The organism is Pseudomonas sp. 9.1(2019) (genome assembly GCF_009910445.1).
Taxonomy (GTDB): Bacteria; Pseudomonadota; Gammaproteobacteria; order Pseudomonadales; family Pseudomonadaceae; genus Aquipseudomonas; species Aquipseudomonas paraversuta.
This window is the reverse complement of the sequence record NZ_VBWF01000010.1, coordinates 230,686-1,153,431: the sequence shown is the minus strand read 5'-3', so window position 1 is coordinate 1,153,431 and position 922,746 is coordinate 230,686. Positions and strand designations below refer to the sequence as shown.

800 protein-coding genes, 8 tRNA genes and 8 pseudogenes (2 of these 816 cut by a window edge) are annotated in these 922,746 nt (G+C 58.9%); 443 read left to right on the top strand and 373 right to left on the bottom strand.

From position 1 onward, the window contains the following. A protein-coding gene (locus tag FEZ21_RS18570) for a YecA family protein (protein WP_003441718.1) crosses the window boundary here: on the bottom strand, positions 1-581 show its 5' portion. The gene continues 10 nt to the left of window position 1, outside the view; 581 of the gene's 591 nt are visible here — the first part of the coding sequence; it begins with the start codon at positions 579-581; the stop codon falls past the left edge of the window. A gap of 272 nt (positions 582-853) precedes the next feature. Between FEZ21_RS18570 and recQ the strand changes: the two genes are divergently transcribed. After that, complete coding sequence (gene recQ / locus FEZ21_RS18565) at positions 854-2,983, top strand: DNA helicase RecQ (protein WP_003441720.1); 2,130 nt, start codon at positions 854-856, stop codon at positions 2,981-2,983. Between the two features lie 119 nt (positions 2,984-3,102). After that, positions 3,103-3,537: a MarR family transcriptional regulator gene (locus FEZ21_RS18560; protein ID WP_003441722.1), complete on the top strand. Its 435-nt coding sequence runs from the start codon at positions 3,103-3,105 to the stop codon at positions 3,535-3,537. A 79-nt stretch (positions 3,538-3,616) separates the two neighbouring features. On the opposite strand, the gene FEZ21_RS18555 is transcribed toward FEZ21_RS18560, so the two are convergent. Further along, positions 3,617-5,800, bottom strand: a complete 2,184-nt coding sequence (locus FEZ21_RS18555) for a patatin-like phospholipase family protein (protein WP_010656455.1) — start codon at positions 5,798-5,800, stop codon at positions 3,617-3,619. Positions 5,801-5,870: 70 nt separating this feature from the next. Here FEZ21_RS18555 and FEZ21_RS18550 point away from each other — a divergent pair, with 70 nt between their 5' ends. Further along, entirely contained in the window at positions 5,871-6,158 is a 288-nt protein-coding gene (locus FEZ21_RS18550) for a SelT/SelW/SelH family protein (protein ID WP_010656454.1), read from the top strand. On the opposite strand, the gene FEZ21_RS18545 is transcribed toward FEZ21_RS18550, so the two are convergent. The 3 genes from FEZ21_RS18545 to FEZ21_RS18535 all read right to left on the bottom strand — a co-directional run bounded on the left by FEZ21_RS18545 (position 6,152) and on the right by FEZ21_RS18535 (position 9,422). Beyond that, positions 6,152-7,045 (bottom strand): DMT family transporter, encoded by an 894-nt coding sequence (locus FEZ21_RS18545; RefSeq protein ID WP_003441727.1) that lies wholly within the window; start codon positions 7,043-7,045, stop codon positions 6,152-6,154. The genes FEZ21_RS18550 and FEZ21_RS18545 overlap by 7 nt on opposite strands. Positions 7,046-7,122: 77 nt before the next feature. Then, a complete protein-coding gene (locus FEZ21_RS18540; RefSeq protein WP_160628107.1) occupies positions 7,123-7,884 on the bottom strand; it encodes an AraC family transcriptional regulator in 762 nt (253 codons plus the stop codon). 83 nt (positions 7,885-7,967) lie between these two features. Then, positions 7,968-9,422 (bottom strand): TrkH family potassium uptake protein, encoded by a 1,455-nt coding sequence (locus tag FEZ21_RS18535; protein WP_003441731.1) that lies wholly within the window; start codon positions 9,420-9,422, stop codon positions 7,968-7,970. A 118-nt stretch (positions 9,423-9,540) separates the two neighbouring features. On the opposite strand from FEZ21_RS18535, the gene FEZ21_RS18530 reads away from it, so the two are divergent. Continuing rightward, on the top strand, positions 9,541-10,101 hold the full coding sequence (locus FEZ21_RS18530; RefSeq protein ID WP_010656453.1) for a nitroreductase family protein: 561 nt from the start codon (positions 9,541-9,543) through the stop codon (positions 10,099-10,101). Positions 10,102-10,213: 112 nt separating this feature from the next. Here FEZ21_RS18530 and FEZ21_RS18525 read toward each other — a convergent pair whose 3' ends face one another. The 5 genes from FEZ21_RS18525 to FEZ21_RS18505 all read right to left on the bottom strand — a co-directional run bounded on the left by FEZ21_RS18525 (position 10,214) and on the right by FEZ21_RS18505 (position 13,885). After that, positions 10,214-11,548 carry a HAMP domain-containing sensor histidine kinase gene (locus tag FEZ21_RS18525; RefSeq protein ID WP_160628106.1) on the bottom strand — a complete coding sequence of 445 codons (1,335 nt, stop codon included), beginning with the start codon at positions 11,546-11,548 and terminating at the stop codon, positions 10,214-10,216. A 78-nt stretch (positions 11,549-11,626) separates the two neighbouring features. Further along, entirely contained in the window at positions 11,627-12,055 is a 429-nt protein-coding gene (locus FEZ21_RS18520; RefSeq protein WP_003441736.1) for a Spy/CpxP family protein refolding chaperone, read from the bottom strand. A gap of 167 nt (positions 12,056-12,222) precedes the next feature. Beyond that, positions 12,223-12,900, bottom strand: coding sequence for a response regulator transcription factor (locus FEZ21_RS18515; protein ID WP_003441747.1), 678 nt, complete (start codon positions 12,898-12,900; stop codon positions 12,223-12,225). An 81-nt stretch (positions 12,901-12,981) separates the two neighbouring features. Next, the gene (locus tag FEZ21_RS18510) at positions 12,982-13,281 is read right to left on the bottom strand and encodes a YciI family protein (protein WP_003441750.1); all 300 of its coding nucleotides are present in this window, start codon (positions 13,279-13,281) and stop codon (positions 12,982-12,984) included. Between the two features lies 1 nt (position 13,282). Further along, complete coding sequence (locus FEZ21_RS18505) at positions 13,283-13,885, bottom strand: septation protein A (RefSeq protein WP_003441752.1); 603 nt, start codon at positions 13,883-13,885, stop codon at positions 13,283-13,285. A gap of 84 nt (positions 13,886-13,969) precedes the next feature. On the opposite strand from FEZ21_RS18505, the gene FEZ21_RS18500 reads away from it, so the two are divergent. The 8 genes from FEZ21_RS18500 (at position 13,970) to arfB (ending at position 21,481) form a co-directional block, all read left to right on the top strand. Then, positions 13,970-14,833 carry a PHP domain-containing protein gene (locus FEZ21_RS18500; RefSeq protein ID WP_003441754.1) on the top strand — a complete coding sequence of 288 codons (864 nt, stop codon included), beginning with the start codon at positions 13,970-13,972 and terminating at the stop codon, positions 14,831-14,833. A 13-nt stretch (positions 14,834-14,846) separates the two neighbouring features. Then, positions 14,847-15,476, top strand: coding sequence for an L-threonylcarbamoyladenylate synthase (locus FEZ21_RS18495; RefSeq protein ID WP_003441755.1), 630 nt, complete (start codon positions 14,847-14,849; stop codon positions 15,474-15,476). Positions 15,477-15,604: 128 nt separating this feature from the next. Beyond that, complete coding sequence (locus FEZ21_RS18490; RefSeq protein WP_165439780.1) at positions 15,605-16,303, top strand: ScpA family protein; 699 nt, start codon at positions 15,605-15,607, stop codon at positions 16,301-16,303. A 12-nt stretch (positions 16,304-16,315) separates the two neighbouring features. Continuing rightward, a complete protein-coding gene (gene scpB / locus FEZ21_RS18485; RefSeq protein ID WP_160628105.1) occupies positions 16,316-17,266 on the top strand; it encodes an SMC-Scp complex subunit ScpB in 951 nt (316 codons plus the stop codon). Between the two features lie 99 nt (positions 17,267-17,365). Next, entirely contained in the window at positions 17,366-17,557 is a 192-nt protein-coding gene (locus FEZ21_RS18480; protein ID WP_003441761.1) for a DUF1289 domain-containing protein, read from the top strand. Positions 17,558-17,701: 144 nt separating this feature from the next. Next, positions 17,702-18,898 (top strand): 23S rRNA pseudouridine(2605) synthase RluB, encoded by a 1,197-nt coding sequence (gene rluB, locus FEZ21_RS18475; protein ID WP_003441763.1) that lies wholly within the window; start codon positions 17,702-17,704, stop codon positions 18,896-18,898. A gap of 660 nt (positions 18,899-19,558) precedes the next feature. Further along, the gene (locus FEZ21_RS18470) at positions 19,559-20,980 is read left to right on the top strand and encodes an amino acid permease (RefSeq protein WP_003441764.1); all 1,422 of its coding nucleotides are present in this window, start codon (positions 19,559-19,561) and stop codon (positions 20,978-20,980) included. Between the two features lie 87 nt (positions 20,981-21,067). After that, on the top strand, positions 21,068-21,481 hold the full coding sequence (gene arfB, locus FEZ21_RS18465; protein ID WP_003441766.1) for an alternative ribosome rescue aminoacyl-tRNA hydrolase ArfB: 414 nt from the start codon (positions 21,068-21,070) through the stop codon (positions 21,479-21,481). Positions 21,482-21,516: 35 nt separating this feature from the next. Here arfB and FEZ21_RS18460 read toward each other — a convergent pair whose 3' ends face one another. The 6 genes from FEZ21_RS18460 to phhA all read right to left on the bottom strand — a co-directional run bounded on the left by FEZ21_RS18460 (position 21,517) and on the right by phhA (position 25,710). Beyond that, complete coding sequence (locus FEZ21_RS18460; RefSeq protein WP_003441767.1) at positions 21,517-22,704, bottom strand: MFS transporter; 1,188 nt, start codon at positions 22,702-22,704, stop codon at positions 21,517-21,519. Between the two features lie 40 nt (positions 22,705-22,744). Further along, on the bottom strand, positions 22,745-22,921 hold the full coding sequence (locus FEZ21_RS22510) for a hypothetical protein (protein ID WP_003441776.1): 177 nt from the start codon (positions 22,919-22,921) through the stop codon (positions 22,745-22,747). Positions 22,922-23,005: 84 nt separating this feature from the next. Next, the gene (locus tag FEZ21_RS22765) at positions 23,006-23,137 is read right to left on the bottom strand and encodes a hypothetical protein (protein WP_255401987.1); all 132 of its coding nucleotides are present in this window, start codon (positions 23,135-23,137) and stop codon (positions 23,006-23,008) included. A gap of 171 nt (positions 23,138-23,308) precedes the next feature. Further along, positions 23,309-24,505 (bottom strand): amino acid aminotransferase, encoded by a 1,197-nt coding sequence (locus FEZ21_RS18455; protein ID WP_003441778.1) that lies wholly within the window; start codon positions 24,503-24,505, stop codon positions 23,309-23,311. Beyond that, entirely contained in the window at positions 24,505-24,861 is a 357-nt protein-coding gene (locus FEZ21_RS18450) for a 4a-hydroxytetrahydrobiopterin dehydratase (RefSeq protein WP_010656447.1), read from the bottom strand. Before FEZ21_RS18450 ends, FEZ21_RS18455 begins: the two co-directional genes overlap by 1 nt. Before the next feature lie 57 nt (positions 24,862-24,918). Next, positions 24,919-25,710: a phenylalanine 4-monooxygenase gene (gene phhA, locus FEZ21_RS18445; protein WP_127196229.1), complete on the bottom strand. Its 792-nt coding sequence runs from the start codon at positions 25,708-25,710 to the stop codon at positions 24,919-24,921. A 305-nt stretch (positions 25,711-26,015) separates the two neighbouring features. On the opposite strand from phhA, the gene FEZ21_RS18440 reads away from it, so the two are divergent. From FEZ21_RS18440 to FEZ21_RS18195, 50 genes are all read left to right on the top strand, one after another. Next, positions 26,016-27,572 (top strand): sigma-54-dependent phenylalanine hydroxylase transcriptional regulator PhhR, encoded by a 1,557-nt coding sequence (locus FEZ21_RS18440; protein WP_003441784.1) that lies wholly within the window; start codon positions 26,016-26,018, stop codon positions 27,570-27,572. A gap of 287 nt (positions 27,573-27,859) precedes the next feature. Beyond that, entirely contained in the window at positions 27,860-28,600 is a 741-nt protein-coding gene (locus FEZ21_RS18435; RefSeq protein ID WP_003441790.1) for a flagellar basal body rod protein FlgF, read from the top strand. Between the two features lie 52 nt (positions 28,601-28,652). Beyond that, the gene (gene flgG / locus FEZ21_RS18430; protein WP_003441792.1) at positions 28,653-29,438 is read left to right on the top strand and encodes a flagellar basal-body rod protein FlgG; all 786 of its coding nucleotides are present in this window, start codon (positions 28,653-28,655) and stop codon (positions 29,436-29,438) included. A gap of 16 nt (positions 29,439-29,454) precedes the next feature. Continuing rightward, positions 29,455-30,150, top strand: coding sequence for a flagellar basal body L-ring protein FlgH (flgH, locus tag FEZ21_RS18425; RefSeq protein WP_160628103.1), 696 nt, complete (start codon positions 29,455-29,457; stop codon positions 30,148-30,150). A gap of 18 nt (positions 30,151-30,168) precedes the next feature. Further along, the gene (locus tag FEZ21_RS18420; protein WP_010656445.1) at positions 30,169-31,281 is read left to right on the top strand and encodes a flagellar basal body P-ring protein FlgI; all 1,113 of its coding nucleotides are present in this window, start codon (positions 30,169-30,171) and stop codon (positions 31,279-31,281) included. A gap of 10 nt (positions 31,282-31,291) precedes the next feature. Then, entirely contained in the window at positions 31,292-32,545 is a 1,254-nt protein-coding gene (gene flgJ / locus FEZ21_RS18415) for a flagellar assembly peptidoglycan hydrolase FlgJ (protein ID WP_160628101.1), read from the top strand. A gap of 10 nt (positions 32,546-32,555) precedes the next feature. After that, complete coding sequence (gene flgK, locus FEZ21_RS18410; RefSeq protein WP_010656444.1) at positions 32,556-34,604, top strand: flagellar hook-associated protein FlgK; 2,049 nt, start codon at positions 32,556-32,558, stop codon at positions 34,602-34,604. A gap of 14 nt (positions 34,605-34,618) precedes the next feature. Beyond that, positions 34,619-36,208: a flagellar hook-associated protein 3 gene (locus FEZ21_RS18405; protein ID WP_160628099.1), complete on the top strand. Its 1,590-nt coding sequence runs from the start codon at positions 34,619-34,621 to the stop codon at positions 36,206-36,208. A gap of 355 nt (positions 36,209-36,563) precedes the next feature. Further along, positions 36,564-37,493: a ketoacyl-ACP synthase III gene (locus FEZ21_RS18400; protein ID WP_003441810.1), complete on the top strand. Its 930-nt coding sequence runs from the start codon at positions 36,564-36,566 to the stop codon at positions 37,491-37,493. Positions 37,494-37,780: 287 nt separating this feature from the next. Further along, on the top strand, positions 37,781-39,511 hold the full coding sequence (locus FEZ21_RS18395) for a flagellin (protein ID WP_003441813.1): 1,731 nt from the start codon (positions 37,781-37,783) through the stop codon (positions 39,509-39,511). A 73-nt stretch (positions 39,512-39,584) separates the two neighbouring features. Then, positions 39,585-39,935 (top strand): flagellar protein FlaG, encoded by a 351-nt coding sequence (locus FEZ21_RS18390; RefSeq protein WP_160628098.1) that lies wholly within the window; start codon positions 39,585-39,587, stop codon positions 39,933-39,935. Positions 39,936-40,030: 95 nt separating this feature from the next. Beyond that, on the top strand, positions 40,031-41,392 hold the full coding sequence (fliD, locus tag FEZ21_RS18385) for a flagellar filament capping protein FliD (protein WP_003441819.1): 1,362 nt from the start codon (positions 40,031-40,033) through the stop codon (positions 41,390-41,392). 96 nt (positions 41,393-41,488) lie between these two features. After that, positions 41,489-41,878 carry a flagellar export chaperone FliS gene (gene fliS / locus FEZ21_RS18380; RefSeq protein WP_010656441.1) on the top strand — a complete coding sequence of 130 codons (390 nt, stop codon included), beginning with the start codon at positions 41,489-41,491 and terminating at the stop codon, positions 41,876-41,878. Positions 41,879-41,902: 24 nt separating this feature from the next. Beyond that, entirely contained in the window at positions 41,903-42,196 is a 294-nt protein-coding gene (locus FEZ21_RS18375; protein WP_003441825.1) for a hypothetical protein, read from the top strand. A gap of 176 nt (positions 42,197-42,372) precedes the next feature. After that, a complete protein-coding gene (locus tag FEZ21_RS18370; RefSeq protein ID WP_003441828.1) occupies positions 42,373-43,848 on the top strand; it encodes a sigma-54 dependent transcriptional regulator in 1,476 nt (491 codons plus the stop codon). A gap of 239 nt (positions 43,849-44,087) precedes the next feature. Continuing rightward, a complete protein-coding gene (locus FEZ21_RS18365) occupies positions 44,088-45,254 on the top strand; it encodes a PAS domain-containing sensor histidine kinase (protein WP_003441830.1) in 1,167 nt (388 codons plus the stop codon). A gap of 5 nt (positions 45,255-45,259) precedes the next feature. Continuing rightward, on the top strand, positions 45,260-46,639 hold the full coding sequence (locus FEZ21_RS18360; RefSeq protein ID WP_003441834.1) for a sigma-54 dependent transcriptional regulator: 1,380 nt from the start codon (positions 45,260-45,262) through the stop codon (positions 46,637-46,639). Positions 46,640-46,873: 234 nt separating this feature from the next. Next, complete coding sequence (gene fliE, locus FEZ21_RS18355) at positions 46,874-47,206, top strand: flagellar hook-basal body complex protein FliE (protein ID WP_003441837.1); 333 nt, start codon at positions 46,874-46,876, stop codon at positions 47,204-47,206. Positions 47,207-47,221: 15 nt separating this feature from the next. Next, positions 47,222-49,003, top strand: coding sequence for a flagellar basal-body MS-ring/collar protein FliF (gene fliF / locus FEZ21_RS18350; RefSeq protein WP_003441841.1), 1,782 nt, complete (start codon positions 47,222-47,224; stop codon positions 49,001-49,003). After that, entirely contained in the window at positions 48,996-50,018 is a 1,023-nt protein-coding gene (gene fliG, locus FEZ21_RS18345; protein WP_003441844.1) for a flagellar motor switch protein FliG, read from the top strand. The genes fliF and fliG overlap by 8 nt, the downstream gene beginning before the upstream one ends. After that, positions 50,019-50,786, top strand: coding sequence for a flagellar assembly protein FliH (fliH, locus tag FEZ21_RS18340; RefSeq protein ID WP_003441846.1), 768 nt, complete (start codon positions 50,019-50,021; stop codon positions 50,784-50,786). It begins immediately after the preceding gene. Further along, positions 50,776-52,134 (top strand): flagellar protein export ATPase FliI, encoded by a 1,359-nt coding sequence (gene fliI / locus FEZ21_RS18335; RefSeq protein ID WP_003441848.1) that lies wholly within the window; start codon positions 50,776-50,778, stop codon positions 52,132-52,134. The genes fliH and fliI overlap by 11 nt, the downstream gene beginning before the upstream one ends. 6 nt (positions 52,135-52,140) lie before the next feature. Then, positions 52,141-52,593, top strand: coding sequence for a flagellar export protein FliJ (gene fliJ, locus FEZ21_RS18330; RefSeq protein WP_003441852.1), 453 nt, complete (start codon positions 52,141-52,143; stop codon positions 52,591-52,593). A gap of 136 nt (positions 52,594-52,729) precedes the next feature. Beyond that, the gene (locus FEZ21_RS18325) at positions 52,730-53,032 is read left to right on the top strand and encodes an STAS domain-containing protein (RefSeq protein WP_003441855.1); all 303 of its coding nucleotides are present in this window, start codon (positions 52,730-52,732) and stop codon (positions 53,030-53,032) included. Then, on the top strand, positions 53,029-54,726 hold the full coding sequence (locus FEZ21_RS18320) for a fused response regulator/phosphatase (RefSeq protein ID WP_160628095.1): 1,698 nt from the start codon (positions 53,029-53,031) through the stop codon (positions 54,724-54,726). Before FEZ21_RS18325 ends, FEZ21_RS18320 begins: the two co-directional genes overlap by 4 nt. A gap of 30 nt (positions 54,727-54,756) precedes the next feature. After that, positions 54,757-55,119 (top strand): Hpt domain-containing protein, encoded by a 363-nt coding sequence (locus FEZ21_RS18315; RefSeq protein WP_160628093.1) that lies wholly within the window; start codon positions 54,757-54,759, stop codon positions 55,117-55,119. Between the two features lie 77 nt (positions 55,120-55,196). After that, complete coding sequence (locus tag FEZ21_RS18310; protein ID WP_160628091.1) at positions 55,197-56,474, top strand: flagellar hook-length control protein FliK; 1,278 nt, start codon at positions 55,197-55,199, stop codon at positions 56,472-56,474. A 185-nt stretch (positions 56,475-56,659) separates the two neighbouring features. After that, positions 56,660-57,151: a flagellar basal body-associated protein FliL gene (gene fliL / locus FEZ21_RS18305; protein WP_003441871.1), complete on the top strand. Its 492-nt coding sequence runs from the start codon at positions 56,660-56,662 to the stop codon at positions 57,149-57,151. A 9-nt stretch (positions 57,152-57,160) separates the two neighbouring features. Beyond that, complete coding sequence (gene fliM / locus FEZ21_RS18300; protein ID WP_003441872.1) at positions 57,161-58,129, top strand: flagellar motor switch protein FliM; 969 nt, start codon at positions 57,161-57,163, stop codon at positions 58,127-58,129. A gap of 58 nt (positions 58,130-58,187) precedes the next feature. Then, on the top strand, positions 58,188-58,652 hold the full coding sequence (gene fliN / locus FEZ21_RS18295; RefSeq protein WP_003441873.1) for a flagellar motor switch protein FliN: 465 nt from the start codon (positions 58,188-58,190) through the stop codon (positions 58,650-58,652). Further along, on the top strand, positions 58,653-59,093 hold the full coding sequence (gene fliO / locus FEZ21_RS18290) for a flagellar biosynthetic protein FliO (RefSeq protein ID WP_003441874.1): 441 nt from the start codon (positions 58,653-58,655) through the stop codon (positions 59,091-59,093). Beyond that, a complete protein-coding gene (gene fliP, locus FEZ21_RS18285; protein WP_003441875.1) occupies positions 59,093-59,836 on the top strand; it encodes a flagellar type III secretion system pore protein FliP in 744 nt (247 codons plus the stop codon). Before fliO ends, fliP begins: the two co-directional genes overlap by 1 nt. 24 nt (positions 59,837-59,860) lie before the next feature. After that, positions 59,861-60,130, top strand: coding sequence for a flagellar biosynthesis protein FliQ (fliQ, locus tag FEZ21_RS18280; protein ID WP_003441876.1), 270 nt, complete (start codon positions 59,861-59,863; stop codon positions 60,128-60,130). Beyond that, positions 60,131-60,913 (top strand): flagellar biosynthetic protein FliR, encoded by a 783-nt coding sequence (gene fliR / locus FEZ21_RS18275; RefSeq protein ID WP_003441877.1) that lies wholly within the window; start codon positions 60,131-60,133, stop codon positions 60,911-60,913. It abuts the gene before it with no gap. Positions 60,914-60,915: 2 nt separating this feature from the next. Further along, positions 60,916-62,052 carry a flagellar biosynthesis protein FlhB gene (gene flhB / locus FEZ21_RS18270; protein WP_003441878.1) on the top strand — a complete coding sequence of 379 codons (1,137 nt, stop codon included), beginning with the start codon at positions 60,916-60,918 and terminating at the stop codon, positions 62,050-62,052. 72 nt (positions 62,053-62,124) lie between these two features. Beyond that, a complete protein-coding gene (locus FEZ21_RS18265; RefSeq protein ID WP_010656434.1) occupies positions 62,125-62,694 on the top strand; it encodes a hypothetical protein in 570 nt (189 codons plus the stop codon). 219 nt (positions 62,695-62,913) lie between these two features. After that, a complete protein-coding gene (flhA, locus tag FEZ21_RS18260; protein ID WP_003441880.1) occupies positions 62,914-65,043 on the top strand; it encodes a flagellar biosynthesis protein FlhA in 2,130 nt (709 codons plus the stop codon). A gap of 11 nt (positions 65,044-65,054) precedes the next feature. Next, the gene (flhF, locus tag FEZ21_RS18255) at positions 65,055-66,368 is read left to right on the top strand and encodes a flagellar biosynthesis protein FlhF (RefSeq protein ID WP_003441881.1); all 1,314 of its coding nucleotides are present in this window, start codon (positions 65,055-65,057) and stop codon (positions 66,366-66,368) included. A gap of 119 nt (positions 66,369-66,487) precedes the next feature. Continuing rightward, complete coding sequence (gene fleN / locus FEZ21_RS18250) at positions 66,488-67,318, top strand: flagellar synthesis regulator FleN (RefSeq protein WP_003441882.1); 831 nt, start codon at positions 66,488-66,490, stop codon at positions 67,316-67,318. Then, positions 67,315-68,058 carry an RNA polymerase sigma factor FliA gene (gene fliA, locus FEZ21_RS18245; RefSeq protein WP_232286857.1) on the top strand — a complete coding sequence of 248 codons (744 nt, stop codon included), beginning with the start codon at positions 67,315-67,317 and terminating at the stop codon, positions 68,056-68,058. Before fleN ends, fliA begins: the two co-directional genes overlap by 4 nt. Before the next feature lie 207 nt (positions 68,059-68,265). After that, complete coding sequence (locus FEZ21_RS18240; protein ID WP_165439717.1) at positions 68,266-68,637, top strand: chemotaxis response regulator CheY; 372 nt, start codon at positions 68,266-68,268, stop codon at positions 68,635-68,637. Positions 68,638-68,657: 20 nt separating this feature from the next. Continuing rightward, complete coding sequence (locus FEZ21_RS18235) at positions 68,658-69,446, top strand: protein phosphatase CheZ (protein ID WP_003441885.1); 789 nt, start codon at positions 68,658-68,660, stop codon at positions 69,444-69,446. Between the two features lie 70 nt (positions 69,447-69,516). Next, positions 69,517-71,691, top strand: a complete 2,175-nt coding sequence (locus FEZ21_RS18230; protein WP_127196237.1) for a chemotaxis protein CheA — start codon at positions 69,517-69,519, stop codon at positions 71,689-71,691. Positions 71,692-71,739: 48 nt separating this feature from the next. Further along, positions 71,740-72,870, top strand: coding sequence for a chemotaxis response regulator protein-glutamate methylesterase (locus tag FEZ21_RS18225; protein WP_010656432.1), 1,131 nt, complete (start codon positions 71,740-71,742; stop codon positions 72,868-72,870). Further along, positions 72,870-73,610: a flagellar motor protein gene (locus FEZ21_RS18220; RefSeq protein ID WP_010656431.1), complete on the top strand. Its 741-nt coding sequence runs from the start codon at positions 72,870-72,872 to the stop codon at positions 73,608-73,610. Before FEZ21_RS18225 ends, FEZ21_RS18220 begins: the two co-directional genes overlap by 1 nt. Positions 73,611-73,612: 2 nt before the next feature. Continuing rightward, on the top strand, positions 73,613-74,503 hold the full coding sequence (gene motD, locus FEZ21_RS18215) for a flagellar motor protein MotD (protein ID WP_003441890.1): 891 nt from the start codon (positions 73,613-73,615) through the stop codon (positions 74,501-74,503). Between the two features lie 50 nt (positions 74,504-74,553). Beyond that, positions 74,554-75,342 carry a ParA family protein gene (locus FEZ21_RS18210; RefSeq protein ID WP_003441891.1) on the top strand — a complete coding sequence of 263 codons (789 nt, stop codon included), beginning with the start codon at positions 74,554-74,556 and terminating at the stop codon, positions 75,340-75,342. An 84-nt stretch (positions 75,343-75,426) separates the two neighbouring features. Beyond that, positions 75,427-76,200: a CheW domain-containing protein gene (locus FEZ21_RS18205; protein WP_010656430.1), complete on the top strand. Its 774-nt coding sequence runs from the start codon at positions 75,427-75,429 to the stop codon at positions 76,198-76,200. Positions 76,201-76,269: 69 nt separating this feature from the next. Then, positions 76,270-76,752, top strand: coding sequence for a chemotaxis protein CheW (locus FEZ21_RS18200; protein WP_010656429.1), 483 nt, complete (start codon positions 76,270-76,272; stop codon positions 76,750-76,752). After that, positions 76,753-77,145, top strand: coding sequence for a DUF2802 domain-containing protein (locus FEZ21_RS18195; RefSeq protein ID WP_003441894.1), 393 nt, complete (start codon positions 76,753-76,755; stop codon positions 77,143-77,145). A 579-nt stretch (positions 77,146-77,724) separates the two neighbouring features. On the opposite strand, the gene FEZ21_RS18190 is transcribed toward FEZ21_RS18195, so the two are convergent. Both FEZ21_RS18190 and FEZ21_RS18185 read right to left on the bottom strand, forming a co-directional pair. Then, positions 77,725-78,045: an EscU/YscU/HrcU family type III secretion system export apparatus switch protein gene (locus FEZ21_RS18190; protein ID WP_003441895.1), complete on the bottom strand. Its 321-nt coding sequence runs from the start codon at positions 78,043-78,045 to the stop codon at positions 77,725-77,727. Further along, positions 78,042-79,613 (bottom strand): flagellar hook-length control protein FliK, encoded by a 1,572-nt coding sequence (locus FEZ21_RS18185; protein ID WP_160628089.1) that lies wholly within the window; start codon positions 79,611-79,613, stop codon positions 78,042-78,044. Before FEZ21_RS18185 ends, FEZ21_RS18190 begins: the two co-directional genes overlap by 4 nt. 245 nt (positions 79,614-79,858) lie before the next feature. Here FEZ21_RS18185 and ccmA point away from each other — a divergent pair, with 245 nt between their 5' ends. The 12 genes from ccmA to FEZ21_RS22700 all read left to right on the top strand — a co-directional run bounded on the left by ccmA (position 79,859) and on the right by FEZ21_RS22700 (position 89,409). Continuing rightward, positions 79,859-80,440 (top strand): cytochrome c biogenesis heme-transporting ATPase CcmA, encoded by a 582-nt coding sequence (gene ccmA, locus FEZ21_RS18180; RefSeq protein ID WP_238840021.1) that lies wholly within the window; start codon positions 79,859-79,861, stop codon positions 80,438-80,440. Further along, on the top strand, positions 80,437-81,105 hold the full coding sequence (ccmB, locus tag FEZ21_RS18175) for a heme exporter protein CcmB (protein ID WP_003441898.1): 669 nt from the start codon (positions 80,437-80,439) through the stop codon (positions 81,103-81,105). Before ccmA ends, ccmB begins: the two co-directional genes overlap by 4 nt. Before the next feature lie 84 nt (positions 81,106-81,189). Beyond that, positions 81,190-81,948 carry a heme ABC transporter permease gene (locus tag FEZ21_RS18170; protein ID WP_177412974.1) on the top strand — a complete coding sequence of 253 codons (759 nt, stop codon included), beginning with the start codon at positions 81,190-81,192 and terminating at the stop codon, positions 81,946-81,948. Continuing rightward, complete coding sequence (gene ccmD, locus FEZ21_RS18165) at positions 81,945-82,121, top strand: heme exporter protein CcmD (RefSeq protein ID WP_003441903.1); 177 nt, start codon at positions 81,945-81,947, stop codon at positions 82,119-82,121. The genes FEZ21_RS18170 and ccmD overlap by 4 nt, the downstream gene beginning before the upstream one ends. Next, positions 82,118-82,573 carry a cytochrome c maturation protein CcmE gene (gene ccmE / locus FEZ21_RS18160; RefSeq protein ID WP_003441905.1) on the top strand — a complete coding sequence of 152 codons (456 nt, stop codon included), beginning with the start codon at positions 82,118-82,120 and terminating at the stop codon, positions 82,571-82,573. The genes ccmD and ccmE overlap by 4 nt, the downstream gene beginning before the upstream one ends. Positions 82,574-82,576: 3 nt before the next feature. Continuing rightward, positions 82,577-84,565 carry a heme lyase CcmF/NrfE family subunit gene (locus FEZ21_RS18155; protein ID WP_003441907.1) on the top strand — a complete coding sequence of 663 codons (1,989 nt, stop codon included), beginning with the start codon at positions 82,577-82,579 and terminating at the stop codon, positions 84,563-84,565. After that, positions 84,562-85,098: a DsbE family thiol:disulfide interchange protein gene (locus FEZ21_RS18150; RefSeq protein ID WP_003441908.1), complete on the top strand. Its 537-nt coding sequence runs from the start codon at positions 84,562-84,564 to the stop codon at positions 85,096-85,098. The genes FEZ21_RS18155 and FEZ21_RS18150 overlap by 4 nt, the downstream gene beginning before the upstream one ends. Continuing rightward, positions 85,095-85,571, top strand: coding sequence for a cytochrome c-type biogenesis protein (locus FEZ21_RS18145; protein ID WP_003441910.1), 477 nt, complete (start codon positions 85,095-85,097; stop codon positions 85,569-85,571). Before FEZ21_RS18150 ends, FEZ21_RS18145 begins: the two co-directional genes overlap by 4 nt. Then, entirely contained in the window at positions 85,564-86,766 is a 1,203-nt protein-coding gene (gene ccmI, locus FEZ21_RS18140) for a c-type cytochrome biogenesis protein CcmI (RefSeq protein ID WP_160628085.1), read from the top strand. Before FEZ21_RS18145 ends, ccmI begins: the two co-directional genes overlap by 8 nt. An 84-nt stretch (positions 86,767-86,850) precedes the next feature. After that, the gene (locus FEZ21_RS18135; protein WP_003441914.1) at positions 86,851-87,246 is read left to right on the top strand and encodes a hypothetical protein; all 396 of its coding nucleotides are present in this window, start codon (positions 86,851-86,853) and stop codon (positions 87,244-87,246) included. A 364-nt stretch (positions 87,247-87,610) separates the two neighbouring features. After that, a complete protein-coding gene (locus FEZ21_RS18130) occupies positions 87,611-89,296 on the top strand; it encodes a sodium:solute symporter family protein (RefSeq protein ID WP_003441915.1) in 1,686 nt (561 codons plus the stop codon). Next, positions 89,278-89,409: a putative transporter small subunit gene (locus FEZ21_RS22700; protein WP_003441916.1), complete on the top strand. Its 132-nt coding sequence runs from the start codon at positions 89,278-89,280 to the stop codon at positions 89,407-89,409. Before FEZ21_RS18130 ends, FEZ21_RS22700 begins: the two co-directional genes overlap by 19 nt. A gap of 47 nt (positions 89,410-89,456) precedes the next feature. Here the strand turns inward: FEZ21_RS22700 and FEZ21_RS18125 are convergent, their stop codons facing one another. Then, on the bottom strand, positions 89,457-90,179 hold the full coding sequence (locus FEZ21_RS18125) for an SDR family oxidoreductase (RefSeq protein ID WP_160628083.1): 723 nt from the start codon (positions 90,177-90,179) through the stop codon (positions 89,457-89,459). A 173-nt stretch (positions 90,180-90,352) separates the two neighbouring features. Between FEZ21_RS18125 and FEZ21_RS18120 the strand changes: the two genes are divergently transcribed. Continuing rightward, the gene (locus tag FEZ21_RS18120; RefSeq protein WP_160628082.1) at positions 90,353-91,195 is read left to right on the top strand and encodes a PhzF family phenazine biosynthesis protein; all 843 of its coding nucleotides are present in this window, start codon (positions 90,353-90,355) and stop codon (positions 91,193-91,195) included. Positions 91,196-91,210: 15 nt separating this feature from the next. Here the strand turns inward: FEZ21_RS18120 and FEZ21_RS18115 are convergent, their stop codons facing one another. From FEZ21_RS18115 to gcl, 7 genes are all read right to left on the bottom strand, one after another. Then, complete coding sequence (locus tag FEZ21_RS18115) at positions 91,211-93,148, bottom strand: DNA topoisomerase III (protein ID WP_127196242.1); 1,938 nt, start codon at positions 93,146-93,148, stop codon at positions 91,211-91,213. Between the two features lie 212 nt (positions 93,149-93,360). Further along, entirely contained in the window at positions 93,361-94,365 is a 1,005-nt protein-coding gene (locus FEZ21_RS18110) for a sulfate ABC transporter substrate-binding protein (RefSeq protein WP_003441920.1), read from the bottom strand. 93 nt (positions 94,366-94,458) lie between these two features. After that, entirely contained in the window at positions 94,459-95,280 is an 822-nt protein-coding gene (locus tag FEZ21_RS18105; protein WP_003441923.1) for an ion transporter, read from the bottom strand. 39 nt (positions 95,281-95,319) lie between these two features. Continuing rightward, positions 95,320-96,231, bottom strand: coding sequence for an urea transporter (locus FEZ21_RS18100; RefSeq protein WP_010656421.1), 912 nt, complete (start codon positions 96,229-96,231; stop codon positions 95,320-95,322). 157 nt (positions 96,232-96,388) lie between these two features. Further along, positions 96,389-97,279: a 2-hydroxy-3-oxopropionate reductase gene (locus FEZ21_RS18095; protein WP_003441938.1), complete on the bottom strand. Its 891-nt coding sequence runs from the start codon at positions 97,277-97,279 to the stop codon at positions 96,389-96,391. Between the two features lie 135 nt (positions 97,280-97,414). Continuing rightward, on the bottom strand, positions 97,415-98,197 hold the full coding sequence (gene hyi, locus FEZ21_RS18090) for a hydroxypyruvate isomerase (RefSeq protein WP_003441941.1): 783 nt from the start codon (positions 98,195-98,197) through the stop codon (positions 97,415-97,417). A 56-nt stretch (positions 98,198-98,253) separates the two neighbouring features. Beyond that, complete coding sequence (gcl, locus tag FEZ21_RS18085) at positions 98,254-100,029, bottom strand: glyoxylate carboligase (protein WP_010656420.1); 1,776 nt, start codon at positions 100,027-100,029, stop codon at positions 98,254-98,256. 267 nt (positions 100,030-100,296) lie between these two features. Between gcl and FEZ21_RS18080 the strand changes: the two genes are divergently transcribed. Next, the gene (locus tag FEZ21_RS18080) at positions 100,297-100,737 is read left to right on the top strand and encodes a heme-binding protein (RefSeq protein WP_010656419.1); all 441 of its coding nucleotides are present in this window, start codon (positions 100,297-100,299) and stop codon (positions 100,735-100,737) included. Positions 100,738-100,988: 251 nt separating this feature from the next. Here FEZ21_RS18080 and FEZ21_RS18075 read toward each other — a convergent pair whose 3' ends face one another. Then, positions 100,989-101,594, bottom strand: coding sequence for a TetR/AcrR family transcriptional regulator (locus FEZ21_RS18075; protein ID WP_003441950.1), 606 nt, complete (start codon positions 101,592-101,594; stop codon positions 100,989-100,991). Positions 101,595-101,727: 133 nt separating this feature from the next. Here FEZ21_RS18075 and FEZ21_RS18070 point away from each other — a divergent pair, with 133 nt between their 5' ends. Continuing rightward, positions 101,728-102,669, top strand: a complete 942-nt coding sequence (locus FEZ21_RS18070; RefSeq protein ID WP_003441952.1) for a DUF808 domain-containing protein — start codon at positions 101,728-101,730, stop codon at positions 102,667-102,669. On the opposite strand, the gene FEZ21_RS18065 is transcribed toward FEZ21_RS18070, so the two are convergent. Next, on the bottom strand, positions 102,659-103,858 hold the full coding sequence (locus FEZ21_RS18065) for an MFS transporter (protein WP_003441954.1): 1,200 nt from the start codon (positions 103,856-103,858) through the stop codon (positions 102,659-102,661). The genes FEZ21_RS18070 and FEZ21_RS18065 overlap by 11 nt on opposite strands. A 116-nt stretch (positions 103,859-103,974) precedes the next feature. Here FEZ21_RS18065 and FEZ21_RS18060 point away from each other — a divergent pair, with 116 nt between their 5' ends. Beyond that, positions 103,975-104,577: a TetR/AcrR family transcriptional regulator gene (locus FEZ21_RS18060; protein WP_003441956.1), complete on the top strand. Its 603-nt coding sequence runs from the start codon at positions 103,975-103,977 to the stop codon at positions 104,575-104,577. Positions 104,578-104,596: 19 nt separating this feature from the next. On the opposite strand, the gene FEZ21_RS18055 is transcribed toward FEZ21_RS18060, so the two are convergent. The 8 genes from FEZ21_RS18055 to puuE all read right to left on the bottom strand — a co-directional run bounded on the left by FEZ21_RS18055 (position 104,597) and on the right by puuE (position 112,542). After that, complete coding sequence (locus FEZ21_RS18055) at positions 104,597-105,382, bottom strand: outer membrane protein OmpK (RefSeq protein WP_003441958.1); 786 nt, start codon at positions 105,380-105,382, stop codon at positions 104,597-104,599. A gap of 358 nt (positions 105,383-105,740) precedes the next feature. Further along, positions 105,741-106,526, bottom strand: coding sequence for an outer membrane protein OmpK (locus tag FEZ21_RS18050; RefSeq protein WP_003441959.1), 786 nt, complete (start codon positions 106,524-106,526; stop codon positions 105,741-105,743). Between the two features lie 110 nt (positions 106,527-106,636). Continuing rightward, complete coding sequence (locus FEZ21_RS18045) at positions 106,637-108,001, bottom strand: nucleobase:cation symporter-2 family protein (RefSeq protein ID WP_003441961.1); 1,365 nt, start codon at positions 107,999-108,001, stop codon at positions 106,637-106,639. Positions 108,002-108,085: 84 nt separating this feature from the next. Then, on the bottom strand, positions 108,086-109,375 hold the full coding sequence (locus FEZ21_RS18040; protein WP_003441964.1) for a urate hydroxylase PuuD: 1,290 nt from the start codon (positions 109,373-109,375) through the stop codon (positions 108,086-108,088). A gap of 49 nt (positions 109,376-109,424) precedes the next feature. Then, positions 109,425-109,928: an ureidoglycolate lyase gene (locus FEZ21_RS18035; protein ID WP_003441966.1), complete on the bottom strand. Its 504-nt coding sequence runs from the start codon at positions 109,926-109,928 to the stop codon at positions 109,425-109,427. Between the two features lie 115 nt (positions 109,929-110,043). Further along, positions 110,044-111,039, bottom strand: coding sequence for an allantoicase (alc, locus tag FEZ21_RS18030; protein WP_003441968.1), 996 nt, complete (start codon positions 111,037-111,039; stop codon positions 110,044-110,046). Between the two features lie 61 nt (positions 111,040-111,100). After that, entirely contained in the window at positions 111,101-111,616 is a 516-nt protein-coding gene (gene uraD / locus FEZ21_RS18025) for a 2-oxo-4-hydroxy-4-carboxy-5-ureidoimidazoline decarboxylase (protein ID WP_003441971.1), read from the bottom strand. Continuing rightward, positions 111,613-112,542 carry an allantoinase PuuE gene (gene puuE / locus FEZ21_RS18020; RefSeq protein WP_003441974.1) on the bottom strand — a complete coding sequence of 310 codons (930 nt, stop codon included), beginning with the start codon at positions 112,540-112,542 and terminating at the stop codon, positions 111,613-111,615. The genes uraD and puuE overlap by 4 nt, the downstream gene beginning before the upstream one ends. A gap of 372 nt (positions 112,543-112,914) precedes the next feature. Between puuE and uraH the strand changes: the two genes are divergently transcribed. Beyond that, positions 112,915-113,268: a hydroxyisourate hydrolase gene (uraH, locus tag FEZ21_RS18015; RefSeq protein ID WP_003441977.1), complete on the top strand. Its 354-nt coding sequence runs from the start codon at positions 112,915-112,917 to the stop codon at positions 113,266-113,268. Between the two features lie 127 nt (positions 113,269-113,395). Here uraH and FEZ21_RS18010 read toward each other — a convergent pair whose 3' ends face one another. The 3 genes from FEZ21_RS18010 to FEZ21_RS18000 all read right to left on the bottom strand — a co-directional run bounded on the left by FEZ21_RS18010 (position 113,396) and on the right by FEZ21_RS18000 (position 116,131). Further along, positions 113,396-114,022 carry a LysE family translocator gene (locus FEZ21_RS18010; protein ID WP_003441992.1) on the bottom strand — a complete coding sequence of 209 codons (627 nt, stop codon included), beginning with the start codon at positions 114,020-114,022 and terminating at the stop codon, positions 113,396-113,398. Positions 114,023-114,090: 68 nt separating this feature from the next. Further along, on the bottom strand, positions 114,091-115,440 hold the full coding sequence (locus FEZ21_RS18005; RefSeq protein ID WP_003441995.1) for an NCS2 family permease: 1,350 nt from the start codon (positions 115,438-115,440) through the stop codon (positions 114,091-114,093). A 250-nt stretch (positions 115,441-115,690) separates the two neighbouring features. Further along, entirely contained in the window at positions 115,691-116,131 is a 441-nt protein-coding gene (locus tag FEZ21_RS18000) for a MarR family winged helix-turn-helix transcriptional regulator (RefSeq protein ID WP_003441996.1), read from the bottom strand. An 82-nt stretch (positions 116,132-116,213) separates the two neighbouring features. On the opposite strand from FEZ21_RS18000, the gene FEZ21_RS17995 reads away from it, so the two are divergent. Next, positions 116,214-117,380: a PLP-dependent aminotransferase family protein gene (locus FEZ21_RS17995; protein ID WP_003441999.1), complete on the top strand. Its 1,167-nt coding sequence runs from the start codon at positions 116,214-116,216 to the stop codon at positions 117,378-117,380. Between the two features lie 11 nt (positions 117,381-117,391). Next, a complete protein-coding gene (locus tag FEZ21_RS17990; RefSeq protein ID WP_160628080.1) occupies positions 117,392-117,994 on the top strand; it encodes a glutathione S-transferase family protein in 603 nt (200 codons plus the stop codon). 108 nt (positions 117,995-118,102) lie between these two features. Here the strand turns inward: FEZ21_RS17990 and FEZ21_RS17985 are convergent, their stop codons facing one another. The 6 genes from FEZ21_RS17985 to FEZ21_RS17960 all read right to left on the bottom strand — a co-directional run bounded on the left by FEZ21_RS17985 (position 118,103) and on the right by FEZ21_RS17960 (position 121,760). Further along, positions 118,103-118,834: a hypothetical protein gene (locus tag FEZ21_RS17985; protein ID WP_160628078.1), complete on the bottom strand. Its 732-nt coding sequence runs from the start codon at positions 118,832-118,834 to the stop codon at positions 118,103-118,105. 155 nt (positions 118,835-118,989) lie between these two features. Next, positions 118,990-119,361: a glutathione S-transferase N-terminal domain-containing protein gene (locus FEZ21_RS17980; RefSeq protein WP_160628076.1), complete on the bottom strand. Its 372-nt coding sequence runs from the start codon at positions 119,359-119,361 to the stop codon at positions 118,990-118,992. 100 nt (positions 119,362-119,461) lie between these two features. Beyond that, entirely contained in the window at positions 119,462-120,007 is a 546-nt protein-coding gene (gene folE / locus FEZ21_RS17975) for a GTP cyclohydrolase I FolE (protein ID WP_003442011.1), read from the bottom strand. 77 nt (positions 120,008-120,084) lie between these two features. Continuing rightward, positions 120,085-120,642, bottom strand: a complete 558-nt coding sequence (locus tag FEZ21_RS17970; RefSeq protein ID WP_003442014.1) for a Smr/MutS family protein — start codon at positions 120,640-120,642, stop codon at positions 120,085-120,087. Positions 120,643-120,705: 63 nt separating this feature from the next. Next, on the bottom strand, positions 120,706-121,026 hold the full coding sequence (locus tag FEZ21_RS17965) for a hypothetical protein (RefSeq protein ID WP_003442017.1): 321 nt from the start codon (positions 121,024-121,026) through the stop codon (positions 120,706-120,708). A 143-nt stretch (positions 121,027-121,169) separates the two neighbouring features. Next, a complete protein-coding gene (locus tag FEZ21_RS17960; protein WP_003442020.1) occupies positions 121,170-121,760 on the bottom strand; it encodes a cysteine hydrolase family protein in 591 nt (196 codons plus the stop codon). A gap of 273 nt (positions 121,761-122,033) precedes the next feature. Here FEZ21_RS17960 and prmB point away from each other — a divergent pair, with 273 nt between their 5' ends. Further along, complete coding sequence (prmB, locus tag FEZ21_RS17955; protein WP_003442023.1) at positions 122,034-122,942, top strand: 50S ribosomal protein L3 N(5)-glutamine methyltransferase; 909 nt, start codon at positions 122,034-122,036, stop codon at positions 122,940-122,942. A gap of 45 nt (positions 122,943-122,987) precedes the next feature. Here prmB and FEZ21_RS17950 read toward each other — a convergent pair whose 3' ends face one another. Continuing rightward, a complete protein-coding gene (locus FEZ21_RS17950) occupies positions 122,988-123,779 on the bottom strand; it encodes a hypothetical protein (RefSeq protein WP_003442026.1) in 792 nt (263 codons plus the stop codon). A gap of 59 nt (positions 123,780-123,838) precedes the next feature. Beyond that, the gene (locus FEZ21_RS17945) at positions 123,839-124,837 is read right to left on the bottom strand and encodes an alpha/beta hydrolase (RefSeq protein ID WP_003442029.1); all 999 of its coding nucleotides are present in this window, start codon (positions 124,835-124,837) and stop codon (positions 123,839-123,841) included. Between the two features lie 143 nt (positions 124,838-124,980). Between FEZ21_RS17945 and aroC the strand changes: the two genes are divergently transcribed. The 3 genes from aroC (at position 124,981) to FEZ21_RS17930 (ending at position 127,898) form a co-directional block, all read left to right on the top strand. Continuing rightward, the gene (aroC, locus tag FEZ21_RS17940) at positions 124,981-126,072 is read left to right on the top strand and encodes a chorismate synthase (protein ID WP_003442032.1); all 1,092 of its coding nucleotides are present in this window, start codon (positions 124,981-124,983) and stop codon (positions 126,070-126,072) included. Between the two features lie 34 nt (positions 126,073-126,106). Continuing rightward, the gene (locus FEZ21_RS17935) at positions 126,107-127,261 is read left to right on the top strand and encodes an MFS transporter (protein WP_010656409.1); all 1,155 of its coding nucleotides are present in this window, start codon (positions 126,107-126,109) and stop codon (positions 127,259-127,261) included. 91 nt (positions 127,262-127,352) lie between these two features. Further along, positions 127,353-127,898, top strand: coding sequence for an acireductone dioxygenase (locus tag FEZ21_RS17930; protein ID WP_003442034.1), 546 nt, complete (start codon positions 127,353-127,355; stop codon positions 127,896-127,898). A gap of 111 nt (positions 127,899-128,009) precedes the next feature. On the opposite strand, the gene FEZ21_RS17925 is transcribed toward FEZ21_RS17930, so the two are convergent. Beyond that, positions 128,010-128,288: a DUF3509 domain-containing protein gene (locus tag FEZ21_RS17925; protein ID WP_003442035.1), complete on the bottom strand. Its 279-nt coding sequence runs from the start codon at positions 128,286-128,288 to the stop codon at positions 128,010-128,012. Between the two features lie 313 nt (positions 128,289-128,601). On the opposite strand from FEZ21_RS17925, the gene FEZ21_RS17920 reads away from it, so the two are divergent. The 4 genes from FEZ21_RS17920 to FEZ21_RS17905 all read left to right on the top strand — a co-directional run bounded on the left by FEZ21_RS17920 (position 128,602) and on the right by FEZ21_RS17905 (position 132,657). Further along, positions 128,602-129,135 (top strand): ankyrin repeat domain-containing protein, encoded by a 534-nt coding sequence (locus FEZ21_RS17920; RefSeq protein WP_003442036.1) that lies wholly within the window; start codon positions 128,602-128,604, stop codon positions 129,133-129,135. 70 nt (positions 129,136-129,205) lie between these two features. After that, a complete protein-coding gene (locus FEZ21_RS17915; RefSeq protein WP_010656408.1) occupies positions 129,206-129,736 on the top strand; it encodes a hypothetical protein in 531 nt (176 codons plus the stop codon). 85 nt (positions 129,737-129,821) lie between these two features. Next, positions 129,822-130,013, top strand: a complete 192-nt coding sequence (locus FEZ21_RS17910; protein WP_003442042.1) for a PLDc N-terminal domain-containing protein — start codon at positions 129,822-129,824, stop codon at positions 130,011-130,013. A gap of 565 nt (positions 130,014-130,578) precedes the next feature. After that, positions 130,579-132,657 carry an LTA synthase family protein gene (locus tag FEZ21_RS17905; RefSeq protein ID WP_003442044.1) on the top strand — a complete coding sequence of 693 codons (2,079 nt, stop codon included), beginning with the start codon at positions 130,579-130,581 and terminating at the stop codon, positions 132,655-132,657. A 71-nt stretch (positions 132,658-132,728) separates the two neighbouring features. On the opposite strand, the gene FEZ21_RS17900 is transcribed toward FEZ21_RS17905, so the two are convergent. Beyond that, the gene (locus tag FEZ21_RS17900) at positions 132,729-132,887 is read right to left on the bottom strand and encodes a DUF3309 family protein (RefSeq protein ID WP_177412975.1); all 159 of its coding nucleotides are present in this window, start codon (positions 132,885-132,887) and stop codon (positions 132,729-132,731) included. A 201-nt stretch (positions 132,888-133,088) separates the two neighbouring features. Between FEZ21_RS17900 and FEZ21_RS17895 the strand changes: the two genes are divergently transcribed. Beyond that, complete coding sequence (locus FEZ21_RS17895; RefSeq protein WP_003442048.1) at positions 133,089-133,421, top strand: YnfA family protein; 333 nt, start codon at positions 133,089-133,091, stop codon at positions 133,419-133,421. 18 nt (positions 133,422-133,439) lie between these two features. Here FEZ21_RS17895 and FEZ21_RS17890 read toward each other — a convergent pair whose 3' ends face one another. The 8 genes from FEZ21_RS17890 to FEZ21_RS17855 all read right to left on the bottom strand — a co-directional run bounded on the left by FEZ21_RS17890 (position 133,440) and on the right by FEZ21_RS17855 (position 137,972). After that, the gene (locus tag FEZ21_RS17890; RefSeq protein WP_003442050.1) at positions 133,440-133,667 is read right to left on the bottom strand and encodes a YheU family protein; all 228 of its coding nucleotides are present in this window, start codon (positions 133,665-133,667) and stop codon (positions 133,440-133,442) included. Between the two features lie 71 nt (positions 133,668-133,738). Continuing rightward, positions 133,739-134,737, bottom strand: coding sequence for a glutathione S-transferase family protein (locus tag FEZ21_RS17885; RefSeq protein ID WP_160628074.1), 999 nt, complete (start codon positions 134,735-134,737; stop codon positions 133,739-133,741). Positions 134,738-134,825: 88 nt separating this feature from the next. Continuing rightward, positions 134,826-135,827, bottom strand: a complete 1,002-nt coding sequence (locus tag FEZ21_RS17880) for a glycosyl transferase family protein (RefSeq protein WP_003442054.1) — start codon at positions 135,825-135,827, stop codon at positions 134,826-134,828. Then, entirely contained in the window at positions 135,824-136,159 is a 336-nt protein-coding gene (locus tag FEZ21_RS17875; protein WP_160628072.1) for a TusE/DsrC/DsvC family sulfur relay protein, read from the bottom strand. Before FEZ21_RS17875 ends, FEZ21_RS17880 begins: the two co-directional genes overlap by 4 nt. Beyond that, positions 136,156-136,434: a sulfurtransferase complex subunit TusB gene (tusB, locus tag FEZ21_RS17870; protein WP_003442058.1), complete on the bottom strand. Its 279-nt coding sequence runs from the start codon at positions 136,432-136,434 to the stop codon at positions 136,156-136,158. Before tusB ends, FEZ21_RS17875 begins: the two co-directional genes overlap by 4 nt. After that, positions 136,434-136,796, bottom strand: coding sequence for a sulfurtransferase complex subunit TusC (gene tusC, locus FEZ21_RS17865; protein WP_160628070.1), 363 nt, complete (start codon positions 136,794-136,796; stop codon positions 136,434-136,436). The genes tusB and tusC overlap by 1 nt, the downstream gene beginning before the upstream one ends. Position 136,797: 1 nt before the next feature. Then, positions 136,798-137,190, bottom strand: coding sequence for a sulfurtransferase complex subunit TusD (tusD, locus tag FEZ21_RS17860; protein WP_003442060.1), 393 nt, complete (start codon positions 137,188-137,190; stop codon positions 136,798-136,800). Positions 137,191-137,300: 110 nt separating this feature from the next. Then, the gene (locus FEZ21_RS17855; protein WP_003442061.1) at positions 137,301-137,972 is read right to left on the bottom strand and encodes a Bax inhibitor-1/YccA family protein; all 672 of its coding nucleotides are present in this window, start codon (positions 137,970-137,972) and stop codon (positions 137,301-137,303) included. Between the two features lie 123 nt (positions 137,973-138,095). On the opposite strand from FEZ21_RS17855, the gene FEZ21_RS17850 reads away from it, so the two are divergent. Further along, positions 138,096-138,183, top strand: a tRNA-Ser gene (locus FEZ21_RS17850). A gap of 392 nt (positions 138,184-138,575) precedes the next feature. On the opposite strand, the gene FEZ21_RS17845 is transcribed toward FEZ21_RS17850, so the two are convergent. Both FEZ21_RS17845 and FEZ21_RS17840 read right to left on the bottom strand, forming a co-directional pair. Next, a complete protein-coding gene (locus FEZ21_RS17845) occupies positions 138,576-139,721 on the bottom strand; it encodes an EstA family serine hydrolase (RefSeq protein WP_003442062.1) in 1,146 nt (381 codons plus the stop codon). A 79-nt stretch (positions 139,722-139,800) separates the two neighbouring features. Next, the gene (locus tag FEZ21_RS17840) at positions 139,801-140,856 is read right to left on the bottom strand and encodes a fatty acid desaturase (protein WP_160628068.1); all 1,056 of its coding nucleotides are present in this window, start codon (positions 140,854-140,856) and stop codon (positions 139,801-139,803) included. A 482-nt stretch (positions 140,857-141,338) separates the two neighbouring features. On the opposite strand from FEZ21_RS17840, the gene FEZ21_RS17835 reads away from it, so the two are divergent. The 6 genes from FEZ21_RS17835 to FEZ21_RS17810 all read left to right on the top strand — a co-directional run bounded on the left by FEZ21_RS17835 (position 141,339) and on the right by FEZ21_RS17810 (position 147,286). Further along, positions 141,339-142,250, top strand: a complete 912-nt coding sequence (locus FEZ21_RS17835; RefSeq protein WP_003442065.1) for a TauD/TfdA family dioxygenase — start codon at positions 141,339-141,341, stop codon at positions 142,248-142,250. 36 nt (positions 142,251-142,286) lie between these two features. Continuing rightward, complete coding sequence (locus tag FEZ21_RS17830) at positions 142,287-143,390, top strand: ABC transporter substrate-binding protein (protein ID WP_003442067.1); 1,104 nt, start codon at positions 142,287-142,289, stop codon at positions 143,388-143,390. A 3-nt stretch (positions 143,391-143,393) separates the two neighbouring features. Further along, positions 143,394-144,299 carry an ABC transporter permease gene (locus FEZ21_RS17825; RefSeq protein WP_003442069.1) on the top strand — a complete coding sequence of 302 codons (906 nt, stop codon included), beginning with the start codon at positions 143,394-143,396 and terminating at the stop codon, positions 144,297-144,299. Beyond that, on the top strand, positions 144,296-145,081 hold the full coding sequence (locus FEZ21_RS17820; RefSeq protein ID WP_003442072.1) for an ABC transporter permease: 786 nt from the start codon (positions 144,296-144,298) through the stop codon (positions 145,079-145,081). Before FEZ21_RS17825 ends, FEZ21_RS17820 begins: the two co-directional genes overlap by 4 nt. Positions 145,082-145,106: 25 nt before the next feature. Then, positions 145,107-145,871: an ABC transporter ATP-binding protein gene (locus tag FEZ21_RS17815; protein WP_003442075.1), complete on the top strand. Its 765-nt coding sequence runs from the start codon at positions 145,107-145,109 to the stop codon at positions 145,869-145,871. 83 nt (positions 145,872-145,954) lie between these two features. After that, on the top strand, positions 145,955-147,286 hold the full coding sequence (locus tag FEZ21_RS17810; RefSeq protein ID WP_160628066.1) for an LLM class flavin-dependent oxidoreductase: 1,332 nt from the start codon (positions 145,955-145,957) through the stop codon (positions 147,284-147,286). An 11-nt stretch (positions 147,287-147,297) separates the two neighbouring features. Here FEZ21_RS17810 and FEZ21_RS17805 read toward each other — a convergent pair whose 3' ends face one another. Continuing rightward, positions 147,298-148,194, bottom strand: a complete 897-nt coding sequence (locus tag FEZ21_RS17805) for a DMT family transporter (RefSeq protein WP_160628064.1) — start codon at positions 148,192-148,194, stop codon at positions 147,298-147,300. Positions 148,195-148,292: 98 nt separating this feature from the next. On the opposite strand from FEZ21_RS17805, the gene FEZ21_RS17800 reads away from it, so the two are divergent. Then, the gene (locus tag FEZ21_RS17800) at positions 148,293-149,624 is read left to right on the top strand and encodes a PLP-dependent aminotransferase family protein (RefSeq protein WP_160628062.1); all 1,332 of its coding nucleotides are present in this window, start codon (positions 148,293-148,295) and stop codon (positions 149,622-149,624) included. Between the two features lie 173 nt (positions 149,625-149,797). Beyond that, positions 149,798-150,583, top strand: a complete 786-nt coding sequence (locus tag FEZ21_RS17795) for an HNH endonuclease (RefSeq protein WP_003442081.1) — start codon at positions 149,798-149,800, stop codon at positions 150,581-150,583. Here FEZ21_RS17795 and FEZ21_RS17790 read toward each other — a convergent pair. Beyond that, on the bottom strand, positions 150,555-151,046 hold the full coding sequence (locus FEZ21_RS17790) for a hypothetical protein (RefSeq protein ID WP_003442082.1): 492 nt from the start codon (positions 151,044-151,046) through the stop codon (positions 150,555-150,557). The genes FEZ21_RS17795 and FEZ21_RS17790 overlap by 29 nt on opposite strands. A 285-nt stretch (positions 151,047-151,331) precedes the next feature. On the opposite strand from FEZ21_RS17790, the gene FEZ21_RS17785 reads away from it, so the two are divergent. From FEZ21_RS17785 to FEZ21_RS17765, 5 genes are read left to right on the top strand one after another with little or no spacing between them, the layout of a single operon-like run. Then, positions 151,332-152,912, top strand: coding sequence for an ABC transporter substrate-binding protein (locus FEZ21_RS17785; protein WP_160628060.1), 1,581 nt, complete (start codon positions 151,332-151,334; stop codon positions 152,910-152,912). Then, complete coding sequence (locus FEZ21_RS17780) at positions 152,897-153,880, top strand: ABC transporter permease (protein ID WP_003442086.1); 984 nt, start codon at positions 152,897-152,899, stop codon at positions 153,878-153,880. Before FEZ21_RS17785 ends, FEZ21_RS17780 begins: the two co-directional genes overlap by 16 nt. Then, positions 153,877-154,683 carry an ABC transporter permease gene (locus FEZ21_RS17775; protein WP_003442088.1) on the top strand — a complete coding sequence of 269 codons (807 nt, stop codon included), beginning with the start codon at positions 153,877-153,879 and terminating at the stop codon, positions 154,681-154,683. Before FEZ21_RS17780 ends, FEZ21_RS17775 begins: the two co-directional genes overlap by 4 nt. After that, the gene (locus tag FEZ21_RS17770) at positions 154,683-155,489 is read left to right on the top strand and encodes an ATP-binding cassette domain-containing protein (RefSeq protein ID WP_160628058.1); all 807 of its coding nucleotides are present in this window, start codon (positions 154,683-154,685) and stop codon (positions 155,487-155,489) included. The genes FEZ21_RS17775 and FEZ21_RS17770 overlap by 1 nt, the downstream gene beginning before the upstream one ends. Continuing rightward, a complete protein-coding gene (locus FEZ21_RS17765; RefSeq protein WP_003442093.1) occupies positions 155,482-156,081 on the top strand; it encodes an ATP-binding cassette domain-containing protein in 600 nt (199 codons plus the stop codon). Before FEZ21_RS17770 ends, FEZ21_RS17765 begins: the two co-directional genes overlap by 8 nt. A 42-nt stretch (positions 156,082-156,123) precedes the next feature. Here the strand turns inward: FEZ21_RS17765 and FEZ21_RS17760 are convergent, their stop codons facing one another. Next, positions 156,124-156,447: a DUF6388 family protein gene (locus FEZ21_RS17760; protein WP_160628056.1), complete on the bottom strand. Its 324-nt coding sequence runs from the start codon at positions 156,445-156,447 to the stop codon at positions 156,124-156,126. Between the two features lie 106 nt (positions 156,448-156,553). Beyond that, positions 156,554-157,930: a nucleobase:cation symporter-2 family protein gene (locus FEZ21_RS17755; RefSeq protein WP_160628054.1), complete on the bottom strand. Its 1,377-nt coding sequence runs from the start codon at positions 157,928-157,930 to the stop codon at positions 156,554-156,556. A 173-nt stretch (positions 157,931-158,103) separates the two neighbouring features. On the opposite strand from FEZ21_RS17755, the gene FEZ21_RS17750 reads away from it, so the two are divergent. Next, entirely contained in the window at positions 158,104-159,744 is a 1,641-nt protein-coding gene (locus FEZ21_RS17750; protein WP_160628053.1) for an AarF/ABC1/UbiB kinase family protein, read from the top strand. A 250-nt stretch (positions 159,745-159,994) separates the two neighbouring features. Here the strand turns inward: FEZ21_RS17750 and lpdA are convergent, their stop codons facing one another. From lpdA to FEZ21_RS17730, 4 genes are read right to left on the bottom strand one after another with little or no spacing between them, the layout of a single operon-like run. After that, entirely contained in the window at positions 159,995-161,383 is a 1,389-nt protein-coding gene (gene lpdA / locus FEZ21_RS17745) for a dihydrolipoyl dehydrogenase (RefSeq protein ID WP_010656392.1), read from the bottom strand. A gap of 2 nt (positions 161,384-161,385) precedes the next feature. Continuing rightward, on the bottom strand, positions 161,386-162,666 hold the full coding sequence (locus FEZ21_RS17740) for a dihydrolipoamide acetyltransferase family protein (protein WP_003442102.1): 1,281 nt from the start codon (positions 162,664-162,666) through the stop codon (positions 161,386-161,388). Beyond that, positions 162,667-163,722, bottom strand: a complete 1,056-nt coding sequence (locus tag FEZ21_RS17735; RefSeq protein WP_003442104.1) for an alpha-ketoacid dehydrogenase subunit beta — start codon at positions 163,720-163,722, stop codon at positions 162,667-162,669. It lies immediately after the preceding gene. A 4-nt stretch (positions 163,723-163,726) separates the two neighbouring features. Beyond that, positions 163,727-164,959, bottom strand: coding sequence for a 3-methyl-2-oxobutanoate dehydrogenase (2-methylpropanoyl-transferring) subunit alpha (locus FEZ21_RS17730; RefSeq protein ID WP_003442106.1), 1,233 nt, complete (start codon positions 164,957-164,959; stop codon positions 163,727-163,729). Positions 164,960-165,165: 206 nt separating this feature from the next. On the opposite strand from FEZ21_RS17730, the gene bkdR reads away from it, so the two are divergent. Beyond that, a complete protein-coding gene (bkdR, locus tag FEZ21_RS17725) occupies positions 165,166-165,654 on the top strand; it encodes a Bkd operon transcriptional regulator BkdR (RefSeq protein WP_003442107.1) in 489 nt (162 codons plus the stop codon). Position 165,655: 1 nt separating this feature from the next. On the opposite strand, the gene FEZ21_RS17720 is transcribed toward bkdR, so the two are convergent. Next, positions 165,656-166,201 (bottom strand): histidine phosphatase family protein, encoded by a 546-nt coding sequence (locus FEZ21_RS17720; RefSeq protein WP_003442110.1) that lies wholly within the window; start codon positions 166,199-166,201, stop codon positions 165,656-165,658. A 135-nt stretch (positions 166,202-166,336) separates the two neighbouring features. Between FEZ21_RS17720 and copC the strand changes: the two genes are divergently transcribed. Together copC and copD are read left to right on the top strand one after the other, a co-directional pair. Further along, the gene (gene copC / locus FEZ21_RS17715; protein WP_003442112.1) at positions 166,337-166,711 is read left to right on the top strand and encodes a copper homeostasis periplasmic binding protein CopC; all 375 of its coding nucleotides are present in this window, start codon (positions 166,337-166,339) and stop codon (positions 166,709-166,711) included. Positions 166,712-166,715: 4 nt separating this feature from the next. Continuing rightward, a complete protein-coding gene (copD, locus tag FEZ21_RS17710; RefSeq protein WP_160628189.1) occupies positions 166,716-167,567 on the top strand; it encodes a copper homeostasis membrane protein CopD in 852 nt (283 codons plus the stop codon). 115 nt (positions 167,568-167,682) lie between these two features. Here copD and lpxO read toward each other — a convergent pair whose 3' ends face one another. The 5 genes from lpxO to FEZ21_RS17685 all read right to left on the bottom strand — a co-directional run bounded on the left by lpxO (position 167,683) and on the right by FEZ21_RS17685 (position 171,893). Then, the gene (gene lpxO, locus FEZ21_RS17705) at positions 167,683-168,582 is read right to left on the bottom strand and encodes a lipid A hydroxylase LpxO (protein ID WP_003442116.1); all 900 of its coding nucleotides are present in this window, start codon (positions 168,580-168,582) and stop codon (positions 167,683-167,685) included. Between the two features lie 231 nt (positions 168,583-168,813). Continuing rightward, the gene (locus tag FEZ21_RS17700) at positions 168,814-169,536 is read right to left on the bottom strand and encodes a GntR family transcriptional regulator (protein WP_160628051.1); all 723 of its coding nucleotides are present in this window, start codon (positions 169,534-169,536) and stop codon (positions 168,814-168,816) included. A gap of 130 nt (positions 169,537-169,666) precedes the next feature. Continuing rightward, the gene (locus tag FEZ21_RS17695; RefSeq protein WP_003442120.1) at positions 169,667-170,356 is read right to left on the bottom strand and encodes an endonuclease; all 690 of its coding nucleotides are present in this window, start codon (positions 170,354-170,356) and stop codon (positions 169,667-169,669) included. A 4-nt stretch (positions 170,357-170,360) separates the two neighbouring features. Further along, positions 170,361-170,612: a DUF1654 domain-containing protein gene (locus FEZ21_RS17690; RefSeq protein WP_003442121.1), complete on the bottom strand. Its 252-nt coding sequence runs from the start codon at positions 170,610-170,612 to the stop codon at positions 170,361-170,363. A 204-nt stretch (positions 170,613-170,816) separates the two neighbouring features. Continuing rightward, entirely contained in the window at positions 170,817-171,893 is a 1,077-nt protein-coding gene (locus tag FEZ21_RS17685) for an asparaginase (RefSeq protein ID WP_003442123.1), read from the bottom strand. Positions 171,894-172,309: 416 nt separating this feature from the next. On the opposite strand from FEZ21_RS17685, the gene FEZ21_RS17680 reads away from it, so the two are divergent. From FEZ21_RS17680 to FEZ21_RS17650, 7 genes are read left to right on the top strand one after another with little or no spacing between them, the layout of a single operon-like run. Further along, on the top strand, positions 172,310-173,263 hold the full coding sequence (locus tag FEZ21_RS17680) for a sugar ABC transporter substrate-binding protein (protein WP_003442126.1): 954 nt from the start codon (positions 172,310-172,312) through the stop codon (positions 173,261-173,263). Between the two features lie 55 nt (positions 173,264-173,318). Continuing rightward, positions 173,319-174,872: a sugar ABC transporter ATP-binding protein gene (locus FEZ21_RS17675; RefSeq protein WP_003442127.1), complete on the top strand. Its 1,554-nt coding sequence runs from the start codon at positions 173,319-173,321 to the stop codon at positions 174,870-174,872. Beyond that, complete coding sequence (locus tag FEZ21_RS17670) at positions 174,869-175,846, top strand: ABC transporter permease (RefSeq protein ID WP_003442129.1); 978 nt, start codon at positions 174,869-174,871, stop codon at positions 175,844-175,846. The genes FEZ21_RS17675 and FEZ21_RS17670 overlap by 4 nt, the downstream gene beginning before the upstream one ends. Positions 175,847-175,849: 3 nt before the next feature. After that, positions 175,850-176,884 carry a LacI family DNA-binding transcriptional regulator gene (locus FEZ21_RS17665; RefSeq protein WP_003442131.1) on the top strand — a complete coding sequence of 345 codons (1,035 nt, stop codon included), beginning with the start codon at positions 175,850-175,852 and terminating at the stop codon, positions 176,882-176,884. A 10-nt stretch (positions 176,885-176,894) separates the two neighbouring features. Further along, positions 176,895-177,815 (top strand): ribokinase, encoded by a 921-nt coding sequence (rbsK, locus tag FEZ21_RS17660; RefSeq protein WP_160628048.1) that lies wholly within the window; start codon positions 176,895-176,897, stop codon positions 177,813-177,815. Further along, on the top strand, positions 177,812-178,216 hold the full coding sequence (gene rbsD / locus FEZ21_RS17655) for a D-ribose pyranase (RefSeq protein WP_003442157.1): 405 nt from the start codon (positions 177,812-177,814) through the stop codon (positions 178,214-178,216). Before rbsK ends, rbsD begins: the two co-directional genes overlap by 4 nt. A gap of 22 nt (positions 178,217-178,238) precedes the next feature. Further along, complete coding sequence (locus tag FEZ21_RS17650) at positions 178,239-179,267, top strand: nucleoside hydrolase (protein WP_010656383.1); 1,029 nt, start codon at positions 178,239-178,241, stop codon at positions 179,265-179,267. Positions 179,268-179,284: 17 nt separating this feature from the next. Here FEZ21_RS17650 and FEZ21_RS17645 read toward each other — a convergent pair whose 3' ends face one another. Beyond that, positions 179,285-179,485, bottom strand: a complete 201-nt coding sequence (locus FEZ21_RS17645; RefSeq protein WP_003442163.1) for a hypothetical protein — start codon at positions 179,483-179,485, stop codon at positions 179,285-179,287. A 162-nt stretch (positions 179,486-179,647) separates the two neighbouring features. Between FEZ21_RS17645 and FEZ21_RS17640 the strand changes: the two genes are divergently transcribed. Together FEZ21_RS17640 and FEZ21_RS17635 are read left to right on the top strand one after the other, a co-directional pair. Next, entirely contained in the window at positions 179,648-179,953 is a 306-nt protein-coding gene (locus FEZ21_RS17640) for a hypothetical protein (RefSeq protein WP_003442167.1), read from the top strand. A 160-nt stretch (positions 179,954-180,113) separates the two neighbouring features. Beyond that, on the top strand, positions 180,114-180,422 hold the full coding sequence (locus tag FEZ21_RS17635) for an I78 family peptidase inhibitor (protein ID WP_003442169.1): 309 nt from the start codon (positions 180,114-180,116) through the stop codon (positions 180,420-180,422). A 70-nt stretch (positions 180,423-180,492) separates the two neighbouring features. Here FEZ21_RS17635 and FEZ21_RS17630 read toward each other — a convergent pair whose 3' ends face one another. Further along, positions 180,493-180,705 carry a cold-shock protein gene (locus FEZ21_RS17630; RefSeq protein ID WP_003179963.1) on the bottom strand — a complete coding sequence of 71 codons (213 nt, stop codon included), beginning with the start codon at positions 180,703-180,705 and terminating at the stop codon, positions 180,493-180,495. Between the two features lie 292 nt (positions 180,706-180,997). Beyond that, positions 180,998-181,300 carry a hypothetical protein gene (locus FEZ21_RS17625; RefSeq protein WP_003442172.1) on the bottom strand — a complete coding sequence of 101 codons (303 nt, stop codon included), beginning with the start codon at positions 181,298-181,300 and terminating at the stop codon, positions 180,998-181,000. A 363-nt stretch (positions 181,301-181,663) separates the two neighbouring features. Between FEZ21_RS17625 and thrS the strand changes: the two genes are divergently transcribed. The 9 genes from thrS to FEZ21_RS17580 all read left to right on the top strand — a co-directional run bounded on the left by thrS (position 181,664) and on the right by FEZ21_RS17580 (position 189,105). After that, on the top strand, positions 181,664-183,586 hold the full coding sequence (gene thrS / locus FEZ21_RS17620; RefSeq protein ID WP_010656382.1) for a threonine--tRNA ligase: 1,923 nt from the start codon (positions 181,664-181,666) through the stop codon (positions 183,584-183,586). After that, on the top strand, positions 183,586-184,137 hold the full coding sequence (infC, locus tag FEZ21_RS17615; RefSeq protein ID WP_171970586.1) for a translation initiation factor IF-3: 552 nt from the start codon (positions 183,586-183,588) through the stop codon (positions 184,135-184,137). Before thrS ends, infC begins: the two co-directional genes overlap by 1 nt. A gap of 59 nt (positions 184,138-184,196) precedes the next feature. Beyond that, a complete protein-coding gene (gene rpmI, locus FEZ21_RS17610; protein WP_003442181.1) occupies positions 184,197-184,391 on the top strand; it encodes a 50S ribosomal protein L35 in 195 nt (64 codons plus the stop codon). Positions 184,392-184,419: 28 nt separating this feature from the next. Then, complete coding sequence (gene rplT / locus FEZ21_RS17605) at positions 184,420-184,776, top strand: 50S ribosomal protein L20 (protein ID WP_003442184.1); 357 nt, start codon at positions 184,420-184,422, stop codon at positions 184,774-184,776. Between the two features lie 109 nt (positions 184,777-184,885). Further along, positions 184,886-185,902: a phenylalanine--tRNA ligase subunit alpha gene (pheS, locus tag FEZ21_RS17600; RefSeq protein ID WP_003442187.1), complete on the top strand. Its 1,017-nt coding sequence runs from the start codon at positions 184,886-184,888 to the stop codon at positions 185,900-185,902. A gap of 26 nt (positions 185,903-185,928) precedes the next feature. Further along, positions 185,929-188,307, top strand: a complete 2,379-nt coding sequence (gene pheT, locus FEZ21_RS17595) for a phenylalanine--tRNA ligase subunit beta (protein ID WP_003442190.1) — start codon at positions 185,929-185,931, stop codon at positions 188,305-188,307. Positions 188,308-188,310: 3 nt separating this feature from the next. Then, positions 188,311-188,613, top strand: a complete 303-nt coding sequence (ihfA, locus tag FEZ21_RS17590) for an integration host factor subunit alpha (protein WP_002553164.1) — start codon at positions 188,311-188,313, stop codon at positions 188,611-188,613. Next, entirely contained in the window at positions 188,594-188,950 is a 357-nt protein-coding gene (locus FEZ21_RS17585; RefSeq protein WP_003442193.1) for a MerR family transcriptional regulator, read from the top strand. The genes ihfA and FEZ21_RS17585 overlap by 20 nt, the downstream gene beginning before the upstream one ends. Before the next feature lie 78 nt (positions 188,951-189,028). Continuing rightward, positions 189,029-189,105 (top strand) — tRNA-Pro (locus FEZ21_RS17580). 87 nt (positions 189,106-189,192) lie between these two features. Here the strand turns inward: FEZ21_RS17580 and FEZ21_RS17575 are convergent. From FEZ21_RS17575 to FEZ21_RS17550, 7 genes are all read right to left on the bottom strand, one after another. Beyond that, positions 189,193-190,305, bottom strand: coding sequence for a phage integrase Arm DNA-binding domain-containing protein (locus FEZ21_RS17575; protein WP_160628046.1), 1,113 nt, complete (start codon positions 190,303-190,305; stop codon positions 189,193-189,195). Beyond that, positions 190,305-190,517, bottom strand: a complete 213-nt coding sequence (locus FEZ21_RS17570; protein ID WP_060693524.1) for a hypothetical protein — start codon at positions 190,515-190,517, stop codon at positions 190,305-190,307. Before FEZ21_RS17570 ends, FEZ21_RS17575 begins: the two co-directional genes overlap by 1 nt. Positions 190,518-190,778: 261 nt before the next feature. Beyond that, positions 190,779-190,916, bottom strand: a complete 138-nt coding sequence (locus FEZ21_RS17565; RefSeq protein ID WP_160628044.1) for a hypothetical protein — start codon at positions 190,914-190,916, stop codon at positions 190,779-190,781. 42 nt (positions 190,917-190,958) lie between these two features. Continuing rightward, the gene (locus FEZ21_RS17560; RefSeq protein ID WP_160628042.1) at positions 190,959-191,285 is read right to left on the bottom strand and encodes a pyocin activator PrtN family protein; all 327 of its coding nucleotides are present in this window, start codon (positions 191,283-191,285) and stop codon (positions 190,959-190,961) included. Beyond that, positions 191,278-191,418 (bottom strand): hypothetical protein, encoded by a 141-nt coding sequence (locus FEZ21_RS22505; protein WP_165439713.1) that lies wholly within the window; start codon positions 191,416-191,418, stop codon positions 191,278-191,280. The genes FEZ21_RS17560 and FEZ21_RS22505 overlap by 8 nt, the downstream gene beginning before the upstream one ends. Positions 191,419-191,443: 25 nt before the next feature. Further along, the gene (locus tag FEZ21_RS17555) at positions 191,444-191,728 is read right to left on the bottom strand and encodes a phage antirepressor KilAC domain-containing protein (protein ID WP_160628040.1); all 285 of its coding nucleotides are present in this window, start codon (positions 191,726-191,728) and stop codon (positions 191,444-191,446) included. Between the two features lie 8 nt (positions 191,729-191,736). Beyond that, positions 191,737-192,330 carry a hypothetical protein gene (locus FEZ21_RS17550; RefSeq protein WP_160628038.1) on the bottom strand — a complete coding sequence of 198 codons (594 nt, stop codon included), beginning with the start codon at positions 192,328-192,330 and terminating at the stop codon, positions 191,737-191,739. Positions 192,331-193,188: 858 nt separating this feature from the next. On the opposite strand from FEZ21_RS17550, the gene FEZ21_RS17545 reads away from it, so the two are divergent. Beyond that, entirely contained in the window at positions 193,189-194,133 is a 945-nt protein-coding gene (locus FEZ21_RS17545) for a hypothetical protein (RefSeq protein ID WP_160628036.1), read from the top strand. Beyond that, on the top strand, positions 194,133-194,585 hold the full coding sequence (locus FEZ21_RS22885; RefSeq protein ID WP_160628034.1) for an adenylyltransferase/cytidyltransferase family protein: 453 nt from the start codon (positions 194,133-194,135) through the stop codon (positions 194,583-194,585). The genes FEZ21_RS17545 and FEZ21_RS22885 overlap by 1 nt, the downstream gene beginning before the upstream one ends. Before the next feature lie 6 nt (positions 194,586-194,591). Here the strand turns inward: FEZ21_RS22885 and FEZ21_RS17535 are convergent, their stop codons facing one another. After that, positions 194,592-195,176 carry a LexA family transcriptional regulator gene (locus FEZ21_RS17535; RefSeq protein ID WP_238839969.1) on the bottom strand — a complete coding sequence of 195 codons (585 nt, stop codon included), beginning with the start codon at positions 195,174-195,176 and terminating at the stop codon, positions 194,592-194,594. A gap of 163 nt (positions 195,177-195,339) precedes the next feature. Between FEZ21_RS17535 and FEZ21_RS17530 the strand changes: the two genes are divergently transcribed. The 32 genes from FEZ21_RS17530 to FEZ21_RS17375 all read left to right on the top strand — a co-directional run bounded on the left by FEZ21_RS17530 (position 195,340) and on the right by FEZ21_RS17375 (position 221,726). Next, positions 195,340-195,561, top strand: a complete 222-nt coding sequence (locus tag FEZ21_RS17530; RefSeq protein ID WP_048383173.1) for a hypothetical protein — start codon at positions 195,340-195,342, stop codon at positions 195,559-195,561. A 333-nt stretch (positions 195,562-195,894) separates the two neighbouring features. Further along, positions 195,895-196,413, top strand: a complete 519-nt coding sequence (locus FEZ21_RS22695; RefSeq protein WP_160628030.1) for a phage regulatory CII family protein — start codon at positions 195,895-195,897, stop codon at positions 196,411-196,413. Then, positions 196,406-196,624 (top strand): TraR/DksA C4-type zinc finger protein, encoded by a 219-nt coding sequence (locus FEZ21_RS22690; protein WP_160628028.1) that lies wholly within the window; start codon positions 196,406-196,408, stop codon positions 196,622-196,624. The genes FEZ21_RS22695 and FEZ21_RS22690 overlap by 8 nt, the downstream gene beginning before the upstream one ends. Then, positions 196,614-198,830, top strand: a complete 2,217-nt coding sequence (locus tag FEZ21_RS17515) for a VapE domain-containing protein (RefSeq protein ID WP_160628026.1) — start codon at positions 196,614-196,616, stop codon at positions 198,828-198,830. Before FEZ21_RS22690 ends, FEZ21_RS17515 begins: the two co-directional genes overlap by 11 nt. Beyond that, positions 198,823-199,182, top strand: coding sequence for a hypothetical protein (locus tag FEZ21_RS17510; RefSeq protein ID WP_095025791.1), 360 nt, complete (start codon positions 198,823-198,825; stop codon positions 199,180-199,182). Before FEZ21_RS17515 ends, FEZ21_RS17510 begins: the two co-directional genes overlap by 8 nt. A 522-nt stretch (positions 199,183-199,704) precedes the next feature. After that, positions 199,705-200,049 carry a phage holin family protein gene (locus FEZ21_RS17505; RefSeq protein WP_029611475.1) on the top strand — a complete coding sequence of 115 codons (345 nt, stop codon included), beginning with the start codon at positions 199,705-199,707 and terminating at the stop codon, positions 200,047-200,049. Between the two features lie 160 nt (positions 200,050-200,209). Beyond that, on the top strand, positions 200,210-200,818 hold the full coding sequence (locus FEZ21_RS17500; protein ID WP_160628024.1) for a terminase small subunit: 609 nt from the start codon (positions 200,210-200,212) through the stop codon (positions 200,816-200,818). A gap of 3 nt (positions 200,819-200,821) precedes the next feature. Further along, the gene (locus FEZ21_RS17495; protein ID WP_160628022.1) at positions 200,822-202,831 is read left to right on the top strand and encodes a phage terminase large subunit family protein; all 2,010 of its coding nucleotides are present in this window, start codon (positions 200,822-200,824) and stop codon (positions 202,829-202,831) included. 2 nt (positions 202,832-202,833) lie between these two features. Next, positions 202,834-203,040: a phage head-tail joining protein gene (locus FEZ21_RS17490; protein ID WP_094992971.1), complete on the top strand. Its 207-nt coding sequence runs from the start codon at positions 202,834-202,836 to the stop codon at positions 203,038-203,040. Next, the gene (locus FEZ21_RS17485; protein WP_160628020.1) at positions 203,040-204,524 is read left to right on the top strand and encodes a phage portal protein; all 1,485 of its coding nucleotides are present in this window, start codon (positions 203,040-203,042) and stop codon (positions 204,522-204,524) included. Before FEZ21_RS17490 ends, FEZ21_RS17485 begins: the two co-directional genes overlap by 1 nt. Beyond that, positions 204,521-205,639, top strand: coding sequence for a head maturation protease, ClpP-related (locus tag FEZ21_RS17480; RefSeq protein ID WP_160628018.1), 1,119 nt, complete (start codon positions 204,521-204,523; stop codon positions 205,637-205,639). The genes FEZ21_RS17485 and FEZ21_RS17480 overlap by 4 nt, the downstream gene beginning before the upstream one ends. Then, positions 205,636-205,980 carry a head decoration protein gene (locus FEZ21_RS17475; RefSeq protein WP_160628016.1) on the top strand — a complete coding sequence of 115 codons (345 nt, stop codon included), beginning with the start codon at positions 205,636-205,638 and terminating at the stop codon, positions 205,978-205,980. Before FEZ21_RS17480 ends, FEZ21_RS17475 begins: the two co-directional genes overlap by 4 nt. A gap of 63 nt (positions 205,981-206,043) precedes the next feature. Continuing rightward, the gene (locus FEZ21_RS17470) at positions 206,044-207,039 is read left to right on the top strand and encodes a major capsid protein (protein ID WP_060693483.1); all 996 of its coding nucleotides are present in this window, start codon (positions 206,044-206,046) and stop codon (positions 207,037-207,039) included. A gap of 2 nt (positions 207,040-207,041) precedes the next feature. Then, on the top strand, positions 207,042-207,362 hold the full coding sequence (locus FEZ21_RS17465) for a hypothetical protein (RefSeq protein WP_160628014.1): 321 nt from the start codon (positions 207,042-207,044) through the stop codon (positions 207,360-207,362). Continuing rightward, positions 207,359-208,024: a hypothetical protein gene (locus FEZ21_RS17460; RefSeq protein ID WP_160628012.1), complete on the top strand. Its 666-nt coding sequence runs from the start codon at positions 207,359-207,361 to the stop codon at positions 208,022-208,024. Before FEZ21_RS17465 ends, FEZ21_RS17460 begins: the two co-directional genes overlap by 4 nt. Further along, on the top strand, positions 208,017-208,547 hold the full coding sequence (locus tag FEZ21_RS17455; RefSeq protein WP_160628010.1) for a hypothetical protein: 531 nt from the start codon (positions 208,017-208,019) through the stop codon (positions 208,545-208,547). Before FEZ21_RS17460 ends, FEZ21_RS17455 begins: the two co-directional genes overlap by 8 nt. Beyond that, a complete protein-coding gene (locus FEZ21_RS17450; RefSeq protein WP_160628008.1) occupies positions 208,544-209,107 on the top strand; it encodes a phage baseplate assembly protein V in 564 nt (187 codons plus the stop codon). The genes FEZ21_RS17455 and FEZ21_RS17450 overlap by 4 nt, the downstream gene beginning before the upstream one ends. 56 nt (positions 209,108-209,163) lie before the next feature. Then, positions 209,164-209,379, top strand: coding sequence for a hypothetical protein (locus FEZ21_RS17445; protein WP_160628006.1), 216 nt, complete (start codon positions 209,164-209,166; stop codon positions 209,377-209,379). A gap of 6 nt (positions 209,380-209,385) precedes the next feature. Next, positions 209,386-209,712, top strand: coding sequence for a GPW/gp25 family protein (locus FEZ21_RS17440; protein WP_160628004.1), 327 nt, complete (start codon positions 209,386-209,388; stop codon positions 209,710-209,712). After that, positions 209,709-210,596: a baseplate J/gp47 family protein gene (locus tag FEZ21_RS17435; protein WP_160628003.1), complete on the top strand. Its 888-nt coding sequence runs from the start codon at positions 209,709-209,711 to the stop codon at positions 210,594-210,596. Before FEZ21_RS17440 ends, FEZ21_RS17435 begins: the two co-directional genes overlap by 4 nt. Continuing rightward, entirely contained in the window at positions 210,593-211,195 is a 603-nt protein-coding gene (locus FEZ21_RS17430) for a phage tail protein I (RefSeq protein ID WP_160628001.1), read from the top strand. Before FEZ21_RS17435 ends, FEZ21_RS17430 begins: the two co-directional genes overlap by 4 nt. Beyond that, positions 211,192-213,060, top strand: coding sequence for a phage tail protein (locus tag FEZ21_RS17425; protein ID WP_160627999.1), 1,869 nt, complete (start codon positions 211,192-211,194; stop codon positions 213,058-213,060). Before FEZ21_RS17430 ends, FEZ21_RS17425 begins: the two co-directional genes overlap by 4 nt. A gap of 8 nt (positions 213,061-213,068) precedes the next feature. After that, positions 213,069-213,443, top strand: coding sequence for a phage tail assembly chaperone (locus tag FEZ21_RS17420; RefSeq protein WP_160627997.1), 375 nt, complete (start codon positions 213,069-213,071; stop codon positions 213,441-213,443). Between the two features lie 162 nt (positions 213,444-213,605). Further along, the gene (locus tag FEZ21_RS17415; RefSeq protein ID WP_160627996.1) at positions 213,606-214,778 is read left to right on the top strand and encodes a phage tail sheath family protein; all 1,173 of its coding nucleotides are present in this window, start codon (positions 213,606-213,608) and stop codon (positions 214,776-214,778) included. A gap of 12 nt (positions 214,779-214,790) precedes the next feature. Then, complete coding sequence (locus FEZ21_RS17410; protein WP_160627994.1) at positions 214,791-215,294, top strand: phage major tail tube protein; 504 nt, start codon at positions 214,791-214,793, stop codon at positions 215,292-215,294. A gap of 11 nt (positions 215,295-215,305) precedes the next feature. Further along, complete coding sequence (locus FEZ21_RS17405) at positions 215,306-215,614, top strand: phage tail assembly protein (RefSeq protein WP_160627992.1); 309 nt, start codon at positions 215,306-215,308, stop codon at positions 215,612-215,614. A 148-nt stretch (positions 215,615-215,762) separates the two neighbouring features. Further along, entirely contained in the window at positions 215,763-218,456 is a 2,694-nt protein-coding gene (locus FEZ21_RS17400; protein ID WP_160627990.1) for a phage tail tape measure protein, read from the top strand. A gap of 9 nt (positions 218,457-218,465) precedes the next feature. Next, positions 218,466-219,311 carry a phage tail protein gene (locus FEZ21_RS17395; RefSeq protein WP_160627989.1) on the top strand — a complete coding sequence of 282 codons (846 nt, stop codon included), beginning with the start codon at positions 218,466-218,468 and terminating at the stop codon, positions 219,309-219,311. Then, entirely contained in the window at positions 219,286-219,492 is a 207-nt protein-coding gene (locus tag FEZ21_RS17390) for a tail protein X (RefSeq protein ID WP_160627988.1), read from the top strand. The genes FEZ21_RS17395 and FEZ21_RS17390 overlap by 26 nt, the downstream gene beginning before the upstream one ends. A gap of 75 nt (positions 219,493-219,567) precedes the next feature. Continuing rightward, on the top strand, positions 219,568-220,611 hold the full coding sequence (locus FEZ21_RS17385) for a phage late control D family protein (protein ID WP_160627987.1): 1,044 nt from the start codon (positions 219,568-219,570) through the stop codon (positions 220,609-220,611). A gap of 57 nt (positions 220,612-220,668) precedes the next feature. Then, positions 220,669-221,202, top strand: coding sequence for a glycoside hydrolase family 19 protein (locus FEZ21_RS17380; RefSeq protein ID WP_160627986.1), 534 nt, complete (start codon positions 220,669-220,671; stop codon positions 221,200-221,202). After that, a complete protein-coding gene (locus FEZ21_RS17375; protein ID WP_373683738.1) occupies positions 221,199-221,726 on the top strand; it encodes a lysis protein in 528 nt (175 codons plus the stop codon). Before FEZ21_RS17380 ends, FEZ21_RS17375 begins: the two co-directional genes overlap by 4 nt. Here the strand turns inward: FEZ21_RS17375 and FEZ21_RS17370 are convergent. Beyond that, positions 221,696-222,331, bottom strand: a complete 636-nt coding sequence (locus tag FEZ21_RS17370; protein ID WP_160627985.1) for a hypothetical protein — start codon at positions 222,329-222,331, stop codon at positions 221,696-221,698. The genes FEZ21_RS17375 and FEZ21_RS17370 overlap by 31 nt on opposite strands. A 380-nt stretch (positions 222,332-222,711) precedes the next feature. Between FEZ21_RS17370 and FEZ21_RS22685 the strand changes: the two genes are divergently transcribed. Then, the gene (locus tag FEZ21_RS22685; protein ID WP_238839967.1) at positions 222,712-222,921 is read left to right on the top strand and encodes a hypothetical protein; all 210 of its coding nucleotides are present in this window, start codon (positions 222,712-222,714) and stop codon (positions 222,919-222,921) included. Between the two features lie 37 nt (positions 222,922-222,958). On the opposite strand, the gene FEZ21_RS17365 is transcribed toward FEZ21_RS22685, so the two are convergent. Next, positions 222,959-223,651, bottom strand: coding sequence for an SOS response-associated peptidase family protein (locus FEZ21_RS17365; RefSeq protein ID WP_160628184.1), 693 nt, complete (start codon positions 223,649-223,651; stop codon positions 222,959-222,961). 150 nt (positions 223,652-223,801) lie between these two features. Here FEZ21_RS17365 and FEZ21_RS17360 point away from each other — a divergent pair, with 150 nt between their 5' ends. Together FEZ21_RS17360 and umuC (FEZ21_RS17355) are read left to right on the top strand one after the other, a co-directional pair. Further along, entirely contained in the window at positions 223,802-224,230 is a 429-nt protein-coding gene (locus FEZ21_RS17360; protein ID WP_010657081.1) for a LexA family transcriptional regulator, read from the top strand. Then, positions 224,220-225,500: a translesion error-prone DNA polymerase V subunit UmuC gene (umuC, locus tag FEZ21_RS17355; protein WP_160627984.1), complete on the top strand. Its 1,281-nt coding sequence runs from the start codon at positions 224,220-224,222 to the stop codon at positions 225,498-225,500. The genes FEZ21_RS17360 and umuC (FEZ21_RS17355) overlap by 11 nt, the downstream gene beginning before the upstream one ends. A gap of 530 nt (positions 225,501-226,030) precedes the next feature. Here umuC (FEZ21_RS17355) and FEZ21_RS22880 read toward each other — a convergent pair. Together FEZ21_RS22880 and FEZ21_RS17350 are read right to left on the bottom strand one after the other, a co-directional pair. Further along, positions 226,031-226,297 carry a hypothetical protein gene (locus tag FEZ21_RS22880; RefSeq protein ID WP_373683737.1) on the bottom strand — a complete coding sequence of 89 codons (267 nt, stop codon included), beginning with the start codon at positions 226,295-226,297 and terminating at the stop codon, positions 226,031-226,033. A gap of 5 nt (positions 226,298-226,302) precedes the next feature. Then, positions 226,303-226,482, bottom strand: a complete 180-nt coding sequence (locus FEZ21_RS17350; RefSeq protein WP_160627983.1) for a DUF2158 domain-containing protein — start codon at positions 226,480-226,482, stop codon at positions 226,303-226,305. A 562-nt stretch (positions 226,483-227,044) separates the two neighbouring features. Here FEZ21_RS17350 and FEZ21_RS17345 point away from each other — a divergent pair. From FEZ21_RS17345 to FEZ21_RS17335, 3 genes are all read left to right on the top strand, one after another. Further along, a complete protein-coding gene (locus FEZ21_RS17345; protein ID WP_160627982.1) occupies positions 227,045-228,217 on the top strand; it encodes a hypothetical protein in 1,173 nt (390 codons plus the stop codon). Between the two features lie 3 nt (positions 228,218-228,220). Beyond that, positions 228,221-229,345 (top strand): hypothetical protein, encoded by a 1,125-nt coding sequence (locus FEZ21_RS17340; protein ID WP_160627981.1) that lies wholly within the window; start codon positions 228,221-228,223, stop codon positions 229,343-229,345. A gap of 1,444 nt (positions 229,346-230,789) precedes the next feature. Then, positions 230,790-231,857: a hypothetical protein gene (locus FEZ21_RS17335; RefSeq protein WP_160627980.1), complete on the top strand. Its 1,068-nt coding sequence runs from the start codon at positions 230,790-230,792 to the stop codon at positions 231,855-231,857. Positions 231,858-232,372: 515 nt separating this feature from the next. On the opposite strand, the pseudogene FEZ21_RS22680 reads toward FEZ21_RS17335, so the two are convergent. Continuing rightward, positions 232,373-232,860: pseudogene (locus FEZ21_RS22680) on the bottom strand (site-specific integrase); the annotation flags it as partial. A 109-nt stretch (positions 232,861-232,969) separates the two neighbouring features. Between FEZ21_RS22680 and FEZ21_RS17325 the strand changes: the two are divergent. Further along, on the top strand, positions 232,970-233,431 hold the full coding sequence (locus tag FEZ21_RS17325; RefSeq protein ID WP_160627978.1) for an anti-virulence regulator CigR family protein: 462 nt from the start codon (positions 232,970-232,972) through the stop codon (positions 233,429-233,431). A 114-nt stretch (positions 233,432-233,545) separates the two neighbouring features. Here the strand turns inward: FEZ21_RS17325 and FEZ21_RS17320 are convergent, their stop codons facing one another. Both FEZ21_RS17320 and FEZ21_RS17315 read right to left on the bottom strand, forming a co-directional pair. Next, positions 233,546-233,710, bottom strand: a complete 165-nt coding sequence (locus FEZ21_RS17320) for a hypothetical protein (protein WP_160627976.1) — start codon at positions 233,708-233,710, stop codon at positions 233,546-233,548. 344 nt (positions 233,711-234,054) lie between these two features. Further along, positions 234,055-234,249 (bottom strand): hypothetical protein, encoded by a 195-nt coding sequence (locus FEZ21_RS17315; RefSeq protein WP_160627974.1) that lies wholly within the window; start codon positions 234,247-234,249, stop codon positions 234,055-234,057. 332 nt (positions 234,250-234,581) lie between these two features. Here FEZ21_RS17315 and FEZ21_RS17310 point away from each other — a divergent pair, with 332 nt between their 5' ends. Continuing rightward, a complete protein-coding gene (locus FEZ21_RS17310) occupies positions 234,582-235,484 on the top strand; it encodes a phytanoyl-CoA dioxygenase family protein (RefSeq protein WP_160627972.1) in 903 nt (300 codons plus the stop codon). Positions 235,485-235,555: 71 nt separating this feature from the next. Here the strand turns inward: FEZ21_RS17310 and FEZ21_RS17305 are convergent, their stop codons facing one another. Continuing rightward, on the bottom strand, positions 235,556-237,004 hold the full coding sequence (locus FEZ21_RS17305; protein ID WP_160627970.1) for an efflux transporter outer membrane subunit: 1,449 nt from the start codon (positions 237,002-237,004) through the stop codon (positions 235,556-235,558). A 90-nt stretch (positions 237,005-237,094) separates the two neighbouring features. Here FEZ21_RS17305 and FEZ21_RS17300 point away from each other — a divergent pair, with 90 nt between their 5' ends. The 5 genes from FEZ21_RS17300 (at position 237,095) to FEZ21_RS17280 (ending at position 244,577) form a co-directional block, all read left to right on the top strand. Then, entirely contained in the window at positions 237,095-237,709 is a 615-nt protein-coding gene (locus FEZ21_RS17300) for a TetR/AcrR family transcriptional regulator (RefSeq protein ID WP_003442276.1), read from the top strand. A gap of 80 nt (positions 237,710-237,789) precedes the next feature. After that, positions 237,790-238,896, top strand: a complete 1,107-nt coding sequence (locus FEZ21_RS17295) for an efflux RND transporter periplasmic adaptor subunit (RefSeq protein WP_160627968.1) — start codon at positions 237,790-237,792, stop codon at positions 238,894-238,896. Continuing rightward, positions 238,893-241,985 (top strand): efflux RND transporter permease subunit, encoded by a 3,093-nt coding sequence (locus FEZ21_RS17290; protein ID WP_160627966.1) that lies wholly within the window; start codon positions 238,893-238,895, stop codon positions 241,983-241,985. The genes FEZ21_RS17295 and FEZ21_RS17290 overlap by 4 nt, the downstream gene beginning before the upstream one ends. Positions 241,986-242,043: 58 nt before the next feature. Then, a complete protein-coding gene (fabF, locus tag FEZ21_RS17285; protein WP_160627964.1) occupies positions 242,044-243,336 on the top strand; it encodes a beta-ketoacyl-ACP synthase II in 1,293 nt (430 codons plus the stop codon). A gap of 17 nt (positions 243,337-243,353) precedes the next feature. Next, a complete protein-coding gene (locus tag FEZ21_RS17280; RefSeq protein WP_373683736.1) occupies positions 243,354-244,577 on the top strand; it encodes a multidrug effflux MFS transporter in 1,224 nt (407 codons plus the stop codon). A 149-nt stretch (positions 244,578-244,726) separates the two neighbouring features. Here FEZ21_RS17280 and FEZ21_RS17275 read toward each other — a convergent pair whose 3' ends face one another. From FEZ21_RS17275 to glsA, 3 genes are all read right to left on the bottom strand, one after another. Continuing rightward, positions 244,727-245,350 carry a flagellar biosynthesis protein gene (locus FEZ21_RS17275; RefSeq protein ID WP_160628182.1) on the bottom strand — a complete coding sequence of 208 codons (624 nt, stop codon included), beginning with the start codon at positions 245,348-245,350 and terminating at the stop codon, positions 244,727-244,729. A gap of 471 nt (positions 245,351-245,821) precedes the next feature. Next, positions 245,822-247,399, bottom strand: a complete 1,578-nt coding sequence (locus FEZ21_RS17270) for an amino acid permease (protein WP_160627960.1) — start codon at positions 247,397-247,399, stop codon at positions 245,822-245,824. Between the two features lie 14 nt (positions 247,400-247,413). Continuing rightward, positions 247,414-248,367 carry a glutaminase A gene (glsA, locus tag FEZ21_RS17265; protein WP_003442294.1) on the bottom strand — a complete coding sequence of 318 codons (954 nt, stop codon included), beginning with the start codon at positions 248,365-248,367 and terminating at the stop codon, positions 247,414-247,416. A 163-nt stretch (positions 248,368-248,530) separates the two neighbouring features. Here glsA and FEZ21_RS17260 point away from each other — a divergent pair, with 163 nt between their 5' ends. Beyond that, a complete protein-coding gene (locus FEZ21_RS17260; protein ID WP_003442295.1) occupies positions 248,531-249,928 on the top strand; it encodes a glutamate decarboxylase in 1,398 nt (465 codons plus the stop codon). Positions 249,929-250,148: 220 nt separating this feature from the next. Here FEZ21_RS17260 and FEZ21_RS17255 read toward each other — a convergent pair whose 3' ends face one another. The 4 genes from FEZ21_RS17255 to FEZ21_RS17240 are packed head-to-tail and all read right to left on the bottom strand — an operon-like array spanning position 250,149 to position 256,161. Then, a complete protein-coding gene (locus FEZ21_RS17255) occupies positions 250,149-251,786 on the bottom strand; it encodes a CapA family protein (protein WP_238839965.1) in 1,638 nt (545 codons plus the stop codon). A 59-nt stretch (positions 251,787-251,845) separates the two neighbouring features. After that, the gene (locus tag FEZ21_RS17250) at positions 251,846-252,943 is read right to left on the bottom strand and encodes a M14 family metallopeptidase (protein ID WP_160628180.1); all 1,098 of its coding nucleotides are present in this window, start codon (positions 252,941-252,943) and stop codon (positions 251,846-251,848) included. Positions 252,944-252,998: 55 nt separating this feature from the next. Next, entirely contained in the window at positions 252,999-254,303 is a 1,305-nt protein-coding gene (locus FEZ21_RS17245; RefSeq protein WP_160627956.1) for an MFS transporter, read from the bottom strand. Between the two features lie 28 nt (positions 254,304-254,331). Further along, positions 254,332-256,161 carry a DUF1302 domain-containing protein gene (locus FEZ21_RS17240; protein WP_232286853.1) on the bottom strand — a complete coding sequence of 610 codons (1,830 nt, stop codon included), beginning with the start codon at positions 256,159-256,161 and terminating at the stop codon, positions 254,332-254,334. 372 nt (positions 256,162-256,533) lie between these two features. On the opposite strand from FEZ21_RS17240, the gene FEZ21_RS17235 reads away from it, so the two are divergent. After that, complete coding sequence (locus tag FEZ21_RS17235; protein ID WP_029612571.1) at positions 256,534-257,637, top strand: GlxA family transcriptional regulator; 1,104 nt, start codon at positions 256,534-256,536, stop codon at positions 257,635-257,637. Positions 257,638-257,967: 330 nt separating this feature from the next. Here FEZ21_RS17235 and FEZ21_RS17230 read toward each other — a convergent pair whose 3' ends face one another. Further along, on the bottom strand, positions 257,968-259,260 hold the full coding sequence (locus tag FEZ21_RS17230; RefSeq protein ID WP_003442307.1) for a carbohydrate porin: 1,293 nt from the start codon (positions 259,258-259,260) through the stop codon (positions 257,968-257,970). A gap of 770 nt (positions 259,261-260,030) precedes the next feature. On the opposite strand from FEZ21_RS17230, the gene FEZ21_RS17225 reads away from it, so the two are divergent. After that, positions 260,031-262,430 (top strand): membrane-bound PQQ-dependent dehydrogenase, glucose/quinate/shikimate family, encoded by a 2,400-nt coding sequence (locus FEZ21_RS17225; RefSeq protein WP_156428479.1) that lies wholly within the window; start codon positions 260,031-260,033, stop codon positions 262,428-262,430. A 358-nt stretch (positions 262,431-262,788) separates the two neighbouring features. Next, positions 262,789-264,420: a sensor domain-containing diguanylate cyclase gene (locus FEZ21_RS17220; RefSeq protein WP_010656345.1), complete on the top strand. Its 1,632-nt coding sequence runs from the start codon at positions 262,789-262,791 to the stop codon at positions 264,418-264,420. Between the two features lie 105 nt (positions 264,421-264,525). On the opposite strand, the gene FEZ21_RS17215 is transcribed toward FEZ21_RS17220, so the two are convergent. Continuing rightward, on the bottom strand, positions 264,526-265,410 hold the full coding sequence (locus FEZ21_RS17215) for a LysR substrate-binding domain-containing protein (RefSeq protein ID WP_160627955.1): 885 nt from the start codon (positions 265,408-265,410) through the stop codon (positions 264,526-264,528). Positions 265,411-265,518: 108 nt separating this feature from the next. On the opposite strand from FEZ21_RS17215, the gene FEZ21_RS17210 reads away from it, so the two are divergent. After that, a complete protein-coding gene (locus tag FEZ21_RS17210) occupies positions 265,519-265,854 on the top strand; it encodes a carboxymuconolactone decarboxylase family protein (protein ID WP_003442314.1) in 336 nt (111 codons plus the stop codon). A 6-nt stretch (positions 265,855-265,860) separates the two neighbouring features. Further along, positions 265,861-266,235, top strand: a complete 375-nt coding sequence (locus FEZ21_RS17205) for a tautomerase family protein (RefSeq protein ID WP_003442316.1) — start codon at positions 265,861-265,863, stop codon at positions 266,233-266,235. Positions 266,236-266,459: 224 nt separating this feature from the next. Here the strand turns inward: FEZ21_RS17205 and FEZ21_RS17200 are convergent, their stop codons facing one another. The 5 genes from FEZ21_RS17200 to FEZ21_RS17180 all read right to left on the bottom strand — a co-directional run bounded on the left by FEZ21_RS17200 (position 266,460) and on the right by FEZ21_RS17180 (position 271,559). Continuing rightward, positions 266,460-267,359: an alpha/beta fold hydrolase gene (locus tag FEZ21_RS17200; RefSeq protein WP_160627953.1), complete on the bottom strand. Its 900-nt coding sequence runs from the start codon at positions 267,357-267,359 to the stop codon at positions 266,460-266,462. 274 nt (positions 267,360-267,633) lie between these two features. After that, the gene (locus tag FEZ21_RS17195; RefSeq protein ID WP_160627951.1) at positions 267,634-268,632 is read right to left on the bottom strand and encodes an NADP-dependent oxidoreductase; all 999 of its coding nucleotides are present in this window, start codon (positions 268,630-268,632) and stop codon (positions 267,634-267,636) included. 46 nt (positions 268,633-268,678) lie between these two features. Beyond that, positions 268,679-269,548 carry an alpha/beta fold hydrolase gene (locus FEZ21_RS17190; protein WP_010656340.1) on the bottom strand — a complete coding sequence of 290 codons (870 nt, stop codon included), beginning with the start codon at positions 269,546-269,548 and terminating at the stop codon, positions 268,679-268,681. Positions 269,549-269,630: 82 nt separating this feature from the next. Further along, positions 269,631-270,419 carry an SDR family oxidoreductase gene (locus FEZ21_RS17185; RefSeq protein ID WP_010656339.1) on the bottom strand — a complete coding sequence of 263 codons (789 nt, stop codon included), beginning with the start codon at positions 270,417-270,419 and terminating at the stop codon, positions 269,631-269,633. Between the two features lie 39 nt (positions 270,420-270,458). Beyond that, a complete protein-coding gene (locus tag FEZ21_RS17180) occupies positions 270,459-271,559 on the bottom strand; it encodes an alkene reductase (protein ID WP_160627949.1) in 1,101 nt (366 codons plus the stop codon). Positions 271,560-271,708: 149 nt separating this feature from the next. Between FEZ21_RS17180 and FEZ21_RS17175 the strand changes: the two genes are divergently transcribed. Together FEZ21_RS17175 and FEZ21_RS17170 are read left to right on the top strand one after the other, a co-directional pair. Then, a complete protein-coding gene (locus FEZ21_RS17175; protein ID WP_029612568.1) occupies positions 271,709-272,296 on the top strand; it encodes a TetR family transcriptional regulator in 588 nt (195 codons plus the stop codon). 197 nt (positions 272,297-272,493) lie between these two features. Further along, positions 272,494-273,543 (top strand): hypothetical protein, encoded by a 1,050-nt coding sequence (locus FEZ21_RS17170; RefSeq protein WP_160627947.1) that lies wholly within the window; start codon positions 272,494-272,496, stop codon positions 273,541-273,543. 889 nt (positions 273,544-274,432) lie between these two features. Here FEZ21_RS17170 and FEZ21_RS17165 read toward each other — a convergent pair. After that, positions 274,433-275,113, bottom strand: a complete 681-nt coding sequence (locus tag FEZ21_RS17165) for a hypothetical protein (RefSeq protein WP_160627945.1) — start codon at positions 275,111-275,113, stop codon at positions 274,433-274,435. A gap of 309 nt (positions 275,114-275,422) precedes the next feature. On the opposite strand from FEZ21_RS17165, the gene FEZ21_RS17160 reads away from it, so the two are divergent. After that, positions 275,423-275,830: a hypothetical protein gene (locus FEZ21_RS17160; protein WP_095022933.1), complete on the top strand. Its 408-nt coding sequence runs from the start codon at positions 275,423-275,425 to the stop codon at positions 275,828-275,830. A gap of 300 nt (positions 275,831-276,130) precedes the next feature. Here the strand turns inward: FEZ21_RS17160 and FEZ21_RS17155 are convergent, their stop codons facing one another. Next, positions 276,131-277,057 carry an alpha/beta hydrolase gene (locus FEZ21_RS17155; protein WP_165439711.1) on the bottom strand — a complete coding sequence of 309 codons (927 nt, stop codon included), beginning with the start codon at positions 277,055-277,057 and terminating at the stop codon, positions 276,131-276,133. Positions 277,058-277,178: 121 nt separating this feature from the next. Here FEZ21_RS17155 and FEZ21_RS17150 point away from each other — a divergent pair, with 121 nt between their 5' ends. Continuing rightward, positions 277,179-278,117: a LysR family transcriptional regulator gene (locus FEZ21_RS17150; RefSeq protein WP_160627943.1), complete on the top strand. Its 939-nt coding sequence runs from the start codon at positions 277,179-277,181 to the stop codon at positions 278,115-278,117. A 312-nt stretch (positions 278,118-278,429) separates the two neighbouring features. Here the strand turns inward: FEZ21_RS17150 and FEZ21_RS17145 are convergent, their stop codons facing one another. Both FEZ21_RS17145 and FEZ21_RS17140 read right to left on the bottom strand, forming a co-directional pair. Next, positions 278,430-279,062, bottom strand: coding sequence for a hypothetical protein (locus tag FEZ21_RS17145; RefSeq protein WP_160627941.1), 633 nt, complete (start codon positions 279,060-279,062; stop codon positions 278,430-278,432). A 292-nt stretch (positions 279,063-279,354) separates the two neighbouring features. Further along, positions 279,355-279,900: a DUF4410 domain-containing protein gene (locus FEZ21_RS17140; RefSeq protein ID WP_160627940.1), complete on the bottom strand. Its 546-nt coding sequence runs from the start codon at positions 279,898-279,900 to the stop codon at positions 279,355-279,357. 259 nt (positions 279,901-280,159) lie between these two features. Between FEZ21_RS17140 and FEZ21_RS17135 the strand changes: the two genes are divergently transcribed. Further along, on the top strand, positions 280,160-280,732 hold the full coding sequence (locus tag FEZ21_RS17135) for a chorismate mutase (RefSeq protein ID WP_160627938.1): 573 nt from the start codon (positions 280,160-280,162) through the stop codon (positions 280,730-280,732). A gap of 86 nt (positions 280,733-280,818) precedes the next feature. On the opposite strand, the gene FEZ21_RS17130 is transcribed toward FEZ21_RS17135, so the two are convergent. Together FEZ21_RS17130 and FEZ21_RS17125 are read right to left on the bottom strand one after the other, a co-directional pair. Next, on the bottom strand, positions 280,819-281,055 hold the full coding sequence (locus FEZ21_RS17130; RefSeq protein WP_003442339.1) for a hypothetical protein: 237 nt from the start codon (positions 281,053-281,055) through the stop codon (positions 280,819-280,821). A gap of 189 nt (positions 281,056-281,244) precedes the next feature. Further along, complete coding sequence (locus FEZ21_RS17125; protein ID WP_003442340.1) at positions 281,245-282,129, bottom strand: LysR family transcriptional regulator; 885 nt, start codon at positions 282,127-282,129, stop codon at positions 281,245-281,247. A 122-nt stretch (positions 282,130-282,251) separates the two neighbouring features. On the opposite strand from FEZ21_RS17125, the gene FEZ21_RS17120 reads away from it, so the two are divergent. The 4 genes from FEZ21_RS17120 (at position 282,252) to FEZ21_RS17105 (ending at position 285,863) form a co-directional block, all read left to right on the top strand. Then, the gene (locus FEZ21_RS17120; protein WP_003442342.1) at positions 282,252-283,400 is read left to right on the top strand and encodes a muconate cycloisomerase family protein; all 1,149 of its coding nucleotides are present in this window, start codon (positions 282,252-282,254) and stop codon (positions 283,398-283,400) included. Positions 283,401-283,410: 10 nt separating this feature from the next. Continuing rightward, complete coding sequence (gene catC, locus FEZ21_RS17115; RefSeq protein ID WP_003442344.1) at positions 283,411-283,701, top strand: muconolactone Delta-isomerase; 291 nt, start codon at positions 283,411-283,413, stop codon at positions 283,699-283,701. Between the two features lie 51 nt (positions 283,702-283,752). Beyond that, the gene (gene catA / locus FEZ21_RS17110) at positions 283,753-284,682 is read left to right on the top strand and encodes a catechol 1,2-dioxygenase (protein ID WP_003442346.1); all 930 of its coding nucleotides are present in this window, start codon (positions 283,753-283,755) and stop codon (positions 284,680-284,682) included. Between the two features lie 395 nt (positions 284,683-285,077). After that, the gene (locus FEZ21_RS17105) at positions 285,078-285,863 is read left to right on the top strand and encodes an enoyl-CoA hydratase (RefSeq protein ID WP_010656331.1); all 786 of its coding nucleotides are present in this window, start codon (positions 285,078-285,080) and stop codon (positions 285,861-285,863) included. 153 nt (positions 285,864-286,016) lie between these two features. On the opposite strand, the gene FEZ21_RS17100 is transcribed toward FEZ21_RS17105, so the two are convergent. Beyond that, entirely contained in the window at positions 286,017-286,370 is a 354-nt protein-coding gene (locus FEZ21_RS17100; protein ID WP_238839964.1) for a hypothetical protein, read from the bottom strand. Positions 286,371-286,540: 170 nt separating this feature from the next. Between FEZ21_RS17100 and FEZ21_RS17095 the strand changes: the two genes are divergently transcribed. Together FEZ21_RS17095 and FEZ21_RS17090 are read left to right on the top strand one after the other, a co-directional pair. Beyond that, positions 286,541-287,230 carry an HAD-IA family hydrolase gene (locus tag FEZ21_RS17095; RefSeq protein WP_003442351.1) on the top strand — a complete coding sequence of 230 codons (690 nt, stop codon included), beginning with the start codon at positions 286,541-286,543 and terminating at the stop codon, positions 287,228-287,230. A 15-nt stretch (positions 287,231-287,245) separates the two neighbouring features. Next, positions 287,246-288,073 carry an aminoglycoside phosphotransferase family protein gene (locus FEZ21_RS17090; protein WP_160627935.1) on the top strand — a complete coding sequence of 276 codons (828 nt, stop codon included), beginning with the start codon at positions 287,246-287,248 and terminating at the stop codon, positions 288,071-288,073. A 43-nt stretch (positions 288,074-288,116) separates the two neighbouring features. On the opposite strand, the gene FEZ21_RS17085 is transcribed toward FEZ21_RS17090, so the two are convergent. The 7 genes from FEZ21_RS17085 to FEZ21_RS17055 all read right to left on the bottom strand — a co-directional run bounded on the left by FEZ21_RS17085 (position 288,117) and on the right by FEZ21_RS17055 (position 300,032). After that, the gene (locus tag FEZ21_RS17085; protein WP_160627933.1) at positions 288,117-289,589 is read right to left on the bottom strand and encodes an aldehyde dehydrogenase family protein; all 1,473 of its coding nucleotides are present in this window, start codon (positions 289,587-289,589) and stop codon (positions 288,117-288,119) included. Further along, positions 289,582-290,409 (bottom strand): ABC transporter permease, encoded by an 828-nt coding sequence (locus FEZ21_RS17080; RefSeq protein WP_003442357.1) that lies wholly within the window; start codon positions 290,407-290,409, stop codon positions 289,582-289,584. The genes FEZ21_RS17085 and FEZ21_RS17080 overlap by 8 nt, the downstream gene beginning before the upstream one ends. 1 nt (position 290,410) lies before the next feature. Beyond that, complete coding sequence (locus tag FEZ21_RS17075) at positions 290,411-291,328, bottom strand: ABC transporter permease (protein WP_160627931.1); 918 nt, start codon at positions 291,326-291,328, stop codon at positions 290,411-290,413. 30 nt (positions 291,329-291,358) lie between these two features. After that, positions 291,359-292,501, bottom strand: a complete 1,143-nt coding sequence (locus tag FEZ21_RS17070) for a PotD/PotF family extracellular solute-binding protein (protein ID WP_003442367.1) — start codon at positions 292,499-292,501, stop codon at positions 291,359-291,361. Between the two features lie 39 nt (positions 292,502-292,540). Further along, complete coding sequence (locus FEZ21_RS17065; protein WP_003442368.1) at positions 292,541-293,656, bottom strand: ABC transporter ATP-binding protein; 1,116 nt, start codon at positions 293,654-293,656, stop codon at positions 292,541-292,543. Between the two features lie 104 nt (positions 293,657-293,760). Next, entirely contained in the window at positions 293,761-294,570 is an 810-nt protein-coding gene (locus tag FEZ21_RS17060; RefSeq protein ID WP_160627929.1) for a LuxR family transcriptional regulator, read from the bottom strand. A gap of 389 nt (positions 294,571-294,959) precedes the next feature. Then, positions 294,960-300,032 carry an RHS repeat-associated core domain-containing protein gene (locus FEZ21_RS17055; RefSeq protein WP_160627928.1) on the bottom strand — a complete coding sequence of 1,691 codons (5,073 nt, stop codon included), beginning with the start codon at positions 300,030-300,032 and terminating at the stop codon, positions 294,960-294,962. A gap of 269 nt (positions 300,033-300,301) precedes the next feature. On the opposite strand from FEZ21_RS17055, the gene FEZ21_RS17050 reads away from it, so the two are divergent. After that, positions 300,302-300,682 carry a RidA family protein gene (locus FEZ21_RS17050; protein WP_160627927.1) on the top strand — a complete coding sequence of 127 codons (381 nt, stop codon included), beginning with the start codon at positions 300,302-300,304 and terminating at the stop codon, positions 300,680-300,682. A gap of 34 nt (positions 300,683-300,716) precedes the next feature. Then, positions 300,717-301,178, top strand: coding sequence for an Lrp/AsnC family transcriptional regulator (locus FEZ21_RS17045; RefSeq protein ID WP_003442375.1), 462 nt, complete (start codon positions 300,717-300,719; stop codon positions 301,176-301,178). 54 nt (positions 301,179-301,232) lie between these two features. On the opposite strand, the gene metC is transcribed toward FEZ21_RS17045, so the two are convergent. The 4 genes from metC to FEZ21_RS17025 form a co-directional block, all read right to left on the bottom strand. Beyond that, positions 301,233-302,402 (bottom strand): cystathionine beta-lyase, encoded by a 1,170-nt coding sequence (metC, locus tag FEZ21_RS17040; protein ID WP_238839962.1) that lies wholly within the window; start codon positions 302,400-302,402, stop codon positions 301,233-301,235. A gap of 323 nt (positions 302,403-302,725) precedes the next feature. Then, positions 302,726-303,367: a pyroglutamyl-peptidase I gene (pcp, locus tag FEZ21_RS17035; RefSeq protein ID WP_160627924.1), complete on the bottom strand. Its 642-nt coding sequence runs from the start codon at positions 303,365-303,367 to the stop codon at positions 302,726-302,728. Between the two features lie 8 nt (positions 303,368-303,375). Beyond that, positions 303,376-304,326 carry a DUF979 domain-containing protein gene (locus FEZ21_RS17030; protein ID WP_003442378.1) on the bottom strand — a complete coding sequence of 317 codons (951 nt, stop codon included), beginning with the start codon at positions 304,324-304,326 and terminating at the stop codon, positions 303,376-303,378. Continuing rightward, a complete protein-coding gene (locus tag FEZ21_RS17025) occupies positions 304,323-305,054 on the bottom strand; it encodes a DUF969 domain-containing protein (RefSeq protein WP_003442379.1) in 732 nt (243 codons plus the stop codon). The genes FEZ21_RS17030 and FEZ21_RS17025 overlap by 4 nt, the downstream gene beginning before the upstream one ends. Before the next feature lie 310 nt (positions 305,055-305,364). On the opposite strand from FEZ21_RS17025, the gene FEZ21_RS17020 reads away from it, so the two are divergent. Further along, positions 305,365-306,285, top strand: coding sequence for a LysR family transcriptional regulator (locus FEZ21_RS17020; RefSeq protein ID WP_003442380.1), 921 nt, complete (start codon positions 305,365-305,367; stop codon positions 306,283-306,285). Between the two features lie 108 nt (positions 306,286-306,393). Beyond that, a complete protein-coding gene (locus tag FEZ21_RS17015; RefSeq protein WP_156428478.1) occupies positions 306,394-306,534 on the top strand; it encodes a hypothetical protein in 141 nt (46 codons plus the stop codon). 74 nt (positions 306,535-306,608) lie between these two features. Here the strand turns inward: FEZ21_RS17015 and FEZ21_RS17010 are convergent, their stop codons facing one another. Beyond that, positions 306,609-307,802: a methionine gamma-lyase gene (locus FEZ21_RS17010; RefSeq protein ID WP_003442381.1), complete on the bottom strand. Its 1,194-nt coding sequence runs from the start codon at positions 307,800-307,802 to the stop codon at positions 306,609-306,611. 124 nt (positions 307,803-307,926) lie between these two features. Here FEZ21_RS17010 and FEZ21_RS17005 point away from each other — a divergent pair, with 124 nt between their 5' ends. Both FEZ21_RS17005 and FEZ21_RS17000 read left to right on the top strand, forming a co-directional pair. Beyond that, positions 307,927-308,397, top strand: a complete 471-nt coding sequence (locus tag FEZ21_RS17005) for an Lrp/AsnC family transcriptional regulator (RefSeq protein ID WP_003442382.1) — start codon at positions 307,927-307,929, stop codon at positions 308,395-308,397. A gap of 112 nt (positions 308,398-308,509) precedes the next feature. Further along, the gene (locus FEZ21_RS17000; protein ID WP_003442383.1) at positions 308,510-309,043 is read left to right on the top strand and encodes a DUF3087 family protein; all 534 of its coding nucleotides are present in this window, start codon (positions 308,510-308,512) and stop codon (positions 309,041-309,043) included. Between the two features lie 64 nt (positions 309,044-309,107). Here the strand turns inward: FEZ21_RS17000 and ppnN are convergent, their stop codons facing one another. Then, the gene (gene ppnN / locus FEZ21_RS16995) at positions 309,108-310,481 is read right to left on the bottom strand and encodes a nucleotide 5'-monophosphate nucleosidase PpnN (protein WP_003442384.1); all 1,374 of its coding nucleotides are present in this window, start codon (positions 310,479-310,481) and stop codon (positions 309,108-309,110) included. A gap of 297 nt (positions 310,482-310,778) precedes the next feature. On the opposite strand from ppnN, the gene FEZ21_RS16990 reads away from it, so the two are divergent. Next, on the top strand, positions 310,779-311,099 hold the full coding sequence (locus FEZ21_RS16990) for a YbjQ family protein (protein ID WP_003442385.1): 321 nt from the start codon (positions 310,779-310,781) through the stop codon (positions 311,097-311,099). Between the two features lie 52 nt (positions 311,100-311,151). On the opposite strand, the gene FEZ21_RS16985 is transcribed toward FEZ21_RS16990, so the two are convergent. Beyond that, positions 311,152-311,691: a DUF1269 domain-containing protein gene (locus FEZ21_RS16985; RefSeq protein WP_003442386.1), complete on the bottom strand. Its 540-nt coding sequence runs from the start codon at positions 311,689-311,691 to the stop codon at positions 311,152-311,154. 284 nt (positions 311,692-311,975) lie between these two features. Then, entirely contained in the window at positions 311,976-312,170 is a 195-nt protein-coding gene (gene csrA / locus FEZ21_RS16980) for a carbon storage regulator CsrA (protein ID WP_003442387.1), read from the bottom strand. A gap of 252 nt (positions 312,171-312,422) precedes the next feature. On the opposite strand from csrA, the gene FEZ21_RS16975 reads away from it, so the two are divergent. Continuing rightward, positions 312,423-312,779 (top strand): hypothetical protein, encoded by a 357-nt coding sequence (locus FEZ21_RS16975; RefSeq protein WP_003442389.1) that lies wholly within the window; start codon positions 312,423-312,425, stop codon positions 312,777-312,779. A gap of 143 nt (positions 312,780-312,922) precedes the next feature. Continuing rightward, complete coding sequence (locus FEZ21_RS16970; RefSeq protein ID WP_003442391.1) at positions 312,923-313,543, top strand: TetR family transcriptional regulator C-terminal domain-containing protein; 621 nt, start codon at positions 312,923-312,925, stop codon at positions 313,541-313,543. A 77-nt stretch (positions 313,544-313,620) separates the two neighbouring features. Here the strand turns inward: FEZ21_RS16970 and preA are convergent, their stop codons facing one another. From preA to hydA, 3 genes are read right to left on the bottom strand one after another with little or no spacing between them, the layout of a single operon-like run. After that, entirely contained in the window at positions 313,621-314,895 is a 1,275-nt protein-coding gene (gene preA / locus FEZ21_RS16965) for an NAD-dependent dihydropyrimidine dehydrogenase subunit PreA (protein ID WP_003442393.1), read from the bottom strand. Next, positions 314,896-316,263: an NAD(P)-dependent oxidoreductase gene (locus tag FEZ21_RS16960; protein WP_003442396.1), complete on the bottom strand. Its 1,368-nt coding sequence runs from the start codon at positions 316,261-316,263 to the stop codon at positions 314,896-314,898. Positions 316,264-316,321: 58 nt separating this feature from the next. After that, positions 316,322-317,761 (bottom strand): dihydropyrimidinase, encoded by a 1,440-nt coding sequence (gene hydA, locus FEZ21_RS16955; protein ID WP_003442398.1) that lies wholly within the window; start codon positions 317,759-317,761, stop codon positions 316,322-316,324. A 599-nt stretch (positions 317,762-318,360) separates the two neighbouring features. On the opposite strand from hydA, the gene FEZ21_RS16950 reads away from it, so the two are divergent. Both FEZ21_RS16950 and FEZ21_RS16945 read left to right on the top strand, forming a co-directional pair. Then, positions 318,361-319,848: an NCS1 family nucleobase:cation symporter-1 gene (locus tag FEZ21_RS16950; RefSeq protein WP_160627922.1), complete on the top strand. Its 1,488-nt coding sequence runs from the start codon at positions 318,361-318,363 to the stop codon at positions 319,846-319,848. Between the two features lie 46 nt (positions 319,849-319,894). Further along, positions 319,895-321,169: a Zn-dependent hydrolase gene (locus FEZ21_RS16945; RefSeq protein WP_003442402.1), complete on the top strand. Its 1,275-nt coding sequence runs from the start codon at positions 319,895-319,897 to the stop codon at positions 321,167-321,169. A gap of 1,136 nt (positions 321,170-322,305) precedes the next feature. Here FEZ21_RS16945 and FEZ21_RS16940 read toward each other — a convergent pair. Together FEZ21_RS16940 and FEZ21_RS16935 are read right to left on the bottom strand one after the other, a co-directional pair. Then, positions 322,306-324,009, bottom strand: coding sequence for an amidase (locus FEZ21_RS16940; protein WP_160627920.1), 1,704 nt, complete (start codon positions 324,007-324,009; stop codon positions 322,306-322,308). Positions 324,010-324,179: 170 nt separating this feature from the next. Continuing rightward, entirely contained in the window at positions 324,180-325,049 is an 870-nt protein-coding gene (locus tag FEZ21_RS16935; protein WP_127196386.1) for a LysR family transcriptional regulator, read from the bottom strand. A gap of 155 nt (positions 325,050-325,204) precedes the next feature. Between FEZ21_RS16935 and FEZ21_RS16930 the strand changes: the two genes are divergently transcribed. The 10 genes from FEZ21_RS16930 to FEZ21_RS16885 all read left to right on the top strand — a co-directional run bounded on the left by FEZ21_RS16930 (position 325,205) and on the right by FEZ21_RS16885 (position 334,370). Further along, positions 325,205-326,242, top strand: coding sequence for an amino acid ABC transporter substrate-binding protein (locus FEZ21_RS16930; protein ID WP_160627918.1), 1,038 nt, complete (start codon positions 325,205-325,207; stop codon positions 326,240-326,242). A gap of 13 nt (positions 326,243-326,255) precedes the next feature. Next, on the top strand, positions 326,256-327,410 hold the full coding sequence (locus FEZ21_RS16925; RefSeq protein WP_003445004.1) for an amino acid ABC transporter permease: 1,155 nt from the start codon (positions 326,256-326,258) through the stop codon (positions 327,408-327,410). 2 nt (positions 327,411-327,412) lie between these two features. Further along, entirely contained in the window at positions 327,413-328,510 is a 1,098-nt protein-coding gene (locus tag FEZ21_RS16920; protein WP_003445003.1) for an amino acid ABC transporter permease, read from the top strand. Next, on the top strand, positions 328,507-329,283 hold the full coding sequence (locus FEZ21_RS16915; RefSeq protein WP_160627916.1) for an amino acid ABC transporter ATP-binding protein: 777 nt from the start codon (positions 328,507-328,509) through the stop codon (positions 329,281-329,283). The genes FEZ21_RS16920 and FEZ21_RS16915 overlap by 4 nt, the downstream gene beginning before the upstream one ends. Further along, on the top strand, positions 329,280-330,239 hold the full coding sequence (locus tag FEZ21_RS16910) for an isoaspartyl peptidase/L-asparaginase family protein (RefSeq protein WP_160627914.1): 960 nt from the start codon (positions 329,280-329,282) through the stop codon (positions 330,237-330,239). The genes FEZ21_RS16915 and FEZ21_RS16910 overlap by 4 nt, the downstream gene beginning before the upstream one ends. Positions 330,240-330,405: 166 nt before the next feature. After that, on the top strand, positions 330,406-330,711 hold the full coding sequence (locus FEZ21_RS16905; RefSeq protein ID WP_010657209.1) for an NIPSNAP family protein: 306 nt from the start codon (positions 330,406-330,408) through the stop codon (positions 330,709-330,711). Between the two features lie 123 nt (positions 330,712-330,834). Next, on the top strand, positions 330,835-331,566 hold the full coding sequence (locus tag FEZ21_RS16900; RefSeq protein WP_003444995.1) for a GntR family transcriptional regulator: 732 nt from the start codon (positions 330,835-330,837) through the stop codon (positions 331,564-331,566). Positions 331,567-331,688: 122 nt separating this feature from the next. Beyond that, positions 331,689-332,978, top strand: a complete 1,290-nt coding sequence (locus tag FEZ21_RS16895) for an MFS transporter (RefSeq protein ID WP_003444993.1) — start codon at positions 331,689-331,691, stop codon at positions 332,976-332,978. Between the two features lie 27 nt (positions 332,979-333,005). Then, positions 333,006-333,836: an amidohydrolase gene (locus tag FEZ21_RS16890; RefSeq protein ID WP_160627912.1), complete on the top strand. Its 831-nt coding sequence runs from the start codon at positions 333,006-333,008 to the stop codon at positions 333,834-333,836. A gap of 123 nt (positions 333,837-333,959) precedes the next feature. After that, entirely contained in the window at positions 333,960-334,370 is a 411-nt protein-coding gene (locus FEZ21_RS16885) for an SRPBCC family protein (protein ID WP_003444990.1), read from the top strand. A 499-nt stretch (positions 334,371-334,869) separates the two neighbouring features. On the opposite strand, the gene FEZ21_RS16880 is transcribed toward FEZ21_RS16885, so the two are convergent. Genes FEZ21_RS16880 through FEZ21_RS16870 form a run of 3 tightly spaced genes read right to left on the bottom strand, consistent with a single transcriptional unit; the run spans position 334,870 to position 339,215 of the window. Further along, positions 334,870-336,453: an aldehyde dehydrogenase (NADP(+)) gene (locus tag FEZ21_RS16880; RefSeq protein ID WP_160627910.1), complete on the bottom strand. Its 1,584-nt coding sequence runs from the start codon at positions 336,451-336,453 to the stop codon at positions 334,870-334,872. 43 nt (positions 336,454-336,496) lie between these two features. Next, on the bottom strand, positions 336,497-337,846 hold the full coding sequence (gene gudD / locus FEZ21_RS16875) for a glucarate dehydratase (RefSeq protein ID WP_003444981.1): 1,350 nt from the start codon (positions 337,844-337,846) through the stop codon (positions 336,497-336,499). Positions 337,847-337,874: 28 nt separating this feature from the next. After that, entirely contained in the window at positions 337,875-339,215 is a 1,341-nt protein-coding gene (locus FEZ21_RS16870) for an MFS transporter (protein ID WP_029612923.1), read from the bottom strand. A gap of 327 nt (positions 339,216-339,542) precedes the next feature. Between FEZ21_RS16870 and FEZ21_RS16865 the strand changes: the two genes are divergently transcribed. From FEZ21_RS16865 to FEZ21_RS16855, 3 genes are all read left to right on the top strand, one after another. Next, a complete protein-coding gene (locus FEZ21_RS16865) occupies positions 339,543-340,241 on the top strand; it encodes a FadR/GntR family transcriptional regulator (RefSeq protein ID WP_003444979.1) in 699 nt (232 codons plus the stop codon). Between the two features lie 86 nt (positions 340,242-340,327). Next, positions 340,328-340,681 carry a hypothetical protein gene (locus FEZ21_RS16860; protein ID WP_003444978.1) on the top strand — a complete coding sequence of 118 codons (354 nt, stop codon included), beginning with the start codon at positions 340,328-340,330 and terminating at the stop codon, positions 340,679-340,681. Positions 340,682-340,695: 14 nt separating this feature from the next. Beyond that, positions 340,696-343,059 carry a DNA polymerase II gene (locus tag FEZ21_RS16855; RefSeq protein ID WP_160627908.1) on the top strand — a complete coding sequence of 788 codons (2,364 nt, stop codon included), beginning with the start codon at positions 340,696-340,698 and terminating at the stop codon, positions 343,057-343,059. Here FEZ21_RS16855 and FEZ21_RS16850 read toward each other — a convergent pair. Continuing rightward, on the bottom strand, positions 343,056-343,331 hold the full coding sequence (locus tag FEZ21_RS16850; RefSeq protein WP_003444976.1) for a hypothetical protein: 276 nt from the start codon (positions 343,329-343,331) through the stop codon (positions 343,056-343,058). The two genes, FEZ21_RS16855 and FEZ21_RS16850, sit on opposite strands and share 4 nt — an antisense overlap. A gap of 182 nt (positions 343,332-343,513) precedes the next feature. On the opposite strand from FEZ21_RS16850, the gene FEZ21_RS16845 reads away from it, so the two are divergent. Both FEZ21_RS16845 and crcB read left to right on the top strand, forming a co-directional pair. After that, entirely contained in the window at positions 343,514-343,894 is a 381-nt protein-coding gene (locus FEZ21_RS16845) for a CrcB family protein (RefSeq protein ID WP_003444975.1), read from the top strand. 15 nt (positions 343,895-343,909) lie between these two features. After that, the gene (crcB, locus tag FEZ21_RS16840) at positions 343,910-344,305 is read left to right on the top strand and encodes a fluoride efflux transporter CrcB (RefSeq protein ID WP_003444974.1); all 396 of its coding nucleotides are present in this window, start codon (positions 343,910-343,912) and stop codon (positions 344,303-344,305) included. A 77-nt stretch (positions 344,306-344,382) separates the two neighbouring features. Here crcB and kch read toward each other — a convergent pair whose 3' ends face one another. From kch to FEZ21_RS16785, 11 genes are all read right to left on the bottom strand, one after another. Further along, a complete protein-coding gene (gene kch / locus FEZ21_RS16835) occupies positions 344,383-345,558 on the bottom strand; it encodes a voltage-gated potassium channel protein (RefSeq protein ID WP_003444973.1) in 1,176 nt (391 codons plus the stop codon). 91 nt (positions 345,559-345,649) lie between these two features. Continuing rightward, positions 345,650-346,708 carry a HoxN/HupN/NixA family nickel/cobalt transporter gene (locus tag FEZ21_RS16830; RefSeq protein ID WP_160627906.1) on the bottom strand — a complete coding sequence of 353 codons (1,059 nt, stop codon included), beginning with the start codon at positions 346,706-346,708 and terminating at the stop codon, positions 345,650-345,652. A 27-nt stretch (positions 346,709-346,735) separates the two neighbouring features. Further along, positions 346,736-347,728 (bottom strand): urea transporter, encoded by a 993-nt coding sequence (gene yut, locus FEZ21_RS16825; RefSeq protein WP_160627904.1) that lies wholly within the window; start codon positions 347,726-347,728, stop codon positions 346,736-346,738. Positions 347,729-347,872: 144 nt separating this feature from the next. Then, complete coding sequence (locus FEZ21_RS16820) at positions 347,873-348,835, bottom strand: urease accessory protein UreD (RefSeq protein ID WP_029612920.1); 963 nt, start codon at positions 348,833-348,835, stop codon at positions 347,873-347,875. Then, positions 348,832-349,479 (bottom strand): urease accessory protein UreG, encoded by a 648-nt coding sequence (gene ureG / locus FEZ21_RS16815; RefSeq protein ID WP_003444969.1) that lies wholly within the window; start codon positions 349,477-349,479, stop codon positions 348,832-348,834. The genes FEZ21_RS16820 and ureG overlap by 4 nt, the downstream gene beginning before the upstream one ends. A 79-nt stretch (positions 349,480-349,558) precedes the next feature. Next, entirely contained in the window at positions 349,559-350,245 is a 687-nt protein-coding gene (locus FEZ21_RS16810; RefSeq protein ID WP_003444968.1) for an urease accessory protein UreF, read from the bottom strand. Positions 350,246-350,266: 21 nt separating this feature from the next. Continuing rightward, positions 350,267-350,953, bottom strand: a complete 687-nt coding sequence (ureE, locus tag FEZ21_RS16805; RefSeq protein ID WP_160627902.1) for an urease accessory protein UreE — start codon at positions 350,951-350,953, stop codon at positions 350,267-350,269. Between the two features lie 107 nt (positions 350,954-351,060). Further along, a complete protein-coding gene (locus tag FEZ21_RS16800) occupies positions 351,061-352,779 on the bottom strand; it encodes an urease subunit alpha (RefSeq protein WP_003444965.1) in 1,719 nt (572 codons plus the stop codon). Positions 352,780-352,853: 74 nt separating this feature from the next. Next, positions 352,854-353,378: an urease subunit beta gene (ureB, locus tag FEZ21_RS16795; RefSeq protein ID WP_010657202.1), complete on the bottom strand. Its 525-nt coding sequence runs from the start codon at positions 353,376-353,378 to the stop codon at positions 352,854-352,856. A 54-nt stretch (positions 353,379-353,432) separates the two neighbouring features. Beyond that, positions 353,433-353,735 (bottom strand): urease subunit gamma, encoded by a 303-nt coding sequence (locus FEZ21_RS16790; RefSeq protein WP_003444963.1) that lies wholly within the window; start codon positions 353,733-353,735, stop codon positions 353,433-353,435. Between the two features lie 471 nt (positions 353,736-354,206). After that, on the bottom strand, positions 354,207-355,307 hold the full coding sequence (locus tag FEZ21_RS16785; protein ID WP_003444962.1) for an FUSC family protein: 1,101 nt from the start codon (positions 355,305-355,307) through the stop codon (positions 354,207-354,209). Positions 355,308-355,652: 345 nt separating this feature from the next. On the opposite strand from FEZ21_RS16785, the gene FEZ21_RS16780 reads away from it, so the two are divergent. The 6 genes from FEZ21_RS16780 (at position 355,653) to FEZ21_RS16755 (ending at position 362,980) form a co-directional block, all read left to right on the top strand. Then, entirely contained in the window at positions 355,653-356,561 is a 909-nt protein-coding gene (locus FEZ21_RS16780) for a LysR family transcriptional regulator (RefSeq protein WP_037001729.1), read from the top strand. Positions 356,562-356,751: 190 nt separating this feature from the next. Further along, positions 356,752-358,299 carry an MFS transporter gene (locus FEZ21_RS16775; protein WP_003444960.1) on the top strand — a complete coding sequence of 516 codons (1,548 nt, stop codon included), beginning with the start codon at positions 356,752-356,754 and terminating at the stop codon, positions 358,297-358,299. Further along, a complete protein-coding gene (locus FEZ21_RS16770) occupies positions 358,296-359,360 on the top strand; it encodes an HlyD family secretion protein (protein WP_003444959.1) in 1,065 nt (354 codons plus the stop codon). Before FEZ21_RS16775 ends, FEZ21_RS16770 begins: the two co-directional genes overlap by 4 nt. After that, the gene (locus FEZ21_RS16765) at positions 359,357-360,787 is read left to right on the top strand and encodes an efflux transporter outer membrane subunit (RefSeq protein ID WP_160627899.1); all 1,431 of its coding nucleotides are present in this window, start codon (positions 359,357-359,359) and stop codon (positions 360,785-360,787) included. The genes FEZ21_RS16770 and FEZ21_RS16765 overlap by 4 nt, the downstream gene beginning before the upstream one ends. Positions 360,788-361,349: 562 nt before the next feature. Next, on the top strand, positions 361,350-362,669 hold the full coding sequence (locus FEZ21_RS16760; protein WP_160627897.1) for an MFS transporter: 1,320 nt from the start codon (positions 361,350-361,352) through the stop codon (positions 362,667-362,669). Positions 362,670-362,776: 107 nt separating this feature from the next. Continuing rightward, positions 362,777-362,980 (top strand): MbtH family NRPS accessory protein, encoded by a 204-nt coding sequence (locus FEZ21_RS16755; protein ID WP_003444954.1) that lies wholly within the window; start codon positions 362,777-362,779, stop codon positions 362,978-362,980. Between the two features lie 276 nt (positions 362,981-363,256). On the opposite strand, the gene FEZ21_RS16750 is transcribed toward FEZ21_RS16755, so the two are convergent. The 4 genes from FEZ21_RS16750 to FEZ21_RS16735 form a co-directional block, all read right to left on the bottom strand. Continuing rightward, positions 363,257-365,428: a TonB-dependent siderophore receptor gene (locus tag FEZ21_RS16750; RefSeq protein WP_160627894.1), complete on the bottom strand. Its 2,172-nt coding sequence runs from the start codon at positions 365,426-365,428 to the stop codon at positions 363,257-363,259. 100 nt (positions 365,429-365,528) lie between these two features. Beyond that, positions 365,529-366,548 carry a GNAT family N-acetyltransferase gene (locus FEZ21_RS16745; RefSeq protein WP_160627892.1) on the bottom strand — a complete coding sequence of 340 codons (1,020 nt, stop codon included), beginning with the start codon at positions 366,546-366,548 and terminating at the stop codon, positions 365,529-365,531. 161 nt (positions 366,549-366,709) lie between these two features. Continuing rightward, the gene (gene fhuB / locus FEZ21_RS16740) at positions 366,710-368,698 is read right to left on the bottom strand and encodes a Fe(3+)-hydroxamate ABC transporter permease FhuB (RefSeq protein WP_010657198.1); all 1,989 of its coding nucleotides are present in this window, start codon (positions 368,696-368,698) and stop codon (positions 366,710-366,712) included. Continuing rightward, positions 368,691-369,602 (bottom strand): ABC transporter substrate-binding protein, encoded by a 912-nt coding sequence (locus FEZ21_RS16735; protein WP_160627890.1) that lies wholly within the window; start codon positions 369,600-369,602, stop codon positions 368,691-368,693. The genes fhuB and FEZ21_RS16735 overlap by 8 nt, the downstream gene beginning before the upstream one ends. Before the next feature lie 193 nt (positions 369,603-369,795). Between FEZ21_RS16735 and FEZ21_RS16730 the strand changes: the two genes are divergently transcribed. The 10 genes from FEZ21_RS16730 (at position 369,796) to fhuF (ending at position 408,284) form a co-directional block, all read left to right on the top strand. After that, on the top strand, positions 369,796-371,403 hold the full coding sequence (locus FEZ21_RS16730) for a cyclic peptide export ABC transporter (RefSeq protein WP_160627888.1): 1,608 nt from the start codon (positions 369,796-369,798) through the stop codon (positions 371,401-371,403). 991 nt (positions 371,404-372,394) lie between these two features. Continuing rightward, on the top strand, positions 372,395-373,153 hold the full coding sequence (locus tag FEZ21_RS16725) for a thioesterase II family protein (protein ID WP_127196411.1): 759 nt from the start codon (positions 372,395-372,397) through the stop codon (positions 373,151-373,153). A 39-nt stretch (positions 373,154-373,192) separates the two neighbouring features. Then, positions 373,193-374,173: a TauD/TfdA family dioxygenase gene (locus tag FEZ21_RS16720; protein WP_003444936.1), complete on the top strand. Its 981-nt coding sequence runs from the start codon at positions 373,193-373,195 to the stop codon at positions 374,171-374,173. A gap of 49 nt (positions 374,174-374,222) precedes the next feature. After that, positions 374,223-378,695: a condensation domain-containing protein gene (locus FEZ21_RS16715; RefSeq protein WP_160627886.1), complete on the top strand. Its 4,473-nt coding sequence runs from the start codon at positions 374,223-374,225 to the stop codon at positions 378,693-378,695. Between the two features lie 10 nt (positions 378,696-378,705). After that, positions 378,706-381,852, top strand: coding sequence for an amino acid adenylation domain-containing protein (locus FEZ21_RS16710; RefSeq protein ID WP_160627884.1), 3,147 nt, complete (start codon positions 378,706-378,708; stop codon positions 381,850-381,852). A 48-nt stretch (positions 381,853-381,900) separates the two neighbouring features. After that, entirely contained in the window at positions 381,901-389,625 is a 7,725-nt protein-coding gene (locus FEZ21_RS16705) for a non-ribosomal peptide synthetase (protein WP_160627882.1), read from the top strand. Next, positions 389,622-401,951, top strand: a complete 12,330-nt coding sequence (locus FEZ21_RS16700; RefSeq protein ID WP_160627880.1) for a non-ribosomal peptide synthetase — start codon at positions 389,622-389,624, stop codon at positions 401,949-401,951. Before FEZ21_RS16705 ends, FEZ21_RS16700 begins: the two co-directional genes overlap by 4 nt. A 1-nt stretch (position 401,952) precedes the next feature. Beyond that, entirely contained in the window at positions 401,953-406,011 is a 4,059-nt protein-coding gene (locus tag FEZ21_RS16695; protein ID WP_160627878.1) for a non-ribosomal peptide synthetase, read from the top strand. 73 nt (positions 406,012-406,084) lie between these two features. After that, positions 406,085-407,434 (top strand): lysine N(6)-hydroxylase/L-ornithine N(5)-oxygenase family protein, encoded by a 1,350-nt coding sequence (locus tag FEZ21_RS16690; protein WP_160627876.1) that lies wholly within the window; start codon positions 406,085-406,087, stop codon positions 407,432-407,434. Positions 407,435-407,519: 85 nt separating this feature from the next. Then, positions 407,520-408,284 carry a siderophore-iron reductase FhuF gene (gene fhuF / locus FEZ21_RS16685; RefSeq protein WP_160627874.1) on the top strand — a complete coding sequence of 255 codons (765 nt, stop codon included), beginning with the start codon at positions 407,520-407,522 and terminating at the stop codon, positions 408,282-408,284. Between the two features lie 15 nt (positions 408,285-408,299). On the opposite strand, the gene FEZ21_RS16680 is transcribed toward fhuF, so the two are convergent. Further along, positions 408,300-409,067 carry an ATP-binding cassette domain-containing protein gene (locus tag FEZ21_RS16680; protein ID WP_003444899.1) on the bottom strand — a complete coding sequence of 256 codons (768 nt, stop codon included), beginning with the start codon at positions 409,065-409,067 and terminating at the stop codon, positions 408,300-408,302. 187 nt (positions 409,068-409,254) lie between these two features. On the opposite strand from FEZ21_RS16680, the gene FEZ21_RS16675 reads away from it, so the two are divergent. From FEZ21_RS16675 to FEZ21_RS16665, 3 genes are all read left to right on the top strand, one after another. Then, the gene (locus FEZ21_RS16675) at positions 409,255-409,749 is read left to right on the top strand and encodes a sigma-70 family RNA polymerase sigma factor (RefSeq protein ID WP_010657397.1); all 495 of its coding nucleotides are present in this window, start codon (positions 409,255-409,257) and stop codon (positions 409,747-409,749) included. 23 nt (positions 409,750-409,772) lie between these two features. Continuing rightward, the gene (locus FEZ21_RS16670; RefSeq protein ID WP_003444895.1) at positions 409,773-410,744 is read left to right on the top strand and encodes a FecR family protein; all 972 of its coding nucleotides are present in this window, start codon (positions 409,773-409,775) and stop codon (positions 410,742-410,744) included. Positions 410,745-410,903: 159 nt separating this feature from the next. Then, positions 410,904-413,321: a TonB-dependent receptor gene (locus FEZ21_RS16665; protein ID WP_003444894.1), complete on the top strand. Its 2,418-nt coding sequence runs from the start codon at positions 410,904-410,906 to the stop codon at positions 413,319-413,321. 456 nt (positions 413,322-413,777) lie between these two features. Here FEZ21_RS16665 and FEZ21_RS16660 read toward each other — a convergent pair whose 3' ends face one another. After that, positions 413,778-414,659: a LysR family transcriptional regulator gene (locus FEZ21_RS16660; RefSeq protein WP_160627872.1), complete on the bottom strand. Its 882-nt coding sequence runs from the start codon at positions 414,657-414,659 to the stop codon at positions 413,778-413,780. 105 nt (positions 414,660-414,764) lie between these two features. Here FEZ21_RS16660 and FEZ21_RS16655 point away from each other — a divergent pair, with 105 nt between their 5' ends. Then, positions 414,765-415,787 (top strand): NAD(P)-dependent alcohol dehydrogenase, encoded by a 1,023-nt coding sequence (locus FEZ21_RS16655; protein WP_127196420.1) that lies wholly within the window; start codon positions 414,765-414,767, stop codon positions 415,785-415,787. A 178-nt stretch (positions 415,788-415,965) separates the two neighbouring features. Here FEZ21_RS16655 and FEZ21_RS16650 read toward each other — a convergent pair whose 3' ends face one another. Continuing rightward, the gene (locus tag FEZ21_RS16650) at positions 415,966-417,117 is read right to left on the bottom strand and encodes an MFS transporter (protein WP_010657443.1); all 1,152 of its coding nucleotides are present in this window, start codon (positions 417,115-417,117) and stop codon (positions 415,966-415,968) included. 148 nt (positions 417,118-417,265) lie between these two features. Between FEZ21_RS16650 and FEZ21_RS16645 the strand changes: the two genes are divergently transcribed. Beyond that, positions 417,266-417,688, top strand: a complete 423-nt coding sequence (locus FEZ21_RS16645) for a RidA family protein (RefSeq protein ID WP_003446282.1) — start codon at positions 417,266-417,268, stop codon at positions 417,686-417,688. A 132-nt stretch (positions 417,689-417,820) separates the two neighbouring features. On the opposite strand, the gene uvrB is transcribed toward FEZ21_RS16645, so the two are convergent. Beyond that, on the bottom strand, positions 417,821-419,836 hold the full coding sequence (uvrB, locus tag FEZ21_RS16640; RefSeq protein WP_003446281.1) for an excinuclease ABC subunit UvrB: 2,016 nt from the start codon (positions 419,834-419,836) through the stop codon (positions 417,821-417,823). A gap of 334 nt (positions 419,837-420,170) precedes the next feature. Here uvrB and FEZ21_RS16635 point away from each other — a divergent pair, with 334 nt between their 5' ends. After that, positions 420,171-421,367: an amino acid aminotransferase gene (locus tag FEZ21_RS16635; protein ID WP_003446280.1), complete on the top strand. Its 1,197-nt coding sequence runs from the start codon at positions 420,171-420,173 to the stop codon at positions 421,365-421,367. A 64-nt stretch (positions 421,368-421,431) separates the two neighbouring features. Then, positions 421,432-421,507: transfer RNA gene (locus FEZ21_RS16630), tRNA-Asn, on the top strand. Between the two features lie 153 nt (positions 421,508-421,660). Here FEZ21_RS16630 and FEZ21_RS16625 read toward each other — a convergent pair. Further along, positions 421,661-424,714 (bottom strand): FAD-binding and (Fe-S)-binding domain-containing protein, encoded by a 3,054-nt coding sequence (locus FEZ21_RS16625; protein WP_160627870.1) that lies wholly within the window; start codon positions 424,712-424,714, stop codon positions 421,661-421,663. 157 nt (positions 424,715-424,871) lie between these two features. Here FEZ21_RS16625 and FEZ21_RS16620 point away from each other — a divergent pair, with 157 nt between their 5' ends. Next, entirely contained in the window at positions 424,872-425,777 is a 906-nt protein-coding gene (locus tag FEZ21_RS16620; protein WP_029613017.1) for a LysR substrate-binding domain-containing protein, read from the top strand. Positions 425,778-425,786: 9 nt separating this feature from the next. On the opposite strand, the gene FEZ21_RS16615 is transcribed toward FEZ21_RS16620, so the two are convergent. The 3 genes from FEZ21_RS16615 to FEZ21_RS16605 form a co-directional block, all read right to left on the bottom strand. Beyond that, entirely contained in the window at positions 425,787-426,713 is a 927-nt protein-coding gene (locus FEZ21_RS16615; protein ID WP_010657438.1) for a sugar ABC transporter substrate-binding protein, read from the bottom strand. A gap of 145 nt (positions 426,714-426,858) precedes the next feature. Beyond that, positions 426,859-427,653: a TIM barrel protein gene (locus FEZ21_RS16610; RefSeq protein WP_160627868.1), complete on the bottom strand. Its 795-nt coding sequence runs from the start codon at positions 427,651-427,653 to the stop codon at positions 426,859-426,861. 11 nt (positions 427,654-427,664) lie between these two features. Next, the gene (locus FEZ21_RS16605; RefSeq protein ID WP_160627866.1) at positions 427,665-428,672 is read right to left on the bottom strand and encodes a Gfo/Idh/MocA family oxidoreductase; all 1,008 of its coding nucleotides are present in this window, start codon (positions 428,670-428,672) and stop codon (positions 427,665-427,667) included. 202 nt (positions 428,673-428,874) lie between these two features. Here FEZ21_RS16605 and FEZ21_RS16600 point away from each other — a divergent pair, with 202 nt between their 5' ends. Then, a complete protein-coding gene (locus tag FEZ21_RS16600) occupies positions 428,875-430,878 on the top strand; it encodes a sigma-54-dependent Fis family transcriptional regulator (RefSeq protein ID WP_160627864.1) in 2,004 nt (667 codons plus the stop codon). Positions 430,879-430,883: 5 nt separating this feature from the next. On the opposite strand, the gene FEZ21_RS16595 is transcribed toward FEZ21_RS16600, so the two are convergent. Beyond that, positions 430,884-431,354 carry a hypothetical protein gene (locus FEZ21_RS16595; RefSeq protein WP_010657436.1) on the bottom strand — a complete coding sequence of 157 codons (471 nt, stop codon included), beginning with the start codon at positions 431,352-431,354 and terminating at the stop codon, positions 430,884-430,886. Between the two features lie 263 nt (positions 431,355-431,617). On the opposite strand from FEZ21_RS16595, the gene FEZ21_RS16590 reads away from it, so the two are divergent. Then, the gene (locus FEZ21_RS16590; protein ID WP_160627862.1) at positions 431,618-433,810 is read left to right on the top strand and encodes a GAF domain-containing protein; all 2,193 of its coding nucleotides are present in this window, start codon (positions 431,618-431,620) and stop codon (positions 433,808-433,810) included. 65 nt (positions 433,811-433,875) lie between these two features. Further along, the gene (gene yghX, locus FEZ21_RS16585; protein WP_160627860.1) at positions 433,876-434,760 is read left to right on the top strand and encodes a YghX family hydrolase; all 885 of its coding nucleotides are present in this window, start codon (positions 433,876-433,878) and stop codon (positions 434,758-434,760) included. A 6-nt stretch (positions 434,761-434,766) separates the two neighbouring features. Here yghX and FEZ21_RS16580 read toward each other — a convergent pair whose 3' ends face one another. Then, positions 434,767-435,126: a hypothetical protein gene (locus FEZ21_RS16580; protein ID WP_003446259.1), complete on the bottom strand. Its 360-nt coding sequence runs from the start codon at positions 435,124-435,126 to the stop codon at positions 434,767-434,769. Positions 435,127-436,144: 1,018 nt separating this feature from the next. Here FEZ21_RS16580 and mqo point away from each other — a divergent pair. Then, entirely contained in the window at positions 436,145-437,791 is a 1,647-nt protein-coding gene (gene mqo, locus FEZ21_RS16575) for a malate dehydrogenase (quinone) (protein WP_003446255.1), read from the top strand. 78 nt (positions 437,792-437,869) lie between these two features. Here the strand turns inward: mqo and FEZ21_RS16570 are convergent, their stop codons facing one another. From FEZ21_RS16570 to FEZ21_RS16545, 6 genes are all read right to left on the bottom strand, one after another. Continuing rightward, positions 437,870-438,721, bottom strand: coding sequence for a CAP domain-containing protein (locus tag FEZ21_RS16570; protein ID WP_003446254.1), 852 nt, complete (start codon positions 438,719-438,721; stop codon positions 437,870-437,872). 67 nt (positions 438,722-438,788) lie between these two features. Next, positions 438,789-439,469, bottom strand: coding sequence for a hypothetical protein (locus FEZ21_RS16565; RefSeq protein ID WP_003446253.1), 681 nt, complete (start codon positions 439,467-439,469; stop codon positions 438,789-438,791). Positions 439,470-439,559: 90 nt separating this feature from the next. Further along, entirely contained in the window at positions 439,560-440,114 is a 555-nt protein-coding gene (locus tag FEZ21_RS16560) for a UPF0149 family protein (protein WP_127196429.1), read from the bottom strand. A gap of 119 nt (positions 440,115-440,233) precedes the next feature. After that, the gene (locus FEZ21_RS16555; RefSeq protein WP_010656936.1) at positions 440,234-440,572 is read right to left on the bottom strand and encodes a hypothetical protein; all 339 of its coding nucleotides are present in this window, start codon (positions 440,570-440,572) and stop codon (positions 440,234-440,236) included. 125 nt (positions 440,573-440,697) lie between these two features. Further along, on the bottom strand, positions 440,698-441,099 hold the full coding sequence (locus FEZ21_RS16550; RefSeq protein ID WP_003446250.1) for a hypothetical protein: 402 nt from the start codon (positions 441,097-441,099) through the stop codon (positions 440,698-440,700). 56 nt (positions 441,100-441,155) lie between these two features. Continuing rightward, on the bottom strand, positions 441,156-442,121 hold the full coding sequence (locus tag FEZ21_RS16545; protein ID WP_003446249.1) for a threonine dehydratase: 966 nt from the start codon (positions 442,119-442,121) through the stop codon (positions 441,156-441,158). Between the two features lie 85 nt (positions 442,122-442,206). Between FEZ21_RS16545 and FEZ21_RS16540 the strand changes: the two genes are divergently transcribed. From FEZ21_RS16540 to FEZ21_RS16525, 4 genes are all read left to right on the top strand, one after another. Then, positions 442,207-443,583, top strand: a complete 1,377-nt coding sequence (locus FEZ21_RS16540; protein ID WP_160627858.1) for a PLP-dependent aminotransferase family protein — start codon at positions 442,207-442,209, stop codon at positions 443,581-443,583. A 40-nt stretch (positions 443,584-443,623) separates the two neighbouring features. Further along, entirely contained in the window at positions 443,624-443,848 is a 225-nt protein-coding gene (locus FEZ21_RS16535; protein ID WP_003446247.1) for a hypothetical protein, read from the top strand. Beyond that, positions 443,845-444,006: a hypothetical protein gene (locus FEZ21_RS16530; protein WP_156428477.1), complete on the top strand. Its 162-nt coding sequence runs from the start codon at positions 443,845-443,847 to the stop codon at positions 444,004-444,006. Before FEZ21_RS16535 ends, FEZ21_RS16530 begins: the two co-directional genes overlap by 4 nt. 1,306 nt (positions 444,007-445,312) lie before the next feature. Beyond that, positions 445,313-445,915, top strand: a complete 603-nt coding sequence (locus FEZ21_RS16525; RefSeq protein ID WP_003446245.1) for a hypothetical protein — start codon at positions 445,313-445,315, stop codon at positions 445,913-445,915. A gap of 35 nt (positions 445,916-445,950) precedes the next feature. Here the strand turns inward: FEZ21_RS16525 and FEZ21_RS16520 are convergent, their stop codons facing one another. From FEZ21_RS16520 to FEZ21_RS16505, 4 genes are all read right to left on the bottom strand, one after another. Next, complete coding sequence (locus FEZ21_RS16520) at positions 445,951-446,625, bottom strand: RES family NAD+ phosphorylase (RefSeq protein ID WP_010656933.1); 675 nt, start codon at positions 446,623-446,625, stop codon at positions 445,951-445,953. After that, positions 446,625-447,026, bottom strand: coding sequence for an MbcA/ParS/Xre antitoxin family protein (locus tag FEZ21_RS16515; protein ID WP_003446239.1), 402 nt, complete (start codon positions 447,024-447,026; stop codon positions 446,625-446,627). The genes FEZ21_RS16520 and FEZ21_RS16515 overlap by 1 nt, the downstream gene beginning before the upstream one ends. Positions 447,027-447,152: 126 nt before the next feature. After that, positions 447,153-448,259 carry a DUF1615 domain-containing protein gene (locus tag FEZ21_RS16510; RefSeq protein ID WP_160627856.1) on the bottom strand — a complete coding sequence of 369 codons (1,107 nt, stop codon included), beginning with the start codon at positions 448,257-448,259 and terminating at the stop codon, positions 447,153-447,155. A 40-nt stretch (positions 448,260-448,299) separates the two neighbouring features. Then, positions 448,300-448,641 carry an FKBP-type peptidyl-prolyl cis-trans isomerase gene (locus tag FEZ21_RS16505; RefSeq protein ID WP_003446235.1) on the bottom strand — a complete coding sequence of 114 codons (342 nt, stop codon included), beginning with the start codon at positions 448,639-448,641 and terminating at the stop codon, positions 448,300-448,302. A 348-nt stretch (positions 448,642-448,989) separates the two neighbouring features. Between FEZ21_RS16505 and FEZ21_RS16500 the strand changes: the two genes are divergently transcribed. The 4 genes from FEZ21_RS16500 (at position 448,990) to FEZ21_RS16485 (ending at position 453,530) form a co-directional block, all read left to right on the top strand. After that, entirely contained in the window at positions 448,990-451,248 is a 2,259-nt protein-coding gene (locus FEZ21_RS16500; protein WP_003446233.1) for a FepA family TonB-dependent siderophore receptor, read from the top strand. A gap of 119 nt (positions 451,249-451,367) precedes the next feature. Further along, positions 451,368-451,658 carry a hypothetical protein gene (locus FEZ21_RS16495; protein WP_003446231.1) on the top strand — a complete coding sequence of 97 codons (291 nt, stop codon included), beginning with the start codon at positions 451,368-451,370 and terminating at the stop codon, positions 451,656-451,658. Then, positions 451,655-453,193 carry a PepSY domain-containing protein gene (locus FEZ21_RS16490; protein WP_003446224.1) on the top strand — a complete coding sequence of 513 codons (1,539 nt, stop codon included), beginning with the start codon at positions 451,655-451,657 and terminating at the stop codon, positions 453,191-453,193. Before FEZ21_RS16495 ends, FEZ21_RS16490 begins: the two co-directional genes overlap by 4 nt. A gap of 1 nt (position 453,194) precedes the next feature. Continuing rightward, positions 453,195-453,530 carry a DUF3325 domain-containing protein gene (locus FEZ21_RS16485; protein WP_003446223.1) on the top strand — a complete coding sequence of 112 codons (336 nt, stop codon included), beginning with the start codon at positions 453,195-453,197 and terminating at the stop codon, positions 453,528-453,530. 95 nt (positions 453,531-453,625) lie between these two features. On the opposite strand, the gene FEZ21_RS16480 is transcribed toward FEZ21_RS16485, so the two are convergent. From FEZ21_RS16480 to FEZ21_RS16455, 6 genes are all read right to left on the bottom strand, one after another. Further along, positions 453,626-454,309, bottom strand: coding sequence for an amino acid ABC transporter permease (locus FEZ21_RS16480; protein ID WP_003446221.1), 684 nt, complete (start codon positions 454,307-454,309; stop codon positions 453,626-453,628). Positions 454,310-454,312: 3 nt separating this feature from the next. After that, positions 454,313-455,041, bottom strand: coding sequence for an amino acid ABC transporter permease (locus tag FEZ21_RS16475; RefSeq protein WP_127196433.1), 729 nt, complete (start codon positions 455,039-455,041; stop codon positions 454,313-454,315). 75 nt (positions 455,042-455,116) lie between these two features. Further along, a complete protein-coding gene (locus FEZ21_RS16470) occupies positions 455,117-455,923 on the bottom strand; it encodes an ABC transporter substrate-binding protein (RefSeq protein WP_160627854.1) in 807 nt (268 codons plus the stop codon). Positions 455,924-456,144: 221 nt separating this feature from the next. After that, positions 456,145-457,533, bottom strand: a complete 1,389-nt coding sequence (locus FEZ21_RS16465; protein WP_010656928.1) for a HAMP domain-containing sensor histidine kinase — start codon at positions 457,531-457,533, stop codon at positions 456,145-456,147. Beyond that, a complete protein-coding gene (locus FEZ21_RS16460; RefSeq protein ID WP_003446214.1) occupies positions 457,511-458,194 on the bottom strand; it encodes a response regulator transcription factor in 684 nt (227 codons plus the stop codon). The genes FEZ21_RS16465 and FEZ21_RS16460 overlap by 23 nt, the downstream gene beginning before the upstream one ends. A gap of 157 nt (positions 458,195-458,351) precedes the next feature. Then, positions 458,352-459,893 carry an MFS transporter gene (locus FEZ21_RS16455; protein WP_160627853.1) on the bottom strand — a complete coding sequence of 514 codons (1,542 nt, stop codon included), beginning with the start codon at positions 459,891-459,893 and terminating at the stop codon, positions 458,352-458,354. 163 nt (positions 459,894-460,056) lie between these two features. On the opposite strand from FEZ21_RS16455, the gene FEZ21_RS16450 reads away from it, so the two are divergent. The 6 genes from FEZ21_RS16450 to FEZ21_RS16425 all read left to right on the top strand — a co-directional run bounded on the left by FEZ21_RS16450 (position 460,057) and on the right by FEZ21_RS16425 (position 468,165). Then, the gene (locus tag FEZ21_RS16450; protein ID WP_003446211.1) at positions 460,057-460,950 is read left to right on the top strand and encodes a LysR family transcriptional regulator; all 894 of its coding nucleotides are present in this window, start codon (positions 460,057-460,059) and stop codon (positions 460,948-460,950) included. A 117-nt stretch (positions 460,951-461,067) separates the two neighbouring features. Further along, positions 461,068-463,143, top strand: coding sequence for a bifunctional diguanylate cyclase/phosphodiesterase (locus FEZ21_RS16445; RefSeq protein WP_160627851.1), 2,076 nt, complete (start codon positions 461,068-461,070; stop codon positions 463,141-463,143). Between the two features lie 86 nt (positions 463,144-463,229). Continuing rightward, entirely contained in the window at positions 463,230-463,976 is a 747-nt protein-coding gene (locus FEZ21_RS16440; RefSeq protein ID WP_003446200.1) for an SDR family oxidoreductase, read from the top strand. Between the two features lie 167 nt (positions 463,977-464,143). Next, positions 464,144-464,656: a sigma-70 family RNA polymerase sigma factor gene (locus FEZ21_RS16435; RefSeq protein WP_373683735.1), complete on the top strand. Its 513-nt coding sequence runs from the start codon at positions 464,144-464,146 to the stop codon at positions 464,654-464,656. Next, the gene (locus tag FEZ21_RS16430) at positions 464,653-465,630 is read left to right on the top strand and encodes a FecR family protein (protein ID WP_003446197.1); all 978 of its coding nucleotides are present in this window, start codon (positions 464,653-464,655) and stop codon (positions 465,628-465,630) included. The genes FEZ21_RS16435 and FEZ21_RS16430 overlap by 4 nt, the downstream gene beginning before the upstream one ends. 102 nt (positions 465,631-465,732) lie before the next feature. After that, the gene (locus tag FEZ21_RS16425; protein WP_160627849.1) at positions 465,733-468,165 is read left to right on the top strand and encodes a TonB-dependent siderophore receptor; all 2,433 of its coding nucleotides are present in this window, start codon (positions 465,733-465,735) and stop codon (positions 468,163-468,165) included. An 86-nt stretch (positions 468,166-468,251) separates the two neighbouring features. On the opposite strand, the gene FEZ21_RS16420 is transcribed toward FEZ21_RS16425, so the two are convergent. Both FEZ21_RS16420 and FEZ21_RS16415 read right to left on the bottom strand, forming a co-directional pair. Next, positions 468,252-469,496: an AGE family epimerase/isomerase gene (locus FEZ21_RS16420; protein ID WP_003446193.1), complete on the bottom strand. Its 1,245-nt coding sequence runs from the start codon at positions 469,494-469,496 to the stop codon at positions 468,252-468,254. Positions 469,497-469,624: 128 nt separating this feature from the next. Next, a complete protein-coding gene (locus FEZ21_RS16415) occupies positions 469,625-470,488 on the bottom strand; it encodes a LysR family transcriptional regulator (RefSeq protein ID WP_003446192.1) in 864 nt (287 codons plus the stop codon). A gap of 180 nt (positions 470,489-470,668) precedes the next feature. On the opposite strand from FEZ21_RS16415, the gene FEZ21_RS16410 reads away from it, so the two are divergent. The 5 genes from FEZ21_RS16410 (at position 470,669) to FEZ21_RS16390 (ending at position 476,458) form a co-directional block, all read left to right on the top strand. After that, a complete protein-coding gene (locus FEZ21_RS16410) occupies positions 470,669-470,986 on the top strand; it encodes a (2Fe-2S)-binding protein (protein WP_003446191.1) in 318 nt (105 codons plus the stop codon). Continuing rightward, the gene (gene hcnB, locus FEZ21_RS16405) at positions 470,983-472,380 is read left to right on the top strand and encodes a cyanide-forming glycine dehydrogenase subunit HcnB (protein ID WP_010656925.1); all 1,398 of its coding nucleotides are present in this window, start codon (positions 470,983-470,985) and stop codon (positions 472,378-472,380) included. The genes FEZ21_RS16410 and hcnB overlap by 4 nt, the downstream gene beginning before the upstream one ends. 1 nt (position 472,381) lies before the next feature. Then, a complete protein-coding gene (hcnC, locus tag FEZ21_RS16400) occupies positions 472,382-473,638 on the top strand; it encodes a cyanide-forming glycine dehydrogenase subunit HcnC (RefSeq protein ID WP_160627847.1) in 1,257 nt (418 codons plus the stop codon). Positions 473,639-473,838: 200 nt separating this feature from the next. Continuing rightward, positions 473,839-474,639, top strand: a complete 801-nt coding sequence (locus FEZ21_RS16395; protein WP_003446188.1) for a glucose 1-dehydrogenase — start codon at positions 473,839-473,841, stop codon at positions 474,637-474,639. Further along, complete coding sequence (locus FEZ21_RS16390; protein ID WP_160628152.1) at positions 474,632-476,458, top strand: glycoside hydrolase family 15 protein; 1,827 nt, start codon at positions 474,632-474,634, stop codon at positions 476,456-476,458. The genes FEZ21_RS16395 and FEZ21_RS16390 overlap by 8 nt, the downstream gene beginning before the upstream one ends. A 77-nt stretch (positions 476,459-476,535) precedes the next feature. Here the strand turns inward: FEZ21_RS16390 and FEZ21_RS16385 are convergent, their stop codons facing one another. Continuing rightward, entirely contained in the window at positions 476,536-478,965 is a 2,430-nt protein-coding gene (locus FEZ21_RS16385) for a TonB-dependent siderophore receptor (protein ID WP_160627845.1), read from the bottom strand. Positions 478,966-479,956: 991 nt separating this feature from the next. On the opposite strand from FEZ21_RS16385, the gene FEZ21_RS16380 reads away from it, so the two are divergent. After that, positions 479,957-480,823 (top strand): pirin family protein, encoded by an 867-nt coding sequence (locus tag FEZ21_RS16380; protein ID WP_003446176.1) that lies wholly within the window; start codon positions 479,957-479,959, stop codon positions 480,821-480,823. Between the two features lie 118 nt (positions 480,824-480,941). Here the strand turns inward: FEZ21_RS16380 and FEZ21_RS16375 are convergent, their stop codons facing one another. The 3 genes from FEZ21_RS16375 to FEZ21_RS16365 form a co-directional block, all read right to left on the bottom strand. Continuing rightward, the gene (locus tag FEZ21_RS16375) at positions 480,942-482,123 is read right to left on the bottom strand and encodes an acetyl-CoA C-acyltransferase family protein (RefSeq protein ID WP_010656920.1); all 1,182 of its coding nucleotides are present in this window, start codon (positions 482,121-482,123) and stop codon (positions 480,942-480,944) included. A 206-nt stretch (positions 482,124-482,329) separates the two neighbouring features. Then, positions 482,330-484,948 (bottom strand): bifunctional diguanylate cyclase/phosphodiesterase, encoded by a 2,619-nt coding sequence (locus FEZ21_RS16370; protein ID WP_003446173.1) that lies wholly within the window; start codon positions 484,946-484,948, stop codon positions 482,330-482,332. Between the two features lie 63 nt (positions 484,949-485,011). Beyond that, positions 485,012-485,905: a LysR family transcriptional regulator gene (locus FEZ21_RS16365; RefSeq protein ID WP_003446171.1), complete on the bottom strand. Its 894-nt coding sequence runs from the start codon at positions 485,903-485,905 to the stop codon at positions 485,012-485,014. A gap of 133 nt (positions 485,906-486,038) precedes the next feature. On the opposite strand from FEZ21_RS16365, the gene leuC reads away from it, so the two are divergent. From leuC to FEZ21_RS16265, 20 genes are all read left to right on the top strand, one after another. Next, a complete protein-coding gene (leuC, locus tag FEZ21_RS16360; RefSeq protein WP_003446169.1) occupies positions 486,039-487,457 on the top strand; it encodes a 3-isopropylmalate dehydratase large subunit in 1,419 nt (472 codons plus the stop codon). A 10-nt stretch (positions 487,458-487,467) separates the two neighbouring features. Next, positions 487,468-488,112, top strand: a complete 645-nt coding sequence (leuD, locus tag FEZ21_RS16355) for a 3-isopropylmalate dehydratase small subunit (RefSeq protein WP_003446167.1) — start codon at positions 487,468-487,470, stop codon at positions 488,110-488,112. Between the two features lie 88 nt (positions 488,113-488,200). Next, positions 488,201-488,968 carry a class I SAM-dependent methyltransferase gene (locus FEZ21_RS16350; protein WP_160627843.1) on the top strand — a complete coding sequence of 256 codons (768 nt, stop codon included), beginning with the start codon at positions 488,201-488,203 and terminating at the stop codon, positions 488,966-488,968. Between the two features lie 67 nt (positions 488,969-489,035). Next, on the top strand, positions 489,036-490,118 hold the full coding sequence (gene leuB, locus FEZ21_RS16345; protein ID WP_003446163.1) for a 3-isopropylmalate dehydrogenase: 1,083 nt from the start codon (positions 489,036-489,038) through the stop codon (positions 490,116-490,118). A gap of 68 nt (positions 490,119-490,186) precedes the next feature. Further along, positions 490,187-491,299 (top strand): aspartate-semialdehyde dehydrogenase, encoded by a 1,113-nt coding sequence (gene asd, locus FEZ21_RS16340; RefSeq protein ID WP_003446161.1) that lies wholly within the window; start codon positions 490,187-490,189, stop codon positions 491,297-491,299. A gap of 155 nt (positions 491,300-491,454) precedes the next feature. Next, on the top strand, positions 491,455-492,465 hold the full coding sequence (locus tag FEZ21_RS16335; RefSeq protein WP_127196445.1) for an aspartate-semialdehyde dehydrogenase: 1,011 nt from the start codon (positions 491,455-491,457) through the stop codon (positions 492,463-492,465). A gap of 85 nt (positions 492,466-492,550) precedes the next feature. Beyond that, a complete protein-coding gene (locus tag FEZ21_RS16330; RefSeq protein ID WP_160627841.1) occupies positions 492,551-494,899 on the top strand; it encodes a FimV family protein in 2,349 nt (782 codons plus the stop codon). 176 nt (positions 494,900-495,075) lie between these two features. Then, a complete protein-coding gene (truA, locus tag FEZ21_RS16325) occupies positions 495,076-495,900 on the top strand; it encodes a tRNA pseudouridine(38-40) synthase TruA (protein WP_003446150.1) in 825 nt (274 codons plus the stop codon). A 59-nt stretch (positions 495,901-495,959) separates the two neighbouring features. Next, the gene (locus FEZ21_RS16320) at positions 495,960-496,583 is read left to right on the top strand and encodes a phosphoribosylanthranilate isomerase (protein WP_003446148.1); all 624 of its coding nucleotides are present in this window, start codon (positions 495,960-495,962) and stop codon (positions 496,581-496,583) included. 271 nt (positions 496,584-496,854) lie between these two features. Next, complete coding sequence (gene accD / locus FEZ21_RS16315; protein WP_003446146.1) at positions 496,855-497,775, top strand: acetyl-CoA carboxylase, carboxyltransferase subunit beta; 921 nt, start codon at positions 496,855-496,857, stop codon at positions 497,773-497,775. After that, entirely contained in the window at positions 497,772-499,079 is a 1,308-nt protein-coding gene (gene folC, locus FEZ21_RS16310) for a bifunctional tetrahydrofolate synthase/dihydrofolate synthase (protein ID WP_003446144.1), read from the top strand. The genes accD and folC overlap by 4 nt, the downstream gene beginning before the upstream one ends. After that, positions 499,063-499,680 carry an SPOR domain-containing protein gene (locus tag FEZ21_RS16305; RefSeq protein WP_160627840.1) on the top strand — a complete coding sequence of 206 codons (618 nt, stop codon included), beginning with the start codon at positions 499,063-499,065 and terminating at the stop codon, positions 499,678-499,680. The genes folC and FEZ21_RS16305 overlap by 17 nt, the downstream gene beginning before the upstream one ends. Positions 499,681-499,786: 106 nt before the next feature. Next, positions 499,787-500,344 carry a CvpA family protein gene (locus FEZ21_RS16300; RefSeq protein WP_003446140.1) on the top strand — a complete coding sequence of 186 codons (558 nt, stop codon included), beginning with the start codon at positions 499,787-499,789 and terminating at the stop codon, positions 500,342-500,344. Between the two features lie 41 nt (positions 500,345-500,385). Next, positions 500,386-501,891, top strand: coding sequence for an amidophosphoribosyltransferase (purF, locus tag FEZ21_RS16295; protein ID WP_003446138.1), 1,506 nt, complete (start codon positions 500,386-500,388; stop codon positions 501,889-501,891). 78 nt (positions 501,892-501,969) lie between these two features. After that, positions 501,970-503,181: an O-succinylhomoserine sulfhydrylase gene (locus FEZ21_RS16290; protein WP_003446136.1), complete on the top strand. Its 1,212-nt coding sequence runs from the start codon at positions 501,970-501,972 to the stop codon at positions 503,179-503,181. Between the two features lie 5 nt (positions 503,182-503,186). Continuing rightward, a complete protein-coding gene (locus tag FEZ21_RS16285; protein ID WP_165439751.1) occupies positions 503,187-503,957 on the top strand; it encodes an SDR family oxidoreductase in 771 nt (256 codons plus the stop codon). Positions 503,958-504,069: 112 nt separating this feature from the next. Continuing rightward, a tRNA-Val gene (locus FEZ21_RS16280) sits at positions 504,070-504,145 on the top strand. Between the two features lie 56 nt (positions 504,146-504,201). Further along, positions 504,202-504,278: transfer RNA gene (locus FEZ21_RS16275), tRNA-Asp, on the top strand. Positions 504,279-504,380: 102 nt separating this feature from the next. Beyond that, a tRNA-Asp gene (locus FEZ21_RS16270) sits at positions 504,381-504,457 on the top strand. Between the two features lie 315 nt (positions 504,458-504,772). After that, a complete protein-coding gene (locus tag FEZ21_RS16265) occupies positions 504,773-505,627 on the top strand; it encodes a DUF2242 domain-containing protein (protein WP_003446132.1) in 855 nt (284 codons plus the stop codon). 255 nt (positions 505,628-505,882) lie between these two features. On the opposite strand, the gene FEZ21_RS16260 is transcribed toward FEZ21_RS16265, so the two are convergent. Together FEZ21_RS16260 and FEZ21_RS16255 are read right to left on the bottom strand one after the other, a co-directional pair. Then, positions 505,883-506,923: an AraC family transcriptional regulator gene (locus FEZ21_RS16260; protein WP_003446128.1), complete on the bottom strand. Its 1,041-nt coding sequence runs from the start codon at positions 506,921-506,923 to the stop codon at positions 505,883-505,885. 4 nt (positions 506,924-506,927) lie between these two features. Next, positions 506,928-508,058 (bottom strand): carbon-nitrogen hydrolase family protein, encoded by a 1,131-nt coding sequence (locus tag FEZ21_RS16255; RefSeq protein ID WP_003446126.1) that lies wholly within the window; start codon positions 508,056-508,058, stop codon positions 506,928-506,930. 210 nt (positions 508,059-508,268) lie between these two features. Between FEZ21_RS16255 and FEZ21_RS16250 the strand changes: the two genes are divergently transcribed. Then, entirely contained in the window at positions 508,269-510,305 is a 2,037-nt protein-coding gene (locus tag FEZ21_RS16250) for an NADPH-dependent 2,4-dienoyl-CoA reductase (RefSeq protein ID WP_010656912.1), read from the top strand. A gap of 185 nt (positions 510,306-510,490) precedes the next feature. Here FEZ21_RS16250 and FEZ21_RS16245 read toward each other — a convergent pair whose 3' ends face one another. From FEZ21_RS16245 to FEZ21_RS16220, 6 genes are all read right to left on the bottom strand, one after another. Continuing rightward, the gene (locus FEZ21_RS16245; protein WP_127196492.1) at positions 510,491-511,216 is read right to left on the bottom strand and encodes an amino acid ABC transporter ATP-binding protein; all 726 of its coding nucleotides are present in this window, start codon (positions 511,214-511,216) and stop codon (positions 510,491-510,493) included. A 79-nt stretch (positions 511,217-511,295) separates the two neighbouring features. Further along, positions 511,296-512,537, bottom strand: a complete 1,242-nt coding sequence (locus FEZ21_RS16240) for an FAD-binding oxidoreductase (protein ID WP_160627839.1) — start codon at positions 512,535-512,537, stop codon at positions 511,296-511,298. 48 nt (positions 512,538-512,585) lie between these two features. Beyond that, positions 512,586-513,296, bottom strand: a complete 711-nt coding sequence (locus FEZ21_RS16235; RefSeq protein WP_003446120.1) for an ABC transporter permease — start codon at positions 513,294-513,296, stop codon at positions 512,586-512,588. Beyond that, entirely contained in the window at positions 513,293-514,012 is a 720-nt protein-coding gene (locus FEZ21_RS16230; protein WP_010656910.1) for an ABC transporter permease, read from the bottom strand. Before FEZ21_RS16230 ends, FEZ21_RS16235 begins: the two co-directional genes overlap by 4 nt. A gap of 105 nt (positions 514,013-514,117) precedes the next feature. After that, complete coding sequence (locus FEZ21_RS16225; protein WP_003446117.1) at positions 514,118-514,867, bottom strand: transporter substrate-binding domain-containing protein; 750 nt, start codon at positions 514,865-514,867, stop codon at positions 514,118-514,120. Positions 514,868-514,880: 13 nt separating this feature from the next. Continuing rightward, a complete protein-coding gene (locus FEZ21_RS16220; RefSeq protein ID WP_010656909.1) occupies positions 514,881-515,756 on the bottom strand; it encodes a MurR/RpiR family transcriptional regulator in 876 nt (291 codons plus the stop codon). Between the two features lie 133 nt (positions 515,757-515,889). Between FEZ21_RS16220 and FEZ21_RS16215 the strand changes: the two genes are divergently transcribed. Both FEZ21_RS16215 and FEZ21_RS16210 read left to right on the top strand, forming a co-directional pair. Then, a complete protein-coding gene (locus FEZ21_RS16215) occupies positions 515,890-516,921 on the top strand; it encodes an Ldh family oxidoreductase (protein WP_003446114.1) in 1,032 nt (343 codons plus the stop codon). 175 nt (positions 516,922-517,096) lie between these two features. Continuing rightward, positions 517,097-518,587, top strand: coding sequence for a DASS family sodium-coupled anion symporter (locus tag FEZ21_RS16210; protein ID WP_127196449.1), 1,491 nt, complete (start codon positions 517,097-517,099; stop codon positions 518,585-518,587). Positions 518,588-518,702: 115 nt separating this feature from the next. Here FEZ21_RS16210 and FEZ21_RS16205 read toward each other — a convergent pair whose 3' ends face one another. From FEZ21_RS16205 to FEZ21_RS16175, 7 genes are all read right to left on the bottom strand, one after another. Beyond that, the gene (locus tag FEZ21_RS16205; RefSeq protein WP_003446109.1) at positions 518,703-519,074 is read right to left on the bottom strand and encodes a Na+/H+ antiporter subunit G; all 372 of its coding nucleotides are present in this window, start codon (positions 519,072-519,074) and stop codon (positions 518,703-518,705) included. After that, positions 519,071-519,349: a K+/H+ antiporter subunit F gene (locus FEZ21_RS16200; RefSeq protein WP_003446108.1), complete on the bottom strand. Its 279-nt coding sequence runs from the start codon at positions 519,347-519,349 to the stop codon at positions 519,071-519,073. The genes FEZ21_RS16205 and FEZ21_RS16200 overlap by 4 nt, the downstream gene beginning before the upstream one ends. After that, positions 519,346-519,834 (bottom strand): Na+/H+ antiporter subunit E, encoded by a 489-nt coding sequence (locus FEZ21_RS16195; protein ID WP_003446107.1) that lies wholly within the window; start codon positions 519,832-519,834, stop codon positions 519,346-519,348. The genes FEZ21_RS16200 and FEZ21_RS16195 overlap by 4 nt, the downstream gene beginning before the upstream one ends. Next, positions 519,831-521,516: a monovalent cation/H+ antiporter subunit D gene (locus tag FEZ21_RS16190; RefSeq protein WP_003446105.1), complete on the bottom strand. Its 1,686-nt coding sequence runs from the start codon at positions 521,514-521,516 to the stop codon at positions 519,831-519,833. The genes FEZ21_RS16195 and FEZ21_RS16190 overlap by 4 nt, the downstream gene beginning before the upstream one ends. After that, positions 521,513-521,857, bottom strand: coding sequence for a Na+/H+ antiporter subunit C (locus tag FEZ21_RS16185; protein WP_003446102.1), 345 nt, complete (start codon positions 521,855-521,857; stop codon positions 521,513-521,515). Before FEZ21_RS16185 ends, FEZ21_RS16190 begins: the two co-directional genes overlap by 4 nt. Beyond that, entirely contained in the window at positions 521,857-524,787 is a 2,931-nt protein-coding gene (locus FEZ21_RS16180; RefSeq protein ID WP_160627838.1) for a monovalent cation/H+ antiporter subunit A, read from the bottom strand. Before FEZ21_RS16180 ends, FEZ21_RS16185 begins: the two co-directional genes overlap by 1 nt. A gap of 179 nt (positions 524,788-524,966) precedes the next feature. After that, positions 524,967-525,878: a DMT family transporter gene (locus FEZ21_RS16175; protein ID WP_178092383.1), complete on the bottom strand. Its 912-nt coding sequence runs from the start codon at positions 525,876-525,878 to the stop codon at positions 524,967-524,969. A gap of 111 nt (positions 525,879-525,989) precedes the next feature. On the opposite strand from FEZ21_RS16175, the gene FEZ21_RS16170 reads away from it, so the two are divergent. Continuing rightward, on the top strand, positions 525,990-526,553 hold the full coding sequence (locus tag FEZ21_RS16170; protein ID WP_003446096.1) for a helix-turn-helix domain-containing protein: 564 nt from the start codon (positions 525,990-525,992) through the stop codon (positions 526,551-526,553). Positions 526,554-526,766: 213 nt separating this feature from the next. Further along, positions 526,767-526,840, top strand: a tRNA-Cys gene (locus tag FEZ21_RS16165). Between the two features lie 76 nt (positions 526,841-526,916). On the opposite strand, the pseudogene FEZ21_RS22675 reads toward FEZ21_RS16165, so the two are convergent. Next, positions 526,917-527,057: pseudogene (locus FEZ21_RS22675) on the bottom strand (integrase); the annotation flags it as partial. A gap of 31 nt (positions 527,058-527,088) precedes the next feature. Between FEZ21_RS22675 and FEZ21_RS16160 the strand changes: the two are divergent. From FEZ21_RS16160 to FEZ21_RS16150, 3 genes and pseudogenes are all read left to right on the top strand, one after another. Next, positions 527,089-527,370: pseudogene (locus tag FEZ21_RS16160) on the top strand (hypothetical protein); the annotation flags it as partial. 240 nt (positions 527,371-527,610) lie between these two features. Next, positions 527,611-528,162 carry a hypothetical protein gene (locus FEZ21_RS16155; RefSeq protein WP_160627835.1) on the top strand — a complete coding sequence of 184 codons (552 nt, stop codon included), beginning with the start codon at positions 527,611-527,613 and terminating at the stop codon, positions 528,160-528,162. 203 nt (positions 528,163-528,365) lie between these two features. Further along, positions 528,366-528,746: a hypothetical protein gene (locus FEZ21_RS16150; protein WP_373683734.1), complete on the top strand. Its 381-nt coding sequence runs from the start codon at positions 528,366-528,368 to the stop codon at positions 528,744-528,746. Positions 528,747-528,930: 184 nt separating this feature from the next. Here the strand turns inward: FEZ21_RS16150 and FEZ21_RS16145 are convergent, their stop codons facing one another. Together FEZ21_RS16145 and FEZ21_RS16140 are read right to left on the bottom strand one after the other, a co-directional pair. Continuing rightward, positions 528,931-530,247 carry an MFS transporter gene (locus FEZ21_RS16145; protein WP_127196453.1) on the bottom strand — a complete coding sequence of 439 codons (1,317 nt, stop codon included), beginning with the start codon at positions 530,245-530,247 and terminating at the stop codon, positions 528,931-528,933. A gap of 683 nt (positions 530,248-530,930) precedes the next feature. Beyond that, positions 530,931-531,698 carry an NAD(P)-binding domain-containing protein gene (locus tag FEZ21_RS16140; protein WP_160627834.1) on the bottom strand — a complete coding sequence of 256 codons (768 nt, stop codon included), beginning with the start codon at positions 531,696-531,698 and terminating at the stop codon, positions 530,931-530,933. Positions 531,699-532,423: 725 nt separating this feature from the next. On the opposite strand from FEZ21_RS16140, the gene FEZ21_RS16135 reads away from it, so the two are divergent. Next, positions 532,424-533,512: a hypothetical protein gene (locus FEZ21_RS16135; protein WP_003446085.1), complete on the top strand. Its 1,089-nt coding sequence runs from the start codon at positions 532,424-532,426 to the stop codon at positions 533,510-533,512. A 286-nt stretch (positions 533,513-533,798) separates the two neighbouring features. Here FEZ21_RS16135 and FEZ21_RS16130 read toward each other — a convergent pair whose 3' ends face one another. From FEZ21_RS16130 to FEZ21_RS16115, 4 genes are all read right to left on the bottom strand, one after another. Next, entirely contained in the window at positions 533,799-534,575 is a 777-nt protein-coding gene (locus FEZ21_RS16130; protein ID WP_156428476.1) for a hypothetical protein, read from the bottom strand. 487 nt (positions 534,576-535,062) lie between these two features. Continuing rightward, on the bottom strand, positions 535,063-535,959 hold the full coding sequence (locus FEZ21_RS16125; RefSeq protein ID WP_010656899.1) for an EAL domain-containing protein: 897 nt from the start codon (positions 535,957-535,959) through the stop codon (positions 535,063-535,065). A gap of 133 nt (positions 535,960-536,092) precedes the next feature. Further along, positions 536,093-539,242 carry an ATP-binding protein gene (locus FEZ21_RS16120; protein WP_160627833.1) on the bottom strand — a complete coding sequence of 1,050 codons (3,150 nt, stop codon included), beginning with the start codon at positions 539,240-539,242 and terminating at the stop codon, positions 536,093-536,095. A 64-nt stretch (positions 539,243-539,306) separates the two neighbouring features. Beyond that, the gene (locus FEZ21_RS16115; protein ID WP_238839960.1) at positions 539,307-539,918 is read right to left on the bottom strand and encodes a response regulator transcription factor; all 612 of its coding nucleotides are present in this window, start codon (positions 539,916-539,918) and stop codon (positions 539,307-539,309) included. Between the two features lie 13 nt (positions 539,919-539,931). Here FEZ21_RS16115 and FEZ21_RS16110 point away from each other — a divergent pair, with 13 nt between their 5' ends. The 8 genes from FEZ21_RS16110 to FEZ21_RS16075 all read left to right on the top strand — a co-directional run bounded on the left by FEZ21_RS16110 (position 539,932) and on the right by FEZ21_RS16075 (position 546,718). Beyond that, positions 539,932-540,231, top strand: coding sequence for a hypothetical protein (locus FEZ21_RS16110; RefSeq protein WP_160627832.1), 300 nt, complete (start codon positions 539,932-539,934; stop codon positions 540,229-540,231). Positions 540,232-540,733: 502 nt separating this feature from the next. Continuing rightward, on the top strand, positions 540,734-541,261 hold the full coding sequence (locus tag FEZ21_RS16105) for a fimbrial protein (RefSeq protein WP_003446072.1): 528 nt from the start codon (positions 540,734-540,736) through the stop codon (positions 541,259-541,261). Between the two features lie 256 nt (positions 541,262-541,517). Further along, positions 541,518-544,079: an outer membrane usher protein gene (locus FEZ21_RS16100; protein WP_160628150.1), complete on the top strand. Its 2,562-nt coding sequence runs from the start codon at positions 541,518-541,520 to the stop codon at positions 544,077-544,079. A gap of 114 nt (positions 544,080-544,193) precedes the next feature. Then, positions 544,194-544,943: a fimbria/pilus periplasmic chaperone gene (locus FEZ21_RS16095; protein ID WP_029612786.1), complete on the top strand. Its 750-nt coding sequence runs from the start codon at positions 544,194-544,196 to the stop codon at positions 544,941-544,943. A gap of 39 nt (positions 544,944-544,982) precedes the next feature. Next, positions 544,983-545,162, top strand: a complete 180-nt coding sequence (locus FEZ21_RS16090; protein WP_029612784.1) for a hypothetical protein — start codon at positions 544,983-544,985, stop codon at positions 545,160-545,162. Positions 545,163-545,172: 10 nt separating this feature from the next. Continuing rightward, the gene (locus FEZ21_RS16085) at positions 545,173-545,694 is read left to right on the top strand and encodes a fimbrial protein (RefSeq protein ID WP_003446066.1); all 522 of its coding nucleotides are present in this window, start codon (positions 545,173-545,175) and stop codon (positions 545,692-545,694) included. A gap of 14 nt (positions 545,695-545,708) precedes the next feature. Next, positions 545,709-546,194, top strand: coding sequence for a fimbrial protein (locus FEZ21_RS16080; RefSeq protein WP_003446065.1), 486 nt, complete (start codon positions 545,709-545,711; stop codon positions 546,192-546,194). Further along, entirely contained in the window at positions 546,191-546,718 is a 528-nt protein-coding gene (locus tag FEZ21_RS16075; RefSeq protein WP_003446063.1) for a fimbrial protein, read from the top strand. The genes FEZ21_RS16080 and FEZ21_RS16075 overlap by 4 nt, the downstream gene beginning before the upstream one ends. A 203-nt stretch (positions 546,719-546,921) precedes the next feature. Here the strand turns inward: FEZ21_RS16075 and FEZ21_RS16070 are convergent, their stop codons facing one another. Beyond that, positions 546,922-547,734, bottom strand: a complete 813-nt coding sequence (locus FEZ21_RS16070) for a hypothetical protein (RefSeq protein ID WP_160627831.1) — start codon at positions 547,732-547,734, stop codon at positions 546,922-546,924. A 1,192-nt stretch (positions 547,735-548,926) separates the two neighbouring features. On the opposite strand from FEZ21_RS16070, the gene FEZ21_RS16065 reads away from it, so the two are divergent. The 5 genes from FEZ21_RS16065 to FEZ21_RS16045 all read left to right on the top strand — a co-directional run bounded on the left by FEZ21_RS16065 (position 548,927) and on the right by FEZ21_RS16045 (position 556,042). Next, positions 548,927-550,600 (top strand): glycosyltransferase, encoded by a 1,674-nt coding sequence (locus FEZ21_RS16065; RefSeq protein ID WP_373683733.1) that lies wholly within the window; start codon positions 548,927-548,929, stop codon positions 550,598-550,600. A 484-nt stretch (positions 550,601-551,084) separates the two neighbouring features. Then, a complete protein-coding gene (locus tag FEZ21_RS16060; protein ID WP_160627830.1) occupies positions 551,085-552,791 on the top strand; it encodes a glycosyltransferase in 1,707 nt (568 codons plus the stop codon). Positions 552,792-552,900: 109 nt separating this feature from the next. Then, a complete protein-coding gene (locus FEZ21_RS22875; protein WP_160627828.1) occupies positions 552,901-553,086 on the top strand; it encodes a hypothetical protein in 186 nt (61 codons plus the stop codon). Positions 553,087-553,307: 221 nt separating this feature from the next. After that, positions 553,308-554,951, top strand: a complete 1,644-nt coding sequence (locus FEZ21_RS16050) for a GMC family oxidoreductase (RefSeq protein WP_160627826.1) — start codon at positions 553,308-553,310, stop codon at positions 554,949-554,951. Between the two features lie 212 nt (positions 554,952-555,163). Continuing rightward, positions 555,164-556,042 carry a serine hydrolase gene (locus tag FEZ21_RS16045; RefSeq protein ID WP_160627824.1) on the top strand — a complete coding sequence of 293 codons (879 nt, stop codon included), beginning with the start codon at positions 555,164-555,166 and terminating at the stop codon, positions 556,040-556,042. Between the two features lie 192 nt (positions 556,043-556,234). Here FEZ21_RS16045 and FEZ21_RS16040 read toward each other — a convergent pair whose 3' ends face one another. After that, positions 556,235-556,753, bottom strand: a complete 519-nt coding sequence (locus tag FEZ21_RS16040) for a GNAT family N-acetyltransferase (protein ID WP_160627822.1) — start codon at positions 556,751-556,753, stop codon at positions 556,235-556,237. Between the two features lie 943 nt (positions 556,754-557,696). Here FEZ21_RS16040 and FEZ21_RS16035 point away from each other — a divergent pair. Both FEZ21_RS16035 and FEZ21_RS16030 read left to right on the top strand, forming a co-directional pair. Further along, complete coding sequence (locus tag FEZ21_RS16035) at positions 557,697-565,208, top strand: type I polyketide synthase (RefSeq protein WP_160627820.1); 7,512 nt, start codon at positions 557,697-557,699, stop codon at positions 565,206-565,208. A 20-nt stretch (positions 565,209-565,228) separates the two neighbouring features. Then, positions 565,229-566,578, top strand: a complete 1,350-nt coding sequence (locus FEZ21_RS16030; protein WP_029612964.1) for an aminotransferase class I/II-fold pyridoxal phosphate-dependent enzyme — start codon at positions 565,229-565,231, stop codon at positions 566,576-566,578. A gap of 74 nt (positions 566,579-566,652) precedes the next feature. On the opposite strand, the gene FEZ21_RS16025 is transcribed toward FEZ21_RS16030, so the two are convergent. The 8 genes from FEZ21_RS16025 to FEZ21_RS15990 form a co-directional block, all read right to left on the bottom strand. Then, complete coding sequence (locus tag FEZ21_RS16025; RefSeq protein ID WP_003446039.1) at positions 566,653-567,696, bottom strand: phytanoyl-CoA dioxygenase family protein; 1,044 nt, start codon at positions 567,694-567,696, stop codon at positions 566,653-566,655. Between the two features lie 3 nt (positions 567,697-567,699). Further along, positions 567,700-569,826, bottom strand: a complete 2,127-nt coding sequence (locus FEZ21_RS16020; RefSeq protein WP_160627818.1) for a capsular polysaccharide biosynthesis protein — start codon at positions 569,824-569,826, stop codon at positions 567,700-567,702. Further along, positions 569,823-570,401 (bottom strand): GNAT family N-acetyltransferase, encoded by a 579-nt coding sequence (locus tag FEZ21_RS16015; RefSeq protein ID WP_160627816.1) that lies wholly within the window; start codon positions 570,399-570,401, stop codon positions 569,823-569,825. Before FEZ21_RS16015 ends, FEZ21_RS16020 begins: the two co-directional genes overlap by 4 nt. 3 nt (positions 570,402-570,404) lie before the next feature. After that, positions 570,405-571,919 carry an LTA synthase family protein gene (locus FEZ21_RS16010; protein WP_160627814.1) on the bottom strand — a complete coding sequence of 505 codons (1,515 nt, stop codon included), beginning with the start codon at positions 571,917-571,919 and terminating at the stop codon, positions 570,405-570,407. Beyond that, a complete protein-coding gene (locus tag FEZ21_RS16005; RefSeq protein WP_160627812.1) occupies positions 571,912-572,688 on the bottom strand; it encodes an SDR family NAD(P)-dependent oxidoreductase in 777 nt (258 codons plus the stop codon). The genes FEZ21_RS16010 and FEZ21_RS16005 overlap by 8 nt, the downstream gene beginning before the upstream one ends. Next, positions 572,685-573,998, bottom strand: a complete 1,314-nt coding sequence (locus tag FEZ21_RS16000; RefSeq protein WP_003446031.1) for a capsule biosynthesis protein — start codon at positions 573,996-573,998, stop codon at positions 572,685-572,687. The genes FEZ21_RS16005 and FEZ21_RS16000 overlap by 4 nt, the downstream gene beginning before the upstream one ends. Beyond that, on the bottom strand, positions 573,938-575,959 hold the full coding sequence (locus FEZ21_RS15995; RefSeq protein WP_037001845.1) for a capsular polysaccharide biosynthesis protein: 2,022 nt from the start codon (positions 575,957-575,959) through the stop codon (positions 573,938-573,940). The genes FEZ21_RS16000 and FEZ21_RS15995 overlap by 61 nt, the downstream gene beginning before the upstream one ends. A 147-nt stretch (positions 575,960-576,106) precedes the next feature. Then, positions 576,107-577,183 carry a phosphotransferase gene (locus FEZ21_RS15990; RefSeq protein WP_238839958.1) on the bottom strand — a complete coding sequence of 359 codons (1,077 nt, stop codon included), beginning with the start codon at positions 577,181-577,183 and terminating at the stop codon, positions 576,107-576,109. A 242-nt stretch (positions 577,184-577,425) separates the two neighbouring features. On the opposite strand from FEZ21_RS15990, the gene FEZ21_RS15985 reads away from it, so the two are divergent. Continuing rightward, the gene (locus FEZ21_RS15985; RefSeq protein WP_003446027.1) at positions 577,426-578,358 is read left to right on the top strand and encodes an SIS domain-containing protein; all 933 of its coding nucleotides are present in this window, start codon (positions 577,426-577,428) and stop codon (positions 578,356-578,358) included. 103 nt (positions 578,359-578,461) lie between these two features. Here FEZ21_RS15985 and kdsB read toward each other — a convergent pair whose 3' ends face one another. From kdsB to FEZ21_RS22760, 6 genes are all read right to left on the bottom strand, one after another. Continuing rightward, positions 578,462-579,748, bottom strand: a complete 1,287-nt coding sequence (gene kdsB / locus FEZ21_RS22870; protein ID WP_003446024.1) for a 3-deoxy-manno-octulosonate cytidylyltransferase — start codon at positions 579,746-579,748, stop codon at positions 578,462-578,464. Positions 579,749-579,777: 29 nt separating this feature from the next. Next, entirely contained in the window at positions 579,778-580,620 is an 843-nt protein-coding gene (kdsA, locus tag FEZ21_RS15975) for a 3-deoxy-8-phosphooctulonate synthase (protein WP_003446021.1), read from the bottom strand. Between the two features lie 126 nt (positions 580,621-580,746). After that, positions 580,747-582,996, bottom strand: a complete 2,250-nt coding sequence (locus FEZ21_RS15970; RefSeq protein WP_160627810.1) for a capsule biosynthesis protein — start codon at positions 582,994-582,996, stop codon at positions 580,747-580,749. Then, on the bottom strand, positions 582,996-584,018 hold the full coding sequence (locus FEZ21_RS15965; protein ID WP_238143931.1) for a CDP-glycerol glycerophosphotransferase family protein: 1,023 nt from the start codon (positions 584,016-584,018) through the stop codon (positions 582,996-582,998). Before FEZ21_RS15965 ends, FEZ21_RS15970 begins: the two co-directional genes overlap by 1 nt. A 103-nt stretch (positions 584,019-584,121) precedes the next feature. Beyond that, entirely contained in the window at positions 584,122-584,517 is a 396-nt protein-coding gene (locus FEZ21_RS15960) for a pantoate--beta-alanine ligase (protein WP_003446016.1), read from the bottom strand. Between the two features lie 240 nt (positions 584,518-584,757). Beyond that, complete coding sequence (locus FEZ21_RS22760) at positions 584,758-585,783, bottom strand: CatB-related O-acetyltransferase (protein WP_178092382.1); 1,026 nt, start codon at positions 585,781-585,783, stop codon at positions 584,758-584,760. 428 nt (positions 585,784-586,211) lie between these two features. Here FEZ21_RS22760 and FEZ21_RS22655 point away from each other — a divergent pair, with 428 nt between their 5' ends. Next, the gene (locus FEZ21_RS22655; RefSeq protein WP_148666178.1) at positions 586,212-587,828 is read left to right on the top strand and encodes a glycosyltransferase; all 1,617 of its coding nucleotides are present in this window, start codon (positions 586,212-586,214) and stop codon (positions 587,826-587,828) included. A 246-nt stretch (positions 587,829-588,074) separates the two neighbouring features. On the opposite strand, the gene FEZ21_RS15945 is transcribed toward FEZ21_RS22655, so the two are convergent. After that, the gene (locus tag FEZ21_RS15945) at positions 588,075-589,007 is read right to left on the bottom strand and encodes a CatB-related O-acetyltransferase (RefSeq protein WP_158525125.1); all 933 of its coding nucleotides are present in this window, start codon (positions 589,005-589,007) and stop codon (positions 588,075-588,077) included. A gap of 613 nt (positions 589,008-589,620) precedes the next feature. Between FEZ21_RS15945 and FEZ21_RS15940 the strand changes: the two genes are divergently transcribed. Then, positions 589,621-590,733 (top strand): right-handed parallel beta-helix repeat-containing protein, encoded by a 1,113-nt coding sequence (locus FEZ21_RS15940; protein ID WP_160627808.1) that lies wholly within the window; start codon positions 589,621-589,623, stop codon positions 590,731-590,733. Positions 590,734-590,896: 163 nt separating this feature from the next. After that, positions 590,897-592,030 (top strand): alpha/beta fold hydrolase, encoded by a 1,134-nt coding sequence (locus tag FEZ21_RS15935; protein ID WP_003446011.1) that lies wholly within the window; start codon positions 590,897-590,899, stop codon positions 592,028-592,030. 107 nt (positions 592,031-592,137) lie between these two features. Here the strand turns inward: FEZ21_RS15935 and FEZ21_RS15930 are convergent, their stop codons facing one another. The 4 genes from FEZ21_RS15930 to FEZ21_RS15915 all read right to left on the bottom strand — a co-directional run bounded on the left by FEZ21_RS15930 (position 592,138) and on the right by FEZ21_RS15915 (position 595,837). After that, a complete protein-coding gene (locus FEZ21_RS15930; RefSeq protein ID WP_037001841.1) occupies positions 592,138-593,226 on the bottom strand; it encodes a polysaccharide biosynthesis/export family protein in 1,089 nt (362 codons plus the stop codon). Further along, a complete protein-coding gene (locus tag FEZ21_RS15925) occupies positions 593,219-594,325 on the bottom strand; it encodes an LPS biosynthesis protein (RefSeq protein ID WP_003446009.1) in 1,107 nt (368 codons plus the stop codon). Before FEZ21_RS15925 ends, FEZ21_RS15930 begins: the two co-directional genes overlap by 8 nt. Before the next feature lie 54 nt (positions 594,326-594,379). Continuing rightward, positions 594,380-594,976, bottom strand: a complete 597-nt coding sequence (locus tag FEZ21_RS15920; RefSeq protein WP_235972469.1) for an ABC transporter ATP-binding protein — start codon at positions 594,974-594,976, stop codon at positions 594,380-594,382. Positions 594,977-595,045: 69 nt separating this feature from the next. Then, on the bottom strand, positions 595,046-595,837 hold the full coding sequence (locus tag FEZ21_RS15915; RefSeq protein WP_100917183.1) for an ABC transporter permease: 792 nt from the start codon (positions 595,835-595,837) through the stop codon (positions 595,046-595,048). 302 nt (positions 595,838-596,139) lie between these two features. On the opposite strand from FEZ21_RS15915, the gene FEZ21_RS15910 reads away from it, so the two are divergent. The 3 genes from FEZ21_RS15910 (at position 596,140) to umuC (FEZ21_RS15900) (ending at position 598,397) form a co-directional block, all read left to right on the top strand. After that, positions 596,140-596,403: a hypothetical protein gene (locus tag FEZ21_RS15910; RefSeq protein ID WP_160627804.1), complete on the top strand. Its 264-nt coding sequence runs from the start codon at positions 596,140-596,142 to the stop codon at positions 596,401-596,403. A 301-nt stretch (positions 596,404-596,704) separates the two neighbouring features. Continuing rightward, positions 596,705-597,133, top strand: coding sequence for a LexA family transcriptional regulator (locus FEZ21_RS15905; protein ID WP_003446004.1), 429 nt, complete (start codon positions 596,705-596,707; stop codon positions 597,131-597,133). Beyond that, complete coding sequence (gene umuC, locus FEZ21_RS15900; protein ID WP_160627802.1) at positions 597,123-598,397, top strand: translesion error-prone DNA polymerase V subunit UmuC; 1,275 nt, start codon at positions 597,123-597,125, stop codon at positions 598,395-598,397. Before FEZ21_RS15905 ends, umuC (FEZ21_RS15900) begins: the two co-directional genes overlap by 11 nt. Before the next feature lie 937 nt (positions 598,398-599,334). On the opposite strand, the gene FEZ21_RS15895 is transcribed toward umuC (FEZ21_RS15900), so the two are convergent. Then, a complete protein-coding gene (locus tag FEZ21_RS15895; protein ID WP_160627800.1) occupies positions 599,335-599,829 on the bottom strand; it encodes a DUF2938 domain-containing protein in 495 nt (164 codons plus the stop codon). Between the two features lie 80 nt (positions 599,830-599,909). Between FEZ21_RS15895 and FEZ21_RS15890 the strand changes: the two genes are divergently transcribed. Next, positions 599,910-600,314, top strand: a complete 405-nt coding sequence (locus FEZ21_RS15890) for a helix-turn-helix domain-containing protein (protein WP_160627798.1) — start codon at positions 599,910-599,912, stop codon at positions 600,312-600,314. A 118-nt stretch (positions 600,315-600,432) separates the two neighbouring features. Beyond that, the gene (locus FEZ21_RS15885; RefSeq protein WP_003445987.1) at positions 600,433-601,728 is read left to right on the top strand and encodes an EAL domain-containing protein; all 1,296 of its coding nucleotides are present in this window, start codon (positions 600,433-600,435) and stop codon (positions 601,726-601,728) included. A gap of 21 nt (positions 601,729-601,749) precedes the next feature. On the opposite strand, the gene FEZ21_RS15880 is transcribed toward FEZ21_RS15885, so the two are convergent. Both FEZ21_RS15880 and FEZ21_RS15875 read right to left on the bottom strand, forming a co-directional pair. Further along, the gene (locus tag FEZ21_RS15880) at positions 601,750-602,844 is read right to left on the bottom strand and encodes a lactonase family protein (RefSeq protein ID WP_238839956.1); all 1,095 of its coding nucleotides are present in this window, start codon (positions 602,842-602,844) and stop codon (positions 601,750-601,752) included. Positions 602,845-603,029: 185 nt separating this feature from the next. Next, the gene (locus FEZ21_RS15875; protein WP_003445985.1) at positions 603,030-603,932 is read right to left on the bottom strand and encodes a LysR family transcriptional regulator; all 903 of its coding nucleotides are present in this window, start codon (positions 603,930-603,932) and stop codon (positions 603,030-603,032) included. A gap of 106 nt (positions 603,933-604,038) precedes the next feature. Between FEZ21_RS15875 and FEZ21_RS15870 the strand changes: the two genes are divergently transcribed. The 3 genes and pseudogenes from FEZ21_RS15870 to FEZ21_RS15860 form a co-directional block, all read left to right on the top strand. Continuing rightward, positions 604,039-605,424, top strand: coding sequence for an MFS transporter (locus tag FEZ21_RS15870; protein WP_160627794.1), 1,386 nt, complete (start codon positions 604,039-604,041; stop codon positions 605,422-605,424). After that, a complete protein-coding gene (locus tag FEZ21_RS15865) occupies positions 605,421-606,695 on the top strand; it encodes a glucarate dehydratase family protein (protein WP_160627792.1) in 1,275 nt (424 codons plus the stop codon). Before FEZ21_RS15870 ends, FEZ21_RS15865 begins: the two co-directional genes overlap by 4 nt. 405 nt (positions 606,696-607,100) lie before the next feature. Further along, positions 607,101-607,232 (top strand): annotated as a pseudogene (locus tag FEZ21_RS15860) (glucarate dehydratase); the annotation flags it as partial. Between the two features lie 439 nt (positions 607,233-607,671). On the opposite strand, the gene FEZ21_RS15855 reads toward FEZ21_RS15860, so the two are convergent. The 3 genes from FEZ21_RS15855 to FEZ21_RS15845 all read right to left on the bottom strand — a co-directional run bounded on the left by FEZ21_RS15855 (position 607,672) and on the right by FEZ21_RS15845 (position 611,862). Then, complete coding sequence (locus FEZ21_RS15855) at positions 607,672-609,354, bottom strand: amidohydrolase (RefSeq protein WP_003445976.1); 1,683 nt, start codon at positions 609,352-609,354, stop codon at positions 607,672-607,674. Then, entirely contained in the window at positions 609,355-610,788 is a 1,434-nt protein-coding gene (locus tag FEZ21_RS15850) for an MFS transporter (protein WP_003445975.1), read from the bottom strand. Positions 610,789-610,971: 183 nt separating this feature from the next. Then, positions 610,972-611,862 (bottom strand): LysR family transcriptional regulator, encoded by an 891-nt coding sequence (locus tag FEZ21_RS15845; RefSeq protein ID WP_003445970.1) that lies wholly within the window; start codon positions 611,860-611,862, stop codon positions 610,972-610,974. 113 nt (positions 611,863-611,975) lie between these two features. Between FEZ21_RS15845 and FEZ21_RS15840 the strand changes: the two genes are divergently transcribed. The 5 genes from FEZ21_RS15840 to FEZ21_RS15820 all read left to right on the top strand — a co-directional run bounded on the left by FEZ21_RS15840 (position 611,976) and on the right by FEZ21_RS15820 (position 619,160). Next, the gene (locus FEZ21_RS15840) at positions 611,976-613,703 is read left to right on the top strand and encodes an acyl-CoA dehydrogenase family protein (RefSeq protein ID WP_010657190.1); all 1,728 of its coding nucleotides are present in this window, start codon (positions 611,976-611,978) and stop codon (positions 613,701-613,703) included. A 93-nt stretch (positions 613,704-613,796) separates the two neighbouring features. Next, entirely contained in the window at positions 613,797-614,984 is a 1,188-nt protein-coding gene (locus tag FEZ21_RS15835; protein WP_160627790.1) for a CaiB/BaiF CoA-transferase family protein, read from the top strand. A 27-nt stretch (positions 614,985-615,011) separates the two neighbouring features. After that, positions 615,012-616,571: a 3-hydroxyacyl-CoA dehydrogenase gene (locus FEZ21_RS15830; RefSeq protein ID WP_003445956.1), complete on the top strand. Its 1,560-nt coding sequence runs from the start codon at positions 615,012-615,014 to the stop codon at positions 616,569-616,571. Continuing rightward, positions 616,564-617,766, top strand: coding sequence for a 3-oxoadipyl-CoA thiolase (locus FEZ21_RS15825; protein WP_003445947.1), 1,203 nt, complete (start codon positions 616,564-616,566; stop codon positions 617,764-617,766). Before FEZ21_RS15830 ends, FEZ21_RS15825 begins: the two co-directional genes overlap by 8 nt. Positions 617,767-617,834: 68 nt before the next feature. Next, positions 617,835-619,160 carry an OprD family porin gene (locus FEZ21_RS15820; protein ID WP_003445946.1) on the top strand — a complete coding sequence of 442 codons (1,326 nt, stop codon included), beginning with the start codon at positions 617,835-617,837 and terminating at the stop codon, positions 619,158-619,160. 401 nt (positions 619,161-619,561) lie between these two features. On the opposite strand, the gene FEZ21_RS15815 is transcribed toward FEZ21_RS15820, so the two are convergent. The 4 genes from FEZ21_RS15815 to FEZ21_RS15800 form a co-directional block, all read right to left on the bottom strand. Continuing rightward, the gene (locus FEZ21_RS15815) at positions 619,562-620,923 is read right to left on the bottom strand and encodes a cytochrome c (RefSeq protein WP_160627788.1); all 1,362 of its coding nucleotides are present in this window, start codon (positions 620,921-620,923) and stop codon (positions 619,562-619,564) included. Positions 620,924-620,926: 3 nt separating this feature from the next. After that, complete coding sequence (locus tag FEZ21_RS15810) at positions 620,927-622,549, bottom strand: GMC family oxidoreductase (RefSeq protein WP_003445936.1); 1,623 nt, start codon at positions 622,547-622,549, stop codon at positions 620,927-620,929. Next, positions 622,542-623,072: a sugar dehydrogenase complex small subunit gene (locus FEZ21_RS15805; protein ID WP_010657187.1), complete on the bottom strand. Its 531-nt coding sequence runs from the start codon at positions 623,070-623,072 to the stop codon at positions 622,542-622,544. Before FEZ21_RS15805 ends, FEZ21_RS15810 begins: the two co-directional genes overlap by 8 nt. Positions 623,073-623,242: 170 nt before the next feature. Next, positions 623,243-624,643 carry a PLP-dependent aminotransferase family protein gene (locus tag FEZ21_RS15800; protein WP_010657186.1) on the bottom strand — a complete coding sequence of 467 codons (1,401 nt, stop codon included), beginning with the start codon at positions 624,641-624,643 and terminating at the stop codon, positions 623,243-623,245. Positions 624,644-624,755: 112 nt separating this feature from the next. On the opposite strand from FEZ21_RS15800, the gene FEZ21_RS15795 reads away from it, so the two are divergent. After that, on the top strand, positions 624,756-625,208 hold the full coding sequence (locus tag FEZ21_RS15795) for a carboxymuconolactone decarboxylase family protein (protein ID WP_010657185.1): 453 nt from the start codon (positions 624,756-624,758) through the stop codon (positions 625,206-625,208). Positions 625,209-625,539: 331 nt separating this feature from the next. Next, complete coding sequence (locus FEZ21_RS15790; RefSeq protein ID WP_160627786.1) at positions 625,540-626,178, top strand: hypothetical protein; 639 nt, start codon at positions 625,540-625,542, stop codon at positions 626,176-626,178. Positions 626,179-626,232: 54 nt separating this feature from the next. On the opposite strand, the gene FEZ21_RS15785 is transcribed toward FEZ21_RS15790, so the two are convergent. After that, entirely contained in the window at positions 626,233-628,335 is a 2,103-nt protein-coding gene (locus FEZ21_RS15785; RefSeq protein WP_160627784.1) for a TonB-dependent siderophore receptor, read from the bottom strand. A 245-nt stretch (positions 628,336-628,580) separates the two neighbouring features. Continuing rightward, positions 628,581-629,810: an alanine racemase gene (gene alr, locus FEZ21_RS15780; RefSeq protein ID WP_029612909.1), complete on the bottom strand. Its 1,230-nt coding sequence runs from the start codon at positions 629,808-629,810 to the stop codon at positions 628,581-628,583. A gap of 179 nt (positions 629,811-629,989) precedes the next feature. Here alr and FEZ21_RS15775 point away from each other — a divergent pair, with 179 nt between their 5' ends. After that, positions 629,990-630,664 carry an MgtC/SapB family protein gene (locus FEZ21_RS15775; protein WP_003445922.1) on the top strand — a complete coding sequence of 225 codons (675 nt, stop codon included), beginning with the start codon at positions 629,990-629,992 and terminating at the stop codon, positions 630,662-630,664. A gap of 18 nt (positions 630,665-630,682) precedes the next feature. On the opposite strand, the gene FEZ21_RS15770 is transcribed toward FEZ21_RS15775, so the two are convergent. Both FEZ21_RS15770 and FEZ21_RS15765 read right to left on the bottom strand, forming a co-directional pair. Next, positions 630,683-631,969, bottom strand: coding sequence for an amidohydrolase (locus tag FEZ21_RS15770; protein ID WP_127195328.1), 1,287 nt, complete (start codon positions 631,967-631,969; stop codon positions 630,683-630,685). A 211-nt stretch (positions 631,970-632,180) separates the two neighbouring features. After that, a complete protein-coding gene (locus FEZ21_RS15765; protein WP_003445906.1) occupies positions 632,181-633,554 on the bottom strand; it encodes a PLP-dependent aminotransferase family protein in 1,374 nt (457 codons plus the stop codon). 125 nt (positions 633,555-633,679) lie between these two features. On the opposite strand from FEZ21_RS15765, the gene FEZ21_RS15760 reads away from it, so the two are divergent. The 10 genes from FEZ21_RS15760 (at position 633,680) to ycaC (ending at position 645,016) form a co-directional block, all read left to right on the top strand. After that, positions 633,680-634,966, top strand: coding sequence for a hydroxymethylglutaryl-CoA reductase, degradative (locus FEZ21_RS15760; protein WP_160627782.1), 1,287 nt, complete (start codon positions 633,680-633,682; stop codon positions 634,964-634,966). A 146-nt stretch (positions 634,967-635,112) separates the two neighbouring features. Continuing rightward, positions 635,113-635,571, top strand: coding sequence for a hypothetical protein (locus FEZ21_RS15755; protein ID WP_160627780.1), 459 nt, complete (start codon positions 635,113-635,115; stop codon positions 635,569-635,571). After that, positions 635,568-636,941, top strand: a complete 1,374-nt coding sequence (locus FEZ21_RS15750; RefSeq protein ID WP_003445898.1) for a tripartite tricarboxylate transporter permease — start codon at positions 635,568-635,570, stop codon at positions 636,939-636,941. Before FEZ21_RS15755 ends, FEZ21_RS15750 begins: the two co-directional genes overlap by 4 nt. Positions 636,942-637,170: 229 nt before the next feature. Beyond that, complete coding sequence (locus FEZ21_RS15745; protein ID WP_160627778.1) at positions 637,171-638,208, top strand: isopenicillin N synthase family oxygenase; 1,038 nt, start codon at positions 637,171-637,173, stop codon at positions 638,206-638,208. Between the two features lie 14 nt (positions 638,209-638,222). Then, complete coding sequence (locus tag FEZ21_RS15740) at positions 638,223-639,038, top strand: MetQ/NlpA family ABC transporter substrate-binding protein (RefSeq protein ID WP_160627776.1); 816 nt, start codon at positions 638,223-638,225, stop codon at positions 639,036-639,038. After that, positions 639,035-639,781, top strand: coding sequence for a methionine ABC transporter ATP-binding protein (locus FEZ21_RS15735; RefSeq protein WP_003445891.1), 747 nt, complete (start codon positions 639,035-639,037; stop codon positions 639,779-639,781). The genes FEZ21_RS15740 and FEZ21_RS15735 overlap by 4 nt, the downstream gene beginning before the upstream one ends. Continuing rightward, on the top strand, positions 639,778-640,443 hold the full coding sequence (locus FEZ21_RS15730) for a methionine ABC transporter permease (RefSeq protein WP_003445889.1): 666 nt from the start codon (positions 639,778-639,780) through the stop codon (positions 640,441-640,443). The genes FEZ21_RS15735 and FEZ21_RS15730 overlap by 4 nt, the downstream gene beginning before the upstream one ends. 161 nt (positions 640,444-640,604) lie before the next feature. After that, positions 640,605-642,419, top strand: a complete 1,815-nt coding sequence (ggt, locus tag FEZ21_RS15725) for a gamma-glutamyltransferase (RefSeq protein ID WP_010657179.1) — start codon at positions 640,605-640,607, stop codon at positions 642,417-642,419. Positions 642,420-643,329: 910 nt separating this feature from the next. Next, a complete protein-coding gene (locus FEZ21_RS15720) occupies positions 643,330-643,983 on the top strand; it encodes a hypothetical protein (protein WP_160627774.1) in 654 nt (217 codons plus the stop codon). Positions 643,984-644,389: 406 nt separating this feature from the next. Further along, positions 644,390-645,016, top strand: a complete 627-nt coding sequence (gene ycaC, locus FEZ21_RS15715; RefSeq protein ID WP_003445884.1) for an isochorismate family cysteine hydrolase YcaC — start codon at positions 644,390-644,392, stop codon at positions 645,014-645,016. 93 nt (positions 645,017-645,109) lie between these two features. Here the strand turns inward: ycaC and FEZ21_RS15710 are convergent, their stop codons facing one another. The 3 genes from FEZ21_RS15710 to FEZ21_RS15700 form a co-directional block, all read right to left on the bottom strand. Then, a complete protein-coding gene (locus FEZ21_RS15710) occupies positions 645,110-645,904 on the bottom strand; it encodes a transporter (protein ID WP_274597071.1) in 795 nt (264 codons plus the stop codon). A 280-nt stretch (positions 645,905-646,184) separates the two neighbouring features. Next, positions 646,185-646,883, bottom strand: coding sequence for an arsenical resistance protein ArsH (gene arsH / locus FEZ21_RS15705; protein WP_003445879.1), 699 nt, complete (start codon positions 646,881-646,883; stop codon positions 646,185-646,187). A gap of 9 nt (positions 646,884-646,892) precedes the next feature. After that, the gene (locus tag FEZ21_RS15700) at positions 646,893-647,363 is read right to left on the bottom strand and encodes an arsenate reductase ArsC (RefSeq protein ID WP_003445877.1); all 471 of its coding nucleotides are present in this window, start codon (positions 647,361-647,363) and stop codon (positions 646,893-646,895) included. Between the two features lie 338 nt (positions 647,364-647,701). On the opposite strand from FEZ21_RS15700, the gene FEZ21_RS15695 reads away from it, so the two are divergent. Beyond that, on the top strand, positions 647,702-647,965 hold the full coding sequence (locus FEZ21_RS15695; protein ID WP_010657174.1) for a hypothetical protein: 264 nt from the start codon (positions 647,702-647,704) through the stop codon (positions 647,963-647,965). Between the two features lie 76 nt (positions 647,966-648,041). Here the strand turns inward: FEZ21_RS15695 and FEZ21_RS15690 are convergent, their stop codons facing one another. The 4 genes from FEZ21_RS15690 to FEZ21_RS15675 all read right to left on the bottom strand — a co-directional run bounded on the left by FEZ21_RS15690 (position 648,042) and on the right by FEZ21_RS15675 (position 652,379). Continuing rightward, positions 648,042-650,444: a TonB-dependent receptor gene (locus FEZ21_RS15690; protein ID WP_003445872.1), complete on the bottom strand. Its 2,403-nt coding sequence runs from the start codon at positions 650,442-650,444 to the stop codon at positions 648,042-648,044. 114 nt (positions 650,445-650,558) lie between these two features. After that, a complete protein-coding gene (locus tag FEZ21_RS15685; protein ID WP_160627772.1) occupies positions 650,559-651,500 on the bottom strand; it encodes a FecR domain-containing protein in 942 nt (313 codons plus the stop codon). After that, on the bottom strand, positions 651,500-652,000 hold the full coding sequence (locus tag FEZ21_RS15680) for a sigma-70 family RNA polymerase sigma factor (RefSeq protein ID WP_003445866.1): 501 nt from the start codon (positions 651,998-652,000) through the stop codon (positions 651,500-651,502). Before FEZ21_RS15680 ends, FEZ21_RS15685 begins: the two co-directional genes overlap by 1 nt. A 292-nt stretch (positions 652,001-652,292) precedes the next feature. Then, positions 652,293-652,379 (bottom strand) — tRNA-Leu (locus tag FEZ21_RS15675). 343 nt (positions 652,380-652,722) lie between these two features. On the opposite strand from FEZ21_RS15675, the gene FEZ21_RS15670 reads away from it, so the two are divergent. The 3 genes from FEZ21_RS15670 to FEZ21_RS15660 all read left to right on the top strand — a co-directional run bounded on the left by FEZ21_RS15670 (position 652,723) and on the right by FEZ21_RS15660 (position 655,194). Next, complete coding sequence (locus FEZ21_RS15670; protein WP_003445865.1) at positions 652,723-653,769, top strand: DMT family transporter; 1,047 nt, start codon at positions 652,723-652,725, stop codon at positions 653,767-653,769. A gap of 69 nt (positions 653,770-653,838) precedes the next feature. Continuing rightward, a complete protein-coding gene (locus FEZ21_RS15665; RefSeq protein ID WP_003445864.1) occupies positions 653,839-654,426 on the top strand; it encodes a DedA family protein in 588 nt (195 codons plus the stop codon). A 231-nt stretch (positions 654,427-654,657) separates the two neighbouring features. Next, complete coding sequence (locus FEZ21_RS15660; RefSeq protein ID WP_003445863.1) at positions 654,658-655,194, top strand: DUF4174 domain-containing protein; 537 nt, start codon at positions 654,658-654,660, stop codon at positions 655,192-655,194. Between the two features lie 211 nt (positions 655,195-655,405). Here the strand turns inward: FEZ21_RS15660 and punR are convergent, their stop codons facing one another. Next, positions 655,406-656,329 carry a DNA-binding transcriptional activator PunR gene (gene punR, locus FEZ21_RS15655; protein ID WP_003445862.1) on the bottom strand — a complete coding sequence of 308 codons (924 nt, stop codon included), beginning with the start codon at positions 656,327-656,329 and terminating at the stop codon, positions 655,406-655,408. A 117-nt stretch (positions 656,330-656,446) separates the two neighbouring features. On the opposite strand from punR, the gene punC reads away from it, so the two are divergent. Next, the gene (gene punC / locus FEZ21_RS15650; protein WP_010657170.1) at positions 656,447-657,628 is read left to right on the top strand and encodes a purine nucleoside transporter PunC; all 1,182 of its coding nucleotides are present in this window, start codon (positions 656,447-656,449) and stop codon (positions 657,626-657,628) included. A 57-nt stretch (positions 657,629-657,685) separates the two neighbouring features. Next, the gene (locus FEZ21_RS15645) at positions 657,686-658,222 is read left to right on the top strand and encodes a hypothetical protein (RefSeq protein WP_003445860.1); all 537 of its coding nucleotides are present in this window, start codon (positions 657,686-657,688) and stop codon (positions 658,220-658,222) included. A gap of 90 nt (positions 658,223-658,312) precedes the next feature. Here the strand turns inward: FEZ21_RS15645 and FEZ21_RS15640 are convergent, their stop codons facing one another. Beyond that, positions 658,313-659,008, bottom strand: a complete 696-nt coding sequence (locus FEZ21_RS15640) for a pirin family protein (protein WP_003445858.1) — start codon at positions 659,006-659,008, stop codon at positions 658,313-658,315. A gap of 258 nt (positions 659,009-659,266) precedes the next feature. Between FEZ21_RS15640 and FEZ21_RS15635 the strand changes: the two genes are divergently transcribed. Further along, positions 659,267-661,744 carry a UvrD-helicase domain-containing protein gene (locus FEZ21_RS15635; RefSeq protein WP_160627769.1) on the top strand — a complete coding sequence of 826 codons (2,478 nt, stop codon included), beginning with the start codon at positions 659,267-659,269 and terminating at the stop codon, positions 661,742-661,744. Positions 661,745-662,332: 588 nt separating this feature from the next. Here FEZ21_RS15635 and FEZ21_RS15630 read toward each other — a convergent pair. Then, on the bottom strand, positions 662,333-662,611 hold the full coding sequence (locus FEZ21_RS15630) for a DUF1652 domain-containing protein (RefSeq protein ID WP_003445856.1): 279 nt from the start codon (positions 662,609-662,611) through the stop codon (positions 662,333-662,335). Positions 662,612-662,869: 258 nt separating this feature from the next. Here FEZ21_RS15630 and FEZ21_RS15625 point away from each other — a divergent pair, with 258 nt between their 5' ends. The 4 genes from FEZ21_RS15625 (at position 662,870) to FEZ21_RS15610 (ending at position 666,666) form a co-directional block, all read left to right on the top strand. Beyond that, positions 662,870-663,688: an AraC family transcriptional regulator gene (locus FEZ21_RS15625; RefSeq protein ID WP_003445855.1), complete on the top strand. Its 819-nt coding sequence runs from the start codon at positions 662,870-662,872 to the stop codon at positions 663,686-663,688. Between the two features lie 49 nt (positions 663,689-663,737). Then, positions 663,738-665,144 carry an FAD-binding oxidoreductase gene (locus tag FEZ21_RS15620; RefSeq protein WP_003445854.1) on the top strand — a complete coding sequence of 469 codons (1,407 nt, stop codon included), beginning with the start codon at positions 663,738-663,740 and terminating at the stop codon, positions 665,142-665,144. Between the two features lie 30 nt (positions 665,145-665,174). Continuing rightward, positions 665,175-665,516: a cupin domain-containing protein gene (locus FEZ21_RS15615; RefSeq protein ID WP_010657167.1), complete on the top strand. Its 342-nt coding sequence runs from the start codon at positions 665,175-665,177 to the stop codon at positions 665,514-665,516. Positions 665,517-665,586: 70 nt separating this feature from the next. Continuing rightward, complete coding sequence (locus FEZ21_RS15610) at positions 665,587-666,666, top strand: polyamine ABC transporter substrate-binding protein (protein WP_003445852.1); 1,080 nt, start codon at positions 665,587-665,589, stop codon at positions 666,664-666,666. On the opposite strand, the gene FEZ21_RS15605 is transcribed toward FEZ21_RS15610, so the two are convergent. The 5 genes from FEZ21_RS15605 to FEZ21_RS15585 form a co-directional block, all read right to left on the bottom strand. Then, positions 666,667-667,641: an NAD(P)-dependent oxidoreductase gene (locus FEZ21_RS15605; protein WP_037001812.1), complete on the bottom strand. Its 975-nt coding sequence runs from the start codon at positions 667,639-667,641 to the stop codon at positions 666,667-666,669. 20 nt (positions 667,642-667,661) lie between these two features. After that, positions 667,662-668,957, bottom strand: a complete 1,296-nt coding sequence (locus FEZ21_RS15600; RefSeq protein WP_003445850.1) for an MFS transporter — start codon at positions 668,955-668,957, stop codon at positions 667,662-667,664. 64 nt (positions 668,958-669,021) lie between these two features. Next, positions 669,022-669,975, bottom strand: coding sequence for a sugar kinase (locus FEZ21_RS15595; RefSeq protein WP_003445848.1), 954 nt, complete (start codon positions 669,973-669,975; stop codon positions 669,022-669,024). Then, on the bottom strand, positions 669,968-670,750 hold the full coding sequence (locus FEZ21_RS15590; RefSeq protein WP_160627767.1) for a sugar phosphate isomerase/epimerase: 783 nt from the start codon (positions 670,748-670,750) through the stop codon (positions 669,968-669,970). Before FEZ21_RS15590 ends, FEZ21_RS15595 begins: the two co-directional genes overlap by 8 nt. Positions 670,751-670,832: 82 nt before the next feature. Continuing rightward, a complete protein-coding gene (locus FEZ21_RS15585) occupies positions 670,833-671,858 on the bottom strand; it encodes a LacI family DNA-binding transcriptional regulator (RefSeq protein WP_160627765.1) in 1,026 nt (341 codons plus the stop codon). A gap of 1,182 nt (positions 671,859-673,040) precedes the next feature. On the opposite strand from FEZ21_RS15585, the gene FEZ21_RS15580 reads away from it, so the two are divergent. The 8 genes from FEZ21_RS15580 (at position 673,041) to FEZ21_RS15545 (ending at position 683,873) form a co-directional block, all read left to right on the top strand. Then, positions 673,041-674,483: a serralysin family metalloprotease gene (locus FEZ21_RS15580; RefSeq protein ID WP_010657163.1), complete on the top strand. Its 1,443-nt coding sequence runs from the start codon at positions 673,041-673,043 to the stop codon at positions 674,481-674,483. Positions 674,484-674,539: 56 nt separating this feature from the next. Then, complete coding sequence (locus tag FEZ21_RS15575; protein ID WP_003445843.1) at positions 674,540-674,932, top strand: AprI/Inh family metalloprotease inhibitor; 393 nt, start codon at positions 674,540-674,542, stop codon at positions 674,930-674,932. 122 nt (positions 674,933-675,054) lie between these two features. Next, positions 675,055-676,779, top strand: coding sequence for a type I secretion system permease/ATPase (locus FEZ21_RS15570; RefSeq protein ID WP_003445841.1), 1,725 nt, complete (start codon positions 675,055-675,057; stop codon positions 676,777-676,779). After that, entirely contained in the window at positions 676,776-678,098 is a 1,323-nt protein-coding gene (locus FEZ21_RS15565; RefSeq protein WP_003445839.1) for an HlyD family type I secretion periplasmic adaptor subunit, read from the top strand. The genes FEZ21_RS15570 and FEZ21_RS15565 overlap by 4 nt, the downstream gene beginning before the upstream one ends. Positions 678,099-678,111: 13 nt before the next feature. Beyond that, a complete protein-coding gene (locus FEZ21_RS15560; protein ID WP_236010182.1) occupies positions 678,112-679,461 on the top strand; it encodes a TolC family outer membrane protein in 1,350 nt (449 codons plus the stop codon). 16 nt (positions 679,462-679,477) lie between these two features. Continuing rightward, entirely contained in the window at positions 679,478-681,325 is a 1,848-nt protein-coding gene (locus FEZ21_RS15555) for a polyurethanase (RefSeq protein ID WP_160627761.1), read from the top strand. Positions 681,326-682,608: 1,283 nt separating this feature from the next. Next, positions 682,609-683,439 (top strand): undecaprenyl-diphosphate phosphatase, encoded by an 831-nt coding sequence (locus tag FEZ21_RS15550; RefSeq protein ID WP_003445828.1) that lies wholly within the window; start codon positions 682,609-682,611, stop codon positions 683,437-683,439. A 35-nt stretch (positions 683,440-683,474) separates the two neighbouring features. After that, entirely contained in the window at positions 683,475-683,873 is a 399-nt protein-coding gene (locus tag FEZ21_RS15545) for a DUF1294 domain-containing protein (protein WP_003445827.1), read from the top strand. Positions 683,874-683,877: 4 nt separating this feature from the next. Here the strand turns inward: FEZ21_RS15545 and FEZ21_RS15540 are convergent, their stop codons facing one another. Together FEZ21_RS15540 and FEZ21_RS15535 are read right to left on the bottom strand one after the other, a co-directional pair. After that, a complete protein-coding gene (locus FEZ21_RS15540) occupies positions 683,878-684,222 on the bottom strand; it encodes an MmcQ/YjbR family DNA-binding protein (RefSeq protein ID WP_160627759.1) in 345 nt (114 codons plus the stop codon). An 8-nt stretch (positions 684,223-684,230) separates the two neighbouring features. After that, positions 684,231-685,139 carry a LysR substrate-binding domain-containing protein gene (locus FEZ21_RS15535; protein ID WP_003445825.1) on the bottom strand — a complete coding sequence of 303 codons (909 nt, stop codon included), beginning with the start codon at positions 685,137-685,139 and terminating at the stop codon, positions 684,231-684,233. 126 nt (positions 685,140-685,265) lie between these two features. Between FEZ21_RS15535 and FEZ21_RS15530 the strand changes: the two genes are divergently transcribed. Both FEZ21_RS15530 and FEZ21_RS15525 read left to right on the top strand, forming a co-directional pair. After that, positions 685,266-685,877, top strand: coding sequence for an FMN-dependent NADH-azoreductase (locus tag FEZ21_RS15530; RefSeq protein ID WP_003445824.1), 612 nt, complete (start codon positions 685,266-685,268; stop codon positions 685,875-685,877). A 171-nt stretch (positions 685,878-686,048) separates the two neighbouring features. Beyond that, a complete protein-coding gene (locus FEZ21_RS15525) occupies positions 686,049-687,080 on the top strand; it encodes a dienelactone hydrolase (protein ID WP_160627757.1) in 1,032 nt (343 codons plus the stop codon). A gap of 18 nt (positions 687,081-687,098) precedes the next feature. Here the strand turns inward: FEZ21_RS15525 and FEZ21_RS15520 are convergent, their stop codons facing one another. From FEZ21_RS15520 to FEZ21_RS15510, 3 genes are all read right to left on the bottom strand, one after another. Continuing rightward, on the bottom strand, positions 687,099-688,286 hold the full coding sequence (locus tag FEZ21_RS15520; RefSeq protein ID WP_003445815.1) for an MFS transporter: 1,188 nt from the start codon (positions 688,284-688,286) through the stop codon (positions 687,099-687,101). A gap of 341 nt (positions 688,287-688,627) precedes the next feature. Continuing rightward, positions 688,628-690,214, bottom strand: coding sequence for an ABC-F family ATPase (locus FEZ21_RS15515; RefSeq protein WP_003445814.1), 1,587 nt, complete (start codon positions 690,212-690,214; stop codon positions 688,628-688,630). A 242-nt stretch (positions 690,215-690,456) separates the two neighbouring features. Next, a complete protein-coding gene (locus tag FEZ21_RS15510; protein ID WP_156428464.1) occupies positions 690,457-690,792 on the bottom strand; it encodes a hypothetical protein in 336 nt (111 codons plus the stop codon). Positions 690,793-690,823: 31 nt separating this feature from the next. Between FEZ21_RS15510 and aroE the strand changes: the two genes are divergently transcribed. The 4 genes from aroE (at position 690,824) to FEZ21_RS15490 (ending at position 695,554) form a co-directional block, all read left to right on the top strand. Continuing rightward, the gene (gene aroE, locus FEZ21_RS15505; RefSeq protein ID WP_127195348.1) at positions 690,824-691,639 is read left to right on the top strand and encodes a shikimate dehydrogenase; all 816 of its coding nucleotides are present in this window, start codon (positions 690,824-690,826) and stop codon (positions 691,637-691,639) included. Positions 691,640-691,695: 56 nt separating this feature from the next. Then, entirely contained in the window at positions 691,696-693,132 is a 1,437-nt protein-coding gene (locus tag FEZ21_RS15500) for an MFS transporter (protein WP_127195349.1), read from the top strand. 136 nt (positions 693,133-693,268) lie between these two features. Then, positions 693,269-693,964 (top strand): hypothetical protein, encoded by a 696-nt coding sequence (locus FEZ21_RS15495; RefSeq protein WP_127195350.1) that lies wholly within the window; start codon positions 693,269-693,271, stop codon positions 693,962-693,964. A gap of 333 nt (positions 693,965-694,297) precedes the next feature. Beyond that, a complete protein-coding gene (locus FEZ21_RS15490; RefSeq protein ID WP_160627755.1) occupies positions 694,298-695,554 on the top strand; it encodes a hypothetical protein in 1,257 nt (418 codons plus the stop codon). Between the two features lie 202 nt (positions 695,555-695,756). On the opposite strand, the gene FEZ21_RS15485 is transcribed toward FEZ21_RS15490, so the two are convergent. Then, entirely contained in the window at positions 695,757-696,293 is a 537-nt protein-coding gene (locus FEZ21_RS15485) for a GNAT family N-acetyltransferase (RefSeq protein ID WP_160627753.1), read from the bottom strand. Between the two features lie 156 nt (positions 696,294-696,449). On the opposite strand from FEZ21_RS15485, the gene FEZ21_RS15480 reads away from it, so the two are divergent. Beyond that, on the top strand, positions 696,450-697,217 hold the full coding sequence (locus FEZ21_RS15480) for a transporter substrate-binding domain-containing protein (protein ID WP_029612844.1): 768 nt from the start codon (positions 696,450-696,452) through the stop codon (positions 697,215-697,217). A 97-nt stretch (positions 697,218-697,314) separates the two neighbouring features. Then, positions 697,315-697,668 (top strand): hypothetical protein, encoded by a 354-nt coding sequence (locus FEZ21_RS15475; RefSeq protein ID WP_003445800.1) that lies wholly within the window; start codon positions 697,315-697,317, stop codon positions 697,666-697,668. 66 nt (positions 697,669-697,734) lie between these two features. On the opposite strand, the gene FEZ21_RS15470 is transcribed toward FEZ21_RS15475, so the two are convergent. Together FEZ21_RS15470 and FEZ21_RS15465 are read right to left on the bottom strand one after the other, a co-directional pair. Then, a complete protein-coding gene (locus FEZ21_RS15470) occupies positions 697,735-698,181 on the bottom strand; it encodes an SRPBCC family protein (RefSeq protein ID WP_160627751.1) in 447 nt (148 codons plus the stop codon). 207 nt (positions 698,182-698,388) lie between these two features. Beyond that, a complete protein-coding gene (locus tag FEZ21_RS15465) occupies positions 698,389-699,318 on the bottom strand; it encodes a LysR family transcriptional regulator (RefSeq protein ID WP_160627750.1) in 930 nt (309 codons plus the stop codon). Positions 699,319-699,449: 131 nt separating this feature from the next. On the opposite strand from FEZ21_RS15465, the gene FEZ21_RS15460 reads away from it, so the two are divergent. The 10 genes from FEZ21_RS15460 to FEZ21_RS15415 all read left to right on the top strand — a co-directional run bounded on the left by FEZ21_RS15460 (position 699,450) and on the right by FEZ21_RS15415 (position 708,819). Continuing rightward, entirely contained in the window at positions 699,450-699,725 is a 276-nt protein-coding gene (locus FEZ21_RS15460) for a DUF2798 domain-containing protein (RefSeq protein WP_010657040.1), read from the top strand. 215 nt (positions 699,726-699,940) lie between these two features. Continuing rightward, positions 699,941-700,630 carry a GntR family transcriptional regulator gene (locus FEZ21_RS15455; RefSeq protein WP_003445792.1) on the top strand — a complete coding sequence of 230 codons (690 nt, stop codon included), beginning with the start codon at positions 699,941-699,943 and terminating at the stop codon, positions 700,628-700,630. Positions 700,631-700,653: 23 nt separating this feature from the next. After that, complete coding sequence (locus FEZ21_RS15450) at positions 700,654-701,331, top strand: DUF2848 domain-containing protein (RefSeq protein ID WP_003445790.1); 678 nt, start codon at positions 700,654-700,656, stop codon at positions 701,329-701,331. A gap of 7 nt (positions 701,332-701,338) precedes the next feature. After that, positions 701,339-702,679 carry an amidase gene (locus tag FEZ21_RS15445; protein WP_160627748.1) on the top strand — a complete coding sequence of 447 codons (1,341 nt, stop codon included), beginning with the start codon at positions 701,339-701,341 and terminating at the stop codon, positions 702,677-702,679. A gap of 150 nt (positions 702,680-702,829) precedes the next feature. Beyond that, complete coding sequence (locus FEZ21_RS15440; RefSeq protein ID WP_232286871.1) at positions 702,830-704,164, top strand: MFS transporter; 1,335 nt, start codon at positions 702,830-702,832, stop codon at positions 704,162-704,164. A 245-nt stretch (positions 704,165-704,409) separates the two neighbouring features. Further along, positions 704,410-704,763, top strand: coding sequence for a hypothetical protein (locus FEZ21_RS15435; RefSeq protein WP_010657037.1), 354 nt, complete (start codon positions 704,410-704,412; stop codon positions 704,761-704,763). 159 nt (positions 704,764-704,922) lie between these two features. After that, positions 704,923-705,960, top strand: coding sequence for a zinc-dependent alcohol dehydrogenase family protein (locus tag FEZ21_RS15430; protein WP_003445776.1), 1,038 nt, complete (start codon positions 704,923-704,925; stop codon positions 705,958-705,960). 266 nt (positions 705,961-706,226) lie between these two features. After that, the gene (hdeA, locus tag FEZ21_RS15425) at positions 706,227-706,541 is read left to right on the top strand and encodes an acid-activated periplasmic chaperone HdeA (protein WP_003445774.1); all 315 of its coding nucleotides are present in this window, start codon (positions 706,227-706,229) and stop codon (positions 706,539-706,541) included. Positions 706,542-706,741: 200 nt separating this feature from the next. Next, on the top strand, positions 706,742-707,248 hold the full coding sequence (locus tag FEZ21_RS15420) for a hypothetical protein (protein ID WP_003445772.1): 507 nt from the start codon (positions 706,742-706,744) through the stop codon (positions 707,246-707,248). A 422-nt stretch (positions 707,249-707,670) separates the two neighbouring features. Next, complete coding sequence (locus tag FEZ21_RS15415) at positions 707,671-708,819, top strand: PQQ-dependent sugar dehydrogenase (RefSeq protein ID WP_003445769.1); 1,149 nt, start codon at positions 707,671-707,673, stop codon at positions 708,817-708,819. Between the two features lie 113 nt (positions 708,820-708,932). Here FEZ21_RS15415 and eco read toward each other — a convergent pair whose 3' ends face one another. Next, the gene (gene eco, locus FEZ21_RS15410; RefSeq protein WP_003445767.1) at positions 708,933-709,415 is read right to left on the bottom strand and encodes a serine protease inhibitor ecotin; all 483 of its coding nucleotides are present in this window, start codon (positions 709,413-709,415) and stop codon (positions 708,933-708,935) included. A gap of 184 nt (positions 709,416-709,599) precedes the next feature. On the opposite strand from eco, the gene pgm reads away from it, so the two are divergent. Next, positions 709,600-711,240, top strand: a complete 1,641-nt coding sequence (gene pgm / locus FEZ21_RS15405; protein ID WP_160627746.1) for a phosphoglucomutase (alpha-D-glucose-1,6-bisphosphate-dependent) — start codon at positions 709,600-709,602, stop codon at positions 711,238-711,240. 66 nt (positions 711,241-711,306) lie between these two features. Here the strand turns inward: pgm and FEZ21_RS15400 are convergent, their stop codons facing one another. The 4 genes from FEZ21_RS15400 to FEZ21_RS15385 all read right to left on the bottom strand — a co-directional run bounded on the left by FEZ21_RS15400 (position 711,307) and on the right by FEZ21_RS15385 (position 715,263). Beyond that, a complete protein-coding gene (locus FEZ21_RS15400; protein ID WP_160627744.1) occupies positions 711,307-713,178 on the bottom strand; it encodes a DUF3857 domain-containing transglutaminase family protein in 1,872 nt (623 codons plus the stop codon). A 163-nt stretch (positions 713,179-713,341) separates the two neighbouring features. Then, positions 713,342-713,824, bottom strand: a complete 483-nt coding sequence (locus FEZ21_RS15395) for a YbaK/EbsC family protein (RefSeq protein WP_003445761.1) — start codon at positions 713,822-713,824, stop codon at positions 713,342-713,344. A 77-nt stretch (positions 713,825-713,901) separates the two neighbouring features. Further along, positions 713,902-714,912, bottom strand: a complete 1,011-nt coding sequence (locus FEZ21_RS15390; RefSeq protein WP_003445759.1) for an NAD(P)-dependent alcohol dehydrogenase — start codon at positions 714,910-714,912, stop codon at positions 713,902-713,904. 54 nt (positions 714,913-714,966) lie between these two features. Further along, positions 714,967-715,263, bottom strand: coding sequence for a helix-turn-helix transcriptional regulator (locus tag FEZ21_RS15385; protein ID WP_010657033.1), 297 nt, complete (start codon positions 715,261-715,263; stop codon positions 714,967-714,969). Between the two features lie 192 nt (positions 715,264-715,455). Between FEZ21_RS15385 and hemB the strand changes: the two genes are divergently transcribed. Further along, entirely contained in the window at positions 715,456-716,430 is a 975-nt protein-coding gene (hemB, locus tag FEZ21_RS15380; protein ID WP_003445756.1) for a porphobilinogen synthase, read from the top strand. 90 nt (positions 716,431-716,520) lie between these two features. After that, a complete protein-coding gene (surE, locus tag FEZ21_RS15375; protein ID WP_127195359.1) occupies positions 716,521-717,285 on the top strand; it encodes a 5'/3'-nucleotidase SurE in 765 nt (254 codons plus the stop codon). Positions 717,286-717,293: 8 nt separating this feature from the next. Here the strand turns inward: surE and FEZ21_RS15370 are convergent, their stop codons facing one another. Next, a complete protein-coding gene (locus tag FEZ21_RS15370; protein ID WP_003445752.1) occupies positions 717,294-718,229 on the bottom strand; it encodes a LysR family transcriptional regulator in 936 nt (311 codons plus the stop codon). Positions 718,230-718,703: 474 nt separating this feature from the next. On the opposite strand from FEZ21_RS15370, the gene FEZ21_RS15365 reads away from it, so the two are divergent. Then, positions 718,704-719,999, top strand: a complete 1,296-nt coding sequence (locus tag FEZ21_RS15365) for a Wzz/FepE/Etk N-terminal domain-containing protein (RefSeq protein ID WP_003445751.1) — start codon at positions 718,704-718,706, stop codon at positions 719,997-719,999. Here the strand turns inward: FEZ21_RS15365 and modC are convergent. From modC to FEZ21_RS15335, 6 genes are all read right to left on the bottom strand, one after another. Next, complete coding sequence (gene modC, locus FEZ21_RS15360; RefSeq protein ID WP_160627742.1) at positions 719,991-721,079, bottom strand: molybdenum ABC transporter ATP-binding protein; 1,089 nt, start codon at positions 721,077-721,079, stop codon at positions 719,991-719,993. The two genes, FEZ21_RS15365 and modC, sit on opposite strands and share 9 nt — an antisense overlap. Positions 721,080-721,081: 2 nt before the next feature. Then, positions 721,082-721,762: a molybdate ABC transporter permease subunit gene (modB, locus tag FEZ21_RS15355; RefSeq protein ID WP_003445736.1), complete on the bottom strand. Its 681-nt coding sequence runs from the start codon at positions 721,760-721,762 to the stop codon at positions 721,082-721,084. Further along, positions 721,763-722,530, bottom strand: a complete 768-nt coding sequence (gene modA, locus FEZ21_RS15350) for a molybdate ABC transporter substrate-binding protein (RefSeq protein WP_160627740.1) — start codon at positions 722,528-722,530, stop codon at positions 721,763-721,765. Positions 722,531-722,651: 121 nt separating this feature from the next. Further along, positions 722,652-723,308, bottom strand: a complete 657-nt coding sequence (gene alkB, locus FEZ21_RS15345; RefSeq protein ID WP_003445732.1) for a DNA oxidative demethylase AlkB — start codon at positions 723,306-723,308, stop codon at positions 722,652-722,654. 3 nt (positions 723,309-723,311) lie between these two features. Continuing rightward, positions 723,312-723,491, bottom strand: a complete 180-nt coding sequence (locus FEZ21_RS15340) for a hypothetical protein (RefSeq protein ID WP_003445731.1) — start codon at positions 723,489-723,491, stop codon at positions 723,312-723,314. Between the two features lie 36 nt (positions 723,492-723,527). Beyond that, positions 723,528-723,830, bottom strand: coding sequence for a DUF1883 domain-containing protein (locus FEZ21_RS15335; protein ID WP_003445729.1), 303 nt, complete (start codon positions 723,828-723,830; stop codon positions 723,528-723,530). Positions 723,831-724,040: 210 nt separating this feature from the next. Between FEZ21_RS15335 and FEZ21_RS15330 the strand changes: the two genes are divergently transcribed. Next, on the top strand, positions 724,041-724,391 hold the full coding sequence (locus FEZ21_RS15330; RefSeq protein ID WP_003445727.1) for a hypothetical protein: 351 nt from the start codon (positions 724,041-724,043) through the stop codon (positions 724,389-724,391). 191 nt (positions 724,392-724,582) lie between these two features. On the opposite strand, the gene FEZ21_RS15325 is transcribed toward FEZ21_RS15330, so the two are convergent. Further along, a complete protein-coding gene (locus FEZ21_RS15325) occupies positions 724,583-724,864 on the bottom strand; it encodes a hypothetical protein (protein WP_003445711.1) in 282 nt (93 codons plus the stop codon). 26 nt (positions 724,865-724,890) lie between these two features. Next, a complete protein-coding gene (locus FEZ21_RS15320) occupies positions 724,891-725,082 on the bottom strand; it encodes a hypothetical protein (protein ID WP_081481317.1) in 192 nt (63 codons plus the stop codon). A gap of 283 nt (positions 725,083-725,365) precedes the next feature. Here FEZ21_RS15320 and galU point away from each other — a divergent pair, with 283 nt between their 5' ends. The 4 genes from galU (at position 725,366) to FEZ21_RS22495 (ending at position 728,559) form a co-directional block, all read left to right on the top strand. Next, complete coding sequence (gene galU, locus FEZ21_RS15315) at positions 725,366-726,205, top strand: UTP--glucose-1-phosphate uridylyltransferase GalU (protein ID WP_003445709.1); 840 nt, start codon at positions 725,366-725,368, stop codon at positions 726,203-726,205. Positions 726,206-726,336: 131 nt separating this feature from the next. Then, positions 726,337-727,695, top strand: coding sequence for a glutathione-disulfide reductase (gene gorA, locus FEZ21_RS15310; protein WP_003445707.1), 1,359 nt, complete (start codon positions 726,337-726,339; stop codon positions 727,693-727,695). 183 nt (positions 727,696-727,878) lie between these two features. Further along, positions 727,879-728,082 (top strand): hypothetical protein, encoded by a 204-nt coding sequence (locus FEZ21_RS15305; protein WP_160627738.1) that lies wholly within the window; start codon positions 727,879-727,881, stop codon positions 728,080-728,082. 282 nt (positions 728,083-728,364) lie between these two features. Then, positions 728,365-728,559 (top strand): hypothetical protein, encoded by a 195-nt coding sequence (locus FEZ21_RS22495; RefSeq protein WP_165439701.1) that lies wholly within the window; start codon positions 728,365-728,367, stop codon positions 728,557-728,559. Positions 728,560-728,778: 219 nt separating this feature from the next. Here the strand turns inward: FEZ21_RS22495 and bcsC are convergent, their stop codons facing one another. Genes bcsC through bcsE form a run of 9 tightly spaced genes read right to left on the bottom strand, consistent with a single transcriptional unit; the run spans position 728,779 to position 742,625 of the window. Then, positions 728,779-732,309, bottom strand: coding sequence for a cellulose synthase complex outer membrane protein BcsC (bcsC, locus tag FEZ21_RS15300; protein WP_160627736.1), 3,531 nt, complete (start codon positions 732,307-732,309; stop codon positions 728,779-728,781). Beyond that, the gene (gene bcsZ, locus FEZ21_RS15295; RefSeq protein ID WP_160627734.1) at positions 732,297-733,409 is read right to left on the bottom strand and encodes a cellulose synthase complex periplasmic endoglucanase BcsZ; all 1,113 of its coding nucleotides are present in this window, start codon (positions 733,407-733,409) and stop codon (positions 732,297-732,299) included. Before bcsZ ends, bcsC begins: the two co-directional genes overlap by 13 nt. Positions 733,410-733,413: 4 nt before the next feature. Next, positions 733,414-735,735 carry a cellulose biosynthesis cyclic di-GMP-binding regulatory protein BcsB gene (bcsB, locus tag FEZ21_RS15290; protein WP_160627732.1) on the bottom strand — a complete coding sequence of 774 codons (2,322 nt, stop codon included), beginning with the start codon at positions 735,733-735,735 and terminating at the stop codon, positions 733,414-733,416. Further along, the gene (gene bcsA, locus FEZ21_RS15285) at positions 735,732-738,332 is read right to left on the bottom strand and encodes a UDP-forming cellulose synthase catalytic subunit (RefSeq protein ID WP_160627730.1); all 2,601 of its coding nucleotides are present in this window, start codon (positions 738,330-738,332) and stop codon (positions 735,732-735,734) included. Before bcsA ends, bcsB begins: the two co-directional genes overlap by 4 nt. Continuing rightward, positions 738,329-739,051, bottom strand: coding sequence for a cellulose biosynthesis protein BcsQ (gene bcsQ / locus FEZ21_RS15280; protein ID WP_003445686.1), 723 nt, complete (start codon positions 739,049-739,051; stop codon positions 738,329-738,331). The genes bcsA and bcsQ overlap by 4 nt, the downstream gene beginning before the upstream one ends. Continuing rightward, entirely contained in the window at positions 739,048-739,281 is a 234-nt protein-coding gene (gene bcsR, locus FEZ21_RS15275; RefSeq protein ID WP_003445683.1) for a cellulose biosynthesis protein BcsR, read from the bottom strand. Before bcsR ends, bcsQ begins: the two co-directional genes overlap by 4 nt. Beyond that, on the bottom strand, positions 739,251-740,897 hold the full coding sequence (bcsG, locus tag FEZ21_RS15270) for a cellulose biosynthesis protein BcsG (protein ID WP_003445680.1): 1,647 nt from the start codon (positions 740,895-740,897) through the stop codon (positions 739,251-739,253). Before bcsG ends, bcsR begins: the two co-directional genes overlap by 31 nt. Further along, the gene (gene bcsF / locus FEZ21_RS15265) at positions 740,884-741,084 is read right to left on the bottom strand and encodes a cellulose biosynthesis protein BcsF (protein ID WP_003445678.1); all 201 of its coding nucleotides are present in this window, start codon (positions 741,082-741,084) and stop codon (positions 740,884-740,886) included. Before bcsF ends, bcsG begins: the two co-directional genes overlap by 14 nt. After that, positions 741,081-742,625, bottom strand: coding sequence for a cellulose biosynthesis protein BcsE (bcsE, locus tag FEZ21_RS15260; RefSeq protein WP_003445676.1), 1,545 nt, complete (start codon positions 742,623-742,625; stop codon positions 741,081-741,083). Before bcsE ends, bcsF begins: the two co-directional genes overlap by 4 nt. A 534-nt stretch (positions 742,626-743,159) precedes the next feature. Here bcsE and FEZ21_RS15255 point away from each other — a divergent pair. Together FEZ21_RS15255 and FEZ21_RS15250 are read left to right on the top strand one after the other, a co-directional pair. Then, on the top strand, positions 743,160-743,396 hold the full coding sequence (locus tag FEZ21_RS15255; protein WP_010657027.1) for a YdcH family protein: 237 nt from the start codon (positions 743,160-743,162) through the stop codon (positions 743,394-743,396). A 26-nt stretch (positions 743,397-743,422) separates the two neighbouring features. Then, complete coding sequence (locus FEZ21_RS15250) at positions 743,423-743,719, top strand: putative quinol monooxygenase (RefSeq protein ID WP_003445673.1); 297 nt, start codon at positions 743,423-743,425, stop codon at positions 743,717-743,719. Positions 743,720-743,815: 96 nt separating this feature from the next. Here the strand turns inward: FEZ21_RS15250 and FEZ21_RS15245 are convergent, their stop codons facing one another. After that, positions 743,816-745,438 (bottom strand): acyl-CoA synthetase, encoded by a 1,623-nt coding sequence (locus tag FEZ21_RS15245; protein WP_160627728.1) that lies wholly within the window; start codon positions 745,436-745,438, stop codon positions 743,816-743,818. Positions 745,439-745,563: 125 nt separating this feature from the next. Continuing rightward, positions 745,564-746,958, bottom strand: a complete 1,395-nt coding sequence (locus tag FEZ21_RS15240) for a PLP-dependent aminotransferase family protein (protein WP_160627726.1) — start codon at positions 746,956-746,958, stop codon at positions 745,564-745,566. A 147-nt stretch (positions 746,959-747,105) separates the two neighbouring features. Here FEZ21_RS15240 and FEZ21_RS15235 point away from each other — a divergent pair, with 147 nt between their 5' ends. Further along, the gene (locus tag FEZ21_RS15235; protein WP_127195368.1) at positions 747,106-747,738 is read left to right on the top strand and encodes a LysE family translocator; all 633 of its coding nucleotides are present in this window, start codon (positions 747,106-747,108) and stop codon (positions 747,736-747,738) included. 10 nt (positions 747,739-747,748) lie between these two features. Here FEZ21_RS15235 and FEZ21_RS15230 read toward each other — a convergent pair whose 3' ends face one another. The 4 genes from FEZ21_RS15230 to mgtA all read right to left on the bottom strand — a co-directional run bounded on the left by FEZ21_RS15230 (position 747,749) and on the right by mgtA (position 753,286). Next, positions 747,749-748,474, bottom strand: a complete 726-nt coding sequence (locus FEZ21_RS15230; RefSeq protein WP_127195369.1) for a hypothetical protein — start codon at positions 748,472-748,474, stop codon at positions 747,749-747,751. Positions 748,475-748,505: 31 nt separating this feature from the next. After that, a complete protein-coding gene (locus FEZ21_RS15225) occupies positions 748,506-748,853 on the bottom strand; it encodes an SLOG family protein (RefSeq protein ID WP_160627724.1) in 348 nt (115 codons plus the stop codon). Beyond that, positions 748,841-750,505 (bottom strand): Na/Pi cotransporter family protein, encoded by a 1,665-nt coding sequence (locus FEZ21_RS15220; RefSeq protein WP_160627723.1) that lies wholly within the window; start codon positions 750,503-750,505, stop codon positions 748,841-748,843. Before FEZ21_RS15220 ends, FEZ21_RS15225 begins: the two co-directional genes overlap by 13 nt. A 66-nt stretch (positions 750,506-750,571) precedes the next feature. Then, positions 750,572-753,286 carry a magnesium-translocating P-type ATPase gene (mgtA, locus tag FEZ21_RS15215; RefSeq protein WP_160627721.1) on the bottom strand — a complete coding sequence of 905 codons (2,715 nt, stop codon included), beginning with the start codon at positions 753,284-753,286 and terminating at the stop codon, positions 750,572-750,574. A 1,216-nt stretch (positions 753,287-754,502) separates the two neighbouring features. Between mgtA and xerC the strand changes: the two genes are divergently transcribed. Then, entirely contained in the window at positions 754,503-755,348 is an 846-nt protein-coding gene (gene xerC, locus FEZ21_RS15205) for a tyrosine recombinase XerC (RefSeq protein ID WP_003445663.1), read from the top strand. An 89-nt stretch (positions 755,349-755,437) separates the two neighbouring features. Further along, positions 755,438-755,650, top strand: a complete 213-nt coding sequence (locus FEZ21_RS15200) for a PLD nuclease N-terminal domain-containing protein (RefSeq protein ID WP_003445661.1) — start codon at positions 755,438-755,440, stop codon at positions 755,648-755,650. 68 nt (positions 755,651-755,718) lie between these two features. Here FEZ21_RS15200 and FEZ21_RS15195 read toward each other — a convergent pair whose 3' ends face one another. Next, on the bottom strand, positions 755,719-756,807 hold the full coding sequence (locus tag FEZ21_RS15195; RefSeq protein WP_010657020.1) for a polyamine ABC transporter substrate-binding protein: 1,089 nt from the start codon (positions 756,805-756,807) through the stop codon (positions 755,719-755,721). A 47-nt stretch (positions 756,808-756,854) separates the two neighbouring features. Continuing rightward, positions 756,855-758,153: an FAD-binding oxidoreductase gene (locus FEZ21_RS15190; RefSeq protein WP_160627718.1), complete on the bottom strand. Its 1,299-nt coding sequence runs from the start codon at positions 758,151-758,153 to the stop codon at positions 756,855-756,857. Between the two features lie 157 nt (positions 758,154-758,310). Between FEZ21_RS15190 and FEZ21_RS15185 the strand changes: the two genes are divergently transcribed. Continuing rightward, complete coding sequence (locus FEZ21_RS15185; RefSeq protein ID WP_003445654.1) at positions 758,311-759,204, top strand: LysR substrate-binding domain-containing protein; 894 nt, start codon at positions 758,311-758,313, stop codon at positions 759,202-759,204. Here FEZ21_RS15185 and FEZ21_RS15180 read toward each other — a convergent pair. Continuing rightward, positions 759,185-759,640, bottom strand: coding sequence for a GNAT family N-acetyltransferase (locus FEZ21_RS15180; RefSeq protein ID WP_003445651.1), 456 nt, complete (start codon positions 759,638-759,640; stop codon positions 759,185-759,187). The two genes, FEZ21_RS15185 and FEZ21_RS15180, sit on opposite strands and share 20 nt — an antisense overlap. Positions 759,641-760,035: 395 nt before the next feature. Here FEZ21_RS15180 and FEZ21_RS15175 point away from each other — a divergent pair, with 395 nt between their 5' ends. Further along, positions 760,036-761,583 (top strand): TerC family protein, encoded by a 1,548-nt coding sequence (locus tag FEZ21_RS15175; RefSeq protein WP_003445648.1) that lies wholly within the window; start codon positions 760,036-760,038, stop codon positions 761,581-761,583. Between the two features lie 78 nt (positions 761,584-761,661). Here FEZ21_RS15175 and FEZ21_RS15170 read toward each other — a convergent pair whose 3' ends face one another. The 3 genes from FEZ21_RS15170 to FEZ21_RS15160 form a co-directional block, all read right to left on the bottom strand. After that, the gene (locus FEZ21_RS15170) at positions 761,662-764,082 is read right to left on the bottom strand and encodes a glucose/quinate/shikimate family membrane-bound PQQ-dependent dehydrogenase (RefSeq protein WP_160627716.1); all 2,421 of its coding nucleotides are present in this window, start codon (positions 764,080-764,082) and stop codon (positions 761,662-761,664) included. A 665-nt stretch (positions 764,083-764,747) separates the two neighbouring features. Further along, positions 764,748-765,260, bottom strand: coding sequence for a MepB family protein (locus FEZ21_RS15165; RefSeq protein WP_127195376.1), 513 nt, complete (start codon positions 765,258-765,260; stop codon positions 764,748-764,750). Then, positions 765,257-765,682, bottom strand: coding sequence for an N-acetyltransferase (locus FEZ21_RS15160; RefSeq protein WP_160627714.1), 426 nt, complete (start codon positions 765,680-765,682; stop codon positions 765,257-765,259). Before FEZ21_RS15160 ends, FEZ21_RS15165 begins: the two co-directional genes overlap by 4 nt. A 468-nt stretch (positions 765,683-766,150) precedes the next feature. Between FEZ21_RS15160 and FEZ21_RS15155 the strand changes: the two are divergent. After that, positions 766,151-766,608 (top strand): annotated as a pseudogene (locus tag FEZ21_RS15155) (arabinose ABC transporter permease); the annotation flags it as partial. A 50-nt stretch (positions 766,609-766,658) separates the two neighbouring features. Here the strand turns inward: FEZ21_RS15155 and FEZ21_RS15150 are convergent. From FEZ21_RS15150 to salA, 5 genes are all read right to left on the bottom strand, one after another. After that, positions 766,659-767,582: a transporter gene (locus FEZ21_RS15150; protein ID WP_160627712.1), complete on the bottom strand. Its 924-nt coding sequence runs from the start codon at positions 767,580-767,582 to the stop codon at positions 766,659-766,661. Between the two features lie 121 nt (positions 767,583-767,703). Then, positions 767,704-769,155, bottom strand: a complete 1,452-nt coding sequence (locus tag FEZ21_RS15145; RefSeq protein WP_160627711.1) for an aldehyde dehydrogenase — start codon at positions 769,153-769,155, stop codon at positions 767,704-767,706. A gap of 28 nt (positions 769,156-769,183) precedes the next feature. After that, positions 769,184-770,332, bottom strand: a complete 1,149-nt coding sequence (locus FEZ21_RS15140) for an NAD(P)-dependent alcohol dehydrogenase (RefSeq protein WP_160627710.1) — start codon at positions 770,330-770,332, stop codon at positions 769,184-769,186. A 40-nt stretch (positions 770,333-770,372) separates the two neighbouring features. Then, positions 770,373-771,311: a catechol 1,2-dioxygenase gene (gene catA, locus FEZ21_RS15135; RefSeq protein WP_160627708.1), complete on the bottom strand. Its 939-nt coding sequence runs from the start codon at positions 771,309-771,311 to the stop codon at positions 770,373-770,375. 69 nt (positions 771,312-771,380) lie between these two features. Next, positions 771,381-772,664, bottom strand: a complete 1,284-nt coding sequence (salA, locus tag FEZ21_RS15130) for a salicylate 1-monooxygenase (protein WP_160627706.1) — start codon at positions 772,662-772,664, stop codon at positions 771,381-771,383. 142 nt (positions 772,665-772,806) lie between these two features. On the opposite strand from salA, the gene FEZ21_RS15125 reads away from it, so the two are divergent. Continuing rightward, a complete protein-coding gene (locus FEZ21_RS15125) occupies positions 772,807-773,706 on the top strand; it encodes a LysR family transcriptional regulator (RefSeq protein ID WP_160627705.1) in 900 nt (299 codons plus the stop codon). A 15-nt stretch (positions 773,707-773,721) separates the two neighbouring features. Here the strand turns inward: FEZ21_RS15125 and FEZ21_RS15120 are convergent, their stop codons facing one another. Continuing rightward, on the bottom strand, positions 773,722-774,624 hold the full coding sequence (locus tag FEZ21_RS15120; protein WP_003445640.1) for a LysR substrate-binding domain-containing protein: 903 nt from the start codon (positions 774,622-774,624) through the stop codon (positions 773,722-773,724). A 150-nt stretch (positions 774,625-774,774) separates the two neighbouring features. On the opposite strand from FEZ21_RS15120, the gene FEZ21_RS15115 reads away from it, so the two are divergent. From FEZ21_RS15115 to FEZ21_RS15075, 9 genes and pseudogenes are all read left to right on the top strand, one after another. Continuing rightward, positions 774,775-774,972: a 4-oxalocrotonate tautomerase family protein gene (locus FEZ21_RS15115; RefSeq protein ID WP_003445639.1), complete on the top strand. Its 198-nt coding sequence runs from the start codon at positions 774,775-774,777 to the stop codon at positions 774,970-774,972. 86 nt (positions 774,973-775,058) lie between these two features. Further along, the gene (locus tag FEZ21_RS15110; protein ID WP_160627703.1) at positions 775,059-775,412 is read left to right on the top strand and encodes a putative quinol monooxygenase; all 354 of its coding nucleotides are present in this window, start codon (positions 775,059-775,061) and stop codon (positions 775,410-775,412) included. A 70-nt stretch (positions 775,413-775,482) separates the two neighbouring features. After that, complete coding sequence (locus FEZ21_RS15105) at positions 775,483-776,097, top strand: nitroreductase family protein (RefSeq protein ID WP_003445635.1); 615 nt, start codon at positions 775,483-775,485, stop codon at positions 776,095-776,097. 100 nt (positions 776,098-776,197) lie between these two features. After that, positions 776,198-776,665 (top strand): annotated as a pseudogene (locus FEZ21_RS15100) (MFS transporter); the annotation flags it as partial. A gap of 584 nt (positions 776,666-777,249) precedes the next feature. After that, a complete protein-coding gene (locus tag FEZ21_RS15095; RefSeq protein WP_160627701.1) occupies positions 777,250-778,923 on the top strand; it encodes a Hint domain-containing protein in 1,674 nt (557 codons plus the stop codon). A gap of 73 nt (positions 778,924-778,996) precedes the next feature. Beyond that, positions 778,997-782,533 (top strand): hypothetical protein, encoded by a 3,537-nt coding sequence (locus FEZ21_RS15090; RefSeq protein ID WP_160627699.1) that lies wholly within the window; start codon positions 778,997-778,999, stop codon positions 782,531-782,533. Positions 782,534-782,537: 4 nt separating this feature from the next. Then, complete coding sequence (locus FEZ21_RS15085; RefSeq protein ID WP_160627697.1) at positions 782,538-786,374, top strand: hypothetical protein; 3,837 nt, start codon at positions 782,538-782,540, stop codon at positions 786,372-786,374. Beyond that, positions 786,371-787,918 (top strand): hypothetical protein, encoded by a 1,548-nt coding sequence (locus tag FEZ21_RS15080; protein ID WP_160627695.1) that lies wholly within the window; start codon positions 786,371-786,373, stop codon positions 787,916-787,918. The genes FEZ21_RS15085 and FEZ21_RS15080 overlap by 4 nt, the downstream gene beginning before the upstream one ends. Before the next feature lie 22 nt (positions 787,919-787,940). Next, on the top strand, positions 787,941-799,937 hold the full coding sequence (locus tag FEZ21_RS15075) for a LysM peptidoglycan-binding domain-containing protein (protein WP_160627693.1): 11,997 nt from the start codon (positions 787,941-787,943) through the stop codon (positions 799,935-799,937). 247 nt (positions 799,938-800,184) lie between these two features. Here FEZ21_RS15075 and FEZ21_RS15070 read toward each other — a convergent pair whose 3' ends face one another. The 7 genes from FEZ21_RS15070 to FEZ21_RS15040 form a co-directional block, all read right to left on the bottom strand. After that, on the bottom strand, positions 800,185-800,571 hold the full coding sequence (locus FEZ21_RS15070; protein WP_003445627.1) for a nuclear transport factor 2 family protein: 387 nt from the start codon (positions 800,569-800,571) through the stop codon (positions 800,185-800,187). Between the two features lie 58 nt (positions 800,572-800,629). Next, positions 800,630-801,010, bottom strand: a complete 381-nt coding sequence (locus FEZ21_RS15065) for a nuclear transport factor 2 family protein (RefSeq protein WP_003445626.1) — start codon at positions 801,008-801,010, stop codon at positions 800,630-800,632. Between the two features lie 68 nt (positions 801,011-801,078). Next, positions 801,079-801,822 carry an SDR family oxidoreductase gene (locus FEZ21_RS15060; protein WP_003445625.1) on the bottom strand — a complete coding sequence of 248 codons (744 nt, stop codon included), beginning with the start codon at positions 801,820-801,822 and terminating at the stop codon, positions 801,079-801,081. Between the two features lie 78 nt (positions 801,823-801,900). After that, a complete protein-coding gene (locus FEZ21_RS15055) occupies positions 801,901-803,007 on the bottom strand; it encodes an alkene reductase (RefSeq protein ID WP_003445624.1) in 1,107 nt (368 codons plus the stop codon). Between the two features lie 55 nt (positions 803,008-803,062). Next, positions 803,063-803,644 (bottom strand): TetR/AcrR family transcriptional regulator, encoded by a 582-nt coding sequence (locus tag FEZ21_RS15050; RefSeq protein WP_003445622.1) that lies wholly within the window; start codon positions 803,642-803,644, stop codon positions 803,063-803,065. A gap of 65 nt (positions 803,645-803,709) precedes the next feature. Next, positions 803,710-804,966: a cation:dicarboxylate symporter family transporter gene (locus FEZ21_RS15045; protein ID WP_003445620.1), complete on the bottom strand. Its 1,257-nt coding sequence runs from the start codon at positions 804,964-804,966 to the stop codon at positions 803,710-803,712. Positions 804,967-805,079: 113 nt separating this feature from the next. Beyond that, a complete protein-coding gene (locus FEZ21_RS15040; RefSeq protein ID WP_003445618.1) occupies positions 805,080-805,505 on the bottom strand; it encodes a VOC family protein in 426 nt (141 codons plus the stop codon). A gap of 154 nt (positions 805,506-805,659) precedes the next feature. Between FEZ21_RS15040 and FEZ21_RS15035 the strand changes: the two genes are divergently transcribed. Next, positions 805,660-806,538: a LysR substrate-binding domain-containing protein gene (locus FEZ21_RS15035; protein ID WP_003445616.1), complete on the top strand. Its 879-nt coding sequence runs from the start codon at positions 805,660-805,662 to the stop codon at positions 806,536-806,538. Positions 806,539-806,603: 65 nt separating this feature from the next. On the opposite strand, the gene FEZ21_RS15030 is transcribed toward FEZ21_RS15035, so the two are convergent. Continuing rightward, positions 806,604-807,521 carry a LysR substrate-binding domain-containing protein gene (locus FEZ21_RS15030; protein ID WP_160627691.1) on the bottom strand — a complete coding sequence of 306 codons (918 nt, stop codon included), beginning with the start codon at positions 807,519-807,521 and terminating at the stop codon, positions 806,604-806,606. A gap of 190 nt (positions 807,522-807,711) precedes the next feature. On the opposite strand from FEZ21_RS15030, the gene FEZ21_RS15025 reads away from it, so the two are divergent. The 4 genes from FEZ21_RS15025 to FEZ21_RS15010 all read left to right on the top strand — a co-directional run bounded on the left by FEZ21_RS15025 (position 807,712) and on the right by FEZ21_RS15010 (position 811,747). Continuing rightward, on the top strand, positions 807,712-808,461 hold the full coding sequence (locus FEZ21_RS15025) for an SDR family NAD(P)-dependent oxidoreductase (protein WP_160627689.1): 750 nt from the start codon (positions 807,712-807,714) through the stop codon (positions 808,459-808,461). Between the two features lie 98 nt (positions 808,462-808,559). Then, positions 808,560-809,861, top strand: coding sequence for an MFS transporter (locus FEZ21_RS15020; protein ID WP_160627687.1), 1,302 nt, complete (start codon positions 808,560-808,562; stop codon positions 809,859-809,861). 18 nt (positions 809,862-809,879) lie between these two features. Then, positions 809,880-810,728, top strand: coding sequence for a transketolase (locus FEZ21_RS15015; RefSeq protein WP_160627685.1), 849 nt, complete (start codon positions 809,880-809,882; stop codon positions 810,726-810,728). Next, positions 810,725-811,747 (top strand): transketolase family protein, encoded by a 1,023-nt coding sequence (locus FEZ21_RS15010; protein WP_160627683.1) that lies wholly within the window; start codon positions 810,725-810,727, stop codon positions 811,745-811,747. Before FEZ21_RS15015 ends, FEZ21_RS15010 begins: the two co-directional genes overlap by 4 nt. Positions 811,748-811,982: 235 nt before the next feature. On the opposite strand, the gene zorD is transcribed toward FEZ21_RS15010, so the two are convergent. The 4 genes from zorD to zorA1 are packed head-to-tail and all read right to left on the bottom strand — an operon-like array spanning position 811,983 to position 819,825. Continuing rightward, the gene (gene zorD, locus FEZ21_RS15005; RefSeq protein WP_160627681.1) at positions 811,983-815,231 is read right to left on the bottom strand and encodes a type I Zorya anti-phage system protein ZorD; all 3,249 of its coding nucleotides are present in this window, start codon (positions 815,229-815,231) and stop codon (positions 811,983-811,985) included. Then, positions 815,231-816,880, bottom strand: a complete 1,650-nt coding sequence (zorC, locus tag FEZ21_RS15000; RefSeq protein WP_160627678.1) for a type I Zorya anti-phage system protein ZorC — start codon at positions 816,878-816,880, stop codon at positions 815,231-815,233. Before zorC ends, zorD begins: the two co-directional genes overlap by 1 nt. Continuing rightward, positions 816,877-817,620: a type I Zorya anti-phage system protein ZorB1 gene (gene zorB1, locus FEZ21_RS14995; protein WP_160627676.1), complete on the bottom strand. Its 744-nt coding sequence runs from the start codon at positions 817,618-817,620 to the stop codon at positions 816,877-816,879. Before zorB1 ends, zorC begins: the two co-directional genes overlap by 4 nt. Positions 817,621-817,632: 12 nt before the next feature. Continuing rightward, a complete protein-coding gene (zorA1, locus tag FEZ21_RS14990) occupies positions 817,633-819,825 on the bottom strand; it encodes a type I Zorya anti-phage system protein ZorA1 (RefSeq protein WP_160627674.1) in 2,193 nt (730 codons plus the stop codon). 735 nt (positions 819,826-820,560) lie between these two features. On the opposite strand from zorA1, the gene FEZ21_RS14985 reads away from it, so the two are divergent. From FEZ21_RS14985 to FEZ21_RS14970, 4 genes and pseudogenes are all read left to right on the top strand, one after another. Beyond that, positions 820,561-821,160, top strand: a complete 600-nt coding sequence (locus FEZ21_RS14985; protein ID WP_160627672.1) for a hypothetical protein — start codon at positions 820,561-820,563, stop codon at positions 821,158-821,160. Positions 821,161-821,258: 98 nt separating this feature from the next. Continuing rightward, complete coding sequence (locus tag FEZ21_RS14980) at positions 821,259-822,374, top strand: endonuclease NucS domain-containing protein (protein WP_160627670.1); 1,116 nt, start codon at positions 821,259-821,261, stop codon at positions 822,372-822,374. A 32-nt stretch (positions 822,375-822,406) separates the two neighbouring features. Then, on the top strand, positions 822,407-822,706 hold the full coding sequence (locus FEZ21_RS14975) for a hypothetical protein (RefSeq protein ID WP_160627668.1): 300 nt from the start codon (positions 822,407-822,409) through the stop codon (positions 822,704-822,706). Between the two features lie 127 nt (positions 822,707-822,833). Further along, positions 822,834-823,190: pseudogene (locus tag FEZ21_RS14970) on the top strand (transposase); the annotation flags it as partial. 133 nt (positions 823,191-823,323) lie between these two features. Here FEZ21_RS14970 and FEZ21_RS14965 read toward each other — a convergent pair. From FEZ21_RS14965 to FEZ21_RS14945, 5 genes are all read right to left on the bottom strand, one after another. After that, the gene (locus FEZ21_RS14965; protein WP_160627666.1) at positions 823,324-824,109 is read right to left on the bottom strand and encodes a PhzF family phenazine biosynthesis protein; all 786 of its coding nucleotides are present in this window, start codon (positions 824,107-824,109) and stop codon (positions 823,324-823,326) included. Positions 824,110-824,114: 5 nt separating this feature from the next. Further along, positions 824,115-824,816: a transcriptional regulator gene (locus FEZ21_RS14960; protein ID WP_160627664.1), complete on the bottom strand. Its 702-nt coding sequence runs from the start codon at positions 824,814-824,816 to the stop codon at positions 824,115-824,117. Positions 824,817-824,873: 57 nt separating this feature from the next. Further along, complete coding sequence (locus tag FEZ21_RS14955; protein ID WP_160627662.1) at positions 824,874-825,290, bottom strand: NUDIX domain-containing protein; 417 nt, start codon at positions 825,288-825,290, stop codon at positions 824,874-824,876. A 39-nt stretch (positions 825,291-825,329) separates the two neighbouring features. Then, entirely contained in the window at positions 825,330-825,929 is a 600-nt protein-coding gene (locus FEZ21_RS14950; RefSeq protein ID WP_010656483.1) for an MliC family protein, read from the bottom strand. Between the two features lie 115 nt (positions 825,930-826,044). Next, entirely contained in the window at positions 826,045-826,965 is a 921-nt protein-coding gene (locus FEZ21_RS14945) for a LysR substrate-binding domain-containing protein (RefSeq protein ID WP_160627660.1), read from the bottom strand. 229 nt (positions 826,966-827,194) lie between these two features. Here FEZ21_RS14945 and FEZ21_RS14940 point away from each other — a divergent pair, with 229 nt between their 5' ends. Beyond that, positions 827,195-828,514: a dicarboxylate/amino acid:cation symporter gene (locus tag FEZ21_RS14940; protein WP_160627658.1), complete on the top strand. Its 1,320-nt coding sequence runs from the start codon at positions 827,195-827,197 to the stop codon at positions 828,512-828,514. Continuing rightward, entirely contained in the window at positions 828,511-830,010 is a 1,500-nt protein-coding gene (locus tag FEZ21_RS14935; protein WP_160627656.1) for an amino acid racemase, read from the top strand. The genes FEZ21_RS14940 and FEZ21_RS14935 overlap by 4 nt, the downstream gene beginning before the upstream one ends. Before the next feature lie 27 nt (positions 830,011-830,037). Here the strand turns inward: FEZ21_RS14935 and FEZ21_RS14930 are convergent, their stop codons facing one another. The 5 genes from FEZ21_RS14930 to FEZ21_RS14910 all read right to left on the bottom strand — a co-directional run bounded on the left by FEZ21_RS14930 (position 830,038) and on the right by FEZ21_RS14910 (position 834,336). Beyond that, positions 830,038-830,661, bottom strand: a complete 624-nt coding sequence (locus FEZ21_RS14930) for a dTMP kinase (RefSeq protein WP_003445590.1) — start codon at positions 830,659-830,661, stop codon at positions 830,038-830,040. Positions 830,662-830,827: 166 nt separating this feature from the next. Continuing rightward, positions 830,828-831,838 (bottom strand): aldo/keto reductase, encoded by a 1,011-nt coding sequence (locus FEZ21_RS14925; protein ID WP_160627654.1) that lies wholly within the window; start codon positions 831,836-831,838, stop codon positions 830,828-830,830. Positions 831,839-832,004: 166 nt separating this feature from the next. Continuing rightward, entirely contained in the window at positions 832,005-832,673 is a 669-nt protein-coding gene (locus tag FEZ21_RS14920; RefSeq protein WP_003445586.1) for a TetR/AcrR family transcriptional regulator, read from the bottom strand. A 77-nt stretch (positions 832,674-832,750) separates the two neighbouring features. Then, positions 832,751-833,188, bottom strand: a complete 438-nt coding sequence (locus tag FEZ21_RS14915) for a thioesterase family protein (RefSeq protein WP_160627652.1) — start codon at positions 833,186-833,188, stop codon at positions 832,751-832,753. Further along, positions 833,185-834,336, bottom strand: a complete 1,152-nt coding sequence (locus FEZ21_RS14910) for an iron-containing alcohol dehydrogenase (protein WP_160627650.1) — start codon at positions 834,334-834,336, stop codon at positions 833,185-833,187. The genes FEZ21_RS14915 and FEZ21_RS14910 overlap by 4 nt, the downstream gene beginning before the upstream one ends. Positions 834,337-834,667: 331 nt before the next feature. Between FEZ21_RS14910 and FEZ21_RS14905 the strand changes: the two genes are divergently transcribed. The 4 genes from FEZ21_RS14905 to FEZ21_RS14890 are packed head-to-tail and all read left to right on the top strand — an operon-like array spanning position 834,668 to position 840,816. Continuing rightward, positions 834,668-836,107: a hypothetical protein gene (locus FEZ21_RS14905; protein ID WP_003445575.1), complete on the top strand. Its 1,440-nt coding sequence runs from the start codon at positions 834,668-834,670 to the stop codon at positions 836,105-836,107. A gap of 4 nt (positions 836,108-836,111) precedes the next feature. Continuing rightward, complete coding sequence (locus tag FEZ21_RS14900; protein ID WP_003445573.1) at positions 836,112-837,569, top strand: acyl-CoA reductase; 1,458 nt, start codon at positions 836,112-836,114, stop codon at positions 837,567-837,569. 59 nt (positions 837,570-837,628) lie between these two features. After that, positions 837,629-838,708, top strand: a complete 1,080-nt coding sequence (locus FEZ21_RS14895) for an NAD(P)-dependent alcohol dehydrogenase (RefSeq protein ID WP_003445571.1) — start codon at positions 837,629-837,631, stop codon at positions 838,706-838,708. Then, positions 838,705-840,816, top strand: a complete 2,112-nt coding sequence (locus tag FEZ21_RS14890) for a 3-hydroxyacyl-CoA dehydrogenase NAD-binding domain-containing protein (RefSeq protein ID WP_160627648.1) — start codon at positions 838,705-838,707, stop codon at positions 840,814-840,816. Before FEZ21_RS14895 ends, FEZ21_RS14890 begins: the two co-directional genes overlap by 4 nt. Positions 840,817-840,920: 104 nt before the next feature. On the opposite strand, the gene FEZ21_RS14885 is transcribed toward FEZ21_RS14890, so the two are convergent. The 7 genes from FEZ21_RS14885 to FEZ21_RS14855 all read right to left on the bottom strand — a co-directional run bounded on the left by FEZ21_RS14885 (position 840,921) and on the right by FEZ21_RS14855 (position 852,104). Beyond that, on the bottom strand, positions 840,921-842,564 hold the full coding sequence (locus FEZ21_RS14885) for a fatty acid--CoA ligase (protein WP_010656494.1): 1,644 nt from the start codon (positions 842,562-842,564) through the stop codon (positions 840,921-840,923). Positions 842,565-842,598: 34 nt separating this feature from the next. Next, complete coding sequence (locus FEZ21_RS14880) at positions 842,599-844,377, bottom strand: acyl-CoA dehydrogenase C-terminal domain-containing protein (RefSeq protein ID WP_160627646.1); 1,779 nt, start codon at positions 844,375-844,377, stop codon at positions 842,599-842,601. Positions 844,378-844,384: 7 nt separating this feature from the next. Further along, positions 844,385-846,919 (bottom strand): RND family transporter, encoded by a 2,535-nt coding sequence (locus FEZ21_RS14875; RefSeq protein ID WP_160627644.1) that lies wholly within the window; start codon positions 846,917-846,919, stop codon positions 844,385-844,387. Between the two features lie 31 nt (positions 846,920-846,950). Then, positions 846,951-848,024: a YCF48-related protein gene (locus FEZ21_RS14870; protein ID WP_160627642.1), complete on the bottom strand. Its 1,074-nt coding sequence runs from the start codon at positions 848,022-848,024 to the stop codon at positions 846,951-846,953. 141 nt (positions 848,025-848,165) lie between these two features. Next, entirely contained in the window at positions 848,166-849,524 is a 1,359-nt protein-coding gene (locus tag FEZ21_RS14865) for a DUF1329 domain-containing protein (protein WP_003445560.1), read from the bottom strand. 39 nt (positions 849,525-849,563) lie between these two features. Continuing rightward, the gene (locus tag FEZ21_RS14860) at positions 849,564-851,441 is read right to left on the bottom strand and encodes a DUF1302 domain-containing protein (RefSeq protein ID WP_003445558.1); all 1,878 of its coding nucleotides are present in this window, start codon (positions 851,439-851,441) and stop codon (positions 849,564-849,566) included. A gap of 108 nt (positions 851,442-851,549) precedes the next feature. Beyond that, complete coding sequence (locus tag FEZ21_RS14855) at positions 851,550-852,104, bottom strand: alpha/beta hydrolase (RefSeq protein ID WP_010656499.1); 555 nt, start codon at positions 852,102-852,104, stop codon at positions 851,550-851,552. A gap of 254 nt (positions 852,105-852,358) precedes the next feature. Between FEZ21_RS14855 and FEZ21_RS14850 the strand changes: the two genes are divergently transcribed. After that, positions 852,359-853,378 carry an AraC family transcriptional regulator gene (locus FEZ21_RS14850; protein ID WP_160627640.1) on the top strand — a complete coding sequence of 340 codons (1,020 nt, stop codon included), beginning with the start codon at positions 852,359-852,361 and terminating at the stop codon, positions 853,376-853,378. A 100-nt stretch (positions 853,379-853,478) separates the two neighbouring features. Here FEZ21_RS14850 and FEZ21_RS14845 read toward each other — a convergent pair whose 3' ends face one another. The 9 genes from FEZ21_RS14845 to FEZ21_RS14805 all read right to left on the bottom strand — a co-directional run bounded on the left by FEZ21_RS14845 (position 853,479) and on the right by FEZ21_RS14805 (position 862,140). Beyond that, entirely contained in the window at positions 853,479-854,489 is a 1,011-nt protein-coding gene (locus FEZ21_RS14845; protein ID WP_003445553.1) for a YeiH family protein, read from the bottom strand. Further along, entirely contained in the window at positions 854,486-854,809 is a 324-nt protein-coding gene (locus tag FEZ21_RS14840) for a Rieske 2Fe-2S domain-containing protein (protein WP_010656500.1), read from the bottom strand. The genes FEZ21_RS14845 and FEZ21_RS14840 overlap by 4 nt, the downstream gene beginning before the upstream one ends. Beyond that, on the bottom strand, positions 854,806-855,468 hold the full coding sequence (locus FEZ21_RS14835; RefSeq protein WP_003445550.1) for a DsbA family protein: 663 nt from the start codon (positions 855,466-855,468) through the stop codon (positions 854,806-854,808). Before FEZ21_RS14835 ends, FEZ21_RS14840 begins: the two co-directional genes overlap by 4 nt. Next, positions 855,465-856,796 carry an MFS transporter gene (locus FEZ21_RS14830; protein WP_160627638.1) on the bottom strand — a complete coding sequence of 444 codons (1,332 nt, stop codon included), beginning with the start codon at positions 856,794-856,796 and terminating at the stop codon, positions 855,465-855,467. Before FEZ21_RS14830 ends, FEZ21_RS14835 begins: the two co-directional genes overlap by 4 nt. A gap of 114 nt (positions 856,797-856,910) precedes the next feature. After that, positions 856,911-857,963, bottom strand: a complete 1,053-nt coding sequence (locus tag FEZ21_RS14825; RefSeq protein ID WP_003445546.1) for a 3-keto-5-aminohexanoate cleavage protein — start codon at positions 857,961-857,963, stop codon at positions 856,911-856,913. A 77-nt stretch (positions 857,964-858,040) separates the two neighbouring features. Next, entirely contained in the window at positions 858,041-858,889 is an 849-nt protein-coding gene (locus tag FEZ21_RS14820) for a TauD/TfdA family dioxygenase (RefSeq protein ID WP_160627636.1), read from the bottom strand. A 14-nt stretch (positions 858,890-858,903) separates the two neighbouring features. Continuing rightward, positions 858,904-859,884, bottom strand: coding sequence for a quinone oxidoreductase (locus FEZ21_RS14815; protein WP_160627634.1), 981 nt, complete (start codon positions 859,882-859,884; stop codon positions 858,904-858,906). Positions 859,885-860,065: 181 nt separating this feature from the next. After that, positions 860,066-861,430 carry an ATP-binding protein gene (locus tag FEZ21_RS14810; RefSeq protein ID WP_160628143.1) on the bottom strand — a complete coding sequence of 455 codons (1,365 nt, stop codon included), beginning with the start codon at positions 861,428-861,430 and terminating at the stop codon, positions 860,066-860,068. Then, the gene (locus FEZ21_RS14805) at positions 861,430-862,140 is read right to left on the bottom strand and encodes a response regulator (protein WP_003445542.1); all 711 of its coding nucleotides are present in this window, start codon (positions 862,138-862,140) and stop codon (positions 861,430-861,432) included. The genes FEZ21_RS14810 and FEZ21_RS14805 overlap by 1 nt, the downstream gene beginning before the upstream one ends. A gap of 164 nt (positions 862,141-862,304) precedes the next feature. Here FEZ21_RS14805 and FEZ21_RS14800 point away from each other — a divergent pair, with 164 nt between their 5' ends. After that, the gene (locus FEZ21_RS14800) at positions 862,305-862,589 is read left to right on the top strand and encodes a hypothetical protein (RefSeq protein ID WP_010656504.1); all 285 of its coding nucleotides are present in this window, start codon (positions 862,305-862,307) and stop codon (positions 862,587-862,589) included. Positions 862,590-862,639: 50 nt separating this feature from the next. Continuing rightward, positions 862,640-863,335 (top strand): DUF3313 domain-containing protein, encoded by a 696-nt coding sequence (locus FEZ21_RS14795; RefSeq protein WP_160627632.1) that lies wholly within the window; start codon positions 862,640-862,642, stop codon positions 863,333-863,335. Positions 863,336-863,511: 176 nt separating this feature from the next. On the opposite strand, the gene FEZ21_RS14790 is transcribed toward FEZ21_RS14795, so the two are convergent. From FEZ21_RS14790 to FEZ21_RS14770, 5 genes are all read right to left on the bottom strand, one after another. Continuing rightward, entirely contained in the window at positions 863,512-864,891 is a 1,380-nt protein-coding gene (locus FEZ21_RS14790; protein ID WP_003445535.1) for an LLM class flavin-dependent oxidoreductase, read from the bottom strand. Between the two features lie 38 nt (positions 864,892-864,929). Beyond that, positions 864,930-865,775 (bottom strand): amino acid ABC transporter permease, encoded by an 846-nt coding sequence (locus tag FEZ21_RS14785; protein WP_010656507.1) that lies wholly within the window; start codon positions 865,773-865,775, stop codon positions 864,930-864,932. Beyond that, positions 865,772-866,593, bottom strand: coding sequence for an ABC transporter substrate-binding protein (locus FEZ21_RS14780; RefSeq protein ID WP_010656508.1), 822 nt, complete (start codon positions 866,591-866,593; stop codon positions 865,772-865,774). Before FEZ21_RS14780 ends, FEZ21_RS14785 begins: the two co-directional genes overlap by 4 nt. Before the next feature lie 365 nt (positions 866,594-866,958). Then, entirely contained in the window at positions 866,959-867,942 is a 984-nt protein-coding gene (locus FEZ21_RS14775; RefSeq protein WP_003445529.1) for a c-type cytochrome, read from the bottom strand. Next, positions 867,939-868,604 carry a c-type cytochrome gene (locus tag FEZ21_RS14770; protein ID WP_003445527.1) on the bottom strand — a complete coding sequence of 222 codons (666 nt, stop codon included), beginning with the start codon at positions 868,602-868,604 and terminating at the stop codon, positions 867,939-867,941. The genes FEZ21_RS14775 and FEZ21_RS14770 overlap by 4 nt, the downstream gene beginning before the upstream one ends. 384 nt (positions 868,605-868,988) lie before the next feature. On the opposite strand from FEZ21_RS14770, the gene FEZ21_RS14765 reads away from it, so the two are divergent. From FEZ21_RS14765 to FEZ21_RS14750, 4 genes are all read left to right on the top strand, one after another. Further along, entirely contained in the window at positions 868,989-870,374 is a 1,386-nt protein-coding gene (locus FEZ21_RS14765; protein ID WP_003445524.1) for a GntP family permease, read from the top strand. A gap of 29 nt (positions 870,375-870,403) precedes the next feature. Next, positions 870,404-872,041: an AMP-binding protein gene (locus FEZ21_RS14760; RefSeq protein WP_160627630.1), complete on the top strand. Its 1,638-nt coding sequence runs from the start codon at positions 870,404-870,406 to the stop codon at positions 872,039-872,041. Further along, complete coding sequence (locus FEZ21_RS14755; RefSeq protein WP_003445520.1) at positions 872,038-872,493, top strand: MaoC/PaaZ C-terminal domain-containing protein; 456 nt, start codon at positions 872,038-872,040, stop codon at positions 872,491-872,493. The genes FEZ21_RS14760 and FEZ21_RS14755 overlap by 4 nt, the downstream gene beginning before the upstream one ends. A gap of 1,113 nt (positions 872,494-873,606) precedes the next feature. Further along, entirely contained in the window at positions 873,607-874,476 is an 870-nt protein-coding gene (locus tag FEZ21_RS14750; protein WP_003445517.1) for an oxaloacetate decarboxylase, read from the top strand. Between the two features lie 80 nt (positions 874,477-874,556). Here the strand turns inward: FEZ21_RS14750 and FEZ21_RS14745 are convergent, their stop codons facing one another. The 9 genes from FEZ21_RS14745 to FEZ21_RS14705 form a co-directional block, all read right to left on the bottom strand. Continuing rightward, complete coding sequence (locus FEZ21_RS14745; RefSeq protein WP_003445515.1) at positions 874,557-875,192, bottom strand: DUF1120 domain-containing protein; 636 nt, start codon at positions 875,190-875,192, stop codon at positions 874,557-874,559. A gap of 52 nt (positions 875,193-875,244) precedes the next feature. Continuing rightward, complete coding sequence (locus FEZ21_RS14740; RefSeq protein WP_160627627.1) at positions 875,245-875,805, bottom strand: hypothetical protein; 561 nt, start codon at positions 875,803-875,805, stop codon at positions 875,245-875,247. Continuing rightward, a complete protein-coding gene (locus tag FEZ21_RS14735; RefSeq protein ID WP_160627625.1) occupies positions 875,806-878,376 on the bottom strand; it encodes a fimbria/pilus outer membrane usher protein in 2,571 nt (856 codons plus the stop codon). 33 nt (positions 878,377-878,409) lie between these two features. Then, a complete protein-coding gene (locus tag FEZ21_RS14730; RefSeq protein ID WP_160627623.1) occupies positions 878,410-879,090 on the bottom strand; it encodes a fimbria/pilus chaperone family protein in 681 nt (226 codons plus the stop codon). 301 nt (positions 879,091-879,391) lie between these two features. Beyond that, positions 879,392-880,048, bottom strand: coding sequence for a DUF1120 domain-containing protein (locus tag FEZ21_RS14725; protein ID WP_160627621.1), 657 nt, complete (start codon positions 880,046-880,048; stop codon positions 879,392-879,394). Positions 880,049-880,211: 163 nt separating this feature from the next. Beyond that, on the bottom strand, positions 880,212-880,865 hold the full coding sequence (locus FEZ21_RS14720; RefSeq protein ID WP_160627619.1) for a DUF1120 domain-containing protein: 654 nt from the start codon (positions 880,863-880,865) through the stop codon (positions 880,212-880,214). A 163-nt stretch (positions 880,866-881,028) separates the two neighbouring features. Next, entirely contained in the window at positions 881,029-881,682 is a 654-nt protein-coding gene (locus tag FEZ21_RS14715) for a DUF1120 domain-containing protein (protein WP_160627617.1), read from the bottom strand. Between the two features lie 466 nt (positions 881,683-882,148). Then, positions 882,149-882,808: a DUF1120 domain-containing protein gene (locus tag FEZ21_RS14710; protein ID WP_160627615.1), complete on the bottom strand. Its 660-nt coding sequence runs from the start codon at positions 882,806-882,808 to the stop codon at positions 882,149-882,151. A gap of 383 nt (positions 882,809-883,191) precedes the next feature. After that, positions 883,192-884,091 (bottom strand): LysR family transcriptional regulator, encoded by a 900-nt coding sequence (locus FEZ21_RS14705; RefSeq protein ID WP_003445503.1) that lies wholly within the window; start codon positions 884,089-884,091, stop codon positions 883,192-883,194. A gap of 134 nt (positions 884,092-884,225) precedes the next feature. Here FEZ21_RS14705 and FEZ21_RS14700 point away from each other — a divergent pair, with 134 nt between their 5' ends. The 4 genes from FEZ21_RS14700 to FEZ21_RS14685 all read left to right on the top strand — a co-directional run bounded on the left by FEZ21_RS14700 (position 884,226) and on the right by FEZ21_RS14685 (position 887,533). Beyond that, positions 884,226-884,924, top strand: coding sequence for a CoA transferase subunit A (locus FEZ21_RS14700; protein ID WP_003445501.1), 699 nt, complete (start codon positions 884,226-884,228; stop codon positions 884,922-884,924). Between the two features lie 37 nt (positions 884,925-884,961). Beyond that, entirely contained in the window at positions 884,962-885,621 is a 660-nt protein-coding gene (locus FEZ21_RS14695) for a CoA transferase subunit B (protein WP_003445499.1), read from the top strand. A 25-nt stretch (positions 885,622-885,646) separates the two neighbouring features. Then, complete coding sequence (locus tag FEZ21_RS14690; RefSeq protein WP_127195408.1) at positions 885,647-886,828, top strand: acetyl-CoA C-acetyltransferase; 1,182 nt, start codon at positions 885,647-885,649, stop codon at positions 886,826-886,828. A 204-nt stretch (positions 886,829-887,032) separates the two neighbouring features. Further along, complete coding sequence (locus FEZ21_RS14685) at positions 887,033-887,533, top strand: PaaI family thioesterase (protein ID WP_160627613.1); 501 nt, start codon at positions 887,033-887,035, stop codon at positions 887,531-887,533. A 77-nt stretch (positions 887,534-887,610) separates the two neighbouring features. Here the strand turns inward: FEZ21_RS14685 and FEZ21_RS14680 are convergent, their stop codons facing one another. From FEZ21_RS14680 to FEZ21_RS14660, 5 genes and pseudogenes are all read right to left on the bottom strand, one after another. Then, entirely contained in the window at positions 887,611-888,846 is a 1,236-nt protein-coding gene (locus FEZ21_RS14680; protein WP_160627611.1) for a M20/M25/M40 family metallo-hydrolase, read from the bottom strand. 141 nt (positions 888,847-888,987) lie between these two features. Continuing rightward, positions 888,988-889,323 carry an RcnB family protein gene (locus FEZ21_RS14675; RefSeq protein WP_003445489.1) on the bottom strand — a complete coding sequence of 112 codons (336 nt, stop codon included), beginning with the start codon at positions 889,321-889,323 and terminating at the stop codon, positions 888,988-888,990. A 107-nt stretch (positions 889,324-889,430) separates the two neighbouring features. Next, positions 889,431-889,997: pseudogene (locus FEZ21_RS14670) on the bottom strand (DNA polymerase ligase N-terminal domain-containing protein); the annotation flags it as partial. A gap of 76 nt (positions 889,998-890,073) precedes the next feature. After that, the gene (locus tag FEZ21_RS14665; protein ID WP_178092380.1) at positions 890,074-891,099 is read right to left on the bottom strand and encodes a DNA topoisomerase IB; all 1,026 of its coding nucleotides are present in this window, start codon (positions 891,097-891,099) and stop codon (positions 890,074-890,076) included. Between the two features lie 115 nt (positions 891,100-891,214). Further along, the gene (locus tag FEZ21_RS14660) at positions 891,215-892,090 is read right to left on the bottom strand and encodes a LysR family transcriptional regulator (RefSeq protein ID WP_160627605.1); all 876 of its coding nucleotides are present in this window, start codon (positions 892,088-892,090) and stop codon (positions 891,215-891,217) included. A 146-nt stretch (positions 892,091-892,236) separates the two neighbouring features. Here FEZ21_RS14660 and FEZ21_RS14655 point away from each other — a divergent pair, with 146 nt between their 5' ends. The 4 genes from FEZ21_RS14655 to FEZ21_RS14640 all read left to right on the top strand — a co-directional run bounded on the left by FEZ21_RS14655 (position 892,237) and on the right by FEZ21_RS14640 (position 896,172). Beyond that, positions 892,237-893,010: a glucose 1-dehydrogenase gene (locus FEZ21_RS14655; RefSeq protein ID WP_003445481.1), complete on the top strand. Its 774-nt coding sequence runs from the start codon at positions 892,237-892,239 to the stop codon at positions 893,008-893,010. 115 nt (positions 893,011-893,125) lie between these two features. After that, positions 893,126-894,289 carry a DUF1624 domain-containing protein gene (locus FEZ21_RS14650; protein ID WP_029612626.1) on the top strand — a complete coding sequence of 388 codons (1,164 nt, stop codon included), beginning with the start codon at positions 893,126-893,128 and terminating at the stop codon, positions 894,287-894,289. A gap of 99 nt (positions 894,290-894,388) precedes the next feature. Next, a complete protein-coding gene (locus tag FEZ21_RS14645; protein WP_003445478.1) occupies positions 894,389-894,829 on the top strand; it encodes a pseudoazurin in 441 nt (146 codons plus the stop codon). A gap of 23 nt (positions 894,830-894,852) precedes the next feature. After that, positions 894,853-896,172: an OprD family porin gene (locus tag FEZ21_RS14640; protein ID WP_160627603.1), complete on the top strand. Its 1,320-nt coding sequence runs from the start codon at positions 894,853-894,855 to the stop codon at positions 896,170-896,172. A gap of 188 nt (positions 896,173-896,360) precedes the next feature. On the opposite strand, the gene FEZ21_RS14635 is transcribed toward FEZ21_RS14640, so the two are convergent. The 5 genes from FEZ21_RS14635 to FEZ21_RS14615 form a co-directional block, all read right to left on the bottom strand. After that, positions 896,361-896,831 (bottom strand): copper chaperone PCu(A)C, encoded by a 471-nt coding sequence (locus FEZ21_RS14635; RefSeq protein ID WP_003445475.1) that lies wholly within the window; start codon positions 896,829-896,831, stop codon positions 896,361-896,363. Between the two features lie 29 nt (positions 896,832-896,860). Then, positions 896,861-897,466, bottom strand: coding sequence for an SCO family protein (locus FEZ21_RS14630; protein ID WP_003445473.1), 606 nt, complete (start codon positions 897,464-897,466; stop codon positions 896,861-896,863). 625 nt (positions 897,467-898,091) lie between these two features. After that, positions 898,092-899,435 carry a CDP-diacylglycerol--serine O-phosphatidyltransferase gene (gene pssA, locus FEZ21_RS14625; protein ID WP_160627601.1) on the bottom strand — a complete coding sequence of 448 codons (1,344 nt, stop codon included), beginning with the start codon at positions 899,433-899,435 and terminating at the stop codon, positions 898,092-898,094. 266 nt (positions 899,436-899,701) lie between these two features. Continuing rightward, a complete protein-coding gene (locus FEZ21_RS14620; protein ID WP_003445465.1) occupies positions 899,702-900,844 on the bottom strand; it encodes a glycerate kinase in 1,143 nt (380 codons plus the stop codon). Positions 900,845-900,962: 118 nt separating this feature from the next. Further along, positions 900,963-902,063: a sugar diacid recognition domain-containing protein gene (locus tag FEZ21_RS14615; RefSeq protein WP_003445464.1), complete on the bottom strand. Its 1,101-nt coding sequence runs from the start codon at positions 902,061-902,063 to the stop codon at positions 900,963-900,965. Between the two features lie 158 nt (positions 902,064-902,221). Between FEZ21_RS14615 and FEZ21_RS14610 the strand changes: the two genes are divergently transcribed. The 3 genes from FEZ21_RS14610 (at position 902,222) to rarD (FEZ21_RS14600) (ending at position 905,715) form a co-directional block, all read left to right on the top strand. Continuing rightward, positions 902,222-903,535 carry an MFS transporter gene (locus FEZ21_RS14610; RefSeq protein WP_003445458.1) on the top strand — a complete coding sequence of 438 codons (1,314 nt, stop codon included), beginning with the start codon at positions 902,222-902,224 and terminating at the stop codon, positions 903,533-903,535. Between the two features lie 132 nt (positions 903,536-903,667). After that, positions 903,668-904,552 (top strand): EamA family transporter RarD, encoded by an 885-nt coding sequence (gene rarD, locus FEZ21_RS14605; RefSeq protein WP_127195417.1) that lies wholly within the window; start codon positions 903,668-903,670, stop codon positions 904,550-904,552. Between the two features lie 281 nt (positions 904,553-904,833). Continuing rightward, positions 904,834-905,715, top strand: a complete 882-nt coding sequence (rarD, locus tag FEZ21_RS14600; RefSeq protein ID WP_003445453.1) for an EamA family transporter RarD — start codon at positions 904,834-904,836, stop codon at positions 905,713-905,715. A gap of 6 nt (positions 905,716-905,721) precedes the next feature. Here the strand turns inward: rarD (FEZ21_RS14600) and FEZ21_RS14595 are convergent, their stop codons facing one another. Beyond that, on the bottom strand, positions 905,722-907,017 hold the full coding sequence (locus tag FEZ21_RS14595) for an ATP-binding protein (protein WP_160627599.1): 1,296 nt from the start codon (positions 907,015-907,017) through the stop codon (positions 905,722-905,724). Between the two features lie 4 nt (positions 907,018-907,021). Continuing rightward, positions 907,022-907,723, bottom strand: coding sequence for a response regulator transcription factor (locus FEZ21_RS14590; RefSeq protein ID WP_003445448.1), 702 nt, complete (start codon positions 907,721-907,723; stop codon positions 907,022-907,024). Between the two features lie 178 nt (positions 907,724-907,901). On the opposite strand from FEZ21_RS14590, the gene FEZ21_RS14585 reads away from it, so the two are divergent. The 3 genes from FEZ21_RS14585 to FEZ21_RS14575 are packed head-to-tail and all read left to right on the top strand — an operon-like array spanning position 907,902 to position 912,855. Continuing rightward, the gene (locus FEZ21_RS14585) at positions 907,902-909,056 is read left to right on the top strand and encodes an efflux RND transporter periplasmic adaptor subunit (RefSeq protein WP_003445446.1); all 1,155 of its coding nucleotides are present in this window, start codon (positions 907,902-907,904) and stop codon (positions 909,054-909,056) included. 2 nt (positions 909,057-909,058) lie between these two features. Then, entirely contained in the window at positions 909,059-912,160 is a 3,102-nt protein-coding gene (locus FEZ21_RS14580) for an efflux RND transporter permease subunit (protein ID WP_003445445.1), read from the top strand. 56 nt (positions 912,161-912,216) lie between these two features. Then, complete coding sequence (locus FEZ21_RS14575; RefSeq protein ID WP_003445443.1) at positions 912,217-912,855, top strand: DUF1345 domain-containing protein; 639 nt, start codon at positions 912,217-912,219, stop codon at positions 912,853-912,855. Positions 912,856-912,957: 102 nt separating this feature from the next. On the opposite strand, the gene hppD is transcribed toward FEZ21_RS14575, so the two are convergent. Then, positions 912,958-914,034, bottom strand: a complete 1,077-nt coding sequence (gene hppD / locus FEZ21_RS14570; RefSeq protein ID WP_003445442.1) for a 4-hydroxyphenylpyruvate dioxygenase — start codon at positions 914,032-914,034, stop codon at positions 912,958-912,960. A 298-nt stretch (positions 914,035-914,332) separates the two neighbouring features. On the opposite strand from hppD, the gene FEZ21_RS14565 reads away from it, so the two are divergent. The 3 genes from FEZ21_RS14565 (at position 914,333) to gloA (ending at position 917,441) form a co-directional block, all read left to right on the top strand. Then, positions 914,333-915,883, top strand: coding sequence for an EAL domain-containing protein (locus FEZ21_RS14565; protein WP_003445441.1), 1,551 nt, complete (start codon positions 914,333-914,335; stop codon positions 915,881-915,883). 251 nt (positions 915,884-916,134) lie between these two features. Continuing rightward, entirely contained in the window at positions 916,135-916,494 is a 360-nt protein-coding gene (locus FEZ21_RS14560) for a histone-like nucleoid-structuring protein, MvaT/MvaU family (RefSeq protein ID WP_003445439.1), read from the top strand. A 425-nt stretch (positions 916,495-916,919) separates the two neighbouring features. Next, positions 916,920-917,441, top strand: a complete 522-nt coding sequence (gene gloA, locus FEZ21_RS14555; protein ID WP_003445437.1) for a lactoylglutathione lyase — start codon at positions 916,920-916,922, stop codon at positions 917,439-917,441. Positions 917,442-917,494: 53 nt separating this feature from the next. Here gloA and ahpF read toward each other — a convergent pair whose 3' ends face one another. The 3 genes from ahpF to FEZ21_RS14540 form a co-directional block, all read right to left on the bottom strand. After that, positions 917,495-919,048: an alkyl hydroperoxide reductase subunit F gene (gene ahpF / locus FEZ21_RS14550; RefSeq protein WP_003445435.1), complete on the bottom strand. Its 1,554-nt coding sequence runs from the start codon at positions 919,046-919,048 to the stop codon at positions 917,495-917,497. A 128-nt stretch (positions 919,049-919,176) separates the two neighbouring features. Continuing rightward, on the bottom strand, positions 919,177-919,740 hold the full coding sequence (gene ahpC, locus FEZ21_RS14545) for an alkyl hydroperoxide reductase subunit C (protein ID WP_003445433.1): 564 nt from the start codon (positions 919,738-919,740) through the stop codon (positions 919,177-919,179). A 167-nt stretch (positions 919,741-919,907) separates the two neighbouring features. After that, positions 919,908-920,846 carry a site-specific integrase gene (locus FEZ21_RS14540; RefSeq protein ID WP_003445420.1) on the bottom strand — a complete coding sequence of 313 codons (939 nt, stop codon included), beginning with the start codon at positions 920,844-920,846 and terminating at the stop codon, positions 919,908-919,910. A gap of 178 nt (positions 920,847-921,024) precedes the next feature. Between FEZ21_RS14540 and FEZ21_RS14535 the strand changes: the two genes are divergently transcribed. Together FEZ21_RS14535 and efeU are read left to right on the top strand one after the other, a co-directional pair. Further along, complete coding sequence (locus FEZ21_RS14535; RefSeq protein WP_160627597.1) at positions 921,025-922,023, top strand: DNA-binding protein; 999 nt, start codon at positions 921,025-921,027, stop codon at positions 922,021-922,023. Between the two features lie 231 nt (positions 922,024-922,254). Continuing rightward, on the top strand, positions 922,255-922,746 hold the 5' portion of the coding sequence (efeU, locus tag FEZ21_RS14530; RefSeq protein ID WP_160627595.1) for an iron uptake transporter permease EfeU. The gene runs 351 nt beyond the window's last position; 492 of the gene's 843 nt are visible here — the first part of the coding sequence; it begins with the start codon at positions 922,255-922,257; its stop codon lies off the right edge, out of view.

Here is a 922,746-nt window from a genome sequence, read left to right as displayed (position 1 = left end):
CGAGGCTTGAGGATCGCCGGTTTTTCGTCTGGTGCATTGCACAGCAGGTACAAAGCAGTCAGCGCTTCGGGAATCTGCACGATCATGTCGTCCATCAGGTTGGCATCCTGGGCGATGTCTGCAAACTCCGGCTGATCATCGAACAGGCCGGAACCCACCATGATTGGCAGCAGCATTTCGCTGACTTCTTCTTCGGCGGTTTCGAACCAGGCCGCTTCACGGGTAAACACGCCTTCCATAAAACCGATGCACCAGCCGCGCAGGTCGGAATCATCAGGCTCGTCGCCCAGATCCAGATCGCAAGGCAGTTCGAATTCTTCGTCGGAAGCCAGCTGGCGCGCGATGTGGGCCTTGAGTTGAATCAGGGTGGCTTCGATCTCGGCACGCTGGGCGTCGTCTTTGTAGTGCGGCGCTTCTTCAGAGAAGATGGCGTCAATCCATTCGCGCTCAGGTACTGCTTCGGAGCAGATGGAAAGGGCTGTCAGAAAACCGTGGGTGGCCACGTAGTCCAGCGCCTCGTCATGCAGCTCGTCGGCGTCGAGGAAGACTTGCAGGCGGGTTAGTTGCTCAGCGAAGGACATTGAAGGACTACCTAGAAAATAAACAATAACGAATTCTAGGCTTTCTTGAGCGTACAGGCCAGTCGCAGGGCACATTTGGCCTCACTTCCCGGTGATCGGTAGTGCAATCACAGCGCCCTGCGGGGGGGAGTGCTCGGGTATACTGCCGCGTTTTGTGATGCCCTGCAGTGAATGCAGCGGATCCCGCGCCCTGCGCCCGAGCTGTCGAATCAGCTTGAGGCCGCGCCGGATGCCGCTTGTGCAGGGGTGTTTCGGCGATTTCTGGAGTTTTTATGCTCGAACAGGCTCAACGCGTACTCAAGGACATCTTCGGCTACGACAGTTTCCGTGGCCGTCAGGGTGACATTATTGAGCGCGTGGCCAGTGGTGGCGACGCTTTGGTGCTGATGCCTACCGGCGGTGGCAAATCCTTGTGTTTCCAGGTTCCGGCGCTCCTGCGCGATGGCCTGGCGGTGGTGGTGTCGCCATTGATCGCATTGATGGACGATCAGGTGGCAACCCTTGAAGAGCTCGGGGTGGCGGCAGCGGCCTTGAACTCGACGCTGAATGCCGAGCAACAGCGTGACCTGGCGAACCGGATCAAGCGCGGTGAAATAAAAATGCTCTACCTGGCACCTGAACGCCTGGTACAGCCGCGCATGATGGCGTTTTTGCAGAGCCTGGACATCGCCCTGTTTGCCATCGACGAAGCGCATTGCGTGTCCCAGTGGGGCCACGACTTCCGTCCCGAATACCTGCAGCTGGGCCAGCTGGCCGAAGTGTTTCCCAATGTGCCGCGGATTGCCCTGACTGCCACGGCGGACAAGCGCACCCGCGAAGAAATCGTTACCCGTCTGCACTTGCAGAACGCCGAGCGGTTTTTGTCGAGTTTCGACCGCCCCAACATTTTTTACCGCATCGTGCCTAAAGAGCAGCCGCGCAAGCAGTTGCTGGCCTTCCTTTCCGAACGCCGCAGCGATGCGGGCATCGTCTATTGCCTGTCGCGCAAAAAAGTCGATGAAGTGGCGCAGTTCCTGTGTGATCAGGGTTTCCCGGCACTGCCGTATCACGCCGGCCTGCCCAGCGAGACGCGTGCAGCCAACCAGAAGCGCTTTCTCAATGAGGAGGGGCTGATCATGGTGGCGACCATTGCGTTCGGTATGGGGATCGACAAATCCAACGTGCGCTTTGTCGCGCATCTGGATTTGCCCAAGTCCCTTGAGGCGTATTACCAGGAAACCGGCCGGGCCGGGCGCGATGGCTTGCCCGCCGACGCCTGGATGGCCTACGGCCTGCAAGACGTGGTGATGCTCAAGCAAATGCTGCAAAACTCCGAGGGAGATGAGCGGCACAAGCGTCTGGAGCATCACAAGCTCGATGCCATGTTGTCTTTGTGTGAAGAAACCCGCTGCCGCCGGCAGACCTTGCTCGCCTATTTCGACGAAGACATGCCGCAACCCTGCGGGCACTGCGACAACTGTGTGGATGGCGTGCAAACCTGGGATGCCACCGAGCCTGCGCGCCAGGCGCTGTCGGCGATTTATCGCACGGGTCAGCGCTATGGCACAGGTCATTTGATCGATGTGTTGCTGGGCCGCGAAAACGAAAAAATCCGCAGCATGGGTCATCAGCATTTGTCGGTATTCGGTGTGGGCAAAGCCCGTGCTGAAGGCGAGTGGCGCACACTGTTCCGTCAATTGGTGGCCCGTGGTCTGGCCGATATTGATATCGAAGGCTACGGCGGTTTGCGATTAAGCGACAGCTGCCGGCCGTTGTTGCGCGGCGAAGTGACTTTGGAACTGCGCCGCGAGCTCAAGCCGCAAACCACGGTCAAGAGTAGTTCCGCCAGCCCGGCCAGCCAACTGGTGCGTGGCGAAGAGCGCGAGCAGTGGGAGGCCCTGCGGGCCTTGCGGCGCAAACTGGCCGAAGAGCACGGGGTGCCGCCTTACGTCATCTTCCCCGACTCGACCCTGCTGGAAATGTTGCGCAGCCAGCCCACCTCGTTGTCCGAGATGGCTGCAGTCAGCGGCGTAGGTGCACGCAAGCTGGAGCGCTACGGCGAGGCCTTCCTCGAGGTTCTGGGCGGGCAGGCCGAAACCCCGAAAGTGGTGGCCGACATCCGTCACGAGCTGATCAGCCTGGCCCGCGCCGGCATGACGCCATTGCAGATTTCCGGGCAGCTGCAATGTTCTGAAAAGAACGTTTATACGATGCTGGCTGAAGCAATCGGCCGTCAGGAATTGTCCCTTGAGCAGGCTTTGGACTTGCCCGAGGAGCTGATGGGCGAAGTGCAGGACGCGTTCCTGGATGGTGAGGGCGAGCTGCCAAGTGTGGCCAGCATTGCCGAGCAGTTCAAAGGCCGGGTACCTGAAGGCGTGCTGTATTGCGTGCGTGCGGCACTGCAGGCCGAGTTCGAAATGTAGTGCTGGTTATTGATATGTAACGAATTGATTGACTTATAGGTCTTGCCTATGTGCAAGCTCCATGCTTAGCTGGCTAACAATTAGGTTCACTCTTTTTCAGTCTAACCATTGAGTTTTTTATGCCTTTAACCGATCAACACCGCTTTGGCATGCAGTTGGCCCAAATGTCCCGTGGCTGGCGTGCCGAGCTGGATCGTCGTCTTGCTGGTCTTGGTTTGTCGCAAGCACGTTGGCTGGTGCTGTTGCACCTGGCGCGTTTTGAAAATGTGCCTACCCAGCGCGAACTGGCCCAGAGTGTCGGGGTTGAAGGGCCGACCCTGGCCCGCTTGCTTGACAGTCTTGAAGCTCAGGGGCTGGTGCAGCGTCATGCTGTGGCCGAAGACCGGCGCGCCAAGAAAATTGTATTGAGCGATACCGCCCGGCCATTGATCGCCCAGATCGAAGCCATTGCCACTGCGTTGCGCCAGGAACTGTTTGTGGGCGTAGACGAAGAAGAGCAGCGCATCTGCATGCGCGTTCACCAGCGCATCCTGGATAACCTCGAAAAACACTGATCAAAACCCTGCAGGAGCGAGCTTGCTCGCGAGCTCTAGAGGCTCGCGAGCAAGCTCGCTCCTGCAGGGTTAGTACTCCTTAGAATGTCTGGCCCAGATTCAGGTACAGCGCTGTTTGATCATCATCGTTAAAGCCATAGCTGAAGTTGAGCGGGCCCAGGGGTGTGTCGAAGCCGATGAAAATGCTCGCGGCATTGATGTAGCCGCTGTCGAATTCATTGTCGTTGTTCCAGGCCCGCCCGCGCTCCAGTGACGCGCCGGCATACAGCGGGAAATCAAACGGCAAGTACGAACGTGGAGTGAGGCGGCGGTAGTAAACCGCGCGCATCAAACTGACGTTTTGCCCGGAAATCGCATCTTCCCTGAAGCCCGACAACTGTCGTGCACCACCCAGCAAGAAGCTCGATGTCACCACGTTGGCCTTGTCCAGCGTGCGCCCGTAGCGCCCGCCCAGAATCCAGGTGTTCGGCCCGTAACTCAACGCCTTGTCCAGATGAAACTCCCACTGGCGATAACGCTCATCAGAGCCAATCCCCGGCTCAAATTGGCGCACGCTCAGGCTGATGTCCTCACCCTCATGGGGGAAGTACACGTTATCCAGCGAATCGAACGAGTATTTCAGGTCATAAAAGCCTTCATTGAAGCTGGTGCTCGGCAAGTCGCGTTCGCCAATTCGCACATTGGCTTCGCCCCAGGCCTCGCCAACGCCAAGGCGGATTTCACCGCTGTTGCCGATCTGACGACCAAAATTCAAGCCAAAACCATAGCGTTCCAGGCGGTATTCGGCGATTGGATCGTTATCGAGGATCGACTCCACGTTCTGCGAATGGGCGTTGATATAGGGCGCAACAAAATACCGCGAGCCGGCATCCAGTGGCTGATAGAACTCGCTGTACAACTCTTGCTGATCGCCGATTTGTACCCGCGTCAGCCACTCGGCACCCAGCCGGTTGATGCCGTTGACCCGATAGCTGGCACCGATGTTGAACGCGCTGTCGCCGCGCATATCGTCTGAAAGGTTGAGCCCCAGCCGCAGGTAGTCAGTGCCGCTGCGCTTGCCCCGGGCGCTGATCACCAGGGTGCGGTCCTGACCTTTGTGCACCACGCGGTATTGCACCTGTTCGAAATAGTCCAGCCCGTACAGCGTGCCCATATCCCGATGCAGACGGCCCAGGTCCAGCGGTTCACCCACCGGCTGGCGAATGTAATAGCGGATCACCGAGTCGTCTATTTTCGAATCATTCTCGATCTTGACCGCGGTGATTACCGGGGTGCGCTCCTCAGGTGAGCGGGCGGCATCGAGTTGCTTGTCCCCGGGCTGGCGCAGGCTGATCAGGCGTTTTTCGAGGGCCTGGGTGGCGCGATAGCCAGCGTTGATAATGTCTTGCGAACGACCAAAATCGGTGACCCCAAAACTGGCCAGCGCAGGCTGGATCAGTATGTCTTCCGGCTTCAGGGACGCAAGCTGCACCTCGGAGTTGCTGCGGGTCATCAATGTGATGGACTGGTTGAGGATGTCGAACACGGTGTTGAGCTGTTTGCGCCCGCGCAACGGTGTGCCGATATCCACCACAATGACCAGGTCCACCCCCATTTCGCGGGCTACGTCCACCGGGATGTTGTCGACCATGCCGCCGTCGACCAGCAGTTGACCGTTGATTTCTACGGGGGCAAACACCGCCGGAATCGACATGCTGGCGCGGATCACCTGAGGCAAGTGGCCTTTACGAAATACCACTTTCTCGCCATTGACGATGTCGGTAGCCACAGCCCGGAAGGGGATCGGCAGTTTGTCGAAATCACGGATGTCGCTGCTGTGGGCCAGCAGGCTTTCGAGCAGCAGCGACAGGTTTTGCCCCTGAATCACTCCCAATGGCAGCCCAAGGCTGCCATCGTCGCGAAAGCTGAGTTTCTGTTTGACCAGGAAGTCGCGGTCATCCTGCTTGCGCCTGAACGGGATGTCTGCCCGGGCCGGAGCATCGGACAGGGCTTCTTGCCAGTCGATCCCCAGTGCGAGCTTTTCCAGTTCGTCGATCTTGTAGCCCGAGGCATACAGGCCGCCGATCACTGCGCCCATGCTGGTGCCGGCGATGGCATCGACGTGAATGCCCTGTTCTTCAAGTGCCTTGAGCACGCCGACGTGGGCCAGGCCACGGGCCGCGCCACCGGAAAGCACCAGGCCGATCTTGGGATGTGGATTTTCGGCGGCAAACAGTACCAGCGGGGATAAACACAAAAGCAGGCAAATCAGCAGGCGGCGCATCATGAATCTCTGGGCAAGCGACAAAGGTGGCTATTATAGCGGCGCCTTTCACTTCAGGAGCCCGAGAAACATGGCAGTCAGCAAACCGGAAATTGTTATCACCTATTGCACGCAGTGTCAGTGGTTACTCCGTGCGGCATGGCTGGCCCAGGAGTTGCTCAGCACATTTTCCGATGACCTGGCGCAGGTGGCGTTGCAGCCGGGCACCGGCGGGGTGTTTCGTATTACCTGCGATGGCGTGCAGATCTGGGAGCGCAAGGCGGATGGCGGCTTTCCCGAAGCTAAAGTGCTCAAGCAACGGGTGCGCGACCAAATTGATCCGCAACGTGATCTGGGGCACAACGACCGGGTTCAGTGAGGGTTGGTCGCCAATACGGGCTTGCCCGGTGCAGGTCCGCTGGCCATGCGGCTCGACACGACAATCGCGACGATGATCAGCACCCCGCCCAGCAGCATGGGCAAGGTCGGCGTCTCGTGAAACAACAGCCAGGCCAGGGTGATGCCGTACACCGGCTCCAGGGCGAAGACTACGGCGGCGGTGCGGGCTTTGATCACCGCCAGGCTGGCGACAAACAAACTATGGGCCACGCCCGTGCAGAACACCCCCAACAGGCCGATCCACAGCCAGTCCAATGGCCGCACTTGACCCAGGCCAGGCGCGGCGAAGGGTAGCAGGCACAGGGCAACCACGGCGTTCTGCCACATCGCCGCCTGCACCGCAGGCAGCCGTCCCGAGCAGGCCCGGTTATTGAGGGACAGCAACGAAAACAGCAGGCCCGAGGCAATCGCCCAGAGCAAGCCTTCGGTGGCCTGGCTGGCCAGATCAAAGGTCGGGGTGACCAGGATCAGCCCGACGCTGACCAGTATCACCAGGATGATTTCGTTGAGCCGGATCCGTTCGCGAAAAATCAGCCCTTCAAGGATCACGGTAAACGCCGGAAAGCTGGCAAAGCCCAGGGTTGCAATGGCCACCCCGGCAATCTTTACCGAGATGAAAAAACTCACCCAGTGCCCGGCCAGCAGCAAGCCGCTGAGCAGCAGACCGCGCACGTCGCGCAATGTCGGCTTGCACCACACCGTGTGTCTGGCCAGCCCGGCAAAGCAGGCGAGGGCAAGCACTGCAAAACCTGCCCGGCCGAACACGATAATCGAGGCCGATGCGGCGGCCAGTTTGCCGAACACGCCGGTCAGGCCGAACATCAATGCGCCAATATGCAGGGCGCCCAGGGCAGTACGCGGAGTCATTGCAGTCCTTGAATCAATACGGGCAAGGCCTGCAGTCTAAGGTGCGGGGGGCAGGCCCGTCTGTCGCCAGACTCGCGTCAGTTGTCGCCAGACTCGCGCCGCAGCGCCGAAGGCGAGGCCCCGAACTCGCGGAGCATGGCGGCAGCAAAGGCGCTTTGCGAGGTATAGCCGACGCGGCAAGCGACTTCCCCTATGGGCAGCCTGCTACGGCGCAGCAGGCTTAGGGCACTGTGCAGGCGGCGTTGGCGAATGTAATCCATCGGCGTTTGCCCGCATTCACTGATAAAGCGGCTGTGCAGGCGCGTGCTGGATAACCCTGCGATACGTGCCAGATCAGCCACCTGCAGCGGGTAGGCGGCGTTTTGGTCGATGTAGGCATCCAGAGCTGCCAGGGGCAGGCGTTTGGGGGGCGGCGAGTCAGGGGCGAGCGTGTTTAAACTGGCCAGCAACAGGATTGCCCCCTGACGGGAGATCAGCGGGTCGCTGACCGCACTGCTGGCCAGCCAGTTGACCAATTGATGCTGCATGGGGTCCAGAGACAGCTGTGCGGCGCTGTCGAGCAACCGGCGGCTGGCGTCGGCGTGCTGGCCCAGCGATTGGCCTAGCCAGTCTTCTTCGCCGGGTACATCGAGTACCAGGCATTGGCTGCCTTGTTCGCTTTCGCAGGTGTGATGGGCGCCTGCCGGAACCACCATCAGATGTTGCCGATGCAGTCTGCTGGCGCGGCCATCCACCTCGAAATCGAGCTTGCCTGAGAGGCTGATCACCACCTGCGGGTGCTCATGGCTATGGGCGATCACCTCTTGGCGGTAATTACGCAGTGACAGGATCTGGCCCATGGTGATCTGGTCTCTGTAAGTGGTCTGCAGGAGCGAGCCTTTATCAGAACAGCTCGCTCCTGCAGGGTATGCCGATTCATCTTTTAGTGCCGCCAGAACGCCGGGATGCACAGTACAAACACGGTAATGATCTCCAGGCGCCCGAGCAACATGCCCAGTGACAGGATCCACTTGGCCGCGTCCGGCAGGCTGGCGAAGTTGCCGGAAGGCCCGATGGTTTCGCCCAGCCCGGGGCCTACACCGGACACTGTGCTGGCAGCGCCGGTGAGGGCGGTCATCCAGTCCAGCCCCAACAACGACAGGGCCAGGGCAATCACGCAAATGGTGATGGCAAAGAAGAACGAAAAGGTCAGGATCGAGCGCACGATTTCTTCGTCGAGGCGGTGGCCATTGTACTTCTGCTTGATCACTGCCCGCGGGTGAATCAGTTGGTTGAGGTTGGCCTTGAGCAGAATGTAGGCAACCTGAAAGCGGAAAATCTTGATCCCGCCTGCGGTGGAGCCCGAGCAGCCACCAATAAAACCGAGGTAGAAAAACAGCATCAGCGAGAAATTGCCCCACAAGCTGTAGTCGCCCAGTGCAAAGCCTGTCGTCGTCACCACTGAAGTTACGTTCAGCGCCACATGGCGAAAGGCGTCCCCCCACGGCATGTTGGTGGTCCACCAGAGCCAGGCGCTGAGCACCAGCCAGGTGACCAGCAACAGGCCGAGCAAGCCTTGTACCTGCTGATCCTTGATCAGCGCCTTGCGATGGCCGCGCAGGGTGGCGACGTACAGGGTAAAGGGCAGGCTGCCCATGATCATGACTACGATAGCGACCCAGTGCACCGCAGGCTGTGACCACTTGGCCAGGGACTTGTCCGAGGTTGAAAAGCCGCCGGTGGAAATTGCCGACATGGCATGGTTGATCGCATCAAACACGCTCATTCCGGCCCACCAGAAGGCCAGGCTGCCAAGAATGGTGATGCCGACATAAGTGGCCACAATCAGGCGGGCCACCATATGCGAGCGTGGCATGACTTTTTCGGAACGGTCTGACGACTCGGTCTGGAACAGGCGCATGCCGCCGATTCGCAACAGCGGTAAAATCGCTACCGCCATGCCGATAAAGCCGATGCCGCCGAGCCAGTGCAGCATCGAGCGCCACATCAATATGCCGGGCGACATGGTGTCCAGACCGCTGAGTACCGTTGAGCCGGTAGCGGTGATGCCGGACATGCTTTCGAAAAACGAGTCGGTGTAGCTGATGTGCTGTGTCAGCAAAAACGGCAGGGCGGCAAATACACACACCACTACCCAGCTGGAGACGGTCAGCAGATACATGTCCCGGGGGCGCAGGTGTACTTGCTCGGGGCGTCCGGGAATGACCAGTGCCAATCCGGCCAGAAAGGTGATCAGGCTGGCCCACAGAAAGGACGGCAGATCGCCCATGTGGTCAAAAATCACCAGTGTCAGCATAGGTACGGCCATGCTGATCGCGAGCGTAATCAGGAAGATGCCGATAATGAAACCGATGATGCGTAAGGTCGGCAACGCCATGAAGTCAGCTCGGGATGAAAGAGGGGCGCCATTCTACCTGTGGGGCGGGGTATGTAAACCGCCAGCCCTTGGCTAGATACCGTTAGAATAGCCGCACATTTTCTTCAGGAGGTGGCCAATGGAGGCTCTCGACGCTTTGCTCAACCGTGTTTCTGCCCCGCGCCTGCTCGATCCGGCGCCAACGGCTGAGCAACGTGAAGTACTGTTTGCGGCTGCTTTGCGTGCGCCGGACCACGGCCAGTTGCGCCCTTACCGGTTTTTGACGGTGGAAGGCGATGCGCGGCATCAGCTGGGTGAAATCCTCGCCGGAGCCGTACAGGCCCAGGGCGGTGAGGTGACGCCGGCAGCATTGGACAAAGCCCGGGCCATGCCGTTGCGCGCGCCATTGGTGGTTGTGGTGGTGGCCCGCCTGCAGGACCACTTCAAAGTGCCCAGGGCCGAGCAGTTGATCACCGCAGGTTGCGCGGCTCACGCCATTGAACTGGCAGCCTACGCCCAGGGCATTGGTGCGGTATGGCGCACGGGCGAGCTGTCATATGCACCGCAAGTGGCCAAAGGGCTGGGGCTGACAGAGGGCGAGCAGGTGGTTGCGTTTCTGTACCTGGGAACTGCGCAGAATGAACTGCGTGCCGCGCCGAAGGTGGATACGGCTGAGTTTGTGCAGCAGTGGTCGGCGTGAATTCCTTGCAGGAGTGAGCTTGTCTCGCGCTGCAGGCACTTCGGTTTTTCTGAGACACCAAGGTGATGCAATCGCGAGCAAGCACGCTTCAAGGGTTTATTGATTCGCGGGTCTAAAGAGTGCCGTTCGGCTCCAGTGGCAACTCCAGCGTGGCAACAAATCCTCCGTCCGGATGATTGTTCAGCACCAGTCTGCCGCCATGGCGTTCTGCCGCGCGACGGGCTATGGCCAGACCCAGGCCATGTCCGGCCGCCGTCTGGCCGGGCGCACGGAAGAACGGCTCGCCCAATTGCGCCAGATATTCCCCGGGCACTCCGGGCCCGTAATCCCGCACGCTGATGCTGATGAGCTCGCCTTCACGGCAGGCCTTTAATTCAATCGGGCGTCCGGGCGGGCTGAAACGTTGCGCATTGCGCAGCAGATTATCCACCGCGCGCTCTATCATTGTCGGCCACCCGCCAAGGCTCAAGCCAGGTTCTGCCGTGAGTTGTACCGATTGCTCGGGAGCCGCCAGCGAGGCATCTTTTTGTACCGCCTGGAGCAGCCCGTTGAGCTCGATGGGCTCGGCACTGGCCTGGTCGGCATCAACCCGTGCCAGGGCCAGAATTTCGCTGATCAATGACTCCAGGCGGTCGCACTCGCGGGTCAGGCGCGGCCAGAGTTTCTCGCGCTCTTCGGGCCCGGCGCGTTCTGCCAGTGCCAGGGCGATACGCAGCCGGGCCAGTGGCGAGCGCAGTTCATGGGACACATCACGCAGCAATTGGCGCTGGCTGCCAATCAGGCTTTGCAGGCGTGCGCCCATGCGGTTGAAGTCGGTGGCCAGCACCCCGAACTCATCGCGCCGTGAAGCCAGTCGCGCCAGGCTGTTTTGCTGGTAGGTGGTTTGGCCCAGGTCATGTACAGCTACGCGCAGGCGACTCAGCGGGCGGGTGATCGACAGGGTGACCAGCAAGCTGAACAGGGTCAGCACCACCAGTGCAATTCCCAGCGCGCTGAGCGGCCAGATCAGGCTTTGGCGATGCCAGGCATCCAGCTCCGGGTGCGGGATGCGATAAATCAGCAAATAGGTTTCAGCGGTTTTCGGGCTGGTGTACTCGACGGTCAGGCGGCGCCACGGCAGTTGTTCTTCACCGGGATGCTGGCGTGCCTCCCATGCGGCAGCCCGACGTGGAAACGTACCGCGTACCACAGGGTCGCCACTTTCGTTAAGGACCTGTACGTCAATGTGATAACGGCGTTTACGCTTCTCGAGGAATTCTTGCGCGGCATCGGCGCCCTGGGTTTCGTAGCGTTCAGTCCACTGCTGCGCCAGATTGGCGATACCGGGATGCCGGCTGAGGATCCAGGCGTCCTGATTGAGCATGTGCCCCAGCAGGAGCGACAGCCCTGCGACCAGGGCAATCGCCAGCCAGAAGCTGGCGAGAATGCGCCAAAACAGTGATCGCACGGTAATTCCTCGCAGTTAATTGATCAGAACGCGTAAAGCCCAACGGCCAGGGGTCGTTGGGCTTGAGGGTTGCGCGAATTATTGCGCTTTTGGAGCCTGTTGTGCTTTCCACTCTTTGAACTGTTTCCACTCTGCCTGACGCTCGGCACGTTTCTTTTGCATCTCGTCGAAGGTCTTCTGCTGATCAGGCTTGAGCACGGCCCGGATCTCGCTTTGGGTTTTGTCCTGCTTGGCCTTGATCTCGTCTTTCAAGGCTTGCTGGTCGGCAGCCGGCAGTTTTTCCAGATATTTTTCGACCAGTTGCTTGCGATCATGCATTTGCTGGCCCATCAATTTGCCGATTTGCTGGCGCTGTTCGCGGCTCAGGTCCAGTTGGCTGTAAGGGGCGTCGCCGCGACCGTGCTCACCGCCGTGTCGTGGACCCATTGGGCCGTCACCACCAGGCATGGCCATTGCGACGGTTGGCAGGGCAGCAGCAAACATCAAAGCAATTAGAGTCTTACGCATGGTGTGTCTCCTTCATGACAGTTCCGGTGAATCCGGATGTGCTCAGTGTAGGGAGATCAAGGTCAACCGCTGTCAGGCGAGGGTAAAGCTTGGGTAAAGAGGGTATTGCTGCGGATTTACATAACAGGCTTATGTGGGAGCCGGCTCCCACAGAGAAACGTGGTGCTTCAGGCGCTATAGAAGTAACCCCGGCTGCGCAATGCGACGATGCGCGGGCGGCCATCGGGGTGGGGGCCAATCTTTCTGCGCAGGTTACTGACATGCATGTCCAGGCTGCGGTCGTACAGGGTCAATTTGCGGCCCAGGGCGATCTGTGCCAGCTCCTGCTTGTCCAGCGGCTCTCCCGGCTGGCGCAGCAAGGCCTCGAGCAAACGGCTTTCGGAAACGGTCAGGGTGATGTCGTGCTGGTCGATAGTGGCCACGCCGCGCATCGGGCTAAAGCACAGGTCTCCCAGTTCTATCTGGCTGGATACCGCGGTCGGGTGGCTGCGGCGCAATACAGCCCGCAGACGGGCGGTCAGTTCGCGGGGGTCGCAGGGTTTGGCCAGATAGTCATCGGCGCCCAGTTCGAGCCCGAGAATACGGTCCAGGGGTTCGCCGCGTGCTGACAGCATCAGCACCGGCAATTCGGGGTGATCCTGGCGTAGTTGCTTGAGCAGTTCCAGACCGCTGCCGTCAGGCAGCATCACATCCAGCACCACGGCATCGGGGCTGGATTCGCTCAACGCCTTGCGGGCACTCTGACCGTCGTGGCAAGCGCGTACCTGAAAGCCTTCCTGGCTCAACCAGCTGCTCAGAAGCTCGCACAGCTCCTGGTCATCATCTATCAGTAACAGGTCGCTCATGGCTTACTCGATTTAGCCAGTGCCGACGGGGTACAGGTCGGTCACTGGCAAAGATACTGCAATCACACTGTGCCGTAGGGGTTACGGCAGTACTTGCTTGAACGGCTTGACGATCACATTGGCATATACGCCGGCTGCGACGTAAGGATCCGCGTCGGCCCAGGCCTGGGCAGCGCTCAGGGAGTCGAACTGGGCCACGACCAGGCTGCCGCTGAAGCCGGCTGCGCCAGGGTCATTGTTGTCGATGGCCGGGTGCGGACCTGCCAGCACGATGCGGCCTGCATCCTTGAGTTGATTCAGGCGTTCAAGGTGGGCCGGGCGTGCAGCCAGGCGGGCATCGAGCGAGTTGGCGACGTCGGTAGCAATAATTGCGTAGAGCATGTCAGTCCTCGGTTTTTGAGTTGGTCGGTGCAGGTTCGGTGTCATGCAGGTGACGCGACAGATAAACACCCTGGGCTATCAGGAACAGCACGGTCATGCCCAGGCTGCCGAACACCTTGAAGTCGACCCAGATGCTTTGATAGGTGAAGGCAACGAACAGGTTGGCAGCGCCACAGAACAGGAAGAATACGATCCAGGCCAGGTTCAGGCGGGTCCACACCGCATCGGGAAGGGTCAGTGCATGGCCCATGATGCGTTTGATCAACAGTTTGTCGCCGATAAAGTGGCTACCGGCAAATGCCAGTGCAAACAGCCAGTTTACGACTGGCGCTTTCCACTTGAGGAAGGTTTCGCTGTGGAAAGCCAGGGTGAGGCTACCGAACACCAGGCAGGCAATCAGGGTCAGCCATTGGCTCTTTTCGAGCTTGCGCTGCTTGATGAATAAAATGCCGTAAACCACCAGTGAACTGATGATCAGCATTGCCGTAGCGCTGTAGATACCGCCCACAGACAAGCTGTGCCCGGCGATTTCGACGATGCGAGGTTCGATTTTATAGACGATGAAAAACAGTAACAGCGGGATGAAGTCGATGAATTGTTTCACAGTGGCAGCCAGAAGCAGGATGTGGCGGCATAATAACAAACATCAATGACAGCGAAAGCGTCAGCTAGAGGTTATTAAATTCCCGTGGAAATTGACTTGCATTGCCATAGCACAGCTTCTGATGGCGCCCTGGCGCCGGCGGTACTGGTTGCGCGTGCGTTCGAGAAAGGTGTGCGAGTCCTGGCCCTGACCGATCACGATACACTTGAAGGCCTCGACGAAGCCCGCGAAGCGGCGCTGGCGTTGAACATGACGTTGATCAATGGCGTTGAATTGTCGTGCACCTGGGGTGGAGCGACGATTCATGTGCTGGGCTACGGCTTCGATGTCAATGCTCCGGCGCTGGTTGAGGCCATAGCCAGGCTCCACGATGGGCGCTGGCTTCGGGCGCAGGAGATCAGCCGCAAGCTTGAGCTCAAAGGCATGCCCGGAGCGCTTGAAGGTGCGCGAGCCATACAGCAGACCCTGGGCGACAGCGGCAATGCTCCGGCCCGCCCGCACTTTGCCGATTTCCTGGTTCAGGCCGGCTTCGTCAAGGATCGCGCCGAGGCGTTTCGCAAATGGCTGGGGGCCGGCAAGCTGGGTGACGTCAAACTGCACTGGCCGACCCTTGAAGACACGGTCGCCACCTTGCGCGCGGCCGGGGCCTGGGTCAGCCTGGCGCATCCTTCGCATTACGATTTCACCCGCAGCAAGCGCCGCCGGCTGATTGGCGACTATATTCAAGCCGGGGGTCACGCGATTGAAGTGGTCAACGGGCATCAGCCGGCCGAGCAGGTCGGCAGCCTGGCGATCCTGGCGCGTGAGTTCGGTCTGCTGGTCAGTGCCGGCAGTGATTTTCATGGCCCTGGAGGTTGGTCCGAGATCGGCGAATATCGCCCGATCCCCGAAGATTTGCCGCCACTTTGGCGTCGATTCAAATATGACCAGCCCGCTGCCAACGTCTGAACAGGGAAACTCTGTGAGCCAATTTTTCCAGATTCATCCGGAAAACCCGCAACCGCGGCTGATCAAACAGGCCGTCGAGATTATCAAAAAGGGCGGGGTGGTGATTTATCCCACCGATTCATCCTATGCCCTGGGCTGTCAGATGGGCGACAAGCACGCCATCGAGCGCATCAAGCGCCTGCGTAATCTGGACGACAAACACAACTTCACCCTGATGTGCTGCGATCTGTCGCAACTGGGTTTGTTTGCCAAGGTTGAAACCGGTGTGTTTCGGCTGCTCAAGGCCCATACACCGGGGCCCTACACCTTTATTCTGAACGCCACCCGTGACGTTCCGCGGCTGCTGCTGCACCCCAAGCGCCGGACTATTGGCGTGCGGGTGCCCAGTCATCCGATTGCCCTGGCGCTGCTTGAGGAGCTGCGGGAGCCGCTAATGAGCGTGACCCTGATCCTGCCGGGTGAAAAAGAGCCGATGGAAGATCCTTACGAAATTCGCGATGCCCTGGAGAAGCAGGTTGACCTGATCATCGATGGCGGATTCGGCGGCAATAAAGCCTCGACCGTGATCAGCCTGATCGACCTCGAACCTGAAGTGGTGCGCGTGGGTTGCGGCGATCCGACGCCGTTTATGGTCGAGGCCTGATGTCTGACGTCGAAACCATAGAAGGCGTTGATGCCCAGGCCGGTGCCCAGCAGGAATTGCCGTTTGCCATGGTATATGGCCAGGCCGTCATCGAAATGCCGCTGGACCTGTACATTCCGCCGGATGCCCTGGAGGTGTTTCTCGACGCCTTTGAAGGCCCTCTCGACTTGCTGCTGTACCTGATCCGCAAGCAGAACATCAACATTCTCGATATCCCGGTGGCGGAAATTACCCGCCAGTACATGGGCTATGTCGAGCTGATGAAAACCGTGCGCCTGGAGCTGGCTGCCGAATACCTGGTCATGGCTGCCATGCTGGCCGAGATCAAGTCGCGCATGCTCCTGCCGCGCTCGGCCGAGATCGAGGAGGACGAGGGCGATCCCCGGGCCGAATTGATCCGTCGTTTGCAGCAGTACGAGCGGTTCAAGGCGGCGGCTGAGGGGCTGGATGGGTTGAGCCGGGTAGGGCGCGATGTGATTGTGCCCAAGCTCGATGCGCCCGAAGCCCGGGCGCGCAAGCTGGTGCCCGATGTAGCGCTGGAAGAGTTGCTGATGTCGATGGCCGAAGTCTTGCGCCGTACTGACATGTTTGAAAATCACCAGGTCAGCCGCGAAGCCCTGTCGACCCGGGAGCGGATGAGCGATGTGCTGGAACGCCTCAAAGGCGGCGGCTTTGTACCGTTTGTCGAACTCTTCACCGCCGAAGAGGGCCGTCTGGGTGTGGTTGTAACCTTTATGGCCATTCTTGAACTGGTCAAAGAGTCACTGGTCGAGTTGGTACAGAATGAACCCTTTGCGGCAATCCATGTGCGGGCGAGAGCCGAATAAAGAGCTGAAACCATGAATTTGACTGAACCCCGCGAGCTGGCGCCCTTGCTCGAGGCCTTTTTGTTGGCCTCGGGAAAGCCGCAAAGCCTTGAGCGGTTGTTTGAACTGTTTGAAGAGGGTGAGCGGCCCGAGCCGCCCGTGTTCAAAAAAGCCCTGGAATTGTTACGCAAGTCCTGCGACGGACGGGCTTTCGAACTCAAGGAAGTAGCGTCGGGCTACCGCCTGCAGATACGCGAGAAGTTTTCACCCTGGGTCGGGCGCCTGTGGGAAGAGCGTCCGCAGCGCTATTCGCGGGCCATGCTCGAAACCATGGCGCTGATTGCCTATCGTCAGCCGATCACCCGCGGCGAAATCGAAGATGTGCGTGGCGTGGCGGTTAACAGCCATATCGTCAAAACCTTGCTTGAGCGTGAATGGATCCGTGTAGTGGGCTACCGGGACGTGCCGGGTAAACCTGCCATGTTCGCCACCACCAAAGGCTTTCTCGATCACTTTAACCTGCGCAACCTCGACGACTTGCCGCCCCTGGCCGAGTTGCGCGAGCTGGAACCGGACCCGATCCTCGACTTCGATGACGCCCCGGTGCCGGCCCACCTGCAGGCCCTGGCCGATGAAAGTGCCGAGCCCGAAGAGCCCAAGGATGAGACCAGCTTCCGTACCTTGCTGGTGGAACTGGACACCATGGAGGAGGGTCTTAAAACCGACTTTGATGACCTGCTTCGCGATGGCGCTCCTGTCGAAGAAGCCCTGGTTGCAGTTGAAGTGCTTGAATCAAGTCCGGAGCCGGAGCCGGAGCCGGAGCCGGAGCCGGAGCCAAGACTTAGCGCCGCCGAGTTGGCGCGTGAACGGTTGCGCGCTGCCGTGGCGGCACTGGAAGCGCGGTCAACCCTGAGCGAGGAAGAGCTCGAGGCCCGGGCCTTGGCCGAAGCCATCGAACAAGAACGCCGCGAACAGGAAGACTGACGCCCCCTTTGCAGGAGCGAGCTTGCCTCGCGATCTTTCGAGCTTTTAAAAGATCGCGAGGCAAGCTCGCTCTTGCAGGGCCAATCCCGAGGACTTTGCATGAGTTCAACCAAAGACCCCTGCATCGATATTTGTAAGTTCAACGACGATATCTGTATCGGCTGCGGTCGCACCAAGCGTGAAATCAGGGCCTGGAAGAAGCTCGACAAGGAAGACAAGCGCATCGTGCTGGCCGAGTCGGCCTTGCGATTGCTGGCCCTGGACGCCACCGGTCGGCGGAAAAAGAAGTAAGTCTTGCAGTTCATGACTAGGCTTTGATGCGTTATGCGCCACATCAGCGTATGATTCGCGACCCTCAAACGCTCGCTCGAGCTGAGAGACCCCATTTTCAACACCTCAGCTATTGCCTGAGTTGACACACCGGGAGGTGCCCAGATGAGTGATCTAGACCCTAAAGACAGCCAGGAAATTGGCCCAGCAGGCGAAAAACTGCAAAAAGTTCTCGCCCGTATTGGCGTGGGTTCGCGTCGCGACGTAGAGAGTTGGATCAGCCAGGGCCGGATCAAGGTCAATGGCAAGGATGCAACCCTGGGTCTGCGCGTAGACCTGCATGACGCCATTTCCATTGATGGCAAAGTGATCAAGCGTGAAGAGGCAGCCGAATCGGTTCGCCGCGTGATCATGTACAACAAACCCGACGGCGAAATCTGCACCCGTGACGACCCTGAAGGCCGTCCGACCGTGTTTGACAAACTGCCGCGTCCAAAAGAAGGCCGCTGGATCAACATCGGTCGACTGGACATCAACACCACCGGCTTGCTGATGTTCACCACCGACGGTGAGCTGGCTAACCGCCTGATGCACCCTTCCTACGAGATGGACCGTGAATACGCGGTACGTGTACGTGGCGAAGTGGATGACGAGATGATCGAGCGCCTCAAGGCTGGCGTTGTGCTGGAAGACGGCCCGGCGCGTTTCACCGACATTAAGCAGGCTCCGGGCGGCGAAGGCTTCAACCATTGGTACCACTGCGTAGTGATGGAAGGTCGTAACCGTGAAGTGCGTCGTCTGTGGGAATCCCAGGGTCTGGTGGTCAGCCGCCTGAAGCGCGTGCGTTTCGGTCCGGTGTTCCTCAACTCCGACCTGCCGATGGGTCGCTGGCGCGAAATGAGCCAGTTCGAGGTTGATATCCTCAGTGCTGAAGTCGGCCTCACGCCGGTTGCCATGCCGCAGATGAACGCCAAGAGCAAAGACAAGCTTGAGCGTATGCAGCGTAAATCGTCGCGCCCTGTGGCCCGTACCGATCGCGTTGCCCGTACCCTGCGTCCGGCCGAAGGTGCGCCACTGGCTCCGCGTCCAGCACGCCAGCCGCACATCGAAGGCGAGCGCCCGGCGCGTCCGGCCCGTGATGAAGCAGCCCGTCCGGCCCGTAAGCCGGCCGGTCGTACCGATCGTGTACCTGCGGGTCGCGGCGCGCCGGTTGCAGAGCGTCCGAGCGAAGTGAACAAGCGTTCGCCCAAGCCAACCCGTTCGGGCCCCAAGCTGGTCGACGATGCACCGTCGGGCAAGCGCCGTGGCGCACCGGCAGGTTCGGGTCAGCGCCCGGGCTTCGGTCGCCGCAAGCCGCAATAAGCGTTAATCTGTAACGCGGTACAAAAAACGCCAATCCTTCGGGGTTGGCGTTTTTTTATGCCTGCAATTAACCGCGGATGCAGCAGCAGCGAGCTTGTCTCGCAATCTTTTGATTTTTTCAATCGCGAGGCAGGATGCTCCTGCAGATAATGGTTTTAAAATGGAAAGATTTCGTTACGGGTCGTAAAGTGAATGCTACGAAATCAATGGCTTATGGGCGAATTACTTCTGAAAATGGCTTGGTGTAACGAAAATTTTCCGTAAAAAGCACCGTTCGCCGCATTTCCGGCAAAAAACCGGCTTGTTTAGTGTTGCCAACAGCGGTGTGATGGGATCTTGCCTACGTGCGGGTGTACAATGCGCCGCGTTTTAACTGTGACCCAATTGCGTACCCGCGCATTTTGCGCCACATCGACGATATGCCGATGGGCCAAAACTTCGAGGCTAACCCGCCTTGTTAACTCCGCAATGCCACAAGCGTTGCGGGTTCGATTCCGTCACAGATAAAAACAAACAGGTGACGCATGACTCGTGAAACAACCTTGGATTCCTGGCGTCTGCGCTGGGGTTTGATTTGTGTTGTAGACCTTTCGATCACTGCCTCTGGTGCTCAAGTTACAACGCACTGAATCACATCAAACCTTGTGTGGGACCCTTTCAATGAGTGGACAAACCTCGCATTCGGGCGAGCTTAAACGCGGCCTGAAAAATCGTCATATCCAGCTGATTGCCCTTGGTGGCGCGATTGGTACCGGCCTGTTTCTCGGTTCTGCCGGGGTACTGAAATCGGCCGGCCCGTCAATGATTCTGGGTTATGCGATCTGCGGCTTTATTGCCTTTATGATCATGCGCCAGCTGGGCGAAATGATCGTCGAAGAACCGGTAGCCGGCTCTTTCAGCCACTTTGCCCATAAATACTGGGGCGGCTTTGCCGGCTTCATGTCGGGCTGGAACTGCTGGGTGCTGTATATCCTGGTGGGCATGTCGGAGCTGACAGCTGTCGGTAAATACGTGCACTACTGGTGGCCCGAGATCCCGACCTGGGCTTCGGCAGCAGCCTTCTTTGTCCTGATCAACGCGATCAACCTGACCAACGTCAAAGTATTTGGCGAGGCCGAGTTCTGGTTCGCAATCATCAAGGTGGTGGCCATTGTCGGCATGATCGCCCTGGGCAGCTATTTGCTGGTCAGCGGCAGCGGTGGCCCCCAGGCATCGGTGAACAACCTGTGGGAGCACGGCGGGTTCTTCCCCCATGGCATCACCGGTCTGGTAATGGCCATGGCCTTTATCATGTTCTCCTTCGGCGGCCTGGAAATGCTCGGCTTTACCGCAGCAGAAGCCGACAAGCCGCGTACCGTAATCCCCAAGGCGATCAATCAGGTGATCTACCGCATCCTGATTTTCTACATCGGTGCTCTGGTGGTTCTGTTGTCCCTGACCCCGTGGGATTCGTTGCTGGAAACCCTGAATGCCGGTGGCGACAGCTACAGCAGCAGCCCGTTCGTGCAGGTGTTCTCGATGCTGGGCAGCAACACCGCTGCACACATCCTCAACTTCGTGGTCCTGACCGCTGCATTGTCGGTGTACAACAGCGGCACCTACTGCAACAGCCGGATGTTGCTGGGTATGGCGCAGCAGGGTGATGCACCTAAAGTGCTGTCAAAAATCGACAAGCGCGGCGTGCCGGTCAACTCGATTCTGGCTTCGGCAGCGGTGACGGTAATTGCGGTTCTGCTCAACTACCTGATGCCCCACGATGCGCTGGAACTGCTGATGTCGCTGGTAGTGGCCACGCTGGTGATCAACTGGGCGATGATCAGCTTCTCGCACTTCAAGTTCCGCCAGCACATGGACAATACCGCGCAAACGCCGCTGTTCAAGGCGCTGTGGTATCCATACGGCAACTACATCTGCCTGGCATTCGTGGCGTTCATTCTGGTGATCATGTTGCTGATCCCCGGCATTCGCGTATCGGTATATGCGATTCCGGTGTGGGTAGCCTTCATGTGGCTGTGTTACCTGATCAAGAACAAGCGCGCGCTGCAGGCATCGGCAGCAGCTTGCAGCCCGGCTGCCAAGTAAGCTGAGCGATAAACCCAAACCCGGCCATTGCGCCGGGTTTTTGGTTTGTGGGGTATCCTGCAAGCCCTGAAGACGGACCCATTTTTGATGCTGGTGATTTCCAACAACGTTCATATTCCCGATAACGAGATCGAGCTGACAGCCATTCGTGCTCAAGGCGCAGGCGGGCAGAACGTCAATAAAGTCTCAAGCGCGATGCACTTGCGCTTCGACATAGCCAACTCGTCCTTGCCGCCGTTTTATAAAGAACGGCTGCTGGCGCTGCGTGACAGCCGCATTACCAGCGATGGCGTGCTGATCCTCAAGGCACAGCAATATCGCACTCAGGAGCAGAACCGGGCGGATGCCCTGGAGCGCTTGGCAGAATTGATCATCAGCGCCACCAAGGTCGAGAAAAAACGCCGCCCGACCAAGCCGACCTTAGGCTCGAAAAAGCGGCGGCTGGAGTCCAAGACCAAGCGTGGCAGCATCAAGGCCGGGCGGGGCAAGGTGGATTTCTGAACCCGTCACTTCTATCTCGTGAGCTGCTGCAACCTTTACGCAGGCCTTAAGCGCTTGGCCTGACGGTACAAGTAAACACTCAGTAACAGCCCGCCAAACGCCGCCATTGCCGCGAACAGAAAGATCGAGGCAAAGCCAAAGCCTGCTGCTACAGCGCCGACCAGTGGCCCGGTAATGCCCAGTGACAGGTCAATAAACAGTGAGTAAGCACCCACCGCCGCCCCGCGGCTGGAGGCTGGCACCAGATTCACGGCTTCAACCCCCAGTGCCGGGAATACCAGCGAGAAGCCGAAACCGCTGAGTGCCGCGCCGGCCAGTGCCAGCTCGGGGCTGGGTGCCAGCCACAGCAGCAATAGGCCCAGGGTTTCGACGCTCAAGCAGGCAATTGCCACCCGAAAGCCGCCGATACGGTTGATCAGGTTGCCGAACAGCAGTCGGGCGCCGATAAAGCTGGCCCCGAACAGACTCAGGCACAGTACGGCGTTGTCCCACTGGTTGGTGGCGTAGTACAGGGTGATAAAGGTGGCGATGGTGCCGAATCCTATCGAACCCAGCGCCAGGCCTGCGCCGTGGGGCAGTACCCGGCCCAGGACATGCAGGAACGGCAGGCGCACGCCGCTGACAATGGGCGCGGCGCGTTTCGGCCAGGCCAGCAGCAGGCCAACTATGGCCAGGGCAATAATGCTCGCGCCCATGCTCCACATACCCCAATGGCTGACCATCAGCACGCCCAGCGGTGCACCTATGGCAATGGCGCCATAACTGGCGATGCCATTCCAGGAAATCACCTTGGCCGTGTTTTGTGCGCCGACCCGGCCAATGCCCCAGCCGATGGCCCCTGAGCCGACCAGGCTTTCAGCACTGCCCAGCACCAGCCGGCCGATCAGCAGGCAGGTCAGGCTCAGGGCCGGCATGGCCGCCGTCCACGTGGACGCCAGCATCAATACACCGCTCAGGCCGCAGCCGGCCAGGCCATACATGACGGCGCGTTTACTGCCGCGATTATCGATGATGCGGCTGGCATAAGGACGGCTCAGCAGCGTGGCCAGATATTGCACGCTGATCACCAGTCCGGCGATGACTGTGCCGTAGCCCAGGTGGTTGTGTACGTATCCGGGCAATACAGCCAGCGGAATGCCGATATTCATATAGCCGATAAAGGTAAACAGAACGATGGAAACCACTTGTAGCGTGATCGCCATTGGACGCTGTGTTTCAGGCATGGGGTAGGGGTCCTGCGGGGTGCGGTTGGGTGCAGATTGATTATAGCGGCGCAACCAGTTGTGTCGCGATCAGGGCGGCCAGGGCGTTTTCCTTGGTGCCAAAACGTTTGAGCAAGGTGGCTTGCTTCTCTGGTGTGAGGCGCTCCCAAAGGACGATCATTTTCTCGGCGGTGCCGATCAAAACGCTGGCTTGGGTTTCGCTGAAGGTATCGGTCACGCTGTAATCCTGGGAGGGGGGTGAAGCGATTGTGTCAGGCGCTGTGAAAAAACCAATGCTTTTTCACACCGCCTGATGAAGCCGTCAGTCTTCGCTGTCGGCCATGAGGCTTTCAGGGGCCTCTTCCAGTGCGGGGTTTTCGCCACTGGTGTGTTCCGGGATTGGCTGCTGAGCTTCTTGCAGGCTTGGGAAGGGGAGGTTTGGGATTTCGTGCATCGTCGCGCTCCTCGCAAGGTGTGTTTTAAGTAGCTTGCTAAGGATACAGGAGGGAGTGTGACAATTTGTCTTTTTCTTGGGTCTGGCGGGGATTATGTCGAACTTTTCATGTTTTCGTTGTCGCAACCAGAGCCTGCAGGAGCGAGCTTGCTCCTGCAGGTTGTGGTGGGACTAGCGGGTACACACCTGCGCGATGGCCTTGGCCAGCAGGCTCAGGCGTGTGCCATCGACCCCGGCCATATTGGCCCGCCCGGAGCCGACCATGTACACGCTGTGCTTTTCACGCAGCAACTGCACTTGCCCGGCAGTCAGGCCGGTGTAAGAGAACATCCCGCGTTGCTGGTTGATATGGGCAAAGTGCTCGGCCAGCCCGAACGGTGTCAACGCCTCAACCAGCCCGCTGCGCAACTGCGCGATACGGCTGCGCATGGCCTCAACTTCCCCGGCCCACTCTTGTTTGAGCTGGGAATCACCGAGAATGGTCGCGACTACGGCCGCGCCATGATCCGGCGGGTTGGACCAAAGATTACGCGCCAGGTAAGCCAGCTGGCTGCGGATGTCAGTCAGCTTTTCGGCGTCGTTGGCGCATACGATCAAGGCACCCACCCGTTCGCGATACAGGCCGAAGTTCTTCGAGCAGGAGCTGGTGATCAGCACTTCCGGCAGCTCCCGGGCGAACAGGCGGGTGGACCATGCATCCTCTTCCAGTCCGTCGCCGAAGCCCTGATAGGCAAAGTCGATCAGTGGCAGCAGTTCGCGGCGGCGCACGACCTCCAGCACTTGCAGCCAGTCAGCCCGGGACAGGTCAAAACCGGTCGGGTTGTGGCAGCAGGCGTGCAGCAGCACCACGTCGCCCTTGGGCGCCTGCTCAAGAGCGGCAAGCATGGCGCCAACATCGAGTGTGTTGTCACTGCCCACATAGGGGTAGTGGCTGATTTTCAGGCCCGCGGCGGCGAAGATGGTTTCGTGAATCGGCCAGGTCGGATCGCTCAGCCAGATTCCGCGGCCCGGCAGGCACTGCGCGATAAAGTCTGCGCTCAGGCGCAGGGCACCGGTGCCACCCGGGGTCTGGGTTGCACCGGCACGGCTGGCTGCCAGCAAGGAGGAGTCGGCACCCAGCACCAGCTCACTGATCAATTGGCCAAAACGGCTGTCACCGTGGCCGCCGATATAGGTTTTGGTCTGCTGCTGATCCACCAGGCGCTGTTCCGCCTTCTTCACCGACTGCAAGATCGGCGTCAGGCCATTGGCGTCTTTATAGACCCCCACACCCAGGTCGAACTTGTTCGGGTTGGGGTCCTGGTTGTAAGCGTCCATCAACCCGAGAATCGGGTCGCCAGGGACCCGTCCAATGGCTGCGAAGTGCATTACTTGCGACCCTCAGCGGTTTTCGCCACTTCGTCGGTGCGTGCGGCCATGATGAAGTCGTTGCGGTGCAGGCCTTTGATCGAGTGGCTCCACCAGGTCACGGTCACTTTGCCCCACTCGGTGAGCAGGCCCGGGTGATGGCCTTCAGCTTCGGAGATTTCGCCGACGGCATTGGTAAAGGCCAGGGCGAACTTGAAGTTTTTGAACAGGAAAACCTTTTCCAGTTGCATGACGCCGTCGCGAACTTCGATGTTCCAGTCCGGGATCTGTTTGATCAGGATCGGCAACTCGTCATCGCTGACCTGTGGAGCATCGGCGCGGCAGGCTTCGCAGTGGGCTTGGTTCAGTGTGTTCATGGTGTATTCCTGAAGTCAGTTGTTCTTCTTGTGGAAAAAAATGTTCAAAAAGACCGGTCAAGCCGCTTTCGGCTTGGGCGCGAACTTGGGCGCGTGCAGGCCCATGGTCATGCCTTTTTCGACCATGCCCATGATGTCCTCGTGGGCCAGATCAAACAGCCGCTTCAAGTCCGGTAGGACAAAATACAGCGGCTGCAGAATGTCGATGCGATACGGCGTGCGCATGGCTTCCAGCGGGTCGAAGGCCTGATGTTCAGGCTCTGCCGACAGGCTGTAAACCGTTTCTTTGGGTGACGAGAGAATCCCGCCGCCGTAAATGCGCTTGCCTTGCGGGGTGTCGACCAGCCCGAACTCGATGGTCATCCAGTACAGGCGGGCCAGATACACGCGCTGCTCCTTGGATGCCTGCAGGCCGAGTTTGCCGTAGGTGTGGGTGAATTCGGCGAACCAGGGGTTGGTCAGCAGCGGGCAGTGACCAAAAATCTCGTGGAAAATATCGGGTTCTTGCAGGTAATCCAGCTCTTCCGGGGTGCGAATAAAGGTCGCTACCGGGAATTGCTTGTTGGCGAGCAATTCAAAGAAGGTCTGGAACGGAATCAGCGCGGGAACGCGGGCAACTTGCCAGCCAGTGGTGGCGCCCAATACCTGATTGATTTCGCTTAATTGCGGGATGCGATCGTGGGGCAGGCCGAGTTTTTCGATGCCTTCCATGTATTCGGGGCAGGCGCGGCCTTCCAGCAGTTTCAGCTGGCGGGTAATCAAGGTATTCCACACCCCGTGTTCTTCGGGTGTGTAGTCGATAAAGCCGTTGGCATCCGGCTCGCGGGCGACGTATTTCGTTTGCTTCATGGGGCTCTCCGCAATGAAATCGTTTTTATTATTCGGGTTGTTGCGATGCCTTAGTGATACCCCAATTGAGTGCGTCATGCCCCTAGCCTTGAGCCAGTATTACTGGGATGATGCGGCTTATTCGTAAAGTTTTCGTTACGCTTGTATGGTTGGGCCGTCACTCTTGAGTGTGTGACGGCTAAACTGTCAAATAATCGTGACGCTGAAATGCCCGATTTTCAAATTTCTGCACCTGTGGCAGCCGGGTTATCGGCTCCCACCCTTGTTTATTGTCCCAGCCACGCTATTTTTCCCGAGCCTGCCCCATGCGTATCAAAGTCCACTGCCAAAACCGGATTGGCATCCTTCGCGACATTCTTAACCTGCTGGTTGCCTACGGCATTAACGTCAAGCGCGGGGAGGTCGGTGGCGATCAGGGCAACGCGATCTATTTGTACTGTCCGAACTTGATCAATCTGCAGTTCCAGGCCCTGCGTCCGAAGTTTGAGACCATTGCCGGGGTCTTCGGGGTCAAGCGGGTGGGTTTGATGCCCAGCGAGCGCCGGCACATGGAACTCAACGCCTTGCTCGGGGCCCTGGAGTTTCCGGTGCTGTCCATCGACATGGGGGGCTGCATTGTGGCGGCCAACCGTGCCGCCGCGCAGTTGCTCGGGGTCCGGGTGGATGAAGTCCCGGGGATTGCCCTGTCGCGCTATGCCGAAGACTTTGACTTGCCCGAACTGGTACGCGCCAACAAGTCGCGGATCAACGGCCTGCGGGTCAAGATCAAGGGCGACGTGTTTCTGGCCGACATCGCCCCGTTGCAACTGGAGCACGATGAAAGCGAGGCCATGGCCGGGGCGGTTCTGACCCTGCATCGCGCGGACCGCGTGGGCGAGCAGATCTACAACGTGCGCAAACAGGAACTGCGTGGCTTCGACAGCATCTTCCAAAGCTCGAAAGTCATGGCTGCGGTAGTCCGCGAGGCCCGGCGCATGGCACCCCTCGACGCTCCTCTATTAATAGAAGGTGAAACCGGCACCGGCAAGGAGTTGCTGGCCCGTGCCTGTCACCTGGCCAGCCCGCGGGGACAGTCGCCGCTGATGGCACTCAACTGTGCCGGTCTGCCCGAATCGATGGCCGAAACCGAATTGTTCGGTTACGGCCCCGGGGCCTTCGAGGGCGCGCGGGCGGAAGGCAAGCTCGGTCTGCTGGAACTGACCTCGGGCGGTACGTTGTTTCTCGATGGCGTAGGGGAAATGAGCCCGCGCCTGCAGGTCAAATTACTGCGTTTCTTGCAGGATGGCTGCTTTCGGCGTGTCGGCAGTGATGAAGAGGTGTACCTCGATGTGCGGGTGATGTGCGCCACCCAGGTCGACTTGTCCGAGCTGTGTGCCCGGGGCGAGTTCCGCCAGGACCTTTATCACCGGCTCAATGTGTTGTCGCTGCATATCCCCCCGTTGCGTGATTGCCTGGACGGTCTGGAGCCTTTGGTCGAGCATTTCCTGGATCAGGCCAGCCGGCAAATCGGTTGCCCGTTGCCGCGCCTGGCACCTGCGGCCATGGCGCGGTTGAGCCACTACCACTGGCCGGGTAACGTCCGGCAGCTAGAAAACGTGCTGTTTCAGGCGGTTTCGTTGTGCGATGGCGGCATGGTCAAGGCCGAGCATATCCGCCTGCCGGACTACGGCGTGCGCCAGCCGTTGGGGGAGTTTTCCCTGGAAGGCGGGCTGGAACAGATTGTCGGACGTTTCGAGAAGTCAGTGCTGGAGCAGCTGTATTCCGAGTATCCAAGCAGCAGGTTGCTGGGCAAGCGCCTGGGGGTTTCCCACACCACCATCGCCAACAAGCTGCGTGAGCACGACATTATCAAGCCGGCCTAGGCCCAATCGCCGGCAAGCCGGCTGCCGCAGGGTGAGTGTGTATTTCACTCGCCCTGCAGGCGCGAGCTCTTGATTGCCGCGTCCGATGGCACAGGCCATGCCTTGCCGCTACCGGCACAATAGCGCCGTTTTTACGTCTTCAACCTGTGCTTGCATCTCCCCCCGACCCGTCTTCAGGCCCCGCAGCGCGGCCATTGGCACCGTCAAAAAAAAGTTGGTGCGCAAATTGCTAGATGCTCTGCAGTACAGCGGTGGGCGGCAAGCGTCCGTCAGACAGAGGAAAGACTGTGGACAAGTACCTTTATGTGGCAATGACCGGCGCCAGCCAGAACGCACTGGCGCAAAAGGCTCATGCCAACAATCTGGCGAACATCTCGACCAACGGCTTTCAGCGAGACCTGGAACAGGCCCGCTCGATGCCGGTGTTCGGTGACAGCTTTCCAGCACGTGCCTTTGCCTTGACCGAGCGCCCGGCCACTGACTTCACCCCCGGGGCCATGATTGAAACCGGGCGCGATCTGGATGTGGCCGTGGCCGGTGATGGCTGGATGGCCGTGCAGTCTCCCGACGGCAGTGAAGCCTATGTGCGTACCGCGAGCATGAATGTGGATGCCCTGGGCATTCTGCGTGCTGGCAATGGTATGCCGGTGATGGGCAACGGCGGGCCGATTGCCGTGCCGCCCGAGCAAAAAATCGAAGTCGGTGAAGACGGCACCATCTCCATCCGCGCCATGGGCGAAGGCCCGCGGGTGATGGCGCAAGTGGACCGCATCAAGCTGGTTCAGCCGGACCTGAAAACCATGAGCAAGGGGCTGGACGGCATGATCCACACCAACGACGGCCAGCCGGCCCAGGCCGACGCCAACGTGCGCGTGGTCTCGGGGTTTCTGGAGGCGAGCAACGTCAATGCCGTCGACGAGATGACCTCGGTGCTGGCGCTGTCCAAGCAGTTCGAACTGCATATCAAAATGATGAACACCGCCAAAGAAGACGACCAGGCCATGACTCGCGTCCTGGCGATGAGCTAACTCGGCCTATTACTTAAACGTGTCGCCCTGACCGGCGCGCGAGGAGAGCACCATGCTTCCGGCACTGTGGGTTGCAAAAACAGGTTTGGCTGCACAAGACACCAACCTGACCACCATTTCCAACAACCTGGCCAACGTCTCGACCACCGGTTTCAAGCGTGATCGTGCCGAGTTTCAGGACTTGCTGTACCAGATCAAACGCCAGCCCGGCGCCCAGTCGACCCAGGACAGCGAACTGCCGTCGGGCCTGCAGGTCGGCACCGGGGTGCGCATTGTCGGCACGCAAAAGAACTTCTCGGCCGGCAGCTTGCAAACCACCGACCAGCCGCTGGACATGGCGATCAATGGCCGCGGCTTTTTCCAGATCATGCAGCCGGACGGCACCACGGCCTACAGCCGCGACGGTACCTTTCACCTGGATTCCAACGGCCAGATCGTCACCGCCAGCGGTTTTGCCCTGGAACCGGCAATTGTGGTGCCGGCCGATGCCCAGACTTTTACGGTCGGGCAGGATGGCACCGTGTCAGTAACGATTGCCGGCAACCCGGCCGCACAAGTGATAGGTAACGTGCAGACCGCCGACTTCATCAACCCGGCCGGTTTGCAGTCCCAGGGCGGCAACCTGTTCCTGGAAACCGCGTCCAGCGGCGCACCGCAGATCGGTACCCCGGGCCTCAACGGTTTTGGCACCACGATGCAAAGCACCCTGGAAACCTCGAACGTCAGCACCGTGGAAGAAATGGTCAACATGATCACCACCCAGCGCGCTTACGAGATGAACTCCAAAGTGATTTCCACCGCCGACCAGATGCTGTCGTTTGTCACGCAAAATCTGTAAGTACGCAGGAGCCGTCATGAAACCTTTTTGTTCTGTTCTGGCCTTGGCCGGCGTCACCTTTCTGGCGGGTTGCGTCAGCCCGCCACCACGGCCCAACGACCCCTATTACGCACCTGTCCTGCCGCGTACACCGCTGCCGGCAGCGGCCAATAACGGCTCGATTTACCAGGCTGGCTTTGAACAGAACCTGTACAGCGACCGCAAGGCGTTTCGCATTGGTGACATCATCACCATCACCCTGAACGAAAAAACTCAGGCGAGCAAAAACGCAAACTCGGCGATCGGTAAAAACAGCAATACCAGCATCGGCTTGACCTCGTTGTTTGGCGGCGGCCTGACCACCAACAACCCGCTGGGCGGTGGCGATCTGAGCCTCGATGCCGGCTACAGCGGCAGCCGCGCGTCCAAGGGTGACAGCAAGGCCGGGCAGGGCAACAGCCTCACCGGTTCGATCACCGTGACCGTGGCCGATGTATTGCCCAACGGCATCATCGCGGTACGTGGCGAGAAGTGGATGACGCTGAACACCGGTGACGAACTGGTACGGATTGCCGGCCTGGTCCGCGCCGATGACATCAGCACCGATAACACCGTGTCCTCGACCCGGGTGGCTGATGCGCGCATTACCTACTCGGGCACCGGCTCGTTTGCCGATGCCAGTCAGCCGGGCTGGTTTGACCGCTTCTTCCTTAGCCCGCTGTTTCCTTTCTAATAAAGAGTCCATTTAGTGATGACCGCCCATCTCAAGCACTTGCTGGCAGCCGTACTGCTGATGTCGACCGCCCTGGGCGTTCACGCCGAGCGGTTGAAGGACATCGCCAGCATTTCTGGCGTGCGCTCCAACCAATTGATTGGTTATGGCCTGGTGGTCGGACTTAACGGTACGGGCGACCAGACCACACAAACCCCGTTCACCCTGCAGACGTTCAACAATATGCTCTCGCAGTTCGGGATCAAGGTGCCGCCTGGCTCGGGTAACGTGCAGCTGAAAAACGTCGCCGCGGTGTCCATCAGTGCCGATTTACCGGCGTTCGCCAAGCCGGGGCAGGTGATCGATATCACCGTTTCCTCCATCGGCAACTCCAAAAGCCTGCGCGGCGGCACGCTGTTGCTCACACCGCTCAAGGGTATCGATGGCAATGTCTATGCGGTCGCCCAGGGCAATCTGGTGGTGGGCGGTTTTGATGCCGAAGGTCGCGACGGTTCGAAAATCACCGTCAACGTGCCTTCGGCCGGGCGCATTCCTGGCGGAGCTTCGGTAGAGCGTGCGGTGCCGAGCGGTTTCAACCAGGGCAACAGCCTGACCCTGAACCTCAACCGTTCGGACTTCACCACGGCCAAGCGCGTGGTCGACAAGATCAACGACTTGCTCGGCCCCGGTGTCGCCCAGGCGATTGATGGCGGCTCGGTGCGTGTCACTGCGCCACTGGACCCGAGCCAGCGGGTCGACTACCTGTCGATCCTGGAAAACCTCGAAGTCGACCCGGGGCAGGCAGTGGCCAAAGTCATCATCAACTCGCGCACCGGCACCATAGTGATCGGCCAGAACGTCAAGGTTTCGCCTGCGGCCGTGACCCACGGCAGCCTGACCGTCACCATCACCGAAGACCCGATCGTCAGCCAGCCGGGCCCGTTGTCCAACGGCCAGACCGCTGTCGTGCCGCGTTCGCGGCTCAATGCACAGCAGGAAGCCAAGCCGATGTTCAAATTTGGCCCGGGCACCACGCTGGACGAAATTGTCCGGGCGGTGAATCAGGTTGGCGCGGCGCCAGGGGACTTGATGGCGATTCTCGAAGCGTTGAAACAGGCCGGCGCCCTGCAAGCCGACCTGATAGTGATCTGAGGCCGTCATCATGGATATGCGTAAGAGCGGTGCGGTCAGTGGCAGCGATTCGGGCGCCTTTACCGACCTCAATCGTCTGAACAAGCTGAAGGTCGGCGACCGCGAAAGCGACAGCAACATGCGCAAGGTGGCGCAGGAATTCGAGTCGCTGTTCCTCAACGAGATGCTCAAGTCCATGCGCTCGGCGAACGAAGTGCTGGGCAAGGACAACCCGCTCAACACCCCGGCGGCCAAGCAGTATCAGGAGATGTACGACCAGCAACTGTCGGTGACCTTGTCCCGTCAGGGCGGCGGTATCGGTCTGGCCGATGTGCTGATGCGCCAGATGTCGAAGAACAAGTCCGCAGTGCCGGGGGAGGCCGCAACGGTTGCCTTGAACCCTGAGGTGAAAACACCTGCCCCGGTCGCCCCTGCGATCGACAGCCCGTTTGTGCGCTCCAGCGGCCAGCGTCCGCTGTGGGCTTCGCGGGTGGCCACCAGCGCCGTGGAAAGCGGCCATAAAAACGATGTGGCGATGCTCAATCAGCGCCGTCTGGCCTTGCCGAGCAAGCTGACCGATCGCTTGCTGGCCGGGATCGTGCCTTCGGCCGATGCGGCCCGCTCAACCCTCAATACCGGTACGGTGCCCGGGCGCACCAACCCGTCGCTGGATGCGGTGATCAAAGGCAGCCGTCACCCCATGCTCAGCGCCGGCGGTGTGCAAGGGCGGATGCAGATTTACGGGCGTGCCGTGGCGCAACCGCCATTGGCTCCGGCCAAACAGGCATTCGAGTCGCCGGACGCCTTTGTGGCCACCATGTTGCCGATGGCGCAGCAGGCCGCCGACCGTATCGGTGTCGATCCGCTGTATCTGGTGGCGCAAGCGGCACTGGAAACCGGCTGGGGCAAGTCGGTGATGCGCCAGCAGGACGGCAGCAGCAGTCACAACCTGTTCGGCATCAAGGCCACTGGCAGTTGGCAGGGGCCGCAGGCTCGGGCAATTACCAGCGAGTTCAAGGGCGGGCAGATGGTCAAGGAGACGGCGGACTTCCGTTCCTACGACTCCTATCAGGACAGCTTCCACGATTTGGTCACGCTGTTGCAGAGCAACAATCGTTATAAAGAAGTGCTGAACGCAGCCGATAAACCAGAGCAGTTTGTTCGCGAGTTGCAGAAGGCCGGTTATGCAACCGACCCTGAGTACGCGAGCAAGATTTCGCAGATTGCCAAGCAAATGAAGACCTACCAGAGCTACGTCTCGACGGGTTCTTTCACGCATTTATAAGGTTTGAACCATGGCGAGTTTGATCAACATCGGGATGTCGGGGCTGAACGCCAGCCAGGGGGCTTTGGCCACGGTCGGCAATAACATTGCCAACGCCAACACCTCGGGCTACTCGCGCCAGCAGATCGTGCAGGGCAGTGCCGGCTCGCAGCAAGTGGGCGGGGTGTTTATCGGCACCGGCACCACCCTGGCTGACGTACGCCGGGTGTACAACTCCTACCTCGATGCGCAGTTGCAAACCACCACTTCATTGAACGGCGATGCCCAGGCTTACCTCGACCAGATAGGTTCGGTGGACAAGCTGCTGTCAGATAAAAGTACCGGTGTCTCGGCCGTACTCAACAGCTTCTTCTCGTCCTTGCAAACGGCGGCCGGCGCCCCCGGCGACGCGTCCGCCCGCCAGTTGCTGCTGACCAATGCACAAGCCTTGAGCAACCGCTTCAACTCGATCTCGACCCAGCTCAACCAGCAAAACGAAGGCATCAACAGCCAGCTGGACACCCTGACCTCGATGGTCAACCAGCACACGGCCACCATTGCCTCGCTGAACAAGCAGATCGCCCAGGCCACCACCGCCGGCAATACGCCGAACAACTTGCTGGATGCCCGCAACGAGGCCGTGCGTACCCTGAATGAACTGGTCGGAGTAACGGTCCAGGAACACGACAACGTCTATGACGTGACCCTGGGGACGGGGCAGGCGCTGGTGCAGGGCAATACCTCCAATACCCTGTCGGCGGTGCCGGGCAAGGTCGATAAAAGCCAGTTCAGCATTCAGATCAACTACGCGCAGTCCAGCTCCGACGTGACCTCGGTCATCTCCGGCGGCAAGATCGGCGGCCTGTTGCGCTATCGCGATGACGTGCTGGCACCGGCCATGAACGATCTGGGGCGCACTGCGATTGTGGTCGCCGACGCGATCAACAAGCAGTTGGGGCAGGGCCTGGATGCCAATGGCGAGTTTGGCTCGTCGATGTTCAACAGCATCAACAGCGCGCAGGCTATCAGCCAGCGCAGCCTTGCCGCGACCGGTAACAGCCCGGGTTCGGGCAACCTGAACGTCAGCATCACCGACAGTGGCGCATTGACTGCCTACGACTATCAGGTGACGTTCACCAGCGACAAGGACTACACGGTCAGACGCTCGGACGGCACCAGCATGGGGGCCTTCAATCTGGATCAAAAGCCTGCTGCGGTCATCGACGGCTTCACCATGGACCTTAACGGTGGTGCGTTGAGCAAAGGTGATCAATTCAAGGTCAGCCCGACCCGCAACGGCGCCAGCAACATCGGCGTACAGATGAGCGATGCCAGTAAATTGGCGTTCGCCGGCCCTTTGGTGGCAGGCAAGGGCGGCTCCAACAGCGGTACGGGGGCCTTGAGCACGCCGAGCCTGTCCTCGGCGCTGGATATTTACGCGGGTGCCGACCTCGGCCTGGCGCAGTCGCAGATTGAAGGCGCAATGCCGGTACGGATTGCTTTTGACGAAGCTGCAAACGGCGCCCAGGGCTACCGCGTGCTGAACGAAAAAGGCGAGGAAATCGGTAAAGGCACCATAGTGCCGGGCCAGGACAACAAGGTCACGATCAACCTGCCGGTGCTGGACGCTGCGGGCTTGCCGGTCACAAACGCCGACGGCACGCCGAAAACCATTGGCTTTGACACCACCATCAGCGGGTCGCCGGCCAAGGGCGACAGCTTCGACATCAAGTTCAACAAAGACGGCAAGGCGGACAACACCAACGCCAACCTGTTGCTGGGCCTGCAAACCAAAGCCACGGTCGGCGTCGGCAAGGACGGCACCGGCGGCGTCAGCATGGGTTCTTCCTACAGCCAGTTGGTGGCGAAAGTCGGTGGCCAGGCCAGTCAGGCCGCCGTCGACGGCACGGCCAACACCGCCGCGCTGGCGTATGCCACGCAGACCCGCAGCTCGGTGTCCCAGGTCAACCTGGATGAAGAGGCCTCCAACCTGGTCAAGTTTCAGCAGTACTACACCGCATCGTCGCAGATCATTAAAGCGGCGCAAGAAACCTTCAGCACGCTGATCAACAGTCTTTAAGGGAGTCCTCGACGATGCGTATCTCTACTTCCCAGTTTTTTGAGTCGACCAGTGCCACCTACCAGAACAACTTCTCGTCGGTGATCAAGACCCAGAGCCAGATCGACTCCGGCGTGCGCATTCAGACCGCTGGCGATGATCCGGTGGGTTCCGCGCGCCTGCTGCAATTGCAGCAGCAAAAAGACATGTTGGGTCAGTACACCACCAACATGAACGGTATCAAGGCGTCGCTGGGCAGTCAGGAAACCATCCTCGACAGCATCAACACCGCCCTGCAAAAGGCCAGTGAGCTGGCTCTGGGGGCTGGCAGCGGGAAAAGCGATGCCGATCGCGCGACGATTGCCAGCGAACTGGGGAGTATCGAAGACCAGGTGTTCAGCCTGCTCAACAGCAAGGATGCCGCGGGCAACTATATGTTCTCGGGCTCCAAGACCGATACGCCGCCCTATACCCGCAACAACGATGGCACTTACAGCTATCAGGGCGACGATACCCAGCTCAATCTCAAGGTCTCGGACACCCTGAGCCTGGCCGGCAGCGACACGGCCAAAAGCTTTATGGAAAACTCGGTCAATACCGGGCGTACACAGGTCACTGCACTGCCGGTGGTAGACGCAACCGGTGCGGTTATCCCGGACAATGGCAAGGTTTCGCTGTCCGCCGGTTTGATCACCTCAAGCCCGGTGTTCAATAAAGGCTTTGCCGAGGGTCAGCCCTACACCCTGGAATTCACCAGCAGCACCCAGTACAAGCTGACTGACGCCCAGGGCAAGGACGTGACATCTGAAGTGCCAGGCAATGGTGTCTTCGATTCCACCAAGGAGGGTGCTCACAGCATCAGCCTGCGCGGCGCATCGTTCGACATCAACCTGAATCTCAAGGACATCCCGGCAGCCGATCAGGATGCGGCGGTGGCGGGGCACTCTTTCACCCTCGAGGCCAAACCCGACACCTTCAACACCTCCCGTACCCCGAGCAATACCTCGACGGCACAGATCACCGGTACTGGCGTGGCGGATGCCAAGGCCTACAGCGACAGCTTTCCGGGCAATGGTGCGGTGATCAAATTCACCAGTGACACCGAATACGAAATCTACGCCCAGCCAGTGACTGCCAGCAGCAAGTCGATTGCCACCGGCAGCATGACCGGCGACACGCTCAGCGCCATGGGGGTTACCTTCGATTTCACCGGCGCGCGCGCGGCTGGCGACCAGTTTGTGGTCAACAGCAACAACCACCAGAGTCAAAGTGCGCTGGACACCATCAGCCAGCTGCGTAAAGCATTGGTGATCCCCAGCGACAAAGATCCGGCGGCCCAGCAGATCCAGAAAGACGCCATCAACTCGGCCATAGGCAATCTGAAAAACGCCAGTGCCGGGGTCGACAGTGCCCGGGGTTCGATTGGTGCGCGCTTGAAGGCGGTGGATATCCAGACCGACGAAAACATCAGCATGGGCCTGGCCAACGATTCCACCACTGCCGCCATTGGCAACACAGACATGGCCGGTGCTTCGATCGACCTGGCATTCCAGAAAGCCATGCTTGAAGCCTCGCAACTGGCCTTCGTCAAGATCTCCCAGCTGAGCCTGTTCAATCAGCTGTAATGCAGAATTTGCAACATACCTGTGGGAGCTGGCTTGCCAGCGATACCGGCAAAACCCGGCCTGTCTGAAGGGGCAGGGTGATGCTATCGCCGGCAAGACGACTCCCACTTGATCCTCGGTTTACCCGAAACGTTTTGTAAAAAACCGCACCAAATCGAGTGACCTATGAGTCATAACGCGCATCTTCACTGTATCGTGTGAAACGTACGGGCGGGTGCCGGGCCTTTTTCAGGCTGTTTTGTCTATTTTCATGCACCCATATTCGCCGCTTTTTGCGCGACTAAGCCCTTTTATTGTCAGCGCCCCTTGATTGTTCGAGCGGGTGATCTCCAGCTATTAGTATTGGGAAGCCACAATGATTGGCATTAAAAGCATCGCCAGTTACGTGCCTGCAAACGGTGTAGACAACTATGCCCAGGGCGCGAAGTTCTCCAAGGACGAAGACTTCATTCTGGGCAAGATTGGCTCGGCGTTTCTGCCGCGCAAAGATGCTGACCAGGAAACCTCGGACCTGTGTGTCGAGGCCGTCAACGCACTGTTTGCCAACAATCCGCAGCTCAAGCGCGAATCCATCGACGCGCTGATCGTCGTGACCCAAAACGGTGACGCAGAAGGTTTGCCCCACACCGCTGCCATCGTCCAGGACAAACTGGGCCTGCCGACCCACGTGGCCGCCTTTGATATTTCCCTGGGGTGCTCGGGCTATGTCTACGGCATCTACGCGATGAAAGGCTTCATGGAAGCCACGGGCCTGAAAAACGGCCTGCTGATCACCGCCGACCCGTATTCGAAAATCGTCGACCCCGAAGACCGCAACACCACCATGCTCTTCGGCGACGCCGCTACCGCTACCTGGATGGGCGAAGACGCACCCTGGCAGCTGGGCAAGGCCAAGTTCGGCACCGACGGTTCGGGTGCCCCGCACTTGAAAGTCAGCGACGGCGTGTTCTTTATGAATGGCCGCCAGGTATTCAACTTCGCGTTGCTTAAAGTGCCTGCACACTTGCACGAGTTGATGGACGAGTCGCAACTGACCTCCCAGGACATCGACGCCTTCTGCATCCACCAGGGCAGCGCGGCGATCGTTGATGCGGTTGCTCGGCGCTTCGAAGGCGAGCCGGAGAAGTTCATCAAGGACATGGTCGAGACCGGCAACACCGTGTCCTCGAGCATTCCGTTGCTGCTGGAAAAGCACGTGATGGACACCCCTGACTGGAAGCGCGTGGCCCTGAGCGGCTTCGGCGTAGGCCTGTCATGGGGCTCGGCGATCATCTATCGCCCTTGAGCTGAGGCTTGAACCACAAAACGCCCATGGCCAGAAGCCATGGGCGTTTTGCGTTGTGGCGTCCCCACTGTGGGAGCTGGCAAGCCAGCTCCCACAGGCAAACAGATCAGCTCCGGGTCTGTGTAACCCCTTGAAACACAAGGGCTGGCCCCCTGCCAGTAAAAAAAATTAAAAAACCCCTCAAGCAACCTGCATTCACGACGATAACTATTACGAAGGTTCTCTAGGCCACACCCGGCGGTTGCCAGGGCCGGAAGCCGCAGTATTCATCCAATGAGGATTTCGTCATGGCTTTATCAGTAAACACTAACGTCACGTCCCAGACCGTTCAGAAGAACCTGAACAAAGCCGGCGACTCGTTGAGCACCTCGATGACCCGTCTGTCTTCCGGCCTGAAAATCAACAGCGCCAAAGATGACGCTGCCGGCATGCAGATCGCCAACCGTCTGACCTCCCAGGTCAAAGGCATGACTGTCGCCATCGCCAACGCCAACAACGGCTCGTCGATTGCCCAGACAGCTGAAGGCGCGATGCAAGAATCGACCAACATTCTGCAACGTCTGCGTGAACTGGCCCTGCAGTCCGCGAACGGTGATAAAAGCGCTGATGACCGTGCATCCCTGCAGCAAGAATTCACCGCCAAAGTCGGTGAGCTGACCCGTATTTCGTCGACCACCACCTTCGGTGGCCGCAACCTGCTGGACGGTTCGTTCCAGAACCAGTCCTTCCAGGTCGGTGCCGATGCCAACCAGACCATCTCGTTCGGCATGACCGATATCAGTGCTACCGGTTTGAAAGGTTCTTTCGGTGAGGCGAATGCTACTGGCGGGATCACGCAACTGGCTGCCAAGGTTACTGGTGGCGCGATTGATCTGAGCGCTACAACAACCCCGAATACACTTGCCACTGCTGCGGCCTATGCTGCGCCTGCTGCCACCGAAGTTCTTACCTTTGGCGGCGCTGGTACTGGCACCGTAACCCTTACTGCTGCTGAAGATTCCGCAGCGAAGGCTGCCGATAAAATCAACCTGTCGTCAGGTACCACGGGCGTTACTGCAAAAGATAATGCGGGCAAGCTGGAACTGAGCTCCACTGCATCCTTCACAGTTGCCAGTAGCGTTGCTGCGGATGGCGGTAACTTCAAAACTGCTGCTGCTACTTCGACTGCTGGTACACCTGTTACCGGGTTGGCCAAAGACGCTGATATCAACGTTAACGGTACGAAAATTTCTCTGACTGCCGGCATGAAGCTTGAGGGCGCTGGCGGAGTCATTGAGGCAATCAACGCGCAGACGACTGCCGCCGGTAAAACGGGTGTTACGGCAAGCGCTCAGGATGGTCGTTTGGTGTTGACCTCCCAGGACGGCAAGGCTGTGAGCCTGACCGACCAGGCAGATACGCCTGAAGGTAAAGGTGCTTTGGCGCAGTTGGGTCTGGCCGCAGGCAAGACCGAGGCTAAGCTGACAGCTGATACTTCAGTCACCATGAACGGCGTTGAAGTGAAGTTCAAAAAAGGCGACTCGATGGACTCCATCGTTTCTTCGATCAACAGTGCAAGCACCGGCGTAACCGCCAGCAAAAATGCTGATAACACGCTGAAGCTGTTCTCCACCAAGGACATCACTGTTGGTGACGGTAGCGCCGGTACTGGCTTGGACTCCCTGGGTCTGACTGCGAAAACCACAAGTTCCAACACTGTTGAAACCAGCGTAGCCAGCCTGAGCATTTTGTCCGCCGAAGGCGCTCAACAATCGATCCAGGCCCTGACTGGCGCAATCCAGCAGATCGATACTCAGCGTTCCGAGCTGGGTGCCGTGCAAAACCGTTTCGACAGCACTGTGTCCAACCTGCAAAGCATCTCCGAGAACTCGACTGCTGCCCGTGGTCGCGTTCAGGACACCGACTTCGCATCCGAAGCCGCAGAGCTGACCAAGCAACAAACCCTGCAACAGGCCGCTACCGCGATCCTGTCCCAGGCGAACCAGCTGCCGTCCGCTGTGATGAAACTGCTTCAGTAATTTCAGCCCTCGGTTGACAACGGAAGGGCGCGTTTACGTGCCCTTTCGTTTTTTTCAGTTTTGAGGTGATGGCATGGACATGAGCATCAAGCTGAACACCGCTTACCCGAGCCCTGCAGCGGTGCCGAACCCCGCGCCGGCACCGGTCGCAACCACTCAGGCAGGAGCGGTTTCTGCCCCGGTGACAGGCAAGCCGCCTGAGCGTGCGGAGCTGGAAAAGGCTGTTAGTGACATACAAGCATTCGCACAGTCGAACCAGCGCAAGCTGGACTTTTCGATTGATGACACCACCGGCGTGATGGTGGTCAAGGTGATTGCCTCCGACAGCGGAGAGGTGATTCGCCAGTTACCTTCAGAGATGGCCCTCAAGCTGGCGCAAAACCTGGCTGATCCCCACAGCCTGCTTTTTCAGGGCAAAGCCTGAAGGTGGCATGAATTGTGATGCTGTCTGCTTCCTCGGCCTTGCTCGTCAAAAAAGCGTAAGCCCATAAAGCGGCAGCCCGGATAAGGAGAATACAGATGGCAAGTTCTACGATTACGGGTGTTGGTTCGGGTTTCGATACCATCGGTATTGTTAAAGCGTTGGTGGATGCTGAAAAAGCGCCCAAGCAAACCCAGATTACTGCGCAACAAAAAGACACCACGATTCAGTTGTCCGCTGTGGGCACGGTAAAAGGCGCGCTTGAAACCTATCGCGCAGCCATTGCCAAACTCAATAGTGTCTCCAGCTTCAACGGCCTGGCGGCTACCTCGTCAGACGAAAAAATTTCCAAGGTCACCATTGATGACAAGGCCTCCAGCGGTACCTACGCACTGGATGTGACCAAGCTGGCGACCGCCTCGAAAGTTACCAGCAAGGTATTTGAGGGGGGGACCTCGTCAGTGGTCAACTCGGGTACCGAGCCCACGACCCTTACCATTTCGCAGTCCGGCAATGATTACAATGTATCGGTCCCGGCTGGCGCTACCCTGCAGCAAACCCGTGAAGCGATTAACACCCAGCTGCAATCCAAGGGCATCAGTGCCAACGTTTTGACCGATGCCAATGGGTCGCGCCTTGTCATCGGTTCGCAAACCACGGGCAAGGGCACCGACATCACCATCAGTGGTGACTCAGAGTTGTCGACCGGCTATGACGCCGGTAAAGCTCCAGAGAATGCCATTTACACCATTGATGGCATCGCCATGGAGTCCTCGAGCAACAAGATCACTTCGGCCATCAGCGGCGTGACGCTGGAGTTGATTGATACCAAGGCGTCGACCATTACCGTGGCCTCCAATACGGCAACCCTGAAAACCTCGGTTCAGTCCTTTGTCAGTGCTTACAACGCGCTGCTGACCAGTATCAACACGCAAACCAAAGTCACCGCCACCGGTGATGCCGCAACCACCACCTCGGGCGCCCTTACCGGTGATGCCTCGATGCGGCAACTGGTTAACGGTATTCGTAACGAGCTTCTGCAGAACAGCAGTTCGTCGAGCATGGGCAGTCTGTCCCAGATGGGTATCAGTACCGATCAGAAAACCGGGCTTCTGACCCTGGATGACAAGAAGTGGGATGCCGCAGTGGCAACCCCCAACGGTGCGCTGGAAATCAGCAAGGTGTTTACCGGTGACACCGGTCTGGTTGCGCGTATGACCAAGGCCACAGACAGCTATGTCGGTACCACCGGGCTGCTGGCGAGTCGAGTCACTGACTTGAATACCAAGCTGACGGATCTGACAACGCAGCAGGCGGATCTGGATCGACGGATGGAGAGCATGAAGACTTCCCTGACGTCCAAGTACACCGCAATGGACACCCTTATCGCCCAGATCAACGCCAGCAGCTCCAGCATCATGACCACTCTGAACTCGCTGAATAACCCTAAATCCAGCTGATTTCCCGCAGCCGGATCACTAAAGTTTTAGCCGTGACAGTCGACATAAAGATCAAGTCCTGGCCATTTTTGCCTGTCACCGTAATGAGGTAGCAACATGAACCCGATGCGCGCCCTTCGTCAGTATCAGAAGGTCAATTCCCACGCCCAGATCTCTGAGGCCAGCCCCCACCGCCTGATTCAAATGCTGATGGAAGGCGGTCTGGATCGCATGGCCCAGGCCAAGGGCGCGATGAGCCGTGGTGATATCCCGCAGAAGGTGGTGTTGATCACCAAGGCTATCGACATCATCACTGGTTTGCGCCAGGGCATGGATGAATCAAAGGCTGAAGACAAGGTCGCCTTCCAGCGCCAGGACAGCCTGTACGAGTACATGACCATCCGTTTGACCCAGGCCAATGCGCAGAACGATCCCGAAATCATCGACGAAGTGGCCCGCCTGCTGATCACGGTCAAAAGTGGTTGGGACGAGATTGCACCACAATAAAATTGAAGGCCCGAGGAGTGCGTCATGAGCCAACTGCAACGAATTCAAGAAACCCGTGAAGCACTGATCGATGCCCTGGCTGAACGCAACTGGGATGCCATCGGCCAGCTGGATTCAGCCTGCCGGGTGTGTGTCGAGAGTGTGCTGGATGAGGCGCCTGTGGATGAGGCGGTGTTGCGCGAGAATCTGGAAGGGTTGCTGGTGGTCTATCGCATGCTGCTGGAGGCGGCCACCGACGAGCGCCAACTGCTGGTCGAGCAAATGTCACAGATCAATCAAGCAAAAAGCGCATCAAAGGTTTACCATCTGTTCCGTTAAGGCATAAGGAATATGTGGTTAATTGACACATGCGCGCCATAAATTTGACTATGTATGTCTTTTGACTTAACTAGTGCTGTATTCTTTTTCAGTCGTCTTAGATATCCAACAGGTTGGGGCGACTAAATATGCCCTACGTTTCGGGGCATTGAGTTGACTAGGGAAGTTGCTATTGCATGTGGCGTGAAACCAAAATTCTGCTGATCGATGACGATAGCGTCCGCCGCCGCGATTTAGCGGTGATTCTGAATTTTCTGGGTGAAGAAAATTTGGCCAGCTCCAGCCTTGAGTGGGAGCAGGCTGTCAGCTGTTTGTCGTCCAGTCGCGAAGTGCTCTGCGTGCTGGTAGGTACTGTCAGCATCGCTGGCGGTGTTTCCAGCCTGCTTAAGACACTGGCCGGGTGGGATGAGTTCCTGCCGATCATGCTTTTAGGTGAAATTTCTGCGGTCGACCTGCCGGAAGACCAGCGCCGCCGCGTTTTATCCAGCCTCGAAATGCCCCCCAGCTACAGCAAACTCCTCGATTCCCTGCACCGTGCCCAGGTCTATCGCGAGATGTATGACCAGGCCCGCGAGCGCGGCCGTCATCGCGAACCCAACTTGTTCCGCAGCCTGGTGGGCACCAGCCGGGCGATTCAGCATGTGCGGCAAATGATGCAGCAAGTGGCCGATACCGACGCCAGCGTGTTGATCCTCGGCGAGTCCGGAACCGGCAAGGAAGTGGTCGCACGCAATCTGCATTACCACTCCAAACGCCGCGATGCGCCATTTGTGCCGGTTAACTGCGGGGCGATTCCCGCAGAGTTGCTTGAAAGCGAGTTGTTCGGCCATGAGAAGGGCGCCTTCACCGGCGCAATCACCAGCCGCGCCGGGCGTTTTGAACTGGCCAATGGCGGCACGCTGTTCCTCGATGAAATCGGCGATATGCCGTTGCCGATGCAGGTCAAACTGCTACGCGTCCTGCAGGAAAGAACCTTTGAGCGTGTGGGCAGCAACAAGACCCAAAGCGCTGATGTGCGGATCATCGCCGCCACCCATAAAAACCTCGAAAGCATGATTGAAGTCGGCGCTTTTCGCGAAGACCTGTACTACCGCCTCAACGTCTTCCCGATCGAAATGGCGCCCCTGCGCGAGCGGGTCGAAGATATCCCGTTGCTGATGAACGAGCTGATTTCGCGCATGGAGCACGAAAAACGCGGCTCCATCCGCTTCAACTCCGGCGCCATCATGTCGCTCTGCCGTCATGCATGGCCGGGCAATGTCCGCGAGCTGGCCAATATGGTTGAGCGCATGGCGATCATGCATCCGTACGGGGTGATTGGCGTCGCCGAACTGCCGAAGAAATTTCGCTACGTGGACGACGAAGACGAGAACCTGGTCGACACCCTGTTCAGCGACATGGAAGAGCGGGTGGCGATCAACAACAGCACCCAGGACTTCAGCGCCACGGCGATGCTGCCCCCTGAAGGCCTGGACCTCAAGGACTACCTCGGTGGTCTGGAGCAAGGGTTGATCCAGCAAGCGCTGGATGACGCCAATGGCATTGTCGCCCGCGCCGCCGAGCGCCTGCGCATTCGCCGTACCACCCTGGTCGAGAAAATGCGCAAATACGGCATGAGCCGTCGCGACGGGGAAGAGCCGGCGGAGGATTGACGCCTGCTACTGCTTTTGACTCTGTAGCAGCGAGTCAGCTCGCGAGCCTGTTGCTCCAGGATGCCCGGAAGCCGCCATCACCCGCGGGCTTGCGCCGGTACAGTTTCAAGCCGCTTCTTTAGGCACGGGTATTGCACCGCTTGGGTCAACGAACCGTTTTATGACGGTCAGCCAAGCGAGAACGCCCCATGCCGCACATAGCCCAACAGTCCTCTGGCCCTGATCTCGCAGGGCAAGCCATGTCGCTGGGGGCTACGCCGTCTACTCCGGCGCAACTGGAGCACGCGTTCTCGCTGTTCAATCAAATGTCGACCCAGTTGACCGATTCCTACAGTCTGCTCGAAGCCCGGGTCACCGAGCTTAAAGGCGAACTGGCATTTGTCAGCGCCCAACGCATGGCGGAACTTGCGGAGAAAGAACGGCTGGCCAACCGCCTGCAAAACCTCCTCGATCTATTACCGGGCGGGGTCATCGTGATTGATGACCGCGGCCTTGTGCGCGAGGCTAATCCTGCGGCCAGCGAGCTGCTTGGCTTGCCCCTGGAGGGCGAGCTGTGGCGCCACGTGATCGCCCGCTGCTTTGCCCCCCGTGAAGATGACGGGCACGAGGTATCGCTCAAAGACGGGCGGCGCCTGTCGATTGCCACCCGATCGCTGGATGCAGAGCCCGGGCAACTGGTATTGCTCAACGACCTGACAGAAACCCGGCGCCTGCAAGATCAACTCGCCCGCCATGAGCGTTTGTCTTCGTTGGGGCGCATGGTCGCTTCGCTCGCCCATCAGATCCGCACGCCGCTGTCGGCGGCACTGATCTACGCCAGCCATCTGACTGAACAGGTGCTTCCCGTCGAAACCCAGCAGCGCTTTGCCGGGCGTCTCAAGGAACGTCTGCATGAGCTGGAGCACCAGGTGCGCGACATGCTGGTGTTTGCCCGTGGCGAGCTGCCGCTGACCGATAAAGTTGCCCCCAAGGCCTTGATGCAGGCCCTGCAAGCCGCAGCCCAGACCCATGTTCAGGGCGTGTCGATGCGCTGGCAGTGCGACGCTTATGGCGGTCTTGTGTTGTGTAACCGCGACACCCTGGTCGGTGCATTGCTCAACCTGATCGAAAATGCCCTGCAAGCCGGTACACCTCAGGTGCGGCTCAAGGTTCATCTGTACGCCCGTGACAACACCTTGCGCCTGTGCGTCAGTGACAGCGGCAGCGGCATCGAGCCCAAGGTGCTGGAGCGTCTGGGCGAGCCGTTTTTCACCACCAGGGCCACCGGTACCGGGCTGGGCCTGGCGGTGGTCAATGCAGTGGCCCGGGCCCATCAGGGTCAGCTGCTTTTACACTCGCGGCCGGGGCGCGGCACTTGTGCCTTGCTCAGCTTGCCGCTGATTCCAGGCGAGGCGCAGGAAAACTGATGGCGATGGCAATCAAGGTTTTACTGGTCGAAGACGATCGCGCTCTGCGTGAAGCCCTGGCGGACACCCTGTTGCTGGCCGGGCACGGTTTTCGCGCGGTGGCATCGGCCGAAGAAGCGCTGGAGGCAGTTGCTGGCGAGTCATTCAGCCTGGTGATCAGCGACGTCAATATGCCTGGTATGGACGGGCACCAATTGCTTGGCCGGTTGCGTGTCAGCCAGCCGCAATTGCCGGTGTTGCTGATGACCGCCCATGGCGCCGTCGAGCGCGCCGTGGATGCCATGCGCCAGGGTGCGGCGGACTATCTGGTGAAGCCGTTTGAGCCCCGGGCGCTGCTGGATCTGGTCGCCCGGCATGCGCTGGGTAGCCTTGGGGCGGCAGACAGTCAGGGACCGGTGGCGGTTGAGCCGGCCAGCCTGCAATTGCTCGATCTGGCGGCGCGAGTGGCCCGCAGCGACTCCACGGTGCTGATCTCGGGCGAGTCGGGCACCGGCAAAGAAGTGCTCGCGCGCTACATCCACCAGCATTCGCACCGCAGCAGTCAGCCGTTTGTGGCAATCAACTGCGCGGCAATCCCCGACAACATGCTCGAAGCCACCTTGTTCGGCCATGAAAAAGGCTCGTTCACCGGGGCCATTGCGGCGCAGGCGGGCAAGTTCGAACAGGCGGACGGCGGCACCTTGCTGCTCGACGAAATCAGCGAAATGCCCCTGGGGTTGCAGGCCAAATTGTTGCGGGTGCTGCAAGAGCGCGAAGTCGAGCGGGTCGGCGGGCGCAAGCCGATTGCGCTGGATATACGCGTAGTCGCCACCACCAACCGTGATCTGGCGGGGGAGGTGGCGGCGGGGCGTTTTCGCGAGGACCTGTACTACCGGCTTTCGGTCTTTCCTCTGGCCTGGCGCCCGTTACGCGAGCGCACCGCGGATATCCTGCCGTTGGCCGAGCGCTTGTTGGCCAAGTACATCAGCAAAATGAAGCACACCGCGGTGCGCTTTTCGCCCCAGGCCAGAGCCTGTCTGACCACCTATGCGTGGCCGGGCAATGTACGGGAGCTGGACAACGCGATTCAGCGGGCGCTGATCCTGCAGCAGGGCGGTTTGATTGAAGCGCCGGACTTCTGCCTGGCAGGTCCGGTGGCATGCGCGCCATTGCCGGTTTTGGTCGAATCCTTGCCGCTTGATACGGCCGAGTCGTCGGGAGCGCTGGGTGATGATCTGCGTCGCCGCGAGTTCGAGATGATCATCGAGACCTTGCGCGCCGAGCGCGGCCGTCGCAAAGAGGCCGCCGAGCGCCTGGGCATCAGCCCGCGCACATTGCGCTACAAGCTGGCGCAAATGCGCGATGCCGGGATGGATGTCGAGGCCTGCCTGTTTGCCGCGACGTAACCGGGGCCGTGGCTGTAGCCGCTGACGAGGCTGCAATGGCGTTGTGCTGGCTTCGCGGCCGCTGCGCATCCTGTCGCAGCCTGGTACCTCTTCAGCGACAACGGGGGTTTCTGCCTGCGACGATTGGTAACGTTAATTCTTCGAAAACGACAAAGAGCTGGCACCCTTGTTGCTACACCCCAGGATGCGTTGTGAAAGTGTCAAAAAATTGCGGGTCGTCGGAGGCAGTCGTCCATGAGCCAAGGTATTGAATTTAATCGATTGATGTTGGACATGCGGGCCATGCAAATGGACGCCATGGCCCAACCGAAATCGGCTGTGCAGGCCGTTCCCGAAGCGGGTGCCAGCAGCTTCTCCGACATGCTCGGCAATGCGATCAACAAGGTCAGTGAGACGCAGCAGGCGTCGAGTCAGTTGTCGAACGCGTTCGAAATCGGCAAAACCGGCGTTGATCTGACTGACGTGATGATTGCGTCGCAAAAAGCCAGCGTCTCCTTTCAGGCATTGACCCAAGTGCGTAACAAGCTGGTTCAGGCGTACCAAGACATCATGCAGATGCCGGTTTAAGGACGATATTAAGTCATGGCTGATGCACTCCCGGATAACGTTCCGGCCAATCCAGGCCCGGCCGGCGGCAAAGCGCCGCTGTTCGGGTTGTCTTTTCTGGACAACCTGGCCGAAATGACCATGTTGCGTCAGGTCGGCCTTATGGTCGGTCTGGCTGCGAGCGTGGCGATTGGCTTTGCCGTGGTGCTGTGGTCGCAACAACCCGATTACCGGCCGCTGTACGGCAGCCTGGCCGGTATGGATGCCAAGCAGGTCATGGAAACCCTGGCCGCCGCCGACATTGCCTACACCGTTGAGCCCAACTCTGGCGCCTTGCTGGTCAAGGCCGATGACGTCTCCCGTGCCCGGCTAAAACTTGCCGCCGCCGGCGTCACGCCTACCGACAGCAATATCGGCTTTGAAATCCTGGATAAAGACCAGGGCCTGGGCACTAGCCAGTTCATGGAAGCCACCCGCTATCGCCGTGGCCTGGAAGGCGAACTGGCGCGCACCATTTCCAGCCTCAACAACGTCAAGGGCGCCCGGGTGCACCTGGCGATCCCCAAGAGCTCGGTGTTCGTGCGCGATGAGCGCAAGCCCAGCGCCTCGGTGCTGGTCGAGCTGTACGGCGGCCGTTCGCTGGAGCCGGGCCAGGTGCAGGCGATCATCAATCTGGTGGCCACCAGCGTTCCGGAGCTGAACAAGTCGCAGATCACGGTTGTCGACCAGAAAGGCAACCTGTTGTCCGATCAGGCGCAAAACTCCGAGCTGACCATGGCCGGCAAGCAGTTCGACTACAGCCGACGCATGGAAAGCATGCTGACCCAGCGGGTGCACAACATCCTGCAGCCGGTGCTGGGCAATGACCGCTACAAGGCGGAAGTGTCTGCCGATGTTGATTTCAGCGCAGTCGAGTCCACCTCCGAGCAGTTCAACCCGGATCAGCCGGCCCTGCGCAGCGAGCAATCCACCAGCGAGCAGCGCACCGCCAGCAATGGCCCGCAGGGCGTTCCCGGGGCACTGAGCAATCAGCCCCCGAGCCCGGCGTCGGCGCCGCAACAAACCGCCCAGGGCGGTGCAGCAGGCGCGGGCATGATTCAGCCCGGCCAACCGCTGCTGGATGCCAATGGTCAACAAATCATGGACCCGGCGACCGGCCAGCCGATGTTGGCCCCGTACCCGGCAGACAAGCGCTCGCAATCGACCCGCAACTTTGAACTGGACCGCTCCATCAGCCACACCAAGCAGCAGCAGGGTCGGGTCAATCGCCTGTCCGTGGCGGTGGTGATCGACGACAAGGTCAACATCAACCCGGCCAACGGTGAAGTTACCCAGGTGCCATGGACCAGCGATCAACTGGCACGTTTTACCCGGCTGGTGCAGGACGCGGTGGGTTTTGATGCCAGTCGTGGCGACAGTGTCAGCGTGATCAACGTGCCGTTCTCCACCGAACGCGCGGAAGTGGTTGCCGATATTCCGTTCTATTCCCAGCCCTGGTTCTGGGATGTGCTCAAGCAAGTGCTGGGTGTGCTGTTCATTCTGGTGCTGGTGTTCGGGGTGTTGCGTCCGGTGCTGAACAACATCACCGGCCATGGCCGCAACAAGCAGGTGGCGGGTATTGGCAGTGATGCCGAGATGGGCAGCCTGGATGGCGAACTGGCCAACGATCGCGTCAGCCTTGGGGGCCCGCAAAGCATCATGCTGCCGAGCCCGAGCGAAGGCTATGACGCGCAGTTGAACGCCATCAAGAGTCTGGTGGCTGAAGACCCGGGCCGTGTGGCTCAGGTGGTAAAAGAGTGGATCAACGCTGATGAGTGATAACCGAGCTGCTGCCAACGCCAAGCTGACCCGGGTCGACAAGGCAGCCATTTTGCTGCTGTCCCTCGGCGAGTCTGATGCGGCCCAGGTACTGCGCCATATGGGGCCCAAAGAAGTCCAGCGGGTGGGTGTGGCGATGGCGCAAATGCGCAACGTGCACCGCGAGCAGGTTGAACAGGTGATGAGCGAGTTCGTCGAGATCGTCGGTGACCAGACCAGCCTGGGGGTCGGCTCCGACAGTTACATTCGCAAAATGCTCACCTCGGCCCTGGGCGAAGACAAAGCCAACGGCCTGATCGATCGCATCCTGCTGGGTGGCAACACCAGCGGCCTCGACAGCCTGAAGTGGATGGAACCCCGTGCCGTGGCGGACGTGATCCGTTTTGAACACCCGCAGATTCAGGCCATTGTGGTGGCCTATCTCGACCCCGATCAGGCGGGCGAAGTGCTCGGCCACTTTGATCAAAAGGCGCGGCTGGACATCATCCTGCGCGTTTCCTCGCTCAACACCGTGCAGCCGGCGGCACTTAAAGAGCTGAACCAGATCCTCGAAAAGCAGTTCTCCGGCAACTCCAACGCTGCGCGCACCTCTTTGGGTGGCATCAAGCGGGCGGCCGACATCATGAACTTCCTCGACAGCTCGATGGAATCTCAACTGATGGACTCGATTCGCGACATCGACGAAGACCTGTCCGGGCAGATCGAAGACCTCATGTTTGTCTTCAACAACCTGGCGGATGTCGACGACCGTGGCATTCAGGCGCTGCTGCGCGAAGTGTCCTCGGACGTGTTGGTACTGGCCCTCAAGGGCTCCGACGAGAACGTGCAGGAAAAAATCTTCAAGAACATGTCCAAGCGGGCCGCCGAATTGCTGCGCGACGACCTGGAAGCCAAAGGCCCGGTACGGGTCAGCGATGTCGAAACCGCACAGAAAGAAATCCTCACCATCGCCCGCCGAATGGCCGAAGCCGGAGAAATCGTTCTCGGCGGGAAGGGCGGCGAAGAGATGATCTAAGTGAGCAATGGTGAGTCGCCCGGAGATGTGATTCGCGCCAAGGATGTGGGGGCCTTCGACGTATGGGGCCTGCCCAGCTTTGACCCGTGGCGCGAGCCGCTCGAGGTTGAGCCAGAGGTGGTCGAGGAGCCGCCGGTCGAGATGCAGGAGGTGCCGCTGGATGAAGTCCAGCCGCTGACCCTTGAGGAGCTCGAAAGCATCCGCCAGGAAGCCTACAACGAAGGCTTTGCCACGGGTGAAAAGGAAGGCTTTCACAGCACTCAGCTCAAGGTGCGCCAGGAAGCCGAGGTCGCTCTGGCGGCCAGGGTGGCCAGCCTTGAACGCTTGATGAGCAGCCTGATGGCGCCGCTGGCCGAGCAGGACCAGCAGCTGGAAAAAGCCATGGTCGGCCTGGTCGAGCACATGACCCGCCAAGTGATCCAGCGCGAACTTAAAACCGATTCCAGGCAGATCGAACAGGTATTGCGCGAGGGCCTGAAGCTGTTGCCCATGGGTGCCGATAACATTCGCCTGTTTATCAATCCCCAAGACTTCGATCAGATCAAGGCCTTGCGCGAGCGTCACGACGAACGCTGGAAAATCGTCGAAGACGACAGCCTGCAAGCGGGCGGCTGCCGTATCGAAACCGAACACAGCCGTATCGATGCCAGTATCGAAACCCGGATCAAACAGGCAATGAGTCAGCTGTTCGATCAGCTTCACGAGCAGGCATTGCACCCGGCGCCGCCGGACATCGACGTCGATCTGGACCAGCCCGATGCACCTTAAGCGCACCAGCTTCGCCAGGCGCCTGGGCGCTTATGCCCCGGTGGTCGCATTGCCCGCGCAGCCGGTAGTCGAAGGCCGCCTGTTGCGCATGGTCGGCCTGACCCTGGAAGCCGAAGGCCTGCGCGCGGCCATGGGCAGTCGCTGTCTGGTGATCAACGATGACAGTTTTCACCCGGTGCAAGTCGAAGCCGAGGTGATGGGGTTTTCGGGCAGCAAGATTTTTTTGATGCCCGTTGGCAGTGTCGCCGGAATCGCCCCGGGTGCCCGGGTGGTGCCCCTGGCCGATAACGGTCGCTTGCCAATGGGCATGAGCATGCTCGGTCGTGTACTCGATGGTGCGGGGCGGCCGCTGGACGGCAAGGGCGGGATGAAGGCCGAAGACTGGGTGCCGATGGATGGCCCGGCCATCAACCCGCTCAAGCGTGATCCCATCAGCGTGCCGCTGGACGTGGGCATTCGCAGCATCAACGGTTTATTGACGGTCGGCCGTGGTCAGCGTCTGGGCCTGTTTGCCGGTACCGGCGTGGGCAAGAGTGTGCTGCTGGGCATGATGACCCGCTTTACCGAGGCCGACATCATCGTGGTCGGGCTGATCGGCGAACGGGGTCGCGAGGTGAAGGAATTCATCGAGCACATCCTCGGCGAGGAGGGCCTCAAGCGTTCAGTGGTGGTGGCATCCCCGGCTGACGATGCGCCGCTGATGCGTCTGCGCGCGGCCATGTACTGCACGCGTATTGCCGAATACTTTCGTGACAAGGGCAAGAACGTGTTGCTGTTGATGGACTCGCTCACCCGATTTGCCCAGGCCCAGCGTGAAATTGCCCTGGCCATTGGCGAGCCTCCGGCCACCAAGGGCTATCCGCCTTCGGTATTTGCCAAATTGCCCAAGCTGGTGGAGCGGGCCGGTAACGCCGAAGCCGGGGGCGGCTCGATCACTGCGTTTTACACCGTGCTGTCCGAAGGCGATGACCAGCAGGACCCCATCGCTGACTCGGCGCGGGGCGTGCTTGACGGGCACATTGTGCTGTCCCGGCGTCTGGCCGAAGAGGGTCATTACCCGGCGATCGACATAGAAGCGTCCATCAGCCGGGTGATGCCGTCAGTGGTTACCCCGGAACACATGCGTCGTGCCCAGCAGTTCAAGCAGTTGTGGTCGCGCTTCCAGCAGGCCCGGGACTTGATCAGCGTGGGGGCATACGTGCCCGGCGGCGATCGCGAAACCGATACCGCGATTGCCTTGCAGCCAGCGATGGTGGCGTACCTGCGCCAGGGGCTGAACGACAATATCAGCCTGGGTGAAAGTGCTGGTCATCTGGGGACAATCTTCGCTCCGGCCGCGGGCGGTTAATCGACCATGGCCAGTGATGGAAGGGCAGCGCGTCTGGCGCCGGTGGTGGACATGGCCGAAAAAACCGAGAAGGCCGCAGCGCAGCGGCTGGGGCATTTCCAGGGCCAGGTCAATCTGGCCAACAGCAAACTCGGCGACCTGGAAAACTTCCGCGGGGAATACCAGTCGCAATGGATTGAGCGCGGCAGCCAGGGCGTCACCGGGCAATGGTTGCGCAACTATCAATACTTCCTCAACCAGCTTGAAACCGCCGTCGGGCAGCAGCGCCAAAGCCTGGTCTGGCATGAGAACAACCTCAACAAGGCCCGCGAAACCTGGCAACAGGCCTATGCCCGGGTGGAAGGGCTGCGCAAACTGGTCCAGCGTTACGCCGAAGAAGCCCGCCAGCTGGAAGACAAGCGCGAGCAAAAACTGATGGACGAGCTGTCCCAGCGTTTACCGCGTAACAATCCTTACTGAAATCCCCCCTCTCCTGTAGGAGAGAGCAGGCTCGCGAGCAGGCTCGCTCCTACAGAGTTTGTGCGGCGTCACTCCCTGGGTTTCAGAGCGTCTATAGTTTGCGGGTCAACCCGAAACCCGACACGGGAGCTCCCCCATGGCAGTGACGTCTGAAATCTCCGCAGATGGCCGCAAGCTGACGATCGCGATCAAAGGCCGGTTCGACTTTGCCAAGCATCAGCAATTTCGTGAGGCTTACGAAAAGCTCGACTCTGATACCGAATGCGTGGTGGATCTGAAGGAAGCGACCTACGTCGACAGTTCGGCACTGGGCATGCTGTTGTTGCTGCGCGACCATGCCGGCGGCGACAACGCAGAAATCAGGGTGATCAACAGCAACCCGGATGTACTCAAGATTTTCAATATTTCCAACTTCGACAAACTGTTCGATATCACGTGAACACCTCCCTGACCGTGTTGATTGCCGAGGACAGCAGCGCTGACCGCCTGCTGTTGTCGAGCATTGTGCAGCTTCAGGGGCATAACGTGCTGCTGGCAGCCAATGGTGCTGAAGCCGTAGCGCTGTTTGCCCGGGAGCGTCCACAGCTGGTGTTGATGGATGCTGTGATGCCAGTGATGGACGGATTCGAGGCCGCGCGCCAGATCAAAGCATTGGCGGGCGAGGTGCTGGTACCGATCATTTTTCTCACGTCCCTGAATCAGGCCGATGCCCTGGCCCGCAGTCTCGAGGTCGGCGGCGACGACGTGCTGAGCAAGCCTTACAACCCCATGCTGCTGGCGGCGAAAATCACCGTGATGGACCGGATGCGGCGTCTGCAGGAAACCGTGCTGCAACAGCGCGACCAGATCGCCCGGCATAACGATTACTTGCTTAACGAGCAGCGGGTGGCCAAGGCCGTGTTTGACCGGGTGGCACACGCGGGCTGTCTGAGCGCGCCGAATATCAGTTACCTGCAATCGCCCTATGCCTTGTTCAATGGTGATTTATTGCTGGCGGCCTACACCCCGACCGGAGATACCCATCTTCTTTTGGCCGACTTTACCGGGCACGGCCTGCCGGCTGCGATTGGTGCCATGCCTTTGGCAGAAGTGTTTTACAGCATGACGGCCAAAGGCTACGGGCTGGCCGAAATGCTCCGGGAAATGAACGCCAAGCTCCAGGGCATCCTGCCCGTCGACATGTTTTGCTGCGCCACGGTGCTGTGCATCAGTGCCCAGCGGCGCAGTGTCGAAGTCTGGAACGGCGGCATGCCCGATGGCTATCTGCAAGCCCGGGCCACGGGGCAGCGCAGGGCATTGACCTCGCAGCACCTGCCGTTGGGCGTATTGCGTGCCGAAGCCTTCGATCACTCCACCCGTGTATGGCCAATGCTGCCCGGTGACCAGCTGTTTTTACTGACCGATGGTGTGATCGACACCAGCGGCCCGGATGAGCAGCTGTTCGGAGTTGAGCGCTTGCAGCAGGTACTGGATGCCAATCGCCAGCCGCACATGCTGATTGCCGAGGTCGAACAGGCCCTGCACGATTTCCAGGGCCATTCCCGTGATGATGTGAGTATGGTGCAGATCACGTCACAGTTGCCGCAGCCTCTGGATGTGCCGGTCATGCCTTATTCCGACAGTGACCAGTGCAGCCCGCTGGACTGGTCGGCCAGCTTTGAATTCCGCGGGGCCACGCTGCAACGGTTCAATCCGCTGCCCTATCTGTTGCAATTGCTGATGGAGGTTCACGGCTTGCGGGCCCGGGGTGCAGTGATTCATGCGGTACTGTCCGAGCTTTACAGCAATGCCCTGGAGCACGGCGTTCTGGGCCTTGATTCACGGCTCAAGCGAGATGCCCGGGGGTTTGCCCGCTATTACCAGTTGCGTAATGAACGTCTGGCAGCGCTGCGAAGCGGGTTTGTGCGGGTGCGGGTGCAGGTCGAACCTGTGCCACGGGGCGGGCGCTTATTGCTGCAGGTAGACGACAGTGGTGAGGGTTTTGATGTTGCAACAGTGCTGTCCAGACCGCTGGACCTGAACCGTCTGTCGGGGCGTGGGGTGAGTTTGGTACGCCAACTGTGCCCTGCAGCGCAATGGTCCGCCGATGGTCGCAGTGCGACCGTAGAGTTTTCATGGGAGGCTCTGGCATAATCCGATCATTCTTGATCAAGGAGTGAACAAGTGTCCGACATTCATATGGATCCAAAGGTAGTCAGTGCGTTGCGGGACGTAATGGAAGGCGGGTTTGAGGATTTGCTCGACACCTTTCTTTCTGATTCCGAAGAGCGCCTGGATCAACTGCGCAGCACACACGAAGCCCACGACCTGAGTCTGGTCGCCCACAGCTTCAAAGGCAGCAGCAGCAACATGGGTGCCATTCGTTTGGCGCATCTGTGCGGCCTGCTTGAAGAGCGCGCGCAAAAGAAGCCGCTGGCCGGCATCAAGGAACTGGTCGTCAAAATCGACGATGAATACCAGATGGTGCGTCGTCTTTATCGTGCCGAGCGCCAGCGTTTCAACCCGTCGAACTTTGTCTCCGGCTGATTCGGCCAAAGCTGGCCCGAACCTTGCTCTGACTCATCCACCTGTACCTACGCCAGCCGTACAGTGGAGACCTGTTAATGCCCCTTGCCGCCAATCCCTTTCTTCAGACCTCCGGTACTGCTGCGTCCAAAACGCCTGCGGTCAAAACTCCCCTGTCTGGCACCGAGCCCGCTAAATCCGGAGCTGAACCCTTTTCCAGGGTGTATGCGAAAGCGTCTGAAACCAAGCCCTTGAGTCATGTGCGGGAACCCTCTGCGGGAGCGCTCGCCAGGCGTAATCAGGGCAGCGACCAGGCGTCTGAAAGACCGCCGGCGGTTGCCGATAGCGGCAAGACCTTGCCTGCTGGCAAGACCAAAGACACCGGCAGCGCAAATCAGCAAGATGCCGCTGACGGGGTACGCGACGAGGCAACTGTGCCGGTGCCGGTGCAGGCAGTGGTAGCGCCGCCTGCGGCTGAAGCTGCAGTGCCGGTAGAGCCGGCGCAGCCCGAGGTGCAAGCCGCGCAACTGGCCGCTGCGGCGCAAGCACAGCTGCAGCCGCCACCGGTGGAGGATGACAGTTTCGATCCTGAGGCCGACCCCCTGGACGATATGCCTGCGGTGCGCCTGGCCATGGAGCAGGGCGGGCATGTCTCGGCCGGTAGCCAGACGCCGGGGAAAAATGCGGCACTGGAGAATTCCCCGGCCACTGTTCAGGGGCAAACCGCTGCGGTTGCCATGCTGATCGACCCGAAAGCCGACGGTTCAGCGTCCGGCGAGGGGGGGGAGGAAGTATTCAAGGGGCTGCTCGATGATGGCCTCAAAGACCTGAAGAGCGCGTCCAGCGATACCCGGGTGGATGACTTCGCCAGTCGCCTGGCTGCACTCACCCAGGCGGCGGTACCCAAAACCGCCAATGCATTGCCGGTCAACCAGCCTTTGGCCATGCATCAGAGCGGCTGGACCGAAGAGGTGGTCAATCGTGTGATGTACCTGTCCAGCGCCAACCTGAAATCGGCAGATATCCAGTTGCAGCCGGCGGAGTTGGGGCGGCTGGATATCCGGGTCAACATCGCCCCCGACCAGAGCGCGCAGGTCAACTTCGTCAGTGCCCACGCCGGGGTGCGCGAGGCGCTGGACAACCAGATGCACCGCTTGCGTGAAATGTTCGCCCAGCAGGGCATGGGGCAGGTCGACGTCAACGTGTCGGACCAGTCGCGCAACTGGCAGGGGCAGGGCCAGGAGCAGCAGGCGCAGAACCCCTCAGGTGGTCACCGGCTTGAAGGTGCCGGCGAAGATGAGCCGGCAATCGCGACCACCGGCAGCGTAGCGCCGAGCGTGGTTATCGGCTCCAGCGCGGTGGATTACTACGCCTGAGCCACAGCCTCGCTCCCCCTCTAGGCGCGAGCTTGCTCGCGGGGTTTTTCAATGTGCAGGCGAGCAGGCTCACGCCTGCACAGGTGTGCTCTTACAGTGTTCTGCCACATCCCGACACTTCTGGCATAACACTTGCTCTGCCTACCCAAGCATCTGTGAAAACCGAAAAGCGACGGATTATTGGCATGGCGACGAGCGACGTAGTGAAGGACCCTGCCGAGAAAGGCAAATTGAAGCTGATCATCCTGGTCGCAGTGGCAGTGTTGCTGGCGATCGGCCTGTCTGTGGGTGCCACCTGGTATTTCCTGAGCGGCCCCAAGAGCGAGTCCGCACCTGTGGTTGACGCAAACATCAAGCTCCCGGCGATTTATGAACCCATGGCGCCGGCCTTCGTGGTCAATTTCAACGCCAATGGCCGCCAGCGCTATATGCAAGTGAGCATGACCTTGCAGGCGCGCGACCAGAATGACCTTAACGCCCTCAAGGTGCATATGCCAGTGATCCGCAACAATCTGGTGATGCTGTTCTCCGGGCAAACCTTCGATGACCTGGCGACGCCGGTGGGGCAGGAAATACTTCGTCAGAAAGCTACTGCCAGCGTTCAGGAAGTGGCGCAAAAAGAACTCGGAAAAGTGGTTGTCGATCAGGTGCTCTTTACTAACTTTGTATTGCAGTAGGATCACGACATGGCCGTGCAAGACCTGCTGTCCCAGGATGAAATCGACGCGCTGTTGCATGGTGTCGATGATGGCCTGGTACAGGCCGAAGCAGCTGCCGAACCCGGCAGTGTCAAAAGTTACGACCTGACCAGTCAGGACCGGATTGTCCGGGGCCGCATGCCGACCCTGGAAATGATCAACGAGCGTTTCGCCCGTTACACCCGCATCAGCATGTTCAACATGCTGCGCCGCTCTGCGGACGTCGCGGTGGGCGGGGTACAGGTCATGAAATTCGGTGAATACGTGCACTCGCTGTACGTGCCCACCAGTCTCAACCTGGTCAAGATCAAGCCGTTGCGCGGCACTGCGCTGTTTATCCTCGATGCCAAGCTGGTGTTCAAGCTGGTGGACAACTTCTTCGGCGGTGACGGCCGTCACGCCAAGATCGAAGGCCGTGAATTCACCCCCACCGAACTGCGGGTGGTGCGCATGGTGCTGGAGCAGGCCTTCATCGATTTGAAGGAGGCCTGGCAGGCGATCATGGAAGTCAATTTCGAGTACATCAACTCGGAAGTGAACCCGGCAATGGCCAATATCGTCGGCCCCAGCGAAGCGATCGTGGTGTCAACCTTTCACATCGAGCTCGATGGCGGTGGCGGAGACCTGCACGTCACCATGCCGTACTCGATGATCGAGCCGGTACGCGAGATGCTCGATGCCGGTTTTCAGTCCGACCTCGACGATCAGGACGAACGCTGGAGCAAGGCTTTGCGCGAGGACGTGCTGGATGTCAGCGTGCCACTGAGCGCCACCGTGGCCCGCCGGCAATTGCGTCTGCGGGACATTTTGCACATGCAGCCGGGTGATGTGATTCCCGTCGAACTACAAGACGAACTGGTGATGCGCGCCAACGGCGTGCCTGCGTTCAAGGTCAAACTGGGCTCGCACAAAGGCAATCTGGCCTTGCAAGTGATCGAGCCCATCGGACGGCGCTAGGCGTCGGTCCACCCCAAATTGCTGTGTTAATGATTGACTGCTCGCCGAGGACTCCCCGATGGCTACCGAACACGATACAAGTGCTGCAGACCAGGCCCTGGCTGATGAATGGGCTGCGGCCCTGGAAGAAACCGGCGACGTCGGGCAGGCGGATATCGACGCCTTGCTGGCGGCCGATGCAGCCACCAAGCCGGCCTCCAGCCGCTTGCCGATGGAAGAGTTCGGCAGCGTGCCGCGCAATAACGAACCAGTCACCCTGGATGGTCCCAACCTGGATGTGATTCTGGATATTCCGGTTTCCATCTCCATGGAAGTGGGCAGCACCGACATCAACATCCGCAACCTGTTGCAACTTAATCAGGGTTCGGTCATCGAGCTTGATCGTCTGGCCGGCGAGCCGCTGGACGTGCTGGTCAACGGCACCCTGATTGCCCATGGTGAAGTGGTGGTGGTCAACGAAAAGTTCGGCATCCGCCTGACTGACGTGATCAGTCCAAGCGAACGCATCAAGAAGCTGCGTTAAGTGAAGCGGCTTCTCGGCGGTTTACTGGCTTTACCCCTGAGCGTGCTGGCGGCCGAGCCGCTGGCCAGCGCCACCCCTGTTGCTGCACCTGTGATCGGCAGTGGCATCGGCGGGCAGCTGACACAGCTGGTGCTGGGTTTGTTGCTGGTGCTGGGGCTGATCTTTGCCCTGGCCTGGCTACTGCGCCGGGTACAGCAAACCGGGTCGCGACAGGGGCAGGTGATTGAGTTGATCAGTTCACGGGCCCTGGGTGCCCGCGACCGGCTGGTGCTGGTGCAAGTGGGCGAGGAGCAGATTCTGCTTGGCCTGACGCCCGGGCGTATCACCCCCTTGCACGTGCTCAAGGAGCCGGTGCAGGTGCCGGGTACCACGCAGTCGGCGACCCCCGAGTTTGCCAAACGATTGATGGAAGTATTGGGTCAGCAAAAGGACAAGCCGTAATGCGTTTAGTCGTCGCGCTGTTGTTGACGTTGCTCGCACCAGTAGCGTTCGGGGCCGATCCGCTGTCGATTCCGGCGATCACCCTGGGCACCGGGGCCAACGGCCAGCAAGAGTACTCGGTCAGCCTGCAAATTTTGCTGATCATGACCGCGCTGAGCTTTATTCCGGCGTTCGTCATGCTGATGACCAGCTTCACGCGGATCATCATTGTGTTTTCGATCCTGCGCCAGGCCCTGGGGTTGCAGCAAACGCCGTCGAACCAGATTCTCACCGGCATGGCGCTGTTCCTCACCATGTTCATCATGGCGCCGGTATTCGACAAGGTGAACCAGGACGCCTTGCAGCCTTACCTGGCAGAAAAACTCTCGGCCCAGGACGCCATTCTCAAGGCGCAAGTGCCGCTCAAGGACTTCATGCTGGCGCAAACCCGCACCAGCGACCTTGAACTGTTCATGCGCCTGTCCAAGCGCACCGACATCGCCACTCCGGATGCCGCGCCCCTGACCATTCTGGTGCCGGCCTTCGTCACCTCGGAGCTGAAAACCGCATTCCAGATCGGCTTCATGATCTTCATCCCGTTTTTGATCATCGACCTGGTGGTGGCCAGTGTGCTGATGGCCATGGGCATGATGATGCTCTCACCGCTGATCATTTCGTTGCCGTTCAAAATCATGCTGTTCGTGCTGGTGGATGGCTGGGCGTTGATTATCGGCACCCTGGCCAGCAGTTTCGGCGGAGTTTGACCCCATGAGCGGGAGTAATGCGCAATGACCCCAGAAGTCGCGGTTGACCTGTTTCGCAGCGCGCTGTGGCTGACCACGGTGATGGTCGCGGTGCTGGTCGTGCCCAGTTTGCTGGTCGGGCTGTTGGTGGCCATGTTTCAGGCGGCTACCCAGATCAACGAGCAGACCCTGAGCTTCCTTCCGCGGTTGCTGGTGATGCTGGTCACCCTGATCGTTGCCGGGCCCTGGCTGGTGCAGACCTTTATGGAATACATCCTGCAGTTGTACGGCAGCATTCCGCAGTTGATCGGCTAAATGTCGCTGCTCGCTTTGACGGACGCGCAGATCAGCACCTGGGTCGCCAGCTTCATGCTGCCGCTGTTCCGGGTGGGCGCGTTGCTGACCACCATGCCGATCATCGGCACGACCCTGGTGCCCAAGCGCATCAAGCTGTTTCTGTCGCTGGCCATCACCCTGGCAATCCTGCCCAGCCTGCCGCCGCTGCCGGCCGTCAACCCGCTGGACCTCAGTGGCCTGATGCTGATTGCCGAGCAAATCATCATCGGCGCATTGCTGGGCTTCTCGCTGCAACTGTTTTTCCAGGCGTTCGTGGTGGCCGGGCAAATTGTCGCAATCCAGATGGGCATGGGCTTCGCGTCCATGGTCGACCCGGCCAACGGGGTCAACGTGGCGGTCATCGGGCAGTTCTTCACCATGCTCGTGACTTTGTTGTTTCTGTCCATGAACGGCCATCTGGTGGTCTTCGAGGTGCTCACCGAGAGCTTCACTACCTTGCCGGTGGGCGGTGGCTTGTTGACCAATCACTACTGGGAAATCGCCAACAAGCTGGGCTGGGTGCTGGGTGCCGCATTGTTGCTGGTGCTGCCGGCCATTACTGCATTGCTGGTGGTCAACATCGCCTTTGGTGTGATGACCCGGGCGGCGCCGCAACTCAATATCTTCTCGATCGGTTTTCCGCTGACTCTGGTGCTGGGCATGGTGATCCTGTGGATCGGCCTGGCGGATATTCTCAATCAGTATCAACCGCTGGCCTCCGAGGCCTTGCAGTTTTTACGTGAGCTGGCACAGGCGCGATAGCCATGGCAGAAAGCGAGAGCGGTGCCGATAAAACAGAAGACCCCACGGAGAAACGAAAAAAAGACTCCAGGGAAAAGGGCGAGATCGCACGCTCCAAAGAGCTGAATACCCTGGCCATCATGCTGGCGGGTTCTATCGGACTGCTGATTTTTGGCGGCGCGCTGGCGCGGGACATGATGGATCTGATGCGCTACAACTTCAGCATCAGTCGCGAAACCCTGCTCAATCCCGATTCCATGGGCCTTTTTTTGCTGCACTCGGGCAAGGTTGCGCTGATTGCCGTGCAGCCGGTTCTGGTGACCTTGCTGATTGCTGCCCTGGTCGGGCCCATTGCCCTGGGCGGCTGGCTGTTCGCTGCCGGCAGCCTGGCGCCCAAGTTCAGCCGCATGAACCCCGCTGCTGGGATCAAGCGCATGTTCTCGGCCAAGGCGCTGGTGGAACTGCTGAAGGCGCTGGCCAAATTCTTCATCATCCTGATCGTGGCCTTGCTGGTGTTGCAGTCCGACATCGACGACCTGCTGCGAATCGCCCATGAGCCTTTGGAACTGGCGGTAATCCACAGTGTGCAAGTGGTTGCCTGGAGTGCGCTGTGGATGGCCTGCGGGTTGATCCTGATTGCGGCGGTGGACGTTCCGGTGCAGCTGTGGGAAAGCCACAAAAAACTGCTCATGACCAAGCAGGAAGTGCGTGATGAGCACAAGGATCAGGAAGGTCGGCCCGAGGTCAAACAGCGGATTCGCCAACTGCAACGGGAAATGAGCCAGCGGCGCATGATGAGTGCCATTCCCGACGCCGACGTGATTATCACCAACCCGACGCACTACGCCGTGGCGTTGAAATACGATCCGGAGAAGGGCGCGGCGCCCATGCTGCTGGCCAAGGGCAGCGATTTTCTGGCACTCAAGATTCGCGAGATTGGTGCCAAGCATAATATTTTGCTGCTGGAGTCTCCGGCCCTGGCGCGCTCGATCTACCACTCCACGGAGCTGGATCAGGAGATTCCTGCCGGGTTGTATCTGGCCGTGGCCCAGGTTCTGGCCTATGTGTACCAGATACGCCAGTATCAGGCGGGCCGGGGCAAGCGCCCGGATCCGCTCAAGGACTTGCCGATTCCGGCGGATTTACGGCGTGATCAGTAGAGGCTTGCCCCAAACCTGCTTAACTTGGAATGCGATGTCTTTTTAGTTCGCGCGCAGGCAATGGAGAGTGCTATGCCGATTGAGTTAACCCTTATTCCTGAAAGTTCGATCAGAACCTATGCGCTAAGTGATTCGAGTGACATTGCTCACGTCGATCTCGAAGGGTTGTTTCCGAAATTCCCTGCTCTGGACGGCACCTTTGCCATTTTCTGGCTGGAACAATTGCAGGGGCGGCATATTGTCGGCTTCAGTACCGAGGGCTCGAACTTGCTGGCGGTGATCTCGTTGCCCACCGTGCCCCACGGCCTGGGCCGGGAGCAGTACTACGCCGGGATCATGGAGCGCTGCTACAAAGAGCGGGACTCCATCATGTCTTTTCTGCGCAAGTCGTTGAGTTTCGAAGGCATCAATGGCCGCTGCGTGCGCAGTTTCATCCTCTACAAGCTGATACGCCAGTTGCAGCTGGACAGCGTGCCGGTGTGGGAAGAGCGCCCGCACATCGGCGATGGGCGCTGTGGTGCGATTTTGATCGGTGGTCGCGGATCTGAGCGCTACGAGCCCAATCGCAAGCTGGATGTGGTATTCCGCTCCAGCAGCAGCGCGTGTCTGGTGATCGACCTTGGGGAGTGGCGCTGGAACTGAGTACCGGCGCCCCGTTTGACCCTAGGAGCGAGCTTTTCAATCTGCAGACAAACAGCTCGCGAGCAAGCTCGCTCCTGCAGGGTTATGTATATATGGCTGCCGCCCGGCAGCTCTGAAATATAGACATGGCCATTTGCCAAAGTTGGAAGGCTTCTTGCACAGGCAGGCTTTACGGCGCATATGGCGTCAAAAGTTTGCTAAAGGTTTGTCGCAATGTCATTGGATCGCTCTCAGTTAATCAACACCGCACGCAACGGTCTGGCCGGTTTGGGGCATGGACAGTTGGGCGTGCCGTTGTTATTGCTGGTGATGCTGGCAATGATGATGCTGCCAATCCCGGCCTTTCTGCTGGACGTGTTTTTCACCTTCAATATCGCGCTGTCGATTGTGGTATTGCTGGTCTGTGTCTATGCCCTGCGGCCGCTGGATTTTGCCGTATTCCCCACCATTTTGCTGGTCGCCACGTTAATGCGTCTGGCGCTCAACGTGGCTTCGACCCGGGTGGTCATGCTTCACGGCCAGGAAGGCCACGGGGCCGCCGGCAAGGTGATTCAGGCCTTCGGTGAAGTGGTGATCGGCGGTAACTACGTAGTCGGTATCGTGGTGTTCGCGATTTTGATGATCATCAACTTCGTGGTGGTGACCAAGGGTGCCGGACGTATTTCCGAGGTGAGCGCCCGTTTCACCCTCGACGCCATGCCCGGCAAGCAAATGGCAATTGACGCCGATCTCAATGCCGGTCTTATCGATCAGCCCCAGGCCAAGCAGCGCCGTCAGGAAGTTGCCCAGGAGGCAGAGTTCTACGGCTCGATGGACGGCGCCAGCAAGTTCGTGCGCGGTGATGCCATCGCCGGCTTGCTGATTCTGTTCATCAACCTGATCGGTGGCATGGCCGTCGGTATTTTCCAGCACGGCATGACGTTTGGCGAGGCCGGCAAGGTCTACGCCTTGCTCACCATCGGTGACGGTTTGGTGGCGCAGTTGCCTTCGCTGTTGCTGTCCACCGCTGCCGCGATCATGGTGACCCGCGCGTCCGGCTCCGAAGACATGGGCAAGCAGATCAATCGCCAGATGTTTGCCTCGCCCAAGGCGCTGGCGGTGTCGGCCGGTTTGATGGCGGTCATGGGGATCGTGCCGGGCATGCCGCACTTCTCCTTCCTGAGTCTGGCCGCCGTTGCGGGTGGCGTGGCCTATCTGATGTGGAAAAAGCAGAATGTGGTCAAGGTCCAGGCCCTGCAAGAGGTGCAGCGTCAGCAAGAGTTGCTGCCATCGCCGGCCCGTGCCCAGGAGAGCAAAGAGCTGGGCTGGGATGACGTAACGCCCATCGACATGATCGGGCTGGAAGTCGGCTATCGCCTGATCCCGCTGGTGGACCGCAATCAGGGCGGCCAGCTGCTGGCACGGATCAAGGGCGTGCGCAAAAAACTGTCCCAGGATCTGGGCTTTCTGATGCCCACCGTGCATATCCGCGACAACCTCGATCTGGCCCCCAGCGCCTATCGCCTGACCTTGATGGGGGTGATTCTGGCCGAGGCCGAGATCTACCCCGATCGCGAACTGGCGATCAACCCGGGGCAGGTGTTCGGCACACTTAACGGTATTACCACCAAAGATCCGGCCTTCGGTCTGGAAGCCGTGTGGATCGAGATCAGTCAGCGCAGTCAGGCGCAATCGCTGGGCTATACCGTAGTGGATGCCAGCACTGTAGTTGCGACCCACTTGAACCAGATTCTGTACAAGCACTCCCATGAACTGATCGGTCATGAAGAAGTGCAGCAGTTGATGCAGCTGCTGGCCAAGGCCTCGCCCAAATTGGCCGAAGAGCTGGTGCCGGGGGTGTTGAGCCTGTCGCAGTTGCTGAAGGTGTTGCAGGCCTTGTTGGCAGAACAGGTACCGGTACGCGACATTCGAAGCATTGCCGAAGCCGTCGCGAACAATGCCCATAAGAGTCAAGATACTGCCGCGCTGGTTGCTGCGGTCCGGGTCGGACTGTCCCGCGCAATCGTGCAAAGCATTGTAGGCGTTGACTCCGAGCTGCCTGTGATCACCTTGGAACCAAGGTTGGAACAAATATTGCTCAATAGTTTGCAAAAGGCCGGACAAGGCCAGGAAGAGGGCGTGTTGCTGGAGCCAAGCATGGCGGAAAAACTCCAGCGCTCGCTGATCGACGCCGCCCAGCGTCAGGAGATGCAAGGCAACCCGGTGATCTTGCTGGTGGCAGGCCCGGTACGTGCAATGCTTTCGCGGTTTGGACGCCTGGCGGTGCCTAACCTGCATGTGCTCTCGTACCAGGAAATTCCTGATAACAAGCAAGTCACGATTGTTGCGACAGTAGGCCCTAACGGCTGAGGGTTTGATTTATGCAAGTGAAGCGATTTTTCGCCGCCGACATGCGTCAGGCCATGAAGCTGATTCGTGATGAATTGGGGGCCGACGCCGCCATTATCGGTAACCGCCGGATCGCCGGTGGGGTGGAGTTGACTGCCGCCCTGGACTACAAACTGTCGGCGCTGGCACCGCGGGTACCGAATATGGAACTGGAAGAAGAGCTGCGCAAAACCCAGTCCAGCATTGTTTCGGCCCGGGCCGAACTGAGTTTGCGCGGGGATGGCGATGCCGATGTCAGCCGCCAGTTGTTTGCCGGTCTGCCGCTGACCGCCGCCGAGCCGTTGACCGAGCCGGCGCCGCAGGAACCGGCGCGTCCTGCTCCTGTGGCCGCGCCGTCGATGGACCAGCGCGCCTTTGACAACATGCGCTCGGAACTCAATGTGCTGCGCGAACTGCTCGAAGTGCAGTTGGGCTCGCTGGCCTGGAACCAGTTGCAGGCCGCCAAGCCTGCACAAGCCAATTTGTGGCGCCGTTTACAGCGCATTGGCTTGTCCGGGCCGCTGTCGCGGGATCTGCTGGCGCAAGTGGCTGGAATTGAAGAACCGCGTCAGGCGTGGCGGATGTTGCTGGCCCACCTGGCGCGGATGATCGCGACCCCGGAGCTTGAACCCCTGGAAGAGGGCGGTGTGATTGCCATGGTGGGGCCTGCGGGCATGGGCAAAACCACTACCCTGGCCAAGCTGGCAGCGCGTTACGTCCTCAAGTACGGCGCGCAAAATATTGCCCTGGTGAGCATGGACAGCTTTCGTATCGGCGCCCAGGAACAACTGAAGACCCTGGGCCGAATTCTCAATGTACCCGTGACCCACGTTGCGCCTGGCCAGTCGTTGGGCCAGACCCTTGAGCCGCTGGTACGCAAGCGCGTGGTGCTGGTGGATACCGCCGGCCTGCAGGCCAGCGATCCGGCACTGCGCCTGCAGCTTGAAAGTCTTGCGGGGCGCGGGATCAAGGCACGCAACTATCTGGTACTGGCGACCACCAGTCAGAAACAGGTGTTGACGGCGGCTTACCTCAGTTACAAACGATGCGGGCTGGCCGGTTGCATTCTGACCAAGCTGGATGAAACCGCGAGTCTGGGGGAGGTGCTGAGCCTGGCGATCCAGCACGGGCTGCCGGTGGCTTACCTCACGGATGGTCCGCGGATCCCCGATGATCTTCACTTGCCCCGTCGTCACCAGTTGGTGAGCCGGGCCGTGAGTGTGCAAATGCAGGAAGAACCCAGTGAAGAGGCCATGGCCGACATGTTCGCTGATATCTATCAAAGCCCTCCCAAACAGGTCGGCTGAGGTACTCAAGGTTACGTAGCAATGTACCTACATCGATGGTCTGCAAGGTGTTGTGCCAGTGGGGCACGTGCAGCCAACCTTTGTAGCCGCGTCTAAGAAAGACAAGGTAAAAAATGATCATGGGCAGCATGCATCCCGTACAGGTGATCGCAGTGACCGGCGGCAAGGGTGGCGTCGGTAAAACTAACGTGTCAGTCAACTTGTCTATCGCGCTTGCCGAAATGGGCAGACGCGTCATGTTGATGGATGCCGACCTGGGCCTGGCAAACGTCGATGTGCTGCTCGGGCTGACCCCCAAGTACACCCTGGCCGATGTGGTCGAGGGTCGTTGCGAGCTGCGCGACGTACTGCTCCAGGGCCCTGGCGGGATCAGGATCGTACCGGCGGCGTCGGGCACCCAGAGCATGGTCAACCTGAGCCCGGCCCAGCATGCCGGTTTGATCCAGGCCTTCAGTGACTTGGGCGATAACCTCGACGTGCTGGTGATCGATACCGCAGCCGGGATCGGCGACTCAGTGGTGAGTTTTGTGCGCGCCGCCCAGGAAGTCCTGCTGGTGGTGTGTGACGAACCGACTTCGATCACCGATGCCTACGCGCTGATCAAGCTGCTGAATCGCGATTTCGGGATGAACCGGTTCCGGGTGCTGGCCAACATGGCCCAGAGCCCGCAGGAAGGGCGCAATCTGTTCGCCAAACTGACCAAGGTTACCGACCGTTTTCTGGATGTCGCCCTGCAATACGTGGGCGCCGTGCCCTACGACGAGAGTGTGCGCAAGGCGGTGCAAAAACAGCGCGCCGTGTACGAGGCATTTCCGCGTTCCAAGTGCTCCCTGGCGTTCAAGGCCATCGCCCAGAAAGTTGACACCTGGCCGCTGCCGGCCAATCCCCGGGGGCATCTGGAGTTCTTTGTCGAGCGCCTGGTGCAACAGGCAGGCGGAGGGCGTCCCTGATGACCGCCAGCGGCTATCGCATGTACAGCAAAGCGTCGCGTGACAGCCAGTATGAGCTGATCGAACGCTACGCACCGTTGGTCAAGCGTATCGCCTATCACCTGTTGGCGCGTTTGCCCGCCAGCGTGCAGGTGGACGACCTGATCCAGGCCGGGATGATCGGCCTGCTCGAAGTGTCGACCAAATACGACGCGACCAAGGGCGCGAGTTTCGAGACCTACGCTGGTATCCGCATTCGTGGTGCGATGCTCGATGAAGTGCGCAAGGGCGACTGGGCGCCGCGCTCGGTGCACCGCAATACCCGCATGGTCAGTGACGCAATTCGGGTAATTGAAGCAAAAACCGGTTGTGACGCTAAAGATCACGAGGTTGCGGCCGAACTCCAGTTAAGCCTTGATGATTATTACGCCATTTTGAATGACACCCTGGGCAGCCGCCTGTTCAGTTTCGACGACCTGTTGCAGGACGGCGAGCACGAAGGGTTGCATGAGGATGGTGCCAGTGCTCACCCGGAACCCTCGCGGGACCTGGAAGATGAACGCTTCCAGACAGCACTGGCCGACGCGATCAGCCTGTTGCCGGAGCGTGAGCGACTGGTCCTGGCGCTGTATTACGACGAAGAACTGAACCTCAAGGAAATCGGCGAGGTGCTGGGGGTCAGCGAATCCCGTGTCAGCCAGCTGCACAGCCAGTGCGCCGCCCGACTGCGGGCACGCCTGGGGCAGTGGCGGGCGAACTGAAAACAGCGGGCAATCGCTGATTCATTGTGGGAGCGGGCTTGCCCGCGATGGGCGCGACGCGGTGGATCAGTTAACCGGCGTTGCCTGCATCGCGTCAGGCCCGCTCCCACAGTTGATTTATGGCGTGTGCGAAATCGAATTGATTGAATGGCGCGTCCAGAGACTGAACGCGTTTAAGACTGCTTGGAGGTCGAATTGGACAAGAACATGAAGATCCTCATCGTTGATGATTTCTCAACGATGCGACGGATCATTAAAAATCTGTTGCGTGACCTCGGGTTCACCAACACGGTGGAGGCGGACGACGGCACCACGGCGTTGCCGATCCTCAACCAGGGGCACATCGACTTTCTGGTGACGGACTGGAACATGCCGGGCATGACCGGTATCGAGTTGTTGCGCCATGTGCGTGCCGACGAAAAACTCAAGCACCTGCCCGTGCTGATGGTGACCGCTGAAGCCAAGCGCGAACAAATCATCGAGGCGGCCCAGGCCGGGGTCAACGGCTATGTGGTCAAGCCGTTCACGGCCCTTGCACTCAAAGACAAGATCGAAAAAATCTTTGATCGCATCGGTTGAACGGTTTCCCGGGGGGCGCTATGGAGCATCAAGAAGCGACACAGGGCGAGTTTGAGTCGACCCTGAAAAAACATGCCCGCGAATTGGTCGACAGCCTTGAGAAAGGCAAGTTTGGCGACGCCGTGCAACTGATTCATGAACTGAACCAGACTCGCGATCGCGGCCTGTACCAGGAAGTCGGCAAGCTGACCCGTGAGTTGCACAGCTCGATTGTCAACTTTCACATCGATCCGAACATGCCGCGCGCTGAAGAAGTGTCGCAGATCACCGATGCAGCCGAGCGTTTGGCTTATGTTGTGAAGCTCACGGAAGCTGCGGCGAATCGAACCATGGATCTGGTAGAAAACAGCACGCCGCTGGTCAATGGCCTGGGCAGCGAGGCTAAAGCCCTGAGCGCAGACTGGGGCCGCTTTATGCGGCGCGAAGTAGGCGCCGAGGAGTTTCGCGAACTGGCGCGGCGGGTTGACAGTTTTTTGACGCGCAGCGAAGCCGACAACCATGTGGTGTCCGCCAACCTCACTGACATATTGCTCGCCCAGGATTACCAGGACCTCACCGGTCAGGTGATCAAGCGTGTCACCCAGCTGGTGACCGATGTGGAAAGCAATTTGCTCAAGCTGGTGCTGATGGCCAGTCAGGTCGATCGCTTTGCCGGGATCGAACACGACCGTGCGGCACTGCTCGCAGAAAATAATTCGCAAAAAAACCTGACTAAGGGTGAAGGTCCGCAGATTCATGCCGATAAACGTGATGATGTCGTGTCCGGCCAGGATGATGTAGACGATTTGCTTTCCAGTTTAGGTTTCTAGGTACTGAGTAGGCGCGCGGTAAGGGTTACCCGTCCCGGCGTCGAAAGGTCCTACTTCAAGGAGCACGTACATGAGCTTCGGCGCCGATGAAGAAATCCTTCAGGATTTCCTGGTTGAAGCCGGCGAGATTCTAGAGCTGCTGTCCGAACAGCTGGTCGAGCTTGAAAGCCGACCGGATGATGCGGACTTGCTCAATGCAATTTTTCGCGGTTTTCACACTGTAAAAGGGGGCGCCGGCTTCCTCCAGCTCCACGAGCTGGTGGAGTGCTGCCACATCGCCGAGAACGTTTTCGACATCCTGCGCAAGGGTGAGCGTGGCGTCGACTCGGAATTGATGGACGTGGTTCTTGAGGCCCTGGACGCGGTCAACGCCATGTTTACCCAGGTGCGCGAGCGCCGCCCGGTTACGCCGGCAACCCCGCAGCTGCTGGCGGCGCTGGCACGTCTGGCCGAGCCAGCTTCGGTGCCGACAGTCGCCGTTGCGGTGGCGGTCGCCGAACCTGTGGCCGGCGACAGCAGCGATATCACCGATGACGAATTTGAACTGCTGCTGGACTCCCTGAATGCAGTCAAGGCTGCTGCTGCCGAGCCCGTGCAGGCAGTTGCAGCGCCTGCAGGCAGTGATGAAATCAGCGATGCCGAATTCGAGTCGCTGCTCGACCAGTTGCACGGCAAGGGGCAGTTTCGCCCCGACACGGCCTCCAGCGTGGCGCCAGAGTCGGCACCTGTGATGACAGAGTCGGTGAGCAATGAAATCACCGACGACGAATTCGAAGCCTTGCTTGATCAGTTGCATGGCAAAGGTTCATTCAATACCGATGCGCTGGGCGCAGCCCCGGTTGTGCCGGCAGACCAGGCTGGTGAGCCTGTCAGCCCGGATCACATCAGCGATCACGAATTTGAAGCACTGCTCGATGAGCTGCACGGCAAGGGCCAGTTTTCTGTCCAGAGTCCTGCGGTTGCAGCCGTTGTTGCGGCCCCGGCTCCAGCGCCGGTAGCCAGTGCGCCCGAAGCCGCCCGTGCAGTGGCCCCCCGGGCCCCGGCTGCCAGCGCCGACAAGCCCCAGGCTTCTGAGGCCGAGACCACGGTGCGGGTTGATACTGCGCGGCTGGACGACATCATGAACATGGTCGGCGAGCTGGTGCTGGTGCGTAACCGTCTGGTGCGCCTGGGCCTCAACAGCCACGACGAAGCGATGGCCAAGGCATTGTCCAACCTCGACGTGGTGACCGCCGACCTGCAGACCGCGGTCATGAAGACCCGGATGCAGCCGATCAAAAAAGTCTTCGGCCGTTTTCCGCGTCTGGTGCGCGATCTGGCGCGCCAGTTGAAAAAAGAAATCAGCCTGGAGCTGGTGGGCGAAGAAACCGACCTCGACAAGAATCTGGTCGAGGCACTGGCCGATCCGCTGGTGCATTTGGTGCGCAACGCGGTTGACCACGGGTGTGAAACCCCCGAAGAGCGCGAAGCAGCCGGTAAACCGCGCTGCGGCAGGGTAATTTTGTCGGCCGAGCAAGAAGGCGACCATATCCTGCTGTCGATCTCCGATGACGGCAAAGGCATGGACGCCAATGTGCTGCGCGCCATTGCAGTGAAAAAAGGGCTGATGGACAAGGATGCAGCCGATCGCCTGAGCGAAAACGATTGCTACAACCTGATTTTTGCCCCGGGCTTCTCCACCAAAACCGAGATTTCCGATGTGTCCGGGCGTGGCGTGGGCATGGATGTGGTGAAAACCAAGATCGCCCAGCTCAATGGCTCGCTGAGCATTGAGTCGACCCTGGGTCGCGGTTCGAAAATCGTGATCAAGGTGCCGCTGACCCTGGCCATCATGCCGACCCTGATGGTGATGCTGGGCAATCAGGCGTTTGCGTTCCCGCTGGTCAACGTCAACGAAATTTTCCACCTCGACCTGTCGCGCACCAATGTGGTCGACGGCCAGGAAGTGGTGATCGTGCGGGACAAGGCGTTGCCATTGTTCTACCTCAAGCGCTGGCTGGTGGCCTCGGCGGCCCATGAAGAGCAGCGCGAAGGGCATGTGGTGATTCTTTCGGTGGGCACCCAGCGCATCGGCTTTGTGGTCGATCAACTGGTGGGCCAGGAAGAAGTGGTGATCAAGCCGTTGGGCAAAATGCTCCAGGGCACGCCAGGCATGTCGGGCGCCACCATCACCGGTGACGGCCGTATTGCCCTGATCCTGGATGTTCCGAGCATGCTCAAGCACTACGCTTCGCGGCGTATTTGATTCTGGTGGCACCGGCGGTTGCACCTCATACCGCCTAACGGAGTGTTTATGGTAGTCAAGGTCCTGGTGGTGGATGATTCCGGTTTTTTCCGCCGCCGCGTCTCGGAAATTCTGTCGGCTGATCCAACAATTCAAGTGATCGGTACCGCCACCAACGGCAAGGAGGCGATTGATCAGACGCTGGCGCTCAAGCCCGATGTGATCACCATGGACTACGAGATGCCGTTGATGGATGGCATTACGGCGGTGCGCCATATCATGCAGCGCTGTCCGACTCCGGTACTGATGTTCTCTTCGCTGACCCACGAAGGCGCCCGGGTCACCCTGGATGCGCTGGACGCCGGGGCGGTGGATTTCCTGCCGAAAAACTTTGAAGACATCTCGCGTAATCCGGACAAGGTCAAACAATTGCTGTGCGAAAAGGTGCACAGCATCTCCCGCAGCAACCGTCGCTTGTCCGGCTACAGCGCACCAGCCCCCGGCATACCGGCGCCTGTTGTCAGCCGGCCGGCAGCGGGCGGTTTTGCGCCGCCTGCAGCCATACCGGCTCCGGCACGCACCACGCCGATTGCCAGTCGTACGGCCGCGCCAGCGACGTCCCCCGGGCCAAAGCGCAAAGCCTACAAACTGGTGGCCATCGGCACCTCAACTGGCGGTCCGGTGGCCTTGCAACGGGTCCTGACCCAGTTGCCGGGTAATTTCCCGGCGCCGATCGTACTGGTCCAGCATATGCCAGCGGCTTTTACCAAAGCCTTTGCCGAGCGTCTGGACAAGCTGTGCCGGATCAGCGTCAAGGAAGCCGAAGACGGCGATATCTTGCGCCCCGGCCTGGCGTTGCTGGCTCCGGGCGGCAAGCAGATGATGATTGACGGGCGTGGCGCGGTAAGAATCCTGCCAGGCGATGAACGTCTGAACTACAAACCGTGCGTGGATATCACCTTCGGTTCAGCTGCCAAGTCCTACGGCGACAAAGTTTTGGCGGTGGTATTGACCGGCATGGGCGCGGATGGCCGTGAAGGTGCACGTTTGCTCAAGCAGAGCGGCAGTACGGTGTGGGCCCAGGACGAGGCCAGCTGTGTGATTTACGGCATGCCCATGGCCATCGTCAAAGCCAACCTGGCGGATGCGGTGTACAGCCTCGATGATGTCGGCCGGTACCTGGTGGAGGCCTGTCACTGATGGATGTGCTCAGTCTGATCGGCATCATCATGGCCTTTGTCGCGATTATCGGCGGCAACTACCTGGAAGGGGGCCATCTGGGCGCCCTGGTCAATGGCCCGGCGGCCTTGATTGTGGTGGGCGGTACAGTGGGCGCGGCGTTGCTGCAGTCGCCCGTGAGTGCGTTCAAGCGGGCGATGCAAACCCTGGTCTGGATTATCTTTCCGCCGCGCATCGATATGGCTGCCGGCATCGACCAGGTCGTCAACTGGAGCCTTACCGCGCGCAAGGAGGGCCTGCTGGGCCTTGAAAGCGTGGCCGATGCCGAGCCCGACAGCTATTCGCGCAAAGGCCTGCAATTGCTGGTGGACGGCGCTGAGCCCGAAGCCATTCGCAGCGTGCTGGAGGTCGATTACATGACCCGGGAAAGTCGCGATATCGAGGCCGCCAAAGTCTTTGAAAGCATGGGCGGCTATGCGCCGACCATCGGCATCATCGGTGCAGTGATGGGCCTGATCCACGTGATGGGCAATCTGGCCGACCCGGCGCAACTGGGCAGCGGCATTGCCGTGGCGTTTGTGGCGACCATTTACGGGGTGGCCAGTGCCAACCTGTTGCTGTTGCCCATTGCCAGCAAGCTCAAGGCGATTGCCCTGCGCCAGTCGCTGTACCGCGAGATGATGCTCGAAGGCATCCTGTCGATTGCCGAAGGCGAAAACCCGCGCTCCATCGAACTCAAGCTCCAGGGCTTTGTGGGTTAACTATGAGTCGCCGCCGCCGCTCCGCCGATGAGCACGTCAATCATGAACGCTGGCTGGTGTCCTACGCGGATTTCATTACGCTGCTGTTTGCCTTTTTTGTGGTCATGTACTCGATTTCATCGATCAACGAAGGCAAGTACAAGGTGATTTCCCAGGCCCTGGTCGGGGTTTTCAATGACAGCGAGCGCAGCGTCAAGCCAATCCCCGTCGGCGATGAGCGGCCACTGACGACGACCCCGGCAGAGCCGTTGATCAAAGACAGCGAACACACCGACGCCGGTCTGGGGCAGTCTCCTGATGATCCGCTTAAAACCATTGCCGATGACATCACCACCGCCTTCGGCGACTTGATCGCGTCCAGACAATTGACGGTGCGCGGTAACGAGTTGTGGGTCGAGATCGAACTCAATTCCAGCCTGTTGTTCGGCAGCGGCGACGCCATGCCCAGCAATATGGCGTTCAGTATCATCGACAAGGTGGCGGCGATCCTCAAACCCTTCGACAACCCGATTCACGTCGAGGGCTTTACCGACGATTTGCCGATACGTACCGCGCAGTACCCGACCAACTGGGAGCTGTCGTCGGCACGCTCGGCGAGCATCGTGCGCATGCTGGCGATGCAGGGGGTCAACCCCGGGCGCATGGCGTCGGTGGGCTACGGCGAGTTTCAACCGGTGGCCAATAACGCCACGCCTGAGGGGCGCGCCCTCAATCGCCGGGTGGTACTGGTGGTGTCGCGCAATCTGGAAGTAAGGCGCAGCCTGACCGGCGTGGGCACCGCTCACGCAACACCGGATGCCGCCCTGAAGCGGGCTGGCACACAAACTGCACCGCCTCCAACAAAGCCGCCGGTTCGTGGGAATGCCGTCAATTCCCCGTCACCGCTCCTATAAGTGCATGTCAATTCTCGGCCGGCACGTCCGCAGCCGGGAGGAACAACAAAATGAGAGTCTGGGCAGTAGCCAATCAAAAAGGTGGAGTCGGTAAGACCACCACATCCATCGCTCTGGCCGGTTTGCTGGCTGAGGCGGGCAAGCGCGTGGTGGTGGTCGACCTCGACCCGCACGGTTCCATGACCAGCTATTTCGGTTACGACCCGGACGCCCTCGAGCACAGCGTTTACGACTTGTTTTTGCACCAGGGCCAGGTGCCGCAAGGCCTGGCTGCGCAATTACTGCTGTCCACCAGCCATCCGAACATTGCCTTGTTGCCAGCCACCACTGCGCTGGCAACCCTGGAGCGTCAGGCTCCGGGGCAGAGCGGCCTGGGTCTGGTCATCGCCCGCAGTCTGGCGCAGCTGTGGCAGGATTATGACTACGCTATCATCGACAGCCCGCCGATCCTGGGGGTGCTGATGGTCAATGCATTGGCGGCCAGCCAGCAGTTGATCATCCCGGTGCAAACCGAGCATCTGGCCCTCAAGGGCCTGGAACGCATGGTTCACACCCTGCGCATGATCAACCGCTCGCGCCAGCAGGAACTGCCGTTCTGCATCGTGCCGACCTTGTTCGACCGCCGCACCCAGGCCTCGATGAGCACCTTGCGGGTTTTGCGCGATGTGTACCCCGACACCCTGTGGCAGGGCTTTGTCCCGGTGGACACGCGTTTGCGTGATGCCAGCCGGGCAGGGCAGACGCCCTCGCAGTTCGATGAAAAAAGCCGTGGGGTGATCGCCTATCGCGCCTTGCTCAAGCATGTATTGACCCGCCAGCTCGCGCCGCAGGCGGTCTGAGGTGCGCGTGCATTCAAGTAGCCGCCGGGTGCGGCCGATAACGTCTCAAGGCCTCAGTCGCGAGGCAGTTGAGTGGGGCACTTTATGAAACAGGCGACAGCGCTTTCCCACGGCCCGCAATTGGCTTTGCAGTCCTATCTCGACGACTTGCTGTTCGATGCCACAGAAGGGTTGCAGCAGGTTGAACCACAGCCGGACGAGCTGTCCGCAGTTGCCCTTGACGGGCAGGTGCAGGCTGAAGAACCGGCGGTTGCCATGCCGCTGGAGCTGGCAGACGTGGGGGTGGCCACCGAAGCGTTCGCCCACCCTCTGGTGCAGGTGCACCGGCCGCGCGCCGCGGCGGCTCCATTGCCGGCGCAGACCGACGGCCGCCCGGCCTGGGCCGACGAGCCTTTCGAATGTCTGCTGTTTGACGTGGCCGGGCTGACGCTGGCGGTGCCGCTGGTGTGCCTGGGCTCGATTTATTCACTGCAGGGGCGGGAATTGACTCCCCTGTTCGGTCAGCCGGAGTGGTTCCTGGGCATTCTGCCGAGCCACAGTGGCAACCTCAATGTGCTGGACACCGCGCGCTGGGTAATGCCCGACCGCTATCGCGATGATTTTCGCGAGGGCCTGCAATACGTTATTTCGGTCCAGGGTTATGACTGGGGGCTGGCCGTGCATCAAGTCAGCCGCTCACTGCGCCTGGACCCCGAACAGATCAAATGGCGGACCCGGCGCGGGCAGCGACCGTGGCTGGCGGGCACTGTGATTGAACACATGTGTGCGCTGCTGGACGTGGCGCAGCTGGCAGAGTTGATCAGCAGTGGTGCGGTCAAGCACATGGCCAGTGCCGCCGCCGGGGCAACCGACAAATAAACCACCGGGCCTTTGGCCGCGGTCAGACAGTACACACCGCATCGACGGTATTTCTTCAGGGGTTTGGGTATGAGCAAGGCAGCGGCACAACAGAGCAGCGAAGATCCGATCCTGCAGTGGGTCACCTTCAAGCTGGACAACGAGACCTACGGCATCAACGTCATGCAGGTGCAGGAAGTACTGCGTTATACCGAAATCGCCCCGGTTCCTGGTGCGCCGTCTTACGTGCTGGGCATCATTAACCTGCGCGGCAATGTGGTGACGGTGATAGACACGCGTCAGCGTTTTGGCTTGCAGGGTACCGAGATTACTGACAACTCGCGGATCGTCATCATCGAAGCCGACAAGCAAGTGGTGGGGATTCTGGTCGACAGCGTGGCGGAAGTGGTTTACCTGCGTCAGTCTGAAATCGAAACGGCGCCCAATGTGGGCAATGACGAGTCGGCAAAATTTATCCAGGGTGTGTGCAACAAGAACGGCGAGCTGCTGATTCTGGTTGAGCTGGACAAGATGATGACCGAAGAAGAGTGGTCGGACCTGGAGAACATCTGATTGATCCTTGAGGCGGCGGTAATCGTCCTGGGCCTGCTCTGGGTGGCGACACTGTGGGTGCTGGTGACCTATATCCGCCGCCAGCGCGTGAGTGCCGCACAGCAGGCGGGGGCGGACGAACTGCGTGACCGGCGCCTCAAGGAACTGACCCGGCGGCTGGACACCTACCAGAACGGCAGCGTGCAGATGGGCGAAGACCTGCACGAACTGCGCGCCGTGGTAGCGCCGCTGCCCGAGAAGCTGACCCAGCTGGAACAGCGCGACCCCACCAGCCTGTCGTTCAACCAGGCAGCGCGTCTGGTGGGCATGGGTGCCAGCGTTGACGAACTGACCCAGTCCTGCGGCCTGACCCAGGCCGAGGCCGAATTGATGAGCAAGATGCATAAAGGCTGAACCGCCAAACCTGTAGGAGCGAGCTTGTCTCGCGAGCTCTTTGCGGTTTTGCTGAAAAGCTCGCGAGACAAGCTCGCTCCTACAGGTGCGGTTGCAACCTCCTGCATGGGGTGCCTTCCGGCCTGGGCGGTGAAGTCTGCGATCTGCCGCATTTCAGCACAGCACAACCCCTGTAGGAGCGAGCTTGCTCGCGAGCTCTTTGCGGTTTTGCTGAAAAGCTCGCGAGACAAGCTCGCTCTTACAGATGCGGTTGCAGCCTCCTGCATGGGGTGCCTGCCGGCCTGGACGGTGAAGTCTGCAATCTCCCGCATTTCTGCACAGCACAACCCCTGTAGGAGCGAGCTTGTCTCGCGAGCTCTTTGCGGTTTGGTTGAAAAGCTCGCGAGACAAGCTCGCTCCTACAGATGCGGTTGCTACCTCCTGCATGGGGTGCCTGCCGGCCTGGACGGTGAAGTCTGCGATCTGCCGCATTTCTGCACAGCACAACCCCTGTAGGAGCGAGCTTGCTCGCGAGCTCTTGGGGTTTGGTTGAAAAGCTCGCGAGATAAGCTCGCTCCTACAGGTGCCTTGTGAGCGGCCTTATTTCGGCGGGGTTATATCCCGTTCCACCGGCCCGGCATCGGGATCGAATCCCTCCGGGAATTTGCCTTTAAGCTGCCAGGCAAAGGCAATGATCTCCGCCAGGGTGCGGTACAACTCCTGCGGGATGCTGTCCCCCAGTTCCATGCGCGCCAGTAATTTCACCAGCTCGGCATTTTCATAAATTGGCACTTCGTACTCGCGGGCCAGTTTGAGAATGGCTTCGGCCAGTTCATCGTCACCCTTGGCGGTGAGGGTGGGCGCTTGTTTGCCGTCGTATTTGAGGGCAATCGCCTGACGCGTTTCGGGCTCTGTGCTCATGCGGTTTCGTCGACCCAGCGTTGTTCCAGTGGGGTGTGACCACCTTGCGGCGGGATGCCCTGGTGGCAATCGAGATCGGTCACGCTCAGCCCGGCATCGTTGAGACGCTGGCGTAACGTGCCCAGCTGGCTGGCGATCAGTTCTGCGGTACTGGCCCGTTGCGCCCAGAGCTGGCCCGACAGGTTGCCGCGAAGCAATTGCGCCTGTACATGCAAGGGGCCCAGCGGGCTCAGGTCGAAGGCCAGTTCCACCCGCCACAGCTGATCTTTGACTTCACGGCTTTCGGCCGTGTCTTGGGCTTGTTTCTCACCCGGATCTTCACGCTGAAACTTGATCTGCAGCGCAACTACGTCGTGGGCGTTGCGCATCGGTATTTCCAGTTGCCAGGTGGTCAGCAGGTTGCCATCAGCGGTTCGTCCGCTTTGCTCCAGGCTGGACAGTTGATGGCTTTGCAGGCGCGAAATGGCCGCCGCTGCGAGTTTCAGCAAATGTTCCAGGCTGTCTTCGTCTTCGCCACCGGGCAGTCCACGTTTGGGCAGCGGAAAGCCGCCAGGCTGGGGTTTGGCGCTGACCTGGCCGAGCATCCCCAGGGCATTGCGGACAAAGGTCGGCATGGCCTGGGCCTGGCTGCTGGCGGCCATGGCGGGGGTGAAAGCGGAGTTTGCAGGTACGCCCGGCAAGATCTGCGCAATCAGGCGCAGCAATGTGGCTTTCATGTCTGGAGCCAGGGCCTGGGTTTGACCGTTCAGCAGTCTGGCCTCCAGAAAAGCGCCGCTGTTGAGTAGGGCCGCTCCTAATGTTTTGGGGTTACTCAACTCTGCTGGCGTAGGCAAGCCCGCCAACAGCTTGTCGATGGAGGCGCGCAACGCGTCGGGCATGTTGTTGCTGGCCGGGAGTTTTTGCAGGGCGCTGAGCAGGCCTTCCAGTGAAGCCTGGCGACCTTGCTGCATGGCCAGTTGTTGCGCCACCGCCAGTTGATCCTGACGACCGCTCAGCGGGACAAAATTCAGGGTCTGTGCATCCTGCACCTGTGCACTCAGCAAGCTGCCCACGCGCAAGGGTTGGGGGCTGTCCACAGTCAGGGTGCTGCCGTTCAGGGCGCTGTTGAGCAGTGTGACCATTGAGCGATAGACCGCAGGCTGACCAGCGCTCTGGGCCAGCAGCTGGGTGGTCAGCACTTTGCCCTGCAGCAGGCTGCCCGCCGGCAATTGTTGCGGGTCAAGCCGGGTGAGGCTGGCCACGCCGCTGCTCAGGGCTTGCTGCAGGCTGATGGCCAGACTGCCGGGGCCGGGCTGGCTCACGGCGAGCAGGGTGCCCAGGGGCAGGGGTTGGAGGCTGCTGACTTGCACATTGGTCTGGCGCCCGCTATCGAGGGTCAATCGGAGCAGCAGCTGGAAGGCCGCATCCCCCTGTTTAAGTGATAACACTTGTGCCTGTGCACTTTGGCCGGGGCCGATCAGGCCCGGGAGAGGCTGCAGCAATTTGAGCGTTTCACCGCCCGTAATGCCAGGACGTACGGCGGTCGGCGCAGCGGGCAGGACGGGTGGAATTGTCATGTCGCCTTTCATCGTAACAGCCTGTCGAAATTGGCTCATTTAGAGTAGGGCATGGCATGTATAATGCTGCCCCGTCGTTCAGAGCGGGTGAAAACATCGCTATTGTTTGACCCAGCTCTCTGAAACAGGTCGCCAAAGCATTTATCCTGCATCATTTTAACGGCCGCGCCTCAGCCGACTTGAACCGTGAAGGCCTCAATTACGTGACCAGCCCTCTTTTAGAAGCCGTAGCACTCGCCTGTGAGCGCGACTGGCGGATGCTGTTCGAGAATCTCGAATTGCGACTCGCCAGCGGCGACATGTTACAAATCAGCGGGCCCAACGGCAGCGGCAAGACCAGCCTGTTGCGTTTGTTGGCGGGCCTGATGCAGCCGACGGCGGGTGAAGTCCGGCTCAATGGCCTGCCGTTGAGCAGTCAGCGAACGCAACTGGCCGGTAATCTGCTCTGGATCGGCCATGCTGCCGGTATCAAGGATTTGCTCACCGCGGAAGAGAACCTGGCCTGGCTCTGCGCCCTGCATCGCCCGGCCACCCGTGACGCTATCTGGGCAGCACTGGCTGCAGTGGGGCTCAAGGGTTTTGAAGATGTACCGTGCCACACCTTGTCCGCAGGTCAGCAGCGGCGTGTGGCTCTGGCGCGGCTGCATCTGGACAGCCCGCCGTTGTGGATTCTCGATGAGCCGTTTACCGCGCTCGATAAACAGGGTGTGGGCCAGCTCGAAGAGCACCTGGCGAGTCACTGCGAACGCGGTGGCATGGTGGTACTGACCACTCACCACAACTTGACCCGGATGCCGGCCGGTTACCGCGATATCGACCTGGGGCATTGGGCTGTATGAGTGTGTTCGCAACCTTGGTGGCACGTGAAGCGCGTTTGCTGTTTCGCCGTCCGGCGGAACTGGCCAACCCTCTGGTGTTCTTCGCAATTGTGATCGCCATGTTCCCGTTGGCAGTCGGACCCGAGACTCAGTTGTTACAAACCTTGTCTCCGGGGCTGCTCTGGGTAGCTGCCCTGTTATCGGTTTTGCTCTCGCTGGACGGGCTTTTCCGCAGTGATTTCGAGGACGGATCACTGGAGCAGTGGGTCCTTTCGTCGCACCCCCTGCCTCTACTGGTATTGGCCAAAGTGCTGGCACACTGGGCGTTTTCCGGTCTGGCCCTGGTCATCCTGTCGCCGCTGCTGGCCTTGATGCTGGGGTTGCCGGTGGCCTGCCTGCCGGTCTTGCTGCTGTCGTTGTTGCTGGGTACGCCGGTCTTGAGCCTGCTCGGCGCTGTTGGCGCGGCGCTGACCGTGGGCCTCAAACGGGGTGGCCTGCTGCTGGCCCTGCTGATTCTGCCTTTATATATCCCGGTGCTGATTCTTGGCAGCGGCGCGTTGCAGGCGGCCTTGCAAGGCATGCCTGCGACGGGTTATCTGCTTTGGCTTGCAAGCCTGACCGCCCTGGCAGTAACCCTGACACCTTTTGCTATAGCCGCCGGCCTGAAAATCAGCGTCGGCGAATAATGAGGTCTGGCCCCATGGGGCCAGTAAAGACCCTGGCTTTGTCAACGACCCTCGGGCGTGGCAAAGCACCGTGATGGAAACAGCGTGATGAACTGGACTTGGTTTCACAAACTCGGCTCGCCCAAATGGTTCTATGCCATCAGCGGGCGCCTGCTGCCCTGGTTAAGCATTGCGGCAGCGTTGCTGATTACCTGCGGGGTAGTCTGGGGCCTGGCATTTGCGCCGCCCGACTACCAGCAGGGCAATAGCTTCCGGATCATTTATATCCATGTGCCGGCGGCGATGCTGGCCCAGTCCTGTTATGTGATGCTGGCGGTGTGCGGCGTGGTTGGCCTGGTCTGGAAGATGAAAATCGCCGACGTGGCCCTGCAGTGCGCAGCGCCCATCGGTGCCTGGATGACCGCCGTGGCGCTGCTCACCGGTGCGATCTGGGGCAAGCCGACGTGGGGCTCGTGGTGGGTGTGGGATGCTCGCCTGACCTCGATGCTGATCCTGCTGTTTCTGTACTTCGGCCTCATTGCCCTGGGCAATGCCATCACCAATCGCGACAGCGCGGCCAAGGCCTGCGCGGTATTGGCGATTGTCGGCGTGATCAATATCCCGATCATCAAATACTCGGTCGAGTGGTGGAACACCCTGCACCAGGGCGCGACCTTCACCCTGACCGAAAAACCGGCCATGCCGATGGAAATGTGGTTGCCATTGCTGCTGACGGTGCTGGGTTTTTATTGCTTCTTTGGCGCCGTGCTGTTGTTGCGCATGCGCCTCGAAGTACTCAAACGCGAGGCCCGCAGTAGCTGGGTCAAGGCCCTGGTATTGAAAGCGCTGGAGGGTGGACGATGAGCTTTGCGTCTTTCGGCGACTTTATCGCCATGGGCCATCACGCGGTATATGTCTGGTCGGCCTATGGCATTTGCCTGGCAGTGCTGGGGTTGAACGTAGCGCTGCCGATTGTGGCGCGCCGGCGTTATCTGCAACAAGAGGCGCGTCGTTTGCGCCGGGAGAACTCGAAGTGAATCCGCTGCGCAAAAAACGTTTGATCATCATCCTGGCAATTCTGGTGGGGGTAGGCATTGCCGTTGCCCTGGCCTTGAGTGCCCTGCAGCAGAACATCAACCTGTTCTACACCCCGACCCAGATCGCCAATGGCGAAGCCCCGCTGGACACCCGCATTCGTGCCGGCGGCATGGTGCAAGCCGGTTCGCTGAAACGCTCTGGCGACTCGCTGGACGTGCAGTTCGTGGTCACCGATTTCAACAAGTCCGTAACCATCGCTTATCGCGGCATCCTCCCGGATCTGTTCCGTGAGGGGCAGGGCATCGTCGCCCTGGGCAAGCTCAACGCCCAGGGTGTGGTGGTGGCTGATGAAGTGCTGGCCAAGCACGACGAAAAATACATGCCGCCCGAAGTGACCAAAGCGTTGAATGAAAGTGGCCAGTCCGCGCCTGTACCGGCTAAAGAGGGTTAAGTAATGACGTTTGGACTGTTTGTTCCTGAATTGGGCCAGCTGGCCATGATTCTGGCCCTGTGCTTTGCCATCGTGCAGGCCATCGTGCCGCTGCTGGGTGCCTGGCGCGGCGACAAGTTGTGGATGAGCCTGGCGCAACCTGCCGCCTGGGGCCAGTTTGCCTTCCTGCTGTTTTCGTTCGGTTGCCTGACCTACGCCTTTATGAGTGATGACTTCTCGGTGGCGTACGTGGCGAGCAACTCCAACAGCGCGCTGCCCTGGTACTACAAGTTCAGCGCCGTGTGGGGCGCCCACGAAGGTTCGCTGCTGTTGTGGGCGATGATTCTGGGGGGCTGGACCTTCGCCGTGTCGATCTTCTCGCGCCAGTTGCCGCAAGTGATGCTGGCCCGGGTGCTGGCGATCATGGGCATGATCAGTATCGGCTTCCTGCTGTTTCTGATCATGACTTCGAATCCGTTCGTACGTCTGCTTCCGCAAATTCCTGCAAACGGCAATGACCTTAACCCGCTGCTGCAGGACATCGGTCTGATCGTTCACCCGCCGATGCTGTACATGGGCTATGTCGGTTTCTCGGTGGCCTTTGCCTTCGCCATTGCCGCCTTGCTCGGCGGTCGGCTGGATGCTGCCTGGGCCCGCTGGTCGCGTCCGTGGACCATCGTTGCCTGGGCCTTTCTCGGTATCGGTATCACCCTGGGTTCGTGGTGGGCGTATTACGAGCTTGGCTGGGGCGGCTGGTGGTTCTGGGACCCGGTAGAAAACGCCTCGTTCATGCCATGGCTGGTGGGCACTGCGCTGATTCACTCGCTGGCCGTGACCGAAAAACGCGGAGTGTTCAAAAGCTGGACCGTGTTGCTGGCGATTGCCGCCTTTTCGTTGAGCCTGCTGGGGACCTTCCTGGTGCGTTCCGGCGTGCTGACGTCGGTCCACGCGTTTGCCTCCGACCCCGAGCGCGGGGTGTTCATCCTGATTTTCCTGCTGTTTGTCGTAGGCGGTTCGCTGACCCTGTTTGCGTTGCGTGCACCGGTGGTCAAGAGCCACGTCAGCTTCAAGCTGTGGTCCCGCGAAACCTTGCTGCTGGGCAATAACCTGGTGCTGGTGGTGGCCGCTTCGATGATTCTGCTGGGCACCTTGTATCCGCTGATTCTGGATGCCATCAGTGGCGCCAAGATGTCGGTCGGCCCGCCGTATTTCAACGCCATGTTCATTCCACTGATGGGCTTGCTGATGGTGGTAATGGCCGTCGGCATGCTGGTGCGCTGGAAAGACACTCCGGTCAAATGGCTGCTGAGCATGCTGACCCCGGTGCTGCTGGGCAGTGCGGCGCTGGCGGCGATTGCCGGCGTAGCCTATGGCGACTTCAACTGGGCGGTGATCACCACCTTTATGCTGGCGGCCTGGGTGTTGCTGGCCGGGGTGCGCGACATTGGCGACAAAACCCGTCACAAAGGCCTGATCAAAGGCATGCGCAGCCTGACCCGCAGCTACTGGGGCATGCAGATCGCCCACCTGGGGATTGCGGTCTGCGCGCTGGGCGTGGTGTTGTCGAGCCAGAACAGTGCCGAGCGCGACTTGCGTCTGGCGCCGGGCGAGTCCATGGAACTGGGTGGTTATCACTTCATTTTTGAAGGTGCCAAGCATTACCAGGGCCCCAACTTCACATCGGACAAAGGCACGGTACGGGTGATCCGTAACGGCAAGGAAGTCAGCGTGCTGCACCCGGAAAAACGTTTGTACACGGTGCAGAACTCGATGATGACCGAAGCCGGGATCGATGCCGGCTTTACCCGTGACCTCTATGTAGCACTGGGTGAACCGCTGGATAACGGTGCCTGGGCCGTACGGGTGCATGTCAAACCGTTCGTGCGCTGGATCTGGTTCGGCGGCCTGCTCACAGGCTTTGGCGGTTTGCTGGCAGCGATGGACCGGCGTTATCGGGTCAAGGTTAAAAGCCGCGTGCGTGAAGCATTGGGCATGACAGGAGCCACCGTATGAAGCGCTGGTTGATGCTGGTTCCGCTGGCCGTATTTCTGGGCATGGCGTGGTTTCTCTACAGAGGCCTGTACCTGGACCCCACCGAATTGCCCTCGGCAATGATCGACAAACCGTTCCCGGCCTTCAGCCTGCCAGCGGTCGAGGGTGACAAGACCCTGACCGAGGCCGACCTCAAGGGCAAGCCGGCGCTGGTCAACGTGTGGGCCACCTGGTGCATTTCGTGCCGGGTCGAGCACCCGGTGCTGACCAAACTGGCCGAGCAGGGTGTGGTGATTTACGGCGTCAACTACAAGGACGTGAATGCCGACGCCAAAAAATGGCTCAAGGACTTTCACAATCCCTACCAGCTGGACATCAACGATGCAGACGGCTCGCTGGGCCTGAACCTCGGGGTGTACGGTGCGCCCGAGACCTTCCTGATCGACAGCAAGGGCATCATTCGCCACAAGTTTGTCGGTGTGATCGATGAAACCGTTTGGCGCGAACAACTGGCCAGCCGCTATCAGGCGCTGGTTGACGAGGCCAAGCCATGAAGCGCTGGTTAGCGGCAGCAGCCCTGGGCCTGGCCCTGAGCGGCGTGGCCCAGGGGGCCATCGACACCTATGAGTTTGCCAATGATGCCGAACGCGCGCGTTTTCGTGAGCTGACCCAGGAACTGCGTTGCCCCAAGTGTCAGAATCAGGACATTGCCGATTCCAATGCACCGATCGCCACCGACCTGCGGCGCGAGATCTACCGCATGCTGGGCGAGGGCAAGGACAACCAGCAAATCCTCGACTTCATGGTCGCGCGCTACGGTGATTTCGTGCTCTACAAGCCGGCCCTGACCAGCAAGACCGCAGTGCTCTGGTTTGGCCCGTTCGCCTTGCTGCTCGGTGGCCTGGTGCTGATCGGGGTGATTGTCGGTCGCCGTCGTCGAGCCCCGCAGGCTGCAGGCTCGGACACACTTTCTGTCGAAGAGCGTCAGCGCCTCGACACTTTGCTGGATAAAACCAAAGATGATTGATTTCTGGCTCGCAGCAGGCTTGCTGCTACTCATTGCCCTCAGTTTTTTATTGATTCCGGTACTGCGCGGGCGTCGTGCCCAGCGTGAAGAAGACCGTACCGCGCTCAACGTAGCGTTGTATCAGGAGCGTCTGGCTGAATTGCAGCAGCAGCTTGAAGAGGGCGTATTGAACGCCGGGCAGCTGGAAGCCGGGCGTGCCGAAGCCGCCCGGGAATTGCTGGCAGACACTGAAGGCGTGGCCCCGGCGCGGGTTTCCAGCCTGGGCAAAGCCTTGCCACTGCTGGCAGCGATCATGGTTCCGGTATTGGGTCTGGGCCTGTACCTGCACTATGGCTCCAGCGATAAAGTCGAGCTGACCCGCGAATTCTCGCAACCGCCGCAATCCCTTGAAGAGATGGTCGCGCGCCTGGAGCGTGCTGCGGCAGCGCAGCCGGACTCGGCCGAAGGCCTGTATTTCCTGGGGCGTGCCTATATGGCGCAAAACCGCCCGGCCGACGCCGCCAAAGTGTTTGAGCGCACCGTGGCCCTGGCTGGCCGTCAGCCGGAGTTGTTGGGTCAGTGGGCCCAGGCGCAGTACTTTGCCGATGACAAACAGTGGAGCGACAAGACCCAGGCGCTGACCGATGAAGCCCTGAAGTCCGATCCGAAAGAAGTCACCAGCCTCGGTCTGCTGGGTATCGCCGCCTTTGAAGGCAAGCGTTATCAGGAAGCCATCACCTATTGGCAGCGTCTGCTCAACGAGCTGCCCCAGGGTGACAAGTCCCGTGAAGCGCTGGAAGGCGGCATCGAACGTGCTCGTCAGCAGTTGCTGGCCAGTGGTGGCAAAGTCGAAGAGGCCCCTGCGGCCGAGGCCCGGGCTTCGATCAAGGTCAGTGTCGATCTGGCTGATGCAGTCAAGGCCCAGGTCCTGCCGGGTGACAGCGTCTTCATCTTCGCCCGTGCAGTCTCAGGCCCGCCGGCACCCCTGGCGGTCAAGCGCGTGACCGTGGCCGACCTGCCGATCACCGTTGAACTGGGTGATGTCGACGCAATGATGCCGCAATTGAAACTGTCCAACTTTCCTGAAGTCCAACTCATGGCACGCATCTCCCGCGCCGGCCAGCCAACAGCCGGCGAGTGGATAGGGCGGGGCAAACCGCTGTCCAGCAGCACCACGCAGCTGCAACAGCTGACCATCGACAGTCCGGACAAATAACCGGGAACCCGCAGGAGCGAGCTTTTTCAAAGCGGCAACGAAAAGCTCGCTCCTGCAGGGCAATCAATGACAAGAGAATTATCCATGGCCGTCCTTGTACGCATCACTGTGCTCAGTCTGGTTTTAGGCCTCAGTGCCTGTGCGGTTCATCAGCCCTATGAACCCTCGGCGCCATCGACGCCGGCTCCGCAACCGGCGCCGCAGCCTTCGGGTCAGCCGTTGCCGGACATGCCCATCCCCAAGCCGCCCAAGCCGCTGCCGCGGACTTCGGCCACCTTCGCGCCGCCACCCGGTGGCCCGAGCCATTGGGATGCGCGCATGGGGGTCTATGTGCTGGATGACCAGACCAACATCTTCTATCGCCAGCGTGCCTACTACCGTTGGGACAATGGCTGGAGCCGGGCAGTCAGCCCCAATGGCCCGTGGGAAGAGACCGACACCAGCGGTGTTCCGCCGGGGTTGAGCCGGCAGTTCAAGTGATGTAGTAACGGCGGCCCTCGGGTCGCCGTTTTTGTTTGTGGGACTGCAACCGGCAATCCCCGCCCCAAGCCTGTTATAATTCCCGGCTGTCGGTGTCAGGCCTTGTGCCTTGGATACCGACTCATCTTCCGGCTCTTGCCGGCCATTGCTGCAAGCACAGGGTTCAACGTGCTGGCGCACGCTTTACCTTTGGACCTGGGTCGCCCTTTGCGTCCCGTCCCTTGTCAGCCTTCATGAAAACAACCCAGCGGACCGCTGTCCGTCGCTGCCTGCCTGTCAGGAAACCCGGGTTGTTTTGCGCCTGCCTTTATCGGCCTTTCGTTGCGACTGTGACGACTGTGGCGCACATAAAAAGGAGAAAGGAATGTTTCAACTTTCCACCCCCACCGTGTTGCTGCTTCTGTTCTGTTTCTATGGCCTGACCTTTCTGGTGTCGTTGCGCGTCGGGCGCAAGGACGAAAACGTCGACGGTTATATGGTCTCCAATAATTCCATTGGTTTCGGCATGGCGGCTGCCAGCATGACCGCCACCTGGATCTGGGCGGCCTCGTTCTATGCCGCTGCCAGCTCAGGCTACAAGTTCGGTCTTTCGGGGGCGCTGCATTACGGCTTCTGGGGCGCGCTGATGATTCTGTTTATCTACCCCTTCGGCCGGCGTTTTCGCGAGCTGGCACCCAAGGCCCATACCCTGGCGGAAATCATGCATGCCCGGCACGGGCGCTCCAGCCAGATGATTCTGGCGGGCTCCAATATTGTCGGGAGCATGATCAGCCTGATGGTCAACTTCACCGCCGCCGGGGCGCTGGTGGCGGTACTCTCGCCCTTGAGCTTTATCCACGGGGTCTTGATCGCAGGCTTCGGGATTCTGGGCTACACCATCTGGTCGGGTTTTCGCTCTTCGGTGCTGACGGATTTCGGTCAGTTGATCGCCATGATCTTCGCGGCCGTGGTGATTATTCCGATTATTTTCTTCCAGCTCGGCGGCCCGGAATTATTTGCCCGGGGCATGCCGAATATTTCTGCCGAACAAGCGAGTTTTTACTCGAAAACCGCGATTCTGGAGCAGGGCGCCCCCTATTTTGTCGCGGTGCTGGCGTATGCCATTGGTAACCAGACCATCGCCCAGCGGCTGTTCGCGGTGCGTGAAGACCTGATGAAATCGACCTTTGTCACGGCCACCATCGGCTATGCCTCGATCGTGATCGGCCTTGGCATGCTGGGTTTTCTGGCTTTGCTGGCCGGTGTGCAACCGGTGGACGGCGACCTTAACAACCTGATCCCGCAGATGGCCTCGACCTACTTGCCACCTTTTGCGGTCGGGCTGTTTTTCATCATGGTGATTGGCTCGCTGTCGTCCACTGCCGATTCGGATCTGTCGGCGTTGTCGGCCCTGGTGATGACCGACGTCTATGGCAAAAATATGGCCAAGGGCAAACCCAATCCTAAAACCATGTTGTTCGTCGGGCGCATGACCATGGTGGTGGCGACGATGCTCGCGGTGGTTTTCGCCAGTCTCAAGCTGGACATCCTGACCATGCTGATTTTTGTCGGCGCACTGTGGGGAGCCATCGTGTTCCCGGTAATCGCCAGCCTGTACTGGGGGCGCATCACCAATGCCGCCTTCACCAGTGCGGCCATTGCCGGTTTTGTCATGTTTCTGGTGGCGCGCTTCGAACTGCTGGAACTGCAGGGAGTGGTGGCCCTGTTCTTCGAACTCTTTGCATCGGTCGGTGGCGGGGTAGTCATAGGTTTGATGGCCTTTGGTTTCTTCGGGCGCAAGGTCGGATTCACCTTGGGCGGCTTGGCGTTTCTGGTGCTTGCACCCTTTGCCTTTGGCTTCTTGCGCGACTACCCGGTTTTGCTCAGTTCACTCACTGCCTACGGCATCAGCACCGTGGTCTGTGTACTGGTGAGTTTGCTGTCCAACGAAAACTTTGATTTCGACTGCATCAATGAGCGTGTGGTGGCCTTCCACTACAACCCTGTGCCCGAAACCTCGGATAAACCTGCAATTGAACAAGGAGATTCCCCATGTCCAGCTACGCGTTAACCCTTTATGTAATGATCTGGCCGGTGATAGCGGCGGGCGTGATGATCACCCTGTGCGTCAGCGTGTACCGCGATATGCGCAAGGCCAGACGTGACGGTACCGACCTGGTGTAAATCGTTCCGTGGTGCGGGCAAGTGCCGTGAGCTTGCCCGCATGCGCATTAAAACGCGGCCTTGCCTACCGAGGCACCGCCGTCGACAAACAGGGTCTGGCCGGTGATGAAGCCGCTGTTCTCCGAGAGCAGGAAGGCAATTGCCGAGGCAATTTCCTCGGGTTGTCCCAGACGTGCCATCGGCACTCCGGCCAGATAGCGGGCTTCGCCTGCCGAACCCGGCGGGTTATTGGCACGGAACAGTTCGGTTTCGGTAGGGCCCGGGGCCACGGCGTTCACGGTGATCCCGCTTTGCGCCAGCTCCAGTGCCCACGAACGGGTGAAGCTGACCAGTGCGGCTTTGGCCGCGGCATAGGCGGTGCGTTGAGCGATGCCCAGCACCGTCAGGCTGGAAATATTGACAATCCGGCCCCAGCCCCGTGCCTGCATCCCCGGCAGCAAAGCCTGGGTGGCTTGCAGCGCCGAGTGCAGGTTGACCCGTATTACGTCATCAAACGCATCCAGATCGATCTCACCCAGTGCTTGAGGGCGAACCAGCCCTACGTTATTCACCAGCCCGTCAAACGCAAAGCGTTCGCTGAGTTCCCCGAGCACCTGGGCGCTACGTTCGCGGTCTGCCAGATCCAGCGCCACCAGCGTGCCGGGAAAGCTCGGGTCATCGGCATTGCGGGCGATGCCCACCACGTTATGCCCGGCTTGCGCCAGCCAGGTTGCCAGGGCGCGACCGATACCTTTGCTGGCACCAGTGATGAGGAAGGTACGTGCAGTCATGCTGTGCTCCTGAGTTAAATCTGCAGCGATGATACCGGTTTGCCATTGACCCTGTAGGAGCGAGCTTGCTCGCGAGCTTTTTGTTGCTGCGTTGTAAAAGCTCGCGGGCAAGCCCGCTCCTACAGTACGGGGGCCATGGTAGGCTGCGATTTATTCGAAAACAGGAGGTCGCAGTGAGCCAATTTGAATTCAAACAAGTGGATGTTTTCAGCACGGTTGCCCTCAAAGGCAACCCGGTGGCGGTGGTGTTGAACGCGGACAGTCTGAGCGATCAGCAAATGGCCGACTTTGCGCGCTGGACCAACCTCAGTGAAACCACTTTCGTCCTCAAACCGCAAAACCCGGAAGCAGATTACCGCCTGCGGATTTTCACCACCCTCAGGGAGCTGCCCTTTGCCGGGCACCCGACGTTGGGCAGTTGCCATGCCTGGCTGGAAGCAGGTGGCAAGCCGCGGGGTGAGGAAATCATCCAGGAATGCGCCGTGGGCCTGATCCGGGTTCGTCGCCAGAATGGACAGCTGGCTTTCACTGCACCGCCTCTGCTGCGCGACGAAGCCCTGGATGACGACCTGCTGCAGCGCATCTGCAGTGGCCTGGGGATCGACACCCGGGCGGTGGTGCAGGCCCGCTGGATCGACAATGGTCCCGGCTGGCTGGGGTTGCTGCTGCGCGATCGCGAACAGGTGCTGGCGCTGAAGCCGGACTTTTCACAGTTGCATAATCGGGTGGTCGGCGTAGTCGCCCCGTGGAACCCCGAGCGCGACGGCACTGAAGCGCAATTTGAAGTCCGTGCCTTCGTTGCCGGTGACGGCATGTCGGAAGATCCGGTGACCGGCAGCCTGAATGCCGGGCTGGCGCAATGGTTGATTGGCGCGGGTATTGCTCCGTCGCGCTATGTGGCCAGCCAGGGCACGGCCATGGGCCGGGAAGGGCGGGTATCGATTGAGAAAGTCGGCGCCGATATCTGGGTCGGCGGTGCCGCAGTGACCTGCATCAACGGCTCGCTGACGCTTTGACCGGCAGCCGCCGGCTCAAGTGCTTTTAGCTTTCACCGCCCGCTTTGGCTTTGCCCTGGCGGGCGCTGCCTTACGTTTTTTCTTCCACGCCGGCGCCATGCCCGCCGGGCTGGCCGGGCCGCTGATGGTCATGGTCATGCCACTGCAGCGGGCGATGTGTTTGCTCATCCACGCCGCCTGTTTGGCGACGAAGGTCTCCAGGGTCATTTCACCGCTTTGCACCATGTCCAGCGCTTGTTCCCAGATGGCAGTGGTGCCGGGGTCGGCGATGGCGCGGGGCACCGCATCGATCAGGCTGAAGGCCGGCGCAGTGGCGGCCAGGGCCTTGCCGTTTTTGATCAGGTAGCCACGATCCAGCAGCCCCTGAATGATCCCGGCGCGGGTGGCCTCGGTGCCGATGCCGGTGGTGTCCTTGAGCTTTTGTTTTAACAGCGGGTCCTGCACCAGTTTGGCGACGTTTTTCATTGCCTTGATCAGGTCGCCTTCGGTGAAAGGCTTGGGTGGCTGGGTCCACAGGTCTTTGAGGTGGACGTTGGCAATGGCGCAGTCCAGACCCTCGCGCAAAATCGGCAATGGTTGCGGGGCCGCAGCTTCGCGACCCCTGGCCGGAGCCAGGGCCTCGGGCAGGGCGCGTTTCCAGCCGGCTTCGACAATTTGTTTGCCCACGGCGCGCAGGGCCTGGCCGGCGCAATCGAAGTCGGCCTGGGTGCGATCGTATTCGTGGTTGGGCAGGAATTGCGCCAGATAGCGTGCGCGAATCAGGGTATACACCGCACGGTGTTTGCCCGTCAGGCGTTCCAGGTTTTTCGCCGCTGCCGTAGGAATGATGCCGTGGTGAGCACTGACTTTGGCGTCATTCCAGGCCCGGGAGCGGCGTTGCGGGTCGAGGTGTCCGGCCAGCGGTGCCAGGCTCGGGTCGGCCTGCTGCAGGGCTGCCAGAATCGATGCTGCTTCGCTGTGCTGGCTTTGCGGCAGGTAACCGCAGTCACTGCGCGGGTAGGTGACCACCTTGTAGGTTTCGTACAGCGCCTGGGCGATGTCCAGGGTTTCCTGGGCGCCGAGGCCGAGCTTTTTCGAACACACTTCTTGCAGGGTGCCGAGGTCGAATGGCAGTGGCGCGACTTCCCGCATGCGTTCGGTGCGCAATTTGCTCACCCGGGCACTGCCGGCGCTGTTGATGGCGTCGGCCGCCTGCTGGGCATGGGCCTGATTGAGGCAGCGATCCTGTTCGTCGCAGGTGTCGGGATCGGCCCGCCACTGTGCGGTGAACAACTGCCCGTCGTGTTTGAGCTGCACGTCGATGGCCCAGTAAGCCACGGGTACGAAGTCGCTGATGCTGCGATCGCGGTCGACCACCAGCCGCAGGGTGGGGGTTTGTACCCGGCCCACCGGCAGTACGCCCTGATAGCCGGACTGGCGCCCGAGGAGGGTGAACAGGCGGCTCATGTTCATCCCGATCAGCCAGTCGGCCCGCGAGCGGCCCAGGGCCGAGTGATAGAGGTTAAAGGTTTCGCTGCCCGGCTTGAGGGCGGCCAGGGCCTTGCGAATAGACGCGTCATCCAGGGCTGACAGCCACAGGCGCTGGATCGGCCCGCGATAGCGGCAGTGCTCGACCAGTTCACGGGCGATCATTTCACCTTCGCGATCGGCGTCGGTGGCGATCACCAGTTCGCTGGCTTCGCCGAGCAGGCGTTTGACGGCCTTGAACTGGCTGGCGGTCTTGGGCTTGACGCGCATTTTCCACTTTTCGGGAATGATCGGCAGATCGGCCAGCACCCAGCGCTTGTAGCGCTCGTCGTAGGCATCGGGCGGGGCGGTTTCGAGCAAGTGACCGATGCACCAGGTGACGGTGACAGCGGGGCCCACCCAGCAGCCATCACCGCGTCGGCTGGCACCGAGCACGGCCGCAATATCTTTGGCCTGGGAAGGTTTTTCGCACAGAAACAGCCGCATAGCTCCACTCATTCATCATGCCGCACAGAAGGTGCACAGCATGGCAGAGAATGGCTGAAGGGCAACTGTTTTTACTGTGTTTTTGTACAGCTTTGAGGTGGTTGCCAACCAACCTGCAGGAGCGAGCTCTTCGTTGTGGCGTTGAAAAAGCTCGCGAGCAAGCTCGCTCCTACAGACTAGTTCGCTCCTACAGACCAGCTCGTGGGTGGGGGTTATTGACCGTTGTAGATCTGGTCGAACACGCCACCGTCGTTGAAGTACTTTTTCTGCACGTCGCGCCAGTCGCCGAAGGTTTTCTCAACCGACAGGAAATCGACTTTCGGGAAGCGGTCGTTGTACTTGGCCAGGATTGCCTGGTCCCGTGGACGCAGGTAGTTTTTGGCGGCGATTTCCTGACCTTCAGGGGACCACAGGTACTTCAGATATTCTTCGGCCGTTGCGCGGGTGCCTTTTTTGTCCACCACCTTGTCGACTACGGTCACTGGCGGCTCGGCTTCGGCCGACACGCTCGGGTAGATCACTTCGAACTGGTCGCGACCGAACTCGCGGGCGATCATTTCCGCTTCGTTTTCGAAGGTCACCAGCACGTCGCCGATCTGGTTGGTCATAAAGGTGGTGGTGGCTGCACGGCCGCCGGTGTCCAGTACAGGAGCCTGCTTGAACAGTTTGCCGACGAACTCCTTGGCCTTGGTTTCATCGCCGCCGTTCTTCAGAACATAGCCCCAGGCCGAAAGGAAGGTGTAGCGGCCGTTACCCGAGGTTTTCGGGTTTGGCACTATCACTTGCACGCCATCCTTTAGCAGATCCGGCCAGTCTTTCAGGGCTTTGGGGTTGCCTTTGCGCACAATAAACACGGTGGCCGAAGTGAAAGGCGCGCTGTTGTCCGGCAGGCGGGTCACCCAGTTTTGCGGAACCAGCTGGCCATTATCCGCCAGGGCATTGATGTCGGTGGCCATGTTCATGGTGATCACGTCAGCCGGCAGGCCATCAATCACTGATCGGGCCTGTTTGCTCGAACCGCCAAAGGACATTTGCACATTGAGCTTGGTGCCATGCTCGGCTTCCCAGTGTTTCTGGAACGCGGCATTGTAGTCCTTGTAGAAATCGCGCATCACATCGTAGGACACGTTTAGCAATGGCGGCGGGGTGGCTGCATGGGCAATGCTGCCGAGGGCCAGGCCAGCGGCCAGGATTGAGGCACTAAAAAGTTTTTTCACTGCGCATTCCTTGTTATAGGGAGCAATAGGGGCAAATTGCCAGCGACTATAGTCGCTGCCGCATAGGTCTTAAAAGATTAAAAAGCACTTTGGTTATGCATTTTTAGCATATAGAGCATTGCCGCAGCGTGAACAGAATGAGGCGGACTGTTCGTGACGTTGTTTCTTGCACGCCGGGCAGTCGTGCTGCAGTTGCTCGCCGCGCATGGCGTTGGCCAGTTCGGCGGTAAAAATACCGGTTGGCACGGCGATAATCGAGTAGCCCGTGATCATGACCATGGCCGAGATGACTCGCCCGAGGACGGTTTGCGGCACGATGTCACCGTAACCCACAGTGGTCAGGGTCACGATGGCCCAATAGATGCTCACAGGAATGCTGGTAAAGCCGTTCTCCGGGCCTTCAACCACATACATCAAGGTGCCGAACACGGTCACCAGGGTCGATACACCGACCAGGAAAACGATGATTTTCTGTTTGCTGCCCCGCAGGGCCGAGAGCAGGTAGTTGGCCTGGCTGAGGTACGGCACCAGCTTGAGCACCCGAAAGATGCGCAGCATGCGGATGATGCGGATGATCAGCAGGTACTGCGCGTCACTGTAATAAATCGCCAGAATGCCGGGTACGATCGCCAGCAGGTCCACCAGCCCGTAAAAGCTGAAGGCATAGCGCAGGGGCCTGGGTGAGCAATACAGGCGCAGGCCGTACTCCACGGCAAAGACAAAGGTGAAACCCCACTCGATGTAAGCCAGCAGATCGGCGTAGTCGCGGTGAATGCTGTTGATGCTGTCGAGCACCACCACCACCAGGCTGCACAGAATGATCAGTAACAGCGTGGTGTCAAAGCGCCGCCCGGCAGGCGTGTCAGCCTGAAAGACCATGACGTACAGGCGTTGACGCCAATCCTTGTTATTCATGTAGGTTGCTCGAGCCTTAAATGACAGAAGGTTCAAGGATTAACGCTCAATGCGCAACCTGCATTGCTCTTCGGATTTCGCCGCGGCGGGTCTGAGTACCCGCACACTGGAATGCACCAGCCAGCAGGCGAGAATAAATGGAGCGGTTAAAAGGGGCAGCCCCAGGGCAATGAATCCGGGGGTCAGGATCAGGGTCACGACGATACCGATCAATGGCAGCCAGGGTCGACGTCGCTGCTGGCTCAGGGCCAGGGCGGCCAGCACCGGGTTGTAGCCGCCGAGCCCGCTGAGCGCGGCACTGGTGTCCTGTTGATACAGACTGAATAAAAGACCTGCCAGCGATCCCGCCAATGCCCAGCCTGCGGCCCGCCAACTGCTCAGCCACAGCCCGAGCGCAATCAGCAATCCGGCCACGGGGTGTTGCAGCAACATGACCTGGCCAATGCCTTTGAGCACGGCCAGACCCAGGGTCAGGCCATTGAGTGGCAGGTCGTGATTCAGGGGTTGGGCCGGCGGGTTGTGCAGGTGCAGCAGGATCCAGCCCAGCCCGACAAAGGGCGCGGTATAGGCCAGAAGGCTTTGCCCGTCTGCCGCGCGTTTGAGCCACTGGTGAATCAGCATGGTACTCAGGCCGGCACTGGCGATGATCAGCAGCGGCAACAGGGCCGACCATTGCAGTTGGTGGCTCAGCAACATGCCCAACAGAATGCCGTTGTAGCTATAGAGGCCTGCCTGGCGTTCGGCCTTGGGATAGTCACGGCGTTGCGCAGTCAAGAGCCCGGCAATCCCTCCCAGCAAGGCGCCACTGAGCAGGCCCGGGGCACTGACCAGAATTGCCAGCAAGCACAAAACCCCGCACAGCGGCTGGCGCTGGAGGAAGATCTGACTGAACCCCGCGCACAGAGCGGTGGCCCAGTCAGGGCATGCAGGACTGAGTTGGTTTGAGCCCATGATGAGTTCCGTGGCACGCGGAGGGGGTAGTCGCTGCCGAGGCACGAAGGCTGCGAGCTCTTGGTGGTCAGCGCTTGGCGGTTAGCGGTTAACTGCTAACCGCCAAGCGCGGTCCTGCGGCCCGCATCGCTGTCTTCGTGCCTCGTCAGCGTCAGGTTTATTTGTCGCGGATCGAGAAGTTGGCCATGTGCTCCAGGCCCTTGATCAGTGCCGAGTGATCCCAGTTGCTGCCACCCAGGGCGGCGCAGGTGCTGAACACTTGTTGTGCGTTGGCGGTGTTGGGCAGGTTGATCCCCAGCTCGCGGGCACCGGCCAGCGCCAGGTTGAGGTCTTTCTGGTGCAGGCTGATGCGGAAGCCCGGATCGAAAGTGCCTTTGATCATGCGCTCGCCGTGCACTTCGAGGATTTTCGAAGAGGCAAAACCGCCCATCAGGGCCTCACGAACCTTGGCCGGGTCAGCGCCGTTTTTGGCGGCAAACACCAAGGCTTCAGCCACCGCCTGAATGTTCAGGGCGACGATGATCTGGTTCGCCACTTTGGCGGTCTGACCGTCGCCGTTGCCGCCGACCAGGGTGATGTTTTTGCCCATGCTCTGGAGCAGGGACAGGGCGCGGGCGAAGGTCTTTTCGTCGCCGCCGACCATGATGCTCAAGGTGCCTGCCTTGGCCCCGACTTCACCACCGGAGACCGGCGCGTCCAGGTATTGCGCGCCTTTGGCGTTGATCTTTGCGGCGAAGGCTTTGGTCGCAGTGGGGGAGATCGAGCTCATGTCGATCACCACTTTGTTCGGGCTCAGGCCGGCAGCGATGCCGTCCTCGCGGAACAGCACGTCCTCGACCTGGGGGGTGTCCGGGACCATGACGATGATGAACTCGGCCTCCTGGGCGACTTCTTGCGGGCTGGCCAGGGCGACCGCGCCAGCGGCCACCAGATCGGCAGGAGCTGCACCGTGGTGGGTGGACAGGAACAGGCTGTGCCCGGCCTTTTGCAGGTTGCTGGCCATGGGTGAGCCCATGATGCCGGTGCCGATAAATCCGATTTTAGCCATGACAAATCCTCTTGTTTTTATTTGCAGCTGATGCAGGTCCGTGGGAGCTGGCTTGCCAGCGATGCGGTGTTTCCGTTTTCGCCGGGTGATCCAATCGCTGGCAAGCCGGCTCCCACAAAAGACCCGTAGTCGCGCTTAAACCGCGTTGTGGGTTTTGAGCCACGCAAGACCGGCTTCGGTGCTGGTCAGCGGCTTGTATTCGCAGCCGACCCAGCCTTGATAGCCAATACGGTCAAGGTGCTCGAACAGGAAGCGATAATTGATCTCGCCGGTGCCGGGTTCGTGGCGCCCCGGGTTGTCGGCCAGTTGGATGTGGTTGATCTGCGGCAGGTGCGCCTGCATCGTGCGGGCCAGATCCCCTTCCATGATTTGCATGTGATAGATGTCGTATTGCAGGAACAGGTTGGCACTGCCGACCTTGTCCTGAATGGCCAGTGCCTGCTTGGTGTTGTTCAGGTAGAAGCCCGGGATGTCGAGGGTGTTGATCGACTCCATCACCAGCCTGATCCCCGCCGCCTGCAGCTTGTCGGCGGCGTACTTGAGGTTGCTGACCAGGGTTTTTTCGACCTCGGCCTCGGCCACGCCCTGGGGGCGAATTCCGGCCAGGCAGTTGATCTGGTCGTTGCCCAGGACTTGTGCATAAGCGAGGGCCAGATCGACCCCCGCGCGAAATTCTTCAACCCGGTCCGGGTGGCAGGCAATGCCGCGCTCGCCCTTGGCCCAGTCACCGGCCGGCAGGTTGAACAGCACCTGGGTCAGTTTGTTGGCGTCGAGCTGGGCCTTGATCTCGGCGGAGCTGTAGTCGTAAGGAAACAGGTATTCAACGCCGTGGAAACCAGCATTGGCAGCCGCTTGAAAACGGACAAGGAAATCCTGTTCGGTGAACAGCATGGACAGGTTGGCGGCAAAACGCGGCATGGTGAACTCCTGTGAAAAGGGGATGCCCCTCCCCGAAGTGAGAGGGGCGCAGTCAGTCAGTCAAGCATCGAAATGGCGGTCGGCGCGTCGTTGCCTACCAGCGCCAGGTCTTCAAATTCATTGACTGCGTTGATTTCAGTGCCCATCGAAATGTTGGTCACACGCTCCAGAATGATTTCCACCACCACCGGTACGCGGAACTCCTTGATCAGCTCTTGAGCCTTGCGCAGTGCCGGCTGGATGTCGTTCGGTTCGAAGACCCGCAGTGCCTTGCAGCCCAGGCCCTGGGCGACGGCTACGTGGTCGACGCCATAGCCGTTGAGCTCCGGAGCATTGAGGTTATCGAAAGACAGCTGTACGCAGTAGTCCATTTCAAACCCGCGCTGTGCCTGGCGAATCAAGCCCAGGTAGGAGTTGTTCACCACCACATGGATGTACGGCAAGTTGAACTGTGCGCCGACGGCCAGCTCTTCGATCATGAACTGGAAGTCGTAGTCGCCGGACAGGGCCACGACATTGCGCTGCGGATCGGCCTTGACCACCCCCAGGGCTGCCGGAATGGTCCAGCCCAGCGGGCCGGCCTGACCGCAGTTAATCCAGTGGCGCGGTTTGTACACGTGCAGGAATTGCGCACCGGCAATCTGCGACAAACCGATGGTGCTGACGTAGCAGGTGTCTTTGCCGAACACCTGGTTCATCTCTTCGTACACCCGTTGCGGTTTGACCGGCACGTTGTCGAAGTGGGTCTTGCGGTGCAGGGTGGCTTTGCGCTGCTGGCAGTCTTGTAGCCAGGCGCTGCGGTTTTTCAGGATGCCGGCGGCTTTCCATTCCCGGGCTACTTCAAGGAACATCCTGAGCGCCGAGCCGGCGTCGGAAACGATGCCCAGGTCGGGAGTAAATACCCGGCCAATCTGGGTCGGTTCAATGTCGACGTGGATGAATTTGCGGCCTTCGGTGTAGACATCGATCGAGCCGGTGTGGCGGTTGGCCCAGCGGTTGCCGATGCCCAGCACCAGGTCGGATTTGAGCAGGGTGGCGTTGCCGTAGCGATGGGAGGTTTGCAGGCCGACCATGCCCACCATCAGCGGGTGATCGTCGGCAATGGTGCCCCAGCCCATCAGGGTTGGAATGACCGGGATCCCGGTCAGCTCGGCAAACTCCACCAGCAGTTCACTGGCGTCAGCGTTGATCACGCCACCGCCACTGACCAGCAGCGGGCGCTCGGCCTGGTTGAGCAGGTGCAAGGCTTTCTCGGCCTGGATCCGGGTCGCCGTCGGCCTGGATAGCGGCATCGGTTCGTAGGCGTCGATATCGAATTCGATTTCTGCCATTTGCACATCAAACGGCAGATCGATCAGCACCGGTCCGGGACGCCCGGAGCGCATTTCGTAAAAGGCCTTCTGGAAGGCATAAGGCACCTGGCCCGGCTCCATGACCGTGGTTGCCCACTTGGTCACGGGCTTGACGATGCTGGTGATGTCCACGGCCTGGAAGTCTTCTTTATGCATCCGCGCACGCGGGGCCTGGCCGGTGATGCACAGAATCGGGATCGAGTCGGCAGAGGCGCTGTACAGGCCGGTCACCATGTCGGTCCCGGCGGGGCCGGAGGTGCCGATGCACACGCCGATGTTGCCGGCTTTGGTGCGGGTATAACCCTCGGCCATATGCGAGGCGCCTTCGACGTGGCGAGCAAGGACGTGATCGATGCCACCGACCTTTTGCAGGGCAGAGTACAGCGGGTTGATCGCGGCGCCCGGGATACCGAATGCGGTATCGACACCTTCGCGACGCATCACCAGAACGGCGGCTTCGATTGCTCTCATTTTGCTCATCGTTTTGTGCCTCTTACGTTTTATAATTGTATACAAGTGGCTGTTTGGCGAGTGTATTCATGCTCCGGTGCGCAGGTCAATGGGTTTTGTAGAATCAGTTTGTAATAGCCGATCCCCCTTGTAATAGGGCACAAGGCCTAATGATTTAGGGTTTTCCATTTAAAAATTGTATACAAATAAATTATTTATTGTGTTCTATTGGTTGTATTGAGTTCGCCCATAGAGGCGCGCGAAAGGCTTTCCAATAACAAAATAAGGACGGCAACCATGAGTGCTTTAACCTTGAAAGTCGCTTTAGACCTGACCGCACAGGCCTTGAACACAGGGCGCCAGATAAGCGCCGCCCCATTGACCGTGGCGGTGCTGGACAGCGGCGGGCATTTGCTGGCGCTGCAGCGCGAAGATGGCGCCAGCCTGCTACGGCCCAGCATTGCCATTGGCAAGGCCTGGGGCGCGATTGCACTGGGTAAGGGCTCGCGTTTGCTGGCGCTGGATGCACAGCAGCGCCCGGCGTTTTTCGCTGCGCTGAACGGCATGGGCCAGAGTGACGTGGTGCCTGCGCCGGGCGGGGTGCTGATTCGCGATGCTCAGGGGCAGGTGATAGGCGCCATGGGTATCAGCGGCGATACCTCGGATATTGACGAGCAATGCGCCATCAGTGCGATAGAAGCCCAGGGCTTGCGGGCGGATGCGGGGGTGGCGGTGTAGTCCGCTATTGGCTCGCCGCTTGTTGTAGGAGCGAGCTTGTCTCGCGATCTGTTTTAAAGGCTCGCGAGGCAGCTCGTTCCTACAGAGGGCAGGGGTGGTCAGTCAGGTGCCTCGCGTCTGTTTTAAAAGCTCGCGAGGCAAGCTCGCTCCTACAGGGGACAGGTGGTGGGCAGTCCTGTGCCTCGCGTCTGTTTTAAAGGCTCGCGAGGCAAGCTCGCTCCTACAGGGGCAGGGGCAGGGGCAGGTGATGGTCAGTCCGGTGCACAGCCCTTGAGCACCAGGCGGATGATGGTCTGGGCCGCGGCTTCGTAGTCGCTGTCTTGCAGTTTGGCTTTGCCGGTGATGGCCGAGATCTGCCAGTCGAAGTCGGCATAGGTCTGGGTCGCTGCCCAGATACTGAACATCAGGTGATGGGGGTCGATCGGCGCAATCTGGCCACGGTCGATCCAGGTCTGGATGCAGTCAATGTTGTGTTTGGCCTGGACGTTCAACAATTGCACCTGCTGCTCGCTCAGGTGCGGGGCGCCATGCATGATTTCGCTGGCGAACACTTTTGACGCAAAGGGCAGGTCGCGGGAAATCATGATTTTGGAACGGATGTAATTGCTCAGCACGGCATTGGGTTCGCCGTCGGCATTGAACGGGGTCGATGCGCGCAGAATAGGGTCGATAATGCTTTCGAGGACCTCGCGGTAGAGGTTCTCCTTGGATTTGAAGTAGTAGTAGACATTGGGCTTGGGCAAGCCTGCCTTGGCGGCGATGTCGCTGGTTTTGCTGGCGGCGAAACCCTTGTCAGCGAACTCTTCGCTGGCGGCACGCAAAATCAGTTCTTTATTACGCTCGCGGATACTGCTCATAAACCCGATATTTCCTTGCCTGGTTGGGCGGTCGGGCATGGTAGCACCGGGCTTGCGGGCTGCTCAAGATTGCAGCCTGAGGGCTGGCACGCGCTATGCTTGGCACCATTCAATCTGGAAGGGAAGTTTGCCCATGGCAGGCAGTAGTTTACTGGTGTTGCTCGACGATATCGCCGCAGTCCTTGATGACGTCGCGCTGATGACCAAAGTGGCCGCCAAAAAGACCGCCGGGGTGCTGGGGGATGACCTTGCACTCAACGCGCAGCAGGTCTCTGGCGTAAGGGCCGACCGGGAGTTGCCGGTGGTGTGGGCGGTAGCCAAAGGCTCGTTCCGCAACAAGCTGATTCTGGTGCCCGCGGCGCTGGCCATCAGTGCGTTTGCGCCGTGGGCCGTGACGCCGCTGTTGATGCTGGGCGGTGCTTACCTGTGTTTTGAGGGTTTTGAAAAACTCGCCCATCCGTTTATGCACAGCAAGGCCGAAGATCAGGGCAAGCACCAGGCGTTGCAACAGGCGGTGGCCGATGCAGAAGTCGATCTGGTGGCTTTCGAGAAAGACAAGGTCAAGGGGGCCATACGCACCGACTTCATTCTGTCGGCCGAAATTATCGCCATCACCCTGGGAATCGTGTCCGAGTCGCCGTTGCTGCAGCAGGTCGTCGTGCTCAGCGGTATCGCCATTGTGATGACGGTGGGGGTTTATGGCCTGGTGGGCGGCATCGTCAAACTGGATGACGCCGGCCTGTACCTGAGCCAGAAAACCGGTGATGGTGTGTGGTCAGGTTTCCAGCGCAGTTTCGGCCGCGGTTTGTTGAGTACTGCGCCGTACATGATGAAAAGCCTGTCGGTGATCGGCACCGCGGCCATGTTTATGGTCGGTGGCGGCATCCTCACCCATGGCGTACCTGCGGCCCATCACTGGATCGAAGGCGTGGCTGCAAGCAGCGCCCAGTGGCTGGGTGTGGTCTCGGCCATAGTCCCGACCCTGCTCAATGCCGTGGCCGGCATTGTTGCCGGCGCGGTGGTGCTGGCCGTGGTGGCGGGCGTGAGCAAGGTCTGGCGCGCCATCAAAGGCTAGGACGAACCGTGGTGCTGCGTTGCAACAAGCGATAACCCAGTACGGCAACCAGCAGCATCACGCTCCCCGCCGCCAGCGATACGCCAAACCCGGCCTGGGCACCGTAAGCATCAATGACCCAGCCGCCAAGCACGGCGCCCAGGGCAACCCCCATGCCCAGGCCGGTGATCATCCAGGTCAGGCCTTCGGTGAGCTTGGCCGGCGGCACTATGTTTTCCACCAGGCCCATGGCGGTAATCAGGGTCGGGGCGAAGAACAGCCCGGCGACAAACATGGCGCCGGCCAGGGTGGCGATGCTGTCGGCCCACATCAGCGGCACCATGGTCAATGCGGTGGCCAGCGCACCCAGCAGGAACAGTTTGGGCAACGGCATGTTCAGCTTGAGCGTGCCGAACACCAGTCCGACGATGCACGATCCCAATGCGTACACCGACAGCACAATACTCGCGGCGGCGGGTTGGCCTTGCTGTTGGGCGAAGGCAACACTGACCACATCCACGGTGCCGACAATCGTCCCCAGCCCCAGCAATGCCAGGAGCAATATCATCACTGCACCCTGACTCAGGACGGTGCCGTTGTTGTCGGCGCTGCGCGGGTGCACGGGTGGCTCGGTTTTGCGTTGCAGTACAAATGCAGTGACCCCGATCGCGAGAAAAATGGCGGCCGCCAGAGGGCCGGCCTGGGGAAACAGCGCTACGCTCAGCCCCACGGAAATCGGCGGGCCAATAATAAAACTCACCTCATCGAGTACCGATTCGAACGAGAACGCGGTATGCAGTTTGGGCGAGCCGCGAAACAACTCGGTCCAGCGTGCGCGGACCATCGCCGACATGCTGGGAATGCAGCCGGCCAGCGCGGCGAAGACGAAGAGAGTCCAGTCCGGCGCCGCGAAATGACTGCACAGCAGCAATGCCAGCAACGCCCCCACGCCGATGGCGCTAATGCCGGGCAGCACGCGGCCCTGGCCGTATTGATCGACCCAGCGCGAGATCTGCGGTGCCAGCAATGCCATGGACAAGGCAAAGGTTGCTGCCACGGCACCAGCCAGCCAGTAGGAGTCGCGCAGTTGCGCCAGCATGGTAATGATGCCGATCCCGACCATGGAAATCGGCATGCGGGCGAGCAGGCCCGCACCGCTGAAAGCCTTGGTGCCGGGGGCGCTGAAAATCTCGCGATAAGGGTTGGCCATACAAGCTCCGGAGCAGTCATCTGACCGCGTCACATACGCGGCGTATGCAGAAATATACGCATACGCTGCGTATGTCAATTAACATACGCGACGTATCTGAAATTAGGGGGACAGGCATGGCGCCCAAAGTGCGGTCACAAATGATTGAACAAACCCGTGGCAAGCTGCTCGATGCAGCGCGTCAGGCGTTTGGCTCGATCGGTTATGCGCAGACGTCGATGGATGAACTCACTGCTTCGGTGGGGCTGACCCGGGGTGCGCTGTATCACCATTTTGGCGACAAGAAGGGGTTGTTGCAGGCCGTGGTTCAGCAAGTCGATGCCGAGCTGGATGTACAGCTGGCAGAGGCCTTTGCGCGGGCGGCGAGCCCGTGGGACGGTTTTAAAGGGCGTTGTCGGATGTTTCTGGAAATGGCACTGCAGGTGGAGGTGCAGCGGATCATGCTGCGCGATGCTCCGTCGGTGCTGGGGTCGCAGTACCTGCAGAGCAGCCAGTCGGACTGCAGCGCTTCAATGGCGGCGATGCTGCAAGGCTTGATGGACACCCGGGTGATTCAGGCCACCGATCCGGAAGCCCTGGCACGGTTGATTCAGGGCGGCTTGATGGACCTGTCGTTCTGGATTGCCGGGGCCGACAACCCGCCACAGCGTCTGGCGGCGTCTCTGGACAGCCTGGACCTGATGCTGCGCGGGTTGCTGCTGGCGCCCCAGGCGCAGTGAAGCGCCCGGGGCCCGGGTATCAGAAGTGGTACTTGACCAGCAGGCTCGCAGTGTCCTGATTGGTTTTGAACGCGCCGCTGTCTTCGATGCCGTATTTGTTTTTCCAGTAGTCGTATTCAATACCGACGTACAGCTGCTTGGCGCCCCAGCTCAATGCCTTGCCCAGGTCATATTTGATCTGCGGGTTGAAGTGCAGGTTGGCGTGGTAGGTGCCGCGCGAGTTCTGGTCGTTGTCGACCACCCAGTCCATGTAGCCGTCGATCAGCACATCGGAATTGCCCAGGGGCAGGGTGTAGGACCACACCGGGGTGATCTGCCACACGCCACGGCCGGCACGGTTGCCTTCAGGGAAGCGCTGGTAGAAGTTCAGCTGGAAGTAGTCGAAGCCCGGTACGTTCAGGTCGAAACCCGGACCGATCAGGTAAGCATCGGTGTCGCCTTCGCCGAACTCGTAAGTCATGGCCAGCAGCACGTCTTTGATCGGACCGAACTCAAACTTCTGGTCGAAGATCTTGCCCATCGACAAACGCGGGGTGAACTCGCCGTAGTAAGTGTTCGGGCCTACGTTGCCATCTTTTTTACCGTTGTAAAAAATACGGTCGACGAAGAGAAAGTTGTCACCGTACTTCCAGCTGTCAGCGTGCTCGAAGGTCAGGGTCTGTTGAATTTTCGGGTTAACCTGGAAGTCCTTGCCGTACAAGTAAGTCAGGCTGTTGGTTTGCCATTGCAGCAGGTCGCCGGCAACTGCCGGTGCCCCGCCAAGCATGCTCCCCGCAAGCATCAGGCTGGTCAGAATGCGCTTCATTCGGTTGCTCCAAAAATTAAAAATTCTGCATTGATAAGAACGTAACGCTCTGTTCCGGCGCCTTGATTCCTCTGTTTAAAACTTGCCCTTTCGGTCAACTTTAATACCTGTAGCAAGTGCCGGGCCACGGCGGTTTGGCGGCCAACGTAAATCCCTCGGCTGTCGTCTGACAGTTGAGTGGATAGAGCGCTAAGGCGGCCGTAAACCCTTGGTTTAACTGTATTAAGTTGGCTTTGAAGTCAGCTTTGAACAACGCTCACCCGTGAGCGGGCGCGCAGGATACGGGCTCCGGGGCCGGTACTCAAGTGCCCTGTCATTGCGCATGTCGGGCAATCACAGGGCATCGCAGAGGCTTGATCTAGAAGTGCACTTTCACCAGGGCGCTGGCAGTGTTCTGATTGGTGTCCAGACGGCTGCTGCTATCGATGCCGTACTTGTCCTTCCAGTAACTGTATTCGATGCCGACATACAATTGTTTTTCACCCAGATTGAGGGCTTTGCCCAGGTCGTACTTGATCTGCGGATTGAAGTGCAGGTTGGCGTGGTAAGTGCCCCGTGAGTTGCGATCGTTGTCCACCACCCAGTCCATGTAGCCATCGATCAGCAGGTTGGAGCGGCCCAAGGGCAGGGTGTAGGAAAACGACGGAGTGATCTGCCAGGTTCCGGTGCCGGGACGTGGCCCTTCGGTGTGACGGCGATAGAAGTTGAGGGTGAAATAATTGAACCCGGGTACCGCCAGGTCAAAGCCCGGGCCGATCAGGTAGGCCTCGCTGTCGCCTTCGCCGTACTCGTAAGTCATGGCCAGCAATACATCCTTGACCGGACCGAACTCCAGTTTCCGCTCGAATATCTTGCCGAACGACAGCCGCGGGCTGAACTCGCCGTAATAAGTGTGCGGACCTTTGTTGGGGTCGGCTTTGCCGTTGTAGAAAATCCGGTCGACAAACAGGAAGTTGTCGCCGTATTTCCATTTATCGGCATGTTCAAAGGTGAGGGTTTGCTGGATCGAAGGGTTGATCGCGAAATTCTTGCCGTACAGATACGTCAGGCTGTTGGTTTGCCATACAAACAGATCACCGGCCATGGCCTGACCGGCAGCCAGAAACCCACCCGCGAGCGTGATGCCCCAGTGTTTGCAGTTCATGGGTAATTCCCTTTTTTATTATTTTTAATACCGATGCGCCGATGCACTGTAGGAGCGAGCTTTTCGTTGCTGCGTTAAAAGCTCGCTCCTACAGACAGGCAGATGGGGCATCAGTGCTGATGCACGTGCCCGCTCATGGCGGCGCGACCGGCGCCGCCCAGCACATTGAACAACAGGTTCAGGCTGACCGCGCTGACGGCGGCCATTGCAATGCCGCTGTGGGTGATGGGGCCCATCCACAGTGGCAGGTGGGCGAAGAACTCCGGCCGTACCACCGGAATCAGGCCCATGCCGATACTTACCGCCACCAGCAATTGATTGCGTCGGTCGGCAATGTCCGCTTCCTGAAGGATCTTGATCCCCGTGGCTGCCACCATGCCGAACATGGCGATGGCTGCGCCGCCCAGTACGGCTGGCGGAATCGAGGCCACCAGATAGGCTGCCTTGGGCAGCAGGCTGAGGGTAATCAGGAATACCCCGGCCATGATGGTTACCGAGCGGCAACGTACGCCGGTCATTTGCACCAGACCGATATTCTGGGCGAAGGAGGAGTGGGTAAAGGTGTTGAAGAAGCCGGCCAGGAACGAAGCCCCGGCATCGCACAGCAAGCCGCGGCGCAGCATGCGCGGGGTTACCTCCTGGCCGGTAATTTTGCCCAGGGCCAGAAACATCCCGGTGGACTCGACAAAAATGATCACCACCACCAGACACATGGACAGGATCGGTGCCAGATGGAATTCAGGCATGCCGAAGTGCAGCGGGGTGACCACCTGGAACCACGGCGCCAGACCGATGCCGTTGAGGTCGACCATGCCCAGTGCGCCGGACAATATATAACCCAGGGCCATGCCGATCAGCACCGAAATGTTGACCCAGAAGCCACGCATGAAACGGTTGATCAGCAGGATGGTGGCCAGCACCAGTGCGGCGATGGCCAGGTACATCGGTGAGCCGAACTGTGCCGCGGCACTGCCGCCACCGGCCCAGTTCACTGCCACGGGGAACAGTGACAGGCCAATGGAGGTGATCACGGTGCCGGTCACCAGCGGCGGGAAGAAGCGCACCACCCTGGACATGAAGGGCGCGATGATCATCCCGAAAAAACCGGCAGCAATGGTTGCGCCGAAAATCCCGGTCATGCCGATACCCGGCATTCCGGCCATGGCCACCATGCTGCCGACTGCAGCGAAACTGGCGCCCATCATCACGGGCATGCGAATGCCCATGGGGCCGATGCCCATCGACTGGACGATGGTTGCGATCCCGGCCACCAGCAGGTCGGCGTTGATCAGGAAAGCGATCTCTTCGCGGCTAAGGCCCGCGGCCTGGCCGATAATCAGCGGTACGGCAACGGCGCCGCCATACATCAGCAGCACATGCTGCAAGCCGACCAGAATCAATTGCAACAACGGCAACCGCGCCAGGGGAGGCGGAGCGGTTATGGCGGGTATGCGTGGTTCGGTTAATTCGGACATGCAACACCTCGTTCATTTTTATTGTTGTGAGCTTGTGGTGTGTTTCTGTGACCGCGCCATGGCTGCGGTCACAGAAGGTGTGCGTCAGTTGGTGCGGGCTCCGGTGTTGATCCAGGCGCCCAGAAGGTCACGTTCCTGTTGGGTCATCTGGGTGATGTTGCCCAGCGGCATGATCTGGCTGGCGACGGCCTGGGCCTGAATTCGCGGTGCCATCAACTGGATTTGTTGTGCGGTGTCGAGCATCACGCCCCCGGGGGCCGCGCTGAACAGCGGGCTGGTGGGTGTGGCCGAATGACAGACCGCGCAGCGCTCCTGAATCACAGCGTGCACCTTGTCGAAATCGACGCTGGCCACCGGTGCTGGCGCTGCAGCAGGTGCAGTGACAGGCGCCGGCGCGGTAGCGGGTTTGGCGCCACTGACTGCGGTTTCAGGGATGGGCTGATACTTGATCACCTTGGCCACTTCGGGGGCGGTTGGTGCAGGCTTGGGGCCGGTGACGTATGCCAGGCAGATCATGCCCAGGGCCGCGACCGGCAAGGTCCAGGCAAATTTGTGGCTGTTATGGCGGGTGTTGAAGTAATGGCGTACCAATACTGCCAGCACCGCAATCCCGGCCAGGATCAACCAGTTGTAGGCACTGCCGTAGGTGCTGGGGAAGTGGTTGCTGATCATGATGAACAGCACCGGCAAGGTGAAGTAGTTGTTGTGACGCGAACGCAGCAGGCCTTTGGCCGGCAGGGCCGGATCGGGCGTACGGCCTTCCTTGATCGCGGCCACCAGAGCCCGCTGGGCCGGCATGATGATGCGAAACACGTTGCCGACCATGATGGTGCCGATAATGGCGCCCACATGCAGATAGGCGCCTCGGCCGCTGAACACCTTGCTCAGGCCGAATGCGGCAGCTACCAGCAGTACGAACAGGATCAGGCCGAGCAGCGCCGGGCGTTTGCCCAGGGCCGAATCGCACAGAAAGTCGTAAATGAACCAGCCGGCAATCAATGAACCAATGCCGATGGCCACCGCTTGCGGGCCGCTCAGGCTGCTGCCGGGAGCGATCAGGTAAAGTGCCGGGTTGAAGTAGAACACCAGGCACAGCAGGGCGATGCCCGACATCCAGGTGAAATAGGCCTCCCATTTAAACCAGTGCAGGTTGTCCGGCATGGTAGGGGGGGCCAGCTTGTATTTTTCGAGGTGGTAAATGCCGCCGCCGTGGATGGCCCACAAGTCGCCGGCCAGCCCCTCTTTTGGGTTGTTGCGGTTGAGGTTGTTTTCCAGCCAGACAAAATAAAACGACGCGCCGATCCAGGCCACACCGGTAATCATATGAATCCAGCGTACGCTCAGATTCAGCCATTCCATCAGATGTGCTTCCACAGTCTCTACCTCTTGCCTGTCACTCTTGCGTGAGTGATCAGACCTTCTCTTATTGGTGGGGGGCGAGGATCAATCGCTCATCCTCTTTGAAGAAATGCTCATCGCAGTTATTGCCTGTGCCACTGCGATCAACCACCAGGAAGTCATCCCGCTTTTCGATCGTCAGCACCGGATGGTGCCAAACGCCGCGATGGTAATTAATGCCCTGCCTGCCATTACTGACAAAGGCGCGGACCAAGCCTGATACAGGTTCATCGCCAAGTGGCGCGACCACGATCAGAAAGGGGTTGCCGAGCAGCGGGATGAAAGCCTGACTGCCCAACGGATGGCGCTCCAGCATGCACACGGTCAGCGGCATGTCCTGCGCATCGGCGCGGAAAATGCTGATGATGGCCTTGTCTTCCGGCTGCGCGGTTTCGACTTCGGCCAGACGATGAAAGCGCATGGTCGAACCGTTGTTGATCATGAAGTGGTCGCTGCCGTCGGTTTCAATAACGTCACCGAAGGGGGCGAAGGCTTCTTTGGTCAGCGGTTCAATCTGCAATGTGCGCATGGTCTGTCTTCTTTTCCGGATTCTGTGGTGTTGGATCTGTTGTTGTCGCTGGCAAGCCGGCTCCCGCATTGGCATATGCCTGTGGGAGCCGGTTGACCGGCGACGGGGTTATTCCTTATTTAGCGACCTTGCCCAGGATACGCAGGCGGCTTACACCACCGTCCGGGAACAGGTTGAGGCGAATGTGAGTGATCGGGCCCAGGGCTTTGATCTGCTCGCTGAAGCTGTGCTCGGCGTGCATTTCCATCTTCTGTGCAGGCAGCAGTTCACGCCAGAACAGCGATTGGGTTTCGATCTGGCTGTCAGTGCCGCCTTTGACGAACGCGCCCTGAATCGAGCAGGTGTCCGGGTAGTTGCCCTTGAAGTGCAGGGTGTCGACGATGATTTTTTCGATCTCGCCGGCATGCCCCAGCGCCACGATCACCCAGTCGTTACCCGGGGTACGGCGGCGTGCGGTTTCCCAGCCGTCGCCCATATTGATGCCGCGGCCCGGGTTGAGGATGTTGCTCATGCGGCCGAAGTGTTCGTCGGAGCAGGCCAGGGCACGGCCACCGTTCAGGGCTGCGGCAAGGTCGACCTGTTCGTTGTCGCCCACTGCCGACCAGTCACGGAACGGCACGCCGTACACGCGAAGACGGGCTACGCCGCCGTCCGGGTAGATGTTGAAACGCAAGTGGCTGAAGGCCTGGTCATTGCTGATTTCGTGGTAGTGGTGGCTGTTGCCTTGCAGTTCGACCGCGGACAGCACTTCAACCCACTGGGTGTTTTCGTTGGGCTCGCCCTGGGCCAGAAAGCAGGCTTCAAGGGAGGCAGACGGCGGGAAGTTGCCGGTGAAGAATGAAGTGTCGATGTCCACGCCTTTGATCGAGCCGGGTACGCCCAGGCGGATCACCGCGCTGTCATAGCCTTCGAAGCGCTTGCGGCGGGACTCCCAGCCGTCCATCCACTTGCCGTTGTCATCGAAAACGCCCTCCTTCCATACGGCCGGGGTCGGCTGGAACATGCGGTTGGCGTCAGCGAACCAGTCATCGGTCACCGAGATAATCTTGGTGCCTAGACGGGCATCGGCCAGGTTGACGAACTTCTCGAAAGGTACGGCGTAAGCTTTCATTCTTCTGGTCTGCCTTTAAATAAGTGGCTGGAGATGCGTGACCGGCAGGTGCCGGCTCGGCTTAGAGCTGGAGTAATCGGAACAGGGCTATTTTGTTGATTTGCGCCAACGCACATTTGAACTCGACGTCTGCCGGGTTGTGGATGCGGGTCTCGAACGCGGCGAGGATCTGGTGCCGGTCGCTGCCTTTTACCGCCATGATGAAGGGAAACTTGAACTTGGCTTTATAGGCCTCGTTCAGCTCGGTGAAGCGCTGAAACTCTTCTTCCGTGCATTGGTGAATACCGGCGCCAGCCTGTTCATGGGTGCTGGCTTCGGTCAGTTGGCCCTGTACGGCAGCTTTGCCCGCCAGGTCCGGGTGAGCATTGATCAGTGCCAGCTGACTGGCGTGATCGGCGCTCAACAAAATGTCACTCATGCGCTGGTGCAGGGTTTCGATCTGGTCGACGCTGCTGTCCAGACCCAGGTCGTAAGCCTTTTCGGCGACCCAGGGCGAGTGTTCGTAAATATCGGCAAAGGCTGCCACGAACGCTTCACGACTCAGGGTTGAAGGCTTGAGAGTTTTGAAGGTGCTCATTGGCCGGTCTCTGCAACAAAAGGGTGGGTGGCGTGCCAGTGCCGGGCGATGTCCACGCGGCGGGTGAACCAGACCTGTTCGTGGCCCCTGGCGTATTCAAGGAAGCGCTTGAGGGCGGCGAGACGCGCAGGGCGGCCAATGAGGCGGCAATGCAGGCCGATCGATAGCATTTTCGGCGACTCTGCGCCTTCGGCGTACAGCACATCGAAAGCATCCTTGAGGTACTGGAAAAATTGCTCGCCGGTGTTGAAACCCTGCACCTGGGTGAAGCGCATGTCATTGGTGTCCAGGGTGTAAGGGATCACCAGATGCGGCTTGCCGGTGGGGTTGTTGGGTTCCCAGTAGGGCAGGTCATCGTCGTAGGTGTCAGAGTCATACAGAAAGCCGCCTTCTTCCATCACCAGCCGCCGGGTATTGGGGCCGGTGCGGCCGGTGTACCAGCCCAGCGGACGCTCGCCGCTGATTTCGGTGAGGATGCGGATGGCTTCGAGCATGTGTTCGCGCTCGAGGGCTTCATCCATGTACTGGTAGTCGATCCAGCGATAACCGTGGCTGCATATCTCATGTCCGGCGGCAACCATGGCCCGGATTACGTCAGGGTGACGTTGGGCCGCCATGGCCACGGCGAACACCGTGAGCGGGATATCGAATTCGCGAAACAGCTTGAGCACGCGCCATACGCCGGCACGGCTGCCGTATTCGTACAGGGACTCCATGCTCATGTTGCGCTCGCCCTGCAGCGGCTGCGCCGAAACCATTTCCGAGAGGAAGGCTTCTGATTCTTTGTCGCCGTGGAGGATGTTGCGCTCGCCGCCTTCTTCGTAGTTGAGTACGAAAGACAGGGCGATGCGGGCGTTGTCCGGCCAATGCGGATGCGGAGGGTTGGGACCGTAACCAATCAGGTCGCGTGGGTAGTCAGCGCTCACTCAATCTTCCTTATTGTTTAGTTAACAGTCGATTGGCCAGACCTGGCGTCACTGTGATGGTCTGATTGTATACAACTTTGTAATACGTTTGTAACCCTGCTTTTGCGCATTTTTACCATGCTTTGTGCGGGAAAGGTACTTGCAAAAAACTTGCCTGATTGGTCAGCTTATGAATATAAAGTCTTTGGCTGCAGCGGTGTTCAAGGAATACGGGGTCCAGGCCTTATGCGCTGTGGCCTGGGTTAATTTGCGTTTTTAATTGTGTACAATTTTTTTAATAAATGTCTTAATCCTGGCTGCGCCGGATCTTTTGACGGGTCAAAAGGGTGCAGCGCCAGTTTTATTTACCGGTTCGGGGAGGTCGCACACGCAATGGGACGTTTGACTACGCACGTTTTGGATGCCGCACACGGTTGTCCGGGCAGTTCGATCAAGGTCGAGCTGTATCGGGTGGAAGGTTCGCAGCTGCAACTGGTCGCCACGGCGCAGACCAATAGCGATGGCCGTTGCGACGCACCGTTGCTGGAGGGTGACACTTACCGTTCAGGGGTTTATCAGTTGCAGTTCAGTGCCGGTGACTACTACCGCGCACGGGGTGTGCAGTTGCCGGAGCCGGCATTTCTGGATGTGGTGGTGCTCAGATTCGGCATCAGTGCCGAGCAGGATCACTACCATGTGCCGCTACTGATTTCGCCGTACAGCTATTCGACGTATCGCGGCAGCTAGGTTTTTCGATCTGCGCATGTGGTTATTTGCCCGCTCGCACTGCGGGCTTTTTTTTGCCTGCAATGTGCGCCAAGCCTGTAGGAGCGGGCTGTTAAAAAGCTCGCTCCTACAGGTGTTATTGCCGGCTTTAGCGGCTCAGCAAAGACGCGGTGCCCGCCACGCCGAACAGGCCGGCACTGATACGGTTGAACCAGCTCTGGCCCTTGCCGCTGCGCAGGTAGCCCGCCGCGCCGTGTGCGCCCAGGCCGTAGGCCAGCTTGCAGAGCAGGTCCAGCACGGTCCAGGTGGCAATCATCACCAGTAACTGCGCCAGGAAAGGCTGATCGGGATCAAGAAACTGCGGCAGAAATGCGGCAAAGAACAGAATGTCTTTCGGATTGCTGGCGCCCAGTACGAACGCGCGTCCAAACAGGGCACTGAAGCGCGGTTTTGGTGCGGCGGCCGGTACGTTGACGGCGGTGGCCGGTTGCCGCGATTGCTTCCAGCTTTGCCAGGCGAGGTAGAACAGGTACAGCGCACCGACGATCTTGAGCGCGCTGAACAACTGTTCCGAGGCCAGCAGCAGGGCCCCCAGCCCCAGTGCCGAAGCGCTGAGCAGGCAAATCGAGGCAATCACGCCACCCAGAAAGGCGGGGTACGAGCGGCGCAGGCCGTAGTTCAAACTGTTGCTGATCATCAGTAACGACAACGGCCCCGGGATAAGGATCACCACCAGTGCCGCGCTGCTGAACAGCAGCCAGGTTTCCAGACTCATTACGTGCTCTCCCTCTTCTAAAAAAGCAAACGCCCCGCACCGGGCGGGGCAGGTCGATATTGCCCTGTTTACAGGTAAATAAACTTGGCAATGAAAATGGCGCAGAGCACCCACAGGCTCACGGATATCTCGCGGTACCTGCCCGTGCCGGCCTTGAGTGCAACGTAGCTGATAAAGCCGAGGGCTATACCGTCAGCCACCGAGAAGGTCAGGGGCATCATGATCATGGTCACAATCGCCGGGATGCAATCGGTAGGTTCGCTCCAGTTGATGTGCTCCATGCCGCCCATCATCAGCATGGCCACGTAGATCAGCGCTCCGGCAGTGGCATAGGCGGGAATCATGCCAGCCAGCGGGGCAAAGAACATCGCGGCGACAAACAGTACGCCCACGGTCACGGCGGTGAGCCCGGTACGTCCGCCGGCCGCAACGCCTGCGGCACTTTCGACGTAGCTGGTGACGGGCGGTACACCGACCACTGCCCCAAATACGCTGGACGCACTGTCAGCCTTGAGGGCGCGGGACAGGTTTTCGATCTTGCCATCCGCTTTCACCAGTCCGGCGCGCTGGGCCACCCCCATCAAGGTGCCGGCGGTGTCGAACATGTGCACAAACAGGAAGGCCAGGACCACGCTGATCATGCTGACGTTGAACACGCCCTTGAGGTCCATCGCCATCCAGGTCGGTGCCAGGCTGGGCGGGGCGGACATGATGCCGTTGTAGTGCACCAGATCCAGGCCCCAGCCCGCCAGAGTGACGGCGATGATGCTGATCAGGATTGCGCCGAACACCCTGTGATAGCTGAGAATCGCGATCATCAGAAAGCACACGGCGGCGAGCAGCGGAGCGGGGTCGCGCAGTGAGCCGAGCTTGATCAGGGTGGCCGGGCTGTCGACGATGATGCCCGAGGTTTTCAGGCCGATGATTCCCAGAAACAGGCCAACGCCGGCGCCCATGGCGTAGCGCAGGCTGGCGGGGATGCTGTTGAGCAACCATTCGCGGACCCGTGACAGGGTCAGAATCAAAAACAGCACGCCGGAGATAAACACTGCACCAAGGGCGGTTTCCCAGCTATAGCCCATGGTGCCGACCACGGTGTAGGTAAAGAACGCGTTGAGGCCCATGCCTGGCGCCAGGCCTACCGGCCAGTTGGCATAAAGCCCCATCAGCATGCTGCCCAGCGCAGCGGCGATGCAGGTCGCGACAAAGGCTGCGCCATGGTCAATCCCGGCATCGGCCATGATGTTGGGGTTGACGAAGATGATGTAGGCCATGGTGATAAAGGTGGTCAACCCGGCAATCAGCTCGGTTTTGACCGTAGTGCCATGCAGCGACAGTTTGAACAGGCGCTCCAGCCAGCCTCGGGAGGCGGGCGGTGAAAGATCCAGGGCGGGTGCTTCTGACTTTTGGCTGTCCACGGTGATGTCCTCAGGCTTTTATTTTTGTAAGGGCGCTGTTTGAGGCGGGCGATGCTTTTCCTGACCTTTGAGTCAGAAATCTGTGTGTGACGAGGATTATGCTTTTGTATACAAAAAAAGCAAATAATGTTTTTCGTATTGTGATCGAAATATAAGCTCTGTTGGAGCGAGCTTGCTTGCGAGCTCTGCGTTATTGCATTGAAAAGCTCGCGAGCAAGCTCGCTCCTACAGATAGGCAGATAGGCAGCTGTCAGGCCTGGCGGCTTTGGCCTAAAGCCTGATTGATCGCCAGCCAGCCATTGACCGCGTCTTCACCCGCCTGCGCAAATACCCGTTGCAGCAATTTGACTTGCTCGCGGCGCAGGGCTTTTTCGAAACTGACGCCGTCAGCCGTGAGTTCCAGTAGCCGCTTGCGCTTGTCGGTCTCGGGGGCAACGCTGCGTACCAGGTTCATCTCGATCAACTGGCGTAATGGCGTATTCAATGCCTGCTTGCTGACCCCCAGCAATACCAGCAGTTCCTTGACGCTCACCCCGGGGTAGTGGGCGATAAAAAAAACGATGCGCTGATGCACCCGACTCAGCCCGCGGCGGGCCAGCATTTCATCGGCTTTGGCGGTAAATGCTTGATAGCCAAAGAAGAAGGCTTCCATGGCGGCGCGCTGAGTGGTTGGATTTTTAAGGTCAGGCATATTGACGTATCTAGGCTGCGCGGCGTAATTTCGGTCAATCAGTTTGACTTATTTCCAATTACTTCCGCTACCGGTGATCTGTATGGCCTTCTCCGAACGTGTTTCCCGCCTGAAAAGCTCTTTGATTCGCGAAATTCTGGCTGCGGCCCAACGTCCGGAAGTCATGTCTTTCGCCGGCGGACTACCGGCCGAGGCCATGCTGCCCAAGGTCGACTGGACCGACATGCCGGCCTCGATGGGCCAATATGGCATGAGCGAAGGCGAGCCGGCCCTGCGTGAAGTACTGGCCGCAGAAGCCCGCGCCCTGGGGGTTGATTGTGATGCGAGCCAGGTGATGGTTCTCAGCGGTTCGCAACAGGCCCTCGACCTGGCGGCCAAGCTGTACATCGACAAGGGCACCGAAATCATGCTCGAAGCGCCGACCTACCTGGCGGCGCTGCAAATTTTTCAATTGTTCGGCGCCGAGTGCCTGAGCTTCCCGTTGCAAGCCGATGGCCCTGATCTGGCGGCCCTGCGGGTGCAGCTGGAGCAACATCGCCCGGCGTTCATCTACCTGATCCCGACCTTCCAGAACCCGTCTGCCGTGCGTTACAGCGAAACCAAGCGTGACGCGGTAGCGGCATTGCTGGACGAGTTCGGTGTGACCCTGATCGAAGACGAGCCGTACCGCGAACTGAATTTCGATGGCGGCAGCGCCACGCCGATTGTCAGCCGCCTGAAAAAAGCCAGCTGGATCTACACCGGCACCGTGTCCAAAACCCTGTTGCCGGGGCTGCGTGTGGGCTTCCTGATTTCCAGCCCGGACCTGTTCCCGCATCTGTTGCGCCTCAAGCAGTCGGCGGACTTGCACACCAACCGTGTCGGTCAGTGGCAGGCCTTGCAGTGGATCGGCACCGAGAAAATGAGCAACCACCTGGCTGAGCTGCGGGACTTCTATCGCGTGCGTCGCGATGGCTTTCAGCTGGCGCTGCAAGAGCATTTCTCGGACCTGGCTGACTGGCATGTGCCGCAGGGCGGGCTGTTCTTCTGGCTGACCCTCAAGCAGCCGTTTGACACCCGTACCTTGCTCAAGCCGGCGCTGGAGCAAAATGTCGCTTTCATGCCGGGCGAACCGTTCTTTGCCAATCCGGATCAGAATGTCGGCAGCCTGCGTCTGAACTTCAGCCATATCGACCCTGAGCGCCTGCACGAAGGTCTCAAGCGTCTGGCTAACGTGATTCGTCAAGCACAGGCCGCCCAGGCGGCCTGAAGGAAGTTGCGATGTTCAAGGTCTATGGCGATTACAACTCGGGCAACTGCTACAAGATCAAGCTGATGTTGCATTTGCTGGGGCTTGAGTATCAGTGGTTCGCGGTGGACATTCTCAAGGGCGAAACTGAAACCCCGGAATTTCTGGCGAAAAACCCCAACGGCAAAGTGCCGGTGCTGGAGCTGGAAGACGGCACCTGCCTTTGGGAGTCCAACGCGATTCTCAACTACCTGGCCGACGGCAGCGAGTTCTTGCCCGGTGAGCCCCGGCTGCGTACGCAAGTGTTGCAGTGGCAGTTTTTCGAGCAATACAGCCATGAGCCTTACATTGCAGTGGCGCGGTTTATCCAGTTGTACCTGGGGTTGCCCGAGGAACGTCTTGAGGAATACCGCAAACTGCAAAAGCGCGGTTACAAGGCGTTGGACGTGATGGAACAGCAGCTGGCCCGCACTCCGTATCTGGTGGGCGATCACTATTCGATTGCGGACGTGACGCTGTATGCCTACACCCACGTGGCAGGTCAGGGCGGATTTGACCTGAGCGGCTATCCGGGCATTCAAGCCTGGCTGCAACGGGTGGCCAGCCATCCGCGGCATGTGGGGATGCTTGATTGAGATACAGAACAGGTTGAAAATTGGACTGCTGTGCAGTCCTCCGCTCGCCACAGGTAGGGTGTCAGGCCTTGAATGAGCAGTAAGGAGCCCAAGGGCTCCTTTTTTGCGTCACTGTTTTTCCAGCAGCCATTGGCGTGGACCTGGAGTGAGCTGGGGGATTTCGTCGGGCAGTGACAGGTTGATCGCCTTGAAAATCTCCAGCTGCTTGCCATGACGGACGAAAATCCATCCTTCCCCGATATCACCCTTGCCCAGGTAGAGGGTGTCATTGCCGGCACCTTGATTGGCGCAATCGCCTCCCAGGCACAACTCATACCGGTCATTTTGTCCCAGCCCTGTCACACCGCCATCATCTTTGAACGCAACGGTGTTGCCGGTACCCGGGCCTTCAACGATCCTCCACTGACCACCCATATAGGCTGCGTTCAATGCCTGCCGGAAATTCGTGTCCGTTCTGGCGCCGGCGACGGACCGGGCCGGACGTGAGAAAACCTGGGCTGCATAAGTTTTTGTGGGTTGCTGGATCAGTTGTTTGCCATTGAGTTGCAGTTCGTTGATCAAATGTCCGTCGTGGTAAATGGCCCAGGTGCCGGGAGCCTTGGGCAGCAATTGGCCTTCGTTCCGCTCGAATGCATTGCGAAATTGTACTTTGCCGTTACGGGTGTCGATGTTCCATTCCAGGTTCATGCCGTGGGCATCAATGGCCTGCAGCAAGGGCCTGCCCTGGGCGGCTGAATCGATGGCCGCCTGGTTGATCCATAGTCCGTTGATGTCGGACGTTTGCGACTCATGACTGCAGCCGCCCAACAGGATCAGGCTCAGGGCAAGTAATTTTCGCATGGGGATTATCTGCACAAGGTTGGACGGTGATGACGCTGACTGAACCAGAAGTAACCCGCAGTCGCTGAAGATATACCAGGGCTGCGATCGGGCAGAGCCCGCAAAACTTGAGCTCGCAGCCTTGGTTTCCCGTCAGCGAGTCGGGTCACAGGAGGTTAAACGTTGGCAAAACGCTGGTTCAGGTAATCGATGATGACTTTGGAATCGTACATCCAGGTGGTCTTGCCGTCTTCTTCGATCCGCAGGCACGGGACTTTGATCTTGCCCCCTTGCTCCAGCAGCGTCTGGCGGTCCTGTTCGTTGTTCTTGGCGTCGCGCAGTGCCACTGGTACGTTCAGGCGGCGCAGGGTGCGGCGGGTTTTTACACAGAACGGGCAGGCATGGAACTGGTACAGGGTCAGGCTTTTGGCGGCCTGGTCAACCTGGGCCTGAGCCGCTGCCGGGCGTTGCTTTTTGCCGGGACGGGTTATGAAATCGCCAGCGATGATCAGCTGACCCAGGCCTACGCGAAGCGCTTTGATAAACACAGTAAAAGCCTCATGGGCGAGAAAGAAGGGGCGCAGCTTACCTGAAATCGGCAGGCGAAAAAAAACCGGCGGTCAACGCCGGTCTTTCTGACTGGGGATATTACTTGATCAAGCTGAGAAACTCGCTGCGGGTGGCCGCGTTTTCGCGGAACTCACCCAGCATCACCGAGGTGATCATCGACGAGTTCTGTTTCTCGACACCGCGCATCATCATGCACATGTGCTTGGCTTCAATCACTACGGCCACGCCCAGCGCACCGGTAACCTGCATCACCGCATCGGCAATCTGCCGGCTCAGGTTTTCCTGAATCTGCAGGCGACGGGCGTACATGTCGACTATCCGTGCCACTTTCGACAGGCCCAGCACTTTGCCGCTCGGAATGTAAGCGACGTGAGCTTTGCCGATAAACGGCAGCAAGTGGTGTTCGCACAACGAGTAAAGCTCGATGTCCTTGACCAGTACCATTTCGCTGTTGTCAGAGCTGAACAAGGCACCGTTGGTGACTTCTTCCAGGGTTTGCTCATAGCCGCGGCAAAGGTACTGCATGGCTTTGGCGGCACGCTTTGGCGTATCCAGCAGGCCTTCACGGGAAACGTCTTCGCCGAGTTGACCGAGGATCGCGGTGTAGTTTTGTTCCAGGGACATTAATCTACCTGTGGGATTTTTCGCAAAGAGTAAGGGTACGGGGGCTGGCACGGCGCTGCAAGTGTGGTGATAGGGTGTTACTCGTCGCGACCGTCCATCATGGTGCGCTTGAGCATGACGTAAACCGCGCCGGCGCCCCCATGTCTGGCCTGGCAGGAGCAGAACCCCAGCACTTGCGAGTGTTGGCGCAACCATGTGTTGACGTGACTTTTGATCATTGGTCGCTTGCCGTCCAGGCGCACGGCTTTGCCGTGGGTGACGCGGACACAGCGCACTTCAAGGCGGGAGGCTTCGCCCAGAAACTCCCACAGGGTTTCGCGGGCCTTTTCGACGGTCATGCCGTGCAGGTCAAGACTGCCTTCGAAGCTGATCTGGCCGAGTTTGAGCTTGCGCATCTGGCTTTCTTGCACGCCGTCCCGTGACCAGTTCAATTGGTCTTCGGGGCCGACATCAATCACAAACTGGTCCGACAGGCCATCGATGATCGTGGCATTGGTGCGCACGGTCGCGTTCTGGCGCAGTTTGGCCAGTTGTGCCCGGTCGGATTTGGGTTTGCCGGTATCGGCACGATCATGCTTGATCGGCTTTACACCGCGAGTCTCGTTTTTGAACAGGGAAAAGTCGTCGTCTTGCATGTCAGCCTCCGCGAAGGGCGGCTAGTTTACCCAAGTCGACGACAATCGGGCGGCGGATATGCCTCAGTCGCGCTTTTTCATCAGGTGCGCAGCCATGCTCAGCCCAAACGGCTGGCGCATCCGGCGACGGCGGCGGCGCCAAAGCCAGACACCCAGCCAGCTGATCAGTATTCCGAATACCAGCACTACGATCGCCCCGGCAGGGCTGGCGTTGAGCTCGCCCAACGCCTCTGGATGGCCAATCAGGCTACTGGCGCCGGCCAGTAGCAATAGCACGCCGCACAGCGTCAGCAGGGCGGCAAAAAGCAGCACCAGACGCGAACGCCAGTTGCTGTGTGCCTTGGGACGCAAACGTCGCGCGTCAAAACCATCGGCGATCTTCATTCCGATCTTTCCTTAAAGGGTATCGGCCCTTCGACAGGAACATGGACAGGTTGTTCCTGAGATGCGCTGAAAAGGGGAGCGTGCTGGCAATGGAATGTCTCGATAGGCGGCTTGAGCAGCCCGCCTATCAGGAGCGGACGGGATCAAATCAGGTTTTTGGTCAGGGTCAGGGTGGCGAAGTTGTCATTCATGATTGCCATCTCGGTTTTCTGTACCTGCGCGGCGCTGATAATGCCATCCGGAGTAGGCAGGTCGCGTGTGGCGCAGGCATCTTCGACCAGGGTGCAGCGCAAGCCATAGTCTTTGGCGGCGCGAACCGTGGTGCTGACGCTGGAGTGGCTCATGAAGCCGCAGACAATCACATCCAGGGAGCCCAGGTTTTCCAGGGCTTTTTGCAGGCCGGTGTCATTGAAGGCATTGGGCATGCGTTTTTCGATGATCAACTCATCACCTTGAGGCTCCAGGCCCTTGATGAACGCGCCGCGCTCGCCTTGAGGGTCGAACATGCCGCCCACCGTGCCCAGATGGCGGATATGAACCACGGGGCGCTTGGCCTTGCGGGCCGCGTCGAGCAGAAGGGCGATATTGGCGGTGGCGGCTTCCATTCCGGACAAGGCCAGAGGCCCGCTCAGGTATTCATTTTGCGCATCGATGATCAGCAGGCTGGCGTTGCTCAGGCTGGCAGCGGCATAACCACGTCCAGTGAGTTGAAACATCGTCTTTAAAGCGGGCATTCGAGGGGCTCCTTTGAGTGGGGCTTTTGCGACATTCTCCACTGGCCGGGCGCTTATGTGAATGGCTAGTCGTGTAAGCCACGTGGTTCTTGGCTTACAGCGCAGCCAGAGGTGAGCGCCGGAGTGCCCAAGTGTACGAAATGGAGTGATTTTGGGTTTTTGCGCAGCTGTTATGTGCGCCCGGCTTGGCATTTTGCCTGACCGTAGGGCACAACCTTAACCCTGTCGGGATTTGGCTGTTAGAATCATCGGTCGATTTTGAGGAGTAAGACCGTGATCACTTCCCGCCTGCGCACTCTGCGCGACCATATTCGCTGGGCCGTCAGCCACTTTCATGGGGAAGAGCTGTTCTTTGGTCATGGTACCGACAACGCTTGGGACGAAGCCCGACAGTTAGTGTTGGGGGCATTGAACCTGCCCTGGGAAATCGCTGACAGCTATCTCGACTGCCGCCTCGAGGACGATGAGCTGGTTAATCTGCAGCATCTGCTCAAGCGCCGGATTGAAGAGCGCGTGCCGACGGCTTACCTGCTGGGCGAGGCATGGTTCTGCGGCATGTCGTTTATCGTTGATGAGCGCGTGTTGATTCCGCGCTCGCCGATTGGTGAGCTGATCGAAAAGCGTTTCGAGCCGTGGCTGGGTGCAGAACCGGCGCGGATCCTCGATCTGTGCACCGGCTCGGGCTGCATCGGCATCGCCTGTGCGTATGAGTTCCAGAATGCCGAAGTGGTGCTGGCCGACCTGTCCTACGAAGCACTCGAAGTGGCCAACCAGAACATTGAACGCCATGGCGTTGATGAGCGGGTATACACGGTTCAGGGCGATGGCTTTGATGGTCTGCCGGGGCAGCGCTTCGATTTGATCGTGTCAAACCCGCCCTATGTCGACGCTGAAGATTTTGCTGACATGCCGGCGGAGTATCAGCACGAACCCGAACTGGGCCTGGCGTGCGGCGATGACGGGCTGAATCTGGTTCGCCGGATGCTGGCCGAGGCAGGCGATCATCTGACCGACAAGGGTTTGTTGATCGTTGAGGTGGGCAATAGCCAGGTTCACGTCGAGTCGTTGTATCCGGAAGTCGACTTTGCCTGGCTCGAGTTTGAGCGCGGCGGGCATGGCGTATTCATGCTTACGGCCGAGCAATGCCGTGAGCACCAAGCGCTGTTTGCTTCGCGGGTTTAAGCCCTGGATCGGCAGGCGCCTGGCAAGCCAGGCTCCTGCCGTTTTTTAGCGGTGAGTCGCAATCCAGATCAGTAGCGCTGCCTGGAACACCGCAAAGGCAACCAGGCAGGTGATGGTGAAGCGCAAACCGGTATCTTCGCGCTGGTATTTGCTGATCCGTTCTTCTTTTTCCCGCAGTTTCAGTTCTTGTGCCTGCAGATTTTGTTCTGCTTGCTGAAGCATTTGTGCGGCCTCGAGAATCTCCACGAACTGGATTTTTTCGCTGTTCCAGGTGTTGTACAGCTCGCCGGCCTGCACTTTTTCGATCCGCGCCTTACGCTGCAGTGCGTCCTCATAGATCACATCAAAGCCCTGGGTGCGCAGGCAGTGGTCGCGGCGCAGGCGGGTGTCTTCGTTGAGGGCATCGCGGCTGGGCAAGTCGATGCTGTCAAAATGGTAACGCGCCCATTTCTTCTGTACCCACTCAATCCCCTGGGCCATCAGGAAACGACCGATGCCGCGATTCATGGGCTCAACCAGCAAACCGCGCTCGGGGCTGATGCTCACCCGCTGGGTGGCATGGTCGACCCACACCTCAAGCTGGTTCTGTTCTTTGCGTACCTTTTGCCCGGGCAGCAGGATCTCCAGCCGCAACAGGCTGAGGTCTTTGTTGTTGCGCTCGGCATAGCCGAACTGCACAAAGCGCAAAGGCCGCGCGCCGGTGCTGCGGTCAGTCTGCAGGGGGGCCAGGCGCAGCATTTTGAAATGCTCGGGGTGCACATCTGCCCAAGGCCGCACAGGCGTCTCGGGCGTTGCCGGCTCTTCAGGGCCGGCGGGTTGTGATGGGGTGTCGCTCATAACGGCAGAGTCCTGTGCAAGCCCGGTATGTCGACCTGATTTGGGCGGTCGACACTGGCTTATCGGCCGTTAGTGCCAGGACTGGAGGGCTGGGCGGCATTCACTTTAGTGATGAAGCGCACAGTTCGATCACCAAGTTCTCCCGCCACCCGCTGATTGGGGTCGTTGTAGGACTGGATCTGGCGTTTCATGTCCATCGGCACTATGCGCATCACGTGGTTCATGCCGTTGATCAGGGTCAGCACGGCATCCGGCTTGGCCGCCTTGAGCAGGCGTGCATCCTTGACCTCGACCTGGATGTCGTGGGTGCCCTGGATAATCAGGGCCGGCATCTTCAGTGCGGCAAAAGCGGTAGCCGGGTTATAGCGCAGCAGGCTGATCATGTACGGCTGCACACTTGGACGGAAAATCACTTCAAGGTCGGCGGGCACATTGTCATCGGTGCGCCCGGCTTCGAGGGTGCTGATCAGCTCGAAGCTGCGCTTGAGCATGGCCGGGGGCAGGTGATTGCGCTGTAGCTGCTCGCGCAACAACTGGCCGACCGGGCGTCCCGTGCCGGCAATCGAAATTACCCCGGCGGCGCCTATGCGCGGCGCGGCCAGGCTGGCGATCAGCGCACCTTCGCTATGGCCCAGGACAAACACCTTGCCGAAGCGCGGGTCACTTTTGAGCTTTTCGCCCCAGGCCACGGCATCGGTAACGTATTGGTCCAGGCTCAGTTTGCTTTCGTCAGGCCCGGCGGGCTGGCTTTGGGCAATTCCGCGCTTGTCGAAACGCACGCTGGCGATATTGCTCTGGGCAAGGCGCCATGCCAGCTTTTTCAGGCTGTCGTTGCGTCCGCCTATGGTGTTGTTGCCATCGCGGTCGGTGGGGCCGGAGCCGGCAATGATCAGTACCACGGGCACGGGTTTATCGCTCTTTGGCAGCACCAGCGAGCCATAAAGCGTGCCGGAGCCGGTGTCCAGCTCGATGGGCCGCAGCAACACATTAGAAGGGGGGGCCGCCAGGGCCTGGGTGCCAAACAGGGTCAGGGCTAAAAAAAGTATTCGCAGCATCATCACGCCATCATTGTCTAATGTGCCGGTTGGACAAACCCGGATGAGTAAGGTTCGAGGATGAACTACAAGGGCAGCCTGCGTATACTGGCGCGCATAGTTATCGAGGCTGAATTCAATCGGCTGATTTTCGCGGAGCGCCCTGCATGTCCGGCAATACCTTCGGCAAGCTGTTCACTGTCACCACCGCTGGCGAAAGCCATGGCCCGGCGTTGGTCGCCATTGTTGATGGCTGCCCGCCCGGGCTCGAGCTGTCCATTGAAGACTTGCAGCACGATCTGGATCGACGCAAGCCTGGCACCAGCCGTCATACCACCCAGCGCCAGGAGGCCGACGAAGTCGAAATTCTCTCTGGTGTTTTTGAAGGCCGCACTACCGGTTGCGCCATCGGCCTGCTGATCCGCAATACCGACCAGAAGTCCAAGGACTACTCGGCGATCAAGGATCTGTTCCGCCCGTCCCACGCGGACTACACCTATCACCACAAATACGGTGAGCGTGATTACCGCGGCGGCGGCCGCAGCTCGGCCCGTGAAACCGCCATGCGCGTGGCTGCCGGTGCGATTGCCAAAAAGTACCTGGCGACCCAGGGCATTGTGATCCGTGGCTACATGAGCCAGCTGGGCCCGATTGAAATCCCGTTCAAGACCTGGGATTCGGTCGAAGAAAACGCATTCTTCAGCCCCGACCCGGACAAAGTGCCCGAGCTCGAGGCCTACATGGACCAGCTGCGTCGCGATCAGGATTCCGTCGGAGCGAAAATTACCGTCGTGGCCGAAGGGGTCATTCCGGGCCTGGGCGAACCGATTTTCGACCGTCTGGATGCAGAATTGGCCCATGCGCTGATGAGCATCAACGCAGTCAAGGGCATTGAAATCGGTGCGGGTTTTGCCAGTGTTGCCCAGCGCGGCACCGAGCATCGCGACGAGATGACGCCCCAGGGTTTCCTAAGTAACAACGCGGGCGGCATTCTGGGCGGTATTTCCAGCGGTCAGCCGATTGTTGCGCATCTGGCGCTCAAGCCGACATCCAGCATCACCACCCCGGGTCGCTCGATTGATGTTGACGGTAACCCGGTGGACGTCATCACCAAGGGCCGCCATGACCCGTGCGTGGGCATCCGTGCCACGCCGATTGCCGAGGCGATGATGGCAATCGTGTTGATGGACCACCTGCTGCGCCATCGCGGGCAGAATGCCGATGTGAGCGTCAGCACGCCTGTGCTGGGCCAGTTGTAATGCAAGGACTGTTGAGCGCCATGGTCTGACGACGGTGGCGCCACTTCCTTACTGGCGATTGTCGGGGTTCTATCTTTTTTACTTCGCTTTGCTCGGTGCAACAGCGCCTTTTCTGGCGCTGTACTTCCATCATCTCGGGTTCTCCAGCGCGCGAATAGGCGAGCTGGTGGCCATTCCGATGCTGATGCGCTGCATAGCCCCCAATCTGTGGGGCTGGCTGGGGGATTACACCGGCAAGCGCCTGTTGATCGTGCGACTGGGGGCGCTCTGTACGCTGCTCAGCTTCAGCTTGATCTTCTTCGGCAAGAGTTACGCCTGGCTGGCGCTGGTCATGGCATTGCACGCGTTCTTCTGGCACGCCGTGCTGCCACAGTTTGAAGTCATCACCTTCGCCCATTTGCGCGAGCAGCCGGAGCGCTACAGCCAGATCCGGTTGTGGGGATCCATTGGTTTTATCCTCACCGTCGTGCTTCTGGGGCGTTTGTTTGAATGGTTGAGCCTGGACATCTATCCGGCCGCGCTGATCCTGGTCATGGCCGGGATTGTCCTGTTCAGTCTGTGGGTGCCAAACGCCCAACCCTCATACCAGGGGCGGGAGCCGCTGGAAGGGGGCTTTTTGCAGCAGTTGTGCAGCCCCGGGGTGATCGCGTTTTACGTCTGTGTCGCGTTGATGCAGATGAGCCACGGACCGTACTACACCTTTCTCACCCTGCACCTTGAAGCCCTCGGCTATAGCCGGGGTGTGATCGGCTTGCTGTGGGCGTTGGGGGTGGTGGCAGAAGTGCTGATGTTTTTGGCCATGCGCCGCATCCTGCAAAGATTTTCGGTGCGCCGGGTATTAATGTTCAGCTTTCTGTTGGCTGCATTGCGCTGGCTGCTGTTGGGGTCTGTTGCCGAGTACCTGTGGCTGTTGCTGCTGGCGCAATTGCTGCACGCCGCCACCTTCGGCAGTTTTCATGCCTCTGCCATGACGTTCGTGCAGCGCAGCTTCGGTCCGGGCCAGCAGGGGCAAGGGCAGGCGCTGTATGCCACCCTGGCCGGCATTGGCGGCGCGGTCGGTGCGTTGTACGCCGGGTACAGCTGGAACACGCTGGGCCCGACTATCACCTTTAGTATGGCAAGCGTCGCAGCGCTGGCGGCAGCCGTTATCATTGCCACTCGACTGCAAGAGGACAGGGCACAACCCTGACTTCGCCGTAAACTTGCAGCCTGATTTGAAAGGATGCCTGAGCGGCCTGTAATAGCCGTCAGGGCATGCCTATGCCGAGGAACCACGTCCAATGAGCAGTCTGTCCGTTTATCACGTATCAAGCCCCGAAATGCCGAACAAGGTGCTGACCCACCTTGAAGACATCGCTGCGACGCTGGCCGAGCAGGGTGTGCACTTTGATCGCTGGCAGGCGTGCGCGCCGATCCGGCCGGGTGCCAGCCAGGAAGAAGTAATCGATGCCAACCGTGAGCAGATTGACCACTTGATGACCGAGGGCGGTTATATCGCGGTTGATGTGATCAGCCTCGATCGTGACCACCCGCAAAAAGCCGAGTTGCGCGCCAGGTTTCTGGACGAGCATCACTACGGGGAAGATGAAGTGCGTTTCCTGGTGGCAGGGCGCGGGCTGTTCAGCTTGCATATGGGGGATTATGTTTACGCGGTACTGTGCGAGAAAAATGACCTGATCTCAGTCCCTGCGGGCACTGCGCACTGGTTTGACATGGGCGAGCATCCGCATTTTGTTGCCATCCGCCTGTTCAGCAATCCTGAAGCCCTGGTGATGAGTTACACCGGCCAGGACATTGCCGGCCGCTTCCCGGGTTTCGAAGACTAAGGGCGCGCCTGCCCAAGGAGCTTGGGCAAAGTCGACCCAGATGGACAAAAGCCAGCAGCCGCGTTGATAGCGGCTGCTGGCTTTTTAGTATTTCGGGTTTATGCCGCGTTATTACCGGGAGTGGTAGGTCGGCAGGGCAAAACGGTGCTGGCTTTGCAGCATCGAAATCGTCGGCAGTTCACTGGCTGTGCCGGCCAGGTCGCGGCGAATCGCGCTGATCACCCAGGTCAGTTGTTCTGCGGTGTGCAATTGCGCATAGGAAATTGAGCGTTGTGTCTGTTTGCCATCGCTGTCGCACAGGGTCAACAACACGCCGCCATCCGGGCGGGGTTTGACAGTAACGCTGTGGTTAGAGAACAACGATGCGAATTTTTCTTGGATCAGGCTCATGTGATTCAGCTCCATTGGCTCATGACTGGCTTGCATGGAGTAGGTATTGCAGTGATTGTGCCACTATTTATTTTTTAAAATATCCTTATAAATCAACAGCTTGTAATTTCAGGCCAAGCTGGTAGTCGTGCAATCTGCATGACTGGCCATCGTGCATCCTGCATTTTGCCCATTTTGTCCGGGTTATTTTCCCGTTGGATGGAATTATTCCAGTCGATTGATTGTCGCTATGGCGCACTTGAGCAAAAAAGGGATGACACGCAGGGCCGGTCTCAGGAAACTGGATTTCTTTGTAACGAACGTGGAGCTTCATATGTCAGACGACAAGCCAGCAGATCAAAATCGGCAGATGACCCCGGAAGAGGCTGCGGAGTTTGCCGAGCAGGTGTTCAACAAGGCGCGCGAAGGTGATGCGGCGATGCTGGCGGCCTTGCTGAGCAAGGGCTTGCCGCCCAATCTGCGCAATCACAAGGGCGATACCCTGTTGATGCTCGCCAGCTATCACGGACACGTTGAAGCGGTGAAGGTTCTGCTCGAGCATAAAGCCGATCCCGAGATCCGCAACGATAACGGTCAGAGCCCGATTGCAGGCGCAGCATTCAAAGGCGACCTGGAGATGGTCAAAGCGCTGGTGGAGGGGGGCGCTCAGGTTGAAGGCGCTTCGTTCGATGGCCGTACTGCGCTGATGATGGCTGCGATGTTCAATCGCGTCGCTATCATCGACTACCTGATCAGCAAAGGGGCTGATCCGCAGGCCAAGGATGCCAATGGCATTACTGCACTGGATGCCGCCAAAACCATGGGCGCCACAGATGCCGTGGCTCAGCTCGAGAAACTGGCGGGTTGATTTCGGACCCCGGGGGGCGCATTTGATATATCCTGCGCGCCCTCAATTTTCCTCGTGACAGGCCTCGCCCATGAAAACCACTCTCGTTGAACTCATCAGCAAAATCAGCTCCGGGTGCATGGACGACGACGATATCGCCACCATCGCCACAGAAGCCGCCCAGGCTTACGCAGACCCGGTGGCATTTCTGGCAGCCAACCCGGATATCAACTACGACGACAGCTTCCCGATTGCCCTGGGTGAGTGGGTCGTGATCGGGAGCCTGCCAGACACCGTCCTGTTTCAGGCCGATACCTATATGGAGCTGTTTGCACAGATCGTGGCGTCGTTTGGTCCGGGTGTCGCATTCAACATCAAACCCAAGCAACTGGCTAAAACAGAGGCGCTGACGGCCCTCAACCGCATTCAGATCCAGATGGGGAGCATGAATCCGGAGAAGGGCGGATACGTGCTGATGAACCTGAGCCAGCCGCTGGATGACGAGATTCAGGTGGTGCTGGTTTTCGGCAATGACGTGCCTCGCGTTCTGGAGCTGTGCGCCGAAGCCGGGATCAGTGCTGCACCTTCGCTGGAAGCCTTGAAAGTAGCGGTTCACGTCTGACAGGCCCGGTCCATGCAATAAAAACCGGAACCCTGGCCACAGCTGACTATCCTATGTGAACAGTTACTCACTCAGGAGCGTCATCATGGGGTCCACGTTCAACGGTCTGATTGGCCTGATTATTCTGGCTCTGGATATTTGGGCCATCATCAATGTGATCAAAAGCGGTGCAGGAACCGGGGCGAAAATCATCTGGGTATTGCTGATTATCTTCCTGCCGGTGCTGGGCCTGATCATTTGGGCCATCGCCGGGCCACGGGGCAATGTCCGAGTTTGAGCCATGATCAGCGGGCTGCGACGGGTTTGTCGTGGCGGTCCGCTGAGTTTGTCTGCGTCAGGGTTCGACCTGACACCCTCCCCGAAGTAGAATGCGCGTCTTTGTTGGGCAGTTGAACGGGTGTGCAGCAATAGCGCCGCCGGGTTTGTCTGTCGATCATGGGCGGGTGACCGTCTGTTGCCCAAAACCAAAGAAAAATCCGATGCGATCATTCCGGGCTTCACCTATCTTCTCGGTCCGGGTGACCTGATGTTCTGCGAAAACTTCTTTCAGGCATGCCTGAAGTCCATGTATGAGCTTTCGTTTTGCCGCCTATGTTTTACAGGCAGTGAACATGCCGGGTAATGATCGGGTATCTTCCGGGATCTGTTGATGTTTGGTTGTGGGCTGCATCGCTAGCACACTGCAATGCCAGCAGAACCTTGAGCGAGAGGGGCCGAAAGGCCCTTTCTTATGTTTCAAAATGTGCTCTACACGGAATTTTCACGATCTATTCAAGACAATCCGCCAGCAAAATTTCGGCTTGACTACTTTTTCAACTTGAACAAATGGGTTCTTAAACGACATGGCAAACCCGGACGCCCCAAAACAACAGCACGCTGCTACGCGTGTGTTGCAACCGACGGTCAAATCGCATCTGGCGTTTACGCTGCTGTGTGCCTTGATCATGATGCTGATGTTCACCCTGCTACGGGTTGCTCTGCTGGTTTATAACCGGGAAATGATCCTCGATACCCCGGCTTCGACCTTCCTCGAAGCATTCGCCAACGGTCTGCGATTTGACCTGCGAATTGTGGTGTATCTCAGCATTCCTCTACTGTTGGCGATTCTCAGTGTCAAAGCCATGACCATGCGCGCAGTGATGCGCTTGTGGCTGACAGCTGCTTGCAGCCTGGCGCTGTTTTTGGGCCTGATGGAGATGGACTTCTACCGCGAGTTCCACCAGCGCCTTAACGGTCTGGTTTTCCAGTACGTCAAAGAAGACCCTAAAACCGTCATGAGCATGCTCTGGTACGGTTTCCCGGTGGTGCGCTACTTGTTGGCCTGGGCCGTTGGTACGCTCATTCTGTACTTCGCATTTCGTGGCGCCGATCGCCTGACCCGTTCGCGGACCACCGCAGCCGTTGCCGGTACCGCCCGCGCCGTGGCGCCGTGGTATGGCCGTGTCGCGGTGTTTGTGGTGGTACTGCTGGTGTGTGTGGTTGCTGCTCGCGGCACCTTGCGCCAGGGTCCTCCTCTACGTTGGGGCGATGCCTACACAACAGACTCCAACTTCGCTAACCAGCTGGGTCTTAACGGCTCCCTGTCGCTGATTGCCGCTGCCAAAAGCCGCTTTTCCGACGAGCGCAGCAATATCTGGAAGGCCACCCTGGAAGATCCGGTAGCCCAACAGACAGTGCGCGATATGCTGCTGACCGAGAACGACAAGCTGGTCGATCCGGACACTGCGCCTGTACGCCGCGATACCACGCCACCTGCGGAAAAAACCCTGCCGATCAAGAACGTTGTCGTGATCCTGATGGAAAGCTTCGCCGGTCACTCGGTGGGTGCGCTGGGTCGTCCGGGCAATGTCACGCCGTATTTTGACAACCTGTCGAAAGAAGGCCTGTTGTTTGAGCGCTTCTTCTCCAACGGTACCCATACCCACCAGGGTATGTTCGCAACCATGGCCTGTTTCCCGAACCTGCCGGGTTTTGAATACCTGATGCAAACCCCGGAAGGCAGCCACAAGCTGTCCGGTCTGCCGGAACTGCTCAGTGCACGCAAGTTTGACGACGTCTATGTCTACAACGGTGATTTTGCCTGGGACAACCAGTCGGGTTTCTTCAGTAATCAGGGGATGACCACTTTCGTTGGTCGTAACGATTACGTTGATCCGGTGTTCTCCGATCCTACGTGGGGCGTGTCCGATCAGGACATGTTCAACCGTGGTCTGGAAGAGCTGAAGAAGCGTGAAGGCAAAGAACCGTTCTATGCCTTGCTGCAGACCCTGTCCAACCACACGCCGTATGCACTGCCGACCCCGTTGCCGGTTGAACCGGTCACTGACCGTGGATCGCTCAATGAGCATTTGACGGCCATGCGTTACTCGGACTGGGCATTGGGTCAGTTCTTCGAAAAAGCGCGTAAAGAACCGTATTTCAAGGAAACCCTGTTTGTGGTGGTGGGTGACCACGGCTTCGGTAACGAGCAGCAAATTTCCGAGATGGACCTGGGACGCTTTAACGTTCCATTGCTGTTGATCGGGCCTGGCATCCAGGAAAAATTTGGCGCGCGCAATGACACCGTGGGGACACAGGTTGATATCGTGCCGACCATCATGGGGCGTCTGGGTGGCGAGTTCCGTCAGCAATGCTGGGGCCGTGACCTGCTCACCCTGCCTGAAGGCGACAAGGGTACAGGCGTGATCAAGCCGTCCGGTAGTGACCAGACAGTGGCAGTCATCAGCGGCGACCACTTGCTGGTTCAGCCCAAGGATATGCCGGCCAAGGTTTGGCAGTACAAGCTGGGCGCCAATCCTGAAGCCAAGGTGGTTACCGATTCGCCGGATGAGGCCGAGCTTAAAAAGAAACTCGAATCCTTCCTGCAAACAGCCACCAAAAGCTTGATGGATAACACTGCGGGTGTAGAAGATCCGAAGTAAGTAACCGCGCAATAAAAAAGAGGCCTCAGGGCCTCTTTTTTATTGCGCGCGGGTTGTGCTCTGGGTGTGTTCTAGATCTTGCCGAGTAACAGCAAAATCAACAGTACAACCAGAACCACGCCGATGATGCCTGACGGCCCGTAGCCCCAGCTTTTCGAGTGCGGGAATACAGGCAATCCGCCTACTAACAGCAGAATCAGGATGATGAGTAGAATTGTGGTCATGATCATTTCCTTATTGATGTTTTCTGCCAATTTGCAGGTTCTTCAGGGCACTGTTTGACGAACGAGGATAGGCAGTGCTTATAAAGTCCGACTGGTGATGCCGGCGGAAAATTCAACTTTTATTAATCCCCACCCAAACCCCTCCAGCCTTGATCGGCCACGGGCTGACGCGTAGGGTTGCGCGCTGCGCATTTGGAGAGTTCTCGCATGCTTAACTACGTTTGGTTTTTTTTCGCGGCCTTGTTTGAGATTGCTGGCTGCTATGGGTTCTGGATGTGGTTGCGCCAGGGCAAGAGTGCCTGGTGGGTGGTGCCGGCAGTTCTGAGCCTGGTGGTGTTTGCCCTGCTCTTGACCAAGGTCGAGGCGGTCTATGCCGGGCGGGCCTATGCGGCCTATGGCGGGATCTACATCGTGACGTCCATTGCCTGGCTGGCAGTGGTGGAGCGCATTCGGCCGCTGGGTTCAGACTGGCTGGGGCTAGGGCTGTGTGTAATAGGCGCGACCATTATTTTGTTGGGGCCGCGCTTCTCCAGTCCTTGATCAGGGGGGCAGTTGTGCTTAATCAAAGAACTCTTTTGGCACGGCATGCTTGGGCATCAGCTGACACTGCTGGCTCTCAAGGTCAAAGAAGATAACGGCCTGGCCTTTGCTCAGGGCATGGCGGACTCGCAGCACACGTGTTTCCTGCGGCGTGTCATCACCGTTGTCGGTTCCTTCACGGCTGACGAAGTCTTCAATCAGGCGGGTGAGGGTGTCAGGTTCAAGCTGGTCGTATGGAATAAGCATGGGGCAGTCTCGTAAACAGTGCGCGCGATGCTACTGGCCGCAAGCCTGTGCGGCCAGCACATTTGCAGGTATTAGCGTTGCTGGATGCCCTTGCCTGTAAGGCGGTTGCGGTCATGGGAGCGGGTGAAGTCCAGCGCCGGGCCTTTCGGGATAATACCTGTGGGATTGATTGTGCGGTGACTGGCGTAATAGTGTCCCTTGATGTGGGTGAAATCCACGGTTTGCGCAATGCCAGGCCACTGGTATAGCTCACGCAGCCAGTTGGACAAATTCGGATAATCGGCAATACGTCGTTCATTGCACTTGAAGTGGCTGTAATACACCGCATCAAATCGAATCAGTGAGGTAAACAGGCGTACGTCTGCCTCAGTTAAATACTCACCGGCCAGATAGCGATGGTCTGTCAGATGGGTTTCCAGGTGTTCGAGCTCGCGGAAAATCTCATCGAATGCCTGTTCGTAAGCCGATTGGGAAGTGGCAAATCCGGCCCGGTATACGCCGTTGTTTATGGCCGGGTAAATCCTTTCATTCCAGTTATCGACCTGGGTGGCCAGCGACGGCGGATATAAGTCCAGAGGGTTGCCCGTCAGGTCGTCAAATGCAGTGTTAAACATGCGAATGATGTCGGCCGATTCGTTGCTGACGATACATTGTTGCTGTTTGTCCCAGAGCAAGGGGACGGTGACGCGGCCGGTGTAATCGGGAGTGTCCAGAATGTAGCGCTGATACAAAAAATCCAGGTGGTCGAGAGGGTCACCGCTGGAGCCAAATGCCTTGTCAAAGGTCCAGCCGTTTTCCAGCATCAACCAGCTGACCACTGACACGTCTATCAGCGACTCCAGGCCTTTGAGTTGGCGGGTGATCAGGGTGCGGTGGGCCCAGGGGCAGGCCAGAGAGACGTACAGGTGGTAGCGGCCCGCCTGGGCCGCAAAGCCACCGTTGCCCGTCGGGCCAGGCGAGCCGTCCCGGGTCACCCAGTTGCGGCGCTGGGCCTGCTCGCGCTGAAACGCCCCGTCCTTGCTGCTTTCGTACCACTGGTCATGCCAGTGCCCTTCGATCAACAGGCCCATGTGAGGCTCCTTGGCTATTTTGCATTGGAGTTCAGTCTAAAGGGCTGAGTTCGAACAAAAAGCGCAAAACATGGGCGCCAAGTATCGATTAAATCGATTTGTTGCGGTTGTCCCAGTAGCGCTGAGCCAGTTCGAAGGCTTGCTCGCGGGGCGTACCCAGCCCGCGCAAGGCCAGGGCCATGGTCGATAGCAACGCCAGCTGCGGATAGCTGTCCTCGACCTCTCCACGCCATAACGCCTTGAGGTGTTGTGGCTCCAGGGTTGCCGGTTTGACGTGGCGCTGCGCAGACAACGCCGGCCATTCTTCGTCCCAGCTCACACCTTGGGTGGTGCCGTACAGATGGCTCAGGCTGTCAGGGTTGACTTCGATTTCGCCGCCATCGCCCTTGACCACGATGCTGGTGTCTCCCAGCAAGCCGCTGGCGTCGCGATGCACGCTTTGATAGCCCGGATGGAAAATGCTCTGCAGGCCGCAACGTGCACCCAGGGGGTTGAGAATGCGTGCCAGCGAGTGAATTGGCGAGCGCAAGCCCAGGGTATTGCGCAGATCGATCATGCGTTGCAACTGTGGCGCCCAGTCCTGCAGCGGCATAAATGCCAGATTGCCCTGGTCCAGGGCGACTTCAACGCTTTGCCAGTTGCGACACAGAGGTATGGCCAGTTCATCCAGCAGCTGTTCGCTGTATAGACGGCCTGCCGTATGGGCGCCGCCGCCATGCATAAAGATGCGTATGCCGTTTTGCGACAGGCATTTGGCTGCCAGCAAATACCAGGGTAAATGGCGTTTCTTGCCCGCATACGTTGGCCAGTCAAGATCGACGTGGATCCCGGGGGCTGTCAGGCGCTCGCGCACCGCTTCGGTGAAACCGGCCAGTTCTTCAGGGCTTTCTTCCTTGTGCCGCAGCAACATCAGGAAGGCGCCCAGTTGCGTGTCCTCGGCCTTCTCATCCAGCAGCATGCCCATCGCTTCGCGGGCTTCTTCGCGGGTCAGGTTGCGGGCGCCGCGCTTGCCTTTACCCAGAATCCGGACAAATTGTGCAAAAGGGTGCTCGGCGGGTGTTTCCAGGGTCAGCGGTGCAGGGATGTTCATAGACAATTGGTCGGCTTTGGCAGGCCCGCCAGCTTGGCGGCGAGTTTGGCGGGAGTGCCATTGAACAGGCGATTGAGATGCAGGCTGTTGCCTTTATCTGTCCCCAGCTTGAGTGCAGTGTATTTGATCAGCGGCCGGGTAGCGGGAGACAGCTGGAACTCCTGATAAAAGTCGCGCAGCAGTTGAAGAATTTCCCAGTGCTCGGGGCTGAGCTCAATACCCGCCTGTGCGGCCAGTGCCTGAGCGACGTCTGCCGACCAATCGTTGAGGTCGAGCAGATAACCGTCTTTATCCAGCGGGATGTTTTTACCATCGAGGGTGAGCACATTCATAGCCAGCTGTTGACCTTGTCATACTGAATAGACAGATCGACGAAGGCCGGGTAGTCAATCGCTACCGCCCACTGCGGGCACTCGATATTGCGTGCCTGCAGATCTTCTTCGAGGGCAAAGACAGTCTTGTCTTCAAGTGTGCTGCTCTGCTGCTGCAGGGCATAGACCGCATCGCCACAGAGTAGCAAGGCATCACCGCGCCCCAGAATGCGTAAGCAGCTATCCAGGCGCGTGTCTGAAAAGGGCGAGTGACTCAGAACGTGTAAGGTCGACATCAGAGAGTTATCACTTGGTCATAACGGTCAATAAGTGCGCGTATGTCTTCTGCCGACAGCGGCTCGACGTCATCGACTGCAAGTCCGGCAGGCGAGATGCCGCGTACGGACAAACTGTGGCCGCAAGCGAACAGGTCCTCAACGCCGAACAGGGACAAAGCTTGCAGATTGGCCGTCAGGTTTTTTTGCTGGACGGCGGCGGCTTTCTGCTCGGGTACAAGCTGAAATACACCGTCATCCATAAACAGCAGACCGATGGGCAAATCGAACGCACCGCCTGCCAGCACGATATCCAGTGCTTCTTTCGCGTTGATGCCGGACCAGGGAGACTGACGGCTAATAATCAAAAGCGACTTAGGCATCTCAAGGCCCTCCGAAGCAGATCAGTCGATCGGCCGATTGAATTGCATCATGCAACTGTCCCAGACCAGACAATTCCCACGGCGCTTGCAAATTGACCGCCGGGCGTTGATATCGCGCAGCTTCGTCGTTATTCAGCACACCGCGGCGCAAGGCTGCTGCAATACACACCACGCCATCGAGTTGATTGTTGCTGACGAAGGTTGACCATTGCTGTGCGAGGTCTTGTTCATCTTGAGGTGTCACGATATTGCTCGAAGCGCTGTGGACGCCGTCCTGATAGAAAAACAACCGGACAATCTCGTGGCCGCCCGCCAATGCCGCCTCGGCAAAGCGCAGGGCTCGGCGAGAGGAGGGCGCATGGGCTGCTGAATAAAGGGCAATGGCAAATTTCATGGTGGGCTCTGTCGGCAAATCTGACGCAATGATAAAGCCAGACGCCTAAAGATGCTTGCTACAGGCAATAAAAAGCCCGCCGAAGCGGGCTTTTGTACAGCGGTCGTCAATCAGTCGTCGCGGCTCATGATGCCGAAGATTTGCAGCAGGCTGATGAACAGGTTGTAGATCGATACATACAGGCTAATGGTCGCCATGATGTAGTTACGCTCGCCGCCCTGAATGATGGCGCTGGTCTGGAACAGAATGCAGACCGAAGAAAACAGCACGAAACCGGCGCTGATAGCCAGTTGCAGGCCGCTGATCTGGAAGAAGAAGCTCGCCAGCGTTGCGCCCAGCAGAACAAAGAAGCCTGCAGTGATGAAACCACCCAGGAAGCTCATGTCCTTGCGAGTAATCAGCACATAGGCCGACAGACCGCCGAAAACCAGAGCCGTCATGGCGAATGCGGAGCTAACGACCTCAGCGCCGCCCTGCATGCCCAGGTAGCGGTTGAGAATCGGGCCCAGCAGGAAGCCCATAAAGCCGGTCAGGGCAAAAGCAGACACTAGGCCCCATGCCGAGTCACGCAGCTTGTTGGTCAAGAAAAACAGGCCGTAAAAGCCGATCAGGACCACGAAAATGTTTGGGTAACCGACACGCATCTGCTGAGATACGTAGGCCATTACACCGCTGAAAGCCAGTGTCAGGGCCAGTAAACCGTAAGTGTTGCGCAGGACACGGCTAACCTCTAGCTGTTCGGCCTGCACGTTGCTATTAACTGGGTAATCCTGTTCGCGCATGGCGATACTCCTGTGTCCGGAAATGTTAAGTTGCAAAGATCATAGCAGAGGCTCTGAAACAAGGGATCAAGAGAGTTTGACAACGTGTTTCATTCAGGTATTATGGCGCCCGCAACAACGTTAGGAGGTGTGGCCGAGTGGTTTAAGGCAACGGTCTTGAAAACCGTCGACTGTAACAGGTCCATGAGTTCGAATCCCATCGCCTCCGCCATATTGCTACACCGCAGAGCCCGCCATTGGCGGGCTTTGTCGTTTCTGGGGTTTGGGAAAACCACTGCGCAGACTCTCTTCTTTGCCGCATTTTCTTGCTGCCTGGAAGGACCTTTTCTTTATATGTGTGTAAGCAACCGAGCAGGGCGTTAATGGCCATAAAGGCTTTACTTTGGCCAGTGGCTTCGGCGAGGTGGGTGAGGGCGTGAGTCATTTGGCCATGCATGCGCGCAGACATAGTAGGCATGGGGTCCCGGTGTAGTGATGTGTAATACAACACACTACACCGGGTGCAGCGGGGTGACTTGCTATCGAGTCGGCTTCGCTTGTCGCGGTTTTGTGCAGTTGCCTGCGGGGCTGGCCTCTCTGTGTGCCAGGTTGATCCTCGGGTGTTTAGATTGCCGCGTAGGCAAGGGCTGCAAGGTTCTGTGCGCGTGGATCAATCATCATGTGCCCACCTGAAGTCGTTGTCACAAAGCTGAAACTGATCTCGCGATCAGCATCTGCGAAGGCAATTGGACCGCCAAGCCCTATATGGCCAAAGGTGTTGGGCCCCATGCAGTGTGATGCATCCGGATCGGCCGTTTGTTCCATCATGCAACCCAGGCCATAGCGCATTGGCCGCTTCCAGATGCGATCCATGCCGTTGCTTTGCTCTTTGGTGAATTCGTTCAGCATGTCTGTGCCGATGAATTGCCCGGCCAGTAATGCGCTGTAAAAACCGGCCAAACCAGCTGCCGTACTATGTGAGCACGCACCGGGCTGCTTGAAGGCCCACCATTTTGGATCAGATGAACGCTTGGGAGATATTCCCGGATTGGTAAAGGCAAGGGTCGAAATGTCTTCCGAATGAGTGGTAACTACTGTTCGCAAGTTCTTCGAGTAAGGGTCACCTATGCGTCCCTTGGCCGCGTCATAATGGCCAATGCGGTAATAATCTTGTTGCTCCACGCCCAGATGAACCTCCAGGCCATGGGGCTGGGTGATTTCTTCATGGATAAAGGTGCAGGGGTTGCGGCCGTCAGTTCGCCGGATCAGCTCGCCGATGATCCAGCCATAGGTTGTGGTTCCATATCCCAGCTCGGTACCTGGTTGCCACCATATAGGCTCGGCAGCCAGAACATTCACCATATGCTCCCAGTCATACATCGTCGGGTTGCGGTTGGGGAGTCTTAACGCTGGAATCCCGGAGGTATGACTCATCACATGGCGCAAGGTGATTTTATCTTTACCGCCCTGGGCGAATTCAGGCCAGTAATGAGCCACCGGGATATCTAATTCCAGTTTACCTTTTTCGACCAGCATCAATGCCGCCACTGCAGCGAATGGTTTGACCGTGCAAAATGTATTGATCAACGTATCTTTAAGCCAAGGTTTATTACCTTCACGATCTGATGAGCCTGCCCATAAATCCACGACCGTTTCATTGCCAATTTTTACGCAGAGTCCTCCCCCTCGTTCCTGCGGATCATTAAAGATATTTTCAAAAGCATGCTTGACGCTTTCAAATTGATTCGCACATATCCCTTCAGCTTCCATGCTTAACACTCCATTTGTTTAAAGTTGTGCCATCGTTTAAATCGTAAATACCCTTGTTCTAAAAGGGCCGTGCACAGGTTCAAGCGTCCGGTTGAGTCAGGTTGTAACGGTTTGAGCGTTTGTAAGTGCCGAAGTCATTGAAGCGAACACCGGCTTGCGCTAATACCTTGTGGGCGAAGGGTGCTGTCATTTGACGGATATAGAAGGGGTCTTTAACCACGAAGTGATGAATGCAGTGAGTGCTGCCGAAGTTGAAGCAGAACAACTGGAATGGCCATAGCCACCAATGATTCATGACTTGAGTTTGCTGCAAGGGATTGCGCGGCATCACATCGCCGTAATAATGGATATTTGAACTGACAAAGAATAGACAGAACTGACGTATTATATTTGGCGCGACGATGATAACCACGGCGCTGTTGATCACGCTCATCAGTATCGATGTGGTGGGCGATGGCTGATAGGCAAAACCCATTAATGAGCTTGTCCATGTATAGAAGTGATACCCCAGGAACACATACCAGCAGCCCCAGTACAACAGTCCCATGGGGGCATTCAAGCGCAGCACCTTGACGGTCAATCTGACCTTCTCCCGCCAGGTAGGCGCAAACAGGGCATTTACAATGCCAAAGACAAATCCATCGATGAGTTTCAGGAGCCGCTTGGCGCCCCACTTGCTGCCGCTGGTGGTAATCCATGCTTCAACATCGGTGTCTGTGCCCGACTCTTTATGGTGGTGAAAGTGCAGCTCTCGCCTTAACCAGGGGCTCGGCATTCCCGGGCGGGTTATCCAGCACAGCAACATCATCAAGTTGTGTGCAATGGGCTGCTTTCTGAAATACAAGCGATGAATCAAGTCGTGTTCAAGTTCATGTATGAAGGAGGTTAATAAAGCATTGATCAGAATACACAGCCATGCGGGTATTATGCCTTTGATGTACAGCGTGCCAGAGAGGATCATGCCAGCGATAGACAGTGTCATCACGCTAGCACCTATAACATTTTGATACTCGAGCAGGGGGTATTTTTTACGCAGCTCGTTACTGTGTTGGGTGATTTTCTGAGTGACCTCATTGATTGAATCTTGCTCTGTTTTTGATAACGGATTGGTCGAGGTTTTATATAAGGCATTCATCACTTCATCCTTTGAAGACGATGGGTCGGGTTAGCGTCTCTAGAGAAGCACATATATTTTACAGAGCAAAGTTTTCGGTTTTTTTAAGTGTCTAATCTGACGAGTGGATATATAGAATGTTGTATTGTCCGACAATCAACTTGTCTCTGTGGCTTGGTGAATGATGTGGGTCAAAGCTGGCACTCGTTATTTCCCTGTGGCCGTCTCCTGTTTGGTTAAAAATCGGCGGTACTCAGGTAAATCCGGGGGCAGCTGTGGTGGCGACGGTGAATTTTCCAACCCCCGGCTCCACCTGTTTATCCAGGGTCCAGTGAAAAAGTTATGAGCTTACAACCAGACTTATATAACGATTTATCAAGCTTTATAGCGTCCTGGTTCTAGCGGATGATTCGCATATCTTTATATTAAATTGTGATTAGTCAGTGCTGCTTTTATGCCTTTATGATCTGGCCAACAACGGTTCATAAGGCAGGAGTGGTTTGATGACTATTCAAATAAAACCCGTCGCAGGTCGAATTGGTGCACAACTGGACGGCATAAAACTGGGCGGTGATATCAGTGAACAAGCGTTCGAGTTTATTAATGAAGCACTGTTGAAATACAAAGTGTTGTTCTTTCGCGATCAGCATCTCGATGATGCCGGGCACGAAGCATTTTCCCGACGTTTTGGTAATCAAGTACCGCACCCGACCGTGCGTTCGGCCGAGCAAAGCACTGCCATCCTGCACCTGGATGCCAAGGAAACCCGGGCCAACTCCTGGCACACCGATGTGACGTTCGTGGCCAATTACCCGAAGATTTCCATCCTGCGCGGTGTGGTCATCCCGCCTTATGGCGGCGACACCGTATGGGCCAATACGGCAACGGCCTATGCCGATCTGCCGGAACCTTTAAAACTGCTGGCCGATGGTTTGCGCGCCTTGCACACCAATCTTTATGACTACGCCGCACCGCGTAATACCGATGAGTCAGGGCTCAAGCGTTATCGCGAACAGTTCACCGCCGAAGTTTACGAGACTGAACATCCTCTGGTTCGCGTACACCCGGAGTCGGGCGAGAGAAGTTTGTTGTTGGGGCACTTCGTCAAGCAGATTCAAGGGGTCAGCAGCAATGATTCAAAACAGCTGATCCGTCTGTTTCACGACCGTATTACCCATGTCGACAACACCGTCCGCTGGCGCTGGCAGGAAGGTGATGTGGTGATCTGGGACAACCGCGCCACCCAGCATATTGCGATCAACGATTACGGCGATGCGCAGCGCATTGTGCGCCGTACCACCATTGACGGTGATGTGCCGTTTGGCGTCGACGGACGCTTGAGCCAGGCACTCAAACCCACCCCCGAAACCCGCTCGCCGCAAACCGAAGCCGACAAAAAACACCTCGCCGCCTGACAGACCAATCCTCATCGATCCAAGGAAGACCTCCACATGGCTACATTTAAAGTGTTTCGCAAAGGGCGTATTGCGGCCGCGCTGGCGGTGCTGCTGGTTGCGCCATTGGCCGAGGCCGATGTGTTGCGCATTGGCGTCGCCGCCGCCGGTGGTGGTGACCCGGTTACGTTCAGTGGTTCGTCCCTGGGCATTGTGCGCAATCAGCAACTTCTGGAAAAAGCCTTCGCCGGCAGCGGCACCGAGGTGCAGTGGTTCTTCTTTAAAGGGGCAGGGCCGGCAGTCAATGAAGCCTTGTCCAACCAGCAGCTGGATTTCGCCTACCAGGGCGACCTGCCTGCAGTCGTAGGCCGCTCCAACGGGCTGGACACCAGATTGCTGGCGGCACTGGGGGTGCGCTCGAACATTTACCTGGCGGTGCCCAAGGGCTCTGACATCAAAAGCATCGATGACCTCAAAGGCAAAAAAGTAGCGGTGTTTCGCGGTACCAACGGGCACCTGGTGTCGATCAACCTGCTGGCCGAGCGTGGCCTGACCGAGCGCGACATCAAGGTGATCAACCTCGACACTGGCAGCACCCAGGCGGCCCTGGTTTCCAATGGCGTGGACGCGGCCTTTGGTGGGCGCGAGTTGTTCAAGCTGCGGGATAAAGGCCTGATCGACATCATCTATGACAACCCTTCGCAGGATGTGCGCTACACCCGCCAGACGGCGCTGGTGGTGCGTAGCGATTATGAAAAGGAACACCCGCAGAACGTGCAGAAAGTCGTCGACACCCTGGTGGATGCGGCGAAATGGAGTTCGGACGAGGGGCATGCCGAGCAGGTCTTCGCCGAGTGGGCCAAGAGCAATGACCCGGTGGAGTCATTGCGCGCCGACTTTGCCGGAAGCAGCCTGCGGGACAAAGTCTCGCCTCTGGTGGACAACTTCCTGATAGGCCGCTATCAGGCCGTGGCAGATCAAGCCAAGGCAGAAAAATTGATCCGTCGTCCGGTGACTGTCGAGGGCTGGTTCGCCCCCGGTTATTTGCAGGCGGCTCTCAAAAGCAGGGGCCTTGAACACTACTGGACCCCCTACGGCCCGGATGGCAAGCAGCCCGCCGCTGATGCGGTAGCGGTCGCGACCAGCAAGCAAGGGAGCTAGCACATGGCCAGGGCACAGACCGCCAGACCGGAGCCGTACTCGGCTCCGGCGTTACCCAGGGACAACGTCAAGCGCTTGCCGCCGGCGCCGATTCGGCCCGTGCGCAAGGTCGAGATACCGCGTACTTCTCAGGGGTTCGCCAGGCTGCGTCGTTACACCGAGCCCTGGCTGTTGCCGCTGGTCTTGCTGGGCCTGTGGTATTTGGGCGTCGAGCGCGGCTGGCTATCGGAGCAGGTGCTGCCGCCCCCGGCCTACGTGTATCAAACCCTGTCGGACCTGATCACTTCCGGTGATCTGTGGATCAATGCCCTGGCCAGCATGCAACGCGTAGTCCTGGGGTTCGCATTGGGTGCCTCGATCGGTGTGGTATTGGGGGCGGCCATGGGTCTCTCGCGCACCGTCGAGGATTACCTGCTGCCTACCTTCAATGCGCTGGTTCAGATCCCGGTGTTGGCCTGGCTGCCGTTTGCCTTGTTGGTGTTCGGTATCGGCGAACCCCTTAAGTACGTGCTGATTGCCAAGGCGGCGACAGTGCCGATCACCCTGTGCACCTTGCAAGCGTTTCATCAGGCGCCCAAGGGGCTGCTGGAAGTTGGCCGGGCCTATGGTTTCAGTCGCTGGCAAAGCGTGGTCGGGATTGTCTTGCCGGCGGCGGTCCCGACGCTGTTCACCGGGTTGCGTCTGGGCTTCACCAAGGCCTGGTTGTCGCTGGTGGTAGTGGAGCTGGTTGCCTCCAGTGAGGGCTTGGGTTACCTGATCGTGTATGGCCGTCAGTTGTTTCAACTGGATCTGGTAATGGCGGCCGTGGTGGTCGTGGGGGCAGTCGGCCTGTTGATCGATCGCGGGTTTGATTATGTGGAGCGCCGCCTCAATCGCGGTCGCCCCGGGACAGCGGGAGCACTTTCATGAGCGCCGTGATTGCAGTGAGTCCGGGCAGTCGTCGCTATCGTGGCTGGGTGTTACCGATTGCCGCCATCGCAATCTGGTGGCTGGCATCCCATCAGGGCTGGAGCCAGTCGGGGCTGTTGGTGTCACCGGAGAAAGTCGCAGTCACGGCCTGGGAGCAAATCACATCGGACAAATTCTGGCGCGCCATATGCGCCAGCCTGACGCGTAATCTCAGTGGCTTTTTTATCGGCACCAGCCTGGGTCTGGTGCTGGGATGCCTGCTGGGGCTGTCACGGCATTTCGAGCGTTTGGTCGGGCCCAGTTTCAACACCTTCAAACAGATTTCGCTGTTCGCCTGGATCCCGCTGATCTCGGTGTGGTTCGGCCTGGGTGATGTGGCGAAAGTGGCCTTTCTGTCACTGGCAGCGCTGGTGCCGGTGGTGGTCAATACCTGCGATGGCTTGCGCAGCGTGCCGCCTAATTTGCTGGAGGTGGCGCGGGTATACGGCTTTAGCCGCTGGCAAACCATCATCGGGGTCATGTTGCCGGCCGCATTGCCGTCGATCTTTACCGGGCTGTACCTGGCGCTGGTGTACTCCTGGCTGGCCACCATCGGTGCCGAATACCTGCTGGTTTCGGGGGAGGGGATCGGCAATACGCTGATTGATGGCAGCGAGCATTTCATGATGGACCTGGTGTTGTTCGCCATGGTGGTGATTGGCCTGGTGGGCTGGAGCCTCAATGCACTGGCACGGGTATGTGAGCGGCGCATGCAGCGTCTGTATGGCATCGCCCCCCGTTGATTAACACTTTCAGAAGGACTGCAGCATGCTCAACAACGGCCTGACCCTGGAAAACATCAGCAAGCGTTTTGCCTCCCGCCCGGGCAGCACGACCCAGCTGCAAGTGCTGGACAACATTCAGCTCGACATCGCCCCCGGCGAATTCATCAGCATTGTCGGCGCCAGCGGCTGCGGCAAGTCCACGTTGTTGCGCCTGATTCTGGGGCTCGATGAGGAATATGACGGGCGGATCCTGATCAATGGCAAGCCCATCGCCGGCACGGGGCTGGAGCGCGGCATCGTGTTTCAGGATCACCGCCTGTTCCCGTGGCTCAACGTGGAGCAGAACGTCGCGGTAGGTCTGAAGAACTCGGTGCTGAGCAGCGCTGAAAAACGCGACACCGTGCGTGAGCACATCGAACTGGTGGGCCTGCAGGATTTTATCGACGCTTACCCGCATCAGATCTCCGGAGGCATGGCGCAACGGGTGGCGATTGCCCGCGGGCTGGTCAATCGCCCCAGCGTGTTGCTGCTTGATGAACCACTGGGAGCCCTGGATGCCTTGACCCGCGCGCGTCTGCAGGGCGAGCTGCAAAACATTTGGGCCAAGGAAAAAATCACCATGATCCTGGTAACCCACGATGTGGATGAGGCGGTTTTCCTGGGGGATCGGGTTGTGGTGATGCAACCGAACCCGGGCCGCATCCGCCGTATTCTCGATGTCGACCTGCCACGCCCGCGCAACCGCAGCGACAGCCGTTTCATTGCCCTGCGCGACGATGTACTGAGTGATTTCGCTGAACTGCACTGATCTTTTTACTGCGCCGCGGGTTGCTGCCTGACGCCGCGCGCGGGCCCATGTTTGTCAGGTTTATTCTCTTCAGGGAGCGGAAAATGTCCGAACGCCAGCTCAGCCTCAATCTGTTTATCTACCCCAACGGCCATCACGAAGCCGCCTGGCGCCACCCGCAATCGGTGCCGGAACACTCGATGGATATCGGCTATTACCAGCAGCTGGCGTTACGCGCTGAACGGGAAAAGCTCGATGCGATTTTCTTTGCCGATTCACCTTCACTTTCCGAAAGCGGGCGGGAGGGCATGCGTATCCGGTTCGAGCCCATCACCTGGCTGGCGGCCATTGCCGCAGTCACCCGGCGCATCGGCCTGATTGCCACGGCCAGTACCACCTACAGCGAACCCTACAATCTGGCCCGAGCGTTCAGCGCCCTGGACCACATCAGCAATGGCCGCGCCGGCTGGAACATCGTGACCACTTCCATGGCCGACGCTGCCGCCAATTTCGGCCTTGACCAGCATCCATCGGCCCATGATCGCTACGCCCAGGCCGAAGAGTTCGTGCAGGTGACGGCCGACTTGTGGGACAGCTGGGAAGACGACGCGCTGGTGCTGGACAAGACGGCCGGGGTGTTTGCCGATACCAGCAAGGTGCATGCGATCAACCATGTGGGCGCCCATTACAAGGTCAAGGGTCCCTTCAACTCGCCGCGCTCGCCACAGGGCCGGCCGGTGCAGGTGCAGGCGGGCTCTTCCGAGGACGGCCGCGACTTTGCTTCTCGCCATGCCGAAGCGATTTTCACCGCGCACCAGACGCTGCACAGTGCGACCGAGTTCGCCAACGACATCCGTGCCCGGGCCAGGGCGGTGGGGCGCGACCCACGGCAGCTGAAAATCCTGCCGGGCATCAGCCCGTACATAGCCAGCAGCGAAGCTGAAGCCCAGCGCAAATTCGATGAACTCAATGAGCTGGTCCTGCCGCATATCTCTCTGGGTCAGTTGCGCCGCATGCTGGGGGTCGACCTGTCAGGGCATGACCTGGACGCGCCGTTTCCGCGGCACCTGATCAACTTCGACAGCCGTGAAAGTCAGTCCAGTCGCTTCAAGCTGATCATCGACATTGTTGATCGCGAGCACCTGACACTGCGCCAGTTGATCAATCGCCTGGCCGGTGCGCGAGGGCACTGGGTACCGGTAGGCACGCCGGTGCAGATTGCTGACCTGATCGAACAGTGGTTTCGCAGTGGCGCCGCCGACGGTTTCAACGTGATGCCCCCGGCGTTCCCGGACGGGTTTGAGGTGTTCCTTGATGAAGTGCTGCCGATCCTGCGCCAGCGCGGCCTGTTCCGTTCCGAATACGCTGGCAGTACCTTGCGCGATCACTACGGTCTGAACCGCCCGGCTTCGCGCTTTACGCTGAAAACTGCCTGAACAACGGGGCCTTATCTAGCGAATTTTTTCGCCGCAATCACACACAGGATCACCGCGCCGGTCACGGCGAACATGCCGATGCTGACGGTCTCATGCAGTAGGGTAGCGGCCAGGGCCAAGCCAAAAAAAGGCTGCAACAGCTGAAGCTGGCCCACGGCCGCAATGCCTCCCTGGGCCAGTCCGCGGTACCAGAATACGAAGCCGATCAGCATGCTGAACAACGAGACGTAAGCCAGGCCCAGCCAGGCTGGCGGGTTGATGTTGGCGAACGAAGAGGGCGCACAGTAAACCGCCAGGCTTGCCATCACCGGCACCGACAGCACCAGCGCCCAGCAAATCACCTGCCAGCCGCCCAGGGTTCTGGACAGCTTTGCACCTTCTGCATAGCCCAGGCCGCAAATGATCACGGCCAGGAACATCAGAATGTCGCCTGTGGCAGAGGCGGTCAGACCCTGTGACAGGGCAAACGTCACCACCAGCGCGCTGCCCAGGATTGAAAACAGCCAGAACGCCGGCCGTGGACGTTCGCCGCCGCGCAACACGCCGAAGGCTGCAGTCGCCAGGGGCAACAGGCCGAGAAACACAATCGAGTGAGCAGAAGTGACATGCTGCAGCGCCAGGGCGGTCAGCAGTGGAAAGCCCACCACAACCCCGATGGCCACGATCAGCAAGGACAAAAGCTGGCTTCGCTGAGGGCGCTTTGCCTTCAACAACAGCAGCACGCACAGGGCAATGGCCCCGGCGATGGTGGCGCGGGCCAGGGTCAGAAAAACCGGATCAAATTCCAGCACCGCCACCTTGGTTGCCGGTAGCGAGCCGCTGAAAATAACCACGCCGATAAACCCGTTGAGCCAGCCGCTCAGGTTTTGCGAGGTTGCCGGATTTTGCAGGTTGGAGGTTCGTTCCATCGAGTTTCACACTCAAGGCTGATCGCGGGATTGCATAAAGTGCATCCTAGGGTCGAATATTGATGACAATCAAAATATTGTCATGGATACAAGTCCCGATGCCGCGCTCTCGCTACAAGTCGCTGGTCGACGCCTTTGCCGCTGATATCCGCAGTGCACGCTTGCCACCCGGTACCCGCTTGCCCACCCACCGGCAATTGGCCGCATCAGAAGGGCTGGCGCTGGTCACGGCCAGTCGGGTTTACGCCGAGCTTGAGGCCATGGGCCTGGTCAGTGGAGAGGCGGGGCGCGGGACTTTCGTCAGGGAGACGTCGTTGCCACCCGGCCACGGCATCGACCAGCCCGACGTGACGGCGGGGATGCTGGACCTCAATTACAATTACCCCTCTGTGCCCGGCCAGGCCGAACTGTTGCGCAGCGCCTTGCGCCAGCTCGCGTTGTCTGGCGACCTGGAGTCGCTGCTGCGCTATCAGCCCCATGGCGGACGCCTGCACGAGCGGGCTTCGTTTGCCCGGCATTTGCAGACTCGCGGCCTGAACGTACCTGCCGAGCAGGTCTTGATCGTCAATGGTGCCCAGCACGGCTTGACTGTGGCCTTGATGTCGCTGCTCCAGCCCGGCGATGTCATTGCGGTCGATGGGTTGACCTATCCGGGCTTCAAGGCTTTGGCCCTGGCGCTGCATCTTGAGGTGTTGCCGATTCCGGTTACAGAAAGTGGCCCGGACCTTGATGCCCTGGAACAGCTCTGTCGCAGTCGCTCGGTGCGAGCGATCTACAGCATGCCGACCCTGCACAATCCGCTGGGTTGGGTGATGAGCCTCGAGCAGCGTCAGCAGCTTGTGGCAATCGCGCGCAAGCATGATCTGCATATCATCGAAGATGCGGCCTACGCTTTTCTTGTGGAAAATCCGCCGCCACCCCTGGCTGAACTGGCACCGGAAAGGACGGTGTATGTATCCGGACTGTCGAAAAATGTTGCTGCGGGTTTACGCGTCGGTTTCGTCGCGGCGCCGCCTCAAACCATTGCCGCACTGGAGCGCATGATCAGGGTCACAGCCTGGAATACCCCGGGGATAATGACCTCGATCGCCAGTGCCTGGCTCGACGACGGCACGGTGAGCCGACTTGAAGTGCAAAAGCGCCAGGACGCACAGGCCCGCCAGATCATTGCTGACGAACAATTGGCCGGGCTGCACCGTGTGCGCCATCCCTTTTCCTACTTTGTGTGGCTGCCCCTGGCCGAGGATGCCAGAGCAGAGCAGGTCGTCACGGCATTGCTGCGCGAACAGATATCGGTCTCCACCGCCCAGCCATTTGCTGTTTCGACCCACGTACCCCACGCCATCAGACTGGCCCTGGGATCGGTGGACATGGGGGCATTGCGCGGGGCGTTGGCGAAAGTGAAGTGGGTGGTTGAAGCCTGTACTTAGTGGCTGGGGACGGGCTTGCACTTTCTCAATGGAACGCCGTCGAGCACTTTTTTGAATGGTTCGATGGCGGCTTTAGTTTGGGATTTCTCCTACAGAAATTATTTATTTCCTACATGGTCGGGTAAATTCTCTTACCTTGCGTGCTTCGGTGCGGATCAAAAAGGATGGGAGCAATGTCGGACGGATGGAGCAATGAGGAACTGAAGGCATCAGTTCAAGCTTATGGCGAAATGTTGCGTCACCAGGTAGCGACCACAAAGTTTGTTAAAGCTCATGTGTATCGTGAGTTGGCTAATCGTTTTGGCCGCGAAGAGGGTGCCTTTGAACGCAGAATGCAAAACATCTCTGCGATTTATGAAGAGCGAGAGCTTGAATGGGTGGTTGGTCTAAAGCCTCAGAAAAATATCGGTAAAGCCATTAAGTCCAAACTTATCGAAATGATAGATGAGCTTCCTAGCGAGCCCGGTCGGGTGGCTCATGAACTCGAAAAAGCCGAAGTCGAAGCCGAGCAACAACGTGTGTTTGATCCTCGAAATGTTGATGATGCTAGACAGCGAGTAGTTGCCAGCATTGTTCGCCGTCGAGGACAGTCTGCTTTTCGTAAGAAGTTGTTGGAAGCATACGCAACAAGATGTGCGATCAGTGGTTGCGATCAAGCTGAGGTGTTAGAAGCTGCGCATATTCATCCTTATAAGGGTGAACACACTCACGTGGTGTCAAACGGCTTGTTGCTACGTGCTGACCTTCATACTCTGTTCGATTTGTATCTCATTGCAATCGATCCTGCTTCGCTGTTAATCCGACTGGCCCCTCAACTACATAATTCCTACTACATCCAATACGAAGGCATGCCACTCGCTACGCCAACATCGGCTTCAGCGAAGGCCAGTGTTGAAACGTTGCAGTGGCATGCGGATCAATGCGACTGGCTCAAATCCCCGAGCGCGTCATCGGGCTGATCATCCGGCTTCCCAGGCCCAGTGCTTCTGACACCAGGGCCCGTAGTTCGCCATTATTTTCGTCCCTGGTGCAGTGCGACAACTTCTCGCCAATGGTAGGGGCGGTGTCTTTGCCTTCAGGGAACGCGCGCAAAATCAGCAGTCCGCTATTGGTCAGCACTACTTCGAAAAATGAAACCCCTGACAGTCCGTCAAAGTGGATGTAGCCGACGTCGGCCAGCCATTTGACGGTGGCCAGGAACAGGGCCTCTTCTTTTTCCAGCGTGTCGCGGTTGCTGGCGCCCAGGGTTTTGTAATCGATAAAGCGCTCGGCGGTGAGGGTGAGGGGCAGCGGGAAATTGCGATACAGGTGGCCCAGGATCAGCCCGGTGTAGCAGTCGAACAGTTCGATATTGTTCGATGGCAGGGCATTGATCGAGTGGATGTTTTTGTCTTTGAGGTGACCGGCTAATCCTTTGAACATGTGAACCTCTGTATGTGGAATCTGCATGCCATGTCTGAACAATCGTACCCATTTGGTATAGCACAGCCGCGTCCTTGAACCTCTCAGAGGTTGCCTGGAAGTTGAGATCCCGGTCGCTGGGGATTCTTATGTTGTTACAAGATAATGCGCCGGTATGAAGATTTCCCTAAAAAATCATATGACTGCTGGATATTTGATACTGGGGTGCTATTACTGTTGGGCGCGAGAATTGGCGCATGGTTTTTCCGGGATTTTCCGACGAAGCTATTTATTTCAGGAGGATAGATGTCAAAGCCTGCATGGATGCGCAATACCCTGGTGGCCGCTGCCTTGTTGAGTGTGCTCGCTGCGCCGGTTTACTCAGCGCAGGCACGAACTCTGCAACTGGCCATTGGCGATGAACCCACTGAAGGCTTTGACCCCATGCTGGGCTGGAGTCACGGCAGTTATCTGCTGTTGCACAGCCCGTTGCTCAAGCAAAACGAGGACTTGTCCTGGAGCAGTTTCCTGCTCACTGATTATCAGACCAGTGACGATGGCAAAACCTGGACTTTGAAGCTCAAGCCCGACTTGAAATTCTCCGATGGCTCGGCCCTGACTGCCAAGGATGTGGCCTACACCTACAACAATGCGGCGGCCAGTGGCGGCAAGGTCGATATGGGCAACTTCCTCAAGGCCGAAGCGGTTGATCCGCTCACCGTGCGCATTGAGTTGAAGGCGCCGCAAAGTACCTTCGTCAATGTGCTGGGGTCTCTGGGCATTGTCTCGGCCGACAAGTACGACGCTAAAACCTATGCGCAAAAGCCTGTTGGTGCCGGGCCTTACCGGTTGGTCAGCTATCAGCCGGGGCAGCAGTTGATTGTTGAAGCCAATCCGTATTACGCGGGGCAGAAAAACGATTTCGACAAGCTGGTGTTTGTATTCCTCGATGAGGACAGCTCGTTTGCCGCGGCCCAGAGCAAGCAGCTGGGTATCGTACGAATCGCTCCGTCGCTGGCGGTGACGCCGACACCGGGCATGAAGCTGTGGGTACGCCCCAGTGTCGAGAATCGCGGCATTGTGCTGCCCACCACCAGGGCAGGCGAAAAGGATGCCCATGGCTACCCCGTTGGTAACGATGTGACCGCCGATGTGGCGATCCGCAAGGCCATCAACTACGCAATCAATCGCCAATTGCTGGCGGACCAGATTCTCGAAGGGCATGCGATACCTGCCTACACCGGGGTCCAGGGTTTGCCCTGGGATAACCCGCAGGCGGCCTTCAAGGATGGCGATATCGCCAGGGCCAAACAGATCCTGGATGAAGCCGGCTGGGTTGAAACCGCCAGTGGCATTCGTGCCAAAGAGGGTGTGCCGGCCAAACTCACCCTGTGGTACGCCAGTGGCGATGCGACCCGACGTGACCTGGCCCAGGCCGTGCGCTCCATGCTCAAGCCGGTCGGGATCGAGGTGGACTTGAAGTCAGGCAGTTGGGAAACCGTTGAACGCAACATGCACGCCAACCCGACCCTGTTTGGCTGGGGCAGCCTCGACCCGATGGAGCTTTATCATCACTACAGCAGCAAGGCGGCCGGGGTTGAGTACTACAACCCCGGTTATTACAAGAATCCTGTAGTCGATCAGCATTTGCAGCAGGCGCTGGATGCTCCGACCTGGCAGCAGGCGGTGCCGTTCTGGCAGCAAGTGGAGTGGGACGGCAAGACCGGCGCCGGGGTCAAGGGCGATGCAGCCTGGGCGTGGTTGCTGAACGTACAGCACACGTATTTGGCTGATGAGTGTATCGACCTGGGCAAAGGCGCTCCGGAAATCCACGGTTCCTGGTCGCTGCTCAATAGCCTTGATGGCTGGAAGTGGACCTGCAAGTGATTCGTGGATTCTCGCTTTATGTTGTGCGCTTGATGTGCCTGCTGCTGGTGACGGCAGCAGGCACGTTTACCTTGCTCAGCTTTTCTCCGGTTGACCCGATCCGGGCTTATATCGGCAACGACCTGTTGCACGTGCCGCCCGAGCAATACCCGCTGATTGCTGCGCGCTGGGGGCTGGATCTGCCCTTGTGGGAGCGCTTTTTGCACTGGTTCAGCCAGATCCTGCAAGGCGACTTCGGCTACTCGATGCTCTACAACGCGCCGGTGTCGCAAGTGATTGGTGAGCGCTTTGCCACCTCATTCGCGCTGCTATTGTCGGCGTGGCTGTTTTCCGGGATTGTCGGTCTGGCCATGGGCCTTACGGCCGGACGTTACTTGAATCGCTGGCCGGACCGGTTGATCTCGACCCTGTCCTATGTACTGGCGTCCCTGCCGACCTTCTGGATTGGCCTGTTGTTGCTGTCACTGTTTGCCGTCACCCTCAACTGGGCGCCGATCTGCTGTGCCTGGACCCCCGGCAGCAGCGCCGAAACAGCCACCTGGGGCGACAAGCTCAGGCACCTGATTTTGCCCATGCTGGCCCTCGGGGTTCTGGGGGTCGGCAATATTGCGCTGCACACCCGCTCACGGGTGGCAGAGGTGATGAACAGTGAGTTCATTCGCTATGCCCAGGCCCAGGGCGATAAAGGCTGGCCGCTGATCAACTTTCATATTTTGCGTCACGCGGTAACCCCCGCGTTGTGCCTGCAATTTGCTTCGGTGGGGGAGTTGATTGGCGGTTCGCTGCTGGCGGAAAAAGTCTTCGCTTATCCGGGCCTCGGCCAGGCCACTATCGATGCCGGCTTGCGTGGTGATATCCCGTTACTGATGGGGATTGTGATGTTTTGTGCGGTGCTGGTGTTTACCGGCAACAGCATTGCCAACGCGCTGTTACTGCGCCTCAACCGCGGGGCGGCGCGCCAGTCATGACTTACGACCCCAATCGTGCCTTGTTCAGGCTTTGCCTCTCGCTGCTGATGCTGCTGCTTTTGATCGCGTATGGCCTGTCGATAGTCAGCGTTGATGTTCCGATGGATTTGCTGGCGCGGCGCCTGCCACCTTCGTCCGAGTATTGGTTCGGCACCGACAGCCTGGGACGGGACCTGTGGCTGCGGTGCTTCCAGGGGATGACCACCAGCCTGCAAATCGGTTTGACCGCCGCCTTTAGCAGCGGTTTTCTGGCCATGTTTGCCGCCAGCCTGTGTGCACTGAACAAAACCCTGGACTACCTGATTCGCGGGCTGATCGACAGCATGCTGGCGTTGCCGCATCTGCTGTTGCTGGTGTTGATTTGCTTCACCCTGGGCGGCGGCAAACAGGGAGTGATCCTGGCCGTGGCCCTGACCCACTGGCCGCGACTGGCCCTGATCCTGCGAGCCGAAATCCTGCGCATACGCGAGACCGATTTTGTCATGCTCTCCCATCGCCTGGGCAACAGCAGCTTCTATCGCTGGCGCCATCACTTGCTGCCGTTGCTGCTGCCGCAGTGGATCATCGGCACCTTGCTGATGTTCCCCCATGCAGTGTTGCATTCGGCGGCGCTGAGCTTTCTGGGCTTTGGTCTGGCGCCCCATGATCCGTCACTGGGCTTGTTGCTGGCGGATGCGCTACGGTACTTGAGTACGGGTGCCTGGTGGATGGCGTTCTTCCCGGGTTTGATTCTGGTGGGTCTGGTACTGGTATTCGACCAATTTGCACGAGCGCTGCAACAGCTCTGGATAAGGATTACCTGATGCTGAAATTCGACCGGTTTGCGATTGATATCGCCCACTATCACTGGCTGGGCCATAAAACCTGGCATCCGCTGCTGAGCAATATCTCCCTGGAGATTAACCCCGGTGAGCTGGTGGCACTTGTGGGCTCCAGCGGGGAGGGCAAAAGCCTGTTGCTACAGAGCGCCCTGGGTTTGCTGCCGGACAACATGCGCTGTCATGGCGATATCGTGCTCGATGGGCAGGTGCTGAGCGCTGCGGGCAAGATCGACCAGCGCGGCAAAAGCCTGTGCTATGTGCCCCAGGGCGTGAGTGCCCTGAACCCGCTGATTAAAGTCGGCCCGCAGTTGAACAGGGCGGCGCAGTTGAGCGGGGTCACGCTGGAGCCGGGGGCTGTGGCGCGGCAACTGCAGCAATACAACCTGCAACCCGGGCTGGTGGACGAATATCCGCGCAAGTTGTCCGGGGGCATGGCCAAGCGGGTTCTGGCCAGCTGCGCGGCACTGACCCACGCGCGCTACATTCTGGCGGACGAGATCACCTCGTGGCTGGATGACGAGCATGCTTGTCAGCTGCTGACCCATCTCAAGGGTTTTTGCCAGCAGGGGCGGGGCATTCTGTGGGTCACCCATGACCTGGCGTTGGCGGCGCGTTTTGCCGACAAGATCGCGGTGTTGCATCAAGGTGAACTGCACGAAACCCTGAGCGCGAAAGAGTTGCGTGAAAGCGCAGGCAGTCCGTGGCTACAGTCGCTTTGGGCGGCCTTGCCCGAGCAACAGTTTCTGGCGCGGCGGGTACCGGAAGTCGGGGCTGATTCTTATGCTTGAAGTGCGCGAACTCAGCATTGTGCAAGACGGTCATCGACTCTGGGATTCGGTGTCTTTTCAGGTGGGGCTGGGGGAGTGTCAAGGCATCTCCGCCCCCAGCGGTTTTGGGAAAACCACTCTGGGCCGGGTGCTGGCGCAGTGGCAAACGGCAACTTCGGGCAGTGTCACAGTGGGCGGTAAACCGCTGTCGAAGAAGGGCTACTGCCCGGTCCAACTAGTGCCACAACACCCCGAACTGACCTTCAATCCCTATCGCACCACGGGTGAGAGCCTGCGTGATGCCTGGTCCCCGGATGCCCCATGGCTTGAACGCATGGCAGTGAATCCTGCCTGGCTGACGCGCCGGCCGGATGAATTATCGGGCGGCGAACTGGCGCGTATCGCCTTGCTAAGGGCGCTGGACCCGCGCACGCGCTATCTGATTGCCGATGAGGTGACGGCGCAACTTGACCCTCACATTCAGGCCCAGGTATGGCGAGTGTTGCTGGAGGAGGTCAAGCGCCGTGAACTGGGGCTGATTGTGTTCAGCCATAACAAGGCGCTGCTGGAGAAAGTCTGTTCCAGTATCTGGATGCCACAGCGGGACGGCTGATCCGCGCAAGCTGTGTGCTGGCATCGCGAGGCAAGCTCGCTCCTACAGGCCATGCAGCTCGCAATACTCGTCCCAGTCCATACCTGCCATTTGTGCCACCTCGCGGTGTACCTCAAGACGTTGGGCCTCAAACTCCTCGGCGCTGGCACTGGTCAATTGCAGCGTCAGTTCCCAGGCAAAAAAGCCCAGGCGTTCAGCCTCGGCCTCGAAGGCTTCGTTTAAACGTTCCTGGCGATATTCCTGCATCGATTGGCCCACCGCACGGGCGGCCAAGGGGTTTAACTTCTCAAGCTCGGCTGCCAGTTCGGGGTGCTCGCCGAGAAAGCGATCAAGGGCTTGCTGATGGTTGATTCCGGGTTCAGTCACGCCAGACTCCTGGTTGCAAAGGGACGGTCGGTACAGGGTACAGGCCCGGTTCAAGGCCAGGCAGGATGGCTCAAGGCAATCCTGCCGTTGATGGTCGTATTGCGGGTTATTTCTTTTCTGCTTCCGGCAGGAACCAGTTCAGTAACAAGGCGCAAATACCCCCTGTGGCCACACCGGACTCCAGCACATTGCGCAGGGCGGCGGGCATGTGGGCCAGGAACTCAGGGACTTGCGACACACCAAGCCCCAGCGCCAGCGACACCGCAATGATCAACAGGGCACGACGGTCCAGTGTAGTGCTGGCCAGAATATTGATCCCGGAGGCTGCAACAGCCCCGAACATCACCATGGCCGCACCACCGAGTACTGGCTCAGGCACTGCCTGAATGGCACCGGCAACGCTGGGGAACAGCCCCAGCAGCACCAGCATGCCGGCAATCCACACGCCAATATGGCGACTGGCGATGCCGGTCAGCTGAATCACCCCGTTGTTCTGGGCAAAGATCGAGCTCGGGAAGGTGTTGAAAATACCTGCCAGCAGCGAGTTGGCGCCGTTGACCAGTACGCCGCCCTTGATGCGCTGCATCCACACCGGGCCTTCAACGGGCTCGCGCGAGACCTTGCTGGTGGCGGTCACATCACCAATGGCTTCCAGCGAGGTCACCAGATAAATCACCAGCATCGGAATGAACAAGGCCCATGAGAAGCTCAGGCCAAAGTGCAGCGGTACCGGCACCTGGAATACTTCGGCCTGGTGCATGCCGGTGAAGTCCAGACGTCCGAGGTAGCCCGCCAGGGCGTAGCCCACGGCCAGTGCGATGACGATGGCGCAGCTGCGCATCCAGACCAGCGGGATGCGGTTGAGGATCACGATAATCGCCAGCACCACGCCTGACAGCATCAGGTTTTCGCCATTGGCGAAGGTGCCGTTGCCCATTGCGGTGAAGCCGCCACCCATGCTGATCAGACCGACTTTAATCAGGGTCAGGCCAATCATCAGTACGACGATGCCGGTCACCAGCGGGGTGATCATGCGTTTTACAAACGGCAGTACCCGGGAAATGCCCATTTCGACAAACGAACCGGCAATCACCACGCCAAAAATGGCAGCCATCACCCCTTCAACCGGGGTGCCTTGTTTCACCATCAACGCGCCGCCCGCAATCAGCGGGCCGACAAAGTTGAAGCTGGTGCCTTGCACGATCAACAGCCCGGCGCCGAAAGGCCCGAAGCGCTTGCACTGAACAAAGGTGGCAATCCCGGAGATCACCAGGGACATGGACACAATCATGTTGGTGTCGCGGGTCGAGACGCCCAGCGCCTGGCAAATCAGCAGGCCGGGGGTGACGATAGGAACAATGATCGCCAGCAGATGTTGCAGCGCTGCCAGGAAAGCGATCCATGGCTTGGGACGGGCTTCGAGACCAAAGACCAGATCGCTGGTCTGGGACTCGGCTTCATGCGGTGTTTTGGGAGAGGTCATGGCGAGTGCCCTGGAAAAAAGAGCGCGATTCTACTGGTCTTGGGCCATCACGCACAGCGTTTGCTTGCCTGCAAGCGTAGGCGAACTTTAATTAATCGAATGTTCAGCGACTCTGAAGGTCCGAATCTTGGTCTGACCGGGCCCCGGCACTACTTTAAACAGGACACGTAACCATGCTTGATTCCTCGTGGACGGCTTTGAAACACCACCGCAGGCTTCATCAGATTGTCGCTACCCTGGTGCGCTTCGGTGCCCAGGACGTACTGCTGCGTCTGGGCCTGGGCCGTTTGCTGGTGGACGTCAATGCCGAGCCCGGTGAATCGCTGCCGGCCAGTACGCCGCAGCGGGTGCGCATGGCCCTGGAAGCGCTGGGGCCAACGTTTATCAAGTGCGGGCAGATCCTGGCCAGCCGCCGCGACATCCTGGGGCCGGAGTGGGTCAATGAACTACAGGCCTTGCACAGTCAGGCCTCAACCCTGCCATGGGCCGAGCTGGAGGCACAGGTGCTGGAGGATTTGGGCTGCGGTCTCGATCAGGTATTTGCCGAGTTCGACACTCAGCCCCTTGCCGCGGCCTCCATGGCCCAGGTGTACCTTGCACGTTTACTGAGTGGCGAGGCGGTGGTGGTCAAGGTGCAACGGCCCGGCTTGCGGCACACCATGACCGCCGACTTGCAGTTGCTCGAAAGCCTGGCCCAGCTGGTTGAGCAGAATGCCGCGCTGGCGGTGTATCAGCCGCGCCAGATGGTCAGGCAGCTGGCCCGGGCGATGCTGGAGGAGCTGGACTTCACTCAGGAGGGGCAGAACGGCGACAGCATCGCGCAGAACTTTGCGCAGACGCCGCATATCGTCATCCCGCGTATCTATTGGGCTTTCAGTAGCCAACGGTTATTGGTGCAGGAATTCTTGCCCAGCTTTACCCCCTTGGCGCGGGATGCACTGATCGAACAAGGGCTTGATCCCGGCTTGCTGGCCAGACGCGGGGCACGCGCCTTTATCAAAATGCTGCTGGAGGACGGGTTGTTCCATGGCGACCCGCACCCGGGCAACCTGCGGGCAATGAGTGATAACCGCGTAGGCTTCATCGACTTTGGCATGGTGGGTCGACTGGATGAGCGACGGCGCCTTGAGGTCATGAATTTCATGCGCGCGTTGACCGAGGGCAGTACCGAGCTCCTTGTGGCTGTGCTGATTGACTGGAGCGGGGAGCGCGTGCAAGACCTGTCACAGATCGAACAGGCCGCCCGCGAATATATGGCGCGCCACACAGGGGGGCAATTGAAAATCAGCGCGTTGATCACCGATTTTCTCGGTTTGATCCGTGAATATCGTTTGTTGCTGCCGCCGGATTTACTGGTGTTGTTCAAGGCGCTTATCACGGCTGACGGGGTATTGACGCAACTTGATCCTGATCTGGATTTGATCGCCACGGCGAAGCCGGCAGTCGAGAAAATGCTGCGTGAGCAATTCAGCTGGAAAGTGGCCAAGGGGTTGGGCATCGACGGTCTGGAGCTGGGGCGCGGGGTGCTGAGCGACCTGCCCAAGCTCACGCGCCTGATGGTGCACCGTCTCAAGCACGGGGTGCTGGATCTCAAGGTGGACATGCCGGGGCTGGAACGGTTGGAGCGCTCATTGCGACTGGCCTCGACCCGATTGTCGCTGGCGTTGCTGATCAGCGCGCTGCTGATCGCATTTGGTCCGCAAATAGCGGCAGCGGGGCCAGTGTGGCAGGGTTTGTCGGCGATTGGCTGGCTGGCGGGGATTGCGACCTTAGGCGGCTTGCTGGCGTTCTTGTGGAGCTTGTTCAGAAGCTGACCCGCACTGCAGCAGCGACTTGTCTGTAGGAGCGAGCTTGCTCGCGAGCTCATGCTTGCGGCGTTGGAAAAGCTCGCGAGCAAGCTCGCTCCTACAGGTTTTACTGCGCTTTTGAGATGTTGGCGTTCTTGTGGAGTTTGTTCAGAAGCTGAGCCGCAGTGTAGGAGCGACTTATCTGTAGGAGCGAGCTTGCTCGCGAGCTCATGGTTGCAGCGTTGAAAAAGCTCGCGAGCAAGCTCGCTCCTACAGGTTAGAGATGTAGTGCATGCCCCAGCGCACGCAGCGCGGCTTCTTGCACGGCTTCGCCCAGGGTCGGGTGAGCGTGGATGGTGCCGGCGATGTCTTCCAGGCAAGCCCCCATTTCCAGCGACTGGCCGAAGGCCGTGGACAGCTCCGAAACACCGGCGCCCACTGCTTGCCAACCGAGAATCAGGTGGTTGTCACGCCGCGCGACAACCCGCACGAATCCGCTTTTTGATTCCAGGGTCATGGCGCGACCATTGGCGCTGAACGGGAAGCTGGCGCTTATGTAGTCCAGGCCCGCCGCTTCGGCTTCGGCGGGGGATTTACCGACCACGACAATTTCCGGATCGGTAAAGCACACCGCGGCAATGGCTGTCGGGCAGAACTCGCGCTGTTTGCCGGCAATGATCTCGGCGACCATCTCGCCCTGGGCCATGGCCCGGTGAGCCAGCATCGGCTCACCGGTCAGGTCGCCAATCGCCCATACATTGCGCATGCTGGTCTGACAGCGATTGTCGACCCGTATCGCCGGGCCGTTCATGGCCAACGCCAGGGTCTCAAGGTTGAAGCCCCGGGTGTGCGGGCGACGTCCCACTGCGACCAGGACCTGGTCGGTTTCCAGAGTCTGGCTTTCGCCCAGGGCATTGCGCATCGACAGGGTTTTGCTGCTGGCCTGGAAGCCTTCGACGCTATGTTCCAGATACAGAGTGATGCCCAATGCCTTGAGGGACTCGGCAACTGGCAGCGTCAGATCTTTATCGTAGGTCGGCAGGATCCGGTCGCGGGCCTCGACCACCGTGACTTCCGCGCCCAGCTTGCGATAGGCAATGCCCAGCTCCAGTCCGATATAACCCGCGCCGACCACGGTCAGACGCCTTGGTATGCTGGTGGGGCTCAGGGCTTCGGTGGAGGAAATTATCGCGCCACCAATGGGCAGAATCGGCAGGTCGACACTTTTCGAGCCGGTGGCCAGTAACAGGTGTTCGCACTCGATCCGCTGGCCGTCGACTTCAACCGCCTTGCCATCGAGGATTTTGGCCCAGCCGTGGATGACCTTGACGCCGTTCTTTTTCAGCAACGCACCGACGCCGCTGGTCAGGCGATCAACGATGCCGTTTTTCCACTGAACGCTCTGGCCAATGTCGAGGGTCGGGGCCTGGGTCTTGATCCCCAGTGGCGAACTGTTATTGCTGTAGCCTTGGGTGGTGTGAAATTGCTCGGCCACATGGATCAGCGCCTTGGACGGGATGCAACCGACGTTCAGGCAGGTACCGCCCAGCGCCTGACCTTCGATCAGGACTGTTGCAATTCCCAGCTGGCCGGCGCGGATGGCAGCCACGTAGCCGCCAGGGCCGCCACCGATAATCAGCAGCGTGGTGTGTTGGGTTGGCTGCATGTTCACTCCAGAAACAGGGTGGCTGGTTGTTCGAGCAAGCCACGCATGGCCTGGATAAATTGCGCTGCGTCCATGCCGTCCACTACCCGATGGTCGAAGGAGCTGGAGAGGTTCATCATTTTGCGGATCACGATCTGGCCTTTGACTACCACTGGCCGTTCAACGATGCGATTGACCCCGACAATCGCGACTTCGGGCAGGTTGACCACCGGGGTACTGACGATTCCGCCCAGTGCGCCAAGGCTGGTCAGGGTAATGGTCGAGCCGCTGAGTTCTTCACGGGTCGCCTTGCCGGCGCGCACGGCGTTGGCCAGGCGCGTGATTTCATCGGCCGCGCCCCACAGGGTCAGGGTTTCGGCGTGTCGGACCACCGGCACCATCAAGCCGCCTTCGCTTTGCGCGGCAACTCCGATGTGGGCGGCGCCAAAGCGGGTGATGATTTGCGCTTCATCGTCATACCGAACGTTGATTTGCGGAAAGTCGCGCAAGGCCACCACCATCGCCCGTACCAGAAACGGCAACAGGGTCAGCTTGCCCCGGCTTTCGCCCCATTTTTGATTGAGCTGCGCGCGCAGTTCTTCAAGGGCAGTGACGTCGACTTCTTCGACATAACTGAAGTGTGCGGCACGGCGCTTGGCCTCCTGCATGCGCTGGGCGATTTTGCGGCGCAGGCCGATCACCGGGATCTGTTGTTCATCGTTGCGTTTGGCATAACCGCTGGCCGGTGCCGCGACGCAGGTGTTGTCTTGCGCCAGATAAGCCTCAAGGTCGTCGTGCAGCACACGTCCTGCCGGGCCGCTGCCGATGACAAAGCGCAATTCGATGCCGGCATCCCAGGCGCGTTTTCGCACGGCGGGGGAGGCCAGCGGACGTTCATTGGCTTCGCGGGCTACAGGTGCAGGCCGTTGGGCCGCAGCAGGCTTGATTGCCGGGGCCGTGACCAGCGCCACTTCGACCCGGGCCTGTGGCGCAGCTTTCGGGGCGGCGGCCTGCGGTTCTGCAGCAGCGGCCGGCTGAGCACTTTCGCGCAGGTTACCCGCGCCTTCAACTTCGATACGAATCAGCTCGCTGCCTACGGCCATTACTTCGCCGGGCTGGCCGCCCAGGGCCAGGACTCTGCCTGCTACCGGGGAGGGAATGTCCACGGTGGCCTTGTCGGTCATCACATCGGCGACCACCTGGTCTTCGCTGACCATGTCACCGACTTTGACAAACCATTCCACCAGTTCAACTTGCGCAATGCCTTCGCCAATGTCCGGCATCTTGATAACGTGCGTACCCATTCAGACCTCCATAACCCGTTGCAAAGCCGCACCGACCCGTGCAGGGCCCGGGAAGTAAGCCCATTCCTGAGCATGCGGATAAGGCGTATCCCAGCCTGTGACGCGTTCAATAGGTGCTTCCAGATAGTGGAAGCAGTGCTCTTGAACCAGCGCAATCAGCTCGGCACCAAAACCGCAGGTGCGGGTGGCTTCGTGCACGACGACGCAACGTCGGGTTTTTTTCACGGAGGTGACAATGGCGTCCAGGTCCAGCGGCCACAGGCTGCGCAGATCGATGACTTCAGCGTCGATGCCGGTTTCTTCGGCAGCGACCTGGGCCACATAGACGGTGGTGCCGTAGGTCAGGATGGTGACTTCAGTGCCGGGGCGCACGATCGCGGCGCAATCCAGCGGCACAGTGTAATAGCCATCGGGTACGGCACTGGCCGGGTGCTTGGACCACGGGGTCACCGGGCGTTCGTGGTGGCCGTCAAAGGGGCCGTTGTACAGGCGTTTTGGTTCCAGGAAGATCACCGGGTCATCGTTTTCGATGGCGGCAATCAGCAGGCCTTTGGCGTCGTAGGGGTTGGACGGCATGACGGTGCGCAGGCCGCATACCTGGGTGAACATGGCTTCCGGGCTCTGGCTGTGGGTCTGTCCGCCATAGATGCCGCCGCCGCAGGGCATGCGCAGGGTCATGGGGGCGATAAACTCACCGGCCGAGCGGTAGCGCAAGCGGGCCGCTTCGGAAACGATCTGGTCGGATGCCGGGTAGAAGTAGTCGGCAAACTGGATTTCGGCAACCGGGCGCAGGCCATAGGCGCCCATACCGACGGCGGCGCCGACGATGCCGCTTTCCGAGATCGGGGCGTCGAACACCCGCGAGCTGCCGTATTTGGCCTGCAGGCCTTCGGTGCAACGAAATACGCCGCCGAAGTAGCCCACGTCCTGGCCAAATATCACCACATTGTCGTCGCGCTCAAGCATCACATCCATGGCCGAGCGCAGGGCCTGGATCATCGTCATGGTGCTGGTGCTCACGGCGTTCTCCATCAGAATTTTATTGTTGTCGTTCATCTGGTTATAACCCCAATTCCTGACGTTGCCGACGCAAGTGCTCGGGCATGTCCTTGTACACGTCCTCAAAGATCGTCGCCGCGCTTGGCATCTGGCCGCCGGCCAGGGTGCCAAATCGCTCGGCTTCTTTCTGTGCACCGATGATTTCGGCTTCGAGTTCGGCGCTGACGGCTGCGTGCTCTTCCTCGGACCAGTTGCCAGTGGCAATCAGGTGCTGTTTGAGGCGAATGATCGGATCGCCCAGCGGGAAGTGGCTCCAGTCATCGGCAGGACGGTACTTGGAAGGGTCGTCAGAAGTGGAGTGCGGGCCGGCGCGATACGTGACCCACTCAATCAGTGTCGGCCCAAGATTGCGTCGTGCGCGCTCCGCGGCCCAGACCGAGGCGGCGTACACCGCGATGAAGTCGTTACCGTCGACGCGCAGCGAGGCAATGCCGCAGCCCACGCCACGTCCGGCGAAGGTGGTGGCTTCGCCACCGGCAATCGCCTGGAAGGTCGAAATGGCCCACTGGTTATTCACCACGTTAAGGATCACCGGCGCGCGGTAGACGTGGGCAAAGGTCAGGGCGGTGTGAAAGTCCGATTCGGCGGTGGCGCCATCACCGATCCAGGCGGAGGCGATTTTGGTGTCGCCCTTGATCGCCGATGCCATGCCCCAGCCGACCGCCTGCATGAATTGGGTCGCGAGGTTGCCGGAAATACTGAAAAAGCCGTAGTCCCGGACCGAATACATGATCGGCAACTGACGGCCTTTAAGTGGATCGCGTTCGTTGGACAGCAACTGGCAGATCAGATCCACCAGAGGCACGTCGCGGGCCATCAAAATGCTCTGCTGGCGGTAGGTCGGGAAGCACATGTCGTCGATGTTCAAGGCCAGGGCCTGGGCGCTGCCAATGGCTTCTTCGCCAAGGCTTTGCATATAGAACGACATTTTTTTCTGACGCTGGGCAACCACCATCCGGGTGTCGAAAATCCGCGTTTTGAGCATGGCGCGCATGCCCGCCCGCAGGATCTCGGTCGAGACGCCTTCTGCCCAGGGGCCGAGTGCCTGGCCCTGATCGTCGAGCACGCGAATCAGGCCTTTGGCCAGATCGGCGGTATCGGCAGGCTCTACATCGACAGGGGGTTTGCGCACCAGACCGGCATCGGTCAGGCGAAGGTAGCTGAAATCGGTCTTGCAGCCTGGACGGCCGGAGGGTTCGGGAACGTGCAGGCGCAGCGGTGCATATTCAGTCATGGCTTTCTCTACGCTCGATCTTGTCGTGTTTATTAGGCGCGGGAGCTAGTTTTTGCGTCGAAAATCCGGCGGGTGATCAAGCCGGATTTTGTCCTACAACAATCATATTCCTGACAGTGAAGAATATTTCTCTGTAGTTCGTTGTGCTTTGCAGCGATTAAGGATAAGAATTCTTTATAAACACAAAAAACAGGTGCTTTTGTCTCATGCGCAAGCTAGATCGAACGGATATCGGGATTCTCAACAGCCTTCAGCAGAATGCGCGCATCACCAATGCGGACCTTGCACGTTCGGTCAACTTGTCCCCCACACCCTGTTTCAATCGGGTAAAGGCCATGGAAGAACGCGGGCTGATTCGTGAGCAAGTCACCTTGCTGGACGCCGACATGCTGGGCCTGCACGTGAATGTGTTCATCCATGTCAGCCTTGAGAAACAGGTTGAAGAAGCCTTGCAAAAATTTGAGGCGGCGATCTCGGATCGTCACGAAGTCATGGAGTGCTATTTGATGGCCGGCGACCCGGATTATCTGATCCGGGTGCTGGTGCCGAGCATTCAGGCGCTGGAACGCTTCATGATGGACTTTTTGACCAAAGTGCCCGGGGTTGCGAACATCCGGTCCAGCTTCGCCCTGAAACAGGTGCGCTACAAAACGGCGCTGCCGTTACCGCCGGGTGGGCTGACGCTGGAGGAGTGATTCAGACCCGCAGCCGCCAGCGCTCGTTAAAACGCAACTCGACCCTGGACAGTGGTTCTACATCAATCAGGTTGAAGGATGCGCTGCTTGCGGCCAGCGCATGCAGGATGGCGGCGCGGATGACGAAGGGGTGGGTCACGACCGCAAAATGGCCTTCCTCGCGAAACTCATCGAGCCAGGCGCCGACCCGCAGGCACAGGGCTTCTACCGACTCGCCAGCATGGGGCGCCGACCCGGGGTTGTTGGTCCAGTCGGCGAGTACCTGGGGAATACTTTGCTGCAGGTCGACCAGGCGCAAGCCTCGCCACTCGCCGAAGTCGTAATCCTCCAGCGCCGGCACGATCTCGATGTCGTCACCCAGCGCCTGGGCAGTTTGCAAGGTTCGGGTTTCGGGGGCGCAAAGAATTCGCACAGGCTTCTTCAAGGCCGCAGCCATTTCCTGCGCTTGCAGCAATCCCTTGGGGTCAGCCGGTTCATCCAGAGCAAAGCGGCCCAGACGCTGGGCTTCAGTGCGGGCATGACAGATAAAACTCAGGCGGATGGGCATGATGAAGTCCTTGCGGGTAATGCGTTGCAGTAACAGGCGGCACCTGTGCTGCTCGCATTTGCAGGGGGCGGGTGCCCCTCAATTGAGATTAGGCGAGTATTATCACTGCGCATTTCTATCTCAAGGTACTTCGCCATGTCTGCTGTCCTCTTGAAAAAAATCCTTAATACCGCTGCGTTGCTGACACTGCTGGCCGGTGCCGGCTCGGCCTCTGCCCATGCCCATCTGCAACAGTCGACACCTGCGGCCGACAGCACGGTCGCCACTGCCAATGAAGTGCGCCTGACCTTCAGCGAAGGGGTTGAAGAAAAGTTCACCAAGGTGACCCTCAGCCACGACGGCGCGCCGGTTGCTGTAAGCAGCATCAAGACAGAGCCCGGTAACAAGAAGGTGCTGATTGTGACCCCGGCTCAAGCGTTGCCAGCAGGCAAGTACAGCGTGGACTGGAAGGCCGTTTCGGTTGACACCCATAACAGCGCTGGTCAGTACGGCTTCACGGTGGGCAACTGAGTTGATGGTCAGCGACATGGTTGTATGCCGATTTGTGCATTTCTGCGCTGTGCTGCTGATCTTTGGCGTCAGCGCATTCAGGCCCTTGCTGCTGGCGATCAAGCCGTCACCTGCGATTGATGGTCTGTTGCACAGATTTTGCTGCGCTCTGGCCTGGCTGGCGTTGGTCAGCGGCCTGGCCTGGTTACTGCTGACCACCCATTCGATGGCCGGCAGCTGGCCTGAGACCCTGGACCCCGACACTCTCTGGCTGGTGTTGGGCAGCACTTTTTTTGGTCAGGTCTGGGCCGGGCACCTGCTGTTCAATGTGTTGTTGCTCGTTGCGCTTTATGCAAGTTCCGGTTTTAAGGCCGCGTGGATCTTCAGCGTGCTGTTGCTGGCCACCCTGGCGCCAGTGGGGCATGGCGCGATGCTGGATGGCTGGCGCGGTCAACTGCTGATGCTCAACCAGTTCATTCACCTGATGTGTGTCGGGGCCTGGGTTGGCGGCTTGTCGGGGTTGTTGCTGCTGCTCACTCGTCCTGCCGGGCAAAGTGTGGATCGGGTGCTGCGGCGCTTCAGCAATCTGGGGTTTGTGCTGGTGGCCGGGATCATTGTGACCGGTCTTATCAATACCCGGGTTCTGACAGGTGCACTTTGGCCTACGCCGCTGTTCGAAGGTTTCGCACTGATCCTGCTGATTAAAGTGACCCTGGTTGGCGTGATGCTGTTGCTGGCGTTGTTCAATCTGCTGATGAGCCGCGCTGGCCACTTTGCTGTCTTGCGCAACAGTGTGGCGCTTGAGTGGTTATTTGGCTTGATGGCCGTGGCTGCTGTTTCACTACTGGGGACCTTGCCACCGCTGATTGTCAGGTGAGTACCTGCTCATAGTGTGCGTGGCAGGGTTGCTGGGCACCTTGTTGCGGTGGCATCTGCTCGGTAGGAGCGAGCCTGCCTCGCGATAGCCTCAAGCGCATCGCGAGGCAGGGGGGCTAGATGACCAGAAACAACGCCATCAAGCCGCCGAAAATCGCCCATTTTTCCAGGTAGTAGCGCGTGCGATTACGTTTTTTCAGTTCCTTGCCGCGCAGGCGGATTTTGTACAGCCTGGTAAACGCGCGGTTCAGGGCTCCGGTTTTATCGCCGGTATCATTGGGGGCGCTGGCCGACGCCATGACCGTGCGGCTGAACCACTGATTGAAGGCTGCTGCCCAGCGATATTGCATGGGGCGCTCCACATCGCAGAACAGGATGATGCGATTCTCAGCGGTGGTGTTTTCGGCGTAATGGATGAAGGTTTCGTCAAACATCACGGCTTCGCCGTCACGCCAGGAGTAGTTCTGCCCGTCGACGTTGATATAGCAGCCCGGATCATTCGGGGTGTCCAGGCCCAGGTGAAAGCGCAACGAGCCCGCATAGGGGTCGCGATGACGTACCAGCTTTGAACCGGGTGGCAACTCGGCAAACATGGCCGCCTTGATGATGCCGATACCGTTGAGCAGCTCAATGGTGCGTGGGCACATTTCAACTGCCGACGGATGATTGTCGCCATACCACTTGAGATAAAAGCGCTTCCAGCCACTCTTGAAGAACGAGTTGAAACCGACATCATTCGGTTGCTCAGATCGTTTGATTTCGCCTGCCTGCATCAAGTTGCGCGCTTCGTCGCGGATCTCCATCCAGTGATCCTGCAAGGGTTGTAACTGCGGGAAATCTGCCGGTTTCAAATAAGGCTGGCTGGGAACTTTGGAGAACAAATACAGGAAGCAGTTGATGGGCGCCAGGAAGGTCGAGTGATCGCTCAGCTGGCGCCCCAGTTTATGGCGAACTTTGCCCCGCAGGTGCACATGCGCAATGGACAAAACGTAAACAGCAATAATGATGAGTTTCAAAAGTATCGTCACAAGTCAGGAGAGCGCTCCCCTGCATGCACGCAAGTAGCCCGACCTCTTGCAGGAGGTATCGGGCGCTGGTGTCTCTGGAGGGGAGCCAAAGTGTAAGGTTAAAACAGCACTTTGGGCTTTTTCCAGCGTTTCATGAAGTTTTTGTAGAGATTCACTTGCAGTCTTTGGTCGGATTGCGGATGGGGTTTTTGCAGGCAGTACACCGGCTCACGGGCATCATCAGGTGTGATCAATGCCTTTGGCGCCCAGAGACTGGTACATCCGGAAGTGCTGAGGATCCAGCCAGCTTTCTACCTGCTCCATAAAGCGCCCGTGCCGGTCGAAAGTTGTGCGCAGGGCTTTGAGGAAAACGGTTCCTGCGGTTCGTCCCAGGAGCAACGCGTCTTCTGCACCGAGGGGGGCAGCGCTGATCCATTGATCACCGCTCTCGGCTACAAAGCCGTAGGCGGCCAAAGTGATAGTCAGCGAGTCATCTATCAGTCCGGTTCGTGGCAGGCCTTCGAGGCCGCCGGTGGCGGGCATGAGCGAGCGCTCCAGGGAAATGGCGGTGTCATTGTCACGGCGGCGGCGAACCAGAATGACAAATCGGCTCAAGCCAAATTGAGGTGCCAGCTCCGGACGCTCCTGGGTCTGGAGTTGCAGAAGCTCAGTGCAGATCCTGGCGCCTGTGTTGGCCAGGGCCTGAGTCCAGCCGTTATTCTGGTCGAGGGTAATGCCGTCGTAGGTGACGATGGCGCTGCCTTCGGCCTGCATGGCGATGTATCTGCGCCTTTCCAGCTCGGCCAGTGCTTCGCGTAGCGTGCTGGTGCTAACCCGCAGTTCCAAGGCTAGTTGCTCTTCGCCGGGGAGGGGATGGCCGTCTGCCAATAGACCGCTTTCGATACGCTGGACGAGCTCGTTGACTACCTGTTGTCTCTGGTCAAATCGTGGGTGCTTTATCATTCCCTGAGTAATAGTTGAGCAATGCCGGTTCAGCAACAAATGAGCGGGTGAAAGAGGTCGGTTACGGGAGTGCAAGCTGCCTTGAACCCTGCCGGTGTTCAGGGTTCAAGGCGTGGCGCAGGCAATGCTGTCAGCCGCAGGCTTTGAGGTTGACCGGGCCGACGAACTCGTTACCACGGCCCATGACGCAGGCTACGGCCTGATTCCGTTGACGCTCCCAGGCCTGGACCGGGTAGGTCTTGTTCCACGCTTCATACAGTTGCCGATCTTGCTTGGACAGGCGCAGGTCGTAGCGTTTGCTCATGTAGAAGTAGGTGCGTGCAATCATGCCGCGAATCGACGGCCGGGGCATGACCTTCTTGGCTTTGAAGTCGACCTGGGTCAGGCATGAACCGTATTGGCCCGCCTGCGCGGGGAGCCAGCCAAAACTGAAGTTGCTTCGGTCTCCGTTGACCTCGCCGATGCTGGGCACCAGGTTGTGCAGGTCGGCCTCTGCCACTTTGTAGACCGGGTCGTGGCGGGTGCAGTTTTTTCGACCGCCGCTTTGCCAGCATTGGCGCTGGTGGCCAATTTGCCAGGCGGGAACTATGTGTTCCCACTCGATACGGGCTGCACGATTGGCGTTCTTCCTGGGTACATACCCGCAGGCTTTGAGATCAACCCGATTGCCGGTGTATTTACAGCCACAATAGAACTCGGTGGACTGTGGTGCATAGAGTTTCCAGGCGACTTTCTTGGCTTCGCTGAAGGTCTGCGGAGCCGCAGCATGGGCACTTATAGCGGTAAAGAGGCTGGCTAATGCCAGTATACGAACCCTCATTGACTCAATCTTCCTCTGGTACGGTCCAGAAAACATTGACCCCGCCATCATCGCGATGGGCGATTGTGACATTGTCGTTTTCGGAGATCTCTTCTAACAGGCGCTCCCAGAATTCGGGATTGTCGCCCTCCAGTCGTTCAAGCACCGCCATTTTGTCTTTTTGAGCTTTAGGCGAGCTGATGATTTTTTGTATGCGGGTTCCGAAAATTTCGTAGGGGCTTGGAAGGGGTGGCGCTTTGACCGGTTTTTTAGCCATGATGCGATCCTTGGTTGCTGTATGGGTATACAGTATTTAACTGTATGGGATTTGGCAACTGTTTGAATTCATTTGGCTGCGGATCGGACTGCGTTTTTTCGGTTTAGTGCGAGAAGGAGAGAAAAATCAATTAATTGGACCACTCACCGGGGAGGTTGAGTGGTTTCAACGCCGGGCACTGGGCAGTGTCCGGCGTGGATCAGATCAATACTCCCAGAACATCCGCTGCAGTTCTTTGCTGTCTTGGGTTTTGGTCAGGGCGACCATGGCCAGGATGCGGGCTTTTTGCGGGTTCAGGTCGTGGGCGACAACCCAGTCGTATTTGTCGTCAGGTTGTTCTGCGTTACGCAGTACGAATCCGCCGTTATTAACGTGGGAAGAACGGATGATTTGGATGCCGTCTTTGCGCAGGGCCTGCAGGGTAGGCACTACACGCGAGGACACGGAACCGTTGCCTGTGCCAACGTGGATGATGGCTTTGGCGCCGGCTTGTGCAAAGGCTTTGTAGGCAGTGTCGTCGACGTTGCCATAGGAGTAGGCGATGCCTACGTTTGGCAGGGACTTGATGTTTTTGATGTCGAACTCGGAATCCATGGTGTGACGCTTGGCCGGCAAGCGGAACCAGTAAGATTTACCTTCAACCACCATGCCGAGCGGGCCCCAAGGGCTCTTGAATGCTTCGGTCTTGATGTTCATTGATTTGGTGACATCACGGCCCGACTGGATCTCGTCGTTCATGGTGACCAGTACACCTTTGCCCCGTGCTTCTTTGCTGCCGGCTACCGCCACGGCGTTGTACAGGTTGAGCATGCCGTCTGCGGACATGGCAGTGCCCGGGCGCATGGAGCCGACGACGATGATCGGCTTGTCGGTTTTTTCGACCAGGTTGAGGAAGTAGGCCGTTTCTTCGAGGGTATCGGTGCCGTGAGTGATGACGATGCCATCGACATCCTCGCTGTCAGCCAGTTCGGCGACGCGACGGCCCAATTGCAGCAAATTGTCGTTGGTGATGCTTTCGGACGCGATTTGCATGACTTGCTCGCCGCGTACGTTTGCCAATTGGCTCAGTTCGGGAACACCGGCAATCAGTTGGTCGATACCCACTTTGGCGGCGGTGTAGGTCGCGCTGTTGGCTGCGCTGGCACCTGCGCCGGCAATGGTGCCGCCGGTTGCCAGGATGACAACGTTAGGTTTGGTGGTCTCTTGTGCCTGAACGGCAGGCATGGCCAATAGAAAGGCCAGGGCGGCCGGAACAATGGTTTTTAACACAGCAGGTTTCATTATTTTCTCTCTTATTGGTGGGCTTGCTGATGTACCGACATCGAGCACCGCACGTGCCTTCTCTTGCGCACGCGCTGCCTAACAAAGCACTAACTGTGCCACTGCAAAGTGTATTTTTGATGCATCTAACTATTTGATTTATATGAATAAATTATTGTTTGTTTTTTACATTGGGCAGTTCTGGACGGTTTTCCGAACAGCGGGCGGTTATTTGTTCGGAGACTCGACCGCTTGTCGGCTCGTTACAGTCTGTTTTTCACGTTGACAAAAAACCAACCGCTTTACATAGTGAGGTTCAAGCAAACGTTTGCGCGGTGCTTTTAGAGCCGTATTCTCTGGGCTCTGACCCTGTATTTTTTCAGGCTTTATCCGGGCCGGACGTTGCTCACAATAATCATAAGATCGGAGTTACTGCCATGAAGCTGCCCTTTGCTGGACGCCTTCTCGCTGTCGCCATGTTGGCCGCAGCCTCCCTGACCCTCTCTGTCGCTCACGCCGATACTGCTCAAAAACCCAAGGTGGGTTTGGTGATGAAGTCGTTGGCCAACGAGTTCTTTGTCACGATGCAGGACGGTGGCAAGGCCTATCAAAAGGCTCATTCTGCGGATTTCGATCTGGTCTCCAACGGAATCAAGAATGAAACCGACACAGCCGGTCAAATTGACATAATCAATCAGATGATCATCGCCAAAGTCGATGCGCTGGTAATTGCTCCTGCAGACTCCAAAGCACTGGTTTCGGCGATCAAGAAAGCCCGGGATCGCGGAATCGTAGTGGTCAATATCGATAACCAGCTCGACCCCGAAGTGCTGAAAAGCAAAGGTATCGAAGTACCGTTCGTGGGCCCGAACAACAGAAAGGGCGCGCGTGAAGTCGGGGACTATCTGGCGAAGCAGCTGAAGCCGGGCGATGAGGTGGGCATCATTGAAGGTGTATCGACCACCACCAATGCGCAAATGCGTACCGCAGGCTTCAAGGATGCAATGGACGCCGCAGGGATGAAAATTGTGTCGACGCAATCGGGCGACTGGGAAATCGACGGCGGCAACAAAAAAGCTGCGGCCATGCTCAGTGAATATCCGAACCTGAAGGCGCTGCTGGCGGGCAATGACAACATGGCCGTAGGGGCAGTGTCGGCAATCCGTGCGGCGGGTAAAGCAGGCAAGGTGCAAGTCGTGGGCTATGACAACATTGATGCGATCAAGCCGATGCTGGAGGACGGCCGTGTGCTTGCCACGGCTGATCAGGCGGCTGCCGAACAGGCCGTGTATGGCATCCAGACCGCGCTCAAGCTGCTCAAGAACGAGCCGGTGGAGAACCTCAAGGATGGCGTGATTGATACTCCGGTCGAGCTGATAACCAAAAAATAGTCCCATTCGCTGTCACAGACACCTGCCCGGTCGGGCAGGTGCCCGGAGAAGTTTTATGTCTGCTCCCAATGCCAGCGTGGTCCTGTCAGTCAGCGGGATCGGCAAAACCTATACGCAACCCGTTTTGACGGGCATCGATCTGGCGTTGTATCGCGGTGAAGTGCTGGCCTTGACGGGCGAAAATGGCGCCGGAAAAAGCACGCTGTCAAAAGTCATCGCCGGTCTGGAGTTACCGACCCAGGGGCAGATGCAATTCAATGGCCATGCCTACACGCCAGGCAGTCGTTCAGAAGCTGAGCGACAGGGGGTGCGTATGGTCATGCAGGAGCTCAATCTGCTCCCCACCCTGACCGTGGCCGAGAACCTGTTTCTGGATAATCTGCCCGGCCACCTGGGCTGGATCAATCGCAGGCAATTGCGCAAGTCCGCCATTGAAGCAATGGCCCAGGTAGGCCTGGAGTCCATAGACCCTGACACATTGGTCGGCGATCTTGGCATTGGTCACCAGCAAATGGTGGAAATCGCCCGTAATTTGATTGGCGATTGCCATGTGCTGATCCTGGATGAGCCGACGGCCATGCTGACGGCCCGTGAAGTCGAGATGCTGTTTGTTCAGATCGAGCGGCTTCAGGCTCGCGGCGTGGCAATTATTTACATCTCCCATCGGCTGGAAGAGCTGGCGCGGGTGGCGCAGCGCATTGCTGTGCTGCGTGATGGCAGCCTGGTGTGTGTTGAGCCGATAGCCAACTACAGCAGCGAACAATTGGTCCATCTGATGGTAGGGCGCGAACTGGGTGATGCATTGGAGCTCGGGACGCGCCAGTTGGGTGAGACGGCGCTCAGGGTCTCGGCGCTGGGTCGGTCAGACAAGGTGCGGGATGTCTCATTTGAAGTCAGAAAGGGCGAAATATTTGGCATTTCAGGTTTGATCGGAGCCGGGCGGACCGAGCTCTTGCGGTTGATCTACGGTGCTGATCTGGCAGATAGCGGCACCGTTGCAGTCGGGTCCCCGCTGCAGGTGGTCAAGATCCGCTCGCCGGCGCAGGCCGTCAAACAAGGGATCGCCCTGATTACCGAAGACCGCAAAGGTGAGGGCCTGCTATTGACCCAGTCGATCAGTGCCAACATAGGCTTGGGCAATATGCACCGGGTTTCCAGTCTGGGGCTGGTGAGCGGTGTGCAGGAGGCTGCGCTGGCGCAACGCCAGATCGACGCGATGGGCATCCGCAGTTCAGGGCCCGGGCAAGTGGTGTCGCAACTTTCCGGCGGTAACCAGCAGAAGGTGGTCATCGGCCGCTGGCTGGAACGCGACTGTACGGTTTTGCTGTTTGATGAGCCCACCCGTGGCATCGATATCGGTGCCAAGTTTGATATCTACCGTCTGCTTGGTGAGCTGACCCGTCAGGGCAGGGCGCTGGTGGTGGTATCGAGTGACCTGCGTGAACTGATGTTGATCTGTGATCGTATCGGTGTGCTGTCAGCAGGGCGCCTGATAGAAACGTTCGAGCGTAACAACTGGAGTCAGGAGCAGCTGCTGGCAGCCGCTTTTGCAGGTTATCAAACACGAGATGCGTTGCTCGCAGAAGCAACGCCAAAGGAAGCCTCATGAAGTCCACCGCCGCCGTGCAAAAAAGTGCACGCAACTATTACGGAACCGGCACTTATCTGGGGCTGGCTGGCGCCTTGCTGGCCATGATTGTGCTGTTCTCAAGTCTTAGCGATCACTTCTTTTCCTACGACACGTTGAGCACGCTGGCCAATCAGATTCCGGACTTGATGGTGCTGTCTGTCGGGATGACGTTTGTATTGATCATTGGTGGAATCGATCTGTCGGTAGGGTCGGTACTGGCATTGGCGGCGTCAGCGGTCAGTGTGGCAATTCTGGGGTGGGGCTGGGGCATTTTGCCTGCGGCTTTGCTGGGCATGGCTTGTGCTGCGCTGGCAGGTACGATCACGGGGTCGATCAGTGTCGCCTGGCGAATTCCTTCCTTTATTGTTTCATTGGGCGTTCTGGAAATGGCCCGGGGCGCGGCCTATCAAATGACGGGCTCACGTACGGCCTACATAGGCGATGCTTTCGCCTGGTTGTCGAACCCGATTGCATTTGGCATTTCGCCTTCTTTCATCATTGCGTTGCTGATCATTGTCGTGGCTCAGGCGGTGCTGACGCGTACGGTGTTTGGCCGTTATCTGATCGGGATCGGCACTAACGAGGAAGCCGTTCGCCTGTCCGGTATCAATCCCAAACCGTACAAGATCCTGGTCTTCAGCTTGATGGGATTGCTTGCAGGCGTAGCTGCGTTGTTTCAGATATCGCGCCTGGAAGCCGCAGACCCCAATGCGGGGTCGGGGCTTGAGTTGCAGGTTATTGCTGCGGTGGTGATCGGGGGAACGAGTTTGATGGGCGGGCGCGGCTCCGTCATCAGCACTTTTTTTGGGGTGCTGATCATTTCGGTATTGGCCGCGGGGCTGGCTCAAATCGGCGCAACCGAGCCGACAAAGCGTATTATTACCGGTGCTGTCATAGTGATGGCAGTGGTCCTGGATACTTACCGCAGTCAACGTGCACGGCGACGGAACTGAATAATGGCAACCATTAAAGATGTCGCTGCTATGGCCGGCATTTCTTACACCACGGTTTCACATGTCCTGAACAAAACGCGCCCGGTGAGTGAGCCGGTGCGTTTGAAGGTGGAGGAGGCCATTGCGCGTCTTGATTATGTGCCCAGTGCTGTCGCGCGCTCCTTGAAGGCCAAGACCACTGCGACTATCGGGTTGCTGGTGGCCAACAGCCTGAACCCGTACTTCGCCGAGTTGGCGCGAGGTATCGAAGACTATTGCGAGCGCAACAATTACTGCGTCATTTTGTGCAACTGCGACGATGATCCTGACAAGCAGCGCAATTATCTGCGGGTATTGCTTGAGAAGCGCGTGGATGGGCTGGTTGTGGCCTCGGCCGGTGGAGACCTCGGGCTGGCGAGCGGTCTGGTCGGTGTACGAACGCCCATGGTCATCGTCGATCGCAATCTCGAAGGTATCGATGCCGATCTGGTGCGGATCGATCACGAGCTGGGGGCCTATCTGGCCACCCGTCATTTACTCGATCTGGGGCACAGGGCCATTGCCTGTATTGGTGGCCCTGCAATCACCCGTGTGGCGCAGCTACGTACTGCCGGTTATCTGCGGGCGTTGGCAGAAGCCGGAATTTCAGCGCCCGGGGCCTGGATGATCGAGAGTGATTTCAGCAGTGTCGGGGGTTATCAGGCGGCTGTCAGGCTGCTGGAAAACGACCGGCCTTCGGCTATTTTCGCCTGCAACGACATGATGGGCATCGGCGTTTTGCGGGCTGCTGCCGAGCGCAATATTCGAGTACCGGACCAGCTGTCAGTCATAGGCTTTGATGATGTGCAGATGAGTCGCTATGTCTACCCGGCGCTGACGACCGTCGGCCAGTCGATTTTGCAACTGGGTGAAATGGCCGCGCAGTTATTGTTGCGTCGTATTGCATCGCCCGGGCGGGCGGTGGAGCAGCGAATTGTGACGCCAAGTATCGTGTTGCGAGAGTCGACAGCAGCCTATGTCGGGGCGCCGGTGCAACCCTCCTGCAAATCCAATGGATGAGTGTCGATACATGCAAGCAAATGTAGTGGTGGTTGGCAGCCTCAATATGGACCTGGTCACCCGTGCAGAGCGCCTGCCGCGTCCGGGTGAAACAGTTTTCGGGCAGGCCTTTGGCACCGTCCATGGCGGCAAGGGCGCGAACCAGGCGGTGGCGGCAGCGCGTCTGGGTGCAAGCGTGGCTATGGTCGGGTGCGTAGGCACCGATGCGTACGGCGTGCAACTGCGTGAGGGGCTGGAGGCCGAGGGCATCGACTGTCAGGCGGTGCGTACTGTGGCGCAGGGTGCGAGTGGTGTCGCGCTGATCGTGGTGGATACCGACAGTCAGAACACCATAGTGGTGGTGCCGGGTGCCAATGGCTGTCTCGACGCTCAAGACATCATGACGGTTGACGGCATGCTGCAAGGGGCGAGGGTCATTATTTGCCAGCTTGAGGTGCCGATGGATACGGTCGGTCATGTCCTCAAGCGCGGGCGTGAACTGGATAAAATTGTCGTCCTCAATCCAGCTCCCGCCAGCGGGCCGTTACCGGTGCAATGGTATGCACTGGTTGATTACTTGATCCCGAATGAAAGTGAGGCCCGGGCACTCAGCGGGGTGCCAGTCGACTCCCTTGAGTCCGCAGAATTGGCTGCGCGCAGCCTGATGGCACTAGGGGCGAGCAACATCATTGTGACGCTGGGGTCGCAAGGTGCATTGCTGGTCAGTGCGCAGCGGGTCGTGCACTTTGCAGCCCCCAAGGTAGAAGCTGTTGATGCAACTGCCGCCGGTGACACCTTTGTAGGTGCCTTTTCGGCCGCGCTGGCCGCAGGCAAAGGGGAGGACGATGCGATCCGCTTTGCCCAGACCGCGGCCGCCTTGTCAGTGACCCGTGCAGGTGCGCAGCCCTCTATTCCCGGGTTGCAGGATATAAAGGACTTTGCCTCGTCATGAAGAAAACACCTTTGCTCAACATCGCGCTCTCCCGGGCTATTGCCTCGCTGGGGCATGGTGACATCGTCATTATTGCTGACGCCGGTTTGCCAGTGCCCAAGGGCGTTGATCTGATTGATCTGGCGCTGACGCAGGGGGTGCCGGATTTTTGCAGTACGCTGAGCACGGTGCTCAGTGAGATGCAGGTGCAAAGTCATGTGCTGGCGCACGAGCTGCTGCTAGCGCCTTGCCCGGCATTGTCAGGCATCGATCTGCACAACAGTCGGGGCGATTTGGGGGGCAGGAATTTGCTCGCTCACAGTGAGTTCAAGGAGTTATGCCAGCAAGCAAAAGTGATTGTTCGTACGGGAGAGTGCCGTCCTTACAGCAACATCGCTTTGATCGCAGGGGTTACTTTTTAAAAAATCATACAAGGAGTTAGTCATGTCGCGTTTTATGCAAATTTTTCATCATCTGATCAGGAGTGTCTTGTTTTTGTCCGTTCTCAGTATTTCTAGTGTTCAAGCTGCCGACAAAATTGATCTGATCATCGACACCGACCCCGGAGCTGATGACGTCGTTGCATTGCTGTTGGCGCTGGCCTCGCCCGAGCAGCTCAATGTGCTGGGGATTACCACTGTGGCGGGTAACGTTCGCCTGGACAAAACTTCGCGCAATGCACGTCTTGCCCGGGAGTGGGCTGGTCGTGAAGAGGTTCCCGTCTATGCCGGGGCTCCAAAACCCCTGGTGCGCACACCTATCTACGCCGAGAACATTCATGGTCAGGAAGGTGTTACGGGTGTTCCGGTGCACGAGCCTGCGAAAGGGCTTGAGCAGGCCAATGCAGTCAACTACCTGATCGATACGTTACGCGCAGCCAGGCCTGGCAGTGTCACTATTGCCATGCTCGGGCCACAAACCAACCTGGCGCTGGCCTTGATTCAGGCGCCTGATATCACCAAGGGCATCAAGGAGGTCGTGGTCATGGGCGGTGCTCATTTCAACGGCGGCAATATCACTCCTGTAGCCGAGTTCAATATCTACGCCGATCCCCATGCGGCAGACGTGGTGCTGAAAAGTGGCGTCAAGCTGGTTTATGTCCCGCTTGATGTGACGCACAAGATCCTGACCAGCGACCAACGCCTGAAACAAATTGCTTCGCTGGGCAATACGGCCGGCAAATTGGTTGGCGATATTTTGAATGAGTACGTGAAGAACGATATGGCGCATTACGGACTGCCAGGAGGTCCGGTACACGATGCCAGTGTGATTGCCTATCTGCTCAAGCCCGAGCTGTTTTCCGGGCGAGAGGTTAATTTGGTCGTCGATACCCGCGAAGGCCCAACCTTCGGTCAAACAATTGCAGACTGGTATGACACGTTAAAACAGCCAAAAAACGCTTTTTGGGTTGAGAACGGCGACGCCCAAGGCTTTTTTGATTTGCTGACTGCGCGCCTGGGGCGGCTGAACTGACTTGAGCCTGTGTCGGCTTATGTCACTTTCGTAAAGTCGGGGTCTTTGTACTTTTCGAAAATTTGGCTGACAAAGGCTTTGGCCGACTCGGTGCCGAGCTCTTTGACTAACAGGTCGATACCGATGATGGCCAGCTCTTCCGGGCTTCCAGGGCTATAGGAACACTGTCCTTGAGGCCATTTGGCTTTGATGTCTGCATCGATGGTGACTGTTGTCATGGGTATCTCAAGAGGGGGGTGGGAAACGCGATTTTAGCAAAAAGCCATGCTGATGCTATCTGGGGCTCAAAGTTAAGCATGATCCGCAGCTTTTGGCGCTTCAACTTTCGCATGTGATCGGTGTGCGTGCCACACTCGGGATTTTGAGGGCGGAACCTGAACATGCAAATTGATTTGAACGACCCTGAGGCGCTGACGGTTGATGCGGTCCGCAGGTTGTTGGCCTCGGCCAGTGACGATGTACATACTCAGTTACGCGTGACTAAGGCAGGCATTGCCTATATTTCGTCAAGTGTCGTAGGTGGTACAGACATCGACGAGCTACTTTTCAGGCTTGAAACCTGGGCCGCGGGATCGGGGTATGTCGGGAAGATAGCTGCAAGCGATGAGGTCTGGGTGATGCAGATCCACAACGCCCTGAAGGACAACTGGCCGCGCCCCCCTTTTGATTACATTGATGTTTACTAGCGGGTGTACACATTCCGTCACTATTAGGTCTGTGCACTTGTTTTTCGCTCGGGCAATATCTTGTGCCCTGCGGTTAATGTTTTTTACCGTGAGACTCTGTGCAACCTATCTGCGGAATTACTGTCGCAAAGGTTTCGACTATTTATCTTAAGGAGGCTTCATGTCTTGGAAGCTAGTGACATTGGGTTCGTTGTTGGCGGTTGTAGCGCTGTCTGGCTGTAGCACGCCGGGCACAGCAAAAGAGCCTGTCGCCGAGGCGAACAGTGGTCGTTGCGATGCTAAGGCAGCTGCATTTGTGATCGGCCAGAAAGCGTCGCCAGGGCTGCTGGAGCAGGCTCGTGTCAAGGCAGGCGCGCAGAATGCACGGATCTTGTTGCCACACGACATCATGACGCTTGAGTACCGCTCTGACCGCTTGAATCTTAATGCAGATGACAACGCGATCATTACCCGCGTCAACTGCGGTTAAGCCCGTTTAGCGTTGGAGCAGGCATAAAAAACCCCGTCACATGGACGGGGTTTTTTTGTTCGAAGGAGATTTACTCCGGACGAACCTGCGCAGCTTGCATACCCTTTTGGCCTTTCTCAGCCACGAAGGAAACAGTCTGGCCTTCTTTCAGGCTTTTGAAACCGTCGCTTTCGATAGCTTTGAAGTGTACGAACAGGTCGTCACCGCCACCTTGAGGAGTGATGAAGCCGAAGCCTTTTTCATCGTTGAACCATTTTACGGTGCCGGTTTGGCGATTAGACATGGTGTATCTCCAAGAAACTTATATTTTCAGTAGTACTGTGCTGCTCAGGCCAACTGGGCACACCGAGCTATCATAGTCGAAATGTGCGGTTTGGGAGCCCCCCTGAGTGGCAGTTTGCATCATTGTTAGCATTTGTCTGGCGCTTGAAATGCCTTAAGTCCCCGTTTTATGGGGGTTTCATGGCTAAAGCAGCTTCGAAAAAAAGCAGTAAAGGATGCATTTTTTTTAGCAAAAAGACGTTTTATGGTCGTTTTTGCTCTGCTCAAGGCTTAAATCAGCCCCTGAACAGGCTCTATTTTGTTGCCCGGCAGGCCTGAATAGCATCCAGAGCCTTGGTCCGCAGCTCTACGCTCGGCATTTTTGTCTTGCTCATCAACTCTTTGATCTCGGCAGTCGAAAACTTCTCGGAAATTTTTTCTGCACCGCATGCGCAATGTTGCTGGGCGGTTTTCTGATCGACACTTTGGCTGGCCGCTGCAGTGCAATCCTTCATGTATGCCTCTTTTGCACCGGCGGGCCAATTATCGGCCTGGGCACTGAGGGGTAAGAGGAATGCCAGTGGTGCAACGAGGGCAAGCAGGTGAGTCAAGCGCATGTGATTCTCCTTATAGGCGTTAAAGCTGTATTTGTTTCACTGAGTATCTGAGGGGATAGTGCAGCTCAAGTTCACCATTTTGCAAAAACCGCCTTATTGCTTTCAGTGAACAGCGGTGGAGAGGGCGGCGTTCATTCTTCTGTGCTAGCATGCCGCCCTTGGCGTTTTTCTGTTGTTGTGTGCTCCCGAGCCGCGAAGCAGAGCCATTAACCTATTTTATTTGAACTCCAGTCACTCTGGTTCGGTTTACGGTTGGCCGCAAGGCTCCTGCCACTGTGAGGCAGGCATACCTCCGAATCGCGTACTGGCTCATCCCAACCCACGTGACCTTTGGTAGGGGTCACCACTAGGAGAGGAGGCGCCATGCCAACTATTACTCTTCCCGACGGCAGTCAACGTACATTTGATCATCCAGTATCTGTAGCCGAAGTAGCTGCTTCGATTGGCGCAGGCCTGGCCAAGGCCACCGTAGCCGGCAAAGTCGACGGCAAGCTGGTTGATGCCTGTGATGTGATCGAAAATGACGCCACCTTGCAAATCATCACTCCCAAGGATGAAGAGGGGCTGGAGATCATTCGTCACTCTTGCGCTCACTTGGTGGGGCATGCAGTCAAGCAGCTGTATCCGACAGCCAAAATGGTAATCGGACCTGTTATCGACGAAGGTTTTTATTACGATATCGCCTATGAGCGTCCGTTTACTCCGGATGACATGGCCGCTATTGAAGCGCGTATGCAGCAATTGATCGAAAAAGACTACGACGTCATCAAGAAAGTGACGCCGCGTGCTGAAGTGATCGAGCTTTTTGCCCAGCGTGGTGAAGACTACAAGCTGCGCCTGATTGAAGACATGCCGAACGAGCAGGCCATGGGCCTGTACTTCCATGAAGAATACGTCGACATGTGCCGCGGACCTCACGTTCCGAATACGCGCTTCTTGAAGTCGTTCAAGCTCACCAAGCTGTCCGGTGCCTACTGGCGCGGCGATGCCAAAAACGAGCAATTGCAGCGTATCTATGGTACTGCATGGGCTGACAAGAAGCAGCTCGCAGCCTATGTCCTGCGTATTGAAGAAGCTGAAAAGCGTGATCACCGTAAAATCGGCAAGCGCCTGGGGTTGTTCCACACCCAGGAAGAAGCGCCGGGGATGGTGTTCTGGCACCCGAATGGCTGGACGCTTTACCAGGTACTTGAGCAGTACATGCGCAAGATTCAGCGCGAAAACGGCTATCTGGAGATTAAAACTCCTCAGGTAGTTGATCGCAGCTTGTGGGAAAAGTCCGGTCACTGGGCTAACTACGCTGAAAACATGTTCACCACCGAGTCGGAAAACCGCGATTACGCGATCAAGCCGATGAACTGTCCTTGTCACGTGCAGGTATTCAATCAGGGGCTGAAAAGCTACCGTGAATTGCCGCTGCGTCTGGCCGAATTTGGCGCATGTCACCGTAATGAGCCATCGGGCGCACTGCATGGCATCATGCGTGTTCGTGCGTTTACTCAGGACGACGCACACATTTTCTGTACTGAAGAGCAGATGCAGGCCGAGTCGGCAGCGTTCATCAAGCTGACACTCGATGTGTATGCAGATTTCGGTTTCAAGGACATTGAACTCAAGCTTTCGACCCGTCCTGAAAAGCGCGTTGGTTCTGATGAGTTGTGGGATCGCGCTGAAAGCGCCTTGGCTTCAGCCCTTGACAGTGCTGGCCTGGCGTACGATTTGCAGCCGGGTGAAGGTGCTTTCTACGGTCCCAAGATCGAATTTTCTCTGAAAGATTGTCTGGGTCGTGTCTGGCAATGTGGTACCTTACAGCTCGATTTCAACCTGCCGATCCGTCTTGGCGCAGAATATGTGTCCGAAGACAACAGTCGTAAGCATCCCGTTATGCTGCACCGCGCGATCCTTGGATCGTTCGAGCGCTTTGTCGGTATTTTGATCGAGCATTACGAAGGTGCCTTCCCTGCGTGGCTTGCGCCAACCCAGGCAGTGATCCTGAATATCACTGATAAACAGGCAGATTTTGCCCTCGAAGTTGAAAAAACTCTCAATCAGAGCGGATTTCGTGCCAAGTCTGACTTGAGAAATGAAAAGATCGGCTTTAAAATCCGTGAGCATACTTTGCTCAAGGTTCCTTACCTCTTGGTTATTGGAGATAGGGAAGTCGAGATGCAGACTGTCGCTGTGCGTACACGTGAAGGTGCTGACCTGGGCTCGATGCCCGTCGCGCAATTCGCTGAATTCCTCGCACAAGCGGTTTCCCGGCGTGGTCGCCATGATTCGGAGTAATTATTATTAAGCGTGAAATGAGACAAGATAAACGAGCTGCACCGAAGGCCCCGATCAACGAGAATATCTCGGCACGCGAGGTTCGGTTAATTGGGGCTGAAGGCGAGCAGCTTGGGATTGTGTCAATTGAAGACGCGCTTCTTAAAGCTGAAGAGGCCAAACTGGATTTGGTGGAAATTTCCGCTGATGCAGTACCCCCAGTTTGTAAGCTGATGGACTACGGCAAATCTATCTTCGAAAAGAAGAAACAGGTTGCCGCTGCAAAGAAAAACCAGAAACAGATCCAGGTTAAAGAAATCAAGTTTCGTCCAGGGACGGAGGAAGGGGATTACCAGGTAAAACTGCGCAACCTGGTACGTTTCCTGAGTGATGGGGACAGGGCCAAGGTATCGTTGAGATTCCGTGGTCGTGAGATGGCCCACCAGGAGCTGGGTATGGAACTGTTGAAGCGGGTTGAAGGTGACCTGCTTGAATACGGGACCGTCGAACAGCATCCTAAGATGGAAGGACGCCAGCTGATTATGGTCATCGCCCCGAAAAAGAAGAAGTAATCACTAGGGCACGGCAGGCCTTTTGATTATGTTTATCAACTGAATGCGGAGTACCGAACATGCCAAAGATGAAAACTAAGAGTGGTGCTGCTAAGCGGTTTCTGAAAACTGCTAACGGCATCAAGCACAAGCACGCTTTCAAGAGCCACATCCTGACCAAAATGTCGACTAAGCGTAAGCGTCAATTGCGCGGTAGCAGCTTGCTGCATCCGTCTGACGTGGCAAAAGTGAAGCGCATGCTGCGCCTTTGCTAATTTCGGTCAAGAATAGAGGAAGTAACTCATGGCTCGTGTAAAGCGTGGCGTTGTCGCCCGTAAACGTCACAAAAAAATTCTGAAACTGGCTAAAGGCTACTACGGCGCACGCTCACGCGTATTCCGTGTTGCCAAGCAAGCGGTAATCAAGGCAGGCCAATACGCCTACCGTGACCGTCGTCAGAAAAAACGTCAGTTCCGCGCTCTGTGGATCGCTCGTATCAACGCTGGTGCACGTATCAACGGTCTGTCCTACAGCCGTTTCATCGCCGGCCTGAAAAAAGCTTCCATCGAGATCGACCGTAAGGTTCTGTCTGATCTGGCAGTGAACGAAAAAGCGGCGTTTGCTGCGATTGTCGAGAAAGCTAAAGCCACCTTGGCTTAAGTACCCCCGACAGTTACCTGGGCTCACCTATGTGAGCCCAGGTGCTAAACGTCTTAAATAGGGGAAGAGCCTTCAAGCTCTTCCCCTATTTTGTATCTGGAGTCTGTACATGGAAAACCTGGATGCGCTGGTCTCTCAAGCACTAGAGGCTGTGCAAAGCGCTGAAGATATCAATGCCCTGGAGCAAATCCGGGTTCTATACCTTGGTAAAAAAGGTGAATTGACTCAGGTGATGAAGACCCTGGGGAATTTGCCGGCTGAAGAGCGGCCGCAGGTCGGCGCCCTGATCAACGTTGCCAAGGAGCGTGTCACAGAGGTTCTCAATGCGCGCAAGGCACTGTTTGAAGAGGCCGAACTGGTCGCCAAACTGTCTGCCGAATCCATTGATGTGACCCTGCCTGGCCGTGGTCAGACCTCCGGCGGTCTGCATCCGGTTACCCGGACTCTGGAGCGTATCGAGCAGTTCTTCACCCATATTGGCTATGGCATTGCCGAAGGCCCAGAGGTTGAAGACGACTATCACAACTTCGAGGCGCTCAACATCCCGGGCCATCACCCGGCGCGTTCGATGCATGACACCTTCTATTTCAATGCGAACATGCTGTTGCGCACCCATACCTCACCGGTACAGGTCCGCACCATGGAATCGCAGCAGCCGCCGATCCGCATCGTCTGCCCAGGCCGTGTGTACCGCAGCGACTCCGATATCACCCACTCGCCGATGTTCCATCAGGTAGAAGGCCTGCTGGTAGATCGCGATATCAATTTCGCCGACCTTAAAGGAACTATTGAAGAGTTTCTGCGAGTGTTCTTCGAAAAAGAACTGGCCGTCCGTTTCCGTCCGTCGTACTTCCCGTTCACTGAGCCATCCGCGGAAGTGGATATGGAATGCGTGATGTGCAGCGGCAAAGGTTGCCGGGTCTGCAAGCAGACTGGCTGGCTGGAAGTTATGGGCTGCGGCATGGTTCATCCGAACGTGCTGCGTATGTCCGGGATTGACCCGGAAGAGTTCTCTGGCTTTGCCTTCGGCATGGGTGTAGAGCGTCTGGCCATGCTGCGTTACGGCGTGAACGACTTGCGTCTGTTCTTCGACAACGACTTGCGGTTCCTCGCGCAATTTCGCTAGTCGTAACGAATTCTTAGGAGAGCAGGATGAAATTCAGTGAACAATGGCTGCGTGGTTGGGTTAACCCGCAGGTAGGTCGCGATGAGCTGGTTGCTCGTCTGTCGATGGCCGGTCTTGAGGTCGATAGCGTTACGCCGGCCGCCGGTGTATTCAGTGGCGTTGTGGTCGGTGAGGTGCTCAGCACAGAGCAGCACCCGGATGCTGACAAGCTGCGTGTTTGCCAGGTCAGCAATGGCTCGGAGACTTTTCAGGTCGTATGCGGTGCGCCAAACGTGCGCCCGGGTCTGAAGATCCCGTTCGCCATGATCGGTGCCGAACTGCCAGGCGACTTCAAAATCAAAAAAGCCAAGCTGCGTGGCGTTGAGTCCAACGGCATGCTCTGCTCGCAAGCAGAGTTGCAAGTGGGTGAAGGCAATGATGGCTTGATGGAACTGCCGGCAGATGCACCGGTAGGCGAAGATATTCGCGTTTATCTGGATCTCGAAGATGCCAGCATTGAGGTCGACCTGACCCCTAACCGGGGTGACTGCTTGTCCCTGGCTGGTCTGGCCCGTGAAGTAGGTGCGTTGTATGCGGCCCCGGTTACACGTCCGGTAGTGGCGACCGTTGCGCCAGTGCATGACGAAGTGCGCTCTGTAGAAGTGCTTGCACCTGCAGCGTGCCCTCGTTACCTGGGGCGTGTGATTCGCAATGTCGACCTGTCGAAGCCTGCTCCGCTATGGATGGTTGAGCGTCTGCGTCGCGCTGATGTGCGTAGCATCGATGCCGCAGTCGACATCACCAACTACGTGATGCTTGAGCTGGGCCAGCCGTTGCACGCTTTTGATCTCGCCGAGATCAACGGTGGCATTCGTGTGCGCATGGCTGAAGAGGGTGAGAAGCTGGTATTGCTTGATGGGCAGGAAGTCACTTTGCGTAGCGATACGCTGGTGATTGCTGACCATACCCGTGCGCTGGCCATTGCCGGTGTGATGGGCGGCGAGCACAGCGGCGTTTCTGCTTCGACCCGGGATGTGTTTCTCGAAAGTGCTTTCTTCGACCAGATTGCTGTGGCTGGCAAGGCCCGCTCTTATGGTCTGCACACTGACGCTTCGCATCGCTATGAGCGTGGTGTGGACTGGAAACTGGCCCGTGAAGCCATGGAGCGTGCTACTGGCCTGCTGCTGGAAATCACTGGCGGTGAAGCCGGTCCGATCATTGAGACCGTTAACGAGCAGTATCTGCCGTCAATCGCGCCGATTACCTTGCGTGCTGCGCGTATCAGCCAGATGCTGGGCATGGAAATGGACTCCGCTGAAGTCGAGCGTCTGCTCAGTGGTTTGGGGCTGACAATTTCGGCTGATGGTGCAGGGCAGTGGCGTGTAGAAGTGCCTAGCCATCGCTTCGATATCAGCCTTGAAGTTGATCTGATCGAAGAACTGGCTCGTCTTTACGGTTACAACCGTCTGCCAGTCCGTTATCCGCAAGCCCGCCTGGCTCCGCAGGCCAAGGCTGAAGCACGTAGCGATTTGCCTGAATTGCGTCGTTTGCTGGTAGCTCGTGGTTATCAGGAAGCGATCACTTATAGCTTTATTGATCCGAAACAGTTCGAGCTGTTCAGCCCGGGTGTTGAGCCTCTGTTGTTGGCCAACCCTATTTCGAACGACATGGCTGCTATGCGTGCCTCTTTGTGGCCGGGCCTGGTCAAATCGTTGCAGCACAACCTGAATCGTCAGCAAGATCGCGTTCGCTTGTTTGAAAGCGGCCTGCGCTTTGTCGGTCAGCTGGAAGGTCTCAAGCAAGAGCCGATGCTGTCGGGTGTGGTTTGTGGCAGCCGTCTTCCTGAGGGTTGGGCGCAAGGGCGCGACGTAGTTGACTTCTTCGATGTCAAAGCCGATGTAGAAGCCGTGTTGGGTTTCGCGGGCGCTCTGGACTCGTTCACCTTCGTAGCGGGCAAGCACCCGGCATTGCACCCGGGGCAGACTGCACGTATCGAACGTGATGGTCGCGAAGTTGGCTATATCGGTGCCATCCACCCTGAGCTGTCAAAAAATCTGGGTCTTGATCGTCCAGTATTCGTTTTTGAGCTGGTGCTGGCTGAAGTAGCGTTGGGCAAAATGCCTAAATTCCAGGAGTTGTCGCGCTTTCCTGAAGTGCGTCGTGACTTGGCGCTGCTGGCTGATCGTGATGTTGCTGCCAGTGCAGTACTGGAAGTAATACGTGAAAATGCAGGTGAATGGCTCACAGACCTCAGGTTATTTGACGTCTACCAGGGTAAAGGCATTGATCCTCATAGAAAAAGCCTTGCAGTTGGCTTGACCTGGCAGCATCCATCGCGCACTCTTAATGACGATGAGGTGAACACCACGACACAAAACATCCTCACCTCGCTCGAAAAAAGGTTGAACGCCACGTTAAGGAAGTGACGTATGGGGGCTCTGACGAAAGCTGAAATGGCGGAACGTCTTTATGAAGAGCTGGGCCTGAATAAACGCGAAGCCAAAGAATTGGTCGAGCTGTTTTTCGAAGAAATCAGGCACGCTCTTGAAGACAATGAACAGGTCAAATTGTCAGGTTTTGGCAACTTTGATCTGCGTGACAAGCGACAGCGGCCTGGCCGCAATCCGAAAACGGGAGAAGAAATCCCGATCACGGCTCGCCGTGTGGTCACCTTTCGTCCAGGGCAGAAGTTGAAGGCCCGAGTAGAGGCTTATGCTGGAACCAAGTCATAACGACGAGCTCCCGCCGATTCCGGGCAAACGCTACTTCGCCATAGGCGAAGTCAGCGAGCTATGTGCGGTCAAGCCGCACGTGCTGCGCTACTGGGAGCAAGAGTTTCCTCAACTCAACCCTGTCAAACGTCGCGGAAACCGCCGGTATTATCAGCGACAGGATGTGCTGATGATCCGGCAAATTCGTGCACTGCTTTATGATCAAGGGTTCACCATCGGAGGCGCGCGGCTGCGGCTTTCCGGGGATGAGGCCAAAGACGACACCACCCAATACAAACAATTGATCCGCCAGACGATCTCCGAACTGGAGGACGTTCTGCAGGTTCTTCGTAAATAAATCTGGCTTTAAAATACTTTCGTATTTCAAAAGCTTAAGGTATATTCCTCGACGTTCCATCAAGTTGTAACGCCTAGTCGGGGCGTAGCGCAGTCCGGTAGCGCACTAGCATGGGGTGCTAGGGGTCGAGTGTTCGAATCACTCCGTCCCGACCATATTCTGTAAGGGAATCAAGGGTTTAGGCCTTTGATTCCCTTTCTCGTTTCTGCCTTGCGCAAAACTGGCGCAAAATAGGCGCAAAACTAACCGGTAATTTCGCTGATATTCAGGTCTGGAATCGCATCCGACCAGATCACATCAGCGTGGTCTTTCTGGTAGTTCTTGGTCATGGTCTCGCTGGCATGGCCCGCAATGGTTTGGCCATCTTTACCGGCTCTTTTGTACAGGTGTAGCGACAGCGCCCGCACTTCGTGAAAGCCCGGCATTTCCTCTTCCTTCCATTCCGCATAACAGCCAGCAAGTTCCCGCGCCTCTTTAAAAGAGCGCGTTAGAAAGCGATCCTCAACCTTCGTCCAGTGTTCTTTGGTCTGCGCCTGCTTCTGCAGTAGTCGTTGCGGCTTGCGATGAATCAGGAAGGGTGAGGCGATGTTGTCCTGGCAGCGGGTTATGACGGTCTGTAGCTCGTCAGTCACCTTGAAACGAATCCACGCTGTATCACTGGCCTTGGCTGTCTTCTTTTGTACCAAGTACAGGAAGCCATCCCGAACGCCATCAAAGCGCATGTCCAGAATGTCGGAGCGCCGCTGAGCAGTGATCAGTGCCAAGTCGATGGCGTTGCGCAGCCAGGGTGGGGCCACCCCCCTGATCGCCTTCAGGCCTTCCACGGTATGGCGTTTGCGTTGCTTCTTCTCGATACGGTTTATGGTGCTCGATGCCGGGTTGTCCGGACATAAACCCTTGGACGCTGCGTGATTAAAAATATCTACCAGCAGAGCACGACTTTGATTGGCGCTCCTTGGGGTCAGTGTGTCCAGCAACTCGGCAACCATACGAATGGTTATTTGATCGACGGCTTTGCCCTCAAAATGCTTTCGGAAGCGTCTGAAGTGAACGGCATACAGTCCGAGCGTACCCTTGGCCAGTTCGCGGGGAGGCAAGATCTCGGCTTCGTATTTATCCAGAAAACCCGCAAAGGATCCTGATGGATTACCCATGACAGAGCGGACCAGATCCGCGCCTTGCATAAAGGCCAGGTTGAGCTGTTTTGCGGCATCAATGGCCCTGATCCGATCGGTACCGAATTGAAACCACTTACCGTCGCTGGGGCGACGGTAGCGGTATGTCGAACGGCGTGGATCAAAGTACAGGTTCTGCGGCAGGTGCTTGTTCGCACTATTGCGTGGTCGTGGAGCCATCAGGCAACTCCTCTTAGCACCATAGCGACCAGATCGTTGCCGTCAGCTATGTTCAGTGCGTTCCAGTCCACATACCAGAGCGAGCCTATCTGCTCGCCCGGCAGCTTTCCGTTGCGGATGTAATTGCGTATGGCTTGCGAGCAGAGCGGTGTCCCGTTCTCACCCCAGCGGCGGCGTTGGTACTCGCTAATTTTGATCAGCTCTTTACGCATGACCATCCCCTTTGATAGCGGTGCCTGGGTGCGTATACCCCACCACAGGCTGCGCGGGCGGGCGATTTTGAGCGTTTAGCGGGGCATCAAGGTGGGCTGCCTCGCGCAGCTTTATGTGGGGTATAAGCACCCCCGTAGTGGCGCGAAAAGTTTTAGTAATGCCTGCTGCTGCGCAGCAGAGACTGTTTTTTACAGGCGTGTCGACACCACTGGTGTTGCGGAGCAAAGCGGGCAGGAGCAAGCGATTGGTCAGTGAGTGCGTCATGCCGCTTTACTCCGGGTGCTAGGTTCGGGTTGATGCTTGCGGCCATCTGCAATGCCGTTGCGGTAGCCGAGCCAATAGAGCAAGGCCACGCTCAATATCAAAAAGATCAGTGCGCTGATCTGGGTAGGGGTCATGTGGTGTGCTCCTGGTGCGGCGCTGGTGGTGGCAGCGTGTGGCTAGTCGTCTTTATCCGGCGAGTCGCTTTGCGGTCTTGCCAGCTCCCCATCAGCCTTGTAGGCGCGAATATCAATCAGTGCGGCAACGTGGCGGATGTGAGCGAACTTCGGCGCCTTGCGACTGCTGTCGAGCGTGATCACGGGTATTTGAATCCGGCCGCTGATGATCTCTGCCGCAAATGACTGCTCGTTGAGGTGGCGAAAGTACTGCGCGCGCAGCTTGTCGAGGGGAATCAGCACGTCACCGAAATTTCGGTACAGCAGCTCTATGGTGTCCGCATCCGGTGCTGGCAACAGCCGTAGCGGGCTTTGGTTGGCATTACTCATGGGCTGGCGTGCTCGGTTTAGGTTTGAGGCGGGCCGGGTGGTTCCAGGCATTCAGGCAGTGGCGCTTGGTCAGTTCGCGCAAATGCTCCGGCACTTCAAGGAGCGCAGCATTGCGCTCCTCGCGTGTCGGCATGGCCACGATCTGCCGAGCGTATTCCCTAGGCCACGTCACGGTGATCAGCCGGAATTGCTGGAAGGGCCATGCCCAACTGCTCGGCCAGCCAAGCGATGCCGAACTGACGTACCCGGGTTGATTGGCTGTACTGCATGCCGAGTTCAGCGTGGAACCAGTTGCTGTCCTTTATCCGCAAATACTCACGGTCCCGAACCGGGAAGGCAGGCAGGTTGCGCTCGTTGAGCAGTCCTTTTGCGCGCATCAACTTGATCAGTTTTGGCCGGGTAGTTCCCAGGCACGCAGCGGCTTTGGCGAGGGTGCGTTCCATAACACCCCCTAGGCTGCGAGCGCGGCAGGAGTTGCCGACGCGACCAAGTGATCGAGCGACTGCAGAAGCCGGCTGAAGCTGTGCTGGTCGTCGCCATAAGCGGTAAAGCACTGAGTGCGCGCGCAACTGTTGCCGGCGACCAGAATCGCCGTGATGCCTTTACGGCTCTGCGTACGATGCACTGCCAGGCTGACAGCCTCATCAAGACCTACATCGAGTAACAACGAGCCGCCTTTGCGCACCAGCTGGTGCAGCTGCTCTTGTTGATTGGCATCCAGTAGTTGGCCGCGGTCAACAGATTCAGCGCGCACTCGCGGTGTTGCTGGCTCAGCAGTGTCCGTGCGGCCATTGGCGATGGACTCAATAAAGTCTGCGAGTACCAAGTGCGTTTCTTTGTCGGGGTCGTACACCGTGAGGCTGTGTTTCTCATCGCCGGAAACAATGGTGAAAAGCGTGCCAGATGAGCCGCGCTCGACCTGCAGCACGAAAATCAACGGCAGGTTAGTATTTTTGAAGCTACATGTGTGGTGAAACGTGCCGTTCAAATTGACCTGCGCAGCCAACAGGCGAAGAGTTTTATCAGCCAAAGAGAACCGGTTCATGCTGCATGCCCCCCGTTGTTCGGATCGTACGGGGCAGGGCGTTTGCTTTGCTGGACCAGTCGGGGTTTGTGGTTGTGGAGGATGACCAAGCAGCCGGTGGTGGATTGCAGCTGCTCGATCAGTCGACGGTTACTGGCGCACGCTGGGTGGACGTGCAGGGTTGCAGTGGTGTGCATGGTGTTGCCTCGCTCTGTGGTGGGAGAGTGAAGCAAATAATAACCCCAAAGGTTAATTTGTCAATGTTTTGGTTTCCTTTCTGGTGTTTTCAGCTACGCGTGCTCGTTTTTGCGTTCCACTGTCATACAGTGGACTTCATTGGATGTTATTACGTTTAAATCTGAGACGCTGCACACTGTAGAGTTAGGGTAACTGGACTCTAAAATTAATTTGCGTTGAATGTTGTTTTTTATATATACATTGTGTATTAATACCTTGATATCAAGTTCTTCCATTATTAGGCTAGTGATTATTTGATCATCTAGTCTTATGTCCCTCCTCTTTTTTATTTTTAGGTCTCGCCTAGTTGATAGGCTGTTTTTATGCTGTTCGATAATTTGGTTTCGGGTTTTGTTATATTTTATAAGGTTGGCTTCCAATCTAAGGTCGAGCAAGTGATGTTCGTTAACTTCTATTGTGGTACGTATAATGCCGATGCAGGAGTTGGGGTGTGAATTTTTTGCCCACTCTAAAGCATTTTGTATTGGGCAGGAAATGCCGGATGTAAAAAAATACACACCTTGACCTAGCCAGTTCTCAGCAGAAAAACGTATAATAAAGTTATTGGATGCTATTGATTCTGCACTTGTTTTTGTAGTGCCGTGATATGCAGTTAAGGTTATTGGTTCTAAGGATTTTTTCATGATTAGTAGTAAAATGATTTCGCTGTTAATGCTTGGCTGGGCGAATCGGGTTTTCGAGTCGTGGAGGAAGCAAAATATATTTAAAAAAAGTGCGCCTTTGTTGATAGGTGCGGGAGTGGGTTGTTTGACTCCTTCGTTTGTCGAGATGCTGTTAGATCGGGCGATTGCGTCGTATGATGCTATGCATGGACTAAAAATAGACCAGCCAACCGATTATCTACCATTTGTTGGGATCTTCTTGGTTTTAGTAGGAGTAGTATTTTATATAGTTTCACATTACTGTAAAGTGGAAGATGTAAAAGAATTTATTTTTGATAAAAAATTATATGGTCCCTTCGAAATTGGTAGTGCGCAGGTTTTTTGTTATTCGGGGTCGGTGACCCAGATTTCAGGTATTGATGTTGTTGTAACTTCTGAGGACACAGACCTAAATCTAGGTAGTTTGTCTGGGACTTCTGTTTCCGGCAGGATTCGAAGAATGGCTGCTACTCACAATTTTAGTGGGGTTGAGGTCGATCACTTATTTGACTGGATTCAATTGTGGAAGAAAACTAACAGGGTTATGAATAACTTGCCCTTAGGTACTGTTGTTTGCCTTAATGAATCATTTAATGCTTCCAGTTATGGGGTTAAAGCTATCGTTTTTGCAGTAGCTATTCGTAAGAATCCTAATAGGGTTGCAACAATAAATAAAATCGCAATTGATGAGATAATAACTAAGGCTTTTGAGTTTTGTAAGGCGAATAACTATCAGAGTATATTTGTGCCGGTGTTCGGTCTTGGTAGCGGTAATGCATCGTCTAAAGATGCTTTGGAGTATACGCTTGGTGCGGTTTGTAATTATCTTTTAGCGAATAATTTATCCGTACATGTCTATGTGGGTGTTTATACTTTTCCAGATACCATTAAAGTTGTCACCAGTTTGCCGAGGTGGGTGAGTTAATGGTAGGTGGTTTCGATGAGTTTAATTTAAATTCTGTGTCGCGCAAGGTTGGTTATACTTCTGGAGTGTTCGATTTATTTCATTATGGTCATGCTGCTTACTTGAGGAGTTGTAAGGAGTTATGTGATGTTTTAATTGTGGGGGTGGACTGTGATCTGAGAGTTCGTAGGAACAAGGGGGGGAGCCGACCGATACATGGTGAGGCGACTCGTCTCGAGAGAGTTATGTCGGATCCTAGTGTGGATTATTGTTTTGTTAAAGTTGAAGACTCATTGTTCTATTTGAATTCTATTAGGCCGGCCTACTGTTTTTATTCTGGTGAGTCCGCTCTTAATCGTGCTCGTAATGAAAAGATATCAAGGTTGGATGGGTTTGTGGGTTTTTACTCAATACCTTATACGAAGGCTATATCAACTAGTAAGTTAATTTCAGTAATGGAAGATCGGGCTTGAGAATATTTACAAATCGGAAATCTTCCACCTAGCCCGCCCACAAATACTCCACTCCTCAGTCATTCGAATTATGCGCTCTGGCCAATCAGGGTTGAGCGCGTACAGATAGAGCTCATTCCCTTCTTGTTTTAGCTGCTTCAGCGTAGTGGCCTCGTCGCGGGTACGCTTGGCTGCAACAAAATGCCCAGGGAAAGCATCAAGCGATGGATCGATAACAACCTTATCGCCTTCCATAAACTTGGGTTCCATGCTGATGCCTTCAACGCGCAGGATGAATGCACGCGGTCCAACCGGTCCAGGTGCTTCGATCCATTCTTCAGCATCGCGCGGATCAAAGTTCTCTTCAGAACAGCACCAGGCACCTGCAGCTATTGAGCCAATCACAGGCAGTTTCCTGCCGGTGTAGCCCAGTACAGAGCCATTATCGAAATTGGCGAAACCATGCGGGATGTCGAGCGAGCCGTTAGGCAGGCTGAGGGCTCTTTCAATTTCACGCGCAATTTGATCGCCAATTCCTTTGGTTGGATTCTTCCCACCGAATGCACTCACTTGCGCCGGCGCTTTGCCGAGTAGCTCGGCAATATCTATCAAGCGGAGTTTTCTCTCAGCTAGGATTTTTCGGAAATTGTACAAGCGTGTGTCAGAAATTCTCATGGACTGATTGTGCCCAGATTAACCTATGGGGTGAATGTCCTGTGAGGTATTGCATTAATTAACCTTTGTGGTTAAATTTAATTCCCCGGAGGTACACCACATGAAATTGCGTGACTACATCGACAGCTTAGATTCAGAGGCACTGCAGGCATACGCCGGGCGTTGCAAGATCGCGGTCAACTACCTGCGCTTGCACGTTAAGTACGCCAGCAAAGACCCAAGCGTATCGCTGATCAAGTCATTGACCCGCCAAAGCGAAGGTCGCGTATCGCTGGCTGAGGTTCTGGATCACTTCGGCGTGACGGAAACCAAAGCGGCATAGAAAGAAAAAAGGCGACCAATAAGGCCGCCCAGTTCCTCCCGGCACACACCACCACAGTGTCGTCGGGTCGCGGTCAAGGTAGGCGGGCACACCACATGCAATTCCGCCACCCTTAACCGCGCTTTCCAAGGCTCGGAAGCTTTGGGTTGCTGCCATTTCCACCACAGATCTGGCAGCTGTTGCGCCAGAGGTGAGCGACGGATCGCTCGCCTCGGCACGGTGCCGGTTTCGACCTTAAGAATCTAGACCGGCTTTTTGGGCCCTTTCAAGCCACGCGGCAAATGTACCACCACAACACGCCGCGCGGCACTGGCAACATTAAGGATTAATGCCATGAGCCGTATTGCTCTTAGCTGCACCCAGCGAGCGCGCCGCGAAATTCTGCCGCTCGATCTGGCCCTGTATCACGCTGCCCGCGATTACCCGGGTGGCGCTGCTGCCATCGCCGCCACCACCGGCCGCAATCCCACCACGCTGCAGCACAAGCTGTCTCCGACCCATCCAAGCCACACGGTCAATGTTCAAGAGTTCGCCGAGATCCTGGAGCTGACCAAAGACCGCCGCATCCTGGACGCGGTGCATGCGTTGGTGGGGGACACGATCTGGCAGGAACTGGCCGAGGCCTATACCGACGATATGCCCGAGACGCTGACTACTGGCTTGGCTGTGTATTTCCGTCAGGTAGCAGATCTGGCTGACACATGGGCCAAGAGCATTGGCGATGGGGTGGTCAACGACCACGAACTGGCTGAAATCCGCCTGCAGGTATTTCGTGGCATTCAGGGGCTGCTGGGTATGTTCAATCGTGCCTGCTACGTCAACTCGACCACGCGGGGTACCGACCGTGGCTGATATTGCAGATTTTGCTAACGACCTGGTGCAGGAGCGCATCGACTTGGCACTGGCCGCGCGCAAAGCGCAGCCGGTGTTTGCGTCTTTCGAGTTTTGCGTGGACTGCGATTCATCAATTCCCCTGGCCCGCCGTTTGGCCGTTACCAGCTGCACGCGCTGTGCAGCCTGCCAACAACTGAATGAACAAATAGGTACCCGTTATGCTCGATGACGTACTCGGTCAATTCGCTGACCACGGCCTTGAGCCTGCGCAACCACTCACGTTCGGCAAGCTGACCCGCTGCAAGACCACGCAGGACAAAGGCAAAGAGAAAAACGGCTGGTACGTGATCCATGAGCACCGCACCGAGAAAAACGAGACGCTGATTTTCGGCAGCTTCGGTGACTGGCGTTCGGGCGACAGCAACAAGATCAAGGTTAAGGCCGGCCGGATGAGTCAGGAAGAACGCGACGTGATGCGCGCTCGTCAGGAGGAAGGCAAACGCCGCGCCGCCGAGATTGCCGCGAACGCCGCACGCCGTGCTGCCAATCGTGCATCGGGCATGTTCACACGCATGCCGGAGAGGGGCCGCAGCGCCTATCTGGATCGTAAACAGATTATCGCGATGGGAGTGCGATTCGCGCCGCGCTCTGGTGCGGTGCTGGTCCCGATGAGCAATGTACGGGATGAGATCATCGGACTTCAGGTCATCTACCCCGAGAAGCAGGCAGATACCGGCCGAGATAAATCCTACTGGCCTTACGGCATGTCCAAAGTGGGTGCCTTCCACCTGATTGGCCCGCACCCTGAGCCGGGCGAACCAGTGCTGGTATGTGAGGGTTATGCCACCGGCGTAAGCCTGAATATGGCCACCTCGCTGACGGTAGCTATCGCTTTTGACGCGGGCAATTTGAGCGTGGTGGCCAAGGCCATGCGCGAGCGTTTCCCGGGCCGCGCTTTGATTGTGTGTCGAGACGATGACTGGAAAACCAAGAGCCCCAATGGTGAGCCTTGGAACCCTGGTGAAGAGAAGGGCAGCAACGCCGCTTTGATCGTTGGCGGCCAGGTTGTTGGTCCAGTCTTTTCAGGCGAGCGTGAGATCAAGTGGACCGACTTCAACGACCTGCATTGTTCCGAAGGGTTGGACGCAGTTCGCAGGCAGGTACTGGCGGTCGTCAAACCACCCGCAGCTGGCGGCTGGAAAGATCAACTGGCCCGCACTGAAAACGGCTCTTTGATCGCACACATGCAGAACATTGAACTGATATTGGGCAACGATGAGCGCTGGGCAGGCGTCATCAGCTTCAGCGCTTTCAGCTCCAAGATCGTCAAATTGCGTACGCCTCCTTATGGCGGCGGCACCGGGGACTGGGGTGATATCGATGACATACGCGTTATGAAGTGGCTGGCCCAGCAATACAATCTGCGCGTCAAAGCCTCCAGCGTGATTGAGGCGGTCAGCGTTGTGGCCCACGACAACTCCTTTCACCCTGTACGCAACTACCTGAACAAGCTTGAATGGGACCGCGTGCCCCGCCTCGATACCTGGCTGACCACGGTCATGGGTGTGGCCCAAAGCGGTTACAGCGCCAAGGTCGGCAAGCGCTGGATGATCTCGGCGGTTGCCCGGGTGATGCGCCCAGGGTGCAAGGCTGACTCGGTAATGATCCTTGAAGGCGGGCAGGGCGAAGGCAAGTCCACGGCCATGAGCATCCTCGGCGGCGACTGGTTTATGGATACGCCGTTTGCTCTGGGCGACAAGGACGGCTTTCAGGCGATCCGTGGCAAATGGATCATCGAACTGGGCGAGCTGGACAGCTTCAACAAGGCCGAAAGCACCAAAGCCAAGCAGTTTTTCTCGGCATCCACCGACACCTACCGTGAGAGCTACGGCCGCAGAACAAATGACGTGCCACGCCAGTGTGTTTTCGTGGGTACCACGAACCAGGACGAATACCTCAAAGACGCCACGGGCAACCGCCGTTATTGGCCGGTGGCCTGCACCAAGGTCGATCTGGAGCAGCTGCGCGAGATCCGTGACCAACTCTGGGCTGAGGCGATGTTCTGCTACAAGGCCGATGAGATCTGGTGGGTTAACCGCGACGAAACCGCGATGTTCTCCGAAGCCCAGGACGAGCGCTTTGTGGTGGATGAATGGGAAGGTCCGATCCTGGCCTGGCTGGAAGAGTCGCAGATCGGCGAAACCACCAGCGGCAGTGAAGTGCTGGCCAGCGCACTTAAACTCGACTTCGGCCACTGGGGCAAGCCCGAGCAGATGCGCGTCGGCGCGATCATGCACCGGCTTGGATGGCGTCGTGTGCGCCTGCCAGCCCTGGCCAAAAGCGGGCAGCGTCCCTGGGCTTACAAGAAGCCTGATAACTGGGGCGGCCAGTCAGCCCTGCAGGTGCAGAAGATCGAGGAGCCTTGCTTTGATTAAGCACATCGACGCCATGCTCAAACTCTGGGCAGAGGATCTGCACAGCGCAGCGCCCGAAGGCACTGGCAGCGGCAACATGATTGCCATGCTGATGGAAACCAAGGGCGAGCTGATTCGCGGCACGCGGGGCAGTCGGGTACTGCTCGATGAGTCGGCTGACATTGAGTTGATCGTCAATAAACACCTGCCGCCGCAGTTGTCGGTGGTTGTGCGCGAGCACTACTGCAACCACGACAGCTTCCTGTCGCAGAAGATCACTCACTGCGGGTGCTGCCGGAAAACCTACTACGAGCGGCTGCACGAAGCTCATGAGTGTATTGCTGAACTGCTGCTCGGGAAAAAAGCTGCGTGATTGATGCCTCTCCCTTTGCCCACCCATTATCCATGGCCCACCTTGTCCCGCTGCTTTCAACAGCAGTGGGTCTAGCGCAGCCCGCGCCGTTACTGGGCTGTCCCACCGTCCCGCCTGTTAATGCCCCTCGCACATGTGAGCGTAGCGGGCAGCAATACGCGCGCTTCACGCGCATGCGTGTTCTTAATAATCTTTCTATATACGAGGAAAAAGTAAAAGAAGTAGGACAGTGGGGCACAGCCTTTGATTTAGGCTCTCTCCCTTGTCCCACCTTGATCCTGAACAGTGGGGCAGGACAGACAGCCTCCAAAAGCGCTAGCCGGGGTGATGTATTCGCCGACATTCGCCGGGCGTTCAGCTGCCTAACCCACTTATTCGCCGGTGGCATTAAAACCTGCTTGCTGCCAGTAAATTCCACCTGTAAAAAGTAGTCATCTTCGATAGGTGCGGACGCAGAGAGCGGCCGACACCCACCACTAAACCCGGCCATTGCGCCGGGTTTTTTGCGTTTAGGGGCAGGCAATGACAACAGAGCAACAAGCGTTAGCGGATATGCCGATCTGGCTGGTGATTGCACTGTCCTTGATCGGTGGGGTGTCGGGTGAGATGTGGCGAGCGGACAAGGATGGCGCCCGGGGTTGGTCACTGGTGCGGCGCCTGGCCTTGCGGTCAGGTGCCTGTATCGGTTGTGGACTGTCCACGATGATGCTGCTGCATGCCAACGGCGTGTCGATCTGGGCATCATCGGCGGTGGGCTGCCTCACGGCGATGGCCGGGGCAGACGTCGCCATTGGCCTTTACGAGCGCTGGGCCGCCAAGCGCCTCGGGGTTTGTGAAATTCCACCACGTTCGGACCAATCAGAATAATTCTCGTCTCTCAAATCTTGCCGGGGACCCTGGGGAATATCCACGGGTACGGGGCAGGAAACCCGCGGGAAATCGTTAGCCGCAGGGCTGGCAGCTTATTGAAATTCAATCCATTGAAATTGAAAGGCTTGCATTGAAAAGCCGTTGAAAAGGAGGGCTTGTGACAGACCCTATCTTTCTGTCGAAGAGCGCCTTTGCGGCCTATATCGGCAAGGCGCCGAGCTACATCACCTGGCTCAGAAAGAACAATCGACTGGTCCTGTCGACGGATGAAAGACAGGTCAATGTTGAAGAGACCATCGCACTGATCCGCGAAACCGCCGACCCCACTAAAGCCGCCGTCGCGGCTCGGCATCAAGAGGCCCGAGTGCAGCGCGACGTGATCAGCCAGTTATCCCCGCTGGTCGAATCCACGCCGAACATGGCTGCGCCGCAGCCCGTCATCGGCCCGACGGGCAAGCAACCCGACTTCCAAAAGGCCCGCGCCCACCGCGAGTACTACCTGGCGCAACTGGCCGAGGCTGAATTCCACAAGGTTCAGGGTTCGCAGGTCGAGCTGGAGGCAGTTAAAACCGGTGCCTTCAACGCGGGGCGCCTGCTGCGCGATCAGTTGCTGGGCATGCCCCCGCAACTGGCGCCGGAGTTGGCCGCCATGACTGACCCTTGGGAAATCGAGCGCCGTCTGACCGCTGCCATCCGTGCCTCACTGGAGGACGCTGAGCGCATGTCCTCGGCTGACCTGGTTCACGCCCTCAACAACAAGAGCTAACCCATGCACACGGAAAACCCGAACGGTGCAGAGGTGTACCGCGAGGCGTATTTCCGTGGGCTACGGCCTGACCCTTCGCTGTGGGTCGACCAGTGGGCCGACGAGTACATGCGTATCCCGCGTGACACTGGCGCCGCCGAGCCCGGCCAGTACCGCACCTCGCGTACACCCTATGCCCGCGAGCCCATGCGCTGCCTGTCACCGGCTCACCCCTGCAAGCGCGTGGTCACGATGGTGGCCTCGCAGCTGATGAAAACCCAGATCGCATTGAACTGGATTGGCGGCTTGATCCATATGGTGCCGTCCAACATCTTGACCCTGCTGCCGAGCCTGAGCCTAGCCAAGCGGGTGTCGTCACGGATCGGCAAGACCATCAAGGCTACGCCGGTGCTGCGTGAGCGTGTCGCGGCCAACCGCTCGCGGGACGCACGCAACACGATGGACACCAAAGAGTTTGAAGGCGGTTCGCTGTACGTCACCACAGCCGGCTCTGCGGCCAACCTGGCCGAGTTGTCGGCACGCTACATCTACGGCGATGAGATCGACCGTTGGGATGTGGACGTGGGCGAAGAGGGCGACCCGATCGAACTGGCCGAAACCCGGGGTAGTACCTTCGGGCGCAACGCCAAGTTTTACTTCTCCAGCTCACCGACCATCAAGGGCGCCTCGCGTATCGCCGATCTGTTCGAGACCAGCGACCAGCGTTACTACTACGTTCCATGCCCGCACTGCGGCCATATGCAGGTGCTTGAATGGGAAAGCCTGCACTACTCGGTCGATTACAGCGTGGTGCATTACCAGTGCGCCGGGCCGGATTGCGACGTGCTTATAGAGGAGCATCACAAGGGCCAGATGCTGGCCAGTGGCGAATGGCGATCCCATGCCCAGGGCGACGGCGAAACCATCGGCTTTCACCTCAACGCCCTGTACTCACCGCTTGGCTGGATGGACTGGCGTTCGCTGGCCAAGCAATTTGAAAAGGCAAAGAAGGCGCAAAACCGGGGCGATCTGGAACCCATGCAGGTGTTCTACAACACCCGCTTGGCCAAGGTCTGGGACAGCGCCCAGGAGCAGACCAAAGCGGATGTTCTGAAAGAGCGCGCCCGCCGCGAAACCTACGGCCTAGGTTCTATGACCCTGCGCGTGCTGATGCTCACTGCATCGGTCGACGTACAAGCCAATCGCCTGGAACTGATGGTGATGGGCTGGGGTGTCGGCATGGAGCGCTGGATCATCGACTACCAGGTGATCTGGGGCGACCCGGCGGACGAGCGTACCTGGGCCGTGCTCGATGAAAAGCTCAAGGTGCGTTACCCGCATCCTTGTGGAGTCGGACTCGGCATTCTGGCCACCGCCGTCGACTCCGGCGGTCACCACACGGACGAGGTTTACCAGTTCTGTCGTATCCGTCGGTGGCGCAATATCTTCGCCATCAAGGGCGCGAGCAAGCCGGGCAAACCGGTTATTGCCCAACGCCCGTCAATGGTCGACGTCACCTGGAAAGGCCAGACCGAACGCAACGGCGCCGAGCTGTGGTTTGTCGGTACCGACACCGCCAAGGACTGGATCTACAACCGTTACCCGTTTGAAGAAGGGCCGGGCGCGCTGCACTTTGCCAACGACTTGCCGGACGACTTCTTCGACCAGTGCGTAGCCGAGCGCAAGGTGGCCCGCTACGTGCGCGGCCACAAGCGTATCGAGTGGGTGAAGGGTAAGGCCGAGCGCAACGAAGCGCTCGACCTGATGGTGTACTGCTTGGCGATGGCGCATTACCTGGGCCTGAACCGCTACAAGGAACATGACTGGGAGCGCATTCGCCAAGCCCTGGCGCAGGCCGGGTTGTTCGATGAGAAGCCCGTTCAGGCTGAACGTCTTGCACTTCCGGCCGCAATACCCGCGACACAACCTGTTGAAACGTCTGCACCCGAAGTAATGCCGGCCGCACCATCGCAGCCGGTTGCACGACCCCCTCAACGTCGCAGCTCCAGCAGCGGCTATCTCAAGAGACGCTGATTATGTCCTTTACCCAAAAGCACCTCGACGCGGTTGAGTCGGCCATCGCGCGCGGCGAGAAAACCGTGCGCTACGCCGATCGCACCGTGGAGTACCGCACGGTGGATGAGCTGCTCAAGGCCCGCGACCAGATCCGTACTTCGCTGGTCGCGTCCGCCGGGCCACGTTCAAAAGTGGTGAGGCTTTACCACGGAGGCAAGGGACTCTAATGGCACGCCAATATCCAACCCTGACCCGCAACGGTTTTTTGCTGCCGGAACGGATCAAAGCCAGTTATGAAGGAGCCGGAGAGGGCAGGCGTTCAGCCAGTTGGGACGCGCCCGATATTGGCATCAACAGCATCAACACCCCGGCCTTGCGTAACCTGCGGTCCCGTTCGCGGGCGGCTGTGCGTAATGACCCTTACGCCTTCAACGTAATCGACAAGCGCGTCAGCAACCTGATCGGTACCGGCATCACTCCGCGACCCAAGATCGAGGACGATGCCCTGCGCAAAGTGCAGCAGGAGTTGTGGGAGGACTGGGTTGATGAGTCGGATGCCGATGGCCTAACCGACTTCTACGGGCAGCAAGCATTGATCGCCCGCACCGTCGAAACCGCCGGTGAATGCTTTGTGCGTATGCGGCCACGCAGCCTGGACCAAGATCTGGCGGTACCGCTTCAGCTTCAGGTACTGGCCCCCGAGTTTGTACCCCATGACAAATTTGAGCCGGCCAAAAACGGCAACAACATCCGTGCCGGGATCGAGTTCAACCCGGCTCATCAGCGGGTGGCTTACTGGATGTACCGCGTTCACCCCCGCGATGCCTCGTCGTTGAACGCCGGTTACAACCAACTGGTACGGGTACCGGCCGAGCAGGTTCTGCACATCTTTGAACCGGTCGAGCCTGGGCAGTTGCGCGGTGTGCCGCGATTGGCACCAGTACTCAAGCGCTTGCGCAGCCTGGACAACTACGACGATGCGGTGCTGTTCCGTCAGGAAGTGGCCAACCTGTTTGCCGGGTTTATCAGCAGACCGCCCCCCGAAGCCTCACAGCAACCCCGCGACCCGGTCACCGGCCAGTTGTTGACCGAAGACCGCGACGGCTTCACGCCGATGGTCGCGCTGGAGCCCGGCACCATGCAGGAGCTGGGGCCCGGTGAAGAGGTGGAATTTTCCAAGCCCCCGGACGCCGGCAACAACTACCCGGACTTTATGCGGCAGCAATTGATGGCCGCTGCCGCCGGTACCGGCACGCCTTACGAAATCCTCACCGGTGATATGCGCGAGGTCAACGACCGGGCGCTGCGGGTTGTGCTCAACGAATTCCGCCGTCGCCTGGAGCAACTGCAATTCGGGGTGTACGTGCACCAGTTGTGCCGCCCGGTTCGCGCGGCGTGGATGGACATGGCGGTGTTGGCCGGTCGCCTCAAACTGGACGATTACGCGCAGCGCCGTCGCGAATACCTGCGCACCCGCTGGGTACCGCAGGGCTGGGCCTATATCCAGCCGGTGCAGGACATTCAGGCGCGGATGATGGAAGTCAATGCGGGCTTTAACTCCCGCAGCGAAATGGTCCTGCGTTCGGGCTATGACGCTGAAACCGTGGACGCTGAAAATGCTGCCGATCAGGCTCGCGCCCGTGACCTGGGCCTCAACTACAAAACGCTCGTCGACCAGCCAGAACCGGCCGCCGACAAGGAGACACCATGAACAGGCTACGCATTTTTAATAAAGCCGGTGACCTACCGGCGCCGCAGAATAAGCACTGGTACAGCCTCAAGGCCAGCGGCGAGGCCGAGACCCGCAGCATTGAGGTCTATGTTTACGGCGAGATCGGCACCTGGGGCATCACTGCCAACCAGTTTGTCCGCGACCTTGCCGCGATCGATGACGGCGTGTCGCCGATCGTGGTGGCGTTTAACAGCATCGGCGGCGACCTGTTCGACGGCCTGGCCATTCACAACGCCCTGTCGCGGCTTGGCGAGCGTTGCACCGGCCGGGTGGATGCCCTGGCAGCGAGCGCGGCAAGTGTCGCGGTGTGCGGTGCTCACAAGGTCGTGATCGCAAGCAACGCGATTTTGATGATCCACAACCCGTATACCTATGCATCAGGCGATGCCGAGGATCTGCGTAAGGTTGCCGCCGTGCTGGACCAAGCGACGGAAGTCATCATTGCCGCCTACAAATCCAAGTCGCCCAGCATTGACGAGGTGGAGCTGCGGCGCCTGGTTAACGCCGAAACCTGGCTCACGGCCAGCGAAGCGGTAGCCCTGGGTCTGGCAGATGAAGTGGGCGCGGGCCTCACCGTCAAAGCCTGTGTGGGCCAGGGCAGCGTGCTGCAGCGCTTTCAGCATGCGCCGCAGGCATTGCTGGCCCAGCTGGAAGATCCGCCCGAGCCAACCCCGGAGCCGATTCCGCCGGAGCCCGAAAAACCGCCCATTGCGGATTCGGCCAAGCTGGCCTTGTTGATCACCCAAAGCTGCAACGCGGCCGGGATCACCAACCTGATCGAGTCGCTGATCAGCGCCACCAAACTGGTCGATGAGGCCACAGTTAATGCCGCGCTTACCAACGCCAAGGCCGTGCGCGACCTGTGCGTTGCTGCGCGTCTGCCGGAGTTCACCCAGGAGTTTGTCGCGGCCGGGCTCAGTGCTGAAGCCGTGCGCGGCCGCCTGTTCGACAAGCTGGTCAGCGGCGGCGGTTTTGAAATCGATAACAGCCTGCCGATCAGCGATGACCCGGCGCCGAAAATCCAGGCCAAGCAGCCTGACACCAATGCGATCTACGCGGCCCGTCGCGCCGCCCAGACAGGGGTAAAAGCATGACCATTAAAAAAGAGCCGATGCATGCGGGCGAGTTCTTGCTGTCCGAAGGCGCCGGCAATATCTCCCGCGAAGCGATCAACGTTGCTGCTGGCCCGGCGCTGAATGCGGGTCAGGTCCTCGGGCAGGTGACGGCCTCGGGTGAGTTCGCCGCCTATGAACCCACTGCCGAAGACGGTAGCGAGAAGGCAGTGGCCATTCTGTATGGACCGTTGGGGGAGTCCGACATCGTTCGTCGTGGTCGCGCGGTGGTGCGGCTGGCCGAGGTCAGTGAAGTGCACCTGACAGGCCTTGATCCGGAGGGCGAGAAGTCGCTGGCTGAACATTTCGTGATCGTGCGCTAAGCCGATCGCCCCTTTATCGCACCCCGCCATCGAGCGGGGTTTTTACATTCTGGAGAGTCCCCAATGGCCGACATCGCCATCTTTGACGACGAAGCGTTTTCTGTTTCGTCGCTGACCGCTGCCATTAACGAACAGCAATACCTGCCCGGGCGCCTGAGCAGCCTCGGCCTGTTTCAGGAAGAGGGCATCACCACCCTGACCGTGCAGATCGAAAAAGACGGCGACACCCTGGCGCTGGTACCGGCTGGTGAGCGCGGTACTTCAGGTCTGGTGGTTGCTGCCAGCAAGCGCACGCTGATCCCGTTCAACACCGTGCACCTGCCGGAACGCTTCACCATCAAGGCCGATGAGATCCAGGGCATTCGTGCCTTCGGCACCCGTAGTGAGCTGCAGGCGGTGCAGGATGTGGTCAATGCGCGCTTGTTGAAGGCCCGCCGCCAATTGGACGTCACCCATGAATATCAGCGCATGGGGGCACTGAACGGCAAAATTCTGGATGCTGACGGCCGCACCGTATTGCTGGATATTTTTGATCGTTTCGGGGTAGAGCAACAGACGCTGTCAATGGAGTTTGCTGCCGGCAAAGACAAGTTGCGTGTTCGCTGCATGAGGGCACTGGATCTGCAGGAAGAGGCTTTGGGAAGCACAACAACCAGCGGATCCCGAGCGTTTTGTGGCAAGACTTTCTGGGAAGCTCTGGTTACCCATCCGGATGTCGTGGACACCTACAAAAACACCCAGCAGGCGGTCGTGTTGCGCGCGGATGCACGCGAAACCTTTGAGTTCGGCGGCATCACCTGGGAGCGCTACCGGGGTCGTATCGCGGGCCAGCCTTTTGTCCACGACGACAAAGCCCTGCTGGTCCCCGAAGGTGTTCCCGATCTGTACATCTCGGCCTTTGCCCCGGCCGACTATATGGAAACGGTCAACACCCAGGGTATCCCGTACTACAGCAAGATCGAGCCGATGCCGTTCAACAAAGGCATGGCCGGTGAGGCCCAGTCCAACCCGCTGCACATCTGCACCCGGCCCAAAGCGCAGATCCTGCTGGAGCTCTAACCGTGGGCATTCGCGACCTGGTGGGTGACATCGACGAAGTAATCTTCGACGTGCTGGGCGACACCGGGCACATCGAAGGCCGCGCCGAGCCGGTGCTGGGGATGTTCGCGGCACCCTGGAAGCAGCCGCAGATTGGCCGGCTCAACACTGCGATTCGCGAACCGCATTTTGTGGTGCGGGTCGCGGACTCGGACGGACTGACCAAGGGCTTGCGGGTCACCATCGACCTGCCGGCGCTGGATGGCGGTGGTGATTACGACCTGCTGCAGCTGGAGCCCAGCGGCGACGGCCTGGTCTCCCTGATCTTGAGGAAACGCCCATGAGTATCGGCAGTTTCAATGAAGTAAAAAAGGACAGCGGCACGCTGCACATCCAGCCCAGGGCCGAGGATTTAAAGGCGTTCGCGGACCTGACCATTTTAATGCCCAAAGCCGCTGCCAATGCACAGCGGCGAGCGATCAACAAAACCCTTGGCTGGTTGCGCACCCACATCGCCCGAGCCGTGGGCCGACAGGAAAAAATTGCAGTCAAAGCCGTGCGGCAGCGCTTGCGCAGCTACCCGGTCGACGGCGGCGCGTTGCGCGGCAAACTCTGGTTCGGCATCAATCCCATGGAAGCCAGTCGGGCAGGGCGACCCCGGCAGACCAGGGCAGGCGTGTCGGTGGCCGGGCGGCGTTATCAGGGGGCTTTCTACAAGAAGGTCTACGGCAATCAGGCGGACATCTGGATTCGGACCGCCAGTAAACACTTCAACCCGGCGGATTATCCCGACAGCGATATCTCCTCGCAGACCGGGCCCAGCTCCGGTTTTGTGGGCGAGAACAGCGACCGCTTCCCTTTGGCCAAGGCCAAGATTTCACTGGATGCAGTGCGGCCACACTTTGAAGCCTGGAGCCGCAAGGCGGACGCTCAGCTGTTGCATGTGCTCAAGCAAGAGCTGAACTTCGAACTGCAGAAATACCTGAAGGGGGCGCGCCGTGTGTGAGCAACCGTTAAGTCTCGACGTGCTGTATCAGGCTATTGAGAAGCAGATCCAGCAGCACTTGCCTGGTGTTGAGCTGGTCAGCTTTTGGCCGAACATCGACAACCACATCCCGCTACCCGCAGTGTTTCTCGACATCGGCGAGATCAATCCGGGGCAGGATATCGGTACCGGCGAAACCACCCTGACCATCACTTTCGAAGCGCGGGTGATTGTCGACGTGATCCTTGCCGATCATTACCGGCAGGCGGTACAGCTGGCCACGCAACTGGCGGTGCTGTTGCGACTGCAGTCCTGGGGTTTGCCGGTTGAAGCGGCCGAGTTCCAGCGGTCGAGCCAGGACTGGACCCGCCCCGAACTGGACGGCTACACCGTGTGGCTGGTGGAGTGGACGCAAACCCTTTGCCTCGGCGAACAGGAATGGCCGTGGCCAGATCAGCCGCCGGGCACCTTGGTTTGGGGCTTCTCCCCTGATACCGGCCCGGGCAACGAAGGCAACTACACCCCTCCGGAGGCGATGGAATGAGCTACGCCAGTGCAGAACATGACCGCATGATCGCGGCCATGTTGCTGCCTTGCTATGTGGTGGCGGTGGATCTTGCGGCCTCGCCACCCGCCTGCAGGGTATCCACTGGCGACTGGACCAGTGCCTGGGTGCGCTGGCACAGCGTCGCGGCGGGCAAGGCCCGGCATTGGCGGGCGCCGGGTATAGGGGAGCAGGGCGTGTTGTTGAGCCCGAGCGGTCAGGCCGGCATGGGCACCTTTATCCCGGGGTTGTACGGCGATGCCGGGGCGCCGCCGGACAACCGCGATCACGTTGAAGTCTGGCGCTTTGATGATGGCGGCTCACTAGTCTACGACTGGCAGGCCAGGAGCTACAGCATCACCTTGCCCGGCGGCACGGTCACCATCGCGGTGGGCGGGACTACGGCGGTGCTGACTGACGGTGCTGTCACCGTAACGGCGGGTGCCATCGACCTGATCGGTCCGGTCAAGATCGACGGCCCCCTGACCGTCACCCAGGACATCACCGGGCTCGGCATGATCATCGACACCGTCGGCAACACCCCGAACCACAAGCACTGATCGACCCGTTTCAAACAACCCGCTCCGTGCGGGATTTTTTATGCCTGGAGAAACACATGGCCAAGATCACTGAAGACAAACCTGATGCGCCCTCGCTGCAAAAGAATGCCCCGGCTGCCCGCACTTTCCGCGACAAGGTCTACACCTCGCGCACCCTGATCCTGCCAGACGGCAGCCTGCTGCCGGTCGCCAAGGGCCAGGTCAGCGCGATCAGTGATGCCCAACTGCAGTACCTCAACACCCACCCGGACTTTGAGCCCCTCACGGAGTAACCCGCGATGATCGGAATGGATCGCCACACCGGCGCGGCCCTTTCCGGTGTCGAGCATTTGCGCCAATCCATTGCCGACATCCTCACCACCCCGGTGGGCAGTCGGCGGATGCGGCCGGCCTATGGCTGTCAGCTGCGCCGGTTTGTCGACATGCCGATCACGGCCGGCTGGAAAAGCGCGGTACAGGCCGAGGTCGCCCACACGCTGAACCTGTGGGAGCCGCGTTTCAAGCTGCACGCGGTGCGTGTCACGGCAGTGCTCGGTGGCGTGATCAGCTTTGAGCTCAAGGGTGTGTACCTGGGCGACAGCGTAGAGATGGAGGTAAGGGCATGAGCACTGTGGACCTGTCGGCCCTGCCACCCCCGCAGGTGCTGGAGTCGCTGGACTTTGAAGAGGTGTATCAGGAAGAACTGAGCGTGTTTCGCGCCTACATGGGCGACAACTGGAACGCCCAGCTTGAAAGTGATCCGGTGGTCAAGTTGCTGGAGCTGGGGGCCTATCGCCGGCTGCAAACCCGGGCCCGGATCAATGACGCGGCCAAGGCCTTGCTGCTGGCCTATGCCCGGGGCACTGACCTTGATCATCTGGCTGCCAACGTGCGGCTCAAGCGCTTGGTGATTCAGGACGCGGATGCCCAGAGCGTGCCACCGGTGCCCAAGGTTATGGAGCTGGACGACGCCTTACGCGAGCGCATCCAGCTGGTGTACGAAGGGCTGACCACCGCCGGGCCGCGCAATAGCTACATCCTGCACGCGCGCAATGCTTCGGCGCTGGTGGCCGATGCCCAGGCCGAAAGCCCGAGCCCGGCCCATGTGGTGGTCACGGTGCTGCATCTGGAGGGCAACGGCGTGGCTGACCAGCCGCTGCTGGACAAGGTACTGCTGCACCTCAGCGATGAGGACATCAGACCAGTGGGCGACCGGCTCACGGTGCAAAGTGCTGAGGTCCTGGAATACCGGATTGATGCCGTGGTGCACATGGCCGGTACCGGCTCGGAAAACGATGCGATTCTGGCCGAGGCGACCCGCCGCCTGCAGACCTGGATCAACCCGCGTCGGCGGCTCGGAGTAGAAGTCTCGCGCTCGGCGATTGACGCCCAGCTGCACATCACCGGCGTCAGCAGGGTGGATTTACCGGGCTGGGTTGACATCCCCCGGGCTACGCACCAGGCGGCGTACTGCACCGGTTTCAGCGTGATCCAGGGCGGTGCCGGATGACTTTGCTACCGCTCAACAGCACGCAGTTAGAACGGGGTATCGAAGCGGCAACTGACCACTCCCCGGGCATTCCAATCCCCACCCTGTACAACGCCCGGACCTGTCCGGCGCACTTGCTGCACCAGTTGGCCTGGGCGTGGTCGGTGGATCGCTGGGACAACAAATGGAGCGAGCAGACCAAGCGCGCAGCCATTGAATCGGCGTTCCTGATCCATGCGCGCAAGGGCACCATCGGCGCACTGCGGCGGGTGGTGGAGCCGCTGGGCTACCTGCTGGAAGTGATCGAATGGTGGCAGACCGTGCCGCTGGGTGTGGCCGGCACTTTCGCACTCAAGGTCGGGGTGCTGGACACCGGCATTACCGAAGAAATGTATCAGGAGCTGGTCGCCCTGATCGACGACGCCAAACCCCTTAGCCGGCTGTTGACCGAACTGGTGATCAGCCTCGAAACCACCGGCTGCCTCAACCTCTTTGCCGGCATCTACGAAGGCGAAGAAATCGACGTCTATCCGCCGGCACTGCTAGACATCGAGGTCACCGGCCACTTCGGCCCGACCGGCCGTGAACACCAAATCGAAAACCTGGACGTGTACCCATGATTGATCAAAGCAGCCAGTTCATGGCGATCCTCACCGCCATCGGGGAAGCCAAACAAGCCAATGCCGATGCCCTGGGCATCCCCTGGACGTTCGCGCAGATGGGGGTGGGTGACGCCAACGGCACCGACCCGATCCCCGACCGGGCACAAACCCGACTGATTAACGAGCAGCGCCGGGCACCGCTGAATCAGGTAAAGATCGACCCGCGAAATACCAACGTGATCATTGCCGAGCAAGTGATCCCGGAAAATGTCGGCGGCTGGTGGATTCGTGAGATCGGTCTGTACGACCTGGACGGTGACCTGGTGGCGGTAGCCAACTGCGCGCCGAGCTTCAAACCCTTGCTGGCCCAGGGCAGCGGCAAGACCCAAGTGGTGCGGATGAACTTTATCGTCACCAGTGCCGCCAATGTCACGCTCAAGATCGATCCCAGCGTGGTGCTTGCGACACGCCAATACGTGGATGAAGCCATCAACACCCTGGATATGAAACAGTCCGTACAGGTGGCCACCACCGGGCCGGTGGTGTTGTCCGGCGTGCAAACGGTTGACGGTATCGTGGTGCAGACCGGCGCGCGGGTACTGGTGAAAAATCAGGCCGCTGCCCAGGATAACGGCCTGTATCTGACAGCCGATGTCTGGAAGCGAACCCCGGATGCTGACACCAGTTCGAAGGTGACCCCGGGGCTGACGGTCCATGTTGAGCAAGGGGCCGTTAACGCGGATACCCAATGGCACCTGACCACTGACGCCCCCATCGTGCTGGGTACGACAGCGTTGACCTTCCAATGGGCAGCGGGCCAGAACGCTCCGACCCAGCCTGTTAACGAACGCTCGCGGAAGGTGGCCAACACCGAGTATGTGTGCGCCCAGATCGAGAGTCCGGATCAGGCTTTTCCAGCCCAGGTGTATCGCAAGAATCGCCTGATCAATGGCAATTTTGATATCTGGCAGCGAGGGCCAGCGGGCCATGTCGGCAATCTGGCCGGCCCGGCACAGACGTTATACGGCCCGGACCGCTGGATGCTTTCCATGCCGGCCAATTCAGCAGCTGTCTGGGAGCGGCTGGGGTTTGGACCCGGCGAGGGATCCAATGAGGGGCGCTTCGGATTAAGGGTTTCGCGCTCGGGCAGCAGCGACGGCATGAGAATCAGCCAGCCTATTGAAAGTGTCGAGACCGGCGCGGGAAAGTGGGTGACGGTGTCGTTTTGTATGCGTTCATCCATCCACCACACATGCAACGTCATGCTGCGCCAATCCTTTGGTGTGGGTGGCACGGATGCAGGCCCGGGTGTGAGTGAGCAAGTGGCCGTCACCCCCGTGTTTAAACGCTACGTGGTCACCTTGAATGTGCCCTCGATAGCGGGCAAAACACGCGTGCCTGGCCGTGATTATCTTGAGCTGGTTTTTGATAGCCAGGGGGCGGGCGCCTACAACCTGGACCTGATATCTGTGCAACTTGAAACAGGAGCGGTTGCCACTGAGTTTGAACTGAGGCCGTTTGCGCAAGAGCTGATGCTGTGCCAGCGCTATTACGAAAAAACCTTTTCGTATGAAATTCAACCGCAACACCGGATAACCCACATCGGTTCACTGGTCTCTATCGTCTATCACGGACAGGCCGGCTCCAGCAGCCAGCCGCTTGGGCATTGGCCGTTCAAGGTCGAGAAGCGAGCCACACCCAGTATCACGCTTTACAGCGTAGCCGGGCCGGATGGCCAATGGCGCTCAGGCAGTGATCAGCATTCAAGCGCCAATGCCCGTGCCCTGCTGATCGGTACACGTCAGGTCAGCATCGACAACAGCGACCTCGGGCTTGTCCCGCAGACGTATTACATCCATGCCACTGCAGATGCAGAACTTTAGGAGCTGCCATGAGCTATCAACTGACCGCAGATGCTGACACGGTGATTCGCCTGGATGACGGCGCCACGGTCCCGCGCGGGCATCGGTTCTGGGCTGAGTACGAAGACTGGCTCTCCGCAGGTGGCAATCCTGAGCCGGCGCTGGTTTTAGAGCCTGGTGCTTCGGAACGAACCTGGCGTGACACTGAAATCGAGCGCGTAAAGTGGCTGCGGGAAAGGCACCGCGATGAAGTGGACTCAGCCCGCCCGACCACGATGACGGTCAAACAGTCCGGCGAGTTGCTGGACTATGTGCAGGCCTTGCGCGACTGGCCAGCATCGAAGCACTTCCCGGCCAAGAAATACCGTCCGACTACGCCCGACTGGATCGAAAACCTCAGCTAAACCCGCGCAACCCTGTAGGAGCGAGCTTGCTCGCGAGCTCTTGGCGATTTGATGCGCGCCAAGGAAAAAGCTCGCGAGCAAGCTCGCTCCTACAGCCAAATTATTGTTTGCCCCACACAAGCCTCGCACTGCGGGGCTTTGTCGTTTCTGGAGAATGACTTTATGAGCACAACCGGCCGTTTCCACGGCGTAACCGTCACCCTGGTCGACACCGGTGCCCGCGTGATATCGCTGCCGTCGACCTCGATCATCGGGCTGGTCGACACCTTCACTCCCGGACCCTCCACATCGGCCAAACCCAACGACCTGGTGCTGCTGACCAGCGAGCGCGAAGCGGTGGCCGCCTTCGGCGAAGACTCAGCCATCACCCGCGCCGCCAGAGCGGTGTTTGTCCGGGCCAAGGCGGTAATCGTTGCCTGCGGGGTGACCAAGCTGGAAGACCCGGCACTGCAAACCTCGGCCATCATCGGCGGGGTCCTGGCTTCGGGTCAGCGTACCGGCCTGCAGGCGCTGCTCGACGGTAAAAGCCGCTTCAACGCCCAGCCCCGGTTGTTGATCGCGCCGAAGCATTCCGCGACCCAAGCGGTGGCCACCGCCATGGATGCGCTCGCCGGCAAGCTGCGTGCGATCGCGATCGTCGACGGCCCCAACACCACCGATGAGGCGGTGCTGGCCTACGCCAAGGAATTCGGCAGCAAGCGAGTGTTCATGGTCGACCCAGGTGTGCAGCAATGGGACACCGTAACCAGTGCCACCATTGATTCGCCGGCCTCGGCCTTCACCGCTGGCCTGTTCGCCTGGACCGATACCGAGTACGGCTTCTGGGCCTCGCCCTCGAACAAGGAGCTGGTGGGCATCACCGGTACTTCACGCCCGATCGAGTTTCTCGACGGCGATGAAACCTGCCGCGCCAACCTGCTGAACAACGCCAATATCACCACCATCATCCGCGACGGCGGCTATCGCCTGTGGGGCAACCGCACCCTGTCTGCCGATCCGAAGTGGGCGTTCGTGACCCGGGTCCGCACCGTCGACATCGTGATGGACGCGATTCTGGCCGGGCACAAATGGGCAGTCGACCGCTCGATCACCAAGACCTACATCAAGGACGTCACCGACGGTCTCGAGGCCTTTATGCGCGACCTGAAAAACCAGGGCGCGGTGATCAACTTTGAGGTGTATGCCGACACCGAACTGAACACGGCCAGCCAGCTGGAGCAGGGCAAGGTGTACTGGAACATCCGTTTCACCGACGTGCCGCCTGCCGAAAACCCGATTTTCCGCGTCGAGGTCACCAACCAGTGGTTGACCGAAGTGTTGGACACCGCCGCCTAAGGAGGCCGCTCAATGATTCCGCAAATGCTCAGCAACACCAACCTGTTCGTGGACGGGGTCAGTTTCGCCGGCGATGTGCCGTCGCTGACCCTGCCCAAGCTCACGGTCAAAACCGAAGGCCATCGCGGCGGCGGCATGGCCGGCGAAATCGAAATGGACATGGGCCTGGAGAAAATGGAGGCCAGCTGGACCAGCACCGGTGTACGCCGCGAGTCGATGAAGTACTTCGGCCTGTCGGATCAGACCGGTTGCAACGCGGTGTTTCGCGGGGCCTTCAAAGGCCTCAAAGGTCAGATCACCCCGGTGATCGCAACCCTGCGCGGCATGCTCAAAGAAGTCGACATGGGTGACTGGAAAGCCGGCGACAAAGCCGAGATGAAATACGCGATGGCGGTCACCTACTACAAGCTGGAAGTCGACGGTCGCACGATGTACGAAATCGACATGGTCAACGCGGTGCGCGTGATCGATGGCGTCGACCAACTGGCTGCCGAGCGCAGCGCCCTGGGCCTTTAAGGAATACTCGTATGACCACTGCAACTGCAAACAAAATCCCGGCCTGGCTGGCCCTGACTGACGATGGCGTCACCGTGACCTTGCGTTACCCCACCGAGCTCAATGGCATCAAAGCCGACAAACTGACCCTGCGCGCCCCGACCGTGCGCGATGTGCGAGCGGCTCAGGCCATCTCCGGAAACGATGCGGAGCAACGGGAGATGTCGCTGTTTGCCAGCCTCGCCGAGGTCGGGATCAAGGATCTGGAGTGCCTGAAACTGCTGGACTACCAGCGCGTGCAAGAAGGCTATTTTCGTCTGGTCAGCGAAGACCAACTGTAACCCCGAAGTCCTGAAATACCTGGCCAAACGCCTGGCGGCAGAGACCAGCTTCTCTGCCGCCGAGATCATGGCCATGCCGTTTTCGGAAATGGTCTGGTGGCTTACGGATTGAGCCACCTGCCGCGCAATTACAGGGTAGGGCGAACACATGGCGAACAAACTCGCGCTCGGCCTGGTTATTGGCGGGGCCGTCAGCGCAACCGTGGGCAGCGCTTTCAAAAACGTTGAAGGGCGGATCAAGAAACTCGAAGCAACCGGCGCCAAAGCCCGGGTATTGCAACGCACCATCGGCGACACCATCCGCCTGCGCAACGAATGGAAGAAGGCCCACGACAGCGGCGCCGCCGGTGCTGCGACACTACTGACCCGGCTTAACTCCAACCTCGACAACCTGCGCAAACAGGGGGTTGAAGTCGGGCGGCTGGATCGGGCCTATCAGGCATTGGGCCGTACCGCTCGCAGTGCCGACCTACAAGCCAAAGGCCATAGCCAGTTCAACGAAGGCCGGGCCGGGCTCAAAAGCACCTTGGGCAAGGCTGCGATCGGCATCGCGGCGGTGGCGGTACCGACCAAAATCTCGGCGGACTACCAGGCTCAAATCCGGCAAATGGCGATTTGGGCCCACACCGCCGGCACCGATGCCGAACGGCAGATGGCCGACAAAATCACCGAGGTCGCCAAGCACAAAGGCATGAGCCAGAAGCTGCTGGCCAGCGCCGTCAGCGGCCTGATTGAAAAGGGCATTAGTTGGGAAGAGTCGGTGGACTACGCGCCGCTGATTGCGGACCTGGTCGACGGGCAGGGCATGGAAGCGTCCACCATTGCCACGCTGTTCAGCGCCTTCAAAGAGGCCGGTGTCGCCAAGCAGGACATGGGCGCGATGCTGGGTCAGGTCGCGGCGGCCGGTGACATCGGCGCCTTTGGCCCCAAGGACATGGCCAGGTACATGCCCAGCCTGCTGGGCACCATCAAACGGCTGGGCATGGAAGGTCCGGAGGCGGTGCGTTTTCTCGGGGCCAGCCTGCAGGCGCAGTTCTCGCAGACCCAGGACGCGGCGGCAGCGGCCACCAACATGGACAACCTGCTGAATGCGGTGATCAGCAGCACCAGTCAGAAGCGTTTCGCCGCGGCCGGTTATGACCTCAGTGCATCGATCCTGGCCGCGACCCAAAGCGGTAAAGCCGCCAACCCGGTCGAAGCCTTTATCCTGCTCAGTGAAAAACTGATCGCCAAAAAAGACCCGGAAAAAGCCAAGCGCGTCGAAGCGCTCAAGGCCAAGATTCAAGCCTCTAAAGACGGCAGCGTCGAAGAACAGCAAGCCATGCTGTCGCTGATCGAAGCGGCGGGGCTGTCGACCATTGTCAGCGACAAAAGCGCCAGTGCCGGCCTGCTCGCGCAGATCAAATACGGCAGCAAGATCAAGCAGGACATGGCCGACATCAAGGACACCGACGGCCAGGCCAAGATCGAAGCGGATGCCGCCTCGGCCCGGGCAACCTCGGCAGCCAAGTGGGGCTCGGCGGCGGCGAGCATGGAAGCCTCGATGACCCGCATCGGCGACGCTCTGCGGCCGCTGACGGACATGGCGGCGGACGGCCTGACCACAATCGGTAACAGCATTGCCGGACTGGCCGGGGAGTTTCCCAAGGTAATCAGCGGCACCACCCTGGCAGTCGGTGCGATCGGGCTGGTGGCCAGCGCCTTCAGTGCCTTCAAGATGGGCAAGGGTCTGATCAACATCGCCCGTGGCGCCCTGGGTGGTCGAGACCGCAACGAGGTGCAGAAAGTATTTGTCACCAACGCTGAAGACGGTGACGACAGCAAGCCCGACAGCAAAGGCTCGAAAGTGCTGGCCCTGGCTGAAATCGGCCTCAAGGCCCTGGGTGGCAAAAAGGATGCTGAAGCTGAGGAGGGTGAGAGCAAGGGCTTAAACCCCATCGATGTCGGACTCAAGGTGCTGGATGTGTTCCGCGAAGCCAGCGCGGGTGACAGCGACGGCGAAGACTCGGGGCCGCAAAAAGTGTTTGTGGTCAACGCCGCGGCCATAGGCGGTTACGGCGGAAGTGCCGGCCGGCGTGGTAGTCGGCGCAGTCGCGCGGGCAACCGCAGGCGCCGTGCAGGTGGTGGACCGCGTCCACCCAACCCTCCACGGCCGCCTGTTCCACCGGTACCGGCCAGTCGCGCAGCACGGGCAATGAGTCTGGTTGGCAAAGCCGGCAAAGTGATCCCGGGCTCAGCCTTGCTGGCAGGCGGCATGCGTCTTCTGGACACCTACCAGAGTGACGACAGCCAGGAAGCCAAGGCCGAAGGCTACGGTGCTGCAGCGGGCAATATGGCAGGCGCCTTGGCCGGCGCGGCGGCAGGTGCTGCCATCGGCTCGGTGGTGCCGGTGTTGGGGACCGCGATCGGCGGGGTTGTCGGCGGCATTCTCGGCAGCATGGGCGGTGAGTCCATCGGCGCAAAACTGGGTAAATCGTGGTTTGGTTCCGACGACAAAAAACCGTCGATACCAGCACTTGCCCCGATGCCATTTGATCCGCGCCTGACCCGAGGTCTGCCCGGGGCCATCAACATGGGCGACGTGGTGCGCTCGTTCTCGAGCACCACCCCGTCGGGGCCGCTGGCCATGCCGCCGAAAATCGAACCGGTGCTCAAGGTCGAACCGCCGAAGATCCAGCAAAAAATCGACATCGCGGCGCCGCTGCAAGTGACCGTCAAAGGCGATGTCAAAGACCCTGCCGCATTGGCCCGGGAACTCCAGCCACACCTGCAGCGGCACATGGAGCAAATCGGCCAGCAGATGTCCAACCGCAACCTCTATGACGCCCCGCATGTGGGGTAAGGAGCAAACTTGGCCTACATGGAACAGCTGCAGTCAGGGTTGAGCTACCTGGCTGCCGCCGGCGAAACCGGACGTCGCAGCCTGGACGGAATGCTCGGCCCGGTGAATGGCGCCATCAGCGAAATTACCGGCGCCGCCAACGAACTGGGTGACCTGCCGTTTATGGGGCCTGAGGTGGGAGCCAAGGTGCAGCGCCTGATGCGTGGGATCAACGCCGCCCAATCCCGGGTCGGCAGCGTGGTGGCCACCTACAACCAGGCCTCCCGCGCGGTGTCGCAAATCGACGAACGCCTTGGCGTCCTCAAAGAACAGGCGGGCAGGGCGGCCACGGCGATCAACAACATCGCCGGCAACATCAGCCCGTCGCTGGCCAACATCATCCCGACCGAAGCCTTTGGCACCGACCTGACCCCGGCCGTAGAGGCCGTGAAGCCATTTCCGCACCTGCTGATTATCCAGCCTCTGCAACCGGAGTCGAAGCCGTACTACTTCAACCTGGACACTGCAGCGTTTGAAGAACTGACCCGCTCCAGCGAGTTTCGCTGGGCTGCGCAAGAGCGCCTCACACGGCGCCCGGCACAGCAGGCAGTTGGCATGGGCGCGGAACGCATTACCCTCAAAGGCTCGATCTACCCGGGCTTCAAAGGCGGGATCAAACAACTGGACACCCTGCGTAGCATCGGCGGCCAGCTGCAGCCGTTGGGACTGACCACCGGCTACGGCGAAGTCCTGGGCAACTGGTGCCTGAAAAACATCGAAGAAGAACAGAGCGCCTTCCTGCAGGGCGGTATCCCGCGTAAACAGGGCTTTACCTTGGAGTTTGTCCGCTATGGCGACGACCTGCAGAACCGCTAGCGGCGACGTGCTCGACACGATCTGCCAGAACTATTACGGCCACCTCAACGGCACTGTAGAAGCCGTGCTCGATGCCAATCAGGGGCTGGCCGATGAGCTGCAGCCGTTTCGGGCGGGGTTGTTGATTCACCTGCCGGATCTGCCGGCGCCGAGTGATGAGGTGGTGATGCTCTGGGGTTAAACGCCTTGCGAGGCCTGTAACGCTCAATTTTTAAGCCCGCCCTCGAGCGGGCATTTTCTTGTCCGGAACTTGACCATGACCCCGACTTTTCGAATCGTCGCCGACGGTGCCGACATTACTGAACTGATCAATGACCGCCTGTTATTACTGCGCACCACGGACAAACCCGGGATGGAGTCTGACGAGTTTGAGTTGCGCATCGATGACCGCGACAGCGCGGTATCTCTGCCAAGTCGCGGCGCCAGTATCGAGGTCTTTCTTGGCTACAGCGGAGCGGCGTTAACCCGCCTCGGACGTTACACCGTGGACGAGGTCGAGCTTTCCGGCCCTCCGGACACGCTGGTAATCCGGGGCAAGGCCAGCGACATGCGCGGCAGTGGCAAATCTACCCGCAGCGGCAGTTGGGAGAGCGTCAGCCTGGCCAGCATCGTCAGCGACGTGGCCGCGCGTAACGGCTGGTCCCCAATATGTCCGGTGACCACCACAGTGCCCCGGGCTGACCAGCTCAGCGAGTCCGACTTCAACTTCATCACCCGGCTGGCCAGGCAATACGACTGCACCGCCAAAGTCGCGGACGGCAAGTTACTGGTACTGCAGCGCCAAGCCGGCCAGAGCGCAAGCGGTAAGGTACTGGGTGCAATCACCCTGACTCGCAGCGACGTCAGCCGCTGGCAATTTCGCCTCGCGGATCGCACTACCCACAAAGCGATCAGCACCAAGCACCAGGACAAGAAAACCGGCAAGTTGGCCATCATCTCCCTGGACAACGACGAAGCCCCGGACGGCCTGCCGCCAGTGCATACCGATCGACATATCTACCCGAACAAATCCGCAGCCGAACAGGCGGCCAAGGCCCGGCTGTCAGCCTTCAATCGCTCCACGGCTGCAGTACGCCTGGAAATGCCCGGGCGTACCGACCTGTTTGCCGAACGCATGATCAACACCCAAGGCTTCAAGCCCGGGCTCGACGGCGAGTACCTGGTGGATTCGGTCGAGCAGGTCTTCACCCAAAGCGGCTGGAGCACCACCGTCGAATGCAATGCCGGCAAGCAAGGGAAAGCCAAGGCCAAAGGCAAAAGCAAGACGGCAAAAGGCCCCCTGCAGGTCATCGAACTGTAACCCACGATTGCTCGTATCCAGCCTGCCTTATGCGGGCTTTTTCGTCAGGACATAACCATGACCATTACCCGGCAACAACTGCTGCAGATCCTCCAGAACGCCGGCCCAGTTGCCGGCGTTTATACACCCCTGTTAAACACCGCAATGGTGCGGTACCAGATCGTCGGCCCAAAGCGCATCGCAGCCTTCATCGCCCAGATTGGCCACGAGTCAGGCCAGCTCAGGTATGTGAAAGAGATCTGGGGCCCAACCAAAGCACAGGCCCGCTACGAGGGGCGGGCGGATCTGGGCAACAACCAGGCGGGTGATGGTTCGAAGTATCGCGGCCGTGGCCTGATTCAGATCACCGGCCGGGCCAATTACATGATTTGCAGCGAGGCACTGGCACTGGACCTGATCAAGCAACCGGAGCTGTTGGAGAAGCCGCAGTATGCCTGCATGTCAGCAGCGTGGTTCTGGGCTTCCAGAGGACTCAATACACTGGCCGACGCGGGGCAGTTCGACAGGATCACCCAGCGTATCAACGGTGGCCAGAACGGCGCAGCCGATCGGCAGGCGCTGTATGCCCGGGCGCTGGAGGTGTTGGTGTGAAGATCGATGAGATGAAGTGGGGCGGGGCGCTGCTGTTGATGTTCGGCCTCATGGCTGCCAGTGCCTGGGTTGCTTGGGAGTGGCAAGCCAATGCCTATGGCCAGAAGTTGGCCTCGCAGGAAACTGCACACCAGACCGTGCTCACGAACCTGGCCAATAACAATTCCGCGTTGATTCTGGCGGAGCAGGACAAACGCATTGCCCTGGAGCAATGGCTGGCAGCAAGCGATCGAGCCCATTACCGAGTCCTGAGCAATGAACAAACCAAACAAGCACGCTTGCGTGATCGTCTTGCTACTGCTGACTTGCGGCTGTCAGTCCTATTCGACGCCAACGCCTCAGTTGGTCGTGACGGAGTGCAAGCCACCACCGGCGCCGGCAGCGTGGTTCATGGAGCCCATAGAGCCCAACTTGACCCAGCGCATGCTCAACGAATTATCGGAATCACCGGCGATGGCGATCAAGGACTGATCGCGCTGCAGGCCTGCCAGGCTTACGTCAAAGAGGTCTCGGCGATGAATTGAAGGCTGTCATTTGCTGGCAGGGTATCGTTTTCAAGCCACGCAATTCCGCTTGTTTTTTTGTATTTGAAAAGTAAATAGTGCTCGTATTCACTGAAAATAAATGGCGTGTGTCCAGAGGTGAAACCAGATATCGACTCGCTCCATTTGTCAGATGACTCCCAGGCTTTAAGCCCTCTGGAGTTACACCAAGAAAGCGTAACTACATACATGGGTGGTGGCGTTTCTAAATTCCAGCGCTCACGGCAGTATGCCGGTATCTTGCTATCAATCAGGCGACGCATTCCTCCGTTGGTGCCATGTACCCGCTCAACTTGACTGTTTAGAGATTTTATTAAATATGTTGTATTAGAGTGGAATGTGGTTTTTCCTTCTACAAGCAAAATACCTTCTGGCGAAATGATCAATAAATCAATTCGGCCATTGTCGATCATGACCTCATAAAAGGCCGTGGCTTCTTTCCAGGTCTCTGCTGCTGCATTTGCAAACCGAGCGAGAATGTTCATTTCATTCGGGGCTGAATTTTCGTTATACCAATCGATAACCGTGTTGTGTCTCCAGGCTGTCGTTAACTGTTCTGCCGTTTTGTCGATGATGGTACGAATCATTTTTTATCCTTGGTTTAGCAGATAAGCGGAAGGACTGGGGTACAGGATTTAAGCTAAAAAAATGAGTGACCTCGGACGGGAAGACCGGGTGTTAAAGGTCCTGGAGTATCCGAAAATCGCGTGGTGGCTAAGGTAAGACAAAAAGCCATCTCCTGATAGTCTCGGAGGAGCCAAGCTGGATTCATTTCGTTGTCAGTGTCGGAGGGGGGGCAGGAAATAGTGCGTAAGCGGTAGCTGGAACACATCAATCAGTCTGGGCTAATCCGCATTTAACTCGATAACCGCTGAAACTCTGTTGCACTTCGTCGCATTTGAAGAGGTACACCAACGTGAGATGGGTCATGAATAACGTAATATTACAAGTGCACAGGTAGACATAAATGAAACAGACAATACTGGGAATGATCGAAGCAGGAGAACCGTTGCTCCTGCAGGCTATCGAAGCCATGCGTCACCATCGAGAGGCCGAAGCAGCAGGCAAACCTCCATTAGAGATAGAGCGACTCCGCTTGTTGGCTGACTCGCTCTACCAGGCGGTTACCGACTATCATCCCCGAGCGATTACAGATGGATCGAAGACACTGCATTAGCACTGGGGAGTACAACTTCCACTGTAATTTTTCGTGTTTATGACTGCAGGGGCCTGACCAGCTCGGGCCCTTGGTTTTTCACATTGCCCACAGCGTTTCCAACCGGGTACCACTCAAAGTCCTCAGTTGGCTGGCAACAGCTCAATGCCAACTCTTCCGCGACTTTCCGATCGAGGTTGCTGCCCATCCACTCTCGCGCATGCTCGGGTGAGAACACCACCGGCCGTCGATCATGAATATCGACCATCCCTTGATCACTGGCAGCAGTGATAATCACAAACCCATCCCCTTCATGAGGCTCCAGCCCAGTGTGAACCTCGGCCAACGCCGCGAAGAACATCGGAGCTTGAGTTTTCAGGCGAATGAAGTAGGGCTGTTTCTTCTTAGGATCATCCGGATCCTTGACCCACTCATACCATCCGTCAGCCATGACCAGGGCGCGGCCTTTGGGCCAGAGTTGCTTGAAAAACTTCCCGGTTGTGACTGTTTCCACTCTAGCGTTGATCGGGTCAGGGCGTTTGCCCTTGGCCCAGAACGGCGCCCAGCCCCAGTGGACGGAATCAATCCGTAGTCCCTCATCTACGCTGTGAAGAATACTGACGCGCGTGCCAGGAGCGACGTTGTAACGACCTATGGGCTGATTGTCGTACCCGCTCACGACGATCCGGTCAGGTGCCAACACCTCTAGATAATCAGAAATGCCCTGATGCTGTACAAATCGTCCGCACATGGTGGTGACCGCTCGCAAAGAGAACCTTCGCAGAGCGTAGCTCCAAGTGCTCGGGATGTTCCTCTCGTCGAAAATCCCTACAGACAAATTGACCAAAATCACGCGCCGCAGTTAACTGTATGTACATACAGTCAACTTAAGGCGTGCGTCATGAGCTTCACTTCTCTGGGTCCAATTGCTGAAGGAGGCATTCGCCTGCCTCTTGGTTCTTTCAAGGTCCCAGCCGGATTTCCGTCGCCAGCTGCAGACCATCTCGAGAAGGAAATCTCGTTAGACCAACTGCTGAATATCCGAGCTCCGAACGTTTACCTGGTATCTATTGATGGCGATAGCATGCAGGGCGCCGGGATCTATTCCGGGGATGTGGCCGTTGTCGACCGCTCACTTGAACCAGTCCACGGCGATGTGGTTGTCGCGCTGCTCAATAACGATCCGATCTGCAAACGTCTTTGCTTGCGAGAAAAGAGCGTCATTCTTCAGTCTGAAAACTCGAAATACCCCGACCGGCACGTGTTGGAAGGCGACGATCTTTCCATTTGGGGCGTGATCACTTACACAGTGCGCAGCCATGGCAATTAAGCCAGATCCAGTTTTCGCGCTCATCGATTGCAACAGCTTCTATGCCAGCTGTGAGCGTGTGTTTCGTCCTGATCTGGCCAAAGTGCCCATCGTGGTACTGAGCAACAATGACGGTTGCGTGATTGCTCGCAGCTATGACGCCAAGCCCCACGTGAAAATGGGGGAGCCGTACTTCCAGATAAAGCATCGCCTGGAGAAGTTGGGCATTGTGGCCTTCTCATCGAACTATGCGCTGTATGGCGACATGAGCGAGCGGGTCATGAGCTTGATCGAAGCGATGGTCCCGGCGGTGGAGGTCTACAGCATTGATGAGTCGTTCGCTGACCTGACCGGCATAGCTGATGTTTCATCCATGGGCCGGAAAATGCGCAGCCGCATATTTCAATGCACTGGTATCCCTGTCGGTGTAGGGATCGCTCATACCAAAACCCTGGCCAAGCTCGCCAACCATACAGCGAAGCGATTGCAGGCCCAAACCGGCGGGGTCGTGAACCTTTGCGGGGACTTCGAACGCGACTGGGTGCTGCGCAATACAGACGTGTCTGAGGTGTGGGGAGTAGGGCGGAAAATGACCGCTCACCTTGAAGCAATGGGTATTCGTACTGCCATGGACCTGGCCAAGGCTGACCCGTGGACGCTGCGTAAGAAATTCAGCATCGTTATTGAGAAGACTGCTCGCGAGCTGGCCGGAACGCCTTGTCTTGAACTGGACGAGCCGGATCCGCCAAAGCAGGAAATCTGTTGCAGCCGTATGTTTGGCAAACGACTGACTGAACTGGCACCTATAAAAGAGGCTGTGGCCACTTACATGATGCGCGCGTCGGAAAAACTGAGGGCGCAGAAGTCATACTGCAAAAAGGTTCGGGTCAGTATCCGCACCGGCATGTTCAATCCGGATGAAGCCAAATACGCCAAGGGAGTGGTCGTAACGCTTCCTTACCCCACTGACGATGTACGGCTGCTGACAAAGGCTGCAGTGGATGCACTCGATCATGTGTTTCAGCCTGGATTTAAGTACAGCAAAGCAGAAGTCTTGCTGCTGGACCTTCGGCAGCCAGGTGAGTTTTCGGACGATCTGTTTGCGGTGAATCAGCCAGCGGAGGCATCCCGGGTGATGGCTGTACTGGATGAAATCAATGGTCGCTGGGGCAGGGGGACGCTGCGTGCTGCGAGTGTGCCGAGTAATCCCGATTGGGGTATGAGGCGGGAGATGATGAGTCAGAGCTATACGACACAGCTGCAGCAGCTTTGGCAGGTGTCTGGTAGGTAGGGTAAAGGTGGGGAGGATTTTCAGTCGGTCAATTGCTGGAGTGGGGGGAGCAGTAGAGGCTTAAAAGCGTCGTCCTGATCGTCAGCAATCGGCCAATTCTGTTGAAAAAGTCGGCCATGGTTTCCGCAGCTGAAAAGTACGCGACCGACATTGAAATTTTTACTTTCGGCTGAGGTGTCCAGAGGCAGATTTCACGTAGCAGCGTGTAAAAAAGGCATTTTCACGGGTCGATGATCAGGCAGTTTTTGATGACCGACTTTTTCAACAGAATCGGCCATTAGCGGGTTTTGAATGGCACATGGTCTTCCCCTCTTTTGACCAATCGGGACCGACGACTCAACCGAGAAATGCGCAAACAAGCAGGTGCATCTGTCATGCTCATTTCGAAGGATGGTAAGTGGGGAATGTGCGGAATTAGGACACCGCATCACTTTGGCATAGATGCGGCAAAATATAGGAAACTAGCCGTATGAACGGCTGGGTATTTCGGCCGAAATAGAAAACTATTCCAGACTTAATTATGGGCGGCACTACCCTCGAGCATCTCTTCCTGGTTCGTCTTCATCTACGCGGAATCGCCAGTGGCGATCAGGCTTGACCCAAACAACAGTCGAATCTGTGAGTTTTCGAAATGAGGTCAGCACATTCCTTCCCAGAACCTGATTCCCGTCAGCATTCTCTACCAAAAGGACTTCCTGATTGTTCTTAACCAAAAAGTCAACGACGTCGTCCTGATAGATACATGACTCATTACGAATCTTTTCTAGCATCCAAAGCGCAACGGAATCTGGAGTCATCAATGCTACTCCGCTTTCGGTTTTATTAACTCCAAGGTCTCAGCGCGAAAGCGGCCACTGTCCAGCTTTTTGCCCGCGAACCATTGACAGTTAATCCACTTGCCATCTAGGTAAGAGACGACCATGTCAGGACCGCCGACGATTAATCGCACCTGTGCACCTGTTACCGCGTCCTCTATTTTCATGAGCTGTTTCTCCATGGTGACTGGGTTTATTTCCCAAGATAGCGAAATGGTGGCAGAAAAGCTATTGCAGGGAATGGCGGCAGGCTCGTGTCCCGACCTATCCCCCACTCAGGCGCTGCCGGCTCACTGGCCGAGCGCACCGTGCACCGCCCATTTCGCTATTTATCTGCTCCAGCTGATCACAGGCTACCGGCTGAGCGGGCATTCGCTAGGTCTGCGCAGGTCGATTAACAAGGCCTAGGTCAGCTGTCGGGTGCAGGTCAAGCCAATCGCTACCCCACGTCGCTGTAAGTATTTACCCATATGTCGACCGCGTCCCGCAGCCCTACGACTTAAGTACATTCTGTGATCAGCAGCCTGAGCCCGATTCAGATTCCTAGTTGACAAGCACCTTGCGGGTTGAGAACTTGAGACCATTCACCCATCGGAATAGATCTCTGTGTCGAGCAATAACGTCATGCCTAGAACCACCTACACCAAGTTTCGCTTACGGCATCGACGGTGACGAATCACTCAGCACAACATAAAATTTAAGCCATAAAAAATTTTCTTGGAGCATCCAATGACATTCAAAGTTATCGGAAAAACGATCGATCTAAAAAGTGGTTCTCACGTAATATACTGCCAGGCATCACCGGAGCGATATTTAGACATCGTCGGAGAGCGATTTGGAGAGTTCTCTATACAGCGCAAAAGAGAAACTCACAAAGCATATAAGCGACTAAAGAACGATATAATTGAAGGTTCCTTACTTCCTTCCATAACTCTATCCGTAAAGCATCATCTCGTGGACGAAATCACTAAAAGTTTCGATGATGATGCTGTGCTGGAAAGACTGCTATCTGGGCATGATGTGGTCGATATCCTCGATGGCCTTCAAAGAACATTTATTCTTTCTGATATTAAATCAGAAGGTATACAGTTCAAAGAAAAGCAAGAGCTTCTTTTGGAGTTCTGGCTTGAGCCGGAAATCAGCAAGTTAATCTATCGAATGATAGTGCTAAACTCAGGGCAAAAAGCAATGTCCATGAGACACCAAGTTGAGCTATTGTTTCTATCGCTCCGAGAAACCATTGTCAACAAGGTTGACGGAATCGAAATTATCAGAGAGAAAGACACAAAAAGAAGAACTCAGCCGAATAAGTATTCTCTAAACAATATCGCCTCGTCGTATCACGCTTTTATCACTGCACAACACGAGACTGACAAGGAGAACCTAGTAGCACAGCGTCTAATTGATGAAGATGCTTTCGATTCCACCGAGCAAGAACTTACAGATCAATTCGAAGACTATATAAAATATCTACGGATATTTTATGAGTTAGATCAACTGTGCTGGCAACACTATACTAATCTAGACTTTGATCAGCTATTTGCAGAAAAAGACGATGATAATCTGCAAGTTCAACGACATGCTCTGGAAGACGCCGCCCCATGGCTAGGTACAGAAAACGTAATGCTGGCTTTTTTTGGGGCTGTATCACAGTATATCAACCTTGGCAAAAAGAATAGAGTTGATAACGCGCTCGCTTCATTAATCGAAGACGCTAAAAATGCAGATATAATCGACCCGCTGGGAATCGTAAGCTTTAATACAGTCAAGTCAGGATTGAATGCGAGAAAAACAAACGTTGGTTTTGCCACAAGGAAACTCATAGCAACGGGATTCAAAGAGTTTTTCCGCGAAGACGGCGAAGTAAAACTCCAGAGATGCTGGCCATCTGCGGCGGAGTGATCAATGAACATTATGGGAGTTTCGAAACACATTCAGTCAATAGTTCAGCTGTTTGAAGATGCTGGCAGTGAATTTCATCCTGAATGGAACGCAGAAGAACATTTTATTATTAATGGATTTATTGCCCTGCCTGTATTCGAGCTAGAATGCTCAATTAACGCAGAGGAAGATATTGATATTAATGATGAGCACGGAAACTTATTGGGAGTGCTGTGCCCAATGGGGGGGGCAGGCGATGTTTATTCAGTAAACGAGTTGAGCGCTCATAAACTAAATGCATATATTCACGATATAGACGATGACCAATTTGGGCTGGGTCAGTCACATATTTTTAAAAGCCACTATTTGCTTGTTCATAAAGATTTTATTACTAAATACACTTCGGACTTCCTAGAGTCCGCTCCGATTTGGGGGGGGTTCACTCACAAAGCACGATCCCCTAAATACAAAAAAACAATTACAAAAATAACAATCTCGAGAAAGATGTTCACGCCAACAGTTCGTCACAACGCTGACCTTGAAAGAGCAATATCAGCGGCAAATGGTTTTGATCGATTCCTAAAATACTATCATCAGCTTGAGCTTCTATTTGATGTTATTTTTGTTTCAAAAATCAGAAGTCTACCCAAGCATTCCATTGAAGGGTTTAGTTCTGTTGTAAAGGATTATCAAAGGAAGGAACTTGAGTCGCTAAAGGGGATTTTTAAAGATTATGTTGCCGACTCACAAGCACTACTATCTATCATGACAAACTGTACGCCATACATTCAAATTATGGAGGCTGTTTTCCAAGACTACTCAAAAGAGGGAAACCCTGTAACTTCTGATCAAACGAAATGGGCTAACCTCCTCACATTTCTTCAAGGTAATGATCATGCTTTCGCCAGAGCAAAGCAGTTAACGTTGATACAGCAGAACACAAGCGGCTCACTCGATCAGTTTATATTGAATTTAACAGCGTATTGGATTTACCGTATACGCTGTTCGATAGCTCATAACAAAATCGGAGAGTTCATCTTCAGCGACTCGCATGAAGAGTTTGTCGTTGAGTTTGGCGAGAGGCTAATAAAGGAGGTCATAATGCAAATTTTTTCGAACAGCGACCTTGAAGGAGTTTTATCTAGTTAGAGTAAAACTCATTAAAGTCCGAAGCTTTGACAAGAAGGGGGATGCAATGGAAGGTGCCCCCTTTAGTGTTAAGGCCTACAGCGCTGCAAATCAGAGATGCTCTAGGGGCCATGACATGCTGTGGTAATTGTCATTAATATTAACTGACTGAGAATTTTCTATATTTTGTGACATGAAAACCTAGCGAACATCAACTGGTTACTTTTCAGGCGTACTCGGTCAATACCTAGCAACTTTCGAAAGCTATGCAATCGAGCCGCATAAAAAATGCTTCATCACTTCATTCTAGTCGCCTTAAACTGCTACTAACGAAGCGTCCGCTTTTGGCCCAGAGTGCGTAAAAACGCGTCGCCAAAATTGAAGTTTGCGCTTCTACGTTAAATCTGGAATTTATCGGTACATCTGCAGATGTGGATTTTCGTAGAAGCGCGACTTCCAGTCTGGTTTTGAGTGCCTGTCGCACTGAAAAACGTTTTTACACTGCCTGGGCCGAAAACAGACTCTCGTACAGCACTGTCAGATTTGGAGTACTAGGACAAATTATCAGTCAGCAAAACGCCGTAGGCAAAGACAAGAACTTGTTCTGTCTTTGATTGGACGGATCGGGGGAGAGCGCTTAAGTCGCAGTTTTAAGCAAGTCTCACTGGCTGCTTTAATTTTGCTACAGTAATACGGAAATAAAATATAACTTATTGATTGGTAATGATTTTTTAAGCCAGTAGTTTCGACCCATCATCGGATCCAGCCAGCGGCCTCTTTCGGCCGATTCTGTTGAAAAAGTCGGTTTTTTCAGAATGCCGTAGGATGGATCGGTGAAAGCGCCTCTTCAGCACGCTTCTACGTGAAATCTCAGCCTGAAAGGCTCTGCGGACATTCAGGATTTCAATCTCCGACGCATACTTTTCTGCTTTAGAAAACACGGCCGACTTTTTCAACAGAATCGGCCAATAGCGGTCACCGAACGTCTACGAAACCCGGGGCTATTCACCCCTTCACCGTCACATTCAGTAAACGCAAACCCCTGACGTTCCTAGAGAAGTCGGGGTTTTGTGGTTTTTGGCGTCTGAAAAAAGCCCATATGGTTTGATACGGGACTGGGGCTGTGTTTTGGTGCGCAAATAGAGACCTCCGAATGGTTAACTGACCTTAGCAGCGGCGATAGAGGAGGTCACTAAGTGGCTTTCGGAAAATGGCGCAGGGATAGTTGCAAAAAACGCTGTCGCGGCCATGGAAACCCTGGATGCGAATACAAGAGCGATTACAGATGCGATTATGCGGCTACGGCAGTTCTAGGGCGCTGCTGGGCTGCAATTGGTCAAGAGTAGGCATGCTAGCTGGGAGTCAAAGACACGCTACTGCGGACTTTCCTATAAGAAAGATTCGAACAATGATAAGATTAGGGTGATGCTCAAAGAGCTACACTCGTCTAAATGGAGTTTTTGCGATGAAGCGAATTAAGAGGAATCCTGGAAGGTTTGAAGTGATAGACCTTTATACTGCCCTTGGTAGAGAGCATGGATTTAAAGTCTCTGAGGACGAGGACGCGAGAGAATTCATGGGGCTCGTAAAAAGCTCTCTCAAAGAGTCTTTCGAAGATGAAAAGCTGTTGCATGGTAAACGAGTAGAAGCAATGTTTGCTCATGTTGCCGGAGCTCTCGGCGGGTGCAAGCTTATAAAGCAAGAAGATAGTGGCTCGATGTTTACTAATGATGATGACCTTCAGGCGCCAGATTATTTAATCGTACTTAAAACTGGGGAGCGAATTTTTGTAGAAGTGAAAAACTGTCACGTTCGAAATTTAAAATCCCCCTTCGTTGTTCAAAATGATTACATCCAGAAGCTTGAGAATTATGCGCAAATAAATAGTGCACCACTTAAGTTTGCAGTGTTTTTCTCCCAATTCAATAAGTGGGTGCTACTTTCCAAAAGCTCTTTCGCTGCACATAAAACGAAATTCACCATTAATTTTATTGAGGCGATGGCCAAAAATGAAATGTCGATTATTGGGGATAGGATGATTGGCACAAAACCGCCTCTCTCAGTTATTTTTGTTGCCGATCCCGAGAAAGAGGCATACATCACAGAGGATGGTCAGGCAAATTTTATTATTTCCGATATAAAGTTTTATTGCGACAGAGAAGAGATTACCGACGAAACCGAGAAAAAAATTGCCTTCTATCTCGTTCAATTCAGCAAATGGTCGGAGTCAGAAGGCGAAGCACTGTTTGAAGGTGAGCTGTTGTCGGGAGTTAAACTTGACTATCAGCCTGAACACCAAGAGGAAATGGAAGATGCTCATCAGCAAGGATTTGCAATCATTGACCATCTGAGCTCTATGGTAAGCACCGCTTACAAACAGCATACGGTTTACGAACAACGAGTCATTGCACTAGATACAGCAGCGGACCCAGAAATATTTTCGCTTGAGATCCCCATAGGGTACAAAGGAGATAAACTTCCACTATGGCAGATTGAGCTTAGGCCCAATACAGAATTCAATATCAGCATGTAAAATGGCGCTGCAGTATCTTCTCGTTATAATTAACTTGCGCGGAATTGGCTTTATTGCTCATCGATCACTATAGAACAGCCAACATCCATTGCTGAATTGAGCCTGGCTTCAAGGTACTGCCGGCTTCTGTAGTTATATGTGTAGCAGATGCGCTATTTAACCTGTCTCCTGCCGGTGACTGCTCTTGGCCGAAAGCAGTCAGCTCAGCGTTAAATGTCTGGGAACGGCTGTAATCAAAAGCGAGAGGTGCGGCGGTACCGAAACTGCGCAAAACCTACCCTGCAGGCCACGGTTTACCGTTTGCCTATGCACGAATAGCAGCGTATTTTGCCATCACCAATAATTATATTTTTCTTTTATTTACAATAGGTTAGGGTATTTTAAGATCGAACATGGGGTGCTAGGGGTCGAGTGTTCGAATCACTCCGTCGCGACCATATTATTCAATGACTTAGCCCAACTTTCGCGAGTTGGGATTTTTCATGTGCGTGACTTTTGCGTGACTTCTCCAAATTTTACGCCTGCTTCCTCTTCAGAATCGTCAGCACCGGCCCACGCGAGTCAGTGGCTGACACCTTATTTGCAGCTTCTATCAGTTGCCCCAGCTCTGCCGCTGAGTAGTGACTGGTGATACTGCCGTTCTTGTGGCCGAGCAATGCTTTGCCATCCTCCTCAGTCACGCCTGCTGCACGCTGCCTTCTGCCAAAGGTGTGCTTCAGGTCGTGAATGCGGATCCGGGCGAACCCATCGTGTGCCGGCCGTAAATACTTCTCCTGCCATTGTTTCGTCGCCTTCGCCGTCTGAGAATCACCAGGCGCTAGTCCCGGTTCTTTACAGCAGACCTTGCACTTCGTCCGCCGAAGCCGGCCGGAATCAAAAACACTGTGGTATCCCGCTCCGGTACCGCGATTTCCCAAGCCCACTGATGCTTGCAAATCTCCTGCACCCGGCACCCCGTGTTGACCTTGAACATGGCCATGGTCTGGAGTTGTGCCGGTAGCTCAGGCGCCGCTCTCGGTGTCCGGATGCAGCAAGTAGGGCGGGGTAAACGGAACTAAACTCGGTAATACCGTCTACATTTCAAGGGGTATTCCCTTTCGGAGAAGACGGTCATGCTTAAGTCTGGCTCGTTCGTAGTGGCTATTACCTGTCTTGCTTTGGCTGCAGGCCCTGTGTCTGCGCTGGCCGATCCCGGAAATGGAAAGGGCCAGGGCAATGGAAAAGGCAGCTCCCAAGGCGGCCAAGGACATGGAAATCAGGGTAATAAAGGAAAAAATTCGGGCGGCGGGGATTGGGCGCACGGTCCAAACATTGACCGAGGCAACATCTTGGGGGTACTCGGCGGCCACCGTGACTACTGGAGTTCAGGCCATTCACTGCCGCCTGGAATACAGAAGAACCTGGCTAGGGGGAAGCCTCTTCCTCCGGGCATTGCCAAGAAGCTGGATGGCCGGTTGCTGGGCAGGCTGCCACATTACGACGGCTACGAATGGCAGCAGGCTGGAACCGATTTAATACTTGTCGCAATTGCTTCCGGCATAATTTATGAGGTGCTCAACGGAGCCTTTGATTAAGGCGCGAGGGGCTCAATAATTTCCTCACCAGAGTCTTTCTGAATCACCAGAAGGCGTTGATTGCGGAATTTTCTCGACACCTTTTCAGTGATCTCAAAAGGTGTCGTGCCAGGTTCAAGCGTCTTGGCGGCAGTATCGAAGTCGGCGTCGATCAAGTTTTTCAGCAGTGGTTGATGTCACTGCTTCGAGGAAGTGGTCAAGGCCGCCGGATACATAAATGGCTGGAGCATTTTCGGCGCTGATGTCGTCGATGGTGATGAGTTGCTGTTTTGCCAACATGGGGAATCCTTGTCGCGATGCTCGCAGCGTCAAAAAAGGTTGCGGATTACTTCGGTGCGATCAGATCTGCCAGGGCTATCAGAAGCAGCCAGCCAGTCCAGCCGAGGAGGGAGGTTGTAGCGCCACGCCAGATCAGACGGCGGCGCTTGAATTGATGGGAGGTCATTTCGCCTCCTCGGTTGCTATGTTCCAGCGCGATACGCGGCGCTGATGCACTGTTGCATCAGCTCCGGGATAGACCTTTTGGCCGCAACTCTGGCAATTGGCCTGATAGTCGAGGATGGGCGTCCCACAGCGCCGCGTGAGTAATGTGCTGTTGGTGGGAGAACAGATAAATGCGCAAGTCACGGTCGAACCCTGACAGCAATTCGCCGGCCCTTCATGGTCGTTGCCAAGCGCTTTGGCAGGCTGGCAACTGAGCGCTCTCGCGGCTGGCCAATCACCTCGTTGAAGGGCAGGCCATAGCCCTGCATGACCAGGTTTGATTCAATATCGTCGAGCTGCTCGTCGCTGGGCGTTTTAACTGGGGATGTACTCATGCTGCCTCCTTGCGCTGCCTGCTGACCTTAAGCAGCCAGGCGCTGTAGTGATGAAACTCTTCGGCGTTTAAACATCACATCACAGTTACAACGGACAAGCTGCTCGGCTGCGTTGTAGATCCATTCCTCACAAGTAATTTCCAGTGGGCTCTCGCTCACCGCAGGCGGCAGTAGTTCGTCATGCTCAAATTGAGCTTTCGCAGTGCTGACATGGTCGCCTTCAGGTTGGGCGCGGAGGAGAGTGCATGTGGGTTGTGTCGGCAGGTCTTGTGCGAATGTGTCGATGCTGCTTGAACCGTCAGCAGTGCCGCGAATCAGATTGGCAGTTATGGATGAGCATTTCCCTAATCGTGACAGGCTGCTATAGGCCAAAAGCGGACAACGATGGACGCCTCATCTTTACGGCCCTAGGCTCGCATCATCTGATGACATTGACTATCTGGCGACCGGAGCCTGCTGTGAATACAAGGACTGTGAAATTTGCTTCCGATGGCTATTTAGTAATACCTGAACTCATTTGTGAACAAGAACTGGCGTTTGCACGAGAACTGGTCACCGAACTGGTCGACCGCTATCGGGGCGGTGATCCGACTTCAATATCTGCTGGAGTCACCATTAGTGAAGTTAGCCAGCAACATCCACAGCGTAATCCCGGCATTAAACAAGATCGCTGGCAACGCGAACCCTTCATCATCGGCGACCTACTCGCACTGGAGCCCCGTTTTGCGCGGCTTCTCATCCAGGAGCCCATCTGGACGTGCGTCGGCGAACTACTCGAATGTGCTTCTAGCGATTTGCTGTTTCACTTCTGCAATCTCACACGCAAACCCAGCAAGGTAGGCCCCGCCATCGGGTGGCATAGGGATGCTGACAATAAATACTTCGCCAGCCATGACGGGCGCACTTTGCGATTATTGATCCCGCTTCATTTCATGTCTGCTCGCAATGGAGGCACAGCGGTAGTTTCTGGCTCTCACATTCGAACCGACACACCTGTCGAAACCGCGCTTTGTCCTGAGGTGGCGCCCGGCGCTTGCCTTGCACTGCACTCCGCAACTTTGCACGGTGGCTCGCCAAATCGTAGTGAGCAGGAACGGGACGTTATCGTCATTCAGTTTGGTTTGTGTTCATCGACTCTTCGTTGCAAAGCGGACGAAACATCGTCCTTGTCGACTCGAGAAGAACTTTTAGCCTTCTACCTGGGCACTGTAGAGAAACTGATCGAGAACTCCTGAAAGTCAGCTCCTGGCCGTTTGCTGCCGTTCTTGAAGGAGGAGGACAGACGCATACAAGCCTCTTTGATCACTCAGCGTAGTGCCAGATGCTGCGGGCTCCAGCCCCCTCCCAGCGCTCGAAATGCGGCAATGGCAGCACGTGCCGATTCCGTCTGCGCTTGAGCTTTGGCGTCAGACGCACGCAGCAAGGTTTCATCGGCATTGAGCACCTCGATCAGGCTGGCGGCACCGTTCTGGTACGCCACGAAGGACGACTGCCGGGCACTGCTCAGGGAGGTTTCGCCGGCCGTGAGGGTGGCTGTCTGAGTCTCGCGATTGACCAGCGCCGAAAAAGCGTTTTCGACGTCTTCGCTGGCGCGTAGAACCGACTGACGATAAGCCGCAAGCGCTTCAGCTTGCTGGCCCTTGGCCTGATCGATCTGCGCGTTGATACGGGCAAAGTCGAACAGTCGCCAGCGCAACCCGAGGACGCCGGCCGATTGTGCGGCGCCGCTGCTGAACAGGTTGCCACCTTGAGTGGTGGCGCTGCCGAGCAGGGCGCTGAGGGAGAATGTCGGGTAGTACTCGCTGATCGCCATGCCGATACGTGCGTTAGCCGCGACCAGCCGGCGTTCGGCGACAATCAGGTCGGGGCGGCGGCGCAGCAGATCTGCTGGCGAACCAGTGGACGCCAGTTGCGGCGCACGTGGAATGGCACCTGCACCAGACAACTCGGCGCGATGGGTGCCGGGCGGGGTGCCGAGCATCACGTCCAACGCATTCATGGCCGCATCCAGGCCTGTCTGCAGTACCGGGACACTGGCCTTGACCTGCGACAGCTGGCCTTCGGTCTGCTGTACCTGGAACTGAGCGGCAAGACCCTGGCCATGCAGCAGGCGAACTTTTTCAAGGAGCTCCTGCTGGGTGTCGACCTGCCGCTGTGCAATCGCCAGCCGAGTCTGCAGGCCGCGAAGGGTGGTGTAGATATCGGCCGTTTGCGCAGCGATTGCGAGTCGCGTCGCCACGACGCCGGCTTCGGACGCCTGATAGTCGGCCAGCGTCGCTTCCCGGCCACGGCGCAGACCGCCGAACAGATCCAGCTCCCAGCTCGCGTTAAGGTTGGCCTCGTAGCTATTGCCGTAGCGGTTATAGCCCGCAGTGGCGTCAAGTACCTGACCCAGCGGCGTTTCCAGCGATTGGTAAGCACGCGCCGCCTGGCCATTGAGAGTGGCGGACGGTAGCAGCGCGGCATCGGCTGCACCCAGCGCGGCGCGTGCCTGAGCAACTCGTGCCTGGGCCTGGGCCATGTCGAGGTTCTGCACAAGAGCCTGGCTGACCAGGGCACTTAATTGAGGATCGCCAAAGCCTTCCCACCAGGTCACGAAGTTTGCCGTGGTCGTCGCGGTTCGCGCCTCTATCGCTGGCCGGCCGATGTATTGCTCGGCCAGTGGAGCCTGCGGGCGATGGTAGTCCGGGCCAACCGCGCACCCTGCTGCCAGGCTGGTGCTTACCACAAGAGCAAGAGTACGGAACGCAGGCATGAGGTTTCTCTAAGGCCGATTTAGATTGTGACCATATTATAGATTGGTCACTATCTGTCAATCGGCCCACCACGGAGTTAAGCTGTGAACATGAATAAAGACATGAACACCTCGACCCAACGCGGGCCGCTGGATCACGAGATTCGCGACCAGATCATCAACGCGGCGATGCAGCACTTCGGCCATTACGGTTACGAAAAGACCACCGTTTCGGACCTCGCCAGGGCCATTGGTTTTTCCAAGGCGTATATCTATAAGTTCTTCGATTCCAAACAGGCCATCGGCGGGGTGATTTGTAGTAACCGCCTGGCCATGATCATGCAGATCGTCGAAGCCGCCATCGCCGAGGCACCGACTGCGTCCGAGCGGCTGCGGCGCCTGTTTCGCTCGATTTCAGAGGCCGGCAGCGATCTGTTCTTCCACGATCGCAAGCTCTACGACATCGCCGCAGTTGCCTCACGTGACCAGTGGCCGTCGGTCAAGATCCATGAAGTGCGGATCCGTGAACTTATCCGGCAGATCGTTCTCCAGGGCCGCGAGTCCGGGGAGTTCGAGCGCAAAACGCCGCTCGATGAAGCGGTTAACGCTATCTTTCTGATCCTGCGTCCCTACGTTGATTCGGCTCAGTTGCAGTACAACCTCGACACCGCGCCTGAGGCCGCCGTGCATCTGCCAGCACTGATATTGCGCAGTCTCGCGCCTTAGATAATTGGCTGTGACCATTGACAGATTTGGTCACTGGTCTAAGAATGTGGTTCCTACATTGCTCTTGAGTAACGGAACCCATGCGCCTCAAGCCCGCCACCTTCGTGTTTTGCTTGCTGCCTATCGTCCTGGTGGCGTGCGGCGATTCGTCAGTCAACAGAGATCCGCGCAACAAGCCGCCGCTGGTCAGGGCGGCGACGGTCGAGCGGTCGTCCGAGATGTCTCGTGCTTTCACCGGCGTCGTGGTTGCACGTACCCAGAGTGACCTGGGCTTCCGGGTATCGGGCAAGATTCTCGAACGGCTGGTCGACACCGGTGAGACGGTCAAGCGCGGCCAGCCACTGATGCGCCTCGACCCCATCGACCTGCAATTGCAGGCGCGTGCGCAGCAGGAGGCCGTTGCTTCCGCCCGTGCGCTGGCCAGGCAGACGGCTGACGACGAGTCGCGTTATCGCGGGCTGGTCGCTGCCGGTGCGGTGTCGGCGTCGGCCTACGATCAAATCAAGGCCACGGCAGACTCTGCCAAAGCCCGGCTCAGCGCGGCCCAGGCTCAGGCCGAGGTAGCACGCAATGCCACGGGCTACGCGGTGTTATTGGCCGACGCCGATGGCGTGGTGATGGACACCCTGGCCGAGCCCGGCCAGGTGGTCAGCGCCGGCCAGGCGGTGGTGCGATTGGCGCGGGCAGGGCAGCGCGAAGCCATAGTGCATCTTCCCGAGACCCTGCGCCCGGCGCCGGGCTCCACGGCTCAAGCCTCCCTGTATGGCAATGACGCAGCTGCCGTCGCGGCCAAACTGCGCTTGCTCTCCGAGGCCGCCGATGCCACCACTCGCACCTTCGAAGCCAGGTATGTGCTCGACGGTGCGCTGGCGAATGCACCGCTCGGCGCCACCATTACCCTGAACATCGCAGAGGGTAAAAATGCGGGTCAGGTGGCGCAGGTGCCCATCGCCGCGCTCTACGACCCCGGCAACGGAACGGGCGTGTGGGTCATTGCCGGCGAGCCCTCGAGAGTCGCCTGGCGCCCCGTTCAGGTAGTCGGTATCGGTGATGATGCGGCGCGTGTCGCCGGCAAGCTCGACGCCGGTGAGCAAGTGGTCGCCCTCGGTGCCCACCTGCTGCAGGACGGTGAGCAAGTGCGACTTGCCCAGGCGGCGGTGACGCCGGTTGCCGGGAGTCAGCCATGAGCGAGGGGCGTTTCAATCTCTCCGCCCTGGCGGTGCGCGAGGGCTCCATCACCTTGTTCCTGATCCTGCTGATCGCAGTGGCAGGCACGCTGGCGTTCTTCAAGCTGGGCCGCGCCGAAGATCCGCCTTTCACCGTCAAGCAGATGACCATCATCACTGCCTGGCCGGGCGCCACTGCCCAGGAGATGCAGGACCAGGTGGCCGAGCCGCTGGAAAAACGCATGCAGGAGCTCAAGTGGTACGACCGCAGCGAAACCTACACCCGCGCGGGCCTGGCGTTCACCATGGTGTCGTTGCGCGATAGCACGCCGCCGTCGCAGGTGCAGGAAGAGTTCTATCAGGCCCGCAAGAAGCTTGGCGATGAAGCCAGGACGCTACCAAGCGGCGTGATCGGGCCAATGATCAACGACGAATTCTCCGATGTGACCTTCGCGCTGTATGCGCTGAAGGCCAAGGGCGAACCGCAGCGCCAACTGGTGCGTGACGCCGAGTCGCTGCGCCAGCGGCTTCTGCACGTACCGGGAGTGAAGAAGGTGAATATCATCGGCGAACAGGCCGAGCGCATCTTCGTGTCCTTCTCCCACGACCGGCTGGCAACCCTGGGCGTAACGCCGCAGGACATCTTCGCCGCACTCAACAGCCAGAACGCACTGACGCCTGCCGGTTCGGTGGAAACCAGCGGGCCGCAAGTGGTCATGCGCCTGGATGGCGCGTTCGACAAACTGGCGAAAATCCGCGAAACACCGATTACCGTGCAGGGCCGCACGCTGAAGCTTGCCGACGTGGCAACCGTGGAGCGCGGCTATGAGGACCCGGCCACCTTTCTGGTGCGCAACGGTGGCGAGCCCGCGTTGCTGCTTGGTGTGATCATGCGCGAGGGCTGGAACGGGCTCGACCTCGGCAAGGCGCTCGACGCTGAAACAGCGAACATCAACGACGCGATGCCGCTCGGCATGACGCTGGCCAAAGTCACCGATCAGGCCGTCAACATCACGTCGTCCGTCGACGAATTCATGGTCAAGTTCTTCGTCGCCCTGCTGGTGGTCATGCTGGTCTGCTTTATCAGCATGGGCTGGCGCGTCGGCGTCGTGGTTGCCGCGGCCGTGCCGCTGACGCTGGCTATCGTGTTCGTGGTGATGGCCGCCTCGGGCAAGAATTTCGACCGCATCACCCTGGGCTCGCTGATTCTTGCCCTGGGCCTGTTGGTGGACGACGCCATCATCGCCATCGAAATGATGGTGGTGAAAATGGAGGAGGGCTACGACCGCTTCAAGGCGTCGGCCTACGCCTGGAGTCACACCGCTGCGCCGATGCTCTCCGGTACGCTGGTCACCGCCATCGGCTTCATGCCCAACGGCTTTGCCCAGTCCACGGCGGGTGAGTACACCAGCAACATGTTCTGGATCGTCGGCATTGCCCTGATCGCCTCCTGGGTGGTGGCGGTAGTGTTTACGCCGTATCTGGGCGTGAAGTTGCTGCCCGACATCAAGCAGGTCGAAGGTGGTCACGCGGCCATCTACAACACCCGCCACTACAACCGTTTCCGCTGGCTGCTGGCGCGGGTCATCACCCATAAATGGCTGGTGGCTGGCGCGGTCATCATCTTGTTTGTGGTTTCGGTGCTGGGCATGGGGCTGGTGAAGAAGCAGTTCTTCCCGACGTCCGACCGCCCTGAAGTGCTGGTCGAAGTGCAAATGCCGTACGGCACCTCGATTGAGCAGACCAAGGCTGCGACCATCAAGGTCGAGTCATGGCTGCGCAAACAGGAAGAAGCCAGGATCGTCACCTCGTACATCGGCCAGGGCCCGCCGCGATTCTTCCTGGCCATGGCGCCGGAACTGCCTGACCCGTCGTTCGCCAAGATCGTGGTGCTGACCGAGAGCCAGGACGCCCGTGAAGCCCTCAAGCTGCGCCTCCGTGAAGCGGTCTGCGAAGGGCTGGTGCCCGAAGCCAGGGTGCGCGTGACGCAACTGGTCTTCGGCCCGTACTCACCCTACCCGGTGGCCTATCGAGTGATGGGGCCGGACCCCATGAAACTGCGCGAAATCGCCACGCGCGTGGAAGGCGTATTGCACGCCAGCTCGATGATGAGAACCGTGAACAGCGACTGGGGCCCGCGGGTGCCCACGCTGCATTTTTCGCTGGATCAGGATCGCCTGCAGGCCGTTGGCCTGAGCTCCAGCGCCGTCGCGCAACAGCTGCAGTTTCTGCTCAGCGGCGTGCCGATCACCTCGGTGCGCGAAGACATCCGTTCGGTACAGGTGGTCGGCCGCGCGGCCGGTGATATCCGTCTTGATCCGGCGAAGATCGAGGGCTTCACACTGGTTGGCGCCGCTGGCCAGCGCATTCCGCTGTCGCAGATCGGCAAGGTCGAGGTGCGCATGGAAGATCCGCTCCTGCGCCGTCGTGACCGCACGCCGACCATCACCGTGCGTGGAGACATTGCCGAAGGGCTGCAACCGCCGGACGTCTCGGCAGCGGTGTGGAAAGACCTGCAGCCGATCATCAACACCTTGCCGGCTGGCTACCGAATCGAGATGGCCGGCTCCATCGAGGAATCGGGCAAGGCCAGCCAGGCGATTGTGCCGCTGCTGCCGATCATGATCGCCCTGACGCTGCTGATCCTCATCCTGCAGGTGCGCTCGATATCGGCGATGGTCATGGTCTTTCTCACCTCGCCGCTGGGCTTGATTGGCGTGGTGCCGGTGCTGCTGTTGTTCCAGCAACCGTTCGGCATCAACGCCCTGGTCGGGTTGATCGCGCTGTCGGGGATACTGATGCGCAACACGCTGATCCTGATCGGGCAGATCCATCACAACCAGCAGGAGGGCCTGGACCCGTACAACGCGGTGGTCGAAGCCACCGTACAGCGCGCACGCCCCGTATTGCTGACGGCACTGGCGGCGATTCTCGCCTTCATCCCCCTTACCCATTCGGTGTTCTGGGGCACCCTGGCCTACACCCTCATCGGCGGCACTTTCGTCGGCACCGTCATGACCCTGGTGTTCCTGCCGGCAATGTATTCCATCTGGTTCAAGATCCGCCCAAGCGACCAAGCCCATGATTTGAGCGTTGTGGCGAACGCCTGACGCCGCTTGCGATCAACGCGCTCTCCGGGACAGCGCCGAACGATACAGAGAGGTTCCAATGAGCAACGTTCAACAGCACACACGCATCGTCGTCACCGGTACCGGCATGGTCGGGCCGTTGGGCTGTGGTGTGGATGAAGTGTGGCGGCGCCTGCTGGCCGGGCGCTCGGGCATTCGCACACTACCGGCGCACATCACCGAAGGCACGGGCGTGACAGTAGGCGGGCAGGTGCCCACGTTCGAGGAAGACGCGCTGGCGGGTTACCAACCCGAGCAGGTCATCCCGCCGAAGGAGCGCAAGAAGATGGATCGCTTCATCGAGTTCGCCCTGATCGCCGCCCATGAGGCGCTGGAGCAGGCGGGCTGGCACCCGACCAGTGAAGCCGAACAGGTTCGAACTGCAACCATCATCGCCTCGGGTGTGGGCGGCTTCGGCGCTGTTGCCGACGCGGTGCGCACCACCGATTCACGGGGGCCGCGCCGGCTGTCGCCATTCACTGCGCCGTCGTTCCTGGCCAATATGGCGGCCGGGCATGTGTCCATCCGCAACGGCTTCAAAGGTCCCCTTGGCGCGCCGGTCACCGCGTGTGCGGCAGGTGTCCAGGCGATTGGCGATGCGGCTCGCTTGATCAGAAGTGGCGAGGCCGACATCGCCATCTGTGGCGGCACCGAAGCGGCGATCGACCGTGTGACCCTCGGCTGTTTCGCGGCAGCGCGCGCTTTATCCACCGGCTTCGCCGAGAACCCGCAGCAAGCGTCGCGGCCGTTTGACCGTGACCGCGACGGTTTCGTGATGTCCGAAGGCGCCGGTTTGCTGGTGATCGAATCCCTGGAGCACGCCCTTGCACGTGGCGCCACACCGCTGGCGGAGTTGGTGGGTTACGGCACCAGCGCAGATGCCTATCACCTCACCGCCGGGCCGGAGGATGGCAATGGCGCTCGCCGCGCCATGCAACAGGCGCTGCGGCAGGCGGGCCTGAGCCCGGAGGATGTGCAGCACATCAATGCCCACGCCACCTCCACCCAGGTTGGCGACAACGGCGAGTTGGCCGCTATCAAGACGCTGTTCGGCGCCGATGCAGGCGTAGCTATCACCTCGACCAAATCCGCTACCGGCCACTTGCTTGGCGCTGCCGGTGGCATCGAAGCGATCTTCACGGTGCTGGCGCTGCGCGACCAGATCGTGCCGCCGACCCTGAACCTCGACAACCCGGACGAAGCCGCGACGGGGCTCGACCTGGTCGGGCTCAATGCCCGAAAAATGCCAATCACCTACGCGCTCTCCAATGGCTTCGGCTTTGGCGGCGTGAACGCCAGCGTGTTGTTCCGCCGCTGGGAGCCCACAACGTGAGGGCGGCGCGTGAAACCGTGACCCTCGGCAATGTAGCAGCCGGGCACAGCGGCACGCCGCTGACCGGCAAGATCGTGGCGCTGCTGGCGGGGCTGTCTGCGATCAGCAGCCTGTCCACCAACATCATCCTTCCCGCCTTTGCGGACATCGGCCAGCAGCTCGGCGTGTCGTCTCGCGAGCTGGGCCTGACGCTTTCCAGCTTCTTCATCACCTTCGCGCTCGCGCAATTGGTGGTCGGACCGCTGGCCGACCGTTACGGCCGCAAGCGCCTGGTGCTCGGCGGCCTCTCTATGTTCGTCGTCGGTACGTGGGTTGCTGGCTGTGCCGGCTCATTCGACATGCTGATCGCCGGACGCGTCATCCAGGCCCTGGGTGTTTGCGCCACCGCCGTACTGGCCCGCGCCATTGCACGCGACCTGTTCGAAGGCGAAACCCTGGCGCGAGCACTGTCACTGACCATGATCGCCACCGCAGCAGCTCCCGGTTTTTCACCGCTGCTCGGCAGCCTGCTGACCACCGCGCTGGGTTGGCGAGCGATTTTCCTGATGGTGGGGATTGCTGCCGTCGTCATCGCGTTTTTCTATGCGCGCGGCCTTGGCGAAACGCTGCCGGCTGAACGCCGAACCACACAGTCGATCCCACAAGTAGTAAGCGCCTACGGCCGGCTGCTCGCGCATAGCCGCTTCATTCTGCCGGGTGCCGCAGTGAGCTTGCTGATGAGCGGACTGTTCGCCTCCTTCGCCGCCGCCCCGGCGATCCTGATCAACGGCATGGGCTTGTCCTCCTTGCAGACGGGGCTGTACTTCGCCGCCACGGTATTCGTAGTCTTCGCCGCCGGCATGTCCGCGCCACGCCTGGCCCGCCGGTTCGGCAGTCGTACCGTTGCTACTGTCGGGCTGAGCACTGCGGTGCTAGCCGGCTGCCTGCTGCTGATGGGGCCGAGCGACCCAGGACTTGGCTGGTACTCGCTGTCGATGGTGATCTTCCTCTGCGGCATGGGCCACGCCAACCCGCTGGGGACGGCCATCACCATGGGGCCATTCGGCAAGGAGGCGGGGCTTGCGTCGGCATTGCTCGGGTTTTTGACCATGGGTGCGGCGGCGGTTACTACCTGGTTGGTGTCGGTGCTGGCGTATGCGCCGGTGTTGACCTTAGGCGTTATCCAGACCTCGGTTTGCTCAGTGGCGCTTATAGTGTTCTTTTCGGGTACACAGATCGAAAGCCGGGCGGCTAGACCTTAGAGATTCGATCCCACTGGTGTTGCCAAGCAAAGCGGGCAGGGGGCAGGCGGTTGGTAACCATAAACATTGAGTGACCGAATACTTCGATGACCAACCGTGGGCGGGTACATGAAATAGACGGTCACTGACCTGTAGTGCTCAGGAGCCCCTTAGAGCTGCTTCAGGGTTTCCTGAGTAATGGCTTCAAGGCCTGCTTCGGTGATTGTCTTCCAGTCGGTTTCTGTGGCCACTTTCACGTTTTCACTGACCAGCGTTTTCAAGGTCTGTTCAGGCATGCCAAGGGTTTTTATCTGAAGAAACGACTTGTTGCGCAGTACTTTGTCGAGCACCCCCTGCGTCATGGACCATGACCAGAATTCAATGATTTGTACTTTGACTTCACGGACATCAGGGGCACCAGGAGCGCTAACCACCTCATAGCCTGCCTGCTGATAAGCGCTGGCTACGGCATCACCTACCAGCTCTGAAACGGTACGGCCCTTGGGCAGCAGCACGTCGCCGATGGCCATATTGTAGTTATTGCGTTTACGAGCAATCGCCCGCTCGGTAATCGACTTGTCGTCGATCTCGTCGTACTTCAGTGAAGGCATGTCGAAGCTGGTAGGTTTGATCTGAAAAACTCGATCATCAACCGCGCGGATATAAACCTTCTTGCCATTGCTGGGGGCAGGTGTCTGAGTCTTGCCGGGCGGCAAAACATCCACTTCTGCCCTGTTGGTAGCGCAACCGGCTAACAGTACCAATGCCACAACGGCCAAAATTCTGCGAACCATCATCGTTACTCCCTTTTATATTTGGCCTTCATAGGCTTGTCCAAAAGCTGGCCGAAAAAGAGTGTAGAAGACAAAACGCAGCTCAACCGCCTGGCTGACTTATGTGTTTGAGAGAGTGAACAGCACGAAAGCAATCGGCTCTGACCATGGCCTTTTGGTCGTTATCCATTAACCCGCATATAGCGGGTATTTTTTGCCTGGAGGAAACGATGACCAGCAAGCCTGTCAGCCCGGTCGTTTACCGCGACCGGACCTTTCTCGATAAACACCCCGACCTGGGGCGTCTGCCGGGGTAGCGCTGCGGTCCATAAAAAATCGTCCTCAAGGATGCTTTTTTATTCCTGCAGAAAACCTTTTGCGAACCTGTGGCCGCTGCCGGGGTTCGCAAACTGCGAGAGGCATCACGCGGTGTATCGGCTGAACCGCAGTGATGGCTTCGCAGCCCTCGTTCCTCAGCAGCGGCTACATGCCTTAACTTGCGCTTGGAGCTGCAGCGGATGCTGGCGGCGGCGTGCTGGTGCTCACGTTCGCAGCCTTGTCGTCCGCGGCTTGAAGATCCTGCAGCGCTGCAGAATATTGATCAGACTCGGCTTTGGGTACCATCTGCCATGACGGCTTGCGCAACGCATAGAAGATAAACGGCGGCACGCCTGCCACGATCAACCCCAGCAACAAAATCCCCGCATACTCAAAAAATGGCATGCTGCTGAAGCTGTTCGGTGGAATAAAGCCGAAAATCAGCGCCACACAGGTCGAAAACAACCCCAGATAGCACCAGCCATGCAGCCCCTTGAGCACATAACCGCGTTTTACGTTGGGCTGTGTTTTACGCAGCTTCATGGCCGCCATAAACATGAATACGTAAATGATCAGGTACATCAGTGCAGCCATCGCGCTGATCATCCAGAACGCGTCGGATACGTTGTCGAGAAAGATGTAGATCGTCGACAGCAAGGTGACGATGATGGCCTGCAAATACAGAATGTTTTTCTGCACGCCTTTCTTGTTCACCTCCTGCATCACAGGTGGAAGCATCCCGGCCTTACCGACAAACAGCAGGCCTGTGGACGGTCCGGCAGTCCAGGCCAGAACCCCGCCCAATGCACCGATAATCAGCAATATGGCCATGATCGGGGTTGCCCAAGGCATGTCGAAACCCTGGAAGAACGCAGCATAAGCCTGGATAACCCCGGCGGTAAGGCTGGTTGAGTCAGCAGGTACCACCAGCGAAATCGCCACCGTAGGCGGGATAAACACTAGCAGGATCATGAAGAAGGCCAACAGAATCGCTCGGGGCATTTCTTTTTGCGGGTCGCGCAATTCCCGGGCGTGAATGGCGTTCATTTCGATACCGGCAAACGCCAGGAAGTTACTCACAATCAGAACCAGGCCAGTGACGGCGCCGGTGAATTCCTGCCAAAAATCCGGGTGCAGGTTGCGCGAGCCTGATTTAACTGTGGTGTGGGTATCGAAAATGGCCGGAATCAAGGCATCCCAGGTCAGCGGTGTTGCTGACTCATGCCCCAGCACCAGCCAGGCCACGCCGAGCAAAACCAGCAGCGCGGCGGGCAATGCGGTGCCCAGCAGCATGAACCATGATGTCAGCTTCGACAGTGCCGTCAGCCCGTTAAGTGCCACAAATGTCGATAGCCAGTACAAAACGATGATGACCGCGGCAGTAAAGACACCGCTTTTGGCCAGTTCCGGGTTGATCAGATACGCCATGGTGCTTGCGCCAAACCCAAGCACAATCGGGTACCAGACCACCACTTGTACCCACATGAACCACATGATGAAAAAGCCCGGGCGGTCGCCGTAGGCTTGCCTGACCCAGCCATAGATTCCGCCGTTCCAGCCGGTGCCCAGTTCGGAGGCGACCAGGGAAACCGGGATAAAAAACAGCAGTGCCGGGATGACATAGAGAAAAACCGAACCCAGGCCATACACGGCCATGCTGGGCAGTGAACGAATACTGGCAACGGCTGCAACCATCATGAAGCAGATGGTGAGCCAAGACATGTAGGTTTTAGCTTTGCTGGTGGTAGCCATGAGTACCCACTCCCTTACGCGAATTCGTGCAACAGGCTCAGATTGAGCGTGCGGCTAAGGTATTCGGCGGCCAGTTGACCGCGAACGCTGTTACCGGCCACATCCAGTGGCGGGGCAAAGGCGGCGATAGCGCAAACGCCGGGAACCACAGCCAGAATCCCGCCACCGACCCCGCTTTTACCCGGCAGGCCGACCTTGTAATACCAGTCGCCTGTGGTGTCATACAGACCATTCAAGGTCATTTCGGAGAGGATTGGCGCCACGTGTTTGGCTGCCACGACTTGCTTGCCAGTAATCGGGTTGACGCCGCCGTTGGCCAGGCACGCGCCCATGGTCACCAGGTCATGACAGGTAATCGCCACCGAGCATTGGCGGGTGTACACATCACACACTTGCATGGGGTCGGCGTACATGTAGCCGTAACTTTGCAGCAGCCAGGCAATGCCGCGATTGTGTTGATTGCTGCTGGTTTCGGATTGGTAAACCTCGTCGTTTACTGTCAATTCGCGCCCGGCAAAAGCGTTGTAGGTGGCCTGTATCCGGTCCCAGCGAGCTTGGGCGCAATCGGCCTCAACCAGGCTGACAGTGGCCATTGCGCCTGCGTTCACAAAGGGGTTGAGCGGTCGGCCTTTGTGCAGTTCCAGGGCCACCACCGAGTTGAATGGCTCACCGGTGGGGTCGCAGCCGATCTTGCTGCGCAAGGCCTGTGGACCTACCTCATCGAGTACATGGGAGAGGGTGAATACTTTGGAAATCGACTCGATGGCGAAGGCGTAATCCGTGTCGCCTACCTCGGCATGGGTGCCATCGCAGAACATGATGCTGATGCCGAACAGATGGGATGGCACTGAGGCCAGGAAAGGAATGTAGCTGGCATTCTTGCCGTGCTGATTACCTGAATACCGTTGCAGTGCCTGCTCCAGTGCCTGTTTGACCGTGCTGTCTGCGGTCGTGGGTCTTTGCTTCATCGCGCTCGCTCCGTGAGTACTTCAAAGAAACGGAACTATAGATCGGAAAATACACGGTGGTCGGGAATCGGACAGCAGACTCAAAATGCTTGTCTATGCTGGCTTGGCGAAGGCTGAGTCAAAGTGAATAAAACAGACCCTGCATTACTCAAGGAGAGTTCTTATGGCGTTGCACCGCATCAAGCACAAGTCGGCCACAGATCCCGTTTTTGGTTCTTCTGAACTGGCTCACGCCGCTGTGACCAAGGGCTTCCCGGAGGCGGAGCAGTCGCCACGAGATGTATACCAGTTGGTCCACGATGAGCTGTACCTGGATGGCAACGCCCGCCAGAATCTCGCCACTTTTTGCCAAACATGGGAAGAGGATGAAGTTCACAAGCTGATGGACCTGTCGATCGACAAGAACATGATCGACAAGGACGAATATCCGCAATCGGCGGAACTGGAGAACCGTTGCATCCATATGCTGGCGGATCTATGGCATTCCCCGGCGGCGGCCACCACCCTCGGCACTTCAACTGTAGGTTCCAGTGAAGCTTGCATGCTCAGTGGTCTGGCTGCGTTGTGGCGCTGGCGTGCGGTGCGCAAAGCGGCTGGCAAGGCTGCTACTACGCCGAATATGGTGTGCGGTCCGGTGCAGGTTTGTTGGCACAAGTTTGCCCGTTACTGGGATATAGAAATCCGTGAAGTACCGATGTCCGAAGGGCATTGGTTCATGAGACCTGAGGACATGCTGGAGCGGGTCGATGAAAACACCATCGTGGTGGTACCGACCTTCGGCCAGACATTTACCGGTCTGTATGAAACCGTAAAACCGTTGTCCGATGCCCTGGACGATCTGGAAAAAAGCAGCGGCCTGAGTGTCGACCTTCACGTCGATGGTGCAAGTGGCGCGATGCTGGCGCCGTTTTGCGCACCGGACATTCTTTGGGACTTTCGTGTACCGCGGGTCAAGTCCATCAGCACCTCCGGGCACAAGTTCGGCCTGGCACCGATAGGCGCGGGTTGGGTGGTTTGGCGCGATGCGAAGGAACTGCCGGAAGGCCTGATTTTTCATGTGAACTACCTGGGCGGCGACATGCCGACTTTCGCCCTGAACTTTTCGCGCCCGGCCGGGCAGATCATTGCCCAGTACTACAACTTCTTGCGCCTGGGGCGTGAGGGGTATGAGCGTATTCATTCTGCGTGCTACGAAACAGCGCAATTTTTGGCGCGAGAGCTGGTCAAGATCGGGCCGTTCGAGATGCTCTACAACGGTGATCCGCAATTGGGGATCCCGGCGCTGACCTGGCGTTTGAAGCCGGGGGCGAAAACCAATTACTCCCTGTATGACCTGGCGGACCGCCTGCGCGTCCGCGGTTGGCTGGTGCCAGCGTACAGCTTGCCTGCCAATGTAGAAGAGGTGGTGGTGCAGCGGATTCTGGTCAAGCAGGGGATGTCGATCGACATGGCCAAATTGTTGCTGGCCGACTTTGTGCGGGATATTCAATTCTTCGCTGAGCATCAGCCCCACGGCTTTAAAGGCCGTGAAGCTGAAGCGGGAAATCATGCCGGACGGTAGAAAGCGATAATCGAAATATACTGTGCTCGTCAAAAACCCGAGCACAGTAGTTATTTCATAAGGGTCAAAAGTATCTCGGGCCTTTCAACCGCGCCCACGTTTTTCTTTGATATGCCTTTTCTATAGATTTGAAAAATCTTTGGCGCTATCTGTTCTTGAGGGCCATGTGGCCCCGTTCGCAGCCAGCACGGCTGACAACGGATATTGTCCGAGCCGCTATTTAGAGGTCTGCATAAAGGTCCGAAAGCGGCGACAGAATAGCGTTCCACACCTTGTCGCGCAGATGAGGCAGTTGACTCTTTTCCAGCTCGGTCAGGCCATAGTGGTCGGGGTTGCTCAGGACATTTTCGAACCTGACGATGCGACAGTTGTAGTCGGTCGTATCCCGTTTTTCGTTAACGATATAGATGGGCAATACCTTCAGGTTATACAGCCGGGTCACCCCAAGGGCTTTGCCAATGTCGAACTTTACGGCGTAGGCCAGTTTTGAGTTGCGACTCTCTGGATGGAAGCTCACAAAGTCGCCGAAAGCGTAGATGACCAACGCATCCTGCTTGCCATGGCGTGGAATCACTTGCGCTGGCTGGCTGACATGCGCATGGTTGCCGAGGATGGTGTCCACGCCGCACTCGATAACCTTGTGCGCGGCATCAACAATTTTCTCATGGGGGTACATTTCGAACTCCCACCCCCAATGGCAGTAGGCGATGATCCAGTCGGCGCCCTTGGCCTTGGCGGCAGCGACCTGTTTTTTGATCAGGGCGTAATCCGTAGGCGGGTCAACGTCGTTGAATCGCACTTCGTTGGCCAGGTAAAGCTCCCCGTCCCGTGAGTGACCGTTGAGGTCAAAGGTGTAAGACAGGAGAGCCACTTTGATGCCGTTTTTTTCCACGACGACGACATCATCCTGCTCGGCCTGACTACGGGCAGTGCCGGAGTAGTACGCCCCTGACTTCTCAAGCACTTTGAGTGTGGCCTCCACGCCTTCCTTGCCCCAGTCCATCGCGTGGTTGGTCGCTGTGCTGAAGAAGTTGATCTTCGCTTCATGGCGGAATTTGTTGAACATCGCTTCAGAGGTGTTCATTTGCGCCGGCTTGCCAGTTTGTTGATGGCGCCCTATAGGCTTGTTCTCATCAACGGTCGACTCCAGGTTGGCACTAACGATGTCAGCGGTGCTGTAAAAATCTGTGATGTCGTCGAACAGGTGCGGTGTGTTTTCGGGGGTCAGCACATCCACCGCGAGCAAGTCACCCGCACATGAAACCGAGAGGGCGGGAATAACCGGGAACACACCCCCTTGTTCAATTGAGGGGTCACTCAGGTTACGGAACTTCAAGGTCTGGTTAGCGAAGAATCCTTCGAGCCCCGACTCTTTTTCGGCAACTTCAAGTTGATTAAGCCAGTAGCGGTAAAGCCACTTGGTCTTCTGGAAAGTATTGCCCGAGATGTCATACACGCCTGTTTCGGGTTGCGGGTAATGAAACTGCTCATAGCAGATGTAACTCATCAGCAAAAGACCAAGCCTGAGCAGGGTGCGCTGGTGTATCGGGTCCTTGAGGGCAGGGGGAAGTACTCCAAATCCGGGATCAACCAGGAAATCCTCGAGCAGGATCTGCGCCTTGAGTAATGGAGAAGGATCGGCGAGCACAGGCTCAAGCCTCTCCAGGACCCGCTTCGGGCCCTGTTGTGCAATCCAGCCGAACAACGCCCGCGCGTAAGCCTCTTCCTCGGGGCTGATGGTCTCGACCATTTCCAGGTCGCCATCAGCGACGCGCCGCAGTATGTCGATGGTCTCGGCTTCGTGCCCGTCGAGGCAGCATTTGATCGACTGTATAAGCTCCTTCAAGGCTTCAAACATATAAGCATTCATCCTGAATATCCTCTTGGTTTGCTTGATGATTACAGCGCAAGTCGGTTTTAACTGCGTTCTTTCGAGGTGCCGGCCAGCCCGAGCCGGGTGAGCTCAAGCACGTCTTGCGCCTGCTGCAATACCCGGCGTTTCCATGGGTCGGTATCAATATAGAAGGCATCGCGCAGTTGGCGTTTGATCTGCATTAACCGTTCTGTCGGGACAGCGGCCTGGTTGTGCAACCACTGATCGGCACGTAGCGCTTTGAGCACCAATGGTCCGGGTTTGGTGCCGTACTCCAGGGTCAATCCGTTGTATTGCGCGTCGGGGCATTCCTGCATGACGGCTAAATCAAGGGTGCCATTTAAAACCGCTGATGAAGACGTACCTTGTGTGCTGAGGGTGACCTGTTCACCCCACCAGCTTCGTGCCCGTGCAATCGCGTCCGGGGTATCGCGTCCTTTATAAATACGCTCTCCCACGCCGCTGGGACCAAGCCCTGTATGCACATCGATCCAGCCTATGCGCTGGCATTGGCCGCCATAACGTCGAATGATCTGGCGAACTTGTACGTTGCTCCAGGTGGGCTGGGTGCCCGCAAAAAACAAGCCGTCAGGGTCGCTGTGCTGGCCTCGGGTGATGGCCGACTGCAAGGCTTTGGTGCCGTGGCGTAACGCATACCCGAGGAGCCCGAGGGTACTGAGCAGAGTGGGCGGTTGACGCCGTGGCACCAGTAACGGAGCGATCGAGGTGTATTCGGGGTTACCGGGCAACGGCTGATCGAAGTCCATGAAGTTGCGATTGATATCGACATTGTCTTCGTTGACCCGACGCAGCCAGGAGAAGCCGTAAGGGTTGACTGCATGCAGATAAAGCACAGCCATATCCTGAGCGCGGCACTGCCTGCTCCAATCATGATTGCGCAGATGATCCACCTGAACAGCCGAGCCGCAGAAGCCTTCAACGCCGTGCACGCCGCTGCTCACTACCAGCAGGTTGGCCGCTGTGGGCGAACCGACAAGTGCGACATCAAGTGCCAGTTCTTCTCCATCGCGACCGGGTAACGGGTGGACGCGGGATTCAACTTCCAGATGGGCATTGGCGCAAGCCTGCAGGAATTTTTGCCGAGCTTCGGCGTAGCTTTGTGAAAAGCAGGATACGTCCATCATGGATGTCCTATTAACAGTCGTGCCAGATTTGGCGATCAGGGAGCGGGGGTAGTCACTGCGCGATGTGGGCCGGGCAGGCGGCTGAAGGGGCGGACTCGGGAAGGATGGCGTTAAGTTCGCGACGAGTGCGCTCAGGGTCGATGAGCACCAGGCCAAGTACGGTGAACACTAAAAGTGCGATCCCGAACAGGCCAATCGCCAGTTCGAAACCGGTGACTAAATCTCCTCCCTGCCAGCCGATGGCCTGACCCACCAGAACAGGTGCGAGCATGCCTGCCGTAGTCAACAAGGCGATGTGGATGGCCAGCATACTTCCGCGCTGGCGGGCCGGTGCGATGTGGGCGACGATGCTGAAACCAAAGGCTGACAGCAAGTTGAGAAGGATACTGCCCAGAAGAAACAGCCCCAGCGTGACTGTCAGGGATGTCGAGCTAAAGCCCATGATGATGTAAGCCACGGCTGCGATCAGGCATGCCACGAGGGGCGGAATAACCATCGCCTTGCGTATGCTGGCGCCACGCTTCATCGCTTGTTGGGCCAGGCTGGACACCAGCAAATTCATGAATATCACCCCCAGGGTGGTGGCGAGCACCAGATACCCGGACTGCATCGGCGTCATCCCCAGCCCTCTTTGCAAGTAGGTGGGCAGCCAGCTGTAAAGCAGGGCATTGGGCAGATAGCTACAGAAAGCGACCAGAGTAATGCAGACAAACGTGCGATTGAGCAGCAGTCGGCTGTAGGGCAGTGTGGGCAACAGGCTGCCATTGGCGGTTTTTGTATCGTCATGCTGGCCTTCGCGGCCAAACAGTTGCCACAGCAGCAGCCACACCAGGCCAACACCTGCCAGCAGCACATACCCCGTACGCCAGCCGTAATGCTCAATCAAGGTCGGCAGGGCCAAGGCGCCTGCGATGGCGCCTAACATGATTGCGACTTGAATCAGCGCCGCAGGCAGCACCCGCTCGCGGGTGGCGTACCATTTGAAACAGGCGTGCTGGGTGACGGCTGTGCCAGGGCCGCAACCGGCGCCCAGCATGACGCGGCTGACGAGCAGGGTGACGAAGCTGCTGGACAGGGCGGCGAGCAATTGCGCGGCCATCCAGACCAAGGCCATGCCCGAAAGGATCCAGCGGCTTGGCATGCGGTTGGCCACAAAGCCCACCAGTACCCCGGAGATCGAATACAGAAAAAAGAACGCGCTGCTGATAAAACCGAACTGCTCGGGCGTCAGTTTCAGTTCGTCAATAATCTGCGGGCCGGCGAAGGCAAAAATGGTTTTATCCAGCACGCTGATAATCACCACAGTCATCAGCAAGGCAACAACGAACGGACGTCTTTTATCGGGAAGTGAATGCATGGGTATGGCCTTTAATTGAGGAGCTTTTTCAGAAGCGCATGCCGACACTGGCTTCCAACATGCTTCGGTCTGCAACCATGTTGTAATCGCCACCCCCGGTGTTCAGGTAGTTAAGCTCAAAGTTGTAGTCGCTTTTGTACTCCCCCTGCAGTCCGAAAATCTGTGCATAACGCCCTTCGGAAAACACGCCGTCATAGGCGTGCCCTTTGACGTCATACACCAGGGTTAACGAAGGCGTCAGGTCAAGCCCAGGCAAGACGTTTCTATAACGAATCTCCCCTTTGGAACGGGCTCCCCACGAGAAAGGCGTGACGAAACCATCGATTGCACATTTTGCCGCCGGGCCTGTGCATTTCGAGCTGTTGCCGTAGGGCGCGCTGCCGAAGCCGGGGCGTCCGTAACGGATGTCGTCAGTGTCGGGCAGGTCGTGGACATATTTGAATCCCGCCTCGGCTGACAACTTCATCTCGCCGCCCAATACAGTGCCCAAAGGATGGTTGGCGCCGAGATTGAGCTGGCTCACTCGAAACCTGTCGAAACCGCTGGCCACATAGCCTGTGGGCGTCTTGGACAGGTAGCCCATGGGCCCGCTGCCCCCTAGCAGGCCAGCAATGAAATCGGAACCGTTCCAGGCGATCGGTTGGTTGGGACGATAGCTGTATTCAGCGTAGATACCTGTGCCGCCTGGCAGTCGGGTTTTGAAATTAAGGGCGTACATCCGGATGCTGGTCGGGAAGGCGCGTTGATAATAAGCGGCAATGCCCGTTGGTTTGGCCTGGCCGAGGTTGGCGGCGGGCGGCGTCAGAACACCGGGGCCAGTACGTACTGCCTGGGTGACTGCTTCACGACTGGTGTAGTCAGCGAAATACAGTCCGAACATGCCGACGTCTTGCCATAAATATTGCAGGCTGGCGCCGAACTGATTGTTACTGGGGCGATGGTCCGGGCCACGGGACACGTAATCCAGAGGGTTGTTCAAGGCCTGGCCGTCGGTGGTGTAAATCGGTCGCCCGGCCATGGAGCTCAAAATGCTGCCGTTGAGAAGAAACTGGTCGCACCCCGGTTGAGCGTAATCGCTGGTCGATAGAAAGGTCCCGCACCCCGGATAAGCGCTGGGACGGAACTCAAACTGGTTGAATGCATCCACCGACAGGTTTTCAGTCAGCGCCAGCTTGGCGTAAAGGGTCGGCATCGCGACGGTACGGGCTTCTGCAATTGAAGTGGCTCGACGTGCCGCGGCCCAATCAAAAGCGTTCACTGCCTGTAAACCGCCGCCGATGGTGGTTGGCGTGACCCAGGGAATCGCCTGATCGCCGAGTCGCACCAGCAGGTCGTGCCCGCCAGGCTGGAACGTGCCGTAAACATACGCGTCGTTGATGACTGCATTGGAAAAACGCGCCAGCGAGTCAAACCCGTCATCGCTCAGCGGTTCACCGGATTGATAGCCGTTTGGAACGCTGCCGTAGTCGACGTTCTGGTGTTTTTGGGTGTAGTCGTACCAGCCTTTGGCACTTACAAATACGCCAAGATTACGGTGGCTCAGATCCGCCTGCAGGTAGGCCTCGGTAGAGGTAGAAACCGCATCGCCGCGCTTGTAGTTGAGGTTGCCGTCGTTGAACAGGTTCATGCCGTATTCGGAGCTGGTCAAGCGGTAGCTCGGTTTGTCCATGCGCCACACAGAACCCAATGACAGAGCACCTTTGAGGTTCAGGCGAGTGTCGTCCTGCTGCCACTCGATACCTTTACCCAACCCTGACTTGAGGTCACCGAATACCAGCTCGCCAGCCATTGCCGGAGCAGTCATGGCAACGCTCAACACAGACGTGGCCAACCCCGCAAGTACGGGAGTCCGGGTCACGGCCCACTTCTTTCTTATTGTTGTTGTCACTGACTAATACCTTTGTTTTTGTTTCTCTTGTGAATGCCAGGCGTTTTTCAGTCTAGCGCTGAAGTCATCCCCTTTAATACGGCGAATACCGACAGCAATAGGGTCGATATCGCCAGCTATAAACAGGCATGAATAGCCTGATGCTGTTCGCCCAGGCACAGCTAATTGCAGGAGCCAGCCCGCTTGCGCAGCTCGCTGAATAACAGTGGGTTAACAGGCTGTTGTATTGAGTGTTCCGACAAGGGGCACAGGGCAGGGCGGGCAGTACGAGTTGCAGGCAGACAGCATTTGGAAGTAGGGCTAATATCGCCAAAAATAAATTCAATAACGCCAGGCAGGTCTATGAACGTCCGAATAGATTTATTGCACAGCCCCCATGGCATGACCGGAACGCTGTTCAGTGTGATCGATATTCTGCGCACCTTTAATAACCTGTGGCAGATGCGCAATCCGGATAAACGAGGGGCTTTTTTTCACTGGCGATTGATTGATGCGGCGGGCAATGAGCTACCGCTTGCGGACTGGTTGTCAGGCATGCAGTCGCCTGCCGGTGGGCGTAAATCGTTGCGGCCCTCACAGACCGCGTTGTTTGTGCCGGGGGTGCAGATGAAAAGCGTGCCGGATCTGAAGCATGTGCTCGATCAATGCGCCGAGGAGCTCAATTGCATCGCGCGTTATCACTCTCAAGGGCGCATCGTCGCGGCCAGTTTCAATGGCCCGGTGATGTTGGCCCGAGCCGGTGTGCTGGACGGCCGGCGCGCGACAGTCACCTGGATGATTGCCAATTGGTTTGCCTCCAGCTTTCCTGAGGTGCAGTTGGCGATGGCGGGCCCGGTGGTGGTTGACGGGCTGGTCTTTACGGCGGGCGCACCGGCGGCTGTGTGCGATTTGATGGTGGAGTTGATTCGTCATTTTGCCGGTGAAGAAATGGCGCAAATAGCGACCAATGGGTTGCTCTATCACCCGATGCGTTTTGAGCATTCGAGCCTGAACTTTCCAGGCATTTCGGTAAAGACCCGGGACAGCGTGGTGTTCCGGGCCAAGCACTGGCTTCAGCAGAACATTCAGACGGCCTATAGCCTGGAACGTGTAGCCCAGGAAGCGGCAGCCAGCCCGCGCACCTTGCTACGTCATTTCAAAGAAGTGGAGGGCATGACTCCGCTCGACTATCTGCACCGACTTCGGGTGGAGCGGGCCAAGCAATTATTGGAAGTAACCCTGGTTGATCTAACGGAAGTGATGGAGTACTGCGGTTATCAGGATGCCAGTGCTTTCCGGCGCCTGTTTCGACGCGCTACCGGAGTAACGCCTTCAGAGTACCGTCGTCGCTACACCATGCGCATTTCCAGCCGTTGGTGGCGGGCTGACGAGTCCGGGCCGAAGGAGAGAGTCGATGACTTGATCAAGGGACTGAGTATTGAGCCTGACCACAGGTCAGAACAGTGAGAATGCACCAATGAATCGGGCGGTCTTCCACGATATGGATTGCACCATAAGCAAAGTGATTTTCTGTTGGCCTTGATCTCAAAGATTTGGCTGTCGAGGCGGGGGGCATCAACCCAATTCCTCTGCCTCGACTTGCTCTGCTGTAATTGCCTTGCTCTCCCCGGTGGGTGCGATCACCCAGTTATTTTTCAGGCGTTGAGATGACTTATGGAGCTGGCGGCGATCACCTGCTTCGATCTTGGATGAGGGGTGCTTTGGTCATTGAGTCTTGAAGTCGAGATATCGTGAAGGTCCGCAGGCTTTTGCTGGAACCTCACACAATCCCTCTGTTTAAAACGTTGCTTTGATCTGCAAGCCCACAGCCAAAGCGTTGCCTCTTTTTTTGCCGGAGAACGCGCCAGGCTCAATGTAGTACTGCAGGTCAGGACGCAGCAGCAGCCAGGGAGTGACCTGGGCGCCATAGTTAAGCTCAATCATCTGCTCGCCATTGTCGAGGTTGGCGATCATCTCGGATTCGCCGAAGCTGGTCGCCGCCGCTTCTTGAACATCCCGCGTACGGGAGTTGAGTACGGCCCGGCCATAACCCAAGGCAATGCTGTCATGGGGGCGGCTGGCAAAAGGCTTTTGCTTGACCAGACCGACCGAGTACCAGCGACGCATGGGGGAGGTTGCTGCGTTGCTGGTGGCTGCCTGGCCGAACAGGCGCAGCACGCTTTCAGGGTCTTGCTCATCCCTCCAGATTGCCTGGTCCATCAACACGTAAGCCCCGGTGCGGTTGCTGCTTTTTTCTGTGCTGCCAATTTTTTGCGAGTCAGAGCTGTCGTAGTACCAGCCGACTTTGTATTGGCCATTGAGAAAGGCGTTGTTATTGAAGATGGCTTCCAGCGGCAGAATGGCCCCGGTGGAGTCGTGGCTGGGCATGGAAAACGCTTCGGAGCGAAGGCTGTTGTGCTCTGGGTTGACCTGGAATACCGCGGTTTGCAGCGTCAGTGAGTCGTTGACGTCGTAACGCAACTCTGCACCCCAGTGAGCCGTCGGGTAGTTGCCCCACCCACTGCCGCTGGACATGGTCAATGGGTGCGCACAAAAACCGGCGCTCACAAAGTTGGTCAGGATCGGCATGCCACCAAAATCGGTGCCCATCACCATGTAACCGATTTTGGCAGACACGTCCGCAGAAAACAGATTGCGCTGGTAACTGAACTCGGTCAGTCGCGTGTATTCGCCACCGTAGTTTTCTTGCGCAGACAGGCGGTTGCCGAGCAAGTCTTCCGTGGCGCTATGGCCGCGACGGTCGTTAACCAGAATTTGCACAAATCCGGCGTCCGGGGTGTCCAGCAATTTACTCAGATCAAACTTGGCGCCCACGCGTATTTGTTGCGCATAGCGCGTACCGCGCTTGATCCCGCCATGCAGGTTGGAAATCGTTTCAGAGCTGTAGTCACCGGTCAGTGTGATGCCCTTGTCCGCCAGTTTTTGGCGCTCACCGCCCCAATCGCCGGTGAGTGTCGAACGACTCATCAGGTCGGAAGTGTCAGCCAGTGCTGAAGACGGACTCAAGATACACAGCGACAAACCGCTGCACAGGCTGGTGGTCAGCAGCGCGCGGAAAGAAAAAAACATTGGGGTGTGCTCCGTTGCAAAAAATGTTGGTGTATCGCTCAACGACACGCTGGCAGGGCAGGAAACTGGCCGGCTCTGCGGCTTTTCTGGCCTGATACCGTCTTGAGAACTGCGGTGTCAGCACCTGATCCCGGGCCGAGTTGGTCCCTCCTTGGGTGTGCAAGGGCCTGTTAGTTGTGTGAGCCGTAAGGCTAAGTTTATGCCGATGTTTTTTTCAGATAAATCCAGGGAACTAAGAAACATTATTGGGCAGGCAGTAATAATCCGCTGGCGATATCCGGACTTTCGCTTGCAGAAACGGCGATCGTTAGTGTTCAACGCTTAGTGCTTTTGAGATCAGTCACAGGTCAAAAAAAGAGAAAACATAAGGGGCTGAAACCCCCTCGTTGCCATGGATTATTACTGTTTCACCAACAATGTTTCTCAAACCTTCGGATTTATCCCAAGAAGCGCCCGTATAAACTAGCTCAGCGTCTCCAGCCCACTCTCGGAACGTCGGGCCAGCAGTGCCCGGACAAACACCTCCCCGCGTTTCGTAGAGCCTTCGGCGTATTCATTGCGACTGCACAACCTGATGCACTGATTGCCGGTGCTCGCTTGCTGTCGGCAGGGCGGTAGTCTGATTCCGACACCTGCCATGCCCAGCCTTTTACGGGTCGAACTGAACATTCGACCCAGCTGTTCGCACAGCGTGCGGGCAGTTTTGTATTCACCCATAGAGCATTCACGAAATGACGAATGACCAACCATCTCAAACTTCAAGACGCTCAATGAGCACTATCGCGAGGGTGCTGTTTTCCCTGTTTGTATTTGCCGTGGCACTGGCTTTGATTTATGGCGGGATCAAACTAGTGGCGCTGGGCGGGTCAAGTTACTACTTGATCGCAGGCTTGGCTTATCTGGCACTGGCGGCACTCTTTGTGTTGCGCAAGTGTTTGGCTATTACCCTCTCTGTTGCCATATTCCTTGCGACCTGTGCCTGGGCCTTTTATGAAGTGGGTCAGTTCAGCTATTGGGAACTGCTGCCACGCTTGGTCATTCCGGCCATCATCCTGACACTCAGTCTGTGGGTCGGCGCCGCGTTGCCGGACACGTCCCTGAGCACACGGCGCGCCGCTAACCGGTTCGGTTTTGCCGTATTCCTGGCACTGGTCGCGACATTTATTGCTGCGTTCTACCCGCACGGCGGGATCTCGAACCCGGTCGCCGCCACTGACGCACCCAAGGCCGAAGAGCCCTCCAGCGCCCCTGAAAACTGGGAGTTCTTTGGGCGTAATGCCTCGGGCACACGGTTTGCTCCTTACACGCAAATCACCCCGGACAACGTCAAGGACCTGCAGGTTGCCTGGACCTACAGAACAGGTCGTCGCACCACAGGTGCCGGCGCGGGCGTAGATGAAAACACACCGTTGCAGATCGGCAATGTTCTGTACTCGTGCACCCCGGAAAACCTGATAACCGCCCTGGACGGTGATACCGGGACCCCGCTCTGGAAATTCGATCCCAAAGCCAAAAGCGAAGAGCACGTGACCTGCCGTGGCGTGGGCTATTACGACATCGATAAAGACGACAGCCTGAGCGCTGAGGTCAAGGCGTCATATGGCAATGAGCAGCAGTGCCGCCAGCGTATTCTGGTGTCGTCTGTGGATGCCCGTTTGTTTGCGCTTGATGCGCATACCGGCACCCTGTGCCCGAGCTTTGGCGACAACGGTTATGTCGATCTCAAGAAAGGCATGGGCCCGACTGAAAACAGCAAGCGCTATCACCCCACCTCGCTGCCGGTTGTCATGGGCCACCTCACCGTGGTCGGTGGCTGGGTACGGGACATTGTGGCGGGCGAACCTTCCGGTGCCGTGCGCGCATTCGACGTTCTGACAGGCGCGTTGGTGTGGGCCTGGGATGTAGGTGCACCCGAGGGCAAGAACACAGCGGCAGACGATCATCAGTTCGCTCTGGAGACGCCTAACGTCTGGACAATTCCAACCTACGATAAAGAGTTGAATCTGGTCTACCTGCCTACGGGCAATGGCCCGCCCGACTACTGGGGTGGTGATCGCAACCAGGTTAAAGAGAAGTTTGGCACGGCCGTTGTTGCAGTCGATGCATCAACCGGTAAAGCCAAATGGGTTTATCAGATCGTTCACCACGACGTCTGGGACTATGACCTGCCTTCGCAGCCTGTGCTCTATGACATCAAAAACGCCCAGGGCGAGAAGACTCCGGTCTTGATCCAGACCAGCAAGACCGGCAACATTTTTGTACTGGATCGCCGTACCGGCAAGCCGGTTACAGAAGTTGAAGAACGTGCGGTTCCTACCTCTCCAGCAGCAGAAGGCGAGCACCTGTCGCCTACCCAACCGTTCTCGGTCGGGATGCCGACCATTGGTGTCGACCCGCTGACCGAGAAGTCGATGTGGGGCGTGACGACTTTCGACCAACTGTATTGCCGGATCATGTTCAAAGACTCCGTCTACCTGGGTCCGTTTACACCGCCAAGTGAAAAACCCTACATCGAATGGCCTGGCTTGCTGGGCGGCATGAACTGGGGTGGCATCTCCATCGACGAAAACACCGGCATGATGTTCGTCAATGACATGCGCATGCCGCTGCGGATGCAACTGGTCAAAAAGGAAGACACCAGGAAGTTCAACGTGTCGACCGATGAAGTCCCGGGCTTCATGGGAACCATTCGCCCACAAGTCGCCGGTATCTATGGCGGGGTGAAAATCGACATTCTGCAGTCGCCACTGGGCGTACCGTGCAACACACCACCCTTCGGCAGCATGAGCGCCATTGACCTCAACACCCAGAAACTGGTCTGGCAGGTTCCATTGGGCACCGTCCAGGACACTGGCCCGCTGGGGATCAAAACGCACATGCCAATCCCGCTGGGCATGCCAACACTGGGTGGCCCGACCTCAACGGCATCTGGCCTGGTGTTCTTCGCCGGCACCCAGGACTACTACCTGCGAGCGCTGGATTCGGCCACCGGTAAAGAAGTATGGAAAGCCCGCCTGCCGGTTGGCGCGGTTGCAGCCCCGCTGATCTACAAATCACCCGCCACCGGGAAGCAGTACGTGGTCATCTCCGCAGGTGGCATGAGCCACTCGCCTGATGTCGGTGACTACATCATTGCCTATGCATTGCCGGACAGCATCACCCAGAAATAACGCCTTGATTGACGTTAACTGAAATGGCCCGCCTGCTCCCCAGCAGGCGGGCTTTTTTGTTCCAGGCCAGTTGTTGTTCGGCTTCGGCCTGAATAACGCCTTGAATGTGGTGCTTGTTACGAGCAGAGGACTTCGCCTGATCCCATAGGTCCGGTAGTCTGCTTTCGGCCAGAAGCAGTCACTCCGATGTATTTAGAAAATCTGGAGCGATTCAACTCGTAGCGGTTGAGCTTAAGAGAGTGCCGGGGCTCATGCATAGCGTCTGAAGCGCGCTTAGGGCGCGAAATGTATAAGAGATTATATTGGCAGAGCTGCTATTCGCAGCAGGCATACACTAATAGAGGTGTCACGGTAGACAATGACGGCAAGAGCAGGCAACCCCAAGGATTCGTCCACCGATGAGAACGTGAGCATGAGGCAGCCGGCAGTGATTCTGGGCTTGCGTTGGCTCATTTTCACCCTCGTACTGTTATCTGTCCTGGCTACGTTGGGCAATAGTCTGATCACGGCATATAGAGTGCAGCGGGATGCTTTGATTGACCATGCGCTGCAATCAAACAGTGCTTACGCGTCAAAAGTAGCTTCAAGCCTCTCTGAATTCATTCATTCGGCACAAAGCCATCTGCGTTACAGCGCCGAAGAGTTGGGCAAGGAGTGGGGTAATACCAAGGCACTGCGGGCCGAAGCTGTACGCCTACAAAAGCAGGACGAAGATTTTAACTCGATAGCAATTATCGATACTAATGCCAAAGTTCTGGAGGCGTACCCAGACACACTGCAAATCAATGGTTCAACTTTGCGATCGGATACGATTCGAAAAGCCATCGATGCGAAACGTCCCTACATTAGCTCAGCTTATGAATCAGCAGCCGGTAATCTGGTCGTATTCGTCTCAGAACCCATTCATGATTCCTCTAACCGTTACATTGGAATCATAGGCGGTTCGATTTACCTGCAGCAGGACAGTGTACTTCACACGTTAATCAGCCGGCATTTTCACCATGAAGGTACATTTGCCTTCATCGCCGATCAGGATCGTCAACTACTTTATCATCCTGATGCGTCGCGTATTGGTGAGACCCTCGGATGGAGCAAGACCGTGGATGCAGCTTTACGTGGCGAAAGCGGGTCCGTGGCCGTGCCTAATTACAAGGGCATACCGATGCTTGCTGGATATGCTCAGGTGCCTGGAGCCGGTTGGGCCGTCGTCGTACAGCAGCCTCGCGAGATTAGCCTTGCCCCCTTGCACACGTTGATGCGCGACATGGTTTTTGGAATGCTACCTGCTGCATTGATCGGATTTGTACTGATTTGGATAGGTGCTCTGATGATCTGTCGGCCATTGCACCAGCTTTCCAGGATCGCAGGGCAATTGGCTGCAACGCAAGCCTCTGACCAACTTCGAAACGTGAAGGCATGGTATCTAGAGGCCTTTTCTATCCGTCAGGCGATGCTGACCGGTGTGTACCTGTTACAAGCAAAGATGGGGCGTCTAAGCCAGCAGGCGCTTACCGACCCTCTGACAGGTCTGGCAAATCGTCGAGCAATGAATGATGAGTTGCGGGGGCTGGAGCAGGCAGGCCGAACATACTCCATATTGTCACTGGATATAGACCATTTCAAAAGGGTAAACGACACCTTCGGCCATGACAAAGGTGATGTTGCGATAAAGCAGGTTGCGCAAACACTCCTCAGTCATTCACGCAATGGTGACTTCGCTTGCCGAGCGGGAGGAGAGGAGTTCTTGTTGATTTTGCCGGAGACCGGGATCGATTCGGCGAGCATGATTGCCGAGCGAATTCGCCAGGCAATCGCTACATGCGACATTTCGGGTGTTGGACATATCACGGCTTCGATCGGTGTCGCGACTTGTGAAAACGTATCTACTACCTCAGAGGTCGTACTCAAGAGGGCGGACGAATGCTTGTATCGTGCCAAACAAGGGGGGCGTAATCGCGTGGAGTCGAGTCCTCAATCTGGATCCGAATGAGTCGCCCCTTGATCCTGGACATATCCAAGCGGCCGCCTATCAACTCACTGATTGGTTATTTTCCATCCGTATCGCTCGAACTGAACCCTCGGGCAGCTTCGATCATTAGGTCATCGAGAAACGAAACGCCTGTTCTTGCAGGCTCGTTTTGATCAATACGGCCAATTGTTGGGTGGCCGCTGTAGGGGCATCGCCACCGCTGTGAAGCACATAGCAAAGGCTTGGCACTGGGGGTAAGCCAGAAACTACAGCTAGATGGCCCGGCAGCCCGATACGGGTCCGCAGCGTCAGGCCCAATCCGGCGGCGACGGCCGCCCAGATACCGCCGACGCTGGGACTGGTCAAGGCGACCCGCCAGGGTATTTGCGCAGCATCCAGCGCCTGGGTGGCGGCGCTGCGCATTACGCAAGGCGAGTCGAACAGGATCAATGGCAACGGTGAGCGATGAAGGTCCGTCGGCAATGGCGTATCGCGGGCTCCGATCCAGTGCATCTGTGCTTCACCCAGGCGAGTGGCGTAAGGCGACAGGTGCCCGGTGTCCCAGGTCAGGGCCAGGTCAAGATCAGCGCTTTCGACCCGTGCAAGCAATTCGGCGTTACGGGCGATCCGGACTTCGAGATTTACCCTCGGGTAAGCCTGGACGAAACGTCGCAGAATATCGCTCAGAAAGTGCTCCCCGAAGTCCTCTTGAAGCCCGAGTCGGATGGTCCCGGCTGTCTGGCTTTCATACAGAGTCTGGAAAATGCCGTCGTTCAGCTCCAGCAGGCGGCGGGCATGGCTGAGCAGCGTTTCTCCCGTGGGGGTCAAGACCAAACCGCGACCGGACTTGGCCAGGACCGGCGTACCGACCTGCTCCTCGAGTTTTTTCAATTGAGCGCTGACGGCAGACGTCGATCGACCGAGACGATCCGCCGCTTTGGCAAAACTGTTGAATTCCACGCCAGTGACGAAGGTGCGCAATACGTCGAGGTCGAAGGTTGGTCGGCGCATTTAACAGTCCACTAATTCGGGATGATGGGTGCTATTAAATCTGATATTCGGAAGTGTTGCGACTTGATAGTTTTCCTCCATCAATTGAGACATCAGGGGGAAAACATCATGAGCGCATCTATTGTCACGGGGCGGGAACAGCAGGGTAACTACCCGCAGAAGTTTGCCGAACTGACCGACAATGTCTTGTTTGGTGACATGTGGACGCGTCCACAATTGAAGCCCCGTGATCGCAGTCTGGCGACGGTGGCCGCATTGGTGGCGATGTACCGACTTGAGCAATTGCCGTTCCATTTGCAGCGTGCACTGGACAACGGCCTGAGTGTCGAAGAGCTGGCCGAAGTCATCACCCACCTGGCGTTTTATTCCGGTTGGCCGACAGCCGCCTCGGCGCTGAAGTTGCTCAGTGAGCGTCAGGCTTGCCTTCCAGAACATCAAGAGTAACCGTTGATGCCGTTTACACGAGTTTCACTGCACCGCGGGAAATCGGCCGAGTATTTACAGGCGTTGTCTGCGGGTTTGCACGATGCCTTGGTCGAGAGCTTCGAAGTACCGATGACGGATCGCTTCCAAGCCATTCACCAACATGAGGTCGGCGAGCTGATCTTTGATCCCCACTACCAGGGCGGGCCGCGCAGCCATGACTTTGTGCTCATCGCGATTACCGCAGGCCGACCTCGAAGTGTTGAGATCAAACAGCGTTTTTACCGCGATCTGGTCGAGAAGTTGGGGCGGGCGACGGGCCTGAACGCAGAGGATGTCATGGTGATAATCACCACGACGGCCGGCGATGAGTGGTCGTTTGGAGGAGGGCGAGGTAACTAGCGGGAACAATCACGGGATCTGCGAGCGAACGAAGATTTTTGAATTCCCCGGGGATTCCGTGATTCCAAAAAATGGCGGAAAATTGCCCGGGATCGCCCACGCCGATTGCTGCCTGTCACGAAAACTGCCATCGGCCAGGAGCGGACGATCGGTGACCTGCAAGCACGGCAACGAATCCTGTGCTCTTTAAAGGTGATTCACCGCTCCAGCTACCCTGCCGTCGCTCACCGGTTCAGGAACTTGATGACAGCTCTGGCGAACAGTTCTGGCTGATCAAGCATGATGAAGTGAAAACTGCCGTCAATGCGCCTGAAGCTGATGTTTGGGGTCGAGGCATAGGCGTTATGGAACATTGCATCAATCTGGGATGCCTCTACGCCGTAAAGCAGGTCGTAGGCATAGACGACCTCGACAGGCACCTTGATGCGTTCAAGCTCAGGCCGGAGGTCGGTGACCATCAGTTCATACATGGCATCGGCCATCGTCTTTCGGTCCGAGTTCATCCCCGCTGCGACCAGGCCTGGCCTGACTGCTTCAGTTTTAGCGAGACGGGCGATGGCGGCCTGCTGCATGGAGTGCGCCTGCTCAGGCGTTGCCGCCAACATTGCATCGCGCATCGCAGCAGCCTGCGGGGTCGCCGTTTCACTGGTCGCGCGGGGGTCAAAGAGCAACGTATAGAAGGGCATCGCATCGACAATCATCAGGCGTGCCACTTGATCGGGATGACGCGCACCCACCATCAGTGCCACCTCACCACCCAACGAATGACCGATGATGACCGGCGCCTCGATGCGCTGGCTGCGGATGTATTCAGCGATCGCCTCGGCCGTTGGCGCGACGACTCTCCCGTCTGGACTGGATACGGCAGGCGAGCCGGCAAAGCCAGCCACCTGAACGAGATGGAGACGGTGGCTGTGCCGTAACCTGGAGGCCAAATCAGCCCAGACTTCGTAGGACGACGCAAATCCTGGAATTAAGATGATATCTGTTCCCGAGCCTTGTATCAGCACTGAGATACCACCCTGGTTGACAGTGACTGGCGGCAGGGGTGCAGGCTGGGCTGGCGATGCAGACAACAGCGCCAACGTGGTGCCAATCCCGGCAAGAATCACGCCTGCACGCATGGCGTTCCCCTTTTCGCGCAATGCGACGTGACATTTACAGTGTCGCGGTCGCCGATTACACCGACGGGCAGGCTACTTGGCGGGTTCATAGCCATTCCTTTGACCGAAAAAGTATGGCCACTATAACGGCGCACAAAGGCATCAGGAAACTCTCCCTACCGGTGATCCTTGGCGTCAGCGATATACCGAGCTAGCCATACTTGCAAGCCTCTCATGCAACCCGATTTCTACTGCTGAAATTGCTCGGGCACAGTTGTCATTGATAGGCGGCTAGTCATTTGATCGTAACGACGACCTTGCCTTTGGCTCGTCCCTGTTCGACGTATTTCAGAGCCTCTGCCGTTGATTCAAAGGAAAACGTTCGATCAATCACCGGATTGATGATGCCCGCCTCAACCAGCGCGCTGATTTGTTGCAGTTGGGCGCCGTTGGCGCGCATGAACACGAACCTGTACCTGATGTCCTGCTTGCGTGCCCTGCGCCGAATGCCGAAGCTCAGCAGGCGCATAACCTGCTGCAATGGCCAGGATAACCCTTGCTCCTGTGCGAACAGCGCAGTGGGCGGCCCTGAGATGGAAATCAGTTGGCCGCCGGGTTTGAGGACCTCGAGTGACTTGTCCAGGACATCGGTGCCGAGGCTGTTCAACACCAGGTCGTAGCCGTGCAAGACATTTTCGAAATTCTGCTTTTTGTAGTCGATGACCACGTCAGCCCCCAGCATCTTGACCCATTCGACATTCGCGGTGCTGGTGGTTGTGGCGACAAAGGCACCCAGGTGTTTGGCAAGCTGTATTGCAATGCTGCCGACGCCGCCGGAGCCTGCGTGAATCAACACCTTCTGGCCCTTTTGCAGTCGGGCGGTGTCGACCAGCACTTGCCAGGCAGTCAGTGCCACCAAAGGCAGGGACGCGGCTTGCGCCATGCTGGTATTGGCCGGTTTCAGGGCGATCGCGTTCTCGTCCACGGCAATCCTTTCGGCGAACGTGCCGATCCGTGCTTGCGGCGGGCGAGCGTACACTTCGTCACCTGGTTTGAAACGTGTCACTTGCGAGCCGACCGTCACCACGACCCCCGCCAGGTCGTTGCCCAGAATGAGCGGAAACGAGTAGGGCAGGATCAGCTTGAATTCGCCTGTGCTGATCTTCGAGTCCAGCACGTTGACACTGCTGGCATGGACCTCGATCAAGACGTCGTGGGCACCCACTTCAGGGGCTGACGCTTCGCCGAGGCGTCCGGGTTGCTTGCCGTAGCGATCAATAAGAAATGCTTTCATCGAGGTACGGCTCTTGTCGGTTGTAGGGAGGGTAGCCGGTGTGTGGTCAGGCATCGAGGAACGCCTGCGCCCTGGCCACAAATTCAACGTGGTACTGGAAAATCCCGCCGTGACCGGCATCCTGATAAATCACCAGCTCTGCGTTGGGGATACGCTTGGCCAGTTCAAACGAATTGATACTCGGCACCATGATATCGGTGTCGCCGTTAACGACCAGTGCTGGTGCCTGCAAGCGTTCAAGGTCTTGTGGCGGCTGTTTGCCCCACGCGGTGATCGCTTTCAACTGACGCAGGAAAGCACGGGGCGTCGGGCCTTGGTCGCGATTGTTCTTGCGGGCTTGCAGGCGCTGCAAATACTGCGCGGCAGATCGACGGCCGTGGGCCGTAGACGTGAAGAACAGGTAGAATTTCGGATCGCGCAGGGTCAGCAGGCCTTTGACAATCAATGGCCACGACACCGCGCCAACCTTGCCGATACCGCTGCCGCCGGCCGGCCCGGTGCCGGTCAGAATCAACCGCCGCACCCGATCAGGCGCCTTCAGAGCGATGTCCTGAGCGACGAAGCCGCCGAGCGAGAATCCGAGCACATCAACGGTTTCCAGCCCCAGCGCGCGGATCAACTGAATGGCATCGTCGGCCATCTCGCCGACGGTCAGTGGCGCGGTTCCACCCGAGCCGCCGATGCCACGATAGTCGGTGGTGATGACGCGTCGGGTTTGCGCCAGGCCATCGATGATTGCGGGATCGAAGTTATCGAGCACCGCGCCCCAATGATTGAACATTACAAGGGGCACGCCGGTAGTGGGGCCGATATCGCGGTAGGCGAATGGAATACCGTTGACCCTGATCGATTGGTTCGCAGCGTTGATGAATGACGTTGGCGAACCCGAAGGGGGATGTTTCTGGGCTGAATTCATTACGCCTCCCGATTTCTGGACGGGTTCGATGCAGCGCCTTGCGCTTGCATCGAATCCGCCCCAAATGCTCACTGCCTGAAGATCACTCTGGAGTCTGGTAACGCTGAGCAACCGCGGACTGACGGATTTGCCCGATCAGGCCCAGACGTGCGCCCTGCAGGGCATCCCAACGCTGCGCTTCGTGCAGCGGCGGAATGGTCACGGGTTCGCGACGATCGAAGCCGACGAGAGCGGCATCCACCAGATCGCCCACTTCCATGATTTCACTCAGGGTGTTGATGTCGACGCCGGAACGATCCCATATTTCCGTGCGCGTTGCGGCCGGCAGCACGGCCTGCACGTAGACGCCTTGAGGCGACAGTTCCAGGCTCAAACCCTGGGACAGGAAAAGCACAAAGGCCTTGGTCGCACCGTAGACCGTCATGCCGAATTCCGGTGCGAGGCCTACAACCGAACCGATGTTGATGATCGCGCCTTCACCGGCCTTGGCCAGGCGTGGAGCGATGGCGCTGGCGAGCCGCACCAGCGCCGTAGTGTTGAGGGCAACCAGTTGCGCCACTTTATCGGTGCTTTGCTCGACGAAATGCCCGGACAGTGCAGCGCCGGCGTTATTGACGAGGATCCCGATGCGGGCGTCGTCGCGCAGACGGTTTTCAACGTTGCTCAGATCGCCGGGTTGAGTCAGGTCCGCCGGGATCACATCGACGGTGACGTTGTGTTCGCTGCGCAAGCGTGCGGCCAGTGCATCCAGGCGCGCCTGATCACGGGCAACTACCACCAGATCGTGGCCGCGTTGTGCAAAGCGTTCGGCGTAGACGGCGCCAATCCCGGTGGAGGCGCCAGTGATCAAAACAGTTGGGCGAGTGCTCATGGGGTATCTCTCTTTCAGGATATGAGAAACAGAACGGGCTCAGCTTGCGCTGACGCTCGATTCAGCCAGTGTCGGGTAATCGATGTAGCCTGCCGCACCGCCGCCATAGAGGGTGGCGGGATTGAACGCGGACAACGGCGCGCCACGTTTCAGGCGTTCCACCAGATCCGGGTTGCCAATGAAGGGGCGACCGAAGGCGATCAGGTCGGCCTGGTCTTCAGCGAGCCGCGAGTTGGCCAGATCGAGGTCATAGCCGTTGTTGGCGATGTAGGTGTTTTTGAAGCGCTGGCGCAGGGCGGCGAAATCGAAGGGCGCCACGTCACGCGGGCCGCCGGTCGCGCCTTCGACCACGTGCAGGTAAACCACGTCGAGGGCGTCGAGTTGTTCTACGACGTAATCGAATTGCGCCTGCGGATCGCTGCTGGATACGCCATTGGCCGGCGACACTGGTGACAGGCGTACGCCGGTGCGGTCGGCACCGATCTCACTAACCACAGCCTCCGTCACTTCGAGCAACAGACGCGCACGATTTTCAATCGAGCCGCCGTAAGCATCGGTGCGCAGATTGGCGTTGTCCTTGAGGAATTGATCGAGCAGGTAGCCGTTGGCACCGTGAATTTCCACGCCATCGAAGCCAGCGGCGATCGCATTGGCCGCCGCCTGCCGGAAGTCGCTGACGACTCCCGGCAGTTCGCTGATGTCCAGTGCGCGAGGCTCGGAGACGTCTTCGAAGCGGTTGTTGACGAACACTTTGGTGGCGGCGCGCAGCGCGGAAGGGGACACGGGGGCAGCGCCGTTTTCCTGCAGGTCGACGTGCGAGACGCGGCCGACATGCCACAATTGCAGAAAGATTTTTCCTCCCTTGGCATGCACGGCATCAGTCACGGCGCGCCAGCCGTCGATCTGTGCCGGAGTGTAGATTCCCGGTGTGTCTTGATAACCCTGTCCCTGCCGGGAAATCTGCGTGGCTTCGCTGATCAGCAAGCCGGCGCTGGCGCGCTGGCTGTAATAGGTCGCCGCGAATTCGCTAGGGACCAAGCCTTGACCGGCGCGGTTGCGTGTCAGCGGCGCGAGAACGACGCGGTTCGATAGCGAGAGGCTGCCTAGGGTGTAAGGAGTGAACAGAGTCTGCTTGGTCATTTGATGAATCTTCCGTGCCCGTTGATGAAGATCAGTGGTGCAGGCAATTAGGATGATGATCGAAATCTAAACTGTCAACAATTTTGATTATGGGTAACATCTATGTATCATCGGACTCAGGATTTCCCGGGAAACACGAGGTATTGCAAGTGAGAGTAACCAAGGCCCAGGCGCAGGCAAATCGAGAGCACATCGTTGAAACCGCCTCACAGCTGTTCCGTGAGCGGGGCTTTGACGGCGTCGGCGTTGCTGATCTCATGGCGGCCGCTGGTTTCACCCATGGTGGTTTCTACAAACATTTCGGGTCGAAAGCAGACCTCATGGCTGAAGCATCGGCGTGCAGTCTGGCCAAATCGCTGACCGCCGCCCAAGCGCTGGATGTTCCGGGCTTCATCAACGTCTACGTGACTAGAGAGCATCGCGACGGACGCGGCAGTGGTTGCACGATGGCCGCGCTGTGTGGCGACGCGGCGCGTCAGGCGGACGATGTGAAAGCAACGTTTGCCGAAGGCATAGAACACATTCTGCAGACGCTAGAAGCTAAATACCCGACAGGAACGGATCCTGAGCCGGGTGAGGGCAGAAAGAAAATGATCGACCTGCTTTCACGTGCCGTCGGCGCGATTATTTTGTCGCGCGCCTGCCCGGATGACTCCGCACTTGCTGATGAAATACTTGAGGTGTGCCGGGCAGAAATGATTGCTTCATTGCCGGTCGATGACGTGGAACCGGTGTAGAGACGGCGCTCATTGAAAGAGTAGCTTCAGTAGAAGTGCGATGTTTTTGCTTGGAGCAGAAAGTCAATTTGAGTCCAAAACCATGGGGCGCGAATGACAGCTTTTGGCCGGAATCAGTCCTGCGTAACAGGCTGCTATCGGCCAGAAGCGGACCTCGCTGGTTTTTCGATCTCATTTAATTTATAAGGATTACTAGTATGGGAAAAATAGCACTATCAGGGATTTCTTTCGGTATCCTTGAAGCAGACGATCTTTGGCAGGATGTACTTTCAGATTTCAATAATGAGCCTAGATCCCAATCTGTGTATAACTGTTACGTAAAGTACCCACAATTGGCAGCGTCCACCTTAATTGCTCTGAAACGCTCCTTTAGCCTTGCCGGGGGGGGCGGGCAAGTCGCGCTGATGTATTTAAATAGTGATAAAAGCGAGTTCCTCAAGTACCATGAGAACTATTTAACTTGTCCTGTTTCGTTCTCTTCGTTTGAGGTGTGGGCGTTAATTCAGGCAGCGCAATTGGCGGAGTTGGCGTTTTTAGATGTATGTTCGACTCCGAATAATGAAGTTCAACTCTCCGGGCATCTAATTCAATTATTGAGCTCGAAGTCTCAACTTATCCAATCAAAATACAATAAATATTTGTCTGGATTGGGCGCTGATCTTAGTGTGAAAAAGCTAGAGCTTCAGGTCCAAAATAGAGAAAAAATTACTGGTGGCGATTTTGCCTTACTTTTCGAATGGAAAGACAATGATGGCAACTTGAATATATGTCCAGTGGTTTTCCAAGCGAAACGATCGGTGGCTGAAAATGTAGATATCAGTCAAAGAAATCCTGATTCTGGGCTACAGTTAGCGGTGCTTTCAAAGTCAAAATGCAACCCATCGTTCATTTTTTACAATTGTGACTCACAAGGCGTTTTAGAAGAGCCGAGACTCCCCACGGTTAAAAGCGTAAAAAACATAGTTAAAAATGGGTTGCCATCTAAAACTAATTCTGTTGAGGACTCTCTCAGTCTGTCTGTGTTTCTTTTGGATGTTATGGGTGGGAACGGATATTTCGTAACCAGCTCTAGGAAGCTAGCTTTAAATGCTATTCTTCCGAATGTTGAGGAGTTGGAATTAGCTAACATTATTACTTTCAGTGTTGATCCTCGAGCATTGCTTGTATATGAGCGTGAGTATAAAGAATACCTATTGGCGAAATTAAATTCTGCCGAAGGTTATGATAATGAGGGCGGATCAAGTTGACGGGAAAATAATTCTTTATGGCGCAGAAATGCCAGGTATTAAGTCCCTTGTGAAAATTAGGAGTGGATTTGTTTTTTTGCAAACTATTGGGGAATAAATCCGTTCCCGTTTATTCGTTTAAAAATGACAACTTTTGATCGTTTTCCGCCTCTCGGCAAGGGCAGCGATCGGCCATCAGCTGCCATTGAGGACTGAAAATACTTTACGCTTCCGTACATGCCTCCGAACTTAACTAGTAAACATGGCCTCAATGTCGCGCGGCCCTGGTTTGGAGTTGTACGAAGGCTTAAGTGCGATAATGAGAAGGTGTTCAAGCGTAATTCTATCGGTTTCGTTGCTGACCGGCATGAATCGAACAGCTTCCCAAATTACCCACCATGGTTTGCTCTTATGTGGCGAAGTCTGGTCGTGTTGTCTCAGCTTGATACGTCGACCGGCTTGCCCAACGTAGAGAGCTTTCCCGTCCTCACTGAAATAGGCATACACAGCACCTTTTCCGTTGTCCCCTAGCTTACCTCTCTCGAAGTAAGTTTTGCGGCTCTTGGGCTCTGTGTTCGAAAAAAATAGATTCTTGGCTTCGCTTGAGGCGACTTCAATTGCTTGTCGGAGATTTCCGAAGATTGGCATAAGTACAGCTACCTAGGTGAGTATTGAGAATCTGAGTAAATATGTTCCTAGCGTTTGGAGTGGTTCGAACGACTAGATGCGAACCCTTAGGCCGAATACGTACATACGCGGCTTCCAGCGATCATCGCAAGCGATTGAGGGCAAATTTTGGCACAGCGTCATCAGCCCCGGCAATGTCCGATCTTAGTCTATTCTGCTGGTAAAACGCCCCGGCCTGACTAACCATGCCTTGAGCGGTGTGAGTGTCTTTTTTTGCACACTGCTACGTCAGGTTTTCTAGTGCTCCTAAAGCGCTTTTCCAAACAGCCATACATCGTTCAGAGTCAGAGCCCGGTGCCAATCTCTGAGAATATTTGCTTTTTGCAATAGTAGATAAAGCCACTCTAAAATAATTAGTATTTATCTCCTTGAAAGGCACAATAAAAAAGCTACATATATTAAGGAAATCTGCCTGATGGGCTTGAGTCTCCAAAGAGAATGATCTCCCGCTTTCCTGAAGTTTGTTTTTGCTATTTTGAAGGTGCTCCCAGTATCTGGCATCCTCCAACCCCAGTTGACCGACTCCGATCGCGATCAATAAATCGTATTTTTTATTTGTTTTCCCTGGCGTTTTAAGAATATTGGTAAAAGCCCAGTTTTCGTTGATCCTTCCTATATACCTATTCGCAATATTTATGCGTGCGCACTTTATTTCAAAAGTGACTACCCCGTTCTGGGTATCAACGTACCCATCACCAGGATCAAAGACAGCTTGACCAGGAGTGAAATATTTAGTCTCCGCATCACCATACCGTCCGACAGGAATATAAATACTATCAGCTTTATATCCAGCCCGATTAATAAGAAAGCTTTTGGCAAGAATTTTCCCCAATATATCACCATCTAAATATCGCGAGTACTCAGACTCTGGGGATGGTGCATTTTTATCCAAAAACCCTGCCATCAAGCCTCCCAAAAATAATTAATAGCTGCAACTCAGATCCGGTCATTACTTTCTGATAATTGCAAAAAGCTGCATGAGTTTTTATGTGCTTTAGTGTTTCGACTAGAACTATTTGAGGTTAGCATTGACCGTGAAAAAAACAATCTAAACTGCGACGAAAGCTCCTTGCTAGGAGGGAAGCCGAAGACCGCTTTTGGCCGATAGCAGCTTGGCACGAAGGGCTGCCTCCGGCCATAAGCTGCCTTTCATCTGTCCACAGAAAGACGCTCAACGTATCCTGCTGAAAGAAAACAATGAAAAGGAATTCAAATGAAAACTGATTGGCAACAAATTCGAGAAATGATGAGTACTGTCATCGATAGCTGTGAGCTGATCGAAACGGCAGGATTCAATGAAGAACATCGCTCCGCGACCGTAGAAATCAAAGGCGTTGATTACTCCGTTCAGGACTTTTTAATCAGTGCTTGGACGCTTCCGGAAAACATTCGCTACCAGATTATTCGTGAGCGTCATGAGGCTGGAAATGACCTTCCTTACGTTCCCGAAGCAGCACGCATTCTTGTCTCAATGGCGCAGGCTTGTGCGGAATTAGTCGGAGCAGCGGAGACGGCACCAGCTCAAAAAGCTATTGCAGGCATGAATAATTGGTACAAGACCTACGCTGTACAGCATATGACCACAGCCATCAGGCTCACAAAAAAAGAATCTGACGCTTAGATTCACTGGCGGATACGGATTATTCATCTCTGGTACGAACGTCTTCTATGGGGCAGAAGTACTCGTTAGTGGGCGACTGCTTTTAGCTGCTTGCTGCCCCTCACGACAGGCAGCAATCAGCCATTAGCGGTCATCGACCGTCAACTAAAGCAGGGGCGACTCAACATGAGCGCCGGAAAAACTCTAGCTTTGGGCCTCGTCGTCAGCGCAGGCTCATACCCATCCTGGGTTAGCACCTTTGCTTTAATGTCAATGTGTTAACTGCGACAGCCGGGATAGTTGTCGCGGCTGATCTACGCGTTAAGGATTAGCCTCGGCCAAGCCTGCCTCAATGAAGCGCACCGAACTCTCCATGGCCTGCTGACCTTCTGGCAGCATGGTGGCGTAGAAGTGCCAGGCGTGGAACATCGCAGGCCATACTTCCAGGTTTACGCGAACGCGGTTATCAGCCAGGTGAGTTGCAAGGCGCATTGCATCACTCACCATCAGCTCGTTCTCGCCGATCTGCACCAGGATTGGTGGAAGACCGGTGACGTCCGCGAACACAGGTGAGGCCAGAGGATGATTGGCCAATGTGTCGCCTAGGAATGCTCTGGCGAGGATGTCCAGGACAGGCTTGGAGTTCAGAGGATCCAGACCTTCACGGTTGCTCATGGAAGCACCGGTGTGTTCAAGGTTCGCCCATGGAGAGATGGAGGAGCCAACCGCAGGCAATGGAAGCCCTTTCGATTTAGCCGCGACCATGACGCTGACAACCATTGCGCCGCCAGCCGACTCGCCAGAGAACGCAATTTTGTTAGCCGGGATTTTCTGCTCAAGCAACCATTCGTAAGCGCGCAATGTGTCGTCAATAGAGGCTGGAAACTTGTGCTCAGGAGCGAGGCGGTAGTCCGGCATGTATACACGAGCACCGAGCATTTTGGCGTAGTTGCCGCCGATACCGTGGTAGCCGTCTGGACGTCCTACAATGTAGGCGCCGCCGTGGATGTACATCACGATCGCGTCGGTTTTGATCTCGTCCGGAGTAACCAGTGTGCCGGGTACGCCACCCATGTCGACTGCTTCGAATTTAACGCCAGCTGGCGCTGGATTTTGCGCGAGCATTTTTGCGTAAGAGTCGCGGATGTCGCTCATTTTTGTGGTGGTATCGATTCCCTTAAGAACGGGTACCAGATCGCTAAGGCTATTGGCCCAGGTTCGTACGGCTGCTTGGACTTTAGTGTTCATAATGACCTCAATTGATCGTTGGGAGTGGATTAGCTAATTGAGATACTATGCTTAGTATTGGGGAATAGGGTTCCCCATAACAGGTGCTAAGCCGCCCGAACGTTGAGACCACCGAGGCCGTATGGAACTCCATAACCTGAATGATATTGCCGCGTTTGTGAGCTCGGTAAACGCTGGAAGCTTCACTGCGGCGGCAAAACAGCTTGGCCTTACGCGCTCTGCAGTGGGGAAGTCGATAGTCAGGCTCGAGGCTCGTTTACAGGTACGTTTACTGAATCGTACTACGCGCAGTTTAAGCATGACGGATGACGGCCAGGTTCTGTATGAGCGTTGCGTGGGCGTTCTTCAGGATCTGGACGACGTGGAGGATGCCCTTGCGTTTCGTCGTTCGACACCCAGTGGGCGACTGCGGATGAGCCTGCCGGTAGCATTAGGCAGACTTCATGTCCTTCAGCACATCGAGTGCTGTCTTAAGGATTGGCCCTCCTTGAGCGTCGATATCACATTTTCCGACAGGCTGGTCGATCTGATCGATGAGGGATTTGATTTGGCCATGCGCATCGGGCCACCGAAGGAAGACTCTCGGTTGCTCACGCGTACCGTGGCCTATCAACAAATGATTACCTGCGCTTCACCCAAGTATCTGGCTGAGCATGCCGAGCCCAAAACGCCTGAGGATTTGTCCGAGCACCAGTGCCTGCATTTCGTGAGCGGTGGGAGATTGCTTCCTTGGAATTTTCGCGTGAATGGTAGCTCCGTGCCCGTTACTCATGGTGGAAGGCTACAGATGGACAGTGCTGAGTCATTGCACCAGTCAGCTGTCGCTGGCCTAGGCATCGCGACTCTTCCTTCCTATGTGGTAAATGACGATTTGAGGAGCGGCAAACTCGTTCAATTGCTCGCAGGGTATGCAGAGGCCGCAGAGCCTATTCGGGTGATTTACCCTAGCAAGCGACATCTCTCTCCAAAAATTCGTCTCTTCATCGATAAGCTTGTGGAGGCTTGGTCGCCTTGTCCGCCATGGGAGCGTCATTCGGCAATTCCTACGTTTGCACCCTAAGCGAAGCCGTCTGGCTGAACCGACGCTCAGACATCCTAGATCACCTCGACCTTAATCATGGCGTCTGTATTTCCAACAGTTTACAACTCAAATATTTGAAGGGACGCTTTTGGCCGTAAGCAGCCTGTCACGAGGGCCGCTTCCGGACAATTGCCGCTCTTCGTGCCAGACAGCACTTGCTCCTTCCCAGCCCGAAGTCGGTCACGTAGCTGAGCCAATTGCTCAAAACCCATGATTCAGTTCACCGCCTCAAGGTTGACCCAGCCAATGCCGCAGCAATGGGGGCCGCAGCATGAGAGCGAAGACTTATAATTACTCGTCCTTATTATCTGGCGGTGGGGCCCCATGAATTTCGTCAAACATGGCGCTTGTCACGGAAGCAGCATAAACAATGTATTTCATATCACTCTCTTTGCTATTGACTTCATAAATGTCACAAAGAAGGCTTCTGTTGTGCTTGGGTAACGCGACAGGCGACCAGGATGAAAGGCTCTTGAAGTTGTACTCGGGGCCTTTGTACGTTAAAGACCTTATGCCGACTACGATGCGTTTATATTGCTGCCTGTCAGGTCTTTTGGAGGTTTGATAGTCGCCTATAAATGTACCTAAAGAACCAGAGACAACATCTATGCACGCCTTGTCTAGCGCGGTTTCATAATCAGCCGCCGCATATGTTCCAACGCTGCCATGATTGGAATAGAATTTTTGTAGCGGCGACAATTTCTCTTCGGGATACTGGGGGGTATATTTATCACCCTCGAAATAGTATTCGATGTACCCTCGCGAAATATCGACCCTGTTATAGGTCTTTCTCTTTTCTATCACGTCTTCGAACGTGTACCAGCGCTGCTCAATTAGTCTGTGCTCGACTTCCAGTCCGTTCGCCAAAACCTGTAAAGAAAGCGCGGAGCCGAACAGGATAGATGCAATCACACTATTTTTCATGGGTTCACCTGAGGCAGGGTTTTTAAATTTTTATTTATTTTAATCGGTGCGTGATAGAGGTGTAGATTTATCTAATGGAAACATCAATATCATCAATTGAATGACCTCGCTTTTTATAAACATCCAATGACTTATGAGAGTGTGCGAGGGCATTGGGTGCAAGGGCCCGAGTGTTCAAATCACTCGGTCCAGAGCATGTTGTTCAATGATCAGGTCCAACTTCCGCGAGTCGGGCTTTTTCATGGGTGTGACTTTTGCGCCACCTCTGCGCGTTGATCCGGGCCTGTTCAGGTCACAGGGCCTTGGCACGCTTGATGTCACTTATGATTTGCCGCGCGATAGCCTGTACCTGCTCTTCGGTCATGGCCGACATGACGCCTTCCCAGGCTGAAGATGAAGTGTCGTAGGTCCGGGACCCGATCAACTGGCCTGACTTCAAGTCTGTAAAGTCTGCCGATGAGTTGATCCAGGCATTACCGACCATGACGCCGGCGCTATAACGCGCACCGGGTGTCAGGTAGCGAAAGTTGGTCACGTTGATCCTGAGCCCGATACCGTCTTTTTCCACAGGGTTCATTGGCTGGGGTTCGGCAAGGCCATAGCCGGCCTGGGTCGCTTCAACGTGCAGGGCCTGGCTCCATTCTTCCTTCAACCGCGGCCAGTCCTTGTTTTGCTCAACCCTGGTGTTGCCCTGGAGCTCGAGGATGATGTTGCGCTTGGCTGCTTCGCGGATTGCCAATGTGTCACTGCCGCTGCTTTTTACAGTGGCAGCGCAGCCGCCCAGCATCGAAATGGCTACGCAGCAGGACAGGGCAAGCGAGAGTTTAGTCAGGTTCATTGAACTTCCATCTTCACAAAAAAAGTAAAAAGCTAATGGTTGCGCCGCGCCAGATCACCCGGCCCAAAGTGCGGTGTTGGTTGTTTTTTTCATCAGACAGAGTATTCGCTGGCCATCATACCGCCATCACCCAATCTGACCATACCCTGGACGATGGTGTCTGCTGACGGCCCAGGGTTTAAATCAACAACACAGCATGTTCTGGCGTGGCGAGGTATTGTTCTGCAGTTTTGACTATTCAGCGAAAAGGATCAGTTGCATGTCTAACCGCCCAGGTTTTTTTCATCTGCTCGGCATTACTGCCCTCAGTCTGTTTATCGGTAGCGCCCAGGCCAGCACGGTTTCAGCGCCTCCCGAGTCGTTGCCGTTGTTGCTGGCAAGCATGAATGAGCGATTGAACATCGCAGACCAGGTTGCCCTCAGTAAGTGGGACAGTGGCAAGCCGGTGCAGGACGGTGCGCGCGAAGCGCAAGTCATTGGTAACGCCCGGGTACTGGCCACGGCCAGGCAATTGGACCCGGATGCTGTGGCCGAGCTGCTGGCTGCCCAGATCGAAGGCAACAAGCTGGTGCAGTATGGGTTGCTGGCCGAATGGCAAGCTGCCGGCAAGGCTCCGGACGTCCCGCGGGCTGATCTCTCGACGCAGATCCGGGCACAGCTGGATCAACTGCAAACCCGGCTGTTGCAGCACTACAGTGCCTTCTCCGCGTATCGCAATGCCCCGGACTGCAGCCGCTGGGTTGCTCAGGCGCGCAAAGGCCTGGCCAAGGATCAATTGCATGAACTGGCACTTATTCGGGCAACCGGGGATCTGTGTACCGCTGGTAAATGACACCAGGGTGACCGGGGGCTGGCGATACAGCCGGGGGAGGGGCGGTGTCGGGTAGCGCCCGGTTGCGCGAAGTTGGCCAGCACGACTCAAATGCGTACAGCCTCTTCCCCTGACGCCAGAATATGAAACTCGGTATGGCTGAGTTTGTGGGCGTGGCCGCCACTGCTGACCTGGTAATGCCTGCTGCTCTGCGTCCACCCGGCGTTTGCGCCATCCGCGCCGGTGGTCATGGTTTGGGTGGTCAGTTCCTCTATTTCGTATATACGGCCGGTACTGCTTCTGGCTTCGAACAGATCTGTTCGTACAATCCTTGTCTTGTCCATGACGCGTCCTTGGGTGTTGGTTCCGGAATCAGGCCCCAGGCAATGAACCGCTGCCTGGCACTGGACAAGCCCTTGTCCGCTGTTAATCCCTGATCGTTTGTCACTGTGGATTCAATACCCGTTACCGGGCCTCGGCACAATTCGTGCTTTGGCATTAGTCGCAAGTGACAGGGGCAACCGGCAGCCGGATCAAGGCTGCGGCAGCAGTTCCTCAATCACCTGCAAACAATGATTGAGCCCGGGGGATACGTCGCCCACGCGCCGGCTGAGTATGATCGGTGAAGTCGCGTTGGCCTCCAGCAGCGGGGTAAAACCAATATCGTCGCGGTGCAACAATTGCACCGAGGCCGGTACCAGGGTTACGCCGATTCCCGCGCCCACCAGGCCGATGGCGGTTTGCAGTTCGTTGGTCCATTGCGCGACATGGATGTTCACGCCGTAGGAATCGAAGAGGGCAATCACGTGGTCGGCGTAGCTTGGCCGCGGATTGACCGGGTACAGCACAAACGGCTCGGCTGCCAGCTGGCGCAGACTGATGGGCCCTGCCAGCAGTCTGTGCCCGGCGGGGAGGGCAGCCACCAGGCGGTCTTCGGTGAGTATGCTCTGGACGATGGCCGGATCCTCGATGTGGATACGTCCGAAGCCGATGTCTATCCGGCCGGCCTTGAGTGCCTGTACCTGCTGCAGGGTGGTCATTTCCGAAAGCCCCAGTTCGAGCTCCACCGACTTGCCGCCGCGCAGGCGCCGAATCAGTTCCGGCAGCACGCCATACAGGGTCGATGGCGCAAAGCCGATACCCAGCCAGGTTTTTTCCCCGGAGCCGATGCGTTGAGTGTTGTCACAGACCTTGCTCAACTGTTCCAGCAGGGCCGTGCTGTGCTCATAAAAAAAACGCCCGGCAGCGGTCAGCTTCAGCGGTCGGCCACGCTCCAGCAATAACACCCCCAACTCCTCTTCCAGCTGCTGGATCTGCCGGCTCAGGGGCGGTTGGGCAATATGCAGCAGCTCGGCGGCGCGGGTGAAGTTGAGCGTTTGAGCCAGTACCTGGAAATACCGCAGATGACGCAGTTCCATAGAAACTCCAGAGCAGGTCCCATACCTTAAAGGTATCAAGTCAGACCAATTCTATATTGGTATCGGGAAAAAAGCCGTACCAGAATCAGTCCCGGAATTTCAAGAATCTGACGGGTATAGACATGCTTGCAACAGCCATTGAATCGATCGAGACGGTAATTGTCGATTTGCCGACCATACGCCCGCACAAACTGGCGATGCACACCATGCAGAACCAGACTCTGGTGCTGATTCGTGTGCGCTGCGCCGATGGCATCGAGGGCATTGGCGAGTCCACCACCATCGGTGGCCTGGCCTACGGCAACGAAAGCCCGGACAGCATCAAAACCAACATTGACCGGCATTTCACGCCGTTGCTGCTGGGTCAGGACAGCAGCAACATCAATGCTGCCATGCTGAGGCTGGAACGCAGCATCCGCGGCAACACCTTTGCCAAATCAGGTATTGAAACGGCACTGCTCGATGCCCAGGGCAAACGTCTGGGCCTGCCGGTCAGCGAACTGCTGGGCGGACGGGTGCGCAATTCACTGCCGGTGGCATGGACCCTGGCCAGCGGCGACACCGGCAAAGATATTGCCGAAGCCGAAAAAATGCTCGACCTGCGGCGCCACCGCATCTTCAAACTGAAAATCGGCGCCGGTGAAGTCAACCGCGATCTGGCCCACGTGATTGCCATCAAACAGGCCCTGGGCGATCGCGCCAGTGTGCGGGTCGATGTCAATCAGGCCTGGGACGAATCTGTGGCGTTGCGCGCCTGCACAATTCTGGGGAGCAATGGCATCGACCTGATCGAGCAGCCCATCTCGCGCAACAACCGCTCGGGTATGGTGCGCCTTAACAGCATGAGCCCGGCGCCGATCATGGCCGACGAATCCATCGAAAGCGTGGAAGATGCGTTCAACCTGGCGCGGGAAGGTGCTGCTTCGATTTTCGCCCTGAAAATCGCCAAGAACGGCGGCCCCCGTGCAGTCCTGCGCACCGCAAGCATTGCCGAGGCGGCGGGGATCAGCCTGTACGGTGGCACCATGCTGGAAGGCGGCATCGGCACCCTGGCCTCGGCCCATGCCTTTATTACCCTCAACAAGCTGGCCTGGGACACCGAACTGTTCGGGCCGTTGTTGCTGACCGAAGATATTCTCAGTGAGCCGCTGCTGTATCGCGACTTTGAGCTTCACGTTCCGCAAACCCCGGGCCTGGGCCTGACCCTCGATGAAGAGCGCCTGGCGTTTTTCCGTCGCGACAAAACCGCCACCGCCGTTTCTCAAGTCTAAGGAGAGCCTTATGTTGTTCCACGTAAAAATGACCGTGAACCTGCCGCTCGACATCAACCCCGAGGTGGCTGCCCGGCTCAAGGCGGACGAGAAGGCTTTGGCCCAGCGCCTGCAAGATCAGGGCAAGTGGCGTCACCTGTGGCGCATTGCCGGGCTCTATGCCAACTACAGCGTGTTCGATGTCGACAGCGTCCAGGAGTTGCACGACCTGCTGATGCAGTTGCCGCTGTACCCGTACATGGCTATCGAAGTCACTGCAATGTGTCGCCATCCTTCGTCCATCCGTGAGGACGACCGCTGAGTCCTGGGAACCCGGTCAGTTACGCCAATAATTACAAGATGAGGAACCACCATGAACGCCAAGATTTCCCATACTGCCAGCGCCCGTAAATTTCTCGACGAGGCCAGCGGTCTGCACAACGATGGGGGCGACCCGCGGGTCAAAGCCCTGATCAGCCGCATCCTGCGTGACTCAGTGAACATCATCGAAGACCTCGCCGTGACCCCGGAAGAGTTCTGGAAAGCCGTGAACTACCTGAACGTCCTGGGCTCGCGTCAAGAAGCCGGGCTGTTGGTGGCAGGCCTGGGGCTGGAGCATTACCTGGACCTGTTGATGGACGCCGAAGACGAGCAGGCCGGCAAGTCCGGCGGCACCCCGCGCACCATCGAAGGCCCGCTGTATGTAGCGGGCGCGCCACTGTCCAACTTCGAGGCGCGACTGGATGACGGCGTCGACCCGGGTGTTCAGCTGTTCATGCAGGGCCAGGTGAAAAACACCGCTGGCGAGCCCCTTGCCGGTGCGGTGGTCGATGTGTGGCATGCCAACACGGGCGGCACCTATTCCTATTTCGATGCCAGTCAGTCGGAGTTCAACCTGCGTCGGCGAATCGTCACCGATGCCGAAGGCCGCTACCGTTTTCGCAGCATCGTGCCGTCAGGCTATGGCTGCCCGCCGGACGGTCCGACCCAGCAACTGCTCGATCAACTGGGCCGTCACGGGCAGCGCCCGGCGCATATCCACTTCTTTATTTCCGCTGCGGATCATCGTCACCTCACGACCCAGATCAACCTCGATGGCGACCAGTACCTGCATGACGACTTTGCCTACGCCACACGCGATGAACTGATCGCCAAAATCAGCTTCAGCGATGACCAGCAGCGCGCAGCCGAACATGGAGTGAGCGGCAAGTTTGCCGAAATCGAATTCGATTTCACCCTGCAGTCCTCTGCTCAGCCCCAGGAGCAGCAGCGTCAGGAGCGGGTTCGCGCGCTAGAGGACTGATCACCTCAAAAGTCCCCTGACTCTGTTCAGCATCTCGCAGAACCCTGAACCCGGTTCTGCCCTTTACCAGCCCAGGCGAACCCCCCGCGTTAGCACCGACACCCTCCAGGGTGTTGGTGTTGTAATCCGCTGCCAGGTACAGGCCCATCGTCGAAGACAATCGCGCCACCACCCCGACGCTGGCAAGCCAGGCTCCCACAGGCGATTTTCGGCACTGCGCAAAGGCTGCCACAGAAAACATGCACCCATGGCCATGCCTGTTGGCCAGGGCACACACACTCGCCTGGCCGGCGGCCCACCTGTTGGTTTACAGCGGTTTGAGAGCTTACTTATGATGAGCGACTTTTTTGGTATCCAGTTTCGTATAGCGAAACAGCATCGAGAGGAAAACAATAATGAACTCCCGACAAGAACCGGTCGTGACCCTGGAAGTCCGCAATGATGGCGTGGCAGTGGTGCAGATCTCCCGTCCTGAAGCGAAGAACGCTCTCAACAGTGCCGTGCGCGAGCAATTGGCCGTGCATTTTCGTGCACTGGCCAGCGATGTGCGGGTGCGCGCCATCGTCCTGACCGGTGGTGAGCAGTGCTTTGTTGCCGGGGCCGACATCCGCGAGTTCGCCCACGCCAGCGCCATCGAGATCTACCTCAGGCACACCGAATACCTTTGGGAGGCCATCAGTCGTTGTCCGAAGCCGATCATCGCTGCCGTCAACGGTTTTGCCCTGGGCGGTGGTTGTGAGCTGGCGATGCATTGCGACATCATCGTGGCCGGTGAGTCGGCGCGCTTCGGTCAGCCAGAGGTCAAGCTGGGCCTGATGCCGGGTGCCGGTGGTACCCAGCGCCTGATCCGTGCGGTCGGCAAGGTACAGGCCATGCGCATCGCGCTCACGGGCTGCCTGGTGCCTGCGCCGCAAGCGCTTGCCATAGGCATGGTCAGCGAGGTGGTGAGCGACGCTCAAACAGTGCCCCGGGCCCTTGAACTGGCCGCAGAAATCGCCGCATTGCCGCCACTGGCGGTGGCGCAGATCAAGGAAGTGATGCTGGCGGGCGCTGACATGTCGCTGGACAGCGCATTGATCCTGGAGCGCAAGGCGTTCCAGCTGTTGTTTGATTCAAAGGATCAAAAAGAGGGCGCCCACGCCTTTCTGGAAAAGCGTAAAGCCAACTTTATCGGCGAGTGAGGGACGCCTTCCACACCAACAGAAATGCGTACCAGGCCGTTTCGCACTCCGGTCTGCTGCACAACAGTACAGCCTGGCATGACTAAATGAGGGTTTGAGCCGTGTTGCCCGGCAGGCAGTCGCAATCAACTGCCCTTTGCAGTGCTGCTGTTATCAGCTACTGCCCATGCTTTTGGATAATGTCTGTTCCGCTGCCACGAATGCCGGCGTCTTGCCGGCATCGGCATAGACCTCTTCACCGTCTTCAACCCGGATCACTTCCGAGCCCTGTACATAGGGCATGGATTTCTCTGCTTCCTTGACTGCTGAGTGCAGTAGCCCCTCAGTGATGGTCGCTTCATCCAGGCCATAGGCCTGGGCCAGCGCCTTGATTTTGATCAGGTCATGTTTATCCAGGGTCAGGGTGTATTCCACCCGTTCGCCGGTCTGTCTGGCTTTTGCTTCCCAGTTGTTGAGCAAGTGCTTGAAGGTGTCCATGAAATGCGCCCCGGTTGACTGTAGATGCATGCACTATCTGACTGTAGCCGGGGAATTAGGTTCGCTGGAGCAGCCAGTCCTGGTGGGAGCTGGCTTGCCAGCGATGGAAGCCGCTACTTATTTCTGTTGCCGCTGGCATTCAGGCAAGCCGGACCGTTATTGTGCTGAATCCTTTTAGTCCCTTGCATGGATCTGTTGTGATGAACGCACCGCGTACTGCTGTGGGCCCGATCAAGGCCGTAATTTTTGATATGGACGGTTTGTTGCTGGATACCGAGGGTATCTACAGCGAAGTGACACAGATTATCGCCGCGCGCTACGGGCGCACCTATGGCTGGGAGATCAAGCAGCAAATCATCGGTCGCGGTGCCCGGGACCTGGCGGCCATTCTGGTCAAGGCCCTGGAGTTGCCGCTCACGGTGGACGAGTTTCTGCTCGTGCGCGAACCGCTGTTGAGCGAGCGTTTCCCCAAGGCCCTGGGCATGCCGGGGGCCGAAGCGCTGGTGCGGCACTTGCAGGCGCATAACATCCCGATTGCCGTGGGCACCAGTTCGTCGCGCCATTCCCTTGCGCACAAGACGACCTTGCACCGCGAATGGTTTGACTTGTTCGACACCATTGTTACCGCTGACGACCCTGAAGTCGGCGCCGCCAAACCTGCGCCCGACATCTTTCTGACGGCTGCCCGGCGTCTGGGCGTGGCACCCGAGGATTGCCTGGTGTTCGAGGATTCGCCCTTTGGCGTGACCGCCGCCAAGGCCGCCAACATGGCCGCTATTGCGGTGCCCGACGAAGCCATGGCCGACAGCAAATACCAGCACGCCGACCAGATTTTGCGCAAGCTGGCGGATGTTGATCTGGCCGCCTATGGTTTGCCGCCATTGCGCTGAGAATCAGGAGCCCGGGTGAATAATCCAGAATTGAATCACGACCTGTTCACGCCCTGGCTGGAGCAATGGCAACTGACCATCGAGGGTGAGGCCTTTGCTTCGCGCAATGGTTATTTGTTGCCTGTCAGCCAGGGCGGGCAGCCGGCCATGCTTAAAGTCTCGCAAGAGCCCGAAGAGCAGGCCGGCGCTCAACTGATGGCCTGGTGGGCGGGGGAGGGAGCGGCACCGGTGCTGGCCCATGACCATGAGGCGTTGCTGTTGCAACGTGCCCAGGGCCGCGCCACGCTTGCGGGGATGGTCGCAGACGACGCCGATGATCAGGCCACGCACATTCTGTGCAGGGTTATCGGCCGTTTGCATAAACCGTCGCCAAAGCCGCTTCCGGCTCTGGTCCCGCTGCAACAGCGTTTCGAGTCGCTATGGGGCGCAGCGGCGTCCCACGGCGGCATTCTGCAGCTTTGCGCCGCCAGTGCCCGCGAACTGCTGGCCAGTCCCCGGGACGTCGGGGTGCTGCACGGCGATGTCCACCATGGCAACGTGCTCGATTTCGGCGCGGCCGGCTGGCTGGCCATCGACCCCAAGGGGCTCTACGGAGAACGCGGATTCGATTACGCCAACATTTTCTGCAACCCCGATCACCACAGTGCGCTGGCCCCAGGCCGCTTTGCCCGGCGTCTGGAAATCGTGGCAGCCGCCAGCGGTATTGAGCGCAGCAGATTGTTGCGCTGGGTCCTTGCATGGGCAGGGCTGTCCGCGAGCTGGATGCTTGAAGACCATGAAGATCCGGGTGGCGTGATGCAAGTGGCGAAACTGGCGGGATCGGCATTGGGCCTGATCGAGTGAGCCGTGGGCACCCTGCCTGCAACAGGCAGGGTGCCCACGGCGGTTATTTCAGATACCAGCCCCACGGCCGGTCATCGATGTACTCGGTCACCTGCTTGGTTTCCAGATAATTGCTCAGCCCCCACTGGCCGAGTTCGCGGCCAATGCCGCTGTGTTTCATGCCGCCCCACGGCGCTTCGACAAAGGTCGGTTGCGAGCAGTTGACCCAGACTATGCCCGCCCGCAACTGGTTGGCCACCCGGCTGGTGCGGTGCAGGTCGGCACTCATCACGGCAGCGGCGAGGCCGAAGCGGCTGGCATTGGCCATTTGCACGGCTTGCTCTTCGGTCTTGAAGCGCTTGATACATAACACCGGCCCGAACACTTCTTCACGCCATAGAATACTGTTATGCCCCGGTTCGTCGAAGATTGCCGGCTGGATGAAATAGCCCTCTTGCAGATGCCCGGGGCGCTGACCGCCAGTGAGCAGACGAGCGCCGCTGGCGAGCCCCTGATCGATGTAGCCCAGGACCTTGTCGTATTGGCCCTGACTCACCAGGGGGCCAAGCAACACCCCGGGTTGCAGGCCGGGGCCGATGGTGATTTTTCGGGTTTCCTCCACCAGCCGCTCGATTAACCGCGCAGCGATGCTTTCCTGCACCAGCAGGCGTGAGGTGGCGCTGCACACCTGACCCTGATTCCAGAAAATGCCGAACAGAATCCATTCCACGGCGGCATCGATATCGGCATCGTCGAACACAATAAAGGCCGATTTACCGCCGAGCTCGAGGCTGATGTTCTTGATGCTGCGGGCCGCCGCCGTCATGATTTTCGAGCCGGTGGGCACGCTGCCGGTGAAGGCCAGTTTGTCCACTGCCGGGTGCTCGGTGAGGGGGCTGCCGGCGTCAGTGCCAAGCCCGGTCACAATGTTCAGGACCCCGGCCGGCAGGCCGATACGGTCTGCGGCAGCGGCCAGTTCAAGGGCCGTGAGCGGAGTCAGTTCCGAGGGCTTGAGCACCAGGGTGGCGCCGGCGGCCAATGCCGGGGCCACCTTCCATGCCGCCATCAGCAACGGGTAGTTCCACGGGATGATTTGCCCGGCCACGCCAATCGGTTCATGGCGGATCCGGCAGCGAAAACGCGGGTCGGGCAATGGCAGCGGTTGATCCTGTTGCTGATCCAGTTCCCGGGCCAGCCCCGCGTAATAGCGAAAGCAGCCAATCGCATCGCCAACATCCCACTGGGCTTCGGGCAGCGGCTTGCCGTTATCGCGCACTTCCAGCTCGGCAAGTCCCTGCTGGTGGTGCTGCAGTTCATCGGCCAGGGCGTCGAGCCATTGCCCGCGCTCGGCGCCGCTGGTTTTGCCCCAGTCACTGTCGAACGCGCGGCGGGCTGCGCGCACGGCATGATCAATGTCTTCTTCAGTGCCGGCCGCGACCCGGTGAAAAACCTGGCCGGTGGCCGGATCGATGACGTCGAGCAAGCCCCCCAGGTCCGCACCCACCCATTCGCCGTTGATATAAAGCTGATCACGCATGCTGAGACTCCTGGCTGTTGGTACGGCGGCTTTGCAGATGACGGGAAGTGAACAGCAGCAACAGTGACAGGCAAATAATGACGGTCGAGACAGCGTTGATCTCCGGCGTCACGCCGCGGCGAATGGAGGAAAAGATGTAAATCGGCAAGGTGGTTTCGGAGCCGGCGACAAAGAAGGCGATGATGAAATCGTCAAAGCTGAAGGTGAATGCCAGCAGGAACCCGGCCATGATCGCCGGGCTGATCTGCGGCAGCGTGACCCGCCAGAACGTCTGCATCGGCGGCGCATACAGGTCGGCCGAGGCCTCCAGCAAGGCTTTGTCCAGGGAGTCGACGCGACTGCGCACAATCACCATGACCAGCGCCATGGTGAACAATGAGTGCGCCGCAATGACCGTGGCAAAGCCCATGTTCAGGCGCGGCGCGGCAGGTATCCAGCTGGCCAGCAACGGGTTGATGAAGTCGAACAGGCTGATGAAGGCAATCAGGGTCGAGATGCCGATGACGATCCCGGGAACGATGATCGCGCAATAGGTCAGGGCATCGAACATCAGCCGCACCCTGGGCCCGGCCCGTTGCAGGCCGAATACCGCCAGGGTACCGAACAGGGTGGCTATTACCGCGCTGGTCAAGGCAATGAATGCGCTATGGGCCAGCGCCTCCATGATGAACGGGTTGCCGAAGGCGCGACCGAACCATTGCACCGAGCAGCATTCGAATGCCAGGCCGCTGCGCCCGGCGTTAAAGCTGAACAGTACGATCAGGGCAATCGGCGCGTAGAGAAACAGATACAACGATGTCGAATAGCTGCGCAGCCACATGTCACACCCCCGAGTCGACAGGACGGCCGCCATAGCGCGCCACCAGTTTCAGATACACACCGATGATCACCAGCATCATCGCCACCAGAGTCATTGCCAGCGCACTGCCAAATGGCCAGTTGCGCGATTGCAGGAACAGGTCGACCAGCGCGTTGCCGAGAAAGAACACTTTGCCCCCGCCGAGAATGGCCGGGATCAGGAACTCGCCCATCAGCAGGATAAACACCAGCATCACCCCGGTAATCACCCCCGGTGCGCTCAGTGGCAGGGTGATGCGCCGAAAGCTTTCAAAGGCACTGGCACCCAGGTCGGCGGAGGCTTCCAGCAGGCGCTTGTCGAGTTTTTCCAGGCTGACATAGATCGGAAACACCATGAGCGGCAAGTAGCCGTAAACGATGCCGATCAGCACTGCCCACGGGGTGTTGATCAGGCGTACGTCTTGCAGGCCGAAACTGGCCAGCAGCACCGGAATGCCTTTGCCGCTGAGGAGGAAGATCCAGGCATAGGTGCGGATCAGGAAACTGGTCCAGAACGGCACTATCACCAGGGTCAGCAGCAGCGAACGGTTCTTGCTCACCTTGAGCGCCAGAAAGTACGCCAGCGGGTAGGCCGCCACCAGGCACACCAGAGTGCCCAGTGGCGCCAGGATCAAGGTGTTGCTGAACGCGGCGGCCCGCGAACCGAGGTTCAGGTAGTTGTCCAGGGTGAAGCCGGCGGCATAGCCGCCCACGGCACTGCGTTCGCCGAAGCTGTAGACCAGAATGATCAGCAGCGGCATCAGCAGCAACAGCAGGAACCACAGGGTCGATGGCAACAGCATGAGCAGCGTCATCCGCCGGCCGAGGCTGCGCCGCTGGCGTGCCCCGACTGACAGGGCTGTGCCCGGCTGTACCGATTGCGGGTGGGCGGCGGCGTTCATGGGGGGCTCCTCAATGGCCATGGCAAAGCATCAGGCGGACTTGAAACGGGCCATCAGTTCAGCCCGTGCCGGACTGGTGAGTGTGGCGGCGGCACCGAACTCCAGCGGGCTCAGGGCTTCGGCGGCGGGGTACATGATCGGGTCTTCAAGCAGGGCGACCGGCAGCAGGGCGTCGACCCGCTTGTCACCACTGGGGTAGCCGTGGCTCAAGACTTCGAGCTTGTTGTGCTGTGGGTCGAGCAGGTAGTTGATAAAGGCGTAGGCAGCGTCCTTGTGCTCGGAGCTTTTGGGGATCGCGAAGAAGTCGCTCCACAGTTCGCCTCCTTCCTTGCCCAGCTCGTATTGCATCTGCGGCAGATCGCGGTGCAGCTGCGAGGCGTCACCGGTCCAGGACATCGCCAGCCAGGCATCGCCGCTGCGCATCGATGGCTGGATATCGGAGTTGATGGCAAACAGGTGCGGCTTGACTTCGATCAGCAGTTTCTCGGCATCTGCCAGCTCTTTCGGGTCCAGAGAGTTGAAGCTGTAGCCGAAGCTTTTGAGGGCGTTGCCAATGGCGGTCAGTTGGTAGTCGTGGACCATGGTGCGGCCGCTGGCGGGACCCTGGGCGGCGGCCCAGAACGCTTTCCAGCTGGCGGGGCCGTCCTTGAGTTTTTCGCTGTCGTAGAGCATCCCGGTGGTGCCCCAGTTTTTCGGCACCGCGTAAACCTTGCCGTCCACCGTGCCCTGGGCCATGAACTTTTGCTGGAAGGCCGAGGCATCGAAATTGGGCAGGCGCGCCAGGTCCAGAGGTTCGATCAGGCCCAGGCCGACGTAGGTGCTGATGGTGTAGTTGGTGGGCACCAGTACGTCCCAGCCACTGCCGCCGGCTTGCAGCTTGGCGAGCATTTCTTCGTTGGAACCGAACACGCTCATGGACACCCGTGCGCCGCTGGTTTTGCCGAAGTCGTCAAGATTTTCCTGGCTGTGATAGTTCGGCCAGGTGGCCAGTGCCAGGCGATCGCTCGACAGTTTTTGCTCGCCCGCCTGGGCGCTGGACATCAGCAGGCCGGGCATGTTGCTGGCGACCACGGCTGCGGCAACCCCCAGGCCGGTGCGTCCCAGGAAGTCGCGACGGCTGATCGAGCCGTTCTGCCAGCTGCGCAGGTTTTTGATAAATGTCTTCTGGTCCATAACGCGCTCCACATTCGGTTGTTGAAACGAATCGTTGATTTACAACGCCATGGCCAGGCCGTTGGCGTGATCCCAGCCGACACTCACGGCTGCGCCGTGTTCGAAGGCATTGGCCGGGTGATCCTGCTGGCGTGGGACACGCACGCAAATCACCCCGAAGGCCTGGGTGCGCACGCGATATTCGGTGCAGTTGCCCAGATAGATGCGGTCTTCCACGCGGCCTGGCAGCTTCACTTCGCGAAGCATGTCGGCGTTGGCGCCGGCAATGCTGATCAGCTCCGGGCGCACGGCGATGCATCCCGGGGCATCGGCGCTCAAGGTTTTGCCGGTGGGGGTCAGCGGGCTTTCAAGCTCCAGCCCCTGCTCGGTGCGCAGCACCACCGAGTTGCCCTGCAGCTGGCGCACCGTGCCGTTGAACAGGTTGGACTCGCCAATGAAATCGGCCACGTAGCGGCTGGCCGGGGCTTCGTAGAGTTGCTCCGGGGTGGCGGTCTGAATGATCGAGCCGTTGTGCATCACGCTGATGCTGTCACTCATCGACAAGGCTTCTTCCTGGTCATGGGTGACCAGTACGAAGGTGATGCCGACCTCCCGTTGCAGGCGCAGCAACTCGGACTGCATCTCCTTGCGCAACTTGCGATCCAGGGCTGCCAGCGGCTCATCCAGCAGCAATACCGTGGGTTTGTTGACCAGCGCCCGGGCCAGGGCCACGCGCTGTTGCTGGCCGCCGGACAGCTCGCTGGGCTTGCGCTGGCCGAAGCCGCTCAGGCGCACCATTTCCAGGGCCTCGTCGGCCATGCGCAGCTGGGTTTTTTTGTCCGGCCGCGGGTTGCGGTAGCGCAGGCCGTAGGCGATGTTTTGCGCCACGGTCAAATGCGGGAACAGTGCGTAATGCTGAAACACCATATTCACCGGTCGTTCGAATGCAGGCACGCCGGCCACGTTTTTGCCCGCCAGCAACACTTCGCCGCTGCTGGGTTGTTCGAAGCCGGCGATCATGCGCAGGGTGGTGGTTTTGCCGCAGCCGGAGCCGCCGAGGAAAGAATGAAATGAGCCACGGCGCACGGCGAAGTTCAGCCCGTTAACGGCTGATACCTCGCCGTAGCGTTTGACCACATTGCAGAATTCGATGTCGCTTGGCGGGTTGTCGTTCACGGTCCGGCTCCCTTGCAGTGATGAATCAGCGCGTCGGGGGCCAAACTAGCAATCGGGGTTTTGCGCTGTATATATCCCTTGGGGGATAGAGTCGTTATCAGGTGTCAGGGCTCGACAACCAGCTCCTGGCCGGTGAGGTCGCGGATAAACAGCCCGAGCAATTCCGACTGGCTGCCTATCCCCAGTTTGGCGTAGATGTTCTTGCGGTGAATCTTCACCGTGCCGGGGCTGATGCCCAGTTGCTCGGCCACCGAGGCGCTGGAATGGCCGCGCAGCAGCAGTTGCACGATTTCCTGCTCGCGCACGGTGAGGATGTGGGCGCCAAAGTGATCGAAGACCTCGCGGATCTTGAAGTCCAGATCCTGGGCCGGGCGCGGCTGCTCGGTCTGGCGCAAGCGCCAGGCTTCATTGATCACCTGCTCGACCACCGCTTGCGCGCACTCGATCAACTGCATTTCATCGCGACTGAAGGCGCAACTGGCGGTGCTGCGCATCAGTGACAGCACGGCCATGGCGCCTTCGCCCAGGTCGACGAAAAAGGCCACTTCCTCGGCCAGTCCGGTTTGCTGGTAGTAGGTCAGGTAGTACTCGCCGAGATAGAAATGGTCGGGTGCAAACTGGCGCAGCCGCCACAGCCCCGGTGGTTGCGCGCGGGTGCAGGCCAGGTAGAAAGGGTCCAGCAAGTAAGGCCCGCACTGATAGTCATCGACATACACCGCACGCTTGTCCGCCGAGAAGGTATCGAACAGGGCCAGCGGCCGGTGATTGCCTTCGTAGACGAACAGAACAAAGTGATCGATCGGGCAGACCTGCCTTAGCCAGTGGCTCAAGCCCGCCAGTCGCCCGTGCCCGGCAGGCAAGGCCAGCAGATGGGCGACACCGGTGGTCCAGAGTTTCAGTTCCTTGGGGCGCATGGCGGATTCAGGCAAGAAGGGTCGAATTTGAATGCACGAATTACGCCACGGGGAGCCGGACCTTGCCGGGCAGGGGGGCGGGAGGAATGGGCCAGGCATGGGCGCACAGTAAAAGGGCAGGGGTGTTACTGAGTGCTACACAATGGCCCGCAGGCGCTGTCGGATGATCAGCGCCAGGAGGAGGCCGACCGGTTACTGGCAGGGGTTATTGAAGTGCTGCTTCGAACAAGACTTCAGGTGAGTGGCTAAACGCCGGAACCAGGTTTGATCCTGGCCCCGGCGGTTTAATCAGCAGCGCATCAGGGGCGCCATAAACGTTTCGCAATGGCAGTCGAGATAGAGCCGAAACAGACCTGAGTCACTCTGCTGGAGTTAACTCAGGTACAGCACTACAGAATCCGGCACCTCTGGGTTCTCTGCCTTATAGTGGCCTCCTGGGGAGGCGAGGCAGGCCGCTGCGCCGTGCGAGAATGAAGCCATTGATAATCAGCTTCGGCCAATTCCTGCAGTGGGCTCATCAGCCTTGGTCGACCATGTCGGGCTATATGGTCCGTATAGCGGTCTAATTCCCTTCTGCTGACGATCCTCAAGGCACTTGGGTTGCTGATTCCGGCTTCCCCCAGCTGCCAGGGGTAATAGTGGGGATGAGTGCCGGATACGATTTGTCTGACTTCTCTGATGTAGGCCGGGTTGTGATCGAGAAACCCTCCGTTAGCCAGATAGAGGTTCCCGTCAGAGATAACGCTCACGGGAGCTGCCGACGGAAGTTCCAGGGGCCTGCTATAAACGGCGCGCCTGTTAGCCGAATTGGTTTGCCCTAAACTTTGCAAATCACTACGGGACAAGTGCGGCAAAAAGCTATTCCGGATCGGTGTTTGTTCCAGCAAATAGGACAGATCCATGTCGCGCATGGGTGTCACTCGCTGGGTTCCCCCGGGTAATGCACGGCGGCCTCTCGTAGCCCCCCCTGCATGTTGCAGTTTGTGCTGCCAGCTGCCCACGAACTTGCCTGCACTCTTCACTCCCTTGGCCGCAGCCCCGGCCATTGACGGAGCCGCCGAAGCAAGCCCGGTTGCCATGCCCACCCAGCCCAGAATCCGCCCGGCGTTTTCATTGCCGGTGGCCAGCAAGGCTATCGAGGCCACATCCGCTGCCAGCGACACCACGCTCAAGGTCGCAGTAGTGACTGCCGTTACATAGCTGGCGGTCAGTGCCGCTGTAGGCGCCGCCAACGCACCCAGGGAGGCCACGGTGCCGACCAGTGCCAGCGCGAGACCGGCCGCCGGCAACAGCCAGTCCAGCCACGAATGGCCCGACGGGTCGATGCGGTTGACCGGATCGCCGGCGCAATAGGCATAGCCATTGAGCCCGCCTTCGCCGAAGGGGCTGAGGCTGTCACGGCTGTGGAAGCGCATCAGTGCGGGGTTATAGATGCGGTAATCACCCAGGAAATACCAGCCGCTGTCCTGTTCGCGCAAAGCGCCGGCGTAGCCCAGTCGGCTGGTGCCGGGCTGGCTCTGGCCGTAGGCGCCGTAGACCGGGGTGTTAATCCCGTCATTGGCCTCAGTGGTTATCGAGCCCTGGGCATCGGTGCCCAGCAGAATCACTTCGCGCACTGCCGATGCAAGACGGCTTTCAGCCACCGGAACGTCACCGGCCCGCACCCAGCGGGTCTGGGTGTTTTCACCCACCTCGCAACTGAGCTGGCCGCCGGTGTGGTAACGCCAGCGCGGGCCATTAGTGTCCTCGGTCTTGATGATGTTGCCCGCCGGGCCGTAGTGCCAGCGGCGTTCGCCTGTAGGCAGGGTGACGCCAATGAGTCGGCCCAGGGCATCGTAGTGCAGCGGATTGCCCCGTTCATCCTTGAGTAAATTGCCGAGAGCGTCGTACTCCAGGGTTACCGGTGCCGGGTAATCGGCGCGGCTGTGACTGACGCTAAGCAGTTGGGTAAGGTCGGCAGGGTTGTAGCCGAATACGCTGACATTGTTGGCGCTGGCGTCGGCAAAGACCGTTTCCAGTCGACGAATATTGTCGAGGGCGTCGTACTGGAAGTGTTGCTCGCGGTAAGGGTGGCCGTGGGCATCCTGCGGTAAATCCTCACCGTGCAGACGGTGAGCAATCATCCGTCCGCGCAGGTCGTAGTCGAAGCTTTCACCGCGCACCAGTGTGCCGTCACGGGTCAGTTCGCGCTGGGTCAGCTTGCCGTCTTTACGCCATTGCTGGGTCTGGATTTCAAGGGACTGTCGGGTGGGCGTACGGGTAGCCGTTTCTCGGCGGGCCGGACGGCCCAGGCTGTCGTAGCCCAGAGTCACGGTTATGTCCCGCGAGCCATCGTTTGATTGGGTGCGCTGCTGGTGAATCCGCGAGGCTGCATCGTAGGTGACGCTAATAGTGACATCGGGGCCTTGCTGTTGAATCAAACGCCCGAATTCATCGTACTGGCAGCGCTGTTCGGCGCCGTCGGCATCGGTCAGGCGCGTCACTGTGCCCGCCGGGGTGGTGCTTTGCTGTTGCGAGCGCGGCTGGTCGCCGTGCCAGGCGTAGTCGGCTTTGCTCAGTTGGCCGGACGGTGACCAGTGATCTTTTTGCAGCCCCAGATTGCCCCGGGATTCCAGCAAACGGCCGCTTAGCGGATCGTATTTATTGAACACGCTGATCCCGGGCGCTTGCAGCGACAGCAATGCGTCGCCCAGTTCCGGTTGGCGCTCACTCTGCACCCGGGTACCGTCGGGCAGAACCTGGGTATGGGCGTGGATTTCTCCTTCGGCATATTCCCATTTGGAGACACTCTGCCCGACCTTTTCCCACACCAGTCGGCCCAGACCGTCATATTTGCGCTCGCCCAGCAGGACTTCATTACTGCCCAATGAAGGGTGGCTAATCGATACCGTGGCCGGCAATTCACTGTCATGGCCTTCGGCATAGGTGCGCTTGATGACACTGCCGTCGGGTAGGGTGGTGGATACCAGTCGGTCCAGTACATCCCACTCCTGCCGGGTCTCCCGGCCCATGGTATCGGACTGGCTGATGCAGCGGCCCAACCCGTCATAGGTCCAGCTCAATTCGTGCTGAAGTACGCCGTCTGCGCAATACAATCGCTCGGTCAGCGGCTTGCCATCCAGGGTGTGGGTGGTCACTGTTCTGGCCCCAGCCACGCCATTGGCGTCGGTCTGCCAGCTGCTGCCGGTCAGGGCTACCGGGTCGGCAAGGGTGTGTTGAGTGACACCGTCCGCGCCGGTTTCAGTCAGCACATTGCCCCAGTCATCAAAGGTGCGTTCAGTGGTCAGGCTCAGGGCCGGGACGTCTTCGTTACCCGGGTCATAACTGGTTTCACGGAACACCCGGCCCAGCACGTCATATTCGGCGGTCCAGGCGGTATAGGTCGTACCGCTGTCGGTTTGTTTTTCACGGCGGATTTCCCTGGCCATACCATCGAGCCAGACAGTTTCCTTACGCCCGGAAGCGCCGATTCGGGTCTGGCAGCGCTCGTTCGCCGACAACGAATAGGCCCAGTTGACCTCAGCCTCGAACGCCGAATCCGGGGCTGCGACTTCCTGAGTCACACGCCCTAGGGGATCGTGGGCAAAGGCCATGCGCAGCTGCTCGTCGGTCTGCTCGGTGACCATTAGCCCCGAGTACAGATCTTGTGAGGATTGGGCAACAGTTGACTGCCCATCGTGCCCGGTGACTGTCACATTTTCCTGCAGCACGGCACGTTGAAGAGAGCGTGCGTCTGGCGCTTGGGTCAGGGTGTAGCTGTAGGTCCGGGTGGTGCTTTTGCCCTGTACCCTTTGGGTTTCGCTGAGCATACGGCCGTGATGGGGTGAGGCCGGAGCATTGATAAAGGTCTGGCTGGAACGGCCCAATTCAGTGGGTTTGTCGCCTTCAACCAGCAGCAACCGCTCTTCGCTGCTCTGGATAAAAGTCGGCAATGCAAACCCTGGAGCATCCCCACGCACGGGCAGGGATTGATAGCGATATCGGGTCTGCTTGACCGGGCCTTCGGTGCCGGGTGGCGGACTGACCGTACGACTTTTCAGACGGGTGATGCGGCCCAATGGGTCGGCCGGGCAGTTGTCGCTCTCACCGGTTACCGGGTAGTACTCGGACTCTTCAACGACCCCCAATGCATTGCGGTGCCACACCGGGTTGCCCAGCTCGTCGTAGCGGGTTTCTTCTTCGGTAACAAGCTCCCGCAGTACCCGTTGGCCATCCAGCTGCGCCTTGCGGGTAATGACTTTATGCGGGAACTGGAAATACGGCAGTTGCCGGGCAATGGGCAGCCACGGCTCGTCGTAATAGGTGGTCTCGGTTTCCTGCAGCGTCTGGCCCTGTTGCGTGCGTTCACGGGTCAGCAGGTGAAAGCGGTTAAAGGTGCGGGACACTGTTTGTAAAACAGTCCCCCGGGCATCCATCAGGGTTTCGGTGGAGCCGTAGAGAAAATCGCCGCCCCCGGTCAGGTGATAGAGATTGTCTTCGCGGTTGCGCCACTGGCGCACTGCCGGCCAGCCAAAATAGTTGTTGCTGCCATACAGCCCATAGTCATAGCGAACCAGCTGCACCGGCTGGCCGTCCCCCGGGTCCTTGCGGGTCTGACTGACCACCGGCATCCGTGGGAACGGCGCCCCCGGCGGCAACGCCAGACCGTTTGCCTCGCTATAGGTCACTTCCTCGGTGCTGCCGGTGGGCTGGGTACATTTGCTCAGCAGCAACAGGCCTGAATCACTGCGGGTGTATTCAAACTGCCAGCCATTATCGGGCAGGCCGTCTACCGTCACTCGGCGCAACTGCCCGGAGACCCGGTGAAAAGACATCACCACCTGTGAGGGGGTATCCGGTTGCAACGTCAGATGGGTCAGCACGCCCTCGTAGGTCAGTGCCAGCACCGTGCGGCCCTGGGCATCGCTGATTTTTTGCAGGTAGGCCGCGTTGCCAACCGAACGCCAGTCAAACCTCAGAGCGCTGCCATCGGCACCCACCAGGGTGCTGACCACCCACAGGCTTGGATGTCCGGGTAAGGGGATAAGGCGTTCACAGCTGCCGTCGTTATGCCGGATCCACATTTCCTGGCGCTGCACCGTGACCGTTACCACCGGCAAGCGCACATCGGGGAAACGCATGCTCTGGCCGACAATCTCACCGCGAAAGCGCTCGCCGGAATTGAGCTGCAGTTGTTGGCTGACACCGTCCCAGGAGGTGGTGCCGAGCATCCAGCCCAGACCAAAGCCCTGGTCGGCTGTCATCAGCGGGCTATGGCTCAGATGCAATTGGCCGATGGGCCCGCGCAAATCATTGGCGGCGCCTGTGGGCAGGCTGATCGAGGCCGAGAACGCACCGGTGCGCGGATCGACCCCGGCACTGATGCTGCTCATAAAGTTGTAGGCGCCGGAATACACATCGCCGCTGTTGAGCAGGCTGGCGGCGGACTGGATGTCGGGGGTGTGCTCAGATGAGTGATGCATGTTTGCTACTCCTTGGCTGGAACGAAATAGCAAAATAGGAGCGCAGGCTTGAGGCTGACAATGAGCAGCAGCTGTAGAGGATGTCATGACAAAAAGTCACCCCGGCAAGTGCGGATGAGCGCTTGTTTGACTGGCGCGATTGCCGCGCAAGTCGCCACAGTGACGGTACGGGTTGCGGTTATTTAAGACTCGATCAACAACGTTCCGACGCTGAGGCTGTAAACTGTGGCGCTTCAAGCGTGACAGTTCCCCAACAAAAAGAGATTTACATGGTCAACCAAGACATCACCTTCACCCCTGATCCAGACACCCAATCGATCTCGTCCGACGTGGCCGGTTTTGCCGGCCTGCTGGTTTCCACCCAGATTCCCACCCGTGCCGATGGCAGCCTGGAACTGGGGGGTATCACCGAGCAGAGCGAATGCACGCTGCAAGCGCTCAAGGTCGCGCTGGAACGCGCAGGCAGCTCCATGGACCGGGTCTTGCATCTGACCATTTACCTCACGGACATGGCTGACCGCGCGGCATTCAACGAGGTGTACAAGCGTTTCTTTGCCAGGCCATGGCCGGTTCGCGCCGCCGTGGGTGTAGCCGCATTGGCAGTCGAAGGCATGCGTGTGGAAGTGACCGCAATGGCAGCCAAGGGCTGAGCCGTTCCATTTTTCCAGCAAGGTAAAGACCTCCATGGACAAGCTTGACCGGGCCATCCTGCAAATTCTGCAAACCGATTGCACGCGGCCGGTGGCCGAGATTGCCGACCAGATTGGCTTGGGCAGCACGGCGTGCTGGCGGCGGATTCAGAAGCTGGAAGAGTCCGGAATCATCCGTGCCCGGGTCGCCTTGCTGGACGGCCACAAACTCAATGTCGGGGTGGTGGTGTTCGTGTCGATCAAAACCACGCAACACAATGCGCACTGGCTGGCGCAGTTTCACGCCGCGGTCTCGGCAGTGGATGAGGTGGTTGAGGTCTATCGAATGGCGGGTGACACGGATTACCTGTTGCGGGTGGCAGTGCCGGATGTCGCGGCCTATGACGGGGTTTACAAACAGTTGATTTGCATCCCGGGTCTGGCCGACATCAGCTCGAGTTTTTCCATGGAGCAAATCAAGTATTCCACGCGGCTGCCTCTGCGCTATGCGCCATAAGGTGTGTAGTCGCCACAGCGCAGACTTGTAGAAGCGAGCTTGCTCGCGATGGGTTCAGGCCACCGCAACCCTGCATTGTTTAAACGCTATATCCAGAGCCCGATGGAAGTCTTCGACCAGGTCGTCGATGTGTTCCAGCCCGGCATGTACCCGAATCAGATAACCTTCGTCGGGCTGGCGGGTGCAGCTGCGCACAGGCTGGCCGACCGGGACCACCAGGCTTTCGAAGCCGCCCCAGGACAGCCCGATCCCGAACAGTTGCAAATTATCGAACAGCCGCCCCAGCACGGCTGTGTCCCGGGTTTTGACCCGTATCGAGAACAGGCCGCTGGCGCCCAGAAAATCCCGCTTCCAGAGGTCATGCCCGGGGTCATTGGCCAGGGCCGGGTGCAGCACTTGGCTGATGGCCGGGTGCTCGCTCAGGCTTTGCGCCAGTGCCACGCCGCTATGCCAGTGTTGTTGCAGGCGGATCGGCAGGGTGCGCAAGCCACGCAGTGCCAGAAACAAGTCGTCCGGGCTGGCGGTCTGCCCGAAATCATGGGCCCCGGCTTTAAGGATCTCCCAGGCCTTCTGGTTGGCCGTGGCCGTGCCCAGCAGGGCGTCCGAGTGGCCGACTATGTATTTGGTGGCCGCCTGGATGGACACATCAACCCCATGTTCAAACGGCTTGAAGTACAGGGGGGATGCCCAGGTATTGTCCAGCAGCACAAAGGCGCCTGCCTCGTGGGCGGCAGCGCAGATTGCAGGCAGGTCGGCCACCTCGAACGTGAGCGAGCCCGGTGATTCGGTGAAGACTACCCGGGTGTTGGGGCGCATGAGGGCAGCAATACCGGCGCCAATCAGCGGTGAAAAATACTCGACTTCAACCCCCAGGCGGCTCAGTACATTGCTGGCAAACGTACGTGTGGGCCCGTAGATGTTGTCAATCATCAGCACATGATCGCCGGCACTGACAAAAGCCAGCAGGGCGTGGGTGCAGGCTGCCAGGCCCGAAGGGAAAACCAGGCAGCCATGGCCGCCTTCAAGCTCGGCCATGGCCTGCTCGAACGAGCGGGTGGTGGGTGTGCCGAAGCGTCCATAGTTGGAGTAGGGATTGCCGTTTTTTTTGCTCGCCTCCCAGCTGGCGAAGCTGTCCGCCAGGACGGTCGAACCGCGAAAGACCGGGGTGTTGACCAGCCCGCCGAAGGCCTGCGGGGTTCTTCCGGCGTGTATGTAGCGAGTCATGGCGTCATGCATTACAGCGGTACCTTCCTGCAAAGTGTGAGGAAAATGGTACCGACTAATGGAGCGAAAAATATTGAATGTTTTTGCCTGTTATCAGATTTTTGGTAAAAGTTATTCTATAAATATGCATATAAATAGAAAACAAATCTCATAATGAATGGCTGCGTAGGATTCTAGAGCGCGAGGTGCAGTATGGCCCTGCTGCCAGAGGGCGCCGAGCGTGGGGGCTCAATCAAGGGCGGGTGAAATTGCCCTCGCAGGGGGCTGTCATCAAGGCCCCTGGCTGGCTGCCACCCATGACGCCAAGGGCCGGGATTCAGCGATCAGCTCACCTGACCGCCGGTTTCAAGCACATCCTGTTCGGTGTTCAGCGCGCTGATCAGGGCAATCCGCAGCCCTTGAACCACAGTCTCCAGTGCCATGGACGGCACCCCGGACTCCAGGGCCAGTTGCGGCAGCGTGGGGATATGGATAAAGCCACTGCGTACTCCCGAGCCGGCGAGGGCATGCTGCAAGCTATAGAACACCTGATTGCAGACAAAGGTGCCGGCTGTATGGGATACCGAGGCGTCAATGCCGGCAGCCTTGATTGCCCGCACCATGGCCTTGATCGGCAAGGTGCTGAAATACGCTGCAGGCCCTTGCGCCACCACCGGCGTGTCGATCGGTTGCAGGCCCTGGTTGTCGGGGATTCGCGCGTCATTGAGGTTGATTGCCACCCGTTCGACCGACAAGTCTGCACGGCCGCTTGCCAGGCCTACGGCAATCACCATCTCGGGTGCCAGTTGCGCCAGAAACTCGGCAAGCCGGGCTGGCGCCTCGGCGAAGGCGCAGGGCAACAGGCGGGCGACGATACGCACATCATCGCTGAGCAAAACGCCGTCCAGAAGGCGCACGGCCTCCCAGGACGGGTTGATCGTATCTTGGTCGAACGGTTCAAAACCGGTCAGCAGCACAGTGCGCATGGCGGGCCTCACATCAACAGATAAAGCAGGACGATATTGACCACCAGCATCAGCAGCGCCGTTGGCATCTGGGCCTTGATCACGGCGTATTTGTCCGGCAGCTCCAGCAGGGCGACGGGCACGATGTTGAAGTTGGCTGCCATTGGCGTCATCAGGGTGCCGCAATAGCCGGAAAACATGCCGATCGCCGCCATCACTGCCGGGTTGGCATCGTAGACCCCCACCAGTATTGGCACCCCGACACCGCCGGTCATCACCGGGAATGCAGCAAAGCCGTTACCCATGATCACGGTAAACAGGGCCATGCCCAGCACGTAGACCATCACTGCTACCAGACGGTAGTCCATGTTGATGTAGGCGGTGGTGACGTGGGCGACTGCCGCGCCGACTCCGGCGTCATTGAACAGCAGGCCGAGCATGGCCAGCATTTGCGGCAATACCATGGTCCAGCCCAGGGCTTCGGTCAGACGCCGGGACTCGCGCAAGCCCTGCAGCGGTGTGTCGCGGGTCAGAATGCAAGCCAGTACCAGTGCCACCATGCAGCCGATGCCCAGCGATACGAAGGTAGTGTTCTTCGGGTCGAGCAGCGGTACGCCGCCGATCTGGACGTTTTTGAGCAGCACCGAGCCAATCACCGTTACCAGTGGAATCGACAGCGCCGGGATAAACAGCTTGTGGCCCAGGCGGCCGGCGCTGGCCCGTGCAGCTTTGACGTGCAACTCGGCATGGGCGCCGCGACCGACGCCACCGATGCCGGCAATAACGGCCATCACCAGCACGCCAACCCCGACCACGAACGGCGAAAGCCGGTCACCAATCAGAAATACCATGGCGAACAGTGCCCAGAACAGGCTGCTGGTCCAGCGCTTGGGGTGGGTGCGGTCAGTTGCGATCATGCCCGCGGTGATCAGCAACAGCGCGCCGGCCAGCCAGTAGAAATACTCGATAGAGATAATCATCGTGCCAGCTCCTTCGCCGCGTCAGCATCGTCTTGGGCGACTTCGGCCATGCTGCGCGACAGCATCAGATCGAAGCGATACAGGCGTAATGCATGGATGATAAAGGCGCAGATGGCGGTGGGGATGCCCCAGAAGGCAATGTGCAGCGGCTCGACATCCAGCCCCGAGCCCAGCAGGAAGGTATGCATCAGGGCGATGGCACCAAAGGCGACAAAAATATCTTCGCCAAAGAACAGGCCGATGTTATCGGTGGCGGCGCACATGGCCAGCACCTTGTGTCGCACCTTGTCCGGCAGCTTGCCGTATTTGTTCTCGGCCGCACCCTCGGCCATGGGGGCCAGCAACGGGCGCACCATTTGCGGATGACCGCCCAGGCTGGTCAGGCCCACCGCGGCGGTGGCTTCACGCAGGAACAGGTACATGATCAGCAGCCGGCCGACGGTTGCCCGCTGAAAGCTGGCGATCCAGTTTTGTGCATGCAGGCGCAAACCGTGGCGCTCCAGCAGGCCGATCACCGCCAGGGGTAATAACAGAATGAGTTGCAGGGCGCGGGTCTGGAGAAAGCCTTCGCCCATCAGGGTAATGATTTTTTCCAGGGGAAAGTGGGCTGCAAGGCCGGTGACGATAGCCGCCGCGCTCACCACCAGCAGTGGATTGAAGCGCAGTATAAAGCCCGCAATGATGACGAACACGCCAATCAGGGGCCACAGGTTTACGACGGTTTGCATGAGGGGGAAATCCCTTAGCTGAATGCCGCAACACCAGGGCAGGCTGGTGCGGGCAAGGCGAAAGCGGTCAGGCACACTTTCGCAAAATCGGTACGCTGCCGGACTCAGCGTGTTTTTTTATTTTTGACGCCCGATGAGGGAGCATCATTGGCCGATATGGTTGGTGGCTTTGAGCTACGCGTCCAGTCAAAAAAAGTTGTCACCCCCGAACAAAAAAGTTTTGCCAATCAACGACTTAAGCCGACTGGATTGAGTTCACGGCAAAGGTTTAGAGTGACGCACTTGTTCCGGTCCGGAGAAAACCCCCTTAATGAACATGCGTTTTCTTCTTACGTTCGTCTGGGTGGCGCGTCTTGGCAGTTTCCGCCTGACCGCAGAGAAACTTTCAACCACCCAGGCGGCGATATCCAGTCGCATATCGGTCCTCGAAACCGAGCTGGGTGTGCAGTTGTTCCTGCGTGACTCGCGTGGGGTGAGCCTGACGCGCGAGGGGCACAAGGTGCTGGGTTACGCCGAAGAAATGCTGGCCACCCAGCAACGCCTGCAGCAGTCCCTGGGCCTGGCCGACAGCTTTGCCGGGCGCTTGCGGATCGGGGTGATGGACACCGTGATTCACAGTTGGCTGAGCGAGTTGATCAGTGCCTTGAGCCGCGATTATCCGCAGGTCGAAGTCGAACTGACGGCCGATACCGCGCTGAACCTGAGTGAGCAATTGCTCAAGGGGCAGCTGGATCTGGTGTTCCAGACCGATCTGCTCCGGGCAGACGGGGTACGCAACGTGCAACTGGCCAGTTACCCGCTGAGCTGGGTCGTGGCCCGTGCTGGCGCGCAGGATCGCAGTTACGCCAGCCTGGCGGATCTGTGTCAGGAACGGTTGCTGACGTTCTCCCGGCATTCCCGGCCCCATCAGGACATGCTCAACTTTCTGCATCAGCACGCCATTGCGGCGCCGAGGGTCAGCTGTATCAACTCGGTGGCGGCCATTATCAAACTGGTAGCCGACGGTTTCGGCATCGGCGCCTTGCCTCCGGTACTGGTCAGCCGTGAATTGCAGAGCGGGGCGATGATCGCCTTGCCGATCGAGGCCGCTCCGGGTTTTTCGGTGTATGCCAGTTGGCGCGCCGGTGCCGGCCTGGAGTTGAACGAGGCGGTGGTTAATCTGAGCCAGGCCGTTGTGGCCGAGTATCAGCGCAGCGTGTCGCCGGCGCACTTTGTGTTGCCGCACAACTGATCCGCTTTTATTCGCATTATCTGCGACTGTTATGTGTGCAGTTCGCGGCGCAGAATTGCCCCCAACCTTTCGAGACAGGCAAGGGCGTGAGCCCCGGGCATCACTCCCATGGTGCTGGCAGGTGTTCTGCGCCTGTTTTATTACGAACGTTTGAGGGCAATTGTTATGGGCAAGATGGCATGGTTTTTAGGTGGTTTTTTGGCGTTGACCATCGGCATCGGCATTTTGGCGACGATCCCGCCGGGTTGAGCCAGCATCGGTTCACACCTGTGCACATGCTTACCAAACAACCGCATTTTCTGTAGTCGCTGCCCAGATGCGGTTCAGGCTCGCAGTGCCTGCTCGATATCCGCCAACAAATCGGCAATGTCTTCCAGACCTACCGCCAGTCTCACCAGCCCCTCGGAAATATCATGCCGCTCCCGTTCTTCCAGGGTGTAGGTGGAGTGGGTCATGCTCGCGGGATGCTGCGCCAGCGACTCTGCTCCGCCGAGGCTGACTGCACGGCTGAACAGTTGCAGGGCGTTCATGAACCGCTGGCCCGCGGCAAGGCCACCCTTGAGTTCAAAGGCGATCATGCCCCCCGGCAGTTTCATTTGCCGGGATGCCAGTGCGTGCTGGGGAAAAGAGGGCAGGCCGGGGTAGGCGACCCATTCCACCGCGGGGTGCTCCTGCAAACAAGCGGCGATGACTTGAGCGTTGCTGCAATGGCGGTCCATGCGCAAGGCCAGGGTCTTGAGGCCGCGCATCAATAGATAGGCATCCTGGGGCGACATTACTGCACCCGTGAGGTCCTTGAGGCCTTGCAGGCGGATCCGGTCTGCCAGAGCCTGACTGGTCACGACGATGCCCGCCGTAATGTCACTGTGACCGCTGAGGTATTTGGTGGCCGAATGCACGACCAGGTCGGCGCCCAGTTCCAGCGGGCGTTGCAGGTACGGGGTGCAGTAGGTGTTGTCGATGGCGACGACAATGTCCTGGTGCTTGTGGGCAATGTCTGAAACGGCGGCTATATCCACCAGCTTCATGTTGGGGTTGGCCGGTGATTCGAAGTAGATCATGCGCGTTGCCGGGCTGATCGCGGCTTCGAGTTCGATCAGGTCGGACATGTCGACATGCTTGACCTTGACCCCGAATTCGCCGATGCCGTGGTGCAGGAGGGCAAAGGTACAGCCGTATAGCGTGCGGTTGACGATGATTTCATCGCCGGGTCTGAGCAGGGTCCAGAAGGTGGCGGCAATCGCACCCATGCCGGAGCTGAATGCCACACCCGCTTCGCCGTTTTCCAGTGCCGCCATGCGCGACTCCAGCAGGGCCAGGGTCGGGTTGGAAATGCGGGTGTAAAAATGCCCGCTTTGCTCACCGGCAAAACACCCTGCGCCATATTCGACGGTGGGAAAGGCAAAGGTTGAGGTGAGATAAATCGGTGGTATCAGCGCGCCGTTATTCTGCAGTGGATCGTAGCCGTGATGAATCGCGCGGGTAGAAAAACCGAAGTCATTGTTCTTGTCAGTCATGGCGGACTCTCCGATATTTCCTCCGATGCTATGCTTAAAACCAACAATAAAAATTCCATATTGGCCAGCCAAATACAGATTTATTGGCATAAAAGCCGGTCATGCTGAAAGTTGGAGGCAAATTATGCCAATTGCTCTGGATAGAACCGATAAGGCCCTGCTTAGCGCGCTGCAAGGCAATGCGCGCCTGACCATTGCCGAGCTGGCCGAGAAAGTTTCGTTGACCACTTCGCCCTGTTGGCGAAGGGTAAAAGCCCTGGAGGAAAGCGGCCTTATTTGTGGCTATCAAGCGATTCTCTCACCCAGGGAGCTGGGCTACGGGGTGACAGCTTTTGTGAGTCTGATGATGGCTTCGCATTCCAGGGAGACCGCAAGGGATTTTGAGCAGCGCTTGCTGGACATCCCTGAAATTATTGCCTGCCATAACATCTCGGGCCGTTATGACTTCTTGCTCGAAGTGGTGGCCAAAGACCTGGAGTCCTTCGGTGAATTTGCCCGGGAGGTGCTGCAGACCTTGCCCGCGGTAAAGGAAATTTATTCAAGTTTCTCGTTCAAGGCGGTCAAGCCCAATCGCGTCATTCCGATGCAACCTTGACTGCCAATCAGCGCACCCCGCGCGTTACGCTGATTGATTCAATCCCCTTGGCTTGTGGACGGGCATAATGCGCCTCGGACTTTCATAATCAGCCAGGAGTTTTGTGACAGTGATGTTTGAAATAAAACCGCTCAGCCCCGAGATCTATCGCCAGAAGACCCGGCGCAGCACCCTGTACATCGCGCTGACCTTTGCCGCATTGGCGCTACTGGTATCCGGGTTGGCAGTGATGCTGCTGGGAGTCGAGGGTGGTGATAATTTCCGTTTGAACCTGGCCGGCGTGATTGTGGCTTTGCTCATCACCATTGCCCTGGTGCGGTTCAACTTCTGGTCGCAGCCCTGGATGGCACCGGCGGTGTATGGCTGGCAGCTCAAACGCAGTCTGATGAAAGTCACCAACGTCATGCACCATGTGACGGCGGGGGTGATGGCTGGCGATGTGACGGCCATGAAGCTGCTGCGCTTCTATCACCTGGGGATTACCCAGATGTACCAGCTGGACGCCAATTCCAGTGCGCTGAGCCAGATGGTTCACGAGATTGATCTGCATAAGGCACGGCTGGAGGCGCTCGGTATCGATACCGAACAGACCCGGCTGGATCCGGCCTGGCTGGAAACGGTCAAAAAATTTGCACCGTTGAAGTAATCCTTTGCCGGGCAAGCCGGGCGCAATGCGCTTTTGCCCGCCCGGCATGCCCCTCAGGACAGGCTCAGCTTACGACGCGATAGCAGGGTACGTATTCTGCGCCACCCGGCAGTTTCATGCGGTGCTGGGCAACGAATGCATGGAGTAGTTTATCCAGCGGTTTCATGATTGCCGGGTCACCATGAATCTCGTACGGGCCGTGCTGCTCGATCAAGTGAATGCCTTTCTCCTTCACGTTGCCCGACACAATCCCGGAAAAAGCCTGACGCAGGTTGATCGCCAGTTCATGGGCCGGCATGTCGCTGCGCAATTGCAGGCTGGCCATATTGGCGTGGGTGGGCTCGAACGGACGCTGGAAGCCCTCATCGATTTTCAATAACCAGTTGAAGTGGAACGCGTCATTGCGCTCGCGGCGGAACATTTTCACCGCCTTGAGCCCCGAGGTCATTTGCCGGGCCACTTCGGCCGGGTTGTCGATGATGATCTGGTAATGGGTCTGTGCCGCCTCGCCGAGGGTGGCGCCGACAAATTCATGCAGCTGCTGCAAATAGGGCGCTGCTTCCTTTGGCCCGGTCAGGATGACCGGGAACGGCACATCGCTGTTTTCCGGGTGCATCAGGATACCGAGCAGATACAGGAACTCTTCGGCAGTCCCGGCGCCGCCCGGGAAGATGATCACCCCGTGGCCAACCCGGACGAAGGCTTCAAGACGTTTTTCGATGTCCGGCAGAATCACCAGTTCGTTGACGATGGGGTTCGGCGCTTCGGCGGCGATGATGCCCGGTTCGGTCAGGCCCAGATAACGGCCACCGGTCAAACGCTGTTTGGCGTGGGAAATGGTGGCCCCTTTCATTGGCCCCTTCATCACGCCCGGGCCGCAGCCGGTGCAGATGTCCAGGCTGCGCAGGCCCAGTTCGTGGCCGACCTTCTTGGTGTACTTGTACTCTTCGGTATTGATCGAGTGACCACCCCAGCACACGACGATCTTGGGTTCTACGCCCGGGCGCAGGGTGCGGGCGTTGCGCAGCAGGTGGAACACATAGTCGGTGATGCCTGCTGAGGTGCTCAGGTCGATGCGCGGGCTGTCCAGGCCGCTTTGGGTGTAGACAATGTCGCGCAGGGCGCTGAACAGCATCTCGCGGGTGCTGGCGATCATTTCGCCATCAACGAATGCATCAGCCGGCGCATTGAGCAGTTCAAGGCGAACGCCACGGTCCTGCTGGTGAATCCGCACCTCGAAATCCTGATAGGCCTCAAGGATGGTTTTAGCGTTGTCGACCTGGGCGCCGGTATTGAGGATCGCCAGCACGCACTGTCGGAACAGGGTGTAACTGCTGCCTGAGCCGACTTCGCTCAATTGCTGAACTTCACGTTGCGAGAGTGTTTCCAGACTGCCTTTCGGGCTGACCGAGGCATTGATGACTTGTCTTTGAACCATTATGGGCTTCCTGTAAGCGGGATCGAAAAGTGGCTTGGCGCAGCTATTGAGTTCATATCAGCCATCTGCATCTGCCGAGCGAGAGGTCCCAACTCTTACGTCTTTAGATTTATTCGCTTTAAGCATAGTAGCCCCGGGTGGGGCCTGTCACAGCTTTGACAACAGTACCACTGCAGGCGGATAAGGCCAGCGCAGCCCTGTTTAGAGCAGCGGGCGCGGCAAAGGTGCGGGGGTTTGAGTTAATCTTTTGCACAATCAGGGATCACCATCCCGCTCGCGAATATTTGAGGAACCGCCATGATCATCACCACCACCAACCGAATAGAAGGCCGCCAGATCACCGAGTACCTGGGAGTGGTCAGTGCCGAGTCGGTACACGGCATCAACGTAGTGCGGGATTTTTTTACCGGAGTGCGGGATTTCTTTGGCGGGCGCTCTCAGACCCTGGAGCGGGCACTGAAAGAAGCGCGTGCCGAGGTCACGGATGAAATTCGCGACAGGGCGCAGGGCTTGCGGGCAGATGCCATTGTCGGGCTGAACTTCGAAATCAGCATGCCTTCAGGGCGTGGCGGGATGCTGGTGGTGTTTGCCACCGGCACGGCAGTGCGCCTGGGTTAGAATCCGGCAGCCATCAAGGCTGCCGAATGGCCGATGCAACCCGAATAAGGGCTTAGACGGTAGTAGTACCCACTGCCGCGGTTTTGGACAGGGCGTCCTGCAGCTTCTGCTCTTGTTCAGGGGACAGCGAGGTGCGCAGGACCTTGCCTTTGAAGTTTGAGTCTTCAAGCTCTTGCAGCACTTTTTCCGGCTGGAATTTGCGCAGCAGCAAAAACAGGGCCGAGGAATCGTTAGGGATGGTTTCGCTCAGGGACTTGATGAACTGGTCATCAATCCCGTAGTCGCTCAACGAACCCGAAAGGGCGCCGGTGCCTGCGCCCAGAGCGCCGCCAATGGCAAAACCGGCCAGCGGGTTGAGGAACAGCAGGCCCACCAGTGCCCCCCAAAGGCCGCCGGTGACCAGGCCAGAAGTAGCCCCGAGAGCGGTAAGATTGACGCTTTGCTTGATATGGATTTTGCCGTCGGCGTTACGAACGACAATGACCGCATCTTCCAGCTCTACCAGGTGCTCTTTGCTGAGCGAAACCATTTTGGTGAGGGCGCGATCTGCTACTTCGGTATCTGAAAATCCCACTACGATTAAATCGGACATGTCTTTCATTCCTTGACGGTACAGGTCCAGCCCTTTGCCGGGCTGACATTAGGAGGCGCTTTCAGACCTTCATCAGTGCAGTGACTCAGTCTGTATCAGCTTTCTACGCGGACTGAGCGTGGTCGCAAACCTTGGAACGGTCAAGTAGGCAGGAATAATCCAGTACTGAAGCAGGCTTGAACAAGCGAGGGGGAGGGCGTGACGGGTTGCCTCTGAGGTCGTGGATTGAGGAGGGCTGGCCGGGCAGCCCTGACACTCATTCCAAGGGCTGATACCTCGGAGGTTTACGGTTGATCGTTTTTGTCAGAGGCAGACAGACCTGCCTGGATGCGTTGATAAATTTCTTCACGGTGAACAGCGACATCTTTCGGCGCGTTGATGCCGATTCTGACCTGTTGCCCGCTGACTCCTAAAATAGTGATCGTAATATCATCACCAATGTTTATGCTTTCACCAACTTTACGGGTGAGAATCAGCATTTTTTTCTCCTTGAGGGCTTTGTAAGGCACGTCTCTGAGACGGTGCGGCTTCGTTCATGACTACAGAATACTGCTTAGTGCGTATAAATGCGCCGCTCATTACAGACGTCAGCGCCAGGGACTTAATTCCCCACAGGGGAAAAGTTCTCGCGTATGAGCCTTAAATTGGGGCGAATCGGATTTGTTCAAGGTGAGCAATGGTTGGTGCCCCAGTGATAAAATCGATTCACACAAACAGACAGGGGAAACGCAGTGCGTAAAGTCATCGTGATGACAGCAATATTGGCCTTGACGGCTTGCGGTCAGGAGTCTAACGATAAAATCCAGCGGGCTAAAGCAGCTTCTGAAGCTACGGCGGTCCAGGCCCCGGTTGCCCGTTGGGCGCTGGAGATCACCGAGGGCCAGCGCGCGACTATCACCGATACCACGGGAAGGCTTCTTGACAATGGTTTCACTCCTTATATTTATGAGCGTGAGGGCGTGAAACACTTCCTGGTCGGACCATTCGCCACTGAAGCCCAGGCTCATGAGGCGCAGGAAAAAATGAAACTCAAGCCCAAACTCGATGGCATTGAAACGGACGTGATTGAATTACCCGCCGCGAATTAAACTGCCTCAGTGTCGCGTAGCAGCGTAAGCGTAGCCTTAACAGGCGCTATGCGACGCCTCGGGCGAGAATATTTTGCGTCTGCGGGGGGGCCTGAATTGTCAGGGTGCTCATCGATGAAGCACAAGGACAAGGGCGATAAGCAATGAGCAATCACAAAATTGAAATTCGCCGGGCGAACGTAGAAAAAATCCTTCTCGGCGCCGAGAAGATTTTTGCAGAAAAAGGCTTTGCGGGCGCGGCAATGGCGGACATCGCCGCTGAAGTTCAGCTGCCACGCTCCAACCTGCATTATTACTTCAGCACCAAAACCGAGCTCTATAGTGCAGTGCTGCTGGGCCTGCTCGACGTGTGGAAACAGGATGCGCTGTGTTTCGAGACCTACGACGACCCGCGGCTGGTACTCAGCAGTTATATCCGGGCCAAAATGAACCATTCGCGCACCCGGCCTTACGGCTCGAAAGTCTGGGCCAACGAAATCATCCACGGCGCTCCTTCGCTGGGCCTGGCGCTGGATGCCAGCCTCTATGACTGGGCCAAGATGAAAGAAGCCAAGATCCGGCAATGGGTGGTGGACAAGCGGATTCTGCCGGTGGAGCCCGCCAGCGTGTTGTACATGATCTGGGCCTCAACCCAGCATTACGCCGACTTCGACCATCAGGTAAACATCCTCAACGATCACCAGCCGCTGTCGGACATCCAGTTCGAACGGGCGGTGCAGACGGTCACCAGCGTGATCCTGCGCGGGATCGGCCTGGAGCCCTGAGCGGTAGCCGGCTCCCACAGGCTCAGACCTGCAGGAGCGAGCTTGCTCGCGACGGGGTTATCCGCTGGCCCCGTGCTTCAGGACGCCACGTGATACGGATTGCGCGGATCATGGTTCCAGTCCAGGAACGGCAAGCCATTGTCGTGTGGCACCATCTCGATACATGACTCCACCGGGCAGGTGATCTGACACAGATTGCAACCCACGCACTCGTCCTCGATAACCTCATAACGACGGGTACCGTCGGCCAGCTTGACGCTGGAAATGGCCTGGTGCGACGTGTCTTCACAGGCAATGTGGCAGCGCCCGCAACCGATACAGGCATCCTGGTCGATTTTGGCGATCACCTGGTAATTGATATCCAGGTACTTCCAGTCGGTGGTGTTGCCCACAGCGCGCCCGGAGAAATCCTCCAGGCTGGTGTAGCCCTGGCTGTCCATCCAGCGCGACAAGCCATCCTTCATCTCGTCCACAATCCGGAACCCGTGGAGCATCGCTGCGGTACACACCTGCACCGCGCCACAGCCCAGGGCGATGAATTCTGCCGCATCACGCCAGCTGCCGATGCCGCCAATGCCGCAGATCGGCAAGCCCCGGGTTTGTGGATCGCGGGCAATTTCGGCCACCATATTCAGGGCTATCGGCTTGACCGCCGAGCCGCAATAGCCGCCGTGGGTGCTCTGGCTGCCGACCATTGGCAGCGCCACCATGCGCTCCAGGTCGACACTGGTGATGGAGTTGATGGTATTGATCAACGACACTGCATCCGCACCGCCGCGGTGGGCGGCCCGGGCGCTGAGTCGCACATCGGTGATGTTGGGCGTCAGCTTGACGATCACCGGCAGCGAGCAATAGGTCTTGCACCAGCGGGTCACCATCTCCACGTACTCGGGCACCTGGCCCACCGCCGCCCCCATTCCCCGTTCAGGCATGCCGTGGGGGCAGCCGAAATTCAGCTCGATACCATCGGCGCCGGTGGCCTCAACCAGCGGCAGGATGTATTTCCACGCCTGCTCCTCGCACGGCACCATCAATGACACGATCAACGCCCGGTCCGGCCAGTCTTTTTTGACCTGGGTAATTTCCCGTAGATTGATCTCCAGAGAGCGATCGGTAATCAACTCGATATTGTTGATGCCCATGACTTCGCGGTTAGGCCCGAAGTGGGCTGAATAGCGGGACGACACGTTGACCGCCGCCGGGTCTTCACCCAGGGTTTTCCAGACCACGCCGCCCCAGCCCGCTTCATAGGCGCGGACCACGTTATAGGCTTTGTCGGTGGGGGGCGCAGAGGCCAGCCAGAACGGGTTGGGTGCCTTGATACCGGCGAAAACAATCGAGAGATCGGCCATTTACGCTGCCTCCTGGTTAAGCATGAGATGGGCATGAATGGCTTCTGCGGCCAGCTTGCCGTGTTGTACCGCCTGTACGGTCAGATCCTGGCCCAGGGAGGTGCAATCGCCCCCGGCATAGACCCCGGGTACGCTGGTGCGCAGTTGCTCATCCACCTCAATCCGGTCACCCGCACGCTTCAACGCCTGGGCCAGCGGATCGTTCAGCGCGCTTTCATCGAACGTCTGGCCGATGGCCTTGAACACCGCATCTGCCGCCAGCTCAAAGCTTTCACCGGTGCTCACCGGGCGCCCGCCTTCAAGGCGGGTACGGGCAAAGCGCATGCCGCGCACGCGGCCTTGTTCATCCAGCAGCAATTCCTGTGGCTGGGCCCAGGTCATCAGCCGCACCTGATTGGCCTTGGCAATGTCTTGCTCGTGCCCGGTGGCGCCCATGTCCTCAAGGCCTCGGCGGTACACCAGATTGACCTCGCGAGCACCAAGACGGGCCATTTGCACCGCCATATCGATGGCCGTATTGCCCGCGCCCAGCACGATGCAGCGATCGGCCAGGGGCAGTTGCGTCAGGTCGTCGCTCTGGCGCAGTTCACGGATGTAGTCGGTGGCGGCCAGCAGGCCGGGCGCGTCTTCGTCGGGCAGGCCCAACTGGCGACTGGCTGCCAGGCCGATGGCCAGAAACACCGAATCGAACTGCAGATGCAGCTCGCTCAGACTGAGATTGCTGCCCAGTCGCTGGCCATGGCGCACCTCGATGCCACCGATTTGCAGCACGAAATCCACCTCGCGCTGGGCAAAGTCGTCCACCAACTTGTATTTGGCGATTCCGTATTCATTGAGGCCGCCGGCTTTCTCGCTGGCTTCGAAGATCACCACTTCATGCCCGAGCAGGGCCAGGCGATGGGCACAGGCCAGGCCGGCGGGGCCCGCCCCGACTACGGCGATACGCTTGCCGGTGGGCGCTGCCCGGGTGAACGGGTATTCGCTGAACTGCGCATTGTCCACCGCATACCGCTGGAGCAAGCCAATCAAGACCGGGGCGCATTCCTGGTCGTTATTACGCACGCAGGCCTGCTGGCACAGCACCTCGGTCGGACAGACCCGGGCGCAACTGCCGCCCAGGATGTTGGCCGAGAGGATCTTGTGCGCGGCGCCCTGGACATTCTCCTGCTGGATATTGCGAATGAACGACGGGATATCGATATCGCTGGGGCACGCATTGACACACGGGGCGTCATAGCAATACAGGCAGCGCGAGCTTTCCAGTACGGCCTGTCGGGCGTTCAGGGGCGGTGCCAGATCAGTGAAATGACTGGCCAGCGCCACCGCATCCTGGTGGGAATGCGGCAAATGGTTCAGGGACTTGATCACGTTGGTTGCCTCACGGTTGTGGGGATCGTCTGCCTCTGTCGGGCAGTGGTTTTTATAGTCAGCGCTTTACGGCAACGGGCATGTGCTGCTCCGCGCGTTTTTTCAGCAGGTCGAACACCGCGGGGTAGGCCGCACGTTCGATATAGCGACCGGCGCCGCGCACCGCCCGCAGATCGCCATTGGCCCATACCAGGCGGCCCTGGCTGATGGTATGGCTGGGGACACCGCGCACGGTCTTGCCTTCAAAGATGTTGAAGTCGACTTTTTGATGGTGGGTTTTGGCGGAAATGGTGCGCGTGCCCTGGGGGTCCCACAGCACCAGATCGGCGTCGGCGCCGACCCGGATCGTGCCTTTGCGCGGGTACAGATTGAAAATCTTCGCGGTGTTGGTGGAGGTCAGTGCGACGAACTCCTGCATGGAAAGGCGCCCGGTGTTCACGCCTTCATCCCAGAGCACCGCCATGCGGTCTTCGATGCCGGCCGTGCCGTTGGGAATCAGGCTGAAATCATCACGCCCGGCGGCTTTTTGCTCGGCGCAGAAGCAACAGTGATCGGTGGCCGTGGTGTGCAGATTGCCGGACTGCAAGCCATGCCAAAGCGCCTCCTGATGCCCGCGAGGACGGAAGGGCGGGCTCATCACGTAGCCGGCCGCGGTCTGCCAGTCGGGGTTCTGGTACACGCTTTCATCCAGCAGCAAATGGCCAGCCAATACTTCGCCATACACCGGCTGGCCCTGACTGCGGGCGTAGGTGATTTCATCCAGCGCTTCACGGGTCGAGACATGCACCATGTACAGCGGCGTACCGATGGTCTGCGCGATGCGGATCGCCCGGCTGGCTGCTTCGCCCTCCACCTGGGAGGGGCGCGACAGCGGATGGGCCTCGGGCCCGGTCATGCCCTGGGCCATGAGCTTGCGTTGCAAGTGATACACCAGCTCGCCGTTTTCGGCATGCACGGTGGGCACAGCACCCAGTTCCAGGCAGCGCTCGAAGCTGGCGACCAGGGTGTCGTCGGTGGCCATGATCGCGTTTTTGTAAGCCATGAAATGTTTGAAGCTGTTGATCCCGTGGTGGCTGACCAGCTCGGCCATTTCTTCGCGCACCTGCTCGCTCCACCAGGTAATCGCCACGTGGAAGCCGTAATCCGAAGCCGATTTTTCAGCCCAGCCGCGCCATTGATGAAAGGCCTCCAGCAAGGACTGCTGAGGGTTGGGAATCACAAAGTCGATAATTGAAGTTGTGCCACCGGCCAGACCGGCAGCAGTACCACTGAAAAAGTCTTCGCTGGACACAGTTCCCATAAAGGGTAATTGCATGTGGGTGTGCGGATCGATACCGCCGGGAAGTAAATATTGACCGCTGCCATCGAGCACTTCGCAGCCGGCCGGAACATCAAGATCAGTTCCAATTGCGCGGACTAGACCGTCAGCGCAATAAACATCAGCACAATAACTTTCATCATGGGTCACAAGCGTAGCGCCACGGATTAACAGTGACATACCGAGTTCCTCGCAGGCAGACCGGCTATAACCGGTTCTAAGTGTTGTTATTACGACCGTTGTACAGGATCGGTTCCTGTCACTGGTGTCAGGAATGAAATCTAGAGTGTTGTTGCTAAATGATCAAACTTTATTTTTAAAGCACTTATATTTATATAACTAACTGATTTATATAGGTTTTTAATTTAAATCACCAAAATAGTGCACGGCATCACCATTTTGACGCACTTGACAGGATTCAAATATAGGCGAAGTTTCTTATGCTAAATCAGGCGCTTGAGGCCCTGAGCGAACGGGGGCTTAAAGCGGAAAATAAATAAGCGTGCACCGAGTTGTTTCGTTTTGTTATATGAAAAAAGAGGAGCGAGTTAAAAGAGGGGGCTTTAACGGGAATGAGTGTCATTTGCCTTGATGGTTAAAACCTTTTAAACCAGCCAGTTGCAAGTACCGAAAGCCGATAGACAGGGGGAGGCAACTAACACGGCACAGTTCTTGATTGTCGCTGCCAGAACCGGATTCACCGGACCAGGCAAGTGAGTCGCACTGTGTTATTGCGCAGCGCCTGTTACCAGAACACCAAAACAAGAGAGTGAACGAGCATGCAGCCAAGCAGATCACAAGTCACCGAACGTAACGGGTTGTTCGAACTGGAGGCCGGGACTGACGTTCTCGACAGTCCCCGATATAACCACGACATGGCGCCCACCAAAGTTCACGAGCGCACCTGGAACAAATGGCACATCACGGCGCTGTGGATCGGCATGTCCATCTGTGTGCCGACCTACACCCTGGGCGGCGTATTGACCGCCTACTTCGGGCTCAGTGTGGGCGAGGCGCTGCTGGCGATTTTTCTGGCCAATATCGTGGTCCTGATTCCGTTGACCCTCAATGCATTTGCGGGCACCAAGTACGGCATTCCCTTTCCGGTATTGCTGCGATCCTCGTTCGGCATCCTTGGCTCCAACGTTCCGTGCCTGATCCGCGCCCTGGTGGCCTGCGGCTGGTTCGGCATTCAAACCCTGTTCGGCGGCCTGGCCATTCATCTGTTCCTGGGGTCGGTATTTGAAGGCTGGAAAAGCCTCGGCGGCACCGGAGAAGTGATCGGCTTCATGGTGTTCTGGGCCCTCAATCTGTGGGTGGTATTACGCGGTGCCGAGTCGATCAAATGGCTTGAAACCCTGTCGGCCCCGCTGCTGGTACTGGTCGGTATCGGCTTGCTGGTTTGGGCGTTACCAAACGTGTCAATGACCGAGTTGCTGGCCCAGCCGCCCAAGCGCCCCGAGGGTGCCAGCGTGTACGGATACTTCTTTGCCGGCCTGACCGCCATGGTCGGTTTCTGGGCGACCCTGTCCCTGAATATCCCGGACTTCAGCCGCTACGCCAAAAGCCAGAAAGACCAGATTCTGGGCCAGATATTCGGTTTGCCCCTGACCATGTTTCTGTTCGCCGCGCTGGGGGTAGTGCTGACCGCTGCCTCGGAAAAACTGGTGGGCGTCACGGTGTCCGATCCGGTGAGCCTCATTGGCCACATCCAGAGTCCTGGCTGGGTGGCCCTGGCCATGGCCCTGATCATCATCGCCACGCTGTCCACCAACACGGCCGCCAACATTGTCTCGCCCACCAACGACTTCCAGAACATCGCGCCAAAACTGATCAACCGCACCAAGGCCGTGATGTTGACCGGTCTGGTGGGACTGGCCTTGATGGCCCATGAACTGCTGAAAAAACTCGGCCTGCTGGTCTCTGACGTGAGCCTTGAAACCGTGTACTCCAACTGGCTGCTGGGCTATTCCAGCCTGCTGGGGCCGATTGCCGGGATCATGGTGGTGGACTATTTCATCATCCGTCAGCAAAAACTCGACCTTGAGGGGCTCTACCTCGATGGTGTGTACCCGGCCTGGAACTGGAACGGTTTCATTGCCTTCGGCGTGCCGGTTGCGCTGACCCTGTTGTCACTGGGCAGCAGCGCCTTCAGCTGGTTTTACGATTACGGCTGGTTTACCGGGTCGTTACTGGGGGCTGCGATTTACTACGGATTGTGCCGCCTGAGCCGCCCGCAGGTGACCGTGATCAAAGGTGCAATTTGAAATTCCCCCCCATCAATTCTTATAAGAACTGCCTGAGGAAAACGCCATGAACGCTGTACAAGACCTTCAGCAGCAACGCCCGCAGTCCATCAATGGAGAGCGCCTCTGGGCCTCGCTGATGGAGCTGGCGCAACTGGGAGCCACAGTCAAAGGCGGGGTCTGTCGCCTGGCCCTGACCGACCTCGACCGTCAGGCCCGGGACATCTTCGTACGCTGGTGTGAAGAAGCGGGCTGCACGGTCAGTGTCGACGCGGTGGGCAATATTTTCGCCCGTCGTCCCGGGCTCAACCCGGACTTGCCGCCAGTAATGACCGGCAGCCATATCGATACCCAGCCCACCGGCGGCAAGTTTGACGGTTGCTACGGAGTGCTGGCGGGTGTCGAAGTACTGCGCACGCTCAATGACCTCAACATCGAGACACAAGCCCCGCTGGAAGTGGTGGTGTGGACCAATGAAGAAGGCTCGCGGTTTGCGCCGTGCATGATGGGCTCCGGGGTATTTGCGGAAAAATTCACCCTTGAAGAAACCCTGGCCAAGACCGACGCCCAGGGTGTAACGGTTGCCGAGGCCCTGAATGCCATTGGTTATGCTGGCAGCCGCAAAGTCAGTGGCCACCCGGTGGGTGCTTACTTCGAAGCCCATATCGAGCAAGGGCCGATCCTTGAAGACGAACGCAAAACCATAGGCGTGGTGCTTGGCGCTCTGGGGCAAAAATGGTTCGACCTCAACCTGCGCGGCGTAGAAGCCCACGCGGGGCCGACGCCCATGCACCTGCGCAAAGACGCCCTGGTCGGCGCTGCGGCCGTGGTGGCCGCGGTCAACCAGGCCGCCTTGAGCCATCAGCCCCATGCCTGTGGCACCGTGGGTTGCCTGCAAGCCTATCCGGGGTCACGCAACGTAATCCCGGGCGAAGTGCGCATGACTCTGGATTTCCGTCACCTGTTGCCGGAGCGACTGGACTCGATGATCGAGCAAGTGCGTGGAGTGATCGAAGCCACCTGCAAGCAGCATGGCCTGAGTTTTGAACTGACCCCGACTGCGGACTTCCCGCCGTTGTACTTCAACCCGGATTGTGTGGATGCGGTGCGCGACGCGGCCAATGAGTTGGGGTTATCCAACATGGACATCGTCAGCGGGGCAGGGCATGACGCGATCTTCCTGGCCGAGCTGGGTCCGGCGGGGATGATTTTTGTGCCCTGTGAGGGGGGGATCAGTCACAACGAGATCGAGAATGCCGATCCCGGGGATCTGGCGGCGGGATGTGCGGTGTTGCTCAAGGCGATGCTTGCGGCATCGCAGATAGTTGCGCAAACCCGCTAAGGGGTGTTGCTGGCGTCTTTGGGGTGCCGTGATACATCAAACGGATATGTACGCGGTATTCCAGATGCTTGAACTAGGTACATATCCGTTCAATGCGCAACGGCGATTTACCGGTTTCGCCCTTACGGCGAGGTACTTTTGGCAAACGCCCCAAAAGTACCCAAAAGGTCTGTGCCCTACCATACGGCCGTGCTCGCCTAGGCTCGCCCGGTACCCTCACTCCGGCGCTGTTGTGGGGGCACGCCGTGACGGGCCATCCATGGCCCGGCACGGCTGGCTCGGCGTCCTGCCTCGCCACCCCCACAACAGCACCTGCGTTCGGCCTCCTGTGATGGGCGTCTGCGTCGTTTCGACTATCGAGTTGCGGCAGAGGCATCGTCTTTAAAAGCAAAAAGCAAAAAGCAAAAAGCAAAAAGCAAAAAGCAAAAAGCAAAACAGCGCCTTCAGGGGCGTTTTTGATCTGCTTTTGATCTGCTTTTGATCTGCTTTTGATCTGCTTTTGATTTGTTTTTGATCTTGATCTACTGGCCCCTTCGGGAGGCCGAGAGGAGGTTCTGCGTAGTGGTCCTCCCGGCATGGATGCCGGGAGAGCCGTGTTGGGCCATGGATGGCCCGTCACGGCGTGGCCACGGAGCGGGACCGGAGCGAGGGAACCTGAGCGCAGCGAAGGCCGTACGCTGGGGCAAGGCCTTTTTGCTTACTTTTGTGGCTGTTTGACAAAAGTGAGCCGCCGTAAGGGCGGAACCCGTAGAGAGCCGTGATACATCAAACGGATATGTACGCGGTATTCCAGCTGCTTGAACTAGGTACATATCCGTTCAATGCGCAACGGCGATTTACCGGTTTCGCCCTTACGGCGAGGCACTTTTGGCAAACGCCCCAAAAGTACCCAAAAGGTCTGCGCCCTACCATACGGCCGAGCTCGCCTAGGCTCGCCCGGTACCCTCACTCCGGCGCTGTTGTGGGGGCACGCCGTGACGGGCCATCCATGGCCCGGCACGGCTGGCTCGGCGTCCTGCCTCGCCACCCCCAAAACAGCCCCTGCGTTCGGCCTTCTGTGATGGGCATCCGCGTCGTTTCGACTATCGAGTGGCGGCAGGGACATCGCCTTTAAAAGCCAAAACCAAAACCAAAACTTATGCCAATGGCGGCGTCCGCGGCGGGATCAGGCGTTTGCTGCCGGTGGCTTCAAACGCCGCAGCAAACCGCAACAACGCCGAATCATCATAGGCCCGACCGGCAAAGGTCAGCCCCACCGGCATGCCAATATCCGCCATCACACCCATAGGCACCGTCACCGTCGGCACACCCAGATGCCGGATCGCTAGGTTACCGTTGGCAACCCAAACCCCATTGCTCCACGCAATATCCGCAGATACCGGATTCACATCCGCATCCGCCGGCCCTACATCGGCAACCGTCGGGAACAGCACTGCATCCAGACCCAGACCATCCATCCAGTCCTCCAGGTCAATCCTGCGGGTCTGCTCCAGGCCGCGCAGGCCATCCGGCACGGTACTGATCCGGTCCCACGGGGTAATGCCGCGCTCGGCCATGCGCACATATTCATCCATGCCCGCCGCCAGTTCATCTTCGCGATTGGGCAAGGTTCCCGGGTCGTGGGGGAAGATCAGTGCACCGTCAACGTCTGCCAGACAGCCAAGTTTCGGATCACCATTGGCCCGCAGGAAGTCGTCAAACGCCCAGGCCGACAGCTCCCACAACTCATCATGCAAAAACTCTTTGGACACCAGACCGCGGGTAAACACGGTGGGTGCTCCGGGGCGGTCACCCTCGCAATTGGATACCAGCGGGAAGTCGACTTCGATCACTTCACCACCCCGGGCTTCAATGGCCTGACGCGCGGCTTGCCAGAGCTCGATCACCGAGGCCCGGGTAATGATCCGCTGGCCGGTCGGGCCGCCAATACCCGGTGCTTCGGCCGTGCCCGCTTCGGGGTCGGCATTGATGTACATGCGCGGTATGCCAAAGCGCTTGCCTGCCAGTGCGTCAGCGCCGGCATTGAGCTCTGCGTAAGAGGCAGGGCGCACCGAGGCCACTGCCGGGATCGGTACCCAGGGCTGCAGGCGCCACAGATCACCACGGGTGTCCGGGTCTTCGGCCACGACCACGTCCAGTACTTCAAGCAGGTCGGCCATGGTTCTGGCAAACGGCACCACCACGTCCATGGTCGGGGTCAGCGGCCAGTTGCCGCGCACCGAAATCACCCCGCGCGATGGGGTATAGGCGCACAAACCATTGTTCGAGGCCGGGCCTCGTCCGCTGGACCAGGTTTCTTCCGCCAGACCAAAGGCCGAAAAACTGGCTGCGGTTGCCGTGCCTGCACCGTTGGATGAACCCGAGGCAAAGGGCGCGGTGAGGTAGTCGGCGTTATACGGGCTCTCGGCACGGCCATATACCCCGCGCTGCATGCCACCGTTGGCCATGGGCGGCATATTGGTCTTGCCCAGGCAAATGGCCCCGGCGCCACGCAGGCGTTCGATGGTAAACGCATCGCGATGGGCCACCAGGTCCTTGAAGGCGGGGCTGCCCGACGCTGCGGTCAGCCCTTTCACCAGATAGCTGTCCTTGGCGGTGTAGGGGATGCCGTCCAGAGGTCCCAGGGTCTGGCCCTTGGCCCGCCGTGCATCGCTGGCCTGCGCTTCGGCCAGCGCCTCAGGGTTGCGCACCACCACGGCATTGAGGGCAGTGGCTGTATCGGGCGTGTCATAGGCATCGATGCGGGCAAGATAAGCCTGCACCAGCTCAACCGCCGTTACCTGTCCGGACTCGAGCGCGGCGCGCAGTTGGGCGATGGGGACCTCGGTGACTTCAAACATGCGCTTACCGCTGGTTGCTGATGGGGGACGCAGAGCTTATCTAAAGTCGTACCTGCTCAGCCAGCGATGTGATGATAAACCCTGCCCGTTCCAGCCCCATGTAGGAGCGAGCTTGTCTCGCGAGCTTTTTGCCGGGCCCATATTGAAGGCTGTGGCGCCGGTAGACCTGGCTACAACCTCTGCCAAAACGCATCGGCCTGGGGATTACGGTTATCCCGCCAGCGCACCAGAATCACTTCCAGATGGTCCGATTCCATGTCCGGATACAAGCGCACCAGTTCCTGGCGCTCGATCAGGGGCGCGACCATGCTGTGGGGCATGCACGCCACGCCCTGGCCGCTGGCGACCATGGGTTTCAGGGCTTCGGATACGGTCGCTTCGAACACCTGCAGCAGGCGCTGTGGTTGTGGATGGCGGTTGATCTGGGTGCGCGACAGTTCATGCAGCTGCGCACTGCGCGAGTAACTCAACAGCGGGATCGGCGCATCGGTCTGCGCACAGTGCGCGGCCAGGGCCGGGGTGGCGACCCAGTACAGTTCGTCATGGCCCAGGGACTTGACCTCGAACTCGCTCTGACGGGAGTAGGGCGCAGTCTTGGCGTCGCGGTAGAACAGGATGAAATCGCAACGTCCCGACATCAGCGCCATGTAGTAATCATCGGTGCTGCGATAACCGGTATCGATCCGGGTAAACAGGGGCGCCTCAGGGCTGTTGAGCCGGCTGATCCAGCCCGGGAAAAAGTTGCAGGCCAGGGTGTGCAACGAGGCGAATGTCAGCGGCCGGTTCAGCACTCTTACGCTCTGCTCGCAGTCCCGGGCCATGCGCACCAGCTCCACGGCATTCGGCAGCAGGGCTTCGCCGGCAGCCGTCAGGCGCACCGGGTTGCGGTCGCGGTCCACCAGGGTCGCGCCCAGGTGGCCTTCAAGTAACTGAATGCGCCGGCTCAACGCCGATTGCGACGAGCCACGCATGCTGGCAGCCGCGGTGAACTTGCCGGTATCGGCCAGGGCGAGAAAGTCTTCATACCAGTCGATATTCATAGAGTTATTCCAATATTCGATAGGGCGTCCAGCATTGTGGATCAAGAGTCGCTATCCGGCCCGTGGCTCTGTCTTTATTGTGCCCATAACACGCCACCTGCCGTTGAACTGTGGTTGTCAGGCATAACAAGAAGATTTTTTAAAGGGGCAATGATATGCACAAATTGAATAGGGTGAGGCTTTTACTTGGAGCGCCCGTACTGGCACTGCTCGCCACCTGTGTCCAAACCGCCCAGGCAGGTGTGCTGGATAAAGTCAAAGCCCATGGCTCTGTGCGCTGTGGGGTAGCCGGCGACAAACCGGGCTTTTCCCTGATCGATGACAAGGGGCGCTGGACCGGCATGGACGTGGATCTCTGCCGGGCAGTGGCTGCCGCGGTGCTGGGCGATGCGGACAAGGTCGAGTACCTGACCACCACCGCCAAAAACCGCTTTACCGCCCTGGCGTCCGGGGAAATCGACATTCTGTCCCGCGCCGCGTCCTGGACGGCCGAGCGGATAGCCAACCTGGGGGTGGATTTCACCACCGTCTGGTTTTATGACGGCCAGGGCTTTATGACCCACGCCGCCGACGGCATCGAAAAACTCACCGATCTGGACGGCGCAACCTTTTGCCTGTCACCGGGCACCACCTCCGAGCAGAACCTGGAGGACTATTTCGGCCGCCGTGGCCTGACCTATAAAACCGTGGTCATCGAGAAAAGCCCCGAGCTGTACGCGGCCTTCCAGCGCGGGCGCTGCAATGCCATCTCCAACGACTCCTCGGGCCTGGCCGCACGCCTGGCGCTGATGAACAACCCCCAGGACTACGCGCTGCTGCCCGAAGTGATCTCCAAGGAGCCTCTGGGCGCTTTCGTCGCCCAGGGTGACACCACCTGGCGCAACATCGTGACCTGGACCGCCTACGCGCTGATGACCGGTGAAGAGCTGGGCGTGACCTCGGACAACGTCGACCAGTTACGCACCAGTAAAACGGCATCAACCGATATCGCCCGTTTGCTGGGGACTGAAGGCACCATCGGTCAATCCTTTGGCCTGGACAATGACTGGGCATACCGCGCCCTCAAGCAAGTGGGCAATTACGCGCAGATCTACGACCGTAACCTCGGCCAGCAGACAGCCCTGAACATTCCCCGCGGGTTGAACCGCAGCTGGAAAGACCATGGCTTGATGTATGCACCGCCGATTCGTTAAGGGAATTACGCTTATGTCGACCCATCGTTCGCCCAATCTGCGTCTGTCCAGTGTGTTGCAGCAGGGGCTGGTACTGGCCCTGGTTGCGGCAGTCTTTTATTTGCTCGCCAGTAACGCCGCGTTGAACCTAAAACACCTGAATATCGCCTCGGGATTCGGTTTTTTATCTCAGCGTGCCGGTTACGACATCAGTTTCTCGCTGATTGACTACACCCCGGACGCGACCTACGCCCGGGCTTATCTGGTGGGCCTGCTCAACACCTTGCTGGTGTCGGTGCTGAGCATTGTGCTGGCGACCCTGCTGGGTGGCGCACTGGGCCTGGCCAGGGTCTCGGACAACTGGCTGATCAAGCGTCTGAGCGGCACCTGCGTCGAGTTTCTGCGCAATGTGCCGCTGGTGGTGCATCTGGTGTGGTGGTACGGGCTGGTCCTGGCGTTGCCCGGGGTCAAACACTCGGCTTCACTGGCCGGCGTGGTGTTTTTGAACAACAACGGCCTCACCCTGCCTTGGCTCGAGCAAGGCAGCCTGGTGGGTTGGGGCCTGACCTTGATGGCCCTGGGTACCTTGCTGGGCTATGGGTTTTGTCGAGTCAAGGATGCCCGTGCGCCGTGGCGCGGGTTTGCTTCCCGGCGCTGGCCGGCACTGTTGGCCGGGGCCCTGTTGCTGCCGTTGCTGGTGTACGCCTTGAGTGGGGCCCAGGTGCAGTGGGAGGTGCCGGTGCAGCGTGGCTTCGGCTTCAAGGGCGGGATCACCCTGGTACCGGAAATGCTCGCCCTGTGTCTGGCCCTGTCGTTCTACAGCGCCAGTTACATCGCCGAAATCGTGCGCGGCGCCATCGAGTCGGTTCATCGCGGCCAGTACGAAGCAGCCAGGGCACTGGGCTTCAAGTCCGGCTCAACCATGCGCCAGCTGATCGTGCCGCAAGCGATCTACCCGATGATTCCGCAGATCACCAACACCTACCTCAACATCGTCAAGAACTCCTCGCTGGGGGTAGTCATCGGTTTCATGGAGCTGGTGTCGTCCACCGGCGGCACCACCCTGAACCAGACCGGCCAGGCCATTGAGTGCATCGCCCTGGTGATGGGCACTTACTGCGCAATCAGCCTGGTGATCTCCCTGGGGATGAACATCTACAACCACCGTATCGGCCAGAGGGGGCACTGAACATGACTGCAATGAATCAAGCACTGACGCTGCCGTTGGCGCCGCCACGACTGCCCTGGACCCGGCGCGCGCTGACCTGGACCCGCAGCCAGCTGTTCCCCAGCGCGGGCCACAGTTTGCTGACCCTCGGGGTGATTGCACTGCTGTGCTGGTGCGTGCCCGCGGCCCTCAACTGGCTGGTTTTTGATGCCACCTTCGTTGGCGAACATGCCAGGGATTGCAACCCTGCCGGGGCTTGCTGGTTGCCGATAACCCAGCGCTGGAACCTGTTTGTCTATGGCTTCTATCCCCAGGCCGAACAGTGGCGGGTGACCCTGTCATTTGTGCTGGCGGGTTCGGCGTTCGGGCTGCTGTTTTTCAAGCGCCTGGACCGTCGCCTGCTCCTGGCTTACCTGGCGTTGCTGCCCATCGTGATGTGGTGGCTGCTCAAGGGCGGCGCCGGTTTGCCGGAGGTGTCTTCGACCAGGTTCGCCGGGATGCTGGTAACGGTGTTCCTCGGCACGGCCGGGATGATTTTCGCCTTGCCGCTGGGAATTCTGCTGGCCCTGGGCAGACGCTCCAAACTGCCGGTGGTCCGCCTGCTGTGCGTGCTGTACATCGAGCTGGTGCGTTCGGTGCCGGTGATCTCGCTGCTGTTCATGGCGTCGCTGATGATTCAACTGTTCCTGCCGCCGGGTTCGGCTTTTGACATCCTGCTGCGGGTGCAGCTGGTGTTGATCCTGTTCACCGCAGCCTACATGGCCGAGACCCTGCGTGGCGGCTTGCAGAATCTGCCCAGGGGCCAGTACGAAGCAGCCCAGGCACTGGGCTTCGGCTACTGGAAAACCATGGGCCAGATCATCCTGCCGCAGGTGCTCAAGCAATCCATTGCGCCGTTGCTGACGCAGTTTATCGGCCTGTTCAAAGAGACCACGCTGGTGATGATTGTCGGCGTACTGGACATCGTGGGCATTGCCATGAGCACCGCCGTCACCCCTGAGTGGGTCGAGTACGGCCACGAAATCTATGTGTTCCTGGCGATTTATTTCTTTGTCATCTGTTTTGCACTGTCGCGCTACGCCCGACACCTTGAACAACGTATGGAGCAGAGCCGCTCATGATCAGCAAAGCCAAGTCCGATCCAGCCCTGATGGTGCGCATCGAGCAATTGAACAAATGGTTCGGTAATGCCCACGTACTGAAAAATATTTCCCTGAACGTTGAAGCGGGGGAGAAGGTGGTGATTTGCGGGCCTTCGGGTTCGGGCAAGTCGACCCTGATCCGCTGCATCAACCAGCTCGAACAACACCAGCAAGGCACAGTCGAGGTGCTGGGGGAGGAGCTCAATGGCAGCATCAAGGGGCTGGAGCGCATTCGTCGTCAGGTCGGCATGTGCTTTCAGCACTTCAATCTGTTCCCCCATCTCACCGTGCTGAAAAACTGCACCCTGGCGCAAACCTCCAACCTTGGCGTGCCCCAGGACCAGGCCATCGAGCGCGCCCTGAGCCTGTTGGACAAGGTCAAGATGCGCGACCATGCCAACAAGTTTCCGTCCCAGTTGTCCGGCGGCCAGCAGCAACGTATCGCGATTGCCCGGGCGTTGTGCATGCAGCCCAAAGTCATGTTGTTTGATGAGCCGACCTCGGCCCTGGACCCGGAAATGATTGCCGAGGTCCTGGAGGTGATGACCAGTCTGGCCCATGAAGGCATGACCATGATCTGTGTGACCCACGAGATGGGTTTCGCGCGCAAGGTCGCGGACCGGATTGTATTTATGGATCAGGGCGAAATTGTTGAAGAGGCCCCGCCCGAGCGGTTTTTCTCGGCCCCTGAATCCCCGCGAACCCAGCGTTTTTTGAGCCAGATCATCAACCACGGAGTGCATGCACAATGACCCCTTCTATTGCCATGGCCTTGCACGGTGGCGCCGGCGTACTGATGCCCGGCATGCTGACTGAAGACGACGAACAGGCGATCCACCAGGCGTTGTTGCAGGCGCTCAAGGCCGGGGTTGCAGTGCTGGAGCGCGGCGGTAGCAGCCTGGATGCGGTGCAGGCCAGCGTGGTCGAGCTGGAGGAGTGCCCCTGGTTCAATGCCGGAAAAGGCGCTGTCTTTACCCACTGCGGCGATCATGAACTGGACGCCGCGATCATGAACGGCGCCAACCTGGAGGCAGGTGCAGTGGCGGGCGTGCACCATGTGCGCAACCCGATTTGCGGAGCGCGGGCGGTGCTTGAGCACAGTGAACATGTGTTGCTGGCCGGTACCGGCGCCGATCTGTTCCTGTCCGAGCAAGCGGGGCTGGAGCATGTCAGCAACGATTGGTATGACACGCCCTTGCGCCGTCGGCAGTGGGCCGCCCAGCAACAGCAACCCGAGACCCTGATGCTGGAGCCGGGGGGCATTGAAAAGAAATTCGGCACCGTGGGCGCTGTGGCCCTGGACTGCAACGGGCATGTGGCAGCAGCCACCTCCACCGGTGGCATTACCAACAAGCGCTACGGTCGGGTAGGCGACTCGCCGCTGATCGGCTCCGGTACCTGGGCCGATGACCGCAGTGCCGCCATCTCGGCCACCGGGCACGGCGAATTCTTTATCCGCACCGTGGTCGCCCATAACATCGCGTCGCGTATCCGCCTGGTGGGATCGAGCCTGGACCAGGCCTGTGAGGCGGTGGTGCAGGGCGAGCTCAAGGAACTGGGAGGCAGCGGCGGCGTAGTGGCGGTATCCCCTTCGGGCGAGACCGTTCTGAGCTTCAACACCCCCGGCATGTACCGCGCCTGGCGGGATGCGGAGGGTGGTATGCACACGGCGATTTATGCCGAGGATGACCGCCTGCACGCTGTTTGACGCATACCGCCCCCTGTAGGAGCGAGCGTGCTCGCAAGCTCTTTGTTGTCAGGTTGCAAAGGCTCGCTCCTGCAGGGGAAGGCGGGTGGGGCGCAGTGATGGCATATTGACCTCAGAGGAGGCCGCAGCTTAGTCTCGGCCTCCTTTTACGCCATGGACTGAAGACATGATTACCTGCCATCTGCGCTATGTGATTGACCCTTACAAACTGGCCGAATTCGAAGCGTACGGGCGGTTGTGGATCCCGCTGGTAGAGAAATTCGGTGGCATCCACCACGGCTACTTCCTGCCATCGGAAGGCGCCAACAACATAGCGCTGGCCATGTTTTCGTTCCCCTCCCTTGCAGCCTATGAAGACTACCGCGAGCGCTCTAAAACCGACCCCGAGTGTATCGCGGCGTTCAAGCTGGCAGAGGACAACCGCTGCATTGTCAGTTACGAGCGCAGCTTCCTGCGTCCGGTGTTCCAGTAACCGGGCAGCGACTACGGATTACCAGGGTGAATATTCCGATCCATATTGACAGTCATTGGCGATGAGGAAATACTCGTCGCCAATATTCATATATATGACTATATAACTTGGCGCATAAAGTCTATGAATGCTCTTTCCAGTGATACCCGCCTGCCGCATTACCAACGCCTGCGTGACCATCTGGCTGAGCAGATCGCCAGGAACCGCTGGCGCCCGGGGGAGGCGATTCCTACCGAGGCTGCGCTGTCTGCGCAATATCACCTGTCCACCGGCACCGTGCGCAAAGCCATAGACATGCTGGTCAGTGATGGCGTCCTGGAACGCCAACAGGGTCGCGGTACCTTTGTCCGCCGTCCCCAGTTTCAATCTTCGCTGTTCCGGTTTTTCCGCTTTCAGACTGCCTCCGGCGAACGCCTGGTGCCGCAAAGTCGCATCCTCAGCGTCGAGCCCGTGGCTGCGCCCTCGGCAGTGGCCCAGGCGCTGGGGCTGGCTGTCGATGCAGCAGTGATCAGGATTGTGCGTATTCGCCTGCTGGAAGTTCAGCCGCTGCTTGCCGAAGAAATCTGGCTGCCCCGCAGCCGTTTCGAACCGCTGCTCAAGATCGATCTGAGTGAGCAGGGGCCGTTGCTGTATCCCATCTACGAAGAGATGTGCGGCCAGGTTGTGGCCTATGCCGAAGAAACCCTGACCGCCGAATCGGTCAATGAAGTGCATGCCCGGCTGCTGCAGGTCGAGGTCAACAGCCCGGTGGTGGTGATCGAGCGGCTGGCCCGGGATTACGCCGGTACGCCGCTGGAGTGGCGACGCTCGCGCGGGCATGCCGAGCATTTCCGTTACAGCGTGGATATCCGTTAACCCCCCACCCCTGTGGGCCCGTTGGCCGGCAGGGGGTTCATCGTTGTGTTTGTCATGACTGGCCCGATAGCGGCGCGGTTCGCGTTCGGCTGCCTCAGGTTCCACCCATAAGGATAAGAATCATGTTCAGTTGGTATCGACAGGTCACTCCCCGGGAGCGAAAAACGTTTTGGGCCTGCTTCGGCGGATGGTCCCTCGACGCGCTGGAAGTACAAATGTTCGGTCTGGCGATTCCGGCGCTGATTGCCGCCTTCGCCTTGACCAAGGGCGATGCAGGATTGATCAGCGCTGTCACCCTGGTGACGTCGGCGATCGGTGGCTGGGTCGGCGGCACGCTGTCTGACCGCTATGGTCGGGTGCGCACGCTGCAGTGGATGATTCTCTGGTTCTCGTTCTTCACCTTTCTGTCAGCCTTCGTCACCGGCTTCCATCAACTATTGATCGTCAAGGCGCTGCAGGGGTTTGGCATCGGTGGCGAATGGGCGGCCGGCGCAGTACTGATGGCCGAGACCATCAACCCGAAATATCGCGGCAAGGTCATGGGCACCGTGCAAAGCGCCTGGGCGGTCGGTTGGGGTCTGGCGGTCGGGGTGTTCGCCCTGATCTATTCGCTGGTACCGCAGGACATGGCCTGGCGCGTGATGTTCGTGGTCGGGTTGCTGCCTTCGTTCCTGATCATCTGGGTGCGGCGCAATGTCGAGGAGCCCGACAGCTTCCAGCGCATGCAAAAGGAACGTGTCATCCCCCAAAGCTTCTTCAAATCCCTGGCGGGCATCTTCCGCCCGGAACTGATCCGCGTAACCCTGTTCGGGGGGCTGCTGGGGCTGGGCGCCCACGGTGGTTACCACGCGGTCATGACCTGGCTGCCGACCTTCCTTAAAACCGAGCGCAACCTGTCGGTACTCAACTCCGGCGGTTATCTGGCGGTGATTATCTTTGCCTTCTGGTGCGGCTGCGTGGTCAGCGGTTTGTTGATCGACCGTATCGGGCGTCGCAAGAACATTGTGCTGTTCGCGTTGTGCTGTGTGGTCACGGTGCAGTGCTACGTGTTCCTGCCGCTGAGCAATACCCAGATGCTGTTTCTCGGCTTCCCGCTGGGCTTCTTTGCCGCCGGTATTCCCGCAAGCCTTGGGGCCCTGTTTAACGAACTGTACCCGGCGGACGTGCGCGGTGCCGGTGTGGGTTTTTGCTACAACTTTGGCCGGGTGCTGTCGGCGGTGTTCCCGTTCCTGGTCGGGCATATGAGCGAGTCCATGTCCCTGGGCTCGGCGATTGGCATCGACGCCGGCATCGCCTATGGCGTGGCCGTTCTCGCCGCCCTTTGCTTGCCGGAAACCCGTGGCCGCAGCCTTGAAAAATCCACGTCCGTGATCCCGGACGACACCCTTGGCAAAGAGGGCGCCCGTGCCTGAAGCCGCTTACTTTTGTAGATGAACTCCATGTCTGATCCCCGTTCCACAACCCTGACCGGCATCGATAGCCATGCCCATGTATTCAGTCGCGAGCTGAGCCTGAGCGCGGCCCGGCGTTATACCCCGGACTATGACGCGACCCTGGCGCAGTACTTGAAATACCTGGGCGACCACGGTCTGAGTCACGGCGTGCTGGTGCAGCCCAGCTTTCTGGGCACCGATAACAGCTACCTGCTGGCAGCGTTGGAACAGGCGCCCGGGCAACTGCGCGGGGTGGTGGTGCTGGAACCCGGGGTCAAGCCCGGGGTGCTGCACGACATGGCCCGCCAGGGCGTGGTCGGGGTGCGCCTGAACTTGATGGGCAAGGCCTTGCCGGACCTGGCCGAGCCAGTCTGGAAAGACTTCCTGGGCCGCATTGCCGGGCTGGGCTGGCATGTCGAGTTGCACCGTCAGATCGAGGACCTGCCGGACCTTGCACGCCAGCTACTGGCGTCCGGGGTCAAAGTGGTGATTGATCATTTTGGCCGCCCGGACGCACGTCTGGGTCTGGGTCAACCCGGTTTTGCGCAAATGCTCGAACTGGGGCGCAGCGGTCGGGTATGGGTGAAAGTCTCTGGCATCTATCGTCTGGGTGGCAGCGAGCGGCAAAACCTCGAGTTTGCCCGGGCGGCATTGCCCTTGCTGGTGCAGAGCTTTGGCCCGGACCGATTGGTGTGGGGCAGTGACTGGCCGCATACCCAGCATGAACACACTATTGACTATGCCCGGGTGATTGAGCAGTTGCAGGCCCTGCAATGCCCGGCGCCATTGCTGCAGTCGCTGCAGGGGCAGGCGGCTAAAGTCTTATTCGGGTTTTGACTGCAGATCGGTCAGTATCGAGTTTGATCTTGTCAATGTAATCGTGGTCTTGCGGGGCTGCGGTGGTAGGGTCGACAGCATGGCGCTTCATTTCTTTTTCAGTTACCCGGAGACACAGATCACATGGCAACGGCATCAGCGGTAATCGACATCCCGGCTTCGGCCGACCAGGTCTGGCAATTGATCGGTGGCTTCAATAGCCTGCCCGACTGGTTGCCGATCGTCACCCGAAGCGAACTCAGTGAAGGCGGGCGCTTGCGCAACCTGCGCACCGAGGATGGCACGGTGATTGTCGAGCGTCTGCAAACCTTCGATAACGCCGCTAAAACCTACAGCTACTCCCTGACCGAGTCCCCTTTTCCGGTGAAGGACTATCTGGCGACCTTGAGCGTTGAAGCCCTGGGTGACGGCGCGCGAGTGAGATGGTCCGGTCATTTCACGGCGGTCGGTGTCACTGAGGGCGAGGCACAGGAACTGTTCACGGGTGTCTACCAGGTCGGCCTGACAGCGCTGCGCGCCAATTTCCCGGGCTGACAGCCCAATCCTGCAGGAGCCTGTATCCAATGGGGGCTGGCTTGCCAGCGATGGCGGTGGGTCAGTCGATGCATCGGGTTCTGACACTCTGCTGCGGCGAGCAGGCTCGCTGCTGCAGTTTTCACCAGGGCAGCAGTAATGGCATATTGGCCATAAGCTCATAAAGTCGATATTGGCAAGCTAGACCCTTGAAATAAAACGAAAAACCCGCAAATGGTGGCCATCCAGAATCAGTCCGGGTTGGAAAACATGTGACTATTTAATGACTTAGGTCAGTATTGCTTTGAAATAAATTGTGCAAAATAACTTGTTACTTATTGTGACACTGGGGTAAGATCGCCCTGCGTTCACCTACCACGGTTTATGCATTTTTAAGCCCCAAGTTTCCATCAGCTACTTGGGCTTTTTTTTGCCTGAAATTTGATATCGGATCCAATTTCTACAAGCGCAGAAACAAAAACGGCGCCCGTTGCAGGCGCCGTCGTCCAGTCATAAAGCCTTAAGCAATCGCTTTCGAACTCCACTCGCCGTTAACCAGACGTTGCAGGCCCAGCGGGTTGCGATTTTGCAACGCTGCCGGCAGCAAGGCGTCGGGATAGTTCTGGTAGCACACCGGACGCAAGAACCGGTCGATGGCCAGTGAGCCAACCGAGGTGCCGCGTGCATCCGAGGTGGCCGGGTAAGGGCCGCCGTGAACCATGGCATCACAGACTTCGACCCCGGTCGGGTAGCCATTGACCAGGATGCGCCCTACTTTTTGCTCAAGAATCGGCATCAGCCACTGGTAGTGCTCAAGGTCGGCCGGTTCGCCAATCAGGGTGGCGGTCAGTTGCCCGCGCAGGGCCAGCAGCGCTGCTTTGAGCTGGGCGTCATTTTCCACTTCGATGATGATCGTCGCCGGACCGAACACTTCTTCCTGCAGCAAAGGATCCTTGTTCAGCAGCAGGCTGACATCGGCCTTGAACAGCTGTGGCTGGGCCTGTGCGCCGGACTGGCTGTGGCCGGCCAGGTGAGTGATGCCTTTATGGCTGAGCAGGTGCTCGACGCCCTTGGCGTAGTTGCGCAGACCGCCCGCATTGAGCAGGGTGTGTGGCGCCTGTTCGGCCATCTGTTGCGTGAGTTGTTCGACGAACGCCGACAGCTCGGGGGAGCGCAGACCGATCACCAGCCCGGGGTTGGTGCAGAACTGGCCACCGCCCATGGTCACGGATGCGGCCAGTTCCCCTGCCACCTTGCCACCCCGTGCGGCCAGGGCCTGGGGCAGCAGGATCACCGGGTTGATGCTCGACATCTCGGCGAATACCGGAATCGGTTGCTCGCGCTCGGCAGCCATTTTGCTCAGCGCATTGCCACCGTGCAGCGACCCGGTAAAGCCCACTGCCTGAATGGCCGGGTGTTTGATCAGCGGCTCGCCGACGCCGGCGCCGAAGATCATGTTGAACACGCCCTTGGGCATGCCGGTTTTTTCCGCGGCGCGAATGATTGCGCAACCGACCTGGTCAGCCGTTGCCATGTGACCGCTGTGGGCCTTGAACACCACCGGGCAGCCAGCAGCAAAAGCAGCGGCAGTGTCGCCACCGGCAGTGGAAAAGGCCAGCGGGAAGTTACTGGCGCCAAACACTGCCACCGGACCAACGCCGATGCGGTATTGACGCAAGTCCACCCGTGGCAGCGGTTTGCGGTCGGGCATGGCCAGGTCGATACGGGCGCCTAAAAAGTCGCCGCGACGCAGCACTTTGGCGAACAGGCGCATCTGCCCGCTGGTACGACCGCGTTCGCCCTGGATACGCCCGGCGGGCAGTGCGGTTTCACGGCAGACCAGCGCCACAAAGTCGTCGCCCAACTGGTCGATTTCGTCAGCAATGGCATCGAGAAATTCGGCGCGGCGTTCAGGGCTGAGCTGGCGGAATTCGATAAAGGCCTGATCGGCGGCATTGGCGGCGCGGTCTACTTCCTCGGGCGTGGCCTGATGAAAGCGAAAGGGCAGGGCAACGCCGGTGCTGGCATCGAGGCTTTCAAGGGTGACTGTGCCGGCAGCGCTACGGCTGCCGCCGATAAAGTTTTGGCCTGTTACGGTAGACATCGGTTCAATCCTCGCTAGATAGGCTTTAGACGCGCTATGGAACTCAGCGCACAAGACAGGGTTTTTTGTTGTCGTATTTCCAGCCCGGAACAATGTACTGCATGGCGACGCTGTCGTCCCGTGCACCAAGGCCCATGCCTTTATACAGTTCGTGGGCTTTGGCCACTGCGTCCATGTCGATGTCCACGCCCAGACCGGGTCTGGCTGGAACCTTGATGTGACCCTCGACAATTTGCAGCGGTTCGCGGGTCAGGCGCTGACCGTCCTGCCAGATCCAGTGGGTATCGATGGCAGTGATTTCGCCCGGTGCGGCGGCCGCCACCTGGGTGAACATGGCCAGGGAAATATCAAAGTGATTGTTGGAGTGCGAGCCCCAGGTCAGGCCCCACTCGTGGCACATCTGGGCGACCCGCACCGAACCCTGCATGGTCCAGAAGTGCGGATCGGCCAGCGGGATATCGACCGCCTGGGACTGGATCGCATGGCCCATTTCGCGCCAGTCGGTGGCGATCATGTTGGTGGCGGTAGGCAGGCCGGTGGCGCGTCTGAACTCCGCCATCACCTCGCGCCCCGAGTAACCGTTTTCGGCGCCGCAGGGGTCTTCGGCGTAGGCCAGCACATGGTGTTGATCGCGGCACAGGCCGATGGCTTCCTTGAGTGACCAGGCGCCATTGGGGTCAAGGGTAATGCGTGCATCGGGGAAGCGTTCGGCCAGGGCGGTGACGGCTTCGATCTCTTCCGCGCCGCGCAATACCCCGCCTTTGAGCTTGAAGTCGTTGAAACCGTATTTGGCCTGGGCCGCTTCGGCCAGGCGGACGATGGTTTGCGGGGTCATTGCCTGTTCATGACGCAGGCGGAACCAGTCATCGGCATCGGCTTCACTGCGATAGGCCAGATCGGTCTGCTGGCGGTCACCAATGTAGAACAGGTAGCCGAGCATCTTTACCGCGTCGCGCTGCTGGCCTTCACCGAGCAGGGCTGCGACCGGTACTTGCAGAAACTGGCCCAGCAGGTCGAGCAGGGCGGCTTCCATTGCCGTTACCGCATGGATGGTGATGCGCAGGTCAAAGGTTTGCAGGCCCCGGCCGGCCGAGTCGCGGGCGGCAAAGGTGGTGCGCATGGCATTGAGAATGCTCTGGTAGTTACCGATCGGTTGGCCTACCACCAGGCTGCGGGCATCTTCCAGGGTTTCGCGGATACGTTCGCCGCCCGGCACTTCGCCGACCCCGGTATTGCCGCTGCTGTCCTTGAGAATCACGATGTTGCGGGTGAAGAAAGGGCCGTGGGCACCGCTGAGGTTGAGCAGCATGCTGTCATGCCCGGCCACCGGAATCACCTGCAGGCTGGTGACAATCGGGGCTTTTGCCGCGTGGTGCTGGTGTTCGTTATTCATGTCGTGTTCCTTAAAAAGAGTCAGGGGCCTAGGCGGGTTGCAGAGCTGCAGGCATCACAGCCGCGGGCTTGGGTTTGGTCTTGGCAAAGAACACGATGATGGCCGCAATGATCGAGGTACCGGCCAGGCCGTAAAGCCCGCCCTGAATCGAACCTGTGGTTTGTTCCAGGAAGCCGAAGGTGGTGGGCGCAACGAAGCCGCCGAGGTTGCCGATGGAGTTGATCAGTGCAATCACCGCTGCCGCGATGCGCGCATCCAGATAACCCTGGGGGATCGGCCAGAACAGCGACGACGCCGATTTGAAGCCGATGGCCGCAAAGCAGATGGCAATGAACGCGAAGATCGGACCGCCGGTGGTCGAAAGGAACATGCCCAGCGCGGCAATCAGCAAGGCAGCTGCAATCCAGGCCTGCTGGTACTTGAACCGGCTGGCCAGGGCCGCGAATGCATACATGGCAATGATCGAGATCAGCCACGGGATGGAGTTGAAAAAGCCCACCTGGATATCGCTCAGGTCGCCCATTTTTTTGATGATGCTCGGCAGCCAGAACGTGGCCGCGTAAATGGTCAGCTGGATGCAGAAGTAGATGGCACAGAACAACATGATCTGGCGGTCCTTGAGCAGTTTGCCCAGGGTTGGCTTGACGGTGTTGACGGCATCCCGCTCGCGTTGTTCGCGGTCAATTTCGTTGACCAGCGCATCCTGTTCCTGGCGGCTGAGCCATTTGGCGTCATGGGGTTTGGAGTCCAGCCAGAACCAGACAAAGAAGCACAGCAGCACCGAGGCCATGCCTTCAATGATGTACATCCACTGCCAGCCATGCAGGCCCATGCCGGTAATTTGCAGGAGCAGGCCGCTGAGCGGACCGGAAATCAGGGATGCCAGCGCGGAACCGCTGAGGAAGATCGCAATCGCCTTGCCGCGCTCGGCGCCAGGCAACCAGCGGGTGAAATAGTAGATAACCCCCGGGAAGAAACCGGCTTCGGCGACGCCCAGCAAAAAACGCAGGATATAGAAGTGGGTTTCGTTCTGGATAAAGGCCATCAGGGTGGCGGTGATGCCCCAGGTGAACATGATCCGGGTCAGCCAGATGCGGGCCCCGACTTTTTGCAGCAGCATGTTGGAGGGCACTTCGAACAGTGCATAGCCAATGAAAAACAGCCCGGCGCCAAAGCCGTAGGCGGCGGCACCAATGCCCAGGTCATGCTCCATATGTGAGCGTACAAAGCCGATGTTGACGCGGTCTATGTAGTTGACGATGAACATGATGACGAAGAGCGGCAGTACATGCCTCTTCACTTTCTGGATCGCGCGCGCCAGAACAGGATCGTTGGCGGGCGCAGCAGACACGTTGCTGGAAATGTTCACAAATCTGACCCCACTGATTATTTTTATGCGGGTGTGGCTGACCGGTGGCTTGGCCGACCGGTTGACGGACATCATACGAGTTGAGTTTTCGCCTCGCAATGCCCGGAAACAAACCAATAAGTTATAAATGGCCTGTTTGTAATACTTTTAAGTGTATTTACAGGGGGTTAGGCAGGGTTTTAGCGACGGTGTGAAGTTGGGGAGAGCGGAGTGGATCGGGGGTTTTTAAAGTTTTGTTGAGTTTTAACAAGGTTGTCATACGAGTTGAGGCCTCTCAGGCTCGAACCAGGTGATAGTATTAAGCCGCCTCAGGTGAAGGGAATAGCCATGCAAGACCAACCGATACGCAAGCGCACGCCGGGTCTGGCCCACGACATCGTGGCCGAACTGACCCGGCAGATTCTGTTGGGGCAACTGGCTCCGGGGCACAAGCTGCCCTCCGAGTCGGTCATCGTCCGCGAGCAGGGGGTGAGCCGTACGGTAGTACGCGAAGCGATTTCCCGATTGCAGGCATCGGGCTTCGTTGAGACCCGGCACGGGATTGGTACCTTTGTTCTTGAACGCGAAGAGCCCCAGGGCATACACCTGACCAGTGCCACCGCCGCCAGCGTGCGCAGCATTCTTGAGTTGCGCATGGGGCTGGAGACGCAGGCCGCGGCCCTGGCTGCGGGGCGGCGCACAGAAGAACAATTGCTGCAGATGCGTCAGGCGCTGGATGACTATCAGAACGCCCTGGCCAATAACGATGGTAGCGTCGAGCACGACCTGCGCTTTCACAAGCTGATTGCCCAGGCCACCGGCAATACCTACTTCACCGACATCATCTGTCAGCTTGGCCGTACGGTCATACCACGGACCCGGATCAATGCTGACGAGCGCGGTGATGCCGATTTACAGCAGTTGGGGCAAATGGCCGTGCTTGAGCATGAAGCCATCCTGCGCGCCATCCGCCGCCAGGACCCTGATGCGGCGCGTGCGGCCATGCTGCTGCACCTGAGCAACAGCCTGGAGCGGATGACGCTGTGATGAGCGCTTTTTGCCAGGGTATGGATCCGGGCGCTAAGCCAGTCAGGCAGCGTGTTATCGTGCTCAACTTTTCGAGGGGATTTGCAATGCGATTACTGATCGGTGCCTTGGGCGTGGCGATGCTGGCCGGCTGCGTTTCACCTGCAATGAATGATGCCCGCAGCAAAAGCCCGACCCGGGTACTGGCTTCGGCCAAACCGACCCCGCTGGTGGCTGAGTGCATCAAGTTCTCGTGGCAGGACGAAGGGGTGTTCGGGGTGGATGCCAGCGCTTATATCAACTCCGGCAAGTCCGGCGAACTCACGGTTTACACCCGTGACGCCAGTTCCTTTGCCGATCTGGTGCCGCAGGGCACGGGCACGGCAGTCAGTTATTACGCCAAACAGCCGGACGACAGCGCAGCCATGCGCCGTATGGCGATGCTGGCGACATGTCTGTAACCCGGCTGTAACGGATGGACCTGAGACAGGGCTTTGTCCTCACCCGGCATTGGCACGACACGCCGTCGGGCATTGAGGTCGAATTCTGGCTGGCCACCGATGACGGGCCGCAGCACGTGCGCCTGCCTTATCAGACTGCAGTCATGTTTATCCCGGCAGCCCAGCGTTCTGAGGCGCAGGCGTTGCTGCAGGATGAGCCCGGCATTGAGTTTCGTGAACTGGCGCTACAGGATTTTCAATCACGCCCGGTGCTCGGTATTTACTGCCAGCAGCACGCCCGCCTGATCGACAGTGCCCAGCGCCTGCGGCGTGCCGGGGTCGAGGTGTTCGAGGCCGATATCCGCCCCCCGGAGCGCTTTTTGATGGAGCGCTTTATCACCGCACCGGTGAGCTTCGGCGGCACCTGTGCGGCTGACGGGCCGCTGCGCAATACCCGAATGAAGCCCCATCCCGACTACCGGCCGCATTTGCAACTGGTGTCCCTGGACATCGAAACCAGTGCCCATGGCGATCTGTACTCGATTGCGCTGCAGGGCTGCGGCCAGCGTCAGGTGTATATGCTGGGCAAGGCCACCGAGGCCGATGCGGCGGTGGATTTCGACCTGGAGTTCTGCGCCACCCGTGGCGAGTTGCTGCAACGTTTGAACCAGTGGATGGCCCTGCACGACCCTGACGCGATCATTGGCTGGAACGTGGTCCAGTTCGACATGCGGGTGTTGCACGAGCATGCCCGGCGTCTGGGTATTCCCTTGCTGTTGGGCCGCGGCGCCAGCGAGATGCAGTGGCGCGAGCACGGCACCCGCAACAACCACTTCTTCGCCAGTGCCGCGGGCCGGCTGATTATTGATGGCATTGAGTCGTTGCGCTCGGCGACCTGGTCGTTCCCGTCCTTCAGCCTGGAAAACGTTGCCCAGACCCTGCTGGGTGAAGGCAAGGACATCAGTACGCCGTACCAGCGCATGGACGAAATCAACCGCATGTTCGCCGAGGACAAGCCCGCGCTGGCGCGTTACAACCTCAAGGACTGCGAGCTGGTGACGCGGATTTTCGAGAAAACCCAGCTGCTGACCTTTTTACTGGAGCGGGCCTCGGTGACGGGGCTGGAGGCGGATCGCAGCGGCGGCTCGGTGGCGGCGTTTTATCATTTGTACATGCCGCTGATGCACCGACAGGGTTTCGTTGCCCCCAATGTCGGAGACAACCCGCCCCAGGCCAGCCCCGGTGGCTTTGTGATGGAGTCCCGGCCGGGCCTGTACGAATCGGTGCTGGTGCTGGATTACAAAAGTCTGTACCCGTCGATTATCCGCACCTTCCTGATTGACCCGCTGGGGCTGGTGGAAGGGTTGCGTGAACCCGGTAACGAGACCTCGGTGCCGGGCTTTCGCGGGGCAAGGTTTTCCCGGACCCGGCACTGTTTGCCGGCCATTATCGAGCGGGTAGCCAATGGTCGCGAGGTCGCCAAGCGGGAGAAGAACGCCCCCTTGTCCCAGGCCCTCAAAATCATCATGAATGCGTTCTACGGGGTGCTGGGCTCCAGCGGCTGCCGCTTCTTCGACACCCGGCTGGCGTCGTCCATTACCTTGCGCGGGCACGAAATCATGCTCAAGACCCGGGCTTTGATCGAAGCCCAGGGCTACAGCGTGATTTATGGCGATACCGATTCCACCTTCGTCTGGCTGCGCAGTGAGCACAGTGAGGCCGATGCGGCCCGTATCGGACGCGAACTGGTGCAGCACGTCAACCAATGGTGGCAGGCCCATGTGCGTGACGAGTACGGGCTCAGCAGTGCGCTGGAGTTGCAGTTCGAAACCCACTACAGCCGATTTTTGATGCCGACCATTCGCGGGGCCGAAGAGGGCAGTAAAAAACGCTATGCGGGGCTGGTTGCGCACGCGGACGGGCGCCGGGAGATGGTCTACAAAGGGCTTGAAACCGTACGCAGTGACTGGTCGCCGCTGGCCCAGCAGTTTCAGCAGGCGTTGTACCTGCGCATCTTTAATCGCCAGCCGTATCAGGACTACGTGCGTGACTTTGTGCGCAGTACCCTGGCCGGGGAGCATGACGAGCTGCTGATCTACCGCAAGCGCTTGCGCCGGCAGCTGAGTGACTACGAGCGCAACGTGCCGCCCCATGTGCGGGCCGCGCGGCTGGCGGACGAGTACAACGACCGGCAGGGGCGCCCCCGGCAATACCAGAACGGCGGCACCATCAGCTACGTGATCACCCTGGCCGGCCCCCAGCCGTTGGAGAACCGCACGGCCGGGCTGGATTACGATCACTACCTGACGCGCCAGCTACAACCGGTGGCGGACGCGATTCTGGCGTTTGTCGACGATGATTTCAGCGCACTGGTGGGCGGGCAGCTGGGCTTGTTTTAAGCGTCGCTGGCCGGGGTTGCCTTGGACTTGGCGCGGTCTTTGGCGGCCTTGGCTTCGGCGGCCAGGCACTCCAGGCAAAACTGTTCGGCGTAACTCATGATGATCTCGGTGGTATCACCCTTGATGGTGCGCGAACCGGCAAGGATGTAGCGCATGCGCTTTTCCGTCACGCCGATGCGCTGGGCGATCCAGGCCGGAGTCTGGCCAATGCGGTCCACCAGCTTGTTGGCGTATTCGGTGGAGTGGTTGTAGCGTTCAGCGTTGGGAAACATAGGGGTTCCATGGGGCGGGAATTAAAGCCGGACGGCAGGTTACTCCTTTTCTTCGCGCCCTGCAGTTACGTAGTCGCGTCAAGGTCTGCTGCGCAGTCCATCGCAGCTTCGTGACTCGTCAGCGACAACTGACCTTATGAACTAGAGTTCCCCCCAAACCAACAGACACGAGAGGGATCTACATGACTGCGCTGGACGTTTTTTGGGTGGGGCTGGGAGGTGGCCTGGGCTCGCTGCTGCGCTGGTGGATCGGGCTGCGGGTCGGGCAGTTCTATAAAGGCAAATTTCCGTTGGGCACGTTTCTGATCAACGTCAGCGGTGCCTTTGTTATCGGCTACCTGAGCATTCTGTTTGCCGTGGACTGGCGCGACCGTTATGGCGATGTAATGAATGCTGCCGTGCTCACCGGCATTCTCGGTGGCTATACCACGTTCAGCAGCATGCAACTGGACGCCTCCAAACTGGCCAACGCCAGGGACCGTGCACTGGCTGGCGGCTATCTGATCATTTCGGTACTGGTGGGTCTGGCCGCTGCCGCATTTGGCGCCTGGCTGGCGCGCTGACAAGGAGCAGGGAATATGCTGAATCTGATTATTCTGATTTTCGTCGGTGGGGCATTCGGTGCCATGTGCCGCGAGTTTGTAATGCTGTCGATACCCCGCCTGGCCGACGGTTTTCCCATGGATATTTTTGTCGCCAATATCGTCGCGGCATTCCTGTTGGGTGTCGCCACTTCGCTGTTCAAGAGCAACCGGATCAATCAATACGTACACGTAATGATCGGCACCGGGATCATGGGCGGGCTTTCTACTTTTTCCAGTTTTGTATTCGGTGCGGTGGAGATGATGAAAGATCCGGGCGGGGTGCTGCTATCCATCTGCTATCTGGTGGCCAGCCTGGTGGTAGGTTTTGCCGCGGTTGAACTGGGCCTGTTCGCCGGAGCCAGGGTTAAACCATTGCCAGCGACAGATTAAAGCCCTGACCCTGCAGGAGCGGGCTTGTTCGCGATCTTTTGATCCTGAAAAGCTCGCTCCTGCAGTTGCAGCCCGGGTCAGGCCAGGGAAGTACGTTTGCCAAAGAACATTTCGGTGATCAGGTCCTTGTTGATTTCATCCCCCTCAAGGGTGCGTACCAGCAACTCACTGCCCAGCAGCGGCAACGACAGCACCATGGTCGGGTTGACGCGTTTGACCTTGGGCATGTTCCGCGTTTCATTGACCAGCGCGATGATCTGGGTGTCGTCACCGGCTATTTCCTTGGCCGCCAGAATGGTGAAGACGTTTTCGGCGTCACTGTCGCACAGGGTCACGATGTACTTGGCATCCGCAGCCCCGGCCAGTTTGAGGGTGGCTACCGACGATGGATCACCTTCAATGATGTCGGCCTTTTCCGGTAGCTCGTGCTGGCTGCCGGTGGCGCACACAACGGTGACATGCTCACCACGATCGCTCAGGCCCTTGTAAATGTTCTGGGCCAATGAGCCGACGCCGACAAGGATGTAGTGATTTTTACGGGCCATATGGGTAATCCTGCCTTTAACGATTCGTTGGATGTTGTTGCTGATCAGCGGGCCGGCAATGGACGCCACCGAGATCGCGAAGATGGTGATGCCCAGAATGATCACCGTCAGGGTGAAAAAACGCGCATCGGTGGTGTGCGGCACTATGTCGCCAAAGCCTACGGTGGACATCACCACAATGGCGAAGTAAAACGCCGACGGCAGATCTGTCACCGCCGGTGCGAACTCTTCGCCCAGGTAAAGCGTGCCCAGGGTGCTGTAGACAATCAGCGAGGCGATGCTGACCACTGCAAAGAAGCTGCCGGTGGCCAGGCTGTAGTGGTCAAACCGGCGCCAATAAAAGGCCAGTACCGCAATGGTGAAGATCGAGAAGAAGGTGATGCCGTCGGGCTTTTTCAGAATGAAAAAATCAACGCAAACCGTAGCCACCAGCAGCAACAGGGCGAAGAACCAACTGATGCGGGACTTGATCAGCAGCCCCAGTGACATCAGCACCAGAACAAAGCCCACCACGAACCCGGGTATTTCCAGCAAGGCCAAAAAGCTTAGCGCCTCCTTCCAGGTGTCAAATGAGCCACCAGCCTCATTGGAGTGCGCAACCCCCCGTTGCAGCACCGGCAAGAACAAGAGAAAGCCATTGATGGCCACCAGCAAGGCGACCCCGTAGGCAAAGGAAAGCCGATTTTTTACGTCCTGTAATAAAGTCATAGTACCTACGACGCGTCTGTTGAGAGGTGGATGGATTTTAGGCCAGGTTTCGCAGGCTGCCCGCAGCAGGCCCGCACTGTGACAAATTTCATCAGGTATTGGCTCCCAGTTGGTCGTAACCGCGCAGATAGTAGTTAAGGCCCGAGATCAGCCAGCACAGCACAAACATGCCGATGATCCAGTAGCCAATTTGGCCGAAGTTTTCGTTGATGGCATTGATCGGGGTCCAGATCCCGCCGGTTAATTCAAGCTTGTCGGCGATCAGGCCCAATGCTTCGATCCCGCCGATAAACAGGGCCACCACCACCGAAGCGGCGGTGATGGTGATGTTGTAGTAAAGCTTGCGCACCGGTTTGGAGAAGGCCCAGCCGTAGGCGCCGATCATCACGAAGTTGTCCAGTGAATCGATCAGGGCCATGCCCACCGCAAACAGCACCGGGAACACCATGATCGACCACAGGCTGATGCCGTGTGAGGCGCTGGTGGCACTGATACCCAGCAGGCCGATCTCGGTGGCAGTGTCGAAGCCCAGGCCGAACAAAAAACCAACCGGGTACATGTGCCAGCTTTTATCCACCAGATTGAACAGCCGGCCAAAGATCCGCGCCATCAATCCACCCTTGTTGGCGACCAGCAGGTCGAGTTCTTCGGGGGCCAGTTGCTGGCCGGCCTTGACCTGTTTGAACTTCTTGTACACCGACAGCAGGATCACCAGGTTGAGCAGGCCAAACAGCAGCAGGAAGGCGGAAGAAACCAGGGTGCCAATCAGGCCGCCGGTTTCATGGAACCAGGCCATGTCGTCCTTGAATGCCATGGCTGTGGCTGCAATGGCGAAGGATGCCAGCACCACGATGGTGGAGTGTCCCAGGGAGAACCAGGTACCCACGGCAATGGGTTTTTTGCCTTGTTGCATCAGCTTGCGGGTGACGTTGTCGATGGCGGCAATGTGGTCTGCATCCACGGCATGCCGCAGGCCGAAGCTGTAAGCCAGTAACGCGGTGCCCATCAATACCGGGTTGGCGCCGAACTCGATAAAAGCCCAGGCCCAGGCAAGCAGGTTGGCAGCGATCAGGCCAATCAATAAATAGATGGCGCGCCGCGTCGTGCTGGACGACTCGAAAGCGGGCGCTAACCGGGCGATAGCTGTCATTGAAAAATTCCCTGTAAAAGTCGGGCGTTATTGACGGTGATGCGGCATCACATCCTTGTTCGGGACCAGGAATAGCCATGACGCCAGAACAAACGGCATGGTCAGGGTCGGGATGCCAACGGGTGCCAGTAGCGTATTCAAGGCGCCCTGTACAAATACAGTGAAAATCACCCCGATCAGGGTATAGATCAGCACGCGCCGGCTGGGCTTGTTGAAGGTCGAACCCAGGGCGATGGCCGTCAGTACGGCACTGAATGCATACATCCCGTTATTGACGCTGGTGTGTTCGGCCTGCAGCACCGTGGCCACCAGAATCGCCAGCAGCGAACCGCACAATCCAAACACTGCGGCCCATACCGAGGACACCGCCAGCCCCGCCAGCAGCAGCACGCTGCCAATGACACTGCTGAACAGGAACACTTCGGAAATGCCGTAGAAGGTGCCATCGACCAAATGGATGCCGTCGAACAGGCTGCTGTTCACCGCGACCAGCTCATGGGGCAGGTTGGGTACCGGCAAGGCGCTGCTGTTCAGGCCGCCAAAGGCATAGCTGGCCAGTAACATGATCCAGGTCACCAGCACGAAAGGGGCGGTAAGAGCGGCGACTTTCCACGTCTTGAGAATGTCGGCGATGCAAATCATGACGATCACCGAGACCATGCTGCCGAGGATGATGCACAGCCAGAGCGCCGGTGTGACCTCCAGAAATGTTGGCAAGGCTGCCCCCACCAGGCAGCCGTTATAGCCATACAAACCGGCTTTCCAGGATTTACGGTCCTTGAGGTTCAAGCCGGTGAGGGTGGCAACCACAGTACCCAGTACCGCGCCATAGGCCACCGCGGGGTTGCCCTCACCATAGGCACCGACAAAAATCGCGGCAAAAAACAGCAGTCCGGTCAGCGGATTGTTCTGGAACATGACCTGGGCACAACCGCGCAGGGTAACGTCTATGAACTCCAGAAAGACGTTACCTTGGGTCAGCTGTGACCACTTGGACGTAGGGGCTGATGCAGCATCCATATTGACTCTCCCGATTGTGCACTTGGCCAGATCCATCGCAAGGGGAGCCGGCTTGCCAGCGAAAGCATCACTGCGCAGTGTCAGTCAAACCGCTTTGCCTTTATCGCGGGCAAGCCGGCCCCCACAGGATCCATTTGGTATTTCCTATCGCCACAAAAATTGCGGTTGCAACGTCAGGCCCAGAATCTCTTCACGGGCGACTTTCCAGAACTCGCGCACCTGCGCTTTGACTTCACCGCTGTCATTGCCCAGCACTTTGAAAATCAGCCCGCAGTTGTTTGGCAAGCGGGTGACACCGCTGGCAATTCCTGCCTCCATGTCGAAGATCGCAGGGACGCGCTCGACTATCCGGTCGTGATGCTCCTTGGGGGTCAGCAACACGACGTTGCCGAACACATCGAAGGTTTGCATGACGCCGATGGCGTCCAGGCTTTCCTCTTTCGGTTGCAGAATGTACTTCTCGACAAACAGTTCCTTGCCTTCAAGGTTTTCGGCCGTGACCCGTGAGGAATACACGTCAAAGCCGAAACGCTCGTCGACATGGTGATACTTGCGTCCCGACATCAGGATTTCGCAGTAAATCGCCGTAGCCGTAGGGTGGATACTGATTCTGGTTTCGGTGATAAACCGCGCATTGCGATGGGGGATCAAGGGGTCGGGCATGAACTCCAGGTAGCCATCTTCTTCAACCCGAAAATTCTGGATTTGCGAGGCGTAGTTGGCGTTCATCGAGTGCACTTTGGTCGCCGACTGGGTGGTGACGTGCCCGCAGGCACCCACCCCGACATTGACATCAGTGGCCAGGCGATCGCCCTGCAGGATGCAGCCCGAGGTCGAAATCATGGTCACGCAGGGCAGTTCGGGCATTATTTCGTCCCAATACAGTGCCCGCTGCACCAGCGACGGAACCCGCCGCTCCATGTCCGCCAGCACGCTGCGGTTGCCGCGTTTTTCAAAACCAAGGCGCAAGTAACCACTTTTGCCGACGGCGCCGCTGCTCATTTGCGGCGGCTCGTCCTGATACTGCGCAAGCTCCGGCGCATCATTACCCAATGAGTGAGCGCGAAGCCTTGAAGGGTTGTTCACGATCTGGCATTGGGCTGTCATGCAGTGACCTCACTCTTGGCCGCCGGTTTCTGGGCGAACAGGAACATGTGTTCGATCATGTCCACCAGCTCTTCGATGCCCTGGCCGGTCTTGCAGTTGGTGAGGATATAAGGGCGGTTGCCACGCACCACCTTGGTGTCGCTTTCCATCACATCGAGGCTGGCGCCGACGTAGGGTGCCAGGTCGATTTTGTTGATGATCAGAATGTCCGCCTGCACCAGTCCCGGGCCGTTCTTGCGGGGGATTTTTTCGCCTTCGGCCACGTCAATCACGTAGATGTAGAAGTCGGCCAGGGCCGGGCTGAAGGTCAGGGTCAGGTTGTCGCCACCGCTTTCGATCATGATCAGGTCGCTGTCCGGAAACTTCTCTTCCATTTCCTCGACTGCGGCAATGTTCATGCTCGGATCTTCACGCACTGCGGTATGCGGGCAGGCACCGGTTTCGACCCCCAGAATCTTGTCTTCGTCGAGGATGCCTTTGAGCGTGCGCTTGACCTGTTTGGCGTCTTCGGTGGTCACGATGTCGTTGGTGATGATCAGCGGCTTGTAGCCACGGTTGATCAGGATCGGAGTGATCACTTCGATGATCGCGGTTTTACCAGAGCCGACCGGGCCGCCAATACCAATGCGAGTAATCTTTTTCACGATAAATTCCTTAACAAAAATTGAAGCTGATTCAGCGTCGACACAGGTCAGCGCTGTTGATCCGGATTCGCTTGCAGCATCAGTTCATAAATAGCCGCACGTGGGCTTTGACGTGGACGGCAGCCAGCACGTCGACAATCGGCACATAGGACGACATTTGCTCGATATCACCGATTTCGGCGATGTCGCAGAACGCTTCAATGTCGTGGTTGAGTTCGAACAGGATGTGCTGGGTGTCCAGGTGCGTGACCCGCATCAAGCGCATAGCGGCGCTGAGAATGGTCATGGCCACACCGTACTGGTGCATCACCACCACCTCGCGGGCGCCAATGCCCTGGGTCGACATCACTACCGCCTGGGTGACGGGGTAGGTGCCCGCTGCATTACCGGCCTTGATCTGCTCCAGCCACCAGCGCACCAGCGGTTTCTCGACGACATGGATCGACATTTCTGCCAGTTTTTTGCCCATGCGCGTGGCCATCAACCGGCTTTCTTCGTTGAGCTTGCGGTTATTCACGGCCCAGTCGGCGCGCAAAATTCCGTCACGATCATCATTGCTGGCCGCGCGGTGGGCGGCGACCACGCCCATGCCATCACAGCTGGCCGCTTGTTTGAGGGCGGTGAGGACAAAGCCTTTGAGGGTCGCGACATCGTGGACGATGCCTTTCTGAATGGCGGATTCAACGCCGTTCGAGAACGAAAAGGCACCCACTGGCAATACGGAATCGCCAAACTGCATGATGCGAATTAGATCAGATGCGTTCATCTAGGCGCCTTCTTGCCGGATTTAATGCTTATGGTCGTGATCGTGGTGCGAGTGGCCTTGGTCATGCCCGTGACTGTGGCTGATACCGTCGCCATGGCTGTGCAGGCCCTGGATCTTGAGGGCGGCAGCATCGAGCTTGTCTTGCGGGCTGGCGACGTGAACGTGGGTGTCGGTTTCTTCGGCGCCGCCAAACAGCAGGCGTGCTTCGGAGGTGGTGAGCTTGGGCAGGATCTCGGCGCCGCCAATAAAGGCGTACGGCAGATGCTGGAAGCCGTGGGTGCGCATCACCGAATCCATCATTTTGGTTTCGACCGTGAGCGGGATGTACACCTCGTTGTTCTTGGTCACCGCTTTCCAGTGCTGGTTACCCAGGGCGTGGCCCAGCTCGAAGCTGGTTTTGATCAGTACGTCCAGGGGCTGTTTTTTCAGCTCCTTGAGGTCAATCACCATCACGTCGCGCAGGTTCAACTGCACCACCACGGCGGTGCGCGATGGTTCATCCCACATCAGTACATCGCCATCGGACAACACTACGTTGCGTTCCAGCGAAATCCCCAGATCGAGCCCGCCGATACTGGTGCGCCGGCAGCGGCTTTTTTGCGCTTCACGCTGGTCAAGCACCAGCAGGTCGACGTTGGCGCCTTCCAGTTTCTGTTTCCAGACCGGGTCTTTCTTGGCATTGCCCAGAATGTGTTCAATCAAAATCACGTTGCAAACTCCTTCCTTGATTGTTACGGACCACACCCTGCGGGTGCCGGGCCTGGCGACACAGACGCAACTGCGTGGTCTGCATCGCCGGGCCGGCTCCCACAGTCTCAGCCAAAGAAATAACGCTGGTTCATCGCGGCCGTATCTATGGGTTTGCACGTGGCGTGCACGCCATCGACCTTCACGGCGAAGGTTTCCGGATCGACCTCGATATGCGGGGTTTTATCGTTGCGCACCAGATCCCTTTTGGAGACGGTCCGGCAACCGCGCACCGCCATCACCTGACGCTCCAGCCCGGCTTTTTCCTTGACGCCGTCATCCACTGCTGCCTGGGAGACAAAGGTCACGCAGGTGTCTTGCAGGGTTTTGCCCTGGGCGCCAAACATCGGGCGGTAGTACACAGGCTGCGGGGTTGGCAGCGAGGCGTTCGGATCGCCCATGGCGGCCCAGTTGATCATGCCACCCTTGATCACCAGCTTCGGTTTGGCCCCGAAGAAGCGCGGGTCCCACAGCACCAGGTCGGCCATTTTGCCGACTTCCACCGAGCCCAGCACGTGGCTGATGCCCTGGGCGAGAGCCGGGTTGATGGTGATTTTGGCCACGTAACGCAGCACCCGGAAGTTGTCGTTGTCGGCGCTGTCTTCCGGCAGCTTGCCGCGGGAGGCTTTCATCGCGTGGGCGGTCTGCATCACCCGCAACCAGTTTTCACCGACCCGGCCCATGGCCTGGGAATCGCTGGAAAACATCGAAATCACGCCCATGTCCTGCAGCACGTTTTCGGCGGCGATGGTTTCCGGACGCACCCGGCTTTCGGCAAACGACACGTCGGCCGGCACGTTCGGGTTGAGGTTGTGACAGACCATGATCATGTCGAACAACTCGGCCTGGCTGTTGATGCCATAGGGCAGGGTCGGGTTGGTGGAGCTCGGCAGCACGTTGGTCTGGCTGGCGACCTTGATGATGTCCGGGGCGTGACCGCCACCCGCACCTTCGGTGTGGAAGGTGTGAATGGTGCGACCTTCGAAAGCGTCGATGGTGTCTTCGACGTAACCGCATTCGTTGAGGCTGTCGGTGTGCACCGAGACCTGGACGTCCAGTTCATCGGCAGTACGCAGCGCGTGACGCAGGGCGTTTGAAGTTGCGCCCCAGTCCTCGTGAACCTTGAACCCGGCAACCCCGGCGATCACTTGTTCGACCAGCGGGTCGCGACCATAGGAGTTGCCTTTGCCCAGCATGCCGACGTTGATCGGCAAGCCTTCGAGCGAGCGCAGCATCTGGCGGATGTTCCAGGGACCCGGGGTCACTGTGGTGCCATTGGTGCCGTCAGTCGGGCCGATGCCGCCGCCAAAGAAGGTGGTCACACCGTTGGACAGCGCGTGATAAGCCTGTTGAGGCGAGATCAGGTGAACGTGGGTGTCGATCCCGGCAGCGGTCAGAATCAGGTGTTCGCCGGAGATGGCGTCGGTGCTCACACCCACCACCAGGCCCGGGGTTACGCCGTTCATGGTGCCCGGGTTACCGCTTTTACCAATCCCGGCAATCTTGCCGTCGCGGATGCCGACGTCGGCTTTGATCACGCCCTGGATCGGGTCGATGATGGTGACGTTGGTGATCACCAGGTCCAGTACGCCGTTATCGCGGGTCAGGGTGTTGTCGGCGCCCATGCCGTCACGCAGGGATTTACCGCCGCCGTATACGGACTCGTCGCCGTAACCGCGTAAATCCTTTTCAATTTCGACAAACAGGTTGGTATCACCCAGGCGGATCTTGTCGCCCGTGGTCGGGCCGAACAGGCCGGCGTATTCTTTGCGTGAAATGGTAGGCATCGGTGGCTCCTTTCTAATGCCGCACGGGCGTCAATAACTCAACGGCGCGAGTGCAAAGTATGGGAATGCGTTGATTACTTGGCGGGCTTGGAAAACTTGAAGCCGTGATCGCGCGCGCGCTGGATCGCTTGCAGTTTTTCCGGGCGTTCATGGTTGCTGGTCAGTTTGTCCGGCGCCCAGCCATCCACCAGGTTGTTGAAGCCGTACAGGGTTTGCTTGCCACCGTAAGGCACCAGCGACACTTCAATCTCGTCACCCGGCTCGAAGCGGATCGCAGTGGTTGAGGAAATATTCAACCGTTTGCCAAAGGCCTCTGCGCGATCGAATTCAAGTGCACGGTTAACTTCGAAAAAATGAAAGTGCGAGCCGATCTGAATCGGCCGGTCACCGGTGTTACGCACCTTGACCTTGGTTACCGGGCGATCTTCGTTGAACACGATCGGGCTGCTGGCGTAGATGCAGCCACCTAGCGGCACGTCCTGTTCATTACCCTGATGCACACCGCCAGGGTTTTTGGCATGGGGGATCTTGTGATCCGGATGGGTATCCTGGTGCGGGCTTGCTGCACTGGCGGGAGTCGCGGGTTTTTTGCTGCTCATGACTGATTCCTCAAAACGGGTCTGTCTTGCGTTAGCCGGATGTCGCGGGCGCCTTTACTTGATCGGGTCGTGGACCGTAACCAGGCGGCTGCCATCGGTGAAAATCGCTTCAACCTGAACGTTGGGAATTAGGTCACTGACGCCTTCCATGACATCGTCTTTGGTCAACACCTTGCTGGCTTCATTCATTACGTCTTCAACCGACTTTCCGTCCCGTGCGCCTTCCAGTGCGGTCACGGTGATAATCGAAACTGCTTCCGGATAGTTCAACTTCAAGCCACGAGCCTTGCGTCGCAATGCCACGTCCGACAAGGTGTAAATCATCAGTTTGTCGATTTCTCTCGGGGTGAGCTGCATAAGCCCTCCTATCTACAGTGCGGTAAAAAATTTAAGTTCTGGAGTGCCGGTCGGGCAGAGGTGCAGGCAAAAACGCTGCGCACGTTGAACGCTTGCGAAGGTGGGTAAAAGGTGTGGCGGGGTGGCGAATGCGAGATTTGTTTTCATGGAGCTCAACCGTTCAAATCCTTGTCAGACGGGCGCGAACAGAGCCTAGACCATAATTTCCGACTGGCCAGAAGCTGGAGGAGGGGGGGCAGATATTGATAGAAGTCTGGTTGACTTCTTATAACTATTTAAAAAACAGAGGGTTACGAAGGTATTGGCGAGATTTGAAGTGTCTTTGGTACCCGATAACCCATTGTTTTGAGTGAAGAATTATTAATCTTTAGTGCGATATGTCATTTAAATGAGTGATGGGTTGCTGAAAAATAGCGGGCCGATCGCCTGTTAGCCTCCAGATAGACGATTGCGCACCCAGAGTGCCTGGCGCTATTTATGGGCTTGAAGGGGATTTTTCAGCAACAGATGCCGATGGCCTTTTTGGTAAAGCGCAGCATGCAGCTGGTCGTTGAGATCGGTCAGTTGCCGGAGCATTTGCAGACTCAGCCAGACAAAGGCATAAAACTGGGTTTCGTTGACCTTGCCATCGATGCACTTGAGCACCAGCTCTTTCAAGTCGTTGGCCTTCTGGCGCAGTTCACCGCTGATCTGGTTATCCGAAACACCGTTGCACAGCTTGTCCTGCAGCGACTCGAGGGCCTGCGGGATCAAACGATTAAGATCGCGCAGGGCGGGCTCGCTCTCAATCAGCTTATGCCCTTCATGGGACGCCCAGTAGGCATCAATCATCAGGCTCATGGTGGTGAACAAATTGCGGTGCAGGGTCTGCATGGAGTTGAAAACTTCGGGCTTCAAATTGCTTTCGTTGCTGGCCGCCGACACGTAATTGCGTAGCTTGACCACTGTGTCCAGCTCGTCTTTCAACTTGTCATCCAGATTGGGCCGCTCCAGCACCAGCGGGGAGAAGTACGCTTCATACAACTCGCTGAGTTTGCCCAGGCTTTCGCTGAATTTGATTCGCATGTCGGTATACGCCCGTTGCGGATAAATACTGGTGAAGAGCATGGCCAGTACCGAACCTGCCAGTACATAAAGACTGCGGGTGATTGCCGACTCCATGTCGTTGGGCGGTGCGCAACTGACCACCGCCAGGGTGGCGCCGATCAACAGGGCCATATAGGGGTGTTTACCCAGGGTCAGGTAACCGGCGATAAACATCGTGACCGCGCTCCACGCCAGCATCGCGGGAAACGAGTAGAGCTCCATATACAGCCCCGCCAGCCCGGACAGCGCACCAATGACGGTGCCGAAGGTGCGCTGTACGGCACGGGAAGACACATTGCCCCAGTAAGGTTGGGGCCCCATCACGATCAGCATGGTGATCAGGGCGTAAGACGCGCCGTCGAGTTTGAAATAGCGGATGGCAACGAAGGTGGTCAGAAAGGCGAGGCTGATTCGCGCGGCATGAATCCAGCGGCTGTATTTACAGAGCAGCCGCTCCAGTTTCGAAATTTTATTGCCTAGCTGCATAAAGCCCCCAAACCCTGTAATGGAATGCGCACGGAGCGTAGTTCAGGAACAGTCTGGCCACCACCGGCAACGGGGTTGCCATGGCGCGATAAAGAGGGGGGGGAGCGGGGGAAGCGTTGTGGCGTGGCTCAAGAAATAAAAAAGGCCATTACCATCATGGGGATCCGGTAATGGCCAAAAATCTCAACCAAAGAGAGCGTCAGGCCTCGGCCTGACGGGAAACAATGTATCAATCTTTAACTTAGTTAGCTACCTAACAAGTGGCGATACAGTTTTACCTGTCATGCAACAATGCAGAATTGCCCGTCTAGCGATCCGGCGCGTTAAACGCTACCCTTTGGCCCCATGCAAATACCTGACTTGAATCTGCTGGTTGCCCTGAATGTCTTGCTCGAAGAGGGCTCGGTAGTGGGCGCCGCCCGGCGCATGAACCTGAGTGCTCCGGCCATGAGCCGCACCTTGACCCGCATTCGCGATGCCTTGAACGACCCGATTCTGGTGCGTTCGGGACGTGGCCTGGTGCCCACCCCCCGGGCACTGGAATTGCGCGAGCAGGTGCGGGGCGTGGTGGAGTTGGCCCACGGTGTCTTCACCCAGAGCCAGGACAGTGATCTGCGCCTGCTGGAGCGCACCTTCAGCATTCGCGCCAATGACGTGTTTTTCGGTGTGTACGGGGGTGCCTTGCGTCAGCAAATGGCCCTGGAGATGCCCAAGGCGTCGCTGCGGGTAGTACCTGAAGGCTTCACCGATGATGAAGCCTTGAGCGAAGGGCGCATTGACCTGGCCATCTGTGCCACCAACAAATTCAGTTCAGACATCAAGGTCCAGCGGCTGTTTACCTGCCCCTTTGTGGGGCTGGCGCGGGAAGGTCATCCGATCTTCGATCAGCCCATCACCGCGCAACGCTTTATCGCCTTTGACCACATCAGTGTTTCGCGCCGGGGCCGGGCTCGCGGGCCGATTGATACGGTGCTGGCCGAGCAGGGGCTGGAGCGCCGGGTGTCCTTTACCACGCCCACTTTTTACTCGGCGATTTTTGCCCTGGCCGGCGCGGATTTGATCTTGCCGCTGATGCCCCAGGTCTTGCTCAAAACCCTGGCCCCAATGGGCTTGAAACTGCGTCCTTTTGAATTGCCGATCCCCCTGCAACCGGTTGAAATCTTTCAAGCCTGGCACCCGCGTCTGGACAACGACCATGCCCACCGCTGGCTGCGCCGCACCCTCAAGACGTTCTGCGATAACGCCGTGGCCTGAGAGATCCTCGCTTCAGGCACACGCTTGCTCTCGATCTGGCTGTGGATTGCGTACGACGCACTCCATAGTTAGCTATTTATCAATTTTTATAGCATTGCCTGCTGGTTAAACTTTTCGTCATCTAAAAGACGGAGTCAGCCATGTATTGGCGTTTTAAACGTGGGCGTCATTTGGCGCCGGAGGGCGGGGCATGACCTCGCTGACCGCCGGTTCCACGATCGCCGCGATGTCAGCCAAATCCCCCCCAGCCAATGCTGCTTTTGGCCTGCGGATTTTTACCGGGCTGGTAGGGGTATTGCTGGCGGTGCTGGTCTCGGGGTTCAACGAGAACGTGACCAAGGTGGCAATGCCCGATATCCGTGGCGCCATGGGCATTGGCTATGACGAGGGCACCTGGTTGCTGGCGGTGTACAGCGCCACGTCGATCAGCGCCATGGCGTTCGCACCCTGGTGTGCTGCGACATTCTCCCTGCGCCGTTTCACCCTGTGTGCCATAGGTGCCTTTTTGCTGCTGGGCATCCTCTGTCCGTTTGCCCCTAACGTTGATGTACTGATGGTGCTGCGCACTTTGCAGGGGTTTGCCGGTGGCGCGTTGCCGCCCATGCTGATGTCGGTGGCGCTACGGTTTTTACCCCCGGGCATTCGCCTATACGGCCTGGGCAGCTATGCGCTGACCGCAACCTTCGGCCCCAGCTTCGGTACGCCGCTGTCCGCATGGTGGGTGGAATATGCCGGCTGGCAATGGGCGTTCTGGCAGATTGTGCCGCTAAGCCTGCTGGCAATGGGCTGTGTGGCCTGGGGTCTGCCGCAGGACCCGCTGCGCCTTGAGCGCTTCAAACAGTTTGACTGGCGCGGCCTGCTCCTGGGGTTGCCGGGCCTGATCATGCTGGTTCTGGCGCTGGAACTGGGCCAGCGCCTGAACTGGTTGGAGTCGCCGATGATCCGGTTTTTCATCTTCGGCGGCGGCACGCTGCTGGTGCTGTTCTTTATCAACGAATGGTTTCATCCACTGCCGTTCTTCAAGTTGCAATTGCTGAAAATCCGCAATCTGGCCCACGCCTTGCTGACCCTGGGCGGGGTGCTGTTTGTGTTGCTGGCAGTGATCAAGATTCCCTCCAGCTATCTGGCCCAGATCCAGGGCTATCGCCCGCTGGAAACCGCTCCGGTGATGTTGCTGGTGGCGCTGCCGCAATTGCTTGCGCTGCCGCTGGTGGTTGCCCTGTGCAACCTGCGCCGGGTCGATTGCCGCTGGGTTCTGGCCATAGGTCTCGGGTTGCTGGCACTGGCCTGTGGCATCGGTTCACAAGTGACGGCGGCGTGGAGCCGGGAGAACTTCTACCCGTTGCAGGCGATTCAAATCATCGCCCAGCCGATGGCAGTGATTCCTTTGTTGATGTTGGCCACCGGTGGCCTGAACCCGGCCGACGGGCCGTTTGCCTCGGCCTGGTTCAATACCGTCAAAGGCTTTTCGGCAACGGCCGCGGGCAGCCTTCTTGGGGTGTTGACACTCAACCGCGAGCACTTCCACTCGACGATGCTGATCGATCGCCTGGGTAACTCGCCGCTGGTGGCTGGCAGTACAGATCTGGCACACCGGATACACCAGCAGGCGGTGGTCCTGACCTCTTCAGACCTCTATCTGTACATGGCCGGTCTGGCGCTGTTGTTAATTGTATTAATTCCTTTTGGCCCGACGCGGATCTATCCGCCGGGCACAGCTGTTGGAGCCGTGAAATGACCACAACAATCGGGCGCAAGCCCTGGGTACTGGGCAGTGCGGGCCTGGTGGCGATAGTCGTGCTGTACGGGCTATGGCAACTGATCTTTGCCACCAGCACAGTACAAAGCACCAATGATGCCTTTGTCAGTGCCGATTACACCTTGATCGCGCCAAAAGTCGCAGGCTTTATCGATGAGGTGCTGGTGCAAGACAACCAGCCGGTCAAGGCAGGTCAGTTGCTGGTACGCATTGATCCCCAGGACTACCAGACCAACCTGCAAGCAACCCGGGCCAACGTGGCGACGGCCCAGGCACAACTGGCCAACGCGCTGGCCATGCTCGAGCGTCAGCGTTCGCTGATCGAGCAGGCCAGTGCCACGGTTGACGCTGATCTGGCCCAGGTTGAGTTTGCCCGGCATGAATTGCAGCGCTATGAACATCTGGCCGGGCAGGGCGCGGGCACGCTGCAAAACTCGCAGCAGGCAAAAAACCGCTCACAGATCGCCCGTGCCGAACTGGCTCAACACCGTGCTGCGCTGGAGGCTGCCCGCCAGCAAACCCGGGTGCTGGTGGCGCAAACCACTGCTGCCCGGGCTTCGGTACAGCATGCCGAAGCCTTGCAGGCCCGGGCCGAGCTGGACTTGTCCCACACCCGCCTGGTGGCGCCCTTCGATGGCGTAGTGGGCCGGCGCAGCGTGCGCCTGGGTGCCTATGTAAAACCGGGTGACTCAGTGCTGGCGGTGGTGCCATTGGCCCAGGCGTATGTGGTCGCCAACTTTCTGGAGCGCCAACTGACCCACGTCAGCCCGGGGCAACGGGTCACGATCAAGGTCGACAGCTTTCCCGGCGAAACCCTGCTCGGTGTCGTCGACAGTATTGCGCCGGCCACAGGGGTAACGTTTTCGGCCATTGCCCCGGACAACGCCACGGGCAACTTCACCAAGGTGGCGCAGCGCATTGCGGTGAAAGTCACTCTGGACCAGGGACAGTTGTCAGCCGGGCGGCTGCGTCTGGGAATGTCGGTGGATGCGTCCATCGACACCACAGCCACTGCCAATGAACAGGTCAGTGTGCGATGAAGCCTGGTTTTCTGGTCTGCGCTGTGGCCTGTTACAGCGCGCTGGCTTTGAGTGGTTGTGCACTGGGGCCGGATTTTCAGGCCCCCGTGCCGCAACTGGCTGAGCGTTGGGCTCCGGTGGCAAGTGAGCAGGGTCATAGCCGCACTGTCGAGTCGGCGGTAGACCCGCGCTGGTGGGACAGTTTTGGCGATGCGCAATTATCGGCCCTGGTGCAAGAAGCACAGCAGAGCAACTTCGATGTGCAACTGGCTGCCAGCCGGCTTGAGCAGAGCCGGGCCATTCGCCGGCAAATCGCGGCTGACAGCCTGCCTGCGGTTGACGGGTCCCTGGCTTACAGCCGTAGCCGCAACAGTCAGCAGGGTTTGAACGACCCCTCGGGCCACAGTGGCAAACAGGCGTTCAACCTGTGGAATGGCGGGTTGGGGCTCAGTTGGGAAGCCGACTTGTGGGGCCGGGTCAAACGCTCTGTGGAAGCGGCCGATGCTTCTGTGCAGATGGCCGAAGAAGACCGCCATGGCGTGCAGTTACTGGTGATCGTGCAGACCGCACAGCACTATATCCAGTTGCGAGCCACCCAGCAGGCACTGGCAGTGGTGCAGCAGAACCTGCAGATTGCCCGGCGCAGCCTGGAGTTGACCCGTTTGCAGGTAAAAGAGGGGGTGGCCACCGACCTGGAAGTGTCCGAAGCGGCGGCCCAGGTGGCAGAAATCGAAGCGCGAACGGCGCCTTTGCAACAGCACAGCGCGCAGTTGATCAACGCCCTCAGCCTGCTGCTGGCCCGAGAGCCACGGGCGATGGCACAGCAACTGAGCGAACCCCAGGCGGTTCCGGCCTTTGGGGCTGATGTACCGGTCGGTCTGCCCAGTGAACTGGCGCAGCGGCGTCCTGATATCCGCCGTGCCGAGGCCCGTCTGCATGGGGCTACAGCCTCGATCGGGATGGCCCGGGCGGATTTTTATCCGCGTATCACCTTGTCCGGCAGCCTCGGGTTTCAGGCGCTGCAACTGTCGGATCTGGGCAGTTGGGGTTCGCGCAGTTTTGCCTTTGGACCGGGCTTGAGCGTACCGCTGTTCGAGGGCGGACGTTTGCAAGGGGCGTTGCAATTGCAGGAAGGACGCCAGCAAGAAGCGGCCATTGCCTATCGCAAAACCGTGTTGCGGGCCTGGCACGAAGTGGACGACGCGATGGTTGCCTATCAGGCCGGTCAGCGCCGGCGCGACAGCCTCACACAGGCGGTGGAGCATAGTCAGCATGCACTGGACAGTGTTCATCAACAGTACGCCCAGGGCACGGTGGATTTTCTGAACGTATTGACCGTACAAAATGCATTGCTGGCCAACCAGGCCGCGCTGGTCGAGAGCACGGCCCAGGTGTCGTTGTCATTGGTGGACGTATACGCCGCGCTGGGCGGAGGCTGGCAGGGATAGCATGCAGCCGGGGCAGCCATCGCCGGCAAGCCGGCTCCCACGGGGCGTATTGGCCCATGGCTTGTGTGCAGTTGTGGGAGCTGGCTTGCCAGCGATGCAGTCGCCCGGGTTTGTCTGAAGCATCGCCGGCAAGCCGGCTCCCACATGGGCATATTGGCGTATTGGCCCATGGTTTGTGTGCACTTGTGGGAGCTGGCTTGCCAGCGATGCAGGCGCCCGGGTATGTCTGAAGCATCGCCGGCAAGCCGGCTCCCACATGGGCATATTGGCGCATTGGCCCAGGGCTTGTGTGCACTTGTGGGAGCTGGCTTGCCAGCGATGCGGGCGCCCGGGTTTGTCTGAAGCATCGCCGGCAAGCCGGCTCCCACATGGGCATATTGGTGCATTGGCCAAGGGCTTGTGTGCAGTTGTGGGAGCTGGCTTGCCAGCGATGCAGGCGCCCGGGTTTGTCTGAAGCAGCACCGGCAAGCCGGCTGCCACAGAACAGGGGCAGATTTGCTATGCTCGCGCCCTCGACTTCAAGCGCCAACATAGGCGCGTCCAGTTCACATTGAGCGTAATTATGTCTGCCGATACCCAAGCCACAACGGCGCGTTTTTCCCGTTCCGACTACCGAACCCTGGGGCTGGCAGCTCTGGGCGGGGCGCTGGAGATCTACGATTTCATCATTTTCGTGTTCTTTGCCCTGACCCTCAGTCAACTGTTTTTCCCGCCGGACATGCCTGAATGGCTGCGCTTGCTGCAAAGCTTCGGCATTTTCGTGACCGGCTATCTGGCACGTCCGCTGGGCGGAATCCTGATGGCGCACTTTGCCGACCATCTGGGGCGCAAGCGGGTGTTCAGCCTCAGTATTCTGATGATGGCACTGCCGTGTCTGCTGATCGGCATCATGCCCACTTATGCCGATATCGGTTATTTCGCGCCGCTGATCCTGTTGGCCCTGCGCATCCTGCAGGGGGCGGCAGTCGGCGGCGAGGTGCCCAGCGCCTGGGTGTTTGTCGCCGAACACGCGCCGGCCGGGCGCCGGGGCTTTGCCCTGGGCTTTTTGCAGGCCGGGTTGACCTTCGGTTATCTGATCGGCGCCTTGACCGCGACACTGCTGGCACAACTCTTTACCCCGGCAGAAATTCTCGACTACGCCTGGCGTTTCCCGTTCCTGCTCGGCGGCGTTTTTGGTGTGATTGGCGTGTGGTTGCGCCGCTGGCTCAGTGAAACTCCGGTATTTCTGGCTTTGCGCGAACGCAAAGAGGGCCGGGCAGAGTTCCCGCTGCGCACCGTATTGCGCGATCACCGGGCGTCATTGCTGCCGGCGGCATTGCTCACCTGCGTGCTGACCAGTGCCGTGGTGGTGTTTGTGGTGATCACCCCGACCGTGATGCAGCAGCGCTTTGGCATGACGGCCAGCCATACCTTTGCCCTGAGCAGTCTGGGCATCGTGTTTTTGAATATCGGTTGTGTACTGGCCGGGCTGATCGTCGACCGCATTGGCGTATGGCGCAGCATCGTGCTCTACAGCGTGCTGCTGCCGCTGGGCATTGGCCTGCTGTACGCCAGTCTGGTGGGTCAATGGGCCTTGCCCGGCCTGGCATACGCCTTCGCCGGTCTGACCTGCGGAATTGTCGGGGTGGTGCCTTCGGTCATGGTCGGCCTGTTTCCGGCGCCGATCCGCGTCTCGGGGATTTCCTTCACCTACAACATTGCCTACGCATTGTGGGCCAGTACCACGCCGTTGCTGCTGATTGCGCTGATGCCGTGGAGTGCCTGGGTGTGCGTGATGTTCTGCGCGATGATGGGCCTGGTCGGGGTATTGACGGCCCGTCGTTATGGCCTCAACCGTGACAATCTGGTTGAGCGGCGCCTGGTGGCCAAGGCTGAAATGTAACGGGGCGAATGGGGGCGGGACTAATTTCAGGGCTGTGTCGAGCGTCTTCCATGGGCAGGCCTGTGTTTGTGACACCGGTCTGCCCAACTATCTGCAGGAGACAACCGATGGCATTTGACCGTGAAGACACGCAGTTTCTGGTGGTGATCAATGGGGAGCAACAATACTCGATCTGGCCCGAGTTCAAGGCCGTGCCGCAAGGCTGGTCAGCGGTAGGCGTCGCGGCCTCCAGGGCCGAGTGCCTGGCATACATCGAAGCCAACTGGACCGACATGCGCCCGGCCAGCCTGCGCGAGGCGATGCAGGCCTGACGCTGGACCGACACAGCTCGCGAGCAAGCTCGCTCCTACAAATAAAAACGCCGCTGACCCGAAACGGACCGCGGCGTTTTTGCACATCCAACACCCGATCCTCCTGTAGGAGCGAGCTTTTCAACAAAGAACAACGCCGCCGCCCCCCGAAACGGACCGCGGCGTTTTTGCATATCCAACACCCGATCCTCCTGTAGGAGCGAGCTTGTCTCGCGAGCTTTGCCATACGCACACAGCTCGCGAGCAAGCTCGCTCCTACAGAATGCGGTACCTCGTTTACCAGCGGTAATTGACCGAGCCGATCAACGTGCGCTCGTCGCCATATCGGCAAGAAACGTTGCAGAACAGGTACTTCTCATTGGACAGGTTTTGCGCCTTCATGGCCACGGTCCAGTTGTCGTCGACTTCGTAGCTGACTTTCGCGTCGAACAGGGTGTAGGCGTCAACCTTCTCGTCCAGGTCCGAGCTGGAGGTGCGGCTGGTACCCATGTAGCGGGCCCCGCCGCCGAGCACGACCTTGGGCAGACCCAGGGCGCTCAGGCGATAGTCGGCCCACAGGCTGGCCATGTGGTAAGGCACGCCGTCGATGCGGGTACCGACCCGGCTGGCCACGGAGTCTTCGGTAATCTTGGCATCGGTGTAGGTATAGGAGGCGGTGGTGCTGAGGTTGGCGGTGATCTCGGCTTTTGCCTCCAGCTCGACACCCCGGGAGCGGGTCTCACCGAACTGCACGGTGTTGCCGGTGAGGTCGGTGCTCAGGGAGTTTTTCTGCTTGAGGTCGTACACCGCGGCGGTCAACAGCGCATTCATGCCTGGCGGGGTGTAGCGCACACCCATTTCGTACTGTTCGCCTTCGGTTGGCTCGAATGAGGTGTCGGCGTTGGCGTTGAACACGTTGGCCGGCAAGAACGACTGGCTCCAGCTGATGTAGGGCGCCAGGCCATTGTCTGCTTCATACACCAGGCCTATGCGGCCAGTGGCTTTCTTGTCTTCCCGTGGCGTGCGCTTGCCGGTGGCATTGGCATAGGTTCGGCTCTCGGCCCAGTCCTGGCGACCGCCCAGGACCAGAATCCACTTGTCGTCGAACTTGATCTGATCCTGGAGGTAAAGACCGGTCTGCGAACTGTGCAGGTCCGATCCGCTATCGGCCGAGGTAATGGTGGTCGGTGCGTCGTACACCGGTGCGTCCGGGTTGAATAGCGAAGTGGCGCCAGCGTAGCGATGGGAGTCGTAGGTCTTGTGGTAGTAATCCACCCCGGCCAGCAGAGTGTGCTGCCAGCGGCCGCTGTTGAGGGTCCATTGCACGTTATTGTCGCTGGTCCAGCCTTCGGAGTGCTCACGGCGGATGCTCGCCCTGCGGGCCAGCAGTCCCTGATTGCGCAAGGCGGCGCTGCCGGTATCGGCAATTTGCATGTAGTCCCAGCTCAGGTTTGCATCGAAGTGGCGCAGCGAATGCAGGACTTTCAGGTCAGGGGTGAAGCTGTGTTCGAACAGGTAGCCGATGGTGGTCGAGTAGTTGTTGTAGTGATCGAAGCCGCGCTCGCCGGTGAACAAATCGCGGTCGACCTTGGGGTAAAGGGTGCTGGATGACGTCGTCAGGTCATAGTCCAGCGGCGGCGCGAAGCTGGTGCGGGTTTCCTGGTAGCTGGCGAGGAAGGTCAGCGAGGTGTCCTCGTCCGGACGCCAGGTGAAGGCCGGCGCGATATAGCGACGGTCATCGGGAGCGTCGACGGTCTGGGTGTCACTGTCGCGCCACAGGCCCGTGAGGCGGTAGGAAAACTGCCCCTGGTCGTCCAGCGGGCCGCCCAGGTCGAAGCTGTACTGCTTGCGCGCATGGCTGCCGTATTCGACGTTGACTTCATGCAGCGGGACATCGGTCGGGCGCTTGGTGATGGTGTTGATCAGGCCGCCCGGCGACAGTTGGCCGTACAGCACTGAAGACGCGCCCTTGACCACTTCCACGCGCTCCAGGCCGTAGGGTTCGATGCCGCCGTCATACACGCTGCCTTGCAGTTTCATGCCGTCGCGCAGAATACCGCCGGTGCCCGAGCCCACGTTGAAACCACGGATCACGAAGTCATCGCCCACACGGCTGAAACCCCCCGGCTGGGTAATCACCCCCGGGGTGAAGCTCAGGACTTCGGCCAGGGTATCGGCCTTGCGTTGGTCCATTTCATCGCGGGTGATGATCGACACCGACTGCGGGATTTCCTTGATCGCCGCGTCGGTTTTGCTGGCGCTGGTGCTGCGCGTCGCCACCGGGCCGCTGACATGGCCGGTGGGGTTCTCGACGGCTTTGGCATTGATGCTGGTTTCTTCCAGCATCAGCGCGCCCCCGGGCGCTGCGGTAGCGGGTTGCTCGGCGGCGAAGGCGGTGCTCAGTGGCAGGCTACTGAGACACAGGGCCAGCGCCAAGGGATGGTAGGCGAAGAGGTTTTTTGCGTGCATGGAGGTTCCGGAGTGAGAAGTGATTATTTTTTTAGTTGATTAAGGGCAGGCCGCGCGCTACCCGATCCCCATCAGGCAGCGTGCGGCCAAATACGATGGATCAGGGGTGGTAGTCGTCGAAGAACGTCTCGCGTTCAAGGCGCAGCAGGGCGGCTTTCTTGTGGGGCAGGGTGATGGTCTTGAGCCTGCAGAAACCCTGGGACTCAAGGAAACCGATCTGCCGGGTATGGTCGATCCGCGGTTCGCCGAGGATGCGCTGGGTGCGCGGCTCGTCGATGAACATGTAGTGCATCAGCGAGCGGAACCAGCCCTTGAGCTTGCCGGCGCTCTGGTGCTTGCTCTCGCCGACCACCACGTGCCAGCCACGGTCGTGGTCCTGTGCATCGTAATAGGGGGCGATGCGGTCTTCCTTGCACCAGTAGATCTCGAAATAGGCAAACGGCTCGTCGTTGTAGCTGCCGATCAGTGGCAGCACCCGCGGGTCATCCAGCATCTGTTGCAGGTACGCGGCATGTTCATCCAGGCTGCCGGTCTGCTCCCAGAAGAACGCGACCTGCTCCAGGTTCATCCAGCGGTTGAAACGCTCCAGGTCCAGACCGATGTCCACGGTGCGCAAGCTGAAGGTGGTGTTCAGGCCGGGCAGTTCGCGGCGATAGACCTCGCCGTGGGGAATGGGTGGCCGCTGCGGATGGCGCTTTTCCCCGCTGAAGGTGTAGCGCAGCGGCATGCCGGCGGCGGAACTGGTAGTAAGCCAGGGCAGCGGGTGTTGCCAGAAACTGCTGCGCGAGCAGGCCAGGCGTGCGGTATGGCCATCATGACCGAGCAGGGTGTCGAACACCCCCTGGCGTATGGCATCCCGTGCGCGGTCGAGGGAGAGCGGGGCACTGACTTCCAGCAGCGGGACGCGGGACGAATTGCAGAAGACCTGGCCCAGCAGTGCCAGCAGACCACTGACCGGGAACGCTTCGGGCAGGCTTTCCAGTTGCACATGGGCATCCTGGCGGCGGAAATACACCGGGGCAACACCCTCGATGGTCAGGCTGGCGTTACCATCGTCCGCCACCCGGGCGATCACGCTGCGGCCGTCAGCCAGAAGAAGGGTGAAGTTAGGCGTGGTCATGATGCTTCTCCGTTAGTGTTTTCTCGCGTATGCCGGCCCGAAAACAACTGCCCGGCAGTGGCCGGCGCAGTTGGTGCAGGCGAAGCTTAGGTAAAACTGTAACGAATGGGAATCAGAACTATTTAGATTTTATTTCTTGACGGATTCTGTCCTGCTCCGGATCAGCGCTTGCGCGCCAGCAACCACATGAAATACGGGCCGCCGATGAAGGTGGCGAACATCCCGGCGGGGATCTGCCACGGGAACACCAGGTTGCGCCCCAGCCAGTCGGCCAGCACCAGCAGCGTGCCGCCCAGCAGGGCCGAAAGCAGCAATTGTGCGACCGGCCGTTGTGCGCCCAGCAGGCGCGCCATGTGCGGCGCGATCAGGCCGACGAAACTCAGCGGCCCGACCACCAGGGTGGCCGCCGCGGTCATCACCGCAGTCAGCAGCAACAGCAGCAGACGGCTGCCGCCCAGGGAAATCCCCAGCGCCCGGGTGCGTTCGGCGCCCAGCGGCATGATCGCCAGCCAGCGGTTGCACAACGGTGTGACCAGCAGGAACAGCGCGGCCAGGGCGCAGATGATCACTGCCTGGCTGGCGTCTATGCGATAGGTTGAGCCGGTCATCCAGCTGAGCATCAGCAGCACCCGGGAATCGCCGCTGACCATGAACAGCGCGGCAAAGGCGTTGAGCAATGTGCTCAGGGCCACGCCGGTGAGCAGCATGCGGTCGGGGGCGAAGGCGCTGCGCCAGCTCAGGGCGACGATGGCCAGCAAGGCGAGCAGGGCGCCAAAGGTGGCCGCCAGCAACAACAGCAAAGGGCTGAAGCCGGGCACCAGCAGCAGGGCAAAAATGCCGCCCAGTGCGGCGCCGGAACTCACGCCGAGCATCTCCGGACTGGCCATGGGGTTACCGGTCATGCGTTGCATCAAGGTCCCGGCCAGGGCCAGCAGGATGCCGGCGCCAAAGGCCGCGGCAACCCGGGGCGCGCGCCATGGCAGCAGGGCGTCGAACTCGGCGCCGCTGCTGAAATACCAGCCATCCGGCCCGCGGCCCCAGGTCAGCGCAAGGAACAGGGCAATGGCCAGCACTGCGAGCAATATCCAGCTGGTGCGTTTGAGCCGGGCGACCTGAGCGGTTGCGCGGGCGGCTGGCGGGTTGAGGCGGGTTTCATGCAGGCGGCTCAGCAGCACCAGCAGCAGTGGCGCACCAAGGAACGCAGTGAGGATGCCGGTGGGGATCTCGCCCCCCAGCAGCGGCGCCAACGCCTGAACCACCTGGTCGGCCAATAGCAGCAGCAAGGCCCCGAACAAGGGTGCCCAGAGCAAACGCTGGCGCAGGGTGCGGGCGCCGGCCAGGCGGGCCAGGGCGGGAGCGGCCAGGCCGACAAAACCTATCACCCCGACACTGGCGATGGCGCTGGCGCTCAAGGCTACGGCCACGGCCAGGGCCATCAGGCGCAGGCGGTTGGGCGACAGGCCCAGGCTGCCGGCCGCTGCATCGTTGAGGCCCAGCAGTTGCAGCGGCCGGGCCAGCAGTGCGGCGAGCAGTGCAGCCACCCCAAGGCGTGGCGCCAGGTGATACACATCCTGCCAGCTGTTCTGGTTCAGCGAGCCCGATTGCCAGATGAACAGATTGCTCAAGACTTCATGGTTGGCCAGCACCAGCAAGGTGCTCAGGGTCCCGCAATACAGGTTGATGATCAGCCCCGAGAGAATCAGCGCCACCGGCGACAGGCGCCGGCTCCAGGCCAGGCCCAGCACCGCGAGCATGCCCAGGGCGGCGCCGGCCAGGGCCACGCCTTCCTGGCCGCCGTCCAGCAGGCCCGGGGCATAGATTGCGCAGGCGGAAAGGGCCAGGTAGGCACCGGAAGCCACGCCCAGGGTGGTCGGTTCGGCAATGGGGTTGCGCAGCACTTGCTGGAATATCACCCCGGCCAGGGCCAGGGCCGCGCCCACCAGCAGGCTGATCACCAGCCGTGGCAAAAAGCTGTAGCGCACCAGCAGGGCGGGCAGATCCTCGGGCGACGCCGGGCCGATGGCAGTGCTCCATGAAACATGGGCCAACAGCGAATTGCCCTGGTGGACGCTCAGGGCCAGAGCGATCAATAGCAGGCCGAGGGCCAGCCAGACCGGTTGCCGGCGCAGGGGTGAAGTGGGTTCAGGCACGGTTGGATTCCATGGCGAGCAGTTGTTCGGTGATGGACAGGGCCAGGCGCTGCGCGGTCAGCAACCCGCCACTGGGGTAGAACCGTGGCAGCCCCAGGGCGCGGCCTTCGTGGATCATCGGCAAAGCGCGCCAGATCGGACTGTTGTCCAGCCGGCGCTGGGCGGCCAGAGCTTCGCGGGGGTTGGTGTAATACAGCAGCGATGCGTCGGGTTGCTCAAGCAGTGTCTCGATGCCCACCGCGGGGCTGCCGCCCCAGGCATTGGTGCGGCCCTGATAGGCATTGCGCAGACCCAGGCGCTCGAGTACGGCCTGATACATGCCCTTGGCACCGAACAGCAACAGGTGGCGACCGTCCGGGTTGAGGCGCGCGATGTACACCGGGCGCTGGCTGACCGGTGCCAGCCTGACGCGCAACTGCTCGAGCAGGCGGTCGGTCTGTTCCAGCAATGCCTGTGCCTCGGCGCGCCGGTTCACCAGAGCGCCGAGCTCCAGCACTACCTGGCCGGCATTGCGATAGGGCTGGGCGTTCGCGCTATAGATATCGAAGCTGCGCAACGGCGCGATACGCGAGAGCAAGGTGCCTTCCAGCTGCCAGGAGGTGCCGATGATCAGCTCCGGCGCCAGGCGTTGCAGGTACTCCAGATTGGGCTCGATGCTCGGGCCCAGATCCAGCACATCGTCGGGCAATTCCGGGCTGGAGACGAACTCGCGATAATACCCGGCGTTGACCACCGCCCGGGGCGCCACGCCGAGGCCGAGCAGGCTTTCGGTAAGGGCAGGCTCGAAACTGACAATATCGACTTTCGGCAGTGTCGGATCGCCAGCGCGGACCACAGGCAAGCCGCACAGCGCGACCGGCAACAATGCGAGGCCGGTCAGGGCCCGACGGCGGGTAATGGGCATTGCAACAGACTCCGAAGCAGACAGGTCGCCCTCAGGCGAGAATGAGAGTCTATAGCAACAGCACCTAATTCCCAATACCTGCAATAATGCTGCGTCCTAAAGAATCCGCCACAGGCTTCGTCTATTCCGGGAACCCAATTTATCGATGGCGGCGGCGTGACGGCCTGCGCCAGCCGACCCCCAAGGAGACACCATGTCATTGTTCGGTATGCTGGTTCGCACCTCGCACACACGGCTGGCCGTGGCCATTGGCGCGAGCCTGGTCTGCGGTCTGGCCAACGTGTTGCTGGTGGCGCTGATCAACCAGGCCCTGAATGCTCCACTGGACGGCCTGGCCAGCTATGCGCTGCCCTTCGTGCTGGTGATAGCCCTGGTGATGGGCAGCCAGGTGCTGTCCAGGGCGTTGTTCGCCTACCTCAGTCAACAAGGCCTGGCCACCCTGCGCATGCACATTTCACGGCACGTGGTTGCGGCGCCCCTGCGCGGGCTGGAAAAGGCCGGACGTGGACGTATCCAGGCGGCCCTGGCCGACGACACCACCACCTTGTCGAACTTCTTTACCGGCTTCCCGATGCTGGTGACCAGTGCCGTGGTGGTGCTCGGTTGCCTGGGCTACCTGGCATACCTGTCGTGGGTGATATTTCTGGTTTCGGTGTTGGCCATCGGCCTTGGCTCCCTGGGCTACCACCTGTGCCATTCCCACATGCTGCAGTACTTCCGCAAGGCCGGTGCCAGCCAGGACGAACTCTTCGGTCATTTCGACGCCATGGTCTCGGGGGCCAAGGAACTCAAACTCAACCGCTCCAAGGCCCGGCGTTTTCTCGATGAAGTGCTGGTCAGCGCTGTCGAGCAAGTGCGCCGCAACCGGGCCAAGGGCCTGATGCTGTTCGCCATTACCGGTGGCTGGGGGCGTTTGCTGTTTCTGGTGCTGATTGGTGTGGTGCTGTTCCTGCGCCTGTGGGTGCCTTCCGACACGGCGGTGATCACCGGCTACGTGATGGTTTTCCTGTACATGATGGGCCCTCTGGAAGGCGTGCTGCTGAACCTGCCGCAGATGAGTCAGGCACGAGTCGCCAGCGCACGGATTGAAGCGACCCTTGCGCAACTGGAAGCCGAAGCCCGCTCGCAAACGCCGGCGCCTGCGGTGCAGGCCAAGGGCGTGACCCTGGAGCTGGATGGTCTGACCCATGGTTATTTCAGTGAGCGCGAGGATGAAGTTTTTACCCTTGGCCCGGTCACGCTGACCCTCAAGCCTGGCGAGATTACCTTCCTGGTCGGAGGCAACGGCAGCGGCAAGACCACCCTGGCCAAGCTGATTGCCGGCCTGTATGTGCCGGAAAGTGGCGAAGTGCGGGTCGATGGCCGACCTGTGGCGGCGGACGGGCGGGACGATTATCGCCAGCTGTTTTCGGCGGTATTCTCGGACTTCCACCTGTTCGACACTCTGCTCGAAGCGCCGGATTCCAGCCTCGACAGCCAGGCATCTGATTGGCTGGCCAAGCTGCACCTGGAGCACAAAGTCAGCGTCAGCAATGGTTCGTTTTCCACCCGTGAACTGTCCCAGGGCCAGCGCAAGCGCCTGGCGTTGATCGTTGCCTGTCTCGAAGGGCGGCCGGTGATCATCTTTGACGAATGGGCGGCAGACCAGGACCCGGCGTTCCGTGAAGTGTTCTATTGCGAACTGCTGCCTGAGTTGCGGGCCCAGGGTAAGACGTTGCTGGTCATCTCCCACGATGACCGTTATTTCCATCTGGCCGATCAGTTGATCAAGCTTGAGCGTGGGCAGATTGTCAGCCGGTAGTCGCTGGTTTGCTTTGCCAGCCGTGCCGGATGTGTAGATCTATACATCCCGCCGTGTACATATCCATTTGATGTATCACGGCTTTTTACGGGTTCCGCCCTTACGGCGGCTCACTTTTGTCAAACAGCCACAAAAGTAAGCAAAAAGGCCTTGCCCCAGCGTACGGCCTTCGCTGCGCTCAGGTTCCCTCGCTCCGGTCCTGCTCCGTGGCCACGCCGTGACGGGCCATCCATGGCCCAACACGGCTCTCCCGGCATCCATGCCGGGAGGACCACTACGCAGAACCTCCTCTCGGCCTCCCGAAGGGGCCAGTAGATCAAGATCAAAAACAAATCAAAAGCAGATCAAAAGCAGATCAAAAACGACCTGTAGGCGCTGTTTTGATTTTTGCTTTTAAAAACGATGTCCCTGCCGCCACTCGATAGTCGAAACGACGCGGATGCCCATCACAGAAGGCCGAACGCAGGTGCTGTTGTGGGGGTGGCGAGGCAGGACGCCGAGCCAGCCGTGCCGGGCCATGGATGGCCCGTCACGGCGTGCCCCCACAACAGTGCCGGAGTGAGGGCACCGGGCGAGCCTAGGCGAGCTCGGCCGTATGGTAGGGCGCAGACCTTTTGGTTCCTTTTGGGGCGTTTGCCAAAAGGGACTCGCCGTAAGGGCGAAACCCGTAAAAAGCCATGATACATAGAATGGATATGCACGCTCCTTCCGAAGGGGCTTGAAGATCAAGATCAAGATCAAAAAACGATCCTGTAGTCGCCAGTCGCGCCCCTCGGTGTGTCAGATACACGCGGTTTGAGGGGTTGCGGGCTTTGCCCGATCGCCGCCTCGCACAGCTCGCCAGCGACTACAGACCAGGCCAGGTCTGGTGCCCTGCAAATAACAATATTTATCAAAGACAGTTAATTCCCCAGGTATTTCTTTCGTTCTTATTAGCAGTGTTCCAGGCAAGGCCGGCCCGGCTTGTCGACTGCTTTTAAGGAGATCCGCAGTGTCCGTCGCCCCCGATCGCATCCGCCTGTTCTGCTTCGCCTGTTCCGGCGCGAGTGCCATGGCCTTCGCCCCGTGGCGGGCTGTATTGCCGGCATGGCTCGATGTGCAGCCGGTCGAACTGCCCGGCCACGGGGGCCGTGGCGATGAACCGTTGCAGGTGGATATGCCCGTCCTCGCCGCCAGCCTGGCGGCCGAACTGGCGCCGATGATCAACGGCCCTTACCTGATGCTCGGCCATAGCGTCGGCGGCGTGGTGGCCCTGGAGGTGGCCCACGCCCTGGTCGCTCTGGGGCTCGAACCGCCCGAAGCCCTGATCGCCGTGGCCAGTACCGCCCCCGGGCAGCGCGACGGTAATCCCGATGCGCAACCCATGACCGATGCCGAACTGATCGCCGAGTTGCTTCGCCTCGACGGTACACCCCGGGCAGTACTCGACGATCCGCAATTGCTGGCCATGGTGCTGCCGGTGCTGCGCGCGGATTTCCTCCTCGGTGACCGCTATCAGCCGCCGCGCCGTGGGCCTTTGCCTTGCGCCCTGCATGTGTTCGGCGGGCGTGACGACAGTGTCGCCGTCAGTGCCCTGGCGGCCTGGGAAGCCGAATGCAGCGGGCCGTTCCATTTGCAGATCTGCGACGGCGGGCACTTTTTCCTGCATCGCCAGCGCGCCGACTTCCTCCAGCGCCTGCTCGCGCTGTGCCTGGATCTACGCCAGCAGGCATCGCGTCTCTCGCTCCCTTCATTGCGCGCCCTGGGTTGATCCGGGTCGTACCGCCGTCCTTTTTTCGCGGAGTCTTCCATGCTTGATTCACGCTTCGATATCCGGCCCCTGCGCCATGCCGATACCCCCTTGCCGCTGCTGATTGAAGCCCGCGAGCCCGGTCTTGAACTGGCGGTCTGCCTGCCCGCGCTGCGGGCGCTGATCGAGCAGCAACTGCTGGTCGCCGGCGGCGTATTGCTGCGCGGCTTCGAGGTGCAGACCGCCGAGCGCTTTCGCTCTTTCGCCACCGGCTTCGGTTCGGACCTGCTGACCTACGAGTTCGGTTCCACGCCGCGCAGCAACGTCACCGCCGGCATCTACACCTCTACCGAATATCCGCCGCACCAGCACATCCCGCTGCATAACGAACAGGCCTACACCCGGGACTGGCCAATGAAAATCTGGTTCTTCTGCCAGCAGGCATCTCCCGTAGGCGGTGCCACGCCGATTGGTGACAGCCGGGCAATTTATCGTCGGGTTGGTGAACAGATTCGCCAGCGCTTCGCCAGCAAAGGCCTGATGTACACCCGCAACTACGGCAACGGCCTGGACGTGTCCTGGGAGCAGGTATTCAACACCCAGGACCGCGCTGTCGTGCACGCCTACTGCGAGGCCCACGGCATCAGCCTGGAGTGGAAAGACGACGGCGGCCTGCGCACGCGCCAGGTTTGCCAGGCGGTGGCCACCCATCCGCGCACCGGCGACGCGGTGTGGTTCAACCAGGCGCACCTGTTCCACGTTTCCAACTTGCCCGAGGAGGTGCGCGAAACCCTGCTCGATCTGGTGGAGGAAGAGGACTTGCCGCGCAACGTCTATTACGGCGACGGCAGCCCGCTGGAAGAAAGCCTGCTGGAGGACATTCGCGGCGTGATGCAACAGGAACAGGTCGAATTTTCCTGGCAGGACAATGACGTGCTGATGCTCGACAACATGCTCACCGCCCACGGTCGCGCACCGTTTCAGGGGCCACGCAAAGTGGTGGTGGCCATGGCCGAACCCCACGGCGCCGACGTGCGCTGAGTACCCCCCGATTTTTTTCTGACTTTTTGCGATTGCAGGAGGACGCCCCATGGCCATCCCACATCAGCCTCAACCCCAATCCCTGATCGAGATGCTGGCGCAGCGCGCCGAGCAGCAAGGCGATCAACTGGCCCTGCGCTTTCTCGGTGACGGTAACCAGACCACCGAGCTGTACACCTACGCCCAGCTGGATGCCCGGGTCCGGCACCTGGCCGCCTGCCTCGGGCAGCACGCCGGGGAGGGCGACCGGGTGCTCCTGCTGCTGACCAACGGCCCGGACTACATAGTGGCCTTTTTCGCATGCCTGTATGCCGGGCTGATCGCGGTGCCGGCCTATCCGCCGGAGCGCAATCGCCAGTTCCACACCGAACGCCTGCAAGGCATGGCCATGGATGCCGAGCCCTCGTTGATTCTCTGCGAGCATGCTGCCCTCGACGCTTCCCGGTTGCTGCGTGACGGCCTGACCCTGGCGTCCTTGCCGGCCCTGGCCAGTGTCCAGGATCTTGAAGCGCAAGCGCCCCGGGCCTGGCAACCCCGTGCCGTGCCGGGCGATGCCATCGCCATGCTGCAATACACCTCCGGCTCCACCTCCGAACCCAAGGGCGTCGAAGTCACCCACGCCAACCTGCTGGACAATCAGCGCCTGTTGCAAATGGGCTTTGGCACCCGCCCGGGGGATGTCTTTGTCAGCTGGCTGCCGCTGTACCACGACATGGGCCTGATCGGCGGCATGCTGCAACCTATCTATGCCGGGGTGCCGCTGGTGTTGCTGACCACCCAGCACTTCCTCGCCCGGCCGGCGCGCTGGCTGGAAGCGATCCACCGCTACGGCGGCACCCTCAGCGGCGGCCCTGACTTTGCCTTCCGCCTGTGTACCGAGAGCGTGCGCGACAGCCTGCTTGCCGAGCTCGACCTGAGCCAGTGGCGGGTTGCGTTTTGCGGTTCCGAACCGGTGCGGGCCGACACCCTGGCCGACTTCGTTGAGCGCTTCTCGCCGGCAGGGCTGGCGGCAACCACCGTACATCCATGCTACGGCCTGGCTGAAGCGACCCTGATGGTCACCAGCAACACCCGTGGCGGCCCGTACTACACCCTGCATGTGGACCATGAGCAATTGGCGCTGGGCCGGGTGGTCCCTGACCCGCACGGCAGCGAAATGGTCAGCAGCGGCGGTTTGCTGTTCGATGATCAGGTGCGCCTGATGGACCCGCAGACCCTGCAACCGGTGGCTGAAAACAGCGTGGGTGAAATCTGGGTGCGCGGGCCCAGTGTGGCCCGTGGCTACTGGCGCAACCCCGAGGCCACCGCCCGTACCTTCCTCGACCTGCCCGACGGCCGCTGGCTGCGTAGCGGCGACCTGGCGTTCCTGCATCAGGGCGGTCTGTTCATCACCTCGCGGGCCAAGGATGTGATCATCATTCGCGGCCAGAACCGTTACCCGCAAGACATCGAAAAAGCCGTGGAGCAGGGCGTCGAAGCGGTGCGCAAGGGCCGTGTCGCAGCGTTTCCGGTGCAGGTCGACGGGCGCGAATGCATTGGCATCGCCGCCGAGATCGGGCGCAGTGTGCAAAAGAAATTCGACCCTCAAGTATTGATCGAAGCCATCGACCGGGTGGTCAGTGAAACCCAGCAGGAACCGGCCAGCGTCATTGCCCTGCTCGAGCCGGCGGCCTTGCCCAAGACCACCAGCGGCAAGCTGCAACGCTCGGCCTGCCGCCAGCGTCTGGAGACCGGTGAACTGGGCGCGTATCACGTCTATCGCCGGCCCGTATTGAGCCGCAGTGGGGCCGCGCCGGCAGGTGCCGCGCCCCTGGGCCACACCGAACAGCGTCTGGCGGCGATCTGGTCCGAGGTGCTGGAAGGCGCCGAGATCAGCCGCGACGACATCTTTCTCGCCGTAGGCGGGCATTCCCTCGCCGCCGTGCAAGTCCTGGCGCGGGTGCGCACCGAGTTCAACGTCGAATTGCCCCTGAGCGCGCTGTTTGCCGCCAGCCCCCTGGCCCGGCTGGCGGCCATGGTTGACGCTGCACCACGTCTGGCCGCCGGCGTACCCTTGCAGGCGCTGCATGTCAGCGGCCCGCAGGCCATGTCCCCGGTGCAACGCAGCCTGTGGCTGGCCCAGCAGCTGGGAGGGGAGCAGGCCGGGGCGGCCTACAACATGGTTGCCCAGTTGCGTCTGTGTGGCGAGCTGCGGGTGGACGCCCTGCAAGCGGCATTGGCCGGTGTGCTGCAACGCCAGGCGAGTTTGCGCAGTGCCTTTGTGCCGGGCCCGGATGGCGTGGCCCTGGTGCACTGTGCGGGTCAGGTGGAACTGGCCTTGCCGGTGCTTGACCTCAGTGGTCTGCGCGATGGCGAACAAACCACCGCCCTGGCGGTGGCCGAGGCCGAGGCGGCGGGGCAGCCGTTCGACCTGCAGCGCGCGCCGCTGTTACGCGCCACCCTGCTGCGCCTGGGCGCTCAGGAATATCGCTTGCTGTTGAGCATGCATCACCTGATCGGCGATGGCTGGTCGTTCGGCGTGCTGGTCCAGGAACTGGGCGCGGGGTATCAGGCGCAACTGGCCGGCAGCCAGTCGGCGCTGGCGCCGTTGAGTATTCAGTACAGCGACTATGCGGCCTGGCAGAACGCCCGGGCCGGCAGTGCCGAGCGCCAGCGCGAACGCGATTTCTGGGCCGACTATCTGCAAGGCGCCCCGCAGCAACTGGCCTTGCCCACTGACCGTGCGCGTCCCTCGGCCCCGCACACTGGCGGGGCCAGCGTGGCCTTCCAGCTCGACGCCGAACAGGTCGGGCGTCTCGAAGCCCTGGGCCGTGCCCACGGCGCCAGCCTGTTCATGGTCCTGCGGGGGGCTTTCGACTGGCTGCTGCATCGCCTCACCGGCCAGGACGATTTGATCTATGGCACCGATATCGCCGGTCGACCGCGAACCGAGCTGGAACAGCTCATCGGCTTCTTCGTCAACATCGTGCCGCTGCGCGCCCGGGTGCGCCCGCAGCAATCGTTCAACCAATGGCTGGCCCGGGTCAGCGAGGATTCATTGAGCCTGTTCGAACAGGCGGACTTGCCCTTCGAACAGATCGTCGATGCCAGCGCCGTGCCCCGCCAGCGCAACCCGCTGGTGCAGGCGCTGTTCGTGCTGCACAGCATGCCCCGGGGTCAGTTCGCGGTGCCGGGGCTGAGCGCCGAACTGCTGGCCGCGCCCGCCCAGACCTCGAAGTTCGACATGGCCCTGTTCCTGACGCCCAACCCCCGGGGGCTGGGCGGCGAGTGGGTATTCGCCACGGCGATCCTCGATGAGGCGCGGGTGCGCTGCTGGGTCGAGGCCTGGGTCGACCTGCTGGGTCAAATCCTCGCCGACCCCGAGCGTTCCCTCGACAGCCTGACCCTCGGCGCCTTGCAGCCCGCGGTTGCAGCGCCGGTCAGCGGGCGCTCGCGGCTGGAGGCCAGGCGCGACAAGTTGAAGTCCTTTGCCCGTCCGAGCACGCCGTCGGTGGCGGAGGCTGCCGTGCGCTGCACGCCGCTGAATGCCGGCTGCGAGTTGCCGCTGGTAATCGAGCCAGTCAGTGCCGATCTCGACCCCTGCGTGTGGGCCAGCCTCAACCGAGAGTTCATTGAAACCAGCCTGCGCCGGCATGCCGGCCTGCTGTTCCGTGGCTTCGGCCTGAGCACCGCGCAAGACTTCGAAGCCTTCGCCGAGGCCATCCAGCCGGGCCTGTATGGCGCCTATGGCGACTTGCCGAAGAAAGAGGGCGGGCGCAATACCTACCGCTCCACGCCATACCCCGAGCGGCAGATGATCCTGTTCCACAACGAAAGCGCGCACCTGCGACGCTGGCCGCGCAAGCAGTGGTTCTTCTGCGAGCAGCCATCGCCGGTGGGCGGTGCCACACCTATCGTCGACTGCCGGGCGATGTACCGCGCTTTGCCGGCCGCGCTGGCCGAGACCTTCGAACGCAAGGGACTGTTGTATGTGCGCACCTTCACCCCGGGCTTCGATGTGGACTGGCGCGACTTCTACAAAACCGAGCAGCGTGCCGTGGTCGAGGCCACCTGCCGCGAGCAGGGCGTGGCGTTCGAATGGCTGGCCAATGGTGGCCTGCAGACCCGCACCCCTTGCCCGGCAGTGATCCGCCACCCCTACACCGGGGAAAAGTCCTTTTTCAACCAGGTCCAGCTGCACCACGACTATTGCCTGCAAGCCGACGTGCGCCGCGACCTGCTGGGCATAGTCGGTGCCGGGTACATGCCGCGGCAGGTGTATTTCGGTGATGGCACGCCCATCGATGACCTGGTCATGGAACAACTGGGCCAGCTCTACGAAGCTTGCGCGGTGCGCTTCGACTGGCAGCGCGGGGATGTGGTGATGCTCGACAACATGCTGGTGGCCCACGCCCGGGACCCGTTCGAAGGCCCGCGGCGGATCGTCGTGGCCATGGGCGAAATGACCGACCGTAGCGTGTTCGATGACGCTGCCCAAGACAACGAAGAGCGCTCGGGCCAATCGGCCGGGCTGCCTGTTTAAGGACACTGTGATGAATGATTTGAGTCTTGATTTGACCGCACCACAGACCCTGGCCCTGAGCCCCGAGCAGCGTGCCTGCCTGCTCGGCCATGATCCGGCCCGGGCTGACGCCGGCAGCCATCGACTGCGCCTGGCGCTGACTGCGGCACAGGTGCCGGCGGACATCCAGGCGGCCCTGCAAGGCTATTCGGCGAGCCAGCCGATTCTCGCCGCCTGCTGGCTGCAAGTACCGGGGTTGCGTGGTTGGCGTCAGGCCTTGCCCAATCAGGGTGGGGCAATACGCTGGGTCGGGCTGGACACCCAGGCAGCGGCCTTGAACCTGGCCCCGGACGAAGTGCTGGCGGTCAGCCAGCGTACCCTGGCCAACGGCGGGGTCGAGCTGGAATTCGTTGCCGCTGCCCTGGCCCTGGACCCACCGAGCCTGGAGCAACTGGTGGCTGAGGTATTGGCGCTGGCCAATGGTGAGGCGCCGACCTTCAACGAAGTGGGCTACGAACACTATGTGCAATGGCGCCAGGACATGGCCGCCGATGCAGACGCTGCCCAGGGCCGTGCCTATTGGCAACACGCCGGGGTTGATCCGGCCCGGGGTGACGCCCTGCATCTGGGCCTGCGCGGCAACCCGCAGCCCTCAGGGGCGCTGCGTCAGACCCTGCAGCTGGAAGTGCCGCTGTCGGATCTGGATGGCGCCCTGGCCCTGGCCGACTTCCTCGGCCAGCCTCTGGACTTGGTGCTGCAAGGCTTGTGGTGGGTGCTGCTGGGGCGCCTGAGCGGTCAGCGCGGTTTTGTCGCTGGCTGGTTGCATGATTGCCGCAGCGACTACGACCACTTCGAGAACACCCTGGGGGTGTTCGAAAAAATCCTGCCGTTGCGGGTCGAGCTGGACCCGGCGCGCCATCTCGGCGAATGGTTGCAACAGGCCGAAGAACGCCTGGGGGATCATCTGGGCTGGCAGGAGTACTGCCCGATCGAGGCGCCCACCAGCGCCGCGCCGCTGCTGGCGGGGTTTGTCTTTGAACAGGCGCACATCGATCCACGCCAGGTGCTTGCCTATCCGCACCGGGGGGCCTTCGAATTGTTGTTGAGTGCCCGGGTCCGGGGCCAGACCCTGTTCCTGAATATCCAGGCCAATGGCGCGGCCTACAGCGCCGCCAGTATCGAGGTGCTGCTGGAACAGTACCGCACCCTGCTGCAACAGCTGCCGGGTGATGGCGCCGTGACCCTCGACGACCTGGAGCCGGTGGGCGCCCGGGAGCGCCAGCGGCTGTCGGGCCTGGCCCCGCAGCAGCCGGTGCAGAGCAATGACGGGCTGGCGCAGTGTCTGGCCCGGCATGCCCGGCAAACCCCGCAGGCCATGGCCCTCAGCGATGGCCGCCAGCAGCTGGATTATGCCGGCTTGCAGCAGACCGTCACACGCATGGCCGGCTGGTTGCAAGGGCAGGGTGTCGGCGTGGGGCAATGCGTGGCCATCGAGACCGAGCGCTCGTTGCAAGGGGTGCTGCATATCCTTGCGGTGCTGGTGGCCGGGGCTTACTACTTGCCGCTGGAACCGGCCTGGCCGGCGGAGCGCCGTCACGATCTGTTGACCCGCGCCGAACCGGCACTGGTGCTGTGCGATCCGGCGTCCAGCAGTGCTCGTGGCCCCTGGCCGAGCGCCAGTCTGGAGCAGGCGGGCAGGGATGCCGAATTGCCGTTCCAGGCACCGCAACTGACTGACCGGCACCTGGCGTACCTGCTATTTACGTCCGGCTCGACCGGGGCACCCAAGGGCGTGCTTGTGGAGCACGGCGCGCTGGGCAACTACGCCCGCTCGGCCAGCGCAGCCCTCGGTCTGCAAGCCGGCATGCGCCTGGCACTCACCAGTCCGCTAAGCGTCGACCTGGGCCACACCTTGCTGTTCGGCGCCTGGCAGGTCGGCGCCGGGCTGGTGATCGCCGCCGCGGAGGATCTTGTGGATGGCGCGGCATTCAGCCGCTTTTTGCTTCGGGAACGACCGGACGTGGCGAAATTCGTGCCTTCGCACCTGGCGGCCTTGCTCGAAGGACATACCCCGCCGTTGCCCGAAACCCTGATCCTGGGGGGCGAAGCCACGCCGCAACGTCTGGTGGAGCAACTGTTCAAGCGGGCGCCGGGCTTGCGCCTGTTCAACCACTACGGCCCCACCGAAACCACGGTCGGGGTGATGTTTCACCCCCTGCGGGCCGACGCCCCGGACCGCGATGAGCGGGTGCCCCTGAGCCGTGTCCTTGACGGCAATCGCGTGTACCTGCTGGACCAGCGCCTGCGACTGGTACCCACCGGTGCCCTGGGTGAGCTGTACATCGGCGGAGCCCAGCTATGCCGTGGCTACCTGGGGCAAGCCAGTGCCGAGTGCTTTATCGAGGATCCGTTCCTGGCGGGGCAGCGTCTGTATCGCTCCGGCGACCTGGGCCGCTATCGGGCCGAAGGCGGCCTGCAACTGGTTGGCCGTCAGGACCAGCAGGTCAAGTTGCGCGGCCAGCGCATCGAGCTGGGTGAAATCGAGGCGGCGCTGCTGGCCTTGCCCGGGGTCGAACAGGCTGTGGCCCGGCTGTGGTCGCCCGGCGATGGCGCGGCCAGCCTGATCGCCTACGTGGTGCTCAACGAGGATGCCGCTGAAGGTGCCCTGGAACAGTTGCCCCGGGCCCTGGCCGCGCGCCTGCCTGAAGCCTTGTGCCCGGCGCGCTTGCTGGCCATGCCGAGCCTGCCCCGTCTGGCCAACGGCAAGGTCGATCGCTCAGCCTTGCCCGATCCGGGCCAGCAGGTACCCCGGCAACCGGTACGGGCCCCCACCAGCGAACTGCAAGCCTGCCTGCGCGATGCCATGGCCGAATTGCTGGAGTGCCCGCCGGACGCTTTGGGGGTGGACCACGACTTCTTTGAGGCCGGTGGCCACTCACTGCTGGTGATCAAGCTGGTGGCGCGCCTGCGCACGATGTTCAAGCTCGAAGTCGCCCCCGGGCTGGTGTTCGATCATCCCAGTGCCGCCGGTCTGGCCGAGGCCCTCGGTGAACTTGCAGAGCCCCTGCGCCTGGAAAAGATCGCTCGCCTGCGCCGCGAGCTCGACAGCCTCAGCGATCAACAACGCGCCGAGCTACTGGCCCAGGCCCGCGCCGCCCGGGGCCTGACGACCCACTGAAAACAGGCCGGCTGAGGCCGGCTTTTTTTATTCCGCACTGGATTGACCATGACCGATATCGACCGCGACCAATTGCTTGCCCTGTTACTTGATGATGACGCGCCAGCCGCACCCGTCGGGCCGGGCCGGCGCACCGAGCCGGGGCCGGCGCCGCTGTCATTCGCCCAGCGCCGCTTGTGGTTTCTCCAGCAGTACGAAGTACAGAGCCCGGCTTATAACTCGGCCCGGGCGCTGCGGATTCAGGGCCGGCCGGATGTCGGGGCCCTGGAGGCCGCCTTGCGCCGCCTGATCGAGCGCCATGCCAGCCTGCGCACCCGCTTCGTGCTGGTGGATGAGCAGCCGCTGCAGGTCATCGAACCCGCTGTGGATTTTCATCTTGAATGCGTGACCCTGGCGGCCGGCGCCGACCTGCAAGCCGAACTGCGCCAGCGGGTTGCCGTGCCGTTTGACCTCGGTTGCGCACCGTTGCTGCGGGCCAGCCTGTTGTGCGACGGCGAGGGGTCGGTGTTGCTGTTGTGCCTGCACCACATCGTCGCCGATGCCTGGTCCAACCCGTTGCTGATCGCCGACCTGGGCCGGGCCTATGCCGCGGCTCTGGACGGCAATGACCGGCCGTTGCCGGGTTTGTCCCTGGAGTACGCCGACTACGCGACCTGGCAGCGCCAGCACTTTGCTGGCCAGGGCGCTGCTGCAGGCCAGGGCTACTGGCGCCAGTACCTGGGCCAGGACGTGCCGGTGCTGGAATTGCCCAGCGACCGCCCGCGCAGCGCAGCGCCACGGCTGCAGGCCGCGCGCCATGATCTCCGGCTGCCGGACGCTGTGGCCCGAGCGCTGCGTGAATGGTGCCGGGCGCAACATTGCTCGCCCTTCGTGCTGCTGCTGGGGGCCTGGCAAGTACTGCTGGCGCGCTACAGCGGCCAGCGCGATTTCGCGGTCGGTGTGCCCAACGCCGCACGCAGCCATGCCCAGGTCCAGGAGATTGTCGGGTTCTTCGTCAACACCCAGGTCTATCGCGCCCGGCTCGATCCACAACTGACCACCCGCGAGCTGTGCAGCCGCCTGCGGGATGAAAGCCGGATTGCCCTGGAACACTCGGACTTTCCCTTCGAGTGCGTGCTGGACGGTCTCAACCTGACCCGCGACCTGCGCCACACGGCGCTGTTCCAGGTGCTGTTCAACTTCCGCCACTCACGGGACGCCCAGCCCTTGCAGTTGCCGGGGCTGGAGGTGGAGGTGCTGGATGTCGAGCTGGAAAGCGCGCGTTTCGACCTGACCCTGGATGTTATCGCCGGCCCCGACGCCATCGATTGTCGTCTGGAGTATGTGACTGAGCTCTACGACGCCCCGACCATTGAGCGCCTCGGCCAGCACCTGTGCCAGCTGTTGCAGGGCATGCTCGCAGCGCCCGACCGTCCGGTGTTCAGCCTGCCGTTGCTGGACGCGGGCGAGCAGGCGCAACTCACTACATGGAACGCGACAGCGAGCCGCTACCCCGAGTACCCGAACCTTCCTGCCCTGATTGCGCAACAGGTGCGTGCCACCCCCGATGCCCTGGCACTGGTGTATGGCCACACGCAACTGAGCTATGGCGAGCTGGATGCCCGGGCCAATCAGCTGGCCCACTGGCTGCAAGGCCAGGGCATTGGTCCGGACGTGCCGGTGGCGGTGTGCGCCGAGCGCTCGGTGGAATTGGTGGTGGCGCTGTTGGGGGTGATCAAGGCCGGTGGCGCGTACCTGCCCCTGGACCCGGATCTGCCCCTTGAGCGTCTGCAAGGGATGCTGGCCGACAGTGGCAGCCCGTTGTTGCTGACCCAGAAATACTTACTGGAGAAGTGGTCCGGCGCTACCGATGTACCGGTACATGCACTGGGAAACCTGGCGCTGGCGACCCAGCCGCAGACCGCGCCCCGGGTCGATATCGCCCCGGAAAACCTGGTGTACTGCCTGTATACCTCGGGTTCCACCGGCAAGCCCAAGGCGGTGGGTAATCGCCACGCCGGGTTGCTCAATCGCCTGCAATGGATGCAGGCCGAATACGGCCTGAACGCCAGCGACCGGGTGCTGCAAAAAACCCCCTACAGCTTCGACGTCTCGGTCTGGGAGTTCTTCTGGCCGCTGCTCAGCGGCGCGGCACTGGTGATGGCGCCGCCGGGTGCCCACCGTGATCCACAGGCCTTGCGTGAACTGATCGTCGAGCACGGCATCACCACGCTGCACTTCGTGCCGTCGATGTTGCAGGCCTTTGTGTCTGCCGGCGAACTACCCCTTTGCACCTCACTGAAACGGATCATTTGCAGTGGAGAAGCCTTGCCGGCCGAGTTGCAGCGTCAGGTGCTGGGACAAACCGCCAGCCAGTTGCATAACCTCTACGGCCCGACCGAAGCGGCCATCGACGTCACTTTCTGGGCCTGCCGCGAAGACGGCAACAGCGTGCCCATTGGCCGCCCGATCGCCAATACGCAAATCCATATTCTCGATGCCGAGCTCAATCCTGTGCCGGTGGGAGTGGCAGGTGAGCTGTACATCGCCGGAGTCAATCTGGCCCGGGGTTATCTGGGTCGTCCTGCGCTGACCGCCGAACGCTTTGTCGCCAATCCCTACGGCGCTCCCGGGGAGCGCATGTACCGCAGTGGCGACCTGGCACGCTGGCGCGCCGATGGCGCCATCGATTATCTGGGCCGTCTGGATCATCAGGTCAAATTGCGCGGTCTGCGTATCGAACTGGGGGAGATTGAAGCGCTGTTGCTGAGCCACGCCAATGTTCAGGAAAGCGTGGTCATAGCCCGGGACGACAAGCTGATCGGCTACTGGGTGGGCGCTGCCATCGAGGAAGAAGCACTCAAGGCCCATCTGGCCCGCCACCTTCCTGAATACATGGTGCCGTGGCGCCTGCTGCAGTTGGAGGCGATGCCGCTGTCAGCCAACGGCAAGCTGGATCGCAAGCAGTTGCCGCAACCCCAGGGGCAGGTGACCGAAGACTATGTGGCACCCGCCAGCGAAATCCAGCAGACCCTGGCGACCATCTGGGCCGAGGTGCTGGGTCAGGAACAGGTCGGGATCAGCGACAATTTCTTCGAGCTGGGGGGCGATTCCATTCTGTCCCTGCAAGTGATCAGCCGGATGCGCCGCGCCGGTTGGCAGCTCAATCCGCGGGACCTGTTCGAGCATCAAACCATCGCTGCCCTGGCCCGTGTCGCCGTACCTCTGGAGCAGGCCAGCGCTGACAGCGGTCCGGTTCAGGGCGCGGCCCCGGTCACCCCGATTCAGGCGCATTTTTTCGCCCAGGCGGTGCCGGTTGCGGGCCACTGGAACCAGGCATTATTGCTGCGCCCGCTGCACAGCCTGGAGCCTGCTGCTCTGGATGAGGCACTGACCGCGCTGTTCGCCCACCACGATGCTTTGCGCCTGCAATTCCGGCAGCTGGACGGGCAGTGGAGCGCCAGTCATGGCACCGACGCCCCCGGGTTGCTGGAGTGCTTGACCCTGAGCCGGCCCGAGGCGATCAGCGCCGTATGCGAAGCGGCCCAGCGCGGTTTTCAATTGGGTCAGGGGCCTTTGTTCAAGGCAGTGCTGATGCAACTGGGCGATGGTCAGCAACGGCTGTTGCTGGTGGCCCATCACCTGGTGGTGGATGGCGTGTCCTGGCGCATCCTGCTCGAAGATCTGGCACAGCTTTATACCCAGGCGCTGGCCGGTTCAGCGCTGCATCTGGCTGCGCGTACCAGCAGTTTCAAGGCCTGGGGCGAGCACCTGGCCAGCTGGCAGCGCCAAGGGCTGGGCGACAGCGAGCTGGCCTACTGGCAGGCGTATGCCGAGACCACGGCAACCCCGTTGCGGGTGCCGCGCCCCCAAGGCAGCCGTGCCCTCGGCGCGACGGCCCGGGTGCAGGTGCAGCTCGACCCGGCGCGGACCCGCGCCTTGCTGGGGGCGGCCCACGCGGCCTATCGCACGCGGATCGACGAACTGCTGCTGGCCGCGCTGGCCCATACCCTGTGCCAATGGAGTGGTCAGCCGGCACTGGACATCCTCCTGGAAAGTCACGGCCGCACACCGGGGCCCGATGCCCCGACCCAACTGGACCTGAGCCGCAGCGTCGGCTGGTTCACCGCCCTGTACCCGTTGCGCCTGGCCCCCGGCAGCCGCGCACCCGGTGAAGCGATCAAGGCGATCAAGGAACAAGTGCGCCAGGTGCCCGGCCAGGGCCTGGGCTACGGCGTGTTGCGCTATCTGGGCGAGGACGATCTGGCCCGCCGGCTGGCGTGCCGCACGGCGCCGCAAATCACCTTCAACTATCTGGGGCAGTTCGACCCGGGCCGCCTGGCCGACGGCCTGTTCGACCTGGCCGGGGAACACCTGGGTGCGTCCCTGGACCCGAGTGCCGATGCCGACAGCGAATGGGTGATCACCGGTCAAGTGCGCGACGGCTGCCTGCAACTGAGCTGGCGCTATGGCTGCGAGCGTTTCGACAGCGAGCTGGTGCAAGGTCTGGCCGAGGACTACCTGGCGAGCCTGGGCACGCTGATCGACCATTGCCTGAGCCCCGGCGCTGCCGGGGTCACACCCTCGGACTTCCCGCTGGCGAGCATCAGTCAGGCGCAACTGGACGCACTGCCGGTGGCCGCCGCCGACCTCGAAGACCTTTACCCCTTGTCACCGCTGCAACAGGGCATGCTGTTTCATGCCCTGCAAGGCGCCGCGGGCAGTGCCTATGTCAATCAGGTCTGCGTGCCGCTGAGCGATGTCGATGGCCTGCGCTTCGCCGCAGCCTGGGAGCGGGTCAGCCATGAGCACGGGATCCTGCGGGCCGGTTTCGCCTGGGAAGGCGACTTGCCCCAGCCCCTGCAATGGATCCACCGCCAGTTACCTTCGCCGGTGCGCCATCTTGACTGGCGCGAACGCGGCGCCAAACAGGCGCGCCTGGAACTGGCCGAACTGGCCGATGCCGAGCGCGATCAGGGCTTCGACCTGCGCCGGCCACCGCTGCAACGGGTATTGCTGGTGCGTCTGGGCGAAAGCGCCTACCAATTGATCTGGACCCGCCATCACATCCTGCTCGATGGCTGGGCCACGGCGCGCCTGATCGAAGAAGTGCTGTTGCATTACCGCGGTCAGACGCCCGCGGCGGGGGCCAGCCGCTACCGCGATTACCTGGCCTGGCTGGGCCGTCAGGATGGCGCGTTGAGCCAGCAATTCTGGAGCCAGCAACTGTGCGAGCTGGAGCAACCGACCCTGCTGGCCGATGCCTTGCCGGCGGTGCCGGCCCGCAGCGGGCATGGTGACTTGCGCCTGCAACTGGCCCCGGACGTGACCTCGGCGCTGGGGGCGTTTGCCCGGCGCGAGCGGGTGACCCTCAACACCTTGCTGCAAGGTGCCTGGAGCCTGTTGTTGCAGCGCTACAGCGGGCAGCGCAGCGTGGCTTTCGGCGCCACAGTGGCCGGTCGCCCGACCGCCCTGGCCGATGCCGAGCACGTGCTGGGGCTGTTTATCAATACCTTGCCGATCATTCAGGCGCCCGGGCCGCAGCGCTTGCTGGGGGACTGGCTGCGGGATTTGCAATCGCTGAACCTGGCGGTACGTGAGCATGAACATACGCCGCTGTTCGATATCCAGCGTTGGGCCGGGCAGGGTGGCCGGGCGCTGTTCGACACTGTGCTGGTGTTCGAGAACTACCCGGTGGACAGCGCCCTGCGCAGCGGCAGCGGCGTGCAATTCGGCCAGGTGATTTCGCGGGAAACCACCCATTACCCCTTGACTGTGGTGATCCACGCGGGTGACACCCTGGACCTGCAATTGAGTTACCTGTTGAGTGCCTTCGACCCTGCCAGCGTGGCGCGCCTCGGTGAGCATTTGCAGAACCTGCTGCTGGCCATGGCGGCCGAGGCGCAGGGGCCGTCAAAGGTGCGCCTTGGCCAGTTGCAGATGCTCGATAGCGCAGAACAGCAGCGGCTCTCGCAGTGGAACGCGACCCGGTTCAACTATGCGCAGTACCCGAGCCTGCCAGCCTTGATTGCCGAACAGGTGCGCGCCACCCCCGATGCCCTGGCGCTGGTGTATGGCGACACGCAACTGAGCTATGGCGAACTGGATGCCCGGGCCAATCAACTGGCCCACTGGCTGCAAACTCAGGGCGTTGGCCCGGATGTACCGGTGGCGGTGTGCGCCGAGCGCTCGGTGGAACTGGTGGTGGCATTGCTGGGGGTGATCAAGGCCGGTGGCGCGTACTTGCCGCTGGACCCTGATCACCCGCGGGAGCGCCTGCAAAGCATTTTGACTGACAGTGGCAGCCCGTTGTTGCTGACCCAGGAACACCTGCTGGACAGCTGGTCCGGTGCTGCCGGTGTACCGGTGCATGCGCTGGAAAACCTGGCGCTGGCGACCCAGCCGCAGACTGCACCCAAGGTCGATATCAACCCGGAAAACCTGGTGTACTGCCTGTATACCTCGGGTTCCACCGGCAAGCCCAAGGCCGTCGGTAATCGCCATGCCGGGTTGCTCAATCGCCTGCAATGGATGCAGGACGAATACGGATTAAATGCCAGCGACCGGGTGCTGCAAAAAACCCCCTACAGCTTCGACGTCTCGGTCTGGGAGTTCTTCTGGCCGCTGCTCAGCGGCGCGGCACTGGTGATGGCACCACCCGGTGCCCACCGTGATCCACGGGCCTTGCGCGAACTGATCGTCGAGCACGGCATCACCACGCTGCACTTCGTGCCGTCGATGTTGCAGGCCTTTGTGTCTGCCGGCGAACTGCCCCTTTGCACTTCGCTGAAACGGATCATTTGCAGCGGCGAAGCCTTGTCGGCCGAGTTGCAGCGTCAGGTGTTGGGACAAACCGCCAGCCAGTTGCACAACCTTTACGGCCCGACCGAAGCGGCCATCGACGTCACCTCCTGGGCCTGTCGCGAAGACGGCAACAGCGTGCCGATCGGGCGTCCGATCGCCAACACGCAAATCCATATCCTCGATGCCGATCTCAATCCTGTGCCGGTGGGGGTGGCGGGCGAGCTGTACATCGCCGGGGTCAATCTGGCCCGGGGCTATCAGGGCCGTCCGGCACTGACTGCCGAACGCTTTGTCGCCAACCCCTACGGCGCTCCCGGCGAGCGTATGTACCGCAGTGGCGACCTGGCACGCTGGCGCGCCGACGGTGCCATCGACTACCTGGGCCGTCTGGATCATCAGGTCAAGTTGCGCGGCCAGCGAATCGAGCTGGGAGAGATCGAAGCAGTGTTACTGGCCCATGCCGCGGTGCACGAATGCGTGGTGATAGCCCGGGACAATCAGCTGCTCGGCTACTGGGTCGGCACCGACGCCGACGAAGCCGCGCTTAAATTTCATCTGGGTCAGCACGTTCCTGAATACATGGTGCCGTGGCGACTGCTGCAATTGCCGGCGATGCCGCTCTCGGCCAACGGCAAGCTGGATCGCAAGCAGTTGCCGCAGGTCGAGGCGCAAGCCGCTGCCACTGGCTATGTCGAGCCCCGCAATGACGCCGAGCGCGCCCTGGCCAGAATCTGGTCCGAGGTGCTGGGTGTGGAGCGGGTCGGTGTGACGGATGACTTTTTCGAGCTGGGCGGGCACTCGCTGCTGGCGACCCGCCTGGCCTCGCAGATTCGCCACCAGTTAGGCGTACAGATTCACCTCGGCGCGGTGTTCGAAACACCGACGGTCGAGGCGCTTGCTCGGCACCTGGAGCACATTCCGGCGCACGCCCCCGAAGATGAGGTGGACGCCATGACCCAATTGCTGAATGAACTGGAGCGCATTGAATGAATGACCTGAGCCAAGCCCGAGGCCCCAGCCACCGTGACGATCCGTTGCGCCCGCTGGCCGAACGGCTCAATGCTCTTCCAGGGGAAAAGCAGCGGCTGTTCCTGCAACAGCTGCGGGAAAAAGGCATCGATGCCCGGCGTCTGCCAATAGTCCCGGCACCTGCCGGGGCTGCGGGTGCGCTGTCCTACAGCCAGCACCGGCTGTGGCTGCTGTGGCAACTGGAACCGACCTCAAGCGCTTATCACATTACCGGCGGGCTGCAACTCACCGGGGAACTCAACGAGGCGGCGCTGGACGCTGCCCTGGCCGATATCGTCGCCCGCCACGCAGTACTGCGCAGCGACTTTCCCGAAGAGGGCGGCGAGCCCCGGGTGCGGGTACATGGCGCCTCTGAGTGCGGGCTGGTATTCGCTCGCGAAGACCTCAGCGAATTGTCGCCCCGGGCCCGGGACGCAGCCTTGATGCGCCTGGCCCAGGATCAGGCGCGGCAACCCTTCGACCTGACCCTGGGGCCTTTGCTGCGCCTGTGTCTGGTGCGTTGCGCCGAGCAGCGTCACGCCTTGCTGGTGACCCTGCATCACATCGTTGCCGACGGTGTGTCGATGGAGCTGTTTGTCCAGGAAATGGCCAGCGGTTATGCCCGTCACCTGGGGGGCGACGCCAGCCCTTTGCCCGACCTCGATGTGCAATACAGCGACTATGCGCGCTGGCAGCGGCTGTGGCTGGAGTCCGGCGAGAGCGAGCAGCAACTGGCCTATTGGCGCGAGCGCCTGGGCAGTGAGGAACCGGTGCTGGAGTTGCCGGTGGACCACCTGCGTCCCGGCTTGCCCAGCTACCGTGGGGCGCGGGTCGGCAAGACCTTGCCCGATGCCACCAGCAGCCGCTTGCGCCAGTTCGCCCGGGAGCAACAGGCCACGCCGTTCATGGTTCTGCTGGCCGCCTACGGTGTGTGGCTCAGCCGCCTGTGCGGCCAGGGGCAATTGCGGGTCGGGATCCCGGTGGCCAATCGTCAGGCGCAAGCGACCCAGGGTTTGATCGGTTGCTTCGTCAACACTCAGGTCTGGCCGCTGCAGATCTCGCGCCGCCAATCCTTTATCGATCAGCTCAAGGCTGTGCGTGAGCAAGCGTTGCAGGCCCAGGCCCATCAGGACCTGCCTTTCGAACAATTGGTCGAAGCGCTGCAACCCCAGCGCAGCCTTGGCCGCAACCCGCTGTTCCAGGTGCTGTACAACCACTTGCAGCGCGGCGACAGCCAGTTGCAGGCGGGCGGGCTGGTGTTCGAGCGCCTGGAGCAGGCTGCCGAAACCGCTCAGCTGGACCTGGCCCTGACCACCGAGGAAAACCCTCAGGGTCAGATCACCGCCACCTTCAGTTACGCCACCGACCTGTTCGAAGCGTCCACCGTGCACGCCTGGCACACGCATTTTCTGTACCTGCTCGAGCAATTGCTGGAGCAGCCGCAACGCGCGCTGCATGAACTGCAGCCGCTGACAGCGGCGGAGCAACAGCAACTGACAGGCTGGAATGCCACCCGCGAAGACTATCCGCAGTACCCGAGCCTGCCAGCCCTGATCGCCGAACAGGTGCTTACCACCCCCGATGCCCTGGCGCTGGTGTATGGCGACACGCAACTGAGCTATGGCGAGCTGGATGCTCGGGCCAATCAACTGGCCCACTGGCTGCAAGGCCAGGGCATTGGTTCGGACGTACCGGTGGCGGTGTGCGCCGAGCGCTCGGTGGAATTGGTGGTGGCGCTGCTGGGGGTGATCAAGGCCGGTGGCGCGTACCTGCCACTGGACCCGGATCTGCCCCTTGAGCGTCTGCAAGGGATGCTGGCCGACAGTGGCAGCCCGTTGTTGCTGACCCAGAATCACTTACTGGAGAAGTGGTCCGGCGCTGCCGATGTAGCGGTGCATGCACTGGAAAACCTGGCGCTGGCGACCCAGCCGCAGACTGCACCCAAGGTCGATATCAACCCGGAAAACCTGGTGTACTGCCTGTACACCTCGGGCTCCACTGGCAAGCCCAAGGCGGTCGGTAATCGCCACGCCGGGTTGCTCAATCGCCTGCAATGGATGCAAGCCGAATACGGATTAAATGCCAGCGACCGGGTGCTGCAAAAAACCCCCTACAGCTTCGACGTCTCGGTCTGGGAGTTCTTCTGGCCGCTGCTCAGCGGCGCGGCACTGGTGATGGCGCCACCGGGTGCCCACCGTGATCCACAGGCCTTGCGTGAACTGATCGTCGCGCACCGCATCACCACGCTGCACTTCGTGCCGTCGATGTTGCAGGCCTTTGTGACTGCCGGCGAACTGCCCCTTTGCACCTCACTGAAGCGGATCATTTGCAGCGGTGAAGCCTTGCCGGCCGAGTTGCAGCGTCAGGTGCTGGGGCAAACCGCCAGCGAGTTGCACAACCTCTACGGTCCGACCGAAGCGGCCATCGACGTCACCTCCTGGGCCTGTCGCGAAGACGGCAACAGCGTGCCCATTGGCCGCCCGATCGCCAATACACAAATCCATATTCTTGATCCCGATCTCAATCCGCTGCCGGTGGGCGTGGCAGGCGAGCTGTACATCGCCGGGGTCAATCTGGCCCGGGGCTATCAGGGCCGTCCGGCACTGACTGCCGAACGCTTTGTCGCCAATCCCTACGGCGCTCCCGGGGAGCGCATGTACCGCAGTGGCGACCTGGCACGCTGGCGCGCCGATGGCGCCATCGACTATCTGGGCCGTCTGGATCATCAGGTGAAATTGCGTGGTCTGCGTATCGAACTGGGGGAGATTGAAGCGCTGTTGCTGAGCCACGCCAATGTTCAGGAAAGCGTGGTCATAGCCCGGGACGACAAGCTGATCGGCTACTGGGTGGGCGCTGCCATCGAGGAGGATGTCCTCAAGGCCCATCTGGCCCGCCACCTCCCTGAATACATGGTGCCGTGGCGTCTGCTGCAATTGCCGGCGATGCCGCTGTCGGCCAACGGCAAGCTGGATCGCAAGCAGTTGCCGCAACCCCAGGGGCAGGTGACCGAAGACTATTTGGCACCCGGCAGCGAAATCGAACAGACCCTGGCGACCATCTGGGCCGAGGTGCTGGGCCAGGATCAGGTAGGGCTTGGCGACAACTTCTTCGAACTGGGCGGCGACTCCATCCTGTCCCTGCAAGTGATCAGCCGGGTGCGTCAGGCCGGCTGGCAACTGAGCCCCCGCGACCTGTTCCTGCACCCGACACTGGCGGCCCTGGCCCGGGCGGCGCGCTGCGTGACCCAGGGTGGCGAGCTGCAGCAGGCGGTAACGGTCGGCCCGGCGCCACTGACACCGATCCAGCAGTATTTTTTCGGCCAGGATATCCCGCAGCGTCAGCACTGGAACCAGTCGGCGTTATTGCGCCCGTTGCAGGCGCTGCAGGTCGAACCCCTGCGCGCCAGCCTGGCGGCCCTGGCCCAACAGCATGCCAGCCTGCGCCTGCGCTACGAACAGGACGCCATGGGCGTCTGGCAACAAGGCTACAGCGAGCACTGCGCCGAGGACTGGCTGGTGGAAGTGGATGCCCCGGACGCCGAGGTGTTCCTGCGCGAGGCCGAGCGCTTGCAGACCAGCCTGGATCTGGGCCGCGGCCCTCTGCTGCGGGCCGCCTTGCTGACCCTGGGGGATGGCAGCCAGCGCCTGCTGATCGTGGTTCATCACCTGGTGGTGGACGGCGTGTCCTGGCGTGTCCTGGTGGAAGATTTGCAGCAGGCCTATCGCCAGCTGACGGCCGGCCAGAGCGTGACCCTGGCACCGGTGGGCGCCAGCTTCGCCCAGTGGGGCCAGCGTTTGCAGGCATTCGCCGCCAGCCCGGCGCTGCTCGATGAACTGCACTACTGGTGCGCGCAGACCGCAGGGCAGCCGCTAATGGCTTTGGGCTGTGAAGGCCAGGCCGTGGAGCGCCGCCTGCGCCTGCCGGCGGAACTGACCCGGCGTTTGCAAAAAGAGGCGCCGGCGGCCTATCGCACGCGTCTGGATGAATTGTTGCTGGTGGCCCTGGCCCGGGTCCTGTGCCGCCAGAGCGCACAGGACGGCCTGAGCGTCGAGCTCGAAGGCCATGGCCGCGATGCGTTGCCCGCACCTTTCGGCGAAGGCCTGGATATCGAGCGCAGCGTCGGCTGGTTCACCAGCCTGTACCCGGTGCGTCTGAGCCCGGGCCCGGGGGATCTGGGCTCGGCGATCAAGGCGATCAAGGAACAACTGCGTCAGGTGCCGAACAAGGGCATCGGCTACGGCGCGTTACGCTATCTCGGCCCGGCGTCTGCCCGGGCATTGCTTGAGGCACAGCCGCGGCCACAGGTGATGTTCAACTACCTGGGGCAGTACGACACCAGCCTCGATGGCCAGCGCCTGTTTGCCCTGGCCGGCGAACCCCAGGGCCGCCAGCGCGACGATGCTGCACCGCTGAGCCATGCCTTGACCCTCAACGCCCGCCTGGTGGAAGGCCAGTTGCAATTCGACGGCCGCGCCGATGCCCGGCACTACAGCGCTGCGCAGCTGGAAGCCCTGCTGGACGACCTGCGCGCCGAGCTGAGCTTGCTTGGCGCCTATTGTCTGATCCCGGAAAACGCCGCGCTGACCCCGGCCGATGTGCCGCTGGCGGGCTTGAGCCAGGCCCGGCTCGACGCTTTGCCCCTAGCGGCCCGCGATGTCGAGGACCTGTACCCGCTGTCGCCGCTGCAACAGGGGCTGCTGTTCCACAGCCTGCAAGGGGATGCCCGGTCGGCCTACGTCAACCAGATCGACGTGGTGCTCGAAGGCCTCGACCTGCAACGCTTCCTGCAGGCCTGGGAAACCACGGTTGAGCAGCACGCGACCTTGCGCAGCCTGTTCCTCTGGGAAAGCGGGCTCGATACGCCGTTGCAAGCCGTATTGCGCCGTGGCCCGGCCGTAGCGCAATTGCACGACGCCCGCGGGCTCAGCCAGCAAGAGCTGGATGATTGGGCCCGCCGCGAACGCGCCGAAGGTTTCGAGCTGGACCGCTTGCCGCTGCAACGGGTGCAGTTGCTACGTCTGGACGCCACTCGCTGCCGGATGATCTGGACCTTCCACCACATCCTGCTGGACGGCTGGAGCAGCGCGCGACTGATCGGCGAAGTGCTGCAACATTACGCCGGTGAACGGCCGCGGGCACCCCGCAGCCAGTATCGCGACTACATCGCCTGGCTCGGCGCCCAGGATGAACAGGCGGCCGAGGCCTGGTGGCAAGGGCGTCTGGCAACCCTGGATGGCCCGACTTTGCTGGCCCAGAGCCTGCCGCCCCGGGACACCCGGGACCTTGCTCAGGCCCTCGGTCACGGGGTGATCCGTGGCGGTCTGTCGGCGGCAGACAGCCAGCGCCTGCGCCAGTTTGCCCGGCGCCAGCGGGTGACCCTCAATACCCTGGTGCAGGGCGCATGGATTCTGCTGCTGCAAACCTACACCGGCCAGTCCCGGGTGGTGTTCGGCACCACGGTCTCGGGCCGTCCTGCGGCCCTGGATGATGCCGAAGCGGTGGTGGGCCTGTTTATCAATACCGTGCCGGTGATCGCTGGCGGTGCTCCGGCACAGCCGGTGGGCGACTGGTTGCGCGAGCTGCAGGCCAGCAGTGCCGATGCCGGCGAGTTCGAGCACACTCCGCTGGCCGATATCCAGCGCTGGGCGGGGCTCAGCGGTCAAAGCCTGTTCGACAGCCTGCTGGTGTTCGAGAACTACCCGGTCGATCACGCCATGCGCCAGCGCAGCGGCGTGCGTATCGAAGCCTCCAGCACCCTTGAAGCCACCCACTATCCGTTGTCCCTGGCGATCTTCGCCGGCGAGACCCTGGACATCACCTTTGGCTACCGCCGTGATGCGTTCGCCCCGGAGCGGGTCGAGGCCCTGGCCGGACACCTGCAGCAGCTGTTGCTTGGCCTGTGTGCCGATGCGCTGCAGCCGTTGGCCGCACTCAGCCCGCTGAGCGCGGGCGAACAGGCTCAACTCATGGCCTGGAGCCGCTCGGACTACGCGGCCCCGGCCTTCACCAGTGTCCAGCAGCGTATTGCTGCCCATGCCGCGGCCGATCCGCAGCGCATTGCGCTGATTTGCGAGGGGCAGCAGTTGAGCCGTGGCGAACTGGAGGCACAGGCCAACCGCCTGGCCCATGCCTTGATCGCCCGTGGTATCGGACCCGAGGTTCGGGTCGGGGTCGCTTTGCAGCGTTCCAACCGCCTGCTGGTGGCGTTGCTGGCAGTGGCCAAGGCCGGTGCGGCTTTCGTCCCCCTGGCTCTGGATTACCCGCGCGAACGTCTGGGTTTCGTCCTGGCCGACAGCGGCATGAGCCTGTTGCTCACCGAGGGGATGGCCCTGGATCGCCTGCCGCAAACCCCGGGTCTGGCCATGCTCGACCTCGACCGGCTGGATCTGGACAACTACAGCGATCAGGTGCCCGGGGTTCAGGTGCATGCCCAGAATCTCGCGTACCTGATCTACACCTCCGGCTCCAGCGGCACGCCCAAAGGCGTGGCCGTGGCCCATGGCCCGTTGGCCATGCACTGTGATGCCACTGCGCCGCTGTACGACATGAGCGCCGAATCCCGGGAGTTCCACTTTATCTCCTTTGCTTTCGACGGTGCCCATGAGCGCTGGCTGACTGCACTGACCTGCGGTGCCAGCCTGGTGCTGCGCGACGAAGAACTGTGGTCTGCGGCGCGCACCCTGCAGACCCTGGAAGAGCAGCAGGTCACCAACGCCGGCTTCCCGCCGGTGTATCTGACCCAACTGGCCGCCGAAGCCCGGGCCCGGGGCCGTGCCCCGGCGCTGGATCTGTACTCCTTCGGCGGTGAAGCCATGCCCCAGGCCAATTTCGAGCTGATCCGCCAGACCCTGGCGCCGCGCACCCTGATCAATGGCTATGGCCCCACCGAAACCGTGGTCACCCCCCTGGTGTGGAAGGTGCCGGCCAGTCAGGCCTGCCTGTCGGCCTACGCACCCATCGGCCGTCCTGTCGGCGACCGGCGTGCCTACATTCTCGACGCGCGCCTGCAGCCGGTGCCGGCCGGGGTCAGTGGCGAGCTGTACCTGGGCGGCAGCGGTCTGGCCCGGGAATATCACCGCCACCCGGCCATGAGCGCCGAGCGCTTCGTGCCTGACCCGTTCGGCGCACCGGGGGCGCGCATGTACCGCACCGGTGACCGGGTGTTGTGGGGCGTCGACGGGGTGATCGAATACGTCGGCCGCATCGATCAGCAAATCAAGATCCGTGGTTATCGCATCGAACCCGGGGAGGTCGAGGCGCATATCCAGCAACACCCGCAGGTGCAGACGTGCGTGGTGCTGGCCTTGCCTTCACCCACCGGCCCGCGACTGGTCGCCTATGGCGTGGCCAGCAGCCCGGCCGCCGAGCCGGGCCTGGAAGCGCGGGTCAAGCAGGCCCTGGTCGGGCATTTGCCGGACTACATGATTCCGGCCCGGCTGATCTGGCTGGAGCAGTTGCCGGTGACGCCGAACGGCAAGCTCGACCGGTCGGCCTTGCCGACCCCGGACTGGCAGGTGCAGGACTGGCAGGTGCAGGACGGCGAATTCGTCGCCCCCCTGGGCGAAGTGGAAACCGTGCTGGCCGGGATCTGGCAGCAGTTGCTGGGTACGGCGCGGGTCGGCGCCAGCGACAACTTTTTTGAATTGGGCGGCGACTCCATTGTTTCCCTGCAACTGGTGGGGCGTGCCCGTCAGGCCGGGGTGCTGTTGACCCCCAAGGATGTTTTCGAGCAACAGACCATTCGTGCTCTGGCCCAGGTGGCCAGGGTTGCGCCAAGTGTGGCCCGGGTCCAGGGCCCGGTGACCGGGCCGGCGGCCCTGACGCCGATCCAGGCCTGGTTCTTCGACAGCCCGATCACGGTTCGCCAGCACTGGAACCAGTCGGTATTGCTGCAACCGCGGGAAAACCTCGACCCGCTGCTGCTGGAGCGCGCCCTGCAAGCGCTGCTGGCCCAGCACGATGCCTTGCGCCTGCGCTTTACCCGGGACGCCCAGGGGGTGTGGCAGCAAAGTCACGCCGACACGGCGGCGGTACCCCTTGAACAGGTACGGGTCAGCGCCCCGGCGCAACTGGCCAGCGTTTGCAGCATCGTTCAGGCCGGCTTGAACCTGAGTGAGGGGCCGCTGTTGCGCGGTCTGTTACTGGACACCGGGGATGGCCAGCGGCTGTTGCTGGCCGCCCATCACCTGGTGGTGGACGGCGTGTCCTGGCGCATTCTGCTGGAAGACTTGCAGCGCGCTTATGGCCAGTTGCAGGCCGGCCAGGCGCTGGATCTTGGTAACAAAAGCAGTGCTTTCCAGCGCTGGGGCGAAGTGCTGCAGGCCGAGGTGCCAGCACGTCTGGCCGAGATGGACTTCTGGCGCGCCACCCTGGCCCCGGGGGCGGTCAGTCTGCCCTTGCTGGACCCGGCGGGCAGTCGCCGCCGCGATCAGGTGCGCGAGTGCCAGGTGCGGCTTGACCAGTCGTTGACCCGGCAGTTGCTGACCCGCGCACCGCTGGCCTATCGCAGTCGCGTCGATGAACTGCTGCTCACCGCTCTGACCCGGGTGGTGCTGCGCGAAACCGGTGGCGAAAGCCTGCTGGTCGGCCTCGAGGGCCATGGCCGCGAAGTGCCGGCGGGCTGTAGCGATGTGGACCTGAGCCGCAGCGTGGGCTGGTTCACCAGCCTGTATCCGGTGCGTCTGCAAACCGACCCGGGCGTGGCTGCGGGGGTGGCGATTCGCGGGATCAAGGAACAACTGCGCCAGGTGCCTGACCAGGGCATGGGCTACGGCTTGCTGCGCTATCTCGGCGAGCCCGGGGTGCGCGCCGAGCTGGCTGATGCCGCGCAACCGTCGATCACCTTCAACTACCTGGGCCAGACCGATCGCGGCCTGGATCACCAGGCCTTGTTCAGCATCGCTGCCGAGCGCGGCGGTGACGATCAGGCGGCCGATGCACCGTTGGGCAACGAATTGATCATCAATGCCCAGGTGCGCCAGGGTGAATTGCAGATGAACTGGCAATACAGCGGCGCGCGGCTGTCCAGGGCCTGGGTCGAGGGTCTGGCCGCTGCTTGCCGGGATGAGTTGCAAGGCTTGATCGAACATTGCCTGAGCCCCGACGCGCAACGCTTCACGCCGTCGGACTTCCCGCTGGCGGCGCTGGATCAGGATGCCCTGGAGCGCTTGCAACTGCCCGCCGATACCGAGTTGCTCTATCCGCTGTCGCCCTTGCAGCAGGGCATGTTGTTCCATGCCTTGCAGGCCCCCGGCGAAAGTCATTATCTCAACCAGTTGAGCCTGGCCATCGACGGCCTCGACGCCACGCGCTTCGCCCAGGCCTGGGACAGCACCGTGGCCCGGCATGACGTATTGCGTACCGGGTTCCTCTGGGAAGGACTGGACCAGCCATTGCAGGCCGTGCGCCGCAGCGTGCCGTCGCCGGTGCGCCTGCTCGACTGGCGCGAGCGCAGCGACCGGGTCACGGCGGTGGAGGATCTGGCTCGGGAAGAGCGCGAGGACGGTTTCGACCTCGCCCGGGCGCCCTTGCTGCGGGTGTTGCTGGTGCGCCTGGAGGATGAGCGCTACCAATTGATCCTCAGCAGTCATCACCTGTTGCTCGATGGCTGGAGCTCGTCGCGGCTGATCGCCGAGGTCTTGCAGCACTACCGGGGCACACCGCCCGCCGAAGTGGCGGGGCGTTTCGTCGATTACCTGCAGTGGCTGCAACAGCGTCACCCGGCCCAGCGTCAGGCCTTCTGGCGTGAGCGTCTGGCCGGGCTGGACGCGCCGACCCTGCTGGCCAATAGCGTCGAGGGTGCAGCCGTGGGCAGTGGTCACCGCCAGCACCACTGGCAGTGCGATGCGCAGCAGACCGCGCGGCTGGTGGCCATCGCCCGTCGCGAGCGGGTGACCCTCAACACACTGGTGCAAGGTGCCTGGAGCCTGTTGCTGCAACGCTACAGCGGCCAGGCCACGGTGGCGTTTGGCGCCACGGTGGCCGGGCGACCGGCGCAACTGGTGGATGCCGAACGTACCCTGGGGCTGTTCATCAACACCTTGCCGGTGATCCAGACGCCGCCGGCGCAACAGCCCCTCGGGGATTGGCTGCGCCAGTTGCAGGCCTTCAACAGCGCGTTGCGCGAGCATGAGCACACGCCCCTGTTCGAGATTCAGGGCTGGGCCGGGCAGGGCGGGCAGGCCCTGTTCGACACCTTGCTGGTGTTCGAAAACTATCCGGTGGAACAGGCCCTTGGCGAAGCCAGCGGTCTGGCTTTCTCGCCGCTGCAGCGCCACGAAACCACGCACTACCCGCTGACCCTGGTGATCCATGCCGGTGCGCAGTTGCAGATCGAATTCAGCTATCGCCGGGACGCCTTTGCCGAAGCCGACGTGGTGCGCTTCAGCGAGCACCTTGGCGGTTTGCTGCAACAGTTCGAAGACAGCACCCGGCCCCTGGCCAGCCTGACATTGCTGAGCCCGGCCGAGACCCGCCAGATTCAGACGTGGAATGCCACCGCCAACCGCTACCCCGAGCATCCGCACCTGGCGGCGATGATTGGCGAACAGGTGCGCGCCACCCCCGATGCATTGGCACTGGTGTATGGAGACATGCAACTGAGCTATGGCGAACTGGATGCCCGGGCCAATCAACTGGCCCACTGGCTGCAAACTCAGGGCGTAGGCCCGGATGTACCGGTGGCGGTGTGTGCCGAACGCTCCGTGGAGCTGGTGGTGGCACTGCTGGGGGTGATCAAGGCCGGTGGCGCGTATCTGCCGCTGGACCCGGACCACCCGCGGGAGCGGTTGCAAGGGATGCTGACCGACAGTGGCAGCCCGTTGTTGCTGACCCAGGCGCACCTGCTGGACAGCTGGTCCGGTGCTGCCGGTGTACCGATGCATGCACTGGAAAACCTGGCGCTGGCGACTCAGCCGCAGACTGCACCCAAGGTCGATATCGGCCCGGAAAACCTGGTGTACTGCCTGTATACCTCGGGTTCCACCGGCAAGCCCAAGGCCGTCGGCAATCGTCATGCCGGGCTGCTCAATCGTTTGCAATGGATGCAGGCCGAATACGGCCTGAACCCCGGCGACCGGGTGCTGCAAAAAACCCCTTACAGCTTCGACGTCTCGGTCTGGGAGTTCTTCTGGCCGCTGCTCAGCGGCGCGGCCCTGGTGATGGCACCACCCGGTGCCCACCGTGATCCGCAGATATTGCGCGAATTGATCGTCGAGCACGGCATCACCACGCTGCACTTCGTGCCGTCGATGTTGCAGGCCTTTGTGTCTGCCGGCGAACTGCCCCTTTGCACCTCACTGAAGCGGATTATTTGCAGCGGTGAAGCCTTGCCGGCCGAGTTGCAGCGTCAGGTGCTGGGGCAAACTGCCAGCCAGTTGCACAACCTCTATGGCCCGACCGAAGCGGCCATTGACGTCACGTCATGGGCCTGCCGCGAGGACGGCAACAGCGTGCCGATCGGGCGTCCGATCGCCAATACGCAAATCCATATTCTCGATGCCGATTTGAATCCTGTGCCGGTGGGGGTGGCCGGCGAGTTGTACATCGCCGGGGTCAATCTGGCCCGGGGTTATCTGGGTCGTCCCAGGTTGACCGGGGAACGCTTTGTCGCCAACCCCTACGGTGCTCCCGGCGAGCGCATGTACCGCAGTGGCGATCTGGCGCGCTGGCGCGCCGACGGTGCCATCGACTATCTGGGCCGTCTCGATCATCAGGTCAAGTTGCGCGGCCAGCGAATCGAGCTGGGAGAGATCGAAGCAGTGTTGCTGGCCCATGCCGCGGTGCACGAATGCGTGGTGATAGCCCGGGACAATCAACTGCTCGGTTACTGGGTCGGCACTGAGATCGACGAAGCGGCACTTAAATTTCATCTGGGTCAGCACGTTCCTGAATACATGGTGCCGTGGCGCCTGCTGCAATTGCCGGCGATGCCGCTGTCGGCCAACGGCAAGCTGGATCGCAAGCAGTTGCCGCAACCCGAAGGGCAGGGCGCAAGCAGCGGCCATGTAGCGCCGGGCAGCGATGCCGAACGGGCGCTGGTGGCCATCTGGCTCGAAGTACTGGGGCTGGAGCAGATCGGCGTCACCGACAGTTTCTTCGAACTGGGCGGGCACTCCCTGAGCGTCATGCAAGTGCGTGCCCAACTGCAGCAGCGCCACGGTTGTCACCTGCCGATCAACGCCTTCTTCGATCACGTCACCGTGCAGAAGTTGGCCCTACAACTGCCGGGCGATTTGTTCGCTGCGGCGGTCGAGCATCGCGAGCGCCTGGATGACATGGCCCGCTGGCTGGATGAAATCGAGGTTTGAGATGAGTATTGATCCGCACCAAATCGCCCGGCGTTTCGCCGAACTGTCCCCTGAGCGGCGCCAGGCTTTTCTCGCCAGGCTCGAGGAAAACGGCATCCGCTTTACCGACCTGCCGATGGTCGCGCTGCCCCGGCCGGATGCCTCACCGCTGTCCGCCGCCCAGCGCGGCCTGTGGATTGCCTGGCAGCGTGAGCCGGACAGCCCGGCCTATAACCTGGCGGGGGGGCTGCGTCTGGGGGGGCTGCTGAATGTCGAGGCCCTGGAGCAGGCTTGCAACGACTTGCGCGCCCGTCACGAAGCGCTGCGTACCTCCTTTACCCAGGACGCCGACGGCGAACCGCAGCAACGGGTCAACCCGCAGCAGTTCCAGCCACTGGCCTGCCTGGAACTGGACGAGGGCGCATCGCGGCAACGGGCCCAGGCGCTGACGTGCCAGGCGTTTGACCTGCTGGCCGAACCGGCGCTGCGACTGGAACTGCATCGCCTTGATACCCGGCAGCACCGGCTGGTGATCGTGCTGCATCACATCCTTGCCGATGGCTGGTCCATCGGCCTGATCATCGAAGATCTGGCCACGGCCTATGCCGCGCGCTGTCAGGGGCAGGCCGCGCAATGGCCGGAGCTGACCGTGCAATACGCCGATTACGCCGGCTGGCAACAACGCTGGCTGGATGCGGGGGAGCAAACCCGGCAACTGGATTATTGGCGCAAACAACTGGGGGACGATCACACGCCCCTGGCGCTGGCGCTGGACCGCCCCCGCAGCGCGCTTCGCGAGTCACGCGGTGCCAGTGTGCGCGTGCAATTGCCCGGCGATACCAGCCAACGCTTGCGCAACCTGGCCAAGGCCGGCGGCGCCACCACCTTCATGGCCATGCTGGCGCTGCTCAACCTGTTGCTCGCCCGCCACAGTGGCGCCGACAGCGTGCGCATCGGTTCGCCGCTGGCCAACCGCTCGCGGGCTGAAACCCAACGGGTGGTGGGCTACTTCACCACCCTCAGCGTGTTGAGCAACCGGGTCGATGAGCGCTGCAGTTTTACTGCGCTGCTGCATCAGGTGCGCGGCACCTTGCTCCAGGCCCAGGAACATTCCCAACTGCCGTTCGACCAGCTCTTGCAAGCGCTGGCGCCACCCCGCGAGGCGGGCACTCACCCGCTGTTCCAGGTCAAGTGCACCGAGCAGTCGGCCAGCCGCCCGCAGCGCTTCGCCGATCTGTCCATGGGGCTGGACGGGCTGGTGGCGGGGGAAGTGCATTTCGACCTGAGTGTGGACTTCACAGACCGCGCCGATGGCATCGAAGTGCTGATCGCCTATGCCTGCGACCTGTTCGATGCCGGGCGCATCGAAGCCCTGGCGGATGAGCTGCGAGTGCTGGCCGAAGCCGTGAGTCTGGCGCCGGAGCAACCCTTGCTGGAACTTGCCGTCAAGCCTGAATACCACGCCGATGCACCGGCAATCGCCACTGAGGATGTGCTTGATGCCTGGCAGCGCCAGCATCTGCTCAGCCCTGACGCCGCAGCCGTGACCTGCAACGGTCTGACTTTCAGCCGCGGGCATATTGACCGCGCCGCCGAGGCCCTTGGCCAACAGCTGCTGGCCCGGGGCGTAGGTCCCGGTGACCGGGTGGCCTTGTTGACCGGACGTACAGCGGGGCTGGTGACCGGCATTCTGGCCACCCTCAAGTGTGGCGCCGCCTATGTGCCCGTGGACCCGCGCTGGCCGGCCGAACGCCGCTCGGCAGTCCTGGCCGACAGCGGGGCGTGTCTGGTGCTGGGTGCCGATCCCGGGGTGCCGGGCCTGGACTGGCTGGCGCTGGAGACGGATTCGACCCTGCCCGCGGTGCTGAGGGCCTGGCCAGCCCGGGTGCCGCAGTTGCCCGCGTACCTGATCTACACCTCAGGCTCCAGTGGCACGCCCAAGGCCGTGGTCGCCAGTCGCGGCAACCTGGCCGCCTATGTCGCGGGGCTCAGCCAGCGCCTGCAATTGCCGGCCCGCAGCAGCTTCGCCATGGTCTCGACGGTGGCCGCCGACCTCGGGCACACGGTGCTGTTCAGCGCCCTGAGCAAAGGCGGGGTGCTGCACCTGGCCGACGATGATCAGGCCTTCGACCCCGATGCTTTTGCCCAATGGCAAAGCGAACAGGGAGCCGACGTGCTGAAAATCACCCCCAGTCATTTGCAGGCCTTGCTCAACGCCCGCGATCCGGCCCGGGTGCTGCCGCGGCACAGCTTGATCCTCGGCGGCGAAGCCACGTCCTGGGGGCTGCTGCAGCAGATTCGCCAGCTGGCCCCGCAGTTGCGGGTGTTCAACCACTACGGCCCCACCGAGACGACTGTGGGGGCGCTGTGCCAGGACGCCGCCGCTGCCGACCCGCTGCGCGCCCGCACCTTGCCCGTCGGCACTCCGCTGGCCGCCGTTGTGGCCCGGGTACTGGATGCTTATCTGAACCCGGTGGGGCGAGGGGTGAGCGGTGAACTGTACCTGGGCGGCCCGGGTGTTACCCAGGGCTACGCGGGCCGCCCGGGGCTGACTGCCGAGCGCTATGTGCCGGACCCGTTCGGCGCACCCGGTACACGCCTGTATCGCAGTGGTGACCGGGTACGCCGGCTGGATGACGGCAGCCTGGAATACCTGGGCCGCAGCGATGACCAGGTGAAAATCCGTGGTTATCGGGTCGAGCCCGGCGAAGTCAGTGCCGCGCTGCGGCGTCTGGCCGGGGTGCGGGATGCGGCCGTGATCGCCATGCCCGGGGAAGAGGGCGGCGATCAACTGCATGCCTGTCTGGTGCTGGAGCCAGGCATGGCTGTGCAAGCCCTGCGCGAGTCCCTGGCCAGGCAATTGCCGGACGCCCTGGTGCCGTCCCATTGGACAGTGCTGGAGCAGCTGCCGCTGACTGCCAACGGCAAGCTTGACCGGCACGCCCTGACCCTGGCGCAAACGGTCCGGCCCCTGGGCGAGGGCCCGCGCGGTGCGGTGGAAGAGGCGCTGGCGCAGCTGTGGAGCGACTTGCTGGGGCAGGCGGTTATTTGCCGCGACGCCTCCTTTACCGAACTGGGGGGCGACTCGCTGCTGAGCCTCAAATTACTGGCGCGCATCCGCAAGCAGGGCCTGCAGGGTGAGCGCAAGCTGACCCTGGCCGACTTGCTCAATGCCCCGAGCCTGGCGGCGCTGGCTGAACGTCTGGCGCCACCGCCGGTGAACGACCCGCAGGTGGTGTTCCTGTCGCGTTCGGGGCGCGGAGTGCCGCTGTTCTGCCTGCCGGGGCTGATCGTCAACAGCAGTGAATTCAAGCCGCTGGTGGATGCCCTGGGCGGCTCACGGCCGGTGTATGGATTCGTCAGTCACGTCTACACCGAGCAACGCTGGCGTGGCTATGATCTGCCCGCGCTGGCCCGGGAGTACGCCGATTACATCGCGCGCACGGTCAAGGGCGGGCGCTGCGCCTTGCTCGGCTGGTCGTCCGGGGGCGAGCTGGCGCTGGAAACCGCGCGCCTGCTGCAAGGACGGGCGCAGGTCGAGTTCCTTGGCCTGGTGGATGTATTTGAGTCGGTGCCGTTTCACCCGCGCCAGGCCCTCGACGAGGGCGCACATGCCCGGGCACAACCGTTGCTGGAAAGCTGGCTGGCACGCTCGGCCATGGCCAGACAGTGGCGGCAATTGTTCGCGCTGATGGACGAGCGCGAGCGTGATGCCCTGACCGAGCATGTGCTGGCCCACGACGGGCAATTGCCCAGCGACGGACCGGACTTGCTGTCCCGGGAATTCGAACAATGGGCCTTGCTCGACAAACGCTTGAAAGCCGCCCGCCATGTGCACGCGCCGTTGCCGGTGGCGGCCCATGTCTGGCAGGCCGCCGATTCCCAGACCCGCAGCGAGCGCCTGCGGGACTGGAGCGCGCTGGTGGAGGTGACCGAGCACAGCTGTGTGGCCGATGCGCACCATCTGGACATCATCCGTCACCCGGTCTTCATGGCCGATTTTGCCCGGGCTCTGGCGGCTCTTGAACTCAATGGCCAGGCAGAGGGGGTTAAATTCGCCGAGGCCGCAAGCGTCTTCTAAAGACACATTCTCCAGCGGCCGGACCCGGGTCCGGCCACCGCTCTCTCACTCTCTACAGGAAGGAATCGGTCCCATGACCCAGCACTTCAACCCGACGGCCACCCACGACCTGATCGGCATCGGCTTCGGCCCTTCCAACCTGGCCCTGGCCATTGCCCTGCAAGAGCGCGCGGAGCAGGGCGGCAAGGCATTCGACGCGCTGTTCCTGGAGCGCCAGCCCGACTACAACTGGCATGGCAATACCCTGGTGGCCCAGAGCGAACTGCAGATTTCGTTCCTCAAGGACCTGGTGACCCTGCGCAACCCGTCGAGCCGCTTCTCGTTCGTCAACTACCTCAAGGCCCATGGCCGACTGGTGGACTTCATCAACCTGGGCACCTTTTATCCGTGCCGCATGGAGTACAACGACTATCTGCGCTGGGTCGCCGTGCAGTTCGCCGAGCAGAGCCGCTATGGCGAGCAAGTGCTGCGCGTCGAGCCGGTGGTGGAAGCGGACGGCCGGGTGCAGCGGCTGAATGTGATCAGCCAGAACCAGCAAGGCCGTGAAGTGAGCCGCCAGACCCGCTCGGTGATCGTCAGCACCGGCGGTACGCCGAAGATTCCCCCGGCCTTTGCCGGGTTCAAGGACGACCCCCGGGTGTTTCACCATGCGCGCTATCTGTCGGCCATGGCCACCCAGGCGTGCAGCCGTGGCGAGCCAATGCGGATTGCCGTGGTGGGTGCCGGGCAGAGCGCCGCAGAGGCCTTTATCGACCTCAGTGACAACTACCCGAACGTGCAGGTCGACATGATCCTGCGCGCGGCCGTGCTCAAGCCCGCCGACGACAGCCCGTTCGTCAACGAGATCTTCGGCCCCGATTACACCGACCTGGTGTTCAATCAGCCGGAAACCGAGCGCGAGCGGCTGATCCGCGAATACCACAACACCAACTATTCGGTGGTGGACCTGGACCTGATCGAGCGCATCTACGCCATTCTCTATCGCCAGAAAGTCAGCGGCAGCGAGCGCCACGCCTTCCTCTGCCGGCGCATGATCGAAAGCGCCATTGATGTGGATGGCCGCGTGCAGTTGCAACTGCGGGATCTGGCCACCGGCAGCAGCGAGGCGCGGCGTTACGATGCGGTGATCCTGGCGACCGGCTACGAACGTCGCTCCCATCGCGAGCTGCTGGCTCCGCTCAAGGACTATCTGGACGATTTTCGGGTCGATCGCGACTATCAACTGCTGGCAAGCCCGGAACTGGAAACCCCGGTGTTTATCCAGGGTTTCAGCCAGCATTCCCATGGCCTGAGCGACACCCTGTTGTCCGTGCTGCCGGCCCGTTCGGGGGAAATTGCCGCCGCCCTGGAGCAACGTCTGGATGGCATTCGCCAGCCCCATTCGGGCCAGGAAGCACGGGCCCTGCACAGCGTTTCGGCCTGATGGCTGAATCCGGGCGGCGGTTCGGGTATGCTGGGTGAATGATGCTGTTTCTCATTTACCTTTTTGAACAGGGTGCCAGGGGCTGATGATCGACGTGCTTGCACCGCTGTTTCGCGGTGATTTTGAAGCCTACCGGGAGGTGCTGGTGCTGGCCGACGATCCTCGTCCGGCCATTCCCTGTGACGTGCTCCTGGCGCCTGCGGCCTTCAGCGACGTGCTGGGCGGTTTTGCTCAGCGCTATAACGGCGACGACCGGCGGGCCCTGGCGTCTTTGTGGGCCAAGCACTACATCGTCAAGCTTTTGCCGCCGGTGATGGGCGCCACATTATTGCTGCGCTGGCGCCTGCCGCTGGCTCTCGCCGACACCGCCGTGCTGCTGGACGAGGGGCATCTGCCCCAGGGCTTTCGCCTGTCGGGCAAGGGCGAGCCGTTCGCGCCCCAGGTGAGTGATCCGTTCGAGCTGTTCGCGGGCTTGCTGGACGACCATTTGCAGCCGCTGTTCCAGGCCATCGCCAGCCAGGTCAAGGTTTCACCCAAGGTGCTGTGGAGCAATGCCGGCAACTACTTCGAAAATCTGCTCAACCTGATGGCCAGGGCCGGCATGCCTGCCGAACGCCTGGCTGCGGGGCGTGCGCTGCTGGAAACCCGGGTCCGCCCCGATGGCAGCCGCAACCCGCTGTTCCAGCCGGTGCAGTACCTGCCGGTCACCGACGAACAGGGCCAGCCGACCATGCGCCGCGAGCGCAAGGTCTGTTGCGTGCGCTACCTGCTGCCGGAACTCGAGCTGTGCGGCAACTGCCCGTTGAAGGTCAAGCCGTCCGGCAAGCCTTCTTGCGTGCGGGCGGGATAAAAATCCGCCACCGGTTCAGTAATGAAAACTGATTGCCGAGCCGTCGTGGGGGTGGGGCATGACGCCCATACGGATGCCGTAGATGGATTCCAGCACGGCACTGTTCATCAGCTCTGCCGGTGGCCCCTGGATCAGTAAACGGCCGCTGTGCAACGCCACCAGGTGGTCGCAGTAGCGCGCCGCCATGTTGATTTCATGCAGCACCACCACCACCCCCAGATCCAGTTTGTGGCTCAGTTCGCGAATCAGCCCCAGCACCTCTACCTGATGTGCGATGTCCAGTGCCGAGGTCGGTTCGTCGAGCAGCAGGTAGCGGCTGTTCTGTGCCAGCAACATGGCCAGCCAGACCCGCTGGCGTTCGCCGCCGGAGAGGTTGTCCACCAGGCGCTCGGCATAGGCGCCGGTGTGGGTGAGTGCCATGGCCTGTTCGACCTGGGCGTGATCCTCCTCGCTCATGCGTCCCAGGGCGCCATGCCAGGGATAGCGGCCAAAGCGCACCAGTTCGCGCACGGTGAGGCCGTCGGCGGCCGGCAGTTGTTGCGGCAAGTAGGCCACCTGGCGGGCGAATTCGCGGTTTTTCCAGGCCGGCAACGGCACGCCATCGAGTTTCACTGTGCCCTGGCTCGCGACTTGCTGGCGGGCCAGCAACTTGATGAGGGTCGATTTCCCCGAGCCGTTATGCCCGATCAGGCCGATGATCTGGCCATGGGGCAGGGTCAGGTCCAGCGGGTACAGGAGGGTGCGCTCGGGAATGTCGAAAGAGACGGCCTGCAACTCGAACATGGGAGGGTCCTGGGGCAAAAGGAGCCTAATCTAGAGCAAATAAGAACCATTATCAAAGATTGTATGGCGCAAACCGCTGCCGGTGACGGTTGTCGGGCAGGCGGGGGCGGCAGCGCCATGGGCAAGTCATTGCCTGCATTAATAGGAAGCATTACTATTCGCACCCCCACCTTTGTAGTCCAGAGCGATGACTCGTAAAGCGCCCCGCCGGGCGGGTTTTCTTGAATATTACGATGAGTTGATCGGGACCTGGACCCGCCGTCTGCGCAATCGTCAGCAGGCGCAGGATCTGGCTCATGACACTTTTGTCCGGGTGTTCGAATCCGGCCCGGATGCGGTCGAGCAGCCCCGTGCCTATTTGCATCAGACCGCGCGCAATATCGCGGTCGACGGTTTTCGCCGGGAAGAGTTACGCGATGCCAAGGAGCAGGCTGCCGTTCCCCCAAGCTCGTGCGAAACGGGCGATCCGGAGCAGTACATGCGCGCTTACCAGTTGGCCGAGGCGGTTGAAAGAGCCTTGCAGGAACTGCCGCTCAATTGCCGCAAGGTGTTTGTCTGGCAAAAGATCGAAGGCCTGACCCAGGCCGAGATTGCCGAGCGCCTGGGGCTGTCCAGGAACATGGTGGAAAAGTATATGATCCGCACGCTGCGCCATCTGCGTGAGCGGGTGGAGGCGCCGTGACGACATCAGATAAGGACAGGATGATGGATAGCCGTGACTGTACGGGTGACAGCGCGAGCGTGCGCGATGCCGCCGCGACCTGGTTTGCGCGGGTGCAGGCACAGTCCCTGAGCCCTGCCGAGCAGGCCGAATTCGAGGCCTGGCGCACCCGGGATGCCAGCCATGAGGCTGAGTACCAATGGCTGGCAAGCCTGTGGTCGGCCACCGATCTGCTGCCAAAAGCCCGCTTGCAGGCGCTGTGTGAACTGCCGGACAGAGCGCCCAAACGCCGTTCGGTCATGGCCTGGGGGCTGGCCGCCAGCCTGTTGCTGGCGCTGGGGGCCGGTTTAAGCCTGCAATGGCAGGAGCCGGGTGCTTATCACGGCGAATTTTCCACACTGGCGGGTGAATACCGTGAAGTGCAGTTGCCCGACGGCTCATCGATCGAGCTCAACAGTCGCAGCCGGGTCAAGGTCAGCTTCGAGGGGCAGCAGCGCAGGGTCGAGCTTGAGCAGGGCGAGGTGATGTTCAGCGTTGCCCATGATACGTCCCGACCCTTTGTGGTGCGCGCCGGTGCCGGGCAGGTGACGGTTACCGGCACCCGCTTTGATGTCCGTCGCGACGGTGATCAGGCCCGGGTTGCGGTGGAGTCGGGGCATGTCCGGGTGCAGGGCAGCGATGCCTCGGGCGCGGTCAGCCTGACCGCGGGCCTTGGCACCCGGGTCGATGCACAGGGGCAGGTAGACGCACCGCTGGCGGTGGATACCCGGGCGCTGACGGCGTGGCGCACGGGGCAACTGCAGTTCAATGATGCAAGCCTGGCGCAAGTGGCCGCCGAGGTCTCGCGCTATCGTCAGCAGCCGTTGCACGTGACCGATCCGGCCGTGGCCCGGCTCCGGCTGACCAGCGTGTTCAAAACCGCTGACACCGATGCCTTGCTCAAGGCCTTGCCGCGAATCTTGCCGGTGGCCATTAACACCCGTGCGGACGGCAGTCAGGAAATAGTGGCCCGATAATAATTGGCTGCTGGATTCAGGTTTTTTCCGAGTTCTTCGTCTTCTAGATCAACCGCAACTGGTTTGCATTAACAGTCGCACTCAAGTGCGATCTACAGGGCAAGACTCGACGTGAAAAATAACAATCTCCGTGGGCGACTTTCTGCGCTTGAAACACCTTTGAGCTGCTCTTTTTCGATTAAACCAGGCCGCTGGTTGCCGCTGGCACTGGCCCTGGCCGTCAGTGCGGGGTTGCCGGCTGCGTTTGCCGGTGAGCCTGCCTCCAGTGCCATCCATATTCAGGCCCAGCCTTTGGGCGCAGCGCTGAGCCAGCTGGCCCGCCAGACTTCATTGCAGGTGTTCTTCAGCCCGCAGCTGGTGGCCGGCAAACAGGCCCCGGCGGTCGATGGCAATTTGTCGCCGGAGCAGGCATTGCACGCATTGCTCCAGGGCAGCGGCCTGAGCTACGAATTGAACGGCGATGCGGTGATCCTGCAGGCAGCACCTGCGGTCAGTGCTTCAGCGGCTTCCGGCCCGCTGGAACTGGGCCCGGTGGATGTGAAAGTGGTGGGCGACTGGCTGGGTGATGCCAATGCGGCGGTGGTGCAGAACCATCCCGGCGCCCGTACCGTGGTGCGCCGCGAAGCGATGGTCGAGCAGGGCGCGATGAATGTCAGCGACGTGCTGAAGAAGATCCCCGGGGTCCAGGTACAGGCGCCCAATGGCACCGGTGGCAGTGATATTTCCCTGAACGTGGGGGTGCGTGGCCTGACCTCGCGCCTGTCGCCGCGCTCCACGGTGTTGATTGACGGAGTGCCCGCGGCCTTCGCCCCTTATGGCCAGCCACAGTTGGCAATGGCGCCGATTTCCTCGGGCAACCTGGACAGCATCGACGTGGTGCGCGGTGCCGGCTCGGTGCGTTACGGACCACAGAACGTGGGCGGGGTGATCAACTTTGTGACCCGGGCGATTCCCGAAACCTTTGCCGGTGAAGTCGGCACCACCCTGGAGACCTCCGAGCGTGGTGGCTGGAAGCACATGGAGTCGGCCTTTTTGGGCGGTACCGCCGACAATGGTATCGGTGCGGCGCTGCTGTACTCCGGGGTCAAGGGTGATGGCTATCGGGCACGCAACAATGACAACGACATCACTGACGTGTTGCTCAAGACCCACTGGGCGCCCACCGATCAGGATGATTTCAGCCTCAACTTCCATTATTACGACGCCACGGCGGACATGCCCGGGGGCCTGACCCAGGCGCAGTTCGACGCCGATCCGTACCAGTCGGTGCGCGACTACGACAACTTCAGCGGACGGCGCAAGGACGTGTCCTTCAAGTACCTGCGCCAGATCGACGACCAGACCCAGTTTGAAGTCCTGACCTATTACACCGACAGTTTCCGTGGCAGCAATATTGCCGCGCGCAACCTGCAAACCCTGTCGGCCTACCCGCGTAACTATCACACCTTCGGCATCGAGCCACGGGTGTCCCATGTCTTCACGCTGGGGCCGGTGACCCAGGAGGTTGGGGTCGGTTATCGCTACCTCAAGGAAGCGATGCACGAGCAGGCGAGCATGCTGGAACTGGTGGATAACGTGCCGGTGCCGGGGCCCAAAGGCGACGGTCATGTGTATCAGGACCGAACCGGGGGCACGGAGGCCAACGCCTTCTATATCGATGACAAGATCGATGTCGGTAACTGGACGGTCACCCCGGGGATCCGTTTCGAGCGCATCAGCACCAACTGGCACGACCGCCCGGTGCTGGATGGCAAGGGTGTGCCGGTGCCGGAGAAAAACCGCAGCATCGACAGTAGCGAAGCGCTGCCGGCCCTGAGCGTGATGTACCACCTCTCGGACGCGTGGAAGCTGTTTGCCAACTACGAGACTTCGTTTGGCAGCCTGCAGTACTTCCAGCTGGGGCAGGGTGGCACGGGGGACCAGACGGCGGCAGGTTTGCGTCCGGAAAAAGCCAAGACCTATGAACTGGGGACGCGCTATGACAATGGGGTGTGGGGCGGTGAAGTGACACTGTTCTACATCGACTTTGCCGATGAGCTGCAATACATCAGCAACGATGTGGGCTGGACCAACCTTGGAGCCACCAGGCACCAGGGTATCGAGACCTCGATCCACTACGACATGGCGGCGCTGGATGCCCGTCTTGACGGGCTGTCGGTCAATGCGGGGTTCACCTACACCAAGGCGGTGGCCGAGGGTGACATCATGAACTTCAAGGGCCGCGACCTGCCGCTGTATTCGCGTCAGGTGGCCAACCTGGGGGCGCGTTATGCGGTCAACCGCTGGACCTACAACCTCGACATGTTTGCCCAGTCCAAACAGCATGCGCCGGGTACCGGCGGCACCTACATCACCGACCCGACCGCGGACGGTCAATACGGAGACATTCCGGGGTATGCGACCTGGAGCACCCGTGTGGGCTACGACTTCGGGCCTGAGGCGTCGAACCTGAAAGTGGGCGCGGGGATCAAGAACCTGTTCAACCAGCAGTACTTCACCCGTTCCAGCGACAACAACTCCGGGATCTACCTCGGAGAACCCCGCACCTTCTTCGTCCAGGCAAGCGTGGGCTTCTGAAACCCGCCCGTCTCTGTAGGAGCGAGCTTGTCTCGCGATCTTTTGATCTTGAAAGGCTCGCGAGGCAAGCTCGCTCCTACGGAATGCGGGCTATTTTTGGATCTTCGGGCAGGACACGGGATTTACCCCTGTAGGAGCGAGCTTGTCTCGCGATCTTTTGATCTTGAAAGGCTCGCGAGCAAGCTCGCTCCTACAGAGTGCGGGGCTATTTTTGGATCTTCGGGTAGGGCACGGAATTTACCCCTGTAGGAGCGAGCTTGTCTCGCGATCTTTTGATCTTGAAAAGCTCGCGAGGCAAGCTCGCTCCTACAGAGTGCGGGGCTATTTTTGGATCTTCGGGCAGGGCACGGGATTTACCCCTGTAGGAGCGAGCTTGTCTCGCGAGCTTTTGATCTTGAAAAGCTCGCGAGGCAAGCTCGCTCCTACGGAATGCGGGGCTATTTATGCCCATGCTTACTATTCCTTCAGAGCGTTGATCAGTGCCCTCAACGCTGCGGGGACGTGACGTCGATTGCTGTAATAAACGTAAAGATCACCAATTGAGCATGTCCACCCTTTCAAGCATCGGACAAGCTGGCCGCTCTCAATTTCAGCTTTTACAAGGTCTGAAAAAACCAGGGCCAATCCTGATCCCGCCAGGGCAGACTCGATCATCATTCGCTGGTCGTCCAGCGTCAGCCTGCCGTTGGTTTCGACGCTTACCTGTTCTTTCCCCTTGGCAAACTCCCACGGAAAAACCACACCACTGGCGAGGCGGTAGCGAATGCAACTGTGAGCCAAGAGGTCTTCCGGCGTTTTCGGTACGTCATGTCCTTGAAAATATTCCGGCGAGCCAACAACCACAAATTCGAGGTTTTGCTTCAAGGGTATGGCGATCATGTCAGGCCTCAAGCTCCTGCCAAATCGGATGCCCGCGTCAAAACCTCCTGCCACGATGTCAACCAGACTGTCGTCGCACGATACATCAACACAAAGGCCGGGGTTCTCACGCAAGAGCTTGGCCAGGACCCCACCAAGAATCAGGTGCGCTACGGCCCGGGGCACCGTTAGCTTGACCGTGCCAGAGGGCGTACCGCGAAATTTATTAAGATCGTCCAGTGCACTGGCAACCTCATCGAAAGCAGGCTTGAGGCGTTGCAGTAATTCCTCACCCGGTTCGGTCAAGCTCACAGCTTTGGTGTTGCGGTTGAGCAGTCTGACGCCTAGATGTTGCTCCAGGGTTTTGACTGCATGGCTTATCGCCGAACGTGTGACTCCGCGCTCAATTGCTGCCTTTTGAAAGCTGAGGTGTGTGGCGACAGCAACGAAAGCAGACAGCTCGCTCATCTTCGCTTTCATGTTGAATTTTCCTCACCATTGGATCAAATGTGTTGAGCCATAAATTCTACCCCGGGGCGGGTAGACTCTCCTTCGATTGATGATTGATTGTTAGGAGATTCAAAAATGCGAGCTTATGAAATTGGCGATCAAAGCGGTCTTGATACCTGGAAGCTGGTAGAGCGTCCCGATCCCGAGCCTGGTCGTGGACAGGTTGCGATTCGAGTACACGCGGTGTCACTCAATTTTCGCGATGTGCTGCTGGCAAGCAAGGGCTACGGATTCCCTGTCCATAGCCCTCAGGCTATAGCGGCTTCTGACGGCGCGGGTGAAATCATCGCAATCGGAGAAGGTGTAACGCGCTGGGAAGTCGGCGACCGTGTGGCTGGAATCTTTGTACAGAATTGGTTTGGCGGACGACAACCAGACGATGCCTTTGACAACATGCTCAGCGGCTCGCTCGATGGAATGCTGGCGGAGATCGTCGTTCTCGATCAACAAGGCGTTGTGGCGATCCCTGAGCACATGTCATATCGCGAGGCATCAACCTTGCCGGTAGCAGGTGTGACGGCGTGGAACGCGCTATATGGCCTCAAAGCGCTACAACCCGGCCAGACGGTACTGACCCTGGGTACTGGTGGAGTCTCAATCTTTGCGGCCCAGATAGCCCTTGCCGCAGGTGCCCGGGTTATCACTACATCGTCGAAAGAAGCAAAACTCGTTCAAGTTCGCAAGTTAGGTGCGATAGAGACCATCAATACGAGTACGACGCCGCAGTGGAGCAAGGAAGTTCTGCGACTTACAGGCGGCATGGGCGCTGACTATGTTGTTGAGACGGGGGCGCCGGGAAGCCTCGTTCAATCAATTGCAAGTGCCCGCGCAGGGGGTATTGTCAGTCTGCTTGGAGTGCCTCCCGGTGAAACGATCAATGCCCTGAGCCTTTTACAAACGAGTGCGATTGTGCGAGGGATGATGGTGGGCTCCAGAGAGATGTTCGAAGCACTCAATGCCTTTGCAGGCATAGCCAGGCTTCACCCGATAATTGACAGCGTCTTTGGCTTTGAGCAAGCCACAGAGGCGCTGAAGGCCCTTGCTCAAGGCAACCATTTGGGGAAAATCGTGGTGGATGTTTCAGGTCGACAAGCCTGATTTTCATCACCACGACAGCAGTGACACTGGCCGCCCAGCCGGCAACCTGGGCGGGGCCATTTTTGGACCTTCGGCCAATGCACGGGGATTTCCCCTGTAGGAGCGAGCTTGCCTCGCGAGCTTTTGATCTTGAAAAGCTCGCGAGGCAAGCTCGCTCCTGCAGAGGGCGGGGTTATTTTTAGACCTTCAGGATCCGTCCGCTGATGGCTACGGCCACCAGCATGGCGGCGATCAACAGGAAGGCAATGCTCAGGCTGCTGGCATGGGCGACAAAGCCGATGGCCGCCGGGCCCGCCAGTATCCCCGCATAGCCCAGGGTGGTGATGGCCGGTACGGCAATGTTCTCGGGCATTACGGTTTGTTTGCCGACCGCGGTGTACAGCACCGGCACGATATTGGAACAACCGATACCCACCAGGGCATAGCCGGCCAGGGCCAGTTCCCAGCCCGGCGCCAGGGTTGCCAGCGCCAGCCCGGCTGCGGCGAACAGACCGCCCAGGACTATCACCCGGCGCGCCCCCAGATGTCTGACGATGCTGTCGCCGGTCAAGCGGCCAGCGGTCATGGTCACGGCAAAGGCGGCATAGCCAAGCCCGGCATAGGCTTCGCCGATCTGTTTCTCGGTGGTCAAGAACACCGCGCTCCAGTCGAGCATCGCGCCTTCGGCCAGGAACACGGTAAAACACAGCAGCCCGATAAACAGCACCACGCCGTGGGGCACTGCAAACGCCGGGCCGGTGCTCTCACTGCCGTAAGACAGCAGGTGCGGCGCAGCCTTGAGCAAGGCGGCGAGGGTCAGCACAATCACCACCATAATTGCCCACAGCGGCGTCATCCCCAGCGCCAGAAGGGCGCTGACACCGGCCGCACCGGCAATCCCGCCGACACTGAACAGACCGTGGAAGCCCGACATCATGTTGCGGCCGCTGGCGCGTTCGACGATCACCGCTTGCAGGTTGATGGTGGAATCAACGACCCCCAGGCCTGCGCCGAATACAAACAATGTGGCGATCAGCAGCGGTATGGAGCTGGCGGTGGCCAGGAGCGGCAGCGCCAGGCAAATCAGCAGGGTGCCGCCAATCGTCACCCGGCGACAGCCAAAGCGCGTGGCCAGCAGGCCGGCGATGGGCATTGCCAGAATCGAGCCCGCGCCGAGGCACAGCAGCAACAGGCCGAGGGTGGCTTCATCGAGCCCGGCCCGGGCCTTGGCGTAGGGCACCAGTGGCGCCCATGCGGCCAGTCCGAAACCGGCGATAAAAAAGGCGATGCGGGTCGACATTTGTTCGAGGCGCCCTGGAACAAAAGGCGTCTGAGTGTTGATGGCGGTCATGTTCATCCTTGGGTGTCGGGTCTGTGTCGCGCAGCTGCGCATCATCCTGACATATTTGCGACCTGTGCCGCGAGGGCACTGGTACAGGCACGGGCGGCAGTGGTTGAATGGCGCGCTTGCAAATTCAACTGCCCAAGGTGCGACTTTTATGGACAAGAATCTTCACCCCGCCGTGCAACTGCTGAACCCTGCCGGTCTGTATGACCCTTCGGGCAATGGCTATTCCCATGTGGCCCGCCTGGCGCCGAATGTGCGGTTGGTCTACACCGCGGGTCAGGGGGGAGAGAACGCCGATAGTGAGCTTGCGGCGGATTTCGCCGGGCAGGTACGACAGGCGTTCGCCAACCTGCAGATTGCCCTGGCCGCTGCCGATGCGCAGATCAAGGATGTGGCCAAGCTGACGGTACTGATCGTTGATCACAGTCAGGAGCGCTTGCATATTCTGGGGGCGGAAATTGCGCGGGTCTGGGGAGCGCTACCGGCGCCGGCCTGCACCTTGATTCCGGTGCCGCGCCTGGCGCTGGAGGCGATGCTGTTTGAGGTAGAAGCGGTGGCGGCGGTGGCTGACTGAGGCACCGCAAACATCACACCCTGTAGGAGCGAGCTTGTCTCGCGAGCTCTTTCAAGATCAAAAGCTCGCGAGGCAAGCTCGCTCCTACAGGTCAGTGTCAGGATCAGGATCAGGATCAGGGTTGGGCGGGGATTAAACCTGCAGCAACCGCTCCCTGAGCTTGCCGATTTCGTCGCGCATTTGTGCCGCGGCCTCGAACTCCAGGTCGCGGGCCAGGGCGTACATTTTTTCTTCCAGCTGGCGGATGCGCTTGCTGATTTCGCTCGGCGAACGCAGTTCGTTTTCGTACTTGGCGTTTTCCTCGGCCGCCTTGGCCATGCCTTTGCGCTTCTTGCTGCGCGAGCCGGGCACCACTGCGCCTTCCATGATGTCGGCGACATCCTTGAACACGCCTTTGGGCGTAATTCCGTTGGCCAGGTTAAAGGCGATCTGTTTGTCGCGACGGCGCTCGGTTTCGCCAATCGCCCGTTCCATCGAACCGGTGATGCGGTCGGCGTACAGGATCGCCCGGCCATTGAGGTTACGGGCGGCACGGCCAATGGTCTGGATCAATGAACGCTCGGAACGCAGGAAGCCTTCCTTGTCGGCATCGAGAATCGCCACCAGCGACACTTCGGGCATGTCCAGGCCTTCACGCAGCAGGTTGATCCCCACCAGCACATCGAATACCCCGAGGCGCAAGTCGCGGATGATCTCGACCCGCTCCACGGTGTCGATGTCCGAGTGCAGGTAGCGAACGCGCACGCCGTGGTCGGCCAGGTAGTCGGTGAGGTCTTCGGACATGCGCTTGGTCAGGGTGGTGACCAGCACCCGCTCTTCCAGCGCCACGCGCTTGGCTATTTCGGACAGCAGGTCGTCGACCTGGGTCAGTGCCGGGCGGATTTCGATTTGCGGGTCCACCAGGCCGGTCGGACGCACCACCTGTTCCACGACCCGGCCCGAATGCTCGGCCTCATAGTTGCCGGGGGTGGCCGAGACGAAAATGGTCTGCGGGCTGATGCGTTCCCATTCGTCAAAACGCATCGGCCGGTTATCCAGGGCCGACGGCAAACGAAAGCCGTACTCCACCAGGGTTTCTTTACGTGAACGGTCGCCTTTGTACATGGCGCCCACCTGCGGCACGCTGACGTGGGACTCGTCGATCACCAGCAAGGCGTCGGCCGGCAGGTAGTCGAACAGGGTCGGCGGCGGCGCTCCGGACTCGCGACCGGAGAGGTAGCGCGAGTAGTTTTCGATACCGTTGCAGTAGCCCAGCTCCATGATCATTTCCAGATCGAAGCGGGTGCGTTGTTCAAGACGCTGGGCTTCCACCAGTTTGTTGTTGGCGCGCAGGTACTCCAGGCGTTCCTTGAGTTCTTCCTTGATCCCTTCGACTGCGTCCAGCAGGGTTTCCCGGGGCGTCACGTAGTGGCTTTTCGGATAGAAGGTAAAGCGCGGCATCTTGCGGATGACTTCGCCGGTCAGCGGGTCAAAGGCGCTGATGCTTTCGACTTCGTCATCGAACAGTTCGATGCGCACGGCTTCGAGGTCGGATTCGGCCGGGTAGATGTCGATCACATCGCCGCGTACCCGAAACGTCGAGCGGGCGAAGTCCATGTCGTTGCGGGTGTACTGCAGGTCAGCCAGGCGGCGCAGCAGTTCACGCTGGTCGAGTTTGTCGCCACGATCGACGTGCAAGACCATCTTCAAATAGGTTTCCGGGCTGCCCAGGCCGTATATGCACGACACCGTGGTGACGATGATTGCGTCCTTGCGCTCCAGCAACGCCTTGGTTGCAGACAGGCGCATTTGCTCGATGTGGTCGTTGATCGAGGCGTCCTTCTCGATAAAGGTATCGGAGGAGGGCACGTAGGCTTCAGGCTGGTAGTAGTCGTAGTACGAGACGAAGTATTCCACCGCGTTGTTCGGGAAGAACGACTTGAACTCGCCATACAGCTGCGCCGCGAGGGTTTTGTTGGGGGCCAGCACCAGGGTCGGGCGATTCACATGGGCGATCACGTTGGCGATGCTGAAGGTCTTGCCCGAACCCGTTACCCCGAGCAGGGTCTGGTGCGACAGCCCGGCCTCGATGCCTTCGATCATCTGGCGAATGGCTTCGGGTTGATCGCCTGCGGGCTCGAAGCGGGTAACTAGCTGGAAATCGGGCATAACGGACCTCTGGGTCGCATCTATCAAAGGCTTGGACCTTGGTAGATCGAGAAAGACTGCATGCGACGCAAGCCGCAGGAGAAAACAGGATACGGCTAAATATGGAGGTCGTGACTGACTGTTTCAAGGCGCCGTTCTGACATGGACATCGGAGCAAAGCATGCAATTGGACCAGTGGCTCGAAAATAAAGGCAAATACTTGGCCAAAACCGGGAATCCCCTGTTGCCCGAATCGCTATCGCCTTTATACTTGCTCCCCGTTTGTGCACCGCTCTAGTGCAATCGGCTGGAGCGTTGTCACCCCCTCCATTCCCCATTCAGAGCCGCCGTAATAATGAGCCTGTTCTCCGCTGTCGAAATGGCACCACGCGATCCTATCCTGGGCCTCAACGAAGCATTTAACGCCGATACTCGTACCAGCAAAGTGAATCTGGGGGTCGGTGTTTACTGCAACGAGGAGGGACGAATTCCACTCTTGCGTGCCGTTGTCGAAGCCGAAACGATCCGGGTTGCTCAGCATGCATCCCGTGGCTACCTGCCGATCGATGGCATCGCCGCCTACGACCAAGCCGTGCAAAAGCTGCTGTTCGGTGCCGAGTCGCCGCTGCTGGCCGCTGGCCGTGTGATCACCACCCAGGCCGTGGGTGGCACCGGTGCACTGAAAATCGGTGCCGACTTCATCAAGCAGCTGCAGCCGGGTGCTGTGGTCGCCATCAGCGATCCAAGCTGGGAAAACCATCGCGCATTGTTCGAAGCAGCCGGTTTCCCGGTGCAGAACTATCGCTACTACGACGCTGCCAGCCATGACGTAAACCGTGCCGGCATGCTCGAAGACCTCAACGCCTTGCCGGCTGGCTCTGTGGTTGTGCTGCACGCGTGCTGCCACAACCCGACCGGCGTCGATCTGACGGCGGCCGACTGGCAGAACGTGCTGGACGTGGTCAAGGCCAAAGGCCTGATCCCGTTCCTGGACATGGCCTACCAGGGTTTTGGCGACGGCATTGACGAAGACGCCGCAGCAGTGCGCCTGTTCGCCGAGTCGGGCCTGAGCTTCTTCGTTTCCAGCTCGTTCTCCAAGTCGTTCTCGCTGTACGGCGAGCGCGTGGGTGCATTGTCGGTCATCACCCAGTCGAAGGATGAGAGCGCCCGGGTTCTGTCCCAGGTCAAGCGTGTGATCCGTACCAACTACTCCAACCCGCCGACCCACGGTGCAACCATCGCCGCAGCGGTGCTCAACAGCCCTGAGCTGCGTGCAATGTGGGAAGAAGAGCTGGCTGAAATGCGCCTGCGCATTCGCGGCATGCGTCTGCAAATGGTAGAGCTGCTGTCGAAGAAGGCTCCGGGGCGCGATTTCAGCTTTGTTGCGCGTCAGCGTGGCATGTTCTCGTACTCCGGCCTGACCGTTGAGCAAGTGGCGCGTCTGCGTACCGAGTTCGGTATCTATGCCCTCGACACCGGCCGTATCTGCGTCGCTTCTTTGAATCAGCGCAACATTGAAGCGGTTACCGATGCGATTGTTCAGGTCATCTGAATAATCCCTGAGAAGTCATCGAAAGTGTTGACTTCTCTTTTTATATCAGTAAGATAGACGCCATTCCGCGATAGCTCAGTTGGTAGAGCAAATGACTGTTAATCATTGGGTCCCTGGTTCGAGTCCAGGTCGTGGAGCCAGATAGTAAAAAAGCCGCTAGCGATAGCGGCTTTTTTTTGCCCGTGATTTTTTGCCCGGGCCCGGGTCGAAGCGGGCCTGCCTGGCGATGATCTGAAAAACGCCGCGTCCAACAGCAGTCACGGGTTTTATCGTCGATCATCGCCGGCCGGCGATTACCGGGGGGGTTGATCGCCCTCACGCAAATGCCCAAGCAGCGCCTGCAGGGGATGCAGCAATTCTTTGCCGTCCTGGCGCTTGACCTGGCTTCTGCAGGAATACCCGTCCGCCAGTAGCGTACCGTCGCCGTGATGCTGCTCTACCAGTGGCTGCCACGATTGCGAGTAGATGATCTTCGAAGTTTTGACGTTGCGTGTTTCATGGCCGTAAGTGCCGGACATGCCACAGCAACCGCTGGGCAAAACCTTGAGGCTCAGCCCCCATCCTGCGAATACCTTTTGCCACAGATCAATGCTCGCGGGCTCATTGGTGCGCTCTGTGCAATGGGGCAAGAAGTGAAAGACCTTTTGCGCGGCGGCCGGTGGCTGGATCGGCATGGCGCTCACCAGCCACTCCTGCGCCAGGGCAACCTGGGGCACCGTGCCGTGATCCAGGGTCTTGGCATATTCCTGGCGGTAGACCAGGGTCATCGCCGGGTCCAGTCCCACCAGCGGCACGCCGCAGTTTTGCAGGGCCAGCAGGCTCCGGGCATTGTGGGTTGCGGCTTTCTTGAAGGCGCCCAGCAAGCCTTGCACCTGAAGGGGTTTGCCATTGGCCGAGAACGGCGCGAGGTAGACCTGATAGCCAAGCCGCGCGATCAGCTCTATCCACTGTGCGGCCAGCGGCGTCTCGAAGTAGCGGGTGAATGCATCCTGCACCAGGATGACGCTGCGCTTGCGCTGCTGCGGGGTCAGTCGGGACAGGGTTTTGACCGTCGCCGTCTGCACCTTCCATGTGGCGCACAGCTGCTCGAAGTTCATCAGGCTCAGCAGCGGGCTATCGACCATGCCGACCCCATGTTCAAGCATCCACTTGACCGGCCTGGCGCCCAGCATGGCGTTGTACAGCCTCGGGAAGCGGGCAATAACGGGAATGCTGAACTCCAGTGAGCCGACCACGTAATCCTTGAGCGGGCGCAGGTAACGACTGTGATAAAGCTCAAGAAAGCGTGCCCTGAAGTCCGGGACATTGACCTTGACCGGGCACTGTCCGGCGCAGGATTTACAGGCCAGGCAACCGCTCATGGCCTCGTAGACTTCGTGGGAGAAATCCTTTTGCCCCAACTGTCGGGCGAGGGTGTTGCGGGCTTTGCCAAGCCAGTGCCCGAGGGCCGAAGCTGGCGCTTGATTGCCCAGTACGTCCACGCCCTGGGCACCTTGCAGGCGCAACCATTCGCGTATCAGGGAGGCGCGGCCCTTGGGTGAGTGGATGCGGTTGCGGGTGGCTTTCCAGGATGGGCACATGGCGTCATCGGGATCGAAGTTGTAGCAGGCGCCATTGCCATTGCACTGAACGGCGGTCTGATAGCTTTGCCACACCCGTTGATCTATCTGGCGATCGAGGTCGCCGCGCAACGGGACTTCGTCGACCCGGGTCAATGCGGCTGCAGCCAGCGTCGCCGGTGTGGCAATTTTCCCCGGGTTCAACTGGTTGAACGGGTCAAATACTGCCTTGATGGCCTGGAGCGAGGGGTAAAGCCCGGCAAAAAACTCAGGCACATATTCAGAGCGCAGGCCTTTGCCGTGTTCGCCCCACAGCAGGCCACCGTACTTTTTCGTCAGTGCCGCGACGGCGTCCGAAAGCGGGCGGATCAGTGCCGCCTGCTGCGGGTCTTTCATATCAAGGATCGGCCTGACGTGCAGGACGCCGGCATCCACATGACCGAACATCCCGTATTCGAGGCCGTGGCTATCGAGCAGGTCGCGAAACTCGGCGATGTAGTCCGCCAGATTCTCCGGTGGCACGGCGGTGTCTTCGACGAATGGCTGGGGCCTGGCTTCGCCCTGGACGTTGCCCAGTAGCCCCACTGAGCGTTTGCGCATGCTGTAGACACGCTTCACCGCCTCGCTGCCGATGGCCAGGGTATGGCCCAGACGGCTGACGCTGGTGTCGGATTTCAGGTGCCGGGTGAAGTCATGCACGCGCTGCTCCAGGCGCTGCAGATCATCGTCGCTGAATTCGATCAGGTTGATGCCCAGGGTGGGGCGGGCGGGGTCTTGGGGAAAATATTCAGCCACGCCGTGCCAGACGATGTCCTGCATCGCGAGCATCAGTACTTTTGAGTCCACGGTCTCGATCGACAGCGGCTTGAGCGCCATCAGTGCTTTGGCATCGCGCAACGCGTCCATGAAACCGGCGTAGCCCACGTTGACCAGAATGCTATGGCGGGGGATCGGCAGCACATTGAGCCGGGCCTCGACAATGAACCCCAGGCTGCCCTCGGAACCGCACAGCACGCTGTTGAGATTGAAGCGGCCATCGGGTTCGCGCAGGTGGGCCAGGTCGTAGCCGGTGAGGCAGCGATTGAGCTTGGGAAAGATGTCCTGGATCAGCTGTTGCTGGTTGTCGGCAATCTCCTGGGTGCAGCGATAGACCTCGCCGATCATGTCCTGGCGGCTGGCTTGCTGCCGGGCATGGCCGGCCTCCACGGCCTGGCTGTCGAGCCTGTTGCCGCCCAGCAGGATAGTGGACAGCGCCAATACGTGGTCGCGGGTTTTGCCATAGGTGCAGCTGCCCTGGCCGCTGGCATCGGTATTGATCATTCCGCCAATGGTGGCCCGGTTCGAGGTGGACAGCTCGGGGGCAAAGAACAGGCCGTGGGGCTTTAGCGCAGCGTTCAGCTGATCTTTGACCACGCCGCTTTGTACCCGCACCCAGCGCTCCTCAACGTTGATCTCGAGAATCCGGTTCATGTGCCTTGAGAGGTCGACAATCACGCCGTCGGTGAGGGACTGGCCGTTGGTGCCGGTACCGCCTCCGCGGGCCGTCAGTACCACCGAGCGGAACCGGGGCTGGGCTGCGAGTCTGGTCACTCGCCCGACGTCAGCGTCATGCTTTGGAAACACGGCGGCCCGGGGCAGACGTTGATAGATTGAATTGTCGGTGGCCAGCACCGTGCGTGAACCATGATCGCTGGCGATCTCGCCTTCGAACCCTTCGTTTTTCAGTTGCTGCACAAAAGCCTGGTAGATGTCTTGCGGGCTGTTCGTGGGGACGAGGCGGGCGATCATTGACGGCGTTTCCTGCTGAGTGAATTCGTTTCTGTATTCGCTTAACGTATGCTCGTTTGTCAGTCGGGCTTAGAGCGAAATTGGGTATAACCCCATTGTCAGGGCTACGACTTGGGCAGACAAACGTAAACACGCAGTATTTGCATGAGGTTTATGAATGAATCCGAGGCGCCTCACCCCCTCGATGTCGGTACTGGTGGCTTTCGAAGCGGCGGCCAGGCATTGCAGTTTCACCAAGGCAGCGGATGAACTGTCACTGACCCAAAGTGCTGTCAGCCGCCAGGTGCAGGCACTGGAGGCTTTGCTCGGGGTCGAGCTGTTCCATCGCGAAGGGCGGCGTATCGAGCTGACGGCTGCCGGGGCCCTGTATCAACATGAGCTGGCAGCGGCGCTGGGGCGAATCCGTAGCGCGACGCTGCAGACCATTGCCTTCAGCTCCCGGGGCGGGACACTGCACCTGGCGGTTCTGCCCACGTTCGGTTCGAAGTGGTTGCTGCCGCGCATGAATGACTTCTACACCCGGCACCCCGAGATCGTGGTGCATATCCATTCGCGCATCATGCACGCCGACCTGGCCAGCGCTGCGGGCGAGATGAACGCGATCATCGTGGCGGGCGCAGGGCCGTGGCCGGGCTTTATCTCGCACAAGCTGCTGACTGAAACACTGGTGGTGGTGGCCAGTCCTGCCGCGCTGCCTGAATACGCCGGGATGAGTCCGGCAGACCTTGCTGCCAGTCATTCGCTGCTCAGTGTGGTGTCACGGCCCAACGCCTGGTCGGACTGGTTTGAGCGCCACGGCCTGGATCATCGGGCGATGCGTCCGGGGCCGGGTTTCGAGCTGACGGGGCATCTGATTCAGGCGGTAGTGGCAGGCATCGGTATTGGCCTGGTGCCAAGGGTGCTGGTGCAGGACGAAATCAGGGCGGGCACCCTGGTGACACTGTTCGAGCCCCTGGAAAGCGGCAGGAGCTACTACCTGGCCTATGCCAACCGGTACCAGAACCTGCCGTCACTGATTGCCTTCAGTGAATGGCTGCAAAGCCTGCCGTTTCCGGACAATTGAGAGCGCCCCCTAGTTGAAGTTCTGTTCAAACAGCGCCACCTGATCCGGGGTGATCAGCTTGAAGGGCACCCAGATTTCAGGCTCGACGGGCTCGCCCTTGATCAGCTTCAGGGCGACATCCACGGCCTTGCTTGACTGGGCTTTGGGGTCCTGGAATACGGAGGCTGCGAGCTGGCCGCGCTTGATCGCCGCGAGGCCGTCGGGCAGGCCGTCGATGCCGACCACCGGGATCTCGCCCTTGGTCTTGCCGGCCTGCTGCAACGCCATGGCGGCGCCAATGGCCATTTCGTCATTGTTGGCGATGATGGCATCGAACGGGATGCCCGCCAGCAACCAGTTACTGGTCAGATCCATCCCTTTGTTGCGGGTCCATTCGCCACTTTGTTCCTCGACGATCCTGATCCCGGGATAATCCTTGAGCACCTGCTTGACCCCTTCGGTACGATCATGGGTGGCGTTCTGCGCCAGATCGCCCTTGATGATGACCACATTGCCTTTGCCGCCGAGCTTCTCGGCCAGAAAACGCATCTGTAGCTGGCCGGCCTCGATGTCATTGGAGGCCACTGTGACCACGCCTGCGGGCAGCTCCCTGGTGTCGGGGTGGCGGTTGACATACACCAGTGGAATCTTCGCTTCGACGGCCGCCCGGGTCATGCGTGCGGTACCGCCGGTGTCGGCCGGCAGCACTATCACCGCATCCACCTGCTGACTGAGAAAGTCCTGCACCTGATTGAGCTGGCGTACCACATCGCCCTGGGCGTCGACGAACTGGATCTGGATGTTTTCCCGCCTGGCGGCGTCTTGCAGGCCGCTGCGGATATAGGTCATGAAGTTATCGTCGACCTTGGCGATGCTCACGCCGATACGGTAATCGGCAAGCGCCAGTGAGCTGGCGAGCAATAGCAGCGGGGCAAGAAAAAGAGAGCGGCAGCGCATGGGGGTTTTCCTTTTGTTGTTATGAACAGGCCTTTACGTTGAAACCTGTAATCGTTGACGAGTCGCGAGGCTGCAATCGGGGGCGCCGCAGCCGTAATAGAATCCATCGATTGCAACGGCTCGCAGCCTCGTTCCTCGTCAGCGACTACGGGCGGGGCAGGGTGAACGCTTGCCGGAAGCGCTCAAGGGCCAGCTCACTGTCGCCCGAGGCCCAGCCTTCCAGTCCCACCACGCCGCTGTAGCCGATGCCGTGCAAGGCTCTGGCGATGGCCGGGTAATGGATCTCGCCGGTTCCGGGTTCCTTGCGCCCCGGAACATCCGCCACCTGGATTTCGCCAATGGCCGGCCCCGCGCGCTGGATCAGCTCGATGAGGTTTCCTTCGCCGATCTGTGCATGGTAAAGGTCCAGATTCAGTTTGAGGTGCGGGCTGGCAACGGCTTCGATCAACGCCAGGGTGTCCTCGGCGCGGGCGAACGGGGTGCCGGGGTGGTCCACCTGTGTGTTGAGGTTTTCCAGCAAGAACACCTTGCCGGCCGCTTCCCCCAGCCTGGCAATTTGCTCCAGGGTCTTGCAGGCACTCAGCCACATGCGGCCAGTGGTATGGCTGACCGGCTTGACCGGCAAGCCCTGGTCGCCCAGGCCGGTGCCGTGCAGGTTGAGGCTCGGGCAGTTCAGCTGCGCGGCCACGGCCAGTGATTCCCGGGCGCTGTCGAGCAACTGGCGAATGCCTTCGGGTTCCGTCAGGGTGCCCGAGATGTAGCCGGTCATGGAGGTGAAGTCGGCGCCGGTGGCAATCAGGGCGGCGATGTCCTTGTTGGTCCAGTCCCAGATTTCAACGCTCAAGCCCTGGGCATGAATACGTTTGACGCGTTCGGTGAACGGCAGGTCGAGAAACACCATTTCGGCACTCACCGCCAGTTTGAACGGAATAAAACCCATGCTGTTGCTCCTTAAAGGCGGACAGGTCCGGCCTGTTGCACTGACTCGATACAGGCGCGGGCAATGGCCAGCGCGGCGCGGGCGTCTTCGCCGCTGGCCAGTGGTTTGCTGCCCGTGCGAACGCAGTCGACGAAATGATTGAGCTCGGCAATATAGGCATCGCGCAACAGCTCAGTGTCGAGGCGCCGGGTCTCTATCTGGATCCCGTCGCCCAGGTAGCCGACCTTGTCCGATCGGGCGATGCTGCCCATGGTCAGCATGCCGCCACTGCCGAAGACCTCGCCGCGCACGTCATAACCATACACGGCCTGGAAGTTGGCCTCGGCGGTGGCGATCGCTCCGTTGTCGAAGCGGATCGTCACCACTGCGGTGTCCAGCAGGCCCTTGCTTTTGTAGGCGGGCGCGACCAGCGCGTCGGCCATCACGAAGACTTCGACCGCTTCGGCACCGGGGTTCAAGTAGCGCAGGGTGTCGAAGTCATGAATCAGGGTTTCCAGGAATATCGTCCACTGGGGCACCCCGGCCGGGTTGCTCAGGCCGGGGTCCCGGGTCAGCGAACGCAGCAATTGCACAGTGCCGATGCGGCCGGCGAGTACATCCAGGTGGGCATCACGAAAGCCCCGGACAAAACGGCGGTTGAAACCCACCTGCAAGGTCACGTTGGCCCTGGCGGCAGCGGCGATGGCACGGTCGGCTTCCTCCAGGGTGATGGCCATGGGTTTTTCGCAAAAAATGCTTTTGCCGGCCTCGGCGGCGCTGATCACCAGTTCGGCGTGGCTGCGGGCGGGGGCGGCAATCAGGATGGCGTCGACTTGCGGATCATCCAGCAGTTGCTGCGGATCGCTGTAGACCCGTTGTACCCCCAGTGTATCGGCCAGTCGCGCAGCCTGGCCCGGGGTCGGGTCGGCGATGGCAACCAGACTTGCGCCCGGAATATGCAGGGCAGCCGTCTGACCATGAAAACTGCCCATGCGCCCGGCACCGATGAGGCCCAGGCGGATAGTTTTAAGCGTGCTCATGTAATGACTCCTTTTATTGTTGTTCGCGGTTGGCTGAGCAGCTGGAAGCGCAGGTGCTCACCAGACCCAGGAGCAAAGCCTGTGCCAATGTTCAAGTAATTAAAAAATAACGATTTAAAATTAAATGCTTAAGCAGTCATGTCCATATTTCAGACATGTCTATGCTGACATGTCTAAAACATGGACATGGAAGCGACCGCACATGACGGTTGATCAACTGATGGCGTTTAGTTCCGAAGACCTCAATTACATTACCGCCCTGGGGCCTGCCTCACTGGGGGAGGGGCCCATCGTTGAGGTGCAGCAGGCCTGGCAGGATTGCCTCAGTGGTAGCGCAACGCGGCCGGCCGGGGTAAGGCAGGTGATTTGGGACTCGTGGCAGCGCAGCCTGACTTGCGGGATAGATCCGCAGGATTGCGCCTACCGTTTTGTCGACCCGCAGATGCTGGCCGCCAGGCTGGAAATCAATCGCCATCTGATTGCCGGCGCAGCACAGGTCATGACCGGGTTGCTGGCCTACAACCCCCGCGGGCACATCAATCTCACCGATGCCGAGGGCGTGACCTTGCACTTTTGTGGCCTGGACCTGACGCCGGTCGGCAGTCGCCTGCTGGAGACGGTGCAGGGCACCAACTGCACCGGGCTGGCCATCGCCGAGGACCGTCCGGTGTATGTACTGGCTGAAGAAAATTTTGCCACGGCTTTGCGCCAGCGCCGCATGCACTGCGCTGCGGCACCGATCCGCGATGCCCAGGGCAAGACCTTGGGCATGCTGACCCTGACGGCCGAGCCGGGGTGGTTCCACTTTCACACCCTGGGCACGGTGCAGGCGGCGGCCGAGGCGGTATCGCGGCAGTTGGCGCTGCAGGAACTGCTGGAGCAGCAACAGGCGGTGCTCGAGGTACTCAACGAGGGGCTGGTGGTGCTGGACGGTCAAGGCCGGATCAAGGCCATCAACCGCTATGGCCGGCAATTGTTCCGCGTCGGGCTGGATGTGCTGGGTTGCCCGTTCCGCCAGCTGGGGCAAAGCGAGCTGACGGATGAGATTTTGCTCCACTCAGGGGAAAGCCTGCGCGATCTGGATTGCACCTTTGTACTGCCTGATCGCAGCCACCTGGCCTGTCTGGTCTCGGTGTGTTCCCTGGAGCAGGGCGGACGCATTGTGTCGCTGCGCGAGCACCGACGAATTCGTGAAATCACCCGGCGCATCATCGGCACCCAGGCGACCTATACCTTTGACACCATTGAGGGGCAGTCCCGGGCTATTGAAGATGCTTTGCATCTGGGGCGGATTGCCAGCCGCAGCGATTCAACCACGCTGATTCTGGGCGAAAGCGGCACCGGCAAAGAACTCTTCGCCCAGGCTATCCACAATGCCAGCGAGCGGGCCAGTGGCGCCTTCGTGGCGGTCAATTGCGGCGCCATCCCCCGTGATCTGGTGCAAAGCGAACTCTTCGGTCATGTCGAAGGGGCCTTTACCGGCTCGGCGCGTGGAGGCTCGGCGGGGAAGTTCGAACTGGCCGATGGCGGCACCATTTTTCTGGATGAAATCGGCGATATGTCCTTCGATGCCCAGGTCAGCCTGTTGCGGGTGCTGCAGGAGGGTGAAGTGACGCGGGTGGGGGCCAAGAAGTCGCAACGGGTGGATGTGCGGATTATTGCCGCCACCCACCGCAACCTGAGTCAGGCCGTGGCTGATGGAGCTTTTCGCGAGGATCTGTATTACCGCCTGAATGTGCTTAACCTGACGGTTCCGCCATTGCGCATGCGCCGTGAAGACATTGCGCTGCTGGCCCGGCATTTCCTCGGCCGTTGCGCCCGTTCACTGCGCAAGGCGGTGCTGGGCATATCCCCGCAGGCTCTGGCCATGTTGACGGCCCATAGCTGGCCGGGAAATGTCCGGGAGCTGGAAAACGTGATCGAACGCGCCACCAATCTGGCCGCAACCGCGCACATCGAGGTGGGCGACCTGCCACTGGACATCGTTCAGGGGCAACCGCGGGCCGCGCTGGAAGATGTGCCCGTGCCTGGCGCCGGGCCGGGTTTGGGGGCCGTGGAAGCGAATGCGATCTGCGCGGCGCTGCGAGATACAAAAGGCAATATCCGCCTGGCCGCGCAGCAGTTACAGGTGTCCCGCGCAGGCCTGTACAACAAGATCAAGCGCTTCGGGCTCAGCGTCGACGCCTATCGCCAGGGGGCCGATTAGCCCCTTCAACGGGCCGGCAGTTGTTCCAGGGCTGCGCGCAGCGCATCGGCATCGGCAAACTCCTGCTGTGCGACCAGGGTGCCGTTGTCCAGTTGCATCCAGAGCACCTTGTCTTCGGCGCCAGGGTAGTTGGCGGCAATACTGCCATCGCGATCCAGTATCACGCGGTAGTTGTAGTCACGCATGGCCGGGATGGCGATGAATTTGCCGATCAACGATGGCATGCGTTGTACATCTGCAAGGAAGGCAACATCGCGGGCTTGCAGGTAGCCCTTTGGCTGGTTTTCCAGCGCGGCTTTCACCAGCTTGGAACCGTCCATGTTGCGCGCCACCAGGAGCACGCGGGTCTGGGCATCCAGGGTATAGGGTTGATCATGCTGGTCTTGCAGAGTCCAGGGTGTCAGGTGATCACCGATGTTGGCGGCAAAAGCCGGCATGGACAGCGCGCTCAACAGCAGTACAAGTGCAATTTTCACCGTTTACTCCCTCCTGATTCAGGTTGTGTGTTCGCGCCTCATCAGACCTGCGCGGCGGGGATGGTAGCTGTGCGGCCGGTGCGGTGACAGCGGTAAAGTCATGGCGCCCGTTCACCCGGAGCCGGACAGGCAGGGACGCGGCGCATTCATTAGGTGTGCAGGGTGGAACCAAGTATTTTCAAAATATGTCTACTGGCCTGATGGCCTGCCCCATAATTGGCGGTGCCTTTCCGGCAACCAGTGGTAAACAGGATTAGAGCGCAATGGCTGACTGGCTCCAGCACGACGGTGTAATGGCCCAAAAGATCAGAAATCATGACTGGGCCAGTACCTCTCTTGGCCCCCTCGATGGGTGGCCGGATGTATTGAAAACCACCGTGGCGCTGGTGCTGGCCTCGCACTTTCCGCAGTCGATTGTCTGGGGAGAGGATTTAATCACCCTCTACAACGATGGGTTTGTGCCCATTCTCGGGACCAAGCCTGAAGCCTTGGGGCGGCCCTTCAGTGATGTCTGGAAAGAGGCCTGGAGCGAAATCAGTGGCATCGCCGATGACGCATTTGCCGGGCAGGCCACCTATATCGAAAACTTTCCCCTGGTGATTCAGCGCAGCGTCCGGCCCGAGCTGGCGTACTTCACCTTCTGCTACAGCCCGATCCGCGATCAGTTCGGCCAGGTGGTGGGGATGCTCAACACGGTGACTGAAACCACAGCCACGGTTCTTATGACCCAGCGCCTGGCGGTGCTGGATGCCATCGGCAGTGCCGTGTCCGAGACCAGCGACCCCCGGGAAATCATGCAGGCCACCATGGGCACACTGGCCGGGTATCTGAAGGTCACCCATTGCGCCTATGCGGACATGGAGGACGATGAAGACGGCTTTTTCATTCGTGACAACTGGCTCGTCGAAGACGCTACCAGCCTGTTCGGTCAATACCGCCTGGGTGATTTCGGGGAGGGGCCGCTGGCCAGCCTTCGCGCCGGCCAGCCGCTGGTGATCAATGATATTGCAAGTGATCTGGCCCCCGGGGTTGCAGCCACTTTCCGTGCGTTCGGGATTGTCTCCGCCCTGTGCCTGCCGCTGATCAAGGGCGGCAAGCTGACGGCCCTGATGGCCATTCACGACAAGGCGCCACGTACCTGGTCACCCTACGAGCTGGCTTTGCTGGGTGAGGTGGCCGAGCGTTCCTGGGCCCATATTGAGCGTGCCCGGGCCGATGCTGCTGTGCGTGAGGGGCTGGCCGCACTGGAGCACTTGAACCTGACCCTGGAGGAGCGGGTACAGGAGCGCAGCGCGCGTCTGCTGGTTGCCGAAGCGGCCCTGCGTCAGTCGCAAAAGCTCGAAGCCATCGGCCAGCTCACCGGCGGTGTGGCCCATGACTTCAACAACTTGCTGACCATTATTCGTTCCTCGGTGGACTTTCTGCGCATGCCCAACCTCTCGGACGAACGCCGGGAGCGTTACATGAGTGCGGTCTCCGACACCGTCGAGCGTGCCAGCAAGCTCACCAGCCAGCTGCTGGCTTTCGCCCGGCGCCAGCCGCTGAACCCGCAGGTGTTCAATGTCGGGCAGCGGATCCAGGATATTGGCGACATGCTGAATACGCTCACGGGGGCGCGTATTCAAGTGAATGTCCAGTTGCCCGAGCAGGCGTATTACATCCGTGCCGACTCCAGCCAGTTTGAAACCGCGCTGATCAACATTGCCTTGAACGCCCGCGATGCGATGGAAGGCCAGGGCAGCCTGACACTTCGTCTGGACCACAATGTTGCGTTGCCGCCAATCCGTGGCCATGCCGGATCCCGGGGCAGCTTCACCGCCATTTCCTTGCAGGACACCGGTGGCGGGATTGACGCCCGGGTGCTGGAGCATATTTTCGAGCCGTTTTTTACCACCAAGGAGGTGGGCAAGGGTACCGGGCTGGGGCTGTCCCAGGTTTTCGGTTTTGCCAAGCAGTCAGGCGGCAACGTTGATGTGTCCAGTATTGCCGGCCAGGGCGCGCGGTTCACCCTGTATCTGCCCCAGGTCGACGGGAGCGGGGTCGATGAGCTGCCTGCCGATGGCCAGCAGTGGGGCGAGCCATCCGCAGAGGAGGGTAAATACCGGGTGCTGATCGTAGAAGACAATCTTGAAGTGGGGCGTTTTGCCAATCAGATCCTCCAGGATCTGGGCTACGAAACCGCATGGGCGGCCAATGGGCAAGAGGCATTGTTGATGGTGGGCCCGGACGCAATGGCGTTCGATGCCATTTTTTCGGACGTGGTCATGCCCGGCATGACCGGGGTGGCGCTGGCCCGGGAGCTGCGTCTGCGGCGCGCCGAACTGCCTGTGATTCTGGCCTCGGGCTACAGTGATGAGTTGGCCCGCAGTGCTTGCGAGGGCGTTGAGTTTTTAGCCAAGCCGTATTCGGCGGATCAGGTTTCCCGTATTTTGCTCAAGGCCATCAGAAAAAAATAACTGCCGGCGCAGGGTTGATGCGCTTGCTCATGCACGTTCAACCAGGTTCAAAAGGAAGCGCACAGATGCCCCGTCTCACTGCTAAAGACTTTGCTCCTGAATTGCTTGAACTCTATGACTATTACGCCCACGGTAAAATCAACCGGCGCCAGTTTCTGGATCGGGCGGCGGTCATTTGCGCAGGCGTGTCAGCACTCTCGATACTGAACGCACTCAGCCCCGATTATGCCCTTGCCGAGCAGGTGGCTTTCACCGATCCGGACATCCTGGCCGAGTACATCACGTATCCCTCGCCCAAGGGGCACGGGCAGGTGCGCGGTTATCTGGTACGTCCAGCCAAGGCGCAGGGCAAGTTGCCCGCGGTGGTAGTGGTTCACGAAAATCGCGGGCTCAACCCCTATATCGAGGATGTTGCGCGGCGGCTGGCCAAGCAGGGTTTTATCGCCCTGGCTCCAGACGGCCTGTCGTCGGTGGGGGGCTATCCCGGCAACGACGAAAAAGGTCTGGCGCTGCAGCAGACGGTGGACCCGGAAAAGCTGATGAATGACTTTTTCGCCGCCATTGAATGGTTGATGCAGCACGATGCCGGTACCGGAAAAGTCGGGATCACAGGATTCTGTTATGGGGGCGGGGTGGCCAATGCGGCGGCGGTGGCGTATCCGGAGCTGGGGGCAGCGGTGTCCTTTTACGGGCGTCAGCCTGGCGCCAATGAAGTGAGCCGGATCAAGGCTCCCGTCATGCTGCATTACGCCGGGCTGGATACGCGCATCAACGAGGGCTGGCCGGCCTATGAACAGGCTTTAAAGGCCAGCGGGAAAGTCTACGAGGCGTTTATCTACCCGAATGTAAACCACGGTTTTCATAATGACTCCACGCCTCGCTACGATGAAGCAGCCGCTACGCTGGCGTGGAGCAGAACCCTGGACTGGTTTGGCAAGTACCTGTCGTAACCGGCCTCAGCCTTTGTTCGACAGGCGTTTTGGCCAATTGCCGCCACAGGCCCGCTGGCATTCTTCTTCGGAATCGTAATACACGTGGGTGGCGGCGTTGCGCACCCGCACATCGGCGTCAGCCAGGGCCTTGTCGGTCAACTCGACCATGAAGTGCGCCTCGCCATCGGCCAGGGCAAAGTCTTTGCTGTCCTTGGTATCGAACACCCAGACTATCTTCAGGCTGGCAGGGAAGGCCTCATAGTTGACGGTGTGGGTCAGCCAGACAAACCCCGGGATTTCATTTTTCGCCTTTTCACAGGCAATGGTCAGGGCTTTAACCAGGCGGCGTTCAATTTTGGCCTGGTTGGCTTTGCTTAAAGACATGGGTGAATCCTGTTGGCGGGCGGGGCAAAGGGCCAATCATACGTGAGTTTGGAGTTTTGGGTCTGGTTGAGGCACTTGTTGTGGGAGCCGGCTTGCCGACGATTCGGGCATTGGCGCAGCGCTGAAATCATCGCGGGCAAGCCCGCTCCCACAGGTTTGCGGCAGTTGTTGTGGGGAGCTGGCTGCCGGCGATACGGGCACTGGCGCAGCGCTGAAATCATCGCGGGCAAGCCCGCTCCCACAGGTTTGATGCAGTTGTTGTGGGAGCCGGCTTGCCGGCGATGGGGGCGCTGGTGCAGCGTTGAAATCATCGCGGGCAAGCCCGCTCCCACAGGTTTGATGCATTTGTTGTGGGAGCCGGCTTGCCGGCGATTGGGTACTGGCGCAGCGCTGAAATCATCGCGGGCAAGCCCGCTCCCACAGGTTTGCGGCAGTTGTTGTGGGAGCCGGCTTGCCGGCGATGGGGGTACTGGCGCAGCGCTGGAATCATCGCGGGCAAGCCCGCTCCCACAGGTTTGCGGCAGTTGTTGTGGGAGTCGGCTTGCCGGCGATTCGGGCATTGGCGCAGCGCTGGAATCATCGCGGGCAAGCCCGCTGCCACAGGTTTGAGGCAGCTGTTGTGGGAGCCGGCTTGCCGGCGATCCGGGTACTGGCGCAGCGCTGAAATATCGGTTTTCGTCCAAAGTGCCACCTGAGGTAGAATGTCGCGGCTTCAGACTGGCCGCCCCGGGCTACAAGGTCCACGCAGGCTCCCCGGAAGGAGCTGCGGGCAGGTCGCAGAGCAAAGGGATCGCATAAGTTGCAAGCATGAATGTCACCCAAGTAGCTGAAGCCAAAATCAATAAGAGATCAGCGCCCAAGGTACATAAAAGTGAGGTCTATAGTGTACATAGGCCTTATAACTCTACCCGTTCAAGGCTTGAAGACCGGTTCGATTGCAGGCCACATGCCTGCACCGGGTCGAGCTCTGTCATGAACCGCGTGCCGGGTAGATGGCGTTTTATCTTAGGTACCAAAAATGTTTAAAAAAATGAATAAGGGGCTACTGGGCCTGGCGCTGACCATGGGACTTACGTCCGTGCAGGCTGCCGAGACCAAACAGGTGGATGTTCTGCTGATCGGCGGCGGCATCATGAGCGCAACTCTGGGTGTCTGGCTCAATGAGCTGGAACCCGGCATGTCCATGGAGATGGTTGAACGTCTCGATGGCGTTGCCCTTGAAAGCTCCAATGGCTGGAACAACGCGGGTACCGGTCACTCGGCTTTGGCCGAGCTGAACTACACCCCGGAAGACAAGAACGGTAACGTCGAAATCCCGAAGGCCATTGAAATCAATGAAGCCTTCCAGGTATCGCGTCAGTTCTGGTCCTGGCAGGTCAAGAACGGCGTACTGAAAGATCCGCGTTCGTTCATCAACTCCACTCCGCACATGAGCTTTGTGTGGGGCGATGACAACATCAAGTTCTTGAAGAAGCGCTACGAAGCACTGCAGGCGAGCCCTCTGTTCGCCGGCATGCAGTACTCCGAAGACCCGGTTCAGATCAAGAAGTGGGTTCCGCTGATGATGGAAGGGCGTGACCCGAACCAGAAAATCGCGGCCACCTGGTCTCCACTGGGTACCGACGTCAACTTCGGCGAAATCACGCGCCAGTTCGCGGCTTACCTGCAAACCAAGCCCAACTTCTCGCTGAAGCTGTCGAGTGAAGTCAAAGACATCACCCGCAACGCTGATGGCACCTGGCATGTGGTTTACAAAAATCTGAAAGACGGTTCTGAAACTGCCACCGACGCCAAGTTTGTATTTATCGGCGCAGGCGGCGGTGCACTGCACCTGCTGCAGAAGTCCGGCATTCCTGAAGCCCAGGAATACGCAGGCTTCCCGGTTGGCGGCTCGTTCCTGGTGACCGATAACCCGACTGTTGCCCAGCAGCATTTGGCCAAGGCTTACGGTAAGGCTTCGGTAGGCGCGCCACCGATGTCGGTTCCGCACCTGGACACCCGCGTGCTGGATGGCAAGCGCGTCATTCTGTTTGGCCCGTTCGCTACCTTCTCCACCAAGTTCCTCAAAGAAGGTTCGTACCTGGACCTGCTGACCAGCACCACCACCCACAACATCTGGCCAATGACCAAAGTCGGTATCGAACAGTACCCGCTGGTTGAATACCTGGCCGGTCAGCTGATGCTGTCGGACGAAGACCGCTTCAATGCGTTGAAAGAGTACTTCCCGGATGCCAAGTCTGAAGACTGGCGCCTGTGGCAGGCCGGCCAGCGCGTTCAGATCATCAAGCGTGATGAAGAGAAGGGCGGCGTGCTGAAACTGGGTACCGAAATTGTCAGCGCCAAAGATGGCAGCATCGCCGGTCTGCTGGGCGCTTCGCCTGGTGCATCGACCGCCGCGCCAATCATGCTGACCGTGCTTGAAACCGTGTTCAAGGACAAGGTTGCGAGCCCTGAGTGGCAAGCCAAGCTGCACCAGATCGTGCCGAGCTATGGCACCAAGCTCAATGGCGATCCGGATCGCGTTGCCAAGGAATGGGCCTACACCGCCGAAGTTCTGCAACTGACTCCGCCGCCGGCAATCCCGGCTGCAACGCACACTGCAACTCCTGCTGACGCACAGGCCAAGCCTGCGCCGAGCAATCCAGCGGCCGACATGGCGCTGTAAAAAATCAGCCCCGCCCGACGCAGGTCGGGCGGGGCTGTTTTCTTCGTATCACCCCTCGCAACATCCCCCTCGCTCAGCTCACTGCGTACCGAACAACGCGGTCCAGTAAATCCCTGCGTCACTTTTCGGGTCTACCGCGTAAGCGGCACCCAATTCGCGGAACTGCGGATTCATCACATTGGCACAATGCCCGGGACTGGCCAGCCAGCCATCGACCACCTTGCGCGGTGTGTCCAGGCCAGCGGCAATATTCTCGCCGATTTGCTGACCTATATAGCCCGCCATCTCGGCGCGATCCCCCGGCGTGCCGCCGGTGCGGTCCTTGTGATCGAAGTAGTTGTTATTGGCCATGTCCCGGGTATGGGTCTGGGCAGCTGTGGCCAGTGTCGCGTTCCAGGTGACGGGTGTCGTGGGACTGAAGGCCTGGGTGCCGCACTGGCGGGGCTGGGTACGGGCGCTGTTGATCAGCTCAAGCACCTTCTGGCCTTCGGCTTGCGCGTCGCCCAGGCGCCCGGTCAACAAGGGGCGCGCCAGCACGATGCGCCAGTCGCGTTCGTTATGGCTGACGCCGATATCGACAAATTGCGGGTCCAGCACCACTTTGCAGAAGCTTTCCTGGACGGCCTGCATGGCGGCCTGGGCATCACGTGGCCCGGAGAGATTGATCGCCTGCACGTTAACCATGGGGTAGGCCGCCCGCCCGAGGGCTTCCTGCAGATCACCAAAGCGGGTGGGCGGTAGTATCAGGCGGGTATCCGCGGCCAATGGCGGCAGCTCTTGCGAGGCCTGGCCTGCACAGGGCTGGATCTGGCTACGGTAGGCGTTGATCGCGTCCACCAGTTGCGACTCTTCGCTGGCTGCAGCCGTGCCGCTCAATACCAGCCCCAGGGCCAGGGCGGCAAAACGGGTCAGGGTGAAATGAACACGCATAAAGGTTTCCTCTGTCCGGAGTGCGCCCATGATGCGTTATTTCACCCCGGCAGGGGCAATCGCTTTATCAGCCTTTTACCTGCGCCACAAAAGCCCTGGCCCTGGCGCTCAGTTGATCGATCTGGCGGTCGCGCTTTTTCTCGGCATCGAGCATGGCTTTTTTGCCGTTGCGTTGCAGCAGATAGGTATGGATCTGCCGCACTTCGGTCGAGTTATAGACGGCGGCCACGTCGAGCACGCCCATCAGGCCATCAGTGCTGTGGTCGCGGGTGTTCATCAGTACTTGCGGGCCGCGGGTGCCCAGCACCTGAAACCCCGATTGTTCAAAAGCCGCGACCTTGCTCACGCTGCAGGTCAATTCGCAATGGGGGTAGCGGCGCACCACTTCCCGGACCATTGCCTGAGTCACTCCCAGGTGTCGATGACTGGCCAGCTCTGCCATGTAAGCGATGCCGCAGGCTTGCGGGTCATCCTTGACCGGCAGGTACAGCACGAAACCGGTGACTTTTTCCGGGTCCTGGTCATCGGTGGCGACTATCAGCTCAACGGCTATCCCTTTGCCACCGCCGAGTGCTTCCAGGTACAGATGGACTTCAAAGCCGATTGCATATTGATAGATGCTGTACAGCAGATTGCTCGGGGCAATCTCCATGGCACTGATGTCGGTCAGGTGGTCGACCACCAGTTGCAGGATCTGGCCGTTGACGGACTCGGGGCAGGGGGTGTCGAAGTGGGTGAGGGTGGTCATGAATCATTGTCTCCGGGTGCCGCAATATATCTGCAGGAGCGAGCTCTTCAACAACTCGCGAGCAAGCTTGCTGCTACTGCGCAGGCGGGTTTAGCGCTGGCTCAACCAGAAGTCATGCAGGCCACGTGCTGCCGGCTCGATTTCAGCAACCTGTTGCTGATGGGCGGCCACGTCCAGATCCTGCGGCAGCTCGAAGTTGTCCTGTTCGGCACATTCGGAAATGCCCTGCAGCAGCTGCGCCTGAACCACAGGCAAGGGTGTCCAGTTGGCCACGGCGACACCGCGCAAGTAGCCAAAGCACCATTCTTCGGCAAGGGTAACGGGCTGGCCGTTATGCTCGGTTTGTTCGAAACGGGGGGCGAATACTTCGCTGCCATCGGCCAGTTGGCGGGCCAGCGTGTTCATGTGGCGCACACTCAGCTCGATGAACTGCTTGGCTTCACCGGTGTTTTCCCAGTTCGGGTTCTGGCCGCCCCAGATAGCCGGGAACCAGTCAGCGATATCGACCTGTGCCGGGCCGGAGACCAGCGCGGTGAAGAAACCATCCAGCTCGCAGGTGTTGAGCACGGAGTGGTCGTCGCCATGTTTGAGCAGGATGTCGTCGAGGATTTCGAAATCGGCGTCGTTCAGCGGTTGAGTTTGCATGGGCAGGTTCCTTGACCGGTTGCGCATCTTGGGGACGCAGGGCTGAGCGTTAAAAAGTCGCGGAGAATGCCTTCTGCCGCGACTTTAATCCAGAGCCAATTGCCTTTGGGGTCTGCTAGTCAATCAACCTGAACAATAGACTCGACCACAAAGTATTTAAACCCGGCTTTGGCCAGGGCTTTTTTGGCGGCCTGTTCCGCATCGAACCGGCTCAAGGTCTTGGCATCATGCACGAACCGGGTTTCTTCTCCGTCGTACTCTTTGCTCACCTGCAGGGTGACGCGCAGCATCGGGCCGCGGCGCTTGACCGGCTCCTTGGTCGGTGTCTTGGGCGACAGCAGCGCAGGCTTGACCGGGACAGGCTCGGGTTTCACAACGACAGGGGGCGCAACGGGGGTGGCAGGAGTGTCAAGGCCGAGCGCTCTGCGCATTTCGTCCTCGGTGAATCCGGAGCTCATGTTAAGACTCTAATTGGTTTGAAAGACGCGCTTATAGGGTGCTACGCCGATGATGGCAAGCTAATTCAGTGTGCTGTTACCAAATAAGGCCTTTTTGCCATCAAACAGCCCATGGGCGGTGCGACTCAGGTGTCGCGCAGCAGGTCGTGGCTGTCCAGCAGCTTGTAGGCAATTTCGGGGTGTTTTTGCAGTGCGCGGCGGATGGCTGCTGGGATCTCCTGGCGGGTTTTGCGGCACAGGCCGGGTTGCTCCAGCACCCGGATGTCGATCCCGCGCATGGTCCGCACCTCATTGAAGCCGGGCTCGATGGCCACCCGGATGCCCAGCTGCTCGTGCATCCGGCGCTGCATATGTTCGAGGTCGCTGAGGCTTTGAATGTTCTCCAGTCGTTGCAGCAGGACTTTCTCAGCCTGGCGGGTCAGGCTGAGGATGCGCAGGTCGGTCTCAGGCGTCGCCAACAGCTGTTCCCGCTCGCAATTGCAGGCGCCGGGAGGGCAGGGAGAGCGCACGGCCGGGGAAGGAGTCATCGGCCCAGCATAGTCGCGCTGCGGTTCAGGCGTCCAGACGCAGCGCTATCAGGGGCTTATGCGTCAAAACCTTCGTCCAGAATCCCGGCATACAGCTGGCGGTCAATATTGGCTCCGCTCAGAATCACCGCCACCCGCCGGCCTTGCTGCTGCGCCTGCTCCTGGATCAAGCCGGCCAGCGCGGCGGCACCTGCGCCTTCGGCGGTGTTGTGGGTGGTTTCATGGCACAGGCGCATGGCGTTGGCTATTTCCCGGTCCGACACCCGAATAACCCGTGCCGCGCCCTTGGCGATGATTGCCAGCGACTCGGGCAATGGCTGGCGGCAGGCGAGACCATCGGCAAAGGTGTGCGCGGTATCGGTGCAGATGACCCGGCCCTGTTCAAAACTTTGCGCAAAGGCATCGGCATGGCTCGACACCACGCCGACGATCCTGGTCTTGAGCCCCAGCAGATCACGGGTGCGGATCAGCCCGCAAATTCCCGAGCCCATGCCGATGGGTACATACACCGTATCCAGTTCACTTACGGCTTCGAATAATTCCAGAGCGTAGGTCGCCACTCCTCGAATCAGGTCGGGATGGAAGGCCGGGACCAGATGCAAATCATGGTTTTGGGCCAGGGCGGCGGCTTTGCTGCGGGCTTCATCGAAGTCCTTGCCGCACTCGATCACGGTGGCGCCCATGGCGCGCATGGCGGCGTTTTTTTCCAGGGAATTGCCCTCGGGCACCACGATGCTGATTGTCAGCCCCATGCGGCTGGCGGCCAGCGCCAGGCTTTGCCCGTGATTGCCACGGGTTGCGGTAACCAGCCCCTTGATAGCGGGCTCGCGCGCAAGCAGGCCCTGCACATACAACAGGCCGCCGCGCACTTTGAAGGCGCCGGTGGGGGTGTGGTTTTCGTGCTTGACCCACACCGTGCAGCCCAGGCGATCGGCCAGCAGCGGCCAGGCCAGTTGCGGGGTAGGCGCCATGCTGCGGTACACATCAGTAGCGGCGAGGCGAAGGGAGTTCAAATCAAACATGGCGTACCGTCATCCAGGGGTTTGACTCGATTCTAGGCGCGCGGCATTGTATGGGCCGACCCTTATATTGCATGGCCAACAATAAATGTGGATACCTGACCTCGGCGAATCCCCGCTACCGCGCTATCTGGCGCTGGTGGAGGCCATTGCCCGGGCCATTGCCTGTGGCGATCTCAAGCCGGGGGCGCGCCTGCCACCGCAACGGCGGCTGGCCTGGGCCCTGGGCTGGAACCCCAGCACCACCATGCAGGCTTACCGCGAGGCTGCGCGCCGGCATCTGGTATCGGGTGAAGTCGGGCGCGGGACCTATGTGCTGGCGGGCAGTCAGGAGGCGACCCTGTTTCGTTTGCAGCAGGTCGACGAGCAGGCTGCCCGGATCGATCTGCGAACCAATGTCCCGGCCATTGATCACATCGGCCAAAGCGATGCGCAGGCATTGTCGGGCTTGCTGGCTAGCGGCCAGGCAATCCGCTTGCAAGGTTATCTGAGTGCCGCGGACCTGCTGCGGGCGCGGGTGCAGGGAGCGCTGTGGTTCAAGGGCCGGGGCCTGGAACTGGCAGTAGACAACATCATGCTCTGCACCGGTGCCCAGCAAGGCCTGTTCACGGTGTTGCTGTCGTTATGCCAGGCCGGTGAACCGGTCCTGGTCGAAGCCTTTACCGCACCGGGAATCAAGGCCGCCTGCGCGCAGTTACGCCTGCCGATGCACGGCGTGGTGATGGATTGCCAAGGTATAGTGCCGGAGGATTTTGACCGCATGATCCGCGCCACGGGCGCCAGGATTGCAGTGCTCACGCCAACCCTGCAAAACCCGACTTCAGCGCTGATGAGTGTCGAGCGCAAACAGGAGATTGCCCGGATCGCCCGGCGCCACGGGGTCTGGGTGGTCGAAGACGATGTCTACGGGGCGCTGACCGACAGTCCGCCGCTGTACCGCTATTTACCGGATTTCGGGGTGCTGGTGAGCAGCTTGTCCAAGACTGTCGCCGCGGGGGTACGCATGGGCTGGATCGTGGCGAGTGCGCCATTGCTGGAGCGCATTGACCCCCATGCCCAGTCCGCTCACTGGGGGGTTGCGCCGCTGTGCGTGGCCATTGCCTGCCAGTGGATAAGCGATGGAACGGCCCATGAGCGCGCGCAGTGGCAAACCCTTGAAGTGACCCGGCGCTGGCGTCTGGCGAAAAAACTGCTGGGGGCGGCCATGTACCAGTCCGACACTCCGTCGCCGCATATCTGGCTCAGCGTTGCCGAGGGCGATGTGTCGCTCGCCGAGGCCTGTCGCGGCGCCGGAGTGGATGTAGTGCCCGGGGACGTGTTTGCGGTGAAATCCACCACCATCAATGGCGTGCGCATCAGCCTGACGGCTGCCGAAAGTGCCCTGACCCTGAAAGTGGCACTGGAGCGCATCGCCGGTATCATCCGCCTGGATAAAAACCTCCAGGAGCGGGCGTGCTCGCGATAGCATCGCCGCGATCAGCCGCAAACACCGACCAGGGACACCCATGCGCAGAGAAATAGGCTACTGGCACCGCGAAGGCCGCGAGTTGTTTTACTACCTGGAATTCAGGCCCGAAACGGCCGAGTTCTACCTGACCTGCGAACACACCCCTGGCGAAGGCGAAGGCAGTGTGCGTTCAGTATTGCTCAGCGAGGCCCGGGGCGAGCGTTACTACGAAGACGCGTTGCTGATTATCAAGGAGGAGCTGTTCAAGCAATACACTGTGTGAAGGATTCACTTCCGGATATCGGTGACGGCAATGGCATTGCTGTCCACCGCCTGCTCCATGTCTGCAGCGCTCGCCTGGTGTCTTTCAGCGTTGCCATCGAGCAAGAAAATCAGGCATTGAATGTCGTATACAACGCCAGTGATATCCAAGGGGATTGATTACCAGCAAAATCAGTATTCTGGTATTAGAGGTACCGTTTACGCCGTTTTTAAACCTTTCGGGTTTGGCAACAGTGCAACACAAAGTGAGTATTCAATTTTATAGCCTGCCCGCAAAATACCGGGTCAGGTCTTTCAATAATATGCTGTTATTGATCTCGAACTATGCAGGTTGTTTTTCGGATGTATCCTACGGTCTGAATGAGTTGCGTGTCATAGAGTGCTCCGCTGATTAAAAGACGTGGTGCATATGGATAATGACTGTTACATGACGATCGACGGTAAAGGTCGCGCACTCTTGGCTAATGACGTCAATCTGCAGGAATACTTTGCTGTTCGATACCATAAGGTTGTCAGACAGGGAGCGCCGGGTACCGTTGTTGGGAGTGAAAGATGGGTCAACTAAAGGATACCTCTAAATCCAGTCGCTGCGATTATTCGGCCGTCTGTAAGCATGGCGCTTGTTTAGGTATGTACGCGCCGATTTTGTGCGTGGATATGAACACTCAAGTAAGGCGGCACTCACATTTGAAGTTATTTCCAACACCACAACAATAACACCCTGTCTGTGGAGGCCAGCAGTCGTGACCAGTCATCAATTCTTTGCAGTGGTCGTGTATTTTCTTTTATCCCTGGGCGCCTTTCTGATCTTTTACTCAATCTCACGAAGCCTCTCGGGTGCTAATCTTACACCTCGAAGGTTTTGGTTTTTCTTTCTATTTCTCGTACTTTGGGGAGGCATCCAGCTTGGTGTGGCACGCGATGGCTATATTTTATTGTATTTGCCTTTCAAGGGTTGCTTTGAGGGTGACTCTATAGTCAGGTGGATTGCTTTTGTTGGCGCTGTTCTGCAAGTCGCGTGTGTTCCCGGAAAGACACCGTCGAAGCGTTGGTTTGCACGCAGGTAAGTTTAAGATGGCAGGGGTCGATGTTTTGTGAGCGCGAGTGATAAGCGCTTTCTATTCAACGGCTCCTCGACCTGCTTTTTGCTGTATCCACCCCCTCGTCCCAGACGCGGAAGTCTTTTGAATAGCTATGTTCACAATTAACTACGGTTCCTATAGACGTAGTAGGCGGCTGCTCAGTTATTCGGACGTTTCGGATGAAAAAGCAAATCCGACCGTGGGTGCAGGCTTCAGTGGCATACGGGGCAGTATTTGAATGCGATCACCTAAACCCTGGCTCCGTTGATCCGGGTTGCGACGGCCTGAAGAGTTCACAGGTTCCCTTCAAGGCAACGAGTACCGATAATGCCGCCGGCCTGGCAGACGCCGGGTAAGGAAATAGCGACTCAAAGGAGCTGTAGATGCGCGCGTTATATGTATTTGCCTTGTTGGGCACCCTGTTGTTGACCGGCTGCGCCGGCAACCCGATGACCCCGGTGGCCGACCAGACGCTGCCAGCCGCTGCCCCGGACATGGCACAAGTGGTCTTTATGCGCGACGCCTTTACCGGTAAGGCGATTACCTCGTCGCTGTATGACGTGACGGATGGCAAGACCCGATTTATTGGGGTGATGGCCAACGGTACGAAAATCGCGCACCCGGTCACAGCGGGCAAGCACACCTTTATGGTGGTGTCCGAGGCGGCTGACTTTATGGAAGCTGACCTGGTGGCCGGCAAAACCTACTACGCCCTGGTAACACCGCGTATGGGGTTGTGGAAAGCCCGTTTCTCTCTGTGGCCGGTCAGCAACGACCCGGATGCGTCCCACAGTCTGAAGTCGAAAAACTTCAAGGACTGGGTTGAAGACACTGACCTGGTGACCAACTCGCCCAAGTCCCTGGCCTGGTATGAGCGGGTCAAGGCCAGCGTTGAGAAAAAACGTGCCGAGTACTGGCCGGTATGGCAGGAAAAGAGCGCCGAAGCTGTTGCCGAGCGCACCCTCAAGCCTGGCGATGGCTTGTAAGTGAATACGCCGGGGGGATGTCACCCCCCGGCGGTTTAAAACACCACTTCGCTGACCTGCAATACCCAGGCGATTGCCTGCTTCTTGTCATCCCACACATAACGAAAATGCGGCCCCTGCACCGGCAACGTCAGTGCCGGCGGGCGAAACGCGGCCACGCATTCGTGGCCTTCGAGGCGCACGCTGTTGTACAGCAAGCCCCATGCCCCTTCTTCCCGTAGTGGCCGGGCAAAGGCCTGGGGGATGCCGTAAGTGGCGGGAGAGGGCTGATGCAGGGCGGGTTCTGCGCGTACGTCGAGCATTGGCCGGCACACCTTGTTGATATAGGTGCGCAGGGTGATTTCAATACTGGCTTCCCGGGTGGCTCGCCAGAATTGCTCCTGATGAAAGCAGGTCTCGGCGATCGCCGCTTCAAGGCTGCTGGCGCAGTAATACACCCCGTAGCTGCCATCGGTAAAACGGCTGGCCCGGCCGATATGGGTAAAGGCCGCCATCACCGGGGTTGAGCCCTGGCCAGACAGCCGGTCTTCAGGCCTGACCCGGGCGAGCAGGCCGGCTTCATCGCGCAGGCGGTCATTGGTCAGCCCTTCCAGGGCATAGGCGAGTTCGAGGTCTGCCGGGTCGAGGGTGTCTTCAAACACCGAGATCGGCGGGAACGCACTGTTGATCAGGCGCCAGGCTTTGTCCCAGTCGGGCAAAACCCCGGGCATCAGCCGCGCACCCCGTCGAGGTAGCGGCGTACGTCAGCCAGGTCGACAACCTGACCGCCGAGCATGTAGCTCAGGGCCGTGAGGCCATTGAACGGCGCCGCGGCATTGGGTTTGTGCACCCATTCGTAGGCGCGCTCAGGCTGGTTGCTGAACAGGATGCGCAACGCTTTGTGCACCCCCATGAGATACGAAATACGCTCCAGGGTGTCGTGGGGCAAGCGCACGTTGGGCAGCTTTTTGTATTTGAAATAGGTGGTGTTGCCAATCGCCCCCAGCAACGTGCATTGCTGCTCTTTGCTGCAACCCCAATGCTCCATGAGATTGAAGAAAAAGGTCAGGGCGACGCGGCCGGCATCACCGGTGGTGATGTCGGGTTCGGTGTTTCTGGCGGCGAGACCCATGGCGTTCTCCTGGGATAAGGTCATACTTACCTTACTCCGCATATGAACTTTTTCAATCATTATGTTCGCAAGCGAATGGGGCTGGGCGCTTGCTGCTGCAGGCTGCGACAAGGCTCCCGTGGCCCTTCAGGATTTCAAGGCGCTTGCCCGGTTCATGCAGCGCTGGCGCCGCTCGTCCACCCGTTTGGCAAACCAGGCAGTCGTCAGGGTGCGGGTAATTTTCGGACTTTGCAGGGTAATGCCCGGCAGTACGGCGCGGGGCAGGGGTTTGCCCTGTTGGCGGTCGGCCATGGCGAACACCTTGCGGTACAGGTCGGTCTGGTCAAATTCAAGGCGGTCGCCTTTTAACAGCTGGTTTCTGATGGCGTTGTCACTGAGGTCGAGCTGCTTGCCCAGTGCGCGCGCCGCCCGCTCGGTAGAACCCAGGGCATAGGACCCGGGAACGGTCAGGTCACCGTCCAGGGCCAGAGGTATGCCGGAGAGCTGGCTCACGGCGTTTTGAAAGGCTGCATTGCGGCTGGCGTACCAGCCGGCATTAAAGTCGGCAAAGCGGTACAGCGATTGCGTGTAGTCCACCGGATAGCCCAGCAAGTGGGCAATACCGAAATACATACCGCCGCGGCGGGTGAAGACTTCCTGGCGGATTGAGCCTGCAACCGGGTACGGATAATCCCGCGCCTGTTTTTGTGCGAAGGCGATACTGACCTGCATCGGGCCGCCGGTATGCACCGGGTTCAGATTGCCGAACAGGCTTTTACCCAGCGGCACCATGCCGATGAAGTCGTCAAAAATGGCGCTCAGTTGACCCTCGGTCCGGGCTGCGTCGAGGCGCTGGTTGTAGGTTTTGCCATTTGCCGAGCTGATGTTCAGCGCGCTGCGCACCACAAATTCGGGGATATGCAATTTGCTGGCGCGGCGATTGATTTCAGTGCGGGCGATTTTCGCCAGCCCCGGCACCGGCGGGTCGGCCTGGAAGTTGGATTCCTGCTCGGCCACGGCCAGTACCGAACACAGGTTTTCATCACTGGGGGCCAGGCCCTGCGCAGCAAAGGCGGCCTGGATATCAGTGGCCCAGCCCTGGCGATCGGCAATGCTGGCCGGCAGCAACTGCACGACCCTGGCCCGCACCTGCTCCGGGGACCGGTCGGGTAATGATTGAGTGCCCTGGCTGCTGCAACCGGCAAGCACGGCTAATGGAGCAAGCAGCAAAAACTGCAGGAAGACTCGGTTCAACAGGGTTTGACTCCTCAAAAAATGGCCCGGCGCAAAGTACTTAATCGTCCCGGGTCAGAACTTCCAGCAACTGGATCTCGAACCTGAGGTTCGAGTTCGGCGTGATGTGTGCGCCCATGCTTCTTTCACCATAGGCCAGGTGTGCCGGAACCTGCAGGGTACGCGTACCGCCGACCTGCATGCCCATCAGACCGATGTCCCAGCCTTTGATTACCCGTCCAGTGCCAATCACGCACTGGAACGGTTTGCCGCGTTCGAACGATGAGTCGAACACTGTGCCATTTTCGAGCCAGCCAGTGTACTGGGTGGTGATCAAGGCGCCCTTGACCACGGCTTTGCCATCGCCCAGTACCAGGTCATTGATCTTTAGTTCGTCAGCCATGATGCGGGACTCAAAAAGTGAAGAGGGGCAACAGTTTACCCTGCCCAAGCGAGCTTGCCCGTGATGTTCTTGGCGCTGCAATGAGCACTGTTGGCCCTGTAGAGGGTACGGATCCGGCAATCGATTTAATATTTTTTGTCCGCCAAAGGCTCTAAAACAAAGGCCCAAGGGAACTTTATAACGAGTATCACTATCAAATGCGCTTTACTCTTAAATGAGATTGTTTATCATTGCGACCCTGGCAGTGCCGGGGAGCGCTAATCGAGCACGGGTCCATCCGGACCGTTCACACGCGATCCCAGCCTTTGGCCTGCTGAGCACACTCCATTGTTAAGGGATCAACTGGACATGTCGTCTCGATTCAAACGCAGTCAATTTTCTCTGGCTATAGTCGCCGCACTTGCTTCGCCAACCTTGCTCGCCGACGCGCTGGAGCGTGATCGCGATGAGGTCCCGGTGCAAGCCAGCGACCTGCCGGTCGATGGCACCCGGCAAGCAGTGCAACTGGAGGAAACCCGGGTACTGGGTACCGCTGCACAAGAGCTGAAGCAGGCGCCAGGCGTCTCGATTATTACCGCAGAGGACATCAAAAAGCGTCCTCCGGCCAACGACCTCTCCGACATCATCCGCCGAGAGCCCGGGGTCAACCTCACCGGTAACAGCTCCAGCGGCAGTCGCGGCAACAACCGCCAGATCGACCTGCGCGGCATGGGCCCGGAGAACACCCTGATCCTGATTGACGGCAAGCCGTCTTCTTCGCGCAACGCCCAGCGCTACGGCTGGAGCGGCGACCGTGACACCCGGGGCGAAACCAACTGGGTACCGGCCGAAGAAGTCGAACGCATTGAAATCCTGCGTGGCCCGGCAGCTGCCCGCTACGGTTCCGGGGCCATGGGCGGGGTGGTCAACATCATTACCAAGCGCCCGTCCGATAAGCTCAGCGGCTCACTCACGGCCTACTACCTGTCACCTGAAGACGACTCCGAAGGCATCAGCAAGCGTACCAACTTCAACCTCAGCGGCCCGATCACCGATGATCTGGTGTTCCGCGTCTACGGCGGCGTGAACAAGACCGACGCCGATGATCCGGGCATCAATACGGCCGCCCAGGCCTCGCCTGACAGCGTGGTAGCGGGGCGCGAAGGTGTGCGCAACAAGGACGTCAACGGCTTGCTCAGCTGGCAGTTCACTCCGGAACAAAGCCTGGACCTGGAAGCCAGCTACAGCCGTCAGGGCAATATTTTTGCCGGTGACACCATGCTCAACAGCGGTGGCGACTTCGTTAACAGCCTCACCGGCAAAGAAACCAGCGTGCTGCAGCGCAGTACCTTTTCGGCGACCCACAATGGCTCGTTTGACTGGGGCTCAACCACCGCCTCGCTGAGCCACGACCTGACCCGTAACGCGCGCCTTAACGAAGGCCTGGCCGGTTATGGTGAAGGCGCTCCTTCAGAGAGCGCCGGCCGGTTCGAATCGCGCCTGCGCAATACCCGCGCCACCGGCGAAGTGAACTTGCCGCTGACCATGGGCACCGCCCAGGTCCTGACGGTGGGTGGCGAATACCTGTACGAGTCACTGAATGATCCGGGCTCGTTGCGTCCGCAAAGCTGGGACCCGGGTGCCAACGGCGATGCTGCGATTCCCGGCCAGGACCGTAGCCAGACCAAAACCACCGCCAACAGCTACGCGTTCTACGTCGAGGACAACATTGAAGTCGGCGCCAAAACCATCGTCACCCCGGGCGTACGTTTCGATCACCACAATGAGTTTGGCGGCAACTGGAGCCCGAGCCTGAACGCCTCGCACCAGATCACTGACGAGCTGAGCATCAAGGGCGGTATCGCCCGGGCTTACAAAACCCCGAACCTGTACCAGTCCAACCCCAACTACCTGCTGTACAGCCGGGGTAACGGTTGCAGCGTGGTCGAGGCCAACATCGGTGGCTGCTACCTGGTGGGCAACCCGGACCTGAAGCCGGAAATCAGCATCAACAAAGAAATCGGCCTGGCGTTCGACAAAGGTACCTGGCGTACCAGCGCGACCTATTTCCGTAACGACTACCAGAACAAGATCAACGCCAGCAACGAGTCGGCGTTCCGCCTGCCCAACGGGCGTCGCGTGCTGCAATGGGAAAACAGTGGCAAGGCCATCGTTCAGGGGGTCGAAGGCAATCTGTTCGTCAACTTGCGCGAGGATCTGGACTGGAACACCAACCTGACCTACATGATCGAAAGCAAGGACAAGGAAACCGGCGACCCGCTGAGCATCATCCCCAAGTACACGCTCAACACCACGCTGGACTGGTACGCCACCGAAGCACTGTCGTTCCAGGTCAGCGGTACTTACTACGGCAAACAGGAAGCGCCCAAGCGCAACAACCGGGCCAACGAACAACTGGACAAGTCGGTCCAGCAACCGGTTGATCCCTATGGTCTGGTGGGGTTGAGCAGCGGCTATGAATTCAACAAAAACTTCAGCGTGCGGGTGGGCATCAACAACCTGTTCGACAAGCAGTTGTACCGCAAGGGCAACGCTGACGAAGCCGGCGCACAAACCTACAACGAGGCAGGCCGTGCCTACTTCGCCTCGGTGACCAGTTCGTTCTGATAACAACCCGGGCCTGTTCGGCACGAGCAGGCATTAACAGGCGCGACACCCACGCGGGTGCCGCGCCGTTGTCGCATCTGGTGCCGGTGAAAACCCGGGGTTCGATCAAGGATTAAAACATGAACATCACAACGTCGGCCTGGGTGCCGATCCTGTCTCGTACGCTGGCGGCACTGGTCGGCGGCTACGTCTTTACCTATGCCTTTACTGCGGCACTGGCGCGCCTGTTGCCGCTGGATAACGTGGACTCGATGGTCGTCGCCAGCCTGCTGTCGTTTGTGATTTACACCTTTGCCATCCTTTGGGCGTTTGCTGCCCGCCAGCAATGGTCGGCCTGGATGGGCGCCGTACTGGCGGTCCCTCTGGGCGCTATCGGTTTCTGGCCACAACTGCTGGAGCGCCTGGGATGAAGCAGACTCTGACCCAATCCATGGCCTGGCTGCACACCTGGGGCGGCCTGGTGGTCGGCTGGTTATTGTTCGTAATCTTCCTGACCGGCAGCCTCGCGGTGTTCGATCAGGAAATCGACAACTGGATGCACCCCGAATTACCCGCCCACCACCTGAGCAATGAGCAGGCGGTGGACACCGCACTGAATTACTTGCGCGCCCACAAGCCCGACGCCAAACAGTGGGGCATCAGCTTGCCCTACGAACGTTCTGCGCAGTTGCAGGCCTCCACGGGCGGGCGCCGGGACGGAGTTTCGGTGACCCTTGATCCGGTGACCGGCGAGGTCTTGCCGGTGCGCGAAACGGTGGGAGGTCGTTTTTTCTTCCTGTTCCACTTCACGTTGCATATGCCGCGCATGCTCGGCATCTACCTGGTGGGCGCTCTGGCGATGGGCATGCTGGCGGCGCTGGTCAGCGGGATCGTGATTCATAAAAAATTCTTCAAGGAGTTCTTCACTTTCCGCCCGGCCAAGGGCCAGCGTTCGTGGCTCGACGCCCACAACGCCAGCGCCGTACTGCTGTTGCCGTTCCACTTGATGATCACCTACAGCGGACTGGCGATTTTCCTGGTGATTTACATGCCTGCGGCCATGGACGCGCTGTTCGATGGCAACCGTGAAGCTTTTTTCAAGGCTCAGGACTCTGCGCCAGCGGCCCTTGAGATCCAGCGCCCACAAGTGGCCGGGCCAGCGCCGCTGGTGGCAATCGGGCCATTGCTGGCCAAGGCCCGTGAGGTAATGGGCCCATTGAGCGGGGTAAACATCAGCAACCCCGGGCAGAGCAATGCCCAGATCCAGATCCGGCCGATTCTGGGTAACCGGATTGCCCTGACCAAGGGCCAGGGCATGCGCTTTGATGGCGTCACCGGTGAGCAACTGTCCGGGCCGACCGAAATGCGTGCGACGGTGCTTACCCATCGGGTGATTTCCGGCCTGCATTTCGCCCAGTTTGGCGGCTACCCGATGCGCTGGCTGTACTTCATTTGCGGGCTCATCAGCAGCGCCATGATCGCCAGCGGGCTGGTGTTGTTCACCGTCAAGCGGCGACGTAAATACGCCAGTGAAAGCCGGGCCGGGCAGGTGTTCTATCGCCTGGTGGAGGCCATCAACGTCACGGTCATGGCCGGTTTGAGCCTGGCCTGCGTCAGCTTGCTGTGGGGTAATCACCTGTTGCCGGTGGGGCTCAAGGAGCGGGCAGATGCAGAGCTGAACGTGTTCTTCGGGGTATGGGCCTTGAGTCTGGTGCATGCCTTGCTCAGACCGCGCATGCAGGCCTGGCGCGAGCAGTTGGGGCTGGCCGGGTTGATGTGCCTGGGCTTGCCGTTATTGAGTGTCTTGACGGTAGACCGGCCATGGGCATTGCCCAGCCGCATGGGGGTCGAACTTACGGCCATGGCGCTGGGGGCGATGCTGTTGTGGGCGTGCTGGAAAGTTTCGCAACCGGTGGTGGAGCGGGTGCCGCGTAAAAAGACTGCAGTCATGGCCGAGGTGAATTGAAATGCTGGCTGATTTTTTTGCTGGATGGGCATTCGCCTACCTGGGCATGCTCGCGCTCTGTCAGGGCCTTGAACGCCACTACAAGCAGCTGTGGCACAAACTGCCCCCGGCTGGATTGCGCCATGGCTTGCGTGGGGCCGGCTGGTTGAGCCTGGGGCTGAGCCTGTACTTTTGCGCGCAAGCCTGGGGCTGGGCCATGGGGCCTGTCGGCTGGTTCGGCATGCTCTCGTTGAGTGGTTTCGGGTTGCTGATGCTGCTGCCATACCGGCCGCGGCTGGCGGTGTGGTTACCCCTGGGATTTGCCCCGGTGTGGGCAGTGATCAGCACCCTGACCTGACCCTGGTAGGAGCGAGCCCCTGTAGGAGCGAGCTTGCCTCGCGAGCTCTTCGTTGGCCGCTCAAAGGCTCGCGAGGCAAGCTCGCTCCTACAGGGTTAGCGGGTCTTGGCTCCGGGCTTGACCCAGCGGTTGGCAATCAGGTCCAGACTGCTGCAAAACACGAAGTACAGCAGCCCCACAAACAGGAAGATTTCTGTGGGATGCACCATCACCCGATTGCTCACCTGAGTGGCGACGAACGACAACTCGCCCACGCCGATTACATACGCCAGCGACGTGTCCTTGATCAGGGTGATCCACTGGTTGAGGAACGAGGGCAGCATCATCGGCAAGGCCTGGGGCAGGATGATCAGGCGCAGGACTTGCCAGGTGCTCAGCCCCAGCGCTTTGCCCGCCGCCCATTGCCCGGGGGGCAGGCTGCTGATGCCGGCATGTACCGAATGCGCCAGATACGCGCCGCCGATCAACGACAGGGCACACACCACGGTGGCCAGGGCCGGCACGTCAACCTTGAACAGGATGGGCAGCAGGAAATAGCTCCAGAAAATCAGCATGACCACCGGGATCGCCCGCAAAAACCCGAGCACACCGAGCAGCAGCCAGCGCACCTTGCCGTCAATCAACACCAGGGCGATACCCAACACCAGCCCCAGCACCGCTGAGATCAGCCCCGACAGCAGGCTCAATAGCAGTGTGAGTGCCGCGCCGCCCAGTGGGCCGTCGGGGTAGGCGCCGAGCAGAAAGTACGACAGATTGTCGCCAATTACCGAAAAGTCCATGGCCTACAACACTCCCTGTTTGTACCACTTGCTGCGGGCCAGCCCTTGGCCGATCACCTCGATCAGCGCAATGCTGGCCACATACAGCAGGGTCGCGAAACCAAAGGCCTGGAACGTCTTGAAGGTTTCAGTCTCGACCTGGCGTGAGGCGTAGGACAGTTCGGCCAGGCCGATGGCCATGGTCAGCGAAGAGTTTTTCAGCGCATTCATGTATTGCCCCAGCAGCGGTCCCAAGGCCGTGCGTACTGCCTGGGGAAACACGATATAGCGCCACACCTGGGCCGGGGTGAAGCCCAGGGCCAGACCGGCCGCCCGCTGTTCGAGCCGCACCGAGCTGACGCCAGCGCGGAACTCTTCTGCAATAAAGGCGGCGGTATAGAGCATCAGGCCCCAGAACCCGGCAATGAATTCAAAGGACGGCCATTCAATGTCAAACAGGCCCAATGCCAGGCTGCGCGGCTGATTGAGCCACATCACCAGCCCCTCGGGGAGCATCGCAGTGACCCCGAAGTACCAGAAAAACAGCTGCACCAGCAGCGGTGTATTGCGAAACAGGGCCAGGTAGGCCCGTGCCGGCCACGACCACAGACGGGACGGCGAGATGCGTGCCAGGCACAGCAGAAAACCCAGCCCGGTGGCCACCAGGCAGGTCAGGAGCGAGAGGATCAGGGTCAGTACAAAACCATCGAACAACCAGTGCAGGTATTTCGGGCCAAGCAGTTCACCAAACATAAACAGGGTCCATCCAGAAACGAACAAAACCCGTCCGGTTGACCGTGACGGGCTTGAAGGTGCTGCGAAGTCTGATCAGCTCTTGTCGCCAATCTTGTACAGACGGGTCAGCGGGGTCTTGGTGGTCGTACCGAACCAGGTGTCATAGATGCCCTGGGCCTTGCCCTGGGCTTCGAGGTCGGTGAGGGTCTGGTTGACCACTTCGGTCAGGCGCTCTTCACCTTTTGGAATACCGACACCGATCAAGTCATTGGATATGGTGAACGGCGGCACTTCGTACTTGTCTTTGTCCGGCACATTGGCCAGCAGCCCGATCAGCTTCGGACCGTCCTGGGTAATGGCCTGCACGTTGCCGTTGCGCAGGGCAGTGAAGGCAAACGGCGTATCGTCATAGGCCACCACTTTGGCGCCGGGGAATTTCTCGCGCAGTACACCTTCGTTGACCGTGCCCTTGTCCACGCCCACGCGCCACTGGTTCAGCTCCTGTGGGGATGTGAGCGTGCCTTTCTTGACGATGAACTGCTGGCCTGAGGCGAAGTAGGGAATGCTGAAGTTCACCTGTTCGGCGCGCTCCGGGGTAATCGTGAAGTTGGCCAGTACCAGGTCGACCTTGTTGGCGACCAGCAGCGGTACGCGGTTGGCCGGGTTGGTTGGCTGCAACTGCAGTTTTACCCCGAGTTTGTCGGCGATGGCCTTGGCGTAGTCCACGTCCAGGCCTTCGATCTGCTTGCTTTTGGCATCGACAAAACCAAATGGCGGGTTGCTGTCAAAGGAAGCTACGCGCAGCACGCCAGACTTTTTGATGTCATCCAGACGATCGGCGTGGGCCAGCCCCGACAAAACAGCCAGGGTCAGAGCGGTGAGGGCAGTGAGTTTTTTCATTTCGTTCTCATCATGAGTTGGAATGCTTATGACGAGAGTCTTGCAGGAAATTTAGAGTTTAAAAAAGAATATAAAACTATTTGGTTATTCTCTTGGGGTATATGTGCCCTTGTAGGAGCGAGCTTGCCTCGCGAGCTTTTTGCGATCCGCAATACAACGCTAAAAGCTCGCGAGGCAAGCTCGCTCCTACAGGGGGTGATGGGTGATGGGTGGTGGGCGGCTCAGCCCACTTTGATCAGGCTTTGTCGGCAGTGCAGCGTCAGTTTCGCACCGCCGCCCTCGCGGTCGCCGACATCGAGGCTGAAACCGTGCAGGTTGACGATGGCCGCGACGATGGACAGACCCAGGCCAAACCCGCCGTGTTTGTCATCGCTGCGGTAAAAACGCTGGAACACCGCCACCCGTTCCGCTTGCGGTATGCCGGGCCCGGTATCCAGCACTTCGATGCGCGGACTGCCTTCATCGTTCACCGCCCGCAGGATCACTTCACCGCCGGGCGGGGTGAATTTGATCGAGTTACTCAACAGATTGGCCAGCGCCTCAAACAGCAACGCCCGGTCGCCCGTCAGCCCGGGCAGGGTTTCGGGCATATCCAGGGTCAGGGTGACCTGGCCTTCCTCCGCCAGGGGCAGGTAAAAGTCGTACACCTCCTGGAGTAAAGGCCGCGGGTCGAGTTGCACAAAGCCCGAACGACGCTGGTGGTCTTCCAGTTCGGAGATGCGCAACAACCCGCGAAAACGCGCCATCAGGGTGTCGGTTTCGCCAATCACTTCATCCATTTGCAAGGCCTGGGCAGAGCCTTCGACGGCTTGCTGCCGGATCCGGTACAGCTGCGCCCGCAAACGGGTGAGCGGGGTGCGCAGGTCGTGGGCGATGTTGTCGCATACCCCTTTGACCTCGTGCATCAGCCGCTCGAGGCGGTCGAGCATGGCGTTGACAATGGCGGCCAGCATGTCCAGCTCATCGCGGCGGTTGGACAGCGGCAAGCGGCAGGTCAGATCGCCGGCGACAATCGCTTCGGCGCTGGCCTGAATCGCCCTGATGCGTTGCAGCGGACGTCGGCGCAACAAGTGCCAGCCGGCAATGCCCGGAATGATGGTCAGCGACAGCCCCCAGAGCAGGGCATGCAAAATGATCCGGGTCACGGCAAACAGCGAACCGTTATCGCGCACCAGTATCAGCCAGCGGCCGTCGCGGGTCTGCGTGGCTACGGCATCACAGCTGTCTTGCGGCAGGTTCGGATCATCGGAGTCGATGCAGGTACTCAGTTCATGGATCCGACCATCCAGTGGCAGACCTTCGGGGATGCTTTGTATCGGACCGCTTAGGGGCTGGTGCTGCGCATTGAACAGTCCATAAGCATCAACTGCACGCATATCGAACGTCATGCTGGTGGCGAGCGCTTCGTCCAGTTGCTCGCCCTGAAAACGGGCAAACAGGTGCTGGCGCTGCATCAACGAGTGTTTGGCCAGGTTGCCCAGGTAATCCGAAACCTCGTAGTAGAGCACCCCCATGAGGATGCAGCTCCAGGCCACGAACAGAAAACTGTACAGCGCCAGCAGACGGCTACTGGAAGAACGCCAGCCCTTAGAGGGGTTCGGCAATGACATAACCCGAGCCTCGAACGGTGCGGATAAGAGGCACCTGGCCCTGGGGGTCGATTTTTTTGCGCAGGCGCCCGATATGGACGTCGATCAGGTTGGTGCCCGGGTCGAAGTGATAACCCCAGACTTCCTCGAAGATCATCATGCGCGAGAGGATTTGCCCGGTGTTGCGCATCAGGAATTCCAGCAGCTTGTATTCGGTGGGCAGCAGGCTCAGTTGTTGCTCGGCGCGGCTGGCTTCGCGGGTGATCAGGTTGAGTTCGAGGTCGGCGACCCGCAGCGAGGTTTCGTGTTTGTCGGCCGGGCTTTTGCGGCGCAGCAAGACTTCAACCCTGGCGGCCATTTCGTCACTGGCAAAGGGTTTGGTGAGGTAGTCATCGCCACCTGCGCGCAGGCCGCGAACCCGCTCGTCGACGTCGGAGAGGGCGCTGATCATCAGGATCGGGGTGCTGACGCCAATGGTGCGCAGGGTGGTGACAATCGCCAGCCCGTCGAGCTCGGGCAGCATGCGGTCGAGGGTGATCAGGTCGTAGTCGCCGCTCACGGCGCGCACCAGACCTTCGCGGCCATTGGCTACCCAGTCTACTTCCAGGCCGTGGCTGCTCAACTCAGCCACGATCTCTTTTGCCGTTACGGCATCGTCTTCGATGGTCAAAATCCGGGTCATACCGTCACCTGATGGGCCTTTTGTGCAGTGAGCACATTTTGCCCACAAAAAGCTGAAACGTTTCTGAATATTTCTTCATGTTCGAAAGGTTAGCCCCGCAGGGGCAAGCATGCCCGCGATCTTTTGATCTTGAAAAAGCTCGCGCCTGCAGACCGGGTCATTCCTGCAGGGCCGGCCGCGCGGTTGCCATCTGCGGTATCGGTTTGCGCATCAGCGTCCCCACCAGCAGTGCGCCCAGCAAGGCCAGGATCCCGGCCACCCACAGCACCACCCCGAAGCCGAAAACAAAAGCCCGGGTTGCCAGCGGTTCAATGCGTGTGCGGGCTGCCTCTGGCAGTTGGCTCAGGGCTCCCGGCATGTCTCCCGCCACCACCCTTGTGGCAATAAAGTGGCTCTGTTCAAGCCACGGCCGCGCTTGCTGCATGAGGCTGGCCTGCAGGTTTTGCTCGGTGTGACTGCCAAGCAAGGCACCGAATACACCGATGGCCAGCACGATGGCGCTGAAGCGCATGGTGGTACTCATGCCGGACGCCATGCCCACCCGGTCCCGGGGTACGCAGGCCATGATGTTTTTCTGTGTGTCGCCATTGAGCAAGCCGGCTCCGGCACCGGTCACTGCAGTGGTCAGGGCAAAGCTCAAGTAGCCACCATGGTCCACCGCCCAGGCACTGAGCAGGTTGCCACAGCCAACCAGGGTCAGGCCTGCCGCCATCAGGCTGGCCGGGCTGACGTGCGAGGCCAGGCGGGCACCAATACGCGGGCAGATCAGCATGGCCAGGGCAAACGGCAACATGCCCAGGCCCGACGCGACGGCGCTGAAGCCCAAGCCGTTTTGCAGGTAAAACGGCAGCAGCGTCATCATCACTTGTGCGCAACCGGCGTAGGCAAACATCCCGAGCAGGGCACCGATAAAGCGCGGGTGACGGAACAGTTTCAAGTCAATCATGGGCCGCCGTTGCACCGCCTCGACCCATACGAACAAGCCCAGCAATAACGCTCCGGCACTGAGGCGGGCATAGGTTATCGGGCTGTCCCAGCCAATGCGGTTGGCTTCGATCAGGCCCCAGATCAGGCACAGCAGACTGGCGCTGAAGGCCAGGCTGCCCCAGGGGTCGAGACGGGCTGCCTGGGGATCCCGGGACTCGGCAATGGCATGCCTGACCAGCAGCATCAGCAGCAAGCCCACGGGCAGGTTGAGGTAGAAAATCCAGCGCCAGCCCAGGGATTCGGTGATCAGGCCGCCAAGGGTCGGTGCAGCCGTCATCGCCACGCCCATGCACGCCCCCCAGAACGCCCAGGCCTTGGCACGTTCGACCTCGTCATGAAAGGCGTGGCCAATGGAGGCCAATGCGGAAGTCAGCAACAGAGCCGCGCCGACCCCTTTGACGGCCCGGGCGATCTCCAGCAACAGGCTGTTGGGGGCAGCGCCGCAACCGATGGAGGCAAGGATGAAAATGCTTAAACCCCAGAGCAGGGTTTTCTTGCGGCCAAAGCGGTCGGCAATGCTCCCGGCAGGCAGCAGCAGGGCCGCAAATGCCAACATGTAGGCGCTGACCACCCATTCGATGTCGACAAAGTTGGCCCCAAGGTCGCGGGCGATGCTGGGCAGGGTGACCGCGACGATATTGGTATCGAGCACGATTAACGAACACACCCCGCTGGCAGTCAGCAGGGTCAGGCGTGGGCTGACAGTTTTCATGGCGCAGTTCCTGGATGATGGGTCTCAACATTGCTTTGCAGGTAATTGGTTTGACGGGCAGGTTCCCTTCTCTCTAGTGTGGGGTGGCCACAGACTATCGCGCTGCATGGCAGAGTCTGTTAGCTGCTAACCCTGACTTCATTACCTTTGAGCTAATGCTGGTATGGACATACGTCATTTCCGCTATTTTCTGGCTGTCGCCCGACAGCGCAACTTCACCCGCGCCGCGCAAGTGCTGGGGATTGCGCCGCCTACCTTAAGCCGGCAAATCCAGGACCTCGAGCATGCACTGGGGGTGCGTCTGTTTATTCGCCAGCAACGTCAGGTCAGCCTGACCGAAGCAGGCCAGGCCTTGCTGCCCGAGGCTGACGCCACAGTGCGCCAGTTCGAACTGGCGCAGCGCAATGCCCGGCGGGCAGGGCGCGGTGAAGTGGGGCATATCGAATTGGGCTACGTTGCGTCGGCGGTTTACTCCGGCGTGTTGCAACGCCAGGTGCAGGCTTTTTCCCGGGACTGCAGCGAAGTCAGTCTCAATGTGCAAGAAGCGCCGATGGCCGACCTGCCGCTGAGTGTGGTGGAAGGCCGCTTCGACCTGGGTTACGTGCGTTCACCCATGGCCTTGCCTCCGGAGCTGGAGGCGATTGGCCTGAATGCCGAGGGTTTTGTACTGGCCCTGACGGATGATTCATGGCTCACGCGTCTTAAAGGCATCAGCGCGCAACACCTGCAAAACGAGACCTTTATCCTGCCCGAACAAATCAGCGGCACTTTGCAGGTTGCGGCCCAGGGTGGCTACGCCCCCAGGCTCGGCGCCCAGCCCGGTGGCCTGGTGGCGGTGATTGCTCTGGTGTCGCTGGGGCAAGGGGTGGCGGTGGTGCCGGAGTCGGTGGTCGGGCATATCAGTTTGCCCAATGTGATTTACCGGCCGATCGAGGGCTGCGCGGCAACGTCATGGTTGTCCCTGATTCACCGCCGGTTTGAAAAGTCCCCGGTGGTGGCCCGTTATATCGCCAAAGTGAAACATGATTTTCGTACCTTCACGCCGGCTGCCAACTAACAACCCGGTCTTTCTGAATATCTGCTTGGTATAGGTGCGTTTGCCTGTAGACCCAGTACAATCGCGCACTTTTTACCAGGCATGGATGCTGTTCGGCACCTGCTTACGAGAAAGCCCATGGTTTCTGCTAGTTACTCCCCTTCGCTGGTTTTTATTTCCCTGTGCGTCGCAATACTCGCGTCGTATACCGCCCTGGATCTGGCCGGACGAATCGCCACGGCCCGTGGCCGAACCGTGTATCTGTGGATGAGCGGCGGGGCGCTGGCAATGGGCTTTGGCGTGTGGTCGATGCATTTTATCGGGATGCTCGCCCTGCAGTTGCCGCTGGAGCTGGGTTATGACCTGGGGCTGACGGTGTGGTCGTTGCTGGTGGCCATTCTGTCGTCTGGTTTCGCCTTGTGGCTGGTCAGCCAGCCGCGCTTGCCGGCCCTGCAATTATTGTTCGGCGCATTGGTCATGGGGGCAGGCATCAGCGCCATGCACTACAGCGGTATGGCGGCGTTGCGCATGCAGCCGGGAATCGATTACGACCCGGCGCTGGTGGGACTGTCCCTGGTGATTGCGGTAGGGGCCTCGGCCGCTGCCTTGTCCATAGCGTTCCGCCTGCGCAAGCACACCCCCTATGTGCATCTGGTGCGGGCCGGGGCTTCGATCATCATGGGCGTGGCAATTGTCGGTATGCACTACACCGGCATGGCTGCGGCGAATTTCCCGGTCGGCAGTTTTTGCGGCGCGGCCGTGGACGGTTTGAGTGGCAAGGGCCTGGATAATCTGGTGCTGGTGACCAGCCTGGCGGTGTTGGTCATTGCCTTGTTGACTTCAGTTTTTGACGCCCGGCTGGATGCAAGTACTGCGGCCCTGGCGAACTCCCTGACCCTGGCCAATGAAGAACTGACCCAACTGGCCCTGCATGACACCCTGACCGGCCTGCCCAATCGCACCCTGCTGGCCGACCGGATCAGCCAGGCCATGGCCAAAGTGGCGGAGCAGGGCGGATGCTTCTCGTTGATGTTTATCGATCTGGACGGCTTCAAACCGGTTAACGATGCTTTTGGTCACCACTTGGGTGACCGTTTGCTGCGCGAAGTGGCGTTGCGCTTGCGTGAACAGTTGCGCAGCCAGGACACCCTGGCGCGCATCGGTGGCGATGAATTTGTGTTGCTGGTGCGCTTGAGCGAACCGGACGATGCGCCCCAGGTCGCCGCGCGGCAGGTCAGCCTGCTGTCAAAGGGGTTCCGGGTTGATGAACATGATTTGCAGATCTCCGCGAGTGTCGGCATTGCCCTGTATCCAGGCAACGGGCAGACCGCCGAAGAGCTGCTGATGAACGCCGACGCGGCGATGTACCACGCCAAGGGCGCCGGCAAAAACGGTTACAGCTTCTTCGATGTCTCGATGAACACCAATGCCCGCAAACAACTGCAACTGCTCCAGGACTTGCGCCAGGCGGTGGAGCAAAACCAGTTCCGCTTGCACTACCAGCCCAAGTTTGACGCCACCACCGGCCAGCCGGTGGGGGCCGAAGCCTTGTTGCGCTGGGAGCATCCGCAGCAGGGGCTGTTGCTGCCCGAGCACTTTATCGAACTGGCGGAAAAAACCGGGTTGATCATTCCCATCGGCGAGTGGGTGCTCAATGAAGCCTGCCGCCAGATGCGTATGTGGTTCGATCAGGGGTATAGCCACTGGCGCATTGCAGTCAATCTGTCGGCGTTGCAGTTTTGCTATTCGGGGCTGGTCGACAGTGTGGTTGCGTCGCTGGAGCAGCACGGGTTGCCGGCCAACAGCCTGACCCTGGAAATCACCGAAACCACGGCCATGAGCGATGCGGATGCGAGCATGACCGTGCTGCAAAAGCTCTCGCAGATGGGGGTGGATTTGTCCATCGATGACTTCGGCACCGGCTATTCGAGCCTGATGTATCTCAAGCGCCTGCCGGCCAATGAACTGAAAATCGACCGCGGGTTTGTCCGCGACCTGGAGCATGACAGCGACGATGCCGCGATTGTCTCGGCGATTGTGGCTCTGGGCCAGGCACTGGGGTTGCGGATTGTGGCTGAAGGGGTTGAAACCGACACCCAGCAAAGCTTCCTGACCACTCTGGGCTGTGATGCCCTGCAAGGTTTTCTGCTGGGGCAACCGCTACCGGCCGAGCAATTCATGCTGGATATCCATCGCGCCGAACTGTCGCGTTAAGGCCAATCGCCAGCGTCCTGACAAACCAAAGCTTTCGCGGTTATTCTGCCGGTCACATTTGCACCGTCGAACTGGAGAGCGTTTTTATGGACAAAGTCATCTTGATCACCGGCGGCAGTCGCGGCATTGGCGCTGCAACTGCGATCCTGGCAGCACAGCAGGGCTACCGGATTTGCATCAACTACCTGACGGATGCCGCCGCCGCCCATGAAGTGCTGGCCCGGGTGCATGCGCTGGGGGCAAAGGCGATTGCGGTGCAAGCCGATGTCAGCAATGAAGAAGAGATCATCAGCCTGTTTACCCGGGTTGACGAAGAGCTCGGGCCGATCACCGCGCTGGTCAACAATGCCGGCACCGTGGGCCTCAAGTCCCGGGTCGACGAAATGTCCGAATCGCGTATTTTGCACACCCTGAGAACCAATGTGCTGGGGCCGATCCTGTGTTCCAGGTATGCGGTACTGCGCATGTCTCCGCGTTACGGCGGCCAGGGCGGCAATATCGTCAACGTGTCGTCGGGGGCTGCACGCCTGGGCTCGCCCAATGAGTACGTGGACTATGCCGCTTCAAAAGGCGCACTGGACACCTTTACGCTGGGCTTGTCCAAAGAACTGGCGGGCGAGGGGATCCGGGTCAACGCGGTGCGCCCGGGCCTGATCTTTACCGAGTTCCACGCCTTGAGCGGCGACCCGGGGCGGGTCAGCAAGCTGGAGTCGAGCATCCCGATGGGCCGTGGCGGACGCCCCGAGGAAGTCGCCGAAGCCATTATCTGGCTGCTCAGCGACAAGGCTTCCTACGCCACCGGTACCTTTATCGATTTGTGCGGCGGGCGTTGATCCAGGCCCGTTAGATACCCAACAACAGGCCCGGCCTCTGTGGGCGCCGGGCTTGCCCGCGATGGCATCGCTGGCAAGGCTGGCAGTATTACCTGGATATGCATGTTGCTTTTCCCTGGGATCTATCGATAATGCGACTTATTGCTATTTGAGTCTGGTTATCTATCGTGTCTAGTCCTGTGGATCCCAAAGCCCTGCTGGCGAGTCTTTATCACGACAATCATGCGTGGCTGCGCGGCTGGCTGTCGCGACAGGTGCGCTGCCCGCAGGATGCTGCCGATCTGACTCAGGACACCTTCGTGCGGGCTTTCGATGCGCAGCAACTCGAGCGCATTGAACAGCCCAGAGCCTATCTGAGTACCGTTGCCCGGCGGCTGCTGTGCTCGCTATGGCGTCGACGCAAGCTGGAGCAATCCTATCTGGAGCAGCTTGCAGACCTGCCCCAGAATTATGCCCCCTCAGCCGAAGACATTGCGCTGGTACGCGAGGCGATCGAAGCGATTGATCAGGCGCTGGAAGGCTTGTCGTCGCGGGTGCGGCGGGCGTTTTTGCTCAATCGCCTCGAAGCCATGCCGCAGCAGGCCATCGCCACTCTGCTGGGGGTTTCACTGGCCACCGTTGAGCGCGATTTGCGCCGGGCCTTTTTCCATTGCCTGGCGCAAACCCGGGAGTGCCCATGAGCCAAGTCAGAGTTGATCCAGCCACCCGTGCCGCCGTGGACTGGATGCTGAGGCTTGAGTCCGGGCAGGCCTGCCCTTCGGAACGTCAGGTGTTCAAAGCCTGGCTGGCGGAAAAACCCGAGCATATGGCTGCCTGGCAGCGGGTGGCCGGGGTGTTGAAAAACCCGCTGGCGGATTTGCAGTCTGTTGAACGGCGTAACCCCGGGCAGTTGCATGCCGCGAGCAAGGCGCTGCTGGCCAGTTCAACGGTCCCAGGCAAAAAAGCCCTGCAAGGCGGCCTGTTGCTGTTACTGCTGGGGTTGGGCGCCGCGAGTGTGGTCGACCGGGTCACCCCGCTGAGGGGCTTGATGGCCGATCAACATACCGCCACCGGCGAGCGTAAAACCATACAGCTGGCGGATGGCAGCCGCCTGACACTCAACGCCCGCAGCGCCGTGGATATCCAGTTCAGCGCCGGGCAGCGGCGGGTGCAATTACGCGCAGGCGAGTTGCAGGTCGATGTTGCCGCCGACCCGCTGCGGCCCTTTGTGGTTGCGACCGCCCAAGGCCAGGTCCAGGCCCTGGGCACACGGTTCATGGTGCGCCAGGGGCCGGACGAAAGCCTGGCCAGTGTGCAGCAGCACAGTGTGCAGCTGGATACGCTCAATGGTCTGCAGCGACGCATCAATGCCGGTCAGGCGGTGTCGTTCAGCGCCAGCCAGATTGACCCGCAAACCTCGACCGCACGCAGTCAGGCCGATTGGCTCGAAGGCCGGGTCGAGCTGCATGACGAACCGTTGTCGACTCTGGTAGAGGCGCTGCGGCCTTATCAGGCCGGGGTTCTGCGTATCAGTCCCGAAGCCGCCAGGGTCCGGGTGTTCGGGGTTTTCTCGTTGGACGACACACCGCAGACCTTGAGCACTCTGGCGCAAACCTTGCCGATCAAGGTCACGCGCTATGGGCCCTGGTTGACCCTGATTGATGTGCGCGGGTAAAAATTCCACCGAATGGGAATTATTTACAAATAAGCTGAGGGGAAAACTCTGCTCGTTGGTCAAGGTTACAACTGCCTACCTTGCAACGAGAAAGGATGCCCCATGTCGTACGCCCCGTTGAGACCCTGCCTGCTGGCGCTGACCATTACCCTGAGCATTGCCTGCCCTTTGGGTGCGGTGGCCGGGCCGCTGGCCAATGAACAGAGCGCCCTGCGTGCCTTTGACCTGCCGGCGGCGCCGCTGGGTGTGACACTGAGCCGGATTGCCCGTGACAGCCAACTGACCCTGTCGGTAGCTCCTGCCTTGTTGCAGGGGAAAACCTCGGCCCCGGTACGGGGCATGTTCACCCCGCAGCAGGCCGCCGAGCGTGCCCTGGCAGGCAGCGGTCTGGGTTTGAACGTGACCCAGAGCGGTGCCCTGAGCGTTTACCCGCTGGCGGCAACGGGCACCTTGAATCTTGGAGCAACCACAGTATCGGGGCGTACCGCCGAGGACGCTCGCGGAGCGGTTGACGGTTTTGTTGCCACCCGATCGGCCACGGCCACTAAAACCGATACACCGATTCTGGAGATCCCGCAGACCATCAACGTGGTGACGGCGGATCAGGTGCAGGTCCAGGGCGCCCGCGATCTGACCCAGGCCCTGCGTTACACCCCGGGCCTGAGCACCAATGGCTACACCGACCGCAACACCATCGCCGATGAAATCACCAGCCGCGGCTTTGCCCCGACCCTGCTTTATCTCGATGGCGCTTATTTGCCCTCGGCCGGGAGTCTGGGCGGCGCGCCACAGATCGACCCCTATACCCTGGAGCGCATCGAAGTTCTTAAAGGGCCGTCCTCGGTGCTCTACGGGCAGAATCAGCCCGGAGGCATGATCAATATGGTGTCCAAGCGGCCGAGTACCGAAGCCGCGCACCAGATCAAGGTCGGCACCGGCAGTTTCGATCGCTACAACCTGGCGTTTGACTTCACGGGGCCACTGGACGAGGCCAAAACCCTCAGTTACCGGTTGATCGGGGTCGGCAATACCGGCAGCGAACAGGTGGACCACACCGAGGATTCACGCCAGCTGCTGGCGCCCAGCTTCAGCTGGATGCCTGACGACGACACCGAGCTGACGCTGTATGCGCAAATCCAGCGCGATGACGCCCTGGCCGACTATCAGGCCTTGCCGGCGGTGGGCAGCCTGTATCGCAACTCCCAGGGCAACAGGATTGATCGTGATACGTTTCTGGGCGACTCGAAATGGAACGACTACAAGCGTGATCAATACGTGCTTGGCTATCAGTTTTCCCACGCTTTCAATGAGGCCATGACCTATCGCCAGAGCCTGAGCTATATCGACGTCAACGACCGCTACAAAGGCTTTTACCTCAACCGTTTTGTCACCACCCCCGAGGGCATCAGTGATACCCACGCCAGTCGCACCAAGCTCGACTGGCGCCAGCAAAACAGTTCCTACAGTTTCGACAACCACCTGCAAAGCGACTTCACCACCGGCCCCCTGCAGCACACCCTGCTGGTGGGCCTGGACTACCGGGATTTTACCCGCAAGTATCAGGGCTACAACCTGTCGGGCAGTGAAATCATCGACCTCTACAACCCCACCAACTACCGCACCACGGGGGTGCCGACCCTGACCACCAAGTGGGATAACAGGGTCAAGCAAACCGGCTTCTATGTGCAGGATCAGATCAAGTTCGACAACTTCATCCTGACCATTGGCGGGCGCCATGACTGGGCCAAAGTCGATAACAATGACCTGCTGGCCGATTCCCGGGAGATGCAAAACGACAACAAGTTTACCGGGCGCGTGGGGCTGACCTACGTCACCTCGTTCGGGCTGGCACCCTATATCAGCTACACCGAATCGTTCCTGCCGTCAGTGGGGACCGCAGCTCCGGAGCGTGGGGGCAAGGCGTTCATCCCGCAATTGGGCAAGCAGTATGAAGTGGGGGTCAAGTATCAGCCTGACGACAGCACCTTGCTCACGGCGTCGGTGTTTCAGATCAAGCAGCAGAACGTGCTGACCGGTGACTTGCAGTACCAGGAGTATCAGATTCAGGAAGGTGAAGTCAGCTCGCGGGGGATCGAACTGGAAGGCAAAAGCAGCTTCAACAATATTGACCTGATTGCCTCGTTGTCCTACCTGGATGTGTTCTACAGCAAGTCCAACTATGGCAACCAGGGCAACCGCAGCGAAGCCCAGGCGCCATGGGCGGCGAGTGTGTGGACCGATTACCACTTCACCGGCAACCTGCTGCAGGGGGTGACCCTGGGCGGCGGTGCGCGTTACACCGGGAAGAATTACGGTGACTCGGACAACACCTTCAAAACCCCGTCATTCGTGATCTACGACGCCACCCTCAGCTATGACCTGGCGGCGCTGGACCCGGGGTTCAAAGGGGTGAGTACCAGCCTCAATGTGCAAAACCTGTTCGACCGCGAGTACGTCTCGTCGTGTAATTACAGCTTTGGCTGTTACTACGGCCAGCAACGGACTGCGGCGCTGGAAGTCAAATACGACTGGTGATACCGGAGCTTTACGGGCTTGTTTGGTGGGCAGGATTGATCTGCCCCCCGGTTTTGCGCACCGCTAATCGCAGCCTTTATGGGCTTTCAACGGCGCAGTTTGAGTGCGCTTGCCAGGCTGATGGCCAGCGGTAGGCGCGGTAACAAGGTAGCCTGGTAGGCGTGGTACAGATCGCCCTTGCCGGGCCATATTTTTTCCGAAGGCTGATTGTCAGGCCCCAGTTCGTGGTGCCAGCTACCGTGCTGGCGATCGATCAGGTGCAGGTCGATGTAGTCCCAGAAGCACTGATACCAGACTTCATACTCCTGCTCGCCGGTGCGTTGCAACAAGGCCGCCGCTGCCGCCGAGGCTTCGGCCAGGGTCCAGTGCAGGCGTTCGCGCACCACGGGCCGGTTGTCCCAGTCCAGGGTGTAAACAATGCCGGTGTCACCATCGACATTCCAGCCATGCAGGCTGGCACTGTGGAACAGCTGGCGGGCGTCTTCGAGCAACCAGGCGGGCGCGGGCAGGCCGCGCTGCTTGCGCGCAGCTTCCAGGTGCAGCAGCAGGCGCGCCCATTCAAAGGCGTGACCCGGGGTTTTACCGAAGGGGCGGAATGGGTCGCACGGATGGTCCCGGTTGTACTCCGGCAACGGCTGCCACCGGGCATCGAAGTGTTCGACGGGCAGGTAGGCGGACTGCGCGGCGTGCTGGTGGATCACCCGCTCGCTGATGCGCAGGGCGCGCTCCAGCCACAGGTCCTGGTCGAGCACGTCGGCCAGGGCGAGAAAGGTTTCGGTGCCGTGCATATTGCTGTTGGCCCCGCGATACGCTTCGCAGTCGCTCCAGTCACTAGCGAAGGACTCCAGCAGGGCACCTTCGTCTTCGCACCAGAACCGTGTTTCCAGCACCGCTACCGCTTCATCCAGTAATGCGCTGGCGCCCGGGCGTCCGGCCACCACTGCGGAGCTGGCGGCCAGGGCGACAAATGCATGCAGGTACGCGGCTTTGCGGGTGTTGCCATCCTGCGCGTCGGGGGCGGCGAACCAGCCGCCGTGCACGCCATCGCGCAAGGCCCCGGCCAGTGCCTTCAGGCCGTGGTCGATCAACGGTGCGCAACCCGGCAGGCCCTGGATATGGGCCAGGGCGAAACTGTGAACCATACGGGCGGTGGTTACCGTGTCTGCCGGGGCATCGTCTGCGCGCTGGCCAAAGCGGTCAAGGCCGGCGAAACCGGAGGGAACACGGGCGGCCTTGGCGAAATCCAGCAGGGTCTGGCCCTGGGCGTGCAGCCACTGTTGATGGGGGGCGGAGGTCAGCCAGCTGTCGCTGGTCCGGGTGAGATCGGTCATGGGCCACCTGTGCGGTTCTTGTGATTATCTGGCGCTCGCAGCCTAAGGGATTGGCTGCAAAGTAGAAAGCTGAAACCTTTCATTACGGCAAGGACAAGCCCGCTGCCACAGGCCGTGGCAACGGCCGGTCAAATCTCCGGGATCCAGCGCTGGGACCAGTCGCTGTCGCGCTTGACCACCTCCCGCAGCAGTTCGATAGCCTGTTGCAAGGCGCTACCGTCGCGTTCGCGGGAATACACCAGATAGGTCGGGTAACTGAACTCGGGGGCCTTGGGAACGCGCTCCAGCGCGCCGCTGTCCAGATAACTCTGAACCACCCGGGTGCGAAAGTAGCCGCTGCCGCCGTTTTCCAGAATGTAGTGCAATGCCACCGGCCCCAGGTTGAAGCTGATGGCGGCCCGCGCCCGGTCCGGCAGTGCTGCGTCATGCTGGCGGCGGAAGTCCTCGCCCCAGTCCACATACACATAGGGTTCGGGCATGGCGGGGCGGCGGATCTGAATCAGTTTTTCCTCCAGCAATTGCTCCACCTGCACCCCGGGCCAATACACCGGCTGATAGACCAGTGCCGCGTCCAGCAGGCCCATTTCAACCTGCTCCAACAATTGCTCGCCGTCACGAATCTGCACCCGCAAGGCGTGGGTGTCCAGGTGTTCGCGCAGGGCTTTGGCCCAGCTCAGAATCAGCGGGTTGCACAGGCTGACTTCACCGCCGATGTGCAGCATCTGGTGCAAGCCTTCGGGGCGCGGCAGATCCCGTCGTGCGGCTTCCCAGGTCTGCAGCAGCTGATTGGCGTAGACCACGAAGGCTTCCCCGTCGCAGGTCAGTCTGGCGCCTGCGCGGTTGCGAATGAACAGCGTCACGCCGAGCAGGCTTTCGAGTTTTTGCACCCGGGCCGTGACGGCTGTCTGGGTGACATGAAGTTTCTCGGCGGCACTCGCGAGGCTGCCGCAGCGAACAATTTCGAGAAAGGTCCGGGCCAGGTCGAGGTCCATGATCGCGCCAGTCTGCAAGGGGCCGTCAGTGTAAGGCTAACGGGTCAAAAAACATAAATACCGACCTTATAGTGGCCTGCATCAATGTCTGATTTTTATATTCAGCTAACGTCACCTGCCCTGGCACAGGGTGCCAGTGGTTTGCCGAACTGCAACACACACAAAAAAGGGATACCAGACATGGATGACTTGAACCGCCAGTACGACATTCAACCTTTGATAAAGGCTGACATGTCGATCCTGATCAATGGGCAGGCGGTAAATGCAGCTAAAGGAGAGACCGTGCTCAGCGTGTTGAATGCAGTGGGGGTGCGCCAGTTGTCACCGAATGATCACGGTGAAATGAATGGTGCTTATTGCGGCATGGGGGTGTGCTATTGCTGCCTGGTCAAGATCGATGGCCGGCACAAACGCCGGGCCTGCCAGACCCTGGTGCAGCCGGGGATGAGCGTGGAAACCGGGACCAACCGGGTCACTGCACAAGAGGCTGTGTTATGAGCCCGGATCCGGTGATTGTCGGCGGTGGTCCGGCGGCTATTTCGGCAGCTATCGAGCTGGCGCAGCATGGAGTGCGCAGCACCTTGCTGGAAGAAGCCTCCAGACTGGGTGGCGTGGTTTATCGCGGGCCATTGCGTGAAGGTGTCGAGCTCGACTATCTGGGGGAGCGCTACAAGGATGCACTGCACAAACTGCACGCAGAGTTTGCCGACATTGCCCACTCAGTTGATGTGCGCCTCAACCACCGCGTAGTCGGCGGGCAGGGCGAACACAGCCTGCAAGTGCTGGACCCGGATGAACGTCTGCAGGAAGTCGGCTTCGGCCAGCTGCTGCTGGGCGCCGGGTGCCATGAGCGCAGCGTGCCGTTTCCTGGCTGGACCATTCCCGGGGTGATCATGCTGGGCGGTCTGCAACTGCAGATCAAAAGTGGCGTGGTCAAACCCCGTGGGCCGACGCTGATCGTCGGCACCGGGCCGCTGTTGATGCTGGTGGCGTGCCAGTTGCACGCGGCGGGAGTTGAAGTGGCCGGTGTGTATGAGGCCTGTGAATTTACCCGGATTGCCAAGGAAAGCCTGGCGCTGCTGAACCAGCCCCAGCTGTTTCTCGACGGCTTGAGCATGCTGATGTACCTCAAGCGCCACGGCGTGACCGTGCGTTACGGTTGGGGCGTAGTGCAGGCGCGGGGTGACGGCGAGCTGAGCGAAGTCATAGTGGCGCCGTACTCCGGCACCTGGCAACCGGACCTGAGCAAGGCGCAACCGGTCATGGCCCGTACGCTGGCGGTGGGCTACGGCTTTATCCCCCGTACGCAACTGACTCAGCAAATGGGTCTTGATCACGCCTACAACGTCGACGGCTACCTGGCTGTCAAAGCCGATACCTGGCAGCGCAGCAATCAGCCGCACATCCACCTGGCCGGTGATGTCACCGGCATGCGCGGCGGTGAAGCGGCGATGCTCACCGGACGGATAGCGGCGTTATCGATTTTGCTCCAGCGCGGGGTTCTGAGCGAGAAACAGGCCCGGGCCCAGCGACGGGTTTATCTTTCACGGCTCAATACCATCGTGCGCTTTCGTGGCGCCATCGATCGCTATACCCAACGCGGTACGCGCCAGATCGAATTGCCCCAGGCGGACACAGTGGTTTGCCGCTGCGAGAACGTCACCCGAGCCGACATCGACCTGGCCCTTAGCCAGGGGGTGCAGGACATGGCCAGCCTGAAAATGCGCACGCGGGTCAGCATGGGCGACTGTCAGGGCCGGATGTGCGTCGGCTACTGCAGTGATCGCCTGCGCGAGTCCACCGGCCGCCAGGATGTGGGCTGGTTGCGCCCGCGTTTTCCGCTGGAACCGGTGCCGTTTTCGGCTTTTACCAATGCCTGCAAGGATGCCTGACATGATCAAGACATATGACGTTGTAATCGCCGGTGGTGGCGTTATCGGTGCTTCCTGTGCCTACCACCTGTCCCGTCGCAAAGACCTGAAAGTGGCGATGATCGACTGCAAGCGCCCGGGCAATGCCAGCCGCGCGTCGGCGGGTGGTCTTTGGGCCATCGGCGAGTCTGTCGGGCTTGGCTGCGGAGTGATCTTTTTTCGCATGATGTCTGCCGAGCGCAAGCGTGAAGCCCAGGGTACGGCAGTGATCGTCGACTCCAGCACCCCGCATATCCTGCCGGAGTGTTTCTTTGACTTCGCCCTGCAGTCCAATGCGCTGTACCCGGGCCTGCATCAGGAAATGATCGAAAAGCACGGCATGGACTTCAAGTTCGAGCGTACCGGGCTCAAGTACGTGATTTACGACGATGAAGACCGTCTCTACGCCGAGCATATCGTTGCCAACATCCCGCACCTGAGCGCCGAGGTGCGCTGGCTTGACCAGGCTGCCTTGCGCGAGTCCGAGCCGAGCGTCAGCCATGACGCCCTGGGGGCGCTGGAGTTTCTCTGTGACCACCAGGTGAGCCCGTTCCGGCTGACCGATGCCTACACCGAAGGTGCGCGGCAAAATGGCGTCGACCTGTACTTCAACAGCAACGTCACCGAGGTGCTGCGTCAGGGCAGCAAGGTGGTGGGGGTACGCACTGACAACCAGGGGGCATTTCACTGCAAGACCCTGATCAATGCTGCCGGCGCCTGGGCCGCAGAACTCAGCGTGATGGCCACGGACCTGAGCATCCCCGTGGCGCCGGTCAAGGGCCAGATCGTCTTGACCGAGCGCATGCCCAAGCTGCTTAACGGCTGCCTGACCACCAGCGACTGTTACCTGGCGCAAAAGGACAATGGAGAAATCCTGATTGGCAGTACCACCGAAGACAAGGGGTTCGACGTGAGCACCACCTTCCCGGAGATTACCGGTTTGGTGCAGGGGGCGATGCGTTGCATTCCAGAGCTCAAAGACGTCAACCTCAAGCGCACCTGGGCCGGGTTGCGCCCGGGGTCGCCGGATGAACTGCCGATTTTGGGGCCGATGGCAGGGGTTGAAGGGTACTTGAACGCCTGCGGGCATTTCCGTACCGGCATCCTGACCTCGGCGATCACCGGGGTCATGCTGGATGCGCTGGTGCGTGATCAACCGTTGCCGCTGGATGTCACGCCGTTTCTGGCGGACAGGTTTAACCTGCAACCGGTGGGGTTAAAAAAAGTGATAGGCGCCTGAAGGGCGTCAGGGCTTGTAGTCGCTGACGAAAAACGAGGCTGCGATCCCCGATCTGCCAAGGCTGCGCCGTGGATCGCAGCCTTCGGCAGCGACTGCGGTGATCGCGGGTTGTGCAGGTAACGCCAATATTGCGCTTTGAACTCCTGTAGCCCTGCATGGGTCAGCCGTTATGCCCATTCATAAAGCAGGCGCAGACAACCATGCAGATTTCTCTCGCGCATCAGGTCGCCCTGGTCACCGGGGCCAGTTCCGGGCTGGGGGCTGCCAGCGCCCGGGCCCTGGCGGCTGCCGGTGCCTCGGTGGTCCTCAACTACAACTCCCAGGCAGCTCCCGCCCAGGCACTGGCAGACGAAATCAACGCCGCAGGCGGCAAAGCCATTGCCCTGGGCGCCGATGTATCGAAAGAGGCTGAAGTTGAACGCCTGTTTGCACAAACCCTGGATGCTTTCGGCTATCTCGACATTCTGGTCGCTAATTCAGGGCTGCAGAGAGACGCCGCAATCACCGACATGACCCTGGAACAATGGAACACCGTCATCGGTGTCAACCTCACCGGCCAGTTCCTGTGCGCGCGCTCAGCCCTGAAGATCTTCAACCGTCAGGGCGTTCGTGAAGGCGTGTCCTGTGCAGCAGGCAAAATCATTCATATGAGCTCTGTGCACCAACTGATTCCCTGGGCCGGGCATGTGAACTATGCAGCCTCCAAGGGCGGCGTTGAAATGCTGATGCGCAGCCTCGCGCAGGAAGTCAGCGAGCAAAAGATCCGGGTCAACGGCATAGCCCCCGGGGCCATTCGCACGGCAATCAATCGCGACGTGACCCAAGGCGCGGCCGAGAAGCAACTGCTGAAACTGATCCCCTATGGTCGCGTCGGTGAGCCCGGGGATGTGGCCAGCGCGGTGGTGTGGCTGGCCAGCGATGCCTCGGATTATGTAGTAGGGACTACCTTGTTTATCGATGGCGGCATGAGCCTTTATCCGGAGTTCCGTGACAATGGTTAACATCCAGGACGAATTGCAAAGCTCGATCGAGGCACACGGCATTATTGGCGACATGCGCACCGCGGCATTGGTCAATGACCAGGGCAGTGTGGATTTTTTCTGTTGGCCCGAGTTCGACAGTCCTGCCATCTTCTGCTCACTGCTGGACACCCCCCAGGCAGGGATTTTTCAACTGGCCCCGCAGATAGCCGATGCCCGCCGCGAGCAAATTTACCTCCCCGACACCAACGTTTTGCAGACCCGCTGGCTGGCGCCGCAAGCGGTGGTGGAAATTACCGATTTGCTGCCGGTCAGTGACCACGATGATCAACTGCCGCTACTGATGCGCCGCGTGCGTGTGGTCAGCGGCAGCGCCACCTTTTTGCTGCGTTGCGCGGTTCGCCATGACTACGCCCGCGCGGCCACCAAAGCCCGTGCCGATGGTGAGGATGTGTGCTTCGACGCCGAGGGGCAGCCCGGTCTTCGACTGGCCTCCAGTGTTCCCTTGACGGTTGCGGATCAAGCGGCCTGTAGCACGTTCACCCTGGCGGAGGGTGAAACGGCCGAGTTTGTACTGGGCGCAGTTGACGATGAGCGGGTGAAAGCGGACGCCAGCGACCTGGCGTTACAGCGCACCCTGCAATTCTGGCGGCAGTGGATCGCACAGTCGATCTATCGCGGACGCTGGCGGGAAATGATCAACCGCTCGGCCCTGACCCTCAAGCTGCTGACCTCGCGCAAGGAGGGCGCGATCATTGCGGCCGCCACCTTTGGCTTGCCGGAAACCCCGGGGGGCGAGCGTAACTGGGATTACCGCTATACCTGGATTCGCGATGCGTCCTTCACGGTTTATGCCTTTATGCGCCTGGGCTTTGTCGATGAGGCCAATGGCTTTATGCGCTGGCTGCGTGGCCGGGTAGGGGAGTGCTGCGACCAGCCCCTGAAGCTGAACATCATGTACAGCATTGACGGCCGCAATGATTTGCCCGAGGTAGAGCTGAGCCACTTGTCCGGATACGGCGGCGCCAGGCCGGTGCGGATTGGCAACGGCGCATTTGATCAGGTGCAGCTGGATATTTTTGGTGAGCTGCTGGACGCGGTGTACCTGACCAACAAATACGGCGAGGCCATCAGCCATGAGGGTTGGCAGCATGTGACCCAGATTGTCGATCACGTGTGCGTGACCTGGCAGGAGGAGGATGTGGGGATTTGGGAGATGCGCGGCGAGAAGCATCACTTTTTGCACTCCCGGCTGATGTGCTGGGTGGCGCTGGACCGTGCCATTCGCCTGGCCTCCAAGCGCTCGTTGCCTGCGCCGTTCTCCCGCTGGAACGAGACCCGGCAAGAGATTCACACTGACATCTGGCAGAACTTCTGGAATGCCGAGCGCGGCCATTTTGTCCAGTACAAGGGCGGCACGGCGCTGGATGGTTCGATGTTGTTGATGCCGCTGGTGCGTTTTGTCGCAGCGAAAGATCCGGCCTGGCTGGCGACCCTTGCGGCCATTGAAAAGAGTCTGGTGCGTGATGGCATGGTTTATCGCTATCGCAATGACGACAGTGGCCTGGATGGCCTGCAAGGCACAGAAGGTGCGTTTGCCGCCTGTTCCTTCTGGTACGTGGAATGCCTGGCCAGGGCCGGGCAAGTGGAAAAGGCGCATCTGGAATTTGAACAGTTATTGCGTTACGCCAACCCGCTGGGGCTGTATGCCGAAGAGTTCGACCTTTATGCCAGGCATTTGGGCAATACCCCGCAAGCCTTGACCCATTTGGCGCTGATCAGCGCGGCGAGCTTTCTGGACCGAAAGCTCGACCACCAAAAGCCCCAGTGGCAGCCCTGACCCACCCCTGACCCTGTAGGAGCGAGCTGCACCCAATACCTGTGGGAGCTGGCTTGCCAGCGATGCGGGGCCGGCTTTTAGAAGATGTATTTGCTGGTCAGCATCAGGCTGCGCGGCTCGCCGTAGTAGGTGGTGCTGAAGTTGCCCAGGCCCGACAGGTATTTCTTGTCGAACAGGTTGTTGGCGTTGAGGTTGAAGCTCAGGTGCTCGTTGTACTCGTAGCGGGTCATCAGGTTGACCAGCGCGTAACTGTGCTGCTCGATGATGTCGTAGTCACCCTTGGCATCGTTGTAGATCTTGCCGTAGAACGGGCTCTGCCAGTTGACACCACCGCCCACGATAACTTTGTTCAACACCCCCGGCAGGCGGTAGGTGGTAAATACCCGCGCCACGTTTTCAGGCTTGGTGGTTTCCAGCGGGTAGCCGTACAGACGACCGCCATCTGCGGTTTTGGTCTGGGCGTAGGTGTAACCGGCCATCAGGTTCCAGTCCGGCATCAGTTCACCGGCCAGCTCGAATTCGATGCCTTTGGTGGTCGCTCCGTCGACGGACTCATAGTAGGTCTGGTTGGCAGCGTCGATGCCTGCATAGACGGCCAGGTTTTTCTGCTCGGTGCGGAACACCGCGGCACTGGCATTCAGGCGGCCGTCGAAGTATTCACCCTTCAAACCGATTTCATAACTGTTGCCTTCGGTGGGCGCCAGGGTTGTGCCGGACTTGCTGCGCTCGGTGACCGGTTTGTAAATCGAGGTGTAGCTGGCGTACGCCGAGTAGGTGTCGTTCAGGTCATACACCACGCCAGCGTAGGGCGTGACTTTGCCGTGCTGTTTGGAGGTGGTCTTGTTGTCGCTGAAGGTGGGGGTTTGCACGTAGTACGTGCGCGTGTCGTTGTACTGGAAGTCGCTCACGCGGCTGCCGAGAATCAGCGACAGGTCGTCGGTCGGCCTGAAGCGCGCAGCGAGGTAAGCACTGTTCTGGTTTTCGTTGGTCTGGTATTTGCCGTTTTTCGGGAAGTAGGGTTTCGGGTAATCACCCTTCCAGTCAAAGATGCTGCCGGGGACCTTGCCGAATTCACTGGCATCAAAGGTTGCCCCGGTTTGGCGGGAGGTCTGCGAAGTAACACCGACCACCAGTTCATGTTCGCGGCCAAACAGGCTGAAGGGGCCGCTGGCATTGAGGTCGAAGGTGTTTTGCACCCGGTGACCTTCCCACTTGCCCCAGTAGAAGAACATGCCGTCGCCGGTGACCGGGTCCGGCATGCCGCCACCGGCCGATCCCAGTTGGGTGTCGTGGTCGTTGGTTTGCTGGGTCAGGCTGCCTTTGACTTTCCATTCATTGGCAAAGCGGTGTTCCAGGGAGGCGAAGGTGGTCTGCGCGACTACATCGCGACGGCTCCAGTCGGTGGCCGGGTTGAACGAGCGACTGAAGTCGGTCTTGCTGTAGTTGGAGAAGTAGTAGGGGTTGCCGGTCCAGGACGAGCCGCGGGGCTTGATGTTCTGATAGTCCATGCCGAAGGTCAGCAGGGTATCGGGAGTGATATCGGCTTCGAGGATGCCGTAGAACACATCATTCTTTTTCGAGTAGTGATCCAGATACGAATCGGCATCCTGATACACCCCGACCAGGCGCCCGCGCACGCTGGCGTCTTCATTCAACGGGCCGGAGATATCGCCTTCGGTTCGGTAGTTGTCCCAGGAGCCTGCGCTGGCAGTCACCGACGCCTTGAATTCGCGGGTCGGTTTTTTGCGGATCAGGTTGACCGTAGCCGAGGGTTCGCCGGAGCCGGACAGCAGGCCGGTGGCGCCTTTGACGATATCAACCCGGTCATACAGGGCCATGTCGACCTTGGTCGCGCCCTCATCGAACACCCCGTCATAGCGGGCGTTCACGCCGTCGTACTGGAAGTTGGTGATGGCGTAGCCGCGGGCCGAATATTCCATGCGGTCGCTGTCGTAGGCCTGGGTCGAAATGCCCGGCGCGTTACGCAGCACATCGCCGATGCTCTGGACCGCCTGATCGTCCATGAGCTGGCGGGTAATTACGGTCACGGTCTGCGGGGTTTCGCGGATCGACAACGGCAGTTTGGTCGAGCTGTTGCTGGCGGCAGTGGTGTAGGACCCCGTGTCCTCTGTGGTCAGCAACGCCCCCTGGCCCTGGCCGGAAATGGTGGTGGCCCCCAACTCCAGGCCCTGGCCTTGGGCGACATTGAGAATCAGCGTGTCGCCATTGAGCTGGTATGAAATGCCGCTACCCTGCAGCAGGGCTTCCAGAGCCTTGATCGGCTCCAGTGAGCCCGAGACGGAGTGCGAACTGATCCCCTGTACCTGATCCGGGCTGTAGAGCACTTGCAGACTGGTCTGCTTGCCGAACTCGTTCAGGGCGCTGGCCAGCGGTTGTGCCGGGATATTCAACACGACCGGCGCGGCCAGAGCCATGGGTGTGCCCAGCAGTGCCGAGGCCAGCAGTGCGCTGCTTAACAGGGTACGGTTCAAATTGGATCGTTGCATTGCGTGCCGAGGCTCCGGGAGGGGAATGATTGATGCGAATAGTTATAAGACGCAGCACGCGGGTTAAACCGGAAACAAGCGACTGAATTGGCTGGATTTGATTTTGCAGAGCAATCCCCAAACCCTGTAGGAGCGAGCTAGCCTCGCGAGCTTTTCAAGATTCCCGCATTCGCTCGGCAATCAATCAGGGCTCGATATAAAGCTCGCGAGGCTAGCTCGCTCCTACAGGGGTATGTGGGGGCAGCTACTGTGGCAGCTGGCTTGCCAGCGATGCGGGCCCGGGTTTGTGTCGGAGCCATCGCGAGGCACGCTCGCTCCTGCAGGGGTATGTGGGGACAGCTACTGTGGGAGCTGGCTTGCCAGCGATGCGGGCCCCTGATTTGTGTCGGAGCCATCGCGAGGCAAGCTCGTTCCTGCTGGGTTATGTGGGGACAGCTACTGTGGGAGCTGGCTTGCCAGCGCTGCGGGCCCCGGGTTTGTGTCGGAGCCATCGCGAGGCAAGCTCGCTTATACAGGGGTATGTGGGGACAGCTACTGTGGGAGCTGGCTTGCCAGCGATGCGGGCTCCGGGTTTGTATCGGAGCCATCGCGAGGCACGCTCGCTCCTGCTGGGGTATGGGGGGGCAGCTTCTGTGGGAGCTGGCTTGCCAGGGATGCGGGCCCGGATTTGTGTCGGAGCCATCGCGAGGCAAGCTCGCTCCTGCAGGGTTACGTGGGGACTGCTTCTGTGGGAGCTGGCTTGCCAGCGATGCGGGCCTCGGGTTTGTGTCGGAGCCATCGCGAGGCAAGCTCGCTCCTGCAGGGTCATGTGGGGACAGCTACTGTGGGAGCTGGCTTGCCAGCGATGCGGGCCCGGGTTTGTATCGGAGCCATACAGGGATATGGGTGGCAGGGTCGTTCTATGTATGGAACGCTGAGTGCTATTTATGCTGTCTAGTCTTATGGGTGATACGAATCTATCCTTGTTGCCATGATTTACAGGAGGTGCAACATGAAAAACATTCTGGGTGTCTATACGGCTCCACGTGCGCATTGGGTCGGTGATGGCTTTCCGGTTCGTACGTTATTTTCCTACGACAGCATGGGTGAACACGTCAGCCCGTTCTTGTTACTTGATTACGCCGGGCCTGCGGAATTCACGCCCACTACCGAGCGTCGTGGTGTAGGCCAGCATCCCCATCGTGGGTTTGAGACGGTGACCATCGTCTACAAAGGTGAAGTCGAGCATCGGGACTCCACCGGCAATGGCGGGGTTATCGGCCCCGGTGATGTGCAATGGATGACCGCTGCGTCAGGGATCCTGCATGAAGAGTTCCATTCCGAGGCGTTTGCCCGCAGTGGCGGCACCCTGGAAATGGTGCAGCTGTGGGTCAACCTGCCGGCCAAAGACAAGATGGCCGAGGCTGGCTATCAGGGTATCGTCGACCGGGACATTCCTGAACTGGCGCTCAAGGACGGTGCCGGCCGGCTGCGCTTGATCGCCGGCGAGTTCGACGGCCAGCGCGGCCCGGCCCGTACCTTCACCCCGATCGACGTGTGGGATATCCGCTTGAACGCGGGCAAGTCGACCACCCTCGATCTGCATCAGGGCCGCAACACCATGTTGGTGGTGCTGCACGGTGCGGTCGAGGTCAATGGCCAGGAAGTGGTGCGCGAAGGACAAATGGCGCTGTTTGCCCGCGACGGGTCTCAGGTTCGTCTTGAGGCCAATAACGATGCGGTGCTGTTGATCTTGAGCGGTGAGCCCATCGACGAACCGATTGTGGGGCACGGTCCGTTTGTGATGAACACCGAAGCTGAAATCCATCAGGCCTTCATCGACTTCCAGTCGGGGAAATTTGGCCGGATGCCGGTGTAACAAGCCAGCCGTAGTCGCTGGCGCAGGCTGCGACAAGGGCCGCAGGACCTTCGCTGTTACCAGCAGGTCTTACGCAGTCCATCGCAGCCTTCGGCAGCGACTACGGTCATTTACGGGTTCAGACTCGCTCGAAAATAACCGCTATGCCCTGACCGCCACCGATACACATGGTGGCCAGCGCATAGCGGCCTTTTATCCGGTGCAGTTCGTGGATGGCCTTGGTGGCGATAATCGCGCCGGTGGCACCCACTGGATGGCCCAAAGCGATACCGGAGCCATTGGGGTTGACCCGGGCCGGGTCCATTTCCAGTTCTTGCATCACCGCACAGGCCTGGGCCGCAAAGGCGATATTGGCTTCAATCACGTCCATGTCGCCGATCTTCAAGCCTGCGCGCTTGAGCGCCAGACGAGTCGCCGGAATGGGGCCCAGCCCCATCAGTTCAGGTTCTACCCCGGCGTGGGCATAGGCCACCAGGCGTGCGACAGGCGCGAGGTTGTCAGCCTTGACCGCGGCACCACTGGCCAACACCAGCGCAGCGGCGCCGTCGTTGAGCCCCGAGGCGTTACCGGCCGTCACGCTGCCGTCTTTTTTGAACGCCGGCTTCATTTGCCCAAGCTGTTCCAGGGTGGTAGCCCGCGGGTGTTCGTCAACGTCGAACAAGACGCTGCCTTTGCGGCTTTTAACCTCGACGGCAGCGATCTGGCTGTCGAAATAACCCTGGGCGATGGCGTGGGCGGCACGCTGCTGGTCTGTCAGCGCCAGGGCGTCCTGTACCTCGCGACTGATATGGTTGCGCTGCGCAATATTCTCGGCAGTGATCCCCATGTGAATACCGTGGAACGGGTCGTGGAGAATGCCCAGCATGTAATCCTGCACCTGGGCATCGCCCATACGCGCGCCCCAGCGGGCGGATGGCAGCAAGTACGGGCCGCGGCTCATGGACTCGGCCCCGGCGCCGATGGCGAAATCAGCATCGCCGAGCATCAGGGTATGGGCGGCAGAAATGATCGCCTGCAGGCCCGAGCCGCAGAGGCGATTAACGTTGTACGCGGGGGTTTGCTTGGGGATGCCGGCGTTGATTGCAGCCACTCGTGCCAGATAGGCGTCCTGGGGGGCGGTTGGAATCACGTTGCCCATCACCACGTGGCCGATGCGTTGCGGGTCGACCTGGCTAGCGATAAGGGCGGCCTTGACTGCGGTGGTGGCCAGGTCGCACAGGGCAACGTCCTTGAGTGCACCGCCAAAGGTGCCGATGGCGGTGCGCCGGGCGCCCAGGATGAAAATCTCGGAGGTTTGCATGGTAGGTCCTTATTATTTTTCTGACTCGTAACAGGCTGGATTATTTCATGGGGCCAGGGGGCACAGAGTAGTCCGTTTGCAGGGTAAATCCGCTCTTCATGGGATGTGGGCCATGGGATGCAGGAGCGAAGGTGCCCGATAGCCCTTCGTGCCGGGTTGGAACAGCTCGCGAGCAAGCTCGCTCCTACAGGGGGTTTCAGGTGGGGTCAGTGTTGCAGCAGTTTGCGGAACTGGGCCAGAGGCACCGGCCGGCTGTGCAGGTAGCCCTGGTACAGATGGCAACCAATACTCTGCAGAAACTGGAGCTGGGCCGCTTGTTCGACGCCTTCGGCCACCACCTTGATTTTCAGGCTGCGGGCCATGGCAACAATGGCGCGGATGATTTCCGCATCGTTGGGGGCGTTAATGGCGTCGCGCACAAACGACTGGTCGATTTTCAGGGTGTCCACAGGCAGGCGTTTGAGATGGGTCAGCGAGGAGTAGCCCGTGCCGAAGTCGTCCATCGCAAAGCTCACTCCCAACGCGATGAGCGCCTGCATTTTGGCGATGGTGTCTTCCAGATTCTGAATCACGATGCCTTCGGTGACTTCCAGCTTGAGCATCGAGCAGGGCAGGTCATGGTGCAACAGGCTGCGCTTGACCTGTTCCACGAAGTCGCTTTGGCGAAACTGCCGGGGGCTGATGTTGACGCACAGGCTGAATGCCTGGGGGTCGATAAGGCCTTCGCGCAACAATTTGCCGAACGAACGGCAGGCTTCATCGAGAATCCAGGCGCCCACTTCCAGAATCAGGCCGCTGTCTTCGAGGATCTTGATGAAATCGGCCGGGGATTGTGCCCCCAGTTGCGGGTGCTGCCAGCGCAGCAGTGCTTCAGCGCCGACGATGCGGTTTTCCCGGGCGTCGACCTGGGGCTGAAAGTGCAGGCTGAACTCGTTGCGTGCCAACGCTGTGCGCAGGGCGCTTTCCATGTTCATGCGTTCGCTGGCCGCAGCCTGCATGGAAAAATCGAATAGCTGGCTGGTATTACGCCCGCAATCCTTGGCCCGATACAGGGCAATGTCGGCCCGTTTCAGCAGGTCTGTCGCGGTGATCCCGTGGTCGGGCAGCAAGGCAATGCCGATGCTGGGGGTTACTTGCAGGCGCTGGCCATCGAGAAACATGGGTTCGGCCAGCAGCTCGCGCAAGGTGTCGGCAGTACGCAGAACATTAAGCGTGACTGCTTGCAGCGAACCCTTGAGACCGGTCAGCAGTACTACAAACTCGTCACCGCCCAGGCGTGCCACGGTGTCTTCGCTGCGGACACTGGCTTCGAGCCGGGCGGTGATGATTTTCAGCACCGAGTCGCCCACCGGATGCCCGAGCGAGTCGTTGATGTGTTTGAAGTGATCCAGATCCAGAAACAACAGCGCCCCGCGCAGATCATGGTGTTCAAGCAGCTCGGTCTGATGGTTCAGGCGCTCCAGCAGCAACGAGCGGTTCGCCAGGTTGGTCAGCGGGTCGTGGTAGGCCAGGTGGCTGGCCTGGGCCTGGGCCGCTTTGAGCTGGCTGATGTCGCGGGCAGTAAGCAACAGGCAGGGGGTGTCATTAAGGGTGATCGGTTCGATGGATATCTCAAGGTTGAGCAGGGCGCCACGTCTGGAGCGCCCGAGTATTTCCCGGTTGCGGATACGGCCCTTTTCCTTGATCTCGTCGAGTAATGCCTGACGCTGTGAGCTATGCCCCCAGATCCCCAGTTCGTAAGGGCTGCGGCCAATCACCTCGGCGCTGCTGTATCCGGTCAGCCGGCTGAAGCCGTCATTCACTTCCAGATAGTTGCCAGTGGCAAGTTCGCTGATGGTGATGGCATCGGGGCTGGAGTGGAATGCCTTGGCAAATTTGTCTTCGGAGGCACTCAGGCGTTGTTCGCGCTCCACTTGCTCGGTGATGTCGAGCAAGGTCCCGGCCATGCGCAGGGGCAGACCTTCAGCGTCGCGATAGAGCCGGGCACGACTTTCTATATAGCGTGAAGTGTCGTTCTCGCCGGGCACCCGATAGGTCAGTTGATAACTCCCGGCGGGGCCTTCGCGCAGTGTGCGATAGGTGTCGCGCATATTGTCACGCTCGGCTTCGGGCACACCGTCGAAGAACGCTTCGAATGACTCGTTGAACGGTTCGGCCGGCAGGCCGTGCAGTTGGGCGGCACGGGCCGAGCCGTAGAGTCTGTCGCTGGGGATATGCCAGTCCCAGGTACCCAGTTGTGCCGAGTCCAGCGCCAGGTCCAGGCGCTCCTGACTGTCGATCAAGGCTTGCTCGACTTCTTTGCTTTTGCGGGTGTCCAGGAAGGTACTGACCAGATAGGCCTCGCCCTCCAGTTCGACTTTTTGTGCGCTGAGGATGCCGTCGTGCAGTTGTCCATCACGGCCCTGCAGGCAGACTTCCATACTCACCGAGGCATTTTTGCTGCGTATGTTCTTGATGAATTGTTTGCGCTGCCGGGGATCTGGCCAGATCCCCAGTTCGATGGTCGTACGCCCGATTGCCTGGTTTAACGGCCAGCCCAGCAGGCTCTCGAACCAATGGTTGGCCTCACTGATCAACCCGTCTTCGATGCGCACCAGCAGCACCATGTGGGGCGATAAATGAAAGAGTGTGGCGAAGCGCTGTTCTGAGTTGTTGAGCGCTTGCTGGCGTGTGCGCCGATGGCTTGCATTGTTGATGAGCCCCGTTTCAATGTCCCAGTACCAGGGCTGCGCTGACCCGTTGTTTTGCCTGCCGTGTTCCAGCGATATCGGGTCAACCTCAGTCAAACCGTCTAGGGGGAGGCTGGTATATCTCTGGTATGGCATTGACTGCGATCCTTGGATCTCGATCCATTGAGACGGTTTTGCTTCTGAACCGCTGGAGCGATCTCAGGGTTGCTCACTGTGACCCCTGTCGACCTGGGCATCCAGTAGTTTCATGAAGGCATGTGCGGCATTGGACAGGGTTCTTTCGGTGTGCACGATGTAGCCTAGCTGGCGCGTCAGTTGAATGCCGGGCAACTCGATCGATGCCACTTGCTCATCGAGCATGGTGCGCGGCAGGACGCTCCACGCCAGGCCGATGGAGACCATCATCTTGATGGTTTCCAGGTAGTTGGTGCTCATGGCGATATTGGGCGTCAGGCCCTGGGCTTCAAACAGGCGCTGGACAATATGGTGGGTGAAGGTATTACCGCCCGGAAACACTGCCGGATGGTGGGCAATGTCGGCCAGACTGACCTTCGAACGGCGGGTGAGGGTGTGTTCTGGGGCGACTACGAAGTCCAGCGGATCATCCCACACCGGCACGGCGCGAATCAGCGAATGGGGCTCCGGGGCCAGGGTGATGACCGCCAGTTCGGCGCGGCCGTGGAGAATTTCTTCGTAGGCCACTTCTGAATCCAGGAACTGAATATCCAGCGCGACCTTCGGGTAGGTGCGGGTGAACTCGCGCAGCAGGGGCGGCAGGCGGTGCAGGCCAATATGATGGCTGGTGGCCAGAGTCAGGCGGCCACTGACCTCACCGTTGAGGTTGTTCAGCGCCCGGCGGGTGTCGTCCAGGACGTTGAGGATCTGGTAGGCCCGCGGCAGCAAGGCCCGCCCGGCCTCGGTCAGGCTGACTTCGCGGCCTAGCCGGTCGAACAGCCTGAGCTTGAGTTGCTGCTCGATACTGGCGATGCGTTTGCTGATCGCCGGCTGGGTCAGGAACAGGCGTTCGGCAGCCCCGGAGAAGCTCCCGGTTTCAGCAATAGCGATAAAAGCATTGAGATTCGCGAGATCCATCTATTCGAATTCCTGTTGGTTATCCAAAGCATGAAAATTATGAATTTGAGTTATTAACTGTAACGCCATAGGATCGACCTCACAAGCCAAGTGGTTATTGGCACAGAAAAGTAGCTGATGAGGAAACCGTCTGATGGCCGGCAAAACGCTCTACGACAAGCTCTGGGATTCGCATTTGGTCAAGCAGCGCGACGATGGCTCGGCGCTGATCTACATCGATCGTCACATCATTCATGAAGTGACGTCGCCGCAGGCCTTTGAAGGTCTGCGTCTGGCCGGGCGCAAGCCTTGGCGCATCGATGCCAACATCGCGACCCCGGACCATAACGTACCGACCACGCCGGAGCGCAAGGGCGGGATTGAGGCCATTACCGACCAGGTTTCCCGTTTGCAGGTGCAAACCCTCGACGACAATTGCGACGAGTACGGCATCACCGAATTCAAAATGAACGACATCCGCCAGGGCATCGTTCACGTGATCGGCCCCGAGCAGGGCGCGACCTTGCCGGGCATGACCGTGGTTTGCGGTGATTCGCACACCTCGACCCATGGTGCATTTGGCGCATTGGCCCACGGTATCGGCACTTCCGAGGTGGAGCACGTGCTCGCCACCCAGTGTCTGGTGGCCAAGAAAATGAAAAACATGCTGGTCTCGGTTGAAGGTCAATTGCCGTTCGGCGTGACCGCCAAGGACATCGTGCTGGCAGTGATCGGGAAAATCGGTACCGCAGGCGGCAATGGTCATGCCATTGAGTTTGCCGGCAGTGCGATTCGCGATTTGTCGGTTGAAGGGCGCATGACCATTTGCAACATGTCCATCGAAGCCGGTGCCCGCGTGGGTCTGGTTGCAGCGGACGAAAAGACCGTGGCCTATGTCAAGGGTCGCCCGTTTGCACCGAAGGGCGCCGAGTGGGATCTGGCCGTGGAGGCCTGGAAGGATCTGGTTTCCGATGCCGACGCGCATTTCGACAGCGTGATCAAGTTCGATGCGGCGCAGATCAAGCCGCAAGTCAGCTGGGGTACCTCCCCTGAAATGGTTCTGGCGGTGGATCAGAACGTTCCCGATCCGGCGCAGGAAGCTGACCTGGTCAAGCGTGGTTCGATCGAACGTGCCTTGAAGTACATGGGCCTGAACGCCAATCAGGCGATCACCGATATCCAGCTGGATCGCGTGTTCATTGGTTCGTGCACCAACTCGCGGATCGAAGACTTGCGCGCTGCGGCAGTGGTCGCCAAGGGCCGCAAAGTGGCCTCCACCATCAAGCAGGCGATCGTGGTGCCGGGCTCGGGTCTGGTTAAAGCCCAGGCCGAGTCCGAAGGTCTGGACAAGATTTTCCTGGAGGCCGGTTTTGAATGGCGTGAACCGGGCTGTTCGATGTGCCTGGCCATGAACCCGGACCGCCTGGAGTCGGGCGAGCACTGCGCTTCGACCTCCAACCGTAACTTTGAAGGCCGTCAGGGCGCCGGTGGTCGTACTCACCTGGTGAGCCCGGCGATGGCCGCCGCCGCCGCTGTAAACGGTCGTTTCATCGACGTCCGCGAATTGGTTTAAGGAGCTGCGCATGAAAGCTTTTACTCAGCACACCGGGCTTGTCGCTCCCTTGGATCGGGCCAACGTGGATACCGACCAGATCATTCCCAAGCAGTTTCTGAAATCCATCAAGCGCACCGGCTTTGGTCCGAACCTGTTTGACGAGTGGCGCTACCTGGATGTCGGGCAACCGTACCAGGACAACTCCCGGCGCCCGTTGAACAAGGACTTTGTGCTCAACGCCGAGCGTTATCAGGGTGCCAGCGTGTTGCTGGCCCGTGAAAACTTCGGCTGCGGCTCCAGCCGTGAGCACGCGCCCTGGGCGCTGGAAGAATACGGCTTTCGCAGCATCATCGCGCCGAGCTATGCCGATATCTTCTTCAATAACAGCTTCAAAAATGGTCTGTTGCCGATCATTTTGAGCGACGCCGAGGTCGATGAACTGTTTGCCCAGGTCGAGGCCGAGCCGGGTTATCAGCTCAGTATCGACCTTGAGGCGCAAACCGTGACGCGTCCGGATGGCAAGGTGCTGAAATTCGAGATCGATGCCTTCCGCAAGCATTGCCTGCTTAACGGCCTGGACGATATCGGCCTGACCTTGCAGGACGATGTGGCCATCGCCGCCTTTGAAAGCAAGCACCGTGCGAGCCAGCCCTGGTTGTTTCGCGACGCTTGAATCAGCTCGCTCCTACAGCAATCGCGTAATGCCGGCCCTGATCGCTGCTGCAGCGATCAGGGCAGCCCATCAAACAAGGGACTTCAACATGAGCAGCAGCGCCCGTCACAGTCAGGTTGTACAAAAGCAGTTCGGTGAACAGGCCTCGGCCTATCTGAGCAGTGCCGTGCATGCGCAAGGCACCGAGTTCGGCCTGCTACAGGCCGAGCTGTTCGGCAAGCAGGATGCCCGGGTACTGGATCTGGGCTGCGGTGCCGGTCATGTCAGCTTTCATGTGGCGGCGCTGGTTAACCAGGTGGTGGCCTACGACCTGTCGCAGCAAATGCTCGATGTCGTCAGCGCCGCCGCCCAGGATCGCGGGCTGGACAATATCAGCACCCAGCGCGGTGCGGCGGAGCGTCTGCCGTTTGCCGATGGCGAGTTTGATTACGTGCTCAGCCGTTATTCCGCTCACCACTGGAGCGACCTGGGCCAGGCTTTGCGCGAAGTGCGGCGGGTGCTCAAACCCGGTGGCGTGGCGGCTTTTATCGACGTGATGTCGCCCGGTAGCCCGCTGTTCGATACTTATCTGCAAAGTGTCGAGGTGCTGCGCGATACCAGTCATGTGCGTGATTATTCTGCAGGCGAGTGGCTACGCCAGGTCAGTGAGGCCGGTTTGCATACCCGCAGCACACAGCGTCAGCGTTTGCGTTTAGAGTTCGGCTCCTGGATTGAGCGCATGCGTACACCGGTGAGCATGAGCGTGGCCATTCGCGAGTTGCAGCAATCCATGGGCACTGAAGTGCGCGATTATTTTGAAATCGAACCTGATGGTTCGTTTAGTACCGACGTATTGGTTCTTTGGTGTGAAAAATAAAAGCACCAGACAATAAAAATTATGGATACCCCTCAGGGGGGATCAACTGACAGGTAGCGAGAGACCCATGAGCAAGCAGATTCTGATTCTTCCAGGTGACGGTATTGGTCCGGAAATCATGGCCCAGGCAGTAAAAGTACTGGAGCTGGCCAATGACAAGTTCCAGCTCGACTTCGAACTGACCCATGACGTGCTCGGCGGCGCAGCCATCGACAAGCACGGCGTACCCCTGGCGGATGAGACCCTGGAGCGCGCCCGTGCCGCCGACGCGGTGTTGCTGGGTGCCGTGGGTGGCCCTAAATGGGACAAGATCGAGCGTGATATCCGTCCTGAGCGCGGCCTGCTGAAAATCCGTGCGCAACTGGGTCTGTTCGGCAACCTGCGTCCGGCCATTCTTTACCCGCAACTGGCAGATGCCTCGAGCCTCAAGCCGGAAATCGTTGCCGGGCTGGATATTCTGATCGTTCGTGAATTGACCGGCGGCATTTACTTCGGCGCCCCCCGTGGCACCCGTGAGCTGGAAAACGGCGAGCGTCAGGCTTATGACACGCTGCCCTACAGCGAAAGCGAAATTCGCCGTATCGCCCGGGTCGGCTTCGACATGGCTCGTGTGCGCGGTAAAAAGCTGTGCTCGGTGGACAAGGCCAACGTGCTGGCTTCCAGCCAGTTGTGGCGCGAAGTGGTCGAGGAAGTGGCCAAGGACTACCCGGACGTCGAGCTGAGCCACATGTACGTCGACAACGCCGCGATGCAGCTGGTGCGTGCGCCCAAGCAGTTCGATGTGATCGTAACCGACAACCTGTTCGGCGATATCCTGTCGGACGAAGCGTCGATGCTGACCGGTTCCATCGGCATGCTGCCGTCGGCCTCCCTGGATGCCAACAACAAGGGCATGTACGAGCCATGCCACGGTTCGGCGCCGGACATCGCGGGGCAGGGCATTGCCAACCCGCTGGCAACCATTTTGTCGGTCTCGATGATGCTGCGTTACAGCTTCAATCAGACCGCCGCTGCCGATGCCATTGAACAGGCCGTGAGCCTGGTTCTGGACCAGGGCTTGCGTACCGGCGACATCTGGTCGGCGGGTTGCACCAGGGTCGGAACGCAGGAAATGGGCGATGCAGTAGTCGCGGCGCTACAGAATCTGTAATCTCTCTGGCCCGTTACTTCCTGTTGGTGGAAGTAACGACCCCACTTTTTGTTAAAGGTGTCGTTGTGATGAAGCGTGTAGGTCTGGTCGGTTGGCGCGGTATGGTTGGTTCTGTGCTCATGCAGCGGATGCTGGAAGAGCAGGATTTCGATCTTATTGAGCCGGTGTTTTTTACTACTTCCAATGTCGGTGGACAGGGTCCGTCTGTGGGCAAGGATATCGCCCCGCTCAAGGATGCTTACAACATTGAAGAGTTGAAAACCCTCGATGTAATCCTGACCTGCCAGGGCGGCGACTACACCACTGAGGTGTTCCCCAAGCTGCGTGAGGCAGGCTGGCAAGGTTACTGGATCGATGCAGCGTCGAGCCTGCGGATGCAGGATGACGCAGTGATCGTTCTGGACCCGGTCAACCGCCGGGTGATTGACCAGCAGCTGGATGCGGGCACCAAGAACTACATCGGCGGCAACTGCACTGTCAGCCTGATGCTGATGGGCCTGGGCGGCCTGTTTGAGGCCGGTCTGGTGGAGTGGATGAGCGCCATGACTTATCAGGCGGCATCCGGTGCCGGCGCGCAGAACATGCGCGAGCTGATCAAGCAAATGGGTTCGACCCACGCTGCTGTGGCCGATCAACTGGCCGATCCGGCCAGCGCCATCCTCGATATCGACCGTCGTGTCGCTGAAGCGATGCGCAGCGACGCGTACCCGACCGAGAACTTCGGCGTGCCATTGGCCGGTAGCTTGATCCCGTGGATCGACAAAGAGCTGCCAAACGGTCAAAGCCGCGAAGAGTGGAAGGCCCAGGCCGAAACCAACAAGATCCTGGGTCGCTTCAAGAACCCGGTTCCGGTGGATGGTATCTGCGTGCGTATCGGTGCAATGCGCTGTCACAGCCAGGCTTTGACCATCAAGCTGAACAAGGATGTGCCAATTGCCGACATCGAAGGTCTGATCAGCCAGCACAACCCTTGGGTCAAGCTGGTGCCCAATCATCGTGAAGACAGCATCCAGGAACTGAGCCCTACCCGGGTAACCGGTACCCTGAATGTGCCGGTTGGCCGTCTGCGCAAGCTGAACATGGGTTCGCAGTTCCTCGGTGCGTTCACCGTGGGCGACCAGTTGTTGTGGGGTGCGGCCGAGCCGTTGCGCCGCATGCTGCGGATTCTGCTGGAGCGTTAATCCGCCCTGGTTGCAGCCAGGCCCGCCTCTCGCAAGAGAGGCGGGCTTTTTAATGAGTGGCGCTTTTTACTGCCGCGCTGGCGGGCACTGTCCGTTGCCTGCAAAGGTTGCGCCCGGTACAGTGCCGCTCCCCACGTTTCGCCTGAGGTAGATGCATGAACCAGTCCTTTGATATCGCCGTCGTTGGCGCCACCGGCACTGTCGGCGAAACCATTGTGCAAATTCTCGAAGAGCGCAATTTTCCGGTCGCTGATTTGCATTTGCTGGCCAGCAGCGAGTCAGCCGGGCATTCGGTGCCTTTTCGGGGCAAAAACGTCCGAGTGCGTGAAGTCGATGAGTTTGACTTCAGCAAAGTGCAGCTGGTGTTTTTCGCTGCCGGCCCCGCCGTAACCCTGAGCTTTGCCGCCAAGGCCCGCGCTGGCGGGTGCGCGATTATTGATTTGTCGGGCGCATTGCCCGCGGCCCAGGCTCCGCAAGTGGTGCCCGAGGCCAATGCCCAAGTATTGGCCGGGTTGCCAAAGCCGCTGCAAATCAGCAGCCCGAGCCCGTCGGCAACCGCTCTTGCCGTAGTGTTGGCGCCCCTGCGCGGCTTGCTGGATATTCAGCGGGTCAACGTGACGGCATGTCTGGCAGTTTCTGCCCAAGGCCGTGAAGCGGTTTCCGAGCTGGCGCGTCAGACCACCGCACTACTGAATCTGCATCCGCTGGAGACCAGTTTTTTTGATCGCCAGATGGCGTTTAACCTCTTGGCGCAAGTGGGCAAGCCTGATGCACAAGGCCATGTACCACTGGAAAAACGCCTGGTAACGGAATTGCGTGAAGTGTTGGCTATGCCCGCGCTGAAAGTTTCGGTGACCTGCATTCAAGCTCCGGTATTTTTTGGCGATAGCTTCAGTGTTGCCGTGCAACTTGCCGGGCCGGTGGATCTGGATGCGGTGAATGCGGCGCTTGAAGCCGCTGAAGGTATCGAGCTGGTAGAGGCGGGCGACTATCCTACGGCGGTGGGCGATGCGGTAGGACAAGACGTGGTTTATGTCGGCCGGGTGCGCCATGCTGTAGACGACACTTCTGAACTTAATTTCTGGATGACGTCAGATAACGTAAGAAAAGGCGCCGCTTTGAATGCCGTGCAACTGGCTGAGTTGTTGATTAAAGATATTCTGTAAAAGATACTTGGCGTCAATTTCCAGCAGGGTTCCAGAAGCTATACAGGCCTCGGGGGACGAGGCCTGTACCAATAAGGAAGAGGCTATGCTTCAGGTTCGCAAATTAGTGTTAGCAATCGCCGCCGCTTCGGCGCTGTCATCCGGTATGGCGCAGGCGCTCGGGCTCGGAGAGCTGACCCTGAAGTCGACTCAGAACCAGCCTCTGCTGGCTGAAATCGAGTTGTTGGACGTCAAGGATCTGACCGCTGCTGAAGTGGTGCCGAGCCTGGCACCGCCTGACGAATTCACAAAGGCCGGGGTGCCGCGTCCGGCATTCCTGGATGATCTGCGTTTCACGCCGGTAATCAATGCCAACGGCAAAAGCGTGCTGCGCGTCACTTCCAGCCAGCCTTTGTCCGAGCCCTTCGTAAAGTTTCTGGTGCAGGTGATGTGGCCAAGCGGCCGCTTGCTGCGGGACTACAGCGTATTGCTGGACCCGGCCAAGTTCTCTCCTCAAACCGCTGCGGCTGCCTCTGGCGCGCCTGCAAATGCAGGTCAATACACCACCACGTCCCGTGACACCCTGTGGGAAATCGCGGCCAAGGCGCGCAATGGCGGCTCGGTCCAGCAGACCATGCTGGCGATTCAGGCGCTCAACCCTGATGCCTTTATCAACGGCAACATCAATCGGCTCAAGACCGGTCAGGTATTGCGCATGCCGGATGCCGCGCAAAGTGTCCAGCTGTCCCAAGGCAAGGCCATCAATGAAGTCGCTTCCCAGAATGCCGACTGGCGTAATGGGCGTCGTACCACGCCATTGGCCCAGCAGCTGGATGCGACCGGTCGGCAGCCGGTTGCGGCTACCAGTCCTGCCAAGGCTGGCGGTAGTGACAGCCTGAGCCTGGTTGCGGCGAGCGCTGCCGATGGCAAGGGTGCAGTTGGCGATGCCAAAAATATCAGCGACAAGCTGGCGACGACTCAGGAAGGTCTGGATTCGGCCCGGCGTGAAAATGCCGAGCTGCAAAGCCGGATGCAGGATTTGCAAAGCCAGCTGGACAAGCTGCAACGCTTGATCGAGTTGAAAAACAATCAATTGGCCAAGCTGCAGGCTGACAGTTCGGCGCCAGTCGATCCGGCAGCGGCGATAGCGGTCCCGCTGCCGGGGCAGGCTGTGGACGCTCCGGAAGCTGACATCGCGCCGGCAGATGAAGGTGCGCCGGCGACGGCGGTGCCGCCAGCTCCGGCGCAGGACGATAGTGCCACTCCGCGTGCAGAGCGCAGCATCCAGGACTTGTTGCACAGCCCTTGGCTGCTGGGTCTGGTCGGTGGCGCGGCGGTCTTGTTGTTGCTGCTTGCGCTGCTGCTGGTGCGTCGCCGTAAAGCCCTGCAGGCGGCGCAAAGGCATGCGCGGATGGCCCGTGAGCTTGAGGAAGAGGCCGAGTTCCCATCTGATCTGGACATGCCGCAAAGCAGCTTCGAAGGGCTTGAAGTTCCACCGCCGAGCGTCAAGCTCGAGGCGGCACCAGCTGCGGCAGCACTGGTGGTACCTCCGGTTGCGCCAGTGGTGGTTGCCCAGGCGCTGGTCAGCCCGCAGGCCGATGCATTGGTCCAGGCTGAACAGTTGATTGAGCAGCGTCAGCTCAAAGAGGCCGAGCAACTGCTGGCAGGTGCAATCGAGCAAGAGCCGCAACGCAGTGATCTGCGACTCAAGTTGATGCAGGTCTATGGTGAACTGGGCGAGCGTGATGCCTTTGTTGCCCAGGAGCGGCAGCTGATTGCCAACGGCAAGAATCATTCTGAGGTTGAACAGCTCAAGCATCGCTATCCGGCCATGGCACTGGCAGCCGGTATCGCCACGGCTGCGGTTGCTGCGCAATTACAGGCGCAGTTTGTCACAGAGATGATGCGCGATGATCGCGAAGTGGAGCCTGAGCCACAGGCCAGGCCGGCCGTTGACGAGTTCGATCAGGACTTTGATCTGAGTCTGGATGACCTTGAAGCGGCGTCGCCTGCCGAGTTGCCGCCCGAGAAAAAATCCGGTGACGAGCAGAGCTTTGAAGACGTGCTCAAGCAGCAGGCTGAGACGTCGGGTAGCGACATGTCCGACTTCGATCTGGACCTGCCGCCTGATTTCGATTTGTCCCTGGCTGACGAACCGGTTGCGCCGGCCGCTGAGCCGGACAGCTTTGCGCTTGAGCTGGACAAGGTCAATGCGGAGTTGCAGCGCTTGTCCGAAAGCCTTGAACAGCCATCGATAGTCCCGTCCTTTGCCGACGAACCCGAGTTTGACTTCTTGTCGGGCGCCGATGAAACGGCGACCAAGCTTGATCTGGCCCAGGCGTATATCGATATGGGGGATGACGAGGGCGCGCGGGATATCCTGACCGAAGTTGTCGAGGAGGGTAACCCGGAGCAGCAGGCTGAAGCCCTGGAGCTGTTGTCGCGCTTGCCTTGATCTGCTGTCACCTGTGGGGGCCGGCTTGCCGGCCCTTGATCTGTGAACCCGATGCTGATTTATCCTCGCCATGATTTGTTTCGTGGCGTCTTTGCGGGTGCGCCTTATAATGGCCGACTTTGCGTTTACGAGCAGGCTGTAGCACCTTGGCAAATATAGATAACCCGGCAGCCGAAATGGCCGCCGAAGGCTTTTCCCGAATCGCGCTGGGCGTTGAATACAAAGGCTCGCGCTATAGCGGCTGGCAACGTCAGGCCAGTGGTGTGCTGACGGTCCAGGAAACCCTGGAAAATGCCTTGTCGAAAGTCGCCGCATCTCCGGTTTCATTGCTTTGTGCAGGCCGCACTGATGCGGGTGTACACGCCTGCGGGCAAGTGGTGCACTTTGACACCATGGCCGAGCGCTCCCTGAAAGCCTGGGTCATGGGCGCCAACATCAACTTGCCCCATGACATCAGCGTCAGTTGGGCCAAGGTCATGCCGGCGCATTTTCATGCACGCTTCAAAGCCATCGCCCGGCGTTACCGCTACGTGATCTACAACGATCAGATTCGCCCTGCGCACCTGAATCAGGAAATTACCTGGAACCATCGCCCGCTGGATGTCGAGCGGATGGCCGAGGCCGCGCGCTACCTGTTGGGCGTGCACGACTTCAGCGCTTTTCGTGCGGGTCAGTGCCAGGCCAAATCGCCGGTCAAGGAAATGCATCACCTGCGCGTGACACGTCATGGACAGATGATTGTGCTGGATATTCGCGCCAGTGCTTTTTTGCATCACATGGTGCGCAACATCGCCGGGGTGCTAATGACCATCGGCACTGGCGAGCGGCCGGTGGAATGGATGAAGGAAGTGCTGGAGAGCCGGGTCCGTCGTTCCGGTGGCGTAACAGCGCATCCCTATGGCCTGTATCTGGTACAAGTTGAATATCACGATGAGTTCCAATTGCCGCAACGTTACATCGGTCCACATTTCTTGACCGGTTTTACCGAACTGGACGGCTGACGCCCGGATGAGCATTTGTTACCATCCGGGGCTTTCGCGTTTCTTGAGGTGTATTCGACATGTCAGCCGTTCGCAGCAAGATCTGCGGTATTACCTGCATAGATGATGCACTGGCAGCTGTTAGTGCCGGGGCTGACGCCATCGGCTTTGTGTTCTACGCAAAAAGTCCGCGGTCAGTAACGGCGCAGCAGGCGCGCGCGATCATTGCCGCCTTGCCGCCTTTTGTGACCACGGTCGGGTTGTTCGTCAATGCCACGGCTTGTGAGCTGAACGAAACACTTGATGCCGTACCGCTGGACTTGCTGCAGTTTCACGGCGATGAAACCCCTGAGCAGTGCGAGGGCTACCACCGGCCCTATATCAAGGCGTTGCGGGTAAAGGCGGGTGATGACATCGCAGGCGCCTGCAAGGCGTATGCCGGTGCCAGCGGTATTTTGCTGGATGCCTACGTTGAAGGGGTGCCCGGGGGAACCGGCCAGGCCTTTGACTGGTCATTGATACCGCAGGATTTGAGCAAACCGATTATTCTCGCAGGCGGCTTGTCTGCCGAGAACGTGGCCCGGGCCATTACTCAGGTGCGGCCGTATGCCGTTGATGTGAGTGGCGGGGTGGAAAAGAGCAAGGGCATCAAGGATCACGACAGGATTCGGGCCTTCATGCAGGCAGTACGGGCAACAAACTGATGCCCGATGTGACGGTTGGCAGTCTGCCACCGTCCATCATTACCGCTGTATAAAGCAGGCGGGCCCGGTGGTTCGACGGGCAGAAATTAAACTGGCGGCCGCTCTGGGGCGTGTTGTCGGGAAGGCTGAGGGTCCGGGGGTTACGCTGGTTTGCCATGTGCTGACCGCTTCTCCCCGGTAATCATCGCCGCATACCTAATGAATTTAGCTCAAGGGCATACACGGGGCCTGAACCCAAGCGTTCTGGCCACCGGTACTGGAGAAAGAAAGCATGAGCAACTGGTTGGTAGACAAGCTGATTCCTTCGATCATGCGTTCCGAGGTCAAAAAGAGCTCGGTACCTGAAGGCCTGTGGCACAAATGCCCGTCTTGCGACGCTGTGCTTTATCGTCCGGAGCTGGAAAAGACCCTGGACGTTTGCCCCAAATGTAATCACCACATGCGCATCGGCGCACGTGCCCGCATCAATATCTTCCTGGATGTCGATGGTCGTAACGAACTGGGCGCCGATCTGGAGCCTGTAGACCGTCTGAAATTCCGTGACAGCAAGAAGTACAAGGACCGTCTGGTCGGTGCGCAAAAGCAGACCGGCGAAAAAGATGCCCTGATCTCCGTGAGTGGCACCTTGCTGGGCATGCCGGTGGTAGTGTCTGCGTTTGAGTTCTCCTTCATGGGCGGCTCGATGGGCGCCATCGTTGGCGAGCGTTTTGTACGTGCCGCCAACTATGCGCTGGAAAACCGCTGCCCGATGGTCTGCTTCGCAGCCTCCGGTGGTGCGCGGATGCAGGAAGCCCTGATCTCCCTGATGCAAATGGCCAAGACCTCTGCGGTACTGGCGCGTCTGCGTGAAGAAGGCATTCCGTTTATCTCGGTCTTGACCGATCCGGTCTATGGCGGCGTTTCGGCCAGCCTGGCGATGCTCGGCGATGTAATCGTGGCTGAGCCTAAAGCCCTTATCGGCTTTGCCGGCCCGCGTGTAATCGAGCAGACCGTTCGTGAAAAACTGCCAGAAGGCTTCCAGCGCAGCGAGTTCCTGCTGGAGCACGGTGCAATCGACTTGATCATTGCCCGCCAGGAACTGCGCCCGCGCCTGGGTAACCTGCTGGCACAAATGATGGGCCTGCCTACGCCTGTGTTCGTGGCGCCGCCTGTTGAAGCAATCGTTGTTCCGCCGGTACCTGCAAACATATGACTGAGCGCACCCTTGGCGAGTGGCTCGCCTATCTTGAACAGCTGCATCCATCTGCCATCGACATGGGCCTGGATCGCGCGCGCGAGGTAACGAACCGCATGGGCCTGCAAAAGCCCGCGCCTCGGGTGGTGACGGTTACTGGCACCAACGGCAAGGGTTCGACCTGTGCGTTTGTAGCGTCCTTGCTGCGGGCGCAAGGTCTGAAAGTGGGGGTTTATAACTCTCCGCATCTGCTGCGCTACAACGAGCGTGTGCAGATCGACGGCGCCGAGGTCTCGGACGAGCAGCTTTGCGAAGCCTTCAGCGCTTTGGAAGCTGGCCGGGGCCAGACTTCACTGACCTATTTCGAGATGGGCACGCTGGCGGCTTTCTGGCTGTTCGAGCGTGCGCAACTTGACGCCGTGGTGCTGGAAGTCGGTCTGGGCGGGCGACTGGATGCGGTCAATCTGGTAGATGCCGACTTGGCACTGGTCACCAGTATCGGTGTGGATCACGTGGAATACCTTGGTAATACCCGTGAATCCGTGGCTTACGAAAAAGCCGGCATTTTTCGCCCGGGCAAGCCTGCTCTTTGTGGCGACTTGAACCCGCCTCAACCCTTGCTCGACAAGGCTGCAGAGTTGGGTTGCCCGCTGTTTGTACGTGGTCGTGACTTTGACCTGGCCACTGCTGACAGCGTCTGGCACTGGCAGGGCCGGGATGCGGCAGGGCAGGTGGTGGAGTTGCGCGACTTGCCGCTGCTGGATTTGCCGATGGAAAACGCGGCGCTGGCGTTGCAGGCTTATGCATTGACAGGTCTGCCGTGGCAGCCTGAACGAATTATTGAAGCGTTACAGGGTACGCAAGTGACCGGTCGGCTGGATCGTCGGCAGTTCAACTGGCACGGAAAAACCTTGAATATGCTGCTTGATGTGGGCCATAACCCCCATGCAGCGGAGTATCTGGTCAAGCGTCTGCAGCAGCGTCCGATAGCGGGCAGGCGTCTGGCGGTATTCGGCCTGCTGGCCGACAAGGACCTGGATGGCGTAGTGTCACAGCTCGCGCCAGTGGTCGCGCATTGGGCGGTAGCACCGCTCAATACCGGGCGGACCCGGCCGGCGGCTGAGCTTCAGGGCTCGCTGCAGGATCTGGGGGCTCGGGTCTCGGTTTTCGCCAGTGTCGAGGCGGCACTTGAGGCACAGTGCGAGCAGGCTACCGGGCAAGACGAAATCCTGTTGTTCGGATCATTTTATTGCGTCGCTGAAGCGCTCGAGTGGTTGCAGCGGCGTGCCACGGAGGAGGCTGCAAATGGCTTTGCTGGATAAGGTATACAAGCAGCGGATGGTGGGCGCCCTGGTACTGGTGGCGCTGGCCGTGATCTTCTTGCCGATGCTGTTCTCGCGCGAAGATGAGCAGCGCCAGATTCAGGTCGATGCACCGACTGCACCCCAGATGCCGGTCATGTCCGAGGTCAAGGTAGAGCCGGTTGCGGTGCCCGAGCCGCAGGTAATCGCTGAAGAGCCTGCACCGCCTGAGCAGGAAGTCGTCACGCAGCAGGCACCGGCAGCTGCGGTGGCAAAACCTGTGGTTGCGGCGCCAAAACCACCGGCTGTCACGCCGGCTCAAACGGTTGCGCAGGCACCTGCCAAGCTCGATACCACGCAAAAACGTCTCGATCCTAACGGCTTGCCCATTAGCTGGTCGGTGCAACTGGTCAGTCTGTCCAATCGTGCAAGCGCTGATAACCTGCAGAAAACCCTTAGAAATCAAGGTTATAACGCTTATGTCCGATCTTCGGGCGGGATGAATCGGGTTTTTGTCGGTCCATTGCTTGAGCGTGCAGAGGCCGATCGCCTGCGCGATCTGCTCGGCAAGCAGCAAAATCTCAAGGGTTTTGTGGTGCGCTTTCAGCCCGAGCGTGGCTGAGTCGGTAAAAAGGTGTCACCTGATTGCCAAAGCACTGATAAATCGCCTTACCTGAGCGGCGGCGCTCTGCTAAAATGCGCCGCCTTATCTGTCCGTAGGCTGAACTGTGCCATTTACCTGGGTTGACTGGGCGATCGTTGCAATTATCGCCATCTCCGCTTTGATCAGCTTGAAGCGCGGCTTCGTTAAAGAGGCCCTGTCGCTGTGCACCTGGATCATTGCCGGGGTCGTCGCCTGGATGTTCGGCGGTTCACTGTCTCAATACCTCACCGGTTATATCGAAACACCTTCCGCCCGCGTTATCGTTGGGTGCACCATCATGTTTGTCGCCACCTTGCTGGTAGGCGCAATGATCAATTTTCTTATCGGCGAACTGATTCGCGTCACCGGACTGTCCGGGACCGATCGTTTTCTTGGCATGGCCTTCGGCGCTGCGCGTGGCGCGTTGCTGGTGGTTGTGGCGGTCGGGCTGTTAAGCCTGGGGCCGGTACAGCAAGACTCATGGTGGCAGGGGTCAAGGCTCGTGCCACAATTTCTATTGGTTGCCGATTGGTCGAAAAATCTCATTTTGGGGTGGAGTAGCCAGTGGTTGGCCAGCGGTATCAGCGTTCCTGCTGATATTCCGTTCAAGGAGCATCTCTTGCCGGCCAATCTGGCCAGGTAAGCGATGTTCAGTTCAGATCCATTAAGTAGGGGTTGCGTCGCATGTGTGGCATCGTCGGTATCGTCGGTAAGTCGAACGTCAATCAGGCGCTGTATGACGCGCTAACCGTCCTCCAGCACCGCGGCCAGGATGCTGCCGGTATTGTGACCAGTCATGAAGGCCGGTTATTCCTGCGCAAGGACAACGGGCTGGTTCGCGATGTATTTCATCAGCGACACATGCAGCGTCTGGTCGGGCACATGGGCATTGGCCATGTGCGCTATCCAACTGCAGGCAGCTCGACTTCAGCTGAAGCCCAGCCGTTTTATGTCAACTCGCCATACGGCATTACCCTGGCGCATAACGGCAACCTGACCAACGTTGAACAACTGGCCAAGGAGATTTACGAATCTGACCTGCGCCACGTCAACACCAATTCCGATTCGGAAGTGCTGCTTAACGTATTTGCCCATGAGCTGGCTCAGCGTGGCAAATTGCAGCCAACCGAAGAAGACGTGTTTGCAGCGGTCACAGACGTACACAACCGCTGCCGCGGTGGTTACGCCGTGGTTGCGATGATTACCGGCTACGGTATCGTCGGTTTCCGTGATCCGAATGCCATTCGTCCTATCGTCTTCGGTCAGCGTCATACCGACGAAGGCGTCGAGTACATGATCGCTTCCGAAAGCGTGTCCCTGGACGTGCTGGGCTTCACCCTGATCCGTGACCTGGCGCCGGGCGAAGCGGTTTACATCACCAATGACGGCCAGCTGCACACCCGTCAGTGTGCTGTTAACCCGCAACTGACCCCGTGCATCTTCGAGCACGTGTACCTGGCGCGTCCCGATTCGATCATCGATGGCATTTCGGTATACAAGGCCCGTCTGCGCATGGGCGAGAAGCTCGCCGAGAAGATCCTGCGCGAGCGCCCGGATCACGATATCGATGTGGTCATCCCGATTCCGGACACCAGCCGCTGCGCTGCGCTGGAACTGGCTAACCACCTGGGCGTCAAGTTCCGCGAAGGCTTCGTCAAGAACCGTTACATCGGCCGTACCTTCATCATGCCGGGCCAGGCTGCGCGTAAAAAGTCCGTGCGCCAGAAGCTCAACGCCATCGAACTTGAGTTCCGCGGCAAGAACGTGATGCTGGTGGATGACTCGATCGTGCGCGGTACCACCTGCAAGCAGATCATTCAGATGGCCCGCGAAGCCGGCGCGAAAAATGTTTACTTCTGCTCGGCAGCTCCGGCTGTGCGCTACCCGAACGTATATGGCATCGACATGCCAAGCGCTCACGAACTGATCGCGCACAATCGCAGCACCCAGGAAGTGGCCGAGCTGATCGGCGCCGACTGGCTGATCTATCAGGACCTGCCTGACCTGATCGAAGCGGTGGGTGGTGGCAAAATCAAGATCGACAAGTTTGATTGCGCAGTGTTCGACGGCAAGTACGTCACTGGCGATATCGATGACAACTATCTGGAGAGAATCGAGCGTGCGCGCAACGATGCTTCCAAGGTGGTTGCTCAAGGTGTCGGTGCAACGATAGGCTTGTACAACAACTAAGTGTTCACCAAACCGGCCCTGATGGGCCGGTTTGCGTTTCTCCAATACAAAGCAAATACACAGCAAGGAGTGGGCAGCATGAGTCAGGATTGGGATGCGGGACGGCTGGATAGCGACCTCGAGGGCGTAGCGTTCGATACCTTGGCTGTGCGTGCTGGCCAGCACCGTACGCCGGAAGGCGAGCACGGTGATGCGATGTTCCTGACTTCCAGCTACGTGTTCCGCACCGCCGCAGATGCAGCAGCCAGGTTCTCGGGCGAGGTGGCGGGCAACGTCTATTCGCGTTACACCAACCCCACGGTGCGAGCATTCGAAGAGCGCATGGCGGCCCTCGAAGGGGCGGAGCAGGCCGTGGCGACAGCGACCGGCATGGCGGCAATTTTGTCAGTGGTCATGAGTCTGTGCAGTGCCGGCGATCATATTCTGGTCTCGCGCAGCGTGTTCGGCTCAACCATCAGCCTGTTCGAGAAATACTTCAAACGCTTCGGCGTGCAGGTCGACTATGTACCGCTGGCTGAACTGGCTGGCTGGGACGCGGCGATCAAGCCCAACACCCGATTGCTGTTTGTTGAGTCGCCTTCCAATCCGCTGGCCGAGCTGGTGGATATTGCGGCTCTGGCAGAGATTGCCCACGCCAAGGGCGCGATGCTGGTGGTCGACAACTGCTTCTGCACGCCTGCCTTGCAGCAGCCGCTCAAGCTGGGTGCCGACATTGTTGTGCATTCGGCCACCAAATTCATCGACGGCCAGGGTCGTTGCATGGGCGGGGTGGTTGCCGGCCGCAGCGAGCAGATGAAAGAAGTCGTAGGCTTCCTGCGTACTGCAGGGCCGACCCTGAGCCCGTTCAACGCCTGGATTTTCCTCAAGGGGCTGGAAACCTTGAATCTGCGCATGCGTGCCCACTGTGCCAGTGCCCAGGCCCTGGCTGAGTGGCTGGAGCAGCAGGACGGGATTGAGAAGGTCCACTATGCCGGTCTCAAAAGCCACCCGCAGCATGCCTTGGCCCAGCGTCAGCAGCGCGGTTTTGGCGCGGTGGTGAGTTTTGAAGTCCGGGGCGGCAAAGAGGGCGCATGGCGCTTTATCGATGCCACGCGCCTGATTTCAATCACCGCCAACCTGGGGGACAGCAAGACCACCATCACCCATCCGTCCACCACCTCCCATGGCCGGTTGGCGCCGCAGGAACGTGCAGCTGCCGGCATTCAGGACAGTCTGATCCGCATCGCCGTGGGCCTGGAAGATGTCACCGACCTGCAAGCAGATCTGGCGCGAGGCCTGGCCGCACTGTGAACGATATGATCCTTGAGGTACCTGTTGCCGGTAATGGGCGTGTGGCGCTGGTAACCGGCGCTGCGCGGGGCATTGGCCTGGGGATCGCCGCGTGGCTGGTCAGTGAAGGCTGGCAGGTAGTGCTGACCGACATTGATCGTGCACGGGGCTCTAAAGTGGCCCGGGTGCTGGGTGAAAATGCCTGGTTCGTGACCATGGATGTGTCGGTAGAGGCCGATGTCATCGGTTGCGTGGCCCAGGTATTGGGGCAGTTCGGACGTCTGGACGCGCTGGTGAGCAACGCGGCAATTGCCGACCCGCACAACATGACCCTGGAAAGCCTCGATCTGGAGCACTGGAACCGGGTACTGGCGGTCAACCTCACCGGTCCCATGCTCCTGGCCAAACACTGCGCGCCTTACTTGCGTGCGCATTGTGGCTCGATCGTTAATCTGGCTTCCACCCGTGCCCGTCAATCCGAGCCCGATACCGAGGCTTACGTGGCGAGCAAGGGCGGTTTGCTGGCATTGACCCATGCGCTGGCCATCAGCCTCGGGCCGGAGATCAGGGTCAACGCGGTCAGCCCGGGCTGGATTGACGCCCGGGACCCCTCTGTGAGGCGTGCGCAGCCGCTCACCGACACGGATCACGCCCAGCACCCGGCAGGGCGTGCAGGCACCGTGGAAGACGTTGCGTCCATGGTTGCGTGGCTGCTGTCGCGCAATGCCGGATTTGTGACGGGGCAGGAGTTTGTGGTCGACGGCGGCATGAGCAAGAAAATGGTTTACGGGGAATAAAGCAGTCCGCGGGAGCGATGTTCGGGTTTTTTGCTTATTTTGAAAAAAACTCAACCTTGTCCTTGACTTAGGTTCAATACCTGCGTAAATTTCGCGGCCTCAACGAAGCAAAGGGTGATTAGCTCAGCTGGGAGAGCATCTGCCTTACAAGCAGAGGGTCGGCGGTTCGATCCCGTCATCACCCACCACTTCTTGAGTTTCTCGAAAGAGAAAGGTGGTTCTGAAAAGAACAACCAACCGACGCGCAGCGGTAGTTCAGTCGGTTAGAATACCGGCCTGTCACGCCGGGGGTCGCGGGTTCGAGTCCCGTCCGCTGCGCCATATTTGTACAGGTCAGGTTTTCCTGGCTTGGGCTTGAAAAGCACCGAAGCTTTTCAGTCACAGGTTTTAAAAGTTTCAAACGGACGCAAGTCCGAGCGATACGCAGCGGTAGTTCAGTCGGTTAGAATACCGGCCTGTCACGCCGGGGGTCGCGGGTTCGAGTCCCGTCCGCTGCGCCATATTTGCTCCAGAGCCCTTGAACTCTCTGGAGCTACAAAGAAAGCGACCTTAGGGTCGCTTTTTTTGTGCCCGGATTTCTTCATTTCGCTGCGTGCTCCGTAGTCGCTGCCGAAGGCTGCGAAGGGCGGTGAAGCGACCCCTTGCATGTTTGAATGACAAGGGAAGGCCCTGCGGCCCTGGGCGCAGCCTTTGGCAGCGACTACAGGTTTGGGCGGTTTCAGCCTTGCTGCGCAAATGTGATCGAATCAAACTGCGCGCAAAAAATGCCAACTGATGCACAATACGTCCCGTCACCGTTCTCTTCAGGATCTTTAATGCTTAAGTCATTCCCCTTGCGCGCTTTGGTTGCCGTCCTTTTGCTGGCCGGACTCGCAGGTTGCTCGTCGAAGAAAACAGCCATCTACGAGCATGAGAACTTCGATGATTCGGGAACGTTTTCGCGTAATTATCCGGTGACCGATAAAGCCTCGTGCGAAGCTGCACGACGCGCCTTGCTCAGCCAGGGCTACATCATCACCAGTAACGATGCAAAAATGATCAGTGGCCACAAGAGCTTCCAGCAAACCGGCGAGAGCCATCTGGAGATCAGCTTTAACGTGGTCTGCGCAGACGACGGCGGCTCGGAGCATCACGCCACCATGTTTGCCAACGCCCTGCAGGATCGTTACGCACTGAAGAAGGTCAACAACTCGGCCAGCCTCGGGGTGGGGGTGCTGGGTTCGGTGTCGATGCCGATCGGCTCCTCCGATGACTCGATGGTGAAAGTGGCCAGCGAAACCGTGTCTTCGCCCCAGTTCTATGATCGCTTTTTCGCGCTGGTGGAAGTGTTCCTGCCCAAGGAAGTGAAAAAGGCTGCGCATATTCCGGAAAAGCCCAAGACCGATCTGGGTGTACCTGAAGTTGTCCCGGCCAAGGTCGAGGCGGCCCCCAAGCCGGCTGCGCCAGTCGAGGTGCCTGCGGCTGCCGAGCCTGCCAGCTTGCAACCGCCAGTGGAGAGCGCCCCGGTGCTGCCGGCAGAAGTCGTGCCTGCTCCGGCGCCGGTCGAACCGCCAGCCACACCGCCGGCCACACCTTCGGCGCCTGAAAAAGCCGCCGCACCCGCAGTGCCTGCGCCGGAACCGGCGATCACCCCTCTACCCGTTGTGCCAGAGGCGCTGCCGGCACAATAAGCGTGCAGTAATTTCCATGAACTCTGCTACGTTTAAAAAGTCAGTGAAGTCGAGTGCTCGCAAGGTGTCATTTTTCCTTCATGGGAGCGCTTTAAACTCACTTTCAGCGCCCCTCAGGCATGACTTGAACCAATAGAACGAAAAGGGATGTGGCAATGGACGACTATCAGGAAGAGTTGCTTGAGTATCAGGCTTTTGAGCTGGACCCGCTGGAACCTGCGGACGACGCAACCGAGCTTTAGGCTCTGGACCGCCTCATGCAGTGTTGCGCTGGCGACGACGGAACTCTCCCGGAGTCTGCGCGTTCCAGCGCTTGAACGCCCTCTGAAAGGCCTCTGCCGAGGCAAACCCCAACAAGTAGGCAATCTCGCCAAAGGCCAGTTCCGTATCGCGGATATAGGTCATGGCGAGGTCACGCCGCGTATCGTTGAGAATCGCCCGGAACTGCGTGCCTTCTTCTGCCAGCTTGCGGCGTAAGGTCCAGGTTGGCAGCTTGAGGCGCACCGCCACTTCCTCCAGATCGGGTTCGCGCCCGCCATTGAGCAAAGGCCCCAGCATTTGCGTAATCCGCTCGCGCAGGCTGCGGGTTCGGGTCAATTGCTCCAGTTCGCGCTCGCACAGTTGCAGCAAGAATGCCCAGGTTGTGGGGCAGTGCTGCGGGTTACGCAGATCCAGACTGGCGTGGTTCAGCCGCAGCTGGTTGGTCTCGGCCCGAAAGCTCACCGAGGTATGGCTCAGGATGGCGTAGCGCTCGGCATACTCCGGCTCGCTGAACTCGATATCGATGTGCTCACCCAGCAAAGGCCGGGCCGCAACAGATGACAGCTGCTGCAGCCAGCCAGCAATGATCGAGTCCACCACAAAACGGTTGTAGGCGTTATACGGGCTGATGGAATAAAAGCGCAGCCAGGCGCCCTGAGCGTCTTCGTGCAGGCTCGACTGGCCGCGATAGTTGGAGGCATACAGGGCTTCAAAGCGAATCAGCGTGCGTGCCGCTTCCCGTACCGTGGGTGCCTGGGCTGCGGTTACACCGGCCAGACCGGTCTGGGGCAGCCTGCTCATCTGACCCATGCGCAAACCCAGGGCCGGGTCGCCGGTCAAGGCAATCGCGGCGTGCCCCAGGCGCATGTAGCGCGGGATCGACAGTCGCGCCAGCGGTTGCCCGAGGCGGGCCGGATCGAGTCCGTATTGAGCGAGCAAAGGCAGAGGGTCGTGACCATAACTGCGCACCGCGTCGGCCAGGCATTCAACAAACCCGACTGAAAGATCCCCCAGACGCATCGGCAGCGGTTTCACAGGTTTACAGCCACAGGTTCAGCAAGCGGGCACCGCTGCCGGGCTGGTCCGGGCTGGTTTGCCCGTTACGGCTGACAAACCCCCAGCCGACGCTGTGCTTGTCCCAGAATTTGCCACGGGAGAACACCGTGATGCCGGCTTCGGCTGTACTGCTGGGGACGCTGCTGATCAGCGTCAGCCGGTGCCAGGCTTCGCCTTCGCTGACTTCTCCGGGCTTGAGGCTGATTTCACTGGGGCTCGTGACACTTTTAAAGCCGCCCCAGGGTTGATCCCAAGTGTTTTTACCAATCATGAACGCGGGGACAGCGATCAGTTGCGCCCCTTGCTCGTTCAATGTGCGGTAGTTCTCGGGATACCAGCTGTCGCTGCCGACCAGAATGCCCAGGCGACCGGCCGGTGTGTCGATCACGTTCAATTGGTGTTCAGGGCTTGGCTGGATATAGCTTTGTTCTTCGTAAGTGGGGAGTAACTGGCGTTGCGGCGTACCCAGGGGCATACCGTCCCGGCCAAACACAATGCTGCTGTTGTACAGCGGGCCTGAGCCGGGCAGCAGTTTGCCGTTCTCGATGCGTGGCTCCGGCAAGGCGATGCTGCCGGCCACCAGGGTCACCCCGTATTCTTTGGCCAGCCCCCCAAACAGGGTCTGGTAATCGCGGGCCATGCTCCTGGCTTTCATTCGCAGATGAGCATCGTTGGCCCGGCTGTCGCCCTCGGCGCGAAGCCAGGCACTGGCGAAGGCCAGCGGGTTGCTCCGTACCAGCCAGTCCATGGCCTGCGCAAGATTGGCCGCCTGATACAGCTCATTCTTTTCGCCGCGAAACACCAGCCAGGTGCCGATGTGTTCCGGCAGCACGACGATGGTCTTGTCGTTGAGCAGTCCGGCATCCCGGGCTTTGTCCAGATACGCCGCAAGCTTGAGGCGCACCAGATCCAGGCTTTGGTAGTCCCGGGGTGACAGGTCCGGCTCGATACCCAGCAGATTGCCACGGTCGTGGTTGACGCCGTCGTTGAGGGTCAGCTCGATGCGCAGGTCCGAGAGGTAGTGGCCCACCTCGCGTTGCTGGGCCCAGAACCAGTAGCCGGCGGTAGCGGCGATGAGGGTGACGATTAAGGTGCAGGCAAATAATTTACGCATTGGAAATAGAGCAACAGCCTTGGGCGGGATTCGGCAACTAGGGTAGGGTGCTGGTCCCGGCTTGCCAAGGGGGGCTGCGCATTTAGGTTAGCAATTTGTCACTTTGAGTCATTGAGTGAGCCCGGAGGTATCTTTACTGTGGCTGGCATAAACGACGGGAGCCACAGAGCATCCCGCGTTCCGTGATTTATCCTGTTGTGGAGCTCGCCGATGACTGCCTCTCACTACCCGCATTTGATGGCCCCGCTGGATCTGGGTTTTACCACCTTGCGCAACCGCAGCCTGATGGGCTCCATGCACACCGGCCTTGAAGAAAAACCCGGTGGCTTTGAGCGCATGGCGGCCTATTTTGCCGAGCGTGCCAAAGGCGGGGTCGGCTTGATGGTCACGGGCGGCATTGCCCCCAACGACGAAGGCGGCGTGTACAGTGGCGCGGCCAAGCTGAGTACCGCCGAAGAGGCAGAAAAGCATTTGGTGGTGACCCGGGCGGTGCACGATGCGGGCGGCAAGATCTGCCTGCAGATCCTCCATGCCGGGCGTTATGCCTACAGCCCCCGTCAGGTGGCTCCGAGCGCAATCAAGGCGCCGATCAACCCGTTCACCCCCAAAGAACTGGATGAAGAAGGCATCGAGAAGCAGATCAGCGACTTCGTGACCTGCGCCAGGCTGGCTCAAAGCGCCAACTATGACGGCGTTGAAATCATGGGTTCCGAAGGCTACTTCATCAACCAGTTCCTCGCCGCGCACACCAACCATCGCACCGACCGCTGGGGCGGTTGCTATGAAAACCGCATGCGTTTGGCGGTGGAAATCGTGCGCCGGGTGCGCGAAGCGGTGGGGCCGAACTTCATCATTATCTATCGCCTGTCGATGCTCGATCTGGTTGCTGAAGGCAGTGTCTGGTCCGAGATCGTGCAACTGGCCAAGGCCGTCGAACAGGCCGGTGCGACCCTGATCAACACCGGAATTGGCTGGCACGAAGCGCGCATTCCGACCATTGCCACCAAAGTGCCCCGTGGTGCCTTCAGCAAAGTGACCGCCAAATTGCGTGGCTCGGTCAACGTGCCGCTGATTACCACCAACCGCATCAACACTCCGGAAATTGCCGAACAGATTCTGGCTGACGGCGACGCCGACATCGTGTCCATGGCGCGACCGTTCCTCGCCGACCCCGAGTTCGTCAACAAGGCTGCTGCTGGCCGCAGCGATGAAATCAACACCTGCATCGGCTGCAACCAGGCATGCCTGGACCACACCTTTGGCGGCAAGCTCACCAGCTGCCTGGTCAACCCCCGAGCTTGCCACGAAACCGAGCTCAACTACCTGCCAACCATTGCGGTGAAGAAAATCGCCGTGGTCGGTGCCGGGCCTGCGGGGCTTTCGGCAGCGACCGTGGCTGCCGAGCGCGGGCATCAAGTGACACTGTTCGATTCGGCCAGCGAGATTGGTGGCCAGTTCAACGTGGCCAAGCGTGTACCGGGCAAGGAAGAATTCTTCGAAACCCTGCGCTACTTCGGTCGCAAGCTGCAGACCACCGGGGTTGAGGTTTGCCTGAACACCCGTGTCGACGTAGCGCAATTACTGGCAGGCGGTTTTGACGAAATCATACTGGCTACCGGGATTGCTCCGCGCACCCCGGCCATACCGGGCATCGACAACCCCAAGGTACTGAGCTACCTGGATGTGATTCTTCAGCGCAAGCCGGTGGGCGCCAGGGTTGCCGTGATCGGCGCCGGTGGCATTGGTTTTGACGTGTCCGAGTTCCTGGTGCAACAAGGGGTTGCCACCAGTCTGGATCGCGAAGCGTTCTGGAAAGAGTGGGGCATCGATACCCGGCTGGAGGCCCGGGGCGGCGTTGCGGGGATCAAGCCCGAGGTGCATGCCCCGGCGCGTCAGGTGTTCCTGCTGCAACGCAAGGCGAGCAAAGTGGGCGACGGTCTGGGCAAGACCACCGGCTGGATTCACCGCACCGGTCTGAAGAACAAACAGGTGCAAATGCTCAACAGCGTTGAATACCTGAGCATCGACAACGACGGTTTGCATATCCGGATTGGCGAAGGCGAGCCCCAAGTGCTGCCGGTGGACAACATCGTCATCTGCGCCGGTCAGGACCCGTTGCGCGAGCTGCAGGACGGCCTGATTGCCGCCGGGCAGAACGTGCATTTGATTGGTGGTGCCGACGTCGCGGCCGAGCTGGATGCCAAGCGCGCCATCAACCAGGGCTCGCGTCTGGCCGCACAGCTGTAGGGTAGGAGCGAGCTTGCCTCGCGATGACATCGCTGCGGTGCATCTGAATGAGCAGGTTGTCGGTATCGCGAGGCAAGCTCGCTCCTACAGCGGGAGCGGGCCCACTTTATGTGCTGTCAGCTGGCTTGCTCGCGAGCGTTGCAACGCACAGGGCTCGCTCCTACAGAGGAACAGGCAATTGTCTGTCAGTGCACTATCTGTGCAAGAAAGGCTTTGGCCCGCGGGCTTTTCGGGGCGTTGAAGAAGTCTTCGGGCGGTGAATCTTCGATGATCATGCCGCCATCCAGAAACAGCACCCGCTCGGCCACCTGGCGGGCAAAGCCCATTTCGTGGGTGACACAGAGCATGGTCATGCCGCTGCCCGCCAGTTTGACCATCACATCCAGCACTTCGCTGACCATTTCCGGGTCCAGCGCCGAAGTCGGTTCATCAAACAACATGATTTTCGGCTCCATGCACAGTGCCCGGGCAATCGCCACGCGCTGCTGCTGGCCGCCCGACAGCTGGCTCGGGTATTTGTTGGCCTGAATGGCAATGCCCACCTTCTCCAGAAAGTGCTGCGCCAGTTCAACCGCCTTCTTGCGCGACAGGCCGCGCACCGACATCGGCGCCAGAATGCAGTTGTCCAGCACACTCATGTGCGGGAACAGGTTGAAGTGCTGGAACACCATGCCGATTTCGCTGCGCACCTGGGCGGCTTCGCGCGTGGCCTGGGACAGGTCGGTGCTGTTCACCAGAATCCGCCCTTGCTCGGCGATCTCCAGGCGGTTGATGCAGCGGATCAGGGTCGACTTGCCCGAACCCGATGGCCCGCACAGTACGATCCGCTCGCCTTCGTGCACTTTAAGGTCGATACCTTTGAGTACATGAAAGGCGCTGTAGTACTTGTTCAGACCGGCGATATCCACCACCACCTTGCGGGTGTCAGTGACTGGCGACACAGGATTATGAACGTAAGCAGGTTGAGCGTGCATGGTGCGTCTCCAGTGATCAGTTAAAGCGCTCGGCGCTGTAGGGCGTCGGGTCGGTGAACGGGGTCTGGCCGGTCATCATCTCTGCCAGCAGGCGGCCGCTGACCGGGCCCAGTGTCAGGCCGTGGTGGGCATGGCCAAAGTTGAACCACAAACCTTTATGCCGGCTGCCGGGACCAATCACCGGGCACATGTCCGGCAGGCAGGGGCGGCGGCCGAGCCAGGGTTCGGCGTCCACCCGCTGACCCAGCGGATACAGGCGTTGGGCACGCTCTTCGCAACGGCGTAGCTGGATTTCGTTGATCGGGTCATCACTGTCTGCAAATTCGATCCCTGTGGTCAGGCGAATACCACCCACCATGGGGGCCAGGACATAACCGCCCACCGAGTCGAGAATCGGATGCTGCATGGTGTGGCCGTCCTTGGCGGCGTAATGCATGTGGTAGCCGCGCTTGATCGCCAGGGGAATCCGGTAGCCCAGCGGCTGGAAAATTTCCCGGGCTTGCGGTCCGAGTGCAATCACCACTTCATTGCCGATGATCAGGCCTTTGTGGCTCTCGACCTGCCATTGCCCGGCCGTTTGCCGCAGGCTGGTGGCATCGCCGGTCACAAAGGTGCCGCCGCGCTTGATAAAGAGTTCGGCATAGCCCCGGGTCAGGCCGCCCGGATCGCTGACGGTCTTGGGGTCGAGCCAGTGAATGCCACCGATCACATCGGTATGCAGGCCGGGTTCCAGCGCGTGCACCTGTTGCTGGTCCAGTACCCGATAGTTGAGCTTGAACTCGCTCAAATCGGCGGCATCACGCTGGGCCTTGGCGAAGTCGTCCGCGGTGCGGTAAACCTCGATCCAGCCGCTGTCCTGGATCAGATGACCCATGCCCGCCGGCTCGGCCAGCAGATCATGTTCGCTGACACATTGTTCAATCAGCGGCAGCATGGCCCGGGTGGCATGGGCCAGCCCCTTGCTGCCCGACTGCTGCCAGTATTTCATCAGCCACGGCCCGGCTTTGGGCAGGTGTCTGAGGCTGTAGCGCACGTCCGATTGCTGATTGAGGCCATAGCGCAGCAGGCGGGTGATTTCCCGCGGGAACGAGTAAGGGATAACACTGGCGCGCTCGATCAGCCCGGCGTTGCCATGACTGGTGCCGCTACCCGGTTGGGCGCGGTCGAGCAGCACCACGCTGCGCCCGCGTGCCTGGAGTTGCAACGCGGTACTGACGCCGACGATGCCGGCCCCCAGAACGATAGTGTCGCAATGCATAAACAAATCCTTGAGACGAGGGCCGTATTTGCAGCCCGAAAAATGGGTTTACTGCAAATGCCGTCCGAGACGGCCTTCGATGAATTTCAGGCTGCGGCGCACGATTTCCACGATCACCAGGTACAGCACGGCGGCCCAGAGATAGACCTGGAAGTCGAAACTGCGGGAGAACACCATCTTGGTGACCCCCATCAAGTCGTAAATGGTGACCAGCGAGGCGATGGCGCTGGCCTTGATCATCAGGATCAATTCATTGCCCAGCGGGCCGATGGCCACCAGCAGCGATTGCGGCAGGATGATTTTGCGAAAGGTGGTCCAGCGCGACAGGTTCAATGCCTTGCTGGCTTCACGCTGGCCCTGGGCTACCGACAGAATGCTGCCGCGCAGAATCTCGGCCTGATAGGCCGCCGTGTTCAGGGTGAAGGCCAGCAGGGTGCAGAACCAGGCATCGCGGAAAAACCACCACAGGCCGACGTCTTGCCAGAAACCCTTGAACGATCCCAGGCCGTAATACAGCAGGAACAGCTGTGCCAGCAGCGGTGAGCCGCGAAAGAAGTACACATAGGCGCCGGTAAAACTGCGCAGGAAGCGGTTGCCGGACAAGCGGCCCAGGGCAATCAGCAGGCCGAGCACCGCGCCCAGGGTGAAGGAAATCGCCACCAGCTTGGTGGTCACCAGCAGCCCGTCGATAAAGCGCGGGCCGTAGCGTTCCAGCAGCTCGGGGCTGAGAAACATGTTTTGCAGTTCCGCCAGGCTCATGGCTGCACGCTCCGTATATGGCGGTTGAAGTGGCGCTCAAGAAAGGCAAACAGACGCCCGGAAATCGCCGAGAAAAACAGGTAGATGAAGCAGGCCACGGTGTAAAACAGCATCGGGTCCTTGGTGACGCTGACCGCCAGGTTGGTCTGGCGCATCAGGTCCACCAGGGCGATGGTCGACACCAGGGACGTGTCCTTAAGCAGCGACAGCCAGTTGTTCGACAGGCCGGGCAGGGCGATGCGCGCCAGTTGTGGCAGCACCACTTTGCGAAAGGTGGTGAACTTCGACAGGCCCAGCGCCGAGGCCGCTTCGAATTGGCCCTTGGGAATGGTCTTGAATGCCCCTAGCCAGATCTCGCTGGAAAACGCGGCAAATACCAGGCTGAACGCAATCATCGCCGCGACGAAGGTATTGATCGTGAACTGTGCGTCGTAGCCCATCAGGGCGAGGATCTTTTGCGCGGCGATCTGGCAGCCGTAATAAATGATCAGCAGCGTCAGCAGTTCCGGCAGGCCACGGAATACCGTAGAGAAGGTTGTTGCCCAGGCCCGCATCCAGCGATTTTTGGAACGGGCCGCCACGGCCACGATCAGACCCAGCGGTAAACCGATGGGCAGGCAGCTCAGGGCCAGGGCAATGGTGACCAGCGAGCCGGCAAGCAGCGCCGAGCCCCAGCCGCCACTGGCGAAGGAAAGAAGTGAGAGTTGATCGAGCATGCTCGAATCCCCGGGCAAAAAAAGGGCCGAAATTCAGCCGCCGCGCACGCCAGGTGCGCAGGGCCGGGTCATTGGCAGGGAGGCCCTCAACCGAGGGCGGGCGACTCAGTAAATGTCGAAGTCGAAGTACTTGCTGGAGATCTTTTTATAGGTGCCGTCGGCAACGATCTCGTCCAGCGCCTTGTTGAAGCGCTCACGCAGGGCGTTGTCTTCCTTGCGTACCGCAATCGAGGCATCGGCCATGGTGCCGTTGACGTCACCAATTATTTTGCAGCAGTCCTTGCCGGTTTTATTGACCCACTCCAGCAGCGGGAATTTGTCGGCAATCACCACATCGACCCGTTCGTTTTCCAGCTCGCTGTTGGCTTCATCCAGGGTTGGATACAGCTTCAGATCAGCCTTTTTGTAGTGCTCTTCGGCATAGATGCTTTGGGTGGCGGCGCTCTGGGCACCTACGGTTTTACCGGCGAAGTCGGACTGGGCATCGGTGATGTCAGAGTCTTTGGGCACGGCAATGGACAGCGGAGTGCGGTAGTAGTGATTGGTGAACGCGATCTTCTTTTTGCGCTCTTCGTTGACGATCATGGACGCGACAATGGCGTCGTATTTCTTCGCCATCAGGCCGGCGATGATTCCGTCCCAGTCCTGGGCCACGATGGTGCACTCGGCGCCCATGCGCTTGCACACTTCTTCGGTGATATCGACGTCAAAGCCGTGCAGCTTGTTGTCGGAGTCAACGTAGTTAAACGGAGGGTAGGCGCCTTCCGTGGCGATTGTCAGTTTGTCGGCCTGGGCGTTGGACGCGAAGGCGACAACCATTGCACATGCACTGGCAAAGCGAATGACGTGTTTCATCTAGCACCTCGTTTTATTGTTTTGATCCGGGTGAGGATGTGTAGCCCACGAACTCATTGTGTAAGGCCGCGGTAGCCTCAAGACGCTTCTCCACGTCCGGCCCCAGTTGTTTGCACACTTCGTTGATCAGCAGGTGCACCAGCGACAGCATGGCTGCGGTGGATTCCCAGAACAGATTGAATTCGGTCGGTACACGAAACACTTCGTCGGCGTTCTGCTCGGCCCAGTCGCAAAAAGTGTCGGTCACCAGGGTGACGGCAATGCCAGCCTCGCGCGCCTTGCGGCATAACAGTTGGGCGTGGCGCGAATAGCGCCGGGCCTCGAATACCACCAGGGCGCAGTCCTCGGGTGGGCACAGCAGCACGTCGGCGTAATGCCCGGCGGCGCCGTCCACCAGTTGCACGCCATCGCGCAGGTATTGCAGCAAATGCACCATGGACGCGGCGATCCCGCGTTCGGTCTGGAACCCGGCCACGAACACCTTGCGCCGGGTGGCCAGGCGCTGGCTTACGGCTTGCCATTGCGGGGTGAGGCTGTATTCGTAAACCTTGACCAGGGCGCCGACTTCCAGCTCAAAGCTGCGCGGTAAGCCTTGGGGCCCCTGGCTCGATTGCTGGCGGAATTCCTGCAGACGATCACCCACCAGCCACGGGCCGTCGCCCAGGTCGTCCTTGAGATCGTTCTTCAGGTCTTTGAAATGGCTGTAGCCCAGCGCGCGGCAAAAGCGCCCGACACTGGACTCGCTGACACCCAGCCTGGCGGCAATGTCGGCAGCGGTCTGAAACGGCAGCTCGTAAAGATTGGCCAGCATATAACTGGCAATCGCCCGACCCGAAGGGGCGGCGGTTGACAGACTGCTTTCTAGGCGTTGTTTAATCGACTGGCTCACGGCTGCTTTCCTGTTGTTGTTTCAGCGCGTTGCAGAAAGTGAATGTTTTCTGTCATTAAGTCAAGAATTGACAGATAACTGTCATCGCAGGATAGTTGGCCGAGCATAAAAATAACTAGATTGGAGCGCCAGAATGTCCCAGCCCGCTACCTCGTCCCAGGCTATGGAGTCGCTGAACCTCAGCGAACTGACCGCCTTGCTGCAACAGATCTTTGAGCGTCACGGCACCTCCCGGGCCGTGGCGCAGGTATTGGCAGACAACTGCGCCCGGGCTCAGCGCGACGGTTCCTACAGCCACGGTGTGTTCCGTATCCCGGGTTACCTGGCCTCCCTGGCAAGTAACTGGGTCGACGGCCAGGCCGTGCCGCAGGTTGAAGACGTGGCCTCGGGCTTTATCCGCGTGGATGCGGCCAACGGCTTTGCCCAACCGGCGTTGGCAGCGGCGCGTGAATTGCTGGTGGAAAAGGCCCGCAGTGCCGGGATTGCAGTGCTGGCGATCCGCAACTCCCATCACTTTGCGGCGCTCTGGCCCGATGTCGAGCCGTTTGCCGAAGAAGGCCTGGTGGCATTGAGCGTGGTCAACAGCATGACCTGCGTGGTGCCCCATGGTGCGCAAAAGCCGCTGTTCGGTACCAACCCCATTGCCTTCGCCGCCCCCTGTGCCGGCGGCCACCCGATCGTCTTTGACCTGGCCACCAGTGCCATTGCCCACGGCGATGTACAAATTGCCGCGCGCAAGGACCACAGCCTGCCGGCCGGCATGGGGGTGGACAAGCATGGCGAGCCGACGCAAAACCCGAAAGAGATTCTGGACGGAGGTGCCTTGCTGCCCTTTGGCGGGCATAAAGGTTCGGCGCTGTCGATGATGGTCGAACTGCTGGCGGCAGCGTTGACCGGTGGCAACTTCTCGTTCGAGTTCGACTGGAAGCAACACCCCGGTGCGCAAACCCCCTGGACCGGACAACTGTTGATCGTCATCGACCCGACCAAGTCCGGCGGTAACAGCTTCGCCCAGCGCAGCGCAGAACTGGTGCGCCAGATGCATGCCGTGGGTCTTGAGCGCATGCCGGGTGATCGGCGCTTTATCGAGCGCGCCAAATCGGTGGGCGAAGGGATCCCGATGGCTGCCGAAGAACTGGCCAGATTGCGCGCACTGGCGCAGTAATACCCCGCACACCCAAACCCCGTAGGAGCGAGCTTGCTCGCGAGCTCTTGGTCGTTACGACCCAAAAGCTCGCGAGCAAGCTCGCTCCTGCATATAGATACAGCTGACAAGCATCAACACCTCCCTTGCGCCACGGGCCTATGCTGCACAGGACTTCAAGCATAAGGAACTGGCCATGAATGCCCCTGCAACCACCCCGGAGCCTGTAACGGCGAAAGCAAAACTGCCCATAGGCCTGGTGATTGCGGTCCTGGTGATGATAGGTATTTTGCTGCTGCCATTGCCTGCCGATCTACCGGTTGCCGGCCACCGCATGCTGGCGATTCTGGCGTTTGCCGTGGTGGTGTGGATCACCGAGGCGGTGTCCTATGAAGCCAGCGCCATCATGATCACGTCGCTGATGGCGTTTCTGATTGGCATGGCGCCCACCCTGCAAGACCCGTCGCAGCTTTACGGCACTTCTGCCGGCATCACCATGGCCCTGACCGGTTTCTCCAATGCCGCGCTGGCGCTGGTGGCCGGTGCGCTGTTTATCGCGGCGGCCATGACCCATACCGGGCTGGACCGGCGTATTGCCCTGGTCACCCTGTCACGTATCGGTACCAGCACCCGACGCATCCTGCTGGGGGCGATTGCGGTCACCATCCTGCTCAGCCTGGTGGTACCCAGCGCCACGGCCCGCAGCGCTTGTGTGGTGCCGATCATGATGGGGGTGATCTTGGCTTTTGGCGTGGACAAGCGCTCGAATATCGCAGCAGGAATCATGATTGTGGTGGCCCAGGGCACCAGTATCTGGAACGTCGGGATTCAAACCGCAGCAGCGCAGAACCTGCTGACCGTGGGTTTTATGGACAAGATGCTGGGCGCGCGGGTGAACTGGCTCGACTGGCTGATTGCCGGGGCGCCCTGGGCCATCATCATGTCGGGGGTGTTGCTGTTTGTGGTGCTCAAGTTGCTGCCTCCCGAAAGCGACAGCATTCCCGGCGGCAAAGAAGCGGTCGAAAAGTCCCTGGCCGAACTGGGGCCGATGACCGGGCCACAGAAACGTCTGATGGCGGTCTCTGTGGCCTTGCTGCTGGCTTGGGCCACCGAAGGCAAGCTGCACAGTTTCGACACCACCTCGACCACCTACGCCGGGTTGGTATTTTTGCTGTTGCCGCGTTTTGGAGTGATGACCTGGAAAGACGTGCAGTCGCGAATCCCCTGGGGCACGGTGATTGTATTCGGGGTCGGGATCAGTCTTGGTACCGCCTTGCTCACCACCCAGGCCGGGCAATGGCTGGGGGCGCAGGTGGTGAACCACACCGGGCTGGATCAAGTGGGGCCGCTGGGGATCTTTGCGATTCTGGGGGCGTTCCTGATTTTGATTCACCTGGGGTTTGCCAGTGCGACTGCGTTGACCTCGGCCTTGCTGCCGATTCTGATTGCAGTGCTGCAAACCTTGCCGGGTGAATTCAACCGGTTGGGCATGACCATGCTTCTGGGCTTTGTGGTCAGCTACGGGTTTATCCTGCCGATCAACGCTCCGCAAAACATGGTGTGCCTGGGCACGCAAACCTTCACCGCCAAACAATTCGCCAAGGTCGGGCTGATCGTCACGGCGGTGGGTTATTTGCTGATGCTGCTGTTTGGCGCAACCTACTGGAGCTGGCTGGGCTGGATGTAAGCAGAAGCGAGCTCACCTGTAGGAGCGGGCTTGCCTGTAGGAGCGAGCTTGCTCGCGAGCTCTTCTTCGCGACGCCCAAAACATCGCGAGACAAGCTCGCTCCCCCAGGCCCGGGTTAGTTTCCGCCTTCGCTGCGTCCGCCACTGCTGACTTCGGGCGGTACATCTTCGCCCGCTATGCGCTTGCGGAACAGCGAGGTGCGCGCCAGCAGCAAGGTGGTCACCGGTACGGTAATCGCCAGCAAAATCGGGATCAGCCAGGCGTGCAGCACCGGTGTCGATTTGAGTGCCGAGAAGTACAGGATCGACGCCAGTGCCACGCACCACGCGCCCAGGGTCGAGGCCAGTGCCGGCGGGTGCATGCGCTGGAAAAAGTCTTTCAGGCGCAGCAGCCCGATAGCACCGCACAAGGCAAACAGGCTGCTCAGAACCAGCAGCACTGCCACCGGTATTTCGATCCAGAGCGATAACTCGCTGACTGAATTCATTCGATCACCTCGCCACGCAGCAGGAATTTGGCCAGTGCAAAAGAGCCGACAAAGCCGAACAGGGCAATCAGCAGTGCGCCCTCAAAGTAGGTGTCACTGGCATAACGGATACCCAGTACCAGCATCACCAGCATGGCGAGGATATACAGGTAGTCCAGCGCCAGAACCCGGTCCTGGGCCGACGGCCCCTTGAACAGCCGGATCACGGTCAGGACCATCGCCAGGCTGAACAGGAACAGGCTGGTGAGGATGGCATTGGAGAGCAGGGCACTCATTCAAAGATCTCCATCAGGGGGCGTTCGTAGGTGTCTTTGAAATGCCGGATAAACTGCGCTTCGTCATCCAGGTCGAACACATGCAGCAGCAGTACGCTGCGGTCCAGCGCCAGCTCCGACCAGATAGTGCCGGGCACCACGGTGGTAATCATCGACAAGGCGGCCAGGCCGTTGGCATCGCGCAGATCCAGGGGGATCTTGATGAAGCGTGAGCGGGGCGGTTTCTTGCCGGCCATGAGCACGCCCCGGGCGACTGCGATATTGGATGCCACCACATCGCGGCCCACCACAAAGAACAGCTTGATGACCACGCCGGGCCGGCGAATATGGATGGGCAGCGGCCGCAGGGGCGCGAACATCAACGGGGCCAGAAAGCCCAGCGCAGCACCAAGCAGCAGATTGCCGGCGCTCAATGACAGGTTGAGCACCAGCCACAGCAGCCACAGCGCAAGTGACAGCCAGGGAGCCGGAAACAGGCGCTTCATGGTTGTACCTCCTGTAGCGCCGCTTTGGCTTCGGGGCCGGGTACCGGGCGGGTGCCGATAACGGCCATCACATAGCGCTCGGGATTGTTCAGGGTGTCAGCGGCATCATGGGTATAACGCAATACGGGCTCGGCCTTGAACGTCAGGACCACACAGAGTCCGATCAACAACACGATGGGCAGGTATTCGAAGCGACGCAGCAGCGGCGACGGGCGCTCGATGGGTGTCCAGAAGCGCTGGATACCCATGCGCGCGAAGGCAATCAAAGAGGCCAGACCCGAGAAGATCAGCAGCGCAAACAGGCCCCAGGCAGCGGTCGAGACTGGAGCGTCAGCGGTGTTGCCCAGGCCCGCCGGGTTAAGCAGGGCATTGAGCAGGCCGAGCTTGCCGATGAACCCGGACAGCGGCGGCATGCCGATAATCAACAGGGCACAGGCGATAAAGCTCAGGCCCAGGAAGGCCATGGTCCAGGGAATGATTTGGCCGACCACGGCTTTTTGCTCGTCATCCAGATTGGTGCCCCGCGGCGGATTCAACGACTCCATCAGGGCGGGCAGTTGCCCGGCATCGTCCTCAAGCAGCATCTCGTTGGAGGAGCGCGAGCGTTCGATCAGCTCGGCCAGCAGGAACAAGGCGCACAAGGCAAGGGAAGAGCTGACCAGATAGAACAGCGCGGCAGCGGTCAGGTTGGGTTGGGCGAAACCCACGGCCGACAGCAGGATGCCCGCCGACACCAGAATGCTCAGGCTGGCCATCCGCTCAAGGCGTTGGGCGGCCAGTATGGCAATGGCAGCACAGACGATGGTCGCCATGCCGCCGTATATCAGCCAGTCACCGGCAAAGTAGGCCGACGCTCCGGCCTGACCGGAAAACAGCAGGGTCCACAAGCGCAGAACCGTGTAAATGCCGACTTTGGTCATGATCGCGAACAGGGCGGCGACCGGGGCACTGGCTGCCGAGTAGGCCGGAACCAGCCAGAAGTTCAGCGGCCACATGCCGGCCTTGGCCAGAAAGGCGATGGCCAGAATGGCGGCGCCGGCATGCAGCAAGCCGCGGTCTGCCTCGGGCACCAGCGGGATTTTCAGCGCCAGATCGGCCATGTTCAGGGTGCCGGTGACGCCATAAATCAATGCCGCACCGATCAGGAACAGGGATGACGCCAGCAGGTTGATCGAGATGTAGTGCAGGCCCGCAGACACCCGGGCCTTGCCGGAGCCGTGGAGCATCAGTCCGTAGGAGGCGGCCAGCAATACTTCGAAAAACACGAACAGGTTGAAGATGTCGGCGGTCAGGAAGGCACCGTACAGGCCCATCAGCTGGATCTGGAACAGTGCGTGGAAGCTGGCCCCGGCGCGGTCCCAGCGGGCCATGGCGAACAGCAGCGCGCAGCTGGCGATGATGCCGGTCAACACCAGCATCAGCGCCGACAGGCGATCAACCACCAGGGCGATCCCGAACGGTACTTGCCAGTTGCTGGGCAGGTACACGCCAATCGCTGACGGCAGCGGTTGCTGCTGGGTCCATAGCAACAACAGCACGGAGATGCCCAGGCCCATAAAAGTCGAGATCAGGTTGATCCGGGCTTTGAGCGGGCGGCGTTTTTCTCCCAGCAACAGCATGCAGGCTGCGGTGAGCAGCGGTAACAGAATGGGCGCGACGATCAGATGCGGCATCAAATTCATTCTTTAGGCTCCCGGCCATCGACGTGGTCGGTACCGGTCAGGCCCCGGGAGGCCAGCAAGACCACCAGAAACAGGGCGGTCATGGCAAAGCTGATGACGATTGCGGTGAGTACCAGGGCCTGGGGCAACGGGTCTGTGTAGTTGAGCAGGTCCTGGGGCACGCCGTCCTTGATCACCGGCTCCTTGCCGATAAACAGGCTGCCCATGCTGAAAATGAACAGGTTGACCCCGTACGACAGCAGGCACAGGCCCATGACCACCTGGAAGGTCCGCGGGCGCAGCACCAGCCAGGTTCCGGACGCGGCGAGTACGCCGATTGCGATAGCGATGACTTCTTCCATCAGGCAGCTCCCGTCCTGGGTAGAGTGGCGGGTTGAGAGGCAGGCTGATTGCTCGGGCGATGGGCCCGGACCGACTGGTGAGCCAGTGCCGTGAGGATCAGCAGCGTGGCGCCGACCACGACGGCATAAACGCCGATATCAAAGAACAGGGCGCTGGCGATATGGATGTCACCCAGCAGCGGCAAGCTGAAGTGTGCCGTGTGGGTGGTCAGGAACGGATAGCCCAGAGGAATTGCGCCGAGACCGGTGAGGGTGGCGCACAACAGGCCGGTGCCCATCCAGCGCAGCGGCCGCAGGCTCATTTGAGCCTCGACCCACTGGGTGCCTGCCACCATGTATTGCAAGATGAACGCCACGGACATCACCAGGCCGGCAACAAAGCCGCCGCCCGGCTGGTTGTGGCCGCGCATGAACAGATACATCGACACCACGAAGGCAATCGGCAACAGCAGGCGCACCAGTACCGCGGGCACCATCATGAAGCCCAGGGCGGTGTCGCTGGCACTGCGCGGGTTGACCAGATCGGTCATTACGTCCTTGGCCAGCAGACGCTGCTGGGAAGGCAGCTGCATGCTCTCTTTGGGCGGGCGGAAGCGACGCAGCAGGGCAAAAACGGTGAGTGCCACGGCTGCCAGCACGGTGATTTCACCCAGGGTGTCGAAGCCCCGGAAATCCACCAGCATCACATTCACCACATTGCTTCCGCCGCCATCCGGCAAAGCCCGGCTCAGGTAGAAAGACGACGTGTCGTTCGGGGTCTGGCGGGTGAGCATGGCGTAGGACAGCATGGCCATACCGCCGCCGACTGCGGCCGACAGCAGCAAGTCACGCAAACGGCGGATCTGCGCTTTGCGCAATGTCCCCGGTAGTGGCGAGACTTCTTCTATCCGCCGCGGCAACCAGCGCAACCCGAGCAGGATAAGGACCGTGGTGACCACTTCGACTACCAGCTGGGTCAGCGCCAGGTCAGGTGCGGAGAACCAGACAAAGGTCACACAGGTCATCAGGCCGCACACGCTGACCATGGTCAGGGCTGCCAGACGGTGGTATTTGGCTTGCCAGGCAGCGCCCAGGGCGCAGGCTATAGCCAGCAGCCAGAGGGTCACGAACACAGTCGACCCCGGTATTTTCGGCCGGTCGCCCCAGCTCAGGCCGCTGTAGAGCATCGGAATCAGGCCCGCGATCACGGCAGCCAGAATCAACACGAACAGCTGGGTTTGCAGGCGCTGAGTGCTGATGCGTCGCTCAATGCGGCGCGCCCAGCGCATGATCACCACCAGGCAGCGCTCGAAGAAACGCTTGCCATTGAAATACGTGATTAGCGGCGGCAGCGGATAACGGCCGAGTTTGAGCTGTTTACGCAGCACCACATACAGCAGGATGCCGCAGGACATTGCGATCAGGCTCATGATCATCGGTGCATTCAGGCCGTGCCAGATCGCCAGGCTGTATTCAGGCAGTTCGCCGCCCACCACCGGTTGCGCGGCAGCCGCCAGCAACGGGCCGACGGTTTGTGCCGGGAAGATCCCGACCATCAGGCAGGTGAACACCAGCAGCTCCACCGGGGCCCGCATCCAGCGTGGCGGCTCGTGGGGAGTCAGGGGCAGGTCGGTGGGCGGCGGACCGAAAAACACATCAACGGTAAAGCGCAGGGCATAGGCCACGCTGAATGTACCGGCGATGGTTGCGATTACGGGCAGGGCAATCTCAACCCAGGCCGTGGAGTTGATGAACACGGTTTCGGCGAAGAACATCTCTTTGGACAGAAACCCGTTAAGCAGCGGTACACCTGCCATCGAGGCGCTGGCCACCATGGCCAGGGTCGCGGTATAGGGCATGAGTCTGAACAGGCCGCTGAGCTTGCGAATATCCCGAGTACCACTTTCGTGGTCGATGATGCCTGCCGCCATGAACAGCGACGCCTTGAAGGTCGCATGGTTGAGAATGTGGAACACCGCAGCGACCGCCGCCAGTGGGCTGTTGAGGCCCAGCAGCAGGGTAATCAGGCCAAGGTGGCTGATGGTTGAATAGGCCAGCAAGCCTTTAAGGTCGTTTTGAAACATCGCGCAATAGGCGCCCAGCACCAGGGTGCAGGCCCCGGCGCCGCTGACAATCCAGAACCACTCTTCACTGCCCGACAGCGAGGGCCAGAGCCGGGCGAGCAGGAACACCCCGGCCTTGACCATGGTTGCCGAGTGCAGATAAGCCGAAACCGGAGTGGGTGCTGCCATCGCGTGGGGCAGCCAGAAGTGAAACGGGAATTGCGCACTTTTACTCAGGGCGCCGATCAGGATAAGCGGGAGCAGAACGGGATACAGGTTGTGGGCGCGAATCTTGTCGCCGGCGACCAGCACTGCATCCAGATCGTAGCTGCCGACGACATGGCCAAGCAGCATGACCCCCGCCAGCAAGCACAATCCGCCCGCACCGGTAACCATCAGCGCCATATAGGCGCCGCGTCGGGCATCTGAGCGGTGGTGCCAATATCCAATCAGCAAGAAAGAGAAGAGGCTGGTGAGCTCCCAGAAAAACACCATCTGGATCAGGTTGCCGGACACCACCAGGCCGAGCATGGCGCCCATGAACGCCAGGAAAAAAGCAAAGAAGCGCGGCACCGGGTCTTCGGGTGACATGTAATAACGGGCGTACAGCGACACCAACGTGCCGATGCCCAGCACCAGAATCGAGAACAGCCAGGCGAAACCGTCCAGCCGCAGCACAAAATTCAGGCCGAGACTGGGCAGCCACATGAACTCTTCGCGAATCACCCCGCCATGGGCAATTTGCGGATAGAGCAGGGCTACTTGAATGGTACCGATCAGAGCAATCAGACCGGCCAGCAGTGATGCACTGTTACGTGCGTTGTGCGGCAAAACAGCCGCCAGACAGCTGCCGATAAATGGCAGAAGCAGTAGAACTATCAGGGACATAGGCTTCTAATCTGCAGGAGTTTGTGAGCGATCATACGTGGCGACTTGTATATCACCAACAAAGAAGCTGTAGATGAATCCTACAAAATGTGTGCAAACGCAAGTGGCGCGGCGCGGCATCTTCCCTGTATGAACACTCCAGAGTGTGAGTCTTTGCTTTCAGTATCAGCGCGTGCGCTTCAGTCGCATGCTTCATTGCCTTGCTTGTCTTCCAACGGGTCGGGCGCTTTACCCTTTGTTTTTAACTCACTGACGATCACCGCTGCAACAATCAATACCGCACCCAACAAGGCGATACCCGGCAAACGCTCCCCGGCCAGACGTCCGGCGATGCCGGCCCACACCGGTTCACCTGCATAAATGAGCGTGGCGCGGGTGGGGGAAACGCTCTTCTGGGCCCAGTTCATTGCTACCTGAATTACCGCACTTGCAGCGCCCAAGCCTACGGCGCTGGCTAACAAAAGCCATGAGAAATCGGGAGCGGTCTCACCGGTAGGAATAGTCATCAGGAAAGCCAGAATCGACGCAGTACTGAGTTGCACCACCGTGACCCGTCGAACATCGACTTTGCCAGCATAGGCGCTGATCAGGATTATTTCTGCCGCTATGGCGATGGCGCTGATCAGTGTCGCGATCTCGCCAGGGCTGAAGTCAAGGGACGCACCGCTCGGGCCTGACAGCAGCATCAGCCCGGTGAACGCCAGGACAATACCCAGACTTGGCATCAGCCCGGGTCGGCGTCCCAGCACCAACCACTGCAGCAGCGGTACGAAAGGTACATACAACGCTGTAATAAAAGCCGACTGACTACTGGGAATAGACTGCAGGCCAATGGTCTGCAAGCCATAACCGAGCATGATAGACACCCCGATAAACACCCCGGCCTTGAGTTCAAACAGGGTAATGCCGCGCAGACTGCGAATTGAAAACAGAGAAACAATCAGCGCGGCGGCAGCAAAGCGCAGCCCCACAAAAAACATCGGTCCGCTGGACGTCAGTGCATGCTGCACTAATAGAAAAGTGACGCCCCAAACCATGGTAATCAGCACCAGCACACATTCGGCCTTGCTGAAACGGGAGGTCAAAGACATCAATTTTGAAGGTTTCAACGTTGTCATAGCCTTGCACGCTGCCGGAAGAGAGACGCACAATGCGTCAAAGCTGAGCAGTATACTGCGCAGTCCCACAAGGTGAGCAATATAGTGCCCAAAGAAAATTCACAACGTGCGTCGGTGTTACAACACGTCAGCCAGAACGTCCGGCGCCTGAGGCTGGTCGCACACCTCAGCCAAAGTGCACTGGCCGAGTTGTCGGGAGTAAGTCGGCGGATGCTGGTAGCTATAGAGGCGGGCGAAAAGAACGTCAGCCTCAGCACCCTGGACCGGGTCGCCGAAGCGCTCAATGTAGCTTTCAGCGACTTGATCCAGGCACCGGGCTCTGCCGACCCGAGCCGCATCAATGAAGTGGCCTGGACAGGTACCGCCCCGGGAAGCAAGGCCGTGTTATTAGCCAAGGCTGTAGCTTCAAGAGAAGTAGAGCTGTGGGAATGGACCCTGGAACCGGGCGAGGAATACCAGTCCCAAGCCGATGCCGAGGGTTGGAGTGAACAGCTGTACGTATTCGAAGGGTGTTTGACCCTGGTCATAAGCGAACAGGCATTACGTTTCAGCGCTGGAGAGTTCTACATGTACGCCAGCAATAAACCGCACTCCTACAGAAACGAAGGCGACGTGGTTGTGCGCTTTATCCGTAACGTAGTGATATGAGCGCAGGCGTCGGGCGAGCCATGGCGAGGGCTGGTCAAATAACTAAAAATTATTAGAATTCAGGGGGTTGCCAGCTTCGATCTTCTAGTACATAATGCGCGCCATCAGCTCGGGGCAACAACCTGAATCGCTGAAGAATCAAATGCTTGTAGCGATAAAATCGCAGCAGCAACCTTTGTATTTGATGTTTCTCATGAAGTGTCACGCACAATTGGCCGAATAGCAAAATGGTTATGCAGCGGATTGCAAATCCGCCCACGCCGGTTCGATTCCGGCTTCGGCCTCCACATTCGAAAGCCCCGCAGATCAAGGTCTGCGGGGTTTTTTATTGGCCGCAGGAAAGTGAAGTGTTGCATAACTACTTCACTTTGCGGGCTTGGCGACTGCTCCGATACGCCGGTAAATCCGTTCCGTAATCCATTCTTTTGAGTGCCCAAGAAGCGCGCTCGCCTCCGAAATATCTGCAACTCCCGACGCAGCCTTTGGCCTGATATCACGAAACTGCGCAGTACGAGTGAGGGCTGAAGAAGTTGACCGAGCCCTGGCCGATGAACAAACCAAACAGGCACGCCTGCGTGATCGCCTTGCTACTGCTGACCTGCGGCTGTCAGTCCAGCTCGACGCCATCGGTTCAAATGGTAGTGGAGGAGTGCAAGCCACCACCGGCGCCGGCGGCGTGGTTTATGGAACCGCGAGAGCCCAACTTGCCCCAGAGCATGCTCAACGAATTATCGGGATCACCGGCGACGACGATCAAGGACTGATCGCGCTGCAGGCTTGTCAGGCCTTCGCAAAAGAGGTTTCAGGCAAGAAATGAAAGTAGTGACTGACACTGGGAGCTTAAGCGTTCAATCCAAGTATCGATATCGCACTAATGCCTGCAGTTTCAGGACGTTAGTTGGCTATCAGTTATAACCAAAAGCCAACTAGAGGCTTGGTGTTTAGGAGTGTTCTTATTGTGTTGAGGTTTGCTTGCTGTACCGTGCTCGCGCTTGTTGGTGTTTGAATGATGTGTAAATAGTTTTTTAGAGTGTTATTTTTAAACTAAGGAATATTGATGCCTTTGGATAGTGCAGTGCGTGGTCGTTGGTCAGTACTCGAATATCTGGGCCGGCCGGCCAACTCTCGGAAAGTGCTCATAGTCGGTTGTGGCACCACTCCCCAGCACGTAACCATGGGAAGCGGTGCAATGACGATACCTGGCATTGCCTGCTCTCTGGGTAGGGCTCACAGTAGAGACTTTACTTTGGACGTTAGCGCTGATGCGGGTGCTGATCTGGTCATTGATCTGGTAACGTTTCAGGGGACCGAGTTAGGCCAGTATGGCTACGGAAGATTTGATCAAGTTGATTTTGAGTATCTTAATCGCGGGCCAGCTCAGCCCTTTTCGGATCAGCATATACGTTTGTGGATCGATGCAGCTGACAAACTTTTGAAACCAGGCGGAAAGATTGTTTTTTATTCTGGTTCCACTCAGTACAGGAATGTAGCCAAAAGCAGAATGGTTGAACTTGGCTACCGTTGTGCTGAGGAGGCATTAAAGCCTGATGGTACTCCAGGAAATAAATACGGGCATATATTCTGTTATGGAGTAAAAAAAGGGCGTTAAAGCGAGTCTGTTAAGAAGTATGCATTAAATCTGCGAAGTACCTCTGCCACTGCAAATTCCCGTGTTAAGACTTCAGCGGCCTGACCAGCTCGGGCCCCTGGTTTTCCACATTCCCCACTGAGTACCAATCAAAGTCCTTCGTTGGCTGGCAACAGGTCAACGCCAACGCTTCAGCTTTTTTTTGGTCAAGGTCGTTATGGAAAGTGGACGCATGGCGCTACGGAGAACAACTGGCCGACCTAAGCGCTGCCCATCAATTGGAGTTAGCTAATATGGCCAATGCAAACTCAGCAGTGGTCCTCGAGGAGCAAGATAAACGCTTTGCCCTGGAGCAATGGCTGGCAGCCAGCGACCAAGCCCGTTACCGAGCCCTGAGCGATGAACAAACCCAACAAGCACGCCTGCGTGATCGCCTTGCTACTGCTGACCTGCGGCTGTCAGTCCTGCTCGACGCCATCGGCTCAAATGGTAGTGGAGGAGTGCAAGCCACCACCGGCGCCGGCGGCGTTATGGTAGTCAGCAAGCGGCCAATAGCAGGCCCGCAAATGTATTCACCGCGGCCTTTCAGAAGCAGCTGGGAGTGAAGTCCATGCAATTACGTAAAAGGTCCAACCGGCACTGTGCTGAGTCAGTCCGAGGCCGGTTAGTTCCTTCCTGTGTTTGCGGCCTGGGGCACAGGAAAAGTGCACAAGGCTTCTGTGTGCATGGTCCGAAAACTGGAGACTCAAATCAGCAGAGGGGGTTCCAGGTCCAACCCAATTGAACGGCTCATTGCTTCACTTGGTAGTAGCGGGCAGGGATCCCCCATATCACCAGTACAGTGGCCAGTACGCAGACGGCACTGAGCATGTACAGGGCAGGCGTTGCACTACCCGTCAGGTCTTTGATCCGCCCTACCATGAAGGGGGCGATAATTCCGCCCAATTGGCCCAATGAGTTGATCAAGGCGATCCCGGCTGCGGCTGCCAGTCCGGTGAGAAAACGCGGTGGAATGGTCCAGAAAATCGGCATCCAGGCAATGATCCCGGTGAGAATCATGCTCATCCCAGCCATCAGGGGCAACAGCTGACCAGGAAACCAAGCGCAGAGTAAATAACCCCCAGCAGTCAATGACGCGCAACCGGCCATATGCCAGCGACGTTCGCCACGTTTGTCCGAGCTGCTGCCAATCAGCAGGTTTCCTACCGCCGCGATCAGATACGGGATCATAGTCAACAAGCCAATATCGAAGGTATCCGCCACCCCGGCGCTTTTGATCAATTGCGGCATCCAGAACAACAAGCCGGTCAAGGCCATGACCAGGCAAAGGTAAATGGCCGACATCACGTAGGTGACCGGGTGCTTCCAGATATCCGAAAAGCGGCTGGAGGAATCAGGTTTGGGCTCGCTCGCCATACGCTCAAGCAGCACGCGCTTTTCGTCTGCCGTTAGCCACGACGCATCTTCGATCTTGTCACTCAACAGCCACAGCACCACAACGCCCAGTACTATCGAAGGCAAACCTTCAAGCAGGAACAGCCACTTCCACCCTGCCATGCCATACATCCCGTCGAAATGCCCCAGAATGAAGCCCGCCAAGGGTCCTCCGACGATTCCGCACAGGCAGATCGAGCTCTTGAAATAGGCATTGACCCGACCCCGGCGATTACCTGGATACCACTGGGTAAAGTAGTACAGTACGCCCGGCACAAACCCTGCTTCCATTACACCAATAAGAAAACGCAGGGTATAGAACCAGAACTCGTCGCTCACAAACATCATGCACGCCGAGGCAATGCCCCAACTCACCATGATCCTCGCAATCCAGACCCGGGCACCGATCTTGTGAAGCAGAATATTGCTCGGTACTTCAAACAGAAAGTAGCCGACAAAAAACAGACTCGCGCCAAGACCATAAACGGTGTCGCTGAATCCCAAATCACTTTGCATCTGTAATTTGGCGAAGCTGATATTGACGCGATCCAGGTAAGCAAACAGGAAACAAATAATAAACAGCGGTATGATCCGCCAGTTCACTTTGCGGTATAGGACATCGTCCAGCAATTCGACCCGCGATTGCGCGGTCGAGAGGGTTTCAGCAGTCATGGTGCACCTATTGGTTATTGTTTTTAAGGTGTTGCACAGAGCATGAGAGTGCCACTGCACCTGCCTTTACGCGCAAAGCGACAGGTGCCCTTGTAGAACCATCCCGAATGATCGCCGGCCTTGTCTGCCTTCGTGCGACCACCTTTAACCCCCCCACTGAAAAATCTTAGGGTTGTGGGTCGGACCGCCTGATCGTCTACTTTCTGCTGGTGAATTTGGTCTCGGGTGGCAGCGCTATCCAAGTAACCCGAACTTTGCCCGATTGTTGTAGGCGGTTCTTCAGAAACCGCGTGGGCGTTACTGTATTTTTTCCAAAGGCTGCTGCCTAATGACACTTGCTGATTGAGTGATAACTTTTAGTCATCCCCGATGCTGCCATCCTGGATAACCATATTGTTTGGACAAGTAGGAGTCCTGTTACAAGGGGAGGGTGGTGTCGACCTGTCTTGTAGTCCGGTCAGGCTGCTTTCGGCCGATCCTGTTGTAAAGTCGGCCTTGGGTTCCACGGCAGAGGCGTATGCAATCCGAGATTCAAATCCTTACTTTTGGCTGAGGCTCTCAGCCTCAGCTTTCTCGTCGCCGCGTGCAGAAACGGAGTTGTCGCCGGTCGATTTCCGGGCAGTTTGAGCGGTGCAACTTTTTCAACACTATCGGCCATGAGCAGGCATCAGCGAACGCTGATGCTAAGCGTCCTTTTTCAGGCGCGCGAACACCTCATCACATGCCTCTCTCCAAGCCAGCATTGCCCCATTCTTTCGAAGCTTTTCTAACCCGGCGTAAGTGTAGGTACCAGGTGTTGCGATACTGCCTCCCAGAGCTTCCAGGCTGACGTCAGGTTGGTGCCGTGCACTGGACAGACAATCCTGCATATTGCCCATCACCAACTGTGCTGCCTGTTCATGGGAGAGGCCCTTCCCGGTAAACCACTCTTGAAGATCACCGAGGAAGAAATAAAACCAGCCATTCATGCACGCCGCAACGGTGGCGAGCTCAAATGCGTCCTCCTGGTCGATCACGACCAATGATCCAAGGGCGCCGAGCAAGCTCTCATGAGGCTGGCCGCCTGGGGTCAAGACAACAGTTGATTGGTTGATCTGAGCGGCATAGGACAGCATCGCCCGCACGTGCCGAGCTTTGGGAAAGCTTTGTTCCAGCTCGCTGATACTCATACCCGCTACGAGTGAAACCAGCGTCTGTTCGGGCTTGAGTCGTACCTCATTGGCAAGTTGCTCAACAGCATCGGGTCGCACGCCCAGAAATAACAGGTCGCTGTCATCGACCACACCCTGGTTGTTCTGCGCAATCTCACAGGCCCAGAGCCTGGATAGCTCTCGGGCACGATCATTATTGCGCGGTGAAAGCAAAACCCTCCCGGAAAACCCGCTTCGGCGCAAACCAATAACGATCTTCTCCGTCAGTTCGCCAACACCCAGAATTCCAATGTTCAGCACGCTGCCTTCTCCTGTGTTGAGCAAATAGAGAGTGTCTCACGATAACTGGGTGGCAGCCTGCCCCGGAGGGCCAGTCGACCCAAAGCCTTCATCTCTGGCCAATCATGAAACGCTGCCCAGAGCACCTGGACATCTTCAACCCTCTGCCGCTGACCTCGTACTCAAGCAAAATTACAGCTTCACCCAAGCCAGTCGCTCACTCGGGATGGGCGAGTCGCCTCTGCGGGGAGGGGATCCGGGCTTGTCGGCATTACTGGGTTGCACTCGCGCAGCCGCAGCGATCGCATGCTTAACCCCGCATGCGACAACGGTATTCAAGGTCTGATCCAGAACAGGTACACGCGGTGCCTGACCGGCCCTTTCGCCTGCGGGCGCCAAGTCTCTGGCCGCGCATTCTGTGGTCGTGCGCTAAGTCCTTGATTTATAAATCACTACTTGTTTCTGAATGTTTCAGGTGGTTGTGCGGTCATTATCGCCATGTTTGAGAGATTAGTGGTGCCAATCGTATTTTTACCGAGGTTTATCACTGGATATATCGGCTTATATGGTGAAAAAAGCTGCCCGACAGTTCTTATACTGCGGGCGGCGTCCGTACACCCGGGCAGCACAACAAATCGCACTGATTTGCGCTGCTGCCCAGAGCGAGTCGTTCCATGGAAAGAAGAGGCCGGCACTGCATCTCTATTCCCATGCATCTAATAAGTCTAAGAATGAGAAATAGTTTAATGAATAAACAATCGATCCAGATTGCCCTTGCTTACATGTCCGTCGTGATTGGTGGTGGTTTTGCCTCCGGGCAGGAGGTACTCCAGTTTTTCACCGGCTATGGGCTTATAGGTATTGTCGGCACTCTGGTCAGCGGCCTGATGTTTGCCTTCCTCGGCATGCAGATCGCTCGAATGAGCTCGAAGATGCAGGCGAGCTCGCACAAGGAGGTTCTCTACATTCTGTTCGGTGCGCGCATCGGCCTGGTCGTCGATGTGGTGCTGTCCTTCTTCCTGTACGGCGTCGGTGTAGTGATGCTGGCCGGCAGCGGTTCGATCTTTGCCCAGCAGTACGATCTGCCGCCCTTGTTCGGTGGCGTATTGATGACGGTATTGGTGATCGCCACGTTGTGCATGAACGTGAAGCGCATCATCGACCTGATCAGCGCGGTAATGCCTTTCCTGTTGGCGATGGTGCTTATCATCACCACTTACTCGATCTTCAGTTACAACGCCCCGATCGAGACCCTCGACGCGGTTGCCCGTGAGAACAACGAAACAGTTTCTGGCAATTGGTTTGTGGGTGCCTTGCTGTACGCGTCTTTCAACATCGCCGTAGGCTTCCCGATGCTGGCTGTCATTGGTGGCATGACCAAGCAACCCAAGGCTGCCGCACTGGGTGGCGTACTCGGTGGTCTCGGTCTGGGTGCGTTGATCCTGCTGTTGAACATCGGCCTGTTTGCCAACATCAACCAGCTGGAAGGCATCGAAATGCCTTCCCTGGCACTGGCAGGGCGTATCTCGCCGATCCTTTCGGTGGTGATGTCGGTGGCACTGGTTTGCATGGTCTACAGCACAGCGGTGGGGATGTTCTTTGCATTCAGCGCCCGCTTCGCCAAGCCTGAAACCAGCCGCTTCAAGTTGATTAGCGCAGTCACGGTATGCATAGGCCTGGCCTTGAGCCTGGGTGGCTTCAGCAAGCTAGTAGGCACTGTCTACCCACTGTTGGGCTATGTCGGCTTCGCCCTGATTCTCGCTATTTGCTTCAACTGGCTACGCAGCCGCTCCATTGCCAAGGCGCAAAAAGCTGCGCTGGAAGCTGTTTCCTGACCCTTGAACCTGTGGGCAATCGTTCGCAGGCACGGCAGTAGATCCAGCGCTGACTCTTTGATTGAACCCCGCCTCGAGCGGGGTTTTTATTGCCTGGAGATTTCCAAAGGCCGACATCGCCATTTTTCCACCCTGCGAATGCCACGTCTAAGACCTGCAGGCGGCCGAGCACTGTATTTACTGCATTCGATGGAAATACTTAATGGTAGTAACGGCGACCTGCCGGCGATGTGTCGTGTTGTGCAAAACCCTCAGAAAGAATTTGTCCGCCAATTCACTAAATGAATCAAAGAACATTAAGTTGAAGTATTGTCGATCCACTATATGTTCCAGGCGGTTTACGTCCCTTGTAAGAAGCCTTTATCCATACCGGGCTGGAACCTCGAACATCGAGTGTTGCAGAAGAGCCGCCGTCGGCGATACCCAGTACAACTGTACCCGCGCCTGTCAAATCTACTTCTCCCTGATTGGGGATCTGCAGGCTGACGGTAGTGTTTTCGCTGCACTCGATATAAGTATAAGCCCCGCCTGCATTAACTTCAGTGGTTGTACCCCTTAAATATATGCTGGTCGCAGTTGCTGAGCATGTGACTGGCGGTGGGATGGGAGGGGTCGTCGCAATATCGTATGAGAGCTGGAACCAACCATAGCTTCCGGGCTTCAAACAACGGAAGTCGAGAGATTCACGAGTTGTCACAGGTGCACTGACCCGATTTATGGAAGCTCCCACCAGGCTTTGAAGTGTGGCTCTTGCCTCTGCTTCAGTACGGCATATGAAATTAAGACGAGGGCAACCTGATGTGCCAGCCGTGTTGCATTCAAAAAAAGCGTAGGGGCGCGAAAGTCTGAAGAACTGATAGCCCGGCACGGGATTGTTACTATTAATATCCCTGATCTCACCACTCATGATGTCGATGGATAAGATGGTTCCGGTACATAAACCTGCTCTCATTGGTTTTCCACACCCAGGCCCTGTTTCAGACACCCGAATGATAGCTGCCGTTGACTGTAGAGGGGCGAGCAGCAGCATGATTAATACGGCATTCAGGATTGGTAGATACATGAGCTTCCTTGGTTTTTAAGCAATCGATAATCAGTGTTGCGTACCTGTTTAATAGTTCTCGGTGCCCTATCGAATTTCGAGTGGAATGTTGTTCAAATTTCAAATAGCAGTTTGCGCTGCGCTGATCAAACCGCGCTCAATATGTTGTCGAGATATCACGTCCGGCTCACCTTGCATGTCGCTCCGTAGCGGCAAGGGGCGGCTGCCAATTATACGAGTCAGGTGAGCACAAGGATCCGAGACAATTCTTTAGACAGGGCAAGGTATTTCTTGATTGACATAGGGAGCTACCGATCGTGCTTCAAACATCAGCATTGCAGAGGCTGTCTGAAAAAACCGGGTTCTGGCACTGCAGAACCAGGCGCGAAAGCGCCACTCTTTCACGAGTAGATCATTCGCCAAATTCTGCTCACCAACATAGCGCCTTGTCACAGCAGAATTTCGCTGTGCCTGCTGACACCTGCCCGAAAGTCAGGGCTGTCCTGAATCAGGTTCTTGCGGTTGACCGGGAGCATGGGTATGGGTTTTGTATCCAGTTTTCGAATACAGCGATCGGCATCGGTTTAGCACACAAAAACCCCTGACCAAACTGGACTCCCATCCCATACAGCTGATCGTGCTGAGCTGCGGTTTCAATACCCTCCACTACCAGATGCATGCCCATTTCGGCGGCCAGCGCTACAGTGTGGCGAATGGCTGCAATGTACCGGCCGGGACCATCGATAAATCGGGTGAATTCTTCAGCCAGTTTGATTTCACTGAACGGTACCTGGCAAAGGCGCAAGAGTGACGAATAGCCCGTTCCGAAGTCATCAATTGACAGCCGTACACCTAAATGATGCAGGCGAATCAGCTGTTTAACGCTGGCAGCGCAAGCTTCGCCGACCCCGTCCTCGGTGATTTCGAAGGTGAGGGACGAGAGTGGCAGCGCGTGCTGGCGCAAGCGGGTCTCCAGGCGTTCGATGAGTGCATCACTCATCAATTGATCAAGAGACAGGTTGAATGCCATGCCTATGAATCTGCCTTGTTCCAGTAGCTTTAGCTGAAAGGCCAGGCTCTGCTCCAACAATTCGAATAGCAGTGTATCGAGCCATTTTTCACGGGCCATCAGTGCAATGAAGGTTGCTGGATTGAGTACGCCATACAGAGGGTGATGCCAGCGTGCCAGGACTTCCACCGAGTCGACCTGACCAGTGTGCAAATCGAATTTGGGTTGTAGGTACGCATTGAACTCTCTGCGTAGAAGACCACGTTTTACCTCCCCGGCACTGGGCAGTCGGGCTGGTTTTTTCGGAGCGCTTGAACTGTCCGGCCGGTTTTGCAGAGCTTGCTTTGGTTGGTAGGTGTGGCTCGCAACGAGCGCGTGCAATGAGGTTTTTTGCATGGTGGGGCAGCCTGAATGGGTATGCCTCTGAGCCTAAGCGACCCCACCCTGGCGACACGAAAGACGAATCTGTATTTTTGCCGAGATTTTTCTGGAACTGCGCGCAGATAACTCTCGGCGCCAGCCCGGAACATCAGCTCGGTCGCAGTGCCTGGTTGATTGCCTCCAGTGACTGCATCAGGGTCGTCACAGCTTCAAGTGTATTAATGGACATCATTCCATCAGCGCACAGTTCTTCGACCTCAATGCATTGTTCCAGTAGTCCTGAGTGGTTGAGCATGTACGCGGTGCCTTTGAGCTTGTGCGCAACGCGTTCCATTTCCTTCAGGTCTTCCTTGTCCAATGCACGTTGCAAGGCTTCGAGTTCGCTGTTGTTGCTTTCGATCACCTGTTCGGCCAAGGCCGCGTGGATAGTGCTCGTCGACGACGGCAAATTTTTGAGTTGTTGCTCGTCTGTGTCGAGCTTGGGGATCCAGCGGTTCAGGTCGGCCAGGGTGATTGGCTTGGTCAGCGCATGATCCATACCGCTGGCCAGGCAGCGCTCAAGCGCTTCGCGTTGGGCATCGGCGGTCAGTCCAATGATGATGCACGGGCGAACGCCCCGGGATTGCTCCAGCCGGCGGATGCTTTGGGTCATTTCGATACCGCTCATCTGCGGCATGTTGGCATCGGTGAGCACAATGTCGATTTCATTTTCTTGCCACATCGCCAGGCCTTCAAGGCCATTGCTGGCGGTTACCACACGATGACCCAGGTAGGAGAGTTGCTGGTACAACAGGTACTGGCTCGGCAGGTGGTCCTCGACAATCAATAGGGTCAAGGCTACATCGAGGCTTTTGTCCGCAGTCGACCCGGACACCGGGGAAGTGACATGGGTCTCGGCACTGACGCACTCAAGCACTATGCTGAATGTCATCTGAGTGCCGAACTTCGTATCGCTTTCTACCTCCAGATGCCCCCCCATAAAGTTGCTTAGCTCTTTACAGATTGCCAGGCCCAGGCCAGCGCCAGCATTGGGATCGTTGATCGCATCCCGGGTAATAAAGAAGGGGTTGAATATCTGATCAATTTGCGCCGCCGGGATGCCAACCCCGGTGTCGCTCACGCTTATAACAACCTGTAGAGAGGTTTTGCTCGCGGGGCTGACCTGGCAACGAATTTCGATGCCACCCTGTTCGGTGAACTTGATCGCATTGCTCAGGAGGTTGGAGATGATTTGTTTGACCTTCAGCGCGTCCACCCAAACCAGCTCCGTGGCCAGCGGGGCGATGTCCAGGCGCAAGTACAAGCGTTTCTGCCGGGCCAGGCCGGAAAATACATTGCTTGTCGATTCCAGTAGTTCCTTGATGCGGGTGGGTTCAGGCGACAGGCTAAGCTTTCCTGATTCGATGCGCGATATGTCCAGAATGCTGCCGATCAGGGCTAACAGGTGATTCGCTGACTCGTAGGCTATGTGTACGGACTGCGTGTTGAGTTCGGCGTTGTCCTTGCGAGTGAGCACCAGTTCCAGCATGCCGATGATAGCGTTGAGGGGGGTGCGGATTTCGTGGCTCATGGTGGCCAGGAAGACTGATTTGCTTCGGCTGGCCTTTTCCGCGGACTCCTTGGCGACCTGCAGTTCGTCCAGCAGTAATTGTCGCTGCTCAAGGTCGTGACGTTTTCTCAGAATGCGACGGCGTTGAACCACAATCAGCAGGCCGGCTACCACCAGCAGGGCGCCCAATACCTCGAAAGATCTCCAGATACTAGAGGCGATTCCTTCCCAGTACTTTTCATCGGTAGCTGAATTGGCGCGCCAGAGTCCGATGATCTGCAGGTTCTTGCGCGGAGGGATTTCAATCATGGCCTTGTTGATGATCGAGATCAGTTCCGGATGGTTTCCAGGGGCGGCGAACACGATTTTTGCATCCTCAACATTGAGGATGCCGCCGATTTTCAGGCTTGATTCGTATTTGTAGGAGAGGTAGTAGCGCGCTACGTTGGCAGGTGCCAGGACAAAATCAGCTTTACCGTCACGGACAAGATTGAACGCCTCGCCCATGGTTTCGGTATTGACTATCCGTACATGGGGATATTGCCGGGCAATCAGCGCATTTTGCAGATAGCCTTTTGCAACTGCTACGGGTGCAGTGCTTTGTGCTTCCAGCTGAGCTTGATCATTGCGGCGCATCACAAACAGGTAGGGCGCGACAGCCAGAGTTCGGGTATGCAGATATGACAGTGAAGACTCACTGGGCTCTGTCAAGATGCCAAGACTTGCCTTGCCAGTGTTCAGCAAAGCGTTGACTTCGCTCAACGAGCTGACACGGATAATCTTGAGGTGAATATCGGTCTTTCGCCGAATGATGCCCAATAAATCTGAAGCAATGCCATTCAAGCGACCATTGCTGTTGAAAAAAGCGTAAGGGGCAAGATCTTCACTGATCGCAATGTTGACTACCCCGGCATTGCTGATCCAGGTGCGTTCCGCGTTGCTGAGGTGCAGGCGAAAATCACTTAGATCACCACTCTCAAAGTCGCCCCAGAAATACTGGGCATTGTTCATCTGGCGATGCGTGATACTTCCCAGCCCGCGTTTCAGGAGGCCAGCCAGTACCGGATTGTTGGCTGCAAGGGCAAAAGAAAGATCCACCTTGGGCAGGCGCGTGCTCTGGTTGATTTCAAACTGCACACTGAATAGCTGGCTGGACAGGTAGTAGGTCGAGAGCGTGTCACCGAGGTAGACGTCATTATCACCGGTCAGTACCGATGCCATCGCTGCAAGGGGGGTGGCATACATGATGAAAGCCCCCTGGCCGCCGTTGCGCCTGTACATCGAGAGCGCAGCGCTGTTAGCCACAGCGATGCGCAATTTGGGGTCACTGATGCTGTATTCGTGAAGATCCCCCCCGTCTGCGAAGAGGGCCAGCTCTGACTGCCCGTAAGGTGGCGTAAGTTGCACGCCAAAATGGCTGGCCTCCTGCGAGGTGGCGGTGGCCACCAGATCTATCTGCCCTTGACGCAGGGCGTCAAAGGCGGCATTGGCCGTGGTGAACGGGCGCACCTTGATCTCGATCGCCAGTTCGCTCTGCAAAGCAGCCAGGTAATCCGCGGTAAGTCCTTCAAAGCTATTGTGTTCACTAAAGATGCGGTACGGCGGCAAGGAATCACTGGTCACGCCGACTATCAGCGCTTGCTTTTGATCGAGCCAGGCCCGCTCAACATCGTCGGGCTGGACTTTAATGTTATCCAGTTGTTGTCGCGCGGTGGGCTGTAGATCGCCCGTCTCGGACCTGACCGGCATACAGGACAAAATAGTGAGTAGAACGAAGGCGCCGAGTCGGGATATTGTCGATTTCACGTCAAGGTCAAATAAGGTTGTGCTGTTTGGCAATGTTCGCCAACTCGACCACTGAGGTCACGCTGAGTTTCATCAGAAGGTTGACCTTGTGGCCGCTGACCGTCTTGCTACTAAGGTTGAGTTTGGCTGCGATGTCACGGTTGGAGTAGCCCTCGGCCAGCAACTTCAGGATCTGCATCTCGCGATCTGTAAGATTGCCCAGGTCGCCCGCGGCAACTGTTTGAGCACCGCCAGAGTAGATCGGCATGGCATCCCTTGGAAATAACACATAGCCATCGGCGATGGTATTGATCGCCTTGATCAGTTGGCTAATAGGTTCGTGTTTGCTCACAAATCCGCTCGCTCCGGCTTGAAAGCAGCGAGTGGCATAAGCCTCTTTCATCTGTGAGGTGAATACGAGCACCCGGGTATCGAGTTTTTCCCGGGCGATTCGTTGTAACACCGTAAGCCCGTCCATTTTTTCAAGACTTATATCCAGAATTACCAGGTCTGGCTTAAGGGAATCGATCATTTGCAAGGCATCGACCCCATCGGCCGTCTCGCCAACGGTCTCGAACCCGATCTCATCGAGAGCGTTACGGATGGCCATGCAAATAACCGGATGATCATCGACGATCAATACTGTCTTACTCATGAATCTTGACTCACCTGTGGGCATGCATCGGGAGGACAACTATGGCTGGCTACAGCCACCGCTCAACCCGCTCAGTCTGAACAAGACTTGGCTGAGCATTTTCGAATTTTCCGGGTATATAAAATATTACATTTTGTTACATGGGGGATTATTGCAGGAGCCGCCCCGATGGTCACCAAGCTTTGTGCTGCTGATCGGCGAGAGCATTCTTGCCTGCAAGCAAGATATTTCTGGCTGGCGCGCAGGCACCTTGAATGCATCAGCACGAGTCAGCGCAACAAAAGAAACTGTCCAGTAGACGCTAGCTGATTTGTGCCGGGACGCTATCTTTTCCCGGTGCAGGCTGCGCGCAAGGGTAGAGGCATTAAGACTGCGCCTGTAACAGTCCCCGCTTTGTCTATCGGGCATGCCGGGGCGCTCAATAAACGGTGCAGGGCGAAAGTCCGTGAGGCTTCACTTCTGGGGCTCTGCAAGCCGCCTCCGGCTCTGGTGTGTTTTATAATTTGCGCGAATGAGTTTATCAAAGCAGGTTGTTGTTTCGCCTCGCGATACCCTGGTTTAAAAGGGTTATATAAAAAGCGCCGATACCGATCGAGAAATTTCCCGGTCTGCCTCAAGAAGCGTCTCAGTTACCTTGATGGGCCTGGCTCTTATACTGGTCGAAGTTCAACGATATCGATATATCGGGGGCTTTGACCGCATGCCATTGTGCGCCACTTTGATGGGGCACTGTCTCTATTAAAGGATTGTAGCTAGAGGCTTGGTCGCAAACTTATAATTGTCATAAAGGAATCCTTAATATGAAACTTAATAAAATCGCTCTGGCAGCCGCGCTGGTACTCGGTACTATCACAACGGTACAGGCTGCAGACGAAGGTAATGGCGTAGTCCGGTTTACCGGTTCTATTATTGATGCGCCTTGCTCTATTGATCCGAACTCTGTTGATCAGACGGTCGAGCTGGGTTCGGTCTCTAACGTGGTACTGGTTGATGGTGGCAACTCAGCCCCGAAGCCTTTTGAAATTCGCCTGGAAAAATGCAGTCTGGATACTGCAGCCACGGTCAAAACAACCTTTAACGGTGCAGCAGGCCAAGGTGGTTTGCTCGGTATTACCGGTGACGCTCGTGGTGCGGGTATTGCGTTGACCGATGGTAACGGTACTGCGATCACCTTGGGTACAGCCACTGCTGGTCAGTTGGTAAGTATCGGGGCCTCCAACGCCACTCTGACCTTCAGTGCCTACCTCAAAGGTAACGGTGGTGATGCTACGACCATCATTCCGGGTGAGTTCAGCAGTGTGGCCAACTTCATGCTGTCCTATAACTAACCGGCTCCCGGGCCCGGTTTGGCTATGCATGTGGGCGCATCCCACATGCATCTTTGATCTGAATAATGAGCTTTACCAACTACAGGGCTTGGCGCAAGTCGCGGTATTTGAGCGGCTCTCGGCATTGACTCGGTAATCAACAAAAAGCACGAACTGAGACGTTTAATCAAGTCCTGTGCTTTTTCGTGGGTGGTGGTTGAGTGAGCGTCATGTCTCGTCAGTGGCTGGCGTACTTTTTGGTGTGAATATAAATGATATGGGCTCCTCAATCGTGAGTGCACCGAACTGGGCACTTGCACCTTTTCGTCCGCGCATATTGGGCATTTCCATAACCTGTGTATTCAGTTGCGTCGGGTATCAAGCCAGCGCACAGGAAGTGCAATTCAATATTGACGTTCTGGATGTTAAAGATCGCGAAAATATGGACTTGGGCCAGTTTTCCCGTGGCGCTTATATCATGCCGGGCGATTACACGATGCTCGTACGTATCAACAGGCAGGAACTGCCTGAACAGTCTGTGGTTTTTTATCCCTCAGAACAGGATGCAAATGAGAGTTCCGCCTGTCTCAGTCCGACGCTGGTGGAGCAGTTTGGTTTAAAACCGGACATCAACAAAAAACTCACGTGGTGGCACCAGGGGCAATGCCTGTCACTGGACAGTCTGCCGGGTGCAACAGCCCGTGCTGAATTGGGCACTTCCAGCCTGATGGTAAACATACCGCAGGCTTATCTCGAATATGCCGTAGACACTTGGGATCCGCCGTCGCGTTGGGACGAAGGCATCCCCGGGCTGTTCGTTGACTATTACATGAATGGCCAAAGCCAGCGCCAGGAGCAGGGCGGTGGTACCTCTTACAACCTGAGCGGTAACGGCACCGTGGGGGCTAACATGGGCGCCTGGCGGCTACGTGCCGACTGGCAAACGCGGCTGGATCATCGGAGCAATGGTCAGGGCCCGGGCAATAGCTGGGACTGGAGCCGCTACTACGCCTACAAGGCTATTCCGACCCTTGGGGCGCAGTTTTCCCTGGGTGAAAACTTCCTGTATTCCGACATCTTTGACAGCTTTCGCTTTACCGGCGTCAGCCTGATCACCGATGACAGCATGCTGCCGCCTAACCTGCGTGGTTATGCCCCCGAAGTGGCAGGCGTGGCACGAACCAACGCCAAAGTGGTGATCACCCAGCAGGGCCGGGTGCTGTATGAAACCCAGGTCGCCTCGGGGCCGTTCCGTATTCAAGACATTAACGATGCCGTTTCCGGGCAACTGGATGTACGGGTAGAAGAGCAAGATGGCAGCGTGCAGACATTTACCGTCGATACTGCCAGCGTTCCCTACCTGACCCGGCCAGGGGCGGTGCGTTACAAGGTCAGCAGCGGTCGCCCCTCGGACTTCAGCCACAGTACCGATGGGCCCATGTTTATCACCGGTGAGGCTTCGTGGGGGGTGAGCAACGGCTGGTCGATTTACGGCGGCGGTGTCGAAGGCGGTGATTACAAAGCCTTGGCCCTGGGGGTAGGGCGGGACCTGATGGCCTTTGGGGCATTGTCGTTTGACATTACCCAGTCGCGGGCCCGACTGCCTCAACTGGCGCAAGACACACTTAGCGGTGCTTCTTACCGGCTGCGCTATTCGAAAAACTTCGACAAATACGACAGTCAGGTGACCTTTGCCGGGTATCGCTTCTCGGAGAAGGACTACATGTCCATGAGCGATTATCTGGATGCCCGTAACTTCGGCACCCGCAATGAAAACAGCAAAGAACTGTACAACATCAGTTTCAGGCAGAACTTCAGCGACAGCGGGTTGAGTACCTACCTCAACTACGACCATCAGACTTATTGGGATACCCAGGCCAACGACCGGTACACCTTTACCTTGTCCAAGAGCCTGAGCTTCGGTCAGTTCAGGGGCATAAGCCTGTCGATGACGGCGTACCGCAACAAGTACAGCGGTGCCAATGATGACGGCATGTATGTTTCGTTCTCAATGCCACTGGGTGGCGGCAGCAGTTCCGTTAGCTACAGCGGCAGCTATGACCGCGATGCCAACAGTCATCAGGTGGGCTATTACGATCGTTTGGCTAATGCCGACAGCTATCAGCTCAATGGCGGCAGAAACAGTAACGGCACCACCGCCAGTGGTTTCTACACCCATGACGGAACTCTGGCGCGGGTCAATGCCAACACCAGCTACCAGGAGGGGGGGTATGCCTCGGTGGGTATGTCGCTGCAAGGCGGGGCAACGGCCACCTTGAAAGGCGCTGCGCTGCACCGCTCGAACATGGTTGGCGGCACTCGAATCCTGGTCGATACCGACGGCGTCGCGGACATCCCTATCTCGGGCTACGGCTCAGCCATCCGCACCAACAGGTTTGGTAAAGCAGTGGTCACCGACGTCAACAGTTATCACCGCAACCAGCTCAGCATTGACGTTAACAAGTTGCCGGAAAACGCCGAAGTAGGGCGCTCGGTGACGCAAGCCACCTTGACCGAAGGGGCTATTGGCTATCGACGGTTCGAGGTGGTGTCCGGTGAGAAAGCGATGGTGGTGATCCAGCTGGGCGATGGTTCAAGCGTTCCGTTTGGTGCCACGGTGAAAAACCACAAGGAGCAGGAGGTGGGCATCGTCAGTGACGATGGCAACGCCTACCTCAGCGGCATCAACCCTGGCGAGCAAATGAGCGTGCACTGGAATGGCCAGGCGCGGTGTGCGCTGCAGATGCCTGCGCAGATTGCCGAGGGCAGCATGGCAGAACTGGTGTTGCCGTGCACCCGGATACCCGCTGGCGATTCGCCAGAGAAAGCAGCGGGTTGACTGCTTGCAACAACTACACCGGCTGCCCTGTGGCAGGCCATTGCGGCCTTCTCTTTAGCGGCCTGCCTTTGAAGTTTTTACAGAGATACAAACAGTGAGTAATAAAAGATGAACATGTGTAGTAATCCTTTTTTTCGCGTGACTGGAGGCTTGTTGTTAGGCCTGCTGGGCCTGCAACAGGTGCAGGCGGCCGTGGCGCTGGACCGTACCCGGGCAGTGTTTAACGGTGGCGAAAAGTCCATCAGCCTCAGTATCAGCAATGACAACAAGACACTGCCTTACCTGGCACAAGGCTGGGTGGAAGATGCGCAGGGCAACAAGATTACCAGCCCGTTGACCGTACTCCCTCCGCTGCAGCGTCTGGAGCCGGGGGCTCAAAGCCAGGTCAAGATTCAGGCCTTACCGGCCGCCCATCAGTTAGTGCAGGACCGCGAGACGCTGTTCTATTTCAACCTGCGTGAAATCCCGCCCAAGAGCGAAAAGCCCAACACCCTGCAGCTGGCACTGCAGACGCGCATCAAGCTGTTTTATCGGCCCAAGGCGCTGGGCGCAACCATCGGGATGGTGCCCTGGCAGGAACAACTGACGTTGAGCAAGCAGGGCGAAAAATACCAGGTGAATAACCCGACCCCGTATTACGTGACGATAGTCGACGCCGGCAGCAAACCCGGCCCCGCCGGCGCCGTGGGGTTTGAGCCGGTGATGGTGGCGCCACAGGGAAAAGAGATTCTGAACCTGGGGGTTTCCGTGCTGGGCCTGAACCCGGTGCTCACCTACGTCAATGACTACGGCGGTCGCCCGCAACTGCAGTTCACCTGTAGCGGAACTGAATGCAAGGCCGAGCCCGCCAAGAAAGAATTTTAACCGGCGTAACGGTGTCATGACCCGATGAAGGAGCCAGACATGCAACAGCAAACTAAAGGCAGTACCGGCGTGTTGCGTGGGTATGGTGCGTTGACAGACAGTTCTCGGACACTGGAGATGGGCATGGCAAACCAGGCTGTTCAGCCGCAAAGCATGGACGCCACCCGGGTCGCGCAAGCGAGGGCCGGTATAGCCCGACTGAGCATGCGATATGAGTAACGGGAGCGCTATGGCCAGTGAAAAATCATGCCCGTATACCTGGCGTGTCCTCTACGTTGCCCTGTACGCCGCTCTGTTCGCATTGGGGGCGACAGCTCACCCGGCTCTGGCGGCCTCATCCAGCACCATCAACGTCACGGTCACCCTCACGGCAGCGCCGTGCGAGATCAACAGCAACATGCTTATGGAAGTCAACTTCGGCAATGACGTGCTGACCACGCTGGTAGACGGTAACTATAAAAAAATGCCGGTGCCGTACACGGTGAAGTGCCCGCCTGATGCACCCAGTGCGATGAATATCCGCATAGAAGGCACGGGCGCGGCGTTTAACCACGACGTATTGACGACCAACATCACCGACTTCGGCATTGCGATATCAAGTAACGGGACAGCCCTGCCGATCAACAGCTCTAAGGGCTTCACCTACCCGGACTGGCCGCAAATTGAAGCGGTACCGGTCAAGCGTCCAGGCGCCACTCTGAGTGGTGGTGTTTTCTCAGCGGGGGCAGTCATGAAGGTGGAGTACCGGTGAACAGGTGCGACGTGATGAAGCTTTATGCAGGCATGCTGTTGTTACTCGCTATTAGCGCATTGAGTGCGCCGGGCATGGCGGCGGACAATATGAAATTCTCCGGTACTCTGATTGAGCCGCCACCATGCACCATCAATAACGACGGCCAGGTGGATGTTGATTTTGGTAACCGGGTGGGTGTGAAAAAAGTGGATGGCGTTAACTATCTGCAAGTGATGAATTACCAGATCAAATGTGATCCCAGTGTGAGTGCCCGGGACATGACCCTGGAAATCATGGGTACCCCCGCGGATTACGATGCCGCGGCAGTGAGCAGCAACGTGACCGACCTGGCGATCCAGATCCAGCAAAACGGCGTGCCCTTTGAATTGAACAAGCCGATCCCCATCAGGCTGGCCAGCCCGCCGGTTCTGTCGGCCGTGCCGATCAAACGGGCAGGAGCAACGCTGATAGAAGGGCCGTTTGAGGCCACTGCGACCCTGCGGGCGGTGTACCAATGAGCCGGCGCACCAGGCATGTATATGTCCTGGCGCTAGTGTTGCTGCTAAACCCGCCGGCGCAGGCTGACAATGTTCGGTTACACGGCGTCCTGGTGGCAGAACCCTGCGTCATTGCGCCAGGGGGCGAGAGCGTGGCACTGGACTTCGGCACGGTGATAGACAAGTACCTGTATACCAACCAGCGCACCCACGGCCAGCCAGTTGATATACGCCTGGCGAAGTGCGATGTGAGTCTGGGCAGAACGGTCAAGGTGACCTTCAGGGGTACTGAAAACCCGCATCTGAGCGGATTGCTGGCGATCGACGCTGCCAGCCAGGCCAAAGGCATTGCCATCGGCATGGAAACCCCGGCCGGTCAGAAGTTGCCGCTGAATAAGCCCGGCCAGGGCGTCCGGTTGGTTAACGGGAATAACACTGTGACGGTTCAGGCCTATGTGCAGGGTGAACCCGATGCAATTGCCAACAAGACTATTGAGCGTGGGCCGTTCAGTGGCATTGCCACGTTCAACCTGGAATATGAATAAGGCTGTTAGTGATTGGCTGGCGGCGTATGTCTGGCATCGACGGCAAAGGCTACAAGCGTCCGCTTGCGGTAGTTGGTAATACGCAGCCCTAGGCTAATATTGGCCCGCAAGCCCAAACAGCTAAGTAACAGATTTTAGGCGGCAGCAAGTCAGGGGTGGACATGAGGGGCATATCACACGTTTGGATATGCCCCTCAAACTCGTCAACGTTTACCGGAGGCTGGCCACAAATACTTGATCGCCTTTCTTTCATCAGCAGAAAAGCCTTTCCACTCGTGGCCGGAGGTGTACATCACGTCATTGGGGTTCGGCTCGGGGCTGGTACCGGGCACTAACAGGTCAGGGAAACCAACAGGGAAGCTGCTATCCTCGCCTCCTGAGTGCGTCAGGCCCATGGCGTGCCCCATTTCATGAACGATGGTGTTGTAATAAATTTCAGCTCCGAACTGCTCGTAATAGAAGTAATTAATATCGACCGACACGCCGACCTGGTAGCCCCATGGCCATTCGGCCCATCCCAATTGGCCGTCCTCTGTCCAGTACATATTTGCCTGACAGTTGGCTTCATCGGGAGTATCGACAAACTGAATATTGATACAAGACTCCAGGTCGGGGTTGTTCCATTCGTTTAGCGCCGCCTGGATAAAATCTTTCCATCCAGCATTGAAAATATCATTAACAAACACTTTGACGTTGCTCACTGCCGCGGGGGAGGCAATGTACCAAGGGTCTGGCGCCATGTAAGCCCGACCTTTTTTATGCTCTTCACTTTGTTGGTAGTTTTGCCATAACTCCTCGACGTGTTGACCCGTGATACGACGGCCGTTCGGCTCGATGATGAAGCCTTTTGGCACCACCTCTACGAACTCGGCTTTAAATCCCATCTTCGACAGGTATCCCAATTGCTTTTGGGTTTCCGGGCTCCACCGGTTATGTGCCGGTACACATTGGCAAACAGGCCCAAAGTGCGCTCCAGCCTTTTTTGAGCGGGTGGGGATTTTTTTAGGGGCAATCATAATTGAACCTCTCCATGGTGAGCATCGTTGATATACGTATGGGTGGGACGGTGGTGCTGAGGAAAAAAACTAGCCGTCAGCCGTTAGATTTCAAGGGTGGCTTGAAGGTTGTTAAAGGTAGTCTGGCGAGCGGTTTGAGGTAACCGTTGGAGTTTGTAGGGTTGCTTTTAACAAAGTGGAGGTCGATGGATTCACATCATCCCAAGCGGCAAATCCCTTTTTTCATTCATGCGGGAGCGCATATCCATTCACTATAGATAAGTCAGGTGTCCAGACTGGGGTACTCCAGTTATCCATGCCACTGAGATATTTGACGCCGAAGAAATTTTTATTGATGGAGCTTGACTACCTCGTAAATTGGCTGATGCGTATTATTTATGCGCTATGAAATTATCTTGGTCCAACTGAAAGCTGTATTTTTTACTTTATGTGCATGCTAATACCGTGCTGTTATGCTGCGCTTCCGCATTTTTGCGGATGGAAAAGCACGTGGAGTTGGAATGAGAAGAAATTTGAAACATGTAAAGCATCTTTTGGCCCTGGTGCAGGCTTACGCTGATCATAAGGGTATTGAGTTTAATCATCTTGCGGAAAAGTGGACCGCTAGCGGTAGCGGTAAGTCCCTGGAGGAGCCTGAGTGCCTTTATCTCGTGGCTTTGTGTAAGCAGGCTGGATACCTCAGCGAGTCCAAAGGATTCAAAGGTGCTCGGTTAATTCAGATGACTTGGTCAGGTCATGACTACCTTGATTTGAATACGTCTATATCCTGACCCAATCGCTATTGATTACCTTAAGGACCCGACCCATGTGTCGGGTTTTTTATTGCCTGAATTTGTCTGACGAAGACGCTTAAGGATAGTGGCCTGATGATTCCGGCCGCTCATTTAGACGACAATGCTCGCCCTATCGAGGTGTCAGATGACCAATTTACGTCGTGTCTTTATAGCTGAAATTTAACGCGAGGTTGAGGAGCTCGTACTAAAGCAAAACTACAGCTTCATCGCAGCAGGTCGATTAGTCGGGGTTGGCGAATCGGCTCTGCGCCTTTGGGGTGGTCAGCTTCAGCAGGTACCCACAGGCTTAACCCCACAAAGCAAGGAGTTAAAAGGATGATGGGCGGCCTGCTATTGCCCCTATGATCCCAATCTAGCCATAATGCATGCTAAATCACACCATTCAGGGAAGATCTTAAGTGTCCGGTTTATTGTTCGATCGTCCAAATAATATTCAAATAATATCTGTTTTAAATAAGCTTTCATCACAGTCGGGGGGAGTAACCCGAGTTTCCTTGGCCAGGGCAAAATCACTTGCTGAGCGCGGCTTTCGCTCGATAATAGCCACGGTAGAGTATGATCCTCTCTTGCTTGATTCGATCAAAGCGCTGCGCAGTGATGAGCGACTGGGTAGTACGGTCGGAATTTTAAATTTTTTCATTTACTTTGCAAAACTCTCCAGGGCTGGTGTGGGGACTGGGACTCTTTCAGACTATTTTGCTGACCCGGAAGGGGCTGAGTTTTCAAGGCGTTCCAGGTATGTAGGGATTTCGGGACTTCGCTCAAATGAGTATTTGAACTCGGAAGGCTGGGTGTTTGCACGGGAAATAGTGGATGCGACCGGTGAAGTGGTAAGTATTCAGCTAGATATTCCGGGCAGAGAAGTAGTCAATTTTTTGACAAGGGATGACGCTTATATCTATTGGCTTGACGAGGTATCGAGCTACGGGGAGTTCACTATTTTTATAGCAGATGCCTCGAGTCGATCTGATGCGGTGTCCAAGGTAACGGCAGTCAATGCCAGAACAGTCTTGACGTTACATGGCAATCATTTTGCCAGGCCCTTTGTGTTCGGCAGTGAAGTCACAGGTCTAAGTGGGAAAATTATTAGTAATGCCAGGTTTTGTGACGCATTAGTTGTTTTAACTGATGCCCAGAGGGTGGATTTGGTCAATCAGTTCCCAAGTCTAAATAATCTGGCAGTGATACCTAACTCAGTGAGTAAGGATACTCCGCCGCCGTTGACGCGCTCTGGCAACACATTTGTCGTTGTTTCGCGCTTGGAATCCGTTAAAAATATTGAATTGGTTATCAGGGCATTCAAGATTGCGTTGGCCAAAAATCACAGTCTTTGCCTGGATATATGGGGGCATGGAAGCAGGGGAGGGCATATCCAGGCTCTCATCGACGCTAGTGGCATGAGTGAGCAGGTCGTCCTGCGAGGTTATGCAAATCCGGTGTCTGAAGTTTTTGTTCAGGCCAGGGCTTCGCTATCCGCTTCGGTTTCGGAAGGGTTTGGCCTAAGTATCCTTGAATCAATGGCATTTGGATGTCCCGTCATATCGCTGTCTTCGAATTATGGCCCGGTAGAGTTAATTAAAAATGGCGTGAATGGTTATTTGGTAGGCGATGAGCAGGAAATGGCTGAAAAAATTCTTGGCCTGGCTGCAGACGATGTCAATCATGCGTCGATGTCTTCAGCTGGGGTGGAAACGGCTGATGAACATAGTCCTTCAAAGGTGGCGGATAAGTGGGTCAGTTTAATACATAAGTTGACCGCGCCTGGGTGGGGGGCGAAAACGGCAAATTGTTCTGTCAGTATTCGTAATGCCGCTTCAAGTGTCGGTGGGAATATTATACTTACGTCGTATACCAAGGAGGAGTTGTCGATTTACCGGAGGCTTCTGGTCGTCAGGGTTGATCGATCGAAAAAGGTAGGCGGTGCGGCGTGCCTGATTGAGCCGGGTGTATATAATATTCATCATCTTCAATTTGAAGACGATGGGCGTGTACTGCTGAAGTTTGCTCAGGGGGCTAATGTATATAAGGGTGTTGTTCCAAGATATTCTGTCGAATTCAAGCTTTTATCCTGATACTTACCCTTCGCCGGCCTATCTTTGGCGCCGCCCCGCAGCATGTCCCCCAGCCCGTTTTCATTGAGCTTGAGTCGCAGAGCGGGGTGTAGGCCAAAATTTGCAGGAATAGAGGAATTAGTAGTGCGTAGGCCCCGCAAGAGGTGGCGGTCATCTGGGGGCGCCAGCGGAAAATGACCTGACTCTTGCCTTGAATTGCCGTTAAGGATCTTCTTGAAATCCACAGCTTCGTTGGTCGACTGGTCTTGGGTCGCATAGATGAGCATCAAGCACGTGGTGGTAATGGGGGGCAGTTGAGTGAGTGGTCTCAGGGTTGACTGCCCATATTAGTTGTTGCTCAAAATTATTTTTGGCGACATTTTTTGGGTAGTCGCAGACAACCTCATCAACTCCTGGCGAGGGGATTAAGCTTTGGTGGCTGTGCCCTAGGCTGGAGTGATGGCATAATGATTGATTACCTATGGATCAGGGGGGGCGCGGGCAGATGTTTGGTGCATTGCTGGGAAGGAAAGGGTCGGATCTTACTGGCACTCAAGTGATATCGGTTCTTAATAGATTGTCTGCTACGGCTGGCGGCGTGACGCGAGCAGCGCTCAATAGAGCTGGGGTGCTTGGAAGAAGTGGGCTGAATTCATATGTTGTGTCAATTGATTATGATTCGGGGTTAGCCAACTCAGTCGAAGTGCTGAGACGAGATGGCAGGCTTGACCCGGACGTTCTTGTATTTAATATGTTTTTCTATTACGGCGCTTTGTCTGAGTCTCTCGCAAAGCTTAAGAAAAAACCGCCGCTGAGCAAGCTCTCCGTTACGCCTGCGCTTTCAGTTCCAGTGCGCCGGTCCAGGTTCATTGGGGCGACGGAACTCCAGTCCGTTGAGTTTTTCAATAGTGCAGGGGTAATTTTTGCTCGTGAACTTCTGGACAAGGCCGGAAATTCGGTTTCATTTCAATTGAATATTTCGCCTGCCCTGACATACACATTCAAGGCAAGAGAAGACGCTTGTACACATTGGCTCGAAGAACTTTCTGAGAATGGCTCTCATACAGTAGTTATTGCAGATGCCTCCACAGCCAGTGATGTGGTAACAAATATTAAGTCTAAAAAGGCCTCAAAGGTCCTGACGCTGCATGGCAATCACTTTTCCGATCCTTATGTGTATGGCAGCTCTGTTAAACCTAGAAGTCAGCTGATCATTGATAATGCCAAGGTCTGTGACTCCCTGGTGCTGTTGACGGAGAGCCAGAAAGTAGACGTAGGGCGGCAGTTTGGGGACAGTCAGAAAATATCGGTAATACCAAATTCTACAACTATATTTAAAGACGATTTTGTTGTCAAAAGAAAGCCGAAGCTGTTTGTGGTGGTTGCAAGACTTGACGCAGTAAAGAGTATTGGTCGTGTTATCCGGTCTTTCAAACTTGCCGTCGAGAGTGATCCGGAACTGGTGCTGGAGATTTGGGGGCGCGGTTCGTTAGAGGGTGAACTAAAAGCGTTGATTCTGGAACTGGGCCTTTCAGGTAGTGTTTTCATGAAGGGGTACACGCGGAACCCTGACACCGTTTTCAGGCGGGCTCGTGCGTCGCTGTCAAGTTCGTTGTCAGAGGGCTTTGGGCTCAGTTTGCTAGAGTCGATGTCTGTTGGGACACCTGTTATTTCGTTTGACGCCAATTATGGGCCTAAAGAAATTATTCAAAACGGTGAAAACGGTTTTCTTGTGAATAGCGAGCAGGAGTGTGCTGCAAAAATCGTTAAGTTGGCGCAGGATAATTCACTGTTTGATTATTTGGCAAAAGGCGGAATTGAAAGTTCAAACCGTTATTCGCCAGATTTGGTTGGCCAAAAGTGGTTGGGGCTTGTCAAGAATTTGAGCGGCGGAGAAAGCTATAACAATGATTTTGGCGAGAGAACCGTATTTGAAAATACTAACTCCAGTGGTTCCGGGAGTATTTTTATCTCTGCCAGCGAAATTGCCGGACGCCCGCTTGATTGCGTTAGGCGGGTAGAGATCGTTCGTATAGACAGGACAAAAGTGTTCAACGACCAGTACTCCAAGCTTGAGCCGGGGGTCTACCGAGTTCATAGCATAACTCATGAACCTGGTTCATTCAGGTATGCCATTAAGATTGCTCATGGCGGGCGACAGCATAAAGGTGTCATCCCACTAAAGTCGCTGACGTTCAAACTGCTCAGTTAGTGGCCGTTGTGCGGGTGTAGGTGCTTGCTCATGTGATCTTGCCCCCCCAGTGTTGTCTATAAACATCAAGCCTGCCGAGTGCAGGCTTTTTTTTGCCTGGAGATAAGCAATGCCATTACCACGCAGCACCGGCTCCCTGGCAAGGCACTTGGGCAATACGCCCCAGACTGATGGCGCCGGTCAGAAGCATCGTGAGCGTGGCCTGATCCAGTTCGCCGGCCGGACTAACCATGTCGAGTACCGCGAAGCCAGGGCCTCGAACACCGGCTGCGGTTTCTTGCGGCAAGCTGCGTAAAGCCTTTTATTCAGCCTTCGCAGAGTGTTGGCAATATTCCGTGAAAAATACCATGCGCTGGCAGGTGGCCCACGCTGTGCCCTTGAGCCCGGTTAGTCCGAAAGAGGTAAGTACCGACAGGGGGGGTTGTGAAAGGATTGAAAGGCCCGGGCTCCGGGTTCATGCAGGAGCCGATCCGGCGAAGTGCAGGGGTGCTTTTTAAACGTATGACAAGGAGATCAATGTTGAAGGACGCCTTTGACTTTATCGTGGTGGGCTCCGGCTCGGCGGGCGGCACCTTGGCGGCGCGTCTCAGCGAAGACGGCCGCTACCGGGTGCTGGTGCTGGAGGCCGGCGGGAGCCACAAGCATTTTTTAGTCCGAATGCCCGCAGGTTGGGGGGCAATGACGTACAGCCCCAGATTTTCCTGGATGCACAAGACCGAGCCGGAAAAGTATGCCGGCGGCCGACGCATGAAGATGCCCAGGGGCAAGCTCGTCGGCGGCTCGTCCTCGATCAACGGCATGATCTATATCCGCGGGCACCAGCATGATTACGCCGATTGGGTCGCGGCGGGCGCCACGGGCTGGAGTTGGCCGGAGCTGTTGCCGCACTTTGTGCGAACCGAAGATCAGCAGCGCATTCATAATGCCTGGCATGGCCGGGGCGGTCCGCTTTCGGCGAGCGACCTGCCGTCAGTGCACCCGTTGACGCACGCGATGGTTGACGCCGCCGTACAGGCGGGCCTGGAACAGGTCGACGATTTCAATGATGGTCAGGCCAAGGGGGCGGGAGTCTTTCAGGTCAATTTCCGTGACGGTCGGCGCTCCTCGATTGCCAGCAATGCGATCGAGCCGGCCCTGCGCCGACCCAATTTCAAGCTGGTGATGCGGGCGATGGTGCAGCGGATTGTTTTTGAAGGGCGCCGCGCAACCGGCGTGGAATACAGCCTGCCTGATGGCAGCCGCCACCTCGCCAAGGCCCGGCGCGAAATATTGCTGTGCGCCGGGGCCGTACAGTCGCCTCAGTTGCTGATGGTCTCGGGCGTCGGGCCGGCTTCGCAGTTACAGGCCCTGGGTATCCCGGTTGTGGTGGACTTGCCCGGGGTGGGCGAAAACCTGCAGGACCACGTGAGTGCGCCGTTGTGCTGGAGGTTAAAACCGGGCGTGTGCGGGATGAACAGCCGGTTCCGTGGCGTGGGCCTGGCGGGCTCGGTACTGCGTTACCTGGCGAGCCGCACCGGGCCGATGACGAGCCCGCCCGCGGAATTCGGCTGCTACCTCAAGAGCGATCCCGATCTGGCGTATAACGATATTCAGGTATTCGGCCTGCCGATGACCGGCCAGAGCGATGGCGACAGCGACAAGGCCGCGCAACCGGACCGTTTCGAGGGCATGACGCTGGGGCCCTTTCAGGGGCGGCCGTTCTCACGCGGCCATGTACGACTCAAAAGCCGCGACATGGATCAACACCCGGCGATCACCATGAACTATCTGCACGACGCGCGTGACCGTCGTGCGCTGATCTGGTCATTGCGCTGGTTACGGGACATGGCGAAACAGCCGGCGCTGGCCGGATTGATCGACACTGAGGTCCGACCCGGCCCGCAGGTGCAGACCGACAAACAATGGCTGGACTGGATGGAGCCTTTGCTCACCACTGCCTATCACCCTGTGGGCACCTGCCGTATGGGGCATGCTGATGACCCGATGGCCGTCTGCACGCCTGATCTGCGTGTGCGCGGGGTACAGGGTTTACGGGTAATCGATGCGTCGGTCATGCCCAATCTGATCTGCGGCAATACCAATGCCACGACCGTGGTGATTGGCGACAAGGGCGCCGATCTGGTCTTGGGGCACGCGCCGCTGGCGCCTCTGCATCTGTGACGTCTACTGTCTTCAGTCTGCTGGCAAATGGTGCAAGAGGGGCGTGGGAGTCATCGCTGAATCATCTGATGGATGTCCATGTCGGGTTGGCCCAAACAATCCAGTCACTCAGAACATTGCAAAAGCCGGAGCCTGACTTTTCACCCTCCCGCGTGGAGGTGAATGGGATATCTTGTCGGGCTGTCAATCTGCTCAACAATTCAGGGAAGTCAATGCTGAGCTCACGTGTATCAAATGGTCAGCAATCAATGTCCGGTCGATCAGAGCCGGCGGTGCCCTGGTGGAGCTTTACGAAGACCGTCCTGGCCGCTACCGCCCTGTCATTGGTGCGTGATGGCCGGGTCGCACTGGACGCTTCGATTCTTGATCAGCCTTTCACGTTGCGCCAACTGCTTCGACATGAAGCAGGGCTCGCCGATTATGCCGAGCTTGCGGATTATCACGCCGCCGTCGCCAACGGTGAGGCCGCCTGGACAGTCGACGAGATGATGCAGCGCCTTGATGGTGCCCGGCTTCGATATAGTCCCGGAGCCGGTTGGCGTTACTCGAATGTTGGCTACCTGCTCATCGGCAGGCTTATTGAACAGGTGACTGATCTGTCGCTCGAAGAGGCAGTGAGTCGATACACACTGAAGCCGCTGGGCCTCTCGAACGTTCGCTTCGCTAGAACCCGGGCAGATTTACCCGATTCCTGTCTTGGGAGCACATCAAGTTATGACCCCGGCTGGGTTTATCATGGCTTGCTGATCGGCCCTGTTTCGCAAGCAGCACTATTCCTCGACCGGCTTCTCGCGGGGCATTTGCTCCCTTCGGGCTTGCTCCAGGACATGCAGATAGCAAAAGCATTGGGTGGCCCGATTCCGGGACGTCCATGGATGACGCCGGGATACGGCCTGGGGTTGATGCTGGGTTCGATCGAAGGGGGCTTTAACCTCAGCGGGCATACAGGTTGCGGCCCTGGTAGCGTCATTGCTGTGTATCGTACCTGCAAAGGTGATTCATCGGCTTGTTGCGCTGTTTTTTGCACTGGCACCAGTGAAGGCGCTGTCGAAGCCCTCGTTGTTGGGCAACTGTTACAAGATTTGCGGTAGGAGCATGATGTTGTCCAAGTTCTTTGGGCGCAAACTTCATAATCGCCGTATCACTGCATTACAGGCTCGGGGTTCAGGCGCATCAAGCTAAAGCTTTTGCGGCATTTGATTGGCAATAACTTGCTGATTTACCAGTAATAAACTGTGCCGTTCACATTGCCCGCGCCTCCAGGAAGCCTCAAAGGGTTGTATTCAAGTCACTGGCCAGACCATGGCACAGCGGCTGTGCGGGGCGAATCCGTACCTGTACTCCTCGCGCAATATCGCCGCCAGCCTCGGGTCCAGATCTGTGGCAGCTTTAGTCCGAAAGCCTGTGCGGGCGTAAAATGGTGCATTCCATGGCACGTTTGTGAACGTCGTGAGCGTCACGAAACCCAGTCGGCTTGACCGTGCATAATCCTTCGCGGCCTCAATCAGATGCCGCCCTGTGCCTTGTCCTTGCATCGATTGCATCACTGATAATTCATGGATGTGAAGATCATTGCCGTAGCGCTCAGCACTGAGAAATCCTTGCGGTCGACTTTCTGCATCAAGTGCAACCCAGCATGTCGATAGCGCTATGAGTTGGTTATGGCGCTCGATGGACATCGGGGGCGAATCGGCCAGCCAGCTCAACTCGTCAATCATGCGAAATGCTTGAGCTGCGCAGATTTCAATGGCGGGCAGGCATTGTGCATCTTCCGGTACAGCAAGGCGGATAATCGCGGGCATGGGTCGTCCTTGGTGATGTGAATGGGAGGGCGGTCATACTGGAAAACCAGTATTGAATAATAGTTGGAGGCACCATGCGCCCGGATGATCAAGTTGAGTGGTTGTGGTGATCACTGAACTCATCACAACCCGAGCTTACGAAAAAACGCCCCATTGTTGAGGCGGGAGATGCCTGATCCCTGTCATTCGTTGCAATGGCAGGCAAGTCAAAACGTCTTGAGCTAAATAAGTTTGCAGTATGGCTATATGCTACTTTTTAAAGTGACTTACTTACCGGTGTTCAAAGGAGTTGGCATGTTTACTGAAATCAAGCCCGGTGAAAAACTCGAGCAAAATGATGGCAGCAGTGCCATGGCCGGCATGTGAATCTCCCCGGCAATCAAAAGCCCCCCCGACTGGCCACAAACACCTGCCTCTGGACTGGCCGCAGCGATCAGCCTGACGTAGCGGCTCGCAAATCTGCTCATTCATGGACTGGATTTATTCAATAACTGGCTGATTTTCAAGATAATATCTGTGGATCGAAAATCGCCGGTGCCGGTTCGATTGCGGCTTCGACCTGCACCTTCAAAACCCTGCAGATTCAAGTCTGCGGGGTTTTTTATGGGCGCGGGAAAGTCAGGGAGTTCGACGCTTCACCAGCTTGTCCAGTGCTGCCGGGGCTTTCGTCTGCCTGCTGCGTGTCACTGGGCGGGAAGTCATCGCGCAGTGCTCAAGACGTTTTCCCTGATGCCACGGATCGAGTATTATTCAAAATGTATCTAGGAATAATCCTAGAAGTAGTACGACAATAGATTTTATTCGTCCCGTGTGTGCAGCAAGTCAGTCGCGAATATATCGACAACCTCCAGGCGACGCTCCACAACTTGCCGGCAATAACATGCTCGGCATGCAGCCATCGATAGGATGGGATGGTGGTCATGAGTATTTTTAAGGAATGGTTTTGACAAAACGTAGGCAGGTAGCAATTGTTGGTAATTCTTTCCGTTTCCCCGGTTCCACGGCCAGCAGTTTCTGGCAGAACCTGATAGAGGGGCGCGATCTGGTGACCCAGGTCGATGCTTCCCGCTGGGAACATGCCGAGTTTTTACATCCTGACAAAGCCAGTCCGGCCTCCACGTATACCTTCGCCTCGGGCTCTCTGGGCGATATCACTGCTTTTGATGCGGGCTTTTTCAGCATTTCGCCACGCGAAGCCATGATGATGGATCCGCAACAGCGAATGTTGCTCGAAATGTGCTGGGAAACCTTCGAAAACGCAGGGGTTAAACCGTCTAGCCTGCGGGGCAGCAATTGTGGCGTTTACCTGGGTATTGCCAGCGTCGAGCAGGCTTACCGTGTGGTCGATGACATGGCGTCCATCGACGCGGCAACGGCCACTGGTAATACCATGAGTATTGCCGCCAATCGTCTGTCCTTCTTTTATGACCTGCGTGGCCCGAGCATGGCCATCGACACCGCATGTTCTTCTTCACTGGTTGCCTTCCACCAGGCGTGTCAGGCAATTCTCAGTGGTGATATCGACCAGGCCGTGACCGGCGGTATCAGCCTGCACATGCACCCGTTCGGCTTCATGATTTTTGCCAAGGCCTCAATGCTGTCGCGTACGGGGCGTTGCCAGTCGTTCGATCAGAACGGTGATGGTTATGCGCGTTCGGAGGGCGGTGGACTGTTCTTGCTCAAGGACTATGAGCAGGCCCTGGCTGATGGCAACCCGATTCTGGCCGTGGTTGCGGCCAGCGCTGTGAATACCGATGGCCGCAAGTCTAGTCTGACGCTGCCCAGCGCCGATGCTCAGGCGGCGTTGCTTAAAGGCGTTTACGCCAAGGCCGGCATCGACCCTTCGCAGCTGGATTACCTTGAAGCCCATGGCACGGGAACCGCAGTCGGTGACCCCATTGAGAGTCGGGCCATCGGCGAGTCACTGGGCCAGGCCCGTGGCGCCGGTAACCCGCTGCCGATAGGGTCTGTTAAAAGCAATCTTGGGCACCTCGAGGCAGCATCGGGTGTGGCGGGATTGATGAAGGCCCTCAACTGCCTGAATGAGCGGATGGTGCCCGCGACCATCGGCGGCGACGCACTCAACCCGACGATTCCGTTTGCCGACCTGAACCTGCAGGTAGTCACCGCCAATCAGCCACTCAAGGCTGCAGGGCAACTGACTGTCGGTATCAACTCTTTCGGATTTGGCGGCGCCAACGCTCACGTTATTTTGCAAAGTGCCGAGCCTGTCGCAGCCTCCCGCGAGTCAACGCCAGTGCGCCGCCTGCCGTTGATGCTGAGCGCCAAAGACGCCGAAGGCTTGCGTGCTACGGCTCAGGATTACGCTGATTATCTGGCGTCCAGGCCTGAGGCCGATTTTTACGACGTCGCCTATCAAACCCTGTTTCGCCGTGATGCTCACACCCATCGCCTGCTGTTGATTGGCTCCGATTGTGCCCAGGCTGCGCAAGCTCTGGCCGACTACGCCCAGGATCCGAGCCTGAGCGAATTGAGCTCAGTGGTCGAGGCAGGTCAGGCCCTGGACAACGCCGAGGGCCCGGTCTTTATCTATTCGGGTAACGGTTCGCAATGGCAAGGCATGGGCCGGGGGATGCTCGGCGACCCTGTGTTTGAACAGGCCGTGGCCGAAGTCGATGCACTGTTCCAGCCATTGGCCGGTTATTCGCTGCGGGCCGAGCTGCTGGGTGAAAACGGCGACGACCGTTATGTGCGTACCGAGATCGCTCAGCCTGCGCTGTTTGCCTTGCAAGTGGCAGTCACCCGCGTGCTGGCGGCGCAAGGTTTTCATCCGTGCGCCGTGATCGGTCACAGCGTCGGTGAAGTAGCGGCCGCATGGGCCAGTGGTGCCCTGAGCCTGGAAGACGCGACTCAAGTCATTTTCCATCGCAGTCGTTTGCAAGGGCTGACCCGTGGTACTGGCCGTATGGCCGCTGTCGGCCTGTGCGCCGAAGCAACTGCGGCAGTGCTGGTGGAACTTGGGCTGGACCAGCAACTGGTGATCGCGGGCGAAAACAGCAGCCGTGGCGCCACGGTGGCAGGTCCGCTGGAAGCCTTGACTCAGCTTGAGCAAGTGCTGAGCGAGCGCCAGGTGTTTATCCGCCTGCTGGATCTGGATTACGCGTTCCACTCCCCGAGCATGAACCCTATAGAGCAGCAAGTGATTGCTGATCTGGCGCACATTCGCCCGCGCAGTACCACTCTTCCATTCTATTCCACCGTGATTGGCGGCGAGCTGGACGGTAAGAGTCTGGACAGCCACTACTGGTGGCAGAACATTCGTATGCCGGTGTTGTTCCAGGGCGCGATGGATGCACTGGTGGCGCAGGGCTTCAACCTGTTTGTCGAGGTGGGCCCGCACCCGATTTTGCGCTCCTATGTGGCTGATGCACTGACGGGCGCCGAGCGCTCAGGCCAGGTGATTGGCACATTGTTGCGCAAGGATCACAGCGTTTTCCTGCTGGAACGCAGCGTTGCCAAACTGCTGATTGCCGGTGCGCAACCGCAGTGGCAAACGCATTTCCCGGTGACCGGGCGCCACGTGAATCTGCCGAACTACAGCTGGCAGCGCGAACACTTCTACCTGCCGGTCAGCGCCGAGTCGCTCGGGGTACTGCAACGCAAGCGTGTGCACCCTTTGTTGGGTCACTTGCTGCCTGATCGTGCGCTGACGTGGGAAAACCGCCTCGATACCCAGTTGTTCCCTAGCCTGGGCGATCACAAGGTCGGTGAAGCGGTATTGTTTCCTGGTGCAGGCTTTAGCGAGTTGGCGCTGGCGGCGGCCTTGCAGCACCAGCCGGGCGAGTTCGTCGACATCGAAGAGCTGGAAATTCACAACCCGCTGCTACTCAGTCATGACGCCAGCAAAAAAATCCGCATCAATATCGAACCGGCTGATGGCACCTTGCACATTGCTTCCCGCGGCCATGCCCAGCACGAAGAATGGGTACAGCACGTGGTGGCGCGTCTTCCCGGTGAGGCCCGAGGCGTGATGCTGGACGGGCGTGCACCGGCCTTGCCGTCACGCCCGGCGGACTTTACCGGTTCACAGCATTTGGCGCTGACCTGTGCCGTGGGCCTGAACTACGGCCCGGCTTATCAAACCGTCGCGGCAGTGTGGGTCGAGCCGGCCCGCATCCTCGCGCAATTGAGCGTGCCTGAGGTTATCCGTCCTGAAATGGACGACCTGTACGTGCACCCGGCATTGCTGGATGGCGCGTTCCAGCTGATTACCGAATTGCTGGTGGGCCAGCCCGGCACGAACAAGGGGTTGGCGTTTATTCCAGTGAAGCTGGGGCGTATTGCCTACAGCAAGGCGGGCGGCGTGCCGTGCCTGGCCGAGGTGCGCCAGCTCAAACGCACTGAGCATTCGTTACTGGTGGATTTCACCCTGTTCGACGCCACTGGCGCTGCCGTGTTGTCGATAAAGGACGCGCGCTTTCGCGGTGTGCGTCTGCAGCGTGACCGCAACGGTGATATCAAGCACATGGCCCACGTGGGCATGGCTGCTCCTGGCCAGGTCACGCCGGTGCAGCGGGTTGCCATCGACAGCTCGCCGTTACTGACGCATTTTCAGACCCTGGGTGATGAGCCAGCGCAGCTGCGCTACCTGAACGAAGTCGAGCCATTGCTGGATGTATTGTGCGCCAGTTTCGTGCAGGACCTGATCGAGCAGGCGGGTGGTCAACTCAGCGCTGAGCAAATTAGCCTGTGGTCGCAACAGGATGGTGTTTCCAGCCACTATCTGAGCACCTTGCTGCGTCAGGGCCTGGAAGACGGCAGCCTGAGCCGCGATGCCGGCGGCGGTGTGAGCATCGTCGACAGCGGTGAGCGTCCTGCCAGCCAGGCTATTTGGCAAGAACTGTTCCAGAGCTATCCGGAGCATTTTCAACTGATTCATTCGGTGGGCCGCATCGGTCGCCATTTGCGGGCATTGCTTGACGGGCAACAGACCCTTGAGCAGTTGCTGCCCCGCGAAACCAGTGGTGCCATGCTGCTGCGACAGGTACTGGGTTCGGCTGGCCAACAACGTTTGTTGGCCGGTGTGCGCGATACCCTCGCGCAGCGCCTGGCAGCGTTGCCTGACGGGCAGCGTCTGCGGGTGCTGGAGCTGGGCCTGGGCGGGCCGTCGTTTGCCGAGTCACTGTACGCCGGGATCGATTTTGATCGCGTCGACTATAGCTACTGCGTGCAAGAGCCTGAGTTGGCGCAGATGCTGCGGGCAGATTGCCCGGCGCTGAACCTGATTGACTTTGCTCAACTCAGTGATGCCAGCAACTTTGACTGGGTGCTGGTGCCCAGCGATCTGGCGCCACTGGATGCCGTGGGCGAGGCGCTGCGCCAGGCTGCAAGCCATCTCAACCCCCATGGCGAAGTGGTGGTGCTGGCGCAGCACCCGACGCGCTGTGCTGACTTTGTGTTCGGTGCCCGCAGTGACTGGTGGCTGGAAGGTCCTGAGCAGGCGTTGTCGCGACAGCAGCGTCCGTCATTCTGGCAAGTTGAACTGCAACGTCACGGCCTGACCCTGAGCCACACCCTTGAGGCGTTGCCGGGCAATGCCTGCGGCAGCTATCTGTTGCTCGCCGGCAAAGGCGAAGCCACGGGCAAGGTTGTACCTGAAGTGGCTGTGCAGCATTGGGCGCTGCTTGCGGAACAGCAGCATGGGGGCGTTGAACAACTGCTGGCGGCCTTGCGTGAGCAAGGCCAGGTGGTGAACCTGCTGGTGCCGGGCGATGCCCGGGCCGTGGCGCAGCAATTGCTTGCGCTGGCTCAGGCCCCTGAACATGTTGTGCACTTGGCCGGGCTTGACGCGGCACAGGGTCTGGACGCACAAGGTGCCCGCTGCATGCAGGCGGCCGCGCTGGTTCAGGCTTGCGAGTCGTTGGCAATGGCCCCGACTTGCTGGCTGCTCAGCCGTGGTGCGGCCGGTCATTGGTACGGTGCCGAACCCGCATCGGATGTGAACGCCATTGCCGATGCGGCCTTCTGGGGCTTTGGCCGGACCTTGGCCAATGAGTCTGCAAGCTGCCGCATCCGCCTGCTGGACCTGGCACTCAACGCGCCTTTGCTCAGCGTGATCCCTGCGCTGTTGCATGCCGATGGCGAAACCGAGATGGCAATCACGGCTGACGGTCAACGTTATGTGCCGCGTCTGCGGGTTCTGACGCAAAAGGCCCAGGCAGTAGACGGCAAGGACACTCGAATCAGCCTGGGCTTTGACCTGCCGGGTCAGTTGCGCAACCTGCGTTGGGAAGTACGCGATCCAGCTGTGCCGGCCGTGGACGAGCTGGATATCGCCGTGCGCGCCACCGGCCTGAACTTCCGTGACGTAATGTTTGCATTGGGGCTGTTGTCCGATGAAGCCATTGAAAATGGTTTCTCCGGCCCGACCCTGGGCTTTGAGTTTTCCGGTGTGGTGCAAGGCAAGGGTGCTGAAGTCCTGGGCGATTTTGCTCCGGGCGACCGGGTCGTAGGCTTTGGTCCATGCAGTTTTGCTAACCGTCTGGTGACCAACGCCAACGCGGTGGCGAAAATCCCGGCTGGCATGTCGTTCGAAGCGGCTGCGACTATTCCGAGTACGTTCTTCACCGTGTACTACGCCTTGCATTACTTGGCACGTCTGGAACCGGGTGAAAAAATCCTCATCCACGGTGCTGCGGGTGGTGTCGGTATTGCCGCGATTCAAATCGCCAAATGGTGCGGTGCCGAGATTTATGCTACCGCCGGCAGTGACGAAAAGCGCGACTTCCTGCGCTTGCTGGGCGTCGAGCACATTTTCGATTCCCGTTCGCTGGCATATGCCGATGAGGTGCTGGCAGTGACGGGCGGACGTGGTGTCGACGTCGTGCTCAATTCGTTGGCAGGTGAGGCGATCAACCGTAACCTGCGAATCCTTAAACCGTTCGGCCGCTTCCTGGAATTGGGCAAGCGCGACTTCTACCAGAACACCCGTATCGGCTTGCGCCCGTTCCGCAACAACATCAGCTACTTCGGCATCGACGCTGACCAACTGATGAGCGAGCGTCCGGACCTGACCCGACGCCTGTTCGGGAACATGATGCAGTTGTTCGAGCAAGGCATCCTGCACCCGCTGCCGTACCGCGAGTTCGACGCCAATCAAGTGGTCGAAGCATTCCGCTACATGCAGCAGGCCCGTCAGATCGGCAAGATCGTCGTGACCTATGGCAACCCCATCGAGCACTTGGTGGAAACCCGTGCCCAGCCTGCAAAGGGGCTGCAACTCAGTGGCGAAGCGACTTACCTGATCACGGGCGGGGTCGGTGGCTTTGGTCTGCGTACCGCACAGTGGCTGGTGGACAAGGGGGCGCGGCATCTGGTGTTGCTGGGCCGCCGTGGTGCGGCCAGTCTCGAGGTCCAGCCAAGTCTGGCCCTGTGGCATGCGCAAGGCATCGATGTGCAGGCGGTGGCGTGCGACATCACCGATGAAGCTCAGCTGCGCAGTGTCTTTGAACGCATCGCAACCAGTGCGTATCCGTTACGGGGCCTGGTGCACGCGGCCACCGTCATCGATGACAGCCTGATCCGTAATCTCGACGCCGAGCAATTGCAACGCGTGCTGGAACCCAAGGCCAAGGGCGCGCAATACCTGCACCAACTCACCCGTGAGCTGGAGCTGGACTTCTTTGTGATGTTCTCCTCGGCCACCACTCTGTTCGGTAACCCTGGACAGGCCAACTATGTGGCGGCCAACCATTGGCTTGAAGCGCTGGCCCGCTATCGCCGTGCTCAAGGGCTGGCGGCCACCGCCGTGCTGTGGGGCGCGATTGACGATGTCGGCTTTCTGGCCCGCAACGAACAGATCAAGGATGCGCTGCAAAGCCGTATGGGCGGCGCTGCACTGCGGGCCGAAGTCGCGTTGTCGCACCTGGAGCAGATGTTGCTCAACGGCGATGACGGCACTGGCGTGCTGGAGCTGGAATGGAAAGCCTTGTCGCGTTTCCTGCCGAGCGCTGCGTCCCCGCGCTTCCTGGAACTGGTGCGCGCCCACGGCGGTGATCAGGAAGACGATAACGACGCCGAAGACATACAGCGCATGCTTGTGGAGCTGGACGATGCCCAACTGCTGGAGCGCTTTGCTGAACTGCTCAAACACGAAGTCTGTGAAATTCTGCGCCTGCCCGCAGCGCGCCTGGACACACAGCGGCCGTTGCAGGAACTGGGGCTGGACTCATTGATGAGTGTCGAACTGATCGTGGCCCTGGAAGAGCGCTTTGGCGTTCGTCTGCCGGTCATGGAGCTCAGCGAAAGCTCCAGCATAGACAAGCTCAGCGTGCGTATTTTGAGCCTGCTGCGCGGTGAGGCCCCGGCCAACGAGTCGTCGGCACCTGCTGCCATGGCCGAAAGTGTGCTGGCCAGTCACGGCACGCACATGACCCACGAACAAGTGGCCGCAGTGGCCGAAAGTGTTGCAACACCTAACCGATTGATTCAGTGAGTGATACCTGCTTGAGTGAGATAAGTGCAAAAACACCCGGGGGTCTGAGTGGGGGTATCAAGCAGCGTTTGATCCAGCAAGCACTGGAGCGCCGTCGCAACGGCGCAGGAGACAGTAATGGCGCGACCCTTGAGCAAGCGCAGCAGGCGGCACTGAAAGTTCCCGAGGCGTTTTACCGTTTCGATCTGTATCCCGGCTATCAGCAGATGCAGTTCCTGCAACAAAGTGCAGCACGCATGGGCTTGGGAAACCCGTTTTTCCGTCTGCATGACGGGCTGGCAGGTGCCCAAACCTGTATTGGTGGCCAGGATTATGTGAACTTCGCCAGTTACAACTACCTGGGCTACTCCGGGCATCCGGTGGTGGTTCAGGCGGCTAAGGACGCTATAGATCGTTACGGCACTTCGGTGTCGGCCAGCCGCGTGGTGTCCGGTGATCGACCGTTGCACCGCGAGCTGGAGCGTGAGCTGGCCAGCTTTTACGAAGTTGATGACGCTGTTGTGTTTGTCAGCGGTCATGCCACTAACGTCACCACCATCGGCTATCTGTTCGGTCCGCGAGATTTAGTGCTGCATGATGAGTTGGTGCATAACAGCGTGTTGCAGGGCATTCAGCTTTCGGGCGCCCGCCGCCTCAGCTTTGCTCACAACGACTGGCAAGCGCTGGACCGCATTCTGGGTGAACAACGTCAGCATTTTGAACGGGTGCTGGTGGTGGTCGAAGGCATTTACAGCATGGACGGCGACTATCCGGACTTGCCGCGATTTGTCGAGCTCAAACGCAAGCACAAAATCTTCCTGATGGTCGATGAGGCTCATTCGTTGGGTGTCATGGGCGCGACAGGCAGGGGCATACGTGAACACTTCGGCCTGGCCGGAGATGATGTAGACATCTGGATGGGAACCCTGAGCAAGACCCTCGCCAGCTGCGGTGGCTACATTGCGGGTAATACGGCGCTGGTGGAGCATTTGAAGTTTCTGGCGCCCGGTTTTCTCTACAGTGTGGGCCTGCCTCCGTCCGTCACTGCGTCGGCCCTGGCGGCGCTGCGCTGCCTGATCAACGACCATGAGCGAGTACAGGCCGTTCAGGCCCGTGGCGAGCAGTTTTTGCGACTGGCCAGGGAGGCCGGGCTGGACACGGCAACCAGCACCGGGCTGGCCGTGATACCGGTGATTACCGGCAGCTCGCTCAAGGCGGGGCAACTGTCCAGCGCCCTGTTTGAACGGGGCATCAACGCTCAGCCGATCCTCTATCCGGCGGTGCCGGAGAAAACCGCGCGGGTGCGCTTCTTTGTGTCTTGTGAGCACACGCAAGAGCAGATCAGCCGTACCGTGGCCATCGTGGCAGAAGAGCTGGCACGGCTGGATTGAGCTGCCGGCTTGCAGCACATTGAAACGCTGTGCAGCAAGCCGCCTGGCTGGTGGTTCAGGCGGCGCCACAAAGGCTAGATAAAGGGCTTCTCATAGGCATTGAGCTGTTCGATGAACCGCCAATGGCTGCGTTTATCAAACCCCATCATGCGTTTGAGACGAATGTCCCAGCGCATGTGGTGGTTGGCAATCCATGGCAGGGCGAACAGGTGGGCGCCGCGCCACGGGATAAAGGGGTTGCGGCGCAGGCTTGCGTAGATTTCCACTCGGTGGCTCGGGCGCAGACTCGGGCAGCGGGCGTGGAAACCCGATGTGTCAGCCACTACCAGAGTATTGGCGGGTACCGCGAAACGCCGCGGTGGCGGCAAACCCAGCCCGGCCAATTCATTCTCATAAATCCGGAACGAGCCCTCGCGGTGCATTTGCTCGGGTGAACAGGCTGCGCCCAGGCTCTGACGATACTCCCAGGCCAATCGCTCGGGCGTCAGGCGATGGGACCCCGGCACATAGCTGAACGGCCCCTGATCGTCGGCCACGTCATCCAGAAACAACCACGCCTTGGCGGTCGGATGGAAAGTGTCGGTGTGCAGGCGGGTTTGCGGGTCTTCCTCGGGATTCACCGCATCGATCACGATCGACTGCAGTTGATAGGTGATGCCGCCGGTGTTGGATGAAGCATAGGAAATCAGATCACGCACGCTGCGGTCAGCGATAAAGGCTGCGGTGGCCGGGTTTTGTGCCAGCACGTCCTGGTCCAGGCTTACTCGGCGGGTCACCGCCTTGCCCTGACGCATTTCCCAGCCGGTGCTGCGCAAGTCACCCAGTTCGGCCCGCAAGGCCGAAAATTGCTCGGCGGGCAGGGCGTTCTCGCGCACGAAGAATCCCTGCTCCTCGAAGCTTGCCTGTTCGGCCGGGTTCATTCGCGATGCCAGTGCCCGGCGGCGCATGGCCGCCATGGCCATGGCAATCTGGCGACGTTGCACGTGCAAGCCCATGGCATTGAGTCGGGGGCTGCCCAACACCGGGTTGTTTTCGAACGATTTAGCGTGGGTCAGCAGTTGCAGGCAATGCCATGGCAGCGCTGCATAACGGCCCAGATCCTTTAATGAAGCAGGCATGGACTAATCCTTTAGCGGAACCGCTGCACGGGGGAATCCGAGCATGGTCCGGGTGTAATTGAGCAGTGCCCGAACACGCGGCTGAAGTCTCAGGCGTGGCGGGGAAGGGTTCGACAGGCATGCCAGGGCATGCCACGCATCGCAGGGCAAAGCTGTGTGCGGGTCGGCGTAGCGCGCATAGCGCAACAGGACGCCGGCGACCAACTCATCCAGGCTCAGGCGCCGGGTTCGGCGGGTCAAGGGCTGCGAGTCCTGGGTCAGCCCCCAACCGGCATAAAACGGGGTGCCGTAGGTCACTACGGTCAAATGCCGCAGCAAGGCTTCGAAGCCGGCCGTGGAACTGATCGTATGCACTTCATCGACCTGGGCATAAAGCTGAGTGATGTCGGCACCGGGCAACACCTGATCCGCCAGTTCGTGCAAGAGCATTTCGCTCAGGCTGCCCTGACGCTTGCCCGCTTCGACATCCGGGTGCGGCTTGTACACGATCCAGGCATCCGGAGCGTTGCTGCGCACATGCCTGAGCAGCGCCAGGTTGTCGTGCAGGTGGGTGACACTGCAGCGCAATGAGGCATCGTCCTGCACTTGGCCGGGTACCAGAATCCGGCGCTGGCCCGGACGTGCCCGTACCAGGTGATCGGCGTTGCTTTTAAGGTTGAACTTGCTGACGCCCAGCGCCACGATCCGTTCGCGCAAACGGGCGGCTTCAGCCAGCGTAGCGGGGTCAAAAGCACCCTGTTCGAGCAGGGTTTCGAGGTCGGAAGGCGCGCTGGCATCGTAGTGAATGCCGCTGCGGTCGAGTACCAGTGACAGCGCCGGGGCGTTGAGCGAGCCCAACCCGTTGGAACGCAGAAAACCATCTTCGATGCGCAACACCGGTACGTTCGAGGCCTGCGCCCGGGCCTTGAGGCTGGCCGGTTCGCGGGCCGCCCATACCAGCAAGGTGCCGCTCTGGGCGGCCACTTCTGCCAGCAGCATCGGGCTGTCTGCGCTGAACTTCAACTGACCCCAGCGGCTACTGAAAAAACGCCGCAGGTTGTGCTGTTTATGCCGTTTGATCCCGAGCACCGTGATGTTCCCGGCAAACTCGGCATCCTGTGCTTTTTGCCGCGCCAGCTGACGGGCAATGGTCAGTGCATCGGTCGGCAGGCTGGTGAGTGGATCGACATAGCGGCTGTAGCGTATGTAAGCGGCTGCCACCAGTTGCACCAGATCTGGTCGGGCCCGACGCCGCGGGATTGGCATGCGGTCGTCCGTCAGGCCCCAGCCTGCATAAAAAGGCAGGCCGAAGCAGGTCACGGGTACGCCTTGAATCAAGGCTTCAAGCCCGGCCTGGCTGGTGCCGATGTACACCCGGCGCGCACGCCGTGCCAACGAAGCCCAGGACACGGGCCGACTCTCCAGCGCTACGCCCCTTGCGGTTGCTGCGGCGAGCAGGCAACTGGGCTTTTGCCCGCCAATACAGTCCGGGTGAATGCGTACGCGGACTTCGGCGTCCGGGTTTTCGCTAATGGCCACGTCAAGCATGCGTACATAATCGGCTTCGCACAGACCGCCGCCCGGGATCGAGTAATCCCCGGCGGTTTGATCCACGACCAATATCAATGGCCGCTCGCGACCCAGCGGATCGGCGGGGTCGAGGTCGGGTGCGTTGTTGTATTTGCCGATGCCGGTACGGCGCATCAATTCGATCAACTGGCGGGCGCTTTGCAGTTCGTCAGGGCGAAGGCTGTCGGGGGACTGAAGAATGTTTTCCAGCAGGGAAGGGCGATCTGCCAGGTAGTGGATGCCCATCGGGTCGACCACCATCGACATCGGTGTGTCGCCTTCGATACCCAGTGACGAAGAGCGCAGAAAGCCGTCTTCCAGTGCGATGTAGGTCAGGCCCCAGCGCTGGCACAGCACCCGCGCATGAGCCGATGATTGTTTATAGCCGATGCCGGCGATAGCTTTCAGGCCTTTGGGCGCACGTTGCCCGCGCTGCCAGAGCCAGAAAGGCTCCCCTTCCGGGCCGAGAAATTGCGGTAAATGCAGGACCTTCCACGCCACCCATTGCGACATGATGCCGATCCAGCCGGGCCCTTCAACCAACGGTTGCAAAGGCATGAAGGGGGTGTCCAGACCGTTCACGGCTGAGTCTCCACATAACGGCGCATGGTGCGCACGGGCGGCCATGGTACCCAGCGCTTGGGCAGCAGGCTAAAGCCGTTTTGCAGGTACAGGTGGCGAGCGCGGTCATTGGCCAGCGGTACTTCCAGATAAACAGCCCTGAATCCTTGGGTCGCGGCATGTTTGCTGCACGCCTGCAGCAGCGCGCTGGCGATGCCGTGATTGCGTGCCGACCTGCTGACCCGCAAGCCATACAGCAGGAACGGGTAGCGCCATTCTCGGCACTCGCTCAGGCAGAACGCGGCGAACCGCAGTGTGCCGCTGAGCCAGCCAAATTCGCGAACAAAAGGTTTGACGCGCAACGCAAACGGCCCGCGCATCTGATACTTGAGTGCTGCATAGCCCACCGCTTGTCCATCTTCAAAGGCCAGCAGTATGCGGTCCCAATGAATGCTGGCGCCAAGCAGGCGTTGGCGGCAAGCGGCATTACCGATGATGAAGGCCAGCGAGCCCCGGCCTTCTGTCACCAGGCGTGACAGCCCGGGATCGGTGAGCAGGTCCGGCGTCAGGCTCGAACCCTGCACGATGGGGACCATGCCTCACGCGGCTCCGCGGGTGGAGGGTGTTTGAGCAGCGCAGGCCAGTAAATGACAGGCCAGCCTGTCGACCTGCAGCGGGCTTGGGGTGACGTTGAGCGGGCGGCGGTTGGACCATATCAGGTAGTCGGTGTCGCCCACGGGTTCGCCAATGGCTTGATAGACATCGGGGAGGATCGGCACATGATCGCCAAAGAAACACAGCAGGGCTTCGTTGGGTTGTTCCAGGAGGGTCGTGCGCAGCTTGCCGAGCATCAGGTCGGCATTGGCGATATGGCGCAAGTAGGGGGCGAGATCGTCCATGCCTTGCAGCAGTGGCTGGTCAAACCAGGTCGGCAACTGCGCCGCTTCAACCTGTTCAAGGTGCAGCGGCCCATGGTTTTCCATGGTCACGGCGTGGATGAACAGGGGTTGTGTGCGGGTCGGGTCTTGCAGCAGTTCGCGGATCTTGTCCGCCACGGCGCAATCGCCAATAAACGGCCCGGCTTTCTGTGACTCATCAAAGCTTTGTATGTCGATGAATTCGTCGAAACCCAGCGCGGGCAACACCTTGTTGCGTCCATAAAAACTGCCATGGAACGGGTGAATGCACACCGTGCGATAGCCCTGTGTCTTGAGGTGGCTGGCCAGACTCGGCAAGCCCTTGCGCGCCAGCACACGGTACGGATTAAAGCGGTGAACCCCCAGGCGTTCGCCGGGTATACCCGTGAGGTAAGCGAACTCGGTGCGTACGGTATTGGCCCCCCACGCGGCAACCTGCAGCTTGCCCCGCGCCAGAGCTTCTTGCGTGAGGCGATCGTACTCGGTCAATACCTGAGGCTTGACGCCGGACCACAGTTCACGCACATCAAAAAAAGACTCGCTCTGCACCGATACCAGGTCGGGTAATGGCGTGGCAGGCGCTGCGATATTGCCCTGATTGAACGGTGAGGCCAGCGCTGCCGGATCAACCGGTTTACGGGCGGCCCAAAAATAGCGCCACAGGCAGGCCACCAGCCCCCAGCGCTGAATATCGGCGTTGGCATCAAAGCTCGGTACGCTGGAGCGATGGCCCAGTTTCAGCAGGATCAATCCGCCCAGCCCCAGCCATAGCGCATCCAGCCGGCCCCCGGCCACTTGCGGCTCGAAGGTCAGCCCTGCCCAGAGGTAGGCGATAAAACCGGTTGCCAGCAGCGCGGCTTTACCGATGCCGAAAAATGGCAGGTACAGGCGCGGGAAGCGTACGGCGTCGCTGAAGTATTCGAAATCGGCACACACGAATGGCTCGCGCAGCGAGTGGTACTTGGCGTTGCTGACCATCACGATCAACAACCATCCCAGTACCACATTGATTGCGCTGAACAACGGGCGCGCGGTCAAAGCGTATAGCACCGCCAGGCTTACGCACCAGACACCGGTGTGCAGCAACCAGCAACTCAAGGGGCGGCGCAGGGCGGGTCGCGGAATCAGCAGGCGTTCGAGAGCAATGGTCAGCAGCAGGCCGACAATACTGATGTGCAGGATGGAAAACTCACTCACTGTAATTCAGACCGCGCAAGATAAACGAAGAAAGGCGCTGTGGAATCACCCCCAGCAGCCAGGTGCCAAGGTTCAGCGGAAAGGGGAAGCTGATACGCGCCTGATTTGCCGCCAGACCGCGCTTGATACGATTGGCCGCTTTTTCAGCGCTCCATAGAAATGGCTTGGGCCCGGGCATTTCAAAACACATTTTCGACTCGACATAACCGGGCACTATCACATTGATTCTCACGCCCTCCGGAGCCAGCCAGTCGCGAATGGCTTCGCCATACACGCGGATCGCAGCTTTGCTCGCGCTGTAGCTGGGCGTCACCGGCAAGCCGCGCCACCCGGCCAGGGAGCTGAACAGCGCAATCTGCCCATGGCCACGGGCGCGCATTGCGGGCAAGGCGGCTTCCACCGTGGCGAAAGCAGCCATCACGTTGATTTCCAGCAAGGCGCGGGTTTCATCCCATTGCTCGCCTTGGCCCTGAGCACCGATATCGATATTGATTCCGGCACCGACCACCACCAGATCGGGTTGCTCGGCGTCACTGATGCGGCGAACCATGGCGCGCAATTCATCGAGTTCACGCACGTCAATCGGCTCAAGCAATACACGGGCGCCGAGAGCGCGGCATTCAGCGGCCATTTCTTCCAGACGGTCCAGGCGACGGCCTTGCAGGATCAGGGTCACCCCTGGTGCGGCATAGGCCGGAGCCAGTGCGCCGCCGATGCCGCCAGTAGCGCCAGTGATGAAAATACAGCGGGGGGTAGAACGTTGGGTCATAGGAAGTTTTCGATTCTCGATGTTTTTGCCATCAGCACGTCCAGGCATTTGTTTACGGCCATGTCGATACCACTGCGCGAGTAAAAACCGCCATTGATCTGCGTGGTGTGGATCACCGTATTGCGGAAATGATGAAACAGGGTCATGTCCGGCTTGACCGGATGGGTCCAGAAATCTTCAAGTTTTCCGGGTTGTGTCAGGCCGGGCAGGGCGTAAATCGGGTTGGCCAGGACGAAAGTCGGTCGCTGGTGCAACAGTGCCGAAGCGCCGGCCGTGCTGTTGATCGTGATCAGCCCGGCAATATGCGACAACAGCGTGGGCATATGCCCGCTGTCGAGAAAGTCCACCCGGTCGGCCACGTCATAGTGTTTGGCTAGGGTTTTGGTGATGCGCTGATAGTTCACCAGCCCCGGTGTCAGCGGATGGTCCTTGACCACCAACCGTGCATCCCCTGGCGCATGGGCGGCAAACGAAGCCAGCACATGGTCGATCACTTCGGACATGTTGTTGAAAGGGGAGTGATCCTTGATCTGTGTATCACTGTCCAGTTGCAGGGGGAGCAGGAACGTCGGGTTGCGCTCGCGGGCCACTTCTTCCACCACGGCGTCATCGCGGGCCCCGGCGAGCAGCAGGCGCGCGCCACGGCGTATATACCCTGCGTACTCGGTGGCAGCCGTGAAGGGGGCATGGGTACGGTAGTTCGGAAAGAACAATTTATTCAGCGCGCCGCCGCAGTGATACAGCACGTCGTGGGTGGCGCGGGCTGCAAACGACTGCTTGAACGCAGTACCGTTGTCGTAGCGCGGAACGAACTTGCCGACTTCCCGGTACCAGTCCGGGTCGCTGGGCAGTTGCGAGTGGTTGTTGACCCCGCCGCGTTCCAGGGTGACCCAGTAGGGGCGGAAATAACCCTCCTCGAACACATGAACCCTGATGCCCGCGCTGCGCGCCAGTGCGATGGCGGGGAGATGCACGGGGCGACAGTCACCGAACAGCACCAGGTCGGTGACGCCAAGACTGTGAAATGTTTGCCTGTAAAACGACTCCAGCTCCGCTGCATGGGCCAGACAAAATGTACGGGCGCCAGGGCTGTACAGCACGTCGCCCACATTGAAATTGACGCATTGCACCTGTTGGCCATTATCGCGCAACGTTTTGTTCAGACGCGCAAAGAACGGAGAGCTGACGCCTTGTAGAAACAGAAAACTGCGAGAATCAGGACCAACCAAAGGATTTGGAACGCGCGCCTTCAGTTTCTCAGGCGCATTTTGCCCAACAAACTGTTCAAGCGCTGTATCAAATCCTGCCATTTGGTAGTTGCTCCAGGCTGCGGTGACGCGCGCCAGTGTTGTAGTTCGTGAAGAGTCTGCTCGGCGGTGGTAAAGCAATCGGTAATGCGGCTGACGTAGGTGGGGTACAGCAACAATGTACCCGCCACCAGTTGATCCAGATTCAGGGTCCGTGTGCGTCGTGCTTGTACACCCGGATGCAGGTCTTCGTCTCGGGTCAAGCCCCAGCCGGCATAGAACGGCTGGCCATAGGTGGTTACAGGCACTCCGCGGAGCAAGGCTTCAAAGCCGGACTGGGAGGTCAGGACATGCACCTCATCCACTATTTCAAACAGGTGCTGCAGCGGCGTGTTGCCGATTACCTCGTCACACCAGTCCACCGTTTGCGCTTCGTCACTGCCACGGGCACGGGTGCCGGCCAGTACTTCAGGGTGTGGCTTGTACAAAATCCAGGCATCGGGATTGCGTTCGCGAACCGTCTGCAGCAATTGCAGGTTGCTGCGGATGCGGTTGGCGCCAAAGCGGATCGATGCATCGTCTTCCACTTGCCCTGTGACCAGAATCACCCGTTTGGCTTCGGCAGGTCGCACCCAGGGCTCGCCGGGCAAGTTGTATTTGGTCACCCCTGTACGGCAAATAGCCTCGCGCAGGGCCTGTGCCCGCATCTGCAACGAATCTTCAAAGGGATCGTCAAGCAAGATGCGTTCCAGGCGCGACGGGCGAGTAGCGTCGTAATAGATACCCAGGTCGTCCACGACCCAGGACAGAGGCCTGGTCTTGCCCGCGCCGAGTCCGACCGAGCGTAGAAAACCGTCCTCAACCCGGCTCACCGGGTGTGGGTGTTCCGTGAGTTCAGTGTCGTGCTTACAGCCCCAGGACACCGTAGACAGAAGCGGGTCAAAGGGCAGCTCGGGTTTGACGAACTGAATGGCCGAGCCCTTGAAAAACAACATGACCAGCGGTTCTTTCCAGCGGCTGAAGCCCAGCATCTGCACCGAGGCCGGCAATACACTGCGATGGCGGCGCTGCAGACCCAGCCAGTGCATCAGCACCTCAGGCGTGCATGACTGCCCGGTTTCGGGGCTGACGTAGCGTGCATAGCGCACCAGGCTGGCATGCACCAGTTGCTCAAGGCTGACCGGGTGGCGGCGTGAAGGCGGTGGCAAGCGATCCTGTGTCAGTCCCCAGCCGGCATAAAACGGCATGCCCCAGGTATGTACGGGCACATTCCACAGCAGGGCATCGAAGCCCAGTTGCGAAGTCATCACATATACGGCCCGCATGCGCGGCAGTAATTCGGCCGGATGAACATGGTTCGCCAGTACTTGCACCCGAGGGTGGGTTGCCAGTGCCGCCAGATCAAAATGCCCTTGCTTGCGGCCCGCGACCACGTCGGGATGAACCTTGAGCAGCACTGTGCTGGTGGGGTAGCGCTCCAGCGCCGCCTCGAGCATTGCGTTGAACGCTTGCGGGTCGGCACCTTGCAGTGATGCATCGCCAAAGGTTTGATCCGCCAGCAGCACGCAATCATCAGGCAGTTCAGGGTGTTCGATGCGTGCGTCGTTGTATTTGGACACCCGCTGTTGTTGCCATAGCTGCTGCAGCGCTCTGGCGCGTATGGCTTCGGCCGGGCTGAGCGGGGTAGCGATCAACTGTTCCAGGCGCGAGGGCGCGCTGGCGTCGTAATAAACACCCAGGTCATCAACAATCAGCGACAGCGGCGGCTCATCAGCGCCCAGCCCCATGGAGCGCAAAAAACCGTCTTCCAGGGTAACGACCGGCAAATTGGCGCGCGAGGCTATTGCCAGGGCTTTGATTGCGCTCGGCTTGCGTCCCCAGGCCATCACGCAATCGGCTTTGCGAATGTCGGCCACAGTGCCGTTTCGCAGCACGTAATCGGGCAGCAGCGCGGGTAGGGTGGGTATGCCCTGAGCACCTTTGGACAGGACTAGCAAGCGCGGTAGAGGAATAGCTTCATCCATAAGCGTGAAACAGAAATCCGTTGGAAGTATCTTGCGGGATAAGCCGTCGAGCAGGGCTGGACGACAAAATATGAAGCGCGGATATTAATACAAATCAAGGTCGGGTAGCCTGATTTTTATCAGTTGTATGTAGGAAAAATCCTAAAATCAGAGAGGGTGTATGGTGGCGATTTGCTCTTGTTTATCCAGTAGTCCGAGCAGGTAGTCATACTTTTGTCGCAGCAAAGGCATGCGTTTCTTCTCTTGGTACTCGCTGATGGTTTCTGAGCGCAAGCAGTGAAATAAAGCATTGAGCAGGAATATATAGTGAAGGTTGCATAGCGCATCATCGGGGTTGAAATGCGCGGGCAGTGCCTGGCGGTAAGTGTCTATAAACTGCTGCTGGGCTTTGAGGAACAGCGGCATATCCTTTCGTCGGAACAGCGCACTCAAGTAGGCCCCGCCGTCAAAACCGACGCGTCCTACCTTGACCTCGCTCCAGTCGATCAACAGCAGTTGGCCTTTGTCGACAAACAGGTTCTTTCGCAGGTAATCCATGTGGCTAATGCATTTGGGGCTACGACGCGCTGCCTTGCTCAGCCGTGCCAGCAGCGGAGTGAAGGGCTTGAATTTGTCCGCCAGGCCGCTGAAGCGCTCATCGCTCTGTCCGAGCCGCTCAAGTTCGGGCAGGCAGCGTGCAAAGTTGAACCGCGGACGCAGCAGAAACCACGGGCGGTAAAAGTCCATGCTCCAGAGCAGGGGGGCCTTGTGTGCGGATTGGCGGCTCAGGTAGTCGTGGCTCAGTGCTTCCTGTTCGGCAATGCCAAGGGCCAGTTGCGGTGCAATGTTTGGCATGCGCGGCGGCTTGCCGCGCACAAATTCAGTAAAGATCAGGCTTTCCCACGGCGTTTCAATCACTCCCAGGCAGGCCGGGTATTGAAATTGCGTGCTGGCATTGAGCATGTCCCGCTGCCGATAAAAGCGTGCTTCCTGGCTGCCAATAAAAAACATCTTGCGAATGGACTTTTCGACCAGTTCCACGGTCATACCCGTGCCGGGATCAGTTATCTGATGGTGGCGCACGTAGTTGACGAAAGAGGCATTGGAGTCCAGATCCTGGCTAACGATTGTCAGTGGCTGTATTCGCCATTGTGGCAATAGCGCACGTAAATGGTCCTGCAACTGACCGTGCTGCCAACGGTAAAGTGTTCTGCGACCCTGCAGAGGGTGTAGATCCGAATTCATGGTTTCAACTTAGGCGAATGCCGTACGTCCGACTTACTGCGGTATTGGTAGCAATATGCTGAGTGATAGAGAACTCAGGTACAACGAAAAGTTTACTTGTCAGACCGATTTTTCTTGGCTGAACAGAATTCCAATCAACAAAACTAAACGGGCGTATGTATCGTGAGTTTGCTAATTGTTACAAAACCCTTAAAATTCTCCGCCCCTCCAATTCCATCATTTCAAGGACGAAAGTCAAAAAGATGAATCACCTCGCTATCGCAAAAGAAGCCCTCATCGCCCAGGCGCAAGCTGTTACCCAAATGGCTGACCGTCTCAATGGTGAATTTCAGAGCGCTGTCGAACTGCTTCTCGGCTGTAAAGGACGTACAGTGGTCTGCGGCATGGGCAAGTCTGGCCTGATCGGTCAAAAAATGGTCGCGACCTTCGCCTCCACTGGCACCCCGAGTTTCTTCCTGCATCCGGCTGAAGCTTTCCACGGCGACCTGGGCATGCTCAAGCCGATTGATGTGCTGATCTTGATCAGCTACAGCGGTGAGACCGAAGAGCTGATCAAGCTGATTCCGAGCCTGAAATCCTTTGGCAACAAAATCATTGCCATGACCGGGAATGGCAAGTCGACCCTGGCCAAGCATGCAGACATCTGGCTCGACATTTCCGTCGAACGCGAAGTGTGTCCTAACAACCTGGCTCCGACCACTTCAACCCTGGCCACCATGGCCATGGGCGATGCACTGGCCGTCGCCATCATCGAAGCCATTCAATTCAAGCCGATGGACTTCGCCCGCTACCATCCGGGCGGCAGCCTGGGCCGTAAATTGCTGACTCGCGTCAGCGATGTGATGCACTCCCCGGCACCTATCGTGTCCCCGGCCACCAGTTTTCACGACTGCCTGCTGGTCATGACCGAAAGCCGCATGGGGCTGACCGTGGTTCTGGACCAGGGTGTGCTGGTGGGCATCGTTACTGACGGCGACCTGCGTCGTGCACTGCTGCAGAACCAGGGTGTCACTGGCAGCACGGTTGACCAGTTCATGACACGTAACCCGCACACCATCAGGGAAGAGTCGCAGCTGTCCGAAGCGGAAGCCTACATGATCGACAAAAAAATCCGCGCCCTGGCCGTGACCAATCACGCCAATGAGATCGTGGGTGTGGTTGAAATTTTCGACTGATTGATGTGTAGCTGCGTCAGGCATGGGTAACTGCCTGGCGCTGTTGAATAAAAAAACGGGGCCTGCCAGGGCCCCGTTTTTTTATTCAGACACAAGCTGTAGCTTATTGCGCCATCTTGGCCATGACCTGCGCATAACCTGCCGCAGTGCCCAATACCGCGTCCTTGCCCTGGGCAAACAAAATGCTGTCTGCCACTTCGCGGAAAGCGCCCGTGCCACCAGCTGCCGTGAGTACGTGAGTAGCAGCTGCCTTTACGTACACCGGAGCATCGGCGACCGCAAACGACAGCGCGCACGCTGCGAAAGCCGGCAGGTCGATGCAGTCGTCACCAATGCACGCTGTGTTCGCAGCGCTGACACCGGCTTCGGCCATCAACTGATTGCATGCAGTCAGTTTATCCTTCACCCCGAACTGACACAGGGTAATGCCCAGATCCGCAACGCGCTTGCGCAGCGTGGGCGAGTCACGGCCGGACAACACCGCTACGCGCACGCCATTCTCTTCCAGCAGACGCATGCCCATGCCATCCCGCACATGGAAACGCTTCAGGCATTCGCCAGTGGCGTCGTAGTAAATGCCGCCATCGGTCAGCACGCCGTCCACGTCGGTAATCACCAGGCGAATGTCGTTCAGCGTAGTGCGAGGTGCCGGTGTTTTTCCGCTCATCAGTGCGCGTACCTGCTCCAGGCACTCGGGTGTATCAACACCCGGCCCGGTTGGCTCGACAACATATGCCCGAATGCACACGCCGGCAGCCAAAAGCCGCAGTTGCTCAAGTTTTTCGGCGTTTTCCAGCATCGCTTGCGGCAGGCCGGTGTAGTCCGCCAACACGTCGCGACGATAACCGTAAACGCCGACATGCTTGAGGTAACTGGCTTCCTCGCCATCCCGTGGGTACGGGATGGGCGAGCGGCTGAAGTAGAGTGCATTGCCGTTGTGGGCCAACACCACTTTCACGGTGTTGGGGTTGGCGGCTTCGTGAGCATCGATCACATGGCACAGCGTACCGACCTTGACCTGTGCGTCGGCCAGCATGCCTGTAGCGAGGGCGTCGATATCCGCCGGGCGAACCAGCGGCTCGTCGCCTTGCAGGTTGATGTAAATATCTGCGTCAACTTTCGCCATGACTTCTGCCAGACGGTCGGTGCCTGACGGGTGATCCGCAGAGGTCATGATGTATTGACCGCCAAACGCTTCTACGGCTTGGGCCACACGCTCGTCGTCGGTTGCCACGACAACTACGTCAGCGTGTGCCACTTGCAGCGCGCGTTCGTACACATGCTGCACCATTGGTTTACCGCAGATATCCGCGAGCGGTTTACCCGGCAAACGAGTCGAGCCGTAGCGGGCCGGAATAACAATCGCGACCCGTTGTTCTGTACGTGCCATGCTCAGAATCCTTGCTTCAGAAAGCCGGTTTAACCAATGTTCAGTGCTGGGAACGACTTGACCAGATCATCCAGTGCTTTGATCTGAGCCAGGAACGGCTCCAGTTGGTCCAGCGGCAGGGCGCTTGGGCCATCGCACTTGGCTTGATCCGGGTTCGGGTGAGCTTCCAGGAACAGGCCGGCCAGGCCGACGCCCATGCCTGCACGTGCCAGTTCAACCACTTGCTCACGACGACCGCCGGACGCTGCACCCGATGGATCGCGCTGTTGCAGGGCGTGGGTCACGTCGAAAATGATCGGCAGGTTGTCGCATGTGCGCTTCATCACGCCAAAACCGAGCATGTCGACGACCAGGTTGTCGTAACCCAGGCAGGTGCCACGGTCGCACAGGATCAGTTGGTCGTTCCCGGCTTCCTTGAACTTGTGCACGATGTTCTGCATCTGCGACGGGCTCAGGAACTGAGGCTTTTTGATGTTGACCGGCTTGCCAGTCTTGGCCAGCGCGACAACCAGATCGGTCTGGCGGGCCAAAAACGCAGGCAATTGCAGTACATCTGCCACTTCGGCGACAGGTGCACACTGATAAATTTCGTGGACGTCGGTAATGACCGGTACGCCGAATGCCGCTTTGACGTCCTGGAAAATACGCAGGCCTTCTTCCATGCCCGGGCCACGGTACGAGTGAATGGACGAGCGATTAGCCTTGTCGAAGCTGGCCTTGAATACATACGGGATGCCCAGCTTGTCGGTCACGCGCACGTATTCTTCACAGGCGCGCATGGCCAGGTCGCGGGATTCCAGAACGTTGATGCCGCCAAACAGCACGAAAGGGGCATTGTTGGAGCATTCGATTGCAGGGGTGATTTTGATCATGGTTACAAGTCCATTTTGAAAATTATGAAAAAGGTCAAGCAATGTACGGATGTCAGATCACAACACGTGTGTCTGACACCCGTCGCGGGTATGAAAAAACCCTACCGGGTCTGGCATAAATCGCGCTTAGCCGTTTAACCAGCGGGCGAGATTGTTGTGAATGCCGGCTTCGTCATTGGCTGCCATCGAATACGCATTAACGTAGTGATGAAGAAGATTTTGGGTACGCTGCGCGTCATAAACGAGCTCGCTGTTGAGGCGAGTCTTCAATTCGTCAATGCTGCGCGGGTATGCAGCAACGGCGTAGGAGTAATCACATTCGCCTGTGACAACAACGGGCCGACGATGCAGCAGCGCTTCCAGGCCAACGCCGGAGTTGACGGTAAATACGGCTTTCGCGCCCGATATGAGGTCATGGACCGAGGCGTTTGACATCTCGATGGCTCCACTGCTTGAAAGGGCTTCGAGTGTTTTTTGAACCGTCATGCTGTTGCAATACGGGTGGCGCTTGACCCGCACTTTTGTTGTCGTGCCGGCATAGTACTCGGCGACAGTACGCACCAATTCTGCGCCTGTGATTGCGGCAAGGGCGGCAACGGTATCGGTGGGTATCTGCAGGGCTACGAAAACATAATCATCTGTGTACGTGATGCGCTCCGCGCTCTGCGCATATTTGGAGACGTTGTGATGGATATAAGCTTCGCGTAACGCTTCTTCATTCGCCGCCAGCACCTCTGTTGCGACACCGGCAGTCGATTGCTCAATCGGAGCATGGATCGTGGCGAGTGAGGAGTAGCCCGCAAATCCCTGGTGGTCCATGCTGCATCGACCTGCCAGCGGAACTTCCTGGATGTGCAGGTGATCGGCGTTCAGCGGGGCATTGGTGTGGTAGCTGACAATACGTGCGCCTGGAATTCGAGGATCACAGTTCCTCCAGTTCCATTGGTGGCGTGGTACCAGAATCAGGTCTTTACGAGCCAGAAGGTATCCGTACACGTTTGACAGGAATTCGCGAACAGTCGCGTAGCTTGGTTTTTCTTCGTTTGGGGCAGCGAAAAAGACCGTTGGAATAAAGACTTCGACGACTTTCGAAAGATCCATGGTGTCGGGTTCGATGTCGACGATCGAACCATTGCTCCAACCGTACAAATGCTGAGACACCTCGTTGGTATTGGCGATGTCAGCAAGCACTCGGGATTTACCCAGATTCCGGATCACGGCATCCAGCCAGGCCTGATTTTCCTCGGAAACGGGTTGGGTGCCGTTCTTGTTCCGGTCAATGATCTGCTGTGCTTCGTGGAGCCAGCGACACTTCACTGCAACCTTGACCTGCTCATTCGGGTTGATGCCTTTCTTGCCTTTTTCCGCTGAGAGCAGTGACTGGGCCAGATTTCGCGCAGCCTGGGTTCTTTCGTACAAATCAGGAAAGAAAGGTGTCGCGCGGTTAATCATGGGCATGAACTTCATCAGCGTTTCGCGAGGAAAGCTCAGAATGCCCAGTAATGTGTTGCGCGCATCATCGTACAGCGCGTGATCAATCTCGAAGGACAGGCGCTTGACTGATCCATAGGCCGGATAACAGGCTTGGGCCGCACAAAGATAGGAATAGGCGCGGGCGACCTGAGCATCGTCACGCAACATGTCGCTGATCCGCATCAGCAGTTTGCGTTCGGAGGGGTAATTGACTTGCGCCGCCAGCAGCACATCAAGCGCCGCTTCTTGATTGCGCGCCATTTGATAGGCTTTGGAAAGCATCAGGCGGTAGTTAAGTGTTGATGACACGTGTTCGGGAAACGAGTTGATCGTTTCAATCAGTGCTTCATGCTGATTCAGCTGGCTGTATACGCGCGTCAGGATGCTGAAGTTGGTCAGGTTCAGTGGGTCGGACTTGATAGCCTGATGAGCCTGGGTAGCAATGATGTTGAGCCACGATTCGTCGTTACCGGCCAGCAGAAATGACTTTTCCAGGTCGCTGGTGGAAACCAGTGGCTTGGGTTTGGAAAAGGTTTCTTTAGGTTGTTGTGCAAACAGGGGCGAGCGATAAAGCGCGAGTATTTCGGAAACCTGGCTGCACGAGGGGGCTAGCTTCAGCGTTTCGACGGCTTCTTCTTCGTCGCCGCGACCGGCCAGAATCTTGGCTTTTTCAATGTAGCCGAACGAGTTGGACGGGTACTTTTCAATCGCGCTGTTCGCGTAGCGCAGTGCCGATGCCTGGTTGTTATGCAGATTGGCCGTGACTACCGCCTGGCGCAATTGACTCAAGGAAACATTCAGCCGGAGCAATCTGTCTGTGCAAGCCAGGCTGGCACGATGAGCCCCCATTTTTGAAAGCAGGAAGATTGCCTTAACAATGATGTGTCGCTGGATGGATATCATTATTTTTTCACGCTCTTCTTTTTCTTGGCGATCGCCAGCTCTCGCTTGGTTTTGTAGAACTCTTTCAATTCCTTGCGCACGTAGGATTGAGGTTGAGTAGGTGTGAACTCGCCGTTCCACAGTTTTATCAGCGCATCCCGGGCCAGGCTCAATGAGTCCTTGGTGTCGGTAAAGAGAGAGCTACGCAGCGGTTCATACAGCTGGACGTATTGTTCGCTGTTTTCGGCCAGCTCTGTGATGCCGGCTGCCAGCGCCTCGGGTGTTTTGATCGTCAGGCCCAGCTCGCTCCGGCGCGAATACTCCAGGCTGTAGCCGTCGATTTTTTTACCGCCCATCTGGTCGGACAGGTCGGTATCCAGCAGTGCGATGGGTTTCTTGCAATACATCGCGTCAAAGATTGCGCCGCTGTAATCGGATATGACGACATCGCAGATGGACAGCAGCTCCAGCAGGTCGTCATTGGCCCCGAAATGGCAAATGGCACCCATGTCCATCTTGTCTTTGCGCGCGCTTTCGAGCAGTTCGGTGTTGTGGTGCATCTTCATCAAAACATTGTAGTTATCCGCCAGGTCGTAAATAGAGGTCACGAACTGGTCAACGCTGGACAGATCGCCCCAGGTTGGCAGATACAGCACTGTTTTTTTGTTCGGATTCAGTTTCGCCGCGTGTTTTGATTTGGCGGCCTGATGAAAACTCTCCAGATGCCAGTCATCGTAACGAGGATTGCCAACGGAAGCCGTCGGGCTGAAATAATCGATACGCTCTGAAGCATAAGGGCCGTAAGTCAGGCACAGATCTGCGAACGCACGCCATGGGCCGTAGTTATGCGGCTCTTTGGCATAGCCATACTGGATCATGGCTATTTTTGATTTTTCAAACACTTCGATGCGTGAAAAAGGCGTCTGGCAAACGATGATGTCGAAGACTCCATCGAGTGTGGCCATTTGCGCGCGATCCCACACCATTATCGGAGTGTGGGGGTTTTTCAGGATGTCATCACTGAATTCAGCGATGAAATCCATTCGCTTTTCAATCACAAAGCATGCGCCAGGGAAGGTGCTGGCCAGCTTCTGAATGTGAAGAAATTGAAACGGGTTCCACCCAACGAAACCAATTCTGGGTGACTTACCCATACTTTTTGATCTCTGCGATCAGTTGGGTAGTGGAGATACCTTCTGTGCGCGGCAGGTAGATAACTTCGCACAGGGATTTGAATTCATCGAAGCGTCCTTCCCAGTCATTGCCCATGACCAGAGCGTGAGCGCCAAACTCTTTGATGTACTCGCCTTTGAGCTCAAGAGACTCCTCAATGAAAACCTCGTCCACACATCCGAGCGAGGCGATGATGTCGCGACGTTCGCCTTCAGGGTAAACCGGGTTGCGTTGTTTTTTCGAGAAGTTCAACGCATCCGAAGAGATACCCACAACAAGCCGGTCACCTTGGGCGCGAGCGCGCTGCAGGATTTTTACGTGACCGATGTGCAGCACGTCGAAGGTACCGAAGGTGATGATAGTTCTCATATATATCCTTATCGCGTAAGCGGTTGCGTCGCATGGGGCGGGTAGAAAGGGGGGGTAGGCCTTGGTCTTGAAAGCTCAGCTTTTTGGAATCGTCGTTTCTCAGCGAGGATGCAGGCATCTTCAGTGTCGGGTGTTGATTCTGTGGCGCCTGCGCTCGACTCACTTTTTAAAAGGTCCGGCATGCAGCATCTACAAAAGCCCGCCATTCTACCGGGGGCTCTTGTGGTTCGGATATGGGTTTTATTCTGCGCTGCCACGAGCATAAGTCGTGCCGAGTTTAAAGCTGAATTTTTTGCGGGCCAGCTTTCCTTTGAAAGGCTTGCCATCCACGAGGAAAGTCAGACGATACCAGCCACGCTTTGCATCGAATGATGTGTTCTGGATCTGATAAACGCCTGGCGCAACCAATGGTGAGGCGCTGCCTGATCCGGCTTCGTGCGAAACCACCTCAATCGAGGTAAAGCGGTCCAGGGCATTCATGTCTGCATAGGCAGTAGGCGTGGTGAGCCAGACAATGCCAGAGCTTGTACCGCTTGCAGAGTTGGAGACTGTGCCAGCGAGGACGCTGCGGTTTTTCAGACCCATATGCAGCTTGATTGCGCTGATCTTGTCGAGTGCTTCTGACACGTTAGTGAAATCGACGTCAATCATGTCTTTAGGTTCAAGATCCCACCACTGGCTGGCCAGAAGCCGTTCAATGGTTGCTTCGTCGAAGCGATAGCGGATGACTTGAGCGGGAATGCCACCCACGATGGCATAAGGTGGTACGTCTTTTGTGACCACTGCGCCGCCGGCAATGACGGCGCCAGTACCGACAGTTACGCCCTGGCAGATCATCACTCCGGCACCAATCCAGACATCGTGGCCAATCACTGCCGGGTTGGCAGTGGGGCCCTTTACTCGCTGATGAGTCGAGTAGTCTTTAAAGTCGGTGAAGTGATTGGTGTTGTATTGGAAGGGGTGGCAGCTCAGGTAATCGGTTGGGTGGTTGATGGGGCTGATTTCGGCATTGCGTGCGATGGAGCAGAAATTACCAATAGTTACGCCCCGGCCAACATAGCCGCCGTTGCCAATGTAGGTGTACTTGCCTATCAGAGCTTTCGCGTTGACAGTGACAGCGCCATAAAGTTTCACTGGCTCCATTAAAATGGCTTCCGGAGAAATATTGGCAAGTTTCGATATCAAAGTGTTTTCCAAAATCCACGCGCTCCGTAATATTGCAATGCCATCATTTAGATGTTTAAGTGCCGCTACATGATTATCCAAGGATATTCATTGGGTGCTTCTAAGATGTTTTGGTGTGGGGTTGGCAAACCGCGGATTTTATCGGTGTGTCCTGCGTGTGTCAAGATATGTATGAGGTAGATGGGGTGGTGCCTGGTGCAACTGTAATTGCAGTCGTTGAGCGCTGTGTTGGTGCATACAAGGTAGCGTTATATGAAGGTGTTAATCAGAGTTGTTCCATCCCGACATAGGGTTGAGCGGGGCAGTCCATTAACTTCGTTTGAGTACTATCGTGCCAAGTGGATAGAGTGGTCGCCTCTGGTGCGTCCTGATAAAGTGCTGGGTGTTTTTGGTGCGAAAAGTTCTAGCCATAGAGAGATATGGATGGTCTGGGTGGTTTTGGTTAAAAGGGGGTTGCTGTGCGGCAAGTAATATCTGTCTTGTATGAGTTGGCGGAGCAGGGAGGGGGGGTGACGCGTGTTTCGCTGGGCAGAACCGCTGCGCTGGCAGAGGCGGGAGTGAGTGCGCGGATAGCCGTACTTGACTTTGATGAGCGGCTGGACGCAACCATCGGCAACCTTGTTGAGCAGGGCCGTATTCCTGAAACACTTAAAGTTGTTAATTTTTATAAGTGGTTTGCCTGCAAGGCTCTGGAAGTTATAAGTGCAGGCGCTGCAGCGCGTAATGATTCGAATATTGAACATCTGCAAGTTAAGGTCGTCCGGCGCATTGATCATATTAATGGCGCGAATATCAGTGTTGTTCGATATATGACGGTCAAGGGCTATGTATATTTAGAGGAATTCCAGAATCATTTGACGGGTGGCGTGATGGTTTTGATTTCCATGCCCGGTAAAAGGCCGCTCAAGTTCAATTCGCTCGACTCGGCCCACGCATACTGGTTGAAGTGCCTGTCGGTCGAGTGTTTGCCCAGTTTTATCGTTGCCGATTCAATTGGTGCTGCGGATGCGGTGTGCAGCATAGAGGGCGATGATATTTACAGGGTGCTGATGATGCACAGTAATCATTTGCTTAAGCCGTACCGCGTCGGTGGTGCTATTGCACCGAAATACCACGGTGTTATCAGGGGGATTTCTAACTGTGATCGGCTGGTTCTTTTGACCCGGGGACAGCTTCACGACATGCAGCTGCAGTTTCCGTCAGGGCGATATTCAGTGATCGGCAACCTGATCACGCTTGAATCGCAGGAAGAGCCGGTTCTGCGTGAGGCTAATCTAGCTGTCATCGTGTCGCGGCTTCACGGTGTCAAGCGTATCAAGTCGATGGTCAGTGCGTTCGCCAAAGTTGTAGCGATAAACCCTGATGCGCGCCTGGAGATCTGGGGGTCGGGAGATCAGGAGGAAGAGATAAAGGCATTGATTCTCAAGCTCGGTATGCAGGACTCCATTCAGGTGATGGGGTTTGCAACCAGTGTATCCCGCATCTTCAGGCGAGCCAGTGTCAGTTTGGGCATGTCGGTTACTGAAGGCTTTGGTATCAGCTTTGCTGAGTCATTGGGGTATGGCACTCCGCTGGTCTCTACGCGAACCAACTATGGGCCACAGGAGATTGTGGCTGATGGGGAGGATGGGTTTATCGTAGATACCGAAGATGAGTTTGTTGAAAAAATCAATCTGTTGCTCAGTAATAGTGCTCTGGTTTCGTCCATGGGTAGTAAAGGCAAGCTCAGTGCGCAAAGGTTCGCGTCTCAAGCGATCGTTAAGCTTTGGCTTGATTTGTTTGATGGCTTGGCGGGCGGGCCAACCGGGCGTCAAGGTTATGCCGGGCCCGAAGGAGAAATTCTCCTGAACAGGGTGTCAAGTAAGGTCGGCTGGATTTATCTGCCAGAAGGGGTCAGTGATGAGTGTGCCGAATCCTATCGATTGGCCAGGAAGGCCTGGGTGCTGGAGGTTTCTGCTGAGCGTGAGTTTATGGGGGGGGTGGCCAAAGTGCTTCCGGGGGTGTACGAAATCGACGAAATGGCTCTCGATGAGGTTAAAGGGCGGTACCGCTTTCGCTTGATGAAGGACGGTGTTTCTTTTCGGGGTGTGATTGCAAGTCGCGCGATAAAATTCATCTTTTCTTGAGCGCGGGATCTCTCTCTTGGTTGATGGGGATCTTTTTTTTGCTTCAGGTGTTGAGCGAGTTTGATTCCATGCTTGCCTCTGACTCTGGTAACTCGCTCTCGATGAGGTGATGACCCTGTTGCAGTAGATGCCTCGCCCCTTTGGTTGTGTGGTGCATGGTTGGTGATTTAAGGGGCTGGCTTATGGCACTTGGCAGGTGCTTGTCATTGCAGTCAGTAGCGTGACTGCATTTCGTGGGTGTTGGGGTTAGTTTTTAGCTTGGGGATCGGGGTTTTTTTTGAAGGTGAAGGTCACGGTCCCTGCTGGAATGGTTTTTGGGACGCCATTGATTTTCAGTGCGAAATGATTTTTTTCCGGGTTATGCCAGGCCTTTTCAATCTTGAAATTTCCTGATCCGAAGCCTGACTCGATGATGTTCACGCTGTCAAAGTCCCGCAGGATTTCTGGCTCTGCATATGACTTTTCGATATCAAACCAAATGACGCCATTTTTGCTGGTGGACGAATTTTTGAGGGTGGTGAGCAGTGACTGGCTTATTAATTTCTTGTAAAAGGCTCGGCGGGACTCTATCTCGTTGAGCGCGGCATCAATGTCGTTAAAGTCGACTCCGTTCATGTCGGTAGGGTCAAGTTCCCACCAGCGCGACTCCAGCAGGCGCGAAACCGTGTCCTCATCAAAGCGCATTCGTATTTCTTTTGCGGGGGCTCCGGCGACAATGGCGTAAGGTCGAACGTCTTTTGTAACGACGGAGCTTGAGCCAATCACTGCGCCATGACCGATCTTGACGCCTCCGCGTATTACGGATTTTGTTCCGATCCAGACATCACTACCGATTTCTGTCACATGGTCCCTCTTGCGAGGTTGTTTTACTTTGGTTATTTGATATTCGGGTTGATTGGCGAAATGGTTGTTGTTGTACTGGAATGAGTGCGATGACAACATGGTCAGTGGGTGGGCTTTAGCACCAATCTCAATGTCTCGAGCTATCGAGCAATAGTTGCCGATATGGGTGTGTTGTACGTATGAGCCTGTTCCGATGTAGGTGTACTTGCCAATTGTCGAAGTCTTGTCTACCACAACTACGCCGTATAGCCGTACGGGGGCAACGAGGGTAGCTTCTTCCGATATCCTGCAGCCGGGGCCAATTATGTTTTTGCTTTTATATCTGGAACTGTTCAAGTCTGACTCCGGATGACTTATGGTTGGAGATGCTTTGGTTTTCAACTAAGTCTTGTATGACTGTTGTTCAATGCATTCAAAAGCGGTGGATGTTATTTTATTTTCGGAAAAAATTCCAGAGTTAAGGCGGAGAAAGCGCAGGAGGTGCGTTGCCTGTTGCCTGTTCTGTGACTGGGCGGCAGTACTGTTGCCTCGTCGGGTGGCGGGTTGGAGGGCGCGCGGGGAGGCTTGTTCGTTCTGATCAGGTCTGGCGGGTTGCTTCTTGGTCGGCAAAACCATTCTGGGCAATAAGGGTGCTGATGACGGGGCGATTTCGGTTCTATTAAAGCATGTCGCGGTATTACTTCGAGAGACATGTGTCGAACTGAAAAGTTCCCGGAATCTTCATCGGTTCTCATGTAAATATTCTAATTGACTGCAATCTCAACGGCGTCCCGAATACGTCCGATTTGCATCGGTCGTGTAGAGGGGTGGTGTTATTTGATTCGTGGTCGTCACCAGAGACTTCATTGAAAAATGGAGGGGTTGCAGTCAAATTTCCATGTTTAAGGGGTACGCCTCTGCTTTTCAGAGTGTATTCTAATAATTCCTTATGCGGCATTGAGCGGAGACAATGAAAATGAAAAAAAGTTCTGGATTGAAACGAAGTCTGAACTGTTTTTTTTCGTTATTGGTCACTTGCCCGGTTGTAGTCTTTGCCGGGGAAGGCGGGGCCTGCCGGCTGCCGGCGCAGAATGCGTTGAGCGGTCAGGTCGAGCTGGACGGTTCTTGTACCTATACCCAGTCTTTGCGTCTACCTGCGAGTAATACGCATCTGAACTGCAAGGGCGCTACGCTGGACGGTGGGAATAATATCCCTATTGGTATTGTTATTGGTGGGGGTAAAAAGAAGATCGAGAATGTAACGGTTGAAAACTGCCGTATTCAGAATTTCAAAAATCGTGGCATCAGTATTACTTCCGGCTTTCGTATCAAAGACCTTTCTGCCGACCGGAATGCGAACTATGACGTGGCGCCCAGTCATATTGTGATCGACAATGTCACTGTGTTAAACAGCGGTCGTGGTGGTGTGTATTTTGACAGCTATACGACGGACTCCACGCTAAAAAACTCCACTATTCAAGACTCAGGTAACGTCGGTGTCTATCTGGAGCAGGGGACGCAGCGCCTGAATATTGTCAACAACACCATTCAGGGCAATGGTAAGGCGGGGAAGCGTGAAGGCTTGTCCGTTGACTCCTCGGCGCATAATACGATTGAGGGGAACCGGTTCATAGGGAATACGCGCGGCGGGGTACTTATGTACAAAAACTGCGGGGAAAACTTTCTGTCCGGAAAGTCTGCACTTCGTTGGCAGTCAAGTGATTTTAATACCGTCCGGAATAATACCTTTACCAATGAACGTGTCGGTGTCTGGATTGCCTCGCGTCAAGGTAAGGACTTGAGCAAGTGGGGATGCGGTGATCCAGCTGTGGATCCGAGTGGAAAGTACTACAAGGATTACGCCAATAATAATGTTGTTGAGGATAATGTGTTTTGTCATACCAAGACGGCTGTTCGCGTTGAGGGTGACAACAATAAAATCATGAGGAATCGTATTGGCGGCGCCAGTCGAGAGCCTGTGCTCGAACCTTATAAATATACAAAAAAACCGGATGGCCAGAACACGCAAGGCAACACAGTCGAAGGTAATGACACCGTTGAGTGTTCCCCTGAAGGTAAGTGACGACGGTAGAGAAACCTGCCGTTTTGATGTAAAAAGGTAGACCTTCTCGGGGGGAGGTCTCCTTTGTCGAGTGAGGGCAGGTGCTCACACGCCTGTGAACTGCTTGTGCGTATGTGAGATGCATTCCAGGTCTCGACTTTTATTAAATAATAGGTTTGTTGGTATGGACACGTTTTCGGAGATGGAAGGTAAGCATTTCAAGATCGTTGAGCGTGCAGGCTCCAGGCGTCTCATGGTTTTTTTGGCGGGTACAGATAAAACCGACGGGAAATTTGATTTTTGGCACGTTGCGAATGCCCAGTCGTCTCACTTGTTGTTCTTTAATAACGGTCGGAACGAATGGTACCAACAAGGGATCCCCGGTTTTGGTGACAGCCATGAAGGCACCGTAGAAAAGCTAAAGTCCCTTGTTCAATACTTACAAGTTGACGAGGTGTTTTTTGTGGGCGTCAGCATGGGTGGTTATGGTGCGGTTTTATATGGCGCTGCCCTGGATGCAAAAGTGCTGGCCTTTGGTTACGATACCAAGCTGAAAATTAAGGGCAGTCGCAGTCTGAAGCGAATGCCTAAAAATGTTCCCCTTGCATTTCCCGATCTGCGTCCGCTGATTGAGGCCTCGAAAGTTGAAATTTTGCAAATTGCAGGCGAGTGTGACTCTCTTGATTTGCTTTCAGCTGCGCATATTCAGGACATGAAGCAAGTTAAGACCATTACCTTGACGGGTGTTGGTCATGGTGGTGCGCCTTTTATTAAAGATCATTATGGTTTGTCTGAGTTTATTGCCCTGTGGGCCGACGATCAGCCGCTGCCGGAAATTATCGAGGCCGGTGCCTCGGTGAGTAACGGGCCTCTGGTCAGGGCGCTCTATAAAACGTTTCTGGCCTTCCAGGAAAAGGACTGGCTAAAAGTTGAGCTCGAAGCAGCCGTTGCGCTCAAGCTTGATCCAAGGCATGAATACTCAAACTATCTGCTGGGCACAAGTTTGTTGGAGGTCAAGCGGATAGAAGAGGCTCTGGCGCCATTGCTTATGTCTGTCGGCTCGGCACCGCATTACATGGGGGCGCGTTATCGTCTCGGCCGGGCATTGATGCTTAATAAGCGCCATGGGTATGCGAAAGTGCACTTTATGGCCTATCTGAAACGTAATCCAACGGCTCACACTGTGTTGATGATGCTGTCGGATATATATGCGAGAGAGGGGAATCTTCAGATGGCAAGGCAGTACTTGCTCGAAGCTCTTGAGCATGGCGGGGATGCAGAGAAAATAGAACCTCGTCTGGCCAAGCTGGCGGCCTGATTGTTACGGCATCGCCATACCTTTTCAGGGCTGTAATGGATTTCTCCAAACAAAAACGCCAAGACCTAGGGTCTTGGCGTTTTTGTTTAACGGCAGTATTTTTCCGTTTACTGAATACCTGTTACTCGGCCTAGCATCATCGTCTGCACAACAGGGCTGATGATTTTTTGCCATTCATGCACTGCCGAGTTGGTGACATAGATGGTGTCATCCGGCTTGATCACGACCTGACGAGCATAGAAGATCGCTGCCGGGTCGCGCATGTCGAGGCGCAGAACGGTAGGTTTGGCCTGTTTGCCTTCGCCCATGCGGAATATAAATACGCCTTCAGGGTTGGCGCTGCCTTCTTTCAATCCGCCGACACTGCTCAGGGCATCCAGCAAGCTGGTATTTTGCGCTGGCAGATCTTTCAGTCCTGGCTCAGCCACGGCGCCCATGGCCACGAAGCGCTGACGGGCGCGTTCGAGTATGACTTCCGAGTTCGGGCGCAGCACCATGTTGTTGCCGGCCAGAATGTCTTCGTAATTGAACTGTTGAACCTGGCTACCGGTACGCACGGTAACGTTGACCAGATGCGGTTCCATTACCGGTCCGCCCGCCTGGTTGACGGCATCGAGCAAGGTCAAAGGCCCTTGCAGGGTGCTGAAGCGCCCCGGGGACTTGACTGCGCCCGCAACCAGTACCGAGCCTGACAGGTCGCCAACCAGTTCGACGTGGGTTTGCACGTCGGTGGTCATGCCTTTGAGCTGCTTGACGATCAATGCCTCAACTTGGGTGAGGGTCAGGCCTGCCACAAAAGGCTGGCCTACATAGGGCAGTGAAATCGTGCCCTGGTCGTTGATGCGTGTTTTAAGCTGAGTGCCGCCAGTGGACAGCGGGGCAAATAGCGCCGAGCCCTCCGGTGCGTTGTCGGTGATCAGGATGCTCAGGACATCACCGGGCATCAGTCGCGCCGAGGGGGCGAGCGGTTTTGCGATGTTGGCTTGCATCGGGCGCACGGCACCACGCATATAAGGTGCGATGGTGTTGGCGTTGATCTCCACCAGATTGTAGGTCGTGTTCTCGGACTCGATGGCACCCTTGTAAGGGCCAGCGCCGGATATCACGCCACTGCAGCCCGAGAGGCCGAGGATCGCCAGGGCCACTGTTGCCAGTTTCAGGTGGAACGAGTGGGAGAGAGTAAGGGATTTAATCACGGTGATCCTCGATCGAAGCCAGGATGAAGCGAGTAATGCCGTACAGCATCAGTAGGCCGAGCAAGATAGTTGCCAGGTTATACAGACGCTCTGGGTACAGTGCCTGTTGCGGGGTGTTCGGGCTTACGACCGTCACCAGGGTGCGGATCTTTTTGCTGGCTTCAATCCGTGCATTGTCGAGCGCAGCTACTGCGGTTTTGTAGCTGGCTTCGGCGATGCCTGCATCCAGTGTCAGTTGCTGGAAGGCTGAGGCGACTACGTTCAGCTGGGAGCCGTCCGTTGACGACACCAGCAGGCGTTTTTCCTTGGCCAGTTGCTGGGCGATGGCGCTAACCCTTTGCTTCTGCTGTTTCACTTGCGGCGAATCGGCGCGAAGCTTGAACTGCATCTCGGTCAACACGGCCTGTTCTTTGGTGTGCTGGGCTTCGAGGTCGGAAATGATGGTGGCACGGCTTTGTGCAGTGTTTGCGCCATCGAGCACTTTGTTGGTGTTCTGGAAGTCGATCAGTTCGGCTTTGCGATCGGCGTATTGAAGCCTTGCGGTTTCCAGCTCACTTTTGGCGAAGGTCATTTGTTCGCGGGCAATGCTGTGGCTGACTTCGTTTACGAAGTTCTCGCTGGCGGAAAGTATGGTGCGCAGCATTTGCTCCGAAAGCTCGGGGGTAAAGGCTTGCACTTCAACCCGCAACAGGCCGGTAGTTTCGTCGTAGTGGGCGGTTACCATGCGCTGGTAGTAGCTGAGCAGGTCTTCGCGCGAGGCGTCCTTGTTGAGCCAGAAGAACATGTCGCTGCGCTGGGCGGCATATTGCTCGATCCAGTGCAGGCGCTCTTCGAGCAACAACATCATGTCCATTGACCCGATGTATTCGCGCAGGTAGAGCGTCTCTTCCCTGGACGCGGGGTTGGTGCCGGTCAGCAGGGTAGCCAGGCCAGGCATGGCGGCGGCCTGGTTGCCACCGTCCTGACGAACGACGACCTGTGCACTGCTGACATAGCGATCGGCGGCGAATATGCCGTAGTAAATGGCCGCCAGTACCATTGGCAAAATCACCAGGCCGATAGCCAGGCGCCAGCGTCTGAGTTTACCCTTGCTGCTCATATGTGATGCATCCTTGAAGTCGAACGGTTCTGCTTTATAAAAGAGAGTATGAAGTCAGGCGTTGTAGGCTTTGATGCCTTCGGCTACGTCTTCGTAAACCTGGATCTCGCCATTGCGAACCAGCAGTACGATGTCGCAGATTTTTTGAACTTCATTCATGTTGTGGGTCACCAGCACGACTTTTGACTGCTGTAATTTTTCCTGGAATACGTCGGCACATTTACGTTTGAACTGTGCATCGCCGACGGACATCACTTCGTCGATCAGGTAGTAATCAAAATCGAAGGCCATGCTCAGGCCAAAGGCCACTCGAGAGCGCATTCCGGAGGAATAGGTCTTGATGGGCTCGTCGATCCAGTCGCCGATTTCGGCAAATTCCTGAACGTAGCGGATCTTGTCGCGCATGTCGTCGCCCATTGCGCCGTAGACGCGGCAGACAAACTTGATGTTTTCCCGGCCGGTCATGCTGCCTTGAAAACCGCCCGTCAAGCCTACCGGCCAGGAAATACTCCTGTCTGTAGCAACGGACCCGGAGTCAGGGATATCGGCACCGCCAAGCAGGCGCATCAGGGTCGATTTGCCTGCACCGTTGCGTCCGATAAGGCCGATATTCTTGCCTGGCGGAATCGACAACGAGAGGTTGCGGAACACATACCGACGTCCCTTCGGAGTCAAGTAGGATTTGGTAACGTTTCTAAGTTCGAACACGTTGGCCTGTACTCATCCGTTCTTCGTGGAAACCAGGTGCAAGCGGCGTGCGCGATAGCTACCCATGGCAATAAACAGCAGCACTATCGTGATGCAGATCACGTAACCTTCCGACACGCCATCCACAGGGGTGTAGTGCGGCAAGACCTCAGCGCGGATCAGCTCGACAATGTGCAGGAAAGGGTTTAGCAGCAACACCGGCATCATCGCTTGTGGCAGGTAAGCAGCAGGTACCAATACGCCGGAAATGAAATACAGCGGGAAAAAGGCCATGCGAATGACCACCTTCAGGCTGGGCAGGGCATGGGTGATCAATGCCAGTACCATGCCCAAGCTAAACGCAAACAACAGGCCCACGGCCAGTGTCGTCACCCACATCAGCGGGTTGGCCACCGACATGTCGAAGCCGTACCACGCGAAAGCAAATACCAGAATCGCGTACACCGTGGCACTGATGCAGGTTTCCACCAGTACCCGGGCGACATAGGTGTCCAGAGGCTTGATTTGCTTGTAGCCAAACAGCGAGCGGTTTTCCCGCAGGCTGTCCATCAGGCGCAAGGCGGTGTTGCGGTAGAGCAGGAAGGGAGCCATCGCGACCAGGACAAATACCGGGTACTCAACGTCAGCGACGGTACGTCCACGAATGACCGCGAATAAAATACTGAAGATAAGCAGGTGGCATATGGGCTCGATGAGAGTCCATACGGCGCCCATGCGTCGCACGCCAAAACGTGCCCGGGCTTCGCGCAGCACCAGGGCGAAGATCACCGATTTTTGAATCTGGAGCGAGGATCGAGGCTTCAATATGTTTACCGCAATGCAGAGCCGCGCAAATGAATGCGCCGGGGAATTCATTTTCAGGAAATGCAGAACCCCGCGCGGTAAAGCCGGGATTCGAGAGTCTTCCATGTTCTGGGGGCAGGGAGATTAATCGTTTCGTAGTATGAGCGTCAATAAAGAAGCGCCTTTGTATACAGGACAGCTCCTAAAATTATTGTGAATCGCATATTAAAGCGGCGGGTGATTTCTCGAGACACAAGAAATTATAAAGAGTTCAGCGCAATATCCAAAAACCACTGCCGGGGCTGGATTCGAGTTGTTTTTTCTTGAATTTATTGGGTGTCATTGCCCGTTTTGAGAAAAACAGGTTTGCGCTGAGGCTTTGCTGTGTAGCGAAAGACAGTTCGGCTGCCGGCATGACTGCGGTCGCAGTTTTCACGGGTGCCCGTCTGTCAGTGAAGTTCCACGTTCTTATTGAGGTGGATCCGCCAGGCATTTATCAGGGCGCCAAGGAGGGTGACGGTGACGACAGTGCAAATAACGGTGATCCAGATCATTTTTGGATTCCTTTTGCTGTACTACCCGTATAACCCTCGAAAGTTACAAACTTGCGACGGCCCCTGCGCCTTGCTCCTTACTGAGGATAGACCGTCTGCGCGGGTATTTTTGCGTTTGGGGAAATGACAGCCCGCAACTGCTGTCTGCGGTACATGGAACCGTGTTGTGTTGGTCCCCCAGCAATCGATCTCAGTCGGGCCACTACGTTGCTTGAAGGCTGATGCCCGGGGTGTGGCCATGATCCATCCGTCGAAATCTCGGCCTGAACAATTGACCGGATTCGCTCTACACAGTTAACTGTATATACATACAGCTAACTAAAGGGCGCGTGTCATGGGCTTCACTGTTTTGGGTCCTCTTGCTGAAGGTGGCATTCGCCTGCCGATGTGCTCGTTCAAGATTCCTGCCGGGTTTCCGTCACCGGCGACGGATCATATGGATAAGCAAATCTCGCTGGATGAAGTGCTTAACGTGCGGGCTCCGCATGTTTATCTGGTGACGATCGATGGCGACAGCATGCAGGGCGTCGGGATTTTTGCCGGGGATGTGGCAGTGGTTGACCGCTCCATCGAGCCTGCCCACGGGCATGTGGTGGTCGCGCTGCTCAATAATGATCCGGTCTGCAAGCGTCTGTGCCTGCGGGGCAAGAGGGTCATTCTGGGTTCAGAGAACCCCAGATACCCGGATCGCTATGTGATGGAAGGCGATGACCTTTCGATCTGGGGCGTGATCACCTATAGCGTGCGCAACCATGGCCATTAAGTGCGATCCGGTGTTCGCCCTGATCGATTGCAACAGCTTTTATGCCAGTTGCGAGCGGGTGTTTCGCCCGGATCTGGCGAAAGTACCGATTGTGGTGCTGAGCAATAACGATGGCTGCGTCATCGCCCGCAGTTATGACGCCAAACCCCACATCAAGATGGGTGAGCCGTACTTTCAGATCAAGCACCGGCTGGAGCAGCTGGGTATCGTGGCATTTTCGTCGAACTATGCGCTGTATGGCGACATGAGCGAGCGGGTGATGAGCCTGATCGAGGCGCAGGTGCCGGCGGTGGAGGTCTATAGCATCGATGAGTGTTTTGCCGATTTGACCGGTATTGCCGATGCCAGCGCCATGGGTTGCCAGTTGCGCAGCCGTGTCCTGCAGTGCACGGGGATCCCGGTCGGGGTCGGGATTGCGCACACCAAAACCCTGGCCAAGCTGGCCAATCACACGGCCAAACGCTTACAGGAGCAAACCGGCGGGGTGGTCAATCTGTGTGGTGAGCATCAGCGGCACTGGGTATTGCGTAATACGGCGGTGAGCGAGGTGTGGGGAGTAGGGCGGCGGATGACGGCTCATCTGCAGGGGATGGGGATTCGCACGGCCATGGACCTGGCCAGCGCTGAGCCGTGGATGTTGCGCAAGAGGTTCAGTGTGGTAATCGAGAAAACCGCCCGGGAGCTGTCGGGCACGCCGTGCCTGGAGCTGGACGAACCTGATCCTCCCAGGCAGGAAATCTGCTGCAGTCGCATGTTTGGCAAGCGTCTGACCAGCGTGGCGCCAATTAAAGAGGCGGTGGCCACTTATATGATGCGGGCTTCAGAAAAGCTCCGCGCGCAGAACTCCTATTGCAGCAAGGTGCGGGTAAGTATTCGCACGGGCATGTTCAACCCTGACGAAGCCAAGTATGCCAAGGGGGTGGTAGTGACATTGCCATACCCGACCGATGATGTACGGCTGCTGACCAAGGCCGCGGTTGATGCTGTGGATAGCGTGTTTCAGCCGGGTTTCAGGTACAGCAAGGCTGAAGTGATGTTGCTGGACCTGCGCCAGCCGGGAGAGTTCTCCGATGATTTGTTTGCGCTTAATCAGCCGGCGGAGGCGACCCGGGTGATGTCGGTGCTGGATGCGATTAATCAGCGTTGGGGCAGGGGCACGCTACGGGCTGCCAGCGTGCCGGTGAATCCAGCCTGGGGCATGCGCCGGGAGTTGATGAGTCAGGGCTACACCACCCGACTGGATCAGCTGTGGCGGGTGTCGTAGGTGCGGCTCCCCGGGACCTGTGGGAGCTGGCTCGCCAGCGATGCAGACAACTCGGCATACCTGCCGGATTGCGGCGCAGCCATCGCGGGCAAGCCCGGCTCCTACAAAGAGTGGAATGGTGTGGCTCCCCAGTACCTGTGGGAGCTGGCTTGCCAGCGATGCAGACAACTCGGCATACCTGCCGGACCGCGGTGCAGCCATCGCGGGCAAGCCCGACTCCCACAAAGGGTGGAGTGGTATGGCTCCCCGGTACCTGTGGGAGCTGGCTCGCCAGCGATGCAGACAACTCGACATACCTGCCGGACCGCGGTGCAGCCATCGCGGGCAAGCCCGGCTCTCACAAAGGGTGGAGTGGTGTGGCTCCCCGGTACCTGTGGGAGCTGGCTTGCCAGCGATGCAGACAACTCGACATGCCTGCCGGACCGCGGTGAAGCTATCGCGGGCAAGCCCGACTCTCACAAAGGGTGGAGTGGTGTGGCTCCCCGGTATCTGTGGGAGCTGGCTCGCCAGCGATGCAGACAACTCGACATTACTGCCGGACCGCGGTGCTGCCATCGCGGGCAAGCCCGGCTCCCACAAAGGGTGGAGTGGTGTGGCTCCCCGGTATCTGTGGGAGCTGGTTTGCCAGCGATGCAGACAACTCGGCATACCTGCCGGACTGCGGTGCTGCCATCGCGGGCAGCCCGACTCTCACAAAGGGTGGAGTGGTGTGGTTCCCCGGTACCTGTGGGAGCTGGCTCGCCAGCGATGCAGACAACTCGACATACCTGTCGGAGCGCAGTGCAGCCATCGCTGGCAAGCCCGGCTCTCACAAAGGGTGATCTGTGGGAGCTGGCTTGCCAGCGATGCAGACAACTCGACATACCTCCCGGACCGCGGCGCAGCCATCGCGGGCAAGCCCGACTCCCACAAAAGGTGATCGGTGTTGGTTGCTGTCTTAGAGGTATTTGACCAAGGCCAGGCCGGTTATATACAGCCCAAGGCCGAAGGTCAGGTGGGTGACCAGGCTTCTTTGTCGCGCCACCCAGGGTTTGGGGGTGTTTGCAGCAGCAATGCCCATGCCCCAGGCGGGCTGCATGATCAGCCAGGGCGCAGCGACGCTGATGACGCCGGTAATCAGGGCGGGCAGCAGGCTCGGGTGTTGGAGCCAGGCGCTGCCGGCAACGGCCACCAGTGCTGCGGCGAAAATGATGCCGGTCAGGTAGTGAAAAACCCAGCCCGCAAGGCGTTCATTGCGCATTGGGGCGGCGGCTGCAATCGAGGTGTGACGGAATTGCCCCTGCAGCATATGCCCCAGCCAGCGGCCGACGAGCCGGTAGTCGAGGGACGGGATCTTGAAGGCGCGGGTTTTGATCGCGGCCACAAGGTCCATGAACAGGGTCGCGCCTATACCCAGGGCGGCTGCGTTAATAATGATTTCAACCATGGTCATTTCAATTATCCCTTGCCTGTCATGTCTTCTGATTGCTTGAATTGACAAGTGTGCAAGTTCAAGCCGACTTGAGGTCAAGCATGAAAGAGCTGGTCATTGGAGAGGTGGTAAGGCGTTCGGGTGTCGCGGCATCGACTTTGCGCTACTACGAAGAGAAAGGGCTGATCCGCTCCATAGGACGACGGGGCTTGAGCCGGGTGTTTCGCGCGGATGTGCTGGAAAAACTGTCATTGATCGCGCTCGCCCAGTCACTGACTTTTTCACTGGATGACATCGCACATATGGTCAGCGCAGATGGCAGGCCGGCGCTTGATCGCGCGCAGCTGTTGGCAAAGGCCGATGAGCTGGAGCAGGTGATTGTCCGGCTCAGTGCCGCACGGGATGAACTGAGGCGTGCAGCGGTCTGCCCTGCGGCCAGTCATGTGGAGTGCCCGAGCTTTCAGCAGCTGCTGGAGACTGCCGCCAGGGGAGGATCAAAACATTGAGATGAGCCCGTGGAGTAATGCCCTCAAGGGTGCTTTACTCATTCTCTAACCGGCGATTCTCAACGATGGACAAGGCAGTCCGCGAGGTAGAAATAGCCTCTTCCCTTGAGGGCTTTACATGTCCACTGTGCCCGCCACACTGTTGATCGTTGACGATGAAGTCCAGATGCGCACCTTGCTCGACACCCTGTTGCTCAATCAGGGTTATTACACGCTTACCTCCAGCTGCGGCGCAGAAGCGCTGACTGTCGCACAGCAACACATACCGGATCTGATCCTGCTGGATATCAAAATGCCGGGCATGGATGGTTATGAAGTTGCCCGCCAGCTCAAGAGCAACAGTTTGACCGCCAATATCCCGATCATCATGCTTTCCGAGCCCGGGGATCAAAGTGCCCGCATCTCTGGCCTGGAGGCCGGGGCCGAGGACTTCCTCAGCAAGCCGGTGTCCAATACCGAACTGTGGGTGCGGGTGCGTAACCAGTTAAGGCTCAAGGCATTTGGCGACTTTCGGGTTGACCCTGTGCTGGAACGGCATGTTGAACAAGACTCCTCCGGGTTCGGTCTGAGTCATAAGGCCAGTACCGAGATCAACCGCACCAGTGCGATCGAGCATTTCACAGCGCTGGATATCGAGCAGCAGCAGATGCAAGCGGCATTGCGCGACGCGGTGCGCAAGCAGGCTCTGGATTTGGTTTACCAACCCAAAATCGGTCTGGCTGACGGTCAGATTTGCGGGGTGGAGGCGCTGTTGCGCTGGTACCGACCGGGGCTGGTGACTATCTCGCCGGGAGTTTTTGTTCCCGTGCTTGAGAGCCTGGGGCTGATCTCAGAGGTCGGGCAGTGGGTCATCGACACGGTCTGCCGGCAAATTGCCAACTGGCAGCGCGCCGGTCTGGATGTGGTGCCGGTGGCGGTGAACGTATCGGCTCAGCAGTTGCTCGAGGGCGACCTGATCCATGACATTCAGCAGTCCCTCGGCGCGCACCGGGTTGACGCCAAATGGCTGGAAGTCGAGCTCACCGAGAGCTCGCTGATGGTGAATACGCCGCGCACCATCGCCAGCTTGTTAAAACTCAAGGAAATCGGGATCAACATCTCCATCGATGACTTTGGCACGGGCTATTCGAGCCTGGCTTCGCTGGTGCGTTTTCCCATCGACAAGCTGAAAATTGACATCTCCTATATCCGCGAAATCACCCGCAACCCGCAGGATGCAGCGATTGCCCGCACCATCATTGAACTGGCCCGCAGTCTTGATATGAAAGTCATCGCCGAAGGCGTGGAAACCCGCGATCAGCTGGCGTTTTTGAGCGACAACGGTTGCGACCAGCTGCAAGGGTTCCTGTTTTGCCGGCCGTTACCCGCAAGAGAACTGGAACCCTTGTTGCGTGAACCCCGCAGCTTTATCTGAAGGCTCGCTGCCCGGGCAATATCAGGGGTAGCTCACCACCTGCACCCAGTTCGCGCCCTTGCCCGAAGGTGCAGTGGCGTGGCGCGAGAGGGTGCCGTCTTCAGGGTCAATGGCGTACACCCCGACCTGCGGGCTTTTCTCCCCGCTCACCAGCAACCATTGTCCCGAGGGATCTAGCGCAATGCCCCGTGGTTGTTGCTCGACTTTAATGTTCTGCACAAAGCCGGGCAGCCCCGTCTTGCTGTCGATGGCAAACACGCTGACCGTGCTGCCAGTGCGCTCGGAGGTGTAGAGGTGGCGTGCGTCCGGGGTCAGCTTGATATCGGCGGCCCAGATCAGATTGGACGCCAGTGGCGGCGGGGTCGGCTGGCCGGGTTTGATCATCGGGCGGGCGACACCGCGTACCAGGCCGGAGTCCGCCGGTATTGCACTGACATCGCCGAGCTCGGTCAGGCGTCCGGTTTTCGGGTCGATGGCAAAGGTGGTGACGCTGCCGGCCATTTCGTTAAGCAAATAGAGGAAACGGTTGTCTGCCGAAATCACTGGATGACGCGGACCGCTGCCTTCAGGCAACTGAACCTGACCCAGGGGCGTGAGTTTGCCGCTGGCGGCATCGAATTTGAACTCCAGCAGGCGATCGGCGCCCAGATTGGCGGCGTACACGAAACGGTTGGTGCCATCGACAATGATCGAATGGGCGTTAGGCCCGGTCTTGATCACCTGCTGCACGTCATCGGTCACGATGCCGTCGGCATTGATCATATTGACGCTGACCAGATCCTCGCCGTACGAGGCGCCAAACAGGTAATGGCCGTTCTTGTCGGTCGAGATATAGGCCAGGCTGTCGGCCACGGTCGAGTTCTTCAGGTGCTTGAGTGCACCGTTTTCAGGATCGATGGCGAAGGTGGCCATGGCATAGGGTTTGCCGCGAATGGACGCATAGAGCTTGCTGTGATCGGGGCTCAGGGCCAGGGGCATCACCCCCGGGCCGGCTTCGGTGGTGGCCAGGGGCTGCAGTTGACCCTGTGCAGTCAACGTATAACTGCTCAGGGTGCCATCGGTGGCGTTGGACACGTAGACATAGGTACTGGCCCAGCTCAGCTGAGTCAGGCTCATAAGCACGGCGCCAGTCAAGGTTTTCAGGGGTGTAGCTCGCAGCATCAGAAGGCTTCCTTATTGTTGTATGTTGTCGTACCTCTTTGCTGGATTGTTAGGTGGCTATCATTGTCCTGTCAATCAGTTTATGGGTGCTTGCGGTGCCCGTCAGGGTGCATCGCCGGTAGCGTCTTGTCCCTCAATGCCTACAGGCCCCAGCCGTCCCGTGCTGCCCGCCGTATCCCTTCCAGCAACATCGCGAATGCCGGGTTGTCATTGTTTTCGCGCCAGATCAGATGCAGTTCGCTCTGCACCCCTTCGCCCAGATCGATATCGCGAAACACCACATTCTTGAACGCCACGCTGGAGGCGCAACGCGGCACCAGGGCCAGGCCCATCGCCGCATTGACCAGCGCCAGAATGGTCAGTGACGAGCCCAGCCACTGCACGTACTGCGGGGTCACGCGGGCAGAGCGCAGGGTGCCGGTCAGCAGTTCGTTGAAGGGCGGGTAGGCGGCATGGGAGTACATCAGGAAGGGCTGTGCATCGAGGTCTTTGACATTCACGCTAGCAGCGCTGGCCAGTGGGTGGCTGCCGGGCACCGCCAGCACGAACGGCTCGCGTACCAGGCATTCAGTGGCGTAGCCGGGCTCCAGCAGGGGCGCGCGGGCGATGCCAAGGTCGATGCGCCACGCGCGTAACGCTTCATGTTGCTGATAGGTGTTCATCTCTGACAGATCAATTTTGACCTGGGGCTGCTTGAGCCGGGCCTCGGCGATGACCTTGGGCAAAAATTCATACACTGCGCTACCGACGAAACTGATGTTGACCGTGCCAATGTCGCCTTCAGCGAAGCGCCGCGCGGTGATCGCGGCTTGTTGGGCGCGTTCCAGCAAGTTCTGGGCTTCGATGAAAAATGCCCGCCCGGCAGCGGTCAGGGCGACGCTGCGGGTGGTACGGGTGAACAGCTCGACTCCCAGGTGATGCTCCAACAGTTGAATCTGTCGGCTGAGGGGCGGCTGGGTCATATTCAGCCGCTCGGCGGCACGCCGGAAGTTGAGCTCGGTGGCCACCGTGGTGAAGCAACGCAGTTGGGTCAGTTCGAACATTGATCTAATTCCGGTATCAATCCAGTGCCAAGTTAGATTAGACCGGGAACAATGTCCGCGTCCATGATCGCCCTGTCCCTAAAAAAACAATGATCGGGAGTCCCCCTTGAATACCCTCCAGAGTCTGCCAGACCCCACGGTGCTTGCCCGCGCCGCGGCCAAGGTCAAGCGTCATGTCTTGCCCCTGTTTGTGGTGATGTTCATCGTCAACTACATCGACCGGGTCAATATCGGCTTTGTCCGCAGCCACCTGGAAACCGACCTGGGCATTGGCGCTGCCGCCTATGGCCTGGGGGCCGGGCTGTTCTTTGTTGGTTACGCGATATTCGAAGTGCCCTCCAACCTGCTGCTGCAACGCTATGGCGCCCGCGCCTGGCTGACACGCATCATGTTTACCTGGGGCGCAGCGGCAATGGCGATGGCCTTTGTGCGCGGCGAAACCAGTTTCTATGTATTGCGCTTTATTCTCGGCGCCGCTGAAGCGGGGTTCTTTCCCGGGATCATTTACTACTTCACCCAATGGCTGCCGTCGACCGAACGCGGCAAGGCCATGGCGATCTTTCTCAGCGGCTCGGCCATTGCTTCGGTGATCTCGGGGCCGGTGTCCGGGGCGTTGCTCAATGTCAGCGGCATGAGCCTGCATGGCTGGCAATGGATGTTCCTGATTGAAGGCTTTGCCTCGATCGTGCTCTGTGCCTTCGTCTGGTTCTGGCTGCAGTCGCACCCGCGCCAGGCGAAATGGCTGAGCGAAGAAGAGAAGGCTGCATTGCTGGGGGCCATCGTACTGGAGCAGCAGGCCCGGGAAAGCGTGCAGACGGTCAGGCCGTCGATGTTCAAATTGCTGGCCGACAAACAGATCGCGCTGTTCTGTTTAATCTATTTCTCGATTGCCCTGACCATCTATGGCGCGACGTTCTGGCTGCCGAGCATGATCAAAAAGATGGGCAGCTTCGGCGACTTTCAAGTCGGGCTGTTCAACTCGATTCCGTGGCTGATTTCCATCGTCGCGATGTACGGCTTCGCGGCTTTGGCCAGCAAATGGAAACACCAGCAGGCCTGGGTGGCGCTGACTCTGGTAATCGCGGCGCTGGGCATGTTCATGTCCACCATCGGCGGGCCGGTATTCGCCTTCGTTGCCATCTGTTTTGCGGCCATTGGCTTCAAGGCCGCCTCGGCTTTGTTCTGGCCGATTCCACAGGGCTACCTCGATGCGCGCATCGCTGCCGCGGTAATTGCCCTGATCAACTCCATCGGCAATCTGGGCGGGTTTGTGGCGCCCACCGCGTTCGGTTTTCTGGAGCAGAGCACCGGCTCTATCGAAGGCGGCCTGTACGGGTTGGCGGCCACTTCACTGGTGGCGGCAGCGGTGATCTTTTTTGTCCGTATGACCCCGCGCAATCAGTTCCTTGCCATCCAGCCCGAGGCCTGCGCAGCCATTACCCCGTCCCGGCATAACCCTTTGAAAACTGATCCAGCAGGAGCCGCTTCTTGAAAATCCAACGCGTCACTGTCACCCCCATCGCTTTCCGGGACCCGCCGCTGCTCAATGCCAGCGGCATTCATGAACCCTTTGCCCTGCGCTCGATCATCGAGATCGAGAGCGACAATGGCTACATTGGCCTGGGCGAGAGCTACGGCGATGCTCCGGCACTGGCCATCCAGCAGCAGTTGCAGGAGCAACTCATAGGTCTCGATCCGTTCAATCTCAATCAGTTGCGGGCCATTGTGCAGGCCACAGTGGCGGCCAATAAACCGCGGAGCATGGCGGGGGCGGAACTGGCCCCCGGCTCCCATGCCAGCAAAGCGGTGAGCAACGCCTATTCGGCCTTTGAAGTGGCGTTTCTTGACCTGCAGGCGCATTACCTGAAGGTGCCGCTGGTGGACCTGCTCGGCGGCGCGGTGCGCGATGAGATTCCCTTCAGTGCCTACCTGTTCTTCAAATACGCCGAGCATATTGATTCACCCTACAAGGCCGACGCCTGGGGCGAGGCACTGAACGAAGCACAAATCGTCGCCCAGGCCCGGCGCATGATTGAGGACTACGGCTTCAAAAGCATCAAGCTCAAGGCCGGGACACTGCCCCCGGAGCAGGAAGTGGCGTGCATCAAGGCGCTGAAAAAAGCTTTTCCCGGCTACCCGCTGCGCATTGATCCGAATGGCAACTGGTCGTTACCAACGGCCATTCGCATGGCGCAATTGCTGGGTGACGATCTGCAGTATTACGAAGACCCGACCCCGGGTCTGGAGGGCATGGCCGAATTGCACCGGCGCACCGGCTTGCCACTGGCAACCAACATGGTGGTCACCGACTTCGATGAGTTCCGCCGCAGCGTGGCCCTCAACAGCACACAGATTGTGCTGGCCGACCACCATTACTGGGGCGGGCTGCGTGACACCCAGGTGCTGGCCAAAATGTGCCAGACCTTTGGTCTGGGCGTGTCCATGCACTCCAACTCGCATTTGGGCATCAGCCTGATGGCCATGGCCCATGTCGCGGCCTCGGTGCCAAACCTGGACTATGCCTGCGACACCCATTACCCCTGGCAGGAGCCGGACGAAGAGGTGATCAAGGGTGGCAAAGTGCCGATTGTCGACGGTTGCGTGAAAGTCACGCGGGCTCCGGGTCTGGGGCTGGAACTGGACTACGGGCAATTGGCCAGATTGCATGACCAGTTCCTCAGCTGCGGCATTCGCCAGCGCGATGACGTGAAGCAGATGCAGCGTTACAAGCCTGAGTGGAAGGCAGTCAAACCGCGCTTTTGATCGCTGCTACAGGTTGTGTGCAACGCCCGGGCATTGTGGGAGCTGGCTTGCCAGCGATGCAGACAATTCGACATTACTGCCGGACCGCGGTGCTGCCATCGCGGGCAAGCCCGGCTCCCACAAAGGGTGGAGTGGTGCGGCTGCCCGGTACCTGTGGGAGCTGGCTTGCCAGCGATGCAGACAATTCGACATGACTGCCGGACCGCGGTGCTGCCATCGCGGGCAAGCCCGGCTCCCACAAAGGGTGGAGTGGTGCGGCTGTCCGGTACCTGTGGGAGCTGGCTTGCCAGCGATGCAGACAATTCGACATGACTGCCGGCCCGCGGTGCTGCCATCGCGGGCAAGCCCGGCTCCCACAAAGGGTGGAGTGATGCGGCTCCCCGGTACCTGTGGGAGCTGGCTTGNCTGGAACTGGACTACGGGCAATTGGCCAGATTGCATGACCAGTTCCTCAGCTGCGGCATTCGCCAGCGCGATGACGTGAAGCAGATGCAGCGTTACAAGCCTGAGTGGAAGGCAGTCAAACCGCGCTTTTGATCGCTGCTACAGGTTGTGTGCAACGCCCGGGCATTGTGGGAGCTGGCTTGCCAGCGATGCAGACAATTCGACATGACTGCCGGCCCGCGGTGCTGCCATCGCGGGCAAGCCCGGCTCCCACAAAGGGTAGAGTGGTGCGGCTCCCCGGTACCTGTGGGAGCTGGCTTGCCAGCGATGCAGACAATTCGACATGACTGCCGGACCGCGGTGCTGCCATCGTGGGCAAGCCCGGCTCCCACAAAGGGTGGAGTGATGCGGCTCCCCGGTACCTGTGGGAGCTGGCTTGCCAGCGATGGCGGTGAGGCCACCGCGGGGTAATCCAGGTTGTGTGCAACGCCCAGGCTTTGTGGGAGCTGGCTTGCCAGCGATGCAGTGATGCCACCGCGAGGTAGTCCAGGTTGTGTGCAACGCCCGGGCTTGGTGGGAGCGGCCAGTAATATCAGTCGTGAGCCTGGTACACGGATTTACCCTCGACGATGGTTTCCAGCACTTTGATGTCCTTGATGTTCATCGGGTCGACTGTCGCAATGTCGTCCGACAGGACCACCAGGTCTGCGTATTTGCCGACCTCAATCGAGCCGCGCTCCTGCTCTTCGAAGTTCTGCCGGGCCGCGTTGATTGTGGTGGCGCGCAGGGCATCGGCCACCGGTACACGCTGCGCGGCACCCAGCACCTTGCCGCCGGTGGTCACCCGGTTCACCGCCGACCAGATCAGGCGCATCGGCTCCATCGGCACGATGGGGGTATCGGTATGGATGGTGTAGCGCAGGCCTCTGTCCTGGGCGGAACGGGCGGGGCTGATGCGCTCCGCGCGGTCCTTGCCGATGAATATATCGCGATGGCGGTCGCCCCAGTAGTAGGTGTGCAGCACGAAGAACGAAGGAATTATATTGAGTCGCTTGACCTCGTCGAGCTGATCTTCGCGCATCATCTGCGAGTGGATGATCACTTGCCGAGCATCCTCCCTCGGGTAGGTTTCCTGGGCCTTGCGATAGGCATAAAGCACATCGTCGATCGCCGCATCGCCATTGGCATGGATCATCATCTGGCGCCCGGATTTGTGCACGGCCAGCACCCGGGCTGCCAGCTCCTCACGGCTGAAACGGGGGAAGCCGCGGTAGGTCAGGTCGTTATTGAACGGGGTGTGGTAATGCTCGCTCAGGTAGCCTGTATAGCCTTGAATTGAACCGTCCGAAAACTCCTTGACTCCGCCGACCTTGATCATGCCGCTGGGCAGCGCAACTTGGTCCACCGCGTCCATGGTTTCCAGGCTGCTCCAGGTCATCACCCGGATAGGCAATTCTTTGGCCTGCACCGCATCTTCAAGCATTTTCAGCAGTGCCGGGGTGGTGCCGGCGCCGTGATTGGCGGTGGTCACGCCGTGGGCGGCATACCACTGGCCGGCAAGACGGATGCCTTCCCGTTGCAGGGGCTCGGTCAGGGCCGGGCGCAGTTTGCCCACCAGGGCCAGGGCCGACTCTTCCAGCACGCCATTGGGCTGGCCGTCGGCATCCTTGCGGATCACCCCGCCCGGCGGGTTGGGGGTACTGGCGGTGATGCCGGCCAGGGCCAGAGCGGCACTGTTGGCGACCGTGAGATGCCCCGAGACATGGGTGATGTAAATCGGCCGGGTGCTGGACACCCGGTCGAGATCGGCACGGGTCGGGTGGCGCTTTTCGGCCAGCAGGGTGTCGTCATAGCCGGCGCCGCTGATCCAGTCCCCGGGGCCGACCTTGGCCTGCTGGGCCTTGAGGCGCGCGACGATATCTTCGATGTTGCGCACATCGCCGATGGGCGGGCTGTTGAGGTCGGCGACAAAGGTCCCGGTGATTTTCGAACTGGCAAAATGACTGTGGGCATCATAGATCCCGGGGATCATGGTCTTGCCGTGCAGATCCACCACCCGGGTGTCGGGCCCGATGTAGCGGGCGAGGGCGTCGGACTCGCCCACCGCGAGGATTTTCCCGTCGCGCACCGCAACGGCCCGGGCCGTACTGTTGTCCTTGTCCACGGTCAGTACATTGGCATTGGTATAGACCACCTGGGCGTCGACTTTGGCCGGATCGGCGCTGGCGTTGACGGTCAGCGTGGCGAGCACTGCAAGCAGATAGTTGGCGTTCATTCAAATCCCCGGTGTATGGGTGGCTGCGATGGGTGTCAGGACATTTTTTGCCCCGGTGTCTGTCGCCGTACGCGGCTGCGACCGGGGTGCCGGGCCGCTATCAAGTGCCAGTTCATCGGCATCGGCCTGCTCGGCCGTCGACAGTTCTGAGGCCGTATGGCCAATACGCTTGAGCAGCATCAGCATGCACACCAGCGAAACCAGGGCGTAGCAGGCCGAGGCAATCGCCACGCCTATGATGCTGCCGGTGGAGTTGAGAATGCCCTGGGCCAGCACCGGGGTCGCACCGCCCACCAGCAATGAGCACAGTTGATAGGAGACCGACAGTCCGCTGTAGCGCACCTTGGTCGGGAAGGCCCGGGCCAGGATGCCGCCCACTGCACCGTAAAACATCGAATGGGGAATGGTCGCCAGGCACATGCCGAGCACGGCGATCCAGTAGATTTTGGTTTCCACCGCGAGGAACATCGCCGGCATCAGCAACAGCTCCGGGATCACCATAAAGGCCACGGCCTTGCGCATGTCGATCTTTGACACCAGCACCGCGCCGAACGGCTGGACCAGGAACTGCACCACCAGAGAAATGATGATCACGCTGAGAAAGGTGCTTTGGGCGTAGCCCAGTTCCTTGGTGGCCCAGGACAGGGCAAAGGTACTCTTGAAGTAAGTGACATGGATGATCGGCAGGACGCCGGCACACAGCAGCACAATCCGCCAGTGGTCGCGCAGCACGGCCACAACGGGCAGTTTGACGGTCTTCTTTTGTTCCATCAGGCGCTTCATGTCATCCGACTCTTCGAGCTTGAGACGAATCACCATGCCGACGATCACCAGTGCTGCGGAGAGCAGGAACGGAATGCGCCAGCCCCAGAGCATGAAGTCCGAGACCGGCAGGGCGCTGAGGGCGAAGAACACGATGGTCGCCAGCAGGTTGCCGGCGGGGGACCCCTGCTGGGCGAAAGCGGCATACAGGATGCCCTTGCCCTTGGGCGCATTCTCGCTGGCTATCAGAATGGCACCGCCCCATTCGCCACCCACCGCGATTCCCTGAATGACCCGCAGCACCACCAGTGCGATCGGGGCCCAGATACCAATTTGCAGATAGGTGGGCAACAGGCCGATGCAGGTGGTGGCCACGCCCATCATCACCAGGGTGATGACCAGGGTGGTCTTGCGCCCGATCTTGTCACCCAGGTGACCGAAGATAATGCCGCCTATGGGGCGCGCGATAAACCCGGCCCACAAAGTAAGAAACGACAGCATGGTGGCGGTGCCGGGGTTCAGGTCGGCGGGAAAGAACACTTTGCCGAACACCAGAGCAGCGGCAATGCCGTAGGCATAAAAGTCATACCACTCGATGGTCGTACCGATGAACGAGGCCACTCCGGCCTTGCGGGCTCTTTTGTGGGCGGCAACTTCCTGGGTGGCATTCATAGTTTTTTCCTGCTCATTATTATTGGTCTATGTCCTCTCCCGAACACCTGGAGAGGCTTGCACGGCACATCAGCCTCCAGGCGGGCGAGGAGGTCTGATGGCTGGAGCCTATACAGGCAGAATTGAAAAAAATAATGATTAAATTTTATTGTTTGATACGTGATTTCGTATCGTCGAAAGGCTTCAGCGGCAGTTCTGTTGCTGGGCCTTGAACAGCTCCAGCAGGCTTTGTGCCGCCGCCGAGGGCAACGTGGCCTGGCGAATGGCATGAATTTCGGAGTGCGCGCCGCTGCCGTTGATTTGGCAATAGTGCACCCCCTGTTTCCAGGTTGCAGCCAGGGTCTGGGGTACCAGCGCCACGCCCAGGTTGTAGGCCACCATAGACACCACGGTTTGCCAGAGCCGGGTTTCATGGCGGATTCGCGGACTGAAACCGGCGGCCACGCAGTGGGCAATGATCAGGTCGTGATAGTGGGGAGACACGTTGCGCGGGAACAGAATGAAATCTTCGTCCGCAAGGTCCTGCAGATCGATTCGCTCCTGACCCGCCAGCCGGTGCGAGTCGGGGAGGCAGCACAGGAACGGCTCGCGCAGCACCGGCTCGCAGCAGATGCTTTCGGGGAATTTGCTGCGGTGCACGAAGCCGATATCGATCTGCCCGCGCTGCAAGGCCTGGACCTGCTCGGCACTGTTCATTTCCATCAATACGATTTCGGTGTCGGGGTGCTGCTGCTCGAAAATCCTGACCGCCTGTGGCAGGCCGCGATGCAGGATCGAGTTGACGAAGCCGACACTCAGGCGCCCGACAAAACCCTGGGCCGAGCGCCGGGTCAGGTGCCTGGCCTGTTCGGCCCGCAGCAGCAGGTAGCGGGCTTCGTCGAGCAGCACCTGACCGGCATTGGTCAGACTCACTGACTTGTTGTTGCGGTTGAGCAACTGAATGTCGAGCTGGCTTTCGAGCTTTTTGATGTCGAAGCTCAGGGCTGGCTGGGAGATAAACAGGCGGGCGGCGGCTCGGCCAAAATGCAGCTCTTCGGCCACAGCTACAAAGTAACGCAGTTGCTTGAGATCCATGGGGATTGGCCTCGGCTTACGATAATTTTTGGTTATCGTAGTTGATTAACTTTGTATTAGATACTTATCGATGGCGACCCTACTCTTGGACCACAAGAATCAGGAGAACTGCCATGGATACCCAGCCAGACCGCGCCTACGACCCCTTGAATATCCCCGACAGCCGGGGGCTTAACCTGTTCGATTGCGATGCCGGGCTGGCCGCGCTGCTCAAGGTGTATCTGCCAGCCGCGGTCTATGACCACTGGCTGCCGACCTGGCGCAAACTGGGCGCCAGAGCCGGTGGCGAACTGGATCTGCTGGCGCTGTCGGCCGACAAAAATCCGCCGAAACTGTTGCCCCGCACCCGCCGTGGTGAAGACCTGCAAAGCATCCAAAAACACCCGGACTTCGTCGCGCTGGAGCGGGTGGCCTACGCCGAACTGGGCCTGGCTGCCATGAGCCACCGTGAGGACGGCACACTGGCGCTGTCGAAATACGCGCTGACCTACCTGTTTGTACAGGCCGAGTTCGGCCTGTGCTGCCCGGTGAGCATGACCGATTCCCTGACCCGCACCCTGCGCAAGTTCGGCTCCCCGCAACTGCAGGCGCGTTACTTGCCGTCGCTGGTGTCCCAGGATTTCGACAGTCTGTTCCAGGGCGCCATGTTCATGACCGAGCAGGCTGCAGGCTCCGATGTGTCGCGCACTGAAACCCGGGCCCGGCAGATCGATGGCGAGTGGCAGTTGTTCGGGGAAAAGTGGTTTTGCTCCAACCCCGATGCTGACCTGGCCATGGTGCTGGCCCGTCCCGACGATGCGCCATCGGGCATGAAAGGGGTCAGCCTGTTTCTGCTGCCCAAGCTGCGCCCGGACGGCTCGCGCAATGCCTACCGGATTCAACGGCTCAAGGACAAACTTGGCAGCCGCTCCATGGCCAGTGGCGAAATCACCCTTGAGGGCGCCACGGCGTATCTGATCGGGGAGGTCGGGCGCGGGTTCCAGCAGATGGCCGACATGATCAACATGTCGCGTCTGTCCAACGGCGTACGTGCGGCCGGGCTGATGCGCCGGGGTATCAACGAGTCGCTGTACATTGCCCGTAACCGCCGGGCTTTTGGCCGGCACCTGATCGAAATGCCCTTGATGCAGCGCCAGTTGCTGAAAATGATGCTGCCCACCGAACAGGCTCGTTCGATGTTCATGCAAATTGCCACGCTGCTGCCCAAGGCCGATGCCGGCGACGAGGCCGCCCGCAAATGCGTGCGCATCCTCACGCCGCTGATCAAATTCCGCGCTTGCCGCGACGCCCGCCGGGTCACCGGCGATGCCATGGAAGTGCGTGGCGGTGTGGGTTACATCGAAGAATGGAGCGATGCCCGACTGGTACGCGACGCCCACCTGGGTTCGATCTGGGAAGGCACCAGCAATATCGTGGCGCTGGATATCGCCCGTGCCGTGACCCGCGAGCAGGCGCTGGAACCCTTGCAGCTGTTTCTCGCCAACCTGCTGGCCGAAGCGCAGTTGCCTGCGGCCAGCCAGCGTCTGTTCGAGGGCGTGCTGCAACGCACCGTTGCCAGAGTGGCCGAGGTGGCCCATGAGCAACGGGACGAGCAGGTGCGGTTGGCGGGCAGCGCGCTCTATCACATTGCCACGGCGATATTCATGGCCTGGGAAAGCAGCCGGCAGGCGGGTGATTACCGGCGTCTGGCTCTGGCGCACCTGTTGCTGCAACACAAGCTGTTGCCACGGGACCCGCTGAGCCCGGAGCCGGAAATCGAGGCCGGCCTGCTGGCGCGTCTGGCCAATGAAAGCCCGCTGACGCAAGCCGACGCCCTGCAGCTGTTACCCAAAACCCTGTAGGAGCGAGCTTGCTCGCGAGCATTTGGAAATACCGCGCAAAAGCTCGTTTCTACAGGAAATCAGATTGAATTCGATATTCATCAGAGCGTATCTATGAGCACTCCCAAAGGGGCCCTCGACGGCCTCAAAGTGATCGACCTCAGCCGCGTACTGGGCGGCCCTTATTGTTCTCAGGCGCTGGCCGACCATGGCGCCGAGGTAATCAAGCTGGAACCCTTGAGCGGCGATGAAACCCGCGGCTGGGGCCCGCCGTTCGAGGGTGACGACGCGTCCTATTTCCGCGGGGTCAATCGCAACAAGCAGGGGATTGCAGTGGACTTGTCCCGCCCCGAAGGCATCGGGTTGCTGATGCAATTGCTGGAGGACGCCGATGTCCTGATCGAGAACTTCAAACCCGGTACCCTCAAGCGCTGGGGAATTGATTACGCCGATGTCCTGAGCCAGCGCTTTCCCGGGCTGATCCACTGCGCGATCTCCGGTTTTGGCGGCGACGGCCCGCTGGGCGGCCTGCCAGGTTACGACGCAGTGATCCAGGCCATGGCCGGGCTGATGAGTGTCAACGGCGAAGCCGATGGCGGCCCGTTGCGCATTGGCCTGCCTATCGTCGACATGGTCACCGGGCTCAATGCGCTGGCGGGGGTGCTGCTGGCGCTCAATGAACGTCATCGCAGCGGTTTGGGCCAGTCGCTGGACATCACCCTTTACGACTGCGGTGTGTCATTGCTGCACCCCCATGTGCCGAACTATCTGGCGGCCGGCAAGGTTCCGCAGCGTACCGGCAATGCCCACCCCAATATCGCGCCCTATGACAGTTACCGCACCGCCAGCGAGCCGATTTTTCTGGCCGTGGGCAACGATCGGCAGTTTGCCAGACTGTGCGAACAACTGGGCGCCGGGGACTTGCCACAAGACCCGCGTTTTATCGACAACGGCGCCCGTTCGGTGCACCGCGAGGCCTTGAAACAGGCGCTGGAAAAGCTCCTGGCCCGGCACGACGGGGCGACGCTGGCGCCGCAGCTGATCCAGCTCGGTGTGCCCTGCGGCTCCATTGCCACCATCGACACCGTGGTTGTGCACCCGCACACCTTGCATCGCGGTCTGCTGGTGGAGATCGGTGACTATCGCGGCATTGGTTCGCCAGTGAAGCTCTCGCGTACCCCGGCCACCTATCGCAGCGCGCCTCCGGCCCTGGGGCAGGACACCCGCCAGGTGTTGCAGGGCATGGGGCTGGACGCGCAGATGATCGAAAAACTTTATGCCGCGGGCATTGTGCGCGGCTGATTCCTTACCAATACCGGAGTCCTGCGCATGCAATTACAACAACCCATCGGTCTGGTCGGCACGGGCGCCATGGGCCAGGGCATTGCTCAGGTCATGGCTCAAGCCGGGTTGAAGGTATCGCTGTTCGATACGCGCCCGGGTGCTGCCACCAACGCCCGGGAACAACTGGCGTCGACCTTCGCCATGCTCCGGCAAAAAGGCCGGATCACCCCCCAGGCGGCCAGCGCGGCGCTGGATCGGGTACAGGTGGTCAACAGCCTGCAGGAACTGGACGATTGCCAGGTGGTAATCGAGGCCATAGTCGAGGACCTGGAAGCCAAGCAGCAGCTGTTCCGGCAACTGGATGCGCTGCTCGATCCGGCGACACTGCTGGCAAGCAACACCTCGTCTCTGTCGATCACGGCAATTGCTTCGGTCTGCGCGCATCCGCAGCGGGTGGCTGGGCTGCACTTCTTTAATCCGGTGCCCCTGATGCGCATCGTCGAAGTGATTGGCGGTATCGCCACCGCGCCGCAGGTGATTGATCAGTTACAGGCGCTGGTGCGCCATGTCGGCCACTGTCCGGCGATCTGCAAGGACTCGCCGGGCTTTATCGTTAACCACGCCGGACGGGCATTCGGTACCGAAGCGCTGCGTATTCTCAGTGAAGGGGTGGCGCCGCCGGGCCTGATTGATGCGGTGCTGAGGGTCGGCGCCGGGTTCGCGATGGGGCCGTTCGAATTGCTCGACCTGATTGGCCTGGATGTCAGCCTGCCGGTGATGGAATCGGTATATCGCCAGTTTTATCAGGAACCGCGCTACCGGCCCCATCCGCTGTTGCACCAGATGCTGGCGGGCGGGCACCTGGGGCGCAAGAGCGGGCAGGGCTTTTATCGTTACCAGGGCAAGGCGGGTGCGCCACGCTTTGCCCAGCCGGTACCGGACTGCAAGCAGATCCCGCCCGTGTGGGTGGCAGGTGATGATGAAACCGGCAAAATCCGGCTGCTGAGGTTGCTCGAGCAACTGGGGGCCAGGATCGAGCATGGTCCGCAGCCATCTGCCGAGGCCCTGTGCCTGCTGGCGCCCCTGGGTGATGACTGCACCGAGTCGGCCCTGCGCCATGGCACCGATCCGGCGCGCACGGTGGCGGTCGACACCTTGCTGGAACTGGATAACCTGCGATGCCTGATGCCCACTCCGGTGACCCGGGTCGATATGCAACACGTCGCCCACGCCCTGTTCAGTGCCGATGGCGCCACGGTGGTGGTAATCGGTGACAGCTGCGGTTTTATCCTGCAGCGCACCCTGGCTTGCATCGTCAATCTGGGTTGCGACATCGCCCAGCAGGGCATTGCCTCGGTGGCTGACATTGATGGCGCGGTGCGCCTGGGTCTTGGTTATCCGCAGGGGCCACTGGCCTGGGGCGACCTGCTGGGCGTCGGGCGGGTGCTGCAGATTTTGCAGCGCATGCATGCCTTGACCGGCGACCCGCGTTATCGCCCCAGCGGCTGGTTGCGGCGCCGGGCGCGACTGGGAATCGCGCTGTGCCAGACGGAAAACCCGCTGCCCGCAGCCCACCTTGTTCAGCAGGAGATAAATCATGCTTGAGGCTTATGTTTACAGCGGTTTGCGAACGCCTTTTGGCCGCCATGGCGGCAGCCTGTCGGCGGTGCGCCCGGATGATCTGGTGGGTGAGCTGCTGGCCCGTCTGGTGCAGACCTCGGGCCTGCCCGTGCAAGCACTGGAAGACGTGATTCTGGGCTGCACTAACCAGGCCGGCGAGGACAGCCGCAACCTGGCGCGCAATGCTTTGCTCAGTGCCGGCTTGCCCATGACGGTGCCGGGGCAGACGGTCAACCGCCTGTGCGCCAGTGGTCTGTCGGCAGTGATCGATGCCGCCCGGGCCATTACCTGTGGTGAGGGTCGCTGGTATCTGGCGGGCGGGGTAGAGAGCATGTCTCGGGCGCCACTGGTTATTTCCAAAGCCGAGACTGCGTTCAGTCGCAGCCAGGAGATCGCGGACAGCACCATCGGTGCCCGTTTCGCCAACCCCCGGCTGGTACAGCGTTATGGCAATGACAGCATGCCGCAGACCGGCGACAACCTTGCCCGGCTGTACGACATCAGCCGCGAGGAGGCCGACCGCTTCGCCGCCGGCTCCCAGTCCCGTTATCAGGCGGCTTTGCTGGCAGGGGTGCTGGACGACGAAATCATGGCTGTAGACGTGCCTTCTGCGCGCAAGGGTGAGTCCCGTCAGGTAAGTGTCGACGAGCATCCACGGGCCCAGTCCGACTTCTCTGCGTTATCGCGGCTCAAGCCCCTGTTTGAGGGCGGGGTGGTCACTGCAGGCAACGCTTCGGGAATCAACGACGGCGCGGCCGCTCTGGTGCTGGGCAACCGAGAGATTGGCCTTGCCCATGGCGTGGCGCCGATGGCGCGGATTCTGTCCTCGGCGGTGGTCGGGGTAGAGCCACGGATCATGGGGATTGGTCCGCACCAGGCGATAGTGGTGGCGTTGCAGCGGGCCGGTATCGGCCTGGAGCAAGTCGATCTGATCGAAATCAATGAAGCCTTCGCGCCACAGGTGCTGGGGTGCCTCAAGGCCCTGGAACTGAGTTTCGACGACCCTCGGGTCAACCCCAACGGCGGGGCAATTGCCATGGGCCATCCGCTGGGCGCATCGGGTGCGCGGCTGGTACTGAGTGCCTGCCGTACCTTGCAGCGTCAGCAACAGCGTTATGCGGTGGTCAGCCTGTGCGTAGGTGTCGGCCAAGGCGTGGCGATGGTGATCGAGCGCGTGTGATTTTTTCGCAATACCCTCGAACCTAAAATAAAAACAGGGCGTGTAACCGCCCAAGGGAAAACTTTGCCATGAATACACCTTCACCCCTGTCCTGCCTGGTTCTGGGGACCTTGAGCTGTGCGGTCGGCCAGGCCGCACACGCCGACTTTGTCAGCGACAGTCATGCCAGCCTGGGCTTGCGCAATCTGTACTTCAGCCATGACTTTCGCGACCAGCGCGGACCGTCCGGGCAGGCTAAAACCGAGGAGTGGGCCCAGGGTTTCATGCTCAATTTCACCTCGGGGTTTACCCGGGGGACCCTGGGGTTTGGCGTGGATGCCCTGGTGCTGCAAGGCCTGACCCTGGACAGCGGTGCAGGCAGGCATCGCGGCAGCAGCATGATCCCGGACGATGGCCAGGGGGTTGCCAGTGACTGGAGCCGTCTGGGCCTGACCGGCAAGGTGCGGCTGGGGCAAACCGAAGCCCGGGTGGGTACTCTGCAGCCCAAATTGCCGGTACTGGTGGCCAACGACGGCCGTCTGTTGCCGCAAACCTTTGAAGGTGTACAGCTCACCAGCCATGACCTCGACAACCTGACCCTTACGGCCGGGCGTATTGAACAGGCCACCGGGCGCGGTTCAAGTGACCGCACCGGGCTGGCCGTGGCGGGCGGAACGCGCCAGAGCAATGACTTTGTGTTTGCCGGCGCCGATTACAAGGCCGGCCGCGATCTGCTCCTGCAGTACTACGCGGCCAACCTGGAGAACTACTACACCCAGCAGTTTTTCGGCTTGCAGCATACCTGGGCACTGGGTGAAGGGCAGTCGATCAAGACCGACCTGCGTTACTTCGACACCGGGTCGAGCGGGGCGAACGGCAGCGGCGGTGGTCGTTCTGACGGCTATCGGGTGGGGGGCTATACCCGCGATGGCAGAGGTGAAATCGACAACCGCACCTGGAGTGCGATGTTCACCTGGAACCTGGGTGGCCATGGGTTGACCGGTGGTTATCAAAGCGTTTCGGATGCCAGCAACTTCGTGCAGCTCAATCAGGGCTCATTGCCGGACAAGGGCGCGGGAGGTGCGAGCCTGTACCTGTTTACCGATCGCTTGCTGACCAGTTTCAACCGGGCCGGTGAGAACACCTGGTTCGGGCAGTACGCCTATGATTTTTCCACTGTTGGTGTCCCGGGTTTACGGGCGTCGATGGTCTACCTCAAGGGCGACGGGATCCGCACCGTTTCAGGGGATGAGCACAAGGAATGGGAACGCGATCTGTTGCTCGATTACGTGATCCAAGAGGGGACGTTCAAAGGGCTGGGGCTCGGGGCGCGGTATGCAACATTGCGTTCGCAGGCGGCCCCCGATCAGGACCAGACCCGATTGATTCTCAGCTATAGCCTAGCGTTGTTCTGAACGTAGGCGCGAGCTTTGAGGGAGCGGCCAGTAACCTGTAGGAGCGAGCTTGCTCGCGAGCTCTTTGTTGCGGTGTTGAAAAGCTCGCGAGCAAGCTCGCTCCTACAGGTTGTATACAACGCCCGGGCTTTGTGGGAGCTGGCTTGCCAGCGATGCAGACAATTCGACATGACTGCCGGCCCGCGGTGCTGCCATCGCGGGCAAGCCCGGCTCCCACGAAGGGTAGTGTGGTGCGGCTCCCCGATACCTGTGGGAGCTGGCTTGCCAGCGATGCAGACAAATCGACATGACTGCCGGCCCGCGGTGCTGCCATCGCGGGCAAGCCCGGCTCCCACAAAGGGTGATCTGTGGGAGCTGGCTTGCCAGCGATGGCGGTTAGGCCATCGCGAACAAGTTTGGGCTTAACCCCGGCGTTTGCGACGTGCTCGCCATACCAGCAGCAGGATCAAAACAATGACGCCGGCGGCAATCGCGCCCTGGGCCAGTGCGGCCAGGTGCGAGACGGGGCCGCCTGCGCGGGTTTGCTTGACCTGGGCGGCGCTGACTTTGACCTGCGGGTTGCCGTAATGCTCGGTCAGCCAGGTGGCCAGTGTCGCTACCTGCTGGTCACTCAGGGTCTTGGCGAAACCTTGCATGCGGATGTCCTGACCGTCAGCGCCACGTTTCACGCCTTCCAGAATCACCATTACCAGATTGGCCGGATTACTGCGTCCGACCGCCGTGTTGTGCAGCAACGAAGGCAGGGCGCCTTCAAAGCTGCCCTGGGCCTGGGCCTGGTGACAGGAACTGCAGTAGGCATCGTAGATCTGCGCACCGGTCATTTTGTCGCCATCAGCCGGCAACTCTACGCCACGGATGCTGTTCAGCTCGTCGGTGGCTTGGCCAAGGGCATACACCGGTTTGCTGTCAGCCGGGTTGTGCTGAGCAGGCAGGGCCTTGAGGTAAACGGCAATGGCCTTGAGGTCGCTGTCGTTCATGTACTGCAGGCTGTGATCCACCGCTTCGGCCATCGGCCCGGCAGCTTGTGCCTTGCCCCGGACTTCGCCGGTTTTCAGGTACGCCACCAGCTGCGCGTTGTCCCAGCCACCGATACCGCTGTTGAGGTCGGAGGTGATGTTCGGCGCGTGCCAGGTCCCTACATCACCACCGGCCAGCTCTTTGGACGAGACTTCGGCCATCAGCAGATTGCGCGGGGTGTGGCAGGTGCTGCAGTGGGTCAGGCCCTGAACCAGGTAGGCGCCACGGTTCCATTCGGGGTCGCGGCCGGTATCGGCAACGAAGGTGCTGTTGTCGAGAAACAACAGGTTCCACGCCGCCATGGACAGGCGAATGTTGAACGGAAACGGCAGCTCGGTGGCTTTGGTCGGGCTGTCCACCGGCTCCACGGCGTTCATGAAGTAGGCGTACATATCCTTGATGTCTTCATCGCTGACTTTGGCGTAAGCGGTGTAAGGCATGGCGGGATAAAGATGCTGGCCGTCGGCACGCACACCCTTGCGCAGGGCATCGCTGAACTGCTCCAGGCTGTAGTTGCCGATACCCGCCGTTTTCGACGGGGTGATGTTGGTGGCGATGATTTCGCCGATCGGCGTAGGCAGCGCCAGACCGCCGGCAAAGGGTTTGCCACCGGGCACGCTGTGGCAGGCGACGCAGTCACCGGCGGTGGACAGGTACTGGCCACGTTTGATCTGTGCGTCATCGGCAGCATTGACGTTGAGTGCCAGCAGCATCAGCGCGCTAAGGGAAACAAGATTCCAGTTCATGGCTCAACCCCGTCCCTGTTCAGTGGCAATGATCCGGTTCGGCAGGATGTGTTGCGCAGTGCGCAAGGTCAGTGCCGCAGCGGTCAGGGTCGAGTTCATGGTGGCGGAGGTCGGCATCACCCCGGTGCTGCAAATGAACAGGTTGTCGTGGTCGTGGGTACGGCCATAGCTGTCACAGACCGAAGTCTTCGGGTCGATGCCCATGCTCATGGTGCCGGTGATGTGCTGGTTGTTGGCAAAGCTGCCTTCGGCGCTGTAGCGCAGATTGGTCCCGCCCATCATTTCGGCAATCCGGGCGAAGTCTTTGTGGGACCGCGCTGCACCCTTGCGGGTGTATTCGTCGATGGCGTAGTTGACCTTGGGTTTTGGCAACCCCAGCTTGTCTTTCTGGTCGCTCAGGCTGATGCGGTTCTCAGGGTTGGGCAGTACTTCCAGCACGTCCTTGAGGCTCATTTCAAAGGCGGCGCGGTGACGCAACTGCTTCTCGAATTCGGCACCGTAGACCCCGGCCGTGATCAGCGCGTCAGTGGCGCTGTTGACCCGGGAAATATTGGTGAAATCCAGGCGATACGGGGCGTGCTCAGAGCGGAACTCACCATCGCGCATGGTATTGATCGAGCTCGGGCTTTGCGGGCCACGACCCAGCCACAGTTCTTCATCGGCATCGAAGGTCAGCGAGGTGCTCGGGTGGTCCATCAGGTTGCGACCCACCATGCCCGAGCTGTTGGCCAGGCCGTTGGGGTACTTGTCGCTGGCAGACATCAGCAGCAGTTTCGGGCTTTCGATGCCGTTGGCCGCGAGGATGAAAGTCTTGCCGGTGACCCGGTGCGACTGTTTGTCCGCGTCGAAGTAGTGCACGGCCACGATATGGCCCTTGTCATCATGTTCGATGCGGTAAACCACGGCGTTGACCTGCAGTTGGGCGCCTGCGTCCACTGCGGTCTGGATCGCGATGCCGCCATGGTATTGCGCGTCAATCGGGCAGATCGGCTGGCAGCTGTTGTTGCCACAGCAGGCCGGGCGACCGTCATAGGCGCGGCTGTTACGGGCCGTGGTGTTACCCACTACCGGGAACGCCGGGGCCAGGCGTTCGCGGATGCGGCGCATGGCGTAGGGTTCGGTCACGGGCTCCATCGGGAACGGCTGGCTGCGGGGTGAACCGGTGTTTTCGGCGCCTGACACGCCCCAGATCTCTTCCGCTTGCTGATAGAAAGGGTCGAGTTCTTCGTAGCTCATGGGCCAGTCGACGCCCAGGTTGTAGAGGGTCTTGATCCGCATGTCGCCGGGTACCAGGCGCCATGCCTGCGCTGCCCAGTGCCAGGTGGTGCCGCCGACGCCACGGATGTATTCGGCCGGGTACGGGTAAGGGCCGCCCTGGACCAGATAACCGTTGTCGGTGGGCTTGTAGATCGGGTGCGGGGCAATGTCGCTACAGGTGTAGGGCGACATCCAGTCACTTTTACGTGTCGAGTTGCGGAACGCGGCCACCACACGCCCGCGATCGATAGGACCGCCGGCTTCGAGAATCAGTACCGAAGCGCCTTGCTTGAGCAGGTGAGTGGCAGCCATGGCGCCGCAGATACCCGAGCCGATGATGACGATGTCCGCGGACAGTTGATCAGACATTGTTCACCTCTTTTTTCAATTCGACTGTCGGGTTGCGAGCCCAGCTTCCATAAGCGCCATAGGCATAGGTCGGTGGCTTGAGCACGTCAGCCACGATCTGCGCATTGAGTGCATGCTCGTACGCCAGGCAACGGGCCTGGGCGCCGCTGCCGACTACGCCCATGAACCAGGCCATGGCCACTTTGCGCGGCACGCTGGCCAGGGAGGATTTTTCGTCGTCCAGGGTCTTTTGCAGTTGCATGGGATCAATCTGGCGTTGATTGATCAGTGCCAGCAGCTCTTTGGCCGCCTGGGGAAAACCGGGGTCTTGTTCAACCAGGGCGTTGTACAGCATGCGGGCCAGCACCGGATCGAGGCTTTGACGCCCGGCGATGATCGCTGACAGCGCCACAAAGGCACCCTGTTCTGGCGTGTCGACCGTTTCGGCCAGGGCGAAGGGAATCAGGGACGCGGTATAAGCAGTCAAGAGCCCTTTCAGCAGCACGCGCCGCGTAGGCTTCTTCAGTTCATTCAGGCAATTCATGGTACTTCCTGTCGTGGCAGGTTTTCGTTATAGGAGTGAAGCTTGCGCAATCAGCGAAGTGATGGCGCGGGGGGGGGCGCTGGCGGTGGTTAGTCGCCAGCGGTAGGGGGAGGCAAGAATAACAAATGTTTAGCTAACTATCTTTAATTCTTTCAGTGCCCTGGCCGCTGCTACATAAGTGCCAGAATGCGCTGGCCCAGGGCTTCGGCGCTGGCTTGTGACGGGATGTTGGCAAAGCCGAGCAGAAGAGCCGACTGAGGTGTGCTCTGCAGGCTCCATTCGCTCAGTGCTTCGGCGAACAGGCCGTGCTGGCGCATGCGCTGCACCAGTAACCGGTCTGGTTGCGGATCTGCCAGGCGCAGGATCAGATGCATGCCTCCGGGGTTGGCATCAATCCGGATGTGTTCGCCCAGCACTTTGCTCAGCCCGCTCACGGCCATGGCCCGGCGTTCGCCATAGAGTTTGCGCATGCGCTGGATATGCCGGGCAAAGTGACCCTGGCTCATAAAGGCCGCGACGATGGCCTGGGTCAGTGGCGGGCAACCGCTGCGAAAAACCTGGCTGATGCTTTCGAAACGCTGGATTTGCGCTTCGGGTACCACCAGATAGGCCAGGCGTAGCCCGGGGAACAGCACTTTGCTGAAGGTGCCGCTGTAAATCACCCGGCCATCGCGGTCCAGGCTTTTGAGTGCCGGCAGCGGGCGACTGCTGTAGCGGTACTCGCCGTCGTAATCGTCTTCGACAATCCAGGCCTGTTGCCGGCTGGCCCATGCCAGCAATTGCAGGCGGCGCGGCAGTGCCAGGGATACACACAGCGGGCTTTGATGGGCCGGCGTGACAATGGCCGCCCGGTATCCCTGGCCCATGTCGTCGGGCAGGGCCATGCCGTCCTGATCCACAGCGGCGGGGACCGCTTGTATATCCAGGGCTTCGAGCAACTGGCGGGTGGGCGGATACCCCGGGTCTTCCACCAGCACCTGCTCCCCAGGTTTGAGCAAGGCATGGGCGATGAGCGACAGGCTGTCCCGATAGCCCGAGGTGATGAACACCTGGGACGGCGTGCAGCTAATCCCGCGGGCAACCTGCAGGTAACCGGCAATGGCGGTGCGCAACGATTCCAGGCCCTGGTCCGAAGGCAGGGCCATGTCCTCGATGGTGGCGCTGCGCACGCACCGAGCACTGATCTGGGCCCAGGTTTTTCGCGGGAAAACGTCCAGCGCCGGCAGGCCCATTTGAAAGGGCATGATTGCCGTTTGCCGGGGCAGGGCCGGGCTGGCGGCGGCAAGGGCAGGTAGCGGTCCGGGATTGAGGCTGATCCCCGGTGTCACGACTGTGCCTGCCTGACCCCGCGCCTGCAGATAGCCTTCGCCGGTCAGCAGTGAATACGCGCTGTCCACAGTGCCTCTGGCCAGGCCCAACTCTTTGGCCAGAGCCCGTGCTGCGGGTACCCGTTCACCGGGTTTCAGCGAGCCGCTGGCAATGGCCGCGCGCAAATGCTCATAAAGTTGACGGTAGATGGGTTCGCTGGAGCCCGGGTCCAGGGGGGAAATGCGCGGCGCGGTGGTTTTCATGGTCTGCCTGAAGGAATCATGGCCTATGGATAAAGACGATTCTTGGCTCTTTTTGGCAGGGCCAAGAATCGGCACTATGGCCCCACCTAATGTGCCACTGCAAGGACAGTTCATGAGTCAGCGTATCGATTACTCCAAGGCGTCACCGGAGGGCAACCGGGCATTTGCCAATGTCTATGCCTGTGTGCAAAACAGCAGCCTGCCCAAAGCCCTGATCGACCTGGTGTATCTGCGGGTTTCACAAATAAACGGCTGTGCCTACTGCATCGATCTCCACTCGCGGGATTTGCTCAAGCACGGCATGGCCGTGGAAAAACTGGTGCTGGTGCCGGTGTGGCAGGAAGGGGGGGAGTTGTTCAGCGCACGGGAGCGGGTTGCATTGAGATGGGCTGAAAGCGTCACCCGGGTCGAGCAAACCGGCGTTGGCGATGCGGACTATGAACTAGCAACCGCCGAATTCAGCGACCAGGAACTGGCGGACCTGACCTATGCCATCGGCCTGATGAATGCCTTCAACCGCTTCGGTGTGGCCTTTCGCATGACCCCGGCAGCGGCCCGGGGTTGATGCCATCGCTGGCAAGCCAGCTCCCACAGGAGAAGGGATGCCTTCCATCGCTGGCAAGCCAGCTTCCACAGGAAGAGGGATGCCTTCCACCAGTGGCAAGCCAGCTCCCACAGGAGAAGGGATGCCTTCCATTAGTGGCAAGCCAGCTTCCACAGGAGGAGGGATATCTTCCATCGCTGGCAAGCCAGCTCCTACAGGAAAAGGGATGCCTTCCATCAGTGGCAAGCCAGCTTCCACAGGAGAAGGGATGCCTTCCATCAGTGGCAAGCCAGCTTCCACAGGAAGAGGGATGCCTTCCACCAGTGGCAAGCCAGCTTCCACAGGAAGAGGGATGCCTTCCATCAGTGGCAACCAGCTTCCACAGGAGAGGGATGCCTTCCACCAGTGGCAACCAGCTCCCACAGGAGAGGGATACCTTCCATCGCTGGCAAGCCAGCTCCTACAGGAAGAGGGATACCTTCCATCAGTGGCAACCAGCTTCCACAGGAAGAGGGATACCTTCCATCGCTGGCAAGCCAGCTTCCACAGGAGGCGGGATATCTTCCATCGCTGGCAAGCCAGCTCCTACAGGAAAAGGGATGCCTTCCACCAGTGGCAAGCCAGCTTCCACAGGAAGAGGGATGCCTTCCATCGCTGGCAAGCCAGCTCCTACAGGAAGAGGGATGCCTTCCATCAGTGGCAAGCCAGCATCCACAGGAGAGGGATACCTTCCATCGCTGGCAACCAGCTCCTACAGGAAGAGGGATGTCTTCCATCAGTGGCAAGCCAGCTCCCACAGGAGGATGGATGTCTTCCATCGCTGGCAAGCCAGCTCCTACAGGAAGAGGGATGCCTTCCATCAGTGGCAACCAGCTCCCACAGGAAGAGGGATGCCTTCCACCAGTGGCAAGCCAGCTCCCACAGGAAGAGGGATGCCTTCCATCATTGGCAAGCCAGCTCCTACAGGAAGAGGGATGCCTTCCACCAGTGAGAACTGGCTTGTGTGGGAGCCGGCTTGCCGGCGATGGGGTCGGCCAGGCCTTTCTTAGAACTTCCAGCTGACCGACGCCGTCACGTTGCGCGGATCGCCATAGTTGCTTTGACCGTAGCGCACGCTTTGCAGGTACTTGCGGTTGGTGAGGTTGTCCAGGTTGAGCTGGGTGCTCCAGTGCGCATCGATGTCGTAGCTGGCCATCAGGCCCACCAGCGCGTAGGCCGCCTGGTTGGCCGCCGGGGCATCGTCGTTCTCGATTTTGCTTTGCCATTTCAGGCTGCCACCCACCTTGACCTTCGGCGCCATCGGCAGTTTGTAGGTCATGGATGAGGTCAGGGCATTGCGCGGGATGAATTTGCGCCCGCGGTCATTGTCGGCATCGGTGATGTACACATAGGTGTAGCCGCCGCTGATTTGCAGGCCCGGCGCCAGTTCCCCGGACGCCTCAAGCTCTATCCCGTCGCTCTTGTAGGACATGCCGTCATACAGATACCCGCCCAGCGCCGGATTAAAGCCGGCATAGGTGGCCACGTTGTCCTGCCTGGTGTGGAATACCGCCGCGCTGACATCCAGTTTGTTATCCAGCAAATGGCCCTTGATGCCCGCTTCGTAACTCTTGCCTTGCAGCGGGTCGATCACTTTGCCCTGGGTGTTGAGGTAGTACTGGGGATTGAATATCTCGGTGTAGCTGGCATACAGCGAGTATTGCTCGGTCAGGTCGTAAACCACGCCCGCATAGGGCGTGACCTTGCCATGGATGCTCACATCCCGGGCCGAGCCGTAGTTCTCGCCGTCGCTGTCGGCGCTGAGCATGCGCGCCCCGATGATCAGGTGCAGATCGTCGGTCAGGCTCAAACGTGTGCCGGCATAGACACTTTTCTGCCGGTCGGTGTAGTTCGAGGTATCAGCGGCATTGGCGATGTTGTAGGTGGGCTTGGGAATTACCCCGTTGAGGGCATCTTGCAGCGAGACGTCGGTGTCGTACGACGAGGAGCCATACAGCGAGGTCTCCTGGGTGCGCGAGCGGGCCACGTTGGCGCCGAAGGTCAGTTGGTGTTCACGACCGCCGAGGGTAAAAGGCCCGCTGAAGGAAATGTCGCCATCCAGCTCGCGGGTCTTGTCCTTGTAGTTGGAGGCAAGACCGGTGAACCCGGTGGCCGAGCCGCTGTCGCCATACACGTAGAACATGTCGGTGTCTTCGCGGTGCTCCATGGCGGTCAGGGTCAGCGTCGACTTCCAGTCATTGGCGAAGCTGTGTTGCCACTCGGCAAAGGCGCGGGTGGTATGCACGTCCCAGTACACCCAGGGTTGGGCGATGCTGGAACGGGTGCTGCTGTAGTGCAGCGCCTTGCCGCTGGCATCGGTCAGCGGCAGCGCGCCCCAGCTGGCGCCGTTGGCATTGCTCTTCTGGTCTTCGATGCCCAGGGTCAGGGTGTCGCTATCGCTCAGGTCGAAGGCTAGCAGGCCGCTGAAAATATTCTTCTCCCGGGAGTAGCGGTCGAGGTAGGAATTGCCCGTCTCGTTGGCATAAATCACCCGTCCACGGACATTTCCCGAGTCGGTCAGAGGCCCTGAGACATCGAGGTCGACGCGGCGCTTGTCCCAGGACCCGGCACTGACACTGACCTTGGCTTCGGTGTCATAGGTGGGGCGCTTGCGCACAAAGTTGACCGTGGCCGAGGGGTTGCCGCTGCCGGTCATCAGGCCGTTGGCGCCGTGCAAAATGTCCACTTGCTCATAGGGCGCCATGTCGATATCGCCCACCAGCAACCCGCCGTTCAACGGCATACCCATGCCGTCGTACTGAAAGTTGGTGATGTCGAAGCCGCGGGCGGTGAAGTAAGTACGATCGGTCTCGATCTTCTGCACGTTGACCCCCGGGGTGCTGCCCAGCACGTCGCGGATACTGTTGAGTTTGAAGTCATCCAGTTGCTCGCGCTTGATGCTGGTCACGCCTTGAGGGGTTTGCCCGGCGCTGAGGTTCAGGCGGGTGGTGCTGGCATTCGGCCTGGCCTGATAACCCTGCGGCGCGTCTTCACCGTCGCCAGTGATGCTTGTGGTGGGCAGGTCCAGGGTGTCGGCAACGGCACTGTTGAGAATGCCCAGGGCGATCAGGGTGAGGGCTGACGTGGGCAGGGTGAACATTTTGCGCATGATCTGCGAATACTCCGGGCATGGAACTGCGTAAACGAGAATGGGTTACAAATTTTTACATTCTCGCAAATAACAATCAATGCCATTTACCAATCTTTACGATTCGCGTTTACCGGAGGGGCGATCATGCTGCGGTCTACCCAACGGTAGGAGCGAGCTTGCCTCGCGAGCTTTTTGCACGTGGCGCATAAATCGCCAAGAGCTCGCGAGGCAAGCTCGCTCCTACAGGTTCAGGGTTCAGGTTGTTATTGGTCGATCAGGATCTTCGGGTTGGAGTTGCCCCATACGGTGTACAGGTCGGCCAGCAGCGCGCCGTTGATGTCTTCGACCTCTGCCTGGCTGATTTGCGCCTTGCCCTGTTGGCCGAACAGCACCACTTCATCACCGCTTTTCACGTCCGGGGCATCGGTGACGTCAACCATAAGGGTGTTCATCGATACTTTGCCCACCACCGGCACGCGGTGGCCGTTGATCAGCACAATGCCTTTGTTGGTGAACGCACGACGGTAACCGTCGGAGTAACCGACTGTGATGTTGGCCAGTTTCGAGTCACGACCCAGGGTGTAGGTGCGGTCGTAACCGACGGTATTGCCCTTGGGGTAGCTATTGACCGAGGCCACGTGGGACTTGAATTGCATCACCCGTTTGTAATCTGTGTGGGACGGTACGGTGTCACCGAACAGCGCGCCGCCGGGGCGGACCATGTCCAGATGCGACTCCGGCACTTCCAGGGTGGCGAACGAGTTGGCCGCGTGCAGGGTGATTTTGCTGCGATCGAGCCCGGCGACGTTCATCAGCCACTGCGCCTGCTGGTTGAAAGCCTTGAGCCCGGCGCGCACGTCATCGGCATCCTCGACGGCGAAGTGGGTCATGATCGCCCGTATTTCAAGGTTCGGCACTTTGGTGATGGCCACCGCGTCACGGCGCCCCTGGGCGGTGGTCATTTCCACGCCGTTACGGCTCATGCCGCTGGAGTTCAACCCCAGATGGACCACCAGCGGGCGACCGTGTTGCTCGGCAATCAGGCTGGCCCTGACCGCGAAGTCGAGGTTGCCCACCAGTTCTTCCATGTTGTACGGCAGCGCTGCTTCCAGCTCGCTGAGGGCGGCGGTGCGTACGCGGATCAACTGGCCCTTGAAGCCGCTTTCGCGCACCACACGGGCTTCTTCGTTGCTGGCAACCCCGACACAGGGAACGCCCATGGCAATCACCGACGGCATCAGCAGACCGATACCGTGACCGTAGGCATCGGCCTTGAGCACGGCGCAGATTTTCGACTTGCCATCCAGAGTGGCTTGCAGCACCCGGATATTGTTTTCAAAGGCAGCCTTGTTGATTTCGACCCAGGCATTGCTGTCCTGGGTACTGACCTGTGCCACACCATCGGTCATCGTCAGGGGCGGGGCGGCGAAGGCCGGGTTTTGCAGCAGAGCCATACCCAGAGAGAGGGCGAGCAGGGTGCGAGTGAAGGGCATCATCAGCGTTTCCATACTTTATTTTTAGGGAGGTAATAGGGCGGGGCGATACTAGATTTGACGCTGGCTAAAGTCACTCCCCTGGCCGCGGATCTGTCTCATTGTGTCGTGATGCCGATGATCTGTGGCCGATCCCCAAAGCTTGGCTATGCTCGAAAGTTTGCGGGGGGACGCGGGCGATGATTTCAGATCCGGAGATGTGTTTACGTTTGTTATTGGCGGCCTTGCTGGGCTGTCTGATCGGGCTGCAACGGGAGCATCTGTTCTGGTCCGCAGGATTGCGTACCCACATGCTGGTGTGTACCGGCGCCTGCCTGTTCATGATGGTCTCGGCCTTTGGTTTCCAGCAGGCCCTGACCATGCCCGGTACCCAGCTGGACCCTTCACGGATCGCGGCACAGGTGGTGACCGGCATCGGCTTTTTGGGGGCGGGCTCAATTTTGCAGCGTGGTGCCGTGATCAGGGGCCTGAACACCGCGGCCAGCTTGTGGGCAGTGGCCGCCATTGGCCTGGCGGTGGGCGGCGGGCTGTATACCTTGTCGGTGGCGGCCGCAGCCTTGATCCTGGTGATTCTGGCAATTCTCGGGCCGCTGGAGCGCAAGTACCGCGATTACCTGAAGGTGCATGTGGTCAGGCTGGTGGCGCCGACCGCTACGCTGACAATGAGCCGGCTCAAGGAGGTATTGGGCGCCCGGGCCGATAACATCAAGCATCTGGTGACTGAGCGGGGGCCGGTGCATGACACGGAAATCGTCACCATCGAGTTCAGGAACACGTCCCGGCTGGAGTACAACGCCATCGTCAACGACATCCTCGGCATACCGCAGGTTACTGAAGAGCAGTCTGTTCAGTAACCTGCGGTTTTGCAGCGGTCACGACTTGCTGTTGGCTCGCCCCGGATAATTGAGCACGAACTGCACGTGCGCCTTTACCCCTGTGGCAAGGGTCGCGTCATCGGCGGTGAAGTAGGGGCTGTGATTGTTGGGGGCCGAGGCCATGTCCTGGTCTGCGGGAGTGGCCCCCAGAAACACGAACAGCCCCGGGACCTTTTGCGCGTAATACGAGAAGTCTTCGCTGGGCGACAGCGAGGCGGGCAGCCGCTCAACCTTGCCCGGTGCTGCCAGCTCCAGTGCCGGCACCATGGCCTCGGTCAGGCCCGGGTTGTTGACGGTCACCGGGGTATGGTTGAGCAGCAAGAGATCGCCCCGGGTCTCATAGGCACTGGCAATGCCCTGAACCAGTGGCGGCATTTTTTTCAGGATGGTGTCGCGGATCGCCGGGCTGTTGCTGCGAATGGTCCCGGTGAGCTCGACTGACTGCGGGATGATGTTGCTGGCCGAGCCGCCATTGATGGTTCCGACACTGACCACGGCCATGCCCTGGCTCAGATCCGCACGGCGGCTCACCAGGGTCTGCAGACCACCAATGACGGCGCTGCTGGCAACAATCGGATCGGCTCCGCTCCAGGGTGCCGAGCCATGGGTTTGTTGACCGTTGAGGGTAATGCGGAACTGATCGCTGCTGTTAAGCACCGTGCCGGCCTTGTAGTACAGGTGCCCGGTGGGGTAGCCCGCCATCACGTGAACCCCGAAAATGGCTTCAACCTTGGGCGCGTCCAGTGCGCCGTCACGGATCATGGCCTGGGCACCGATCAGGGTATCGGTCTGCGAGTCATCCACATCGGCGGCGCCTTCTTCGGCCGGCTGGAACAGGAACACCACGGTACCGGCCACCTGGTCCCGATGCTCGGCCAGTACCCTGGCGGCACCCAACAGCATGGCGGTATGGGTGTCATGACCACAGGCATGCATCACCGGCACGGTTTTGCCCAGGCGTATGCCGGTGGCTTTACTGGCATAGGGCAGGTCGTTCATTTCCTTGACGGGCAGCGCGTCCATATCGGCACGCAGTGCAACCACCGGCCCGGGGAGGCCGCCCTTGAGCACACCGACCACGCCTGTTTTACCGACCTGGGTCCGCACTTCAATCCCCAGCGCCTTGAGCCGATCGGCCACCAGCGCAGCGGTTTTAACCTCCATATTGCCCAGTTCGGGGTTCTGGTGAATGGTGTGGCGCAGATCGATGACGTCCTGGTTGACCGAGGCGACCGCCGGGTCAACCCAGCTCAGGTCAGCGGCCTGGGTGGTGGTGGCAGTCATTGCGCTGATCAATGCAAGGTATAAGAGGCCAGGTCGTAGCGGCATGGGCATGCTGTTCACTTCTTGTTGTTGTGGATCCGCTCAGGGTATGTGGTTGCCCTGACGGGTTCAAAGGCAGCCGGCCGATAGTGTTCGATTACCGGGCATTGGCGCCGGGCCACCATCGTTGCCATCGCGGGTTAACTCGCTCCTGCAGGGGCCGCGATGTTGCTCAGGTGTCTTTGAATACGGCCATCAGCAAGGGGTCATTCAGGTACGCCACATTGAGCCGGGTCCAGGGGTTGATCCGCGACTGCTCGGGGGAAAAGATGTGCCCCGGGGCGATCATGAAACCCTTGGGCAGCAGTTGCCGGGTCAGCTCCCGGGCATCGTCGATGTGCTTGAACCTGGCCCACAGGTAGAGGCTCTGCTCTGGACGGCAGAATACTTCGGCGCCGATCTCGTCGAGCATCTGCAGGCCGGCCGCCGTCGCAGCCTTGAGCCGCTCCTGCAGGCGGATCAGATGCCGCAGGAAATGCCCCTCGGTCAAAATCACATCCACCGTGCGCTCGCAGAACTCCGATGAGCTGGTGTGCAACAGCATCTTCAGGTCACCCAGTTCGTCTATCAGTTCCTTGCTGCCGGCGATGAAACCGACCCTGAGCGCCGCCGAGACCGATTTCGAAAAGCTGCCCACATACAGCGAGTGCCTGAGCTGATCCAGTGCCGATACCTTGATGGCCGAAGCCGGCTTGAAGTCGGCCAGTGCATCGTCATCCACCAGAATCAAGTTGTGCGCCTGGGCCAGTTGCACCAGACGATGGGCGATGCCTGGCGAGATATCGGAGCCGGTGGGGTTGTGACCCACCGATTGAATGAAGAACAGCCTGGGCTTGTGCAGGCGCAGATGCTGCTCCAGCACTTCGATGTCCGGCCCTTCGGCTCGCCGCGGTACCGACAGCATGCGCGCACCTTGCAGTTGCAGCTTGCCGAACAGCGGGTAGTAGCCGGGGTCTTCCACCAGCACCGTATCGCCGGGGGCAATGAAGCGCCGGATGATCAGGTCCAGTGCGTGATTGGCGCCATGGGTGGTGACGATTTGCCGGGGTGTGGCGTTAATCGAATAGCTGGCCAGTTTCTGCACCAGATGCTGGCGCAAGCCGGCATTGCCCAGGCGGTTGCCATAGCGAAACAGCGTGCTGACGCCGGTGCGCATGATCTGTCGGGTGAATTTGTCCAGGCGCATATCCATCAGCCATTCCACCGGCGGGAAGCCCTCACCCAGGGGCGAATGCCCCGGCTCGCGGACAAATTGCTGGCGCATCAGCCAGACGGTGTCCATGGCCCTGGCGTAGGGCAAGGGTTCGTCGGCTTCGTGGCTGGCAAGCGCCCCCTGACGCACGAAAAATCCCTGCCCGTGGCGGGCCTCGACCAGCCCCTGGGACGCCAGCGATTCGTAGGCATTGATTACCGTGTTTTTCGAATGGCCGAACAGGCGCATGCATTCGCGCAGCGACGGCAACCGATCCCCTGCACGATAGGTTCCATTGCCGATTTGCTCGCACAACGAAGCAGCCAGTTGCTGGGGGAGTGTCAGGCGCGTCATGGTCCGGAGTCCCTGAAATCAGAGGAGGGTACAGCTTGGGTACTGTTTGTCCGAACTGTACCTTTTACCCGGAGCCAAGGCGAATTAGGGTGCAGGTCAAACAATAAAGACCACAGGATTTGTTTATGAGCCTTGATTCGCGCCTTCCGATGTTCCGCAGCATGACCCCGTCCGCGCGTCTGGGGCACTTGCAAGAGGTGCTCGAACTGAGCGCCGAGGACGTTGCCCTGCTCAGCGATGCGGGTGCACTGGCGCTGGAAGTCGCCGACGGGATGATCGAAAACGTCATAGGGACCTTTGAACTGCCCTACGCGGTTGCCAGCAATTTCCAGATCAATGGCCGCGATGTGATAGTGCCGATGGTGGTGGAAGAACCTTCGGTGGTGGCTGCGGCGTCCTTCATGGCGAAACTGGCGCGCGAGGCCGGGGGCTTTCAGACTTCAAGTTCGCTACCGCTGATGCGGGCCCAGGTACAGATTGTCGAGGTTCCGGACCCGTACAACGCCCGCCTGAGCCTGATGCGGCGCAAGGACGAAATCATCGAGCTGGCCAACCGCAAGGATCAGTTGCTCAACAGGCTCGGCGGCGGTTGCCGCGATATCGAGGTGCATACCTTCGCCCAAAGCCCGCGCGGGCCGATGCTGGTTGCCCACTTGATCGTCGATGTACGCGATGCCATGGGCGCCAACACCGTGAACACCATGGCCGAGGCCGTGGCTCCGTTGATGGAAGAGATCACCGGCGGCAAGGTGCGGCTGCGGATTCTTTCCAACCTCGCCGACCTGCGTCTGGCCCGGGCCCAGATCCGCGTGGCACCGCAGTTGCTGACCACGGCTTCGTTCAAGGGCGAGGACGTGATTGAGGGCATTCTCGATGCCTACAATTTTGCGGTGGTTGACCCTTACCGCGCCGCCACCCACAACAAAGGCATCATGAACGGGATCGACCCGCTGATCGTTGCCACGGGCAATGACTGGCGGGCGGTGGAGGCGGGTGCCCACGCTTATGCCTGTCGCAATGGTCATTACGGCTCCCTTACCACCTGGGAAAAAGACACCGCAGGCAATCTGGTGGGCACCCTGGAAATGCCCATGCCTGTGGGCCTGGTGGGCGGCGCCACCAAAACCCATCCGCTGGCCCAACTATCGTTGCGCATCCTGGGGGTGAAGACTGCCCAGGAACTGGCCGAAATTGCCGTGGCCGTAGGCCTGGCGCAAAACCTCGGCGCATTGCGGGCGCTGTCTACCGAAGGCATTCAACGTGGACATATGGCCTTGCACGCCCGCAACATCGCCCTGTCTGCGGGGGCCCGTGGCGAAGAGGTGAGCTGGCTGGTGGCACAAATGGTCGAGGCCGGTGATGTGCGTGCCGACCATGCGGCCACCTTGCTCAAACACAAGCGCGGGCTGTAGGACTGCCCCGCCAACCCTGTAGGAGCGAGCTCTTGGTCACCGGGTTGAAAAAGCTCGCGAGCCAGCTCGCTCCTACAGACAAGATGGCCCCTGCCGGGGTAGGCGCCATCTCTTCATCTCCATAACAATAAAAGTGGGAGAACTCTTTGAAACCCGAACTCTACGAAGTATGGGGCGACACGGTCGATGCCCGTCACCTGGTGTACGCCATTGGCATTGGCGCAGTGATCAGCCTCAGCGCATTTTTCGTCGCCCAGCACTTTCTGCTGATGTGGGTGGAGTCGGCGCAGATGGCACGGGCCTACGCCATGCTGGTGGGCATCCTCGGCTGTCTGGCAGGCGGGGCCATCAGTGCCACCCTGTTTAAACCCAAGCGCCATGTGGTGGAGCATCAGGCTGACCCGGCATGGCGCGCGCAAGTGCTGGTGGAATTGCAGAACGAGTTCGGCGACCTCGGGCGGCTCGCTGACTTGCCGCCAGAAACCGTGGCCGAGCTTCGGGAAATGGACCTCTACGATCTGTTCGCCAACTATGAAAAGGACCTGGCTGCAGCCCCGGTCGCTGATGCGGCCAGTGGCCTGAGTGTCAGTGGGAGCCGGTCATGATCGCGCCCTTGCTGGAGCAGATTGTTATCGCCCTGGGCATGGGCATTTTGGGCGCGGTGATTTTTGCCGGTATCGGGCTGATTTCCGGCAGCGATGAAACCACGACCCTGGCCCCTTTGACCCTGCTGGTGGTGTTGCTCGGAGTTCCGGCCCCCGGCGTGCTGACCTTTTTTCTCGCCGGCGCCGTGGCCAAACACATGACCCACGCCGTGCCCACTGCACTGCTGGGTATCCCCGGCGACACCCTGGCCACACCGCTGATGCGCGAAGCCAACCTGTTGCGCAAGCTCGGGGTGCCGCATATCGCCTTGCGCAAGATGATCTCGGGGGCGGTGATCGCCGCCTTGATCGCGGTGCCGATGGCCGTGTTGTTCGCGGTGATGCTGGCGCCGTTCGGCGATGCCATCAAGCGCAGTGCACCGTGGATTTTCCTGGCGGCGGCGATCGCCATTGCCTGGTTTTCCAAGGGCCGGCTGGCGGCCGTACTGGCCTTGATTCCCTTTGTGCTGATCATCCTCGGTTTGCAAGCCCTCACCGGGCAATTCGGGGTCAAGCTCAGCGTCAGTTACTTTCTGGGCATTGCCATAGGCCCGTTGATCGCGGCCCTGTTCGCCTTGCTTGCACCTGACGAGCGCCGCAGCATGCGTCGCAGCGAAGTGCGCACTTTCTCCCTGTCACCGGATGTCAAAAGCGCCGGTGGCTACTTCCCCAATCCGTTGAAGGTGCTCGACAGCCAGCAAAGCCGCTGGACCGCCATCACCGCGGTAATTTCCAGCGCCACCTTTGTCTTCAGCCCGGTGGCCATGACCGTGATTCTGGGAGAACTGGTCGGCTCCAGAATCAAGCATGTCTACCATCGCCTGACCACGGTGATCACTGCGCGCAACGGGGTGACGGAGTCGACCTACATCGCCGAAGCGCTGATCCCGCTGATTGCCTTCGGACTGCCCCTCAGCCCGGTGGCGGCGGGCCCGGCAGCACCGCTGTTCAATGCACCGCCACGCTTTACTGTGGACTCGGCCACCGGTGAGGTGCACAACCTGCACACGCTGCTCAGCACCTGGGAGTTTTTCGGCTACGGCATGCTGGCGGTGATCGTTGCGATTCTGATCGCCTATCCATTCACCATGAACTACGCCTACCGTGCGGCTTCCTGGGTCACGCGCAAGATCAGCCACGAGGCGGTAATCGCCACCTTTGTGGGGCTGATACTGGTGATCGGCATTTGGGAAGGCGGCTTGCTGGGGCTGCTGGTGATCGTCACCGTGGGGCTGCTGGGCGGGTTCCTCTCGCGTTTTCTGGGCTTCAACATCGGTGTGCAGTTCATGGGCTACTACACCGCCGTACTGACCGTGCCGGCGCTGCTATGACTCTGTAGAAGCGAGCTTGCTCGCGAGCTCCTGGTCTTGAAATAGCTCGCTCCTACAGGTTGGAAGGGCAAAAAATCATAAATTCGAAAAGCCCCGCCCGGGGCTTTTTTTATGCCTAAGGTAATGCGAATAAGTTATTGGCTGACTCTTTTTAAGATCGTTTAGCTTTAAGTCATCGCCGGTTACAAACCGCTAAACGTCTTTTTGTTGATTCTTGGGGGAGTAAGCCATGCCGTATACACGGGACATTAGCGCCTTGCCGATTCTGGATCTGTCTTTGCTGGACGGTAGTGCGCTCCAGCGTCAGGGGTTTCTTGACGATCTGCGCCATGCCGCGCGGGATGTCGGTTTTTTCTATCTGACCGGGCATGGCATCGACAGCGGGTTGTTGCAGCAGGTACAGGCCAGCGCCCGGCAATTTTTTGCCTTGCCGGAGAGCGAAAAAACCGCGGTGGGCATGATCAATTCACCGCACTTTCGCGGCTACAACCGCGCCGCTTCCGAGATCACCCGGGGTCAGCCCGATCTGCGTGAGCAGTTCGATGTGGGCGCCGAAAGAGCAGTGCTGCCCAGCGCTGACAACAGCCCCTGGTGGGCTCGCCTGCAAGGCCCTAACCAGTGGCCGGCGGCGCTGCCCGAACTGAAACCGTTGCTGCTTGACTGGCAGCAAGCCATGACCGGCATGTCACTGCGGTTGCTGCGGGCCTTTGCCGAGGCGTTGTCGCTGCCGCAGGACGCTTTCGACCGCTTGTACGGCGATAAGCCCAATGAGCATGTCAAGTTGATGCGCTATCCGGGACAGGCGCGAGAGCAAAGCAATCAGGGGGTGGGGGCGCACAAGGATTCGGGCTTCCTCAGCTTTCTGCTGCAGGACCGCCAGGGCGGTCTGCAAGTGGAGATTGAAGAGGGGCGCTGGATCGATGCACTGCCGCTGGACAACACCCTGGTGGTGAATATCGGTGAGCTGCTGGAGTTGGCCACCAACGGCTATCTGCGTGCCACGGTGCACCGGGTGGTGTCACCGCCCGTGGGCAGTGAGCGGCTGTCGATTGCATTCTTCCTCGGCGCGCAACTGGATGCCGTGGTGCCGCTGTATCCATTGCCCACGGTATTGCTGCGTGAGGCGCGGGGACCGGTCAGCGATCCGGATAACCCGTTGTTCCGTGATGTGGGCTGGAACTATCTCAAGGGCCGCCTGCGCTCGCACCCTGATGTTGCCCGGCGCTACTACGCCGACGCCCTGATTCCCAACGCGCTGAGCGCTTGATTAAGGACTGCACCATGTTCAAAAAAACTGGCTTGACCCTGGCTGTGCTTGGCGCGTTGCTGACTTCCTTCGGTGCCCTGGCCCAGGAACCGTTGCGGGTGGCAGTGGACCCGGTACCCCATGCGCAAATCCTGGCGTATGTACAAAAAATCGATCCGCAGTTGAATCTCAAGGTGATCGAGATCCCCAATGGGGTGAACTCCAATGAGCTGCTGGCCCATGGTGAGGTGGATGCCAACTATTTTCAGCATCTGCCGTATCTGAAAACCCAGGAGCAGGCCCTCGGGCAAAAATTTGTGGTGGCCGCCACGGTGCATATCGAGCCACTGGGGATTTATTCCCATCGTCACAAGACCTTCGCCGAGGTACCGCAACAAGGTACGGTCGCCGTGCCTAACAACGTCACCAACCTCAGTCGCTCACTGTACCTGTTGCAGGACAACGGGCTGATCAAGCTCAAGTCCGGTTTCAATGACCCGGCCACCGATCAGGCGACGCTCAAGGACATTGCCGAAAACCCGAAACAGCTGAAGATTCTGGAAATCGAATCGCCGCAGATTCCCCGCGCCCTGGATGATGTGGACCTGGCGGTGATCAACGGCAACTACGCGCTGGAAGCAGGCCTGGTGCCGGCCAAAGATGCGCTGGGGCTGGAGAAAGCCGAGGGTAACCCCTACGCCAATATTCTGGTGACCGTCCCGAAACTGCAGGACGACCCGCGAATCAGACAACTGGCCAAAGACCTGACTTCCCCAGAGGTTGCCAAGTACATCAACGACACTTTCTCGGGCTCGGTGCTTGCGGTCGCGGTCCCGGACAGCAAGCCATGATTGTCGTCGAGCAGTTGAGCAAAACCTACGCGCCCGGGCAGCCGCCGGCGCTGGATCAGGTGTCGCTGAGCATTGCCGATGGCGCGATTTTCGGGATTCTCGGGCGTAGCGGGGCGGGCAAGTCGACGTTGCTGCGGTGTCTCAATCTGCTCGAACGCCCCAGCTCCGGGCGCATTCTGCTGGATGGTGCTGACCTGACGGCCCTGTCTGACGCTGAACTGCGCCGTCAGCGTCAGCGCATCGGCATGATTTTTCAGGGTTTCAATCTGCTGCACTCACGCAATGTCTTCGACAACGTGGCCGTGCCCCTGGAGATTGCCCGGGTGAGTAAAGAGCAGCGCCACAGCCGGGTCCGCGAGCTGCTGGATCTGGTGGGCCTGAGCGACAAGGCACAGGCGTTTCCATCGCAGCTGTCCGGCGGGCAAAAACAGCGGGTCGGTATTGCCCGGGCCCTGGCTGGACGCCCGGCTTACATCCTGTCGGATGAAGCCACCAGCGCTCTGGACCCGGAAACCACGGATTCGATTCTGCAATTGCTGCGCAATATCAACCGGCAATTGGGGGTGACCATCGTGTTGATCACCCACGAACTGGAGGTGGTCAAGGCCATTTGCGACAGCGCAGTGTCCCTGGCCGCCGGACGCATAGTGGAGAGCGGCAGCCTGGTGCAGTTGCAGGCTGACCCGTCGTCAAAACTGGGGCGTTTACTGGCTCCGGGTCTGCAAGTGGTGAGGGCAGGATGAAAACGGACTGGCATGACATTCTTCAACTGTTGCTCACCGCCACTGGCGAAACCCTGTACATGGTGCTGCTGGCCGCACTCTTCACCGTGCTGATCGGCCTGCCGCTGGGGGTGCTGCTGTTCATCAGCCGTCGCGACGGGTTGTTTCCCTTGCCACGCCTTAACCGGGTGCTGGGGGCGGTGATCAACCTGGGGCGCTCGTTGCCCTTTGTGGTGCTGCTGATTGCCCTGATCCCGCTGACCCGGTTGCTGGTGGGCACCACCCTGGGCAGCACGGCTGCGGTGGTGCCGATCACCATCGGGGCCTTTCCGTTTTTTGCCCGGATTGTCGAAAACGCGCTGGATGAAGTGGACAAGGGCCGGATCGAAGCAATCCTGGCGATGGGCGGCCACATTGGCCATGTGATTTTCAAGGTGCTATTGCCCGAAGCGCTGCCGGCCTTGTTGGCGGGCATTACCCTGACCCTGGTGATGCTGATCGGCTTTTCATCCATGGCCGGGGTCATTGGTGGTGGCGGCCTGGGTGACCTGGCGATCCGTTATGGCTATCAGCGTTTCAATAATCAGGTGATGGTGGCCACTGTGGTGGTGCTGGTGATTCTGGTACAGAGCGTGCAAAGCCTGGGTGACGGGCTGGTGCGGTCACTGGCCCATCGGCGCTGAAGGATCGAGGGCAGGCAGTCTCAGGCCATAATTTTTTCTTTGCCAGGCTGGCGATGTGATGCAGGATCACGTCCAGCCGTACCTCTCAAGTCGCGACTTTTGAGGGTTTGCGTTCAGGCCGTTGGGCCGCGCATTACCAAGCAAGGAAGAAGGAAGCCCTTTTGACCATTACCCTGTGTGCTAAAAAAAATAATCTTTATGTGATTGGTTTGTCGGCTCTGGCCCTCTTGATCGGGGGGTGCCGCAGCGAGAATCCGGGGCTTGAAAAAACCTCCGGATTGCCGCCCGCCCCCGAGATTGCCTCTGGTTATCGCAACGATATGGTTCCTGTGCATGCGGCGCGTCATATGGCTGCGGCAGCGAACCCGCTGGCAACCGCGGCGGGTCAGCAGATGCTGCGCAAAGGCGGGTCTGCGATCGACGCGGCCATTGCCATGCAGGCGGTACTGACCCTGGTTGAACCCCAGGCCAGCGGCATCGGCGGCGGTGCTTTCATCATGTATTGGGACGGACACAAAGTGCAGGCCTTCGATGGCCGGGAAACGGCACCGGCCGGCGCCGACGGGCGCATGTTCCTCAATCCGGCCGGCCAGCCGATGGCCTTTGCCGACGCCCAGATCGGTGGGCTGTCGGTGGGCGTGCCTGGAGTGCTGAGGGCGCTGGAAATGGCCCATGCCCAACATGGCAAATTGCCCTGGAATGAGCTGTTCCAGCCTGCGATCCAATTGGCCAGAGACGGTTTTCCGGTGTCTCCCCGTTTGCACGCGCAAATCGCCTCTGACAAGTTCATCGCCCAGTCGCCGGCACTGGCCAAATACCTGCTCACGGCCCAGGGTCAGCCCTTGCCGGTGGGCACGTTGCTGAAGAATCCGGAACTGGCACTAACCCTCCAGGCCATTGCCGATAGGGGCGTGGATGCGTTCTATCAGGGCGCCGTTGCACAAGGGATGGTTGATCAGGTCAACGCCCATCCCAACCCGGGTTCGTTGTCGTTAGCCGATATCAGTGGTTACCGGGCCAAAGAGCGTCACCCGGTATGTGGTGATTACAAACAGTGGCGTGTGTGCGGCATGCCGCCGCCTTCTTCCGGTGGCGTTGCCGTGTTGCAGACACTGGGCATTCTTGATGCCTTGCAACGCAAATCTGCCGCCCTGGACCTGGCCGCCATGCCTCCTGTTGGCCTGCAGCCAACGGCCACTGCAGTGCACCTGATGGCAGAGGCCGAGCGTCTGGCCTATGCCGACCGTGCGCAGTACCTGGCGGACAGCGACTTCGTTCCGGTGAACGTTAAAGGCCTGACCGACAGAGCCTATCTGGAGGCCAGGGCGACCCTGATCGGTGACAAGAGCATGGGCCGTGCGCAAGCCGGTACACCACCGGGAATCAACCTCGCGCTGGCGCCTGATCGCTCGCCGCTGCGCATTTCGACTTCGCAAATAGCGGCTGTCGACGATCAGGGGGGCGCCATTTCGATGACCACCTCGGTTGAATCGGCGTTTGGTTCACATGTCATGAGCAACGGCTTCATTCTCAACAACCAGCTCACTGACTTTTCCTTTGTTGCGGATGAAAACGGCAAACCGGTTGCCAACCGTATCGAGCCGGGCAAGCGACCACGTTCTTCAATGGCGCCGACCCTGGTGTTTGATCGCAACACCGGCGCCCTGGTTGCCACCATTGGTTCCCCTGGCGGTTCGCAGATCATCGAATACGTGAACAAGGCGGTGGTGGGGCTTGTGGACTGGAAGCTCAACCCGCAGGACGCCATCGGGCTGCCCAACTTTGGCAGTCGCAATGTGGGCACCGAGGTCGAGGCCGGACGAGTCAGCCCGGCACTGATACAGCAGTTGAAAGATCGCGGGCATGAGGTGTCCGCCATCGAAATGACCAGCGGGACCCAGATCATCGTTCGTGATCAGAACGGCTGGGCCGCCGGTGCCGATCCCCGCCGCGAAGGGACAGCATTGGGCGATTGAGGCTGGTGACTGACACACCGCCATCGCCGGCATACCACCCACTCCACTGTAGGAGCGAGCTTGCCTCGCGATGGCGCAGTGTCATTGCCGGATGTATTGACTGACCCACCGCCATCGCTGGCAAGCCAGCTCCCACAGAGGAGGGGCGATAGAAGCATTTGTAGGAGCGAGCTTGCCTCGCGATGGCGTAATGTCATTGCCGGATATATTGACTGACCCACCGCCATCGCTGGCAAGCCAGCTCCCACAGAGGAGGGGCGATAGCAGCATTTGTAGGAGCGAGCTTGCCTCGCGATGGCGTAATGTCAGCGCCGGATGTATTGACTGACCCACCGCCATCGCTGGCAAGCCAGCTCCCACAGAGGAGGGGCGATAGCAGCATTTGTAGGAGCGAGCTTGCCTCGCGATGGCGCAATGTCATTGCCGGATGTATTGACTGACCCACCGCCATCGCTGGCAAGCCAGCTCCCACAGAGGAGGGGCGATAGCAGCATTTGTAGGAGCGAGCTTGCCTCGCGATGGCGCAATGTCAGCGCCGGATACATTGACTGACTCACCGCCATCGCTGGCAAGCCAGCTCCCACAGGTTGGTCGCGGCATGCGGCACCATGGCCACCCGCACAAAGCCACGACTGCCTCGTAAACCCGGGGTCATTGAACTGGGGGGAATTGGGTAATTTGCCAAGGCTTCCAAGTCTGCATCGGAGTGCGATCTGCCGGACGACATTCAGATTACACTCCGATGCGACCTCCCGTGAGGGATCGGGCAGTTAGCGACAGGCTGTCGTTGGCGCTGGTTGTTCTATGGGAACCTTCATATCTGATTGAAGCTTGATTGCAATGATCTGCACTGTTTTCTACAGGTTTATTTGCATGCAGGGATGGCGTAGTTAACGGAGTAGGCATAACGATGATTGTGGTTGTTGAAGGTATCAGCGCCAGCGGGAAAACCACCTGGTGCGCCCAGCATGGAGGGCAGCATGTCATCCCTGAAAACGGCCGTTTTGAGAACGAGCCGGACCGGATAAAAGATCCAGCCGGTGCAGCGGCTTTTTGGGCAGAGCGAAACGTGGATCGCTGGCAAACGGCGCTGGCCATGGAGGCCGCTTCTTCATGGGCGGTGTGTGACAGTGACCCCCTCAAGCTCCACTACATTTGGACTCTTTGGCAGATCGGCGAGGCGAGCGAACACGACTGGCGAATAGAGCTGGAGGCCACAAGAGAAACGATCGCCCAAGGACGTATCGGCTTTGCTGACTGTTACATTGTCGGCCCCATAGATCCTCGGCTCGCACGCGAGCGAGCCAGATCCGACGCCTCCCGCCGCCGGAGCAAGTTCGAGCTGCACGTGCGCCTCCAGCAAGCTCTGCTTGGCTGGTACTCAGCTATGGATGAAGTGCTCCCCGGCAGAGTGCGATTCGGGTTTCCTACACAAATGCCCACCGTGAAAAGCCTTGATGGAAGATATGCGGTGGCGGCCTTTGATCAAATGATCGCACTGCTCCCGCGATCCGGTTTGTTGTTCCAGGCACCCATCAGCAGCACATCATGTTCAGCGCAGTAGCCGCAGAATTGTGGTTGCCCATGCACCGGGCAATATCAGTGCGAAAAGGTTCAGGCGATGGGGCGACTGACTCATTAGGCATGCTTGCTTGCGGGATCACCTTTTGTAGGTGAGTCGCAGAAAGATAGCCCAGGTTTTGAGCTGTAACCCATGCACGCAGGCTTCGGGCCGACTGCAGCCAGTCACGATGGGTTGCAATCGTCCAGATGCTGGCGAGTAGGCTAAGGTTCACACGCGCGATGACTCATTATCAGCTGCCGCCCGAGCGCTACATCGGAGCTCGGGAGGTGGTCAGGCATCACGAAGAGCTGGACTCCAAGGGTACGCAAGACACTAACGTACTCACAGGAAACTAACTTTACCGTGGAGGCTGCCTTGGCTTTCACAGTGGTCTAGGAGAAATCGAATGTCTGTCAAATACAAACGTCTGGACAAAGATCAAGCTGCCGTATTGTTAGTCGATCATCAAACAGGCCTGCTGTCTCTGGTGCGTGATATTGACCCCGACAAGTTCAAAAACAACGTATTGGCATTGGCCGATCTTGCCAAGTACTTCAACCTTCCTACGATTCTGACAACCAGTTTCGAAGACGGTCCCAATGGCCCGTTAGTCCCTGAGTTAAAGGCAATTTTCCCTGATGCGCCTTACATCGCCCGTCCAGGGCAGATAAATGCCTGGGATAACGAAGACTTTGTAAAAGCAATCAAGGCTACAGGTAAAAAACAGCTGATTATTGCTGGGGTTGTTACCGAAGTGTGCGTCGCGTTCCCGGCACTTTCTGCGCTGGAGGCAGGCTTTGACGTGTTTGTGGTCACAGATGCTTCCGGAACATTCAACGAAATCACCCGGCACTCGGCATGGGATCGTATGTCCAGCTCTGGTGCCCAATTGATGACCTGGTTCGGTCTGGCTTGTGAGCTACATCGAGACTGGCGCAATGATGTGGAAGGACTGGGGGCATTGTTTTCAAACCACATTCCTGACTACAGGAACCTGATCACTAGCTATACCAAGCTCACCACAGCCAAGTAAATCAATCGTCAGTGGGTTCCAATGGGCCCACTGGCGCCAGGTCCTCAGAATCGCCAAGCCAACCGCCCCGAAGCAGACAGTTACGCAACACGATTAACCAGGCAAAGGTATGGCCAAAGATAACCAGGTGTTCCAGCCCTCCGGACGGTTCTTTGCATCAAACTCGTAGTAGCCTTTGAGGTTGACGTACCAGAGGTCTTTGCCAACCTTGAAGAAATGCCCGGCCTGAGGCCCTACGGCGCTGACTTTTGATTTGAAGTCGCCCAGGGTGGCACCGCTGCCGCTATCTCCTGTGATCTGATTGAAGAAGTAGCCAACCACGCCCAACTGAGTCTGGCTTGTGATGAAGTGAGAAGCACTCCAATCCAGGTGGGCGTCGATGCCATTTTTATAATGGGTGTCCGGGTTCTTCCAGTTGTAGGTCATGCCCGCCACAACGGAAAACTCGTTGGTTTTGTCGAAGTAGGTGTAACCACCGCCGGCGTCCAGCGCGGCATGGCCGAGCCCGATGTTCACCAGGCGGTCAGGGTCATAGGCACCGACCGGCAGGTTACCCATGCTGTACGCCATGAGATTGTGCACGCCATGGTTCCACTTCAGGGTACCCAACAAGTAAACGTCGCTTGCACCCTTTAAACTGTCGTCCGTGCCACCGGAAAAACTTTTGCCACGGGGGCCGCTCAATGTTGCATCAACGCTGGCTTCGGACCTTCCAACGGCGGCTACCATCGAGATCGCCGCTTGAGCCCCGAGCAACGGCTCGGCGAATGTGTAGGTGGGACTGGCAAATAACAAATCAGCTTTCGCATCCAGCCCAAGTGTGGTTCGGCCGCCCCTGGGAAATGGCTTGCTGCCGCCATCGCTGGCGTTAACGTGGTAATAGACCAGTGGCAGGCTTCAGCCCGGGGCAGTGGGCGCCGCCGCTAGTGTGCCGAATTGGCCCGGTAGCCAGAAACTGATGCCACCGTCATCAGCGTGGGCGGTGCAAGCAGTAAGTAGGGCAATAAAGCCAATCAGTCTGTTTGTTGTCATCAGGGGGCTCTTTCAGGCGAACGATGATGATTCTTACGAGTAGAGCAATCGAGTCAGAAACGCACTGAGAAGTAGCGTAGGCCAATTTGCGTTTTTCGCCGCTGGCTTGCGTGAAGGGCCGCAACTGGCCGACCTCTTAGATTGAGCGCTGGTTGACCCTGGCCATCAACTGTTCGGCCGATTCCTTACGCTCTGAATAGCGATCCACCAGAAACTCCTGTCGGTCGCGAAGCAGTACGGTAAATTTCACCAGCTCTTCCATCACGTCGACGACGCGGTCATAAAAAGGCGAAGGTTTCATCCGTCCCTCTTCGTCGAACTCCATGTAGGCCTTAGGTACCGAGGACTGATTGGGGATAGTGAACATACGCATCCAGCGCCCCAATACGCGCAGTTGATTGACCACGTTGAACGACTGCGAACCTCCACATACTTGCATCACCGCCAGGGTTTTGCCCTGGGTGGGGCGAACTGCGCCGAGCTCCAGCGGAACCCAGTCGATCTGCGCCTTGAACACCGCCGACATCGCGCCGTGGCGTTCCGGAGAACACCAAACCTGGCCTTCCGACCACAACACCAGATCACGCAATTCCTGCACCTTGGGATGATCCACCGGGGCGTCATCAGGCAACGGCAACCCCGATGGGTTGAAGATGCGTGTTTCAGCGCCAAAGTGCTCAAGCAAGCGCGCGGCTTCCTCCACGAGCAAGCGGCTGAAGGAGCGTTCGCGGGTCGACCCGTAGAGCAACAAGATGCGCGGTTTGTGCGATGCCGACGTAGAAGCCTGAGAGCCGTCGAACAGAGTCAGGTCCAGATTGGGTAGATGTTCAGACATACATTTTCCTTAAAGCACGCCGATCCGATCGAGCTCGGTTTTGAGCTCGTCGCGGCTGAGGCGGTTGAGGGGCAGTTCGAGAAAGGCTTTGCAGCGTCGTTCGATATGCGCCAGCGTGGCGCGGAAGGCTGCATCAATCGCAGATTCATCACCCGTCACTTCGGACGGATCCTCCAGACCCCAATGGGACTTCAGTGCCGGGCCGAAATACACCGGGCAGCTTTCGCCTGCGGCTTTGTCGCAGACGCTGATCACGATATCCGGCGGCTGGCCTTCGAAGGCGTCGTTACCTTTGCTGTACAAACCGTCGATCGAGATGCCGGCCTGCTGCAAGGTAGACAGGCTGCGTGGCAGCACTTGGCCCTTGGGCAAACTCCCGGAGCTCACTGCCTCGAAACCCTGCGGTGCCAGGTGATTGAACAGGGCTTCTGAAAGGATGCTGCGGCAACTGTTGGCCGTGCACATGAACAGAATTCGCATGGGTTTATCCTTCCGCTTCAGGCGGACGTCAGAGGCTGAGGCGCCGAGCCAGGGCACAAAGGGTGATCAACTAAACCGGGAAGGTCAGCAGAGCACCGCCCTTGAAGTCATTACTTCAAGGCTCGAAACATATGGATAAACGAATATATGCATTTCCATATATGATGGCAATACATGAATGTATGCGCCTGCGCATCTCCAGAGCTTGAGCGTCCATTTTGGTCGAACCCACACCTTCAGGAATGGCTGCTGTTGAGCAGGTATTAACGCATCAACGTTGGCCAGGATGGCGCGGCCTATCGGCAGGCGCTGTACGCCCGGGCGCTCAAGGTGTTGGCGTGAAGATCGATGCGGCGAAGTGGGGCGGGGTGCAGTTGATCATCCTGGCCCTGATGGCTGGCAGCGCGTGGGCCGCATGGGCATGGCAGGCCAACGCTTATGAACGGCGACTGGCCGCCAAGGACGCCGCCCTCCAAACAGAGCGCACAAATCTGGCCAACGCCGCGTTAGTGCCGGGCGAGCAGGGCAAGCGCTTTGCCCTTGAGCAGTGGCTGGCAGCCCGTGACCAAGCACGTTACGCAATGAGCTTGCAAGGTGTCTAGAGAATACGGGGCGGTTCAGCGTCCGGATGACAACACCTGCCCAAGCAGGATGTTGTCATTCTCAGAAGTGCGTAGCTTACATGCTCCACTTCATGGTCACGGCCACGTTACGCGGGTCGCCGAAGATGTTTGCGCCCGCCGGGTTACTGATGCTCTGGTAGTAATGCTTGTCGAACACGTTGTTCAGGTTGGCTTGCACCTTGAGTTTTTTGTTCACGTTGTAGCCGGTCATCAGGTCGACGATGCTGTAGCCGCCCTGAGATACGCCGTAGGTTGTGTATGTGCTGCTCTGGCTGCGGAATGAACCGCCGATCGACCATTTTTCGAGATCGCCCGGCAATTGATAGGTGGTGGACAGCTTAAGCAGGTTGTATGGCGTGTCGCTGTCGAAGCGACCGCTGCCGCCCTTGACGTTCTTGGCGCCGGCATAGGTGTAGCCCGCCGAGGCCTGCCAGCCAAGGGCAAGCATGCCTTGCAGCTCAAGGTCAACGCCTTTGGTTTCCACTTCGCCGGAGGCCACGGAGCAGGAAGCAACACCCTCGGCACAGGCATCAAGCCCTTGGGCGAGGTTCTCCTGGTTCAGTTGGAAGTAGGCCAGGCTGGCGTTCAACGCACCGTCAAAGTACTCGCCCTTGATCCCGATTTCGCGGTTGGTGCCGGTGACCGGCGGCAGCAGGCTGCCCTGGAAGTCCACGTTCGCTTGCGGCTGGAAGATTCTGGTCCAGCTGGTGTACACCGAGTAGGTATCGTTGATGTCGTAGATCAAGCCGGCGTAGGGGGTGTATTCCCGCGTCGCCTTGTAGTCGGCGCCGAATGTGTAATCGCCGGAAATAGTGTTCTGTTCGTATTCGTACCAGTCCAGGCGTGAACCGAGGATCAGTTTTAGGTCGTCGCGCAGATGGAAGCGTACGGTGGCGTAAGTGCTGTATTGATCGACCTTGCCCTTGCGTGACCAGTTGTAGTTGATAGCCGGTTTCTCTACGCCGTGATAGTCGAAGTTTGATGGATCGAGCACGATATTCGGGTCGTTGAGGAAACCACCGCCGGGGCCATCGTCGGTTTTATCATTTCGATAACTGCCACCGAGCACCAGTTCGTGGGTCGCACCAAGCAGGGTGAAGGGGCCGGAAACGTAGCCGTCGACGCTTTTTTGCGTGTGCTGGTAGGTGTAGCGGCCCACGTTCAGGTTCAACTGATCTGCACTGGGATCCAGTCGATAGAAACTGGTGCCCAGCATGTCCAGGTCGCCTCGCAGCCACGTGGTATTGAGGCGCAGTTTCCAGTCGTTGTCGAAGCGGTGCTCAATTTCGGCAAATGCGCTGGTGTTTTTCTTGTTCCAGTAGGTCCAGTTCGGGCTCATGCGCGTCGAACGGGATATTGGCAGGAACGTGCCATCGGCACGGGTCGGAATGCCTGACCAGTCGGCCCCCGGGTTGTCCTCACGGTTGTAATACGCTCCGAGGGTCAGGGTAGTGGCTTCACTCAGGTCAAACTCGGTGATGCCGTACAACAACTGGCGCTTGCTGCTGTAGCCATCGGTAAAGCTGTCTTTGTCCTGGAAGGCACCGACTACGCGGCCCCTGATCGAACCGCTGGAATTGAGGGCACTGCTGGCATCGATTTCGGTGCGATAGTTGTCCCATGAACCGGCACCCAGGGTGACAGAAACTTGCGGCTCGACAGTGGGCCGTTTGCGGATCAGGTTAAGGGTGCCGGACGGGTTGCCGGCACCGAGCATCAGGCCCGACGCACCGCGCACAACTTCAACCCGGTCGAACATCGCCAGGGTCGAGGTGCCAAGGGTGTCGCTGTCATACGCGACTGGCAGTCCGTCGATCATAATGTTGTCGATGGCAGAACCGCGGGAATAGAACTCAGGGCGCTCACCACCGGTTTTGCGCATGGTCAGGCCTGGGGTGTATGTCGAAATGTCCTCCAGAGACTGCATGTTCTGGTCATCCATGCGTTGGCGAGTGATTACCGTGACCGATTGCGGCGTCTCGCGCATGGAGGCCGCCAGTTTGGTCGCGGTACTCATGGAGCTGGTAGTGTAGGAACCGGTGTTTTCGCTGATTGAGCCCAGGGCCTGGCCGGAGATGGTTGTAGCGCCCAATTGCAGCTCATCACTCTTGGGCACGGGCACCAGCACATAAGCACCATTAGCCTGGCGTTGAGCCTGCAAGCCACTGCCCGCGAGCAAGCGTGCCAGGCCTTCGTCGGTGCTATAAGTGCCGCTCAATCCCGGTGTGGTCATGCCTTGGGTCTGCTCGGCGTTGAACGACAGCGTGACATTGGCCGCTGTTGCGAACAGGCTCAACGCCGCGCCGAGCGAGCCCGCATTGATTTGGTAAGTGTGGGTCTGGTTTTGCGCCAGCGCATGGGTTGGCGCCAGGCTCAAGGCCGAAAATACACCAAGCGCCACAGCCAGGTGAACGGCATGCGCAAGCGGCCGGGCGGCGTTGAGGGTGAATCGTGACATACAGGTTTCCTTCCGTTGGCAGGGCAGGCAAGCAGTCGTAAACGCTGCTTTCTGTACATGGCCGAACGAAAATAGGAATCGGCAACCCGGGATGGGAATAATTCGCAAAAAACTTCAGGCCGCTTCGACACTGGCCCAGTAACGCGTCACGAAACGTACGCTGACCGGCAGGGATTGGCTGAGGTTTTCCAGAATGGTATCGGTGTCGTCGATACGGAATGCACCACTCAACCGCAGGCTGGCAACGGACGGGGCACAGCGCAGCACGCCGCGACGGTAACGGCTGAGCTCGGCGATAAAATCCCCCAGGCGCCACTCGATGACAGTCAACATGCCTTGGCTCCAGGCACCGACACCTGCCGGGGAGGGGGTCACGGCGCTGATCTGGTCGCGGTCGAAGTGGGCCTGCTGGCCGGCATTCAGGCGCTGAACCCGTGAAGGATGATTCAGAGGGCGTAGCTCTACCGCCTTATCCAGCACGCACACATCGGTGAACGTCGGCCCGCAACGCACGACAAAACGCGTGCCCAGGGCACGCACCGAGCCTTGGGGGGCTTCGACGATAAACGGGCGACTATCGCTGGCTGTGTCTACCAGGATTTCGCCGCGGTGCAGGCGGATCAGACGCAAGTCGGCGCTGAAGGCAATGTCTACGGCGCTGTCGGTATTGAGGTCCAGTTGGCTACCGTCGTCCAGACGCATGTGCCGACGCTGGCCGGTGGCGGTGCGTTGATCGGCAAGCATCGCCAGGTAGGGCAGATGCTCGGTGGCCAGCCAGCCACTGCCGCCCACGGCGAGCAACAGTCCAAGGGTCTTGAGCACAGCGCGGCGGCGGGCCTTTACCCCGGCCAGCGTCGGCAGTGACACGTCTGCGGGCAACCGAGCCCATTGGCTTTGCAGTTTTTCTACGCGTGCCCACGCTCGCGCGTGCTGTGGGTTGGCGGCCAGCCAGTGGAGCCAGGCCTGTTGATCAGCCTCTGTGGGCGGCATGCTGTTAAGGCGCACATACCAGGTGGCTGCGGCTTCGAGGGTGAGCAGATCCAGGGGCGCAGCCATCAGTCCTCCGTAAGCAGCAGGCAATGGGTCATTGCGCGGATCACGTGTTTCTTGACGGTGGTCACCGAAACGCCCAGGCGTTCGCCAGTGGCCACATAACTCAGGCCTTCCAATTGCACGGCGAGGAATATCTGCCGCGTACGCTCGCCCAGGCCATCAAGCATGGTGTCGATGGCTACCAAGGTTTCGAGAATCATCAGGCGTGTTTCAGGTGAGATATCCAGCGGTTCCGAGCGCAGGGCCAGGACTTCGAGGTAAGCCTGCTCCAAGGCGCGGCGACGGAATTTGTCGATCATCAGTGCCCGGGCGATAGCGCTCAGGTAGGTGCGCGGTTCGCGAATCTGTTCGACGTCGCGGGAGGTCAGCAGACGCACAAAGGTATCCTGGGCCAGGTCTGCTGCATCGGCGGCGTTGCCCATGCGGGCGCGCAACCAGCTTTTGAGCCAGCCGTTATGTTCGCTGTACATTAGATGCAGGGCATAATAATCGGGAGCAGGCATGAGAGGACAAACCAATAGCAACAATTGATAATGATTTGCATTATCCTTGTTGCTCCAGATTTGCGCAATGTCGGTGCTAATGGAACGCCAACCAGGCTCCAGACCACGGCTTTAAAAGGCTTCCAGCTCGGATTGCAAATCCGTTGTAGTGGACATGAGTTATTTCGGGTTTGTGTTCATTCGGCAGGACGCCAGGGGAGGGGTAAAAAAGGAATTGCGCAGCGGTTTGAATTTTTGCGGTGCAAAAACAAAGGGCCTGCACGAAGAATCTCATGCAAGCCCTTGATTTGTTTGGTGCCCGAAGCCGGAATCGAACCGGCACGTCCTTTCGAACGGGGGATTTTAAGTCCCATGCGTCTACCAATTTCGCCATTCGGGCGGTAGCGCTATAAAGCGGGTCAGGAAGGAAGGTGCTTCGAGATCAAAGTACTCAAGAGCCTGCGTGACAGGTGGACGAATATATAGAGCCTGCACCGATGAGGCAAGTTGGTTAGTGCTGATTGAGTGAGTTTTTTTTGCTCCTTGGCTTAATAAAACCGTCGAAAAATCATAGGGCTAGGTAACCAGTGGGGGTTTGAGGGGGGATATGGCTCGTCCATTGCCAGAAATCCGTGGGTACCAAGGGGTAATGCCAAGTGCTGCCGCTGGCTGCTGCTGATTCAGGTCGCTTTGCCTGCGCGCTGGTCTAGGCTGCTTGCACGACTGAAACAGAAGTGGATGTGATGAATACAAGTGTGATTTATGCCTTGGCGGCGGCGGCGCTGTTCGGGGCCAGTACCCCGCTGGCCAAGTTGCTGGGCACAGAAATCCCGCCAGTGCTGTTGGCCGGGCTGTTGTATCTGGGCAGCGGCACGGGCCTGGTGTTGCTGCGTTTGCTTCGCGATCGGGGCTGGAAAAGGTCCGGGCTGAGTGTCAGCGAGTGGCCGTGGCTGGTCGGGGCGGTTGTGTTCGGCGGGATTCTTGGCCCGGTCGCACTGATGGTGGGGCTGACTCTGACCAGTGCCGCCACGGCGTCATTGATGCTCAATCTGGAACCCGTGCTGACCGCCGTGCTGGCGTGGGTGGTGTTCAAGGAAAATGCAGACCGCAGGATTGTCGTGGGGATGCTGGCAATTATTGCCGGGGGCATTGTTTTGTCGTGGCCGTCCGGCCAGGCAGCGGGTGTCGCGCAATCCTGGCTTGGGCCCTTGGCCGTGGCGTTTGCCTGTTTGTGCTGGGCGGTGGACAACAATCTGACGCGCAAGGTATCGGCTTGCGATGCGCTCTTTATTGCCGGGGTAAAAGGGTTGTTTGCAGGGCTGGTCAACTGCGCGATCGGATTGACCCTGGGGGCCAAAATCCCGCCTCTGGTGGCGCTGACGCCCACTTTATTGATCGGCTTTCTGGGCTACGGCGTGAGCCTGGTGCTGTTTGTGCTGGCCTTGCGCGGACTGGGCGCGGCGCGCACGGGGGCGTACTTCTCGACCGCGCCTTTTCTGGGCGCTGCGATTGCAATTGTGCTGCTGGGGGAATCAGTCTCGCTGCTGTTCTGGCTGGCCGCCGCGTTTATGCTGTTCGGGGTCTGGCTGCACCTCACCGAGCGGCACGAGCATATGCATCAACACCAGCCGCTGCAGCACACCCATCGCCATACCCACGATGAGCACCATCAGCATGAGCATGCCGAGGATGTACCGCCGGGTGCCGCCCACAGCCATGGGCATGTGCATTCTCCCGTTCGGCATAGCCATCCGCACTTTCCGGATATTCACCACAGGCACCGGCACTGACTGGCTGCGTGTTAGATTGCGCCGGCTGGATGCAGCAATACTCTCTTCCAATGGAGCTACAGAGTGCACATGTTTGAACACATCGATTTCAACTACTTGCTGGCGACCTATGGTTACCTGGCCATCTTTATCGGCTGTTTGCTGGAAGGTGAAACCATCCTGATTCTGGGGGGCATGGCAGCCCATCAACATGTGCTCAAGCTGTTGCCGGTCATTATGTATGCGAGTCTGGCCGGGATGCTGGGTGACCAGTTGCTGTTCTGGACCGGTCGCTACTTCGGTGCCCGGCTGTTGCCCAAACTGCACAAGCATCAAGCCGCCATCGAGCGGGTGACGCAGTTGATCAACAAGTACCCTACGGCGTCGATTTTCTCCGTGCGCTTTCTGTATGGCATGCGTCTGGTGGGGCCGATGGTGATTGGTGCAAGCCAGGTTTCACCGGTCAAGTTTACCTGCATCAACCTGGTGGGCGCGGCGGTATGGGCGACGCTGTTCGCCAGCGGCGGGTACTGGGCCGGAGAGTTTCTCGAGGGCTTGCTGGGGGATCTCAAACCCTATCGTTTGCCGATTGCCCTGGGCGTTATCGTATTGATGGTGGTGGTAGCCCTGGTGCGTCACTTCAGGGCGAAAAACCGGTCGCCGGCCAAATCGCTTTGAGCCTTGGGGCGCCAGGTTTCTGGTTGCCGGGCATGGCTTGTGATGAGCATTTCGCCATGGGCGACAGATCCGGATGCTGTTGCAAAAAACAGGCTTGAAAGGCAAAGTCCGGGTACCCGGTTGCGTGATCAAGCCCGTGGCCTACGCTTTGAATGACAAGCTCAACGCCACGGGTTTCAAGGTATTGGCAGCACACCCACGAACCCGGTCCGCTAATAAAAGGAGTTCTGGATGTTTATCCGTTTATTGATCCTTACCGGCCTGCTGGTGACTGGCATGGCGCAGGCTGTTGAAGTTCCAAGCCCCCTTGAACAGGATCGCGGCAAATTTCGCCCATTGATCATCGTCGCTCGTACAGAAGTCGATCCAACCCTGACCACACTCAAGCAAGCGCTGGCCGATCCGGCCAATCAGAAGGGCTTCGAAGAGCGCAACATGGTGCTCTATACGATTGTTGGCATTACCGGCAAACGTGATGGCAAAGACCTTGAACCCCAGAGCACGATGTCGCTGATTCGCGGACTCAAGCCGGGGATGATTATCGACAAGGCCAAAGTGATTCTGATTGGCAAGGATGGCGAAAAGAAGCTCGAAACCGAGGGTGATGCAAATCTCGCTGAGTTGTTCAAAACCGTAGACGCCTTGCCCGCTGCCGAAAACCAGATTCAGGCCCAGGCCGAGGTGGTGACGCCGGATAAAACAGCGCCGGCCGGCAAGCCGGGCAAGGCTGCAAAACCGGTCAAGGCTCCTGCACAGCTGGATGATTGAGGCCTGTTGAATCAGGGCCAAAAAAAGGCCCGCTGAGGGGAGCGGGCCAAATGGGATTCACAAAAGGAGTGGATCCAATCTAGGCCAGTCGATGTGAAAGTGGCGTGAAAAGCATGTAGGCAAAACGCAATTAATTCTCAATTTATGACGATTTCAGATCCGGCCTGCACGGCCCTGATGATGGCCCGGGCTCAGCCCCCGGCCTGTTCGTTCATGACTCCTCAGCGCCCGCATCATTAAGCCATTCCTGGCTCAGGGTGGGCGTGTCCCCCAAATATTCCAGCAACCAGTTCATCGCCGGAGAATGATTGTTCTGTACCCAGGCTAAGCATGACGGGCTGGCCGGGAAAGGGCGTTGCAAATGCAGCGCCTGCAATCGGCCTTGCTCGATCAGGGGTTGGGCCAGGTGAGCAGGCACCATGCCCACGCACAGTCCATCGCTAAGGCAGGCCAGCCCTGTAGTCCAGTCGGGCACCATCATCCGGCGCTGGTTATCCAGGGTCCAGGTGTCACGTTTGGGCAGGTTGCGCGAGGTATCGTCCATGCACAGTGAAGGGTAGGGGCGCAGTTGCTCGTCGCCGAGCAAGCCGTCAACCCGGGCCAGTGGATGCTGCGGGCTGACCACGCACAGCCAGTGCAGAAAGCCCATGTCGCGAAAGGCAAAACTGCCTGCTACCGGCACTGCCCTGGTGGCGCCGATGACCAGGTCGGTACGCCCATCCACCAGCGCATCCCACACTCCGTTGTATACCTCGTACTGAACAATCAGCTCCACATCGGGAAAGTGCCGATAGAAGTCGATCACCATTTGCCGGCAGCGCGGGTGTTTGATGATCGAGTCCACGCTCACCCGCAACTGGCCGCTCCAGCCATTGGCGACCTGTTGGCACAGGCGCCGGGTGCCGAGCATTTTCTTCATCACATCACGGGCTTCTTTGACAAACACCTGTCCGGCCGGGGTCAGCTCGACATCGCGATGGCGACGCACAAACAGGGGTACGGCCAGCCACTGCTCCAGTTGGCGCACTGTGTAGCTGATGGCCGAAGGCACACGGTGCAGCTCCTGGGCGGCACCGCTGAAGCTGCCGTGGCGGGCGACGGCATCGATTACGTCCAGCGAGTATTCAGACCACATGGCTTGCCTTCAAAATTATTGATGTCATTAGGCAATTATTATCGCTTCACAAGCAAATGTGCAGCTGGATAATGCACGCCAGTCAACAAATTGTTTGATGGCAAGTTTTGGAAGCCCATGAAAAACTCTTTTGGTTTTACCTGTTACCTCGCGGGGCTCAGCATGCTGGGCTACCTGGCCATGGATATGTACTTGCCGGCCTTCGGCACGTTGCGCAGCGAGCTGGGGCTGTCTTCCGGCGCGGTTGGCGCCAGTCTCAGCATCTTTCTGGCCGGTTTTGCCTTTGGCCAATTGCTCTGGGGACCGCTGTCTGACCGCCTGGGTCGCAAGCCGGTGCTGCTGGCGGGGCTGTCGATGTTTGCCCTGGGGTGCCTGGGGATGTTGTGGGTCGATAACAGTGTGTTGCTCCTGAGCCTGCGGTTTATCCAGGCGATCGGCATCTGCGCGGCGGCTGTGACCTGGCAAGCATTGGTAATCGATCGCTTCCCGGCCGATAAAGCCAATCGGGTATTTGCCAGCATCATGCCGTTGATGGCCTTGTCGCCTGCGCTGGCACCGCTGTTGGGGGCTGTGGTGCTGAGCCATTTGGGCTGGCAGGCGATTTTCAGTGTGTTGCTCGGTTTGGCGGTGCTGTTGATAGTGCCGACCCTGTTGCTCAAAGAAAAAGCCCGCGCCCCGGCAACAATCGTCACCTCTAAAGTGAGCTATTGGCAGCTGCTGCGCTCGCCCGGTTTCAGCGGCAACGTGATGATCTTTGCCGCCTGCTCGGCCAGTTTCTTTGCCTGGTTGACGGCTTCTCCTTTCATCCTTGGCGATATGGGCTACAGCCCCAGCGATATCGGCTTGAGCTACGCGTTTCCGACCCTGGCCTTCATGATCGGCGGTTACAGCTGCCGCAGTGCCTTGCAGCGGATCAAGGGCCACACGCTATTGCCGTGGCTGTTGCTGGCGTATTGCATCAGCATGGTGGGCCTGTACTGCGTTGCCACAATGACCGAGCCGACCTTGACCACGTTGCTGATCCCGTTTTGTTTGATGGCATTGGTCAACGGCGCGAGCTACCCCATCGTCGTGGCCCATGCTCTGATGCCGTTTTCGGAAAATTCGGGCAAGGCCGCCGCTTTGCAAAACACCCTGCAACTGGGTCTGTGTTTTCTCGGTAGCCTGCTGGTGTCGGGTTTTATCACCGAGCCCCTGCAGATCACCGTTGAGGTGATGTTGGCCACGGCTCCCCTGGCTGTGTTGGGGTATCTGATCCAGCGCCGCAAATCACCTGCAGCGAGCTGTGTCACAGGCTGAACTTTGTAATGGACGGGTCTATCCAACAGTGTTCGAGACATTGCCCGGGCGCTGCGGATGAGCAAAATAATTACGTCGCACAGTGAGTTACAGATTCAGAGCGAGCACGATGCCAAAATGTTCGGCTCGCCCAAGGACCGGCTGGATTTCTACCGGCGTGAAATCCAGTACGAGACCAGCATCCTGTCCCACCGCACCGATGCGTATCTGGCGGCCCAGTCATTTCTGGTGATCGCCTTTGCATCCTGCATGGCTAACCTCAACCCGGAGTGGGGCAAGTTTTTCACCCTCACAGTACCACCCATGCTGGCGGTGCTCGGGATACTGATCTCACTTAATGCGTGGCCGGGGATCCGGGCGGCCTACGACATCATCGATCACTGGCACTTCAAACAGAGCGAACTGCTCAGCAGTCAGCCGGTCATGGGCATGGCCTACGATGAATCACCGTTGTTTTGCGAGATGGAGTCCACCCACAAGGGTTATAAAAAATCCTTGATGTTTTCCGTGCGCTCGCCTTGGTTGTTCGCCTGTTTCTGGCTGGTGCTGGGTGCATTTTCTCTCTACATCCAGATCGACAATCCCCTGAGCTGAAGCCTGTCGCCTGAACGGCCGGCGCAAGCGTGCAGGCTATAAAAAAGGCCGGACACCCGTGAAGGTGCCGGCCTTTTTTCAAGTCATCAATCAGGCGATATCCACCAGCACGATCTCACTGTCTTCAATGGCCGTGACTCGCAATCGGGTCTCATCAACCACGGCCACTCCATCCCGGGCGCCGGCGCGCAAGCCGTTGACTTCAATCACCCCGGTGGCAGGCACCAGATACGCCCGGCGGCCGCTGTCCAGTGCATACTCCGCTGTTTCCCCGGCCTTCAGGTTGGCCGCCACCAGGCGTGCATCGGCGCGGATGCGCAAGCTTTGGTCATCGCCGTCCTTGCCACTGGCCAGGGTTACAAAGCCTTCGCGCCGGCCTTTGGGGAAGGGTCTGGCGCCCCAGGCCGGTGCGTCACCTTGCTGATTGGGAATGATCCAGATCTGGAAGATTTTGCTCGGAGTCGACTCCATGTTGTATTCGCTGTGGGCAATCCCGGTGCCTGCGCTCATGACTTGCACATCGCCGGCTTCAGTCCGGCCTTTGTTGCCCAGGTTGTCTTCATGGCTGATGGCGCCTTCGCGGACATAGGTGATGATCTCCATGTCGCGGTGGGGGTGTTTCGGGAAACCTGTACCGGGGGCAATCACATCGTCGTTCCACACCCGCAGGTTGCCCCAGTTCATCCGGGTCGGATCGTAGTATTCGGCGAACGAAAAGTGATGGTGAGCGTCCAGCCAGCCGTGGTTTGCGCCGCCCAAGGTGTTGAAGGGTCTGAGTTCAAGCATGATGCTTCTCCTGTTCAGGTGGCCCGTGCGCTGTGGACGGTTACCCGGTTGCTGATGGAGTGATTTTCCATCAAGAACATATCGATAAAAAGCTGAAAATATGCTTTAAAACTATCTATTTGTTAGATGTATTTTTCCGTCAACACATCCGTGCCTACTTTCATAAAATGCTCTAAAGAGCTGATGCTCCTAGATATCTTGGCGCAATGCAGCGACCATAGCCCTTCCGCCCGGACAGCCTCACACCCTGGAGTCAGCGTGCCGCAACACATTCCCGATTTGCCTGAAGAACTCGCCCCTCTAACCCGATTACCCTTGCTCAAGCGCCTGGCCGCCAGACTCTTTGGCAGCGGCCTGAACCATTTGCGTGCGCAACATGCCGCCTCCTGGTTGCAGGGTCAGGCCGACGGGTTTCGCAGCGGGCACAGCGCCGGGGTGGATTACGGCTTTGAGGAAGGTCATGCCGAGGGGCTGGAACAAGGCCGGCAAGTATTGTTCATCAGTGATACCCGCCCGCAGGTGCTGCGTGCGCCGGGCATCGACGACAACCTGTTCGATGACTGGCGCCTGCCGCTGACCGCCGAGCTGAAAAAGCGGATCAAGGCCGATGTTGCGGCGATCCTGCCCGAACAGGCACAACCCAGTGCCGCCCAGTGGAAGATGATCCTCAGCGATACACCTTCGACCTCGGTGGTTGCCGGGGCCGGGGCTGGCAAGTCGACATCGCTGGTGCTGCGTATTCTGCTGCTCAGCCATTACCTGGGTTTTGAACTCGGTTCGATGACGGTGGTGACCTTCACCCGCGAGTCGCGCAAGGACTTCATCAGCAAACTGCAATCCATTTTTGCCTTGTGGGGCCGCACCCTGAGCCTCAAGGAAGCGCGGGATGTGGTGCGCACTTTCCATTCGCGGATCTTGCCCATGGTCCGCAGCTTGCCCGGCTACAGCCAGTTGCAGGCATTCGAGACCCTGAGCACGCGCACTTTGCTCAATGACGATGACAGCGACAGCAACCCGTTTGACCTGCGGATCAATGATGCCCAGCGCCAGCAACTGAATGCCTGCTATCACGGGCTTTACACCCGGGATCAGCGTTTTCGCGAGACCCTGGCACCCCTCTGCCGGCATGCCCTGCAACTCAAGGAGCTGGAACGCGATCACCCGGAGGTGCAAAAACGCATGGCAGTGACCGAGCTGGCCGCCAAGCGCGACGAAGAGCTGTGCGACACCCTCGAAGACCTGTGGTTTGCCGCGGGCGCCTGGCCGATCCAGGGCATTGAACCGAGCCGGGAAACCGTGCAAATCAATGGTGCGCAGTTCCATTGCCACGGGTATGTGCCACAACTGGATGCGTGGGTGGTGCTCGGGTTTGATCCGCGGGAAAACCCGCAAATCTGCAGGCCGGGGGCCAAGTTGAGCGTGCGCGCCGAATGGGCAGTAAAGCGCACTCTGTTTCGAGCTTTTTGCAGTAAGCCTTTGATTTGGCTGGAAAGCTATGATGCTGCAAAGCGTGTTATTACCTCGCTGGCGGGTGATGCCAGTGCGGGTCCGGGTTTTGATTACAAGCTCAAGGGCGAACTGAGTTCGGCGCCGTTGCTGGACTGTTTTGTCGCGGCTGCCAGCTTTATAGAGAACCTGGGGCTGGACGTTGCCGCGGCCGTGGGGGACATGGCATTTGCCGCCGATGATCCGGACCGGTTTTTCTTCGAGGCCCTGAGCCTGTACTGGCGCGCGCTGGAAGATCACTTGCTGGCACAGTCGCCGCCGGTGATGACCTATAACCGAATGTTTTCGCTGTTCGGCGAGAACACCCCGCAAAACTTCAAATTGCTGAGCCATGAGCAACTGCGCCCGCTGTCGCATTTGATGATCGATGAGTTCCAGGACGTTTCGCCGCAAATCGTTTCCTGGTTAAGGGCCAGCCTGCGGGAAATCCGCAGTCGAGGCCCGGCAATGCATGTCGGGCGTGGTGCCCAGCGTTCATCGTTACTCTGTGTGGGTGATGACTGGCAGTCGATCTATGGCTGGCGGGGCAGTTCGCCCAAGTACTTCATGGAGTTCAACAAGGAATTCCCGTCGCCCGCCACCACCCGGGTGATGCTCAGCGACAACTTTCGTAGCCATCAGCACATCATCGATGCTGCCGAGCATATCGTGCGTGCAGCCCCTTCGATTGCCGGCAAACGGGCCAAAGCCAGTGGCGAGCCCAAGGTGCCAGTACCGGTGAATGTATTGAGCCGCGATGACCAGGCTTTGGCAGCGCGGTTGATCGAACATTACAACGCTGGGGATAGCGTCTTAATGTTGTATCGAAAAAGTAGCGATAAGTTATTGATTGAGAAGGATATTCAGTCGGTAGTTAATGTGGATTCTAGGTTGGCGCCTGAAGACCGTCGGCTCAAGCAACTGACCTATCACAGCTCCAAGGGCTTGCAGGCTGACGCGGTGTTCCTGTTGGGTGACTGTCAGCACCTGACGTCTTCGCCGTATAAAAACCAGGTCTATCGCATGGCGGGCCTGGGCAAGGATGGCGACCCGGACCCTTACGACACGGCGCAGAAGGATGAAATCCTGCGCCTGGCCTATGTGGGCATTACCCGGGCGGTGACGCATTGTTACTGGTATCTGGAAAACCCGGATGCCCAGGGTCCGAACATCCCCAGGGCCTCAGACCGCATCCCTCGGGGCAAGGTATTCTTTGAGGATCTGCGCAAGGTATCTGAGCCCGCCGGATAGACCTTTTGCATGAGCTGGCAAGCCCAACTCCCACGGATTCATGGGCCGGTCAGATTTATTGTAGGAGCTGGCTTGCCAGCGATTCAGGCGGCAAGGTCAGGCGGGTAGACCGGGTCGATGCCATCGCGGGCAAGCCCGCTCCCACAGGTGGCAACTGCCACTCTGATTTACTGTAGGAGCTGGCAAGCCCACTCCCATAGAGTCATGCACCGGTCAGATTTCTTGTGGGAGCTGGCTTGCCAGCGATTGAGGCGGCAAGGTCAGGTGGGTAGACCGGGTTGATGCCATCGCGGGCAAGCCCGCTCCCACAGGTGGCAGGCGCCACTCAGATTTACTGTAGGATCTGGCAAGCCCACTCCCATAGAGTCATGCACCGGTCAGATTTCTTGTGGGAGCTGGCTTGCCAGCGATTCAGGCGGCAAGGTCAGGTGGGTAGACCGGGTCGATGCCATCGCGGGCAAGCCCACTCCTACAGGTGGCAGGTGCCACTCAGATTTACTGTAGGAGCTGGCAAGTCCACCCCCACAAAGTCATGTGCCGGTGAGATTTACTGTGGGAGCTGGCTTGCCAGCGATGCAGGCGGCGCGGTCAGGCCTGCGCCTGCCAGGTCATCGGCGGGACGAAGCTTTCGAGTTCGTCTTCCACCGCCTGGATGATATTGCTCACTTGACCCGGGGTCATGGTGGTTGCGCAGGGGATGCCGGCGATGGCGATCAGGGTTTCGCCACTGGCACGATCAAACAGGCGGGCAACCAGGCTTCCCGGCGCATCCATGGTCGCCTCGAAGCCCATTGGATGAAAATGCCAGCGCATCAGCTGGCAGGCATTGGGGAAGGTAACCTTGTGCATGTCGCGTGTTTTGTTCATGGAGCACTTCCTTTTGCTCTGAATTTAAACAGCCAGAGAACAATCTCCGGCAGATGTTTTAGCGAGTGTTTCGTGTTTAAACCTATCATCCATATTCTGTGGCGCTAAGCCTTTTGTTACATACCGATAGACTGTTTAATCCGGTTTTGATGCACATCAAGCCCTGAAGCGTTTTTTAAGCCGTTTACCCCTGCACCTGGCCATTGATGCCAACGCACAAACTCGGCACTCTCTGCTCTTTTTGCCTACGAGCGTTCCATGTCAGACCCCGATGACGGCCCCGAACAGACCCGCGCTACCGGTCAGACCGTGATGCGTTACCACTTGTGCTGGAAGCACCGTGACCTGGACGGGGTGATGGCGCTTTATCACCCGGACGTGTGCTATCACGATTTTTTTCAGAATCGGGTCATGGCCCTCGACGAACTGCGCGAGTACGTGCGTCTGTCCATGCCAAGGGAGCCGGATGAAGCGCTGGAGCATAGCGATCGTATCCGTCTGGATGGCAATACGGCGTTCATTCAATATCGCATGACCCTGCGTGGCAGCCAGGGGCTGGTGTCATTCCGCGCCAGTGAGGCGATTACGGTGCGCGACGGGCTGATCTGGCGGGTCAATGAGTACGCATCCCTGGTCCATGAAACCGCGATCAATCCGGCGCTCAAACCCTCATTGAGACCGGCCGTCAGCCGTCTTGGGCTCTCGGCGCGGCAATTGAGTTTCATGGCCCGGGACCTGCAAAGCTACTTCGAGCGCCAACAACCCTATCTCGACCCTGAGCTCGATCTGCAGCAAGTGGCCAGTGCCTGCGGCTATACACGTAACCAGATGTCGTATTTGCTCAACCAGGTATTGGGACAAAGCTTTTACCGCTATGTGAATCAGGCACGGCTGCGGCATGTACTGGCGGCAATGGATGCTGCGGTGTCGCCGGTCAAAGTCGATGAGGTGGCGTTCTCGGCCGGGTTCAATTCGATCTCGGCGTTCTACAGCTGTTTTCGCCAGCACACCGGCCAGTCACCCAAGGCTTACGCCAGACAAATTTCTTTGCGGGCACGCGCGCAAGACTTTTCCTGACGCCAGGAGGTAGGGTCGACCCATTCTTTGAAGCAGTGTGGAGTCGGTGATGCCAGCGTGGCGCTCAATCAGTTTATGGATGGACCAGCTCGGGGATGAGCTTGCTCCCCGACCGGCGCTCGAACACGACCTGGACGTCGATGTGGCCATCATCGGTGCCGGTTACACCGGGCTCTGGACCGCGTACTACCTCAAGCGCCATGCGCCGCAACTGAACATTGCCATTGTTGAAGCGCAAACGGCGGGCTTTGGCGCCTCCGGTCGCAACGGCGGCTGGCTGATGGGCAATTTGCTGGGCGAGGACCGGTTGCTGGCGGGCTTGTCTGCCGAGCAGCGTCGGGCCTCCTTCGATTTGCTGCACGGCATACCTGATGAAGTGAAAAACGTCATCGATCGTGAAGGCATCGACTGCGATTACCGCAAAGGGGGCGCTTTGTATTGCGCGGCCCGTTACCCCGAGCAAGAAGCCAGTCTGCGCAGTTATCTGGCCAGCCTCTACGCCCAGGGCTTGAACGAATCCGACTACCGCTGGCTGAGCCCGGGCGAACTGGCGCAACAGATCCGCGTCGCCAGGCCCTATGGCGGCATCTTCACTCCCCATGTTGCAACCATTCACCCGGCCAGACTGGTACGCGGCCTGGCCCGCGCCGTTGAGCGCATGGGGGTGCAGATATTCGAGCAAAGCCCGGTCACGCAATGGCAGTCGGGCCAGGTGGTCACAGCCAAAGCCCGGGTGCGCAGCCGTTGGGTGGTGCCGGCCGTGGAAGGCTACGCCAATACCCTGCCAACCCTGGGCCGCTATCAACTGCCGGTACAGAGCCTGCTGGTGGCCACAGAGCCTTTGTCCCAGGCCGTGTGGGACGAGATCGGACTGTCCCGGGGCCAGGCCTTCAGCGAGAGCAGCCGTCAGGTCACTTACGGCCAGCGCACGGTGGATAACCGCCTGGTGTTCGGTGCGCGGGGCGGTTATCAGTTTGGCGGACGCCTGCGAGGCAATTTCGACCTCAGCGAAAGCGAAATTGAACTGCGCCGTTATTTGTTTGGCGAACTGTTCCCGCAGCTTAAAGACGTGCGTATCAGCCATGCCTGGGGCGGCAATCTGGGCATGTCGCGGCGGTTTCAGCCACACATGCTCTGTGATCGCCAGCAAGGCATCGCCCTGGCCGGCGGGTATGGCGGCGAAGGGGTAGGCGCCAGTCATCTGGGCGGCCGCACCCTGGCCGACCTGATTTTGCAACGCGACACCCTCGAGGTGAAACAGCCCTGGGTGTTGACCGAAGGCGGACTCGCTGCGCTCAAGGCCTGGGAGCCGGAGCCCTGCCGCTGGCTGGGTTACAACGCAATTATCCGCAGCTTCGTCTACGAAGACCAAACCCTGGCCAACCCCCACAGCTCGCCCTTGCGTCGGCGCCTGGCCAGCCGCGTGGCCGGGTTTATGGAAGGTTTCATGCAGTAATTAAACGTCGTCTTGATCAGGAAGCATTTCATGAGCATCACTCAATTCAAAAACACGGCCCTGGTACCGCTACAAGAGTCCTTCCCGGTGGCCGTGCCGCTGGGTACGCCGGTGGCTATCACCTCGGTCACCTGTGTGGAGCGTAACGACGGGGTCGAAACCGGCATCTGGGAATGCACGCCGGGTCGCTGGCGCCGACAGATTGTGGCGCAAGAGTTTTGTCACTTCATTCAAGGGCGCTGCACCTTCACTCCGGATGACGGAGAAACCCTGACCATAGAAGCAGGGGATGCACTGATGTTGCCTGCCAACAGCACCGGCATCTGGGACATTCAGGAGACCGTGCGCAAGACCTATGTCCTGATCCTGTAAGCCTTTGCTCACTTAAAACTGCCGATACCTGCCTATAAAAAAGCTGCCAGAACATGCAAGGAATCGAATCATGATCCGTATGACCCTGTTGCCCCTGATGTTGGCCGGGACTTTGTGTCAGGCCGCCGAGACCGTGAAGGTCTATAACTGGTCCGACTACATCGCACCCGACACGATGAAGAACTTTTCCCGTGATTCCGGAGTTGCGTTTACCTACGACCTGTTTGACAGCAACGAGACCCTGGACGGCAGGTTGATGACCGGCAATTCCGGGTATGACGTGGTGTTTCCATCCAACCACTTTATGGCCCGGCAGATTCAGGGCGGGGCCCTGAAGAAGCTCGACAGAAGCCAGTTGCCCAACTGGAAAAACCTCAACCCGGTGCTGCTCAAGGCGCTGGAGGTCAACGATCCGGGGAACCAGCACGGTTTTCCGTACCTGTGGGGCAGTACCGGTATCGGCTACAACGTGGCCAAGGTCAAAGCGGTGCTGGGCGAGAATGCCCCGGTGGATTCCTGGGACCTGATTTTCAAGCCTGAAAACATGGAAAAGCTCAGTAAATGCGGGGTCGCGATACTGGACAACGGTCCGGAAGTGCTGCCCGCGGCGCTGAATTACCTGGGCTTGCCCCATCACAGCAAGAACCCGCAGGACTACAAAAAAGCCGAAGCGCTGCTGATGAAAGTGCGGCCCTATATCAGCTACTTTCACTCGTCCAAGTACACCAGCGACCTGGCCAACGGCAATATTTGTGTGGCGGTAGGCTTTTCGGGAGACATTCTGCAGGCCGAAACCCGGGCCAAAGAGGCCAGTAACGGGGTGGATATCGGTTATTCGATACCTAAGGAAGGTGCGGCGATCTGGTTTGATATGGTGGCCATGCCCGTCGACGCGCCGGACGAGAAGGCCGCTTACAGCTTCATGAACTACTTGCTGCGCCCGGACGTGATGGCCGGTATCACCAACTATGTGCATTACGCCAATGGCAACGAACAGGCCGATGCCCTGGTCAGCCCCGAGATCAAGGCTGACACCAAGGTCTATCCAACGGCGGCGATGATGGACAAGCTGTTTGCCCTCCAGGCCATGCCGTTGAATATCGACCGCATCCGCACGCGGCTATGGACCAAAATCAAGGCCGGTGAATGATCAGCCCAGTGCTTGTGGGTTAACCAGGTTGGCCGGGCGTTCACCGGCCAGTGCCGCCAGCAGATTATCGACCGCACAGCGGGCCATGGCTTCGCGGGTTTCGTGGGTGGCCGAACCTATGTGCGGGGTGGCCACCACGTTATCCAGCTGCCGTAGCGGCGAGGTCAGCTCCAGCGGTTCGCGCTCGAACACATCCAGCCCGGCTGCGCGAATCTGGCCCTCTTGCAAGGCCTGAATCAGTGCCGCTTCGTCCACCACCTTGCCCCGGGAGATATTGATAAAGATGCTCTCGGGGCGCATCAGGGCAAATTGCTCTGCGCCGATCAAGCCTTCGGTTTGCGCGGTCAGGGGCAGGGTCAGGCAGATAAAGTCGGCTTGCTGCAACAGTTCATCGAGGCTGCGGTACTGCGCGTTGAAGCGTGCCTCTACTGCAGGTTTTGGCGAATTGCTGTGGTAGATCACCGGCATGCCGAAGCCAAAGTGGCCGCGCTGGGCCAGGGCTTCGCCGATACGGCCCATGCCAATGATGCCCAGGGTTTTGCCATGCACGTCGGTGCCGAACTGCTCGGGGCCGACGTTTTTTTGCCACTGACCATTGCGCACCAGGTTGGCCAGCTCCACCACGCGCCGGGCGCTGGCCAGAATCAGGGCGAAACCGGTGTCGGCCGTGGTTTCGGTGAGCACGTCGGGGGTGTTGGTGAGCAGGACTTTGCGCTCGGTCAGGTAGTCGATGTCGTAGTTATCAACCCCCACCGAAACGCTGGCCACGGCCTCCAGTGCCGGTGCCAGATCCAGCAGCTGCGCATCCAGCCTGAGGCTGGCCCCCAGCAATCCCTGGGCCTGGGGCAGGGCCGCCCGCAGTTGCTCCAGGCCCTGGGCATCAAGGCGCTTGATCAGGGTGACATTGACCTGATCTTCCAGGCGTTGCATCAGGGGCGCGGACAGTTCTTTGTACAGCACGACATTCTTTTTCAAGGTATTCACCGACGTTGAAATCAAGAGTGGGCCAGACCCTGCGTAGCCAATTGCTTGGGCGCAGGGGTGTCATTGACCGTGGGTTTGAGCATCAGGGTCAGCAGCACGGAAATCATCAGCGCGCCGCTCATCAACAGGAAGGAAGCTCCCGGTGAACCGGTCTCGCTGTTCAGGTATCCGACCAGATAGGAGCCGGCAAACGAACCCAGGGCCCCCATGCTGTTAATCAGCGCCATGGCGCCCCCGGCCACGTTGGACGGCAGTATTTCCGGGATGATGGCGAAAAACGGACCGTAGGGTGCATACATGCAGGCACCGGCAATCACCAGCAGGCTGTAGGACCACCAGAAGTGTTCCGCACCCAGCACGTAGGAGCCGTAGAAGGCGATGGAGGCGATCAGCAGCGGCGGCCAGACGAAGCGTTTGCGTTTTTGCAGTTTGTCCGAGCCCCACGACACCACGAGCATCGCGATCACTGCAGCCAGATAGGGCAGGGCCGAGAGCCAGCCGGCCTCGATCATGTCCATCTGCGCGCCGTGTTTGAGAATCGACGGCAGCCACAGGACAAAACCGTACACCCCGATGCTCCAGCAGAAGAACTGCAAGGACAGCAGGATCACTTTTGGCGAGCGGAAGGCCGCAGCGTAGTTTTTTACCGGTTTCATTCCGACCTGTTCGGCATCCAGCGCGCTTTGCAGGTCGTGTTTCTCTTGAGTGCTGAGCCATTTGGCTTCGCTTGGACGGTCATCGGCCAGGCGCCACCAGATAAACGCCCAGAGCACAGCAGGCAGGCCCTCGACGATAAACATCCAGCGCCAGCTGTAATGCTGCACCAGGTAGCCCGAGACCACCGACATCCAGAGCATGGTGACCGGGTTGCCGAGAATCAGGAAGGTGTTGGCGCGCGAGCGTTCGGCACGGGTGAACCAGTGGCACAGGTACACCAGCATTGCCGGCATGACTGCGGCTTCAACCACTCCGAGCATGAAGCGAATGGCAATCAGGCTGTAGGCGTTGGACACCACGCCGGTCAGGGTCGCCAGGCTGCCCCAGAGGATCAGGCTGACGAATATCAGTTTCTTGACGCTGTTTTTCTGCGCATAAATCGCCCCCGGGACCTGGAAGAAGAAATACCCGAGGAAGAACAGGGCGCCGAGCAACGACGACAGCCCGGGAGTGATGTTGAGGTCTTCGGCCATGCCGGAGGCCGCAGCGAACCCGTAGTTAGCCCGGTCCAGGTAGGCCAGGCTGTAGGTGATAAATACGATCGGCATGATGTACCACCAACGACGGGCGGCGAGTTTTAACGAGTGCATGGTGGTGCTCCTGAGCTTGTTTTTTTTGTCGCAGCAGGTAACGGGTGCAGCAAAATCACGGTGTTTATTCGGGCGCAGTCTGCGCGTTGTGGTGCGTCAGTTCGGCCCGGGTCGGTAGCCCTTCCATATCGCCACGGCTTTGCACGGCACGGCTGCCAACCCAGTTGCCACGCTGCACGGCTTCGGCAAAGTCGAGGTTTTCCAGCAAGGCACTGATGACGCCCACAGCAAAGCCATCGCCGGCGCCAACGGTGTCGATCACCTGGGCAACCGGTACGGCGGGCACGAATTGTTCAAGCTCGGCGGTGCGCCAGTAAGCGCCCTTGGCTCCCAGCTTGATGATCACCGCTTCTGCTCCTTGGTCGAGGTAGAACGCAGCGATGTCGCCCGGATCGTCGTAGCCAGTCAGTAACCGGCCCTCGCTCAGCCCTGGCAGTACCCAGTCGGCGTGGGCGGCGAGGGCGTTGATGTCGCGAATCATTTGCTGCTCGCTGGCCCATAGCGACGGTCGCAGGTTGGGATCGAACGACACGCTGTTACCGGCTTTGCGCATGGACTTCATCAGCTCAAAGGACAATTCATTGCAGCTGGCCGAGAGGGCTGGAGGAATGCCGGTGGCGTGCAAATGGCGGGCATCGAGCAATTGCGGGGTAATGGCGTCGAGGCCCAGATGACTGGCGGCCGAACCGCGGCGGAAATACTCCACTTGCGGATCGCTGCCGTCATCTACCCGTGACTTGAGTTGAAAACCGGTGGGGTGCTGCGGGTCGATGGCCACGTGCTGGCAGTCCAGCCCTTCGGCTTGCAGGGTGTTGCGCACGAAACGGCCGAGGGAATCGTTGCCTACGCGGCTCAGCCATTTAACATTGAAACCCAGGCGTGCCAGGCCGATGGCGACGTTGCTGTCGGCCCCGGCAATGCGTTTGTGAAACAGCTCGACCTGGTCCAGATCGCCGCAGTGTTCAGCCACCCACATGGCCATGGTTTCGCCAAACGACAACACATCAAACTTAGACATGGCTCAGCTCCTGTTGTTGTTGGCTCAGTTTGGCCAGTACCGCGACATGCTCTTTGGTCAGCCGGTCGAGGTCGCTGCCCTGCAGCGGATATTCGACGGCGCGGGTCAGGCCATGGGGCATGTGGGTCATCAGTTGCTGCCACATTTGCAGGTCGGTGGCGGTTGGCGCTATGGCAATCAGCTTGCCGTCCGGGCGCCGGGCCACGCCTTTGCAGTGCAGGTAGCTGACATAACGGCCGAGCAGGCGGGCGGCGGTGCCGGCTGACTGGTCCTGCCACTGCCAGTTACCAATGTCGAAGGTCATGCTGATCGGGGCCTGCTGTTGATCGACCTTGTCGAAGAAACGCTGCATCGGCTCGATCCGCCCGCCCTGGGACGTCTGGTCGTTTTCTACCAGCAATTTCACGGACTGTTGGTTCAGGCAGGCAGCCAGGTTTTGCAGATCGCAGTGTTCGGTGAAATAGCCCAGTGAGACTTTCAGCCATTTCGCACCGAAGGCATGGGCTCGCTGCAGGGTGGTGATCAATTGTGGATTGGGGCGCGACTGCCCGGCTTCCCACAGCTCCATTGGCGAAGAGAACACGCACTCAAGTCCGTGCTGCTGCACGGCCTGGCTGAAGGCTACCGGGTCTTCGCCGGTGAGCAATTCTTCCCGCAGCTCGATGCGGGTTGCACCGGCATTGGCCAGTACCTCGATGAAGCTGTGTTGTCCGCGCTGGCGAACCAGGTCGGCGCCGTAGCTCGACAGGCTGATGGATACGGGAAATGTGGTCATTGTCATTAATCTCTGAAACCGGTTTCATTTTGTTGTTAGGAAGTGCCGCAGGTTTAAACAGGCAACCGGCGGCAATAAAGCGTCAGGTAGCAGGGCGTTGAGTGGAGCCGCGCTTGATCAGGCTTGCAGCAAAATCCAGGACCCGGGCGGGTGCCTTGTCGCCCTTGAGGCGTCTGAGCAGGCAGTCAAAAGCGCTGGCGCCAATCTGTTGCGTGGGTTGGGCGAGGGCTGTGATACCGCTGCCGACCAGAGGGAACCATTCCAGGTCATCCAGGGCGATCAGGCCGGCATCCTCGAACAAGCGACAGTTCAACTCGCGCAAGATATGGGTGCAGGCCAGCGCGGCCACGCCATTGGCACAAAACAGTGCCTTGGGGCCGTTGCCGGGGGTTTGCAGGAAAGACTGGATGTAGGCCCGCAGTTGCGTACCGGTTTGCACCACGGCACCACGCAGTGCCGGGCGTGCAGCCAGTTGCGTGGTGAAGCTGTGAATGCGCTCGATCCGTGAGCTGGTGCCATCGACGGGCTCGCTGACCAGCAACAGATCGCGGTAGCCCTGTTGCTCAAGGTGATCAAGGGCAATGCGCACGGCATGGGCGTTATCGAGGCCGACCAGATCGGTTTGCAGTTGCTCGACCTTGCGATCGATCAGGACGATGGGCATTTCCTGATGCAGCTGTTGCAGGGCCACAGGATCATGGCCGAGGGTGTTAAGGATCAGGCCTTCGATATTGTAAGAGCGCAGGGCAGCGAGATGCTGGCGCTCCTGTTCATCGTTGCGGTCGGTGTTGCACACCACCAGGTTGTAACCGTGCTGTCGGCAGGCGGTTTCGACCCCATGCATTACTGCAATCGAGTAGGGGTTGCGGATATCGGCCACCAGCATGCCGATCAGCCGGGTGCGTCCGCGTTTCAAGCCGCGGGCCATTTGATTGGGCCGGTAGCCCAGCTCGTTGATTGCCCGTTCGATACGCTGGCTGATGGCTTCGGACAGCAAGGCGCGGTCTTCGCCGATAAAACGCGACACGCTGGCCTTGGATACACCGGCAAGTCGGGCAACATCAAGCATGGTCACGCGGGTGCGCTGGGCGGCAGAAAAACTGTTCACGGCCTGAAACCTTTTATTTGAGTTATCGCAGGCGATTTCGCGTGAGGGCGCTGAAACCGGTTTCAGGAAAACTCAAATCACCGGTTCGAGTCAAGTGCCGTTTGTAATATCGGTGCCCTGGACCTGGGTTGCAGGGAGCGATTTTGCCTCGCGATGCAGGCGACGGGGGCATACCTGCAGGATCGCGCTGATGCCATCGCGGGCAAGCCCGCTCCCACAGTGGCGGGGTGTGGGTGTGGAATGTCTGCTGTAGGAGCGAGCTTGCCTCGCGATGCAGGCGACGGGGTATACCTGCAGGATCGCGCTGATGCCATCGCGGGCAAGCCCGCTCCCACAGTGCTGGGGTGTGGAATGTCTGCTGTAGGAGCGAGCTTGCCTCGCGATGCAGGCGATGGGGTATACCTGCAGGATTGCGCTGATGCCATCGCGGGCAAGCCCGCTCCCACAGTGGCGGGGTGTGGGTGTGGGGTGTCTGCTGTAGGAGCGAGCTTGCCTCGCGATCCAGTCGATGGGTTACACCTGCAGGATCGTGGTGATGCCATCGCGGGCAAGCCGTTCCCACAGTGGTGGGGGGTGGGTGTGGGGTGTCTGCTGTAGGAGCGAGCTTGCCTCGCGATACAGGCGACGGGGTATACCTGCAGGATCGCGCTGATGCCATCGCGGGCAAGCCCGCTCCCACAGTGCTGGGGTGTGGGTGTGAGGTGTCTGCTGTAGGAGCGAGCTTGCCTCGCGATGCAGGCGATGGGGTATACCTGCAGGATCGCGCTGATGCCATCGCGGGCAAGCCCGCTCCCACAAGTGTGGAATGTGGGGTGCCTGCTGTATTTTGGTTAATTAAAAACCCTATATAAAGACGAACTGGCGACAGGTTTATTTAAATAAAAAAGTGCTGACCGGTCAGTCATGTTGCAAAAGGCCATTATCGACAAAATCGCTATTGTTATTCCTCAAGTGAATATGATGATTCTAATATTCGATGACTGAAAAAAATATTTCCCGGGGTGTTCAATGTTTGCTGTTGTTTATCCGGCTCTGGAGTTTTGATGGCAAAAAAACACTGGACTAAATATTTCGACTTGTGTCAGTTTCGCCCGGCCATAAACGGCGAGTGATAGGACGATCTCGCCATGGGGTCGTCGTGGTCTGTCAAAATTTTCTACTGTTAAACAAGGAAGTGTTTACATGTCGAAACTTAAAGAGAAAGCGTTACTGTCGGTTGGCCAGAGTCAGGCCGCAATCAGCAGCAGTTCCGCTTTTACCCAGATTGATAACTTCAGTCACTTCTATGACCGCGGCGATCATCTGGTCAACGGCAAGCCTTCGTTGACCACCGATCAGGCGGCTGATCAGTTGACGCGTTCCGGTGCCAGTTGGCATGACCTTAACGGCGACGGTGTGATCAACCTCAGCTACAGCTTCCTCACGGCGCCACCAGTGGGCTATGCCACCCGTGGCCTGGGCACGTTCGGCCAATTCTCGGCGCTGCAAAAGGAACAGGCCAAGCTGTCGCTGGAATCCTGGGCCGACGTAGCCAAAGTGACCTTCACCGAAGGGCCGGCTGCCCGTGGCGATGACGGCCATATGACCTTTGCCAATTTCAGTGCCAGCAATGGCGGCGCGGCCTTTGCCTACCTGCCAAACAGCGCCCGCAAAGGCGAGTCGTGGTATCTGATCAACAAGGACTATGAGGTCAACAAGACACCGGGCGAGGGCAACTACGGCCGTCAAACCCTGACCCATGAAATCGGGCACACCCTGGGGTTGTCGCACCCGGGTGACTACAACGCGGGTAATGGCAACCCCACCTATCGCGATGCGGTCTATGGCGAAGACACCCGTGCCTACAGCGTGATGAGCTACTGGAGTGAAAGTAAAACCGGTCAGCACTTCACCAACAGCGGTGAAGGTGCCTACGCATCAGCACCGCAGATGGATGATATTGCAGCCATCCAGAAGCTGTACGGTGCCAACCTGCAAACCCGTGCCGAGGACACCGTCTATGGCTTCAACTCCACGGCGGACCGTGATCACTACAGCGCAACTTCAGCCAGCGACAAGCTGATTTTCTCGGTGTGGGATGGCGGCGGCAACGACACCCTGGACTTCTCGGGTTTCAGCCAGAACCAGAAGATCAACCTCACTGCCGGTTCGTTCTCCGACGTCGGTGGCATGACCGGTAACGTCTCGATTGCCCAGGGCGTAATTATCGAAAACGCCATTGGCGGCGCGGGCAACGACCTGTTGATCGGTAACAGCGCCGATAACGTGCTCAAGGGCGGTGCCGGTAACGACATCATCTACGGCGCCGGTGGTGCCGACACCTTGTGGGGCGGCACAGGGGCCGATGTGTTTGTGTTCGCAGCGGTGTCAGACTCAGCGCCGCAGGCAGCCGATATCATCATGGACTTCCAGTCCGGTATCGACAAAATTGACGTCTCGGCCATCAGCAACCTGGCCGCTCTGAATTTTGTCGATACCTTCACCGGCCATGCCGGTGAAGCGATCGTCAGCTACGACCAGGCCAGTAATCTGGGGCACTTTGCCGTCGACTTCAGCGGTCACGCTGTGGCCGATTTCCTGGTGAACACCGTGGGCCAAATGGCAACGTACGACATCGTCGTTTAAGTCAGCCGCTGGATGGGCAGCGCGCAAGCGCTGCCTTTTGCCTGGAATTCACACCCATGCACAACACGCGAAGAGCATTCAGGTTTTTCAAGGCAACGGGCTATGTCGCCGCATTGCTGACCTTCACCATAGAGAGCGCCATGGCCAATTCCCTGTTGTTACTGAGCCCCGCGCAACTGGCGGGCAGCTGGACCTTTTACCCCCAGGATGACGCCACACAGGCCTGTCAGGTGCAACTGGTTGCCGACAAAACCTTCAGCCCTGAAATCAAATGTCTTGAAGTCTGGCTGGGGCAAGCGCCCGCGAGCTGGTCTGCGACCCCGGACGGGATATTTCTGATGGGCAAGGACGGCACGGATCTGGTGCATATGGATCGTATTGAACCCGGTCTTTATGAAGCGCAACTGGCGGGGAGCAAAGTTCTGATGATGAAACGGTTGCCTGAATAAACCGGGCGCAAGCATTTATTTAAAATCGTAAAGCGCTGCGTGGGCAGATCAGTGGCTGGTTTAATCTGCGTAGCAGTTTTACGTGTTTGGGTACTACCTGATTTATTCATCAAGGAAGATGCATGAAGCGGCTGAACAATACGCCTGTCGCACCGTTAATACATGCGCTGGCTGACTATAAAAGTATTTTGATCAGCGTCGGCTGTTTCACGGCCTTGATCAATATATTGATGCTGGTGCCCTCCATTTATATGTTGCAGGTGTATGACCGGGTTTTGTCTTCGCAAAACACCACGACACTGGCCATGTTGTCATTAATGGTCGTGGGTTTTTTTATCTTTATCGGGATGCTTGAAACGGTCCGTAGTTTTATTGTTATCCGCATCGGTAGTCAGTTGGAGCGCCGCTTCAACCAACAGGTGTACCGGGCGGCATTCGAGCGCAACCTGCTCAACGGTCAGGCCCAGGCCGGCCAGGCGCTGGGTGATCTGACCCTGATTCGTCAATTTGTCACTGGCCCTGCGCTGTTTGCGTTCTTCGATGCGCCGTGGTTTCCGATTTATCTGTTTGTGATCTATGGGTTCAATCTCTGGCTTGGGGTGCTGGCCACGGCCGGTGCCGTGCTGTTAATTGGCCTGGCGTGCATCAACGAACTCATGACCCGCCAGTCCCTGGCCCGGGCCAGCGTCTACTCCCAGCAATCCAGCCAACTGGCCAGCAGCCATCTGCACAACGCCGAGACCATTCAGGCAATGGGCATGCTGAGTGTGTTGCGCAAGCGCTGGTTCAACCTGCATTCGCGGTTTCTGGCTGAACAGAACAAGGCCAGTGACACCGGGGCCGTGATCGGCTCCATCAGCAAAACCTTGCGTTTATGCCTGCAATCGCTGGTGCTCGGCCTGGGCGCCTGGCTGGTGATTGAGGGCCAGATGAGCGCCGGGATGATGATTGCCGGTTCCATCCTGATGGGCCGGGTATTGAGCCCCATCGATCAGTTGATTGGCGTGTGGAAACAATGGAGTTCGGCACGACTTGCCTACCAGCGACTGGACAGCCTGCTTGGCCAGCATCCGGTCACCCAGGACAACATGACATTGCCTGCGCCCAAGGGGCAGGTGAGCTTCGAGCAGGTCAGTGCCGCGCCGCCGGGCAAGCGGCTGGCGACCTTGCAGCAGGTCAGTTTCAGCCTCAACCCCGGGGAAGTGCTGGGCGTGCTGGGAGCTTCCGGTTCCGGCAAGTCGACGCTGGCCCGGGTGCTGGTGGGTGTATGGCCAACGCTGGCCGGCACCGTGCGCCTGGACGCTGCCGATATCCATCAGTGGAATCGCGACCAGCTCGGCCCCCACCTCGGTTATTTGCCCCAGGACATCGAGCTGTTCAGTGGCAGTATTGCCGAGAACATCGCGCGTTTCCGCGAGGCCGATGCGCAGCTAGTGGTTGAAGCGGCGCGCCAAGCCGGGGTGCACGAAATGATCCTGCGCCTGCCCCAGGGATACGACACGCTGCTGGGGGATGCAGGCAGTGGTCTGTCCGGCGGTCAGAAACAACGGGTGGCGCTGGCCCGGGCCTTGTATGGCAGCCCCTGCCTGGTGGTGCTGGATGAGCCCAATTCCAATCTCGATACGGTGGGCGATGCAGCGCTGAGCCGTGCCATTGCCCAACTCAAGGCTGACGGGCGCACGGTGGTGCTGGTGACCCATCGTTCCTCATCGTTGGCCCAGACCGACAAATTGCTGGTCCTCAATGAAGGCCGGACCCAGGCGTTCGGGCCCACGGCCGAGGTGCTCAAGGCATTGGCCGGTGCCCAGAAACCCACCAGCCTTAACCGCCAGAGTGCAGGCGCATGAGCAAGGACGCTCCGATCATGAGTGATAACCATCAGCCAGCACGGGGTGCAGGCTTTTACGTACGAATGGGCTGGGTCCTGACCATCGTCGGTGCGGGCAGTTTCTTTCTGTGGGCCAGCCTGGCGCCGCTGGACGAGGGGCTTGCCGTGCAAGGCACGGTGGTGGTGTCGGGCAAGCGCAAGGCCGTGCAGTCATTGGGGGCCGGGGTGGTGACTCAGATTCTGGTGCACGAAGGGCAGGCGGTGCATCAGGGGCAACCGTTGTTTCAACTGGACCCCACCCAGGTCGAGGCCGATGTGCAATCGCTGCGCGCGCAATACCGCATGGCCCGGGCCAGCGTGGCCCGCTGGCAAAGCGAGCGCGACAACTTGCAGCGGGTAAATTTCGGCCCCGAGTTGAGTCTCGATCCCGACCCGCGACTGGCCCTGGTGCTCGAAGGTCAGCAGCAATTGTTCAGCAGCCGTCGGGAGGCCTTTGCCCGCGAGCAGGCGGGGCTCAAGGCCAGCATTGAAGGGGCTGCGCAGCAGCTGTCGGGCATGCGCCGGGCACGGGGAGATCAATTGGCCCAGGCCGACTCCTTGCGTCAGCAGTTGAGCAATCTGCGACCGCTGGCAGAAAACGGCTACATCCCGCGTAACCGCTTGCTGGAGTACGAACGGCAGCTGTCGCAGATTCAGCAGGATCTTGCGCAAAACAGCGGCGAAAGCGGACGCATCGAGCAGGGCATTCTGGAGTCACGGCTCAAACTGGCGCAGCACATTGATGAGTACCAGAAGGAGGTCCGCAGCCAGTTGGCCGATGCCCGGCTCAAAAGTCTGACCCTGGAGCAGCAACTGGCGTCGGCCAGCTTTGATCTGCAACACAGTGAAATCACTGCACCGGCGGATGGCATTGCGGTCAACCTTGGGGTGCATACCGAGGGCGCCGTGGTGCGGGCAGGGGAAACCTTGCTGGAAATTGTGCCCCAGGACGCACGTCTGGAGGTGGAAGGGCGTCTGCCGGTGAACCTGGTGGACCGGGTGGGTAGCGCACTGGCGGTGGACATTCTGTTTACCGCATTCAATCAGAGCACTACGCCGCGGGTATCGGGTGAAGTCAGCCTGGTGTCGGCCGACCAGATGCTCGACGAGAAAACCGGCATGCCGTACTACGTGCTGCGCAGTACGGTCAGTGACCAGGCGCTGGAAAAGCTCAACGGACTGGTGATCAAACCCGGGATGCCGGCCGAGATGTTTGTGCGCACCGGCGAACGCTCGCTGCTCAACTACTTGTTCAAACCGCTGCTGGATCGCGCAGGTTCTGCGTTGACTGAGCGATAGGATGCTGCGACCGATGAAAACAGTTTTTAAAGTGAGCCTGGCTGCTGCGCTGTGGTTAAGCCTGGGTGCCAGCGCCCAGGCGATGGGACCTTTTGAGGTATACGAACAGGCGCTGCGCAATGATCCGACCTTTCTCGGGGCCATGAAGGAGCGCGACGCGGGGCTGGAAAACCGGGTTATTGGCCGCGCCGGCCTGCTACCCAGGTTGTCCTATAGCTACAACAAGGGGCGCAACAACTCCCAGGCCACTTATTTGAACGAACGCGGTAACACCCATGAGGACCGCAACTACAACAGCTATGGCTCGACCTTTATGGTGCAGCAGCCACTGATCGACTACGAGGCGTACGCCAACTACCGCAAAGGTGTGGCCCAGGCCCTGTTTGCCGATGAAAGTTTTCGCAGCAAGAGTCAGGAGTTGTTGGTGCGTGTGCTGACGCACTACACCCAGGCCCTGTTTGCCCAGGATCAGATCGATATCGCCCGCGCCAAGAAAAAAGCCTACGAACAGCAGTTCCGGCAAAACCAGCAGATGTTTCAACAGGGCGAGGGCACCCGCACCGACATCCTTGAGGCCGAGTCGCGCTACGAACTGGCCACGGCCGAGGAGATCCAGGCCATTGATGAGCAGGACGCCGCCTTGCGCGAGCTGGGGGCGTTGATTGGCACTGAGTCGGTGAGCATCGAGCAGTTGCAGCCGCTGGCGGCGGCCTTCAACCCGTTACCGCTGGAGCCGGCCAACTTCGCCACCTGGCATGCCATGGCCCTGGCCAACAACCCGGAGCTGGCGTCGCAACGCGAGGCACTGGAGGTGGCGCGCTATGAGGTCGAGCGCAACCGCGCCGGCCATCTGCCCAAACTCAATGCCTATGCCAGCGTGCGCAAGATGGAGTCCGACAGCGGCAACACCTATAACCAGCGCTATGACACCAACACCATCGGCATTGAAGTCAGCCTGCCGCTCTATTCAGGCGGCGGCGTGTCGGCGTCGGTGCGTCAGGCCGGCAGCAATCTGGCCCGGGTGGAATATGAACTGGAAGGTAAAACCCGGGAAACCCTGATCGAACTGAGGCGCCAGTTCAACGCCTGTCTGTCGGGGGGGAACAAGTTGCGTGCCTATCAAAAAGCCCTGACCTCGGCGCAAGCGCTGGTGGTCTCTACCCGGCAAAGCATTCTGGGGGGCGAGCGGGTCAATCTTGATGCCTTGAACGCCGAGCAACAGCTCTACACCACGCGCCGGGATCTGGCACAAACCCGCTACGACTATTTATTGGCGTGGACCAAATTGCACTTTTACGCCGGCACGCTGGGCGAGCAGGATCTGGCACGGGTCGATGAGGCCTTTGTGCGTCCGTTTGATTAATCAGGAGAGTAAAACCATGGCAGTTTTTGACTACAAGGATGTAGGGTCAAACGTGTCTGCGGCACTGTTTAAAGATGCATTGGCGATCACGCTTTATAGCTACCACAACCTCGATAATGGCTTTGCCGTGGGCTACCAGAAAAATGGCATGGGTACCGGTCTGCCCGTCACCCTGGTCAAGGCCGTGCTTGGTGGCGTGGATTCTCAGGGGGTGGTGCCGGGTATCCCGTGGAACCCGGACTCGGAAAAACTGGCCCGGGAAGCGGTGGAAAAAGCCGGCTGGAGCCCCATCAGCGCGCAGCAGCTGGGTTATGCAGGCAAAGTCGATCAGCGCGGGACATTTTTCGGTGAAAAGCCGGGCTATGACAGCGCCCAAGTGGAGATCCTCGGCAAGTACGACGCCGATGGGCAACTGACCGCTATCGGTATCGGTTTTCGCGGCACCAGCGGGCCACGGGAATCCTTGATTAGTGATTCCATCGGTGATGCCATCAGTGATTTGCTGGCCGCCATCGGGCCTGCCGATTACGCCAAAAATTACACCGGCAACGCCTTTGACAGCTTATTGGGCAAGGTCGCTGCCTTTGCCGGCAGCCAGGGCCTGGCAGGCAAGGATGTGCTGGTCAGCGGCCATAGCCTGGGCGGGCTGGCCGTCAATAGCCTGGCTGACTTGAGTGGCGATCATTGGTCAGGGTTTTATCGTGATGCCAGCTACATTGCCTTTGCCTCGCCGACGCAAAGTACCGTTACCTCCAATGTGCTGAATATCGGCTATGAGAACGATCCGGTGTTCCGCGCCCTCAACGGGTCGGACTTCAGCCTGTCATCCCTGGGAGTGCATGACGCCAATCAAGCGTCTGCCACCAACAACATTGTGAGTTTCAACGATCACTACGCATCTGTGGCGTGGAACCTGATGCCGTTTTCCATCGCCAATGTCTCGACTTGGGTCACTCACTTGCCCAGCGGCTACGAAAGCGGGATGAACCGTATTCTTGATTCGGCCTTCTATGACCTGACGCACAAGGACTCGACCATCGTGGTGGCCAACCTGTCCAACCCGGCGCGGGAAAATAACTGGGTACAGGATCTGAACCGCAACGCCGAGAAGCACACGGGCACTACCTTGATCATCGGCAGTGAGGGTAACGACCTGATCCAGGGCGGGCGCGGCAATGATTTTCTCGAAGGTCGCGATGGCAATGACAGCTTTCGCGACAGCGGTGGTTACAACATCATTCTGGGGGGCAAGGGGGTCAATACTCTGGACCTGCAGCAGTCCCTGAACCGGGTAGATGTAGTCAATGACGGACAGGGCACTTTGTATGTGCGCGACAACCATGGCGGTATCACCCTTGCCCGGGATATCAGCCTGTTAGTCAGCGATGAGCCCGGCTGGCTGGGGCTGAGCAAGGCGGTCAGCCATCGGGTTGCCGATGACGGTCTATGGGCCGGCAATAGCCGCACGGACTACACCCATTCGGTGAACGCAGGGCCGGGCGACAGCATCCTCAAGGCCGGTGATCACGGTGACTGGCTGCTGGGCCAGGGCGGCAACGATCATTTGCTTGGATCGGCGGGTAATGATGTGTTTATCGGTGGCGCTGGTGATGACCTGCTGGAATCGCTGGGTGGTAGCAATACCTTTGTCTTCAGCGGGCATTTCGGCAACGACACCTTGCTGGGCTATCAGCCCGCCGACCGCCTGGTTTTCCTGGGCGTGGAGGGTGGCCATGAGGCCGATTACCGGGCCCATGCCAGTGTGTCCGGGAATGATACTGTGCTGAGTTTTGGCAGTGACTCGGTGACCTTGGTCGGTGTGGGACTGGCCTCGCTGGTGGGTAGCGATATCGTTATCGCCTAGGGCCGAGCCTGCTTCCGGTAGCAGCCACACAGGTACATATCCGTTTTATGTATCACGGCTTTTTACGGGTTTCGCCCTTACGGCGAGGCACTTTTGGCAAACGCCCCAAAAGGGACTCGCTGTAAGAGCGAAACCGATATTTCAGTTAAACGTCTGTAACGGATATGTACGCGGTACCGCAGTTAAAACTGAGCGTACATATCCGTTCTATGTATCACGGCTTTTTACGGGTTTCGCCCTTACGGCGAGGTACTTTTGGCAAACGCCCCAAAAGTACCCAAAAGGTCTGTGCCCTACCATACGGCCGAGCTCGCCTAGGCTCGCCCGGTACCCTCACTCCGGCACTGTTGTGGGGGCACGCCGTGACGGGCCATCCATGGCCCGGCACGGCTGGCTCGGCGTCCTGCCTCGCCACCCCCACAACAGCACCTGCGTTCGGCCTCCTGTGATGGGCATCCGCGTCGTTCCGGCTATCGAGTGGCGGGAGGGACATCGTCTTTAAAAGCAAAAAGCAAAACAGCGCCTACAAGGTCGTTTTTGATCTGCTTTTGATCTGCTTTTGATTTGTTTTTGATCTTGATCTACTGGCCCCTTCGGGAGGCCGAGAGGAGGTTCTGCGTAGTGGTCCTCCCGGCATGGATGCCGGGAGAGCCGTGTTGGGCCATGGATGGCCCGTCACGGCGTGGCCACGGAGCGGGGCCGGAGCGAGGGAACCTGAGCGCAGCGAAGGCCGTACGCTGGGGCAAGGCCTTTTTGGTTCTTTTTGTGGTGGTCCGACACTCGGCTGTTTGACAAAAGGGACTCGCCGTAAGGGCGAAACCCGTAGAGAGCCGTGATACATCAAACGGATATGTACACGGTGGGATTTATAGATCTACCGAGTACATATCCGGCACAGGCGTTTATCTGAAATACAGGTTTCGCCCCCACAACAGCACCTGCGTTCGGCCTTCTGTGATGGGCATCCGCGTCGTTTCGACTATCCAGTGGCGGCAGGGACATCGTTTTTAAAAGCAACAAGCAAAAAGCAAAAAGCAAAACAGCGACTACTGGATCGTTTTGATCTGGCCCCCCTCTCGATGTCATAGCAGCCAAACTGGAATGCGTCTGATAGGATCTCGGCCGGAATTCCAACGCCGGATATTTATTGATTTCCGACAGTTATTTCACATCACCTTGGTGAAAATGACACGGCTGTAACCCACCCCCGCGGCAGCGGTTGCACTCACATCTCGATTTTTGACTAATCCGCTCTGCAAGACGCAGGGCCTTATGGGGGAACGATGGATCTTTGGACTGCCGCACAGGCGTTGATATTGGGTGTAGTAGAAGGCCTTACGGAATTCTTGCCGATCTCGAGTACCGGCCACCAAATCATTGTGGCGGACTTGCTGAACTTCGGCGGCGAACGCGCCATGGCGTTCAATATCATTATTCAGCTGGGTGCGATTCTGGCCGTGGTCTGGGAATTTCGCCGCAAGATCATCGACGTTGTCGTCGGTCTGCCAACTCAACCACAAGCCCGGCGCTTTACTGTCAACCTGATCATCGCGGTAATGCCGGCGGTGGTGCTGGGGGTGATTTTTGCCGACGTGATTCATGAGTACCTGTTCAACCCCATTACTGTGGCCACGGCATTGGTGGTGGGCGGTGTGATCATGCTCTGGGCCGAACGTCGCCAGCATGTGATCCGTGCTGAAACCGTAGACGACATGACCTGGAAAGACGCAGTGAAAATCGGTTTTGCGCAATGTCTGGCCATGATCCCGGGCACGTCGCGTTCGGGTTCCACAATTATCGGCGGCCTGCTGTTTGGCCTGTCGCGCAAGGCGGCTACCGAGTTCTCGTTCTTCCTGGCAATGCCGACCATGGTCGGTGCGGCGGTGTATTCGGGTTACAAATACCGTCACCTGTTCCAGCCGGACGATTTGCCGGTGTTCGCGATTGGTTTTGTGACCTCGTTTATCTTCGCGATGATCGCAGTACGGGCCTTGCTCAAGTTCATTTCGAACCATAGTTATGCCGCGTTCGCCTGGTACCGGATTGCATTCGGTCTGCTGATTCTGGCGACCTGGCAGTTTGGCTGGATCAACTGGTCGGCAGCTTCTGCGTGAGAAAAGCAGCGAAGGAAGGTGCGGGCCATGGAGGGATGCCCGATAAAAACGGCGCGCCGATTCGTGGCCTGAAGATCAAGCTGCTGGTGTTTGTAGCAGTCTGCGCGTTGCCCCTAGGCGGTTCGGTGAGTCTGTTGCTCACCGGCATCAGCCGCGTACCGTTACTGGTCTATGGCCTGGCAAGCTGCCTGGCGTTTGCTCTGTACTGGTACGACAAGCAACAGGCCAAAGCCGGTCAGTGGCGCACCCCGGAGAAGGTCTTGCACGGGGTCGAGTTGCTGGGCGGCTGGCCCGGGGCGCTGGTGGCGCAACAGCTGTTTCGCCATAAAACCCGCAAACTCTCCTATCAGCTGTGGTTCTGGCTGATCGTGGCCGTGCATCAGGCGCTGTGGATTGATGTGCTGTTCCTGAAGCTGACCTTCGCGGATCTGTAAGCCATCAGAGGAGCAAGCCGATCTGCCGTTTTTTCGGCAGTTTGCCGACCACCAACTGGTGGGAGCGGCGCAGCAGGTCTTGTAACTCTGCGGCGCCCATGGGGTAGGGCGCCTGCATATTGATCCAGTACGCCCGCGCCAGATACGGCGACGGGCGTATCCCCGGGCGGTCCACGTAGCCCAGGAACAAGTCTGTCTCGACCTTGAACGACAGCCCGTTACTGTTGAGGTTGAACAGGGCAAACATCTTGCTCTGGTCGATGTAGAACACCTCGACCCCGCCCCATTTCACACCCTCCTTGACCCCGGGCAAGCTGCGGCAGAAGTCGGCTACCTGTTGCTTGGTCATGGCCTGGTTCATAGCAATTTGTCTCCACAACGGTTGAACGTTTCGGCCAGGTGATCGATCCAGGCCCGCACGGCCGGCATCACCCCGCGTCGATGGGGGTATACGGCATGCAGCCAGCCGCCGGGCAGTGACCACTTGGGCAGTAGCTGTACCAGCTGGCCACTTTGCAGTTCCTGTTCGCAATACATCATGGGCAGCACGGTAAAACCAAGACCGGACAGTGCGCAGGCTTTGCGTACCACAAAATCATCAATGCCAAGCCGTGCTTCCAGTACCAGGTCGCTGGCTTTTCCCTGTTCATCGAGCATCCGCAGATGGACCATGCGGTCAGCTTCAAGTGCGCCCAGCAGTGGCACGTTTTTCAGGTCGTCAGGACTATTGATCGGCCACTGGCGGGCAAATTCCGGGCTGGCAACCATTACCGTCTGGGCCTGACGTAAGCGGCGGGTGACCAGCAACGGGTCTTCATCCCCCAGTTCGCGCACGCGCAAGGCCACATCAATGCCCTCGGTGATCAGGTCGACGCGCCGGTTGAGCAAAATCACTTCCAGCTGTACGTGAGGGTAGGCACTCAGAAAAGAGCTGATGACTCCGGGCATGAATTCATGGGCCAGCCCCACCGGGCAGGACACCCGCAAGCGCCCCCGCGGCTCGCTGGACATGCTGGCGACAGCCTCGTCTGCCATCTCGGCCTGCAGCAACATGGCCTGGCAATGGCTCAGGTAGCGCTCGCCGACGGCGGTCAGCTTCAACTGACGCGTGGTGCGCTGCAGCAGGCGCGCCCCGAGACGTTCCTCAAGTTCGGCCACACGTCGCGACAAACGCGATTTTGGAATGCCGAGCAAACGGCCGGCAGCAGCGAAACCACCGGCTTCGACCACCTTGGCAAAGTAATAGAGATCGTTAAGGTCTTGCATGGCTGGGCTCACTGTCCTACAGGTGGGACGAACTATCGCATGTTGGCAGCCTTATCGTCGATTGCTTTCATTGGTAGCATCTACCTCACTTGATCGCCCAGTGGCGGTCCTCACTTGGAGATCACCATGAAACTATTGCATATCGATTCGAGCATTCTGGGCGACAACTCGGCTTCGCGTCAGTTGAGCCGCGAAGTGGTCAAGGCCTGGCAAGCGGCAGAGCCAGGGGTTGAAGTGAGTTATCGTGACCTGGCCAGCGAGGCCATTAATCACTTCTCGGCAGCGACTCTGGTGGCCGCCGGTACCCCGGCCGAATTGCGCGATGCGGCGCAAAAGCACGAAGCCGAGTTGAGCGCTGCAACCCTGGCACAATTTCTGGAAGCGGACGCAGTGGTGATTGCTGCTCCGATGTACAACTTCACCATTCCAACTCAGCTCAAGGCCTGGATCGACCGGATCGCAGTGGCCGGCCAGACGTTCCGCTACACCGAAGCCGGCCCCCAGGGCCTGTGCGGCAACAAGAAAGTCATCGTGGTTTCGACTTCCGGCGGCATGCACGCCGGGCAAGCCACTGGCGCAGCCCACGACGATTATCTGAAGGTGCTGTTGGGCTTTCTGGGGATCACCGATGTTGAGTTCGTACGGGCCCATGGCCTTGCCTATGGTGATGAAGTTCGCAGCAAAGCCATGAACGATGCACAGGCGCAAATTAAGCAGGATCTGTTCAGCGCGGCGTAAGTTATCTAAATCGTTACACCTACTAAACTCTGTATTCTGGGCGCTTGAAGTGGCCAGGGTACGGAGTTTTTTTACGTCTGGCCTTAGCCTCTGGCTCGGGTTATGCAAAGCCTCTGGATCAAGGTCCTGGCAGCGCTGGCATTAACCGGGCGTCATTCAAGGTGAGCATCGATGATGCGTCTGTGGGCAGTACTGGTTTTGTTGTTGGCAACTTGCCCCGTCATGGCGCAGGCCGAGCCCGCGGTGCACTGGAGTGCTGGTTTTCATCGCCTGAGTTTTCTCGATCCGCTGGATGAACAGCCGATGCATGCCATTGCCTTTTATCCGTCCACTGATGCCGAAGGCATAAGCAAAATCGGCGGTTATGAGATCGAGGCCGCCGAAGAGGCCAAAATCGCCATGGGCCATTACCCGCTGCTGCTGTTGTCCCATGGCAACACGGGGACGCCGCTGGCCCTGCACGATCTGGCTACATCGCTGGCGCGCAAGGGGTTTGTGGTGGTGGCGGTACTGCACCCCGGAGATAACTATAAGGACCATAGCCGTTTGGGCACCTTGAGTAATCTTTACGGCCGCCCGATGCAGATTTCGGCGGCCATCAGCGCTGTGCTGGCCGACCCCGAACTCTCGGCCTATGTGCATGACGATGAGGTGGGAGTCATCGGTTATTCCGCAGGGGGCGAAACGGCTCTGATCCTGGCCGGAGCCCAGCCCGATCTGGACCGCCTGCGCCGTTACTGTCAGGAACGCCCGGATGATCATGATGCGTGCACCACCAAGGGCGAGTTGACCGCCGACCGCGATGATCTGGTGCCGGTAGCCGATCCACGGGTGCGTGCGCTGTTATTGATGGCGCCGTTGAGCCTGATGTTCGGGCGTGAAACCCTGGCGCAAGTGCATGTGCCCGTGCTGCTCTACAGCGGCGATAACGACAAGCTGGTGTACCCCGATAAAAACGCCGATGCCCTGGCGCGCAAACTGCCGGTGGAGCCTGAGTTCAAGGTGATCCCCGGTGCCGGGCATTTTGTGTTCATGGCGCCCTGTACCGATGCACAAAAGGCGGTAATGCCCGGTTTGTGTACGGATGCCCTGGGGGTCGATCGCGAGAATGTCCATCGCGATCTGATTTATGAGGCCGGGCGGTTTTTCAGCAAAACCCTGGGCTCATCGCCAACCACGAGTACGGTCGCAACAGGTCCGTAAGGGCTGTTGGTCGAGGCGCTAGCGGGCTTTGCGCAGGGATAGCCCGACCGTCAGGGTCAAGCCCAGCACACTCAAAAGTGCTGCACTGAAAAAGATCCATGGGTAGCCCATGTTCAAGGCAATGGCGCCCATGATCGGCCCGGCAATGGCCAGCGCCAGATCGAAGAACACGGCATAGGCGCTTAACCCCGCGCCGCGGCTGGTGAGGGGCACCTGTTTGACGGCTTCTACGCCAAGGGCCGGGTACACCAGGGACAGGCCAAACCCCGCCAGCCCCGCACCCGCAAGGGCATAGCCGGTTGAGGGGGCCAGCCACAGCAATCCAAGACCGACGGTTTCGATGGTCATGCAGGCGATCGCCACGCTGTAGCCGCCAAAGCGATTGATGCTGTTAGTGAATAACAGCCGCGCCAGGATAAAGCACACCCCGAATACCGACAGGCAATAGGCTGCGCCGAACCAGCCGCGGTCGATATAAAACAGGGTGATGAATGTGGTGAGGGTGCCATAGCCAATGGAGGCCAGAGTCAGGCTGATGCCGTACGGGGCAATCAGGCTGAACACTGACCAGAAGGGCAGTGGGACGCCGCGAACCACCGGGATCGAAGGCTTGTTGCGTATCAGCAGCAGTGCCAGCACCGCCAGCACTAGCAGGGCGATGCCCAGGCTGAGGAAGCCAAGGCGGTCGATCATCACCACCCCCAGCGGCGCACCTATGGCAATGGCGCCGTAGGACGCGATGCCGTTCCAGCCGATTGCCCGGGCAGTGTGCTCGGCGCCAACCTGGCCAATACCCCAGACAATAGTGCCGACACCTATCAGCCCCTGGGCGATGCCCAGGAAAATCCGCCCGACAATCAAGACCCCCAGGCTCAGCAATGGCCAGTCCTGGAGCATCACTGCCAGCAACGTCAGAGCGCCACTGATGGCGATTCCGGTCAGGCCATAAACGATGGCGGGCTTGGTCCCGCGGCTGTCCACCAGACGTCCGGCCCCGGGTCGGCTGAGTAAGGTGGCCAGGTACTGCGACGCTATGGCCAGGCCTGCAACCACGGCGCTGAAACCCAGCTGGTCATGGACATAGCCCGGTAATACGGCAATCGGCAGGCCGATGCAGATGAAGGCGATGAAGGTGTAGAACACGATTGACAGAATTTGCAGCGTGACCGACAGCGAGCTCGCGGGGGAGGGATGTTGCGCAGGCATAAGCAGAGTGTCCGGCTGTCAGTCGTAGACCGGCATCATGGCGTGGCCCCGGGACAAAAGAAAGCAGGCTAACGATATTCGTGGTCTGGCAGAAACGAAAAACCCCGTCAGCGGGCGCAATGCCGGTCACGTAAACGACTGCTGTCTCAAGGGGGGAGCGAGCTTGTATCGCGATGTGCTCGAGGGCGCTGTGTTCAATCTGTAACACGCATTCTCGTTAACAATCATCGCGAGACAAGCTCGCTCCTGCAAAGGCAGGGTTTACTTATGTGAGCAGCATTGCGTCAGTGTGACGGGGTTTTCGTTATGACGCTTTGTTCAGCGATGCGCAGTGTCCGATATCAGAACACAACGCCCTGGCTGCGCAGGTAGTCATCGTAAGTACCGCTGAAGTCGATCACGCCGCTTGGGCTCAGCTCGATAATACGAGTGGCCAGCGAGGATACGAATTCACGGTCATGGCTGACGAAGACCAGGGTGCCAGGGTAGTTCTCGAGCGCCAGGTTCAGTGCTTCGATGGATTCCATGTCCAGGTGGTTGGTCGGTTCGTCCATGATCAACACGTTCGGCTTTTGCAGGATCAGCTTGCCGAACAGCATGCGACCTTGCTCACCACCGGAAATCACTTTCACCGACTTGAGGATGTCATCGTTGGAGAACAGCATGCGGCCCAGAGTGCCACGTACCATTTGCTCGCCCTGGGTCCACTGGCCCATCCAGTCGAACAGGGTGTAGTCGTCTTCGAAGTCGTGGGCGTGATCCTGGGCGTAGTAGCCCAGTTCTGCCGCTTCAGTCCACTTGACCGTACCTGCATCCGGGGTCAGTTCATTGACCAGGGTGCGCAACAGTGTGGTTTTGCCGATACCGTTCGGACCAATGATCGCTACGCGCTCACCGGCTTCAACGGTAAAGCTGAAGTCCTTGAACAGGGTCTTGCCGTCGAAGCCCTTGGCCATATTCTCGACGATGACCGCCTGGCGGTGCAGCTTTTTGTTCTGTTCGAAACGAATGAACGGGCTGACACGGCTCGAAGGCTTGACCTCGGCCAGGGTGATCTTGTCGATCTGCTTGGCACGGGAGCTGGCTTGCTTGGATTTCGAGGCGTTGGCCGAGAAACGGCTGACGAACGATTGCAGCTCGTTGATCTGGGCCTTTTTCTTGGCGTTTTCCGACAGCAGTTGCTCGCGCGACTGGGTCGCAACCGTCATGTACTCGTCATAGTTGCCCGGGAACAGGCGCAGCTCGCCGTAGTCAAGGTCAGCCATGTGGGTACAGACACTGTTCAGGAAGTGCCGGTCGTGGGAGATGATGATCATCAGGCTGTTGCGCTGGGTCAGAATGTTTTCCAGCCAGCGGATGGTGTTGATATCCAGGTGGTTGGTCGGTTCGTCGAGCAGCAGTACTTCAGGATCGGAAAACAGTGCCTGCGCCAGCAATACCCGCAACTTCCAGCCTGGTGACACTTCGCTCATCGGGCCGTTGTGTTGCTCGATACCGATACCCAGGCCCAGCAGCAATTCGCCGGCACGGGATTCAGCGGTGTAGCCGTCCATTTCGGCGAACTCGGTTTCGAGTTCGGCCACGGCCATACCGTCTTCTTCGGTCATTTCCGGCAGGGAATAGATGCGGTCGCGCTCAGCCTTGACCTTCCACAGCTCTTCGTGGCCCATGATCACGGTATCGATCACGGTAAATTCTTCGTAGGCGAACTGGTCCTGACGCAATTTACCCAGACGTACGTTCGGCTCCAGCATGACCTGACCGCCGGACGGCTCAAGGTCTCCGCCGAGGATTTTCATGAAGGTGGACTTGCCGCAACCGTTGGCACCGATCAAACCATAACGGTTACCGGCGCTGAATTTTACGGATACGTTCTCGAATAGCGGCTTTGCGCCGAACTGCATCGTGATGTTAGCTGTGGAGATCAATTACTTTACCTATCAATGGGTTGCGGGCCGCGCATTTGGCGCTTGGGCCATTCCTGGGGCATTTTGGAGCTTATCCATCTCTCCCCAGTCGCCGCTTGAGTTCAACCAGCGGGCATAAGTCGAGAGCAGCATCTGGACGCTGTGTCCAAGCTGTTGGGCAATAAAGGCGGGATTCATGCCAGACATTACGCATATTGTCGCATAAGTATGACGGTAGTTGTACGGCGGGCGATAACGGGTCTTCAGCTTCTCTGGCGCCGGCCTCCCATTGTTTGTGCCGGTCCCGGGGGCTGGCGGACGTACTGGCCCGCCCTGGCGGCTGGTTTTCCTGCGTCAAATCGCGCTCCGGCGCCCATATCCAGAACCGGCCAGAACGCCTGCGGGATTTGCTCCCGGAGGGTGACGGTTTTTTGGTGATCACAGGCGGTGATCACGGCATCAACATAAACGATTGGCGTCCCGGGGAGGTAGCGGTTGAAAGTGGCGGCATTGACCCACTCATCGATCCAGGGAAGGAGATGGACATGATCGACAGCTTTCGCCGCCAGTCCCTGTTCGTCGAGGGTGGCTTGAATCACGTCGTCTGACTCCCACGCCAAGGACTCTGCTATGCCTCAATCCCTGCCAACGCTGTGCGGCTCTATCATGGGGTCGCCGTTTTCACTCTCGGCAAAGATCCACAACGCGGCCTATGCGGCCCTGGGGCTGGATTACACCTTTGTCTGTTTTGGCGTCGAAGACCCGGTTGCTGCCGTGGCGGCCATTCGCGCTCTGGGGGTGCGCGGCATGAATGTCTCCATGCCCTACAAAACTGCGGTGATGCCTCATCTGGATGCCATCGACGAGTCGGCCCGGGTGATTGGCGCGGTCAACACCATAAACAATGTCGACGGGGTGCTCACCGGCTACAACACCGACTACCTGGGGGCGATTCGCGCGTTGCAGGAGGTTACCGGTCTGCGGGACAAACGTATCGCCGTGATCGGTGCCGGCGGCGCCGCCCGTGCGGTGGTCTTCGGCTGCTTGCAAGCGGCGGCCCGGGTCACGCTGTTCAACCGCACTGCCGAACGCGGTACTGCCCTGGCCGAGGATCTGGGGGCCCGATGGGGGGGCAGCGTCGAGGCATTCACGGCCAGCAACTTCGATATCGTGATCAATGCCACCTCGGTGGGCTTCAAGCAGCCGGACAGCAACCCGCTGGACGGGCGCCTGGCCAGCCATCTGATTGTCATGGATGTGGCGTTCATGCCGGTGCACACCGCTCTGCTGCAGCAAGCCAAAGCCCTGGGCTGCACGACCGTGGCCGGCACCCGGATGCTGGTCCATCAAGCCTGTCGGCAAATCGAGCTGTACACCGCAAAAGAAGCGCCCCTCGACATCATGGAGCAGGCCATGCTTCAGGAAATCCAGCGGTTGAACTTGTAACCAGCCCCACCACCGGTCAATAACAAGATGCCGTAAAGGCACCTGGAGGTCCCCCTATGTCTCTCGATAACGCCCCATGCGACAGCGCCTTGATCCCCGACGGCCAGGCGCGCAAGCAAGACCTGAACCGTGCCGCCTGGGCCTGCTCCCTGGGCAGTGCCCTGGAGTACTACGACTTTGCGCTGTATACCCTGGCTTCGGCGCTGATCTTCGGGCCGTTGTTCTTTCCTGAGCAGACCCGGGCCATGAGCCTGATCGCCAGTTTCGGCACCTATTTCCTGGGCTTTGCCGTACGGCCCCTGGGCGGCGTGCTGTTCGGCATGATCGGCGACCGCGTCGGGCGCAAGTTCGTGCTGACGTCGACGGTGCTGCTGATGGGCGTTTCCAGCACCCTGATCGGAGCCCTGCCAAGTTTCCATCAGGTCGGTTATCTGGCACCGGCACTGCTGGTGATTCTGCGTCTGCTTCAAGGGCTGGGCGCAGGCGCCGAACAGGCCGGTGCGGCGGTGATGATGACCGAATACGCACCCCGGGGCCGGCGCGGTTTCTATGCCGCCTTGCCGTTCCTTGGCATCCAGCTGGGCACCATCCTCGCGGCAGTGGTGTATTTCCTGGTGGTCAGCGGCAATGACGATGTCATCGAGAGCGGGCTGTGGCGCGTGCCGTTCTTCAGCAGTGTGGTGATCGTGGCGCTGGGGCTGTACATGCGTCTGTCTCTCAAGGAGTCGCCGACCTTCATCCGCCTCAAGGCGCTCAAGCGCGTCAGCGTCAACCCGCTGAAAAGTGCGATGAAACACTCCCGGCCCAGCTTGCTGATCGGTATCGGCCTGCGCCTGGGGGAAAACGGCGGTTCATCGATTTACCAGGCCCTGGCTGTGAGCTACATCGTTGGCGTGGTAGGTCTGCAAGGGCCGGTGGGCGTGCTGACACTTATCTGCGCCGCCAGTCTCGGCGCGCTCACCGTACCGGTTGCCGGCATGCTCAGCGACCGGTTCGGACGCGTGGTGGTTTACCGGGCCTTCGCCCTGCTGCAACTGGCCCTGGCCTTCCCGGTATGGTGGGTGCTGAGCCTGGGCAACGTGGTAGCGAGCATCATCGCCATCTCCATCGCGCTGGGCATCGGTACATGGGGTATGTTCGGCACCCAGGCGGCACTGATGCCTGAACTGTTCGGCTCGCGCCACCGCTACATGGGGGTGTCGATCGCCCGGGAAGCCTCGGCAGTGATTGCAGGGGGGATTGCACCGCTGATCGGTGCAGGTCTTATCGCCCTGGTCGTGGCCAGCCATGACGGCGACGCCAGCGCCGGGGTCGGTGCCTGGCTGCCGATTGCCTGCTATCTGACCCTGCTCACACTGATCACCCTCTATACAACCTTCAAGACCCCGGAAACCCTCAATCGCGACCTGGACGAGCCCCGTGATGCCTGGGAAATTGCCCACCCTGCAACAGCGCCGGCAAACGGCTCCAGCACCGCGACAGGTACTGCCTGATCAGCGCTTTGGCCAGGCTGCTTGTTACCCCGGGCAGCCCTGGCTGGCAGCTCACAGATGCTGACCGCGCAGGATGCTAGAGTCTCCAGTTCGGGAGTCTGGTTAAACCGGACCACCTTCGAGTCCTGGAGTCAGCATGCGCAATCTGGATTTCAGTTCCTGGGAGGGCATCCTCTCAACGCTTGCAGGATTAGTCCTGATCACCGTTATCGGGGTCGGGATTCGTCTGCTGGCTATGCATACGATCCAGCAACGGCGGGAGCGGGAAAACCGTCAGATCAATGAACGTTTGCGTACCCTCATCGCGGCCTACAAAACCCTGGGTGGCTCCTTCACCGGAAATCTTGAGGTTGATCCCACTCATCTGCGGGATTTGCGCCGCAGGACTGCGACTGCCAACACCAGCCCGGATCAGGCTGCCGAGAGCGTGACTCTGACCCAAGCTGTTGCCGTGCAGGGCAATGGCGACCGCTCAAGGCGGGTACGCGATGCGGTTGAAGCGGCGCTGTCCGATATCATTCTGCTGGGTACCGAGGAGCAGGTCCGGATGGCGGCAGTAGCAGCCACGGAGCTGGTGGCAGGGCGTCCCATTCATACCGCCGAACTGGTTACCTCGCTTCGTGACTTCATTCGCGCCGTGCTTGATCTTGATCCCGTACCCGCCGAGCTTTCGATTCCAAAGCAGGGGCCGGTTCGCCCGTCTTCTTCAGGTGGCGGCAAAGGTGATAAGGGCGACTCCAGAAGTGCTGGCAAGGGCGGGGGAGCCGGGGGCGATGGTGCAGGGGGTGGCAGTGCGTCGCACAGCGATTCCTGGCAAGAGCCGCATCATTGAAAGTGGCGCATATTCCTTTACTGCAATGATCCGTGGCACAGGGGCGTTATATTCGGCTGGCAAGCCTGTTCAAGGCAGTTTGTAGGGGGGCAACTGTTTTGCAAGTTGGTTTTCGCACATTTAACCGGGCATGTTTAATACCGCCATGACTTTCTTTGTAGATGCGCTGTGGACAAGGTGAGAGGGCTGCGCCACGGGTATGTTATCGGGATACTGCAGGACGTCTGACTCTTCAGGCGCCACCCGTCTGCCGGTGCAGTTAATAGCAAATGCGCTGTCTCGAGAGTTGATCTTTAGAACATTGCCCGGTCACCGCTCTTCAGGATAATCGCTATGAGTGAAGTTGAAGTACAAGATGTAAAGGCCTCTGGCTGGAAGCAGTTGTCTTATTTTAAAGTGTTTGTAAATAATGACAGTCACTTGCAAAACTCGCGCTACCCGCTTCTTAATAATGGCAATCAACAATTACTTGTCACTGTGCGTCTGGCGGCCAAGGACGCATCGGGGAACTTCGTAACTGTAACGCCAGCGGATCTGGCCACCATCCGACTGATTGATTACGGCACTTCGGAAATCATCTATTTGGGTGAACAACTGCATCCATGGTGTACCACATTCACTAACCTGGGCTATGCGTGGGATCGGGGTTTCCTTGACTCCATTCGCAGCTTGCGGCTGGAGCAGCCCAAGCTGTTCGAACAGGCTGCTATTGACCCGCCTACCTTGGATCAAGCCCTTGAGGGCGTACCGCTGCAGCCCCATGAGCAAGCGCAGCCAGGGTTGGAGTTGCACACGCAAAACCAGGCGCTCAGTGAACCCAGGGCCGACTACCAGACTGTCCAGTTTTATGTGCGAACCACGGCAACTACCTTGCGTCGACTGGCCGTTCGTATCAATAACAGTGACGGTACCGTATTTCGTACCAACTACAGTGAAGTGGGTGACGATACGGGAGAAGGTGATAAGCGCGGAAAATTCAATTCATCGTTTGAAGTCGAACCACTTACCTTTCCGCGCTTGCCATCGGAAAACTACGGCGATCGCCTCGCCAACGGCTATTTGAAAGATACCCCGATTGGCCATGGAGATTTTGCCGGAAAATTTCGTGCATTTGAACATCATGTCAATATTCGAATGCCCAACGGTCGCAGCCTGCCCATTAAAACGATAACCAATTACTCCTCTCAAAACGGAGTTGTCTGGGCGGCCCATGGCAGCGGAAAGTCCAAATGCACCGTCACCTACTTTGGCTTGCCTGGAAGTCAAGTGACCAGGTTGACGAACAAGCCCGAGTATATCGGCATTATGAGAAACGGCTTGAGCAGGGAGTACACAGGCGTGTGGCTAACTTATTTAGGCCGACACATGGGCATTGAAGGTAAAATAAAATACCCTCGCGAGGGTGAAGTGGTGATTGGACAAGTCATTATGGAGGAGAACTTTTACTTCTACCAATCGGTGACCAACAATATAGAAGTGCCAAACCGAATGACCCACGATTTCAGCGTCATTGATATTTATGGTACATCGCACAACCTTCGGGTCGGGCTGATTCCTGCCTTCAATTACCTGACGCTGGAACGCCGTTAGTCAACAGCTAACCACTGAAGGTGCGGATCGCCAAAAATCGATCTGCACTGGCGTGCGTCCAGTCGATACACACAAACGCTCAAGCCCTGGTTATCCAGGGCTTTTTATTGGGCAACAGGACATGACGACGCCAGAGACGACAGTGGCCCAGGTTCAGTGTTGCCGTTGCAGTTTACCTGGCGTCAGCCTCGGCCTGATCAGGTCAGTCCGTATTCAAGCGCGCATACAGGTCGAAGTTGCGTGGTGTTGCGCGGACCATGCGCAATGACCTCAACCTTCCTTCGAACTCGAATCCGCTGTTTATCAGCACCTGGGCTGAGCCGGGGTTGGTATCAAGCACAGTGCCTTGTACGCGCACCCATCCGTACTTTAAAAAAGACCATTGGGTTACCGCTGTACAGACTGCGCTGGCAATGCCTTTGCCCCAGAATTGCGGCGCAAGATCATAAGCCACTTCGGCCGTACGGTTCACTTGCGATATTGAATGAAAGCCAATGGTTCCAATCAGCTCGCCATTCAGTTCGTCAGTGATGGCCAGCCGTCTTGTGGAGGTGGCAAGAGTTGAGTCCATCTCGTCGAACATGGGTAACAGATCTTGCTCTGAGCTCAGGTTCCAGCTGGTATGTTGAACAACCGCTAGTTGTGAAAGGTATGCGTACCATTGCGGTATATCTGTCCTTTCCAGCTGGCGAAGCGAAACACCCGGGTATTGGACGGCAGGCGCCCTGGTAATTCTCATGTGCAGGGTCCGTTATCAGAACAGAAAATTGCTTGGGGCTCAGGCTACGCTCCGGGCAGTATGGGGTGTTACTGGTATTACATTCAGCTATGCGGTCCTGTGCGGCACAACCACCGCGGCCTTACAAAAACAATTCAAAAAACCAGGTAGAGAACAATGAATAGAAGGTTTTATGGGTGTGTGATCCTGCTATCACTGCTAGGCGCTCAGAGCGCGGTCGCCAGAAGTTGGCAGGAGATCAAGCAAAGCGGCGAGCTGCGGGTCGGCGTTCCTGGCGATTATGCTCCGCTGGCGTTTCACGACAAACAAGGTGATCTGGCCGGTTTTGATATTGATATGGCTAAGGCCCTCGGACATGAACAGCAACTCAATGTCAGATTTGTGCTCAGCAGCTGGCCAACACTGTCTGCAGATCTGGCAGCAGACAAGTTCGATATCGCAATGGGCGGGATTACCGATACACCGGCCAGAAAAAGCCAGTTCGGGCTCTCTGCACCGGTGGTCAAAAATGGCAAGATCGCCATGACGCAGTGTGACAAAGTCGCTCAGTTTGCGTCATTGGACGCGATTGATCGCAAGGGCGTGCGGGTGACTGTCAACCCCGGCGGTACCAATCAGGAGTACGTCGACAAACATATCAAGGATGCCCAGATCGTCCGAGCCCAGGACAATATCGCCAGCTTGCAGGGGATTCGTAGTGGTCAGGCCGACATCATGTTTACCGACCTGATTGAAGGGGATTATTACCAGAGCCAGGAACCCGGTGTGTTCTGTGTTTCCACTCGCCAGATTCTGCCCGGAACCGCCAGCGATAAAGTTTATATGATGCACAAGGACAACCAGCATTTGCTGGATGCGGTGAATGCATTGTTGTCCGGTGAATCCAGAAACAGGCTGATCACTCAATGGAAAATGTCGGAGTAGCCATGAAGGCTGCCGCACAGACGCAGGCTATGACGTTTGTCAGGCCAGAACGAGCAGGCAGCGCCTGGCGTATATAAAAACTACAGAAGGTCTTCGAATGTTCTCAACATTTGCAGTGCAGAGGCTTAGCGTCGGCTCGATCTACAAACTGTTTTTTATCGGGCTGGTCATTTCACTCGGGATCATCGGACTAGTCAGCGGGATCCTGGCTGTATTCGGTTTCGATACGGTCAACTGGAACGGGGAGCCTGTGCACGGGGTTGCCGGGATTATCGTAGGGCCCTTGGTTGGCCTGTTCCTGGCGCTGTTGTTCGGCACCCTTCTAGGCAGCGCTTGCGTGTGCGGTCTGTGGCTGTATTCGAAGTTTCGGCCTCTTACCCTGAGCGGTAAAAGCCTGGCTCAAGCATCCATAGATACTGCGGGGCCTGTCAGCCCGGGCAAGCCGCTGTAACTGTTATTGCCGTGCCGCCTGTCTGTGGAAACGATCGGCAAACAGGCGGCACGGGACTGCATTGAGTCACTCGGCAATTTCACTTTCGACCAGCCTGGCGAGCTGTATGAGCGAGTCCTGCCAGCCAAGGTAACAGGCCTCTGGCGGGATGACCCCGGGTATGCCTTCTTGAACCACGCTCAATTCGGTCCCGCAGGAAACCGTCCGCAGAGCTACCGTTGTGTGCATGACGCCCGGCAGGTTTGGATCATCGAAGCTGTCGCTGTAGCGAATCAGTTCATGGGGTACCAGTTCCAGGTATTGCCCGCCGAACGAGTGAGTTTCGCCCGTGCTGAAATTGCTGAACGACATTTTGTAACCACCCCCCACTGTCGCATCCATGTGCTGGACCTTGCCGGTGTAGCCGTAGGGGGGCAGCCATCTGGTCAGGGCATCGGCTTCCAGGAAGGCCCGATAGACACGTTCGGGCGGGGCTTTGATGACGCGATGAAGTCGAACGGTATGTGTGGACATGATGACTCCTCAGATCAGTGGCGGGCCTTCAGACATGCACAGGTTCAGGTGCTCAGCGGTCTGGCTTGTCATCACTGGGCCCGAGCGGGTGGATGTCTTGCCAGATGCTGTTTTTTGATAGCACCGAAACCCGCAGGCGTAAAGGCCGCTGCTTTGCCATGCCCATGGCTGGCCTGCGGCACAAGGGCGCGCGGATCACGGCATGGCTCAAAGGTTTGCCTGCGGCCAGCGCTGTTCCAGGTGTGCACTCAAGTAATCGATAAAGGCTTTTACCTTAGGCGTCATGGCGCTGCGGTCCTGGACACAGATGTAAATATCCAGCGGTTCGGTAGCGGACTCCCTTGGCCCATGACTGCTCTCAAGCAGGGGCACCAGTTGCCCGGACTCGATAAAGGGCGCCGCCACGAACTCCGCCAGCCGGGCTATGCCAGCACCATGGGCAGCCATTTGGGCCAGGGTGTCAATGTCGTCGCTCATGGCGGTCACATTGAGCGCCGCATAGTAATGTTCTGAGTCGCGAATAAATCCCCAGCGCAGGAAGCGGCCGTCCAGCGGGTAGCGAAAGCCCAGGCATGCATGCTGCTGGAGTTGCTCCGGCGAATCCGGCCGACCGGCCCGTTCAAGATAGGAGGGGGCGGCGCAAACGATAAAGGGCACTGAGACTATCTTGCGCGCGATAATTCCTTCCTCCAGTTGCGGCTTGATCCTCAGGCTCAGATCAATCCCGGCTTGAATATGATTGATCTTGCTATCGCTGGTGTTGAGCTCAAGGGTCAGGCGCGGGTGGCGGGCCGCGAAGCCTGCAACCAGCGGGGCCAGCACATGGCGCCCGAATGCAGCGGTAGAGGCAATGCACAGCCGGCCCTGAAGTTCGGCATGGGGCTCACTGATTGCCGATTGGGCGGCCTCCAGGTCTGCAACGATACGCTGCACTTTGGCGTAGTAGATGGCTCCGCTTTCGGTTAATGCCATGCTGCGCGTAGTGCGCTGCAGCAGGCGGGTGCCCAGGTGCTCCTCAAGGCGATTGAGGGTCTGGCTGACGGCTGCGGCACTGAGCCCCAGGTTTTTCGCCGCTCCCACGATGGAGCCTATTTCAACCACCTTGGTAAAGCTGGCGATGGCCGCAAGAAGATTCATGGCTAATCCTGAAAGAAGGGCTATTCGTAAGTTTTACTTTATAAAGTAAGCGGAAATTACCGTCTAGTTGCGCACTTTTGTTCTTGATATGGTGCGTTTCCCCAAAGAAACCGTGTTTAAAAGGGCTGGACATGAATTCAAAGACTTCTGCAAATATCCGTTTTTACAATCGATTGAAGCTCTCGGCCGCCATGGCTCCCTATGTATTTGCGTTCTATATGGCGGCAATCATGGCCTTTCTCATGTCATTGGTGATCACGGCGGCCAACTCCGGGATTAATGAGGATTATCTAAGCAATGCCCTGGGCGCCTATCGATTGGCCATGCCGGTGGCATTCCTGTGCATTCTTGTGGTTCGCCCCATTGTGATCAGGTTAGTGGCTGTCACCGTCCACCGGCATCCCTAGGGATGCTTGCCCTGCATGGCGCACAAAAAAAGCGCGTGCGCGCACTAAATCGGGCAAATAAGTAACAAGTTACATTCCCCGGAGCCTCCCTTCGCTCATCCTTGTTTCCCCCGATCCCTTGTAAACCGGCGTTTTCAGTCACTGCGCAGAGTCTGGCACAGGCTTTGCTTAGTCTGATATTCATCTGATATATCAGATGAATATCAGGAGTGAAAATGCCGAAATCCATTGATGTTTCCAGCCATCAGCAGTCCACGCCGCCGCTCATCAAGAGCGCCGCCCAACTGCGGGAGCTGGCGTATGCGCAAATAAAGCAGCGGATCATCAGCTGCGAGTTCCGCCCTGGCGACGCCATCAACGAGGCGCAACTGGCAGCGCTGCTGGGGCTTGGCCGAACGCCGATCCACCAGGCGCTGCATCGCCTTGAAGTAGAAGGCATGGTCACGATCATGCCGCGCAAGGGGGTGATGGTGACCGCGCTGTCACTTAACGATGTGCTGGATATGATCGAGGTGCGTGTTTCCAACGAGCAGCTGTGTATCAAGCTGGCGGTGGAACGTGCCCACGACACTGATATCAAGGCCATGCGCGACATTCTGGAGCGCACCCCTCAATTGCTGGCGGACCACGACGTGACCGGGCTCATGACGCTGGATCTGCAATTTCATATGTCGATTTCAGCCGCCGCACACAATCGCGTCCTGGCTGAACTGCTGCGCAACCTGCACGAAAAGCAGGCCCGTTTCTGGTACCTGACGCTGTCGGAAAACCACCACAGCCAGCGCATCTATGACGAGCACATGCACATTCTCGAGGCGGTGGAACAGCGAGACGGCGATGCCGCTGTCGCAGCGATCCATCACCACATCGACGACTTCCGTCGCGCCATCATGCGCACCCTTTAATTATCGATCCGGAGCACTCTTTCATGACTCAATTGACTTTCCACGTCGTCGGCCAAGGTGAGCACCAGGCCAGCATCAAGCATTTGATCATTGCCGGCTGGGCAGGGCGTAACAGTGAAGCGGTGGAACACCATATTGCCGAACTGGAAGCTCTTGGCGTGCGCCGTCCTACGCAGATCCCGTGTTTCTACCGGGTTTCGGCCAGCCTGCTGAACACCGCGCAGAGCATCCAGGTGCCGGGCAAGGACTCTTCCGGCGAGACCGAGTTTGTATTGATTCCAAGTGAGGAGGGGCTGTTGATCGGCCTGGGCTCGGATCACACCGATCGCAAGGTTGAAAGCTACGACGTCACGGTGTCGAAACAGATGTGCGACAAGCCGATTGCGCAGCAGGTCTGGCGCTTTGCCGAAGTTGAGGCGCATTGGGATCAACTGGTAATGCGTACCTGGCGCGTGCGTGATGGCGAACGTGCGCTGTATCAGCAAGGCCCGGTGACCAATTTGCTGGCGCCGCAAACCCTGTTGGGAAAACTCAACAGCGCCGGCGCATTGCCAGCGGATACCGCGATGTTCTGCGGCACCCAATCGGTGATTGGCGAACTGGGTTATGGCGAAGCCTTTGAAATGGAATTGTTCGACCCCGTCCTTAACCGCAGCCTGCGTCACCAGTACGGTGTCGAGTCGCTGCCTGTGGCGGAGTGAACAGACAATGAAAGATATTGCACAGCTCGCCCGGGACCTGGCTGAGGGTCGTACCACCAGCGAGGCGCTGGTCAAACAGGCATTGGCCCGCATTGAGGCACATCGCGAGGCAGGCGGAGTGGCCTATATCAGCGTTGATGCCAGCAGCGCCTTGCTGGCGGCCCGTGCCAGCGACCTGGCGCGGTCTTCGGGCTATGTGCCGTCGGCCCTGGCCGGCCTGCCGGTTTCGATCAAGGACCTGTTCGATGTGGCCGGGCAGATCACGGCCAGCGGCTCCAGTCTGCTGGCCGAGGCACCGGCGGCCAGTCGCGATGCAGTGGTCGTGGAGCGGTTGAGAGCGGCGGGGGCAATTGTGTTGGGTCGAACCAATATGAGTGAGTTTGCATTTTCCGGTCTCGGACTGAATCCTCATTACGGCACACCGCTGACCCCATGTGCAGAACAGCGCATTGCCGGTGGCTCCAGCTCCGGCGCCGCGGTCAGTGTGGCGCTCGAGATGGCGGTCGCGGGGCTGGGCACCGATACCGGCGGCTCGATCAGGATTCCGGCGGCCTTCTGCAATCTGACCGGGTTCAAACCCAGTGCCAGTCGCGTCCCGCTAACCGGTACCTTCCCCCTGGCGCCGAGCCTGGATTCCATTGGCGCTCTGACCCGCAGTGTCGCCGACAGCATCCTGCTGGACCGGATTCTCTCGGGGGAGCAACTTGCTACCCCCATGCCGTCCCTGGCCGGTCTGCGCCTGGCGGTGACCCGGGATTTCGTCCTCGATCAGCTGGATGAGACCGTGGCTGTGGCTTTCGAACGCAGTTTGGGCCTGCTCGCCGAGGCCGGGGCCAGCATCCGCTGGTTTGATTTTCCCGAGCTGCACCAGTTGCCCCGTATCAACGCTGCCGGCGGACTGACCGCCGCCGAAGCATGGCACGGCCATCGCCAGTGGCTGGAAGGCGACGACGCACAGCAGTACGACGCCCGTGTCGCCCAGCGCATTCGGCGCGGTGCGGCCATTGGTGCAGCTGATTACCTGGATACCCAGGCCGAACGCCAGCGCTTGATTGCCATCGCCCGGGAGCGTCTGGGCGATGCCGATGCCTGGCTGATGCCCAGTGTCGCCGTGGTACCGCCGAAGCTGGCAGACCTTGCCACGGACGAAAGCTTTTTCGCCGCCAATGGCCTGGTGCTGCGCAATACCAGTGTGATCAATTTTCTCGACGGTTGCGCCTTGAGTTTGCCCTGTCAGCTGGCTGAAGAGTTGCCGGTGGGGCTATCAATCGCGGGACTGCACGGGCAGGACGCACGGGTGCTGCAAGTGTCGCGCGCGGTTGAGGCTCTGTTGCGGGGAGTCGCCTGATGCCTTGCCCGTAACTGGAGGGCAGGCCCGGCCTGCCTGATTTTTAATACTGCTTTGCTCCCGGAACGCCACGGCCAACCACCGTGCGCCGACGCTCGCCTGAAAATCGGCAGGGGCGGCTCACTGCGCAACGTATTGACGAGATGACTTATGAACCGAAGCAACCCAAGTACAACAATGGCTTCAGAGCTTGACCTCGACCCGGTAGCGGCCGAAGTCAGTGCTGTCTATCGAAAGATCGCCTGGCGCCTGTTGCCGTTTTTAGTGTTTCTCTTCGTGCTGGCCTGGATCGACCGGGTGAATGTCGGCTTCGCCAAACTCTCCATGTTGCAGGACCTGGGCTTCAGTGAGGCGGTCTACGGCCTGGGAGCGGGGATTTTCTTTATCGGCTACTTCTTTTTTGAAGTGCCGAGCAATCTGCTTCTGGAAAAAATCGGTGCCCGCCGCACCCTGGCGCGCATCACCATCATGTGGGGCCTGACGTCCATTGCCATGGCCTATGTTGAAAGTGCCTGGTCCTTCTATGTGTTGCGGTTTTTGCTGGGGGCCTTTGAAGCGGGTTTCTTTCCGGGTGTGGTGTTGTACCTCACTTACTGGTTTCCAGCGGCCCAGCGGGCCAAGATCAACGGCATGTTCATGACCTCTTTCGCAATTGCCGGGGTCGTCGGCGGGCCACTGGCCGGTTTCATCATGAGTCGCATGGTGGGTGTCGGCAGTCTGGCCAACTGGCAATGGCTGTTTATCCTGGAAGGTATTCCGTCGGTTATCGCCGGCTTCCTGGTGCTGCGCTATCTTCCGGAAAAACCGGCGAATGCCAAGTGGCTGACGGCGGCACAGCGCAAAATGGTGTCCGCTACCATTGCCCGCGAGGACAGCGCGCCGGGTAAACACAGCGACCTGCGGACTCTGTTGCGTTATCCCAAATTGTGGTTGTGTGCACTGGTCTACTTCTGCCTGGTGAGCGGTAACGCAACCATTGCGTTCTGGACTCCATCGGTCATCAAGTCCCTGGGTGTGAATGACACCATGAACATCGGGCTGCTTTCCTCAATCCCTTTTATTTTGGGGACTGTGGCGATGCTGTGGAACGGCTTCCATTCTGACAAGAGCGCCGAGCGCCGCATCCATTGCGCCATGGCTGCGATCCTGGCGGGGCTGGGATTGATCTGCACCGGCCTGTTTATCGGTAACGCAGTACTGGCACTTATCGCCTTGACCGTTGCAGCCATGGGCATTCTTGCGGCTTTTCCGGTGTTCTGGTCAATTCCGGGGGCATTTCTGGCAGGTACTGCAGCAGCAGGGGGCATCGCCCTGATCAACTGCATCGGCAATCTGGCAGGGTTCGTCGCGCCTTATATGATCGGCTGGCTTAAAACCCAGACCGGTAGCCTGGCGGCAGGCTTGTATATGGTGGCCGGTTTTGAAATATTGGCGGGGGTATTACTGCTGCTGTTTTTCAAAGGTATAAAAGTCAGTAAAGTTTAATGTTACTTAATGGCAGAGCCGGCCATGGACAAGGGCGGTGAATATTTAAAAACTGTCACCGAGTATTCAACTTCCGGTGCCACTGCATGCCTTTTTCGAAGCCGCGACTTGCCCGAATAATATTATCCGGGCGAGTCGCCACTGCTCAGTTCATGGCGCAGGGTCGCTGCCTGATACCGGTGGTGCTCCGATACTGCTAGGCTGCCGGGCTCAGGCACGGCATGGAGCCGTTTCAAGGATTGAATATGCAGATCAAGAACAAGTGTCACTTTGCCCTCATCAGTATCGTTTTCGCCGCCGCTACCCTGACGGGCTGCGCCCATAGCCCACCCTTCAGCGGCCAGTCGGTCACTGACCCCGTCCTGCGCAAGGATGTGCTGGTGAATGTGCAGGGCCTGTTCTCGGCCATGACCCACTGCAGGTCCATCAGCAATGTGGACACCACGATTGCCAGTGTTGAGCAATCGCCCACCGGGTCAATCAGCAAAGCGGTTGAAACCTGGCAGGTGTCCGGCTGTGGCACCAGCAAGACTTACAAGATTGAACTCAGGTCCGACGCCAGGGGCGAAACCGATTTCTCGGTGTCGTCCAAAGGCTAGAGGCGACAGACCGCATGCTTAACCCGGGGCTTTATGACCTGCGGCAAGGGTGTATGGAGAAAAGGCTGCTTAACTGCATCGAACGACTTTGGGGGCTGGCGCTTGAGTCACATCAACGCCAGTTGCTGTTGTTTTTTGATCTGACTAAGGAAAGCCCATATGAAAGCGCTCACCTATCAGGGGCCAGGCGCAAAAGCCTGGTCTGATATCGCCAAACCGGTCATCGACAAGCCGACCGATGCCATAGTCCGTATTTTGCACACCACTATCTGTGGCACCGATCTGCACATCCTCAAGGGCGACGTACCCGAGGTCACCAAAGGTACGGTGCTGGGCCATGAAGGGGTCGGAGTGGTCGAGGCCGTAGGGCCGGCAATTCGCAACTTCAAGCCCGGTGATCATGTGCTGATTTCATGCATCACCTCATGCGGCAGTTGCCCCAACTGCCGGCGGCAGATGTACTCCCATTGCGCTGACGGCGGCTGGATTCTGGGCCATACGATTGACGGTACCCAGGCCGAATATGTGCGTATTCCCCATGCCGACAACAGCCTGTACCCGGTACCCGCCGGCGCGGATGAAGAAGCGCTGGTGATGCTCAGCGACATTTTGCCTACCGGCTTCGAGATCGGCGTGCTCGCCGGCAAGGTCAAGCCGGGTGACAGTGTGGTGATAGTCGGGGCGGGCCCTGTGGGCATGGCCGCCTTGCTGACGGCGCAATTTTACTCGCCCGCCTTGCTGATCATGGTTGATGGCGACACCAATCGTCTTGAAGTTGCGCAGCGTTTTGGCGCGACCCATGTGATTGATATCAACACGCAGAATGCCGTTGAACGCATCTTCGAGTTGACCCAGGGGGTAGGGGTGGATGTGGCGATTGAGGCGGTGGGCATCCCGGCATCCTTCGATACCTGCCAGTCGGTTGTAGCCCCTGGAGGCAGCATTGCCAACGTGGGGGTGCATGGCAAAAGTGTTGAGCTGCACCTGGAAAAACTCTGGATCCAGAACGTCACCATTTCGACCGGGCTGGTCAATACCAACACCACGCCCATGCTCATGAAAACGGTGCAGTCCGGCAAGGTAGATGCCGGCCAGCTGATTACCCACCGATTCGCACTCAACGACATTCTTCAGGCTTATGAGGTGTTCGGCAATGCGGCAAAGGAGAAGGCAATGAAGGTCATTCTTTCTCAATAAACGGCCCGCCATAGCCAATTCAGCAGGCATTCTTACCCAGTGTCGGGAGCCTGCGAAACTTGAACCTTAGTTGCTGAAGGTACTGAACGGATAACGCGATATCCGTTCAGGTTTAGTGTGTCTTTTAAATGTAAAACCCTGGTGTTACAGGCGCTAAAAGAATAAATAAGTTGTAGTGATTTTTTGACAGCTAATGCATTCACTACTATGTTCTTGGCGGCAGGTAGAAACACATCAACTCTTTTTGATAATAGGGAAATATTCATATGAAGAAGCACATTCTGCTGTTGAGCGCTGTCAGTCTTGTCGCACTGTCGGGCCTGGCACAAGCTGATGCCAAGCAGCCTGTTGCGCAATGGACGTGCGCGGATTTCCTGGCGGTTGATGAAACCTATCAGCCGATCGCCGTTGGTCTGGGTGAAGCAGTGAACAAGAAAGGCCAGGTTGAGGATGCTGTTCTGGACGTGGACGGCGTTGCCAAAATCACCCCGCTGGTAATCACTGCCTGCAAGGAAACGCCGAAAGAATCCTTCGTGCAAAAAATCAAGTCCGAGTGGGCCAAAGTCAAAAAAGACGTGTAATGCGCCAGGCCTGTACTTCACAAGAGTACAGGCTTACCTCCTCTGTTCCTGCCTGAGCCCGTTCGTGGCGAAAAACCTTTTCCAGCCTTGTGAATTTCTCGCCCCATCTATCCTCTACATCAAAAGCAGAGCTGCCTTGGCGGTCTGAAGGCCGTAGTAGACTAGGTTCGCGTTATTTTTAATTGGCGGGGGGGTAACTTATGTTAATCAGGTCACTGGCCGAACTTGATCGCATTCGTGACGAGTGCAAATCCATGGTCACCAAACGCTCGGCCGTATCGGCAGGCGCCGCGGCCATCCCTATTCCCGGGCTCGACATAGGCACTGATGTGGCGTTGCTGGTGGAAATGCTGCCGGCGATCAACAGCAAGTTCGGACTGACCCCGCAGCAGATCGAGCGGCTGGACTCGCGGTCCAGGCGCCTGATTGTGGTGGCGGTTTCCGGGATCGGCAGTGAAGTCATCGGCAAATTCATCAGCCGGACACTGGTCATGTCCTTGGTGCGCAAGATGGGCACCAAGGTGGCGACCAAGTCGGTGATCCGCTTCGTGCCGTTTGTGGGGCAGGCGGTCGCCGCAACCATCAGTTTTGGGGTGATGAAAATGGTCGGCAACGGCCATATCGAGGATTGCTATCAGGTCTGCCGTCAGGCGTTGCTGGAGGAGGCCCGGGAATCAGTGGTCATCGAGATCGGTCCTGAAGACTGAGCCTGCCAGTGAACGGCCCCGCACAGGAGCCATGTGATGAACAAACCATGGGGGCGAAGATGAATATTATCCGGTCCAGCTATCTATGCTTGCTCCTGGGGGCTGTACTTGTCGCCCAGGCGCAGGCCGGCACCTCTTTGACTTCAGAGTCCGGGCGGGTGGCGCAAAACACCCTGAGCCCCAATTCTGCGCCTGCAGACAATACGCTGCGACGCATCAATCCCAACAGCCGGCAGGGCACGATCCCCGCAACGCCAGCGGTACGAAGCCCGTCGACGGCCCCTGTGATACGCCAGCCGTCCATTGAGAACGGGCAAATCGGCAATGGCTACCCGCGTAGCCAGCCCCCACCCCGGACCATCAAGCCAACGGCGCCATCGCTTCAGCCGCGGGACAATCGTTAATCGAACAAGGATCAGCCAATGTTGAGAAAAACCCTGGCCACGCTGTGCGCCACCTCGCTGCTCAATGTGGCTGTCATGGCCCATGCCGATGCCCAGCGGACCTTTGCCTCCGAGTCCGGAACAGTCACTGCAACGCCAGTTGTCGAGGGCCTTGTACATCCCTGGGCCCTGGCCTTTCTCCCGGAAAAGCAGGGCATGCTGGTTACCGAACTTCCGGGCAACCTGCGGGTGGTGAGCCCGTCCGGCAAACTGTCTGCCCCGCTATCCGGTGTTCCCCAGGTATGGGCCAAAGGGCAGGGCGGCCTACTGGATGTGGTGCTGTCGCCGAGTTTTGTCGAGGATCGCCTGGTGTACCTGTCCTACGCCGAAGGGGGTGGTGAGGACGGCAAAGCGGGGACCACGGTTGGACGCGGGCGCTTGTCGGATGATCTGACCAAACTCAGCAACTTTGAGGTGATCTTTCGTCAGGAGCCCAAACTGTCAACCGGCAACCATTTCGGCTCACGTCTGGTGTTTGACCGTGATGGCTATTTATTTATTGCCCTTGGCGAAAATAATCAGCGACCGACTGCCCAGGACCTCGACAAGCTGCAGGGCAAAGTGGTGCGCATATACCCTGACGGTCGAATTCCGCCCGACAACCCTTTTGTGGGCCAGCAAGGGGTACGCCCGGAAATCTGGTCATTTGGCCATCGCAATCAGCAGGGTGCCACCCTGAACCCCTGGACCGGGACACTCTGGAGCCATGAGCATGGCCCCAAAGGCGGCGACGAAATCAACCTGATCGAGCGCGGCAAGAACTATGGCTGGCCACTGGCGACCCATGGCATTGACTATTCTTCGCAGCCTATCTCTGAAGCCGGGGGCAAAACAGCCGAAGGAACCACAGGCCCCCATCATGTGTGGGAGAAGTCTCCGGGCATTAGCGGGATGGCGTTCTACGATGGGGAGCGCTTCAAGCCCTGGCAGCACAACCTGTTTATCGGCGCGCTGGCCGATAAAGACCTGATCCGGCTACAGCTTGATGGTGACAAGGTGGTGCATGAAGAGCGCTTGTTGGGCGGTCTGAACGCGCGTATCCGGGACGTGCGCCAGGGCCCGGACGGTTATTTGTATGTCTTGACCGATGAAAGCAACGGCGCGTTGTATCGCGTCGGCTTGCAATAGTCAGCAGAGCCATAGTCGCTGACGAGGAACGAAGGCTGCGATCGAGCCCGCAGGGCTCGCGCATTTAAAGATGCCTGTCGCAGCCGTCGTTCCTTGTCAGGGTTATTGATTGTTTACTCGCTGACCGCCTGCTTGATCTGCTTGGAGGCCGACCAGATCCGGTAACGCACTTCTATGTCCTTGGGCACGTAGACCACGATCGGCAACTTGCTGTTATAGCGCAGCATGAAGCCATCGCCGACCACGGGGACAAATTCGGGGTGCGACTTGCCTTCAGGGCAGGCCATCATCGTGCTCATCGGCCCGCTGACCTTGTTCAGGCGATACATCGGATAGCCCCAGCCCTTGAGGGTTTTTTCTTCCAGCTTGCCGCCCAGACGCTGCTGGTTGCAGTCCACCTGCAGGGTCTTGCCGGCAATGATCTGGACTTTGTAGTCGTCCTCATTCTTTTGCTTGGGCAGGTGAATGACTTGTCGGCTATAGCCCGCTTCGGCTTTAGGGTAGGGCGCCACATCCTCAAGTTTGGCGGCGTTGGCGACGCTGCACAGCGTACTCAGCGAAAGGGCCAGGGCCGCGCTGATCAAGAGTGGTTTCATGCTGCTTCCTTATTTCAGAACAGAAAAATGTCGTTCAGGTGAATCTATGGGCTGTATCTGACAACTAAAAGGCTATTTAAGTGCAAAACAGATGCACTTGCAGGGATAGATTGCTTCGCGCCAGTGTCGAACTGCCAGTAAACTGCCTTTTTTCCTCTGAATCATTTATTTCCCGAGGTTTTGCATGACTCTCAGTCCTCTTGCGGGCAAACCGGCTCCTGCGAAATTGCTGGTCGATATTGCGCGACTGGTGACCGCTTATTACACCGGTCAACCTGATGCAACGATCGCCACCCAGCGTGTGGCCTTTGGTACTTCCGGTCACCGCGGCAGTTCGTTTGAGCTGAGTTTCAATGAGTGGCATGTATTGGCCATCAGCCAGGCCATTTGCCTGTACCGGCAAATGAAAGGCATCAATGGTCCGCTGTTTGTCGGCATCGACACCCATGCACTGTCGACGCCTGCTGGTGCCAGTGCGCTGGAAGTGTTTGCCGCCAATGGCGTCGAAACCATGATCGCCGCCAATGACGAATACACCCCGACGCCGGCCATTTCCCACGCCATTATTTGCTACAACCGCGGTCGGACTTCAGGCCTGGCCGATGGTGTGGTTATTACACCGTCGCACAACCCGCCTGAAAGCGGCGGTTTCAAGTACAACCCGCCTAACGGCGGCCCGGCCGATACCGATGTCACCAAGTGGATCGAGGCCAAGGCCAACGAGTTACTGGCGGCCAGGCTGGCGGGTGTCAAGCGCATCAGCTACGAACAGGCCTTGAAGGCCGGCACCACCCATCGTCACGACTACCTGAATACCTATGTCGCCGATCTGAAGAACGTGATCGACATGGATACCCTGCGCGGCGCCAACCTGCGTCTTGGCGTGGACCCATTGGGCGGCGCGGGCGTGAACTACTGGCCGGCGATCGGCGAGCACTACGGCTTGAACCTGGAAGTGGTGAACACCTCGGTAGATCCAACCTTCCGCTTCATGTGTGTGGACTGGGACGGGCGCATCCGCATGGACCCGTCCTCCAGCTATGCCATGCAGGGGTTGATTGGCCTTAAAGAGCGTTTCGACGTGGCTTTTGCCTGCGACCCCGACCATGACCGCCACGGCATTGTTACCCCTTCAGGCGGCCTGTTGGCCCCCAACAACTACCTGGCAGTGTCCATCGACTATCTGTTCCAGAACCGTCCGCACTGGCGTGCAGACGCAGCCGTTGGCAAGACCGTTGTCAGCAGCGGGTTGATTGACCGGGTTGCTGCCCGTCTGGGCCGCCGCCTGTACGAAGTGCCGGTGGGCTTCAAATGGTTTGCCGATGGCCTGTTTGAAGGCTCGCTGGGCTTTGGTGGCGAAGAAAGCGCCGGGGCTTCATTCCTGCGCCTGGACGGCAGTGTCTGGTCGACAGACAAGGACGGCCTGATTCCTTCGCTGCTGGCCGCAGAAATGACGGCCCGTACCGGTCGTGATCCTTCGCAGCTGTATCAGCAAATGACCGAAGACCTGGGCCTGCCGTTCTCGACCCGGGTCGATGCCAAGGCTACCCCGCAACAGAAAGCCCAGCTTGGCAAGCTGTCGCCGGAGCAAGTCAAATCCACAAGCCTGGCCGGCGAAGACATTACCGGGATTCTCAGTCATGCGCCCGGTAACGATCAGGCAATTGGCGGACTCAAGGTGATGACTAAAAACGGCTGGTTTGCGGCACGCCCTTCTGGCACTGAAGACATTTACAAAATCTACGCCGAGAGCTTTATCGGTGACGAGCACCTGAGCCGTCTGGTAGAAGAAGCCCAGGTGTTGGTGGATACCGCGATCGCCTGATAGCGGACTCAAAAAAAGCCTGGCCCCCGCAAGAGGGCCAGGCTTTTTTGCAGCTGTTTGATTAACTCAGGCCGCGGTTTGCAGTGTCACCACTTGCTGCATCTGATCGTTGCAGTTTCTGGCTTCCTTGAGCATTGCTTCGAAAGGGCCGCTCATGATGTCGTCATGGCTCAGCCAGCGTTGCTTTTGTGTCAGGCGGTACTGGTAGCGGTAATGGCCCTCGACCTGTTTGCCATTGAGGTCCATGTCGAACCAGGGCGAGCGAACGGTGCAGCTCTTGATGTTCTGCGCAACCTGTAGCCCTGACAGGGTGATCTCGTAGTCCATGGTTTCAGGATCTTCCAGATACAAGTCGGCCTTTTGCCCGGTGCGGCGGTAATTGACCAAATCATCCCAACGTTCAGTCATGAAGGCGGGCTGGTACACGCTTTGGCCCGAGAGTGTCTTCAATGGGCGCAGGTCGGTCAGTTCGGCCTTGACCTGATACTTGTGGGGTACCACAAACCCGGTGGCTGAGCGTGTGATCGTGCAATCGGTCTGTTCCTTGCTGAACCGGTCGCAAAGGTCCTGGTCGGTACCAGAAATACCCGACTGGTTATCGGCCACACTCAGTCTCATCAGGCGCATCTGGCTCATTTCGATGTCGGCGCTGGTGCGCGCGGTGCCATCAGGGTTGAAGTGTTCCTGTTTCCGTACCAGGGTGCTGACAACAGGTTCTTCTTGCGGGATATGTTCCCGGCGAACTGCGCCTTGCGGGTCTATCACCAGTGCCCAGCGATCCTGAATATCCGGCATGGAGCGCCCCGGCGAGAACACCGGATTGGTCGGGTCGAGCCACCAGACTTTACCGTTGACCCGCGCCCGTACGATGGCGTGGTTGGGTGCTGAGGTGCCCGGCAGCAAAAGCCCCAGGCTCATGTTGCCACGGCTGACCCAGGTGGTCTGCGCGTCGATGCCGCTTGCGTTGAGCATGGCTGTGAGCAGTACCGCCAGGTCTTTGCAGTCGCCATAGCCGCGGTCTTCGATTTCAGCGAGGGTGAAAGGCACATAGCCCCGATCGCTGGCTCGCCAGTCGCCCAGATAACGATAGTTATCGTGGATATGCTGCATCAGGCCCGATACCTGTTGCTCCGGCGGCAAGCCTTTAAGGCCGGCCACTGCCCTGGCACTGATGGCAGGCAGTCTGGCTGCGGTAATTTCGGTGTAGCGCCGGGCAAAATCGCCGAAGTAATCCTGCAAGCTGCTCGAACTGCCCAGTTCAACCCTTGGCAGCTGGCGAATATAAGCGTTGCCGGCTTCATTGACATAATTCACGAAGCGCGGTGCCTTCTGTTCAATGACCAGGCTTTTGTTGTCGGCCGACGGAGTAAAGCTGAAGTCTTCCATCATTTCGCTGCGCCACACGATTGGCTTTTCAGCGCTGAAGGTGTTTTTAAAACGGTCCATACGCACCGCATTGGGGGGGAACATCAGCACATAGTGAAACTCATGACTCAGCGGCTTGGCTGCTATGTGTTCGCGCAGGGTATAGCTCACCATCGTGCCGATTCGCAGGTTGGGGAAGGCGATCGAGGTTTGCTTCAAGCGTAAAAAACCCTGGTCCGGGTTCGGTGCCATCCGGGTGTCGATTTGTGTGTCAGCCAGTGCCACCGGTTTGGCGCCCGGTTGGGTCGATTCGGCCTTGATTATTTCCAGGCGGTCAGACTCCGGGAAGCTGAAGTCGATACGCGAAATCATTTCGCGACCGTTATTGGTGAGGATGGTGTAGCTATAGGTTGAGGTGCAGTCGTAGCTGGTGTCCGCGTTGAAGTGACAGGATCTGTCCGATTCACCGGCCAGTGCGGCCTCGGATACGGGTTGAAAGGCCGCTGAAGCGGGCAGGGTGAAAATCCCCAGGGTGGCGCAAATCAAGGATTTGCTGAAAGAAAAGCGGTGCATGGGCGCCTCAATTAGTCCTTTAAAAAAGCACCCGGCCACGCATTTGTTGGTTTATTGAAGCCGAGGCAGGGTGCAGATGAAGTGGATAATGATAATCGATAGCATCCATATTTTCCATATGCACAGCCGCCATTCGCCCCTGTAAGCCCCGTAATAGAGCGGTTTAAACGGTCTCTTCGGTTTGGCTGGCCTGGCAGACATCGACCCATTGGGCATTGACCAGTTCGGCCATTCGGTCGGGGCTGATACGCACAGCGGTGTGGGTAGCGCCGGCTGCAGGCATCACTTCAGTGAAGGCTTTAAGGGAAATGTCGCAATATACCGCCAGATCGGTCGCCAGCCCGAACGGGCAAACGCCGCCAACGGGGTGACTGGTCAGGGCCACGACAGTATCGGCATCAAGCATCTTGGCTTTGCTGCCCAGGGCATTCTTGATTTTTTTGTTATCGATACGCGCATCGCCACGGGCAACCAGCAGCACATTGCGTTCACCGACACGAAAGGCCAGGGTCTTGGCGATCTGGCCGGGCTCAACGCCGTGGGCTTGGGCAGCCAGAGCTACGGTAGCGGTACTGGTGGCCAGCTCAATGATGTGCAGGTCGGGTGCTTTGGCGAGGAAAAATGCGCGGACAGATTCAAGACTCATCAGGCTTAGCTCTCTGGGTAAATGCCTGAATCTAGAGAAGCCGGTGACGCACTGTCAATGCGCCACCGGTGATGGGGTCAGATGTCCAGCACGATCTTGCCAAAATGCTGGTTGGTTTCCTGGTACTTGAACGCCTCGACAATCTCGCTCAGCGGGAAGTGCCGGTCGATGACCGGGCGCATGCCGCTGGCATTGATCGCCCGTACCATGTCCTGTTGCTGGCTGCGGCTTCCTACCAGTACCCCTTGCAGACGCACTTGCTTGATCAGTGCCGGGACAAAGTTCATGGCGCCGCTGGTGCCGCTCAAAATACCGATGATCGAGATATGCCCGGCCACGCGAATGGCGATCATCGACTGTTCTAGGGTCTCAGGACCGCCGACTTCGATGATGTGGTCCACCCCGCGACCGCCGGTGAGCGCACGGGCTGTCTCGCCCCAGGCAGTGTCCTTGCGGTAGTTGATGACGTGGTCAGCGCCCAGTGCTTTGAGACGCTCGAGTTTTTCATCGCTGGAAGAGGTCGCGATCACGGTGGCGCCGGCCATTTTGGCAAATTGCAGGGCGAAAATCGAAACCCCGCCCGTGCCCTGGACCAGCACCGTGTCGCCGGGCTTTAGCGAGTCATCGGCCATCAAGGCGCGCCATGCGGTCAGACCTGCGGTGGTCAGGGTAGAGGCCTGGGCGTGGCTGTAGCCGGTGGGGGCGAGGGTAAACGAGGTGGCCTTGGCTGTGACTTGCTCGCGGGCATAACCATCGATGCCATCACCGGGTACGCTGACAAAGCCCTCAACCAGCGGGGTGCCGTCGATCCACTCCGGGAAGAAAGTACTGACCACCGAATCGCCGACCTTGAACTCGCTGACCGCACTGCCGACGGCAATCACTTCACCGGCGCCATCCGCCATGGGAATGCGTTTTTGACTCGGTCCCCACATGCCGCTTACCACGGCGAAGTCGTGATAGTTCAGGGAGTTGGCATGTAAACGTACAGTGATTTCACCACTGTCAGGTGCGCGCGCTTCGCTGCTGCCAACGACCACATTTGGATAACCGCCGCCGGGTTCAACGAAGATAGTTTTAATGCTCACGGGATGTCCTCAAGTTTTCACATTACGCAAAATAACGAAATGATCGGTTAAAAATTACAACTCGACTTTCAGCCTAGCCGCAAAGTCATCTATCGCCTGCTCATTGCGCCGGTAGTACGTCCACTTGCCGATGCGTGTGGTGAGGACAAAGCCTGCACGCTGCAAAATGGCCAGGTGCGCCGAAGCAGTGGAAGGGGAAAGACCGGCCTTGTGCTGCAAATGGGTCACGCACACGCCGATTGCAGGATCGCCATGATCCTGGCGCGGGAAATTGCTGAGCGGGTCTTTGAGCCACTCCATCATTTGCATGCGAGTGTCATTACCCAGGGCTTTGAGCTGTTCAAGAATCATGGTCGGCGATGTTACGCTTTTTTACGAAATGTACAACCGGAGCCTATGCGCCATGGATGCAGTTACTGCCTGCGACAACAGGCCGCAGGCCGGCCGGATGTTTTGCAATTGCAGGGTCAATCCTGTATTTGTTGCGCCATTGAGCCTTGGCCAAGGCTCGTCTGTCTATGAACCTGCCCATCAGGAACCATGATGCCTAACCAGTTCCCTTCTGTTCGTCCCCGCCGCCTGCGCCGCTCGCAAACCCTGCGCGACATGTTTCAGGAAACCGAATTCAGCCTTAACGACCTGGTGCTGCCGATTTTTGTCGAAGAAGAAATCGACGACTTCGTACCTATCACCAGCATGCCGGGTGTGATGCGTATTCCCGAGTCCAAACTGGCCGGCGAAATCGAACGCTATGCCCGTGCAGGGATCAAGTCGGTGATGGCATTTGGCGTGTCGCACCATCTGGATGCCACAGGTAGCGATTCATGGCGTGAAGACGGTCTGGTGTCGCGCATGGCCCGTATCTGCAAGGATACCGCCCCGGAAATGATCGTGATGAGTGACACCTGCTTCTGCGAGTACACCTCCCACGGTCATTGCGGTGTGATGCACGATCATGGCGTGGACAATGATGCGACCTTGATCAATCTGGGCAAGCAGGCCGTTGCTGCCGCTGCGGCAGGCGCTGATTTCATCTCGCCTTCAGCGGCCATGGATGGTCAGGTTCAGGCCATCCGCAGCGCGCTGGATGCTGCCGGGTTTATTGACACCTCGATCATGGCGTACTCCACCAAGTTCGCTTCGGCACTCTATGGTCCTTTCCGTGAGGCAGGTGGCAGCGCGTTGAAAGGCGATCGCAAGTCGTACCAGATGAACCCGATGAATCGTCGCGAAGCGATTCGCGAGTCGCTGCTGGACGAGCAGGAGGGTGCCGACGTGTTGATGGTCAAGCCCGCCGGCGCGTACCTGGACATCATTCGTGACGTCCGTGAAGCCTCGCGTCTACCTCTGGCGGCGTATCAGGTCAGCGGCGAGTACGCGATGATCAAGTTCGGCGCCCTGGCCGGAGCCATCGACGAAGCGCGGGTTGTTCGTGAAAGCCTGGGCTCGATCAAGCGGGCCGGCGCAGACATGATTCTGACCTACTTTGCGATGGATCTGGCATTGCAGGGCATCTAGCAGGAGCGTCGAGCGGCAAGTTGCGAGCCGGACAATCCGGGCTTTTGCCTTGCCGTTCTGGGCGACTCCCCAACAACAAGGAGTTCAGGAATGACGGTCGCTCGACTGCAACGAATTTTGATTACCAATGATGACGGGATCGACGCCCCGGGTCTTGAGGCCCTTGAGGCTGTGGCTCGGGAACTGGCAGACGAGGTCTGGGTGGTCGCCCCGGACCATGACCAGAGCGGTATTTCCACCGCCATCAGCATCCATCACCCGTTGCGGGTGACTGCCCGTGGCGAGCGCCGTTTTTCGGTGTCCGGAACCCCGGCCGACTGTGTTGCGATGGCCTTGCAGCAGTTGATGGACAGCCCGCCGCAGCTATTGCTGTCCGGCATCAACAAAGGCGCCAATCTGGGGGTCGAAACCCTGTACTCCGGCACAGTGGGAGCTGCGATGACCGGCCTGTTGCTGGGCATCCCTTCCATTGCCCTGAGCCAGTACTTCACCCGTCGCGACTCGGTGCGCTGGGACACGGCCCGCACACTGGCGCCCGGGGTGATTCGCCAGTTGCTGGGCAAGGGCTGGGAGCAATCAGCGTGCCTGAACATCAACTTCCCGGACGTTGCGCCCGAGCAGGCTGGCCCCGTACAGATCACCCGCCAGGGCCATGGCCGTATGGACGGGGTGAGTGTGAACGAGCGTACGGACTTTCGCGAGTCCAGCTATTACTGGCTCAGTATTACCCGCCACCAGCACCCCGAAGCCGCCGATACAGAAACCCGGGTGGTCACCCAGGGCGGGATTTCGGTGACCCCACTGCAGTTCGATCGCACCGCCCAGGCCTTGCGCGAGCAACTGCAGCAAGGGTAAGTCTGACGCTATGCCCAATGCGCCGGGTCATCGACGATGGCCTGGTGCTGATCAAGCACCTTCGGAATTTCCTGCTTGAGAAACTCGACCCAGGTTTTGACCTTGGCATCCAGAAAGCGTCGCGAGGGGTAAAGCGCGTAGATGCTTTTTTCGTGCAACCGGTATTGAGGCAACAGGCGCACCAGCGCACCGCGTTGATAGGAACCGACCGCCACGTAATCCGGCAACAGGCAAACCCCGAGTCCGGCTTCGGCGGCCTGGGCCATCGCCTCAGCCACATTGACCTGAAACACGCTGCCGGGGCGAATCGACTGTTCACCCTGATCATCGCGGAAGGTCCAGCTGTCGGTAAACAGCGGGTCAACCAGATGCAGGCAGCGGTGCTGGTTGAGGTCGTCGGGAGTCTTGGGCGTGCCCTGGCTCTGCAGGTAGGACGGTGCGGCGCTGATGACGCTGAAGATACTCCCCAGTTGCTGACCGATCATTTCCGAGTCGGGCAGGTTGGCCGATAACGTGATCACCACGTCATGGCCTTCTTCAAGCAAGTCGGGTTGACGTTGAGACAGGGTCAGATCGACATCGACCTGCGGGTACAGCTGCGAATAACGGGCCACCAGTGGCGCCAGGAGCTGGATCCCCAGCCCGGTGGTGGACTGCACGCGTAAATGGCCGCGGGGAATCAGATGAGCACCGGCCGCTTCGGCATTTGCGTCCTCTATTTCGCCAAGAATCATTCGGCAGCGCTCAAGATAGCGCGCACCCACCTCCGTCAATGCCAGCCGCCGTGTGCTGCGCTGCAGCAGCCTGGCTTGCAGCGAGGATTCAAGTTCAGACAGCAAGCGCGAGGTTTGCGCTGTGGAATAGCCCAGCGCCTGAGCCGCAGCGGTAAAACTGCCTGTCTCGACCACACGGACAAACACCCGCATTGCCTGATAAATATCCATGCTGATTATTACCTCACACGTAATCGTGCTTTTTTGTGGGGGCAATAATTACACAGACCGTGAAAATATTCCGCCATCTGATAGCGCTACCCAAGGGCGCGTACAGGCAGTAATGGCTGCGGGCTGGATGCCCTGAAGCATGGCGGTGGGCGCAGGTGCGTCAGCAGTGGGACTGCTGCGATAGCGGGTAGAAAAGCAGTTGGCCAGGATCAGTATGATATTTCGTCGTAGGAGAAATCTGAAAATTAGCAGTGGCACATTATTGGAAGTGTGAAGTAAGTAATTTAATCGAAAAAAACGACAGCCAGTCTCTAGATAAACCTTGATTTCATTCTGGTATGTAGTTGATTCTAAAGCAGAGGGATCTTTTCTCTTAATAGGCTGTCAGACACTACGCTTATTTTTAAAGCGCAGTTAAGCGTTAATTGTCAAGAGGTGAACTCGCCAAGGAGTTCAGTTCACAGGGCGTATACTTTGAAAAAAACCGAGCAGCAGCGAACAGGCAACTCAAGCGCAGAGATCGATCTGTTGGACCTGTTTCATTCGTTCTGGCAGCAAAAAAAGTTGATCGCGGGAGCCATGGGCGCTGCCGGTTGTATTGCCCTGGGCTACGTCCTGTTGGCGCAGCCTGTCTATCAGGCCAGTTCCCTGTTGCGTCCTGCGGCCATCAACGAGCTTGATGCGCTTAACCGTTCGGATGTCTACACGCTTCCCCCTCGAGACGCGTTGCTCAAGATCGGTTCGGCACTGGAGTCCTACGACACTCGCTACAGTTACTTCCGCTCCCATGAAGAGTTGTTCAAGCCGCTGGCACGCAAAGGCCGTACGCTTGAGCAAAGTTTTGAGATTTTCAACCGTGATGCGATCACTCTGATCCAGCCCGATCCGAAGCAAGCGGCTTCATTGAGCCCGTATATCAAGTTGGAAATTACCTATCCGGATACGCTCAATGGCGTTGAAATCCTCAACGGTTTTGTTGAATACGCTATCAATAGCCAGCGTGAGCAAATCAGTGCCGACCTGAAAGTCATCATCAATAACCGGCTCAGGGAACTGGACGGAAAGATCAATGCTGCACGTTCAGCCTACCAGTCCGATAAAGAGGGTGAGATTGCTGCGCTGACCGAGTCAGACAAGGTCAAGTCGGCAAAACTCAAGGACGAATTAAAGGCCTTGCGCTTGCAGCTCAGAGCCGAACGCGATTCACGCATTGCGCAGTTGAACGAAGCCATTGCCATCGCCACCTCATTGGGTATCAGCCGTCCGACCACCCCCTCGTCGATGGGTGATGTGGCTCAAGGCGGGTCCTCCAATCTCATGCGCACTGAAATCACCTCGCAGGCTACGCCGCTGTACTTCATGGGTACTCAGGCGCTGCAAGCAGAGCGCGCAGCCTTGCTCAAGCGCACCTCTGATGATTTTACGGACAAAAGAGTTTCGGAGATCGGCAAGGAACTGCAGCTGCTTGAGACCAACCGTCAGGTCGAAATGCTCGGCAGGCGTACCAACGAAGACCTGTTCCTGAAAAACATCGATCCGTTGCGCGCAGAAGTGGCACGTCTGGGCAATTTGAAAACCGATATGAGCCAACTTGGGCTGGTCAGTATTGACCGCCTGGCGCAAGCCCCGATTGATCCGATCAAGCCGAAAAAGGCCTTGATCATCGGACTGGGTCTGGCAGTGGGGCTGTTACTGGGGCTGACCATTGCAACGGCGCGATACCTCATGCAACGCCGCCGTGAACCTTGGCAGGGCAATCACTCAGACTAATACCGCTACCGATTTAACCTGTATCCAGAGGTTTTGCCCCGGATGCAGGTTCAACTGGTCACGGGAGTAGCGGGTGATACGGGCCAGCATTGCACAGCCATCCACATCCAGCCGCACCAGAACATGGGCCTGATTATCAGCCCCGGTTTCGCTGATGACGGTGGCCTGCAGGCTGTTGAGAATGCTGCTGTGCTCACTGGGATCCAGGCTCAGGCTGATGTCGCGGGCCTGTACCTTGAGCCGCAACGTCTGGCCGACTGCCAGCGGCCCATGGGCAACTCTCAGGTGTTGCGTGCTGCCTGGCAGTCGCAGGGTCAGCAGGTTGTAGTGCGCATCATAAGCAGCGACCCTGCCTTGGATCACCACCCCGGCGTCGTCATCCCGAGCAAGGGGTAGATCAAGCCTGGCCAGGGTTTCACCGATCGGACCACTGGCAAGCGCCTTGCCTTCACTGAGCAACACCATATGGTCAGCCAGACGTGCAACTTCGTCCTGGGAGTGACTCACGTAGAGCACCGGAATATCCAGCTCGGCGTGCAGACGTTGCAGATAGGGCAGGATTTCACGCTTGCGCTGGCTGTCCAGAGCCGCCAGCGGTTCGTCCATCAGCAATAGCTTCGGGCTTGTCAGTAGCGCCCGGGCGATACCGACCCGCTGGCGTTCGCCGCCGGACAAGTTATTGGGCGTGCGCTGCAGCAGGTGGGTAATACCCAGCAATTCGGTGGCATGGGCCAGGTCCACCCGCCGCTCCTTGCGCGCAATGCGCCGCAGTCCGAACTCCAGATTGGCCAGCACCGACAGGTGCGGGAACAGGCTGGCTTCCTGAAAGATGTAACCCAGTGCGCGTTTATGTACCGGTACGAACAGATTGCTCTGGCTGTCCTGCCAGACTTCATCATTGATTTGCACAAAGGCCTGGCCGGCACGTTCAAGTCCGGCTATGCAGCGCAAACAGGTAGTTTTCCCCGAGCCGGAATGGCCATAGAGTGCGGTCACCCCCTTGCCGGGCAGTTGCAGGTCCAGGTCCAGGTCAAATCCCGGGTAACTGAGTTGCAGCCGGACATTTATCTGCGAGGTCATGCTCAACTCCAGCTTGCTTGAGATTTGCGGCTCGAGTACAGCGCCAGTAACACCAAAAACGAAAACACCAGCATTGCGCCAGCCAGCCAGTGTGCCTGTGCATACTCCAGGGCTTCGACGTGATCGTAGATCTGTACTGAAACCACCCGGGTTTTCTCGGGAATGTTGCCGCCAATCATCAAGACCACGCCAAATTCACCCACGGTGTGGGCAAAGCCCAAAATTGCAGCAGTGATAAAACCAGGTCGCGCCAGGGGCAGGACCACGCTAAAGAAGGTATCCCACGGATTGGCGCGCAAGGTGGCAGCCACCTCCAGTGGCCTGGGGCCAATGGCCGTAAATGCGTTCTGCAAAGGCTGTACGACAAAGGGCATGGAGTAGATGACCGAGCCTATCACCAGGCCTGCGAAGCTGAAGGTCAGGGTGCCAAGGCCGATGGCCTGGGTGAACTGGCCCACATAACCATGGGGCCCCATCGCCAGTAGCAGATAGAAGCCGATCACGGTGGGTGGCAATACCAGAGGCAGGGCGACAATTGCCCCGATCGGTCCCCGTAACCGTGACCGGGTATGGGCCAGCCACAGTGCAATGGGAGTGCCGATCAGAAGCAAAATGACCGTGGTCAGTGACGCCAGTTTCAGGGTCAGCCAGATTGCGGCGAAGTCAGCACTCGAGAGCGTCATTTACAGTTGATAACCGTAGGATTTGATAATGGCCTCGGCTTTCGGTCCTTTCAGGTACTCGGTCAGGGCCTTGGCGGCGGGGTTGTTCTCGCCTTTCTTGAGAATCACTGCGTCTTGCTTGATCGGATCGTGCATGGTCTCGGGGATGATCCACGCAGAGCCATGACTGACTTTGCCGTCTTTAAAGATTTGCGACAGGGCGACAAAACCCAGCTCGGCATTACCTGTGGACACGAACTGATAAGCCTGGGTGATGTTCTGGCCTTCAACAATCTTGTCCTTGACCTTGTCGGTCAGGCCCTGTTTAGCCAGCACTTGTGTTGCTGCCAGGCCGTAAGGTGCCGCTTTCGGGTTGGCAATGGACAAATGCTTGAACTGGTTTTTTTCCAGCACCTTGCCTGCATCATCGACATAGCCGTCCTTGGCAGACCACAAGGCCAGAGTGCCAATGGCATAGGTGAAACGGGAGCCAGGAACTATGTCGCCTTCTTTTTCGAGTTTCTCGGGGGTGCTGTCATCGGCCGCCAGAAAAACTTCGAACGGAGCACCGTTTTTAATCTGGGTATAGAACTGTCCGGTGGCGCCATACGCGGCAATCAACTTGTGCCCGGTGTCTTTTTCAAAATCGCTGGCAATAGCCTGAATCGGTGCGGTGAAGTTGGCTGCCACCGCCACCTGCACTTCATCGGCCTGGACGCCGGTGACAGCGAGACACCCGATCAGTGCAGCAAGTGCGCCGGGGGTAAAGGATCGAACGCGTACATTCATGACGAAACTCCGTTAGAGGCGAGGGCGGCCCATCTTTATTGAGTTGTATCGGGCGCTAGGAAGATAAACGGTATATAAAAAAATACATAGCGTTTTGCTGTCTGGCGCAGTGCCCCGTGACTCAGCCTGCCTTGCGCAGAGTGATATTTATGCGTTGTTCTCCCAATACCGGGTGCTGCCCCGGCTGGATTGGCAGCACACCGTGGTAGCGCAGGCGGTCAACGCCACCCCAGACCACGATGTCACCATGAAATAAGGAAATGCGTTGTGCCGGGTCGCTGCGCTCAAAGCCGCCAAACTGAAAAACAGCCGGCAACCCCAAAGAGATCGAGACAATGGGCGCTTCAAGGGAACGTTCGTTTTTGTCCTGATGCAGAGACATTTTTGCCCCGGGGACGTAGCAATTGATCAGGCAGGCATCGGGGACGAAATGTTCAAAGCCTGCTGCGCCTGCGGCCGCTTCGGCCAGCGCGAGGAAGGTGTCGGGCATGGCAGGCCAGGGCTGCTTGCGCAACGGGTCGACCGGGCTGTAACTGTAGCCATTGCAATCACTGGTCCAGCCCAATTCGCCACAGCTGCTCAAGCGCGCCGACATGGTGAAACCGCCGGGCGTCTGCATGTGCCGAAAAGGTGACTGGATCAAGACGCCGGCCAGAGCCTGCAAGAGTGCCTCGGCCCACGGCAAGGCAAACCCGCGAAGCACAAACCCCTGCTCGCTAATGCTTTGCAGTCGGGCGGGTTGCTGCAGGTCCTCGTCAGCAAACAGGTCGAGAGTCATTGGTTAAAGCGGCTTGCTCGCTTTGACATCAGTGATCTTGTCGTCCGAGCCGGCGTGAATGATTTCAAGCGCTGCGCGGGCTTCTTCATCGGAGCCGGTGGGTAGCTGTGCAAACTCGAAACGACGCTCGCCGTTGAGTTTGTACTTGATCACGTATTTAGTGGTGTTACGCGTAGTGTCCACAATATTTCCTGTCTTTGAAGGCCGGGGATGTCAGGCTTAGCGGAGTTTGGAGCTGGAGCGACGCACGATCTTGATCGTAGGCTGGAAGCTTGGCTTGCGGGTCACGCTAATCGCCCGGCTGGTAACGGTATCAATGGTGATGTTCCAGAAGCCGGTGCTGGGTGCCGTGATTCTGGCCGGGAAATCCTTGAATGCGCCGCCGTGGTAGGAGTGACGGCCACCATTTTTGAAGCTGCGGAAATGTGCGTCGCTCATCAGGCGAATATTGCAGGGTTGAGAGCACTCGATGACGACAATGTCGTCTTCGTTAAGGTGCTCGCGCTGGTGAATAAATTTCATGGGGGCTCCAAGGGGAGGGCTTTAGCTGAAAAATCAGCAAGATAGCATGTGCTTTAGTCCAAAAAGGAGACTAAAGCCGCATATTATGCCTCGATGCAGACAAGTCTGACGCAAAACGCGGATAATTCGCCACAATTGAATATTTATTCCCTGTGGCCGGGGAGAAAACCTGGAGATCCACTGTCGTAGGATCTTTAACGGAGGAAATGTATGAAGCGGGGCGTTCTGTTGGCAATGCTGGTTTTGGGTGGCTGTGCATCAGTCACGGATATAGAACAGACGCTGCCCACCATGAGTGTGATATCAGGCAAGAAGCCTGATGCGTACGCTCAGTGCCTGGTACAACAACTGTCCAGTACTCGAAGGGCGCCACAAATTGAGCCGCATAAAGAAGGTTTACGAATCATCGTCCCGCAAAAGCTGACGTCGAATCCTACAGCCGTGATTGATATTGAAGAGCGTTCCGGCGGAAGCAGCATCAAGGTCTATGAAAGCATGTCCAACGTGCCGGTGCGTCCTGGAGATATCCGCAAAGCCGCAACCCATTGTATTTCTGGTTGATCGCTGGCAATCCGGGCCCACTGTCCCCTCTGTAAAACCTGACGGCTGCTGCTTGCGGTGTCAGGTTTTTTTGTGCCCGGGATTAAACCCGGTGCAAGTGCAGAGGGCGTTCAGACAGCAAGCCGGGGCTTGGCGTTAGCGGCAGGTTATTGCTGTGGGCAGTGGTATCTCCAAGGTCTGTCCTGAGCAAACTACTTGCACACCACCACAATATTTCGGCTGTTGAAATTGCCCACATCTACGCCCAAGGTTTTCTGACTATTGTCCGCCACCGGTGAGCCGTCAGTTCCCACAATGCTGTAGCCGGTCCCGGCACAGGAGGCGTCAGCCTTTTCGTAGCACTTGGCCCAGGACATGGCCTCGCCAGAACAGTCTATGCTCAGTCCTTGCTTGCCATCCACCAGATAGGTGCTGGATGCAGTGGCACAGCCGCCAAGAACCAATAGTGCAAGAAGCGTCAGGGGCTTATTCATCAGGGTCAGTCTTCGAGAGTTAGGGGTCAGGATTTATTGTTGCGTCGACGGGCTGCGGGTGCTGGCTGATCCTGGAGTACAGAGGCAACCTCTACTGCGGCCTGTTCCGACTCAAAAGGACCGGCGACTTGCTCGTCAGCCGAGTCGGTAATCCACCATTGATTCGGGCTGACATTTTTTATCAGGTAACCGTTGATGCTGTTTGTTGTGGCGGACATGGTGCAGTGGCCTTGTTGGCGGGGGAATGGGCGTAATAATAGCGCTTATTCAGGGCTTAAAGCTCGAGTAATGCCAGTTTGCCCACACTGCTTCAGAGCCCGTGCGGGCTGGTCCACAGGTCATGTGGAGCAGTGGCGATTAGAAAAACAGGCAATAAGTGAACTAACTGGCGCAAATTTTCTCTATGTTGGCATCAGTTTGCTATCGGGAGGCATTGTAAGCTCGAAGCCGCCTGATTAGACTGCGCCAAAATTCGAACGTACAGCCCTTTTAAGGACTCATATGATCAAGAAATGCTTGTTCCCAGCAGCCGGTTACGGCACTCGCTTTTTGCCAGCGACCAAAGCCATGCCTAAAGAAATGCTGCCGGTGGTGAACAAGCCACTGATCCAGTACGGGGTTGAAGAAGCACTGGACGCTGGCCTGAACGAAATCTCCATCGTGACCGGACGTGGCAAGCGCGCACTGGAAGACCACTTCGATATCAGCTACGAGCTGGAAAACCAGATCAAGGGCACAGATAAAGAAAAGTACCTGGTCGGTATCCGTCGCCTGCTGAGCGAATGTTCTTTCTCTTACACCCGTCAAACCGAAATGAAAGGCCTGGGTCACGCGATTCTGACCGGCCGCCCGCTGATCGGCGACGAACCCTTTGCCGTAGTACTGGCGGACGACCTGTGCGTCAACCTGGAAGGCGACGGTGTTCTGACGCAAATGGTCAAGCTGTACAACCAGTATCGCTGCACCATCATTGCGATCCAGGAAGTTGATCCCCAGGAAACCAACAAGTACGGCGTTATCGCTGGTGACCTGATTGGCGACGACCTGTACCGCGTGCGCAACATGGTTGAAAAACCGGCGCCCGAAGACGCTCCTTCGAACCTGGCCATTATCGGTCGCTACATCCTGACTCCGGATATTTTCGAACTGATCAAACAGACCGAGCCGGGTAAAGGTGGCGAGATCCAGATCACCGACGCCTTGATGAAACAGGCGCAAAACGGTTGCGTAATTGCCTACAAATTCAAAGGCAAGCGTTTCGACTGCGGTGGTGCTGAAGGCTACATCGAAGCCACCAACTTCTGCTTCGAGAACTTCTACAAAACGGGCAAAGCTTACTAACAGAGCCCGTCTGTAACGTTTCAAGAGAAAGCCACCTGCGGGTGGTTTTTTCGTTTTTTTACATTCGTCAGCACCGGTGCTGGTCAATCGCGCTGAAGTGATTATGCTGATGAGCTGCCCAGGAGATAGAAATGGCCTACGAATTTGATTTGTTTGTAATTGGTGCGGGATCCGGCGGTGTGCGCGCGGCCCGTTTTGCTGCAGGTTTCGGTGCCAAAGTCGCGGTAGCGGAAAGCCGCTATTTGGGCGGTACGTGCGTCAACGTCGGGTGTGTACCCAAAAAGCTGCTGGTCTACGGCGCACATTTTTCCGAGGATTTCGAACAGGCTTCGGGGTTTGGCTGGAGCCTGGGCGAGGCGAAGTTTGACTGGCCAACCCTGATCGCCAACAAGGACCGCGAGATTCATCGTCTCAATGGCATCTACCGCAACCTGCTGGTCAACAGTGGCGTGACCCTGCTCGAAGGCCACGCCAGACTGACCGGTCCCAACGAAGTGGAGGTCAACGGTCAGCGCCACACCGCCAAGAACATACTGATTGCTACCGGTGGCTGGCCGCAGATCCCTGAAATCCCGGGTCACGAACACGCGATCAGCTCCAACGAAGCGTTCTTTCTTAAAGAGTTGCCAAAGCGTGTACTGGTCGTGGGCGGTGGTTACATTGCGGTGGAGTTTGCCGGGATTTTCCACGGGCTGGGCGCCACGACTTCGTTGCTGTATCGCGGCGAGATGTTCTTGCGCGGTTTCGACGGAGCGGTGCGCAAGCATCTGCACCAAGAGTTGATCAAGCGCGGGATGGACGTGCAATTCAACGCCGATATTGCCCGTATCGACAAGCAGGCGGATGGCAGCCTCAAAGCCACCCTCAAAGATGGCCGCGAGCTGGTTGCCGATTGCGTGTTCTATGCCACCGGACGTCGTCCGATGCTCGATAACCTGGGGCTGGAGAACACCGGGGTCAAACTCGACGAGCGCGGCTTCGTTGAAGTGGACGAGCTGTACCAAAGCGCCGAGCCATCGATTCTGGCGATTGGCGACGTGATTGGCCGGGTACAGTTGACGCCGGTTGCACTGGCCGAAGGCATGGCCGTGGCACGGCGTCTGTTCAAGCCTGAGCAGTACCGCCCAGTGGACTACAAGATGATCCCGACTGCGGTGTTCAGCTTGCCGAATATCGGCACAGTGGGCTTGAGCGAAGAGCAGGCGATTGAAGACGGGCACCAGGTGCGGATTTTCGAGAGCAGCTTCCGGCCGATGAAACTGACCCTCACAGAGTGCCAGGAACGCACACTGATGAAGCTGGTGGTTGATGCCGACACCGATAAAGTGCTGGGCTGCCACATGGTCGGGCCAGAGGCGGGGGAGATCGTCCAGGGCCTGGCAATTGCCTTGAAGGCCGGCGCCACCAAGCAGCATTTCGACGAAACCATCGGCGTGCACCCGACCGCAGCCGAAGAGTTCGTGACCATGCGTACCCCGGCCAAAGGTTAAGAGCCGGCTCCCACACCGGCCTGTAGGAGCGAGCTTGCTCGCGATGGCGGCGATGCGGTTTACATGAAGAACTGCGTTACCCGCATCGCCGGCAAGCCGGCTCCCACAATAAAAACAGCATGCCCAACCCCGGCCTGTACCTGTAGGAGCGAGCTTGCTCGCGATGGCGGCGACGCGGTTTACATGAAGAACCGCGTTATCCGTATTGCCGGCAAGCCGGCTCCCACAACAAAAACAACATGCCCAACCCCGGCCTATACCTGTAGGAGCGAGCTTGCTCGCGATGGCCGCGACGCGGTTTACCTGATGAACCGCGTTATCCGCATCGCCGGCAAGCCGGCTCCCACAACAAAAAACAGCATGCCCAACTCCGGCCTGTACCTGTAGGAGCGAGCTTGCTCGCGATGGCTGTGACGCGGTTTACCTGACGAACCGCGTTACCCGCATCGCCGGCAAGCCGGCTCCCACAACAAAAAACAGCATACCCAACTCCGGCCTGTACCTGTAGGAGCGAGCTTGCTCGCGATGGCGGCGACGCGGTTTACCTGATAAACCGCGTTATCCGTATCGCCGGCAAGCCGGCTCCCACAACAAAAAACAGCATGCCCAACCCCGGCCTATACCTGTAGGAGCGAGCTTGCTCGCGATGGCGGCGATGCGGTTTACCTGATGAACCGCGTTACCCGCATCGCCGGCAAGCCGGCTCCCACACCAAAAACAGCATGCTCAACACCGGCCTATACCTGTAGGAGCGAGCTTGCTCGCGATGGCGGCGATGCGGTTTACCTGAAGAACCGCGTTACCCGCATCGCCGGCAAGCCGGCTCCCACAACAAAAAACTGCATGCTCAACCGCGGCCTGTAGGAGCGAGCTTGCTCGCGATGGCGGCGACGCGGTTTACCTGATGAACCGCGTTATCCGCATCGCCGGCAAGCCGGCTCCCACAACAAAAGCAGCATGTTCAACCCGGGCCTGTAGGAGCGAGCTTGCTCGCGATGGCGGCGACGCGGTTTACCTGATGAACCGCGTTACCCGCATCGCCGGCAAGCCGGCTCCCACAACAAAAAAGAGCATGCGCATCAGCTATCTGAAGTCCGCATACGGTATCAACGGTTGCACCGGCATCGGCAAGTTGCCCTGCCAGGTGTCAAACGTATACCGCAGGTAGAGCATCGCCCGGCTTGGGGCGTAGCCTTCACTGTGTTGATAGAGCAAGCCACCGCCCAGCACCAGATTATCCGTCAGCCGGCGTTCTACCAGGCCCTGCAGGCGAATGCCGATGCCATTGCTGTTGCCTCCCGACGTCTCTCCCAACCCTTCCGATAGCTCGTAACCGGCCTGATCCACTGCGTGCAGAAGCTTGTCGTTCAGCCCGCTCAGAGGGTAGAGGTCGTTGGACTTGGTTTGGGCGTACGACCAGCCCACCGAGCTTTCCAGGGATACCGACCAGTTGGGCGTACGAAAGGCGTAGTTGAGCGGTACGCCGATGGAGAAGTATTGCTGGGGACTGTAATACCCGCCCTGGCCCAGGGTGTATTCGCTCAGGTCTTTGTCGTAGCTCCAGTACATCACGGTCAGACCGGTGCGCATGCGTTCATCGGCGCGCTCCACCAGGCGATAGTAATAGCCCGCCATGGCGGTGTTCTTGTGGTTGTCTTCGACATTCTTGCCAACCAGCCAATGCTGCCCAAGACTGGCCCACACGCCGTCAACACCGCCTTCGTCGTGGCTCAGGCTCAGGGTTACGCCGTTAGAGGTCACACCCCCCCAAGTCACGCCCGTATTGGGGTCGGTCGCACCGGAGTACGACAGGATCGAGTTGCTCAAAGGCCGGCGCGATCCGGTCAGCGTCCAGCCCACTGAGCCGATCTTGCTGCTGTAGGCCACGCCGCCGAGCCAGTTAGGCACTTTGAACGTATCCGGCGTGCGGCCGATATCAACGTTCCATGTCTCATTCTTCCAGCCAGCCGCCAGCATGGTGCCATTGGCCGATTGCGAGCGGTCCTCACAGCCCGAGAAGTCCGGTCCGTCGGTGCCTTTGCGCCTTACGGCTACCCCGCAGGTGCCATAGTTCTCACGGACAAGACCGTCCGGGTCGGCTTTGAAAGCCCCGGCATCCATGTTGATCTGCTCGGCCCGCATAAAGCCGGTACCATCGGCAATCGGTAAATCCAGTTGCAGGATGGTGGTCCGGGTGTCCGTATCCGAGGTGCCCTGGGAGGCATTGTCCGAGCGCCAGCCGTAATCGGTGTACAGATGCAGCGTCGGATTTTGTCGCTGGTACAGTTCATCCACGTCACTTCGCAGGCTGCTCGCCAGCCATTGGTCATCGTCTTTTTCACGACTGGCCATGGTCATGGCGCGATCGTCCCGCGGGCTGGCCTGCTGCGCGGGCAGCAACCCGGCTCCGGCCATGCTTTTGGCGTAATAGTCCAGGGCTTGCTGCGGCTCAGTCGCGGAGATCAGGCGCGCTGCATCGCGGTACATCAACGGGTCGGCCTGGGGCGTCTTCAGTAGCTCGGCGTACATGGCCCGGGCTTTCCCCGGTTCACCCACGTCGGACCAGGCGTTGGCCACCCGGCGTTGTTGCGCAGGGGTCAAGACCACGCCCGGAGCCGGCTTGAACTGTGCCAACTGCTGACGGGCCGGGGCCAGTTGCTTACTGGCAATCAGGCTCTCGATTTGTCCCAACTGCGCATTGATGTCGCCAGGTTCATTCTTCAGCACCTGGCTGTACAGCTTTTGCGCCTGGGTAAAGTCACCGCGTTCCTGGGCCCATCTGCCAACGGTCATCAGGTCGTCGTTGTCGGGTTTTTGCATCAGCAGGGCAATCGCCTGGGGCTCCTGGCCGGCTGCGCGCAGACTGTCGGCCCGGGCCACCAGCACGTTGCGCTGCAAGCGCGCATCGAGCTGAACCATGTCGTCAGTCCATTGCGCCCTGGGCAACAGTTCCAGCGTGCTCAAGGCACTGGCATCGCGCTCGGTGCTCGACAGGTAAAGCGCGTAAGCGTAAAGCGCCTGCGGATTTTTGCCCTGGCGCTGCATCAGCTGTTTGAAACTGGCGTCGGCGGCGCCCGGTTGATTGATTTCGCGCTGGGCATTGGCCAGGCGATAAGTCAGCCAGGGTTCATCGGGGGTCAAGTTGCGGATTTTGCTCAGCAGCGCCACCACTTGGGGCCAGTCCTTGCGCTCAGCGGCGGCATCGGCCTGGCGGTTGAGCTCGTCCAGCTCCAGGCTTTGGCGCAACCCGGCGAATTCCCTTTGACTGGCAGGGGGCAGGCTATTGAGGAAGGCCTTGGCCTTGTCCGGTGACTGGGCGGTATACAGGCGCACCAGAGCGCGCACCGCACTGCCATTGCCGGGTTCCAGGCGACGGGCCTGCAGCAGCAGGGCTTCAGCCTGGATATCATCGTGTCCGGCACGGGCAACGCTGGCCAGCCCGATCAGCGGGTCGGCATCCGCAGGTTTGGCTTTGCGCGCTTGTTGGTAAGCGTTGCGGGCAGCGACCAGGTTGTTCTGCTCCAGGGCCTTGTCGCCTTGACTGAGCAGCATCCGATAACGGCTGGCGTCCATCAGGTCTTGCCATTTGCTGATATTGGACGTGTCCTGATCCTTGGTCCGCGCGGTGGCGAAATTGGCACTGGACTCCTGATAGCGGCCCTGGCGAAACAGGGCCATACCCAATGCTCCGTAGAGCGTCGGGTCCTCGGGATATTGCTTGATGGCACGGCGCAGCAGACCTTCGGCGGCCACAGGGTTACGGGACTGATCAATCATCTGCTTGCCCTGTGCGCCTGCTTGCCAGGCCGGATCACCAAGCAAATGCTGTTGGGTCTGCAGATTTTTGCTGGCTTCGCCAAGCAGCGGGGAGGCCGGGTACCGATTGACAAAAGCCTGCCAGGCCTGGGCGGTAGAGCGATTCACGGGCTGGCCATTGAGGTACTGGTATTCGCGCTCGGCGGCGGAGTTGCTGGCCAGCGGGTCGGTTGACAGTTGATGCAGCACCACCAGCGCTTCAGGTGCCCGATTCTCACGGAACAGCAAATCGGCCAGGGTTTGGCGCAGCCCCACGTTACCCGGGTACTGGCTATCCAGTGCGCGCAGTTGTTCGATCACCCTGGGCCGTTGGCCGGGGATATTGCTGCGAATACGCAGATATTCCAGTGAGGTGGCGAAATCCGGAGGCGCATTGCCAAACAGTTGCTCGAAAATGGTGGCAGCTTCTTCCGGGCGGCCTGCGGCGGCAAACAGGCGGGCCTGCTGCAGGGCTTTCTGGCTTTGCGGGTCTTGCAGTTTCATCAGGCTCTGGGCCTGGCGCAGCGCTGGCGAGTCGGGCGCGATGCTTTGCAATTGTGCAAGGCGCTGGTTTGCCAGCCCCGGTTTTTTGTCCAGCAAGGCCTGGCGGATCGAGGCCACCAGCGCTTGGGGATTGTTCGGTGCGATCAGGCTCAGGCGCGCCAATGAGTCGCGCACCAGATCTTCGCGGTACAAGGCTTCACCGATCCGCACCTGCTCCAGCAACCACTGTTGCTGATCCTGCACGCTGACTGGCTGGGCCATGGCCGCAGTGGAAAAACCGCTGAGCAATAACGCCCATGTCGTTAATTTTTGCATGTGTTCGCCCACGCAGGACTGAGCCGACCATCCTTGTCAAAGCGATAGCGTTGTTGATCCCAGCCCTGGCCGAACAACAGCAACGACTGGTTGTAATAAGCATCGGCCGCGGGCGGGTCTTGCTGCACGCGAGCCTGCTGGACCGCCAGCGCCGGTGAATCGGCGCTGGCGAGCAGCGGTAACAGGGCCCCTGAGAAACCCACCGGACCGGTGCCGGTGTAGGTGCCGGTTATGGCATCTACGCTCTCTGGCGGATAACCCAGGGTCCGGGTCAGATTGACCATGGGGGCAAAGTGCTGTTGCAGGGTCTGGCGATTGGTCGCGTCCGGGGCCAGCATGCCGAGCCACAGGTAGACGCGGATCGCATCGTAGTCCCCCGCGCTGCCATCCTTGGGGTCCGGGGCCCAGCCGCCTGCGGCTTGCCACAGCAGCCAGTCAGGGGCAAAACCCTTGGGCGAACCTTCGATCAGCAGACGTTGCTGATTGCTTGCCAGCTCGGCCCAGATAGGTGAGATCTGGGCAAAGCGGGCCAGCAGTTGGGGCGGCATATAGCTGGGGTTCAGGCGCCAGCCTTGATCGCTGTCAAATCCCACATCACCGGGCAGTAGCATCAGGCCCAGCCCGGGCAACGTGCGCAGGCTTTGGGCGGCGCTGCGCCAGAGCATGTTTTGCCCTTGCGCGATATAAGCCGGCCACTGCCACAGCCGCCCGGCCTCCAGCAAGCTGTAGGCAATCCACAGGTCGGAATCGCTGGCGTTGTTGCTATCCAGCACTTGCCATTTGCCGCTCTTGGACTGTCCCCACTGCCACGCGGGCAGATGCTTATCAAGATTGCCCTGGGCCAGGTTGTTGCGGGTCCAGTCGAGAATCTTTGCGAAACCTTGCCGGTCGTTACCCACCAGGGCAAAAAACAGCCCGTAGCTTTGCCCCTCGGAGGTGGTGATCAGCTGCGCCGAGGAGCTATCGATAATGCGTCCGTCGGCGCTCATCATCGCCTTCTTGTAACTGTCCCAGGCGGGCCAGTTACAGGTAGCAGCGCTCACCACCTGGGGCAAGGCGCCGAGGGTCACGGACAGGGCCAGTGCAGCAAGGCGTCCCATGGTCTCAGTCATCCTTGTTCAGGCGACGGTTGGCTGCCCAGCTCAGGGCCCGCCACAGCAGGAAGGCTGTCAGCAGAACGCTGATGACCGCCAGTACCGCCAGCAACACCGGGTGCTCGGACAGTTGATACCACAGCAGCAGGTACCACGGCAGATTACCCACGTAGTACTGGTCCCCGACCAGCTGGCTATAAACCCCGCTGCTGCGAATCAGCGCAACAGAGCCTGCCACTGCATCCAGTTTGCCGCTGTCGCCGATGGCATCACGCAGCAGGTTGTAGTCGGCGTCGTCATTGCCCAGCAGTGCAACGATGCTGCGCTGGTCATGGTGCGGTGACTGCATGCCCAGAATGGCTGCAATCGGTGCCTGGGCCGTGACCTCTGTGCGGTTGGCCGGTTTGTTGCGCTGATCAGGCGACGGGCCGCGGCGATTGTTGGCATCGATGGCGGAATTGCCATAAGGCTGTACCAGCATGTCGCGCTGGCGTTGCAGCAACAGGCTCAGGTCCGGATTGTCGCGCATCTCCGGTGCCATTTGCCCCAGCAACAGCAGATCAGCGTCTTCTTTGGCTGCCGCCTGCCAGTCATCGCTCAGGCGCAAACCGAAGGCCGGATAGCCGGAGCGGGCAGAAATCCCGGCCACGGCTTCAAGCAGGGTACTGATCTGGGTAGGAGTGGTCTTGGCCGGCACCACCACGATCGATTCCGACATGTCGGCCATGCGGCTGAACGGGAAACCGCTGCGGGCGAAGGCCTTGAGGTCTGGCATGCTGATGTAGTGGTGGTAGCCGGACAGGTCGATGGTCGAGTCTTCATCGATGATGGCCTGGGTGTTGGCCGGCAGTATGGTCTGGCAACGATCACGCTGGGCGCTGCCCATGGTACTGGCGAAGTTGAAGTCGAAACGCAGGCGGTTGCGGTCGCCAATTTTCAGCGAAGGTACCACCAGCTTGTCATTGGCATTGGCCGTGTCGTTGGACAGCACCGCCAGACGCAGTTCTTCAAGGCTGCTGGTGTCTTTGCGGACCAAAGGCAGGCTGGTGATGAACTGTTCGTTGAGGCTGATGTTCAGGCGCGAATCATCATTGGCCGACGGTGCGGTGTAACGGTATTGGGTGCGCAACGGAATGCCCTGGTTGCGCCACACAAACAGGTCGGGTGGCAGGTTCACATCCAGGGTGATCGGCCGCGGTTGCAATCCGCTGACTTGCAGCTGCTGCGGGTAGCTGATCAGCTCGGCGAAGCGCACCGGGCGGTCGGTACGCATCCAGGCCGGGGCATCGTAAGGTTTGCGGGGCTGCAGTTCTTCGACCTTGTCGATGGTCACGCGAGAGCCGCGCAGCAGGTTGCCGCCCAGAGCGAGGGCCTTGGCCGCGGTGGCCAGGTCTTCTTCGTTACGGCCCATGATCAGCAGGATTTTGCTGTAAGGCGCATCCGGGTGGTCAATCAGCTCGACCACAGGCGCGGTCACGGCCGGGAATTTTTCCAGGTCGCTCATGAACGCCGGGCGGTGATCATTGGTGGCAAACACCACCGAAGGCTGAGTGGCTTCCTTGTTTTGTACGCTTGGCAAAGCGTCATACAGCACCGGGAAACTGGCGCCGCGCCAGTTGGACTGGCTGCCGAAGTACGACGCCAGAATGGCGGCGGCTTTCTGTTCGCCCAGGGTCGGGTTGGCAGCGAATACAAACGGCAGTTCAAGTTTTCCGCTGTTGCGTGGATCAAAGAACGGCAGCGGGAAAAAAGCCAGATCGTTGGTCAGGCTCAGCGCCTGCTCTTGCAGGGTGATGCTGCTGGAACGGCTGATATTGACCCACAGGGTGCTGTTGGCCGGGTCTTCGCAGATATCGGTGTAGTGGCCGATAAACTCCAGGCGAACCCGGTTGAAGTCCGAAATCAGGCGCGGATCAAGGGCCATCTGCTGAGTGGTTTTACGCCCCAGTTGATCCTTGTCGATGGGTAGCACCCCCATCAGCACATCATTGAGGTACACCCGGATATGGGAGACGGTCGGGATCAGCGAGGGCGAGGGGGTGTACTCCAGTTGCAGGCGGGCATCGCTGGCAATCCGGTCGCGGCGCAGGGTGAACTCCACTTGCTCCGAGTTGTTGATCCCCAGCAGCAGGGTGTCGGTGGCACGCCCCAGCTGTTCAAAGGTGCGGGTCACCGTCCAGCTCGGCAATGGCTGGAGCGAGTCCTCCACGGGCGGCTTGGGCAGCGGCGCAGGCGAGCTGCCCGGCAATGGCAGCGGTGCAGACATCAGCTGTGAGGCGAAGGTCATTAGCGCAAGGCTGGCGAAAAAAGCTTTTTTGGAAAATCGACTCATGATCTGCTCACTGGCCGGGAGATAAGAGGGGTGGACGCTTTGGGCATGCGCGGCAAAAAGCTGCCCAGCCACTGAAGAACTCGCATGAACGGACGCGCAAGCGTGCGCACCCAGGCAGGCAGGTATTGGTAAAGGCGGTAATAGCCTTTGGCGCCCAGGGCGAGAATTTCTCTCAGGCTCTGGATCGGCTTGTCGGCTTCGAATCCGCTGTTGTGATCGAGCCAGGCATCGGCCCGGCCAAAGGTGCACTGGACGAACTCGATTTTCTGTTCGGGCGCCAACCCGGCGAAGCTCAAACCCATAAACATGTCGTGGGAGCGGGTCAGGCTGCCGGTGAATACAAACTCGCGGTTGCCGCGCTGCAGAATCAGTGACACCAGGGTGCCGACCGGCAATTGCAGGGGCTGAATGAGCTGCAGGCCGACCCCGCCATCGGAGTAGTCCACCAGTTCACAGGGGTAGCAGTGGCCGTCGCTGAGTCTGATCGCCCCCGGCAACCGGGTCTGCACCCGATGGGTGTGACGCACCTGGCGCACTTCAGCAGCCACGGCCACGGCAGCACCGATGATCAGCAGGTTGTAAATCACCCACAGCACGCTGACGAAAATAGTGAAGATCTCGTCTTTGGGCCCGTAAAACAGGCGCCATACCGCAAAGCCGAGGCCGAGTACGTTGAGCAGCGACAGCACCAGGTAAGGTTTGGCGGTCTGCCAGTCGAACTGGTTCTCCTCCATCATGCCGCCCTTGGCGGTGACGTTGAACTTGCCCCGGGACGGGCTGAACAGGGCCACGGTGGTCGGCCGTGCGATGTACCAGGCCAGCACGGTCTCGTACACCTCGCCCCAGAATGTCTGGCGATAGGCGCCTTGCATCCGTGAGTTGGTCAGGCTGGCATGGATCATGTGCGGCAATACGTAGAGCAGAATCATCAGCGCCGGGGCGTAAATGATGTAGGCGTGCAGCAGCAGAAAGGCCAGCGGCGCAGTGAGGAACACGATCCGCGGCAGCCCCACCAGAAAGTGCATCATGGCGTTGGTGTAGCAAATACGCTGGAAGAGGGTCAGGCCTTTGCCCAGCAGCGGGTTGTCGGTGCGGAAAATCTGCACCATGCCCCGTGCCCAGCGGATCCGCTGGCCGATATGGGCCGACAGGCTTTCAGTGGCCAGGCCGGCAGCCTGGGGGATGCGCAAGTAGGCCGAGTTCCAGCCGTTGCGATGCAGGCGCAGGGCGGTGTGGGCATCTTCGGTGACGGTTTCGACGGCAAAGCCACCGATCGAGTCGATCGCGCTACGCCGGACGATGGCGCAAGAGCCGCAGAAGAACGCGGCGTTCCACATATCGTTACCGTCCTGGATCAAGCCGTAAAACAGCTCGCCTTCGTTGGGGCGGTTGCGGAAAGTCCCGAGGTTGCGCTCGAACGGGTCCGGTGACAGGAAGTGGTGCGGTGTTTGCACCAGTGCCAGTTTCGGGTCGCGCAGAAACCAGCCCACGGTCAATTGCAGGAAGGAGCGGGCAGGCATGTGGTCGCAGTCAAAAATCGCTACCAGCTCACCGTCGATCTGGGTCAGGGCATGGTTCAGGTTGCCGGCCTTGGCGTGGCGGTTGTCGGTCCGGGCGATATAGTTGATGCCCGCTTCCTCGGCGAACTGTTTGAAGCTTGGACGGTTGCCGTCATCGAGCAGGTGAATGCGCAACTTGTCCTTGGGCCAGTCGATACCCAGCGCGGCATACACCGTGCCGCGGGTCACCGAGAGCTCTTCGTTGTAGGTAGGTATCAGCAGGTCGACCGTCGGCCACAGGCTGGTATCGCGTGGCAATTGCGCCGGCTGGCGATTGAGCGGCCAGGAGGTCTGAACGTAGCCCAGAATCAGCACCAGCCAGGAATAGGTTTCTGCCAGCAGCAAAATAAGGCCGCATACCAGATCCAGGGAGTCGTTCCAGTTCAGGGTCGAGGTGTAGCGCCACCACAGGTAGCGGCACGAGATGATCACTGAAAGGGCAATCATCAACAGCGTCGGGAAGCGCCCCGGTATACGCCGCACCAGCATCGCTATGCCCCACAGCAAGATAACGAACACCAGTTGCGCCAGATACCCGAAGGGTTCGGTCACGCAGATAATGATCAATACCGCTGCCAGCACGCCAATGGCGATGTACAGCGCCTTGCGCAGGGGCCAGCCCATGGTGTTCCAGCGGCGCGTGCTTTTAATCACTTGCGGGCTGATCGCCGTAGGCAACCGCACAAAGGCATTGGACAGCAGGTTCCAGGGCTGCTGCACAATCCTCAGCAAGGCCTGCAGCAGCGAGCGCACATACTTGCCTGGCGAGCGGCGGCCCCGGCTCTGCTCGGCCGGGCGCACCAGCAGCAGCCACAGGCTCTGGATCGCATAGCGCAGCGGGTCGCCAATGCTCGCGGACTTGTCCGCCAGATGCGGGTACAGACGTCGGTGCTGTGCGCGCAGGGCTTTCCAGCTGGGGGATTCGAGGCGCAGGAAAATCCAGCCGAGCGCCTGAAGCGAAGCCAGAACAAAGGCCGTGAAACGGCTGCAGTTTTGTTCACGGCGCAAATAGGTATAGGGAAACCAGCGCTCTGTCATTCAAGCCTCCGGCCACGCAGCAGGCACCAACTGGCAAGGCTGAGGATGTCCTGGGCGATCAGGCTGCCCGGGGCATAACGGCCTGCCGGTTCGCGCCGGGCCAGGGCTTCGCCCACGGCTTCATCGCTATGCAGGCTGACCGGCAGCAGGTAGCGGGCATAGCGATATTGCCAGATCAGCACCAGGTCACGTTGTAACTGGCTGGCCGCGTCATAGCGATTGACCAGCAACAAGGGCCCATGGCTTAGCTGTGGCTGCAACAGTACATGGCAAGCCGCATCGGCATTGATTACGGTGATTGCGATCTCGCAGTGCGGGTTAGCCGCATGTCCCGGCAAGCGTTGCGGCAGATCGAACAAGATCCAGTCAAAGGCCTCGGCCAGCTCTGCCTGGCGCTGCTTCCAGAGTTCGGGATCGGCCAACAGCAAGGCATCGAGCTGCAGGTATTCGTCAGTGCTCAACTGACCGTAGGGCAGTACACAGAGCCCGGGCTCAACGGTCCATGCCTGCTGGTGCCAGGGTTGCTGGTCCAGGGTGGCCCGCGCCCAGCCCTCAGGCGGGCCGAGCTTGAGGTTGAAGTGCAAGCCGAGGGTGTTTTCCGGGCACATGTCGACCATCAGGACTTTTTGTCCCAGCTGGTGCAGTGCGTAACCCAGTGCCGCCAGGGTGGAGCTGGTGCCCACTCCGCCACGCACGCCATGCAGGCTCACGCAGATCATGGGTTCGGCTCCGCGGGCAAGTCCTGGGTGTTCGCCCTTTGCAGCTCTTCGACATGGGCCAGCAGCGGCCACCGTTCAAAGGCTTGCAGCAACTCCATCTGCGCCGAGACGTCGACATAATTGAGCGATGGCAAGTCGATCATCGATTTGAGGCGGGCGATGTCATCGGCGCGCTCTTTGCGCGAAAGGATGTCGGCGCTTATTTGAGCTTCTGTGGGTAAGGTAGCCATCCACCGTTCTCCTTGATTCGCACATAAGGCTTTCCGTTGTAGTCCAGCACAACAGTCCCAGAGTTTTCCGATACTTTCGCGGTCTGCGGCAGGTCAGTCAGCAGTTTTGTCCAGTCCACTGTCTGGCCATTACTGAGGGCCGGGTCGGCATACAGGCGGGCAATGATTTCGGCAACGGCCAGATAGCTGCTTGGCTCGGTGATATGCACCGGAGCGGTCTGACCGTTATCGCCCATATTGATCAGCTTGATGCCGACCGGAACGTGGGTGATGGAGTCACTGGGGATTTCGCGCATGCCGGCAATCTGCATCCGGTCGCCATGCAGGGCTGCACCGTGCTCAGGCACGATGGCCACAACTACCCGACGGCCACTTTTTTGCAGCTCTTTAAGGAACGAATTCAAATCATCGAGCAAAAGCTGGGCCCGGCTGCTGTAGTCGGCTGCCTGGGTGCCGCCATCGGACTGCACCTGACGGTTACCGTCGTGCAGGGTGGTGGTGTTGTAGAACAGCGCCATATTCGGCTGCTTTTCGTTCAGGCGGTGTTGCCACCACTTGCTCAGCACATCGCGGTCGCGCCAGATCGGCGAGCCATCGAAGCCGACATAGGTGCGTGGCAGGCCAGCCGGAACAACCCCCAGTGCCGGCTGTGGCAATTCACCCTGTTCACGGACTTCCTGGAGAAAGCCGTCGAACTCGCCGGTGTGGTTCAGCATCAACTCATCCGAGAAACCCAGCTTGCGCAGGTCATCAAACAGCAGGCACTGATCGGCCGGTGGCTTGTACAGCTGAGCGTGGGATGTCTGGCCGCAACTGGCGCGTAACAGGCGGATCGCTGCCGGGCCGCTGTAGGCTGTAGCCGAGTTGAAGTTGTCGAAAATCACATCCATCTGGCTGAACAGCGAGTTATCACGCAAGCCCACGGCATCCAGGTCGTCCCAGGCCATGGAGCAGATATTGATCACCAGCAGGTCAAACGGCGGTGGCTTGACGGCGGGGTCCTTGAACTCGACCTTGCGGCTTGATTCAGCAAGATAGAATTTGTCCAGATAGCCATTGAGCGTCGCATCGTCCGGTTCACCGCCGCTGCCGGCCTGAGCGGTCTGGCCGGGCTGGGTGCTGGCCATTTGCTGATCGGCGGCAGGGGGCAGCAGCCATTGCAGGCTGCCCATGCTCAACCAGGCAAAGCCCAGCAGGGTGAAGGTGGTCAGGCGCAGCCACTGGCTGAGAAACAGATAGCCGACCACCAGCAACAGCAACATGGCACACACTTGCCAGTCGATGAAACGCCCGAGCAATTCAACGATGTAGTCGAAAGAGAAGTCCAGTACCCCGGGTTGCGCCAGCAAACGGCTGAACGGCGGGAACCAGGTGTCTTGGTACAGCAGTGCCACAGCCACCGGGATTGCTATCAGGGTGCGTGCGCGGCGCAGCATTGGATGGCCGATGGGGATCAACAACACCAGGGCGAAGATCAGGTTGGGCAATACCTGGAAGTTCAGGTGACCGGTCCAGGTCAGCAGGAATTTGCCGAGGAAATACACATTCCAGGCACCCAGGCCGCGCCAGGAGCCGGAAATCTTGTGCGCCGGGGAGGCAGGCTTAGACAGACTCATCGGGCGCTCTCAAAGAAGGGCTGGCAGGTGCACGACGTCGAACGCCGCGGGATTTCAGATAGCGGGGTGACAGGTACTGTTCGAAGTGATCCTTCAAGTACCTGCGGATGCGCTGTGCGAACAGTGTCAGCAGCACGGTTACCACGCAGGTCAGGACAATCACATCAATCAGGTCAAGGAACGTCATGCTTGTGGCTCACGAATGGGCAACGTGGTGCGTTGCGGTGTTAACGGCATGCGGCTACCGGCAGCAGGTGTCGCCATTACGGTGTTTTCAATCGGAATACTCAGGTGGGCAGGTACTGATCCGGCCTGCATAAAAGCGTCCTGCGGCAGATCATCGGGGCCGGTGAGCACCTGACGCTGGAGAAACATGTCACGCCATGGCAGGCGGCAGATATTTCCCAGGGCCGGGTCCAGGCCATCGGCACGGCAGGCGAACAGAAACAGATACAGGTCTTCATCCAGCACGCAGGCAAAGTCACCGTAGCGGCGCAGGCACATCTGGTTCAGGAACAGTTCTTCGGCCAGCCCGGGAACCGGTTGAAACCGGACCAGTTGGTGGGTGACTTCACCGGAACTGTCGTTATAAATCTGCTCCACGGTTTCGAAGAATTCCCGCGGGCTTACCAGACCGCGAATCTGCGGTGGCCGCTGGCGTTCCAGCAGCGTTGCAAAGTCGCTGTTCTGGCTGTATTGCCAGCGCTGGCCCTGAACACTTTCGATCATGCTGAGGAATCTTGAGAGCAGGGTGCCGTCCGGAACAATCAGGTTGGCCCCGCAGGCCAGCAGCAGTCGCTCGTCGCGATAGCGCACGGCGGGTTCCATTTCCCGCACTACGATCTTCAGTGTCGGGCCGCACTGTTCCCGCAGGTCGTGCAGTTGTTGGGCCAGATCGAGCAGCTGGTGGCTGTTGTCGATCCCTACAATGACTGTGGCCTGTCTGGCGTTGCGGGCTTCTGCAAGCAATGCTTCGCGGCTTTCAAACAGATACCAGTGTTTTGACAGTGATGGCGTGCCTTCCAGCACGGCGCGTTCGGCCAGGTACAGGTGCTGGTCGTCACCGACCCGTGGCTGCACGTCGACTGCGGTATCGGGGATCAGGGTAAGGGCATTGTCCTGGATCGCGAGTTTGAACTCCTGACCTGCCGTTACCCCCATATGGTTGTGCCAAAAGTGCAGTTGGTAACGCATGACACCGTTATGGCGATACAGGCGACCCAGGCCGGACAATGTCTCGTTGAGTTGCAGCAGTTGCGCATGCAGGAGCGGCGCCTCGCCGTGGGTAATCACCAGCAAGGTTGCATCGCGCAACTGCAGCCACTCGTGCAGACGCTGACACCAGCGTTGCAACTGTTTTGCGGTGGTGGTTTCAGCCCAGCAGCTGGCAGGTAGCAGCAAGGTAATCTGACTGCCGGCAGCGACACCGATGCGGCCCATATCCCGGGTCAGCGTGGCGAGCCCTTGCTCGACTTTGGCGAGGGGGATCTCGAACTGCCGGAGTTTGTCGGGGCCCAGATCGGCCGCCATTGTGCCGGTGATACTTTGCACCGCGTCCGCACAGCAAATCAGGGTCGCAGGTACATGCTCGGGAATCGCTTCAAGAAACTGTCGGGCCAGCAGCCTTGCATCAGCCTGTTGATCGACCGCGACCCAATACAAGCCACCGGTGCGCAACACGATCTGTTGATCAAGCAATCCACGGATAGCCAAGCTGATATGAACCAAGCGTAACGTCCCCCCAGGGATATACGAGTTGCAATACACCCCATGTTTGTCGGGAGTATTGTCTCGTTGCATACAAGGCGTTCGAGTAATGCCTTGCAGCGGTGACTTATTATTGACGCCAATCAAATGTTGATCGACATTTTATATAGCGGTGCCCGATGCGAAATACACCTGTTTGTTGGTTGTAAGCAATGCTCTGGAAGAGTAGTAGTTAAAATTAGAGCATGTAGGCAGATGCGCATCGTATCACTGAAAAATCATCCGAGACTATGATTCCAGTCACATGTCGTCAAAAAAATACCGCCTATTTTTCCGTCGGCATTTAATTGGCGCCTTGAGGGGGCGCGTTTAAAGCGGGTTTGCGGGCGTGGAATTCAGCCCTCTGTACGCAGGCGAAGACGCTTATGTGTACGCCTGGCTTTCTCGGTGACCTGTTGCGTGCTATTGCTTAGGTGGGGGTGTTGGCTTGAGCCCCTTGAGCGGACTCATTTAAAGAGTCTGGAATCGTCACCGAAACGTCTAAGAGGTGCAGATATGCCAGTCAAACACGATTTGTTGCAAGACTTGGGACTCACTAAAGAGGCTGTCAGCAAGTGTCGCAGCGAAAACGCTCATCTGAACCAGTTGTTTGTGCAATATGGCGAGAAGGATGCCGAGGTCATTGAAGCGGAGGCCGGGGAGGCCATTGGTGTCCCGGATGAGGTCTTGAAGAAACTCAAGGAGCAAAGGCTCCAGATCAAAGACAAAATTGTCCAACTACTGAACGTTTAAGTCACCGCAAGCTGCAGGAATCGTATATGTCCAGAATTATCAAAATTGTTGCCACCTTAAGTGCCAAGCCTGGTCATGGGCCGGCTGTTAAACAGGCGCTGAGTGCATGTGTGGCCGGATCACGGGCTGAAGCCGGTTGTCTTTTCTATGACCTGCATGTAGACCGCTCCAATCCCGAGCGTTTTGTATTCATCGAAGGCTGGAAGGACATGGCGGCCATTGAGCACCACAAAACCACAGCGCATTACCTGGCGATGGGCAAAGCTGTTGCTGACTTGATCGAGCATCGTGAAGTGCTGTTGCTGGACGAGTTGAGTATCTGAGACAGGGATCAACACAGCAGCATCAAGCGGCGGCCCTGAACAGGCCGCCGTTTTCATGTCGGGCTTGTGCAAGCTTGTTAAGTCCCTCGGCAGCGACTACAGGGCCTTGGCCATGTCGCGTAACAGGTATTTCTGGACCTTGCCGGTCGAGGTCTTGGGCAGCAGGGTAAACACTACCGTGCGCGGCACTTTGAATCCCGCCAGGTGCTGGCGACAAAAAGCAATGATATCCAGCTCGAGCACCTGCTGGTGGTCATCCTTGAGGGTGATAAAGGCACAGGGCGTTTCGCCCCACTTTTCATCCGGGCGGGCGACCACCGCCGCTTCCAGTACCCCGGGATGACGATAAAGCACGCCTTCAACTTCGATGGTCGAGATGTTTTCGCCACCCGAAATGATGATGTCTTTGAGCCGGTCACGAATCTCCATGTAGCCATCCGGGTGGCACACGGCCAAATCCCCGGTATGGAACCAGCCCCCCTCAAAGGCTTGCGCGGTGGCACTGGGGTTCTTCAGGTAACCCTTCATAACGGTGTTGCCACGCATGAATATCTCACCCATGGTTTCTCCGTCCCGCGGGGTCGGTACCAGGGTTTTCGGATCGGCAACCATTACCCCTTCCAGCGTCGGATAGCGTACCCCCTGGCGGGATTTGATCTGCGCACGCTCGGCCAGCGGCCGGGCATCCCATTGCTCATGCCAGGCGCAAATGGTCACCGGGCCATAGACTTCGGTCAGGCCATACACGTGGGTGACTTTGATGCCCATTTCTTCCACCGCACCTATCACTTGGGCCGGTGGCGCTGCACCCGCGACCATCACACTCACCGGATGATCGATGGCAACCCTGGCGGATAGCGGCAGGTTGGTCAGGGCATTGAGCACAATCGGCGCGCCGCACATATGGGTGACCTGATGCTCCTGGATCAGACTGAGAATTCGTTGCGGATCAACCCGGCGCAGGAACACGTGCACGCCGGCCAGGGCCGTGATGATCCACGGGTAGCACCAGCCGTTGCAGTGGAACATCGGCAAGGTCCATAGATACACCGGGTGATTGCCGATGGCCCAGACCATCTGGTTGCCCAGGGAGTTAAGGTAGGCCCCGCGGTGGTGATAGACCACGCCTTTGGGGTTGCCCGTGGTGCCGGAGGTGTAGTTGAGCGCGATCGCCTGCCACTCATCTGCCGGCCATTGCCACGGGTGGTCAGGGTCGCCCTCGGTCAGCAGCGCCTCGTAATCCAGTGTGCTGACCGGCTGGCCTTCGCCGTATTGCGGGTCATCCACGTCGATGATCAGCGGTGGATGATCAAGCATGGCCACGGCAGCATGGATCACGGCATGGAGTTCACGGTCGGCAATCAACACCCTGGCTTCGCCGTGGGCCAGCATGAAGGCAATGGCTTCGGCGTCGAGGCGTACGTTAAGTGCATTGAGCACTGCGCCGAGCATGGGCACCGCAAAGTGGGCTTCGAGCATGGCCGGGATATTGGGCAACATCACCGCCACGGTATCGCCCTTGCCAATCCCGCGAGCGGCCAGCGCACTGGCCAGACGCCGGCAGCGCTGGTAAGTCTGCAGCCAGGTGCGGCGAATCGAGCCGTGGATCACGGCGGGGTAGTCCGGGTAGACACTGGCTGTGCGTTCGATAAAGCTCAACGGCGACAGGGCAATATGGTTGACAGCATTGGGCTCAAGGCCTTGCTCAAAAATCGACATGAAGGTCTTCCGGTGGCTGATTGTTAGCTCTTTGGCTGCCCGCGCCCATCGGTGGGCGGGACAGTTTTATGTCCGGCCTGACTTATAGCTCACTCGGTGTGGCATAGGGAAGCAATGGCCCCGGGCTAATCCAGCAGCGCTGCCATGGCAGCCATTACCTCGGGCTTGTCGGTGTGGGCCACGTTAAAACGCATGCAGTGGCGCAGTGCGGGGTCAAAGCCGAACAGGATGCCCGGCGCCAGCACCAGATCCCGGGCGAGCGCCTCCTGGGCCAGGGTTGCGGCGTCCCGTGCGGCGGGGAGCGTGGCCCAGATATACAGGCCCCCGGTGTAAGGTGCATTGAGGGTGAACCCCAGGCCTTGCAACCAGCTGGCCACCCGCGCACCGCTGGCCAGCAGACCTTGCATCACCCGCTTGCGGTGTTTGTGATAGGTGCCGTCAGTGAGCATCGAACAGACGACCTGTTCGAACATTTCCGAGGTGATACCACCGCACATCAGTTTCAGATGGGTCAGGTTGGCGGCTGCCTGCGCCGAGGTCACAACATAGCTCACCCGCAGATTGGCACTCAGGGTTTTGGAAAAGCCGCTGAGGTAGGTGACGTGTTCGATCCCGGCCAGGGCCGCGAGCCGCGGAGGCGGGTCAGGGTGCCAGTCGCCGTACAGATCGTCCTCGATGATATGGCAGTCATGACGCTTGGCCAGCTCCAGCAAGCCGTAGGCCTGGGCCGGAGAAAAGGAATGGCCGGTGGGGTTATGCAGCAGGCCTGTGGTCAGATACAGGCTCGGCCGGTGCTGTTCAAACAGCTGCTCCAGCGCTTGCAGATCCAGCCCCTGGGGAGTGCGCTCAAGGGTCACGACCCGTGCCCCGTGCAACGCCAGATTGGCGTGGAAGTTGAAGTAGCAGGGCATGTCCAGCAGCACCGTATCGCCGGGACGCACCCGCAAGCGCAACAACATGTCCAGTGCCTGCACGGTGTTGGCGGTGGTGATGATCTGCTCGACGGCAACGTCCAGGCCCTGGCCCAGCAGTTTTTGCTGGAGTGCCAGACGCAATGGCAGGTAACCCGCCGGATCGCCATAGCCGGTGAGGCGCAGCCCCGGCGAGCGGCTGAGCTGGCGCAGGTGGGTACGCATGGCGCTGGGCTCCAGCCAGCTTTCAGGCAGATGCCCGCTGCCAGGGCGCATGGCGCCGCTGGCGCCGGTCAATGAGCGGCGCAGGACACTGGTCAGGTCTTGCGGCAACAGATCAAGCGCGCTCGCCCGTTCTGCAGCCGCAGCCCTGGCCGCGACAAAGTAGCCAAGGCCCTGGCTTGAAGTGATCCGGCCCTGTCCACGCAAGCGATCGAGAGCCTCAATCAGGGTGAATTTACTGACGCCCCAGCTCAGGGCCATTTCCCTGGCGGAGGGCAGTCTGGCCCCCGGGTTCAGGCGACCTTGGGTAATGGCCTGGTTCAGGGCTTCGACAATCTGCTGGACTTTGGGAGTGCCGGGCTGGAATTCAATCGTGGGGATAGGCATCAATGACCTCGTACTTTACCGGTCATGCTACCAGTAAAGTACGGTCAAGTTGGTCGGGGCTTGATCTGCCCATGCCGGGCTGCGCCACCTAAACTGCGGAACCGCTCGCAGGTGTTCGAGCAATGGTTTCGGGATCTGATAAAGATAATGGCCACACAACTGACACTCGCGTCCTTCCTCTACTTTCTGTTTTTCTGCGCCACCATGACCTTTAGTCCCGGGCCCATGACCTTACTGTTGATGGGCTTCGGCATGCAGCAAGGCTTGAAGCGCTCAATGCCGGTGCAGCTTGGCGCCAGCGCAGCGTATCTGGTGTCGATCCTGATTTTTGCCGTCGGATTTGCCGAGCTGGTCAAGGGCAATCCCCTGATCAGTCGCGTCATTCAATGTATCGGCGTGGCCTATTTGCTGTATCTGGCCTATCGGCAATGGAACAGTCGGGCACTGTTGCTGGAGCGTCCTGCCGAGTCCCTGGACAGCAGCTTCAGGGGGCGTTTCGCCAAGGGGCTGCTCACCGGCTTTGCCAACCCCAAAACCATTGTCATGTTCAGTGCCGTGTTCCCGCAGTTTGCCGGGCAGGGCAGTGCCACCCGGGCGCTGGATCTGGCGGTACTGGGGCTGGTGTTCTTACTGTTGCAGTTCACCAGCGGCTGCCTGTATTGCTACTTCGGCCAGCGGGTGCGGCGGGTGCTGCAAAGCCCGTCGCGACAAGTTCTGTTGCAACGGGCCACAGCCATCATGCTGTTGGGGGTGGCCATTCTGTTGGCCCGGGGGTTTTAGCGGCTGAGCCTCAGAAACGCAGGGTAGCCCCGGTGGTCAGCCAGCGGTCGCGGTCGCGGTTCAGGGTGCGACCGAGCACCAGGTCCAGATCCACGGCAGAGCCTATGTGGAACCTGGGACCTGTCTGCCAGGACTGCTCGCCGCCTTCTTCGCCGTAGCGTTCGCCAATCAGGGTCAGCGAGTTGGTAACGGCATATTCAAAGCCGCTACCCCAGGTCAGTCGGTGGCTCTGCTTGCCGTCGTTCCAGGCATGGCTCCAGCCGCCGTTAAGATTGAGTCGCAGGGGCGCGAAAGGTTGCCAGGTGAGCGGCAGATTGAGATCGGTGCCGTCATAGCTGTGGGCCCGGTTCAGCGCAAAGCGGGCCTCACCCGATAGCGCCAGTTCCAGGCTCTGGTCCAGACTTGAATACAGCTGCGCCTTGAGTTGCGGGCTCAACTGTCGGGCGGTGCCGTCGTTGCTGTGACCTTGCTCTATGGCGCCTCCCCATTGCAGCCAGGGCAGGTTGTGCGAAGTACAGCCCTGGGAAATGACTGCATTGTGGGTGGCGCTGTGGTGACGGTTGCTGGTGAACCAGGCGTCGATGTTGCATTCGCCGGGGCTGTTGATTGCGCCGTCGTCGACCACGTATGAACCACCGGACGCACAGGTTTTGGAGACCAGGCCAAGGGTCAGGGCGATGCTCATCGAAGCGCCGACCCAATGGCGAACGGCTGCTGAACGGGATACTTCAGTCATGGGTAAAACTCCTGAGTGGAATCGATAAAGGTCAGTTGTTAACCGTTACAACATGAATGCCGGCCGCTCTGGCCCGGCTGATCAGCGCACAGGTGTCATCTCCCCCGGGCAGGGCAATGACCACGTCCGGGCGACTGTCCGTGAGCATGAATTGATTGCGCCGGCGCTCGGCCTGCTTGCCGAACATCTTCCAGTTCGGCGGGTAGCGCACCACATCGACTCCCGCCTCGCGCGCCCAGTCCTCCACGGCGCTGCCCAGATACGGACTGGCGCCGTGAATCAGCACGCTCACGCCATTGATGGCCTGGTAGGCATCCAGTACGCGCAGGCACATCAGGGTGTCGGCGTAATGGCGCCCGGCACAGATCAAGAGGCGCACGGGTCAGTGTCCCTGGAGTTGTGGTCGACGAAGCCGTTGAGTTCTGCGCAGCGCTCCAGCACCGGGTAGCCGAGGGCGGCAATATGGTGATGAACCCGCCGATAGTCGCGCAGCACGCGCTGGAAAATATCCCCGGACTCGGCCCAGGCCGTTTTGTCATTCTGCAATTTACGAAAATGCTCGCGACTGGCCCTGGCCTCCAGCTTGCGCACGGTGTCCTTGTGGCTGACCAGGGTGTTGGCTGCCAGCACGTCTTCGCCCATGAAGGCGGTCACTGCCAGGTTCAGGCTCTCCTGCAGGGCCTGGTGCATGGCCTGGATATGGCGCAGCTCGAAGCTGGAAAAGTGCTCGCCACGGCGGGTTCTGCGGATGGCCAGTTGCGCCAGGTTGTTGAGGATGTCGCCGGCATGTTCGAGGTTGATCACGAACATCAGGATCTCCTGGGCGCGGTCGGCGTCATGATCGCTCAGCCCGTCATGGCCTATATCCGCCAGGTAGGCACGAATGGCGGCACTCAGCAGGTCCACCGAGTGATCCAGCTGGCGGACTTTGGCGAAGGCGGCCTGATCGGGCTTCTCGAACAGTTGCAGCACCTGGCTGAGCATCAGCGAGGCCATGTCCGCCAGGCGCAGGGCTTCGCGTACGGCGTTGGACAGCCCGATATTGGCCACTTCCAGCCCGGCTTCATCGAGGTATTGCGGCATGCCGGGATCCACCGGGCTCTGCTGCTCGGCAAACAGTCGGCTCAGCAGGCGCGCCATGGGTTCGGTCAGCCCGATAAACAGCAGCGCCAGGGCGATGTTGAATGCGCTATGCAGATACACCACCAGCTGGGCCGGGCCGATATCGGTTCGGCCCAGCTGTGCGGCAATCAGTGGCAGGCACGGCAGCAACAGCAGGCTGCCGAACAAACGAATCAGCAAGTTGCCCACGGGCAGGCGCCGCGCCACCGGGGAGCCGGCACTGAACACCGAGGGCAAGGCACCACCTATGTTGGCACCCAGCATCAAGGCCAGCGCCGTCACCGGGGTCATCATGCCGGCACCGGCCATGGAGGCAATGAGCAACACCACTGCCACGCTGGAGTGGCAGATCCAGGTCAGCAGGACTGCGACCAGCACCGCGGTGACCAGGTCGCCCTCAAGGCTTTGCATGAGCGCGCGGAACACCGACGTGGCTTCCATATGACCCAGGCTGGCGCTGAGCAGACTCAGCGCCAGGAGCATCAGCCCCAGTCCGATCAGCGCGCAGCCGATGCTTTCAAAGCGTGAGTCATCGCGCAGGCGAAACACCACAAAACCCACCAGCAGTATCACCGGCATCGCCAGTGAAGTGTCGAAACTAAGCAGTTGCACCACCAGGGTCGAACCGATGTTCGCTCCCAGCATCACGGCCAGGGCTGGCGCCAGGCCCAGGGTGCCGGCGGCGGTAAACGAGGTTGCCATCAGGCTGACGGCGGTACTGCTCTGCAGTACGCCAGTAATACCGATTCCGGAAATCAGCGCCATCCAGCGATTGTTCAGGTTGCGCCCCATCCAGTTACGCAGCTGGGTACCAAACCCGCGCAGCAGCGCCGTTGAAATCATATGGGTGCCCCACAGCAACAGGGCTATGGCCCCCGCGAGGTTGAGTAACAGAGTGGTTCCCGACATGAGGAATCTCCACATAACAAACATTCATTGTTTTGCGGGCGCCACACCGGCGCCCGCAGATTCAGCTCAGAACCACTGCTTGAAGCGGCGGATGTAGAGGGTCTTCATCAACTGTGCAACGCAGCAGTAGCTGAACAGGGTGGCCACCAGCCAGGGGAAGTACGACAGCGGCAGCGGCTCAAGGCCGACCATGGTGCCCAGCGGCGAGAACGGCACGTAGATGCCCAGCACAATGACAATCAGGGTCATCATGATCACCGGCCATGCGGCAGTGCTCTGGATGAAGGGGATTTTTCGGGTGCGCAGCATGTGCACCACCAGGGTTTGCGAGAGCAGGCCCTCGATGAACCAGCCGGACTGGAACAGGGTCTGCATTTCCACGCTGTTGGCCGAGAACACGTACCACATCAGGGCAAAGGTGGTGATGTCAAAGATCGACGAGGTCGGCCCGATCCAGATCATGAACCGGCCGATGTTTTTCGCATCCCACTTGCGCGGTTTTTGCAGGTACTCCTTGTCCATCTTGTCCCAGGGCAGCGCCAGCTGGGAGATGTCGTACATCAGATTCTGCAGCAGCAGGTGGATCGACAGCATCGGCAGGAAAGGGATGAAGGCACTCGCCACCAGTACCGAGAACACGTTGCCGAAGTTGGAGCTGGCGGTCATGTTCAGGTACTTCATGATATTGCCGAAGGTTTCGCGGCCTTTGAGCACGCCTTCTTCCAGCACCATCAGGCTCTTTTCCAGGAGGATGATGTCGGCCGACTCTTTGGCGATGTCCGTGCCGCTGTCCACCGAAATGCCCACGTCCGCATCGCGCAGGGCCGGTGCATCGTTAATCCCGTCGCCGAGAAAGCCGACCGTGTGACCATTGGCCTGCAGTGCCTTGAGCACCCGGGACTTCTGCAGCGGAGTGAGCTTGGCGAACACCGTGCGCTGCTCCACCTCCAGTTGCAGCGTGGCGTCGTCCATGGCCTCTATTTCAGGACCGAGCAACGGCGAGCCTGGCTCCAGTCCCACCTGGCGGCAGATTTTACCGGTGACTGTGGCGTTATCGCCGGTCAGTACTTTTACTGCTACCCCTATCGCCTGCAGCGCGGCAATCGCCGGGCCGGCGGTTTCTTTTGGCGGGTCGAGGAAGGTGAGCAAGCCGCGGATGACCAGATCCCGCTCATCGCCAGTGGTGTATTGCTTTTGTGACTGGGCCTTGGGAATTTCACGGGTGGCAACCAGCAGTACCCGGAAGCCGTCTTCGTTGTAGCCGCTGGCCAGCTCCAGCAACTGCTGGCGGCGCAGCGGATCCAGCGCAACGCTGGCGGTGCCTTCCATGACATGGGTGCAGATGGCGAGCATTTCCTCTACTGCGCCTTTACATACCAGCAGGTGGTCACCCCGTTTGTCCTTGACCACGACCGTCAGGCGTCGGCGGACGAAGTCGAAAGGCAGTTCATCGACCTTGCGGTAGGCAAACGGCACTTTGAACTTTGGATCCTGTGTAGAGAACTGCACCACCGCCTGATCCATCAGGTTGCGCACGCCACTTTGGTGATGGCTGTTGAGCCAGGCCAGGGCCAATACCGATTCATCGCGCTTGCCGGTGGCGTCCACGTGGTGCTCAAGGATGATGTGATCCTGGGTCAGGGTGCCGGTCTTGTCGGTGCACAACACATCCATCGAACCGAGGTTCTGGATCGCATTCAGGCGCTTGACCACCACTTTGCGTTTGGCCATGGCGGTGGCGCCCTTGGCCAGGTTGGCGCTGACAATCATTGGCAGCATTTCCGGGGTCAGGCCGACCGCCACTGCCAGGGCAAACATTAAGGCATCGCCCCAGTCGCCCTTGGAGAACCCGTTGAGGAAAAACACAATGGGCACCATGACCAGCATGAAGCGGATCAGCAGCCAGCTGACGCTGTTGACTCCCCGATCGAATGCCGTTTGCGAACGCGAGCCGACGATGGCTTTGGCCAGCGAACCAAAATAGGTCCGGGGGCCGGTGGCAACCACCACGGCGCGGGCTGTACCGCTTACTACGTTGGTGCCCATGAAGCAGATGTTGGGCAGGTCCAGCAGGTTGCTCTGGTCGGCTGCCATGCCGGAGGCGGACTTTTGTGTGACGTCTCCCAGGGTGTCGTATTTCTCCACGGGTAAAGCTTCGCCCGTGAGTACGGCCTGGCTGATAAACAGATCGCGGGATTCAATCAGGCGAATGTCCGCGGGGATCATGTCTCCGGCGGACAGTTGCACGATATCGCCGGCCACCAGATTGCGCATCGGGATTTCAAGCACCCGGGGCCTGGCACCGTCCTTTTCGCGGCGCAGTACGGTGGCTGTGGTGCGGACCATGGCCTTGAGCGCTTCGGCGGATTTGGCCGAGCGGTGCTCCTGCCAGAACCGCAGCACGCTGCTGAGGCCGACCATCAACCCGATGATGATGACTTTGGTCAGGTCGCTTTCTTCACCGTCACGCAGCGGAATCCAGTAGTCGGTGAAAAAGCTGATCACCGCCAGGGTCAGCAGGACGTAAATGAAAGGGTTATGCAGTGCCAGCAGGAACTGCACGATCGCATGGGGCGGCTTGTCGTGGGCCACCTCGTTGTAACCCTCCAGTTGCAGGCGTTTCGAGGCCTCGAGCAGGGTCAGGCCGTCGGTGGTGGCCTTGACGTTCGCCAGGGTCGCCGACAGTCCGTTCTGTGCTTCACGTGCGGCACGCATGGACAGTTTTGCACGGTCTGCAGCGCTGTTTTTATCCAGTGCTTTGGGGGTTTTCAATGCGCTCATAGGGGGCTGCTCCTGTCGCCTGTTTTAATCCGGACATACATGCGACTTGTCTTTCTGAAGGCAAGCAGCAGTCGTCCGGTGCGAAAGTCGGCGATCGGTTTAAATAAGTTTTAGGTGCAGTTGTATGTTTCGCTACAACAGCGCTATTAATTAGCGGGCAACAGGAAACTTCCAATCTGGTTCATAAAGAACAGCAGTCAGATAACGATGTTTATCAGGCGGAAGTTAATCGATGGCAGAACTTTCTTTGCAGAAGGTTCTGCGCTCGATTAAACCGTGCTTATCCGGCGCGAGCGGCTGTGTAGAAACTCGGGGCGCGGGCAAGCAGGCGAACGGGGCCACAACACGGAGGGTCCTGGGATTCGTTGATGCTCCAGCGCTGTTCCAGTTGCCCCGTGCCGGGGCTGACCCGCCAATGCACCTGGCGGTGCACAGGTTTTGCGCCGGGAACGGCAGTGGAGAAGGGGGATTGCCGAGCAAAAGCAGGCTCACGGCAGAGCTTGACCCGCATGCTCGAGCTAAAGGCGCGGACGCCAGGTAGTACAAAGGTTTTAAAGGTCATAACACACCTCGTGACCGGACTGATGCCGGGGAGGTCGTTACGTTGGAGCGTCAGGCTCTAGCGCAATTGACCCCGCCGTGCAGGCGAGTCCTGTCAATGTCTTGGTTAATTGCCCGGAGCTCCGCATTCGCGGTGACCGGACAGCGTCTAGATACTGTGTCCATTGGCTTCTTTTGTGAGGTTTAAAAAAGACCGAAGTAATTCGGCCTGCGCAATCTACTCAGTCAGGTAACTCATGTCAAGGTTAAACAGGCACAAGTAAGGGCGGTACAGCCAATGTTCAGAAACGGGAAAGTGTATTAAAAACAGTCACCGCTTGAATATGACAATAATAAAACTCAATAGCCGAAGAGTGGGGCGCCGAAGTGTGCTGTCAGCAAACGCCATGTAAGGCATTGAAGTTCAAAAGCACGGGTTGCATCCGGGCTGTAGCAGCGGCTGCTGCCCAATGGTGCTGCCATCACCTAAACGCTATAACTGCACGGACAATCTATAGGTTTGGGTTATATTAGGGGCTGTTTCAGCCCCGTATCGAGATTGGTTTTGTCGACTATTGACCCCGCAGCAACGCAGGTTTCAGCCATTGCATTAACTCAGGTTCAAACGCCTGTTGCGCTTTACCTTGCGCGTCTTGCGCCATCGAGCCGTCAGACCATGCGTTATGTATTGCAGGAGGCGGCGGATCGCCTGGGGGCTGAGGATGTCGCCATCGATGAGTTTCCGTGGCATCAACTGCAGCCGGGGCATATCACCGCGCTGGTGTCTGCATTGCGCGCAGATGGCTATGCGCCCAATACCTCCTCGCTGTACGTGAATGCCATCCGCGGCGTGATGAATCAGGCCTGGCAGCAAAGCCTGATCACCCAGGATCATTTGTTGAAGATCCGTGCGGTAAAGGCGGGAGGTGGTTCGCGTCTGACCAAGGGCCGTAATCTACGCCGTACTCTGATTCGTGAACTGATGGATGTCTGTGCTGCCGACCCGCGCCCCCAGGGCTTGAGGGATGCGGCGATCATTGCAATTTTGTATGGCTCGGGGATGCGCAAGTCGGAATCGGTGAACATGGACCTGTGGCAGGTGAATGTTGAGGAGCGCAGCCTGCGGGTGGTGGGTAAAGGCAACAAGGAGCTGATCAAGTTCGCTCCGGCCTGGGCCTTTGAAAAGCTCGAGCAGTGGCTGGCGTTTCGACGGGACAACCTGCCGGACGGAGCCAGTGACGACGACTTCTTGTTCAACCGGATTCGTCGCGGCAATCACATCACCCGCGAGCGCCTTACCAAGCATGCGATTTACTACATCGCCAAACAGCGCGGCCGGCAGGTCGGGGTCGACATCATGCCCCATGACTTTCGCCGTTCATTCATCACCCGGGTGATCGAAGAGTACGACGTTTCCATTGCGCAAAAACTGGCCCACCACGCCAACATTGCGACCACCGTCAGCTATGACGTGCGCGATGACAATGAGCGGCGCAATGTGACTGACCGCTTTATGTTGTGACTGGCAACGCCCAGGCCCGCAGCACTGAAAAAACAATGAACCCTCGCGGCATGCCCCCACCTAAAGCTTTACAACCTGGGAGGTGATGCATGCAAATCGAGCAAATTTGGGTCGTACTGGCCATTATCCTGCTGCTGATCGAGTTCTGGACCATCAGCCGCGTGCTTAAAAGCGCAGCCCCTGCAAGCAGTCGGCTGATGTGGGTGGCGGTCATTATCTTCGTGCCATTATTCGGCATGCTGGCGTGGCTGGTGGCCGGGTCGAAAAAGCACAGAAGGGATTCGTCTTCGGTCTCGAGGTGAGCCGCAAGAGCGCTATGAATAACCCCAAGCTGCAGGAGCAAACTCGCTCCTGCAGGGGGCTTGCCGACTCAGGTATTGGTCTTCAGCTTGGTCCACAGGCGCGTGGTGAGCCGGGCAATTTTGGCCGGCAGGTCCTCGACCGTGAACAGTGTGTCTATCACTTCTTTTGACGGATAGATGGCAGGGTCCTGTTTCACCTCTGACGAGAGATAGGCATCCGCTGCAAGGTTGGGGTTGGCGTAGTGGATGTTGTTGCTGATATCGGCAATCACCTGGGGCGTGAGCAGGTAGTTCATGTAGGTGTAGGCGTTCTTTTCATGGGGCGCGCTTTTGGGCATGACCACCATGTCCATCCACAAGGTGGAGCCTTCCCTGGGGACCGAGTAAGCGATGTTGATCCCGTTCCTGGCTTCCTTGGCACTGGCGGCTGCCTGCACCACATCGCCGTTAAAACCTATCACTGCACAGATATTGCCGTTGGCCAGATCGCTGATGTACTTCGATGCGTGAAAGTACTGAACGTAAGGCCGGATTTTCAGCAGAGCCTGTTCGGCTTTCTTGTAGTCTTGCGGGTCATGGCTGTGGTGCGGCAGGCCTAGATAGTTAAGGGTGACAGGTAGCACCTGGGTCGGGTTGTCGATGATTGCGACGCCGCACTGGCTCAGCTTCTTGATGTTGTTTTCATCAAAAAACAGGCTCCAGGACTGCGTGACATCGGTGGTGCCGAAGATCTGCTTGATCTTGTCCACGTTATAGCCGATGCCTGCAGTACCCCACATGTAGGGGAAGCCGTACTGGTTGCCCGGGTCGTTCACCTCGAGCTTTTTCATCAGCACCGGGTCGAGGTTTTTCCAGTTGGGCAACTGGCTGCGGTCGAGCTTTTGTATGGCCCCCGCCTTGATCAGCCGGGACAGGAAGTGGTTGGACGGGCTGACCACGTCATAACCGGTGTTGCCGGTCATCAACTTGGACTCCAGCACTTCGTTGCTGTCGTGGATATCGTAAGTCGTCTTGACCCCCGTTTGCCTGGTAAACGAGGGCAGGGTGTCATCCGCGATATAGCCGTTCCAGTTGGAGATATTGACTGTCTCGTCTGCGTAGCTGGCTGCCGAAAACGCGGCCAGCATGACCGCCAGGGAAATCGTGTTGATGTGCATGTTCAATCACCTTTTCGAGGAGCTTTTATTTTTTTCGTCACAGTGCATCAGATTTCGGTTCTGGCCCTGACCGCTTCCACGCGCATGCGCAACACGGCGCCGATGTCGAAGAACGGGCGCGGCGGTAGCCAGCCCGGCCGTGCCCGGTCCATGACTGACTGCAACAGCGGGGAGCTGGCGCCACTGGCCATTTCCGCCAGCAACCGGCCCCACAGGGTGCCGCGTGCCACGCCGGAGCCATTGCAGCCGGCGACGGCAAACACCCGTTCCTGGACCTTGGCGAAATAAGGCTGGCCGCTGCGTGTGGCGCTCAGATGGCCGGTCCAGGTGTAGTCAATGTCTTGTTCGGTGAGCCCCGGGAAGCGTCGTTGCAAGCCCAGCGCGTGGTGTTTGCGCCGCTGTATCAAATCGCTGTCGGACAGGTCTTTGGTGCGGTATTCGGCGGTGTTGCGAATCATCACCCGGCGGTCCGGAGTCAGGCGCACAGTTGCGCCGAGGGGGCGCGTGGAAAGTACACCCCAGGGCTCGACGCTGCCGATGGCCGCGTATTCCCGGTCTGTCAGGGGGCGGGTCAGGCTGGCGCTGAGTTCCATGGGGAAGGTGGCGCTGTTGTCGATCCCGGCGCGCGGAATGAAAGCGTTGAGGCACACCAGAACCTGTCCGGCCTCGATGCTGCCTTGGGTGCCAATGGCACGCACGCCGCCGCGCACGGGTTCGAGGCCGCTGATCTCGGTGTTCTCGAATACGCTGACATTGGCTGGCAGAGCATCCAGCAGGCCTTTGACGTACTTCGCCGGCTGCAGCAGAGCGTTGCCATTACCGCACCAGATCGCCGCTCGATAGTGACGGGTCCCCAGTTTTTGGGCGAGTTGTCCGCCCTCCAGAAACTGTGCCGAGGCCCCCACGGCACTGAGGGTTTTGAGCTTGGCTTCGATGTGGGTCAGCTTGGCGGGATCATTGACCGCGAAGTAGTAACCCGAATCGCGGTATTCGCACTCAATGCCGTGGCGGCTGATGCGCTTGCGTACTTCTTCGCCGGCGGCGCAGCCGATTGCAGAGTCGACCTCAAAACCGGCGAAGCCGCTGTGGCCGATCAGCTCATCATCGCCGGGGTTTTCGTGGGACACCGCGTAGCCGGAGTTGCGCGCTGAGGCCCCCTGGGCTGCGCGCTGCCGATCGACCACGACGATACGCGCCTCAGGGTACATTTCTGCCAGGGAATGGGCGGCACTGAGCCCGGTGATACCGGCGCCAATAATCAGCCAGTCAGCTTTTTCCGGCCCCTTGAGGTGATCGCGGCCCGGGGAGGTTCCTGCCAGGGCAATCCAGCCACATTGATTTTTCACGTAACACCTCATTCAACGGTTGCGGCGCCTCCTGCTTGGGTGAATACATGCGCAAATCGCATGGCTGATATCAGGTGGCGCCCTCTATAGCTGGAATTTATGACGAACAGGGTGATATAACCAACGTTATAAATTCATTGATCGATTCCAAAAAAGCATGGATACAATTAGCCACGTACCGTCTCTACAGGGCCTGCAGGCGCTGGTTGCAGTTGCCGATTCGGGCAGCTTCACCCTAGCGGCGCAGGCGCTGTGTCTGACCCAGAGCGCAGTCAGTCGCAAGATCCAGCAACTGGAAGGGCATTTCGGTGTACCGCTGTTCGCCAGAAACAGTCGCAGCGTGCACCTGACGGCTGAAGGCGAAGAGGTGCTGGGCAGCGCGCGCACCATTCTTGCGCAGTTGCGGGCGCTGGAAGACCGGCTTTCACCGCAAAAGCGTCCGTTTCGTATCCGCATGCACGTCTCCCTGGCCGTGCGCTGGTTACTGCCCAAGCTCAGTGACTTCTACCTGCAGCATCCGGACATAGCCCTGTCGATCGAAACCGTTGCCACCGAGATCGTTGAGCCCGCCAGCGACAGTGATGCCTACATCCTCTATCTGCCGGAGCCCCGCGCTGACCCGGCCTGTCTGGTGCTGTTCGATGAGGCACTGGTGCCGGTTTGCTCCCCGGATCTGGGGCCGCTGACGTCAATGGATGACCTGGCAGGTTTCCCGTTGCTGCACCGTTCGGCCGACAAGCAGGCGTGGATCGACTGGCTGTCAGCCAATCACGGCAACCCCCTGGAGAGCTATCGTCACATCCCGTTCAACCTCGATGAGCTGGCACTGGATGCTGCGGCCCGGGGGCTTGGGGTCGCAGTGACGGACATGACCCTGGCCGATGAGTCGATCCAGCGCGGGGTGCTGGTGATTCCGTTTGGCGAGCCATTGAAAACCGGCGGCAATTACTCGTTGTGCCCACAGCCCCTGGCGGCCGGACACCCGGCCTGTTCCCGGGTGCTGCAGTGGTTCGCGGAGCAGGCGCAACAGGCTAGGGTGCCAGGTGCTTGAGCATGATGACGGTGCGTTCGGCACCGTGGAATTCGTCGCGGATTTTTTCAAAACCCAGGCGGGCGTAAAAACCTTCGGCGGTGATCGAAGAGGGCACCCTTAACTCTTGCAGGCCGTGCTGCCCTGCAACGGATTCGATTCTGGCCATAAGCTGCTTGCCGATTCCCGTGCCCTGGTGGCCGGGAGCGACGAATACACTGCGAATTACCTGCTGGTCCAGGCTTGCCGTTGCGACCACGGCCCCATCAAGAATTGCCACATAGACTTGACGCTGGATGATCAAGCCCAGGATCTGTGGGGCCGCAAAGCTTTGCTCCACCCGGGCGATGACGTCGGGCGGGTAGTCCAGGGCATTGGACTGGCGAAGTGCAGCGATCACCACCTTGCTGATGGCCGCTGCATCTTCGGCACGGGCAGCTCGAACCAGAACGCTCATAATTGATTTATCCGTTGCGATGGTATTGGCGAACTACTTTAGACCTTGCTGCCGACGTCGGCCGCTCTTGATAGCTCAGTCAAATTTTGTAATAAGTCTGTTGCTCAGAAAACTCTGATTGCGCTGTAGGATTGCATCCCCAATTTACTAAAGGTTTATATGAACACCCTGATGGAGCCTCCCAGTTGCTGCTTTCTGTCAGCAACCCGTTTGTTTTCAGCCTCTGTTGCTGATCGTTTATCTCATCTCTCCAGCGTTTCCAGCCTGACCGGTACATCCCGTGTCTTGCGCTTGCCTGTCTGTGCTGAATTTCCTGTGGCCACTGCCTGCCAGAGGATCGACCCGGGCGCAGCATTCTCATCATCCCCAACCCCTCAAGAGCGCGCGTAAGCATTATGGAATGGATTGCTGATCCTACGGCCTGGCTAGGCCTGCTGACCTTGATTGTGCTGGAGTTGGTGCTAGGCATCGACAACCTGGTGTTTATTGCCATCCTGGCGGACAAGTTGCCGCCCGAGCAGCGCGACCGCGCCCGGGTCATTGGTCTGACCCTGGCGCTATTGATGCGCCTGGGCCTGCTGGCCAGCATCTCGTGGATGGTGACGCTGACCGAGCCCCTGTTCGAAGTGTTTGAAAAATCCTTTTCGGGGCGCGACCTGATCATGCTGTTCGGTGGTCTGTTCCTGTTGTTCAAAGCCACCATGGAGCTGCATGAACGGCTCGAGGGGCATGTCGCAGAGCGTTCATCCAACGCTGTGTATGCCATGTTCTGGCCGATCGTGGCGCAGATTGTGGTGCTGGACGCGGTGTTCTCGCTGGATGCGGTGATTACCGCGGTGGGCATGGTCGAGCATTTGTCCGTGATGATGATCGCGGTGGTGATCTCCATTGGCCTGATGATCATTGCCAGCAAGCCGCTGACCCGCTTCGTCAACAGTCACCCGACCGTGATCATGCTGTGTCTGGGCTTTTTGATGATGATCGGTTTCAGCCTTACCGCTGAAGGCCTGGGCTTCCACATTCCCAAGGGCTATCTGTACGCTGCCATCGGCTTCTCGATCTTGATCGAGGTCTTCAACCAGATTGCCCGCGCGCAACGTAAACGCAGCCTGCAAGGTGTGCGCCCGATGCGTGAGCGCACCGCCCATGCCGTGATGCGTTTGCTGGGCGGGCGTACCCTGAGTGCCGACGAAGTCGGTGAGGAAATTGCGGACATGCTGGAAGGCGGCGCCAGCGAAGAGGTGTTCCACCGTCGCGAGCGGGTCATGATCAGTGGTGTTCTGCAACTGGCGGAGCGGCCCATACGCACAGTCATGACCCCGCGCACGGAGATTGATCACATCGATCTGGCAGATTCGGCCGAGAGCATTCGCGCAAAACTGATGCATTCGTCCTACTCCAGGTTGCCGGTGATCAGGGCAGGCCGCATCGATGAGCCATTGGGCTTTGTGCACAAGAAGGAGCTGTTGAAAGAGTTGTTGGCCGGCCATCAACCCGATCTGGAAGCCATGGCCCGCAAGACCATCAACTTGCTGGACAGTTTCTCGATCCTCAATGCTCTGGAGCAGATGCGCAAAGAGTCCACCCACATCGCTTTCGTGATCAACGAGTTCGGTGACTTCACCGGCCTGCTGACCATGACCGATATTCTGGAATCGATTGCCGGCGAGTTGCCTGACGCCAGTGAAATCGAAGGCCCGAACATTGTGGTCCAAGGGGATGGTTACTTAGTGAGCGGCGCCTTGAATCTGAGTCAGATAGCCCTGCACACCGGTTTCCCGGCCAAGGCCACGGATGACTATCAAACACTGGCTGGAATGGTCATGAGTTTGCTGGACCGTCTGCCTGTGATTGGCGACAGCCTGACCTGGGAAGGGTGGAACCTGAGGGTGATGGAGGTTGAAGAGCGGCGGGTGACCAGGGTGCTGCTTAGCAAAGCGTAATCTGTAGGAGCGAACTTGCTCGCGAGTTCTTCGCTGTTGCGAAAGACTCGCGGGCAAGCGCGCCCCTACAGGGCTGTTTTACTCTTTGTCAGGCAACGCGTAAGCGATCACGTAGTCACCGCGATCGGCTGACTGGCGTGCGCCACTGGCGGTGATGACAACGTACTGCTTGCCGGTTTTAGGCGACACAAAGGTCATCGGGCCGCCCTGGCTGCCGACTGGCAAGCGGGCCTTCCAGGCCTCTTCACCATTGGCCGAGTTGAAGGCGCGCAGGTAATAGTCCTGAGTCCCCGCGATGAAAATCAGACCGCCCTGGGTGGACAGCGTACCGCCCAGGGTAGGCATGCCGATTGGCAATGGCAGGTGCATCTTGACCCCCAGCGGGCCAGTGTCCTGAACAGTGCCGACCGGTACTTGCCAGGCAATTTTCTGGGTCTTCATGTCGATGGCAGTCAGGGTGCCGAACGGCGGAGCCTGGCAAGGGATGCCGGCGATGGACAGGAAGCGGTTCTTGTTCACTGCATACGGCGTGCCTTTGAGCGGTACTGCGCCCATGCCGGTATTCAGTGCTTCGCCGCCGGAGTTGGCCACCGCTTCTTTTTTCTGCGGCACCATCTGGATCCACAGGCCCAGACGCATGTCGTTGACGAAAATAAAGCCGTGCACCGGATCAGTCGACAGACCGCCCCAGTTCATGCCCCCCAGTGAGCCCGGGAAGCTCAGCGACACATCGGTACCAGGTGCGGTAAACAGGCCGTCGTAACGCATTTTCTTGAACGAAATGCGGCACAGCATCTGATCGAACGGGGTTGCGCCCCACATGTCCGACTCAGTCAGTTTTTGCGCACCAATCTGCGGCATGCCCACCGATTTCGGCTGGGTCAGCGAGTAGGGCTCGTTCGGAATGTTGGAGGCTTTGACCGCTACTTCTTCAACTTTGGTCAGTGGCTGGCCGGTGTGGCGATCCAGAACAAAAATCTGGCCGGCCTTGGTGCCGATCACCAGCGCCGGGACCTTGCTGCCGTCAGGCTTGGCAAAGTCGATCAGGGTCGGCTGCATGGGCAAGTCGAAGTCCCACAGATCGTTATGAACGGTCTGATAGACCCACTTTTCATCACCGGTCGAGGCGTTGAGTGCCAGCACCGAAGCGCCGTACTTGTGGTCCAGAGCCGTGCGTTCAACACCGTAGATGTCGGTGGACGAACTGCCCATCGGCAAGAAGATGGTGTTCATCAGCGGGTCATAGGACATCGGCGCCCAGCTGTTGGGCGTGCTGCGAACGTAGGTCTGACCCTCTGCCGGAGCCTGTTTGTCTTGCGGATTGCCAGGGTCGAACGCCCAGCGCATGGCGCCGGTGATTACGTCAAAGCCGCGGATCACGCCGCCAGGCATGTCGGTTTGCACGTTATCGGCAACCCGGCCGCCAACCACCACTGTGGTACCTGCCATCAACGGTGCCGACGACAGCTGGTAAAAGGAGTCAGGCACATTGCCCAGACCGGCTTTCAGATCAACCTGGCCATTGGTGCCGAAGTCCTGGCAGAACTTGCCGGTGTCAGCATCCACCGCGATCAGGCGCGCATCGATGGTGTTGGTGAGCAGGCGACGCTGGCAGGCAGCGCCGGGGGCAACAGCCACTGGCACGGCAGGGGTGCTGCCATCAGTCGGCTGGGCAACCGGTGCGCTGGCATCGAAGTACGCCAGGCCCCGGCAACGTTGCCAGACAGCCGATTTGGCATCGATGTTGTTCTTCCACAGCTCTTTACCGGTATCGGCATCCAGAGCGATGAGGTTGTTGTGCGGGGTGCAGATAAACACCTTGTCGCCCACTTGCAACGGGGTCAGCTGGTCTTCTGCGCCATTGCCGTCGCTGATCGCCACGTCGCCGGTCTGGTAAGTCCAGGCGGGTACCAGATCGGCAACGTTACTGCGGTTGATCTGGTCCAGTGCGGCAAAGCGGCTGCCACCTTCGTCATTACCGTAGTGTGCCCAGTCTTTCTGGGCATTGGCCGGGTCGACCTTGGTCAGGCCCGGGCCGTCGCCGGTAGCCGACACCGTGGCGTGGGGTAGAAACATGCCCCAGAAACCGCCAGCGATGGCCACAGCCAGCAACGCGCCCAGCGCGTAACCCCCGTTCCCGCTCAGGCCGTTGGCCTTGCGCAGAGAAGGGTAAGCCAGCGCCACCACCAGGCTCAGCACGGCCAGGGCGAACAGGCGCGAAACCAGCGGCCAGAACACCAGCCCGGCATCCAGCAGGGCCCAGACAATCGACGCAACCATCACGGCAGCGAACAGCCAGACGCCTGAAAGGCGTTGTTTGAACATTAATACCGACGCGGCAATCATTCCGAGACCGGCCAGCAGGAAATACAGGCTGCCACCAAGGGTGGCGAGATAGCCGCCGCCGGCGACGAACAGCAATCCGAAAACCAGCACGCCGAGGGCTGCGACCCAAACGGGCCAGCGGCTCACGGAGGCCGAAGGTTGAGAATTATTCATGGTGCATGACCCTACTGATGCATGAGCGATTGAGGTGGGAGCAGCCTATTAGGTATAGCTGTTTCCATTACAGAGTGGCTGGGGAAGCCTTTGCAGCGCCTGGTGCCTTATGGAGCAGGGCGAGACAACCGGCAGAAGTCATAGATAGCTATGTACTAAACGGTTAGTTCCGTAACTTTAACAAAAAAACACGCCCTGCGACAAATTGTCCGCGCAAACCGCAGCAAGCCAGTGGCGAGCGCTTTCCGATCCTGACCTCGGCGCCTCTCTCGCGGGAGCCGGGGATGCAGGTAGCGGCGGGGCAGAGGTTGATGGCCATGCATCGCAGGCATCATCGATGCCCGGATGCGCGAAGCACTGGCGGCGCAGCGTGCAGCAGTTACGCAACTGGAGCACAGGCAGCAGGTACAGCGCGCCCGGTGCGTTAAGCGAGAGAAATGCGCTCAGGCATTGGCGCAGCCTGCGGTGGAAGGCATGGAAGTATCTGGAGTGGCGGCCGCGTTGGGGGCGTAAATCGCCAGGCTTTGGTGCACCGGGGTTCCAGATGGAGCCGTCGGACAGCAAGGGGAAAGGGCTGCCGAACCTGATGCCAAGGGTCATTATTATAACTATACTAAATAGTTCTTTAGTTTAGTTATATCTAAAATGCATATATAAGCCTAAGACTACACGCAGTTGAAAAGGCCGCGAATACGTACTATTGAGGCCGGTTCAAAGGGAGAAACCGCGACAAAACACTCGGTTTGCCATCTTTGAGACTGCACGGCCTGACGTGCTACAGGCTGGCTCCAGGGCGGATAAACACGAAATGCGCGTTTGCCGCCGCGACCATTGATGGCAAACACACCGCGCGACAACAAGGTCTCACGATCAAAAACGAACTGTCCGCAGCGTCCTTCAGTAGACACATGAACCACCACGAAATCGATGTCATCCGCGCTATCCAGTGGTGCAATTTCGCCGCCTGGGCAAGGTCGTTTCCACAGGGTGACGAACTGGCCGACCTTGGTTGGCGTCACTTTGGCTACCCTGAAGACAACCTTGCGACCTGCAAGAGTAAAGCGCAAACCGCCATATTCCCGGGCTTCACTGTCTACCGAGTAATCAACCGGATGCGCTAAGGCTGCGTTCAAATACAGGCTCTCGATAGCTGTCAGCAAAGGCTGTGGGAGGATCATGTGCGGTACGCCATCAGGTATTCAGCATGACCTGTCTGCTCGTCAATTTGCTCGCGGACCACATCAAAACCCTGTGAGCGATAAAAGGCCAGGCTGGGCGCATTCTCTTTGTAAACCGCAAGGCTCAACTCGCCACGAAGGTTTTTCGCATGCTCAAGCAACTGTTTGCCCAGGCCTTTGCCTTGATGAGCCGGGTCAACAAACAGCGCGGCTAGTTGATTGCCCAGCAAGGAGCAAAACCCCTGGACGCTGGATTGGTCTTCAAACACATAGGTCTCAGATGCCGGGATGTAAACATCACGCATCGTTGCTGTATGGGATTGCCAGTAAGCCGCGTCGATAAAGTCATGAGCCTTGATCGATGCGCTCAGCCAGATTTCCACAACAGGTTCCATGTCGTGTAGTTCAAATGCTCTGATCATTTGTCATTCCATTGTGGTGTTGGCCGACAAGCTTAATGCAAAGCCAGCAATTAGAGCGCGTCTGGGCATTGTTGCAGGCATCGAAATGCGGGGATCGTTCGAGAGAGGAATTTCCAGCCTTGAAATCTGACCTCCACTGACCCTGAGGCACCAATACGATAGTTCGCATAATGTATATTATGTTAAATCACGTATCTGGGTCTGGGTTCGTCCCAATGGCGAGTTCGCTTCGTGACAGCACCCGGAAGTAAACATCCAATTTTTTGGGTACTAAACATCCAAACTCAGGTTTCCTACCCCATTTTGGATGTTTCTTTCATTAGTGCTCGCGGCCCTGCTCTCCGGATGCTCCTACAGTGACTTGAAGCCTCAGTCCCACCTGCAGCCACTAGGGTGTGCCAGTGAAACCCTGTCTCACAGCGGGATCACACTGTCGCCAGCTGCTTGGCCCTCCGAAACCTGGTGGATATGTGGACCAACATCCTGCCCGCCTTGGTTCTAAATGGCTGCTTTATAATGTTGGTTCTCGCCACCGCAGCGATGCAGACATTTCGCGATGTCTCCCACCACGACACCTTGTTCGCCCATGCCTACCAGATCAAAAGTATGCTTGCTCAGATCGCTATGACCATCGGCACTACGATCGCAACCCTATTCCTGCAATGGCGTACTACGCTGCAATACAACAACCTCAATGGGCTTTTAACGCTGGCGATCCGCTGTACCAAGAAAGTACGCAGCGTTTAGCCTAGGCACTGACTCCCGTTCTAGGTGCTGCCCATGCCAACCAGATCTCGGTCGCGACAATCGCCCAAAACCTGCACCAGCAGGCAACACTGGTTGCCAGCATGGAGTACTTCTGGGCGGTTATCGTGGTCGCCAGCATGGCGTTGGGGGTTTGCGTGATACAGAAAACCTTCAAGTGAGGGCATTTCTGGATTCGGGCAGACGCTCCTGTAGAAGGAATTCCTTTCGGCTAAAGAGGAATGGTCACCTTGACCCAGTAAGCCTCCCCTTCCGGACGATTGCGAACCTGGCTCTCTTTCTGCCACTTTGCGGTGACGAACCAACCGGAATCACTGGCGTATTTGACCGATGGCCCGATGGCAACTGCACGTCCCTTATTGTCCGCAACACGGTCACCGTCTTGACGATCGTCCGTGGTTTGACGGTAGATGTAGCCGCCTACGCCGATGACCCAGCCATTGCCCAAGCCCCAACCCAGTGAATAGTCGGCATGCAACTCCTGGCCAGAGCGATAGTCGGTAGCGCTGTTACGCAGGTTGAAGTCATACATGATCTTGATATCAGCGTTCATACCCACCGGATCGACATATGAAAACGCAGCCACTGGTTCAAATGCCCAATAATTACGGCCTATGTTGGCTAGGTCACCGCGGCCATAACGGCCGGTGGGGGCGAAGATGTCCAGCGCGTAAATGGCATGCAATTTATCACTGTAATGATAACCCAGCGCCGGGCCGAAGATGATGTCTCCCATCCCCGTTTTCTTCTGGTGCTGACCGTTCACGTCCACCCGCAGGTCGACCAAGGGCACGTTGAGGTGAAACGCCAGCGCCCCATCTAGGACCTTTTGCTCGGTTACCCAGATCAGCCTTGGTGCAATTACATCGGCGCTCAGGTGAAAATCATCGAGCGCTGACTTGCCCCGATTATCCAGGAGCCGATCAGCACGATAACGCTCTGCAAACATCTGCGCGTAGAAACCAGGCGGCGGCATGGCCCCGGTCATGTAATTGTCAGCGCCCATCGGGTAGGACGATCCACCTCCCTCGGTGGCCTGGGCGGCGGGCAGAAAAAATGCCAACGAGCAAATAGCAGTCAAAGCAGGAATGTTGGACAGGACATTTACAGCGGCAACGGTTTTTTTATTATTCATTGTGGCAACCATTCGTGCGTGGAGAATTCGCAGGCAGCAACCGGTGCGACACCCGGGGTGCCGTGATCTATTCAGGCGTGGTAATAGCCGGCTGCCTAGAGCCGGCCCTTATGCTGTGGCGTTAGAACGGATAGGGTTGGTCGGAAGGCTCAACCGTGACCCATTTCACTTCAGTGAACTCTTCGATCACCGCGCTACCGTCAAAACGGCCATAGCCACTGTTTTTCATGCCACCGTAAGGTGCTTGTGGTTCGTTTTGCACGGTAGCCCCGTTAATGTGCACGCAACCGGCATCTAGGCGGCTGGCCAAGTCGAGGGCAAGGCTGACGTTACGGCTAAAGATTGCCGAGGACAGCCCGAATGCCGTGTCATTGGCGACTTCTAACGCGTGCTCGGCGCCTGTTACACGGACGACCGTGGTAACGGGCCCGAAGGTTTCCTCATCGTAGATGTCCATCGCCGAAGTTACGCGATCAACCAGCGTCGGCGCCATCTGCGCATGCTCTGCCAACCCGCCAGCCACTATCGTGGCGCCTTTGCCAATCGCATCATCGAGCATCTGATTGATGCGCTGGACCGATCCTTGGGCGATCATCGGGCCCACGACGCTGGCAGGGTTAGTTACAGGACTACCTTGCTCGAGACCGCGAATACGCTCGGCAAACTTGGCGACAAACGTATCGGCAACGGCCTCATCGACCACAAACCGTTCGGTCGACATGCAGATTTGCCCCTGGTACAGAAAAGCCCCGAATACCGCTGCATTGACTGCGCCATCCAAATCGGCATCTTCCAGCACAATAAACGGCGCTTTGCCGCCCAGTTCCAGCAAGCAACGTTTGAGATGTTTAGCGCAGGTCTGAGCAATCATTCGGCCGACGTTGGTCGAACCGGTAAAATTCACCCGGCGTACCGTATCGTGGGCGATCAGCACTTCGGTGACGGCACCTGCGTCTTCAGGAGCAGAAATTATGAAATTCACCACGCCCGCCGGGAAACCTGCGTCATAGAAGGCCTGGGCTAGCAGTTCATGAGTACGCGGGCTGTTCTCCGAACCTTTGAAGATCACCGTGTTACCGCATGCCAACGGGTAGGCAATAGAGCGAGTGCCAAGGATCACCGGGCCGTTCCAGGGCGCGATGCTCAACACCGTGCCTGCGGGCTGGCGCAGTGTCACGGATAAAGTGCCCGGTTTATCGGTTGCCAGCGTTTCGCCTTTGATTTGCGTTGTGAGAGCAGCCGCTTCGCGCAACAGGTTGGCCGAAGCGCCCACGTTGAATTGTGACCACAAACGCGACGCGCCGATTTCCTCGGCCATTACAGTGCAAAAAAGCTCCATCTTGCCTTCTAGTGCATCAGCAGCGGCTAACAGCAGCCGGCGACGCTCGGTTGGGCCGACCTTCGACCACGTTTTGAATGCCTGCTGGGAAGAAGCGGCAACCCGGCGCGCATCTTCCACGCTGCAGGCGGCACCTGTGGTGACGACCTTGCCGCTGATCGGATCGATGCGCTGGTAGGTTTTACCGTTCGACGCCGCCTGCGCGACGTTGTCGATTACGAGTTGAACATTCATCAATAGATCCTTTGGTGAGCCTGAGAAATCACGCCAGGTCTGCCGCGGCCGGCATGCGCAGAATCGGTTTGATCGTGATGCCGCTTTCGCTGTCGGCCATCGCTTCGTTGACCTGGTCAAAGGTATAGAACCGGCACAGTTTGTCGAAGGGGAAGCGGCCTTGCAGGTGCAGGTCGACCAGCGTGGGGATAAATGCGTTGGCGACCACGTCGCCCTGGACAATGCCCATGATTCGCTTGCCGGGAATCATCACATCGTTGATGTTGAATGCCACTTCCGTACCCATCTTGGTTGCACCTACGATTCCGCAAGTACCCAGAGTGGTTAGCGCATCGATGGCCTGACGCAGCACTTCTGCGCGACCGGAGCATTCGAGGCTGTAGTTCACGCCGCCGCCGGTGATTTCACGTATGCGCTGGACCGGGTCTTCTTCGCGGCTGTTGATCACGTGGGTGGCGCCCACTTCAAGCGCAAGGCTCAGGCGACTGGGTGTCACATCGACGGCAATAATGGTGGTAGCACCCGCAACCTTGGCCGCCATTACCGCCGCCAAGCCTACCGCGCCGGCGCCAAACGCGGCAAAGCTGGCGCCTGCCTCAACCTGCAGCGCCTTGAGCACTGAGCCCGCACCGGTCTGAATGCCGCAACCCAGCGGCCCCAGCAACTCCAAAGGCGCTTTTTTCGATACTTTCACCACGCTGCGCTCGTTGGCGATCACGTAGGTTGAGAAAGAAGACTGGCCAAAGAAGTGGTCATGGATCGGCGCAGCGTTGTCGCAGCTGCAGGTCGAGGTACTGCCATCCAGACGCCCGCCGCCGAAGTTCAGAGGGTGCATGTGAGAACAATGCGCGGGGTGCCCGGTTTCACAAGGCATGCACAAACCACACGACATGTAGGTCATGACCACATGATCACCTGGTGCGATAGTTGTCACCGCAGCCCCTACCGACTCAACAACCCCCGAACCTTCGTGGCCCAGCACGATCGGCAGTGGCGTTGGGAAAAGTTGATCGCGCACGACCATGTCAGTGTGGCAAACACCTGTAGCGACTATACGGACGCGCACTTCATCGGCACGCGGAACGCCCAGTTCTGCACGTTCGAGCTGCAGCTTACTACCGGCTTCACGCAATACGGCAACTTTGACTTGAATGGGTGCAAGGGTGCTTTGGGACATCTGCATATCCTCTTTAATGTTGAGGTTGGACTGTTTTGACTTACGCAGTTTGCAGCGCACGCGGGCGATTGCTCCGCTTTTGCACTTCAAGGCTGGCGGCCGGGCGCAGCTGAAAATCAAATGTCATTTTCGCAAAACGTCCTGGCACGTCATGGGCAGTGGCTAGCGCCTGGTCATCAATGAACTGCACTTCGCCGATCAAACCTTCACGTGTGGCGTAGGCAAAGTCATCCCAGAGGTACTTGTCGTTGGACAGATTGATCTGGGTAGTGAGGTGCTCGTAACCGGGGGCGGACAGGAAAAAGTGAATATGCGCAGGTCGCTGACCATGGCGCCCCAAGTGATTAAGGCATTCCTGGGTCGGGCCCTGGGGGTTGCAGCCGTAGCCCGAGGGGACGATGCTCCTGACCCGATAACGCCCGTCAGCGTCGGTCACGATGCGCCGGCGCAGGTTGAACTCGGACTGGCTCTTGTCGAAGTGCGAGTAGTTACCTTTGCTATCCGCTTGCCACAAATCGACAAGGGCTCCCGCGATAGGCTGGCCTTGCAGATTCAAAATCTGCCCTTCAACAAAAAATGGTGTGGCAATACCGTCTTCCGAGCCATCGTCCATCCGCGCAAAGCCCTCGCGCAGAGGCGCACCTGCTACATAGAGAGGGCCTTCAATCGTGCGCGGTGTGCCTCCGATACGGCCTGCCTCAGCTTGCTTCGCATCGTTGAGCAGATCGAGGAAATGCTCAACGCCCAGGCCTGCCGCAAGCAACCCTGCTTCGTTACTTTTACCGAGTCGGTTGATGTATTCAACCCCTGCCCAGAACTCATCATCAGTGATATCCAGCTCTTCAATGACCTTGGCGGTCTCTTGCAGAATACGCAGCACGATGCGCTTGTTGCGTGGGTTGCCGGCGGCGTTTTTCAGCCCGGCTGCATCTCGGAAAAATTCAAGCATGTCGGGGGTATTGGAAATGCTGACGGTCATGGTTTTTTTACCTGTCTTTTTATTTTGGGTTTAGCGCGCCAGACAATGGGCGTTGGCGCTGTATGGACTTCAAACAGCCTCAGCCCAACCGAGCCGAGTACGAGCCTGTGCGAGGTCCGATTGCATATCGTGGTTCCATAGCCAATCGAAACGGCTGGCCAGGGTGGTCGACAACAGGGACTCCTGGTCTTCGACTTTAGGGTCCCGGAATTCGTAAAGCTCACCCGCTTCCCAGGACGTTCGTTGCACACGGCAGGCGCGGGGCCGCCGAATTTCGTCATACACCTGCAAGACGTTTTGGGGATCGCTATCAAGTACTCGCGGGTCGCCCAGCAAGCGCGCAAGCAGCCAGGCATCTTCAAGTCCTTGGCCAGCCCCGGCACCTTGATGGGGCAGCATGGCGTGGGCCGCATCACCGATCAGCCCGACACGGCCATGGGTGTAGCCTGCAAGTTCATCCAGTTCATGAAGTGCCCATAACGTCGGCGCGGGGATGCATTCGAGCAATACGCGTACGGCATCGCCCCAGTGCGCGAAAGCTTGCAGCATTTGCGCCTGGCTGGTGCTTTTGACCCAGGGAGTGTCTTGTGGCCACACGGGGTTGGCCTCGGAGCGATCGGAAACGAAGGCCACTACGTTAATCAACCGGCCTTGCTTGACCGGGAACGTGAGGATATGGGCGTCGAGACCCAGATACATTTGCGGGACATTGATCAGATGCTCATCGACACCCGCAGCGCGATACGCCTCGCGCAGTTGCTCACTGTCGATCATGCCACGGTAGGCGCAGGTACCACTGAATCGAGGAGCGACCAAAGGCAGGCCCAGCCCCTGCAGTACATAGTCGCGCAGAGATGATTTGATACCGTCTGCAGCGATCAGCAGGTCACATTCGTAGCCCGTGCCATCGGTGAATTGAACGCTGACTCTGTCTCCCGTCTCACGGACGCTGTTGGCGCGCTTGTCGAAACTAGCAACTCCAGCTGGTAATTGCTGCGCCAACGCATCAAGGAAATCGGCGCGGTGCACAGACGATTGACCTACGCCATCGGCGACACTGGCGCCGAGGTAGCCTGCATCCACGCCGCGGCGCCATTCAAACCAGATGTCTTGCCAGGGTTGCGGGGTACGGTCAGCAATGCGCTCATAGGGTGTGCCGATCCCCAGGCCTTCGATGGCACGCACGGCGTTTGCACCGAACGATACACCGGCACCGACTTCACCGAAGGCTGGTGCTGCTTCAAATAGCGTCACTTCGAGGTGCGGGTGACGGCAGAGATCAAGTGCCAAGGCTACGCCAGCGATACCTCCGCCGACGATGCCCACTTGCAAGACAGAATGAGGGCTAGTCATGGGAAAGCCTTATGGTTGTTTTTGGAATAGCCTGATCATGACTATTCACAAACCATTGATAAATGGCCTTCCCTCCATACAAACTATCACCAGTGTGAATACTAAATGGTTTAACCCGCATGCCTGACCGAGAGAATCCAAGATGAATCTGCGTGAGCTGGACCTGAACCTTCTGGTGATCTTCAACCAATTGCTGGTAGACCGAAGCGTCTCAGTAGCGGCTGATAGCCTTGGGCTGACTCAACCGGCCGTCAGCAACGCGTTGAAGCGTCTGCGCATCACGTTCAACGATGAGTTGTTCGTGCGTACCCCCAAGGGCATGCAGCCTACCCCCTTTGCCGCGCATCTGGCTGAGCCGGTATTCCAGGCGATAGGTTTGCTGCACGGTGCAATCAACCGCCACGATGAGTTCGATCCTGCGACCAGCAAAAAACGCTTCGTGGTAGCGATGACTGATATAGGGGAAATTTATTTCGTCCCGAAATTAATCGACGCGCTGCTCAAACTGGCCCCCGGAATATCGGTGAGCACGCTGCGAAGCAATGCTCAACTTTCCGAAAGCCTGGCCAGTGGCGAAGTGGATCTGGCCGTTGGCTTGCTGCCTGACCTGCAAGCAGGCTTCTACCAACGGCGTCTGTTTCACCACCGCTATGTGTGCTTGTGCAGAAAAGACCATCCACTTACACAGCAGCCAATGACCCGCGAGCGTTTCTGTGAGTTCGGGCACGTCAGGATCGTGGCCGCCAGTACAGGCCACGGAGAAATCGACACACATATGCAGCGTGCTGGCCTGCAACGCGAGATTCGCCTGGAAGTGCCGCACTTTGTTGCAGTCGGGCATATCCTGCAGAACACCGACCTGATCGCAACAGTCCCAGAACGTTTCGCCAACAGTTGCGCGCAGCCCTTCGGCCTTACCACCCTGCCGGTCCCGTTACCCTTGCCCGAAATCGCCATCAATTTGTTCTGGCACGGCAAATACAACAGGGACCCCGCCAACAAATGGTTCCGACAACTGATGTTTGATCTGTTCAGTGATTAAGTAGATGCACACCCTTTACTGCCAATGAGCACACAACTTAACCAGCTCATCGACCACATACCGTACCTTGGGTCTCAGGTGCGACACCTTTGGCCAGACTGCATGCACATCCACCGCTTCAGGCTCATAGGCTTGCAGCACCTCTACCAGCCTGCCCGCTTCTATATCGTCCTGAAACAGGCTGCGTGGCATCTGGCATAAGCCGGCGCCTGCCACCGCCGAAAGAATCATGACCTCACCATCGCCAATCTGATGAGTTGAGGTTGGCGCGTAACGCACCGTTTTCCCCGCCTCTGTGACGCGCCATGTTAGCGGTTGGCCGCGTCGATGGCCGACGATGCAACGATGCTGACCCAGTTCTTCCAGGGTTTTAGGGGTGCCGAAGCGCGCCAGGTAATCAGGGGAAGCACAGATGGCCCAGCGTTGGCGGGTCAAGCGCCGTGCCACCAGGCCGCTGGTGTCCTGCAGTTCACCAAACCGTACCAACAAATCGATCCCTTCCTCGAATGGATCCACCAGGTGATCGGAAAACGTCAGGTTCAATTGCAGCGCCGGGTATTTGTTGGCGATCTCGAACAACAAGGGCGCAACAACCCTGCGGCCGAAAGCAACCGGCACATCAACGCGCAAGCGTCCGGAAGGCTCTCCACCACCGGGGCCCAACCCGCTTTCAGCGGTGCCGATTTCTTCCAGGGCCGTGGAACACGCCACGAAGTAGGCCTCGCCATCGGCAGTCAAGGATATCCGTCGGGTAGTGCGATGAAACAACTGCGTGCCCAAACGCTCCTCCAGACGTGCGATGGCTTTGCCAACGGCAGATTTTGACACCCCCAACCGTTCAGCCGCCTGGGTAAAACTGGATGAGCGTGCAGCCACTACGAAGGTGATTACGCCCTGGAAGGAATCGATGGGTACCATGCCGACCGCTCTATTGTAGAGTTTAGATCTACCCAGATTATAGTTTTAGGCCATTTATCGCTACAGCATTCAACAGTACGATGGATTCCAGCAAGACAACGGTGCACTTCGCGCACCTCTCCCAGATGAATGCCCTAGAAGGAATACATCATGCCCGTCGTACGTGTGAGCTGGTTCGAAGGTAAGGAACACGCGCAGAAAGCCGCTGTTGCAGCCGATATCACCGAAAGCATCGTTAAACACACCGGTACCGATGCCAATTATATCTACGTGATTTTCGAAGACGTAGCCGCATCGGATTGGGCAGGCGCCGGCAAGCTGTTCGGGGAAGCACCCGAAAAGTCCTGACACCTGCGACCTGCACCGCACGCATTGCCCGAATCCAGTGATGCTCTCGTGCAGGTTTCTGTCATCCATCTGCCGGAGACCACCACATGCACCTCCATATTTCCTGCCTGTTCTCCCTTGCGGTCAAACCCGCAGAGTTTCCTGAGTTCAAGGCGCTGATCGCCACCATCGTTGCCGCCACCCGAACCGAACCGGGCACACTGATTTACGAATACAGTGTCAATGAAGACAACAGCACCGTGCACATCCTTGAGCGTTATAACGTGGATGCCGTGGTCAGCCATGTCGACACCACATTCGCGCCGTTCGGCCAACGTTTCCTGGAGCTGTGCACCATCACCAGCCTCGTGGTCTACGGCACCCCCGACGCCGAAATTCGCAAGCGCCTGGACCCGTTCGGTGCCGTTTACATGACCTCATTCGACGGTTTCAGCCGCTGAGTTGAAACAATGCGCAGGTTCAAGAGTGACAACCGTGTCCTGCGCAAACCTATCCCGCACAGAGACCACCATGTCCGTTATCGCTGAAGTTATTAAGTCACGCATCTCCGCCAACAGCTACGACACCGAACGTTCGTTGACGGACGCCCAGGTCGCCGAACTGGTCAACCTGGCCACCCACGCGCCCTCCGCCTTTAACCTGCAAAACTGGAAGTTCCTGGCCGTGCGCAGCACCGAAGCCAAGGCGCGCCTACTGCCATTGGCATTCGGCCAACAAAAGGTCATGGATGCCGCTGTGACCTTTATTGTCTGCGGTACCCTGAACCCGCATGTAACCCTGCCGGCAGCCTTGCAGCCGACCCTGGACGCCGGAATCATCGACCAGTCGATCTACGACATGTGGGTGGGTGCGGCGCAAGGCATGTACCAGGAAAACCATCAATTGCAGCGCGATGAGGCCATCCGCTCTGGCTCGCTCGCGGCGATGACCCTAATGTTGGCCGCCAAGGGCCAAGGCCTGGTTTCGACGCCCATGATCGGTTTTGATCAGTCCGCAGTGGCCAAGGAGTTTGGTCTCTCTGATGAAGAAGTACCGGTGATGTTGATCACCGTTGGCTACCCGGGCGCAGCCAACTGGCCACAAAAGCCGCGCAAAGCCGTGAACGACGTATTGCAGTTCGTTTAAGCCTCTGCCGCTGTGCATCCCTAGTTCACTCCAGGCATGCACGTGCATGGGTCAATCGACTCACAACCATGACTGCCACAGGCTGTGAACCACGAATACCATGACTCAATCACCCGCTTCATTACGTGCCATTTTAATCGCTGCCTGCCTGGGCTTTCTCGTCGTGCAACTCGATGTCAGCGTTGTGAACGTCGGGCTGGGGGCGCTTAAAGCCGCTTTTAACGCCGACCTCACTGGCTTGCAGTGGGTCATCAACAGTTACGCCTTGCCCTTCTCTGCCTTGCTGATTCTGGGCGGTGCATGGGGTGACAAGTGGGGTGCAAAAACCGTGTTCGCGGCGGGTTTCGCGATTTTTACCCTCGCCTCCATCGGCTGCGGCTTAGCCAGCAGCATGAAGTTCCTGATCTCGATGCGTGTGATCCAGGGCATGGGCGCCGCGCTGCTCATACCCACTTCATTGACGCTGATCCGCGTGTCATTTCAAGATCCGGACCGACGCCGCTCCGCCGTCGCGCTCTGGGGGGCCTGCGGCGGAATTGCGCTTGCTGCCGGGCCGGTATCGCGCGGACCGCATGGCAGCGCTAGCCTGCAATTAAAAATGGATGTCCGCTTTGGGTCGATAGCGGCCTTTCCTGACCGGCAGAAATCGGCCAATAGCGGTCACCGAGCGTCTACGAAACCCGGGGCTATTCACATCTGACATCGCCCACTTGTTAAATGACAGGTCATGTCATAGATGTTCATGAGCTGCCTAAGCCACTGATTCGAAAAATTCGCTTCGAGCATCCACTCTCTTAACGGACCATGTCCTTCGTGTTCGTTGCCGACGTCCTTGAACGGCGTTTTGAGAGCCACATTGACGCCGCGGAGAATCCGTTCCCAGAAAGGCTGCAGCGCAGATCGTGAAACCGATCACCAGTGTGTTGCTCCCGGATTGTCCTGAGAGATCCTGTTCATCGATATCGATGGTAGGCTTAAATTTTTCAAGGCCGTCACATCACCGTTTTTGCGTCTATATTGGATTCAGCCTGGGGTTGTTATCTGTTTTCCTAACGTGGCCGGGCGGCAACTTGCAGTGCTGTGTTTTGAGAGCACCGGGCGCATGAGCGCCTCTTTCGTCGACACTAGTCAGATCTAGTTGGAGAAGATGGCATGGACGCACTACCGAGCTTGTCGGCAGTTGAACTCAGCACCTTGCATGATCTACGGCAGCAGCTGCCGTTGGGCGACACCCTCCCCCTGAGCCCCGGCGCCCCCCGACACCATGCAGCCATCCGCTTAGGCCTTAATCTCGGCGGCTTCACTGAAAACAAGTATCCGGCGCTCTACCACGCCCTGAACAACGCACCTGCTGGTGAACCACCCAGCGCCACGCTGATGCTGGTCGACGCAGGCAAAACCGCTCAAGGCACTGCGACTGCGACCGTCTGGACCTCCGCCAGCGGCGAGCTGTTAATGCTAGGCGGCGTGTTGATGGCGTTCGACAAAGATTCGGGCAAGGTCGTGGCATGCGGCGAGAGCGTGGCGCTCAACAGCGGCTTTCTGACCTGCCCGACCCGTGCCGCGCACGCCAGTGCAGCACCCGCCGATGGGCTTCATCTGCTGCACATCTGCCATGCCACCGACACTGCCGGCAACACCCGCTTCTTCGCCCTGTCGACCGAAGCCAGTATGGGCCAGGGCATTCAGGCCACGGTCACGCAGCCGGTTATCAGCAAGAGCGCCCACACGGCCATCGAGATCAGCGTGGGGCGGATGAGCGGGTATCAAAATAACGATTGCGACTATGTGTACCTTAATCCCGCCGGCGCCGGTAATCAGGACAAGCCCTATCTCACCTGCCCGTTCGTGGGCAGCGTTGCATTGTCGGGCACGCCCGATCTTGTCAGCGTTACCGTCAACAACCTGATGACCAATATCGTTGTCGACGACGGCAGCGGCGGCTCGTGGACGATCCAGCGCGCCACGCAGTACACCACTGACGCAGCGCTGGTTGCAGGCTTACAGCAAGGTAGCCCGCCCAATGTGCTGACGTGGCAATACCCCTACGACGGACCAAACACCTATTACGCCAATACCAAATCGCTGGTTTATCAGATGTCCTCACTCACGTCTGAGATCATCAGCTATTTCTACTTCATGTTCGACATCCCCATGCAGGGCGGCCAGCCGAACCAGACCTTCTATGTCTGTTCGAAGAACTCGCCTGAGGCGCATTCGGTCAATTGCACGACCATCGAGAATCTATTGTTCTGGTGGCATTGCGCGGTTAAAGGCACGCTGGTCACACTCGAGAGCGGCGACACCTTGCCAATCGAGCAAGTTAACAACAGTCACCGGGTGAAGAGTGCCGATGGCCGCACCTGGGCGGTGCGCGCAACCAGGCACGGGCCACACCAATCAAGCGCAGATGCCCGCGGCACAAGCGCGGTCTACCGTATAGATACCGACAACGGACACAGCCTGAGCGCCAGCGGTGCGCATCTGATTGCTTTGGCCAGCGGCTCGTTTCGTCAGATTTGCGACCTCGCACAAGGGGATCAGGTCCTCACCCAGGATGGCCCAGCAACCATAACCGGCCATTCGGCCATCGCCTATAACGGCGTTTGCTACTCGCTGGCTATCGGCAGTGACGCCGAGATGGCGACCCGCGACTATCCGACTGACTCCGCGCTCTACTTTGCAGATGGCATCGGCTGTGGTGACCACATGGCGATGCGCGCGTTTACGCTGCGCAGACGCGACGACCTCGACGCCATCCTGGCCCGGGTGGACAAACGCCTGCACAACGATTGCCGCTCCGCGTTCGCAGACCGGCGCTTCTGATCAGTTGAACCACGCTGCCATGGTCGCCAACGCGTGCCCATGGCATAGGCGTGCACTTCCAGGGAGGATCCACATGACCAGCCCGGCCGACATCATCTCAAGCATTTACTATGTCAGCCCCTATGCCAGTCTGCCGCCAGGGCGCGCAACCGCTGGGCTGACTGTCAACGTCAAGCAGTCGAGCTTGCCAAGCACGCCGCCCAACTTGGTGCTGGTCACCCGGCTGCGGCTGGCAAACGATCCAATGGTGATCGGTGTTTCGCCAACGTCGGGCGCAGGCACTTCGCCAATTTACGCGTTGTTTCAGCCACCCTTCCCCCTTTCGGCCACCATCAGCTACATGGTCGACCTTATCTGGGTGGTCGCGGGCACCTCGCCTGCGGGCATTGACTGGAGCCAGGCAGTGGCCAGCGCGCCGGTGACTGCCGCACGCGTCACAGTAGCGAGTGCACAATACGATGGCCAAAGCGTCACAGCGCAGCTCGACTACGGTGCGAGCAGCGTCCAGGTCGGCACGCAACTGCTGGTCTATGGCTTCTCCGGGGGTGTCTGGGCACTCGCTGGCAGCGCGAATGTCGAGGGCAACACCGCTACGGTAAAAGTCGCGGACTATCCTGCGCCGTTCCGCATCTATGCAACGGCGTTGGTGCCAGCAGTCAATCCCGGCGGTGCGGGTAGTTTCGCTGCGCCATTTAGCCAGGGCCCGTTCAGCGCCCCCCAGACCGTACCGCAAGCCGCCGCTTCGCTCACCCAGGCGGACTATGACGGCAGCACCCTGTTACTCATCTGGGGACTCGACAACGTTCAGGATGCCCCACGCCCTCAGAACAGCGTGATCTCGCTGCAGGTCAATGCCAGTGAGGTCGCCCCTTATGTAGGTGGGCCGACCTCAGCCAGGTTCGCCGCGCAGATAAACGACAGCTCCGGCGTTAGCGCCAGTGTGCAGACACAGGCATTCGCCATCGGTGCAGCGCCGCTCAAAATCCCGCTGATCACGGCGGCGCCAACGGTCAGTGGCGTCATCATCAACGGCACAGCCGTCGAGGCCAATGTCACTACCAGCGCCGCCTCCAGCGAGGGCTGGTTAATGCGCGGCTCTACCGTGCTCGTCGGCCCGGTGAATGCATCCAGTGGCAAATTGAGCTTCACCTATGCAGCGTCTGGGGCCGTTGGCCTTTCGGTGATCTCACGCGGTAAATCGGCCGACGGCAAGACCAGCGGGCCGTGTAGCCAACCGGCAATGCTGCTGGCTATCGCACCGACCCTGATCGAAGCCACGATCCAGAGTGATCCGAAAAATCCTCAAAACTGGCAGATTGCCTGCCAATGGGCAGCGTTGCCAGACAGCCCCTCGAACGTAATCAGCTATACCGTCAACGTCCTCCAAAATGGCAAGTCGCTGGCCACGCAGACGACAAGCGCCACCGCTGCCGTACTGAGCATCGCCAAATCAACGGTCACCCAAGGCCAGACACAAACACTGACCCTTCAAGCGACCGGCATCAGCGGCGGCACCTCGCCGTCAGTCACCCAGGCGCTGGTCTTTGTCACGCCGCAATTGCGCACGCTCACGGCCACCGAGGATCAGCTTGCCGTGACCTGGAACGTAGCGGCTGGCCTGCCCGCAGATCCACCACCGAGCTATGCGATCCGACTCATCAACGGCTCCGGTGCAGGGGCCAATCAGGTGTTGCTGCTCGGCACAATCACCACTGGCACCGCCAGCGCCGTGTCACTGCGCGAGCTTATTGTTCCAGCAGACGGTAGTGCCGTGGCAATGGTAGATCTATTGCTCGGACCGTTGCGTGTTGTGGCGGACCGTACAATGGCGTCCAACCAACAAGCAACTGCGATCCTTACCACACCGCGCAGCCTTGCGGCGGCCACCAACCCGGCCACACAGCTGGCCACACTGAATTGGTCGACTATCGGCGCCGGTGTCAGCTATACACTGCAGTTTTCTGATGGCAGCACGCAGACAAGCAGCACAACCCACTATGTGCTGAGTCGCCCAGCAGGCATCAATGCCGGCCTTCGCTACCAAATTGCAGCGACGCGTACCGACAATGGCGTTGTCGTCATAGGCCCTTTTAGCGCCGCCGCATCCGTCCCGACCGCAGCCGACATGTTAATTGACGCCCGCTACGATGGCGAATCGGTACGCGCACGCTGGCACGCGCACAGTGGCGCGGATGCGCATGTCCTGTCGGTTTACGAGAACGCTGCGCCTGTCGCCAGCGTTACCGTCAACGGGACAACGGGTGCCCTTGCCTTCAACGCTGATCCGGGTAAGCGCTATACGGTCTATGTTCAGCCCGCGGGCGCCGACGGGACCGGGCTCGCCGCCAATGCGATGGCGCTCTTCGTACCGGCTTATTTCCTCAGTCAGCAACCTGCCACGGTCGCTACACCTTATGTGTATCCCGCGTCTGCCCAGGCCAGCCTCGGTAGCTCGATAAGCAATCCGCCCCCACGGGAGATCACGCTCTACCTGCCCCAACTTGGTTTGACCGCCGATGCGTTGGGCTCCGAGTCGATCAGCGTTGGCCCGTTCACCGTAGCGCCGTTCGCCAATGCCGAACTGCCTTACACGCTCACCATCGCCACAGACGCGGCGGTGTGGAGCTTCGACACCACAGCAGTGCGCACCACGTTGCAAAGCGACTATGTGCAGCTGCTGGCCAAGCTTGAAAAGCCCAAGGAGGGCCTTGCAGGGGCAAGCCCCTACGGCATCTATCTCGTACAAAGTGCGATCGCACGGATGATGCCGCAAACCTTTGACGAGCAGCTCTACTACAATTTTGGCCTGTCGTTTTCGACCCGCGCCGGCAGCGCTTATGTCGACTTGCGGCCCGGTATGGTGCTGCGCGTTGTGCTTGGCGACTATGTCAGCATCAACGAACAAGGTCTGCCAACCTGGCTCAATGGTTACGCTGGCGCTTCAGTGGTCGACTTCGACATTGGCAGTTATCACACCAACGGTGCATGGCGTGTCGGTTTCGACGGGTTCCTCAACGAGCTCGCCGCGCACAACGCATTGCAGGTAGAGAAACCGTTCCAGAGTATGTCAGGCACGGGACAGTCGGGCGTGGCAGCGGCGGCGGACCTCTACTTCAGCCAATTCCAGCAACCTTATTATCGCGTGTTCCTGCCCGCCTCCTTACTGTCCCCGAGCAGCACGAGCAGCGGTAACCAGGCCAATCTCAACTTCGCCATTGTTGCGGCGCAAAGCTTCACTGCAATCAATGACGCCAAACCCGATCCACAGCAGTTTTCGACGGTCTACTTCCGCGGGCGTACCACGCTGGAAGTGATGATCCGCGTCCAGTTGGACGGCAACGAGCGCCAGGTCCCCGTCGGCACCCGCCTCGGGAATCTGCTCGAAGAACGCCAGCTGCGACCAAGCACCGTTGGGCGAAGCGCTGGCCTACGATTACTACGCGCAAGTGGCGCTGGGCAGACGGCCACCTCTGCTGCGGACAGCCTGGGCGTGCAACTTGAGGTCATGCTGGACTGGCAGGGAGGTACCGTCTACGCGCCGGGCAGCGGCTTTGACGGCTACTCACTGCCCCTGCTCGCGGGCGATCACATCATCACCGTGGGATGCTAAGCCCATGCCATCGGCGCCAGTGTTTGAGCAGCAGGCAGGCAGCCGCCTGTTTGCCTTGTCCACCCGCGACCACGCGGGTGTAGCGGGTTTCTGGGCCGGTTATTGTTCAGCACCCGGATCGAACTTATCCGGTACCTTGTCGACCACGCAGGTGTGGCAGGACATGGGCGGTACCTACCTGTTTCTGGGAACCACGCCCAGCGACTGGACAGTATTTCTGAATGGTTTTGATGCGCTGCGCCCCAATCTCGCGCCGCCCGCCCAACTTCGGCTGCTGTGGATCGAGAACCCGGATGCACCGATGGTTCAGTGGCGCCTGACCACCCTTCAGGCCGCCGCTGATGGCGCCAGCAACTTGATTGAATGGCGGACGGTACGCGCCACCAGCTTCCGACTTGGCCACTATGGGCTGGAGCTCGCCGGCCTCAGCGCACTGACGCAAATCGCCGATGACGCAGGGGGTGGCATTGGCTTTATGGGTGGCGGTGTCTTCCTGGGCCCAAACGGCGATGCCGACTTGGCCGCGGGCTCGCTCACTATCCCGTTCAACGGCGCACAGGTGGCAAGCCTGACCGCGCGCTGCACCCTTCCCGCCGTCCCTGCAGGGCAGGAAGAACAAACGATCTGGTCCCGCTTCGCGATCGGCCTGCGCTACGCCGCGCCGCCCCTCTCGATCGGCAGCAATGCCACACCACAAAAAATCGCCACCCAAGGCGCGACACGGCTACTGTTCCAGCGCGTTTTCGATGGCCAGACAACCGCGATCAGCGCAGCGCTGGCCTATGACCCGCTCAACCCCCGGGTAGGCGCGCGCACACATCTCTCGCTGGCCCCAACCATCGCCAGTGGTGCGCCAAAGCTTGCTTCATTCCTGCGCACGAACTTGGGTTTTGCCGCCACACTCACGCCTCTGGCTGCGGCGGGAAGCCTGTCCGATGTGCGATTCGTTTTCGGTGTGTCGCCAGTGACGGGCAGTAGCTGCGACGAAGGGGACCTTTATCACTTGAGTCCCGAAGGTGCGTTCCAGATCACCGTTGTCCCGCCCGCTAATCGGCCCGCCGGCGCCTATCAACTACTGGTGGGGCTGTCGGGGCTCGAAGTTGTCGAAATATCTGCCGACCGCCACCAGATCGTTTTCGCCGGTAACTGCCCCGCCTTTGCCATCGGGGCCAATGACGGCACGCTCCTGGCACCGACGGTGGCGCAGGCACTGAACAGCACCGCCACGACGTCACACGCCACAATCCTGCCACTGGCTGGCGAGCCCGACGCTGTCTATTTCGCTCAGCCGCGCCAGGCGCCGATCTTCTCGGGCAAACGTCAGATCGCGCCGAATTTCCTCGACTTCAATCCGATGCCAGCTGCCACACTGAGTGCCTCAGGTACACCGCCGGTATTTCCGTTCGGCTGCTATGCAGGGCTAAACAGCGCCGACACCGCGCTGGCCTCGGCGCTGGAGAATGCCAGCATCGCGCCATACCGGCATTTCCAGATCGACACCCATTATGGTGAGCGTGCCAAAGCCCGGATGGAGAGCCCAGCAAAGGCCTTGCTCGCCTCGCCGGGCCCCGTCCGTCGGCCCCGCGCCGAGAGCGATCCACTGGGCGTGACGCCGCAAGGCTTGATAGTCGAACTCACGGCGGACTACCAGGATTATGACGGCATGTTTGTCGGCAACCTGCCTGGCACTGACCATCCGCGGCTTGACTTCACGGTGGTCACCGGCGGTTTTAAATCTGCGCTGCAGAGTAATCAGCTATTTTTTGTCGCGGCTAACGTGGACGTGCTGATGCAGTCCACCTCCGTGCGTTATCAATTCCAACAGACACCCGAAAACAGCGCTCTGCTGCTGGCCAAAGGGGTACCGCAAGCGATCATTACTGCCGTTTTTGCAGCACTCAGCGGTAAAACCCAGCCCTTTGATACCGAGGCCGAGTTCATCGCCTGCATCGGTGCGGCGGCTACCCCTCCTTACCTGCCGGTCTACCTGGCGATGGCCGGCTTGCTACAGGCGCAGATGGACGGCTGGACCTTCCAGATCTCACCACGCGCCTGGCGCCCGTGGCGCAGCCAAGTCAAAGACGGCGAGCCCAGGGACACGCTCGAACCGGTGGCCAACAGTCCAACGGTGATGATCGCCAAATTCTGCAACCGCACCCTCGCGGAGCTGGTTGCCGACAGCAGCAGTTGGCTATGGCCTGAAGTGGCTGTGCCGCCGATAGTGGGCGGGAGCATCGGCCAGACACAGCGGTTGATCCTCGATATTTTCAGCGATGCAGCGGTCGCTGAACAGGGTTCGCCCTACCAGCGCTTTCTGAGCGGCGTGGTGCATAACCCGGCCTGGAATGGTTTTCTGTTCCTCAACACGCCAGTCGACATCGCACAAATGCCTGCCGATTTGTTGTTCCTCACCGCTGGGATCGACACCGAGCACTTCTATGCCCACCACCTCGGCCTGGCGCAAACGCCCTTCGTTGTTAAAGATTCAAAGCCTGAGCTTAAAAACACCGCCGCCTTCGGCCTGATCAACTATATCGACCCGGTCGACCTGTACAGCGAGGCGAACGTCGCGTTCGATTTCAAGACGCTGCAACTGCGCGCCAGTTTCTCCAATTCGGCACTGACCGACTTCTCGGCGAAGGCAGAGCTGCTGGTCAACCGGCTCTTTGGCGACACACTGACCAAGTCGCAGACCGAACACGGCAACAACCTGGTGCTCGACGGCAGCTACCAGCGCCTGGCGGCAGTCGCGACCTATAATTTTTTGCTGGAGGGGCGCAACAGCTATGCCACCAGCGCCTCGGTGCTGTCACGCATTGATGTCGCCCTCGTCGCGCTGCAAACCCGCGGTGCAGGCAACGCGCCAGGGCAGATTGTCACCGAGTTCACCCTCTCGGGCACACTGCAATTCGCCGCCCCGCAGGTTTTCGATCTTTACTCCTTCGGCCCTGAGCCGGTGAACGACAACGTGTCTACAGACGCCACGGTCGGCTTGCGCTACAGCAACCTGGCCGTCTCGATGCAATTCACCCTCGGCGACGACGCCGGCGTCAAACAATTCAGCGTCGACGAAAGCAACCTGCGCTTCGATCTTGCCAACAGCACCACCCGGGCCCAGTCGTTGGTCGGCCATTTCCCCCTGACGCTCAATGGACTGCTAGCCGTGCTGCCAATGCCTGACCAGGAGGGTAAGCCAGACGCGCCAACAGGCACCCGCCCTGAGGACCTGGGCTTCACCTCAGTGTCTGCGCCACTTGATCAAACGTCACTGCTAGCACCTTGGTATGGGCTGCGCTTCACCCTCGATTTGGGCACGTTGGGCGCGCTGCTGGGCAGCGTCGGCATTGCCGTGGAAGTACTCGCCGCCTGGCAGCCCGGCACCGACGGCAAGCGTGCACCGCCGCAATTTTTGGGTCTGAAACTCGAAACGGGCCCTGCTGAAGGCGTGCAGTGGCCGCTACAGGGCGTGTTGCGCCTGGGCTTTCGCAATTTTCAGTTCCTCACCTACATCGGTGAGCACGACGAACTGGTCTATCTGCTGCGTCTGCACCAATTCACCCTTTCAGTGCTTGGCCTGCTCAACTTCCCGCCGGGCAACAACGACATCGTGTTGTTCGGCAATCCTGATCAACTGGGCAGCAGCAAGCTGGGCTGGTATGCGGCCTATGCCGCCGAGGAGAAAGACGAAAAAGCGCTGCAGGTGCACCCCGGGCGAAAACGCCTGGCAGCGCCCGCCCCGATTGCTACGCACAAGGTCGTGCCGCCTGAGGGCGACCGCGAGGCATTACAACGCATCCGGGCCGCGCGGTCAGGACGACGCGGCGAGGGAACAACACCATGAGCAAGGCCAGCAAGATCGTCGTGACATTGCTTGACGTCGGCCAGGGCTCCGGCACCTTTGTCGAGATTTATACCGGCAGCAAAATCACCGCAACCGCACTGCTCGACCTTGGCTCGGAACGTGCCAAGACCGAGGCGGGACAGCCTGCGGTCAAACTGATCGAGAAGTCGCTGAACTCGATGACCACACCGAGAATCGACTTCTGCTCGCTCTCGCACAGCGATAGCGATCACATCAATCTGGTTCAAGACCTGCTGAGCAAGTTCGACAAGCCCGGCACCAAGAAGGCAACCAAACCGATTCTTGAAGTCGGCAAGGTAATCTATGGGGGGCACCGCGTTCGCTTTGCCAAGCACGGCGGCACAAATGTCATCAACGTTCTGGAGGCCTATCAACCAACAGGAACGGTAAAGCCTGAGCCTCTTCCCGCAAACAACTGCTCCTACAGTCAACCAACGCCGATGTTCGAAATACAGGATGTCAGCTTCAACCTGCTGGTTGGCAACCATATTGCGGGAGAACACACTATCCGCACCATAATCGGTGACAAAAAATGGCGGGTCGACAGCTTTTCGCTTAACACCTACTCGCTCATTTTTGTCGTGGTTTTCGACGACTGGAAGTACGTCATCACCGGCGACGCAACCGGCGCAACCATCGACCAGGCCAACTTCTACATCGACAAGTTCAAAGTAAAGTTCGGCAACGTGGCCGTTCTGACCATGCCGCATCACTCCAGTGAGACTACAACCTTCGCTCTCACCTCAGGCACGCGCCCACACAAAAACGAACGTGTTCCCGACGCAGCCAAGAAAGTGATCGAGAGCTTTGCCAACAGCGTCAAGGCAATGTCCATCCACGCCAGCGCAGAAGATGTAGGCTCTTTCCGCCATCCATCGGCGTACACCATGAGCTACTTCTGGGAGTTGGTGGAAAAGACCGCTTGGTACGTTGACCCTGTTCTCTCCAAGAAACAGCATTTATACAATGCCTACTTCAAAAAAGACGACGACTACTCCATCAACGTGGATGTTGTAGATCCCCAAACAAAAAAGACATTCACGCGTCAGCTAGAGCTTCTCCCATTCGACGACTGGTGGACATTCGCGACAAATTACGCCGTTTTCACCAATCGCTATTATGTCCGCGAGGCTGCCTACGAACCGGATAAAAACGAGACGGCAACGTTCCCGCCCAACCCAGGTCGGGTGACCGACATCCCTAAATCGGGCGCCCTGAACAGCCCACCCTTTGCAGTGGCCTGGCAATATACCTCAGACGCAGCAACCCAGAAGACGACCCTGCATCGCGTCGAGAACCGCAAAGATGGTCTGGGCTTCGTCAGTGTTGCGGTCATGCAAATGTCCAAAGATACCCCCACGCCTACACCTGCCTGCTCAACACCAGAGGTCGAGGAGCACACGCGGCCACCGAGCCGCACGATGGCGCCCAGGCCACCAGCCCACCACACAGGGCCGAATTCCGGAAATGGCAGTGCCTTGACCCCGCGTCAACCGCGCCGAGTGAGGCCACTCGATGTTTGAGCATTTACAAAGGGGGGGCGCCATGATGCTCGATGAGATCTACAAGGCGCTACGCAGCCACCTGTCTGACGGCTCAATCGACCTGGTCAGTGCGGCTACCGGCCCACTTGCTGCGATGGCTTCAGCGCTCGGCCTACTGCAGCTCAAACAGCTTTTCATCATCAATAACACGGTGCTGGCGCAACCGGTCAACCAGGTGTTACTGCGCGGCACCGCACGCTATGGGCTGCCCGGGGCGCAGGCCGCCGGCAATCACCTCGTTGATGTCAGTGTCTTGCTCGCGGTCACGCTCGACGCTGGCGGCAACGCGGTGTTCACCCTCACGCTGTTCCTGCCACAACAAACCTGGCGCTTTGGCGACACCTTTGCCAACCTGCCCGACTGCCAGCAGATCTCGCAAAACAAACAGACCGTGGAGCTTGCGCCGTCGTTTCTGATCGATTTGCCATTGCTGGATGCAGCGCTTAGCGCCAGCTCCGTAGCGGGCACTCGCGTCACACTGGCTGGCAACCTGGCGCAGTCCGGGGTCTTCGTCCAACCCGTCTATACCAGCTTGTTTCCAGGCCGCTGGCCGCTGGCAGCGGCGGGGACGCTGATCCTTCCTGAACGTTTCGACGCGCCGCCCGTGCTGCAAATGATGGCGACCGTTGGCGACAGTACGCTTGCGTTCGGAGATTCGACCTTGTTCGAGCTGGGGTTCGAGATCGAGGTCCAGACCGGTTTTGACCCGGTCAATTATGGCTACGACGCCATCTCGATGCTCAACCTCAGTGGCAAGGTTCAGTTCGACGCCGAACACAGCCTGCGTCTGGTGCTGGCAATCATGACCGTGCAGACCAGCTGGCGCCTGCTGGTCGAGGCTGACCCGGACACGATCCGTATCGGCGACCAGATCGACAACGTGGCTGCGCTGCTCGGACTCTCCGTCGCAGAGCTCATCTCCCCCGACACCCTCGACACGTTCAACGCCTTCTACTTGTCGTCGATTGAGATCTGGCTGCCCGCTTACCACGCCAACTTGCTCGACAACCTCGGTGCAGCCGCCTTTGATGTCTCCAATATCGGCGTCACGTTGAAGTCCGACCGGGTGTGGAACCCCCCCATTCCGTTCGTACGTGTGATCGACACCTGTATACGCTGGGGCATCGGCTGGCGGGTCGACGCTAACGATAAACCACAGATGTACACCTTTGGTTCGGTGTTCGGCGGCCTCAACATTGGCGCCTCCGACGAGCAGGTCGCCGCGCGGTCGACAAGGCGCAGCCTGCCGTTGCTCAGCGCACCCGTTGCGGCAATGGGCGACCCTCGCGTGCCGGCAGTGCGCGACGACGGCGAATTGATACTGGCCGACAGTTTCACAGTGGACCTCGTAGGCTACATTCCTTCCTTCGTGCTTGAAGGGCGGCTGCGCAGCAATCAAGAAATCCCGATCGGCTATGCCTTCAACCAGTTTTTCGGCAACCCCGGCCCACCTACGCCCGATCAAATGCGGATCACCGGCTTCTCGTTTCTCGCCGACCCTCGGCTCCTGACCTTCCAGGCCGAGGCGGTCATTTCGATGAACTGGTCGATCCCCTTTACCCAGTCGGTGAGCCTGGACCTCATCGAGCTGCGTTTTAACATCGATGCTCGGCAAGCCACAGTGGGCGGCTCTATTGCCGGCACACTGCAACTGACCGGCGGAGCCAGCGGTGAGGCGCAACCTCAATTCACTGTCTGCGCCACCTACCCTGCTTCCAGCCGCGAGCGTGAATGGACCTTCCGCGGCAGCCTCAATCAGAATGCACCGCTTGAGCTGGTCACCCTGGTCGCCAACCTGCTGACTGACACGCCACCTGATAATCTGCCGGCGTTGAACGTCGAGACAATGGCGATTTCTTTCGGCTCAACCAGTCAGTCTTACAGTGTTGAGGGTTCAATCCTGGCGCGCTGGCAGTTCGCGCCATTTGGCACGCCCTTGACGGTTTCGGCACGCGCCACTGCCGACATTTCCCGTCCCAATAAGCAGACCAGCCCCTCGGGTACTCTGTCGGGCAGCTTCGAGATCAACCGCATTGGCCTGTACGCCGCACGCGACATCGGCGTCGAGTTCCCCACCTATACCTTCCGCGTCTTGTTCGGCGACAACTACCTTAGCGCGCAGACCGCCTGGATCGGCAAGGATCAAGCACGTCACCAGATCGTCACACTGCAACTGAGCGCGATCACCCTGGGCGAGATCCTGGAGTATCTGGTAAACCTCGCCGCACCGACGCTGGGCTATCATCTGCCACCACCCTGGGACTTACTCAACCAGGTCGATCTTTCGCGCTTCACGCTGACGCTCGACCCCACCGAACAGACGATCGCGCTGACTTATGAGGTGAGCGTCGACCTGACGATCTTGCGTGTTGATCGAATCGGCGTAACGTACAGCCGCAAGCAGGGCGAAGGCAGCGTTAAGCTGATCCTTGAGGGCGCAGCCTTGGGTCAGCAATACCGCGGCGACGATGCGCTCGACTGGGACGTTATCAACGACAATCCGCCCGACCTGGTACCGGCCAAAACAGCGGTTATCGACCTGCGTTACCTGGCATTTGGTCAGCATGTAAAAGTTAACGGTATCGAAGACCTGAACACCGTCCGCGCCGTGTTGCAGCAAATGCAGAGGGCGATGAAACCGGTCGACAGCGGCCAGTCACCGATTGGCCAGCCGGGGGCGAACGGTGTGTCTTTCGATCCGGGTAGCCAGTGGCTGATCGGTATCAACCTCGGCATCGCCGGGGTGCTTGACCTTGGACTGATCTTCAATGATCCCAGACTCTATGGCCTGTCAATCGCACTGGGCGGCCCCGACGCTGGCTCGCTCGCGGGGCTCAACTTCGAGATTCTCTACAAGAAGATCACAGACTCCCTCGGCATGTTCCGGGTCGAGCTGCAACTGCCCGAAGCCTTCCGCCATCTGGAGTTTGGTGCAGTGTCGATGACCCTTGGGCTGGTGGTGGTCGAGGTCTATACCAACGGCAATTTCAAGGTCGACCTCGGGTTCCCTCACGCACGCAATTTTTCGCGCTCGTTCAGTGTCGAAGTGTTTCCCTTCCTCGGCCGCGGCGGCCTCTATTTTGGCCTGCTCGACGGCAACAGCTCAAGCCGCGTGCCTGCGATCAACAACGGCTTCTTTGCGCCGGTCATTGAGCTGGGCATCGGTCTGGCCGTGGGTATCGGCAAGGACTTTAGCGCCGGTGTCCTGCGCGCGGGTGCATTTATCGAGCTGGAAGTGATCTTCGAAGGCGTCTTCGCCCGCTTCCTGCCCAGCAACGCCGGCCAGGACACCGCGCTGTACTATTGGGTGCGCGGCATCGCCGGGCTTCACGGCAAGATTTATGGCACGGTCGACTTTGTTGTGATCAAGGTCAACGTAACACTGGAAGCGTCAGCCATGGTGGCGCTGACGCTTGAGGCCCATCAGCCGACACTGGTCGCGCTGGACGTCGACGTCGATGCACGGGCCACAGTGAAAGTGTTGTTTATCAGGATTCACTTCAACTTCCACGTGACCGTTTCGTTCGACTTCACAATCGGCACCCAATCAACAACGCCTTGGATTCTCGCCCCTACGACTGCGAACGATGGAACCCTGCATGAGCGATTTTCGGCGCCGGGTCCTGCCAGCAGTCTTTATCGGCTGTGCCGTGGCCAGCGTAGCGCACGCAAAACGCTGCTGCGCAGCGAACACCTACGCAGGCTGCACGCGGCAGGCCTGCTCACTACGCAAACAACCCCGCACTGTCTGCTGATGAGGGCCGCGGCGGACCGGCGCAGCGCATCAGGCATGCGGCTTGCGCACGATCTGGGGGTTGGCGAGGCGCTCAACTGGGATCCTGCCTTCGCGGTGTTCAACGATTCACCGCGCCAGATACCGTTGATTCTGTTGCCGGTGTTCTCTTGCGACAATGTCGCGCTCGGCTGGTCGACAACACCGGGTACAGCGAACGCCGACTACAAAATCATCCTGCAGCTTTGGGCCGAGACCGGCACTGTCACCGACCCGGCCTCCATCGCCGAGAGTTATCAGCGTCACACCCGAACCAGCGCTCACGCCGATAAAGTGCAAGAGATGCCCGCGGCCGAACTGATTGAAGCCTTTCTGCGCTGGGCGATCTATGCGGTAACCAACCCGACAGGCGCAGCAGCGGCGACCTCTATCACCGCCGGCCAGCTTCTGCATCTGGCCGACGAAATGGCGCTTGGCAGCCTGGCGACCCGAACGGCCTTCAGCTTCACGAACTTGAGCGCCTTCCTCACTACCAACGTGCGCCTCTCGGTCAGCGGCCAACCCAGCACACTGCCCCACGACATGAGTGCGATGCCAGTGGCATTGCCGCCAGTGTTCAGCTTTACCTGGAGCGGCGCAGTCCAAGGTTCAGTCGACCTTGCGGCATTCAATAAAATTGGCCCCGACTATATTGCCGACATCGCGGCCTATCAGCAGCAGTTCACCCCAACTGCAGCGCAATCTACCGGAGCAATTGGTGGCGCAGCAGACACCGTCTCTTTCACCAGCCATTTGTTCGCCGATTGGTGCCTTATGATCACGCGCGCTGCGGTGGATGCGGCGCAGAAGCAGCTTGCACGCTGGGAGATGCGGCCTTTGGCTGCAACCAGCCTGAACGCGCTTGCTTCGGCATTCCCCAGAACGCAGGTGCGTTATGCCGTGCGCCATGGCGATAGCGTCGACGCCGTGGCGCAGGCGCTCTCAGCGACGACAGAGGAACTGCTGTACCTCAATGACAATCTGCACACGCAACTGCGTGACGCTGCGGCGGGAACGCAGATTAGCATCGCCCTTGGCATTGCGCCCGAAGTGATAGCGCTGGACAATGCCGAGCGCACACTGGTCGCCGGTCGATATGCAGTCGATCACATCACCTACCAGGTCCGCGCCGGGGACACGCTGGCAGGCATCGCCGCCAACTTCGGCCTCACCGGCCCCACCCGCCTGCTCTCCTATTCCGGGCTTGCCAGCAACCCGGAACTGCTGCGCGCAACAGCACGCTTCACCACACCGGCAACACCGTACACCGCGCCTTCGGGTTTCAACGCACTGCAAGCGGCGGCCTTTTTCTTTGCCCGCCTGCAAGACACCCGTGCGCTGCCAGAGCGCCAATGGTATGTCGACCTGATCCTGCACTGGAACGCGCAGACGCTACGTGACCAGTTGCCCGGCGAGCCTCTTGCGCCGGGGCTGGCGTTAAAAGTGCCTACTGCGCTGGAAAATCTCACCCAGCCTGCTGAAGCCAATTACACCAGTCTGATGGGCGACAGCATCAATGCCATCGCTGCAATGGTCGACATTATGCAGAATTACGCCACGGGTTCAGCGGCGAGCGTTCCTGGCTGGGCGACTTACCGTGACGCCATGGTAATTGCCTTCACCCAGGGATCGGGCGGCGCCGCAGCCCCTGCGCTAGTGCCCACGGTGGTGACGATTGGACCCGGCGAGAGCCTCAATCGCCTTGCGCAGCGAAGCTACATTTTCGCGGGACAGCAAACACCCAATGTTGCAGGGCTGTTCGCCTGGGTCGCTACCGCGCCGGACGTACTGGTAGTGCATGCTGTGCTGCGCATCGACGGGTTCACGCTCGACACTCAGGTCTACCCCAGCTTCAGCTCTGTCGCGCAGGCGTTGGGCTTAGACATCGCCGCCCTCGCACATCAGCTTAGCGACGATGCCCTGGTGCCGGTCACCACCAAGGACGAGCTGCCCTGGACCGTGACCGATGTGCCGGTCGCCGACGTTGACACCTTGGTGTCACGGATCCTTGCCGGCAAGTACTTCACCGATATAAGTGCGCAGAGTAGCCGCCAACTGATGGCCGGGCTGAGGCTTCCGACACCGGTGTCGGTCGATGCCGGGCCCGTTCGCGGCAACGGCCCGATGACCGCAATGGCCAGCCTGTCCGGCCAGCAGTTCACAGGCCCGCCCCCTGGCACAGGAACCGATCCGGCAATCACGATCCATGCAACCCTTAACGGCGGTTCTGACTGGCTCAAGCTGGTCAACAGCACCGTCGCCGGCAATGCGGAGAGCCGTAGCGCCCTTGCTACACGCGCCCCAACGGCGCTGTCGGCCAACCGTCGGCTGGCGCGCGCGCCTGACATCGCGGCACCTGCGGGCGCGATCCTTCAGCTTGAGACTGTCAACCAACTCGATTTTGTCTACACACCGCACGACCTTCTGGGGCTGTATCCAGCGCCTTCGCTGAGCATCACGCCGGTGTCCGGCCCTGTCGCAATGCCGCTGTCGGTCGAGGTGCCCGTCACTTACGGGTTATCGAATCGAGTCGAGCTGCAGGTGATCGCCCCCCTTGCGATTCCTGCTCAAGGCACGGCACCCAAAGCTGGCAACCCGAGCCTCTGGCCGTTTTCTGCTGCCGTTCAGGCGCTCGCGTTGCTGGCGGCGCCGACCCCGTACGACATCGTCGGGTCAGCGCCGCAAGGCACGGTGAGCAGTGATGCCCAGACCTTGTTGTCATCGAGCTACGGCACATTGATTTCGGTCAAAGTCAAGACGTTGCCGGGGTCGCGTACCTGCTACCAGTTGCTGGGGACCGACGATGTCCAGCGCCAAACGTTGCTACACCTGTGGCAATACCTCGCGACCTCGATTGACCCGGCACCAACGCTGGCACTGTTGGTTTCGCCCGATCCTGCCGCCGCCAACATTCAGGGGCTGGCCCAGGTCACACTGGACGAAAACGCCTCGACGATCGTCAAGACCAACCTCTCCACGCAGACGGTGCCAGGGCTGACGGACATACGGCCGCTGTTGCGCGCGCAGGCAACGGCAGCGCACGACGTCGAAATCACCTATGGCGCTGCCCTGGCGGATATTCCCGCCTTCCTCAAATTACTGTGGGAAGGCGTCTCGGTCGGCGGTGCGGGCTATTATCTGAGCCTGCACGACAGCGGCAACAGCGGGCTGCCAGCGACGGTTTTCACCGGCGAAGGCGAAGCACTGATTTACTTTCTGGTGATCGTCGGCGCACAGCAGGGGGCGGCACCTGACGGCCGGGCGTTGCTGGCGTTTAACACCTGCGCGCTGATCGGTCCTGGCCTCGATGCCGCCGCTTCAAGCGTCTACCTTGAGGCGGCCGACGACAGCAACATAAAGCGCATCGCCAGCGTGCCGCCGGGCAATGCGGGCATCAGCATGGTGGTACCGATGGCGCCAATCGATCCCGCCTCGCCGAGCGAGCGCACGCAGCAGCTTTATTCAATCGCCACCTATGGTATCGGCCAGGTAGGCGCGACCTTCCATGCCGAGCGCCCTGGCATGCCGATCACCCCAGAAGCGAAGGACGACCCCCAATTTACTGCGGTCGCTCGACGGCGGCGGGCCCGTCAGGCACGCGCCCGCGGCACCTGCTATGCCGCGCTGGAGCCGAGCCATTGGAGCTACACCCAGGTATTCCCGATCGCGCAGATGGGCCCGGCCTCCAGCGCCCCGACAGTAAGTGGTCTGCCAGCCTCAGCAGCCGATCCCTATCGCGGGATCAATGCTGGCAGCTCACTCGCTTCGGCGGATCTGACCGTTGGCTTTGTCGACCTCTTTGGCAACGCTACCACCCCCGACCAGGCACGCACGATCAATCTGCCTGTGGGCTATACAGATTCACTCGTGGCCTTCGACACTTGGCCAGCACTGGCAAGCGGGTACGCGCTGGCGTCGGGTGTCAGCGTCGGTACGGTGGCCATTGGTGTGACTTTCGCCAGCCAAGCCAACGCACTGATGCCCGCTCTCAACGGGCTGGCCCAGCACGCACTGCTAGCAGCGCAGAACCAGGCCGCCACCTATGAGACGGTCTATTACCAACTTTGCCAACCGAAACTGACGCTGAGCTTTTCCTCGACGCTCTACACCGAATCAAGCGGTGTAGAAACGGGACGAGCAAAACCGGTGGATCTGTCACTTCAGCTGCCCGCTCTCTGGCGTTTTGTGGCAGCGAACCTGCTTTATGCGCGTGCGGTGGCAGCGCTCGAGCCCGAGCGTCCGTTGGTGGCTGGCGCGCAGACTATTAGTGCGCTCGCCCAGGCCTATGGGCTCAGCACTGATGCACTCGCCGGCGCCCAGGGCGCTGCTCGCGCTTACGACATCCTTGGCGGGCAGGTACTGACTATCGCCGCCCAAGTCCCCTTCGCCGAGAACCAGACCGCCAATACAATCCAGGCCACGGTACGGCCGGGCTGGCCTCGGCCAGCTTCCGGCGCGGCGCTATTGACAATGGTACAAAATGCCGACCATCTGCCGCTGCGCCCCGGTGTTTTACTCACGATCCCGGCACGTTCTTTTCGTGTACCCGCGGCCGCTCCAGTGTTGTCGCTGGCTACTATTGCAGCGCAGCAAGGTAGCACGGCGCCACTGTTGGCCGAGGACAATGGCGCCGCGAAAGACATTCTGGCCGGCGGCATCACATTGGTGTTCGACGAACTGACCGTCACCACTGTTGCCCCCAACAACGCCGGGGTTCGAAGTTTTGACGACATCGTTGCCGCCTTCGCTGAACAAGGCGTGATTGTGTTCGTTGGCGATATCGGCGCGCAGCTTGCTGAGCAGACCGGAACCTTGAGCGCGGATAGCACATGGGTGGCGAAGCGCTATCTGGTACCGCAGCCCACCACCGTGAGCGCAGCGTTCGAGACCCTGGCCAACAATGGCAGCGGCACTTCAGTCGCCGATTTGGCAATCCTCAACGCCACCACGCCGAACCTCTTCGATAACGGTGCGCTGGTCTATCTTGGGGACTTCCCCGGCAGTCCAGCCGCCCAGCCAGCGGACACCACCACGCTAAACGAATTCTGCAACCAGTATGGCACCACGCCAGCGCTGCTGTTCGCGGCGCTAGCCCAGCAAAACCCACAACCCAGCCTGCCTGCGGGCGAAACGCTGACCATTCCCGGCATGCTCGCATTGCCTCAGGCTTCAGGGGCGCTGCGCATCGGCTGCCCAGTGCGCATGACGGACACCTTACAGGCCATCGTCGCTCGTTTCGCCTACGGTGCCGGGGGGCTCGAGCAGCTTGGCCTCGACAACGCGGGCATGACCAACCTGTTCGTCCCAGGCCAGACGGTGAAAGTGCTGCTGAACAACAGCAGCTATCAGACCCTGACTCAGACCGGCGACAGCATCGGTTCAGTCCTCGCTCGGCTACAGGCGCAATCAAACACCATTGACCTCGGCAACCTGATGACGGCGATAGGCCCCCAGACCGAGTTGCTTGCCGAACACGCCATGCTGTCCTGCCCGCCGGCGGTGATGCCGGACCCGACGGGCAACCGCGTGCTCTCGCCTGCCCAGGCAGCCGCGGCATTCGGCTTTGACGCCGCCGCCTTACTCAGCGCAAATGCTGCGCTCAAAGGTCTGATCAAGCCCGGTGTGGCCGTGAGCGGTCCGGGTGTTGACCCGGTTACCGTCCAGACTGCCGAATACGACACCATCACGGCACTGTTGGCAAGGTTTGCAACAGCCGGCGCGCAGATTGATGTGGCGCAACTGGCCGCGACCAACGCAAACGTGGACTTCCTGGCCGCTGGCGCGCTCGCATTGCTGCCGCCGTCTCCGCTAACGATGGCTGTGTCCGTGCCCGCGGCGGCGGGACCGTTTTGCGATCCGGTGATGCCGCTACAGGTATCGCTCTCCCTCGCCCGTCCGGACGAGCGAATCGACCCTGCGTTCACTCCAGACAGTGCGGTAGCGCGCTTCACCACGCAGATTGGATCGCCAGTCTCCTCATCGAGCAGCAGTGGCGGCCAGAACATGGACCAGGACCGTTTCGGTACGCTGGTGGCACACCTGTTTCCCACACTGCGACTGATCACCGGTCGCGTCGCAGGCGCGACAGATGAATTGTGGTTCCTGCCCTTCAACGATTCTGCAATCGCGGCGCTAAGCGTTGAAGGCGTATTCGATCCACCGTCCGGCCAAGGCGAAAAATGGCCCCGGTATTTCGCCTTGCGTCCGCTCTATGCAAGCCTGGTTTCGCTGCAAGGCATCCAATTGCCAACACTGAACAGGGACGGCACGATGAACCACGACACGCCGCGATCAGACGTGATCGGCATCGACGTGGAGCCCATCGCGCAGCGTTTTCTGCAGGACCTTGACCAACTCCTGTGCGCGCAATACGCCGCTCCGCTCTACGCCCTTGCGCAAGTGCGCACAGCGCTTGTGGCGGTGATCGCAAGCAAGCGAACGCTCGCTTCGGCAGTGGCCAACGGCATCGCCGCGGTCTTCGAGCAAGCCGACCCCGGTCTGCAACCGGCCATCCAGGCCGCCGCTGCCGAACTGCGCCAGGTATTGTCGCTGAGCCTTGCGCAGGGCAATGCCATCTCAACCCTCCTGCAATACACCTCGACATGCAACTCGATATGGACCGGTCCTGACGCACCCGCGCCAGCGCGACTGCTTGGCCACGCCATTGGCCGAGAGCACAACGACGTGTCGAGCGGCCTGCATTATTCGATCACCGCAGCCAAGACCCGACTGGACGCTGCAAACAGCTATGTCAACTTCATGCTGACATTGAACGACCCGGCACATGCAGATCAGATCTCGCTCGCACTTGACTATGCATTTGACAACCTTGAGTTCGACATCGATTCGATCCAAGTTGATGCGCAAACGCGCTACGACGCCTCTAACTGGCTTGCGTTCACCCCGCAACTTACCCCAGTATCGATGCCGCACACCACCACAACCAGACTGGGCGACGTCAGCGTACCGATTCCGAACCGCGCCTTCCCACAGGTACCTACATTGCGTAGCCAAACGGTGAGCCATGATCCGGTGACCACACTCGCCAACGCCGCCCAATGGACCTATGGCCTGCGCTATTTACACGAGCATGCCAGCCAGGACGAGGTGCACCTTGATGTCCGCTTCAACCAGCAGCCCGACGCACTGACGAACACGTTGGCGGCCAGCGATGCACTGGCGAGCGCACTCTTGGCCTACGATACCGTCGCAACCGGGCTGTGGGACCTTCTCAGCCATTATGCCGATCCGGCGAAGGGCGACGCGCAGTCGGCAGCAAATGCCGCCAGGAGTTTTGCAACACTGGCTGAGGCGATCGCCAGCGCCTGGAAAAATCACTGGGTCGACCTTGAGCACAAACGACGCGTAAACACGCCAGAGCCGATCGACAGTCAGCTGTCAGGGCTGCTGCCAACAAGTTATGGGTTTGACATCGACATCGACTACACGAGTGATCAGGACGGTAACGCGCGTGTGGCTGACGTCGGTGTGTCCTGCGGCACGGCGGGCCCAGGACCTTCCGGTCAATGGCCTGCGCTGATCGTGCGAACGGTGGATGGCCTGCCGGTGGCGACCGTGCGCAACGAAATATCGCCTACTCAAAGCCGCTACACCTTGGAACAACCCGTTGCTGCGGGAAGCTACGCCGACATCGCGTTGGAATGGCATGGCATCGCAATGGCGTCCTACCAGAACGCCACGGCATCGCTGAACGTCACGCGCAACTTGCACCTGTCGCAGCGCCTTGTGACGAATCCTGATTTCGTGTTCTCAACAGACACTGTGAATGCGCCTTCCACGGTGACGCCGATTAACACCGAAAGCGCGCGATTTGACATTACTGACCTCGGCACCGACCTGGGTTCGGCGCTGACTGCTGCGTTTGAGCAACTGTTTGGCGCCACCGCCTATGTGGGCCAACCGGTGACACTATCGCTGAGCTACGGGTTCGAGCTGCTCGCAAGCCCTGCCCCAGAGGCTGAGCCATTGGTGACCTACCTGCCGATTGCACTGTACCCCGACCAACAGCTTGGCGCCTCGACCGGCGCTAGTCTCAAGGGCGCCGTTGACAGCTGGATCGCCGCCCAGTCCCCCTGCCGAAGCGGCGCAGAGATCGTGGTGTCGCTGTCGCTTTACTCGCAGATCCAGAACCGTGAACGGCTGACACTGCTGACCGTTGAGCGATTGGTGTATAGACTGGTTCATCAGGCCGAAGGACGCACGTAGACCTAACTGATGCACCGAGCGACTGAATCCACATGCTGGTTTTCCAAGAGGGCACGCGCGTTAGTCATTGATCTTTTCTGGGCGTTTTGCGCGCGCGTATCGGGCGATCCTGGCTCACGGTCGTGACTTCGTCCTGCGAGTTGCTTAACCAATCACCACCCTACTTTGCCAGCGGCATGATCGCTGCTCCGTTTGGCGATGAACAAGCCCCGATCCCGGCATTGACCCAACCGGGATCGGTGAATGCTCAACCTTCGAACTGGTGATAAACCTTGGCGATGACCTTCCAGGCGCCGTCGATTTTGATCAGGGTCAGGTAGTCGTTGTAGTCGGCACCGATCGCATCATTTTCCATATCGACACGCACCACGGCTGTCGTGGGCGTGATTGCCAGTATGTCGAGCCGAGTCGTAATTTCCGGGGCGCTGCCGTTCTTCTGGACGAAATCAAACAGATTTCTGATCGGGCCGCCAAGCAGCTCGCCATTTGTATAACCGTACATCACGGCGTCTTTATGGAACGCCTGAGCAACGCCTTCTGCACTGCCCACGCGCAGACCTTCAACATACTGATTGGCAGTAGCGATGACAGCGTCGTACTCGGAAGTCGGTACTGCCTTGATGTTCTTCGACATGGTTTTCTCCTTTCATCAGGGCGACGTAAAACACACCTCGCCAAAAGCGCTCAAATGCTCAAGCGCTCGGATGGGTGTGGTAAATCTTGCTGACGATCGTCCACTTGCCTTCTACCTTCAGCAGGTTGAAGAAGTCAGTGAAACGAAATCCCGAAACGTTGTCGGTATCGACCCTGGCACTGGCGGCAGTGCCCACAATGTCGATACGAACGATCGCGGCTTTGGCTTCGGGAGATGGGCGGAAAGAGTTGTCGATGACGTCGTACAGATTCTGGATCGCACCGCCGACGAGTTTGTCGCCGTCGACGCCAAACATGGTGGCCTGCTCGTTGAACGCGGGCTTCATCAAAGCGCTGTCAGCCTTGGCACCACCTTCGTTGTACTGACTCAGAACAGCAACGATCGCGTTGTATTCCTGGACGTAAGTAGGATTGCTCATGATGTACTCCTGGTTGCATGTGCCGGTGACCCTTTTGGCCAATCGGACACGGAAAACTCAAACGACAATTACCAATCCTGGCGTGTCGGCGAGATGATCAGATCGTTGACGGTGACATTTTCCGGTTGGTCGAGGGCGTAGATCACAGCCCGGGCAATATCATCAGGCGCAATGGCAATCCTGTTCAGCGCTTGGGCAGCCTTACGCCCTTCAGGATCGCTGACCTTGTCCGCCCAGCCGGTATTGATCACGCCCGGGCTGACGGTGTTGACGCGAATGCCATGCTGCACGCCCAACTCCTTTCGCATGGATTCAGTCATGGCCTGGACGAAAAATTTGGTTGCGCTGTAAACACCCGCCGCGGGGCCGACCTGGTGACCTGCAACGGAGTCCATGTTGAGAATCTGCCCGGATTTCTGTTCAAGCATGAATGGCAACACAGCAGCAATAGTGTTGAGGTAGCCCTTGATGTTCACATCGATCATTTTTTCCCAATCCTGCACGGCCAGATCGACCCAGTTGGAAAAGAGCATCAGGCCGGCGTTGTTGACCAGGATGTCCACTGCGCCATAGGTGTCTTGTGCAAACTTAGCGAGTGCTCTGGTTTGATCCAGATGGGTAACGTCTGTGGTGAAAGCGACCACCTCGCTCCCGGCCTCACGCAGCTCGGCAACAAACGCTTCCAACCCGTGCTGATCGACTGCTGCTGCCACGACGCGAGCGCCCTGTGCGGCCAATACGCGGGTGGTGGCAGCACCAATGCCGGAAGATGCGCCAGTGACGATGGCGACTTTGTTTTGCAGATAACTCATTTTCAAGGACCTCTGTGCGGCGAAATGCTTTCGCGCCCTAGCCTCCCCGCGCCGAACTGACGCAGAGGAAATCTCTATTTAGTTGGAGTTGGCTGCAGGCCAATCGATGTAGCCCTTGGCGCCTCCGCCGTAGTAACTCTCGCGCGGGGCTATGGTCAGCTCGACACCTCGATGCAGGCGCTCTACCAGGTCGGGGTTGGCAATGAACAATCGACCAAATGCCACGGCATCAATCCGCCCTTGCGCCCTGCGCTTCAGCGCCATTTCCAGGTCATAGTTGTTGTTACCAATGTACGACCCCTCGAACTGCGCACTCAGAGCATCCAGATCCACTCCCTCGGGCACGGTACGAGAGGTGGCGGTGGCGCCTTCAACGAAATGCAGATAGGCCAGGTTGAATCTGTTCAACTGCTGAATGAGGTGACCGTAGGTCGCCATGACGTTGCTGTCTGGAGGCGTGTTACCGGCATCAGGCGTGACTGGTGAAAGGCGGATGCCGACCCGCTCACTGCCCCAAATTGCCACCACGGCTTCGGTGACTTCAAGTGTCAGTCGTGTCCGATTCTCGATGGAGCCGCCGTACTGGTCAGTCCGCTGGTTGGTGGAATCACGCAGGAACTGGTCGAGCAGATAGCTGTTGGCCGAATGGACTTCCACACCGTCGAAACCGGCTCGCTTGGCATTTTCTGCCGCATGCCTGTACTGCTCGATGATTCCCGGTATCTCTGAAGTCTCAAGCGCTCTAGGCATGGACACTTCGACCATGCCATTGTTGGTATAGGTGGTACCTTCGGCCTTGATTGCCGAGGGCGCGACTGGCGCTTCGCCGTTGGGCTGCAACTCGACGCTGGAGAAGCGACCTACGTGCCACAGTTGACTGACGATCTTGCCCCCTGCCGCGTGTACTGCGTCGGTGACTTTTTTCCAGCCGGCCACCTGCTCTTGCGACCAGATACCCGGCGTCATGGCATAGCCACGCCCCTGAGCTGAAATGTTCGTGGCCTCGGCGATGATCAGGCCTGCGCTGGCACGCTGGGCGTAGTAAGTCGCGTGCATGTCATTCGGCACGCCGTCGTCGGCCATTCGGCTGCGCGTCACGGGGGCCATTACAATTCGGTTAGCCAGTTGCAGCGCGCCCATATTCATGGGCGAAAAAAGGTCGGTGTCTGCAGCAATATCAGTCATGAAAATTCCAGTTAAGTAGACCGGTCGCCTAGTAAATATCTTAAAAAAAACGCCCCTATGCCAGCAGGCGCTCACTCGTCATTAATGCCGTGTCAAAGGCAGCTGTTGTATTGCGCACTTTCACCAGCAGTGATGCCCCCAACCACAATTGATACAGCGACTCAGCCAGTGTTTCTGCGTCTTGGGTCGAAGTGATTGAGCCATCCGCCATTCCTTGCTCAACACACCGCTTGATTCTCTGGATGATCAGCGCGGTGCCCTCCTCCAATACGCCGCGCATGTCTTCCGACAGGTCGCACACTTCGGCGCCGAGTTTCACCACCAGGCATTTCTCCTCGGGATGATCGAACGCCTGCGTCTTCGCCCAATAGCGCAAATAACCAAGGAGCCGCTCGGCGCCCGTCCCTTGCGCGGCCATAACAACGTCTACCCGCCCGATGTACTCCTGAAAGTATTCTTCCAACAGTGCCTGGCCGAATTCCTCTTTGGAGCGGAAGTAGTGATAAAACGACCCTTTGGGTACACCCGCCGCCTTCAGCACTTCCATAAGACCGACAGCGGTGTAGCCCTTGTGGGTCATCAATGACTTCGCTACATCAATGATGTGTTGTCGCATGTCTTGAGTAGGTTTTTTCATAGTGGGCAAAGCATAAACAAAACTAGACCGGTCGTCTAGCGCCCTGTTGAGTATCTGACGAACGACTAGACGCTAGCGGCTGGATGAGCCCGCTCGGGTTCCAGTTCGACCATTTCCCACTTGGCGATCACCAAAGGTGCGATGGCATTACCCAATACGTTCAACGTGGTGGTACCGCTGTCGATAATCCTGAATATGCCGGCAATCAACGCCACCCCCTCCAACGGCAACCCGGCAGACGCCAATGTCGCTGACAAGATGATGATGGCAAAACCCGGCACCCCTGCTGCGCCCTTCGACGTCAGCACCATCGTTACCACCAGCAGGATCTGCTGCGACAGCGACAGGTCGATACCATAGAGCTGCGCCACGAAAATTGTCGCCACACCGAGAAAAATCGATGCGCCATCCAGGTTGAACGCATAACCCACAGGCACCACAAAACTGACGATCCGACGCGGTACACCGTAGCTCTCCAGTCGCGTCATCAACTGCGGCATGACGGCGGCTGACGCGGCACTCGAAAACGCCAGAATCAACTCATTGCGAAAGTAGCGGATCAACTTGAAAATGTTTTCGCCAATCAAGTAGCAAATACCGCCGAGTATCACCAATGCGAAAACAATCAGCGCCAGATAAACCACCCCGATTAACTTGAGCAACGGCAACAATGAGGCGAAACCAAAGGTCGCCACGGTTGCCCCGATCATCCCGAACACACCGATCGGTGCGTAAGCCATGACGATTGAGACGACCTTGAACATCGCATCGCAAAGGCTCTGAACCACCGCAATGAAAGGTGCGCTTTTGTCCTTCGGCAGCGCGTTCAAAGCCATGCCTAACAGCACAGCGAAAAACAGCACGGACAGCAACTTCGCTTCTGACATGGCAACCAGCACATTGTCAGGGACGATGTTCTGCATAATGACCAATGCGCCTTTGGACGGCTCCAGAGTGATCGCGGCGGTACCGTGGGAAATACCGGAAATGTCAGTGCCTGTACCCGGCTCGAAAATGTTGGCGAAACACAAGCCGATGACAATGGCCAAGGCCGTAATCGCAAAAAAGTAGCCCAGGGATTTTATTCCCATACGGCCAAATGACTTGTTATCGCCACCTCCTGCGATGCCCAGAATCATGCAACAGAACACAATCGGTACAACCACCATCTTCATCATCTTGATGAAGATATCGCCGAGTGGTTTGAGGATCTCAGCATTCACCCATGTCTGATAATGCGGATGAGTATTGAAGTACCAACCGACAAGCACGCCAAGCAGCAGCCCGGCAACGATTTGCCACACCAAGGGAATACGTTTCATGTCTAGCCTTCTTGTTGGAATGAAAGGTCTGCGTGTATTCGCAGTTGCTAGAGTCATGAGCTTCCAGCTCACTTGAGATCAAATGGCACAACTCGGTTGTGCCATGGGTGTTGTTACTTGGCGAAGAGCTGGCTCATATCCTTGAAAGCCTTGAACTCAAGAGCGTTGCCGCACGGATCAAACAAAAACATGGTGGCTTGCTCGCCTACCAGGCCTTTGAAACGAATGTACGGTTCGATCACGAACTCGGTACCAAACGACTTCAGTCGTTCGGCCAGTGCCTCCCACTGTTCCCAACCTAAAATGATGCCGAAGTGCGGAACTGGAACGTCGTGCCCGTCGACCGGGTTGCTGTGAACGCTTTCCTGGGTCGCGGTTTTTGGATGTTCGTGAATCACCAGTTGGTGGCCATAAAAATCGAAATCTACCCACTGCGCGCTTGAGCGCCCTTCTTCAAGTCCAAAAACCTCACCGTAAAAGGTGCGAGCTGCAGCCAGGTCGTAAACGGGGATTGCGAGGTGGAATGGTGAGAGGCTCATCAGAACTCCAAATATTTTTTGTTGGTTGGCGAATATTTCCACCGTCATTGGCTCTCAGGATTCAGCCGTTGCCGGGGATGGGAAACATCGTAGGACGGCAAACCAAACATTAAAATCAATATATATTTCTTAGAAACACAATTAATATTTGTGAATGATCAAAGAACTGAAGACACTCATTGCTGTGGCGCGGGAAGGCACTTTCGCCGCTGCCGGCAACAAGATCGGCCTGACTCAGGCCGCTGTTAGCGCGCAGATCCAGCGCCTGGAAGCCGAGCTCGGGTTCGAGATTTTCGACAGGAAAGGACGCTCGGCCCATCTCAACAAAATGGGGCACCAGATACTTCTGCAGGCGCAAGAGCTGCTGAGGCTTTATGACAATTTGGGCTCTACAACGCTGGGCAAGCCTCCCAGCGTGCTGGTCAACATCGGTGCGATCGCGTCCGTGCAGCGCTCCTATTTGCCAGATGCGCTGGCAAAGTTTCACCAACAGTGTCCGCAGTGCCGCACACGTGTCATCCCGGGCCTTTCAATGGAGCTGGTGAACCTCGTCGATGCCGGCGAGATCGACATGGCTGTGATCATTCGCCCGCCCTTCTCCCTTCAAAGTGACCTGCGCTGGACAACGTTGGCGCTGGAGCCCTACCGACTGATCGTGCCCCGTGACCTGGAGGGAGAAGACTGGTCGGAACTGCTGTCCAGCCAGCCATTCATTCGCTATGACCGATCATCCTTCGGCGGCAGACAAGTCGATCGTTTCCTGCGGCAGATGCATTTCACCTTGCAGGAGGTTTGCGAACTGGATGAACTGGAGGCCATCATCAAGCTGGTTGAAAAAGGTGTAGGCATAGCGCTGGTGCCGCAGACAGAACTCCATCAGGAATGGCCCGCAGGGGTCCGAGCGATCGATTTGGGACAACACACCTTTCACCGGGATATCGGGCTGGTACATCGGTCTCGACAGAGTTTTACCGAGCCTGTGCGAATTTTGGCTCAGCTTATAAGTGATCAGGTAGTCGCCGTTTCTACATAACAGCCTCCAGGCAAAAAGGGTCCTTAGGGGCCCTTTTGTAGCAAAACCGAAATCATTTGGAGTGATCAAAATACAAAACTGTGCCCCAACTCTCCTTCCATCCACTCCAGAAATCGCCTGACTCTAGGAAAGCTGGAGTGCGCCTTTGGAAACACCAAATGGTGGGCGGCTACTGGAGAGCTCAATGCTTGTGGCGCGACTTCAACCAAGGCACCGCTGGCCAGATATTTTTGCGCTAGCAGTGCGCTTTCGAGCGCGAATCCCAAGCCGTGACTCGCTGCTTCGAGAGTCATATACGAACGATCAAAACTCAGAGCATACGGGTTTTCCGGACGGGCCAAACCGTGCTGTGCAAACCATTCGGGCCATCTCAGCAGAGTCGCCTCAGAAAGAATCAGATCCTCCACCAGAAGATCTGCAGCGCTATCAATGGCACAACGATCAAGTAGCTTCGGAGAAGCAAGGACGGCAAACCGTTCATTACGCACAGTCCTGACTTCATAGCTTGGCCAGTTAGGCCGTCCATGCCGGATATCGACATCGATCTTATCTCGGCTGAAATGCAGCGACTCGTAGGAGCATGAGAGATTTATCTGAATATCCGGGTTACTCAGCCGAAAGGCTTCAAGCCTGGGCATAAGCCAAAGCAGTCCGAAACTTGGGGAAGAATGGAGTCTCAGGCAGTCGAGACTGACGTCACTCGCTGCACGCTCTGTCGCGACCTCCAGGCTTTGCAGTATTCCCGAGATATCTTTCAAATACTGCTCGCCAACAGGCGTCAAAGTTACTCCGCGCGCGGCCCTCACGAACAGCTGTCGACCGATCATGGCCTCCAACTTAGCCAGTTGGTGGCTGATTGCTGAAGGGGTGAGATCCAGCACCTCTGCCGCCCGGGCGAGGTTACCAAAACGGGCCGTCTGCTCGAAGGCCTGAATTGCTCTCAGCGGTGGCAGGTTCGATGGCGTGTGGTCGTCGTGGCGCATCAGTGCTTCGCCTTTTGTTTTTGTGGTCGTTACGGGACAGCATCATTCAACCACTAGTATTTGGGAATGACGAGAGGTGAATTTTATTCATCTAACAGTGACGTTTGCGTTATTGCTCAGCCTGCCTGCCAGGGACACTCTGAATCATCGATCAGCGAATCGAACCATAAAAACAATCAGAGGTACCCCTATGCTTCTTCAAGGTAAAGTTGCAATCATCACCGGCGCAGCATCGGAACGAGGAATCGGCCGCGCAACTGCCGTCACCTTCGCCAGACACGGCGCTCATGTCGTGATTCTGGATCTTGACGAATCCGCTGCCCGCGACGCAGCTGCCACTCTCGGCGAGGGCCATCTGGGTCTTGCCGCCAACGTCGCGGACGAAACCCAGGTCAAAGAAGCTGTCGCGAAAGTCATCGAGCGATTTGGGCGAATTGACATACTGATCAACAATGCCGGCATCACACAGCCCATCAAGACGCTGGATATCCGCCCTTGCGATTACGACAAGGTTCTGGATGTCAGTCTGCGCGGCACATTGTTGATGTCACAAGCCGTCATTCCCACCATGCGCACGCAGTCATCCGGCAGCATTGTTTGCATGTCGTCTGTCTCAGCCCAGCGCGGTGGCGGCATTTTCGGCGGGCCACACTACAGCGCTGCGAAAGCGGGAGTCCTCGGACTGGGCAAAGCAATGGCCCGGGAATTCGGTTCTGACAACATCCGAGTGAACTCCATCACGCCTGGCTTGATACACACCGATATCACTGGTGGACTCATGCAGGATGAGCGCCGCCACGCCATCATTGAAAGCATCCCGCTCGGGCGCCTGGGCGCAGCTCAAGATGTCGCCAATGCCGCCCTGTTCCTGGCCAGTGACTTGTCCTCCTATCTCACCGGGATCACGTTGGATGTTAACGGCGGTATGTTGATCCACTGAGCATAAATGGCGGGGTCGCCATCGGCCCATCAAGTTCTGGATCGAAAGTACGCCGGGCTCATGCCGGGCGTTCTATAAAAACAAGAGATCAGACAATCATGATTAACACCATGACGCTCGACAGCGCCTCCACGGTTCGGTCAAGCGCTTACCGTAAAACTGCCTGGCGCTTGATGCCGTTTTTAATGCTGTGCTACCTCTGCGCCTACCTCGACCGGGTTAACGTAGGTTTCGCCAAGCTGCAGATGATGAGTGATTTATCCCTCAGTGAGACCGTATATGGGCTCGGAGCCGGGGTGTTTTTTCTCGGTTATTTCCTGTGCGAGGTGCCCAGCAATCTCATCCTGCACAAGGTTGGCGCTCGGCGCTGGATCGCACGCATCATGATTTCGTGGGGCATCATTTCTGCCCTCTTCGCCTTCGTCGAAACAGCTTGGCAGTTCTACACGCTGCGTTTTCTGCTTGGCGTCGCAGAGGCAGGTCTTGCGCCTGGCCTGCTGCTCTACCTCACTTATTGGTTCCCGTCCTATCGCCGGGCAAAAATGACGGTGCTGTGGTTCATCGCCATCCCGCTTTCCGGAATGATTGGCGGGCCACTTTCAGGCTGGATCATGACGGAGTTTGCCGGCTTCCAGGGTTGGGCTGGCTGGCAGTGGATGTTCGTCCTTGAAGCCATTCCAACTGTCATTGTCGGCCTGATGGTGCTTGCTTACCTTAAGGATGGCGTCCAACAGGCTACCTGGCTGACCGATGAAGAAAAGGCGCTCGTCAGCAAAGAGTTGGCCGAGGACAACAGCCAAAAAGTCACGCACGCCTCGGTCGCAGAGTTTCTGCGCGATCGGCGCCTGTGGATTCTGGCCGGCATCTACTTTTGCGTGGTCATGGGCCAATACGCGATCACTTTCTGGTTGCCAACCCTGATCCGTAACGCCGGTGTTGCCGACACCATGCACATCGGTTTACTCACCAGCCTGCCGTATATGTGCGCCATCGTGGCAATGGTGTTTATGGGGCGTAGCGGGGACAAGCACCAAGAGCGTCGCTGGCACCTGGTAGGGCCAATGATTGCGGGTGCACTGGGACTGACACTGGCAGCGCTGTTCGGAGGCAATCTGGTTCTATCGGTATTGAGCCTGTGCTTAGCCGCTGCAGGTGTTCTTTCTGCCTCGTCACTATTCTGGATGTTGCCTACCACTTTGCTCGGCGGAGTCTCCGCTGCTGCGGGTATTGCCGGGATCAATAGCTTTGCCAATCTCGCGGGGTTCTGCTCGCCTTATCTGATTGGATGGATCACCACCACGACCGGCTCAAGCGCCATTGGTATGTATCTGATCACTGGTGTGCTGTGCATAGGCGCCTGTTTGGTACTGCGCATTCCTGCCGCCTCGGTCAATCGTTGAGTTAACGGAGAGTTCCCCATGACTGCCAACCCATCTCATGCGTCGTCCACTACTCTAGTGCAGCGCGCCCACAACATACGCCGCCACGCTTTGCGCATGGGACAAGTTCAGGGCCAAGGCTATGTAGGTCAGGCGTTAGGCGCAGCGGACTTGCTGACCGTGTCCTACTTCCATGCCATGAACTACAAGCCTGAAGACCCGGAGTGGGAAGAGCGCGATCGCTTTTACCTCTCCATCGGCCACTACGCGATCGCGCTTTATGCAGCATTGATTGAAGCTGAAATCGTGCCTCTGGACGAACTCGAAACATACGGCTCAGACGATAGCCGTCTGCCCATGTCTGGCATGGCCAGCTACACACCCGGTATGGAGATCACCGGTGGATCGCTTGGCCAAGGACTGGGAATCGCGGTGGGTGCCTGCCTGGGCTTAAAGCGCAAAAAATCTGCGTCCTTCGTTTACAACCTGCTGTCGGACGGGGAGCTGAATGAAGGCTCCACTTGGGAAGCCGTAATGTCGGCCTCTCACTGGAAACTCGACAACCTCATCGCCATCGTCGACGTCAATAATCAGCAAGCCGATGGACGTTCCAGTGAGGTGTTGGCGTTTGAACCTGTCGTCGACCGATGGCAAGCGTTCGGCTGGTTCACCCAACGAGTAGACGGCAACGACCTGGACGCATTGGTAAAGGCGTTCGACGCAGCCCGCAGTCATCCGGGTTCTCAGCCCAGGGTCATTATATGCGACACCAAGATGGGCAAAGGCGTGCCATTTCTGGAAACCCGTGAGAAGGCGCACTTCATACGCGTGGATGAGCATGAATGGGATCTTGCCCTGAACAACCTTGATGAGGGGACAACGGTATGAACACTACAAATACCAATACGGCTCAGGAGCCCGTGGTCGTAAAGAAGAAACTGACAACATCCGCGATGATCGCATCGATTGCTTCTGAAGGTCAGGCAACCAGATCCGCACCATTTGGTCACGCACTAGCAGCACTCGCGGATCAGCGAGCAGACATCGTTGGTTTATCCGCCGACCTCTCGAAATACACCGACTTGCACATCTTCGCCAAAGCTCATCCCGACCGTTTCTACCAGATGGGAATGGCCGAGCAATTGTTGATGAGTGCGGCAGCCGGGATGGCACGCGAAGGCTTTGTCCCCTTCGCGACTACCTATGCAGTGTTTGCCTCGCGCCGCGCCTACGACTTCATCTGCATGGCGATCGCTGAAGAGAACCTTAACGTCAAAATAGTGTGCGGCCTGCCAGGCCTGACCACAGGCTACGGCCCAAGCCATCAAGCAACAGACGACCTGGCGATCTTCAGAGCGATGCCAAATCTGATGATTATCGATCCTTGCGACGCTCTTGAGATCGAACAGGCAGTCCCCGCTATCGCGGCCCATCAAGGGCCCGTTTACATGCGCTTGTTACGGGGTAACGTACCGCTTGTGCTCGACGAGTACGGATACAAATTCGAGATTGGTAAAGCGAAGACATTACGTACCGGCAATGACGTTTTGATCATCTCCACCGGGCTTATGACGATGCGTGCATTAGAAGCTGCCAAAGAACTTCAGGCTGATGGCGTTGATGTCGCAGTGCTGCACGTACCCACTATCAAGCCCTTGGATGAGCAGACCATTCTTGCTGAGGCAAGAAAGCCCGGGCGGTTAGTGGTAACCGCTGAAAATCACTCAGTCATTGGTGGGTTGGGAGAAGCAGTGGCTACGGTATTGCTGCGCAATGGCGTTACCCCGACGTTCAGGCAAATTGCACTGCCGGACGCTTTTCTTGATGCGGGAGCGCTTCCGACTCTGCACGACCGTTACGGCATTTCAACTCAAGCCGTGTGTGCGCAGATCAAAAGTTGGCTATAAGAACCTGAACCCGCAGGGGGCCCAATCAGGCCCCCTCGCCACCCTCCCCCGGTATCAGAACCAGGTCTACGATGGCATTGAAACTGAATCAGAGTGTCTACGAAGCCCGGGGCGATTCAACCAGCCTCCTCCTTGTTCCCAATTTTTCCAAATGTGGCTCGTTGTTTTGTAGCCGCAAAGAGCTGCTACTGGCCAGTAGGTAGCTAACCAAATCTACCCAGCTTGTATTTCCACATCAGCCTTTAACCCCAAGCAATGCCTCAAACTCTGAAACCTGAATCTCAGACGCTGTACTTAACATATCTTGCGCCAACTCTCGACGTTTACTGAGCAATTGATCCAGGGTGGCCTCAAAGGTGGTCAAACCACTGTCCAGCACGGTTGGGTAATACACATACACGTCCTTGGTTTGTCCTATTCGATACGCACGATCTGTAGCCTGATCTTCCTTTGCCGGGTTCCAGCACCGCGTAAAGTGAATAACATGGTTAGCTGCTTGGACGTTAACACCAAAGCCAACCGCAATGGTCGACAGAATGATTACTCCAAAGCCAGGTTGCGCCTGAAACTGGTCAATCAACTTCTGGCGACTCATGGCACTCTCGCTGCTCGTGCTGGTATCGCCATTAATCACCGTGGCACGCAAGCCGAGACGCTCTTGAATGGCATGTTGCAGTTCCCGCTGTATATCTCGAAGTTCGGTAAAGACAATGACCTTGTCCCCCTGCCCGGCGGCTTTGATGCTTTCCAGTGTGCGCATCAGCCACTGCATTTTGGGCGAGTGCTCACGTAAACGGGTATCCGGTTGCACGCTATAGGGATGGGCGCAGATCAATTTCAGCTTATGCAGTAAACCCAACATGCCTGAACTTTTCTGATCCAGTTGTTCTTCGATCTGCTGCTTTCGGCTATAGGCCGACACTTCGGATAGATACAGGTCTCGTTGAAGGCCATGCATGGTCAGCGAGCGACACCCAGGGTCTTCAATTTTTGTCGGCAAGTCCTTGGCGACGTCCTGCTTGGTCCGACGTAGCGTCTGCGGTTCTATGAGTTTGCGCAGTCGCTCAAGAGCAACCGTATCACGTTCGAGGGCAGCTTCGATCGGACGCTGATACTCACGACCGAACTGGTTCAATCCCCCCAAAAAGCCGGGCTGAATAAAGTCGAACAAGCACCAGAGATCAATCAGCGAGTTTTCAACCGGCGTGCCGGTGCATGCAACACGAAAACGTGCAGGGATGGCCTTAATTGCTTGGGTCACCAGGGCGGCAGGGTTCTTGAGTTTTTGCGCCTCATCACACACCACAATTGACCATTGCTGACGCGCTAGTGAGAACTCCTGGTCGCGCAGGGTTTCGTAGGTGGTCAGCACAATTCGGGCGCCACCAAGCCAGCCCGGGCGAAGAAGATTTTTGATGCCTTTAGCTTTGATATCAGCGGGTATTTCGTCCTTTTTAAACTTCACTGCGCTTAACGCAGCGCCATAAAGTTTGAGCACTGGCAATGCGTCGGCATAAAAGAACTGGCCAAGCTCGCGCTCCCAGTTATCCAGTAATGACACTGGCGCAACTATCAATACTGGTTTGTCCTGAGGATAAGTCTCGAGATACCAAACCAAAAAAGTCAGTAATTGAATGGTCTTGCCTAGGCCCATGTCATCCGCCAACAAACAGCCCGAGACATCGGTGGGCGACAATTTGAACAAGTGCTGAAGCCAGGCCACCCCTTGCAACTGATGCTCTCGCAGCACCACGTGGGGCTGAAGCAATGTGGGCAATTGCGGCACAGCATTAAGCCCTGCAAGCAATGCTTCTTGGCGCAACTGAACGTAGGTGGGCTCATCGATATTCTGACCGATTTGCAGCACCGCCCGCCCGACCTTTTCCACTTCTGGTTTAGCCGTTGAAACCGGGGCGATTTTTTTCGACCAAGCGTCAAGTAGTTGCTGTGCTGCCGGTAATTCAAGTTTAATAGTTGACTCGGGCAATAATACGGTCTGCTCGCCGTTGGCACGAGCGTCCTTCAAGCGTTGCGCGAAGTCGTCAAGCTGGGCCCTGTCAGAGGGGGCCCAATGACCGAATGCTTCAGCCCCCTGCGCTAAGTCGGCAATGTCTTTAGGCAACCAGTTCTCGGTGGCCTCTTTGACCAGAAACGGGGAGCTAATGCGCTCCGCTTCACCAATACCCGTAACTCGGTCGCCGTACTGCGATAAATCCAGCACCGAATCGAACTCGGCACCCATGGCTTCACTTTGCCAGCGTTTGAGCAGCTCTTTAATGCCCGCTAACTGGCGCAGATCAAAGTCACTCAGCTCCAGTTCGTAGCCCTGCCAGAATCCGGCTGGCATTCCCGCCGCGAGCTTCAATTCGAGCTCATGAACGAAAGGAGCAAACTCAAACGCGGCATGAAACGCCAATTCGATCGGGGTGTGGGCTGTGGGGGCGATTGGCTCAAGTGTCAACGTGATCTGTTGGATGCGTTGGCTTGGTTCGTCGACTTGAGTGTGCAGACTAAAGCGGTGGAAAAAGATGCCTGCAGCTGCCAAGCCTTCTTCGTAGACCGTGGCGTCGAGAACCTGGCTCGCGCTTTCCCCCAAGGCACTGTAAGGATTACGCACAAAGGACAGGGCGTCATCCCCTGCAACGCGGCGCCCCGGCAATGTATGCACATAATCCAGTACGGATTTAACCTCAGGCTCAATTAGTACATGGGTCAGCGAGCCATCATCGTCGGTAATCCGATAGCGATCCTGTACCTCTTGCTGGCCATCGAAACTGGAAAGCCAATTGGCAGGTTGACCCTCAAAAGAAGGTACGAGCTCTATAACCTGGATATCGCCCACCATGGATTTACGCGGGGTTAGTCGCAAACTATCTGGCTTGACCACCACCGTTTTATCCAGAAAACCATCCATCCCTGCACCGGCTTTTAAAGCCAGGCTACGAACACGCGCCCAGCCAATCTGGTTGGTCAGTTCGCCGGGGGTTTCCTGCTGCGCCAGGTAAAGATGACGCACGGCCCCCAGCAACCGCCATGAGGTCTGGGAAAGCATTTCAGTCTGTATGCCATGTTCAATCATTGCGCCTGTGCGTTGCACAGCTACAACGGCACCCGAGACCGGATCACGCCAACCGCTGATCGAAACCTTAAAATCAGGTGAGGCCAGGCTACCTTGACTCACCAACTGAGGAGTCAACGTCGTGAGCGGGGGCAGTCCCAATAAACCCAGACTGCTATGGTGCTCGGGATTTTCAATCAGGCGATAAAGCTCATCCCAAGACAGCAACCAGCGATCACTCAGTTGGCATGCAAACTCTTCTTCTTGCAACTGATCAAGGTACAGCGCCAATGGCCATGAATCAGCCTGATCGGCCAGGCTCAAGGGATAACACAGGCCCTGCTCTTCGACCGAGTAAAGCACTAAAGGCAACTCAGCCGTATTGCCAGCCTGACGATTTATCCCTGATAAAAAACGCTTGAACATCAATGTCTCCAGAACCGCAAAGGCTGATCGTTAACCTGCTTAAAACCTAACCGGTGCAAAGCTGCCATCGCGGTTGGCTCTGGGCGTTCCAGTTGCACGTAAAACGCGCCGCCTTTGGCGCGCGTGTCGCGCAGAGTATGGGGAATCCCTACCAAAGCGGCTCCTACCTTACCCTCAATGGACACTGACTGCGGTGTTGTATGCATCGGGGGTTGGACAGGCTGCGTAGAAATAGAGCCTTGTAAGGTGATACCCAACGCACGGAGTTCGTCATCAAAGTTTCTTAGCCAACCTCCCACCATATTCGGAATGCGAGGGGTTGGTTTATGCAGCATTCGCTTTGGACTGCGGCCTTGCTGCTTCAAATCATCCTTTATATCCAAAAAAGCCTTCTCTGGATTAAACGGACAGTTATCAACGGGATACACGAAGCAGGCATTGCCAGTCCCCGAAAACTCAACAAACAGGTAATTACCAATTTGCATCAACACTGCGTTGTTGTGGCTAGGGGCACCATCAAGACAACTCAATCTGCCTTTGTTTTTTTCACGGAAATGGGTGAAATCTTTACTGTTGTCATTTCTGGCACCCGTGCCCAATACGATTCGTGTGTAACTCATCTGATTGGCAAAACGTAACCAGTAGAACAGGCGCGCTTGATCCACATCAGCATCGCCTTTCAACAAGTTGAAGAAGTGCTCTAAATCTTCCTTGGCAAACCACGCCACCACCATGGCACACACGTCGGTCTCGACGTGTCGACGCCAACGGTTTTCTCTGGAGCGCATTTGCGGGCTACCCCAGTTATCCAGGGCGGCTTGCTTCAATATCGAACATGGTTTTTCACGGAACGACGCAAGGTAATAACGCGATAAACAAGCACTTAAAATATCGTGCACGTATTTCGGATGTTGAACTCCAAGGGCAATAAAACCGGCGATGCGGTACTCAAACTCAACATCGTCCAGGTGAAAAATCCGCGACAGCAGCACATTGAAAATTCGCCGCCACAGCCAGCTGCTGTCAGGGATTTGCGCGATGGTCTGCAATACCGATAAATCGTCAATTTCGCCGTTGAACATCTGCTCGCCCAGGCCTTCACCTGCCGTGTCAGTGAATAGATCTTCGTACTGCTGAACAATACGAATCCATTCCTTTTCACGCACCTGCCGGCTTTTTACGCTTTCCAATCCATCTTTTATATCTTGCCTGAGCGTGCACCAACTGAAATTGGCATCTGGCATCTCCGACTCATAGCCGAAGTAGCTGAAACACAGCGCCAGCCAATCACGCCGGCTCAGTGAACGCTGGCGGATACGTTCCTGCACCTGATGGTGAACACGGTCAAATAACTGACTCTCTTCAAGAATGGGTCCCACCCGCTCACTTTTATCGGCCAGACCTGAAAATATCATTCGCCATTCAGTAGGATTGAGCTTTTGTTCGTTTCTGAACTTGTTGATGGCTTCTCGTCGTTTCAGGTGAGGCGGCGGTAATGCCTGTTCGGCGCGTTCGTAGCGCTGATACAGCTCATGACTCGCCGCCTGCAAATGGCTGAAACGCAGCAGAGGCTCTGGGGTCATGCCAATACGTTTGCCGGAGAGTTGAGACTCGATGGCCGCTGCCAGCTTTGCCAGTGATCCGCTCATCGCGACATCGCCAACTGACACCTTTCGGTTTCAATGTTAGTGAATACCGGCACTTCCGGTACCAGTGCCCCCTCCTTCTCCTTCAAGCCATAGAACTGCATTCTCAATTCGACCCGACGGCTTTCTTCATTGGTGCCCTTGGCATTGTTGAACGACACACCTCCGGCCAGAAACATGGAGCGAATCTGCTGCTGGCGTTCGGCGGACAGACCAATTTGCAGCGGGCTTCGGCTATCGAGCAGGCTGCACATCACCCACTCGGAGCGTTGCAAGGACAAGTGCAAGTTGTATAAGTAAGAACCGACCGTGTCGGTAAACCCTTCAATCACCACCTGCTTGAACCACTTGCGCCCTTCCTCACTGTCTGCTGCATCGAGGATCAAAGGCACCACTTCTTGCAGGGCGTTTTGGCCCTCTGCATTGAGCGAATATTGGTTATGCCCAAAACGCCCTGCTTCACCGAAGCTGATGCGATTATCCTTGCAGTCCACCAGGATCGTCGTGTTTGAGTTTTTGGCGGTGAGCTGAAGATGCTCGCACAACCGTCCAATATCCTGGGTGCGTTGCTTCTCACCTTGCTCAGCCTGCTTGATGCGTTGGGTCACCGAGCTCAAGGACGCGACCATAACTACCAAAAACAAGATCATCATTGCCGTCATCAGGTCAGCGAAGGATATCCAGAACGGCTTTTCGCCTTCATCTTTCTGGCGCGTCGCCGAAGGCATCTGTTTACCAAACATGGGTAGCCTCCGTTACGACCTGATTTTTTCCATGACATCACTGAAATCTTCGATGCTTTCCTTCACCCCATCGACCCCTGCAGCGATACTCTTGACCGCTTTATCCAGCTCAAGGTCCAGGTTGCCTAGGGTCCGGCGCAGGACGTCGTCCATGCCATCGCCAAACTCTTTAAACCCATTGCCCAGTACACCGCTGATGTTGTCGAGGTACTCGTACACTTCACGGTTCATCGCTTGCAAACGCTCGCTCTGCGCTTTGAGGTCTTGCAAATACTGGCTGCGGCCGCTGGCTTCACCGTGAGCACTGGCTACCACGCCTTCAATAACTGCCAAGGTTGTAGTTAATGCTTCGCGGTTGTGGCGGTAGTCCGACAATACGGTCGTTAGCTCGCGGGTTGCCTGGCCCAACTCAGTCCCTGCCACCTGAACAGCCCCCATCAGGTTGGCTGTCGACTCACTAGCCTTGGTTACACTGTGGCCTGCAGTTTCAAATCGCTCAGCTGCAGCACGCATTTTCTCGGCGCCCACCTGCATGCTCTGTAAATGCTGTTCGGTTTGCGCACTCAGTGCCTTGACCGTGTCTTGCGCCGCTTGTTGCTGTTCACCAACGGTTTGTAGCAGGGCTCTGACCTGCTCATCCAGACCACCGACTAGATCCCGCGTACCTTGATGCAAATCGGCTTGCGCCGCGCGCGTCGATTGGTCCATCTGCTGCTGGCCACGCTCAAGTTGCGAGAACACCGCCGAAAGTTGTTCACCGAGGACATCCACCGAGCCTGCGATTTTTGACATGGTCGCTTCTTGGCCATGACCAATATTTTGCTGGATAGACTCGACAAACGCCTGAAGGTGTTCAGCCATGGCCTGTTGACGGGTTTCGCTGTCAGCAAACAGTTTCTCCATCTGCTGCGCCATACGCTGGCCCGCGCCTTCACCTTCATTGCCGATACGCGCTACTGATTCTTGCAAATGCGCCAACATCTCACTCATGCCCGCCTGCATGGCGTTCTGGGCCAAATGCATGTCCGTCAGCAACTGCGCAATCATCGTCGAGCTGGTCTGATTAGACGAGTCACTGGCCGAACGCATGTCTTGGATGAGCGTCGAAAAGCCCTGTTGCATCGATTGCATGGCAGCTACCGATTGCCCCATCAAGTCGTGCAGGCCATTAAACTGCTGGCCAAAGGTGCTTTCCAGTTTGTTCATAAATGCGACCAACACATCTTTTAGAATGCCTTCTACTTGCCCGGTTTGGGCACCGCTGGCGGCTTGCACTGCTCCAGCGATGGTTTCAAGGGGCTGCTTGAGGCTGTTCTCAATGGCACCGCTGACCTGATCAGCCAATAACTGACCTGAATCGCGATAAGTCGTGGACAAGGTGTCAGCCAGTTTCAGGCTTTCACGCACTTGAGTATCGACAAGGTTTTGCAGCATTTCCCGCAGGTCCGTGACCAGGCTGTCTTTGAGTTGACGTGTTTGAATTGAACTCTCGGCGCTGGAGCGCACAAGTTCAGCCAAATACTCTTCGCCCACGCCGCTATCGAACAGGCTGTCTAGGGTCTCGGTCAGGCCTTCGAGCAGTGTGTAGCAACGGCCTAAACGCCACTTTTCGACCAAAGTGACCAGAATTGAAACACCGATAGAAAATACAGAACCGACAAACGCAAAAAATACATCTTTTAGCAGCTTATCCAGGCTGGCATTAACCAATTCAGGGGTGCTGGGATCAAAGCTTTGCAGCCCTAACATAAGCCCAAAAAAAGTCCCGACAATACCGATACCCGTCAGGATGCCGGGAAGGTGTTTATAAAACTCTGTACGCAATGGCGTATCGACAACACTCTGAGCCGAGAAGAAATGAGCCGCGGCGGCTGTCGCACGCGAGCGAATCAAGACTTGCTCGCCCTCGCGAAATTCATACTGGTCGTGAAGCGTTTCCGAGTATTCATCCCAGGAATGCTCAAGCGAACTGCCCGCAAAAATTCGTTGAAGTTCAGAGCGGCGCTGTGCAGGTGGAAATGCTTTGGCCTTTTTAAGGGCAACCTTCAGCTCTGCAAGACTTTTAGCCAGCCCCAGGGATGGCCGTAAGTAGCGGAAGACGAATAACACAAGTAAAAAAAGCACGACACTGATCACTAACACAGGGGCTGTCAGCTGTTCCGCATTCGCGTCCTTCAACAGACTAAAAAATGTTGAGTCTTCCATTCCAGCACCTTTGAATATTTGATTTAAAAGCCTTTTCTCAAGGCAGCAATTTACCGAGAAAAGGTTTTATTTTTCTCTGGCCAAGACACAGCATTTTTTAGTTAGGAACGTCTAAAATGGGCTCCAGATAGAGCAAAAACAGGCAGGTTCATGTCTTTGTGCCAGCACGATAGCCTTACCTGTGATCAGGGTAAAGCCATAAGTTACTTGAACCGAGCCTTAGCTAACCGAATACGACTAAAGTCATACCTTGATCACTACGCCCCCGGAAAATTTGGGGCCATCCGAGAATACAATCGTTTTCCGCATGACTGACATGCATGGCTGCAGATTTGTATATCTGTTGAGGCATATGACCTTTTCACTCTCAGTGATGACTGCTAGTCGAGCTCTTGTTCGACACCGGTAAACCGGGTTATCGCCACTGCCTGAGCATCAGCAAAAAATGAGCGCCACAGAATAATGGCTAAGCGCCTTTACCTTGTGCCGACTGCTGGATATGCTCAATCAAACCGCTGCGTTACAAAGATGGTAGCTCTCACGCAACGAAATTATCGCGCATGAATCCCTCGTATCTTGTAATCACAGATAGGTTTCTCTTTTCATGTTCGAAATGGGGTCTATGCTGCGCATTCTTACCAGCAGCGATAAAGATAGCTTGCTAATGATCTGCCTATGTGAAGCGTCCTTGGGGATAGCGCTCACCTCTCAATCTCTTCGATCTAGGAGTTGGTTATGCTTGGTACAACAGATAATGGGCAAAAAGTAGTACTTAATCAGGACGGAACTTGGCACTACCAGAACGCCGGCTTGGCAAAGGCTGATAACCGACACTGCTTCCGAAAAACCTACTGGGGAATGCATGCAGCAGACGTCAAACAGTCTGAGACAAGCGTGGAATGGATCGAGGGAGATGGGTTCCTAGCTTTTGAATCAACACTTACCGGCAATAGCTGTTTGGTAGTTTTCGTATTTTTGAATGGCATACTGGTGCGCGGAAAGTATGTATTCAACCAAGATTTCGCTAATGCCAACACCTACCTATCCAAGTTCGATGAGCTAAAAGCCAGCCTGCAGAAAAAATACCCTCTCCTGATAAGCGATGATGAGTACTGGGTAAACGACTTGTTTCGTGACGATTATCAGAACTGGGGAACGGCAGTTAGCGCAGGACACATGTCTCGCTTCACTAACTGGGCAGATGAACAGACCAATATTTTTCTGTCTTTGACTGGGGAAGGTTACCAGTGCACCCTATCAATAGAGTACTCCGCCAAAGCCCACGAAGCAGATGAGGCGAAGCATAAAGAAGCTCTATTACTAGATATGCTCTGATACACAACCAATAACTCGGAACGCCAGGTGGGGGCTGGAAACATTCCCCACTTTCATTTTTTGTCAGCTGTTACCACGCCAATCCAAGGATTCTTGATTTGCCTATCAACACAGACGTCTGGACCGTTGGACCTATGCCGTGCAAGCTGCGCCAAACCCGATTGGCCAGTGAACAGTTACTGGAAGATATGATCATCAGCTCTCCAAGCATTCTCTCAGATGAGTGGATGCTGATAGGCAGACAAGAAAATACAGGTATGGGTGGCCGCATCGATCTGCTGGCGATTGCCCCCAATGGTGACCTGGTACTGATTGAGCTCAAGCGCGACCGCACGCCTCGCGAAGTCGTGGCTCAAGCACTTGATTACGCGGTGTGGGTCGAAGGACTACGTGAAAACGACATCGCCTCGATTTATCAACGTTTCAAACCAGGATGCAGCCTGTACGCAGATTTTCTGGCGCGTTTTGGTTTTGCGCTCGACGATGATGAATTGAACAAAAGCCATCAATTGATCATCGTTGCTACCGAACTGGATGCCAGCAGTGAACGAATCGTTGAATACCTGAGCAAGCGTGATATTCCGATCAACGTACTGTGCTTTCAGGTTTTCCAGGCAGGTGATCAGCAGCTATTAAGCCGATCATGGTTACTCGACCCTGTTCAGACACAAGTGAACGCTGTGTCGACCAGCGAAAGCCATAACGAGCCTTGGAATGGTGAATTTTACTGTTCGTTTGGCGACTCGACCTCGCGCTCTTGGGCCGATGCTGTCGATTTTGGCTTCATTTCCGGCGGTGGTGGTGCGTGGTATAGCAAAACACTGCAACTGTTGTCCCCGGGAGACCGCATCTGGGTCAACGTACCGCAACAAGGCTATGTCGGTGTAGGTCGCGTACTTGGCACCTCAACGCCTGCGAAAGATTTTACCGTTATGATTGACGTGGAAGAGCGTCCGATACTTGAAGTTGCAACGCGGGCCAACTACCACGCCGAATTCGCCGACGATCTGGAATTGTGCGACTACTTTGTGCCCGTCCAATGGCTGCAAAGTGTGCCTATCAGCCAAGCAGTGCGAGAAGTCGGCATGTTCGGTAACCAAAATACGGTGTGCCGCCCTACTACGCCGAAATGGCGCTGGACGATTGAGCGGCTGAAACAACACTTTCCGCATTTTGATGACGCGATTAAGACTGAGGAAACTAGCCTGCTTTAACGACGGACTAGCGCACATCTGATACAAAGCAATTGGGCATTACGTTGCTGCCCAATTGCTTGATCGATGCGTTAGGCTCCGAACCCGAGCAAACCTGCTGGACTGAGCAGGGTCAGAAAGCAGTTGAATCTTCTGGTTCTGGTGGCATCACCTCTGTTGTTGATTGCGTCATCTACTGCGCTGGCGAAATTACGCAGCAGCGCCTGCTCAGGCATGTTGTTGGCCATTTGCTGAATGACCAACTGATTTTCACTGGCGTTGTCGCGGATGGTGTAAGCGTAATTCGCAATGTCTATGTCAGTGATGTTGATCTATGTCAAACAGCTCGTTGAGACGTTCCAGTATCTGCGAAAGCAGCTCCTCCTTGATGTCCTTTGCTGCAGCAGAATCCAGCGCTTTGAATCCCCCGGGTTTCCTAGATACCTCTTTGCCCTAAACTGAGGCCAATTAGGAGGTGCCATGAGCAACCAGCGTCATCCCGAAGAATTCAAAATTCGAGCAGTCATAGAAGCTGCCTGTCGCTGAGGTAGCGGCCATTCTCGGCGTGTCGACTCATACCTCTATACCTTGATAACGCGCTACAGCAAACCTCAAGATGAACGGCTGCAGGATGAAGATCCGCACGCTGAGCTGCGTCGTCTGCGAGCAGAACTCACACGTGAGATACATTAAAAAAGGCCGCCGCGTACTTTGCCAAGGAGTGCGGCTGAAGTACGCTTTATCAAGCAACGCGGTCGACGATTCGATTCGATTCGATTGCTTTGCCTGACGCTGAAAGTCCATCCCTGCGGTTATTACGACTGGCTGTCCGAGCCGTAATCTGTGCGCACCGAGACATCAGCCATTACCTGGTGCCACGGTACAACTCGATTCGAGCTCATCAATGGTTTCATTGAGCAACCCCGATATTTCGAATTTCAGTAAGCAACCCCGCCTGAATGATCCGGCCTTAGATAAAAATAGTACCGCGCAGGTACAGCGCGCCGTGGCCACTGATAATGACTCGGTCGTTGTCCAGAACTTCACAGTGCAGTTGACCCTTGCGCGCCCCGCCTTGCTCCGCACTCAGGCTGCGCTTGCCCAGGCGCTTGGCCCAATAGGGTGCCAGAGAGGTGTGGGCCGAGCCGGTAACCGGGTCTTCATTCACGCCCACCCGAGGGCCGAACCAGCGCGAAACAAAGTCAAAGTGACGACTCGGTGCGGTAACCGCAACACCGCGCACGTCGAACGCGGCCAGCGCGGCAAAGTCGGGATTGAGGCCAGCGATGATGGCTTCATCCTCGACCACTACCACGTAATCATCTGTGCGATAAAGCGCATCGATCTGCTCCAGGCCCAAGGCTTGCAAAAGGCCTGGTGGGACTGCTACGAGTTCAGGCTGCCTGGCCGGGAAGTCCATGGCCAGGCGTGCGCCTTCACGGCGTACACGCAACTCGCCACTGCGAGTGGCAAAGCGCAGTATGTCGCGGTTTTCACCCAGCTGTTCGAACAGCACCCAGGCCGCTGCCAAGGTGGCATGGCCACACAGGTCGACTTCCACCGTGGGAGTAAACCAGCGCAACTCGAACACCTCACCGTTGCGCACAACATAGGCTGTTTCGGACAAGTTGTTTTCTGCGGCGATTTGTTGGAGCGTGGCATCAGGCAACCAAGTCTGCAGCGGACAAACCGCCGCCGGGTTACCGCCGAAAGTCTCAGAAGTAAAAGCGTCTACCTGGAAAATATCGAGTTGCATTTTTATCATTCCTGCCCGCTTGGGGTTTCTGTAGCCCGGATCTGCTCCAGGTAGTTGTAGATGGTGTATCGGGTTACGCCGAGCGCGGCGGCAGCTTTTTCAATCCCGCCTTTGACGATGAATATCCCGCGATCCTGCATCTGCCGAACAGCTTCAACCTTTTGCGGTTTTTTCATCCCTGCGACACCGCCGGGACAAGCGCCCTGAATGATCTCCGCCATCAACTGTTCCATATCTCTCGGCTCATCGACGCGGGGCTCTGGCGCGCCTTCAAGGCCCAGGATTCCAGCGAGTACAGCGTGGGCGGCGGCAATACCGCTCAAGTCGGCATTGATACACAGACTGGCGAATGGTTGCCCGCTACTGTCGCGATATACCACGGTGGAACTACGCAGCGGGCGGCCGTCAGGTGCGAGTGTCGAATAGTTCTCCACCATTATGGGATCAGAGCTTGAGTGATCTTGCATGGCGCGCCTGACGGCGATGAAGCCTGAATCCTGGCGTGGGCCGCCCAATACTGACCCGCCTACCCTTCTGCCAGTGATATGACCATTGGCGATGGCAAGGATGGATCTATCCGGATTGGCCAGATCATGTAACACGATCTCCGTATGAGGGCCTACGGCATTGCTGAGCATCTTGAGGGTGCTGTGAAGCACATTGAGTATCAGCTTGCGCTCGGCGGGTAATACTTCAGAAACCTTCATTGGTGCCTGCAGTGATTAATCGAATGGCAGGAAAAATATCAACAATAAGTTTAAATATCAATTTTTTGTTGAATCAAGGGCCGAGCGGAGAAAGCTCAAAGCATCCCTGAAAACCTGATGCCATCTTTCAGAAGGGTCACTCATCAGTGGGTGCCAGAAAAATCTGAATTCATGACCTCCATCATCTTCTGCAAAATGCACCCAGGTTTCGGGAAGGTCCTGGGCAACGTCGCACTCATGAAATGCCCATGTGTGCCCCGTTACAATGGATCGCCACTCACCCAGATCTCGCCTTGCCGTGGATTGAATCCCGGCTTCTTCCATCAACTCTCGCACAGCCGCTAAGGCGGTTGATTCACCTGGTTCGACACTGCCTTTGACTAATTGCAGGCCTGCCAATGGATGCTCAAATGCCAGGATCTCCAACGTTTCGCGGGCACGGAGAACCACAGGACAAGATTTATCTGCTGCCATACCGCCACACCTTTTCAGTTAACCGGGCGTCCTGATGCTTCACCCAGTTTTTTTGCAGGTCATTTCCTTGGCGCCGTAGCCCCAGGTTACAAGCGCTTCACCCTGGTGTTCCCAAAAACTCTCATTACGGCCCTGGTAATGTGCGCCGCTGCCCGAAGGCACGGCCAACATCAATGATTGCTGATTCTTGTAGGTCGCGTTGATGGACGGCGGGTCCGTCTGGAAGAAAGTCGCTACGACACTGCCATCACTGGCGCAATCAAACTTCACCGGGCCTGTGGAGGGAACCAGGCCATAGGCTGTCTGGATTTCGACGATACGCAGGGTGTAGCTGTCGCGCAGGCAGGTCTGCTTGTCGTCGGCTTTCCAGCACTCGTCACGGCCCTTGATCCAGCCACGTTGCTCGGCTTTGAGGGTTTTGGCCGCGTTTGCGGCCTTCTTCACGGCCGTGTCATAGACACCGGCCAGCTTGCGGTCCAGGGTCGACAGCTGTTCACTCTGGCAAATCAGCGTCTCGGCAGCGCTGGACATCCCGGGGCTGCACTTGAACGAAGGTTCAGTCCTGGCCTGGGCGGCGCTGGCGAACCCTGCAGCCAGCAATGCGAGGGGCAAGAAGGCTACTGAGGGATTGAAAGACATTTTGGTGCTCCTGATGATTCAAAACTTGATAAAACCAATGCAGCCCTTCAGGCCAATGGCAGCGCCCGGCATTCGCCGGGTAATGCACTGGCGGGAGCAACCATGGGAGTTTGCCCTATTCGTCCGCTAAATTGAGTGAAGCACCTTCAAGCGTCTTCCAGAGGTTACGCATGGTGGGGTTCTGATTGCTGATTGAGCAGCAGGAACGTATTTCCAGTCGTGTACTCCATTCATCACCCCCCGCTTTCACCAACTGTCCCCGCTGCAGTTGATCGATGACCGCGCTTTGGGGCAGCCACGCTACTCCGTAACCCTCGACGGCCATGCGCATCAGCAGCATCGTCATATCCGCCTCGTAGCACCGCTCCAACCTGCATGCTGTGGGGCCATTCTTTATGACGATCTCGGCCACACGCCCGAGAAAAGTCGTGGCCGTGTAGGCGAGATGAGGAACGGGTTTACTGGAGCTGCCCGGCAAGGGATACAGCGCATTTCCCCGGCGGTCAGGTGCGCACACCGGAATATACGCGTCATGCCCCAGGGTCAGACTGCCGAATTTTTCCGAATCGAGAACAATGGGCGCCAGGGGGTGGTGATAGACGAGCATCAGGTCGCAACTCCCCTCCTCCAGAGCTATGACGGCGTCGTGGATGTTGGCGGCAACGACCCGCACATTGAATTGCTCGTTGTGCTGCTGAAATTGCTTCAGCCATTTGGGCAGGAATGTCATCGACAGGCTGTGGCCGGCAGTAACCTGGATGGATCGCCCCGGCATCCGCTCTACCTCGCGCAGGCTGGAGCGCAACCTCATCAGCCCCGCCAATGCCTCGCGGCTCTCTTCACTGAATGCACGCCCGGCAGGCGTGAGCTGGACCGGATAGGTGCCGCGATCCACCAGCTCTGCACCCACCCATTCTTCAAGTGACTTTATACGCCGCGACAAAGCCGACTGGGTCACACAGCGAACCTCAGCCGCCCGAGAAAAGTTCTTCCACTCTGCGACCGCCAGAAGATCATCCAGCCATTTGATTTGCATAGCCTCACCCCATGCTGCGAACAGCCAGTGTATAGCGCCCCGGCAGTGCCCAGGCAGCTCCTGGAGAAACTATTCCAAAAGCGCATAGGCCCATCCTGATTACTCATCAAGACCTGCGGGGCCTGTCTCTAGAATCTCGAACCTGAGGTCGCCGCCATAGCGTCACGGCAGCAACACACTTGTCTGCAGCCAAGTAGAAAAAGCACAAAAACAACTTGAGGAAAGCGCTGTGAAGAAAAATAAGCTTGGGCGTCGAATTGCGATTGGCATTGCCTTGGGGGTGCTTGTTGGTTGGGCATGTCACCATTTCGCAGGCAGCGAACAGAGAGCCGAAGAGATAGCGTCTTACTTCTCGCTGGTCACCGACATTTTCTTGCGCATGATCAAAATGATCATTGCCCCTCTGGTGTTCGCCACCCTGGTCGGCGGCATTGCCAGCATGGGCAACTCTCGTTCCGTCGGGCGCATAGGCTTGAGAGCCATGACCTGGTTCGTCACGGCTTCGGTGGTATCCCTGGCTATCGGGATGGGCCTGGTCAACCTGTTTCAACCCGGTGCCGGCCTGAACATGGAGGTGGTCCAGCATGCCGCGAGTCCGGCAATGGTCAACACCGGAGATTTCAGCCTCAAAGTGTTCATCAGCCACGTGTTTCCTCGCAGCATTGCCGAGGCGATGGCCAATAACGAGATCCTGCAAATCGTGGTGTTCTCGCTGTTCTTCGGTTTTGCCCTGGCGGGAGTCAAGCGCGCCGGTTACACCAGGATCGTCGACAGCATTGAAGAGCTGGCCAAAGTGATGTTCAAGATCACCGACTTCGTCATGGCCTTTGCACCCATCGGGGTTTTTGCAGCCATTGCGTCGGCGATTACTACCCAGGGCGTGGGGCTGCTGGTCGATTACGGCAAGCTGATTGCCGAGTTTTATCTGGCAATCCTCATCCTCTGGGCAGTGTTGTTCGGCGCCGGCTACTTTTTTCTCGGCCGCTCGGTATTTACCCTGGGCAAGCTCATTCGTGAACCCGTGCTCCTCGCGTTTTCCACCGCCAGCAGCGAATCCGCGTACCCGAAAACCATGGAGGCACTGGAGAAATTCGGCGCGCCGAAGCGCGTATCCAGCTTCGTACTGCCATTGGGATACTCGTTCAACCTCGATGGTTCGATGATGTATCAAGCGTTCGCCATCATGTTCATTGCTCAGGCCTACAACATTGACTTGAGCTTCACACAGCAACTTCTCATCTTGCTGACGCTGATGGTTACCAGCAAGGGTATGGCGGGTGTAGCCCGGGCATCAGTGGTGGTGGTAGCGGCAACCTTGCCCATGTTCAATCTTCCCGAAGCCGGAATTTTGCTGATCCTTGGCATTGATCAGTTTCTGGATATGGCTCGCACCGCCACCAACGTTGTGGGCAACAGCATTGCCACCGCTGTGGTTGCGAAGTCCGAACCCTGTGATGAATCGGCAGAGGAAGCTGACGATGCACAACGCTCACCGGTAAATCCTCAATCCGTATGTCCTGTCCCGGCGGCTTATGGTGTTGCGTCATGAAGAGCAAATCAGCGCCATCCGGGGACGCAGCCACTGTTCGAAAACTTGGCATTGTGGGTGGCCTCGGCTCCCTGGCCGGGGGGGATCTGTTCTACAAGCTGGTCAAGTCCAGGGCCGTGCTTGAGGACCAGGGCCGCTATCACTTCCTGTTCGAGCAGCATCCGTTCAAGGACGTGCTGCTGCCCCTGGACAAGGGCGCGAATATGACATCGCGCAAGTTCTACGTGTTCCAGGTCTGTAAAACTTTTGAAGAAAGTGGCGTAGATGCGGTGATGCTTCCGTGCTTCGCCAGCCATACATTCCGGTCTGAAATTCAGGAAGAACTGAGTATTCCCGTACTCGACATGATGGCTGCCCTGCGCAGTCACATTGACCATATCGCCAAACCTGGCGTCACCCTGGGTATCGTCGCCTCTGACTACGTGCGCCATTGCGGTTTGTTTGAGCGCTATTTTGGCACTGACTTCAAGCTGGTTTATCCCAGCGATGAAGTGCAGTCAGGGCTGATGGCAGCGATGTATGGCGTCAATGGCATCAAGGATGGCTATCTGCACGGGGTACCTCTGGAGTCTGCTTATCAGGCTTGCCTTTCGCTACAGGAACAAGGGGCAAGCATTGTCTTGCCTGGCATGACTGAACTCTCGCTGGTCTGTGGTGATCTGCAGCGACGGGGTATTGCAGTGCTGGATATCAACGAGCTTTATGCCGGTTTCGCGACCCTGAACAAAGGTCAATCGAGTCGCCCCCCCTTCAAACTGGGGATAGTGGGGGGGGTGGGCCCGGCAGCGACGGTCGACTTCATGGCCAAGGTCGTTACACATACACCGGCAGGCCGTGATCAGGAACATATCAAAATGGTGGTCGAGCAAAACCCGCAGATTCCTGATCGCACGGCCAACCTGCTGCATGACGCAACGGATCCGACCATGGCGATGTACGCAACGTGCAAGCGCCTGGAAAGTGCAGGCGCCAATGCGATTGCGATTCCCTGCAATACCGCCCACGCCTTTGTTGAACGTATTCAGGCATACCTGCGGGTCCCCATTGTCAACATGCTGACTGAGACAGTGGACGCCATTGTCCGGCAGTACGGCGCTGGCAAAACAGTCGGCTTGCTGGCGACCTCGGGCACCATAAAAAGCCAGGTCTACCAGGACGCTGCCCGGCGCACCGGACTGCAAATAATTGTCCCCGGCGTCGACTACCAGGCGCTGGTCATGGATTCGATTTATGGCGCGCGCGGGATTAAAGCCGGGTTCACTGAAGGCATCTGTAAAGATCAGCTATTGCTCGCTGCAGAACACTTGTGTGAATCGGGTGCCGAAGTGCTCATCCTCGGCTGTACGGAGCTGCCTCTGGTGCTGGAGCACAGCAAGGCTTACATGATCAACGGCCATCAAGTGGCATTGATAGACCCGACAACCCTCCTGGCAATCAAGTGCATTCAGCTTTCCCGGGAAAACCTGATCCAACGGCAGAGTGTTCCTGCCGGTTAGAGGCCCATACAGTTTGCAGGGGTTGATTCAATTCATGAGGCACGGAAAGCCTCTATAAATCTCGGAAACCACCTGCATCGTTGCCTCTTCAAGGGTTCCTTCATTACGGCATAACACCCAGCCGTGATCTGCAACCCCTTGCTCGAATCCCAGGGTGCAGGCGACATGTTCTTCCAGGTCATGCAGCACGGTGCTGCCCAGGCCCCGGGAACGTGCCGCTGCCCTCGCCCATGAAATTTCAGGGGCGGTGACCACCCCGACATGCAGGTCTGGCACTCGCACGTTGCGATCAAGGTTCAACTGCACAATTTCTGCAAACGGGACTATTCGGCGAAACGCGGCATCGGACGGGTACCAGCGATCGATCAGGATGATGCTGTCCGCGGGCTGTTTAGTCAGTACGTGCCGGGAAATCCAGGCCCGGCTGTCAGCAAGGCGCTGACAAACCTGCCACTCCAGATCCCGGCCCGGATTTCTGGCGAGTGTGTTCACCAGGGCCATCGTTTCAGCCCTGAAGGGATCGCTTTTTTTCTCGCAAAGGCGGATCACCTTCTGGTTGTCGGCCCGCAATACTTTGGTAATGGCCTCAAGCAGTGTGGTTTTACCGGCCCCCTTGGGGCCATCCAGTGAAACAAACAGCGGACGATTCATTCTTCACATATCGATTGAAAGACGGTTTGTTTTTCGCCCTGAGCGCAGCTGGAGCTGGAGCTGCCAGCTGCAAACAGGGTTGAGGGCCCGATAAACAGGCATTGATGAACACTCTAACCCGATTTGTGGCCAGCGCCCGAAGGTAAACCTGCGGCGTTGTTCAAGCTCAGCTCACTTTGCGCCCTTCAACCGGGTAGGCCGGATCGGTAAAGCCGTGGGTCGAGGCATGACCCGGCACCACCAGGCTATCCACCAGTTTCTCGTCATCCGGTCCCAGTTCCAGCCCTAGAGCCTGCATATAGCCGTCCCAGTGCGCCTCTGTCCGGGGGCCTGCAATCGCTGCGCTGATCAATGTGTTTTTAAGCACCCAGGCAATAGCAAAGGCGACTGAAGTAGTGCCGCGATCGGCCGCATGCCGGGCAATGGTCTGGGCAATTTTCAACGACTCGGGACGCCATTCAGTCTGCTGGATACGCTTGTCACCGCGCCCTGCCCTGGTATCCGCCGGTGGCGGCGCGTCCACCGGGTATTTACCGCTGAGCACGCCCCGTGCAAGGGGGCTGTAAGGCACAACCCCGATGCCGTAATTGCCTGCAACAGGCAGTTGCTCAACCTCGGCAATACGATTGACGATGTTGTACAACGGCTGGCTGACGCTCGGCCGCTGGATGCCCAACGAATCAGCGAGGCGAACCATCTCGGCGATTTTCCAGCCGTGGAAATTGGAAACCCCGTAATAGCGGATCTTGCCCTGGCGAATCAGATCGTCGATTGCGCGCAATCCCTCTTCCATCGGCGCATCACTCAAGGTGCGGTGGAAATACAGAATGTCGACATAGTCGGTGCCCAGGCGTTTGAGGCTGGCCTCGACACTCTGCATGATCCATTTGCGCGACTGCCCCTGTTGATTCGGGCCCGCGTCAGCCGACGACGGGTAACCGAACTTGGTGGCCACTACCCAGTTGTCGCGCTGCGCTGCAATGGAACGGCCGACCACTTCTTCGGAACGCCCGGCGTGGTAAGCATCTGCGGTATCGATGAAGTTGATGCCTGCGGCGCCCGCCTTGTCGATGATGCGCTTGCTGGTAGCCTCATCGGTCTCGCCGCCGAACATCATGGCGCCCAGGCACAAAGGCGATACTTTCAGGGCGCTGCGGCCCAGATAATGGTAATTCATCATCGATCCTCAAAGGCGTTTGCAAGAGCAGTTGATCCTAGACCAGTTCCTGTTACTGATTGAGGTGCAAAAAAGGGATGCGGCTGTGCCAGTGGCACAGCCCTGAGGATCGATACCTGGTCGCTGCCGGTCACTGGCTCAAAAGCCCTGAGCCAGGCGCATCGATTCAGGTCTGCCCATGGGTCAACAGAGCATGCAGCATGCTTGCAATCAATTCGGGGGAGTCTTCCTCCACCAGGTAGCCCGGTCTTTCCAGCAGCATGGCCCTGGGCAGTGCAGACAGCGTCTGATAAACCAGGAACTCAGCCTTTTGCGGGTCCTTGACCCGGATCTCGCTGGCGAACCGTTGCATCAACGCCGAACTCGCGGTGCTGGTCCACAGCGGTTTGTCCTTGACCACATCCAGTCGCACCAGTTCTTCGTAATGGGTTGAGCGCACGCTGAACGCCGGGTCGAACTGGTTTTTCTTGACGTGGGCGGCCATCACGACTCGCAAGGCCAGCAAAATGCCGTCGAGCAATGTGCTTTGCGCTGGCAGCGCCATGATGTCGCTGAACAGCGCAGTGCGCGCCTCAGACCGGTAATCGTCAAAAATCGCTGCGATCAGTGCATCGATCGTCGGGAAGTACTCATAGATAGAGCTGATTGCCACGCCCGAATCCGCTGCGAGACGCATGGCACTCAAGGCTTCGCGGCCTTCGTTTTCAAGAATCTGGCGCCCGGTCTGTTTTACCGCACTCACCAGTGCAATAGAACGGGGCTGGCGCGGCTCCTTGCGTGGCTGCGCCGGTATTTCTACCTGTATGCCCTGACCGTTTCGGCTTGGTTTGATCATGCGCTGTTTCTCCGGAATGCTGCCTGGCGGGTCAGTCCCGCCAGGCAGCAAGCTGGAGTATGTACGAGCAGGCTCCTTTAGTCAGTGAGTCGTGCGAGTACTGCGCGTACCGTCGGTGGAATGGTTACAGGGGTATTGCTGGCCCGATCGACGTAGACATAGACGATATGGGCTGCTGCGCAGGCCAGCGGTTCGTCGTTGCGAAACAGGCCCAGTTCGTATCGCGCGCTGCTGTTGCCCAGCCGCGATATTTTCATTCCGACACTGATCCGGTCGGGAAAACACAGGGATGAGAAGTACGTGCAGCCTGAATTGACAATCAGCCCGACGACGGGACTGTGGGCGATGTCCAGAGTGCCTTGCTCCACCAGATAGGCCGTGATTGCCGACTCACAGTAAGAGTAATAGACCACATTGTTTACATGCCCATAGGAGTCATGGTCGCCCCAGCGTGTAGGCATCTGGGTAATCCGGCGAAACTCTTCGCGGTGCGCACGTTCGATCTTGTTGCTCACAGAATGCTCCTGTAAATCGCGCGTACGTCTTGCTCACGGACGGGCCGGGGATTATTGCCCAGCAGGCGGGTCTGCTTCATGGCATCAGTCACCAGCAACTCGATATCAGACTCGGTAATGCCCAGGTCGCGCAGGCGGGTCGCCAGCCCCAACTCGCCGGCCAACGCCCCCAGGTAGTCGGCCAATGCCATGGCTTTTTCCCTGTCACTGCCATTGAGGCCGGGCAGCACAATATCGGCCAGTTGCGCATACAAAGGTGCGACCGCCTCAAGGTTGAAGCGCATCACCGGCCCCAGCACCAGCGCATTGGAAAGCCCGTGGGGCACATGAAAATGTGCGCCAAGGGGATAGGCCAGGGCGTGCACTGCCGCCACCGGTGAGTTGGCGAACGCCATGCCTGCCAGGCATGCGCCGAGCAGCATATTTTCCCGCGCTTGCAGATTGCTGCCGTCCTGGCAGGCCTTGAACAGGCTGGTGGACAACAAACGCAGGGCTTCGCGAGCCAGGCAGTCGGAGATCGGGTTTTTCAGATCCTTGCTGGTGTAGGCCTCGACGGCGTGGACCATGGCATCAATGCCGGTGGCGGCAGTGACATGGGGCGGCAGGCCAAGGGTCAGTTCGGCGTCCAGTATCGCCAGGTCAGGCAGCAGCAGCGGCGAATACACCACGTTTTTCTGACCTTCGCCGGTGGTCACCACCGATACCGGGGTCACCTCCGAGCCCGTCCCTGCCGTGGTGGGCACCAGAATCAACGGCAAGCGCGGGCCTTTGGCCAGGTTAATGCCATAGACCTCAGCCAGGCCCTCACCGCTGCAGGCCAGAAGTGCCACCAGTTTGGCGACATCCAGCGAACTCCCTCCCCCCAGCCCCAGCACACAATCAGCAGCACAGGCTTTGGCCACGTCTACAGCAATCTGAATCACCGACTCCGGCGGGTCGGCCTGTACCTGGGAAAATACCCTGACGGCGACGGGGCTGTTCTCGAAGCTGGCGAGCACGGCATCCAGCAAGCGTGCCGCGATAACCCCGGCATCGGTCACCACCAGTACCGATGTGCAGCCCATGGCCTGTACATGCTCGGCGAGCCGAGTTGCGGCGCCCCGCTCGATGATCATTGAAGCGGTGGTCTGAAATACCATTTTCAACATAAAGGCCTCACAAATTGGTGTGTTGCGTCCAGTTTTTGTTGTTGCTTGCAAAGCACATCACTCAGGGGCAAATGCCCTCACCCGAGCGTGGGGAAAACCCAGTGTATTGCAGCCGGGCCACTGCACAGCGGGCAAAAACAGTCTTCGCCGGGAATCCGGAATCAGTCCTGGAAAGGACCTCGATGAATAGTTTTTTCATGTTTTATATCAGCTAGTTAGGTCGATATATCGATCGCCTGTATACGGAACAAAAGCCCATCCAGTCTGCCCATACTTGAGCCACATCCTCCTCCGGCATTGCCGGTTTACGAGTCGAGTAGCGAGCCAGACCATGCCTACTTCACAGCTGTCGATAGAACAAAAAACCCGGCTATTGCTTAACAGTCCGGCAGAGTTGACCGCCTATTCCCAACAGGCCTGGGACATGCTCCCCCGCGCCGAAATCGACGCGATTCAGCTGTGCGGGTTAAAGCAGCGCTTTGCAATGCTTCGCGACCGGATACCGGTCCTCAAGAAGCTCGCCGATGGCGAAGGCGTGAATCATGTCTTGCACATCAATGACGTGGTTCCTCTGTTGTTCGAGCACACCGTGTACAAGTCGTACCCGCCGTCGCTCCTGGAAAAACGTAACTTTGGCCAAATCAACAAGTGGCTGGGCAAGCTCGTCACCTCAGAGCTTGCCCAGGCCATTGCGGCGGTAAACGTCAGTGGCTGTGAGGGGCTGGACGATTGGTTCGAAGTCATGGACGAGGCCGTGCCGCAACTGCGCATCAGCCACACTTCCGGTACGTCCGGGACCCTCTCGTTCCTGCCCCACGCCGTGCGTGAATGGGAGAAATTTGCCCAGCTACGCAAAATGAATGTGCACAACATGCAGGGGCCGGATACGCCCCTGCCCGACCTGCACACCATTTACCCGTACTACCGCAAGGGCTACCTGAGCCATGTGCGGGTCCACGAAGCGATGATTCCAGCGTTGCTGGGGCACGAATCAAGGTTTCATGCGGCATACCCGGCCACCCTCAGTAGCGATGTGCTTCATCTTGGCGCCAGGCTGCGTGCAGCACAGTCCAAGGGCACCCTTGATCGTCTGGAAATCAGCCCGCAACTGCAGGCCAAGAAGCAGGCCTTTGACCAGTTGCAGGCCGAAATGCCGCAGCACCTGGCGGCTTTTTTTGATCAGATGTCCACTGAGCTCAGGGGCAAGCGGGTATACATCGCTGCAACCTGGAACCTGTTGCACAGCATGGCCAAAGCAGGCCTGGAGCGTGGCCTTGAAGCTGTGTTCGACCCTGATTCATTTATCCATACCTCGGGGGGTGGCAAGGGCGTGGTGCAACCCGAAGGGTGGCGCGATGACGTGCTGCGGTTCACCGGGGCCCGGCGGATCAATGAGTCCTATGCAATGTCCGAAGTCGTCGGCGGCGCCCACCCGCGCTGTGAAGCCGGGCACTTCCACTTTGCCCCCACGGTCATCCCTTACCTGCTTGACCCGCAAACCAGCCGGCCACTGCCCCGCCATGGCCGCGTAACCGGCCGCGCGGCGTTCTTTGACCTCGGCGCGGAGATCCGCTGGGGCGGTTTTATCACCGGCGACGAGATCACCATCGAGTGGGACCAACCCTGCGCGTGCGGCCGACCCAGCTACTACGTGGTCGGGGCCATTCAGCGTTACAGCGAACTGACCGGCGGCGACGACAAGATCACCTGTGCCGCCACAGAAGACTCTCATCGCCAGGCGATGGACTTTCTCAATACCCTGGAGGGCTAACCCCATGAACAAGCCTGTTGCGCCAATGATCATTCGCGGTCAGATCATCACCGACAACCTGATCGACGTGGGTGGCCGGGGCGGTGATCTGATCTTTCGCACCCCTGATGCACACTGCTACATCGACCAGTTGCCGCTGGGCAATCCGGCCAGACTCGCCGACCTGTACAGCCTCACATTCGAAGATATCCTGGAGTACGCCCAGGCCCTCGGTGAACGCCTGGAGTTCGACACCAATCCCTACCTGCAGGAAGCCTGCGAGCTGTCTTACCTGACCGCCCCGGTGACCCCGACAATGGTCAAAAGCAGCTATATGGGACTGCGCCATATGCTCACTCGAGAAGCGATCACCGAGCAGGTCGAGCTGTCCGTGGGCATCAAATACCTTGAAGGCTGGGTCAGGCAGCGCTTGATCGACGGCACCGAGCTGGAAGTACGCTGCTTCGGCGCCCGCACCCTGCATATCGTCGCGGGCAATGCGACCGGGCTATCGCTGCTGACCATCATCCGCAATATGGTGTTGCGCAGCGATGCGATCATCAAAGCGCCTTCCAATGATCCGTTCACGGCATTGGCCATCGCCCGCACCATGGTCGACATGGCGCCTGACCATCCGCTGACCCGGCACTTGAGTGTCGCGTACTGGAAAGGTGGCGATCAGGCTTTTGAGGAGCGTCTTTACCAGCCTCAGAACCTGGAAAAAATCGTCGCGTGGGGCGGTTTTGCCTCAATGAAGCATGTCACGCGCTATATCCAGCCAGGTCTTGAACTGATTTCCCTGGATCCCAAACGCAGCGCCAGCATCATCGGCAAGGCCACTTTCGACAGTGAGCAAAGCATGCGTGAGGCCGCCGTGCGCCTGGCCTGCGACATTGGCGCGCTAAACCAGAAGGCCTGTGTGTGCGCCCGCGTGGTCTATGTACAGAGCGGTACCGATGAGGCCGGCCTGGCGCAGTTGAACACCTTCGGCCGCTATGTTTACGACGCCATGCAGACCCTGCCCAATACCATCAGTACCGCGCCCAAAAGTTACGACCCGGGCCTCAAGGCCGAAGTCGATGCACTGCGCCTGAGTGATGACTGGTATCAAGTGATTGGCGGAAAGGACGGCGAAGGTTCTGTGATCTGTTCCCAGCTGGCGGAGCCGGTGTCCTTTGCTGCACGTCTGGACGATCGCACAGCCAACCTGGTGCCCGTTGACGAGCTGAGCGAAATGCTCGAAGCGGTGGATGCCTATACCCAGACAGTTGGCGTCTACCCGGAAAGTATCAAGGAGGAGCTCAAGGACATATTGCCCTTGTATGGTGCCCAGCGAATTGTCTCGCTGGGCTACGCCGCAGGGCTCAAATGGGCCGGTCCCCAGGATGCCATCGAGCCGCTGCGGCGGATGGGCAAGTGGATCGTCAACCAGATTGCTTCACCGCAAACCAGCCCGGCTCCCTGGCTACGCCCCTCGATCTAACCCCCACAGCCTCCACAGTCAAGGCTGTGGAGGCCTGTCGATTTTCACAGGACATTGCCATGACTACTTGCCTGGGTTTTGCTGCTCTGGATGCACATTGCGCTCTTACCCCGTTTCGCTTCCAGCGGCGGGCCTTGCGCGATGATGACATTGCCATCGCGATCGCTTTTTGCGGTGTGTGCCACTCCGATGCTCATCAGGTTCACAACGACTGGAACAACACGGTTTATCCCTGCGTGCCGGGCCACGAAATTGTGGGCTATGTCACAGACACAGGCCCCAAGGTGAGCCGCTTCAAAGTCGGTGACCGGGTGGCTGTCGGTTGTCAGGTTGACAGTTGCCTGCAGTGCGCACCCTGCGCCGAGCATCAAGAACAACTCTGTGTCCACGGCCCTACGACCACCTATAACGGCAAAGACCGGCAGACCGGCGAGATCACCTATGGCGGCTATGCCGAACATATTGTGGTTCGTGAGCCGTTTGTGCTGCGCATGCCGGAAAATCTTGATCCGCGCTACGCAGCCCCTTTGTTGTGCGCGGGCATCACCGTCTGGAACCCTATGCGCCGCTACGGCGTGGGCAAAGGGTCGAAGGTTGCGGTGGTCGGGCTTGGCGGGCTGGGGCATATGGCCGTAAAACTGGCCACAGCCCTGGGCGCCGATGTCACCGTGATTACCACCTCGGCCGGCAAGGCGGATGACGCCCGCGCCCTGGGCGCCAGGCAGGTGCTGCTCTCCAGTGATACGCCAGGGATGGCCAAAGCGGCCAATTCATTTGAATTCATCATCGACACCATTCCTCGCCGTCACGACGTCAACCCCTACCTGATGCTGCTGGGACGCAACGGGGTACTGGTGCTGGTGGGCGCCATAGAACCGCTGGAGCCCATTCATGGCGGCTTGCTGATACGCAATAACCGCAGTCTGGTGGGCTCGCTGATCGGCGGAATTCAGGCGATTCAGGAATTGCTGGATTTCTGCGCCGAACATCAGGTCCTGCCCGACTGCGAAATGATTGCCATGCAGGACATCAACAGCGCTTTTGAGCGCCTGCAGAGCAACGATGTGAAATACCGTTTCGTGATCGATATGAGCACCTTGCATGACGTTGCCTCTTTGTCTTCAAAGGAGGCGCCATGAGTGCCCTGATCCACTTTCAGGTAGACCGGCAACTGGCCCTGATCGGCCTGGCCCATGCCCCCGTCAATGCCCTAGGGCAGAGGCTGCGCAGCGAACTGCTGCAGGCCATCGAGCGTGCAGTGGCCGACGGGGAGGTACGGGCAATCATTGTCTACGGTCACGGCGTGCCCTTTGGTGCGGGGGCGGATATCAATGAGTCCGCTACTCTGGCGCCATTCGCCAGCCCCTCCCTGGGCGATGTACTGCTGCGCATGACGCAATTGAACAAGCCGCTGATTGCCGCAATCAGTGGCATGGCGCTGGGGGGCAGCCTGGAACTGGCACTTGCCTGTGGCTATCGCATCAGTGAGCCGGGTGCCCGTTTCGCCCTGCCGCAGATCAACCTGGGGTTGATTCCCGGTGCCGGTGGTACTCAGCGTTTGCCGCGCCTGGTAGGCGCTGCGCAAGCTCTGGAAATGATCCTCTACGGGCGGCCCGTCAATGCTCGCCATGCACTGCAAGCCGGTCTGCTCGATCGCCTGGCCCAAAGCCCCGAGACCTTGCTCGCTGAGGCCAGTGAATGGGCCCATGAACTGCTTGCGGCCCAGGCACCTGCCCAACCGTCACCGCCATGGCCCGACCCGGCCAGCGAACTGCCTGCGCACTATTTCCAGCAATACCGCAGCGCCAATAAGCATCGCTGGCAAGGGCAGCCAGCCCCGCAACAGGCGCTGGCGGCCCTTGAAGCCGCCTGCAATTTACCGCTGGCCGAAGGGCTGGCGTTCGAGGCCGGGCTGTTCCGGCAGCTCGAGGGATCAAGCCAGTCCGAGGCTTTGCGCCACGTTCATGCTGCCGAGGGCGACCTCGGCACACAGCCCGGGGTAAACCTGCAGACGCCGATTCGTCCCGTTCACCGGGTAGCGATCATTGGCGCAGGTACCATGGGCGGCGGGATTGCCATGTGTTTTGCCAACGCCGGAATTCCGGTCGCTTTGCTGGAGCTCAAGGCTGAGGCGCTGGACCGCGGCTTACGGCAGATTCGCACTAATTATCAGACTGGCGTCAAACGCGGAAAACTGACCGAGGCGCAACTGGAACAGCGCATGGAACTGCTGCACGGCACCCTCGACTATGCCGAGATCAGTGATGCTGACCTGGTCATCGAAGCGGTATTCGAAAGCCTGGCCATCAAGCAGCAGGTCTTCCGCACCCTGGACGAAGTGTGCAAACCGGGGGCAATCCTGGCCAGTAACACCTCGACCCTGGACGTGGATGCCATCGCTGCGGTCACTCGACGCCCGCAAGACGTGATTGGCCTGCACTTCTTCAGCCCGGCGAATGTCATGCGTCTGCTTGAAGTGGTTCGCGGGCAAGCCACCGCAGCCGATACCCTGGCAACCACGCTGAGCATCGCCGCCCGTATCGGCAAAATCCCGGTGGTGTCCGGGGTGTGCTTTGGCTTTATTGGCAACCGCATGCTCGAGCCCTACTCCCGGGAAGCCCATCGCCTGCTGCTGGAAGGCGCAACCGTAGCCCAGATAGACAAGGTGCTGACTGATCTGGGGCTGGCCATGGGGGTGCTGGCCATGCATGACCTGGCCGGGATCGACGTCAGCTACCTGATCCGCGAGGCGCGGCGCGAGCAGATCCGGCAGGACCCGGGCTACTGCAAAATCGCCGACGCGCTGTATGACCTGGGGCACTACGGGCAAAAAACCGCCTGTGGCTTCTACCTCTATCAGGGCCGAGAACCCGTGGAGAATCCGGAGTTGACTGCTCTGGCTGAAAATATCGCCTGGGGCCTGGGGATCACCCGGCGTGTCATCAGCAATCAGGAAATCCATGATCGCTGCATGTTCATGCTTATCAACGAAGGGATTGCGCTGCTGGATGAAGGTATCGCGCAACGCAGCGGTGATATCGATCTGGTATGGATCAACGGCTATGGCTTCCCGGCCTGGCGAGGCGGCCCCTTGCACTATGCCCGGACCCTTGGCCTGGATGTGGTGCTTGAGGGAATCCGCCACTATCGCCAGAGCCTGGGCGCTTATGGGCAGATGTGGTTCCAGCCGGCGCCGCTGTTGGAGCGTCTGGTTGCCGCGGGTAAAACCCGGATTGAAGTGATCTGAGCCAAGCTGCAACAAGGAGCCGGGGGCGGTGATTGCCGTAGATGGCGAGCATCTGCCCCCCGCCAAGGTAAAGCCCCTGCGCCGTGGCACAGGGGCTTTTTGCGTCAGGTCAACAGGCTTTCGCGGATCAGCTTTTTGTTGATCTTGCCCACACTGGTCTTGGGAATTTCAACCACAAAGTCGAACTGTTTGGGTATCGCCCATTTGTTGATGCGGCCACAGGCCACGAACTGCTGCAGGTGGACCTCAAGCATGGGTTGATCGACGTACTGCCCGGGCTCGCATACCACCAGGGCCATCGGCCGTTCGCCCCACTGCTCATCCGCTACACCCACCACGGCCACCGCTATCACCGACGCGTGTTCACTGATCAGGTTCTCCAGATCCAGGGAACTGATCCACTCGCCGCCGGTTTTAATCACATCCTTGATCCGGTCTTTGATTTCCACCCGGCCCTGGGGGTCGATGGAGGCCAGGTCGCCGGTGTGCAGCCAGCCGTCCTGCCACAGTTCGGCGCCTTTTTCAGGTTCTTTCAAATAGCCCTGGGTCAGCCAGGGTGCACGCACCACGATTTCGCCCAAAGACTCTCCATTGTGGGCAACGGCATGGCCGCTGCCATCGATGATCTTCAGGTCGACCATCGGTATCGGCATTCCGGTTTTAATGCGCTGGCTGAGTCGGGTTTGCGTGGAGTGCTCAATTTCTGCTGCGTTCAGGTAGCTGGTGCAGAGCATCGGGCAGGTTTCTGACATACCGTACCCGCTGTGTACCTGAATGCCTTTGGCGCTCGCCTGGCTGGCGATTGCCAGGGTCAGGGCGCTGCCACCCAAAAGCATTTTCCAGCTGTCAAAGCGGGTATTAACCGCCTCCTCGCAACTCAGGATCATTTGTAGAACAGTGGGCACGCAATGGGAGAACGTGACCTTTTCTTCCCGGAACAGCCTGACCAGACTGTTGGGTTCGTAACGGCCGGGGTACACCTGCTTGATCCCCATCAGCGTCGCCACATAAGGCACCCCCCAGGCATGCACGTGGAACATCGGGGTGATCGGCATATAAACGTCATCGGAACGTACCAGCGGCAAGCTCTGGTAACTGCCCATGGCTCCCACGGCATTCAAGGTATGCAGCACCAACTGACGATGGGTGAAGTACACACCTTTAGGGGCACCTGTGGTGCCCGTGGTGTAGAAAATCGTCGCCACCGAATTTTCGTCAAAGTCGGGGAAATCGTAATCGGTAGCCGCCTGCGCCAGCAGGCTTTCATATTCGCCCAACAGCGGCAGGTCGGTGCGCCGAGGCTGGTCGTCAGTGAGGCGGATAAAGCCTTTGACCCTGGTCAGAGCGGGTTGGATCTGCTCAATCAAGGGCAAGAAATCATCATGCACCAGCACCAGGTCGTCCTCGGCGTGATTCATGGTGTAGAGCACCTGATCCGGAGAAAGGCGAATGTTGACCGTGTGCAGCACTGCGCCAATCATGGGCACCGCAAAAAAACATTCCAGGTAGCGGTGGCTATCCCAGTCAAGCATGGCGACCGTATCCCCGGCCTTGACTCCGGCAGCGGTCAGGGCGTTGGCCAGTCGGTGGATACGCTGGTTCAGGGTCTTGTAGCTGTAACGCAGTTTGTCGGCGTAGACGATTTCATTGCCCGGCTCATAGCGAGCGCCCGACAGTAGCAGGCGCTTGATCAATAGCGGGTAGGTATAGGCGCCATCTGCTGGTGGAATTATTTTTGTTTTAAGCATTATGGAAATTCCTGATTCTTTATTTAGACGTGCCTCAGAACTGCACGGCATCCAGCAGATAGAGACTTTCGCTGCCCGACTTGACCGATGAACTCAGTGATTCAATGCGTGGCAGCAGGCGGGCAAAGTAAAAACGTGCGGTGCCCAGCTTGCTGGCGTAAAAATCATCTTCGGTGTGTTTTTCCAGGGCCACCTGGGCCATACGCGCCCACAGGTAGGCGTAGGCGGTGTAGCCGAACACTTGCAGGTATTCGACTGAGGCCGCGCCCACTTCATTCGGGTTGTTCCGGGCCCGGTCCAGTAACCAGGCGGTCAGCTCGTCGAGGTTGTCCACGGCCGCGTTGAGCGGCTTGGTGAACTCGGCCAGGCCAGCACTGGCGGTTGCGCTGAACTGGCGAATTTCATCGGCAAACAGCCGGTACAGTGCCCCGCCACTGCCGACAATTTTGCGCCCTGTCAGGTCCAGCGCCTGAATGCCATTGGTGCCTTCGTAGATCTGGGTGATCCGCACGTCACGTACAAGTTGCTCCTGGCCCCACTCGCGGATATAGCCATGGCCGCCGAAAATCATCTGCCCGTGCAGAGTGGCTTCCAGGCCCATGTCGGTGAGAAACGCCTTGGCAACCGGAGTCAGCAATGACACCAGTTGTTCTGCTCGCAGCCGGGCGGGCGGGTCCTGACTGTATTTGGCGGTGTCCAGTTGCAGGGCCACATAACTGGAGAAGGCTCGTCCGCCTTCGTTCAGGGCCTTCATGGTCAGCAGCATGCGTCGCACATCCGGGTGCACGATAATTGGATCGGCGGCCTTTTCGCTATTCTGTGCGCCCGTCGGGGCGCGGCTTTGCAGGCGCTCACGGGCATAGTCGATGGCACTTTGATAAGAGCGTTCGCCCTGCGCCAGGCCTTGAATGCCGACACCCAGCCGCTCGTAATTCATCATGGTGAACATCGCCGCCAGCCCTTTGTTGGGCGCATCGACCAGCCAGCCGGTCGCCTGGTCGAAGTTCATCACGCAGGTCGCGGACGCCTTGATGCCCATCTTGTGTTCGATGGAGCCGCAAGACAGTGAATTGCGCTCGCCCAGCGTCCCGTCGGCATTGACCAGTATCTTGGGCACCAGAAACAGTGAAATGCCTTTTGGCCCGGCGGGTGCATCCGCCAGTCTGGCCAGTACCAGGTGAATGATGTTCTCGGTCAGGTCGTGCTCACCGCCGGTGATGAAAATCTTGCTGCCGCTGATGGCATAACTGCCATCGTCCCGGGGCTCGGCTCTGGTACGCAACAGGCCCAGATCGGTGCCGGCATGGGCCTCGGTCAAGCACATGGAGCCGCTCCAGAGGCCGGCATACATGTTGGGCAGGTACTTTTCTTTCAGCGCTTCGCTGGCATGGGCATTGAGCGACAGGCAGGCGCCGGCGGTGAGCATCGGGTAGAGACCGAACGACAGGTTGGCCGCGTTGACCATTTCTTCAACCTGGGCACTGATGGCCTTGGGCATGCCCATGCCGCCGTAACGCGGGTCGCCGCCCAGACCGACCCAGCCACCTTCAGCGAAAGTCTGATAGGCCGCCTGAAACCCCTCGGGCGCCTGCACTGCGCCATTGTTCCAGGCGCAGCCTTGCTCATCCCCTTTCTGGCGCAGCGGGGCGATGATCCCGGCGCTGATCTTACCCGCCTCTTCCAGGATGGCGGCAGCGGTCTCTTCATCCACGACCCCGGACATGCCGGGCAGTCGGTCCCACAACCGGGACACCTGGAAAACCTCATTGAGCACGAAGCGCATGTCGCGCAGGGGAGCTTTGTAGTCAGACATGGTTGGCTTACTCAGTCAGTGACAGGGCACGACGCATGCCCTGTTTTTTGGGGTTGTCGGTCTCGCTGAGGTGTACCGCCGGCTCGTCGGGGGCAGTGCGACGACTCAGCGCAGGACCGCGCAACAGGAAGTACGACAGGGCAGGAATGAGAATCAGCGCGCCAAGCATGTTCCACAGGAACATGAAGGTCAGCAGGATGCCCATGTCTGCCTGGAATTTGATCGGTGACCAGACCCAGCTCACCACCCCTGCCGCCAGGGTGATGCCCACCAGCCCCACGACCCGGCCGGTGAATGACACCGCTTTACGGTAGGCATCGGACAGTGACAGGCCCTGACGCTGGTGATGCAGTTGCACGCTGAGCAAGTACAGCGCGTAATCCACGCCGATCCCCACACCCAGGGCAATCACCGGCAAGGTGGCAACCTTCACCCCGATGCCCATGACCACCATCAACGCTTCGCAGAGGATTGAGGTCAGCACCAGCGGCAGCAAGGCCACCAGCGTGGCCCGCCAACTGCGGAAGGTGATCAGGCAGAACAGGGTCACCGCGGCGTAGACATAAAGCAGCATGGTGCGGTTGGCTTCGCGCACCACGATATTGGTCGCCGCTTCTATGCCGGCAGTACCGGCTGCCAGCAGGAACTGACGCTGCGGGGTGCTGTTTTCCCTGGCGAATTTGTCGGCAATGGCCACGACGGCGTCCAGGGTCTCGGCCTTGTGGTCTTTGAGAAAAGCGATCACGGGCATCAGCGAACAGTCGGTGTTGAACAACTCCGGGGAATTTACCGAAGCCTGCTGGGCGGCATAGTTGAGCACGTCCTGGTTGCGCTGGATGCTGTTGAGCTTGGGATTGCCTTCATAGGAACCGGCAGTGATCTGGCGTACCGCGTTTACCAGCGAAGAGGTGGCCTGTACCCCAGGGGACTGCTGCAGCTCCCATGCCAGACGATCGGCAAGAATCAGTGTCTGGTAGTTCAGGCAACCTTCCGGGGCGGTTTTTATCATGACCGCAAACAGATCGCTGGACAGCGCGTAATGGCGGGTGATGTAGGCGTTGTCGAGGTTGTAGCGCGAGTCTGCGCGCAGCTCCGGGGCACCGCTGTCAAGGTCGCCTATTTTCAGTTGCAGGCTGACCACAAAACCAATGCCCCCCATAAGCAGCGCCACCAGCACCGCACCGGTTGCCCACTTGCCAGTGGTGAAGCGGTCCAGCAGGTCCCACATTTTGCCGAAGCCTTTATGGCCGGTGGCCCGGGTTTCGATTTCAAGGGCCCGCTCGGCGGCTTTACGGCCCACACCGATATAAGACAGCGCGACGGGCATTAACAGCAAAGAAGTAAATATCAGGACTGCGACCCCGATGCTGGCAGTGATTGCCAGGTCTTGTATCACCGGAATATCGATCAGCATCAGCACGGCGAAGCCCACTGCATCGGCCAGCAGGGCTGTAACACCGGCAATGAACAGACGGCGAAAGGTATAGCGGGCGGCAATCAATTTGTGGGTGCCGCGGGCGATGTCCTGCATGATGCCGTTCATTTTCTGTGCCGCATGGGACACGCCGATGGCGAAGATCAGGAAAGGCACAAGCACCGAGTAGGGATCAATGGCATAGCCCAGCCAGGCAATAATGCCCAGCTGCCAGACCACTGCAATCAACGAGCAGCCCACCACCAGCAAGGTGCTGCGAACACAGCGGGTGTAGAGGTAGATGATGATCAGGGAAGTGACCACCGCCAGCCCGAAAAACATCATGACCTGAATCAAGCCGTCGATCAGATCGCCCATCAGCTTGGCGAACCCTATGACCCGCACCTTGTACTGGCCTTTGCCCTCCTCCCCGGCCTTGCGTGCAGCGCTGTCACCGGCGAATTCGATCTTGTCCCGCAGTTGTTCTTCAAGCAAACGCGAGAATTGCTGATAGTTGACGCCCTTGCCCGTGGCGGAGGTCTTGTCCAGCAGCGGTACGATCAACATGCTGGATTTGTAGTCACTGGCCACCAGACTGCCGACGATCCCGGCCCGGCTGATATTCTGGCGCAGTTGTGCGATGTCTGCGGGCGAGCCTTGATAAGTGCCGGGCATCACCGGGCCGCCCTGAAAGCCTTCCTCGGTGACTTCGGTCCAGCGTACACCGGGGCTCCATAACGACTTCATCCAGGCCCGGTCAACCCCTTCAGTGATGAACAGCTGGTCGTTGACCTGTTTGAGGACTTCAAGGTAACCGGGATCGAAAATGTCGCCCTGGGTGTTCTCCACCACCACCCGTACCGAGTTCCCCAACCCGCGTAACGACTGGCGGTTTGCCAGGTAGTTCTGGATGTACGGCTGGCTCTGAGGAATCATTTTTTCGAAACTGGGTCGCAGTTCCAGGCGCGTCAACGCCATATAACCCAGGAGCACGGTGACCAGTGCCATCAGTAGCATGAACAGTGGGCGGTAGTTGAACACCAGCCGCTCCAACAGGTTGCCGGAGTGGCGGTCGAAGTCCCGCAGATCGCGGATCACCGGCATGGTGTCTTGCTTGATATTGCCCATGTCTGGGTACTCGCTCTAATTGTTCTATGGCTTATTCGCCGGCCAGTGCCTGTGCACCACGGCTACCCACTACCACCAGCGAGCCATTGGCAGCCAGGGTGGCTCCGGCCACGGGGGCTATATCCTGCTGCGCCAACAGGCGTAACCGCGGGCTGTCGGCCTCACTGAGCAACGCGTGCCCGGCCTGGGTGAACAGTTCGTACTGCCCCTGGGGATTGACGACGGCGGCTGTAATGCTGACTTGCAGGCCACTGCTGAGCGGACTCCAGTGCGCGCCGCCATCGCTGCTGCGCAACACATTGCCCCGCAGGCCGTAGACGATGACCTCGCCGGGTTTGCCGATAACCCCGAAAAAACTGCCCTGATAGGGTGTGTGGATGGCCGCGAAACGCTGCGCGGTTTCATCCCATTTCAGCACCAGCCCCTGCTCACCGGCGATGTACAGCGCGTCGCCGGTGGACGCTATGGCGTTGAGGTGAAAGCCCTGGGGGTTGTCGGTGCGGTCCTGAAAAGGGGTCCAGCTGCGGCCTCCGTCTTCGGTACGCAGGATCAGGTTGAACACGCCGACCACATAACCCAGCCTGTCGTTGGCGAACCACACATCGAGCAGCGGTTTGTCGGCGCCTTCTGCCGCCAGACGCTGACCTTCTGCAACCAGTAATGGCCATTGCTCATTGCCGGGCTCGGCTATGGCCAGAGCGGTGTAATGCTTGATCAGCAAGTCACCGATCTGGCGCCCGTCCAATTGCTTGCGCCAGGTGACCCCAGCGTCACTGCTGTGCAGCACGACACCATCGTTACCCACCGCCCAGCCCTGTGTCGCAGATGGAAAATACACCGCACTCAGATCACTGCTCAGGGGCACGCTGGCCTGGGTCCATTGCTTGCCAGCATCATCGGAATAAAGAATATGGCCACGCTGTCCCACGCTCACCAGACGCTCACCTGCACGGGTGATACCCACCAGCGGGCTGCGTACGGATAACGCGCTGGGTGCCGATGGCAGGTCCAGAACATCCACATAACTGGCGGCATGCGCGCCACCGGGCACCAGCGCCAGCAGTGGCAACAGCAGCGCCAGTTCGAACTTTTTAAGCAAACCCATACCGCACCTTCCATGAAAACAACAGCGCGAGCACCTGGGTGCCTGCGCTGTCGGAGCCGGAAACTCAAGATACACAGCGTTCTTGAAGTCACTCTGGCGGGGCACTACAGCCTTGGGCCCCGGATTTCTTTGAGCGGCTGCCTAGCGAATCCCGGCCCCGGCCAGGGCGTCCGGCGCCCACTGCACTTTCGAGAGCGGGTTGGTGTACTTGATGCCGCCGTACGGGCCGACGATACCGTTGATGTTGTAGTTGCCCCCGACCAGGTCATAAATCATGAAAGGCGAGGTATCCGGGGTCTGTTTGTCGTAGCTCTGGCTGAGGAAGGTGAAGGCACCCCGGTAGAGCTTGCCGCTGGAGTCATATTGGTCGGAGGCCAAAGCGATCCAGCTGTCTTCATCCAGGTAAAAGCGGCGTTTGTGATAGATGTGGCGGGCGCCGGGCTTGAGCGTGGCTTCCACCACCCAGACCCGGTGTTTCTCCCAGCGCACATAGTCCGGGGCAATGTGGTTGGCGGTCGTGAGCGGCCCGGCTTCCTTGGCATAGGTCAGCTTGTAGGTGTTATAGGGCACGATCAGTTCCTGCTTGCCCACCAGCTTCCAGTCGTAACGGTCCAGGGCGCCCATAAAGACGAAGGTATCGTCGTAGGTGTTGGCGCCGGCGGTGCCGGGGTTCGGCGTGTCATAGGCAAGGTCAGGGGCCAGCTTTACCCGCCGCTGACCCGGCAGGTACTGCCAGGCCTTGCGTGGCTGGGTCAACGGGTCGGCAGAATCCCTGAGCATGATGGCTTCACCCGCACGACGCGCAGGGCCGGTGTAATACAGCTTCATCTGGTAAAAAATGTCGGTACTGGCAACCGGCTTTGACATGTTTTCGTAGATCGGATAGTTCATGAATGCCAGCGCCGTGGTGGACAGTGTCGGCACCCCCGCAGCGTCAACGTTCCAGGAGTCATACTTGGTGTTCAGATTGGTACCCAGGTAGCGCAACAGGTGGTTCCACATGGCCTCGCTGCCCGAATGCGGAATCGGGAACGGTACCCCGGGCAGCACGTTATCAATGGCCAGGCCGTCGTTGAGGCTCTTGGCATCGGTGGCGTTTTTCAGGGTATTGGCCAGCACCGGCGCAGGCAGCGATACGGTACGGTGGGTCGGATACACATCGATCCGGTAAGTCGGGTAGCGCCTGGCCAGCTCCACAGTGGTAGCGGTCAGCATTCCCTTGTACTGATCCACGTTTTTGCCATCGATGACCAGCAGCGGTTTCTCATCGGCAAAGGGGTCCGGGCGCATGCTGTCACCGGCTTTGAAACTGGCAGGGGGGACGGTCAGACCGCCCTTGTAGGCCGGGATCGAACCATCGGCATTACCTGCCATTTCGCCGCCCACTCCCGTCAGGCTGGTGCCCAGTTTTGCGGCCTCTTGCGCCGATACGCCGGCTTGAGCCTGGCCGGCAATGATGGCGGCCAGAGAAGCTGCGAGCACAGTACTTAGAAATTTCATCTGAATTCTCTCCACTTGTTTTTATAATTCGAGCGTCAGTCAGAATGTGGCTTTGAACGAGGCAGTGACCATCCCGCGATCCTTGAGCAAAGGCGACAGGCCAGCTTGAGAGGTGATCTGTCCGGGGATGCACTGGTACAGACCGTTGGCCCCCGGGGTGTTGTTATCAAACCCGCTTTCGCAGGTATCGAAAGGGCCAAAGGAGTCGACGTATTTCAGGTCGAGTTTGTACTTCTGGTAGATGTCTGCCGCGACGCCGATCGAGTAGCTGCCGGCATCTTCGTTGCCACCCAACTGCACCGCAGAGTTGCCTTTGAGGCCCACGTTGTAGGAAACCGGCATGGACATATCGACACCCGGGAAGACCTGGAACCAGGTCGGCGCGAAGTTGGCCGCAATGGTGTAAGCGTTGGTATCAACCTTGTCGACGCCCCTGTAGCTGGAGTCGCCCTTGAATGTCTGCTTGCCTTTGTCGACGCTGACCAGGTGGGTCAAGGAACCTTCAACTGCCAGTGAGGAGGCATCCCAGAGCGCTGTCTTGCCAAAAGTCACCAGGCCATTGAGTACCACGTGGAAGGTCTTGCCTCGGGCCAGCCCGGTTTCGCCATTGCCCGGCATGGCGCCGATAATGTTGGCGCCGTTGATCAGGCCCTCACCTGCCTGGGTATCCAGGGTTGAGTTGACCGTGCTGAAGTTACTCACCAGGGGCATGTTTTCGCGGTAGTTCAAGTCAAGGCCGACGCTGACCGGCCCTACACTTTTCGACAGGCTGATGCCGTAGATATCAATGTCATCGGCATAGGCTGTCATGTACTCGACGCCTTGCAGGCCCGCCAAACCCGGCTGGTGCAGGTTGGGTGCATTGATCAGCACCGCCGGCATCGGGTCCGAGGTGTTGCGGTAGTAAAAGCCCAGGGTGCCGTCCAGCCATTGCGGGCTCCACTTGGCCATCAGGCCGAAGTCGCCGGAATTTCGCGGTTTTACATCATGCCCGCGTGGCGCCGCGTAATAGGCCCCGGAGCCGTCCAGCAGGGTCGGCAAGGGCAGCCAGAATACGTCCGCGCCCTCCCCCAGCATGTCGTAGCCGCCCATGTAGGTGCCGCCTTCGGGCAGGCGGGAGTTCTGGAATTCGAGGAAGTATTGGGCGCCCAGAGTCAGCTCCGGGTTGACCGTAAACGACACTGACAACTGGTTGCGCGGCAGGAACAATTCTTTGGTTTCAGTGCCCGGCACGTTATACAGCTTGGCGATGTCCAGTGCCGACTGGCCGTAGTTGATGCCGTTGGCCGCGTTGAACAGGGTCTCGCCCCAGTACACGTTGTGTTTGCCAAGCTTGGCGCTGAGCATCGACTCGTCGCCGATTTCAGTGCTGTAGAACACAAAGGCATCGAGGATTTCCCCCGAGGGGCCGTTGTAATAACGATCGGTATAGTTGCTCAGCCCGTGTCTGCTGGCCGAATGTCCATTGAGCGAGTCACCCGGCTGAATCAGGCCACCGTTTGCAGCGCGGGCCGCTACCAGATTGCCTGCGTTACCCGCTTGTCCCGGGAAAGGGTTGGAGTTTGAACCGACATGGTCGTAAGCATGGTCATACCAGCTTGCGGCGCTGACCCTAAAGCCCATTTTTCCCTGGTAGACCACATCCAGTTCACTTAGCAGATCGACTCGCTGACTCACCGCACTGCCGACGCCAAAGTTCTTGTCGCCGTCGTTGAGGTTGGAGGTGCCGGCAATCTTCGAGTTCTGACCTTCGACGCGCTGGCCATAGCTGGCTTTCAGGGTGTTGTCGAAGCGCACGGCCCAGTCTTCGCTACCATCGGTGAGTTCGAAAGCATAGGCACAAGGCATTGAGGCAAGCAGGATGGCAGTGGTCAGTACGCTGCGACTCGGGCGGCTTTGACCTGTGGTGTTGTGCATTACGTTGTCTCCGTTTTTTTTTGTTTTTGTTTTTGGTTTTAACAACGGCTCACACCCCGGTCCTGGCGGTGATGGGAGCAGACTTCAGGCGGTTTTGCGGTAACTCGATCAGCGGTCCAGCGTGCGGATAAACTCTTCGGCCTGTGGCCACAGGCCGTAACCGGAAGCTGGATTGAGATGGCCGACAGCCCCGAGATTGACCAGCTCGCTGCCCCACTGTCGGGCCATGCGGGTCACGGCCGGCAGACTTGCAAGGTGATCATTGGTGCTGCCAACAACAATCGAGGGGAACCCCAACCGGCCTTTTGGCAGAGGGTCCCAGCCATTGGCCCGCAGGCTTTGCGAGGTTGGATAGCCCAGTGGCCAGACGGCCTCAAGGTCTGGCGGTGCGGCCAGCAATGCGCCCTTGATCGGGCGCTTACTGAGGGCCGCCCAATGCGCGACCATCAGTACCCCGGCGCTGTGGGCGACCAGGATCACCGGGCCGCTGATCGCCTCAAGCTCACGCTCAATCGCATCTACACGAGCCGCCAGACTGAGCTTGTTGTCTTCCAGAGGCGGTACTGAACGGACCTTGTCCAGTCGCGCAGCCAGTAACGTCTGCCAGTGCTGGGGCACGTGATCACGCAAGCCCGGAACAATCAGAATCGTGGTTTCACTCATGGTTCTTTTCACCCTTGAACAAGCCATCGGACAGTTCGCCAACGCGTCGAACCCTTGCCAGAAGCACAGTAAATTTCGCCTTCTGCCAACGCTTCACATTTGGCGTCAGTCACTTCTCTTTTGATGACAGGGCCAGGAATCAAACCCGGAGTTTTACCCGCAGGCGCTTTTCATTACACGACCAAACCTCTATAAATGGCAGCCAGTCGTTGTCGCGAGACCTCATTTGTCAGCAAATGGAAGCCAGACACCCCATGACCGTTCTAGCCCGATCCGCAGCACTGACCAACTATCTGGAAGTGACCCGTCATCTGCGCTTGAACGTCAATGCGCTGCTGGCCCAAGCCGGATTGAGCCCTGCGATTCTCAACGATCCCAAGCAACGCATCCCGGCAAGTTCGGTGGTCAGTCTGCTGGAGCACTCAGCGCAAATGAGTGGTTGCCAAACCCTTGGCCTGCGCATGGCCGAGTTACGGCAGCTGTCGGATTTTGGTGAAGTGAGCCTGCTGCTCAATCTTCAGAACAGTCTGCGCGACGCCTTGAAAGTGATTGTGCAGTACCGGCACCTGCTCAATGACTCACTGGCAATTTTCATTGAGGAAAGCGGCAAGACGGTGATCATTCGCGAGGAACTGATCACCGAGGTGGCTGCCGGTAACCGTCAGTCCATCGAACTGGCCATCGCTGTGATGTATCGTTTTTGCGCGGCCCTGCTTGGCGCGCACTGGCACCCGATAAATGTCTGCTTCACCCATGAAGCCCCCGAGGATCTGACCGTGCACCGGCGTATCTTCGGCTGCAAAGTGGAGTTCGGTTGTGAGTTCAACGGCATCATTTGCCCCGCCACCGACCTTGACACTGCCAACCCTCTGGCCAATGAGGCCATGGCTCGCCACGCGCAGCGCTACCTGGACTCGCTACAGGGCAAAAGCAATCACTCGCTGGCATTTGACGTCCGCAAATCCATCTACCTGCTGCTGCCCATGGGCCGCGCCACCATTGAGCAAATTGCTCAAAGCCAGGGTATGAACGTACGCACCCTGCAACGCCGCCTGGAAGAAGACGGCGCCAGTTTCAGCGAGCTGATCAATATCGTGCGTCGCGACCTGGTGATTCGTTACCTGGAGAACCCCGGCTATTCCCTGGGACGCATTACCGACATGCTCGGTTACTCCATGCCCAGTTCATTCACCCGCTGGTTCATTTCGCAGTTCGGCCAGCCGCCGGCCGTCTGGCGCAGTGAACGCATGATTGCGCCGCGCAAAGATCACTGAGGGCCCGCCAGCGACGGGTTTGCTGCCAACACCGCCATGCAATAAAAAAACGGCCGCCGGTAATTAGCCGCGACCGTAAAAGGAGCAATTGCGTAACGGTTTACATGCCCCAGTGCATCAGTACCAGCACCAGGATGACGAGGAATATGGTTTCCCCCAGCATCAGTAAAATGGGTTTGATCCCCACTGCGGCCAGTTCCTTGAGCTGAGTTTTCATACCCAGGGCACTGATAGCCACCACCAGACTCCAACGGGACAATTCGTTGGTGAAGTTCTGCACTGCGGGGACCACCCAGCCGGTACTGTTGATACAGGCCAGTATCAGGAAGCCCACGGCAAACCAGGGCAGCAGTGGCGGCCGTTTGCCGGTGGGATCGGCTCCCTGCATGCGGGTAATCATGGCTGCGCACACAATCACCGGCAGCAGCATGGCTACGCGCATCAGCTTGACCACGGTGGCGGTATCGCCGGTCTCGGTCGACATGCTGTAGCCGGCACCCACCACTTGAGCCACATCGTGAATGGTGGCGCCAAGGAAAACACCGGCCATCTGGGGCGACAGCTCAAGCCAGTTGGCAATCATCGGATAGACGATCATGGCCATGGTCGACAGGGCTGACACACCAATTACAGTGAACAGCGTTGCCCGCTCCTTCTGCGGATGGTTAGGCAAAGCCGCGGCCAGCGCCAGTGCTGCCGAAGCCCCGCAAATCGCAGTGGCCCCGCCGGTGAGCATGCCGAACAAGCGTTGAAAGCCCATGGCTTTGGCGGCGACTACCGACACCAGGATGGTCACCACCACCAGGGTCACCACCAGCGCCACCGGTTTCCAGCCCATGGCGACGATCTGCTCCAGCGTAATGCGCATCCCTAACAGCGCTACGCCTATGCGCAACACCGTCCGCGCGGTGAACTCGATACCAGGCTTGCAGATGCTGTCCGCCGCTAGAAAATTCAACGCCATACCCAGCAACAGTGCGAACAGCATCACCGGGGCACCGTAGTGTTCGGAGAGAAAACTTGCTGCTGCAGCCACAATCAGGCTGACGATAAAACCGGGGGCCAGTTCACGCACGCGGCTGTGCGCCGCAGTGAGGGCAACCACACTCATGCTGCGCCCTCCCCGGCCACCACCACATATACCTGGCCGTTAACCACTTCCACCGGGTAGTTGGGGACTTTCAGGCCGGTGGTATTGAGCAGGTAGCCGCTGCTCAGATCAAAGCGCAGGCCATGGGCACAACACTGAATGACTCGGCCCTCCAGGCGGCCGGCACACAGAGATGCCCCCTGGTGCGGACAACTGTCGTCTATGGCATAGAGCTGGCCCGCGACATTGAACAACGCCAGGCTGTTGCCTTCGGCCTCGAACAGCGCCCGCTTATCAAGTGCCGGGACCTTTTGCGCAGGTACCGCTATGCGCCGGCTCATAGGCTTGGGCTCCTGTTTGTGTCCTGCTCTAGGGCTTGCTCCATGGCCTGCAACAATAGCTGCGGCGGCTGCGCACCACTGACCTCGATGCGCCGGTTGAAGATGAAGTACGGCACACCTCTGGCAGGCATGCCGTTATCGTCCAGGGGGGTCGCATCAGCGCTCAGGCAGTCGGCCAAAGCGTCTTGCGGATAGCCACACTCCTGCGCCATGGCCAGCAGGACGGCCGGATCTGCGAGGTTTTTGCCGTCATGGAAATAGGCATCGAAGAGTTTTTCCAGCAAGGCATTGCGCCGGGCAGCTCCGCCCAGTGCCGAGGTGTGCTGCAACAGGCGATGGGCAGTGGCTGTATTGGGCATGACGTCGATGCCGCTCAGATCAAGGCTCAGCCCGGCATCGGCCGCAGCCTGTTGTACCTGTGCCTGACGCATGCGTACAGCTTCGGCGCTGCCCAGGCGATGGCGGTAAAACTCGGCAAATGGCACGCCCTGTGGCGGCAGGTGCGGCAATAACTGCACGCCATGCCAGGCAAGCTCCTGCTGCACATCCGGACGCCTGATTCGCAGCAGGTCAAGGGCGCGCTCCAGATGACGCTTGCCAATCAGGCACCAGGGGCAAATAAAGTCGAAGAACACATCGATACGCAAAGTGGCGCTCACGATAAGACCTCACACGGGGATTTGCCGGGCGCTTGAGCGACATGCTCCTCCTTTGAACGGGCGACATCATTGAGATAGTGATGGCGGGTGTAGAAGAAGACTGCCGCTGCCGCAACACTCATCAGTGGTACCCACTGCAAGGCTGCATGCAGGCCGATAATGTCCGAGACCCGGCCGGTGATCAGTGGCCCCGGGGCCAGGCCCAGCAGGTTGTTGACCAGCGTCAGAGTGGCGAATGCGGTGCCGTGTACCGAGTAATGGGTCAGGTTCGCCACCATGGCTGCGGCTGTACCGTTGGTACCCGCAACCACCAGCATGCCCATACCGATCAACAGTAATTGCACGGGGCCTGGAGGCAGCAACAATGCCACCGAGAGCAACAGGCAACTGCTCAGGCAGTAAACAATGGATATTTCGATTTTGCGCAGCGGTGACTGACGGCACAGGCGATCACTGAGCATCCCGCACATGACGGCTCCGGCTCCGCAACACAGCACCATGATCGCTGCCACACTGCCTGCCCGGGCCTCGCCCATTGCGTAATAACGGTTGAGGTAGCTGGGCATCCACACGATCAGGGTGCCGGAAACAAAAATCTGCAAGCCACTGCCAATGTAAGCGCCAATCACAGAGCGGGTGCTGTACAAGGTGCGTAACGAATTTTTGAGCGCCGTCGGAGTCTTGCTGCGTGTGCGGTTCAGGCGTTGCGGGGAAATCCGCGACTCCTTTACGATGAGCGGATATAGCGCCGCCAGTATCAGGCCAAATAACGCCATGCTGGCGAATGACCAGCGCCAGCCCAGTTTCGCGGCAATCGCCCCGCCCAGGGCAATGCCCAGTACGGATCCAAACAGCCCGCCTGCCATAAAGGCGCTGGCCAGGGTTGCACGCATGGTTTTGGGAAACACCGATACCACCACGGCGATACCGACGCTGCCGTAGGCCGCCTCCCCGACACCCACCATGAAGCGCGCAATCAGCATGTGCTGATAGTTTTCTGCCAGGGCGCAACCCAGGGTGGCGAGGCTCCACAGCAAGGCCATCAGCGCCAGACTTCTAACGCGACCGAAGCGGTCGGCCATCAATGACAGGGGGAACGTCAGCAGACCGACCATCAAGGCGACAATGCCACTGAGCAGACCCAGTTGCCCGTCACTCAATGCCCACTCCTGTTTCAAGGTCGGGAATACCGCGTTGAGTACCTGGCGTGACATGTAATCGGAAATCAACAAGCCAAACGTCAGAGCAAACACTATCCAGGCGTACCGGCGTGGAATACCGGCGGACGTATCTTCTTCATCGCCCACAGCACTGTGGTGATAGGCCATGCTGCCTCCTCGGTGTCTTGCACCTGTTTTGTTATTATTTTTTGGTATTGCGTAACGCTTGAAACTGAGCGGGGGCAAGACCCAAAGTGGTCCTGCCCCCGCGTTTCCTGACAATTAACCGCGCTGAGGTACACCCTTTTGCCCGGGCTTGCGGTTCGGTGCCATACCGTTGGCCAGCAGGGTCTGTTCAATGCTGTCGTACTGCACACCGATGCGATAAATCTCGCGCGCTTGCTTCCCGGTGGCAATTTCACGCCCCAGCTCGTGGGCGATACGCACTGTTTGCTGGATCTGCTGCACCGAGGTAAAGCGCTTTCCATGCTGGTCAATGATGGTGTCTTCAGTGCCCACACGCGCATGCAAACCCATGGCCAGAGCCATGGTGTTGAGGGGCAGCATATTCTTCATCAGCGACTCGGACGTCAAGGTGCAGCCATCAGGTACGCGATTGATAAAGTTGAACATATTGAACGGGTTGGGACCGTCGAAGCCGCCACCGATACCGATCCACGTCAGGTTCAGCGGGCCTTTATACAGACCTTTGCGCACCATTCGCTCAAGGGTTTCGTAAGAGTGAATACCGGTCAGCTGGAAGTGCGGTTGAATGTTGTTGGCTTGTAGACGCTTGAGGTGCTCGGTCACCCAGGCCGGACCTGCCGGCACGGTCATTTCGCTGTAGGCCGCTTCGATGATGGGGTCGGCCAGTGAGGTGCCTTCCCGATATTCGGGGTACAGCAACTCCATGATATTCATCTGAATTGTATTGATCGCCACGGTGACCTGGTCGGGCTTGGGCGACAGCTCCGCGAGCATGTGCCGGGTATCGTCGGACAGCCACAGGGCCGCCTCGCCATCGCTTTCCGGCGCAAAGGAAATCGAGCCCCCTACCTGAATGATCATGTCCGGAACAGCTTCGCGCACCCCGCCAATCAGTTCGTTGAACTTGGACAAGCGCTTGGAACCTTTCCCGTCCAGCTCACGGACATGCAAGTGCAGCACGGTGGCGCCTGCTTCATAGCAGTCCACGGCTATTTGTACCTGCTCATCCATGGTCACCGGGATGTCCTGGGGGAAGTCTTCGGGCATCCATTCCGGGGCATAAGGGGCGACGGTAATGACCACCTTTTCCATGTTTTCCGGATGCAGGGAATCGTCGAAAAATTGCATGTTCGTCTCCTTTTTTTTATTTTTGCCTGCCCAACGGACGGTGCTGGTACGGGCGTTTACCTGATTACAGGGGGGGCTCAGTAGGTCTTTTCGCCGATGATGCCGGCGCGTTCCATTTTTCGATGGCAGGCGGGGTAGTCCATCACTGCATAGTGCTGGGTACTGCGGTTATCCCAGATCGCGATGCTGTTGGGCTTCCAGCGCCAGCGCACCTGGTACTCGGGAATACTGGCCTGGCTTATCAGGTAGCGCAGGAGTTCGGGCGCGCCCTGGCTGAAGTCCTGGCCATAACGCACACGCGCAGCGGTGTGATAGTTGCTGAAGTGGGTCGTGAAACCATTGACGAACAACACCTTCTCACCGGTCTCTGGATGTGTACGCACCACTGGATGTTCTGCGTCCGGGTACTGGGCCTTGAGTGCCAGGCGTTTTTCGATGGGCATGGCGGCGCCGAAGGTCGCTTCGATGCTATGCCGTGCACGCAGGCCTTCAAGCTTGGCTTTGACATCGTCCGGCAGGCGCTCGTAAGCCACCACCATGTTGGCCCACATGGTGTCGCCCCCTACTGGAGGACACTCCACACAGCGCAGCACGCAGCCCATCGGCGGCGCCTCGCGCCAGGTGGCATCGGTGTGCCAGGAGTTCTCGTAACGGTCAACCGGGCTGTCGGGTTTTTTGTAGACTTGCACGAGCCCCGGGTGGTCCGGATGACTGCCAATCACGGGGTGGTCTTCCAGCTCGCCGAAGCGTCGGGCAAAGGCCACATGCTCGGCGCGGCTGATGTCCTGGTCCCTCAGGAACAGCACCCGATGCTTGAGCAGCTGGGCACGGATCTCTGCGAACAGACCCGCGTCATGTATGGCCTCGGCCAGGTTTACACCAAAGAGTTCTGCGCCGATATTGCAGCTAAGTTGCTCAACTTGCATGACTGACGCCCCCCTTAGATCACGAAGATTGAAGAGCCCGTGGTCTTGCGCGATTCCAGATCCCGGTGGGCCTGCACCGCGTCCTGCAAACTGTAATGCTGATTGATCTCGATCTTGATTTGACCGTTTCCAACCAGATCAAACAGTTCGCCGGCCAGATCGGCCTTTTCTGCCGGGTCAGCAATGTAATCGGCAAGTGCCGGGCGAGTCAGGTGCAGCGAACCTTTGATTGCCAGCAATACCGGGTCGAAAGGCGGGATCGGGCCGGATGCAGTGCCAACACAGACCATCAAGCCACGGCGCTTGAGGGAGTCCAGCGAGCCCGCGAAGGTGTTTTTGCCGACACTGTCAAACACCACGTTTACGCCAACGCCGCCGGTCAACTCACGTACCCGTTTGGCGACGTCTTCGTGGCTGTAATTGATTACATGGTCGCAACCATGGGCACGGGCTACCTCGCCTTTGGCATCGCTGGACACAGTGCCTATGACTTTGAGTCCCAGCAGTTTTGCCCACTGCGAAACAATCAGGCCGACGCCTCCGGCTGCGGCGTGCAGCAAGATACTGTCGCCAGCCTTGAAGTCATAGATACGGCGCATCAAATAGGCAGAAGTGAGCCCGCGCATGGTCATTGCGGCGGCGGTCTCAAATGAAATGCTTTCGGGCAGTTTGATCAGGGGCGCTGCGGAGATCAGGCGTTCTGTGCTGTAGGCACCCAGGGTGTTGAGAAAGCCGGTGTAGGTGACACGATCGCCTACAGCTACATTGCTCACGCCCTCACCCACTGCCACTACGATGCCGGCGGCTTCCACACCCATGCCATTGGGCATCGGGATCGGGTAAGTGCCGTTGCGGAAATAGGTATCGGCATAGTTCAGACCGACAGCGACCTGGCGTAGCCGAACTTCACCCGGACCCGGGTCGCCCACTTCGGCCTCTTCAAGGCGAAGAACCTCGGGACCTCCGGTTTCATAAAAACGTACTACTTGGGCCATGCTTATTTTTCTCCAATCAACGTTCTGGATGCGCTACGGCGATTTACGTTGATTGGAATGTAAGCTGCGGGTTGTCGGCGTGCTTCTCATCAGACGACAGCCTCTTTTCATTTCATGACAGGGATCCAAACCTGTCAGCTGTCGTGCTCCGGCTTTTAAGCGGCCCTGCAGTGATTTGGCTTCATGCTCCCTCAGCCGAACCGGTGCGTTTGATGGCGCCATGGGGCAACTCAACCTGCGCGATGAGTCCACCGCCCATACGGTTTCGCAACAGCAGCTCGCCACCGTGCTGGCGCGCCATTGCCCGGGCCGAGGACAGACCAAGCCCTACGCCACCGGAGTCGCGATTGCGCGAGGGCTCAAGCCGGAAGAACGGAACGAATACGTTCTCCAGTTCCGAATCGGCAATCCCCGGTCCTTCATCGCTTACCTCGATACACACCGAAGTCTGGCCATTGATCAGTTCGATGCGTGGATGCCGGGCATACTTCACGGCGTTTTCCAGCAAGTTGGCGGTCATTCGCTTGATGCCCACCGGGCGGCCGAAATACACCAGGTGGGCAGGCCCTGAAAAAACCACGTCGATCCCCTGATCGCTGTAGTCATCGATGACCGTCTGCAGCAGTTCGGAGAGGTCAAAACTGGTGGCTTGCTCGCGCAGGGTCTCGTCGCGGAAAAAGCCCAGGGCGGAGTTGATCATCGATTGCATTTCATCGGTGTCGCGGATCAATTTGCGTTGCTGGTCAATATCTTCAATGAACTCACAACGCAGCCGTATGCGGGTCAATGGCGCACGCAAGTCGTGGGAAATTGACGCCAGCATGAGGGTGCGTTCGGCAATGAATTGCTGGATTTTCGCCTGCATGGTGTTGTAGGCCATGATCGCCTGGCGTATTTCACGGGGGCCTTCGATGTCAATGGCGGGGGCATCAAGGTCGGTACCGAAGCGTTGTACGGCACTGGTAAAACGCTGCAGCGGGTCAGCCAGCTGGCGTGTGGCGAACCGCGCTACCAGCCAGGCGGCAAGAAGCCCCAGGGCAATAACCACGGCAAAACGCAATGCAGCACTCATTCCCCAACTGCGTTGCGGAGGGGTAAACGACAACCAGCTGCCGTCGTTCAGTTGCACCAGCATGGCATAACGCGCTTGCGGGCTTTCGCTAGGCCAGTTGGCGGGCTGGAAGACTTCTATCCTGTGTTCGGTATTGTCCAGCAATCGATGCAGAACCGGCGACTGGTTCTGGTCGATGGCGGTGCCGATTGCCGGAAGTCCGAAGCTGCTCCGGTGTTCGCTCCATAGCACCCCGAGTGATGGATTGCTCGCCGCAGCCGAGAGCTGCTCCCGCAGTTGTGGCGGAGCAGCCTGGATGATGCGGGTAGTGGTCGCGACCTGATCCAGCAAGCCGATTTGATCCACTGGCGGTTTGGCCCAGACCCCGGCGACCTGCACAAACAGGGCATAGAGCACCAGCGAAGCGAGCATCGCCGCGACAATGGTCAGGGCAATCCGGCGTCTGAGGGTGTCAGCGTGGGCAATCAGACTCATCACGTGCGCGTCACCTTTGCGTTGAACAGGTAGCCGCCGTTACGCACGGTACGAATCAGGTCCGGACGCTTGCTGTCCGGTTCTATTTTGCGTCTCAGGCGGCTTACCTGCACGTCAATGCTGCGGTCAAAGGCTTCGTGATTATTGCCCCGCGTCAGGTCGATCAATTGTTCGCGGGAGAGGATGCGTTCAGGGTGTTCGAGAAAGACCACCAGTAAATCGAACTCACCGCCCGAGAGCGGAATCATGACATCGGCAGACGAACGCAACTCGCGGCGTGTTACGTCCAGGTGCCAGCCCGCAAAGCTGATCACCAGCCGTGTGTCTTCATTACGGGCTCTTACCGGATCACTGGCGCGACGTAGAACTGCCCGCAGGCGGGCCAGCAACTCGCGAGGATCAAAAGGCTTGGTCAGGTAATCATCGGCACCCAGTTCCAGGCCAACAATGCGGTCACTCAGCTCGCCCATGGCAGTCAGCATCACAATTGGAATGCCGGTGTTCAGGCGTAATTTTTGACAGAGGCTGAGCCCGCCTTCTCCGGGAAGCATCAGATCGAGAATGATGAGGTCCGGCCGCTGGCGCCCGATGGCCGCCCACATGGCTTCTCCGTGGGTGACCAGTTCCACTTCATAAGCATGCAAGAGAAAGAACTTCTCCAGCAGTAATAGGATTTCCACATCGTCGTCGACGATCAGCAGCCTGCTCACATTAGCGATCCATGGGTAAATAAGGGGGGGCTATCTAAAACCATTCTGGCGTCAGGGTCATATATTTCAATCGTGAAACATTGCGCCTGTATGCGCATAAACCAGACATCTCCCGGCAAAACCCCTCAGGCAAACTGCGGGCAATTCATTCCGGGATGCCCTCGATGCCGACCTTGAGCAGCAAGGCCCAAAGCGCCAACGCTTTGATTCTGAACCAGCGCACCAGCAAAGTCTGGCGCACCGATCCAGTGCTTTTCCAGGAGTCTCGCCTGACGCTGTCCAGCGACCAGAAATCCATCGTTCTGGTCCGCTATATCGAGACTTACAGCCCGCAGTGCAGCCAGTGGGTGGAGTACTGCCACTCAATACCTGTTGCCGAGCTTACCCAATGGGTCATGGCCCATGGCGAACTGCATATAAATGGTTGCGAAAGCGGCACAGACGCTTGAGCACGACGAACATCCTTCATGAAAACACTCGCCCCGGGAACACCGATCCAATGCCAAGAAGTCTCTCGCTACCGTTACTGGTAGCCCTGTGCATGTCACTCGCCGCTTGCGCCGGCAAAACCGTCTCTCCAGACGAATATTCAGGGTTTTTACAGGACTACAGCCAACTCACGGAAAAAAAATTGCCCTCTGGCCAACGGGTATTGTCCTGGATAAACCCGCAGCGTGATCTCAAACATTACACCCGGGTGTATATCGAGCCTAGCCAGTACTACCTACCGCTGGTGCCGACCGACCGACGTTCACAGGCAATGCTCTCGGACCTGAGCCATTACTACGATGCTGCTCTGAAGCAGGAGCTGGGCAAGGTCATGACCGTTGTCACGACTCCGGGCCCGGACACACTGATCGTCAGGCCTGCCATCATCACCGTGTCGGCCTCAACCCAGGGTTTGCGCTTTTATGAGTGGCTCCCCGTGACGCTGCTTGCCGCCGGCGTGAGTACGGTTATGGGCATCCGTGACCAGGACACACAAATCACCACAGAAGTCGCAGTTCTGGATGCCTGGGATCATGAGGTTGTGGCGCAGGTGGTCAGCAAAGGGGCCGGGCTGACGCTGAAGAATGACAAGCAGGCAATGAGCGTCGATGATTTCAAACAGGCACTCGACGGATCGGCCCTGGATATGCGCCAGGCCTATTTAGCCCACGCGCCCGACCTTGGGCCCTCGCCTTTATCGAAGTAGATGAACCATTGAAGCCAGGCTCCCACAGGTGTTGCTGCGCCGGGAGTCGTGTGGAGCTCCTGTGGGAGCTGGCTTGCCTGCGATGGCCGCTCCGGGTTTTACCTGATACACCGCGGTGCGTGCATCGCAAGCCAGCTCGCTCCTGCAGGGGGCGTGGATGACAATGGATCCGTTGCCTAACCCCGGTCGAAACGAAACGACGCGCCATATGCACTGGCCGGCAAATGACTGGCGCCGTCTGCCCGCAGTCGCGAACGCAAGGTACCCCGCTGGGGTTCGGTGCGATACAGGCCGCGCTTTTGCAACTCGGGAATAATCAGCTCGACAAAGTCTTCAAGGCTGCCGGGGCTGATCAGCGGGTTGAGCATGTAGCCCGTGGTCCCGCTGATCCGTGCGTGCTCTTCAATCTGCTCTGCAACCTGTTGCGGTGTACCCACCAGAATCAAGTCACTGCCCCGGGTGACGTTGGCAAAGCGCTGTTTGACGTCACCCGCAGTCAAGGGCTTGGCGCTGCCATCCGCTCGCATCACATAGGAGGTCATGCCTTCGGTGTGGGTGGACAGCGCATCACTGTCGGCGTAGCGACTGATGTCGATACCGGTATCACCGGCATAACTGACCAGTTGTGCCTGCAAGTGGTAATTGCTCTGCAGCTGGTCGTATTTGCGCCGGGCTTCAATTTCAGTTTTGGCGGTGACAATGCGCAACACGGTCAGTGACTTGACGTCCTGTGCCGGGCGGCCGAGGGCCAGGGCCTGGGCCCGGATTTCTTCCAGTCCCTGGCGGATCTCGTGGGGGTTGGACTTGGCCACGAAGATCAGTTCGGCGTGCTTGGCCGCAAAGGCCCTGCCCCGCCCTGACCAGCCGGCCTGGATCAGCAGCGGTGTGCGTTGCGGCGATGGCGAGGTCAGATGCGGCCCGGCTACCCGATAGTGTTCGCCGGCATGGTTGATCGGGCGCACGCGATCACCCCGGGCATACAGTTGGCGCGCCTTGTCGGCAACCACGGCATCATCGGCCCAGCTGCCTTCCCAAAGCTTGTAGGCCACGTCCATGAATTCTTCGGCACGCTCGTAGCGATCATCGTGTTTGATCATCTGCTCCAGACCGAAATTGCGTGCGGCACTGGACAGGTACGAGGTCACGATGTTCCAGCCGATCCGGCCATTGGTCATGTGATCCAGGGTGCTGAAGCGCCGGGCATGGGTAAACGGATGCTCGTAACTGGTGGTCACGGTCACACCGAAAGCCAGATTTTCGGTGATGGCTGCCAGTGCCGGAATGATCATCAGCGGATCATTGGCCGGGGCTTCCACGGCCCATTTCATGGCGGCATCGGCATTGCCGGCAAACACATCGTAGAAGCCCAGCACATCGCCGAAAAACAGCATGTCCAGGTGAGCCTGATCGGCGATCCGGGCCAGGTTCGACCAATAGCCCAGAGAGTTGATGCTCAGTCGCTCGTCTGCCGGGTGGGTCCACAGGCTTGGCGCACCACCACAGCCGACACTCGCTTGCTCGTAGAGGGCAAACAACAGAGGTTTGGGATCGGACATCATGATTCCTGAAAAAATGGATTAAACAAGGGACTGCCTCAGCGCTGATTTTTGAAACCTTTGCCGTAGTGGCGCTCCAGGCGGTGCTGGAGCAGTTCGAGTCCGATCGACAGCAGCCAGTAGATAACGGCTGCGGTGGTGAGCATTTCGATATAGCGATAAGTGGAGCGGCCGTAGGACTGCGCCAGGAACATCACTTCCCAGACCCCCATCACCGAAATCAGCGATGAATCCTTGAGCATGGAAATGAACTGGCTGGTGGTCGGCGGGATAATCGTGCGCATGGCCTGGGGCAGGATGATGTGCACGAATGTCGCCGTCGGCGAAAGCCCCAGGGCCATGGCCGCTTCGCGCTGGCCGGGGGCCACAGTCATGATGCCGGCGCGAAAGATCTCGCTCAGGTAGGCCCCGTAGTTGAGCGACAGGGCAATGATCCCGGCGCTGATTGCACCTGGAACCACGCCGATCTGGGGCAAGCCCAGATAGATCAGCAGGATCTGGATCAGCAGCGGCGTGCCGCGGAAAAAAGAGGCATAGAAGCTGGCGATCCCGAAGGCTACAGCGCTGCGTGACAGGCGCGCGAGGGCGGTGACAAAACCCAGCAGCAACGACAGCCAGATCGAACACAAACACAGAAACAAGGTGAGCGCGGCGCCTTGCAGGAAACCGTTGGGCCCCAGATGCAGGCCCAACAGGTTGGGCAATTTATCAACAATGATCGAGAACTTCAGATCGAAGCTCATGAAGAACATCACGCACAAACCGAGCAAGGCCGCCCAGGTCAGATACAACCGGGTGCGAAAGCCAAACAGCTGGCTCAGGCGCGACGCTGCGGTTTCGGGTGGTACCCCGGTCTTGGCGGGGTGTGGGTTGTGGGCTGTCATTGGCTGATATCGGCACCGATCCACTTCTGCGAAATTTTGCTCAGTGTGCCGTCGGCTTTCAGTTCACCAATGACTTCAGTGACCTTGGCACTCCACTGAGGATCGCCCTTTTCAATCGCCACCACATTGGGCTCTGCATACAGCGGGTCGCCGGCAATTTTGAAGCGAGGGTCATGGGCAATGCGTTCACGGGCGGTGATGAGGTTGGTGACCATCGCATCCAGGCGTACTCCGCTGCCCAGTGCCAGGTCCTGGAATGCCACTGTTTCATTATCGTACGGGGCGATCTGCACATTCTCGAACGGGTATTGCAGCGGTTTGTCCGTTGCCCCCTCGATCACCAGGTCCTTGTTCAAATAGGCTTCATAGGTGGACGCGCTGCCCACGCCGACCTTCTTTGCGGACAAATCCTTGCCTGAAGCGATAGTGGTGTCCTGGGCATTGACCACGATCACCGCGGGCGACTGGTAGTACTCCACCGGAAAATCGAACACTTCGGCGCGAGCCTTGCTCGGCGTCATGGAGCACACGCAGATGTCGTAGCGCCCGCTCCAGCGGCCGGCTGCAATCACATCCCAGGAAGGCGTTTGCAGCTTGAGTTTCACCCCGAGCCGTTGCGCTACGGCCTTGGCGACATCAACATCAAAGCCGTCCAGCTGGTTCTGCTCGTTGAGAAAAGAGAACGGCGGATAGCTCTCCATCAGTACCCCTCTGAGCTCACCTTTTTCGGTGACGCGATCCAGAGTGGAGCCGGCAAAAGCGGTGGTGCAGGTTGCGAGCAAAGCGAGGCTAAAAGGTAAGAGCGCTGCGGTTTTCAAAGACAAATACTCCAATCTGTTCAGAATGACCTGGATAGATTAAAACGCACTATAAATCGCGCTTGTACTTGTTTTATGGAATAAAAAGCTCGCTTCCAGCTATATCGCGTGACGGCTCGAAGCAGGCTTTGACCGGCTACCTCCAGTGGCTCTGCGCCTGCGCCCGGGCGTTCTGGAACACCGTGACCGAGATCATTTGCCGTTTCATTGCGCTGGGTGCGTCGACTGTCCAGGGCGCACCGCCGAGTCCCGCAGCCAATAACCGGTCTGCGGCTCAACAATTTTTATTCCCGGATAGCTGGGCAACACCTGTTTGATGCGCGACGCCGCGCTGATGCTTGGCGTCGCTAGGGGGATTGAGCCGCTTACTTGATACCCTGGCCCAGGATCACGCCATTGACCGACTCGCCGTACAGGTTGACGCCGTCGCCCTCATGGTATTTCTTGCGGGTTTTTTCAACCGAGTTGTCCACCAGACGCGGATCCTGAGGCCGCTCCTGGCTATTGATGTAGGCGGCTACATCCCAGGCTTGAGCATCGGTCAGCGAACCGCCCTTGCCCAGCGGCATGTTTTGTTTGATAAACCCGGCGGCCGTATTGATACGGTGCATCCCCGCACCCCAGTTGTAAGAATCCTTACCCCACAGTGGTGGAAACACGTAGGTATCAGCAGACTTTTGCCCCTGCCCTTCTGCGCCATGGCAGATAGCACATTGATCGGCATAAATCTGTTTGCCTTTGACCAGGTCATAGCCTTTTTCCGGTGCAGGAATGACCGGGTACAGGCGCCCGGGCAGATCCACGCCCACAGGCGCCGTGGTCGCCAGCCAGTAGGCATAGGTGCTCAAGGCCTTGATCACATGACTGTCACTGGCGGGTGCCTTGCCATTCATGCTGAATTCAAAGCAACCCTGCATGCGCTCGGCAAAGGTATTGACCTTGTTGTTCTTTTTTCGATACGCCGGGTACATGCCATAAGCTCCCCAAAGCGGAGCGGACCCTGCCTTGCGACCTTGATCCAGGTGGCAATTGGTGCAGTTGAGGCCGTTGCCGACATAGTCAGCGGCATTTTTCTGGGTATTGACGAAAATATCTCGCCCTTCGCGCACCAGCACGCCAAAGGCGTTATCCGGCAACTCCGACTCCTGGGGCGGGGTAAATACCAGTGGGCCGGAAGGCTTGGCCGGCGCAGCCGCCACGCCAGCGTCAGGGTGCGCATCAGCCACCCCGGCAGCGGCGCTCGGGGCCTTGGCCACGGGTGTCATGCCGCGCTCTTCGTACCAGGTTTTGGCAGCCAGAAGCGGTACGGCGACGACAACGGCGATCAGTACTTTGGCAGGAAAGTTCATTGTTTGGCTCCCCCGCTCAGGCTGGCGAAATAGGTGGACAGATCTTTGATTTCGGCATCGGTCAGGGAGCGCGCGATATGGCCCATCAGGTCATTGGGGTCATTCTTGCGGGTACCACTGCGCCACGCATTCAACTGGGCTGCGATGTAAGTCGCGGACTGCCCCAGCAGCGGAGGGAAACTCTGGCCAACGCCAGTGTCACTCACGCCGTGACACGCGACACAGGCCGGAATATTGCGACTCCAGTCGCCCTGCTTGACCAGTTTTTCCGCTGCCCCGCCAACACTGCCGGTGGCGGCTAAATCAACCGCCGGGGCCGGGACAGCCATGGTGCTCAGGTAGCTGGCAACTGCCTGTTCTTCGCTTTCGCTGAGGGCTGATGCGATGGGTTGCATCACCGCGTTGGCCCGTTTGCCGGAGCCAAAGTCCTCAAGCTGCTTGACCAGATAACCCTGGGGCAGCCCCGCCAGACGCGGGAAACCTGCGCTATCGGTACCCAGGCCATTGGCGCCATGACAGGTGGTGCAGGCCATGGCTAGCGGGGACTCGCCCCCCTGGGTGTAGATTTTTTGTCCTTGTGGATCGGCATTTGCCGCGGTCGCCAGCATAAAAACACAGGCGCTTACGCTGGTCTTGAGGCGGACTCTCGTTGCAAGACTCATGGTTCTGGACTCCTTCTTATTGGCTAATTCACGGCGTCAACCCACCTAGTGCAAGGTGTGTGAATTGAAAGCGACTGATTGCGCCGTAATATTTTTTAGGAATATCTTTATACCTAAAAGTAATACTGTCAATTTGCCCTGCTCTCCAGACCACGTGTTCAGCTGCTCTCACTCCACAGAACCTGCCGCCCATGGGTCAAATAAACCCCTACTGAGTAGGTATATACGACTCTGGGCGCCGCACATTTGCAGTCGTCGTTTATGAGTGAACACGACCCGGGGGCCCGGGCCGGTTGACAGGCCATTGCCCCTGCACTAGGTTGACGCAAACGTAAACGTCAGGCAGCACCGCACGCCAAAACAATAATTATAAGAGAACCACCCATGAGCACGATGGCGATACTGATATCCCTTCTGTTGTTGATGTTTCTCGCCTACCGGGGCGTGACCGTACTGATCCTGGCACCGCTGATGGCAGCCCTGGCGGTACTGCTCAGCGGTGGCGCGACGCACATCATGCCCACTTACACCCAGCTGTTCATGAAGGAGCTGGGCCTGTACCTGATCAAGTTCTTCCCTCTGTTCATCCTCGGCTCGCTGTTTGGCAAGCTGGTGGCTGACTCAGGGGCCGCGCATACCATTGCCGACTGGTTCATGCGGCGTCTGGGCCGGCGCCATGTGATTCTCACGGTAGTGCTGGCCTGCGCTCTGCTGACATACGGAGGCGTGTCGCTGTTTGTGGTTGCTTTCGCCGTGTATCCGATCGGAGCGGTGATTTTTCGCGAGTCCGGCACTCCCAAACGCTACATGCCTGCCGCGATCGCCCTGGGTGCCTTCACTTTCACCATGACCGCCCTGCCCGGCGCGCCGTCGATCCAGAACGCCATTCCCACGGCCTACCTCGGCACCACCACCTTTGCCGCACCGGGCCTGGGCATCATCGCTTCGGTAGTGATGTTGTGGCTGGGCACCTGGATCTTGCAGTCACGGGCGCGCAAGGCGATGGCCAACGGTGAAGGCTACGGTGACCATGACATTGAAATCCCGTCGAACGACGCAGTACCCAGGCCCGGACTGCTGGTAGCGCTGCTGCCCATCATTGTGGTGATCGGCCTGAATGCGGCCTTCAGCTACTGGATTCTGCCTTCGCTGGACCTCAGTGTTCTGCGCGAGGAGCGCTTTGGCAGCATCGATCCTGCCAGCGTGGTGGGGCTCTGGTCGGTATTGTTGGCACTGATGTGCGCGATCGTGTTCGTGATCGTGCTCAACTGGAAGCGCTGGGACAACCTGACGACCACCATCAACAAGGGCAGCCTTGGCGCAATGCTGCCGATCTTCAACACCGCCTCGGAAGTGGCCTATGGCGCGGTGATCGCCGGCCTGGCCGGTTTTGCGGTGATCAAGGCTGCCATTCTCAATTTTTCGCCGGAGCACCCGCTGATATCCACCGTCCTCAGCATGAACGTGCTGGCGGGAATCACCGGTTCCTCATCCGGCGGCCTGAGCATCGCCTTCCGCACCCTCGGCAGTGATTATCTGCGCATGATCGAGGCCGCCGGTATCAGCCCGGAACTGTTTCACCGGGTGGCCACCATTGCTGCCGGCGGCCTGGATACCCTGCCCCACTCGGGAGCAGTAATCACCCTGCTGGCAATCTGCGGCCTCAGCCACCGCCAGTCATACCCACAAATTTTCATGATGACGACCGTGGTACCACTCACTGCCTTGCTGGTGGTGCTGGTACTGGGCTCGACGTTCGGCAGTTTCTGATCCAGGCCTACCACCAGAAGGATTTGACCATGACTACCCCGCACGCCGCTGTCAGACACCCGCAGTGGGAGACGGCCCCGCGTTTCAACATCGCCCGGGCCTGTTGCGACCGCTGGGCCGCCGAACCCGGGCGCATTGCGATTATTCAGAAAAACGCCGATGGCTCGGTACAACAGCACAGTTTCCTGACCTTGCAACAGCAAGCCAACCGCCTGGCCAACAGCTTGCGCGAACAAGGTGTGCAGCCCGGCGACCGGGTCGGGATCATGCTGCCCCAGGGGCTGGAGGCCGGAACCGCACACATTGCCCTGTACAAGCTGGGGGCAATTGCAGTTCCGCTGTTCAAGCTGTTCGGCAGCGATGCCATCGAGCATCGCGCCTCGAACTGTTCAATGGGTGTGCTTATCACCGATAACAGCGGCCTGCAAAAGATTGAAAAGGTATGGGCCCGTCTCCCCGATTTGAAGCTGTGCTATGTCATCGACCCGGTCACGCAGCGGGCCGGGGTGCTGGATTATCATGCCCGGCTCAAGGACCAGAGTGACCAGTTCGAGACCCTCGACACCGGCGCTGAAGACCCGGCCCTGATCATCTATACCTCCGGCACTACCGGTCACCCCAAAGGTGCACTGCATGCCCATCGCGTATTGCTCGGCCACTTGCCGGGGGTACGCAGCTCCCACGACGACTTCCCCCAGCCCGGCGACCGGATGTGGACCCCGGCTGACTGGGCATGGATTGGCGGCCTGCTGGACGTACTGTTGCCTGCCTGGTACCACGGGGTACCGGTGGTGGCCTACCGTGCCGAAAAGTTCGTCGCTGAAGAGGTGTTCGAGCTGATTGAAGAACTGCAGATCAAAAATGTCTTTTTCCCGCCGACCGCACTCAAGCTATTGCGTCCTGTAGAAAACCCGCAGCAACGCTGGCAGCTGGCACTGCGCTCGGTTGCCAGCGGCGGCGAGTCGCTGGGCGACGAATTGCTGGCCTGGGGCGATCAGGCACTGGGGGTGCGGATCAACGAATTCTATGGCCAGACCGAATGCAACCTGGTGGTGTCCTCCTGCGCCTCCCTGGGTGTCTGCCGGCCACATGCAATAGGTCGGGCCGTCGAAGGTTTCAACGTTGCCATCATCGACGACTACGGGGTGGTCGTACCCACCGGGGACTCGGGGCATATTGCCGTGGCGACGCCCAACGGCAGCCAGATGCTGCGCTATTGGCAGAACACTGCGGCCACTGAAGAGAAATACCTCAACGGCTGGCTGGTGACCGGCGACAAAGGCTCGATGGATGAAGACGGCTATATCTTCTTTCTCGGGCGCAACGATGACGTCATCACCAGCGCCGGCTATCGCATCGGCCCGACGCCGATCGAAGACTGCCTGATCAAGCATCCGGCGGTAAAAATGGCTGCGGCTATCGGCAAAAAAGACCCGATTCGCACTGAAGTGGTGAAGGCATTTGTGGTCCTCAATGCCGGCTATGCCGCCAGCGCCGAGACCATAGGGCAACTGCAGGCCCATGTCCGGGCCCAGCTGGCGGCCCACGAATACCCCCGGGAAATCGAGTTCCTCGACGAACTGCCGATGACCACCACCGGCAAAATCATTCGCAAGGCCCTGCGCGAACGCGAAGAGCACCGAACAGCCATGGAGCTTGATGTATGAACTTTGTAGGAAAAGCATTCGACGAAATCACCGAGGGTGAGACCTTTGGCCAGTCGCTGACCATCGACGCCTCCCATATCAGTCGTGCCTGCGGCATGTTTGGCGACTTCAACCCGTTGCACAGCGATGCCGAATTCTGCGCCGCCAGCCGTTTCGGCCGGCCAATCCTGCACGGGCCCATGACCGGCGCCTTTATGTCGGCCTCCATCGGCATGTACTTCTACGGCACAGCCGTGGCTTACCTTGAACATAATTGCCGGTTCGTCGCCCCGGTGTTTGCCGGGGACACTCTGAGGGTGCAATGGACCATCACCGAAACCCTGAACAAACCCAGGAGCAACGGCGGCATTGCCGTACTCACCGGCCTGTGCAGCAACCAGCGCGGCGAGCAGATCGCCGAGGCCAGCGGCAAGATCCTGCTCAGTAACCGGGCAGTGATGGATGCACGCTGACACTACAGATCAATGGTCGATATGCCGCTTACACCCTGTGGGAGCTGGCTTGCCAGCGATGGCGGTGTGTCAGTTATTAAATCCGGCAAGGACATTGCGCCATCGCGAGGCAAGCTCGCTCCTACAGATGCCGCTTAAACCCTGTGGGAGCTGGCTTGCCAGCGATGGCGGTGTGTCAGTCATTTCATCCGGCAATGACATTGCGCCATCGCGAGGCAAGCTCGCTCCTACAGATGCAGCTCCACCCTGTGGGAGCTGGCTTGCCAGCGATGGCGGTGTGTCAGTCATTTCATCCGGCAATGACATTGCGCCATCGCGAGGCAAGCTCGCTCCTACAGATGCAGCTCCACCCTGTGGGAGCTGGCTTGCCAGCGATGGCGGTGTGTCAGTCATTTCATCCGGCAATGACATTGCGCCATCGCGAGGCAAGCTCGCTCCTACAGATGCAGCTCCACCCTGTGGGAGCTGGCTTGCCAGCGATAGCGGTGTGTCAGTCATTTCATCCGGCAATGACATTGCGCCATCGCGAGGCAAGCTCGCTCCCACAAATGCCGCTTACACCCTGTGGGAGCTGGCTTGCCAGCGATAGCGGTGTGTCAGTCATTTCATCCGGCAAGGACATTGCGCCATCGCGAGGCAAGCTCGCGCCTACAAATGCCGCTTACACCCTGTGGGAGCTGGCTTGCCAGCGATGGCGGTGAGTCAGTCCTTACATCCGGCAAGGACATTGCGCCATCGCGAGGCAAGCTCGCTCCTACAAATGCCGCTATCACCCTGTGGGAGCTGGCTTGCCAGCGATGGCGGTGTGTCAGTCATTTCATCCGGCAAGGACATTGAGCCATCGCGAGGCAAGCTCGCTCCTACAGATGCCGCTTAAACCCTGTGGGTGCTGGCTTGCCAGCGATGGCGGTGTGTCAGTCCTTACATCCGACAAGGACATTGCGCCATCGCGAGGCAAGCTCGCTCCTACACTTGCCAGGAGCAAAGCCAGCGCCTGGCGCATACCCCATGCTTAAACGTCATGATCCCCGGTTTTCTTGCGTGATAGTCTTGCCGCACTATGAACAGCGGGCATTGATCGTATTTTGACGATGGCCAGAACCAGGAAAGAACATGTCCAAAATTTCCCACTCAGATCTTCGTCGCAATTTTCGTGAACTGCTGGCCACGCCAATGTGCGTCGAAACTGCTTCTGTTTTCGACCCCATGTCCGCCCGCATCGCTGCCGATCTTGGTTTTGAGGTCGGCATCCTGGGCGGCTCGGTAGCGTCGCTGCAGGTACTGGCAGCCCCCGATTTTGCGTTGATCACCCTGAGTGAGTTCGTTGAACAGGCCACCCGCATCGGCCGCGTGGCCCAATTGCCCTTCATAGCTGATGCCGACCATGGCTATGGCAATGCCCTGAATGTGATGCGCACCGTCGAAGAACTGGAGCGCGCCGGGGTTGCGGCACTGACCATTGAAGACACCCTGCTGCCCGCCCAGTTCGCGCGCAAATCCACTGACCTGATTTCCATCGAGGAAGGCATTGGCAAGGTCAAGGCCGCCCTGGAAGCCCGTGTCGATCCCGGTCTCTCAATCATTGCCCGGACCAATGCCGGGGTGTTGCCAACCAGTGCCATTATCGAACGCACCCTGGCCTATGAGAAAGCCGGTGCCGATGGTATCTGCATCGTCGGCATCAAGGACTTCGAGCACCTTGAGCAGATCTCGGAAAAACTCAGCGTGCCCTTGATGCTGGTGACTTACGGCAACCCCGAACTCAATGACAGCCAGCGCCTGGCAAGTCTGGGCGTGCGCGTGGTGGTGGCCGGACATGCAGCCTACTTTGCCGCCATCAAGGCCACCTACGACAGCCTGCGGGCCCAGCGCCAGCTGACCCACAGCACCTCCAATCTGAGCGCCACAGAATTGACCCACACCTATACGCTGCCGGAAAACTATGTGGCCTGGGCCAAGGAGTTCATGGATGTACAAGAGTGATCAGTGCTCGCCTCGCTACGCCAACCAGTAACCACCCGTACACGCTTCGGCCGGTCTTGTACTGCTGACCGGCCAATGGCCTACAGGTAGATGATCTCCACCGTTGCGCTGGCGTCCAGCTGGATCACCCGGGTCTGGTCCAGAGTATCGAGCGGCGCAATGCGCGTGCTCAGCAGCAACTGTCCGGAGTAACTGGCAAATGCCCCGAGGGTACCGGTTCCGGGAGCGGCAAATGCCAGTACGAAACGGTTGTCGACGATACCGGTGAGGTTGGGTATCCAGGTGGCACTTCCTGTCTGCCTGGAGATGGCTGATACGGTTTGCCCGTCAGCCACAGTGGCATCACCGTAGAGGATCTCCAGGCTGCCAATCGGCGCACCCCGGCCATCCTTGCCCATGCTGAAATACTGCGTGCCCACAGGCAGGCTGCCATAGGCGGCGTGGTTGTCGGTCCATTGCAGGCCAACCGGCACCGCATACCCGCAACTGATCGACCAGCCCAGGTTCCTGGCCGGCAACAGGGTTTCACGGCTGCTATCGGCGTTCAGGTCACTGCGCTGCAGCACCCCGTAGTCAACGTGACCGCCATTCTCCAGACGGATATCACAGGCCGCCGGGTGAGTGGTGGCGCTAATACTCAGGTCTACGCTGGAGGCACTCTGTGCAGTGCCCGCAACAACCAACAACAGCAGGAGCAAGCTAGTTAAGGGACGCATAAAATCACCTGTTGCAAAATTTGATGAGGCCAAGGGGCATAAGCATGGCGGCTCATGTTGCGCTGACGTCGATGCGCAACTGCCCCTCGTGGGTTTTGGCATCCCGCGAGCGCATGTCACTCAACGGCAGCTCCGGCACAATTTCCAGGCTCAGCACCAGGCTCTTGCCGCGTGCCGGAAGGCCGCCTTCGACCGGAACAATGATATCGCCCGGTGCGCTCGCCAGACTCTCCAGACCGACCCCCGTAGCCCCCAGATCACTCAGCCTGGCCAGGCCGACCGGGCGGCCATCCAGTTGCGCCCGGCTCATTTGAATGCTGACCTGGCCTTGATCACTGAACTTCATCCGGTTCGATTGCACGGGCCCGTGCAGGCTCAACTCGATGGCCGAATCTGCCAGGCAATTGGCGTTCAGGCGCACCTCGCGCCGGTCCAGAAGGTGCCTGGCCTGCGGTGTTACGGCACCGGACGGGTGTTGCTGAGGGCCGTAATCGAGATGCTGGCTGCTCAAGGTGATTTCGCAATCGCTGGCCAGCAAGTGCGGGCTGCACCCCAACAGGAGCAACAGTAATGAGACCGGGAGCAGCTTGTGGCGAGGGTCCGGAATAGTCATTTACAGGGTTCTCCCATTGGCGGCCAGCATGGCTTTTGGCTCAGAGGTACAGCTGGCATTGAGGGTTTCGAAATAGCTTTCCAGGTCTTGCTCCTCGGGGACCTCGAAGCTCAACTCGCAGGACTGATCGTCGCTGTGCTCAATGCGCAGCGGTGTGGCATGTTCCAGGTGGTTCAGGTACACCTGGCCGTCATCGATGACGCTGGTGACAAAGCCGCCATTGGCATCCACGACACTGGCGCCCTTGGCCGGAACACCGCCCTTGGCATCCATTACCGTCAACAGCACCCGCCGGCTCTTGAGCACTTCAAAATCCATCCGGTGTACCGAACCACGGGCCGCAGAGAGCATCTGGTGGCCATTGCGGATATCGATGTTGCGTGGCAGATCCTTGGTTTCCACTTCCACCCTGGTCGAGCTGTACGGGTTAAGGCTGGCGATCACCGCACGCCCCGCGCCATCGGTCCACACCGGACCGCTCGGGGTCTGCAACTTGATCCCCGCAACATCCCCTACCGAGGCAATGGCAAAGCTGTCGCGCACCGGATACGGCGACAGCGTCACACCCTGCTCATGCACCACTACCCCGCCGCTGGCCCGCAAGTTGTAGCTGCGGCTGTCGTCGCTGGTGGAAACCCCGGCTGAGGTCTGGGCATAAGGGGTCAGCAGGCTGGCGTTGGCAGATAACTGCTGGCTGACGTTCTCCACTTCGCGCTCCACTGCCAGGTTGTAATTGAACCGTTCAAAACTGCTGTCATTGAAGCTGGCACCGTAGCGGGTGCGATCCGAACGCTGGCTGGCGTAGGCCCGGGTACTGCGGCCGCTGCCCAGGGGCACGCTGACCGACAAGTAGAGTGCCGTTTGTGGCCCTTCATTGCGTGAGCGCCGGGTCTGCTCCTTGCGGTTCAGGTTGCGGGTGGTCTTTTCCACACTGGCGTTAACGCTGAAACGCGGGAATGACTTGCTCCAGCTGGCGCTCAGGTACTCGGAGCTGTGCCCGGCAAACGTGCGGGAGGTCGACCAGGTGCTGCTGAAACTGCCCAGCACCGGATCGCTCCAGGCGGCCGATACGCCGTACTGGGAGCGGGCCAGCCCGCTGGAGTCGTACTGGTTATACCGGTTAGTGGTGTCCAGCAGGTCACGGTAGCCCTGGCTTTGCTGGGTGGTGTTGAGGTTGACGCTGATTTTTTCGCTGACACGGGTACTGAGGCTGGCACTGACCTGCCCGCCTGCGCCCTTGACCTTCGGCGCCTTGGACGCCACGGTGCGCACCGTCAGTGCCGTGGTGGGGCTGAGCACTGAATCCAGCTCCAGTGCCAGGGCCTGATAATTGTTGTCGGCCAACATGGCGCCGGCAGAAATTTTGTTGCTGGAACCCAGCAGCCAGCCGTCGCTGGCCGTGGCAATCAGGGGTTTGGCCCCGCCACTGCTGCTGTCGAAGGTACGCAGCTTGCCCACGGCAAGGGACATTCCCGGGGTCGACAACGAGGTGCGAATCAGCGATGCGGCGGCCACCGTAAAGCGCTGCTCCTGACCATCGGCTTCGATCACCCGCACATCAAGATCCGTGTTGCTGTTGAGCAAACGGATATCCGACAGCCTGAACGGCCCGGCCGGCACTACCGTGGTGTAGAGCAATGCACCGGCCTGGCGCACTTCGACCCGGGCCTGGCTTTGCGCGATGCCGTCAACCGTGGCGCCCTGGCTACCGCTTTTCAGGGCCGACTCGGGCACCAGTTGCAAGCCGGTGATGGGCGCACCGGCCACCACCGAATCACTGATATTGATCTCCCCCACTTGCAGGGTGCGGGCCTGTTCGACAAAGGTGGTCTGGCCGTAGGTGTAGAGGGTCTGGAAGTCATTGCCGTTATCATTGGCGGTAAACGACTGGCTGCTGCGCACTATCCAGTCACCCAGGTTAAAACCCAGCTCGGTATTGGCCGAATGATAATTGCTGGAGTAACTGCCGGACTGCGAGGTAAAGGTCTGCAGTTCATAATTGATCAGCGCCCCGGCACCGCCGCTCTGGTAGATGCCACGGTCCACCGCCTCCGGGCGCAGGGCATCGTGACTCACCACCAGCCGCACTTGCTGGCTGTTGGGTAACAATTCGACTTCGGTTTGCGGCCAGGCACCGGCAAAGTCGTAGCAAATAGCCTGGATATCCGGACTTTGCCCCGGGTTTATCTGCCATTGCGCCTTGGGGATTTTCAATCCCGCCTGATCCAGCAACCCACGGTTGAAGCACAACTGGCCTTCATCATCGAAACGGGCTTCGACCTGGCCGCGGGGGTTACCGTTGACCCATAACTCTACCCGTCGATTGCCAGAGCCGAATCGCGGTGCGGCGGCAAAATACTGTGCCACAGCCGGGTCGATGCCCCGGTGCTTGAGCATTTGCACATCAAATTGCGCCAGCAGCTCGGCAGGCTCAAGACGGGTATGGGCACTGTCGGTTTGCTTGGCAAGTGCCTCAACACTCAGCAAGGCCAAAGGGGCCAGCAGGCTCGAAGGTCTCAGGTGGCGAAACAGCGCGCCACAGACACGCGCTGCCATGGGCTTCAAAATCATCCAGGACATCCTTGACATACTAAAAACAGAGGATCAGTTCAGGGGGGCGGTAAATGCGTTGACGGCAAATCCGTAAATACTGGCCGGGGTGAATTGCACCGAAGTCAGCGATTCAGGGCTCTGCTCGGGGAGTTTCACGCTTAGGGTCTGGCCCGGCAAAATGTAGTTATTGGGCAGTTCAGCCGCGGTCTTGCCTGGCAGCAGGGTCAGTTGCTTGGTCAGGCGCACCACATACGGGCTGTCGTTATTCACCGTCAGGGTATTGCCGGAGCGGGTCCACTTGAGCAGTACCCAGGGATCGTTTTTCATGGGCAGACCTTCGGGATGGATAATCACCGGCAGGTTCTGGCGTACGTTCATGGTGACCGTGGATTTGGCGTCGGTTTTCTTTTGCGGGATGCCTTCGAATATCACGCGCTTCAGACGCTGGGTGGTGACCGGCGTGCGCGCCTGCAGGATAAAACGCACCAGCTGTTTTTGCCCCGGTTCGACGCGGGTCAGGGGCGGCGTTACCACCAGCAGGGTTTCCTTGTCTTCGGCAATGTTTTGCAGAGAGCTATGCAGCAGTGCGGCCTGGGCATCGGTATTGGTGACATTGATCCGGCCTTCGCCGTCAGCCACCTGGACAATCACGACGGTGGTGTCGGGGACCATGCCGGCGGCCTGGACTGGCGGCAACCAACTGGCCAGGGCCAGGATAAAAAAGCTGAGCAAGCATCTGGGGCTCTGTAGGCGAAATAAAAACATGGGCACGACCTTTGGCGAACTTCAAGGAGTCCGGGAAATGTTTAAGGGTTCAGTCACTCGCGCTCTTGCGCCGTTGGGCCCGGGATAAAGATCCGCAGAAAAGCGTGACGACGACTATTGGCGATTCGGCAACAATGAAAAGGTGCCCCGCCCGGAGGCACCTTGTTGAGCGCTGTTACACGGCAATGTGTTCAGGTGGCCTGAATGGCCCACGCCGAACGCGCATTGCGTCTGCCTGCACCGGTGCGAATCCGGTGCGGGGCAACAGTTACAGGTAGTTCAGCTCCATGGTGGCGTTGGCATTGATGTTCAGCGAAGTACTCAGGTCCAGCGTGTCCACAGGGGCAATTTGCGGCTTGAGTGTGAAGGTGCCGCTATAGGTGGTGTAGGCAGCCGGCGTTGTTGCCCCCACTGGAGCAAAGGAGTTCATCGCGATTTTGCTGATCTGACCGTACTGTGCGTCAACCCAGGTAATACCGTCGTTACTGGCAAGGACATTGGCATGGGTTTCCGTACCATTACCCGTCACTACAACGCTTGCGCCACCACCGTGCTGGATCCAAAGGTGGCCAATAGGGGCGTCAGCCGCATCTTTGCCCAGGCTGAACAGGTTGTGGCCAGCCGCAGGGTAGGTACCGTCGGCTTCCTGGTTATCAACCCAGCTGGTGCTGATGGCGACCGGTCCGGTACAGGTGATGTTGTATGGAAGAGTAGCGTTGGGCATTGGGGTTGGCTTGGCAGGGTCGCTTTCGAGTGCGCTGACCTGAATGTCACCCAGATCCAGGGGGGCTCCGGTGCCGATGGTCACGTCGCAGCTGGCAGGTACCACCTTACCGGTAACTTTCAGGTCGGCAGTGGTCGCGGCCAATGCATTGGCCGAAGCAGCCAGAAGACAGGTTGCAAGCAAAGTTTGTTTAATATTCATAATGGTTCCTCTAAGTCTTGATGGGTAAAACTGCTCGATTCAATGGTTTCAGCACCACTGCCGGTTACCGCTACGCTTGCGCCACCGCCGTGCTGTAGCCACAAGTAACCGAACGAGCATTGCGTCTGTATGCACCGGAGTGGATCCGGCGCACGGTCAACCATTACAGGTAGCTGAGTTCCATGGTGGCGTTGGCATTGATATTCAGCGAGGTACTCAGGTCCAGATCGTTCACGGGGGCTATCGTCGGTTTGAGTGTGAAGCGGCCGCTATAGGTGGTGTAGGCCTCGGGCGTAGATGCCCCCACTGGAGCAAAGGAGTTAATCTGGGTTTTGCTGGCCTGACCGTAGGATGAGTTAGTCCAGGTAACACCGTCGGTACTGGTAATGACATTGGCATGGGTCTCTGCGCCATTACCCGTCACTGCAACGCTTCCGCCAGCGCCGTGCTGGATCCAAAGGTGGCCAATAGGGGCGTCAGATGCATCTTTGCCCAGGCTGAAAAAGTTGGCACTAGGTATTGAGGTACCGTCGGCTTCCTGGTTATCAACCCAGCTGGTGCTGATGGCGACCGGTCCGGTACAGGTGATGTTGTAAGGAACCGAAGGTTGGGGCAGCGCGGTTGGCTTATCGGGGTCTGGATTGAGTGCGCTGACCTGAATGTCACCCAGATTCAGGGGGGCTCCGGTGCCGATGGTCACGTCGCAGCTGGCAGGTACCACCTTACCGGTAACTTTCAGGTCGGCAGTGGTCGCGGCCAATGCATTGGCAGAGGCAGCCAGAAGACAGGTTGCAAGCAAAGTTTTTTTAACATTCATAATGGTTCCTCTATGTCTTGATGGGTAAAACTGCTCGATTCAATGGTTTCAGCACTATTGCCGGTTACCGCTACGCTTGCGCCACCGCCGTGCTGTAGCCACAAGTAACCGAACGAGCATTGCGTCTGTATGCACCGGAGTGGATCCGGCGCACGGTCAACCATCACAGGTAGCTGAGTTCCATGGTGGCGTTGGCATTGATGTTCAGCGAGGTACTCAGGTCCAGATCGTTCACGGGGGCTATCGCCGGCTTGAGCACGAAGTTACCCCTATAGGTGGTGTAGGCCTCGGGCGTTGATGCCCCCACTGGAGCAAAGGAGTTCATTTGGGTTTTGCTGGCCTGACCGTAGGTTGAGTTAGTCCAGGTAATACCGTCGGCACTGGTAATGACATTGGCATGGGTCTCTGCGCCATTACCCGTCACTGCAACGCTTCCGCCACCACCGTGCTGGATCCAAAGGTGCCCAATAGGGTTGTCAGACGCATCTTTGCCCAGGCTGAAAAAGTTGGGACCAGGTGCTGAGGTACCGTCGGCTTCCTGGTTATCAACCCAGCTGGTGCTGATGGCGACCGGTCCGGTACAGGTGATGTTGTAAGGAACCGCAGGAACGTTCAGTGCGGTTGGCTTATCGGGGTCTGGATTGAGTGCACTGATCAGAATGTCACCCAGATCCAGGGGGGCTCCGGTGCCGATGGTCACGTCGCAGCTGGCAGGTACCACCTTACCGGTAACTTTCAGGTCGGCAGTGGTCGCGGCCAATGCATTGGCCGAAGCAGCCAGAAGGCAGGTTGCAAGCAAAGTTTTTTTAACATTCATAATGGTTCGTCCATGTCTTGATGAATAAAACTGCTCGAATCAATGCTTCAGAGCAGGCCAGTTACGGCGGCCAGCACTCTGACGACCTGTTGCAAAACTTAAAATAGGAATACTCCTAGGGCGTAATCAATTAGGAATATTCCGATTTTTAGCTCATATTCAGTTATAGGTGTGGATTTAAACTCACCTTGTTTATCAGGCGTTTTCTCTGGCAGAAAATCGGGGGGCGAAGCAATACATAGTTCACGGCAGTGCCAGCCTGTAGATATTGGGTTTTTATGTGGCGCATATTTGCGGCGTTATAAGTCAATCATGGGTTCGGCAGTTATGAATAGGCCCACCCCTTTCTAAAAAGTACCACCCTGAGTTTGGTCGCTACTGTTCCCCGGCGCTCATGCATATTGCCCGCAGTACAATCGTACTGTCACGCCGAATAATATTCGGCGTGACAGAGGCAAAACTACAGTTACAGGTAAGTCACTTCCATGGTGGCACTGGCATCAATGGTCAGCGCATTGTTAAGGTCCAGGGTACTGGTCGGCGCAATTTGCGGCTTGAGTGTGAATCTTCCGCTATAGGTGGTGTAGGCCGCGGGTGTCATTTCCCCCGCTGGCGCAAAGGAGTTGACCTGACGCTTGCTGGCCTGACCGTAGGACGCATCAGTCCAGACAATACCGTCGACGCTGGTGATGACATTGGCATGGGTTTCAGCGCCATTACCGGTTACCGCTACGCTTGCGCCACCACCGTGCTGGATCCACAAGTGGCCGATAGGGGCGTCAGCCGCATCTTTGCCCAGGCTGAAGAAGTTATGACTGGCTATAGGGTGGGTACCGTGGGCTTCATTGTTGTCAAGCCAGCTGGTGCTGATGGCCACCGGGCCGGTGCAGGTGAGGCTATAAGGAACGCTGCGGTTGGCCAGTGAAGTTGGTTTATCAGGATCGGGGTTCAGATCGGCGACATGGATATCGCCCAGGTCCAGAGGTGCACCCGTGCCGATGGTTACGTCACAGCCGGCGGGAACGATCTTGCCGATCACAAGCAGGTCGGCCTTGTTGGCGGCCAGTGCACTTCCAGAAACTGCCAACAGGCAAGTAACGAGCAAGGTTTTTTTCAAAGACAACATATAAGTAACTTCCATAGTAAGCGCCGCGAGAGCGCAGTTTATTGAGTGCAGCGGCGGCATCTTACTCAATCACTTTATTAAATAATACAGGCGGTACGTTTGGCGGCCGATTCAAACAAGGCATATGGGTATTTGATGCATTGCAAGTTAGGACTGTTCTTAATAAAGGTCCGAGGTGTCTGTAGGAGTCCTAGGGCCAAGTTACGCGCGAGACTTTAGTTATCAGATGCGACAGGTTAAGTTTTTTGCCAATAACACTGAGGCATTCAAGTTCATGCACTGAATCAGTGCTGCAAGATGTTTAGGAATAGCTGGCAATGACTAAGAGTATCTTAATGATGTAACCAAAGATTACACGGCCGCTGCCAGGGGCCATCCGGACCTTAGTCGCAAAACCGTTCGCCAAGTTTCTCGCCGAGCAAACTGTCAAACATCGCCTGGGCCGCTGCCGACAACTCATGGCCGGGTTTGGTCAGGATGCCCATGGCCCGTTCTATCACGGGTTCATGCAAGGTGATGCAGCGGGCGCCGAGCTCGCGCATCTGTTCGGCGCACAGTGCCGGAACTGCACTGACTCCCAGCCCGCTGGCGACCATGCGTCCGACCGTAGCCAGTTGATGACTTTCAAATTCCACCGGCAATTTCATCTGCCGGGCCTGCAAATGCTCTTCGAGCATCACCCGTACGGCAGAGGGTCGCTGCAGTGTGATGAAGGGTTGTTCCAGCAGGGTTTGCCAATCAATCAGCAAACGCCCGGCCCACTGCGAATCACTGGGCACTATTGCGACAAACCGGTCCATATACAGCGGGGTAAAGGTCAGCGCTGACCCCGGGCCCGGCTTGAATGCCACCCCCAGTTCCACCTGACGATCACGTACCATCTCCAGCACCTGTTCGTTGATCACGTCGTTGACCGTGACGTTGAGCCGGGGGTGGCGGGTACGAAAGTTCTTGAGGATACGCGGCAGCAGATTGCCCGAAAACGAAGGTATCGCTGCCAGGGTTACCCGCCCCCGCTGCAGGGTGAAGCGCTGGCGCATCTCGTCCTCGGCATTGTCCCACTCGGCAATCAGCCGTCGGGCCAGCGGCAACAGCGACTCACCTTCGGGGGTCAGGGCCACATGCCGTGTGGTACGGCTGAACAGGCGCCCTCCCAGCCCTTCCTCCAGCGCCTTGATGGTCAGGCTCAGGGCCGACTGCGACAAATGCAGGCGTTCACAGGCCACGGCGAAGCTCAGGCTCTGGGCCACGGCGAGGAAGGCACGCATCTGTTTTACGGTCATGGGCTGTACCCTGGAGTTATTGATTTACTTTACCAATTAATAAACCTTAAAAAACAATTTAACAAATCAATTGCCCGGAGTGACACTCGCTGCCATTGGCTAACCACCCACCACTAACAATAAGAGAGGTGTCTATGGCAGGTTTCGACAAACGTGTGGCGTCCTACGAGGAAGCCCTGGCCGGGCTCGAAGATGGCATGACCGTGATCGCCGGGGGCTTTGGTCTGTGCGGTATCCCGGAAAACCTGATCAACGAGATCAAGCGCAAGGGCACTCGCGACCTGACGGTGGTCTCGAACAACTGCGGGGTTGACGGGTTTGGTCTGGGGGTATTGCTGCAAGACCGCCAGGTCAGCAAAGTGATCGCCTCTTACGTGGGGGAAAACGCCCTGTTCGAGAAGCAGTTGCTGGACGGCGAAATCGAAGTGGTACTGACCCCCCAGGGCACTCTTGCCGAGAAGATGCGTGCCGGTGGCGCCGGTATTCCTGCGTTCTTTACCGCTACCGGTGTAGGCACGCCAGTGGCTGACGGCAAGGAAATCCGCGAATTCAAGGGTCGCGCCTACCTGATGGAAGAGTCGATCACCGGCGACTTCGCCATTGTCAAAGGCTGGAAGGCTGACCATTTTGGCAACGTGATCTACCGCCACACCGCGCAAAACTTCAATCCGCTGGCCGCCACCGCGGGCAAGATCACCGTGGTCGAAGTTGAAGAGATCGTCGAGCCCGGCGAGCTGGACCCGACACAGATCCATACCCCTGGCATCTACGTCGACCGGATCATTTGCGGCACGTTCGAGAAACGCATCGAGCAACTCACCGAACGTTCCTGATCCCCTGCCCTCAGCCCTGGCTCCACGGAGAACAATAATGGCTCTTACCCGCGAACAAATGGCCCAGCGCGTCGCCCGCGAAATGCAGGACGGCTTCTATGTGAACCTCGGCATCGGCATTCCGACCCTGGTGGCCAACTACATCCCCGAAGGCATGGAAGTCATGCTGCAATCAGAAAACGGCCTGCTCGGCATGGGTGCATTCCCGCAAAAAGGGCAAGCTGACGCCGACATGATCAATGCCGGCAAACAGACAGTTACTGCCCGCACCGGGGCTTCGATTTTCTCTTCGGCAGAATCCTTCGCCATGATTCGCGGCGGTCACATCGACCTGACCGTGCTCGGCGCCTTTGAAGTGGACGTGCAGGGCAATATCGCCTCCTGGATGATCCCCGGCAAAATGGTCAAGGGCATGGGCGGCGCGATGGACCTGGTGGCGGGGGCCGACAATATCATCGTCACCATGACCCATGCGTCCAAGGACGGCGAGTCGAAACTGCTGTCCCGTTGCAGCCTGCCGTTGACCGGTGCCGGCTGCATCAAGCGGGTTCTGACCGACCTCGCCTACCTGGAAATCGCTGACGGTGCGTTCATCCTCAAGGAGCGTGCCCCCGGGGTCAGCGTGGAAGAAATTGTGCGCAAGACCGCCGGCAAGTTGATCGTGCCCGAGCATGTACCAGAAATGCAGTTCGCCTGACCTGGCTTTTTCAAGGAGCAATGTGATGCAAGAAGTCGTCATTGTCGCGGCCACGCGCACAGCCATAGGTAGTTTTCAGGGGGCCCTGGCCACTATTCCGGCAGTCGAACTGGGCGCCGCGGTAATTCGCCAGTTGCTGGTCAAAACCGGTCTGGACGCTGATCAGGTGGATGAAGTGATTCTCGGCCAGGTGCTGAGCGCCGGTTGCGGGCAAAACCCCGCGCGTCAGGCGTCGATATTCGCCGGCCTGCCCCACAGCGTTCCCGCCATGACCCTGAACAAGCTCTGCGGTTCCGGTCTCAAGGCGGTCCAGCTGGCGGCCCAGGCGATCCGCTGCGGCGATGCAGAGGTCATTATTGCCGGTGGCATGGAGAACATGAGCCTGGCCCCCTACGTGCTGCCTGCTGCCCGCACCGGCTTGCGCATGGGCCATGCCAGGATGATCGACAGCCTGCTCCACGACGGCTTGATGGACGCTTTTAACGACTACCACATGGGCATCACTGCCGAGAATCTGGTGGACAAGTACCAGCTCGGCCGTGAACAGCAGGATGCCTTTGCTGTCGCGTCCCAGCAAAAGGCTTGTGCGGCCATCGAGTGCGGCCGTTTCGCCGACGAGATCACGCCGATCCTGATCCCCCAGCGCAAGGGCGACCCGCTGTCGTTTGCGGTGGACGAGCAACCCCGTCAAGGCATCACTCTGCAGTCCCTGGGCCTGCTCAAGCCGGCGTTCAAGAAAGACGGCAGCGTCACCGCCGGCAACTCTTCGACCATCAATGACGGGGCCGCCGCCGTGATGTTGATGAGTGCCGACAAAGCCAGGGCGCTGGGCCTGCCGGTACTGGCGCGGATCTCGGGTTACGCCGGTGCCGGGGTTGATCCGGCCATCATGGGCATCGGCCCGGTAGCGGCCACCCGGCGCTGCCTGGCCAAGGCTGGCTGGAGCCTCGACCAGCTGGATCTGATCGAAGCCAACGAAGCCTTCGCAGCCCAGGCATTGGCGGTGGGTAAAGAGCTGGAGTGGGACATGGACAAGGTCAATGTCAACGGCGGAGCCATTGCTCTGGGCCATCCGATCGGCGCCTCGGGCTGCCGGGTGCTGGTGACCTTGTTGCACGAGATGATCAGGCGCGACGCCAAAAAAGGCCTCGCTACCCTGTGCATCGGTGGTGGTCAGGGAGTGGCCGTGGCCATCGAGCGCGGCTGAAGCGCTACAGGTTCAAACAGTCAGGGCAAGGACCCACGATATCCGCGCACTGACTGGCAACACCCCGGCGTGACTTCGGTCACGCCGTTTTTTTTGTCTGGATGTCGGGTGCTCTCGAGGCTATCGCGAGGCAAGCTCGCTCCTACGGGGGGGTTACGTTAACGTAATGGCATCTGGCAGACACATATCAAGGAGCAATGCCCAATGACTACTCAGCTCGGTTGTTCCCTTCAAGACAGCGCGGCCCCTGAAGGGGTTTGTTTCGGCTGCGGCACCAGCAATGTCCACGGCCTGCACGTAAAGAGTTTCTGGCATGAGGACGGGGTGCATGTAATCGCCGAGCACCTGCCGGATGCCAAATATTGCGGCTGGCCGGACCTGGTCTATGGCGGCTTGATTGCGATGCTGGTTGATTGCCATTCGAACTGGACCGCGATGGCTTTTCACTACCGTGTGCAGCAGCGTGAGGTCGACAGCCTGCCGCGGATCAATTGCGTCACCGGCAATCTGGGGATCAAGTTCATCAAACCGACCCCGATGGGTGTGCCCCTGACCTTGCGGGCGAGAGTCGAAGGTGAGGTGGGACGCAAAAGCCGTGTGATCTGCGAGGTCTATGCGGGGGATGTGCTGACGGCGGTCGGTGATTCAATCTTTGTGCGCGTGGATACCGCAGAACTGGCTTCCCAGGCCCATGGCCGCCTGTAGAAGCTCTTCGCTGAAAGGCTCGCGAGCAAGCTCGCTCCTACAACAAGCGAGCTCCTACAGATGGACGGGGGGCGGGTTTATCTGGAGAGCTCCCTGATCATTGCCACGGTCAGGTACAGCCGCGGCGCAATGCTGCTCAGTTCGATGTATTCGTCCTCTGCGTGTAAACCTGCACCGACCACGCCCATGGTTTCCAGCACTGCCGGCTTGGCACTGCCCGGCACATAGGCATAACCCGCATCCGTGCCGAAACGCATGGCGATAGGTTCAACCTTCAGACCAATTTCGCCATAGAGCTGTTGCGCCGTTCTGGCCAGGGATTCGGAGCCGGCATTCTTCGCCAACGGCGGCCGGCCCGGGTGCAGGGTGATCGCAGTTTCGGTGTCCGGGATCAATGTGTTCTGCGCAATGCGCTTGGCATCGGCCAGAACCCGGTCGCTTTCGGCCACATCCGAGTAGCGCATGTCGGCCTGGGCGCTCGCCAGGTCGGGGATGATATTGGCCTTGTCGCCGGCCCGGGCCATGGTCCAGTTAACCGTGGTGCCTTTGGCCGGGTCGCCCAGGTCCTTGAGCTGCACGATCTGATGCGCCAGTTCGGTCAGGGCATTGCGACCCTTTTCCGGCGCGGAGCCCGCATGGGAGGACTTGCCCTTGACCTCCATACTGAGCTGGTTGATGCCATTGGTGGCCACGGTCACGGCATCTGTGTCCGGTGGCTCATAGGAGAATACGTAGTCATGTTTGCGGGCAAGTTCGGCAATGATTTTTTTCGACCCGGCAGAGCCCATTTCTTCGTCGGGGTTAAACAGTATGGTCAGGGTGCCGTAGTCCTTGAACTGTTGATCCTGCAACAACTTGACCGCGTGCAGGATCATTGCCACTCCGCCCTTGGCATCGGCGACACCCGGGCCATAGGCACGCTCACCTTCGGTGCGAAACGGCCTTTTGGCCACGGTTCCGGGGCCGAATACGGTGTCGTAATGCACCATCAGCAGGAAGTCTTTATTACCTGTGCCCTTGAAGGTGCCGACGATATTGTCACCTGCCGAAGGACTGGCCGGACTGGTCTCGACCTTGGCCCCCAGAGCCTCCAGGCGCTTGACCAGCAGCGCGCTGACCTGGTCCAGACCCGGCTTGGTCCCGGTCCCGGTATCCACTGCGACCAGGGTTTTCAAGGTGTCCAGATAAGCAGGCTGTTCGGCCCGGGCTTTGGCCAGCAAGGCTTGCGGATCCGTCTCGGCGGCGTTGACGGCGGCACTGACAAGCAGCGCCAGAACGGTGGCTGCGGTGAAGGAAAAGCGGGACAACTGCATAGGTAAGGCCTCGATCCATCATGGGTAATTATTTTTATCAAGTGCACTTTGTAACCCATATGACGCTACAGATGTCAGGTGCACGCCGACTTTTCCAGTGGGGTCGGGTGGGTCATCGGGAGCACCTTGCGCGTGGGGAAGCTACTGCGCCAGGACTTTGGCGTCCTTGCTGCGTATCTCCTTGATCACCGAATTGACCCGATTGACCAGGACGTAATGCCCGCTGATTTCAACCCACTGCTCGGTATCCGAGGGTTGCGGCAGCCCCTTGGCTTTCCAGTTTTTTATCGCGGCCGTGTCGCGGGTGTATTGGTCCGGTGCCTTGTCGCCGTTGCCATAGCAACTGCTCAGATCCATGGACTGCGCCAGGATTTGCCCCGGTTTGCAGTCACTGGGCTTTTCATCGCCAGCCTGGGCTGCGAAGGGTACTGCGCACATGAGACCGGCCAGTATTGATGCAGAAATGATGCTGCGCATGTTCACCTCGTTGTGGTTACCGGCCAGACGCCGGTTTGGGGTTATAGCAACGGTGGACAAGTGCAGGACCGCTAACGTTCCCTTTATCAGGCCTACCGTGGCTTGTGCTTTGCCGGCCCGGGCCCGAGGGTGCGACCGCTGATTACGGATTCCGGGCGTTGGGTGAGCACATCAAAATCGGCCTGCGCTCTGGCGGCATCGTCCTTGTGCTTGATCAAAAACCAGAGCTTTTTCTTGCCCTCTTGCTGTGAACGCACCAGGTTCCAGATGCCTTGCAGCTTGTGGCCTTCGAGCTGGAACTGCAGCTTGCCTTTTTTGAATGACTCGACCGGGTCGCCTATGGGCTTCCACACCCCGTTATCCCAGACAATCACATCCCCTGCCCCATAGTTGCCTTCAGGGATATGCCCCTCGAACGTGGCGTAATCCAGTGGATGGTCCTCCACTTGCACCGCCAGACGCTTGACCCGGGGGTCCAGGCTTGGTCCTTTAGGCACGGCCCAGCTCTTGAGCGTGCCTTCCAGCTCAAGGCGAAAATCGTAGTGCAGGTGGCTTGCGTCATGCTTCTGGATGCAGAACCCATGGCGTTGCGAAGCCTTTTGATCTGCACCGCCGGGCTCCGGCGTGGCTGCAAAATCGCGTTTTTTCTGGTACTCATCCAGCCTGTCGTTCATGACGGATCCTCTTTTTTCGCTGCCAAAAACCTGGTGCGTAATCGGTGGTCGAGCCACGGCCCCGCACGGGCTCCTTCTATTGCCCGGCCGGGGCCGTTTCGAGCATCTTTTCAAGGAACATCGCCAGACCGACTTCTTCTGCCTTGAGCCCCTTGCGCACTCGGGGACGGGGCAGTTCGGCCAGGGCGCCCGCTACATACCCTTCAAGTACGGCCGGATGGATGTAGCACTTGCGGCAGACTGCCGGAGTGTTGCCCAAATGCCTGGCAACGCTCTTGACCATGTCCACCACATGCCGCCTGGCATCGGCCTGCGGTTGCCATTGCAGTTCGCGCAACACCGATAACGCCATGGCGCTGCCGGCCCAGGTGCGGTAGTCCTTGGCCGTGAAGTCCGCGCCGGTGAGGCTGTGCAGCCAGGCATTGATGTCGGAAGAACTGACAGTGTGGCGCTCGCCATTTTCGTCCAGGTACTGGAACAGGTTTTGCCCCGGAATCTCCAGGCAACGCTTGATGATCCGCGCCACACGCCGGTCCTTCACGGAGATGTTGTGCTCTACCCCGCTTTTGCCGCGGAACCGGAAATTGATGGTACTGCCGCTCACCTCCACATGCCGGCTGCGCAAGGTGGTCAGGCCGTAGGAACGGTTGTCCCTGGCATATTGGCTGTTGCCGACCCGGATCAGGGTCGCATCGAGCAAAGTCAGTACCGTGGCCATGACTTTTTCGCGGCTGAAGCCGGGGGCCGCCAGCAGGCTGTCCAGTTGCCGGCGCAGTTTCGGCAAGGCCAGGCCAAAGTCCCGCAGCCGGGAGTATTTATCGGCATCGCGCACTTCCCGCCAGCGAACGTGATAGCGGTATTGTTTGCGGCCCCTGGCATCACGGCCGGTGGCCTGCATATGGCCGCGCGGGTCAGCGCAGATCCAGACATCGGTATAGGCCGGCGGAACGGCCAGGGCGTTGATCCGCTGAACTTCCCCGGGATCGCTGATGCGCTGCCCGTGCGGGTCAAAGTAGGCAAACTTGCCGCGCAGTTTCTTGCGCGTGATACCTGGCTGCGTGTCATCGACATAGTGCAGGTCTGGGGGCAACAGGTCGGACATGGCGCTCATCCTGTACGGGGATTCATGGCCCCTTCAAAGCATTGACCGCAGCGGTTGACGTACGTGCCGAGGATTTGCCCGGAGTTTTTTCAGGGGGCGGTGGACGCACCCGGCCTTACAGGATCTCGTTCAGCAGGTTGAACACCGTGAGTTTTACTGCACTGTCCAGGTCCACCCAGGCCAGGCCGGTGGTTGCCCGATAGCTGCCCAGCTCCAGTGGCCTGGCGATGACATTGGCCGGTAATGCTCGTCCGGCATTGGCCGGTAGCAGGCCAATGCCGAGCCCGGCGCAGACCAGTGCCAGCATGGTGGTGAACTCCCCGAGTTCCGAGGCTATTTGCAACTGCAGGCCATGACTGTTGAGCGATTGCATCAGTTCATCGTAGAACCCGGGCGCGTAGCGTCTGGCCAGGACAAATACCGATACCCCGGCAAGTGCGGCCGCTGGCACCTGATCGTACGCAGCCAGCGGGTGATCGGCGGGCAGTGCCAGGATAAAGCTCTCCCGCAGCACCTCGCGGGTGTGGATCCCGGGGATCACGGCGGGCAAGCGCATCAGCCCGAAATCCAGCTGGCCGTTTTTCAATGCAGTGGCCTGATCCGGCCCCGGCATGTCCTTGAGTTCAAGTTCAACCCGCGGCAACCTTGCATGCAGTGCCCGCACCAGTGCCGGCAACAGTTGCGGCAGCACCGAGGACACAAAACCAAAGCGCACCCGGCCGATCTCGCCGCGCCCCGAAGCCCTGGCCACATCCGCCGCATGGGCGGCCTGATGCAGCGTGGCCCGGGCCTCGGGCAAAAACACCGCCCCCACCTGGGTGAGCATGACCGAATGCCGGTTGCGCTCGAACAGGCGCACACCCAGTTCCTCTTCAAGCATCTTGATTTGCATGCTCAGGGCCGGTTGCACGATGGATAGACGCTGCGCCGCACGGCCGAAATGCAGCTCTTCGGCCAGGGTCACAAATGATCTGAGATGTTTGATTTCCAATTGGGTGCTCCGCTGAAAAGGGTCTCTGGGGGCACTGATCAAAATAGCTGATCACCAGATCATCAATGACGATTGGACGCTACCCCCGGCCTGGGGTGAAGTAGCAACCGGGCCCTCGAACATAATAAACGGCCCGGGAGAACAGCATGTCATTCAATCTCGCGAGCTTTGGGCTCAACGGCCGCAGGGCCCTGATCACCGGTTCCGGCAAAGGCATCGGCCTGGCGCTGGCCCGGGGCCTGGGCGCTGCCGGGGCAACGGTGGTGATCAATGATCGCAATATGGACAAAGCCCGCCGGGTTGCCAGTCAATTAATCGACGAAGGTCTCAACGCCGAGTTCGCGGTATTCGACGTCACCGATCGGGCGCAACTGTTCGAGGCAATCAACACCTTTGAGGCCGAGACCGGGCCCATCGATATTCTGCTCAACAACGCCGGCGTCCAGCGCCGTGCGCCACTGGAAGACTTTACTGCCCAGGACTGGCATGAGCTGATGCGGGTCAATCTGGACGGTGTGTTCCATGTGTCCCAGGCGGTTGCACGGCACATGATTGGCCGTGGTCGCGGCAAGATCATCAACATCTGTTCGGTGCAAAGCGAACTGGCCCGGCCGACTATCGCGCCCTATGCCGCGTCCAAAGGTGCCGTGAAAATGCTCACCAAAGGCATGTGTGCCGAGTGGGCACGCCACGGGATTCAGGCCAATGGGCTGGCCCCCGGGTACTTTGCCACCGAGATGAACCGGGCGCTGGTGGATGACCAGCAATTCTCCGAGTGGCTGTGCAAACGCACGCCCGCAGGGCGCTGGGGCCAGGTCGAGGAGTTGTGCGGTGCCGCGGTATTTCTGGCTTCGCCGGCTGCGGATTTCATCAACGGACAAACCCTGTTTGTGGATGGTGGCCTGACCAGCGTCGTGTAAACCAATACCGTCGCAGCCGGGGTTATTGGGAATCTTTCCCATAGGGATGACATCATAACTAGAAATGTTATAAGGTAACTGCTCCTTATACCCTCCCCTTGTCTGTGATCCCTTGATGACCACCCCAGTCCAAGCTCCACCCTCAAGTCAGCGCCTGTTGTCCATCGATGCCCTCAGGGGTCTGGTGATTCTGTTGATGCTGCTGGACCACGTGCGCGAAACGTTTTTCTTGCACCGCCAGGTAGCCGACCCGATGAACATCGACAGTACCGAGCCGGTGCTGTTTCTCAGCCGTACCCTTGCCCACCTGTGTGCCCCGGTGTTTGTCTTGCTCACCGGCCTTTCGGCGTATCTGTATGGCGAGAAATATCAGGGCAAGCGCGACGTTTCGGTCTTTCTGTTCAAACGCGGGCTGTTTCTGGTGCTACTGGAGTTGACCCTGGTGAACTTCGCCTGGACCTTCCAGTTCCCGCCTTCGGTGATATACCTGCAGGTGATCTGGGCCATCGGCCTGAGCATGCTCGCCCTGGCGGCGCTGGTGTGGTTGCCGCGGCCCGTCCTGCTGTTGCTGGCCCTTGGCATCATCGGCGGGCACAACCTGCTGGACAGCCTGCACTTCGCTGCCGATTCGACGCTGCATGTGCCTTGGGCGATTTTGCATGACCGCGGCTGGATAGAGTTTTCCGACACCTTGCGCCTGCGCACTTCCTATCCGGTGTTGCCATGGATCGGGGTGATTGCCCTGGGCTACTGCGTGGGGCCCTGGTTCGCCCGCACTGCTTCGGCTGCCGAGCGCCAGCGCTACCTGTTGCTGGCAGGTGCAGGGGCACTGCTGGGTTTTGTCGCACTGCGCCTGTTCAACGGTTACGGCGAGGCGCACTGGGTGGCCCATGGCACTCACCTGCAGACTCTGATGAGCTTTTTCAACATCACCAAGTACCCGCCTTCGCTGCTGTTCCTGACCCTGACCCTGGGCGTCGGACTGTTGCTGTTACTGGCCTTCGAGCGGGTTCAACAGAGCAAATGGATCGCCATGCTGGCGGTGTTTGGCGCGGCGCCGATGTTTTTCTATCTGCTGCATCTGTATGTGCTCAAAGTGCTCTATCTGCTCAGTGCTGGCCTGCTCGGCCTGAATCAGGGCAACTATTTCGGTTTCGACGGCATGGGCCCGGTGTGGCTGACGGCGATGTTGCTGGCAATTGCGCTTTACCTGCCGGTGCGCTGGTTTGCCGGGTTAAAGGCCCGTCGTCGCGACATTAGCCTGCTGAAGTATTTCTGAATCCTTTTCGAGCAGACAGCGCAGCGCCCGCAGGCTACTTTAGCGGGCTTCTGACCCTGCGACTGCGTTACTCCTCAAAGCCTATATGGATAGCCCGACATGCGTATTTCATCCCTGAGCCTGTTGCTCAGTGCGGCCCTGCTCTGCTCATCGGCACTGGCGCAAACCCATGAAGTGAAGATGCTTACCCGCAGTGCTACTGCGGGCATGGTGTTCGAGCCGGATTATTTGCACATAGCTCCCGGCGATACGGTTAAATTCGTTGCCACCCAAACCGGTCATAACGCCGCCACTTTGCCCGGACTGTTGCCCGAAGGCGCGCAACCCTTCGCTGGCAAGATCAATCAGCAAATCGAGCAAACCTTCACTGTGCCTGGGCTCTACGGTATTCAATGCGTTCCCCACCTGGCCATGGGCATGGTGATGCTGATTCAGGTCGGTGAGGCCGGGCCGCAGCCTGCGGTACTGCCTGCAACGCTACCGGCCAGGGCCCTTGAGCGTTTACATGTGGCCCTGCAAAAACTGCAGGCCGGGCAGTGAGCAAAGTCCGCTGGCGATCTGCGATGCTGCTGGCCCTCGCCAGCCCCATGGCGCTCGCCGACCCGGGCGCCCAGGATCGGTCCGCGGGCCTGGTCGAAGACAGTACCTGGAGCCTGGTCAACCGCACGGTTTACGACAGCCGCGAGTATCGCCACGGCGCACGCAACAGCGGAGCGCGCAATGCCTATAAACCGCGCGCCGAACGCAATGGTTATGCCGAGGAATGGGCCTACGGGTTGATGGGCACGTTGCAATCAGGGTTCACCCAGGGCCTGATCGGGGTCGGGGTGGATGCCCACGCCTATCTGGGGGTCAAACTGGACAGCGGTGGTGGCCGCGCTGGCAAGGCGCGCCTGTTGGGGCTGGATAACGACGGCTACCCCAAGGACAACTTCGGCCGGGGCGGCGCGGCGATAAAGCTGCGCATGTCGGACACAGTGCTGTCCTGGGGCGAACAACGGGTCAAAACCCCGGTGTTCAGTTCCTCCGACAGCCGCCTGCTGCCGGAAACCGCCACCGGGGTGTTTCTCACCAGCAATGAATTCACTGCCCTGAAGATGGTCGGCGGGCATTTCACCGGGAGCACCGACCGTAACGCCAGCAGTCACGATCAAGGCTTTGTGGTCAATTACTCCAACGGGCCCAAAGGCGATGCCTTCGACCTGGCCGGGGTGGTCTATACGCCGAGTAAAAACCTCAGTGCCAGCATTTACAGCTCGCGCTACGAGGACACCTGGAACCAGCAGTACCTGGGCGCCCTGTACAGCCAGGCGATTGATGACAACCGCTCGCTGACCTACAACTTCAACCTGTATCGCACCACCGATGAAGGCAAGGCACTGTCGGGCAATATCGACAACACCACCTGGAGCCTGATGGGCACCTACGCTCAAGGCCCCCACAGTTTCAGCCTGGGTTATCAGAAGGTGCATGGCGATACGCCGTTCGACTATGTGACGCGGGGTGCGATTTTTCTCACCAACGCCGTACAACTGTCTGACTTCAACGCGCCGAATGAACAATCGTGGCAGGCCCGCTACGACCTGGGGATGACGCCGTGGGGCATGCCCGGCCTGGTGTTCAGCGCGGCGTATGTGCGTGGTAGCCAGATCGACGGCAGTCATGTCGACCCCCGCGGCGGTTATGCGTATCTGGGTTACGGCAAGGGCGGCAAGCACTGGGAGCGGGATCTGGAAGCGCGTTATGTGATCCAGAGTGGTACCGCCAAGGGCACCATCCTGTCACTGCGCCATAACGTGCATCGGGGCAATACGGCCCAGGCCGAACTGGATACCGATCAAGTCCGGCTGGCCGTTGAATACCCCCTGACCGGGCGTTTTTAACCGCCGGGCGGCACTGACGACGGGCTCCTACAGAATATGGGGTGTTGCTTGCAGATCCTGTGGGAGCCATCGCGAGGCAAGCTCGCTCCTACAGGGTGCGGGGTGTCGCTTGCAGATCCTGTGGGAGCTGGCTTGCCAGCGATGGCGGTGAGTCAATAATCGCGAGGCGAGCTCGCTCCTACAGGGGGTTAGTGTTGCATGGCGCCGTGGTCATGCATGTCCATCTGCATGCTGTTCAGGGCGCGGGCCTTGGCCGTGACTTCAATGGCTTCCTTGACCCCTTTGCTGTCTTCGACGATCAGGGTCAGCGGCACGTTGTCGCCTTCTTTGATCTGGCCCTTCAGGTCCATCAGCATCACGTGATAGCCCTCTGGATCAATGGCGACGGTCTTGCCGGCCGGCAATGCCACCGATGGCACTTGCTGCATGCTCATCACGTCATTTTTCATCGTCGACTCATGGATCTGCACCGTTTTGGCAACCGGGGATTTGACTTCGACCAGCTTGCTGTCGGTACTCGCGGTGATGTGCATGAAGGCACCGCTCGAGGGCTGGCCGGCAACGGTCGCGCGGACCCAGGCATCATCGACCACGGTTTGCGCGGAAACATGCAGGCTCATGCCCAGCAGGGACAGCAACAGATACTTGACGGGTTTCATAGAAGTGGCTCGTTCAAAGGTGCGTGAAGTCAGCAGACTGACATGACGGTGAGCAGGTCTTCGGTGCACTGCTTGGCCGACAGCGAAGGTGACAGGCCCATGCGCAGCACGCCACGGGAGTCGAAGACGAAACTGGTGCCGGTGTGCGAAATGGTATAGGAGTCGCCGGTAGGGATTTTCTCGTAAAAAACCTTGAATTCCTTAGCCGTGGCCGCTGTTTCTTCCAGCGTCCCGGACAGCGCGATAAACGTCGGATCGAAGGCTTTGACATAGGCATCGAGCATGGCGGGCTTGTCGCGCTCCGGATCGAGGGTGATAAACACCACCTGCAACCGGTCACCGTCCGGGCCCATCAGCTTCTTGGCCTGGGCAGCACGGGCCAGCGCGGTCGGGCACACGGCCGGGCACTGGGTGAAACCGAAGAAAATCATCGGCATCATGCCGCGGAAACTGCCCAGCATCATTTCGTTGCCTTCGGCATCACGCAACTTGAACTTGCGCCCCATGATTTCATTGCTCAGGTCTTTTGCGTACTTGTATGACAAACCGCTGCCCATGTCGCAGCCGGCAAGCAAACCGAGACTGAGCACGCCAAGTCCTGCAACGACATGGCGGCGAGTCAGTAATTCGTTCATGTATGAGGTTCCTTTAAGCGGCTTTTACTACAAACAAAAGCCTTCACCCTGCGCAGTACGCAACAGGGGTGTACGTCGCCCGGGCCATTGGCTCAAGTACGCACGATTGCTGTGGGGTAGACGCGTTTCATGGGTGCGCAATTTAACACTCTCATCTGCTGCCCGCACGGCCGGGCAGCCCCCCGGTAGTGGCCCTGTCTGCTTGCAGGCAGCCAAACCGGGCGGTAACGGCGCAGGCCTGCGACAAATCGCCTCAGGCCCGATTTGTCGGGCCCTGGAGCACATTTGCGCTTGATTAAATACGTGATTGCGATTAACCGCAGAGGTCAACCGTAATTGGTAGCGAATAGGTTTCAGCGTGTAAGCAAATTGCCGCCCTCAAACAGCAGGTACGGCATTTTTTCACATTGGCTTCACCTCGCCGCTACCCGCCTGCCCTTAACCTGTTCCGGTTTGAATCAGCCGGTTGAACTGCGCGTCAGGCAGCTATTATCAGGCGGTTATCGGTCAGCCTGATAACGGCGAGCGTTTGCTGCATCGGCGCGCCGAAGGCAGCATCGCCTATATCCCGGGCCTGCCTTGAGGGCGACTGGCGGGCAGCAATGCTCCGCCAGCAATTGACGATCTACAGGATCCTGTAGAGCAAACGTTCAATCCGGACCCGGCTGACCCGGCGCAGAAACTTGGCCACGGCCGGCGGATACTCGGCCATGGATTCCAGGATCTTGTAGCTTTCTATGCGTCGGGTGTTGGCAAAAATCGCCGCCAGCTCCTTGCTTCGCGGCTCCAGCAGTTCGCGGCGCGGGTCATCGATCAACAGGCCGTTTTCCAGGTCCAGACGGAAGGCTCGGGGGTTCAGATTGTTGCCGGTGAGCAAGGTGTAGCGGTCATCGACCCACAGCCCCTTGAGGTGAAAGCTGTTGTCGCCATCACGCCACAGGTGCAGGTTGAGCAAGCCGCTATCGATCATGGACTGATGTTTTTTGGCAAACCGGCGCAGGCTCATCTCGTATAAATAAGGCAATGCCGCGATCACCTTGAACGGCTCGCTCGGCGGGATGTAGAAGTCGTTGGCGGTCTTGTCGCCGACCACGATATCAATTTTCACCCCTCGTTCGAGGGCCCGATTGATCTCCCGGGTCACCGGTAGCGGCAGGTTGAAATAGGGCGTGCAAATAGTCAGTTGCTGCTGACTGCTGGCAATCAGCTCACAGATCACCCGGCTCAGGGGATTGTTCTTGCCGACCCCCAGCAGCGGACTGACCGACAGGCCAAAGTGACCGCTGACCCCGGCGCTGGTGTCGTAGCTGGCTTTTTTCAGGTGGCTGCGAAAATCGCCGATGGCACTGCGCAGGCTGCGGGTTGAAGGCAATGATGGCAGGTCCAGGCGATGCACGGCCTTGGTCTGAATCAGGTCCTGTTCAATGAAGTGCTGCATGGAGTCTGCCAGCTGCTTGTTGTGCAACAGGTGATAGCGGTCGAACCGGTACTTGTCGAACTTGTGCAGGTAGACATTGTTCAGACTGGCGCCGCTGTAAATCACACAGTCGTCAACGATAAAGCCCTTGAGGTGCAGTACCCCGAACAGCTCCCGGGTTTGCACCGGCACCCCGTAAATCGGCACCTGGCTGGCATGGGCAGCGGTTTGCGCCTGATACCAGGCGGCATTGCCGGGCTGCTTGCCGGCGCCGATCAGTCCGCGCTGGGCGCGCAGCCAGTCCACCAGTACCACGATTTCAAGCTCGGGACGGGCGGCTTTGGCTGCGTGCAGGGCATCGAGAATTTCCTGTCCGGCCTCGTCCTGTTGCAGGTACAAAGCCACCAGCGTGATGCGCTGGCGTGCACCCGCGATCTGCTCCAGCAGGCACCGACGAAAGTCAGCCGCGCCGGGCAAGATGCTCAAGGCATCGGCGGATATCGGGAAGCTGCGTAGCTTGGGCAGCAAAGAGCGTTTGAAGAGCGACGGCATAGGGCTCGCTAAGGGTCGAATGCGAAGAGCCACGAAGCTTACACGATCGTGCCCCGAAGCCATACCGGCCATGGCAAACCGCCAGGTTGCCGGTAGTCGCTGACGAGGCTCGAAGGCTGCGATTAGGTCCGCAGGACCTTGCTTGACGGCCACACAGAAAACCTGTGGCGGTATCAAAAAGCACCTGCGGTGTCACAACCAGAAAGCTCGCAGCCTTCGAATCTCGTCAGCGACTATGCGGGTCGGTCAATCAAGACGGGTGCGGGTTAATACGGGCCCGGTTTCAGGCTCAACAGGCGGGCAATGTCCCGCGCCCGGTCGGTGAGCAATTGCTCGGCCCGGGCACAGGCGTCTTCCAGGCTCATCGGGCCACTGGTGATGGCAAATGCGGCATTGACCCCGTGCTCGTACATGGCCTGGTAGCCCTCGCCCAGAGTGCCGGCCAGTACCACCACCGGTACACCCTGGGCCCGGGCGATGCGCGCGACCCCGAAAGGGGTTTTGCCACGCAGGGTTTGCGCATCAAAACGGCCTTCTCCGGTGATCACCAGATCAGCGCCCTGCACCGCTTCGGCCAGGCCCACCAGTTCGGCCACCACTTCAACTCCGGCGCGAAACTGCGCGGCGAAAAAAGCCTTGGCGGCAAAGCCGAGACCGCCTGCAGCCCCCGAACCGGGCTCCTGACGAACATCCCTGGGCAAGACCCGGGCGCAGTGATCGGCAAAATGCCCCAGGGCCTTGTCCAGTAGCTGGACCTGCTCAGGGGACGCGCCTTTTTGCGGGCCGAATACGGCCGATGCCCCGTGTTCGCCACACAGGGGGTTGTTGACGTCTGCGGCAATCTCGAAGCGCACCTGGGCCAGGCGCGGATCAAGGCCTGCAAGGTCGATACGGGCGAGTCCGGCCAGGGCCAGGCCGCCGTGTGCCAGGGGCTGGCCCTGCTCGTCGAACAGCCCCAGGCCCAAGGCTTGCAACGCACCGGCGCCGGCATCGTTGGTGGCGCTGCCGCCGATGGCGAGGATGATGCGCCGGGCGCCCGCATCCAGGGCCGCCCCGATCAGTTGGCCGGTGCCGAAGGTGCTGCTGACGCACGCATCGCGCTGTCCCGGTGTCAGCAGTTGCAAGCCGCTGGCTTCGGCCATTTCAATGATTGCCGTGTGGCTGTCCGGCAGCCAGCCCCAATGGGCCTCGACCGCTGCGCCCAACGGGCCTTGGACCTGGTTGCGGCGCAACTGGCCATTGCCTGCGGCCACGATCGCCTCCACGGTGCCTTCTCCGCCATCGGCCATGGGACACTGGATCAACTGTGCCTGTGGCAATACCTGGGCGAAACCGGCAGCAATGGCAGCAGCGACTTTTTCAGCGCTCAGGCTGTCTTTGAACGAGTCGGGGGCAATCACGATTTTCATGGGGCGCATCTCCAGTTCTTATGGCATCCATGCTGCCAGCAACTGACTGCAAACACGCCAGTCTGGTGCACAAGCAATAACGGCCTTTGTTGTTCATTTTTACAAGACGCGGCTGACCCTAGAGATTCTGGGGCAGCAGTTGCACGCCCAGGTACAGGGCCAGCATGCCGTTCAGACTCAACGGGTCGACACCGCTCAGTTCGGCGATGCGCTCCATGCGATAGCGCAGGCTGTTGCGGTGAATGCCAAGGGCATCGGCGCACGCCTGGCTCTGGCCATCGTGCTCACACCAGCTGCGCAAGGTCGCGATCAACTGGCCGTTGCCGTCTTTGGCCACCACTTTGTGCAGCGGGCCAAGCAATTCTTCAAGGGCATCGTCATTGCGGTGACGCCACAGCATGACCGGCAGGCGATAGCGATTGAGGCTAAGCAGTCGCGTCTGCGGCAATACATCACGACCGTAGGCCAGCAGGTCGCCGACCCGACGATAACAACGGCGCAAGCCATTGAGAGCATCGGCCTGCCCTCCTGCGGCTATGCGCAAAACCTTCCAGCCCTGTGCGTCGAGCTTTTCCAGCAGGCGCAGGTCATCCAGCGCCGCCGTTGCCGGGCGGCACCACAGCAGTGAGCCGGTGGCCGGGCTCACGCACCAGCTGTCGGGGAAGCGCGATTGCAACCAGGCACTCAAGGCCTCGGCGCTTTGCCCGCTGCCCAGTTCAAACAGGTATGGAATGCGCGATAACTGTGGCTTTAGCCCCAATTGCCGGGCCTCATCGATCAAGCGCGCGGAATCGCCGCCTTCACTGAGCAGCAAGGCCACCAGATCATCACAGCGCTGGCGTCGCCATTGTTGTTCGGCTTGCTGAAAGCGCTGGCCCACCAACATCTCGGCGGTCATGCGCACCAGTTCGGCGTAGGTGCGCAGCAATTGCGGATCGCCGGTGAGGCCCAGTACGCCGATCAGGCGCTGATCGAGCAACAGCGGCAGGTTGATCCCCGGTTGTACCCCTTTGAGGCACTTGGCGGTTTGTTCGTCGATCTCCACCACCCGTCCATTGGCCAGTACCAACTGCGCCCCTTCGTGCCGGGTATTGATACGCTCAGGCTCGCCACTGCCAAGGATCAGGCCCTGGCTGTCCATGACATTTACGTTGTACGGCAAGATGGCCATCGCGCGATCCACGATGTCCTGTGCCAAATCATGATCCAGTTCGAACATAGGGTGAAAATCCTTGTAGGCATTTGTTCACGGGCACAGGTGGCGCGGATAAAACCTGTGCAGGGGCACAAAGACAGCAGCGTTGGGGTGGCCGAGACTCAACACGCGATCAACGTTAACCTCGGATCGTGAAAAATCATAATAAAGAGAGACATAAGATGTCACAGAGCGCCGCCGCATCGCTGATCAGCGATGACGATAAAAACGCCATCTACAAACGCATCACCCTGCGTTTGATCCCCTTCATCTTCATTTGCTACCTGTTTAACTACCTGGACCGGGTAAACGTTGGCTTCGCCAAATTACAGATGCTCGACGCGCTGAAGTTCAGCGAGACGGTATACGGCCTTGGCGCCGGGATTTTCTTTATCGGCTACGTGCTGTGCGGCGTGCCGAGCAACCTGGCCCTCAGCAGATTCGGGCCACGGCGCTGGATCGCCGTAATGATGATCGGTTGGGGCCTGCTGTCGACCTGCCTGATGTTTGTCACCACCCCTGCCGGGTTTTATACCCTGCGTTTTTTCACCGGCGCGGCTGAAGCGGGGTTCTTTCCCGGGGTGGTGCTGTATCTCTCGCAGTGGTTCCCGACCTTCCGCCGCGGCCGGATCATGGCGTTGTTCATGTGTGCCATTCCGGTTTCGGGCCTGATTGGCGGCCCTTTCTCCGGCTGGATCCTTAGCCACTTTGCCGCGGGCCAGGGCGGTCTCGCCGGCTGGCAGTGGATGTTCCTGCTGCAAGGGGTGCCGACGGTTGTGCTGGGCGCACTGGCGATTTTCTTGCTCAGTGACAGTTTTGCCAACGCCAGATGGCTCGGTGCAAAAGAGCGCGCAGTGCTGGAAGCGGACCATGCCCTGGACGCCCTGAACAAACCTGCAACCACCTCCGACTCATTGCTCGCAGTATTCAAGAACCCGGCCATCTGGGCGTTCGGTCTGATTTACTTCTGTATCCAGAGCGGCGTATACGCGATCAACTTCTGGCTGCCGTCGATCATCAAGAACATGGGCTTCAGCGATACCCTGGTGATCGGCTGGATCAGCGCTATCCCCTACTTGCTGGCGGCTGTGTTCATGTTGCTGGTGGGCCGTTCTGCGGACTTGCGCAAAGAGCGCCGCTGGCATCTGGTGGTGCCTATGTTGATGGGTGCACTGGGCCTGGTGATTGCCGTCAATTTTGCAGCCCAGCCGGTGATCGCCATTCTGGGGCTGACCATCGCCACCATGGGTGCCCTGACCGGTTTGCCAATGTTCTGGCCGGTGCCGACCGCCATGCTCAGTGCCGGTGCGGCAGCGGGCGGCCTGGCGCTGATCAACTCGATGGGGCAGATGGCCGGGTTTCTCAGCCCGTACCTGGTGGGCTTTGTCAAAGACGCCACGGGCTCCACCGACGTAGCCCTGTACCTGTTGGCGGCAGTCATTGTGGGCGGCAGCCTGTTGGCGCTGCGCATGACCCGCGGCATGACTCAGGCATAAACCCCCTTGGCCTCTGCAGTAGCGAGTTCGCTCCTGCAGAGGCCAATGTGAGCAAGCCATTTGCCCTTCGGCCCGCTGAGCCTCAAGCTATGCACCTCCAATAATCAGAATGTGCGTTTCAACGAGGCTGTTGTGTCCAAAGGTATTGTCTTATCAGTTCTGGCATCGAGCCTGTTCGGTGTCATGTATTACTTCACGTCCCTGCTCTGGCCCTTGAGCGGCGCCGAAATCTTCGGCTGGCGAATGCTCCTGACCCTGCCCTGCATGACTCTGTTCATGTGCTTTTCCGGTGACTGGCGGCTGGTTCCGGTGATCGTCTCGCGGCTGCGTCAGCAACCCCGGCTGTGGGCAGTGCTGGTGGCGTCCAGCGCACTGGTGGGGGTGCAGTTGTGGCTGTTTCTGTGGGCACCGCTTAACGGCCATAGCCTCGACGTCTCGCTGGGCTACTTCCTGTTGCCTCTAACCATGCTTCTTACCGGGCGCCTGGTCTATGGCGAGCAGTTATCGCATTTGCAGAAAATCGCTGCGGCTCTGGCCACCCTCGGGGTCGCCAACGAGGTGTACCGGGTCGGCGGATTTTCCTGGACCACCCTGGTGGTTGCTATCGGTTACCCGCTGTACTTCGTATTGCGCAAACGCGCAGCCACGGACAACCTCGGCGGCCTGTGGGTCGATATGCTGTTGTTGGTGCCGGTGGCCTGGTGGTTTGTGCAGAGCGGTGAGCAAGGATTCGCTGTGGCCAGCCATCGCCCGGCGCTGTATGCGCTTATTCCGCTGCTGGGGGGCATCAGCGCCCTGGCATTGATCAGCTACATTCTGGCCAGTCGCATGCTGGCATTCAGCTTGTTTGGCTTGCTCAGCTATGTAGAGCCGGTATTGCTGGTGATTGTCGCGCTGCTGCTGGGGGAAAGTATCAGCGCCGGACAATGGCTGACCTATTTGCCAATCTGGCTGGCGGTTGTGGTTCTGATGTTTGAAGGCTTCAAGCATCTGGTGCGCCAACGTCGCTCGGTGTGAGGTCCGGGGGCCAGGTATGCGGGGCCTGAAAGACCTCGCAGCCTCGTGCCCCGGCAGCAACTGCCCGGTGGCGGCAGACCGTTTATCTTTTTTTTCAGAAACACGAACGCTCGTTTAAAACGACTTTGGCCCAGTATTTGCTTGGCGTTTTGTCTCTTGAGCGCACTCAACAAGAATCAGTCCCAAGTAGTTGGTTTAAAAGACATTTGCCAACGACCCTGAACAGCCTCAAGCTATGTTCCCACTCAAACGAGTAACGTTGTAGATCCATTGAGGTTGTTGTGTCTAAAGGCATTTTTCTATCGATTTTGGCTTCCTGCTTGTTCGGCGTCCTGTACTACTTCACTTCTCTTCTTTGGCCCCTTGATGGTCAGGAAATCTTCGGCTGGCGAATACTCATATCGCTGCCATTCATGACACTCTTTATCTGCCTCTCCGGCGACTGGAAATGGGTTCCCATCATTTTCAAGCGCTTAAGCGATAAACCTCTACTGATTCCTTGCGTATTGCTCACCAGCTTCCTGGTCGGCCTACAGCTGTGGATGTTCATGTGGGGGCCGCTGAACGGGCACGGTCTGGATGTGTCACTGGGATATTTCCTGCTGCCCCTGACGATGATCCTCACCGGTCGCATCGTCTACGGTGAACACCTGTCGCACCTGCAGAAAATAGCCACGGCCCTGGCTGTTATCGGCGTTGCCAACGAGTTGTACCGCACCGGCGGTTTCTCCTGGACGACCCTGGTGGTCGCCATCGGTTACCCGATGTACTTCGTACTGCGCAAAAAAATCGGTATCGACAACCTCGGCGGTCTGTGGCTGGACATGCTGTTGATGGTCCCGGTTTCGCTATGGTTCGTGATGGCAGGCCCCCATGTAGATCTGGGCGCCCAGCGCGAGGCCCTGTATGCACTGGTGCCGCTGATGGGGATTATCAGTGCCGCCGCAGGCTTTGCTTACATTCTGGCCAGTCGCCTGTTGCCGTTCAGCCTGTTTGGCCTGCTCAGCTATGTCGAGCCGGTGCTACTGGTAGCCGTGGCCCTGTTGCTGGGTGACAGTCTTGAAGAGGGTCAGTGGCTGACCTATGGTCCGATCTGGCTCGCGGTGGTGGTGCTGATCATCGAAGGCCTCAAGCATGTGAGCCGCCAGCGCCGCTCTATCTGAGCCGCGCTAACTGGGCAACCATAATTTGAAGCGGGCACCACCCAAGGGTGATTGCTCCACGCTCAAACTGCCGCCCTGGGCTTCCAGGGCGCGTCGACTGATTGCCAGCCCCAGACCAAAACCTCCCGTTGCCCGATCCCGACTGCGGTCCAGACGATAGAACGGCTCGAAAATCCGTTCGCGTTCGGGCTCCGGTATGCCGATGCCATCGTCGTCGACCCATAGTTCGCAGCCCTGTGGCGTTACGTTTACGCCCACCTGAATTCGGCGATCACAGTAGCGCATGGCATTGCGCAACAGGTTTTGCAGGGCCCGGGCCGTGAGGCGCGGGTCAAGGGCAAAGCGCTGTTGAGTCCCGTGCAGGCGCACATCCAGCACTATGTCGGGGGTCTCCAGTTCTTCATCAAAACTGCCGAGGATGCTGTCGATAAATTCGTCCAGCGATACCTCGACCCGCTCCGGTGCCAGCCGGGGATTCTGCAGGCGACTGAAAGACAACAGCTCCAGTACCAGCTCATCCAGTTCACGAATGTGTCCGACCAGTAATTGCAGGCGTTCGCGGCTGGCCTCGGGCAGGTCGTCGCACAGTACCAGGGCCAGACCGAAGTCCAGTCGCGTCAGGGGTGTACGCAACTCATGGGAAACTGCGTTCAGCAGGTCGCGCTGCTGATTGAGCAGGCTTTCAACGTCCTGGGCCATGGTGTCAAACACCGTGGCCAGGGCATAAATGTTTGAACGCGGTGAAATTTGCGTGCGCTCGCTCAACTGTCCCTGGCCAATGCGCGCCGCGGTGTGTTTCAGACGCTCCAGGTCGCGCCAGTGCGGACGCATCCAGAGCAGCAAGCCGCCGAGCAAGGCAGCGCCGATCAAGACATTGATACCCCAGTACAACAGATTCATTTCCAGCGGATCAGGGGGCATCACCCACTCGATGGCCTGCTCCCGGTTCAGTGGCGAGACCACCAGGGTGCGCCAGCCCCAGTCGCCGATGCGTATCACGCCCTGCCCTTGCTGCAGCTGGTGTTGCTCCTTGGGGGTGAACTTGGGGTCGTTGATGGGCAGCAAGTTGACGCGTATGGGTTTGAACTGGGCGTCCAGATCCCGGGCAAGGTCCGGCCACTGCCCGACGGGGAGTTGCTGAAACTGTTTGACCAGCAGGGTCTGCATGCCCCGCGACATATCGGCGTTGTAGCTGACGAAACGCTCATGGAACAGCGTCACCACCAGTTCAGGCACGGCATAGATGGCAGCAGCAAAGGTAACCGTCGTTACCAGATACAAACGAAGCAGGAGCTTGAACATGGGCTCAACATTCCCACTCGGAGCGGCTGAACAGGTAGCCCTTGCCCCATACGGTCTTGATCTTGCGCGCTTCGCCGGCGCAGTCGTCGAACTTGCGCCGCAACTTGGAGATGGCCACGTCCACCGAGCGGTCGGTGCCATTGAACTCGATACCGCGCAAACGCTGGAGGATTTGATCGCGACTCAACACTTCTCCGGCATGCCGGGCCAGTACCACCAGCAGGTTGTATTCGCCGCTGGACAATTCAATGCCCTGTTCGCGCCAGGTCACGGTACGTTCCGACAGGTCGATGCAGAGGTTGCCGATAATGATCCGGTCACTGGCCACGTGGGGTTCGACCAGGCTGCTGCGACGCAACAAAGTACGAACCCGGGCCAGCAGCACACGGGGGTCGCAAGGTTTTGTCACATAATCGTCGGCGCCCATCTCTAGCCCCAGCACCTGATCATGGCTATCGTCGCGCGCTGTCAACATCAGGATCGGCAAACTTGCCGAGTCGGCTCGCAACAAACGGCAGACTTGCAGGCCATCAAGACCCGGTAACATCAGGTCAAGAATAACCAGATCAGGTGGATTGCTTTTTGCGCGCTCACGGACTTGATCGCCTCGGGCAATCACGCTGACCTGGTAACCGTTGCGCTCCAGATAGCTGGCAATCAGCTCCGAGAGGGCAGCGTCGTCTTCGACCAGCAAAATAGTGGGCATAATAAATGCTTACAACCAGGGGAAAACCCGAAGGATATACAACCTCACATGGATAGGCGCACAACCTTCACACTTTTTCACATACCACCTACACAGCTTCACAACGCCCCTTGCGTGCTGCCCTTAGCATGCAGGAGCACTTACAGAAATATCCCGCATATATAAGAAGGCACGATCGTTGAAAAAGCTCTTCGCCCCCCTCTGCCTCTCGGCACTGGCTCTGACCCTCAGTGCCTGTGATAAAAGCCCGGTCGCCGAGACCAAGGCTCCTTTGGCCAAAGTTCGCACCGAAGTCATTGCCACCGCGCCCCTGTCGATCAATAACGAACTCAGTGGCCGGGTGGTTGCCCCGCGCGTGGCGCAAGTCAGTGCCCGGGTCGCCGGAGTGGTATTGAAGCGGATGTATACCGAAGGCAGTGAAGTCAAACAGGGTGAGGTGCTGTTCCTGATTGATCCCGCTCCGTTCAAGGCAGATCTGGACAGCGCCCAGGCAGCCCTGAGCAAATCCAGAGCACTTGCCATGCAGGCCAAACTTCAGGATCAGCGTTACAGCGAGCTGGTTGAAAGTAACGCCATCAGTCGTCAGGACTATGACAATGCCCGGGCCCAGGCCCAGCAGGCCGATGCCGATGTGGCTGCCAATCAGGCCGCCGTGCGCCGCGCCCAGTTGAACCTGGGGTATGCCACTGTTACGGCGCCGATCTCCGGGCGCATTGGCCGGGCACTGGTGACTGAAGGCGCCCTGGTGGGCCAGGGCGAAGTCACCCCGCTGGCCCGTATTCAGCAACTGAACCCGATCCATGTCGACCTTACTCAGTCCACCCGCGACCTCGACAATCTGCGCGAGTCATTCCGCGCCGGCGAGTTGCAGCAGGTGGGCAAGAACCAGGCCCGGGCCACGCTGATCCGTGATAACGGCAGCCTTTATCCGCTGCCCGGCAAGTTGCTGTTCACCGACGTGAGTGTTGATCCAAGTACCGGACAGATCATTTTGCGCAGCGAGTTCCCGAATCCGGATTACGATTTGCTGCCCGGCAGCTTTGTCCGTGTGCGCCTGGAGCAGGCGGTCAACAAAGAAGCCATCAGCGTGCCCCAGCGGGCGATTTTGCGAGACAGTGCCGGGGTTGCCCAAGTGTTGTTGCTGGATGCGGATAACCGCGTCAAACAGCAGCCGGTACAACTGGGCAGCGTTCAGAACGATCGCTGGATCGTCAATGCCGGCCTCAAGGCAGGTGACCGTATTGTGATTGAAGGTTTGCAGCATGCCCGTGCGGGTGAGCAAGTGCAGATCGACGATCCGAAACTCCCTCTCGCACACTCCACGGATCAGTGAGCATGCCGCAGTTCTTTATCGACCGCCCGGTCTTTGCCTGGGTCGTTGCGTTGTTTATCGTGCTAGCCGGGGCTTTGGCCATTCCGCAATTGCCGGTTGCCAAATACCCGGTGGTCGCCCCGCCACAGGTTGAGGTCTATGCGGTGTACCCCGGCGCATCGGCACAAACCCTGGACGAAAGCGTGGTCAGCCTGATCGAGCAGGAGCTCAACGGTACTGACGGCCTGCTGTATTTCGAATCCCAGAGCAGCCTGGGCAGCGCCAGTATCACCGCGACGTTCAAGCCCGGTACCGATCCGGAGATGGCGCAGGTCGATGTCCAGAACCGTCTCAAGACCGTTGAGTCGCGCCTGCCCCAGGCAGTGATTCAACAAGGCTTGCAGGTGGAGAAGATTTCCTCGGGCTTCCTGATGCTGGTAACCCTGACAGCCAGCAAGGACAGCAACCTCGACGAAGTTGCGCTCAGCGATTATCTGGCGCGCAACGTGATGAACGAAATCAAGCGCGTGGAGGGTGTCGGCAAGGCCCAGCTATATGGCGCCGAACGGGCGATGCGGATCTGGATCAACCCGCAGAAGCTGATCGGTTTCAACCTCACGACCACTGACGTGAACAATGCCATTGCCAGTCAGAATGCCCAGGTTGCCGCCGGCAGCATCGGCGACTTGCCAGGCAGCAAGACCCAGGAAATCACTGCCACGGTGCTGGTCAAGGGTCAGCTGTCAAGCCCGCAGGAGTTTGCCGATATTGTCCTGCGCGCCAATCCGGACGGCTCTACCGTGCGTATTGGCGATGTTGCACGGGTCGAGATCGGTAGCCAGGAGTATCAATACGGCACCCGCCTCAACGGCAAGTCGGCCAGTGCTTTCAGCGTGAAACTGGCGCCCGAGGCCAACGCCTTGAGTACCGGTAACCTGATCCGCGCCAAGATGGATGAACTGAGTCGCTATTTCCCGGCAGGCGTTGAATACTCCATCCCCTATGACACCACACCCTTCGTCAAGGTCTCGATCACCAAAGTGATCTACACCCTGGTCGAGGCCATGATCCTGGTGTTTGCGGTGATGTATCTGTTCCTGCAGAACATGCGCTACACCCTGATCCCGACCCTGGTGGTGCCGGTGGCCTTGATGGGCACCTTTGCCACCATGCTGGTGATGGGGTTCTCGATCAACGTGCTGACCATGTTCGGCATGGTGCTGGCCATCGGCATTCTGGTGGACGATGCGATTGTCGTGGTGGAAAACGTCGAGCGAATCATGGTCAGCGAGGGGCTGTCGCCGCGCGACGCCACCCGCAAGGCCATGACCCAGATCAGCGGTGCCATTATCGGCATCACCCTGGTGCTGGTGGCGGTGTTTATCCCCATGGCGTTCATGCCGGGCTCGGTGGGCATCATTTACCAGCAGTTCTCGGTGTCGATGGCCACTTCGATTCTGTTCTCGGCATTTTTGGCCCTGTCACTGACCCCGGCCCTGTGCGCGACCCTGCTCAAGCCGATCGCCAAGGGCGAGCACCATGCCAAGGGCGGGTTCTTTGGCTGGTTCAACCGCAAGTTCGAACACCTGTCACAGGGATACGAGCACTGGGTTGTGCACCTGATCAAGCGCAGTGGCCGCTATCTGTTGCTGTACGGCGCGCTGCTGGTGGTGCTGGTGGTGCTTTTTGCCCGCCTGCCCTCCTCGTTTTTGCCGGTTGAAGACCAGGGCTACATCATCACTGATATCCAGTTGCCGCCGGGTGCCAGCCAGAACCGCACAATCAAGGTGGCCGAGCAGATCGAGGCGCACAACGCCAGCGAGCCCGGCATAGGCAACACCACGATGATTCTGGGCTTCAGCTTTTCCGGTAACGGACAGAACGCGGCCCTGGCCTTTACCACCCTTGAAGACTGGTCTGAACGCGGCGCCAAGGACTCGGCTTCGGCCATCGCCGAACGGGCCAACGCCGTGTTTGGCGAACTCAAGGATGCAATAGCCTTCGCTATCCTGCCGCCGCCAGTCAGTGGTCTGGGGACCTCCAGCGGTTTTGAGTTCCGCCTGCAGGACCGTGGCAGCGTCGGCTATGACGCACTGATGCAGGCCCGTAGCGAATTTCTGGCTCTGGCCGAGAAGAGTCCGGTACTGGCCAACGTGCGCGAAAGCGCGCTGGCTGAAAGCCCGCAAGTGCAACTTGAAGTCGACCGCAAACGCGCCAATGCCCTGGGGGTCTCGTTCGCTGACATTGGCGACGTACTGTCGACGGCCGTGGGCTCGGCCTACGTCAATGATTTCCCGAACCAGGGGCGCATGCAGCGGGTTGTGGTGCAGGCAGAGGGTGATCAGCGCAGTCAGGTTGAAGACTTGCTGAAGATCAATGTGCGCAACAACCTGGGGAAAATGGTGCCGCTCTCGGCCTTTGTCGAAGCCCGCTGGATTCAGGGGCCGGCGCAACTGACGCGCTATAACGGCTACCCGGCCATCAGTATTTCCGGTGAGTCAGCCCCCGGGCGCAGTACCGGCGAGGCAATGATCGAGGTTCAGCGTCTGGTGGATCAGTTGCCTGCCGGGCTGGGCCTGGAGTGGACCGGTTTGTCCCTGCAGGAAAAACTGTCCGGAGCCCAGGCCCCGATTTTGCTGGGCTTGTCGTTGCTGTTCGTGTTCCTGTGTCTGGCCGCCTTGTATGAAAGCTGGTCGATTCCGACTGCGGTCTTGCTGGTCGTACCCCTGGGTGTGCTCGGGGCCGTATTGGCCGTGACGTTGCGCGGGATGCCCAATGATGTGTTCTTCAAGGTTGGCTTGATCACCATCATTGGCCTGTCGGCGAAAAACGCCATTCTGATCATCGAGTTTGCCAAGACCCTGTATGACGAAGGGCATGATCTGGTAGATGCCACGGTGCAAGCCGCACGCCTGCGCTTGCGGCCGATTGTGATGACCTCACTGGCCTTCGTTCTCGGGGTGGTGCCTCTGGCGATTGCCACCGGGGCCAGTTCGGCCAGTCAACAGGCCATCGGTACCGGGGTAATTGGCGGCATGATCGTCGCCACCCTGGCCGTGGTGTTTGTACCGGTGTTCTTTGTGGTGGTGATGAAACTGGTGAGAAGCAAGCCGCGCCAGCTGTAACAGGTTCTGCCCGTGGTAAGGTGCTGCATCAATTAGTAACAGGGATTGTCTTGTCGATGTCGCACCTTGCCCGCACTCATCCTCGCCTGACCGTTGCCACCTTGCTTGGGGTCGCGGTCGGCATCTTTGCTCCCGCTGCAACCCTGACGACCAAGTTCTTGCTGGGCTGGAATGTCTGTGTCTGGTTGTATCTGGGATTGACCCTGTGGCTGGTGATTCGCTCCGCAGCCAGCGACGTGAAAAGCACCGCCGAAGTCGAAGATGAAAATGCCAGCATGGTGTTGTTCACCGTTTGCATCGCCGCCATTGCCAGTCTGGCGGCCATCACCCTCGAGCTGTCAGGCAACAGCAAACTCGATCAATCCGAGCAACTGATGCACTACGGGTTTACCGGGCTGACGGTGGTGGGGTCGTGGCTGATGATCGGGGTGATTTTCAGCCTGCACTATGCGCGGCTGTTTTATAACAATGAGGGGCCGGAGCCGGCCTTGCGTTTTCCGGAGGGGGAGCTGAACCCGGATTACTGGGATTTTCTGTACTTCTCTTTCACCCTCAGCGTTGCGGTACAGACGTCCGACGTGTGCATCGCTACCCGTGAGATGCGCAAAGCCGTGCTGGTGCATTCGCTGTTAGGCTTTTTGTTCAACACTGCGGTACTGGGCTTCTCGATCAATATTGCGGCGGGATTGTTTTAAGTAACCGAACTGTTGGAGCCGGCCTGCGATGCAGTCCATGCGGTGTTACTGGTGAACCGCAGACTGCCATCGCTGGCAAGCCAGCCCCTACAGGATTGATGTTTAATCGGTGCTCAACACGCCACGGCGCACCTGGTCGCGTTCGATGGATTCAAACAACGCCTTGAAGTTGCCTTCGCCGAATCCGTCATCACCCTTGCGCTGGATGAACTCGAAGAACACCGGCCCCATCAGGGTTTCCGAGAAGATTTGCAGCAACAAGCGCTTGTCACCCGGCTCGGAAGAGCCATCCAGCAAAATGCCCCGCGACTGCAGCTGATCTACCGGTTCGCCGTGATCAGGCAGACGGCCTTCGAGCATTTCATAGTAGGTGTCGGGCGGCGCGGTCATGAAGCGCATGCCTATGCCCTTCAGTGCGTCCCAGGTCTTGATCAGGTCGTCACACAGGAAGGCCACATGCTGGATGCCTTCACCGTTGAACTGCATCAGGAACTCTTCGATCTGCCCTGCGCCTTTGGATGATTCTTCATTCAAAGGAATGCGGATCATGCCGTCCGGTGCGGTCATTGCCTTGGAGGTCAGGCCGGTGTATTCACCCTTGATATCGAAGTAGCGGATTTCACGGAAATTGAACAGCTTCTCGTAGAAGTTGGCCCAATAGGCCATGCGCCCGCGATAAACGTTGTGGGTCAGGTGGTCGATGATTTTCAGGCCGGCTCCCACCGGATGACGATCAACACCTTCAATGAACACGAAATCGATGTCGTAGATCGAGCTGCCTTCGCCGTAGCGATCAATCAAGTACAGTGGCGCGCCACCGATACCCTTGATTGCCGGCAGGTTCAGCTCCATGGGGCCGGTGGGAATTTCGATGGGTTGCGCACCCAGTTCCAGCGCCCGGGAAAATGCCTGTTGCGCATTGCGCACGCGGAAGGCCATACCGCACACCGAAGGACCGTGCTCTGCGGCAAAATAAGAAGCTACGCTATGGGGCTCATTGTTGAGGATCAGATTGATCTCGCCCTGGCGATACAGGTGCACGTCTTTGGAACGGTGGCTGGCCACCTTGGTGAAGCCCATAATTTGAAAAATGGGTTCGAGGGTGTTGGGTACCGGGGACGCGAATTCGATGAATTCAAAGCCCATCAGGCCCATTGGGTTTTCGTATAGATCGGCCATTTTGGCGCCTCATCATGGTCATTTTTAGAATTAACAGAAGGTTATTTGCTAAGAATGCTGAGGCTGACGGGAGGCGCGCACGAGATCCCGCGTACACTGCGAGCCAGGAAATCGCCGTAGATCAATTGGAACCCGAATATCTTCATTTCGACCCATCTCTTACGCGGAGGGGCTTCTGCTGGCAGAAGTCATTATTCTTGTATGCGTAAGCCGATTCTACATGGCGTAATCCGGTTTGTCTTACATCATGTTAACCAGCTGTCTTTAATCAGCCTTTACCCCTAGCCCAGGATATGCAATGCCATTAACGCTGAAGTCGACCCGCAAATGGACTGATCGCTATGCGTTGGTTCTGCTCAGTGGATTGCTGCCCGTGGTACTCGGCATGTGTATTATTTTTTGGCAGGCCAATCGAGCCCTGGAGTTTGAGGCCACCCACACCGCGCAAGAAGCCATTCGCCAGTTTGACTTGATGCTCGACAATGCCGCACAGGCAGCCGATGTGATGCTGCCGATGGCGGGGCGCGATTGCGCCCAGGTGGAGCTGGCGTTGCGTGACCAGGTGACGCGCCGGCCTTTCGTGCGCGCGGTGAACATGGTGTGGGACAACCTGATTTATTGCACCTCCCTGTTCGGCCCCTTCAAAGAAATCGTAAACCCGGATGAATATGCCAAAGGCGAGCTCAAGCTGATGGCCGGCAATCCGGTAACGCCCAACGACCCGTTGCTGGTCTACAGGCGCGAGGAAGGCAAAGCAGGGGTGCTGGTCAGCCTGTATGGCGCACATCTGGTCAATGTTTTGGGCTTGATCAATCAGTACACGCAATTACTGATTCAAGTGGGCAGTGATTCGATCGATAAGTATGGCCAGGTGCGTGACGCTCCGGCCGAGCCTTTTCCGGTGGCACAAGTCAGTGTCGCCTCCACCCAGTACCCCTACCAGGTTGTTGCGGGATTCGGCCCCGGAACGGTCGGGCGTTTTGTATGGGCGCGATACACCGGACTGATGGGCTTGTTTGTATTTTTGGGGCTGGTGTCTGCTTTAACGGTGCACTGGTTAAATAAGCGCTCATCTTCACCCACCCATGAATTGCAGCGGGGTCTGGACGCGGCAGAGTTTATTCCTTACTTCCAGCCGGTCGTACGCAGCGATACTAAGCAATGGGCCGGAGCCGAAGTGTTGATGCGCTGGCAGCATCCCAGAGAAGGACTGGTACGTCCTGACTTGTTTATTCCGTTTGCCGAACACTCGAGCCTGATAGTGCCAATGACCCGCTCGCTGATGCAGCAAACTGCCCGGCTACTGGCGCCCCACGCCTCCAGCATGGAGCCCGGCTTCCATATAGGCTTCAATATCGCGGCCAGCCATTGTCAAAACCTTGAACTAATTGATGATTGCCGCGAGTTCCTGGACGCTTTCCCGGCAGGGCAAATCACCCTGGTTCTGGAACTGACCGAACGCGAGTTGATTGTGCCCACTGCAATCACCCATCAATTATTCTCGGCACTCCATAGCCTGGGCGTGATGATTGCCCTTGATGATTTTGGCACCGGCCATTCGAGCCTGAGTTACTTGCATGAGTTCAACATTGATTACTTGAAAATCGATCAAAGTTTTGTCGCAATGATCGGCGTGGACGCCCTGTCCAGACACATTCTCGACAGTATTATCGAGCTCAGTGCAAAACTGGACCTGGGAATAGTCGCCGAAGGGATTGAAACACAAGAACAAAGCGACTATCTGGCGTCTAAAGGGGTGGTGTTTTTACAAGGTTATCTGTTCGCCCGCCCCTTGCCCGCCCCTGACTTCATCAAATCTTTAGTGGCGCGCCCTGCACCGACGCAATAAATACTTGCCTCTATGAACCTGCCCCCTTCGGGGCAAAGTCTTTTGTTAATTGTGCGGGTTCATGGCTTGGCAGTGTGACAATTAACAACTACAATTTTTTCGATTGTTTAAAGGTTGTCACGTTATTTAAAAAGGTCATGGACGGTGTTCAGGTGTTCAAGGTACTGGACCCGGCCCCTGCCCCATGCACTTCAATCATCATTAAAACACTCCGGCTCTCCAAGGCCGGACCAGTGAATGGAGTAATGACTTTGTCCAGACTCGCTGAATTTCGCGCTGCTGAGAAAGCACTTAAAGAGCAGATTGCCCAGCTCGAAGCATTGAAAAATAACGCCGGACTTAAAAGAGAAATTGAGTTCGAGCAAAAACTCAAAGACTTGATGAAGTTCTATGGCAAGAACCTTCGGGACATTATTGCCATTCTTGACCCCGGCACGGTTGCACCCAGGTCCGGTGCCGCCCCCAAACAACGCAAGGCCCGCGTACTCAAGGTTTATCAAAACCCGCATACCGGTGAACTTATCGAAACTAAAGGCGGCAACCACCATGGCTTGAAGGCATGGAAAGAACAATACGGTGCCAGCACCGTGGATTCATGGTTGCGTCATTAAAGTCTGCGCCCAATAAAAAGCCCTGCCCATGCAGGGCTTTTTATTGGGCGGCAATATCACGGGAGCCAGATGTACGGAATGATACAAGTCAATAATTCAAGACAGTCCCGTGCCCATCTCTGGCGCCGACCGCAGCTTTACCAGGCATGGCAGCCATGAAAGCTCCGGGGCGGACAGACAGTCTTCAAATAACAGGTCCTTTCACAGATTTTTCACACCAATGGTCACAGGATGGGGGCTGCTAAAGGACTAGCGCCCCATGCCCGCTTCGGCGGGCTTCTTTTTGCCCGGAATTTGCCAAGACCCGCCGTGCTGATGCCTGCCCCGGCTGAAAACGGGTTTGGCGCAAGCCACCGGATTCCGTATCATTCGCCCATCACGCTCACCGTAGCGACCGATCACCACGTATCACTTTCGGAGGGTTCATGAGCCTGCAAGACCTGAACAACATCCCTGGCGTCACTGGCGAACCAGACAGCGCTACCCAGAATTTTGTCTTCAACCACACCATGCTCCGCGTCAAGGACATCCATAAGTCCCTGGATTTCTATACCCGGGTGCTGGGCTTCTCGCTGGTTGAAAAGCGCGACTTCCCGGAAGCCGAATTCAGCCTGTATTTCCTGGCGCTGGTTGATAAGGCACAGATCCCGGCTGACGATGCCGCCCGTACCCTGTGGATGAAGTCGATTCCCGGCATTCTGGAACTGACCCACAACCACGGTTCGGAAACCGACGACAGCGTTGTCTACCACAACGGCAACACTGACCCGCGCGGCTTTGGCCACATTTGCATCTCGGTGCCGGACATCGTTGCCGCCTGCGAACGCTTCGAGGCGCTGGGTGTGGACTTCCAGAAGCGCCTGACTGACGGGCGCATGAAGTCGCTGGCATTTATCAAAGACCCGGACGGCTACTGGGTCGAGATTATCCAGCCGCAACCGATGTAAACCGGATGCAAAAAAAACCCATGATCGCTCATGGGTTTTTTTGTTTCAGCCGGTTATTCGGAGCGGATCAGGTGATCAAAAGCACTCAGCGAAGCTTTGGCGCCCTCGCCCACCGCAATCACGATCTGCTTGTATGGCACGGTAGTGACGTCGCCGGCGGCAAAGATGCCGGGGATGCTGGTTTCACCACGGGCATCAACCACGATCTCGCCGCGAGGTGAAAGCTCGATCGTACCTTTAAGCCAGTCAGTGTTCGGCAGCAAGCCGATCTGGACAAAAATCCCTTCCAGCTCGACGTGGTGCAACTCGTCTGTGGCCCGATCCTTGTAACGCAGACCATTGACCTTCTGACCGTCGCCTGTGACTTCGGTGGTCAGGGCATTGGTAATCACGGTTACGTTCGGCAAGCTGTTGAGCTTGCGCTGCAACACCGCATCGGCCCGCAGTTTGGTATCGAACTCAAGCAGGGTGACGTGAGAAACGATACCCGCCAGGTCGATTGCCGCTTCAACACCCGAGTTGCCACCGCCGATAACTGCAACGCGCTTGCCTTTGAACAGCGGGCCGTCACAGTGCGGGCAGTAAGCGACGCCACGGCTGCGGTATTCCTGCTCGCCGGGTACATTCATCTCTCTCCAGCGGGCACCGGTTGCCAGAATCACGGTCTTGGCTTTCAGCGAGGCACCACTGGCAAATTTCACCTCATGCAACTCGCCCGCCTTGCCCGGGAGCAGCTTGTCGGCACGCTGCAGGTTCATGATGTCGACGTCGTATTGCTTGACGTGTTCTTCAAGGGCGGTGGCCAGTTTTGGCCCTTCAGTTTCCTGCACCGAGATAAAGTTCTCGATGGCCATGGTATCCAGCACCTGGCCGCCAAAGCGTTCAGCGGCGACGCCGGTACGAATGCCTTTACGTGCCGCATAAATGGCAGCCGCTGCGCCGGCCGGACCACCGCCTATGACCAGCACATCAAACGCCTCTTTGGCGCTGATTTTTTCGGCCTGACGCTCGATGGCGCCGGTGTCCAGCTTGCCGAGAATTTCTTCCAGACCCATACGGCCCTGGCCGAAGTTCACGCCGTTCAAGTAAACACTGGGAACTGCCATCACCTGACGTTCGGTGACTTCGTCCTGGAACAGCGCGCCGTCAATCGCCACGTGGCGAATGTTCGGGTTCAATACAGCCATCAGGTTCAGCGCCTGCACCACATCCGGACAGTTCTGGCATGACAGCGAGAAATAAGTCTCGAAGTTGAACTCGCCCTTGAGGGCGCGGATCTGTTCAATCACTTCAGGACTGGCTTTCGATGGGTGGCCGCCGACTTGCAGCAAGGCCAGCACCAGCGAAGTAAATTCGTGGCCCATTGGGATGCCTGCGAAACGCAGGCTGATATCGCCGCCCGGGCGGTTCAACGAAAACGAAGGCTTGCGTGCATCGGTACCGTTGTCCAGCAAGGTAATCATGCTGGAAAGGCTGGCGATTTCTTTCAACAAGTCATGCATTTCACGGGATTTCGCACCGTCGTCGAGGGAAGCAACGATCTCGATCGGCTGGGTAACCCGCTCCAGGTATGACTTCAACTGTGCTTTTAGATTGGCGTCCAACATACGGGCGATCTCCTTTGACCTTTAATACTGTGTAAAAAAAACGCCCGAGCGAATGTCGCCCGGGCGTTTTGAGGGCGATGCTGCGTGCAACTCAGGTGCGGGTCACCGCCCTTGGCTGGCTCACAGGCTTAGATCTTGCCGACCAGGTCGAGCGATGGAGCGAGGGTGGATTCACCTTCTTTCCATTTGGCCGGGCAAACTTCACCCGGGTGAGCAGCAACGTACTGGGCTGCCTTGATTTTGCGCAGCAGCTCGGAAGCGTCACGACCAACGCCGCCATCGTTCAGCTCGACGATTTTGATCTGACCTTCAGGGTTGATCACGAAAGTACCGCGGTCAGCCAGGCCTGCTTCTTCGATCAGTACGTCGAAGTTGCGGGAGATGGTCAGCGTAGGGTCGCCGATCATGGTGTACTGGATTTTGCCGATGGCTGGCGAAGTGTTGTGCCAGGCAGCGTGAGCAAAGTGGGTGTCAGTGGACACGCTGTAGATTTCCACGCCGAGTTTTTTGAACTCTTCGTAGTTGTCAGCCAGGTCTTCCAGTTCGGTCGGGCAAACAAAAGTGAAGTCGGCCGGGTAGAAGAAAACGACAGACCACTTGCCTTTCAGGTCAGCGTCCGACACTTCCACGAAGCTGCCGTTTTTGTATGCAGTAGCTTTGAACGGTTTTACATGGCTGTTGATGATAGGCATCGTTGTCTCTCCGTCAGGGTTGAAAAGTTGATGGGGTGAATCCTAACAACTCATTTCGTATCTGGCTCATTGGCAAAGCTGATGCTGACGATTGGTTTTAGCTATCAGGTGAGCCTATAGATAGTAGAAAACCAAATAGGGGCCACCTTGCGCCATTTCAACCCTCGTCAGACATCGATAACTTTTTGCGCGGTAATGCTCATCCCCGTAAACGGGGTCGCTTCAACATAGCGCATGGCGGACTTTACGTCCTTCCAGCCGACGTAATTCATCAGCGACTTCAAATCCCAGCCACTTTGATGGGCCCATGTTGCAAAACCGCGACGCAGCGAGTGGCTGGTGTATTGCTCTGCAGCAATACCCGCGCGTTCCAGGGCCTGGCGCAGCAGCGCAATTACGCTGTTGGCGTGCAACCCCTCCTCCCCCAGGTTGCCCCAGCGGTCTATGCCACGAAACACCGGGCCGCGGACCAGCGCCGAGGTATTGAGCCACTCAATGTAGGCCCGCACCGGGCATAACCGCAGCAAGGCCGGGGTCTGAAAGGTCTTGCCCAGATTGTCGCGGTCACTTTTGCTGCGCGGCAGGTACAGGGTGATACCGGAACCTGGCACCGCTTGCACATGCTCGATCTGCAAGCGGCACAGCTCGTCACTGCGAAACCCGCGCCAGAAACCCAGCAGAATCAGGGCCGCATCCCGTCGTGCTCGCAGCAGTGCAGGCTGATCGGCATTGGCTTGCGCCGCCCGAGCCTCACTTTCGAGCCAGTCGACCACCTGCTCCAGGTGCTGCAATTGCAACGGCTCAGCCTGCTTCTCCTGTACCGGGTGCAAGGCCCTGATGCCCTTGAACACTTTGCGCACCACCGGCGCCTTGGTCGGATCGGCAAACCCCTGGCTGTTATGCCACTGGGCAATGGCCGACAGGCGCAACTTGAGCGTGTTGATTGAGAGCTGGCCGGCGTGAGCCACCAGGTAGCGGGCCACGCTGTCACTGGTGGCAGGCAGGAACCCGCCCCAGGTGACTTCGAAGTGTTCGATGGCTGCCCGATAACTGCGGCGGGTGTTATCGCGGGTCGCGGCGTTTAAGTAGCGATCCAGCTCGCTCATGGGCAGTTCTCTTGATTGGCGTACTGAAAACGGGCCTTAAAAGCAGTTCCAAGGCTCTAACACGGGATAATACCAGTATATCCCGCCTCTTGAATCTTAAATAAAGACAAAATTTAATCGATAATATAGTATGTAATTACATGATACATACCACAGTACATAATCGTAGGAGAAGACCATGGCCCGTGGCGGCGTAAACAAGGCGGTGGTGCAAATTGCACGCACGGCAATCCTGGCCCGTGGCGAACACCCGAGCATTGATGCAGTACGTATCGAGATGGGAAATACCGGGTCGAAAACCACTATCCACCGCTATCTGAAAGAGCTGGAGGAGATCGACTCACGCCGGGGCGCGCCACAGGAACAGCTCGGGGACGAGCTGGCGGAGCTGGTCGCCCGCCTCGCCCAGCGCCTGCAAGAGCAAGCCCAGGAGCCGATCGATCGGGCCCGGGCACACTACGAACAACTCCAGGCAACGCTGCAAGAGCAGCTCGACCAGGCACAACAGACGCAAACCCGGCTCCAGCAGCAACTTGAGATCCAGGGCAATGCACTGAGCCAGGAAACGGCAAATCTTGAGTCCACACGCTCCATGCTGCAGACCGAGCAAACCCGCAACGCTGCGCTGAATCAGGCTTGCAGCGACTTTGAGCTGCGCCTCAAAGACCGCGACGAGCAAATTCGCTCGCTGGAAGACAAACACCTGCATGCCCGCGAAGCACTTGAGCACTACCGCAGCGCCGTCAAAGAGCAGCGCGAGCAGGATCAGCGCCGCCACGAAGGACAGGTTCAGCAGATTCAGATGGAACTGCGCCAGGCACAACAAAGTGCACTGGTACGCCAGGATGAGATCACCCAGCTGCATCGCGACAACGAGCGCGTATTGAGCGAAAGCCGCGCACTGGGCAAGGAACTGAATCAGTCCAACGACCAGCAACACAAATTGAGCAACCTCAATGGCCAGCTCAGCAGCCAGTTAACTAAGCTGGAAAACGAGCGCACCCTGCTCCAGGAACGCTTGCGGGTTGCACTTGAGGACAGCGAAGTCTTGCAACAAGCGCAAAGCAAGGCGCAGGAAGCCGGCACGGCATTGACCCTGCGGGCACTAAAAGCCGAAGCAGCACTTGAAAGCCTGAAAGCGCAGAAAGACGACACACCCGAACAAACAGCCGACTAGAAGCCCGTACTCGCTGACGAGGAACGAGGCTGCGATAAGGTGCGAAGGACCGTGCGCGACGTCCGAGAGCCGTGCACAAGGCCTTCGCGGCCTTGGGCCTCGCCAGCGATTACCCGGGTCAAGTCTTTGTTCAGCTAGCGTTCAGCAAATGCAATCGATTCCTGTTTGTAAATGAGTATCAAAATGTTACAAATTGCCACCCTGGCCAATTCGTGACGCGGTACTCATCCCATGCTGGTTCCATTTCTGATCATGCTGCGCGAAGGAATCGAGGCCGCTCTTATAGTCGGCATCATTGCCAGTTACCTCAAACAAACGGGGCGCGGACAGTGGATGCCCGCCGTGTGGACCGGAGTCTTCCTTGCTGTCGCTCTGTCCCTGCTGGTGGGCGGCGGCCTGGAGCTGATGAGTGCAGAGTTCCCGCAGAAACAGCAGGAGCTCTTCGAAGGCATTGTCGGTCTGATCGCCGTCGGCATTCTCAGTTCGATGGTGTTCTGGATGCGCAAAGTGGCGCGCTCCATCAAGCACTCTCTTCACACCTCCCTGGATCACGCCCTCGCGGGGTCAAAACATCAAGTCACGGCACTGATTGCCATGGTGTTCTTTGCAGTTGCCCGCGAAGGACTCGAAACCGTGTTCTTTCTGCTCGCCGTGTTTCAGCAGAGCGAAGGCCCCGCAGCACCGCTGGGCGCCCTGCTCGGTCTGGTCCTCGCCATTTTCGTC

Bases quoted from the DNA above. Each gene is read 5' to 3' on its own strand.
- thrS (WP_010656382.1), top strand. From the start codon at position 181,664: ATGCCAACTATTACTCTTCCCGACGGCAGTCAACGTACATTTGATCAT.
- FEZ21_RS17130 (WP_003442339.1), bottom strand. From the start codon at position 281,055: ATGGACAAGACAAGGATTGTACGAACAGATCTGTTCGAAGCCAGAAGC.
- FEZ21_RS16695 (WP_160627878.1), top strand. From the start codon at position 401,953: ATGAGTATTGATCCGCACCAAATCGCCCGGCGTTTCGCCGAACTGTCC.
- FEZ21_RS16905 (WP_010657209.1), top strand. From the start codon at position 330,406: ATGATTACCTGCCATCTGCGCTATGTGATTGACCCTTACAAACTGGCC.
- FEZ21_RS17630 (WP_003179963.1), bottom strand. From the start codon at position 180,705: ATGTCTAATCGCCAAACCGGCACCGTAAAATGGTTCAACGATGAAAAA.
- FEZ21_RS14950 (WP_010656483.1), bottom strand. From the start codon at position 825,929: ATGTCTTTCAATCCCTCAGTAGCCTTCTTGCCCCTCGCATTGCTGGCT.
- FEZ21_RS15530 (WP_003445824.1), top strand. From the start codon at position 685,266: ATGAAACTATTGCATATCGATTCGAGCATTCTGGGCGACAACTCGGCT.
- catC (WP_003442344.1), top strand. From the start codon at position 283,411: ATGTTGTTCCACGTAAAAATGACCGTGAACCTGCCGCTCGACATCAAC.
- FEZ21_RS17315 (WP_160627974.1), bottom strand. From the start codon at position 234,249: ATGAGTACATCCCCAGTTAAAACGCCCAGCGACGAGCAGCTCGACGAT.
- zorA1 (WP_160627674.1), bottom strand. From the start codon at position 819,825: ATGGAAGACTCAACATTTTTTAGTCTGTTGAAGGACGCGAATGCGGAA.
- bcsA (WP_160627730.1), bottom strand. From the start codon at position 738,332: ATGACAGAGCGCTGGTTTCCCTATACCTATTTGCGCCGTGAACAAAAC.
- FEZ21_RS16620 (WP_029613017.1), top strand. From the start codon at position 424,872: ATGAATCCGAGGCGCCTCACCCCCTCGATGTCGGTACTGGTGGCTTTC.
- FEZ21_RS17995 (WP_003441999.1), top strand. From the start codon at position 116,214: ATGGCCTTCTCCGAACGTGTTTCCCGCCTGAAAAGCTCTTTGATTCGC.
- FEZ21_RS17370 (WP_160627985.1), bottom strand. From the start codon at position 222,331: ATGATTCGTACCATCATCGACAAAACGGCAGAACAGTTAACGACAGCC.
- FEZ21_RS16890 (WP_160627912.1), top strand. From the start codon at position 333,006: ATGTCTGATCCCCGTTCCACAACCCTGACCGGCATCGATAGCCATGCC.
- fhuF (WP_160627874.1), top strand. From the start codon at position 407,520: ATGATCGACGTGCTTGCACCGCTGTTTCGCGGTGATTTTGAAGCCTAC.
- FEZ21_RS18035 (WP_003441966.1), bottom strand. From the start codon at position 109,928: ATGCGCACATTGCAGATTGAACCGCTGACCAAAGAAGCCTTCGCCCCC.
- FEZ21_RS15610 (WP_003445852.1), top strand. From the start codon at position 665,587: ATGATCCGTATGACCCTGTTGCCCCTGATGTTGGCCGGGACTTTGTGT.
- ahpF (WP_003445435.1), bottom strand. From the start codon at position 919,048: ATGTTGGACGCCAATCTAAAAGCACAGTTGAAGTCATACCTGGAGCGG.
- FEZ21_RS14875 (WP_160627644.1), bottom strand. From the start codon at position 846,919: ATGGGCAATATCAAGCAAGACACCATGCCGGTGATCCGCGATCTGCGG.
- FEZ21_RS17885 (WP_160628074.1), bottom strand. From the start codon at position 134,737: ATGGGCCTGTTGATCGAAGGGCACTGGCATGACCAGTGGTACGAAAGC.
- FEZ21_RS17170 (WP_160627947.1), top strand. From the start codon at position 272,494: ATGGGAAAAATAGCACTATCAGGGATTTCTTTCGGTATCCTTGAAGCA.
- FEZ21_RS17010 (WP_003442381.1), bottom strand. From the start codon at position 307,802: ATGACTGACAAGAACAATGACTTCGGTTTTTCTACCCGCGCGATTCAT.
- FEZ21_RS18530 (WP_010656453.1), top strand. From the start codon at position 9,541: ATGGAGGCTCTCGACGCTTTGCTCAACCGTGTTTCTGCCCCGCGCCTG.
- FEZ21_RS18550 (WP_010656454.1), top strand. From the start codon at position 5,871: ATGGCAGTCAGCAAACCGGAAATTGTTATCACCTATTGCACGCAGTGT.
- arsH (WP_003445879.1), bottom strand. From the start codon at position 646,883: ATGTCTGAACATCTACCCAATCTGGACCTGACTCTGTTCGACGGCTCT.
- FEZ21_RS22495 (WP_165439701.1), top strand. From the start codon at position 728,365: ATGAACCGCGTTACCCGCATCGCCGGCAAGCCGGCTCCCACACCAAAA.
- FEZ21_RS15180 (WP_003445651.1), bottom strand. From the start codon at position 759,640: ATGAGCGTTCTGGTTCGAGCTGCCCGTGCCGAAGATGCAGCGGCCATC.
- FEZ21_RS18105 (WP_003441923.1), bottom strand. From the start codon at position 95,280: ATGAATAACAAGGATTGGCGTCAACGCCTGTACGTCATGGTCTTTCAG.
- FEZ21_RS15815 (WP_160627788.1), bottom strand. From the start codon at position 620,923: ATGAACTGGAATCTTGTTTCCCTTAGCGCGCTGATGCTGCTGGCACTC.
- zorB1 (WP_160627676.1), bottom strand. From the start codon at position 817,620: ATGTTTGGTAAACAGATGCCTTCGGCGACGCGCCAGAAAGATGAAGGC.
- FEZ21_RS17075 (WP_160627931.1), bottom strand. From the start codon at position 291,328: ATGAACGCCGCCGCCCACCCGCAATCGGTACAGCCGGGCACAGCCCTG.
- kdsA (WP_003446021.1), bottom strand. From the start codon at position 580,620: ATGATCAAAATCACCCCTGCAATCGAATGCTCCAACAATGCCCCTTTC.
- FEZ21_RS15140 (WP_160627710.1), bottom strand. From the start codon at position 770,332: ATGTCCCAAAGCACCCTTGCACCCATTCAAGTCAAAGTTGCCGTATTG.
- FEZ21_RS16395 (WP_003446188.1), top strand. From the start codon at position 473,839: ATGCAGATTTCTCTCGCGCATCAGGTCGCCCTGGTCACCGGGGCCAGT.
- FEZ21_RS17900 (WP_177412975.1), bottom strand. From the start codon at position 132,887: ATGATCATGACCACAATTCTACTCATCATCCTGATTCTGCTGTTAGTA.
- FEZ21_RS14985 (WP_160627672.1), top strand. From the start codon at position 820,561: ATGCTTGGTACAACAGATAATGGGCAAAAAGTAGTACTTAATCAGGAC.
- crcB (WP_003444974.1), top strand. From the start codon at position 343,910: ATGCTGAATCTGATTATTCTGATTTTCGTCGGTGGGGCATTCGGTGCC.
- FEZ21_RS18360 (WP_003441834.1), top strand. From the start codon at position 45,260: ATGGCAATCAAGGTTTTACTGGTCGAAGACGATCGCGCTCTGCGTGAA.
- salA (WP_160627706.1), bottom strand. From the start codon at position 772,664: ATGACTAGCCCTCATTCTGTCTTGCAAGTGGGCATCGTCGGCGGAGGT.
- umuC (WP_160627984.1), top strand. From the start codon at position 224,220: ATGGCAATTAAGCCAGATCCAGTTTTCGCGCTCATCGATTGCAACAGC.
- FEZ21_RS17245 (WP_160627956.1), bottom strand. From the start codon at position 254,303: ATGCATTCACTTCCCGATAAAAGACGTCCGTTCGTTGTTGCCTTGCTG.
- FEZ21_RS17205 (WP_003442316.1), top strand. From the start codon at position 265,861: ATGCCGTTTACACGAGTTTCACTGCACCGCGGGAAATCGGCCGAGTAT.
- FEZ21_RS18145 (WP_003441910.1), top strand. From the start codon at position 85,095: ATGAAGCGCTGGTTAGCGGCAGCAGCCCTGGGCCTGGCCCTGAGCGGC.
- FEZ21_RS18560 (WP_003441722.1), top strand. From the start codon at position 3,103: ATGCCTTTAACCGATCAACACCGCTTTGGCATGCAGTTGGCCCAAATG.
- FEZ21_RS16515 (WP_003446239.1), bottom strand. From the start codon at position 447,026: ATGGGTCTCGCCGCCAGAAACACCGAACCCGACATCACCACCGGTGAT.
- FEZ21_RS17740 (WP_003442102.1), bottom strand. From the start codon at position 162,666: ATGGGTACGCACGTTATCAAGATGCCGGACATTGGCGAAGGCATTGCG.
- fabF (WP_160627964.1), top strand. From the start codon at position 242,044: ATGAGCAACGTTCAACAGCACACACGCATCGTCGTCACCGGTACCGGC.
- gcl (WP_010656420.1), bottom strand. From the start codon at position 100,029: ATGAGCAAAATGAGAGCAATCGAAGCCGCCGTTCTGGTGATGCGTCGC.
- FEZ21_RS17530 (WP_048383173.1), top strand. From the start codon at position 195,340: ATGAAATTGCGTGACTACATCGACAGCTTAGATTCAGAGGCACTGCAG.
- FEZ21_RS17350 (WP_160627983.1), bottom strand. From the start codon at position 226,482: ATGAAAATAGAGGACGCGGTAACAGGTGCACAGGTGCGATTAATCGTC.
- FEZ21_RS16655 (WP_127196420.1), top strand. From the start codon at position 414,765: ATGCGAGCTTATGAAATTGGCGATCAAAGCGGTCTTGATACCTGGAAG.
- FEZ21_RS16200 (WP_003446108.1), bottom strand. From the start codon at position 519,349: ATGAGTGCCCTGCTCTCCAATGCCATCCTCACCAGCCTGTTCCTGTTC.
- FEZ21_RS14645 (WP_003445478.1), top strand. From the start codon at position 894,389: ATGCGTATTTCATCCCTGAGCCTGTTGCTCAGTGCGGCCCTGCTCTGC.
- FEZ21_RS18390 (WP_160628098.1), top strand. From the start codon at position 39,585: ATGGACATGAGCATCAAGCTGAACACCGCTTACCCGAGCCCTGCAGCG.
- FEZ21_RS17190 (WP_010656340.1), bottom strand. From the start codon at position 269,548: ATGAATTCAGCCCAGAAACATCCCCCTTCGGGTTCGCCAACGTCATTC.
- FEZ21_RS17755 (WP_160628054.1), bottom strand. From the start codon at position 157,930: ATGACCTCTCCCAAAACACCGCATGAAGCCGAGTCCCAGACCAGCGAT.
- fleN (WP_003441882.1), top strand. From the start codon at position 66,488: ATGGGCAGCATGCATCCCGTACAGGTGATCGCAGTGACCGGCGGCAAG.
- csrA (WP_003442387.1), bottom strand. From the start codon at position 312,170: ATGCTGATTCTCACCCGTAAAGTTGGTGAAAGCATAAACATTGGTGAT.
- FEZ21_RS14840 (WP_010656500.1), bottom strand. From the start codon at position 854,809: ATGAGCCGGCGCATAGCGGTACCTGCGCAAAAGGTCCCGGCACTTGAT.
- FEZ21_RS18185 (WP_160628089.1), bottom strand. From the start codon at position 79,613: ATGAAAGGCGACATGACAATTCCACCCGTCCTGCCCGCTGCGCCGACC.
- fliS (WP_010656441.1), top strand. From the start codon at position 41,489: ATGAACCCGATGCGCGCCCTTCGTCAGTATCAGAAGGTCAATTCCCAC.
- fliQ (WP_003441876.1), top strand. From the start codon at position 59,861: ATGACCCCAGAAGTCGCGGTTGACCTGTTTCGCAGCGCGCTGTGGCTG.
- FEZ21_RS16240 (WP_160627839.1), bottom strand. From the start codon at position 512,537: ATGCATTGCGACACTATCGTTCTGGGGGCCGGCATCGTCGGCGTCAGT.
- FEZ21_RS18205 (WP_010656430.1), top strand. From the start codon at position 75,427: ATGAAACAGGCGACAGCGCTTTCCCACGGCCCGCAATTGGCTTTGCAG.
- FEZ21_RS17965 (WP_003442017.1), bottom strand. From the start codon at position 121,026: ATGAAGATCGCCGATGGTTTTGACGCGCGACGTTTGCGTCCCAAGGCA.
- ccmB (WP_003441898.1), top strand. From the start codon at position 80,437: ATGAGTGTGTTCGCAACCTTGGTGGCACGTGAAGCGCGTTTGCTGTTT.
- FEZ21_RS17135 (WP_160627938.1), top strand. From the start codon at position 280,160: ATGTCTAACCGCCCAGGTTTTTTTCATCTGCTCGGCATTACTGCCCTC.
- FEZ21_RS15075 (WP_160627693.1), top strand. From the start codon at position 787,941: ATGATGCTCGATGAGATCTACAAGGCGCTACGCAGCCACCTGTCTGAC.
- FEZ21_RS17585 (WP_003442193.1), top strand. From the start codon at position 188,594: ATGCTGGAACCAAGTCATAACGACGAGCTCCCGCCGATTCCGGGCAAA.
- FEZ21_RS14745 (WP_003445515.1), bottom strand. From the start codon at position 875,192: ATGCGTCCCTTAACTAGCTTGCTCCTGCTGTTGTTGGTTGTTGCGGGC.
- FEZ21_RS15960 (WP_003446016.1), bottom strand. From the start codon at position 584,517: ATGAGAACTATCATCACCTTCGGTACCTTCGACGTGCTGCACATCGGT.
- FEZ21_RS16990 (WP_003442385.1), top strand. From the start codon at position 310,779: ATGATCATCACCACCACCAACCGAATAGAAGGCCGCCAGATCACCGAG.
- FEZ21_RS15790 (WP_160627786.1), top strand. From the start codon at position 625,540: ATGCCTTCCATCAGTGGCAACCAGCTTCCACAGGAGAGGGATGCCTTC.
- hppD (WP_003445442.1), bottom strand. From the start codon at position 914,034: ATGGCCGATCTATACGAAAACCCAATGGGCCTGATGGGCTTTGAATTC.
- FEZ21_RS14610 (WP_003445458.1), top strand. From the start codon at position 902,222: ATGTCACAGAGCGCCGCCGCATCGCTGATCAGCGATGACGATAAAAAC.
- FEZ21_RS16735 (WP_160627890.1), bottom strand. From the start codon at position 369,602: ATGCCCATTACCCGCCGTCGGGCCCTGACCGGCCTCGCATTGTTGCCG.
- FEZ21_RS15895 (WP_160627800.1), bottom strand. From the start codon at position 599,829: ATGACCATGGTTGAAATCATTATTAACGCAGCCGCCCTGGGTATAGGC.
- FEZ21_RS17695 (WP_003442120.1), bottom strand. From the start codon at position 170,356: ATGAGGGTTCGTATACTGGCATTAGCCAGCCTCTTTACCGCTATAAGT.
- FEZ21_RS16125 (WP_010656899.1), bottom strand. From the start codon at position 535,959: ATGCAAAAAACCTCATTGCACGCGCTCGTTGCGAGCCACACCTACCAA.
- phhA (WP_127196229.1), bottom strand. From the start codon at position 25,710: ATGAAGCAAACGAAATACGTCGCCCGCGAGCCGGATGCCAACGGCTTT.
- FEZ21_RS16090 (WP_029612784.1), top strand. From the start codon at position 544,983: ATGCAACAGCAAACTAAAGGCAGTACCGGCGTGTTGCGTGGGTATGGT.
- FEZ21_RS18075 (WP_003441950.1), bottom strand. From the start codon at position 101,594: ATGAGCAGTATCCGCGAGCGTAATAAAGAACTGATTTTGCGTGCCGCC.
- surE (WP_127195359.1), top strand. From the start codon at position 716,521: ATGACGGTCGCTCGACTGCAACGAATTTTGATTACCAATGATGACGGG.
- FEZ21_RS18210 (WP_003441891.1), top strand. From the start codon at position 74,554: ATGAGAGTCTGGGCAGTAGCCAATCAAAAAGGTGGAGTCGGTAAGACC.
- flgJ (WP_160628101.1), top strand. From the start codon at position 31,292: ATGGATATGCGTAAGAGCGGTGCGGTCAGTGGCAGCGATTCGGGCGCC.
- metC (WP_238839962.1), bottom strand. From the start codon at position 302,402: ATGACTCGCTACATACACGCCGGAAGAACCCCGCAGGCCTTCGGCGGG.
- eco (WP_003445767.1), bottom strand. From the start codon at position 709,415: ATGAAACCACTCTTGATCAGCGCGGCCCTGGCCCTTTCGCTGAGTACG.
- fliN (WP_003441873.1), top strand. From the start codon at position 58,188: ATGGCTACCGAACACGATACAAGTGCTGCAGACCAGGCCCTGGCTGAT.
- FEZ21_RS16590 (WP_160627862.1), top strand. From the start codon at position 431,618: ATGGCTGACTGGCTCCAGCACGACGGTGTAATGGCCCAAAAGATCAGA.
- FEZ21_RS15700 (WP_003445877.1), bottom strand. From the start codon at position 647,363: ATGCGAATTCTGTTCATGTGCACGGCCAACAGTTGCCGCAGCATCCTT.
- yghX (WP_160627860.1), top strand. From the start codon at position 433,876: ATGCCCCGTCTCACTGCTAAAGACTTTGCTCCTGAATTGCTTGAACTC.
- FEZ21_RS17400 (WP_160627990.1), top strand. From the start codon at position 215,763: ATGGCGAACAAACTCGCGCTCGGCCTGGTTATTGGCGGGGCCGTCAGC.
- FEZ21_RS16670 (WP_003444895.1), top strand. From the start codon at position 409,773: ATGGATAGCCGTGACTGTACGGGTGACAGCGCGAGCGTGCGCGATGCC.
- FEZ21_RS16915 (WP_160627916.1), top strand. From the start codon at position 328,507: ATGATCAGCAAAGCCAAGTCCGATCCAGCCCTGATGGTGCGCATCGAG.
- FEZ21_RS15925 (WP_003446009.1), bottom strand. From the start codon at position 594,325: ATGAGCAGCAAGGGTAAACTCAGACGCTGGCGCCTGGCTATCGGCCTG.
- FEZ21_RS16445 (WP_160627851.1), top strand. From the start codon at position 461,068: ATGGTTTCTGCTAGTTACTCCCCTTCGCTGGTTTTTATTTCCCTGTGC.
- rluB (WP_003441763.1), top strand. From the start codon at position 17,702: ATGAGTGATCTAGACCCTAAAGACAGCCAGGAAATTGGCCCAGCAGGC.
- FEZ21_RS17140 (WP_160627940.1), bottom strand. From the start codon at position 279,900: ATGAACCTGACTAAACTCTCGCTTGCCCTGTCCTGCTGCGTAGCCATT.
- yut (WP_160627904.1), bottom strand. From the start codon at position 347,728: ATGGATGCTGCATCAGCCCCTACGTCCAAGTGGTCACAGCTGACCCAA.
- FEZ21_RS17830 (WP_003442067.1), top strand. From the start codon at position 142,287: ATGGCTACATTTAAAGTGTTTCGCAAAGGGCGTATTGCGGCCGCGCTG.
- FEZ21_RS14935 (WP_160627656.1), top strand. From the start codon at position 828,511: ATGAAGAGCAAATCAGCGCCATCCGGGGACGCAGCCACTGTTCGAAAA.
- purF (WP_003446138.1), top strand. From the start codon at position 500,386: ATGTGTGGCATCGTCGGTATCGTCGGTAAGTCGAACGTCAATCAGGCG.
- FEZ21_RS14955 (WP_160627662.1), bottom strand. From the start codon at position 825,290: ATGGCAGCAGATAAATCTTGTCCTGTGGTTCTCCGTGCCCGCGAAACG.
- FEZ21_RS17445 (WP_160628006.1), top strand. From the start codon at position 209,164: ATGGCCAAGATCACTGAAGACAAACCTGATGCGCCCTCGCTGCAAAAG.
- FEZ21_RS15730 (WP_003445889.1), top strand. From the start codon at position 639,778: ATGAAAACGGACTGGCATGACATTCTTCAACTGTTGCTCACCGCCACT.
- FEZ21_RS15745 (WP_160627778.1), top strand. From the start codon at position 637,171: ATGCCGTATACACGGGACATTAGCGCCTTGCCGATTCTGGATCTGTCT.
- FEZ21_RS16370 (WP_003446173.1), bottom strand. From the start codon at position 484,948: ATGCCATACCAGAGATATACCAGCCTCCCCCTAGACGGTTTGACTGAG.
- FEZ21_RS15845 (WP_003445970.1), bottom strand. From the start codon at position 611,862: ATGGATCTCAAGCAACTGCGTTACTTTGTAGCTGTGGCCGAAGAGCTG.
- FEZ21_RS16600 (WP_160627864.1), top strand. From the start codon at position 428,875: ATGACGGTTGATCAACTGATGGCGTTTAGTTCCGAAGACCTCAATTAC.
- uvrB (WP_003446281.1), bottom strand. From the start codon at position 419,836: ATGCCCGATTTCCAGCTAGTTACCCGCTTCGAGCCCGCAGGCGATCAA.
- FEZ21_RS17815 (WP_003442075.1), top strand. From the start codon at position 145,107: ATGCTCAACAACGGCCTGACCCTGGAAAACATCAGCAAGCGTTTTGCC.
- FEZ21_RS16675 (WP_010657397.1), top strand. From the start codon at position 409,255: ATGACTCGTAAAGCGCCCCGCCGGGCGGGTTTTCTTGAATATTACGAT.
- fliL (WP_003441871.1), top strand. From the start codon at position 56,660: ATGGCGACGAGCGACGTAGTGAAGGACCCTGCCGAGAAAGGCAAATTG.
- FEZ21_RS15640 (WP_003445858.1), bottom strand. From the start codon at position 659,008: ATGCTTGAACTCAGACCCTTCAACACCTTGGGCGGCGCAAACCACGGC.
- FEZ21_RS16785 (WP_003444962.1), bottom strand. From the start codon at position 355,307: ATGCAGCTAGGCAATAAAATTTCGAAACTGGAGCGGCTGCTCTGTAAA.
- FEZ21_RS15565 (WP_003445839.1), top strand. From the start codon at position 676,776: ATGAGCAAGGACGCTCCGATCATGAGTGATAACCATCAGCCAGCACGG.
- FEZ21_RS15330 (WP_003445727.1), top strand. From the start codon at position 724,041: ATGAAGCGGGGCGTTCTGTTGGCAATGCTGGTTTTGGGTGGCTGTGCA.
- FEZ21_RS18520 (WP_003441736.1), bottom strand. From the start codon at position 12,055: ATGCGTAAGACTCTAATTGCTTTGATGTTTGCTGCTGCCCTGCCAACC.
- FEZ21_RS16085 (WP_003446066.1), top strand. From the start codon at position 545,173: ATGGCCAGTGAAAAATCATGCCCGTATACCTGGCGTGTCCTCTACGTT.
- FEZ21_RS16185 (WP_003446102.1), bottom strand. From the start codon at position 521,857: ATGGAAGAAGTCATCGCTATCGCAATCGGCGTACTCGCCGCGTCCGGA.
- FEZ21_RS17080 (WP_003442357.1), bottom strand. From the start codon at position 290,409: ATGTGGCTGCGCAGCTATTCGACATCGTTGTATCTGTTTCTCTACGCG.
- FEZ21_RS17765 (WP_003442093.1), top strand. From the start codon at position 155,482: ATGCTTGAAGTGCGCGAACTCAGCATTGTGCAAGACGGTCATCGACTC.
- FEZ21_RS15540 (WP_160627759.1), bottom strand. From the start codon at position 684,222: ATGACCAAGCAACAGGTAGCCGACTTCTGCCGCAGCTTGCCCGGGGTC.
- FEZ21_RS18400 (WP_003441810.1), top strand. From the start codon at position 36,564: ATGATTGGCATTAAAAGCATCGCCAGTTACGTGCCTGCAAACGGTGTA.
- FEZ21_RS17430 (WP_160628001.1), top strand. From the start codon at position 210,593: ATGACTTTGCTACCGCTCAACAGCACGCAGTTAGAACGGGGTATCGAA.
- FEZ21_RS14930 (WP_003445590.1), bottom strand. From the start codon at position 830,661: ATGAATCGTCCGCTGTTTGTTTCACTGGATGGCCCCAAGGGGGCCGGT.
- pssA (WP_160627601.1), bottom strand. From the start codon at position 899,435: ATGCCGTCGCTCTTCAAACGCTCTTTGCTGCCCAAGCTACGCAGCTTC.
- FEZ21_RS17880 (WP_003442054.1), bottom strand. From the start codon at position 135,827: ATGAACATCCCTGCACCGCTGACCCTGGAAACACCCGCCGAGCACCCT.
- FEZ21_RS16645 (WP_003446282.1), top strand. From the start codon at position 417,266: ATGGACAAGAATCTTCACCCCGCCGTGCAACTGCTGAACCCTGCCGGT.
- hemB (WP_003445756.1), top strand. From the start codon at position 715,456: ATGCCTAACCAGTTCCCTTCTGTTCGTCCCCGCCGCCTGCGCCGCTCG.
- FEZ21_RS15430 (WP_003445776.1), top strand. From the start codon at position 704,923: ATGAAAGCGCTCACCTATCAGGGGCCAGGCGCAAAAGCCTGGTCTGAT.
- galU (WP_003445709.1), top strand. From the start codon at position 725,366: ATGATCAAGAAATGCTTGTTCCCAGCAGCCGGTTACGGCACTCGCTTT.
- FEZ21_RS16070 (WP_160627831.1), bottom strand. From the start codon at position 547,734: ATGATTGCCCCTAAAAAAATCCCCACCCGCTCAAAAAAGGCTGGAGCG.
- FEZ21_RS15165 (WP_127195376.1), bottom strand. From the start codon at position 765,260: ATGATCCTCCCACAGCCTTTGCTGACAGCTATCGAGAGCCTGTATTTG.
- FEZ21_RS16820 (WP_029612920.1), bottom strand. From the start codon at position 348,835: ATGACAGCCCAATGCCAGATCGTGAACAACCCTTCAAGGCTTCGCGCT.
- FEZ21_RS17260 (WP_003442295.1), top strand. From the start codon at position 248,531: ATGGCGTTGCACCGCATCAAGCACAAGTCGGCCACAGATCCCGTTTTT.
- FEZ21_RS14755 (WP_003445520.1), top strand. From the start codon at position 872,038: ATGAACTTTGTAGGAAAAGCATTCGACGAAATCACCGAGGGTGAGACC.
- FEZ21_RS16470 (WP_160627854.1), bottom strand. From the start codon at position 455,923: ATGAAAAAACTCACTGCCCTCACCGCTCTGACCCTGGCTGTTTTGTCG.
- FEZ21_RS17950 (WP_003442026.1), bottom strand. From the start codon at position 123,779: ATGAGCGACACCCCATCACAACCCGCCGGCCCTGAAGAGCCGGCAACG.
- FEZ21_RS17910 (WP_003442042.1), top strand. From the start codon at position 129,822: ATGGGGTCCACGTTCAACGGTCTGATTGGCCTGATTATTCTGGCTCTG.
- FEZ21_RS17235 (WP_029612571.1), top strand. From the start codon at position 256,534: ATGAACGTCCGAATAGATTTATTGCACAGCCCCCATGGCATGACCGGA.
- FEZ21_RS17095 (WP_003442351.1), top strand. From the start codon at position 286,541: ATGAACGCACCGCGTACTGCTGTGGGCCCGATCAAGGCCGTAATTTTT.
- FEZ21_RS17025 (WP_003442379.1), bottom strand. From the start codon at position 305,054: ATGCAAACCGTCGTAAACCTGTGGCCCCTGATTGGCGTGTTCGTCATC.
- FEZ21_RS14735 (WP_160627625.1), bottom strand. From the start codon at position 878,376: ATGATTTTGAAGCCCATGGCAGCGCGTGTCTGTGGCGCGCTGTTTCGC.
- FEZ21_RS16475 (WP_127196433.1), bottom strand. From the start codon at position 455,041: ATGTTTGGTGAACTGCTTGGCCCGAAATACCTGCACTGGTTGTTCGAT.
- FEZ21_RS17360 (WP_010657081.1), top strand. From the start codon at position 223,802: ATGAGCTTCACTTCTCTGGGTCCAATTGCTGAAGGAGGCATTCGCCTG.
- FEZ21_RS14905 (WP_003445575.1), top strand. From the start codon at position 834,668: ATGCCTACTTCACAGCTGTCGATAGAACAAAAAACCCGGCTATTGCTT.
- FEZ21_RS15195 (WP_010657020.1), bottom strand. From the start codon at position 756,807: ATGCACATCAACACGATTTCCCTGGCGGTCATGCTGGCCGCGTTTTCG.
- FEZ21_RS14845 (WP_003445553.1), bottom strand. From the start codon at position 854,489: ATGAGTGTGGTTGCCCTCACTGCGGCGCACAGCCGCGTGCGTGAACTG.
- FEZ21_RS16440 (WP_003446200.1), top strand. From the start codon at position 463,230: ATGGACAAAGTCATCTTGATCACCGGCGGCAGTCGCGGCATTGGCGCT.
- FEZ21_RS15850 (WP_003445975.1), bottom strand. From the start codon at position 610,788: ATGAATGCCACCCAGGAAGTTGCCGCCCACAAAAGAGCCCGCAAGGCC.
- FEZ21_RS15010 (WP_160627683.1), top strand. From the start codon at position 810,725: ATGAACACTACAAATACCAATACGGCTCAGGAGCCCGTGGTCGTAAAG.
- FEZ21_RS17945 (WP_003442029.1), bottom strand. From the start codon at position 124,837: ATGATGCTGCGAATACTTTTTTTAGCCCTGACCCTGTTTGGCACCCAG.
- FEZ21_RS15520 (WP_003445815.1), bottom strand. From the start codon at position 688,286: ATGCCTGCGCAACATCCCTCCCCCGCGAGCTCGCTGTCGGTCACGCTG.
- FEZ21_RS17485 (WP_160628020.1), top strand. From the start codon at position 203,040: ATGGCACGCCAATATCCAACCCTGACCCGCAACGGTTTTTTGCTGCCG.
- FEZ21_RS17675 (WP_003442127.1), top strand. From the start codon at position 173,319: ATGTCTGCTCCCAATGCCAGCGTGGTCCTGTCAGTCAGCGGGATCGGC.
- FEZ21_RS14640 (WP_160627603.1), top strand. From the start codon at position 894,853: ATGCTGCTGGCCCTCGCCAGCCCCATGGCGCTCGCCGACCCGGGCGCC.
- FEZ21_RS18095 (WP_003441938.1), bottom strand. From the start codon at position 97,279: ATGGCTAAAATCGGATTTATCGGCACCGGCATCATGGGCTCACCCATG.
- FEZ21_RS16235 (WP_003446120.1), bottom strand. From the start codon at position 513,296: ATGAGCCTGGCGGAACTGCAAAACATGTTTCTCAGCCCCGAGCTGCTG.
- FEZ21_RS16450 (WP_003446211.1), top strand. From the start codon at position 460,057: ATGGACATACGTCATTTCCGCTATTTTCTGGCTGTCGCCCGACAGCGC.
- FEZ21_RS16930 (WP_160627918.1), top strand. From the start codon at position 325,205: ATGCACAAATTGAATAGGGTGAGGCTTTTACTTGGAGCGCCCGTACTG.
- ccmD (WP_003441903.1), top strand. From the start codon at position 81,945: ATGAGCTTTGCGTCTTTCGGCGACTTTATCGCCATGGGCCATCACGCG.
- FEZ21_RS17060 (WP_160627929.1), bottom strand. From the start codon at position 294,570: ATGCGCCCCAAGGAACTGAAACTCTGGACCACCGGTGTCGCCCATCTG.
- FEZ21_RS17560 (WP_160628042.1), bottom strand. From the start codon at position 191,285: ATGAGTAATGCCAACCAAAGCCCGCTACGGCTGTTGCCAGCACCGGAT.
- rbsK (WP_160628048.1), top strand. From the start codon at position 176,895: ATGCAAGCAAATGTAGTGGTGGTTGGCAGCCTCAATATGGACCTGGTC.
- FEZ21_RS15200 (WP_003445661.1), top strand. From the start codon at position 755,438: ATGCAAATCGAGCAAATTTGGGTCGTACTGGCCATTATCCTGCTGCTG.
- FEZ21_RS16940 (WP_160627920.1), bottom strand. From the start codon at position 324,009: ATGTTTGAAGTCACCGAGGTCCCCATCGCCCAACTGCGCGCCGCGCTC.
- FEZ21_RS14750 (WP_003445517.1), top strand. From the start codon at position 873,607: ATGTCCAAAATTTCCCACTCAGATCTTCGTCGCAATTTTCGTGAACTG.
- FEZ21_RS18310 (WP_160628091.1), top strand. From the start codon at position 55,197: ATGCCCCTTGCCGCCAATCCCTTTCTTCAGACCTCCGGTACTGCTGCG.
- rpmI (WP_003442181.1), top strand. From the start codon at position 184,197: ATGCCAAAGATGAAAACTAAGAGTGGTGCTGCTAAGCGGTTTCTGAAA.
- FEZ21_RS15765 (WP_003445906.1), bottom strand. From the start codon at position 633,554: ATGACGCGCCTGACACTCCCCCAGCAACTGGCTGCTTCGTTGTGCGAG.
- bcsF (WP_003445678.1), bottom strand. From the start codon at position 741,084: ATGACGTTCCTTGACCTGATTGATGTGATTGTCCTGACCTGCGTGGTA.
- FEZ21_RS15250 (WP_003445673.1), top strand. From the start codon at position 743,423: ATGTCCAGAATTATCAAAATTGTTGCCACCTTAAGTGCCAAGCCTGGT.
- FEZ21_RS16560 (WP_127196429.1), bottom strand. From the start codon at position 440,114: ATGCAAACTCAACCGCTGAACGACGCCGATTTCGAAATCCTCGACGAC.
- FEZ21_RS18155 (WP_003441907.1), top strand. From the start codon at position 82,577: ATGACGTTTGGACTGTTTGTTCCTGAATTGGGCCAGCTGGCCATGATT.
- FEZ21_RS16100 (WP_160628150.1), top strand. From the start codon at position 541,518: ATGGGCTCCTCAATCGTGAGTGCACCGAACTGGGCACTTGCACCTTTT.
- folE (WP_003442011.1), bottom strand. From the start codon at position 120,007: ATGTCCCTGGAACAAAACTACACCGCGATCCTCGGTCAACTCGGCGAA.
- FEZ21_RS16895 (WP_003444993.1), top strand. From the start codon at position 331,689: ATGTTCAGTTGGTATCGACAGGTCACTCCCCGGGAGCGAAAAACGTTT.
- FEZ21_RS18080 (WP_010656419.1), top strand. From the start codon at position 100,297: ATGAGTGCTTTAACCTTGAAAGTCGCTTTAGACCTGACCGCACAGGCC.
- FEZ21_RS15830 (WP_003445956.1), top strand. From the start codon at position 615,012: ATGCAATTACAACAACCCATCGGTCTGGTCGGCACGGGCGCCATGGGC.
- FEZ21_RS16105 (WP_003446072.1), top strand. From the start codon at position 540,734: ATGAAACTTAATAAAATCGCTCTGGCAGCCGCGCTGGTACTCGGTACT.
- FEZ21_RS17785 (WP_160628060.1), top strand. From the start codon at position 151,332: ATGTCAAAGCCTGCATGGATGCGCAATACCCTGGTGGCCGCTGCCTTG.
- FEZ21_RS15175 (WP_003445648.1), top strand. From the start codon at position 760,036: ATGGAATGGATTGCTGATCCTACGGCCTGGCTAGGCCTGCTGACCTTG.
- FEZ21_RS15445 (WP_160627748.1), top strand. From the start codon at position 701,339: ATGAAAGATATTGCACAGCTCGCCCGGGACCTGGCTGAGGGTCGTACC.
- FEZ21_RS15235 (WP_127195368.1), top strand. From the start codon at position 747,106: ATGGCCACACAACTGACACTCGCGTCCTTCCTCTACTTTCTGTTTTTC.
- FEZ21_RS22880 (WP_373683737.1), bottom strand. From the start codon at position 226,297: ATGACTCCAGATTCCGTTGCGCTTTGGATGCTAGAAAAGATTCGTAAT.
- FEZ21_RS15880 (WP_238839956.1), bottom strand. From the start codon at position 602,844: ATGAGCCTGACTCAGCTGAGCTGGGCCAGTACCTATGTCTACGTGTCC.
- bkdR (WP_003442107.1), top strand. From the start codon at position 165,166: ATGCGCAAGCTAGATCGAACGGATATCGGGATTCTCAACAGCCTTCAG.
- FEZ21_RS16305 (WP_160627840.1), top strand. From the start codon at position 499,063: ATGGCTTTGCTGGATAAGGTATACAAGCAGCGGATGGTGGGCGCCCTG.
- FEZ21_RS15600 (WP_003445850.1), bottom strand. From the start codon at position 668,957: ATGCACTCGTTAAAACTCGCCGCCCGTCGTTGGTGGTACATCATGCCG.
- FEZ21_RS14815 (WP_160627634.1), bottom strand. From the start codon at position 859,884: ATGGCCCAAGTAGTACGTTTTTATGAAACCGGAGGTCCCGAGGTTCTT.
- FEZ21_RS15120 (WP_003445640.1), bottom strand. From the start codon at position 774,624: ATGGTACCCATCGATTCCTTCCAGGGCGTAATCACCTTCGTAGTGGCT.
- FEZ21_RS15170 (WP_160627716.1), bottom strand. From the start codon at position 764,082: ATGAATAATTCTCAACCTTCGGCCTCCGTGAGCCGCTGGCCCGTTTGG.
- FEZ21_RS18150 (WP_003441908.1), top strand. From the start codon at position 84,562: ATGAAGCGCTGGTTGATGCTGGTTCCGCTGGCCGTATTTCTGGGCATG.
- FEZ21_RS14920 (WP_003445586.1), bottom strand. From the start codon at position 832,673: ATGATCAAACCAAGCCGAAACGGTCAGGGCATACAGGTAGAAATACCG.
- copC (WP_003442112.1), top strand. From the start codon at position 166,337: ATGTCTGCTGTCCTCTTGAAAAAAATCCTTAATACCGCTGCGTTGCTG.
- FEZ21_RS18240 (WP_165439717.1), top strand. From the start codon at position 68,266: ATGAAGATCCTCATCGTTGATGATTTCTCAACGATGCGACGGATCATT.
- FEZ21_RS15335 (WP_003445729.1), bottom strand. From the start codon at position 723,830: ATGAAATTTATTCACCAGCGCGAGCACCTTAACGAAGACGACATTGTC.
- FEZ21_RS16425 (WP_160627849.1), top strand. From the start codon at position 465,733: ATGTCGTACGCCCCGTTGAGACCCTGCCTGCTGGCGCTGACCATTACC.
- FEZ21_RS17775 (WP_003442088.1), top strand. From the start codon at position 153,877: ATGACTTACGACCCCAATCGTGCCTTGTTCAGGCTTTGCCTCTCGCTG.
- FEZ21_RS16335 (WP_127196445.1), top strand. From the start codon at position 491,455: ATGAACCAGTCCTTTGATATCGCCGTCGTTGGCGCCACCGGCACTGTC.
- FEZ21_RS16375 (WP_010656920.1), bottom strand. From the start codon at position 482,123: ATGCAAACCTCCGAGATTTTCATCCTGGGCGCCCGGCGCACCGCCATC.
- FEZ21_RS15230 (WP_127195369.1), bottom strand. From the start codon at position 748,474: ATGACTGAAGTATCCCGTTCAGCAGCCGTTCGCCATTGGGTCGGCGCT.
- FEZ21_RS14650 (WP_029612626.1), top strand. From the start codon at position 893,126: ATGACCACCCCAGTCCAAGCTCCACCCTCAAGTCAGCGCCTGTTGTCC.
- mgtA (WP_160627721.1), bottom strand. From the start codon at position 753,286: ATGAGCGCATTGAAAACCCCCAAAGCACTGGATAAAAACAGCGCTGCA.
- FEZ21_RS16925 (WP_003445004.1), top strand. From the start codon at position 326,256: ATGTCGACCCATCGTTCGCCCAATCTGCGTCTGTCCAGTGTGTTGCAG.
- FEZ21_RS14590 (WP_003445448.1), bottom strand. From the start codon at position 907,723: ATGCCCACTATTTTGCTGGTCGAAGACGACGCTGCCCTCTCGGAGCTG.
- FEZ21_RS17320 (WP_160627976.1), bottom strand. From the start codon at position 233,710: ATGTTGGCAAAACAGCAACTCATCACCATCGACGACATCAGCGCCGAA.
- FEZ21_RS14535 (WP_160627597.1), top strand. From the start codon at position 921,025: ATGGCCCGTGGCGGCGTAAACAAGGCGGTGGTGCAAATTGCACGCACG.
- FEZ21_RS18405 (WP_160628099.1), top strand. From the start codon at position 34,619: ATGCGTATCTCTACTTCCCAGTTTTTTGAGTCGACCAGTGCCACCTAC.
- asd (WP_003446161.1), top strand. From the start codon at position 490,187: ATGAAGCGTGTAGGTCTGGTCGGTTGGCGCGGTATGGTTGGTTCTGTG.
- FEZ21_RS14855 (WP_010656499.1), bottom strand. From the start codon at position 852,104: ATGAGTGAAACCACGATTCTGATTGTTCCGGGCTTGCGTGATCACGTG.
- FEZ21_RS17200 (WP_160627953.1), bottom strand. From the start codon at position 267,359: ATGCGTGCAGGCGTGATTCTTGCCGGGATTGGCACCACGTTGGCGCTG.
- FEZ21_RS15670 (WP_003445865.1), top strand. From the start codon at position 652,723: ATGAATACAAGTGTGATTTATGCCTTGGCGGCGGCGGCGCTGTTCGGG.
- FEZ21_RS15370 (WP_003445752.1), bottom strand. From the start codon at position 718,229: ATGGATATTTATCAGGCAATGCGGGTGTTTGTCCGTGTGGTCGAGACA.
- FEZ21_RS18135 (WP_003441914.1), top strand. From the start codon at position 86,851: ATGGCCGTCCTTGTACGCATCACTGTGCTCAGTCTGGTTTTAGGCCTC.
- FEZ21_RS14655 (WP_003445481.1), top strand. From the start codon at position 892,237: ATGTCATTCAATCTCGCGAGCTTTGGGCTCAACGGCCGCAGGGCCCTG.
- FEZ21_RS15785 (WP_160627784.1), bottom strand. From the start codon at position 628,335: ATGCGCAAAATGTTCACCCTGCCCACGTCAGCCCTCACCCTGATCGCC.
- FEZ21_RS17845 (WP_003442062.1), bottom strand. From the start codon at position 139,721: ATGGAAGCTGAAGGGATATGTGCGAATCAATTTGAAAGCGTCAAGCAT.
- FEZ21_RS15740 (WP_160627776.1), top strand. From the start codon at position 638,223: ATGTTCAAAAAAACTGGCTTGACCCTGGCTGTGCTTGGCGCGTTGCTG.
- fliI (WP_003441848.1), top strand. From the start codon at position 50,776: ATGCACCTTAAGCGCACCAGCTTCGCCAGGCGCCTGGGCGCTTATGCC.
- FEZ21_RS18540 (WP_160628107.1), bottom strand. From the start codon at position 7,884: ATGGGCCAGATCCTGTCACTGCGTAATTACCGCCAAGAGGTGATCGCC.
- FEZ21_RS18220 (WP_010656431.1), top strand. From the start codon at position 72,870: ATGGATGTGCTCAGTCTGATCGGCATCATCATGGCCTTTGTCGCGATT.
- FEZ21_RS16520 (WP_010656933.1), bottom strand. From the start codon at position 446,625: ATGCCCGGGGTTTTGCCCGACTGGGACAAAGCCTGGCGCCTGATCAAC.
- zorC (WP_160627678.1), bottom strand. From the start codon at position 816,880: ATGAGCGGATCACTGGCAAAGCTGGCAGCGGCCATCGAGTCTCAACTC.
- FEZ21_RS16850 (WP_003444976.1), bottom strand. From the start codon at position 343,331: ATGTTTCCCAACGCTGAACGCTACAACCACTCCACCGAATACGCCAAC.
- FEZ21_RS15185 (WP_003445654.1), top strand. From the start codon at position 758,311: ATGGATACAATTAGCCACGTACCGTCTCTACAGGGCCTGCAGGCGCTG.
- FEZ21_RS17390 (WP_160627988.1), top strand. From the start codon at position 219,286: ATGGCGACGACCTGCAGAACCGCTAGCGGCGACGTGCTCGACACGATC.
- FEZ21_RS14705 (WP_003445503.1), bottom strand. From the start codon at position 884,091: ATGACCGTAAAACAGATGCGTGCCTTCCTCGCCGTGGCCCAGAGCCTG.
- FEZ21_RS17225 (WP_156428479.1), top strand. From the start codon at position 260,031: ATGAGCACTATCGCGAGGGTGCTGTTTTCCCTGTTTGTATTTGCCGTG.
- FEZ21_RS15595 (WP_003445848.1), bottom strand. From the start codon at position 669,975: ATGTCTAAGTTTGATGTGTTGTCGTTTGGCGAAACCATGGCCATGTGG.
- FEZ21_RS14700 (WP_003445501.1), top strand. From the start codon at position 884,226: ATGGCAGGTTTCGACAAACGTGTGGCGTCCTACGAGGAAGCCCTGGCC.
- FEZ21_RS14725 (WP_160627621.1), bottom strand. From the start codon at position 880,048: ATGAATATTAAACAAACTTTGCTTGCAACCTGTCTTCTGGCTGCTTCG.
- FEZ21_RS18455 (WP_003441778.1), bottom strand. From the start codon at position 24,505: ATGCACTTCGCAGCCATTGGACGGGTCCCTGGCGACCCGATTCTCGGG.
- FEZ21_RS18460 (WP_003441767.1), bottom strand. From the start codon at position 22,704: ATGCCTGAAACACAGCGTCCAATGGCGATCACGCTACAAGTGGTTTCC.
- umuC (WP_160627802.1), top strand. From the start codon at position 597,123: ATGGCCATTAAGTGCGATCCGGTGTTCGCCCTGATCGATTGCAACAGC.
- FEZ21_RS16215 (WP_003446114.1), top strand. From the start codon at position 515,890: ATGTCCCAGCCCGCTACCTCGTCCCAGGCTATGGAGTCGCTGAACCTC.
- FEZ21_RS17985 (WP_160628078.1), bottom strand. From the start codon at position 118,834: ATGCGAAAATTACTTGCCCTGAGCCTGATCCTGTTGGGCGGCTGCAGT.
- FEZ21_RS17505 (WP_029611475.1), top strand. From the start codon at position 199,705: ATGACAACAGAGCAACAAGCGTTAGCGGATATGCCGATCTGGCTGGTG.
- FEZ21_RS15590 (WP_160627767.1), bottom strand. From the start codon at position 670,750: ATGACCACATTTCCCGTATCCATCAGCCTGTCGAGCTACGGCGCCGAC.
- fliR (WP_003441877.1), top strand. From the start codon at position 60,131: ATGTCGCTGCTCGCTTTGACGGACGCGCAGATCAGCACCTGGGTCGCC.
- FEZ21_RS15885 (WP_003445987.1), top strand. From the start codon at position 600,433: ATGTCCACTGTGCCCGCCACACTGTTGATCGTTGACGATGAAGTCCAG.
- FEZ21_RS17515 (WP_160628026.1), top strand. From the start codon at position 196,614: ATGCTCGATGACGTACTCGGTCAATTCGCTGACCACGGCCTTGAGCCT.
- FEZ21_RS16015 (WP_160627816.1), bottom strand. From the start codon at position 570,401: ATGGTCCCCATCGTGCAGGGTTCGAGCCTGACGCCGGACCTGCTCACC.
- FEZ21_RS15465 (WP_160627750.1), bottom strand. From the start codon at position 699,318: ATGAATCTTCTTGCGGCCATCGCCAGCTTTACCAAGGTGGTTGAAATA.
- FEZ21_RS17000 (WP_003442383.1), top strand. From the start codon at position 308,510: ATGTTTGAAATAAAACCGCTCAGCCCCGAGATCTATCGCCAGAAGACC.
- FEZ21_RS15690 (WP_003445872.1), bottom strand. From the start codon at position 650,444: ATGTCACGATTCACCCTCAACGCCGCCCGGCCGCTTGCGCATGCCGTT.
- FEZ21_RS16570 (WP_003446254.1), bottom strand. From the start codon at position 438,721: ATGCGTGTTCATTTCACCCTGACCCGTTTTGCCGCCCTGGCCCTGGGG.
- FEZ21_RS15545 (WP_003445827.1), top strand. From the start codon at position 683,475: ATGCCCGATAAAAACGGCGCGCCGATTCGTGGCCTGAAGATCAAGCTG.
- FEZ21_RS15065 (WP_003445626.1), bottom strand. From the start codon at position 801,010: ATGAGCAATCCTACTTACGTCCAGGAATACAACGCGATCGTTGCTGTT.
- FEZ21_RS17490 (WP_094992971.1), top strand. From the start codon at position 202,834: ATGTCCTTTACCCAAAAGCACCTCGACGCGGTTGAGTCGGCCATCGCG.
- FEZ21_RS16095 (WP_029612786.1), top strand. From the start codon at position 544,194: ATGTGTAGTAATCCTTTTTTTCGCGTGACTGGAGGCTTGTTGTTAGGC.
- FEZ21_RS14675 (WP_003445489.1), bottom strand. From the start codon at position 889,323: ATGCGCAGCATCATTTCTGCATCAATACTGGCCGGTCTCATGTGCGCA.
- FEZ21_RS18200 (WP_010656429.1), top strand. From the start codon at position 76,270: ATGAGCAAGGCAGCGGCACAACAGAGCAGCGAAGATCCGATCCTGCAG.
- FEZ21_RS15685 (WP_160627772.1), bottom strand. From the start codon at position 651,500: ATGGCTGCGCCCCTGGATCTGCTCACCCTCGAAGCCGCAGCCACCTGG.
- FEZ21_RS16880 (WP_160627910.1), bottom strand. From the start codon at position 336,453: ATGTCTACCGTAACAGGCCAAAACTTTATCGGCGGCAGCCGTAGCGCT.
- FEZ21_RS15025 (WP_160627689.1), top strand. From the start codon at position 807,712: ATGCTTCTTCAAGGTAAAGTTGCAATCATCACCGGCGCAGCATCGGAA.
- pgm (WP_160627746.1), top strand. From the start codon at position 709,600: ATGACTCTCAGTCCTCTTGCGGGCAAACCGGCTCCTGCGAAATTGCTG.
- FEZ21_RS22685 (WP_238839967.1), top strand. From the start codon at position 222,712: ATGAAACAGACAATACTGGGAATGATCGAAGCAGGAGAACCGTTGCTC.
- FEZ21_RS17835 (WP_003442065.1), top strand. From the start codon at position 141,339: ATGACTATTCAAATAAAACCCGTCGCAGGTCGAATTGGTGCACAACTG.
- FEZ21_RS17470 (WP_060693483.1), top strand. From the start codon at position 206,044: ATGGCCGACATCGCCATCTTTGACGACGAAGCGTTTTCTGTTTCGTCG.
- FEZ21_RS14630 (WP_003445473.1), bottom strand. From the start codon at position 897,466: ATGAACGAATTACTGACTCGCCGCCATGTCGTTGCAGGACTTGGCGTG.
- hcnC (WP_160627847.1), top strand. From the start codon at position 472,382: ATGATCAAGACATATGACGTTGTAATCGCCGGTGGTGGCGTTATCGGT.
- FEZ21_RS14910 (WP_160627650.1), bottom strand. From the start codon at position 834,336: ATGTTGAAAATGGTATTTCAGACCACCGCTTCAATGATCATCGAGCGG.
- gloA (WP_003445437.1), top strand. From the start codon at position 916,920: ATGAGCCTGCAAGACCTGAACAACATCCCTGGCGTCACTGGCGAACCA.
- FEZ21_RS14615 (WP_003445464.1), bottom strand. From the start codon at position 902,063: ATGTTCGAACTGGATCATGATTTGGCACAGGACATCGTGGATCGCGCG.
- FEZ21_RS15160 (WP_160627714.1), bottom strand. From the start codon at position 765,682: ATGATCAGAGCATTTGAACTACACGACATGGAACCTGTTGTGGAAATC.
- FEZ21_RS15575 (WP_003445843.1), top strand. From the start codon at position 674,540: ATGCACAACACGCGAAGAGCATTCAGGTTTTTCAAGGCAACGGGCTAT.
- FEZ21_RS16525 (WP_003446245.1), top strand. From the start codon at position 445,313: ATGCGCGCGTTATATGTATTTGCCTTGTTGGGCACCCTGTTGTTGACC.
- FEZ21_RS14635 (WP_003445475.1), bottom strand. From the start codon at position 896,831: ATGAAACCCGTCAAGTATCTGTTGCTGTCCCTGCTGGGCATGAGCCTG.
- FEZ21_RS16195 (WP_003446107.1), bottom strand. From the start codon at position 519,834: ATGAAGCGCCTGTTTCCGGCTCCCTGGCTGTCACTTGCGCTGTGGCTG.
- FEZ21_RS17840 (WP_160628068.1), bottom strand. From the start codon at position 140,856: ATGAATGCCTTATATAAAACCTCGACCAATCCGTTATCAAAAACAGAG.
- FEZ21_RS16040 (WP_160627822.1), bottom strand. From the start codon at position 556,753: ATGCCCGCGATTATCCGCCTTGCTGTACCGGAAGATGCACAATGCCTG.
- FEZ21_RS17735 (WP_003442104.1), bottom strand. From the start codon at position 163,722: ATGAACGACAACAATAAAATTCTGATGGAGAACGCCGTGAGCACCAGC.
- FEZ21_RS17495 (WP_160628022.1), top strand. From the start codon at position 200,822: ATGCACACGGAAAACCCGAACGGTGCAGAGGTGTACCGCGAGGCGTAT.
- FEZ21_RS17670 (WP_003442129.1), top strand. From the start codon at position 174,869: ATGAAGTCCACCGCCGCCGTGCAAAAAAGTGCACGCAACTATTACGGA.
- FEZ21_RS17335 (WP_160627980.1), top strand. From the start codon at position 230,790: ATGAAGCGAATTAAGAGGAATCCTGGAAGGTTTGAAGTGATAGACCTT.
- FEZ21_RS15460 (WP_010657040.1), top strand. From the start codon at position 699,450: ATGAATTCAAAGACTTCTGCAAATATCCGTTTTTACAATCGATTGAAG.
- FEZ21_RS17345 (WP_160627982.1), top strand. From the start codon at position 227,045: ATGACATTCAAAGTTATCGGAAAAACGATCGATCTAAAAAGTGGTTCT.
- FEZ21_RS15770 (WP_127195328.1), bottom strand. From the start codon at position 631,969: ATGACTGCCACCACCACCCAGGCCGCTGACCTGAGCTGGGTTGACCCG.
- FEZ21_RS14795 (WP_160627632.1), top strand. From the start codon at position 862,640: ATGCCAAGAAGTCTCTCGCTACCGTTACTGGTAGCCCTGTGCATGTCA.
- FEZ21_RS16290 (WP_003446136.1), top strand. From the start codon at position 501,970: ATGAGTCAGGATTGGGATGCGGGACGGCTGGATAGCGACCTCGAGGGC.
- FEZ21_RS16210 (WP_127196449.1), top strand. From the start codon at position 517,097: ATGAATGCCCCTGCAACCACCCCGGAGCCTGTAACGGCGAAAGCAAAA.
- FEZ21_RS14595 (WP_160627599.1), bottom strand. From the start codon at position 907,017: ATGTTCAAGCTCCTGCTTCGTTTGTATCTGGTAACGACGGTTACCTTT.
- FEZ21_RS15240 (WP_160627726.1), bottom strand. From the start codon at position 746,958: ATGCCTATCCCCACGATTGAATTCCAGCCCGGCACTCCCAAAGTCCAG.
- FEZ21_RS16320 (WP_003446148.1), top strand. From the start codon at position 495,960: ATGTCAGCCGTTCGCAGCAAGATCTGCGGTATTACCTGCATAGATGAT.
- FEZ21_RS15935 (WP_003446011.1), top strand. From the start codon at position 590,897: ATGGACACGTTTTCGGAGATGGAAGGTAAGCATTTCAAGATCGTTGAG.
- FEZ21_RS15305 (WP_160627738.1), top strand. From the start codon at position 727,879: ATGAAGAACCGCGTTATCCGTATTGCCGGCAAGCCGGCTCCCACAACA.
- flhF (WP_003441881.1), top strand. From the start codon at position 65,055: ATGCAAGTGAAGCGATTTTTCGCCGCCGACATGCGTCAGGCCATGAAG.
- hdeA (WP_003445774.1), top strand. From the start codon at position 706,227: ATGAAGAAGCACATTCTGCTGTTGAGCGCTGTCAGTCTTGTCGCACTG.
- FEZ21_RS16265 (WP_003446132.1), top strand. From the start codon at position 504,773: ATGCTTAAGTCATTCCCCTTGCGCGCTTTGGTTGCCGTCCTTTTGCTG.
- FEZ21_RS17255 (WP_238839965.1), bottom strand. From the start codon at position 251,786: ATGTTTGAAGCCTTGAAGGAGCTTATACAGTCGATCAAATGCTGCCTC.
- FEZ21_RS17435 (WP_160628003.1), top strand. From the start codon at position 209,709: ATGAGCACTGTGGACCTGTCGGCCCTGCCACCCCCGCAGGTGCTGGAG.
- FEZ21_RS16535 (WP_003446247.1), top strand. From the start codon at position 443,624: ATGCGCAGAGAAATAGGCTACTGGCACCGCGAAGGCCGCGAGTTGTTT.
- zorD (WP_160627681.1), bottom strand. From the start codon at position 815,231: ATGTTCAAGCGTTTTTTATCAGGGATAAATCGTCAGGCTGGCAATACG.
- leuB (WP_003446163.1), top strand. From the start codon at position 489,036: ATGAGCAAGCAGATTCTGATTCTTCCAGGTGACGGTATTGGTCCGGAA.
- punC (WP_010657170.1), top strand. From the start codon at position 656,447: ATGAAAAACTCTTTTGGTTTTACCTGTTACCTCGCGGGGCTCAGCATG.
- FEZ21_RS16845 (WP_003444975.1), top strand. From the start codon at position 343,514: ATGACTGCGCTGGACGTTTTTTGGGTGGGGCTGGGAGGTGGCCTGGGC.
- FEZ21_RS15320 (WP_081481317.1), bottom strand. From the start codon at position 725,082: ATGTCCGCCACAACAAACAGCATCAACGGTTACCTGATAAAAAATGTC.
- tusB (WP_003442058.1), bottom strand. From the start codon at position 136,434: ATGTCGACCTTACACGTTCTGAGTCACTCGCCCTTTTCAGACACGCGC.
- FEZ21_RS14790 (WP_003445535.1), bottom strand. From the start codon at position 864,891: ATGTCCGATCCCAAACCTCTGTTGTTTGCCCTCTACGAGCAAGCGAGT.
- FEZ21_RS15420 (WP_003445772.1), top strand. From the start codon at position 706,742: ATGTTAATCAGGTCACTGGCCGAACTTGATCGCATTCGTGACGAGTGC.
- hyi (WP_003441941.1), bottom strand. From the start codon at position 98,197: ATGCCGCGTTTTGCCGCCAACCTGTCCATGCTGTTCACCGAACAGGAT.
- scpB (WP_160628105.1), top strand. From the start codon at position 16,316: ATGAATTTGACTGAACCCCGCGAGCTGGCGCCCTTGCTCGAGGCCTTT.
- FEZ21_RS15985 (WP_003446027.1), top strand. From the start codon at position 577,426: ATGAATCACCTCGCTATCGCAAAAGAAGCCCTCATCGCCCAGGCGCAA.
- FEZ21_RS17325 (WP_160627978.1), top strand. From the start codon at position 232,970: ATGCTTAAGTCTGGCTCGTTCGTAGTGGCTATTACCTGTCTTGCTTTG.
- aroE (WP_127195348.1), top strand. From the start codon at position 690,824: ATGCCTCAATCCCTGCCAACGCTGTGCGGCTCTATCATGGGGTCGCCG.
- FEZ21_RS17930 (WP_003442034.1), top strand. From the start codon at position 127,353: ATGAGCAGTCTGTCCGTTTATCACGTATCAAGCCCCGAAATGCCGAAC.
- FEZ21_RS17105 (WP_010656331.1), top strand. From the start codon at position 285,078: ATGAACTCCCGACAAGAACCGGTCGTGACCCTGGAAGTCCGCAATGAT.
- FEZ21_RS17005 (WP_003442382.1), top strand. From the start codon at position 307,927: ATGCCAATTGCTCTGGATAGAACCGATAAGGCCCTGCTTAGCGCGCTG.
- ccmA (WP_238840021.1), top strand. From the start codon at position 79,859: ATGCTGTTCGAGAATCTCGAATTGCGACTCGCCAGCGGCGACATGTTA.
- FEZ21_RS16485 (WP_003446223.1), top strand. From the start codon at position 453,195: ATGCTGGCTGATTTTTTTGCTGGATGGGCATTCGCCTACCTGGGCATG.
- FEZ21_RS17795 (WP_003442081.1), top strand. From the start codon at position 149,798: ATGTCGGACGGATGGAGCAATGAGGAACTGAAGGCATCAGTTCAAGCT.
- ppnN (WP_003442384.1), bottom strand. From the start codon at position 310,481: ATGGTTCAAAGACAAGTCATCAATGCCTCGGTCAGCCCGAAAGGCAGT.
- FEZ21_RS18325 (WP_003441855.1), top strand. From the start codon at position 52,730: ATGGCAGTGACGTCTGAAATCTCCGCAGATGGCCGCAAGCTGACGATC.
- FEZ21_RS17165 (WP_160627945.1), bottom strand. From the start codon at position 275,113: ATGGCAGGGTTTTTGGATAAAAATGCACCATCCCCAGAGTCTGAGTAC.
- flgH (WP_160628103.1), top strand. From the start codon at position 29,455: ATGAAACCTTTTTGTTCTGTTCTGGCCTTGGCCGGCGTCACCTTTCTG.
- FEZ21_RS17690 (WP_003442121.1), bottom strand. From the start codon at position 170,612: ATGGCTAAAAAACCGGTCAAAGCGCCACCCCTTCCAAGCCCCTACGAA.
- FEZ21_RS16155 (WP_160627835.1), top strand. From the start codon at position 527,611: ATGCCTTTGGATAGTGCAGTGCGTGGTCGTTGGTCAGTACTCGAATAT.
- rbsD (WP_003442157.1), top strand. From the start codon at position 177,812: ATGAAGAAAACACCTTTGCTCAACATCGCGCTCTCCCGGGCTATTGCC.
- pheT (WP_003442190.1), top strand. From the start codon at position 185,929: ATGAAATTCAGTGAACAATGGCTGCGTGGTTGGGTTAACCCGCAGGTA.
- FEZ21_RS15095 (WP_160627701.1), top strand. From the start codon at position 777,250: ATGGACGCACTACCGAGCTTGTCGGCAGTTGAACTCAGCACCTTGCAT.
- FEZ21_RS15800 (WP_010657186.1), bottom strand. From the start codon at position 624,643: ATGAAAACCACCGCGCCGCGCATTTCCCCCCTGGACCCGGGCTCCAGC.
- FEZ21_RS17625 (WP_003442172.1), bottom strand. From the start codon at position 181,300: ATGCGCTTGACTCACCTGCTTGCCCTCGTTGCACCACTGGCATTCCTC.
- FEZ21_RS14715 (WP_160627617.1), bottom strand. From the start codon at position 881,682: ATGAATGTTAAAAAAACTTTGCTTGCAACCTGCCTTCTGGCTGCTTCG.
- FEZ21_RS18510 (WP_003441750.1), bottom strand. From the start codon at position 13,281: ATGCTCTACGCAATTATTGCTACCGACGTCGCCAACTCGCTCGATGCC.
- FEZ21_RS18100 (WP_010656421.1), bottom strand. From the start codon at position 96,231: ATGGGCTCAAACCAACTCAGTCCTGCATGCCCTGACTGGGCCACCGCT.
- FEZ21_RS17290 (WP_160627966.1), top strand. From the start codon at position 238,893: ATGAGCGAGGGGCGTTTCAATCTCTCCGCCCTGGCGGTGCGCGAGGGC.
- FEZ21_RS16365 (WP_003446171.1), bottom strand. From the start codon at position 485,905: ATGGATCTCGCGAATCTCAATGCTTTTATCGCTATTGCTGAAACCGGG.
- FEZ21_RS16255 (WP_003446126.1), bottom strand. From the start codon at position 508,058: ATGCGTAAATTATTTGCCTGCACCTTAATCGTCACCCTCATCGCCGCT.
- FEZ21_RS14685 (WP_160627613.1), top strand. From the start codon at position 887,033: ATGACTACTCAGCTCGGTTGTTCCCTTCAAGACAGCGCGGCCCCTGAA.
- FEZ21_RS14620 (WP_003445465.1), bottom strand. From the start codon at position 900,844: ATGAAAATCGTGATTGCCCCCGACTCGTTCAAAGACAGCCTGAGCGCT.
- FEZ21_RS17220 (WP_010656345.1), top strand. From the start codon at position 262,789: ATGACGGCAAGAGCAGGCAACCCCAAGGATTCGTCCACCGATGAGAAC.
- FEZ21_RS18480 (WP_003441761.1), top strand. From the start codon at position 17,366: ATGAGTTCAACCAAAGACCCCTGCATCGATATTTGTAAGTTCAACGAC.
- FEZ21_RS16135 (WP_003446085.1), top strand. From the start codon at position 532,424: ATGAATAAACAATCGATCCAGATTGCCCTTGCTTACATGTCCGTCGTG.
- FEZ21_RS14960 (WP_160627664.1), bottom strand. From the start codon at position 824,816: ATGAAGGTTTCTGAAGTATTACCCGCCGAGCGCAAGCTGATACTCAAT.
- FEZ21_RS15750 (WP_003445898.1), top strand. From the start codon at position 635,568: ATGATCGCGCCCTTGCTGGAGCAGATTGTTATCGCCCTGGGCATGGGC.
- FEZ21_RS15395 (WP_003445761.1), bottom strand. From the start codon at position 713,824: ATGAGTCTTGAATCTGTCCGCGCATTTTTCCTCGCCAAAGCACCCGAC.
- uraD (WP_003441971.1), bottom strand. From the start codon at position 111,616: ATGAGCACCTTCAAAACTCTCAAGCCTTCAACCCTGAGTCGTGAAGCG.
- FEZ21_RS15555 (WP_160627761.1), top strand. From the start codon at position 679,478: ATGGCAGTTTTTGACTACAAGGATGTAGGGTCAAACGTGTCTGCGGCA.
- FEZ21_RS18470 (WP_003441764.1), top strand. From the start codon at position 19,559: ATGAGTGGACAAACCTCGCATTCGGGCGAGCTTAAACGCGGCCTGAAA.
- FEZ21_RS15220 (WP_160627723.1), bottom strand. From the start codon at position 750,505: ATGTCGGGAACCACTCTGTTACTCAACCTCGCGGGGGCCATAGCCCTG.
- FEZ21_RS17875 (WP_160628072.1), bottom strand. From the start codon at position 136,159: ATGAATGTGCTCACCCTCGATGGTAAAAACATCCCGCTGGATAAAGAC.
- FEZ21_RS14775 (WP_003445529.1), bottom strand. From the start codon at position 867,942: ATGAACTTTCCTGCCAAAGTACTGATCGCCGTTGTCGTCGCCGTACCG.
- FEZ21_RS16730 (WP_160627888.1), top strand. From the start codon at position 369,796: ATGTCATTGTTCGGTATGCTGGTTCGCACCTCGCACACACGGCTGGCC.
- FEZ21_RS17425 (WP_160627999.1), top strand. From the start codon at position 211,192: ATGATTGATCAAAGCAGCCAGTTCATGGCGATCCTCACCGCCATCGGG.
- FEZ21_RS16710 (WP_160627884.1), top strand. From the start codon at position 378,706: ATGAATGATTTGAGTCTTGATTTGACCGCACCACAGACCCTGGCCCTG.
- FEZ21_RS17475 (WP_160628016.1), top strand. From the start codon at position 205,636: ATGACCATTAAAAAAGAGCCGATGCATGCGGGCGAGTTCTTGCTGTCC.
- FEZ21_RS15735 (WP_003445891.1), top strand. From the start codon at position 639,035: ATGATTGTCGTCGAGCAGTTGAGCAAAACCTACGCGCCCGGGCAGCCG.
- FEZ21_RS18115 (WP_127196242.1), bottom strand. From the start codon at position 93,148: ATGCGGCTGTTTCTGTGCGAAAAACCTTCCCAGGCCAAAGATATTGCG.
- FEZ21_RS16385 (WP_160627845.1), bottom strand. From the start codon at position 478,965: ATGCAACGATCCAATTTGAACCGTACCCTGTTAAGCAGCGCACTGCTG.
- FEZ21_RS16250 (WP_010656912.1), top strand. From the start codon at position 508,269: ATGACTGCCTCTCACTACCCGCATTTGATGGCCCCGCTGGATCTGGGT.
- FEZ21_RS17645 (WP_003442163.1), bottom strand. From the start codon at position 179,485: ATGACAACAGTCACCATCGATGCAGACATCAAAGCCAAATGGCCTCAA.
- glsA (WP_003442294.1), bottom strand. From the start codon at position 248,367: ATGAAGCAAAGACCCACGACCGCAGACAGCACGGTCAAACAGGCACTG.
- FEZ21_RS16985 (WP_003442386.1), bottom strand. From the start codon at position 311,691: ATGTCCGATTTAATCGTAGTGGGATTTTCAGATACCGAAGTAGCAGAT.
- fliF (WP_003441841.1), top strand. From the start codon at position 47,222: ATGGCTGATGCACTCCCGGATAACGTTCCGGCCAATCCAGGCCCGGCC.
- FEZ21_RS18055 (WP_003441958.1), bottom strand. From the start codon at position 105,382: ATGAAGCGCATTCTGACCAGCCTGATGCTTGCGGGGAGCATGCTTGGC.
- FEZ21_RS16545 (WP_003446249.1), bottom strand. From the start codon at position 442,121: ATGTTTGATTTGAACTCCCTTCGCCTCGCCGCTACTGATGTGTACCGC.
- FEZ21_RS16110 (WP_160627832.1), top strand. From the start codon at position 539,932: ATGAATCTTGACTCACCTGTGGGCATGCATCGGGAGGACAACTATGGC.
- alr (WP_029612909.1), bottom strand. From the start codon at position 629,810: ATGCCCTTCACTCGCACCCTGCTCGCCCTCTCTCTGGGTATGGCTCTG.
- FEZ21_RS15450 (WP_003445790.1), top strand. From the start codon at position 700,654: ATGACTCAATTGACTTTCCACGTCGTCGGCCAAGGTGAGCACCAGGCC.
- FEZ21_RS17750 (WP_160628053.1), top strand. From the start codon at position 158,104: ATGCTTGATTCCTCGTGGACGGCTTTGAAACACCACCGCAGGCTTCAT.
- gorA (WP_003445707.1), top strand. From the start codon at position 726,337: ATGGCCTACGAATTTGATTTGTTTGTAATTGGTGCGGGATCCGGCGGT.
- FEZ21_RS17640 (WP_003442167.1), top strand. From the start codon at position 179,648: ATGCAAATTGATTTGAACGACCCTGAGGCGCTGACGGTTGATGCGGTC.
- alc (WP_003441968.1), bottom strand. From the start codon at position 111,039: ATGAAAGCTTACGCCGTACCTTTCGAGAAGTTCGTCAACCTGGCCGAT.
- ccmI (WP_160628085.1), top strand. From the start codon at position 85,564: ATGATTGATTTCTGGCTCGCAGCAGGCTTGCTGCTACTCATTGCCCTC.
- FEZ21_RS14865 (WP_003445560.1), bottom strand. From the start codon at position 849,524: ATGAAATTTCTAAGTACTGTGCTCGCAGCTTCTCTGGCCGCCATCATT.
- FEZ21_RS22505 (WP_165439713.1), bottom strand. From the start codon at position 191,418: ATGCCGACACGCGAGGAGCGCAATGCTGCGCTCCTTGAAGTGCCGGAG.
- FEZ21_RS15615 (WP_010657167.1), top strand. From the start codon at position 665,175: ATGAGCATCACTCAATTCAAAAACACGGCCCTGGTACCGCTACAAGAG.
- FEZ21_RS17915 (WP_010656408.1), top strand. From the start codon at position 129,206: ATGAAAACCACTCTCGTTGAACTCATCAGCAAAATCAGCTCCGGGTGC.
- truA (WP_003446150.1), top strand. From the start codon at position 495,076: ATGGCCGCCGAAGGCTTTTCCCGAATCGCGCTGGGCGTTGAATACAAA.
- FEZ21_RS15625 (WP_003445855.1), top strand. From the start codon at position 662,870: ATGTCAGACCCCGATGACGGCCCCGAACAGACCCGCGCTACCGGTCAG.
- FEZ21_RS17730 (WP_003442106.1), bottom strand. From the start codon at position 164,959: ATGACTGAATATGCACCGCTGCGCCTGCACGTTCCCGAACCCTCCGGC.
- FEZ21_RS14760 (WP_160627630.1), top strand. From the start codon at position 870,404: ATGACTACCCCGCACGCCGCTGTCAGACACCCGCAGTGGGAGACGGCC.
- FEZ21_RS17215 (WP_160627955.1), bottom strand. From the start codon at position 265,410: ATGCGCCGACCAACCTTCGACCTCGACGTATTGCGCACCTTCGTCACT.
- FEZ21_RS15020 (WP_160627687.1), top strand. From the start codon at position 808,560: ATGATTAACACCATGACGCTCGACAGCGCCTCCACGGTTCGGTCAAGC.
- FEZ21_RS17700 (WP_160628051.1), bottom strand. From the start codon at position 169,536: ATGATAAAGCACCCACGATTTGACCAGAGACAACAGGTAGTCAACGAG.
- FEZ21_RS17720 (WP_003442110.1), bottom strand. From the start codon at position 166,201: ATGCCCATCCGCCTGAGTTTTATCTGTCATGCCCGCACTGAAGCCCAG.
- FEZ21_RS15840 (WP_010657190.1), top strand. From the start codon at position 611,976: ATGGATACCCAGCCAGACCGCGCCTACGACCCCTTGAATATCCCCGAC.
- FEZ21_RS16920 (WP_003445003.1), top strand. From the start codon at position 327,413: ATGACTGCAATGAATCAAGCACTGACGCTGCCGTTGGCGCCGCCACGA.
- FEZ21_RS18050 (WP_003441959.1), bottom strand. From the start codon at position 106,526: ATGAACTGCAAACACTGGGGCATCACGCTCGCGGGTGGGTTTCTGGCT.
- FEZ21_RS17820 (WP_003442072.1), top strand. From the start codon at position 144,296: ATGAGCGCCGTGATTGCAGTGAGTCCGGGCAGTCGTCGCTATCGTGGC.
- FEZ21_RS17415 (WP_160627996.1), top strand. From the start codon at position 213,606: ATGAGCACAACCGGCCGTTTCCACGGCGTAACCGTCACCCTGGTCGAC.
- FEZ21_RS15820 (WP_003445946.1), top strand. From the start codon at position 617,835: ATGAATACACCTTCACCCCTGTCCTGCCTGGTTCTGGGGACCTTGAGC.
- FEZ21_RS18130 (WP_003441915.1), top strand. From the start codon at position 87,611: ATGTTTCAACTTTCCACCCCCACCGTGTTGCTGCTTCTGTTCTGTTTC.
- FEZ21_RS15400 (WP_160627744.1), bottom strand. From the start codon at position 713,178: ATGCACCGCTTTTCTTTCAGCAAATCCTTGATTTGCGCCACCCTGGGG.
- FEZ21_RS14740 (WP_160627627.1), bottom strand. From the start codon at position 875,805: ATGACTATTCCGGACCCTCGCCACAAGCTGCTCCCGGTCTCATTACTG.
- FEZ21_RS15825 (WP_003445947.1), top strand. From the start codon at position 616,564: ATGCTTGAGGCTTATGTTTACAGCGGTTTGCGAACGCCTTTTGGCCGC.
- FEZ21_RS18000 (WP_003441996.1), bottom strand. From the start codon at position 116,131: ATGCCTGACCTTAAAAATCCAACCACTCAGCGCGCCGCCATGGAAGCC.
- bcsQ (WP_003445686.1), bottom strand. From the start codon at position 739,051: ATGATCTGCGTGAGCCTGCATGGCGTGCGTGGCGGAGTGGGCACCAGC.
- FEZ21_RS16225 (WP_003446117.1), bottom strand. From the start codon at position 514,867: ATGAAACACGTCATTCGCTTTGCCAGTGCATGTGCAATGGTTGTCGCC.
- FEZ21_RS17250 (WP_160628180.1), bottom strand. From the start codon at position 252,943: ATGGACGTATCCTGCTTTTCACAAAGCTACGCCGAAGCTCGGCAAAAA.
- FEZ21_RS18555 (WP_010656455.1), bottom strand. From the start codon at position 5,800: ATGCGCCGCCTGCTGATTTGCCTGCTTTTGTGTTTATCCCCGCTGGTA.
- FEZ21_RS17085 (WP_160627933.1), bottom strand. From the start codon at position 289,589: ATGCGTGATCAGCTTTATATCAACGGCGAATGGGTGGGTGCGGACCTG.
- FEZ21_RS17300 (WP_003442276.1), top strand. From the start codon at position 237,095: ATGAATAAAGACATGAACACCTCGACCCAACGCGGGCCGCTGGATCAC.
- flgK (WP_010656444.1), top strand. From the start codon at position 32,556: ATGGCGAGTTTGATCAACATCGGGATGTCGGGGCTGAACGCCAGCCAG.
- FEZ21_RS15995 (WP_037001845.1), bottom strand. From the start codon at position 575,959: ATGGATGAAGCTATTCCTCTACCGCGCTTGCTAGTCCTGTCCAAAGGT.
- modC (WP_160627742.1), bottom strand. From the start codon at position 721,079: ATGACCTCGCAGATAAATGTCCGGCTGCAACTCAGTTACCCGGGATTT.
- FEZ21_RS15085 (WP_160627697.1), top strand. From the start codon at position 782,538: ATGCCATCGGCGCCAGTGTTTGAGCAGCAGGCAGGCAGCCGCCTGTTT.
- FEZ21_RS15385 (WP_010657033.1), bottom strand. From the start codon at position 715,263: ATGATTCTTGAACAGCTCAAAGCCCTGGGTAATGACACTCGCATGCAA.
- FEZ21_RS17275 (WP_160628182.1), bottom strand. From the start codon at position 245,350: ATGGTTCGCAGAATTTTGGCCGTTGTGGCATTGGTACTGTTAGCCGGT.
- FEZ21_RS16580 (WP_003446259.1), bottom strand. From the start codon at position 435,126: ATGTCTTTAAGCAAAGCCAACCAGGCCAAAATTGAACGCCGCCTGGTT.
- FEZ21_RS16610 (WP_160627868.1), bottom strand. From the start codon at position 427,653: ATGGGTTTTATTCCGTTCAAACTGGCGGTGAGTGCCGAAATGGTGTTT.
- FEZ21_RS18010 (WP_003441992.1), bottom strand. From the start codon at position 114,022: ATGAGTCTGGAAACCTGGCTGCTGTTCAGCAGCGCGGCACTGGTGGTG.
- FEZ21_RS15560 (WP_236010182.1), top strand. From the start codon at position 678,112: ATGAAAACAGTTTTTAAAGTGAGCCTGGCTGCTGCGCTGTGGTTAAGC.
- accD (WP_003446146.1), top strand. From the start codon at position 496,855: ATGAGCAACTGGTTGGTAGACAAGCTGATTCCTTCGATCATGCGTTCC.
- FEZ21_RS17800 (WP_160628062.1), top strand. From the start codon at position 148,293: ATGCCGCGCTCTCGCTACAAGTCGCTGGTCGACGCCTTTGCCGCTGAT.
- FEZ21_RS15570 (WP_003445841.1), top strand. From the start codon at position 675,055: ATGAAGCGGCTGAACAATACGCCTGTCGCACCGTTAATACATGCGCTG.
- FEZ21_RS16175 (WP_178092383.1), bottom strand. From the start codon at position 525,878: ATGTCTTTGACCTCCCGTTTCAGCAAGGCCGAATGTGTGCTGGTGCTG.
- FEZ21_RS16860 (WP_003444978.1), top strand. From the start codon at position 340,328: ATGCGATTACTGATCGGTGCCTTGGGCGTGGCGATGCTGGCCGGCTGC.
- alkB (WP_003445732.1), bottom strand. From the start codon at position 723,308: ATGACTCTCGACCTGTTTGCTGACGAGGACCTGCAGCAACCCGCCCGA.
- FEZ21_RS17920 (WP_003442036.1), top strand. From the start codon at position 128,602: ATGTCAGACGACAAGCCAGCAGATCAAAATCGGCAGATGACCCCGGAA.
- ureB (WP_010657202.1), bottom strand. From the start codon at position 353,378: ATGAGCAGCAAAAAACCCGCGACTCCCGCCAGTGCAGCAAGCCCGCAC.
- FEZ21_RS17420 (WP_160627997.1), top strand. From the start codon at position 213,069: ATGAGCTATCAACTGACCGCAGATGCTGACACGGTGATTCGCCTGGAT.
- FEZ21_RS17155 (WP_165439711.1), bottom strand. From the start codon at position 277,057: ATGAACACTAAAGTCCAAGCAGCCGTACGAACCTGGGCCAATAGCCTT.
- FEZ21_RS15030 (WP_160627691.1), bottom strand. From the start codon at position 807,521: ATGCGCCACGACGACCACACGCCATCGAACCTGCCACCGCTGAGAGCA.
- FEZ21_RS18450 (WP_010656447.1), bottom strand. From the start codon at position 24,861: ATGAACACACTGAACCAAGCCCACTGCGAAGCCTGCCGCGCCGATGCT.
- FEZ21_RS16350 (WP_160627843.1), top strand. From the start codon at position 488,201: ATGAGCAGCAGCGCCCGTCACAGTCAGGTTGTACAAAAGCAGTTCGGT.
- FEZ21_RS14765 (WP_003445524.1), top strand. From the start codon at position 868,989: ATGAGCACGATGGCGATACTGATATCCCTTCTGTTGTTGATGTTTCTC.
- FEZ21_RS15015 (WP_160627685.1), top strand. From the start codon at position 809,880: ATGACTGCCAACCCATCTCATGCGTCGTCCACTACTCTAGTGCAGCGC.
- FEZ21_RS15490 (WP_160627755.1), top strand. From the start codon at position 694,298: ATGAGTGAAGTTGAAGTACAAGATGTAAAGGCCTCTGGCTGGAAGCAG.
- FEZ21_RS17030 (WP_003442378.1), bottom strand. From the start codon at position 304,326: ATGATTATCTCTATCGAGTATTTCTACTGGCTGGCCGGCGCGCTGTTG.
- FEZ21_RS16680 (WP_003444899.1), bottom strand. From the start codon at position 409,067: ATGTTCGAGTTGCAGGCCGTCTCTTTCGACATTCCCGAGCGCACCCTC.
- pcp (WP_160627924.1), bottom strand. From the start codon at position 303,367: ATGCGCACTGTGCTGCTGACCGGTTTTGAACCGTTCGACCAAGATACG.
- pheS (WP_003442187.1), top strand. From the start codon at position 184,886: ATGGAAAACCTGGATGCGCTGGTCTCTCAAGCACTAGAGGCTGTGCAA.
- FEZ21_RS16650 (WP_010657443.1), bottom strand. From the start codon at position 417,117: ATGACCGCCATCAACACTCAGACGCCTTTTGTTCCAGGGCGCCTCGAA.
- fliD (WP_003441819.1), top strand. From the start codon at position 40,031: ATGGCAAGTTCTACGATTACGGGTGTTGGTTCGGGTTTCGATACCATC.
- FEZ21_RS17015 (WP_156428478.1), top strand. From the start codon at position 306,394: ATGGTGCTGGCAGGTGTTCTGCGCCTGTTTTATTACGAACGTTTGAGG.
- tusC (WP_160628070.1), bottom strand. From the start codon at position 136,796: ATGCCTAAGTCGCTTTTGATTATTAGCCGTCAGTCTCCCTGGTCCGGC.
- FEZ21_RS16415 (WP_003446192.1), bottom strand. From the start codon at position 470,488: ATGGACCTCGACCTGGCCCGGACCTTTCTCGAAATTGTTCGCTGCGGC.
- FEZ21_RS16900 (WP_003444995.1), top strand. From the start codon at position 330,835: ATGAATGCTCTTTCCAGTGATACCCGCCTGCCGCATTACCAACGCCTG.
- FEZ21_RS14900 (WP_003445573.1), top strand. From the start codon at position 836,112: ATGAACAAGCCTGTTGCGCCAATGATCATTCGCGGTCAGATCATCACC.
- FEZ21_RS15035 (WP_003445616.1), top strand. From the start codon at position 805,660: ATGATCAAAGAACTGAAGACACTCATTGCTGTGGCGCGGGAAGGCACT.
- FEZ21_RS18225 (WP_010656432.1), top strand. From the start codon at position 71,740: ATGGTAGTCAAGGTCCTGGTGGTGGATGATTCCGGTTTTTTCCGCCGC.
- folC (WP_003446144.1), top strand. From the start codon at position 497,772: ATGACTGAGCGCACCCTTGGCGAGTGGCTCGCCTATCTTGAACAGCTG.
- catA (WP_003442346.1), top strand. From the start codon at position 283,753: ATGAACGCCAAGATTTCCCATACTGCCAGCGCCCGTAAATTTCTCGAC.
- FEZ21_RS14820 (WP_160627636.1), bottom strand. From the start codon at position 858,889: ATGCAAGTTGAGCAACTTAGCTGCAATATCGGCGCAGAACTCTTTGGT.
- FEZ21_RS17805 (WP_160628064.1), bottom strand. From the start codon at position 148,194: ATGGAACGAACCTCCAACCTGCAAAATCCGGCAACCTCGCAAAACCTG.
- FEZ21_RS16045 (WP_160627824.1), top strand. From the start codon at position 555,164: ATGCTGAGCTCACGTGTATCAAATGGTCAGCAATCAATGTCCGGTCGA.
- FEZ21_RS17480 (WP_160628018.1), top strand. From the start codon at position 204,521: ATGAACAGGCTACGCATTTTTAATAAAGCCGGTGACCTACCGGCGCCG.
- FEZ21_RS17565 (WP_160628044.1), bottom strand. From the start codon at position 190,916: ATGACCCCTACCCAGATCAGCGCACTGATCTTTTTGATATTGAGCGTG.
- FEZ21_RS15550 (WP_003445828.1), top strand. From the start codon at position 682,609: ATGGATCTTTGGACTGCCGCACAGGCGTTGATATTGGGTGTAGTAGAA.
- FEZ21_RS15810 (WP_003445936.1), bottom strand. From the start codon at position 622,549: ATGTCTGATCAACTGTCCGCGGACATCGTCATCATCGGCTCGGGTATC.
- FEZ21_RS16460 (WP_003446214.1), bottom strand. From the start codon at position 458,194: ATGACCCGGATTTTGACCATCGAAGACGATGCCGTAACGGCAAAAGAG.
- FEZ21_RS15040 (WP_003445618.1), bottom strand. From the start codon at position 805,505: ATGAGCCTCTCACCATTCCACCTCGCAATCCCCGTTTACGACCTGGCT.
- FEZ21_RS15775 (WP_003445922.1), top strand. From the start codon at position 629,990: ATGATTTCAGATCCGGAGATGTGTTTACGTTTGTTATTGGCGGCCTTG.
- FEZ21_RS16480 (WP_003446221.1), bottom strand. From the start codon at position 454,309: ATGGACTTTTCGGTAATTGGCGACAATCTGTCGTACTTTCTGCTCGGC.
- FEZ21_RS15150 (WP_160627712.1), bottom strand. From the start codon at position 767,582: ATGAATAATAAAAAAACCGTTGCCGCTGTAAATGTCCTGTCCAACATT.
- FEZ21_RS15050 (WP_003445622.1), bottom strand. From the start codon at position 803,644: ATGAAAAAACCTACTCAAGACATGCGACAACACATCATTGATGTAGCG.
- FEZ21_RS15905 (WP_003446004.1), top strand. From the start codon at position 596,705: ATGGGCTTCACTGTTTTGGGTCCTCTTGCTGAAGGTGGCATTCGCCTG.
- FEZ21_RS17960 (WP_003442020.1), bottom strand. From the start codon at position 121,760: ATGCCCGCTTTAAAGACGATGTTTCAACTCACTGGACGTGGTTATGCC.
- FEZ21_RS15680 (WP_003445866.1), bottom strand. From the start codon at position 652,000: ATGCCTGCTCCCGATTATTATGCCCTGCATCTAATGTACAGCGAACAT.
- FEZ21_RS14925 (WP_160627654.1), bottom strand. From the start codon at position 831,838: ATGAATTACCATTATCTGGGCCGCAGCGCCCTGAAAGTATCGCCTTTG.
- FEZ21_RS15890 (WP_160627798.1), top strand. From the start codon at position 599,910: ATGAAAGAGCTGGTCATTGGAGAGGTGGTAAGGCGTTCGGGTGTCGCG.
- FEZ21_RS14695 (WP_003445499.1), top strand. From the start codon at position 884,962: ATGGCTCTTACCCGCGAACAAATGGCCCAGCGCGTCGCCCGCGAAATG.
- FEZ21_RS18065 (WP_003441954.1), bottom strand. From the start codon at position 103,858: ATGGCCAACCCTTATCGCGAGATTTTCAGCGCCCCCGGCACCAAGGCT.
- FEZ21_RS14860 (WP_003445558.1), bottom strand. From the start codon at position 851,441: ATGCACAACACCACAGGTCAAAGCCGCCCGAGTCGCAGCGTACTGACC.
- FEZ21_RS15990 (WP_238839958.1), bottom strand. From the start codon at position 577,183: ATGAATTCGGATCTACACCCTCTGCAGGGTCGCAGAACACTTTACCGT.
- FEZ21_RS15525 (WP_160627757.1), top strand. From the start codon at position 686,049: ATGATGCGTCTGTGGGCAGTACTGGTTTTGTTGTTGGCAACTTGCCCC.
- FEZ21_RS17055 (WP_160627928.1), bottom strand. From the start codon at position 300,032: ATGCATCACTCATCTGAGCACACCCCCGACATCCAGTCCGCCGCCAGC.
- FEZ21_RS17070 (WP_003442367.1), bottom strand. From the start codon at position 292,501: ATGGACCAGAAGACATTTATCAAAAACCTGCGCAGCTGGCAGAACGGC.
- FEZ21_RS18395 (WP_003441813.1), top strand. From the start codon at position 37,781: ATGGCTTTATCAGTAAACACTAACGTCACGTCCCAGACCGTTCAGAAG.
- FEZ21_RS18265 (WP_010656434.1), top strand. From the start codon at position 62,125: ATGCCGATTGAGTTAACCCTTATTCCTGAAAGTTCGATCAGAACCTAT.
- bcsZ (WP_160627734.1), bottom strand. From the start codon at position 733,409: ATGGGACGCCTTGCTGCACTGGCCCTGTCCGTGACCCTCGGCGCCTTG.
- FEZ21_RS16745 (WP_160627892.1), bottom strand. From the start codon at position 366,548: ATGACCACGCCTAACTTCACCCTTCTTCTGGCTGACGGCCGCAGCGTG.
- FEZ21_RS17905 (WP_003442044.1), top strand. From the start codon at position 130,579: ATGGCAAACCCGGACGCCCCAAAACAACAGCACGCTGCTACGCGTGTG.
- hcnB (WP_010656925.1), top strand. From the start codon at position 470,983: ATGAGCCCGGATCCGGTGATTGTCGGCGGTGGTCCGGCGGCTATTTCG.
- FEZ21_RS16565 (WP_003446253.1), bottom strand. From the start codon at position 439,469: ATGACCACCCTCACCCACTTCGACACCCCCTGCCCCGAGTCCGTCAAC.
- FEZ21_RS15475 (WP_003445800.1), top strand. From the start codon at position 697,315: ATGTTCTCAACATTTGCAGTGCAGAGGCTTAGCGTCGGCTCGATCTAC.
- motD (WP_003441890.1), top strand. From the start codon at position 73,613: ATGAGTCGCCGCCGCCGCTCCGCCGATGAGCACGTCAATCATGAACGC.
- FEZ21_RS15855 (WP_003445976.1), bottom strand. From the start codon at position 609,354: ATGAACGCCAACTATCTGCTTGCAGTGCTCGCCACGCTGACCGTCAAC.
- FEZ21_RS17305 (WP_160627970.1), bottom strand. From the start codon at position 237,004: ATGCCTGCGTTCCGTACTCTTGCTCTTGTGGTAAGCACCAGCCTGGCA.
- FEZ21_RS17185 (WP_010656339.1), bottom strand. From the start codon at position 270,419: ATGAGCACTCGCCCAACTGTTTTGATCACTGGCGCCTCCACCGGGATT.
- FEZ21_RS16635 (WP_003446280.1), top strand. From the start codon at position 420,171: ATGAGCCTGTTCTCCGCTGTCGAAATGGCACCACGCGATCCTATCCTG.
- FEZ21_RS15455 (WP_003445792.1), top strand. From the start codon at position 699,941: ATGCCGAAATCCATTGATGTTTCCAGCCATCAGCAGTCCACGCCGCCG.
- FEZ21_RS17405 (WP_160627992.1), top strand. From the start codon at position 215,306: ATGACCACTGCAACTGCAAACAAAATCCCGGCCTGGCTGGCCCTGACT.
- FEZ21_RS17545 (WP_160628036.1), top strand. From the start codon at position 193,189: ATGATTAGTAGTAAAATGATTTCGCTGTTAATGCTTGGCTGGGCGAAT.
- FEZ21_RS14965 (WP_160627666.1), bottom strand. From the start codon at position 824,109: ATGCAACTCGATATTTTCCAGGTAGACGCTTTTACTTCTGAGACTTTC.
- FEZ21_RS16120 (WP_160627833.1), bottom strand. From the start codon at position 539,242: ATGCCGGTCAGGTCCGAGACGGGCGATCTACAGCCCACCGCGCGACAA.
- FEZ21_RS14825 (WP_003445546.1), bottom strand. From the start codon at position 857,963: ATGCAATTTTTCGACGATTCCCTGCATCCGGAAAACATGGAAAAGGTG.
- FEZ21_RS16555 (WP_010656936.1), bottom strand. From the start codon at position 440,572: ATGAGCTCCGGATTCACCGAGGACGAAATGCGCAGAGCGCTCGGCCTT.
- FEZ21_RS16230 (WP_010656910.1), bottom strand. From the start codon at position 514,012: ATGCTCGATCAACTCTCACTTCTTTCCTTCGCCAGTGGCGGCTGGGGC.
- FEZ21_RS14690 (WP_127195408.1), top strand. From the start codon at position 885,647: ATGCAAGAAGTCGTCATTGTCGCGGCCACGCGCACAGCCATAGGTAGT.
- FEZ21_RS17440 (WP_160628004.1), top strand. From the start codon at position 209,386: ATGATCGGAATGGATCGCCACACCGGCGCGGCCCTTTCCGGTGTCGAG.
- FEZ21_RS17650 (WP_010656383.1), top strand. From the start codon at position 178,239: ATGTCGCGTTTTATGCAAATTTTTCATCATCTGATCAGGAGTGTCTTG.
- FEZ21_RS17685 (WP_003442123.1), bottom strand. From the start codon at position 171,893: ATGAAACCTGCTGTGTTAAAAACCATTGTTCCGGCCGCCCTGGCCTTT.
- FEZ21_RS15535 (WP_003445825.1), bottom strand. From the start codon at position 685,139: ATGCAAGACCTTAACGATCTCTATTACTTTGCCAAGGTGGTCGAAGCC.
- FEZ21_RS17125 (WP_003442340.1), bottom strand. From the start codon at position 282,129: ATGGAACTGCGTCATCTGCGGTATTTCCAGGTACTGGCTCAAACGCTC.
- FEZ21_RS17410 (WP_160627994.1), top strand. From the start codon at position 214,791: ATGATTCCGCAAATGCTCAGCAACACCAACCTGTTCGTGGACGGGGTC.
- FEZ21_RS14720 (WP_160627619.1), bottom strand. From the start codon at position 880,865: ATGAATGTTAAAAAAACTTTGCTTGCAACCTGTCTTCTGGCTGCCTCT.
- FEZ21_RS15125 (WP_160627705.1), top strand. From the start codon at position 772,807: ATGAATCTGCGTGAGCTGGACCTGAACCTTCTGGTGATCTTCAACCAA.
- FEZ21_RS16050 (WP_160627826.1), top strand. From the start codon at position 553,308: ATGTTGAAGGACGCCTTTGACTTTATCGTGGTGGGCTCCGGCTCGGCG.
- FEZ21_RS16025 (WP_003446039.1), bottom strand. From the start codon at position 567,696: ATGCCTGCTTCATTAAAGGATCTGGGCCGTTATGCAGCGCTGCCATGG.
- FEZ21_RS14800 (WP_010656504.1), top strand. From the start codon at position 862,305: ATGCCGACCTTGAGCAGCAAGGCCCAAAGCGCCAACGCTTTGATTCTG.
- FEZ21_RS17460 (WP_160628012.1), top strand. From the start codon at position 207,359: ATGAGTATCGGCAGTTTCAATGAAGTAAAAAAGGACAGCGGCACGCTG.
- FEZ21_RS14540 (WP_003445420.1), bottom strand. From the start codon at position 920,846: ATGAGCGAGCTGGATCGCTACTTAAACGCCGCGACCCGCGATAACACC.
- FEZ21_RS16430 (WP_003446197.1), top strand. From the start codon at position 464,653: ATGAGCCAAGTCAGAGTTGATCCAGCCACCCGTGCCGCCGTGGACTGG.
- FEZ21_RS16060 (WP_160627830.1), top strand. From the start codon at position 551,085: ATGTTTGGTGCATTGCTGGGAAGGAAAGGGTCGGATCTTACTGGCACT.
- FEZ21_RS17575 (WP_160628046.1), bottom strand. From the start codon at position 190,305: ATGGCTCCACGACCACGCAATAGTGCGAACAAGCACCTGCCGCAGAAC.
- FEZ21_RS15835 (WP_160627790.1), top strand. From the start codon at position 613,797: ATGAGCACTCCCAAAGGGGCCCTCGACGGCCTCAAAGTGATCGACCTC.
- FEZ21_RS17340 (WP_160627981.1), top strand. From the start codon at position 228,221: ATGAACATTATGGGAGTTTCGAAACACATTCAGTCAATAGTTCAGCTG.
- FEZ21_RS15060 (WP_003445625.1), bottom strand. From the start codon at position 801,822: ATGAGTTATCTGCAAAACAAAGTCGCCATCGTCACTGGCGCATCTTCC.
- FEZ21_RS18515 (WP_003441747.1), bottom strand. From the start codon at position 12,900: ATGAGCGACCTGTTACTGATAGATGATGACCAGGAGCTGTGCGAGCTT.
- FEZ21_RS15435 (WP_010657037.1), top strand. From the start codon at position 704,410: ATGCAGATCAAGAACAAGTGTCACTTTGCCCTCATCAGTATCGTTTTC.
- FEZ21_RS18545 (WP_003441727.1), bottom strand. From the start codon at position 7,045: ATGACTCCGCGTACTGCCCTGGGCGCCCTGCATATTGGCGCATTGATG.
- lpdA (WP_010656392.1), bottom strand. From the start codon at position 161,383: ATGCAGCCAACCCAACACACCACGCTGCTGATTATCGGTGGCGGCCCT.
- ihfA (WP_002553164.1), top strand. From the start codon at position 188,311: ATGGGGGCTCTGACGAAAGCTGAAATGGCGGAACGTCTTTATGAAGAG.
- aroC (WP_003442032.1), top strand. From the start codon at position 124,981: ATGTCCGGCAATACCTTCGGCAAGCTGTTCACTGTCACCACCGCTGGC.
- FEZ21_RS17050 (WP_160627927.1), top strand. From the start codon at position 300,302: ATGGTCAACCAAGACATCACCTTCACCCCTGATCCAGACACCCAATCG.
- FEZ21_RS15665 (WP_003445864.1), top strand. From the start codon at position 653,839: ATGTTTGAACACATCGATTTCAACTACTTGCTGGCGACCTATGGTTAC.
- FEZ21_RS17150 (WP_160627943.1), top strand. From the start codon at position 277,179: ATGGAACTCCATAACCTGAATGATATTGCCGCGTTTGTGAGCTCGGTA.
- FEZ21_RS18375 (WP_003441825.1), top strand. From the start codon at position 41,903: ATGAGCCAACTGCAACGAATTCAAGAAACCCGTGAAGCACTGATCGAT.
- preA (WP_003442393.1), bottom strand. From the start codon at position 314,895: ATGGCCGATCTCTCGATTGTTTTCGCCGGTATCAAGGCACCCAACCCG.
- FEZ21_RS16000 (WP_003446031.1), bottom strand. From the start codon at position 573,998: ATGGCAGGATTTGATACAGCGCTTGAACAGTTTGTTGGGCAAAATGCG.
- FEZ21_RS15660 (WP_003445863.1), top strand. From the start codon at position 654,658: ATGTTTATCCGTTTATTGATCCTTACCGGCCTGCTGGTGACTGGCATG.
- FEZ21_RS16755 (WP_003444954.1), top strand. From the start codon at position 362,777: ATGGCATTTGACCGTGAAGACACGCAGTTTCTGGTGGTGATCAATGGG.
- FEZ21_RS15965 (WP_238143931.1), bottom strand. From the start codon at position 584,018: ATGGATTTCATCGCTGAATTCAGTGATGACATCCTGAAAAACCCCCAC.
- FEZ21_RS14785 (WP_010656507.1), bottom strand. From the start codon at position 865,775: ATGACAGCCCACAACCCACACCCCGCCAAGACCGGGGTACCACCCGAA.
- FEZ21_RS16180 (WP_160627838.1), bottom strand. From the start codon at position 524,787: ATGTCCCTGATAGTTCTACTGCTTCTGCCATTTATCGGCAGCTGTCTG.
- FEZ21_RS15495 (WP_127195350.1), top strand. From the start codon at position 693,269: ATGCGCAATCTGGATTTCAGTTCCTGGGAGGGCATCCTCTCAACGCTT.
- FEZ21_RS15760 (WP_160627782.1), top strand. From the start codon at position 633,680: ATGAGCCTTGATTCGCGCCTTCCGATGTTCCGCAGCATGACCCCGTCC.
- FEZ21_RS18190 (WP_003441895.1), bottom strand. From the start codon at position 78,045: ATGAGCACAGAGCCCGAAACGCGTCAGGCGATTGCCCTCAAATACGAC.
- FEZ21_RS16465 (WP_010656928.1), bottom strand. From the start codon at position 457,533: ATGTCATTGCCGAACCCCTCTAAGGGCTGGCGTTCTTCCAGTAGCCGT.
- FEZ21_RS17890 (WP_003442050.1), bottom strand. From the start codon at position 133,667: ATGCTTATTCCATACGACCAGCTTGAACCTGACACCCTCACCCGCCTG.
- FEZ21_RS17895 (WP_003442048.1), top strand. From the start codon at position 133,089: ATGCTTAACTACGTTTGGTTTTTTTTCGCGGCCTTGTTTGAGATTGCT.
- FEZ21_RS17020 (WP_003442380.1), top strand. From the start codon at position 305,365: ATGAACATGCGTTTTCTTCTTACGTTCGTCTGGGTGGCGCGTCTTGGC.
- FEZ21_RS17790 (WP_003442082.1), bottom strand. From the start codon at position 151,046: ATGTTCAAAGGATTAGCCGGTCACCTCAAAGACAAAAACATCCACTCG.
- FEZ21_RS16715 (WP_160627886.1), top strand. From the start codon at position 374,223: ATGGCCATCCCACATCAGCCTCAACCCCAATCCCTGATCGAGATGCTG.
- FEZ21_RS18235 (WP_003441885.1), top strand. From the start codon at position 68,658: ATGGAGCATCAAGAAGCGACACAGGGCGAGTTTGAGTCGACCCTGAAA.
- fliG (WP_003441844.1), top strand. From the start codon at position 48,996: ATGAGTGATAACCGAGCTGCTGCCAACGCCAAGCTGACCCGGGTCGAC.
- bcsG (WP_003445680.1), bottom strand. From the start codon at position 740,897: ATGAGTCTGTCTAAGCCTGCCTCCCCGGCGCACAAGATTTCCGGCTCC.
- FEZ21_RS18060 (WP_003441956.1), top strand. From the start codon at position 103,975: ATGGCGCCCAAAGTGCGGTCACAAATGATTGAACAAACCCGTGGCAAG.
- FEZ21_RS17770 (WP_160628058.1), top strand. From the start codon at position 154,683: ATGCTGAAATTCGACCGGTTTGCGATTGATATCGCCCACTATCACTGG.
- bcsR (WP_003445683.1), bottom strand. From the start codon at position 739,281: ATGGCTACCTTACCCACAGAAGCTCAAATAAGCGCCGACATCCTTTCG.
- FEZ21_RS15115 (WP_003445639.1), top strand. From the start codon at position 774,775: ATGCCCGTCGTACGTGTGAGCTGGTTCGAAGGTAAGGAACACGCGCAG.
- FEZ21_RS17450 (WP_160628008.1), top strand. From the start codon at position 208,544: ATGAGCTACGCCAGTGCAGAACATGACCGCATGATCGCGGCCATGTTG.
- FEZ21_RS17990 (WP_160628080.1), top strand. From the start codon at position 117,392: ATGTTCAAGGTCTATGGCGATTACAACTCGGGCAACTGCTACAAGATC.
- FEZ21_RS16830 (WP_160627906.1), bottom strand. From the start codon at position 346,708: ATGACAGCTATCGCCCGGTTAGCGCCCGCTTTCGAGTCGTCCAGCACG.
- kch (WP_003444973.1), bottom strand. From the start codon at position 345,558: ATGACTTTATTACAGGACGTAAAAAATCGGCTTTCCTTTGCCTACGGG.
- FEZ21_RS16690 (WP_160627876.1), top strand. From the start codon at position 406,085: ATGACCCAGCACTTCAACCCGACGGCCACCCACGACCTGATCGGCATC.
- FEZ21_RS17810 (WP_160628066.1), top strand. From the start codon at position 145,955: ATGTCCGAACGCCAGCTCAGCCTCAATCTGTTTATCTACCCCAACGGC.
- xerC (WP_003445663.1), top strand. From the start codon at position 754,503: ATGCGTTATGTATTGCAGGAGGCGGCGGATCGCCTGGGGGCTGAGGAT.
- FEZ21_RS17365 (WP_160628184.1), bottom strand. From the start codon at position 223,651: ATGTGCGGACGATTTGTACAGCATCAGGGCATTTCTGATTATCTAGAG.
- FEZ21_RS14890 (WP_160627648.1), top strand. From the start codon at position 838,705: ATGAGTGCCCTGATCCACTTTCAGGTAGACCGGCAACTGGCCCTGATC.
- FEZ21_RS16775 (WP_003444960.1), top strand. From the start codon at position 356,752: ATGACCTCGCTGACCGCCGGTTCCACGATCGCCGCGATGTCAGCCAAA.
- FEZ21_RS16075 (WP_003446063.1), top strand. From the start codon at position 546,191: ATGAGCCGGCGCACCAGGCATGTATATGTCCTGGCGCTAGTGTTGCTG.
- FEZ21_RS16540 (WP_160627858.1), top strand. From the start codon at position 442,207: ATGTGGATACCTGACCTCGGCGAATCCCCGCTACCGCGCTATCTGGCG.
- FEZ21_RS14830 (WP_160627638.1), bottom strand. From the start codon at position 856,796: ATGGCCTATCACCACAGTGCTGTGGGCGATGAAGAAGATACGTCCGCC.
- flhB (WP_003441878.1), top strand. From the start codon at position 60,916: ATGGCAGAAAGCGAGAGCGGTGCCGATAAAACAGAAGACCCCACGGAG.
- mqo (WP_003446255.1), top strand. From the start codon at position 436,145: ATGTTTAAAAAAATGAATAAGGGGCTACTGGGCCTGGCGCTGACCATG.
- FEZ21_RS16495 (WP_003446231.1), top strand. From the start codon at position 451,368: ATGAACATCACAACGTCGGCCTGGGTGCCGATCCTGTCTCGTACGCTG.
- FEZ21_RS17555 (WP_160628040.1), bottom strand. From the start codon at position 191,728: ATGGAACGCACCCTCGCCAAAGCCGCTGCGTGCCTGGGAACTACCCGG.
- FEZ21_RS17210 (WP_003442314.1), top strand. From the start codon at position 265,519: ATGAGCGCATCTATTGTCACGGGGCGGGAACAGCAGGGTAACTACCCG.
- FEZ21_RS15645 (WP_003445860.1), top strand. From the start codon at position 657,686: ATGAGCAAAATAATTACGTCGCACAGTGAGTTACAGATTCAGAGCGAG.
- FEZ21_RS17195 (WP_160627951.1), bottom strand. From the start codon at position 268,632: ATGAAAGCATTTCTTATTGATCGCTACGGCAAGCAACCCGGACGCCTC.
- FEZ21_RS15070 (WP_003445627.1), bottom strand. From the start codon at position 800,571: ATGTCGAAGAACATCAAGGCAGTACCGACTTCCGAGTACGACGCTGTC.
- FEZ21_RS17045 (WP_003442375.1), top strand. From the start codon at position 300,717: ATGGACAAGCTTGACCGGGCCATCCTGCAAATTCTGCAAACCGATTGC.
- FEZ21_RS18535 (WP_003441731.1), bottom strand. From the start codon at position 9,422: ATGGCGTTGCCGACCTTACGCATCATCGGTTTCATTATCGGCATCTTC.
- FEZ21_RS17635 (WP_003442169.1), top strand. From the start codon at position 180,114: ATGTCTTGGAAGCTAGTGACATTGGGTTCGTTGTTGGCGGTTGTAGCG.
- FEZ21_RS16420 (WP_003446193.1), bottom strand. From the start codon at position 469,496: ATGACCGATCTCACCCGGACCAGCGACAGCTGGCTGACCTCCGCCCCC.
- FEZ21_RS16970 (WP_003442391.1), top strand. From the start codon at position 312,923: ATGAGCAATCACAAAATTGAAATTCGCCGGGCGAACGTAGAAAAAATC.
- FEZ21_RS15105 (WP_003445635.1), top strand. From the start codon at position 775,483: ATGTCCGTTATCGCTGAAGTTATTAAGTCACGCATCTCCGCCAACAGC.
- FEZ21_RS14565 (WP_003445441.1), top strand. From the start codon at position 914,333: ATGCCATTAACGCTGAAGTCGACCCGCAAATGGACTGATCGCTATGCG.
- FEZ21_RS15485 (WP_160627753.1), bottom strand. From the start codon at position 696,293: ATGAGAATTACCAGGGCGCCTGCCGTCCAATACCCGGGTGTTTCGCTT.
- FEZ21_RS16950 (WP_160627922.1), top strand. From the start codon at position 318,361: ATGCAGCCAAGCAGATCACAAGTCACCGAACGTAACGGGTTGTTCGAA.
- FEZ21_RS16390 (WP_160628152.1), top strand. From the start codon at position 474,632: ATGGTTAACATCCAGGACGAATTGCAAAGCTCGATCGAGGCACACGGC.
- FEZ21_RS17385 (WP_160627987.1), top strand. From the start codon at position 219,568: ATGACCCCGACTTTTCGAATCGTCGCCGACGGTGCCGACATTACTGAA.
- uraH (WP_003441977.1), top strand. From the start codon at position 112,915: ATGGGACGTTTGACTACGCACGTTTTGGATGCCGCACACGGTTGTCCG.
- FEZ21_RS15255 (WP_010657027.1), top strand. From the start codon at position 743,160: ATGCCAGTCAAACACGATTTGTTGCAAGACTTGGGACTCACTAAAGAG.
- FEZ21_RS18230 (WP_127196237.1), top strand. From the start codon at position 69,517: ATGAGCTTCGGCGCCGATGAAGAAATCCTTCAGGATTTCCTGGTTGAA.
- FEZ21_RS16380 (WP_003446176.1), top strand. From the start codon at position 479,957: ATGAAAAACATTCTGGGTGTCTATACGGCTCCACGTGCGCATTGGGTC.
- recQ (WP_003441720.1), top strand. From the start codon at position 854: ATGCTCGAACAGGCTCAACGCGTACTCAAGGACATCTTCGGCTACGAC.
- FEZ21_RS16145 (WP_127196453.1), bottom strand. From the start codon at position 530,247: ATGACTGCTGAAACCCTCTCGACCGCGCAATCGCGGGTCGAATTGCTG.
- FEZ21_RS15970 (WP_160627810.1), bottom strand. From the start codon at position 582,996: ATGATATCCATCCAGCGACACATCATTGTTAAGGCAATCTTCCTGCTT.
- FEZ21_RS14870 (WP_160627642.1), bottom strand. From the start codon at position 848,024: ATGGGTTTGCTTAAAAAGTTCGAACTGGCGCTGCTGTTGCCACTGCTG.
- FEZ21_RS16130 (WP_156428476.1), bottom strand. From the start codon at position 534,575: ATGTATCTACCAATCCTGAATGCCGTATTAATCATGCTGCTGCTCGCC.
- FEZ21_RS17925 (WP_003442035.1), bottom strand. From the start codon at position 128,288: ATGAGCCTGATCCAAGAAAAATTCGCATCGTTGTTCTCTAACCACAGC.
- FEZ21_RS16005 (WP_160627812.1), bottom strand. From the start codon at position 572,688: ATGACCCAACGTTCTACCCCCCGCTGTATTTTCATCACTGGCGCTACT.
- FEZ21_RS16885 (WP_003444990.1), top strand. From the start codon at position 333,960: ATGGCAACGGCATCAGCGGTAATCGACATCCCGGCTTCGGCCGACCAG.
- leuC (WP_003446169.1), top strand. From the start codon at position 486,039: ATGGCCGGCAAAACGCTCTACGACAAGCTCTGGGATTCGCATTTGGTC.
- FEZ21_RS16505 (WP_003446235.1), bottom strand. From the start codon at position 448,641: ATGGCTGACGAACTAAAGATCAATGACCTGGTACTGGGCGATGGCAAA.
- FEZ21_RS17970 (WP_003442014.1), bottom strand. From the start codon at position 120,642: ATGCAAGACGACGACTTTTCCCTGTTCAAAAACGAGACTCGCGGTGTA.
- FEZ21_RS16615 (WP_010657438.1), bottom strand. From the start codon at position 426,713: ATGCGCTGCCGCTCTCTTTTTCTTGCCCCGCTGCTATTGCTCGCCAGC.
- FEZ21_RS18070 (WP_003441952.1), top strand. From the start codon at position 101,728: ATGGCAGGCAGTAGTTTACTGGTGTTGCTCGACGATATCGCCGCAGTC.
- FEZ21_RS16605 (WP_160627866.1), bottom strand. From the start codon at position 428,672: ATGAGCACGCTTAAAACTATCCGCCTGGGCCTCATCGGTGCCGGGCGC.
- FEZ21_RS14895 (WP_003445571.1), top strand. From the start codon at position 837,629: ATGACTACTTGCCTGGGTTTTGCTGCTCTGGATGCACATTGCGCTCTT.
- hydA (WP_003442398.1), bottom strand. From the start codon at position 317,761: ATGTCACTGTTAATCCGTGGCGCTACGCTTGTGACCCATGATGAAAGT.
- fliM (WP_003441872.1), top strand. From the start codon at position 57,161: ATGGCCGTGCAAGACCTGCTGTCCCAGGATGAAATCGACGCGCTGTTG.
- FEZ21_RS17230 (WP_003442307.1), bottom strand. From the start codon at position 259,260: ATGTTTTTTTCTTTCCGCGCGCTGCTGACCACCAGCCTGTGCAGCGGT.
- FEZ21_RS15440 (WP_232286871.1), top strand. From the start codon at position 702,830: ATGAACCGAAGCAACCCAAGTACAACAATGGCTTCAGAGCTTGACCTC.
- FEZ21_RS16780 (WP_037001729.1), top strand. From the start codon at position 355,653: ATGCAAATACCTGACTTGAATCTGCTGGTTGCCCTGAATGTCTTGCTC.
- FEZ21_RS15245 (WP_160627728.1), bottom strand. From the start codon at position 745,438: ATGTCGATTTTTGAGCAAGGCCTTGAGCCCAATGCTGTCAACCATATT.
- FEZ21_RS16500 (WP_003446233.1), top strand. From the start codon at position 448,990: ATGTCGTCTCGATTCAAACGCAGTCAATTTTCTCTGGCTATAGTCGCC.
- flgG (WP_003441792.1), top strand. From the start codon at position 28,653: ATGCTTCCGGCACTGTGGGTTGCAAAAACAGGTTTGGCTGCACAAGAC.
- FEZ21_RS17665 (WP_003442131.1), top strand. From the start codon at position 175,850: ATGGCAACCATTAAAGATGTCGCTGCTATGGCCGGCATTTCTTACACC.
- rplT (WP_003442184.1), top strand. From the start codon at position 184,420: ATGGCTCGTGTAAAGCGTGGCGTTGTCGCCCGTAAACGTCACAAAAAA.
- FEZ21_RS16285 (WP_165439751.1), top strand. From the start codon at position 503,187: ATGATCCTTGAGGTACCTGTTGCCGGTAATGGGCGTGTGGCGCTGGTA.
- FEZ21_RS15500 (WP_127195349.1), top strand. From the start codon at position 691,696: ATGTCTCTCGATAACGCCCCATGCGACAGCGCCTTGATCCCCGACGGC.
- fliJ (WP_003441852.1), top strand. From the start codon at position 52,141: ATGGCCAGTGATGGAAGGGCAGCGCGTCTGGCGCCGGTGGTGGACATG.
- FEZ21_RS22695 (WP_160628030.1), top strand. From the start codon at position 195,895: ATGAGCCGTATTGCTCTTAGCTGCACCCAGCGAGCGCGCCGCGAAATT.
- FEZ21_RS16700 (WP_160627880.1), top strand. From the start codon at position 389,622: ATGAATGACCTGAGCCAAGCCCGAGGCCCCAGCCACCGTGACGATCCG.
- FEZ21_RS16790 (WP_003444963.1), bottom strand. From the start codon at position 353,735: ATGCAGCTCACCCCGAGAGAAATCGACAAACTGATGATTTACACCTTG.
- FEZ21_RS15805 (WP_010657187.1), bottom strand. From the start codon at position 623,072: ATGAATTGCCTGAATGAACTGAAGAAGCCTACGCGGCGCGTGCTGCTG.
- FEZ21_RS18365 (WP_003441830.1), top strand. From the start codon at position 44,088: ATGTCGCTGGGGGCTACGCCGTCTACTCCGGCGCAACTGGAGCACGCG.
- FEZ21_RS14880 (WP_160627646.1), bottom strand. From the start codon at position 844,377: ATGTCTGACTACAAAGCTCCCCTGCGCGACATGCGCTTCGTGCTCAAT.
- FEZ21_RS16765 (WP_160627899.1), top strand. From the start codon at position 359,357: ATGAAGCCTGGTTTTCTGGTCTGCGCTGTGGCCTGTTACAGCGCGCTG.
- FEZ21_RS17100 (WP_238839964.1), bottom strand. From the start codon at position 286,370: ATGCATCTACAGTCAACCGGGGCGCATTTCATGGACACCTTCAAGCAC.
- FEZ21_RS16190 (WP_003446105.1), bottom strand. From the start codon at position 521,516: ATGAATTTGATGCCGCATCTGATCGTCGCGCCCATTCTGTTACCGCTG.
- FEZ21_RS17855 (WP_003442061.1), bottom strand. From the start codon at position 137,972: ATGCGCGAACAGGATTACCCAGTTAATAGCAACGTGCAGGCCGAACAG.
- FEZ21_RS16410 (WP_003446191.1), top strand. From the start codon at position 470,669: ATGGATGACTTGAACCGCCAGTACGACATTCAACCTTTGATAAAGGCT.
- FEZ21_RS17380 (WP_160627986.1), top strand. From the start codon at position 220,669: ATGACCATTACCCGGCAACAACTGCTGCAGATCCTCCAGAACGCCGGC.
- FEZ21_RS17180 (WP_160627949.1), bottom strand. From the start codon at position 271,559: ATGACCAAGCAGACTCTGTTCACTCCTTACACCCTAGGCAGCCTCTCG.
- FEZ21_RS17825 (WP_003442069.1), top strand. From the start codon at position 143,394: ATGGCCAGGGCACAGACCGCCAGACCGGAGCCGTACTCGGCTCCGGCG.
- modB (WP_003445736.1), bottom strand. From the start codon at position 721,762: ATGACGCTCTCGAGTGCTGACTTCGCCGCAATCTGGCTGACCCTGAAA.
- FEZ21_RS16750 (WP_160627894.1), bottom strand. From the start codon at position 365,428: ATGCACGCAAAAAACCTCTTCGCCTACCATCCCTTGGCGCTGGCCCTG.
- FEZ21_RS16455 (WP_160627853.1), bottom strand. From the start codon at position 459,893: ATGAAAACTGTCAGCCCACGCCTGACCCTGCTGACTGCCAGCGGGGTG.
- FEZ21_RS16770 (WP_003444959.1), top strand. From the start codon at position 358,296: ATGACCACAACAATCGGGCGCAAGCCCTGGGTACTGGGCAGTGCGGGC.
- FEZ21_RS18440 (WP_003441784.1), top strand. From the start codon at position 26,016: ATGCGTATCAAAGTCCACTGCCAAAACCGGATTGGCATCCTTCGCGAC.
- fliP (WP_003441875.1), top strand. From the start codon at position 59,093: ATGCGTTTAGTCGTCGCGCTGTTGTTGACGTTGCTCGCACCAGTAGCG.
- FEZ21_RS18045 (WP_003441961.1), bottom strand. From the start codon at position 108,001: ATGTCCGAATTAACCGAACCACGCATACCCGCCATAACCGCTCCGCCT.
- FEZ21_RS15090 (WP_160627699.1), top strand. From the start codon at position 778,997: ATGACCAGCCCGGCCGACATCATCTCAAGCATTTACTATGTCAGCCCC.
- FEZ21_RS17550 (WP_160628038.1), bottom strand. From the start codon at position 192,330: ATGAACCGGTTCTCTTTGGCTGATAAAACTCTTCGCCTGTTGGCTGCG.
- FEZ21_RS18125 (WP_160628083.1), bottom strand. From the start codon at position 90,179: ATGACTGCACGTACCTTCCTCATCACTGGTGCCAGCAAAGGTATCGGT.
- FEZ21_RS17270 (WP_160627960.1), bottom strand. From the start codon at position 247,399: ATGGCTACCACCAGCAAAGCTAAAACCTACATGTCTTGGCTCACCATC.
- FEZ21_RS16625 (WP_160627870.1), bottom strand. From the start codon at position 424,714: ATGATCGCCCGCCTCGTCCCCACGAACAGCCCGCAAGACATCTACCAG.
- FEZ21_RS15055 (WP_003445624.1), bottom strand. From the start codon at position 803,007: ATGACTGATATTGCTGCAGACACCGACCTTTTTTCGCCCATGAATATG.
- FEZ21_RS14885 (WP_010656494.1), bottom strand. From the start codon at position 842,564: ATGCTTAAAACAAAAATAATTCCACCAGCAGATGGCGCCTATACCTAC.
- FEZ21_RS15045 (WP_003445620.1), bottom strand. From the start codon at position 804,966: ATGAAACGTATTCCCTTGGTGTGGCAAATCGTTGCCGGGCTGCTGCTT.
- FEZ21_RS15580 (WP_010657163.1), top strand. From the start codon at position 673,041: ATGTCGAAACTTAAAGAGAAAGCGTTACTGTCGGTTGGCCAGAGTCAG.
- FEZ21_RS15720 (WP_160627774.1), top strand. From the start codon at position 643,330: ATGATTGTGGTTGTTGAAGGTATCAGCGCCAGCGGGAAAACCACCTGG.
- FEZ21_RS16810 (WP_003444968.1), bottom strand. From the start codon at position 350,245: ATGAACGCATCTGATCTAATTCGCATCATGCAGTTTGGCGATTCCGTA.
- FEZ21_RS16935 (WP_127196386.1), bottom strand. From the start codon at position 325,049: ATGAATATCGACTGGTATGAAGACTTTCTCGCCCTGGCCGATACCGGC.
- arfB (WP_003441766.1), top strand. From the start codon at position 21,068: ATGCTGGTGATTTCCAACAACGTTCATATTCCCGATAACGAGATCGAG.
- FEZ21_RS14710 (WP_160627615.1), bottom strand. From the start codon at position 882,808: ATGTTGTCTTTGAAAAAAACCTTGCTCGTTACTTGCCTGTTGGCAGTT.
- FEZ21_RS14945 (WP_160627660.1), bottom strand. From the start codon at position 826,965: ATGCAAATCAAATGGCTGGATGATCTTCTGGCGGTCGCAGAGTGGAAG.
- FEZ21_RS16205 (WP_003446109.1), bottom strand. From the start codon at position 519,074: ATGAATTCAGTCAGCGAGTTATCGCTCTGGATCGAAATACCGGTGGCA.
- kdsB (WP_003446024.1), bottom strand. From the start codon at position 579,748: ATGGCACGTACAGAACAACGGGTCGCGATTGTTATTCCGGCCCGCTAC.
- FEZ21_RS17295 (WP_160627968.1), top strand. From the start codon at position 237,790: ATGCGCCTCAAGCCCGCCACCTTCGTGTTTTGCTTGCTGCCTATCGTC.
- FEZ21_RS22765 (WP_255401987.1), bottom strand. From the start codon at position 23,137: ATGCACGAAATCCCAAACCTCCCCTTCCCAAGCCTGCAAGAAGCTCAG.
- FEZ21_RS17120 (WP_003442342.1), top strand. From the start codon at position 282,252: ATGCTTGCAACAGCCATTGAATCGATCGAGACGGTAATTGTCGATTTG.
- fliE (WP_003441837.1), top strand. From the start codon at position 46,874: ATGAGCCAAGGTATTGAATTTAATCGATTGATGTTGGACATGCGGGCC.
- FEZ21_RS16720 (WP_003444936.1), top strand. From the start codon at position 373,193: ATGCTTGATTCACGCTTCGATATCCGGCCCCTGCGCCATGCCGATACC.
- FEZ21_RS15110 (WP_160627703.1), top strand. From the start codon at position 775,059: ATGCACCTCCATATTTCCTGCCTGTTCTCCCTTGCGGTCAAACCCGCA.
- FEZ21_RS14665 (WP_178092380.1), bottom strand. From the start codon at position 891,099: ATGTCCGACCTGTTGCCCCCAGACCTGCACTATGTCGATGACACGCAG.
- FEZ21_RS16855 (WP_160627908.1), top strand. From the start codon at position 340,696: ATGGACCTGAGACAGGGCTTTGTCCTCACCCGGCATTGGCACGACACG.
- copD (WP_160628189.1), top strand. From the start codon at position 166,716: ATGGTCAGCGACATGGTTGTATGCCGATTTGTGCATTTCTGCGCTGTG.
- FEZ21_RS16800 (WP_003444965.1), bottom strand. From the start codon at position 352,779: ATGCCTACCATTTCACGCAAAGAATACGCCGGCCTGTTCGGCCCGACC.
- FEZ21_RS15470 (WP_160627751.1), bottom strand. From the start codon at position 698,181: ATGTCCACACATACCGTTCGACTTCATCGCGTCATCAAAGCCCCGCCC.
- FEZ21_RS16910 (WP_160627914.1), top strand. From the start codon at position 329,280: ATGACCCCTTCTATTGCCATGGCCTTGCACGGTGGCGCCGGCGTACTG.
- ahpC (WP_003445433.1), bottom strand. From the start codon at position 919,740: ATGCCTATCATCAACAGCCATGTAAAACCGTTCAAAGCTACTGCATAC.
- FEZ21_RS14770 (WP_003445527.1), bottom strand. From the start codon at position 868,604: ATGAGTCTTGCAACGAGAGTCCGCCTCAAGACCAGCGTAAGCGCCTGT.
- FEZ21_RS17570 (WP_060693524.1), bottom strand. From the start codon at position 190,517: ATGCGTAAAGAGCTGATCAAAATTAGCGAGTACCAACGCCGCCGCTGG.
- FEZ21_RS15875 (WP_003445985.1), bottom strand. From the start codon at position 603,932: ATGTTCGAACTGACCCAACTGCGTTGCTTCACCACGGTGGCCACCGAG.
- gudD (WP_003444981.1), bottom strand. From the start codon at position 337,846: ATGAATAACGAACACCAGCACCACGCGGCAAAAGCCCCGATTGTCACC.
- FEZ21_RS16080 (WP_003446065.1), top strand. From the start codon at position 545,709: ATGAAGCTTTATGCAGGCATGCTGTTGTTACTCGCTATTAGCGCATTG.
- FEZ21_RS17310 (WP_160627972.1), top strand. From the start codon at position 234,582: ATGAGCATTTCCCTAATCGTGACAGGCTGCTATAGGCCAAAAGCGGAC.
- FEZ21_RS15480 (WP_029612844.1), top strand. From the start codon at position 696,450: ATGAATAGAAGGTTTTATGGGTGTGTGATCCTGCTATCACTGCTAGGC.
- bcsC (WP_160627736.1), bottom strand. From the start codon at position 732,309: ATGCAAAAATTAACGACATGGGCGTTATTGCTCAGCGGTTTTTCCACT.
- tusD (WP_003442060.1), bottom strand. From the start codon at position 137,190: ATGAAATTTGCCATTGCCCTTTATTCAGCAGCCCATGCGCCCTCCTCT.
- FEZ21_RS16760 (WP_160627897.1), top strand. From the start codon at position 361,350: ATGTCTGCCGATACCCAAGCCACAACGGCGCGTTTTTCCCGTTCCGAC.
- FEZ21_RS14850 (WP_160627640.1), top strand. From the start codon at position 852,359: ATGACCGTTCTAGCCCGATCCGCAGCACTGACCAACTATCTGGAAGTG.
- bcsB (WP_160627732.1), bottom strand. From the start codon at position 735,735: ATGAGTCGATTTTCCAAAAAAGCTTTTTTCGCCAGCCTTGCGCTAATG.
- FEZ21_RS15325 (WP_003445711.1), bottom strand. From the start codon at position 724,864: ATGAATAAGCCCCTGACGCTTCTTGCACTATTGGTTCTTGGCGGCTGT.
- FEZ21_RS16705 (WP_160627882.1), top strand. From the start codon at position 381,901: ATGACCGATATCGACCGCGACCAATTGCTTGCCCTGTTACTTGATGAT.
- modA (WP_160627740.1), bottom strand. From the start codon at position 722,530: ATGAATGTACGCGTTCGATCCTTTACCCCCGGCGCACTTGCTGCACTG.
- punR (WP_003445862.1), bottom strand. From the start codon at position 656,329: ATGTGGTCTGAATACTCGCTGGACGTAATCGATGCCGTCGCCCGCCAC.
- FEZ21_RS18420 (WP_010656445.1), top strand. From the start codon at position 30,169: ATGACCGCCCATCTCAAGCACTTGCTGGCAGCCGTACTGCTGATGTCG.
- FEZ21_RS16490 (WP_003446224.1), top strand. From the start codon at position 451,655: ATGAAGCAGACTCTGACCCAATCCATGGCCTGGCTGCACACCTGGGGC.
- FEZ21_RS15630 (WP_003445856.1), bottom strand. From the start codon at position 662,611: ATGAACAAAACACGCGACATGCACAAGGTTACCTTCCCCAATGCCTGC.
- FEZ21_RS14575 (WP_003445443.1), top strand. From the start codon at position 912,217: ATGTCGCACCTTGCCCGCACTCATCCTCGCCTGACCGTTGCCACCTTG.
- FEZ21_RS16550 (WP_003446250.1), bottom strand. From the start codon at position 441,099: ATGACTCCTTCCCCGGCCGTGCGCTCTCCCTGCCCTCCCGGCGCCTGC.
- FEZ21_RS14810 (WP_160628143.1), bottom strand. From the start codon at position 861,430: ATGAGTCTGATTGCCCACGCTGACACCCTCAGACGCCGGATTGCCCTG.
- FEZ21_RS17145 (WP_160627941.1), bottom strand. From the start codon at position 279,062: ATGAAAAATAGTGTGATTGCATCTATCCTGTTCGGCTCCGCGCTTTCT.
- FEZ21_RS15145 (WP_160627711.1), bottom strand. From the start codon at position 769,155: ATGAATGTTCAACTCGTAATCGACAACGTCGCGCAGGCGGCGTCGAAC.
- FEZ21_RS22700 (WP_003441916.1), top strand. From the start codon at position 89,278: ATGTCCAGCTACGCGTTAACCCTTTATGTAATGATCTGGCCGGTGATA.
- FEZ21_RS15940 (WP_160627808.1), top strand. From the start codon at position 589,621: ATGAAAATGAAAAAAAGTTCTGGATTGAAACGAAGTCTGAACTGTTTT.
- FEZ21_RS16865 (WP_003444979.1), top strand. From the start codon at position 339,543: ATGCAAGACCAACCGATACGCAAGCGCACGCCGGGTCTGGCCCACGAC.
- FEZ21_RS22875 (WP_160627828.1), top strand. From the start codon at position 552,901: ATGCCATTACCACGCAGCACCGGCTCCCTGGCAAGGCACTTGGGCAAT.
- FEZ21_RS16945 (WP_003442402.1), top strand. From the start codon at position 319,895: ATGAACGCTGTACAAGACCTTCAGCAGCAACGCCCGCAGTCCATCAAT.
- FEZ21_RS22885 (WP_160628034.1), top strand. From the start codon at position 194,133: ATGGTAGGTGGTTTCGATGAGTTTAATTTAAATTCTGTGTCGCGCAAG.
- FEZ21_RS16330 (WP_160627841.1), top strand. From the start codon at position 492,551: ATGCTTCAGGTTCGCAAATTAGTGTTAGCAATCGCCGCCGCTTCGGCG.
- catA (WP_160627708.1), bottom strand. From the start codon at position 771,311: ATGACCGTCAGCATTTCCAATACCCCCGACATGCTTGAATTTTTCCGA.
- FEZ21_RS17160 (WP_095022933.1), top strand. From the start codon at position 275,423: ATGAAAACTGATTGGCAACAAATTCGAGAAATGATGAGTACTGTCATC.
- FEZ21_RS16660 (WP_160627872.1), bottom strand. From the start codon at position 414,659: ATGAAAGCGAAGATGAGCGAGCTGTCTGCTTTCGTTGCTGTCGCCACA.
- FEZ21_RS15795 (WP_010657185.1), top strand. From the start codon at position 624,756: ATGAGTCAGCGTATCGATTACTCCAAGGCGTCACCGGAGGGCAACCGG.
- FEZ21_RS15415 (WP_003445769.1), top strand. From the start codon at position 707,671: ATGTTGAGAAAAACCCTGGCCACGCTGTGCGCCACCTCGCTGCTCAAT.
- FEZ21_RS18370 (WP_003441828.1), top strand. From the start codon at position 42,373: ATGTGGCGTGAAACCAAAATTCTGCTGATCGATGACGATAGCGTCCGC.
- FEZ21_RS15080 (WP_160627695.1), top strand. From the start codon at position 786,371: ATGAGCAAGGCCAGCAAGATCGTCGTGACATTGCTTGACGTCGGCCAG.
- FEZ21_RS15620 (WP_003445854.1), top strand. From the start codon at position 663,738: ATGCCAGCGTGGCGCTCAATCAGTTTATGGATGGACCAGCTCGGGGAT.
- leuD (WP_003446167.1), top strand. From the start codon at position 487,468: ATGAAAGCTTTTACTCAGCACACCGGGCTTGTCGCTCCCTTGGATCGG.
- FEZ21_RS14680 (WP_160627611.1), bottom strand. From the start codon at position 888,846: ATGCAGTTGTCCCGCTTTTCCTTCACCGCAGCCACCGTTCTGGCGCTG.
- ycaC (WP_003445884.1), top strand. From the start codon at position 644,390: ATGTCTGTCAAATACAAACGTCTGGACAAAGATCAAGCTGCCGTATTG.
- FEZ21_RS17680 (WP_003442126.1), top strand. From the start codon at position 172,310: ATGAAGCTGCCCTTTGCTGGACGCCTTCTCGCTGTCGCCATGTTGGCC.
- FEZ21_RS14580 (WP_003445445.1), top strand. From the start codon at position 909,059: ATGCCGCAGTTCTTTATCGACCGCCCGGTCTTTGCCTGGGTCGTTGCG.